The organism is Rhizobium sp. WYJ-E13 (genome assembly GCF_018987265.1).
Taxonomy (GTDB): domain Bacteria; phylum Pseudomonadota; class Alphaproteobacteria; order Rhizobiales; family Rhizobiaceae; genus Rhizobium.
Map to the genome: position 1 here is coordinate 223,494 of NZ_CP076853.1, position 900,809 is coordinate 1,124,302.

Below are 900,809 nucleotides of genomic sequence, written 5' to 3' on the forward strand. Positions count from 1 at the left end.
CGGCAGGTTTTTTCGCGGGTGCTTTGCCGCCCATTTTCGCACTTTGGCGCAGGGCCTCCATGAGATCGACCACCTTGCGCTCGGGCTCGCGCTTGCGTTTCGGCGGTGCGCGACCTTCGATCTTGGCTTTCACCAGTTCGACGAGCGCGGCTTCGTAGCGGTCGTGATATTCACTTGGATCGAAACGGCCCTCTTTGGTCGCAATGATATGGCCGGCGAGATCCAGCATCTCCTTGTCGAACTTGATATCGGGAATGTCCTTGAAGACAGAGCTTGCTGAGCGCACCTCATAGTCGAAGTTCAGCATGGTCGCGATGATGTGCTCGTCATGCGCGCGGATGAGCAGCGTGCGGTTGCGGCGGAAGAGCACGGCTTCGGCAAGGGCTGCCACTTTGCCGTCAAGCATGCCCCTGGCAATCAACGCGAGGGCTTCCGCATCATGTTCGTCGACTGGTGCCAGATAGTAGGGACGGTCGAAATAGAGCTTGTCGATCCCATCGCAGGGAATGAAGCCTTGTACATCAAGCACCTTGTCGCTTACGGGCATGATCTCCGAGATCTCATTACCTTCGATGAGGATGTAGTCGCCACTTTCCATCCTGTAGCCCTTGACCTGGTCGTCGCGTTCCACCGGCTTGCCGGTTTCGCTGTCGACGAACTGTCGCTCGACGCGATGGCCGGTCCTGCGGTTGATGATGTTGAAGGAGACACGGTCGGAAGAGGAAACGGCCGTATAAAGGCCGACGGCGCAAGCAAGGTCGCCGACCTTCAGATGGCCCTTCCAGCTCGCGCGTGCTCCCATCGTCTCCTCCTTTCAGAGCCTGCTGTTGCTTTTGTCGGTTTCGATCGGCTGGAATTTCCAGCCGATTCCATCCGGCGCCGGATAGGCGAGCAGCGCATCGCTGCCGCCGATTTTCTGACGCGCAGCTGCGTTTCTTGCGCGATCCATTGCCTGTTCTGCCGTGGCGTAGGGTTCGGACAATGTATCGCCGAGCTTGTAGGCCCAGCCATTGTCGTGCGGAACGATCTGATAGGTGATGTCGGCCATGTGCTTCCTCCTCGTCAGCCGTTCTGGTCATTCATTGCCGGGGCGAGCGACTGCGCCCGTCAAGCGCGATGATCTTTTCAAGCGATGCGATATCCTCGCTGGTGACGACCGGAACCGGGTCGGCGGCGATCGCTTCCAGTACTTCCTTGGATACCGCACCGTTGCGGATTGCCCATTCCAGCGTTTCGCGTGTCTCCCGCTCGGCCTTGAGCTGCGCATAGAGCGCGACGATCAGCCGGTCGCGCGCATCCATACTTTTGTGCTTGCGGTCGATGTGGCGGACATTGGGCATGGGAAATCGTGCCTCTTCATGAGGTTGCTCACGAAAAAACCGCTGAAGGGTAGAAAGGTTCCGTTCGGCAGCGCTCGGCGAAAATCAAATCATCGCATTGCGGCTTTGAGCCGGAAACACTATCTGAAACCTCTATTCGATAGAGGATTTCAAAATGGCCGATCTCAAGGCTCGTCCCCGTCCCACAGGTGCAAATGCCGTTCTCGGACGTACTGGTTTCCCGCACGTCACGTCGGTCACTGGCGGCGAGATCGATATCGTCACCAGCCCATCACAGCCAGGCTTTAACCCGCTCGACCTGCTCTATTCCTCGCTTTCGGCATGTCTTGTGCTGAGCGCCCGCATGGCGGCAAGCCAGCTCGGCATTCTCGACAAGATCACCGAGATCACCGCCGATGTAACCGGCGGGAAGGCAGCGGAAGGGCTGTCGCGTGTCGTGAAATTCAACATCGCTTTCTCCATCAAGGGCGATATCGACGAGGAAACGCGCCGCAAGATCGCGCATATGGCCGAAGACGAGATCTGCACGGTCAGCAACACCATCAGAGGCACGCCGGAATTCGCAACCACGATCTCCGGTTGATCGGGCCGCGGCAGGTCTCTACATAAATATTAGACCATTGGATCGGAGCATTGCGTGGCCTTCATGCTCCACCTATGCTCCGGCATCGATTGAAATAACGCCGGCTGAGATGCAGTCCCAGACACAAGCTCCGACCGAACGGAAATCCCAGCGGCCGCTTGTCGCCATCATCGGCGGCGGCGTTTCCGGGGCGGGTGTCGCCTATCATCTGCTGAAGCTTGCCGGCGAGGATGCACCCGATATCGTGGTCTTCGAGCCGCGTCCCATGCTGGGCCGCGGCCTGGCATACGACACCGTCGATCCGGCGCACCGCATCAATGTGCCGGCCGCCAAGATGAGCCTGCAGCCCGATGATGTGGAAGAATTTCAGCGCTGGATCGAGGCGAACAATGCTGTGCGCGACGATCCCGAAGCCGCACGCGAGAACGGTCAGCTTTTCCCGCGCCGGCGCGTATTCGGCGATTACGTCGGATCGCTTCTCCAGCCCTTCCTGAAATCGGGTGCCATTAGCCATCGCCGGGCGACCGTGACCGGCATCCGCCGCCGGGGTAATGGCTGGGCGATCCTCGATGACAAGGGCGGGCTGACGGAGGCCGATATCGTCGCCATCGCCACCAGCCATCCGCCACCGGTGGCGCCGGGCAGGCTGGCGGCCATTCTTGGAGAGCACCCACGCTTCATTGCCGACACCACGAAATCGGGTGCGCTCGAAGTCGTGCGGCCGCATGACAGGGTTCTCGTCATCGGCAACGGGTTGACGGCGGCAGACGTGATCGCCTCCCTTTCACGAAACGGCCACGACGGCTCGGTTACCGCAATTTCCCGCCGCGGCCTTCGTTCGCGCGGTCATGCTGCCGTCCCGCAGGAGGCGTTCGGTGATTTCATCTCCGAGCCGGCATTGTCAGCCGTCACGCTGCTGCGCCTTATCCGGCAGACGATCCGCCAGGCGACCGAACGTGGCCAGAGTTGGCATGCCGTGATTGATCAGGTGCGCGGCCAGGGCCACGATCTCTGGCGTAGTTTGCCGGTTGTCGAGCGGCGCCGGATCGTTCGGCATCTGCGGCCTTATTGGGACGTTCACCGCTTCCGCATCGCGCCGCAGGTGGAGGAAGTGCTCGATGCCGCAATCGAAGCCGGTAGGCTGGAAATCCTTGCGGCATCCGTGGCCGATGCGAAGGCCGAGGGTGAGGCGATCCACATCACACTCCAGCCACGCCATGCACGCGAAAAATTGGAGAGGACGTTCGATGCCGTCGTCGTCACGACCGGTCCTGCGCATGGCGGCATTTTGCAGACGCAGCCCTGGCTCGGCGAACTCGCCAGGGAGGGCTATCTCGCCCTCGACCCGACCGGGCTCGGGCTTGCCTGCAGCGAGCACTCCGAGGCTCTGGGACCGGAAGGCAGGGTGATCTCGTCGCTGCTCATTTCGGGCCCGCTTGCACGCGGCACGTTCGGGGAGCTGATGGGGTTGCCGCAGATAACGGAACATACAGTCTTCGTCGCACGTGAGATCGCTGAGAAGCTGAAAGCCGCATCCGCGGGATAATTCGCGAACTATTTCTGATCGATCTGTCGTTCTCTGACTGTCATCGGCCCGCGACTCCTGATAATCGCAGCGTAGCGGCCTGACCGAAAGGTCGCGCAGAAAGCATCGAGATCATGTCGCAGGCTGCTTCCGCCGTTTCCGAAACTCCCTCTTCCAGTCGTCTTCCGCTTGTCGCCCTCATCCTCGGCGGCGCGGCGATCGGCGGATCACCGATCTTCGTGCGGCTTTCCGAAGTCGGGCCGATGGCGACGGCCTTCTGGCGTGTGGCGCTGGCGCTGATCCCGATCTTCATCTTTTCGCTTTTGCGCAAGGATACCGGCCCCAAACCGAAGAGCCTTGCCGATTACGGTATGCTGATCCTGCCCGGCGCCGTGCTAGCGCTTGATCTCTCCGCCTGGCATCTGTCGATCACCATGACCTCCGTTGCCAATGCGACGCTGCTCGCAAACCTCGCGCCGGTCTTCGTCACCGCCATCGGCTTCCTGTTCTTCGGCGCCAAGGTTACCCGCATCTTCGTGCTCGGCCTCGTCCTGGCATTGGCCGGCGTGGTCGTGCTGAAGGGCGGACCTGCCGCATTCGGCAATGGCGACCTGCGCGGCGATGGTGTCGCCATGATCGCCGCCTTCTTCTACGCCTGCTACATCCTGGCGATCGGCGCGCTGCGCAGCCGTTTCGATACGATCCGCATCATGCTGTGGAGCACCGCCTCTGCCGCAGTCGGCGTCTTCCCGCTCGCTTTCTTCTTCGAAGGCCACATGCTGCCGGCAAGCCTTTACGGCTGGTCGGTGGTATCAGGCCTGGCTTTTGTCAGCCATGCGGGCGGGCAGGTGGCGATTGCCTATGCGCTTGCCTATCTGCCAGCGGCCTTCTCCTCGCTGACATTGCTCCTCCAGCCGGTCGTGGCGGCCATTCTCGCCTGGGCTCTGCTCAACGAGCACATCACGATAATGCAAGCCCTGGGCGGCTTGATCGTTCTTGCCGGTATCATGATCGCAAGGCGAGGGTGATCCCGCTTAAAGGAAGCTTGACCATTGGCTGTTAGACCTGTCCCGCAGTTCGGACAGGATTGGCGATGGCGAACCTTGATCAGATATTTTCAACGGAAGTCCATAGGGCGGAAAAGCCGCAGGACGTCGTTGTCCGGCAGGCGTCGACGGCGCCTCTGCTCGTCTTCATGGTCCTTGTCGCCATCCTTGTCGGCCTCTTCAAATTTCCGCCACTGCTCGATTATGCGAACCATTATGCCCGCATGTGGCTGCTCGCCGGCGGCATAGAGGAAGCACCATTCCCCGAAATCTACACGATCGAGTGGAACCGCACCTTCACCAATGTTGGCATCGACCTGCTCGCCCGCTGCATCGGTCCCGTCATCGGCGTCTCGCTGCTCGCCCGCGCCCTGCTGTTCCTGGCAATTGTCCTGCCTCCATCAGGCGCCATCGTGCTGCATCGGCGCCTGTTCGGCGGCAGCTACTATTGGCAGATCGGCATGCTGTATCTCGCCTGGTGCGCCACGCTGATCGGCGGTTTCATCAATTTCCAGATCGGCCTCGGCCTTGCATTGCTGTTTGCAACGGTGGATCACCGACTGCAGTCCGGGTCTGCAGTCAGGCTCTTCCTGTGGCGGGTAGCGGTCTCGCTGCTGCTCACCGTCGTCCATATATTTTCTGTGGGCTTCTTTCTCGCAATCGTCTGCGGACTGGAATTTTCCTGGCGCTTCGATGTGCTGACATCCCCTACGGCGGTGTGGCGCTTAGCCGGCAGGCTTGCGGCCGCGATGATCGCCTGTCTGTTGCCACCGCTTGCGCTTGCGCTGACAGCTGCCGACCTCCCAGGCAGTCACACGGGCAGCATATTGGCGGTCTGGAACGACAGCCCGATACTGCTGATTTCCAATCTGCTCTCGGCCGTCTGCACCTATGTTGCACTCGTCGATGTAATTTTCCTTGTGCCGATCCTGCTCGTTTGCAGCAGGGCGATTGCCGCAAAAAACCTGCGCATCCATGCAGGTCTTGTGGTCACGGCCGCAGGCTTGCTCGCCCTGTCCATCCTTTCGCCGCTTCATGCCTTTGGCACCGGTTGGATAAGCTGGCGCTTTCCCATTATGGCCGCCCTTGTTGGCATGGTGATGATCTGCCCTTTTCAAAAGGTCGGCCGGCGTCAGGCCATCATCCTGTTCCTCGCGTTGAATGTCGTGGTCTTTGGCCGGACTGCCTGGATTGGTTTCAACTGGTGGCGGGGTCAGGCCGACGTTGCGAGCGTCGAGAAGGTGCTTGAAGCCGTTCCCGCGAGCGCTGCGATCCTGCCGTTACAACACGAGCCTGCCCTTGGTGACATAAAGCCGGATCAGCGGCATTATGCATTCAGCCAGGATACGTTCCGGCACCTGCCGACGATGGCCGTCCCGCTGGCCCATGCCTTCGTTCCGACGCTCTTCAGCGCACAGGGCAAGCAACCGCTCGCCGTGCTTCCCGCCTGGTCGGAGAAATCGGTACCGGAAGGAAATCTCTTTTCAACCGGCGTGCTGTCCTGTCCAGGTCTGATGGCGGAAGCCGCCAGCTTTACGCCCTATCTGGTCGATTGGCGCAGCAAGTTCGATTTCATCCTGGTCGTCAACGCCGACGTCGTTGATCAGTATGTCGGCAACGTCATGCCGGCGGGTGCCCGTCTCCTGAAAGACGCCGGTTTTGCAAGGCTTTATGGGATCGATCGCAACGCAGCGCCGGTATTGGATGCCGTTCCGGCATCATGCCCAGATAGCTTCCACTGGTAGGCTATTGGGTTTCCTGCAGTTTGTTTTTCTGCAGCAGCCATTTTTGAATGATTGGCACGTCGGCATCGCCCAGATCGTGGCCGCCGGGGATGATGTCGGAATCGACGGTCGCCCCCGACGTCTTCAGCCGCTCTTCCAACTCGCTCGCATATTTGCCGTAAGCGTCCATCTTGCCGCTGATGACAAGCAGGTCCGTGCCTTTCAGGTCAGCATGCGGGTAAGCGGTGAGCACCGGCATTGAGCGTAGCAACACGGCCTTGTGCACCAGGTTGGGGTGTAGGTAGAGCAGCGAATTCAGAAGATTGGCGCCATTCGAGTAGCCGACATAGACGACCTTCTTCGGATCGAGGCCATAGGATTTGACAGCGCCTTCAATGAAGGCGGCGAAAGCTTCTGCTTCGTTCTTGATGTCGTCCTGGTCGAAGGAGAACGGCGTGATGCGCTTGTACCAGCGCGGGAAGCCTTCCTCGGTCGCGCGGCCGCGCACGCCGAGAAGGGTGGCGCGCGGAGCAACCTTGTTCAGCAGCGGCATCAGCGTCGTCTCGTTGCCGCCGGAGCCGTGCAGCAGCACAAAGACGCTGCCGTCTGGATCGGGCGGTGTATAGAAACGATGGACGAAGGGCAGATCGCGATAATTGATGCGCGGTTTGCCGGGCATGGAAAACTGCGGCAGCACGACCTTCAGATCACTGAGATTGGTGATCGAATCCTTCGGCGGCACGAAGAGCTTGGTTCCGAGTGTGGCCTTCGGCTCATCCACCATCATGCCCGGCTGGTTGGTGGCAAGCTCTATAAGCGTGCCTCCGGGCTCTCGGGCATAGAGCGAGCGAAAGTATTTGCGATCGTGCAGATTGGTCGCCGAAGCGTTTTCGTTTTCAAGCGCCTTGTGAACGGCGAGCACGGCATCCTCATCATCTGCGCGGAAAGCCACGTGGTCGATTGTGCCGGTACCCGGAGCGCCGGACCAGAAACCGCGCGCATCGCGCACGTCGACGATGTCTCCTGACTGCGAGACGAGGCGGTCGATCGTGCCGCGATTTGCCTGGAACCGGTAGCCGAAATAGCTTTCGATGAAATGACGGCTTTCGGCCGGCTTTTCGGTCAGCATGGTCGCACCGCGCACGCGCTGCACGGCATGCTCGATCGGCACATCGCCGCCATCCCAGGCAGCCGGCGATTTCAGATCCTTGGCGCCGGCAAGCTTGACGATGATATTGTCGGGGTCCTTCAACCGCAGCACCGGCTCGCCGAATTCATCCGCGGGGCCTTCCGAGCGGAAGCCGAAGCGCATGGCACGCGTCAGCCAGTAACCGATACTGGTCGGATCGATCGCCAGCGACACTTCGTTGATCTGGCCGTAGCCGGCGCGGCCCGGCGCACCGTCCTCCCAGACGAGGAACGTGACGAGCGACCCCGGAGAGCCCTCGGCATCGCCATAGAAGAGATGAAGCTGTGTGGCGTCTTCGAACCCGGCCGTTTGTTTGACGAGCCGCATGCCGAGGAATCCGGCGTAGAAATCCACATTCGCCTGCACCTTGCGGGTGATCAGCGTGATATGGTGTATGCCTGAAGCCATGGATGAAAGCCCGAATTGAAAAGAGGCCAGGAGCGAGAGTATGAGGGTCGTTGCTAGCGTCATGCCGTTGCCAATGGTCTTTTCCCTAATTTTGTTCCGCAAAAAGCACAAGTGCGTCACCGCGCGGCAGGAGCTCCAGCGTGTCGACCTCCTCCAATGCTTCTTCGAGTTGTTGCCGCGTCGGCGGCTTGACCATATAGGCGAGCGCGCCGAGGTTTTTTGCCCGTTGCATGTCGCTTTCGTCGCTAGACGTGCTGAGCACACAGACCGGAATCCGGTTCAGCCGCTGATCGGCTGAGAGCGCATTCAGCACTTCGAAACCATCCATGATCGGCATGTTGATATCGAGCAGCATCAGGTCGATCTGCGGCTCGTCCGGAACGCCGGCGCGCTGTTCCAGAAGCCGCATCGCCTCGCGGCCGTTGGTCGCCACATGCAGGTTGAAATTCACCTTCTCGCGCCGCATCAACTTGATCTTCAGAAGCTGGATGTCGGCCGGACTGTCTTCCACCAGCAGCACTTCGGCGAGCCTGCCGCGGCTCTCGTTCAGGTGGTCGGATGCCTTTGCCGTCTGCGGCTGTCCGCGAATGACCGGTTGATCGCCTGATATCGTCGCGAGCGGTACTTCGAGCAGGAAGGTCGCACCCCTTCCGGTCTTCGCCTCGCACCAGATCGAGCCGCCATGCAGCTGCGCGATGCGACGGCATATGGCAAGTCCAAGCCCTGTGCCTTCGATGCCGCGGCCGACGAGACGCTTGAAGGGTTGGAAGATAAGCTCACGATGATCAGGGTCGATGCCCGGCCCGTTGTCACCGACCGTCAGGCGGCATATCCCCCTGTCTACTATGGCCGAAACGCGCACTTCCGGAACGGTATCCTCACAATAGCGGATCGCATTGGAGACGAGGTTCTGTAAAAGCTGGATCAGCAGCGTCGCGTCACCCATCACCTCCGGCAGCCGCCCGCGGATGATGATCGCCTGCCGGCTTTCGATCTGCTGGTGCAGATTGTGCTCCACCTGATCGAGCACGGCCGACAGCGAAACCGGCTTGAGCTCGAGCTCGCTCGAAACCTCCAGCCTCGTGAAGCCCGATACCTTGACGATCAGGTCTTCCATATGATCGGCGGCGCTCAGGATATAATCGAGCAGCTCGCGGTCTTCGCTCGGCAGTTCGGCTGAGCCGTGCAGGATGCGGCTGAAGGATTTGATCGTTCGCAGCGGCTCCTTGAGATCATGTGCCATCGCGCGGGTGAAGATCTCCAGCGATTGCCGTTTCTGCTCCAGTTTTGCCTCCAGCGCGCCATGCATGAGGGCGTTCTGGATGCAGCGATGCAGCGTCTCGGGTGACAACGAATCCTTGGTGAGGTAGTCACGCGCGCCGCCCTTCATAACCTCGACTGCGACAGTCTCGTTGCCCTGGCCGGTCAGCATTACGACATTGGTGGCGGCATCTTGGGCGAGGATCTCGGAGAGCACGCCAAGGCCGTCGCGGCCGGGAAGCGAATAGTCGAGCAAGATACAGTGAGGCCGCCTCTGGCTGATGAGGGTAAGACCCTCATCACCACTCTCGGCCTCGATGACGGTATAGTTCGTGCCGGAAACGCGCCCCAGCATGCGGTGATAGGCTTCCCGGTCGTCTATGCTGTCATCGATGATCAGAACGCTGCAGTCTTCCGCCAAACGTCAGTCCTCTAAAGGCAGGATCGCGATTTCGAACCAGTATTCCTTGAGCCGCTGGATGGCGGCAAACAGCCCGTCGAGATCGACTGGCTTCTGTACGTATGTATTGGCGCCAAGCGCATAGCAGCCTTCGATGTCGCGCTCGTCGTCCGATGTCGTGAGGATCACGACCGGGATTTTGCGCCAATGCGCGTTGGACTTGATCGCCTCCAGCGTCTTGCGCCCGTCGAGGCCCGGCATGTTGAGGTCGAGCAGGATGAGGCCGGGTTTCGGCGCCATGGTTGCGAGTATATCGAGTGCTTCCTGGCCGGAAGCGGCCCGGCGGATGGGGTTGCGCAGATTGGTGCGCTTGAAGGCGCGCATCGTCGCTTCGAAATCGTCCTCGCTGTCCTCGACGATGAGGATCGGTTGCGTGTCACGCTGCTGCATTCTGACCCTCGCGCTTCCTTCCCAGAGTGAAATAAAATGTCGTGCCGATGCCGACTTCGGATTCCAACCATATCTCGCCATTGTGACGCCCGATGATCTTGCGCACGAAAGTGAGCCCAGCACCGGTGCCGTCGTCGGAATCCTGCGATTTTTCAAGCCGTTTGAAAATGCGGAAAATATCATCGTAGAACTGTTGGGGTATGCCTTTGCCATTGTCTTTCACATAGAAGACGTCGCGTGCCGTCGTTCCATCCTTGCCGGCATAATGTTCCAGATAGCCGATGCTGACGAGCGGCAGGGGCTTGTCGTTATATTTGACGGCATTTGTGATGAGGTTGCGAAACACCTCGGTCACACGAGGGGCATCGCAGATGACCTCTGGCAGCACGCCGTCGATGACGACTTTCGCATGCCGCTCCTCCAGAAGAAGCTCCATGGTGGACACGACGTCGCGGACGATCGAACCGATATCGGTTCGCTTGACGGCGAGTTGCTGGCGGCCGAGGCGCGAAAAATAGAGGAGATCGTTGACGAGCTTTTCCATGCGCTGGCTGAGGCGGACCAGTCGGTTGAGCCGGCGCACGCCGTCTTCGTCAAGCTTGTCTTCATAATCTTCCAGCAGGAAACGGGAATGATTGTGCAGGCCGCGCAGCGGCTCCTTGAGATCGTGCGAGGCAATATAAGCAAATTCGTCGAGATCGTGATTGGAGCGTTCGAGATCGGCCGTGTACTCCTCGAGCTGCGCAAGCGTCGTCTTCATCCGCTCTTCCTGTCGCACGCGTTCGCTGATGTCGCGCACGACGCCGACGAAAGTCTTGCTGGAGCCGGTGACGATGGCGCTGACCGAGAGGTCGATAGGGAAGACCACGCCGTTCTTGCGCCGGCCGGAAACCATGCGCGTCGTGCCGATAATGCGTTCCTCGCCCGTGCGCCGATAATTGCCGAGATAGGCGTCATGTTCGGAATGATAGGGTTCCGGCATCAGCATCTTGATGTTGTTGCCGATTGCCTCCAGCGGTGTGTAGCCGAACATGATCTCGGCGGCGGGATTGAAGCTCGTGATCCGCCCCGCCTCGTCGATGGCGATCACTGCATCAGGCGTATTGCGGACAAGCGCGCTGAAACGGATGCGCTCGGTCTCAAGATGCTGGCTGTTGCGCATGAAATAGAAAACGAAGATGGCAACAAGCCAGAGCGTCGCTGACGTGATCGAGCGGTTGGTGGCCTCCCGCCAATATTCGTCCTGTAAATGGTTGACGGCAAAGAAGCCGAGCAAGATCAGGACAGTGCAGACGAAAGCGAAAAAGATCGGCGCGTTGCGATTGCCGAACCAGAGTGCCGTCAGTACGAGCGGGACATAGAGAATGCCGTTTGCGACGCCGAGGGGCGTATAGAGATCAACGATGAGGCCGGTAAAACAGATCGTTGCCGGTATCCAGAGTGGGATCTGCGCCCTGTTGGTCGGCAACATCCACCAGGATCTGGCCAAAAGCCCGCAGCCGAAAGCTACCAGGCCGATAGCCGTATGCAGCGCCATCGCGGCATAGGGACCCCAGCGATACCCCTGTTCGGCATCGGTAATGTATCCGGCGAGCGCGATCATGCCGAGCGTGATCACGATATAGCTGGTGAGTTCCTGTACGAGCTGACCGCGCGACTCCCTCCCATAGAGGGCAAAAAGAACGGAAAGATTTGATATCAGGAAGATCAGCGCCGTGTTCGGCCCCATGCCGCCGCCGATCTGTTCGGCAAAGCTTGGAGAAATGAGAAACCGCGTCAGGAACACATCGACATTGTGAATCGTGCGACCGAGCGTGATGATCTCCATCAGGCGCACCGCGGAAAGAAGGGCCGCAAGGCTGCAGGCAATGACGGGCACGAAGCGATAGCGCTTGCCTTTCCCCATCGACGTGGCAAGCCCGATACCCGACAGCACGAAACAGAGGGCGGTATTGAACGCCATGGACGGAAAGCCCGGTACGACCGAGATGATGATCTCGATCTCCAGCAGCCACCCGGTCAGCGCGGTCAGGCCGAGCAGGAGCAGCAGGCAGCTGATGACTAGCGCAACCAGGCGGTAGCGTCCGCTTTCCGTCCCATCTGACCCTGATCTAGCGGTATCCCGCACGTGCATCACCTCCCTGTGATGTCCTTGTAGGCGAACCATCTTTTCCGAAATCGCTGAATACTCAATAGGCAGATTGTTGCGCGAAACGCGCTTTTCGACAGCAAATCCCTGAAGGTCGGTATCGAATTTTAGTGAAGTGGCGTTAATGTCCCAGCGAAGGACAGTGCAGGACGAGCGAAACAAAATCCGGATTGTGGTGTCAGATGCCGACCTTGTTTTACGTCGACGATAGCAGGGATGACCTCTTCTATCTCGACTATATCCGAAAGAAACAGCAGGTGGATGTCGATCTATTCTGCTTTTCCACCGCGCAGGCTGCATTCGAGGCGCTCGAGGGGCGTCTGGCAGCAGGTGAGGGCGCGCCGGATATACTGGTCGCCGATCTCTACATGCCACTCGACAGCGGCAGCGGGCTGATCGCCCGTCTGCGGCGGGACGACCGCTTTTCAGCCATGCAGCTCGGCATCTGCAGCGGCTCGGATGCGGTGGAGGACCGTGAACGGGCGCTTGCTGCCGGTGCCGATTTCTATCTTGTGAAACCACTGGATTTTGTCGGAATGATCATCAATCTATGATTGCGGCAAATGCGACGTGAATGCACGCATGGCGCGTTATGTGCATGCAAGAAAGCGCAATTGACAAGCTTGACAGTGCATTTCAAGATGCAACCGAACAGAAGAAAACCAAAAAAAGCGCTGAGAGAGCCGGCCGATCCGTGTTCGCCGCCACGAACGTCAGCCAACCCCTTAGCTGAATGGGCCGACCGGCTCTCCGCGCTTACTTCTGGCACTGTCTTCCGCATCCATGGATGTTGAATACGGAAAGATTAGGACACCTAGGTAAGAGCTACTATTCGCGTAAACTGTCCTGTGCATCACCTGTAGTTGAGATGTTTCCGCCCGACATATCGGAAAGCCCCTGTTTCGTCGTCGGTCATCAACTGTCTCGCAATTTTTGTAACCGTTCGCGTTAAGGACGTATATCCCAAGATTTCGGGACCGGTGGACTGAGAATTGGGGAAAGAGGAAGATTGGGAATGACCAGTGCTGCCGCAGTTCCTTTTCATGCCGGTCCGGAACTTAGCCGGGCCATCAATCGCACGGATTTTTTTCGCCTGCTGAAGGCGGCCGCACAGCATTACAATTTCGATAATTTTACCCTGGCGCGCATCTCGGAAGCCGCAGCTCCCTTCGGAGAACGCGAGGTTGTCATCACCAATGTCGCCGAACGGCGCATGAGCCTCTTTGTCAAGACCCTCAAGGAAGCGCTCGGAACTGCCAAGGCACGGACGGCTCAGTTTTTGACGACCCCAGTTCATGGGAAAAGTGCTGTAATAGAAGGCTATCCGTCGGACCTCGTCTTCAATGAATTCAGCGGCAGCACATTCCTTTTCATCCCGCTGTTCACGCCGGAGGGGCGTCGCTACTGTCTGGTGCTCAGTGGCCAGCGCCAGGAGCCGGACCAGGGCGAGGTGGCGGATGTTCTGCTCGACGCCATGCGCATCTTCGATAAGCTGTATGAGGAAATCCTGACGCAGGAGATGTCCGGTCGGCTCACGCAGCGCGAAACCGAAATCGTCAAATGGACGAGCGAGGGCAAGACCTCCGCGGAGATCGCCATCATCCTCGGCCTCTCGGAACATACGGTCAATTCGCATATCACGGCTGCAGTCCGGAAACTTGATGCCGTCAACCGTGTTCATATGGTGGCGATTGCGCTGCGAAACGGTCTGGTTTCGTGAACTGGTTTCATTTCGGGGAAAGCTGAAACGATGAGTGCGGAAGCAACGCGCAGGAATGCGGTAAAGGTATTATTCGTCGATGACGAGTTTATCGAATTCCGTTCGCTCAAAAAAAAGATCGCCGATCTCTCCGAACCGCGTGTCGACGTCGAATATTCTCAATCGATCGGCGATGCGCTGGACAAAGTGAGGGCCGCTCGCTTCGATCTCATCCTTCTCGACAACCGCTTGTTGCCGAATGCGGATTTTCGTGAGACCGTACCTGAGCTCAGGGGCATCGGCTATACCGGCCCGATCGGTGTGGTCTCGACCGATATATCAGGTAACTATTTCCAGGAATTCCCCGATTACGGCGTCGACTTCCGCATCGGCAAGGATGAGATCGACGTCCAGGCGCTACAGCATATCATCCGAGAATACGTGACCTATGATGTCCCGGATTTCTGGAAGGATGATTACAGCATCTGACTCGGGCGCTCTAAGCCGGCAGGCGGATCGCAAAGCGACTGCCGCTCTCATCGGAATGGTCGAGCTTGATATCGCCGCCGAACGCACCGAGCAGATCCCGCGTGGTCGTAAGGCCAAGCCCTGGTCCTGGCACGCTGCCGGCTTTCGGCAGCTTCCAGAAGGCATCGAAGATCTTCTCCTGATAGGCAGGTTCGATGCCGCAGCCGTTGTCGGCAATGAGGATGCGCCAGTCCGCACCTTCCCGTGCGGCCGTCACGGTGACATGCGGCGGTGCGGCACCATGATATGTCAGCGCATTGGAGAAAAGATGCCTGAGAACAATGGTCAGAAGTGCGGCATCACTGCGGATGAGAGGCAGATTGTCCGCATCAAGTGTTGCGCCGCTCACCGGAAATTCCTCCAGTGACTGCTTCCAGGCCTCTTGCGCAATGTCGGTGAGGCGCACGTCGCTGATGGTGATCTGCGGCGTCGTTCCCGCAAGGCTCATCAATGCCTTGGTCAGCCGCTGCGCCGTCAGGGCCTTGTCCATGATCATCCTGAGGCTCTGCAGTTGTTCACTGTCGAGCGTCGGCTCCAGATCGTCGAGCAGCATTTCCGCATACATGGCGATATGGCGGAGCGGCGATTGCAGGTCGTGCGAGGCGGTTGCGAGGAAGCGTTTGATACGCTCCTCCTGATCCCCAGTGGAACTGGTTTCCGGCTTTTTGACCGTCGGGTTGGAAGACATGTGGCTGTGCTCCCGATCTCTTTGAATTTAACATAGAAAGAGGGCGCCGGCTGTGCAACCGGCGCCCTCTCCAAGTCCACCTTAAATATAGACGGTTTAGCCTGCCGTTTTACGTGGCTGGCCTGCATCCGGCGGGATGATTTCCACGGTTGCATCGTTCGAAGCTGCCACTGCCTTGGCATGGCGGCGGCGCCAGTCGCCAAGGAAGAGCAGGATCGGGGCCGCAATGAAGATCGAGGATGCAGCCGCAACGAGGATGCCGAATGCCATCGGAATAGCGAAGCTCTCGACCGCGCTGCCACCCCAGATCGCCATCGGCAACAGCGAGAGGAAAGCCGTCGCATTGGTGTAGAGGCTTCGAGCCAGCGTCTCGTTGATCGACTTGTCGATGATTTCGCGCAGCGGCATCGACTTGTAGAGGCGCATGTTTTCACGCATGCGGTCGTAGACGACGACCTTGTCGTTCACCGAATAACCGACCAGCGTCAGGATCGCCGCGATGGCCGTCAGGTTGAAGTCCAGCCCCGTCAGCGCGAAGAAGCCGATCGCCTTGGTCACATCGAGTATGAGGGTGACGATGGCGCCGACCGCGAACGGCCATTCGAAGCGGTACCAGATGTAGAACAGCATCGCGAGGCTGGCGATGACGACCGACAGGATACCGGCCCAGGCAAGCTCGCCGCTGACCTTCGGACCGATGACATCGGTGCCGGTGACGGTCGCCGACGGGTCGATCTTGACGATCTCGGCCTTGAGCTTGGTGACGGCCGCGGTCTGCGCCTCTTCACCACCCTCCTGGCGCTGCGCGCGTACCAGCATGGTGTTGTTGTCGCCGAAGGACTGAAGTGCCACTTCGCCGAGACCGAGGCCGTTCAGGTCCTCGCGGAAGCGGCCGAGATCGGCGGCGTCCTGCGTCTTCACCGACATCTGGATACCGCCACGGAAGTCGACGCCGTAGTTGAGGCCCGGATAGATGAAGAGGGCGATCGAAGCGATCGACAGCAGCGCGGAGACGGTTACGCCGAAGAAGCGCGCCTTCATGAATTGGATATGCTTGTCGTAGGGGCTGAAGGGGATCAGCGGCTTGATGTTCAGGACCTTCATCTTTCGGCGACGGGTGATCTCGATCATCGTGACGCGCACGAAAGCGACCGAGGTGAACATCGAGATGATCAGGCCGAGCGCCATGGTCACGGCAAAACCGCGAACCGGGCCGGATCCGAACCAGAACAGGATGGCGGCGGCGATGAGCGCCGTCATGTTACCGTCGATGATGGTCGAGTAGGCGCGGCGGAAGCCGGTATCGATCGCCGCAAAGGCGCTCTTGCCTTTGCGGGTTTCTTCACGGATGCGCTCGTTGATCAGGACGTTCGCATCGACCGCAAGGCCGATGCCGAGTACGACGCCGGCGATGCCGGGCAGCGTCAGCGTTGCGCCGACGAGCGTCAGTGCCGAGAAGGTCAAGATCGTGTGGATAAGAAGTGCGATATTCGCCAGGATACCCCAGGTTCCGTAGAGCACGAAGATGAAGGCGGCGACGAGCACGAAGCCGACGACGCCGGCATAGAGGCCCATGCGAATCGCATCCGCGCCGAGGTCGGCGCCGACGGTGCGTTCTTCGATCACGGTCAGCTTGGCAGGCAGGGCGCCGGCACGCAGCATGGCCGCCAGCGTGTTGGCGCTGTCGGTGGTGAAGTTGCCGGAGATCTGGCCCGAACCACCGGTGATCGGCTCGCGGATGACGGGCGCGCTCAGCACCTTGTCATCAAGCACGATGGCGAAGGGATTGCCGACGTTCTGGCGGGTGATATCGGCAAAGCGGGTCGCACCGGCGCTGTCGAAGCGGAAGGTGACGACCGGCTGCTGGCTCTGGTCGAAGCTGACGCGGGCATCCGAGAGACGGTCGCCGGAAATTTCGACGCGGTCGAGGACAGGATAGGAGTTACCTTCGGCGTCCTTCATGATCGTCACGCCCGGGCCGGCCTGTCCGTTCGGGGCGAGCATGTGGAAGGACATCTTGGCGGTGGAGCCCAGAAGTTCGCGAAGGCGGGACGGATCCTGCGCTCCCGGAAGCTGCACGAGAATGCGGTTGGCGCCGATGCGTTGGATCGTCGGCTCGGCAACGCCGACCTGGTCGACGCGCTGACGGATGACTTCAAGACTCTGCGCGACCGCATTGTCGACATTGGTTGCAATGCCGGCCGGCGAGAAGCCGATGGTGATATTCCCGCCGTCGGCCGTGACCGCGAGGTCGGACTGGCCGGCACTGATGCCGCTGGCGATCACATTGCCGAGCGTGCGAAGCTGGGTGACGGCCGCATCGCTCTGCGACGGATCGGCAAGCGAAACAACGATATTGTTATTGTTGCGGACAACCGACTTCGGCTGGATGTTCTTTTCGCGCAGCACGCGTCGTGTGTCCTGCAGGAGCGAATTCAGGCGCTCCTTGGTGAGGTCGGCTTCGTCCACCTCAAGCACGAGATGCGAGCCGCCGCGAAGGTCGAGGCCGAGGGAGACCTGGCTGTGCGGCAGCCAGGAGGGGATGCGCTGCAGCACGCTCTGCGGCAGCGCGTTCGGCAGGGCGATCAACAGGCCGAGCACGATGATCACCGTATAGGTGAACACCAGCCATGGTGAATTGCGCATGTTTTAAGTCCTTGGATAATGCTTGGCCGGCGCAACCGCGCTGCGGCATGTCTACATGTCTATTGGATCAGAAGCACCCGAAGGCGACGTGATTCAGGTAACCTGCGGCGGTGCGCGGGGCTGATGGGCCTGGGCAGCGACAGGGCGCAGCGGGGCCCCGAATTCAGGGGCCGGAGCGGCGTGGCGCCAGTTGGCGAATTGCAGTGCGGGTGCGGCATTCCACAATGCCGGGCCGGCATCGTGGAGCTGCTGCTTCGGCGCCACCTTGCGGTCGCTGATCAGCAGGCCGCGAATGGCATCGCGCGCAGTCACCTGCGTCTGCTGCGAATCCCGGCTGGAGGAAGACAGGCTGTTCGGCGCCGATGAAGGGCCGATGACGATATTGCCACCGAAGAGCAGGCCGAGATAGGCGACGATTGCAACGACGACGGAAGCGGCAATACGGCTTGCCAGACGGCGCTCTTCCAGCACCGTCTCCCCTGTCTCTGCGATTTCACTCCCAAATCGGCTCAAAGGCGCGGCAATCTCTCATTCTCTTCCAGGCGGAGGCTCCACCGACGGCACGATTGTACCAGCCGAAGGTCCGTCTTCATAGGGTCCACTGTCATGATGCACTTGAGCGAGCCGGTCAACCATGCCAAGCGCAATTTCCCGCTCGCCCATGATCACCGTATCGGCACCATATTCCTGCAGCTCATCAACCTCGGCATCGGAGTGGGCGCGTGCAACGATCAGGATCTGTGGGTTGATGGCGCGACCTTGCTCGGCAATACGGCAGGCTTCGAAGGCGTTTGGAATGGCGATGACAAGACTGCGGGCGCCAGCAACGTTGGCGAGATCAAGCGTTTCGCGCGCCACGGCATTGCCTGAGAGCACTTCGATGCCCTGGGCATGCAGTTCCGCAATGCGTTTGTCGGAATCCTCGATGACGAGGAAGGGGGTACCTGACGCTTTGAGGTTCTGGCCGACGATGCTGCCGACACGGCCATAGCCGACGAGGATCGCATGGCCGCTGAGTTCCGTCGGGTGAACCTCGTCCGCGTCAGCAAGTTCCTCCGTATGCGCTGGGACTGTATCCGTTGCCGGAACTGCCGTTTCCGCTGGTTCTTCTCGCTTCGCGCTCTCGAGCAGCGGTCGCAGACGGTCGCAGGCGAAGAAGAGCAGCGGATTGAGGATGATCGAAATGATCGCTCCGGCAAGGATCAGGTCGCGGCCTTCCTCGGGCAGCAGGCCGAGATCGACGCCAAGTGCCGCGAGAATGAAGGAGAATTCGCCAATCTGCCCGAGGCTTGCGGAGATCGTCAGCGCCGTTCCGACAGGCTTCTTGAAAAGAAGCACGATCAGGAAGGCGGCAACAGACTTGCCGATGACGATGATGAAGACGGTGGCAAGCACCGGCAGCGGCCGCTCGATCAGGATGTTCGGATCGAACAACATGCCGACCGAGACGAAGAACAGCACCGCGAAGGCATCGCGAAGCGGCAGGCTTTCTTGCGCGGCGCGATGGCTGAGCTCGCTTTCGGCGAGAACCATGCCGGCAAAGAAGGCGCCAAGTGCCAGTGACACGCCGAAAAGCTTGGACGCGCCGAAGGCAACACCGAGCGCGATCGCCAGCACGCCGAGGCGGAAGAGTTCGCGCGAACCGGTGTGAGCGATGCGGTGCATGGTCCAAGGGATGAGCTTGCGGCCGAAGACCAGCATCAGGGCGACGAACATGGCCACTTTGACCAGTGTCATGGCGATAATGCCGCCGACGCCGAGATCGAGGCCGAAAAGCCGGTTGAGGCCCGCCGAGAGAGGCTCGACCGGGCCATGACCATCGCCGGTGATGCTGGCGGCTGCCGGGATGAGAACCAGCGCGAGCACCATGGCAAGATCTTCGACGATCAGCCATCCGACGGCGATACGCCCACGCTCTGTCTCGATGAGACGCCGCTCCTGCAGGGCTTTCAGGAGCACGACCGTCGAGGCGACTGAAAGCGCCAGGCCGAACACGAGGCTGCCGCCCGTCGGCCACCCCATGAAAGCGCCAAGACCCCAGCCGAGCAGTGTGGCAAAGCCGATCTGCACGACCGCACCTGGCACCGCGATACCGCGGACGGAAAGCAGGTCCTTGAGGGAGAAATGCAGGCCGACGCCGAACATAAGCAGGATGACGCCGATTTCCGCAAGCTCAGGCGCAAGGCTCTGATCTGCAACGAAACCCGGCGTATGCGGACCGACGAGAACGCCTGCGACGAGATATCCGACGAGAGGAGGCAGGCGCAGGCGATTGGCGATCGCGCCCAGGATAAATGCCAGCACAAGGCCGCCTACGATCGTCGAAATCAAAGGCGTATCGTGGGGCATCGCTCTCTCCCGATCTGGAAATCCTGTTCAAAACATGACATATATGAATTATATTGACCAATATGGGTGGTTTGAAATTATGGGTCAAGGCGCAAAAGAAACAATTCTGACGCCCGCTTTGTGCCGCGCGGCTCGTGGTCTGCTTGATTGGACGCAGGCGGACCTCGCCGAGAAGGCTGCCGTCTCCCGTAGCACGATACGCGACTATGAAGGCCGTCACCACGAAATCCATCGTGCTACGGAAGCGCAGCTGCGCCTTGCCTTCGAGGAGGGCGGCGTAAAATTTATCGAAATAGAAGGCGGCGGAACCGGCCTCTGCCTGCCCGGTCCCGTGAACTAAGCTGCCTTAGGGCTGCATCAGGCAGGCCGCACCGACCTTATAGAGATAGATCGTATCGCCCCTGTAGTTGCCTTTTTCCGGCTGCCAGGTTTTCAGCATTTCCGGCGTTTCGTTCGCGCAACTCAGCGGCTTGGAGGACAGGAACAGTACCTGCCCCGCGGTATCGGCCGGGAGCGCAAATTCCTGTTCGTAATAGCTGTCCGGCAGGCCAGCCGGCGGGCGGGCATAGATCCTGTAGGGTGCGGCTCTCAGCGTGTGGAAGAGATCGGCGACCATGTCCCTGTTGTCGGTGACGATGATGCCGGCACCAGCCTGTGCGGCAAGATCGGCAGCCTCGCGGCTTACTTCGGCCCGGCCGAGATAGCGTTCCATGACTTCCTTGCCGTTGGGCAGCACCAGTTGATGCGAGAAGATCGTCGCGAAAGGGAAGAGCAGGCAGGCGACGCCATTGATGGTGAGCGAGGTTCTGAGACCTTTTGGCCACAGGCGGTGAAGCAGCCAGACCGCCAGCACGATGCCGGCCACATAGGCCGTGACGGCCCAATTGGCATAGGCCTTGGCGACGGTCGCCTGCAGGGTAATGAGCAGCACGACCGGGATCGAGAGCCAGACGAGCATCTTCTCGCGCGGCTCGCTGCGGCCGCGGATCATGTTCCAGACGGCCCAGAGCATGGCGAAGAAGACGATCGGGCCGACCACGCCGAACTGCGCGGAGAAGAATTCCAGCCCGCCGCGGATATTGCTGCCGAGATCATTCCAGTGGGCGATATCCTGCGTGTGGCGCACCGTCGTATTGTTGTTCTGGAGGTTCCACCACAGATTCGGGAACGCGATGACCGCGGAGGTGCCGACCGCGATGATGAAATCGCGCACCGAAATCCGCGCCGCCGGAATGAGCAGCATTGCGATCGCTCCGCCGGGCACAAGGAAGAGCACGGCATATTTCGTAAGAAATGCCAGCCCAACACCGGCGCCCATGAGAAGTGCAAGCCCGACGGAGTGGCGCCGCGTCAACTCGAAATAGGCAGCGAGCGCAACGGCGATGAAGAAGAGCAAAATGACGTCGGTGGAGAAGAACACCGAAGAAAGCGCGACTGCCGGCAGCGTGATATAGGTCGCGCCGACCCAGCCTTCGATCTCGGGTCCGATGAAGCGCTTCGCCATCTTCATCAGCACCAGTGCGGTTGCCATGTGGAAGAGGGGACCGGGAAGCCGCAGCCAGTAGATGTCGCTGGAGCCGGCAAGCTCGGTAAAGATCCTGAGCACCCACGCGATCATCGGCGGCTTGGAATAATAGCCGAAATCGAGATTCTGCGACCAGAACCAGTATTGCGCCTCATCGACGAACAGGTCCGTCGTATCGAAATGCAGCGTCACGATGCGGAAGATCGTAAACGCCATGATGATGATGAGGCCGGTCCGAGCTGACATAAATTGCTGACTTCCGCTGACACAGGAGCGCGTGTCGATACACCAACGGTACCGGACTGCCAACGGGAAAGGTAAACGGAGGCTTGAGGCGCGGTGGCCTCTCAGAAGACGCGAAGCGTGCGGTTGTCGCGATGTGCAGAGATCACATCGAGGAGGGCAACGGCTGCGGCGATCGTGATGGCGATCAGGCAGGAACCCATTCCGAGAACTATCATTTCTCTTTCCTTATTGACGTCATGTCAGGCTCTATAAAACCGGTCTATAACATAGAGCTTGCGCGTGCCTTGTAGCAGCGATGCAACTCCCCGCCAGTATTTACTATGTGAAGTCTGCCTAATTGTTTCAAAAGCTATCGGCAGGAACGGGTTATTAACCTTCAAGCAAGGAATTAACCATAAACATTGGGTTACACGTCGGAATGGGAAGATGCACTCGTTCCCACCAGGCATGACGCCGTCCCGCCGTACCGGGTTGATCCGGTATCCATCTCTTCAGGCAGCTCCGAAACAGAATTGCTGATCAGGAGGCTTTAGCCCATCGGTCGTGACCGATGGCGAAGACCGTCCCTGCGTCTTGCATTCTTCGGAAGCGTCAAAAGTTTTTGGCCGGGTTTCGCCCGGAACGTGGTTGGGGACAGGCGTTGAGGCAGGATATGCCATCAGATCAGGCTCGGGGGACACAGGCAGGCAGCCTGCGCGACCGCCTGCGTTTTGCCGGCCTCGATCCAGACCAGTGCGAGATGGTCCGCCGCAACCGGCCGGCTCTCGAAGCCTATCTGAAAGCGGGCCTGCGCGATCTTTTCCATCGTTTCCAGTCCTTTCCGGATGCCGCCCGTAATTTCGAAAGCGAACGCCAGATCGAGCGGCTGCACGACCTGCAATCCTCGCACTGGGATGTGCTGACGGATGCGCGTTTCGACAGCCTCTATGCGGAGCGGGTCAAGGTTCTCTCCGACACCGAAAGCAAGATCGGCCTTGACCCCCGCTGGCACGTGGCCGGCCACGGGGTCATGCTGGAACACGTGATTACCGGTCTGGCCGACGAGCTCGCCGGCCGCCCGGTACTGCCGTCGGCCAAGCGCCGCGCCCGTGAGATCACCGACCTTATGACCTCCATCATCCGCATCGTCATGGTCGATGTGGAAATCGCCGTCTCGCTGCGCTTCAACGCACTTCGCTCCACCCACCAGCGCGCACTCGCCGATCAGCGTGCCGAAGGCGAGGCGGAAGTCGCCCGCATCTTCAGCGATGTCATCGAAGGGCTGTCGGCCCGCGACTTGACGCCGCGCGCACCGGTCGATGGCGCTCATACCGAAATCGCCGCCGCGCTGAACGCAGCGCTCGACAATCTTCAGACGGAATTTGCCGCGATCGCCGAGCGCAACGCCAAGGCAGAGGCTGCAACGCAGTCGCTCGCTGGCGCTTCCCGCAATTTCGCCGGTAATGCTGCCGGTCAGGCGGATCGCCTGCAGCTTTCCGCCGCCACCCTTGCCGGCATCGCCGAGCGGGTCCGCGAGGGTGCAGCCGGCAGTCGTGCTGCCGAACAGGCCGCGGCCGCCACGCGTGCGGCCGTCGAGGAAAGCGGCGAGGTCGTCGGCCGCGCCATCAGCGCCATGGCTGATATCGAACAGTCTGCGGAGAAGATCGGCCAGATCATCGGCGCGATCGACGAGATTGCCTTCCAGACGAACCTGCTTGCTTTGAACGCCGGCATCGAAGCCGCCCGCGCCGGCGAATCCGGCCGCGGCTTTGCCGTTGTGGCGCAGGAAGTGCGAGCGCTCGCCCAGCGCTCCGCCGAAGCCGCCCGTGAAATCAAGACGCTGGTGACCACCACCAAGACGCAGGTGGATGCCGGCGTACAGATGGTCGGCCGCACACAGGATTCGATTGCCAGCATCGTCCGCCAGGTAACCGACATCAACGCCGCAATCGCGGGCATTGCGGGCGAAACGGGTGAACATGCCGCCGGTCTCGAAGCCGTGACAGCAGACGTTAGGGGCCTCGGCAGCGAAGTGGCCAACAACGCCGGATTTGCGGAGCGTTCGGCCGAGGGCGCCGATCATCTCCACACAGTCATTCTGGAACTCGGCCAGACGATCCGCGAATTCCGCATCGCGCGGGAAAATACCTACGCAACCGGGCCTCATCAGGTGCGTGTTTCCGCCTCCCGGACGGTTGCAATCGCAGCTCGTCGGGAAGCGGTCGATTACGAAAATGACGATTTCAGCATGCCTCAGCCTCTCGCAAGTGCCGGAGGTGGGCGGAATGTTTACTAACCTATCGGATTATGACGTCGGCTCGCTTTCGCGGGTCGGGGACAAGGGAACAAGGAAAAGCTGATGGCAGCAAAGAAGAGTGCCAAGACGCTGGAGTTGCCAGCGGTTCTTGATCTCAATGAGGCTTCCGCATTGCGCGACAAGCTTCTCTCGATGCGAGGAAACCCTCTGGCGATCGATGCTTCAGCAGTCGAACGCGTCGGCGCTCTTTGCGCCCAGGTTCTGATGGCCGCCGAGAAGACCTGGGACCAGGACAAGCAGTCGATCACGTTTTCGAAAGTGTCCGACGCATTTCAAAAAACCATGCAGCTGGTTGGCGTCGATATCGACCACCTGCTTGCCAAGGAGATCCGGCAATGAAGAAAAAAGTACTGACGGTGGACGATTCCCGCACCATCCGAAACATGCTTCTCGTAACGCTGAACAATGCGGGTTTCGAGACGATCCAGGCTGAAGACGGTGTTGAAGGCCTCGAGGTTCTCGAGGAATCCAATCCCGACGTCATCGTCACCGACATCAACATGCCGCGCCTCGACGGTTTCGGCTTCATCGAAGGTGTGCGCCGCAACGAGAAGTACCGTGCGATTCCGATCCTGGTGCTGACGACCGAAAGCGACGCGGAAAAGAAGAACCGTGCCCGTCAGGCCGGTGCCACCGGCTGGATCGTCAAGCCCTTCGACCCCGCCAAGCTGATCGATGCCATCGAGCGTGTAACCGCTTAAGCCCAGGATTTGCTCCTATGGATATGAACGAAATCAAAGAGATCTTTTTCCAGGAGTGCGAGGAACAGCTCGCTGAGCTGGAATCCGGTCTTCTGAAAATGAATGATGGCGATCGCGATCCGGAAACCGTCAATGCGGTATTCCGCGCGGTGCATTCGATCAAGGGCGGTGCAGGCGCCTTTGGCTTGGATGACCTCGTCGCTTTCGCCCACGTCTTTGAGACTACACTTGATTGCGTTCGTTCCAACAAGCTCGAGCCTACCCAGGACGTCCTGAAGGTTATGCTGAAGTCGGCTGACGTGCTCGCCGACCTGACCAATGCTGCCCGTGACGGCGGCAGTGTCGACGAAAGCAGAAGCCGCGGCCTCGTCAAGGAACTGGAAGCGCTCGCCAATGGTGAGCTGCCGTCTCCCTCGGCAGTCTCCGAGGCGCCCGCGCCGAAGCCGGCCCCGAAGGCTGCTCCCGCTGCGGTTGCCGCAGCACCGGCTCCCAAGCCGACCGACGACAGCGGCTTCCAGCCGATCCCCTTCTCCTTTGACGATTTCGGCGACGAAGAGAGGCCGGTCGATCTGCCGGCTTACGAGATTACCTTCAAGCCGCGCTTCGAGCTCTATTCGAAGGGCAACGACGCCACTCTCCTGCTACGCGATCTCTCCCGCCTCGGCGAGATGAGCATCTATTGCAACACCGACGCCCTGCCGGGCCTCGACGAGCTCGATCCGGAAGGCGCCTATTTCTTCTGGAACATCACGATCAAGACGGACAAGGGCGAAGACGCGATCCGCTCGGTCTTCGAATTCGCCGAATGGGATTGCGATCTGACCGTGAAGCCGGCAGAGGACAGCAAGCCGGGCGAGACCAACGATGAACTGCCGATGATCCCGGTTCCGTTCGATCTCTCGATCCTGGACGATGGCGGTGCCGCCGAAGTGCCGGCCGCTGCCGAGACCAAGGCTGACGATACAGCTGCTGCCGTTGCCGCCGCTGAAACGGCGACCAATGTCACGCAGATGGCTGCCGCCGCTGCCCGCGTCGAAAAGAAGGAATCGGCCGCCGCCGCTGCCGCTGCAGCGGCAAGTGCCGCAGCCCAGAACAATGCCGCTGCCGGTGCCGGTCAGACGATCCGCGTCGATCTCGATCGCGTCGACCGCCTGATCAACCTCGTCGGCGAGCTCGTCATCAACCAGGCGATGCTCTCTCAGAGCGTCATCGAAAACGACACGACCGGCACCTCCTCGATCAACATGGGTCTCGAAGAGCTGCAGCAGCTCACCCGCGAGATCCAGGACTCGGTCATGGCGATCCGTGCCCAGCCCGTGAAGCCGGTCTTCCAGCGCATGTCGCGTATCGTTCGCGAAATCGCTGACATGACCGGCAAGTCGATCCGCCTGATCACCGAAGGTGAAAACACCGAAGTGGACAAGACGGTCATCGACAAGCTGGCCGAACCGCTGACCCACATGATCCGCAACGCCGTCGACCACGGTATCGAAACGCCTGAAAAGCGTGCCGCCGCCGGCAAGAACACCGAAGGTACGGTCCGCCTCACGGCTAAGCATCGTTCGGGTCGCATCCTCATCGAGCTCGCCGACGACGGCGCCGGCATCAACCGCGAGAAGGTCCGCCAGAAGGCGATCCAGAATGACCTCATCCCGGCCGACGCCAATCTGTCGGACGAGGAAATCGACAACCTGATCTTCCTGCCGGGCTTCTCCACGGCGGACAAGATCTCGGACATCTCCGGTCGTGGTGTCGGCATGGACGTCGTCAAGCGCTCTATCCAGGCGCTCGGTGGCCGCATCAACATCACATCGAGGCCGGGTCAGGGCTCGGTCTTCACGATGAGCCTGCCGCTGACGCTCGCCGTTCTCGACGGCATGGTGGTCACGGTCGCCGGCCAGACTCTGGTCGTGCCGCTGACGGCCATCGTCGAAACGCTGCAGCCGGAAGCCGCCGCGATCCACTCCTTCGGTGCGAACCATCGACTGATTTCGATCCGCAACAGCTTCTGCCCGCTGGTCGATGTCGGTCGCATCCTGAACTTCCGCGCCACCCAGGCCAATCCGGTCGAGGGTGTCGCCCTTCTCGTCGAATCCGAAGGCGGCGGTCAGCGCGCGCTCATGGTCGATGCGATCCAGGGTCAGCGTCAGGTCGTCATCAAGAGCCTCGAGGCCAACTACACCCACGTTCCGGGGATCGCCGCGGCGACCATCCTCGGCGACGGTCGCGTGGCGCTCATCCTCGATGTGGATGCGGTCGTCGGCGCATCGCGCGGTCAGTCCCTCAAGGCGGAAATGTCTTTGGCGGCAGCAGGGTAAAGGGCAATGTCGTACACGGCAAAAAATCTGACCCTGGGCGGAAGCGAACTCATCGCATTTCGTGTTGGCGATCAGGAATTCTGCGTGAACATCATGTCGGTTCGCGAAATCCGGGGCTGGACCCCGGCAACCGCGATGCCGCACTCGCCATCCCATATGATAGGTGTGATCAACCTGCGTGGTGCGGTGTTGCCGATCGTCGATCTTTCGGGCCGACTCGGCATGAAGCCGACAGATCCGACTGCCCGCCACGTCATCATCGTCGCCCAGGTCCGTCGCAAGGTGGTGGGTCTCCTGGTCGACGCGGTGTCCGACATTCTGACCGTCACCGATGACGACATCCAGTCCACGCCCGAGGTTTCCTCCGACCTCGAGCGCCAGTTCGCTCGGGGCATTCTCGCCATCGATAAGCGAATGATCTGCCTGATCGAACTCGAAGCTCTGTTCCCCGAGACTGAAAGCGAAGCCGCATGAATGTACTGGGCGTAAAAGATCATCGGCAGTCGACCGATGAGGTGCTGGCGAGCGGGGAATACCCGCTGACACGCCGCGACCTCTCGGAAATCGCCGCCATGATCTATGCGGATGCCGGAATCTATCTCAACGAGACGAAAGCCTCGCTGGTCTATTCGCGTCTGTCGAAGCACATCCGCAACCTTGGCCTTTCAGGGTTTCGCGAATATTGCGAGCTTGTCGCCTCGCCGGCAGGTGCTGCCGCCCGGCGCGAGATGCTGTCGCACCTGACGACGAACTTCACGCGCTTCTTCCGTGAAAACCATCATTTCGAGCACTTGCGCGACCATGTGCTGCCCGATCTCCTGAACCGGGCACGCTCCGGCGGCCGTGTCAGGATCTGGTCGGCCGCGTCCTCGGATGGGCAGGAGCCCTATTCGATCGCACTCACCGTTCTGTCAATGATGCCGAACGTTGCCGACTACGACTTCAAGATTCTCGCGACCGATATCGACCCGAAGATCCTCGCAATCGCCCGGGCCGGCGCTTACGACGAGAGCGCGCTGGAAACCGTCTCGCCTACCATGCGTAAGCAATGGTTCACCGAGGTTGAGATTCAGGGGCGCCGCAAGTTCCAGGTCGACGACCGCGTGAAGCGCCTCATCACTTACAACGAGCTGAACCTGATGGCCCAATGGCCATTCAAGGGCAAGTTCGACGTCATCTTCTGTCGCAACGTCGTCATCTACTTCGACGAACCGACGCAGATGAAGATCTGGCAGCGCTTCGCCGGCCTGCTGCCGGAGGGCGGCCATCTCTATATCGGCCACTCCGAGCGCGTCTCTGGCGAGGCCAAGCACGTCTTCGACAATATCGGTATCACCACCTACCGCTATACGACCAAGGGTCTCGGGAGGAAGGCATGAGCGCCCCGGCAAGAGTACTCGTTGTTGACGACTCGCCGACCATGCGCGGCCTGATCGCGGCCGTCCTGAGTTCGGATCCCGAAGTCAACGTCATAGGCCAGGCCGGCGACGCCCTGGAGGCGCGCGAGGCGATCAAGCGGCTGAACCCCGATGTCCTCACCCTGGATATCGAGATGCCGAATATGAACGGACTCGACTTCCTCGAAAAGATCATGCGCCTGCGGCCCATGCCGGTGATCATGGTTTCGACCATGACGCATCGCGGCGCGGAGGCGACACTCGCAGCTCTCGAAATCGGTGCCTTCGATTGCGTCGGCAAGCCGCAGCCGGGCGAGCCGCGCCCCTTCGGCGACCTTGCCGAGAAGGTAAAGGCTGCCGCCCGCACGCAGCGCAACTTCGCTCAACCGGCCAAGCCTGCCGCCGTCACGCCGCCACCCGCCGTTGCCGACTTCCGCGTCGGCCGCAAGATCGTGGCGATCGGTTCTTCGACCGGCGGCGTGGAAGCCCTGATCGCCGTGCTGCAGAAATTCCCGGCGAATTGCCCGCCGACCGTCATTACCCAGCATATGCCGCCGACCTTCACCAAGAGCTTTGCCGAACGGCTGAACCGGCTCTGTGCGCCGGTCGTGGAGGAAGCGACCGACGGCGCCCGTCTGGAGATCGGCAAGGTCTACCTCGCGCCTGGTGGTGAGCGCCATCTGCAGGTTTCGAATACATCGGCGCCCTGCTGCCGATTGGTCGAGCGGGGGCCAGTCAATGGCCATCGCCCGTCGGTCGATGTGCTCTTCGATTCGGTTGCCGAACTCGCCGGGCGCAATGCCGTCGGTGTGATCCTCACCGGCATGGGTCGCGATGGGGCTGCCGGGTTGTTGAAAATGCGACACGCAGGGGCAAGAACGCTCGGTCAGAACGAAAAAACCTGCGTTGTTTACGGAATGCCAAGAGTTGCCTACGAACTTGGCGCAGTTGAGCAGCAGCTTCCGCTGGCTGCCATCGGCGAGGAAATATTGAAAATGACAGCCGCCCGAAAGGAAGGGACCGAATAATGTCGATCGCGGAGAAAATCAAAGTTCTGATCGTTGACGATCAGGTGACCAGCCGCCTGCTGCTCAGCGACGCACTGACGCAGCTCGGCTTCAAGCAGATCACCGCTGCCGGTGACGGCGAGCAGGGTATGAAGATCATGACGGAGCAGCCCCACCACCTCGTGATCTCGGACTTCAATATGCCGAAGATGGACGGCATCGGCTTCCTGCAGGCCGTGCGCAGCAATCCGAACACCAAAAAGGCGGCCTTCATCATCCTTACTGCACAGGGCGACCGTGCGTTGGTGACGAAAGCTGCCCAGCTTGGCGCAAACAACGTTCTGGCGAAGCCCTTCACCATCGAAAAGATGAAGGCGGCTATCGAAGCCGTGTTTGGAGCCCTGAAATGATCACTGAGGGTGCGGCCCGCCGCGTGCACATCATTCAGGGTGAATACAAGGTCTTGAGCGACCCGGATGCGGTGCTTTCGACCATCCTTGGCTCGTGCGTGGCAGCCTGCCTCAGAGATCCCGTCGCAGGTGTCGGCGGCATGAACCACTTCCTGTTGCCGGGGACAGGCAACACCCCGATGACCGGCGGCGATGCCACGCGCTACGGCGTGCATCTCATGGAACTGCTGATCAACGGCCTCCTGAAAAAGGGCGCGCGGCGCGACCGGCTGGAGGCCAAGATATTCGGAGGAGCGAAGACGATCTCGACATTCTCGAATGTTGGCGAGCAGAACGCGGCCTTCGCCATGCAGTTCCTTCGGGATGAAGGCATTCCGGTGGTCAGCTCCAGCACCGGCGGTGAGCATGGACGAAAGATCGAATATTGGCCGGTGTCCGGCCGTGCCCGACAATACCCCCTGACCGGTGCCGAAACCCAGAGAACCGTCGCTCTCGAGCAGCGTCCCGCTGCTCCGCAGAAGCCCGCCGAGACCAGTATCGAATTCTTTTGATGGCGAGGATTTTTATATGAGTTTTACACCGATCATCGAGCCGCCATCGCCGGTAGAGGCGCTAAGCGACGTATTGATGCGCATTGTCTCCGAGCTTCACGACGTTGCCTACCTGATCGAGCGGATCGAACCCCAGCTGATCGAACTGGGCGGCTCGGAAATCCTGAATTCCCCTGACAGCATGAAGGTGATGCAGGGTATCGATCTCGCCGTACAGAAATCGCGCGGTCTCGCCGAATTCATCGACACCATCACCGGTGAAATTCCGCAGAACTGGTCGATCGATGTCGCCACCGCCCTCAGCCTCGTCAAGCTTGCCGAAATGCAGAAAGCTCTCGCTGGCGGTACCCGCCACGGCCATTCCCAGCCGCTCAGCAAGGCGGCCGGCGACTTCGATTTCTTCTAGCATCGCAATTCATTCCCGCATGCGCCGAACGAAACGCTCGCACAAGTTTCGGCGTCTATTCGTCAAATGAGGCAATAAGCCTGCTTTGTCTTTGACGGATCGTGCGAGAACAGAATGAATCTGTTAAATCAATTAGTTCAGATTATTAAGAACTTTGGTTCACTTGGGCGGACGCGTTTGATGATCCTTGGTGGGGTCGGCGCCGCTTCCATCGCAATCATCCTGGCGGCGGCCATTTTCGTCAACAAACCGGCCCAGGAAACGCTTTATGTCGGCCTGGAGACGCCCGATCTCAACCAGATCAGCATGGCGCTCGCCGAAAGCAACATCGATTTTCAGGTCGGAACGGACGGTTCAAGTATCACCGTACCGGCCGGCATGACGGGCAAGGCGCGCCTGTTGCTTGCCGAACGCGGCCTGCCGAACAGCGCTAACGCAGGTTACGAGCTCTTCGACAATGTCGGTTCGCTCGGCCTCACCTCCTTCATGCAGGAAGTGACCCGCGTCCGTGCTCTCGAAGGTGAAATCGGCCGCACGATTCAGTCGATCTCCGGCATCACCGCCGCACGTGTCCACATCGTCATGCCCGAGGTCGGCAATTTCCGTAAAGCCGAACAAAAGCCCACGGCATCCGTCATGATTCGCGCCAGTGCCGCGACGGGGCGAAACGCTGCCACCTCGATCCGTCACCTCGTCGCCTCGGCCGTGCCGGGGCTTGATGTCGATGATGTGACGATCCTCGATTCCGCTGGCCAGCTTCTTGCTTCCGGCGACGAAGCCAGCAACAGTATGCTGAACCGCTCGCTCAGCATCGTCCAGAACGTCCAGCAGGAAGTCGAATCGAATATCGACAAGGCGCTCGCACCCTTCCTCGGCATGGATAACTTCCGCTCCAGCGTAACGGCCAACCTCAACACCGACGCCCAGCAGATCCAGGAAACTACCTACGATCCGGAATCCAAGGTCGAGCGCTCGGTCCGCTCCACGAAGGAAAACGCCCAGTCCCAGCAGCGTCAATCTGACAATGCGACGACGGTCGAGCAGAACATTCCACAAGCAGCACCTGATGCCGGTGGCGCCAATGGTCCGCAGTCTGAGGACAAGTCCGACAAGCGCGAAGAGCAGACCAACTACGAAATCAACAGCAAGACCACGGCCACGACGCGCAGCGCATACCGGGTCGAAAAGCTCTCGGTTGCCGTTGTCGTCAACAAGGGCCGCATCGCCAAGATGGTCGGCGAACCGGCTGATCAGGCCAAGATCGACGCCTACCTCGCTGAAATGCAGAAGATCGTTACTTCGGCCGCTGGTCTCGACACGAACCGCGGCGATGTGGTTACCGTCACGGCGATGGACTTCCTTGAGAACCAGCTTCTCGACGATGCGAATGGCGGCGTCCATGTCATGGATATTCTGAGCCGCAACCTCGCCGGTATCATCAACTCGCTGGCCTTCGTTGCAGTTGCCTTCGTGGTGGTCTGGCTGGGCGTGCGCCCCCTCATCCGCACCGTCAACGGCTCGGGCTCCTCCTCCGCAATGCTTGGCGACGCCACTCCCGAATCGGCGGGCCTCGAATTGCCGGATTTCGCACCGGCGGGCGCTTCCCCGGGCGGCGCGCTCATGGATGGCTTCGGCTCCGACTTCGGCTTCGACAGCACCGAGGATCTGCTCAGCCTCGGCGACGACGACGGCAACTTCAACCGCCGCGTCAAGGAAGGTCCGGAACGCAAGCTTGCTCGCATGGTGGAGATCAACGAGGAGCGTGCCGCGAAGATCCTCAGGAAATGGGCCATCGACGAAGCAGCATGATGAAAAGGCCGGGAAACCGGCCTTTTTCTTTCTTATCGGTGGATAGATCAATCGGTAACAAGAACGTGACCCATCGTCGCAGCCGGCTTGTAAAGAGCCGGTTTTTCATTGCAGAGAATTCGGATGTATAGATCGCCGCGCAGCGGGATGGCGTCGTGCGTCCGAGGCTCAAACCTTGCATAGGTCGGACGATATGAGTATTTCTATAGTAGAACGATAGTGCGTTGCTTTTGTGCGTTGGAGATTTGTTTTCGCCGGGCATTCGATTGCGGCACTTCCCTGGTCGGAACTGTGACAATTACGTCATTCAGACCGATAATTCCGCTCAGCATCGCTCGCGCATAAGGCGAGGAACGTTGCGGCCAATGCCAGAATCATCCTAGTTTATATATATCTCCGCGAGAGTGGAGTGGTGATCGAATCACCGCATGGAAGGTCGCAAAAGTAAATCCCCAGAAGTCGGAGATGGTGATTTACGATGGTTGGCTTACCCTCAAGTGATTCGAAGTGGGATTCGCGTGGGGCATGTGTTTGAATCCCTTTCATAAAAACAGAACTTCTTTGCGAGAACCGACAGTTTCTCAGCCGCAGGTCACTGCCAATGGATATGGACATATTTCAGGCGAATAAAGGCGAGAAGCAGATGGCGAACTTCCTAGGCGCCAATGTGCCGGATCTTCAGCCGCGCGACGAACTGATCGATCGCCTGCGAGTCATCGCCGAAACCGGCAAGTTGCATGCCGGCTTGCGGGCGCTGACCGAGTATGTCGGCGCCATGCACCATCTGATGGCGCGCTGCGATCTCATCCAGGAAAGCGGTCTGGACTTTATCGTTTCTTCCGACTGGCCCTTCGATCTGGTGAAAGATGTCGCCAATGACTTGGTTGCCGGTTATGCGCGCTCGACGGAGTTCGAGAAGTGCATGCAGGTATTGCAGCCTGGCTTTGCGCTTCTGCCCGAGAGCGCCGAAGTGCCGCATGGCGCCAGCCGGCAATATTGCTCTCTGACCCTCAATGTCGGCCGCTCTCGCTTGGTGCTGATGTTCCTGTTCAGGGAAGGCGTCGTTCTGTCGCCGGAACGTCTTCGGGACGTAGGCCTCCTGGCGGGCTATTTCGCAAGTTTCCTTCGCTGCGGAGGCACGAAGGTCGATCGCGATTTCGAACTGACGGACCGAGAGTTGGAATGCCTCTTCTGGATTGCGGAAGGCAAGACGAGCGACGAGATCGCCATGATCCTCGGTATCTCCCGGAATACCATCAATAATTACATCACCAGTGTGATGCGGAAGACTGCAACGAAGACTCGTTCCGAGGCGATAGCCTTCGCCGTTCGCAACAATCTCGTTTGAGGGGAATTATGGGGCATCAACCAGGCAGGGTGATAAGCAATACGGACCAGATGCGCATGGTACGTGTGAACAGGATTTCCAGCCGGTCTGACCTTTTCCCGCGCCTGATTGCCATGCAGAAGCTGGCGGATACCCAGGGTTTCGCCGTCTTTCGTGTCAGCGGTTCCGGTGTGCCGGCAAAGCAGCGACTGATCTGCGAGTTGGAGAACTGGGGTCCCTCGAATGCCGGCTTCGGCAAGGCCTTCATCGACGCCTATGGTGAGGCGTTGCTCGACCATATCGATCGTTCGCTGCTGCCGTTGTTCTGGGCCGGTAGCCACGACAGCGCGGCTCCAGGCCCTACCGACTTCTCACCTTTCATGGTGAGGCTGAAAGATGGCATGGTGCCTTTCTCCGGTCTTGCTTTTCCGGTGCGCCTCGGCGCCATCGGCAACGGCTTTGTGCTCTTCACCGGCGATGAAATCGATCCCCCGAGTGATACGATCATCGAGCTGCACGGCCGGTGCTGCAATGTCATGATGGATCTGCTGTCGCTCGATGAGCGGCGTGCGGCGGCGAGTGAGGCACTGAGTGAGCGCGAGATCGCCTGCCTTCAGCTCGCTGGTGATGGTCGTATCAGCGAAGAAATCGCCGACAAGCTCGGCCTGTCCGTCCATACGGTGAACGCCTATCTCGGCTCGGCAACCATCAAGCTCGATTCGGTCAACCGCATCCAGGCGATCGCCAAGGCGATACGTTTGGGTTACATTAGCTGACACAGCAAGGCCCGGTGCCTTGCGGACCGGGCCTGATATTCCCAAGCGGAAAAATGCTTTAGCCGGCGAGCGCCTGCGGCTTCGCCACGATATAGCGCGCTTCGTGCAGGCTCCTTTGGAGAAAAGCCGTGTTTGCGTCCGGATCGCTGGAAGCGTTCTGGAAGGAAATATGATTGATCTCGATGCCGGCGTGGTCTTCTGCCAGCGTCAGTTGCGCATAGACGGTCACGCCGCGCGGCTTGATTTCGAGATCGAGCACAACTTCGGGCTTGCCACCCCATTCCAGCGTATAATTTCCACCCAGGCCGAAGTTGACGGTGCCGGGATGGAAAAACAGTTCTGCCGCGGAAGCGACGAGATCGGCGAGATTGCCGTAATACTCGAAACGCAGCAGAGAAATGAGATCGGATGCGTCCAGAAGCCTGAGCTCGGTTGCGACCGGGCTGATCGCTTCTGCAAGGATTTTTTCACGCTGGGCAGAGTAGGGGCATTTTTTCATTCGACTTATCTTACCCGTTTGTTCTTGGCCTCCGCGGCGTAAACCCGATGAATGAGTTCCGCGACGGCCTTATAGAAGACTGACGGTATGACACTATCCACCGAGACTTGCGCAAACATGGAGCGTGCGAGAGGTGGATCCTCGAACACGGGGATGTTGTTCTCTTCGGCGATCTCCCTGATTTTCAACGCAATAAGGTCCTGGCCCTTGGCAAGGACGACCGGCGCATCGTTTTCCTCGCGTACGTAACGCAGTGCCACGGCATAGTGGGTCGGGTTGGCGATGACGAGGGTGGCGCGCTGGACGCTGGAGATCATGCGTCGGCGGGCGCGGTCACGCATGACGGAGCGCTGCCTGCTCTTGACGAAGGGGTCGCCCTGCGACTGCTTGTTTTCTTCCTTCACCTCGTGCTTCGTCATCTTCAGCTCGGTAAACCAATGATACCGCGTCCAGAAGACATCGGCGATGGCGACGATAGCGGTGGCGACCAGCATGACGATGATGATCTTGCGCATCGCCGTCATCATGCGAACCATGATCGTCTGCGGATCGGAGAACATCGCATCGATCGAGCCGAAATATTCGCTTCTGAGGACGAAGAAGAGAATCACTCCGACGACGACGACCTTGAAGAGCGATTTACCAAATTCGACGAGGCCCTGGAGGCTGAAGAGCCGTGACCATCCCTTGATCGCTGAAATACGCGAGGCCTGCGGACGGATGCGTTCGAGAACCGGCGTCGGCAGGTTCTGAAAGACGGACGAGGCGATACCGAACGCCATGAACATGATGAAGGCTGGGGCCAGAAACGCAGCCACGGCCCAACCGAGCTTCGCAAAGAGCGAGAGGACGTCAGGCCCGGTTTCGATTTTCCACTGGTCCGGCTGCTCAAAGATGTCGCGCAGGGTTTCGGCCATGTGTGACGTTGCGTTTGGAAGGAAGAAGACGAGATAGATGAAGGTCGCCAGAATCGTCGCGAAAATCGAGATTTCACGCGAGTGGGGGGTATTACCTTTTTCGGCGGCATCCGACCGCTTCTTCGCGGTCGGGGCTTCTGTTTTGCTGTCCTTGTCTTCATCGGCCAAATGCGCGGCCCTCCGTCAAAGAAAAAGGCCGCTGCTGGAGTGCGGCCTGTTTCCATGAAGGGTAGTCTTGTGCCTGCTGCCGATCAACCGCTGCCTTGCCGGCGAAGGGTCTTGTCAACAACTGCGACGGCTTTAGGCAGCTGCCGGACCGCCTTCCTTTTCCTTGAGTTCGATCTGGCCGGCATTGGCGAGACGGATCGCTTCCTGCGCGACAGCGCGCCGCGCAATCGCGATTTCGCGCGGATTGACGCCGGCCATGCCGCTTTGCAGATCCGATTCGATCATGCGGCGCTGGCGCGGACTGATGGCTGACAGGACCGACTCGCGGATTTCCGCCGATGCGCCGCGCAGCGCGACGGTGAGAACGTCGGACGAGATATCGTTGAGCAGCATGACGCGGCTGCGCTGAGGCATGAACATGAGGTCTTCGAAGAGGAAGATCTTCGGACGGACCTTGTTGACCGCTTCGCGGCTGATCGATTCGAGCGAGGTGAGGAGCGTGTCGACCTGCGGCTTGTCCATTTCGTTCATCAGGTCGGCGACCTTGGTCGAGCCGGATGCGTTGCGTTCCGCATCGACCTCGGCAAGCAGCGTCATCACCTGGTTTTCAATGATCTGCGCAGCCTTCGGGCTGACGCTCTTCATGTTGACCGTCCGGTTCATGATGTCTGCGCGGCGGTTGTCGGGAAGCTGTAGCAGCACCTTCGCGCCGAAGGACGAGGGCATCATGGACAGAATATAAGCAACGGTCTGCGGATGCTCGCGCAGCAGGAACTGGGCGACGAAGGCAGGTTCCGCCTCGGCGAGACGGTCCCAGATGGAGGTCTCGTAGGCCTGGAAGGCGGTACGGCGGCCGAGCAGGCTGTCGACTTCGTCCGGCGTCAGGCCTTCCTCGAGGATGGCTTCGATCGCCTTGGCGTTGTCCATCAGACCGGCGCCTTCGGTGAAGAGATCTTCGAATTCGCCGACGAGCTGGAGAAGCTCGTCCGGCGGGATGGCGCGAAGCGCCTGGGCAGATCCGATGATGGTCTGCAATTCGGCCTGTGTGAAATATTTCAGCAGCCGGCCGGCGACCCCCTTCCCCATCGCGAGAAGAACTGCCGCCGCCTTTTCAGCCTGGGTCAACGGTTTCCCGGCAAGTGCGCCGCCGAAATCGTCAAAGTCCATCATGGTCTAACCTCTCCGTCCCGCGCAGGGATCAGGCTTTTTTCGTGCTCAAAACTTCTATCAGTTTTACACCGAACCGCGTGTCGTCGTTATCAAGGACCGTAATCTCGCCGCGCGCAATCCTGCGGCCGTTCACCATTATTTCGACCGGCTCGCCGATCTTCTTGTCGAGCGCGATGGTGGCACCCTCAGTGAGGTTCATCAGGCCGGAAACCTGCATGCGGCTTGTCCCGAGCACGATCTGGACATCGATAGGAATATCCATGATCAGGTCGAAATTCGAGTTCAGTGCGCTGCCGAGCGGTGCCGGAGCGGACTGGAAGGAATTGCCGCCGAAGCCCGGCGCGGCGTCAAGGCTGGAGACGCCTGCCGTACCCATGCCCGCAGCATTGCCCCCGAAATCGTCGCCCCCAAAATCGCTGCCCGCGAAGTCGGTGCCGCCGAAGGAGGTTTCGCCGGCATCGCCGCCGAAAGGCGAGAGGTCCGTTCCTGCTGCGAAAGCATCATTCTGCAGGTCGTCGCCGAACTGTGGAAGGTCGCCGTCGGAATCTTTCTTCAGCACGCCGCGCAGGTCGTCGATAGCCTGATCCAGATCGGCTTCACTGCCCGGCATGTCCAGGGAGAGGTCACTGTTCTGCTGTGTCTTCTTCGTAGCCATGAAATCACTATTCCAGTTGAAACTTGCCTCAAACTGCCTTTGCAGCGCTGAAAGCGAGAGAACCGATTAATTCATTAAGTGCCGGATCAGCTCGTCATCCGAATTCATGGTGTCCTTCACGCGCACCATGTAGTTGTCGCCTGAACGCCCAAACTCGCACACATACAATTCCCGGCTGTTGGCGCTGACTTCGACGCGCACGTCGCCGCTGTCGCGGAAAGGAATGACGTCGCCGGCCATCAGCTTGGAAATCGTCCTGAGCGTCAGATCCTGCAGACGAATCTTCGCTTCGAGGGTCACCTGCGACCGGCGAACCTGGTCGCCGATCTGCTCCGTCCACTCCGGCGACTTGCTCGGCTGCTTCTTTGGCTTCGGCGCAGAAACCTTGGTCTTGAGCAGTGCGGCCTGAGGAACGATCAGACTGAATTCGGAAGCGATGCCGGCAAGCGTGATCGACATGTTGATCGCAGCCGCGAATTCATCCGGACGATCTTCCGGCGGACGGATGCGTGCTTCAAGAGCGAAGGGAGCCGACAGACTGGGCTCGAATCCGCCCGGCGCGTTGACGGCCGAACGTAGTACCTTGGCAATCTTGTCGAATACCATGCCGGCGAGATCGAGCTCGATAACGGAGAGAAGCCGGTCGGCCGGCTCCTCGATCGTTTCAGCGGTAGCGCCAAGCAGATGTTCCATCAGCGTAATGACGAAACCGTTGCCGCAGCCAATCGTGATGTTCTGGGACCAATTACGCAGCGTCGCATCGACCAGCGTCATGTTGGTGCTGAGATCGTCGATCAGATGATTCTTGTAGCCGATCTCGCAGCCGAGATAGCCGACTGTCACGTCGAGGCCGGTCTCGCTCTTCAGGATGTCAGGAAGGAATTCGCCGTAGATCTCGCCGAAGGAACTGCAGAGCTTGGCAACCCTGCCCTTGTCGCCAAGACCGCCGGTCAATTTGGCAAGGAGGGCAGGATCTATTGTCTGGTTGTCATGCGAAGCATTGCTCATAGTCATTTAAGCTGCCTTGTTTTCGCCACCTGGGTTCATCATTTCCTGCTCCACTGCGTCGATCGACGGGCGTTCATATGCCGAGATCGTCTTGCGGCCGTATTCGAGGGCGACCTGCGGCACCGAGCCGTTCATGTAGGCAAGCAGGGTCTGCTTGACGACGACGTAGAGGCGGTGCTGCTTGGAGCGGACGACCTTGATCTGCGAGACCAGGGGGGAGCAGACGCAGTAGGAAAGCAGAATGCCGAGGAATGTGCCGACGAGTGCCGAACCGATGAGGTGGCCGAGCACTTCCGGCGAGTCGTTGATGTGCGCCATGGCCTTGATGACGCCGAGAACCGCCGCAACGATACCAATGGCCGGGAACGAATCGCCCATGATCTGGATCGCGTGGTACGGCTTCATCTTGTCATGAAGGATGGTGTTGATTTCTTCGTCCATCAGCGCCTCGATCTCGTGGGAGCGGGCGTTGCCGATGATGATCAGGCGCACGTAGTCGCAGATGAAGGCCGTCAGTTCCTTGTTCTTCAGAACCGTCGGGGCCGACTGGAAGATCGTCGATTCGGCCGGGTTGTCGATATGCGCTTCGATTTCGTTGCGCGACTTCGTGCGCAGGTCGCGCATCAGCGAATAGAGCACGCCGAGCGTATCGAGATAGTTGCGCTCCTTGGGGACGGCGTGCTTGAAGGCCTCGCCGAGCGCCTTGCCGGAGTCCTTCACAACCTTCATGGGGTTCGCCATGATGAAGCTGCCGAGACCGGCGCCGCCGATGATCAGAAATTCGAAGGGCTGAAAAAGAGCATCGACTTCGCCGCCCATGGCCATGAAGCTACCGACGATACAGCCGCAGACAACTACAAATCCGATAATAATATTCATCGTCAGCCCAATCTGAACGTTGCTTTTCTTTGCGACGGATAGGGTTTGTGCCTTGCGTGAGGCTGATGAAAGCGGCTTTTGCGCATTCGTTTGCGCTGCCAGCTTCGCGCAAGGATTTGCCTTCATATTGAACGTGACGAGTGGGCCTATGCGCGCCCATGTCTGAGATGCCGCTCAGCGGAACCCCGTGGCCGAACGAAAAGGAGCCCGGTGTTTCGTCCCGTTTATCGCCAATGTGGAGCTTACCGACATGCAATCCGGTCTTTACGTTTCCCTGTCGTCGCAGATGGCCCTCGAAAAACGCCTGACGACGATCGCCGACAACATGGCCAACGTGAACACGACCGGGTTTCGCGGCACCGAGGTAAAGTTCGATGAAATGATGGCGAACAACGAGAACAAGACGAACACCAAGGTCGCCTTCGTCTCCCAGGGCAACGACTACCTGGACACCACCCATGGCGAAATGCAGCACACCGGCAACATGCTCGACTTCGCCATTAAGGGCGATGCCTGGTTCTCTCTGGACACGCCGGCCGGCCGCGTTCTGACGAGGGATGGCCGCTTCACGATACGCGATACCGGCGAACTGGTTTCCACCCGCGGCTATCCGGTTCTCGATGCAGGCGGTGCGCCGATCGTACTCAACGCCGCCGGTGGCGAACCGAAGGTCGGTACGGACGGCATCATCTACCAGAATGACCGCCAGGTCGCTTCACTCGGCCTCTTCGAAGCCGATATCGACAAGGGTTACCTCCGCTACGAAAACAGCGGCATCATGACGACCGAACCGCCGCGCGCCGTCGTCGACCGTTTCAATGTTGGCGTCGAGCAGGGCTATCTCGAAAATTCCAACGTCAATGCGATGCATGAGATGACCCAGCTTATCGAGGTGAATCGCGCCTTCGATAGCGTATCGTCGCTGATGCGCGATAGCGAAGACTCCTTCAAGGAAGCAGTACAGACGCTGGGCGGCAGCCGCTAAGGCATGTGTGAAGCATGAACACCACCCTGTTGACCGAGGACGCGCTCTCGCCGAAGCTTACACATCTCGGCGACCTGGCAAAACGCTATGCCTCGCCAGAATTCTCGGTGACGCATGGCGGTCGTGTACACACGATCGCCGCCGGCCACTATACCGTGCGCGGCCTTTCCCGGCATGTGCGCCTCGGCGAGTTCGTCGCGCATAAATCCGCGACGGGCGTCCATCTCGGCGAAGTGGTCAGGGTGGAGCCGGATTTGGTTTATGTCTGCCCTATCGAACCGGGCGAACCGATCGGCATCCATGACGTCGTCATCCGCAAGGGTGCCTTCCGTATCTCCCCGTCGGATAGCTGGTGCGGCCGAACCATCAATTCCCTCTGCGAGCCGATCGACGGTCTCGGCCCGATCGCCGAAGGCCTGGATCGCCGTTCGATCTCAAACACCGCGCCGCCTTCGATGACGCGTCAGCGCGTCGAAAGCGGATTCAAGACCGGCGTACGCGCGATCGATATCTTCTCTCCGCTCTGCCTCGGCCAGCGTCTCGGCATTTTCGCCGGCTCGGGTGTCGGCAAGTCGACGCTGCTGTCGATGCTGGCCCGCGCCGACGCTTTCGACAAGGTGGTGATTGCGCTCGTCGGCGAACGCGGCCGTGAAGTGCGCGAATTCATCGAGGATACGCTCGGCAGCAACATGAAGAAGGCGGTTGCGATCGTCGCCACCAGCGACGAGAGCCCGATGCTGCGCAAGATGGCGCCGCTGACGGCCATCACGATCGCCGAGCATTTCCGCGACAAGGGCGAAAACGTTCTTTTCATTGTCGATAGCGTGACGCGTTTCGCCCATGCGATTCGTGAAGTGGCGACCGCTGCAGGCGAGCCGCCGATCGCACGCGGTTATCCGGCCTCCGTCTTTACCGAGCTGCCGCGTCTCCTTGAGCGCGCCGGTCCAGGTGCGGAAGGGACTGGTACCATCACCGCGATCATCTCCATCCTCGTCGATGGCGACAATCATAACGATCCGATCGCCGACTCCACGCGCGGTATTCTGGATGGCCATATCGTTCTCCAGCGCAGCCTGGCGGAGGAGGGGCGCTACCCGCCGATCGATCCGCTAGCATCCATCTCGCGTCTTGCCCGCAAGGCCTGGACTCCGGATCAGGAGAAGCTGGTTTCCCGCCTCAAGGTGCTGATCCACCGCTTCGAGGAAACGCGCGATCTGCGTCTCATCGGCGGCTACCGTCCAGGCGCCGATCCCGATCTCGACATGGCGGTCAAGCAGGTGCCGATCATCTATGACGTCCTGAAACAATCTCCGGGAGATCGCGAATCGCTTGATGCCTTCGCCGATCTTGCCGGTGCTCTCAAGGCCGCCGCCGGCGTACCCACTCCGAGTGCGCCTATTCAAAGGAGGGCCTGATCATGGCCGATTTCGAAGACGAACGGATCGCCGCGCTGAAAGAGCGCAACAAGGGAGCGCTACTCGACCGCGCGCTGACCTTCTTGGGTCTGGCACTTGCCGGCGCTTCCGCCTTTTTCCCCTGGTACGTCTTCTTCAACGAGGACAAGTTCGGCATCAGCGTCGCCGATAGCAATGCCTCTCGTGAATTGCCGGACTGGCCGGCGCGCAACGTCTTCAGCGTTTCACCGCTCGCCATGGTCAACAAGAACGATGAAGGTAAGAAAGTCCCACCAATCGACAACATGACGACGGCAACCGTTTCCGAGCTCGGCAAGGAGCGCAACGGCGATGCCTCGATGGAGGATCAGCCTTTCCCCGGCAAAGGCTCTTTCCGCCTGCTGCATGTGGCCAACGGCCGGGCGCTGATCGAAGATCCCTCGGGCATGTATGTCGTGCGCGTCGGCTCGATCCTGCCTGACGAAAGCCGCCTTGCCACATTGGAACAGCGCGACGGCAAGTGGGTGATCATCACCTCCAAGGGTGAAATCTACCAGAACAACTAGTTGAGGTAAAAAGCGAATCGCTGCGAGCCCTGTCGGAGAAACGGTTGGGCGACGGCGGTCGGTGCCTGCAAGTAATCTCGAAGAATGGCTTGTAAAGCCTGCATTTACCGTAAGTCCCACGCAAGATTACCGCCCTAGGTTCGGCGTAGTAAAAACGGAGAGTTCTCATGCAACCGATTCAACTTTTCGACTTGGCTTCAAAGCAGGCGGAATGGCTGACGATTCGTCAGGAGGTTGTTGCCGGCAACATCGCGAATGCAAACACGCCGAAGTTCCGTGCGAAGGACGTGACGCCTTTTCAGGCAGTGCTCGACCAGTCGGACGTGACGATGGCGCGCACCAATCCGATGCATCTGAGCGGCAACGATTTCAGCACGAGCGGCGACATCGACGTGAAGGATGCCGCGCTCGATCAGGAAATCGGCGTTCAGGAATCCGGCAACACCGTCGGTGTGGCCGAAGAACTTTCCAAGTCCGGCGAGATTAAGCGTCAGTACGACCTGAACACCTCGCTGGTCAGTTCCTTTCATCGAATGATGTTGATGACGGTAAGGAAGTAGCCTCATGGATCCGCTTTCAGCAGCAATGAAAATCGCAGGTTCCGGGCTCGAGTCGCAGTCGACACGTCTGCGTATCGTCTCGGAAAACATCGCCAACGCCCGTTCGACCGGCGATACGCCCGGTGCCGATCCCTATCGCCGCAAGACGATCACCTTCGGCCAGCAACTTGATCGCGCGAGCGGCGTCGAGACCGTCAACGTCAAGAAGATCGGGACGGACGAAGGCGATTTCACCAAGGAATACGACCCGAGCAATCCTGCTGCGGACGAGAAGGGTATCGTCAAGATGCCGAACGTCAACATTCTTATCGAGATGGCCGACATGCGCGAAGCCAATCGCTCGTATGACGCCAATCTGCAGACGATCAAGCAGACTCGCGACCTCATTTCCTCGACGATCGATCTCCTGAAGAGCGGACAATAATGATCAGCAGCGTACAGAATGTCAGCAATCTCTCGATGACCCGCGCGCTCGGCGCCATCGATACCGAAAATTCCGCTTCCTCCACGACCGCAACCTCATCTGCTGCGGCCGGTGCGTCCAGCGGCCTGAGCTTCGCCTCCGTCATGGGCAACATGGCGACCGAAGCCGTCAGCAGCCTGAAGGGCGCGGAAAACATGTCTTTCGCCGGCATCAAGGGCACGGCTTCCACGCGCGAAGTCGTCGATTCCATGCTGCAGGCCGAGCAGACCCTTCAGACTGCAATCGCCATTCGCGACAAGGTCGTCTCGGCCTTCCTCGAAGTCACAAAGATGCAAATGTAACTGATTTTAGGACGAACACATGAGAGCGCTCGCCATCGCAGCAACGGGCATGGATGCCCAGCAGACCAACCTGGAAGTTATCGCGAACAACATCGCGAACATCAATACGACCGGTTTCAAGCGCGCCCGCGCCGAGTTCACCGACCTTCTCTACCAGACCGAACGCGCCAAGGGTGTCGCCAACCGTGCCAACCAGGCTGTCGTCCCGGAAGGCGCCAATATCGGTCTTGGCGTCCAGACTTCGGCCGTGCGCAATCTGCATCTCCAGGGTGAATTGACCCAGACCGGTAACGACCTCGACGTCGCAATCGTCGGCAAGGGCTTCTTCCAGATCCAGTCGACCGATGGCACGACGCTTTATAGCCGCGCCGGCGCGCTCAACAAGAACGACCAGGGCCAGCTCGTCACCATCGACGGTTATGAAGTCATTCCGGGGATCACCATCCCGCAGGGGTCGACCGAACTGACGATCAGCCGCTCCGGCGAAGTCACCGCCAAGCTGCCTGGCCAAACGGATCCGACGACGCTCGGCCAGATTACGCTCGCCGACTTCGTCAATGAGGCAGGCCTGCAGCCGATCGGCGACAACCTCTTCCAGGAAACGCCGGCATCGGGCGATGCAGTCGTCGGCAATCCCGGCGAAGACAACATGGGTTACCTCAAGCAGGGTTACCTGGAATCCTCGAACGTCGATCCGGTCAAGGAAATCACCGAGCTGATTTCCGCCCAGCGCGCATATGAAATGAATTCCAAGGTGATCACGACAGCTGATGAAATGGCATCCATCGTCAGCAAGAACCTGAAGTAAGAGGGAAGGGCCGAACATGACGTTTCGCCGGGCAGGACACATCCAAGGATGGGTGGCTGCGGCCACGATCGCAATCGCCGGCATGGTCGTGCCGGCAGCGGCGGATGCCGGCATGGGTTATGCCGTCGTCCCGACGACGATCATCTATCCCGGCGACACGATTTCGAGCGCCCAGCTTCAGGAAGTCGAGGTCACCAACCCCAACCTCTCCGGAGACTATGCAAAGTCGGTCTCCCAGGTCGAGGGGCTTGTCTCCAAGCGCACGCTCCTGCCGGGCCGAACGATTTCGGTCTCCGCCCTGCGCGAGCCCTACACGGTCACACGCGGTTCCAATATCCGCCTGGTCTTCCAGCTTGGCCAGATGACCATTTCCGCTGCCGGCTCACCTCTCGAAGATGGTGCGACCGGCCAGATGATCCGTGCACGCAATATGGATTCCGGTGTTATCGTCAGCGGCACCGTGCTCGCCGACGGTACGGTCCATGTGAGGGCAAAATGAAGTTCTTCTTTCGCATCCTCAGCCTGGTTGCGGTTTTGGCGATGAGCCTGACCGATGTCGCGCCCGCCTGGGCGCTGACATCCCGCATCAAGGACATTGCCTCGCTGCAGGCCGGCCGTGACAACCAGCTTATCGGCTACGGCCTTATTGTCGGTCTGCAGGGCACCGGTGACGGTTTCCGTGCTTCGCCCTTCACCGAGCAGTCCATGCGCGCGATGCTGCAGAACCTCGGCATCTCCACGCAGGGCAGCCAGTCGAACGCCAAGAATACGGCGGCCGTCATGGTCACCGCCAACCTGCCGCCCTTCGCAAGCCCGGGCAGCCGCATCGATGTAACGGTCAGTTCGCTCGGCGATGCGACCTCGCTGCGTGGCGGTACGCTCATCATGACCTCGCTGTCGGGCGCCGACGGCCAGATCTATGCCGTTGCCCAGGGCGCCGCGATCGTCACCGGCTTTCAGGCCCAGGGACAGGCGGCGACCTTAACCGAAGGTGTGACGACAGCCGGTCGCGTGCCGGGCGGCGCGATCATCGAGCGCGAATTGCCGTCCCGCTTCAAGGATTCGGTCAACCTCGTCCTGCAGCTCCGCAACCCCGATTTCTCTACGGCGATCCGCATCGCCGATATCGTCAACGGCTATGCCAAGGCACGCTTTGGCGGTCCGGTTGCCGAAGCCAAAGATTCGCAGGAAGTCATCATCGAGAAGCCGCGCGAGGCCGACCTGACGCGTCTGATGGCCGATATCGAAAATCTCGTGGTCGAGACCGATACACCGGCGAAGGTCGTCATTAACGAACGCACCGGCACGATCGTCATCGGCTCGGATGTTCGGGTCTCGCCGGTCGCCGTCAGCTACGGTACATTGACCGTGCAGGTCACCGAAACGCCGCAGATCATCCAGCCCGAGCCCTTCTCGCGCGGTGAGACCGCTGTTCAGCCGCAGACGGATATCCAGGCGCAGAAAACCGGCGGGCGGGTTGCGATCATCGACGGTCCTGACCTGCGCACTCTCGTAGCCGGTCTCAACAATATCGGTGTCAAACCGGATGGCATCATCGCCATTCTCCAGGGCATTAAATCTGCGGGCGCCCTGCAGGCGGAGCTTGTGCTGCAATGAGCAAGATCACGAACCCGATCGTCGAACTTTTGCGCCGGATGGCATTGCCGGCCGCAGGCCTCGTGCTGCTTTCCATTCCCGGCGCTTTCGCCCAGGAGGTGGCGCCGGCGGGCGACATCACCTCGACGGACGAGGTCAAGCAGTTCTGCACGAATATCGCCGATCCAGCCCGCGATCAGCGCTATCTCCTGCAGAAGCAGGAGCTCGAGAAGCTGCGCGCAGATATCGACAGCCGCATTGCCGAGATGGATAAGCGCAAGGCTGAATATCAGGACTGGCTGAAGCGGCGCGACGATTTCCTCAAGCAGGCTGAGGCCGGCCTGACAGATATCTACAAGAAGATGAAGCCGGATGCGGCGGCACTGCAACTGCAGGACGTCAGGCCCGAACTGGCCGCCGCCGTCATCATGCGGCTCGGGCCGCGCCAGTCGAGCCTGATCCTGAATGAGATGGATTCCACCAAGGCTGCCAACATCGCCGGCATCATCGCAAGTGCGTCTGATCCCAATACCTCGAAGGATCCTTCATGAATAAGCGTTTACCGGCTGCGATCGCCGCCGTCGCCCTCCTTGCAGGCTGCCAGTCCACGGCAGTCAACGAGATCGGCCGCGCGCCTGCCATGAGCCCGATCGGCAGCGGTCTCGCCTACGGCCAGACGCCGCAGATGGGACTCTATCCGAAGCAGCCGCGTGCGGTGGCCCAGGGTTATTCGCTGTGGAGCGATTCGCAGGCCGCGCTCTTCAAGGATGCGCGCGCGCTCAACGTCGGCGATATCCTGACGGTCGATATCCAGATCAATGACAAGGGATCCTTCGACAACGAGACCAATCGCAGCCGCAAGAATTCGAGTGGTATGGCCTGGGATGTCAACGCCCAGATCTTCGGTTGGACGCCACAATCCAAGACGGATCTGACCTACGGTTCCGACACGAGTACGGACGGCAAGGGCAAGATCGAGCGTACCGACAAGCTCAACCTTCTGGTTGCCGCCGTTGTCACCGGCATTCTCGAAAACGGCAATCTGGTTATCAGCGGTTCGCAGGAAGTTCGCCTGAACCAGGAACTGCGTATCCTCAACGTCGCCGGCATCGTGCGTCCGCAGGACGTTAATTCCGACAACCAGATCTCCTACGACAAGATCGCCGAGGCCCGCATTTCCTACGGTGGCCGCGGCCGCCTGATGGAAGTGCAGCAGCCGCCGCGCGGCCAGCAGGCCGTCGATCTCTTCTCGCCGCTTTGAGGCTGAACCAAGATGGCAGACAACGAAAAAGGCGAAGGCAAAAAGAAGTCGGGCGGCATGGTGATGACGATCATCGGCCTTGCCGTGCTGACGCTCGTCGGCGCCGGTGGCGGCTGGGCCGTCGGCAACATGGTGGCCCCGAATATCCGCAGTGCCGCAGAGGCCGAACAGGCGAAGGAGGCCGAGGCCAGGAAGAAGGCCGAGGGCGGTCTTCCGAAAATCGCCAACGAAGCCAACAACATCGTGCTGCTCGACCCCATCACGTCGAACCTCGCTTATCCCTCGGAAAACTGGATCCGACTCGAGGTGGCGCTGATGTTCAACGGGCCGCCGGATGTCAAGGTCGCCGAGGATATTCACCAGGATATCCTCGCTTACGTCAGGACCGTTTCCCTTCAGCAGATCGAAGGGCCGCGCGGCTTTCAATATCTCAAGGATGACATCCAGGAACGTGTTGACCTTCGCTCTCAAGGGCGCGTATCGAAGGTCATGTTCAGGACCTTTGTCATCGAATGATTCGACTTATAGCTTTCCTTGCTGCCATGATGGCGGTGCCGGAACTGGCGGTGGCCCAGCAGCTGCCGACTGACTTATTGAACATTCCGGTCGACGGCTCCGTCGCCGCCTGGATCATCAGGACATTCGGCCTCCTGACCGTGCTTTCGGTCGCGCCGGGCATCCTCATCATGGTGACGAGCTTCCCGCGCTTCATCATTGCCTTTTCGATCCTGCGTTCGGGCATGGGTCTCTCTTCGACCCCATCGAACATGATCCTTCTCTCGCTCTCGCTGTTCATGACCTTCTATGTCATGTCGCCGACCTTCGACCGGGCCTGGCAGGACGGCGTTCAGCCGCTGCTTGCCAACCAGATCGACGAGGCAACGGCAGTTCAGCGCATTGCCGAGCCGTTCCGCACGTTCATGTCGGCCAATACGCGCGACAAGGATCTCGCGCTCTTCGCCGACCTTGCCCGCGAGCGTGGCCAGAATATCCAGACGACCGAGCCTATCGACTACCGCATCCTGCTGCCCGCCTTCATGATCTCGGAGATCCGGCGCGGCTTCGAAATCGGCTTCCTCATCGTCCTGCCCTTCCTCGTCATCGATCTGATCGTTGCGACGATCACCATGGCCATGGGCATGATGATGCTGCCGCCGACCTCCATCTCACTGCCATTCAAGATCCTGTTCTTCGTGCTGATCGACGGCTGGAACCTTCTGGTCGGCAGTCTTGTGCGTTCCTTCAGCTGACGAGTAGAAGCCAGGCCACCGTCTCGCAGATTTCCTCCTCACAAACGCATAGCCCACCGGATCGCTCCGGTGTGCTATGCGTTTGTGGATGTGACTGAGCAGTCTTAGCTATTCGAACCGAAGGGCTCGGTGCGCGGCGGCAGCGCGGGAACGTCGATATGGTCGGGGCCGAGGCCCTGCTTGGCCCGCTCCGCCATCAGCTCGTAGGCGCGTTCGAGGTGATGGCAGAAGCGCTCGGCATCGAAGAGCGGCGCGATGTAACGCTTCTCCCGCAGATGTGTCTTGTAGCCGGCGACGCGTTGCGGGTTGAGCGCGAGCTCGACAGCCAGATTCTCGTAGGCCTGCAGGTCGTCGGCGACGAGTTCCGGCAGATCGATTGCCCTGAGCAGGCTTTCGCTGACGCGGGAGGCGAAGTTGGTGCCCTTCACTGTCAGAACCGGCAGGCCGCCCCAGAGCTGTTCCGAGGTGGTGGTGTGACCGTTGACGGGGAACGTATCGACACCGAGGTCGGCCGCCTGCTGACGGCTGATGTGTTGTTCATAAGGCGCACGCGGGCAGAAGATGATCCGTTTCGCCGAGACACCATTGGCCTGGAAGCGCGCCAGCAGGTTCTCCTTGTTGCGGGATGTGTTTGCCATCAGCCAGAGCACGCTGTCGGGAGCTCGCTTGAGAATTCTGCACCAACTATCGACCACTTGCGAGGTAATCTTACGGTTACCGTTGAAGGATGCGAAAATGAATGCATCCTCCGGAAGACCGAGCTGCTCGCGCGTGACCGGCTGCGGCCGAGGGCGGTTCGCCGGATCGTTCGGCTGATAGCTTTCCGGCATGCGCAGGAATTTCTCATGGTAGAAGGGCTTGGCGACATCGGGCAGCACCGAATGGTCGCCAATGACATAGTCGAGATCGATATTGACCGTGCTGCCTGGGAAACCCAGCCAGGCGACCTGGATCGGTGCGAGGGGCTGATTGAAGGACGAGGCGCGGCTTCCCGAGGTGTGACCCTTGAGGTCGACCATGATGTCGATGTTCTCGGCACGAACGGCATTCAGGACAGCTGCGTCAGACAGGCCGTATGTATCGACGATCTTGCCCCACCGGCTGCGATCGGTGACGTTCTTCTCGAGAAATTCGGGTTGCGTGTGATCGAAGAGCGTAATTTCGAACCGGTTGCGATCATGAAGCTCAAGAACCCGCTGCAGCAGCTTCATCGTCGCGTGACCGTCCCACAAGTCCGAGGACATATAGCCGATGCGGATCTTGTCGGACCAAGTATGCGGCAGACCGCGTCGATAGCCCACGCGCACCGGGTCCAGCGGCTGCGTACCGATCGTCGCATAGCGATTGAGGTCCTCGTTGCCGCACCAATGCAGATGATAAAACGGGTTGTCCTTCCTCAGCGTATCGACCTCGCCCTTTGCAAGGGCGGCGTCGATAGGCGCTTGATGTTTGTTCGCCTCGTCGAATTCGTTGAATTCGCGCACGCAGACGAGATACAGAAAACGGAAGGCAAGGTTGCCCGGGAAGCGCCGGAAGAGGTTGCGGGCAAGTTGCTGGTTCGTCTCGTCCATGAGGTCGTCGCTGAGCAGCAGCGCGGCGAGACGCATATGATCCGGGTTCATGCTTTCGGACAGGATCTTCTTGAAGGGGCGCAGCAGATCCCGTCGCTGCCGGCGTACATAGATCGTCGCGATAATGTACGCGAGTTCCGCATCCTCCTGCGCCTTGCCGAGATTGCGCATCGCGATCAGCAGGGCATCGTCGTCGTTGCCGGCCTCCAGATGCAGCTTTGCGGCAGTCTTCAGTAATTCGAAGGCGCCTTGGGGAGCGCAGTCGGCCGCCAGGCCAAAAGCCTTGGCCGCGTCGGATTTGAAGCCGAGTTGCAGCAGGTTCTTGGCCAGGAGACCATAGGTCTTGGCATCCTTCTGGGTATCGATGAGTTGGTTGAGTGTCGCGAGGGACTGTGTATAGCGGCCCGCCTGATAATCCCGGGATGCCGCCGAGAACGAAACTTTGCTGTTCAAAACCTAACTCCGTGAGGAAATGTTCCGGCATGAAATGGTGATTGACGGGAGCGCAATCAGGCCGCCCGCAGAATGCAGGTTGCCCGACGATACTATCCCGGCTTCTGCCACACTGGCATTCGAAGCTTGCTTGAAACCGGTGCAGCCGAATGCCCGCTCTCCGGGAAAGCTGCGGCTTCGAAGACGGATTCAAGCAACGTTAACCATGCAATTGAAGCGACCTGGCCGGGAGCCCCGCTTTTAAGAAGTTGGCAAGTATTGGCTGCGAGATTGCGCTGGACATGACGGGTTTGGGCCAAGAAACAAAGGCACCGAGTGGCATGAAGCTGGTCCGTCATCGCCGGTATTTATAGTCCGGTATGTCCTCCTTTTTTGTATCTAGTTTTCTAGGGGACACACTTATGACGAGCATTAACACGAACTCTTCCGCCCAGGCCGCTCTCCAGACGCTGCGCAACGTCAACCAGGGCCTCAACACCACGCAGAACCACGTTTCCACGGGTTACCGCGTCGGCAAGGCGTCCGACAACGCTGCCTACTGGTCGATCGCGACGACCATGCGTTCGGACAACAAGGCTCTTTCGGCCGTTTCCGACGCTCTCGGCCTCGGCGCTGCCAAGGTTGACACCGGTTACACCGCCATGGACAGCGCCATCGACGTCGTCGGCGAAATCAAGGCCAAGCTCGTTGCCGCGACTGAAAACGGCGTCGACAAGGCGAAGGTCCAGGAAGAAATCAAACAGCTGCAGGACCAGCTGGTAAGCGTCGCTCAGTCGGCTTCCTTCTCCGGTGAAAACTGGGTTGCCGGTGCTAACGGCACCACGAAGAGCGTTGTTTCTTCCTTCGTTCGCGACGGTTCGAACGGCGTTTCCGTCAAGATGACCGACTACGTCCTGAACAACACCTCGGTCGGCAACGTTCTGTTCGGCATGAGCGGCGGCCAGATCGAAACCTCCACGGGTATCCTTGGTACGTCCTACGGCGCGACCGGTTCGGTCTACGGCATGGACATCACCAACTTTACCCAGGGTCAGCTCGCAACGGCTCTGACGACCGTTGAAAACGCCCTGAAGGCGATGACCTCTGCCGGTGCAAAGCTCGGCTCGATCTCGACCCGCATCACGATGCAGGACGATTTCGTTTCCGCTCTGTCCGACTCGCTCGACTCCGGTATCGGCCGCCTCGTCGACGCCAACATGGAAGAAGAGTCCTCCAGGCTCTCTGCTCTGCAGACGCAGCAGCAGCTGGCGATCCAGTCGCTCTCGATCGCCAACTCCTCTTCGCAGAACATCCTGTCGCTCTTCCGCTAACAGCGGCTCAGCCACATCGCGAAAAACGTCGAGGCCGGGTAACTCCCGGCCTCGAATGTTTTAACATAGGGTTAATGGAAATGCTTCTAAGTATCAGATATTTTTACGAAATTTCCCTTTAGAATTTAGTTTTCCTTAACCATCTTGCTGTTTTCTAGGCCCATCGAAACGGCGAGTTAACCCTAACGAGAATGGTTAACAGGCATGATGCTGATCGCTGTGGGCCGGCCCAAATCCGGAATGTCCCTTCTTAACATCTGCCAAAAGGGGCAAGCAAACTATGACGAGCATCAACACCAATAACGCTGCAATGGCAGCACTCCAGACGCTGCGTGGCATCAACCAGGGCCTCAACAAGACCCAGGATCATGTGTCCTCCGGTTTCCGCATCGGCAAGGCTGCCGACAACGCTGCCTACTGGTCGATCGCAACGACCATGCGTTCGGACAACAAGGCTCTTTCGGCCGTTTCCGACGCTCTCGGCCTCGGCGCTGCCAAGGTTGACACTGCCTACACCGCCATGGACAGCGCCATCGACGTCGTCGGCGAAATCAAGGCCAAGCTCGTTGCCGCGACTGAAAACGGCGTCGACAAGGCGAAGGTCCAGGAAGAAATCGATCAGCTGCAGGACCAGCTGGTCAGCATCGCTCAGTCGGCTGCCTTTTCCGGTGAAAACTGGGTTGCTGGTGTCAACGGCACCACGAAGAGCGTTGTTTCTTCCTTCGTTCGCGACGGTTCGAACGGCGTTTCCGTCAAGATGACCGACTACGTCCTAAACAACACCTCGGTCGGCAACGTTATGTTCGGCATGAGTGGTGGCCAGGTCGAAACCTCCACGGGTATCCTTGGTACGTCCTACGGCGCGACCGGTTCGGTCTACGGCATGGACATCACCAACTTTACCCAGGGTCAGCTCGCAACGGCTCTGACGACCGTTGAAAACGCCCTGAAGGCGATGACCTCTGCCGGTGCAAAGCTTGGCTCGATCACCACCCGCATCCAGATGCAGGACGACTTCGTTTCCGCTTTGAGCGATTCGATCGACTCCGGTATCGGCCGCCTCGTCGACGCCAACATGGAAGAAGAGTCCTCCAAGCTCTCTGCCCTGCAGACGCAGCAGCAGCTCGCGATCCAGTCGCTCTCGATCGCCAACTCCTCTTCGCAGAACATCCTGTCGCTCTTCCGCGGCTGATAGGATCGCCAAACATAACCCGTCGGGTAACCGGCGGGCCCATACAAATCGAGCCGCGCTCCGATGGAGCGCGGCTTTTTTAATTTACGTTAACGATTGATTAACCATATTGCTGTCATCTGCGTCTCAACGAGACGGCGAGTTAACCAAATTTAAGAATGGGTTAACAGGCATGAAAGCTGATCGCCGTTCCCGGGCGCTATTCCGGAATGTCCCTTTTATTAACGCCTGCCAGCAAGGGGCAATCATTTCATGACAAGCATTTTGACGAACGTCGCGGCTATGGCCGCCCTCCAGACCCTCCGCGGTATCAGCAACAATCTTCAGGATACTCAAGGTCGCGTATCTTCCGGCTATCGCGTTGAAAAGGCGGCAGATAACGCAGCCTATTGGTCGATCGCAACGACCATGCGTTCGGACAACAAGGCCCTCTCGGCCGTCTCCGACGCCCTCGGCCTCGGTGCTGCAAAGGTCGACACGGCTTATACGGCCATGGATAACGCCATCGATGTCGTCAGCGAAATCAAGTCCAAGATCGTCGCCGCAACTGAAAAGGGTGTCGACAAGACCAAGGTCCAGGAAGAAATCAGCCAGCTCCAGGCTCAGCTCATGAGCATCTCGCAGTCGGCTTCCTTCTCCGGTGAGAACTGGGTCGCAGGTAACTCGACCAAGAGCGTCGTTTCCACCTTCGTCCGCGACGGCAACGGCAATGTCTCGGTCAAGACGACCGACTACGTCCTGAACGCGGCTTCCAACGGTAACGTCCTGTTCGGCATGACCACGACCGGCACCATCGATTCGAGCACCGGCATCATCGGCAGTTCCAACGGTACGATCGGCTCGATCTACACCATGAACATCACCTCCTTTGGTCAGACGGAAATCGCTATGGCACTGACGGCAATCGAAGCGGGCCTGGAGGCGATGACGAAGGCAGCCTCTCAGCTTGGCTCCATCTCCAACCGCATCGAGCTGCAGGAGAACTTCGTGGCGGCTCTCGGCGACTCGATCGACTCGGGTGTCGGCCGTCTCGTCGACGCCGACATGGAAGAGGAATCGAGCAGGCTCACGGCACTACAGACGCAGCAGCAGCTGGCGATCCAGTCGCTCTCGATTGCAAACTCCAGCGCTCAGAACGTCCTCACGCTCTTCCGCAGCTAAGCCGGCTGTTGAAGCTGGACCAAACCTTGTGCCGCCAATTTGCGGCAGCCTGGAAACCGCGTCGTTTCGGCGCGGTTTTCCTTTTATTTCAATCATTTGCAAGGCCACCGGTGGCGTTGTCTTAATCCCTGTTTCCGCTCTTGCGAAACTGGTTGATATCAGGTTAACGTTACCGCGAGTTGATTTGTTTTGCGACGCACCGGTGTGGGGGACCCGCCGGAGGCATGAAGCCAGTTCAGTCGCTGCCGGTAAAAACCGGCCTGCCCCTTCATCTTTCCGAGACCATGTCGATGACCGTCAAGATTACCAACGCGGCCGCGGTGAGTGCGCTGGCAGTGCTGCGCAGCATCACTAAAGAATCAACCGACGTACAGCAGCAGATTTCGACGGCGAAGCGGGTCGCGACTGCGGCCGACGATGCGACCTATTGGTCGATCGCGAGCGTCATGCGTGCCGACAGCACCAATCTCGGCACCATCGGCGATGCTCTTGGCCTCGGCGCCGCAAAGGTCGATTCGACCTATACGGCGATGAATTCCGCCATCGATCTCCTCGGCGATCTCAGAGCCAAGCTGGTCGCGGCGCGTGAGCCCGGCGCCGACAAGGACAAGATCAATGCGGAAATCACGGAGTACAAGAACCAGCTGCAGACGATGGTCGAAGGAACGGCATTCGCCGGCGAAAACTGGCTGTTGAACGGCGAGCCCGCGGCACCCCCGCAGTGGAAGATCATCGGCAGCTTCGTGCGCGCCCCGACAGGCGAGTATCAGGCGCAGACCATCGACTTTCCGTCGTCCCAGACCATTCTGATAGACAGGAACAATGCCAATGGCGGCCTGTTCACCAAGGAGATCAACGGCAATGCCGATGGCACGCCCGTCCGCAATTATTACCTGCTGAACGTAAACTCCGCGACGCCGGCGACCGGCACGGAAATCTCCATCAGCAAGTCGACCACCGACTCGCAGCTTACGGATATGCTGACGGCAACGGACGCCATACTCAAGCAGCTTACGAATTCGGCAGCAGGGATTGGTATCATGAAGGCCCGTATCGACGATCAGATCGACTATACCGCAGACCTGTCCGACGCTGTCGACAAGAGCGTCGGTGCCCTCGTCGACACTGATATGGACGAGGCCTCGACCCGCCAGAAGGCTATCGAAACGCAGAAGCAGATGGCCGTTGAAGCGATCTCCATCCTCAATACATCCGCCAGTAAAATTCTCATCCTGCTCGAATAATGATCGGCGCGAGGGCGGCACCATTCATCCTCGCGCAAGTTTGGGTTTCTAGTTTCCGGCATGAAGGCAGCGTCCGAATCCATGCCGGCGACAGGCCCTGAGCCTCTCCCGAACCGGAACGGCATGCCGGCAGGACGATGGTCATTTTTCAAGCGGGGGCATGCCGCGTGCTTCCCGAATACTGGACGGTTTTTTATGAGCATTATGCTTTCCCGGTATTTGAAGGATTTCGGTGAGCCGAGTCCCTCGGCGCCGATCATCGATGTAGATGATTTCGCAGCCGAAACCGCCTCCGCATTTGCGGAGCTGCCGCAGGAGCCTGAAATCGATGTCGAGGCGGCGCGGCGCGAGGCCTATTCCGAAGGCTTCGCGGCGGCAACCATGGAACTGACCGAAAAATACGAAGGCGAAGCCCAGGCTGCCGCCGAAGCGCATGCCCGTGAGATCGAGGAGCTGAAACTCCGCTACGAGATCGAAGCGGCTGCGGTCATTGCTTCCCGTATCCGCGACATGGCCGAAGAGATCGCCACGGTCGTCAGCGAAGTGACTGCGACGGCCATCGCACCCATCATGACCGAAGCGCTCTCGAAAAAAGCAGCCGAAAATCTCGCCGTCCTGCTGCGCGAGGCAATTCTCGACGGCGCTGCGGCCCCAATCACCGTGCGTGGTCCGGCCAAGCTTTTCGGTATTCTCAAGGATGAACTCGGAGAGCACGCCGCATTGGTCCGCCATCATGAGGCTGATGACGTCGACCTTGCTGCCGAGATTGGCGAAACTGTACTCGTGACCCGTATTTCCGCCTGGGCGGCTAGCTTGAAGAAAGTTTCCGAATGAGCGACGGCGAGAACCATCACCACGGTAAGAACGAGATCATCATCGTCAAGAAACATGGCGGTGGAGATCACGATGGCGCCCATGGCGGTGCATGGAAAATTGCCTATGCCGACTTCATGACGGCAATGATGGCCTTCTTCCTCGTCATGTGGCTCGTCAACGCCGCCAACGAGGAAACCAAGGCCTCGATCGCGACCTATTTCAACCCGATCAAACTGTCAGATGAAAAGCCGACCGAGAAGGGCTTGAAGAAGCCTGTCGATCAGGCCGAGGGCGAGCAGAATCAGGAAAAATCGAAGAACAAGGAAGAGAACCCGAACCAGGGCAAGTCTGCAGCCGATGGCGAAGACCAGACCTCGACCTCCGGCGACAAGACCAATTATTCGGAAGCCGATTTCTTCGAAAACCCCTATTCGGTTCTCGCTGAGATTGCCCAGGAAGTCGGCCAGCAGGCGAATGTCAGCGCCAAGGGTGATGGCGGAGCGGCGGATTCAGGCCCGGCGACCGGCGCCGATGGCGGCGAAGCCTATCGCGACCCCTTCGATCCGGATTTTTGGACCAAGCAGGTCGAGGTTACAACCGCCGGCAAGCCGCAGCAGCCTTCGACGCTCGATTCGCAGACCGAGCCGAATGAGCTCGCCAACGCCGAAAATAGCCAGCCCTCCACTCTGCTGAGCAAGGACCCCAATAGCGCTGCCGTCGCCGCCTCGGCAGAAAAGCAGGCCGACAAGAAACAGGACAAGACCAAAGACAAGCAGGCGGACAAGACCAGGGACGCCGACAAGGCCGAAGATAAAGAGGAAGAGGCCAAGCAGGCCGAAGAAAAGCAGCAAGCCAAGGAATTGCAGCAGGAGATTGCCCAGCAGATCGCGGGTGTCGCCGGCAAGCTCGCTGAAGGCCTGACGGTCACGGCGTCCGAAGGCGGCCTGTTGGTGAGCATCTCCGACCAGAACGACGACTCCATGTTCAACATCGGCTCTGCGGTGCCGCGGCAGGAAATGGTCCTCGCGATGCAGAAGATCGGTGCGATCCTGAAGCAGAGGGGAGGGGCTGTCGCCATCCGCGGCCATACGGACGGCCGGCAGTTCAAGGGCGATCTCAACGAGAACTGGCGTCTTTCGATGGATCGTGCCCAGAGCGCCTACTACATGCTTGTTCGCGGCGGCCTTGACGAGAAGCGTATTTCCCAGGTCTCCGGCTTCGCCGACCGTCGTCTGAAGCTGCCCGAGGCCCCCTACGACGCGTCAAACCGCCGGATCGAGATTCTCGTGCAGGCAGATCAAGGATAGTCGCATGACGCGCAGGCAGCATCGCTATTTCAGATATGCGGTCTTCGGTCTGGCGATGATGTCGCCCGCCGTCGGTCGTGCCGCGGATGCGGAAGATCTCGCGCCATACAAGATGCTGCGGTCCCTGCAGTTCGTTCAGGACTCGGTTGTAACAGGCGATCACTCCGCCGGTGAAATGCAGCGCTTCATGCTTGGCAAGATCGATCAGCGCCTGCGAACCGTCGATCCGTCCGTCTACGATGACGACCGCAATGTCGATGCGGCATTGATCTACGTGATGAGCGGCGGTAATCCGCAGACGCTGGAATATCTCGTTTCTCATGACATCAACGGTTACTTCGACAATCGCGTCACCGACGTGTTGCGGAAATATCTGAGCGGCAAGGGCCTGCTCGTCTCCAGGACGCTGGAAGAAACCGCCAAGGAATATGACGGCAAGAAGATCGGCCCCTATCTGGCGCTGATCGGTGGCAACGTGCTGATCGCCACAAAGCCAGCCGACGCCCTAACCATGTATGACAGGGCGCGGCTCAATGCGCCCGGCACCATCGTGGAAGAGGCAGCACTTCGCCGCTCGCTTGCCATCTGCGTGGAAATCGGAGATGTCGACAAGGGGCTTGCCTATTCGCAGCGCTATGTCCGACGCTTTCTTCATTCGCCCTATGCCAGCCAGTTTGCTGATCTCTTCGTGAAGCTGATCGTCAGCCACGACCATGATGTCAATCCGCAGACGGTTGTCGATATTCTGTCCTTCATGGATGCGCCGCGCCAGCGCGAGGTCTATCTGCGTGTCGCGCGCGCTGCCGCGATTGCCGGAAAGCCCGATCTCGCCCGTATGGCCGCCCAGCGCGTTCAGTCGCTGGGCGAGGGGACGGACAATCCTTTCGGACCGCTCGCCGATTTCTACAACGGTATGGCGAACGTTCCTACCGACGACATCGATCAGGCTGCCAAATATATCGCCAACATCTCCGGGGCGTCGCTCTCGCCACAGGACCAGGCGCTGCAGGCTGCTGCAAGATCCGTTGCCGAGCAGATATTGCGGGCTCCGGATCCGGCAAGCCTGACACAAGGCTCCACCCCTAATAGTACTAATCAAGAAATCACTTCTGAACAGGCTGCAGCCGCCACGGCTGCGCAACCGGAAAGAGCGCAGGCCGCTGCTCCGGAACCTGTTGTCGAAGGCACGGCTTCTGCTGGCTCGGGAGGCCAGGATGTCGATCCTTCATTCACCTCGTTCGTGACGACCAATCGATCCAAGCTCGACGAAATCGACGGTCTCCTGGCCCAAGAAGGCAAGTAAGATGATGATGGATATCAGCGTCTCGGGCGGAGCGCCCGGCACGGGTGCGTCTGCGTCCGTAGGAACCGGTAGGCAGGCCGGCAAGGGCGAGGTTGCCGATCGGAACGGTGGCTTCTCCGATGTCCTCTCCAAGGCCGGCAATGCCGATCAGGATGCAGATACCGTTGATACGTCCGACCCGCAGGCCGCTGACGAGACCGCCGCGCACAACCTGCGCGGCCGCAATCCGAAGCCGCTGATCGATCTGAACGACGCCTCGCTCAAGGGACAGGTAGACGTCCAGCCCGAAATTGTCGCAGACGCCGGCAAGATGCCTGTGAAGTCCGAAAAGGACCAGGGTAAGAACAATGCTGTCTTTGGGTTGGGCAAGCCGCGCGCCAAGGAGCAGGCAGCCGAGACCGTCGCGCAAACGGTGGTCAAGCCCGCCAAGCACACCAAGACTGATGAGCTTGATGGCGATACCGATATCGATGCAGGTGCGGCTAGCGAAGCCGGCGACGGCAATATTACCGATGTCCTCGGCCTTTTGAAGCAGGAGCCCGGTAATGCCGCGGCTGTCCTCCAGGCTTCCGCTCACCATGCCGTCGCGAAGGCGGACAACGCTGCGGCCGGCAAGAAAGACGCCAAGGCCGAAAGTGTAAACGGTGCCAAGGCTGATGCGCATGTGTCGGACGCATTGGCAGCCGTTGCCTCGCATGGCAATGACGTGCATGTGTCGGGAACGGAGAATGCTGAAGGTGTCGACGGGAAAACGTTCAGGATCAGCCGCGCCGATGGCCGTGGCCAGACGATGGACATGCAGATCGGCGCTGAACAGCCGGGCTCCGAGAAATCGACAAAGACGAGCGTTGAAAATGTTTCCGTTCTCGAATCTCGCCGCTATCTCGGCCTGGTACAGAATCCGAATTCCGCAACCGTGACAGCGGCACTTTCGGGCGACAGCGAATGGGCGCACGCCATGCAGCCGAGTTCTGCCCTGTCGAACGCCGCCGAATGGACGAGCACCGGCAAGGTGGTGAACACCCTCAAGATCCAGATGAGCCCGATCGATCTCGGCCTCGTCACGGCCACGATGCGTCTGTCAGGCGATACGCTGAACGTCGACCTCAAGGTCGAAACCGGCCAGGCTTACCGCCAACTCAAGGAAGATCACGGCAAGATTCTCGAGGCGCTGCGCAGCCAGGGCTACGCGGTCGATAACGTGACCATCAGCATGGCCCCCGTCGAGCGAACAGATGCCGGTAATCAGGCAAACAGCCAGGGACAGGCTTCCCAGCAGCAATCGCTTGCCCAGCAGGGGCAGGGCCAAGGCGGCGAGGCGCGCGAGCGCCAGAACCAGACAGCACAGCAGACGGATGGAGGCTTCAATGGTGTGGGCGGGAACGGTGTTGAGAACGCTTCTGCTGTCGATGCTGGCAGCAGCCGCTCTGGCAGCGTCTACCTCTAGCGTATCGGCCTCCACAGGCGCCTGTGAGCGTGAAATTCAGTCTGCAGCGGCCAAATACGGGATTCCCGAGGGAATTCTCTATTCGGTCGGATTGACGGAAACCGGGCGCAAGGGATCGCTCTATCCCTATGCCATGAACGTGGAAGGGAAGGCTCTGTTTCCATCCTCCGAGCAGGCCGCGCTGCGGCAGTTCGACACCGCCAGCAGAGGCGGCGCGAAGCTCATCGATATCGGATGTATGCAGATCAATCACTATTTTCACGGCGAAAACTTCAGTTCCGTGGAGGAAATGTTCGATCCTCATCGCAACGTGGAATATGCCGCAAAGTTCTTGCGCAACCTTCACGACCGCCATGAGACATGGACGATGGCGGTAGCAAGGTACCACGCAGGACCGAACAACAATCCGGCGCAGAAGCAGTATGTCTGCCGCGTCATCGCAAATCTGGTTGCCACCGGCTACGGCAAGTGGACTCCCAATGCGAGCAATTTCTGCGAAAATTAATTCAATTAATAATTGAATCGGCCAATTATGACCGAACTGTGTCAGAGTGTGGCAGGAATTCGGCATGAAACCCGCTTGCAAGATGTAATTAAGTGGACGTTAACTTTTCCACGAAATTTTTGTGTGCATAACGACGTCGACCTACTACATCTAGATCAAATCGGCACCCAATTCTTAATCAATTATTAATTTCTGCCATTAACTTTCACGAGTAGCCGCTGATTCGCGCGATTCGTATCCATAGATCATCGATGTGCCACACTGATTCGGAGGCGGACGAATGATCGTAGTGGTTGATGAGCGTGAGCTCGTGAAGGATGGTTACACTTCTCTGTTTGGCCGTGAGGGCATTCCCTCGACCGGCTTTGATCCCAATGAATTCGGCGAATGGGTACAGACGGCGGCTGATTCGGATATCGCTGCGGTCGAGGCCTTCCTGATCGGCCAGGGCCAGCGCGCCCTGGAGTTGCCGCGCGCGATCAGGGATCGCTCGATGGCGCCTGTGATCGCTGTCAGCGACCAGCCGTCGCTCGAAAACACGCTTGCCCTTTTCGACTGCGGCGTAGACGACGTTGTACGCAAACCGGTGCATCCGCGTGAGATTCTCGCGCGTGCCGCTGCAATCCGTCGTCGTCTGAAGGCGATCGCCAACCATACCGACATCGGTGCCATCCGCGTCTTCTCCGATGGGCGCGATCCGGAAATCAACGGCGAGGTCTTTGCTCTGCCGCGCCGCGAGCGCCGCATCCTCGAATACTTGATTGCCAATCGTGGCCGTCGCGTCACCAAGACCCAGATCTTCAATGCGATCTACGGCATTTTCGACGAGGAAGTCGAAGAAAACGTCGTCGAAAGCCACATCTCCAAGCTGCGCAAGAAGTTGCGCAAGAAGCTCGGTGTCGATCCGGTCGATTCCAAGCGCTTCCTTGGCTATTGCATTGATTGGAATTGATTTTTTCGGCGCGGGTCGTGCCGCGCGGGAAAGCCGGAATATTTCGATCGGTGACCCGGCATAACAGACAGCTTCACGCAAGGCCCGCCAAATACTGTTGTATTTAACAGGTAAAACGAGGTTTTCAGATGAGCATTTTCGGCAGCATGAAGACGGCAGTATCGGGGATGAACGCGCAGGCAAACCGCCTCAGCACCGTCTCCGATAACATCGCGAACGTTAACACCACCGGTTACAAAGCTGTTTCGACCGCGTTCTCGTCGCTGGTCCTGCCATCAGGCGCCGGCAACTACAACTCGGGCGGTGTTTCAACGACGGTTCGCCAGGCCGTTTCCGACCAGGGTGATATCTCCTACACGACCTCGGGCTACGACCTCGCCATTTCCGGCGACGGCTTCTTCATCGTTCAGGGTGCCGATAACGTTCCGGTCCTGACGCGCGCCGGCGACTTCACCAAGGACGACAACGGCAACCTCGTCAACTCGGCCGGCTTCACGCTGATGGGCTATCCGTGGGGCGCTTCGGCTCCGGCCGTCGTCGTCAACGGCTTTGACGGCCTCGTTCCGATCAACGTTCTCGGCGACCAGAAGCTGGAAGCGGTTCCGACTGCGAACGGTACATGGACCGGCAACCTGAAGCCCGGCGCAAAGATTGTGACGGTTCCGGCCAACCTGCCAAGCGCAAACGCCGCCACGGCGACCACGGACACGCAGAAGTATTCGATAGTCACCTATGACAAGCTCGGCAGCAAGGTGATGTACGACATCTACTATACGAGGGTTCCCGATCCTGCAGCGGGCACGACCCAGTGGGAAATGGCGGTCTACCGCAATGCCGATAAGGCGACGACGGGCACCAGCTCGTTCCCCTATTCCTCGGCGGCGGTCAATGTCACCACTATCCAGTTCAACGACAAAGGTCAGATGACGGTCCCGGCGGCTCCGTCGACGACAAACATCGTCGATCCGACGACGGGCCTCACCATCAGCATGAAGCTCGATCTCTCCCAGGTCGGCGACAATTTCTCGGGTTCGGGTAATGTCGACGGACAGGGCGCGAATTCGCCGGTCGATATCACAATCGATGCCGACGGTATCGTCTACTCCAAGTATGACGATGGCAGCACCAAGCCGGTCTTCCAGATTCCGCTCGCCAACGTTCCAAGCCCGGACCTGCTGACGCTGATGTCGGGGAACGTTTACTCCGCCAACGGCAAGTCCGGCGTGACCGTCACCGGTTTCCCGCAGACCAGCGGCTTCGGCAAGATTCAGTCGGGCGCCCTCGAAGGCTCGAACGTCGACCTCGCCGGTGAGCTGACCGAAATGATCGAATCCCAGCGCAGCTACACCGCCAACTCCAAGGTGTTCCAGACGGGTTCCGATCTCATGGACGTTCTCGTCAACCTCAAGCGTTAATAAGGGTAGCGGGTAAGCCATGTCGCTCACTTCAGCACTTAACACCGCGCAGAGCATATTCAACAATACGGGCGCGCAGAGCAGCATCGTATCGAACAATATCTCGAACGCCGGCAACAAGGACTATGTGCGCCGGCAGGCGATGCTCTCCACCTCGCTGGGTGGGGCTCAGGTGGTCAAGATCAGCCGCGCGCAGGAAGATGCACTGCTGAAACAGTATCTCAAGGCGGCCTCACAGGACAGCGCCCAGCAGACTCTGCTGGGCGGCCTTGAAGATCTGAAATCGATCATGGGCGGCAACGATAACGAAACGTCGCCAGAAACTGCTCTCCGCACCTTCCGCGACAAGCTTGGAACCTTCCGCGCTACCCCCGGCGATCTGATCGCCGCCCAGGGTGCGATCACGGCGGCACAGGATGTTGTGACGTCGCTGAACAATGCTTCCAAGGCAGTGCAGCAGCAGCGCGCCGATGCCGACAAGCAGATCAAGAACCAGGTCGACTCGCTGAACAGCCTGCTCAAGCAGTTCGAGACGGCCAACAATGCCGTCAAGAAGGCGACGGCCGGCAACGAAGATCCTTCGAGCGCTCTCGATGAGCGCGAAAAGGTTCTCAAGCAGATTTCCCAGATCGTTGGCGTGTCGACAGTACAGCGCCCCAACAACGATATGGCGCTCTACACTGCTGACGGCACGACCCTGTTCGAGACGATCCCGCGCGCGGTGAGCTTCGAGCCGACGCAGTCCTATGCGGCAAGCACAGTCGGCAACAAGGTCTATATCGACGGTGTCGCGGTCAATATGGGATCGGGTTCGACGACCAATGCGCAAGGCAGCATGGCCTCGCTCCTGCAGATCCGTGACGACATCGCGCCGACCTTCCAGAGCCAGCTCGATGAAGTCGCCCGTGGTCTGGTCAACCTCTATCAGGAAGACGGCAATCCCGGCCTCTTCGTCTGGACTCAGGCGAACGGCACTGCTGGCGGTGTTCCTCCTGCCGGTACGGTGATCGACGGCATTGCGGGGACGATTGCGATCAATGATCGTGTCGTTACCTCCAAGGGCGGGGATCCGATGCGGCTGCGCGACGGTAGCATCAATGCGGCCAGCACGCCTGCGAACCCGACGGGTTCGAGCGGTTATACTGCGGAACTCGATCGTCTTTATACGGCGATGGATTCAGGGATCGCGTTCGATCCGACGACGGGTCTCGACTCGAATGTCAGCATTCTGACCTATGCCACCAATTCCCTCGGCTGGCTTGAGCAGAACCGCAGCAACGCGACGACCGCAGCGGAAAACACTTCGGCGGCCGCAGCGCGAACCGATGAAGCTTATTCCAATGAAACGGGCGTCAACCTCGATGAGGAACTGACGCTCCTTCTCGACATAGAGCAGTCCTATAAGGCGGCGACCAAGATTTTGAATGCCGTTGACGAAATGTTGAAAGCACTGCTGGATATTGCGAGTTAAGCCATGAAGAGCTCATTTATTTCAAGTTCGGCCATCCAGAATGCCATGCGGTTGACGATCCGCCAGGCGCAGAACCAGATGACGAAGGCGACGATGGAAGCGACCACCGGCACCTACGCCGATATTGGTGTGTCGCTTGGCGGTTACGCAGCCAAGAGCATCGATTTTACGCGCGAAGTCGACCGGATCAAATCGATCAAGCTGAGCAACGCTCTCGTTGATGCTCGCATGGAATCGGCTCAAACCGGGCTCGATAAAATGAAGAAGGCGGGCGACAGCTTCCTGTCCAAGCTGACCGCTCTGCAGAGCAGCCATGATCCGGGCAGCATCACGGTCGCAATCCAGTCGGCCACGAGCGCGCTTTCCACGATGATGGATACGTCGAATTCCATGGTGAATGGCGAGTATCTCTTCGCCGGCATCAACACCGACATCCAGCCATTGACCGACAAGACGACGGCAACGTCTGCAGCGATCGTTACCGAGCTGAACGCCTATGCTGTGACTCTCGGCAAGCCGGTGAAGGAGATCACCAGCGATGAGATGAAGACCTTCATCGAGACCAAGGTCGAGCCGATGTTCAGCGAAGCGGCCTGGACGGACCCGACGACCGGCTGGTCCAAGGCGTCGAGCCAGAACATGACGAGCCGTATCAGCAATTCGGAAGTCGTTGAATCCTCGACCAGTGCCAATTCCGAAGGCATGCGTTACTTCGCTCTGGCGACGGTAGTGACCTCCGCGCTGATGGGCCAGGATCTCAGCACGGACGCGATGAGCGCGGTCTCTTCAAAGGCGATCACCTACACGACCAGAGCCACCACGGGTATCGTTACCCAGGCGAGCCAGCTCGGTCTGTCGCAGGAGCGTGTCGAGAAAGCGAACGACGCCCTCGATGCCCAGTCGAACATCATGCAGACCAAGCTCGTCGATATCCAGGGCGTCGATCCCTATGAGGCCTCGACCCTTGTCAAGACTTTGGAAACCCAGCTCGAAACCGCCTACACGATCGTATCGAAGATCCAGCAGTTGAGTCTCGTGAACTACCTTTGATGAGCAAAGGCGCGCAATATAAAGAAGGATGCATGAATGTATCAGTTCTCGTATGCCGAGGTCATGCAAGACTCGGTTGCCGACGCGAAAGAGCGGGAATGGCAGGTTCTCGAACGTTCGATCGAACTGCTTTCGGTGGCGCGCGACAAGGAGAAGTATACCCGGGAGGCTATTGAAGCTCTCTTCTATACACGCAGAGTGTGGATCAGCTTCGTTGAGGATTTGAAACATCCCGACAACCAGTTGGAAGTCGAGCTCAGAGCGAACCTCATCTCGATTGCGATCTGGATATTGAAGGAATGCGACAGAATTAGAAAACGTCAGTCGAATAACTACCAGGGCATCATCGACGTTACCACCATCATCAGGGATGGACTTAAATGAAAAGTACACTTCGCATTTCTCTGAAAGCCGGGGAAAGAATCTTCATCAACGGCGCTGTCCTGCGTGTCGACCGTAAGGTCGCACTGGAATTCCTGAATGATGTGACGTTCCTTCTCGAAAACCACGTGCTGCAGCCGGAAGGCGCGACTACGCCGCTTCGCCAGCTCTACTTCATTGCCCAGATGATCCTCATCAATCCCGAGGGCAAGGAACATTCGACGGCGATGTTCCGCAAGTCGATCACGATGCTGCTCACGTGCTTCAAGAACGAGGAAATCCTCGCCGAACTGAAGCGTATCGACGCACTCGTTTCGACCGGTCGCGCCTTTGACGCGCTGAAGGCGATCCGCGGTCTCTACGCGATCGAAGACAGCATTCTCAACAATCACGAGCTGCCCCCGACCATGGTCGAGCAGATTCGCAGGGAGATCGCACCATGGCGGTAGACGGAACCCAGAGCGTGGGCGGTGGCAGCAGCACGTATGGCTCGTCCAATACCGCGCAGCAGAAGGCGACGCTGAACTACGACAACTTCCTTCAGCTGCTGATCGCGCAGTTGAAGAATCAGGATCCGACCGATCCGATGGATGCCAGCGAGCAGATGTCGCAGCTTGCGAGCTTCTCGCAGGTCGAGCAGACGATCCAGACGAACTCGAAGCTCGACACGCTGTTGACGAGCTCCAGCCTGACCCAGGCGAGCGGTTATATCGGCAAATACATGGAAAGCGCCGACGGCAGCACCAAGGGTACGGTCGAATCTGTCAAGGTTTATTCCGACGGCCTCATTGCAACGCTGGACAATGGCGGTAAAATTCTTATCCAGCCGGGCATCTCCCTTGCCGATTCGGCGCCGACCAACACTTCGGGCGACGATAGCGGTTCGGATGATACCTGAAGTGACGACGGCGCCGACGTCGGGGCCTGGCGCTCTTGCGTTTGGATGATACCTGAAAAATACCAGTCCGGCTAAGGGCGGGCTGGCTGCTTTCAAGGCGATATGAGGTTGCCTGAGGATGAATGAAGCTGATGCACTCGACCTGTTCCAGGCTGCGATCTGGACCGTTCTCATTGCCGCGGGTCCTGCGGTCATTGCGGCAATGGTCGTCGGTCTCGTGATCGCGCTTATCCAGGCGCTCACCCAGGTTCAGGAGGCGACGCTCACCTTCGTCCCGAAGATCGTCGCCGTGCTGGTCACGATCGGTATTTCCGCCCCCTTCGTGGGCTCCCAGGTTTCCATTTTCACCAATCTGGTATTCTCGCGCATCCAGTCCGGCTTCTGAGCCAACTTCGCGCAAGCTTCGCCATTTAACTGTCGATCCGAACTGGGCGGATTCTGATGTCCGCCTCCTCTCATGAAGAGACGGGATCGCTATGGCGCAACCTCCTGCACTACCCCTTCCGAAAGTCGCTCCGAGCCTACGTGATGTCGGCTTTGCCATGGGCATCATCGGCATCATCTGCATCCTCTTCCTGCCGATCCCGCCGTTCCTGATCGATATGGGACTGGCATTCTCGATCGCCTTCTCGGTGCTGATCCTCATGGTCGCGCTGTGGATTCAGAAGCCTCTCGATTTCTCGTCCTTCCCAACCATCTTGCTGATCGCGACGATGACGCGACTGGCGCTGAACATCGCGACGACGCGCGTCATCCTTTCTCATGGCAACGAGGGGCATGATGCTGCAGGGGGCGTCATTGCCGGTTTTGCAAGCCTGGTCATGTCCGGTGACTTCGTTATCGGTCTGATCGTCTTCCTGATCCTCATCACCATCAACTTCATCGTCATCACCAAGGGTGCGACGCGTATCGCGGAAGTCGGCGCGCGTTTCACCTTGGACGCCATCCCCGGCAAGCAGATGTCTATCGATGCCGACCTCTCGGCCGGCATTATCGACGAGAAGGAAGCCCAGCGCCGCCGCAAGGAACTGGAAGAGGAAAGCTCCTTCTTCGGGGCCATGGACGGTGCGTCGAAATTCGTTCGCGGTGACGCGGTCGCAGGCCTTCTGATTACCGCCATCAACGTCTTTGGTGGCATCATTATCGGCTATTTCCGCCACGGCATGCCGATCGGCGAAGCGGCTGACGTTTTCGTCAAGCTGTCGGTCGGTGATGGTCTTGTCTCGCAGATGCCGGCTCTCATAGTCTCGCTCGCCGCCGGCCTTCTCGTTTCGCGCGGCGGCACCACCGGCTCCACCGACCAGGCGGTCGTCAATCAGCTGAGCGGCTATCCCCGCGCGCTCTCCGTCTCGGCCGTGCTGATGTTCGTCCTGGCCCTGATGCCGGGTCTGCCGTTTGTCCCCTTCGTGATCCTCGGCAGTCTTCTCGCCTTCGGCGCATGGTTCATCCCGCGTCAGGTCGAAGCGGAAAACAAGATCCGCCGCGAAGCCGAGGAAAAGAAGGTCGTCCAGACCAAGGAGCTCGAAAAGGATTCGGTCAAGTCGGTTCTCCGCACCTCTGAAATCGAGCTTGCTCTCGGCAAGATGGTTTCGACCCGTCTGCTTGGCGCCCATCAGGAACTCGCCTTCCGCGTCGGCAAGATGCGCAAGAAGTTTGCGACCCAGTACGGTTTCGTCGTGCCGGAAATCAAGGTGACGGACGATATCGGCATCCCCGAGAAGTCGTATCAGATCCGCATTCACGGCACGACGGTCGCCTCGAACCTGCTGCGTGTCGGCGAAGTCCTCGTCGTCACGGGGGCCGGTCGCAAGCCGAGCATTCCGGGTGACGAAATCCGCGAACCCGCTTTCGGCATGCCGGCAGTTTCGATCCTCGAAAACTTCGCCGAAGATTTGAAGCGCGAAGGCTTCCAGCCGATCGACAACGTCTCGGTTGTGCTGACGCATATGAGCGAGGTTATCAGAAACAACCTGCCGCAGCTTCTGTCCTACAAGGACGTGAAGATCCTGATCGATCGTCTCGACCCCGAATACAAGAAGCTCGCCGATGAGATCTGCTCGTCCCACATGTCCTATTCGGGCCTGCAGGCGGTGCTGAAGCTGCTTCTTGCGGAGCGCGTCTCGATCCGCAACCTGCACCTCATTCTGGAAGCGGTCGCCGAACTCGCCCCGCATGTCAGGAAGACGGAGCAGATCGTCGAGCACGTCCGCATCCGCATGGCTCAGCAGCTCTGCGGCGACCTTGCCGACAATGGCGTGCTGCGCGTGCTGCGGCTCGGCAGCAAGTGGGATCTGGCCTTCCATCAGGCTCTCAAGCGTGATGCCAAGGGCGAAGTCGTCGAATTCGACATCGATCCCCGCACGCTCGAAGAGTTCAGCGAGCAGGCGACGAAAGTTATCCGTGAATTCATGGACAGGGGCCTGCCTTTCGCCCTTGTCACCTCACCGGAAACACGTTCATATGTCCGCATGATCATCGAGCGACTCTTCGCAACGCTTCCCGTTCTCTCGCATGTGGAACTGGCCAAGGGCATCGAAATCAAGATCTTGGGCTCGATTTCATGATTTCAGACCCGCAAGGGACAGTTCTGGCGCTGTTTCTGGTTTTCTGCCGGATCGGTGGCTGTGTGCTGACCCTTCCGGGTTTCTCTTCCGCCCGTGTGCCGGAACAATTGCGCGTCTTCATCGCAGCCGGACTTTCGCTTGCGGTGCTGCCGGTTCTCTGGGACACGGTCTATCCTTCCGTTCACACCAGTTCCGGCACCTATATCGGCCTGATTTTCAGCGAATCGCTGATCGGTGTTATGTACGGCATGCTTGCCCGCCTCTATACGCTCGGGCTGCAATTTTCGGCCTCGATCGTGTCCATGATGGTCGGCTACACGCAGCCGAGCACGAGTGATATCGTCGAAGATTCGGCCGAAATCAGCCTGACGGCCTTCATCACCATGACCGGTCTGATGGTTCTCTTCATCATGGACTTCCATCACATCGTTTTCCGCGCGCTGATCGATTCCTATACGACCATGCCCTTCGGCGGCTTGATGCAGATGCGTTCCACGCTCATCACCTTCACTGATACGCTGGAGCAGACCACCTACATCATGCTGCGGCTGGCGAGCCCCTATCTGATTTACGGGCTGATCTTCAACATCTCGATCGGCTTCATCAACAAGCTCGCGCCGCAGATCCCGGTCTACTTCATCTCCACGCCCTATCTGCTGATGGGCGGTCTGTTCCTGCTCTACTTCTCCATCGCTGCCTTGATCAGCCAATTCGGCCAGTCATTCGCCGGCATATTCGTGGGGAGGTGAGGGGCGGTGATCGAGAAGAAGCGCTCCGACAAGCTCAAGCGCCTGGTCGCGGTGCAGAGGCATCTTGAAAAGATGGCCGAATACGATCTCGCCGAAACCAGCCGTCAGCGTGCTGAAGTCAATGCAGCCATGGATGTCGCCATTCTTGCGCTCGGCTCGCTGGACCCGATCCATCGTGCTTTTTCGCAGAGTTATGCCGACCGATTCGGCCGGCTGAGCATCAAGGACCAGCAGTTGACCGGCATGCAGCAGGTGCATGAAATGCGCCTGACGCGCGAGCGCGCCAAAGGTGACCGGCTGGAAGAAAACATGCTCGATGCCCTCCAGGCCGAGCGTCGCGAGGCAGATGACAATGCCGTCTACGACGTAATCGATCAGCAATTCGCAACGCCAGCCTCCAGCAAGCTTCAAAAATAATAATCGCCACGATCTTACATTAGAGGATTGTAACGTGGCTATTTCACCCCCCAGCGATCTGGTGATGGACGTCGTGAAGGCTGCCGACCCCATGGAGGTTCAGGCTGCCCAGGAAAAGCTGAAGGCCAACCGCGCGGCCTTTGCTGCGACAAGCCTGGCCGACAGCGGTAACGGCTTTTCTTCCGCAGTCGACATTCTCGACCACGTCAAGCAGAAGACTGGCCTGCACAATATCCAGAACCGTACCAAGACCGAGGACGTGCCGGAAACCTACCGGAAGTTCGAGGCTATGGTTCTGCAGAACTTTGTGAAGTCCATGCTGCCGAGCGATGCCGAGAATGTTTTCGGCAAGGGCGCGACGGGTGACATCTGGAAGGGCATGATGGCCGAGCAGCTCGGCAACGTCATGGCCAAGGGCGATGGGATCGGCATTGCCAAGCAGATGTACTCCGAGCAGTTGCGTCGCCAGGAAGGCAAGATCGTCAACGCCTCCACGGATGAAGACGACCGCAAGGCGGCCATCAGCATGATCGACGAATTTCAGCGCAAGACCTTCGGCACTCCGACCGCCGACAATAAGTCCGCAACAAGCGACGCATAATCGAGGATAAAATGGAAATAGTTTCGAACGAATACAGGATCAAATCCGTTCTCGGGCGCCTCGAAATGATAATCGACAACGAGAACAATCGGATCGGCAGCGATCCACAGTTCGATCTCAAGGTCTCCAATGCGCATAAGAGCCGGTGCCTGTATGAGCTCTCGATGCTCTTTCGCGATACCGATCCGGCTGAACTTGCCGCTTCGCATCTGGACCAGCTTCACGGTCTCAAGAAGAAGCTCGTGCTGAACGCCCGTCGCGTCGAAGCGCATCTGGAGGCGGTTCGCGCCGTTGCCGATCTTCTGAAGAATGCCGTGCAGGATGCTGACGCCGATGGCACCTATTCCCAGGAACAGTTCGTCGCGCGGGACGCCTGATGATCAAGCTCGTCCTCACAGGTGTTTGGGTCTGCGCCGTCACGCTGGCATCGGTCTATTTCTCGGTGAACATGGCGACCGCGCCGGCGCCGGCTGTTGCGGATACTAAACAAAGCGCACTCGAGCTGGTGAAGGGCGAGACGATCACCGTACCTGTTATCGGCAACGGTGCGGTCAACGGTTATTTTCTCGGCCGCATCTCCTTCATGATGCACAAGGACATGATCGCGGGCCTCAATCTGCCGATCATGGAGATGACGACCGACGAACTCTTCAGCCTGCTCGTCGGCAACAAGATGATCGATGTTTCCAACATCAAGGCCTTCGATCCCGCTGCTTTCCGCCAGGAGATCAAGAAGGGCATGAACGAGCGTCTCGGCGGCGAATATGTTGCCGAAGTCATGCTGGAACAGCTTGACTACCTCCCGAAGGAAGATGTGAAGGAGAACTCCGGCGGCAAACCGGCAAAGGTCGGCGCGCCGGTCAAGATCGTCGAGACCGCGCCGGCTTCCGAAACGCCGGCTCCGTCCTCTGCTCACTGATTACCATCTGCTGTCATTTGAAAACGGCGCCGAAAGGCGCCTTTTTTGCGTTCTCGCCTTGGTTAACAAACCACTTATGCGAGCATGAAAATCCGCCCCTTTTTCCTAAGGGTTGTTTGAAACCGAACTGATACAAACACGGCACAAGCTTGGTAAGATACCGCCACGGGTTGGAGGAGGTCGTTCCAGGCAGGACGCTGCTGGTCTTTACAAGACCTCCGCTGCGGAAATGTGGGCTTATTTTCCGGGATGTCGGGCGCATGGCGCACCCTCGGCAGGAGGTAGGAATGAATCTGATTGCAAACTTCGCGGTGCTTGCATCGCGGCGGACGATTTTCGATCTGCCGGTCTGCGATCTCGGCTGGGACGATGCGCTGGTTTTCATCAACGAACTGGCTTCCATTCCCGTCGGGCAGACCGTGGTTTGCTTCGTCAACGCCCACAACATGCTGACGGCCCTGCGCGACGATGAGTACCATCAGATCATGTCGCACAATCTCGTGCTGCCTGATGGCATCGGTCTCAATATCGCATCCCAGGTCACGCATGGTTCGCCGTTTCCCGCCAATCTGAACGGCACCGATTTCGTGCCGGCCCTCCTGACGTTCATGGAAACGCCGCGTCGGATCGGCCTCATCGGTGGCACACGGGCGGTTGTCGAGAAGGCGGCCGAGAACTTTTCCAGGCACGCGCCGTGGCACGAGTTCTTCGTGATCTCCGATGGCTTCTTCGACAAGGCCAATCCAGAAGCCGTTACCGACGAGGTGGAGCGCCAGAAACTCGATATCCTGATCGTCGGCATGGGCACGCCGCTGCAGGAAAAATGGGTTTACCAGAATATCCGCGCGGATCATGCGCGGCTCGTTCTGACGGTCGGTGCACTTTTCGATTTCGTCTCGGGCACTTTGTCACGCGCACCGAAGACGGTGCGCATGATGCGTCTGGAATGGGCCTATCGGCTAGTTCAGGAGCCGGCGCGCCTCTGGCGCCGCTATATCATCGGTATTCCGGTCTTCCTCTTCCGCGTGTTCCAGTATCGCTTCAGCCGCCATGCGCGGATTCTTGGTCAGCCGGATGAACCGGCGGCTGCGGCGCACGCTGCGGGCGAACCGAAGAGAATCGAGCAGACGAAAAAAGCCGGTTGATTACAGATTTCTGCAGGCTCCGGTTAACCATTTCTTTGCCATGTATATTTAGAGTAGCTTAATCATCCGCGTCGGCGCGGTTGAACGAACTCGGCCATCATGCGCGTGAGATGTGACGCCAATGCACGATTCCAGGGCGAAAAACAGTTTCCATGATCGCGCAACCACCTCGTCGCGCGGCCAGCGGCAAAGTCATGCCGAAAAGAGCCCTCCGCCCGGAAAAAGCCCTCCGCCGGAGATGCGCCCTTCCGAGGCCGAACTGTTGCGCGCCATAGGCCGGCTGCTCGACGAACAGCGTGCGAAAACGCGGCTGACTGAACCGCTGGTGGACCGGATCGAGACGATCCTCGGCTCGCGTCTGCAGGCTGCAAACGATATCGCCGCCGCGCCCGCTCCTGAACCCTCTCGCCCTGCGCCGGAGCCAACGACGCAATTCGCCCGGGTTCGCGAAGTCGCTCCCGTTGAAAAAGCGTCCATTTCGACGGTTTCGCGCGAAGTTCGGCTCCCGAACTGGATCAGAAGCGCTCTCATAGTGGCTGTCCTCTCGTTCGGCGGTGCTGCCGCCCCCATCCTGACCCCATCCTCACCAGCGCTTTACACCGCAGAGGCGACACTTGCCGTGGATGCAGACGCAGGCAACCGGACCGCCCTGGTTGGCGATACCGTCAAGAGGCTCTCATCGGTACCTGTCATCGCCTCTGCCGTTGCGGCACTGAAGCTGGACCGCGATCCGGAATTTGCCGGCAGCAGCGCCGATGCGCTTGGTGTTGCCTTCGATCTTCTCTCCGGCAATGGTGCAGCCGCCGATCCGGCATCGCGCGCAGAGGCCGCGCTGAAATCTGCCGTGGCGGTTATTCCCGACGACCGCACCGGCACGATCCGTCTGATGGTAACGACGGGCGATGCCGACAAGTCGACGCGTATCGCCATGCGGTTGTCCGATACCGTGACCGGCGGCAGCGCCGCAGGCAAGGCGGCCGAGACGGCCACCGCCCTGAGGAAGGAAAATGATCAGGCTCAGGCAGAGCTCACGGCCTTCAGTCAGAAAAACGGCGAGGGCAACGTCAAGGTTGCGACGCAACTGCAGCGCCAGATCACCGGGCTCGATGCCGATCTGAAGAATGCCGACGACAATATCCTGACCGCCAAGGAGCAGGCCGACAGACTGAAGGCCGCCAAGCTCGCGGACGTGCTGGACGGCTCGCTCGCTCCAGATATGATCTCGCCCGCCCTGCAGGATCTGCGTGACAGATACTTAATCGCCAAGACCGCATTGGGACAGCTCTCGGCAGACCTGGGCCCACGCCATCCGCGCCTGCTCCAACAGCAGTCCGAGGTCGATGGTCTGAAGGATAACATCGGCAAGGAGCTGGCACGCCTCGCCCAGAACGCATATACAGCAGCCAAGACTGCCGTCGATGCGCGCAAGCAGATTAGCGATCGTCGCAACGCGCTGATTGCCCAGAGCCGTGATACCGGCGTCGATCTCGCCAAGCTGACCGAACTGCGGGAAAAAGCGTCTGCCGCCCGCTCGCGCCTGGAAGAGGAGGTCTCCACGACAGGTGCCATCGGCGATGGCCGAGTCACGGTTCGCAAACCCGCCCTTGCGCTGCCGGCTTCTGGCGACGACGGTTTCGGTATCCATTCGCTGATTGGTGGCCTTGCCGGTTTGGCGGTGGGCCTCGGCCTCACTTACTTGCCGCGTCTCCTCCGCCGGCAGCCCGAACAGGCGCCGCTCCAAGTTTCCATCCAAGCTCCAATCCTCGCCCCTGTGCCCGAACTTGTGCAGGGTCCAGAGCGGGCGCCGCTCCCGCAGGCAGTTGACGAAGTTGATGTGCTGCGCTCGCAGATCGCCAGCTTGCGCGAACGCTTTCACGCTCACCAGACCTCACGGTAAGCGAACGTCCCGACCGCAGATTGCCCTTGCATTTGCCGTTTTTAAACGGGATAGGGCGTTATCGGGAAATCATTCCCGCCGCGGGCGAATAGACTGGCGCGAAATTGGGCGGAGAAGACGCGTGACGACAGTAATCGACGGCAAGCAGGTTGCCGCTTCCGTAATCGAAACCGTGAAATCGGCAAACACTGCGCTGGAAGCCGCCAAAGGCATCCAGACGGGGCTTGCCGTCATCATCGTCGGTGATGATCCGGCGAGCCACACCTATGTCAGCTCCAAGAGCCGCATGGCCAAGGAATGCGGCTTCAAGTCCGTCCAGCACACGCTGCCAGCTGAGACCAGCCAGGAGGAGCTTGCCGCCCTTGTCGCGTCGCTTAATGCCGATCCCTCGATCCATGGCATTCTCGTGCAGCTGCCGTTGCCGAAACATCTCGACAGCGAGCCGATCATCCAGTCGATCCTGCCGCAAAAGGATGTCGACGGCTTGAGCGTCGTCAACGCCGGCAAGCTTGCGACCGGCGATCTGAAGACCGGCCTCGTCTCCTGCACGCCGGCCGGCGCCATGGTGTTCGTGCGCCGCACCCATGGCGAGGACCTATCGGGCCTCAACGCTGTCGTCATCGGTCGCTCCAACCTGTTCGGCAAGCCGATGGCGCAGCTTCTGCTCAATGCCAATGCGACGGTCACCATCGCCCATTCGCGCACGAAGAACCTGGCCGACATCTGCCGCAATGCCGATATTCTGGTGGCCGCCGTCGGCCGCCCGGAAATGGTCAAGGCCGACTGGGTCAAGCCCGGCGCCACCGTCGTCGACGTCGGCATCAACCGCATCGCGGCCCCCGAACGCGGCGAGGGCAAGACCCGCCTCGTCGGCGATGTCGCCTTTGCCGAGGTCGCCCCGGTTGCCGCCGTCATCACCCCGGTGCCGGGTGGCGTCGGCCCGATGACGATCGCCATGCTGATGGCCAATACGGTGATTGCCGCCCATCGCTCGGCAGGACTGACGCCGCCGGCATTCTGATCAGCTTTGCGGGGCAGGGCCTGTCGAGGCCCTGACGATCAGCTCCGTCTTCCAGAGTTCCTGCTCCGGGAAGGGGCCAGCCTGCTTGACCGTGCCGATGAGCCGTTGCGCAATACGCACGCCCGCAGCGCGCAGTGACGACCGGGTGGTTGTCAGCGGCACCGAGAAGTTTTCGGGCTTCAACAGCGGCAGCACGTCGTCGTGGGCGATCAGCGAGATATCCTCACCAAGTTTTAGTCCGGCCTGATTGACGGCCCGGATCGCGCCAAGCGCAAGCACCGTACTTGAGCATAGAACTGCGGTCGGCCGCTCGGCAAGCTGCAGGAAACGCTCCATGGCGATCAGCCCTTCTTCATCCGACATCACAGTATGACTCGTACAGTCTTCCGTAAGCTCCAGCCCGCGTTCGCCAAGTGCGCCAATGAGGCCGTTCCTGCGGCGAATGGCGAAATCGAGATGCGCCGGCCCGTTCATCAGCGCAAAACGCGTGTGGCCGAGCTGCAGGAGAAGCCGCGCCGCATCGTAGAAAGCGGCCTCGTTGTCGATATCGAGATAAGGATAGTCGGGCTCGGTACCGAAGGAACGTCCATGCACCACGAAGGGCATGGAGAGCGATTTCAGCATGGCGAGACGCGGGTCGTGGCCGCGCATATAGGCTACGAAGAGTGCATCCACATTGCCGCTGATCGCGAGGCGCCGCAGTGCTGCGACCTCATCGTCCGGGTCCGCCGGCATGATGACGAAGTGAAAGTCATGGCGCACCGCTTCCTCGCCGAGGCCTGTCAGGAACTCGCCGAAATGCACGTCCGACTGATGGCCGGGCGCGGTCGGCATGACGAGGCCGATCGACCCGGCTTTGCCAGTCGCCAGCCGCTGGGCTGCCTTATTCGGCCGGTATCCTGTTTCCTTGACTGCCCGGAGCACGCGTTCCCGGGTCGCCTCGTTGACCTCAGGATAACCGTTGAGCGCGCGGCTCACAGTCGTCTGCGAAAGCCCCAGCAATTCCGATAGCTGTTTGAGATTCACCTGCTATGCTTCCTCCCGGCCTGCCCTGTGGCCGTCAAATAATGGCCGCCGCCTCCCAATAGCTCCCAAAGCGCTTTAAAGTATGTAGCATCTGCTGCGCTTGACTCAAGAAAAATCGCTCCATATTCCCCAGCAAGCCTTGCTGCAACGCGATATCGGGCCCGTATTCCAGCCGTTCTCGTGAAATGGCTTGACTTCATTCCACCGAAAGTGAATGAGTTGCGTTGTCAAAGCGCTTTGAGATTTCCTTTGAATGAAATTCTGCGCTATCGGATTGTGATGGGAGGTTGATCACATGAAAAAGTCATTCTTGATGGGTGTTACAGTTGCTGCGCTTTTTGCCGGCGCTGCGTCGGCCGCGGATCTGAAATTCCCGCCCGGCCAGGATTCTAAGTTCAACTGGAAGAGCTATGATGACTTCAAGTCTGCCCATGCCGACCTGAAGGGACAGCAGCTGACGATCTTCGGTCCCTGGCGCGGCGAAGACGAAGCCTTCTTCCAGAGCATTCTCGCCTACTTCGTCGAGGCCACCGGCGTCGACGCCAAGTATTCCTCCTCTGAAAATTACGAGCAGCAGATCGTCATCGATACACAGGCAGGCTCCCCGCCGAATATCGCCATCCTGCCGCAGCCCGGTCTGCTGGCCGATCTCGCCAGCAAAGGTTATCTGACGCCGCTTGGCGACGATACCTCCAAGTGGGTCAAGGACAACTACGGCGCCGGCGACAGCTGGGTTGGTTACGGCACCTACAAGGGCAAGGACGGCAAGGACGCCTTCTTCGCTTTCCCTTACAAGGCCGACGTGAAGTCGCTCGTCTGGTATGTTCCTGAAAACTTCGAGGAAGCAGGCTACAAGATCCCGACATCAATGGAAGAATTGCACGCCCTGACCGACCAGATCGTCAAGGATGGCGGCGTTCCGTGGTGCATCGGCCTCGGTTCCGGCGGCGCGACCGGCTGGCCGGCAACCGACTGGGTCGAAGATATCATGTTGCGCATGCAGAAGCCTGATGTCTACGACAAGTGGACCACCAATGAAGTGAAGTTCACCGATCCGGCCGTCGTTGCTGCGATCGACGAATTCGGCAAGTTCGCCAAGAACGAAAAGTATGTTGATGGCGGTGTTGCAGCCGTTGCTTCGACCGACTTCCGCGACAGCCCGAAGGGTCTCTTCGCCGTTCCGCCGAAGTGCTACCTGCACCACCAGGCTTCGTTCATCCCGTCCTTCTTCCCTGAAGGCACAAAGCTCGGCGCCGATGCAGACTTCTTCTACATGCCGACCTATGCCGCACATGCCGATCTCGGCAAGCCGGTTCTGGGTGCCGGTACGCTTGTCACCATCGCCAAGGATTCTCCGACGGCCCGCGCCTTCATCGACTTCCTGAAGACGCCGGTTGCTCATGAACTCTGGATGGCGCAGTCGAGCTTCCTGACCCCCTATAAGGGCGTCAACGTCGATGCTTACGCCAACGAACAGATGAAGAAGGAAGGCGAGATCCTGACCTCGGCCACCACCTTCCGCTTCGACGGTTCGGACCTGATGCCCGGCAAGATTGGCGCCGGCGCCTTTTGGACCGGCATGGTCGATTTCGTCGGCGGCAAGTCCGCTCAGGACGCCGCAGCCGAAATCCAGAGCGCCTGGGACGGCATCAAGTAATCTCCTGACACTTCATGCCGCCGGGCAGCCGGCGGCATCACCTGAATCAGCGGCCGGGTTCCAGAGGGGGAGTCCGGTCGAGCCGGATCCTGTGGTCAAACACACAAGCTCTATTGACGATATCCGGCGTTAACCCTTCAAAATAAGACAGGGAAGCAGGGGAGGGACGAAATGCTGTCGCAGATAGTGTCCGCTTTGGGCGTCGTGGTCGCCGCCGTTTTTGCATGCTCGGCCTATTTCTTTTTCTCGAACAAGATCCTCGATCTCGCTTTGCCGGTGAAGGACGGTGATATCCGTCAGGCCTCGCGCAATCTGAACCGGCGCGCGATGATCCGCCCCTGGCTGTTTCTCTTCCCGGCGCTCTTCCTGCTGATCGTCTACCTCGTCTATCCTGTTGTCGCGACCTTCATTCTGTCCTTCTACGACCGGTCGGGCAACGAGTTCGTCGGCGCCCAGAACTACCTGTGGGCCTTGAATGACCGCGAATTCCGCCAGTCGATCTTCAACAACATTCTCTGGTTAGCCGTCGTGCCCGCCTGCTGCACCTTCTTCGGCCTCGTCATCGCCGTCATGACCGACCGCATCTGGTGGGGCAATATCGCCAAGAGCATCGTCTTCATGCCGATGGCGATCTCCTTCGTCGGTGCTTCCGTCATCTGGAAGTTCATCTATGAGTATCGTGGCGGCAACGATGTGCAGATCGGCCTTCTGAACGCTATCGTCCAGACATTCGGCGGCACGCCGGAGGTCTGGATCTCCGTTCCCTTCTGGAACAATTTCTTCCTGATGGTGATCCTGGTCTGGATCCAGACCGGCTTTGCCATGGTCATCCTCTCGGCCGCCCTGCGCGGCATCCCGGAAGAGACGATCGAGGCGGCTGTCATCGACGGCGCCAATGGTTGGCAGATCTTCTGGCGCATCATGGTGCCGCAGATCTGGGGCACGATCGCCGTCGTCTGGACGACGATCACCATCCTTGTCCTCAAGGTCTTCGATATCGTGCTCACCATGACCAACGGTCAGTGGCAGACCATGGTGCTGGCGAACCTGATGTTCAACTGGCTGTTCCGCGGCGGCGGCGATTCCGGCCGAAGCGCTGTTATCGCCATCATCATCATGCTCGCCGTCACGCCGATCATGGTGTGGAACGTGCGCCGTGCCAATGCCGAACTGAGGGGACGCTGAGATGACGACAGCCACGCGCTACTTCAAGATCGGACCCGCCCGTCTTTTCGTCCACTTCTGTGTTCTCGTCATTGTCATCGTCTGGCTTGTGCCCACACTCGGCATCTTCGTCAGCGCGCTCCGCGACAGGGACCAGATCACCGTTTCCGGCTGGTGGACCGCCTTTGCCGGCTCCACGCAGACGGTCGCCGCACGCCTCGGCACGCCCGACCAGCAGAAGCAGGAAGGCGATATCTTCGTTATCACGGGCAATGTGCTGGCAGACCAGCCGGGCCGCTCGGTCAAGGCCTTCGGCATACGCGTGCAACAGCCTTCGGCCTTCGAGGCCGGTCAGACCGCCGATCTCGGTGACGGCGCAAGCCTGGTCATCAACAGCGACGGCAGCTACCGTTACATGAAGAACGTCGCCTTCGCGCCCGACGAACGCCCGCGTCGCATCTATGTCGCGGCATCGGCTCCACCGGAATTCACACTGGCGAACTATAAAACCGTTCTGACGAGCGAAGGCATCGGTCAGTCCTTCATCAATTCGCTGACGGTGACCATTCCGGCGACCATTATCCCGATCCTGATCGCCGCCTTCGCAGCCTATGCGCTGAGCTGGATGGAGTTTCCGGGCCGCGCGCTGCTGATCGCACTCGTCGTCGGCCTCATCGTCGTGCCTCTGCAGATGTCGCTCATCCCGCTGCTGCGCCTCTATAACGAGATCGGTACAGCGATCGGCCAGCCGTCGAAGACCTATCCCGGCATCTGGCTGGCACATACGGCTTTCGGCATGCCGCTCGCCATCTATCTGCTCCGGGCCTATATTGCCGGCCTGCCCAAGGAGATCATCGAATCCGCCCGCGTCGATGGCGCCAGCGACTTCGAGATCTTCACTCGCATCGTATTGCCTCTGTCCTTCCCCGCGCTCGCCTCCTTCGCGATCTTCCAGTTCCTGTGGGTGTGGAACGACCTGCTCGTCGCCATGGTCTTCCTCGGCACCGACAAGGATCACCTCGTGCTGACGGGAGCGCTGAATGCGCTGCTCGGTTCGCGCGGCGGCAACTGGGAAATCCTGACGGCGTCGGCCTTCGTTACCATCATCATACCGCTGCTCGTCTTCTTCGGACTGCAGCGCTATCTGGTGCGCGGCCTGCTGGCGGGATCGGTCAAGGGAGGCTGATCAATCCCAAGACGTAGTTTCAAACAGGATATTCCATGAGTGTGGCTTCCCAATCCATTCTGACCGCCGACAAGGACTGGTGGCGCGGCGCGGTGATCTATCAGATCTATCCGCGCTCCTACCAGGATTCGAACGGCGACGGCATCGGCGACCTCAAGGGCATCACCGCCCGCCTGCCGCATATCGCAAGCCTCGGGGCCGACGCCATCTGGATTTCGCCCTTCTTCACCTCGCCGATGCGCGATTTCGGCTATGACGTTTCGGACTACGAAAACGTCGATGCGATCTTCGGCACGCTTGTCGATTTCGACACGCTGATTGCTGAAGCCCATCGCCTGGGTATTCGCGTGATGATCGACCTTGTCATCTCGCACTCGTCCGATCAGCATCCGTGGTTTGTCGAAAGCCGCTCAAGCAAGACCAATGCCAAGGCCGATTGGTATGTCTGGGCCGACGCCAAGCCGGATGGTACGCCGCCGAACAACTGGCTGTCGATCTTCGGCGGCTCCGCATGGGCGTGGGATCCGACGCGCATGCAGTATTACATGCACAACTTCCTGACCTCGCAGCCGGACATGAACCTGCACAATCCGGAAGTGCAGGATCGCCTGCTCGATGTCGTCCGTTTCTGGCTGAAGCGCGGCGTCGACGGCTTCCGCCTCGATACGATCAACTTCTATTTTCACGACAAGCTCTTGCGCGACAATCCGGCGCTCGCTCCGGAACGCCGCAATGCATCGACGGCTCCGGCCGTGAACCCCTATAACTTCCAGGAGCATCTCTACGATAAGAACCGCCCTGAAAACCTCGAATTCCTGAAGCGCTTCCGCGCGGTTTTGGAAGAGTTCCCGGCCATTGCCGCCGTCGGCGAAGTGGGTGACAGCCAGCGTGGTCTGGAAATCGTCGGCGAATATACGTCCGGCAATGACAAGATGCACATGTGCTACGCCTTCGAATTCCTGGCGCCCGATCCGCTTTCGCCGGAGCGCGTCGAGGAAGTCATGAAGGATTTCGGTGCGGCGGCTCCCGATGGCTGGGCCTGCTGGGCCTTCTCGAATCATGACGTCATGCGCCATGTCAGCCGCTGGGGTTCGCTGGTCGCCGATCACGATTCCTTTGCCAAGCTCTATGCCTCGCTGCTGATGACGTTGCGCGGTTCTGTCTGCCTCTATCAGGGTGAGGAACTCGCCCTCACCGAAGCCGATCTCGCCTATCAGGACCTGCAGGATCCCTACGGCATCCAGTTCTGGCCGGAATTCAAGGGACGTGATGGTTGCCGCACGCCCATGGTCTGGGACAGCCAGGTCGCCCAGGGCGGTTTCTCGACGGTGAAGCCCTGGCTGCCGGTGCCGGTCGAGCACATCCTGCGCGCCGTCAGCGTTCAGCAGGGCGACGAGAACTCGGTGCTGGAGCACTACCGCCGCTTTATCGCCTTCCGCAAGCAGCACCCGGCTTTCGCCAAGGGCGAGATCGAGTTCGAGGATCCGCAGGGCGACGCGCTGGTCTTCACCCGCGAATACGGCAACGAGACGTTGCTCTGCATCTTCAACATGGGGCCGACGGAAACCAATGTGACGCTGCCGGCGGGCGAGTGGCAGGCTTTGACGGGGCACGGCTTTAACAGCAACAATTACGGCGACAAGATCGATATTCCGGCCTGGGGGGCGTATTTCGCCCGCCTCGCTTAAGGATCAGGAGGGGAGAAGAAAATGACTGGACTGACGCTTAAGGATATCCGCAAATCCTATGGCTCCGTGGACGTGCTCCACGGCATCGACCTGGAAATCAACCAGGGCGAATTCATCGTTTTCGTCGGCCCCTCCGGCTGTGGCAAATCCACGCTTCTGCGGATGATCGCCGGCTTGGAGAACATCACGGGCGGAGAGATGTATATCGATGGCATGCTCGTCAATGACGTGCCACCCTCCAAGCGAGGCATTGCCATGGTGTTCCAGTCCTATGCGCTCTATCCGCACATGACGGTCTTCGACAACATGGCCTTCGGCATGAAGATCGCGGGCGAAAGCAAGCAGGAGATCGACCGTCGCGTGCGGGCAGCGGCAGATAGCCTGCAACTCACCAAATATCTCGACCGCCTGCCCAAGGCGCTCTCCGGCGGCCAGCGGCAGCGCGTGGCGATCGGCCGTGCCATCTGCCGCAATCCGAAGGTCTTTCTCTTTGACGAGCCGCTCTCGAACCTCGATGCGGCACTGCGCGTCGCAACCCGCATCGAGATCGCCCGCCTGAACGAGCAGATGGCCGATACGACGATGATCTATGTCACGCACGACCAGGTCGAGGCGATGACCCTCGCTGATCGCATCGTCGTTCTCTCGGCCGGCAATATCGAGCAGGTGGGAGCGCCGCTGGAGCTTTACGAACGGCCGGCGAACCTTTTCGTCGCCAAGTTCATCGGCTCTCCGGCCATGAACGTCATCCCCGCAACGATCACCGACGCCGGTGAGAACACAACGGTGACGCTGACTGGCGGAAAGTCTGTGACGCTGGATATTGCCACAGCGGCCTCCGAGAAGGGCAAGCAGGCAAGCTTCGGCGTTCGCCCGGAGGATCTGCGCGTCGCAGACCCCAACGAGGACTACCTGTTCGAGGGCGAAGTCTCGATCGTCGAGGCGCTCGGTGAAGTGACGCTGCTTTATATCGAGGGCCTGGTTCAGGGGGAGCCGATCATCGTCAAGCTGCCCGGCATCTATGATGTGAAGAGGGGCCAGAAAATGCATTTCGTGGCTGACAGGCAGAAGCTGCACCTCTTCGACGCGGCGGGCCACACCTATAGGAAATGACCATCCATTTTTGGTGGAATCCTTCTTCCTGAGGCTGTGGAGGGGACGGATTCTTACTTTCTGTTAAACATGCGGTGCTAGCCTTTTCCCGATCAAGACTGAGGGAACCAGGGCCGTGGCCGCATCCAATCCAACACCACCGAAATCGCATTTCCTGGCCAAGGAAGAGTCTTTCATGTACGACCGCGAATCGCGGTTCAAGATGGAAGACACGATGAACGCCGCGCGCATCGAATATACGGAAAAGGGTGTCATGCACGCCGCCTCGCGCCGCTGCGATATCGTCCGTATCTCGATGAGCAGCGCGATCCTCGCGATCCTCACGCAGTACACGCTGCCCAAGCAGTTCTATCTGGACATTCCGGATGCCCGCATCACCAAGGTAGGCTGCCTGCTGATGAAGACTTTCCCGAACAATACGATCGAAGTTCGTTTCCTGCGTCTGCTGACGCAGAAGGAACTGAACAAGATCTTCGTTTACAGCACGCACCCGGCTCACAAGGACTACGTCCTCGATATCCGCGCGTAACAGTCTCGCGTCTCGCTGGATATGAAAAACCCGCGGTTCACCTTGCCGCGGGATTTTCTTTTGCATTGATGAGGAGATGTCAGTGGGCGTGGAAGAGCACGCTGGCGCCCTGGTCGGACGGACCGACCGCGTGGCGGAACGGCGCGAAGAGCTCGCGGCCCATGCCGAATTCATTGTCCGAAAGATCGATCGTCACAGGTTCGCGTTCGGCCATATCGGCGGCATCGACGAGAACTTCCAGCGTGCCCCTGATCGCATCCAGACGGATGATATCGCCATCCTTGATGCGGGCGATCGGGCCGCCGTCGACAGCTTCGGGCGTGACATGGATTGCCGCCGGGACCTTGCCGGAAGCACCGGACATGCGCCCGTCGGTCAGCAACGCCACGCGGAAACCGCGGTCCTGCAGCACGCCGAGTGGTGGGGTCAGCTTGTGCAATTCCGGCATGCCGTTGGCCTTCGGTCCCTGGAAGCGCACGACGGCAACGAAGTCACGATTAAGCTTGCCTTCCTTGAAGGCGTCCTGCAGTTCCTGCTGGCTGTGGAAGATGACCGCTGGCGCCTCGATGATATGGCGCTCTGCCTTGACGGCGGAAATCTTGATGACCGCCTTGCCGAGATTGCCGCGCAGCATCTTCAGGCCACCATTGGCCTGGAAGGGCGTCTCGATACTGGCCAACACCTTGGGATCGTGGCTTTTTTCCGGCGAAGGCTGACGGACGACCGCGCCGTTTTCGCCGAGCTGCGCATCGACCGTATAGGCTTCGAGACCCTGGCCGAAGACGGTGCGCACGTCGTCATGTACGAGTCCCTGCTTCAACAGTTCCTTGATGAGGAAGCCCATGCCGCCGGCTGCCTGGAAATGGTTCACGTCGGCAAGACCGTTCGGATAGACACGGGCGAGCAGCGGGATCAGTTCCGAAAGCTCGGCAATGTCCTGCCAGGTGAGCACGATGCCGCCGGCGCGCGCCATGGCGACGAGGTGCATCGTGTGGTTCGTCGATCCGCCGGTCGCATGCAGGCCCACAACGCCATTGACAACAGAGCGTTCGTCGATCATCTCGCCGGCCGGTGTGAATTCGTTGCCGAGCGCGGTAATGGCGAGCGCCCGCTTGGCTGCCTCGCGCGTAAGCGCTTCGCGCAGCGGCGTGCCGGGATTGACGAAGGAGGAGCCCGGCATATGGAAGCCCATGATCTCCATCAGCATCTGGTTGGAATTGGCCGTGCCGTAGAAGGTGCAGGTGCCGGGACCGTGATAGGACTTGGATTCGGCTTCCAGAAGCTCGGCGCGGCCGACCTTGCCCTCAGCAAAGAGCTGGCGCACGCGCGACTTCTCGTCATTCGGCAGGCCCGAGGTCATCGGCCCGGCCGGAATGAAGATCGCCGGCAGATGGCCGAAGGAAAGCGCTGCGATGACGAGGCCGGGCACGATCTTGTCGCAGACGCCGAGGAAGAGGGCGGCATCGAACATGTTGTGCGATAAGCCGACACCGGCTGCCATCGCGATCAGGTCGCGCGAGAAGAGCGACAGCTCCATGCCTGGCTGTCCCTGGGTGACGCCATCGCACATGGCCGGCACGCCGCCGGCGACCTGGGCGATACCGCCGGCCTGCGCAGCCGCCTCGCGGATAACAGCTGGATAGGTCTCGAACGGCTGATGCGCCGAGAGCATATCGTTATAGGCGGTGATGATGCCGAGATTGGGCACGCGGTCGCCCGCAAGTGCATCCTTCTCGGCGGGGGAACAGACGGCGAAGCCGTGGGCGAGATTGGCGCAGCCGAGAACCGAACGGTTGACGCCTTGAGAGGCGGCAGCGCGCAGGCGCTCCAGATAGCGCTCGCGGGTCGGCTTCGAGCGTTCGACAATGCGATTCGTGATCGCAGCAATGCGTGCGTGAGCGGACATGGAAAATCCCTGCCTTGTTCTGGTTCGTCTGTATCTGTTCGCCGGCTCCGGCGGCCTATCAGGCCGTGTCAGGGAGCCCAGTAAATCTCGACCGGGGAAGTGGCCCGGCGCAGAATGGCGCGGATCGGCATCTCTGCCTCTTCGCCTGTACCTTCTGCCTTGGCGAGAACGTTTTTTTTGCCTTCGCCCTCAATGTGGAGAATGAGCAGTTTGGCATCTTCGAGAGCGGAGAAGGTGAAGGTCAGGCGCGGTTCGCCGGCTCCTTCCGCGTCCATGGTGATAATGCCACGCGGCGTCTTTGCGTCGAGCGCGACGCTCAAATTGTTGCCGCCCGGGAAGAATGAGGCCGTATGGCCGTCGCCGCCCATGCCGAGAATGACGACATCGAAGGGGATGCCGATCTCCGCACTCTTTACCGTCGCAAGCTTTGCAGCCTCCTCGACCGAGGCCGCCGGCTGGTAAAGCGGCACGAAACGCGCCGCCTTAGCCTTGTTCTGGAGAAGATTGGCATCGACCAGCAGATGGTTCGAGCGCGGATTGTCGGCAGGTACGAAGCGTTCGTCGACAAGCGTGATCGTCACCTTGGCCCAGTCGATATTGCGCGTCGAAAGCGCCTGGAAGAAGGCCTTCGGCGTGGAACCGCCGGAAACGGCAATGCTTGCCGCTCCGCGAGCTGCGATGGCTGCCGAGAGAGTTCCGGAAACCTTGTCAGCAAGGTTGGCGGCGAGTTCGGCGGCGTTCGCGAAGGAATGCAGTGTCGATGCCATATCTTCAGACCTCAGACTAGATGTCGTCGTGCCAGGTGCGGCCGTCGCGTTCGATCAGCGCGATGGCCTGGCTCGGACCCCATGTGCCCGCCGTGTAGCCCTGCACTTGCTGGCCGGTCGATTCCCAACCCTTGAGGATCGGATCGACCCACTGCCATGCGGCTTCGACTTCGTCGCGGCGCATGAACAGCGTCTGGTTGGAGCGGATGACGTCCATCAGCAGACGTTCGTAAGCGTCCGGATTGCGGACGTTGAAGGCCTGGGCGAAGCTCATGTCGAGTGAGACGTTGCGCAGGCGCATGCCGCCCGGACCCGGATCCTTGATCATCAGCGACTGCTTGACGCCTTCGTCCGGCTGCAGGCGAATGATCAGCTGGTTCTGGCTGATGCGGCCGGCGGCCTGATCGAAGATCGCATGCGGGATCGGCTTGAAGGTGATGACGATTTCCGACATGCGGCCGGCGAGGCGCTTGCCGGTGCGGATGTAGAAGGGAACGCCCGCCCAGCGCCAGTTGTTGATCTCGGCCTTGATGGCGACGAAGGTTTCCGTATTGGAAACGCCACCTTCGAGCTCTTCCAGATAGCCCTTGACCGGGCCGCTGCCGGAAGCGCCGGCGCGGTACTGGCCGCGAACGGTGGCCTGCTCGACGTTGGAGGCGTTGATCGGCTTCAGTGCGCGCAGAACTTTCAGCTTTTCGTCGCGGACGGCTTCCGAATCCATGGAGGAGGGCACTTCCATCGCGGTGAGGCAGAGGAGCTGCAGGATGTGGTTCTGCACCATGTCGCGCAGCGCACCGGCCGTATCGTAGTAACCGGCGCGGCCTTCGAGGCCGACGGCTTCGGCAACGGTGATCTGCACGTGGTCGATATAATTGGCGTTCCACAGCGGCTCATAGAGCGCGTTGGCGAAGCGCAGCGCCATCAGGTTCTGCACCGTTTCCTTGCCGAGATAGTGGTCGATGCGGAAGATCTGCTCTTCCTTGAAGACGCGGCCGATATTGTCGTTGAGCTGCAGGGCCGAAGCCAGATCACGGCCGATCGGCTTTTCGACGACGATGCGGGTCGATTTGGTGATCAGTTTGTGCTCATGGATCTTCTGCGAGATGTCACCGAAGATGCCGGGAGCGACGGCGAGGTAGAAGGCGCGAACGCGGTCCTTGCCGTCGTCGAGCAGCTTCTTCAGATGATCCCAACCGGTGTCGGTGCGGGCGTCGACGGAAACGTAGTAGAGACGGGCGCAGAACTTCTCTACTTCGGCTTCGTCATATTCGCCCTTCTTCAGGTGCTCCTTGAGCGCGTCCTTGGCGAATTTGCGATATTCCTCATGTGACAGCGGGCTGCGCGAAGCGCCTATGATGCGGGTCGGTTCCGAGAACTGGCCCTCGATCTGGCGGTGATACAGCGCCGGCAGAAGCTTGCGCTCGGCAAGGTCGCCGCTGCCGCCGAAGACGACACAATCAAAAGGATCAACGGGAATGATCTGGCTGCTCATGAGCTTGTCTCTCAATCAGGCTTGGTTGCGGCCGTTTTAATCTAATCGATTTAAAAAAGCCAGTGTGCGGTGCAATGAATCTGTCAGTCGTCGGTTTTAAAGCGAATTGCCTGGAGAGGAAATCCGCAATCGAACTAAAACTTGTCGCGAAGGGCGAACCACGACAAGGCAAGGAAAAGCAGCGGCGCCCGCATGCGCACGCCGCCCGGAAAGGCAGGGATATCGAGCGCCTTGAAGAGATCGAGATCGGCCGATTTGCCCAGCACCATTTCTGCGTAGAGCTTGCCACAGTAATTTGACAGCATGACGCCGTGGCCGGAATAACCGCCGATCGATGTGACACCAGGCATCACCTCGCGCACGAACGGCTGGCGCGGCATGGTGATGCCGACCGACCCACCCCAGGCATGGGTGATTTCGATATCCTTCAAGGCGGGATAGATCTCGGCGATCTGCCGGCGGATATGCTGTGAAATGTCCCGCGGATTGTCCGAAGTATAGGCCTCACGCCCGCCGAAGAGCAGCCGCCCGTCCTTCGACTTGCGGAAATAGCGCACGACGAACCGCGAATCCGCCACCGCCTCGCCGCCCGGCAGCACATCGGGAAACCGCTCAAGCGGCACGGTCGCACCAATGAAGGAGCGAATCGGCATCACATGGCTTGCTGTGACCGGTTCCAGATTGCCGATATATCCGTTGCAGGCAATCAGCGCCCGGTTGGCGGTGATCGTGCCTCGTCCGGTCTCGATCATGACCTTGCTGCTGCCCTGGCTGATCGATTTCGCCTTCGTCATTTCGAAGATGTCTGCACCGGCATTGGCCGCCACCCTGCCAAGGCCGACCAGCAGCTTCAGCGGATGGATATGGCCGGTGCCGACGTCGCGAACGCCGCAGTAGAATCGTTTCGAGCCGAGGCGTTCCTGCGTCTCGTCACGGTCCATGAAACGCAGGTGCGGGTAGTCGTAGCGAAAGGCTGCGATTTCCGCATTCTCGTAATAGGCCCGCTTGTGGCTTTCCTTGTGGGAGACGTTGAGCTGGCCGGGCATATAGTCGATGTCGATCTGATGCTCGGCCGCAAAATCTAGAAGATGTCGCTTGGCATCTTCTGCAAGATCGAAGAGTGCCTTGGAGCGCTCATAACCGAACTTCTCCTCGATCTCCTCCGGCCACCAGCGCTGGCCGGTGCCGAGCTGGCCGCCATTGCGCCCCGAGGCGCCGTCGCCAAGCCTGACGGCCTCGATGAGCGTTACCGAGACCCCCGCTCTGGCGAGATTATAGGCCGCCTGAAGGCCGGTATAGCCGCCGCCGACGATGGCGACGTCACATTGCCTCGAGCCGTCGAGCGCCGGATAATCCGGGCGCTCGTCAACTGTTGCCTGATACCAGGATACGCCGGGTGCGATGGGGCTCTGCCATGTCTCTTTCGTCATGGCGGTCCCTTATACGTTCAGAAGGAGGAATTCCCGCTCCCAGGGGCTGATCACCTGCATGAAGGTTTCGAACTCGCCCCGCTTCACGCCGGCATAAAGCCCGATGAACTCCTTGCCGAAGACTTCCGCGAATGCCGGCTCGTCTTCAAGCAGCGCCACGGCTTCCAGAAGGCCGCGCGGCAAATCGATAGAGCCTTCATTGGCCGAATCCTCGGTCGGCGCCGTCGGCTCGATCTCTTTCTGGATGCCGAGTAGGCCTGAGGCCAGCGAGGCGGCAAGAGCGAGATAGGGATTGGCATCCGAACTCGGCAGGCGGTTTTCCACGCGCCGGGCCTGCGGATCGGAAACCGGCACGCGGAAGGCCGTCGTGCGGTTGTCGTAACCCCAGGCATTGTTGACCGGGCACGACATGTCCGGCTGCAGGCGGCGGTAGGAATTCACATAGGGCGCCAGCATGGCAAGCGCGCTCGGCACGTATTTCTGCATGCCACCGATGAAATGGAAGAATTCCTTTGAGGCAGAACCGTCATTGTTTGAAAAGACGTTCTTGCCGGTGTTGATGTCCACCACGGACTGGTGGATATGCATCGCCGAACCCGGCTGGCCCTGCATCGGCTTGGCCATGAAGGTGGCGTAGATGTCGTGCTTCAGCGCCGCCTCGCGGATCGTGCGCTTGAAGAGAAACACCTGGTCGGCAAGTTCGATCGGATTGCCGTGACGGAGGTTGATTTCGAGCTGCGCCGGTCCTTCCTCGTGGATCAGCGTATCGATCTCGAGACCCTGCTTTTCCGAGAAGTGGTAGATGTCGTCGATTAGTTCATCGAACTCGTTGATGCCGGCGATCGAATAACCTTGGCCGCCGAGGATCGAACGACCCGAACGTCCCTTGGGTGGGTGCAGCGGATAGTCCGGGTCGTCATTCGTGGCGACCAGGTAGAATTCGATTTCCGGCGCTACGATCGGCTTCCAGCCGCGCTCGGCATAGAGGCTGAGAATGCGCTTCAATACGTTGCGCGGTGTATAGGGAACTTCCTGTCCGTCGGAATTGACGATGTCGCAGATGACCTGCGCAGTCGGGTCGGTTTCCCAAGGCACGACGGACAGGGTGGAAAGGTCGGGCACGAGCTTCAGGTCGCTGTCGCGCGGCTCGTAGCGGAAGCTTTCGGTCTCCTCTGGATATTCGCCTGATATCGTGTGGCGGTAGATCGCCGAAGGCAGTGCGAGCGACGTGTTGGAGGTAAACTTGGAGGACGGCATCATCTTGCCGCGCGGCACGCCGGCAAGGTCCGGCGTGATGCATTCAATGTCTTCGATCCCGCGTGCCCTCAGCCACTGCGCCGCTTCCTTCCAATTCGCAACACCGCGCAGAGATCCGGGATCGGGAGGGGATTTCTTTGAGGCGGGTACGTTTCTGGCAGGCTTCAGCGTCGTCTTTTTTGGGGACATGACACACCGGTTTGTGTTGATCGTAACGCCATCATAACCGGAGTTTGGCAATTGGCGAGGGGGTGGAAGGCGTTGACATCAGCCCTTTGATGGAAAAAGAAGACGCGACTTCAGCGGGGGAAAATAGATTTTGCAGCGCAAGAGCGATGTGATCGTCATCGGTGCGGGTGCCGCCGGCATGATGTGCGCCATTCGCGCCGGCCAGCGCGGCCGTTCGGTCACCGTGCTCGACCATGCGCGCGCACCGGGTGAGAAGATCCGTATCTCCGGCGGCGGCCGCTGCAACTTCACCAATATCAATGCCGGCCCGAAGAACTTCCTCTCCGCCAATCCGCATTTCTGCAAGTCGGCGCTTGCCCGTTTCACGCCAGCGGATTTCATTGCCATGGTCGACCGTCATGGGATCGCCTGGCATGAAAAGACGCTCGGGCAGCTCTTCTGCGACAACAGCGCCAAGGACATCATCTTCATGCTTCTCGACGAGATGCGCGCGGCGGGTGCCGCCTGGCATCTCGGCATCGAAATCTCGGGCGTGGAGAAGACCGAAAGCGGCTTCCGTGTCTCCACATCGGAAGGCCTCTTCGAAGCTTCCTCGCTCGTCATCGCAACCGGTGGAAAATCCATTCCCAAGATGGGGGCGACGGGCTTTGCTTATCGCATTGCCGAGCAGTTCGGTCTTGCTCTCACCGAAACGCGCCCCGGTCTCGTGCCCGTGACGCTCGACCCGATCCTGCTTGAAAGCATTGCGCCGCTGTCAGGCATTTCCGCGCCAGCCGAGATCCGCCACGGAAAGACTGCCTTCCGCGAAGCCCTGCTCTTCACCCACCGCGGTCTCAGCGGCCCCGCCATCCTGCAGATTTCCTCTTACTGGCGCGAAGGCGATGCCATCACGATCGATATCGAACCGGATGTCGATATCGCCGCCCATCTGAAGAGGGCCAAGCAGGCGAACGGACGCCAGTCGGCGCAGACAGCACTCGGCGAAATCCTGCCGAAGCGCCTGGCGCAGTATATTGTCGAACGCGAAGCGATCGGCGGCAATATGGCCGACCTCTCCGACAAGCTGCTGACCAGGCTTGCCGGCGCGGCGCAGAACTGGTCCGTCAGGCCCTCCGGTTCCGAAGGCTACCGCACGGCGGAAGTCACGCTCGGCGGCATCGACACGACGGCGCTCGATTCTCGCAGCATGCAGGCGAAGGCCGTTCCCGGTCTTTATTTCATCGGCGAATGCGTGGATGTAACCGGCTGGCTCGGCGGCTATAATTTCCAGTGGGCCTGGGCATCCGGTTTTGCGGCCGGCGAGACATTGTAAACGCTAATATTGATAGACGCGAAACCTTTGGGGCGATTCAAGACTTCTTAAGGTTGGCTGCGCCATCCTGTCTCAATGGCAGGTTGGCAAAGCCGTTCCTAAATTAAGCTTTACCGGCAAGCTGTTTTGTTGGATTGTTGTAGTTAGACAGAAGTGAGGTTTCGCAATGAACAGAAACACTCGACGCGCCCGCGCCATCGCAATCGCCCAGGCAAAGCCTGATGCAAAGCTCGTAACTCTGCGCTATCTGATGCTCGCCGCCGGCGCGACCGCCGCCAGCATTGCTGTTCTTCTTTCCCACTTCATCTGATCTTTCAGCAGTTGAAATGGAAGTTTTCGGTCTCGCGGCTGATCTGTCGCGTTCCGGCAGCGCGCAATTTGCAACTATTGCGCGGCATTGGCTAATCGAGTCTCACCGTTTATCCGAAAATTAACATCTAATCCGACACATTGTAGACTAATATTTGGGTGTTTCCGGTCTTGCCGGAAATGAACTGGCAATGATTGCCGCCCGCTCCAGGGTTTCCCCAACTGTCAGTAAATCAGCTCGATATGCACCCGGCTGGCGCCAGAAGGCTGCCGGCGGGAGGAGTGGTGTATGAAAGGCACGGCGCGCTATGTTCATTGACAAGATTCTTTCTCGTTTCAAGATCCAGACCAAGGTTCTGATTTTTGTCCTGCCATTCGTCATCACCATTTCCGCCGTTGGTCTGACCGGTCTTTATGCCTCCGGTCTGCTGCAGGGCCGAATGGAGATTTCCAACAGCGTTCTCCAGTCGCTGAGCGGGTTCAAGGATCTCTACGCGTCGATGGACGACTTCCTGCAGACGACCAACGAGCAGGCGCGCGATAAGCTCTACGCCGATATCAAGACCCAGGGGCAGACGCTGAACGCCACCATGGCGCAGATCGGCGACAATGCCGGTCATGACAACCTGCAGGCTGCCATCGAGGGCACGAACGGCATTTCGGATACGGTCGGCAAGCTATGGACCCTGCACGAGCAGGAAGTGGCCCTCCGCAAGCAGATCGACGACGCCCAGAAAGTGATGATCACCAACCGCTTCAACGTCAGCTACGACGCCAAGCAGTTGGAAGAGAACGTCCGCACCGACGAAGGCAACGCGACGGCGACCCTGCGCGCAGCCGACCGTCTGCTGAAGGGTGGCGATACACTGGCAAACGCCATGAACGATTTCAGCAAGGCGCAGGCTCCGGCTGACAAGCTGAAGGTCGTGACCGATGCGCTTCCCGCGATCGTCAAGGCGCAGCGCATGATCGAAATCTCCGTGCCGCAGAACCAGAAGAGCATGACCCAGTCGATGGCACAGACCGTGAGCGATCTGAAGGCTCAGGCGGCAGCACCCGATGCCGGCACGGATGACGGCGTTGCCAATCTCGGCCGTCTCGTCTCCCGCTTCCGCCAGATGTCGACTTACACCCAGCTCACCGCCACGCAGATGATGCGTGAGGCAACGACGACCTTCGTGGAGCTCGACAGCCGTATCGCTCAGACCAACTCGGTGCTGGAGGATACGCGGCGGCTTGAAAGCTCCATCTATTCGCTACAGCTCGTGCTTGCCGATTTCAATGCCAAGCCGAACAAGGAAAATCGCGTTCGCCTGAACCAGGAAATCGCCACGCTCAACACCATGCTGAACACCCTTCAGGCAAGTGCCAAGGGTATGAATTTCGCTGGTGACATCGTCGACGCGATTACGCCTGCTCTCGCTTCGATGGATAAGGGCGCACAATCCCTCGTCGATGTGATCAATCAGCGCACGAGCGATTATGTCGCCGCGCGACAGCAGCTTGACGGCGTCTGGCGCCAATTGACGAGCTTTGCGGAAGTGCAGAAGCAGACCGCCGGCACGGAGCGCGACCAGGCCAACAGCATCTCCGTCGGCACGACTGCGCTCGGCATCCTGGTGTCCATCGTCGGCGGCATCGCTCTGGTGCTGACGCTGCAGCGGCCGATCGCCCAGATCACCGCAGCCATGCGCCGCATCGCGGAAGGTGCGCTCGACACCAACATCTCCGGCGAGAAGCGTTCCGATGAAATCGGCGACATTGCCCGCGCGCTCGGCATCTTCAAGGAAAATGCCATCTCCAAGATCCGTATCGAGGAGCAGAGTGACGAAGAGCGACAAGCCGCCGAGCATGAACGCCAGCGCAACGATGCTGAAAAACGCGAGATGGACAGGCAGATCGAATATGCCGTCAACCAGCTTGCCGCCGGGCTCGAGCGCATGTCTCAGGGCGATATCTCGACGACGATCGATACGCCCTTCATCGGTCGCCTCGAACAGCTCCGTCAGGATTTCAACGGCTCGATGATGCGTCTGCAGGCCACGATGAGCCAGATCCGCGACAACGTCCAGATGATCCAGGGCAACGGCAACCAGATGGCCCAGTCCGCCGAGGATCTCTCCAAGCGCACTGAGCAGCAGGCTGCGTCGCTGGAAGAAACCGCCGCCGCCGTCGACCAGATCACCGTCACCGTCCGCTCGTCTGCCGAGCGCGCCAAGGATGCCGACCAGATCGTTCGTCAGGCCAAGCGCAGTGCCGATGACTCGGCTGTCGTCGTCAACAATGCGATCGACGCCATGGGCCGCATCGAGGATGCGTCGCGCCAGATCGAGCAGATCATCGGCGTCATCGACGAGATCGCCTTCCAGACCAACCTCCTGGCGCTCAATGCCGGCATCGAAGCCGCCCGTGCTGGTGAAGCCGGCAAGGGTTTTGCCGTCGTCGCCATGGAGGTCCGCGAGCTTGCCCAGCGCTCGGCCGCTGCCGCGCAGGAGATCAAGGGCCTCATCAACAAATCGACGAACGAGGTCAATTCCGGTTCGCAGTTCGTACAGGAAACCGGAACGGTTCTCGCCAAGATCAGCGCTCAGATCGTCACGATCAGCCAGCACGTCGAAATGATCGCCCGCGCCAGCCACGACCAGTCGAGCGCGCTGCAGGGGGTCAATTCCACCGTCAACCAGATGGACCAGATGACCCAGCAGAATGCTGCGATGGTAGAAGAGACCACTGCCGCAAGCCGCGAGCTGGCAAACGAGGCTGACGCGCTGCTGCATCTCGTGCAGCAGTTTAAGATCGACGGCGGCAGCGACATGCACATCTACCGCGCAGCCTGATTCCAGCCTTCCATCCGCAATGCAAATGGCCCCATTTTTCGGGGCCGTTTTTATTTGCCGATTAAAACATGCTGAGGTTGTGAAAAAGGAGACGGATTGAAATTTTTCCGCCTTGATGACGGATGATGCACGCATGAAGTCATACTAGATTTGAAAAAAGACAAGAAAAGAGGCAGCGTGAACCCTGTGTTAAGAGAAAATTTTCCCTAACGCAGTCTTATGAACGTCATAGAGGTTGTGTTCGCCAGAGGTTCCAGATGCGTTTCTTTTCGACATCCATTGTGCGGCAGATCGTTGCTATCACGCTGCTTCTGCTTGCGGTCAGCACCGCAGCGATTGTCGGCGTGACCTATTACAATCTCGGCAGCTATGTCATGGACAGCGCGGTATCCGACGCGAAGGATGCAAGCCGCTCGATGGCGGTTCTCTATGGCGCAAGCGATGCTGACGCCCGCATCGATCTGAAGGACAACGTTCTGTCCGGCGTCACCGAAGACAAGATACCGGCCTTTGGCGACTATTCGCTTGTTGATCGCACGGCGCAATCGATCGCCGGCGTCGCCACCATCTTTGAAAAGCAGGGAGGCGATTACGTCCGCGTCTCCACCAATGTGAAGAAGGAAAATGGCGACCGTGCCGTCGGCACCAAGCTTGCCGCGGATCATCCCGCCCAGCCTGTGCTCGCACAGGGTAATGCCTATTACGGTCCGGCGGACCTGTTCAGCCGCAAGTTCATGACGGGTTATTTCCCGGTCAAGAATCCCTCGGGCGCCACAATCGGCATCCTCTTCATCGGCATACCCATGGAAGTCTATTACCAGCGTATGAACGAACTGCAGACGCTGGTTCTCAGTGTCGGCGCCGTGGTGATGCTGCTCGTCGGCGTGCTCGCTTTCTATGCGATCCGTCGTTCCGTCAGGCCGATGCAGGCGCTGACATCAAGCGTGCGTGCCATTTCGTCGGGCGATCTCGTAAGCGCCGTTCCCTGCGTCGAAAAGAAGAACGAATTCGGCGACATCGGCCGTGCCCTCGCTCTCTTCCGCGACAGCGCGGTAGCACGCCAGGAACTGGAAACACAGGCCGCCGAACAGCGCGCCCTGAACGATGCCGAGCGCAGCCGCAACGATGCGGAGAAGCGCACGCTGGACGGCCAGATCGATTTTGCCGTCAATCAGCTTGCCGCCGGTCTCGGACGCCTGTCGCAGGGCGATGTCTCGCAGACCATCGAAACGCCTTTCGTCGGCCGGCTCGAACAACTCCGCATGGACTTCAACACCTCGCTGCTGCGCCTCCAGGATACGCTCACGCGCATTCGGGCGAGCGCTGCTTCTATTCAACGCAACAGCGGTTCGGTTTCGGCTTCGGCTGACGAGCTTTCCAAGCGCACTGAATCCCAGGCCGCGAGCCTTGAGGAAACGGCAGCCGCCGTCGAAGAGATCACCGTCACCGTCCGCTCCTCGGCTGAGCGCGCGCACGAGGCAAACAATGTCGTCGCCGCAACCAAGCGGACGGCGGACAGTTCCGGTACTGTCGTCAATGATGCGGTCGCTGCGATGGGCCGCATCGAGAACGCCTCGCAGCGCATCGAACAGATCATCGTCGTCATCGACGATATCGCCTTTCAGACCAACCTGCTGGCGCTGAATGCCGGCGTCGAGGCAGCACGTGCCGGTGAGGCCGGTAAGGGCTTTGCGGTCGTCGCCCAGGAAGTGCGTGAGCTTGCCCAGCGCTCCGCAACCGCCGCCAAGGAAATCAAGGCGCTGATCGACCAGTCGACGCGCGAGGTCAATGCCGGTTCGGAGCTTGTACAGAAGACGGGCAGCGTGCTCGCCTCGATCAGCCATGAGATCATCGCGATCAGCGGTCATGTCGAAACCATCGCCACGGCAAGCCGTGACCAATCGGCCGCCCTCCAGGATGTCAACAGCTCCGTCAACGCCATGGACCAGATGACCCAGAAGAACGCCTCCATGGTTGCGGAAGCCACGCAGGCAAGCCGCCAGCTGGCGGAAGAGGCAGATATGCTGATGGCGCTCATCGAGCAGTTCCGCCTCGCCGAAGGCGCTGCCAGTCATGGCCGCGTGAGACAGGCGGCTTGATATTTGCATTCATTTCTGCCGGGCTGCACTTTCGTGTGCCCGGCGCCTCGATTTCTCGGCTCTGTTAGCCAGGCGGCAAATCGCACCAAGGGGCTGCTTGCGACCGTATTGTAAAACGCGTCTTCGTCTTTAATCTGGTCGCGTCTCGTTCGCTGCAGCAATCTTGCCCGCTGCATCCGGCCAGCAATGTCGGCGATCAGGAAACTTTCGATCATCGTGATGTCCTTTCGTTTGTGGACATCAATTGATCTACACATCAAAAAACGCTTCTTAAACAGGCGAAATCCCATTATGTTTTTCACTCATGAAAAACAGTAATTGGGATTCCTATCAACTTTTTCTGCAGGTCGCCCGCACTGGCGGCCTGACGGGCGCCAGCGCTACCACTGCTTTGAGCCCGGCTACGATCGGCCGGCGCATGCTTGATCTGGAGCAGGAACTCGGCCGCACGCTCTTTCACCGCAGCCAGACAGGCTACCGCCTGACATCAGATGGCCAGATCCTCGTCGATCATCTGCAGGAAATGGAGGCTGCCGCCCGCAAGGTCGACGCATGGCGGCAATCGTCCGAGGGTGGGGGCACCGTCAGGATCACGGCCGGCACATGGATCTCCTGGCTGTTGACGGAGAATTTTTCGGCAATCCGCATGCCGGCGGACACGTTTGCCATTTCCCTTGTTATCGGCGAAGCGCGGGCAAACCTGAATTACCGGGAAAGCGACATCGGCATCCGCGCTTTCGAGCCGGAGGAAAGCAATCTTGCCGCCCGTCAACTGGGTGAAGTCGCCTATGCCGTCTATATCCGCCGCAATGCCAGCCAGGACGACATCAGATGGATCGCCGTCGGCGAAGAGGATGCGATCTCCGCCTACCTGCGCTGGCCATATCAGCATGCTCGAGCCGCGATCGTCGCGACGGTCAATCGCCCGCGCTCTCTGCCGGATCTGGTGCGCACGGGTGCGGGCAAGGCGGTGCTGCCTTGCTTCGTCGGTGACCTCGATCCCGAACTGGAACGGTGCGGTGGCGAACTGCCGGAGCTGCGTCACCGCCAATGGATCGTGATGAATGCGGAGGATCGCCATCGCCCCGAAATCCGCACAGTTGCCGACCGCATGACGAAACTCTTGAAAAGCTACACCGACCTCTTCGCCGGCAAGCGCGCCACTCGCGGATAGTCGGAAATGCTCTACGGCATCAGCCGCCGCACGAGCCCCACCTGGCTGTTCACTCCGAGCTTCGAATAGATGTTCTTGAGATGCGAGCGCGCCGTCTCGTAGCTCACATCGTTCGTCCGCGCGACTTCGCGCAGCGACAGTCCCGCCGCGATGCCGGCGGCGATCCGCATTTCCGCCGCCGTTAGCTGGTCGATACGCAGCAGGGCATCATTGAGATCGGGGCGCAACGGCAGGCTCGCCCGCTCGATGATCATCGCCACCGTCGGTCCCTCGAGAAATTCGGTGATGAAATCCGACTGCATTTTCACCAGCGTGCATTTGAAGCTGGTGTTCTTCATCCCAATCAGCGTGCTCGCCGGCGAAGCTGCCTGCAAGCGGTTGTGCAGCAGAGCAGACAGGCGGGAGGCGAGTTCTCCGTCATTGATCATGATCCGCCCGGTCGAGGTCGCACCGATCGCCTCGCCCTCGGCGATCATCCGCTCCGCCGCGCTGTTCATCGAGCGGATATTCTGATCCTCGCCGATATAGACGATACCAACGCCGATCGCATCGAAGAGTGCCAATCCGTTTTCATTGTCATGGGGGTCGCTGTGCTCGCGGCGGATGAAATCGAAGGCTCGGCGCAGATGCGGTGCGAGCTCGCTGAGCAACTCGGCATTGCTGCGGTTGAAATCCGGATCTGCGGACGAGGTCAGCGTCGAAAGATTGAAGGAGCGTCCGCGTTCCCGCATGATCGTCACGCCGACACTGCTTTCGCAGCCTATCCATCTGATGTAATCGTTGTAGAATTCCGTCTTCAAAAGCTGCTCGCGCGGCAGCATCTGATCAGCGATCACGCCAAGGCCGATCGGCCGGGTGGTGGCGCGCGGCATCCATGGATTGATGGCCGCGTAATAGCGGCTATAGGCCTCTATTTCCGCGTTTTCGAGACCTGAGGACAGCGAGAGCCCGCCTGTTTTCGCGACGGCATCGTGGAAAAACAGCGTGGATTTGGCGTCCGGCATCGTCGCTGCCAGCGCATCGAGAAAGGCTTGCCACGACGTCTCGCCAAAAAGCGCGCCGTAGATCAGATCGGTCAGAACTTCGAGTTTTGCGTGCGGCGAACCGGGCATATGCAGTTCCGTTCGAAGAGATGCTCGATTATGCCGCGACTCCGCTGTGGTGACAATTGCGTCAAATAGCGTAGGTCCGGCGGCTTGTGCCGCCGGACCTACGGTGTCAATTCCTGTTGGCGACGATCACGGGTATCAGCAGATCGCCCCAGTTTCCGTCACCACCGTGATGCCGGGCAGAGCGCACCAGCTCGACCGAAACACCGGCTTCGACCGCCGTCATCACCGACTGGTTCAGCCTGTGCAGGTCGTTGGCGAGCATGCGGATCACCGTCTGTTGATTGTCCGTCATGCTGCTTGCCTGTTCTTCCGTCCGTTCACGGACGCGTGCAAGGGATGCCATAGCGTTTCCTCCTCTATTCGGCAGCCGGTTTGAACTGCGCATGTTCGGTCGATTCCCCCATGGCCGTGGTCGAAGCCCGGCCGCCGGTGATTGCCAGCGACACGGCGTCGAAATAGCCCGTGCCGACTTCACGCTGATGCTTGGTTGCGGTATAGCCGCGCGCCTCGGCGGAGAATTCCGCCTGCTGCAGCTCGCAATAGGCTTCCATCTGCCGCTCGCGATAGCCGCTGGCCAGTTCATACATGCCGTAATTCAGCTGGTGGAAACCGGCGAGCGTGATGAACTGAAACTTGTAGCCCATGGCACCGAGTTCGCGCTGGAACTTGGCGATGGTCGCATCGTCGAGGTTTTTCTTCCAGTTGAAGGACGGCGAGCAATTATAGGCGAGCAGCTTGCCGGGATGCACCTTGTGTACGCCTTCGGCAAAGCGGCGCGCCTGCTCCAGATCCGGCTTCGACGTTTCGCACCAGATGAGGTCGCAATGCGGCGCGTAGGCAACGGCGCGTGCGATACAGGGCTCCAGCCCATTGCGTACCTGATAGAAGCCCTCGACCGTCCGCCCGGCATCATAGTCGACGAAAGGCTGGTCACGTTCGTCGATATCGGATGTCAGGAGCTTCGCCGCCTCGGCATCCGTGCGGGCAATCACGAGTGTTGCAACGCCCATGACATCGGCCGCAAGCCGTGCGGCATCGAGGTTGCGGATATGGGCTGCGGTCGGGATCAGAACCTTGCCGCCGAGATGGCCGCATTTCTTCTCGGACGCCAGTTGATCCTCGAAGTGAACGCCGGCTGCCCCCGCTTCGATATAGGCCTTCATGATCTCGAAAGCGTTGAGCGGACCGCCGAAGCCGGCCTCGGCATCGGCGACGATGGGCGCGAACCAGGTCGCGACCGAAAGCCCGTTGCCTTCAGCCGTCTCGATCTGATCAGCGCGCTGCAGCGTGCGGTTGATGCGCTTTGCAAGCTCCGGCCCGGCATTGGCCGGATAGAGCGATTGGTCCGGATACATTGATGACGCCGTGTTGGCGTCGGCAGCGACCTGCCAGCCGGAGAGATAGATTGCCTTCAGCCCGGCGCGCACCATCTGCATGGCCTGGTTGCCCGAGAGCGCGCCGAGCGCGTTGACGAAATTCTCCTCATGCAGAAGCTGCCAGAGGCGCTGAGCTCCCATCTCTGCCAGTGTGTGGCGTAGCGTCACCGAGCCGCGCAGCCGTTTGACATCATCAGCGGAATAGGGCCGCTCGATGCCGTCGAAACGGTTAGACGGTGCATTGCGGATGAGTTTGTAAAAATCTGTCATGTCAATCTCCTCATTGCTTTCCCAACGCTTGAGCGCTGATGACAGGATTTACAAGATCGGACGATTTATCCAGGAAAACCTTTGATTTAAGGCGAAGAAAGAGGTTAGGATGAGGAGAATTTACAGGCTATGTCTGTAATTTTGTAAAGGCTTGTAAATCGCATGGTGTAAAGGATGTGACATGGTGGAACGGAAGATATTCGCGGGGCCGAAAGTCAGGCGCATCCGCAATGCGCTGGCGCTGACGCAGACCGCCATGGCCGAGGCGTTGGAAATTTCCCCCTCCTACCTGAACCTCATCGAACGCAACCAGCGCCCGTTGACAGTACAGTTGCTGCTGAAGCTCTCAGCCGTTTACCGTATTGACCTGGAGGAGTTGCAGGGCGAAACCGCCGGTGGCCTTGGCCAGTTGAAGGAGGTGTTTGCCGATCCGTTGCTGTCAGGTGAACTGCCGGGCGATCAGGAGCTTGTCGAAGTGGCCGATGCCGCGCCAAATGCGGCAAGCGGGATGATCAAGCTCTATCGCGCCTATCGCGAACAGGCCGCCCGGCTTTCCGATCTGACGGCCCTGATGGTCGGGGAGGGGGTTGCAACTGTCGCTCCCGGCCGCTTGCCTCTGGACGAGGTTAGGGAGGTGCTGGAGCGCCGCTCCGCATATTTCGCGGATATCGAGGCGGCGGCGGAAAGCTTCACCAACGGACTTGTCGCGGGAGCCAGTCTGAAGGATTGGCTGAAAAGCGAGCGCGGCATCAGTGTCCGCGTCCTGCCCGTCCATGTCATGCCGGATCTGCGTCGTCGTTTCGATCGCCACTCGATGCGTCTTTTCCTCTCCGAACGGCTTTCGGCGACCGATCAGGCGCAGGAAATCGCGATCGAGGTGGCAAGGCTCGCTCTGCGCCAGCAGATCGAAGCCGAACTCGAGGATCTGCCGCTGTCATCCGACGAGGCGCGGCGCATTGCCCGTTTCGAGCTGACGCGCAATGCCGCTCTGGCCTTGACGATGCCCTATGGCGCCTTTCTTCTGGCGGCGCAAAACACCCGCTATGATATCGATCTGATCCGCGCCCGTTTCAGCGTGTCCTTCGCGCAGGCTGCGGCGCGCCTCGTCATGCTGCAGCGTGCCGGTGCCGGCGGCATTCCATTTTTCCTCGTGGAGATCGATGCGGCAGGCCATGTCATCCGCAGGGCTGGAGCGCAGGGTTTTCCGCAGGCGCGCTTCGGCGGCAACTGTCCGAAGCTCAATATTCACGCGGCCTTTCTGGAGCCGGGCAGGGTATTGGCCGAGACGGTCGCCATGCCTGACGGTTCAACCTTTCTGACGGTGGCGCGCACGCTTGAAGGGCCAGTTGTGGAATTCGGCGAACGGGTGCGGCGCACGGCATTGCTGCTCGGCTGCGATGCCGCGCTGCGCGACAGCCTGGTCTACGGCCGAAGCGATGCTTCGCCGATCATGGTCGGCCCCGCCTGCCGCCTCTGCGAGAGGCGTGGTTGCCTTTCGCGCGCCGAGCCGCCGCTCACCCGTCCGCTCGCTCTGGACGAGACTTCTGCCGGCCTTGGAGCCTTCGATTTTCAGTGATTGTGAAATCATTGACACTGCAGGATTTTGCGCTTGTAGGCGCTGAAAATCCTTCTTAATCTGCGACGTAACCAGAGGGAAGAAGAGGCGTGCGGGCGCGCGATGCCTTTAAAAAACAGGAGATATCATGAGGTCAAGAATAGCCAATCTGACGGCGGTTGCCGTTGTTGCTCTCCTTGCCGCCGCGCCGGCTTTCGCCCAGGAGCGCGTCGTCAACGTCTACAACTGGTCCGATTATATCGACAACTCGATCCTTGAGGACTTCACCAAGGAAACCGGCATCAAGGTTGTGTACGACACGTTCGATTCCAACGAAACCGTAGAAACCAAGCTGCTTGCCGGTGGCACCGGTTATGACGTCGTCGTTCCGACCGCCGACTTCCTGCAGCGCCAGATCCAAGCCGGCGTCTTCCAGAAGCTCGACAAGTCCAAGCTGCCGAACCTTTCCAATATGTGGGACGTGATTCAGCAGCGCACCGGCGAATATGATCCGGGCAATGAATATGCTGTCGACTACATGTGGGGTACCGACGGTATCGGCTACAACGTCAAGAAGGTCGCCGAAATCCTCGGTCCCGATGTCAAGCCCGGCCTCGAAGTGATCTTCGATCCGAAGGTGGCCGAAAAGTTCAAGGACTGCGGCATCTACGTGCTCGACACGCCGAAGGATGTAATGACGACGGCGCTGCGTTATCTCGGCCTCGACCCGAACTCCACCAAGCCGGAGGATTTCAAGAAGGTTGAGGATCTTCTGACGGCCGTTCGTCCCTATATCCGCAAGTTTCACTCGTCCGAATATATCAACGCCCTTGCCAATGGCGATATTTGCATCGCCTTTGGTTATTCCGGCGACATGCTTCAGGCCCGCGATCGTGCATCCGAAGCCAAAAACGGCGTCGAGGTGAACTATTCGATCCCGATACAGGGTGCGCAGATGTGGTTTGACATGATGGCGATCCCTGCCGATTCCAAGCATGTGGCCGAAGCACATGAATTCCTGAATTACATGATGAAGCCGGAAGTCATCGCCAAGGCGAGCGATTTCACATTCTATGCCAACGGCAACAAGGCCTCGCAGCAATTCGTCAGCAAGGACGTGCTGGAGGATCCGGCCATCTATCCGACGGATGAGGTGATGAAGGGTCTTTTCACGGTGCGGCCGTGGGATCCGAAGACCCAGCGCACGGCGACGCGAATCTGGACCAAGGTCGTCACTGGCCAGTAAGTCGATACCAGGCCCGGACGGAAACGTCCGGGCCTTTCAATTCCCGGCCCGGGTGGAGGCCGGCTGAAACCTGTATTCGGGGAATAATATGAAGTCTCTCGGCAATATCCGCCGCGCTTTTGCGCCTTGGACCGATCCGTCTGCAAAACCCTTTATCGCTTTCAAGAATGTCACCAAGCGCTTCGGTGATTTTACCGCCGTCAACGATCTGTCGTTGAATATCTATCATCGCGAATTCTTCGCACTGCTCGGCGCGTCCGGCTGCGGCAAGTCCACGCTGTTGCGCATGCTCGCCGGATTCGAACAGCCGACGGCGGGCGAGATCGTTCTCGACGGCACCAACCTCGCCGGTACGCCGCCCTACAAGCGGCCTGTCAACATGATGTTCCAGTCCTACGCTCTTTTCCCGCATATGACGGTCGAGAAGAACATTGCCTTCGGCCTGAGGCAGGACGGCATGCAGAAGGACGAGATCGCCGAGCGCGTGTCGCAGATGCTGAAACTCGTGAAACTCGAGCAATTCGCCTCCCGCAAGCCGAACCAGCTTTCGGGCGGTCAGCGCCAGCGCGTGGCGCTCGCACGCTCGCTCGCCAAGCGCCCGAAAGTGCTGCTGCTCGACGAACCGCTCGGTGCGCTCGACAAGAAACTGCGCGAGGAAACCCAGTTCGAACTGATGGACCTGCAGCAGAACCTTGGCCTCACCTTTGTCGTCGTCACGCACGACCAGGAAGAGGCGATGACCATGGCCGATCGTATCGCCGTCATGAGCCATGGCAAGGTGGTGCAGGTGGCAACGCCTGCCGAGATCTATGAGGCGCCGAATTCACGCTTCGTGGCCGATTTCATCGGCGACGTGAACATCTTCGACGGCAAGGCGACAAGCACAGGAAGCGGCGCACTTGAGATATCAGTCGAAAGCGGCTTCTCGATCCGCATCGCCACCACCGAGGCGCTTGCTGTCGGCGACACGGTCGGCTTTGCCATTCGCCCGGAAAAGATCCGCGTCACGCGCGCAGCACCAGCCAATGCCTCGTTCAATGCTGCCAAGGGCGAGATCTGGGATATCGGCTATCTCGGCGACATGACCGTCTTCCATATCAAGCTGCCGAGCGGCAAATTCGTCAGAGCTTCCTCTCTTAACGCACAGCGTTCCGTCGACGACCCCTTCACCTATGATCAGGAAGTCTGGGTCTCTTTCGACGAGGATGCCGGCGTGCTGCTGAAGGATTGAGCCGATGGAAACATTTGCCTCACGCTTCTACAGCCGTCTTGTCATCATCATTCCCTATGCGTGGCTGCTGCTCTTTTTCCTGGCGCCGTTCTTCATCGTCTTTCGGATTTCGCTGTCGACGACGGCGATCGCCATACCGCCTTACGAGCCGGTGTTTTCACTTGCCGATGGCTGGAGCGGTTTCTGGAGCAAGGTGGCGACCTTCTCCTTCGACAATTACGGCTATCTGACGGACGATCCGCTTTATTTCAACGCCTATCTGTCGAGCGTCATCATTGCTGGGATTTCCACTTTCCTGATGCTGTTGATCGCCTATCCGATCGCCTACGGCATGGCGCAGGCGCCGCGTACTATCAGACCGACGCTGCTGATGCTCGTCATCCTGCCCTTCTGGACAAGCTTCCTGATCCGCGTCTATTCCTGGATCGCAATCCTGAAGCCGGAGGGATTGCTCAATCAGCTTCTCCTGTCGCTACACATCATCGACAGCCCGCTGATCATCCTCAACACCAATACGGCCGTCTATATCGGCATCGTCTATTCCTATCTGCCCTTCATGGTGCTGCCGCTCTATTCGGCTCTCGAAAAGATGGATGGCACGCTGATCGAGGCGGCGCAGGACCTCGGCTGCACGCCGATCCGGGCCTTCTGGCGCGTCACTTTCCCACTGTCGATCCCCGGTGTGATTGCCGGCTGCATGCTGGTCTTCATCCCGGCTGTCGGTGAGTTCGTCATCCCCGATCTTCTCGGCGGCTCGCAGACGCTGATGATCGGTAAGACACTCTGGAGCGAATTCAATTCCAACCGCGACTGGCCGGTCTCTTCGGCCGTAGCAACGATCCTGTTGCTGATCCTGGTGATCCCGATAGTCTTCTTCCAGAACGCGCAGGCCAAAGCCGAAGAGCGGGGGAGATAAGTCATGCTGAGGTGGACCCGCTTCAATATCATCTCCGTGGTGCTCGGCTTTGCCTTCCTCTACTTGCCGATCGTGCTTCTTGTCGTCTTCTCGTTCAATGAGTCGAAGCTCGTCACCGTCTGGGGTGGCTTCTCCGCCAAATGGTATGTTTCGCTGCTCTCGAACCAGGCTTTGCTCGATGCCGCATGGGTGACGATCCGCGTCGGTCTGCTTTCGGCCACGTTCGCGACCGTCCTCGGTACGATGGCGGCGCTGACGCTGGTGCGCTACACGCGCTTCCGGGGCCGCATGCTTTTCTCGGGAATGGTCTATGCGCCGCTTGTCATGCCCGAAGTCATCACCGGCCTGTCGCTGTTGCTCCTCTTTGTGGCAATCGGCCTTGACCGCGGCTTCTGGACCATCACGCTGGCGCACACGACGCTGACCATGTGCTTCGTTGCCGTCGTCGTGCAGTCACGGCTTCTGAGCTTCGACCAGTCGATCGAGGAAGCTGCTCAGGATCTCGGTGCCCCACCGGTCAGGACCTTCTTCGAGGTGACGCTGCCGATCATCTCGCCGGCCGTCTTTTCCGGCTGGGTCCTTGCCTTCACCTTATCGCTCGATGACCTTGTGATCGCGAGCTTCACATCGGGACCGGGCGCAACCACGCTGCCGATGAAGATCTACAGCCAGGTGCGTCTCGGCGTCACGCCCGAAATCAACGCGGTCTGCACCATCCTGATTGCAATCGTGGCGATAGGCGTCATCTGCGCATCTGTCGTCACCAAGCGCCGCGAAGTGCAGCGCGAGCGCGATGAGAGGGCTGCGGCCGCGACTGCATAGAACTGAGCGGGAAAGGTTTTAAGGCTGGATTTTCGTCGGCGCGTCGAGCAGCGGCACCGGCGAAATGACCGGGTTCGGCCATGAACCGCCGATGAAGAAGGGCAGGAGCGGCAGATCGACCGCTCTTGCCGGATCGGTCGCTTCCAGCGAGCCGGAGAGCGCAAGTCCGTTCGACTGATAGGTGATGACGCCTGACAGCGTCAGTGTCTGGTCGGAGCCGGCAAATCGCGCATCGTGGATTTCCGCAGTACCATTGGCAAAATCGGCTTGAAGATCGAGCTTGCTGAAGGCGAAGGATCCGTTTGCGGCGGCACTTAGCGGGAAGAACGGCTTCTGCGCTGCCTGCGTGCGAAGTGCGTAGATATCGACGCCGGGAAGGGAGCCGGCTGTCGTCCAGAATCTGAGCTTGCCGGTCACATCGGCAAGTCCCGTCGTCCAGATCGCTTTCGGCGTTTCCAGCGAAAGATCGAGTGAGCCGCTCGCATGCGGCAGCGGCCCCTTGAGCTGCAGCTTTTCGGCAAGTGCATTGAAATCCGCATCACGGATCGAAAGCTGCAATTTGCCGCCACCATCGAAATCGCGGCGGGTCGCCTCCAGATGGGCAGTCATTTCGCCGCCCTCGAACTGGCTGTCGCCGATATCGAACTTCGCTTCCTCGCCGGCGACGATCACGCTGGCGCCGACATCCGCAAGCGAGAAGATACCCATCTGCGCCTGTCGCGCGGAAAGCCGCACATCGAGATCGAGAAGTTGCAGCGGTCCGAGAGGGCTCGGTAGCAGCATGTCGCCCAGGCCGCCGGCGGCAAGCCTGAGCGCAAAGGCATCGAGGAACGGCTTGAGGTTCATCTGGTCGAAGGCAAGCGTCCCGCCGATCTTCGGCCGCTTGCCGGGTGCGACGGTGAAATCCATCACACCGGTGGCGCTCGCATCGTTCAGCGTCATGCTGACGTTGTTGAAGCGGAAGCCGTTTGATACCGACGACACATCCGAGGTCATCGAGGCACTCTTCAGCGACTCGATCCCCGGGATCGATCTGCCGGACCATTTCAGAAGGGCCGGCACATCCGGAAAGCTGGCGTTGATATTGCCTGAGACCGAGGAAAGGCTCACCATGCTGCCGACACCCTGGAAACGCGCGGTCATCAGATTGGAAGCGATCGAGGCCTTCATCTCGGCATTCCTGCCGGCGAAGACGAGCAGTGGTGCGGCCGAGGCAAAATCGACCTTCAGGTCCTCACCGTTGAAACGGGCGATGAGGACAGCCGAAATTGGTCTCGACAGCTTCGGCCAGGTGATATCGGCTGCGACGCTGTCGAAGTGGTAGATATTGCCCGTCCGTGTATCGGTCAGGGTCAGCGTGCCGTCTTCGACCGTCACGGCGCCGATATCGGCGTCGAACTTCGGAGCAAGAATCTCGGTGCCGTTGCTGTCCTGCACACCTGCGATGGCCCGCGCCAGAAGGCCGGCATAGCTCCAGTCGATCAGGCCGTTCTCATCGCGCGTCAGCGAGAGGCTGGGCCGCAGCAGGTGAAATTCGTGGAAGCGAGTGCGGCCGCGCAGCGCATCGATCAGGCTGAAATCGGCTGAAAGGCTCTCGATGCGGCCGAGCAGTTTGTCGCCGCTTCCGCGCGGCTGGCGAATGGTGACGTCGTTGAGCGTGATACGCGGTGTCGGCCAGAATTCGAGGACCGGATTACCCTTGATCTCGGCGTGATAGCCTGTCCACTTCGACAGGGCATCCTCCATGCCGGAGCGCACGAAGCCGGTTGAGATGAGATAGGGGGCGGCGAGCCTGAGCGAGAGGAAGAAGGCAAGCCCGATCAGCAGCACGATAGTGGAGATACGGGCAAATGCCGGCAGCCAGCGCGAGACGGGGCCGATCCTTTTTCGCCATCTGCCTTGTCTTGACGTACCCATGAGCTCCGCCGGAACTTCAGCCGGTTACCCGTTATTTTCTGATTTTGCCGGATATATGAAATACCGGGCATATGCAAATCCCACGCGCGGTGGATCGCGTCGCTGCACACTTTATAATGCAATGCAGCATGCTATAAGTTCCGCATTGGGGAGGAGGATTGAATGCAGGAAAATCAGCCGCTTTGGAAGCCCACGGAAGATGGGATCGAAAATAGCCCGATCCACGCCTTTATGCAGCACTGCAACCGGGACTTCGGTCTCGCCTTGAAAGGCTTTGAGGATCTGCATGCCTGGTCGATCGCAGATCGGGAGAGCTTCTGGTCGGCCTTGTGGAAGTTCTGTGGCGTGAAGGGAGAGCGCGGCGCGGATATTCTCGTGAATGGCGACCGCATGCTGGAAGCGCGCTTCTTTCCCGAGGCGCGCCTGAACTTCGCCGAAAACCTGCTGAGCGGAAGCGGGCCAGGCGATGCCATCGTTTTCCGCGGTGAGGACAAGGTCGAAGACCGCTGGTCGTGGGATCGCCTTCGCTCGCTCGTATCACGGCTCCAGCAGGGCTTTCGCGCCCTCGGTATCGGCGAGGGCGATCGTGTTGCGGCCATGATGCCCAATATGCCGGAAACGGTAGCTGCCATGCTCGCGGCAACCTCGATCGGCGCCATCTGGTCGTCCTGTTCGCCCGATTTCGGCGAGCAGGGCGTGCTGGACCGCTTCGGCCAGATCGCGCCGAAGCTTTTCATCGCCTGCGATGCCTATTGGTATAACGGCAAGCTGCAGGACGTGAAGTCGAAGGTGGCTAACGTTGCAAAGAGCCTCGGTGTGCCGACCATTGTCGTTCACTATGCCGGCGATGCCGAAGAGGTCGCGCGCGAAACCGCCGGTGGCAAGACGCTTGCCGAATTCATCGCTCCCTACGAGCCGAAGCAGATCGACTTCGTCCAGCTGCCCTTCGCCCATCCGGCCTATATCCTGTTTTCCTCAGGCACGACAGGCGTACCGAAATGCATCGTGCATTCGGCCGGCGGCACACTTCTCCAGCATCTGAAGGAGCATCGCCTTCACTGCGGGCTGCAGCCGGGGGACAAGCTCTTCTACTTCACCACCTGCGGCTGGATGATGTGGAACTGGCTTGCAAGCGGCCTTGCCTCCGGCGCCACGCTCTGCCTTTTCGACGGATCGCCTTTCGCGCCTGATGGCAATGTGCTCTTCGACTATGCGGCCGCGGAGAAATTCGCGATTTTCGGGACCTCGGCCAAATATATCGATGCCGTGCGCAAGAGCGGACTGACGCCGCGCACGAGCCATGATCTGTCGAGCTTGCGGCTGATCACGTCCACCGGTTCGCCGCTGTCGCCTGAAGGTTTCGCCTTCGTCTACGAGGGTATCAAGGAAGATGTCCAACTTGCCTCGATTTCCGGCGGCACGGATATCGTGTCCTGCTTCGTGCTCGGCAATCCCCTGCAGCCCGTCTGGCGCGGTGAGATCCAGGGAGCTGGCCTCGGCCTTGCCGTCGACGTCTGGAATGACGAAGGCAAGCCGGTCCGTCAGGAAAAGGGCGAGCTGGTCTGCACCAAGGCCTTCCCGTCAATGCCGGTCATGTTCTGGAACGATCCTGATGGCGCCAAGTATCGCGCCGCCTATTTCGAGCGCTTCGACAATGTCTGGTGCCACGGCGATTTTGCTGAATGGACCGAACATGGCGGCCTGATCATTCACGGCCGTTCGGATGCGACGCTCAATCCAGGCGGCGTGCGCATCGGCACGGCGGAAATCTACAATCAGGTCGAGCAGATGGGTGAAGTCGCCGAAGCGCTCTGCATCGGTCAGGACTGGGATGACGACGTGCGCGTCGTGCTCTTCGTCCGCCTGGCGCCCGGCGTCACGCTCACCGAGGACCTGGTGAAGGCGATCAAGACCCGCATTCGCGTCGGCGCCTCTCCCCGCCACGTGCCTGCTAAGATCATTGCGGTTGCCGATATCCCGCGCACCAAGTCCGGCAAGATCGTCGAACTTGCCGTGCGCGAGGTCGTTCATGGCCGGCCAGTGAAAAATCAGGAGGCGCTCGCAAACCCCGAGGCGCTGAAGCTTTTTGCCGGGCTGGAAGAGCTGAAGATTTGACAGAGGACGCTAAACTACAAGCTTTTGCCGTTGATCAATTCTGTCTCTTGGAAACCTTTCGTTAAGAAAGGTTTGTCAAAGGTGAAGCCAACTTGGAGACCATACATGAAGAGATGGTCTGGAACTGCGGTTCCCGAAACATGACGTTCTCAGACTAAGCTCTTGTTTTACCAGCACCAACTCTCGAAGGCAGCCACTGGCTGCCTTTTCTTTGGCGAGCAATTCCGGCAAAAATGTCCAGCGGTTTTGCGTCCGGAAGCGCCTGGAAACAAATGCCTTAGCCAGCAAGCACCCGCTGTGACGGAAAAGTGATCTCCACCAGCGTGCCCTCGTTCGGTGCCGAATTGATCGAGAAGATCGCCCTGTTGGCGTCGACCATTGCCTTGGTCAGCGGCAGGCCAAGACCGGTGCCGTCGCCGCGATGGCGTGACTGCGTGGACGACACCTGGCGGAATGGTTTCATCGCCTGGTCGAGCTCGCTGCGCGTCATGCCAATGCCGGTATCCCGCACCCGCATCGCCACGCTGCCATTCGCCTCATAGGAGGTGGAAACGACGATCTGCCCGCCCGACGGCGTGAAGCGGATGGCGTTCGACAGGATGTTCAGTGCGATCTGCTTGATCGAACGCAAGTCGGCAACGACATCGGGCACCGACTGCGAAAGGGCAGTGCGGATGATGACACGCTGGCTGTTGGCCTGCGGCTGCACCAGTGCAACCGCTTCCGAGATCGCCTCGTTGAGGCCGACGGAGGCGAAGTCGAGATCCATCTTGCCCGCCTCGATCTTGGAAATATCGAGGAGGTCGTTGACGATATCGAGAACATGCCGTCCGGAACGGCCGATGTCGTTTGCATATTCGATATAGCGCGGATGGCCGATCGGCCCGAAGCGTTCGCTCGCCATCATATCCGAAAAGCCGATGATGGCGTTGAGCGGCGTGCGGATCTCATGGCTGACACGCGCAAGGAAATCAGTCTTATGCGCGTTGGCGGTTTCAGCCGCACCCTTGGCGTTGCGCAATTCGTCTTCGGTGCGCTTCCACTGGGTGATGTCGCGGATGACAGCGCAATAGCCGTTGGATGACGTCAGGCGGCCCATGGTCATGAACAGCGGCACGAAACCGCCGGCAGCCTCGCGGCCGATCACCTCGCGTCCGTCGTTCAGCACGCTTGCCACACCATGACCGGAAAGCCCATGCAGATAGTCGAGCACCGCCTTCTGGCTCTCATGGGCAAACAGCATGACGAAGGGTTTGCCGCGCGTTTCCTGTTCGTCGTAGTTGAAGAGGGCGCTTGCCGAGCGGTTCATCGAGCGGATATCGCCTTCCGTGCCGATGACGACGACACCATCGGTTGCCGTCTCCAGAATCGAGCGCAACTCCTCCACCTCGACCTGCAGCTTGGCGACCTTTTCCACCATCCGGTCGGAGCGCTGGTCGAGCCGGATAACCTCGCCTCTGCCTTCTTCCCGGTTTTCGACTGGCATCAGCGCCAGCATGAGGGCATTGGAATCTTCCCAGCGAACCGATTGCAGGCGGGCCGTGACCGGCACAAGCCTGTCGTCGGCTTTGACGAGCATCATCGTGCCCGAACCGTTTTCGAGGTCGTGGCGCTGCAGCAATGCATCGATGCCGCCGACTTCGGAGAGGGCCTCGACGGAATCGTAGCCCGTCAGCCGCAGGAATTCCGGATTGCCATGGATCAGCTGATCGCCGGCATGGATCAGCACGGCAACAGGCAGCAGATCGACGGTCGCAGCCGAGAGCCCGTCCGTCATCTTCACGCGCGGCGGAATGAAACTGGTCAGAACCTCGATCTGGCTGACAGTCTCCTGCAGACCCTCGGTTACGTCGTCTTCGGCTAGGGGGATCTCCCCGGCCTTTGCATCAGCCTCCTCCGCGACCTCGAAAATCGTCTCTTGGGGAACTGTCTGCTCGGCGACAGGCGTTTCGGCAACGGTCTCTTCCGCGACCGGCGGCTTCTCGACATCAGATTCCGGCTGCGATGTGGCCGGCTCCTCGCCGCGCGCACCGAAGGCTTCGAGGCGTTTGGCGATCTCGCGGAAATTCGCCTGCTCGGCAGCCGTCAGGCCGTTGCCGGCGCCGTGAAGCTGCACGATCTTGTCGGTGGAGCGGCGGTTCGGCGTTTCGGAAATGCGAAGCGCCGGCGGTTCGTCCTGTGTGTCGCGCGGCTGCAGTTCTTCCTGCTGTTCAGCGACATCGGGCTCGAAGGCGGACTGCTCTTCGGCGACAGGTTCCGGAGCTATCGTCTCTTCCGGAACGGTTACTTCCGTCGCCGCTTTCACTTCCGACACGGTGTCGTCTTCGACATCCGGCTCCGGATTCACCGCTTCTTCGGCCTGCGGCGCAGCTTCGGCAATCGCTTCAGTCTGCTCCTCCGGCTGTTTAGGCGGTTTCTGTGCCATTTCTTCCGGAGCGGTTTCATTGGCCGGGCCGAGATAGGAGGCATCGTGGCCGATGCCGTCAGGTCCGAGCGTCAGGCCGAGAGCGAGGGGATCTTCCTGGGCGTCTGACAGGCGCACCACGCCGAAGCCGCGGAAACCATCGAAGTCGCGGTTGCGCGTATAGGTCGGCAGGGCGGCCAGATCGACGGGTACGACGAGGCTTGTGCCCTCGATCGGCCAGTAGATCGTCTTTCCGGACCAGGTATCGCGCCGCGCTAAGGCCTCGGAAAGCTTGGCTTCCGGATCGAGGTTGAAGAGGGCTGCGACATCGGAAAAAGCGCTGCCGATGATGTTACTCGCGTGCGGGCCGACGGCCTCGGCAAATTCATGAGAAACTTCGCTGAAGCGGCCACCCGCGTCGATCTTCCAGACGAAGCGGGTGGCACGGCTGTTCGGTTTGAAGACGAAGCTGCTCTTCCTCGGGGCGGCTGCAGACTCTCCGGGCGCGACAGGAGTTGCCGCGAAGTTTTCGGCGGCGGAGGCGGCCGGCTGCTCCACCTGTTCGTCGACCGAAGCCCCTGCGTTTGCCTCTACGGTTTCTTCCTCGGCAACAGACGCTTCGGTCGGCTGCTCGACTTGCTCGCTGGCGCCCTCGACGACGACTGCTTCTGGTTCGGAAATGCTCTGATTTGCCGGCTGCTCGGACTGGGCTTCGACTGGTTCGCTCACCTCAACGGTGTCCCCGGTCTCGCCGGTGATCTCCTCCAGCGTCTCCTCAACCTCTTCAATGCCGGAGACTGCGTCGATGGCCTCCGCTTCCGTAAAGCCTGCCACAGGTGCTGCAACATCAGGAATTTCACGCGCTGCGGCTTCTGCTGGCGCAGTTTCCTGCGGCGCAGTCTCTTCAGTATTGGCAGAGGGTTCGATCGGGTCGAGGTGACCGATCGCCGTTTCGACCGCGAAGAGAAGATGGAGTGCCGGATCGTCGTGGAGTTTACCAACGGCAGCCGGCAAATAACCACGGCCGGTCGCAACCGGGCGCTTCACCAGGCGGTCCGGTTGGGCGCCGGCAAGCCTGATGAGTGTCCTTGCCGCCTGCTGTGTGATGCCGAGCGAGGCAAAACCTGGCGAAGCGGCAATGACTTCGCCTTCCGCTCCGATCACGGCCATATGCGTATCCGGGTCATCGAGGCCCTGAAGCATCTGCGCAGCACTTGCGCCGGCCGTCAGCGAGTGCGCGGAGACCGGAACGGAAAACAAGATGGCCTTCTCGCCTGAAGCGAGACGGATGAGCTCCGATGACGCCGGCGCCTGAACGCGCTGGAAGCCCTTGGCGATGCGGATGATGAAGGTTTTCTGGTCGCCGACCTCGCCAAGCTGGCGGGCAGCCGCCTCGAGCTGGCGGAAGGTGATGTCGGCATGGCCGACGCCCTGATCGAGCAGGTCATAAACCTCTGCATGGCCAAACAGTTCGGCGCCGGCACCATTCGCCCAGAGCAAACGTGTGAGATCTGCAGAGAAAAGCACCATGGCCTCGCCACGCGAGAATCGTTCACGCACCCGCGCATGCACAGCAATGTCGATGAACGGATACTGGACTGCGGGCATGATCGAACCTGTCGCTTTCGGCCTCTTGAAATTAACTGCTTATTAATAACTGCAGGTCTGCGACCGGTCCAGAAGAGTGGAGAGCTTTCGGCCGGCAAGGTTAACGTATTGTGCAGTGCACAATGATGTTGCAATGCACAATAAGATGCGCTATATAAGACTTATCCAATTTATCGCGGCAGGAGATCTGCCCATCTCAAAGGACGCTATCCGATGGCTACCATAAAGACCGACGACGTTTTTTCAATTGCCTCTTTCGACCCGAGCAAGCTGGCTGAGTCCTTCCGCGACTTCGCCGAAAAGGGTGCTCAGCAGTCCAAGGAAGCCTATGCCAAATTGAAGTCTGCAGGCGAAGAAGCCGGCAAGACGCTGGAAGCAACTGTTCAGACCGCGCAGGCCGGCAGCGTTGAAATCGGCCTCAAGGCGATCGACGCGCTCCGCGTCAATGCAGAAAGCTCGCTCTCCCACATGGAAGCGCTTCTCGGTGTTAAGTCCGTCGCCGAGTTCTTTGAACTGCAGACCTCTTTTCTGCGCAAGCAGGCTGAACTGACCGTCGAACAGGCGAAGTCGCTGCAGGAAACCACCAAGCAGGTTGCCGAGAAGGTTGCAAAGCCTTCCAAGGAAGCTGCTGAAAAGGCCATGGCATCCTTCAAGGTTGCCTGATCTCCTATGCTCGGTACGCAACAAAGGCTGGACTGCGCGTTCAGCCTTTTTGTATACTGAGTGCAAATCGGGGCTTGAATTAAAGTTCAAGTCCTCGTATGTGACCCCCGTCGCGCCGAGCGCGGCATTGTGCGGTTGTAGCTCAGTTGGTTAGAGCGCAGGTTTGTGGCACCTGAGGTCGGAGGTTCGAGACCCCCCAACCGTACCATTCTCTCCCATAAGTTGGTTTTCCTCTTCGGCAATGCACGGCATCGGCGCTTTTTGATGCCAAAATGATGCCTGCTCGCATTTTGCTATTGCCGTTAACATTCGTTTACCTATTTATGTGCGGTGCGATGCAGCAATTGCCCAATGTTTTCGTTGCATTGCGAAATGCTGGCGGCCTGCCGCCTGGGGGTAGGGACAATCCACCGAGGCATTAAGGAGAATTTGATGTCCATTTCTGTTCAGAACATAGAGGAATCGACCGCTGTTTCCCCGATCGACGTGGCAGCTGCGGTTAAGGGCGCGCGCAGTGCGGTTGGCTACAGCATTGAAGATCTCGCAGTGACCTGCGGTCTGGCCAATGGCGAAATCCTTGAAATCGAAAATGGCGAAAGTGTCGATCCGGCAAAGCTTAGGCGTATTGCTGCGGCCCTGCAGGTTCCGATTTCCGCCTTTCTGCATATCTGACGAGGCGACAGGGCCGATCGGCATTTTCTGATCGGCCGTCGTCCCCTTTTTACGGGACATGGTTGGAACTCTTGCGCCTGCCGCGCCGTTCAACGTGTATGTCCAAGACCCTTCTCTACGGCGCGACGAAGATCGATGAGACGAATGCCGTCTATGCGGCTGTCGCAAGTCTCGAACAGTTCCAATGTAAGAGCCGCGTCTTCATTGTGATTGCCGATCGGGACAATTCCCGCGCCGCTCTTGAGGAGCGGGATATGGTTATTCTCAGGTTTGCCGGATCGAGCATAAAGCCGCTCTTCGGAAGCGGCGATGAACTGGACGGCAAGGCGCTCCGACAAGAGCTGGACGCGCCGGACACGGGCGAATTTGCCCCCTTCCTGCTTGGCAAGGATGGCATCGTGAAGCTGAAGGCCAGCGAGCCAATCAGTGCAGGCGAACTTTTCGCCATCATCGACAGCATGCCGGTGCGCGCTGCCGAAGCCATCAGGCAAGACCAGTAATTCAATATTGCACTCGTAAAGGAGCCGGTCATGTCCGTCCCGAACGAACCTATCCCCGACCAGCCGCCGATGCCCCTGCCAGGCTGGAAACCGGAGCCGCCGATCAAGGAGCCGGAACCTGATCGCCTGCCGGATGAAACGCCGTTTCCCAATCCTGATGAGAACGAGGAACCGGCAAGGCATCTCTAAAGCAATTCCAGCAAAAGTGTGCAGCGGTTTTGGGTCCGGAATTGCGTAAAACATATGTGCTAAAGGAAGATCTGTCTTTCCTCATCGACGAGTTCCCGAAGGAAATCGATGACGCTGTGCACGCGCACCAGGTCGCGGGCGCTTTCGTGGTAGGTCGTCCAATAGGCGCGGCGAATGGACACCTGCGGCAGGATGCGCACCAGTTCCTGGTATTGCCGGGCGATATAGTCGTGCAGGATACCGATGCCGGCGCCGGAGCGTACGGCCTCGGTCTGGCCGATCGCCGTCGAGATTTCGAAACCCGCATCCCAGCTGCGCATCACCTCGCCAGAGAAATTCAGGGAAGCAGTGAAGATCAGGTCTTCCACGTAGCCAATGCGCGGATGGGCCTTCAAGGCGTCGATATCCTCGGGCTTTCCTTGCCGCGCCAGGTAATCCCCCGATGCGTAGAGGCCGAGCGTATAGTCGGTGAGCTTGGACGAGACGAGCCGTCCCTGTTCCGGCCGTTCCAGCGTGATGGCGATATCCGCCTCACGCTGCGACAACGAGAAGGAGCGCGGTACCGGCACGAGCTGGATCTTCAATTCCGGATGGCGCTCGATCAGCCGGCCCATGCGCGGCGCAAGAAAGGAGACTCCGAACCCGTCGGGTGCGCCGACGCGCACCGTTCCGGCAATGGCCGTATCCGTTTGGCCGAGATTGGCCTGCGCGGCGAGCATTTCCGTTTCCATCCGTTCTGCCGACGCAAGAAAGACTGCGCCTTCGGCGGTGAGCTCGCAGCCATTCGTCCGGCGGATGAAAAGCCGCGTCTTCAGCGCCTCTTCCAGTGACGTCAGCCGGCGCGAGAGCGTGGCGTGATTAAGCCCCAGCCTCTTCGACGCGGCGAGGATCTGCCCGGTGCGGGCGACGGCCAGGAAAATGCGAACGTCATCCCAGTTCATAGCTTTGAATGCATCGCAATCGGATCGACGTCGATGAGGGCCAGTGATGTCACCATGCCTGATGTTTCGTTTTTATATTTGAGGAAATGCGGTGTCTGCAGATGAGTTTCATATGCTTCCTTATTGGCATAGACTTCGAGAATGCGGATCCTGTTCGGATGATCCCTGATGGAGACGGCATTCAGCGAAAGGACACCGTCTTCCAGCCTGATGGATGCTTCGATTTCCTCGGTCAGCAGCGCGCGATAAGTTTTGATCGTGCCCGGATCGATCTCCAGTTCCGCCATCCTGACGACAGGTTTCCCGCTCATCGGTTTGACCTCCCTTTGACTTGTCCGCGTGCCGTTCCAGTTTTGATGCAGGAGCGCAGGTTATCGCGGCAGAACTATAATATACGCACAACGGTTGCTTACTCCAGCGCATTGATTTGTGCAAATTGAAGTGCGATGGTTGAGCCATTCAAAAGATCAGGAGGAACACCCATGCGTGAGATTGGTCATTTCATCGGCGGCAAGAAGGTTGCAGGCACCAGCGGCCGCACCAGCGATGTCTTCAACCCGGCGACCGGAGAAGTGCAGGCAAAGGTCGCGCTCGCAAGCGTCGAGGAACTGCGCGCCGCTGTCGAAAACGCCAAGGCTGCGCAGCCGAAGTGGGCGGCCACCAACCCGCAGCGCCGCGCCCGCGTCTTCTTCAAGTTCGTCGATCTCCTGAACCAGCACATGGATGAGCTTGCGACGCTGCTTTCCAGCGAGCATGGCAAGACGGTCGAGGATTCCAAGGGCGATGTCATCCGCGGCCTCGAAGTCTGCGAATTCGTCTGCGGCATCCCGCATCTTGCCAAGGGTGAGTTTACCGAGGGTGCCGGCCCGGCCATCGATATGTATTCTATCCGTCAGCCGGTCGGTATCGGCGCCGGCATCACGCCCTTCAACTTCCCGGGCATGATCCCGATGTGGATGTTTGCCCCTGCAATCGCCTGCGGCAACGCCTTCATCCTCAAGCCTTCCGAGCGCGATCCGTCTCTGCCGATCCGTCTTGCCGAACTGATGATCGAGGCCGGTCTGCCGGCTGGCATCCTCAATGTCGTCAACGGCGACAAGACCGCCGTCGATGCGATCCTCACTGATCCCGATATCGGCGCTGTCTCCTTCGTTGGCTCCACGCCGATTGCCCGCTACGTCTACGGCACGGCTGCCATGAACGGCAAGCGCGCCCAGTGCTTCGGCGGCGCCAAGAACCACATGATCATCATGCCCGATGCCGATATGGACCAGGCCGTCAACGCCCTTATGGGTGCGGGCTACGGTTCGGCTGGCGAGCGCTGCATGGCTGTCTCGGTTGCCGTGCCGGTCGGCGAGGAAACCGCTAACCGTCTCGTCGAGAAGCTGGTACCGAAGATCGAATCCCTGCGCATCGGTCCTTACACCGACGACAAGGCAGACATGGGTCCTGTTGTCACCAAGGACGCCTATAACCGCATTCAGGGCCTGATCAACAAGGGCATCGAAGAAGGCGCCAAGCTCGTCGTCGACGGCCGCGATTTCAAGCTTCAGGGTTATGAGGACGGCTATTTCGTCGGCGGCTGCCTGTTCGATCACGTCACGCCGGAGATGGAAATCTACAAGACCGAGATCTTCGGGCCGGTCCTGTCGGTTGTTCGCGCCCATAATTATGAGGAAGCGCTCTCCCTGCCGATGAAGCATGAATATGGCAATGGTGTTGCGATCTTCACCCGTGACGGCGACGCCGCCCGCGACTTCGCCTCCCGCATCAATATCGGCATGATCGGCATCAATGTTCCGATCCCGGTGCCGCTCGCCTACCATTCCTTTGGCGGCTGGAAAGCCTCGAGCTTCGGCGACCTCAACCAGCATGGCACTGACGCCATCAAGTTCTGGACCCGGACCAAGACCATTACCGCGCGCTGGCCGTCCGGCATCAAGGGCGGCGCCGAATTCGTCATGCCGACGATGAAGTGATCCGAATAACCTTCCCCATTGTGGAAACGGGCCTGAGAAGGGCCCGTTTTCGTTTTAAATGCTGCGGCGAGCAGTCGCGGGAAACGTGAATGTGAATTTCATATTTTGGAATTGTTCAAAACTGCGAAAGCCACTATATACGCTTTGTAAAGACGATTCAGGAGATTGGCATGCGGTTGACGAAGCAGACCAACTATGCGGTTCGCATGTTGATGTATTGTGCAGCCAATGAAGGACATTTGAGCCGGATTCCGGAAATTGCCAGGGCATACGGAGTTTCCGAGCTCTTCCTTTTCAAGATTTTGCAGCCGCTCAACAAGGCGGGCCTTGTCGAAACCGTGCGCGGCCGCAATGGCGGTGTGCGCCTTGGCAAGCCAGCGACGGATATCAGCCTCTTCGACGTGGTGAGGGTTACCGAGGACAGCTTCGCCATGGCGGAATGTTTTGAAGACGGCGCGATCGAGTGCCCGCTGGTTGACAGTTGCGGCCTGAACTCGGCGCTGCGCAAGGCGCTGAACGCTTTTTTCGATGTGCTGACCGAATATTCGATCGACGACCTGGTCAAGGCGCGGCCGCAGATCAATTTCCTGCTCGGCCTTACCGGCGACCACGATTATCGCAAGCCCGCTGTTCCGGCACCGGCCGCCTGATATCGGAATGCTCTGATAGCCTCCTAGACCACGGTCATTTTCGATGGCCGTGGTTTTTCATTGGTCCTTAGGTGCGTTGATATATCAGAGTGCGTTGAAACCGTTTTCATGGCGCGAAATTATACCAAAAGCGACGAGAATCGGATTAAATCTGCCTCAATCTTGCAAATTTTGGCCTATTTTTGACCGAAAATTTCTAAAATTGCTTTTCTGGAAAAATTTTCTGCGGATCCCGTTGCTTTCAGCAAATAAATATCGTTCCATCGGCCCGCTGATCGGGGTAATGAGCGCCCGATCTCTAAAGATCAAAAAAGAACAAACCTGGGAAACGATATCATGAAAAAGTTCTCTGTCCTGCTCGCAGCGACAGCCCTGGCTTCGGTCATGGCTACCGCCGCGTATTCCAAGACGCTTGTCTATTGCGCCGAAGGATCGCCGGAAGGCTTCGATCCGAGCCTTTACACGGCAGGCACAACCTTCGACGCGTCTTCGCGTACGGTCTATAGCCGCCTCGTTGAATTCAAGCACGGTGGTACGGAGATCGAGCCGGGTGTCGCCGACAGTTGGACGGTTTCTCCCGACGGTAAGGAATACACCTTCAAGCTGCATCCCGGCGTGAAATTCCAGACGACCGACTTCTTCACCCCTTCGCGTGATCTCACCGCCGACGACGTGGTTTTCTCGTTCGAGCGCCAGATCAAGTCGGACAATCCGTGGAACAAATATGTCGAAGGCGGCTCCTATGAATATGCTGCCGGCATGGGCTTCCCTGACCTCATCAAGTCGGTCGAGAAAGTTGACGATCTGACCGTCAAGTTCACGCTGAACAATCCGGAAGCGCCGTTCTTGGCCGACCTCGCCATGGACTTCGCCTCCATCGTTTCCAAGGAATATGCCGACAAGCTCGCTGCTGACCGCAAGATGGCTCAGCTCAACCAGCAGCCGCTCGGCACCGGCCCGTTCACTTTCGTTGCCTACCAGACGGATGCCGTCATCCGCTACAAGGCGAACGAAAGCTACTTCAAGGGCAAGGAAAAGATCGACGATCTCGTTTTCGCGATCACCCCGGACGCCGCTGTCCGTGCCCAGAAGCTGAAGGCCGGCGAATGCCACCTCGTCCCGTATCCGAACGCTGCTGACGTTGCCGACCTCAAGAAGGATCCGAACCTCACGGTCATGGAACAGGCTGGCCTGAACGTCGGCTTCCTCGCCTACAACACCCAGCAGGCTCCGTTCGACAAGCCGGAAGTCCGCCGCGCACTGAACATGGCGATCAACAAGCAGGCGATCATAGACGCCGTCTTCCAGGGCGCCGCCCAGGTTGCCAAGAACCCGATCCCGCCGACCATGTGGTCCTATAACGACAAGATCCAGGACGACAAGTACGATCCGGAAGGTGCCAAGAAGGCTCTCGAAGCCGCTGGCGTCAAGGACCTGTCGATGAAGGTCTGGGCAATGCCGGTTTCGCGTCCGTACATGCTGAACGCTCGCCGCGCCGCCGAACTGATCCAGGCAGACTTTGCCAAGGTTGGCGTCAACGTCGAGATCGTCACCCATGAATGGGCCGAATACCTGAAGCTCTCCTCCGACGTGAAGCGAGATGGCGCCGTCATCCTCGGCTGGACGGGCGACAATGGCGACCCGGACAACTTCATGGACACGCTGCTCGGCTGCGACGCTGTCGGCGGTAATAACCGCGCTCAGTGGTGCAACAAGGACTACGACGCGCTGATGACGAAGGCCAAGGAAACGGCTGACGTTGCTGCCCGCACGAAATTCTACGAAGAAGCACAGGAAATCTTCAAGAAGGAAGCTCCCTGGGCTCCGCTCGACCACTCGCTGGTCTTCGTTCCGGTCAGCAAGAAGGTGTCGGGCTTCCACATGGACCCGCTCGGCATCCATCGCTTCGACGGCGTTGATATCGCCGAATAAGAAAAATGATAAACTGCCCGGCTGAAACCGGGCTTGACCGGCGGTCAGGTTCCACCTGACCGCCGGAAACTATTGGACAACCTGCTATGTTGCGATTTTTCATCGGGCGCCTCGCGGTCCTGATACCGACCTTCCTAGGCGTTTCGCTCATTGCCTTCTCGTTCATCCGCCTGCTTCCCGGCGATCCCGTCATGCTGTTGTCGGGCGAACGAACGATGGCACCCGAACGTCACGCCCAGATCATGCATGATCTCGGTTTCGACCGGCCCATGTATGTGCAGTATTTCGATTATCTCGGCAAAGTGCTGCACGGCGATCTCGGCACCTCGATCGTCACCAAGCGCCCCGTTCTCGGCGAATTCTTCACGCTTTTCCCGGCAACGCTTGAGCTCTCGCTCTGCGCCATCCTCTTGGCAATCCTTCTCGGCGTGCCGGCCGGCGTCTTCGCTGCCGTCAAGCGCGGAACCTGGTTCGATCAGAGCGTGATGGGCGTCGCCCTGATCGGCTACTCGATGCCGATTTTCTGGTGGGGCCTGCTGCTCATCATCTTCTTCTCCGGCTATCTTGGCTGGACGCCCGTTTCCGGCCGCATCTCGCTGATGTATTTCTTCAAGCCGGTCACCGGCCTCATGCTGATCGACAGTCTTCTCTCCGGCCAGAAGGGCGCCTTCGCCTCGGCCGTCAGCTATCTCATCCTGCCGACCGTGGTGCTCGCCACCATTCCGCTTGCCGTCATCGCCCGCCAGACGCGCTCGGCCATGCTCGAAGTGCTGGGCGAGGACTATGTGCGCACGGCCCGCTCCAAGGGTCTCTCACCACTGCGCGTCGTCGGCGTTCATGCGCTCAGAAACGCCATGATCCCGGTCATCACCACGATCGGCCTGCAGGTCGGCGTGTTGCTCGCAGGCGCCATTCTTACCGAAACGATCTTCTCCTGGCCGGGCATCGGCAAGTGGATGGTCGATGCTGTCTTCAAGCGCGATTATGCAGTCGTCCAGGGCGGTCTTCTATTGATTGCCGGCATCATTATGCTGGTGAACCTGATCGTCGACCTGACCTACGGCTTCATCAATCCGCGTATCAGGCACTAGGAGCGGTCCATGAGCACGGTTACTGCAAAATCCGACCAGCCCTCCGCCCTGACGGAATTCTGGTACTACTTTTCACGAAACAAAGGCGCCGTCATCGGTCTCTTCGTTTTCCTCATCATCCTTCTGGTAGCGATCTTCGCACCGCTCGTCTCGCCGCACGCGCCGACCGAGCAGAACCGACAGCTTCTCCTGTCCGTCCCTTTCTGGATGGATGGCGGCAGTCTCTCCTATCCGCTCGGAACGGATGCCGTCGGCCGCGATATTCTCTCGCGTCTGATCTTTGGTGCACGCTTCTCGCTGTTCATCGGTCTCGTGGTCGTCACGCTGTCGGTGGTTGCGGGTGTCTTGATCGGCCTCGTTGCCGGCTATTTCCGTGGCCGCGTCGATATCGTCATCATGCGTCTCATGGATATCATCCTGGCCTTCCCGTCGCTGCTTCTGGCGCTCGTGCTCGTCGCGGTGCTGGGGCCTGGCCTGCTCAATGCCATGATCGCGATCTCGATCGTCAACCAGCCGCATTTCGTGCGCCTGACACGCGCCGCCGTGATGGGCGAGCGTGAGAAGGAATATGTCGTGGCCTCCCGCGTTGCCGGTGCCGGTACCTTCCGGCTGATGTTCAAGACGATCCTGCCGAACTGCCTCGGACCGCTGATCGTCCAGGCAACGCTCGCCTTCTCCGCAGCGATCCTCGATGCAGCCGCCCTCGGCTTCCTCGGTATGGGCGCTCAACCGCCAACACCTGAATGGGGCACGATGCTTGCCGAATCCCGCGAGTTCATATCGCGCGCCTGGTGGGTTGTTACATTTCCGGGTCTTGCCATTCTCATCACCGTTCTCGCCATCAACCTGATGGGCGATGGGCTGCGTGATGCGCTCGACCCCAAGATGAAGAGGTCCTGAGATGGCGCTTCTCGAAATTGAAAATCTCGTCGTCGAATTTCAGACCTCGACCGGACCTTTCCGCGCCGTCGATGGCGTTTCGCTGAAGGTCGATGCCGGCGAGGTTCTGGCGATCGTCGGCGAATCCGGTTCCGGCAAGTCGGTCTCGATGCTCGCTGCCATGGGCCTTCTGCCCTGGACGGCGAAGGTGACCGCCGACAAGATGGTCTTTGACGGCCAGAACCTGCTCGGCATGTCCGGCGCCAAGCGGCGAGAAATCATCGGCAAGGATATGTCGATGATCTTCCAGGAGCCAATCGCGAGCCTCAATCCCTGCTTCACCGTCGGCTTCCAGATCGAAGAGGTGCTGAGAATTCATCTCGGTCTCGACAAGGCGGCGCGGCGCAAGCGCGCAATCGAGCTTTTCCAGGCGGTCGGCATTCCCGATCCTGCCGAGCGGCTGGGCCACTTCCCGCATCAGATGTCGGGCGGCCAGTGCCAGCGCGTCATGATCGCCATCGCGATTGCCTGCAACCCGAAGCTCCTGATCGCCGACGAACCGACCACGGCACTCGACGTGACCATCCAGAAGCAGATCCTCGATCTGCTGATGCGCCTGCAGACGGAGCATCGCATGGGCCTGATCATGATCACGCACAATATGGGTGTGGTCGCCGAAACGGCCGACCGCGTGATTGTCCAGTACAAGGGCCGCAAGATGGAAGAGGCCGACGTGCTGTCGCTCTTCGAATCCCCGAAGAGCGATTACACGCGGGCACTGCTCGCCGCCCTTCCGGAAAACGCGACGGGCGACCGGCTGCCGACCATCGGCGAGCTTTTCAATCCGAACAAGACTGTGGAGGGAGCGGCCTGATGACGCCAGTTCTCGAAGGAAAGAACATCGTCCGCGACTATTACCTGCCGGGCGGCCTCTTCAAGAAGGCGCGAACGGTCCATGCTGTCAAGGGTGTGAGCTTCAGCGTGGAGCAGGGCAAGACGCTTGCGATCGTCGGCGAAAGCGGCTGCGGCAAGTCGACGCTTGCCCGTATCGTGACGATGATCGACCCGGCCACATCAGGCGAACTCTTCATCGACGGCAAGAAGGTCGATATCTTCGAGGGCGATTTGACGCCGGAAATTCGCCGGAAGGTCCAGATCGTCTTCCAGAATCCCTACGGATCTCTGAACCCGCGCAAGAAGATCGGCGACATCCTGATGGAACCGCTGATCATCAACACCAATACGCCGGCTGCCGAGCGACGCGACCTGGCGATGGCGATGCTGAAGAAGGTCGGCCTGCAGGACGTTCACTTCAACCGCTTTCCGCATATGTTCTCGGGCGGTCAGCGCCAGCGTATCGCCATTGCGCGCGCACTGATGCTGAAGCCCCGGCTTCTGGTTCTCGACGAGCCGGTCTCCGCACTTGATCTGTCGGTGCAGGCGCAGGTGCTGAACCTGCTCGCGGACCTGCAGGACGAACTGAACCTCACCTATGTCTTCATCAGCCACGACCTTTCGGTCGTTCGCTACATGGCAGACGAGGTGATGGTGATGTATTTCGGCGAAGCGGTCGAATACGGCACGCGCGACCAGGTTTTCAACGATCCGCAGCACAGCTATACGAAGACCCTGTTTGCAGCGACGCCGCGTGCAGATGTCGATACCATCAAGGCACGCCTTGCACGCAAGAATGCTGCCCTGTCTGCGGCCTCCTGAGGCCGCAGATTTCCAGTGCCGGAACGATCAGCGAGATGAGCAATGACAGAGCATAACGGAACTCTCCATGCGATCATCGTCATGGGCGTCAGCGGTTCCGGTAAATCCTCTATCGGCGAAGAGATAGCCAGGGGCTTGCGCCTTCAGTTTGTCGAGGGTGATGCTCTTCACCCCGCATCCAACGTCGAGAAAATGTCGAAGGGTATTCCGCTCACCGATGAGGACCGGATGCCCTGGCTCGACCGCATCGGCGAGACAATGAAGGCCTCGCTTGCAAAGGGCGAAGGCATCATCGTTTCCTGCTCGGCGCTGAGGCGCATCTATCGTGAAAGGCTGCGCTCTGCTGTCGGCGGCAACCTCTATTTTGTCTATCTCGAAGGCTCGAAAGAACTGCTGACGGACCGCATGGCGCACCGCAAGGGCCATTTCATGCCCACCTCGCTGCTCGAGAGCCAACTGCAGACGCTGGAAGTACCGACAGGCGAAAAGGGCGTCGTCACAGTCGATATCGACAACACCGTTGAGAGGATCGCGGCGGAAGCCTTGAAGGATCTCGCCGCTCTCGGTGTTACGGGTTGAACCTGTTGGGCGAATAGGCCGCGATATTGATGAAAGGCGTCTCGCCGGTCATCAACTCCGCCAGCACTCGTCCCGTTACCGGTCCAAGAGTCAGCCCATGATGGGCATGGCCGAAGGCAAACCACAGGCCTTGATGGCGCGGCGCTTTACCGATGATGGGCATCATGTCGGGCGTGCAGGGGCGGGCGCCCATCCACGGTTCCGGATCGAGCCTCTCTCCCAGCGGAAATATCGTGCGTGCCACGGCTTCGGCCCGGTCTAGCTGCACCGGGGTCTTCGGCGCGTCCAGCGCTGCGAATTCCGCACCCGTCGTCAGGCGCACACCCCGGTTCATAGGCGCCAGGAAATAGCCGCGCTCGGAATCGAGTGTCCAGTTGTTGAGCACCGCATTGCCCTGGATACCGTAATGCATGTGGTAGCCGCGCTTGACGCCGAGCGGGAAGGAATAGCCGAGGCGACGGGTCGCGACTGCCGCCCAGGGACCGAGCGCCATGACAGCGTCGTCGGCCTCCAGCGATCCCTCTGCCGTCATGATCTTCCAGCCGGAGCCGGCCTGCCCGAGCGAAGCTGCATCCCCGGTCACGAATCTGCCGCCGAGGCTTTCGAAATAGCTGCGGTAGGCGCGCGTCAGCGCATGCGGATCGAGAACCGACCACGGGTCGATCCAGCGCAGGCCGCCGACGAAATCGCCCATGATGTTTGGTTCCAGGCGAGCGATATCAGATGAGGTCAGGCTCTCGTAGCTGACGCCGAACTGATCCTTCCAGAGGGCCGCTTCCGCAAAGGCCTCGTCACGCTTGGCTTCTGTGCGGAAGATCTTCATCCAGCCGTCCTTGCGGATCAGTGCTTCGGCGTGCGAGGCCTCGATCAGGTCCTTGTGCTCGCTGATCGAATTCTCGATCAGCGGCGCATAGGCCTTGGTGATCATCTCATGCCGCTTCGGATTGGAGTTCCACCAGTAGCGGGCGAGGAAGGCAAGCTGGCTCGGCAATGCCTTCAGGTGATAATGCGCATCGATGCGGTTGTTCAGCGCGTAGCGCAGCAAAAGGCCGAACTGCTGCGGAAAACCGTAGGGCATGACGCCTTCGCGCTGGATCAGACCGGCATTGCCGAAAGAGGTCTCGTTACCCGGCTCCCTGCGGTCGATAAGCGTCACCTGACGGCCGCGGCGTTGAAGATGGATGGCCGTCGAAACCCCGACGATACCGGCGCCGAGCACGATTGCGTTTTTTGTCATTTTCCCCTGCATTCCGCTATGTCTTAGGCCCTAAAATGCCCATCTCAATGCTGCGGTGCAAACGAAAAATCGCATTTCATTTCAAAATCATTGCGCTTTTCAGTGCGGCATTTTCGGCCCTGATGCGGATCGTCAGAATGGCGGCATTGAGGAGCGAAAAGACCAGCGCATAAAGCGGCATGCCGAAGGCAAGCGGCAGGGCGGCGATCTCGCCTGTCACGATCATGTAGTTCGGATGTTTGAAGAAGCGGTAGGGGCCGTCTTCGACGAGCGGGGCGCCGGGAAGGATGATGATACGCGTCGTCCAGCGCGGCCCGAGCGTCATCAGCACCCATAGCCGCAACACTTGCAACAGCATGAAGAGACCGAACCAGAAGAGCTGGATCGGCTGTCCGGCGGCCAGCATCCAGAGCCCAACGAGCCAGCCCGTATGGAGCGCCACCATATAGGGATAATGATCGGGCGCGATTTCGCGCGCCCCTTTTGCAAAAAGCGCCATCGTGTTGCGGCGCGCGATCACCAGTTCGGAGAGCCGCTGGGCGGTCACGAAGGCGAGAAGAGCGATGGAGGGCCACATCATGCGACCCTCCGCAATGTCACGCAGCTTGCTGTAAAGCCCGGACCCATGGCGATCATCGCCGCGCGGTCCGGCAGTCCTGCGCGGATGGCCCGCTCCAGAACGAAAAGCACTGTTGGCGAGGACATATTGCCATAATCTGCAAGCACCGACCTCTCGATGTCGAGTGTATAAGGCGCCATGGAAAGCGTGCTCTCCATCGCCGCCAGTACCTTGGTGCCGCCGGGATGGCAGATGAAACGGTCGATATCGTTGCGCTCGAGCCCGCTGTGCGCCAGAATGCCGTCAATTGCCGGGCCAAGCTCCTTTTCCGCAAAGGGCGGCAGCCCCTGCGCCAGCAGGATGCCGAGCCCGGTATCGTCGATCTTCCAGCCCATGATGTCGAGCGTATCCGGAAACAGGTGATCGCCCGCCGATTCCACTTCTGCCATGCCGCCTTGGCCTGATCGCATCACACAGGCTGCAGCCCCGTCGCCGAAAAGTGCGGTAGCGATGATGTTCGGCTTGGTCAGCTCATCCAGCCGGAAGGCCAGCGTGCAGAGCTCGATGGCGACGAAGAGCACCACAGCGCCCGGACGGCTGCGCGCCAGCCGCGAAGCGATGCCGAAGCCGGAAACGCCTGCAGCGCACCCAAGCCCGAAGACGGGCACGCGCTCGATATCCGCGCGAAACCCGAGCCGACCGGCAAGCCGCGCATCGATGCTCGGCGTGGTGATGCCGGTAGAGGAAACCGCAACGACGCAATCGACTTCACCAGCCGTCAGCCCGGCCTGCTCGAGCGCCCGGGTTGCCGTCTCGACAAACAGCGAACCGGCGACCTCCTCATAGGCCTTCATCCTGTCTTGCCAGCCATGCGTCTCTTCGAACCAGGAGAGGGGACGGGCGGCATGCCGCTTTCCGATACCGGCATTGTCGAACACGCGCGCGAGGTGGCGGAATTCCTTGAAGCGATCGGCAAAGAGGCGCGCGGAGGCCTCGGCGGCTTGGCTCTGGGTGATGATATGGTCAGGCACTGCAGTGGCGAGACTTAAAAGTCTGACGGATTGAGTCACGGTATGCTCCTTGTCGTTCCCGGCGGAACGAGTGGAAAACACGCGGGCGCGAAAGTTTATTCGGCGCCGCTCTTCACGAAGCAGTGATCAGAAAAAATGCGAAAGCCCGTCGAATAAAGCTGGAGGCAGCGGTGTTCACTCCTCGCAACGTCATTTTCTGAGGAGTTATCCCATGACGACCAAGACTGTCCGCATCGCTTCCCTCGTGCTCGGCAGCTGCATTGCCGCCTCCGTCTTCTCCAGCCCCGTCTTCGCGATTGGCGATGATAGCAGCACCATGCCGGTCTGCAAGAAGGGTGAGATCTACGACAAGAAGGCAAAGAAGTGCGTCAAGCAGCAGAGCGCCAACGTGACGGACGAAAACCGTACCGATTACGCCTACTCGCTCGCCAAGGCCGGCCGCTATGAAGAAGCGCTCGCCATGCTCGACACCGTCAAGGATCAGAACAATGCCGAATGGCTGAACTATCGCGGTTACGCCACCCGCAAGCTCGGCCGCACGGATGAAGGCATCTCCTACTATCTGCAGTCGGTCAAGCTCGATCCGCAATATGCCAAGGTCCGCGAATATCTCGGCGAAGCCTATGTCATCAAGGGCGAGCTCGACCTCGCCAAGGAGCAGTTGACCACCATCAAGGCGATCTGCGGCACCGGCTGCGAGGAATATCAGGACCTCAACGCCGCGATCCTCGATCCGTCGAAGATCTAGAGCAATTCCCAGCAAAAGTGTGCAGCGGTTTTGCGTCCGGATTGCGTGAAACAAAGCTGTACAGCTGCGTGGGGCGGGAGAGAGATAAGGTTGATTGAAGGGTATTTCCGGATGTCGGTCGCACACACCACATTTCCTGCCTATAGTCGCGCCAGAACGGAATCGCCGGCCCGGCCGGCGGTTCCGAAACAGCCAATACGCGCGGAGGCGGCCATCGCGAGCGAAGCGGATATCAGGAGCGGCCTGACGGAACATCTTGCCCGTCTGTGGCGCTATGGCCTCGTTCTTTCGCATCAGCGCGATGTGGCCGACGATCTCGTACAGGCGACCTGCGTTCGCGCGCTGGAACGGGCCGATCAATTTGTCGCAGGCACGCGGCTCGACCGCTGGCTGTTTTCGATCCTGCATTCGATCTGGCTGAATGAGATCCGCGCCCGCCGCGTCCGCCAGGGGCAGGGCTTCGTCGATGCCCAGGATACGCTGAGTTTCGATGGCGCCCGCGACACCGAAACGCATGTCATGGCCAACCAGGTCTTGAAAGAGGTGAATGCGCTGCCGGAGGCGCAGCGATCGGCGATTTTCCTCGCCTATGTGGAAGGGCTTTCCTATCGCGAGGTCGCCATCATACTGGATGTTCCGATCGGCACCGTGATGAGCCGGCTGGCAGCCGCCCGCGCGAAGCTCTCCGAAACTATATCGGCAGGAGGATTTGAATGAGCACGAAGCACATTATGCCCTCCGACGAGGAATTGACCGCCTTCATCGATGGTGAACTCGGCGCGGAAGAGACTGCCCGGATCGAGGCGATGATCGAAGCCGATGGGGCTGTCGCCGAACGGCTGGAGTTTCTGGCGCGTGCAAGCCTGCCTTACAAGCAAGCCTTCGCGCCGCTGCTTGATGCCGCTCCGCAGGCAAAGCTCGAAGCCATGCTGTCGGCCATTCCCGCCGCCCGGTCTGCAAGACCGGCTGCCTTCATGAGCCGTCGAGGCTTTTTCGGCGCGCTTGCCGCTTCGGTCGTTGCCGGCATCGCCGTCGATCGCGCCATGATCGGTGTCGGTGCAAGTTTCTCGGGCAAGGATGAAAACAGCGAATGGCGCGCCGTCGTTGCCGAATATATCTCGCTCTATACACCGGAGACGCTCGCCGGTCCCGTTCCGCCGAGAGATGTGCAGGCAGCGCAACTCGCCAGTCTGGATGGCGACCTCCGCCTGCAACTCTCGCCAGAGCAGGTCGCCCTGCCGGATATCGATTTCAAGCGCGCCCAGATCCTGCAATATGATGGCAAGCCGCTCGCACAGATCGCCTATCTGGATCCCGAGACCGGCCCCATGGCGCTCTGCATCGTCGCCTCCGACGGCGGCCCCAAGGCCCCCGATATCGAAGGCCGCAAGGGCATGAATGTCGTCTACTGGGCAAACGCCACCCACGCCTTCATGCTGATCGGCCACGCCCCGGTCGACCGTATGACGGAGATCGCAGACGCGGTGCGGAGCAAGATTTCCGTTTAGAACGGCTGGGTCTTATCGGAAACCGGGCTGACCTGATTGGCAGGAACGAGGCGGTTCAGGCAATTGACATAGGTCGTATACATCTGCTGAAGCCGCGAGAGCGGCACCACCCAATGCCCTTCATTTCCGGCAAAATCCAGTTCCATATCCGGTGTGCCGACAAAGGAATTCTTGAGGATCTTCTTGATCTGCGCCACACCCGTCTTCTCGGCGGCTGGCAAGATGCGAAGCGTCTTGCCGTCGAAGAATTCGGCCGGTACGGCCTTGGTGCCGGAATAGCCGACGAGCGTTACCTTGGTCGTGGTACCCTCGGGGATCTCCCAGCCATCCTTCGAGACGAGCCACATGACGCTGTCGAGGCTCTGGCGGAATTCGACCGTCTTCCCGAGCTCATCGTTCCAGATCAGCCGGCAGTAGGACGGCTTCTCGCCGACGAACCCGACCGACCACTGCCGCGCATCGCCCATCCATTCCGTCCCGCCAGGGGCCGTCTCGCTCCGTGAGGTTGCCGGAATGAGGAGTGCCGTCAGCAACAGGGCAGAAAAGGTCTTCATGGCTCGAATCATCTCCAAGGAGCTGAGGTGATTCTAGCGGCGGAAGATTGAAGTTTTGCTACCACGGCGGGTCAAAGCCATGTTCATTTCATCGTGCAACCCTCTGGATCGGCGAAGAAGATCGCAGGGAACGAAGGAATTCTTCGGCATCGACAGTTTCCAGAGCGCCGGCGACGTCCCTGAAATACGGCATGGCTTCCCAAAAGTTCCGGTCCGCAACGATATGAAAACGCCGCTGGGCGCGGGTTAGAGCTACGTTCAGCAGATTGAGCTTTGATGAAGCCCAGGCGGCTGCGCCGGCGTGTGCCTTGTCGGCGCCAAGGATCATGAAGACCGTGTCTCTTTCCTTGCCCTGAAAGGTATGAACAGTCCCGACCCTGTCTTTCAGCCACTTCTTCAGTTGCGGAGGCGATGTACGAGGAGAGCCGGTGTCATTGACCCATCGGGCCTTTTTCAGCGCCGTCTTCAGCGCATTCTTGATCTCCTTGAATGGAGAAATGACATAAAGATCGGGCAGTGCTCCGTCCCGGCGGTAAGTCGCGACCAGGACATCGACGATGAATTCGATCTGTTCGGGAACGCGCTGCCGGCCGGAAACCTTGCCCCCAACGTCGATCCAGACGCTGTCGCCATAAAATGGCGGAGCATCGTCGGCCGGCCATCGTTCCTTCAATCCGAATACCATCTTGTCCCGATAGGCGATCCGGTTGGCGAGTGAGAACATCGGGTCGATGCAGCGGCGGTGCACACGCAGCGGACTGCCGATCCAAAGTCCATTGCCATCTTCCGACGGCAGCGCCGTTCCATAGCAGTTTGCTGCGTCGGCGAGCCCCTGTACTGAAACGCGGTTGGGCGAATAACTCTCCGCGGAGGTGTATGGCGACAGGCGACTGAGGGCCCTTATGAGCGCGCCGGGCAGGGTAAAAACCGGCTCGATCTGCAAGGGGTCGCCGATCGCCATCAGGCGGCGTGCCCGCATCAGGGCGCCGACGGCTGCCTGCGGCACGGCCTGACCGGCCTCATCGACGAAAACCCAGCCGATCGACGCCGGTCCGAGCCCTGCGAACTGACGAGCGAAAGAGGCAAACGTCGTCGAAACGACGGGAACGATCATGAAGAGGCTCTGCCATATGGGTGGGATATCCGCCCCGTCGTCAGGAGCATTTCCGGAGAGCAGCTTCGTGATGGCGACGATGTTTCCGCCAAAACCTCCGCTCGGCCTGCTGACTTCCGCCAGCCATGCCTCATGCAGCGTCAGCGCCGTCTCCAGCAAGGCGGAGCGCAGGCCAGCCAGCCTGTCGGAGTGCCAAAGCCCTTCGATCTGAAAACGGTCGGTTTCGAGATCGTCAATGTTTGCGGGCAGTGCCGGCCCGTCCAATCTCTGCCGCAGCTCTTCGAACCTTGCGGACTTCTCGGACCAGGTTTCCTGTCTCGCATGCAGTTCCCGTTCGGCCTGCTCCCGGTGCCGAAGAGCCTTCTCCAGGGAAAGCCGGTACCTTCCCGCAAGATCTCGTTCGCAGTTGGCGAGCGTCTTGCGGAGGGCGATTTGCTCCCGGGCATTCGATTTCACATTGTCCCTGTGCCGTTGGTTTTCACTGTTCGGCAGCATCCTTTTCCACCAGACCGGCGTCGAACGGTCGAGAAGCCGCTCCTCTTCCCTGAGCCGGTCCAATTCGGTACGGACGGCGAGGGTTTCGGCCTCGGCCGCTGCATACCGATCCCGAGCCAACCCAACTGCCGTCTCTGCTGTCTCCAGTGCCTCACGCGCCAGGGCACAGAAAGCGTCGAATGAGGTCAAGGCAATTTCGCCGTATAGATCGGCGAAATGCCCGTATTCGTCGATCATGGAGCGAACCGCTTCGTCGGCATTGCGAAATCGCTCGCCTGCCTCGGCGAATGTTGGCCCGCCGTAGCTGTCTCGCCATTCCCAGATCGTCTGAGGCCTGTCGAGACCGGACCAGTCGGGCTTCGCCCTATCTTCCCTGGCCTTGTCTTCCTTTGCCGGCATGAAGGCGAAGCGCTCCTTGAATGCGCGCCGGTTCCCGCTTTTTCCGAGTGCACAGGCGATCAATCCCCACGGGCGGTTTTCATCCGTCAGCGCGGTGAAGCTGCCATTGTCTTTTTGCGCGGCGATCTTGTGGGCAACGGTCTGCAAATAGCCGAATGTCTTGCCTTTCGTAATCGAGCTTTGCTTGGGAAGGTCGCGCGAGATATTCTCGACGGCAGCGTTGTTGGACGAGGCGACGACCATCTCGAAGCCGGTGAGGCTGGCGTTCAGGCTCGATATCCACGCGGTGCTGCCGTCCTTGAAATTGACCTTTCTCGATGCGCCGTCGAAGGCATCCCGCGCGGTTCTCAAGGCGGCGAGCACCCGCGCCCGCCGGACGATATTGTCCGCAAAGATATCACGCAGCAGTGTCGTCTTGCCGGTGCCCGGTGGGCCGTTGACCGAAAAGAGCCCGGTTTCCGAGAGGGTTTCCAAGGCGGTATTGATCGCGAATTGCTGCATCAGGCTCATGGCATGATGGGCTTCTGCCAGCCAGCGCCCGGCATTGAGGTTTCGCGGATGCAGTGACCGGATGAGGGCGCGGCGGCCTGTTTCCGTATAAAGGTCGATCCGCGCGTTGGAAGCGAGCGGCGTCAAATATTGTCGCAGCGGCTCGGGAATCGTGCCGCTGCGAATGCAGTCCATGGCCTTTTCGATGTCCTCGATGAAGAAGCTGTTCAGAATCCCGATTTCCTGTTCGGGAGTACCATCTTCCTCGTCATCGTCGTCACCCGCCGCGTTATGCTGAAGCGGCGCAGGCAGGAGCTTTGCCGTCGGCCTCGACGGCTTGTCCCTGTAGCGGATTTCAACGAGAGCGACAGGCCTGTCTGCATCAGGCGCGAAGCCTGCCCAGTCGCAAAGCAAGGCATGAAGGGCGCGAATTTCAGCAGGCGTGAGCGGCTGGTCGTCGGTATCCTCAGATTTTTGATGGTGCAGACGTCGCTGGGCTTGGAAATTTCCCAGCAATTCCTGCAGGCGCTGTCTGCCATCGGCAAATGCTTCCGAGCTCAGCGCGGCAAGGCCACGTTTCCGGACTTGCCCAAGCGCCCAGGGAAGCGTCGAGATGGAAAACGCCGTAAAAATCGGATTGCCGTGAGCGTCGAGTTCCAGGCTTGCAAAGCAGGTATCGCCATCCAGATCGCCGCGCTCTGCATCCTCGAATTCCGTCATGCCGTTGGTGGCGCTGGCGAAATTCCTGCTGACCTTGGAGATCTCCGATTTGCTGAAAACGCCGAGGAAAAGGGTAAGTCCGGTGATCTCCTTGTGCTCGGGGACAATTGGACGCTTCACGGCGTCGCTGTCATCCTCAAGTGTTTCGGCATGCAACCAAAGAGCCTTCTTGTTTTCGTCTTCCGTTGCCCGCTTGGAAAGGTCGTACGGGATGAAGAACTCGATCTTGTGCCAGAGGTCGAGGATTGCCAGCAGCCGCTCGCGTTCGTTACCTGTAGGGATCTGCATGGCGTTTCTCGGTACAGATAAATTCGCTGAATGTTCTATCAACGATCACCTGTTCGGGAAACCCGGTGCCGGAAACTCGGTCTACCCCGGGACCCTTCGGTGCCTCTGGATTGGCATGTTCGCGGCGATGTGGGCGGCAAGCCTTTCGCGGCCGACCGGCAGAATTGCTTACGGTGCTTACGATTGCTTACACACATTTTGTAAGCGAGTTTCCGTAATGATTTCAGTGATTTATTGTTTCGCTTACGGACTTACAAAGATAATGGTGAAACTCAGCTGGAGAGACAGCGGGCATTTCAAGGGGCTGTGGGCTATGCCCATGAGAGTTTGAGACAGGCCGTAATTTCGTAAGTTTGTAAGCGTGGTCGTTAAGGTTGTGATTTTGTTATGTAATCACGCTTACGAAATTTGCCGGCGAATGGCAGCGCTTACAATTTTCGGGCATCACGCCGATGACGCCCAGCGGCTTGCGGATGATCTCGGCGCCGATATCAGGACGAACGGCCATTACCAGCGCCTCACGACGATTGACGTCAGGCGCGCTCCAATCGCTGTCGATGGGCGGGGCGATTACCGAAACGGCCGACCGATCGTCGATTTTCCCTCTGTTTTTCCGATCGCGAGCGACCATGGATGCCACCTTTGTGCTCTGGCTTTGGGTCCCAGTCAACAGGGGCGAAGCGGCAGTTATTTCCGCGAAATGTCTCCTTCAATTCGTCCGCCATCTCAGGGCCATCAGCAGGCAGCATTCTTTCGGCTGCGCATGTCGCGCTTATCATCGGCGAAGACGCCACATCCTGTTCCGCCTGGCTGGCCGTGCCACAGGAAGAGTACGGAGAGGCCCAGCTTTTCCGCTAATTTCAGTCCTTCCTGTTCGCCAAGAACCATCATCGCCGTCGCCCAGGCATCGGCACTCATGCAATCGCGAGCGATTACTGTGGCCGAGGCGGGCGGTTTTCTGAGCGGCATGCCGAGACGCGGATCTATGGTGTGGGAGAGCCGGTGTCCGCCGATATCCACCCAGTGGCGGTAATCCCCGGACGTCGCGATGGCTGAATCCTCGAGCTCGATGATGGAATGCGGCGCGCGTTCGTGAAGATCGGGTTTCTCGACCGCAATCGCCCAGCCCGAGCCGTCCGGCTGCGCGCCGAGTGCGCGCAGCTCGCCGTCGATAGCGAAGAGGCCCGCTTCGATGCTGTGCAGACCTGCGGTTTCCGCCAGCCGATCGACACCGTAGCCCTTGGCGATGCCGTTAAGGTCGAAGCGCATGTCGGCATGCTTTCGTGCTCTCCCATTGGCGGGATCAAGCTCAAGGATGTCATGAGCCGAGTTGCGGCGTGCGAGGCGGGCAGCCCTTATTGCCGCCTCGTCGGCTTCCACAGCACCGAAACCCCAGGCGGCGACGGCGTCGCCCACACCGATGTCAAAGGCTCCGCACGAGGCTTCGCCGATGGCAAGGCCTGCCTGGAGCACCTTCATCAGTTGTTCAGGAAGGACGATCCATTCGCCGGGACAGGCGGCGTTCAGGCGATTGAGATCGCTTTGGGGCTTCCATGTGGACATCTGCTGATCGACCTCTGCGACGGCGTCCGCCATGGCGGCGTGGACCCTCACGGTTTCGAAATCGCCTCGCATGTGGAAGAGCGCGGACCAGCGTGTGCCCATGGTGGGACCGTTCAGGGCATGGCGGGTGAGATCAGTAAACGTCTTCGGCATAGCGGCCCTCTAACTTGAGTGTCGCAAGACTCACGCCCTGCGGCATGAGAATGTCGGAGAGAGCGGCGGCCACGCCCGCCGCCATGTCACGGCCGCCGCAGACGAGGATCTGGCTGCCTGCCGCGATGAGTTTGCCGATCCTGGCGGCATCCTCGCGCAGGATGTCCTGGACATAGGCCGGGTTTGCCGTTCGCGAGAAAGCTGTGGAGACGCCGGCCAGTCGACCGTCCTCCTTCCAGTCCGACAATTCCTCCGCATAGAGTGCGTCGCTCTCCGGATGGCGGGTCCCGAAATAGAGATACATGGGTTGGTGCGCCTTATTCGCGCGGGCGAATCCCGCAAGGGGGCCGATGCCGGTGCCCGCGCCGATCAGGATGACGGGCTTGCCGCTGTGGGCAGGCCGGAAGCGCGGATTGGAGCGAACGAAGGCCGTCACCGTTTGTCCGGGTTCGAGAGCCGTGAGCTGCCCGGAGCAGAGCCCGCCCGGTTGCTTGCGGACGCAGATTTCGACGAACCCGTCCTTCGTGCTCGAAGCGAGCGAATAGAAGCGCGGCACTTGCGAACCTTCGGGCAATATGCCGACCAGGTCGCCCGCTTCGAACTGCGGAAATGCGTTTCCGGTCAGACGCTGCCAGAAAGACATCTTCGGCAGGGCGAAGCGCAGGATCACAGTCGTGGCCTGAACGCTTGCGCCATAGTCGCGGCGCGAGATCAGTGAAAGCTCCCAGGTCTTCGGTCTGGTCGGCAGGTGGTTGAGTTCGAAGGCGAGCCCGAGCGTCTCCGCCAGATCACGACCCCAGCGGGCAAAGTCCTGCGGCGACTGGCGATCCACGGTGTCGTACGGCAGCAGCGCAACCCAGCCCCTTTCTTCCGCCAGCCGTGCGACGTCAGCGGCGAAACCGCAATAGGCGGGGAAGCTGCGGTCGCCGAAGCCGAGCACGGCAAGCGAAGGACCCCGCTTTACAGGAGTGCGCCGGAAGCGTTCCAGAAAGCCTTGCGCGGATGCCGGGGCTTCGCCGTCGCCATAGGTCGCGGCAAGCAGGATGAGCCGTTGCGCCATGGGCCAACGTGCGGGGTCGAAGCCGGACATCGGACCGACATGGACACGCATGCCCTGTTCGCAGAGCGATTTTCTCAGGGTCTCGGCAAAGCCCCAGGTCGTGCCGCCCTCGCTGCCGACAAGGACGATGATGTCAGCCTCGCCTGCGGGAACAGAACGCCCCTTCTTCACGCCACGACCCCTGAACCAGACGGCGAGGCCGGTCCAGCTCATGACGGGAACGGCAAGTGCGGAAACACCGAGAAACAGGCCGAGCCATGCGATGCCCCGACCAGTGTGCAGCATGGTGAGGAAGTCCGTCAGGCGGTCGACCCAGTTTGAAGCCTTCCAAGCGAGCAGGTCGCCGTTGCCCTGGTCGATGTAGCCCTGGCCAGCGTCCGTCTTGAGGGTAAACGCGTCGGTTGCATCTGCGGCAGCCGGAAAGCTGAGCGAGCGAAGTGTGTCGACCGGGGTCTCCTGCAGAACGGTTATGGAGGCGACCTGGACGCCCGTAGCGCCGCTGACCTCCGAGGGGAAGGGCGGGACGCCGGCACCTTCGGGCAAAATGTCGTACGTTGCGGCGGTCATCCAGAGCGCGGTCAGCGACGACAGAAGTAGGCCGGGCAAGGCAAGGCGCGAGATGACAGCATGAAGGCGTACATCGCCCGTGCCTTTTGCAGGCTTCAGGATGGAGCGCCAGCCGCCCGCTCGGCGCGCCAGCAGGAAAAGACCGGAGAGGGTCAACGCCAGCATGGCGCCCGCGCCGCCGGCGGCGATGAGGCGGCCGCTGTCGTCGAGGAGCAGCGAACGATGAAGATTGGTGAGCCAACGCTCGACGGCCGACGTGTCAGCGCTGCCGACGGGCGTGCCCGTTGCCGGATCGATGATGGAAGATGCGGGCTGGTCGCCCTCGAAATAGTATGCCGTAATCCGGCCGGACGGCGCGCGCCTGATCTGCTCCACCGAGGGTTCCGCCGACTGGATCCGTGCCGCGAGTTCCGCGACACTGATGTCCTGTGCCACAGGGATGGTGAGCCCCTCGGAGGCCGGGAAGACCGAGAGGGCTGTACCGCTCAGGGCGATGACGGTGAGAAGCGCAGCGGCGATCAGCCCAAACCAGCGGTGGAGCGACCGGATCATGGTAATTTTCCTTGGTGATCAACGTGCATAGGTGAAGTCGGCGATGTAGCGGCTACCCGTGGCCGCCTGGCCGGAGCCGGCAGAGGTGAGCGGTACGACGATTTCGTTGGGGCTGTCGCGCATGTCTTCGACGGCCGAGTCGATGTGCAGCTCATAACCGGCATCAAAAAGGGTATCGGCAAGGTCGAGTGTGATCTTGAGCGAGCGGCCGGAACCGACGCTGGCCCCGGTAATGCCGTTGATTTCGCCGGTGTCGCCACCTGTGGCCCGATACCAGCCGCTCAGATGCTCGTAGTAGCGCGCCTTGCCGCCCGCCATCCACAGACTGCCGACATATTTGCCCTGCGCATCGGTCACGTAATAGGCAAGATAGGCTCCATCTCCACCATAGTTGCGCAGGTTGGTGGTGAAGGTCACTTCGCTTGCGAGTGCAAGACCGGGCACCGTCAGTGCCGTCGTGACGGCCAGCATGGCCAAGAAGGACTTCATCCTCATTGTTCATCTCCTTTTCTGGTGCGGTCAGTTCATCTGGGCGCGCGGCTTGCTGCCGGGCGTGAACAGGCTGTTGGTCGGGGGCGATCCGTTCTGTGGCATGGGGCCATTGCGATCGCCGCACCCACCGCGGCCATCATCGTCGTCGTCATCGTCGCCTTGCCCGCCACAGCCGTTAGCAGCGTAGCGGCCATCCTCGTCGCCACGACGGTGATGTCCTTCGCGATGGCCTTTGCCCTCATGTTCGCGGTAATTTGCCTTCACGATATCGGTGCCACCGAGCTTCGGGGGATCGAGCGGTAAGGCCATACTGGCGAAGGCGGCGAGAATGCCGGTGCCGGCAACCGCGGTGAGAAGAAGCTTGCGGTGTTTCATGGGTGTGTCTCCTTTGGGATTGGCAAGAGGGGATTGGCGAGGGTGAGGATCACCGATGGTTGTGGTGTTCCTCGATTTCGATGACATCGAGTGTCACGGGGTCGATCTTCGCTTCGAAGCGACGTCCGGTTTCATCCGTCCCGTAGACTTCGTAGCAACCGTCATCGATCTTGATGCGTCTCAGCCTCCAGCCGCGCTCCTCGGCAAGCGCGCGAACCGCCTCGCGCCCTTTCCAGTCACGGATCGGAGCGTTGCAGTCTTCCTCTGCCTGGGCAGATGTTACCGCCATGATCACAAGGGCCAGGGTTGGCAGGATGCCGGTCTTCATCAATCGTTTCCTCTCGTCGTCGGACCGTAAACTCATGCCGCAGACTGACCTCCACCTGACAGATGCAGAGACTTTGCTTCAGCTTCCCGTAAGCTGGCGGGTGGACTACAGAAGAGGGCAAAGGGAGAAATCATGAGAGTTCTGCTGATCGAGGACGACACGGCACTCGGGGCGGCGATCCGCGACCAGATCGCCGCGGATGGTCATTCCGTCGATTGGATGAATCGGCTCGACAAGGCGCGCGACGCGCTCGCCTCGGCCGCCTACGATCTCGTGCTGCTCGACTTGATGTTGCCCGACGGCCTCGGTATTCCCTTCCTCAAGGCCTTGAGGGCGCGTGGCGACGCGACGCCCGTCATCATATTGACGGCGCTGGATCAGGTTTCCGACCGGATCGCCGGGCTGAACGCCGGCGCGGACGACTACATGGTCAAGCCCTTCGACCTTGCCGAGCTTTCTGCACGGATCGGCTCTGTCGCCCGTCGCTACACGGGCAACCCGAACCCGATCGTTACGCTTGGACCATTGGAGATCGACCTTGCCGCCCGCAGCGTCAGGTTTAACGGCAAGCCGGTCGTCCTGACGGCGCGCGAATGGGTGCTGTTCGAGGCTTTCGTCCAGCGTCCTGGCCAGCTGCTTTCCAAGGCGCAGCTTGAGGAACGGCTCTATTCGTTCGATCAGGAAGTCGACAGCAATGCCATCGAGGTTCATGTGAGCCGACTGCGCAAGAAGCTGGGTGCGCATGTGATCGAAACCGAGCGCGGACTGGGCTATCGATTGGGACGGCCATGAAGATCAACAAGGTGATGTCTTCGCTTCAGGCGCGGCTGGCAATCGCGGTCGGCGTTTCCGTAACCATCCTGTGGCTCGCGGCCGCCGTCGCCACCGCGCACCGCCTCGGACGAGAGCTGGAGCAGGTCTATGACGACGGGCTGAAAGCCACTGCGGAGCGTATCCTGCCGATCGCTCGGCATGACCTGCGCGAGGGAAATCCGAGACGTGAACGAGCCGATGATGATGAGGACGAAGACGACGTCCGCCGTGAAGCGCGGCCTGTACGCGAGGCTCGCTATGGTGAGGATGTCACGTTTATTCTGCGTGATAAACAAGGCGGCGTGCTGCTGAGTTCGAAGGGAGCGGACGTCGCGATCTTCCCTCCGTTCGAGAAGACGGGGTTTTCCCGCACCGACACGCATCGGCTCTATTATGCGACAAGCGCCGACGGAAATCTGGTCATCGCCGTGGCCGAACCGCTGGATCACCGCCAGGAGCTGTCGAACAAGATGCTGCTCGGTCTGTTGTTGCCGCTGCTGGTTGTCATTCCGCTGAGCCTTGTGGTGATTGCGTTCGCGGTCCGGTATTCGCTGCGTCCGGTCCGCGCTCTTCAGCAGGGGCTTTCCCATCGCGGCGCGCAGGATCTATCACCTTTGCCGGACAGCGGCTTGCCGAGTGAACTCCGGCCGATTTCCGCGGGGATCAATCAGCTTCTCGGCCGCCTCACGGCCGCGTTCGACGCGGAGCGGGCCTTTGCCGCACACGCGGCGCATGAACTCCGCACGCCTGTTGCCGGTGCGATTGCACAGGCGCAACGTATCCGCTCCGAGACGAAGGAAGAACTGACTGCACAGCGCACAAATGAGATCGAGACGACGCTCAAGCGGCTGATGCGCATGTCGGAAAAGCTGATGCAACTCGCCCGCGCCGAAGGCGCGCGGCTGCGCGCCGACGAACCGTCCGATCTGAGGACGGTCCTGCTCATGATTGTCCAGGATTTCGAACGCACCGGAGAGCGGAAAGTTGAACTAACCATGCCGGAAAAGCCAGTCTATTCGCCGCTCGACCCTGATGCGGTCGGAATTCTCTCCCGCAATCTCATCGAAAACGCGTTGAAGCACGGGGCACAAGGCAGCCCAGTCGAGGTGGCTCTTGATACTGAAGGGGTTCTTTGTGTTGCCAACGAGGGGGCGACGCTGCCGCCAGAGGCGATGGACCGTCTGATGCGCCAGTTCGAGCGAGGCAACGTCAAGATTGGCGGATCGGGTCTTGGACTCGCCATCGTCAAGGCGATCGCAGACCGTGTCGGAGCCGCTGTAGAAGTCGTGTCTCCTCGTTCCGGGAGGAGTGAAGGGGTCGAGGTGCGCGTACGCTTGCCTATCACGTAGGAGTTCGACCTTGTATACGGATCAACTTGCGATCCTAGCTCTGTGCCCATGACGAATGCCCTGTCATTTCCCGGAGGATCGTCCATCGCGCTCGATCGGCGTGGGCATCACCTTCGGGCATCAGTTCTGGGCATCAGGTCCCCAATGATGCCAAAACGGGATGCGGCACGACTGGAAAATCAAGGAATTGAGGGAATTTAGCGAGAATTGGCTGGGGAACCTGGATTCGAACCAAGATCGACGGAGTCAGAGTCCGCTGTTCTACCATTGAACTATTCCCCAGCAGCTGTGAACCCAAGTTGGCTCGGCTGGTGTGCGGCGCTTATAAACAAAAGCTGGCGGATTGCAAATACCCGTTTTGAAAAAATTCGACCCTTCCGATCCGGATGAAAATTTCAGATTTAAAATGTGGAATCAAAAAGAATTTGGTGATTTCGCCGGTCACTGATATTCTCGCCGCAACGCAAAAATCGAATGAGCGCCTGCTGCATACCTTTCTGGACTTGCGCGGCGCGGTGGAAAAAGAACGTGGAAGACCCCGAAGGCGGCGCAAGGCCGCAATTTGACGGGGCGTCGGCGGCAGGGCGCAAGGACGGCAAGAAGTCCAAGCGCCGCAAGGGCAAGCGAGGCGGGCAATCCCGCAGCGCCGCCCATCCCGCTTCGCATGATCTCTCCGGCCATGCCGGCGAGGCGGCGCGCCCGAAGGAAGACACGGAAAGCCCGGCCCGCAAGCGGAAACGCCGCCGGCGTGGGGGACATGGTTCATCACAGACGGATATTGCTGCGCAGTCTCAGGCTGCCGTTCAGACCGGCAATCATGTTCAAGCGTCGCGTCCGGACGGCGATTCGCCCTCCAGCCGCCGCAACCGGCGCAAGCATCGCAACAAGCGAGGTCTGCAGGGCAGGCCGCTTGCCCCCGTCCAGTCGCCACCATGCGCCAGGCCCGAACATCGTGCCGATACGGCTCCGCGTTCTGTCCCGCAGCAAGCGCAAGACGCCGAAGCGGCAAATCGCAGGAACCGCCAGGCTGGGCATGAAGATGAGCGGGCAGGGAGTGAACACCCCTGGTCGGATGAGTTCTATGCCGCGCTCGATCTCGGCACCAACAATTGCCGCCTGCTGATCGCCCAACCGACGCGCCCCGGCCAGTTTCGTGTCGTCGATGCCTTTTCCCGTATCGTGCGTCTTGGCGAAGGGCTTGCCGCCAGCGGCAGACTGTCGGACGAGGCGATGGAAAGGGCGGTCGATGCGCTCAGAATCTGTGCCTCCAAGCTCCGGAACCGTGAGATCCGCCGCATGCGGCTGATTGCGACCGAGGCCTGCCGTCAGGCGGCCAATGGCGAGGAATTCCTGAAGCGGGTCGTGGCCGAGACCGGGCTGGAGCTCGAAATCATCGATCGCGAAACCGAGGCGCGGCTTGCCGTTTCCGGCTGTTCCTCGCTTGTCGGCCGCGAGACGCGCTCCGTCGTCCTCTTCGATATCGGCGGCGGTTCCTCGGAAATTGCCGTCATCCGCATCGGTGATAGCCGTTTCGCCCGTCTCGCCAATCACATCACGCACTGGACCTCATTGCCCGTCGGTGTGGTCACCTTGTCGGAGCGCCATGGCGGCCGCGATGTGACGCCGGAGGTTTTCGAGGGCATGGTGAGCGAAGTCGCGGGCATGTTGTCGAGTTTCGACTGCCCTGAAATCGAGATTGCCGAGGATGGCGATTTCCATCTGATCGGCACGTCAGGCACGGTGACGACGCTTGCCGGCGTGCACCTCGATCTGCCGCGTTACGACCGCCGCAAGGTCGATGGCATATGGCTGTCGGATGATGAAGTCTCCGCCATGCAGGCGAAGCTTCTCTCCTGGAATTTCGAGAGCCGCGCCGCCAATCCCTGCATCGGGCCGGATCGTGCCGATCTGGTGCTGGCCGGCTGCGCCATTCTGGAGGCAATCCGCCGCCGCTGGCCAAGCCCGCGCATGCGTGTCGCCGATCGTGGCTTGAGAGAAGGCCTGCTCACCGACATGATGGCCGATGACGGCGTCTGGCGGCGGCATCGCAATCGCCGCGGCCAGCGGGGAAACAAGGGGTAGGCATGACCAAGCCAACGATCGCGGGAAACCGTACCGGCCGCAAGCTCGGCCAGCGCGTCAAGAAAAAGAAAATGAAGGCCTCGTCACGCCAGTGGCTGGAGCGCCATATCAACGATCCCTATGTGCAGCGCGCCCAACTCGAAGGTTATCGCGCCCGCGCGGCCTTCAAGCTGCTGGAGATCGACGAGAAGCACCACATCCTGAAGGGCGCCAGGCGCATCATTGACCTCGGGGCCGCTCCCGGAAGCTGGTCGCAGATCGCCGCGAAGGTGACGGGGTCGACGGATGAGGATATCCGCGTTGCAGCAATCGACTTTCTGGAAATGACGCAGCTACCCGGCGTCACGGTACTGCAGCTCGATTTCCTTGATCCCACAGCCCCGGAAAAGCTGATGGCGGCCGTCGGCGGCACGCCGGATCTGGTGCTCTCGGACATGGCGGCACCGACGACCGGCCATCATCGCACCGATCACCTGCGCACCATGCATCTCTGCGAGGTTGCGGCCCATTTCGCCGTCGAGGTGCTGGGTGAGGGTGGGCATTTCCTGGCCAAGACCTTCCAGGGCGGCACCGAGCGGGATCTGCTCGCCATGCTGAAGCAGCACTTCCGTCAGGTCGTGCACGTCAAGCCTGCCTCGTCGCGCGCCGAATCGGTGGAGATGTTTCTGCTCGCAAAGGGTTTCAAAGGCCGCAAGGCCGAGGCGGAGCCCGAGGACGCTTGATCTTTGCGCCAGTCCTGCGGATGATGATTTCCCAGGACTGGATACCATCGATCCCATGCTTCTTTACGTTACACTCGGAACCAACGATCTCTATCGCGCCCGGCACTTCTATGATGCCGTTCTGCCGGTGCTCGGCTACCGCGGCCAGCGCTATTCGGAGGAGGAGATCGGCTATGCCGCCGATGGCGATACGCGCTGCCGCTTCTGGGTCGTAACCCCGTTCAACAGGCGCCGGGCGACGAATGGCAACGGCTCCATGGTCGCCTTTGAGGCGGAAACGCGGGCGGCGGTCGATGCCTTCCATGCAGCGGCGATTGCGGCCGGCGCTGTCGATGAAGGCAAGCCGGGGCTGCGCTCCTATCACGCGCATTTCTACGCAGCCTATGTCAGGGATCTCGACGGCAACAAACTATGCGCCGTCTGCGAGAAGGCCGAAGAACCGCCCTTTATTTGACCGGCTGTTGCTCGGCGTTGATCGCCGTCGGCGGCACGCGCTTGGCACGGTGGCCGGACACGGAAGCGCCGGCGTCCTTGGCCATGCGGACGAAGGGGATGGTGGCGACGACAGTCAGCCCGGCAATGACGAAGAAGGCAATGTGGAAATCGATAACCTGCAGCTCGGCTCCGCGGAAATAGATTGAGGTTTCCAGGATTGAGGCGGCAAGGGCGACGCCGAGCGCCAGGCTGATCTGCTGCATGACCGAGGCCATGGATGTCGCCTGGCTTGCCTGCGCATCGTCGATATCCGCAAAGGCCAGCGCATTGACGCCGGTGAACATGAAGGAGCGGGAGAAGCCGCCGAGCAGCAGCACGCCGATGATGACAAGATGGGGCGTATCCGGCGTGAAGAGGCCGGTCATGGCGGTAACGACCGTCGTCACCGCACCGGCGCAGAGAAGCGTGGTGCGGAAGCCGATCGCCTTATAGACGCGTCGCGCGATGAACTTCGTTGTGATCGCGCCGATCGCGCCGGCAAACGTAATGAGGCCCGACTGAAAAGGCGTAAGCCCAAATCCGAGTTGCAGCATCAGCGGCGTCAGAAACGGCATGGCGCCGACACAGATGCGAAACAGCGTGCCGCCGCTCGTCGAGGCCCGGAAGGTCGAATTCCTGAACAGGTTGAGATCGAGGATCGGCGTGGGGTAACGCCTGGCGTGGCGCACATAGAGCACGCCGCAGAGGATGCCGATGGCGGTGGCCGCAATGCCGATGATCGGCGGCAGGGCCGGAAGGCTGACGACCGAGAGGCCGAAGACGACGCCGGCCGCCGCCAGGCTGGTCAGGATAAAACCGTTGAAGTCGAGTTTCGGCGGGGCTGTCGCGTCTATTTCCGGCAGATAGATCGTCGCGAGCCACACGCCGGCGACGCCGACCGGCACGTTGATCAGGAAGATCCAGTGCCAGCTGAAATAGGTGGTGATGAAGCCGCCAAGTGGCGGGCCGGCAAGCGGGCCGACAAGGGCCGGGATCGTCAAGAGCGCCATGGCCGAGACCAGTTCGCTCTTCTGCGTCGTTCGTACCAGCACAAGGCGTCCGACGGGCGTCATCATAGCGCCGCCCATGCCCTGCAGGAAACGTGCGAAGACGAATTCGATGAGATTGGACGAGAAGGCGCAGAAGATAGAGCCGACGACGAAGACGCAGATTGCAAGCCGGAAGATATTCTTGGCGCCGAAGCGGTCCGCCATCCAGCCGCTGATCGGAATGAACACTGCGAGCGCCACCATGTAGGACGTAAGCGCCAGTTTCAGAGTGATCGGCCCGACATGCAGATCGGCCGCAATCGCCGGCAGGGCCGTCGCGATCACGGTCGAGTCCATCTGTTCCATGAAGAGGGCGACGGCGAGGATCAGCGGGACAATGCGGTTCATAGGCGAATGCCTTGATGGATGCAGATGGGGCTTGGGAAGCCCGTGCTGTGTAGTCCCAGTTACAGGCTCTGCCAATCCCCCAATCGGGTTCCATCAGACGTTTGGATCACGACTGCGTGAGACGGTTGCTCGACACTTTTGCCTCTCAAGATTGAAAGATACTTACCCGGCCGAGGCAAGAAATCCGGCTACGTCGAATTCGACGACAAGCGGCTGGTTATGACTGGCGACACGGCAAACCACTCCTTCCTGTCGCCGCGGCCGCCGGACCGGGTCGGACTGGGACGTGCGCTTCGATATGGACAAGTGCAGGCGGCGGCAACTTCCGGCGGTCGGTTTCGTCGAGAAACAGGGCATCGGTTATCGTTTCGTGCCGAAGACTGGCCGGTTCGACATTTGAGCCATGCGCATGGCTCCTATACCGAGCCCGGCCGCATGCCGGGCCTTTTTGCTATTTCCTTCCTGTCATAGACGTGTTACCAGCCCTCGCCAACTTCCATAAACTCATGCACACCGCCGGTGCGGACGATTCGTACCGGGTGGGTCGCATTTTTCTTTCTTGAAGGAATTTGGCCATGGCTCGCATCATAGAAACGCCGACCGGACTGGACGCACTCACCTTCGATGATGTGCTGCTGCAACCCGGTCATTCCGAAGTCCTGCCAGGTCAGACGAGTGTTGCAACGCGTCTCGCACCCGACTTCGAGCTGAATATCCCGATCATATCAGCTGCTATGGATACGGTGACTGAGGGCCGTCTGGCGATCGCCATGGCGCAGGCCGGTGGCCTTGGCGTCATTCACAAGAACCTGACACCGATCGAGCAGGCCGAGCAGGTCCGCCAGGTCAAGAAATTCGAGAGCGGCATGGTCGTCAATCCGGTGACGATCGGTCCGGACGCAACGCTTGCCGATGCCCTGGCGCTGATGAAGATGCATGGCATCTCCGGCATTCCTGTCGTCGAAAAATCCGGCCGTCTCGTCGGCATTCTCACCAATCGCGACGTCCGCTTCGCATCCGATCCGACACAGAAGATCTACGAACTCATGACCCGCGAGAATCTCGTGACGGTCAAGGAAAGCGTCGACCAGCAGGAAGCCAAGCGCCTGCTGCACTCTCACCGCATCGAGAAGCTGCTGGTGGTAGACGGCGAAGGCCGTTGCGTCGGTCTCATCACAGTCAAGGACATCGAAAAGGCGCAGCTCAACCCGAACGCCTCCAAGGATGCGCAGGGCCGCCTGCGCGCTGCTGCAGCCGTCGGCGTCGGTGACGACGGTTTCGAGCGTGCCGAACGGTTGATCGATGCCGGCGTCGACCTGCTCGTCGTCGATACCGCACACGGCCACTCGGCTCGCGTTCTGGAAGCGGTCGCCCGCGTCAAGAAGCTCTCCAACTCCGTTCGCATCATGGCCGGCAACGTTGCGACGGGCGACGGCACCAAGGCGCTGATCGATGCCGGTGCTGACGCCGTCAAGGTCGGGATCGGTCCGGGTTCGATCTGCACGACGCGCGTCGTTGCCGGCGTCGGCGTTCCGCAGCTTGCCGCCATCATGTCGGCAGTCGAGGCTGCACGGGATCAGGATATTCCTGTTATCGCCGATGGCGGCATCAAGTTCTCGGGCGACGTGGCCAAGGCCATCGCGTCAGGAGCTTCGGCCGTCATGGTCGGCTCGCTGCTGGCAGGCACCGATGAAAGCCCGGGCGAGGTCTATCTCTATCAGGGCCGCTCTTTCAAGGCCTATCGCGGCATGGGTTCCGTTGGCGCTATGGCGCGCGGTTCGGCAGACCGCTACTTCCAGGCTGAGGTGCGCGATACACTGAAGCTCGTGCCCGAAGGCATCGAAGGCCAGGTGCCGTACAAGGGTCCGGTATCCGGCGTCCTGCACCAGCTCGCAGGCGGCCTCAAGGCTGCCATGGGTTATGTCGGCGGCAAGGATATCAAGGAGTTCCAGGAGCGCGCCACCTTCGTGCGCATCTCCAGCGCCGGCCTGCGCGAAAGCCATCCGCATGACGTGACGATTACCCGCGAAAGCCCGAACTATCCGGGCGTCGGCGTCTGATCATGAAAGCGTGCAGCTCGATTCCGCTATGGATCATCGCGCTGCTCGCAGCCCTCTGCCTCGTCGTTCTCGGCTGGACCACCTTCGGTTTCACCATGCCCTTCGAACACGAGACGGGGCAGGCGGTACTCGATACCTATTTCGCAGGCTATGATGAGTCTGCAGTATTTCACATGCAGACGCTGCTCGACCAGAACGAGACGGCAAGCCATATTCTCCGGGCCATGTATTTCGGCCCGGAACTCATCTTTCCGGCTCTGCTGACCGCACTTCTCCTTTTGATTTTCCTGCGGCTCGGGCCGATCGAGACATGGCACGGCCGGCAGGCTCCCCGCCTGCTCGGTCGGATCACCTATGTCCTGCCTTTCATCTATGGTTTTGCCGATTATGCCGAAAACCTGTCGAGCCTCGTCGCCTTCAGCGACAGCGGTGCGGCAGGATTTGCCGCGCAGATCCTGCCGTGGATGACGAAGCTGAAATTCGCAAGTCTCGCCGTCTGCGCCATCCTCATCGTCCGAGGCGCAATTCTCCATCAAACGCGCGAGGATTGAGCGCTTACTGCGGCCAGCGCCATGTCGGGTGTGAAAGCCTGGCCGAGAGGAAGTCCCCGAGTGCTTCCACCTTTGCTGGCCGGGCACGCGCCGTTGGCGTTACGAAATAAAGCGCGCCCTTCGGCAGGCTCCAATCGGTCAGGATCGCTTTCAGGCGCGCGTCGGCAAGATATTCATGGGCCATGAATTCCGGCAGTTCGACGATACCGAGGCCGCGCAATGCCATCGGGATCAGTGCTTCCGAATTGGTCGCCCTGAGTGGCCCGGTCGGTACGACGATCTCCTCTTCTCCCGCATTGTTGCTGAAGCGCCAGATATCCTGCCGCAGCCGATAGGCGTAACCGAGGCAATGATGGGCGGCAAGCTCGCGCGGATGCTGCGGGCAGCCGTATTTCTCGAGATAGGAGGGGGCGGCGAGAATGAAGGGTGCGACTGGCGCTAGCTTCTTCGCCACGAGCGAGGAATCCGGCAGCACCGCAATGCGCAGCGCCGCGTCGAAGCCGTCGCCCACAAGGTCGACGACCGCATCGCTCATATGCATGTCGATCGAAACTTCGGGATAGAGTTCGAAGAAGTCGGGCAGAATCGGTGCCAGCCATTGCCGCCCGAAAACCATGGGCACGGCAAGGCGGATCAGCCCGCGCGGCTGGCTGGAAAGTTCGCGCGCCGCATTCTCGGCAGCTTCCGCCTCCGCATAGATGCGCTGGGCGCGGTCCACGAGCCGCAGCCCGAAATCGGTGAGTGCGAGCTGCCGCGACGTGCGATTGAAGAGGCGCGCGCCAAGCCGGTCTTCCAGCCGGCTGACCGCCCGCGATACCGTCGGCACGGAAACGCCGAGCGTCTTGGCTGCCCGGGCGAAGGAGCGCTCCTCCGCCACCTTGGCGAACATGGCGAGACCCTCGAAATCCGGAAAACTCATTGTTTCATTCCTGCAATGATATCTTTCATTTCTTTCTATTCAGAAACGAAAGACCCGTCCACATCTTCAGTTCAGTCGAACACAACAGGAGACGACGACAATGACCCAGACAGTGAATGGGACGCAGAGGCTGAATGGAAAGATCGCGGTTATCACCGGTGCCACTTCGGGCATCGGCCTTGCCACCGCAAAGCGCTTCGCAGCCGAAGGCGCACGCCTATTCATCACCGGCCGCCGCAGGCAAGTGCTGGATGCGGCAGTCGCCGAAATCGGCGGAAACGTCACCGGCATCCAGGCGGACTCGGCAAAGCTTGCCGATCTCGACCGCCTCTATGATGAGGTGAAGGCTGAAGCAGGCCGCATCGACGTGCTCTTCGTCAATGCCGGCGGCGGCTCGTTTGCGCCGCTCGGCGCCATCACCGAAGAGCAGTATGACGATACCTTCGGCCGCAATGTGAAGGGCGTGCTCTTTACCGTGCAGAAGGCTCTGCCGCTCCTGAGCCAAGGTGCCTCGGTCATCCTGACGGGCTCCACGGCGGGCGCATCAGGCACGCCGGCCTTCAGCGTCTATGCCGCTTCGAAGGCAGCAATTCGCAACTTTTCCCGCAACTGGATCCTCGATTTGAAGGATCGCGGCATCCGCATCAACACGCTGAGCCCCGGCCCGACGGAAACCACCGGTCTCGTCGAGCTTGCAGGCCGGGATAAGGCGCAGCAGCAGGGGCTGCTGGATTATATGGCATCGCAGGTTCCGATGGGCCGCGTCGGCCGCCCGGAAGAAATCGCTGCAACGGCCCTGTTCCTCGCGTCGGAAGATTCGAGCTTCATCACCGGCGCAGAAATCTTCGTCGATGGTGGCATCGCCCAGGTCTGACCCTGAAGACGGCCCGCTCCATAGCGGGCCGTCCTGGCTCTGGCATCCGCCCGGTCTTTCCGCTACTGCTCCCGCAGTCGCCGAAACGAAGGGAATGATTGATGACCGGCTTTGAGATGTTCTGGCCTCTGCTTGCCCACGTCCTGCTAGTCTATATCCTTTACGGGCTGCTTGGTCTGCGCCGCGGCAAGGCGGTTCGGGAAGGCCGCATGAAGAAATCCGGCTATCGCGAGAACCGCGACGAACCGCCCGAATGCCTTTTCGTCAAGAACAGCCTTGCCAACCAGTTCGAACTGCCGGTGCTCTTCTATGCCTGCTGCATCCTTCTATATATAACCGAGGCGGATAATCTTGTGGCCGTCGTGCTGGCCTGGCTGTTTGTCATCCTGCGCTATGCCCATGCCTATGTGCATGTCACCAGCAACGATTTGCGCTTCCGCAGCCCGCTCTTCGCCGCCGGTTTTGGTGTGCTCGGTGCCATGTGGGCCTGGCTTGCCGGATGGATGATGTTCTCCTGACCGGACGATTTTCTTGATCCAGGTAGGCCGGTAACACAGTTTTGTTCCTCCGTTATCGGGCGCTGACCTATGTTCCCTCTTGCCGATTGGGCATGGGGTAGGGAACAGAGGAGGTCTGTCATGGAAAAGCCCGTCATTACGCAGGCAATGATCAACGCCTATGATGAATATACGCATCTGACGCTGGATCGCCGCAGCTTCATGGACAAGCTGACCAAGCTTGCCGGCTCGGCAACCGCAGCCGCGGCAATCGCGCCGCTCTTGGCCGCCAACAAGGCCGCCGCCGAGGTTGTCGCCGAAAACGACGATCGTCTGACCGGCCAGGATATCACCTATCCCGGCAGCGGCGGCGACATGAAGGGCTATCTGGTTCAGCCGAAGAATGCATCCGGCAAGCTCGGCGCCGTCATCGTCATCCATGAGAACCGCGGCCTCAATCCGCATATCCGCGATGTCGCTCGCCGCGTGGCACTGGAAGGCTTCGTGGCGCTCGCTCCGGACTTCCTCTCGCCGCAGGGCGGCACGCCGGAAAATGAGGATAAGGCGCGCGACATGTTCGGCAAGCTCGATGCCGCGACGACCGTCGCAAACGGCGAGGCGACCGTCGCCTATCTTTCCAAGCTCGAGGCTACGAACGGCAATGTCGGCGCGATCGGCTTTTGCTGGGGCGGCGGCGCGGTCAACAATCTTGCGGTCAAATCGCCGGAGTTGAAGGCAGGCGTGGCCTACTACGGCGCGCAGCCACCGGCCTCGGAAGTCGCCAATATCAAGGCGGCGCTGTTGCTCCACTATGCTGGTCTCGACGACCGCATCAATGCCGGCATCGATGCCTATAAGAAGGCGCTGGAGGAGAATGGCAAAAGATTTGAGATCTACATCTATGACGGCGCCAACCACGCCTTCAACAACGACACGTCCGCTGCCCGCTATGACAAGGCGGCAGCCGATCTCGCCTGGGGCCGAACGGTCGCGTTTCTGAAACAGAACCTCGCCTGACCCGCCTTCTGCAATGTGCCGAAAGGCCCAAAGGCGGGCCGCCAGGTGCTCAACCTGCTTGCTGAATGAGGTGTTAAGAAGCCTTTTACACAGGCCAAAAACGGGGCATAACGCCCCGTTTTCCATAAGCTCTTGCCATTGCTTAAAATCCGACCATTTCCCTTTACGACGGATGAATACCTGCATGTCATATCGGCCCGACGCGCCGGTATGACACGTTATTTCCGCTGCGCAATAACGAGACAGATGGGAACCACATGGGCGCGGACATTTCGGATCGTATTGCTCTTCGCAGGAAGCCGAAACAGGAGCGCAGCATCCAGCGGCTGGATCTCATCCTGAACGCTGCAGCCACCATCATCGCCGAAAAGGGCGTCAGCGCCATGCGGATGACCGAGCTTGCGGTCGCGGCAAAGGTCCCGATCGGCTCGGTCTATCAGTATTTTCCCGAAAAGGCGGCGATCGTCAAAGCGCTCTTCGATCGTCACGCCCAGGCGATCCAGCAGAAGACGGCCGAGATGTTCGCGGACGTTCGGTCCTTCGACGAGGCGCTCGATCTCATCTCCAGGGTGATCGACTGGTACTATGCCGAATATCGTAACGACGCCGCCTATCTCGGTGTCTGGATGGGCACGGAGACTGATCAGGATCTCCTACGCCTGAACATCGAGCATAGCAGTCAGATTGCTGCGATCTTTCAGGAGGCCGTGCGCCGCCTCTCGCCGGAACTCTGCGATGACCAGATGAAGGCACGCACTTACCTTTTCAGCCACCTGATCGGTGCTGCAATCCGCCTTGCGGTCTTGAGCGAAGATGGTTTCGGCGAGCGCATCCTCGAGGAATGGAAGCGCGTCATCCGCGCCTCCTTATTTGCTCCGACGTCCGCTTCAGCAGCGTAAGACTTGCCTACCAGCTGGGCATCATGCTGGCCGCAGCCTTCAGCCGCGGATAGTGACGGGCGTAACCCGTCTTCACATCCTGCTCCAATCCATCTTCGATGACGGTCGGCGTGATGTTGTCGAGGCAGGCCGTGATATGTGCCGTAATGGCATTCATCAGCGAGAGGGAAACGCCCGGCCGTTTCATGATGCCGATCTGCACCGGCGGCAGCGCCGGGAAACCGTCTGCCTGGCTCAATACCTTCATGCCTGTGCGGAGCGCCGATTCCGGCATGACCGAAACCGCCATGCCGGCTAACACGGCCGAAGCAACCACGGTGCAGGACCAGCTCGTGAACAGGATCTGATACTCGCGGCCGACAGCATCGAGCGCCGAGCAGGCGAGCTGCCGCCACTGGCAGTCGCGCCGACCGACGGCAAGCGGCACCGGTGCATCGTCGCGGATCGGATGGTTGGCCGAACTCACCCAGCAGAGCGGTTCCGTTCGCACCACATCCGAAATACGCTCGCGCGGATTGTGGGTGACGAGCGCGATATCGAGTTCGCCCTTGTGCATGCGTTCCGCGAGGTCGACCGAGGGCTCGCAGACGATGTAGAGCTCGACATTCGGATGCGTCTTGGCGAACCGGCCGATGATCTCGGGCATATAACGGTCGGCATAATCATCGGGCGTGCCGATGCGCAGCGTGCCTTCCAGCCTGTTGTCATCGAATGCGGCGATCGCCTCATTGTTCAGGCGGATGATGCGGCGCGCATAATTGAGCAGCTTTTCGCCTTCGACCGTCAGCCGGTTGCCGCGGCCGTCCTTGATGAAGAGCTGCTTGCCGATACGCTCTTCCAGGCGCCGCATCTGCATGGAGACGGCAGACTGTGTCTTGTAGACCTTGTCGGCAGCCTTGGTGAAACTGCCGGAATCCACGATCGCGATGAAGGTCTGCAACTGGTCGATATCAAGCGGCGCCGACATGATCTTGTCCATCCATAAAGATCTCTGATGTTAATCATTAGAAACATTCGTTGGACTGATCAATAGGTCTTTGGCATCTTCGGGATGCAAATCAAGCAAAGTGAAGGACAGACACCCTGCCTGTCCAACCTGTGATCAGCTTCACCCTTCCTGCACGACCTCGCAGGCGGGGCGGGCTGTTCTGCGCCCCGAAGAAAGGAGAGTTCGATGCGCACTCATGAACCGACACTAGAACTCGACTGCGGCAAGCTCGCCCCGAGGTTTACCCAGCGTCTCATGGCCGCTTTCGCGCCGCTGGCAGCCGCCCTTCGCATTGTGCGCAATCGCTCGCAGGTGAATGGGCTGCACGACCTTGATGACAATCAGTTGCGGGATATCGGCCTGACGCGGGCCGATGTCACCTCCGCCTTCCTCGCTTCGACCTTCTTTGAAGATCCATCGGAGCGTCTGACGCAGGCGGCCAAGCGCCGCCGGCACATTGCGGTCATGCGCCCCTACAGGGACTGAACGCACGCGTTTCCCCGCAGGGTGATAGCCAATAGCCCTGCTGCTTAACCCGGTGATCGGCTTTCCCAAGCCATCTCCGGGTTTTTTTATTTCTTGCCCGTTGCAGAGGGGCCTGAGGGGGTGGGATCTTCGGGAGAGGGTGTGGGTTTCGGCCGATAGGCTTCGAAGATCGCTTCGAGGCTCTTCTGATAGCTCTTCTGCACCTCGAGACCACTGTCGAACATGGCGTTCAGCATCTGGGTATAGCTGTCGTTTTCGGCTTTCGGTTCTTCGTTCGGCTGTTCCGGAGCCTTTGCCGCCGGCTGCTGAAGCCCTGTCATCATCTCCTGGAATGCCTTGGCGAAAGGATTGTCGAGGAATGGATTAACGGGCTGCAGCTGCGGCGCCGGCTTCGGCATGCTGAACATCAGCTGCATGGCCTGGGTGAACGGATTATCGAAAATGCTGGGTTCGGGTGCTGCCTTCGGCTTCGGCGCAAAGCCGGTACTCTCAAGCCATTTCTGGATCGTCTCGCCCATGGCGGTATTGACGAAGGGGTTGACTGGCGAGGCCATTTGCCCGGTCGACTGCTTGAAGAGCCCTCCCATCAGCGTACCGGCCATGACGGGCAGCATCTGTTTGTAGATTTCCTGGCCGATGCCGGTCATCTGCGCCGCCTGCGCAGCAATGGCGCGCGAGACCTCCTTGGAGCCGAAGAGCTGGGAGAGGATGTTATTGCCGTCGGAAATGCCTTCGGGCGTGAACGCCTTGCTCATGTCCTCGAAATATTTGGCATAATTACCCGACGCGACCGCCTGCATCAGGCCGACGAAATCGTAGGGGTTGCTGGTACTGCGCTTCAGGCCGGCGGAAAAGGCCGGCGTCAGCGCGGCCATCGCCTTCGTCGCCTGTTCCTGCGCGAGGTTGAACTGCTTGGCAACGGCATCCATCGCCGCCCCGTTCTGCGCCTGCATCATCATATCGAAGAGTGGCAGCATGAAAGTCCCTTTCCCGGATAGCGGCGCATATTCGCGCTACTATAGCTCGAAATGGGATTGCGCAAACGGCTTTTTGGAAGCGGTACTTGCCTCTTAGTATTGATATTCCTGGAAGACTGGCTCGACCGAGCCGTTCCAACGTCCGTGATAGAGCGCCAGCAGGTCTTCGGCGAGCGTTGCCTTCTTGGCCAGGACCTCGTCGAGCGGCTGAAGGAAGATGCTTTCATCGACGCCGTCGCCGTTCAGTCTGTTGCGCGCCTTGAGGCCGGTCCGGGAAATATTGACGGCTTCGCGCGCCGTGTCGATCAGTGCATGACCGCGGAACTGAGCCTTGAGGCCTTCCTCCGGCACCGCGTTGCGCAGCACATTCACTTCGTCGAAGCCCCAGTCCTTCGTCAGTTCGTCGGCAGCCTGAAGAGCGGTGTCATCATAGAGCAGCCCGACCCAGAAGGCCGGCAGAGCACAGATGCGCCGCCAAGGACCGCCATCAGCACCGCGCATTTCGAGGAAACGCTTCAGGCGCACATCGGGGAAGAGCGTCGAAAGATGGTTCGTCCAGTCGCCCATCGTCGGTTCATAGGCGGCAATCTCGCCCTTCAGTGCGCCGTTCATGAACTGGCGGAAGGTGACATGGGTCGCCCGGTGATAGTGGCCGTCGCGCATGACGAAATACATGGGCACGTCGAGCGCCCATTCGGCATAATCCTTGAAACCGAAATCGTCTCGGAAGGTGAAATCCAGGAGGCCGCTGCGCCTGTTGTCCACGTCGCGCCAGACATCGCCGCGCCAGGAGAGCATGCTATTCGGCTTGCCTTCGGTGAAGGGCGAGGAGGCGAAGAGCGCGGTTGCCAGCGACTGCAGCTTCATCGACACGCGCATCTTGCGGCGCATGTCATCTTCCGACGAGAAGTCGAGGTTTACCTGGATCGTGCAGGTGCGGTACATCATGTCGAGACCGCGGGTGCCGACCTCGGGCATGTAGCTGGTCATGATCTCGTAGCGCGACTTCGGCATATGCGGAGTTTCGGCATAGGTCCATGTCGGGCTGCCGCCGATGCCGAGGAAGCCGATGCCCATAGGCTCCGCGATCTCACGCACCTGCGCCAGGTGCTGGTTGGATTCCTTGCAGGTCTGGTGAATGTTCTCGAGCGGTGCGCCCGAAAGCTCGAACTGGCCGCCGGGCTCGATCGAGATGGCGCCCATGCCGTTCTGCTCGCCGAGGCCGATAATGTTGTCACCGTCCATGATCGGCTCCCAGCCGCTCTTGGCCTGCAGGCCCTTCAGGAGCGCCGAGATGCTGGCATCGCCGAAATAAGGAACGGGGCTGTTGTCCTTGCGGAAGAACACAAACTTCTCGTGCTCGGTGCCGATGCGGAAACGCTCCTTCGGCTTGTTGCCCGCAGCAAGGTAATCGGTCAGCTCTTGAACCGAAGAGATCGGCGTCTGGTCGGTAGTATCGCGAGCCATGAAAGTACCTGTATTCGGGAAGGCCGGAGCCGGGGCAATTGGAAGGGTGATTAGTGCCCAAGCCAGCTAAGTTGCAAGTGAAATTGTTTCAACAGGTCATCAAAAAAATAGCAGGCCTTTCCAGAGAGCCGATGTGCAAAAGTCAATTCCAATCGCCGATTGCAGCCTGTATCACCGCCATCGCTGCGACCGCGGCCGTGTCGGCGCGCAGGATGCGTGGACCGAGCGGTATTGCGGTCACGAAGTCGAGGCTGCGCAGGCGTGTCCGCTCCTCTTCGGAGAAGCCGCCTTCCGGGCCGACCAGAAGCGCAAGCTTCCTTTCCGTCACCCTGGAAAGCAGCGGCAGCGGGTTCTGCCCGGCATCGCCCTCATCGCAATAGATGATGCGCCGGTCCGAAGGCCAGTGGTCGAGCAGATCGGCAAGCCGCACGGGCTTGGCGACATCGGGAATGCCGAGAATGCCGCACTGTTCGGCTGCCTCGATGACGTTGGCGCGGATCTTGTCGAGATTGGTGATCTTGCCCTGCACATGCTGGGTCATGACCGGCTGCAGCAGGCCGGCGCCCATTTCCACTGCCTTTTGCACCAGATAATCCATGCGGCCGACCTTCAGCGGCGCGAAAAGATAGTGCAGGTCGGAGGGTGCGGGCTGCGGCCGGGTCTCCTCGGTGGCTGACAGCAGGATGCGCTTTCGGGTCGGGAAGGAGAGACTCGCCTTCCATTCGCCGTCGTGGCCGTTGAAGAGAAGGATGTCCGCACCCTCTTCCATGCGCAGGACGTTGGCGAGATAGTTGAACTGGTCGGCATTGGCCTCGATGGCAGCGCCCTTTGACAAGGGGGCATCGATGAAAAGCCGCTGCATGCGGAAATTGGCGCGCATCCTGGAACCCTGACTCATAGGAAGAGCGCGAACATAACCCAATAAATCATGGCCGCAAGCGCAGCCGAAACCGGCACGGTGATGACCCAGGCTGCGACGATCGTCATGACGTGCGAACGGCGGACGAGATAGCGCCGACGGGCTTCGTGGACGTTCGGCTCAGGCTCGTCGATCTCGAAGCTTTCGGCCTTGCGGCGTATGAATTCGATACGACGCTTCGAATGGCGCGTGTACCATTCGCGGAAGAAGCCGACGCCGAAGACCGAGCCGACGGCAATATGCGTGGTGCTGACCGGCAGGCCGAGCCAGGAGGCGAAGATGACGGTGAAGGCGGTCGAGAGCGCCACGCAATAGGCGCGCGTCGGGTTGAGCTTGGTGATCTCCTCACCGACGAGCCGGATGAGGCGCGGCCCGAAAAGCAGGAGGCCGACCGAGATTCCCAAAGCGCCGATCAGCATCACCCAGAGCGGCGGATGACCGGTCATGCTGTTGTCAGCGCTACCGGCCGAGTGAACGATGGCCGAGAGTGGGCCGACCGCATTCGAAACGTCGTTTGCGCCATGCGCGAAGGAGAGCAGCGCGGCCGAGCCGATCAGTGGAAAGTGGAACAGCGTGCGAAGTGAACTGTTGCGGTTTTCGAGGTTCTCCGCCTGCCGCAGGATGAGCGGCCGCACGACAAGCCAGCTGACGAGCCCGATGCCGATGCCGATCAGAAGGATCGTCAGCGACGAATATCGTCCCTGCGGCGCAAGCTGCAGCACCATATAGGCCGTGAAGCCGCCGGCCATGACGGCGATCATCACGGGCACCCACTGCCGGGCGGCAGCGATCTTGTCCTCGCGATAGACGATGAGGGTCTTCACCAGATAGAGCAGCCCGGCAGCGATCAGCCCGCCGATCAATGGCGACGTTATCCAGCTTGCGGTGATTTCCAACATTATCCGCCAGTTGACGGGCTCCGGTCCTGCAGCGCCGAAGCCTGCCCCGATCACAGCGCCGACGATTGCGTGCGTCGTCGAAACCGGTGCCTTCATCCATGTGGCGAGGTTGATCCAGAGCGCGGCAGCCGTTAGCGCCGCCATCATGATCCAGCCGAGTGTAGCGGGAGGGACCTGCACCGTATCGATGATGCTGGAGGAAATCGTCTTGACGACCTCGCCGCCCGCGATCGCCGCACCCAGCACCTCGAAGATTGCGGCGGTGATCAGCGCCTGCTTCATGGTGATGGCACGCGCGCCGACGGCCGCGCCGACATTGTTCGTCACGTCGTTGGCGCCGATGTTCATGGCCATGTAGGCGGCAAGTGCTGAGGCAGCAATGACCAGCACTGCGCCCGGCCTGTCGAACACGTAGACGCCAGCAAAAAGCATGGCGAGGCCGAGAAAGATCAGGCCAAGTCCCGGCGTCACCAACCGTCGCGAGACATGCTTGGCCGCATCCTCGACATGAGTAAATTTGTCGAGATCCTTATCAAGCGTGCGTTTCGTGAGGACGGCGTTGCGTTGCGGCATTCTGTTTCCTGGCTAAGTCCTGCTTTTGCGCCGCCTTTTCTAGCAGCACAAGATGGCAAGACTCATTCCGCCGGAATTTGTTTCGGAATGCCGCTGGAAGGTTTTTCGGCCATGCGCCGTTTAAAGGCGAGGAACAGGTTGCGCAATTCGGGCTCCTGGACGCGCTTGACCGCTTCGTCGCAGGAAACCCACTCGATGGTTCGCTCGCCCTTTTCCTTGAAATTCTTCGTCGCACCGGTCACTTCGAGGGCGTAGACCTGAACCTTGCAGTTCACCTTAAGGCCGTCGCGCAAAACCTTCTGGTAGGTATAGTGGCCAAGCGTTTCGGTCTCCACCGTGCCGCGCACGCCAGCTTCTTCCAGGGCTTCCTGCGCCGCAACTTCATAGGCACATTTGCGGTTCATCGGCCAGCCCTTGGGGATCACCCAGCGCCCGGTATCACGACTGGTCATCAGCAGAACTTCGAGCTCACCCGACTTCTTTTTCACCCGGTAACAGAGCGCAGCATATTGCTGTCGCGGCGGACGCCGAAACATGAGTTGCACATCAGAAGCCAGGCGGGCAAGAAGGGTCAATTGTCGGGTCACCTTTACGATCGTTGATCTGAGTCGTTATTATTTTAGTATCCTATGAAAAGCTTGCGCGATCCATACGTGCAAAACGAGGCGGAACACGATTTGATTCATTGTACATAGGAAAAATCGAAGCTGGGCAGGTTCGGAAATTCCGTCATTTCCTGTCCCGAATGCGTCGTCTTGCACAGCTGTACAATATGGTCTGATCTTGCATTCCGTTCAATGCCGCGATCATGTGATCCACCGCGATTTTCGACAATGTGGTAATTATGCGACTTCCGCCTCTCAATGCGATCCGTGCCTTCGAAGCCGTCTGTCGCCACGGCAGCATCTTGAAGGCGGCCGAAGAGCTGGGCGTGGTACGCGGCGCCGTGCGCCAGCAGATTGCGACAATCGAAGACCACCTCGGCGGGAAGCTCTTCACGCGCGACGGCCGCAGGCTGGTGCCGACCGAGAAGGCGAGCGCTTTTGCCGAGGCCGCCGGTACTGCCCTTACCATATTGAAGCGTGCGGCCGATGAATTTGAGGAAGCGGACAGGAAGCGCATCCGCCTCGGCGTACCCTCGGCTTTTGCCATCTGGTGGCTGATGCCGCGTGCGGTCGACATGCAGGCAAGCCTTGGCGCTATTGAGGTCGATATCGTACCCATGACCGTCGTCGAGCCGCTGTCCCAACATCCGGATTTCGATGCCGTCATTATGGGCGGCGAGCAGCGCTCCTCTGTCGGGATGACGGAAACGCGTTTCATGGAGGATGAGTTCGGACCGGTCGTCACACCGGCACTTGCTGCCGGACTTTCAGGTGACCCCGAAGCAATGGCGGATATGACTATTCTCGTCAGCCGTAGCGTGCCGAAGCTCTGGGCCGAATGGTTCGCCGAAAGCGGCACGTTGCCGGTTGCCTTTTCCCGCCGGCGCGAATTCGAGGATCTGCTGCTGGCGCTGGGCGCAGCCCGATCCGGCCTCGGCATTGCGCTGGCGCCGAAAGCCTCGATCGAGGACGATCTCAGCCGCGGCATCCTGGTTGCCCCCTATGGCTTCATCCGCCGCCCGGCAGGCTATAGCCTCTGCTGCCGGACAGCAGATGCGAAACGGCCTGCCTTTACTGCGCTTCGAAACTGGCTGCTGCGCTCCGGCGGCGCATCCTGAAGGGGCAGTTTTTCTACCCTTTCATCAGAAATATCTCCATGCCGGCCCTATCTCCGCCTCGCTAGATTAGAGGGAGCGAAAGGGCATATGATGGAAAAGCTTGCGACACGCATCGACTGGATCGGCAACAGTTGCCGCCTGCTGAAGGCAACGGCAGTGGAATTCGAAAGGACGCGGCCTTTTGATGGCCTGTCCATCGGCACCGGAATCCATCTGGAGCCGAAGACCGTGGCTCTGCTCATGACCTTGCGGGTCGGCGGCGCGCACCTCGTCTGCACCGGCAACCTGAACAGCACACAGCCGGCGACGGTAGAATTCCTGCGCGCCCAGGGCTTCACCGTCTTCGCAACCCGGACGACCGACCCCGTCGCCCACCACCAGAGCCTTGAGGCCGTCGTCGCCGAAAGGCCCGATCTGCTGCTGGACAATGGCGGCGATCTTTTCGCCATCGCGGCCGAGAGGCCCTATGCCAATCTGCTCGGCGGCACGGAAGAGACGACCTCCGGCCGCACCCGGCTGCTGCCGATGCGCGAGAAACTCGCGATGCCGATCCTCGTCATCAATGACAGTCCGATCAAGCAATTCGCCGAAAACAAGCATGCCGTCGGCCAGAGCCTGTTCGAAAGCTACATGCGGTTCACCAACCGCTCCACCAATGGCAAGCGCGTGACGGTCTTCGGTTACGGCGCCTGCGGCAAGGGCACGGCGGCCTGCTTCCGCAATGCCTTTTCGACGGTCAGTGTCGTCGATATCGACCCGGTCACCAGCCTCGAGGCGCATCTCGACGGTTTCGTCACGCCGTTGCGCGAACAGGCGATCCGTTCTGCTGATATCATCGCCACAGTGACCGGCTTCCCCGATATCGTCACGTCAGCTGATCTGCCGCTGATTAGGGACGGCGCGATCCTGATGAATGGCGGTCATTTCCCGCATGAGATCGATGTCGCAGCCTTCCGCAGCCATCCCGATGTCATTGATATCGACTGCTACGAGGCAGATCATATCGAGACCTTCCACCTGAAGGACGGCCGGTCCTTCCACGTACTCGGCGGCGGCCATATGGCCAATCTCGCCGGTCCGCGCCCGCTCGGCAACTCGGTCGAGTCGATGGACCTCGGCTTCACTTTGCAGGCCCGCTGCCTGGAGCGGGTCGCAAAGCGCGGTGTCGGCGCAGAATCCTGCATCGTGCCGGTGCCGGCGGATATCGACGCGATGGTCGCGAGCGCCTATCTCGATCTAGCGCGCTAGATTTCGACGACGACCTTGCCTTCGGCCTCCCGGCTTTCCAGCAGCCGGTAGGCGTCGCCTACCTCCGCGAGAGAGAACGGCCGCGGGTCGAGATTCGGCATCAGCGTTCCGGCTTCGACGCGTGTGGCTATATGCCTGAGGATATCGCCATGATGGGCGCGGTCCTCGCCGGTCAGGAGCGGTGCCAGCGTGAAGACGCCGGAATAGGTGGCGCCCTTGAAGGACAGCGGCGCCAGCGAATGCGTACCCCAGCCGAGGCTCGTGACCACATGGCCGAACTTGGCGACGGCCTGGAAGGCGGCATCGAGACCCTTGCCGCCGATTGTGTCGTAGACGATGTCGAAGCCTCTGCCGTCCGTATATCGGGCAACATAATCATCGACCGTCTCGACCGCATAGTCGATCGGTGTCGCACCGATACTGCTGATATAGTCGGCCTTCGAACCGCCATCGACGGCATAGACCTCGGCACCGGCGGCAACGGCCATCTGCACGGCGATATGGCCGACGCCACCGCCGCCGCCGATGACCAGCACCTTGTGGCCCGCTCTCACCTGTGTGCGTTCCTCAAGACCTTCCCAGGCGGTGATCGCGATCAGCGGCAGCGCAGCGACCCCGCGCATGGAAAGATTGCGCGGCTTCAGCGCGACGAGATCGGCATCGACGGCTGCGAATTCGGCAAGCGATCCCTGCAACCCGCCCACGCCGCCGGTCATGCCATAGACCTCGTCACCGGGGCGAAAGCCTGTCACACCGGGGCCGACCGCTTCGACGATCCCGGCCATGTCGATGCCGAGAATGGCGGGCAGCGGGTGACGGGCATGTGCGGCTTCGCCCGCTCTGATCTTCAGATCCAGCGGATTGAGCGCCGCGGCCTTGATGCGGACGAGGATCTGGCCCGCCTGGGCAACAGGCTTTGCGATCTCGGCAATAGTGAATTCGGCATTCTGTGCTTCGACAAGTGCTGCTTTCATCGTGCTCATGGAACTCTCCTTGGTTTGTTGGCCGCAGAATGCCGCATTGAATTATGAATGGAAATCAAAGATAACGAATGAAAACCATGCATTTTTGTTTGAAGCCAACCCTGGAATTAAGCACTTGGAATGGAGCGACCTGAAACTCTTCCTGGCTATTGCCCGGCTTGGAACGCTGGGCGCCGCCGCCCGCAGCCTCGGCCTGACCCAACCGACCATGGGACGCCGGCTGCGGGCGCTTGAGGCTTCGCTTGGCCAGACGCTTTTCCAGCGCACGGCCGAAGGCTTCATGCTGACGGATGAAGGAGCGACGGTCTTTGCCCATGCCGAACGCATGGAGGAGGAAGCACTCGGGTTGGAACGAGAGCTCGCCGGCCAGAACAGGCAGCTTGACGGCTTGCTGCGGCTCTCTTCTTCGGACTGGTTCGGCGCCCATGTCCTGTCGCCAGTTCTGGCGGAATTTTCGGCCGCCTATCCCAAGGTCGTCATCGAACTCCTGACCGACAGCCGGCTTCTCAGCCTCTCACGACGCGAGGCCGATATCGTCTTCCGGATTGCGCCTTTCGCTGAGACGGAGGTCATATCCCGCAAGCTCCTGCATATCGATTATGGTCTCTATATCCGCCGCGGCTTGCCGCATCCGGAGGCGGGTGATGGCACGGGCTCCCGGTTCGTCACCATGGACGAGGCCTTCGGCGGCATGCCCGATGTCGGCTGGCTGCGGCGGCTGTTGCCGAAGGCCGATATCACCATGCGCAGCAACAACAGGGATGTGCAGGCGACCCTCTGTGCCAGAGGCGCCGGTCTTGCCGTCCTGCCGCGGCCGCTTGGCGATGCCATTCCGGCCATCGAGCCGGTCGATCTTGGCGAAGCGCCGCCCGGACGCGACACATGGGTCGGCTATCACCGTGACATGCGGCGGCTGGCACGGCTGAGGGCGCTGCTCGATCTCGTCATCGAACGGCTGGCGGATTAGCGCTCAGCGCTCCCAGTAGGGAACCGGGCCGTAGAGCTCGGCCAGAAAATCGATGAACAGCCGAACCTTGGCCGGCAGGAACTGCCGGCTCGGATAGACCGCCGAGAGCGTGACATTGTGCGAGCCCTCATAGGCCGGCAGCACCTGCACCAGCTTGCCGTTCTTCAGCTCCTCGCCGATATCCCAGGTGGAGCGCAGCGCAATGCCGAGGCCGGCAATCACCGTTTCGCGGATTACCTCGCTGGAATTGGTGATCAGCATGCCCTCCGGTCGCAGGCTGAAGGCCCCATCCGGGCCGTCGAGCCGCCAGACGTCGTTGTTGTGAGCCGGCAGGCAGCGGTGCTGTTTCAACTCTTCGATATGTTTTGGCATGCCATGGGCGGCGACATAATCAGGTGAGGCGCAGAGCACGCGGCGCACGGGCGCCAGCCGACGTGCGACAAGGCTGGAATCGGTCAGCTCCGCAATGCGGATGGCGAGGTCGAAGCCGCCGCCGATGATATCGCTGAACTCATCCGTCAGCACCAGGTTGATGACGAGCTCCGGATGCGCCTCCATGAAGGCCTTCAGATGCGGCGCGATATGCATCCGCCCGAAGGAGGTGGGGGCGGAGATCTTCAGCGTGCCGTGCATCTGCGCCGAGCGGCCGGAAATATAGAATTCCGCCTCTTCCAGCCCCGCCAGAATGCCGAGTACGCGGTCGTAAAAGCCCTGGCCGGCTTCCGTCAGCGAGATCTGCCGCGTTGTACGCTGCAGAAGCCGTGTGCCGAGCCGGTCTTCCAGCCGCTTGATGCGCTTGGAAACGACAGCAGGGGAAAAGCCGAGCGCGCGGCCGGCGAGCGACATGCTGCCGGTCGAAACGACCTTGGCAAAGATTTCGAGATCACCCAGATTGGTCATAAGCTTTTATAACTTTTTCCTTTTTGGCATAAGTGCTTAACATTTGCGCCGGTTTCGGGAAAGTGCTAAGCCGAAGGAACCGTTCGCAGGGAGGATTTGCGGCCGGTTTCCGTGATGCCGGCCGAGGGAGAACGCCATGTCCGACGCCATTTCGTTTCTCGCTCCACGTCCCGATGTCCTGGCGCGCCGCAAGGAAATCGTTGCCGATCTCATCGATCTCCTGCCGCCGGAATGTCTGATCCATGAAGTGCGCGAACTCGTGCCCTTCGAGACGGATGCCTTCGTTTCTTACCGCCGCCTGCCGCTCGCCGTCGCCCTGCCACGCTCGACGGCGGAAGTGGCAACCGTTATGAAATACTGTCATCGCTACGGCATTCCGGTTGTCCCGCGCGGCGCCGGCACGTCGCTTTCGGGCGGTGCGATCCCGCAGGAAGATGCGGTTGTGCTCGGCCTGTCGAAGATGAACCGCATCCTCGAAGTCGACTTCGCCAATCGCTGCGCCGTCGTTCAGGCCGGTGTCACCAATCTCAACATTTCGGAAGCCGTCTCTGCGGATGGTTTCTTCTATGCGCCGGACCCGAGCTCCCAGCTCGCCTGCACGATCGGCGGCAATATCGGCATGAATTCCGGCGGCGCACACTGTCTGAAATATGGCGTGACGACCAACAACCTGCTCGGTGTCAAGATGGTGCTGACCGACGGCACGGTGATCGAGCTCGGCGGCAAGGCGCTGGATGCAGCAGGCTACGATCTGCTCGGCCTCGTCTGCGGCCATGAGGGCCAGCTCGGCATCGTCACCGAAGCGACCGTGCGTCTCATCGCCAAGCCGGAGGGTGCCCGCCCGGTGCTGTTCGGTTTCGAAAGCTCTGAGGAAGCCGGCCGCTGCGTTGCCGATGTCATCGCCGCCGGCATCATTCCCGTCGCCATCGAATTCATGGACAAGCCGGCGATCGAGATCTGCGAGGCCTTCGCCCATGCCGGCTACCCGCTCGATGTCGGTGCGTTGCTGATCGTCGAGGTCGAGGGATCGGAAGCGGAAATGGACGACATGCTGAAAAGCATCGTCGATATCGCTCGCACCCATGGCGTCAAGACGGTGCGCGAATGCCAGTCGGCGACCGAAGCGGCACTCATCTGGAAGGGCCGCAAGTCTGCTTTCGGCGCCACCGGCCGCATCGCCGATTACATTTGCATGGATGGCACGGTGCCGCTGAGCCAGCTTTCGCATGTGCTGCAGCGGACGTCGGAGATCGTCGCAAGTTACGGCCTGCGCGTCGCCAATGTCTTCCATGCCGGCGACGGCAACATGCATCCGCTGATCCTCTTCAATGCCAATGATCCCGAGGATGCCGCGAAGGCCGAAGCGGCCGGCAACGATATCCTGAAGCTTTGCGTCGATGCCGGTGGCTGCCTGACCGGCGAACACGGCGTCGGCATCGAGAAACGTGACCTGATGCGCCATCAATATTCCGAGGCCGATCTTGCCCAGCAGATGGCGGCACGCGCCGCCTTCGACCCGCAATGGCTGCTGAACCCTTCCAAGGTCTTCCCGCTTGAGGGGCGTCCCGCCGCATGATCGATCTGGTGCCGGCAAGCGAAGAGGAAGCCGCAGCAATCATCCGTGCGCATGCACAAGAGGGCAGAGCGCTCGCCATCAGCGGTGGCGACACGCGCTCAGGCTTCGGCAATGCCGTCGAGGCGGAAGATCGCCTGCGCTCGACCGGCCTTTCCGGCATTGTCGCCTATAATCCGTGTGAGATGGTGATGACGGCAAAGGCGGGCACGCCGCTTGCCGAAGTCCAGGCAGCGCTGGCCGAAAACAGCCAGATGCTTGCCTTCGAGCCCATGGATCACCGCGCCCTGATGGGCACGTCGGGCGAACCGACTATCGGCGGCGTCTTTGCCGCCAATGTCTCCGGTCCGCGCCGCTTCGTGGCGGGTGCGGCGCGCGACAGCCTGCTCGGCATCCGCTTCGTCAATGGCAAAGGCGAGATCATCAAGGCCGGCGGCCGGGTGATGAAGAACGTCACCGGTCTCGATCTGGTGAAGCTGCTGTCCGGCTCGCACGGCACGCTCGGTTTGATGACAGAGGTGACTTTCCGCGTGCCGCCGCGCCCCAAGACTGAGGAAACCATCGTCATCTCCGGTCTCAGCGATGCCGAGGCCGCAAATGCCATGGCCGCAGCCATGGCTCTGCCGGTGGAAGTCTCGGGTGCCGCCCATCTGCCGTTGACCGTGACCTGGAAATTCCTCGGCGGCAAGCTGCCGGAGGGGGAGGCGACAGTGCTGCGCATCGAAGGCCTGCCCGGTTCGGTTGACTCACGCGCGGCAAAGCTTCTGTCGTCGATGGGGTCGTTCGGTCAGGCCACGAGGCTCGATGCGGCTGCCAGCCGGCAGATCTGGCAGGAGATCCGCGACGTGGCACCCTATGCCGATGGAACCGCACGGCCTGTCTGGCGCGTGTCCATGGCGCCGAACACCGGCCATCAGCTTGTTGCGGCCTTGAGGCTCGAAGCCGGCGTCGACGCCTTCTATGACTGGCAGGGTGGCCTCATCTGGATGCGCATGGAAGCCGATCCGGAGGCAGATCTCGTGCGCCGCTTCGTCAAGGCGCTTGGCGGCGGTCATGCGACGCTGGTCCGTGCGCCCGCCAATGCGAGGGCGGCGATATCGGCCTTCCATCCCGCGGAAGAGGCCGTGGCATTATTGTCGCGTCGTGTGAAGGAAAAGTTCGATCCGGCGGGGATATTCAATCCGGGCAAGATGGGATGATGGAGATGCTTGTTCCAGAGTATTCACGATCGGCGTCCTTTGTCTCCCCTTCGCCCCGGGAGATCGCGTGAATGCAGACCAACTTCACGCTCGCCCAGCTTGCCGATCCGCATGTGGCCGAATCCGAGCAGATCCTTCGCAAATGCGTACATTGCGGATTCTGCACCGCCACCTGTCCGACCTACGTCACCCTTGGCAACGAGCTCGACAGTCCGCGCGGGCGCATCTACCTCATCAAGGACATGCTGGAAAACGACCGTGCGGCCGATACCGAGGTCGTCACCCATATCGACCGCTGTCTCTCCTGCCTCGCTTGCACCACGACCTGTCCTTCCGGCGTCGATTACATGCATCTGGTCGACCACGCCCGAGTTCACATCGAAAAGACCTATAAGCGGCCGTTGATGAACCGGCTGACGCGGGCCATCCTGGCAGCGGTGCTGCCCTATCCCGGCCGCTTTCGGGCAGCGCTTGCGCTGGCCCGTATCGGCCGTCCCTTTGCCGGCCTGATGCGCGGACCCGCACTGAAACCCTTTGCCGCCATGCTGGCGCTTGCACCATCAAGCATCCCGGCGCCATCGCCTTTCGCCAAACCCGGCCGCCATGAGCCACAGGCCGAACGCCGCGGCCGCGTCGCGATCCTCACCGGCTGCGCGCAGCCCGTTCTCGATCCCGCCATCAACGAGGCGACCATCCGGTTGCTGACGCGCCTTGGTATAGAGGTCGTCGTTCCCGAGGGCGAGGCCTGCTGCGGCTCGCTGGTCCACCATATGGGGCGCGAGGAACAGGCGCTTGCCTCGGCCCGCGCCAATGTCGATGTCTGGACCCGCGAAATCGAAGCTGGCGGCCTCGACGCGATCATCATCACTGCGTCCGGCTGCGGCACGACGATCAAGGATTATGGCCATATGCTGCGCCTTGACGCGGCCTATGCCGGTAAGGCGGCGCGCGTCTCGGCTCTTGCCAAGGACATCACCGAATATCTTGTTGGGCTCGAACTGCCTGCGCACATGCCGAGGGGCATTACGGTTGCCTATCATTCCGCCTGCTCCATGCAGCACGGCCAGAAGATCACCATGGCGCCGAAGCATTTGCTCAAGGCGGCAGGTTTTACCGTTCGCGATCCGGCGGAAGGCCATCTTTGCTGCGGCTCGGCCGGTACCTACAACATCATGCAGCCGGATATTTCCGCAGCCCTGAAGACCCGCAAGGTCAAGAACATCGAGGCCACAAAGGCGGATCTCATCGCGACAGGCAATATCGGCTGCATCACCCAGATCAGATCGGGCACATCAACGCCGATCCTGCATACGATCGAACTCCTGGATTGGGCTTACGGCGGCTCTGTGCCTGAAAAATTAAGAGGTTTGCCGCTAGCCTGAAAGTACCGATTCATTGGCGGATCGCAGGGAGTTTTGGCTATGTGGCGCGGATTGATGGTGCTTGGCGTGTTGCTCGGCGCGGCTGGTGTGGCGCACGCCGATGTCAGATATTTCTGTTCTGCCGATGACAAGGACGTGCGCTTTACCCTCGAAAGCGCGTTTGAAGACGGCGGTGGCCACAAGCTCATCCATTTTCGCGGTGCGCTGATGCTCAAGGATGCTTCCAAATCCCAAAGCTTCAACAAGCGGATATTCGAATCGAAGGATCTCACGAACCGCTGGTCGCGCGATGGCGACCTGCGCCTGGAAGTCTTCGACACGGAACGTGATGATACTGGAAGCGAGACGCTGGATCTTGCGGTTCTCGCGGGCGAGCATGGCAAGCCTTCGCCGAATTTCGGTGGCACCTACGCGCTGCGGATCGAAAGCGGCGCCAGCTTCTTCGTTGTGGAAGGCAAGGTGAGCTGCGGCACGAAATAGTCGCGCAGCTCGAATTCTACCAGTGGTACGAGATACCGACGTTGACCGCGTTGGTGACGATGTTCGTCTTCAGGCGGTCGCCGCTGTCGATCGGAACGTCGACGCGCGAATAGGTGCCCTTGTATTCGACGAAGGTCGACCAGTGGTCGGTGACGCGGAAGTCGACGCCGGCCTGCGCCTGGAAGGTCACGCCGCCGAATTCGTAGTCGAAGGTCGTGCCCTGGGGACGGGTGACTTCGACATGCGGAATGTTCACGCCGACACCGGCACCGAGATAGGGTGTCCAGGGCCGCGCCGGGTCCTTGAAGCGGTAGAGGCCGTTGACCGTCACAAGGTTCAGGCCGTCGGTGAATTCGAAATGCGTCCAGCCCGGCGAACGCGCCATGGTTTCGTCGTCGGCATAGACCTTGTCATGGGTGTAGTCGAGCGACACGCCCCAGTTCGGCAGGTTGAAGTCGCCGAGCCACCAGGTGACACGGCCGCCGTAATAAGGCGGGCTGCCGAAGGACTTGCCTTCCCAGCCGGCGCTGAAGGATGTGCCGTCGGAAACGTCGACGTGGCTGTGCGGTGCCGTCTGGTAACCGCCGTAAATGGAAAATTCCAGATCTTCGGCGGAAGCCGTGCCGGCAATCGATACAAGAGCGGAAAACGCAATGCCTGCCAGAAGCGAGGTGGAAAGGCGCAATGCATATGACATTGAATATCCCCGAACGACCAAAAGGTTATCGGTTCGATTCATTGGCAGAGTTCTGTGTCACAATTTTAAAGAATAGAAAGGCGCATCCGAGTGCGCCTTTCATTTTTACCAGAAGCGTTGCTCAACCGCCGAACATGGTGCGCAGGATGTCGATGCCCTTGTCCTGGAAAGCGACGCTGCCCTGCTTGTTGCCGGGGCCGACGACGATGACTTTGGTGCCGACGGAAACGCGCTTGTAAAGATGCGACACGTCGTCGTTCATCATGCGAATGCAGCCGGAGGACATGTTGAGGCCGATCGTCCAGGGCTGGTTCGTGCCGTGAATGCGGAAGATCGTGTCGCGGCCGCCCTTGTAGAGATACATGGCGCGCGCGCCGAGCGGATTGTCCGGGCCGCCGGGCTGAACGGCGGGAAGATTGTGACCCGCACGCGCCTCGCGGGCACGCATCTCAGCTGGAGGCGTCCAACTCGGCCATTCGGCCATGCGCCCGACCGTCACGACACCAGACCAACCGAAGCCGTCACGGCCGACGCCGATACCGTAGCGCGTGGCACGGTTATTACCTTCTACGAGGTAGAGAAACTTGTTGTTGGTGTCGACGATAACAGTGCCGGGCTTCTCGCTGGTGGTAAGGCGAACCACGCGCTTGCGGAACTGCGGCTTGATCTCGCGGGTCTGTTTGACGCCCCGCACGGCGTCAGTCGCGGTCATGACCGGCTCTGCGCTGACAGTCACTACCGTACAGGACAACGCAACGGCAGCCGCCGCCGCGAGCCTAAGAAATTGCTTCATTTTCGATACCCTCTCCTTCAGGACCGCTAGAGGCTAGTCAAATCGGTTTGAATTTCAAGTCGGAGAGGTGAGGGATACGATTTTTTGCAGGCCAGCGGTCGGCTGTTCTTGCCGCCCGCTGACCGTTATTTGCTCTTACATCACGATAACGCGGGTGCCGACGTTGACGCGATCGTAAAGGTCGACCACGTCTTCGTTGCGCATGCGGATGCAGCCGGAGGAGACGGCGCTGCCGATTGTCCAGGGCGCATTCGTGCCGTGAATGCGGTAGAGGGTGGAGCCGAGATACATGGCGCGGGCGCCGAGCGGATTTTCCGGGCCGCCATCCATGCGGGCAGGAAGATAATGGCCCTTGGCTGCTTCACGGCTCACCATTTCCGAGGGTGGCGTCCAGTCCGGCCACTCCGACTTGCGGGTGATCTTGTGGGCGCCGGCCCATTCGAAACCAGGCTTGCCGACGCCGACGCCGTAGCGGCGGGCCTTGCCACCATCTATAACGAGGTAAAGGAAGCGGTTGTTGGTGTCGATGACAAGCGTACCGGGCCTTTCCTTCGTGTCGTAGTCGACCATCTGCGGCAGGAACTGCGGCTCGACCTGTCCGCGGATGACGGGAACGCCGGGGCGGATGGCAGACACGGTCTGCGGCGCCGGCTGCGGCGCGCGCTGGATGACCGTGCGACGCTGCTGGAAAAGGCCGCGTTGCTGGTAGACGACCGGCCGCTGGTAGACGACGGGACGAACCCGGCCGCCGCCGAGCTGGTTGATCCAGGGAGCGGTGAGGTCAGGGCTCAGCACGACGGGTGGACGGGAGGCGTAGCGGTCGTCTGCAAGGGCGGCCGTGGACAGAATGCCGAGCATGGCTGCGGCAAGGACAAGGGGTTTCATCATCGGGCGGACTCTCTACAAATGACCGAAAATGCACTGGCGGAATTGTCCGCCTGCGATCATGCTGCCACTGCGCCCGCCAGCGAATGGTAAATGCGGATTCATGAAAAGACGAAGGACCGAATAAACTTTTCGTCAGGGTTATCGTTCGGTTTGGAAAGAAGGTTTGCAAATGGTAAAGCCGTGTTCGCAGGCAGCAAACGAGAAAAAATATGAGCGAAACCGGCATCATCATCGGCGAGGACGGCAAGAGCCGCTGCCACTGGCATGCGAATCTGCCTGATTATCTACGGTACCATGACGAGGAGTGGGGCAGGCCTGTCACCAATGATATCAGGCTCTTCGAGAAGATCTGCCTCGAAGGCTTCCAGTCCGGTCTTTCCTGGCTGACGATCCTGCGCAAGCGCGAGAATTTCCGCGCCGCTTTCGCCGCTTTCGATTTCGAGAAGGTGGCGCGCTTCGGCGACGAGGATATCGCCCGCTGCCTCGCCGATACCGGAATCATTCGCCATCGCGGCAAGATCGTCTCGACGATCAACAATGCCCGGCGCGCGATCGATCTGCGCAGTGAATTCGGCTCCCTGGCGCGCTATTTCTGGAGCTACGAGCCTCGCCCCGAGGATCGGCCAGATATCGTCGACAGGGAGCATATCGTCGCCAACCCGACGACCGCCACGTCAGTCAGGATATCGAAGGATCTGAAGAAGCGCGGCTGGACGTTTGTCGGACCGACCACAGTTTATGCCTTCATGCAGGCTATGGGTCTCGTCAACGATCATCTCGAAGGCTGCTTCTGCCGCGCGGAAGTGGAGGCGATGCGCGCAGCATTGGTGCGCCCATGAAATCGCCCGTGAAATCAATTACCACCCTTGCCGCAGCACTTTTTCTGTCCGCCTCCGCAGCCCTTGCGCAGACGCCGCAGCTCGACCCCGGTGAGAAGCTCGAAAAGCTGCAGTTTCCGGCCGTGACCATGCAGCTGAAAGGCTGGACCAAGTTCGGCAACAGCCATGTCTATACGCTGCCGGTGCGCACCGGCCAGCATGTGAAGATCAGCTTCGAGACGAAGAGCAAATATGCCTTTCTCGCGATCTTCGACCTGTCGAAGCCCGATGACGAAGCCTTTTTCGGCACCGATGAGGACGGTACGAGCTACGAGACGACGGTCAAGGAAAACGCCACCTGGCTGCTGCGTCCCTATTATTCCAAGGTCTCCCCGCGCCGCGGGCTAGGCGCCCCCTATAGTATCCTGATCGAACCGCTTGCCGCAGCACCCCAGCCGACGCAACCGGCACCTGCCCAGCAGGAGCAGCCGTCCCTCTTTCCGAAGCGGAAATAGACCAGCAATTTCAGCAGCAAAACTGTGCAGCGGTTTTACGTTCGGAATTGCGCGGGAATAAGGAGCTTAATGTAATCCGTCGATCAGCCCGTGCAGTTCGCCGAGATGGCCGATCTTGCGGAAGCGCGGCGCCTCCTTTGGCTCCTCGACCCGCTCCAGCACCCAGGTCAGCTCATGCGGCACGAAGACGCCGTAGCTCCCGGCGGCGATGGCCGGCACGATATCGGACTTCAACGAATTGCCGACCATCATCGCACGCTCAGGCCCGTCGCCGACCTTTGAGAAGATGCGCCGATAAGTGACGGCCGTCTTGTCGGAAACGATCTCGACCGCATCGAAGAAATCGCCGAGCCCGGACTGGGCGAGCTTGCGCTCCTGATCGAAAAGGTCACCCTTGGTGATCAGCACCAGCAGATACTTCCCGGCAAGCGTCTCGAGCGTGTCGCGCACATGCGGCAGGGTTTCCACCGGATGGGACAGAAGATCGCGTCCGGTGTCGAGGATCCTGGCGATCACCTTCGACGGCACCTTGCCCTCGGTGATCTCGATCGCCGTCTCGATCATCGACAGCGTGAAGCCTTTGATGCCGAAACCGTAATGGGCGAGGTTGCGTTTCTCCGCTTCCAGAAGCCGTTCGGAAATCGTCGCTCCATCGGCAAAATCGGCAAGAAGTTTGGTAAAATGCTCTTCCGTCAGCCGGTAATAATGTTCGTTCTGCCAAAGCGTATCGTCGGCATCGAAACCGATCGTGGTCAATGGTCGGGTGCTCATATGCTCACCTCTAGAAATACGACGGGCAATCTATTCCCGGCTTGTGTCGAGACAAGGGCGTTGTGGCAGGTCGGAACAGGCCGTGTTCCGTTGAAAAACGCGGGCCGGCGACCTACATGAAGTTTGCCTTACCTTGCAGCCAGCCCCGGCTGTTCCTGTCACGCGCAGGCCAATAATCAAAAAATAGAGTTCAGCAGTCCGCAAGCCCCATAGCGGCAGACACAAGGGATTTTCTCGACATGCGTTACAATCAACTCGGAAATACCGGACTTTTCGTATCTGAAATCTGCCTTGGCACCATGACCTTCGGTGAAGCCAAGGAAGGTACTCCTTGGGGTGCCATCGCCGATGTCGACCAGAAGGCAGCCGATGAGATCGTCCAGCGCTCGCTGGAGGCTGGCGTCAATTTCATCGATACTGCTGACGTTTATTCCTTCGGCGAATCCGAGCGGCTGCTCGGTCAGGCGCTGAAGAACCTCAACGTGCCGCGCAAGGATGTCGTCATCGCCACCAAGGTCTATGGCGTCATGGGCGACAAGCCGAACGACCGCGGCGCCTCGCGCGGCCACATCATGGACTCCGTCGAGGCCAGCCTGAAACGCCTGCAGACGGATCATATCGATCTCTACCAGATCCATGCCACCGATCCGGTGACGCCGATCGACGAGACGCTGCGCGCACTCGACGATATCGTCGCCCGCGGCATGGTGCGTTACGTCGGCGTCTCCAACTGGCAGGCCTGGCGCATCGCCAAGGCGCTCGGCATTTCCGAGCGCAGGGATTATGCCCGTTTCGAGACTGTGCAGGCCTATTATTCGATCGCCGGCCGTGACCTCGAACGCGATATCGTTCCGCTGCTGCAGGAAGAAAAACTCGGCCTCATGGTCTGGTCGCCGCTCGCCGGCGGTCTTCTCTCGGGCAAATATGGTCCGGGCGCACCGGGCAATGGCGAAGGCCGCCGTGCCAATTTCGATTTCCCGCCAGTCGATAAGGACCGGGCCTGGGCCTGCGTCGCTGTCATGCGCGAAATTGCCGAAAAGCATGGCGTGAGCGTCGCCACCGTGGCGCTCGCCTATATCCTCGCCAAGCCCTTCGTCACGACCGTCATCATCGGCGCCAAGCGTGTCGAGCAGCTCGACCAGAACCTAGCCGCCGTCAAGCTGAAGCTCGATGCCGACGAGATCAAGCGGCTTGATGAAGTCAGTGCGCTGGCTCCGGAATATCCGGGCTGGATGCTCTCCCGCCAGGCAGCCGGCCGCCGCCCGGCTGATTTCGAACCCAAAGCCTGATCAAAAAAAGGGCCGCTGCTCTGACGGCGGCCCTCGCATTTCTCGCGATGAGCTTACTTGGCGTGCTTCTTCAGCCAGGCATTCATCTCGGTGATTTCAGCCTCCTGTGCCTTGATGACGCTTTCGGCGAGCTTGCGGATCTCGGGATCTTTTCCGTATTGCAGCTCGATCTTTGCCATGTCGATCGCGCCCTGATGGTGAGGGATCATGCTGCGGACGAAATCCACATCGGTATCGCCGCTCAATTTGATCATCATGTCCTTGTGCATCTTGTCATTGGCCTCGGTGAAGGCCTGGCTGGATGGATCATGACCGCCCATGTGCTTGGACATGTCCATGCCAGACATATCCTCGGCAAAGGCCGGCGCAGCAAAGGCGACGAGTGCGGAAAGGGTGATAGTTTTCAGAGACATGAGTATTCCTTCCTCTGTCTGATAATAGGTTCCGATGGCAGCGAACAGCTGCCGTTCTGCAAAGTATTGGTCAGATAAAACGAGGAGGAGGCGCCTGCGGCGCGGGCCTGTTATCTCTGAGCGCGCGGTCGAGTGCGGGAGAAGGATAGGCGAAAACCGGTTTGCCGCCGGCGGCAATCAGATCAGTCACCGGCAGCACCATACAGGCGGCACAGAGCGGCATATGCGCAACGCTCGTGGAGCAGGGATCTTTCGCGGAATCACTTTTGGCTGCCATATCGGGCGTGGCCATGCCGTCCAGATGGTGGTGCGACGTGGTTTCTGGCTGGACCGCCATATTCATCGATGCGCAGGTCGGACAGCCCGCCCATGCCGACATGGTGCTGTAGACCAGCCAACCGAAGAACATTGTCATGAGGGCCAAAGCGCGCATGGGAAAAACATAGGCAGGTACAGGCAAAAAGCCAAGGACCTCACCAAGTGGCAATGACCTTGTGAACGATCTGGTAGTCGGGGCTTTCCTCGCCGAGCGGTGCGACGGGCCAGTCCCAGCCGGCCTTTGCCTTGGGCGGCGCAATGCCATGCAGCAGATCCACGTCCTCATGCACTTTGCCGGTGCGGTCGATGACGGCATAGGAAATGTCCGTCAGCAGGCAGGTGCGGCAGGGCAGGTCTGCCAACCCTCGAAGATGTGCTGCGATCAGCCGTTCCACAGTATCCGCGGGCATCCCGGATGAGGCCTCCGCCTCGTATCGCCGCTTTACGCCGCGCCCGATCTGCGAGAGCAGATTGGCCGAGACGACGAAATCGAGATAGGGCACGCTGCGCAGGAAGCCGAGCGGTTCCGCTGCCTCTTTGGCTGCAAGCGCCTCATAGCCGGAAAGATCGCGTTCGATCAGCCGGACGTTCCGCGTGCCCTTGGTTTTCAGCCACAGGCGTACCGATGCCAGATGCACGAGATCGACCAAAACCACTGTGTCGAAGCTCTTCGCCAGCTCCTCGACCGGCACATCCCGGAGCAGTCCGGAGCCGAGCACGACGGCAGTCCGCCGCTGTGAAAGGCCCGCCATTGCAGTGCGAATGGCATTCTTGCAGCTCTCTTCATGCGCGGCCCAGTCCTTGCTGCAGCGACCGGCGCGTGACCAGAGATTGACCGAATAGCGGATATAGCGGCGGTGCGGGTTGCCCGTGAGCGCAAGTGTGGTGAGATACTGCAGGGCTTCCGCGATCATGGTGATATCCTGATATCTGGTCCTTTCCGCATCGATCAATCGATTCTGGTCGCCATATCAAGGCCCTTGCCCTTGCCGCTCCCCGCCCAATCCGCTAGGAAACCGCCACTATCACATAGGTGGAACTCCCCCGAAATGAACGACAAGCAGAAGAAACCACAAAAGCTCAAGGCCCGTCTTCCGCGCGGCTTCGTTGACCGGTCGGCAGCCGATATCCGAGCCGTCAACGAAATGACTGCGAAGATCCGTGAGGTCTATGAGCATTATGGTTTCGATCCGGTCGAAACGCCGCTATTTGAATATACCGATGCGCTCGGCAAGTTCCTGCCGGACAGCGACCGCCCCAACGAAGGCGTCTTCTCGCTGCAGGACGATGACGAGCAGTGGATGTCGCTGCGTTACGACCTGACGGCGCCGCTCGCCCGCCATGTCGCTGAGAATTTCAACGAGATCCAGCTTCCCTACCGCACCTATCGCGCCGGCTACGTCTTCCGCAACGAGAAGCCGGGTCCGGGCCGCTTCCGTCAGTTCATGCAGTTCGATGCCGATACGGTCGGCGCACCGGGCGTCCAGGCCGATGCCGAAATGTGCATGATGATGGCTGATACGCTGGAAGCGCTCGGCATCAAGCGCGGCGACTATGTCATTCGCGTCAACAACCGCAAGGTTCTGGACGGCGTGCTCGAAGCAATCGGCCTCGGCGGCGACGACAAGGCCGGCCAGCGTCTCAACGTGCTGCGGGCCATCGACAAGCTCGACAAGTTCGGCCCTGATGGGGTGCGCCTGCTGCTTGGCGAAGGCCGCAAGGACGAATCCGGTGACTTCACCAAGGGCGCGAAACTCAACGACGATCAGATCGAGAAGGTCCTCTTCTTCGTCGGCATCAAGAACTATGCCGAAAGCGCCGTCCGGCTCGCCGAGCTGGTTGCCGGCACCGAGAAGGGCAGCGAAGGCGTCGAGGAACTGAATTTCATCGGCGCACTCGTCACCAGCGCCGGCTATCAGTCCGACCGCATCAAGATCGATCCCTCTGTCGTCCGCGGCCTCGAATATTACACCGGCCCGGTTTACGAGGCCGAACTGCTCTTCGACGTCACCAACGAAAAGGGCGAGAAGGTCGTTTTCGGTTCCGTTGGCGGTGGCGGTCGTTACGATGGTCTCGTGTCCCGCTTCATGGGCCAGCCCGTTCCGGCAACAGGCTTCTCCATCGGCGTCTCGCGCCTGATGACGGCGCTGAAGAACCTCGGCAAGCTCGGCCAGCAGGATGTCATCGAGCCGGTGCTCGTCACCGTCATGGATGGCGATGTCGAGGCCATGGGCCGCTATCAGCGCTTCACGCAGGAGCTTCGCGCCGCCGGCATCCGCGCCGAGATGTTCCAGGGCAACTGGAAGAAGTTCGGCAACCAGCTGAAATATGCCGACCGCCGCGGCTGCCCGATCGCCATCATCCAGGGTGGCGACGAGCGTGCGCAGGGCGTCGTCCAGATCAAGGATCTCATCGAGGGCAAGCGCCTCTCCGGCGAGATCGAGGACAACACGACCTGGCGCGAGGCGCGTGTGGCGCAGGAAACCGTTGCGGAAACCGATCTCGTCGCCAAGGTGAAGGAAATCCTCGCCGCGCAGGCGGAGGACCGGAAGAGGGCGGGCTGATATGGCCCTCATCAACCTTCCCGAATTCTCCGGCGAGCTTCTGGACGAATTCGCCGCCCGCAAGGCGGAGCGGATAGACACGCCGGTCATCCAGCCGGCCGAACCCTTTCTCGATATCGCCGGCGAGGATCTTCGCAGGCGCATCTTCATGACGGAAAGCGAAACCGGCGCCAGCCTGTGCCTGCGCCCGGAATTCACCATTCCTGTCTGTCTGCGCCATATCGAGAGCGCGACAGGCACGCCGAAGCGTTACTCCTATCTCGGCGAAGTCTTCCGCCAGCGCCGCGATGGCAGCAATGAATTCTATCAGGCCGGCATTGAAGATCTCGGCGATATTAACCTTGCGAGCGCCGATGCCCGCGCGATTGGCGATGCGGTTGGCATCCTGTCCCGCCTGCTGCCCGGCCGGCATCTCTCGGTGACAATAGGCGATCAGGCCGTGTTCGAAGCCGTCGTGCAGGCGCTCGGCCTGCCGCTTGGCTGGCAGAAGCGGCTGGTCCATGCCTTCGGCAACATGATCCAACTGGAGACGCTGCTGGCGCGTCTCGTCAGCCCGCAATTCGTGACCGGCCTTGATGATGATGTCGCCCGGCTTGTCGGTGAGGATGATGAGGCGGCACTGGTTTCCTATATCGACGAGACGATGCAGGCGACCGGCTATTCCACAAACGCCAGCCGCTCGCCGCAGGAGATTGCCCGCCGCCTGAAGGAAAAGCTCGTCCTGTCCGAGACCCGGCTGGATGACGCCGCTTTCCAAGTGCTGGAGCAGTTCCTGGCGCTCAACGTGCCGCTTGTCAATGCATCAGCGGCACTTTCGCATTTCGCCGACGCGGCCGGACTGAAGCTCGGCAATGCGCTGGCGCGTTTCGATGGTCGCGTCGCAGCGATCGCCAATGCCGGCGTCGATCTGTCGCTCATCGAATACCGCGCCGCTTTCGGCCGTCCGCTCGATTATTATACCGGCCTCGTCTTCGAAGTGATGGTTGAAGGCTCCTCCGCGGTTCTGGCCGGCGGCGGCCGCTTTGACAAGCTGATGACCTTCCTTGGCGCCAAGGACCGCATTCCCGCCGTCGGCTTCTCCCTCTGGCTCGACCGTATCGAAACCGAAAGGGCCGCCGCATGACGATCACCATTGCGCTTCCCTCCAAGGGCCGCATGAAGGATGACGCCTCTGCGATCTTCGAGCGTGCCGGCATGAAAATCTACGCAGTCGGCAACGATCGCTCCTATCGCGGCCGTGTCGAAGGTTGGGACGATGTGGAAATCGCCTTCCTCTCGGCCTCGGAAATTTCCCGCGAGCTCGGCAACGGCTCGATCGATTTCGGCGTCACCGGCGAAGACCTCGTGCGCGAGGGACTGGCTGAAGCCGACAAGCGGGTGGAATTCTGCGCCCGCCTCGGCTTCGGCCATGCCGATGTCGTCGTCGCGGTGCCGGAAATCTGGCTGGATGTCGATACGATGGCCGATCTGGTGGATGTCGCTGCCGATTTCCGCGCCCGTCACGGCCGGCGTCTCGCAATCGCCACGAAATACTGGCGCTTGACCCAGCAGTTCTTCTCCAGCCAGCACGGCATCCAGCTCTACCGCATCGTCGAGAGCCTGGGCGCCACAGAAGGCGCGCCGGCCTCCGGCTCGGCCGATATCATCGTCGATATCACCTCGACCGGTTCGACTCTGCGCGCCAATCACCTCAAGGTGCTCTCCGATGGCGTCATCTTGCGCTCGGAAGCCTGCCTGGTGCGTGCCCGCAAGGATACGCATGCCGATACGCCGACGGTGACGGCGATTGCCGAGGCTGTCCGCGCGGTTCTCTGAACCAAATTACTCAACATGCAAAACCCGCCGTCAGCAGACGGCGGGTTTTGCATTTTTGGGAGGAAATGGAATTAGCGGGCGGCGACGGCCTGCAGGCCGCGGCGTGCGTCGATCGAATAGGCACCGGCACCGACGGTGGCGAGCAGGATGTACGCGCCGGCCAGTGTGATGTTCTTCATGACCATGATCTGGTTGAGGATATTCACGAGTTCCGCGCCACTTGCGTAGGGCAGATGGAAGACAACGGCTGTAAATACGCAGAAGCCTGCGAGCATCCAGCCGACGATGCGAACCTGGAAGCCCGTGAGAACCGCAAGGCCGGCCAGCAGTTCGAAGAGGCCTGCAGCATAGGCCAGGAGGGTTGCTGCCGGCAGGCCGGCACCGGCGATCATGCCCGCAGTACCGGCAGCATCGGTTATCTTGCCGAAGCCGGCAAGGATGAACATGAAGGACAGAAGAATGCGGGCGAGAAGGATGAGGGCGTTATTCGTATTCGACATGGACGTTGCTCCGTTGAATGACTTTTGAGGTCTTGATGCCCCGGCACCGTGTTGGACCTCGGATGCCCTCTATCTCGCCTTTTTCTGACGTCAGGGAAAGATAAACGCCAGCGGACAGTTTGTTCACTAATACGAAACGATCGGGTGACTTGCCTTGCGGTGCAGGCGTCTTCTATGGTCGCCTCCTCACTATGGAGAACCCCGATGGCAGATCTTTCCGCATTCCCGATCACCAGCCGCTGGCCGGCGAAAAACCCTGATATTATTCAGCTTTATTCCCTTCAGACGCCGAATGGCGTGAAGATCTCTGTGGCGCTGGAGGAGCTCGGTCTGCCCTATGAGGCCCATTATGTCTCCTTCGCAACCACCGATCAGAAGACGGCTGAATTCGTTTCGCTGAACCCGAACGGCCGCATTCCGGCGATCATCGATCCCAACGGCCCGGACGGAAAGCCGATCGGCCTTTTCGAATCTGGAGCCATCCTGCTCTATCTGGCGGAAAAGACCGGCAAGCTGATCCCGGCTGATGCCGCGGGCCGCTATGAAACCATCCAGTGGGTCTTTTTCCAGATGGCCGGCATCGGCCCGATGTTCGGCCAGTTCGGCCATTTCTACAAATTCGCCGCTGACAAGGTCGCCAACAATTCCTATCCGGTGGAGCGCTATCGCGACGAATCCAAGCGCCTGCTCGGCGTGCTGGAAAGCCGCCTGCAGGGGCGCCAGTGGATCATGGGCGACGAGTACACCATCGCCGACATCACCACATTCCCGTGGCTCCGCGGCGCCGACATCTTCTATGGTGGCCGCGAGGTGCTGGAATATGCGAAATTCCCTGCCGTCATGGATTGGCTGCAGCGCTGCATCGCCCGACCGGCGAGCGAGAAGGGCCTCAACATTCCGGTGAAGCCCGCCTGACGGTCTTCGGATTGAAACAGAAAAGGCCGGTCGCGAGACCGGCCTTTTTTCTTGTGTCCATGCAGGCAGATTACTGCCGGCTGGCGATCTGGCTGGTACCTTCCAGCTTGAAGCGCGGGAAGATGAAAACGCCGACCATGCTGCCGCTGTATTTTTCCTCCAGCCCATTGGATTCGCCCATGCAAAAGAGCGGCTGACGGAAACCGTTCGGCATCATGATGGTCGTCGAGAAACAGAAGGATGAGGAAAGCGTCGCCGCCTGCTCGAAGAGCTGCAGGACGTGGTTGCGATCCCTGGTGTTATAGCAGCGCACCAGGCTCAACAGGCCGCATTCCTGCGCCGAGAGACCGTGCAGCATCGCGCTCCATTCTCCGAGCCTGATCACGCCTGTCGAAAAATCTCCGATCCAGCTTTCGGACACGGAAAACTGCGCCAACATTTCGTGATTATGATTGTTGTAGTCCAGCGAGCCAGGCATCAAGGGTGCGGCAGCATTGGCTTTGGCGATCTTAAACAAGGCGTTCCCCAATTCGGGTGCGGCTGCCCCGCCGCACACTCGGCAAACACAAAGAAACAGGATCACGTAGCGGCAGGCATCATGCCTGTGCTTGATCTCGCGGCAACAGTTGCTCGGCGGCACCTCAGATGGTCGCCGCACGAATGCCTTCCGCAAGATTTACTCTCGTATGTTCGCGGAGACCTTCGAAGCCCGAATGTTCACGCATTGGCCTTTGGCGTGCTCCGGTCTCGTCTGCAGCGAGTATTCTTCCGGACTGAACGTCAATTGCAGCGCGGATTTATAGGAGCTTTTGCGCAAACGGCAACGGCTTTTTCCGGGCGTTAGGCTGGCGTTATGACAAGGGTTTTCTGCAGATTTGTGGGTTTCTCACTAATTCTGTGGCTCGAACTCAGCTTTTCGGGCCGTGGAAACGGTTCCACTCGCCGCACAGCATACAATCTTCGTAGGTTATGAGCTTTGCATCCGAATTCTTCGCAATTGAAAAATGTGCCGCGGCGCAAGCTTCGCGAAAGCCTCGATCAAAAAATCACGCTTTCTGCAGCAGATTAAACGTTCAAGCGACTTATTAAACAAGGTGTTCTTCGAATCGCTTGAATAAAAGAAAGGGCGGCTCGAAGACCGCCCTTCCTGAACTGAACCGGATGGCCCAGATGGATGACCAGAGCCTTAAATCATGTCCATACCGCCTGTTCAGCGCGCTTGACGCGCTGAACCATCTTAGATGATGGGCGGTTTCATGAACGATGCTGTGAAAGGCCCTCGGCCTATCACATCATGTCCATACCGCCTGTTCAGCGCGCTTGACGCGCTGAACCATCTTGGATGATGGGCGGTTTTACGGACGACGCTGTGAAAGGCCTTCGGCCTATCACATCATGTCCATACCGCCCATGCCGCCCATGCCGCCCGGCATTGCCGGAGCGTCCTTCTTCGGCAGCTCGGCGATCATGGCTTCCGTGGTGATCAGCAGCGAAGCAACCGAAGCCGCGTTCTGCAGAGCCGTACGGACAACCTTGACCGGGTCGACGATGCCGAGCTGGATCAGGTCGCCATATTCGCCGGTCTGGGCGTTGTAGCCGTAGTTGTCTTCGTTCTTGTCGAGGATCTTGCCGACAACGATCGAAGCTTCGTCGCCTGCGTTTTCAGCGATCTGGCGAACCAGAGCCTGGAGAGCGCGGCGAACGATGTTGATACCAGCTTCCTGGTCGTCGTTTTCGCCCTTGGCCTTGATCTTTGTGGAAGAGCGCAGCAGAGCGACGCCGCCGCCCGGTACGATACCTTCCTGAACAGCAGCGCGCGTCGCGTTAAGGGCGTCGTCGATGCGGTCCTTCTTTTCCTTCACTTCGACTTCCGTCGAACCGCCGACGCGGATGACGGCAACACCGCCAGCGAGCTTGGCAAGACGTTCCTGCAGCTTTTCACGGTCGTAGTCGGAGGTGGTTTCTTCGATCTGGGCCTTGATCTGGGCAACACGGCCTTCGATGTCGGACTTGGCGCCAGCGCCGTCGACGATCGTGGTGTTTTCCTTGGAGATCGAAACCTTCTTGGTGCGGCCGAGCATGTCGAGGGTAACAGACTCGAGCTTGATGCCGAGGTCTTCGGAGATGACAGTGCCGCCCGTGAGGATAGCGATGTCTTCCAGCATGGCCTTGCGGCGGTCGCCGAAGCCCGGAGCCTTGACAGCAGCAATCTTCAGGCCGCCACGCAGCTTGTTGACGACGAGGGTCGCAAGAGCTTCGCCTTCGACGTCTTCAGCGATGATGAGGAGCGGCTTGCCGGTTTGAACGACAGCTTCGAGAACCGGGAGCATGGACTGCAGGTTCGAGAGCTTCTTTTCGTGCAGGAGGATGAAGGCGTCTTCGAGATCAGCAACCATCTTTTCCGGGTTGGTGACGAAGTAGGGGCTCAGGTAGCCGCGGTCGAACTGCATGCCTTCGACGACTTCGAGTTCGGTTTCAGCGGTCTTGGCTTCTTCGACGGTGATAACGCCTTCGTTGCCGACCTTCTGCATTGCTTCAGCAATGTCGAGACCGATCTGCTTTTCGCCGTTTGCGGAGATCGTGCCGACCTGGGCAACTTCTTCCGACGTGTTGATCTTCTTGGCCTTGGCCTGGAGATCCTTGACGACTTCAGCAACAGCGAGGTCGATACCGCGCTTCAGGTCCATCGGGTTCATACCGGCAGCAACTGCCTTTGCGCCTTCGCGAACGATGGCCTGTGCGAGAACCGTTGCAGTCGTGGTGCCGTCGCCGGCGACGTCGTTGGTCTTCGAAGCAACTTCGCGGACCATCTGGGCGCCCATGTTTTCGAACTTGTCTTCGAGTTCGATTTCCTTGGCGACCGAAACACCGTCCTTGGTGATGCGCGGAGCGCCGAAGGACTTGTCGATAACGACGTTGCGGCCCTTGGGACCGAGGGTGACCTTCACTGCGTCAGCGAGGACATCGACGCCACGCAGCATCTTTTCGCGCGCGCCGCGGCCGAATTTTACTTCTTTAGCTGCCATTTTGAGAACTCCTGAAAAGGGGTGTCAACGATATCGGGTAAAAGGCGAACGGCTGGATCAGCCGATGATGCCCATGATGTCGGCTTCCTTCATGATGAGAAGGTCTTCGCCGTTGATCTTGACTTCGGTGCCCGACCACTTGCCGAACAGAACGCGGTCGCCAGCCTTGACGTCGAGTGCTACGACCTTGCCGGATTCGTCACGGGCGCCGGAGCCGACAGCGACGATTTCGCCTTCCTGCGGCTTTTCCTTGGCGGTGTCCGGGATGATGATGCCGCCCTTGGTCTTCTCTTCGGATTCAACGCGACGGACGACGACGCGATCGTGAAGCGGGCGGAAATTGGTGCTTGCCATTGTCTAATCCCTCGATCAAATGACATTCGCGGACCGGGGTGGCCCACAAGGTGGATGTTAGCACTCAACTCCTGTGAGTGCTAGCGCCGTGCATTTAGGGATGGCTCCTGAAGGAGTCAAGAAGAGCCTTCACGGATTTTTGTGCCGGAATTGTGAAGACAGGCGGGATTTGTCCGGCGTGGTTACCGAGCTTTGCTCACGTCCAGCTTTTGAGCCTCCGGCGTTCTTGGCCTGATATAGAAAATGCCTTGCCATTGAAGCCCGCCTTTGCAATGTCACCGGTGACTGTAAGCGAAGCAGGATAGTGGAATGGCAAAGCGGATTGCGAATTTCTCCGAGATCACCGATCGATATGACGCGGTGTTCTGCGATGTCTGGGGTGTCGTGCATAACGGCGTCGATCCGTTTCCGAAGGCTGGTGAGGCGCTGCAGGCGGCCCGCGCCGCAGGTCTGGCCGTCGTTCTCATCACCAATTCGCCGCGCGTTTCCTGGCAGGTCGTCGAGCAGTTGCGCCAGATCGGCGTGCCCGACGGCGCTTATGACCGCATCGTCACCTCGGGCGATGTCACGCGGGCATTGATCGCCGAAGGTCCACGCGAGGTCTTCCTGCTTGGTCCCGAGCGCGACAGCCCGATCCTCGAAGGCCTCGATATCGAGCGCGCTGCCGCCGGCGAAGCCACCTCGGTCGTCTGCACTGGCTTCTTCGATGACGAGACGCAGACGCCCGAGGACTACACGGACATGCTGTTGGAGTTCAAATCCCGCAACGTGCCGATGATCTGCGCCAATCCCGATCTAGTGGTCGAGCGCGGCCACCGCATCATTCCCTGCGCCGGCGCCATGGCCGCCTATTATGAGCAGCTCGGCGGCTCCACCCGCATCGCCGGCAAGCCGCATCGGCCGATCTATGAGGCAACCCTTGCCGCTGCCCGCGAGGTCCGCGGTGATTTCCCCATCGACCGTGTGCTGGCGATCGGCGACGGCATGCCGACGGATGTTCGTGGCGCCTTGAATTATGGGCTCGACCTTCTCTACATCAGCGGCGGCATCCACGCGAAGGAATATACGTTGAACGGCGAGACCGACGAGGCGATCCTCAACGCCTATCTCGAACGGGAAAAAGCCGCACCCAAGTGGTGGATGCCGCGCCTCGCATAAGAGAAAACAAATCGATGACCGTGTTCCACCGCAATGAAACCCGCGATCCGCTACCCGAGCATCTGAAAGGCGGCGTCATCGCCATCGGCAATTTCGACGGCGTTCATCGCGGCCATCAATCGGTGCTGAACCGGGCACTCGATATCGCACGGGAGCGCGGCATACCCGCCCTGGTGCTGACCTTCGAGCCGCATCCGCGCACCGTTTTCAAGCCGGATGCGCCGGTCTTCCGCCTGACGCCGGCGCCCTTCAAGGCACGCATCCTGGAGGAGCTGGGCTTCAACGCGGTCATCGAATATCCTTTCGACTACGAATTCTCGCAGCGCTCGGCGGATGATTTCATCCATTCCATCCTGAAGGACTGGCTCGGCGCCTCCGAAGTTGTGACCGGGTTCGACTTCCATTTCGGCCGCGGCCGGGAAGGTGGACCTGCCTTCCTGATGGATGCCGGCAACAAATATGGTTTCGGCGTCACTCTGATCGACGCATTCCGCGACGAGAACACGGATGTCGTCTCATCGAGCCATGTCCGTGCGCTGCTGAAGGAAGGCGATGTCTCCTCCGTCGCCGCCATGCTCGGCTATCACTATACGGTGCAGGCGAAGGTGATCGATGGCGAGAAGCTCGGCCGCCAGCTCGGCTTCCCGACCGCCAATATGCAGCTGCCGCCGGAGGCGGAACTCGCAGCCGGCATTTACGCCGTTCGTTTCCGCCTCGAAAACGGCAGGCTGTATGATGCGGTGGCAAGCTACGGCCGGCGCCCGACGGTGACGGAAAACGGCGTGCCGTTGCTCGAAACCTATCTCTTCGATTTCAGCGGCGATCTCTACGGCCAGACTTGTTCGGTCTCCTTCTTCGGCTATCTGCGCCCTGAACTGAAGTTCGATGGGCTCGATCCGCTCGTCGCGCAGATCAAGCGCGACGAGGAGGAGGCGAGGGCGCTTCTCGAAGGTGTGAGACCGCTCGGCGAGCTCGACCGGAAGCTCTGTTTCGACTGAGCAATTCCAGCAAAAGCGCTTGAGCGTTTTGCGTCCGGAATTGCGTAAAAACAAAGAAACGCTCAGGACAGATTGAGCGCAGGCTGCGCCTTCTGCCGCGGCAACGGCGGGAAGGCGAGCGCGATTGCCGCCGCACCGAGCCCGACCAGGGCGGAGCCGATGAAGAGCCAAGAATAATCGGCATAGGTATCGTAGATCCAGCCGCCGACCAGCGGGCCGAAGGCCATGCCGATGCTGGAGAGCATTGTCGCGGCCCCGAACACCGTGCCGATGATGCGCGGGCCGAAATATTCACGCGCCAGTACGGCATAGAGCGGCATCACCCCGCCATAGGCGCTGCCGAAGATGACGGCGAGCGCGTAGAATTCCCCAAGCTTGCTGATGGCGAGGTAGGTGGCAAGGGCTGCCGCCTGCACCAGCAGGCCTGCGATGATGACTGGCTTGACGCCGATCCGGTCCGCCAGCGTGCCGTAAAGCAGGCGCCCGCCGAGGCCGGCGAGACCCTCGACACTGTAGATGCTGACAGCAGCCATCGGTGCAACGCCGCAGAGTGTGGCGTAGCTCACCATATGGAAGATCGGCCCGGAATGAGCCGCACAGCAGGCGAAGAAGGTAAGCCCAAGCACGATGAACTGCGGCGAGCGGAACACCTTCCAGAGATCAGGGCCGCTGCCTTCGGCTGAAAGGGTGACGTCATGTGCATCGACAGGCGGCGACGGCCGGCGGCGCACGAGAAGGGCGGCCGGGATCATCAGGATGAGAGCGCCGATGCCGATGATCATCATCGCCGGGCGCCATTCATATGATGTGATGAGCCAGCGCGCGAAGGGCGAGATCGTCATCGGCGCAACGCCCATACCGGCCGAAACCAGGGAGACGGCAAGGCCGCGGTTCTCGTCGAACCACTCCGTCGTTGCGGCGATCATCGGTGCGAAAAAGGCGCTGGCCGAGAGACCGACGAGCACGCCATAGGTCAGCTGGAACTGCAGAAGCGTTTCCGCGCGGCTGGCAAGCATCAGCGCCAACCCAAGGATGACGGAGCCGATCAGCACGACCGGGCGCGGTCCGTATCGGTCGCTGGCAGCGCCCCAGAAGAAGCCGCCTATGCCCATGACGATGAAATTCAGCGTCATGGCGCTGGCGATGCCGGCATGCGACCAGCCGGTCGCGGTTGCGATCGGCTGCTGGAAAATGGCGAGAGAAAACATGGCGCCGAGGGCAACGCACGTCATCAGTGCGCCGGCCGCGACGATAACCCAACGATAGGAACTGCTCATATCCACATCACTCCTTGCGGGCGGGTTTGATCGGCATGATGAATTTCCCATGCCTGCGAGTCAAAGACGTTCGGGCGATCGGGAATTCGACAGGCGCTTTGGATTTTTGTATTAGGAGCAACAAAATCGCAGCCATGGCATGTTGCGGGCGTTTGCCGACTCGTCGCTGGCAGGCGCCCTTCGTGAAGCCGAGGGACTGAAATCCCTCTTCCTTTTCCGCTTAAAAGCGCCTATGAACCGGCGCGATGAGTAAATTCCGGCTGGCGCATTCGATACGAATTATCGGCCCGGTCTTCCGCGCGCGCTGAGCGGCCGGAAGGTCCGGGTTTTCGGCGCTTGGATTGAACGAGCGCTCTCCGTCACCACAGATTTCACGTCCGCGCGCCCTGTCCGGGCCGCCAGAAACGATTGTCACACATGACCGACACAGCCGAAAAGATCGATTACTCGAAGACCCTCTATCTGCCTGAGACGGATTTCCCGATGCGCGCCGGCCTGCCGCAGAAGGAGCCGGAGCTCGTTGCCCGCTGGCAGCAGATGGATCTCTACAAGAAGCTGCGTGCTTCCGCCGCCGGCCGCGAAAAATTCGTCCTTCACGATGGCCCTCCCTATGCCAACGGCAATATCCATATCGGCCACGCGCTGAACAAGATCCTCAAGGACGTCATCACCCGCTCCTTCCAGATGCGCGGCTATGACTCCAACTATGTTCCCGGCTGGGATTGCCACGGCCTGCCGATCGAATGGAAGATCGAGGAAGAGAACTACCGCGCCAAGGGCAAGGCCAAGCCTGACCTGACCGAGCCGTCGGCGATGATCGAATTCCGCCGCGAATGCCGTGCCTATGCCGAAAAATGGATCGCCATCCAGGGCGGCGAATTCCAGCGTCTCGGCATCGTCGGCGACTTCGAAAACCCGTATCTGACGATGAACTTCCACGCCGAAAGCCGCATCGCCGGCGAACTCCTGAAGATCGCCAGGAGCGGCCAGCTCTATCGCGGCTCCAAGCCGATCATGTGGTCGGTCGTCGAACGCACCGCGCTGGCGGAAGCCGAAGTCGAATATCACGACTATGAGAGCGACACGATCTGGGTGAAATTTCCGGTCGCAAAGGGCTCTGGTGGCCTCAAGGATGCCTTCGTCGTCATCTGGACCACCACGCCCTGGACGATCCCCGGTAACCGGGCGATCGCCTATTCGTCGCGCGTGGCATATGGCCTTTACGAAGTGACAGCCGCCGAGAACGATTTCGGCCCGCGCCCGGGCGAAAAGCTTGTGTTCGCCGACAAGCTCGCCGAAGAATCCTTCGCCAAGGCAAAACTGCAGTACAAGCGCCTCTCTGACGTCAGCGCTGCCGATCTCGCCAGCATCACCTGTGCCCATCCGCTCAAGGGTGTCGGCGGTGGCTATGAATTCACTGTGCCGCTGCTCGATGGCGACCACGTCACCGACGATGCCGGTACTGGCTTCGTGCACACTGCACCCAGCCATGGCCGCGAAGACTTTGATGCCTGGATGTCAGCTGCCCGCTCACTTGAGGCGCGGGGTATCGACACCAAGATCCCGTTCCCGGTTGACGATGGCGGCTTCTACACGGCTGACGCACCCGGCTTCGAAGGCGCGCGCGTGATCGACGACAACGGCAAGAAGGGCGATGCCAACGACCGCGTCATCAAGGCGCTGATCGAACGTAATGCGCTCTTTGCCCGTGGCCGCCTGAAGCATCAGTATCCGCATTCCTGGCGCTCCAAGAAGCCTGTCATCTTCCGCAACACGCCACAGTGGTTCGTCTATATGGACAAGACGCTGGCGGACGGCACGACGCTGCGCACCCGGGCGCTGAAGGCGATCGACGACACCCGCTTCGTGCCCGCCGCCGGCCAGAACCGCCTGCGCGCCATGATCGAACAGCGCCCGGACTGGGTTCTGTCCCGTCAGCGCGCCTGGGGCGTGCCGATCTGCGTCTTCGTCGACGAGCAGGGCCAGGTGCTGCAGGACGATGCCGTCAACCAGCGTATCCTTGATGCTTTCGATGCCGAAGGTGCCGATGCCTGGTTTGCCGAAGGCGCCAAGGAGCGTTTCCTCGGCAACGAGCATGACCCGGCCAAGTGGTCGCAGGTCATGGACATCCTCGATGTCTGGTTCGACTCGGGCTCCACGCACACTTTCACGCTGGAAGACCGCCCCGACCTGAAGTGGCCGGCCGATCTTTATCTTGAGGGTTCCGACCAGCATCGCGGCTGGTTCCATTCATCGCTGCTGGAATCGGCTGCGACGCGTGGCCGTGCGCCTTATAACGCCGTCCTCACCCATGGTTTCACCATGGACGAGAAGGGCGAGAAGATGTCGAAGTCGAAGGGCAACGTCACCTCGCCGCAGGAAGTGATGAAGGATGCCGGTGCCGATATTCTTCGCCTCTGGGTTATGACCTCGGACTACGCGGACGATCTGCGCGTCGGCAAGACGATCATCCAGACCAATGTCGATGCCTATCGCAAGCTGCGCAACACGATCCGCTGGATGCTCGGAACGCTTGCCCACGACAAGGGCGAGGTCATCACGCTCGCCGATTTGCCGGAGCTGGAGCAGCTGATGCTGCACCGCCTCTCCGAACTCGATCAGCTCGTGCGCGAAAACTACGACGCCTTCGACTTCAAGAAGATCGCCCGTGCGCTCATCGACTTCGCCAATGTCGAGCTCTCGGCCTTCTACTTCGACATCCGCAAGGATGCGCTCTACTGCGATGCGCCCTCCAGCCTTCGCCGCCGCTCGGCGCTCTATGTCATCCGTATGATCTTCGATTGCATGGTGACCTGGCTTGCACCGATGCTGCCCTTCACGACCGAAGAGGCTTGGCTCTCGCGTAACCCGTCGGCCGTCTCGGTACACCTGGAGCAGTTCGCCCCGGTTGCCGGGGAATGGCGCAACGATGCGCTGGCCGAAAAGTGGAAGAAGATCCGCGCGATCCGCGGTGTCGTGACCGGTGCGCTCGAAATCGAGCGCAAGGACAAGCGCATCGGCTCGTCGCTGGAAGCTGCTCCCGTCGTCTACGTTGCCGATGCGGAACTTCTCAAGGCGCTCGAAGGGCAGGATTTCAGCGAAGTCTGCATCACCTCGGGTATCGCAGTCGAGGCGAGCGCCGGCCCGGCTGACGCGTTCCGTCTGCCGGAGGTGCCTGAAGTCGCTGTCGTTCCGAAGCTTGCCGAAGGCGTAAAATGTGCCCGTTCCTGGCGCATCACCACCGATGTCGGTTCCGATCCTGATTATCCCGACGTTTCGGCGCGTGACGCTGCAGCACTTCGCGAACTCGGCATCCGTGCCTGAAGATATTTGCCGGGTGAATTGCCTTTATGGCGTTCATCCGGTAAAAGCTGCCTGAAAATGGCCGGATTTTTGCGTCAGGGGGACGATTGTCCGGTGGGCAGTACTGATTCCGGCATGCGGGAAGGGTTTTCATGTTAGCGACGCATTGGTTCCGTTTGGGCGCCTGCCTGTCTCTTGTTCTGGCGGCAAGCTCCACGATGTCCGGCTGCGCCAGCAGCCCGACCTACGGCACCGACAAGACCGCCATGGAACAGCTTGCCGACGATCTCGGCCAGTCCGTTTCGCTGACCGGTCCGGGTCCCAAGAATACCGGCGTGAAATACACCCCGCGCCCGACGCTGGTCATGCCCGCGCAAGACCAGAAGGAAACCCTCGTTCAGCCGCAGCAGACGGTGGCCAACAAGGACAATCCCCAGTGGGTTGAATCGCCGGAAGAAGCCCGTAAGCGCCTCGTCAAGGAAGCCGACGAGAATTCGGACAATCCGAGCTATCGTTCGCCGCTCGCAAGTTCCGCCATCGAAGGCGGTCGCCAGACGACCGAAGCCCAGACCAAGGCCTATCGCGAAGCCCGCGCCCTGCAGAAGGGTGCCTATATCGACCAGCGCCGCTACATTTCCGATCCGCCGACCGAATATCGCGCCGTGGATGATCCGGCAAAGCTCGACGACCTCGGTACACCGGAGCAGAAGAAGGCGAAGCAGCGTAAGAAGGATGCAGCGGTCGCAAACAGCGGCACCAAGTGGTGGCAGATCCTTCAGTAAGACTTTAGCGGCGTCGCGTCGATCAACTGCGTCGCGTCAGCATAGCGGCAGTCCTCGCAACCGGCACGACTATGTGCCTCTTCTCTCCGAAAAGAATGCCCTCAGCATGTCTGCCGATTCCGTCTCGTTGAAGCCGGAATAGACGTCCGGCGCGTGATGGCAGGTCGGCTGTGCATAGAAGCGCACGCCATTGTCTACCGCACCGCCCTTCGGGTCTTCTGCCCCGTAATAGAGCCTGCGGATGCGGGCGAAGGAAATGGCGGCCGCACACATGGTGCAGGGTTCCAAGGTGACATAGAGATCGGCGCCGGCAAGCCGCTCCTGGCCGAGCTTGTCCGAGGCCATGCGGATGACGGCGATCTCGGCATGGGCGGTGACGTCGTTGAGCTCCCGCGTACGGTTTCCGGAGGCAGCGACCACGGCACCATCGACGACGAGGACGGCGCCGATCGGCACTTCGCCGCGCTCTCCGGCGGTGCGTGCTTCTTCAAGTGCCATCTCCATAAATCGATTTGTCTTCACGTTCGCAAGAATTTCCACTTAACCGCAGGTGCATGACCTGATAGACAGGCCGGAAAAGGCAGGCAAACAACAAATGACACCCAAAGACAAGCCAAAACGCCCAGGCACCAAGGCTCCCCCGCGCGAAGCCCGGTCAAAAAGCGGCCCGAAGACCGGCGGCGAGAAGCCGTTCAAGGCTGCGGTCGGGAAAGCCGCTGCGAACGAAGCGGATGGCGACAGCAAGGCGGAACGCATCTCCAAGGTGATGGCACGCGCCGGCGTCGCCTCCCGTCGCGATATCGAACGCATGATCATGGACGGTCGCGTCACGCTGAACGGCAAGCTCCTGGACACGCCCGTCGTCAACGTAACGCTCGAAGACAAGATCGAGGTCGATGGCGTGCCGATCCGCGGCATCGAGCGCACGCGCCTCTGGCTCTATCATAAGCCGCCGGGCCTCGTGACGACGAATTCCGATCCCGAGGGGCGCCCGACCGTCTTCGACAATCTGCCGGAAGAGCTTCCGCGCGTCATGTCGATCGGCCGTCTCGACATCAATACCGAAGGCCTGCTGCTGCTCACCAATGATGGCGGTCTCGCCCGAGCGCTGGAACTGCCGACCACCGGCTGGCTGCGCCGCTACCGCGTGCGTGCGCATGGCGATATCGATCAGGATGCACTGGACAAGCTGAAAGAGGGCATTGCTGTCGACGGCGTCCTCTATGGCTCCATCGAAGCGACGCTCGACCGCACGCAAGGGGCCAACGTCTGGATCACCATGGGTCTGCGCGAAGGCAAGAACCGCGAAATCAAGAACGTGCTCGGCGCGCTTGGTCTCGAGGTCAACCGTCTAATCCGCATTTCCTACGGCCCCTTTCAGCTCGGTGAACTGCCCGAGGGGCATGTCATCGAGGTGCGCGGCCGTACGCTGCGCGACCAGCTCGGTCCGCGCCTCATCGAAGATGCCAAGGCGAATTTCGATGCGCCGCTCTATAATGCGCCTGCCGTTGCCGCCGAAGAGGCTGAGGAACCGGCGACGCCCGAGCGCCGCGAACGTCCGCGTCGCGACGAAGACAAGCGCGAACGTGCGCTGAGCCGCCTCGACACCAAGCGCGACGACCGCCGGGATGACCGTAAGAACGATCGTCGGGACAATCGCCGCGCAGACGACCGCCATGGCGATGAAGATCGTCCGAAGCGCCCGGCTCTCGGTAGCCGGCGTAACGCCAATGTGTGGATGGCGCCTGGCGCTCGCCCGCTCGGCGAGAAGGCTGCGGCCAAGGCTGCAAAGAACGCCCAGACCGCGCGCCGTCGCGGTGAAACGGCTCCGGTGAAGGAGCCCCGCTTCGATCGCGCAGCCGATCGGCCGCGTGCGCAGATCAATCGCGTCCACGAAGAGGATGGCGAGTGGATCCGCTCCAGCGAGACGCCTCGCAAGCGCGACGAGGATGAGGGTTTCGACCGCAAGCGTTCTTTTGGCGACAAGCCGCGTTCCTTCCGCGATCGTCCGCGCGAGGAAGGCGGTGAACGTTCTCCCCGCCCAGCCAGAAGCTTCGGCGGCGAAGGCCGCTCCGATCGTCCGCGTGGCGACAGACCCTTCGGCGATAAGCCTCGCGGCGAACGTCGTCCGCGCACGGAAGGCGAAGAGGGTTCTCGTCCTTTCCGTAGCCGCTCGCATGATGAAGGCAGCGAACGTTCTTCCCGTCGAGCCAGAAGCTTCGGCGGCGAAGGCCGCTCCGATCGTCCGCGTGGCGACAAGCCTTTCGGCGACAAGCCGCGTGGCGAACGTCGTCCACGGACCGAGGGAGAGGAGCGTCCGCGTTCCTTCCGTGATCGTCCGCGTGAGGAAGGTGGCGAACGCTCTCAGCGTCCGGCGAGGAGCTTTGGCGGCGAAGGCCGCTCCGAGCGCTCGCGCAGCGACAAGCCATTCGGGGATAAGCCCCGTGGCGCAAAGAGTTCCTCCGGCAAGCCGAAGGGCGATCGGCCGAGTGGCGGCAAGCCTTCCGGCGGGCCGTCCAGAGGTGGTGCGAAAGGCAAGGGAATGACGCGCGGTGCGGATCGTCGGCGGTGAGTTTCGCGGACGGCCGCTTGCCGTACCAAAATCCAACGACATCCGGCCGACTGCGGACCGGACGCGTGAGAGTCTGTTCAACATTCTGAGCCATGCCTATCCGGAATGCATCGATGGCACCCGGATTCTCGACCTTTTCGCCGGCACCGGGGCTGTCGGCCTCGAAGCCGTCTCGCGCGGCTGTGGCCATGCGCTGTTCGTCGAAAACAGCGTGGAGGGCAGGGCGCTTCTCTGGGAAAACATCGATGCGCTCGGTCTGCACGGCCGTACGCGTATCCTGCGTCGTGATGCGACCGATCTCGGCAGTGTCGGCAATCTCGAACCTTTTGACATGCTTTTCGCCGACCCGCCCTATGGCAAGGGTCTGGGCGAGAAGGCGCTTACGGCTGCTGCCGACGGTGGCTGGCTGAAGCCTGGCGCGATCGTCGTTCTGGAAGAACGTGCGGAGGTTGCCGTTTCGGTGCATCCCTCCTATGTTTTCCTCGAAAGCCGAATATTCGGCGACACCAGAGTGCATTTCTTCCGGTATCAGCCGCAGTAGCCGGCGCGTTGGGAGCAGATCGTGCCGCAGGCGGAAATCATCAGTCCGAAATCGCCTGCGATCAGCGATCTCCCGACGGTGGCCGTCGCCTTCGGCGGCGGCGGTGCCCGCGGCCTCTCGCATATCCACATCATCGAAACGCTGGATGAACTCGGCATTCGCCCGGTGGCGATATCCGGCTCATCCATCGGCGCCATCATGGGATCCGGTATGGCGGCCGGCATGTCCGGCGCGGAAATTCGCGAACATGCGCTGGCGACAGTGGGCAACAAGGCTGCCGTCGTCAGCCGCATCTGGGGGCTGCGCCCGACGACCGTGCGCGATGCCGTGGCCAAGGGCATTCGCATCGGCCAGTTCAATCTCGAACGCATTCTGAAGGCTTTCCTGCCGTCGGAACTTCCCCAGAAATTCGAGGATCTCCTGGTGCCGATGAAGGTGATCACCACGGATTATTACGGTCAGGCCGAGGTGATAATCGAGCATGGCCAGCTCTTTCCCGCACTCGCCGCATCATCGGCCATTCCCGCCGTCTTCATGCCGGTCAGACTGCACGGCCGGGTGATGATCGATGGCGGCATCGCCAATCCCGTGCCTTACGAATGCCTGATGGATCTTGCCGATATCGTCATCGGCATCGATGTCGTCGGCGCACCCGAAGGCGACGGCACCCATATCCCGAACCGCATGGAAAGCATCTTCGGCTCGGGACAACTGATGATGCAGGCGGCGATTTCCCTGAAACTGAAGCTCCTACGGCCGCACATCTTCCTGCGTCCCACGGTGGGCCGCACCGGTGTCATGGATTTCCTGAAGGCGCGCGACGTGCTCGCTATGTCCGTCGGTGTGAAGGACGAATTGAAATATGCCCTCGATCGGGAAATCGAAGCGCGGCTGAAGCGCTAGTTCGGGATGTCGCGCTGAAGTTTAGGCATCGGCCGTCACGTCTGATCTGTTTGCCAGCGGATCGCTGTCGAAAGGATCCGGCGTACGCTTCGGCTTGACCAGCGGTTCCGGCTTGATCGGCGTTGAAAATAAGAGATCTTGTCCCGCCTGCAACCCCTCGGAGACCTGCAGCACCAGCCGCGCCTCGTCGCGCTTGCGGATGTCCTCGCCGATCTCATAGGCATCGACTTCGGCAACGCCAAGCGCTTCCAGCGTGCGCCGGCCGAACAGCAGGCCGGATTCGAGCGTTTCGCGCAGCTCATAATCGACGCCCTTGTTGCGCAGTTCGATGGAGTGAATGCGATCATAGGAACGAACGAAGAGTGTCGTGTGGGGATAATCGGCCTGCACCAGCTCGACCACTTTGTCGGTAATCTCTTTCTTCTGGGTGCAGACGAGCACGATCTTCGCCCTATCGATACCCGCCGAGCGCAGCACGTCCTTGCGGGTGCCATCGCCAAAATAGATGCGGAAACCAAAGGACGATGCCTGCCGGATACGGTCGGCGGAAAAATCGATGACGGTGACGCTGCGGCCGCCGGCGAGCAGGATCTGTGCGGCGATCTGGCCGAAACGTGAGAAGCCGACCATCAGCACATCCGCACCGGCTCCCTCAAAATCCTCGTCCAGTTCCTCGTGCTCGTCTCCCGTCAGCATCCGCTTGGAGAGGGCAGACCCCAGGGGCGTCAGCGCCATGGAAAGGGTGACGATCGCAACAAGCAGTGAGGCGGTGCTGCTTGGCATCAAGCCGCTGACGGCCGCCGCGGTAAAGAGGACGAAGCCGAATTCGCCGCCCTGCGGCAGCAGGAAGGCGATGCGTATGCCATCATCATGCGAGGAGCGCGCCAGGCGGCAGAGCGCATAGATGATCAGCGCCTTCACGGCCATGATAACAGGCACGGCGATGATGATGAACAGCGCGTTGTCGACGAGTACCGGGAGTTCGAGCGACAGGCCGACGGCAATGAAGAAGATAGCGAGCAGCACGCCACGGAAGGGTTCGATATCGGCTTCCAGTTCGTGGCGATAGGAGGATTCCGCCAGCATGACGCCGGAGAGGAAGGCGCCCATCGCCATTGAAAGCCCGGCAAGCTGCATCAGGCTCGCTGATCCCATGACGACGAAAAGCGCTGCTGCGATCATCGCCTCGCGTGCGCCGGTGCGGGCGATGATCTGGAAGAGCGGTGTCAGCAGGTATCTTCCCATGACGATCATCCCGGCGACGGCTGCAACCGAGATGCCGAAGTCCACAAGCGGACTGCCGCTGCCCTTGTCACTGTCGAGAATGGTGACGACAGCCAGAAGCGGCACGATCGCAAGATCCTGGAACAGCAGCATGGAGAAGGAGCGCTGCCCGTAGCGGGTGTTCACGTCGCCATCGCCTTCGAGGATCTGCATGGCGAAGGCCGTGGAGGAAAGTGCCAGCCCGAAGCCGGCGACGATGCTGCCGCGCCATTCGAGCACGCCGGAGGCCCAGGCAAGTGCCGTCAACGCCAGACCTGTCACCACCACCTGCGCCGTACCGAGACCGAAGATGTCGCGGCGCATCTGCCAGAGGCGCGATGGTTTCAGCTCAAGCCCGATGATGAAGAGCAGGAAGACGACGCCGAGTTCTGCGACATTGAGGATCTGTTCGCCATCGGTGATGCCGTGAAAGATCGGCCCGATGACGATGCCCGCCGCCAGATAACCGAGAACCGTACCGAGCCCGAGCTTCTTGAAAATCGGTGCGGCAACGACCGCGCCGCCGAGCAGCAGGATCATTTCGGTGAAAAGCGCGTTGGGTGCGGACATGCTTCATTTCTTTCGGGTGGCGGGGCAAGCAGGCAGCCAGGAAAAGAATCGGCATCCACGGCCTTGATGCTTTCGGGAGTGCACAATAAATGGAACTGGAAGGAAAGGCCAAATCATGTCCTCTGAAATCGATTCCTCGACACTTCTTTCCCGTGCAAGTCAACTGATCGATCTGGCGAAAAAGGCAGGTGCCGACGCTGCCGACGCCGTCGTCGTCCGCTCGCGTGCGCAATCGGTCAGCGTTCGCTTAGGCAAGGTCGAAGGAACCGAGTCTTCCGAAAGCGACGACTTTTCGCTCCGTGTCTTCGTTGGCAAGCGAGTAGCAAGCGTTTCCGCCAATCCGGGCTTCGACCTGCAGGCGCTGGCCGAACGCGCCGTCGCCATGGCCAAGGTTTCGCCGGAAGATCCGTTCGCCTGCCTCGCCGATGAGAACCGGCTGGCAAAAACCTATCCCGATCTGCAGCTTCTCGACACGACCGAAGTCAGCGCCGATCAGTTGCGGGAGGCGGCTCTTGCTGCCGAAGCCGCAGCGCTTGCGGTAAAAGGCATCACTAACTCGTCCGGCGCCGGCGCTTCGGCTGGCATGGGCGGGCTCGTGCTCGCCACCTCGCATGGCTTCGAAGGCAGCTATATGGCTTCGCGCTTCGGCAACTCCGTCAGCGTGATCGCCGGTGAGGGCACCGGCATGGAACGCGACTACGATTTCGACAGCCGCCTCTATTATTCCGAACTGGACGATCCCGCCGAAATTGGCCGCCGGGCCGGCGAGCGCGCCATCAAACGCGTCAATCCCAGGCAGGTGCCGACCGGCAAGGGCGTCACCGTCATCTTTGATCCCCGCATTGCCCGTGGTTTCGTCGGCCATATCGCCGGCGCCATCAACGGAGCGTCCGTTGCCCGCAAGACGAGTTTTCTGCGTGACAAGATGGGTGAGCAGGTTCTGAAGACCGGCCTGTCGATCACGGACGATCCGCTGATCGTGCGTGGCCCGTCCTCGCGTCCCTTCGACGGCGAAGGCGTTTCCGGAGAGCGGCTCGTGATGATCGAAGACGGCGTGCTCAAGCACTGGTTCCTGTCCACTTCCACCGCAAATGAAATCGGCGGTTTCGAAACCAACGGCCGCGGCGTGCGCGGCGGCACCTCGGTTACACCCGCCTCCACCAATCTGGCGCTGGAGCCTGGCGACATCTCGCCCGAAGAATTGATCCGCAGCGTTGGCAACGGCTTCTACGTAACCGAGTTGATCGGCCAGGGCGTCAACATGATAACCGGCGAATATAGCCGAGGCGCGACTGGTTTCTGGATCGAGAATGGCGAACTCACCTTCCCGGTATCGGAGGTGACGATCGCATCGAACCTCAAGGACATGTTCATGCGGCTGACGCTCGCCAACGACATCGACCGCAAGTTCGGTGTGGCGGCTCCGACCTTCGCCATTGAAGGCATGACGCTTGCCGGCCGCTGACGAACGGATCGACGCGATGAGCGACACGGACAACCGTTGGCAGAGCGATCTTGCACTGATCGCCGATGTTGCAAAACAGGCGGGCGCCGTCGCACTTGGTTTCTTCAACAAATCACCGGAAGTCTGGTGGAAGAACGAGGAACGCTCGCCCGTCAGCGCCGCCGATTTTGCCGCCAATGAAACGCTCGAAACCATCCTGCGCGGGGCGCGGCCGGACTATGGTTGGCTGTCGGAAGAGACCGACGACGATGCCGGCCGCCTGCAATATGAGACACTGTTCATCGTCGATCCGATCGATGGCACAAGGGCATTTCTGGCCGGCAAGGATCTCTGGTGCGTGAGCGTGGGCATCGTCCATCGCGGCCGTCCCGTTGCCGGCGTGCTCTATGCACCTGCACTGGACGAACTCTACGAGGCTGTGGAAGCTGGTCCGGCGCTGAAAAACGGCAAGCCGATCGCTGTTTCCATGCGCGGTGAAGGCGATATCAGCCAGCTTGCCGTCAGCGAGGAACTGTTCAAGATCCTGCCGGCAGCGGTCCGCGAGCGCAGTGAGCGCGTCAAACATATCCCTTCGCTTGCCTACCGTATCGCCATGGTAGCCGATGGACGTCTGGACGCGACATTTGTCGGGCGCAACGCGCACGACTGGGATATTGCCGCTGCCGATCTCATTCTGGATCGCGCCGGTGGCCGCCTTGTCGATCTCTTGGGTCGTGAGGCAACCTATAATAGAGAAAAAATCAGCCACGACGCTCTTTGTGCCGCGCCAACAACCCGTCTCCAGGAATATCTGGACTTCCTCACTCAGCTAAGAGACGGTTGACGTTTTCGTCAAAATCCCTCAGATGAGGGGCCGGAGGAGAATAGGCAGAAAAGAGAATAAAAATGACGGACTCCGGCGGTAAAAAGCAGCTCCTGCACCTCGTATTCGGTGGCGAACTCGAAAACCTCGAAGGTATCCAGTTTCGGGATCTCAAGGATCTCGATATTGTCGGTATTTTCCCCGATTATGCTACGGCACTGACGGCCTGGAAGGGCAAGGCGCAACAGACGGTCGACAATGCGCATATGCGATATTTCATCGTCCACATGCATCGTCTGCTCGACCCGCAGGATACGACTGGGAGCAAGTGAGCCTCGTAGCAATCTTTTGGCCATCCGCTGACCACAGCGGAGGCCTTTGCGTATCGGTTCCTCGCCGTCGATCGACGCATTCTGGACAAATTAATCGGTCATTGCGGCCGCAACGATAATTAGGGAATTGGATTGATGTCGATCTGCATGGATCGGAGGTCTGCCGAATGAGCTCCCGGATGGCGCGGATCGGTCTGAACGCGTACCGTCTGGCGGGAACTGTGGCGTCGCCGGTCGTCGGCCTCTACATCACCTACCGCACGGCCAAGGGCAAGGAAGACCGTGCCCGCCGGCTGGAACGGTTCGGCTATGCGAGCGCCAACCGGCCGCAAGGCCCGCTCGTCTGGTTCCATGCCGCAAGCGTAGGCGAAACCACTGCCGTCATTCCCCTGATCCGTGAGATTCGCCGCCGTGACATCAACGTCATCCTGACAACCGGCACCATCACCTCGGCAAAGCTTGCCGCCGAACGTCTCGGCAACGAAGCGATCCATCAATATGTGCCGCTCGACCTGAAGCCCGCCGTCGGTCGTTTCCTCGATTACTGGCAGCCGGATTGTGCCATCATCGCCGAGTCCGAGATCTGGCCCGCGACGGTGCTGGAACTCGGCCGTCGCCGCATTCCGCAGATCCTCGTCAATGCCCGCATGTCGGATCGTTCCTTCGCCCGCTGGCGCCGCCGTCCGGCGATTGCCGAGGCGCTGTTCGAAAATCTGGCGCTCGTGATTGCCCAGTCGGATGTCGATGCCGAACGTTTCCGCGATCTCGGCGCCGTACCGGTCATCACCTCCGGCAATCTCAAGGTCGATACGGACGCGCCGCCCTATGACAGCGCTGTCTTCGCCCGCTACAAGAAGCAGATCGGTGACCGCAAGACATGGGCGGCGATCTCCACCTTCGACGGCGAGGAGAATGCTGCCGGAGTCGTTCATCGGGCGCTCCGCGACCGCGACAGGCAATTGACGATCATCGTGCCGCGCCATCCCGAGCGCGGTGACGAGATCGAGGCTGCTCTCGTCAAGCAGGGACTGAAGGTCGCCCGCCGTACGCGCGATGATGTACTTTCTCCCGATGTCGATATCTTCCTCGGCGATACGATCGGCGAGATGGGCCTTTATCTGCGGCTGACGGAAGTCGCCTTCGTCGGCCGCTCGCTTTTTGCCGAAGGCGGCCAGAACCCGCTGGAGCCGGCCATGCTCGGCTGCGCCATCCTTTCGGGCGGCAACGTGCAGAACTTCCGTGAGGCCTATCAGAAGCTCGCCCGCAGCGGCAGCGCCCGCATGGTGCGCGATACCGAGATGCTGGCGAAGGGCGTGCACTATCTGCTGACCAACGACGAGGCGCGGGGCAATATGATCCAGGCTGGCATTGCCACCGTGCATGAAATGCGTGGCGCGCTCACCGCCACCCTGAAGGGACTGGAGCCCTACATCAATCCGCTGACGGTCAAGGCGCGCCTGCTGCCGAAGGCCGTGGCGCAGGCCTGAGGAGCGATCATGTCGGCAGGGGTGAAGATCAAGGGCATCCTCTTCGACAAGGACGGTACGCTGCTCGATTATGACGAAAGCTGGCTGCCGGTGAACCGCGAGCTGGCCCGCATCGCCGCCGAAGGCGACACAGCTCTGGCCGACCACCTGCTTGCCGCATGCGGAATGGATCCCGTGACGGGTCATATCGTTCCCGACAGCCTGCTTGCCGCAGGCAATACCCGTCAGATCGCCGAAGGCCTCGTCGCTGCCGGCTCGAAGGTCGAGGTCATCGAGCTGACGATCAAGCTCGACGATCTCTTTGCCAATGCCGCCGAATTCTCCGTGCCGGTCACCGATCTCTCGGTCTTCTTCGGCCGCCTGCACAAACGCGGTTTCAAGCTCGGCATCGCCTCCAGCGACAACGAACGCTCGATTCGCCAGACGGCCCAGCGCTTCGGTATTTCCGAATATGTTGATTACATCGCCGGTTATGACAGTGGTTTCGGCAGCAAACCGGAGCCCGGCATGGTGCTCGGTTTCTGCGCTGCGACCGGCCTGTCGCCGGAAGAGGTCGCCATGGTCGGCGACAACAACCACGATCTCCATATGGGCAGGAATGCGAAAGCGGGCCTGACGATCGCGGTTCTGACAGGCACCGGCTCGCGTGAATCCCTGTCTGGTGCAGCCGATCATGTCTTCGACGACATCACCGGCATCGAGGCCCTGCTGTCGGATCTTCAGCTGGCCTGACGCGCAAAGACTTGCATTTTCATGCGTTTTGGCTTTTCAATCCGCCCGGTCGATTTTGGAGGACCCTGTCATGAAGGGCGGGGCAAGGGAAACAGGACGGCATCATGATATCCGAAGCGCCGCCTTTCTGGTGGAGGCGGGCAGGTTGGCAAGCTTGGGTTCTATCGCCCCTTTCTTTCCTCTATGGCCGCGTGGCGGGTTACCGCATGGTCCATGCGCGCCGCGCCTCGGTTCCGATCCCCATCATCTGCGTCGGTAATTTCACCGTCGGCGGCGCTGGCAAGACTCCGACCGCGATTGCGATTGCCCGTGCCGCGAAGGCCAAGGGTCTGAAGCCCGGTTTCCTGAGCCGCGGCCATGGCGGCTCCCTTGATGTGACTGTTGTTGTCGATCCCGCACACCATCGCGCCGTCGCCGTCGGCGACGAGCCGCTGCTGCTGGCGCAGGAAGCACTGACCGTGATCTCCCGCCGGCGTGTCGATGGTGCGGTCAGACTGGTCGAGGAAGGCGCCGATTTCATTATCATGGATGATGGCTTCCAGAGTGCGCGCCTCGCGATCGACTATGCACTTCTGGTGATCGATGCGACGCGGGGTCTCGGCAATGGCTATATCGTGCCAAGCGGGCCGGTGCGTGCACCGGTGCGCCTGCAACTGCGCCAGGCGACCGCACTTCTGAAGGTCGGAGATGGCAATGCGGCCGACCGCATCGTCCGTATCGCAGCCCGCGCGGCAAAGCCCTATTTCACGGCTGCTCTGAAAGTGCCGGGCGAGAACCATCTCGAAGGCCTGAAGGTGCTCGCTTTTGCCGGCATTGCCGATCCCGAGAAGTTCTTCCGCACCGTACGTTCGCTCGGCGCAACCATCGAGGTCGCAACCTCCTTCGGCGATCACGAGCACCTCAGCGAAGAGGAGATCGACGGTCTCCTGACGACCGCGGACCAGCAGAACCTGACGATCGTTACGACCTCAAAGGACTTCGTGCGCCTTGCAGGTCATCACGGCAAGGCGGAACAACTTGCGGCCCGCTGTTGCGTGGTGGAGGTGGAAATGGCCTTCACGGACCCACTTGCCCCCGACCTCATCATCGACCGGGCTTTCGAGGCCTACCGGGAAAGACGACTGAGAGAGGCGAAGGCGACTTAGCGTTGGGTTGGCAGAACGCCGGCGCGCCGGTCGGCTTCGAGTGCCGAAGCGACGTCGGAATAGGGTTCCTGTCGCGCTACGCTCCAGTAGCGAAGCTCGTCGAGCGGGACCTGCTTGCCGGTGAGCGCGCAGACAACATAAGAGCCGGGTGACAGAATCTGGAAGTCGCCGTCGAGATAACGGATCTTCGCTTCGCGGTTCCCGTGTCCTTCGAACAAGTTCATGCGCTCCATTCCCTGTGGTCTGTCATCCGCCTGCCATACTCTCCGAGAGGCAGTTTTTCCAGCTTTTTCAGCTCCGGCCGAACAGCCGCTCGATATCGGCAAGTTTGAGTTCGATATAGGTCGGGCGTCCATGATTACATTGGCCTGAACCCGGAGTGACTTCCATTTGACGCAAGAGTGCGTTCATTTCTTCCGGCCGCATCCTCCGCCCTGACCGCACTGAGCCATGGCAGGCCATCGTCGCCGCCACATATTCGAGCTTGGCGGAAAGGCCGGAGGCCGTATCCCATTCGGCGATCTCGTCGGCAAGCTGGCGGATGAGGCCTGACGCATCCACTTCGCCCAGCATAGCCGGCGTCTCGCGCACGGCAATGGCTCCCGGCCCGAAGCGTTCGATCGCAAGGCCGAGCTCGGAAAGTTCTGCCGCATGTACCATCAGCCGGTCGCAATCCTCCTCGGGAATGTCGACGATTTCAGGGATCAGCAGCACCTGCGAGGCGAGCCGCTTGGAATGCAGCGCCTTGCGCATCGCCTCGAACACCAGCCGCTCATGGGCTGCATGCTGATCGACGATGACGATGCCGTCATCCGTCTGGGCAACGATATAGTTTTCGTGGATCTGCGCCCTTGCTGCTCCGAGCGGATAACGCGCCATCGGTTCGGCGGCCGCCGCCTGCGCTTGCGGTGCCGGCTCGAAAACCGGTTCCGAACGCGCCGTCGGGTGGACGAGCCCATCGAAGGAAGCCTGCGGCCTCTCGCCGAAACCAGCAGTCGCCTGGTATGGCCGGGAAGGCGAGGTTGCGGCGGACCACGGCGCCTGCGGCCGCTGCGGTGTCGCCTGGAAGCCTGGGCGGAAGGCGCGCAGCATGTCGCTTGCATCAGTCGTCGCAGCGCGGCTGCCGTCTCGCGCCAGTGCCTCGCGGACAGCGCCGACGATCAACCCGCGCACCAGTCCCGGATCGCGGAAACGGACGTCGGATTTCGCCGGATGCACGTTGACGTCCACCAGTGCCGGATCGAGCGTGATCGACAGCACCGCGACCGCATAACGGCCCGCCGGTATTGTTTCGGCATAGGCGCCGCGGATGGCCGAGAGGATGAGTTTGTCCTGCACGGGGCGGCCGTTGACGAAAGCATATTGATGGGCCGAGTTGCCCCGGTTGAAGGTCGGTACGCCGGCAAAGCCGGTCAATTGAACGTCCTCGCGTTCGGCGTCGATGGCGATCGCATTGTCACGGAAATCCTTGCCGAGCACCTGCGCCATGCGCGCCAGATGATCCTCGCCGGTTGCCGGAAATTCCAACGTCGAACGATCGGGACCCGACAGCACGAAACGCACGCCCGGAAAGGCGATCGCCATGCGCTTGACGATCTCGGTGATGGCCGCCGCTTCGGCCTTCTCCGTTTTCAGGAATTTCAGCCGCGCCGGTGTGGCGAAGAACAGGTCGCGCACTTCGACGATGGTTCCCGGATTGGCCGCTGCCGGGCGCAGATGCACGATCTTACCGCCGGCAACCGAAATTTCGTTGCCTGCGGTACTGTCACGTCTGCGGCTCGAAATGCTGAGCCGCGCCACCGAGCCGATCGAGGGCAACGCTTCGCCCCGAAAGCCGAGCGTGCGGATATCGTCGAGCGTTTCCGATATCTTCGAGGTGCAGTGCCGCCGCACGGCAAGCTCAAGATCGGCAGCATCCATGCCGGAACCGTTATCGCTGACACGCAGCAGCGCCTTGCCACCGCCGGCGGTTGCGATTTCGATGCGTGTGGCGCCCGCATCGAGCGCGTTTTCAATCAGCTCCTTGGCAGCACTCGCCGGCCGTTCGATGACTTCGCCGGCGGCAATCTGGTTAATGAGCGTTTCGGAGAGCTGTCTGATGGCCATATGCCCATTTTCCAGGATTCGCGGTCAGGAGGAAAGGGTTTTCATCGGCCTCGGGAGGTGCTGGAGGCCTCTCCCCCAAATTTGGGGGTCATTACTGTTAAGCGGCTTTTAAGACAAAAACGGCATTTTATTCATATACCTCCGAAACTGCGAAAATCGGACAGATGTGGGATGTGAATGAATGAGTGCCGGCTTCGAAAAGGCGGACACATCATCTGCCAGTGACGCGCTGCCGCCTGAGGTTGATCTTCAGACGGTGCTTTTCGACGCGGTATGCGACAGTCTTTCTGCTGCATTCGTCATCTATGACCGCAACGATCTTCTTATTTTCGCCAGCCGCCAGGTCATGGAATTCTTTCCGGTACCCGACGATGTACTGCGGCCGGGCACCCGGCTCCGTGATTTCCTGAGCGCGGTCTACGATACCGGCATCCGCGAGCAGACCCTTGCGCACCAAGCGGTTTCGCTCAGCCGCGAGGACTGGTTGTCCCAGCGCATCGCCTCCCATTGGCGCGAACGTTTCGAATCCGTCGAGCGCCATGGTGCCGACCGTTGGGTGCGCTTTTTGAAGCGCCGCCTGCCGAACGGCTACGGCGTGACCATCATCTCCGATATTTCGGAGGCGCGTAGGCGCGAGGAACAGTGGCGCTACGATCTGGAGCGTGTGCAGCTCACCGAGGACATTCTCGACCATCTGCCTTTCCCGCTCTTCGTCAAGGATCGCAACCTCACCTATGTCGCCGTCAACAAGGCCTTCTGCGAGAAATACCAGACGACGGCGGAGGAGGTTCTCGGCCGCAAGAGCGGTGATCTGTTTTCGCCTGACATCGCCAAGCGCTTCGAGGAAAGTGACCGCCACGTGCTGGAAACCGGTGAAATGTCGGTCGCCCGCCAGCGCCAGATCGCCCGCGATGGCACGGAGCGTGACATCGTCAGCCGCAAGCACAGGATCGGCAAGCCTGGACGCTATTTCCTCGTCTCGACCATGCAGGACTTGCCGAGCGATGGCGGCGATCTCGACGAATTCAATCAGGCCTCAGAGATCACCACCTCCAGCAACCAGACCTATCGCCGCGCCTATGTGCCGGTGCCGAATGCATCTCAGCGCCGCGAGCCGGCGGCGATGGAGGCGATCGTTCCGGAGAACTTCTCCGGCCGAAAGATACTTGTCGTCACCGCGGATCTCGCCGCCGAGACTGCCGCACTGCGCACGCTTGCCAAATACGGCTTCGAATCCTGCTCCGTCCGCGGCGAGGACGAGGAGGAAAGCTTCCTCGAGATCGCCAGCTACTCCGGCATCTCGCTCGATCTCCTGATCATCGATAACCAGATGGGCATGCGCTGTCTGGAGCTCGCCGAACGATACGGCATTCCCGCCCTTGTCATGGATGGCTTTCAGATCGCCAACGAGTTGACCTTCCAGATCGCCCGCCACTTCAACCGCAACGGACGCGGCGGGGGCACTGAAGGCGACTGGGAAATCACCACGAGTGAAGAAAACGTAGGCCTCCAGGTTCTCGTCGCCGAGGATAACGACATCAACCAAATCGTCTTCACGCAGATCCTCGAAGGTCTCGGTTACCGCCATCGGATCGCGACGACCGGCGAAGAGGTTGTTCGCCTCTGGGCCGAACATCGGCCGCAGATCGTGCTGATGGATATTTCGCTGCCGGTCTTCAACGGCTTTGAAGCCTCGCGCCTCATTCGCCAGATGGAAGAGGGACAGGGCACGCGGACTCCTGTTATCGGTGTGCTGACACAGGCCTTCGAGCGCGATCGGGCTGAATGCGCCAAGGCCGGCATGGATGACGTCATCATGAAACCGGTCAGCCCGGATATCCTTGAAACGGTATTTCAGAAATACCTGATGGACGAGCCGATCAAGGTTCGAAGCTAAATACAGGTCAACCCCCCAGTTTTTGGGAATGCTTCGGGTTGTATCGCGGACGATTTACTATCGAATTGTTAAGATTTGCCGGTCATTCTTCCCCAGGGTGTGGAGGAAAATCTCGGGTTTGGAGTGATGGCGTCGGCAGAAATACCATTCATGACCGTAAGTCAGAACGACCTCCAGGCGATGGCTTATACCGATCCGCTGACCGGGTTGGGAAACCGGCATCGCATGCGGGACAAGGTGATGCAGATTTCTGCCGAGCGTGCCAGCGATCCGGCACCTTTCACCATCGGCATTGCCAATCTCGACAGTTTCAAGCCGATCAACGATCTCTTCGGCTCTGCCGCCGGCGATGAAATCCTGTGCCAAGTCGCCCATCGCCTGAAGGCCTGCATTCCGGATGGCGCGCTGGTGACGCGTCATGACGGCGATGAATTTGCTTTCGTCCTGCCGCTGATTTTTGAGCGCGCCAGTGCTGAGAAATTCGGTCAGATGATCCGCGAGGTCCTGTCGGCCCCCTATGATCTCGGCGACCGCAACGTCCGCCTTTCGGCTTCCTTCGGTTTTGCGATCTATCCTTTTGCCGGCGAGGATTGCGAAGAGTTGCTGAAGAGCGCCGAAACCGCGCTCTACCGCTCCAAGCGCCGCGGCCGCGGGCAGATCACTGTCTATTCACGCGAGATCGCGCAGGAGATGAAACGAGCGACCCAACTCGAACAGGCGCTCAGAAACGCTATCATATCAGATGCGATCGACGTGCATTTCCAGCCGATCGTCTCGCTCGCCAACAATCAGGTGGTGGGCTTCGAGGCGCTGGCTCGCTGGAATGATCCCGATCTCGGCTTCGTCTCGCCCGGTGTCTTCGTGCCGCTCGCCGAGGAGCGCGGTTTTATCGACGCCCTGTCGGAAGCGCTGCTGCGCAAGGCTGCGGAAACGGCACTTTCCTGGCCGCGCGAACTGTTCCTGTCCTTCAACCTGTCTTCGGCCCAGCTCATGGATCCGGGAACGAGCGGCAGCATTCTGTCGATCCTCGGTCGCGTCGGTTTCGACCCGCACCGTCTCGAGCTCGAGATCACCGAAACGGCTGTCATGAGTTCCGCCGACACGGCGCACCGGATTATTGCTGATCTGAGAGCTGCGGGTGTGCGCATCTCGCTGGACGATTTCGGCACCGGCCAGTCGAGCCTCGGGCGTCTGCGTGATTTCATCTTCGATAAGATCAAGATCGATCGCGCTTTCGTCTCTCGCATCAATTCCGACCGTGCCTCCGAACACATCATCAAGGCGATCCTTGCCATGTGCGAGGGCCTCGAGTTGGAAGTCGTGGCTGAAGGCATCGAGGATTATTCGGAAGCGGTTAAGCTGCGCATGCTCGGCTGCGGCATGGGTCAGGGCTATCATTTCGGCCGGCCGGCCGATGGCATCGCCACGCTGCGCTTCCTGCACGAGAATTATTGCTACGATACAAGTGCGACGGAACGCGCCAGCGCATAACGGCAGACACAAAAACGATGGCGCCCCATGGGACGCCATCGCCTACGCTCTACTCTCCGTACGAATTACTTGTTGGTCGTGGATCCCGTCGAGGTGGTGTCCGTCGGCATGGCTGTGCCGGTTGCTGCCGGAGCCTTTTCAGCCGACTGCATTGCCAGCGTCTTGAATTCCGGAGCCGCCTTCAGCGATTCCGCGGTTTCCGTGGTCGTCAGCTTGACGGAGCCGTCCTGCGTGTTCTGAGCGACGGTGATCTTCTGCATCGGGACGGCGACATTCTTTTCGCCGATGCCCAGGAAGCCGCCGACGCCGATGATAGCTGCGACGAGACCGCCATCCTTCCTCATGATGAGGTCGTTGACGCTGCCGATGCTCTCGTTGTTGCCGTTATAGACCGACTGGCCAATATAGGTATTGGCGCTGATCTGGTCCGAGGCCTGCTGCGTCAGATAGCTGTCGCCACCTGCTTGAGCCGTATCGGTGCTCGGCGCCGGGGCCGGAGCCTGGGCGGCATCACCTGCGGGCGCCATCGGCTTGACGGGCTCTGCCGGTGCGGGGGCTGCCGGATCGGCGGGCGCAGACTGCGTCGGGGCAGCAGGGCTCGCCGGCTGCGGAGTCGTCTGCGAAAATGCCGCCGGTGCAAAAGCCGTGGCAAACAGTGCGCCAGCGGCAACGGTCGTCAGGAGTTTGCGTGTCATTTCGAACCTACTTTCGTTCCTTGAGTGATCCCTGGCACAGCAGCGCCTGTTTTTCAGACATTCCTGCCGCGCCGGTTCAAGAATGAAATGACCGGTGCGCTTATTGGTTCCGGCCGAAGACACGGAAAATTTTGCGGTTTTCACCGAACCTTGATCGGAAAACGATCCAAAAGAGAAAAGGCACCCTGCAACAGAGTGCCTCTGTAAATGCGGGCTTCGGCGTTCAGATCACATAGGCAGGATCGAAAACACCCTTCACCGTGATGCCGAGCTCGAGCAGCGCGCCTGCGCTCGGCTGGGCGGAGCGGGCATCCTCGTCCAACCCCTCCCAGGCCGTCGTTACCACAAGCCGGTCGGCATTGGCACCGATGAAGGCCGGGCATGAAGGCTGTGCGGCCGGCACCTTGTAACGGGCGATGCGCAGTCCATCAGGGCTGTAGCGGTCGACGACGCCGGCACCCCAGCGCGCGTTCCAGATATAGCCGTCGGCATCGCAGACTGAACCGTCCAGTCCGCCGGGTTCGTCCATGCTGTCGACCATCACGATCGGTTCGCCCGAGGGAAGGCCGGTCTGCGGATCGACCATGACCCGCATCAGGCGGCTGATGCGGGTATCAGTGAAATAGCCGATCGTACCGTCGGGCGAAAAGCAGATGGAGTTCGGAATGCTGATACCACCGAAGATCTTCGTCACCTTGCCGGCAGCCACGTGATAGATCGCACCCGCCTGCTGCTCGGCGCGCTTGCTCATCGTACTGATCCACAATGCGCCTGAGGGATGCGTGCGCCCGTCGTTGGAGCGGTTTTCCGGCTTGTCGTTTTCGAGCGCCGCATAGAAGGTCAGGTTGCCGCTTGCGATATTCCGCACGAAAAGCCCTTCTTCGGTCGCCAGCAGCTGACGATCGGAATCGATGCGGGCAAGCACGCTCGCCATCATTGGCAGCGGATGCATCTTCTTCTCGTCCGTCGAAAGATTGAGCTCGTGCAGTTCCTTGCCGAGAATGTTGAACCACCAGACGGTGTTGGAAACAGGATCGTAAGTGGGGCCTTCACCGAGAACCGAATTGGTATTGCAAAGTGTTTTGCCCTCGAATTCATAAATATCAGTCATATGCCTATGCTCCTATGGCTGCGTCATAGGCTAAGATGGTTGCCTTGGCGCGCTCGGCAACCTCTGCAGCAGTCATTCTGGGCTTGTAAATGCTGGTGCCGAGGCCGAAGGCGAGAATGCCGGCTTTGGTGTAGTCGGAGAAGTTCTTGTCCGACACACCGCCGACCGCCGCAATCACGAGTTCCGGCGGCAGGATGGCGCGGATTGCGGTGATGCCGGAAGGGCCGAGAACGCTGGCGGGGAAGAACTTGAGGCCGGTCGCGCCCGCGCGGGCCGCCTGCAGCGCTTCTGTGGGCGTGAAGACGCCGGGCATTGTCACCATGCCATAGTCGCGGGCACGGATGATGACGTCGGGCTCGACATTCGGCGTCACCAGTAGCTTGCCGCCAGCGGCATGCAGGCTGTCGACGGCCTCTGTGGTCAACACGGTGCCGGCACCGATCAGCACATCAGCCGGCGCCATCTTGGCGGCAATCTCGATCGATTTGAAAGGCTCAGGCGAGTTGAGCGGGATCTCGATCGCCGTCAGGCCGTTTTCGATCAGCGCGCCGACCACGGCTTCTGTTTCCGCAGGCTCGATGCCGCGCAAAATGGCAATCAGCGGACGCTTCATATCGGGGAAAGGGATGCGGTTCATAGGAGTGTCTTTCTCGGTTCGGCCAGATGGCTCAATTTGGCCAGATGGCTTGGGCAGCAGCCGAAAGTCCGCCGCGAACGGCGGCATCGGCATCGATGGCGGTGAAGGAAAGGGAAAGTGTGCGGAAGGCCTGCTCGTAAAGGGCCTGGAGGCGTCCGGACGCGACGAGTGTAATGGCCGTGCCCTTGCCGGCATCCTGCAGCGCACCGGCGATTTCGAGGCCGATCAGGATGCCCGAGAGCTTAGCTTGTGCGGCAGCGGCCGAAATGCCGTGCAGAAGCTGGCCGGAGCGGGCGGTGAAAATCAGGTTGGAGGCGAGCGCCGGCCGTTTGAAGGCCGCTGCGACCGCAGCCTCGAAGGCGGCTGCATCGGCCGGCTGATCCTCGGCGCCGGCAACGGCATGCATAAGAATCGTATGCTTGGTAATCGCGTCGAAAAGCTCGCCCGTCATGAAGGTGGCAAAGCCGGTCACTCTGCCGTCTTCTACATGCACCCACTTGGAATGCGTGCCGGGCATGCAGACGGCTTGTGCGCCGCGGCTCGCAGGGCCGAGCGCGCCGAGAAGCTGCGTTTCCTCACCGCGCATGACATCGGGTATTGCCGCATCGCGCTGGGCAAGGCCGGGCAGGATACGCACATCGCGATTTTCGCCCGGCACGGACACTGCGCCTGATAGGATCGAGGAAAGCGAAGCCGGCACGTCGATGTAACCGGCCTCCACCCAGCCCTGCCGTGCGCCCGCCATGCCGCAGACGATGACCGGCAGGTCATCAGGCGCTTCGACGGCTGCGAGATGTCCAGCCAGAACTTGGGAAAAGCCGGTCTTGGCGGCCGTCGTCATACCTTCGCCGCTGCGGCGCTCGGCAAGAACGCTGCCGTCGGCACCGATAAGCCAGAGCCGGAAGCTGCTGGTGCCCCAGTCCACCGCGACATAAGCGGGATTTGCCATTAGAGAACGCCTCCATCGACGATTAGGGATTGCGCGGTCATGCCGGCTGCGCAGTCGGATGCAAGAAACAGAGCCGGACCGACAATTGCGTCCGCCTTCAATACGATCTTCAGGCATTGCCCCTGTACGGAGCGGGCAATGCTTTCCTCCGTCAGCCACAGCTTCATCTGCCGCTCGGTCACCACCATGCCCGGCAGGATGCAGTTGACGCGGATATTCTCAGGTCCCAGCCTTCCGGCCATGCTCTTCGTCAGACCGATCACTGCCGCCTTGGCGGCGGCATAGGCGGGGAAAACGCCCATGTTCAATTTGAAGGCGATGGACGACATGTTGATAATCGCCCCGCCGCCGGCCGTCCGCATCGAAGGCACAACTGCCTGCGACGTAAAGAAGACATGGCGCAGGTTTACCGCCTGGTTATTGTCCCAATAGTCCTCGGTCACATCGTCGAATTCGTGCCTGTCATCCCAGGCTGCATTGTTGACGAGCACCCGGATCGGCCCGGACTTTTCGACAACCTCGTTCACCGTGCGCCTGATGGCGTCGATATCGCGCAGGTCGGTGTGGTAGAAGCTGACCGGATGCGCGGCGTCTCCGGAAAGCCGTTCCGCCAGTTCCCGGCTTTCAGCCTCGGCGATGTCGAGGAAGGAAACCTTTGCGCCCTGCCTTGCGAAACCCTCGACGAGCGCAGCACCGATGCCGGAGCCGCCTCCACTCACCAGCACCGCGCGACCCCTGAATTCGGGAAATTGTGCAGACATAGCGCTCACCGTCTTTCTCCTCCGGCATGCGGTAAATTCCATTATTTGGAACTTAATTTGACTATATGGAATTATTCGATTAGGCTGCCTTGCCTGTCAAGGGTGGTAGGTGATGATATCAGGCGGCGACAGCATGGCGCAGGCAGATGACAAGGGGGCGACCGGCACGCCGCGTGACACCGGCACGCTCGGCAAGCTGATGGTCGTGCTCGATCTCGTCACCCACGCTGATGCTCCCTTGCGCTTCACCGATATCCTCGCGCTTGCCAGCCAGCCGCGCGGTACGCTGCACCGCCAGCTCGGCCATCTCGTGGAGGAGGGGCTGCTCGAAATCGATGCGGAGGGACGTTATGCGCCTGGCTTGCGATTGCTCGATCTCGCCTCACGGAGCTGGGCGCGCAACGAATTCCGCCTGATTGCCGCGCCGCATCTCGCCGCCCTGCATCGGGAGACAGGCGAGACCGTCCATCTCGGCGTGCTGCGCGGCTCCTCCATCATTTATCTCGACAAGGTCGAAGGACACCAGCCGGTACGCATGTATTCACAGATCGGCAATGCCTCGCCCTGCTATTGCACTGGTGTCGGCAAGGCGGCCCTTTCGGTTCTGCCGGCCGACAAACTCCGCGAATTGCTTCCCAGCCTGCGCTTCAACCGCTTCACGCCCTCGACGCATGTGAGCGGTGAAACCCTGTTGACGGAAATCGGCGATATTGTTTCTGCCGGTCATGCCTACGACCGGGAGGAGCACGAGGCGGGAATCCGCTGCGTCGCCGCCCCCATCTGGTCGGACGACCGTTCGTTCATCGGCGGGGTCTCTGTCACCGGCCCTGCTTACCGCCTGTCGATGGAACTTCTCCATGAATGGGCCATTCCGGTTCAGGTGACGGCGCGGAAGATCATGGACGAAATGCGCATCCGCCTCGGGCCGAGGCGTTGAAAGCGATTTGACGGTGGTCATTGCTGGACGTCGTATACATAGCATGCTTATGATGAGTGCGTTATTGAGATTTGACGGCGAATCACGCCAACTGGGGTCGTCCGCGAAATCATCGACAATTCACCGGCCGAACGCGCTGCGCGCCGAGGCTGAACCCTATTGATCTGACGGGCGTTGTGTAACCCACCCTGCTCCTGACCGTTTTTCCACACAGGCTGCCAGCGGTTTACCCAAAGCCCGGTTCGAAGGCGAAAAAATCTGATGGCAAGCTTACCGCAAACTTCGGTGGAAGACGCCTATGTCCAGGAGGTCGCCAGTCTAAAGACGCAGTTCGACATCTTTCGCTTCATGAAGCGGGTGACGGAGACCTATCGCAGCCGAGCCTTCATGGTCCTGAACCTGCCGCCGATCACCTCCTTCGATCTGCAGGGCAACACGATTATCACGAGCTGGCCAGCCGAACTGCTGTCGATTTATGATCAGGAAGGACTGATGATGAACAGTCCGGTCCTGCGGCGGCTGCGCACCTCGACCCTGCCGTTCTGCTACGATACGGCACGCACCAACTGGCCGCGTGATGATGGCAAGTCAGGCATGGTAGCCACCCTTTTCGAACGCTTCAAGATGATGCGCAGCGCCTATTTTCCGACGCATGAACCGTCTGGTGCACGCGGTGCGGTCTCCTTCGCCGGCGATCGCGAACCTTATACGCCCACCGAGATGCGTGAGCTCAGCTACATCGCCATCCACATCTTCGACCGGCTCGCCGAGATCCGTAATCTCGATACACGCATGACCGATACGCTGACGGACCGCGAGATCGACTGCCTCAACTGGACTGCCGCAGGCAAGACCAGCGCCGAGATCGCCGAAATCCTCGATCTCTCGGAGCACACGGTCAATCATTACCTGAACCGCGCCACCAAGAAGCTGGATACGGTCAACCGCACGCAGGCCGTTGCCAAGGCGTTGCGCATCGGTCTCATCAAGTAAAGTCACCAGCCTAAAATAACGTCAGGCGCTGCCGGGCTGCTCAATATGTGAGCGCCGTTTTCGTTGCTCGCTGTCCAAATTGACAATTGTCATCCCTTTTCGTCAATTTCGCAGTTGGCACGCTTCCTGCATTCTTATGGGCAGAGGTCCAGAGGGGACTTTGATAACAGCGCCAGCTCAATGGTGCGACCGACACGCCGCCGCCTGATATCGTTGCCGCTTTTCTCCCGGCCCTACGATGTCGGGGGCGGTTGTTGCGTTTAGGCAACCGCCTTTTGCCGCTGTTCCGAAACCGGACGATCTCCTTTAGTTTTTTCTGGCCTTTTTTTTCGCTTGCGCTAATTCGCCCCGAATTGCGTCGGTTCTCGGGGAGGCCGTTGCGGTCATCAGGGCGAAAGCCCGGCGGACTTGATGGCCGCAACGGAGAGAGAATCCGCTGCCTTTCCTTTGATATGAGATGTGCCTGCTGCCCGATTTTGTTTGGCGAAGCTGCCGACCTCCACTATTTACAGACAAAGAAAAGCAGTGAGGGCGGAATGACCGAGGTCACCAAGGAACAGGTTCTGGAAACGCTGAAGACCGTGCGCGGGCCGGATCTGGAGCACAGTATCGTCGAACTCGGCATGGTTTCCGACGTCTTCATCTCCGACGGCAAGGTCTATTTCTCCATCACCGTGCCGGCGGAACGCGCCAAGGAACTGGAGCCGATGCGGCTTGCCGCAGAGCGTGTCATCAAGGAAATGCCGGGTGTGAAAGGCGCACTTGTAGCGCTGACGGCAGACAAGAAGGCTGCCGCAAATGCACCTGCAGCGCGCCCGGCCCCACAGGCCGACCACAGCCATCACGGCCACTCCCATGCGCCGCAGCAACCGCCGCCGCGCACGGCCAAGATCGGCGTTCCCGGTATCGGCGCCATCATCGCCGTCGCATCGGGCAAGGGCGGTGTCGGCAAATCGACGACGGCGGTCAATCTGGCACTCGGCCTGCTGGCCAACGGTCTTCGCGTCGGCATTCTCGATGCCGATATCTACGGTCCCTCCATGCCGCGCCTCCTCAAGATTTCCGGCCGCCCGACGCAGATCGATGGCCGCATCATCAATCCCATGGAGAATTACGGCCTCAAGGTCATGTCCATGGGCTTCCTCGTCGATGAGGAAACGGCGATGATCTGGCGCGGGCCGATGGTTCAGTCCGCCCTCCTGCAGATGCTGCGTGAAGTCGCCTGGGGTGAACTCGATGTTCTCGTCGTCGACATGCCGCCCGGCACCGGCGACGCCCAGCTCACCATGGCCCAGCAGGTACCGCTTGCCGGCGCCGTCATCGTTTCCACGCCGCAGGATCTGGCGTTGATCGATGCCCGTAAGGGTCTCAACATGTTCCGTAAGGTCGAGGTGCCGGTTCTCGGCATCGTCGAGAACATGAGCTATTTCGTCGCGCCCGATACAGGCACGCGCTACGACATCTTCGGCCACGGCGGTGCCCGCAAGGAAGCCGAGCGCATCGGTGTACCCTTCCTCGGCGAAGTGCCGTTGACTATGAATATCCGCGAGACCTCGGATGCCGGAACGCCGCTCGTTGCCTCCGATCCGAATGGCATCGTGGCTGGAATCTACCGTGCCATCGCCGCCAGGGTCTGGGAACAGGTCGGCCAAAAGCCACAGCGCGCCGCACCTGCCATCGTCTTCGAATAGCGCGAATCACTTGGCTGCTCACCCCGAATTGTGGGGGAAATGAGATGAAAGGGCGCGGTTCAGGTAAGATGTCTTGATTATTTTCCGGCTTTGCTTCATATGCGCGCCGGCGCCATGATGGCGCGTCTGCAAATGCTCTGCGACGGCCGCCTGTCGATGAAGGTTCGGCCTCTCTGCATGTTCGGAGTTGACTTGTCGATCGAAGGATTGGTGACTGCGATGCGGTGGAGCAACCCGGCCGGAAAGGCCGCACATGGCCGGAGTTGCATGAACTCTTTTTATCCACTTCCGCTACGATCAATGACGAGTACGCCTGGCGTCACCGCGCTCGCGGTCGCATGGAAGGGGTTTCGATGAAAAGAGCTAGGACGGCCGGGTATTGCCGGCGCCGGAGATGCAGACTGTGATCACCGCATACTGTTCCAACTGCAAATCGATCGAGATTCGCGATCTTGCGAACCCTCCTGAGTTTCCGGCGGATGTGGTATGGATCGACATGGTCGAACCGACCCGCGAGGAGGAGCTGCATGTCGAAAAGGTTCTTGGCATCGAAGTGCCGACCCGTGACGATCTCAGGGCGATCGAGCCGTCTGCGCGCCTTTATGTCGAAAACAACGCAGTTTATATGACAGCGTCGCTGATATGGAAGGCAGAGACGGAAGCCCCGACCTTGACGGATGTCGCCTTCATTCTGGCCGGCGACCGGCTGGTGACCATCCGCTATGCCCATCCGAAGTCTTTCGCGCTTTTCATCGCTGCCCTGCACCGCATACCGGAGCAATGGCGCAGTGGCGCTGCCCTTCTCGCCAAGCTCCTGGAAACGATCGTCGACCGCACGGCAGAAGTCCTGGAGGTCTCGGTGTCCCGGCTGGACATCCTGTCGGTCCACGTCTTCGGCGATCGCGCCAAGAAGGTGCGCAAGCCCTCGAACTATCTGGAAGAGAAACTGAAGGACATTGCCGGTCATCACCGCATGATCAGCAAGCTGCGCGACAGCCTCGGCTCGCTCTCGCGCCTGCTTACCTTCTTCTATACGATCCCGGTCGTCCAGCACGATCAGGAAACCAAGGAACTCTGCCGAACGATCTCGCGTGACATCCAGTCCCTTTCGGAACACGCTGCCTTCGTCGCCGCCAACATCACCTTCCTGCTCGACGCCTCCCTCGGCCTCATCAACATCGAGCAGAACGCCATCATCAAGATTTTCTCGATCGCTTCGGTTGTGTTCTTGCCGCCGACGCTGGTCGCCTCCATCTATGGCATGAATTTCGAATTCATGCCGGAGTTGCACCTGACCGCGGGTTATCCCTACTCGCTGGGCCTCATGGTGATCTCCGCCGTCATCCCATTCTTCTTTTTTCGCTGGAAAGGCTGGCTCTGAGGAGCCTGTAATTGCTTCATGTCTGAAGAAAGCCATTCTCACGAACGTCACCTTGGGCCGCGCAAGCTCTTTTATCTCGCGCTGGGTTCGGTAGGCGTCGTTTACGGGGATATCGGCACGAGCCCGCTTTATGCCTTCCGCGAAGCGCTGAAGCCGGTCGCCCATGATGGTCTCACCCGTTTCGAGGTCATCAGCCTCATTTCCCTTATGATCTGGGCGCTGACCATCATCGTCACCATCAAATACGTGCTCTTCCTGCTGCGTGCCGACAACGACGGCGAAGGCGGCACGCTGTCGCTGCTCGCCCTCCTGATGAAGACCGCCAACGGCCATACTGCGCTCTTGATGCTGCTCGGCCTGATGGGCGCAGCACTCTTCCTGGGCGATGCCATGATCACCCCGGCGCTTTCGGTCCTCTCGGCCGTCGAAGGTCTGAAGCTCGTGACCCCGAGCCTGTCGGAATATATCGTGCCCATATCCGTGGCGATCCTGGCGTTGCTATTTGTCGTGCAGTCGCATGGCACGGGGGCCGTCGCCCGCTTCTTCGGCCCAATCACGGCGCTCTGGTTCCTCGTCATGGCTGCCGCCGGCATTGCCCATATTTCGGATGACTACGGCATCCTCGCCGCTTTCAATCCCTATTATGCCGTCAGCTTTCTGCTGCATGAGGGTTTCTACGGCGTTGTCGTTCTCGGCGCCGTCTTCCTGACCGTCACCGGCGCTGAAGCGCTTTATGCAGATCTCGGCCATTTCGGTCGTCGTCCGATCCAGTGGGCGTGGTTTGTGCTGGTTTTCCCGTCACTGACGCTGAACTATCTGGGGCAGGGCGCGCTCGTTCTCGGCAATCCTGCGACGATGTCCGATCCGTTCTACCTCATGTACCCACAATGGGCGCTGCTGCCGGTCGTTATCCTCGCGACCTGCGCCACCATCATTGCCAGCCAGGCCGTCATTACCGGCGCCTTCTCGCTGGTGCGCCAGGGGATCAATCTCGGCTTCCTGCCGCGCATGGAAATTCTCTTCACGTCAGAGACCAATACCGGGCAGATCTTTGTGCCCTCGGTCAACGCGGTGCTGTTCTTCGGCGTCATCTTCCTCGTGCTCGGCTTCAAGACCTCGGATGCGCTGGCGACCGCCTACGGCATCTCGGTCACCGGAGCCATGGTCGTCACCTCGATCATGGCCTTCGAATTCGTCCGCGTCCGCTGGAACTGGTCGCTTCCGGTTGCCATCATCGCGCTGCTGCCGCTGGTCATTCTCGAACTGATCTTCCTGGGCGCCAATCTCTTGAAGATCCATGACGGCGGCTACATCCCGATCATGATTGCGACCGCCTTCACCGTCATCATGTGGACCTGGCGCCGCGGTACGGCGATCCTGACGGAAAAGACCCGCCATACCGACATTCCGCTCGCCTCTTTCGTCAGCTCCATCGAGCGCAAGAGCGAGCATTCTCCGGCCCATGTTCCGGGCACAGCGATTTTCCTGACCAGCGATCCGGATTCCGCACCCGCCGCACTGCTGCACAATCTCAAGCACAATCACGTGCTCCATGACCGCAACGTCATCCTGACGATCCGCACGGTGAACAAACCGCGTGTCTCGCCGCAGGAGCGTTACAAGGTCGAGCAGATCTCCGAGCGTTTCTCGCGTGTTGAACTGCTCTTCGGCTTCATGGAATCGCAGAACGTCTCGCAGGCGCTGGCGGCATTGCGCAAGACCGGCCTGAAGTTCGACATCATGACGACGTCTTTCTATCTCGGCCGCCGCAAGCTGGTGCCCGATGCCAAGTCCGGCATGCCTTACTGGCAGGACCGCCTTTACATCGCGCTCGCCAACGCTGCCGCCAACCCCTCCGACTACTTCCGTCTGCCGGCCAACCGCGTGGTGGAATTGGGTTCGCACGTCATCATCTGATGGGAGCAAGGAGAGCGCACCATCTCGCCCTCTCCCAGTTCTGTGACGGGCACGCGAATGAGCGGGGCGAGGATGCTCCATTTCACGAAAATGTCAGCCGCATTAGAATATGCAAAAATCCTCATGGGCATATTCCGGGGCAGGTCGTTAACCAGCTATCAAGGTTAATGCGGGATTTTCTTGGGACTGTTCCTGCGTCCCATGCCCGGAGTCCGCGTTGCGTCGAATTGGCCGCTTCCGCAGCAAGCTGCGTCTCTTGCCCCAGAACTGGGTCTCTCCCGCGATCTTCGGCGTGGCCGGATGGCTGATCTTTCCGAGCGTCGCCTCTCATGCCGATCTCGCCACCATGCTCGCCGGTCTCGACAATGATGGCGAAAGCTGGCGCATGGTTCTGACAAATTCGCCGGCTGGCTCCATTCACCAGGCCGAACTCGCCTTTGCCGATCCCGCTGCCACCGGCTCGATCGCGGCCGGTGCCGGCATGGTGCTGCCCGATGGCCGCAAGGTTGCCTTCGTCTCCGGTGAGAAGGGCAGTGACGCTAGCCCGGACGAGGATCGCGTGAACAGAAGCGCCAAGAAGGGCCGCGTCGTTGCCGTGGAAAAAGTGCAGCCGCCAAAGGATTTCTCGGCCGGCTCCATCCTCGAACGTACCAGGCTGCTCTTCCGCCCGGTCTTCGACCTCAAGGAGAAATCCGCCTTCGTGAAGCCGGCGATCAAGGGCAAGGAGATCGAGATTGCCCAGGCCTTCTATAAGAAGCAGCCGGTTCCGCAGCAGGACAATGCTATGCCGGCCTTGCTGGCAGGCCTTGTGACCAGTGACAAGGCGGATGTGCTGGCGGCGGCCTATGCGCCTTCCGCGCCGGATTATTCCCGTCAGTCGCCTTTCGATTCGATCCTGACCGACAACGACGAAGGCCGTTTCGTGCCGCAGATCGGCCCGAAGGACCATGCCTGGGCCGCAAGCATCCTGCCGCCCAGTGTCTTTTCCGCCCGCGAACAGCAGTGCCTGGCATCGGGCATCTATTTCGAGGCGCGCGGTGAATCCGTGAAGGGGCAGGCAGCCGTCGCGCAGGTCATCCTCAACCGGGTCCGCAACCCGGCCTATCCGAAGACCATCTGCGGTGTCGTCTACCAGAACGAAGACTGGCGCAACCGCTGCCAGTTTTCCTTCGCCTGCGACAACATCAAGGACCGGGTAAATTCGCAATATCACTGGCGCGTCGCCCGCGATGTCGCCATGGCCGTGACCGCCGGCAGGATCTGGCTGCCGCAGGTAGGCTCCGCCACGCATTACCATGCCGTCTATGTCCGGCCGAACTGGGCCAGGACCATGGAAAAGGTCGGCCGCATCGGCATGCATGTCTTCTACCGCACCTATGGCGGCGGCTGGAGCTGAAGCGTGTCCGCAAAAGCGTGCGGCGGTTTTGCGCCAACGACATGCGGGAAACAAAAGCGTAAAGCGTGGCGAGCGATCCGAAAGATCGCGACATGCTTTAGGCAAAAGGGTTGCTGATTGCCGATTTTTCACCGTCCGGCGCCGTTCGAGCACGGATTCTTTCGGTGAAATCGGGTCCGAGTAGCCGAATTCGGCTTAAATCCTTGATTCTTCGCGGCTATTTTATGGCTGGACACAAGCTCTCTACGCCTTGACTATGCTAATCCCTAAAACTATGTTGCGCGCGACTTCAGAACGGGCCGGAAGGTTCTTTAACCTTCGCGTCCGTGGTTCGGAAAACCGGGGTAGCGGGATTGCGGGCGACGGGAGCGGAGGAGAGCACGATGGCGGATGACCGCGAAGAAAGTCTTGAGCAGCGCCGTCGGCAGCTGGAAGCGGAACTTGCCTCCAAGCGTGTCGATGACAGGAAGGAAGAAGCGCGGGAGGCCAGCGCCGAGCAGAGCCGTAAAGGTTATGCCCAGGCGATGAAGCTTTCGAGCGAATTCATTTCTGCCATCGTTGTCGGTGCTGTGCTCGGCTGGCTCTTCGACCATTTTGTTGGCACGACGCCTTGGGGGTTGATTGTTCTTCTGCTTCTTGGATTCTGTGCCGGCGTTTTGAATGTTCTGCGCGCTGCGGGGAAGGTCGCCCAACCCCTGGATCGTCAGAACACTGATAAATAGGGCCGTCTGGCCAGTGCAATTTCCGCCTCTTGGGCGGGCCAAAGAGAGAGAGCAACCGGTGTCAAACGATCCGACCCATCAGTTCCAGATCTTCAAGATTGTGCCGATCGAGATCGGCGGGATTGATTTTTCGTTTACCAACGCATCGCTCTTCATGGTGGCTTCGGCTGCTGTTGCCGCTGGCTTCCTTTATTTCTCGACCTCGAACCGCGCCGTCGTTCCCGGTCGTTCGCAGTCGCTCGCCGAAATGTCCTACGAGTTCATTGCCGGCATGCTGAAGGAAGGGGCGGGCACAAAGGGAATGAAGTTCTTCCCGTTGGTCTTCTCGCTCTTCATGTTCGTGCTGACGGCAAACCTGCTCGGCATGTTCCCGTATTTCTTCACCGTTACCAGTCAGATCATCGTCACCTTCGCGCTGGCGATCCTCGTCATCGGCACGGTGCTCGTCTACGGCTTCTATAAGCACGGCTTCCACTTCTTCAATGTCTTCGTGCCCTCGGGCGTGCCGGGCATTCTGTTGCCGCTGGTCGTCGCGATCGAAATCATTTCCTTCCTGTCCCGTCCGATTTCACTCTCTGTTCGTCTTTTCGCCAACATGCTCGCCGGTCACATCACGCTGAAGGTGTTCGCAGGCTTCGTCGCCTCGCTTGGAGCCCTCGGTGCAGTCGGTGTCGGCGGAGCCGTTCTTCCTCTGATCATGACCGTCGCCCTGACCGGTCTCGAGTTCCTCGTTGCCTTCCTCCAGGCTTACGTCTTTGCGGTGCTGACTTGCATGTACCTCAACGACGCGATCCATCCGGGCGGGCACTAAGGATAACGACATCGACGTCAAAGGGCGTCAGTCATTCGCCGCAACAACCATTTAAAGGAGTTCAACATGGACGCGGAAGCAGCAAAGTTCATCGGTGCAGGTCTGGCTTGCTTTGGTATGGCCGGTACGGCTCTCGGCCTCGGCAACATCTTCGGCAGCTACCTCTCCGGCGCTCTGCGCAATCCGTCTGCTGCTGACAGCCAGTTCGGCCGTCTGGTATTCGGCTTCGCCGTTACGGAAGCTCTGGGCATCTTCTCGCTGCTCGTCGCTCTTCTCCTCCTCTTCGCCGTTTAATATCGGTGGATTGACGGATCACGGCCTGCGAACAGCAGGCCGTGATCCTTTGCATTTGCAGTACACCTGGAGGTGAGCATGTATTTTGTGACCCCGGCCTACGCTGAAGAGGTCCCGGCGGGAACCGCGACGGATGCGCATGCCGCTCCGGCTGCCGGCGAGGTCCATACCGAGACCGGCGTTGCCGAAGGCGAGCACGCGCGTGGGCCTTTCCCGCCTTTCGATTCGTCGACCTACGCATCCCAGCTTCTCTGGCTGGTGATTACGTTCGTCATTTTCTACCTGCTCATGCAAAAGGTCATCGCACCGCGCATTGGCTCGATCCTCGAGCAGCGTCACAACCGCATCTCGCAGGATGTCGAAGAGGCCGGCCGCCTGAAGGCTGAGGCTGATGCCGCTGTCGCAACCTACGAAGGCGAACTCGCCGCTGCCCGCGCCAAGGCAAATTCGATCGGCACTGCCGCTCGCGACGCCGCCAAGGTAAAGGCTGAGGGTGATCGTCGCGCTGTCGAGGCAAGCCTGACCGAAAAGCTGAAGGCTGCCGAGGCTCGTATCGCCGATGTGAAGGCAAAGGCTTTTGCCGATGTCGGCGCCATCGCCGAGGAAACCGCAGCGGCCGTTGTCGAACAGCTCATCGGCGGCTCTGCTGTCCAGTCTGATGTCGCAGCTGCCGTTGCAGCAGCCAAGAAGGAGGCTTGATCGATGGAATTTGCTTTTGATGCAACTTTCTTCGCCTTTGTTGGCCTTGTTCTCTTCCTGGCGCTGATCGTTTACCTGAAGGTTCCGGGCATGATGGCGAAGTCGCTTGACGACCGTGCCGACCAGATCCGCAACGAGCTGGCAGAAGCCAAGCGTCTGCGTGAAGAAGCCCAGCATCTGCTCGCTGAATACCAGCGCAAGCGCAAGGAGGCTGAAGCCGAAGCAGCGCATATCGTTGCCGCTGCAGAGCGCGAAGCCGAAATGCTGACCGCTGAAGCGAAGAAGAGGACGGAAGAGTTCGTCGCCAACCGCACGGCTCTTTCCGAGCAGAAGATCAAGCAGGCCGAAGCCGACGCAATGAAGGCTGTTCGCTCCGCCGCAGTCGATCTCGCCATCGCAGCCGCTGAAGCCGTGATCGGTAAGCAGGCTGATGGCAAGGTTCAGTCCGAGCTCTTCGGTCGGGCCGTCGGCGAAGTGAAGACCCGTCTGAACTGAGCTGCAGCGCTGCAGGATTGGAAAAGCCCCGCTTCGGTGGGGCTTTTTGTTTTTGGCAGATGCCGTGTGATTGGCGTGATGTGTGAGCTTTTGATGGCTGCGCGAAGCACCTAAGAGCAGCCCCTTGGGAACCGGCTCAGAAGCGCTCTGTATGAGGCAAATGGCCCCTCCGGCGCTTCCCGCCCCATGCGGCTCGCAAGGAAACGAGGCGGTGGCGCTGGAGTCTACTCCTCCAGCATCTCTCCATTCACCTCTCCCACGACGCCGTCCTGGCGCAGTGGCCGGAAGCTCATCCGGTGCAGCGGGCACGGCCCGTGCTTCTCTATGCCGGAGCGATGCTGCGCCGTGCCATATCCGACATGAGCGGCAAACCCATATTCGGGAAACACCAGATGCGCCCGCGCCATCATCCGGTCGCGCGTCACCTTGGCGACGATGGAAGCGGCGGCGATCGAGACGGAGCGTGCGTCACCCTTCACCACGGCCTGCCCGGGGCAGTCGAGCCCTACAGGCACGTCCAGCCCATCCGTCAGTACATAACTTGCGGGTATGGAAAGGCCGCAAATCGCACGGCGCATAGCGTCGAGGCTTGCCTTGCGGATATCGGTTTCGTCGATGCGTGTAGAGCTGGAGGAGGCGATGGAGACTGTTGCGGTCGCAAGAATTTGGACGAACAACTCCTCGCGCCGCTGCGCTGAAAGCTGCTTGGAATCGTTGAGACCCTCAGGAATGCGCTTGGGATCGAGGATCACGGCTGCAGCGACGACAGGACCGGCAAGTGGTCCGCGTCCGGCCTCATCTGCGCCCGCAACAGGCCAGTGACCAGCCTTGCGGGCTTTCAGCTCCAGCCGGAAATCCGGCACGAGGGGAGCCTCTTCAAAGAGCAGAGGAGAATCGGGTGACGTGCGACGTTTCATGCGGTTGAACTTCGCACGCCAACCCGATTTCCTGCAAGCCCCCGGATCAGGGCGGCGACGGCCGGGGGCGGTCCAGCGGATGGTGCGGTCAGGGCCATCCGCGGGAATTGCGTAAGGCAGAAGACGCGGGGCAGGTCTTCTTTACGCCTCACGCAAGCTCGTTAATCACAGCAGCGAAAGCTGCACGCCGCTGCCATTGGGCGGCACAAACAAGTCGTCGCGCAGGGCAAGGCTTCGACGGGTCAGCTCAAGCCGCTTTGCCGCCATCTCGAAGCGGCGGGCGATCTGCCAGGCATAGGGTCCCGCACCCTTCATGCGCTTGCCGAACTCGGCATCATAATCCTTGCCGCCGCGCATCGAGCGCACCAGCGACATGACATGGCGATAACGATCAGGATAATTCTGCAACAGCCAATCGCGGAACAGCGGGCTCACTTCCAGCGGCAGCCGCAGAAGCACATAGCTCGCTTCTTCAGCACCCGCCGCCTTGGCGGCATCCAGGATGCGTTCCAGCTCGTGATCGTTGAGTGCGGGGATGACCGGCGCGGCCATCACTGACGTACGCACACCAGCCTCGGAAAGCCCACGGATCGCCTCCAGCCTGCGCGTCGGCGTCGATGCCCGCGGTTCCATGAGGCGGGCAAGTTTGCGGTCGAGCGTCGTCACTGAAATGCCGACACGCACGAGGTTCTTTGCCGCCATCTCCGTGAGGATATCGAGGTCGCGCAGGATCATCGCCGACTTGGTGACGATCGCCACGGGATGATTGGCCTTATTCAGCACTTCGAGGAGTTGCCGCATGACGCGCCATTCCTTCTCGATCGGCTGATAGGGGTCGGTATTGGTACCAATCGCGATGACGCGCACCTTATAGCCCGGCTTGGCGAGTTCGCGCTCCAGAAGCTTAGGCGCATCCGGCTTGGCGAAGAGCTTGCTTTCGAAATCCAGCCCCGCCGAAAGGCCCATATAGGCATGCGTCGGCCTGGCGAAACAGTAGATGCAGCCATGCTCGCAGCCGCGATAAGGGTTGATCGACCGGTCGAAGGAAAGATCGGGAGATTCGTTGCGGGTGATCGCCGTGCGCGGCTTTTCGACCTGCACATCCGTCTTGAAGGGCGGCAGTTCCTCAAGCGTCTGCCAGCCATCATCGAAGGTTTCGCGTTGTGTTGGCTCGAAGCGGCCGCTGGGGTTCAGCCCCGCACCGCGGCCGCGCCGCCGGTCAACTTCGATGCGCAGCCCCGAGGCCGCGATCATCGCATCGGCAATATCAGCCGTATTGGCAGGCGCAAATGCGGCCTGCCCTGCAAGGGACTGTGGTCTCATCGGATTCTCCAGCGGCGGAAAACGCTCGATCCCGCTCGTTTTGATGATTAAATTCCTATCGGCAAAAAGAGAACAATGCAAGAACAAAATGAGGAAAGTCCCGCTGGCAAAATTTTGTGCGGCGCTCTATAAACAGGCAATGTTGACTGTCGTTCTTGAATGCCAGGATCAGGAATCTGAGCTGGCCCAGACTCTATCGGTATTGGTGGCAGGCGCCGTGGAAGGCCTCGTCAGCGATGTGGTCGTGCTCGATCACGGCTCGCGCGACGGCACGGCCCGGGTGGCGGATGCCGCTGGCTGCCGTTTCCATTCACAATGGGATATCAAGGATATCATCCGATCCGCCCGCGGCGAATGGCTGCTCTTCGTCGAGCCGGGCGCAAGACCGCAGGCGGGCTGGATCGACGAAGTCTCGGAATATGTGGTCTTGAATAAGGTCTCTGCGCGCTTTACCGCCTCGCGTGTCTATCGACGCCCCTTTTTCCAGCGTGTCGGCCGTGCCAGACCACCGCTGGAACTCGGCCTGCTCATGCCCAAGAAGCTTGCCGTATCCGCTGCAAAGAGCGGCATGCGCCTTACCGAATTCGTCAAGGCGCAGAAACCACGCCAACTCTCCAGCGAATTGATCCCTTCCTGGGTTGCCCGCGCTGCCCGGTAGCGTGATGTTGTAGACAACAGGTCAGCGAAAATCTCCTCTTCTGCCGGATTCCCGGCGAAAGGAGGTGCGTCATGCTGCGCAATAAGGTCTACGGCCCGCTGGCCGTCATATTGACGATATTGGTGATCGCGCATCCGCTTCCGGCAGCATCGCAGATGATGCGCAGTTGCGCAGGCCGATCCGAGATCGTCAGTACATTGCTGAAAAGCTCACGGCAGTCGGACTGATCAACCAGAACGCCATTCTTGAGGTTAATGCCGCCGAAAGCGGCACCTGGATGCTCGTCGTTACAGATGTTCACGGCATAAGCTGCGTAGTGCTGTTTGGTGATAGCTGGGACACAATGCCCAAGCTGCCGGGCCTTGCGACATAGGGAAAGCTGCTGCTGTAGCAAGTCTACTTCGTCGCGCCGCGTTTCAGGTGCTCGTCCAGACGCGGCATGATCTCCACGAAATTGCAGGGCATATGGCGGTAGTCGAGCTGCGCCTCTAGGATGCCGTCCCACGCATCCTTGCAGGCGCCGGGAGAGCCCGGCAGCACGAAGATGAAGGTGGCGTTGGCGACACCCGCCGTGGCGCGCGACTGAATTGTCGAGGTGCCGATCTTGTCGTAGGAAATCCGGTGGAACACCGCCGAAAATCCATCCATCCGCTTTTCGAAGAGTGGTTCCAGGGCGTCGGGTGTCACGTCGCGGCCAGTAAAGCCGGTCCCGCCCGTGGTGATGATGACGTCGATTTCCTTGGCTTCCGTCCAGGCCCGCACGCGTGCGGTGATCCTCTCGCGGTCGTCAGGCACGATGTCGCGGTCGATCAACTGATGTCCGGCTTCCGCAATCCGTGCCGCGAGCGTATCGCCGGATTTGTCATCGGCCAGCGTGCGCGTATCCGAAACTGTCAGCACGGCGATACCGAGGGGAACAAAAGCGCGCGTTTCGTCCAAGCCTGCCATCATACACCTCCTGCAAAAGTCTCCGTTGCCTGGAAATACCAGTCCGGGCGGGCGGCGTGAAGACGCTCGGCTGCACGCAACGCAGCAACGGGTGTCTCGAAGATGCCGAAGCAGGTCGCGCCAGAGCCGGACATGCGGGTGAAAAGCGCGCCTTCCGCTGTGAGCATGTTCGAAATCTCGGCGATTTCGGGAACCAGCTCTCGCGCCGGCGGCTCGAGATCATTGCGTGTCGCCCGTATGGCGTCCATCCAGTGCGGCGTTTTGATCAGGACCAGCGGAGGATTGTTCTTGGTCGCAAGCCGCCGGAAAACCTCGGGCGTGGAAACACCTTTCAAAGGGTTGGCAAGCACCATGGCGAAGGAGGGTAGGGCATCGGCCGTCTCGATCTCTTCGCCGATACCGCGTGCGATCAACGGCGCGCTTTTGAGGCACATCGGCACGTCGGCTCCAAGTTTCAGTGCCAGTGCGGCAATGGTGTCAGCCGGAAGTGCAACATCCCACAGGCGCATCAGCCCGCGCAGCGTCGCTGCGGCATCGGCGGAACCGCCCCCGATGCCGGAAGCGACCGGCAGGTTCTTTTCCAGATGGATGCGAACAGGCGGAGCCCCGCCTGCCGCTTCCCGCAGCAGGTCACGCGCCTTCAGTACCAGATTGGTGCCGGGATCATCGGCAAGCACATCGGCGAACTGGCCGGAAAGCGTGAAATCATCGGCATCGGCAGCCGCAAAACCCAACCGGTCGCCGTGCCGTGCAAACGTCACCAGCATTTCGAGAAGATGATAGCCGTCAGGCCTCTGGCCCGTCACATGCAGGGCAAGATTGATTTTTGCGCAGGCGTCTTCAGCAATGGCGAAGTCGCCGAGCCCGGAAAGCAGCATGCCCGCTTCAGGCATGCGGCGTCAGGATTTCTTGTCGACCGGCGGCGGCGTCACCGGCTGCGGGTCCGGCTGCTTCTTGTCGACGGTCTTAGAGTCGTCATCCTGTGCAGGCAAACCGTTGGCGACCTTTTCCTTGATCTTCGGGATCTGAGCTTCCTCGGGTTGCGAGGCGAGCGCCCGGTTCCACTGATAGACGGCTTCCAGCTTGCGGCCCACACGCCAGTAGGCATCGCCGAGATGGTCGTTGATTGTCGCGTCGCCAGCCTTGATCTGCGCCGCACGTTCCAGCTCGTCGACAGCATCGTTGTAACGGTTGAGGCGGAAATAGGCCCAGCCGAGCGAATCGATGATGTAGCCGTCGTCAGGACGGAGCTCGACGGCTTTCTTGATCATCTCAAGGCCTTCGTCGAGGTTGCGGTTCATGTCGATCCAGGAATAGCCGAGATAGTTCAGAACCTGCGGCTGGTTCGGATTGAGGTCGAGCGCCTTGCGGAAGTTAGGTTCCGCCTGATCCCACTTCTTCAGCCGCTCATAGGCGATGCCACGCTGGAAGAAGACGCTCCAGTCAGCGCGGCCCGGCAGCGGCCCGATAACCTCGACAGCCTTGTCGTAATTGTCGGCCATCGCCTGATAGTCTTTGGCGTCGGAAAGTACGCTGCCATAGGCGAGATAGCTTCTGACATCCTGCGGGTCGGACGTGATCAACGCCTGCAGGTGCTTGCGGGCCTCGTCCACCTTGCCGCCCTGGGCGAGCGCCAGGCCGAGCTGCAGTTCGGAAATGCGGCGCATCGGTGAATTCGCCGGCACTTTCTGGTAAAGCGCGATCGCACGGTCCATCTGGTTCTGCTTCTCGGCAATGCCGCCGAGCAGCACCAGCGTATCGGCGCTGTTCGGATCAAGCGCGTTGGCCGTCTGCAGATAGAGCGAGACAATGTCTTCGGCGCCGTCACGGTTCAGCGCGCCGCCGACAGAGAAGAGCACGCCGGCAGCCCCTTCTTCGGCGCTCTTGACCTGCTGCTCCTGCTTCTCGCCTTTCTCTATGCTGTCGCGCAGCGCGTTCAGAGGTGCGTAGTTCGGCAGCAGGTTGTCACCGACCGAGACGGCGTCGAGCGCCTTCTGCTTGTTGCCCTGCGAGGCTTCGAGGCGGGCGAGCGCCATGATGGCGCGCAGGAAGGTGTCAGGGGCAGTCGCGCCGCCTTCCTTGTCCAGCACGGCATCGTTGAGATGCCGGCGGGCGGATTTGACGTCGCCGTTGACGATAGCGATCGCACCGGCATTGTAGTTCTGGAAGATGCGGACCCAATCAGGTCCCTTCATCTTCTCGACCATCGCGAGCCCTTCCTTGCCGCGGCCGGCGCCGACGCGCGCCCAGGCAAGCAAAAGGTCGTTCATCATGCGGTCGAGATCGTTCGGCCCGTCATATTTCAGGATCGATTCCGCCGTCTTGAACTCGCCGCGGCGCATCGCATCCATGCCGCGCACGATCGTGGTAATCCGCTCGACGGTCGGGTCGCCCTTCAGGTCGTTGGCATATTTCACGCCATCCTTGATGTCGCCGTTGAGCAGCAGCGAGATCATCAGGCGTTGGCGGATTTCCGGATTGCCCGGCTCGATTTGCAAGGCTTTCTTGTAGAGCTCGATCGCCGTCGGATAGTCATGGTCCACATCGGCCGTGCGGGCAGCGAGAAACGCGCCCGAGAAAGTGGTGACGCTGTCCGGATCGAAAGTTACGGTCTTGCCGGCATCATCCGCCTTGGCCGCGTCTTCGGCGTTCACGCCGCCGATCCCACCGAGCGAAAGGACCGCCGCCAGGGCTGCGCTCGAAAGGAGACGGGTGACAAATCTCTGCCGCATTAGAAAACCTTTCTTCAGGGACGGCCGGAGCAACGCGCCGACCGCAAAATCAGTTGCAAACACTGATTCACAACAGGATGGCTTTTTTGAAGCGGCCCTGCAAGAAATTCAGGCTACGTTCAAGGACGTTTGATTAGCGCACGCCGCCCAAAGCTGTGTAGGCGGTTTTGTGCCTAAGATCGCGACACGCCTTAGTTTACGCGCTCGATGCAGAAGTCGATGACTTCCATCAGGGCTGATTTCCAGGGGCTGTCCGGCAGCGGCGCGAGCGCGTCCCGCGCAATCGTTCCATAGTGGACTGCCCGCTGGATAGTGTCGTTCAGCGTGCCATATTTAGTGATCAGGCCAAGCGCCTTTTCCAGATTGGCATCGCTGCCGTTGCCGCCCTCGATCGTATCGCGCCAGAAAGCGCGTTCGTCCTGCGTGCCGCGGCGATAGGCGAGGATGATCGGCAGCGTAATCTTGCCCTCGCGGAAGTCGTCGCCGACATTCTTGCCGAGATCGGCAGCCTTGCCGCCGTAGTCGAGCGCGTCATCGACGAGTTGGAAGGCGAGGCCGAGATTCATGCCGTAGGATTTCAGCGCATTGCGGCCGGACTTGTTGGTCTCGGCAACGATCGGCCCGACTTCGGCGGCGGCGGCAAAGAGTGCCGCCGTTTTGGCGCGGATGACGGACAGGTAGTCGTCCTCGGTCGTTTCCATATTCTTTGCGACGGAGAGCTGCAGCACTTCACCTTCGGCGATGACGCAAGCTGCAGAGGAAAGCACGTCGAGTGCCTCCAGCGAGCCGACTTCCACCATCATGCGGAAGGCCTGACCGAGCAGGAAGTCGCCGACGAGAACGCTTGCCTGGTTGCCCCAGATCGTCCGCGCAGTCGACTTGCCGCGGCGCAGGTCGCTTTCGTCCACCACGTCGTCATGCAGCAGCGTTGCCGTATGCATGAACTCGACCGAGGTCGCGAGTTTGATGTGGTTCTCGCCCCGGTAGCCGAAGAGCGAGGCTGCGGCGAGCGTCAGCATCGGCCGCAGGCGCTTGCCGCCGGAGGAGATGAGATGGTTCGCCACCTCCGGGATCATCTGGACATCGGAGCCGGCCTTGGAAAGGATAAGCTGGTTCACTCGCTCCATATCGGCCTTGGTGAGGTCCACCAGCGGCTTTATGGAAGCCAGTTTGTTTTTGTTTTCTTCAAGCGGTATGACCACGCCCAACGACCCGGACTCCTGTTCATTCGTTGCCTTTGACAATAGAAAGGGGCGATGGAGGCGGCAAGGGGTGAATTGTCGCTGCCAGCAAATTCGGAAGGGAAAATGACGGCAAATGCATGAGCTTATCCGCGCAAACGACCCTGTCCTGCTCTCATTTGCCGAGAGCCTCATGAAGGATGCGGGCATTGCTTGCTTCATCGCCGATCAGGGCATGAGCGTGCTGGAGGGCTCGCTCGGCATGCTGTCGCGCCGCCTGCTGGTAGACGAGGCGATGGCCGATCAAGCCCGGCGCATCTTGACCGATGCCGGCCTCGGGGCTGAGCTTCGGGAGCGGAAATGAAAAAAAATGACGCAGGCCGTGGCTGACACCATAGACGCCTTTCATCGCGGCCTCTTCTACATCGTCCAGCCGAAGGGTAGGGGGCATCGTGCCGGCATGGATGCCATGCTGCTAGCTGCCCTCGTCGCCGATGATCGCCCAATAAAAGTGGCCGATCTCGGTGCTGGTGCAGGTGCGGCGGGTCTTGCCGTTGCGTCCCGCCTTCCGAAGGCTGAGGTCGTGCTATTCGAGCGATCGGCAGAGATGGCCAACTACGCCCGCCGCAGCATCGACCTGCCTGACAACGCCCATATGGCGGGCCGCGTCTCGGTCATCGAGGCCGATGTCACGCTGACGGCCAAGGCACGCAATGATGCAGGCCTGCTCGACGAAAGCTTCGATCACGTTATTATGAACCCGCCGTTCAACGATGCCGGCGATCGCAGGACGCCGGATGCGCTGAAGGCCGAGGCGCATGCCATGACGGATGGCCTGTTCGAACGCTGGGTTCGCACGGCCGGCGCCATCATGATACCGGGCGGACAACTGTCGCTGATCGCGAGGCCGCAATCGATCGCCGAGATCATCGATGCCTGCGGCAAGCGCTTCGGCGGCATCGAGATCACTGCCATCCATCCGCGTGAAGGGGAAAATGCCGTCCGCATCCTCGTGACGGCGATCAAAGGCTCACGGGCACGGCTGTCGTTGCGTGCGCCCCTGATCATGCACGAAGAGGGGAGCCACAAGTTCTCCCCTCTCGTCGATGATTTCAACAATGGCCGTGCAGCCTATGCCAGGCTCTGAAGCCAATTCAGGAATTGCCCGAGAACAGGTTAGCCTCCGGTCACGAAGTCGAGGAGCAACTTGACGTTCAGACCGGCGATCACGACAGCGACCACATAGGCGACGGCGCTCAGCCACTTCGGGGCGACCAGTTCGCCCATTTTCGCCCTGCTCGCTGTGAACATGACGAGCGGGAAAACGGCGAAGGAAAGCTGCAGGCTGAGTACCACCTGTGTCAGGATCAGCAGTTCAGCCGTGCCTTGATCGCCGTACCAGATCGTCACGAAAGCCGCGGGAACGATGGCGATGGCGCGGGTGATCAGGCGGCGCACCCAGGGTTTCAGCCGGATTTTCAGGAAGCCTTCCATGACGATCTGCCCGGCAAGCGTGGCGGTGACCGTGGAATTCAGGCCGCAGCAGAGCAGCGCGATGCCGAAGAGCGTGGGTGCAATCGCAAGACCGAGCAGCGGCGACAGCAGCGAATGCGCCTCACCGAGTTCCACCACATCCGTCTTGCCATTGGCATTGAAGGCGGCTGCGGCAAGGATCAGGATCGAGGCGTTGATCAGCAGTGCGAAGCAGAGCGCCACGGTGGAGTCGATTGTCGCAAAGGTCAGCGCTTCCTTCTTTTCCGGCACGGTATGGCCGTAGGAGCGCGTCTGCACGATGCCGGAGTGAAGGTAGAGATTGTGCGGCATCACGGTCGCGCCCAGAATGCCGAGCGCCAGGTAGAGCATTTCCGGATTGGTGACGACCTCTGTTGTCGGTAGGAAGCCCCTGATGACGGCGCCCCATTGCGGGTCGGCAAGGAAGATCTGTACCGCAAAGCAGATCGCGATGACGCCGAGCAGCGTGATGATGAAGGCCTCGATCCAACGGAAGCCGAGCCTTTGCAGCAGAAGGATGACGAAGACGTCGAGCGCGGTGATCAGCACGCCGATTTCAAGTGGAATGCCGAAAAGCAGATTGAGGCCGATCGCCGTGCCGATCACCTCTGCAATATCGGTGGCGATGATGGCGATTTCCGCAAAGGCCCAGAGCGGCACGGCAACATAGCTCGGATAGGCATCGCGGCAGGCCTGCGCGAGGTCGCGGCCGGAACCGATCGCAAGGCGCGCGCAAAGTGACTGCAGCACGATCGCCATGATGTTCGAAAGCAGTGCGACGGTCAGCAGCGCATAGCCGAACTTCGACCCGCCGGCGAGCGAGGTTGCCCAGTTGCCGGGGTCCATGTAGCCGACCGCTACCATATAGCCGGGGCCGAGGAAGGCTGCCGCGCGCCGCCACGTGGAACTGTGCCGTCCCGTACCAACCGAACGGTAGACGTCGGAGAGTGAAGCCTCCCCGCGCTCGGTCCGCCAGCCGCCCTTTCCATTCGGATTTATAACGTCCATGCCATTCTCACCTGTTTGCCAAGCCGGCACTATGCCTGACTAGAATGATAATGCAAGTCATTCGCAATAAGAAAGTGGAGGGTCGACGTTTTGAGAACGTGGCCATTGCGTTTGTCGTTGCAGCGCATACATGCAATGCCCTTGTAATGTGCATATGCATGCTGGCGCTGCCGATCATAGTGAAGGAAGAGAAATGGCTGGATTTCTGAGAAAGCTGATGCCGAAGCGGTTTCGCGGGGACGGGATCGTCATCCCCGTCGTCAGGCTGCAGGGCGCGATCATCAGTGGCGGCGGCCAGTTTCGCCCGACCCTCAATCTCGCCAATGTCGCGCCGGTTCTGGAGAAGGCCTTCTCCGCGAAGGACACGCCCGCCGTTGCCATCTCCATCAATTCGCCCGGCGGCTCGCCCGTCCAGTCCCGCCTCATTTTCACGCGCATCCGCGAACTTGCGCGCGAAAAGCAGAAGAAGGTGCTGGTCTTCGTGGAAGATGTCGCGGCGTCCGGCGGCTACATGATCGCGCTGGCGGGCGATGAGATCATCGCCGACCCGACATCCATCGTAGGCTCGATCGGCGTCGTCTCGGGCGGTTTCGGTTTTCCGGAACTATTGAAGAAGATTGGCGTGGAACGTCGCGTCTATACGGCTGGTGAAAATAAGGTGATCCTCGACCCTTTCCAGCCCGAGAAGGAAAAGGACATCGAATATCTGAAGAGCCTGCAGCTCGAGATCCACCAGGTCTTCATCTCCATGGTGCGCGAGCGTCGCGCCGGCAAGCTGATGGACGATGCGACCGTTTTCTCCGGCCTCTTCTGGAGCGGCACGCGCGGCCTGGAACTCGGCCTCATCGATGGGCTCGGCGACATGCGCCAGGAACTGAAGAAACGCTACGGCCAGAAAACCAAGCTGCAGCTCATCACAGCCACCCGCGGCCTGCTCGGCCGCCGCATTCCCGGTGTCTCGCCGGTCTCGCTTGAAGGTGCGGCGTCCGGTCTCGCATCGGGGCTTGTCGAAGCGGCTGAGGAAAGGGCATTGTGGAGCCGCTACGGGCTTTGACGGGAGAAACGAGGGGGATATGGCACAGCTTATCACGTTATTGATCCTCGTCTGCGCGGCCTGGTGGCTCTACCGTCGCTTCGTCTCCGACGCGCGGAAGCTTGCTGAAAAATCCCGCCGCGCCGAGAAGGAGCGCCAGACGGGAGCCATCGGCACGCTGGTGAAGGATCCGGCAACGGGTGAATATCGTCTCAAGCGGGAAGACGAATAACGCTTGGCGAAGCAGCATCTGGCTTTCGGCGAACACAGTGCAAAAGCCTTGACCCCTGCGGCGCTGCGTGGCACCTGTCGCGCTCTTACTCCAAGCAATCGGTGCCCTTCCATGTCCGCGACAATTCCAGACCATATGAACCCGAAGCGCTCGTTCCAGGCGCTGATCCTTACCCTGCATCATTACTGGGCGGACAAGGGTTGTGCGGTTCTGCAGCCCTATGACATGGAAGTCGGCGCCGGCACTTTCCACCCGGCCACTACGCTGCGCGCTCTCGGCCCGAAGCCGTGGAAGGCAGCCTATGTTCAGCCCTCCCGCCGTCCCTCCGACGGCCGCTACGGTGAAAACCCGAACCGCCTGCAGCATTATTACCAGTATCAGGTCATCTTGAAGCCGAACCCGCCGAACCTGCAGGAGCTTTATCTCGGATCGCTCGCCGCCATCGGCCTCGATCCGCTGCTGCACGATATCCGCTTCGTCGAGGACGACTGGGAAAGCCCGACGCTCGGCGCCTGGGGCCTCGGCTGGGAATGCTGGTGCGACGGTATGGAGGTCTCGCAGTTCACCTATTTCCAGCAGATCTGCGGCATCGAATGCTCGCCGGTTGCGGGTGAACTGACCTACGGTCTCGAGCGCCTCGCCATGTATGTACAGGGCGTCGACAATGTCTACGATCTGAACTTCAATGGCCGCGAAGGCGACGAGAAGATCAGCTATGGCGATGTCTTCCTGCAGGCCGAGCAGGAATATTCCCGCCATAATTTCGAATTCGCCAATACCGAGATGCTGCATCGCCATTTCATCGATGCCGAGAAGGAATGCCAGGCGTTGCTCGCCGCCGGCGCTCCCGGCGACAATGCCAACCAGCGCCTGCACAAATGCGTCTTCCCGGCCTATGATCAGTGCATCAAGGCCAGCCACGTCTTCAACCTGCTCGATGCTCGCGGTGTTATCTCCGTGACCGAACGCCAGAGCTACATCCTGCGCGTGCGCACGCTCGCCAAAGCTTGCGGCGAAGCCTTCCTGCTGACGGATGCGGGTGGTTTTGACTTCGTAAACGCAGCAGCCTGATCCCGCGGCGCAAGGAACACTTGCGCCGCCTTCCCCGTTTGACGATCTCTGCAAAACCCGCGTAGTCTCCCGCCACATTGGCTTTTCGGGGGATTCGCGATGTATATCGCTCTTGGCGTCATCGTTCTGATCGCACTCTACGTCATCTTCATCTATAACGGCCTCGTCCGTTCCCGGCAGATGGCCGAGGAAGCCTGGTCCGGCATCGATGTGCAGCTGAAGCGCCGCGCGGACCTGATCCCGAACCTGATCGAGACGGTTAAAGGCTATGCCGCCCACGAGAAAAGCACGCTCGAAGAGGTCGTCGAGCTTCGCAACAAGGCGCAGGCCGTGCCGTCGGGTGACGTCGCCGGCAGGGCGCAGGCGGAAGGTCTGCTTGGCCAGGCGCTCGGCCGGGTGTTGGCGCTCGCCGAAGCCTATCCCGATCTCAAGGCCAACCAGAATTTCTCCGAGCTTCAGGCCTCGCTGGAAACGATGGAAAGCGAAATCCAGATGGCGCGGCGCTATTACAATGGCGCTGCCCGTGACCTGAACGTCAAGGTCGAGAGTTTCCCCTCGAACCTCGTCGCCGGCCAGTTCGGCTTCGCCAAGCGCGAATATTTCGAAATCGCCAACGAGGCGGACCGCGCCGTACCGACGGTCAAGTTCTGACCTTTGTCTTTGCGCAAAAACTGCTATGAGCAGTCCGATATGGCCGATCGCGGCCGCTGCAATCGACAGAAGAGACAAGCGCAATGAGTAAAGCCAAGCTCACCATCATCCCGCCGGGCAAGCCGCTGGCCGGTCGTGCCGTGCCGCCGGGCTCGAAGTCGATCACCAACCGTGCGCTGCTGCTGGCAGGCCTTGCCAAGGGCACGAGCCGGCTGACCGGCGCGCTGAAGAGCGACGACACGAAATATATGGCCGAGGCGCTCAGGGCCATGGGTGTGCAGATCGACGAGCCCGACGAGACGACCTTCGTCGTGACCGGCAGCGGTAAGCTTCATCAGCCGAAAGCGCCGCTCTTCCTCGGCAATGCCGGCACGGCGACGCGTTTCCTGACGGCTGCGGTTGCCTCCGTCGAAGGCACGGTGGTGATCGATGGCGACGAGCATATGCGCAAGCGGCCGATCGGCCCGCTGGTTGCAGCGCTGAAGTCACTTGGACTTGATGCAGAGGCGCCGACCGGCTGCCCGCCGGTAACCGTGCGCGGCAACGGACATTTCGCGTCCGGCCGCGTCGAGATCGATGCGGGGCTGTCCAGCCAGTATGTATCGGCCCTTCTGATGGCAGCACCGCTCGCCAAGCAGGGGGCCAACGCGCCTGTCACGATTGCGCTTGCCGGTACCGATATCGGCGCCCGCGGTTATGTCGATCTGACGCTTGCCGCTATGGAGGCCTTCGGCGCCAAGGTGGAGCAGCTCGATGCGGCGACCTGGCGTGTCCAGCCGACCGGCTATACAGCAGCCGATTTCGTCATCGAGCCGGATGCATCCGCAGCGACCTATCTCTGGGCGGCCGAAGTTTTGAGCGGCGGCAAGATCGACCTTGGAGTGGCGAACGATGCCTTCACCCAGCCGGATGCCAAGGCTTATGAGACGATCGCCAAGTTCCCGCATCTGCCGGCCGAAATAGACGGTTCGCAGATGCAGGACGCTGTCCCGACGATCGCCGTCCTTGCCGCTTTCAACGAGACGCCGGTCCGCTTCGTCGGCATCGCCAACCTGCGCGTCAAGGAATGCGACCGTATTCGCGCCGTGTCGACGGGGCTCAACAATATCCGCGAAGGTCTGGCAGTCGAGGACGGTGACGATCTGATCGTCCATTCAGATCCCGATCTCGCGGGTCAGACGCTGCCGGCCGAGATCGACACCTTTGCCGATCATCGCATCGCCATGAGTTTTGCGCTTGCCGGCCTGAAGATCGATGGCATCACGATTCTCGACCCTGACTGCGTCGGCAAGACCTTCCCGGCTTACTGGCGCACGCTTGCGGGGCTGGGAGTAGCCTACAAAGACGAAGCCTAGGGAACGCGAGACGCCATAGGCTGAACCGCAATCGGGGGAGGGGACATGGTCCAGCGGTTTATCGGCATTTGCTTCGCGCTATTGCTGATGCTGACGGCGCGGGCAGCCATAAGCGCAGAATTCATCGCCTCCTTCGATTCCGCCATCCAGTTGGAAAAGAGCGGCGCGATGACGGTTGCGGAAACGATCACCGTCAATGCCGAAGGCGATCGCATCCGGCGAGGCATCTTCCGCGATTTTCCGCTGACCTTCAGGGATGCGAGCGGCCGACGCCGCAGCGTCGATTTTAGCGTCGTCTCGGTCAAGCGCGACGGCAGGGACGAGCCCTGGCACACGGAGTCCGTCACCGGCGGCATCCGCATCTATGCCGGCTCCGAAGACGTGACGATCTCTCCCGGCCGCCACCAATATGTCTTCACCTATAAGACGAACCGTCAGATCCGTTATTTCGATGATCATGATGAGCTTTATTGGAACGTCACCGGCAACGGCTGGATTTTTCCGATCCGCTCGGCAGTAGTGACGGTCACCTTTCCGCAGGGCGTCGTGCCCGAAGATGTCATGGTCTTCACTGGCCCCATCGGTGCCACCGGCAAGAATGCTCGAGCGAACGTGGACGACGGCCGACTGGTCGTTGCAACCACGGCTCCCCTCGGCGAGGAGGAGGGGCTGACCTTTGCCGCGAAACTGCCGAAAGGTGCGATCGATCCACCGAGCGCCGATCAGGAGAGCAGTTGGTGGTTCAGCGATAACCGTGACTATTTTATTGGTTTCGGCGGTCTTATCCTCGTATTCCTCTATTACACGCGCTCCTGGTTGAAGGTTGGCCGCGATCCGGCGCGTGAGATCGTCGTACCGCGCTGGGATCCGCCCTCCGGTATCTCTCCGGCACTCGTCAATTACATCGATAACAGGGGCTTTTCCGGCCAGGGCTGGACGGCACTTTCGGCCACGGCGCTCGATCTTGCCGTGCGTGGTTATGTCAGGCTCGACGACCTCAAGGACTCCATTATCATCCGCCGCACCGACAAGCCGCCCGGCAAGGAGAAGCTCCAGGCTGGCGAGGCGGAACTCCTGAAGGCCGTGGGCGGCAGCGGCGATACGCTCACGATCGACAAGGCCAACGGCGAAAAGGTCAAATCCGTCGGGCAGAGCTTCCGGTCTTCGATCGAACGGGAGCATCGCGGCAAATATTACAATTCCAATGCCGGTTATATCACTGGCGGCGTGATCTTGAGCGCCGCGGCCCTGGTAGCGCTCTTCGTCTTCGGTTCGCTGGAGCCGGATACGATCGTGCTGATGATCATCCCCATCGGCATTTCCATTTTCCTGTCCGTCTTCGTGGCGGGTTTTGTGAAGGCGCTGCATCCCGGCCGCTCGCTTATGAGCAAGATTTTCGCGGTCATTGCCATTGCGATCGCCGTTTTTGTGGGCTTAAGCATTCTCTCGGCCGTCGTGCTGGCGCTCGGCTCTTCGCTGATGGAATTCCACGAAACGCCCATGCTCTTTGCGGTCGGCGGCATCGTGCTCTTCAATATCCTCTATTTCTTCATCATGGGGGCGCCGACGCCGCTTGGCGCCAAGATGACGGCCGGTGTCGATGGCCTGCGGCAATATCTGACGCTCGCCGAAAAAGACCGCATGAACATGGCGGGCGCACCGCAAATGTCGCCGCAGCATTTCGAAACCCTGTTGCCCTATGCCGTGGCGCTCGGTGTCGAAAAGCCCTGGTCGCGCACCTTCGAGACTTGGCTGGCTGCGGCTTCCGCAGGGGCCGCCGCGGCCGCCTATAATCCCACCTGGTATTCCGGCAATTTCAACAGCGGCAGTTTTTCCGATCGCATCGGCAGCTTCTCCTCGTCGATGGCCTCGACGATTGCCTCCACCATTCCGTCACCGCCGCCCTCCAGTTCGTCCTCGGGTTTTTCCGGCGGCGGCTCGTCCGGCGGAGGCGGCGGTGGTGGCGGAGGCGGGGGCTGGTAAGCTTTCCCGCTTGACCTTTCGGGCCTTCCCGCTTAACCGCCAGACCAACAGGCTAGGCCAATAGGCCAGAGCAGAGCAATTCCAGGAAAAGTGGGAACCGGTTTTCCGTCCGGGATTACGAAAAAAAAATAGGATAGAGCGCCTCCGCCGGTTCCGCTTTAGCGGGAAGCGCTCTAGCAGCAAAAGGGATCAGGCATGAAGGTTCTGTTGATCGGATCGGGCGGACGCGAGCACGCACTGGCCTGGAAGCTGGCGCAATCGCCGCTGATGACGGAATTCTACGCCGCACCCGGCAACCCCGGCATCGCCGAACATGCGACACTGGTCTTGGTCGATATCGATGACCACGATGCGGTCGTCGCCTTCTGCCGGCAAAAGGCGATCGATTTCGTCGTCGTCGGACCGGAAGCCCCGCTGGTTGCCGGCATCGCCGACAGGCTGCGCGCCGCAGGCTTTGCAGTCTTCGGCCCGTCAGCGGCCGCTGCCCAGCTCGAAGGCTCCAAAGGCTTCACCAAGGACATCTGCGCCCGCTACGACATTCCGACCGGTGCCTATCAGCGTTTCAACAACGCGCCAAAGGCCAAAGCCTATATTCGTGAGCAGGGCGCCCCGATCGTCGTCAAGGCCGATGGCCTCGCCGCCGGCAAGGGCGTCACGGTCGCCATGACGCTGGACGAGGCGCTGGCCGCGGTGGACGATTGTTTCGAAGGCGCTTTCGGGGAGGCAGGAGCCGAAGTCGTCGTCGAAGCCTATCTCGATGGAGAGGAAGCGAGCTTCTTCTGCCTTTGCGATGGAAAGAGCGCTCTGCCGCTGGCAACCGCACAGGATCACAAGCGCGTTGGCGAGGGCGATACCGGCCCGAATACCGGCGGTATGGGCGCCTATTCGCCGGCACCCGTCATGACGGCCGAGATGACCGAGCGCACGATGAAGGAGATCATCGAACCGACCATTCGCGGCATGGCCGAAAGCGGCCATGCCTTCAGCGGAGTTTTCTTTGCGGGCCTGATGATCACCGCCAAGGGGCCGGAACTCATCGAATACAATGTCCGCTTCGGCGATCCGGAATGCCAGGTGCTGATGATGCGGCTGAAGAGCGATCTCCTGCCGCTGTTGCTCGCCTGTGCCAACGGCACGCTGGACCAGTTCAAGGCGGAATGGACCGACGATCCGGCGCTGACCGTCGTCATGGCCTCGAAAGGCTATCCGGGCGCCTATGAGAAGAACACCCCGATCCTCGCACTGCCGGAAGCCGGTGAGGGAGAGAAGGTGTTTCAGGCCGGCACATCGCTGAAGGATGGCGCGCTTGTCGCCACCGGCGGCCGCGTCCTGAACGTGACGGCTACGGGCCGCACGGTCGGCGAGGCAAAGGACCGCGCCTATGCTCTGCTGGACGGGGTGAAATGGGAAAACGGCTTCTGCCGCCGCGATATCGGCTGGCGCGCGGTCGAACGCGAAAAGGCATAGAGAGCGGCCGGACGACGGCTCGTTTCGCTAAACTTTTACCCTTTCTTCTGACGGGATGGAAACAAAGCTGCGTTAATCTGGCTCCTAATGCATCGGACCGAAAAGCATGAAGCGGTTTTCGGACAATCCGATGCTTGAACAAAAATTGAGAGCTGCGGACCGTTTTCCGGTCGCGGCTCTCAAGCGAGACGGAGTAGCGTTGATGCGTCAGATTTTCCTCAGTGCAGTATTTCTGCTGGCGGCTGGTTCCGCCATGGCTGCCTCGATCGAAGTGATCGGGCCAAGCAGGCCGAAGGAAGCCGGCAGCATCATCACTGAAACTTGCGGCCACTGCCCACCGCTCCGGGCGGAAGCCTCCAAGAAGGAGTATTCGGTACCGGAGCTGCGTCCCGGCGCTTTCCAGCAAGCAGAGGTCCGTGACGTCGACGGCGAGAAGAAGATTTATCGCACCGAAAACTGGATGGGCGGCTCTCCCGTTCTCTTTGTGAGCAAGGCCACCCCCGAACAGATGCTGGCCCTTGCCCCGCCCGTGCCCGCCGAGGGTATCGATAATGAGGCGACGGCGGCCGTGGTCGGCGGCAATGCGAAACCCATAGCGGCCGGCATGGAACAGACCGCGCCTCTCAACGCTTCCGCCTTCGAGCTCCGTTTCTGACGCGGCCCCGCCCCACCCGATCAGAATTTCGATGCAGGGCTCCACTGCAGCCGACTGAACGCACTTCTGAAGAAAAGCAGGGGTGCGTTATGCTTTTTAAGTTAGTATATTCTAATATAATTGATTGAAATAATGAATTGCTGCAACTTATACAGGTCTGAAAGAAGATGCCCATCAATTTTACTGGGCATGTGGAGTAGAAATACCGCGTTCGTTAAAAGATAATTTAGTCATTCACCTTAATTTTACTTACCGAGGGACCGGGGGACGCATGATTGCGCTAGCTCAGCGCGCGATGTTTCGCGCGCAGGTCGGGAGTTGACCGATCCGGGATATTGCTTTTCACCTTTCCGTGAGGTCAATCATGAAGAAGCTCAAGATTGCCCATCAGCTTTTTGCGCTGGTCGGTGTTTTGATGGTCGCATTTGCAGTCGCAACCTATTTTGAAATACGTACATCCGAGCAGGCGATCTATGACGAGCGCTTCGACATGCTTCGCACGCAGGTCGAATCGGGCATCTCGGTTCTCAACACGTTCTACGAACGCGAGAAGGCCGGCCAGATGACGCATGAGGCTGCCCAGGCAGAAGCCTTTGACATCCTGAAGCGCGTGACTTTCCAGCCATCAGGCTATCTTTTCGGCTTCGACTACAACGTCATCCAGCTCTTCCATCCGAGCCCAGTGAATCTCGGCAAGGACATGAGCGGCCAGGTCGACAAGACGGGCGCGAAATTCAGCCAAGCCCTTGTCGACCACGGCAAAGCTGGCGGCGGCCGCACCTACTATTATTGGACCAAGCCCGGTCAGCCGGAAGATCAGGTCTTTCTGAAGGGCGGCTATTCCAAGGCTTTCGAACCCTGGAAGGTCGTCGTTGGTACCGGCGTTTATCTCGACGACCTGCAGCAGAAGGTCAATGCCACAATCTGGAAGGCGCTGACTGCCTCGCTGATCGTCTTCGTCGGCGGCATGGCGGTTGCGGCTTATTTTATCCGCGGCATATCGAACCCTCTGAAGGACGTGCACACCGCGCTGCAGGCTGTTGCAGACGAAGATGTGTCGCTTGATATCCCGCATACGGGCATGAACAACGAAGTCGGCATGATGGCGAAGGCGACGCAGGCGCTGCAGGAAAAGATCAGGGAACGTCACGCGATGTCCGATCGCGAGGCTGCCCAGCAGCTGGCGCTCGAAAGCGAGCGCGAAACCAACCTGCGCCATCAGCAGGACGAAGCCTCGCTGCAGGCTCGTGTCGTCAGCACCATCGGCCAGGCGCTGGAGCAGATCGCCCACGGCGACCTGACGGTGCGTTGCGCCGACATCGGCCAGAAATACGCGGCTCTGCGCGACAACTTCAACGATGCGCTCTCGCATCTGGAAGCCGCCATGGCCCAGGTCAGCGCCAAGGGCGGCGATATCGGCGTCGCCAAGGAAGAAATCCGCCGTGCCTCCAACGAACTGTCGCAGCGCACCGAGCGCCAGGCCGCAAGCCTGGAGGAAACCTCGGCGGCTCTCGACGAGTTGACCGTCGCCGTCCGCCAGACGGCCGATGGTGCCCATGAGGCGAGCAAGCGGGTTCACTCAGTCTCGACCGAAGCCACCCATAGCGATGCGATCGTCACCCAGGCGATTGAAGCCATGAGCGGCATCGAAAAGTCGTCGTCGGAAATCACCAAGATCATCGGCGTCATCGACGAGATCGCCTTCCAGACGAACCTGCTGGCTCTGAATGCCGGTGTCGAGGCAGCGCGTGCCGGCGAAAGCGGCAAGGGCTTTGCCGTCGTCGCCCAGGAAGTCCGCGAACTGGCCCAGCGCTCGGCGGCTGCCGCCAAGGAGATCAAGGATCAGATCGCCCGCTCGTCCAGCCAGGTCGATCATGGCGTCCGCCTCGTCGGCGAGGCAGGCGAAGCGCTGAAGCGCATCTCCGATCAGATCAAGGCCGCCAACGAGATTGTCGCCAAGATCGCCCACAGCGCCTCCGAACAGGATACGACGCTGCGCTCGATCTCGTCGTCGATGAACCAACTCGACGCCGCCACCCAGCAGAACGCCGCCATGGCCGAAGAGACCACGGCATCGGCCGAAACGCTGGCTGCCGACACCGACGAACTGCTCAGCCTTATCAGAGGCTTCCGCGTCGGCAACGCCGCAGCCGCTCCCGCCATGCATCAGGGTCGCCGCGCCGCATAAACGGGCGCAGACGTCAGGCCTTTTCATCACCAAAGCATTAGCGGCCGTCGGATGTAAATCCGGCGGTTTTGCTTTTGACACCCCCCGGATTTATAGGGAGATTTTGTCCAAAATCTAATAAAATTAAAGCTTTATTATAGGATGAATGCCAATCGTAGCTAACCGGTCGCAGCATGTTCCTTTAGCAGCGGTAGATGCGTCGCCTTCATCCGGCGCGCTCGCACAGGCGGTATAAAACCGCACCGGAATGCAGCCACTCATTCCCGTTGCGAGGCATCATGAAAAATTTGAAAATATCGAAGCAGCTTATCTTGCTGGTCATCGGCCTGATGGTGGCGTTTGCAATCGCAACCACCCTCCAGGTCCGCTCCTCGGTCGATGCGATCTACAAGGAACGCTATGACATGCTGCGTTCGGAGGTCCAGTCCGCGGTCTCCGTTCTCAAGTTCTATCAGGCGAAGGTGACTTCAGGCGAAATGAAGCTGGAAGACGCCCAGAAACAAGCCTACGCCACCGTCAATGCCATGAAATACGATCCGGATGGCTATTTCTTCGGCTATGACTACGACGTCAAGATGATATTCCACTATGACGCCTCGAAAGTCGGGCAGATCAACAAGGGGCAGCCGGACAGCAAGGGCAAGCTCTATCGCGAAGAGCTGGTCAAGCTCGGGCAGCAGGGCGGTGGTCTTGTCGAATATTATTCCACAGCCAAACCCGGACAGCCTGTTGGCGATTATCGCAAGACGGCCTATGCAATGGCCTTCGATCCCTGGAAGGTTGTTGTTAGTAGCGGCGTCTACATGGACGATCTCGATGCCCAGGTGAACGACAAGATCCTTGCGGCGCTGTCTGGCAGTATTGTCCTGTTCTTCTTCGCCCTTGTCGCCGCCTATCTGGTCATCCGCGGCATATCGAACCCTCTGAAGGACGTGCACACCGCGCTGCAGGCTGTTGCAGACGAAGATGTGTCGCTTGATATCCCGCATACGGGCATGAACAACGAAGTCGGCATGATGGCGAAGGCGACGCAGGCGCTGCAGGAAAAGATCAGGGAACGTCACGCGATGTCCGATCGCGAGGCTGCCCAGCAGCTGGCGCTCGAAAGCGAGCGCGAAACCAACCTGCGCCATCAGCAGGACGAAGCCTCGCTGCAGGCTCGTGTCGTCAGCACCATCGGCCAGGCGCTGGAGCAGATCGCCCACGGCGACCTGACGGTGCGTTGCGCCGACATCGGCCAGAAATACGCGGCTCTGCGCGACAACTTCAACGATGCGCTCTCGCATCTGGAAGCCGCCATGGCCCAGGTCAGCGCCAAGGGCGGCGATATCGGCGTCGCCAAGGAAGAAATCCGCCGTGCCTCCAACGAACTGTCGCAGCGCACCGAGCGCCAGGCCGCAAGCCTGGAGGAAACCTCGGCGGCTCTCGACGAGTTGACCGTCGCCGTCCGCCAGACGGCCGATGGTGCCCATGAGGCGAGCAAGCGGGTTCACTCGGTCTCGACCGAAGCCACCCATAGCGATGCGATCGTCACCCAGGCGATTGAAGCCATGAGCGGCATCGAAAAGTCGTCGTCGGAAATCACCAAGATCATCGGCGTCATCGACGAGATCGCCTTCCAGACGAACCTGCTGGCTCTGAATGCCGGTGTCGAGGCAGCGCGTGCCGGCGAAAGCGGCAAGGGCTTTGCCGTCGTCGCCCAGGAAGTCCGCGAACTGGCCCAGCGCTCGGCGGCTGCCGCCAAGGAGATCAAGGATCAGATCGCCCGCTCGTCCAGCCAGGTCGATCATGGCGTCCGCCTCGTCGGCGAGGCAGGCGAAGCGCTGAAGCGCATCTCCGATCAGATCAAGGCCGCCAACGAGATTGTCGCCAAGATCGCCCACAGCGCCTCCGAACAGGATACGACGCTGCGCTCGATCTCGTCGTCGATGAACCAGCTCGACGCCGCCACCCAGCAGAACGCCGCCATGGCCGAAGAGACCACGGCATCGGCCGAAACGCTGGCTGCCGACACCGACGAACTGCTCGGCCTTATCAGAGGCTTCCGCGTCGGCAACGCCGCAGCCGCTCCCGCCATGCATCAGGGCCGCCGCGCCGCATAAACGGGGCGCAGACATCAGGCCTTTTCATCACCAAAGCATTAGCGGCCGTCGGATGTAAATCCGGCGGTCGTGTTCTTTTCAGCGGAGACGCCGGAAAGCGCTACATATTGCGCGCTGCATCGGAAACGCATGCCCGGAACCAGCGCTGCGCTGGATGTGCATCATTGCGCCGATGCCATGACAGGACAAAAGGAATGCTGTCGAGCGAGATGGGCGGCTCCAGCAAGGCGAGTTCGTCCGAATGGCCAGAAGCCGCCACGACACCAGCCATCAAGGTGGCGATCATGTTGGAGCGGGCAATCAGCAGCGGTGCGGCATACATATTCGGAAGGGTCAGCGCGAGCCGTCGCTGAAGCCCTTTTTTCGCCAGCGCCGCATCGACATGGCCGAAGCGCTCGTTCTCTGGCGAGACGAGCAGGTGCGGAAGAGCCAGAAATGCATCGAGATTGAGCGCGCTCCCTGCAGCCGGATGATCCTTCCTGACGATACAGACGAAACGCTCCTCGAACAGAGGCTGGGTCAGGATGCGTCCTGTTTTCGTTGCGGGCACGCCGACCGTAGCATCGACTTCTCCCGAATCCAGCAGGTCGATGGCGTCGTCACGCGCACTGAAATTCCTGACTTGCAATGTCGCGGCTGGAGCCGCCTTGGCGAGAAGAATAACGAGCCGCGGGAGAAGCGCGAAAGTCGGATGGTCGGAAAGGCCGACCGTGAAAGTCGCAGATGTGCTTGAGGGATCGAACGCCTGGATAAAATCAAGCGTGCGCTGGATTTCGGCAAGGGCACGCGACAAGGGTTCGGCGAGATCAAGCGCCCGTGGTGTCGGCTGCAGCCCCTGCGGTCCGCGCACCAGCAACTCGTCCTTGAGAAGGCTGCGCAACCGCGCCAAAGCAGCGCTCATCGCCGGCTGCGTTCGGCCGATGCGAATGCCGGCCTTCGTCACGCTCCGTTCTTTCATGAGCGCGTCGAAGGCGACAAGCAGATTGAGATCGATACCATGCAAATCCATGGCCTGGATGAATGCATATACCTCATATCGATTTCAAGCATGTTTCTGATGTCGCTAGGCTTGCCTGGTCGCAACGCAAACCAGGCAGGAGTTCATCATGCCATTCGCAAACTACAAGTTTCCCGAGGGTACTCTGACCGCAGAGCAGAAGGAGGATATCATTCTACGAACGACGGCCATGTTCGTCGACTTTTTCGGGGAGGGCGTTCGCCCCTACACCATGGTCCTCGTCGATGAGGTCGTCGACGGCGGTTATGGCCGCGCAGGCGAAACGCTCACCATCGCCAAGATGCAAAAGGAACGATGAGGGCAAAAGCAAAATGGGGCCGTTCGGCCCCATTTTTGTCTGTCGGCCGTTTAGCCGGCAATCTTCGAGAAGTCCGCCACCGTACCGGTCGCCGCGCGGATCATCCGCAGCAGTGCGAGACGGTTGGCGCGGATGGCGGCATCCTCGTCATTGACGAGCACGTCGGTGAAGAAGCGGTCGACGGGTGCGCGAAGCTTCGAGAGCGCTTCCATGGCCGAACGGAAATCTTCGTGAGCAACCGCGCCGGCAGCGTCGGACGAAGCCTTGGTGATGGCAGCGAACAGTTCCTTTTCGGCATCGAGCTTCAGCAGCGCTTCGGAAACACCATCTGCAACAACGGTGCCCTTCTTCTCCTCGGCGGCCAGAAGCTGCGTGGCTCGCTTGGTGCCGGCAAGCAGGTTGATTCCATCTTCCGAGGTGATGAAGGCCGTCAGCGCCTCGACACGGCGGGCGACCATCAGGAGATCGTCAGCTTCAGGCGTCAGCACGGCATCGATGAGGTCGTGGCGAGCGCCCTGATCGCGTAGATAGACCTTCAGGCGATCGTGGAAGAACGAGAGCAGGTCGAACTGACGCGACAGGTCGTCTGCGTCAACACTTGCGCCGATATCGGAATCTATCCGCTGCATATGAGAGACGATGCGCGGCAGCAGCGTCACCCGGACGCGCTGTTCGAGCAGGATGCGGATGATGCCGAGTGCGGCGCGGCGCAGCGCAAACGGGTCCTTCGAGCCTGTCGGCTTCTCGTCAATCGCCCAGAAGCCGATGAGCGTATCAAGCTTGTCGGCAAGCGCTACGGTGATCGCCGCCCTGTCCTCGGGCACGCGGTCCGACGGACCCTGAGGCTTATAGTGATCTTCGATGGCCGTCGAAACGGAGATGTTTTCGCCCTGCAGAACAGCATATTTACGGCCCATGACGCCCTGTAGTTCCGGGAACTCTCCAACGGCTTCGGTGCGTAGGTCTGCCTTGCAGAGAACGACGGCGCGGTCCACGACCTTGTAGTCGGCGCTGGCAGGCATGGCGATTTTGGCGGCCAGCGCCCGGATGCGCTCGACGCGGTCACCTTGCGTGCCGAGCTTGGCATGGAAGGTGACATCAAGCGCATCGAGCTTTGCCATGCGCTGGTCGAGCGGCTTGGCAAGGTCGAGATCGAATTTCTTCGCGGAGCTATCAAGCGTTTCGAGGTCCGGCAGGTTGCCCTGATCGCGCTTCCAGAAATGCAGCGCATCGGAGAGGCGGGCGCGCACGACCTTACCATTGCCGTGAATGATTTCCTTGCCGCCATCCGCCGCCTGGATGTTGGAGACGAGAATGAACTTGTTCGAAAGCGTCTCCTCGCCCTGTTTGCGGGTGACGAAGCACTTCTGGTTCGTCTTGATCGTCAGGCGGATGATCTCCGAGGGGATCGAGAGATAATCTTCCTCGAAAGAGCCCATCAGCACCTGCGGCCATTCGACGAGGCCGGACACCTCTTCCAGCAGCGCTTCGTCTTCCACCAGTTCCAGTCCGCTGGCGAAAGCGATGTCGCGTGCGTCATGCAGGATGATGTCCTTGCGGCGCTCCGCGTCGAGAATGACTTTCGCCTTTTCGAGGTTCGAGACGTAGTCGTCGAAGCGCTTGACGGTAATGGCATCGGGCGCATGGAAGCGATGGCCATAGGTCACGTTGGAAGCGATGATACCGTCGATCTCGAAGGGGATGACGACGGTTTCTTCATGCTCGCTGCCGAAGGTGCACACGATCGATTGCAGCGGGCGAACCCAACGCAGCGAGCCGGGCTGCGAAGAAGCCTTGCCCCAGCGCATCGATTTCGGCCACGGAAAATCCTTGATGATGCCGGGCATGACTTCGGCGATGATCTCTTCGGCGGCTCTGCCTGGCTTGGAGATGACGGCGACGTAGAAATCGCCCTTCTTCGGATCGCTGACGATCTGCGCTTCGGAAACCGAGGACAGGCCGGCGCCGCGCAGGAAGCCTTCGATCGCCTTCTCGTTGGCGTCGGTGCGCGGCCCCTTGCGTTCTTCGCGGATATCGGCGGAGCGGGCCGTCAGGCCGTGAATGTCGAGTGTCAGGCGGCGCGGCGTCCAGTATTCACGCGCCCCCTCATAGGTCAGTCCTGCTTCCACCAGGGCATCGGTGAGGAGCTTCTTGAGGTCACCGGCGGCCTTGCGCTGCATGCGGGCGGGGATCTCTTCGGAGCGAAGTTCGAGAAGCAGGTTCGGCATGGTACTCTTTTCCTGGCGCCTGCAGGGCAGGCAATCAAAAATGGTCGCCTCTGCTACCAAAGAATGCCGCATCTGCACAACCGCAAAAACAGGAGGCGAAAGGCTCAATTGCGCCTCAGATATATGGCTTAAACCGACAGGAGCGTTCCCTTCCGCTGTGGAAAGCGGCGGCAGGCATTGCCTTGCTGCTTTTCGCCGCTATGGTCCGCCAACCCTAATAAACTGCAGGAAATCCCATGGCCGCTGACCTTCGTTCGCTCGCAGCAAGTATCTCCGCCGAAATCAATGCCCGGCCCGATCAGGCCAAGGCGGCGATCGAGCTGCTGGACGAGGGGGCGACAGTGCCGTTCATCGCGCGCTACCGCAAGGAAGTCACGGGCGGGCTCGACGATACGCAGCTCCGCACGCTGGCTGAGCGTCTCGTCTATCTGCGCGAGCTGGAATCCCGCCGCGATACGATCATCGACTCCATCAACGGCCAGGGCAAGATGACCGACGAGCTCATGGCAAAGCTTGCAGGCGCCGCCACCAAGGCCGAACTGGAAGATCTCTACCTGCCCTACAAGCCGAAGCGCCGCACCCGCGCCGAAATTGCCCGCGAGCGTGGGCTTGGGCCACTCGCCGAAGCGATCCTCGCCGACCGAGCCAAGGAGCCGGCCGCACTTGCAGAAGCCTATATCACCGCCGACGTTGCCGATGTGAAGACCGCCCTTGAAGGCGCGCGCGACATCGTCGCCGAAGGTTTTGCCGAAAATGCCGATCTGCTCGGCAAGCTGCGCGCCCATATGCGCAATGCCGCTCTTCTGAAAGCGAAGGTCGTGGAAGGCAAGGAAGCGGCCGGCGAAAAATTCTCCGATTATTTCGACCATTCCGAACGCTGGGCGACGGCCCCCGGCCACCGCGCGCTCGCCATGCTGCGCGGCTGGAACGAGGAAGTGTTGACGCTGACGATCGAGGCCGATGCCGAGATCGCCTCGCCGAACAAGCCGGTCGAGCGGATGATTGCCGCAGCCTACGAGATTGGTTCGGCGCGCCCCGGCGACCGCTGGCTGATGGATGTCGCAAGCTGGACCTGGCGCGTGAAGCTCTCCATGTCGCTCTCACTCGACCTGATGCGGGAGTTGCGCGAAAGAGCGGAAGAAGAGGCGATCCACGTCTTTGCCCGCAATCTCAAGGATCTCCTGCTGGCAGCGCCCGCGGGCTCTCGCGCCACGATGGGCCTCGATCCGGGCATCCGCACCGGTGTCAAGGTCGCCGTGATCGATGGAACGGGCAAGCTGCTCGATACGACCACCGTCTATCCGTTCCCGCCGAAGAATGACGTGCGCGGCACGCAGGCCGAGCTTGCCTCGCTCATCCGCAAACATAATGTCGAACTGATCGCGATCGGCAACGGCACCGGCAGCCGCGAGACGGAAAAGCTGGTGGCCGATATGCTGGCTGCACTGCCGGCGCCCAAGCCCACCAAGGTCATCGTGTCGGAAGCCGGCGCCTCCGTCTACTCGGCGTCGGAAACCGCAGCGGCAGAATTCCCGCAGCTCGACGTTTCGCTGCGCGGCGCCGTCTCCATCGCCCGTCGCCTGCAGGATCCGCTCGCCGAGCTCGTCAAGATCGAGCCGAAGTCGATCGGCGTCGGTCAGTACCAGCATGATGTCGATCAGACCAAGCTCTCGCGTTCGCTCGACGCTGTCGTGGAAGATGCCGTGAATGCCGTCGGTGTCGATCTCAACACCGCGTCCGCCCCACTCCTGTCACGTGTTTCCGGCCTTGGCCGCTCGATTGCCGATGCCATCGTCCTGCATCGCGACCAGAATGGCGCTTTCGAAAGCCGCAAGGATCTCTTGAAAGTCGCGCGCCTTGGACAGCGCACCTTCGAGCAGGCGGCCGGCTTCCTGCGCATCCTGAATGGCAAGGAGCCGCTCGATGCGTCTTCCGTGCATCCGGAGGCCTATGGCGTGGCAAAGAAGATCGTCGCCGCCTGCGGCCGTGACCTGCGTTCGCTGATGGGCGACAGCGTCACCCTGAAGGCGCTCGACCCGCGTAAGTTTATCGACGAGAAGTTCGGCCTGCCGACGGTCAAGGATATCATTGCCGAGCTGGATAAGCCCGGCCGCGATCCGCGCCCGAGCTTCAAGACCGCGACCTTTGCGGAAGGCATCGATGAAATCGGCGACCTGAAGCCGGGCATGATGCTGGAAGGCACTGTCACCAATGTCGCCGCTTTCGGCGCTTTCGTCGATATCGGCGTGCATCAGGATGGTCTGGTTCATGTTTCGCAGCTCGCCGACCGCTTCATCAAGGATCCTCACGAAATCGTGAAAGCGGGCGACGTGGTCAAGGTGCGGGTGGTCGAAGTCGACGTGAAGCGCAAGCGCATCGGTCTCTCGATGCGCAAGGATGATGGCGCTCCAGCGGGTTCGCTACGCGGTGAGTCGCGAGGAAATGCAGGCTCGCGCCCGCAACAAGAGCGCCGCCCGGCGCCGGCAAAGCCGCAGAGCCAGGGCGCCTTTGGGGCTGCACTTGCCGAAGCGATGAAGCGAAAATAAGAGCTTAGGCCCCGAATTGGCAAAAATGTCACACTTTGGCAATTGAATCTGCGGAGTGCTAAATCCGGCGCTTGTCAGGCAGAAGAGAGCTATTAAGTTGATGTGACCATCCTGTCACATTTGCGAGGCGTCCATGGCGTCGGCATTCTTATCGATTGTCCAAAAAATTGTCCGAAAGGGTTCTTTGGCCCTTACTCTTGCCAACGGCGAGACCCACACGGTTGGCGACGGCACCGGCGAACCGGTTGCCGTGCGTCTTGCCGATCAGGAAGCAGAGGATGCGATCCGTCGCGATCCGACGCTGAAGCTCGGCGAAATGTATATGGAAGGCCGGTTCATTCTCGAACAAGGCAACATTTACGACTTCCTCGAACTGGTGAAGCAGAACACCACCAACGAAATCTTCGATTTCAAGATGGCAGTCCTGCTGATGGGCCGCATCGCCATGCAGCAGCTGAAGAGCCGCATGCCGGTCAATCACAACAAGCGTAATGTCGCCCACCATTACGACCTGTCGGAAAAGCTCTTCGAACTCTTCCTCGATGAGGATTGGCAATATTCCTGCGCCTATTTCGATCCGCCTGGCATTGGCCTTGAGGAAGCGCAGGTCGCCAAGAAGCGCCACATCGCGGCTAAGCTGATGCCGCAGCCGAACCAGCGGGTGCTGGAAATCGGCTCCGGCTGGGGCGGCATGGCCATGTATCTGGCGGAATCCACCCCCGGCCTTGATGTCACCGGCATCACGCTCAGCGAAGAGCAATTGAAGATTTCCCGCGAACGGGCAGAGAAACGCGGTCTTTCCGATCGCGTCCGCTTCGAGCTGCAAGATTATCGGTATCTCACCGGCAAGAAATTCGACCGCATCGTCTCTGTCGGCATGTTTGAACATGTCGGCATCGGCAATTACGGCAACTTCTTCAAGAAGGTGCACGAGCTATTGGATGACAACGGCGTCATGCTGCTGCATTCGATCGCCCGTCCGAAGCCGAGTTTTGCGACCAACGCCTTCATCGAGAAGTATATCTTCCCGCAGGGCTACATTCCCTCGATCGCCGAAACGCTGGTCCCGCTCGAAAAGGCCGGCCTGCTGACCCGTGACGTCGAGGTGCTGCCGCTGCATTATGCCTACACGCTGCGCCACTGGCGTGAGCGCTTCGTGGCCCGCAAGGCAGAGGCCGTCGCACTGTACGACGAGAACTTCTTCCGCATGTGGGAATTCTATCTGGCCGGTTCCGAAATAGGCTTCCGCTGGGACGAACTTTTCATCGAGCAGATCCAGATCACCAAGAGCCAGTTCGCGACGCCTGACAACCGGAATTACATTCCGCAGAACGAGGCGAAGCTTAGGGAGTTCGAGGCGACGCGTCCGCCATTGGAAAAGTTCACCTTCTGATATCGAAGCGCGGCCCGGCCGCGCTTTTTCTTTTTGGAGAGACGGATATGAGCGCATTTCCCGAAATCACTCTCGTACGCCATGGCGAAACGGCATGGTCGCTGTCCGGCCAGCATACCGGCCGCAGCGATATTCCGCTCACCGCCAATGGCGAAGCTGCGGCCCGCGCGCTTGCTCCGCGGCTTGCGGGTCTTTCCGTCTCCGCGGTCTGGTCGAGCCCTTCGCAGCGAGCCCGTTACACCTGCGCGCTTTCGGGTTTCGGGGAAGGGGTGATCATCAAGCCCGATCTCGCCGAATGGGACTATGGCGCTTACGAAGGCATCACGACCAAGGAAATCCTCTCGAAGCGCCCCGGCTGGCAGCTTTTTCGCGATGGTTGCCCGGATGGCGAAGCAGCAGCCGATGTCGGCGCCCGTGCCGATCGCATCATCGCGGAGCTTCGGCAGATCAGTGCGCCGGTCCTGATCTTTTCGAGCTCGCATTTCCTGCGTGTGCTCGGCGCCCGCTGGCTCGGCCTGCCGCCGGAAGATGGCTCCCGTTTCATTCTGGATACGACGAGCATCAGTGTTCTCGGCTATGAGCACGATTTGACCGAACCGGTCATTCGCCGCTGGAACCAGAAGTAATTTCCGATCCCTTCGATCTCGCCGCCGTGGTTAAGATTGAGGTAAGACCCTCGCTATAAATGTACCGATCGCCGCCGTCCGCGGCCGTTCTTGTATTGCGTTTTCTGGAGTGCGGATGTGTTTAATCGATCTGTCGTATCGATCTCTTTAGCTATTGCCCTTGTTTCTTTCGGCACCGCGTCTGCTCAGGAAGGCGGCCACTGGTGGTCCGGTGACTGGTATCTGAAGGTCGGTGTATCAGGCTTTTCCGCTCCGAAGTTCGAGGGGGCGTCGAGCAACGAATTCAAGTTCAGCCCGCTGATCTCGATGGGCCGCCAGGGTCCCGGTCCGCGCTTTTCCTCGCGCAATGACAATCCTTCTTTCGCGCTCGTCGATAATAGCGGTTTTCGCGCCGGTATCGTTGGCCGCTACGTGCCGCAGCGTGACCAAGATGACGACAGCGATCTGCGCGGCCTGAAGAAGGTCAAATGGGGTGCCGAAATCGGTGGCTTCGCCGAAGTCTATCCGACCGACTGGCTGCGTGCCCGCGCCGAACTGCGCCAGGGTATCCGCTCCCATGACGGCCTCGTGGCCGACGTGGCGCTCGATGCCTTCACCGATATCGCGCCCGACCTGCAACTGTCAGGCGGCCCGCGTGCCACCTTTGCAACGAGCGGCTATTTTCATTCCTATTACGGCGTCAATGAAGCGCAGTCGGCTGCAAGCGGGCTGAAGCCTTATGATCCCTCGGGCGGCATCCAGTCCTACGGTGCCGGCACTGCGCTCACCTGGAACGCGACGGAGAATCTGTCGACGAGCGCCTTTGCGGAATACAAGCGCCTCGCCGGTCCGGCGGCTGACAGCAGCCTTGTGCGCGAGCGTGGTTCCAAGAACCAGTTCCTGATCGGCGTGTCCGCAAGCTACAAGTTCAATTTCACGCTGAACTGAGCCGGCTGCGTGGTCGTGCCTTGACCATGGAGCCCAGCCGCCGCTAGATGGTTCCATGCAACAGATTGACGGTCTTAACGGGCGCGTTGCCGATGCGCCTTCGGATAACTGGGTTTATCGGATCCTGCCGCCCTGGCTGTGGCCCTATGCGCAGCTTGCGCGCTGGGACCGGCCGATCGGCTGGCAGCTCCTCATGTGGCCGTGCTTCTGGTCGGTGACGCTCGCTGCCAATGCGGCAATCGAACCGCGCGTCTTCTCCGGCGCCCTGCTGCTCTATCATCTGTTTCTGTATTTCCTCGGAGCGGTCGCCATGCGCGGCGCCGGCTGCACTTATAATGACCTTGTCGACCACGAGATCGACATGCAGGTGGCGCGCACCCGCTCGCGTCCGCTGCCGTCCGGTCGCGTGAACCGCCGTCAGGCGAAGATTTTCATCGGCCTGCAGGCGCTGGTCGGCCTGTTCGTGTTACTGCAGTTCAACTGGTTTGCCGTCCTTCTGGGTGTGCTGTCGCTCGGTATTGTCGCGCTCTATCCGTTTGCCAAACGCTTTACCGACTGGCCGCAATTCTTCCTCGGTCTCGCCTTTTCCTGGGGTGCGCTCATGGGTTGGGCGGGGATTTTCGGCACTCTGGCCTTCCCGGCCATCCTCCTTTATGCCGCTTCCGTCGTCTGGACGATCGGTTACGACACGATCTACGCCCACCAGGACAAGGAGGATGACGAGCTGATAGGGGTTCGTTCCACCGCCCGGCTGTTCGGCGACCGCACGCACCTGGCGCTTATCGGCCTCTATGGCCTGACGCTCGTACTGATGTTCCTGTCCTTCGCACTTGCTGGCGTCGGACTTCTCGCCTTCATCGGTCTGCTGATCGCGGCCGGCATGTTTGCCTGGCAGATCAGGACGCTCGATATCAATGACGGCACCCAGTGCTTAGCGCTCTTCAAATCGAACACTCGCGTCGGGCTGATTATTTTCCTTGGCCTGTTCGTTTCGCTGCTGTTCGCCATTCCTTGACCGCAAAATGAAAAAACCGGCAAAGCACCGGCCCGAAAATCGAGATCGATTTTCGAAGAGCCTGATGCGCAGATCAAAAATAGAGCGCTGTGCGGGACGCACAGCGCTCTGGGGCCGGGTTCGTAATGAGGTTCTGAGTCTATCGCTCAGTTGCGGGCGATGATTTCCTTGCCCTCGATCTTCATGATGACGCCGAGCTTGCCGGTCGTGCGACGCACGAGGAAGCGCGGGCGACGGTTTGCGAAATAGGAATGGCGACGGCGCGGCTTCATTTCGCTGGTGCGCAGGCCGCCGAGATGCTCCTCGAGCGGGCGGGCGACGCCGTCGGCTTCCACCATCAGCATCGGAATGCCGAAGGCTTCCGACCAGCTGCGCCAGTCGGCGGCAATATCGCCGAGATCATGGGCGACGAGCAGCGGAATGCAGAGTTCCGGATCTTCATGATGCAATTCGAGCGTCACAGTGACTTCGCCGTTGCCGTGGTCGATCGCGCGGGCCGCAACGCCCTTGAAAACACGACGCGGCAGGGCGATGGAGAGCGGCAGGCCGCTGGAGGGGAGGATCTTGCGCAGGACAGCGCCGCGTTCGTCGATCGTTATGCTGACGTCACCGGCATCGTCGTGGATGGCATAGCTCACCTGCTGCGGAAAGCGAGACGGATCAAGACGCAATGTCGTGCCAGCCCAGACGGGCTTCAGAACGGTATTCTTCATTTCATTTCTACCCTTGTCTTACCTGAGAGCCGGTTTCCGGTCTTCTCCTTGGGACTTTTCGTCCTCTGTGGCTCGACAATAGGCGGCCCCCGTTCCGTACAGCTTAAAAATTGCGGTTAAAGAAATCCTGCCTCCGGGAATGGTTAGCAAAACTGAATATGGCAGGGTTTCCAGATGGTGAACGCCCCCGTGTCTTAAAGCGGGACAGCTACAGGTAAGTCTCGGGTAAGTTTTGCGTGGCAAAATGCTCACACCAATGGTCCGTCATTCTTTAAAGATTTTGCTGAAAAGGGCGCATTTATGATCACGGCATCCCTGGCATACACCATTCTGTCTCGCGATATGCCGAAGAGCCTCGACCGCGTCGCCAATCAGGCCCAGGTCAAGAAAGACGCCCAATATTACGCCGACAACATCAACAAGGTGAAAGACGTCGACGACTTCCTTGGCGACTACAAGCTCTACAGCTACGCCATGAAAGCCTACGGTCTCGACGACATGATCTATGCGAAGGCCTTCATGAAGAAGGTCCTGCAAAGCGACCTCACGGACGCAAACAGCTTCGCCAACAAGCTCTCCGACACACGTTACAAGGAATTTGCCGCCGCCTTCAATTTCAACGCGCCGCCCAAGGATATTCAGACGGACGCGCAGGAAGACGATCTGATCGGCCTCTACAAGCAGTCCTTTGCCAATGCGGCACAACAGACTGCCACTGAGACGAAATATTACAGCGCGCAGATGGACGATGTGAAGACCGTCCAGGACTTCGTCGGCAATTCCCGTCTCCTGAATTACGCGTTGAAGAGCGTCGGCATCGACCCGACCTACATGTCGAAGGACTATATTGCTGGTGTCCTGACCACCGACATCAGCAAGCTTGGTGGCAATGCTCCTGATACGAGCGATCCGGCTTACGATCCGACCAAGACGTATGTCGGCGACAAGCTCTATGCGCTCGCCCAGCAATTCAACTTCAAACCCGACAATGGCGACACACAGTATTTCCGCGACAATATCGGTTCGGTGCAGTCGGTCGACGACCTTCTAGCCGATCCGCGCCTGCGCACGGTGGCGCTGCAGTCCGTCGGCGTCGATCCGGCAACGGCCGATAACGCTTTCATCAGGATGGTGCTGACAAGCGATCCGGCCACACTCGGCGGCGATGCGCCCCTCAACAACCCCGATCCGTCGCTCAACTATGTCGGCGACAAATACAAGGAACTTCGTTCCTATTTCAACTTCAACGCCGATGGTTCGGTCAGTGGTTCGGCGCAGAATTCCGGCCAGACCGACTCGGTCGCGGAACTATACGCCTTCCGCGCTCCCGTAGTCGGCGCCGCCCAGACTGCGACGCAGAAGAACAACGTCATCGAACAGTATAATATCAAGACTGCAACGCAGATCGTCGACCGCGACGGCACGGCCAGCGATGTGTACTATACCAGCCCGGTGATGTCCGATCTCAACAAGAGCTACTATCTGTCGAAGATCGGCACGATCACCAATGTCGATCAATTGGTCAACGACAAGCGGCTTGCAGACTACGTTCGCTCCGCGTTCGGCATGGATCCGGGCTTTACGCAGCTGAAAAGCGTTCTGACCGATCCTGCCTATGCTCGTTCGGTCGATTTGGGAAGCGCCTACGAGGCCTTCAATTTCAAGTCAGACGGTACGGTCTCTCCGACGGAGCGTGCGCAGTCCTATGGCCAGTTGACAGGTATAGTGAATGGCGCGACGAACGTCTCGAGCTACTTCTCGAACATGATGATGCCGCCGGGTGGGGTCAGCCCGATCGACAATGTCGACGAACTGCTGTCCGACAAGATGCTGACCTCCTATATCAAGGATGCCTACGGCCTCGGTCAGGATTTCAGCAATGCCGAACTGAAGAACATCCTCACGGATTCCACCTATGCCGGCACCGCAGGCCATCAGAACATCCATGATGCCTTCAATTTCAATGCGGATGGCTCGGTCACCTTTCAGACGCAGCCGGATGGCAGTGTTGTCGGCGCCCAAAGTGCTCTCCAGCTTCAGGGCATCAATCAGCTGGCCGCGAACAACTCCTCGTATTATCAGGTCAAGCTCGGCGACCTTTCCAACAATGGTTCGACCTCGGCAGTCGACATGTTCCTGGCCGACAGCAAGCTGGTCAGCTTCCTGCGCGCCAGCATGCAGATCGGCAACGACATCAGCGACACTACGCTTCGCGGCATTCTGACCGATCCGACGGTCGCGGCTGCCCAGGGCTATAGCGACGTCTATCAGCTCTTCAATTTCCACCAGGACGGCACGGTCGCCCAAAACACCCTGTCGCAGAGCGCCGGCCAGGTGGCCGAGATGACCAAGAAGGCAGACGACGCCGCCACCTATTACGGCAGCACGATGCCTTCGATCACAAGCGTCGATCAGTTGCTGGGCGACCAGAAGCTCAACAGTTACATCCGTTATGCCTTCAGTATTCCGACGAGCGTTTCGGATGCCGATTTGCGCAACATCCTCGTCGATCAGAGCGACACCGGACCCTATGCCAATGTGAAGGCGGCGTTCAATTTCGCGGCGGACGGCACTGTCACTCCCGGTTGGGCGCAGACCTCCGCACAGATGGCCTCTGTGAATTCGGCAGCTAACGCGCGGGAACAAGGCGTTCTGGACCGGATGGGCGACGTCAATGATGTCGATCAGCTCCTCGCTGACTCGTCCCTGACGGATTATCTGAAGATGGCCTATAATCTGGCCTACGACACGAGCGACGCCGAGTTGAGGAATATCCTCACCGACCCGACGCATGCCGCTTCCGTCGGCCAAAGCGATCTCAACGCTGCCTTCAATTTCGCGGCCGACGGTTCGCTGCCGACCTCGACGACCGCCCAGACCGGTGAGCAGACGATCAACACGTCAGATAATTACGGCGCTCGCGCCAACAATCAGGGCGACGATCTCATTGACCGTATCATCGCGAACTACAAGTCGCGAATGGACGACGCCAAGGGTGTAAAGAGCATCAATGATTTCATGAAAACCAATGCCACCGCCGATACGCTTCTCAGCAACAACTCCTATCCGGATCTTTATCAGATGGCGCTGCAGGCTTACGGCCTGACGACGAACGATGTCTCGCGCTCCACCATGCGCAAGCTGCTTGCAAGCGACCCCTATGATCCGAAGGGATATGTCGCATCCTTCAAGGACGACCGCATCACCAAGATGGTGCGCGCGTTCAACTTCGGTGCTGACGGTAAGGCTGCCGAGCCCCTGTCGGCTCTCTCCGCCGCCACGATGGCGAAATATGCGACCGATTATAAGTCGCATGCGACCATGCTGATGAAAGACGGTCCCGCAAAGGACCGCGCTTCCAAGGATGCCACCAAGGAAGTGGATTATTTCGGCAAGACCATACCAACCGTAACTTCGCTCGACGATTTCCTGGCCGACAAACGCCTGACGGATCTGGTCCTGAAAGCAAACGGTCTCGATCCGAAGAAGTACGACAAGGATACGCTGAAGAAGATCTTCACCTCCGATCCTGATGACAAGAAGAGCTATCTCAACACCACGGCTGACGCGCGCTTCAAGGAGATCGTCGCTTCCTTCAATTTCGACAAGGACGGCAACCTGACACGCGCCAAGATGGGTACGATCCAGGACAAGCAGGCCGAGGCGAATACGCAGCAGCAGTATGTGCAGATGACACTGGAAACCCAAGAGGGCGAAAAGAATGATGGCGTTCGCCTGGCGCTCTATTTCAAGCGAAAGGCTGGTGACGTCACCTCGCTCTACAACATTCTTGGCGACAAGGCACTCTATCAGGTCATCCAGACGACCTACAGTCTGCCGGCGCAGATTTCGTCGATGGACGTGGCCAAGCAGGTCGATCTTCTTGGCCGTTTCGTCAAGCTGGAGGACCTGCAGGATCCCAAGAAGGTCGACAAGCTCGTCAAGCGCTTCACAGCCATGTACGATATCCAGAACAATACGCAGCAATCGCCGGCGCTTCAGCTTCTGACCGGCGCCGCCGGCTAGACCGCATCGCTGCTTTGATAATGGTGTGAGCCTCCCAGAGTCCAGGAACGGTTCTAGAGGCTCACTACCTTGTCCGGGTTCATGATGCCAGCCGGATCGAAGGCCCGCTTGATGCGGCGCATCAGCTCCATTTCGATATCAGGCCGGATCGATGCCAACTCGTCACGCTTCAGTTGACCGATACCATGCTCGGCGGAGATCGAGCCGCCATGGGCGAGCACCAGCCCGTGCACGATATGGTTCATTTCGTGCCAGCGGGCGATGAAGGCATCCTTGTCGGCGCCAACAGGCTGCGAGATGTTGTAGTGGATATTGCCGTCGCCCATATGACCGAAGGCGCAGATGCGTGCGCCGGGCATTGCCGTCACTACCGCCTGGCCGGCCTGGTTTATGAAGTGCGGGATCTTCGAAACCGGCACGGAAACATCGTGCTTGATCGAGCCTCCCTCCGGCTTCTGGGCGTCCGACATGCTCTCACGCATGTGCCACAGCGCCTTCTGCTGCGCAACGGAGGAGGCGATCGCCGCATCCTGGACGAGGCCTGCTTCGAAACCCTGCTCCAGCACGGCATTCATCATCCGCTCGGCAGTTTCGGCGGAATCCGAGGTGGAGATATCGATCAGCACATACCAGTCATGCGGCGTCTCCAGCGGATCGCGCACGCCGTCGATATTGCGCGCAGTGATCTCGACGCCGAAGCGTGGCATCAGCTCGAAGCCGGTGAGAGAAGCGCCGCAGAGGCTGGAGGCAAGATTGAAGAAGGCGAGCGCATCCTCGACAGACGAAAGCCCGGCAAAGGCCACCTGATGGCCGAGCGGCTGCGGGAAAAGCTTCAGCACTGCACCGGTTATGATACCGAGCGTGCCTTCCGCGCCAATGAAGAGATCGCGCAGATCATAGCCCGTGTTGTCCTTCTTCAGTCGGCGGAGCCCGTCCCAGATCTCGCCCGTCGGCAGCACGACTTCGAGACCGAGGCAGAGCTGGCGCATGTTGCCATAGGCGAGAACTGCTGTTCCGCCGGCATTGGTGGAAAGGTTGCCGCCGATGCGGCAGGACCCTTCCGAGCCGAGCGACAGCGGAAACAGGCGGCCATGCGCCTCGGCGGCCTTCTGCACCTCGGCGAGGATCGCGCCGCCATCGGCGACCAGCACGTTGGCGACCGGATCGACATCGCGGATCTTGTTCATGCGTTCGAGCGACAGGATGACATCCGCCTTGCCTTCGCGCGGCGTTTGTCCGCCGACGAGGCCGGTATTGCCCGTCTGCGGCACGATCGCGGTACCGGTCTCGGTGGCGAGCTTCATGATCGCGGAGACTTCCTCGACCGAAGCGGGTTTTAAGAGGAGAGGGGAGGAGCCGTGATAGAGGCCGCGGTTTTCGATGAGGTGCGGCGCGAGATCGGCTTCGCTGCGAAGCGCATATTTCTCGCCGACGATGGCCGTGAAACGCTCGATGATATCAGGCGAAATGCTTGTGCTGCTCATGGAGCCCGGTCCCTCTTCTTCACTCGCGCGGTGCTGCCGCGCGCCGCAATCGATCGTTGATCGCCTCTCCAAGCCCCTCGTCGGGGATCGGTGAAAAGGCGATCATGGCCGCGCCGCTGGCATCGGCCTTCTTCATGTAGTCGAAAAGATTGGCGGCCGCTTCCGAGAGATCGCCGCGCGGGCTGAGGTTCAGCGTGATCGCGGCATGCTCGGCGCCTGCCACCGTCTCCGGCCCGAAGGCGATCAGCGCTTCGCCGGGGTGGAGATCGGTAGCATCCAGCCGGACGGCCGCACCCGGCGCGTAATGCGAGGCGAGCATGCCTGGCGCTTCGATCGCCGCGGCAGCCTTCTTTGAACGCTGCAATCGCCTGCCGGTCACCCGCTCGATCTCCTTGGCCGGCAGACCGCCTGGCCGCAGCAAGCGAAGTTCGCCGTTCTCGACCTTCACGATCGTCGATTCCACTCCGACTGCACTCGCGCCCGCGTCAAGGATCAGCGGTATCTTTGCGCCGAGATCGGCTTCGACATGGGCAGCACTCGTGGCGCTCACCTTGCCTGATGTATTGGCGCTCGGAGCCGCGAGCGGTCGCCCGAAGGCGCGGATCAGTTCACCTGTAAAGCCTTTCGGTATGCGGATGCCGACGCTGTCGAGGCCCGCGGTCGCCAGCGCATGGATCGTGGTGCCGGTCTTCAGCGGCAGCACCAGCGTCAACGGGCCTGGCCAAAACGCTTCTGCCAAAGCGCGCGAGATCGGATCGAATTCCGCATGGGCTTCTGCCATCGCAAGATCCGCCATGTGGCAGATCAGCGGATTGAAGCGCGGCCGGCCCTTGCTCTCGTAGATCCGGGTGATTGCCGCCGGATTGGTCGCGTCGGCGGCAAGTCCGTAGACGGTCTCGGTGGGAATGGCGATCGCAAAGCCTTCGGCAAGTGCCGCGCAGCCGGCTTCGAGCGCCGTCTTCCTGTCCGCCTTGATGTCGATAATGCGTGCCATGTCCTGCCCGGTTTTTACTGCGGCAGTCATTAGGCCTTCCTTGCGGCGCGATCAATCCCGCCCAGAACGAGCGGACCAACAGCCCGCGGACTACAGCTGGCGTATGATCTGGCGAAGCTGCTCGTTGCGGGCGCCGAGCAGAAGGATGTTGCGGATGGCGATCTGCGGATCGTTGGTGCGGAAGAGCAGGCCGTTGCCGCGCACGGAGCGGTCGACCACCATCTTCTCCGGTGTGCTTTCACCCGGCTTGACCGCCACGGCGAAATACATGCGGGAATTCTGTACCGCGATATTGTCGAAGAAATTGTCGTTGTCGCCGATGTCGGAATAGAAGTTGGCGATGTAGAAGGCCCAGGCCACTTCGTCGTAGCGGGCAAATTTGGTACGCGCTGCCGTGACGTGGCAGTAGCCGAGATGCGGGCTGTCGGCCAGCGTCCGGTGGAAGATCATCTTCGGAAACTGGATGGAGCGGTGGAAGCCGTTGATGTTCTGATGGGTTTTTTCGCCCGCGGCCTGCAGCTTTCGTGCGGTCTTTTCGGCCACTTCCTCATGGGTGAGATAGCGGCGCTCCTCCGGGAGCCAGTCTTCGCGACGGCGGCTGATACGGCCGGTGCGCAGGAATTCCGAGTGCTTGGCGAAAAGCCGCGGTTCCGTAGGCTTGATCTCTTCCCGCGTGTCGAAATATCGAAGTTTGGCCATGGCTTCCGCAGTCTTCGCTGTGTGGGTCACCGGCAAGGATAGGTTTTCGTGCTTAACGCCCTGTTAAAATAGCGCGAAGAAGGCGCGAGAGCCGGGTTTGAAGCCGACATGTCGTAAATACGACAGGATTTTATCTGCCGCATTGGATTCGCTTATGTCTGAAGGGCCACGAAATGTCGCAATTGACGATAATCAAAGGCGAATGAATGTTTCTGAGGACCGCTCGGCTCCCCTGTCGTCAATTTCGAAGCGGATGTCGCTTTACAACCAAGCGACCGGCATGCTCGGTGCTTAAATAACCCTATGACCAGTTCTCCGGAGGGAGAAGGAAGCGGGCGCGCTTCCGCTGCGGTGCTCGAAAAGGGTAGCAGCCACATGCACAAGGATAGGCAGATGGATATTCGCAGCAACGTTTTGCGCCAGCTCAAGAGCCGCCGCGAGGGTTTCAGTCTCGAACAGCCCTTCTATATTGACGAGGATTATTTCCGTCTGGACATGGAGATGATCTACTATCGCGACTGGCTGTTCATCGGCCATGATTGCGAATTGACGAAGCCGGGCGCCTACTTCACCGTCCAGATCGGCGATTATCCCGTCGTCATCGTGCGCGGACGTGACAATGTCATTCGCGCCTTCCACAACAGCTGTCGCCACCGCGGCTCGCGTGTCTGCACCAAGGAGCACGGCTCGTCGGTACGCCTCGTCTGCCCCTATCACCAATGGACCTACGATCTCGACGGCAAACTCGCCTTCGCGCGCCATATGGGCGATGATTTCGACAAGAGCGGCTACGGGCTGAAACCAGTCCATTGCGAAATTGTCGCCGGTTACGTCTTCATCTGCCTCGCCAATGTCGCGCCCGACTTCCAGACCGTGCGCGACAAGGTCGAGCCCTATATGGCGCCCCACCATATCAGCGAGGCCAAGATCGCCTTCCAGAGCACCATCATTGAGAAGGGCAACTGGAAGCTTGTCTGGGAAAACAATCGCGAGTGCTATCACTGCGCCGCAAACCATCCCGAGCTCTGCCGCACCTATCCGGAAGCGCCGAGCGTGACCGGCACGGATGGCGGTGCCGACGATCCCGAGATTGCCGGCCATTGGGCGCGCTGTGAGGCAGCCGGTCTGCCGAGCAAGTTCCAGATCTCGCCCGATGGACAGTTCCGCACCGCCCGCATGCCGCTGATCGAGGACGCCGAAAGCTACACCATGTCCGGCAAGCCCGCCGTCAAGCGCCCACTCTCCGATGACGTGAAGATCAGCCACATCGGCACCATGCTGCTTTTCCACTATCCGACGACCTGGAACCATCTGCTCGGCGATCACGCGATCTCCTTCCGCGTGCTGCCGCTCAGCGCCAACGAGACGGCTGTGACGACCAAGTGGATCGTCCACAAGGATGCCGTCGAAGGCGTGGATTACAATCTCGAGGAACTGACCCACGTCTGGACCGAGACCAACGACCAGGACCGCCGCATCGTCGAAGAGAATGCCTTCGGCATCCGCTCGCCGGCCTATGAGCCCGGTCCTTATTCGGCGGCCCACGAAGGCGGCGTCATGCAGTTCCTCGAATGGTATTCGAATTTCATGATCAATCGCCTGCAGGGCGATCAGGCCAAGCTTTCGGTCGTCGCCTGAGGACGTTCATGACCGGTTAATGTCCGGTTCATTTCACCTCCGATAGAGATGGAGCGCAGAGGCTGCTTTCGGGTCATTCGGGAACAATTTTCCGTTTTATCCGTTGTGCAGCAGGCTTTTGTCGCTCTTAATCGGAGATACGCAATGTTTGGGCTGAGTAAGAAGGTCGCGACTGCGGTTATGGCCGCCGCCGCCGTTGTGACGAGCTTCGTGCCGTCGCAGGCAATTCAAATGCCGGCCGCCCCACAGGTGGAAAAGTCTTTGTCTGTCGAAAATGTCCAGTACCGCCGTTACTATCGTCCGGGTTATCGTCCCGGCTATTATCCGGGCTACCGTCCGGCCTATCGCCCAGGCTGGTACGGTGGCTACCGCGGCTATTCCTATTATCGTCCGGGTTACCGTCACTATAATGGCTACTGGTATCCGCTGGCAGCCTTCGGTGCCGGCGCGATCATCGGTGGCGCCATCGCCGCTCAGCCGCGCTACTATGCACCCGCACCGGCTCCCGCGGGCATCAATCCGAGTCATGTCGCCTGGTGCGAAAACCGCTACCGCTCCTACAGGGCCTACGACAATACGTTCCAGCCCTATAATGGTCCGCGCCAGCAGTGCTATTCACCCTATTATTGAGGTGAAGCCAGAGATGGAGATAGAGCGTCCGGCCATCCAGCCGGACGTTTTCATTTAGAGGATATCCACCCGCTTCAAGAGCCACCAAGCCAAAGCGATGGAGGCGATGATGAGCCCCACGGCATATTCCGTACCGTAGTCTCCGACGGCGAAGGGCAGGTTGGCCGTGTTCATGCCGAAAAAGCCGGTCACCAGCGTCGGCGGCAACAGGAAGGCCGTCATGATCGACAGGATATAAAGGTGGCGGTTCGTCTCGGAGGAGAGCTTGGAATCGATTTCTTCGTGCAGCAGCCTTGCCCGGTCCTGCAGCGCATAGACATCATGGTCGACCGTCTCCAGCCTGCTCGTCAGTCGCCCGGCAATATCGTCAAAGCCGAAGGGCATTTCATCTTCGTCGGAGGCTGCGGCTCGCCGCATCAGCGCGAGAACCGTGCGCAGGTGGCGATGCAGCCGGACGATCGTGCGGCGGACGGGAGCAAGCCTGCGGCGCTCGTCCCGCGAGGCGCTGTCGTAGACGAAGTCCTCGATCAGGTTGAGCTCTTCGGTGAGCTCCATGACGACGGATATCAGCGTACGCTGGAACTCGGTCACAAGCAGCTCGAAGAGGTCGACGGGGCGAGTGAACTTGCCGGGATTCTTCTCGATCATCACACGTGTCCGCTCCACGCTTCGCAACGGCTGCAGGCGCGTGGTGATGATGTACCGGTCGGAGATCGCGAAATGCAGCCAGCCGAGATCCGCTGTGTCCTGATCGAACTCACGCTGGCAGTCCACCAGCGTGCCGTAAAGCATCTGCTCGTCGACAGTCAGGACCGCGTGCGTGTCGCGCGTGGTCAGCGCCGACTTGGCGTCATCCATCACGCCGAGCGTGTCGAGCAGGGCGGGCACACGGGCGTCAGCAAGATTGAGATGCAGCCAATAGAAACCGTCGTCCGCAGTCAGCTCCGCGGCCGTCGCGCTGTTTTGCAGCCGCACGGCCTTCCTGCTTTCCGGCGAGAAACGATAGGCCCATACGAGGCCGGGTATGTTGACGGGCAAGGTATCCATTGCTGCCGATCCTCTCGCGAAGGCGATCAATCCTACTAAAGCATGTCGCGCAAAAGTGTGTAGCGGTTTTGCGATAACGACATGCGTCAAAACAAGACCTAAGCGTGGCAGCGGATCTGAAAGATCGCGACACGCTTAGAGATTCTCCATGACGTTTGTTTGTGCAAGTGCACAAGCGAAAAGGCGCTCCCGATCAAGGTTATCGACGGAAACCAAATTGACGTTTACGTAAAAATCAATTAGCTCTTCCGGTGGAGGCGCTTGTGCACCGGCTTGGCCGTGCGTAAGCCGAATGCGGAGGAAAATAAAATGTACAAGGCGCCCGTCGAGGAAATCGCGTTCACGCTGAAGCACGTCGCCGGCATGGCGGAAACGATCGACGGCGGTCTTCTGGGCGATCTTGGTGAAGATCTCGTCGATGCCATCCTTGCCGAGGCGGGACGATTCGCCACGGAGGAAATCGCCCCTCTGGCCGACATCGGCGACCGCCAGGGCGCCCGCCTCTCCAACGGTGAGGTGAAGACGCCGGACGGCTGGCGTGATCTCTACCACAATTGGGCCGCCGGCGGCTGGAACGGCCTGACCGCGCCGGAGGACTTCGGTGGCCAGGCTTTGCCGCACATGCTGAACGTTGCGGCACTCGAGATGTGGAACTCCGGCTCCATGGCTTTCGCGCTCTGCCCGACGCTGACCATGGGCGCGATCGAGGCGCTGAATGTACATGGCAGTGCTGCCCTCAAGGAAAAATATCTGGCGCGCATGGTGTCTGGTGAATGGACCGGCACGATGAACCTCACGGAACCGCATGCCGGCTCCGATCTCGGCGTGCTGAAGGCGCGCGCCGAACGCCGCGACGACGGCAGCTACCGCATCTTCGGCCAGAAGATTTTCATCACCTGGGGCGAACACGACGCGGCAGACAACATCATTCATCTCGTGCTCGCCCGCCTGCCGGACGCGCCTGCCGGCACGCGCGGCATCTCGCTGTTCCTCGTGCCGAAATTCCTCGTCAAAGATGACGGTTCGCTGGGTGCCCGCAACGATCTCTATTGCCATTCGCTGGAGCATAAGCTCGGCATCCACGGCTCACCGACCTGCACGATGATCTACGGCGACGGCAAATTCGGGAATGAGAAGGGGGCGGTCGGCTGGCTGATCGGCGAGGAGAACAAGGGCCTCGCCTGCATGTTCACGATGATGAACAATGCGCGCCTCGCCGTCGGCATGCAGGGTGTGGCGATCTGCGAGGCGGCAACGCAGAAGGCGATCGCCTATGCAAAAGAGCGCACGCAGGGCAGGGCGCCGGGCTGGAGCGTGTCCGGCATGAGCCCGATCATCGACCATCCCGATGTCACCAGGATGCTGCTGACCATGAAGGCGTTGACGCAGGGTTCACGCGCTATCGCCTATGCCTGCGCCCATGCGATCGACATGGCGCATCGCGCTACGGAACGCCGCGAGGACTGGCAGGAGCGTGCAGCACTGCTGACGCCGATCGCCAAATCCTTTGCGACCGATGCCGGCGTCGATGTCGCCTCTCTTGGCATTCAGGTTCATGGCGGCATGGGCTTCATCGAGGAGACAGGTGCGGCCCGCTATCTGCGCGATGCCCGCATTGCCCCGATCTATGAAGGCACGAACGGCATCCAGGCAATCGATCTCGTCATCCGTAAGCTGCCTTTGTCCGGCGGCAAGCAGGTCAGGGGCTTCATCGCCGAACTGAAGGCGATCGCTGAGGCTGTCCGCAGTTCGAACCTCAAGGGTTTCGGTGCGACGGCCGACAGGCTCGCAGCCGCACTCGCCGATCTGGAGGCAGCGACAGACTGGTTGCTGGCCCGCCTCGTAAAGGGCAAATCGGCAGAGGCCTTGTCCGGCGCCACACCCTATCAGCGCCTCTTCGGGCTTGCTCTGACCGGCTGCTATCTCGCAAAAGGCGGCCTTGCTCGCGTAGCGGATGGGGCGGGTGAAAGCCGTATCGCGCTCTGCCGCTTCGCCGCCGAGAATCTGCTGTCCGAAACGGTGGCGCTGAAGGACCGTGTCGTCAACGGCGCAGAGAGCCTTGCCGCGGCTCGCGCCGTCCTTGCCTGAGGAGCTGAAAATGAGTGATCCCATCGTCATCGAGCGATCCGCGGAACATCCGGCCGTCCAGATTATCCGCTTCAACCGGCCGGAAAAGAAGAATGCCTTTACCCGCGACATGTATCGCACGATGACGGATGCCCTGAATACCGCAAACAGCGATGCCGGGATCAGGGTGACGGTCTTTTTCGGCACCGAAGGCAGCTTCTCGGCCGGCAACGACATCGGCGATTTCCTCGCCGCGGCCATGGGCGGCAGCATGGGCCTGGAGTTGATCGATTTCCTCTATGCGCTCGCCAATGCCGAAAAGCCGCTCGTCTCAGGCGTCGACGGTCTGGCAATCGGCATCGGCACGACGCTCAACCTGCATTGCGACCTGACGATCGCCTCCGACCGCAGCCAGTTCCGCACGCCCTTCGTCGATCTGGCACTGGTGCCGGAGGCGGGTTCCAGCCTGATCGCTCCGCGCATCATGGGGCACCAGCGCGCCTTCGCCATGCTCGTTGCCGGCGAGGCCGTTACGGCTGGGGATGCGAAGGAAGCCGGCTTGATCTGGAAGGTGACGACGCCGGAAGAGGTGGAAAGCCAAGCGATCGCTGCGGCCGCAAAGCTTGCCGCCAAACCGCCGGAAGCGTTGAAGATCGCCCGCGATCTCGTTCGCGGCCCGCGGGAAGAGATCATCGCGCGTATCGATGAAGAGGTTCGCCACTTCGCCGCCCGCATGAGAAGTGACGAGGCGCGCGCTGCCTTCGAGGCTTTCATGCGCCGCTGATACCCTGCGCTGCGAAGGCGTTTGAACGACCGCAGGTCGAAGTACGTCACCGAACAGATCACCATCCTCGACGGCGGCGACAAGGTGGAATACCGCCAGGCCGGTATCGCCGTACAGCTCGCTCAGCTCGGCGCCACCTCGTCGGCGAAAAAGTCGGCTGACGGCTGCTCATTTCTCCAGCGTGGCCACGATCTCGACATGCGAGGTCCAGAGGAACTGGTCGATGGGCGTCACCGAGGTAATCCGGTAGCCGCCCTCGACGAGGATAACGAGATCGCGGGCAAGCGTCAGCGGATTGCAGCTGACGGCGACAACCTTCTTGACGATCGAGCGTGCCAGCTCCTTGCACTGGAACTCCGCGCCCGCACGTGGCGGATCGAAGACGACGGCGTCGAAGACTTTGAGCTCCGAGGTCATCAGCGGGCGGCGGAACAGATCGCGCTTCTCGACGCTCACGGGTTTCAGGCCCTGCGTATTGCGCGCTGCGTGGTCGAGCGCCGCGACAGCCTTGGCATCGCCTTCGACGGCATGCACGCGGCCCATGCGGGCCAGCTGCAGTGAAAACGTGCCGGCGCCGGCGAAGAGATCGGCGATCCGCTTGGCCTTGCCGACATGGGCAAGCACGAGGTTTGCCATCGCCTCTTCGGCCGGCTTCGTCGCCTGCGTGAAACCGCCGGCGGGCGGGGAAACCTGCACGCCGCCGAACTCGATGATCGGCTTCACCGGCTCGACGAGGATTTCGCCGTCGAGCGAAACGCGCGCAATGCCGCGAAGGCCAAGCACGACCTCGATCGCCCTGCGCCGCTGCTGGTCGGAAAGCTTCTTCACGCCTTCGACAGCAAGATCGAGACCAGAGAGCGTTTCCAGAACCGCGATGCGGAAGGCCTCGGCATTGGTCGCCACGGCAGCACCGACAGCCTTGATCGCCGGCAGCCGGGAAACGATCCCCGCCGACGAGATGGGACATTCCTCAATGGCGACGATGTGGTGGCTTTCGGCTTGGTTGAAACCGATGAGCATGTCCTTCTCGGTCTTGCGCGCCGCAAAGACCACCCGCCGCCGCTCACCCGGATGGGCGGCCACGATCTCGCCGACCTCGGGCGTCAGTCCTTTGGACCTCAGCGCATCGATGACGAGCTGCCGCTTGAAGGCGCGGTAGGGAACATCCGCCATGTGCTGCAGGGTGCAGCCGCCGCAGGTGCCGTTGACGCCATCGGGACCGAAATGCCGGCAGGGCGGCTCCTGTCGGTCAGTGGAAGCCGAGGCGATCGACATCACGGTGCCCTGGTTCTTGACGCGGGCGATCGCGACCGTCTCACCGGGCAGCGTGAAGGGCACATAGACTGGCCCATCCTTGCCATTGGCAATGCCGTCGCCCTGTGCACCGAGCCTGTCGATGGTGATTGTTTCCGTGCTCACGCTTTCGTCCCTGCCAGTAGAAATTCCTGATTGCCGTCGCCGCCCGAAATGGGCGAGGGGATGAGCCCGAAACTCTTCCAGCCCATATCCTCTATAAACCAGTGTTCGAGTTCCGCCGCCACATCAGGCCCGGAAGCCGGATCCTTCAACAAACCACCCTTGCCGATTGCTTCGCGTCCCGCCTCGAACTGCGGCTTGACGAGAATTGCTGCGAGGGTGCCCGGCTCGGCGATATCGAGCGCCGGAGCGAGCGCCAGCTTCAGCGAAATGAAGGAGACGTCGGAGACGATGAAATCCACCGCGTGGCCGATATCCTCTGCCGTCAGACTGCGGGCGTTCAACCCCTCGATATTGGTCACGCGCGGATCGGCCGATATCCTCGGATGCATCTGCCCATGGCCGACATCGATTGCCGTCACATGCGCTGCACCCCTTTCCAGCAACACTTCCGTGAAACCGCCGGTCGATGCGCCGACATCGAGACAGTGCCGCCCGGCCGGGTCGAGCCCGAAATGGTCGAGCGCTGTCACAAGCTTCAAGGCCGCGCGCGAAACATAGTCCTGCGCCGGATCATCGATCTCGATTGCCGCATCGGGGCCGAAGATGGTGCCGGCCTTCGTCACCACCTTGCCGGCGACCTTCACCGTGCCGCGCGCGACGGCATCGCGCGCCCGTGAGCGGCTCGTAAAGAGGCCGAGGGTGACGAGAAGCTGGTCAAGGCGCTGGCTGTTCTGATCGTGCATCGGCTGTGAATGACCGGCAAAGCTGCCGGTTGCAAGCATTTTTGTTGGCATGACGGATATGCTGTCACGGCTCCACATCACCGGAACTGCAATAATCCGAACCAACTTGTGCTGCGACGCACAAATTTAAACAATTTTAAAGCCCGCTCGCATAGGTTCCGTTTGATTGCAGCGGTTCGCGTTTGAATCGCTTCGGGCCATGAAGGCTTGTGCGTCCTCCCCGCCGATCATGTTCCTCATCAAGAAGTCTTGTGGCTGCGCCCTCGCGTGGTCGCGCCTGATGTCGCCAGGAGAAATTGACCGATGTTCGCCCGAAACATATCCTTGAATGGTAAGCTTGCGGCCACGTTCGCAGCACTCATCCTTATTTTCGTATCCGTTTCCGCTTTCGTCTATTCCAAGGCAACCACGTCGGCGAGCGCTTCCGCCGAGCAGGAAAAGTCCGAGCTTCTGGTCAATCAGATCGACGACGCGCTGCAGGCCATGCTCGAGCAGGCCGTCAACCTGCGCGGCTTCATCCTCTTCCGCAGCGACAGCACTTATGGCGATATTTTCGCCAACCGCGAGCGCATGCTGAAGGCGATTGCCGCTGCCAAGCAGACTGCTGCTTCCCAGCCTGAGCTGGTCTCGATGATCGACGACATGCAGAAGGCCGCCGACCTGTATTTCCACGAGCTTGCCGAGCCGCAGGCCAAGGCTCGCAAGGAAACCGAGACGCCGATCGCAGACGTCGTCAAGATCGGTGTCAACGCCACCAAGGGCCAGCTCGACGGTTTCCGCGCCGCTTCCGCCAAGATCAAGTCTCTCGCCCGCGACAAGTCCATAGCACTCGCTGCGGCGCGGGCGGATGCCAACAGCGATCTCAAGACCACGCTTCTGGTCGGTGGCATTGCTGCTGCACTCGCCGCTGCCGCACTCGCCTGGGCTCTGTCGCGCACCATCGTTCGTCCGATCGTCGGCATGACGGCCGCCATGGATCGTCTTGCTGGCGGCGACCACAATATCGAAGTACCGGCAACTGGCCGTCAGGACGAAGTCGGCCGCATGGCCCAGTCCGTGCTGGTCTTCAAGGACGCGGCGATCGAAAAGCAGCAGCTTGCCGGCGAAACCGACCGCATGCGTGGCGAAGCCGAGCGTCAGCGCCAGATGAGCGACGAGCAGAAGGCCCGCGAAGAAGGCGAGATCCGCTTTGCCGTCGAAGCGCTGGCCGGCGGCCTTGCTGGCCTTGCCAATGGCGATGTCGCAGCCCGCATCCACGCGCCGTTCGCACCGCAATATGACAGCTTGCGCAATGACTTCAACAATGCCGTCGAAAAGCTGCAGGCTGCCCTGCAGTCCGTTGGTCGCAACGCGTCCGCCATCAATGCCGGCGCCGGCGAAATCCGCTCTGCGGCAGACGACCTCGCCCACCGCACCGAGCAGCAGGCCGCTGCCGTCGAAGAGACTGCAGCCGCTCTTGAGGAGGTCACGACCACGGTGCGCGACTCCGCCAAGCGCGCCGAAGATGTCGGCAACCTTGTCGAGCGTACTCGCCTCGGCGCCGAAAAGTCGGGCGAAGTGGTCCGCCGGGCAGTTTCGGCCATGCAGCAGATCGAAAAGTCCTCGGGCGAGATCTCCAACATCATCGGCGTGATCGACGACATCGCCTTCCAGACCAACCTGCTGGCGCTGAACGCCGGCGTCGAAGCGGCACGCGCCGGGGAAGCTGGCAAGGGCTTTGCCGTGGTCGCACAGGAAGTCCGTGAACTCGCCCAGCGCTCGGCAAATGCCGCCAAGGAAATCAAGGCGCTGATCAACACATCAAGCGAACAGGTCAATTCCGGCGTCGGCCTCGTCGGCGAAACCGGCAAGGCGCTGGAAGCGATCGTCGCCGAGGTTCAGGAGATCAACCACCACGTCGGCGCAATCGTCACGGCGACCCGCGAACAATCGATCGGCCTGCAGGAGATCAACACCGCCGTCAACAACATGGACCAGGGCACCCAGCAGAACGCCGCCATGGTCGAAGAGCAGACGGCTGCAAGCCATGCGCTCGCACAGGAAGCAGCCGCCCTCGACGACTTGCTGCGCCAGTTCAAGCTTGGCGCCCAGGCTGCCGCTCCGGTCCAGCGGACCGCTGCTGCAACCACCGCGTCCCGCCCGGTGGCCTCTCCGGCCCGTGCGCTCGCCGGCAAGGTCACCAAAGCCTTTGGCGGCAGGCAGGCATCGGCGGCTGCCGTTGCTGTCCAGGAAGATTGGACCGAGTTCTGAGAGCTATCGCCTCATCGATGAAAAGGGCAGGGCGGCATTCGGTGCCGCCCTTTCTTTTTGCTGTGTTAACCGGCAGCGGCGCGCATCCGCTCGATATCCCGCCGCGGCGGAACATTGTGCACGCGGACATAATCGCGGCTGAACTGCGAGGGGCTGTCGTAACCGACGCGGAAACCGGCCTCGGCAGCGCTCAGCCCCTCGGTCACCATCAGCCGCCGTGCCTCTTGCAGGCGAAGCTGTGTGCGGAACTGCAGGGGGCTCATCGCCATCACGGTCTTGAAGTGTTCGTAGAAGGATGACGCGCTCATGCCTGCCACCGAAGCGAGATGCTCGATGGCGAAGGGCTCGCTGAAATTCTTTCGAACGAAGTCGATCGCCCGGCCGATCTGGCTGAGCCTGCTTTCACCATTGGCAATCTGCCGCAGCAGCGCGCCCTGCGGCCCGCGCATGAGGCGATAGAGGATTTCCCTCTCGACCAATGGCGCCAGAACCTCCGCATCGTCAGGCGTATCGAGCAGCCGCAGCATGCGCGCGGCGGCATCGATCAATTCAGGCGTCGTGGCGCTGACACCCGCCGCTGGGCTCTCCGGCAGCCGTCCGTGGACGGCAGGAAGCATCTCGGCGAGCAGGCTGCGGTCGAGCTGCAGCCTCAGACACAGATAGGGCCGGTTGGCGCTCGCTTCGACGACCGCGCCGATGACGGGCAGGTCGACGCCGACGACGAGATAGTGCGCGGCATCATAGACATGCACGCTGTCGCCAATCACAGCGCGTTTGCGCCCCTGCGCCACGATGCAGCAGGAAGGTTCGTAGAGCGTATGGATCGGTTCCGTCCTGGCGGAGGATCGTATGATGCCGACACGCGGCAGCGCCGTATCGAAGCTCCCGTCCGCGCCCGTATGGCGGTCGATCAATTCTGCAAGTTCGGCAATCTTTTCCATTCAAGCAGCATGGCCGACACCGCAGCAAATGCCAAGTGCTCTCGGTTGTTTTCGGAAGATCGTGCAAGAAATCCGGAGAAGCTTTCTATCTGCTTCCGCCCCTCAGACCCAATCTCATGCGCATGGGGCAGCATCCGGCTGCGGTCATCATTTGAAGCATGAGGAAAAAAGACATGACTGACATCAAGGGTAAGACAGTTCTGATCACTGGCGCCAGCAGCGGCATCGGTGCCGGCGTGGCGCGCGAACTGGGTGCGGCAGGCGCGAAACTGATGATCGGTGCGCGCCGCACCGACCGGCTGGAAGAACTGGCATGGGAAATCCGCGAGGGCGGCGGCACGGTGGAATTCCGCGCGCTCGACGTGACCGATCGGGCCGATGTCGAGGTTTTCACCAAGGCGGCGGTCGATGCTTTCGGCGGCATCGACGTCCTCATCAACAATGCCGGCATCATGCCGCTGTCGCTCATGTCCTCGCTCAAGGTCGAGGAATGGGATCAGATGATCGACGTCAACATCAAGGGCGTGCTCTACGGCATTGCGGCCGTGCTGCCGATCATGAATGCGCAGGATCGCGGCCAGATCATCAATATCTCCTCGGTGGGCGGCCTGGCAGTCGTTCCGACTGCCGCGGTCTACTGCGCGACGAAATATGCGGTGCGGGCGATTTCCGACGGTCTGCGTCAGGAAAACAAGAAACTTCGGGTCACCTGCATCTATCCTGGTGTGGTCGAATCCGAACTCGCTTCGACGATTACCGAACCCTTCTCGGCTGAAGCCATGGTCTCCTTCCGGGCGATTGCGCTCAAGCCCGACGCCATCGCCCGGGCAATTCGCTTCGCCATCGAGCAGCCCGACGATGTCGACGTCAACGACATCTCGGTTCGTCCGACCGAAAGTGTGGGGCTCTGACAATGGCAATCCGTTCGGCCCTTGCAGGCGCGGTCTTTTCGCTCGCAGCCTCTTCATCCGCTCTTTCAGAGGAACAGAAAATGCAGAACCATCCCTATCTCGGCATGTGGATCACCGGTGACGGGCATATCCGTCAGGAGCTCTTAGCCAATGGCCGCTATGACGAGGCGCGGGGCACGCGAAAGAGCGCCTATCAGGGCCGCTACGAAGTAACCGGCGACCATATCGAATATTGGGACGATACCGGCTTTACCGCCGATGGTGATTTCATCGACGGCGTGCTGCATCACGGCGGCATGATCTTCTATCGTGACGGCAAGAAGCCGGAATAAGCAGATGCGGTCAGTGTGCGGCCTTAACCGGCCACACCGACCGCAACACCACGTCCGAGCGCGTTGAAGACGGTCGAGACGATGCCGGCGCGATCGAGACCCGCATGGGCGATCATTGCTTCCGGCTTCGCCTGCTCCATCCAGATATCGGGCATGACGAGCGAACGGACCTTCAGCCCGCGGTCGAGCAATCCGTCCATCGCCATAAACTGCATGACGTGGCTGCCGAAGCCGCCGACGGAACCTTCTTCCACGGTGATGAGGATTTCGTGATGCCGCGCAAGCTGGCGGATCAGGGCATGGTCGAGCGGCTTCGCAAAGCGCGCATCGGCAACCGTTGTCGACAAGCCCGCGGCATCGAGATCTTCGGCCGCCAACAGACAGTCGGCAAGCCTGGTCCCGAAGGAGAGAAGCGCGACTTTGGTGCCTTCCTTGACGATGCGTCCCTTGCCGATCTCAAGAATCTGGCCGCGCTCCGGCATGTCGACGCCGATACCTTCGCCACGCGGATAGCGGAACGAGATCGGGCCGGCATCATAGGCAACGGCCGTGCGCACCATATGCTTCAGTTCCGCCTCGTCGGCGGCCGCCATGACCACGAAGCCGGGCAGGGTGGAGAGGAAGACCGTGTCGAAGGAGCCGGCATGCGTCGGACCGTCGGCGCCGACGAAACCGGCACGATCGATCGGGAAGCGCACCGGCAGGCCCTGGATCGCCACATCATGCACGACCTGGTCATAAGCGCGCTGCAGGAAGGTGGAATAGAGCGCTGCGAACGGCTTGAAACCTTCGGCGGCAAGGCCGGCGGCGAAGGTGACCGCATGCTGTTCGGCAATGCCGACATCGAAATAGCGTGAGGGGAAGATCTCGGCGAACTTGTCGAGACCGGTGCCGCTCGGCATCGCCGCTGTGATGCCGACGACGCGATCATCGAGCGTGGCTTCCTGGACCAGGGTTTCTGCAAAGACATTGGTATAGCTCGGCGCATTCGGCTTCACCTTCGCCTGCGTGCCGGTGATGACATCGAACTTGTTGACGCCGTGATATTTGTCGGCTGCAGCTTCGGCCGGCGCATAGCCCTTGCCCTTCTGCGTCACGACATGGATCAGCACCGGGCCGTTCGCATTGTCGCGCACATTGCGCAGCACCGGCAGAAGATGATCGAAGGAATGACCGTCGATCGGGCCGATATGATAGAAGCCCATTTCCTCGAACATCGTCCCGCCGGTCACATAACCGCGGGCATGCTCGACGGCGCGGGTGATCGCGCGGTCGATGTTCTTGCCGAGGTAAGCCGTCAATTTCTTGCCGAAATCGCGGAAGCCCATATAGGTGCGGCCGGAAGCGAGGCGGGCGAGATAGGCGCTCATCGCGCCCGTCGGCGGGGCGATCGACATGTCATTGTCGTTGAGAATGACGATCAGCCGAGCATCGAGAGCACCGGCATTGTTCAGCGCCTCATAGGCCATGCCGGCCGACAGCGCGCCGTCCCCGATGACGGCGATCACGCGGCGGTCCGTCTTGTCTATATCGGCAGCGACGGCCATGCCGAGACCGGCGGAAATCGAGGTGGATGAATGCGCCGCGCCAAACGGATCGTATTCGCTCTCGGCCCGGCGGGTGAAGCCGGAAAGGCCGTTTTCCTGGCGCAGCGTGCGGATGCGGTCGCGGCGGCCGGTCAGGATCTTGTGTGGATAACATTGATGGCCGACATCGAAGATCAGCCGGTCATCAGGCGTGTTGAAGACGCTGTGGATGGCGATCGTCAGTTCCACCACGCCGAGACCCGCGCCGAGATGCCCGCCGGTGCGGGACACCGCATCGATCATTTCGTCCCGGACCTCGCGTGCAAGCTGCGGCAGATCGCGATCCTCGAGCTTGCGCAGGTCGGCAGGGTAGGTGACCTGATCGAGCAGCGGGGTCTTCGGGGATTGTGTCACGGGCGGGCGCTCTTCTTTGACTGATCGGCTTTGCTTTATTCGATTGAATTGCGGCAAAACAACTGCATTTGCATAACCGCAAGATTTTCACCTTAGAGCACTTCAGCCCTCCGGCAAAGGCACGAATTCCTCTTCGTCGCCGGGAACGATATCGAAGCGGCCGGTGCGCCACTCCTCCTTGGCCTTCTCGATCCGCTCTTTCGAGGAGGACACGAAATTCCACCATATGTAGCGCTTGGAGTTCAGCGCCGCACCGCCAAACAGCATCAGATGACAGCCCTCGGCGCCCGCTTCGAGCGTGATCGCATCGCCTGGCCGGAAGACGAGAAGCTGGTCCGCCGCGAACCGGTCGCCGGCAATCACGACCTCGCCCGAGAGCACATAGACCGCGCGTTCTTCATGAGCAGCGCCGAAGGGAAATTTCGCGCCCGGCTGCAGGGCAATATCCGCGTAGAGCGTATCGGTAAAGACCTTTACCGGCGATTTCAGCCCTTCGAACGAGCCGATGACCACGCGGCCGGTCACCCCGCCATCGTCGATGACAGGCATGTCAGTCTTTTCGGTATGGGCAAAGGAAGGATCGATCTCCTCCCTGTCGTCAGGCAGCGCAAGCCATGTCTGCAGGCCGGACATGGAGAGCGGATGGCCGCGCAGATTGTCCGGCGTGCGCTCGGAATGCACGATGCCGCGGCCGGCCGTCATCAGGTTGATGTCGCCGGGCCGGATGACCTTTTCCGTGCCGAGACTGTCACGATGGCGGATTTCCCCGTCGAAGAGATAGGTGACGGTCGAAAGCCCGATATGCGGATGCGGCTTCACGTCGAGCGCCTCGTCGGGCGTCAGGATGGCCGGCCCCATGCGGTCGAAGAAGATGAAAGGCCCGACGAGACGGCGCTGACGCGTCGGCAGGGCGCGGCGTACTTGAAAACCGCCAATATCGCTGGTGCGCGGAATGATCAGGTTCTCGATCGCGTCACAGGCGAAGGCATCGCCGGGCAGGGGATCTTTACCGGGGAAGAAGGACATGGCGCACTCCGATCACAAAGGCTTGGGGCCACAGATAGCGCCTGCCGGTCTGCGGCGAAAGGGCCAGTTTGTCAGATAGCGGCGAAGCGCTCAGATCGCCGTGAAGCCATTGTCCACGAAAAGATGCGCCCCATTGACGAAGATCGATTCATCGCTGGCGAGATAGAGCGCCGCACGGGCGACATCCTCAGGCTCGCCGATCCGGCCCTGCTGCGCGGCAATCGCCGCATCGGACACATCGACGCCATGTGCCTGCAACTCCTTCACTTCGCGCAGGCCGTGCGGCGTGCGGATGAAGCCGGGGCAGACGGCATTGCACCGGATACTACGGTCACGAAATTCGACAGCGATGGCGCGGGCAAACATATGCACCGCGCCCTTGGTCGTGTCGTAGAGCACTTCCATCGGCGTGGCGGCGACCGCGGAGATCGAAGAGGTGCAGACGATCGATCCGCCGCCGGCGTCGATCATCTTGGGCAGAACCGCCTTGGTCATCAGGAACATGGAGCGCACGTTGACGGCGTGCAGCCAGTCCCATTCCTGCAGCGTGGTTTCCAGGAACGGCTTGATGACGATCGTGCCGGCATGATTGAAAAGCACGGTGACCGGCCCATAACGCTCTTCGACGCCTGCCACCGCGGCATTGACCGCTGCTTCTTCCGAGACATCGGCCGTCCAGTACTCGGCCTCGCCGCCGGCCTCGCGGATTTGCTTCACGGTTTCGGCTGCCGCCTCACCATTGCGGTCGATGATCGCGACATGCGCACCCTCAGCCGCAAAGAGCTTCGAGGCCGCGCCGCCCATGCCGGTGGCACCACCTGAGATAATGGCGACCTTGCCCTTCAATCTGTCCGTCATTCTGCTGCTCCCTGATGTTGTCGAGGGATCATAGATCGGCAGGAAGCCGGCGGCCAAGCGTCTAAGACAGGAAGTTTTACTGTTGCTTAAGCGCCGTCGAGTGGTTCGACGCCCTGCGGCTTGCCGGCGCGGTCGAGGCGGATCTTCTCGATGCGGTTTTCGGCAGCGGTGAGCAGCGCTTCGCAATGCTTCTTCAGCGCTTCGCCGCGCTCATAAATCTCGATGGATTCGTCCAGCGCTACGTCGCCGCGTTCCAGGCGGGCAACGATGCTTTCGAGTTCGGCAACTGCCTTTTCGAAGGAAAGACCGGAAACCTCCGGCTTGGCGCTGTCAGTCATTCTCAACCCTTCATCATTCTGAGGATATGCATGCCCGCCGACTCGGCGAGCCCTTCCAGATCATACCCGCCTTCCAGCAGGCTGACGACCCGGTTATTGGCGCTGCGGTCGGCAACCTCGAGAAGACGGCCGGTTGCCCAGTCGAAATCCTCGCCCGTCAGGTTGATCTGCGCCAGCGGATCACGGTGATGCGCGTCGAAGCCGGCCGAGATGATGATGAGATCCGGCCGGAAATCGTTGAGCGCCGGCAGCACGCGCGACTTGAACGCCTCGCGGAAATGGTCGCTGCCGACATTGGGCGAAAGCGGCGCATTGACGATCGTGCCATGCACGCCGTTCTCGTCCTTGGCGCCCGTACCGGGATAAAGCGGCATCTGGTGGGTGGAACAGAAGAGAACGGAGGGATCGTCCCAGAAAATATCCTGCGTGCCGTTACCATGGTGCACATCCCAGTCGACGATGGCGACACGCTCGGCGCCATGAGCCTTCTGTGCGTGGCGGGCAGCGATCGCCGCATTGTTGAAAAAGCAGAAACCCATCGCCGTCATTTTTTCGGCATGGTGCCCCGGCGGGCGGGCGGCAACGAACACATTGTCCGCCTTACCGTGGAAGACATCGTCGACGGCAGCCAACGCCCCGCCGATGCCGGTCAGCGCGGCTTGCAGGCTCTTCTGGCTTGCATAAGTATCGGCTTCCAGCTGGTTGATCTTGTCTTCCTCTTCCGGGATCTGCCGCATCACGGCGATCAGATGCTCCTCCGGATGGGCAAGCAGCACGGCGTCCTCATTCGCCTGCGGCGCTTGCCTGCGGTCGAGGCGCTCGAAATTCGGATGTTCCAGCGCGACATTGAGCGCGCGGATGCGGTCGGAGCGCTCGGGATGACCTGACGGCGTCACGTGCTCGAGAAAGATGGGATGTTCGTAAAGACGGGTGCTCATGCCGGCACTCTATCGGTCGTAAATGTCATGATCCACAGCAGATGGAGCGCAGCGCGTCGATTTCAACAAGCCACGTCGCCGCGGTTACGATCCCACTTCTGTTGTTTACGCTATTTTAATTGTTTCGTTTACTTCGACGGACCCCATGCTAGGGTCGAGCTGATAACCTGCAAGGCAGACCTGTAAATGAGTAAGACGAACCGCCCGGACGTGGTGGAATTGCGCGTACCGTTTCGTGATGTGGATATGAACGGCCAGATGTTTCTGGCCTCCTATATTTCCTATGCCGAATCCGTACTTGCGGGTTTCTGGTCATTGAGACCTGATGTTGAGGACGAGCCTGCCTATACTCCCGCCAAGGTGTCCTGCATCCTTCACCGGCCGCTGCACTATCATGAGGCGGTAACCTTCACCGCCGGCGTCGACAAGATCGGTTTACGTTCCATCGGCTTTCTCATCGCCGCCGAGATTGATGACGAGCGTGCCGCCGAGGTCGAAATCACCTGGCAGGCGCGCAGCCGCGACGACGGCTCGCCGGTCGCGCTACCGGAAGAGACGCGCGACTGGCTCTATGGTTTCCTGGATTAAGCGCGAACCGGCAAGAGTGGATAGCCGGCCATGACGGCCCGGCCGACGAGCGCTGCGACGAAGGCCTTTATGACATCACCTGGAATGAAGGCCATGCTGCCCACAAAGGCCTGCTTCAGGCCGATATTGGCGGCAATGGCCAGATAGGCGATGCCAAAGGCATAAAGCACGACGATGCCGCCGATCATGGCAGCAAGGAAGAAGTTTACCGTCTGCACGAGGCCGGACTGATCGCTGTGCACGAGCCGTTCACTGAGGAAGCCCGTCACAAAAGCGGCAAAAGCCCAACCGAACAGGAAGCCTGACGTCGGAGCCACGAAAGCCGCAAATCCGCCGCGGCCACCAGAAAGCACAGGCAGGCCGATGGCTACGAGCACCAGCACGATCAGCACGGCAATCGTGGCGCGTCTTGCGCCGAGTACGACACCTGCCATCATCACGCCGAGCGATTGCGCCGTAATCGGCACCGGAATGAAGCCCAGATAGATAGGTGGCAGCAGGCCGAGAGCCACGATAATAGCGGCGAAAAGGGCGGCAAGAACGAGGTCGCGCGTGCTCATCGTCATCTCCAGTTCATGAATCGTTAACTGACATGCCGCCGAATGCCGCGCGCGTCAATCGCAGCCGCGATATTATCCGCATCCCTGAGCGTCAGAATGATGAGCGGGATAAGGATCGTCGTCGCCCGCACCTTCAGCCTGCGTGCCGCATGCGCCTCGCCGATCGCGTGGTAGCGGGCCACGATGTCTGGCACGAACCGCAGGACGAGGCCGACGGCGAGCCCTATATCGTCGGCCTTCACCCGGCCGGTCCGCTCCAGCGGCCGTGCAAGCGCTGTTATTTCATCCATGAATTGCGTGATCGTCGTCGTCGCGGTCACGGCAGCAGCAAACAACATCAGTGCCGTCAGCCGGAGCAGCGTCGCAAGCGCAACGTGCCACGGACTGACGATGAGAGTGAAGAGCGCCACGATCACGATCGTCAGCAGGATCGGCCGCAGCCGGACGGCCGATTCCTTCAGTGACAAGCCGATGCTCCGATAGGTCAGCGCCGTCAGCAGCGTGACGGTGGCAAGCAACGGAAGATTGTCGCCGATGAAGAGCACGACGCCCAGCAGGAAGAGCGAAATGATCTTTGCCCGCGGCGAAAGCCGATGCAAGGCACTGTTACCTTCGACATAAAGCGACTGCATCAGGCGACAAGCTCCCTATAGCGGGCAATCGCTTCCGCCGCCGGCGCGTCGGCTGCGAGCCTGCCCTCATGGAAAAGGAGAACCCGCCCGAAGCCGGCGATCAGCTCCAGATCATGAGTGATGACGACGACACTTTCCTCAAGCCCATCAATGGTCTTCTGAACCAGCGCGCGGTTGCGCAGATCGAGCTGATTGGTCGGCTCGTCGAGGATAAGGATATTGGGACCCGTCGCCAGCACCGAGCAGAGCGCCGCGATCTGGAGCTCGCCGCCCGAAAGCTCATGCGCACGGCGAGTGGCAAGGTCCTCAGCATTGAAGCGAGCCAGCACCAGCTCGACCTTCCGATCGATCTCCGCCTTGGTTAAACCGCGGCCCTTCAACCCGAAAGCGATATCGTCCTTGACGATAGGCAGGATGATCTGGTTCTGCGGCGACTGGAAGATGAAGCCGACATCGGCAAGCGCCGTCTTCTCGTCGCGTGTGTCGCGACTGTTGACCAGGACCTTGCCCGTGGTGGGTTTCATCAGCCCATTGATCATCCGCGCGAAGGTCGTCTTGCCCGAACCGTTGAGCCCGATGACGCCGAGGCGGTTTTCGGTGAGCGAGAGCGTCAGCGGTTCGACCGCGACCCTTGGCCCGAAACTGGCACCTGCGCTCTCGAAACGAATATCCAAATCTGGTCCCCTTGCTAGAATTCCTGCTTCTATAGGGCGGTGATGACCCGATAAAGGATCAAAATCAAATCGGCTCCAATATGGTATCGGGTGGCTAGGAAGATTTTCCGCGCTATGATGGCGGCATGACGAATCTGCTCTCGAATTCCGTTGCCCGCCGTATCTTTCTCGCCAAGCAAGGGCTGAGCGCGCCTCCGAACCGCGCGCTGACCAAGGCTGGCCTGCTGGACCTTATCCATGTTCTTGGCTTCGTGCAGGTCGACAGCATCCAGACGGTGGAGCGCGCCCATCACCAGATTCTCTTTTCCCGCAACCAGACGTACCGGCGCGAACATTTGACCGCGCTGTTGGAGAAGGATGGTGCGCTCTTCGAACATTGGACGCATGATGCCTCCATCCTGCCGAGCGCCTTCTTCAAATATTGGAAGCACAGGTTCGTCGATGAGGAGCGGGCAATTGTCGAGCGCTGGCGCAAATGGCGCGGCGAGGGCTTCGAAGCTTCCTTCGAGGAAACCTACGAGCGGGTGGTGAAGGAGGGAGCGATCCTGGCGCGCGACATGAAGGCGGACGGTCACGTCTCCGGTGGCTGGTGGAACTGGCATCCGAACAAGACGGCGCTCGAATATTTCTGGCGCACCGGCAAGTTCGCCATCGCCGGCCGCTCCAATTTCCAGAAGATCTACGACCTCGTCGAACGCGTCATTCCGGCCGAATTCCATGAGCCGGAGGTGAGCCGCGAGGATTTCGTCGACTGGGCTTGCCGCAGTGCGCTCACCCGTTTGGGCTTTGCCACCCACGGCGAAATCGCCGCCTTCTGGGATCTCTTGTCACCGGATGAGGCGAAGGCATGGGTAGCCGAACATCGGGATGAGCTGATCGAAGTGCTGATCGAACCGGCGCTTGGCGGTAAGCCGCGCTCTTCATGGGCTTTTGCCGATTTCCTCGGCACGATAGACACTTATCCGGAAGCGCCCCCGCGAATCCGGGTGCTCAGCCCGTTTGACCCGATGATTCGGGACAGAAACCGGACGGAGCGTCTTTTCGGCTTCTTCTATCGCATCGAGATCTTCGTGCCGGAACCGAAGCGCGAATACGGCTACTATGTTTTCCCGCTCCTGGAGGGGGACCGGCTGATCGGCCGCATCGACATGAAGGCAGACAGGAAAAAGGGCACGCTCGATGTGAAGCGGCTGTGGCTGGAGCCGCGCGTGAAAGCGTCTGCCGGTCGGATCGAAAAGCTGGAAGCCGAGCTCGAGCGCCTGGCGCGCTTCGCCGGTGTGGAGCAGGTCGTTTATCTGGACGGCTGGAGAGGGTAGTCCCTTCTCCCTGAGGAAGAAGGGATAATCAGCAGATCTCCGTCTTGGAAATCTTGATGCCGAACCCTTCCAGGCCAACATAGTGCCGTTCGCGGCTGGTCATCAGCGTGATCGAGCTGACGCCGAGATCTTTCAGGATCTGTGCGCCGAGGCCGATTTCCAGCCATTCGTTGTCGCGCGTCTGCGCTTCGGCATGGGCCTCGCGGCCCTGGTTGCGTGCCTTGCGGCCGTTGTCATAGTGGCCGACTCCAACAGAGCCTTCGCGCAGGTAGACGATGACGCCGCGGCCCTGTTCGGCGATCTTCTGCATGTAGAAATCGACCGGTTTGCGCTTGCCGAACAGATCGTCGGCGACGTTTTCCGGATGCAGACGCACCGGAATATCGACGCCATCCCTGATGTCGCCGAAGACGACGGCGAGGTGCTGCATCGGGTCCCAGGGCAGGGAATAGGTGTGTGCCCTGGCCTTGCCGAACGGTGTGTCGATATCGAAGCTCGAGCCGAGTTCGATCAACGTTTCCTTGCGCTGGCGATAAGCGATGAGGTCGGCGACCGAGAGGAGCTTCAGCCCGTGCTGCTCGGCGAAATCCACAACCTGCGGGCCGCGCGTCACCGTGCCGTCGTCATTGACGAGTTCGGAGATGACGCCGATCGGCGGCAGGCCGGCAAGCTTGCAGAGATCGACAGCCGCTTCCGTGTGTCCCGAGCGCATCAGGACGCCGCCTTCGCGGGAAACCAGCGGGAAGATATGTCCGGGGCGGACGAAATCGGAGGCGCCGACATTCGGATTGGCGAGATTTCGCACCGTAAGCGTGCGGTCGTCGGCGGAAATGCCTGTCGTCGTACCATGCTTGAAATCGACGGAAACGGTGAAGGCAGTCGTATGGGCGGAATCATTTTCTGCCACCATCGCATTGAGGTTCAGCCGCTTGGCCTCTTCCTTCGGCATCGGTGCGCAAACGATGCCTGATGTGTGGCGCACGATGAAGGCCATCTTTTCCGGCGTCGCATGCACGGCCGCAACGATCAGGTCGCCCTCGTTTTCGCGATCATTATCATCCATGACGACGACAATTTCGCCGGCTTCGAAGGCCCTGATGGCATCGACAACGCGCTTCTGGTCATAAGGCATGGGACAGGTCCTATTTCAGCCGGCCGGTCTGGCCGCGGTCGCGAAGATAGTGGTCGGCAATGGCGCAGGCGATCATCGCCTCGCCGATCGGCACGGCGCGGATACCGACGCAGGGGTCATGACGGCCCTTGGTGCGGATGTCGACATTCTTGCCGTCGGCATCGATCGACTGCCGTTCGGTGAGAATGGAAGAGGTCGGCTTGACGGCGAAGCGGGCAACGACCGGCTGGCCAGTCGAAATGCCGCCAAGAATACCACCGGCATTGTTGGACAGGAAGATCGGCTTGCCGTCATTGCCCATGCGCATCTCGTCGGCATTGTCCTCGCCGCTCGTCTCGGCGGCGGCAAAGCCGTTGCCGATCTCCACGCCCTTGACGGCGTTGATCGACATCAGCAGCGAAGCGATATCCTGGTCGAGCTTTCCGTAGATCGGTGCACCAAGCCCTGCCGGAACACCTTCGGCAACTACTTCGACGACGGCGCCGATGGAGGAGCCGGCTTTGCGGATGCCGTCGAGATACTCTTCCCAGACGGGCACGATCTCGGCATCGGGGGAGAAGAACGGGTTCTGGCCGACCTGGTCCCAATCCCAGTTGGCGCGGTTGATCTTGTGTTTGCCGATCTGCACCAGCGCACCGCGAATGGTAACACCGGGCACGACGAGGCGGGCAATGCCGCCAGCTGCGACGCGTGCCGCCGTCTCGCGTGCGGATGAACGGCCGCCGCCGCGATAGTCGCGGATGCCGTATTTCGTGTCATAGGTGTAGTCGGCATGGCCGGGGCGATATTGGCGGGCGATCTCGCCATAGTCCTTGGAGCGCTGGTCGGTATTCTCGATCAGCATGGAAATCGGCGTGCCGGTCGAGATCATCGTTTCGCCGTCGGTATCCATCATCACGCCGGAGAGAACTTTCACCAGATCGTCCTCGCGCCGCTGGGTGACGAAGCGGCTCTGGCCGGGCTTGCGCTTGTCGAGCCAGACCTGCAGGTCCTCGAGCTTGAAGCGCAGACCGGGAGGGCAGCCGTCGACGACGGCGCCGAGCGCCGGTCCGTGGCTTTCGCCCCAGGTGGTTACACGGAAGAGGTGACCGAATGTATTATGCGACATGTGTTCCCGCCGGATGCGCGGAGCCGGTCGTCACCGGCCGCGCCATTACTTAAAAAGGCGCGACACTCATAGGCCAAAAAGCCGTTCAGGCAAAAGCCTTTCTTTGCGCCTGATGGGGCGATCAGAGGAATGGTATTTCCGGTATTGGGACCGATAGCCTAGGCTTCAGCGCTAGGATGCCAGCAGCCAGGCCGTGCCGCGCGCCTCGATGGCGAAATCGTCGAAGGAGAGGGGGCGTGCGAAGGCATAGCCCTGCAGGAGATCGCAGCCGAGATCGCGCAGCAGTTCGGCATGATCAAGCGTCTCGACGCCCTCGGCCACCGTCTCCACGCCGAGCGAGCGGGCGATTTCGATGATGGAGCTGACGAGCGCGCGTTCCTGCGAAGAGGCGACGATCGGCTGCACGAGCTGCCGGTCGATCTTCAGCCGCTTCGGCTTGAGCTTCAAAAGCGACACGATCGACGTGTGGCCGGTGCCGAAATCATCGATCTCGATATCGATGCCGAGCGCCTTGATTCGTTCGAGATTCTGCGAGACCACATCCTCGCTCTCGTCGAGGAAGATGGATTCCACCAGTTCGAAGGAGATTTCGCCGGGACGGATCTGCAGGTCGCCAAGCGATTCCAGCAGGCTGCCGTCGTGCAGGCGCCGCGCCGAGACGTTGACCGAGACCTTCGGCACGGAGATGCCCTGTGCCGCCCAGCGCATCTTGTCGCGCAATGCGGTCTCCAGCACGATGCGGTCGAGCGTCTGTACGACATTGATTTCGTCGGCAATGCGCAGGAACTTATCCGGCGTCAGCAAGCCCTTGGAGGGATGGCGCCAGCGCACCAGCGCCTCCACCCCGGTCAGCTTCATCGAGCGGGCGCAGAATTGCGGCTGGTACCAGGCCGTGAACTCGCCATTGTCGATGCCGGCGAGGATCTCGTCGGCGGTGCGCTTGTTGTTGATGATATCGGCTTGAAGATTGTGATTGAAGAATTCGAAGCGGTTGCGGCCGAGGCTCTTGGCGCGATAGAGCGCGATATCGGCATTGATCAGCACCTTGCGCGCATCGACATGGATGCCGTTCGCCAGCGCAATGCCGATCGACACGCCGCAGCGGCAGGAGAAGCCCTGGAAATCGATGGGCTGACGCATTTCCTCGACGATGCGGCCTGCAAGCTCTGCCATCTCCGTGTCGCCCGTGTCGAAGGAGAGGATGACGAATTCGTCTCCACCGATACGCGCCACGACATCTCGGTCACGCACGCTTCTCGAAAGCACGCGGGATGCATGCACCAGCATCGCGTCGCCGGCGGCATGCCCCAGCGTGTCGTTGATTTCCTTGAAGCGGTCGAGGTCGATATGCAGGATCGCGAATGTCTGCCGCTCGCTGCGGCCGGCATCCGTCAGGCTTTCCAGTGCTATGTCGAGCTTGCGGCGGTTGGCGAGCGAGGTCAGCGGGTCGTGAAGGGAATTGTGCTCGATCCTGTTCTTGGCAAGCTCCAGTTCAACGTTCTTGGCGATCGCCTCGTCCTTCGCGGACTTGAGGCGCAGCGTCATCAAAGCGTCTTCTGTCGAATCGAAGGCGATGCCGATGATTTTCATCTCGCCGGTCGGCGTGCGGTGCACCTTGCCGACGGAACGCACGTAGCGCAAGCCGCCATTCTCGTCCGGCACGCGGACGACAAGCGTATGCGTGTCCCCGAGTCGCTTGAAATGTCGGGCGCTTTCGAGCGCCAGCCCGCGATCATCGGGATGGATTCGGGAGAGCCAGGCGTCTTCGGTCACGAAGGCATTGCTCTGCTTCAACCCGTAGAGTTCTTGCATGCGCTCGTCCCAGATCGAACCGGCCTTGCCGAGAACGGCTTCCCAGATTCCGCATTGATAGGAATCGAGTGCCAGATCGAGCTTGCTGGACAGTACGGAAAGCTCGGCCTCACGGCTTGAAAGCTCCTCAAGTGCAAGTTCCAGCTCGGCATTTTTGAGTTCGCTTGTTTCTTTGGCGAGACGAAGCGTGTTGGTGACTTCTGCGTCGGCCGTGACATCCCAGACGATGCCGATCGTCTTTCCTGCGCCGCCGGCATCCGTATAGAAGGCGCCGATGGACCGCAGGTGGCGGATGCGGCCATCCTCCCGCATCACCCTGTATTGCGCGGTACAGGCTTCCCCCGCTATGCTGCAGCCGAAGAAATGAACCTCTGCGATTTCGCGGTCTTCGGGCACGATCGTTGACAGCCACACTGCCTGCGATCGGATACCCTCTATCGCCTTGAGGCCGTGAAGCGAGGATGCGCGCGCATCCCAGGAAAGGCTGGTGGCGTTTTCCGGCAACTCCCAAATGCCGATCCGGGAGGATTCGAGTGCCAGGTTGAGCCGCTGCGACAGTTCCAGAAGCTTGGCCTCGCGCGCTTCAAGCTGCGTAATATTGCGATTGCGTTCGCCGAGCAGCAACGTGGCGAAGAAGATCGGGATGATGATCACGCAGCCTGCGGCGACGATGATCAATCGCAGTTCGGGCTGATTGTCTGGAACGGCCGTCCAGCCTGTGTTCGGTACCGCCGCCAGTTCCCATCGCCCGCCCGCGAAATTGATTTTACGGCGGAGCGGATCTTTGCCGTAAATATCGGGGGGGCCGAAGAATGGCGCGGCCGTTTCGTCTGGAGTGCCGATGTCGCGCACTGCGACCGACAGGTGGTCGAGATGCGGATAGCGCTCCTGGTTCTCGCTGTTACGCGCGGGTCTAAGACCCGTCGCCTCGTAGAACATGTTCTGGTCGATGACTGCCTCGACCGCGCCCCAGATGCGGCGTTTGCCGTCCTGCTTGATGAAAACCGGGAAGAAGATCGCGAAGGCGTTTTCTGCGTCCGTCGTCTTGAAGGGACCGTAGAAGCGGGCCGACTGATCGCCGGAATTGCGGCTGATCGACATGCGCTGCAGCAGTACGTCCCGCACATCCCTGCCGATCCGGTCTTTGCCTGATTGCGCCGGATAGACCGACTTGACGATGAAATCAGGCGCGACCGCAATATGGATGAAATGCGGGTTCTGGATCAGCAGCCAGTTGATCTGCCGTTCCATCTCCACTTCGTTCGTCGGCGTACTGAGCGAGATCAGGTTGGAAAGGTCGCGGACGGCGGTGATGTCCATGTTGATCTGCGCCGCCATGCGGGCGCGGATCAGGTTCGTCTCGTTTGCAGTTCGGATTTGCAGCTCGCGCAGATAGGCGGCAGTATTCGCGCTGTCGAGCGCAAAGCCGACGGCAATAACGACAACAGCCATGAGGGCGGAAACCAGCAGCGAGACACGCGTATTCTTCAGAACACGCCGCAGTTGGTTGCCGTTGCTCAGCCGGAATTGCAAATCACACACCCCTACATTCGCGCCGACTTTAGGGGGCAGGGGTTAATTTACGATTGCGCGCATTCGTGGCTGCTAAATCGCGTAAACGGAGAGAAAAAGACGGTCAACGGAGCCTCTTGATTATCCGTAAAATCCTATTCATCAATTGGGCGCCGAAAGCCATTCTTCCGGGCAATTTTCGCCATATTCAGGAGTTTATCTGTGGCCACTCGATATCAACGGCAGCGTTTCAAAGGGATTGCCGACATGCGTTTCGTTATTGCTACGCTTCTGGCCACGGCAAATTTTCTTTCGCCCATGAGCAGTTTTGCCGAGAGCGCTGATGTCGAGGCGACCATCAAGAAGGTCGACACGACCAATCTCGTCCTGACGCTGGACGACGGCAAGACCTATCAGGCGCCCGAGGAATTCGACTTCGAAGGCCTGAAGGCCGGCGTCAAGGTGGTGATTTTCTATACGGAAGTCGACGGCAAGCGCGTCATCAACGATCTCGACATCGTCAAGTGAGCAAGTCCCATCTGGGCTAGAGCCTTTCCTGGTTAGATTGAAGCATTCTGCCGGAGCAGGTTTGCGTCAGGGCAAAGGCGATTGGCGAAGGGCATACCCCTTGGTACGTCCGAGCCGATCGCCTTTGATCCTGGCAGAAAGATGCCCGGCCCTAGCTGGTTTGCAGGCAAACCAGCGGGTTGGCTGAAACGGGCCGCCTGATCGACCGGCCGGCTTGGCTGTAGATCTGGGCTACGACGCGCGCCGGCCGGTCGATCATCCGACTCCGTTTGAGCCAACAGAATGCTTCAATCTAACCAGGAAAGGCTCTAGATCCAGCCGATCAGGCTCTGCGACGTCTCGATCTTCAAAATCCGATCCTGGGGGATTTCACCTTCCGAGGCGACGTCCTTCGGCAGGTCGGAGATTATCTTGAACAAGCTTCTGATGACGCCGCCGTGGGTAACGCAGACGGTCGGCCGGTCAATCGAATTCAGCCATGCGCCAGTCCGCCACGACATGATCTCGTAGCTTTCCGCATCCTCGCCCGGCGGAATGAAATCCCATTTGTTGATGTTGCGTTCTGCGACGCGCTCGGTCTGCGAGGCCCTGAGCTGCTTGAGCGTGTAGCCTTCCCAGTCGCCGAAGGAGACCTCGACCAGACGTTCATCGGTGCGGTATTCCTTGGGCGGGAGCCCCATGGCCGATCGCATGATCTCCATGGTCTCGCGCGTGCGGCCGAGCGGGCTTGCGACGAAATCGAAATCCGTATCGTCCCCGTTCAGGATCGCCGCAAGGGCGATCCCGTTCTGTCTTGCCTGTTCGCGGCCGATCGCATTGATCGGAATATCCTTCTGCCCCTGCAGGCGACGCTCCGCATTCCAGTCGGTCTGGCCGTGTCTGATCACATAGATAAGCACGGGGATCGGCTCCGCTCGAGGGTAGTAGGACGCCTCAGTCCTTGATGACGGAAATATCAGGCGCGTCCACCGCCTTCATGCCGATGACATGATAGCCGCTGTCGGCGTGATGCACTTCACCGGTCACCGAACGCGACAGGTCGGAGAGAAGGTAGAGACCGACATCGCCCACTTCCTCGATGGTAACCGTACGGCGCAGCGGCGCATTGTACTCGTTCCACTTGAGGATATAGCGGAAATCACCGATGCCTGAAGCAGCGAGCGTCTTGATCGGGCCTGCCGAAACGGCGTTGACGCGGATGTTTTTCGGTCCGAGATCGACGGCGAGATACTTGACGCTCGCTTCAAGTGCGGCCTTGGCGACGCCCATGACATTGTAGTTCGGCATCACCTTTTCTGCACCGTAATAGGTGAGGGTGAGCATAGAGCCGCCTTCCCTCATCAGCTTCTCGGCGCGGCGAGCGACCGAGGTGAAGGAGTAGACGGAGATCTGCATCGTCTTGGCGAAATTGTCCGGCGTCGTATCGACGTAACGGCCGGTCAGTTCGTCCTTGTCGGAAAAACCGATCGCGTGCACGATGAAATCGATCTTGCCCCAGAGCTTCTCGACATTGTCGAAAACGGCATCGATCGTGGATTCGTCACTGACGTCGCAATGGCCGACCATGACGGCGCCGATTTCGGCAGCCAGTGGCTCCACGCGCTTCTTCAGGGCATCGCCCTGGTAGGTGAATGCAACTTCTCCGCCCTGCGCATGAATGGCCTTGGCAATACCCCACGCAATCGAACGATTGTTGGCGACACCCATGATGACGCCGCGTTTGCCTGCCATGAGGCCGGATGCTTGAGCCATATTTCGCTTCCCTAGGAATTCTGATGATCCTGCCTATGGCATAGGCCGTTAATCGGTTCAAGCTTGGCTAAGATCATCAACTGTTAGGGATCGTAACAAAGGGTGCGATTGTCACTGAAATTTCATAAAAACAGCCCTTCACGCATGCTTCGCATGAGATCGGTGACTTTATCGTCGGGTTTTTCCCACAACATAATACGCAATTCGACGACGAGATCGCCTTTTCCGCCGCTGTCGTTGGGCAGGCCCTTGTCGGGGATGCGGATCGTCTTGTCGGAGCCGGACCAGGCCGGGACCGTTACATTGAGCGGTCCCTGCGGCCCGTCGATACGCGCCTCGGTGCCGAGCACCGCATTCTCGATGTTCAGCGGCAGCACCGCATGCACGTCGAAACCGTCGACGGTGAAGCGTGGGTCGGGGGCGATGTGGATATTGATCACGGCATCGCCGCGCTGCATGCCAGGCAGCTTGAAACCCTGGCCCTTGAGCCGGATCTGATGGCCTTCGGTCGTGCCGGCCGGCAGGGCAAAGCCCACTTCACGGCCTTCGGGAAGGGAAACCGTCGTCCAGCTTCCCTTCATGATGTCTTCGATCGTCACGGTCGCGGTCGCCACTTCATCCGGCGCCTTTTCAAGGCCCGGCTGGCCGGCGCCGGTGAAGCGACGCACAAGCGAGGTCAGGAGACTTAGCGGCAGGGACATGTTGGCGCTGCCTGCAGCGGAGGCCTCCATATGCTCGTCCTCTGCCTTGGCGGGGTCGGATTCGGTGGTTTCCTGTTCTGGCTGCTTGGCGGCCTCCGCTGCATGCGGCTTGGCCTGTGCTTGCTGCGAATGCGTCTGGGATTGGGCCTGTGCGCCGGCAGTGCGGGCTGTCTGCGCACCGAAGATCCGTTCGACCATCTCTTCTGCGGCTTCGGCAGTGCCGGCCTGCTGCTGTTTGGCACCTGCCGCGGCGGCCTTTTGTGCATTGGCGTTGGCGCGCGCAAGCTCTTCCATCACACGCTCGGCATTGGCCTGCGCGGCCTTTGCGCGCTCGGCCGCTTCACGGGCTGCGTGCCGCTGCTGCATGATCGTTTGTTCTTGCTTCTTGGCCTCTGCCATACGCACCGCGCTGTCGAAGAGATTGCGCTTCCTTGGATCTTTCAGCGTCTCATAGGCGCGGCCGATCTCGGCAAAACGTGCGGTCGCCGTCGGGTCACCCTGATTGTGATCGGGATGCACGGCCTTGGCCATGTTGCGCCAGGCCGCCTTGATTTCATCCGCTCCCGCGTCGCGCTTGACGCCCAGTACCTTGTATGGATCACGCATTGTTCGCACCGCCGCTGTCGCAATCCGGGAGGCATGTTCCTCGTGGCCGTTCCCGGAAACCGAATACTCAACTCATGACGCGCCGTCCCGTTCGCTTATGCGACAGGAAAGCCCGCTCGTCGGCCGATCGTGCGGGAGAGTTGCTAATCACTTCTTATTTCCGAAGTTGGACATGGGGTGTTTTGCCGCGAATGGTTAGTCTTTCACTAAACATTGAGGCGAATCGGCACGACACATTAACCCTGGCGCGTCAGGCGTGCATCCCGCCGAAACAGCTGAGCAGACGGCCTCAGCTTTCCGGCTGGAAGCTCAGAAGCTGCCAGTTGCCGCCGCCGACAAGGCAGGTTTTGCCATAGAACTTGGCGATGCCGACATAGGAGTGGCGCGTCGTGCGGAACTGGCGGCAAACCTGGCCGGCGTCATTGTTCTCGACGATTGTATCGATGACACCGGCGCTGCCGGTCGAGGCATTGGCCCAGGGAAGGGGCTGTCCCTCGAGCTTCTGGATATCGGCTGAGGTTACGGCGTTGCGCACCGTCATCTCGTCGGAAAGCGTATCGGTGCTGGGAGCGGGCTGCGGCACGGTGCCGGTTGCCACCGAACGATCCACCTTTGCCGAACTCAGGAAATCGAACCCTCCGGCCACGCAGCCGGAGAGGGACAGAATCGCTATACCGACGATGGAGAGTCTGACGCTGCCGCGCAGCGAACCCTTTGTATGGCGATGTGTCTTTGCTATGACTTCCACCCTGTGTTCTTCCCCAGCGTCAAAGGCTGGGTCAGTTTAATAAACCGCGGGATTTGAATTAATATGTCGGAAAACGGGTTAACAGGTGGTGACTTTACTGAAAGTGAAGAGCCCTTCAAGCTCTTTGGAGAATGGCTGAAGGAGGCGGAGGCTTCCGAAGTCAACGACCCCAATGCTGTCGCGCTCGCGACGGTCGATGAAGATGGGCTGCCCAATGTCCGCATGGTTCTCCTGAAGGGTTTCGATACCGACGGATTCGTCTTCTACACGAATTTCGAGAGCCAGAAAGGTCGCGAAATTTTGGGACAGAAGAAAGCGGCCATGTGTTTCCACTGGAAAACGCTGCGCCGTCAGGTGCGTGTTCGCGGCCCCGTCGAAATCGTGACCGACGCCGAAGCCGACGCCTATTTCGTCACCCGCGCCCGCGGCAGCCGTATCGGCGCCTGGGCCTCGAAGCAGTCACGCCCGCTCGAAAGCCGTTTTGCACTGGAAAAGGCAGTTGCCGAATATACGGCGCGCTACGCTATCGGCGAGATTCCGCGCCCGTCTTACTGGTCAGGCTTCCGGATCCGCCCGACCTCGATTGAATTCTGGAAGGACCAGAAGTTCCGGCTGCACGACCGCATCGAATTTCGCCGACCGACGCCCGAGGGGGGGTGGGACAAGGTGCGGATGTACCCGTAAAGAGTTTATTTGCCGAGCGGTTTCAATGGAATGCCTGATGCCAGCGCCGAAACATAGCGTGGCTTCTGGTAAAGGCCGTTGAGCGAGATGCGTGGCATATAGGTGGGCCGACTTGCTGCGGGAAACCCCGGCTGCGTTGTCACGGCTACGGCAAAGCCGAGCTTTGCCGCAAGTTCCGCTTCGCGGCCTGTCGCAGCTTCCTGCGTGCCATAGGGATAGGCGATCGCCCGCGGGCGGATGCCGCTGATCGATTCGACATAATCGGCCGAGATTTCCATCTCGATCCGTGCTTCCGCCTGCGTCAGGCGGGCCAGCGCCCGGTGGCTGATCGTATGGGCGCCGAGACTGGCGAGCGGGCTTGCCGAAAGTTTGCGCAACTCCTGCGGCGCCATGACCAGCTCCCGCGTGATATCGACCGGCTCGATTCCGTGGTGCCGGGCCAGCGCATCCACCTCCAAGATGGCGCGGCTCTCGTCCTGCCTGTGGATAAACTCGGCAAGCCGGTCGAAGGCGTCCCATTTCCGGACGAGCGTGTCGAGCGCCAGTCTCTCCCTCCTGCGGCCGAAGTTGAACTCGATGCTGTTCTCCCTGCCGAGCAGCAGCGCCAGGGTTTCCCACCAGATGCTGTGGGAGCCTTCGGCAAAGCCTTGCGCTACGAAAACGGTAAAGGGTGCCCGATGCCGCTCGAAAACGGGCAGGGCATGGACGAGATTGTTGCGATACCCATCATCCAGCGTGAAGGCGGCGAACAGGCGATCGTCCTGCGGGTCCGACAATAGCGAGGGCACGGCATCGAGCGGCACGAAACGATAGCCGCTCCGTTTCAGCCGCCGAAGCACTGCGTCCAGAAATTCCGGCGTTATTTCAAGATGTTCGTTGGGTTCGAACGGCTGGGCGATATGCGGGCGCACGTGATGGAGCGTGAAGATGACACCACGTCCGCGGGCCTCCTTCATGAGCCCGGCTGCATTCGCCAGCCACGCCGCTTCCAGCCCGCCGCCGATCGCGATGCGTTTCAGACGTCGCTTCCACTGCCCCATTTTTCCCGTGACCCCGCTTTGTATTCGTGTCACACAAGCTATCAATCCGCCGTTAAACCTTGCTGAATCGTGCCTGGAGAGTGGCTTCTTTATCGGCTGTTAACCAAGCGAAACAAAAGCTTGGAAAAAACTTGGGCGTTGCCTCAAAGTCGCGCCAGATTGTGGGCATGTGTCACAATACGGGACATAGTTTCGATTGTATCGACTCGCCGGATAGAATGAGGGGAAGCGCATGAGAAGGCTTTTGGCTGCCATTTTGACCGCGACGCTGGCAATTACTGCACCCGTAGCGGCCTTTGCCGGAAGCGCCTCTCTCGTCCTCGATGCCCGCACCGGCAAAGTCCTCGCGTCCGAAAACGGTGATACGCTGAACCATCCGGCCTCGCTGACGAAGATGATGACGCTCTATCTGACCTTCGAGGCGCTCAATCGCGGCAAGATCACCTGGGATACGCCGGTCACGATGTCGAAATATGCGGCCTCCCGTCCACCCACGAAGCTCGGCGTGAAGCCGGGCGGCACGATCACCGTGCGCGAGGCGGTCTATGGCATGATCGTCAAATCCGCCAATGATGCTGCTGCCGCCATGGGTGAAAAGCTCGGTGGTTCGGAAAGCAATTTCGCCAGGCTCATGACCCAGAAGGCCCGCCAGCTCGGCATGAGCCGCACGGTCTTCGTCAACGCATCCGGCCTGCCGGACAAGCGCCAGATCACGACGGCACGCGACATGTCCACGCTCGCCGTGGCGCTGATGAAGAACTATCCCAGCGAATATCGCCTCTTCTCCATCGCGAGCTTCAATTTCCGCGGCCGGACCATCCGCGGCCACAACAATCTCATGTATCGCTACGAGGGCATGGACGGCATCAAGACCGGCTACACCAATGCCTCCGGTTTCAACATTGTCAGTGCTGTGAAGGACGGTAACCGTCGCGTGGTCGGCGTGGTGCTCGGCGGCCGCACCGCTCGTAGCCGCGACGCCCAAATGGCAGCGCTCCTCGATCGGTATATCGGCCGCGCGTCCTCTTCCGGCGGCGCTAAGCTGGTTGCAAGCATGAATACCAAGGAGCAGGTCGAAGTAGCCTCGGCCGCCGATGACACCGATGTTCCCATGCCGGTGAGTGCGCCCCGTGTCGCAGAGGAGGCCGTACAACCCGCGCCGAAAGCGCTCGGTTATGCCGATGGTGGCGTTATTCCGCTGGAGCGTCCGGCGGCGATGGACGAGATCATCAATGCCGGCAAGGCATCGAAAGCGCCGGCTGGCAAGGCAGGTGGCTGGCAGATCCAGATTTCCGCCGCCCCGAGCGCCGATGCCGCCCGAGCGCTTCTTGCGCAGGCTCAGTCCGAGGCAGGTGCACCGCTGGTCTCCGCCTCGCCTTATACTGAAGCTGTCGGCAAGGGCGCCAGTGCGGTTTACCGCGCCCGTTTCGTCGGCTTCCAGAGCAAGGAAGACGCGACGTCTGCCTGTGACGCCCTGAAGAAGCGCTCCTATGACTGCATGCTCCTGCCGAACCAGGGCTGAGCTGCACACTCTGGACAATTTCCGGGAATCGGCGCTCTCCTCATAAACAAAAGGAGAACGTCATGCTGCAACGGCTCGCCGATCAGTTCGAGACCTCATCGTCAACCTATGCCAGCGCCAACGGCATTGAGCGCGATGCCGACTGGTTCCTGCTGAAACTGCAGGAGGAGATGGGTGAACTGACCCAGGCCTGGAACCGTCTGACCGGTCGTGGTCGTGCCAAAGGCCGCTCGCGCGAGGAGATGGAACGCGACCTCGCCGATGAGACCGCCGATATCCTCGGCCATCTCCTACTCTTCGCCCGTCGCCACGACATCGATCTCGCCACTGCAGTCGAACGGAAATGGAAATTCAAGCTCGAGGCGTGATCCGCTTGATGGTCAGCTCGTTGTGACTTTGCGCTGGTAGAATTTGCTGTCCACCGCCATGAGCGGGAATGCCCGCGGCAGGTCCTTCTTGGGAATTTCAGAAAACCCGTTCCTTTCATAGAACCGCTGTGCAGCAAGAAACTTGTCGGTGGTGCCGAGGAAGATATCGGTCACGCCGACTTCGCCGGCATGGGCAAAGAGCGCCTCGAGCAGTCGGTTGGCGACGCCGTGTTCGCGGCCTCGCACCTCGGCGGCCACGAACATCTTCCGGAGCGCAGCCTGGTTGTTGCCCATATCCTTGAGGCCAAGCGTGCCGACAATGACACCGTCTTTCACCGCGACCCAGAACTGACCCTTGCCCGACTGGTAAAAGTCGGGAATGACGCGCAGGTCCGGCTGCGCGTCAGCGGTGATGCCGATGCCGAATTCTTCACGCTGGATCGGCAGGATGACCGAGATCACGTCATCGGCATCGTCAGGGGCGAAGGTTCTGATTTCGATCCCGACCATGATCCTATCGCCTCAGGCCTGTGTGCCGCCGACGGTCACCTGATCCATGCGCAGATGCGGCTGGCCGACGCCGACAGGCACCCACTGGCCCGCCTTGCCGCAATTGCCGATGCCGGTGTCGAGTTTCATGTCGTTACCGATCATCGACACGCGCTTCATCGCGTCCGGGCCGTTGCCGATCAGCATGGCGCCCTTGATCGGCGCACCGATCTTGCCGTTTTCGATGAGATAGGCCTCGGTGCAGCCGAAGACGAATTTGCCTGATGTGATGTCCACCTGGCCGCCGCCGAAGGAGACGGCATAGATGCCCTTCTTGACCGAAGCGATGATCTCTTCCGGCGTCTTGTCGCCGCCGAGCATATAGGTGTTGGTCATGCGCGGCATCGGCACATGCGAATAGCCCTGGCGGCGGCCGTTGCCGGTGGGCGCCATGCCCATCAGTCGGGCATTCTGCCGATCCTGCATGTAGCCGACCAATTTGCCGTTCTCGATCAGCACATTATAGGCCGAAGGCGTGCCTTCGTCATCGATGGTGATCGAGCCGCGGCGGCTGTCGATCGTGCCGTCGTCGACGACGGTCACGCCTGGTGCTGCCACCATCTGGCCCAGGAGACCCGCAAAGGCGGAGGTCTTCTTACGGTTGAAATCGCCCTCGAGGCCGTGACCCACGGCCTCGTGCAGCATGACGCCCGGCCAGCCGGAGCCGAGCACGACGTCCATCGTGCCTGCCGGCGCGTCGATCGCTTCGAGATTGACGAGTGCCTGGCGCAGCGCTTCGTCGGCACCGTGCTGCCAGCTTCCCGTCGCGATGAAATCGCCGAAGCCGATGCGGCCGCCCTGGCCGTAGGAGCCGCTTTCCTGGCGATCGCCTTCGCCGACCATCACGGAGATGTTGATGCGCGTCATCGGCCGGATGTCCTGTACGCGATGGCCGTCGGCGCGCAGGATGTCGACCACCTGCCAGCTTGCGGCGACGGAGGCCGTCACCTGCCGCACTTTGTCGTTCTTGCCGCGCAGATAGGCGTCGATATCGGTCAGCACCTTGACCTTCTCCTCGAAGGTCGGCGAACCGATCGGGTTCTCGTCGGTGTAGAGCTTGCGGTTGGTGCCCTGGGGCGCTGCCGCATAGCTGCCGGAATAGCCGCGCATGACGGCGCCGACCGCATCGGCGGCCCGCTTCAGCGCCGAGACGGAGAGGTCACCCGCATGCGCATAACCGACAGCTTCGCCGGCCACGGCGCGCAGGCCAAAACCCTGCTCGGTGTTGAAGCTGCCGCCCTTGAGGCGGCCGTTATCGAAAGTCAGCGATTCCGCCTGCGCGTGCTCGATGAAGAGCTCGCCGTCATCGGCGCCGGAAAGCGCCTCGGCGACATGCTTGCGCATCGTCGCTTCGTCGGCATCGAAAAGCGTCAGGAGATCGGTGGTCATGTCTTTTGCTCCGCAAGAAGAGCGGGAGTGCTCAATAGCCGATGTAGGTCTGTTGTGCTGCGCGAGCAAGCCCCGACGGATCAGGGCAGGGCGTCGTAGCCTTCCGCAAAGCCCTTGAGGTCGACGGGGATGCCGATGCCTTCTTCCGGCGTCTGGAAGACGATGAACGTCGCCTGGGCGCCGCTGCGGAAGGTCTTGAGCAGTTCGTCCTCGAGAACGACTTCGGCATAGCAGCCATCGGCAAAGCAGCGCACGAAATAGGCGCGGCCGATGTCCTTGCCGTCGACATTGAGACCGAGGCCGTTTGGCAGCAGCACGCCGAGCGGTGCCAGCACGCGCAGGATCTTCGACTTGCGGTCAGCCGTCTTCAGGACGACGACGGACAGGCCGACCTCCGGCCGGTCTTCGGCGATGACGTTCTGCATCAGTGCGCACTGCTCGGTCGAAGCGCCGGGCGGCTTGTCGCAGACGACGGACCATGCGCCATGGTTGGAACGAACCGTGCCGGGAGCCGGTGGCTGCGTTTGCCCAGGCGTCACCTGCTCGACGTTCGGCGTCGCGGGCGACGTAGACGGCTGGGCCGGAGCGGGCTTCGGGGCAGGCGTGGCAGGACGCGACTGCGCGGGCGCCGGCGTCTGCTGCGCGAAAACGGGGCTCGTCGCGGCGGCCGCGATGCCTGCGGTCAGAACAAACGACCGCGCGAGGGAACGGAAACCCATGAAAACCTCTGGATATCGAATCATTGCCGCTATTTGTGAGGCTGCCTACAAAAAATGAAAAGCCCCACCCCGTGAAAACCGGGGGACTGCGGCAGAAATAGGACCTCGCCAAAAGAATGTGCAGCAAGCGGATTGGCCTCAAAGCGCGTTTTTCGTATGCTGATGAAAAGCTTGCAATGTTTTGCCATGCCCGACGATGCGGTCCCGGAGCAAAAATGCCGCATAGACAATTGCTTCTGCCTGTTGCGGCGGATGCCAAACTGTGGTTTGAAGCGCAGAAGATGGCAAGGATTCTGCGTCCGATTTGATGCAGATCAGCGCTCGAGGGAGATTACAAGGTGATTAAGAAGGCTTTTGCAGCTCTGACCGCGCTGGTCTGTCTGCTTTTTGCTTCCGGCACATATGCCGATCAGCCGATGCCGTGGCAGGCGACCCTGCAGCCGGCAGCGACGCCGATCATGCGGGAGATCCGCTGGTTCGAACAGTATACGCTGTGGTTCATTGTTCCGATTACACTGTTCGTTCTCGTTCTTCTTATCGTCGTCTGTTTCAAGTTCCGCGCTTCGGCGAACCCGGTTCCCTCCAGGACGAGCCACAATACGCTGATCGAAGTCATCTGGACTGTGGGGCCGGTCCTTGTGCTTCTCTTCCTTGCGGTTCCCTCTTTTAACCTGCTCACTGCGCAGTTGACTCTGCCGGAAAATCCCGATGTGACCATCAAGGCGACCGCGACCCAGTGGCAGTGGAACTATGAATATGAAGGCTTGGGCGAAACGCCTGTCGCCTTCGACTCCTACCTTCTGAAGGAGCCGGATCGTGCCGCTGCCGGCAAGACCGATCTTTCCGTCTATCCGCGCCTGTTGGCCGTCGACAACGAACTCGTGCTGCCGGTCGACAAGACCGTCCGCGTTCTCGTCACTGCCGCGCCCACCGACGTCATCCACGCTTTCGCCATGCCGTCCTTTGGCATCAAGATCGACGCCGTTCCGGGCCGCCTGAACGAAACCTGGTTCCGCGCCGAGCGTGAAGGTCTCTTCTACGGCCAGTGTTCCGAGCTTTGCGGCAAGGACCATGCGTTCATGCCGATCGCCATCCGTGTCGTTTCCGAAGACAAGTACAAGCAGTGGTTGACCACGGCCGCCAGCGACCTGCCCGGCGCCTACAAGACACTGATCGCCGCTGCCGATGGTTCTGCAAAGACCGTCGATGTCGCTGAAAACGTCGCAAAGTAAGATAGGGGATCGGGACAATGGCTGGACCTTCCGCTCACGACGATCATTCTCATGATCACCACGCTCATGACGCTCATGCGCATGACGACCACCACGATCACTCTCATGCGCCGAGCTTTGCCGACCGCTGGTTCTTCTCGACGAACCATAAGGATATCGGCACGCTCTACCTGATCTTCGCGATCTTCGCCGGTATTATCGGCGGCCTGCTTTCCGTCGCCATGCGCATGGAGCTGCAGGAGCCTGGCATCCAGATCTTCCACGGCCTCGCCTCCATGGTCTACGGCTTCGAAGGCGATGCCGCCATCGACGGTGCCAAGCACATGTTCAACGTCTTCACCACCGCTCACGCGCTGATCATGATCTTCTTCATGGTCATGCCGGCGATGATCGGCGGCTTCGCCAACTGGATGGTGCCGATCATGATCGGCGCGCCGGATATGGCCTTCCCGCGTTTGAACAACATCTCCTTCTGGCTGATCGTTCCCGCCTTCCTGCTGCTGTGCATCTCGATGTTCGTCGAAGGCCCGGCCGGCGCATACGGCGCAGGCGGCGGCTGGACCATGTATCCGCCGCTCGCAGTCGGCGGTCAGCCGGGACCGGCAGTCGACCTTGCGATCTTCGCGCTGCACATCGCCGGCGCCTCGTCGATCCTCGGTGCGATCAACTTCATCACCACGATCCTCAATATGCGCGCTCCGGGCATGACGCTGCACAAGATGCCGCTCTTTGCCTGGGCTGTGCTGATCACCGCCTTCCTGCTGCTGCTGTCGCTGCCGGTTCTGGCTGGTGCCATAACCATGCTGCTCACCGACCGTAACTTCGGCACGGCCTTCTTCGCGCCGGAAGGCGGCGGTGACCCGATCCTCTACCAGCACCTGTTTTGGTTCTTCGGTCACCCGGAAGTCTACATCCTGATCCTGCCGGGCTTCGGTATCGTCAGCCACATCGTATCGACCTTCTCGAAGAAGCCGGTTTTCGGTTACCTCGGCATGGCCTACGCCATGGTCGCCATCGGTGCCGTCGGCTTCGTCGTCTGGGCTCACCACATGTACACGGTCGGCCTGTCGCTCGACGCGCAGCGCTACTTCGTCTTCGCGACGATGGTCATCGCCGTTCCGACGGGTGTGAAGATCTTCTCCTGGATCGCAACGATGTGGGGTGGCTCTATCACCTTCCGTACGCCGATGATCTGGGCGATCGGCTTCATCTTCCTCTTCACCGTTGGTGGCGTCACGGGCGTCCAGCTCGCAAACGCTGGCCTCGACCGCTCGCTGCATGACACCTATTACGTCGTGGCTCACTTCCACTACGTTCTGTCGCTCGGCGCCGTCTTCGCCATCTTCGCTGCCTGGTACTACTGGTTCCCGAAGATGACCGGTTACATGTACAACGAGTTCCTCGGCAAGTTGCACTTCTGGGTCATGTTCGTCGGCGTGAACCTGGTGTTCTTCCCGCAGCATTTCCTCGGCCTCGCAGGCATGCCACGCCGCTACATCGACTATCCGGATGCATTCGCCGGCTGGAACTATGTCTCGTCGATCGGCTCGTATATCTCCTTCTTCGGCGTGATCATCTTCCTCGTGGGTGTCTGGGAAGCCTTCGCCAAGAAGCGCGTTGCCGGTGACAATCCGTGGGGTGAGGGTGCAACGACCCTCGAATGGCAGCTGCCTTCGCCGCCGCCGTACCACCAGTGGGAACAGCTTCCGCGCATCAAGTAAGATGCCGGACTTCCAGACGCCGCAGGCCTCTGCGGCGTCTTGCGATTAGTAGATCAGGACGGAATGATGACGGTTGTCGACAATCACGAGGCTCTTGCGGACGAAGGCGATTTTCGCCTGTCGGAAGCCGGTGCGCGCGATTATTTCGAGCTTCTGAAGCCGCGGGTCATGTCGCTCGTGGTCTTCACGGCCTTTGCCGGCCTCGTGCTGGCGCCAAGCCACATCAATCCGGTCCTCGGCCTGATCGCCATTCTCTGCATTGCCGTCGGCGCAGGCGCGTCGGGTGCGCTGAACATGTGGTATGACGCCGACATCGACGCCGTAATGAGCCGCACTGCCAATCGCCCGATCCCGGCCGGCCGCATCATGCCCAAGGAAGCGCTGGCCTTCGGCCTCGTTCTCTCCTGCTTCTCGGTGACGATCCTGGGTCTGGCGGTCAACTGGCTGTCGGCCTCCATCCTCGCCTTCACCATCTTCTTTTATGCCGTCATCTACACGATGTGGCTGAAGCGCTCCACGCCGCAGAACATCGTCATCGGTGGCGCGGCCGGCGCTTTCCCGCCCATGATCGGTTGGGCCTGCGTGACCAATTCGGTCACGATCGAAAGCACTGTTCTTTTCCTGATCATCTTCCTGTGGACGCCGGCGCATTTCTGGGCGCTCGCCCTCTTCAAGATGCGCGATTACGAAGCTGTCGGCGTGCCGATGCTGCCGAACGTTGCAGGTGAACGCACCACCAAGCACCAGATCGTCGCCTATGCCGTGCTGACGGCAGTCTGCGCCGTGCTGCCGACTTTCCTCGGTTTTGCCAGCGTCGGATATGGTGTGGTGGCCGCAGCGCTTGGCGCGGTCTTCATATACTGTTCCATCGCCGTCTGGCGTATGCCCGATGGCGATCTCAAGATGATCCCGGCGAAGAAGTTGTTCGGCTTCTCAATCTTCTATCTCTTTGCCGTGTTCTCCGCGCTGATGCTCGACCGGCTGGTTGCGATGCTGGTCTCGTATGCAGGAGGCTCGTTCTGATGGAATTGGTCAAGCTCACCGAGGCGCAACGCAAGTCGCGCCGTAATCGCAACATCGCGCTTGGTGTCGTGCTCGCCGGCCTGGTGGTTCTTTTCTACGCCATCACCATCATCAAATTCCTGGGACATGGAGGCTGATACGATGAGCGATGCCGTCAACGCACCGAAGAGGCCGCGCAACAATGCCGCCGTCGTCTTCATGTGCCTGAGCTTCGTCGTCGGCATGGGCGCGGCAAGCTATGCAGCCGTGCCGCTTTATCGCCTCTTCTGCCAGGTGACCGGCTATAACGGTACGACCCAGCGTGTCGATCAGGTTTCGAGCGTCATTCTCGACCGCACGATGCGCATCACGTTCGACGCCAACGTCGCCCCCGGCCTGCAGTGGGAATTCAAGCCGGTCGAACGCGAGGTCAATCCGAAGATCGGCGAGACCATCCAGGTCAATTTCATCGCCGAAAACCGTTCCAACGAAACCCAGCGCGGCCAGGCGATCTTCAATGTGACGCCGGGCGAGGCGGGCGTCTATTTCAATAAGGTGCAATGTTTCTGCTTTAATGAAACGGACCTGAAGCCGGGCGAAAAGCTTGAAATGCCGGTCGTGTTCTACATCGATCCGGATATTACCAAGGCCGCTGAATCGAAGAGCATTCACACGGTCACGCTGTCCTACACGTTCTATCCCAAAGAGGGTTCGAAGCCGGTGGCTTCGAATGAGGGTGGAACGGGACAGGCTGAAAAGAAACTTTGATTGAGGAGTGTTTCCGGCGGTGCCGGAAGCGGAGAAGGAAGACACCGGGGATCTGACATGGCCGATGCTCATCAGAAGAATCACGACTATCACATCATAGCTCCGAGCCCGTGGCCGATACTGGCCTCGCTCGGCGCATTCCTGATGGCCTTCGGCGGCGTCGGCTATATGCGCTACCTGAACGGCGGCTCGCTGCATGTTCTCGGTATCGAGTGGGCTCATCCGTGGGTCTTCTTCATCGGCCTCGCTGTCGTTTTCTACGTCATGTATGGCTGGTGGTCGGACACCGTGAAGGAGGCCCATGAGGGCGCCCATACGCGCGTCGTGTCTCTGCACCTGCGCTACGGCATGATCATGTTCATCGCTTCGGAAGTGATGTTCTTCGTCGCCTGGTTCTGGGCCTATTTCGACGCCAGCCTCTTTCCGCACGAAGCCATCCAGGCTTCGCGCCTTGCCTATACCGGCGGTGTCTGGCCGCCGAAGGGTATCGAGGTTCTCGATCCCTGGCACCTGCCGATCTACAACACCGTCATTCTGCTGCTCTCGGGCACGACGGTGACTTGGGCTCACCACGCTCTCTTGCACAACGACCGCAAGGGCCTTATCCAGGGCCTGACGCTGACGGTTCTGCTCGGCGTGCTCTTCTCCAGCGTCCAGGCCTATGAATATGCGCATGCTCCGTTCGAGTTCCGCAACTCGATCTACGGCGCGACCTTCTTCATGGCCACGGGCTTCCACGGTTTCCACGTTCTGGTCGGCACCATTTTCCTGCTGGTCTGCCTGCTGCGTGCGTTGCGCGGCGACTTCACGCCGAAGCAGCATTTCGGCTTCGAGGCGGCTGCCTGGTACTGGCACTTCGTCGACGTCGTCTGGCTGTTCCTGTTCTTCTGCATCTACGTCTGGGGCGGTTGGGGTGCTCCGGTCGCCGCAGGCTGATCCAGTCAGGATGGAAATTAAAAAGGCGGGTGCCACTGGCCCCGCCTTTTTCTTTGTCTCGACGCTGATTCTATATCTTACCGTTGCCCGGCCAGCCTTTCGAAGGCCGAAGGCTCGGGAATACCGAGATCCAGCTGATGGCGGATCGCCTCGGCGCATTCGAGCGCAGTCAGCACGGATGTATCGACCTCCATGTCGTAGAGACCCGGACGATGCACCTCGTCCTGCCAGCGCTGCACCGGTTCGGGAATGGACGCGTCCTCCGTGGCGCGCAGATAAAGCGTCTCGCGCCCTTCCTCGACAATTTCGCGCCGCTGCATGATCGTTTCGATCGGACAACGTATGCCGACGAACAGCACGGGAAAGCCCTCCAGCCGCCGGGCGCAGTCGCCGAGGATGCCGAGCGGCTGGGAGTAGCTGTCATGATGGCCGAGATCTGCGACGACGTTGAGGCCCAATCCGGCATGAATAGCGATCGATTCATAGAGCGCTGCGTAGAGGAACGGTACCAGTTCCTCCAGGTCCGGTCGTTCGCCGCCCGGCCTCAGCCCGATGCCGGGCAGGTAGCGCTTCGGCGTCATGGCATTATAGGTATCGACGCCGAGATTGATCCACGGCCCCTCAAATTCTTCCTGGATCGCGCGCGCAATGCTGGATTTGCCGCTTCGCGGCGCGCCGTTCAGGATTATGATCTGTCCGGCATGGCTATCATCTCTCATCAGTCTTCTTCTTCTGTTTGGCGCGAATCACTGAGGCGAAAACGCGCAGGCCTTTCCATTCGGGATGCGAATACTTTATGGGAGAGTTAAGGCAGACGACGAAAAGGCGTCGGCAGGGAGATGGTCATGAGTGAAGACAACGCACAATTTCCGCCGGTCGATCCGGTCAAGAGCGGTATCAAGGGATGCTGCCCACGCTGCGGTCATGGTCAGCTCTTCGATGGTGTACTTGGCTTGAAACCGCGCTGCGCCGCCTGCGGCCTGGACTATTCCTTCGCCGATGCAGGCGATGGTCCCGCCGTCTTCGTCATCCTCATCGTCGGCTTCATCATCATCGGTTCGGTGCTCTGGCTGCAGGTCAACTACGCTCCGCCGATCTGGGTCCACATCCTGCTCTTCGGTCCGCTGACGGTCATTCTTTCCCTGGTGGCGCTGCGTTGGTGCAAGGGTATCCTCATCGCCATGCAATATCGCCACAATGCCCGTGAGGGTCGCTTGAGTGATTGATATTGAAAGTCCGGCCCCGCGCCGCAAGCTGCCGGTCTTTACCGGCATGGCGGTCCTCATTGCGCTCGCCATCCTGATCTCGCTCGGCACCTGGCAGGTGGAGCGCCTTCACTGGAAGGAAGGCCTGCTCGCCGATATCGCCGAGCGTCGCGCAGCCGCCCCGGTTCTGCTTGCGGATATCGAGTCCATGGCGGCTCAGGGCGGTGATATTGAATATCGTACAGTTACAGCCGCCGGCCGCTACATCAACAATAAGGAGCGCCACTTCTTCGCCACCTGGCGAGGCCAGACCGGCTATTACATCTACACGCCGCTGCAGCTTGAAGACGGGCGCTACCTCTTCGTCAACAGAGGCTTCGTTCCCTATGAGAACAAGGAGCCGGAAATGCGCATGCAGGGCCAGTTGACTGGCCAGCAGACGGTAACCGGCCTCGCGCGTGCAAAACTTCCCGCCAAGCCTTCGTGGCTGGTGCCTGACAACGACGTGGTGAAGAACATCTTCTACTGGAAGGATCTCGATGTGATGGCATCGAGCGTCGATCTCGACAAGGCCAGTGTCGTGCCCTTCTTCGTCGATGCCGATTCCACGCCCAATCCAGCGGGTTTTCCGATCGGTGGCGTGACACAGGTCGATCTGCCGAACGACCATCTGCAATATGCCTTTACCTGGTACGGGCTGGCGGTGGTGCTGGCCGTCGTCGTCGCTATCTCCTGGTTCCGCCGCAAGGGTGCCGCGCAATAGTATCGCTTCAATTCCATCCCATATTGGGTTAGAGGTCCCTGAAGCTTAACCTGGATATGTCATGAACATTGCGGCAAAACCTCCTTTGACGATCAGGCTCTGCGGTCCGCGCGGCTTCTGTGCTGGCGTCGATCGGGCGATCCAGATCGTCGTGCTGGCGCTGAAGGCCTATGGCGCGCCCGTCTATGTCCGCCACGAGATTGTCCATAACCGCTATGTCGTGGAAGGGCTGGAAGCCAAGGGTGCGGTCTTCGTCGAGGAGCTTGACGAGATCCCGGCGGAACATCGCGCCCAGCCGGTCGTCTTTTCCGCCCATGGCGTGCCGAAATCCGTGCCCGAGGATGCGAACGCCCGCAACCTCTTCTATCTCGACGCAACCTGTCCGCTGGTCTCCAAGGTCCACAAGCAGGCGATGCGCCATAATCGCCTCGGCCGCCATGTCGTCCTGATCGGCCATGCCGGCCATCCCGAGGTAATCGGCACCATGGGCCAGCTTCCTGAAGGTACCGTCTCTCTGGTCGAGACCGTCGAGGACGTCGATGCCTATGAGCCTGCTGATCCCGATAATCTCGGCTATGTCACCCAGACGACGCTCTCGGTCGACGATACTGCCGGTGTTATCAAGCGGCTGGAAGAGCGCTTCCCCAATCTGAAGGCGCCGGCTGCCGATTCCATCTGCTATGCCACGACCAATCGCCAGGAAGTGGTGAAGGATGCTGCCCCCGGTTGCGATCTGTTCATCATTGTCGGCGCGCCGAATTCGTCCAATTCCAAGCGGCTCGTCGAAGTGGCGCTCCGGGCCGGGGCGAAGAGGTCGATCCTCGTGCAGCGCGCTTCCGAACTCGACTGGGATGAGATTGGCCCGATTGGTACGCTCGGCCTGTCCGCCGGTGCTTCCGCCCCGGAAGTGATCGTCAACGAGATCATCGAGGCCTTCCGCACCCGCTTCGATGCCCGTGTCGAGCTTGCCGAAACCGTGCAGGAAAACGAACATTTCCTCGTCAATCGCGAACTGCGCAGTCTTGAACTGACCACGGCTGACATGGCATTCGTGAACGGGGAGTGAGGCGAGGAGATCCCTCCATCCTGCCCCATCTGATCAGACCGCCTCTACAGTGAGAGACCCACCTTGGCAGTTTATACTGATATCGCCGAAGACGATCTGAAATGGTTTCTCACCGAATACGATGCCGGCACGCTGCTTTCCTACAAGGGCATCGCCGAAGGCGTGGAGAATTCCAACTTCCTGCTGCACACATCCAAGGCGCCGCTCATTCTGACGCTTTATGAGAAGCGCGTGGAAAAGAGCGATCTGCCGTTCTTCCTCGGCCTGATGCAGCATCTGGCGGCCGGCGGCCTGTCCTGCCCGCTGCCGCTGCCGCGCAAGGACGGTGCTCTGCTCGGCACGCTGTCAGGCCGTCCCGCAGCGCTCATTTCCTTCCTCGAAGGCATGTGGCTGAGAAAGCCCGAACCGAAACATTGCCGCGAAGTCGGCAAGGCGTTGGCGCAGATGCATGTCGCTGCCGAAGGTTTTGCGCTGACGCGGCCGAACGCGTTGTCGCTGGAAGGCTGGCAGACGCTCTGGGACAAGTCGGAGGCACGCGCCGACGAGGTGGAGTTCGGCCTGCAGAACGAAATCCGCAGCGATCTCGATTTCCTGCGGACCTATTGGCCGAAGGATTTGCCCGCTGGCGTCATCCACGCCGATCTTTTCCCTGATAACGTCTTCTTCCTTGGTGACGAACTCTCGGGCCTCATCGATTTCTATTTCGCCTGCAACGATCTGCTCGCCTATGACGTCTCAATCTGCCTCAATGCCTGGTGCTTCGAGAAGGATGGTGCCTACAACATCACCAAGGGTACGCAGATGCTCGAGGGTTACCAGAGCGTGCGGCCGTTGAGTGCTCAGGAGATCGCGGCGCTGCCGGTCCTCTCCCGCGGTTCGGCCCTGCGTTTCTTCCTGACCCGTCTCTACGACTGGCTCACGACGCCGGAAGGCGCGATGGTCACCAAGAAGGACCCGCTCGAATATCTGCGCAAGCTGCGCTTCCACCGCCAGATTTCCTCGCCGGCGGAATACGGATTGAGCCTATGAAGCACATCGATATCTTCACGGATGGGGCGTGCTCCGGCAATCCCGGCCCCGGCGGGTGGGGCGCCGTGTTGCGCTACGGCGAGGTCGAGAGGGAGCTCTCCGGCGGCGAGGCGGACACGACCAACAACCGAATGGAATTGTTGGCTGCCATCTCCGCGCTCAGCGCCTTGAAAGAGCCCTGCGAGGTCGATCTCTACACCGATAGCGCCTATGTGAAAGACGGCATTTCCAAATGGATATTCGGCTGGAAGAAGAACGGCTGGAGGACATCGGACAATAAGCCGGTGAAGAATGCCGAGCTCTGGCAGGCGCTGGAGGAGGCCCGCAACAGGCACAAAGTGACGCTCCATTGGGTCAAGGGCCATGCCGGTCACCCGGAGAACGAGCGTGCCGACGAACTGGCCCGCAAGGGCATGGAGCCGTTCAAGAAGAGCAAGAAGGCAGGCTGATCAAGCCGCCTGTCGCTGCTCGTTGGCTGCATTCTGTATCAGTCGGTGCAGATATTCCAGCTTCGTGACGACCGGCGAAGACAGCACGAAGGGATAGGAATCCGGCTGGCCCATGCTGCGCTGGATCGCATTGATCGCAAGGCTGAGCGGCACCCACGCGCTGACGAGCTGTTCGGCGCTCTGTGCCCGATAGGGACTGAAATCAACCTCCGCCGCAATCTCTTCATGGCCGCGCGGATCGATCGCCATGCCGAAGCTGCGCGCGGTCTCCAGCGTATCGACGATGTGCAGGTAATGCGCGAAGCATTCCGCAAAATCCTCCCAGGGATGTACGGAGGCATAGGCACTGATGAAGTTCTCCTGCCAACCGGGAGCCGGCCCATTGGCATAGTGGTCCTGCAATGCCGCGCCATAGTCGTGCCGCTCGTCGCCGAAGACGGCGCGGAATTCGTCGAAACCATTGCGGTCGCGCACGAGCTTGTTCCAGATGAAATGTCCGGTCTCATGACGGAAATGGCCGAGCAGGGTGCGATAGGGCTCGTCCATCGCCGTGCGCGCCTGCTCACGGGTCACGTCATCCGCCTCCGCCGCACGGATGGCGATCAGCCCTTCTTCATGCCCTGTCATGGCCGGGACCACATTGCCGTCGTTTTGGACGGCGTCTTCCAGGAAGTCGAAGACGAGGCCGCCTTGCGGGTCTTCCTGCCGATCCGGATGCGGCAGATTCCAGCGCAACAGCGAATAGAAGAGATGGCGCTGTGCCTGGCTCATGCGCCGCCAGCGGTCGATGCCTTCTGGCGTATCGGTGTTCGGCACCAGCCGGTTATGCCGGCAGGCGATGCAGAAATCATTGTTGTCATCGACCAGCCAGTTGCAGATATCGAGACCCGCATTGGCGCAGAACCGCACGAGCCGGTTCGAATCGGAGACGAGCTGCCAGTTTGCCTCATCGAACGATTCCAGTGCATGCATGGAAAGATCGCCCGCAAAGAAGCCGAGGCGATGATTGCAGCGCACGCACTGCCTGTTGTCGAAATGGATGACCTGATCGCAATTATCGCAGGCAAACAACCTCATGGCAGCCCCCTAAATGCCCGCCGCATAGGTACCGCAGGCATTGCCGACGGGAAACGCTAATGAACGAGTTTCGTTCCGGAAGGATGCAATCAGGCGTGGCCGGCTTCCGCCGAAAGCATGGCCGGCGTGACACCCATACTGGCAAGCGCCCGCTCATACTTGTCATCGAGGCAGCGATCGAAGATCAGCTCTTCATTGGCCGCGCAATTGAGCCAGCCATTGGCTGCCACCTCGTTTTCAAGCTGGCCCGCGCCCCAGGAGGAGTAACCGAGCAGCATGGTCGCCCGCTTGGGGCCGCCGCCCTTGGAGATGGCGCGCACGATATCGAGCGTCGCCGTCAGGCAGATATCGTCGCTGACGGGGATGGAGGAGTCGCTGACATAATCGTCGGAATGCAACACGAAACCGCGGCCGCTCTCGACCGGACCGCCCGTCTGGATCGGAAATTCCCGTGCATCCTTCGGCAGTACGATGGAATCTTCCTGCTTTATCATATCGAGATGCAGCAGGACATCGGTGAAGGTGAGGCTCTGCGGGCGATTGATGACGAAGCCCATGGCCCCTGCGTCCGAGTGCGCGCAGATGTAGATCACCGTGCGCGCAAAGTTGCGATCTTCCATGCCGGGCATGGCGATCAGGAACTGACCGTCGAAAAATCCGCGTTCCCGTCTGTTCTTCAACGTTGCTAGGGACATGGTTCCTCCTGCCGCCAGACCGCACAAAAGGCTCCGACAAGAGAAACATGGGCCAATGTCACAAATCAATCAACTGAAAATGAAGATTTATATGGGCGGGACTTCTGGCAGCAATTGGCAAATTTCGGTAAACCCTTGTTCCATGAGAGTTATTTCATTGCGCGCGCACGCCCTGTTAATTGCAGTCATTTCGGCTGCGTCCATGGCCGGATTGTTGCGTCCGGCGCATGCGGAAATGAGCGACTGGGTGCAGAACGAGGGTGGCCGCATGCGTCTCGTGGCACTGCCGCCTGATGCTGCCGGCCATATAAGGGCAGGCCTGCAGATCGAACCGAAGCCTGGCTGGATCACCTATTGGCGTGAGCCAGGCAACAGCGGGATCCCGCCGCAGATCACCATCGCACCGCAAAGCGGCGTCACGCTTGATGCCATTTCCTATCCCGTTCCGAAACATATCTCCAGTGGCAAGGTCGAGGATATCGGCTATGGGGCTCCGGTGACACTGCCATTATCGCTGACGGCTTCGAAGGCGGGGCCGGTCGCAATAGACGCCACCGCTTTCATCGGCATCTGCAAGGATATATGCATTCCTTTTCAGGCGCAGTTTTCGCTGAAAATCGGCGCTGTCGCTCAGTCGCGGCCGCAGGAGGAAATGATCCTTCGGAATGCTGCTGCCCGCCTTCCCGAAGCGCCGTCCGCCGATTTCGAGGTTGTGGCATACGCGATGTCATCCGACCTGAAGCAACTCTCGCTGAAAGTTACTCTGCCGGAAGCGGGGAATGGATCGCCCGAAATCATCGTTACCGGCCCCAGCGGCTATGCCTTCACCAAGCAGATAAACGTGGGGCGCAGCGGCAAGGCCTATTCCGCCGATATCGCCATCGGAAAGCTGCCGAAAAATTACGATATCAAGGGCAAGCAGTGGGGAGTGCTCATCGTTGACGGCGCCCGCGCCATGGAAACCACGCTTGCCTTTGATTGACCGCATCTTATAGTCCCTCTCGATCCCCTGCGGCCATGCCGCGACCAGCCAGTATCGAGGAGAAAATCCATGACCATCGCGATCGGCGGCAAGCTTCCTGCCGCCACCTTCAAGGAAAAGACTGCCGACGGCCCGGTCGAAACCACCACCGAGCAACTCTTCGGCGGCAAGCGCGTCGTGCTCTTTGCCGTGCCCGGCGCCTTCACGCCCACCTGTTCGCTGAACCACCTGCCGGGCTATCTTGAAAACCGCGATGCCATTCTCGCCAAGGGCGTCGACGATATCGCCGTTCTTGCCGTCAACGATTGGCATGTCATGGGCGCCTGGGCACAGTCTTCGGGCGGCCTCGGCAAGATCCACTTCCTCGCCGACTGGGATGCCGGCTTCACCAAGGCAGTCGGTCTCGATGCCGATCTCTCGGCGGGTGGCCTGGGCGTGCGCTCCAAGCGCTATTCCATGCTGGTCGAAGACGGTGTCGTGAAGTCGCTCAACGTCGAAGAAACGCCCGGCCAGGCAACGGTTTCCGGTGCTGCGGCGATGCTTGAGCAGCTCTGAGCTGGAAACGTATCATTGCGAATGTCAAAGGCGCCCTCGGGCGCCTTTTCAATGCTCGACGTTGAAATGCGCATCAAGATCGCGATGGCCTTCCAGAATATTCACGATCTCAAGTGCATCGTTTCTGTATTGAAAGAAGATAACGTATGTCCGGTATGCCACGCTTCGCATTTCCGGACGCAATTCGGGTCACGACATCTTTTACGGAGCTTGGAGACGAAACTCTCCGCAAGTTCGGTACTTCCGCTTTGCTGCTCAATGTAATCCAGAATATAGAGGATGTCGCGTTGGGCGTCTGTCAGATAGCGTAATCGAGGCACTATTTAGCTCTCTTCGCCTTTAGTTCAGCCACTCTCGTTTCGATCGCCGCTCGAAGTTCATCGTTGCTAACATTGCCGCCACGAGCAATCGAGGCTTCCAGCGTTTCGCGAAGCCTAGCAAGCTTCGCTTCCCGCTCCTCTACCAGCCGCAAGCCTTCGCGCAACACTTCGCTCGCAGAGCCAAGCGTCCGTCTTTGACGGCTTGTTCAACGAATTTTTCCCAGCGTTCACCAATGGACACGTTCATAGCAATCGTCTCCGTCCAATCTCGATAACAAAATATGCGCATTAGATAGCATTGCGCCAAGAGTGCATTCCGCCTCATTCTCGCCGCAATTGTTATAACATAACTGTAATGTTATTACGTAAAGGAATTGAGAATGCCGCCCATATCCGCACATTTTGCCATTAGTCTCCTTGGGCAGTCGGCGTTTCTGCGCCTGAGTGGTGCGGGCGCCATCGTCGCGCTTCTCTGGCTGGCGATCCATTGGGCGATCCTGCTGCCATGAGCGCTGCGATCATCCGCCTCGACAACCTGACGGTCTCCTATGATCGTCATCCTGCACTCCATCATCTCTCCGGCACGTTTCAGCCCGGCAGCCTGACGGCAATCGCCGGGCCGAATGGCGCCGGAAAATCAACGCTGCTCAAGGCGATCATGGGGGAATTGCGTCCTGCAGAGGGGCGGGTGGAGCATCGTCTCCAGCGCACGGATTTCGGCTATCTGCCACAGGCGGCTGACATCAACAGGCGCTTTCCGATCTCGGTGCTGGATACGGTGCTGCTCGGAAGCTGGCGCTCGGCCGGTGCCTTTGGCCGCATCGCAAAGCAGGACACTGCGCGTGCCCGCGCCGCGCTTGCCACCGTCGGTCTCGAGAGGTTCGAAAAGCGCCATATCGGCTCGCTTTCGGCCGGCCAGTTCCAGCGTGTGCTCTTCGCCCGCCTGCTGCTGCAGGATGCGCGCATCATCCTGCTTGACGAACCTTTCACCGCCATCGATGCCCGCACGACCAGGGATCTGCTCGACATTGTCGTCTGCTGGCATGGCGACGGGCGGACGGTGATTGCCGTGCTCCATGATTTCGAACAGGTGAGGGCGTATTTCCCGCAGACCTTGCTGCTTGCCCGCCGGCTGGTCGGCTGGGGGCCGACGCAGGAGGTCATGTCGTCTGCCAATCTTCTGCAGGCCCGCGCCATGGCCGAACGTTGGGATGAGGATGCCGAAGCCTGCGAGCCGGCGGCATGACGGCCTACGATATCTTCTTCGCACCCTTTGCCGATTATGGCTTCATGCGCCGTGCGCTCGTCGCCTGCCTGTGCCTGGGGCTTGGTTCCGGCCCCATCGGTGTTTTCCTGATGATTCGCCGCATGAGCCTCATGGGAGACGCCATGAGCCATGCCGTGCTGCCCGGTGCCGCGGTCGGTTACCTCGTCGCCGGCTCGCTGTCGCTGACGGCCATGGGCATCGGCGGACTTGTCGCTGGTCTTTCCGTCGCGCTGCTATCAGGTGTCGTCAGCCGCATGACCGCGCTGCAGGAGGATGCGAGCTTTGCGAGCTTCTATCTCGTATCGCTGGCCTTGGGCGTTCTCATAGTCTCCTTGCGTGGCTCCAACATCGATCTGCTGCATGTGCTTTTTGGCACCATCCTCGCGATCGACGCGCCGGCGCTGACGCAGATCGGCGCCATCATGTCGGTCACACTATTGGCGCTCGCGGTCATCTATCGGCCGCTGGTCGCGGAATGTTTCGATCCCGGCTTCCTGCGCGCCGTCGGCGGGCGCGGACCGGTCTATCATTTCCTCTTCCTGCTGTTGGTCGTGCTGAACCTCGTTGCGAGCTTCCAGGCGCTCGGCACGCTGATGGCCGTCGGCCTGATGATGCTGCCGGCTGCGATCGCCCAACTCTGGTCGCGCAGCTTGTCCGCCATGATGATCATTGCGGCGGCAAGTGCCGCGGCTTCCGGCTATCTCGGCCTCATCGCCTCCTATCACCTTGAGCTTGCCTCCGGCCCGACGATCATCATGACCGCGGCTCTGCTCTACGGCCTCTCCATTTTCTGCGCCCCGTCGGGCCTTGCCCGGCGCTTATTCCCCCGCCCGCATCTGAAGGGCTGATTACAGGAGACATCGATGTTACCTAGCAGATTGCTTCTTTCCGCCGCCTTGCCCATCCTGATCACGCTTTCGGCCGTGCCGGCTTCGGCCGAAACGCTGAAGGTCGTCGCCTCCTTCACCGTGCTTGCCGATGTCGTCCGCCAGGTTGGCGGCGATCACGTTAAGGTCACGAGCCTCGTCGGCCCGAACGGCGATCCCCATGAATTCGAGCCGTCGCCGGCCGATGCGAAGGCGCTGAATGCCGCTAAAGTCACCTTCGTCAGCGGCGAGGGACTGGAAGGCTGGATGGACCGCCTGATCACTGCCTCTGGCTACAAGGGCAAGCCGGTCACGGTCTCCGAAGGCATCAATACCCGCACGATGGAAGAGGATGGCAAGACCGTCACCGATCCGCATGTCTGGAACAGCCCCGTCAACGTGAAGGTCTGGGTCGCCAACATCGAGAAGGCGTTGTCCAACGCCGACCCGGCCGATGCCGCGGCCTACAAGGCCAATGCTGAGAAATATACAAAGAAACTGGACGAACTGGATGCCTATGCGCATTCCAAATTCGACAAGATCGCCGATGACCGCCGCAAGGTGCTGACGAGCCACGATGCGTTCGGCTATTTTGGCCGTGAATATAATGTCAGCTTCCTGGCACCGCTTGGTCTCTCGACAGAAAGCGAAGCCTCCGCAGCCGACGTCTCCAAGTTGATCGAGCAGATCAAGCAGGAACACGTAAAGACCTACTTCTTCGAAAACTCCAACGATCCGCGCCTCGTCAAACAGGTCGCCACCGCGACCGGTGCCGAGCCGGGCGGTGAGCTCTACGTCGAATCTCTCTCGGACTCGAAAGGCCCAGCCCCGACCTACGAGAAGATGTTCCGCTACAATGTCGACCAGCTCTCCACCGCCATGGCGAAGTCGAGCTGAGTTACCAAGGTCTCAGATAACGAGATCGAAAACCAAGAGGCCGGCCAGGCCTCCATCCGTCGACGAGACGATGCGCTCGCCGACGGTCACATGCTCGGGATGCACGAGATAGGTATCACGAGCCTCGGGGCTTTCGAAGGTCACGGCAAAGCCGTCGACGAAACCGCCATGCAGCCCCTCGGGTGAAACATTCGGCCCGTATTTAATGTCAAGAATTCCCGGGATCACCTGCTTCAGCGCCACGATGGCGTCGAACAGCGCCTGCTTGTCGTCAGGCGTCATAGCGCCCTTCAGCCGCATGAATACGCAGTGCAGGATCATAAGGTGCCTCCCGGTTGTGTTTTCGGGCAGAATAACGAGGAAAACGGCAAGGGCAATGATATTTCGTTTCCGCAGTCGCTAGACCTGTCGGAGCCAGCCAGCCTACATTTGGTCCGCTACCGTTACCGGACGCTTATAGATCTTGCGGACCAGATCGTTGGACAAGCCGCGTGCAGCGGTCTTCTGCTCTTCCGTCATCGGACGGCAGGTATCCTTGAGGTTGGAGCCGTCGATCACGGTCGCTGCCCCGGAATTGGCGATAACGATATGCCAACTGCAAGCAGCGACCTTGTCGATGATCACAGCGCCCCGGCAACCAGTCGAGAGGCAGAAGGCCACGATGACCTGCGCGCCGTGATCTCCTTTGTGGGCGAGCGTATAGGCGGCCGTGAAGTCCCTCTTCAATTTTTCACAACGTCCCGGCTCGTCTGCCGCCTGGCAGCTCAGTGCGGCGGGTTGGAATTCGGCGGCGTAGAGGGGAGAGACGCAACAGGCGCCCATCGAGAGAGCGAGCAAAAGCTTGAGCATTGGATTTTCCTTGTTGCGTTGAGGCAGAGGGTCACATCGACGGCCAATGGTCAATGGCGCCACCTGGCAAAGAAAGCCGTATCGATCGAAGAGCCGCGAATCCCCCGGAAAAAGCTGGTGAACGGGCCTTGGGATCAAGCACGCTTCGTCAGCGGAAAGCGTTCCCTCAGCAGCCGCAGCACCGATTCCGACGGCATCGGCGGGCCGAAGAGGTAGCTCTGGCCATAGCTGCAGCCCATCTTGGCCAGCTCGATCGCATCCTCGTTGGATTCGATACCCTCGGCCACAACCTTCATTTCCAGTTCGCGCGCCATCGAAATGACCGATTTCAGCACGGTCGCCTTCTTGTCGCTGTTGTCGCGCACCAGCGCCCTGTCGAGCTTGATCGTGTCGAAGGGGAAGCGGGTAAGGTAGGCGAGCGATGAATAGCCGGTGCCGAAGTCGTCGAGCGCCAGGCCGAGGCCGGCTTCCTTCAGCTTTTGCAGCACGAGGCGCGCCTGTTCCGGATTCTCCATCACCATGGATTCCGTCAGCTCGAGCTTCAGTTGCGAAGGATCGCAATGGGTCTTCGCCAGCACCGAGCGGACGTCGTCGTAGAGCTCGTTGTTGAGTAGCTGCACGCTGGAAAGATTGATGGAAACGAAAATCGGCAGTTCGCCGGTCTGGTTCTGCCAGGCCATCAGGTCGTTGGTCGCCTGTTCCAGTGCGAAAATGCCGAGTGCGCCGATAATGTCGGATGTTTCGGCGATCGGGATGAACTCGGATGGCGGGATATTGCCGCGCTTGGGGTGCTCCCAGCGCATCAACGCCTCGAAGCCGGCGATCTCGACATCTTCCAGCCGGGCGATCGGCTGGTAGACCATCGAAAGCTCCTTGCGCTCGATGGCGCGGCGCAGATCCGATTCGAGCTGCAAACGGTCGGTGCCGAAATCGCGGAAGGCCGGCTGGAAGGGCTCCACGCGGTTGCCGCCGGCGCGCTTGGCCCGATACATGGCAAGTTCGGCGTCGCTGAGCAAACCCGACGCGCTCTCCTGCTGGTCCACCCAGGAGGCGAGGCCGATGGAGGCAGTCAGGATAATCTCCCGGTTGGAGAAGTTGATCGGCACCATGATCGCCTTGCTCATTGCATCGGCGAAATCCGCGACCTTGGCCGGATCATGCTCGGAAACGAGGATGAGGCCGAACTGATCGCCGGAAAGGCGCGCCAGCGTATCCTGCGGCTTCAGCAGGCGTCGCAGGCGGCGGGTGAGCGCGATCAGGATATTGTCACCTGCGGCGACACCGAGGGAATCGTTGACCAGCTTGTAGCGGTCGATGTCGATCACCATCACGGTCGGGCGCAGCGTCTCGCCGCCCGGCGCCAGCGTCAGCACCGACTGCAGGCGGTCGAGGAACACCTGCCGGTTCGGCAGACCTGTCAGGTTGTCGTGCAATGCATCGTGCAGTAGCCGCTCGACGGAATTCTTCTGTTCGGTCACATCGACAATCGTGCCGACGCAGCGGATGATCTCGCCGTTCGAGCCGAGAACCGGCCGGGCGCGGATCAGCAGCCAATGGAAATGGCCGTCTTCGGCGCGGATGCGGAACTCGTGGTTCAGCCGCCCGCGGCGATGTTCCAGCAGCACGTCGAGCGTGGCGCGGAAGCGATCGCGATCGTCAGGGTGCAGCCGCGGCAGCCAGTTGCGCGCCGCACCATGCATCGCACCCGGCGACAGCCCGAGCTTGACGGAAACGTCGGGAATGGTGACGACGCGGTCGCGCGCCACATCCCAGTCCCAGACCATGTCGCCCGAACCCGTCAGTGCCAGCGACTGGCGTTCGAGATCGGAGAACAGCCCCTGCTGGAAGGCGCCGCCGGCAAAGGCGTGCTGCATGACGGTAAAGCCGATCAGCAGCACGATGAGAACGAGGCCACCGCCGAGTGCCGGCTGGATGATGTCATTATCGAGCCGGCCGGTAATCGTCATCCATGCGCCGAACAGCCAGACCAGCGTCAGCGCCCATGCAGGCACGAGCAGGATGGCGCGGTCATAGCGGTTGAAGCCGAGATAGATGATGAGCAACAGGCCGGTCGCCGCCGTCAGCGCGAAGGACAGCCGCGCGATGCCAGCCGCGATCGACGGATCGTAGATCGCAACGCCGAACAGCAGCGCGAGGCCCAGCACCCAGGCAAGCGTGGCATAGCCGAGATGCACATGCCATCGATTGAGATTGAGGTAGGTGAACAGGAAGATGACGAAACTGGAGGCGAGCGCCACCTCCGCACAGGCGCGCCATATTCGTTGATCTGCCGAGGCGACGCTGATCAGCTTTCCCAGAAAGCCGAAGTCGACGCAGATATAGCCGAGCACAGCCCAGGCGAGGGCCGCCGTCGCCGGCAGCATCGAGGTTCCCTTGACGACGAAGAGGATCGTCAGGAAGACCGCGAGCAGGCCGGCAATGCCGAGAACGATGCCGCGATAAAGCGTAAAGGCGTTGATCGTATCCTTATACGCGTTCGGCTCCCACAGATAGATCTGCGGCAGATTGGGCGTCGCAAGTTCGGCGACGAAGGTGATGACCGCGCCGGGGTTCAGCGTGATGCGGAAGACGTCGGCATCGTCACTCGGCTGCCGGTCGAGCGCAAAACCCTCGCTCGGCGTGATCGCGATGATGCGCTGCGAGCCGAGGTCGGGCCAGAACAGCTTGGAATTGACGAGACGGAAGTGCGGCGCGACGATGACGCGCTCGAGCTGCTCTTCCGAAACGTTGGCAAGCGCAAAGACCGCCCAGTCGCCCTGATGGTTTTCCGAGCTCGACCGCACCTCGATGCGCCGGCGGATGCCATCGGCGCCGGCAGCGGTGGAAACCTGGAAGGCCTCGCCCTGGTTGGCGTAGATTTCAGTCGTGGCAGTCAGGTCCAGCGCTGTGTCGTCGCGGGAAATCTTCACCGGTTCGGCCGCCTGCACGGTTCCCGCCGCAAGGGCGAACACAGACAGGAGAAGGGCTGCGATCACCGCGATCACTCGTCCGGACGGTGACGTCGGCAGCATGCGGTCTTTGTTCATCGGCTGTTGGGTTTCCTGCCTGTATCCGCGTCGGTGGCCAAGCGTGAAAACATCACGTGATCGTGCCACTGACCGTTGATCTTCAAATATCCGCGCAGGTAGCCTTCCCGCTGGAACCCGGCTTTCTCAAGCAGGCGAATGCTCCGTGCGTTGTCTGGAATACAGGCTGCTTCGATACGGTGCAACTCAAGGCCTGCGAAGATATAGGGAATAACCAGTTGAAGTGCGGCAAACATATGGCCCTGGCCGGCATAACGCTCGCCCATCCAGTAACCGATCATGCAGCTCTGTGCGGCGCCCCGGCGGATGTAGCCGATGGTAATGCCACCGACGAGCGCCATATCCTTTTTCTGGAAAATGAAGAGCGGGATCGCCTGTCCGGAGGCATATTCCTGCTTGCCGCGGATCACCCGGGCGCGAAAAGAACCTTCCGTCAGCTCGTCGCGGCGCCATGTCGGCTCCCAGGGTTCCAGAAAACGGCGGCTGTCGGCGCGAAGCCTGTGCCACTGGTTGAAATCCTGGTAGCGTGGCAGGCGCAGGACATATTTGTCGTTTTCGAGTTCGACCGCTTCAGGCTGTCGCGACAGGAACCGAAAAACCGATTTTGGCATCGATAACCCCCGACGCAACGGATATGTCCGTCAGCGGCTTGCCTGCCTCGTCTTCGGTCCCGAAACCGAAAGCGAGGCGGTGATGTGTTCCATCGGGGCAAGCTGCTCGAGCGGGCCGATCGCCGAAAGCGTCGGGACGGTATCGTAGAAGAGGCGGCCGGCAAGATCGGTCAGGCGCTCGATCGTGATGCCTTCCAGGCGGTCCATCATCTCCGGATTGGAGATCGGGCGGCCGTAGAGCATCATCTGTCGGGCGACCTGGCCGGCACGCGCCGCAGGACTTTCCTGGCCCATGAGAAGCTGCGCACGGATCTGGGCGCGGGCGCGCTCGATTTCCTTCTGGTCGATATTGTCGGCCGATTTGTGCAACTCGTCGATGATGACGGGCACCAATTCCGGCAGGTTTTCGCCGCCGGTCGCGGCGTGGATGCCGAAGATGCCGGTATCGGAAAAGCCCCAGTGGAAGGCATAGACCGAATAACAGAGGCCGCGGAACTCGCGCACTTCCTGGAACAGGCGGGAGGACATGCCGCCGCCGAGGATATTGGCGAGGATCTGCGAGCAGTAGAAATCACGGGCGTGATAGGCCTTGCCCTCGAAGCCGAGCAGAATCTGTGCGTCCATGAGATCGCGCGTTTCGCGCACATTGCCGCCGATATAACGTGCGGCTTCCATGACCGGCGGCGCGTTGGCCGCGGTCGGCAGGCTTGCAAAACGGTCTTCGACCATGCGCACGAATTCGTCATGCTCGACGGCGCCGGTCGCCACGACGAACATCCGGTCGGTCGTATAGTTGCGGCCGAGATAGGTGCGGATCTGTTGCGGCGTGAAGGAAACGACGGTTTCCGGAGTGCCGAGGATCGGCCGGCCGAGCGTCTGGCCGCGATAGGCCACCTCGGAGAAACGGTCGAAGACGACATCGTCGGGCGTGTCGTTGGCCGCATTGATCTCCTGCAGGATGACCTGCTTCTCGCGCTCCAGTTCTTCTTCCTCGAAGGCGGATTCCGTCAGGATATCGGCCAGGATATCGACGGCGAGCGGCACGTGGTCCTTCAGGACCCGGGCATAATAGGAGGTCGTTTCGGTGGAGGTAGCGGCGTTCACTTCGCCGCCGACATCCTCGATTTCCTCGGCAATCTGGCGCGCGGAGCGTCGCCTCGTGCCCTTGAAGGCCATGTGCTCGAGCAGGTGGGCAATGCCGTGCTCGTCTTCCGTCTCGTTGCGCGAACCTGATTTGATCCAGACTCCAAGCGCAGCGCTTTCAAGGTGCGGCATGGTCTGTGTGACTACTGTCAGCCCGGATTTGAGCCGGGTGCACTCAACTGTCATGTGCTATCTTTCTGCGCCTGCCGTCATCTAGCTGCGGGCATGCTTGCCGATAAAGGTTTCAACCGCTTTGAGCTCGGGCTCGATGATCTGGAAGCGCTCCTCCCTGTGCATCAGATCAGCAAGCCACGTCGGAAGCGCCGGGTCAATACCGGAGGCGGATTTTACGGCAGCCGGGAATTTCGCCGGATGGGCGGTGGCAAGCGTCACCATCGGGGTACCAGGCTTTTCCCGCTTGGCGGCCACAAAGACGCCGATCGCCGAATGCGGATCGAGCAGATAGCCGGTTTCCGCATAGGTCTTGCGGATCGTTTCCGCCACCTGGCGCTCACTCGCGCGGCCAGCGCGGAAATCCTTTTTGATGAATTTAAGCGCTTCGGGCGAAATTTCGAAACCATTGGATTGCTTGAGGCTCTCCATTGCGGCACGCACCTTGGAGGCGTCGCGGTCATAGGCTTCGAACAGCAGCCGCTCGAAGTTGGAAGATATCTGGATATCCATTGATGGAGAAGTGGTGGCCTTCACCGCCTTCATGTCATAACGGCCGGTCTTCAGCGTCCGCGCCAGGATATCGTTCTCATTGGTGGCGATGACGAGCTTGTCGATCGGCAGGCCCATGCGCTTGGCACAATAGCCGGCGAAGATATCGCCGAAATTGCCAGTCGGTACCGTGAAGGAGATCTTCCGGTCCGGGCTGCCGAGTGCCACCGCCGTGGTGAAATAATAGACGATCTGGGCCATGATGCGCGCCCAGTTGATCGAGTTGACACCCGAAAGCTTCACCTTGTCGCGGAAGGCAACGTCATTGAACATGGCTTTGACGAGGTTCTGGCAATCGTCGAAATTGCCCTCGACGGCAAGCGCATGCACATTGCCGGCCGTTGACGTCGTCATCTGCCGCTGCTGTACCGGCGATACCTTGCCATGGGGGAAGAGGATGAAGATGTCGGTGCGCCCGCGGCCGGCGAAGGCGTCGATCGCCGCGCCACCCGTATCGCCCGAGGTGGCGCCGACGATGGTTGCCCGCTCGCCGCGCTTTTCCAGCGCATAATCCATCAGGCGGGCGAGAAGCTGCATCGCCACGTCCTTGAAGGCGAGCGTCGTGCCATGGAAGAGCTCCATGACGAAGCTGTTCGGGCCGGTCTGGACCAGTGGCGCGATCGCCGGATGGCGGAAAGTGCCATAGGCTTCGTTAATCATCGCCCGGAAGGTTTCGTCTGGGATTTCGCCATTGGTGAAGGGCGAAAGGATGGTGAAGGCGATCTCCTGATAGGTCTTGCCGCGGAGCGCCCGGATTTCCTTTTTGGAAAAGTTCGGCCATTTGCGGGGAACGTAAAGCCCGCCATCGCGCGCCAGCCCAGCCAGAAGGGCGTCGCAAAAGCCGAGGGAAGGGGCCTCGCCGCGGGTCGAGATATAGTCCACGTTCGTCATCCTTGATCTATGGCTGGAGAGTTTCCGTGCGGAAAACGGGCCGTCGCCGCGCCGCCGAAAAGAGGGGGCTTGCCGGCCTGCCCGAGCGGTGTCGCAGGTATCCTATTGAACTTGCCCGCATCCGGCTGCGAAAAGTGCATCAAAACGGTGCTTACCCAATCGATTTTTCTTTGCGCCGCTGATATAGACCATCGCCAACTGTCATGAAAGGCCTTGCGCGAAAGTCGCGAGAACCTAAAAGAAAAGCGTTTGCAAGGGGTGGAATATCGTGCTCGGCAAGGTCTCGCGTCTCATTGTTTCCGCATCGCTCTTTGCCGCCCTTGCCGGCTGCAATTCGCTCGGCCTCGGCGGCGACAGCAAGCCTGAAGCTGCAGCTGCGAGCAGCGGCTCCGCTCCGCTTCAGCCGAACGGCAATGCCCAGATCATGCCGGTCGCTCCATCAAATCCTTCGTCGAACCAGGCCCCGATCGGCACCGGCGTTACCGCGCAGGGAACGGTCGCACCCGTTGTGCAGGGTGCATGCCCGCAGATCTTCATGCGTGACCAGGACGCGATCTATCGCACCTATGCGAAAGGTGCGAAGACCGGTGATCCGCAGCAGGTCGTCTTCCAGGCATCTTTCGGCGACTACAGCCGCCAGTGCATGCTCAGCGATACGGCGCTCTCCATGACCGTCGTGGCACAGCTTCGCCTCGTCGCCGGTCCGGGTGGCACGCCGGGTCCGGTCACTCTGCCGATCCGCATCTCGGTGCTGGATGGACAGGACGTGCTGTCATCAGAAGTCGTTCACTTCCCGACGCAAATTCCGGCGGGCTCCCCTGCCACGCAGGTCATCTTCCGCCACGAAGGCATCAAGATGCCGGTCGGTTCCGGCGCGCTGGTCCGCGTCAATGTCGGCTTCGACACCCAGCCCGCCAAGAACGCCAAAAATTCCAAGAAGAGCAGCTAGGCAATCGCCTGCTCGCGATCTCGTACAATTGAACGAGCTGTAGTGCCGCGGCACGTGCGGCCGCGCGACAAACCCTCGTCCACAACATATAAAGAGCCCGCGAATCTGCGGGCTCAGCCTGCGGTTTTCTGTCAGAGGCTCGCCGCCAGCTGCCCTTAGAGCACGCCTTCCCATTCGGCGAGTGCGGCAACCACACCCGGCAGATCGTTCATGCGAGAGATGACGGTCTCCGCGCCTGCATCCGTCAACTTGTCGGCATGCGAGGGATAGGTGTGCGAGCCGCCGGTGAAGCCGATCACCCGCATGCCTGCAGCGCGCGCAGCGTGGACACCGTGCGTGGAATCTTCGACGACGACCGTCTTGGAAGGCGAGATACCCATCTGGCTTGCGCCGTGCAGGTAGATATCCGGCTTCGGCTTGGCGCGGTCGGGGCCAAGATCCTTGGCAGAGAAGATAGTGGGCGCGAAGAGCTTCTTCAGGCCGACCTTGCCCAGCATCATGTCGAGCCGCTGGCTCGAGGAGTTCGAGCAGATGCAGCGCTTCATCGAGAGGCGGCTGATGGCGAATTCGACGCCGGGAATGGCCTGGACTTCCTGTTCGAGCCGGATATCCAGAAGCTTCTGCGACTGATCGATGAGGGATGCCGAGAGCGGAATGCTGGCTTCCCGTTCGATCTGGAAGAGGATGTCCTGCCATGTCAGGCCGGCGAAGCGCTCGTTCATTTCCTCGACGCCGATCGGATAGCCTGCTTCCGTCAGCAGCCTGGATTCGACATCCGCTGCGATGATTTCGGAATCGACCAGAACGCCGTCACAGTCGAAGATGATGAGGTCGAAGCCGTCCATATACTCATGCCTTGTTCGGGGATGATGCGGCTTTACACGATGGCGGACGAAAGCTCAACCGATGGCGGGGCATGGCTGGAATGCGCGGCGCGGGCAGCTTTGCGGCGAGCGGCTGGAGCACGGTCGCTCACCATCGTATCAGGGACAAGCTGGTCGTGCCTTGCTGGCTTTCCAGCGGAAACAATTTCAGGAACTGCCGCTCACCCTCGGGTGAAAAGACCACGGAGCGGCTTTCCGGTATCCGTCGCGCCCAGCCCTTTTCCATGAAGCTTGCCAGCAGTGCCTTGCCGAGGCTGCCAGCGAGATGGGCGCGGCGTTCGCTCCAGTCGAGGCAGGAGCGGCAGAGCGGCCGGCGAGAGGATTTGAGGCTGCCGATATCGATGCCGATGCATTGCAGATCGTTCTCGCCCTTGGTTGTTACCGCAAGCCCGTCGCCGACGGCATCGATCGATCCCGATGCGACCAGGCTGTCCAGCATGCGCACGCCGTAATCGCCGGCGAGGTGATCGTAGCAGATGCGCGCCTTGCGCAGTGCCGGATCCTTCGGTCCGGGCTGGTGGCGCAGATGCCCGAGGCTTGCGGCAAGACCCATCATGCTTTCGATCAGCCGGGCCACCGCCTCGTCGGCTAGGGTGAAATAGCGGTGCCGCCCCTGTTTGCGCTGGGCAAGCAAGCCGCCGCCTTCCAGCTTTGAGAGATGTGAGCTCGCCGTCTGCAGCGTGACCCCGCCGGCTGCCGCGAGCTCCGTCGCCGTCAGCGCACGGCCGCCCGTCAGCGCCGCCAGCATGTTGGCGCGGGCCGGATCGCCGATGAGCGCACCGATCTGCGCGATGTCAGGTCCTTCCTTCATACTTCGATCGTAACCGAAGCATGTCAGTACCGCAATGTGCGAAAGCTCCTCTCATACGAAAGGAGAAACCGATGATTACCTGCTTCATCCGCTATGAGATCGACCCCTTCCGCAAGGATGCCTTTGCCGAATATGCCCGCAACTGGGGAGAGGCGATCCCGCGCAACGGTGCCGACCTGATCGGCTATTTCGGTCCGCATGAAGGTTCGGCGACGACGGCCTACGGCGTCTACAACATCGAAAGCCTCGCAGCCTACGAGGCCTACCGTGCAAGGCTGACCGCCGATCCGCTCGGCCGGAAGAACTACGAATTCGCCCGCCGCGAGCGCTTTATTCTCAAAGAGGACCGGATCTTTCTGAAGAACGTCTCGGCCCCGCATGCGAAGCTGGTGCTGCCATGATCGCCGTCATCTTCGAAGTCATTCCCTATCTCGGCGAGCGCCACAAATATCTCGATCTTGCCGGTGAACTCAGATCCGAACTCCAGAAGATCGACGGCTTCATTTCCATCGAGCGTTTCGAGAGCCTGACGATGCGCGGCAAGATCCTCTCGCTGTCCTTCTTCCGGGATGAGGAAGCGGTGCACCAGTGGCGTAATCTCGAAGCCCATCGGGCGGCGCAAAAGGCCGGCCGGAACGGCATTTTCGCCGATTATCGCCTGCGCATCGGCCATGTCGTCAGAGACTACGGCATGCTTGAGCGGGCCGAGGCACCTGAGGACAGTAGGCAGGTTCACGCGCCTCAGGCGGCAGAGTGAAATCGGGGCGGGCGCAGCCGGCTGTCCGCCTCTTTCTTATAGGTAAACCGGAATATTTTCCCGAAACGGGTCGGTGCTTCAGGCTTTGGTAACCAACTTGCGTAACCATAACGGAGAGTTAAGCGTAAAGCGTATGGGTGAGTATTTACATGGCGTCTGTATTTCCGCTTGCCGACCTGAAGACTTCCGTAAAGCCGGGTTCTTGGGTCGACACGATCATCAAGGGTGATTGCGTTGCAGCCCTCGAGGCTCTTCCGAACCAGTCCGTTGACGTCATCTTTGCCGATCCGCCCTACAACCTCCAACTCGGCGGCACGCTGCACCGGCCGGACCAGTCGCTGGTCGATGCCGTCGATGACGAATGGGATCAGTTCGCTTCTTTTGAAGCCTATGACGCCTTCACCCGCGCCTGGCTGCTCGCCTGCCGCCGTGTGCTGAAACCGACGGGCACGATCTGGGTGATCGGTTCCTATCACAATATCTTCCGCGTCGGCGCCACGCTGCAGGATCTCAACTTCTGGATCCTGAACGACATCGTCTGGCGCAAGACCAATCCGATGCCGAATTTCAAGGGCCGTCGTTTCCAGAACGCCCATGAGACAATGATTTGGGCAAGTCCGAACGCCAAGGCCAAGGGCTATACCTTCAACTACGATGCGATGAAGGCCGCCAATGACGACGTGCAGATGCGCTCCGACTGGCTGTTCCCGATCTGCAGCGGCAATGAGCGCCTGAAGGGCGAGGACGGCAAGAAAGCCCATCCGACGCAAAAGCCGGAAGCGCTGCTCGCCCGCGTTATCATGGCCTCATCGAAGCCCGGCGATGTGATCCTCGATCCCTTCTTCGGTTCGGGAACGACCGGTGCCGTCGCCAAGCGTCTCGGCCGCCACTTCGTCGGCATCGAGCGCGAGCAGGACTATATCGATGCGGCCTCTGCCCGCATCGCCGCCGTCGAACCGCTCGGCAAGGCGGAACTGACCGTCATGACCGGCAAGAAGGCCGAAGCGCGTATCGCCTTCAACGTGCTGGTCGAAAGCGGCCTCATCAAGCCCGGCCAGGTGTTGACGGATGCCAAGCGCCGTCACAGCGCCGTGGTGCGTGCCGACGGCACGGTCGCTTCCGGCGGCGAGGCCGGCTCCATTCATCGTCTCGGCGCGAAAGTGCAGGGCCTTGATGCATGCAACGGGTGGACCTTCTGGCATTTCGACGACGGGCAGTCCCTGCGCCCGATTGACGAATTGCGGTCCGTCATCCGCAGTGACCTCGCAAAGGTGGGCTGAGCAGCACCTTGCAAGGTTGAGACCAACCTTTCTTCCGGTTTGTACCTCCAGTTACGGAAGAAGAAAAAGAGGCCCGGGGTCGAAAAACCCCGGGCCTCTTCTTTCAGGACCGAAGTTCTTCTTCAGAATTCCTGATAGTCGATCACATCGACCCGCGTGACCTTGCCCTCCTCGTTGAAGGTGATCGTCTCTTCGCCCTCGCGTATCAGCGGCTTGCCGGTCTTGCTGTGCGTTGCCCGAACGGACCAGACGGCCCGGCCGGAAAGCGGCGTTAGCGTTTCGACCAGCGAATTCTCCGCCGTCTGATCCGGATAATCGTCGAAGTAGCGACGGAAGGCGGCCATGATTTCTGCCCGGCCGGCAAGGCTGCCAACACCGTTGGAGACGTAGGTCGCGTCCTCCGCGAACCAGTTCTCGATCTCGGGAAAATCGAGCGCGTTGATCGCCGCGTGGAAGCGGTCGATGGCATCAGCGGGATCGAAAGACATCGCTCAGGCCTTCAGTCCATAGGTGGCAAGATCGGCGCGCAGCTTGTCGGCGCCGGTGAAGAGCACGGCATTCCAGCCGGCTGCCTTTGCGCCCTCGACATTGACAGGCGCGTCGTCGATGAAGATGGTCGCTGTCGGGTCGAGGCCGAAGCTCTTGGTATGCGTTTCGTAGATCGCGATATCCGGCTTGATGAGACCGACATCACCCGAAACGGTCACGCCGCGCGGCTTCTTGAGAAAGGCGAAGCGCTGTTGTGCCTCGCGGAACGTGTCGGAGGCGAAGTTTGTCAGCATCGTCACGTCCCGGCCCTCGTTGATGAAGCCTTCCATGATCGCGACGCTCTCTTCATAGGCATGCGGCACCATTTCGTGCCAGTGCTTGCGGAAGGCGCGGATATGTTCTTCGCGGGTCGGATGCTGCTCGATCAGCAGTGCCTCGGCATCGGCCCAGGTGCGGCCGCGGTCCTGCTCGATGTTCCAGTCATGGGTGCAGATATTGGCGAAAAACCAGTTGCGCTCGGCCTCATCGGGAATGAGGCGGCTGAAGGGAATATGGGGATCGTAATGAATAAGAACTTTGCCGATATCGAAAACGATATGCTTGATGTCGTTTGCCATAGTCATCCCTTGGCTGTTTTGAACGCGAGAGGAATAGCCGCTGCGATCGCTTTTTTCATGATGGTCGGCAGCGCCTGAGCTTCAAGATTTGTAACCGGCTCCCACCATCCGTCATTGGTCTGAACGGGGGCAGGGATTGCCACGCGGAAGATCGAAAGCCTGAGTTCGAAATGGGTGAAGACATGCGTGACGGTGCCCGCACTTTTCCATCTGGCTTTGAAAGGTGCAGCCTCTGCCGACGTTTCGCCATCCTGTCGCGACGTCCATGCCGTCGTCGGAATTTCCGTCATGCCGCCGAGCAGGCCGCTTTCGACACGCCGCCGCAACAGGATCTCACCCTCGGAGGTAACCGCCACAAAGGCTGCGCCACGGCGGATCGGTTTCTCCTTCTTCGCGGCCTTGACCGGGAACTGCTCGGGATCTTGCAGCCGCAGGGCTTCGCATGATCCGTTAAAGGGACAGAGCGAACAGGCCGGGCGTTTCGGCGTGCAGACCGTCGCGCCGAGATCCATCATGGCCTGCGCGAAATCACCGGGCCGGTCGGCAGGCGTCAGCAACGCCACTTTCTGGCGCATCAGCGGCTTGGCGGCCGGAAGTGGGGTGGCGATAGCATAGAGCCGTGAGATCACCCGCTCTACATTGCCGTCCATCACGGCCGCCTGCCTGTTGAACGCGATTGCCGCAACCGCTGCCGCTGTATAGTCGCCGATGCCTGGTAGGGCTTTCAGCCCCTCAACGGTGTCCGGAAAGACGCCTCCATGCTCGCTGGCAACGGCTTCGGCGCATTTCTTCAGATTGCGTGCCCGCGCATAGTAGCCAAGCCCAGCCCAGGCCGCCATCACATCCTCACTTGGTGCCTTTGCGAGATCGATCACCGAGGGCCACTTCGCCAGGAAATTGGCGAAATAGGGCTTTACTGCCGGAACTGTCGTCTGCTGCAGCATCACCTCCGACAGCCAGACGTGATACGGGTCGGCCTTGATGCCGCGTTTCGCCATCGGCGGTGATACACGCCAGGGCAGGTCGCGGTGATGGCGGTCATACCATTCAAGGAGTGGGGAGGCGGTCGGCGCGTCCAGTGTGCGTGTCGTCATTATTTGCCGCGATCAGGGGAAGTGCTCTATACTTGGCGAAGCAACGCGGCGCGATCAAGCCGGTGGTTTCGAAAGACCACCGCTTACCAAGGTTTCGATGAGTTATCCACGCAAAGGTGAGAAGCAGATTTCCGAGCTGACCAACGGCATCATCGATCCCGTTCTCGCCCGCCGCGCCGGCATCAACTCCGCACTTCTGGGTTCCTGGGATGAGATTGCCGGCGAGGACTTCGCCGATTGCACCCGGCCGGAAAAGATCGCCTGGGCGCGCGGCGGTGATGACGGCAGCTTCCGCCCCGGCGTGCTGACGGTTGCCTGCGAGGGAGCGCGCGCGCTTTTTCTCACCCACGCCCAGGGCGAGCTGATCCAGCGCATCAACAGCTTCTTTGGCTTTGCTGCCGTCCATCAGATCCGCATCGTCCAGAAGCCGGTCTACCAGCCGGTCAAGCGCTCCCGCACACCCCCGCCGCTGAAGGGCGAGGCGGCCCGCAAGCTGGAAAGCATGATGCAAGGTTTGGAGGACGAAAAGATCAGGCGGGCGATCGCCCGGCTCGGCACGGCGGTATTGGGAAAACGGGGCAGATAGGTTTCGTTTGATCTAGGATCTGCCCAAGTGCTATACATGTATAGCAATGGAGGTTCCTATGCTCGCTTTAAGATTGCCGCCGGAGATTGAAGCTCGCCTGGATGCGCTTGCAAAGCGCACCGGACGAAGCAAGAGTTTCTATGCGCGGCAGGCTATTCTTGAACATCTTGACGATATGGAAGACATCTTCCTTGCCGAAAAGCGCCTTGAGGAGCTTCGTAAGGAAGAAACCGATACTGTGCCGCTCTCGGAACTGATGGCGCGGTATGGCGTGGAGAATTGAGTTTCACCGGGCTGCGGAGCGTGAACTCGAAAAGCTCGGCCGCGACGCTGCCAGCCGCATCCTTCGCTTTCTGAACGACCGCAATTCAAAGTTGGACGATCCAAGATCGGTCGGAGAGGCGCTGAAGGGCTCCGAGCTGGGAAACTTCTGGAAATACCGTGTCGGAGACTATCGCGTAATCGCTGACATCAATGATGGCGCAGTTCGCATTCTGATTGTGCGCATCGGCAATCGCCGCGATGTGTATCGATAATGAGAAATCCTGCATGGTTTTGACTACTCGTCTTTCGCAGGTCACAATTCTTTGAAGAAAGTTGGCGAAGCGTGCCTTGTTCGTGGCTTCTGGCCGTTATATCGCACAATCAGCTGCCACACTTGTTTATGGGGAACCCATGCGCATCTCTGAAATGCAACTGACGAAACGCCAGCTTCTGGGCGGTGTCGCCGCCGCAACCGCATCCATGGCGGTATACGGTACGGCGCAGGCGCAGGCAGCCGTCGAAATCCCGAAGCCGGATGGCGATGTGGATATGGCCAAGGTGATGACCCCTGGCGCACTGCCGGAAATGGCGCTCGGCAAGACCGACGCTCCGGTCAAGATCGTCGAATATATGTCGATGACCTGCCCGCACTGCGCCCACTTCCACAACACCACCTTCGATACCATCAAGCAGAAATACGTCGACACCGGCAAGGTCGAGTTCGTCCTACGTGAATTCCCCTTTGATCCGCGCGCTGCCGCTGCCTTCATGCTCGCCCGCTGCAACCCGCAGAAGCCGGAAGAGCTCGCAACGCCCGAGCAATATTTCCCGATGGTCGCCATGCTCTTCAAGCAGCAACAGGTCTGGGCTGCCGCCGATGATGGCCGCGCCGCGCTGCTTCAGATGTCGAAGCTCGCCGGATTTACTGAGGATAGCTTCACGAAGTGCTTGACGAACCAGAAGCTGCTGGATGAAGTGAATGCCACGCGGGAAAGGGGTTCCAAGGATTTTGGCGTCAACGCCACACCGACGTTCCTCATCAATGGCAAGCGCTATTCTGGAGACATGCCGGTTGACACCATGTCGGCCCTCATCGACAGCCTCCTCTGATCCGTACCGTTTTGCGAAGGCGGGCGACGGCGAAAGCCGTGTGCCCGCTTTTTTGTTTGGTGAAGCATTTGGTGAGGCGGCGGCATGAAGTTCAACAAGCTTCGCCTTGTCGGCTTCAAGTCCTTCGTCGAACCAACCGAATTCATCATCGAGCGCGGCCTGACGGGCGTCGTCGGTCCGAACGGCTGCGGCAAGTCCAATCTCGTCGAAGCCCTCCGCTGGGTCATGGGCGAGAATTCCTACAAGAATATGCGCGCGTCCGGCATGGACGACGTGATCTTCTCGGGTTCGGGAAATCGCCCGGCGCGCAATACCGCTGAAGTCGGCCTCTATCTCGATAATGGCGAGCGCACCGCACCCGCCGCCTTCAATGACAGCGATGAAATCCAGGTCACCCGCCGTATCGAGCGCGAACAGGGGTCGATCTACCGCATCAACGGCAAGGAAAGCCGTGCCAAGGATGTGCAGCTTCTCTTCGCCGATGCCTCCACCGGCGCGCGTTCTCCCTCCATGGTGGGGCAGGGCCGCATCGGCGAGCTGATCTCGGCAAAGCCGCAGGCTCGCCGCCAGTTGCTGGAAGAGGCCGCCGGCATTTCCGGCCTGCACTCCCGCCGCCACGAGGCTGAGCTTCGCCTGCGCGCGGCCGAAAGCAATCTGGAGCGTCTCGACGACGTCACTTCGCAGCTCGAAAGCCAGATCGAGAGCCTGAAGCGTCAGGCCCGCCAGGCAAACCGCTTCAAGACGCTTTCCGCCGATATCCGCGCCCGCGAGGCAATGCTCTTGCATATCCGCTGGGTGCAGGCGAAGGAGGCTGAGGCCGAGGCCGACAGCGCGCTCAATCAGGCAACCGTCGTCGTTGCCGAGAAGGCGCAGATCCAGATGGATGCGGCGAAGAACCAGGGCATCGCCAGCCTGAAGCTCCCGGAACTGCGCGAAGGCGAAGCGCGGGCAGCTGCCACACTCCAGCGCCTGCAGATCGCCCGCAGCCAGCTTGAGGAAGATGCCAACCGCATCCTGCGCCGCCGCGACGAACTGACCCGTCGTCTGGCGCAGCTTGCCGAAGACATCAGGCGCGAGGAGCGGCTTGTTGCCGACAATGCCACGATCCTCGCAAGGCTTGATGCCGAAGAGGCCGATATCGCCGAAATCCTGGCCGATTCCGGCCGTTATGCCGAGGAGACGCGGCAGGCTTTCGAGGAGGCGGCGGCGAAACTCGCAGATAGCGAACGCATCTTCACTATCCTGACGGCAGACCGCGCCGAAGCCGCCGCCGGCCGCAATCAGCTCGAACGCGCCATCCGCGACCTCGCCGACCGCAAGCTGCGCCTCGAACGCCAGATGGACGAAGCCAACCGTGAACTCGCCGGCATCGAGCAGAAGATCGCGACACTGCCGGATCCGGACGAAAAGCGCGCAATGGTCGAGGCGGGGGAGGTCGCCGTCGCCGAAGCCGAGGCGGCGATCCAGTCCGTCGAGCAGGCACTTTCAACGGCGCGCGAAACCGAGGCACTTTCGCGCTCTCCTGTCGAACAGGCGCGCAGCAAGCTCAACGCGCTGGAGACGGAAGCCCGTACCATCCAGCGTATGCTGGCTAGCGCCGCGGCAGGGGAATTCCCGCCGGTTGCCGAAGAACTGAAGGTGGATCGTGGTTTCGAGACGGCGCTGGGGGCTGCGCTCGGCGACGATCTCGAATCCCCACTCGATCCGAATGCGCCCGCCTACTGGTCGGAAAACGGTGATGGTGTCGGCGATCCGGCGCTGCCCGCAGGCGCCGATCCGCTGCTGAACCATGTCTGCGCACCTGCCGCGCTGATCCGCCGCCTGCGCCAGATCGGTCTGGTCGCTGCCGCCGATGCACCGCGTCTGGTGAAGGAGCTCAAGGCCGGCCAACGGCTGGTCACCAGGGAAGGGGCGGTCTATCGCTGGGATGGTCATGTCACTGGCGCGGATGCGCCGAGTGCGGCTGCCCTTCGACTTGCCCAGAAGAACCGACTTGCCGAGTTGGAAGGCGAGGCTGAGCTTGCCCGCGATGTCCTGGCTGAAGCCGAAGAACGTCTCGCCGCCGCCGCCGAGACCATCCGCGGCGAAGAGCGCCGGCTTGCTGAAGCCCGTGATATGAGCCGCCTGTCCGCCCGCCATCTGGCTGAAGCGCGGGAAGCACTTGCCGCTGCCGAGCGCGCTTCCGGTGATCTCATTCGCCGCCGCGATGTCATTGCCGAAGCTGTCAGCCAGTTGCAGGCGCAGCTTGAGGATATCGCCGTTCAGCAAGAAAATGCCCGTATCGAACTCGAAGACGCGCCGGATCTGACTGCGCTCGATGAACGGCTGCGCTTCCAGCAGGCCGAGGTCGCGACGGATCGCGGCGCCCTCGCCGAAGCCCGCGCCCGCCACGAGAGCCTCAACCGGGAGAATGATGCCCGCCAGCGCCGCATTGTCGCCATCGGCCAGGAGCGCGAGACATGGCGCCAGCGCGCTGCCAGCGCCGAGGACCACATCGCCACGCTCCGCGAGCGTGAAGAAGAGGCGCGTGAAGAGGCCGCCGAACTGGAAATGGCGCCGGACGAATTCGACGACAAGCGCCGCGCGCTGCTGACGGAGCTGCAGAAGGCCGAGGAAGCCCGTCGCCATGCTGCCGATCTCTTGGCTGAGGCCGAACTGCTGCAGCGCGATGCCGACCATAAGGCGGCGACGGCACTTTCCGAACTCGCCGAAAGCCGCGAGCGCCGCGGCCGCGCCGAGGAACGCCTCGTCTCCGCTCGCGAGAAGCGGCAGGAAAGCGAACAGCGTATCCGCGAGGCGCTGAGCGTGGCCCCGCATGAGGCGCTGCGCCTTGCCGGCCGGCCGGGACTGCAGACCCTGCCCGATCCGCATGAGGTCGAGCGCGAGGTCGAGCGGCTGCGGATCGAGCGCGAGCGACTGGGTGCTGTCAACCTGCGTGCCGACGAGGAGCAGAAGGAGCTCAGCGAGAAGCTGGAGACGCTCGTCAAGGAACGCGACGACGTCATCGATGCTATCAGAAAACTGCGCGGCGCAATCCAGAGCCTGAACCGTGAGGGCCGCGAACGCCTGATCGCCGCCTTCGATGTCGTCAATGCCCAGTTCCAGCGCCTCTTCACTCACCTCTTCGGCGGCGGCACGGCCGAACTGCAGCTCATCGAATCAGACGATCCGCTGGAAGCTGGCCTCGAAATCCTCGCCCGCCCGCCGGGCAAGAAGCCGCAGACCATGACATTGCTGTCGGGTGGCGAACAGGCGCTGACGGCGATGGCGCTGATCTTTGCCGTCTTCCTCACCAATCCTGCGCCGATCTGCGTGCTGGATGAAGTGGACGCCCCGCTCGACGACCATAATGTCGAGCGTTACTGCAATCTGATGGATGAGATGGCGGCGTCTACGGAGACGCGATTCGTCATCATTACCCACAATCCCATCACCATGGCCCGCATGAATCGCCTCTTTGGCGTCACAATGGCCGAGCAGGGTGTTTCCCAGCTTGTTTCGGTCGATTTGCAGACCGCAGAGCGTCTGCGCGAGACGGCGTGAAGCGGCATTTTAATTAAAGACCAAAAAAGGTCACCTTCACATCGGGTACGTACCCCATTTGGGTGATGCTCTTTTGCGCGTATTGCATTAGAAGTTGTTTTATCGCAACCGTGTCATTGCGGATAAGTAGCAATCGGTCGTTGCGAGCCGTGGAATTTGCAATGCAGTCTTCGGGTGAGGTGGGGACCGAAGGCCGCCGGGCATAAATGGACCCCCCGTCCGGTTTTCCTGGCCGGACGGAAACAAGGCTTTGCGGGACCGTTGTTGCAGTCCCGCAAAGCTTTTTTTATGCGCCTCTCGATTTTCAATCGTTTGATTCTGTATCCCGTTAGGGATTTATTGTGCAGCGCAACATTTCGCCGCAATTGTCGATTTTCATTTCAACACCAAGGGATTAAGCTGGTCCCCGAAATGGTGTTGGGGGGAAGATGACCAAGTGGGTCTATACGTTCGGCAACGGACAGGCTGAAGGCCGGGCGCGCGATAGGGAGATTCTTGGCGGCAAGGGCGCCAATCTCGCCGAAATGTGCAGCCTCGGTCTGCCGGTTCCTCCCGGCCTCACTATCGTCAGCGAAGCCTGCAACACCTATTACAAGAACGGCCGCAAGATCGATCCGGCGTTGAAGGAGCAGGTACTTGCGGGCATTGCCGGTATCGAGCAGACAACCGGCCGCCGTTTCGGTGCGGGTAACCAGCCTCTTCTGCTCTCCGTTCGCTCCGGCGCCCGTGTTTCCATGCCGGGCATGATGGATACGGTGCTCAATCTCGGCCTGAACGATGAGACGGTGCAGGCGCTCGGCCATGATGCCGGTGACGCGCGCTTCGCCTGGGACAGCTATCGCCGCTTCATCCAGATGTATGCCGATGTCGTGATGGGTCTCGGCAACGATCTCTTCGAGGAAATTCTCGAGGATGAGAAGGCACGCCTTGGTCATGAATTCGATACTGAGCTCAGCGCGACTGAATGGCAGCACGTCGTTTCGCTCTACAAGGCGCTGATAGAGGAAGAGCTGGACGAGTCTTTTCCGCAGGATCCGGCAATACAGCTCTGGGGGGCTGTCGGTGCGGTGTTTGCAAGTTGGATGAGCGCACGCGCCGTCACTTACCGCCAGCTTCATAATATCCCGGAAGCCTGGGGCACGGCGGTCAATATCCAGGCCATGGTCTTCGGCAATCTCGGCAATGCATCGGCGACAGGTGTTGCCTTCACTCGCAATCCCTCGACCGGGGAAAAGATCCTCTACGGCGAATTCCTGGTGAATGCGCAGGGTGAAGACGTCGTCGCCGGCATCCGCACGCCGCAGAGCATCACCGAGGAGGGGCGTATTGCTTCCGGTTCCGAGAAGCCTTCGATGGAAAAGCTGATGCCGGAGGCCTTCAAGGAGTTCGGCCGCATCTGCGCCGAGCTCGAATCTCACTACCGTGACATGCAGGATATCGAATTCACCATCGAGCGCGGCAAGCTCTGGATGCTGCAGACGCGCTCCGGCAAGCGCTCGACGCGCGCGGCGATGAGGATCGCCGTCGACATGGTGGACGAAGGCGTGATCACCGAGGATGAGGCAGTCCTTCGCATCGAGCCCTCGACGCTCGACCAACTCCTGCATCCGACCATCGATCCGCGCGTCAGCCGTCAGGTGATCGGCTCCGGCCTGCCGGCCTCTCCGGGGGCGGCAACCGGCGAGATCGTCTTCACGGCGGAAGAGGCGGTCGAGGCGGAGGCCGAGGGGCGCAAGGTCATTCTGCTGCGCGTCGAGACGAGCCCCGAAGATATTCACGGCATGCATGCGGCGGAAGGCATCCTGACGACGCGTGGCGGCATGACCAGCCATGCGGCCGTGGTTGCCCGCGGCATGGGTATCCCTTGCGTCGTCGGCGCAGGCACCATGCGCATCGATGCCCGCAACGAAAAGCTGATCGGTATCGGCGTGACGCTGAAGAGGGGCGATATCATCACCATCGACGGTTCTGCCGGCCAGGTGCTGAAGGGCGAAGTGCCGATGATCCAGCCGGAATTGTCAGGCGATTTCGGCCGTATCATGGGCTGGGCGGACCGCGCGCGCCGCATGACCGTGCGCACCAATGCCGATACGCCGGCGGATGCCCGCGCGGCGCGCTCCTTCGGTGCGGAGGGCATCGGGCTTTGCCGCACCGAGCATATGTTCTTCGAGGGTGAGCGCATCCATGTCATGCGCGAGATGATCCTGGCTGAAGATGAGAAGGGCAGGCGGGGCGCTCTCGACAAGCTCCTGCCCATGCAGCGGAGCGATTTCACCGGCCTGTTCACTGTCATGCACGGCCTGCCGGTGACGATCCGCCTGCTAGACCCGCCGCTGCACGAATTCCTGCCGAAGAGCGATGAGGAGATTGCCGAGGTCGCCTTTGCGATGGACATGGAACCCACGGCGCTGCGCCAGCGCGTCGATGCGCTGCATGAGTTCAATCCCATGCTCGGCCATCGCGGCTGCCGTCTTGCCATCTCCTATCCTGAGATCGTCGAGATGCAGGCCCGCGCCATCTTCGAGGCGGCGGTCGCCGCTGCACAGGAAACCGGCGCCGCCGTCGTTCCCGAAATCATGGTGCCGCTCGTCGGCCTGCGTTCCGAGCTCGATTACGTCAAGGCGAAGATCGATACCGTGGCGCAGGACGTCATGTCGGAAGCCAGGATGCGCATCGATTATCTGGTTGGCACGATGATCGAGCTGCCGCGCGCGGCACTGCGCGCCCATGTCATTGCGGAAGCCGCCGAATTCTTTTCCTTCGGCACCAACGACCTGACGCAGACCACCTTCGGCATTTCACGCGACGATGCCTCGGCCTTCATCCCGACCTATCAGCGTAAGGGCATCATCGAGCATGATCCCTTCATATCCCTGGATTTTGATGGAGTGGGCGAACTGATCCGCATCGCTGCGGAGCGCGGCCGGCGCACGCGCAACGACATGAAGCTCGGCATCTGCGGTGAACATGGCGGCGATCCCGCCTCGATCCATTTCTGCGAGACGATCGGCCTCGACTACGTCTCCTGTTCGCCCTTTCGCGTGCCGATTGCGCGGCTTGCAGCCGCGCAGGCAGTGATTTCCAGCGCTCAGTGACGGTAGCGATAGTAGCGCGGATAAACGTAGGGACCGTTCAGATTATAGGCCATGTCGGCCATCACCCAGGCGCTGTCGTAGCGAGCCTGGGCGCGGCGATCGAGATCGATGCGCTGCAGGCAGTTGGCAAAGCCATCCGTACCGCGTTTGAAGCCATAGCCGAGGCAGGTCTGTTCGTCACGTGCCCGGCGCTCCTCGGGCGTCAGGGTCTGGCAGGCGGCAAGCCCGACGGCCAGAACGGCAAGAAGCGGCAGAACATATGGGCGCATCGGTCTATCCCTCGAGCATGAATGTCCGACCAGGAAAATCCATCTGCCAAGCGTCGTCAACCTGCCAGGCCCGTCAACCTCACTCTGATATCAGGCCGCGCCCGCAGGGTCGCCAATCGGCAGCAGCGCCGGGTCAAGCGGCCGGCCTTCCGGGTTCTTCGTGTCGCTCGGGTCCTGTACTGGCGGCAGCGGCGGTTTTTCCTGAATGCGGTCGGGAATGCCTGGTGTCGGCTGCGGGCTAAGCGGCGTCTCTTCGCCGGGAGTGGGAATCGGATCTTTGTTCGGCATGATTCGCCTCCTTCATAGAGGAAGGAACGATAGGATGCATGCTTGGTTCCACTTTCCCCGCCATGCGTTCCTATGTAAGAGCAAAGATAGCAGCACTGGAAAGAGCACCATGGCGATCCGCGATCGATTCTCGAAGAAACTCACCTGCCCGCAATGCGGCAACAGTGGCTTTGCCGAAGCCTCCGAGATCGACGACGCCAAGCGAAAAACACCCGACTTCAAGGTGGATCAGCTGCCGCGCGGCTTCTTCGTGCAGCGCCCTTCGGTCCATCAGGAGAGCTTCATGCTGAAATGCGAATGCGGCCGCAAGTTTCCCTTCCGCTCGCTGGCGGAAGCTGCAGCCGGCCGCGATTAAACTTCAGATACGCTCGAGAACCTCGATGAAGGCATCGGCGAAACGCACCAGATGCTCGGTATTTTCATCAGGCGCCTGCATGCGGATTTCCGTGCCATTCTGATCGAGCAGGGTAAGAACCACACGCATATTCTTGTCCGACGTCGGGATGCGCAGCACGGCAATGCGCCGGCAATCCTCGACAAGACCCGCCGCCGGCAGGTCGAAGAGAAATTCGCCACGTGCTTCAGTCGCTGCCTTGCGCACCGCCTCGCAGAAGCCGCCCTCGCCGCCGGAATAACCTTCCAGTGAAAGCTCGAGTTCGAGAAGTTCCAGCGGCAGCAGCGGCTCGGCGCGGTCGACACCGCCAAGCGAGGAGGCCTGCTGCCTTTCCATCGTCTGGGATGAGATCATCTGTCTCTCCTGTTTCGTGGGAAATACATGAGACCCCGGCAGAATGGCCTTTTTACGGCATATCAGCAATGGCTTATGGAGATCGTGTGCTCTTTGATTTGGCCTTTGAAGTGGATTGCTTCTGCAATCCTCAGACAAGCGTTTCAATTTAGACGAATCTTGCACTAGAAAAGTTGATGGCGGCAGGTGCATTCAAAAAGCTGCCGCCGACCAACCGGTTAATCTGATGGCCATCCGCTTCGATCGTCCCGTTTCCAGCGCTGCCCGCTTTTCTCGGCATTTCGGGGCGTTTGCGCTTGTGCTTTCGGTGGCGGTGCTGATCGCTCATCGCTTCGGCGGGCTGGCGACACCCTATCTCGTCCTGGTGCTGCTCGTTTCCGTCGGCTGTGCTGTTCTCGCCACCCTGCTGGCCGCAATCGGCCTGCGCAGCCTCTGGATGACGGGTGCCGAAGGCGGGCTGAATGCGCTGGCAGCTCTCATCTATGCCGCCTTTCCGCTCGGCATCGGCGCCTTTGCGGCGGAGCGCTACTTCACCCTGCCGGCGATCTATGACGTCACCACGGATACCGCCGCCACACCCGACTGGCTCTCGCCGCCGCAGGCCGACCAGATTTGGCTTCCGCGCGACCCGGTGATCACGCCTGGCGACCGCGAGAGGCAGCTTGTTGCCTATCCGGAGCTGACCGGCCGCCGCTATGACGGCGCGCTCGACCGCGTTCTCGAGGCGGTCAAGAAGGTCGCCAAGCAGAACGGCATCACCATCACCAAAAGCGAAGGCGATACGACGCCCGGCCGCGACTTGGAGGACAAGCCCGTTCCTGCTCAGCCGGAGAGCGGTGTGGCCGATTCACCCGATATCATCCCCGTGCCGATGCCGCGGCCCTATGAGGATAGCGTTGCCAAGCTGATCCGCGGGGCGAATGGCGTGATCGTACAGGGCACGACCCGCACTCTCATCCTCGGCCTGCGTTTCGACATCATCATCCGTCTGCGTGAAGAAGCTGAAACCACCTTCGTGGACGTGCGCGTCGCATCCCGCTACGGCCAGCACGATCTCGGCTTCAGCGCCGAAGTGGCCGAGCAATATCTTGGTGCCCTCGACTCCGAACTATTGGGGATTGCGGGTGGGTGAGGTCCGGTGCTGCGGAGCAGCAGCAATCGATCCAGTGAATCGATTGCAGGACCGAACGCCCTGAGCCACGCGAAGGGCCGGGATACAGTGAGGCATATTGAAACGCCCTTACTGCAAACCTCTCCTAAAACGCGGCGAGGCGACAGGTGCTGTGCGGCCCTCAAGCCTATCCCAGAAACCTCTCCCGCATCTCCGCCGTCGGCACCATGCAGCTCTCCCGCCGCCCTGCAATCCTCAGCCTATTCCGCGCAACCATCCCATAAGCCGCATCCGCAATCCATCGCGGCACGATCCGAAGCAGACCGGCCAGAGCCCACGGCATGCCGAGCCCCTCCAGCATGCGGATCGTCGCATCGGATTTGTAATAGGCGCGGCCCTTGTCGATGAGCAGGTTGGTCTCGTAGTCGCGCGTTTCCAGCCCGTAATGCCGGTAAAGCGCCTCGCCGAGCGGCGTCTGGGCAACGATAAAGCGGTAGCGCTTTTCCGTGTCCCGCTTCAGCAGAAACTGCACCCAGCCGGAGCAGAAGACACATTCGCCATCGAAGAGGATCAGCGGCTTGTCGTCCGCAAAAGCGGGCACGGAAGGATCGTCGCGATAGCTGTAATCCGCACGCGCCGCCATTGTCAGTCTCCCGCCAATCGATAATGCGCAAAGAGAGACGGCGGCCCATCGGCGCTGACCTCGCCGCGCTCCATCAATTCCTCGATATGCGCCAGCACCGAGAGTGCCGCAGCACCATGCAGCCGCTTGTCGGTATCGCGGTAGATCACCTTCACCATATCGGGGATGGTGCTGTCCCCCTTCCGAAGACGCTCGATGATGGATCGCTCCCGCAGACGCCTGTGCGTCTTCAATCCGCGCAGGAAGGGCGCTGGCGAAGTGACCGGTCCGCCGTGACCGGGCAGCAGCAAGTGGTCGTCGCGGCCGAGCAGTTTGTCGAGCGAAGCCATATAGTCCGCCATCGAACCATCAGGGGGTGCAACGATCGTCGTCGCCCAGGCCATCACGTGGTCCGCAGAAAACAGGATGCCGCGGCCCTCGAGCGCGAAGGCCGCGTGATTGGCCGTGTGGCCCGGCGTCAGCACGCCCGTCAGCGCCCAGCCGTCGCAGGAAATCGTCTCTCCGTCACGAATAGCGATATCGGGCAGGAAATCCATGTCCGAGCTTTCCGCAAAGGGATTGATCTCGCCGTCACGCAGCGGCCGTGACGGGCGGTGCGGCCCTTCGCCGACCGTCAGCGCTCCCGTTTCTTGGCTCAGCCGCCTTGCGAGCGGCGAGTGGTCCCGGTGGGTGTGGCTGACGAAGATATGCGTCACCTGCCGGCCGGCAAGTGCTGCCATCAGCGCTTCAAAATGTGCCTCGTTCTCAGGCCCCGGATCGATGACGGCGACTGACGAGCTGCCGACGATATAGCTGTTCGTGCCGTGGAAGGTGAAAGGGCTCGGATTTTTCGCCGTCAGGCGCTGGATGCCATCGGCGACGGCAACTGCCTGGCCGTAAGCCGGATCGAAGAAAAGATCGAAGTTCGCGCCGGACATGTCTATTTATATTCGATCTCGATGAAGGACATGGGTTTGTCGCCGGCATTGACGACATTGTGCTCGGTCCCGGCCTCGCGGCGGTAGGCAGCCCCCTTGGCGACATCCACCCGCCGGCTGCCCTCGGCATCCTCGATCAGGAACTGGCAATCGGTCATCGGCACCACGACATAGCCATACCCATGCGTATGAACGCCGGTATCGGCACCCGGCTCGAAATCCCACTGGGTAATGCGCACGACGGCATCGTCGAGGATCAGCGTGGCAAGCGCCGGCGGACGGGCGCGATATTGGCTCAACGGTATTCTCCATTGGCTGTGTCGATCCCTGAAGTCCTATCATGCTGGCGGGACAGCGCATACAAATATGACGTCGCAGTGAACTTAGTGATTGTGGGGCAGACAGTCCTTTGCTAATCAGGCCACGTTTTGGCGAAGCGGCACGCGCTTCAGCTCTGGTGGGGCGTAGCCAAGCGGTAAGGCAGCGGTTTTTGGTACCGCCATCCCCTGGTTCGAATCCAGGCGCCCCAGCCACACATCCAGAAACCGTTCGTCTCTTTCGAGAACCCTGTTGGCAAGCAGGGTGAGGCTTTCATGCGTTTCTCAGTCGCGACAAAATAAGAGCCCGCCGATTTTCACCGACGGGCCTCGATCAAACGTCTTTCAAGCAGTCAGACTTACTTCTGTTCTGGCGCCAGGAACTCGGCGCAGTAGGAAGAACCATTCACGCCCGGAATATCGTTCACGGTGCGGATATCGCGGATCGTGTAGTCGGAATTGGTGGTGATTTCGGCCTGGCAGCGCAGGTAGAGCGTGCGGGCGCTCGCAATCTGCTTGCCGCGCTTGCCGTCAGCACCTTCGGCATATTTCGCGGGAACGCGTACCGTCTTGTAGCCGCCCTTCCAGCTATAGATCGTCGACGAGCCTTCGTCGCGGTCGCTGAGCGGCGGGCCGTAGGCGGCAAAGAACTTGCCGGCCGACTGGCCGACCCAGCGTGCCTCGATCGGATCGCCGGGAGTGGGTATGGTGGTGCATCCGGCAAGCGCAATCGCAAGCGCGGCGGCCCCGGTCATGGTGCGGAGTTTCATCGTGTCGTCCCTGATATATAGCCAGTGGCTGCGAAGCCGCCTTCACGACGGTTTCGCCTGTCCCGCCAAGCCCTTTAGCGCGTAACCCGGCAAAAGAAAATTGCCACTTGGCCGCTTCTGAAGAATTTGCCGGGGGTGTGGCTTTTTGCTGCACGGCCGGCTGAAAGGGCTTGTCACGAGCCTGTCAAAAATTCCCGCAACTTTTTGAATTTTGGCGCTTGCGCAACATGATAGGCCGGTCTATAGAGGCGCCGCTGGTCACGGAGTGTAGCGCAGTCTGGTAGCGCACCACGTTCGGGACGTGGGGGTCGAGTGTTCGAATCACTCCACTCCGACCAGCCGAAAAGCCCGCGAAAGCGGGCTTTTTTCATTTGCGGTTTTTGCTCATCCAATGCCTTAAGCTGCCCTCCGGCAGACACAATTTCGAATGGTTGCAGTCGCTGTGAGCGCAGCGACCTCAATGCAACTGACGGGGCATAGAATGCGAGTTGCTAATTGAGCGAACGCCGAAGGCTTGAAGCGGCAAATCTTGCAGCGCTGCTACTCCAAAACATCGCGCACTTGCGGATTGAAAAGCCGCTTGCGTAGTGATGACACCCGGAAAATAACCAATCTCCAACGGACCACTGTACGCGAATCGCGAGACATCATATACAACTCATCGGTGAGGATGGGGTCGAGATGGGATCGTTTTCGTTCTGGCATTGGGCGATTGTACTACTGATCATCGGCGTGATCGCCTACGCAGTGTTGTCTGCACGGAGGAAAAGTTCGCCGACCGGTGAGCTGAAGGGGTTCGGTGGGTGGCTCATCCTGCCGATGATCGGGCAAACCTTGTCGCCAATCTATGCGCTCACTACGCTGGCGCAGAATTGGAAAATGCGCGAACAGTTCGCCGCGATACCCAATGGCCTCGTTGTATACTATGGCGAGAATACACTGACGGTGGCGATGCTCGCGCTAGAGGTTGTCACCATTTTTGCTATGTACTCAAAGAGCTATCTGTTTCCGAGGCTGTTTTTGATCCAGTGGATAGCTCTCCTAGTGTACATCATTCTCGATGTTGTTCTGGTCTCCGCCGTTTTCAGTATCCCTGCTGGCTCTCTTTTCAGCGGCGACGAGATGGGCAAGACGATCGGACCGATCATCGCAGGATTTATCTGGGTGCTGTATATGTTCAAGTCCAAGCGTGTAAAAAACACTTTCGTGAACGGTTCTCTCAGCCCCGCTGCTTTCAAGCATATTGAAGGTTAGTCTGACGGTACCGCGCGTCAGGCTTGCAGTCAGCTACCGATTTCTTCGACCGATGTTTTCTCGTCCATGTGAAAGCAAGTCCTCTTGCCAATGTTCGCCCTGCAGTCAATTCGCTGGCTTAAATATTCTCCCCGGCAGCAATGTTCGCCGCTGCCCAGCAAACCGTGCTTCGCCGCCTTAAAACACCGCAAACCCTAAATTTTAGACATTGCTAACGAACAAATAGCCGCTAAGCTGGTTTCCTTCGGAGGAGGAAGCGTCAATGAAGCAGATGAACAATCGCCAAGTCCGGATTCCCGGCCCGAAAGATCAGGATATCGCTGAACATTGCCGAAAATTCGGGATAGGCCCGGCCGAGGAGAAGAAGCTGAAGAAGCTCCTGGGCCATCGGGCGCCCCTTCATGAGATCCAGGCAAACGCTCCGACGCCCCAGCCGAAGTGGCGTTAGACCGGAAGCTGTCTTCACCTCAAGCTATGAATGATCGTTGCGCGTCACTCTGCTCTGTCACAGGCGCGTGGCGTTTTCCATGTCCCGGATGCCTTGAAACAAAAAAGCCCCACCGGTGGCTTTCGGCGGGGCAGATAGGGAAAGCTCTCCGAAAGGTGGCAGGAGAGCGTTTGCATTTCAGCAAGACTGGAAGAATGAGGCGAGGGCACTTTTGCCGGATTTGGTACAGTTCGCTTAAAAACCCGTAATTTTTAGTGGGAAAATTTGCGATTTCGGCCTTGCGCCGTTTTTTGGCAAGGAGAGCACGCCGTCGTAACGACGCGCCCGCCTTTCCGGTGCCGTCACTCGGCTGCCTGCAGCTTGTCCTGCGTCTTCGTCTCGAAGTCGCTGGCGTCATGGCGTTCGTGGAGCTGGCTGGAAGGCTCGCCGCTGACGCGGTTGACCATGCGGCCGCGCTTGACGGCCGGGCGGTCGCCGATCATGTCGGCCCAGCGCTTCATGTTCTTGTATTCCTGCACCTGCAGGAATTCGGCGGAATCACCGTACATCCAGCCCTTCACGAGGCCGCCATACCAAGGCCAGATCGCCATGTCGGCGATGGTGAGCTCGTCGCCGGCGATATATTCGCTTTCGGCCAGGCGCCGGTCGAGCACGTCGAGCTGGCGCTTGGTTTCCATGGCGAAACGGTTGATCGCATATTCGATCTTCGTCGGCGCATAGGCATAGAAATGGCCGAAGCCGCCGCCGAGATAGGGCGCGCTGCCGACCTGCCAGAACAGCCAGGAGAAGCATTCGGCACGCTTGGCCGGATCGGTCGGCAGGAAGGCGCCGAATTTTTCGGCGAGATAGGTGAGGATCGCGCCGGATTCGAAGATGCGCACTGGCTTTTCGCCGCTGCGGTCCATCAGGGCCGGGATCTTGGAGTTCGGGTTGACCTCGACGAAGCCGCTGCCGAACTGGTCGCCATCGCCGATCCTGATCAGCCAGGCGTCATATTCCGCGCCGCGATGGCCAAGCGCCAGCAACTCCTCCAGCATGATAGTGATTTTCACGCCATTCGGCGTTCCAAGCGAATAAAGCTGTAGCGGGTGACGGCCGATCGGCAATTCCTTGTCATGGGTCGGCCCGGCGATCGGGCGGTTGATGCTGGCGAACTGGCCGCCGTTTTCCTTGTCCCAGGTCCAGATCTTGGGGGGCGTATACTCGGACGAACTGGTCATATGAGCTCCTGACAGAACAACTTCGTGCTTTACGTGAAAGGCCCAATCCCTAATCTCAATTGGGACCCATGAACATATTGGTAGCAATGAAGTTATTGTCATCAGGGCGGCGGCTTTAAATTGCCGCCGCGCTCGCTCATTCAGAAGTTGAGCTTGCTCTTTTGCCGGCCGTCGGCATCGAAGTTCTCAGGCGCGAGCCATGCCTCATATCCGGCCTTCAGCTTCGGCCAGTCCCCATCGATCATGGCAAACCAGGCGGTGTCGCGGTTGCGGCCCTTCTGCACCATATGCTGGCGGAAGATGCCCTCGAAGGAGAAACCGAAGCGTTGTGCCGCCCGCTTCGACGGTTCGTTGAGGTTGTTGCACTTCCATTCGAAGCGCCGGTAGCCAAGCGTGTCGAAGACGTAAGCGGCGCAGAGATAGAGCGCTTCGGTCGCAACCCGCGTGCGAGCGATATCAGGTCCCCAAAGGATGTTGCCGATCTCGATGACGCCGTTCGCGGTATCGATGCGCATCAGCCCCTGCCGGCCCTCGGCGCGTCCCGTCGCCTTGTCGATGACGGCGAAGAACAGCGGATCCTCGCTTGCCACTGATCTTTCGAGCCAGGGGGTGAAGGCTGCCATATCGGCGGGTGCGCTTTCGAAGAGATAGCGGAAGCGGTCTTCCGCACCGGGCTGCTGCGCCGAGCGAAGAAGATCGGCGCCGTGCCTTGCGGCGTCCAGCGGCTCGAGGCGGGTGTAGCGGCCGTCAATCGGGGCGCGGGCGGGGCGGGCGACACCCTTCCAGTTGGAGAGATCCATCGTCTTATCCATTGTTGCATCAAACCTAACTGCTCTTGCCCTGCAAATGGACTGGAGTAAAAGTCCAGTTCCGACCTTTTGAGCAGACCAGTGGAAGAATGACGCCGACACCTGCATGGCTCGACCTCGATCGCAACGGAGGCGATCTCGCCGGCCAGATCTATCGAAGCCTGCGCGACCGTATCCTGCTCGGCCAGCTTCCGGCCGGTCACAAGCTGTCGTCGACCCGCGCTTTTGCGGTGTCGCTTGGTGTTGCGCGCTCGACTGTCGTCGAGGCGTACGACCGCCTGAAGGCTGAAGGATATATCGAAGCGTCCGCCGGCGCTGCGACACGGATTGCCGCCCTTGCACGGATGCGGCCCGAGCGGCAGCAGGGCGACCGCGTGCCGGTGAAGGAAGAACGTTTGGAACAGCCGCCCTACCGCGCCCTGTTCCGGCCGGGCGTGCCTGACGTATCGGATTTCCCGCATGCCGTCTGGAGCCGCCATCTTGCCGCACGCAGCCGGTCTTTGCGCATCCATCATCTCGGCTATGAGCACGCAACCGGTATCCGCGAACTGCGCGAAGCCATCCTTGCGCATGTCTCCGTGACGCGCGGCGTGGTCGCCGAGCCGGAGCAGGTGATGATCGTGCCCTCCACCCGCGCGGCAATCGACATGCTGGCAAGGACCATGCTGAGGCGGAGCGGGCGCAGAGCCGCTTGGATGGAAGATCCCGGCTATCCCGCCGCACGCTTGCTGCTAAGCGATGCCGGCGCCGAAGTCGTGCCGGTTCCTTGCGATGATCAGGGCATCGACGTTTCCGGGGAGGACGGCCCGCAGCCGGCGCCGATCCCAGCACTGATCTACGTGACGCCATCCCATCAATATCCGACCGGCGCCACGCTGAGCCTGCCGCGCCGGCTGGCGCTGCTGGAGGCGGCACGCCGTCACGAAAGCCTTATCGTCGAGGATGATTACGACAGCGATTTTCAATATGGCTCGCGGCCGATCGCCGCCTTGCAGGGCATCGACAGGGCCCAGGTCGTCGCCTATGTCGGCACCTTCTCGAAGGTGCTGGCACCCGGCCTGCGTGTCGCCTACGCGGTCGTGCCGCGCTGGCTGGTATCGGAGGCTTCGGAGGCGCTGCATCGCAGGGGCGTCGCCGTCTCCACCCATGTCCAGGCCGCCCTTGCCGATTTCATCAATGAGGGCCGTCTGCGTGCCTATCTGAGGCGCATGAACCAGCAATATGCCGAGCGCATGGCCCGGACGATCGGAATGCTGGAGAGCCATTTTGGCGGAAGGCTTGTCATTTCGGGCGGCAATGGCGGATTGCAGCTCGCAACCTGGTTTCGCGATGAGACGGTGGATGACCGGGCGGTCGTCGCGAAGGTGAATGCATCAGGATATGGTCTGATGCCGATGTCGGGTTTCTTTATCGGCAGATCTGCCCCCGGCATTCTCTTCGGTATCTCGCAAGCGGAAGCGGCTGCCGTTCAAAGACTGGCCGCCGATCTCAGAGCGGTGCTGGTGTAAAAACGCATGCGCCCGGAACGGGTCCGGGCGCAGCGCTCACGTGGGTGCCCTTCAAGCGGCGGCGAAGGGCACGGCCACGAAGGTCTTGTTGCCGCCGCGTTCGATCAGGAGCAGCACCGACTTGCGGCCGGCCTTGCCGGCATCGGCAACGGCGGTCTTGACGTCGCGGGCGTCATGCACCGGCTTGTCGTTGACAGAGACGATCACGTCGCCGGGCTGGATGCCGGCGGCAGCGGCAGACTTGTCCGGGTTGACGTTGGCAACGACGGCGCCGGCAACGCCGTGGGGCAGGTTGAGCTGCTGGCGAACATCAGGCGTCAGATCGGCAAGGCCGATGCCGAGGCTCGGCTGGCCGGCAGCCTGGCCCTGATCGTCGCTGCTTTCGACGGCGGCCTGCTTCTGCGTGTCTTCATTGCCGCCGACGGTGACGTTGAGATCGACCGTCTTGCCGTCACGCCAGACGGTCAGCGTTTCCTTGGCACCCGGCGACAGATCGGCAACGAGGCGCGACAGGTCCTTCGGCGTCTTGACGTTTTCGCTGCCGACGGCGGTTACGATGTCACCCGTCTTGATGCCGGCATGGGCAGCAGGCGTTCCATTGGTAACGGCTGCAACCAGCGCGCCTTCAGCCTTGGAGAAACCGACTGCATCGGCGACATCTTGCGTGACCGGCTGGATCTGCACGCCGAGATAGCCGTGATCGATCGAACCGTCCTTCTGCAGCTTGGCGACGATCGTCTTTGCTTCAGAGGAAGGAATGGCGAAGCCGACGCCAACGCTGCCGCCGTTCGGCGAGTAGATGGCGGTATTGATGCCGACGACATTGCCGTCACGATCGACCAGCGGGCCGCCGGAATTGCCGTGGTTGATCGGCGCATCGATCTGGATGAAGTCGTCATAGGGGCCGCTGTGCAGGTCGCGGCCGCGGGCCGAGACGATGCCGGCCGTCACCGTCGTGCCGATGCCGAACGGGTTGCCGATGGCAAGGATCTGGTCGCCGAGCTTCAGTTTGTCGGAATCGCCCCAGGCGATGGTCGCAAGCGGATGCGGAGCCTGGACCTTCAGAACCGCGAGGTCGGACTTGGCATCGGCGCCAAGCAGCTTGGCCGGCAGCTCGGTGCCGTCGTCGAGCGTGACCTTGATGTCGATCGCATTGTCGATGACGTGATTGTTGGTAACGATCACACCGTCGGGGCTGATGATGAAGCCGGAGCCGAGCGCCATGGCATGCTGTGACTCGTGCTGCTGCGGCGCCTGATGCGGCAGAGGAATACCCTGCTGTTCGAAGAACTGACGAAACTGCTCGTCCATCGGCGAACTGTCGGCGCTGGCATTGGTGGCCTTCATCGTCGTGGTGATGGTCACGACAGCCGGCTTGTCGGCATCGACGATGGAAGCAAAGGAGCCATTGGAGGCCAGCATGCTGCCGGTCTCAGCCGGCGCAGCAAGAGCCGTCGAGTAAGAGGAGATGGCGAAGGGCAGGGAGGTCGCGCCGAGAACGATGGCCGCTCCGACGAGTGCTGCGGCCCGATGCTTGCGAAGAATGTTTGACATGGTGGAAGTCCCTTGCGAGAGCGTTGGCATCAGTTGACGTCGTGGTTCCATGCCATGGACCTTGGCGTCGAGGAGTATTTACGCCAATTATTGCTGACTTTTACTTGGATTTCACTGGTTGTAATCGGATATTACTGTCGTCAGGAACAATTGGTGCTTGATACCTATATGATCCGTTCTGAGGGATTTACAAATTAAACATTGATCATGTTTATATTACGGTATCGTAAGACATTACTATAATTTAATCTTGCCTGACCCGGCATCGCCTCGGTTTCGCGAATGCCCTGCTGGTGCCTCCGTCTGAAGTGCCAGAACAGTGAAACAGATTTCATTTCCTGTGATCCCCCGGCCTCTCGGCTGCGTAATAAATTGAACTACTCGCGGCACTTATTTGGGATTTTTCGCGTTTCGGTTGATGTGGGAACTTGAAATGTTAGTGGATTCTAAATTATTTCTTCTTCAGAAAGAAGGAGTTGCGAGTCGACGGGGGCGAGATTGGCGGCGACGTGCGGGAAGCAATGAGGGATTCAGTGAAGCCGGGGCGGGAAAAGAAGCGCAGTTCCCATGTAAAGTTGAGTGATGTTGCAAAGAGGGTAGGGGTCAGTCCGATCACTATCTCGCGTGCGCTTCGCAACCCTGAAATCGTCTCCGAAGAGCTGCGCGAGGTCATTCTTCGCACCGTCGACGAGATGGGTTATATCCCCAATCTTGCCGCCCGCGCGCTTGCCGGCCGCCATAGCGGCATCGTCGGCGTCATCACGCCGTCGCTTCATCACCCTTGCTTCACAGGCGTCATGATGGGCATCGAGGAGCGGCTGCGTGCCACGGATCTGCGGGTGCAATATGCCAATACGCTCGATGACGGCGATCAGGAGATCAGCCAGTTCAAATCCTTCCTGGCGCAGAAGCCGGCCGGCATTATCCTTATCAATGCGGAATATTATGACGGGCTCGCGCTGTTGATCGATACGGCCTCATTTCCGGTGGCCCACGTCGCCGACCTCAGCCAACCGCCGGCAACGCTGCTCGTCGGCATGTCGCACCATGTTGCCGCTGCTGCCGCGACCCGTCTCCTTCTGTCGAAGGGATACAAGCGAATCGGTTTCATTGGCGGACTCGGCGATATCCGTTCTCGCCGCAGCCGTGCGGGGTATGAGGAAGCCATGCGCGGGGCCGGTCTCGACAATCCGTCGCTGATACATGGCGAAGACGGTTCCACCAGCATCGGTCTTGGACGGCGCCTGTTCAGCGAGCTGCTGGAGCGGGTACCGGATCTCGATGCGATCCTTGCGCAAAATGATGATCTCGCCCTCGGCGCGCTGATCGAATGCAACGAACGCGGTATCAGCGTGCCCGATGATTTCGGCATCTGCGGCTTCAACGATCTGGAATTCGCACAATTCACCTCGCCGTCTCTGACGACGGTACATATTCCGCGCCACGCACTCGGCCGCCGTGTCGCCGACATGCTGCTGCGCGCCATCCGCGAAGAACCGCTGGAAGAACACAGGGTCGATCTCGGCTTTTCGATCATCGAGCGCGGTTCGACGCGCCCGGGACCGCAGCAGTAAACGAAGAACATAAAAAAAGGGGCCGATCGGCCCCTTTTCCTTAGATGTCGCTTGCCGCGCTCGACCAGAGCTCGGCCGCTTCCGACGCTGTCATGCGGCGCACTTCCGCCTCGTGGCGGCGCTGGGCAAACAGCTCGCTCGCCATGATCTGCTCGGCAAGATCGGCCGGAAGCGAGAGGATGACGCGGGCATCATTGCCATGCAGGCCGCTGACATCGGCGCGCTTGCCGGTCACCATGCCGCCGGCGATTGTGTTGTTGGTTTCCGGGTCGATCAGGATGAAGGAACCGGTAGCGCGGTTCTGCTCATAGGGATCGAAGATGGCGGCTTCGTCGAATACGAGGCGCACCTTGCCGATGGCGTTCATGTAGAGCCGCTGGGCGGAATTCCACGTGCCGGTCTTGAGCTCCAGCTGGCTGATGGGCTCGACCTGAACGCGCTGGCGGCGCGAGCCGCTCTTCAGCCAGTAGCGCTTGCCGGCCTCGATACCCTCAGGCTGCAGGGCAACAACCTGCGCATCGAAGGAAAGGCCCGTCTGCGGCTGTGAGTCGATCGAAACGATCATGTCGCCGCGCGCAACGTCCACCTGACGGTCCAGCACGAGCGTGATCGCATCACCCGCAACGGCTGCATTGCGCACCAAATCGAAGGTGACGATCTTGGTGACATTGGCGACCATGCCCGACGGCAGGATCATGACGCTGTCGCCCGGCTTGACCGAACCGCCGGCAACCGTGCCCTGATAGCCGCGGAAGCTCTCTCCCGGGCGTGAGACGCGCTGTACGGAAAGGCGGAAGCCGGTCGACTGGCCGGAACGGACGGTCGCGTGTTCCAGCGTTTCGACCAGCGTCGGACCGTTATACCAGGGCATCGCTGCCTGGCCGGAATAGACGACGTTTTCGCCCTTCAGCGCCGACATCGGGATCGCGGTGATCTGCTTGACGCCGAGCGACAGCGCAAATTCCTTGAACTCGTGGGTGATCTTGTCGAAGCCGGCACGGTCATAGTTCGTCAAGTCGATCTTGTTGATCGCGAGCACGAACTGCTTGATGCCGAGCAGCGAGGCGATCGTCGCATGACGGCGCGTCTGCTCGAGGATGCCTGCGCGGGCATCGACCAAGAGCACGGCGAGATCGGCGGTGGAGGCACCGGTCGCCATGTTGCGGGTATACTGCTCGTGGCCGGGCGTGTCGGCGACGATGAAGGAGCGCTTGTCGGTCGAGAAATAGCGATAGGCGACATCGATGGTGATGCCCTGTTCGCGCTCTGCCTGCAGACCATCGAGCAGCAGCGCGAAATCGGGAAGGCCAAGATCGTTCTGCTTGCCGGTGGAATCGCGGCGGAGCGTTGCCGCCTGATCTTCCTTGACGGCCTTGGTGTCCCAGAGCAGGCGGCCGATCAGCGTGGACTTGCCGTCATCGACGCTGCCGCAGGTGATGAGACGCAACGGGCGCGAGTCGCGCACGGCCTTGAGTGGCTCGGCGGCGGGCACGGCGACGACGTTTGCGGGAACGGCTGCAGTCATCTCAGAAATATCCTTCACGCTTCTTCTTTTCCATGGAACCGGACTGGTCACGGTCGATGGCGCGGCCCTGGCGCTCGGAAACCGTAGCGATTTCCAGCTCCGCGATGATCTCTTCAAGGCTGGTGGCGGTGGAACGGATCGCGCCCGTCAGCGGGAAGCAACCGAGCGTGCGGAAGCGGATGAAGTCTTCCTGCTTCGTTTCGCCGGGCAGCAACTCCAGACGCGGGTCGGAGGCGGCGATCATCATGCCGTCGCGCTCGACATAGGGGCGCTTGGCGGCGAAATAGAGCGGCACGATCGGGATATCCTCGGCCTGGATGTAGCGCCAGATATCGACCTCGGTCCAGTTCGACAGCGGAAAGACTCGCACACTTTCTCCCTTGCGGATCTGGCCGTTATAGATGTTCCAAAGTTCAGGGCGCTGGTTGCGTGGATCCCAGCGATGGTCCGGCGTGCGGAACGAGTAGATGCGTTCCTTGGCGCGGGAGGCTTCCTCGTCGCGCCTTGCGCCGCCGAAGGCCGCGTCATATTGGCCGGCATCCAGCGCGTTGCGCAACGCTTCCGTCTTCATGATGTCGGTGTAGCGGGCCGAGCCATAGGTAAACGGTGTGATGTTCTCAGCCGTGCCGCGTGGATTGATGTGCTCGATCAGGTCCAGATCGTACTTCTTCACGATCTCGTCCCGGAAGGTGATCATCTCCGCAAACTTCCAGCCCGTATTGACGTGCAGCAGCGGGAAGGGCACGCGGCCGGGATAGAAAGCCTTGCGGGCAAGATGCAGCAGAACGGAAGAATCCTTGCCAATCGAATAGAGCATCACGGGACGCTCGAATTCGGCGGCAACTTCGCGGAAGATATGGATCGCTTCGTTTTCCAGCGCTTTCAGATGCGGGTCGAGCGGCGGCTTGGCGCTCTGCGGATTGGTCAGTTCCGTATCCTGACGGGTATCGGGCATTTTGTACTCCAGACTTCTTACTGCTGCGCGACGATCGAAGCCGCTTCTTCGGCGACATGCAGGCCGCATTCGCGCTTCTCATCCTGTTCCCACCACCAGCGGCCGGCACGTTCCGGCTCGCCGGGCTTGATGGCGCGGGTGCAGGGCTCGCAGCCGATCGAGGGATAGCCGCGGGCATGCAGCGGGTTGATCGGCACGCCGTTGTCGGCAACGAAGGCCTTGATCTTGTCGATATCCCAATCGGCGAGCGGATTGACCTTCAGAAGGTGGCGCTCAGCGTCATATTCCGCAAAGGGCGTCTCGGCGCGGTTGGCCGACTGGCCGCGGCGCAGGCCGGTGATCCAGATCGTTGCGCCTGCCAGCGCCCGCGCAAGCGGCTTCAGCTTGCGCACGCCACAACAGGCATGCCTGGCTTCGACGCTCTCGTAGAAACCGTTCATGCCGTATTTCGCCGCGTAAGCATCGATGTCGGCCTGTTCGGGTTCGTAGCGGGCAATATGGATGTCGTACTGGCTCTCCGTCTCGTCGATCAGATCAAGCGTTTCCTTGAAAAGCCGGCCTGTCTGCAGCGTGACGACATCGATCGGCAGGCGATGCGTGCCGATTTCCGCAGTGATGACCTGGTCTTCGATGCCGAGTGACGTGGTGAAGACCACACGTCCGCCAAGGCCGGCAACGAACGAAAGCCGGCCGGCGAGGTCGAGGCCCGAAAGCTTGTCAGCCAAAGCCTCGGCTTCTTCGATCGGATTGATAACAGTCATGGGGGATCCTGTCCTTGATATTGGCCGGAGTATTACAGCTGAAGGACGGATCGGACAGAAAAAGGGATTTCGAAAGGACTGGCTAGCGGAGCAAATATCTCTCCCATCCTGCCGCAATGCAGAAAAGCAGCCGCCAACGTCAAAAAATGCGCTCGATCTTAATATCTATAGAAATAGTAGTGTTACACGGCGCCTGTCAATTGGAAATCGGAAGTGATGGCGATAATGATGAAAATTGCCGTTTTTTGAAGTAGCTTATCAACTGTTGGCCGAGGGTGAATAACAGGGCCAAAACACTTGTCTCTCAAGGCTTTTTCCGGCGCGTTCAAATTCCGTTCATGCTGGCTGTGCAATAGAGGCGAATAGCTTTCGTGCGATGCCGGGGTTCGGCACCGCTTTGTGTGTGTTCGACGGTCCGAGATGATTACGCAAAAAGCGAAATATGCGCTGCGGGCGCTGACGGTTCTGGCGGAAGCTGCGGCCGACGAACCCGTCATGATTTCCGACATTGCCGTGCAGCAGAAGATCCCGAAGAAGTTTCTGGAGCAGATCCTGCTCGACCTGAAGCATCACGGCATCGTCGTCAGCCGCCGCGGCAAGCAGGGCGGCTACCTGCTGCTGAAACCGGCCCGCAGCATCACCTTCGGCGAGATCCTGCGCATCATCGACGGCCCCATCGCGCCGCTGCCGTGCCTGTCGATCACTGCTTACCGCAAGTGCGATGACTGCGACGGCGAGCAGACCTGCGAAATCCGGCATGTCTTCGCCAAGGTGGCCGACGCCACCCGCAAGGTCCTCTTCTCGACGACCATCGCCGATGCCGTGGGAACCAAACAGGGTGCCGAGGTCACGCGCCTGCTCGCCTGATCCGTTTTCCTCCCACTCACCGGTCTTCAAGATTCGGTGAGTGCTCTTCTCATATGTCGTCCATGCTCCACCTGCCCGTTCATTCGGGTAGGGAGAAGATTATGTTTGCACTTTCAGGCCAGCGAGTGCTGGCGGCTGCCATGCTCTCGGCCGCATTCGCAACGGGTGCAGCGGCGCATCACGGCTGGTCATGGGCGGAAGCCGACCAGATCGAGCTCCGCGGCACCATCCAGCAGATATCCATGGGCGGGCCGCATCCGACGCTCGATGTCGCAACCGTTGATGACGGCGTCTGGCGTGTCGAGCTCGGCAATCCGCGCCAGACGGAGCGCTCCGGCTTCGTGGAGGGCGTCGCAAAGCCCGGCGATCAGGTCACAGCACTCGGAAACCGCTCGCGGGACCGCAACGAGAAACGGCTGAAGGCCGTGCGCATCACCATCGGTGAAAAGCGCTACGACATTTATCCGGAACGCATCCAGACGAACTGACGCTTCGTCATGGAGCTTCTCGAATGGCTGGCTGCCACCACACTCGCGGTCGAGCTCAAACGCTCCGCGACGCTCTACATGTTCGTCAACGCCGCCCATATCCTGGCGATCGGCCTTCTGGTCGGCGCCATTCTCCCGCTTGATCTCAGGCTCGCCGGCTTCTTCGCCAAAGTGCCGGTGGAGGTCATCGCACCCTTCCTGTCCCGCTCGGCAGGCATCGGCCTCGCCTTGGCTTTGCTCACCGGCTTTTGTCTCTTCAGTGTCCGCCCGGCCGAATATGCTGCAAATACCGCCTTCCTCGCCAAACTCGGCCTGATCGCCTTTGGTCTCCTCAATGTGCTCATCGTTCATGCCGGTAAGGGGTGGCGAACCGCGATCGCGATCGGCATCGTCCGTCCCGCGTTGCAGTTTTCCGCGGCCCTTTCGGCGTTGATATGGATCGCAGCCGTCGTGGCCGGAAGGTGGATCGGCTTTCTGTAAGCCCGTCGCCTGCTTTACGACACGCTGCCCAGTTTTCATTGGAGGCGACGGTCGTCGTCCTTGCCATCCGTCATCAGCGCGAAGAAGATTATTGCTGACTACCGGTCGCTCACCGCCGCACGCGGATTGCTCCACGGTTCCTGATTGGAGCGCGCCAGCCTTTGCTTACCGAGAATATGGTCTGCGGCTTTCTCGCCTGTCATGATCGACGGACCATTCAGATTGCCGTAGGTGACATGTGGGAAGATCGAGCTGTCTGCGACGCGCAGGCCACCCACGCCGATCACCCTGGTATCGGGATCGACAACCGCCATCGGGTCGTCCTTCGCGCCCATACGGCAGGTGCCGCACGGATGATAGGCGCTCTCCAGATGCTCGCGCAGGAAAGCGTCGATCTCGTCATCCGTCTGCACATTCTCGCCAGGCTGGATTTCCGGGCCGCGATAATGGTCGAAAGCCTTCTGGCCGAAGATCTCGCGCGTCAGGCGCACGCAGTGGCGGAATTTCTCCCAATCCTCGGCATGGCTCATATAGTTGAAGCGCAGCACCGGATCGGCCTTTGGATCTGTCGAGCGTAGCGTCACGTTGCCGCGCGATTTCGAGAGATTGTAGCCGACATGCACCTGGAAGCCGTGCGTATTGGCGGCCGCCTTGCCGTCATAGCTGATGGCGACCGGCAGGAAGTGATACTGGATATCCGGCTGTTTCAAGCCTGGGCCTGAGCGCAGGAAAGCACAGGCCTCGAACTGGTTGGAGGCGCCGAGCCCGCCCTTGGAAAGCAGCCATTGCGCACCGGCGACACCCTGCCAGAACCACGGCAGCCAGGAATAGAGCGACACCGGCTTGGTCGAGATCTGCTGGAAATAGAATTCCATATGGTCCTGCAGATTGGCGCCGACGCCCGGCCGATCGGCCTTCACCTCGATGCCCATGTCCCGCAGATGCGCGCCAGGACCGATGCCGGACAGCATCAAAAGCTTGGGTGAGTTGAAGGCGGAAGCTGAAACGATCACCTCACGATTGGCCTTGACGATCTCGGTTGCGCCGCCGCGCTCGATCTCCACGCCCGTCGCGCGGCCGTTCTCGATGATGATCCTACGCGCAAAGCCCCGGACGAGCTCAACGTTCGGCCGCTTCAGCGCCGGCTTCAGATAGGCGTTCGCCGCCGACCAGCGCCGGCCGTGATGGATGGTCTGTTCCATCAGCCCGAAGCCTTCCTGCTTCGAGCCATTATAATCCTCGGTCGTTTCGAAGCCCGCCTGTTTTCCGGCGTCGATGAAGGCATGAAACAGCGGGTTCTTCATCACACCGCGCTGCACATGCAGCGGCCCGTCCGTGCCGCGCCAGCCTTCCTCGCCGCCGTGCGAATGCTCCATGCGCTTGAAATAGGGCAGCACATCCGCATAGGCCCAACCATTCGCGCCGAGCTCTTCCCATCGATTGTAGTCTTCCGCATGACCGCGCACATAGACCATGCCGTTGATGGAGGACGAGCCGCCGATGACCTTGCCGCGCGGCGCGGTGATGCGTCTGTTGTTGAGATTCGGCTCGGGCTCGGAAAGATAGCCCCAGTTATAGCGCTTCATGCTCATCGGCCAGGCAAGTGCTGCCGGCATCTGGATGAACGGCCCGAAATCCGAACCGCCCGCCTCGATGACGATGACGGTATTCTTGCCGTCTTCCGAAAGCCGGTAAGCCAGTGCCGAACCCGCAGAGCCGGAGCCGACGATGACGAAATCTGCCTGTTGCATGCTGTTCCCTTTGGATTGTCGTGTGCAACTGCCGCGTCGATTTCCGATGAGGTCAGTAGGGTGAGGCGACCGGCCCCATGCCGACGTAAACCGTCTTCAGTTCGCTATAGTGCTCGAGTGCCGCCAGCGAATTTTCGCGCCCGAAGCCCGATTGCTTCGATCCCCCGAACGGGATTTCGACCGGGCAGAGATTGTATGTGTTGATCCAGAGCGTGCCGGCGTCGAGCTGGTCGACGACGCGGTGAGCGCGTGTCAGATCGGCAGTGAAGACGCCGCCGGAGAGGCCAAATTCCGTCGTATTGGCGCGCTTGATGACTTCGGCTTCATCGTCGAAATCGAGCACGCACATGACGGGACCGAAGATTTCCTCACGCGCGATCGTCATCCCATCCGTTACATCGGCAAAGACGGTCGGCTGAACATAATAGCCTTCTCCCGTCACATGGTTCGGAATGCCGCCGCCGGTCACCAGTGTCGCGCCCTCGGCCTTGCCCTTCTCGATATAGGACAACACCTTCTCGCGCTGTGCCCAGGACACCATCGGGCCGAGCTGGCTGGCTTCGTCCATCGGATCGCCGATCAGGATCGCCTCGGTGCGCGCCTTCAGCCGCCTCAGAAACTCGCTCTTGATGGTTTTCTGCACGAAGACACGGGTGCCGTTGGAGCAGACCTGGCCCGTCGAATAGAAATTGCCGAGCATCGCACCGCCGACGGCGCTGTCGAGATCGGCATCGTCGAAGACGATCAGCGGCGACTTGCCGCCGAGCTCCATCGTCACATGCTTGAGCTGGCCTGCGGCAGCAGCCGCCACCTTACGCCCGGTCGGTACCGAGCCTGTCAGTGACACCTTGGCGACATCGGGATGATTGACGAGCAGCGGTCCGGTGTCCCGGTCGCCCTGGATGACATTGTAAAGCCCCTTCGGCAGGCCGGCCTCATGCAGGATTTCGGCGATGGCAAGCGCGCCGAGCGGTGTTGTTTCCGAGGGTTTGAAAACCATGGCGTTGCCGGCGACCAGAGCCGGCGCGCCCTTCCAGCAGGCAATCTGCTGCGGGTAGTTCCAGGCGCCGATGCCGACGCAGACACCGAGCGGCACGCGCTTCGTATAGGCAAAATCCTGGCCGAGCGGGATATGCGAGCCGTTCAGTCCCGCAGGTGCCACGCCGCCGAAGAACTCGAAGGCATCGGCGCCCGAGGTCGGGTCGGCGACGATGGTTTCCTGGATCGGCTTGCCGGTATCGAGCGTTTCCAGCTCCGAAAGTTCTCGATTGCGTTCACGCATGATCTCGGCCGCGCGCTTCAGGATGCGCCCGCGTGCCATTGGGCTTAATGCCGCCCATTCCGGCTGCGCGCGTTTGGCGGCCGCGATCGCCTTTTCGACGATGGCAGGCGTTGCGGCATGGAGCCGGGCGATCACTTCCCCGGTCGCCGGATAGATGCTCTCGATGATGGTGCCGCCTTCATCCTCGACATATTCCCCGTCGATGAAGTGCGATGCTTTCGGCTGGGCTTTCATGTCGCTGGTCCCTGGTTTGACGTACGGTTGCTGCTCATGCGCTGATGTAGGTGAGCTGTGTCGTTACATAGTCTTCCGTCAGCGCGATCGAGGCTTCGATGCCGATCGGCGCCGATTTTAGACTTTGCCGGATATAGAGACCGTCGATCATCGCGGCCGCGCCCTCCGCGATGCGTTCTGCGGCATCGGCGGGGCAAAGCGATTTGAGCGGCGCAAGCAGGTTGGAGCGCAGGCGCCGCGCATAGACGACGAGGAAACGCCGCGTCTCTTCGGATCGCTGCGCCTCGGCATAAAAGGCGAGCCAGGCGGCGATCGTTTGCGGCGCGAACTGATCGGCATGAAAGCTGACCCGGATGATGGCCGAGATCCGTTCGCGCGGCTTTGCCGCTTGCCTCAGCGCCGTCACGGCGTCGTTGCGCAATTGCCGTAGCAGGAAACGGATGGTCTCGATCAGCAACTGTTCCTTGCTGCCAAAATAGTGGTGGGCAAGGGCAGGCGATACGCCAGCTCGCCGGGCGATGTCGGACATGGTGACGGTCAGCGAGCCGTGATCGCCGATCACCTGCAGCGCCGCATCCACAAGCGCCTTGCGTCGCACCGATTCCATTCCGACCTTCGGCAAGTTGAATCCTCCGAGAATAGGTGGAACGTATTTTTGATTGACTGATCAATCAATAAAAATCTTTCACCGATTGATCTGAGTCACCTCTTTCCGTGCAAAATTGTTGCAGCATATCTCCGGCAATCAGGAGATGCGCCAATGGCCAATATTTACGACGGAATGCCCGAATCCCCGTTGCGGTCGAAATGGGTATGGTTCGTCGGTCTCGGCGTGCTGCTCCTCATCTGCGGTCTCATCGCTCTCAGCAATCTGCTGATGGCGACCGTCGCTTCAGTCTTTTATGTCGGCATGCTGATGCTGGCGGGCGGCATCATCTATCTCATCCACGCCTTCCAGGTACGCGGCTGGGATCATGTCCTCTTCTGGGCGTTGAGCGGCGTGCTCTATGTGCTCGCCGGCATCTGCGCCTTCATCAACCCTATCCTCACCTCGGCTGCCTTGACCCTGTTTCTGGCCATCGCGCTGCTCATTGCCGGTGTCTTCCGCCTCTTCGTCGGCATGCGCATGCGGCCGCTCAAAGGGTGGGGCTGGATCGTCGCGAGCGGCCTCATCACCGCTCTTGCGGGCTTCGTGATTGCGCTCGGCTGGCCGGTCAACAGCCTCTGGATACTCGGTCTTTTCCTGGCCATCGATCTCATCGTTCAGGGCTGGACAATGCTCGCCTTCGGCCTTGGTATCCGGTCTTGAAACTGTGGAGAGAAGCAGCCGGATGGTCTGATCAGGCCGTTTCTTTTTTGACAAGAAGATGATGGGGTACTAAAATTTGAGGGTTGAAGGCCGGCCCCGCAGAAGGGCCGTCTCCTGTGCTCAGGCACTTCGGCATTGGCGCAGGTCGCCGCGGAAAGCCGAAAATGGACCCCCGTAGGCAGCCTCTGCCGAAACAGAATGGGAGGAGAATTCCATGCCGATGGTCACCGTTTCCATCTCACCGCTCCAGGCGGCCGGCATCCGCGATGCTGTCGATCAAGGCGGATATGCATCGAGCAGCGAGGTCGTGCGCGAGGCACTGCGCCTGTGGGATGCCGCCCGCAGACTGCACGAAGATCACAGCGACGTCTTGGCCGATGAAAGTGCTCCCAGCGGCGGCAGATGCGTCGCCGATATGTTTGCAGATCATGAAGCGGAACATCGCCGCTCGGCTTGAATAAGCCATTGATTGCAAATGGAAAATCTAATAAACGCTGAGCGCGCATGGAAGCCTGCGCGTTTCATAAAAGTTTCACACTGACGAAAGAGTTCGTTGACCCTTCTGTTCCATTGTCCGACCGAAAAAGAAAAGGTCACAGTGGAGATTGGCATGTCTTTGGCTGCCAGCGTCGAACCGGGTGTCGTGCGTCGTTACGCCAGCGATCAGATCGTCACCCTTGCCAAACTTGTCGTTGAAAACGCGTTTCAGCCGATCGTTGAAGCCGGTACAGGCACCGTCTTCGGTTACGAATCCCTCATGCGCGGGCAAGAGCGTATCGGCTTCGAAACGCCGATCGAAATCCTCGATGAAGCCTATGAGCACGGGCAGCTTCTGCAGCTCGAGCAGATGGTCGCCAACCGCGCCCTTGCCAAATTTTCCACGCTCTCGAATTTCGCAACCGCCACGCTGTTCCTCAATCTCGACGTCCGCCTCATCCCGCAGGGCAATCGCCTTGTCGAGAACCTGCTGCTGCAGCTGAAAACGGCGAATATCCCGCCGTCTTCCGTTTGCTTCGAATTCTCCGAGCGTTTCGACAATACCAGCGTGCCAGAATTCGCGGATCTCGTTTCGCGCCTGCGCAAAGCCGGCTTCAAGCTGGCGATCGACGATTTCGGCGTTGGTCACGGCGAAATGAAGCTGCTCTGCGACTATTCCGTCGATTACCTGAAGATCGACCGTCACTTCGTCGCCGATATCGATCGCAGCCCGCGCAAGCGGCATCTGCTGAAGAGCATCGTCAACATGGCCCACGTTCTAGGCACCCGCGTGATCGCCGAGGGCATCGAGACGGAGGCCGAATTCATCGTCTGCCGCGACTATGGCGTCGACCTCGTGCAGGGTTGGTTCATTTCCCGCCCGTCGACGCATCTCTCCGAACTCGTGCCCGCCTTCCCGCACCTGCAGGAGCTCGGCAGGAACAAGGGCAACAGCCAGTCGCTCGATGAAATCCTCATTCGCAAGCAGATCGAAATGCTGCCGACCGTCTATGAGAGCGACGCCATCGATACGGTCTTCGAACTGTTCCGCCGCAACCCGCGCCAGGCCTATTTCCCGGTCCTGAACGCAAATGGCGAGCCGCGCGGCATCATTCACGAGCACCACCTCAAGGAATATATCTATCAGCCCTTCGGCCGCGACCTTCTGAAGAACAAGGACTACGAGCGCACCATCTCGCATTTCGTCGAGCGTGCGCCGATCGTCGGCCTCGACAGCGATGCTGATCAGCTCATGGTGATCTTCGCCAATATGGAAGGCAGCAACTGCCTGATCCTCACCGACAACATGCGTTATGCCGGCGTCGTTTCCGCCGCCTCGCTGATCAAGGTCATCAACGAGAAGCAGCTGAAGACGGCACAGGACCAGAACCCGCTGACCGGCCTGCCGGGCAACCGCGCTATCAGAGATTTCATGCGCCATTCCGGTCGCGACGGCGATGAAGTGCGCCACTTCTGCTATTGCGACTTCGACAACTTCAAGCCCTTCAACGATGCTTACGGCTTCCATCTCGGCGACCATGCGATCTCGCTCTTCGCCGCGCTGATGCGCCGCTATTTCTTCGCCGAGCGCCACTTCCTCGGCCATGTCGGCGGCGACGATTTCTTCATCGGCGTCGTCGGCTGGACGAAGGAGGAACTGACGGAAATCCTCGATCGGCTCATCAGCGATTTCCACGATGACGTGCTCGATCTCTATTCGGATGAGGACCGCGCCGCCGGTCGTATCCGCGGCCACGATCGCACCGGCGCGGAAGCCTTCTTCCCGCTGATGCGCTGCTCGATCGGCGTCCTCGAACTGCCCGAAGGTCTCGTCATCGACGATATCAATCGCGTCAGCGCCGAGATTGCCCTCGTAAAGTCTGCCGCCAAGGAAAATAAAGACGGTCTCGTATTCCATACGCTAGGCGAGGCGAATTGACGCCTCTGGCACTTCCGGCCTTCCCAAGCCCCAGACCCTGATTTATCTCCAATACTTCGGAACAGGGAGAGCCGGGTCATGTCGTTGCCGTCGCATATGCGCTTTATCGATCTGCCGTCTTTCGGCGGGCCGGAGGTGATGGTCATTGCAAACGGGCCGGTGCCGGTGCCGGGCGAAGGCCAGATCCTCGTTCGCACCGAAGCGGTCGGCGTCAACCGCCCGGATATTTCCCAGCGCCAGGGCAGCTATCCGCCGCCGAAGGATGCAAGCCCCGTTCTTGGCCTTGAACTTGCCGGTGAAGTCGTCGCGATCGGCCCCGGCGTGACCGGCTATTCGCTTGGCGACAAGGTCTGCGGTCTCGCCAATGGCGGTGCTTATGCCGAATATTGCCTTCTGCCCGCCGGCCAGGCGCTGCCTTTCCCTCGGGGTTATGATGCGGTGAAGGCAGCGGCCCTTCCGGAGACCTTCTTCACCGTCTGGGCAAATCTCTTTCAGATGGCCGGCCTGACGGAGGGCGAGAAAGTGCTGATCCATGGCGGTTCCAGCGGCATCGGCACAACTGCAATCCAGCTTGCCAAGGCTTTCGGCGCCGAGGTCTACGCGACCGCCGGTTCGAAGGAGAAATGCGAGGCCTGCGAGAAGCTCGGTGCCAAGCGCGCCATCAATTATCGGGAAGAGGATTTTGCCGCCGTCATCAGGCAGGAGACCGGCCAGGGCGTCGATATAATCATCGACATGATCGGCGCGGCCTATTTCGAGAAGAACATCGCCTCGCTGGCGAAGGACGGCTGCCTGTCGATCATCGCCTTCCTGCAGGGTGCGGTTGCCGAGAAGGTCAACCTGACCCCGATCATGGTCAAGCGCCTGACGGTGACCGGCTCGACCATGCGTCCGCGCACGGCGGAGGAGAAGCGGGCGATCCGCGACGATCTTCTCTCCGAGGTCTGGCCGCTTCTGGAAGCGGGTACGGTCGCACCCGTCATCTACAAGACCTTCGCCTTCGAAGACGTGGCCGCCGCCCATCGGCTGATGGAGAGCAGCAACCACATCGGCAAGATCATGCTGAAGCTCGGTTAAAGCGCCGTGCGTCCTTGAACCGACGCATCAGGCTTTCCGACAATCGATTACGATTTTCGGGTCGATGCGGTAAGCGACACCGCAGCGCCGATGGCAACCAGTCCCGGCAAGGCCATGATCAGATAGAGCCATCGCGCCGCCGACAGCGCGCCGGCAATGCCGCCAGGCTCCACCAGACCCGCGCCATTGGCGATGACACCGGCAAAGGCTGCGCCAAAAGCACTTCCGAGCGAACTTATGGTGGGAATGGCTGCCGATGCCTTGTCTTGCTCGTTGTCGGCAATCAGCTTCAGAACCTTGGCGACGAGATGTGCCCAGCCGAGGCCGACGCCAAAGCCCATCATGAACATGGTGATCGCCGCCGGCACGAGGATGGCCAGATTCGCCTCCGGGTTCTCGCGGGCAAGCAAGACAGCAAGCGCGGCTGTCGCAACGGCCTCCGTCATACAGCCCGCTACGATTGCCGCTTTGACTTTCCATCCGGAGAAGGAGGCGCTGAAGAAGGCCGCCACCGTCCATCCGAGCGCGACAAGTGCCACCAGATAGCCCGAGACCAACGGTGTCACCCCATGCAGGATCTGCAGGAAATAGGGAATGAAGATATCGCTGACGAGGACGACGTTCAGGCCGAGCATCGTCAGATACACCCGCGAAATCGGCTGGCTGAGCGTCACCGCGCCGGATGGCAGCAGCCGGTTGTCTCCCTTGCGTTCGATGACGAGCATCGCGCCGATGGCGACGACCGAGATGGCGACCAATCCGATTTTAGCCGTCATCGCCTCGACCGTGCCTGCGGTGCTGACGAGCAGCACCGCAGCAAGCAGCAGGCAGATCTGCACGACAGGCATTTTCGTTTGTTCGCGGTCGTCCTCGGCCTGGGGTAAAAGCCGCGGCGCCAGCACCGCCATCAGCACGCCGAGCGGAACGAGCACGGCAAAGGCATAGCGCCAGGCGCTGTCATGCGCGAAGAAGCCGCCGAGCGTCGGGCCTATGACGGTCGAAACGCCCCAGATCGCCGCATAGAGGGTTGAAGCCTTCGGCCAGAGCGGTTCGGGATAGACGAAGCGGATGAAGGCGTAACAGAGGGCGGCAAGCGCGCCGGTGCCGAAGCCCTGCACCGTTCGTCCGATCAGCACGAACGGCATCGACGGTGCAGCCGCACAAAGCAGGCTGCCGACGCCAAAGACCACGGCCGCCAGGACATAGACGCTGCGCAGCGCGATACGTCTCGGCCGCATCGCCATGAAGATCGACCCCAGTATGGTGGCGGCGACGTAGAGCGTCGTCACCAGTGAAAACAACTCCAGCCCGCCGACATCGCGCACGATGCTCGGCGCAATCGTCGCCGTAATATAACTTTCGACGGCCGCGATCGTCATGCCGCCGCCAAGCATCAGCGTTGCTGGCAGAAGTGCGGGAGAAAACAGCTGGAAGACGGAGGTCGATGAGCCGGGTGGCTCCAATGCGGTCTCGGACATAATGAATCCTTGCGTTTTCCTGACCCGTTATTATTTTCCAAGTTATGGATTGGAAAATTGCATGAGCATCGGATTAAAACAAGAGATAACTTGGAAAATATGCGCCAGTCTCCCGTCAACCGCATCCTGATCCTGTTGAAGACCGAGGGGCCGCAGCTCGCCGCCGCGATCGGCGATGCACTCGGCATATCAGGCGAGGCCGCCCGCCAGCAACTTGCCAAAATGGCGGAAGAGGGGCTGGTCGAAGCGATGACGGTGGCCGCAAAGGGCAGGGGACGGCCGAGCCAGCTCTGGCACCTGACGGCTGAAGGCAACAGGCATTTCCCGGATGGCCATGCCGAACTGACGGCGGCCCTGCTGACGACCGTTGTCGAGCAACTCGGCCCCGCCGCGCTCGATACCGTCATTGCCGCCCGTGAAAGTGAAACGCTGCAGCGCTATCGCGATGAACTCGCCGGCAAGCCGGATCTTGCCGCCCGCGTCGAAGGGCTGGCCGCCATCCGAAGCCGCGAGGGCTATATGGCCGATAGCTGGCAGGAGGAGGATGGATCATTGATGCTTGTCGAAAACCATTGTCCGATCTGCGCGGCGGCCGCGGTCTGTGCCGGATTCTGCCGTTCGGAAATCGAAACCTTCCGCAGTGTGCTCTCGGCCAATGTCGAGCGCAGCGAGCATATCCTGCTCGGTGCGCGCCGTTGCGCCTATCGGATCACACCGAGATAATTTAAGCGGGCTGGCGCACGCGGCTTCCGCTTTCCAGATAGAGCAGGATCACGATGGTCATGATGCCGACAGCAGCACCGACGAAGGCCGTACCTGAATAATCCGTCACGGCTGTTCCCAGCGCAAAAAGGCCTGCGGCCACACCAATGCCGATGAAGGTGTTGAGCGATATCAGCGAGCTGCCAAGCCCTGGTCGATCTGCGATGAGGTCCTGCAGATAGGTGATCGGCAGGCTGAGGATGGCAGCCGCTCCGCAGGCATTGAGGCCGAGCAGCGCATAGAGTTGCCAGGGCGCGGTGGCAAAGCCGAGCAGCACCATGTAGAGGCAGTAGAGAACCGTCCCGAAAGCCAGCACATGCACGGTATGGAAGCGCCGTTGCACCAGACCCCACATCATCATGAAGGGCATCTCGAGGAAGGCCGTCAGGCCCGACAGGAAGCCGACATCGACGACGCTGCCGCCGATTTTATGCACGATGATGAGCGGCGAGACCATGCCATTCAGCCGCTGCAGGCCGAGCAGCAGGGACATGACGAAGACGCGGACGAAAACATCGAGCGCAAAGACCCGCTTCAGTGAGGCGAAGAAGCCTGGCTGGTCGGTGAGCGTCTCGCGCACCAGGCCGTTGCCGGGTGCGAAGAAGAAATAGAGGCAGAAGCAGATGAGGCTTGCGACCGCAGCCACCCCATAAGCCGGCGTCATCGATGGCGAAGTGACGAGAGCAAGCCCGACCAGCCCCGGCGCCACCGCCCAGGAACCGGAATAAAGCGCGCGCACTGTCGAGGTAATGGCGACCGCCTCGCTGCGGGCCAACTGATTGGTGCGTGCCCTGACACTCGCAAAGAGCAACGAGTAGGTTGAATTGCTCATCGGCACGAGGAAGAGCACCGAGAAGATGAAAACCGCAGGACTGTGAACAAGCGCGATCGATCCGAAGCCGATCATGCCGGCAATGGAAAGCGCCAGCACCAGTGGTCGCCTTTCCCTAAGCCTGTCCGACCATATGCCGAGCGTCAGGCTGATGGCGACATTGACGACCGCCGCGAAGAACACCAGCGCCGAATAGGCACCGTTGCTCATGCCGAGTTCGCTGATGCCGATGATCGACTGGTAGGGGACCGTCGAGGCATAGGTGAAGGCGAGCGCCACCAGCGTGACGGTCGGAATGCGGATGCGGCTGTCGCGGATGATGGAAGAAAATGAGGATGGCATGAGAATGAGACCTGATGACCCACCTTTAACCTCATCGCGTCTACACGGAAAACGATAGTTTGCCCCACCAACAGTCACTTCGTGTGATGGTTGTTCAGATGCTGTGATCGGCCGATATCTCCTGCAAATTCCGTTGGCTTTCGGAGAGCGAGAGGCTATGCCTTCAGTCTCTGCCCCAATCCGGATTCTTGCCTATGCCCAATCCCGTCCTCGTCGAAGTCACCCGAGGCTCGCTCGTCGAAAGCCGCCATCGCGGATCGGTTGCGGTCGTGGATGGCGATGGCCGTGTCGCCTTTTCGCTGGGTGATATCGAGGCGGGCGTTTTTCCGCGCTCGGCCTGCAAGGCGATGCAGGCGCTGCCGCTGGTCGAAAGCGGCGCGGCGGATGCCTATGGCTTCGGCAACAAGGAACTGGCGCTCGCTTGTTCCTCCCATAGCGGCGAGGACGAACATGTAGCGCTTGCCGCCTCCATGCTGTCGCGGGCCGGCCGTGACGTGGAAGCGCTGGAATGCGGCGCGCACTGGTCCTCGGACCAGAAGACGCTGATCCACCAGGCGCGCACGCTGGAGAAGCCGACCGCGCTTCACAACAATTGCTCCGGCAAACATGCCGGCTTCATCTGCGCCTGCTGCCATCAGAGCATCGATAGCAAAGGTTACATCGGCTACGATCATCCGTTGCAGCAGCAGATCCGCGATGCCATGGAAAGCCTGACCGGCGCCACACTCGGTCATGACGTCTGCGGCATCGACGGCTGCTCCATTCCGACCTATGCCGTGCCGCTGAAATCGCTTGCCCATGGCTTTGCGAAGATGGCGACCGGCAACGGCCTTGGCCGTGAGCGCGCAAGCGCGTCCCGCCGTCTTTTCGAAGCCTGCATGGCAGAGCCCTTCTATGTCGCGGGCACCGGCCGGGCCTGCACGGAGCTGATGCAGATCGCCCCCGGCCGCATCTTTTGCAAGACAGGCGCGGAAGGCGTCTTCTGCGCCGCCATTCCGGAACAAGGCATTGCGATTGCGCTGAAATGCGATGACGGTGCCGGGCGCGCAGCCGAAGCCGTGGTTGCGGCGACGCTCGCCCGCTTCTTCGAGAAGGGCGGCAGGGAACATGCTGCGCTGACCGCTCTGGCGAATAAATCAATGCGCAACTGGAACGGCATCCATGTCGGCGATATCAGAGTGAGCGAGGCCTTCGCCTGATCGCTGCCCCAGAGCGGGTCAAGCTGCGGCAATTGCGACATTGAGCTCTGCATAGGGCCGAAGCCGCTCCGCCGGCATTTCCGCGGGCACGATCAACCCCGCCACGTCACCGATGGCAAGCACCGGGCAGGGTGAAACGAGATCGAATTTCTCTGCCGTCAAAAGCACATGCGTCTCCGCCGAGCAGCGGGCGATATGCCGCTTGATTGCTGCTTCCTCGAAATCCCCTGTCGAAAATCCATGCATGGGGTGGGCGGCCGTCACGCCGAGAAAGAAGATATCCGGCCGCAGGGCGGAAATCGCGGCCATGGCGACGGCTCCCGTCGCCACCATCGAATGTTTGTAGAGCCTGCCGCCGCAGAGGATCACCTCGGCGGTCGGGTGATGTTCCAGCTCGGCGGCGATCGTCGGGCTGTGGGTGGCGATGGTGAAGGGGATGTCGCGCGGCAGGTGACGCGCCACCTCGGCCGTCGTCGTGCCGCCGTCGAGAAACACCATCTGTCCGGCCTTCACCATCTGCGCCGCCTTTGCGCCGAGCCGCGCCTTGACGTCGGAAGCGACATCGCGACGGGCCGTGAAGTCAGGCAGGTCGGGGGCAATCGGCAGGGCGCCGCCATGCACGCGCTTCAGCAACCCTTCCGCTGCCATCTCCCGGAGGTCGCGGCGAATCGTATCCTCCGACAGCTCGAAATCTTCAGCCACCCGCTTGGCGATCACCTGTCCGTCACGGCGCAGGATGTCGAGGATGAGAGTTTTCCGTTGTGTGGTCAGCATGAGTGGTCTCTGCACGAAAATTTACGAAACATCGCGAATATGCACGAATTGACTCGACATTCAAGAAATATCGTGCATTTTCGCGAAATCCCGTGCATGAGGCCGGGAGTTGATGGAGACACCAATGTTGATTTTGATTGCCGGTCCGTACCGGTCCGGAACGGGCGATGACCCTGCAAAGATGGCTGCCAACCTCAAGCGTCTGGAGGAGCCGTCCCATGCTCTCTTCAAGGCGGGCCATGTGCCGATGATTGGCGAATGGGTGGCGCTGCCCATCTGGCATGCCGCCGGCGGCAAATCGGTCGGTGACGACCTCTATGAGGAAATCTTTCATCCCGTCGCCGGCCGCCTGCTGCAGCTCTGCGAAGGCGTGCTGCGCCTGCCGGGCGACTCCAAGGGCGCCGACAACGACGTGCGCATTGCCAAGGAGCGCGGTATTCCGGTCTGGTACCGGCTGGAGGACGTGCCAGGTTGCGCGTGATGGGTGCAGGGCCGCGCGAATGACGAAACCTTGTCTTCCGCTGACCATGAAACTCGCGCTATAAGGCTCCCCGAAAGGGGAGTCTCACCATGCTCACACTCTATTTCGCGCCCGGTAGCTGCGCGCTTGCCAGCCTGATTGCGCTGGAGGAATCCGGCCTTTCCTTCGATGCGAAGAAGGTCAATACGCGCGAGAACGAGCAGCGCTCGGAAGCCTATCTGAAGATCAATCCGAAGGGCCGTGTTCCCGCACTTGCCACCGACCGCGGCGTACTGACCGAGTCGACGGCGATCCTCGCTTATATTGCCCAGATGGCGCCCGCCGTCAGGCTCGCGCCCCTCGACGACCCCTTCGAATTTGCCCGGCTGCAGGCGTTCAACGGGTATATCTCATCGACAGTGCACGTGAACCATGCGCATCGCCCGCGGGGCTCCCGCTGGGCCGATGATGAAGCGGCTCTGGAATCCATGAAGGCCAAGGTGCCGCAGACCATGGCCGAAAGCTTCGAACTGATCGAGAAGACGATGTTTGAGGGGCCGTGGGTCATGGGCGAAACCTACACGGTCGCCGATCCCTATCTTTTCGTCATGACCGACTGGCTGCCATCCGATGGCGTCGATCCCGCACGCTTCCCCAAGGTCAGCGAGCATCATGCACGCATGCTGCAGCGCCCTGCTGTCCAGCGTGCGCTGGCGCGCGAAAAGGTCTAACCGCGATAGGCGGAAATCAGCTTCTTCGGCGCCCGGTAGGTCCAGGCGTCGATCAGCCGCTGCTTGAGCTCGTCGTCGCCGATAGCGGCGACCCGAACCGGCAGGTACGGCCAGCCGACATAATGGTTTGTCTGAAAGTAGATATCGGGCGCCATCGTCAGCAGGTGTTCCTTATGATCGATCGGGATCGAGATCACCACCGTTTCGTCGTTCTTGACCGCGACGAAGCTTTTGCCCCTGACCTTCAGCGCAAGGTTGCCATAAGAGGTGCTTTCCTCGATGCCAGACAGGCCGGCCTCCTTCGCCAACCGCTTCAACCGTGCCAGAATCCCTTCCACGCTTTCCGCCATACCGCCCGCCCCGACTATTCTTCGACGGGAATATAGTACAGCTTCAGACGCATTTCTCTAGTTGTCGTTGCAGAGGGTGTTTGGGCGCGGGTACCGGCAGAGGCAGGTCGGCAAGCTCTCGCTGCGACATGGAGGCGATGTCGGGGTGGCCGAGCAGATCGTCGTCCCAATCATCTTTGGTCTCTGAGGTCCTTGTGCCAGGATCTGTTTGGTTCCAGAAAAACTTCAGCAGTAACATCGTGGCTCTCCTTTCTCGATGCGTAACAGTGCCATCGGCGCAAGACATCGCAATCGCCTTCGGCACCACGGGCATAGAATAGCCTCGAACATAATCGTCTTATGATGCCAATATCGGCGGCGAGCACCTGCTTTTCAATTGAGATTACCAGTTTCCTGCTATAGGAAAGCTATATGAGAAACCTCAATTCCGTGCATCTCAATGGCCTTCGCGCACTGGAGGCCGTCGGTCGGCTTGGCTCGCTTCAGGCGGCGGCGCATGAACTCGGCGTGTCCGTCGGAGCCGTCAGCCAGCAGGTCATCAAGGCTGAAGCCCAACTCGGCCGGCTGCTCTTCGAGCGCACGCCGAAGGGCATGCTGGGGACGGAAGCGGGAGCGCCCGTTCTTGCCGCCCTGAACGAAGGCTTCGTGCGGCTTTCGGAAGCCGTTGCGATGGCGCAGCGCAAGGACGAATGCATCCTGACCATCTCGGTAGCGCCTGTTTTGGCCGCCCGCTGGCTGGTCTGCCGGCTGGACCGTTTCATGGAGCGCCATCCGGAAATCAACCTGCGTCTCGACGCGACCACTAGACTCGTCAATCTGGCCGCCTCGGATATCGATGTCGCGATCCGTGTCGGCAAGGGTCATTGGCCGGGCGTGAAGGTCGAGCATCTCCTGGAGCAGGTGGTGTTTCCCGTCTGCTCTCCCGAGATGGCCGCGAAGCTGAAGGAGCCGGCCGATATCCTGAAGCTGCCGGCCGTCATCGATGCCCATGCCATGTTCACATGGGATGTCTGGATGCAGGCGGCCGGGCTCTCGGGCGCGCCGCCTGCCGTCCGCCACAGCTTCAACGATGCCTCGCTTTGCCTCGATGCGGCGATTGCCGGGCAGGGTGTGATGCTCGCCTGGCAGACGCTCGCCGGCTATTCGCTGCAGGAAGGCCGGCTGGTCGCACCCTTCGGTATCCGCGCCAATACCGGCGACGGCTATTATTTCGTGAGTGCCGAAGGCGGCCGCGAGCCGAATAAGGTGCGCGACTTCAAGGCCTGGATCCGCGAAGAAATGGCCGAAACCGCCGCGATCTTCGGCTGATCCTCAGACTTCGATCGGCTCCAGCGAGCGCTTGAGCTGCATTTCCAGATAGGCCGGGCGGGACTGGCAGCGCTTGATCCAGGCGTCGATGTTCGGATGCGCCGCAAACAGCGCGGTTTCGCTCTGGGCGTAGCGCAGTACTTCCGCGATGTTGAGGTCGGCGACCGTGAAGCGCCCGCCGACGATCCAGTCCTTGCCCTCGAGATGTTTTTCGAGAACCGAAAGCGGCCGCTTCATAGTGCGGCAGGCGACATCGATTACGGCGCGTCCCGCCTCGGTGTTTTCCTTACCGTCATCATAGGTCGAAACGATCTTACCCGTGTTGCCATCGAGTTCGGAAACCGCCCAGATCGTCCACATCGTCATCAAACCGTCTTCCTCGACGGTTTTGCCGCCGAGTTCGCCGCCATACTTGCGCGCGAGATAGAGATTGATCGCCAGAGACTCGTTCAATACGAGATCGCCATCCTTGATGGCTGGGATCAGCGCCATCGGGTTGATGGCAAGAAATTCCGGCGAGAGCGTGTTAATGGGCGCATCCGGCGAGAGCGGATTGGCAAGGCGCCTGGCCTGCAGCACCGGCACGGACTGGAATTCGATTCCCAGTTCCTCGACCATCCAGTAAACGCGGGCGGAGCGCGAACGGTAGACCCCGTAGATTGTCAGCATAGCAATGTCCCCTTCTCTGATGCGCCGACCCTAAAGCCAGCGCAATCGTGAAAAAAGCATCTGCGGATGATATGTCGATGAAAGCTTTTGATAGCGCTCAGGAAATGCGGTTTCGGCCGATGGTCAGCTGCTTATAGCGGGAGCTATCATCGGCAAGCTCATCGGAGACTTGCTTGTCCCATTCGAAGCCCATCACAGCGCCCTTGCCCATCTCCTGGAAGATATTGTCGGTGATGACGGCGGAACCCGCACCTTCGGTGACGGAAACCGCGCAGCCGACCGGCGACTTGCGCACGACATTGCCGTTGACGACGACATTGCGCAGATAAGGCCCCCAGCCGATCTGCAGCCCCCAGCGCGGCGCGTCCTCGATGACATTGCCCGACACCAGCGTATCGGCCTCGGCTGCGATGCCGATGCCGAAGCCGACCTCGTGTTTGTAGGGGCCTTTGAGCGTCAGGTTGCGAATGACATTGCCGGTGACACTGGCCAGCCGGCCGCCCTGATCGAAATTAGCAATCGAAATGCCGTTCGCCGCTCCATCGATCATGTTGCCGGAGACGACGGCGCCGACGAATTCGAACTCCACGTAGATCGCCGTCTCGCCGGAGCGGCGGCACTGGTTGTTGCTGATCAGGATGTTGGAGCCGGAATTGGCGCGGATGGCGGTGAAGGCACAGTCGGAGATCTGGTTGTCAGCCACCGTCACCCCATCGGCGCGGAAGATATTGATCCCGTTGCCGTTTTCGCCGGTGCCGCCATCATTGGCGCGGATATTGGAAACACGGTTGCCGGAAACGATCGTGCCATCCTCGGCCTTCTTCCAGCGGTGCACCAGAATACCGCCATTGCCGCAGTCGGAAACCGTATTGTCTGTGACCGAGAGGCCTGTCGATTCCACCGCATAGATGCCGGATTGCCCGGCGCCGGAAATACGGCTGCGTTCGATCCGCCCGCCACAACGCTCGAGCTGCAGCCCGTGCTTGCGGCTACCGCCGATTTCGCAATTGTCGATCAGCACCTCACCGACGCCGGTGAACTGGATGAGGGCGCCGGCATAATCTGCCAGCCACCGGTTCGATCCGTCGATGACGAGATTGGAAAGCTCGATGCGGCCGGCATTCTCTGCGGCAAAAAGGTGACCTTCGCCGGTATAAACGATCCGCGTTGCGCCCGGCACGCCTGATATGCGCGTATTGTCCGGCAGCGTCAGGTTGGAGATGCGATAGGTGCCCGGCGGCAGGAAGACCGCTACGTTCTCGCGCGCCGCTTTTTCGATCATCTGCTGCAGATTGCGGTTCTTCTTGTCGCCGCTTTCGGGAACGGCGCGATACTGCACCGCATCGATCGAGCCGCGCAGGTCGGGCTGTTCCGCACTGAGCGGAGCCGCAAAAGCGCGCGGCGCCATCATCGCCGCCGCAGAAGCGGCTGCCATGCCAAGTATATCCCGCCGGGAGATTTTGCTGAAATCCTTCTTCATGTCCGAGCTCCACGCAGGATTCATGCCAGCAGAAATGTTTCTTTTCGACACATGTCTGCAACAGAAGAATAGTCATCGGTCGATCAACAAACGCAACCTTTCCAATATTGTCGTCTTGTTCACCTTTCCATTTAAGCAACCCGAAGGAAATGCTCGTTATTTTAGAAAGCGGTTTCAAATATGACTATTGTGGACAGGCCTGCGTTTACCGGGAGAACAGCGTCATGAATGGAATTGGGGTCCGACGTTGGGAATCTGGTGATACCTTCAGTGCCGAGACGCAGCGTATCGTGGCTGCCACGGAGGCAATGATGGCGGCGACCGCTCATCATCTGTCCGAAGGCATAGAGAACCTCCGCCTCAAGGCAATCGTCCACGAGCTTCCCGATTTTCTTTACGTCAAGGACCGCGATGGTCGCTTCGTCTTCGCCAATGCTGTCATGGCGCGCAGCCACGGGCTGGAGAACGCTGCCGAGGTCGCCGGCAAGCGCGACTTCGACCTGTTCGATTTTGAGACGGCCCGCCGGTATTTCGATGTCGAGCAGGAGATCATGTCGAGCGGCGAGCCCCGCATCGACATGGAAGAACTCGTACCGATGCCGGATGGCGGCACCATGTGTCGCCTGACCTCCAAGATACCGCTGCGCAACGATCGCGGCGAGGTCGTCGGCCTCATCGGTGTGTCCCGCGATATCACCGAGCGCAAGCGGCAGGAGGAGCTCTATCGCGGCCAGGCGAACCTGCTGGAAATGATCGCCCGCAACGAACCCCTGCCGATGATCCTCGAAGCACTGGTGCTGATGATCGAGCGCCAGATGATCGGTATTTCCGGCTCTGTGCTGCTGCTCGACCGCGAGGGCACACGGCTCTACCACGGCGCGGCTCCCAATTTGCCCGGCGCCTACAGCCGGATGATCGACGGTGTTGCAATCGGCCCGAAGGTGGGCTCGTGTGGCACGGCGGCCTGGCGCGGCGAAACTGTCATCGTAGAGGACGTGATAGCCGATCCGCTCTGGGAGGATTTCCGGGTGATGGTCGGCCAGTTCGGCCTCCGCTCCTGCTGGTCGACGCCGATCTGCACCTCGCAGAAAAATGTGCTCGGCACTTTCGCGCTCTATTCGAAAGAAGTGAGACGTCCGACCGAACACGAGATGAGACTGGTGGCGCTCGCCACCCACATTGCCGGCATTGCCATCGAGCGCAAGCGCGTCGATGACCGCATCCATTTCATGGCACATCACGACGACCTGACTGGTCTGCCGAACCGCGCCTTCCTGAAGGAGCGCATGGCGAAGATCCTCGATCAGGCCCGCCGCAACAACCGCAAGGTCACCGTCGGCTATATCGATCTCGACAATTTCAAGGAGATCAATGATACGAGCGGCCACGCCGCCGGCGACGAGGTGCTGAAGGAGATTGCTGCCCGCATGGCGAATTGCGTGCGCGCCTCCGATATGGTCGTGCGCCTCGGCGGCGATGAATTCCTCGTCGTGCTCGTCCATCAGTCCAGCCACGATGCCGGCATAATGCGGCGGCTGCGCGAGCTTCAGAAGGCGATTTCCAAGCCTGTACGCTCCGAAGTTGGTGAGATCGCCGTCACTTCGAGCATCGGCGTTGCCGCCTTTCCGTGGGATGGTGCGACGCCGGACGAATTGCTCGCCAATGCCGACCGTGCCATGTATCGTGCCAAGCAGCTTGGCCGCAACACGCTGCAATACCACGACGGTGTCGTCAGCAATGCCGTCGATCTGCCGCTCAGCGAACAGGAGGAACTGCGCCAGGCGATCGTCGGCGACCAGCTTTTTCTGCTCTACCAGCCGCAGGTCGATGTCGCGACCGGCCGTATCAGCGGTCTCGAAGCCCTGGTGCGCTGGAACCATCCGACCAAGGGCGTGATACCGCCCATGAATTTCATCCAGCTTGCCGAAGAAACCGGTCTCATCGTGCCGCTCGGTCTCTGGGTGCTGAACGAGGCCTGTCGCCAGGCTCGCGCCTGGCAGGACATGGGACTGACGCCATTGACAATCGCCGTCAATGTCTCGCCCAGGCAGTTCGCCGATCCCGATTTCGCCTCACACGTGGCAGAGGCAATTGACAGTCATCGGCTCAATGCGCGCTGGCTGGAGCTGGAGGTGACCGAAAGCGTCATCATGCAGGATGCCGCCCGTGCGCTCTCCATGATGCTGTCGCTGCGTGCGCTTGGCGTGCGTCTGTCGATCGACGATTTCGGCTCCGGCTATTCCTCGCTTGCCGCGCTGAAGACCTTCCCCTTCGACCGGTTGAAGATGGACCGCTCGCTGGTCGAGGCTCTGCCTGCCGATCAGACCGCCGTCGCCATTGCGTCGGCCGTCATTTCGCTCGCCCAGACGTTAAAACTCTCGGTGCTCGCCGAAGGCGTGGAAACCGACGCGCAGCTGGAATTCCTGCGCCATGTCAGATGCGAGGAGGCGCAGGGTTACCGCTTCTCCAGGCCCGTGGCGCCGGAAGAAATCGTCGTCATGCTGCTGGCGCGCGGCGCATGATCATTTCACCAGATCGGCGATCGTCTCGATCTCGTTCGTCCATATGCCGCCGGAATAATTGTCAGGCAGTTGCGCGAGGCGTTCGGCATTGTCGATACCAGTCGAAAAGCCGCCGCCGTGATAAGGCCCGATAACGAAGACCTGCGTATGTGCATCCTGCATGCGGTTGAGGAACCTGTCCGGCCAGTCCCACAGCCATGGCGCATAATTGATCGGCACCAGCATCATTACATTCCGGCAGTCATCGGGCAGAAGACCTGTCCAGCCGTAGCCGATATAACCGGTGAGGCAGCCCATCAGGCTGGCGCGTGAAGCCGTGCGGATATCAGGCGCTAATTGCCGGAGCCGGTTGATCGGCTCGTTGCCGCCATAGACGATGGTCCTGGCGCGCCGCTCAACCGGCAGGCCGTTCAGCACGGCCGCGAGCTCTTCGCCCTCGGAAGGGTCGCGGCTTTTGACATTGATGAGCAGATGTTTGTCCGGGAAGGAGGAAAGCACCTCGTCAAGGGTCGGCATCTGACCGACGCCTTTGCCACGGAAGGGGAAACTCATGCCGCCATCGGCCGTGTAGCCATAACCGATGTCGAGTGTCTTCATCTCGGCCATGGAATGTTCGCGCGTGACGCCATGTCCGTTCGTGCGGCAATCGAGCGTCCAGTCATGGAAGACGGCGAACTGCCCGTCGGTTGTCGGATGCACATCGACCTCCACCACGTCGGCCCCGGCGTCGAAACCCGCCTGCATGGAGCGGATGGTATTCTCCAGATAATCGTGCTTCGGCGGCAGCATGCGCGCAGCCGTGCACGTGTCGTTCTTCAGATCCGTCTGATCGAAGCGCTGGGCGATGCCGCGATGCGCCAGAAGCAGTGGCTTGCCCTCGCGATGTTCGGCTAAAAAGCTGGTATTGTTGAGGTAAATTGCGGCGGCAAAGGCGAGAACCGCCATGCCTGTATATGTGAGCTTCCGTCCCATCATCCCCTCCGGTCGTGCCTCGGCCAATGGCTAGAAAGTGATTCCGGTGGTTCTTTGGCTCATTTGGGGCTTTTATGGGTTAAAGCTCGCCTTCACGTTGCAGAAACCCTATGTTGCAAGACATGGAGATGGCGATGGCGGAGATTGTACTTTTTCATTCAGTCTACGGATTTCGGTCCCTTGAACGGGATGCCGCGGCGCGTCTGCGCACAGCGGGCCATCAGGTTATGACACCCGATCTCTACGGGGGCAGGGTAGGGCAGACGATCGAAGAAGGTTTCTCCATCCGCAAGGAGATCGGCTGGGCCGAACTCTGCAAGCGGGCCGAAAAGGCGGTTGCCGACCTCCCGGCATCGGCCGTCCTCGGCGGCTTCTCGATGGGGGCGGGTATTGCCGCAAGCCTCTGGCCGAGCCGACCGCAGACATCGGGCATGCTTCTGCTGCACAGCATCGCCGAGATTCCGGCCAATGCGCGCGAAGGCATTCCCGTTCAGGTCCATCTGGCAGACCCTGACGATTTCGAGCCGGCAGATGAAGTGGCGGCATGGCGCGCGCATGCTGCAAGAGCCAATATCAGCCTGGAGGTCTTCCTCTATCCCGGCGTTGGTCATCTCTACACCGATCCGTCGCTGCCGGATTACGATGCAAAGGCGACGGACGCCACCTGGAGCCGCGTCGACGCTTTCCTCGCCGTGCTCTGAACCTGTCAGGGACCGTTCACCAGCTTCAGGATGAGCTGCTGGATGTTGCCGCCCTCGCTCATTTCCAAGCGGTCGAAATCCCGGCCGCGCTGGCGCTGCTTGTTGGAGAGCTCGCCGAGCCGCGCCGTCAGCTCGGGCCTGATCTTCTTGCAGCCCGGATCGTCGGGCACGGAGAAGCCGTTGCTCAGCGTCTCGATCTCCTTGACCATCTCGACGATCGTCTCGCCGTGCCAGCGCTCATGGGTGCGCACGCCTGATATGAAGCTATCCCAGCTTGCCTTGGTGGCCGCCGGCAGGTCGGTCGGCGCTTTCGGAAGCGTGTAGATGATGGTGAGCTTCGGCTTTGCCGATGTCAGCGTGCAGGCACTGCCCTGCTGTTCATATTTGCGCGTCCAGGTCAGCTTGAAGGTCGTATGCGCGATGACCCGGCCCGGCCCGGCCTGCGGCCCGCGTTCGCCGATGGACCGGTAAAGTTCCATGCCGGTGCGGCCGGTGATCGCGTATGCCTTTACTTCCTCACTTGGCTGCCAGTCGGCTGCCGAGGCCGCGCCAGGCTCCATCAGCCCCAGCGCCAGTAGTGCATATCCGAAAACAGTCCGCATGCGCCCTCATTCGCTTTCCTACTGCAGCGCCGGCGAAGCTAATGGGGGTTGCGGGAGGATGCAATGGACGAAGCCTGCATGCCACGCCTCGGCTGGTAAATTTGGCGCCGTGTATCCCTCTGGCGCAAAACGCAATTCCCACTATCTTTGCTGTCATGAGACCAGATGCGCTGCTCTATCCCGCCCCCGAAGGACTCTATTGCCCGGAAGGCGGCTTCTATGTCGATCCGGTGCGGCCGGTGGAGCGGGCGCTCATCACCCACGGCCATTCCGACCACGCCCGTCCGGGCCATGGGAACGTGCTCGCCACTCGCCAGACCCTCGACATCATGCGCATCCGCTATGGTGGCGGCTTCTCAGCCAGCGAACAGCCGGTCGCTTTCGGGGAGGAACTCGTCGTCAACGGCGTGAAGGTGTGTTTTCATCCTGCCGGTCATGTTCTCGGGTCGGCGCAGATCGCCATCGAGAAGAACGGCACGCGCATCGTCGTTTCAGGCGATTACAAGCGCCGGCCCGACCCGACCTGCGAAGCCTATGTGCCGGTACCCTGCGATGTGTTCATCACCGAGGCGACCTTTGGCCTGCCGGTCTTCCACCATCCCGATCCGATCGACGAGACCGGCAAGCTCCTCGCCTCGCTGCGCCAGTTTCCCGAACGCACGCACCTCGTCGGCGCCTATGCGCTCGGCAAGGCGCAGCGCGTCATCCGCCTGCTGCGTGATGCGGGTTATGGCGAGCCGATCTACATCCACGGCGCTATGGAACGGCTCTGCGACTATTATATCAGCCAGGGCATCGATCTCGGCGAACTCCTTCCGGCGACGAGCGAAAGCCGCGACAAGTCCGCCTTCAAGGGCGCCGTCGTCGTTGGCCCATCCTCGGCTTTTGCCGACCGCTGGGCACGCCGCTTCAACGATCCGCTGCCGTCTTTCGCTTCGGGCTGGATGATGGTGCGCCAGCGTGCCAAGCAGCTCGGAGTCGAACTGCCGCTCGTCATCTCCGATCATTGCGACTGGCCGGAACTGACCGAGACGATCACCGAGCTCGCCCCGCAGGAAGTCTGGGTTACCCATGGCCGCGAGGAGGCGCTGGTCCGCTGGTGCGAGCTGCAGGGCATCAAGGCCAAGCCGCTGCATCTGGTGGGCTATGAGGATGAGGGGGATTGAAACATGAAAGCCTTCGCCGATCTCCTCGACCGCGTGGTCCTCACTCCCAGCCGCACCGGCAAGCTGAAACTGCTGACCGACTACTTCCGCAACACGCCGGACCCGGACCGAGGCTACGGCCTTGCCGTGATCGCCGGCACGCTGGAGGTGCGCAACGTCAAGCCCGCCATGCTGCGCGAACTGGTGCTGGAACGCATGGACGACGTGCTCTTCCGCTATTCCTACGACTATGTCGGCGACCTCGCCGAAACCATCTCGCTGGTCTGGGACAATGAGCGCGATATCGACCGCTCCGCTCTCGCCCAGCCGCGCCTCGGCGAGGTGGTCGTCAAAATGAATTCGCTCGGCCGCACGGAGGTGCGCAGCTTCGTGCGCGATCTGCTCGACCGGCTCGATTCCTCCGGCCGCTTCGCCTTCATCAAGCTGGCGACCGGGGCGCTGCGTATCGGCGTTTCCGCCCGCCTCGCCAAGCAGGCGCTCGCCGATCTCGGCGACAGGGACGTCACCGAGATCGAGACTCTCTGGCATGGTCTGCAGTCGCCCTATGAAAGCCTGTTCAAATGGCTGGAAGGCGGAGAAGAAAAGCCGGTGCTGGCAACGCCTGCCATTTTCCATTCCGTCATGCTCGCCAATCCGGTAGAGGAAGGGGATCTCGCCAATCTCGATCCCGTCGATTACGCAGCCGAATGGAAATGGGACGGCATTCGCGTCCAGCTTTCCCGTTCCGGTGAGACGCGCAGGATCTATTCCCGTTCCGGTGATGATATCTCCGGCGCCTTTCCCGATATTCTGGAATCGATCAGCTTTTCGGGCGTCATCGACGGCGAGCTTCTGGTCGGCGGCACGGCACGTTCGAATAATCCGACCCGCACCTTCTCCGATCTGCAGCAGCGCCTGAACCGCAAGACAGTAACGTCAAGGATGCTGGAGGAGTATCCGGCTTTCATCCGCGCTTACGACATGCTTTTCGACGACGAACAGGATGTGCGCGGCAGGAATTATGTCGAGCGTCGTGACCGGCTTTCGGAAATTATCGACCGCGCCCCGCATGACCGCTTCGACCTCTCGCCGCTTGTGTCATTCGCGACGTGGGAGGACCTGGACGGTCTGCGCGCAGCCCCGCCCGATCCCGTCATCGAAGGCGTGATGATCAAGCGCCGCGACAGCATCTATCAGGCTGGCCGCATGAAGGGGCCGTGGTTCAAGTGGAAGCGTAACCCCTACAACGTCGATGCCGTGCTGATGTATGCCCAGCGCGGCCACGGCAAGCGCTCCAGCTATTATTCGGATTTCACCTTCGGCGTCTGGGCGGATGACGAGGATGGCGAACAGCTCGTCCCCGTTGGTAAGGCCTATTTCGGCTTCACCGATGCCGAGCTCGAAGTGCTGGACAAGTTCGTGCGCAACAATACGACGGAACGCTTCGGTCCGGTCAGGGCTGTCAGGGCCGACAAGGAATTCGGCTTCGTGGTGGAAGTCGCCTTCGAGGGAATCAACCGATCCACTCGTCACAAGTCAGGCGTCGCCATGCGCTTCCCCCGCATCGCGAGATTGCGCCCCGACAAGCCCTCCTACGAGGCCGATCGCCTGCGCACCCTCATCGCCATGATCGACGCCAAGGCGGGTTGACGATATCTGCCTGCGCAACAATGACGCAGGCTCCCCGTTTTCAACAGCATGTGTATTGGCGGCAACGCTCTTCCGGTGCAGATTTTTTGAGCCGGGGAAATGATGGGTGCCGTGTATGAGCTCGCAAGAACGAAATGCCTTTTTCCGTCAACGCCGCGGCCTGCTTGCAGGCATGGCCGGTTCTCTTTTGCTGCCAAGCCTTGCGAATGCCTTCGACGTGCCCGACGTTCCGAGGCTCGCCAAGCATGATTATGCCGGCGTTCGCCGCCACTTCCGCACCAAGCTGCTGCAGAAGGGGCCGGCGCCGGACAAATACGAGCCGCTGACAGCACCCGCCGATGCCGACCGCATCTTCTATCGCTCCGGCTACGGCGGCGAATTGGAACTGACCGCCTGGGTTTCGAAGTACAAGCGCGAACAAAAGCCCAAGCCCGGCATCCTCTTCCTCCATGGCGGCAATGCCATGGGCATCGGCCACTGGCAGCTCGTGAAGCCTTACATGGATGCCGGCTATGTCGTGATGATGCCGTCCTTGCGCGGCGAAAACGGCCAGATGGGCAATTTCTCCGGCTTTTATGACGAGGTGGACGACGTGCTCGCCGCGACCGAGCGCCTGCGCCATCTGCCGGGCGTCGATCCCGAGCGCCTCTTCATCGCGGGTCATAGCGTCGGCGGCACGCTGACCATGCTGACGGCGATGAGTACGCATCGTTTTCGGGCGGCCGTGCCGATTTCAGGCAACGCGGATGCCTTCCGCTTCTTCAACCGCTATCCCGAAGACATCCGCTTCGACGATTCCAACACGCATGAATTCGAGGTGCGCACGGCGCTTTGCTACGCGCACAGCTTCAAATGCCCGGTGCGCGTGCTGCACGGCAAGGAAGAGTCCCACTTCAACGATCGCGCCGATCTGCTCGTCTCGCGTGCCCGTGCGGCGGGCACGCATATCGAAGCCGATACGGTAGCCGGCAACCACACTTCGGCGCTGCCGGCCGAGATCGCGCAAAGCATCCAGTTCTTTCACGGTGTGGCGGCCTGATAGTCGCCGGATGCGGGTCAGGCGACTGCCTGCATCGTCAGACTTTTTCGGCCGCTTTCAGCTTCGGCCGCCAGCCTCGCGCCAGCCGCGAATGCCATCCTGCGAGCAGATAATGCTGTCTCTGTTATCGCTGATGAGGATGGTTTCATGAATTTTCTGCGCCGGGCTTTCCCGTTTGCCGGGCTCGTTGCTGCCGCGACGTCACTTAGTGGCTGCAATATTATCGTTCCGGATGTCGCGGCCGATTCTCCGGCGCGCTTCGTGCAGGAAATCTCGCCGGTCTTCTACGAGCCGCCGGGCGTCGATCCGCGCCGCGTCAAGCCGATCCCCGATCAGCCGGTGCCGCAGACGCGAGAACTCTACAAGACCCAGTTCCACCAGACTTACGGTCTGCCGGTCAGCAACCCGCTGCGCCTCGATATGGGCAGGTACGGCCAGGTCAGGGACGGCGATTTCACGCTGCCGGCCATCCCTGCCAGCCGCATCCAGCCGGAATATCTGCGCCAGGAGGTCGATTACCAGACCAACGAGCGCCCCGGCACGATCGTCGTCGATACCAAGGACCGCTTCCTCTATTTTGTCGAAGGCAATGGCAAGGCCATGCGCTACGGCGTTGGTCTCGGCCGCGAGGGCTTCGCCTGGAAGGGCCGCGGCGTCATCCAGTGGAAGCAGAAGTGGCCGCGCTGGACACCGCCGGTCGAAATGGTCTCCCGCCAGCCGGAAGTTCGCCCCTTCTCTGCGGAAAATGGCGGCATGAATCCGGGCCTCGCCAATCCCCTCGGCGCCCGCGCCATGTATATTTTCAAGAACGGCCAGGACACCCTCTATCGCATCCACGGCACCCCCGATTGGCAGTCGATCGGCAAGGCGGTTTCGTCCGGCTGTGTACGCATGCTCAATCAGGATGTGGTCGACCTTTACGACCGAGTGCCGGCCAAGTCCGAGATCGTTGTGATGTAGGGCTGCAACAGGGCAGGCGAGATCGTCTGCCCGGAGCCGGACACGTCTGCGTGATGCTATGGTTTATTCAGCATAAGCCGATAGATCTTTCCTTGTCGATTTCGGCATTGGACGAATCAGGGGTGAGCTGCGTTTATTGCGAGCCCCGCATCACGAAGGAAACCAGTCCCGCGTCATGAGCCTCGATAAACCTCTCTCCCGTCGTAGCTTTCTTTCCTTTTCGGCTTTAACAGCGGCTTCCGCGCTGGCAGGCTGTGCCTCCACGTCGAATACGGTCGAAAATGGCGGCATGCAGATCAGCTACCGCTCTCCTTTCCGCCCGTTCCAGACGACGAGCGTGCCCGGTGAAGCAGAACTTGCCGTCATGTACGGCCCAATCGAAGACGGCGGTTTCCTCATCCCCGCCGTTCCCTACCAGCAGATCGATCCGCGCTACTATCGCCAGCAGGTCGTGGATCCGACGGGCCAGCCGCCCGGCACCATCGTTGTCGATACGCCCTCGCGTTTCCTCTATCTCGTCCAGCCCGGCGGCATGGCGATGCGCTACGGCGTCGGCATCGGCCGCGAAGGTTTCGCATGGTCGGGCAACGGCGTGATCCAGTGGAAGCAGAAATGGCCGCGCTGGAAGCCGCCGAACGAGATGGTTGCCCGCCAGCCGGAGCTTGCGAAATACTCGATCGAGCGTGGCGGCATGGAGCCAGGCCTCTTGAACCCGCTCGGTGCGCGCGCGCTCTACATCTTCTCCGACGGTGAAGATACGCTCTACCGCTTGCACGGCAATCCCGAATGGCGCTCCATCGGCAAGGCCGTCTCGTCGGGCTGCGTGCGCCTGCTGAACCAGGACATTATCGACCTCTACGATCGCGTCCCCAACAAAACCCCGATCGTTGTTTGGCAGTGAGGAGAGGTGCCGCGCAGCGGCAACAATCGATCCAGTGAATCGATTGTAGCGACGAACGCCCGAAGCGTAAGCGCAGGGCCGGAGCGGTCGGGGGAAGCCCGAGCAATCGATCCAGTGAATCGATTGCAGCAGCGAACGCCCGAAGCGCAAGCGAAGGGCTGAGGAGTGCCAAGCCAAAAAGCAAAGCCGCCCGTACAACACGGGCGGCTTTTTTATCAGGGAGTTTAGCTACATCCTTTGGGTGACACTGGTCGGCCATATCGATCCGATCATTCTGGTTGCCATGACCTATCCGGCAATCCAGGTTGCCGCGCTCTCTGATGTCGAGGAGGACAAGTCGGGTCTTGCTTCCGGTCTGCTCTTTGCTTCCTTCCGGATCGGCGGCATCGTCTTCGTGGCGTTGCTGGCGATCCTGATCACCCTGCTTGCCGCTGTCGGCCCGAAGACCGCAACGGTTCGCCAGCAGGCCTATCAGACCGCGGAATAACGCAAATTGCCCGCGTCTATCAGGCGCGGGCATTCTGTCTGAGGCCGTAATTCCGTCTCCGCCTATATGCTGGCGTTGAGATTGCCCCGCAACCGGTGCAGCATGTCGCGCATGACGGCCATTTCCTCCAGCGTACAGCCGATCGCCTCGCCGATCGAAGACATGATCGTATTGATCTCGCCCTTCATCGACTGACCCTTCGGCGTCAGCGACACGATGACCTGCCGTTCGTCACGGGAATCGCGGAGGCGCTTGATGAGGCCGTTCTGCTCCAGCCGCTTGAGGAGGGGGGAGAGCGTGCCGGAATCGAGATCGAGCTGTTCGCCGATCGTCTTGACCGGCAGTTCGGCCTTTTCCCAAAGCACCAGCATGACGATATATTGCGGATAGGTGAGGCCCACCCTGTCGAGTATGGGCTTGTAGGCGCGGGTAAAGGCGTGCGCCGTCGCATAGACCGCGAAACAGAGCTGCTTCTCCAGCCGCTTTTCCTCTTCCGGTATTTCCATCACTTTCGCCGTTCTCGCTTTCATCGCTGCCATCCCCAGAGGTCTCATTGTCCTCTTTTCAAATTCTGAATGCAATTTGCAAAATTCACTTGCGTACAATTTAATTGGACGTTATTAAAAACTCAACCCGGACGAACGGGGCTAACCAAAGGAGATTGTCATGCCTATTCTCTACACGACCAAAGCTTCTGCCACCGGTGGCCGCGCAGGCCGCGCCGTTTCTGAAAACGGCGTTCTCGACGTCACGCTGACCGTGCCGAAGGAGCTCGGCGGCGACGGCGCAACCGGCACCAATCCCGAACAGCTCTTCGCAGCCGGCTATTCGGCCTGCTTCCTCGGTGCTTTGAAATTTGTGGCCGGCAAGGAAAAGGTCAAGATTCCCGAGGAAACAACGGTTTCCGCAACCGTCGGCATCGGCCCGCGTGAAGATGGCGGCGGCTTCGGCATCGAAGTTGCGCTGACGGTCAACATCCCGGGTGTCGATAAGGCAACCGCCGAAAAGCTCGCTGCGGCCGCCCATATCGTCTGCCCTTATAGCCACGCCATGCGCACCTCGACCGAAGTTCCGGTCACGGTTGCCTGATTGTCCTGCAGCGCCAGTGAATAAAGGCCGGGGGCATCACTCCGGCTTTTTTCAGTGCGCCGCTTGTTGTGCTGGGCTGGGCAGCTGATCCGCATCGGTCAGCGTGCCCAAGAAGGCGACGATGTCGTCGATCTCCGATTCCGTCAGTGCCGGCGAGTCGCCGGGCTTGCGGCCGAAGGGCGGGTCGCGGTTGAGATTGTCCCAATAGGCCTGCGGAACATCGTCATATTTGCGGATCGTACCGTCGGCATCCCGAGGGTACCACCGACCGGGATCGCTGTCGCGCGTGGCGTAGAAGGAAACGACATCGCGTAGCGAATGGAAGTAGCCGTTGTGGAAGAAGCTCTTCTTCAGCGCCACATTGCGCAGCGTCGGCGTGCGGAACAGGCCGCAATAGTCCGGCCGATCCGTGAAGTCGGTACGCTGAGGGCCGCAGAGGCCGAGATCGTGATAATCAGGGTCGCTGTTGGCGGGGATCGCCATGTTGCGCGGCACCGCCAACCCCAGGAAGCCGAAGTCCGAAAACTGCGGCGGCTCGCCGTCATTGGCGGGCTCGCTCAGATGACAGCTCGAACAGTTTCCCTTGGCCGGATCCTCGAAAAGTTCACGCCCACGCAGTTCCTGCGCCGTCAGTGCTCCCTTGCCGGCAAGGAAGGCGTCATAGCGGCTGGAATAGGGATAGAAGTCCGCTCTGCTCTGCTCGAAGGTGCTGAGCGCCTCGACCACACCCCGGAAGGCATCCTTGGCATCGCCGAAAATCTCCTGGCCGAAAATCTCCCTGAAATCGTCGGCATAGGGCGCCTTGCTGAGTGAGGTGACGACTTGGGCTTCATCCCTGTTGCCCATTTCGAACGGTGAAAGCAGCGGGATCTTCGCCTGGTCATAGCCGTGGTCCACGCGCCCGTCCCAGGTCAGGCCGCCGGTCGGCCCGTTGTCGACGCTTTCGTCGCCTTCATCCTCGGAATCGTAGAAATGCTCGGTGAAGGAGGGGACCGCCTGCAGATAGCGCAAGGTCGGCACGGCGCGCAGGCCCGGCTGGTCCATATGCGGCCCGCCCATTTCGACCGGCGTCGCGGCGGCCGGGGCGAAAGCATGATGCGGATCGTGGCAGGAGGCGCAAGCCTGTACGCCGGAGGCCGAAAGCGAGGCATCGGAGAACATCTTGCGGCCGAGTTCCGTCAGGGCTTCGGCGCGGGCATAGGCCTCCGCCCGCGACATCGGACCGGGGTGTATGCCGCCGGTGATGGCCGCGCTGCTTTGCCGCAGGGGCGGAAGGCTGAAACCAAGCGCAGTCGCCGCCAAACCGAGCGCCAGACCGGATCGCAGCAGCCAGATAATCTTTGTCGTCATGCCAAGGATTCCAATGGGTTAACATCGTCCTCCCCATGATCGAACCTGACTGCAACAGATTGATGACGCGCGCCTGCCAGCCGTGGCGACGACCCGCCCGATGTCACAAAGTTGATAGACGGCAGGAATAGCGTCGCGCTTGCGCTTAGGCCTTTTCATTTCCGCCGGGCGCTCCTCTAGCCACGCCCCTTAGCCATGAGGTATACCGCCATGACCAGACTGAAGCTTCTCCGCAATCTTTCGCTGGCCGGCTCGGCCATGCTGCCGCTGGTATCAGCCACGGCCGCTCATGCTGCGCCCGCCGGCATGGACAAGATCCAGAATATCGTCGTCATCTACGCCGAAAACCGCAGTTTCGATAACCTCTATGGCAGCTTTCCGGGCGCCAATGGCCTCTCCAATGTCAGCGAAGGCCAGGCACGCCAGCTCGATCGCGATGGCGCGCCGCTTGCCGAACTGCCGCCGGCCTGGGGCGGCCTGACCGCCATGGGTGTGACGCCAGCCGTCACCGAGGCGCAGTCCGCACATCTCGCCAACGCCGCCTTCTCGATCGACGATCCCAAGGGTTTCGCGCAGTCGCCTTCCGTCATCACCCGCGACCTCTGGCACCGCTTCTATCAGGAGCAGATGCAGATCGACGGCGGCAAGAACGACAAGTTCGTCGCCTGGGCCGATTCCGGCAGCCTCGTCATGGGCCACTATGACGGCTCTATCCTGCCCATGTGGCAGGTCGCCAAGAAATACGTTCTCGCCGACAACTTCTTTCAGGGCGCCTTCGGCGGCTCCTTCCTCAACCACTTCGCACTGGTCTGCGCCTGCGCGCCCTATTATGCCGACGCTGACAAGAGCCCTGCCAAACCCACCATCGCCAAGGTTGATGCAGACGGCACTTCGCTGACCGTTGCCGAAAATGCACCAAAATCCGCCCTCGAAGGCGCTCCGAAATTCGTCTCCGACGGCAACCTCACGCCTGATTTCTACGCCGTCAACACCATGCAGCCACCCTACCAGCCGAGCGCCAATGCCCCGGCCAAGGATGGCGATACAGCCTATGCCGATCCTTCGCAGCCGAACACCCTGCCGCCGCAGCATGAAATCACCATCGGCGACCTGCTGTCGCTGAAGGGCGTCGCCTGGGCATGGTATAGCGGCGCCTGGCAGGCAGTCCTTGACGGCAAAAATGCCACGCCGGTGCCGAACTTCCAGTTCCACCATCAGCCCTTCAACTACTTCGCCAATTTCGCGCCGGGCACGTCCGCTCGTGCCGAGCACCTGAAAGACGGCGGCCTTGCCGGGGAAGCCTTCATCAAGGATATCGACGACGGCAAACTGCCGGCCGTCTCCTTCTACAAGCCGCAGGGCAATCTCAACGAACACGGCGGCTACGCCGATATTTCGAGTGGTGACCAGCATCTTGCCGATCTGATCTCGCATCTGGAGAGGAGCCCGCAATGGGACCACATGCTCGTGGTCGTCACCTATGACGAAAACGGCGGCTTCTGGGATCACGTCGCTCCGCCGAAGGCCGATCGCTGGGGACCGGGCAACCGCATCCCGGCCTTCATCATCTCGCCCTACGCCAAGGGCGGCATGGTCGATCACACGCAGTACGACACGACCTCGATCCTGCGCCTGATCACCGCCCGCTACGACCTGCCGGTGCTGCCGGGCCTGCTCGCCCGCGACAAGGCGCTGGCGCTGAACAACGAGCCGCCGATGGGCAATCTGACGGCCGCCCTCGACCTGACGCGCTGATGCCGCGGCAATGTCTTGTCTTCTCCCCGGATGCCGGGGAGAAGACTTCGTACTGTCAGGATGTTCATCCGTTGACTTCGCGCATGCCCATTTCGCCGTACCGATCTCCGACAGCGCGGGGCAGGGTCCTGGCGATTTCCTCGAGATCCTGTGCCGTCAGATCGATGGCGGCCGCTCCAAGGTTTTCGTCCAGCCGGCTGCGGCGGCGGGTGCCGGGGATCGGCACGATATCTTCGCCTTGGGCCATCACCCAGGCAAGAGCCAGCTGGGCTGGTGTCACGTTCCTGCGGCGCGCAATCTCTTCGACCACGGCGACCAGTTCGAGGTTCCGCTCGAAATTGTCATCGATGAACCGTGGCGAGGTCCGCCTGTAGTCGTCAGGCGCAAGATCGTTGATAGACCGGATGGCGCCCGACAGGAAACCGCGCCCGAGCGGCGAATAGGCGACGAGGCCAATCCGGAGTTCGCGCAGCGTCTGCAGCACGCCACCTTCAGGATCGCGGGACCAGAGCGAATATTCGCTTTGGACAGCCGTGACGGGATGCACCGCATGCGCCCGGCGGATCGTCTCAGGGCTGGCTTCCGACAGGCCGATATGCCTGACCTTGCCGGCTTCGACGAGCTCCTTCATCGCGCCGACGGTTTCCTCGATCGGCGTTTCGGGATCGACGCGGTGGAGATAATAGAGGTCGATGTGGTCGACGCCGAGGCGCCGCAAGGACCCTTCGCAGGAGGCCTTGGCATAGTCGGGCCGCCCGTTGACTGTCTGGGTGCCAGGTATTGCTTCTAATCCGCGTACGATGCCGAACTTGGTTGCAAGCACAACCTGCTCACGCCGGCCTCTGATCGCTTCCCCTACAAGCTCTTCGTTGGTATGCGGGCCGTAGACATCGGCGGTATCGAGCAAGGTTACGCCGCGATCGAGCGCATGATGGATCGTTGCGATCGCCTCGCCCCTGTCCGCTTCCGTTGCGCCATAAGCCCAGTTCATGCCCATGCAGCCGAGGCCGATCGATCCGACCTCAAGTCCGTGCCCGAGCCGGCGTCTCTGCAATGTTCCGTTTGTCATCTCTCATCCTTTCTTCCGCCTCTGCATAGGAGGCGATTTTGCCGTCGAGGACGCGAAGGCAGGCTTCGAGATCAGTCAAATGGACCCGGACACGCTCACGATGCTCTTCGAGCATCTCGCGACGCTCGCTGAAAGTGGCTTTCCCCTTGTCGGCAAGCTTTGCGTAAAGCAGCATGTCGCGGATCGGCATGCCCGTCGTCTTCAGACGGCCGACAAACTCGATCCAGGAAAGGATGGAAGCGTCATAGTCGCGTTGTCCGGATCGGTCGCGATCGGCATAGGGAAGCAAGCCGATACGCTCGTAATAACGCAGCGTATGAGCCGACAGACCGCACCGTCTCGCGAGGTCACTGATCTTCATGAGACACCTGTTCTCGTCACGACGCCAAGGAAGCTACGGCTTCGAGCGCACTCTAAGTCAAGAGGCTTTTGGCGGCTGATTTTGCAGTCGTCAGATTCCGGGTTTTGCAGGATCACGCCAGACGCTGCAGGTCGCGCCTCAGCCCATCCGCATCGCCATTTGGCAGTTTTGCTTCCAGCGCCGCATGCGTGCTCTCCCAGATAGGCAGCGCCTTTCGCAGCGCCGCCCGCCCATCATCCGTCAGGCAGAGCAGGCGGCCGCGCCGATCCCTCGGGTTCGGCACCACATCGACGAAACCCTTGCGCTGCAGCGGCTTCAGTGCCGCCGTCAGCGTCGTCTGGTCCATGGCGAGCAGGCTCGCGACAGGACCCATCGGCGGCGGTTCCGGCCGGTTCAGGGACATCAGCAGGGAGAACTGGCCGTTGGTAAGGCCGACGGGCCGCAGCGCGTCGTCGAACAGCCTTGCGAGCGCACGGGCGGCGCGCTGCACATGCAGGCACAGGCACGTGTCCCGCACCAGAAGCGTTGTCGAAAAAGGAATCGCGATCGGATTTGACATGATCTATTTCTATTGATATCAATGTATTTAGTCAAGAAGAGGAGACTATCTGCCGGAAAATGCCGGCGCGCCGGAGGAGGGCGTAGACGATGCTGAACAAGATGACTCAAAATCCCGTCGTTTCCCGCGAGGAATGGCTCGAAGCCCGCCGGGCTTTGCTCCTGAGAGAGAAAGAGGCGACCCATCTGAGAGACAAGGTGAATGCCGAGCGCATGGCTTTGCCCTGGGTGAAAGTCGACAAGGACTATATGTTCGACACGCCGCAGGGGCCGAAATCGCTCGCCGACCTTTTCGATGGCCGCAGCCAGTTGATGGTCTATCATTTCATGTTCGGCCCCGAATGGGAGGCCGGTTGCCCCGGCTGCTCATTCCTCGCCGATCATCTTGACGGCACGCTGCCCCACCTCAACCACCACGACGTGACCCTTGTTGCCGTCGCCCGTGCGCCGCTCGCCAAGATCGAGGCCTACAAGAAGCGCATGGGCTGGAATTTCCCCTGGGTTTCGTCCTTCGGCAGCGATTTCAACTTCGATTATCATGTATCTTTCACGCCTGAGGACCTTGCCAAAGACAAAGTCTTTTATAACTTCTCGCCCACAGCGCCCTCTGACGCCAATGACGAACTGCCTGGACTTTCGGCCTTCTACAAAAATGAGAAGGGGGAAGTGTTCCATACCTATTCGAGCTATGCTCGCGGTGCGGAAGAAATACTCGGCACGTTGATGATCCTGGATCATGCCCCCAAGGGCCGCAACGAAGATTCGACCATGGATTTCGTAAAACGCCACGATGAATATGAGGAAGCTCCCCAGGCTTCATCCTGCTGCCACTAACGCAGTTCCAGCAAAAGTATTGCGCGGTTTTGCGTTCGGAATTGCTTGAAACATCTAGCCAGCCATCCATCATCCGGAGGAGAAGGACGATGAAGACTGCAGAAGTGCTGAAGGAGCACGCCTTCCTGGAGAGAATGGTCGGTCACTGGGCCGTTGCCGCTTCGGACATGACCGGCGACAAGCCTTGGGAGGAGACCGTGCGCTCCCTGCAAGGCATCTGGTTCGTTGCCGAAGGCACGGGTGAAATGACCGACGGCAAGCAGGCGACGACGATCCTGACCCTCGGCTACGACTCGAGCAAAAGCAAATATGTAGGCAGCTGGATCGGCTCGATGATGGACTACATGTGGACCTATGAGGGCGAGGTCGAGCCCTCGGGTAATGTTCTGTCGCTCTACACCAGGGGGCCGGCCTTCGAAGGCGATGGCTTTGCCGACTATCGCGAGCAGATCACCTTCCTCGACGACAACGTCAGAACCTTCACGTCAAGCGTCAAGGAAGCTGACGGCACCTGGAAGCAGTTCATGGAAGTCAAATATACCCGCAAGCGCTGAAATCGCCGGGACATCTCAAGCGCAATTCCAGCAAAAGTGCGAGAGCGGTTTTGTGTCCGGAATTGCGTAAAATAACGAGACAGAACTCAAGCGTGGACCGAGGAGAACACGATGTCCAATACGCATGGCAAGTTCATATGGTGCGAACTGATGACGCCGGACCCCGATGCGGCGGCAAAATTCTACGGATCGGTCGTCGGCTGGACATCGAGCAAAATGCCGGCGGCGGACCAGCCGGAATATGTCATCTTCGAAGCAAACGGCGTCAGGGTCGCCGGCATGATGCCTTTTCCGGCAGAGCTGGAAGGGCAGGGCATTCCGCCGAACTGGACCGGTTATGTCGCCGTCGACGATGTCGATCAATCGGCGCGCGACTTCTCGGCAAATGGCGGCACCGTCCGCCGCCAGCCGGCCGATATTCCGGGCATCGGCCGCTTTGCCGTGGTAGCCGATCCTGACGGAGCGGTGCTCTGCATCATGACGCCGCTGCCGATGGAAAATCCGCCACCGGAACTGCCCTTCGACACGCCCGGCCATGTCGGCTGGCGCGAGCTCTACGCCAACGATGGCGCCAAGGCCTTCGACTTCTATTCCAAGCTCTTTGGCTGGACGAAGGACCAGGACTTCGACATGGGACCGATGGGCATCTACCACATCTTCGCCGAACACGGAAAACAGACCGGCGGCATGATGACCCGCCCGCCGGAAGTCGGCATGGCCTTCTGGTCCTATTATTTCACCGTGCCGGCGCTCGATGCTGCGATCGAGCGCGTCAATACCGGCGGCGGCAAGGTCGTCAACGGTCCCATGGAAGTTCCCGGCGGCTGGGTCTGTCAGGGGATGGATCCGCAGGGGGCCTATTTCTGCCTCTCGGCGGGCAAGCGGTAGATCGCAGAATAGCGCGTATGCATCTCACGCTTCTTCATTCCTGAAAAAGGCAGGAACGAAGAGTTTGAATTGCGTGCCGTGTGGCCCCTCATCTGCCTGCCGGCATCTGAAGGGGCCACACGACGCGACTGACGACGAGGTGTAGCCTTCAAACACCGCTATTCAGCCCGCCAACGCTCGCAAAGAACCCTTCCGGGCTCTCCACTTCCACCAGCTTTTTCCGCTCGATCAGCCAGAAGCGATTGCCGACCGCCCGCACGAAACTGCGGTCGTGCGAGACGAGCAGGCAGCTTGCCTCATGCGCCATCAGCTCCCTCTCCAGCGCCTCCTGCCCCTCGATATCGAGATGGTTGGTGGGCTCGTCGAGCAGGTAGAAGTTCGGCTGCGTCAGCCTGAGCACCAGCATGCCGAGCCGCGCCTTCTGCCCGCCGGATAGCAGCTTTACGGGCTTGCCCTGCATCTCGATCGTCATGCCGGCGCCGGCGAGCAGCGAGCGCGCCCGCTGATCGCCGACATCGAAGCGGCGGATGATCGTCTGCAGCGGTGTGTCGGCATCGCTGAGATCGGCAAGCAACTGGTCGCCATAGCCAAGCACCAGCGAGGGTGTGGCCTTGATGCCGGCGTGTGCCGTGTCCGGCCCGGCGATCGCCGCGCGTAGCATGGAGATCAGCCGTGACTTACCGGCGCCGTTGAGGCCGAGCAGCACGATGCGGTCGCCCTGGCAGATGAACTGCCGGCCCGTGCGGAAGAGCAGGGTGCCATCAGGCGTCGTGACCTCTGCATCTTCAAGCGTCATCAGAACCTTGGCATGCGTGCCCCGATTGGCGAGCCGGATTGCGCCGGCCGACCGTTCCAGATGGGCGGGCTTTGCCGTCTCCTCCAGCTTTTCGGCGCGTTGTTTCAGCTGTTTCGTCTTGACCACCAGCAGGTCGCTGCCGGAATTGATGCCGATATTGTTGAGCTTCGCCGCCTGCTTGCGAAGCTGCTCGACCGTCTTCATGTCCTTTTCGTAGCGTCGCGCATCTGAAGCATCCGCTTCGTCGAGGGCGGCACGCGCCCGGCTGTAGGGCAGGGCGAAGGCAGCCGATTGCTCCGGCCGCAGGAAGAGGGTCCGGTTGGTCGTCGCATCGAGAAAGGCGCGGTCGTGGCTGGAGATGATGACGGGCGTGTCGCGCGGCAGCATATTCAGCCAGGTCTCAAGCTGTGCGATCTTTTCGAGATCGAGATGGTTGGTCGGCTCGTCGAGCAGCAGCACATCGGGTTCATTCACCCATGTGCGGGCGATCAATGCCAGCCGCTGCCAGCCGCCGCTGAGCTGCCGAAGCTGCCGTTCGCGCAACTCCTCGGGCACTTCGAGCGATTCCAGCACGACATCCGCCCGCCAGCTTTCGCTTTCGGCCTGATCGGGCGCAAGGGCGTGCAAGACGGCATCGCGGAAAGTGGCGTCGAGAAGGGCTGACGGCACATTCTGCTCGACATGGCCGATGGTGAGCCCCCGCGCTTTGGTGATCTCGCCTTCGGTCGGCTCCAGTGTTCCCGTCATGATCCTGAGCAGGGTGGATTTGCCGCGCCCGTTCGCAGCCACGAGGCCAAGCCGGTCGCCGGCATTGACGACGAGGTTGAGCTTCGAGAACAGCGGCGCGGACAGCACGATGCCGAGATTGCGGATATTGATGAGGGTCATGATCTGATCCTGGTCTTGCCGAGCCATCACGCATATCCGGGGCTTCCAGCCATCGACGGAAAAGCGCGTTATGCTTGGCGGATTATGAAATGCTGCGGCTTGAACGGCGGGCATTCAGGTGCAGCAGGGCCACTAGGGGCAGACCAGGAAGAGATTCGCGAGAAACGGTCTCTGGTCAGCCCTGCAAACGCATCTGCAGGGCGTTGACTGGGCCACGCTGGCGATGATGCCGGAAATAGGTATTCACGCGCAGCCCTCCTTTTTTCTCGGTTGCAGCGGAGAAATACCATTGCTTGCGGCTGGAAACAAGGGATCACGATGGCAGCAAACACGCTCAGATGGTATGAAAGGCCTTCATCAGCCGGGATCGGGGACGTGGGATGATTTCCGTTTCAAGGGCAGGCAGCGCAGAAGATTTCGTGATCGCCGCCGGCTTCTGCCAGGCGCTCGGTGCCTTGGATGTGGAACTCGGGCGTGCCCACGGCGTCCCCGCTGAAATCGTCATGACGCTTTTCCACGGCGAAAATCACGAAAGCCTCGCCCGGAAATACGGCTCCGACGACGCCATGATGTTCATCGCCCGATGGGAGGGAGAGCCGGCAGGATGCATCGCACTCGCGCCATTCGAGACGGATGCCATGGAAATCCATAAATTCTTCGTGGACCCCGCTTTTCGCGGCCGGGGCGTCGGCAATGTGCTGATGCAAAGGGTGTTCGATGAAGCGAAGAAGAGCACGCGCACCATCATGCTCGTCAATACCGCAGCCTATTTGAAGAGCGCACTCTCCCTCTACGAAGCCTTCGGCTTCGATCATTGCCCGCCTTTTCACGCTGTGCCCGCTGAAATCAGCCATACCGAAGTCTTCATGTCACGGCCGCTTTGATGGCGACATAATTGCCGCAGGGGATGTTGGCGCATCATCAGGAAAGCGTGGCATGCTCGTCGCCCATTTGCCGGCAGGCCCACGTGACGCGCTCTTCGGCCTGCCGGGCTTCTTCAAGCTGAAGCCGGCGGACGGCGCACTTCCCGGTCTGCCACTGCGGTTGCGCAACAGCGTGTGATCGTATAAGCGGCCGACCATGAACTGAGGAAATTCCTGAGGGTGAATGTCATGGCCGGTGGTGACGACGAATATGTTTACGACGAGGCGACGGGCGAATGGCGCCCGGCCTCCGAGATGACCGCAGCCGCACAGGCCGCGTCCGAGGTTCGCGACGCCTCGGGAAACGTCTTGAAGGACGGTGATTCCGTCACGCTTATCAAGGACCTCAAGGTCAAGGGCGCCAACCAGACGCTGAAGCAGGGCACGGTCATTCGCTCGATCCGTCTGACGGACAATCCGGAGGAGATCGACTGCCGTCACGATACGATCAAAGGTCTCGTCCTGCGCACGGAATTCGTCCGTAAGCGCTGACGCGACTTAACGCGTCACTGAGATTTATCGATCTCCGGCGCTGAGTCGGTTGCATCGGGCAGGTGTTCTCCGCGAATACTCCAATAGAAGAGTTTCAGTTTGCGGCTTTGCGGCAGGCCGGGAAAGCTGTCGTCGTAGGCCTTATCCAGGATCGAAGGGTTGAACACGACCTTCTGATTAAGAATGGCAAAAAAACGTGCCACCAGAAGCTCTCGCTCCACGTTTTTTGACGCCGGGGATGTATTGTAGCTTCCGACCGCTTTGCCGAATATGGCGTAGCGGTCGTTGGTGTAGGTGATCGCACCATTGTCGAATTTGCACCCGGGTATTGCGCTGACATAGGTGCGGATGATCTCAAGATCGCCGACATAATAGCGGAAGGATTGATCACTGCAGAAGGCCTTTGCCGCATCCTCGTGGGTTTTGTAGGTTCTCACGAGAACCTTTCCGTCTTGGCACATATGTGACTTGTCCTGTCGTAGCTCGGCGATCAGGTTATTTTCGTACTCCGGCATCTCCCTTGCGTCGACGAGAGCCCGCAATCCACGAGTTTGCGCCGTCGTCCCGCCGACGAGCCCAATCAGCGCGGGCGAGGATTCGGATATTGGCTTGCCGTCCACCGGTTTCTGCGTCGCATCTGCCTTTCCACAGGGATCGCTCAGTGCAGGCTGACCTCTCAATGTCAGGTAGCCAATTCCCGTCAGGAATACCGGAGGGGAAACGATGGCATCGCGACGCCCATTGGTAATTGTCGCAGCGTCGCAGAGAATATCGAATTTCCTGCCGAGATTCAGAAAGCGAGATGCGGCAGGCTCCAGCTGTCCGTCGACCAGATTGTTTGAGACGGCGGCTTTTTCTCCAACCCAGGCACCTTCGTCGATGTCATAGACTTTGATATTCTCCATCTTGATAGGCGGGGAGATATCCGGATCAACCAGCATCTCAGCAAGGGCAGCATCGCAGAGACGGATCATATAACCGCCGTAACCCGCCCGGCTCAGCGGGCCGCGCGTCGCATCACTGTCAATCACGCCTGGTGGCAGCTTGTATGAAAAGGGTTGGGTCTTGCTGCGTACCCCGATCGCCAGCCGTTCGGTTTGTTCTGGCTTCTCCTGACCATACGCCGTTGACCGCAGTGGCGTGACGAGGCCTGCGGCGAGAAAGATCATGCAGAAGAGGAAAGTAAAGCGCGTGCTCGCCTTCATCTGGCCACCCTAACTTTGGTCTTTGGAAGTATCCCCTTCAGCTTTGTCTTCGCCGACTTCCAGAAGAAAGGCGAAAATTAGTAGAAAGGAAACCGGCAGGATGCTGAAGATCAGAGCATCGCGAAATGTCCATGAGAAATAGGCCTGCGACGGGCCTGGTGTGAAACCGTAGCTGAGGAACATAAGAGCCCATTGATAGAGCAGGTAGATTGCTCCTGCCACCGCTGCGATTATCATCGTGGAGCGTCCGGGCCGTTCACTGTGCTTGTCCATCAGGACCAGTGCTGCCATCGCCAAGATAATGCCCGAGATGGCCTGCAGGGCGAAAAAGCGGCCATTATCCTGAAAGAGTATGATTATCTGTGATTGCGTGAGTTCGAAATTGGCGTCCCACCACAGACGTACCAATTGAACGAGGGCAGTTAAAAAGACTGCAGCGAGCCCCGATAGAAGCGACATGGAGAGCAGCTTCAAGAACGGAAACTGGGTGAATTTCCAATTGCTTCTCCAGGATTGTTGCTCGATGCGGACCTCACGCCCCAAGATGACGAATAGGACACTGAAGACCGTCAGCAACAGCGTCTGCAATTGATCCCAGGTAACCGTTGCGAGGATGGTTCGGATCTGCGTACTGCGCCAGGCATACACGATAGGATCGCACTCAGTGCTGAATGCCTTCTGGCAGCTTGTCAGCACGTCAGCGTCGACGTTCTGAGTGTAGGCTGCAGGCTGGAAAATCGCCGGCGTGTCGATACCCTGCCAATAGTGCCATTTGTAGTACAGCGCGAAGGTGACCAGGAACGCGAGCACGAAAGCGGTCAGAATACTGAGACCGAATGAGTTCTGCTCATCCTTTTCTGCTGCCTCGATTTCCTCTTTAAGGCCGGCAATCGGATCTCCCTTGCGCGCTCGCTGACTGCGCGAGCTGAAGACGGCGTGGTCATTGCGGATGTAGAGCACCGCAAAGAAGGCCATGATGTTGGAACGGCACATGATCGTTTTGCCTGCGAGTTCGGCATATTTGACATGCAGCGTCGATGGATCCTCGTTGGACAGCTTCTCTATTGAATCCTGCAGATCGGCGATATCGTTCGCAATCTTTTCAGAAAGGCCCCTCAGTCGTTCCAGATTGTAGAGCGGGAAATAAAGCAGCCTGTTCTTGCTGTCCGTGGCGACCAGCAGGCAATCGATAGCCGTAAGCGAATCGACGATCTGCCCTCGCCACTCGGGCATTTTGTCTCCCGCATGCTCTTCGAAGCTGTCTACAAGCGGCTTTGGGTGTTCGGCCATAAGCACGGCATAGTCAGCATCCCGCAGGTGTTCGATGACGCGATAGATGCCTCTGGGCACGCCGGCGAGACGGTGGGCGAGCGACCGCATGGTCGTTTCTATGGGCTTCACCGCTCCAATGGAAAGCGACGAGATGATCAGGGCAGAAACGATTATCGGTTTGTTGTAGTTGCCTGACGACAGTTGCAAGACCTTATTGACGTCGGCTTCCGTTATGCTGCTGCCGCCATCGGTTGCGCCGATCTCACCGAGTGCGCTATTGGCTTGTGAAAGCAGCCCGTAGACCTCGGCTGAGCTCAGGACGACAGAATAGGCAATTAGGTAAAGCGCCGCATAGAAGGCAAAGCCCGCAACAATCTCGCCCGTCGTGCAAAGGTTGCGAACCTCTACATCCTTCAAAATTGGATGCAGCTCGAAAGGATGCCTGGCGTTGGGGGCGTTGAAGTTTCTGTAGGCCTCAATGACAAGTGTCATCGCGCCGGCTACTACGAAACCGACGTAAATAAGATCGCTCATGGCGTCTTATCGTTTGCCTAGATACACTTCTGAACCGCAGGATTACACGGACCCGCAGCATTTGTCTGTTCGGGACTGGTTATTCCGGCGACAACAATAAAGGCGACTGCAATAAGGTACTTCAGCATCGCAGTACTCCAAGCTGATCCCCGAAGTTAATTTAGCGGATACTTAAGTTATTTGCAACTTTTTGTTATCGGCATCAGTACTGCAACCTCAGCTATGTACTACCGCTTCAGGCTTCCCAATATGCCCCTTACCAGCGCCCTCCCGACCTGGGTCGCCACGGTGCGCGCAACGCTCTTCATCGCCGCTTCCACGACCGTTTCGCGCTGATAGCCGGAGCGGCCACGGGACTGGCCTCGAGTGGGTTGGTCGTCGTCGCCACCACCGAAGCCGGGGAGCGTCCAGCCGGACGTGGTGTTGCCCTCCTGCGGGGCCTCTTCCTGCGCCCGCTTGGCGGCCTCGGAATCGGCGGCCTTCCTGGCGCGTGCGGCCAGCATCTCAAAGGCGGATTCGCGGTCCACGTCCTCGTCATAGACGCCCAGCACGGGGCTGCGGTCCATGATCTGTTGACGCTCGGCATCGCTCACCGGTCCGACGCGGCCGGACGGCGGGCGGATCAGCGTGCGCTCGACGATCGAAGGCGCGCCCTTGGCTTCCAGCGTCGAGACCAGCGCCTCGCCGGTGCCGAGATTGGTGATGACGGTGGCGCAATCGAAAGCCGGGTTCGGACGGAAAGTATCGGCCGCCGTCTTCACCGCCTTCTGTTCGCGCGGCGAATAGGCGCGCAAAGCATGCTGCAGGCGGTTGCCGAGCTGGGCGAGCACCGTCTCCGGCACGTCGAGCGGGTTCTGCGTGACGAAATAGACGCCGACGCCCTTCGAACGGATGAGGCGTACCACCTGCTCCACGCGCTCGGTCAGCACCTTTGGTGCATCGTTGAAGAGCAGATGCGCTTCGTCGAAGAAGAAGACGAGCTTCGGCTTGTCGGGGTCGCCGACCTCAGGCAACTCTTCGAAGAGCTCGGAAAGCAGCCACAGCAGGAACGTGGCGTAGAGGCGCGGGTTCATCATCAGCTTGTCGGCGGCAAGCACGGAGATCTGCCCGTAACCGTTGTTCGACGTGCGCATGATATCGGAAATCTTCAGTGCCGGTTCGCCGAAGAAATGTTCCGCGCCCTGCTGTTCCAGCACCAGCAGCGCCCGCTGGATCGAGCCGACGGAAGCTTTGGAAATCAGGCCGAACTGGCTGGAAAGCTCTGACGCGTTCTCGCCCATATAGTTGAGCAGCGCCGTGAAATCCTTGAGGTCGAGCAGCGGCAGGCCGGCCTTGTCGGCGATCTTGAAGGCGATGTTGATGACGCCTTCCTGCGGCTCGGAGGCATCCATCAGGCGGGCGAGCAGCAGCGGCCCCATCTCGGCGACGGTCGTGCGTACCCGGTGCCCTTTCTCGCCGAAAAGATCCCAGAAGATGACCGGGAACTGGTCGAACTCATAGTCGGTAAAGCCGATCTGCTCGGCGCGTTTGGTGAGGAAATCCTTCGGCTCGCCCCTGGCGGCGATGCCCGATAGGTCGCCCTTGATATCGGCGGCGAAAACCGGCACGCCGGCTCTCGCGAAGCCCTCTGCCAGCACCTGTAGCGTCACCGTCTTGCCGGTGCCGGTCGCACCCGTCACGAGCCCGTGGCGGTTGCCGAACTTGAGGTCGAGATATTCGCCCTTGTTGATGCTGTCATCAGGATTGCGGCTCGCGCCGATGAAAATCTTGCCGTCCTCGAGCATGTAAGAATATCTCCCTCGGGCGATGCCGCCGCTTCATTCCAGAATATGCGATAATCGTCTTTCCGCACATTCATGCAAATATCGTTTGTCTGTTATAAGCAGGCGACACGAGACGGACAACTGTCTGCCTTAAAAGGGAAAGCAAGAGTGGAGACCTCACAAAGCGCCGCTTGAGTTGCCGCCTCGATTCGATTACGTTGACGTTAACGTCAACAACAGGAGGCAGACGATGAATGAGATTGTGACTGAAATCGCCAATCGCGTGGGCATTTCGCCTGAACTGGCCGAAAAGGCGCTCGGCATGATGCTCGGCTTCCTGCAGCGCGAAGCGGCCGACGGCCCGGTTGCCGAGATGATCGAGAAGATTCCCGGCGCCACCGAACTCGTCGCCCGGTTCAACGGCGAAGGTTCCAGCAATGGCGGCGGTCTGCTCGGCGGCCTCATGAGCGCACTCGGTGGCGGCGGCATCATGGGCCTCGGCCAGCAGCTGATGAGCGAAGGTCTCGGCATGAGCGAGATCACCTCGCTCGCCAAGGAGACCATCGCGATTGCCAAGGAACATGCCGGTGAGGAAGTGGTCGACCAGGTCGTCGCCTCCGTGCCCGGCCTCAGCCAGTTCGTCTGAGATCACGAATCTCTCGAAGGCTCCGCAATTTGCCTTCGGCGTGAAGAATCTGTTCCACCACTAAGCATTTCGCCCGCTCGACGGACAATAACGGCGGCAAGTTCGTGGGCCAGCCGCGCGCCTCCTTCGTCGACGCATCAATCGCCTTTTAAGGCATGATCAATCCATCCGGCGGTATCAGCCGCCGGATGGAAATCCGCACCGACGTTTCCTAGTACTACAGTTGCGTTTGATGCCTTGCTTTGTAGTGAGAAAGCATTGCGGATGCTTGATGCCTGCGTCGCCAGAGTGACCATGCCAAGATGAGGCGAACTCTAATCGGGGGCTGTAGCAGGAGGCGTTTGATCAGATAGCGGATCTCTGCGACGCTGGGCACGAAGGCCATGGTGTTGGTCAGGCGGCGATTGGCGGGTTTGGACTCGTTTCGTTCGGTTTGCCAGCAGCGGTGCGGCGTAGATCGGCGCCGAGTTTGGCGAGGAATGCAGCGGCTGCCATGACGAGCGTCATGTGCCGCTTCCAAGCATGCCAGGATCGCGCTTCGCAATGATCCAGGCCGAGATCGTCCTTCGCACGCTGGAAGCATTCTTCCACGGTCCAACGCAGCCCGGCAGCGCCCGCCAATTCGCTCAATTCGGTACCGGCGGGCGCAAAGACAAAGTAATAGGCGCGCGCATCGGGTTCGCGTCGGCTGCGCCGGATCAGAAGCCAGCGCTCCCATTGTGGATCCGGGCGAGAGCTGAGAGGAATACGGGCCCAATCATAAAGCCGAAGACCCTTGGCACCTTCGCCTGCTGCATGGCTCTGCCAAACCTCCGGTTTCAACTCATCAGCCATCGTTTCGGGATCGGTCTGCTCGATCCCTTGCTCACGCACAAAGCGCAGGCATTGATTGGAGCGCACTGCCAGAACATAAGGCTGGCCACGGCTTTCCAGCATCCGGCGCAGCTTGGAATCCGAACCATAAAGCGCATCCGCCAATACCCAGGCACAAGGCACGCCGGCATCCAGCGCATCGGCAATGAGCTTGGCTGCAATGGCCGGTTTGGTCGCGAAGGCTTGGGACTGGGGGACGTGAGCCGAAGCACGGCGGGCTTCATCCTCGGCCCACTCCTTCGGTAGATAAAGTTGCCGATCGATCAGGGTCTGACCGTAGCGGCTTGCATAGGCAAGGAAAACACCGATCTGACAGTTCTCGATCCGGCCGGCCGTGCCGGAATATTGTCGTGCGACACCGACTGAATGGGCGCCTTTCTTCAGGAAGCCGGTCTCATCGACCACAAGAACGCCGTCCGCGTCACCGAGAGACTCTATTGCATAAGCGCGAACCGTATCGCGCAATGCGTCAGCATCCCAATGGCTGCGCCCCAGCAGCGATTGCATCCGATAAGGGCGCTCCAGTCCTGCCTGTTCCGCCATCAGCCAGCCAGTCTTGCGCTCTACTCCCGACAACAACCCATCCAGAAAGGCACCGCACGATGCGCGCAATTCTCGGCGACCAAAGACCGAGCCCAACCGCACCTTCAAGGCATCGAGCTCACGATGCCACGCCAGAACCGACCCGGACCAACCCGCAACCGACATTGAACTTCCCTCCCGCCAAATGCGGGAAGTGAATCATGACTTCCGGTAAACCGCAACTGTAGTACTAGATTAGATCATGCCGGATTTTTTCACCGATGGCCGGATCGGCTGGAACGATGGATATCCAATTCTCGTTTCATATCGGCCAGATAAGAAGGAATATGGTCATGCGTAAGGTCGTTCGTAAGGTCGTTGCAGCAGCTTCGATCATTCTCCTCGGCTTCGCCGCTCCGGCCTTTGCCCAGGCCCTCGGTGATATGGACTATTCCGGCCGTTTCGGCGGCATGCCGCCCGGCACCGTGCCGGACGCCAACGCGAGTGGCGGCGGCATCTCCATTCCGCTCGACCCGGTCGAAACCGATAGTATCCGCGTCGTCGTTCCGCCCGATCGGACGGCTTGCCCAAAGCCGGGCACGCGTGCCTATCGCACCGCCGAGCGTGACCACACGCTGCCTGCCGCCTGCCGCTGACGGGATTACTATCGGATTAGCGAGCAGGAACGGCTATTTGCCGCTCCTGTGCAGAAGCACGCCCAGTTCATGCCATTGGCGGCCATCGCGCTCGATCAGCTCGTCGCCGCAGGCAGGTCCCATTGTACCCGGGACATAAGGATCCGGAATGCGGTCATCCTTTGCCCATTCGTCCAGGAAGGGCTGTACCGCTTCCCAGCCGGCCTCGATACCATCGGCGCGCTGGAAGAGTGTCTGGTCGCCGATGAAGAGATCATAGAGCAGCGATTCGTAACCGGTCGTCTTGCTGATGTCGAATTTGTCGGCATAGCGGAAATCCAGCGCCACCGGCACGGTATCGACGGATTGACCCGGTGATTTGATGGAAATTTCCATGCTCATGCCCTCATCGGGCTGCACCTGGATGACGAGTTTGTTCGGAGGCAGGCGGCGGTTGGCCCCTGTTTCGCGGAACTGCGCAAAGGGCACCGGCTGGAAGGTGATGACGATTTCCGTATCGCGCGCCGTCATCGCCTTGCCGGTACGCAGATAGAAGGGAACGCCCGCCCAGCGCCAGGTATCGGCATAGAGCTTCAGCGCCACATAGGTCTCGGTCTTACTGTCGGGCGAAACATCCTTCGTATCGCGATACGCGGGCAGGTCGGTGCCGTTGAGCGGGCCGGCGGTATAGGCACCGCGCACGCCATTCGCCCTGGCTTCCTCCGGCGTGTAAATGCGCAGAGCCTTCAGCACCTTGCTCTTCTCGTTGCGGATCGCTTCGGCGTCGAAACTGTTTGGCGGTTCCATGGCGATCATCGCCAGAAGCTGGAAGAGATGGTTGGGGATCATGTCGCGCAGCGCGCCCGTCGCATCGTAAAACTTCCCGCGCGTACCGACATCGACTGTCTCCGAGGCGGTGATCTGTACGTGGTCGATATAGCGATTGTTCCACAGCGACTCGATCATCATGTTGGCGAAACGCGCCGTCATCAGGTTCTGCACCGTTTCCTTGCCGAGGAAATGGTCCAGCCGGTAGACTTGGCTTTCCTTCACGCGGGCGAGGATACGCGCATTCAGCGCCTTGGCGGATTCGAGATCGGTGCCGAAGGGTTTTTCAATGGCCACGCGGCGGAAGCAGCCCCCGCTTTCATCCATCAGTCCGAGATCGGCAAGTTTTTCGACGATCGGCCCGAAGAAGCTTGGCGGCACGGCAAGATAGAAGGCTGCATTGCAGGTCGTGCCGAGGCGCTTGCCGATTTCGAGGAAGATATCATCCCTGGTGAAATCTCCCTGCAGATAGGAGATGCGCGACCGCAGGCTCTCCCAGGCTTCGTCCTTTATTGTTTCTTCCTCGCCGCGGATCTGGCTGAGAAAGTCATCCAACCGCTTGCGCAGGAACTCGTCGTCACCGGGCTCGATGCCGACGCCGAGGATATGCAGGTCGCTGCCGACGAGGTGGCTGCGCGTGAGATTGATGATGGCCGGAACCAGCAGTCGCCGTGTCAGATCGCCGGTGGCACCGAAGATGACGAGAGTGACGGGCGGTGTGGGGTGAGCGTCCATGCGTGTCATCTCCTGCTGGATTGTCCCGGCCGAATATAAAGCGCTTCCGCTTTACCGCAAGAGAACTGCAGCCCAATGATAACAGGCATTTGACAGGGCGGTACGGGTGCGGCGCTATGCCCTGAAAACAGCTCCGGGGCCAAAGCCCCGGAAACAAGCGCGATGAAATCCGTTTCGCAAGAGCAGGTTAGCTGTTCTTGGTCGACTTGTCCGTGCTGCTATCGGCTGCCGGCGTCTGGATATCGGACGTGCCCGTGCTCGTTTCCGATTTGACCGGCCAGGTGATGTAATAATTCTGCGTGCCGACCTGCCCGAAATAGACTTCGTTGCCGGTGCCCTTTTCGATGAAGCTGCCGTTTTCGCTTCTGACGAGGCGCCCGTGGGAATCGCGCTGCAGATGGTCGCGCAGGAATTCGTTCCAGTCGCTGGTCTCGATTGCGGTGCCCTTCTTCTGGTCGACATCCGCTTCCTCGGGATCGGTGACATCCCAGGCCTTGATCGAAACGCCCTGGGTCGGATCGGTGACTGTCAACTGGCCCTTCTTGAAGGCGGCAAGCATCGCGGCCTCCTGGCTGCCTTCGCCCTTGGCGTCTGCCGCGGCGGTCATGTTCTGGCGCAGCAGCGACATGAAGGAGGCGGTGGTGATATCGGTGCTCGCGGTGGTGTTGCCGGACGTATCAGTCGATCCAGCCTTGCCGGAGTTGATCTTGTCGAGCATGACCGACAGCGCCGAGCGGGACTGCGAGGGAAGGCTGGAATAGTCATGATCGGTCGAGCTGCTGGAACTGCTGTCGGAGGAGCCGCTCTTGATCACCTGCAGAGCTATCTGCGCCGTTTGCAGCCGAATATTGGAAACAGAAGAAACCATCTCAAAATCTCTTTGTCAGGCCCCCCGCACGTGGTGGCGCAAAGGCGTTTAATGGATAGCGATCGACGCTGGTAACGTCGCGAAAGCATGTCTGGATTGAGAAATCCCAGAGCGAACCGCTACGCTTCAAACTTTGCGTGTGGCTTGCGGAGACTGACAAAGCGCCGCCGGCGGCGATCGCGCGGACAGCTGCCGGCATCAAGGACGTCGGGATTTCCCGGTCAGCCCTTTACGGCCACCATGAAGAGCCGCGGGAACTTGAGCAGAACCTTACCATCGGCAGCCTTCGGATAGACCCGGTCGATACGTTCGAGATAGTCAGCCAGAAACGTCTCGCGGTGCTCTTCGCCGGCATGGTCGAGATAGGGCCGCAGGCCCGTTGCTTTGACCCATTCGACGATCGCCGCGGCATTGTCCATCGGGTGGTTGTAGATCGTGTGCCAGATGTCGACGCGGGAGGATTTGGCGATCAGCCGGCTGTAATAGGTGGATGGCGGCGGCAGCACGTTGCGCCGAACGCTCTTTTTTCAAACGCCGTCTTCCAAGGCCCGGCATGCGCCGTTTCCTCCATCACCAGATGGCTCGGTTCGCCGAGATTGTCAGGCATCTGCACGGCGAGCACGCCGCCCGGCGCCAGCCCGTCCATCAACCGGTCGAAAATGTCGAGATGGTTGGGCAGCCACTGGAAGACGGCATTGGCAAAGAGCAGGTCCGCCGGCTCGGTGGGCTGCCAGGTGGAAAGATCGGCCTCCACAAAGGCTGTGCCCGGCAGGCGCTTGCGGGCGGCTTCCAGCATGTTCAGGTCGCTGTCGAGACCCGACACGTTTTGCGCCCCATAGCGGTCGATGATCAGCCCGGTCGAATTGCCCGGCCCGCAGCCTAGATCGACCGCGTGGCGGAGTTCCGTCAGCGGTACCTGGGCCAGCAGGTCGCGAGCCGGGCGGGTGCGTTCATCCTCGAATTTCACATATTGGCTGGCTGACCATGCCATCGTCTTTCTCCTGATATCAGGCCACGTCCTCGACGCGGCGGATGCGAACCTTGTCGATGTTGCGACCGTCGAGCTTCACCACTTCGAACTCGAACAATGCATTTCGGGATAATTTCCACTTGCTCCCATCCGGTTCGAATCGGCCGTCCGGTAGGGCTTTCGCGTGGAGGCGAAAATCACTTTTCGCAAAGCAGCCGCTCGCCAGAATAGGGTTGGTAAGTACAGTCCGACGGCCGGAAAGAACGATAGCTGCGGGAGCAGGCAGTGATGTTGCAGGACTGCGGTGCGCCTTGACCGTCAATCATCGCCCCTGTCGACCGCGCCTCATTCGGCGCAGCCTCGGTCATCGCCTCCTGCATGAACTCCCGCCAGATACGGGCCGGCAAGGCGCCGCCTGTGACGCCGTTCATCGGCGCGTCATCGTCATTGCCCACCCAGACGCCGGCGACGAGCGGCTTCGTGAAGCCGACGAACCAGGCATCGCGATTGTTCTGGCTGGTGCCTGTCTTACCGGCCGCGAACGTCCCTGGGTCGGCTCCCCGTCCAGTGCCGCGCTCGACAACCAATTGCAGGAGCCCGAGGAGATCGGACTGGTAGGGCGAAATGTCCACAGTCGGCCGAGCTTGTGAACCAACCCGAAACGCCTTTGGCTGCCCCGCTGCCTGAAAGTCGATGATACCCCAGGGCCTGACGGGCGCCTTGCCGAGATGGACAGACGCGTAGGCGCTGGTCAGGTCAAGCAGGTTTACTTCGGATGTGCCGAGCGCCAGAGACGGTGTATTGGCAAGCGGCGCATCAATGCCGAGCTCTCGTGCGGCGGCAATCACATTGTCGAGCCCGATCTGATCGGCAAGCCTGACCGTCGCGGCGTTGAGTGACCGGGCGAACGCTTCGGCCAGTGTTACCCAGCCGTGATAGCGTCCGCCGGAATTTTCCGGCGACCAGCCGTCGATGTCGATCGGCGCGTCGAGAACCCAATCGGACAAGGTGAGCCCAGCCTTCAGGGCCGCGTAGTAGACGAACAGCTTGAAGGTAGAGCCCGGCTGCCGCATCGCCGTGACGGCGCGGTTGAACTGGCTTGCCTTGTAGTCGCGGCCGCCGACCATGGCAACGACTGCGCCTTCCGGTGTCATCGCAACAAAGGCAGCCTGCGATACTCCCGCAGCCTTTCCTTCCTTGTCTAGTGCCCTCCTTACGACGCTTTCAGCGATCTGTTGCAGACGCGGAACGAGGGTCGTGCGCACCGTCGTCGACCCCGGCGAGGCACCGGCGATCTCGCTCGCCTGCGGCGAAATCCAGTCAGCAAACCAGCTTCCGGAGCGCGGTGTCGGCGTCGTGGGATGCAGCTTGGCGAAACTCGCCTCGGCTTCCTCCGCCTCCGGTCTGGTGATCTTGCCATTGGCCATCATCGCGTCAAGAACAACGGCGGTGCGTTGCCGGGCGCCTTCGAAATTATCGATCGGATTCCATTGGCTCGGCGCCCGCAGCAATCCCGCCAGCATCGCCGATTCCGGCAGGTCGAGGGCGCCGATATCCTTGTTGAAGTAGATCCGCGCGGCGGCAGGCATGCCGGTCGCACCAGCGCCGAGGTAGGCGCTGTTGAGATAGCGTGTCAGGATTTCCTGTTTGCCGAGTTTCCACTCCAGCCAGAGGGCGATGACGACCTCCTGTATCTTTCGTTTTATTGTCCGATCGCTGTCGAGATATTGCAGTTTGATAAGCTGCTGGGTGATCGTGCTGCCGCCCTCTACCACCGAGCCAGCTTCGAAATTCCGCAGGAGCGCCCTTCCGATCCCTCTGACGTCGATGCCAAAGTGATGCATGAACCGCCGGTCCTCGATTGAGAGGACGGCGTCGATCAGATGCGGCGGAAACTGGTTGTATTGCGCATAGGCTCCTTGATACGGCCCCTGTCTGACCAACGGTGCACCGTCAGCGGTTTCCAGCACCACGACAGGCTTCAAGCTCCCATCTCGAATCTCGGCCCAGGGGACGTCCTTCAGTGCCCACACCAGGACACTTGCTGTCAGGAGGAGGCAGACAAGAAAGGCCGATCCCAGAGCGATTTTCCACCGTCTCGCATGAAGCGACGCGCGTCGGCGATTTCCGAAGGGCATCGCATACAGACCACGAACACCTCGCCCTGCCTTCACCAGAGCGGTCGCGAGCCACTTGCCAAGATTGCGGATGGTTGTTGTGTTTTCCGGCCGAATTGATCCCTTGAATTCCGTCCTCAATCGCGAAGCGGCTGCGACTGTCTTGGCCTTGGCCCAGGTTGAACACACCCCCAGATCATGAGTCAGGGCATGCAGTAAGTTGTGCGCTGCCTGTCTGCTTTGGCCGAAGGACGTGTAGGGCTGTTGCGGTTGTTCAGCCTGGGGAGATGAACTGGTCTTCTCCAATGGGTTCGTGGCGGGCGTCTGCGCCCGAGCATCGTCAGTCGGAAGCTCCACATTTGCCGGTTGATCGGCACCTGTGCTTGGGCGATCGGCACTTTGCGTCGAGGATTTGGGAGGACTTGGCATCGGTTACCGCTAAAATGCTCTTCCCGAAAATAGCGCGCGCTTATACCGCGGCAATGCCAAATGATCCATCGCAAAACGGCCCACGTCGCACGTTCGCCGAGGATCCCGCTTTATGTCATCGGACCTAAGTCCTTGTTCGAGCGGGACCTAGGTCCAGTGTCCAGACACGGTGCCGATGACATATTAAAATTCAAGGCGTGGGGAGATTGCCTTGCAATGGAGTGCGCATAAATCGGAATCGGAAAAGGACATGAAAAAGTTCATTATCGCAGCGTTGGCTTTAGCGACGGCGTTAACAGCGTCGCCCGCATTCTCTCAGATCTACTTCGAGTATGGGACCGGCCCTCGCTATTACGATCGCCCAGAACCACGGTACTATCGCTACCCGCCACGCTACGCCTACGATGACGACTATGGCCGCCCGAGGTATCGCCATGGCGACCGGTGCTGGACGCAGAGATACTACGCATATAGGCATCACCACCGCGTGGTACGGTACAGGACCGTCTGCGACTAGAGCCAAACGCGGTGGCTGTAGTTATCTGCAAGCGCATTCAGCGCAGCAGCGCCATCTCTCTTGAACGGCGCCCGCGCGACCGCGAGTTATTCGTTCCTCGCCCCGCACTCGGCGGCCTCGAAAGGGCTGAACGCTATCCAGCGCAGACGCGCGGGGGAATCGACGCAGCCGGATCGGCTCTCCTCGCACCAGCCCACGGTTTTCGGAAGAGGGGATCGGCCGCAAGAACCGATCCTGTCACGCCGCCAGGATCGTGATCCCATGGGCGTTTGCCGCTGCCCGCATGCGCGCCACCGTCTCCGGTGACGGGCTGCCTTGCGGCTGTTCGGTGACGCCTTCGGTCTCGATGAATTCGGCCATGTCGTGGTCGACGATCGCCGAAAAGATAGCAGGCACGGTTCCGTTGTTGGAATAGCCGTGCACCATGAAAGGCGCGATGCTGACGATGTCGCCGGCGCTCGCCTGGATCTCTTCCGGCCCGGTATCGGTCAGCCGCCAGATCGTGAGAGTACCCTCGATGATCCGGAAGACTTCCGGGCTCGCATGCGCATGCCGGGGCGTCCTGCCGCCGGGCTCGACGGTCACATCGAAGATGTTGAGCCAATTGCCCGTCAGGCGAGCCCGTCGCTCGACCTTGTCGCCCAGCACGAAGAAGCTTTTTGCTTCCGTCCGGGCATCTGTTTTCACAAATGAGTTGGACATGATGTCTCTTTCTTGTTCTTGCGGGGCGGTCCGATAGACCTTCGCGGCCGTTTTGGCAACCGCCGCAAAATCGGGGAAGGCGGCAAACGCGCGGCTTTTGCGTGCTTTCAGGCCCTGAAGCCGATCGCGGACATATCGGTACGGAGTATCCGCTGCGCAAGTGCGACAGGTTGGCCGCTGCTGTTTCTACGATACCGGCCTGTAATATCAGCGACACAGAAGAGGCGCATAGAACGCGCCGTTCCTTCCCCGCCAATCAGGCCATACCATCAGCGGAGCAACCCCATGTCTTCTCTTCCCGTCGTCGGCGCCGCCATGACGATCGACGAACTCGAAAACCATCGCGACTGGCTCTTCGAAAAGTCCCGCGATCTCGAACTGCAGAGCTTCATCAATGCCGACGTTCTGAACGGCGATTGGACGCCGCGGGCCGAGCGCGCCAGGAAGTTGCTCGACGGCTTCAAGGGCCGCGTCGGCATCCATGGCCCATTCTGGGGCTTCATCATCGCCTCGCAGGATCCGGATATCCGCTCCGTCGTCTCCCGCCGCCTGATGCAGGGCCTTGATGTCTGCGCCGCGATCGGCGGCACGCACATGGTCGTCCATAGCCCCTACACGACCTGGGGCTATAACAACCTCGACAACAATCCCGGTGAACGCGAGAACATCGTCGACTACTGCCATCAGACGATGCGCGACGCGGTAAAGCGCGCCGAGGAAATCGGCTGCACGATCGTCATCGAAAACATCGAAGACAAGGACCCGCATATCCGCGTAGCGCTTGCCGAGAGCTTCAACTCACCGGCCGTCGCCGTTTCGATCGACACCGGCCATGCGCATTACGCCCACGGCTCCACCGGCGCCCCGCCCGTCGATCATTACGTCCATGCCGCCGGCAACCGCCTTGGCCACGTCCACCTGCAGGACGCTGACGGTTATGCCGACCGCCACTGGGCGCTGGGCGAAGGCACCGTCAACTGGCGCGCAATCTTCGCTGCCCTTGCCAAGCTTGAAAGCAATCCGCGCCTCATCATCGAGATCAAGGACAAGTCGAAGATCATCGCTTCGGCCGAGTATCTCGCCTCGCTCGGCGTCGCTCAATAATAGAAACAGGCGGCGGGATGATCATCTCGCCGCCATCCCGAGCCTCAGTCGCGCATCGCCCAGCGAATGCCGGCGGCGACGGAGAGGCCGAGAAGCGGCCATATCGCCCAGAATATCCCATGCCACGTCAGCATGTTGATAACGACAATGCCGATCCCGACAACGGCAAGTGCAGCAATCCGCTGGTCGAACCGGCCCTGCATCCGCACCCATATCATGGCCGCGAAAAAGGCGAAGGCAAGCAGAGGCCAGACGGCCCAGAACTCGCCTTCCCAAGTGGCAATATTGATGACGACGAGCATGGCGCAGATGACGGCCAGGATGCCGGCGAGCTTACGCAGCCGGCCGCGCGGCGGCAGGGCCGGGGCCGGCCTTGGCGCCGGCATTTCGACGGAACGATCCGGAGAGGTTGTCGGCTCCTGCGGCTGAATTCCGAGATCGCCGATGCGCACGACATAGCTCGGCACGGCATCGGCGACATTCTTCATCTCCAGTGCCCCCAGAAAGTCGAATCCAACAGCCACCTTGTTGCGCACCTGATCGTAGACGGTATTCGAGATCACGATGCCCCCGGCAGGCGCCGAGGTTTGCAGCCGCGCGGCTATATTGACGCCGTCGCCATAGATATCGTCTCCTTCGACGATGACGTCGCCGAGATTGATTCCGATACGAAAGAGCATGCGCCCGTCCATGGGCCGCGCCGCATTCTTGCCGGCAAGCTCGTTCTGCACGTCGATCGCCGCCCGTACCGCCTCCACGACGCTCGGGAAATCCGCAAGCAGCCCATCGCCCCATGTGTTGACCACCCGCCCGCCATGCGATGCGATGAGCCGGGACATGGCATCGCGATAGTGTTTGAGCATGGCGAGCGTGCCTTCCTCATCCTCGCCCATCATGCGCGTATAGTCCTGCACGTCTGCTGCAAAGATCGTCGTCAGCTTGCGTTGTGTCTCGCTCATGAAATCCCCCATCGAGGCGGGTATGCTGCTGGATTCTTCAACCTATAGGTGTGATCGCAATCTTGCTTCCGGTAATCCGCACTGGTGCGAACAGCCGTCCCACATTTCTAGAACTGCGTAATCACGCTGATTCCCGTGCCTTCGGCCTTGTCGAGTGTCATCAGCGCTGGCACGGCTTCGGCAAGGCTGATGCACCGGCCGATCAGTTTCTGCGGCGCGATCTTTCCGGCGGCGAGCATCGCGAGCATGGCATCATAGCGCCAGGCCTGCATGCCGTGGCTGCCATAGATTTCCAGCTCGTGGCCGATCACCTGCGCCATCGGGATCTGCGGCGTCGAATGCTCGCCCAGCATCAGCCCCACCTGCACATGCCGGCCGCGCCGGCGCAGGTTCTTGATCGAATTGAAGCAGGTGACGGGATGGCCGAGCGCATCGATCGAGACATGCGCGCCGCCCTTGGTGATCTCACGCACGGCTTCCGCCACATCGACAACCGAGGAGGCATTGATCGTGGCCACCGCTCCGCATTCACGCGCAAAGGCAAGCTTCTCCTCGGAAATATCGACGGCGATCGCATTGGCTCCAAGCGCGCTGGCGATCATGATCGCCGAAAGCCCCACTCCACCGCAGCCATGCACCGCGATCCATTCACCGGGGCCGGTGCGCGCCTGGTCGGCAACCGCACGAAAAGAGGTGGCGAAGCGGCAGCCGAGGCTTGCCGCCGTCGCATCGTCCACGCTCTCGGGCAGATGAACCAGATTGGTATCGGCATAATCAATGCCGACATATTCGGCAAACGAGCCCCAATGGGTGAAGCCCGGCTGGAACTGGTTGGGGCAAACCTGCTGGTTACCGGAATGGCACTCGGCGCAATGGCCGCAGCCGGACACGAAAGGCACGGTCACGCGGTCGCCAACTTTGAAACGCACCACGCCCTTGCCCGTCGCGACGATCTTGCCGGCAAGCTCGTGCCCCGGGACGTGCGGCAGGCGGATATCCGGGTCATGTCCCATCCAGCCATGCCAGTCGCTGCGGCAAAGCCCGGTTGCGCCGATCTTGATAACCACGCCGTCTTCCGAAGGCGTCGGGTCCGGCACGGTGCGGATCTCAGGCGCCTGTTCGAAGGCTTCGTAATACATGGCTTTCATCTGTTCTCTCCTGAGCCGGCATGCGTGTCTTCTTCCATGATGGCATGCTGCGGTGGCATCCATCCAGTCGGCTTTCGATCATTTTCTTTTATGGAGCCATCGTTTTAGCACCAGGACACGCGCATCAATATTTCAATCGTAACGCGGTCTCCGGCATTTTCTTGCTTCGATGTTTCAACCGTCAATTTGCGCTTGACCGTCCCCGGCAGTGAGGATTTTGCTTTGCCGACTTCACAAGGAGAGCCGCAATGCCCGTCGATACGTCACCCCGCACGACCACCTGGACCTATGTCGACGGAGAGTGGATCGCCGGCAACCCGCCGCTGATCGGGCCGACCTCGCACGCCATGTGGCTCGGCTCCACCGTCTTCGACGGCGCCCGCTGGTTCGATGGCATTGCACCCGATCTCGACCTGCATTGCCAGCGCATCAACCGCTCTGCCGTCGCCATGGGCCTGAAACCGGTCAAAACGGCAGAAGAGATCGAGGCGCTCGCCTGGGAAGGTGTCAAGAAATTCGACGGCAAGACGCCGATCTACATCAAGCCGATGTATTGGGGCGAGCACGGCTCGGCAGGCAGTGTCGTCACCGTCGACGGCGAATCCACCCGTTTTGCGCTCTGCCTGTTCGAAGCGGCAATGGGTGGCCATGGCGGCTCTTCACTCACCGTTTCGCCCTATCGTCGCCCGACGCCGGAAACCGCAACGACGGATGCCAAGGCAGGCTCGCTCTATCCGAACAGCGGCCGGGCGATCGCCGAAGCAAGAAGCCGCGGCTTCGACAATGCCCTGATGCGCGACTTGAACGGCAACGTGGCCGAAACCGCTTCCTCGAACGTCTTCATGGTCAAGGACGGCGTGGTCTTCACACCGGTCGCCAACCGCACCTTCCTTGCCGGTATCACCCGCCAGCGCGTCATCGGCCTCTTACGCAAGGCCGGCTTCGACGTGCGCGAGGCGACACTGTCGGTCGAGGATTTCATGGGCGCCGACGAGATCTTCACGAGCGGCAACTATTCCAAGGTTGTCGGCGTCAACAGGCTCGACGGCCATAATTTTCAGGAAGGCCCGGTCACCCGCAAGGCGCTGGAGCTCTATATGGACTGGGCATACGGCCGTTCGGCGAGCGATGAGTAGCAGGACAGCTGCCGTGAGTGCACGGCAGCTGCATCCTGACTATCTCAAGCCATACAACCCAACCCCGTCAGGGAAGCCCTTCAACCGATGGCTTCCCACCGACACCGCATCCTCCGGCCTCGTTTCCTCGAAAAACGCCTCGGACATCAGCAGCGCCTCCCCAAGCTCGCTGCACATCCCCTGAATGCGGCTGACGAGATTGACGTCGCCGCCGATCAGCGTGAAATCCAGCCGCCGGCCGGAACCGATATTGCCATAGCTGACCTCGCCATAATGCAATGCGATACCGGCTTTGGCGCCGATGCCGTCATGATTGAAGCCGTCGAGCGCTTCGAGGATCGCCCGCGCAGCCGAAAGCGCCGCGTTGCAGGTGCTGGCCGCATCATAGCCTGGGAAAAAGGCGAGCACTGCATCGCCCATGAACTTCAGCACCTCGCCGCCTTCCCGGGTGATCGGCGGAATGACCCGGTCGAAATAGGCGTTCAATAGCCCAAGCACCGTTTCGCCCGGCAGGCGGTTGGAGAGTTCGGTAAAGCCGCGCAGGTCGCAAAGCAGGAGGGCCGCCTGCATGGATTCGATTTCGCCCTGGCGGATGCGGCCGGCGAGGATGCGGCTTGCTGTCATCGGCCCGATATAGGTGTCGAGCAGGCTGAGCTCGACCTGGCGCAGGATGCGGAGTTCGCTGGTATTGCGCAGCGCCGGCAGGATGCGTTCGATGACCTGCATTTCGGAGGCCGCGAAGCCGCCTGGCCGCTTGGTGCCGAAGATGGCGGCGCTGACCGGACCGTCGGCATTGCAGAGTGGGGCGATCATCAATTGCACAAGCTCGCGCCCGGTGAAGACGTCGAGATGCTGCCAACGGCCATGCGGGCTCTTGCCCGGCCCCGCGATCAGCATCTCGCGCGTTTCGAAAACCTTGTGCAGCGGCGTATTGGCGATGGCGAGCCGCGCGCCATGCTCGCGGTCATGGATCTCCACCGGTTCGCCCGGTGCCCAGGCGATGGTGCGGCCGATGAATTCCGGGTGCAGCGTCATGAGATGCAGCGTCAGCCGATCGACGGGAGCGCCGAGCGCCCGCAGGCGGCGCCCGAGACCGGAGACGAGGCCGGCCTCGTCGAGGGCATGGCATTCGTCGCCGGTCAGCCATTCGATGAGGTCGAACACGGCAGTGGTGTTGCCGCTGCGCGCGGGAGCTCTGGTTTCAACGGGATAATCAATGTCGAGCAGGTTGGTCATGGTGTTCTCCTCCTTGGGACGCGCTGATCTCAGTGAGCGCCGCCGCCGGAGACCTGGCCGGGTTTCTTGAGGAGCAGGGTCGCAAGAAGAGCGATGACGAGGGCGAGGCCGAGCAGGAAGAACGTGTCGCTGAAGGCCATGATATTGGCCTGCTTGCGCAGCTTCAGCGCGATGGCAACGATCGCCTTGTGGGTGGCAAGCGCCTGATCGGTAACGCCATGGTTCATGAAGTAGGCGGTCATCCTGGCGACACGCTCGCGGGTGGCTTCCTCGAAGACCGACACCGAGTTGGTCAGGATATTCGAATGGAACTGCTCGCGCTTCGACAGGAAGGTCTGCAGCGAGGCTATGCCGACCGCACCGCCGAGATTGCGCATCATGTTGAAGAGGGCGGAAGCCGAACCGGCATTTTCCGGCTCGATACCTGATGTGGCGATCGCCGACAGCGGCGTGAAGACAAGGGCCTGACCGACGGCACGCACGACATTCGGCCAGAAGAGCTGGTCGCTCGCATAGTCGCCTGTCATATGCACGTTCATGAAGTTCGAAGCGGCAAAGAGGGCAAAGCCGACGATAATCAGCAGGCGGACGTCGAAGCGCTTCATCAGGCGCGGCACCAGGGGGATCAGCAGAAGCTGCGGGATGCCGGTCCAGGCAAGCACAAAGCCGATCTGCTCGGAGTTATAACCCTGGATGCGGGTCAGGTAGATCGGTAGCACGAAGACGGAACCATAGAGCGCGATGCCCAGCAGGAAGTTCGCAAGGATGCCGAAGCCGAAGTTACGGCGGGCAAACAGGCGCAGGTTCAAGAGCGGATGGGCAACCTTCAGTTCGATGATGAGGAAGAGCGTCAGCGACACGGCGGCAATGATCGAGAGACGGATGATGAAATCCGAGCCGAACCAGTCTTCCTTATTGCCTTCCTCCAGCACAGTCTGCAGCGCGGCAAGACCGATCGCCATGGTGATGATGCCGGGCCAGTCGCCCTTGGCAAGCAGGCCGAGGTTCGTCGGTGCACGATCGAGCGAGGCCCAGAGCATGCCAACCATCAGCGCGCCAGGCACGAGGTTGATATAGAAGATGTATTCCCAGCCCCAGTTTTCGGTGAAATATCCGCCAATGGTTGGGCCGATCGCTGGCGCGAAAGTCGCCGAGAGCGCAAAGAGTGCAAGGCCCATCGGCTGCTTGGGCTTGGGCAGCAACGTGATGATGATCGTGAAGGCCATCGGGATCAACACGCCGCCGGTAAAGCCCTGGATGGCGCGCAGGATGATCATCTGCTGCAGGTTGACAGCGAAGGCGCAGGCGACCGAGAAGACCAGGAAGAGGAGGGCGTTGACCAGCAGATAGTTGCGGACCGAGAAGACGCGCGCAAGCCATGCGCTGAGCGGAATGACGACGATCTCGGCGATCAGGTAGGAGGTCGAGATCCAGCCGCCATCGTCTGTGCCGGCGCCGATCGCGCCCTGGATGTCGGCAAGCGAAGCATTGACGATCTGGATGTTGAGGATAGCCATGAAGGCGCCAAGCGTGGAGCCGACGACGGCGGTCCACATGCGAAGCGGGCTCATGACCGGTTTGGCAGCGGGGATGGCCGTAGCGGCAGGGCGCGCGGCCGAGTTGCTGTTTGCGGCGATCTGAAGCGTAGCCATGACTTATCTCCTTCCGGCTCTGCGGAAAACTGTCTCACGACGCTGTGTGGTGATGTCGGAGAAAGAAGCGGAAGGATCATCCAGCAGGAGTGGATAATCCTTCCTCCGCGGCCGCGGAGGTCTGAGCGGCCTTGGTATCGATATCAGGAATGACCGACATGCCCGAGCGCAGCAGGCCGGCAAGGCGTTCGTCATCGATGACGATCTTGACGGGGATGCGCTGGACGATCTTGGTGAAATTGCCTGTGGCATTGTCGGGCGGCAGCAGCGAAAATTCGAGACCGCTTGCCGGCGAGACGCTGTCGACATGGCCCTTGATCGCAATGTCGGGGAAGCTGTCGACCTTTATCTCCACCGCCTGGCCGGGGCGCACGAAGGTCAGCTGCGTTTCCTTGAAATTGGCGACGACATAGACCGCATGCAGCGGCACGACGGCCATCAGCTGCGTACCCGAGGTGACATATTGGCCGACGCGGATCGACCGGGCGCCGACCGTGCCGTCAACGGCCGCGACAATATCCGTATAGGAGAGGTTAAGCTCCGCCTGGCGTGCGGCAGCAAGAGCGCGGTCGCGCTGGGCAAGTGCCTGTTCGCGCTGCGTCTGCAGCACCGGCACTTTGTTCTCGGCGGCAACGACAGCGGCCCGATCGCGCTCGACGGCGGCCGCCGCCTGATCCTTCAGCGACTGGCTCTGTTCGGCGCGGGACTGCGTGCCGGCGCCGTTGGTGATCAGCCGGCTGGCGCGGTCGGCATCGGATTGGGCAAAAGTGAGCGAGGCCTGCGAAGCATCGAGCGTGGCACGCGCCTGAGCAATGATCGACTGCTGCAGCGAGATCTGGGTGTCGAGATTGGTGACGGCAGCCTCGGCAGCCTTTACATCGGCCCGGGCCTGCGAGAGCGCGGCCTGGAAGTCGCGATCGTCGATGCGGGCGAGAACCTGTCCGGCCTTGACCGGGTCATTGTCGTTGACGAGGACCTGTTTGATATAGCCGGCGACCTTCGGTGCGACGGTCGTGTAATCAGCCTTCACATAAGCATCGTCGGTGGATTCGATGAAACGGCTGACCGTCCAGTAGCGGTAGCCGAAATCGCCCGCGAAGGCGACGCCGGCAAGCAGCGCTGCGGCGATGACGGCGCGCTTGATGGCTTTGCGACCGTTCTTCTTCGGGGCTTCGACCCCTGCTGCGGCAGCTGCCAGTGCTTCCGCGGCGGGCGTCGCGGCTTCGGCGGTGGGAGCGATCCCGCCTTGCTGGGCAGTCTTGAACGCATCATTGCGGGGCAGTTCAACCATTGTCCGTCTCCATGCATCTCGGCCTCGTTCATGCGAAGCCTTGTTCGATGGCGTGGAAGATGGACCCGGAACTGCAATCTGATAATCTGCGCTTTTCGGGAAAGATCATCAACTCTCAGTGGATAATCGGAGCGCAACATGGATCGGCTGACCAGCCTCACAGTTTTCGGTCGGGTGGTGGAGTGCGGCGGCTTTTCGGCGGCGGCAAGGCGCCTTAATATGTCCGTCACCATGGTGGGCAATCATGTGCAATCATTGGAAGATCGCCTTGGCGTGCGCCTCCTGAACCGCACGACCCGCAAGGTGAGCCTGACCGAAACCGGCAAATACTACTACGAACGCTCTGCGCAAATCCTTGCCGATCTGGAGGAGGCGGACCGCACCGCTGGCGCATTGAGCTCGACGCCGCGCGGCACGCTGCGATTCTACACCAGCAGCGCCATCGTCCGCTTCCTGCTGCCTGTCATCAACGAGTTCATGACGCTCTATCCGGCCGTCTCGATCGATTTCAGCATCGGCGAACGCGCGGTGGATATGATCGAGGATGGATATGATCTGGTGATCCGCACGACGCCCTCTCCGGATTCAAGCCTGGTGGCGCGCAAGCTGACGCCGTGGCGGCATTTCCTGGTCTGTTCGCCGGACTATTTGAAAACCCATGCCATGCCGACGACGCCTGCCGAAGTCGCCGAGCACAATTGCCTGCAATATACCTACTATCCCTTTGGCGACGAATGGCGGTTCGAGGACAAGCAAGGCAAGCAGGAAAGTGTCAAGGTCGGCGGCAGCATCATTTCCAACAGCGCCGAGGCGCTACGTTATCTGGTGCTGAGCGGGCAGGGGATTTTCATGGCGCCGAGCTTCGTCGTGTCAGAAGATCTTGCCACGGGTCGTCTCGTCAGCATGATGCCGGATTATCGCGGCGTCGAGATTTTCATCAACGCGGTCTACCCCAACCGCAGCCATCTGCCGACCAAAGTCCGGCTCTTCCTCGACATGCTGGTGGAGCGCTTTGCCGAACATCGCAAATGGATGACGTGAAAAAGCGCCCGGCGAGACGGCTTTTCGCCGGAGCGGCATTCCGTCAGGGACAGACAGGCGAGCCAGCGTAACCAGCGGACTGGATATAGGCGGTCGGCGCAAAGAATTTCCCGCCGGCATCGAAGGTCATCAGCCCTTCCTCGCTCAATGCAGTCAGCACTGCCGGACGCGCCGCGACACGTTTCATGAATGCCGGAATCGCGGGAAACCGATCGAGATCGACTTTGATCCACGGCGACCAGTTGAGGCAGACGAAGAGATAGGCATCCGCGACCGTAAAATCCTCGCCGGTGAGATAGGGGTCGGCGAGCCTGCTGTTGATCCAGTCGAGACGCTTGTGAACGACCGCGCGCATGGCCTCATGTGCGGTGGCATAGTCGGCGTTGAAGAGCATCGCCATCGGCTTGTGGAGCTCTGAGGTAATGAAGTTCAGCAGGGACTGAACCTGATTTCGGGCAAAGCTGCCCATCTCCGGCAGCATCCTGCGTCCATTGGGTGCGCTGTCGGCGAGGAACTGGACGATAACAGGTCCCTCCGTCAGCACCTTGCCGTCGTCGAGTACCAGCGCTGGCACATAGCCATTGCCGTTGATGGCGAAATAGTCGTCACCTTCGCTGGTCCGGTGCGTCGTTCGATCGACCGTAATGAGCTCGATATCGATATCGAGTTCGCGGCAGACGATATGCGGCGAGAGCGAACAGGCGGCTGCGTGCATATAGAGTTTCATGGGTCTCCTCCTGCGGCGGCGCGAGGCTGCCTATATCAATTCGTTGGACATTTGTACTATTTCGCATAAAATTCCATCGGTCAATTATTTTATGCGAAGCGGTATAAAATGAACGAGAAGAAGCGCGGTCGCCCAAGAGCCTTCGATGCGAAGGTGACATTGGAAAAGGCGAGGGAGGTGTTCTGGGACCGGGGCTTTGCCGGCACGTCACTGGATACGCTGAGCGCTGCCACCCAGCTCAATCGCCCGAGCCTCTACGGCGCGTTCGGCGACAAGGAGGCTCTCTACCTCGATGCTTTGGAGGGCTATCGCGCCGAAAGCATGGATGTGCTGGCAAACGCGCTCGACCCATCGCTGCCGTTGCGTGAAAATCTAGGGCGTGTCTATAGCCGCGCCTTGGACATCTACCTTCATGGCGAGACATCCGCGCGCGGCTGCTTCCTCATCGGCACCGCAACGGCCGAAGCGATCCAGCACGAGAGCGTTCGGGAGGTGCTGAACCGCAGCCTCAACGATTTTGACGGTGAGATCGAGAAACGCATGGAGCTCGCGATAGAACGGGGCGAGTTGCCGGATGGAGGCGACCCTCACACACTTGCGAGGCTCGCCTCCGCCATCATGCATTCGCTCGCCGTCCGCGCCCGCGCCGGCGACAGTCGTGAGACGCTGGAATCCTTGGCGCAGTCCGGCGTAGACACGATCTGCGGCAAAGCCTGAGGTTCAGACTTCTTCCTCTTTCGTCCGCACCAGCCATGTGAAAGCCGCGCCCGCGAGCAGCAGAACGCAGGTGCCGAGAAAGACCGCCGGCATGCCGATGCGCCCGCCGACGAAGCCGCCGAGAACAGGTCCGGCGACCTGGCCCACATACTGCGAAGAGATGGAAAGGCCGAGGATACTGCCGGCCGCGCTGTCGGGCACGCTATGCCTGATGACTGCGGCGATGCAGGGCAGCAACCCGCCGAGCGCCACGCCCATCAGGAAGCGTAGAACGATGAGCTGCCAGGACGAGGTGACAAACGCCTGCGGGATGAGCAGCAGGCCGGCGACCGCGAGCGCCCCGGCAATAACCGGCCAGTGGCCGATCCGGTCGGCAAGCTTCCCGAGCCGCGAGGCAGAGAGAATGCTGCCGAGTGCCGCCGCCGACATGACGATGCCGGCCACCATCGTCACCTGACCCTGATCGGGCACGAGCTGTGCCACATAGACGGTGATGATCGGCTCGATCGACATATTGGCGAGCATCAGCAGCAGGCCGGTCGCGAGCATCGCCACCACTGGCCCCTTGTCGGGAATGGATCTCCAGCCGCCGGATGCCTTGGCCGCCTGTTTGCGGGCCGCCGATTTCTCCTCCTTGATGAGGAAGGTGGTGGCGAGGAAGGCGAGAAAGATCATGCCGCCGGCGGCCAGAAAGGTGCCGCGGATGCCGATGATGGGCGGCAGTGCCCCGCCGATCAACGGGCCGACGAGATTGCCGGCCATGATGCCCGACGACAGCACGCCGAGTGCCCAGGCGGATCGGTCTTTCGGGGTCTGTGTTGCCACCAGCACCATCGAGCCCGAGGCATAGCCACCTGCCAGGCCGACGAAGAGACGCAGCGCCACGAGTTGCCAGACGCTGCCGGCCATGCCCATCAGCGAGATGGCGATGGTCATGCCGAGGCTTGCGCGCACCAGCATCAGCTTGCGCCCGTAGATGTCGCCGAGCCGGCCCCAGAGCGGCGCGACGCATGCGGCGGCAAAGAAGGTCGCACCATAGGCGATGCCCGACCACTGCACGATCGCCGCATGGTCGCTCACGCCGAGTTCTTCCACGTAAAGCGGAAGAAATGGAAGAAGCAGCGTCATCGCCACGATGGTCGTGAACGAGCCGAGCAGCGAGATGACGAGATTGCGTTTCCAGTAGGCGGAGCCGGGCACCGCCTTTGCGGCGTCCCATTGGGTATCGGTCATTGCGGATCTTCTTCGGTACAGTCTGGCCGCGGCCAAGGTGAAGCGATCCTCACTTTAGGCACAACCCCAAAAGCTGCCAAGGACGGATTCCGCCCAATCAGACCTGCCGGCAAAGGGAAAAGCCGCTTGAAAGTCGCGATCTCGCCTCTAACTGATTGCAAGACGCAATCGGTGATAGGGAGAAGCAGACATGAGCAACAGGGATGAACACCGTGCCCGGATGCTGCGCAATCTCTACGCAGCCTATATCGATCACCGCAAGGATATCGTGGGCGCGATGCTGACGGATGATTTCACTTTTTCCAGTCCGCAGGACGATCACATCGACCGTGCCACCTATTTCGAGCGCTGCTGGCCGAACGAGCCGGCACTCAATGCCTTCGACATCGAGTTCCTGGCGGTTCAGGGTGATGAGGGCGTCGTGCGTTACCGCGCCGAAATGGCTGGCGGCAAGGCCTTCCGCAACATGGAGAGCTTTCGCTTCGCCGGCGACAGGATAGCGGCGGTCGATGTCTATTTCGGCCGCAATACGACTTAGAAAAACCGTATCGCCGATGTAGCGACAATAATGATCGAAACCGCGACCATCAGCGGTTTAACCGGCAGCCGCTTGACGAGGATCGCGCCGAAGGGGGCGGCGATCACGCCGCCGATGATCAGCCCGACCGCCGAGCCGAGCTCCGACCAGCCGAGCGTCAGCATGAAGGTGATCGAAATGATCAGCGTCACCGCGAATTCGGTGAAGCTGGTCGAGCCGATCACTCGCTTCGGATCGTGACCGCGGCCGACGAGCGAGCTGGTGACGATCGGTCCCCACCCGCCGCCGCCGACCGCATCCAGCACGCCGCCGCAAAGCCCGACAGGTGGCACCATCCAGTCGCGGACGTCGCGTTTGCGCGTCGGGTGGAAGGCTTTCCAGAGAATGATGAGGCCAATGGCGATCAGATAGGCTGAGACGAAGGGCTCGATCACCTTGCCGTCGACACTTGCAAGCAGGAAGGCGCCGACCGCCCCGCCGATCATGCCGGCGGGTGCGAGCCGCGCCACGAGCTTCCAGTCGACATTGCGGTGCCAGACATGGGAAATGCCCGACGCTGCCGTCGTGAACATTTCTGTCACATGGGTCATGGCGCTGGCATTGGCGACCGGCACGCCGAGCGCCAGCAGGCTGGTCGTGGACAACACGCCGAAGGCCATGCCGAGAGCTCCGTCGACGATCTGTGCGCAGAAACCAACGACAATGAAGAGGAAGAAATCGGTGGTCATGAAAGTCCCTGACGAGCGAAGGTCCTGATGCAAACGCATTAAGGGCGAAAAAACTCCGCCTCAAACATTCGAGCGCCGCTTGAGGCGGATGACCTTGAAGAAGCCGTTTGGGAAGACCGGTAGTATTTCGATCGCATCGAAACCGCTCGCGCGTGCCCAGTCGGTGATCCGACTGATCCGGAAAGACGAGCTCCAACCGATCCGCCGGGCAAGCGGCGCCACCACCTCCTCGATTGCGCCCTGCAGCCCGATACCATCGCCGAGCTTGCTGGCAAGGATGATCTCGCCGCCCGGCCTCAAAACGCGGGCGCATTCGTCTAGCACCTGTTCCGGATCGGGGATGAGCGTGATGACGAAAGGCAGGCAGACAGCATCGAAAGATTTGTCGTCGAAGGCCAGCGCATGCGCGTCCATCACCTTTAATTGGTGCACATGGAAAAGCTTGTGGCGGGCGATTTTTTCTCGCGCCTTGGCGATCATGTGCTCGGAAATGTCGATTCCCGTCACCCGGCAGCGTCGCGGATAGTGGGAAAGCACCAGCCCGGTGCCGACGCCGATTTCCAGAATGTCGGCGCCGGCGTCAGCAGCGAGCCGCGCCAGCGTGCGGTGCCCATCGCGCAGGATGCTGCGATAGACCCGGTCATAGACCGGTGCCCAGCGCTGATAGATTTTCTGCTGGTCTTCAGCCTGTTTTTGTACGTGTCCCCGATTTTGAACTTGTCCCATGTCAGCGCCTCCTCCAGACCCTGCCTTCAAACTCGCGAAGACAGGCTCCGGTTCCGGCGACAGGCAAAGGACTGTCAGTCGTGCCACTTTTGTTTTCGGCGGAAAGTTCCCTCTCGCCGAAGAGAGCCTGGATCACTCTGCCGGCGGCGTGCGCAGATCGGCTTCGATGGCGGCGAGCTCGTCGTTGACGGAGCCGGCGATCATGCCGCTGCGCAGCGACTTGTTGGAAATGTCGATCATCGGCGCGAAGGTGGCAGCCGGCATGCGGACCTCCTCCTTCACAGGCTCTTCGACGGGCAATGCGTCGGCAAGGGCTGGACGATCGCCGCGCGCCACTTCGAGCTGGCCGCTGAGGATCGCGCGTTCGGCGCGAAGCTGGCGGATTTCCGACTTGGCGATTTCCAGGCTCGTGCGGAGCTGGCTGATTTCGTAACGGTCGGTATCGAGGCGCGTATCGAGATCGTGCTTGAAGGCTTCGATCTCGCGGTCGCGCTTGTTGCGCTGGCTTTCGGCCTCGCGCAGCTTCAAGACGAGATCATTGCTGTGGGCGGCGAGCTCACGGCGGGCCGCTTCGCTTTCCGTGCCGTTGAGGCGCACGCGGTTGATCTCGTCGGTCATCCGCTCCAGGCGCGCCAGAGCCGTGGCAAGCTCGGACTTGGTGCGCTTCAGTTCCACGCGGGTGGACTGCAACTCTTCGTCCGTCATCTTGTTGCGGCTATTGGCGGTCGACAGCAGCTTCTCGATGAGTTCAGACTTGGAACCGACTGCTTCGTGTTTGGTACGCAGGTTGGCGATCTCGAGCGTCGAAGAGGTTTCCAGCGTCTCGAACTCAGCTTCCAGGCGGCGATAACGCTCCTCGGAGGCGGCCAGGTCCTGCTTCAGGTTGGCGACGGAGGACTGCAGGCCGCGTGTCAGCGCCTCATGCTCCGAAAGATTGGTCCTGAGGTGGCTGCGCTCTTCATTGAGGCGGGCGATTTCGCGAAGCTGGATGCTGTTTTCCCGGCGTGAGCTTTCGGCGAGCAGCTGATGGGCCGTGGTTTCCAGCTCCAGCTTCTCGCGGGTGCTCGTCAGCTCGCGGCTGCGCGCATCAAGGTCCTGCTGTGTGCGGCGAAGCTGCGAGGAAACCTCGTCGAATTGCAGCGCCCGGTCGCGAATCTCTCGCTCGGCATCGATCAGCCGCGCCTCGACGACGGTGAATTCTTCCCGCGTCAGCTCGTGCACGCCCTGCAGCTTCACCAGTTCTTCGCGGTAAGTGCCGGCCTCGACGCGAAGCTGGCTGCCGTCGAGTTTCAGCTCCTTGTTGTCGGCCGTCAGGCGCTGGTTTTCCTGATCGGCCTTGCGCCGCGCATTGCTCTCATAGTCGAGCAGCGAGCTCAAACGCGAACATTCGGCCCTCAGCGCGCCCGTTTCGTTGAGCGAGTGGCTGTGTGCGCCGAGCAGCGAGGAAACCCGCTCCTGCAGCGACGTCAAGCTGACCAGCAGCTCCTCGGAAGACTGCTTGTTTTCCTCGATCGCTGTGCCGAAAGCCTGGAAATCGTCGATTTCCGAAACGCTGTACTGCACCGGCGGTTTGTCCACGAGACCCGTCTGTTCGGTGACGGACAACGTCTGGCGATGGCTGGATACTCTCAAACCCGGCTTGACGGGTTCTTCATTACGACGAAAAAAGCTCATGACCATCACACGCCCCGAAGTTGATGTCAGAAGTCCCTGAAATGATTTATGTTATGCTAATTAAGTTAATTCTGTCGAAGGTTGTGCTAAAACTCTCCGATAGCCATGGGTTGCATCTAAGACGCGCTATTCATCGCCTGTCAAAGCGCCCAAAAGAAATTAACAGATTTTTATTGAAATCCCGGCGGCCGCCCTTACTGCATAATTCCTTAAATCGGAATCGATTTAAGGATGAAATTATGCGGCAATTTAAAGTGCTACAGCGGCCTTTGCGCGTCTGAAAAGACGCGCGGCGCGGTTGAGCGGGACGCGAGCAGGGCTCATTTTCCGGATGGGGCTCAAAGGAAATGCGGGCTTGGCGGGGGAGGGCATTTTATTCCTTTATATGCCATCTTCCCGTCTTGCCGTCATACCGGCTTCATATCCCGCAAAGCGCGGCACGGCCTGTGATTTGCGCTTTTGGAGAGAGCCCGTTGCGAGAGGTAATTTTTCCTCGAAGTCGTTGTTTTTTGATAATTCGCCGGTTGCCACTCCGTGCTTCCCCTCCTATGTTCCGCCTCACCTGCCGATGACGCAATCTATTGCCAAGAGGAGATCTGATATGGCTTTCGAATTGCCTGAACTTCCCTATGACTACGACGCCCTTGCTCCCTTCATGTCGAAGGAGACGCTGGAGTTCCACCACGACAAGCACCACAAGGCTTACGTCGACAACGGCAACAAGCTTGCAGCGGAAGCCGGCCTGGCCGATCTCTCCCTGGAAGAGGTCGTCAAGAAGTCCTTCGGCACCAATGCCGGCCTGTTCAACAATGCTGCCCAGCACTACAACCACATCCATTTCTGGAAGTGGATGAAGAAGGGTGGCGGCGGCAACAAGCTGCCGGGCAAGCTCGAAGCTGCCTTCACTTCCGATCTCGGCGGCTATGACAAGTTCAAGGCCGATTTCGCCGCTGCCGGCGCAACGCAGTTCGGCTCCGGCTGGGCCTGGGTTTCCGTCAAGAACGGCAAGCTCGAAATCTCCAAGACCCCGAACGGCGAGAACCCGCTCGTGCACGGTGCGACCCCGATCCTCGGCGTCGACGTGTGGGAACACTCCTATTACATCGACTACCGCAACCTGCGCCCGAAGTACCTCGAGGCCTTCATCGACAGCCTGATCAACTGGGACTACGTGCTGGAACGCTACGAAGCGGCGACGAAGTAAGTTCTTACGAACATTCGGCTTTTCAGCACCCGGCGCCGCAAGCGCCGGGTGTTTTCGTTTCCGCGAGAGCCTGGCACACCGGCAATTGGAAGATTGCTTGACTCATTCATAGCCATCTGGCTATAAGTGAATCCATAGCTAAACGGGTATGAATTCGCATGTCGAATGCTCATGACGCGCTTTTCAGGGCGCTTTCCGATCCGACCCGAAGGGCGATCTTCGAGCGCCTGTGCCGCGAAGGCGAGAAGACTGTCGGCGCGCTGACGGCGCGGGCCGGTGTTTCTCAGCCTGTCGTATCGAAGCATCTGGCGGTGCTCAAAACCGCCGGCCTCGTGCGCGACCGTCATGAAGGCCGCCAGACCCATTATACCGCCGAGATCAAGGCGCTTGCGCCTCTGGCGGACTGGACGACAGAGATGACCGGCTTCTGGGAGAAGCGGTTCGACGATCTCGAAGATCTGCTCAAAAGGATGGACCAATGAACGAGACCTTGCCTGAAATCCGCTCCGTTGTCGTCGAGCGGGAGATCGCCTTCCCGCCCGAAAAGATCTGGCGCGCGCTGACCCAGCCGCATCTGATCGAGGAATGGCTGATGAAGAACGACTTCAAGCCCGTTGCGGATCAACGCTTCAAGCTCAGCGCCGAATGGGGCTCCGTCGATTGCCGAGTATTGGAGATAGAGCCGAACAGGACGCTTGCCTATACCTGGGATGCCTACGGCCTCGAAAGCACCGTCACCTGGACGCTGACACCCATCGATTCAGGCACCCATCTGCGCATGGAACAGTCCGGCTTCCGCCCGGATCAGGAGCAGGCCTATCAGGGCGCCAAGTTCGGATGGCAGCGCTTCTTCGAAAATCTGCAGCAGGTTCTGGCACGCGCGGATTGATACGGACACAAGGCATCGGCCTGAGGAGGAATATCAATGAATTGGAACAAGTCTATTCGTCAGCTCCACCGTTGGCTGTCGATCATCTTCACGGTGACAGTCATTGCCAATTTCGTCACGATGGCAGTCGGTACACCGCCGGTCTGGGTGGTCTATTCGCCGCTGCCGCCACTTTTCCTGCTTATGTTCAGCGGCCTCTACATGTTCGCGTTGCCCTTCTTTACCGGTCGCCGTGAACAGGCATCGGCCGCAAGCTGAGGCATCGCAGGGGCTTCCTATCAAAAGGTCGCGGCTGGCCGCAGCGTCATATCGCTGTCATCCGCGGTCTCTACATCACGCCGTATGTCATCAGCTGATCTTCCTCTTTTCCGCTTCGGCATCATCGCCGATCCGCAATATGCCGCCATCGAACCACAGGTCGAGATGGGGCGCTACTATGCCAACAGCCTCGCCAAGGTCGCGTCCGCGATCGAGACCTTCAATGGCGAGGAACTGAGCTTCGTCATGACGCTCGGCGATATCATCGACCGCGATTTCATGAGTTTCGACGATATCCTGCCGGTCTATGACACGCTGCATCACGAAGCGTTCTTCCTGCTCGGCAATCACGATTTCGGCGTCGCCCCTGACCATCTGGAAAAGGTCGCGGAACGGGTCGGCATGCCGGCGCCTTATTATAGTTTCCAACGCCACGCTTTCCGTTTCATCGTGCTCAACGGCAACGAGGTCAGCACTTTTGCGCCACCGGAGGGCCATGCCTTCCGTGCACTCGGCCGCGAGCGTCTGGCGGCTCTGCTGGCGGCCGGCGCCGATAACGCCCATGAGTGGAACGCATCGCTGAGCGACGAGCAGTTCGGCTGGCTGGCCGGCGAAATCGAAAGGGCGAAGACTGCGAGCGAGAAGGTGATCGTCATGAATCACTTCCCCGTTCATCCGCCCTGCGAGCATGACATGTGGGATCGCGAGCGCATTGTCGAACTGCTGTCTTCGCAGGACAATGTCGTTGCCTATCTCAACGGCCATAACCATGTCGGCAACTACGGCAAGGTCGGTGGCTGCCACTTCGTCAATTTCAAGGGCGTGGTCGATACCGAGAGCGAAAACACCTTCGCCATCGTCGATGTCTACGCGAACCGAATGGAAATCCGCGGTTTCGGCCGCGAGGATAGTCGCACGCTCAACTACTAAGACACTTCCGTTGCGATCGCCGCCGGCTGGACCCGGTGCTCCTGCGCGTCCTTCTTCGGCGGCGTGCCGAACATGCGCGAATATTCGCGGCTGAACTGCGAGGCGCTTTCATAGCCCACCTGATAGGCGGCATTGGCAGCATTGATGCCATCGGCCACCATGAGCCGCCGCGCTTCCAGAAGCCGCAACTGTTTCTGATATTGCAGGGGGCTCATAGAGGTCAGCATCTTGAAATGCTGGTGAAAGGAGGATGGGCTCATCCTTGCTGCCGCCGCCAGCTGCTCCACTCGCACCGGCGCCGTGAAATTGTCGCGCAGCAGGTGAATGGCATCTGCCACACGCCGCGTCTGGCTGCCGGGCAGCGCCAGCTTGCAGACCTCGCTGCTGTTTTCGCCTGACAGCAGCCAGAAGCTGATCTCGCGCAGGATCGCCTGTCGCAGGATCGGGACAGATTTCGGTGCGCCCAGCATGCGCATCAGCCGCAGGATGCAGTCCTGCAGCTCTGCCCCGAAATGCTGCACGAAAACGCCGGGACCGCCTTCACCCGAAGGCTTCGGCGGAGTTTCCATTGCCTCCAGAACGTCGCGCAGAATAGTGACATCGAGTTCCAGCGTCAGCGCGATCATCGGCCGTTCCGCGCTTGCCTCTATCACCTGGCCGAAGGCCGGCATTTCCACGCTGATAACCAGCGCCTGCATGGCTCTATAGGTATAGAGCCGCTCTCCGAACATGATCTGCTTGGCGCCGTCGATGATGATGCAGAGCGCCGGCCGATAGATCGCAGGCTTCGGCATGGTCAGCGTGGAAGAACGCATCAGGTAGAAGCCGGGCAGGGCAGTTGCAAACAGCCCGTCGTCGCCGCCATGGCTGTCCATGTACTGGTTGAGTACAGTCTTGATTTCATTGGACATCGTCGTTCTCCGGATGGCGGCCTTTGCGGGCCATCTTACTCCGTAGACGGGAGGCGACAACCTGTTTGGAGGAATAGGCAAGAAGTTCGACGTTTTCGGCATTCAAGAAAAAGGGTGTCAGGACCTAGATTCCAGTCATCCTAACAAGGAGTAACCGAGATGACAGATCAGAACACGAATTCGAAAACCGCAATCGTCACCGGCGGCAGCCGCGGCCTTGGCCGCAATACCGTCGTCAGCCTCGCCCGTGATGGCGTCGACGTGATCTTCACTTACAACTCCAATCGCGCCGAGGCCGACAAGGTCGTGGCCGAAGTCGAAGCACTCGGCCGCAAGGCCTCCGCCCTGCAGCTCGATACCGGCAATGTCGCCGTCTTCGATGCTTTCGTGGAAAATGTCCGCTCGGTGCTGAAGGGCTGGGGCCGCGAGCGCTTCGATTTTCTCGTCAACAATGCCGGTACCAGCTACCATGCATCGATCCTCGAGACGACCGAGGAGGAAATGGACAGGCTCTACAACATCCATTTCAAGGGCGTCTTCTTCCTGACCCAGAAGCTGCTGCCCGTAATCGCCGACGGCGGCCGCATCGTCAATCTTTCCAGCGGTCTTGCCCGCGTCACCGTGCCGGGTTCCTCGGCCTACGGCTCGCTCAAGGGGGCGGTCGAAGTGTTGACGCGTTACATGGCCAATGAGCTTGGTTCTCGCGGCATCGCCGTCAACACGGTCGCACCTGGCGCCATCGCTACCGATTTCAGCGGCGGCATGGTGCGCGACAATCCGGAGATCAACCGCAGGGTCGCCTCCATGACGGCGCTTGGCCGCGCCGGCGTGCCCGACGATATCGGCCCGATGATTGCCTCGCTGCTGACGGAGGCCAACCGCTGGGTCAACGCCCAGCGCATCGAGGTCTCCGGCGGCATGGCACTCTGAGTTCTTGCTGGGTGGGTAAGAGGGGCTGGCAAGCTTGGCTCATGCGTTGGCCGCCAGCGGCTTCTCCGTCCAGCTCTCGGTCCAGAGCGTGCGCAGACCATCACCTTCACCCTTGAAGAAGACGTTGGCCTCCACGCAGGCCTCCACCCGGTCGCCGCGGAAATTGCGGATCGCCTGCCTGAGTTCGCACCAGGCAACGATATTGGCCGTCTGGGAATAATAGATCAGCGCGATCGGGCGGATCATCCGTTCGGTCGCGCGTCCCATTTCGTCGCGATAGCTCAGGGTTAGCTTGCGCTCGTCGCGGATCGCCCGCCGAACGATGGCAAGGTCAACGCCTGCGGGCGCCGGGGCGATCGTGCCCCAGGCATAGAGCGCCTTGTTTTCCATCGCCTGGCGCAACGGTGCGGGTACTGCACCGGCAAGCTTCTGGTTGACGCGCCGCGCCGCAAGCTTCAGCTCTTCGTCGCCGGTGCGCTCCAGGAGCGCCAGCGACAGCACGATCGCTTCCGTCTCTTCGATCGAAAACATCAGCGGCGGCAGATCGAAGCCCGGCCGCATGATATAGCCAATGCCGCGTCCGCCCTCAATCGGCACGCGCATCGCCTGCAGCGCAGCGATGTCGCGGTAGATCGAGCGCACCGTCACCTCCAGCCTCTCGGCCATGACCGCTGCGGTCATCGGCTTCTTGGCCAGCCGCAATATCTGGATGATCTCGAAAAGCCTGGAGGCCTTGCGCATTTGTCGCCCTTTCTCCAACGCTCCTGACAATACACTGTCAGTTGGCTTCCCGTATAGAGCCATCTATCGGATTGAAATTGATACGCTTCCAGAAAAGTGCACGAAAATACGGGACGGACAACTGACATGGATTATCACCAAAGCCTCTGGCTCTACTTCACCCTTCTCTTCGGCATCATCATCGTGCCGGGCATGGACATGCTCTTCGTGCTCGCCAATGCGCTGACCGGCGGCACCAGACGCGGCCTTGCCGCCACCAGCGGCATCATGCTGGGTGGGGCGGTGCATTCGGCCTATGGTGCGGCGGGGGTGGGCATTCTCGTCGCCATGCTGCCTGGCGTCTTCAACCTGCTTCTCTTTGCCGGCGTAGCCTATATGATCTGGATCGGCATCTCGCTGATGAAGAGTTCGATCAAGGTGGAGGCGGTCGGCCCCGGCACGGCGCGATCCACCTGGAAGGCGTTCCGGCAGGGGGCGGTCACCTGCCTCGTCAATCCCAAGGCCTATATCTTCGTGCTCGCCGTCTACCCGCAATTCATAAAGCCGGAATATGGGCCGATCTGGCTGCAAGGCCTGATCATGGGCATCATGACAGTACTGACGCAGCTTGCCGTTTATGGCACGCTCGCCATGACCGCCGGTCGCAGCCGTGATCTCCTGGTTTCCAACCCGAATACGACTGCCGTCATCGGCCGTCTCGCCGGCCTGCTGCTGGTCGTCATATCCGCGATCAGCCTTTGGCAAGGGTGGAAGACGGCCTGAGCTCGTTCCTATCACATTGTTTTTATGAGGATCCGGCCAAACGTGACTATGCGGCCACATGGATTTTGTCATGATCCCGGTGCAGATTGCCCTCGGCCGGCTTCGCCGGCGGAACAATGGAGAGAGAATCATGAATTGGAAAGCAGTAGCGGCGGCTGTGGCGTTCGCCGGCATTGCCCTCGGTTCGGCCATGGCTGTCGACGGCACCCATGACGCACGCATCGGAATGATGAAGCAGATCGGTGGTGCCGCAGGTGCGCTATCCGCCATCGCCAAAGGCACGAAGCCCTATGATGCGGATGCCGTCAAGGCGGCGCTGACGACGATCGCCACCACGGCGAAAGCCTTCCCGGACCAGTTCAAGCCGGGCACCGAGACGGGCGACCCGGAAGCGAGCCCGAAGATCTGGGAAAACATGGATGACTTCAAGGCGCGCGCGGCGAAACTGTCTACCGACGCCGAAACCGTGCTCGCCCAGCTTCCGGCCGATGCTGCCGGCGTCGGCGCTGCGCTGAACACGGTCGGCGGCAATTGCGGCGGCTGTCATCAGCTCTATCGCATCAAGAACGACTAGGCGACAGAGCTGTTCTCGCATGATCCCGTCATCCGCACCGGCTCTTGCCGCCGGTGCGGATCGCCTTATTCTCTTCCGGCACCGGGGCCGGGGAACGCCCCTGAACATTGATAGTAAGGAGAGGCGGCGCATGGTCCGCAGGTTCATCCGCTTTGTGCTCTGTCTCATCGGCGTCGTCGTGATCGGCGGCGCAGTTTTTTATTTCGTCACCGCGCCGGATCCGTTTCCGGAAAGCCACTGGGCCAATCTCGGCACTCCTGACGTCGCGAATGGTGAAAAGGTGTTCTGGGCGGGCGGCTGTGTCAGCTGTCATGCGACACCCGGTGCGCAAGGCGATGCGAAGCTGACCCTTGCCGGCGGCCTTGCGCTCAAAAGCCCCTTCGGCACCTTCCATGTGCCCAATATTTCCCCCGATGAGCAGGCTGGCATAGGTCGCTGGACGCTCGCTCAGTTCGGCAATGCCATGAAGCGCGGCGTCGGCCCCGACGGCCAGCATCTCTACCCGTCCTTCCCTTATGGCTCCTATACGCGCGTGAGTGACAAGGACGTCAACGATCTCTTCGCCTATCTGAAGACCCTGCCGAAGAGCAGTAATGTCGCGCCCCCGCATGAACTGCCGTTCCCCTTCAATATCCGCCTGGCGCTCGGTGGCTGGAGGCTTCTCTATTTCAACGATCAGCCGCGCGTCGTGCTCGCCAATGCCGATGACAAGGTGAAGCGCGGCCAGTATCTGGTCGAGGGTCTCGGCCATTGCGGCGAATGCCACACCCCGCGCGATTCCCTCGGCGGCTTCGTCCGCGACCAATGGCTTGCCGGCGCCCCGAACCCGGAAGGCAAGGGCCTCATACCCGATATCACGCCGGGCTCGAAGAGCGTCGGCTCCTGGAGCGAGGCCGATATCACCAACTACCTGCAGACCGGCTTCACCCCCGATTTCGACTCCGCCGGTGGCCAGATGGTGGACGTGCAGCAGAACATCGCCCATCTGCCGCAGTCCGATATCGAAGCGATCTCCGCCTATCTGAAGGCGGTTCCGAGCAAGTAGCGCTTGCAAAAAGTGCTAGCACTTCCTATCATCGTGACATGAATGCTCGGCATCGCAAGACATTGGCGGCAATCTTCCGCGACCCGGTTTCCGGAACGATCGCATGGGCCGATGTCGAAGGCCTGCTGATCGCCGTTGGTTGTCATGTTGTCGAGGGAAACGGCTCCCGCGTTCGCTTCGAGAAGGATGGCCATCTGGCCTTCTTTCATCGCCCCCATCCGGAGAAGGAAGCGAAACGCTATCAGATCAGAGATGCCCGCCGCTTCCTGCTGGAGATCGGAATAGAAACATGAACGTGATGGAATACAAGGGCTATGCTGCCCGCATCGAATTCGATGCCGAAGATGAAATCTTCTTCGGCAATATTGCCGGCATTGCCGATGTTGTCGGTTTCCATGCAGATACGGTCGAAGGCCTGAAGGTCGCTTTTCATGAGGCGGTGGATGACTACATCGAGACTTGCCGCAGGCTTGGCAAGGAACCTCACAAGTCCTATTCCGGCAGGATGATGTTCCGTGTCGACCCCGATGTTCATGCTCGCGCGGCCAAGGCCGCGGAGTTGGCCGGAAAGAGCCTGAACCAGTGGGCTGAGGAAGTGCTGTCGAAGGCGGCCGCAGCCTGATCTCTTCCTCCCGCCCCGCTCAAGCGTGGCACGCCACATTGTGCCCATGAAACATCCGTCGCTTGAGGAAACAGACGTAGCGATCGCCCGCATGCAGGAGCGGCTTGCCGTGCGCAATGCCGTTCTTGCGCGCTGGTTTTCCGATACACTTGCCGTCATGGAGGCAAAAATCGCGAGCCGCCTCGACGATCCCGCCGATCTGGCGCAGGCAAGGGCTGCGGCGTTCCTTTTTGTGAAGAAAGCGATGCACCAATGGGCGAGCCGCCCGGCGCATGAGGTGGCCGCCGGCAACAGTCTTCCGAAAGAGACGCGGCCATCGAAGTGATCGGTCTCTGCAGCGCGGCTCAGGCCGCCTTCGGCTGATGCTCCGCGCCGAGGATCTGCACATAGGTGTCGAGTTCTTCGCCGCCGAAGCCGAGTCCCCGATAGATCTCTGCCGTAAAGGTGATCGGTGCAGAACCGGGCGCAGTCACGATCATGCCTGACCGTACCGCCTGCGGCCCGTCGCGATAGTGCGCCTGGCCGCGATAGCCTTCGGCGCCGGCGATGAAATCCGGCGCATTGCTGGTATGCGGAATGTCATTCAATACACCGGCGCGCGCCAGCGCCAGCGTCCCGCCGCAGATGGCCGCCGTAAGCTTGCCGCGCGCGATGAAGTCGGTGATCACGGACGAAAGGTCGGGTGCCTTTTCCGTCTCCCAGATCGTTCCCCCGCAGACGACAAGTGCATCGAAGGCGTCGCCATGCAGGTTCTCGGCTATCGTATCGGGCGTCACCCGCAGGCCGCCCATGGAGCGTACTTCCGCGCCACCGGGACTTGCCGTCACCACATCGAAGCCGAAATGAGTGCGGGCGGAGGCAGCAAGCTGCCCCACTTCCCAGTCCGCGAAGCCTTCGGTCAGAACCACCGCCAGTCGGGTCATGCTTTCCTCCCTTGCAAGATGGCCGAGCGGCTGGAACCACTCACGACAGGGACTGCATATAGCGCATGCCGGTGACCGGGCGAGGGGTGAAGTCCATCTGTTCGTAGAAGCGGTGTGCCTTGAGGTTGCCGGTCGCAGCGCTGACGGAGAGGTAGTCGCAACCTGCAAGCCGTGCCGTTTCACGGGCGCGGTCGACGAGAAGCTGGCCCGTGCCGTGGCCGCGATGGCCGTCACGCACGAAAAGGTGATGCAGGTCCATGCCGCGCTTGCCTTCCTGCGCCCTGTAGAGCGGAACGAGGATGGCGTAGCCGATCAGACCTTCGCTGCCGTCGGCGACGATGGCCGAAATCCATGGCGTCGGACCGAAGAGATCGCGTTCGAGCTGTTCCGGCGTCGAGACGGAACTATCGCCGTGATGGATGGCGAGAAGGCCGATCATCTCGTGGAGTTCGGGTATGTCGCGGGGCTTTGCAGTGCGGATCGTCACGACCGGCGGTCGCATGAGCGATATTTCGCTGTCTTCGATTTCAAGCATGGTCTTCGCGTCCTTTTCGAAGTTTATGCCGCCAGGACGCTGCCGATACAACAAAGCCGCCTGACGGCGGCTTGTTGACATTATGATCTGTCTCGGCCGCCCTTTACAGGTACAGCCAAAAATACGAGCGGTTATGGTGCGCGATCACGATCATGCGGAGATCAATCCTCCTAAACCGCTCGTTTGTCAATGGCAGATGGGCGCGGAACTGACCATTGCCGGATTGCTTTTTATGGAATGCAGGATAGGGTACCCCTCTATACTAATTTCGAGATCACCGTGTCCCACACCACTCATCAGAAGAAGAAGCTCATCGCCCGCGTCAGTCGCCTCCGCGGCCAGCTCGAAGCCGTCGAGCGTGCGCTGGAAGCCGAGCGCCCCTGCGGCGAGATCCTGCAGCTTCTGGCCTCCGTGCGGGGCGCGCTGACGGGGCTGACGGGCGAGGTGCTGGACGATCACCTGCACGAACATGTGCTGCATGCCGCCGACGGGAAGGCGAGGGCGGAAGCGGTTGAAGAAATATCGGAAGTATTGCGAACCTATATCCGCTGAGCCGGATCGATAAGGAGATGGCGATGATATCGGGAACGAATACCCACGAACATGAGCATGTCTTCCTCGGAGAGGACCATGCCCGCAACGAACGCCGCATCTGGCTGGTGATTGCGCTGACGGCGGTCATGATGGTGGTCGAAATAGTCGCCGGCACAATCTACGGCTCGATGGCACTGGTGGCCGACGGCTGGCATATGTCCACCCATGCCAGTGCGCTGCTCATTTCCGCGCTTGCCTATCTCTTCGCCCGCAAACAGGCCCGCAACCCGCGCTTCACTTTCGGCACCGGCAAGCTCGGCGATCTCGCCGGCTTCGCGAGCGCCATCATTCTGGCGATGATTGCCCTGCTGATGGGATGGGAAAGCTTCCTGCGCATCACGTCGCCCGTGCCGATCAGCTTCGGCCAGGCGATCGCCGTCGCCGTCATCGGCCTTGCCGTCAACCTCATCAGTGCCTGGATGTTGAGCGGTAGCGGCGGCCATCATCATGGACATGGACATGATCACCATCATGATCATCACCACGGCCACGATCATGGCCACCATGGTCATGCGGATAACAATATTCGCTCCGCCTATATGCACGTCGTCGCCGACGCATTGACCTCGGTGCTCGCCATTGCAGCACTCACTTTTGGCGGCCTCTATGGCTGGCTCTGGCTCGATCCGCTGATGGGTATCGTCGGCGCTCTCATCATCGCCCAATGGTCCTGGGGGCTGTTGAAATCCTCGGGCGCTGTTCTGCTCGATGTGCTCCCGGAGGGTGAAACGCTGCCGGATGAAATCCGTGATGTGATAGAAGGCGATGGCGACCGCATCACCGATCTGCATGTCTGGCAGGTCGGCCCCGGCCATCATGCTGCGATCGTCGCGGTGCTGACGCCGCGGTCGCGCGACACCGCCTTCTACAAGGAGAGGCTTTCGAGCCTGGACGAGTTGTCGCATGTGACTGTGGAAGTTACGCGCGCCGCCTGATTCCGCCAAAAAGCCGAGATGCCGCCGCAATCGGGCCTTACGCCTGTGAACCTGATTCCCCGGAGGTCTTCATGAATCACAGCCTGACCCGCCGCAGCTTCATGGGCTCCGCATTGCTGCTGCCTGCGCTGGGTTTTGCGCCCGGCGTATACGCACAGCAGCAACAGGACGACGATATCGACAAGCGGCTTGCAGCGCTGGAAGCGCGTATCGGCGGGCGTCTCGGGGTCTCCGTTCTCGACAGCGACACGAACATCTCCTTCGGCTATCGCGGCAGCGAGCCCTTCGCCATGTGCAGCACCTTCAAGGTTCTGGCCGCCGGCCTCGTTCTCGCCCGTGTCGATAAGGGTGATGAAAAGCTCGACCGGCGGGTCACCTACGGCAAGGAAAAGCTCGTCACCTATTCGCCCGAGACCGAAAAGCACGCCGGCGGCGAAGGCATGACGATGGCCGAGATCTGCAAGGCCGGCATTACGCTGAGCGACAATACGGCCGGCAACCTGATGCTGGAAAGTTTCGGCGGCCCGGCTGCACTCACCGACTGGCTGCGCTCCATCGGCGACGGCACGACAAGGCTCGACCGCATGGAAACTGCGCTGAACGAGGCGACGAAAGGCGATCCGCGCGATACGACCACGCCGGATGCCATGCTCGATACGCTCGGCAACATCGCTCTCGGCTCGGTCCTGACGGAAAGCTCTGCAAATCAGTTGGTCGATTGGATGGTTGCGAACACGACCGGTGGGGCGCGCCTGCGTGCGGGCCTGCCGTCCGATTGGAAGATCGGTGACAAGACAGGAACAGGCGATAACGGTTCGGCCGGCGATATCGCCATCATCTGGCCACCCAAACGCGGCCCGATCGTCGCCGCCGTCTATATGGCGGAAACGACCGTGAAGATGGATGAGTTCAACCCCGTCTTCGCCGAAGTCGGCAAAATGATCACCGAGATGGTCTGAAGCGGTGAAGATTTCGCCGTTCGGCAGGAGCCGAGCGGCCTTGGTTTCGTCGCAGCGATGCAAGTGAATTTGCTGATTACCGCATTGACATCAGATTCGTCATCAGACCTGCTTTGATTTCGAGCACCGGGCGATTGATCTCTGGTTGACCGATATCTCTCAGCTGATCAGGCGTCAGGTCCGCCAGCACTTTCCGTCTCGCGACGGCTCTGCGCCACTGCCTCACGGCAGCGGCCAATATCGTGATGCTGTTCACCCTGGACTCGGACACTTGTCGTTTCGGCGCGCTGACGGCGGCGGGAGTTTCCGTGTGAGCCATTTCCCAGTCTCCTATTTGTGAGATGTGCGAGTGGAATGTCCCATACGGGTGTTTTCGGGCTGTTGGGCTGGGCGTGAACGGGCAAGAAAACTTCGACAAGCCGCCGCTAAATCGGTGTTAAATCCGTCTTCCCAAATGCTATTCTGCGGCGGTGATCCAAATCTGGAGACTTTCTGTGCGCATCAGGTTGCTAGGCGGCCTCGAAGTTACCTCCCTGGACGACCGGCAAGTGCGCTTCGCCACGCGCAAGACGTCGCTTCTTTTTGCTGCCCTGGTCCTTGCAGGCCGCCGCGGTTGTCGCAGGGAACTGCTTTCCGAAGCCTTCTGGCCGGGACGAAGCAATGAACAGGCCCGCAATAGCCTGCGGCAGGCGCTGGTCGATATCAGGCGGGCGTTCCCGGCGAGCAGTGAAGCCAGCGTCTACATCGACGGGGATCAGGAGACAGTCGTCCTGATTTTCGGCCCGGACGAAGCCGACATTTCGATCTTCGACCGGAACCTGGAGGCGGGCCGGCCCGCTGACCTTGCCTTTGCTGCGGACCTCTACCGCGGTGAGGTGCTTGCCGGCGAGGCCATTCCAGATGGACTGGATGGGTGGTTCGGACCTTACCAGAGCACGTATCGGCGCAAGGCGCTGCAGCTCGTGGAGCGGTTGAGCCTCATGCTCTCCGATCCGGGCTCCGCGGAAGAGCCAGCCTGCGAAGGGCTCGCCGAGAGACTGCTCGCCGCAGACCCAACGATGGAAGCCGCCCATCGGGCGCTGATGCGGATCCACATCCTGAGGGGGCACGAGAACGCGGCCATGCGCCAGTTCGAGGCCTGCCGGACTCTCGTGAAGAAGCATCTCGGCGCCGAACCCGAAGCAGAGACATCCTCCCTGGCCGTTTCGCTGCAGTTGCGACAACAACCCGGATATCAGCCGGCCGCACCGGGGCCCGACGTCATCCCGCAGATGCAGGCCGTCTCAGCCCCGACGAAGCATCACGATCGGCCATCGGTTGCGGTGTTGGCATTTCAGAATTTGAGCGGCGATCCAGAGCAGGAATATTTTGCCGATGGCATCGTGGAGGATATCACGATCGCCCTCGCTCAATTCCGCCATCTCTACGTCATCGCGCGGAATTCGAGCTTCACCTACAAGGGGCAGGCCGTTGACATCAAGCAGGTCGGGCGCGAGTTGAACGTGCGCTACGTGGTCGAGGGAAGTGTGCGCCGCACGGGCGACCGGCTCCGTATTGCCGGACAACTTATCGACACCTCGACGGGTGCGCATCTTTGGGCAGACCGTTTTGATGGGACGCTTGCAAATATATTCGATCTTCAGGATCAGGTGGCCTCGAGTATCGTCGGCGCAATAACGCCGAAAGTAGAGGAGGCGGAGATAGAGCGCGCCAAACGCAAGCCGACGGAGAGCCTCGACGCTTACGACTATTATCTGCGCGGGCTGGCGGCTTTTGACCGGACGATCACCAACAGATCGGTCATCGACGAAGCCTTGCGGCTGTTCATGAAGGCGATCGAGCGCGACCCGGAGTTCGCCACAGCTTATGCCCGGGCGGCGCGATGCTACGCAACCCGAAAGAGCAATGGCTGGATGACCAATCCCGCTGAGGAGATTGCCGAAGCGACCCGACTGGCGAGAAGAGCGGTCGAACTTGGCTGGGACGATGCGGTTGCGCTCTCCTACGGTGGGTATGTCCTCGGCTATGTCGGCGGCGATCTCGATGACAGTGCGGCCTGTATCGATCGCGCGCTCTTCCTCAACCCGAATCTCGCCGCTGCCCTGGGCACCAGCAGCTGGGTGAAAGCCTGCCTTGGCGAGCCCGACAAGGCCGTCGAACATGCAGCCCTCGCCATGCGTCTGAGCCCTTTGGATCCGCGCCTGTTTGCCTGGCAGTTCAACACCGGCCTGGCTCATTTCTGTGCCGGACATTATGAAGATGCCGCCGTCTGGGCGGCAAGATCGTTGCGCCACCAGCCGAACTATCCGAGCGCGATGCGCGTGATGGCGGCGGGCCAGGTCATGAGCGGGCGGAGTGCGGAAGCGCAGGGAACGATCGCTCGCCTGTGCCAGTTGGATCCTGCGCTCCGGCTTTCGAATCTCGCCGATGTCCTGCCGCCGTTTCGGCGACCGGACGACCGAAACCGATATATCGCGGCTCTTCGAATGGCGGGGTTGCCGGAATAAAAAAGCCGCGAAGAGTGCTCTGCGCGGCATCTCGGTTGGTGTTCCAGCCTCAGGCGGTGGGAACGTCGTCTGCCGTCTCGGTTCCGCCATCCTCGATACCGGCGAGTTCGCGCTTGATCTGCTCGGCGATTTCCTTCTCGATGGCAGCGCGATCATCCGCGGACATTGCCTTGAGATCGTCCTCTGTGAGATTATGAGCGGCCAAATAGCGCGCACGGATGAATTCCTCGGGCGTCATGCTGCTCCACTCGCTGAATTCAGCAGCTACGCGTTTATTTGCCTCCTTGATGGTTGCCTCCTCATTGGATGGCGGGTTGATGTAGGTCTCGTTGCCGGCCTGCACCGCCCACATCGTATTGGCGATCGACGGCGGTGTCGTGCTCGGCTGCAAGCCGGCGCCGGATTGATTACGCGTGCTGCCGCTGAATTCGTCGGTCTGCTTGTTCTTGGATTTGCCCTGCTCGAAAAGCGAACCAAGGCCGGAGTAAATTGAAAGGCTGCTACCGATTTCCATGAAAGAATCCCCCTGAAAAACGGCAGCAGCATGATGGGGCAATCCTGCCCCGAGCTTGTGTCTCCTCCGGTAGTGCTACGGCAGCGTGTAGGCGATCACATAGTCGCCCGGCTTGGTACCGACCGAGCCATGCCCGCCGGCGACCATGACGACATATTGTTTGTTGTCATCAGTCGTATAAGTCATCGGCGTTGCCTGACCGCCGGCCGGAAGCCGAGCTTCCCAGAGTTGCCGGCCATTGGTCACGTCATAGGCGCGCAGGTAATTATCGACGGCTGCACCCAGGAAAGCGACGCCGCCCTTGGTCATCATTGGCCCGCCGATACCGGGTACGCCCACCTTGAAGGGCAGGGGCAGCGGCGTCATGTCATGCACCGTGCCGTTCTTGTGCATATAGGCGATACGGCCGGTGCGGAGATCCACGCCGGCGACGTAGCCCCATGGCGGTGCCTGGCAGGGGATCTGCAGCGGCCCGAGAAATGGTCCCATGAATACGCCGTAAGGTGCGCCGTCATTGCGGTTGAGACCCTGTTCGCTGCCCTTCTCGTCCTGCCCGCGTGGCGGAATATCGGCAGCCGGTACGAGGCGCGAGGTGAAGGCAAGATAGGTCGGCATGCCGAACATCACCTGCCGCTCGGGGTCGATCGCGACCGAACCCCAGTTGAACGTGCCGAAATTGCCGGGATAGACGATCGTTCCCTGCAGCGAGGGCGGCGTATAGCGGCCCTCATATTTATAGCGGTGGAAATCGATGCGGCAGACAAGCTGGTCGAATAGCGAAACACCCCACATGTCCTTTTCCTGCAGCGGCTCCGGGGAAAAGGTGAGATCCGAAATCGGCTGCGTCGGCGCTGTGTGATCCTCCGGGATCGCCCCGCCGGGCGCGGGAATTTCCTTGAAGGGAATGATCGGCTGGCCGGTCCGCCGGTCGAGCACGTAGATATCGCCCTGCTTGGTGGATGCCACCAGCGCCGGCACCGCCGTCCCGTCCTGTTTCGTCAGGTCAAGCAGCACCGGCTGCGCCGGCACGTCCATGTCCCAGAGATCGTGATGGACGAACTGCTGCACCCAGCGCAGCTGGCCCGTATTGATGTCGAGCGCCACGACGGAGGAGGAGAACTTTTCGACATTGGCGCTGCGGTTCATGCCGAGCTGGTCCGGCACCTGGTTGCCGAGCGGGATATAGACCATGCCGAGCTGGTCATCGACGCTGAAGACCGACCAGCTGTTCGGCGAATTCGTCGTGTAGTGCTGTCCCGCCGGCAATGGCGTCGTCTGGTCTGGATTGCCGGAGTCCCAGTTCCAGATCAGCGCGCCGCTGTTGATGTCATAGGCGCGGATGACGCCGGATTGTTCCCGTGTCGAATAATTGTCGTTGACCGCCCCGCCGATGATGATCTTGCCCGCGACGGCGACTGGCGGCGAGGTGGAATAGTAGTAGCCGGCAGGATTGTATTGCATGCCGGTTTCCAGATGGAGAACGCCCTGTTCGGCGAAGCTGGTGCAGACCTGCCCTTTGGTGGCATCGAGTGCGATGAGGCGCGCATCCGAAGTCGGCAGGTAGACGCGCTCCTTGCAGGGCTGGCCGGCAGGTGTCGCCTCATCGCTGTAATAGGTGACACCGCGGCAAGTCTGGTGCTGCCGGTCCGGGTTCATGCCGGAATTGGCGTCATATTTCCATTTCTGCTGGCCGGTCTTGGCATCCAGCGCGATCGCCCAATTGTGCGGCGTGCAGAGATAGAGCGTGTTGCCGACCTTCAGCGGCGTCACCTGATAGGTCGTTTCCCCGACATCATCAGGCCGCTTCACGTCCCCGGTCTGGTAGCGCCAGGCCTCCTTCAGGGTGGAGACATTCTGTACGGTGATCTGGTCCAGCGGCGAATAGCGCTGGCCGTAGGGCGTGCGGCCATATTGGTGCCATTCGCCGTCGGGCACATTGCCGCCGAAGGCGGGCGTTGTGGCAACCGTCTGTATCGGCAGATCGCCCGCGAGGTCATGCGGATCCGTCGTCATCGAATAGGCAGCGACGATGATGGCAGCGATAACAGGAATGGCGAGCGGCCAGGGATTGGCGCCGTAATAGATGCCGGTCGGGCTGCGAAAACCGAGCGGCCGGCGGATCCAGGGCGTCAACAGCCAGAGCCCGAAGAGAATGATGAGGCCGCCGCGCGGGCCGAGCTGCCACCAGTCGAACCCCACCTCCCAGATCGCCCAGACGAGCGCCACAACGACGAGCACCGCATAGACCCACAGCGCCACCGCCTTGCGCATGAGCAGCAGGCCTGCCGTCAGCAGGAACATCAGCCCGGCAAAAAGATAGAAGATGCTGCCACCGAGTGTGACGAGCCAGAGACCGCCGGCGCCTAGCGCCAGTCCGAAAATGATGAAAAGGATGGAGGTAATGACGATTGCCATACGGCAGTCTCCCGCTGGTTAGCCGGATCGGAGGATGGCGAAAAACATACGCCGATCAGGCAGATAGAGCGGAAGGCCTACCTTTCAACCGCCACAATTGGCAGCGGTTGAAACTGTCGCACTAGTTCGCTTTTGCAAGCTCGCGGTCGATTGCCGAGACGAGACGACTATCGTCAGCCGTCACGTCGGGGGCGAAACGGGCGACGACCTTGCCGTTGCGGCCGACGAGGAATTTCTCGAAGTTCCAGAGGATTTCGTTGTCGTCGCCGGCAAGGCCGGCGCCCTTCAGCCGTTCGCGCATCGGCCCTTCGCCGGTCGTTTCCACACCGGAATTCGTCAGGGTCTTGTAAAGCGGGTGCTTGTCCGGCCCCTTTACGGAAATCTTGGAAAACATCGGGAAGTCGACGCCGAAGGTGCTGGTGCAGAAATCGAGGATCTCCGCATCTGTGCCCGGCTCCTGGCCTTTGAAGTCGTTGGCCGGGAAACCGGCGATGACGAAGCCTCTCTCGCGCTTGTCGGCATAGAGCTTTTCAAGCCCTTCATACTGCACCGTCAGCCCGCATTTGGAGGCGACATTGACGATGAGCAGCACCTGGCCGCGATATTCGTTGAGCGTGGTCTCACGCCCTTGAACGGTCTTGACCGGGATATCGAGAAGGTCGGTCATCACTATCTCCAGTGAATATGGTTGTTGGTTGAAATCAGGTTCCGCAGAAGGTCTGGAGCACTCGCTCTTCGGGCTTCGGCGGGTCCATATAGGCCGCAAATGCCGGCTGCTCGTCATAGGGGTGCGAAAGCACTGCCAGCAGCGCCTCGAAAAGCGAAAAATCGCCATCTTCCACGGCCGCCTCGATCGCCTGCTCGACACGGTGATTGCGGGGAATGAATGCGGGGTTGACATGCCGCATGGCCGCGGCCCGCTCGGTTGGCGCCTGCGGATCGCGCAACAGGCGTTCGCGCCAGTGCGCCAGCCATTCGGCAGTGGCGGCCGGTTCGCGGAAGGTCGAAGCGAATTCGGTCTCTGCCTCGGGATCGTCCGCAAGTGCGGAAAGTCGCCGGAACGTCAGCGTAAAGTCCGCGCTCTGTGCCTGCATCAGTGCCAGCAGCGCCTGGATCAGCTCGAGATCGCCGTCTTCGGTCGAGATAAGCCCGATCTTGCCGCGCATGCCCTGCAGCCAATGGGCGTGGAAGCGCTCGCCATAGGCCTTGATAATGGCATTGGCTTGCTCGATCGCCTTGTCCTTGTCGGCATCGATCACCGGCAGCAGCGCTTCGCCGAGCCGCGCGAGGTTCCACTGTCCGATGCCCGGCTGATTGGCATAGGCGTAGCGCCCGTGCTGATCGATCGACGAGAAGACCTTCATCGGATCATAGGCATCCACGAAGGCACAGGGACCGAAATCGATCGTCTCGCCCGAGATCGTCATATTGTCGGTGTTCATCACCCCATGGATGAAGCCGACCTGCAGCCATCGGGCGATCAGTGCCGCCTGCCGCTCGCAGACCGCCTCATAGAGCGCGAGATAGGGATTTTCCGCTGTCTTCAGCTCGGGATAATGCCGTTCGATGACATGATCGGCGAGCGCCTTGATGCCATCCTCGTCACTGGTCGCGGCAAGATACTGGAAGGTGCCGACGCGGATATGGCTTGCCGCCACGCGGGTGAAGACCGCGCCCGGCAAGATCTCTTCACGCCGCACGCCTTCGCCGGTCAGCACCGCGGCAAGCGCCCTGGTGGCGGGAATGCCGAGCGCAAACATTGCCTCGCTGATGATATATTCGCGCAGGACCGGGCCGAGAGCCGCCCGCCCGTCACCGCGGCGAGAAAAGGGAGTCTGCCCCGCACCCTTGAGCTGGATATCGCGGCGCCGGCCATTGCGGTCGATCACCTCTCCGAGCAGGATCGCCCGCCCGTCACCGAGCAGCGGCACGAACTGGCCGAACTGGTGGCCGGCATAGGCCATCGCCAGCGGCGCGGCGCCATGGGGGACGAGGTTGCCGGAAAAGATCGCCGCGCCGTCACGCCTCAGGGCTTCGACGTCGAGTCTCAGTTCTTCCGCCAGCGGCTCGTTGAGCTTGATCAGCCAGGGTTCTGGAACCTGCGTCGGAACCTGTGTCGCAAAGAAGCGCTGCGGCAACCGCGCATAGCTGTTGTCGAATGAAAAGGCCGTGTCTGGCCGGTTTTTCTGCAGGGCGGAGGTCATGGCTAATAGGTAGGGCCGCAGGTGCGATCACGCAAGCCGATTTTGGCCGCAAACCACCTTCACGAAGGGCAATAAGGTGCAAGGAATGGTGATCTGCCTTTACCTCTCGGCAAGGCAGATTTGCCATAAAAGACATAGCGCCGCCATGATTGCAGGCGTATAGCAAAATCATCTCCTCTTGGCATTTTTGCCATGTCATCCCCGCAGCCCTGTCGCCCCGTGTGCTCCGCTGCGCCACTGCGAGTGATCCCTGACGATGTCGGATCAGATCTATCATGCGCCGATGGTTCGGCGCGCAGCACCCAATTTCCGGGTGATCGCGATGATTGTCGCGAGTGCCATGCTCATGGAAAACGTCGATGCAACCGTGCTGGCGACCGCGCTGCCGACAATGGCGCGCGATTTCGGCGTCGACGCACCGGCCATGTCGATTGCCCTGACCTCCTACCTGCTCAGTCTGGCGATCTTCATTCCCGCCAGCGGCCGCATGGCCGACAGTTTCGGTTCGCGCACCGTCTTCCGCTCGGCCATCGCCGTCTTCGTGGTCGGCTCCATCCTCTGTGCCTTCGCGCCCACCTTGCCGTTCCTCGTGCTCGCCCGCCTGCTGCAGGGCATCGGCGGCGCCATGATGATGCCCGTCGGTCGTCTGGTGCTGATGCGCAGCGTCGACCGCAAGGATATGGTCAGCGCCATGTCCTGGCTCCTGGTGCCGGCGCTGATCGGCCCGATCGTCGGCCCGCCGCTCGGCGGCTTCATCGTCACCTATCTCGACTGGCGCTGGATCTTCTACATCAACGTGCCGATCGGCATCATCGGCATGATCTTCGTCTCGATCTACATCGACGAGGTGAAGGGCAAGGCTGCCGGCCCCTTCGACACGATCGGCTTCATCCTGTCGGGCATCTCGCTCGGCTCGCTGCTCTTCGGTTTCGAACTGTCGAGCCATGAGGGGCGGGGCTCGCTCGCGATCTTCCTCATCGCGATCGGCCTGCTTTTCGGCATCGCTTATCTCCGCCATGCCCGCAAGCATCCGGCCCCGATCATGGATTTCTCGCTGATGAAGGTGCCGAGCTTCGGCACCTCTGTTATCGCCGGCTCGCTGACGCGCATTACCCAGGGCGCGCAGCCTTTCCTGCTGCCGCTGCTCTTTCAGATCGGCTTCGGTCTTTCGGCTGCCGCGGCGGGCCAGATCGTCATTTCCACCGCGCTTGGCGCGCTTTTCATGAAGCCGCTGGCGCGAGCCGTCTTCCGCCGCGTCGGCTTCCGCCGAAGCCTTGTTATCAACGGCATTCTCGGCACCATCGGCTACGGCCTCTGCGCCGCCTTCCGTCCGGATTGGCCGATGCCGCTGATCTTCATCGCGCTGGTGCTCAGCGCCTTCTTCATGTCGTTCCAGTTCACGGCCTACAATACCATCGCCTATGATGAAATCGGCCAGGACCGGATGAGTTCGGCCACGAGCTTCTACACGACCTTCCAGCAACTGATGCTGTCGCTCGGCATCTGCATCGGCGCGCTGGCGCTGCACGGCTCGATGGCCTTCAACGGCGTCGAAACGCCTGAGCTTGGGGATTTCTCCACGGCCTTCATCATCGTCGCCTTGATCTCGATCTGCGCCACGTTCTGGAACCTGCGCTTTTCGCCGACTGCCGGCGAGGAGATCAGCGGCTACAGGAGCAAACAGACGAAAGGCGCCGCAGCCGGAAGCTGAGGCGCCTTTCCTTCGTCAAAGGCCGACGGGTCCCCGCAATCGCCTGCGCCACAAAAGGCGCCACTTGCGTTGGTCCGCCTGAAGTCCGTAGGCCATGCGGCCGTCGAGGCCCTCGAAAGCTGCAAGATCCATATCCTGCAGAGCCACCTCAACGACTGTCTCCGTATCGGCTTGCGTCCTTCGCCCTGCGATCGCAAGCCACAAATCGCGCCAGCTGCGCTGGCGCATCATTGCCCCAACCATGCTTATCATCCTGCCCTCGCTCGCGCCCTTACGCCGCCTGGGGCAGGCATGCCTCGCAGATCGCTGCGACATGCCGGTGGTCGGTGCCGCAGCAGCCGCCGAGCACGCGTATCTGCGGCATGCGGCGAAGCAGGCTGCGATAGCGCCGGCCGAGATCATCAGGATCGCCGGCATCCAGCGTGTCGCTGTTATCGAGCTGCTCGTGGCTCATGGTCGAGGCATTGGCGCGGATACCCGCAATACGCTTCACCCAGGCGCTGCCGTGATCAAGCGCGGCTTCGAAATGCGTCGGGTGCGCGCAGTTGATCATGTAATAGGCCGCAGACCCGCCCGTCGCCGCGTCCGTTGTCTCGATCGCATCCTGAATGCTGCGGCCGGTCATCAGCCTGCCATCCGTCTCCAGCGTGAAGGAGATGGCGCAAGGCATGCCGAGCGCCTTGGCCGCACGCGCGATGCCGATCGCCTCGTCGACATTGGTCAGCGTGAAGGCGGCGACCATGTCCGCCTCAGTGCCGGCGAAAGTGCCGATCTGGAAGGCGTGGTAATCCTCCGCCTCGTCCGCACTCATTGTGCCCGCCTTGTAGCCGTCGCCACGCGGACCGATGGCGCCGCTGATGACGATGGGCTGTTCCGGCCGCTCGTAGGTGCTGCGCAAACCGATGAGCAGGTCGACCGCCTGCTGGTTTGCCGCCTGCAGGGCTTCGGTCGTGTAGCCGAGCTTCCGACCCCAGTCGGGATTGGCGCGCCATGTGGCGGTGTCGAGCACGAAGCCCGTGCCGTGCCTGCGGGCAATATCCAGATAGCGGCGATAGTAATTCTTCGTGCGCTCACGGCCGTCTTCGGAAGCCAGCAATACGAAGGAGGCGAAATGTGGAAGATCAATGCCTTCATGGAAGATCATCGTGGTTTCCATGCCGCCATCGCTAATGAAGATGCCGCCATTTATCTGCGGTAGCTCATGCCTGTACTTTGCCATTGTGATGCCTCTCCAATCGTGGCGCCTGAGATGACTGCCATCGATGGTGATGTTCTGACGCTTATTCGGCTGCCAAACTAAGCGACTTGCGGTATACTGCAGAGCGTTTCGAATTTTGCGGATTGAAATCAATCCCTTGCACGGGCCGCTGCTGCCGGGCGCGCAAGCAGGTCCGATCCTGTTGCACTGAAAACTGTACCGTGGGTACAGGAGGGGGCATATGCGAAAGGGCCAGGAAACACGGAATCGCATCCTTGATGTGGCGGAAGCAGCGGTCTTGCAGAAGGGCTTCGGCGGCACCTCCATCGAGGAACTGATCGTCGAAACCGGCATCACCAAAAGCGGGTTCTTCTACCACTTCAAGGACAAGAACGAGCTCGCAAAAGCGCTGCTCAACCGCTACATCGAAAACGACGAACGCATCTATGATGAGATCTTCAGCCGTGCGCGCGATCTGATGGACGATCCGCTGCAGTCCTTCCTGCTGGGCCTGAAACTGCTCTCCGAACTGCTGGCCGACCTGCCGAACGGCCATCCCGGCTGCCTCGTGGCGACCGTCTGCTATTACGAGCGGCTCTTCGACCGCGAGATCCAGGAGACCAACCGCAACGCCGTGCTCGCCTGGCGCCGCCGCTTCGGCCGCATGTTCCGTGAAATCATGGAGGTCTATACGCCGCGCGAGCCCGTCGATGTCGACCAGCTTGCCGACATGGTTTCCTCGGTGCTGGAAGGCGGCATCGTTCTCTCCAAGACGCTGAAGGAGCCGAACACGCTTTCCGAACAGGTGCTGATGCTGCGCACCTTCGTCAAGATGCTGTTCCTGCCGGCCATCGAGTCGCCCCTCGTAGCCGTCAGGCGCGACCGGATCTATGGCACAGCCGGCGACAGCGAGCAGCTGTAGGCAGGCGGTGCCATATCTCTCTCGGCAGGGAACCGATAGGTGCCTGCGCTGTTATGTTCGGCAGCGCAAACCGAAGGGAGAGCACGCAATGGACAACCCCGTCACCAACGATAAGACCTTCAACGATCCGCGTGGCAAATTTCCAAAGCCGCCCTTTCCGTCGCAGACTCAGCCCTTTCCGGGGCTGGCCCGCGACATGGAGCCGAGGCCTGACCATGGCGAGACGAGTTATCGGGGCAGTGGCCGTCTCAAGGGTCGCAAGGCGCTGATCACCGGCGGCGATTCGGGCATGGGTCGCGCCGCGGCAATTGCCTATGCCCGCGAAGGGGCCGATGTAGCAATCAGCTATCTTCCGGATGAGGAGCCCGATGCCCGGGAGGTGATCGAGCTGATTAAAAAGGAAGGGCGTATCGGCGTCGCACTTCCCGGCGATCTCAGGGATGAAGACTATTGCCGGAAGATCGTCGCCGAAGCCGTGCGTCAGCTCGGTGGACTTGATATTCTCGTCAACAATGCCGGACGCCAACAGCAGCGTCAGTCGCTTGCCGATATCTCCAGCGAAGATTTCGATGCAACGATGAAGACCAATATCTATGCGATGTTCTGGCTGACAAAAGCGGCTTTGCCTCACTTGCGCGAAGGATCGGCGATCATCCAGACGACGTCGGAACAGGCCTATGACCCCTCGGCCAATCTGGTCGACTACGCCATGACCAAGGCGGCGATGATGAATTTCACCAAATCGATGGCCAAGCAGCTGGGGCCGAAAGGCATCCGTGTGAACGGTGTCGCGCCCGGCCCGATCTGGACGCCACTGCAGGTGAGCGGCGGCCAGACGCAGGAAAAACTGGTCAAGTTCGGCGGCAATACGCCGCTCGGACGGCCCGGCCAGCCGGCCGAACTCGCCTCGATCTATGTGCAACTTGCCGCTGCCGATGCGAGCTATGCCACCGGTCAGATCTATGGTGCAGCAGGCGGCAGCGGGCAGCCTTAGTTGTTTTCCATCTCAGCCGCCATGTCGGCGAGCTTGCGCACGGTGTTGAGGTTGCGGGAGGTCCCGGGCTTCAGCGCCGGCAGCTTCAGCTTCGAGCGGCCGGAGCCGATGGGATAGTGCACATAGATCTCGCGCCCGGCAAGCTTCGCTTCTTCACCATCCGGTGCCACCATCTTGTCAAGCGCATCGGAGGCGGCTGCCTCCGGCAGGAAATAGACCAGCAGAAAATTGGGCTTGGCCTCGGGGAAGGGCGCCTTGGCGACGATGCCGTCGATCTCCTTGCGGCCGCGTACCATCACGCCCGGCCGCCTGCCCATCTTTTTCCCGAGAGCCGCGTCGAGCTTCTCCTCGACCGCCTTTTCGGCCTCATCCGAGCGAAACAGCACATTGCCGCTCTGGATGTATGTCCTCACATCGGCAAAGCCGAGCTCTTCACAGAGCGCCTTCAATTCGGTCATCGGCAGGGAGCCTGTGCCGCCCACATTCACGGCGCGAAGCAGGGCGATATAGACGGCCATTTCTCTCTCCCCTGATGATGTGGCGCGCACGCCGCGCGCCACATCCAATCCTCACATCTTGCCTGCCACCTTGATCGCAAACGCATATTCGAACGCGATCTCTTCCAATCGCTGGAAGCGGCCGGAGGCGCCGCCGTGGCCGGCGTCCATATTGGTCTTGAGCAGAATGGGCGCCACGCCTGTCGTCTTCTCACGCAGCTTCGCGACCCACTTGGCTGGCTCCCAATAGGTGACGCGCGGATCCGTCAGGCCGCCGAGCGCCAGGATCGGCGGATAGGGCTTAGCGCCGACATTGTCATAGGGCGAATACGCGGCGATCTGTTCGTATTCTTCGCGGCTTTCGATCGGGTTGCCCCATTCCGGCCATTCCGGCGGAGTGAGAGGCAGCGTGTCGTCGAGCATGGTGTTCAAGACGTCGACGAAGGGAACGGCGGCGATGATGCCGGCGAATTTCTCCGGCGCCATGTTGGCGACCGCACCCATCAGCATGCCGCCGGCCGATCCGCCCTCGGCGATAATGTTCGCGTAAGACGTGAACTTCTCCTGCTTCAGATAGTCAGCGGCAGCGATGAAGTCCTTGAATGTGTTGGTCTTCTTGTCCATCTTGCCGTCTTCGTACCAGGCAAAGCCCTTGTCCTTGCCGCCGCGGATATGGGCAATGGCATAGACGAAGCCGCGATCGGCGAGTGACAGGCAGTTGGTGTTGAAGCCGGCCGGAATGGTGATGCCATAGGCGCCGTATCCGTAAAGCAGGCAGGGTGCCGTGCCGTCGAGCGGTGTGTCTTTGCGATAGAGCAGGGTGACCGGCACCTTTTCGCCATCCCATGCCGGCGCGAAGACGCGGCGGGTGACATAGTCGTCAGGATCGTGGCCCGAGGGCACTTCTTGAGTCTTCAAGAGCGTGCGCTCGCGCGTGACCATGTTGTAGTCGTAGAGCTGCGAGGGCGTCGTCATCGAGGAATAGGAGAAGCGGATGACGTCGGTGTCATATTCCGCGGCACCCGAAAGGCCGAGCGAATAGGCTTCCTCGTCGAAGGCGATCGCATGTTCCTCGCCGGTGCGGCGATCACGGATCATGATCTGCGGCAGGCCGTCCTTGCGCTCCAGCCACAGCAGGTGGCGGGCATAGGCCATATGGCTGATGATGAGCGTGCCCGGCTTGTGCGGCACGACCTCGCGCCAGTTTTCCTTGCCCGGCTTGTCAACCGGCGTTTCCATGATCTTGAAATCCTTGGCGCCGCCGTCGTTGGTGAGGATGTAGAAGACGTCACCGCCTTCCGTCAGCGAATATTCGATGCCTTCCTCGCGCACGGCGACCAGCTTCGGCTCGGCCGTCAGATCCTTGGTCGAGAGCAGTCGATATTCGCTGGTCTCGTGGTCGTGGATGTCGATATAGATGAAGTCGTCGAGCAGCGAACCACCGACGCCCATGAAGAAGCCGGCATCCTCTTCCTCGTAAACCAGGCGGTCTTCGCTCTGCGGCGTGCCGATGACATGGTGGAAAACCTTCGACGGGCGGTGGTTCTCGTCGAGCGCCGAATAGAAGAAGCTCTTCCCATCGGGCGCCCAAACCCCGCCGCCACCGGTATTCTCGATCACGTCGGACAGGTCTTCGAGGGTCGAAAGATCGCGAACCCTCAGCGTGAAGAATTCCGAACCCTTGTCGTCATAGCCCCAGATGCCGCGGCTGTGGTCGGTGCAATGGTCGAGTCCGGCAAGGCGAAAATAAGCCTTGCCGGCGGCTTCCTTGTCGCCGTCGAGCAGGATGGCGCGGATCGTCTCGTCCTTCACGTCGCCATCGCGCGGGATGCGGAAATAGCGCGGCTGCTCGCCGCCTGTCACGTAGGACGTGCCATAGGCATAGGCTCCGTCCTTCGTCGGCACGGAGCTGTCGTCTTCCTTGATGCGTCCGCGCATCTCGGCAAACAGCGTCTTCTGCAGCGGCTTGGTGTCTTCCATCGCCGCGTTCATGTAGCCGTTTTCAGCTTCCAGATGGGCACGGATATCCGGGTCGAGGATGGAGGGATCCTTGAACATGGCCTGCCAGTTGTCGGCCCGTAGCCAGGCATAATCGTCGGTGCGCGTTATGCCGTGCCGCGTATCGGATATGGGTCTTTTTTCAGCGGCGGGCGGGGTCGGCAGGTTCTTGAAAGCGGTCAAGGAAAGCTCCGTAAAGGGCGGTATCGGTGGGCAAGAGATAGAGGTGCTGCAGGTCAGGATCAAGCGTCAGCCGGTGAACCTTATTGAGACAAAATGGCCGGCACGATGCCTTGATGTCACCACATTGTTTAAGAATGTCCGCTAGCTCTACGCGAAACTTACACTCGCGTCAGGCCACGGCAGGCTGCCGCAGGCGGTATGAAGAATGCATGACAGTAAAGGTTTCTCCGCAATGCCGAAACATCTGGTCCTGTTTATGTCGTTTGCTGGCCTTGCCGCCTCGTCCGCCCTTGCAGTCGATCGCGCCATCAAGAAGCAGCTCGAAAAACTGGATCCGGCCACTCGCCTCGAGCAGAGCTGCGATACCGAAGCCATGAGCCGCATCAACAAGGACGGCACAGGTTTTCGGCCGGACAAGGTCATCGCCTACACATTCAAGGACCCGATCCCGAGCGACGACCGGCTCGAAGCGCCGGGCGCCGTCTTCCGCAGCAAGGGTGATTGGTACCATCTGTCCTACACCTGCATCACCGGGCCGCAGCACATCAATGTGCGCGACCTGAAGTACAAGATCGGGGACAAGGTGCCGAAGGATAAGTGGACCAAATATTACCTCTACGATTGAGCTTTTGCCCTTTCGTACTTCTGTGACAGGCACAGGAATGCGCGTAGATTGAGACGCCAGCCGGGCTTCGCCGGGCGGCATCAGGCCACATGGCCCGCTTTAAGTCTTTGCTTTAATATCAATTGAAATATCAACCGAATCTGATTGTTCATGAACCATCTTCTTCTTGGCTCTGCACTGCTGCTTGCCGCCTCGTCGGCATTTGCCGCGGAAGTTCCGCCCGCCGTGCCTGCCCATCCGCCCGCGGCCGCGGGTCTCAAACTGGTCGAGCCGCATCTGCACATCGCTCGCTCGAACATCGCAGGCCATGCCCGCGTCGCGCTGACCTTTGACGCCTGCATGGGCGATGCCGATGAGCGTATTCTCTCGACGCTCGTCGATGAGCGCATCCCCGCGACGATCTTCGTCACCGCCCGCTGGCTGAAGCGCAATCCGAAGGCCGTTGCCGTCTTCCTTCGGAATCCCGATCTCTTCGAGCTGGAAAACCACGGCGAAAAGCACATTCCGGCGATCGACAAGCCGGTGCTTGTCTATGGCATCCCATCCGCCGGTTCGCCCGATGCCGTCAGGCAGGAAGTCGAAGGCGGTGCTGCCGCCATGCTCGCTTCGGGCATTCCGGCGCCCCACTGGTTCCGCGGTTCGACCGCCAAATATGATCTCTCTGCCATCGGCCAGATCCGCGCCATGGGTTATCGCATCGCCGGCTATTCCGTGAATGGCGACGGCGGCTCGCTGCTCGGCGCTGCAGTGACGGAAAAGCGAATTTCCTCGGCTAGGGATGGCGACGTCGTCATCTCCCACATCAACCAGCCGACCCATGCGGCAGGCGAGGGTGTCGCCAGGGCGCTCGTCGACCTCAAGGCCAAGGGTACGGAGTTCGTCCGCCTGCAGGATGTCGCCGATACCGGCGACGACAAGACGACGGAGTAGGGCTGAAGCTTACCTCAGTTCGTCTCCAGTCCGCATCAGTCAATCTTCTATCGTCGCTGGCGGTCACTTCGGCAGTTGCGGTTGCGGTCTTTCCTCGATCAGCAGTTCATCGATGATGGTCATGACGATCAGCGAGAGCGGCAGCGCCAGCATCGCGCCGACCGCCCCCCACATCCATGTCCAGAAGATGATCGCCAGGAAAACGATGAAGGGATTGATCTCCAGTCGCCGGCCCATGACCGCGGGGAAGATCAGGTTCTCCATCACGAGATGTACGGTGAAAAAGGCCGCAGCGGGGATAAGGCCGATGACGATACCATCATGAGCGATGATGCCGGCAACGGCCACTGCGAAGGTCATCATGGTGATGCCGAGATAGGGAATGAAGCTCGACAGGAAGGCGAAGAAGCCCCAGAGAACAGGTGAAGGCAGCCCGCCAAAATAGGCGATGATCGTCATCACGACACCGAGCGCCACGTAGATCAGCGAGGCCGTGGCGAAATAGAAGCCGAGTGCCTGTTCCACACCATTGATGACGCGGATGGCTGCCAGCCGTTGGGCGCGCTCGCGAAAGGTCATGATGATCGTCTTACGCAGGCTCACCCGGCTCGCAAGGAAAAACAGCAGTGCCACAAAGAAGATAAGTCCCTGCACCAAAGCGGGCGTCAGGTTCGTCGTCACCACATGCAGCACGTTGCCGGTGTTTTCGAGTAGCGCATCGATGGACATCGGGCCGCTCTGGAAGGTCGCGGGTGTGATGTGAAGCCATTCGATCCGCTCCAGGTAGGGCATCATACGCTGGATGATGCGGTCGATGAAGTCGGGCGCCTCGTTGGCGAGCGTCGCCAGAGGTCCAGCAAGCGAATTGATGAGCAGGAAGACGATGAGCGCGACGCTAATGGAAAGGATCGACGCATTGGCAAGCCGTGGCACGCCCATCTTCGAAAGCCTTTCCGCTGCCATTCCGAGGATCATGCCGACGACCACTGCGAGCGTGATGGGGATCAGGATCAGCGACATCAGATAGACGGCAGCAAGCCCCAGGATGCCGAAGATGCCGATAATGGCCCATGCCATGCTGACATCGAGCCCATCCTTCTCGACGCGGCGGACCGGAGCCGGCGGAAGTTCCTCCGCCTCCTCCCGAAGCGTTCGTACCCATGCGCTCGTATGGCGCTCGCCAAGACGGATCCTGTCAGCCTGTTTTTTGATGCCGTCAGCGATATCCATGTGCGCTCTGTCCCCGAAGCCCCATTGCTTCGGCAATCAACGCGCAAGGGCTGCTGCCGGTTCCGCGGGGGGGGGGGCGGGGCGAGCTATCGGTTCGGAAAATGCTCCACATGCATCTCCCCGGTGCGGCCGAAATAGACGGCGCGGCGGCCGGGAAGCGAGACGAGATAGCCCATGCAGCCGGCGGCCATGATCCTCTCGCAGAAACCCTTGTAGCAATAGTCGGCTTCTGCTGCCTGCGCCCACCGCACGGCCCCGCCAACAGCGGCGGAATCGAAGGCTTCGGCAACGGGCGGGGTTTCCCCGCCGGTCGCAACCTCGATGCTCTCGCCGTCAGGCAGGTAATAGATTTTCACCGTCCGGCGCAGATCGGCGAAATATCCCTCGAAGCCGGCGCCGGCGAGTGCGCCGAGCACCTGGGGAAAGCTCATGCGGTCCTTTTCGGACGCGGCAGTACATTCTTCGGCAATGGTTCTCTGTTGCGCATCCATCTGCGCGCTCCTTTTCAACGTTTGACTGTGGTGTTGACGATCTATTCGACCGGTATGGTGCGTATGTCCCGCCGTTCGGCGATGGCCCTCAGCATGTCTTCGATCATCTGTCTTTCATCAGGCTGCAGATGGCCGAAATATTCCGCATCATTGGTGTCTGCGAGGGCGGCCAGTTCCGGCACCAGCCGCCGGCCTTCCGCAGTCAGCGCCAGTGACTGTGCCCGGCCGTCATCGGGGCTGGCATTGCGCGCGATCAATGCCTTGTCGATCAGCCGGTCGGCGAGCTTGCTGATCGCGCCCCGTGTCATGCCCATGCGCTCCGCTAGCCGGCTCGGTGCAAGCGCCTCGACATCGTAGAGTTCGCGCATCACGACCCATTCGGCAACTGTGACATCCTTGGCCTCCAGCTTTTTTGCGAATGCCAGCGACACCTGGTTGGAAACCATCCGCATCCAATAACCGAGATGCGAGGTGAGCTCAGAGATTGGTGGATGCCGCATGTTGCCTCCATTTTGTTGACTAGGAAACTACTTCTATATTGTTTCCTAGTCAACTATTTTCCCGGCGGCGCCTACTGGAGGACGTGAGCTGGCGTTCAGATAGATCGCTGTCGCCCGATGAAATCCACGAAGGCGCGCAGCGGCCACGGCATCTGGCGCCGGCTCGGATAATAGAGGTGGAAGCCGGGGAAGGGCGGCGTCCAGTCGCCGAGCATGCTGACCAGCCGGCCGGCGGTGAGATGGTCCGACACATGATAATCGAAGAGATAGCTGACCTCGATATCAGCGCCGGCACGGCAAGCGCTATCGGCACTCGCAAGAATGTCGCCGCCGGCAATGGTTCGCTGACGGAGCGCAATCTCGGTATTGCCGACGTGGTCAAAGAGATTGCCGCTGAAATCGGCGGGAGGCCGGCGCAGGTGGCGCTTGCCTGGACGTTGACCCATCCTGCGGTCACCTCGCCGATCATGGGCGTCAAGACGATGGCCCAGCTCGAAGACAATCTTGGTGCGCTCGACGTCGTGCTGTCGGATGAGCATCGCGCCCGCCTCGCCGAAGCAAGCGCCATCGTTCTCGGCTTCCCGGACGATTTCCTCGCCATACCGCTGACGCGCGGCGTCATGTTCGGCGAAGTGACAATCGAGCCGCGTCGTTGAGGGATGGAAGACGCCAAGGTCTGCAAATGAAAATGGCGCCCGAAACGACGCCATTTGTCTGCTTCAGGCCGACAGCGTAAGCCCGATACCCCACGGATCTCTAAGGAAGAAGCCGCCGTTGCGCTTCTCGCTCTTGATCTCCAGCTCGTCGAGCTTTGCGACGGCCTTGCCGAGCGTTTCCTGATCGTTGAACCGAATCGTGTAGTCGGAAAGCCCGGTCATGTTGTCGACGCGCGTGCCGGCGCCGCGGCTGTTCCAGATATTGGCGCCGAGATGGTGGTGGTAGCCGCCGCTCGCAAAGAAGCTCGCACCCGGATAACGCGCCATCAGCTTCAGGCCGAGCACGTCGCGGTAGAAGACGTCTGCCTGCGGAATGTCACCGACCTGCAAATGGATGTGGCCGATGGCGGTGCCGTCAACCATGCCGCCCCAGGCATCATCAGGCGCGCTGTTATAGAGCGCCTGGAGGTCGAGCCGCAGCGTCGCCATTTCCACCATGCCATCCTGGTGGAATTTCCAGCTCTCGTGCGGCCGGTCGGCATAGATTTCGATGCCGTTGCCTTCGGGATCGGAGAGATAGATCGCCTCGCTGACCAGATGGTCGGATGCGCCGTCGAGCACGACATTATTATGCGCGGCATGGCGCAGCCAGCGCGCCAGCTCGGTGCGGTTGGGCATGAGGAAGGCGGTGTGAAACAAGCCGGCGGCGTTGCGGGGCGCTTCGCGCGCATCCCGGTCGGTCGTCAGCGTCAGAAGCGGCAGGCCGGCGACGCCAAGGACTTCGCCGCTTGCGGTCCTTTCGAGCACCGAAAGGCCGAGCATCTTCTGATAGAAACCGGAGACCGCGACCAGGTCTTTCACCACCAGATGCGACTGGTCAATATAGGCAGGGCGCGTCAGCGCATAGGATCGTTCTGATGACGTCATGGGGTGGTCTCCTGCCCTGGAATTGGCCCTGGAATTGGCCAAGGAATTGAAAGGCGTACCGGCGGTGGCGGCAAGTGTGCCGCCCGTAGCGAGCGCGAGGAATTTTCGCCGGTCCATTCGCCTGTAAGCTCCCCTCGGCTGCTGTACTTGACCCCTATATGGCGCATTCCCATTGTTCACAGAAGGCTCGTTTTTGACGATGAAGCGTTCTGCAGACGTTGACGATAGCTCGCGTCCACTTGATATCAGTCAATGCGCTTTATCTATCCAGGGAGGAGGTTGATGACGAAGATCAACACCTCAAGGAGGATCACATGTACAAGAAGATCATCGTTCCAGTTGAAATCGGCGGCATCGAAAAAGGCGAGAAGATTTTCCGCAAGGCGGCAAAGCTGCTCGACAATGGCGGTGAGATCGTCCTCCTCAATGTCATTGAGGATATTCCCACCTACGTCGCCGTCGAGCTTCCGGGAAACATCGTAGAAGATGCCATGAAGGAAGGCCGCGACCGGCTGAATGAACTCGTCGCCAAGACCGGCATTCCGGCCACCGTCGAAGTCCGCAACGGCCCGCCCGCCAACAGCATTATTGCCGCGGCGGAAAGCCATGACGCCGATCTCGTCATGATTGCCTCGCACATTCCAGATATCTACAATTATTTCATCGGTGCCACCGCCGATCGCGTGGTGCGACACGCCAAGTGCTCGGTGCTGGTGGATCGATAGGACATTAAGCCATGGATATGAAATCTCAGGAAAAGATCCTGCGCGACCGCTGGCACGAACTGACAGCGCGCCTGCGCAAGATCGACGCGGACCTCAGTCGCACCAAGCCCGCCGATGATGAGGACCGCGCTACCGAAAACGAGAATGACGAGGTGCTGGAAGGTCTCGGCCAGGCCGGCGAGGACGAGCTTCGCGCCATCGACGCCGCCCTCGAACGCCTCGCCAGGGGCACCTATGGTACGTGCGCCCGCTGCGGGGCACAGATCTCCGAAGCCCGCCTTGCGGTCCTGCCGCAGACGCCGCTTTGCGAGGATTGCGCGGCAGACATGTGAGGCTGGGTCATCAAAATCGGGCATGGCTCGTCACAAAGATTTAACCTGACGCCACCAGGCGTCCGGTTGCGCCTTTGCCAATTCGATGCGACGATCCCTTCCGCTGGGTAAGGGTTCGTATATGGGCGAAATCAACGGCATTCGTTGGGCGTACGACAGGTATGAACTGATCGCCGACGGCATCGTTCACGGCGTCGGCCTGTTCTTTGCCCTGATCGGCGCCACCGTGCTGATCTTCTACGCCACCGTCTGGAGCCCCGCCGGCGCGGTCGTCGCCGCTTGGATCTACGGCGTCGGGCTCGTGCTGACGCTTGCCATTTCCTTTTCCTATAATATCTGGCCGGTTTCTCGCACCAAATGGTATCTGCGCCGGTTTGACCACTCGGCGATCTTCATCCTGATCGCCGCCACCTACACACCCTTTCTGGAGCGTGGCGCCGACGATCCGCTTTTGTGGGGTATGCTGGTCCTCATCTGGCTGATCGCCGCCTTCGGCATCTTCGTCAAATGCGTCTTTCCGGGCAAATACGACCGGCTGGCAATCCTGCTCTATCTCGCCATGGGCTGGAGCGGCATATTGGTGGCGGGACCCGTCGCCTCGCGCATTCCCTATGCCTCAATGCTGCTGATCGTCATCGGCGGTATCATCTATTCGCTGGGCGTCATCTTCCATGTCTGGGAGAGGTTGCGCTTCCAGAATGCCATTTGGCACGGCTTCGTGGTGGCCGCTGCCGCCGTGCACTATTCGGCCGTGCTGACCTGCTTCAGCCTGTCCGTCCCCACCTTGTGATATCTGGCGTTTACATCGGCCCGCGCCCGGCGTATGCCCGAAAAATCAAGACTATTCCGAACCAGGCCTGCCAAATGACCGATACCGTTCTCATCCGGGACGCCACCGAAGCCGATCTTCCTGTTGTCAGGGATATCTACAATCACGCCGTCGAGCACACGACGGCGATCTGGAACGAAACGCTCGTCGATCTCGACAACCGCCTGGAATGGTTCAAGACCCGCAAGGGCAGGGGCTTTCCGGTCATCGTCGCCGAGACGGACGGCAAGGTCGCGGGTTATGCCTCCTATGGCGACTGGCGCGCCTTCGACGGCTACCGCCACACGGTCGAGCATTCCGTCTATGTCGACAAGGATTGCCGCGGTGCCGGCATCGGTGAAAAGCTGATGCGCGCGCTGATCGAGCGCGCGAGTGCTGCCAATGTCCACGTCATGATCGCCGGTATAGAGTCTGAAAATGCTGCCTCCATCAAGCTGCACGAGAAGCTCGGCTTTCGCATCGCCGGCACCTTTTCCGAGGTCGGCATCAAGTTCGGCCGCTGGCTCGATCTGACCTGCATGGAATTGCGCGTCCCGAAGGCCTGATGAGGCCTTCTCCAGATTGATTGCCGGCGAGGACTAACCATATTTTTATCGTAGTCTGCGCCTTGTAGGAATCTCTGGTGGCGCGACTCGCGGAGGAGAGGTGGATGTTTGGACGCTCGGTGCTCGGTCTTTCGGCTTTCCTGGCCATGGCGGCCTATTCGCTGCCGGCGGTGGCTGCCAGTTGCAGCAGCACGGCTTCGCCGGAGCTCGACTGGCAGGAGTGCAACAAGAAGAACCTGATGCTTCAGGGCAGCGACCTCCAGGGCGCCAATCTCGCCGGCACGGATTTCTCGCTGACCGATCTCGGCGGCGCCAACCTCAAATCCGCCAATGCGGAAAAAGCGACCCTCGTGCGTGCCTCGCTGGCCGGAGCAAGCGTTCAGGGCGCAAACTTCGGCAAGATCGAGGCCTATCGATCGACTTTTGCCGGGGCCATCGCCGATGGCGCAAGCTTTGCCGGCGCGGAATTGCAGCGGGCCGATTTCACTGGCGCGCAACTCACAAAGGCAAATTTCGAGAAGGCCGAGCTTGGCCGCGCCAATTTCGACAAGGCCGTTCTGACAGGTGTCAGCTTCGCGCTCGCCAATCTCTCACGCGCCGATCTGACGGGCGCGCGCTATGAAGGGCCGATCAGTTTCGACCGCGCCTTCATGTTTCTGACCCGCATCGAGGGGCTGGATCTGTCCGCCGCCACCGGCCTGCAGCAGGCGCAGATCGACCTTGCCTGCGGCGATTCCTCCACCAAACTGCCTTCGGGGCTTTCCATCCCTTCCAGTTGGCCCTGCCCGCAGGAGCAGAATTGAACTCCGGAATTGCTTGAAACAGAGCCTTTCCTGTTCAGGCAAGTCGCCCGACCGGAATGATTTCGTGCGACTGCGCATGGAAGGGGTTGCCTTCCCAATCGCCGTACCACGCATCGACGGTTAGTCCGGCATCGCGCATCAAACCCGAGAGCTTGTCGCGCGGAGTATACAGGATTTTCGAGCGGCCGGCGAAACGTTCGCCCGTTGCAAGAACGCGGTAGCCGTTCTCGTAGGAAAGAACGCCGGTCGCCTCGTCGTAATGCGACTCGCCCGAGGCCTCGATCACACCAAGCTCCTGATGTTCGAGCTGACGCACGCTGCTGTGGCGTACATTGCGCTCCCTCTGGAAACCGGGATTTCGCGTATCGAACACGAACCGGCCGGCAGGGTTGAGATGCACGGCGATTGTCGCAAGGGCGGCACGCTGGTCTTCTTCCGTCAGGAAGACCTGAAAGGCATGACCCGTCAGCACGATGAGATCGTATCTCTTCCCGAGGCGGACGGTGCGGGCGTCACCCTCGACCCATTCCACCTTATCGCCACCCGGCCGCGCCCTGCCGATATCGAGCATCGCCACAGCCGGATCGACGCCGGTGACGATGCGCGTCGCAGCAAGCGCGGCGGTCAGCTCGCCGGTGCCGCAGCCGAGGTCGAGCGCGGACTGCGCGCCTTCCGCCAGCCTCATGCAGAAATCGAAATCCGGCCCCCAGCGATTGGCGGCATCGTAGAACTGCGCCAGCGAAGGGTCGCGGTAGAGGGGATCGTCGGAAATCTTGCTCATGCATCTGGCTTTCTGTCACTGATATAGAGATAGCGCTCCACCGTCTCGCCGGCCGCGTTCTGCTTGCTGAAGACCTCCCGTCGCTGGTGCACCCGCCCGGCGACCTTTTGCGAAGGAAGATTTTCCAGGCTGACGATGCTGACGAGGCGCGACAGACCCATGACCGAGAAGACATGGTCGCGACAGGCAGTCGCGGCCTCGGTGGCATAACCCTTGCCCCAATAATCCCGCCAGAGATGGTAGCCGAGTTCCGGCTCCATGCCGCGAGATGTGTCTTGCAGCGTAATCCCGCAGTCGCCGAGCATGTCGCCGCTCTCACGGTCGATCAGCGCCCAGAGGCCGAAGCCGTTCTTCTCGTAGCTTCCGAAGGCGAGCCTGTCGAAGAAATCGCGTGTTGCAGCAGCGTCCTTCGTGGAGGGATAGTACCGCATGCACAGCGGATCGGCGAAGATGCGTTCGAGCGTCGGCATGTCCGCAACGGTGATTTCCCGCAATATTAACCTGTCGCTGCGCAGGATTTCCCGCACGTCGGCCATCGTTTTCATCCTTCTGTCATGCGGCACGCCTAAGCCGCGCGCACCTCTGCAATCCGCTTTATACGAGGAGTTCCGCCATGGCATCTGCAAAGACACGCGTCATCATCGTCGGAGCCGGCATTGTTGGAGCCTCGCTCGCCTTGCATTTCGCCGGGCGCGGAGCCGGCGTTCATATGGTGGAAGAGGGTCCGAAAGCGGGCAGTGGCGTGACGGCGCGCGCTTTCGGCTGGGTGAACATCATCAACGTCATGCCGGAAGCTGCAAATTACAGCCTCGTGCAGGAAGCGCTCGCCGAATATGCCCGTTTGCAAGCCGACCTGCCGGAGGCTTTTGCCGCTGCGCGTCCCGGTTCGCTCTTCTGGCTCCAAAGCGCCGCCGAGACGGAGGCCTTCGCTGCCGCCCATCGCGCCGCAGGCACGGATGTCGAACTGGTCGATGCCGCGACGATTGCCGCATGCGAGCCCAATCTGCGCCAGCCTCCGCCCCGCGCCATCTTCTCGGCTCGTGATCTCGCACTCGATCCTGCAGGACTGGCGGGCGACTTGATCGACGCTTCCGGTGCGACTGCCACGTTCGGTCGCAGGGTCGAAAGCCTCATCCTTTCGGGTGACAGAGTGTCCGGTGTCCGCTTCGTCGATGGCGGCATGGTCGAAGCCGATCTCGTGGTCCTGACGGCCGGAACCGCCGTTGACAGGCTGGCAGAAAGCGCCGGCTTCCATACCGGCGTCGAAGCCTCGCCTTCGATCATCCTGCGTTACAGCTGCACCCAGCCCGTCGTGAACCGCATCCTGCGCGGCCCTGGCCTGGAGATCCGCCAGTCGGCGGACAACATGCTGCATGTCGCCAAGGGCTATATCGACGATACCGCGGAGAATGCGCCGGAGAGGGTGGGCGAACGCATCCTGAAAGTGATGCACGAGCGCCTGACGCTGCCGGAAGGCGTGACGCTCGTCGAAGCCGCCGCCGGTTATCGGCCCTTCTTTTCCGACGGAATGCCGCGGCTCGGCTTCCTGCCGGGGATCGAAGGCGCCTACGTTGCTGTCGGCCATCCCGGCGTCATCCTCGCGCCATTGCTGGGGCGTTTCGCTGCCGAGCACGTGCTGGAGGGGCAGCGGTCACCGCTCATCCCCGCTGCTGGCCTGATATGAAAAAAGCGGACCCGGTGAGGTCCGCTTTCCTTTACTTGCCGGGCTCGAAAATCATCGCATGCCCGTTGATGCAGTAGCGCAGACCGGTCGGCGGCGGCCCGTCCGGGAAGACGTGGCCGAGATGGGCTTCGCAGGTGCCGCAGCGGATTTCCGTGCGCACCATGCCATAGGTGCTGTCGCGGTGTTCGGTCACGGCGTCAGGCGAAACCGGTTCGAAATAGCTCGGCCAGCCGCACCCGGCATCGAACTTGGTATCGGAACGGAAGAGCGGCGCATTGCAGCTGACGCAGCGGTAGAGACCGGTCTCGAAGGAATCCCAATAGGGACCGGTAAAGGCGCGTTCGGTGCCGTGCTGACGGGTGATGCGGTACTGCTCGGGGGTCAGCAGTTCCTTCCATTCGGCATCGGTTTTGTGAACTTTTGGGCTAGTGGTCGTTTCGGCCATGGAGTGCTCCTTTCGCCGGGGGCAATCTCTTTTCGTGCGCAAATGTGGGGCGCGGAGCACGAATGATCAAGTCCGGGATCCGGTCTGGGATCAAAACCTGCCGTCTCATCGCCTACGGCATGATTCCTTAAATCGGAATCGATTTAAGGATAAAATTATGCGGCAGTTTAAGGTGCTACAGCGTCCTTTGCGCGTCCGAAAAGACGCGCGGCGCTGTAGTCAATTTGGGGGAAGACGACGAATCACCCGTGCTTTATTTTTAGTGTGCCACTAAGCTTAATAGTGCGCTTTTCGGGGACATCAGGTGTTTCATTCTTTGATTCTGGTTCTATACGGCGCAATCGCCGCGATCGCCTTGGGTGTGACCCTGCTGGAAGGCTGGGTCAACCATGATCGCTGGACCATACACCGCATTGCAGGGCTGATCGCCTGCCTTTTCTGGCCGCTGCCGCTTACCTTCTTCCTCCTGCATGGTTCCGTTTCCCGTCTCGCCGCACGCCTTTCCTGAACGTCAAGCCTGTGAAAATAGCCTTCGGCACCCACTGCGGGTGGCCGAAATTGCTTGAGGCCATCAGCCGATTCACCTAAGCCTTGGAAAAGGCTATTTTGCCGGCGTTCATCCGTACCGCGGGGAGGGGACATGGCCGATGTTACGGCTCTGACATTTCTGGCCCTGTGTCTGCCGCTGATCGGTGCTCTCGCTGCCCCGTTCGTCATCCGCGTTTTAGGCGCAGGCGGCGCCTGGATGCTCGCCCTCGCTCCTTTGCTCGCCTTCCTGCATTTCCTGCGTCTGGTGCCGCAGATCGCTTACGGCGAAATCATAACCGGCGGTTATGACTGGGTGCCGGGCTTGGGCGTGCGGTTTTCCTGGTTCCTGGACGGTTTGTCGCTCACCTTCGCCCTGCTCATTACCGGCATCGGCACGCTCATCGTGCTCTATGCTGGCGGATACTTGAGAGGGCATGCGAATCAGGGCCGGTTCTTTTCCTTCATCTTCCTTTTCATGGGCGCGATGCTCGGCGTCGTGGTCTCCGACAGCTTCCTGATGTTCTTCATCTTCTGGGAGCTCACCTCCATCACCTCCTTCCTGCTCATCGGCTTCGATCACGAGCGCGAGGCCGCACGGCGTGCAGCTTTGCAGGCGCTCGTCGTCACCGGGGGCGGAGGATTGATACTGCTCGCCGGCCTGCTCCTGCTCTGGGGAATGACTGGTGTCGCGCAGCTGTCCGAGCTCATGCAGTTTGGCGATGTCGTCAGGGGCAGCCCTCTCTATTTCGCGACATTGCTGTTGGTGCTTGGCGGCGCCTTCACCAAATCGGCGCAGTTTCCTTTTCATTTCTGGCTGCCGAATGCCATGGAGGCGCCCACGCCGGTTTCCGCCTACCTGCATTCCGCCACCATGGTGAAGGCCGGCGTCTATCTGCTGATGCGGCTGAACCCGGTCATGGGTGCGACGCCGGCATGGGAGATCCTGCTGCCCGTCTTCGGCGGCCTGACGCTCGTCACCGGCTCGGTGCTTGCAATCCGCCAGACGGATCTGAAGCTGAAGCTCGCCTATACGACCGTCTCTTCCCTCGGCCTGCTGGTGCTGCTCACCGGTTTCGGGTCTGACTATTCCATCAAGGCAGCGGTGCTCTATCTGGTGGCGCATTCGCTCTTCAAGGGCGCGCTCTTCATGGTCGCCGGCATCATCGACCATGAGACCGGCACGCGCAACATCACGCGGCTTCGGGGCCTGCGAAAGGCCATGCCGCTGACCTTTGCGATCGCCATGGCCGCCGCCCTTTCCATGGCCGGCTTGCCGCCCTTTTTCGGCTTCCTCGCCAAGGAGGAAATCTATACGGCACTGGCTGCCGGCGATCCCTATTCCATCCTGTTCACGGCCATCGCGGTTTTCGGCAATGCACTGATGTTTGCGATCGCCTTTGCCGTGGCGCTGAGGCCCTTTACCGGCCGGCCGGTTGAAACGCCGAAATATCCGCACGAGGCGCCGGTCCTGCTCTGGCTCGGCCCGGCAGTCCTCGCGCTCGCAGGACTGCTTGCTGCACTCTTTTCCGGCTTCACGCATGGCGCGATATCCTCGCCCATGGCTTCTGCCGTTGCGGGCGAGGCAACCACCATCATTTCTATCACGCTCGCGCCGCATGTCGGCGTGCCGCTGGCCCTGTCCGTGCTGACGGTGGTGCTCGGCATCGCCGTCTACTGGCAGCTCGACCGCGCTCGTACACTTGTGGCGTTTCTTCTGCATTCCGTCCGGGGTCCGGATCGCGGCTTCGACCATGTCATCGCCGGGTTGGTCCGTTTTGCCCATCGCTTCATCGGCATCGTTCAGCCGGGGCGACTGGATATCTATGTCGCCTCCACCTTCGTTTGCGTCGCGGCGATCCTCCTCGTGCCGGTTATCCTCCATGGCGAATTGCCGCTGGCCTTTGCCTGGCCCGCCGGCCTGCGCCCGCATGAGGCAGGCATCATGCTCATCGCGGTGCTCGGCCTTCTTGCCGTCCTGATCGCCCGAGACCGGCTGACGGCGATCGTCTCGCTCGGCATTCAGGGCTTTGCGGTTGCGCTGATCTTTCTGCTTTTCGGCGCGCCGGACCTCGCCTTCACCCAGTTCATGGTCGAAACGCTCGCGGTCGTCATCCTCGCCCTCGTCATGACCCGGCTGCGCCTGTCGCCGACCGATCCGCGCCAGGGCGCCCGCCGTCTCTTCGATATCGCCCTTTCGCTCGCCTGCGGCCTCGGCCTGGCGCTGTTGTTGATGCGCGCCACGGAAGCACCGTTCAACACGGCACTCAGCGATTTCTTCAACGCCCATTCGAAGCTGATCGCCCACGGCGCCAATGTCGTGAACGTCATCATCGTCGATTTCCGCGGCACGGATACGCTCGGCGAAATCGCCGTCGTCGCGGTGACGGGATTGGCGATCCTTGCGCTCATCCGCATCCGCGGCAATGCAGAGCGCAGGCTGGCGACGAACGATCCGGATGCGGAGGAGGCATGAGAAGGGTCTCTTTGGAATCTGTTTCCGTCCTCGCAGCGAATGCAGTGTTCGAGGTATCGCGCGACGTTACCGTTTCCCCTCATTCCTGTGCTTGTCACAGGAATCCAGCCTGCCCAAGTCCTTCGGCCGGAGAGACTCTTTGGTTTGCTGCAAATGAGTCATTCACGACGCAGACGCGTCGTGGCTGGATTCCTGTGACAAGCACAGGAATGAGGGAGGTTGGTAGTCGTCCTTGGCTTTCTCAGCCTCTTCGCGGAGACGCCCCATGAATACCCTCATCTTCCGCACGGTCGCACCCTTCATCACTGCGCTGATGCTGCTCTTTTCCGTCTTCATCCTGCTGCGTGGCCATAACGAGCCGGGCGGCGGTTTCATCGGCGGGCTGATTGCTGCTTCTGCGCTCGCGATTTACGGCATTGCATTCGGTGTGCAGGCGGTACGCCGGGCGATCCGCTTTCATCCGCTGGCGATTGCCGGCTTCGGCCTGCTGCTCTCCTGCTGCGCCGGCATGCTCTCCATTTTCTTTGCCGTGCCCTTCATGACCGGCCTCTGGGTCTACCCCACCATCTTCGGCGTGGAAGTGCCGCTCTCCAGCGTCATGCTCTTTGATCTCGGCGTCTATTTCGTCGTGCTCGGGGCCGTCGCCTCGATTGCACTGGCGCTGGAGGAAAGGGAGGTGGAGTGATGGAGGCGCTCTTTGCCATCCTCGTCGGCCTGTTTTTTTCGGCCGCCGTCTATCTGATGCTGTCGCGCTTCTCGATCCGCATCATGCTCGGTATCGCCATTCTCGGCAATGCCGTGAATCTCCTGATCTTCACGGCAGGAAGGCTGACCCGCGAGGTCCCGCCGATCATTCCCGCTGGCGTCGATATGCTGCCGTCGGGTGCCGCCAATCCGCTGCCGCAGGCATTGATCCTGACCGCCATCGTCATCTCATTTTCTTTCCTCGCTTTCCTGCTGGTGCTGACCTATCGCGCCTATCAGGAACTCGGCACTGACGATACGACCCGCATGCATGATGCCGAACCTGAAGACCGGCCGTTGCCGCCGTTGGGATATTGAGGATGGTTGTGCGGATGCTCATCCCGACGACCCTTACGGGAGACACTGCCTGATGGCCGCCCCCCTCTCCGACCTTTCGGCCGCCATGGTCACCACCCCGATCCCGCCGGCCCATTGGCTGGCGATCCTGCCGGTCGCGCTCTGCATCAGCCTCGGCGCGCTGCTCTTGATGCTGCGCAGCTTTTCCCGCCTGCAGGCATGGATCGCCATTGCCGGCCTCGTTGTCCTGCTGCTTCTCGATGCCGCTCTGCTGCGGCAGGTCGCTCAGAATGGTCCGCTCACCATGGTGATGGGCCGCTGGCTGCCGCCCTTCGGCATTGCGTTCACCGTGGATGTCTTCGGCGCGCTGATGGCACTTGCCGCAGCCGTCGCCGCCCTTGCTGCCGGCATCTATGCCTTGTCGGACATCACCGAAAGCGGCCGGCAGTACGGTTTCTTCCCGCTGTTGATGCTGCTGATATCAGGCGTCACCGGTGCCTTCCTGACCGGCGACATTTTCAACCTCTATGTCTGGTTCGAGGTGCTGCTCATTTCCTCATTCGGCCTGCTGATTCTCGGCTCCGAACGGGCGCAGATCGACGGCGCGCTGAAATATGCCGTGCTGAACCTCATCGCCACGACACTGTTCCTGATTGCGGTCGGCATCCTCTATGCGAGCTTCGGCACGCTCAACATGGCCGATATCGCCGAGCGGGCGGCGGGACTCAGTGGCACTGCGCCGCTGATGACGCTTGCCTGCCTCTTCTTCCTCGCCTTCGCCATGAAGGCCGCGGCCTTTCCGGTGAATTTCTGGTTGCCGGCCTCCTATCACACGCCACGCATCGCCGTGTCCGCGCTCTTTGCCGGCCTGCTGACCAAGGTCGGCGTCTATGCGCTGTTGCGTGTCCTCGTCATGCTGCTGCCCACTGAGCGAGGCGAACTCAGCCTGCTGATCGCCATCGTCGGTGCCCTGACCATCCTCGTCGGCGCATTGGGGGCGCTTGCCGAAACCGACCTGCGCCGGCTGCTCGGCTATATGGTGATCTCGGGCATCGGCAATATGCTGGTCGGCATTGCTCTCGGTACGGCCGATGGCCTCGGCGGCGCGGTCTTCTATGCGTTGCATTCGGTCGTGCTGATGACGGCGCTCTATCTGCTGGCGGGCGAAGCGGGCAGGCGGGGCGGTTCCTTCTCGATTGCCGCGCTGGGGGGGCTCTATCGCCAGAGCGGCTGGTTCGCGGCGATTTCGCTCATGCTGTTCTTCGCCGCCTGCGGCCTGCCGCCCTTTTCCGGTTTCTGGCCGAAGGCGCTGTTGGTCAAGGCGTCGCTCGATCTCGGTGCCTGGTGGCTGGCAGGCGCCGTCCTGCTCGGCGGCTTCCTGCTCACCATCGCTTTCGGCCGCCTCTTCCTGTTTGCCTATTGGCGTCCGTCCCCGCTGCCACTCCCGCCAGTGCGGACCGGCTGGACGGTTGGCCTGCCGCTTGCGGCATTGACGATCCTCGTCATCGGCTTCGGCGTCCTGCCGGAGCAATTGCTGCAGTTCGCCCGATCGGCGGCCGACGGGCTTGCCGATCCCTCCGCCTATATCTTCTCCGTCTTTCCGGAAGGGGCCATGCGATGATCGTCCTGTTCCTGAGCTTGCCGCTCGCCATTGCCTGGGTCGCCGTGACAGGCAGCGCCTCGCCGCACAATTTCGTCTTCGGCGTAGCCTTGTCGCTGCTGTCGCTTTCCGTCGTGCGCGAGGCCTTTGCCGACCGCTCGCCACCGCGCCGTGTCCGTCCGCTGCACATCCTCCTGCTTGCCGGCCTTTTCCTGAAGGAGCTGGCACTATCGGCCTGGCGGGTGGCGCTGACGGTGCTTTCGCCGCGCATGCAGCTTACTCCCGGCATTCTCGCATTCCCATTGACGGTGACGAGCGATTTCCAGATCACTCTGCTTGCCAACCTCATCACGCTCACGCCCGGCACACTCTCGGTCGATGTGTCAGCGGATCGGCGCACGCTCTATGTGCATGCGCTGGACTGTGCCGATCCGCTGGCGGTCAGACGCGATATCGCTGACGGATTCGAGCGCCGCATCATGGAGGCCTTCGGATGATAACGCCCGCCGCCATCGTTTCCGCCGCCGCCATCGCAGCGCTTGGCATCCTCTGTGTGGCGCTCTTTATAACGGTCTTGAGGGTCATTGCCGGTCCCAGCCTGCCGGATCGCATTCTTGCGCTCGACATGCTGACGGGCATCGCGATCGGCTTCATCGCCGTCGTCGCCGTGCGCACCGGCTTCTCGCTTTACATCGATATCGCCATTGCGCTCGGCCTCGTCGGCTTCCTGGCAACCGTCGCCTTTGCCCGTTTCGTGCTTTCGCGCGGAGATGTGGGAGAGGCCGGGCCTGAGACACGAAGGAGGAGCGAATGATAATGGACTATATGCTTGCTGTCATCACCGCTGTGCTGCTGCTGGCAGGCGCCTTCTTCGCGCTGGCGGCAGCGATCGGTATCGTGCGCTTGCCGGATCTCTACACGCGCATGCATGCTGCCTCCAAAGCCGGCACGGTCGGTTCCGGCTTATTGTTGCTCGGCGCCGGGCTTTACTCAGGCGAACTTGCCGTACTTGCCAGAGCGCTGGCCGGTTTCCTCTTTTTCATCCTGACGGCGCCTATTTCTGCACACCTTCTTGCGAGAGCTTCGCATAAAACTGGGCATTTCCCAGCACGTATCTCAATACGTGACGATATGCGAATGCGCTGAGAGTGAGGGCTATTCAGAATTTTAAGCTAATTTACGCAAACTTATGCACTGGAAGCACGAGTAAAGCTTGCTGACCTACTGACCAATTCTTTGTGATGGATTTTTTTTCTAGGAAAATCGTAATTAATAATTGGCCTTTTCGGAAAACGATGCTATTTGAAAACTCAAGTAGAGTTCTGATTGTGAATTAGAATCGTACTGCTTCCAAGTCCATTAGCCTTGACTGCCAATGTCTAACTGGGTGACGGCCTGGAAGAATACGTAGTAGCTCACCTTCAGGCAGTATTGGCGCAGAGAACGGTCTTCGGAATCTAGGGGTGGATTTCCGGTTTTTCGAAACAAAGGCTGCAACCTGCTCTTTTGCTGTTTCGCTCTACGAAGAGGGTTCTTCGTCTTTTGGGCGAAGGACCGTTTGAGCATGCTAACAGGAGAAAGAATATGACGGATATGGCGACCGGCAATGCGCCGGAGCTGCTTGTGGAACTGACGGCCGATATCGTCGCGGCCTATGTCAGCAACCACGTTGTCCCGGTCAGCGACCTGGCCAATCTGATTTCCGACGTACACTCGGCATTGAGCAACACATCCGTACCGCAGCCGGTGGCAGCGGTCGTCGAAAAGCAGAAGCCCGCAGTCTCTGTCCGCAAGTCCGTACAGGACGAGCAGATTACGTGCCTGGAATGCGGCGGTAACTTCAAGTCCCTGAAGCGTCACCTGATGACGCATCATAATCTCGCGCCGGAAGAATATCGCGAGAAATGGGACCTGCCTGCCGATTACCCGATGGTAGCCCCGGCCTATGCCGAAGCGCGCTCGCGCCTCGCAAAGGAAATGGGCCTGGGACAGCGCCGCAAGCGCGGCCGGGGCTGAGGCCTCTCCCTCCGCTGGACGATACGAAGAGCCGGGCCTGGTGCCCGGCTTTTTTGTATTCGCGTTTCGAAGGTGGCGCTCGTCTTCGAATGACTTTCGGCCATTGTCATTTATCTTCAAAAAAACACGACAAAAATGTCGGCCTTGCAACAGCCCATCCGTCTCTAGATCAATTCCAGCAAAAGCGCTTGAGCGTTTTGCGTTCGGAATTGCATGAAAAGATTGAGGAAAGGCGGGCGCTCACGCCGCCGCAATAAGAGGAGAAGAGACAATGCGCGTAATGGTTATCGTCAAGGCGACTGCGGACAGCGAAGCGGGTGTCATGCCCTCGACCGAGCTTCTGGCCGCCATGGGCAAATATAACGAGGATCTCGTGAATGCCGGCATCATGCTGGCAGGCGAGGGCCTGCATCCTTCCTCCAAGGGTAAGCGCGTCGCCTTTGATGGTCCGAAGCGCCTGGTGATTGACGGTCCCTTCGCCGAGACCAAGGAATTGATCGCCGGTTACTGGCTGTGGCAGGTCAAGGACATGGATGAGGCGATCGAGTGGATCAAGCGTTGCCCCAATCCGATGCCCGGCCCGAGCGAGATCGAGATCCGTCAGGTCTTTGAAGCCGCCGATTTCGGCGAGGCCTTCACGCCGGAGCTTGTCGAACAGGAAGAGCGCCTGCGCGAAAAGATGGCCGACGGCAAATGATTCGATCGGAAATACGATATCCAGCGTCCGGAGGTTTTTTCTCCGGGCGCTTAACAGCACCCGTCACGATCCGCTCGTCCTGTGCTGAGCACGACTGATCATGCCACTCAGGCGACAGCCCGCACGCGTGCTTCCTCGCGAATGCGATTGACCATCGAGCGTAGCCCGTTAGAGCGTTGTGACGACAGATTCTCGGTCAGCCCAATCTTGGAGAAGATCTCGAAGGCATCCAGCGAAGCGATTTCGGACGCCGTCTTGCCGGAATAGGTGGCGAGCACGATGGCGACGAGGCCACGCACGATATGCGCATCGGAATCGCCTTCGAACGTCATGACGGGATTGTCCGGATTGCCTGATGTATGCGTCACCAGCCACACCTGGCTGGCGCAGCCCATCACCTTGTTCTCTGAGGTCTTCTTCTCCTCGGCCAGATCCGGCAGCGCCTTGCCGAGTTCGATGACATATCGGTAGCGGTCTTCCCAATCGTCCAGGAAGGAGAAGTCGTCGATGATCTGGTCGAGGGTTGCCATAAGTGTCAGGCCTTTCACTGTTACCTGATCATATAGGCGAAGCGACCGCAGAATTGAACCGTTAAAAAGAAACGCCGTGAGGGATGGGCATCCTCACGGCGCAGCATAGTGCTGAAATAAACAGGGCAGGCACGTCAGGCATGGGGCATCTCCGCGTCATGCGGACCACCGATGCAAGCTTGGGTGCGGGCGGATTGCCCGCGAAATTCGTCAGATGGTAGGCTTCGGCGTCGGCAGCGGGATCGTGCCGGCCGGAATGGTACCGGTCACGACCTGTTCAGCCGACGTGCCGTCTTCCACCGGCGGGCGGTAAGGCTGCGGCATGTGCGGCATCGGCTGGCTGAGCGCAGCCTGGGCTTCGCGTACGGTATTGGTGACGGCCTCCGGCAGGGAAGGAGCGGCGAGCGCCACAGACGCCGGGGGCACGGCCGACTTTGCGGAAGCCATGTTGGAATTATCGTCCTTGAACTGGCTGTCGAGCAGTTCGTAGGCGACACGAGCGCCTTCGCGAGCCCGGTAGCCGAGAGCCGTCAAGGTTTCGCCACCCTTGGTGCAGACCTCAGGCTTTTCGGCGCACATGCCGGTCAGATAGTCATAGGCGCCGCTTGCCGCCGTGAAAGCGTCGGAAAGCTGCAATTGTGTGTGGCCGGTATTGTCGGGGTTCTCCGAGCTGAAAACGGAAAGCACCACGAGCACAAGACCAAACCAGAATGATCCTTTGATCAGAAACCACATTGTCTTGCCCATCCTGTTTTCCCGTCCGGTCTTGCTGCCGAATCGGGCCGGTTGTCCGGTGTGTTTTCACCCTACCGCCAAGTTGCGAATGCAGCTTTTCGAAACTCGTCGGCATTTGCGGCAAATTTGTCTCGAATTTTAATCATCGCAATTTTCGGGGCATTTCAGTCGAATTCTAATGATCGCCGTTAAGCATGGTGGCAACTACGGCCCGCAATTGTTGGGCTTTTGGCCCGCCGCTCTGCCACAAGAGTTAACGCGATGCTGAAATATAAAGAAAATCCGTCGCTTACCTGCTATTAACCACAAAATTCAAAGAGCCGTGCGGATGGCCCAAAACGGGACTTTTGGCGTTTTTGGACTGTGGAGGGCGACTTTGCCTTATCCTTTCCTTAAGCCGCGGGGGCCTATTGTCCGGGGCAATGAAAGGCCTTTCGGGCAGGTATTGCGTGCGAGTATTGAGTGACATTGGCGGCCGGGCGACAGCCCTCGTGGACCGGGCAGCGGAAGGCTGGCTCTCCCGGACGAGCGGCGGCGAAGCTGTGCGCCAGAGCGAGCTCGCCATTCTGCGCCGCCTCGTCTTCCTGTCCTCCGCAGCCCTTGTCGCTGCTCCTCTCGGTCTCTCGCTCGTCACCAGCCCTGCTGTCGCGCTTCCGGCCGGCGTCGCCACCGTCTGCGCGGCCTTCCTGTTTTCCGCCGTCGGCAGCATCGCGCTTTCCCGCCAGGCGATCCCCCAGAACGCAGCAGCAGCCAGCGCCGACGATCTCTTCCTTGAAATGAGCCCCGGCCTCGTGCTCTTCCTCGATCCACACGGCAGCGTGACGACAGCGGGCGGTCGCGACAGCCGCGATTATCTTGCCTGGATGCGCGACCCGAAAGGCAGGGGCTTTTTCGAACAGGTTCATGTCTCCGACCGCATCCTTTTCCTGCAGGCGCTGGATGCCCTGCGCCAGGGCGAGGAAAAGGTAACCGTCGATGTCAGGCTGGAGCGTCCCTCCGTCTCGCGCGATCACCGTCAGTTCGCTTATCTGCGCATGGATATGACCGCGCGGCGGGATATGGACGGCATGCTTTCGGCCGTCATCGCCCAGTTGCATGATGTTTCGGTGGAGCAGCGGCTTCGCGCCGAGGCGCAGGCGCGTGTGGCCGATGCGGAATTGGCCAACGACGCCAAATCCCGCTTCCTTGCCGCCGTCAGCCATGAGTTGCGTACACCGTTGAACGCCATCCTCGGCTTCTCGGACATCCTGATCGGCGAATATTTCGGCAAGTTCGAAAACGACCGCCAGCGCGAATATGTCGGCCTGATCCGTGAATCCGGCGCGCATCTGCTTTCGGTCGTCAACACGATGCTGGACATGAGCAAGATCGAGGCGGGCCGTTACGAGTTGCTGCTCGAACCTTTCGATATCGGCGCATCGATCCGCTCCTGTGAATCGATGCTGACGTTGCAGGCCAAGAGCAAGGGCGTCACTCTGACGAACCGCATCCAGCGGGGGATCGGCGAAGTGATGGCCGATCAGCGCGCACTGCAGCAGATCCTCATCAATCTCGTCGGCAACGCCGTGAAGTTCACCGAGGCCGGCGGCGTGGTCACCGTCGATGCGGCCATGCGCGACGGCATCCTCAAGCTGACAGTCAGCGATACCGGCATCGGCATTCCCGCCGACCGGCTGGCCACGCTTGGCCAACCTTTTGTCCAGATCCAGAATGATTATACCCGCCGATTCGAGGGCACGGGTCTTGGCCTCTCGCTGGTCAAGGGCCTTGTCGCCCTGCATGGCGGTCATTTCGCCATTGCCAGCCAGCCGGGCGAGGGCACTATCATCACCATCGAGATCGCGGCTGATGGTTCCGGCGCCTGCACTGGCGAGGATACCGGCCGGACAGGGGCGGTCGAATTTCCGCCGCGGCTGAAGGGTGCGGTGGATACCGCAGAAGTGGAGGAGGGGCTCTTCGATGGCCGCGCGCAAGCGAAAATCGCCTAAGGGCAGGAAGGGGCGGCGGCAGCCGGGCCTTTTGATGACCGGTGCTGCGGCGCTCGGCGGCATCGGCCTGCAGGGTGCCACCGCGCTGGGCGGCCTCGGTCTTCAGAGCGCGGGCGCGCTCGGTGGCGTCATCGGCCGCAATCCCTCCGTTGCCGGCGGCACGATCGCCTTCGTCGTCATCTTCTCCTTCGTCGCCGCCAATGCGCTCTGGTATCAGCCGGGTACGCACCCGCATCCGATCTTCCGCACCCGCGATCCGGGCGCGCCGAACGTTATGGGTTTCCGCCCGCAGCCCGAGCTGCAGGGCGATGTCACCACGTTCCGCATCGAGCGGCCGGACGATGCCGCCGCGACGACCGAGACCACGCCACCGCCTGCTGTGCCGGGCCAGCAGCCGAACCAGCTCGTCATGGATATCCAGAAAGAGCTGATCCGCCGCGGCCTCTATAATGGCAATCCCGATGGCGTTATCGGCCCGCGCACCAGTGCTGCCATCCTCTTCTTCGAAGAAACCGTCGGCATGGCACAGTCGGGCGATGCGACGCCGGACGTGCTCGCCGCTCTCAGGACCGATGCTGCCGGCCCCTCGACCATTCCCGCCGAAAAGCCGCGGGAGGACGTGACATCGAAGGCGACGGAGGAAGATCCGGTCGCAGCCGCCATCCGTAGCGCCGAAAAGACCGTCAAGACGGCTCCATCAGCGCCGAAACAGGTTCCCCTGTCAGGCATTTCCAACGTCGATCTGGTGCTGAAGATCCAGAAGGGCCTGACCAATATGGCCTATGCCAATGTCGGCGTCGACGGGGTTGCCGGCGAACAGACCCGCGCTGCCATCCGTCATTTCCAGAAGCACTACAATTTGCCTGAGAATGGCGAGCCGAGCGAAGCCGTGCTGAAGAAGCTCAAGGAAATCGGCGCGCTCTGAGATCAGCCCTGCCGCGGCAGGGCTGACGGCTGGTTCGCGAGCCGCATAGGCCGATAGTCCACCGTCGGCGCCCGGCCTTCCACATCGACCACTTCATCGATCGGTCCGATATTGATGGCCGCCGAGCTCCGGTAACGTTTCGGCGCAATGCCGGTCACCCGCTTGAAGGCGTTGGAGAAGGCGCTTTCGGACGTATAACCGAGTGACAGCGCCAGCGATGAGACGGGCATGGAGCCCTCACGCAGCGCCCGTTCGGCAAGGCGCATGCGCCATGCGGTCAGATAGGTCAGCGGCGCCACACCCGCGACAGTCTTGAAACGCAGCGCGAAGCTGGTGCGCGACATGCCGGCGGCCTTTGCCAGTTCCCCAAGCTGCCAGTCGCGTGCAGGGTCGGCATGCATTTGCCGCAGCGCCGGCGCGATCTTCTCATCGCCGAAAGCGCGCAGCCAGCCGACCGTCAGCGGCTCCGATGTCATGATATGGGCGCGCAGGACCTGCACGAAGATGAGCTGCGAGAGCTGGGCCGAGGCAAGCAGCGCGCCCGGCTTGCCGGCGGCCATTTCCCGCACCAACTGATCCAGCAGCCAGCGCAGCACGCCGGCTTCCGCAAGGGTCGCCCGCACGTGGATGACGGGCGGCAGCACATCGAGCAGCAGTGCCGTGCCGGTCGGGCCGAGCGCGATATGACCGCCGATATAGAGGAAATCCTCGCCCGCGCCGTGCCGTGCCATGCCATTGACCTTCTTCTCCTTGAAGGCCGTGACGGCATCGCTCGGCGTCAGCGCCAGATCGGTTGCCAGCACGAAGGAATGTTTGCCGTTCAACAGGATGACGTCGCCCGCTTCGAGCAGGATCGGCGCACTGCCATTATCAAGCGCCAGCCAGCAGCGGCCCGTGGCGACGGCGCTGATCTTGATGCGGTTCGGCTGCGGAAAGGCGAGCGCCCAAGGCCCGCCGGCAATCAGCCCGCCGGCCATCAGGCAGCGGGCATCGAGCAGACTGAGCATTTCGGAGAGGGGATCACTGGTCATCTTTGTACGATGGCGCAAGAAATCGGGATTTACAAGCATTCAGAATCCCGGCCGCCAAGCATAGATGTTTGGCGAATAGAAAGGAGACATTTCATGTCTACTCCTCAAGCTCCCATCGGTTCCCGCTTCGGCGCAGCGTCCACGGCGGAAGACGTGATTGCCGGCCATGATCTCTCCGGCAAGGTGGCAATCGTCACCGGCGGTTATGCCGGTCTCGGCCTCGAGACCGCCCGCGTGATGGCCGGCGCCGGCGCCAAGGTCATCGTGCCCGCCCGCAATATCGAGAAGGCGAGGGCCGCAGGTGAAAGTGTTCCCGGCCTGACATTTGCCTATATGGACCTGATGGATCCCAATTCGATCGACGATTTCGCCGATCGCTTCCTTGAAGACGGCGAGCCGCTGCATTTTCTCATCAACAACGCCGCCGTCATGGCCAACCCGCTGACGCGCGACGGCCGCGGTTACGAATCCCAGTTCTCCACCAATCACCTCGGCCATTTCCAGCTCGCTGCCCGTCTCTGGCCGGCGCTGGTGCAGGCGGAGGGCGCTCGCGTCGTAGCCGTCTCCTCCCGCGGCCATGCCCGTGCCGGCATCGATTTCGACGACCCGATGTTCGAAGACCGCGAATACCAGCCCTATATCGCATATGGCCAGTCGAAGACAGCAAATGCGCTTTTCGCCGTATCGCTGGACGCCTTGGGCGCAAGGCACGGCGTTCGCGCCTTCTCGCTGCATCCGGGCGGCATCGTCACGACCGATCTCATCCGCCACCAGTCGCGCGGATATCTGCAGGCGAGCGGCTATGTGGATGCCGACGGCAATCCCGTCATCGATCCCGAAAACAACAAGAAGACCATCGCCCAGGGAGCGGCAACCACCGTCTGGTGCGCCGTCAGCGATGAGCTGGAAGGCATGGGCGGCGTCTATTGCGAGAACTGTGATATCGCCAAGGCCGTGCCTGCCGACTCCGAGGAACTGCTCGGCGTGCGCCCTTGGGCGACCGATCCGGAACTTGCCGAACGTCTCTGGCAGGTGAGTGAAAGACTGACGGGGCTCACGCAGAGCTGAGGCCATAGCCTCACACGCGGCGTCGGGGCAGGGCCTTTGCGACCTAAGTATAACCCTCGATATTCTTAGCCAATTGTTAACCATGTTGTTTGAAGCTTCCCTAATGTAGCTTGGGGGAGCTCGATCATGCAGGCGCTGAAAGTAGTGGAGGAGAATGCCGTAAGTCCAGCCCATGAGCCGGATGGGCCGGATCGCGACGCGCTGCGCCATATTCTCTCGCGTCTTGCAGAAGAGGCTTCCACACTCGGCGTCGATCTCGTCGATATTGCCGGCGCCATCCAGGACATGGCGGCGATGTCCGCCCGCCATGCCGCCGCCTTCGACAATGTGACCCGCACGGCTCTCTCGATCGCCGAGGCCAACTGCTCCGTCGCCGTTTCCCTTCGCGAGGCGGATGGTACTGCTTCCGAGGCCCGCCATATGCTGAAGGAATCGGCCCATCTTCTCTCCGGCTCGGTCGAGGAAATCCGTCACATGGTCCAGTCTTCCGAAGAGATCAGCACCGAAATCTCCGGCTTTTCCCGCTCGCTGACGGATGTGGACAAGGTCGCCGCCGAGATCAGCACCATTGCCCGCCAGACCAATCTCCTGGCCCTCAATGCGGCGATCGAAGCTGCCCGTGCCGGCGAGGCGGGCAAGGGCTTCGCCGTCGTCGCATCCGAAATCCGCGCTCTGTCGCTGCAGACCTCTAAGGCGACGGGCTCCATTCAGGAAACGCTGGAGCAGCTTCGCGCGAAGATCGACCGACTATCGGTTGTCGGCGGCGGTGCGCGGGAAAGTGCGGCCGGCGTGCGCCAAAAATCCGAGGCGATGCGCGGTGCTTTCGAAAGCATGGAGCATGTCATCACCCGCATCCTTGATAGTTCCGCCGTCATGGCCAATACCACCGAGGCCGTGGACAGGGACTGCGCCGGCTTCGTCGCCAAGCTCGGTGAAATGTCCGCCGAGGTGCTGGATTCCAACGGCCGGCTGCAGCAGGCGGCTAAACGCGTCGACAGCGTCGTCGGGCTTTCCGAAACGCTGATCCAATTGACCGCGAGCGCCGGTGTTGAAACCGCCGACCGCCACTGGATCGAACAGGCGCAATCCGTCGCCGCAGACATATCGGGTGTTCTGGAGCGTGCCGTTGCCGAGGGGGCAATCGGCATGGCGAGCCTGTTCAGCCGCCAGTACCATCCTCTTCCCGGCACCGATCCGGTGCAGATGATGACATCCTTTACCGAACTCACCGACCGCCTGCTGCCGCCGATCCAGGAACCGGTGGCAAGTTCGGACGAGCGCATCGCCTTCTGTGCCGCCGTCGATGAAAACGGTTACCTGCCGACCCACAACAAGAAGTTCTCGCAGCCGCAGCGGCCCGGCGATATCGTCTGGAATACCGCCAACAGCCGCAACCGCCGCATCTTCAACGATCGCGTCGGCCTTGCTGCCGGCAGAAGCACCGCACCCTTCCTCGTCCAGACCTACCGGCGGGACATGGGCGCCGGCAATTTCGTCATGATGAAGGATATTTCCGCCCCGATCACTGTCCGCGGCCGCCATTGGGGCGGCCTGCGGCTGGCGGTCAAGGTATAGCGTTGCCGCCATCTGCCGCGCAGTCTATACCGCAACCATGAGATTGCGCGCCGATATCTATGTTTCCGCTCTCGTCCGCAGGGTTTTCTCTGCGGGCGGTTTTGCTGCCGTGGAGAAGAAGGGCGCGGAGGAGGCCGGTGCCATTTTCATCCGACAGCGCTTCCGCGACGGTCTCGAAACCCTCTACGCGCCCGCCCCGCAGAGCTTCTTCGACGAGGAGAGCAGCGGCGGCGACCGCCTGTTCGAAGTCAGGCTCGAACGCGCCGAGCCGGACAAGGTGCGGGAAATGCTGGACCGCGAACGCAAATTCGACCCCGATCTCTGGATCGTCGAACTGGAAGCGGACGAGGTTTCGGCGCTCGTGCCGATGGCCGGCTGACGGCCTGCCTTGAATTTATGCCATTTTCCACCTAGTTTACCGCCATCCGCAATACCAACAGGATGTGTGCTCAATGGATATGAATCTGATCGCAACGCCAATTCGCCTTGCCATCGGGGATTTCCATGTCTGCATCCATGACGCTTTCCAATCTTTCGTGGTCCACGCCTGACGGCCGGCCGCTTTTTTCCAATATCGATCTGAGCTTCAACGCTGAGCGCACCGGCCTCGTCGGCCGCAACGGCGTTGGAAAGACCACGCTTTTGAAGCTGGTTGTCGGCGAGCTACAGCCGCAGACCGGTGCCATCGCTGTATCGGGTACCATCGGCATCCTGCGCCAAAGCGTGCAGGTCGGGCCGGATGAGACCGTCGCCGACCTCTTCGGCGCGACCGAAGCTCTCTCCGTCCTCCGCCGTGCCGAAAGCGGCGAGGCTGACGCCGATGAACTTGCTGTCGCCGACTGGACGCTCGAAGCGCGCATCGATGCAGCCCTGGAACGATCAGGCCTTGCTGCGGACCCGCAGACGCTGCTGGCAGCGCTGTCCGGTGGCCAGCGCACCCGCGCAGCACTCGCCGCCCTAATCTTCGAGGAGCCGGATTTCCTCATTCTCGACGAGCCGACCAACAACCTGGACCGCGACGGCCGCGAGGCGGTGATCTCACTTCTCGGCAACTGGCGCCATGGCGCGCTCGTCGTCAGCCATGATCGCGAACTGCTGGAAACGATGGACGCCATCGTCGAGCTGACGACGCTTGGCGCCACGCGTTATGGCGGAAACTGGAGTGATTACCGTGCCCGCAAGGCGCTGGAACTGGCCGCCGCCGAGCACGATCTTGCCGATGCCAGGAAACGCGTGGCGGAGGTCGCCCGCAGCACACAGGAAACGGCCGAGCGCAAGGCTCGCAAGGACAGCGCCGGCAAGAAGAAGGCCGCCAGGGGCGACATGCCGCGGATCATTGCCGGTGGCCTGAAGCGGCAGGCGGAAAATACCAGTGGTGAGAATGCCCGCCTTGCCGAGCGCCGCCGCGCCCAGGCGCTTGCGGATGCCGAGGAGGCGCGCAAGCGCATCGAGATCCTGCAGCCGCTCTCCGTCAAGCTACCCTCGACCGGCCTGCCCCCAGGCAGATCGGTGCTGAAGATCGATGCGGTCACCGCCGGCTACGAGGCGGGCGAGCCGATCATCCGCAAACTGTCCTTCGATATCACTGGTCCCGAACGCATTGCCGTGACCGGCCCGAACGGTTCAGGCAAGACGACATTGTTGGCGTTGATTTCAGGTGATCTCCAACCATGGGAAGGAACGGTCCGCGTCCTCACCTCTTTCTCCATGCTCGACCAGCGCGTCAGCCTGCTCGATCCCGCGACCTCGATCCGTGACAATTTCCGGCGGTTGAACCCGCAGTCGGATGAGAATGCCTGCCGCGCAGCACTCGCCCGGTTCATGTTCCGGGCCGATGCGGCGCTGCAGGTCGTCTCGACGCTGTCAGGCGGCCAGCTTCTGCGCGCCGGCCTTGCCTGCGTTCTCGGCGGCGCAACACCACCGGCACTGTTGATCCTCGATGAGCCGACCAACCACCTCGACATCGATTCCATCGCTGCCGTCGAAGCTGGCCTGAGAGCCTATGACGGGGCGCTGCTGATCGTCAGCCACGATGAGGTGTTTCTGGAAATGGTCGGTATGACCCGCCGGTTGGCGTTGCCAAGCTAGTTGCGCGAAGGATATGCCGAACTGTTAGCGCGCCCGGCTGACGCTCTTGAGATCACGCATCGGCGCCTGCCGGATGAAGCGGTAGGCTGGAGACTGTGCCTGTGCGACGGGAGCCGGCTGGGCTGCGGCCGGCGCTTCCGGATTGTAGGTGTAGCGGTCGGCGCGACGCCACGTTTCCACGCGGGCATGACATTCTTCCGGGTCCAGCGCATCGAGAACGAGGAAGGCGCGGCTGACATTGTGCGGTACTTCGGCAAGATGCGGATAGAGCTTCTCCAGCACGAAGACGGAATCGAGGAAACCCATGCCGAGGCTCGTCAGCGTCGTGGCGAGTTGATGTCCCGAGAGGTCGAGCATGATGCGTTCCGCAAGCCAGCGGCTGGCCGACAGGGCATCGGCAAGTGCGGTGGCGAAATGCGCGGCTTCCCGCGAGCGCGCGAAGCGCACCAGCAGCGCCTCCTGAATATCGGACAGCGAGCGCAGGCCGAGCCGGTCCTGATCATTGCGACCGAGATGGCCGGCAAGGCTGCGGATGCGCTCGCGCAGCGCCTCTTCATTGGCGAGACGCTGTGCTTCCTCCTGGTCTGCTTCCGGCGCAGCAGGCATCGGCGAAAGCGGCATGGCGGGCTGCTCGACGGTTGCCGCGGCGGACGGGCGCGGTTCGGCCTGGCGCAGTGCCACCAGCGCATCGATAACTTCAGGCGACAGGGCATCGCGGCTGACGATCGCCTTCACATGCGCAGCACCATGGGTGCGGGCAATCGTGATCAGCGTGTCGTCATCGATTGCCTTGGAGGAGGTGAGGAAGGGGGCTGCGACCTCGATCGGCTGATTGCCGATGAAGAGCGCAACGGCTGCCGGCATGTTCTCGCATTGGGAAAGGGCTGCAACGGCCTGCCGTCTTGCCTCTTCGGAGGAGGCCTGGAAAAGCGGCATGAAGAGTTCGGCAAACTGGCGCAGTTCGGAGCGTGTCGGATGAGACAGGTTCTCGAAACTGCTGACAGTCGCCATCAACACCACGTCCTTCTTCCTGATGGCCATGGGGCCTTCTAGGTCTCGAAACCGGTCACGCACAAGAACACCCTGAAAACGCAGAACAAGCGGGAAACCGTGGGCCGACAAGCGTTGGCGGGACGCACGTCTGACCATATGGTTATGAACAAATCCTACACCGGCACGGTTAATGCATGCTGAAGATTCTATTAAAATGCAACAGAAATATACACGTTTCGCGTGTTGCGACTTGATGAGCCGGCAAAATAAAATCAATCGCCCCGGAAGCGGGGCGATCTCCAATTTTTTAAACGTGTGATAAATGGCCGGCGAATAATCTAGAGGCTCTTACGGCTTCGGAGTGCCGACAACAGTTTGTCGCGATCGTCATGGCCAGACTGGTAAAGGTCGAGCGCGGTGGAGGCAGCGAACTGTGCTTCGACGCTTCCGATGTCGATATGCTTTTCCGCGCACCACGCGTCCAGCGCACCGCGCAGCACGTCCAAATCTTCTGAAGTGAATGCGGAGCTATACAGAAAGGGCATGGGTTTGCTCTCCGTATGACAGCAAGAGCACGTATAATCTCCCAATCAGCCATCGCCTTAAAACTTTTGGCCGACGAGGACAGAATACACCCGCCGACCCCCACCGCAATTAATATTTTCGTGACGCATATTTGCAACACCTCCGGCGCGATTGCCGCTTCAGCGGAGAAGAGCCGTTAACTATATGAATTACTTCTAATTTTATCCACCGGTTTTCAGCCTGCCTTTTCTTTTCCTCGACTGAAACCAAACAACCATTCTGCGCGTTATCTCACTGCCAAGCAGACTGTCTAAAGCAGTGGCTGAATATTAGTAATCTGTTAACGGTCGTGTGTCTCAATTCGGACAGGAACGACGCGATTTGGGAATATGGATCGTGGAAGCTCCGCAGCATCACGGTATTTCGGTCAGGAGCCGTGAGAAAGGCGCGAATGCCCTCGGTCCGGTTCATCCGGCGCTTGAGGACGCGCTGGCCCGCAGCATGGCGGGCAGGGTGAAATCCATCGCAAGTTCATCCGTCTCGGGCAGTGCATGGAGACGAGAATGGCAATTGTAGTCGCATTGGCGGATCGGCTGCCGCAGACGCCGCGCCGCACGGGCAAAGAGCCCCGTGAAGCAAAAATCCTCTGGTTCACCGGCGTCCGTTACGAGCGGATCGCCGAAACCCCTGACAAGAAACCGGCGCATTCTGCGCCGCGCGTCAAGAACAGGTAGATCATGGAAGCAACTCTAGCGGGCATCGAGTTCGTCGCAGCCCGCTTCCGTCAGGAAGGTTCGCGCAGCTTCATCGAAGCTTGCCTGCGGCGCCAGCGTGCGCAGCACCGCGTAGCCCTCGGAATGCGCCATCTCCACTAGGATCGTCTGCTGCAATTCCTGTGGCAGGTTCTTGCGCAGATCGGTCAGTTGGATCGGGCTGGCTGTGATAACGTCGAGCGCGCCGCCGACGGAGGTGCGGTCATTCATGCTGAAGACCTCGTTGGAGGCGCTGTCATAGATCGCGATCGACCAGAAGGGCACATTGCCCTTAGCGGTGAAACGCACCGGCGCCTCGCTCACATCGAAAGAACAGACGGCGGTGCGCACGAAGGGATCGCCGTTGGCGAGCCCTGCCTCGTCATAGCGGTTGGTCAACAGGTAGAAATTGTTCGGATCGCCCTCCGCCTCCACGCGCGTCGCCGCATCGCGGCCGGTAAAGTGCGGAAGCGCGAGAATGATGACGAGATGCAGAAGTGCTGCGCCGAAAAGCCCGGTTATGACGGCGAAGAACACCCTAAACATTGCCGCACCCGATCTTGGTGAGCTTCGGCATCGAAAGGTCGATCACGCCGGAACTGCCTGCTGTCGGCGTGTCGAACAGGGTCAGCACCAGCCGGAACGTGCCGGCCTGCGGCAGTGCCAGCCAGTTGCCGGGCACAGCGCGGGTCGCAATGTCGATGGTGAAGCTGCTGTCCGGCCGGCGCAGCACGGTCCATGAATTCAGCGCGGCCGGCAGGCTTGGCTGCAACGAGGCCGGATTGCCGGCATTGTCGGCAGTAAACAGCGTCCAAAGCCGCGCCGGCGGCGTCTGGCCGATGATGCGATAATGGCAGGCGGCATTGAGCCGCGCCCCGTCGTCATCCACAGCAGCAGTAAAGGTCAGGCCTTCGGCACTGCCGTAGAGCAGCTTGCCGGCACGCGCCCGATGCGACTTCGCATAGGGGTCCGCATCGACAGTCTGCAGCTCCGGAAAAGCCTCCCATGCGCCGAGCTTGATCGCTCCGAACCCCTGCGTTGCATCCAGCGCGTAAAGCGAAATCATGATGCCGCCGCCGAAGGCGACGATCAGCGTGATCAGGATGAAAAGGGGGAACCGAAACACCTTGCGCCCTTGAAGATCAAATCAGTTGAAAGGGTTACCACTGATTCTGGCAGGGTGGAATGCCATGGGGCGATGTGTCCCCCATGTCTTGGCAAACCAGCTGCGCCGGTTTCGCCAAAATAAGAAAGCATCACTGCGCGCTCGCGACCTTCTGCGCCTCGAGTGGTGCGGCGTCCTTCAGCTTTTCGCCGATGCCCTTGAGAATGTTGGTCGATTGCACCGAGAGCATGCGCGGGCGCACGAGGGTCGGCGTGCCGTCCTTCGGCTTGTCGGCCTGCGCCTTGGCGATGTCCTTTTCGGATGGCAGCGGGTTTTCGATGCCGGGAATGGGGCGCAGCGTCACACCCTGATGGGCATAGTCCATCGCGCGTTTGAAGGTCATGGCGGGCAGAGAGCCGCCGGTCATGTTGTTGGTCGACGTATAGTCGTCGTTGCCGAACCAGACGGCGCAGGTGTAGTTGCCGGTGAAGCCCACGAACCAGGCATCGCGATAGGCCTGCGTCGTGCCCGTTTTGCCGGCGGTAACGACGCCGTTGTCGAGGGCTGCCTTGCGCGCCGTACCCACATAAGGCACCCGCGACAGCATCTGGTTCATGTAGCTGTCGGCCTGTTCGGAAAGCACGCGCTTGGCGGGCGGTTCGTCACGGTCGAAGTCGTAGAGAATGTCGCCATCGTAATCGAGGATCTGCGTGATGCCATGGCGGCGCGACTGGTAGCCACCGGCCGGGAACACCGCATAGGCCGTCGCCTGGTCCAGCACGGTCACTTCCGAAGTGCCGATCGGGATCGTCACGTCGTCGCGGATCGGCGTTTCCACGCCCATGGCCTTGGCCATGGCACGGATCGGCTGAATGCCGAGCTTTTCCTTGGCAAGGCGCACCGGAATGGTGTTGATCGATTGAGCAACGGCGGTTTCCAGCGTGATGCGGCCGGCATAACGGTTTGCGTAATTGTGAGGGCTCCAGTTGCCCCAGGAGATCGGCGCGTCGATGATCGTCGTCTTCGGCGTCATCCCGCTCTCCATGGCCACTGAATAGGTATAGACCTTGAAGGATGAGCCCGGCTGGCGCAGCGCCCTAGTGGCGCGATTGAACTGGCTCTCGCCATAGTCGCGCCCGCCGACCATGGCGCGCACGGCACCGCCATTCTCGATCATCACCATCGCGCCCTGCTTGGCGTGATAGGCCTCGCCATATTCGCGCAGCGACGTCTCGATGGAATCGTCTGCCGCCTGCTGGATGCCCATGTCGATCGTGGTGCGCACGATCAGCGAGCGCTGGTGGAAGCGGGGCGACAGGCGCTGCACCTCGTCGAAGGCCCAGTCGAGAAAGAAGTCGGGCGATTTCACCTCGTTGCGGTCGACGATGGTGGCGGGATTGCGCCGCGCCGCGATCACCTGTCCCTCGGTCATCAGCCCGCTCTGGACGAGGTTGGTCAGCACCTCGTTGGCGCGGCCGCGCGCCGCCGGCAGGTTCACGTGCGGGGCATATTTGGCCGGCGCCTTGAAGAGGCCGGCGAGCATGGCGGATTCGGCGAGGTTCACGTCGGTGATGTTCTTGCCGAAATAGAATTGCGCCGCAGCCGCCGCACCAAACGTGCCGCCGCCCATATAGGCGCGGTCCAGATAGGTCGCGAGGATCTCTTTCTTGGAAAGGTTCGCTTCCAGCCAGAAGGCGAGGAAGGCTTCGGTGATCTTGCGGTCGATCGAGCGCTCGTTGGACAGGAACAGGTTCTTGGCGAGCTGCTGCGTCAGTGTCGAGCCGCCCTGGACGACTTCGCCGGCCTGCGCATTGGTCACCATGGCACGGAAGAGGCCGACGACGTCGATGCCGAAATGGTCGAAGAAGCGCCGGTCCTCGGTCGCGAGGACGGATTTGATCAGCGAATCCGGCAATTCGTCGATCGGCACGGAATTCTGATGAATGACGCCGCGATGGCCGATGACGTTGCCATAGCGGTCGAGGAAGGTAACGGCGAAATCGCCGCGGTTGCGCCAGTCTTCCTTGGTGGCTTCGAAGGCCGGCTGGGCGAGTGCCAGCATCAGCACCATGCCGACGGCGCCGAGTGTCAGTCCTTCGCCGGCGAGTTCGAAAACCATGCGCTTCCACCCGCGAACGCGGAAGCGGCGGAAGAAGATGGTGGTATCTTCCCAGATTTCGGCGGCGCGGAAGCCGGCGTTCCAGATGGTCGAGTCGATCCATGAATCGATGCGCAGCAGCAGGTGCCGGTTTTTCGACGGCTGCTTCCTGCCTTGCCCGCTTTCGGGCTCATCTGGCGCATTATTTGGCCCATTATGTGGGTTGTCCGGATCCTGCACGTCCTATATTCCCGCCTGATCGCGCTCGGCGGCGGTAGAACCGGACGCTGGAGCGGGGCCTGAAAGGGGCCGCAACTCTCCGGATAGCCGGAGCATGTTGAATAATTGGTTGATTTTGCGCACAAGAACAAGAGAGTTGAACGGTCGTCACGCGAATTTGCGGGCGGCTGTTGCAAGAAACGAACGATGAACGATCTGCCCTTCTGGAAGCGCAAGACGCTTGCCGAAATGAATGCCGAGGAGTGGGAAAGTCTCTGCGACGGCTGCGGCCTCTGTTGCCTCAACAAGATCGAGGAATGGGATAGCGGCGACGTCTATTTCACCTCGATCCGCTGCAAGCTGCTCGACAGCGAGAGCTGTCGCTGCTCCAGCTATCCGAACCGCTGGGATTTCGTGCCCGATTGCATTCAGCTCACCAAGGAGAACGTTTCCGAGATCGAATGGCTGCCGCCCACCTGCGGCTATCGCCTCGTCAACGAGGGCCGCGATCTCTACTGGTGGCACCCGCTCGTCTCAGGCGATCCCGAGACCGTCCATGCTGCCGGCATTTCCGCCCGCGGCCGCACCATCAGTGAGAACGATGTCGATATCGACGATTTCGAGGATTATGTCGTCGACTGGCCGCTGACGGTCGGTGACGACGCCGAAAAAACCAAGGAAAAGGCGAGCTGATCGTCACTGCCAGGTGTTGTGAGGGATCTGGAAGAGATGCCGGATGCGTGTCGTCAGTGTGGTTGGATGGCTGGCTTCGGCCGACACGCCTGCGCTGAAATGATGCTTCTCGGATTCGATCCGGCGAGACAGCAGCAGACCAAGCTCTTCGGCAAGTGCCGGCCGCTCCTGCATGATCGCGGCGAGGTGGTCCTTGGCGATTTCATAGACGATGACAGAGGTAAGCGCACGGATATTGGCCGGCTCCAGCGCGCCCATCAGCACACCGCGTTCCCCGAACAGGTCGCCCGGCGCAATTCTGGCGAGCTCGATGATCTCGCTGCCCTCGTGCCGCTCGACGATGGCAACGCCGCGCCGCACGATCATCAGGGAAGTCAGCGACGTATCCTGCGTCGCAATCAGGGCGTCCTTGCGGAAGTTCAGCCGCTTCATATCAGCGGCGAGCGACTCCTTCTCGTCTTCCGTCAGCGTCGAGAAAAGCGGGATGGCATTGAGCAGGCGCCAGGCAGAGTTCGGATGTTTTCCGGCTTCTTCCTGCGGATCGGCAATGGGAATTGCCGGCGAACCCGCAGGTGCGGCAAGCTGCAGGCCTGCCGCCTTGGTATGGCGATAGACGAGATCGTAGACTTCGTTCCGGGCGGCGGTCGCTTCGCCCAGTCCGGAGACGCGGAAGGAGAGTTCGAATTCGATGGCATTGCCGTCCAGCCCCGTGATGCTGACGATGGGGGCTGGAGATTTCAGGATGGCGTTGCTGCTGAGCAGCACCGTGCGCATCGTCTCTTCGATGGTCGCCGGCGGGCTTGAGGGCACGACCCGGATCTTCAGCGAGACGCCATGGGCTTCTTCAGGACTCGTCAGATTCGTCAGCCGCGCCTTGGCAAGCGCGCTGTTGGGCACGATGACGAGGTCGTTCGTGCCGTTCAAAAGGTGGGTGGAACGCCAGTTCGTCTCCACCACGCGGCCCTGCACGCCGTCGTCGAGGACGATCCAGTCGCCGACGCTGTAATGTCGGCCGAGATTGAGCGCGATGCCCGAGAAGACGTCGTTCAGGGTGCTCTGTAGCGCCAGGCCGAGCACGATGGCGAAGACGCCCGATGTAGCAATCAGAGGGCCGATCTGGGCGCCGAAGACATAGGTTACGACTGAAAGTGCTGCGCCGACATAGATGATGGCGACAATGAGGTCCTGCAGCAGACGCGCCTCGCGCGGCTTGCGCTCGAAGATCAGGAAGAGCCGCACCGAGCTTGTCAGCACCATCGCCCCGCCGATCCACCAGACCGCCTTGGCGACCCCCACGAAAATGCGCCGGAAAAGATCCGTCGCTTTGCCCATGTCTGATGTATAGGGCGCAATCTCGTGCTTGACGAGCAGCAGCGTCAGCAGCGCAAAGAAGACGAAATTGGCGATCAGCCGGAAGGTCGGGTTTCGTCCGAAGATGAACCGTGCCGCGGCGCTGAGCAGAACGAGAACGATAAACTGATACAGCGGATCTTCCAGCATCGTCCATGACATGCATTGCATCCTGGTTGGGGCGTTCGACCCTATATCACGGATGAAGAAGTCCTGTCCTCTGACACGAATGGATAGGGTATCGCCACCGGTGACGTCGGCCGGCCGCAACCGCTGCTGCGACCGGCCGACGTGGCGGCTATTTCGCGGCGTAGGCCTCGAGTGCCTGGATGAGCTTCAGCCCTGCTTCGGCGCGTGCGGCATTCGGATAGTTCCGGTTCGCCAGCATCGTCAGCCCGATATGCGCCTTCGGCACCAGCACGACATAAGCGCCGAAGCCGTTCGTCGATCCGGTCTTGTTCATCAGCACTGATGTCTGCGGCGCAAGCGGCTTTGTCCGCTTTTTGACCGGCTGGCTTTCCAGGCTCATCTTGGCGGAGTTGCCGTCGAGAAGCCGCTTGAGCGCGACCGGCCAGGCATATTGCTCCCAGACCATGTCCTGCGTGTAATAGGCCGTATCGAAATAGCCCGTATGTGTCTTCTCGATCGCCGCCTTGAACTCGGGCGCCAGAGCATCCGGCTTCAAATTGAGCGCCAGCAGATGGACCATGTCGCGAGCCGAGGATTTGATGCCATAAGCCTCGTCGTCGAGGACGCCGGGGCCAACGCGGACCGGACGATTGTCCTTGGCATAACCGAAGGCGTAACGGTCCATGGCTTCAGGCGGAACCGAGATGAAGGTGCTCTTGAGGCCGAGGGCGGGGAACAGCAGGCCTTCGGCCGCTTGCCTGTAGCTCCCGCCGAAACGCTCGCCGGCGATGCGCCCGAGAAGGCCGATGCTGACATTGGAATAGGAGCGCATGGTGCCCGCCTCGTAGGCCGGCGTCCAGGTCTTCAGATAGGTCATCAACCCGGCATCATCAGTCACGCTGTTCGGCACCTGCAGCGGCAGGCCGCCCGAAGTATGGGTAGCGAGGTTGACGAGCGTGATCCGGTCGAAGGCGCTTCCCTTGAGCTCCGGCAGATAGGTCGAGACTGGTTGTTCCATCGACAGCAGGCCGCGCTGTTCGCCAAGCGCTGCGAGCGTGACATTAAAAGTTTTGCTGACGGAACCAAGCTCGAAGATCGTGTCGCTGGTGACGGGTGCCTTCGTCTCGCGCGAGGCTTCGCCGTGAGCGTAGTAGAATTCGGAGCCGTTGATCGAAACGCCGACGGCGAGCCCCGGAATATCGTAGGCCTTGATGACAGGCTGAAAAATGCGGTCTGCGATCTCCTGGAACGCCTTGTCCGTCATGTCGGCTGCATGAAGCGGGCTCGCCGATAGGGCGAGGGCGATAAGGCAGTGTCTCATATTCACGAGCGTTTCCTTCATGTGCGCCCGGCGACATGGCCGGTGCATGGTCGATAGCCCGCCTCTTTGCCCCTCCACAAACGATAAGAACTCGCAGGAGACCCTAGATTAATTTGGGCTCAAGGGCGGCAAGAAAGAGCCGCAGTTCCCGCTCCACGTAGTCGGCGACTGCGCCCTCGGAGGAAAAGCCCCACCAGAGAAGCGATCCCTGCCATTGCGACAGCATCAACCGGGCAATGGTCTGCGCCTGTCTCTGTCTCTCGAAACGCTCGGCAAGCGCTGCCGTCAGCGCCGCGCCCCAGGCAGCGCCCCGGGCGCGCAACACCGGATCGCGGAAATCCTCGCGCAGCAGGAGCAGGCCTTCCGCGTAGGAGGCCGGATTGTCGCCATAGTCTCGGGAAAGGCCGGTCAGCAAGGCGATCGCCCCATCTGCCGTCTTCGGCATGGCTTCGGCGAGCCGCGCCGTTTCCGCATCCAGCCTGTCCCAGGCATGGAGCAGGGCGGCGCGCAGCATACCGGCCTTGGTGGCGAAACGCTGCACCAGCGTCGAGCCCGAGAGGCCGCTCGCCTTCGAGACTGCTGCAAAGGTCACTGCGTCCGGCCCCTCCGACTGGATCACATCGAGAACCTTCGAAAGCAGCTGTTCATCGGAAAGCGTGCGTGGACGCGGCATGAAATTTCCTGTTGCGTTCGCCATGTTTATGAACGAACGTTCGTTTATATACAAGTGGCCGATTCATCCGGCCGATTATTTCTAGCGGGGAGGACAGCGAAGTGACAGCGGACTTGAAGGGAAAGGTCGCACTTGTCGCCGGCGGAACGCGCGGCGCCGGTCGCGGCATCGCGGTGGAACTGGGCGCTGGGGGCGCGACTGTCTATGTAACCGGCCGCACCACCCGCGCGCAGCAATCCGAATATGGCCGGCCGGAAACCATAGAGGAAACAGCCGAACTGGTGAGCGCGGCGGGCGGGCACGGCATCGCCATGCAGGTGGATCATCTGGTCCCGGATGAGGTCGAAGCTCTGGTTGCCCGCATTCATGCGGAGCAGGGCGGGCTGGATATACTCGTCAACGATATCTGGGGCGGCGAGCATCTGACGGAGTGGGACAAACCGGTATGGGAGCACTCCCTCGACAAGGGTCTTCGCATGCTGCGGCTTGCGATCGACACTCATTTCATCACCGCCCATTACGCTCTGGCGCTGATGATCGAGCGGCCCGGCGGCCTGCTGGTGGAAATGACCGACGGCACGGCGGATTACAACGCCACCCATTACCGGCTCTGCCCCTACTACGATCTCGTCAAGACGGGCACGAACCGTATGGCCTGGGCGCATGCCAGGGACCTTGCGCCGCACGGCGCGACCGCAGTTTCGCTTTCACCCGGCTGGATGCGCTCGGAAATGATGCTGGAAATTTATGGGGTTAAGGAAGAAAATTGGCGCGATGGAACAAAAGTCCAGCCGCATTTCGTCATCTCGGAAACGCCGCGTTTCACCGGCCGCGCGGTGGCCGCATTGGCGGCCGACCCCGACCGCAGCAGATGGAACGGCCAGTCGCTATCGAGCTTCCAACTGGCCGAGACTTACGGCTTCACCGATCTCGACGGCACGCGGCCGGATTGCTGGCGTTACCTTGCCGAGGTGCAGGAGCCCGGCAAACCGGCTGATGACACCGGCTATCGCTGACAGGATCTAGCGCGTCACCGCGCCACCGCCCGAGGGGTTGATGAGCGGAATAGGCTGTTTGCCGCCGCTGCCTGCTTCCGGATTGAGGATCGGCGGTTTGCCGGGCTCTTTCCCGTGCGAATCTTGGTTGCCGGTGTCGGCGGGCGAGCCTGCTTCTGGTTTTATGAAACGTTGCCGATTGCCCATGGGTCTTCCTAATCATCTTCCTTGGTCTTCATGGCGTCGGAAACCTTCTTCACCTTGGGGTGGTTGAGGTTTTCGCCGTGGGCGTCGCGGGCCTTTTCCGGATCGTCCTTCGCACGCAGATAGCCTGCTGGCTTCGTGGCCTGCGGCCCTTCCCAGCGCGGCGACTGATCCGTGGTGCCGGGCGCACCATCCTTGGGACTGTTCAGTGCCATGACATTTCTCCTTTACTGTCGGAGAGAACAACAGGGCAGGACCGGCATTGTTCCCTGTGCGAATCTGCTAGTTTCGCAGAAAAGGGAGCTCGCATGGCTTTGCAGATCATTTCACTGAATGTCTGGGGTGGCAGCATTCACGCACCGCTGATCGATTATCTTGCGTGCACGGAGGCCGATATCTTCTGCCTGCAGGAGGTGGTGCGATCGGCTGCCGATGCACCGGAATGGCTGGAATATCGCGACGGCAACACTGTGCTGCCGCAGCGCGCCCATCTTTACGACGAAATCGCTGCCATTCTGCCTGACCATGACGGCTTCTTCTGCCCCTTCGCGCGGGGCGATCTCTTTCACGGCGAGACCGTCTTTACGACCGAATTCGGCATCGCCACCTTCGTGCGCAAGTCCTATCCTGTCATCGGTCAGGCCGCGGATTTCATCCATGGCCGTTTTTCGGCCGATGGCTGGGGCGAGCATCCGCGATCCCGCAATGCCCATTGCATCCGCCTGTTCGATTATGCCGGCGGCTTTTCCGTCACCATCGCCCAGCTTCACGGCCTGCGCGATCCCGCCGGCAAGGGCGACATTCCGGCCCGCCATGCCCAGGCCGATGCGCTGGTCGAGCTGATCGAACGCGTCTGGCCCGGCAACGAACGCCTCGTCGTCTGCGGCGATTTCAACGTCCTGCCTGACAGCGTCACCTTCGAGAAGCTTGGCCGCCTCGGCCTCAATGATCTCGTCACCGGCGGAGGCTTTACCGATACCCGCACTTCGCTTTATCCGAAGGAGGGGCGTTTTGCCGATTATATGCTGGTGACGCCGGAGGTCGTGGTGGAGCGCTTCGAAATTGTCGAACAGCCCGAGGTTTCGGATCATCGGGCGCTTTTACTTGAAGTTGCCTAGCGCAGCTTAAAATGCTTCTCCAGGTCGGCAATCTGTTCGGCATTCAGCTGGCGGATCCTCATGCCTCTGACGATGATGGAAAGCTTTGCGGCCTCTTCCAGCTCCTCGATGGCAAAGACAGCGGAATCAAGTGTGGCGGCCGATACGATCGGCCCGTGATTTTCGAGAAGCACCGCGCTGTGCTGGCCGGCGATTTCGGCAATCAGCGGCTTCACATCCGCCGAGCCCGGCCGCGTATAGGGCACGACGGGCACCTTGCCGACGCGCATGACGACATAGGGCGTCAGCGGTGGAATGGCATCCTTCGGATCGGTATCGGCAAGGCAGGAAAGCGCCGTCGCATAGGTGGAATGCAGGTGCACGACCGCACCCGTTTGCGGCCGCTTCTCATAGAAGGAGAAATGCAGCGGCAATTCCTTGGTCGGCGCGTCGCCCGAGAGGTGCTTGCCGTCGATGTCGAGCTTCGAAAGCCTGTTGGCATCGAGGAAGCCGAGGCAGGAATTGGTCGGCGTTACGAGATAGAAGTCGGCGGTCTTCACCGAGATATTGCCGGAAGAGCCGGCCGTAAGCCCCCGCTCGAAAAGCGATTTTCCCCAGCGGACGATGCTTTCCCGCAATGCCGTCTCATTCATGGCCGGCAATCCTGTCCAGTGCCTTGGCGAAAAAGTCGGGCGAGCCGAAATTGCCGCTCTTCAGCGCCAAGCCGATCGGCCGCATCGGCCGGCCGCGCTCGGAAACGAGGACCGGCACGCCGGGATCGATCTCCGCCCCGATGATCATCTGCTTGAGGCCGAGCGCTTCGACGACGGCGCCTGACGTCTCTCCGCCGCCGACGACGATCTGGTGCGTTCCGGTGTCGGCAAGCCGCCTGGCAAGGCCGCCGAAGAAATCCTCGAGAATCTTTGCCGATTCCTCGCGCCCGAAGCGCTGCTGCACGAAGCTCACGACATCGGGCGAGGTGGTGGAATAGACGATCGGATTGTCGGCCGCATTGGAGGCCACCCAGCGGGCGGCATGTTCTATCGACATCGTACCGCGCACGATGGCTGCCGGATCGATCGACAGACCGGGATGGTTCTGCAGATGGCAGGCGACCTGGTTCTGCGAGGCAAGCGAGCAGGAGCCGCAGAGGATGACGCCCGGCCCGCTGACGGCAGGTACTTCGGCGGGGATGCCGGAAAGCTTGCCACGCCTGGCGAAGTTGCGCACCAGCCCCTGTGCCAGTCCGGACCCGCCGGTCACCAGTTCATGATCGGCTACCGCCTCGCCGATCGTCAGGAGATCGGCATCTTCGATGGCGTCGACCACGACAAGGCGGTTGCCCTCGGTCAGCTCGTCGCGCAGCCGGCTGCGGATTGCGCCCTCGCCCTTGCGCACCGTATCGAGCGTGATGCTGCCGACGCCGCCGCGCGTTTGCCGCCGCAGCCAGCGGCGGATATCTGGATCGGTCATCGGCGTCAGCGGATGGTTCTCCATGCCGGATTCGCTGAGCAGCTTGTCCTTGACGAAGAGGTGGCCCATGAACACCCGCCGCCCCGTTGCCGGAAAGGCGGGGCAGACGACTGTGACATCGGCGCCCGCCAGCCGCTGCAGGGCTTCGGCCACCGGGCCGATATTACCCGCGGGCGTGGAATCGAAGGTCGAGCAATATTTGAAGAAGATCTGCTCGCAACCCTGATCCAGCAGCCAGCGCGCCGCATCCATCGACTGCAACACCGCATCCTCGACCGGCGCCGAGCGTGTCTTCAGCGCCACGACGCCCGCTTCGCAATTCACCTTGCCGCGGCCGGGTCCGACGAATTGCATCGTCGACATGCCGCCACGCGCAAGGGTATTGGCAAGATCGCTGGCGCCGGTGAAATCGTCGGCAATGGCTCCAAGCAGCATGTCAGGCGCGCTCCGGCAGTCTGTTGTTCAATTCGTCCTCGATATGGACGCGGATGATCTCGTCAAAGGATGTCTCGGCTGTGAAGCCGAGCGAAAGGGCGCGGCTGGCATCGAAGCTCTGCGGCCAGCCGGCAATGATCTTGGCAACCGTCGCATCCGGTTCGCGCCGGATCAGCCTCACGGCACTTTCCCCGGCAACGCGCCTGAGCGCCTCGATCTCATCGCCGACGGTGGCGGCAAGCCCCGGCATGGTCAGCGTGCGGATCTGCCCGAGCGATGCCGTATCGAGTTCGGCAGCTTTGAGCAGGAATCCGATTGCTGCGCGCGGGCTTGCAAACCAGTGACGCACGCTCTCATCGACCGGGAGCACCGCCTCCTGGCCGATCAGCGGCTCGCGCAGAATGCTGGAGAAGAAGCCGGAGGCAGCCCGGTTCGGCTTGCCGGGGCGGATGGTGATGGTCGGCAGGCGGATGCCGATGCCGTCGAGGAATCCGCGCCTGGAATAATCGGCAAGCAGCAGTTCATCAATCGCCTTCTGCGTGCCGTAGCTCGTCAGCGGCGTCAGATGATGTGTGTCGCCGATAACCGAAGGCAGCGGCTCGCCGAAGACCGCGATGGAGGAGGTGAAGACGAGCTTCGGGCAATAGGGCTGTTCGGCAAGCCGGATCGCCTCGAGCAGGAAGCGCGTGCCGTCGAGATTGACCCGGTAGCCCTTCTCGAAATCGGCTTCCGCCTCGCCGGAGACGATCGCCGCCAGATGGAAGATCAGGTCCGGCCGGTGAGCGATCAGCTGCTCGGCCGTTCCCGGCTGCGAAAGGTCGGCTGCAAGGGCCTCCACCGCGCCGCCAAAGGAAGGCTTTTCCGGCGCCACGACATCGGCCAGCACCAGCGTGCCGATGGATCGGCCGTTCAGCGTCCCGCGTTCGCACAATGCATGGACGAGCTTGCGGCCGATCATCCCGGCCGCGCCGATAACAAGGATTTTCATTTGAAGCGGTCCCTCCGACCGATGAAATGAACGCCAACAGAAAACGCGCCGCCGCACGAGTCGGCGTGGACAGCACGTTTCTAGTTAAGACCAGCCGGGAAGGCCTGTCACGCAATTTCAGGCGGAAAGGCCTGTTTGATTGTGGGTTGGAAACCACTCCATTGACAGGGGTGACAGCACTCCTTTCGATGCTGTTCGGTCTCGGCCGGACGGCGAAGGCAGCATTGGGACATCCCCTGCGGGCTTGCCCCGCGGCCGGTTTCGCGGCAACAAGCTTTGCATGAGCATCCCGACAGAATATCCCTTCGACTTCGACCCCACCTACGGCATGACGCTTGCCGATCTGCAGGCGATCCGGCCGCCCGAGGCACCGCCGGGCTTCGATGCCTTCTGGCAGAAACGCTATGCCAGGGCACTGACGGTGAAGCCGCAGCCGGTGCTGACCAAGAGCAAGGACGCCCATCCGGACTGGCATATGCAGGATATCGTTTATATGTCCACTGATAATGTCAGCATCGGCGGCTGGCTGCTGACGCCCCGCAAGGGCGAGATCAAGCGCGGTCTCGTCGTTGGCCACGGTTATGGCGGCCGCGACCAGCCGGAATTCGATATCCCGGTCGAAGAGACAGCGATCCTCTTTCCCTGCTTTCGCGGCATGTCGCGCAGCGCCCATCCGCCGATCTCGCCGGAGGCCCCCTGGCATGTGTTGTACGATATCGACGATCCCGATCATTACGTGATCGGCGGCTGCGTCGAGGATCTCTGGGTTGCCGTCTCGGCGCTGCTGTCGCTTTATCCCGCGCTTGATGGCCACATCGGCTATAGCGGCATCAGCTTCGGCGGCGGCATCGGCGCGCTCGGCATCCCCTTCGATATCAGGATCGCGCGCGGCCATCTGACCGTGCCGACCTTCGGGAACCGCAAGCTGTGGCTGACATTGCCGACTGTCGGCAGCGCCCATTCGGTGCAGGAATACGCAAAGACCCATCCCGAGGTCTTTGAAAAGCTGCGCCTTTTCGATGCTGCAACGGCCGCAACCCGCATCAAGGTGCCGATGCTGACCGCTGTCGCGCTCTTCGATCCGGCGGTAGCACCTCCCTGTCAGTTCACGGTGGCGAACGCTCTGCCGCAATCAAAATTTAACGAAATCTTCATCCTGGATGCCGGGCATTTCGACTATCTTGATAGTGCAGTGCAGCAGACTGCGCTGCGCGAGCGAGTCGGGCGGTTTTTCAGGGGTCTATGAACCGAGAATATCTGCGCCGGTACAGCGATCGGCTCCATCGTGACATGGAGCTTCTGGTGTTCGGCCATGCCGGCGCCAAAGTACTGATGTTCCCAACGCGGGAAGGGCGCTTTTGGGAATACGAACATCTCGGCATCGTCGCCAGCCTCAGAGATAAACTCGAGGCGGGTCACCTGCAGCTCTTCTGCATCGAAGGCCTGGCGAACGAGACCTTCTACGATTTCGGCCGCCATCCGGCCGAGCGTATCAGTCGCCATATCGCTTTCGAAGAATATGTGCTGAACGAAGTTCTGCCGCTTATGGAAAGCCGCAACCGGCACGAATGCACCATCGTCCACGGCTGCAGCCTCGGCGCCTTCCAGGCCGCCAGCCTCGTCTTTCGCCACCCGCATCTCTTTCGCAAGCTGGTGGCCTTTTCCGGCCGCTACGACCTGACGATGAGGGTCGAGTCCTTCGGTGATCTCTTCGACGGCTATTACGACGAGACCATCTACTTCCACATGCCGACGCATTTCCTGCCGGGTCTCACCTCCGACTGGCGGCTGGAAAAGCTGCGCCAGGTCGATATCGTCCTGACGATCGGCAACGAGGATCCCTTCCTCGACAACAACCGATATCTCAGCCGACTGCTTGCCGAAAAGGGCGTCGGCCATCAACTGCATTTCTGGGATGGAAGGGCACACCGCGCGGGCGCCTGGCGCCGGATGGCGCCTTTATATATCTAGAGCGCCGCCGGATGGCGCCACTTTATATCGAGATGCCGCCGGATGGCGCCGCTCTTTCTCTGATCGCCGTTGGGCTTTACTGCATCAGCGGCTTCTTGAGAAAGCTGTTGCGGTCAGCCGATTTGATGCGCAGCCAGGCTTCACGACCGTTCCGTAGCACGCGTATCGGGATTTCCGACCCCGCAGGCCCGCTCTTCCAGACCTTCCGGTAGAAATCGGCAAGCCCGTCCACCTCGCCGTCGCGGATTTCCGAGATGACGTCGCCCTGCTGCAGGCCGGCCTCAGCGGCAGGGCCGCCCTTGGCAACGCTCATGACCACCACTTCGCCATTGCTTTCGGCCGAAAAGGCGCCGAGCCACGGGCGCGGCGGCCGGTCAATATGGCCGCGGTGCAGCACGTCGTCGAGGATCGGCGGCAGAAGGTTGATCGGCACGACCATGTTGATGTCTGCGACCTCTTCGTCCTGGATCATCTGCAGGCGCAGGGAACCGATGCCGAGCAGCTTGCCCTCGTCGCTGATGAGCGCCGCGCCGCCCCAGGAGGGGTGGGCCGGTGCGATGAAGATCGCCTCGTCGAGCAGATATTCCCAGTAGCCCGCAAATTCCTGCTTGGCGACGATATGGGCCTGCACGAATTCGCCCAGGCCATCGGCAAGGATCACCGCGTCGCCGACCTTGGTCTTGACCTTGTCGCCGATTTCGACCGCCGGCAAGTCGAGGGGCGCAAGCGCCTGAATGAGGCCGAAGCCGGTTTCCTGATCGTAGGCCAGCGCATGGCCGGGCACGACCTTGCCGTCCTGGCGCGTCAGCCAGATATCGTCGGCTTCGGTGATCAGGTAGCCGATGGTGAGCACCAGCCCGTTATCCCTGATGACGACGCCACTTCCTTCCCGGCGGGTGCCCAGCGTATTGGCGGTGAAGGCATCTTCGGGGATGGTGGCGCGAACGGCCACAACTGACCGCAGGATCCTGTCGATATTCATGGTTTCATCCTCGTAAGGCGTGGCACCAAGGCCCGGAATGCAGCGAGGGCCGGCAAGGGCCGGACGCATACCATTCCTTCTATAGGTATGAAACGACAGTCGTTTCTGCAAGACCCGTGGCCTGTGGTCTTTTACCCCGCTGCTTCCCGGCTGTATTGCCGGGGCGAGCGCGCCATCACCCGCTTGAAGGCGGTGCTGAAGGCGCTTTCGGACTCGTAGCCGAGCGAAAGGGCGATCATGCCGATCGGTTCGTTGCTGTTTGTCAGCCGCTCGCCTGCCAGCATCATACGCCAGCGGGTGAGATAATCCATCGGCGCGGCTCCGACCTTCTCCTTGAAGCGCTCGGCAAAGGAGGAGCGTGACATGCCGGCCGACGTGGCAAGCTGCTGCAGCGTCCAGCGCCGCGCCGGCTCGGCATGCATGGCGCCGATCGCGAGGCCGATCTGCCGGTCGGCGAGCGCAAAGAGCCAGCCGGTGCCTTCGGTATCGGGTGCGGCAAGATAGAGCCGCAGGATCTGCATCAGCATGATATGCGCCAGATGCTCGGTCATCAGGAAACCGCCCGGATGCCGGCCACGCAACTCGCGCGCCATCTGGTCGATCGCAAAGCGCAGAACCGAAGCCTGATCCGAATGTTCGCTGATATGGACGACCGGCGGCAATATGCCGACAAGCAGATCCGCGCCAGCGCCGGAAAAGCCGAAGCGGCTGCCAACCAGGAAGAAGGCGCCGCCGCCGTTGCAGATGGCAACCCCATCCTTCGCATGCGCATAGATATCATGGGCCAGGATCGTCGGCAGGCTGCGATCGCTCATCATGCGGAAGGGCCGGCTCTGCGTCAGCAGGAAACAATCGCCCTCTTCGAGCAGGATGGGCTCGACGCCCTCTACCTCCAGCCAGCAGCTGCCCGAAAGCAAGGCATTGAACTTGATGCCTTGCGGCGGCGGAAAATCGATCGCCCAATCGCGTCCGGCATCGAGCCCCAGAGAGACATAGCTCTTCGGCTTCAAGAGCGCCAAGACATCGGAAAGGGGATCCACGGAAGGAGAACTCATGCCAAAATCCAGACGATCACAAACATATCATGGACTTTAACGCATAGATCGTATGCGCGCCACCGCATTAGTCTCCGGCCGAAAGCAGAAAGGAGACATCAATGGAAAACGCGCAACACCCCATCGGCTCCGGTTTCGGTGCTCGCTCGACGGCTGACGACGTGCTCGCCGGCATCGATCTCACGGGCAAACTGGCAATCGTCACCGGCGGCCATTCCGGCCTCGGGCTGGAGACGACGAAGGCGCTGTCGCGGGCAGGCAGCCATGTGCTGATCGGCGCCCGCCGGCCCGAAGAGGCGGCCAGGGCGCTCGCCGGTATCGCCAATGTAGAGATAGAAAGGCTCGATCTTTCCGATCTCGAAAGCGTGCGGCGGTTTGCCGAGCGCTTCGTCGCGTCGGGACGCAAGGCCGATATGGTCATAAACAGCGCCGGCATCATGGCCTGCCCGGAAACGCTGACAGGGCCGGGCTGGGAGGCGCAGTTTGCCACCAACCATCTCGGCCACTTCGCGCTCGTCAATCGCCTCTGGCCGGCGATTGCAAGCGGAGCCCGCGTGGTTGCCGTCTCCTCCGGTGCCCATGGCATCACGCCTATCCGTTGGAATGACGTCCAGTTCTCCGAAGGTTATGACCGGTGGCGGGCCTATGGACAGTCGAAGACCGCAAATGCGCTCTTTGCGGTGCAGCTCGACAGGCTTGGTAGGGACGCAGGCATACGCGCTTTCTCGCTGCATCCCGGCAAGATCCTGACGCCGCTGCAGCGTCATCTTGATAGGGAGGATATGGTGGCCGCCGGCTGGATCGACGCCAAGGGCAATGCCATCGACCCGAGTTTCAAGACGCCCGCACAGGGTGCCGCGACACAGGTCTGGGCTGCAACCTCGCCGCAGCTCGAAGGGCTCGGCGGCCTCTATTGCGCCGATTGCGATGTCGCCGTCATCTCGGACGACGGCGCGGAAACCAGCGTGCGCGCCTATGCCGTCGATCCCGACGAGGCGGCCCGATTGTGGGCGCTCTCGGCAGAGTTGACTGATATAGACGCTTTCAGCCGTTAAGCGTGGATGCCGGGCGCTTCGTAACCGGTGCGCTCGACATACTCGGTATAGCCGCCGCCATACTGGTGGATGCCATCGGGCGTCAGTTCCAGCACGCGGTTGGAAAGGGCTGCAAGGAAGTGGCGGTCGTGCGAAACGAACAGCATCGTGCCCTCGAAATCGGCAAGCGCCTTGATCAGCATTTCCTTGGTGTCGAGGTCGAGGTGGTTGGTCGGCTCGTCGAGCACGAGGAAGTTCGGCGGGTCGAACAGCATCTTCGCCATGACGAGGCGGGCCTTCTCGCCGCCCGAAAGCACGCGGCAGCGCTTGTCGACGTCATCTCCCGAAAAGCCGAAGCAGCCGGCGAGCGCCCTGAGCGGCGCCTGGCCGGCAAGCGGGAAGGAATCCTCCAGCCATTCCAGCACGGTGCGCTCGCCGTCGAGCAGGTCCATGGCGTGCTGGGCGAAATAGCCGAGCTTCACGCTGGCACCGAGCGCCACACTGCCGGCATCCGGATCGGCAGTGCCCGTCACCAGCTTCAGCAGCGTCGACTTGCCGGCGCCGTTGACGCCCATGATGCACCAGCGCTCCTTGCGGCGCACCATGAAATCCAGCCCCTCATAGATGGTGCGGCTGCCATATTTTTTGTGCACGTTCTTGAGGTTGACGACATCTTCGCCCGAACGCGGCGCCGGCTGAAATTCGAAGGCCACCGTCTGGCGGCGCTTCGGCGGCTCGACGCGCTCGATCTTTTCCAGCTTCTTCACACGGCTCTGCACCTGCGAGGCGTGGCTGGCGCGCGCCTTGAAGCGCTCGATGAACTTGATTTCCTTGGCAAGCATCGCCTGCTGGCGCTCGAACTGCGCCTGCTGCTGTTTTTCGTTCTGGGCCCGCTGCTGCTCGTAGAAGCCGTAGTCGCCGGAATAGCTGTTGAGCGAACCGGCATCGATCTCGATGATCTTGGTGACGATGCGGTTCATGAACTCGCGGTCGTGCGAGGTCATCAGCAGCGCACCCTCATAGGTTTTTAGGAATTCTTCCAGCCAGATCAGGCTTTCGAGGTCCAGATGGTTGCTCGGCTCGTCGAGCAGCATCACGTCCGGCCGCATCAAAAGAATGCGGCCAAGCGCCACGCGCATCTTCCAGCCGCCCGAGAGCGCGCCGACATCGCCGTCCATCATCTCCTGGCTGAAGCTCAGGCCCGCCAGAACCTCACGCGCCCGGCCTTCCAGCGCATAGCCGTCCAGTTCCTCATAGCGCGCCTGCACTTCGCCGTAGCGCTCGATGATCTGGTCCATCTCGTCCACGCGATCAGGATCGGACATGGCAGCTTCCAGCTCGCGCAGCTCGGCAGCGACGATACTGACGGGGCCGGCGCCTTCCATCACCTCGGCAACCGCGCTGCGGCCGGCCATTTCGCCGACATCCTGGTTGAAATAGCCGATCGTGACGTGCTTTTCGACTGAAACCTGGCCTTCATCCGGCAGTTCTTCGCCGTTGATCATGCGGAAAAGCGTCGTCTTGCCGGCGCCGTTCGGGCCGACGAGACCGATCTTTTCGCCGCGGTTCAAGGCGGCTGTGGCTTCGATGAAGAGGATGCGGTGGCTGTTCTGCTTGCTGATATTGTCGATACGGATCATGTCTAACGCGGGTGCTTCAAGAGAATTTGGCGCCCTTATGCCACGGGTTTTCGCTCCTGTCGCAGTTTTTCCGCGTCATGAAGCTGTGATGTTGGAAGCGACCCGCCCGGTGTGACTGGAAATCCGGTGATCCCTCCTTATTATCCCCCGCGGTGGAGGAACCCTATGGTCGACAAAACGACTGACAAACAGGCAGAGCCGCGACTGCTTTCCGGCGGCAATCCGCAGATCGCCAAAGGCGAGGGCGATGGCCCGGTGCGGGCCTATATTGCCGCCATGCCCGGCTGGAAAAGCGAGGTCGGCCGCCGCCTCGACGGACTGATCATGCGCACCGTTCCCGATGCTCACAAGGCCGTCAAATGGAACTCGCCGCTCTACGGCATGAAGGGCGACGGCTGGTTTCTCGGCATCCACTGTTTCAGCAAATACATCAAGGTCGCCTTCTTCCGTGGGGCCGGGCTCAAGCCGGTTCCGCCGGGAGAATCCAAGACCGCGGAAACACGCTATTTCCACATCCACGAACAGGATGAGATCGACGAGGCGCAGTTTACATCATGGGTGAAACAGGCAAGCCTGCTGCCCGGCGAGAAAATGTAGGGAGAGACCATGAAGAAGGCGACGACGACGAAAAAGGAAGCGGAACCAAAGGAAGCCTCTCCCGCCGAACGCATCGATGCGAAGATCAAGGAGCTCGGCGATTGGCGCGGCGAAACGCTTGCCCGTGTCAGAGCCATCATCCGCGAGGCCGACCCCGAAGTGGAGGAAACGTGGAAATGGCGCGGCGTCCCCGTCTGGGAGCATGCCGGAATCATTTGCACCGGCGAAACCTATAAGGCGGTGGTCAAGCTGACCTTCGCCAGGGGCGCTTCGGTGGAAGATCCTGCTGGCCTTTTCAACTCCAGCCTTGAAGGCAATACGCGTCGCGCGATCGATATCCGTGACGGGGAGGTGATCGATGAAGCGGCGCTGAAGGCGCTGGTGCGGGCGGCAGTGGCGCTGAACACGGCGCGCAAACCAGCGTCGAAGAAGGCAAACGGCTAGATCGGCCCAAAGGCATTTCGTGCCGCAACCGGTCATTGCCGATATAGCAAAGCGTCCTATCTGGGATCCTGTCAAATCACGTCGTAGGAACCAATGGGGCGGCTGAAGGAAATCGTCATTGATTGCGATGTTCCCTCCCGCGTCGCCCGCTTCTGGGCCGCAGCGCTCGATGGTTACGCGGTGCTGCCCTATGACGATGAGGAGATCGCCCGCCTTGCAACGCTCGGCCTGACACCCGAAACCGACCCAGTGGTGATGGTCGAAGGCCCAGGCACACGCCTCTGCTTCCACCTTCGCCGGGGAGAGCGGCCGGCCCGCAACCGCGTTCATCTCGATATCGCAGCCGACGACCGGCCAAAAGAGGTCGCGCGCCTGATATCGCTCGGCGCGACCTTCGTGCGTGAGACGGCTGACTACACCGTGCTGAACGATCCCGAAGGCAACAATTTCTGCGTCACCTCCGGATAGTCGGTCGGCCTCAGCCGAGGAAATCGCGGATCGCAGCGGCAATTTCTTCCACATGCGTTTCGAGCGCGAAATGGCCGGTGTCGAAGAACTTGATCACGGCATTGGGAATATCGCGGGCGAAGGCTTCCGCGCCCGGCGGCAGGAAAAAGGGATCGTTCTTGCCCCAGACGGCGAGGAAACGCGGCTTGTACGTGCGGAAATAGTCCTGGAAGGCCGGGTAGAGCGCCACATTGCTCTTGTAGTCGCCCATCAGATCGAGCTGCACATCTTCCGCGCCCGGCCGCGAGAGATAGAAATTGTCGAGCGAATAACCGTCTGGCGAAACCGCGGTCGGATCGGCAACGCCATGCGTATACTGCCAGATCGTCGTTTCCGGTCCGAGGAATGCTTTGAGCACGGTCCGGTTTTCTGCGCTCGCATCCTGCCAATAGGCCTGCACCGGGTTCCATGCCTCGCTGAGGCCATCGACATAGGCATTGCCATTCTGCGAGATGATGCCTGTGATCCGCTCTGGATGCTTCACCGCCAGGCGGAAGCCCGTCGGCGCGCCGTAATCGAAGACATAAACTGCGTAGCGATCGAAGCCGACGATCTCGGTGAAGCGGTCGATCGTCTCTGCAATGCTGTCGAAGCTGTTGACAGCGGGATCGCCAGACTGGCCGAAGCCCGGAAGATCAGGGGCGATGATGTGATAGCGATCGGCAAGCAGCGGGATAAGATCGCGGAACATGTGGCCGGAGGTCGGGAAGCCATGCAGCAGCAGGAGCTTCGGAGCGCCCCGCGCGCCGGCCTCGCGATAGGCGATCTTGATGCCGTCGACGGTGGTGTTGCGGTAGCTGATCTTGGTCATGGTCATGTTTCCTTCGGTTGAGATGAGGGGCGATATGTCGGTCGTTCAGGCGGCGGCCACTGTTGCCGCCGCCTCGCGGATGACCTTCTCCTTCGTTTTAAATTGGTAACCGTTTAAAGCGATATAGAATGGTTACTATCCAGGAAGGTAACTTGTCAACGGCCTTTTGAGCAGTTACACGTTAGTAACGTTTCGAAAGGGGCTGCTTTGGATTGCAGACGGCAGCCGGAATAGGACCCGTGATGGATAACCACTCTCCCTCCCTTTTTCTGGGTGACGCACTGGCGCTGGATTTTCTGAACTCGGTGGCAACACCCGTCGATGTGCCTGTCGACGCGATCGAGGACGGGGAGGGATTGCTGCACTGGCTCGATCAGGCAAAGCTCGTCTCGCCGGAAACGCTCGAGGCCATACGGGCTCAGGCGCTGCCGGGAGAATTGGACAAGGTCGCCGATCAGGCGAGGAATTTGCGCGAGTGGTTCCGGACCTTCGTCCGTGAGCACAGGGGAAAACAGTTGAGGCGCGACGCCCTGGCTGAGCTCGAACCGCTGAACCGTCTGCTGGAGCGCGACGAAGGTTACAGCCGCGTCGTGGCGCGGCAGACCGATGAAGGCGAGGTCTTCGACTTCCAGTCCATGCGCAAATGGCGCTCGCCGGAAGCGCTGCTGTTACCGGTTGGCGAGGCACTCGGCCGTTTTGTTTGCGACGAGGATTTTTCCAATGTGAAGGCCTGCGAAGGCCCGTCCTGCACGCTACTGTTTGCCGATCACACCCGCGGCCGTCGCAGGCGCTGGTGCAGCATGGCGCTCTGCGGCAATCGCGCCAAACAGGCCGCCCATCGCCACCGGGTCAGGCAGGCTTGAGGGCCGCGACAGGCAGCTTGGTTAGGCATAAGCCACCCAACCTCTGAAGCTGAAGGCCGCGTAGAACAGGGTGACGTCTGAAAAGCCTGCCGCGCGCAGCATGGCCTCCTCATCTTCTGGGGCGAGGATTTCAAGCCTTTCCCGCATGGCCTTGCGGGCATTGTTCAGCCGGGCAGGGTCCGCCCCATCGGGTGCGCCATAAGCGATATGCCGATCGATCCACATCGACCGCTCCGGCTCGTTTTGCGGGAAACTCATATGCGCAACAACAAACGGCGCATCCGTTTTCAGGCGGCGCCGAATTTGCTTAAGTGTTTCAAGGCGTTGCTCGACGGGGATATGATGGAAGGTCAGCAGGCATGCCGCCGCGTCGAACGGACCCTCCGGCGCGACACCGATGCTGCCCTCATGAAAATCGATGCGTCTGGTGTACTCCCCGGCGACCTGTTTCGCCAGTTGCAGCATGTCGGCGGAGGGATCCACACCGTCAAAAGTCCAGCCCTCGTGCGCCTCGGCAAAAGCCTTGAGTTCCAGTCCTCCGCCGGCGCCAAGCACGAGCACCCGGCCGTTCCCGGGTGTCCGCTCCGCCATCAGCATCGCTGCCATGCGATGCAGGCTTGAGAAACCCGGAACCTTGCGCGGTGGACCTTCGAGATAGGATTTGACGGCATCCCCGGTGAAGGGGGATGCCGGCATGCGGGCCGCAGATCTGTCAGGGGTCGGGGATGGGCGGTCATCTTTCATCATGTAACTGTAGTTATTACATGACATCTAGACTGTCAATTCGCGAGCCTATTTCGCAAACTTCCTCGCCCCGGCCACGCAGAGAATGACGGCGACCGTCACGGCAAGCATGGACCAGCTCACCGTTTCGCGCAGCAGCGTTGCCGCAAGCGCCAGCCCGAAGAAGGGCTGCAGCAGTTGCAGCTGGCCGACGGCGGCGATACCGCCCTGTGCGAGACCGCGATACCAGAAGATGAAGCCGATCAGCATGCTGAAGAGCGAGACATAGGCGAGCCCCAGCATGGCGGGCGTCTGGATATCGGCGAAATCAGGCGGCCGGTAGGCGATAGCCGCGACGATCATTACCGGGAGCGATACGACGAGCGCCCAGGAAATCACCTGCCAGCCGCCGAGCCGGCGCGACAGCCTGGCGCCTTCGGCATAACCGAGCCCGCAGACGATGACGGCGCCGAGCATCAGCGCATCGCCGACAGGCGAGGCGGTCAGCCCCTGCGTCAGCGCAAAGCCCGCGACCAGCGCGCTGCCGAGCAGAGAAAAGAGCCAGAAGGCCGGCTTCGGTCGCTCGCCGCCCCTGATCACGCCGAAGATGGCGGTCACGAGCGGCAAAAGGCCGATGAAGACGATGGAATGCGCCGAGGTTACATGCTGCAGCGCCAGCGCGGTAAGCAGCGGAAAGCCGACGACCACACCAAGCGCGATGACGACGAGCGAGATAAGGTCTTGCCGCGAAGGCCGTTTCTCCCGGAAAGCGATCAGCAGGCAAAGCGCCAGGATGCCGGCAATCGCCGCTCGCGCCACCGTCAGAAAAACCGGATCGAGCTGCATGACGGCCACGCGTGTGGCCGGTAGCGATCCACTGAAGATGAGCACGCCGATAAAACCATTGATCCATCCGGTCGCGGTGCGATCCATGCGAAACTCCCTCATTAGTTCGTCCCACGCTTATCGGCGCTTCGCACTGGCATTGCCAGCCACAGTTCGGTACAGTTTGCTGAAACTGTAATGGTAAAAGGACCAGTACGGATGGACGAGCAGATACAGGCTGGCAGCAGGGTCGGCATGGTCATGGCGACAATCCGCCAACGCATCGCCGGCCGCAGCCTCACACCAGGCGCAAAGCTGCCGTCGATCCGCAGCCTTTCGGCAGCCTTGAAAGTCTCTGCCTCGACGGTGGTCGACGCCTATGAACGGCTGGTCGCCGAAGGCGCGATCCTCTCACGCCCCGGTTCCGGCTTTTATGTCGCGAGCCAGACGGCACCACTCTCGCTCGCCGATATCGGCCCGAAGCTCGATCGCGCCGTCGATCCCTTCTGGGTGTCGCGGCAATCGCTGGAGGCGCACGAAAGCGACCTCAAACCCGGCTGCGGCTGGCTGCCGCCGGCATGGCTGCCGGAAGAGGCGATCCGTCGGACGCTGCGATCCCTGTCGCGCGCCGATGCCGCAAGCCTTTCCGATTACGGCTCGCCGCTCGGCCTCAAGCCGCTGCGACAGCTGATTGCACGCCGCATGGCCGAGCGTGGCATCGAGGCCCCGCCGGACCAGATCATGCTCACCGAATCCGGCACACAGGCAATCGATTTCCTCTGCCGCTTCCTGATCGAGCCCGGCGATACCGTGCTGGTCGACGATCCCTGCTATTTCAACTTTCATGCGCTATTGAGAGCCCATCGCGCCAAGGTCGTCAGCGTTCCCTACACGCCGTCTGGCCCCGATATCGAGCTCTTCGCTGCAGCGCTGACCGAGCATCGGCCGCGGCTCTACATCACCAATTCCGCAATCCATAACCCGACCGGCGCGACACTCTCGCCGGTGACGGCCCACCGGCTCTTGAAGCTCGCCGAGCAGCATGGCCTCACCATCATCGAGGACGATATCTTCGCCGATTTCGAACATACGGCCGCACCGCGTCTTGCCGCCTTCGACGGGCTCGATCGCGTCATCCATATCGGCAGTTTTTCCAAGACGCTCTCGGCCGCCGCACGCTGCGGCTTCATCGCGGCGCGGCCGGACTGGATCGAGGGCCTGATCGACCTCAAGATCGCCACTTCCTTCGGCGGCGGCCGGCTCTCGGCCGAACTGGTGCTCGGCGTGCTCAGCGACGGCAGCTACCGAAAACACACCGAGAGCCTGCGCGGCCGCCTTTCCAAGGCGCTGTTCGATGTCAGCATCCGGCTGAAGACCTTGGGCGTCCGCCCCTGGCTGGAGCCGCAAGCCGGCATGTTTCTCTGGTGCCGCCTGCCGGATGGTCTCGATGCCGCCGTTGTGGCGCGTACGGCACTTGCCCGCAATGTCGTGCTGGCACCCGGTAACGCCTTCAGCTTGTCACAATCGGCCACCGGCTTCATGCGCTTCAACGTTTCCCAGACGCTTGATAACAGGGTGTTTGATGTGCTGCAGGACGCGATTCAGCAAGCGGAACCGTCCAACTAAAGGGAGTTGTGGGGCTATGGCAGAAGCAAAGGTGACGGATGGAAGCGTTCTGGAGGAAATCGCCAGAATCCTGAACGACGGCGCCTTGAATTATAATGTTTTTCTGAAATGGTTTGAAACACCGTTGCCGCAGGCGCAAACGTCAACGATTGCAATCGAAAATGCCTTGGGAGCAGCAGTAAAGATAAGCGGTATTGAAGAAGTCCAACGAGCATTGGTCTGGTCATTGATAGAGAATGATTTGCTTTATCCTGGTGATGATGGCGCAGGACCTTCCGAACTGGCGATTAAATCCGAAAAACTGGCCACCTTGCTGCACCTGCTCAAAGAACAAGTCAACGCACTGGCTCACAAGGCAACAAAAGTTGAATCTTTCTGGTTGTCGAATGGGCATCCTGCATACCCAGTGTTTTGGGACTTCGCATTCCTCTTCATGACCGACACTGACGCAACCGTCCTGATAGGTTCGAGCTCAGATTAACGAGCGCACTTTATCAGCTGCTCCGCCACTCCATGAAAGCCTTGCCGATGACTTTGCCATCATCCTCGCGCCGCAGCCGGCAGTGAGCTCGATAGCGGTCTGGCGAGAGCCCCATCATTTCCACCCGCACGGCCTCGCCGGCGCGGATGTTTCCCGAGAAGAAGATCTCCCGACGCGTGATCTGCGAGATCTCCGGGAACCACCGCCCGAAGGCGCGATCGGTGAGCGCCTGGAATTCGGCGAAGTAGAATAGCCCGGCACCATTGAATTCCTGCGATGCATCCGGCTCGAAGCGAAAGCCGCGCAGCGCCTTGGTCGGGTTGGCCGGCAGGCCGAAATGCGTCTCCAGCGTGCCGGCGCGCAGCAGTGCCGCCGTCCTTGCCAACGCATTATCCTCGGCAGCCGCTGTCAGGCCGGGCAGGGGAACGCGGGCGATCGAGTAATTGTCGCCCTCCCGCATCCGGCAGACGAAGGTGGAGATCAGTTCCACCTCGCCGATCAGGTTGCCGCGCACGAAAAGCCGGTGACGGGTCGAGACCTGCGTGCGCGAGACAGGCGAGAGCGCCGAGCGGATCGTCAGCACGTCATTGGCACGCACCGCATCGAAGTTCGCATGCTCCAGCGACGTCGCGCAGATCGCCGCATAGGCCTCGCCGCCATCGGGCGTGCGGAAATCGGCATTCTCCATGCCGAGATGGCGCGCGAGCATCAGCCAATGCCGATGCCCGAGCTCCTTCATCGCCCAGGTTTCCGACAGGCCTGCCGGTGTCAGATGCGGCATGCCGATCAGCACATGCGGCGCGAGCGCCTGATCCATGAGCTCACGCGCTGAGGGCTCTGCCACCGAGAGCTTGGATGAATGAAAATCGAGGATCGCGACATTCATCTTCAAGCGCTGGCCGCCTGTTTGAGGACAGGACAGGCGGCCTCCAGATGACCGGCGAGGTGGTTCACCACATGCTCGGCATCCTTGCCGACGGCGAGGAACCGGCCGGAACCCCAGGTCCAGAGCCAGGGCAGGCCGAGCACATAGACGCCGTCAATGCCGGTCACGCCGCGCCGCTGCACCGGATAGCCGGTGCCGTCGAAGATCGGCAGGCCGACATAGGACCAGTCGGGCGAAAAGCCGGTCGCCCAGATGACGGACGTGATACCTTCCGCCTTGAGATCGAGTTCCGCCGGTTCGCTGTCCGGTTCCCAGAGCGGGACATAGACGCTGGCCGGCGGCGCATCGATGCACTTTTCGGCAATATGCCGGTCGATCAGCGCGTTGATGCCGTTATAGACGCGGTCGGCATTGTCGAGATTGGATTTCAGGTTCGCATCGAACAGCATTCGCCCGGCGGACACGCCTTCCATGCGGCCATAGAGCGACATGCCCTCCAGCGCGAACTTGCGCAGGTCGATATCGCGCCCGCCGTCACGGCCGGTCAGATAGTGGTTGGTATCGTGCTTCTTCTTGGTCATGCCGTCATGCTCGACGGTAATGTCGTACTGGCCGACATCGGCGAGCCAGTCGACCACATCGCGGCCGCGGTAGAAGCGGGCGCAGCGTGGCGCATTGCCGGTCACCATATGCACCTTGCGGCCGGCCAGATGCAGGTCTTCGGCGATCTGGCAGCCGGACTGGCCGGAGCCGACGACGATAACGGCGCCCTCCGGCAATTGCCCGGGGTTGCGGTAGTCCGCCGTGTGGATCTGCAGGATATCGTCCGGCACGCGCTCGGCGGCGCGCGGAATGGCAGGCGCGCTGTAGAGGCTGGTGGCAATGATGACACTGTCGGCAGTCACCGTGCCCGCCGAGGTCGAGAGCCGGAAGAGGTCGCCCACCTTTTCCAGCGACGTGACGCTGGTGCCTTCCAGGACCGGCGCATTCACCTTTTTCACAAAACGGTCGACATAGGCGATGATTTCGTCCTTGACCATGAAGCCGTGCGGATCATCGCCATCATAGGGGTGGTCCGGCAGCTGGCACTGCCAGTTCGGCGTCACGAGGCAGAAGGCGTCCCAGCGCTCGTTCTTCCATTTATGCGCCACGGTCTTCTTCTCGAAGACGACATGGTCGATGCCGTGTTTCTGGAGGTAATGGCTGGCCGAAAGCCCGGCCTGACCGCCGCCGATGACGACGGCGCTGTAATGCGGCTTGAGAGAAAAGGTCATGGATCGGGTTCCTTTCAGAGAATGAAACTTTCGCAGCGCACGCGGGCGTCCGCATCGGCAAGAAACAGGGAGCACGCCTCCTCGATGCGGGCGAGCTGGCCGCGGGCAAGCGAGCAGGGATAACCGTATTTCACCTCCACGCGGTCGCTGGCGATGGTCAGCGCCTTGCGGCTGCGGTCGAGAAAATCGCGGATCGGATAGGTCTGGCCCTCCTCGAAAAAATCGCGGATGACGAGGGAGGGCGAATAACAGGTCTCTTCGCGGCCATCCGGCCAGGCAATGACGAAGCGCATTTCAGGCATGGGCAGGCTCCTTCAATGTCTCGTAGGCTTGGAGATGGGCGGCAGCCGTACGCTGCCAGCTGTGATGGGCGGCAAGATCAAGCCCGCGCGGGATAAGACCGATGCGCACCGGCGGCATGAGCGAGATCGCCATGGCCTCGGCGATCGAACCGGCATTGTGCGGATCGCACCAGACGACGTCATCGTTACAGAGATATTCGGTAAAGGGCGCGATGGAGGAGACGACGACGGGCACGCCGCTCGCCATCGCCTCCAGCACCACGAGGCCGAACCCTTCCTTGACCGAGGCGAAGACCAGCGTATCGGCCAGCCGGTAGAGCGCCGGCATGTCCTCGTCGGCAACAGTGCCGAGGATATGGACGGCGGCGGCATGTTCGCCGAGGGAGGAAAGCACGGCGCGGAATTCGCCCTGATAGCCACGGTGATCGAGCAGCGAAGCGCCGCCGGCGATGACGAATTGCGCATCCGGGCGAATGGCGCGCACTTGGCCGAAGGCTTCCAGCATGGCGACCGTATTCTTGCGCGCCTCGATGCCGCCGACGGCAAGGAAAACAGCGCCATCCGGCAGAGCGAGTTCGGCGCGCAGTGCGCTGCCGTTGACGGCGGGAGAGAAGCGCTTCGTATCGACACCATTGCCGACGACGATGGAACTGATTCCGCGCCTCTCCTGAAGCGTCTTGCGCCACATCGAGCTGACAGTGAAGAACAGGTCGGCCCGGTCGATGGAGCGCTCCTGCAGCTCCATCAGCTTGGGATCGGCGAACTGGTCGATATGGTGCACGGTGCGAACGAAAGCGGGGATCAGTCCGCGCTCCTTCAGCGTTGCCAGCGCATTGCCGGAGATGCCGTCATGGGCGTGGAAAATATCGAAGTCGCGAGCATCGGCGGAATTTTCGAAGTAGCTGACATAATCGGCGATCCGCTGCTCGACCATTGCGATCATATCATCATGCGCTGGCCCGACAGGAATGCACATCGCGCCGCAGGCCGGCTCACGGAAAAAGCCCGTCCCTTTTGCATCCGGCGCATGCAGCACGACCTCATGGCCGAGTCCGACAAGCGCCTCCGAAAGCTGCATGGCGTGCACCACGCCGCCGCGCGGGTTGGTGGAATGCGAGAGCATGGCGATGCGCAGCGGCCGGCTCATGCGGCATCCTCCTGCCGGCCGAGTTGCAGGAGCGGTGTCTCGGCATGGTCGCAGATCACGATGCGATCGGCGCCATCCGCTACCGCCACCTCGCTGCCGGCTTTGATATTGCCGATCACGGCCGCAGTGATGTTGCGGGCGGCAAAACGCAGGATCACCTCATCGGCCTTTTCGGGCGCGGTGGCGATCAGGTAGCCGAAGCTCGGGAAGGTCGCGAGCCAGCGCTCGAGCGCCACGCCATCCGGCAGCGGGATTGCGGAGACATCGATATCGATGCCAACTCTGGAACATTCCGCCAGCATGATCGCCGTGCCGACAATGCCGCCCTGGCTGATATCCTTGGCCGCGAGTGCAAGTCTGGCTTCGGCAATGTCGGGCAGGAGTTCCAGATCGCCGCGCAGCCGCGCCGGCGGCGCATCGGTTGCCGCCTCCCAGTTGTTGAAAGGTTCGCGATAACGGCCGCGATGATCGATCGCCGCGATCAGCACATCACCAGGTTCGGCATCGAAACTCGTCAGCAGCGTCTTCGCCTTGCCGAGAATGGCAACCGAGAGCTGGCCACGATCGGTGCGGATATTCGTATGGCCGCCGACGATTGGCACCCCGAATGTCCTGGCTGCCGCGCGCATGCCTTCGAGGACAGGTGCTGCGCCTGCCTCTCCATTCGCCCAGATGGCATCGACGATGGCGACTGGCCGACCACCCATGGCGGCGACATCGGAAATATTGACCATCACCCCGCACCAGCCGGCAAACCAAGGATCGGCAGCGACGAACTCGTTGATGAAGCCCTCGATGGCAAAGAGCAGATAACCGTCGCCATCAGGCAGCGCGGCGCAATCGTCACCGACTGCCACCGGCTGGCCGGCAAGGCCAAGGCTTGTGGCAACCGTGCCGATATCCGCCTTGGCAGCGATGCCGGAGGAGGCGGAAAGCTTGGTGGCAAGTGCCTCGAGATCGATCCTGTCCCCCATCACGCCGCCTTCCTGGCGAGCGCCACCAGGCCGGTTTCCGGCGTCGGGCAGGGTGGATACCAGGCAAGATCCGCCTTCATCCTGAGATGCGGCTTGCCGTAAACCTCGAATTCCTCGATCACGTCCCAATGCAGACGGCGGAAGAGCAGCCCGTTCTGCACCTGCACATTGGCGAGAAACGTGTGGCAGCCCATTGCATTGGCCGAGGAGACGGCAAGCCGGATCAGCGTTGCGCCAAGCGCGCCGATCTTGCGGAAATCCGCGTGCACGGCAAGCCGCGAGCCCCACCAGAGGCCGGGCTCTTCCTGATGGATACGCACCGTGCCAACCAGCCTGTCGGCCGCGACACCCATCATCGACAGCGCCACGATCGGGATCGCGTGATCGTCGATCGCATCACGGTCGTCACTCTCGAAGATCTTCTGCTCCTCGCAGAAGACGGCGCGGCGCAGCGCATGCGCTTCCTGCCGTTCCCAGTCGGAGGTCGAGAACTTCACCTGGAATTCGCTGGCACGATAGGCGGAGAAAGGCTCCAGCATCATTTGGTCAGCATCCTTTCATAGGAGGAAAGGGCAGAGCAGGCGCCGCACTTGCCGCAGCCGGCCTTGATGTCGACGGCCTTCAAGCCGCTATCGACCAGCATCTTGGACAGCGGACCGAGGATCGAATGCATGAAATCAGGCTTCGGCGCGGGATGGCTTTCGAGCGGCGTTCCCGAAATCGGCACGAAGGGCACGACGAAAGGATAGACGCCAATAGCAACAAGCTTTTCGCAGATATCGAGGATCGCCTCGCGCGTATCGCCGAGACCGGCGAGGATATAGGTCGAGACCTGCCCGCGCCCGAAGACCTCGACCGCCGCCTTGAAGGAGGCCATGTATTTTGAGATCGGCACCTGCGCCTTGCCGGGCATGATGCGCTCGCGCAATTCGGGCGTGACGACTTCCAGATGCATGCCAAGCGCATCGACGCCGGCTTCCTTCATTACCGAGAACCAGATGTCGTCTTCCGGCGGCTCGCATTGCGCCTGGATCGGCAGGTCGACGGCGGTCTTGATGGCGCGGGCGCTGTCTGCAAGGATCGAAGCGCCGCGATCCGGCCCCTTCGGCGTACCCGTCGTCATCACCATATGCTTGACGCCATCGAGCTCGACGGCAGCCTTGGCGACTTCCGCCAGCTGCGCCGGCGTCTTGTGGGCGACGGTGCGACCGGCCGCCAGCGACTGGCCGATGGCGCAGAACTGACAGGTCTTGGTGCGGCTTTGATAGCGGATGCATGTCTGCAGCACCGTGGTCGCCAGCACGTCGCGGCCATGCAGCACGGCAATCTGCGAATAGGGAATGCCGTCGGCCGTGCTGCGCTCGTAGAAACGCGGACGCAGCGGGAAGGACACTTCGCCGAGCACGCGCCCGTCGCGGCTGATGCGGCTGCGGCCTTCCTCGTCAGGCTTGTCGACCAGATAGGGGCTTTCGAAGGCCGGCGCAGTATGAACCGGCACCATCACGGTCATGCCGTCGATGGTCAGCGCCTTGTGGTCGGAAGGGCCGGCGCCGCCGCGGCGGCTCTCATGCCCCGCCTTGGGATCAACGAGCCTGGCTCCGAAGGACTGCAACTCGTTGATCAGCGTCTCGGTCGGCAGAAACGTCGTGTTTTCCATCGGTCTTGGTTCCTGTGTCTGTTTCGAAGGAATGTGCGGAGCCGACCATCGGCTGGGTGGCGCGGCCGTCCATGACGAGGTGCAGCAGTTCGGGCCGGGCATAGTGGCCGACCGAATCCATCATCCGCTTGCGCTTGGTGATCAGGCTCATGTCGAGATCGGCAATCAGGATGCCTTCGCCCTCGGTGATCGGCGGCGCCAGATGCTTGCCCTCGGGCGAGACGATCGCCGTCATGCAGCCGCCGCGCAGCGCCTTCTGCAGTCCCTGGTCGGGCGTGATGGAATTGATCTGCTCCTCGGTCAGCCAGCCGGTGGCATTGACGACGAAGCAGCCGCTTTCGAGCGCATGATGGCGGATCGTCACTTCCATCTGCTCGGCAAAGATCGGCCCGACCATCGATCCCGGAAACTGGGCGATATGGATTTCCTCGTGCTGGGCCATCAGCGCGTAGCGGGCGAGCGGATTGTAGTGCTCCCAGCAGGCCAGCGCCCCGAGCCGCCCGACGTGGCTGTCGACCACCATCAACCCGGATGCATCACCCTGGCCCCAGATCATCCGCTCGTGATAGGTCGGCGTGATCTTGCGGCGCTTGAGGATGAGCCTGCCGTCGGCATCGAAGAGAAGCTGGCTGTTGTAGAGCGAGCCGTGATCGCGCTCATTGACGCCGAGCGCCACGACGATGCCGTGTTCGCGGGCCGCCGCCGCGACCGCGTCGGTGGCGACACTCGGAACGGTGACGGCCTCTTCATAAAGGCGCAGATGTTCGCGGCCTGAGAGAACCGGCGGCAGGACGAAGGAGAAATAGGGATACCAGGGAACGAAAGTCTCCGGAAAGACGATGATCTCGGCGCCCTTGGCGGCCGCCTCGCGAATGGTCTCCAGCACGCGCGCCAGCGTCTTTTCGCGTGATGTCAGGTCCGGCGCGATCTGCGCGGCTGCGGCCCGGACGGTCTTGTTCTTCTCCATGACGAAATCCTTCTGGTGGTGTGGGGGAGGCGGGCGAGGGAAGCTCGCCTCCCGAACGTGCCTTGCGACAGCGTTCCCGCTGGGTCAGAGCGTCCAGGTGTCGAGGATGAAGGCGCCGTCGCGGCGGTGGATCAGGATCATATCCAGCACGTCGAGCGGGCTGATCGGGCGGATGCCGGGGATCAGCGACTGTTCGCCATGGCCGTAGAGCGCCTGCAGCGCGAAGCGGCAGGCATAGACCTTGCCGCCTTCTTCCATGAAACCCTTGATCTGGTTGTTGAAGTTGAGATGCCCGGGGAAGGCTTCCGCGCCGAGTTTGGGAAAGCCACGCTGCACGCCGAGCGTGACGCCGGGGCCATAGAGCAGCACGGAGGTTTCGAAGCCCTTGCGCTTCAGGCGTTTGGCCTGCAGCAGGTTCACGAGACCGATCGATCCTTCGAAGGCGACGGTGTGGAAGGTGATGAGGGCTTTCTCACCCTCCTTGGCCTGGACGTCTTCGAAGACCTTCTCTTCGTAATCGACGAAGAAGTCTCCATCTGCGTGGGCCGGTGCGGTAACTGCGGGCATGAATGGCTCCTGTGTTTGAAGTCAGGCCCCTCTCGCGGGGTACAGCCATTGAGTTGCAAGCACCGTGCCAAATTGACTTTGCACAAATAGCAGTCAATTCATGCGAAAAAGCATTCAATTATGCATTCAATTTTGGAGTGAGACGGAACTGGCGCCAATTTAGCAAGCATTTCTGTGCAAAAAATGCATGCAGGCGTGCTGGAAATGAATGCAGTCAAAATGCAATCAATATAAGGAAGATCTCCGCATCGCGGAACGTGCCAGTCTCAAATGCGGCATTCAGTCATCCGTCAGGCTCTTATTGGCCGACGTTTTTGCGTGACAGGCGAAATATGCAACAATATACGGTCAATGTCGACGGGAAACCCTTCTGCGTCGATCACGAATTGCGGATCATGAAATGAAAGATTGGCATCCCGACCTCGGTCGTTCCTCAAGCCCCCGTTACATGGCCATTGCCGATCTGATCGAAATGGATCTGAGAAGTGGCGTGCTGGCGGTGGGGGATAGGCTGCCGCCGCAGCGGGAGCTTGCCAAGCGCCTTAACATCGATTTCACCACGGTCGCGCGCGGTTATGTCGAGGCGCAGAAGCGCGGCCTAGTAGACTCTCATGTCGGCCGCGGCACCTTCGTCACCGGCGGGCAGGACCGCGAGCGCCGGGGCTTCATGTCCGATGCCGCGCCCGATCCGCGCCGCTCTTCGGTGGTTGACTTCTCGATGAACCTGCCGCCCGAGCCTGATGATCAGGACCTGATCGCCCGCATGCGCGAGGGCATGTCGGCCGTGGCGACCAATCTTATCCCTTTGCTGCGTTACCAGGGCTTCGGCGGCTCGGGCATGGACAAGGAAGCTGCTGCCGCCTGGCTCAGCCGTCGCGGACTGGTGCCCTCGCAGGAGCGCATCTTCGTCACGCCGGGCGCGCATCCGGCGCTGCTCGCGATCTTCGGCCTGCTGGCAAAGCCCGGCGAGATCGTATTGTCGGAAAACATCACCTATCCCGGCATGCGCTCGATCGCCGCCCAATTGCGGCTCAATCTCTCGGGCCTGCCAATGGATGAGGAGGGCATCCTGCCGGATGCCTTTGCCGAGGCCTGCGAGCGGCTGCAGCCGAAGGCCCTCTATCTCAATCCGACGCTGCAAAACCCGCTGACGCTGACCATTCCGGAAAAGCGCCGCGAGGAAATCGCCGCCGTCGCCCGCAAATATCATGTGCCCATCGTTGAGGACGACGCCTACGGCTTCATTCCGCTGCACGGCCCGCCGCCGCTGGCGGCAATAGCGCCTGACCTGACCTGGCATATCGGCGGCCTCGCCAAATGCATCGGCGCCGGGTTGCGCCTTGCCTATGTGGTCGCGCCGGACACCAAGGCGATCTGGCCCTTCGTCAGCGCCATGCGCACCAATAATGTCATGGCCTCGCCAATGAACGTGGCGCTGGCCACCCGCTGGATCGAGGACGGCACGGCAGACACGATCCTGCGCTTCATCCGCGCGGAGGCGGGTGCCCGCCAGCAGATGGTGGCGAATATCCTGCCCGACGGCAGCTACAGGGCCGATCCGATCAGCTTCAACATCTGGCTGCCGCTGATGAATGGCTGGACCCGCTCGACCTTCGGCAGCCATATGCGCTCCTCCGGCATTGGTGTGGTCGCAAGTGACGTCTTCACTGTCGAAGGTGCTGCCCCCGAAGCCGTGCGCGTCTGTCTTGGCGGGCCGATTTCGCGCGAAAGGCTGAAGGGCGCGCTGGACTTCATGGCGCATGCCCTGGAAGGCCCGCCGGAAATGTCCGCTTCGTTCTTCTGAGCTGAAGTCATCTGGCCGGCAGTTCCGCCTTCTGTCTTCAGTTCAATTAATAAAGACCCCGCCCCAAACCCCTCCCCACAAGGGGGGGGTTAACCTGCTGCGCCCATCTCTCACTTCTTCAATGTTTCAGGCTGGGCGAGGCAGTGCCGCGGGCTAGCCCCTCCCCCCTTGTGGGGAGGGGTTTTGGCGAGCGGGCAAACTTGTCCCGGCAGTGACAAATCCTCCCGCCCTCAAGCCCCGCAAACCCAATCCGCAAAATCCCTGCGTCATTCTGACGAATAGACTGGCAATCTGCTTTCAATGTAATTATATTGTATGCATACATTATGGGCTATTGTATGGATTTTACCAAAGCCCGGCAACGTCGAAAAGCGAGATCGCCATGGACACCGAATATCCTCCTCTCCCGCCGATGCAGACCGGCATCCGAGGCCGCTGCCCGCGCTGCGGACAGGGGCATATGTTCAAGGGTTTCCTCACGCTGCAGAAGGAATGCGAAGTCTGCGGGCTGGATTATTCCTTCGCCGATCCGGCCGACGGCCCGGCCTTCTTCGTGATCTGCTTCGCCTGCGTGCCGAGCGTGCTGCTCGGCGTCTGGCTGGAAGTCGCCTTCTCCGCGCCGCTCTGGGTCCAGCTTCTGGTCACCGGCCCCTTTATGTTCGCCACCTGTATTCCGCCATTGAGGCCGCTGAAGGGATGGCTGGTGGCAAGTCAGTATTTCTACAAGGCGGAAGAGGGCAAGCTCGCCTGAGGCGCGCCGCGCTTAGAAGAGTGCCGATTGAAATGTGAAGGCTGTTCGAGATCCTCGATCAGCCTTTTTACTATGGGCAGGGCAGGCGCTCATCCCGAAGCCAAGATGTCGCAGGCGGCCTCTATCGAAAGTTCTTGCAATCATTGTACCGATAAGTACAATGCAAAACGAAAGGTACAGTCCAGCAAAGGAGACAAGACATGCCTGCACCGCTTCCCCCCTTCACCCATGAAAGCGCAATCCAGAAGGTTCGCCTTGCGGAAGACGGCTGGAACAGCCGCGATCCGCAGCGCGTCTCTCTCGCCTATTCGCCCGACAGCCAGTGGCGGAACCGCGCCGAATTCGTCACCGGCCGCGCCGATATTGTCGCCTTCTTGGCCCGCAAGTGGGCGAAAGAGCTGGATTATCGGCTGATCAAGGAGCTTTGGGCTTTCACCGACAATCGCATCGCCGTGCGCTTTGCCTATGAATGGCATGACGACAGCAAAAACTGGTTCCGCTCCTACGGCAACGAGAATTGGGAATTCGATGCCGAGGGCTTGATGCAGCGCCGTTTCGCCTGCATCAACGATCTGCCGATCAAGGAATCGGATCGCAAGTTCCACTGGCCGCTCGGCCGGCGGCCCGACGACCATCCGGGCCTTTCCGACCTCGGCCTTTAAGGCCAAGGTGACCCAAAGGTGATGTGTGAAGACCGTTTATGAACGTGCCGATGTCGTGCCGCTGCTCGCAGAGATCTTCCGCGAGCTCGGCTACGAGGGCACGACATTGAGCCGCATCACCGAGCGCACCGGCATCGGCAAGGGCAGCCTCTATCACTTCTTTCCCGGTGGGAAGGAGGAAATGGCGGCTGCCGTCCTTGCCGATGTCGACGCCTGGTTCGAACGCGCTATCTACGAGCCGCTGCGCCGTGACGATGCCGGGACGGCGATCGATGCGATGTGGGCGAATGTGATGGATTATTTCCGCTCCGGCGGCCGCATCTGCCTCGTCGGCGCCTTTGCGCTGGACGAGACACGCCAGCGTTTTTCGCTGGTCATCCGGGATTATTTCGTCCGCTGGATCGAGGCGCTGCGCCAGGCGCTGGTCCGCGCCGGCTGCGATGAGGGTACTGCGCTCGCCGCGGCTGAAGAGGCGGTATCCGGCATTCAGGGCGCGCTAGTGCTCTCGCGGGCGCTGGACGACAAGGATATGTTCCGCAGAACGCTGGACCGGTTGGCCGACAGGCTGGCTGCAGCGAAACTTGAGGGATAGGCGGTGGCCGCTACGTCGGCAAGAGCACGAATGCTGCAGACTCGGGAACCGCGGGTGAGGGGCCTACAGCATCGGCCCGAAAATCGGAATCGATGTTCGGGCCGCCTGATGCGTCGCTTCAAAGAGGTAGAGAGTCCTCACCCGGCAGGATTGTATTTAAGCGTCGTTCTGCGAGGGCACGCGGACCGGGCGCGGATTCTCGCGCTGCGTGCGTACCTGGCGCCACTCGTTTTCCATCTGGTCAACGATGTGCTGGGGGATCTTGGTCGGAGTTTCTGTGCTGGTCTGCATCGTATACCTCTCTTCCTCAGCAAGGGTGTGCTTACGAATTGATGCATTGCACAATAAAAACTGCGTGTAAATCTACGCCGGTCACACTTGAAACGATTTAGTTAATTTCAATCGATTAAGCTGATATTAACCACGAAGGACCTCCGAGAAGCGTATCATGACTGTCTCACTCGACCGGCAATTCTTCTTCGACACTGTGCGGCACACCCTGTTCAAGGGCAGCCTCACGCCGGCCCAGATCGAAGGCATGAACGCCATTTTCCACTACTGGGACGCGAATTTGGCTACCGCAGATCGGCGCTGGCTGGCCTATATATTGGCTACGGCCTTTCATGAGACCGCTTATACGATGCAGCCTGTGCGCGAGACGCTGGCAACAAGTGATTCGCGCGCCGTCGAGATCCTCGAGACTGCCTTTGCGTCCGGTCGGCTCTCCTGGGTGAAGACGCCTTACTGGCGACCGGATGAGGACGGCAAAAGCTGGCTCGGTCGCGGCCTCGTGCAACTGACCCACAGGCGCAATTACGAAGCGATGAGCGAGGTGACCGGCATCGATCTCGTCGCCCAGCCCGATCGCGCCATGGAAATGGTGCCGGCCGTGACGATCCTGATCGAGGGCATGCTGCGCGGCAGCTTCGCTGGCCACCGGCTTTGCGATCACCTCAATGAAGAGAAGGAGGAGTGGGTCAACGCGCGCCGCATCGTCAACGGCACCGACAGGGCGGAAAAGCTTGCCGAGTATGGCAGGACCTTCCTCGCGGCGATACGTCCCAGCGCCTGACGCGGCACGCGCGCGGCATTGTGGCCCGGTTGAAGGCCCGGTCGGCGCGTGTTATCGCCCGGCCTGGGTTCAGAGAATTGTCACAGGAGTGTTCCGCGTGATCCGCCATATCGTCTTCTTCACCGTGCCGGAGGAAAACCGCGAGGCGGTGCGCAAGGGGCTCTCCATACTGACAGGCATTCCCCATGCCCTGACGCTGGAGATCGGCGAAAACGTCAAGACGGACCAGTGGGGCAACACGGTCGATTTCGTCGTCTACGGCGAATTCGAGAGCGAGGAAGCGCTTGCCGCCTACAAGGCGCATCCCGACTATGACCTCTCGACCCGCACGGTAAAGCCGCTCCGGGATACCAGGACTGCTGCCGATTTCGATAGCGACCAGGCGGTCACCACACCCCTGCAGGATTGACGGTGACGGTTGTTGTCTATCTATCCAATTGAAAACGAATAAGAATTTTCGATAAGGGCGATTTATGCCTGGAGTTTCCGGCTAAGTCATTGATAATGTTTAAGTGATGCATCGAAGCCGGAAAACTTTATAATAATTTCGCTCAGCAAACGCTGCTTCTGATTTTGAAATTCTTTACGCGTAATTTTGAGCTAAGTGAATCACTTATTCAGAATCAATGACTTAGCCCCAAAAATACTGCATTAGTGGATCATTGTGGAAATTCTTATTCATTTTCAAATGGATAGGAGGAATCCGGAAATAATTCAGGTTGCAGATGAATCAATCTGTGAAGGGCCGCAAGCAACCCTTGAAAAAAAAGCCGCAAATGATTCAGAAGCTTAGCGGATTGGCAGCTCTGGTGCTGTGTGAACGGGGCCTCCGGCACCTGACGGCAGCGTGTCGGTTCTCACTTTGATCATGAGAACATCATAATCAAGAGAGGCTTAAAATGGCGGACTTCGGAAGCGAGGGCAGCCGGTCAGGCCGGCTGTACGCTCGGCCTTGCGCTGCGTACCAACGCCATCAGCATCAGCACGAAGACCAATGCGATGGCCGCAAGCACCGCACAGGTGATGACCGTCGGGCCGGCGCCGGCGCGGTCGAGGATGGCGGTGAAGATGACGGGCGCAATCGCGTTGGCGAGGTTCTGCGGCATTGACAGCCGGGCTGCCTGCAGCCCGTATTCTCTGGCCGAGAAAAGGGCGAGCGGCAGCAGCGCGCGGGCGACCGCCAGCACGCCGGAGCCGAAACCGTAGAGCAGCACGAAGGTGATGAGCAGCGGCGTCGACGGCGGGACGATGAAGAGCATCAGGAAGCTGAACAGCATCAGGCTGACGCCCATGACGGATGTCAGGACGGGATTGCCGCGCTTGCCGAGCAGCATGTCGAGCGCGCGCGCCGAAATGCCGATCACGCCGCGTGCCGAGCCGAGCTGCAGGGCAAGGGCCGTCGATGCGCCGGACTGGCGAAAGATCTCGAGCAGGGATGGCGAGATGCCGAAGGTGATGAAGGTGCCGAGCGTGGTGGAGATCGCGATGAGCAGGAAAGCCTTGTGCCGGTCGGAGGGGGAAAGCTCCACCGGCGGCGTCTCGGCCGCTGCCCCCTGCGTATGGCTGGCAACCGGCTTCGGCAGGCCGAAGAAATGCAGTGGCAGACAGACGAAGAATTGCAGGCCGGCGCAGACGAGGAAGGTGATGCGCCAGCCGAAAGTCTCGTTGAGTAGCGTCAGGATCGGCCAGAAAATGGTGGCCGAGAGACCGGTGAACAGCATCAGGATGGCAATGACCCGTTTGCCGTTTACCCCTTCACGCTCCACGACCGCAGTATAACAGGGCGCCGAAAGGCCGAGCGCCCCGCCAAGCCCGATCACGACCCAGGCGAGCGCATAGACGACGATATTGGTGGTAGCGGCAAGCAGCAGCAGGCCGATCGCGAAGGTGACCGACGAGGCGGCCAGCACCTTCGCGGCACCATAGCGGCCGAGCCAGCGCCCGGTGGTCGGACCGGCAAAGGCGCTGATCACCATCATGATGGTCAGTCCGGCAAAAATCGCTTCATTCGGCAGCCCGAGGGAAGGCGCAATGACACGGCCCATGACGCCGAGCATGTCGAAGGTCGTGCCCCAGCCGATCAGTTGGGTGACTGCCAGCACGCCAACCGTCCGCACCGTACGGAGAGAAAATGATGTCTGCATGATTCCGGAAAGAAATGAAGAAAGGCGGTAAAGCGATAGCAGCTTCAACCAGACGGTGAAAGGTTTGATCGAACAGGTGCCATATGAATATGACCGGTGCCGGGATTTCCATTGTGGCTGAGAGACATGCGCCATCATTCAGGAATCATGCATATTTCGCGCAATAGTCGAGAATTGTTCTAAAATTCCCGCATTACCGTGCATTCATTTGCCATTCAGGTCGTGTGAGTACATATTCGGGACAAGTTGGCACTACATTGAAAGCACAGCACATGGCCTCTCCTCTGAGCGTCGCAGCATTGGCCGCCGGGCTGGCGGTTTCGGCGCCCTCACCGGACGACACCCGCACGCTTGTCCTGCGTGTGGCGCGCGATTGCAGCGCTGCTGCCCAGCAGGTCGTAGACGAGACGGGCGGCCAGCTTCTTTCCGTGCAGCCGGTGGGCGACGCCTGCATCATCACCGTTCTCGTTCAGGGCAACGGCCAGCGTCCGCGCAAGGTGACGGTAAAGGTTCCGATGTAAACGGAATCGGCTTATTCAAGGTTCCAGTGATTTGCAGCGGAAGAAGGCGAAGCGATGCGCATTCTGGTAGTCGAAGACGACGTCAATCTGAACCGGCAGCTGAGCGACACGCTGAAAGAAGCGGGTTATGTCGTCGATCAGGCTTTCGATGGCGAGGAGGGGCACTTCCTCGGCGATACCGAACCCTATGACGCCATCATCCTCGATATCGGCCTTCCCGAACTGGACGGCGTGACGGTGCTCGAAAAATGGCGCGGCGCGGGGCGCACCGTGCCCGTGCTGATCCTGACTGCCCGTGACCGCTGGAGCGACAAGGTCGCCGGCATCGATGCGGGCGCCGACGACTATGTGACCAAGCCGTTCCATGTCGAGGAAGTGCTGGCGCGTATCCGCGCGCTGATTCGCCGCGCGGCCGGCCATGCCTCCTCCGAAATCGTCTGCGGCCCCGTGCGGCTCGACACCAAGACCTCGAAGGCGATCGTCAACGGCGTGGCGCTGAAGCTCACCTCGCATGAATACCGGCTGCTTGCCTATCTCATGCATCATATGGGCGAGGTGGTCTCCCGCACGGAACTGGTCGAGCATATGTACGATCAGGATTTCGACCGCGATTCCAACACGATTGAGGTCTTCGTCGGCCGCCTGCGCAAGAAGATGGGCGTCGATCTGATCGAAACGGTGCGCGGTCTCGGTTACCGCATCCAAGCGCCGACCAATGCGAATTAAGTCGCTCACCGCACGCGTGCTGCTCCTGACCACGGTCTGGTCGACGGTGGCGCTGGTGGTGATCGGCCTGTTGATTTCGACACTCTATAGACGCAGCGCCGAGCGCGGCTTTCAGGACCTGCTGCGCGCCCAGCTCTATAATGTCATCAATTCTGTGACGATCGGCGATCAGGGCGCGCTCTCGGGCAGCCCGCAGCTCGGCGACCTGCGCTTTGCCCAGCCGAAGACCGGGTGGTACTGGGTGGTCGAACCGCTCGGCACCTATACGACCGCGCCGCTCGTCTCACCCTCGCTGGGCTCGGCGACCATCCCCGTGCTGTCGGTCGTCGAAGCGCCTTTCGACAAGAATTACGAGCGCTATTATCAGGTGACGGATGCGGCCGGGAACCGGGTGCAGGTGGCAGAAACCGAAGTGGTGCTCGACACCGACGGCCGTGCGGCACGCTTCCGCGTCACCGGCAATGTCGATGTCGTGGAAGACGATGTCCGCAACTTCTCCCACAGGCTCTACCTGGCGCTTGCTGGCTTCGGTGTCGGCAGTCTCATCGTCAATGCGCTCGCCATTCTCTATGGCCTTAAGCCGCTCGACAAGGCACGCGCCGCTTTGGAGCGTATCCGCGCCGGCGAAAGCGAGCAGCTGAAGGGCGAATTCCCGCGCGAGATCCTGCCGCTTGCCAATGAGGTCAATGCACTGATCGACAGCAACCGCCGCATCGTCGAGCGCGCACGTATGCAGGTCGGCAATCTCGCCCATTCGCTGAAGACGCCGATCGCTGTGCTGCTCAACGAGGCGCGCGTGCTCGACAGGTCTCACGGCGAGTTGGTGCGCAATCAGGCCGAAGCCATGCAGGGGCAGGTGCAGTCCTATCTCAACCGCGCGCGCATTGCCGCCCAGCGTGAATCCGTGCTGGCACGAACCGATGCCGAGCCGGCGCTCGAGCGTCTGGTGCGTGTGATGCGCCGCCTGAATGTCGAAACCGAATTCGAGCTGATCGTCCAGCCGCCGCACCTCGCCGTTGCCATGGAGCAGCAGGATCTGGAGGAAACTGTCGGCAACCTCCTGGAGAATGCCGCCCGCTTTGCCAAGAGCAAGGTGCGTCTTTCGGCAATCGAAGCCGGCGAGGATGTGAAGGGAGTAGAAGCAAGCGCCCGCAAGCATTGGGTGGAGCTTGCCGTCGAGGATGACGGTCCGGGGCTTGAGCCCGACCAGATCCGCGAGGCGCTGAAGCGCGGCCGGCGGCTGGACGAGAGCAAGCCCGGAACCGGCCTTGGCCTTTCCATCGTCACCGAGATTTCCAACGAGTACCAGGGGCGTCTGGAGCTTACCCGCGGGGAATGGGGCGGGCTGAAAGCCAAGCTTATCCTGCCAGGTGTGACAAAGGATGTTGCATGAGCAACTGCTTGATGTCACAAAGATAGTGGCAAATGTATAGCATGCTTTGCCTTAATGCTGACACGGGGACGCTGCACTTCGATCGGCTCAACTGACACCCCTGATCGTGGTTCGATTGCAATGACTTTACGTTGGCAAGGCATGATCGTTTCTTCCCTTATCGTCGCCGTGACGCTCTCTGGCTGCACGACGACGAAGGGCGCTGCGACGCGTGGACTTTTTGGCGGCGGCAAGCCCCCCGCTTCGGCGACGTTCATCGCCGCCTTGCAGGGCGGCATCGTTGGTCGCACCGGCGTTGAGCTTGGTGACAGCGACAAGCAACGGGCGCTGGAAGCCGAATACCGTGCGCTGGAAGGTGCTGCCGTCGGCCAGCCGGTCACCTGGACCGGCCGTGATGCCAAGGGCAGCGTCGTGGCAGCCGCCCCCTATCAGGTGGGCTCGCAGAATTGCCGCCAGTACACGCATACTGTCACGGCCGATGGCAAGGATACGCTGGCGCGCGGTGTCGCCTGCCGCAACGAAAACGGCACCTGGTCGCCGCTCGGCTGATCTCGCTTTCCCGTTATCCTTGCGGCCAATAGCCTCAATTCTTCGTCAACACGGCATTGGCAGTTGGAATGAGGGCGCGCTTCAAGTAATTGGGCCGATATGCTGTTCTGGATTCTCGTGGCTGTCCTGACGGCGGCCGTTGCCGCCATTCTGCTTTATCCTCTTTTGCGTGGAGCGAAGGCGGCCGAGGATACGCGTGCCGGAGAGGTCGCTGTCTATCGCGACCAGTTGCGTGAACTCGACAGGGACGTGAGCGGCGGCCTGATCACCGCGGACGAGGCCGATTATGCCCGCGCAGAGATCGGCCGGCGTCTGATCGCCGTCTCTGGCGCTGCTCCGGCCGAGGAAAGCAGACCTGCAAGGCATCATCGCCTCACCGAAGTTTTCATCGTCTTGATCCTGCCGATCATCGGGCTCTGTCTATACATCAATACCGGCAGACCCGACCTGCCGTCGCAGCCGCTGGAAGCGCGGCTTGCCAATCCCGGCAATGACATGGCCGTTCTCGTCGCCAAGGCGGAGCGGCATTTGGCGCAGAACCCCAACGACGGCAAGGGCTGGGATGTGCTGGCGCCGATCTATTTCAGCACCATGCGGGTCTCCGATGCCGAGACCGCCTATCGCAACGCCATTCGCCTGCTCGGCCCGAGCCCGGCGCGTCTCGATGGCCTTGCCGAAACGCTGATGGCGATGTCAGAAGGTGTCGTGACGGAAGATGCGCGCAAGGTGCTGGAACAGTCGCTCACGCTTGAGCCGAACAACCCGCGAGCGCGTTTCTATATTGCTTTGAGCCTGGAGCAGGCCGGCCAGCCGAATGCGGCGCGTGGCGCCTTCGAGGCATTGGCGAAGCAGTCGCCGGCCGATGCACCCTGGCTGCCGCTGGTCAACGAGCATATCGCCAAGAATGGCGGCACGGCGGTCGCCTCTGCAGCCGAGCCAGAAGCCCGGCCTGCCGCCCAGCCGCCCGTTCCGGGCGGCCCGACGGAGCAGGATGTGGTGGCGGCTGAGACGTTGAGCACCGGCGACCGCCAGCAGATGATCCGCGCCATGGTGGAAAGCCTGGACGCCAAACTGAGCGCCGATCCCGACAATTTCGAGGGCTGGATGCGTCTCGTCCGCTCTTACGCCGTCTTGAACGACAAGGATCGCGCTGCAGGCGCCCTGAAGCGCGGGCTTGCCGCCTTCCCGGCTTCCGGCGATCAGGGCAGGCAATTGCTGGCGCTGGCCAGGGAATTCGGCATCACCATGGAAGGCTCGGTGGCCACGGAAGGATCGGTTGAATGACGCGCAAGCAGAAACGCCTGGCGGTGATTGCCGGCGGCATGAGCTTCATCCTCGTCGCCGTGCTGCTCGTCATGTTCGCCTTCAGCCAGTCGGTCGCCTATTTCTACATGCCGGGCGATCTTGCCAACAACCCGGTGGCACCAGGCACCCGCATCCGCCTCGGCGGCCTTGTCGGAGCGGGCAGCGTCGTGCGCGGCGAGGGCTCGGTGGTGCGCTTTGCGGTGACCGACCCGAGCGGTCAGATCGTCACTGTCCGCTACCAGGGCATATTGCCGGACCTGTTTCGCGAGGGGCAGGGGGTGGTGACCGAAGGCAGATTCGAGACCGGCAGCAATGTCTTTACCGCCGATACCGTGCTGGCCAAGCATGACGAGACCTACATGCCCAAGGACGTGGCCGACAGGCTGAAGGCGCAGGGCCTGTGGGAAGAGGGCAAGGGAGCCGGACAAGGCGAGGCGACCAAGGGCGAGCAGGCAAAGGGCAAGGCGGCGGTAGGCCAGGAGGCCCAGGCGCAACAGACAAAGGCCCAGCAAACGAAGGCGACGCCATGATCATCGAGATCGGTCACTATGCGCTGGTTCTGGCGCTCGCAACCGCCATCGTCCTGTCGCTCGTGCCGGTCATCGGTGCCAGGCGCGGCGATCAGGCGATGATGGATGTCGCGCCCTTGGGCTCCGTCCTGCTCTTTGCCCTCGTCGCCTTCTCCTTCGGCGTCTTGACCTATGCCCATGTCGTCTCCGACTTCTCGGTCGAGAACGTCTGGGAGAACTCGCATTCGCTGGTGCCGCTGATCTACAAATATTCCGGCGTCTGGGGCAATCACGAGGGATCGATGATGCTCTGGCTCTTGATCCTGTCGCTGTTCAGTGCGCTGGTGGCGATCTTCGGCCGCAATCTGCCCGATACGCTGAAGGCCAACGTTCTCTCGGTCCAGGCCTGGATCTCGGTCGCCTTCATCCTCTTCATCCTCTTGACCTCCAATCCCTTCGTCCGCCTCGATCCGGCCCCTGCCGAGGGCCGCGACCTGAACCCGGTGCTGCAGGATATCGGGCTCGCCATCCATCCGCCGCTGCTCTACCTCGGTTATGTCGGCTTCTCCGTCTGCTTCTCCTTCGCCGTCGCCGCCCTTCTCGACGGCCGTATCGATGCCGCCTGGGCGCGCTGGGTGCGGCCCTGGACGCTGGCGGCTTGGACTTGTCTGACGCTTGGCATCGCCATGGGCTCCTACTGGGCCTATTACGAACTCGGCTGGGGCGGCTGGTGGTTCTGGGATCCGGTGGAGAATGCCTCCTTCATGCCCTGGCTTGCCGGCACCGCACTCTTGCATTCGGCCCTCGTCATGGAAAAACGCGAGGCCTTGAAGATCTGGACGGTGCTGCTCGCCATCCTCACCTTCTCGCTGTCGCTGATGGGCACCTTCCTGGTGCGCTCCGGTGTCTTGACCTCGGTGCATGCCTTTGCCAGCGATCCGAGCAGGGGCGTCTTCATCCTCTGCATCCTGCTGATCTTCATCGGCGGGGCGCTGTCGCTCTTTGCCTTGCGCGCGCCGCTTCTGTCGGCCGGCGGGCTGTTTGCGCCGATCTCGCGCGAAGGCGCGCTGGTCGTCAACAACCTGATCCTGACGGTTGCCTGCGGCACGGTGCTGACCGGCACGCTCTATCCGCTGGTGCTGGAAACGCTGACCGGCGACAAGATCTCCGTCGGCGCGCCCTTCTTCAACCTGACCTTCGGCCTGTTGATGGCGCCGCTTCTGATCGTCGTGCCCTTCGGGCCGCTGCTTGCCTGGAAGCGCGGCGACCTGCTCGGCGCCCTGCAGCGGCTCTATGTCGTGGCCGGCCTGTCGCTCGCCGCAGCGCTGATCTTCTTCTATCTCGAACATGGTGGCCCGGTCATGGCGGTGCTCGGCCTTGCCGCCGGTCTGTTCCTGATCCTGGGCGCTGGTGCCGACCTCTGGTACCGCGCCGGTATCGGCAAGGTGAAGGCGGATATCGCCTGGCGCCGATTGACCGGCCTGCCGCGCTCGGCCTTCGGCACCGCACTTGCCCATGCCGGCCTTGGCGTCACCGTGCTCGGCATCGTCGCCGTCACGACCTTTGAGACCGAACATGTGGTCGAGATGAAACAGGGCCAGGCGACGGAGGCCGGCGGCTACGGCATTGTCTTCGACGGCATTGAGCCGGCGACCGGCCCGAACTATACCGAGGACCGCGGCCACTTCTCGATCCGCCGCGGCGGCGCCGAGGTTGCCGATGTCTGGTCGGCCAAGCGGCTTTATACCGCAAGGCAGATGCCGACGACGGAAGCCGGCATCCTGACCTTCGGCCTCAGCCAGCTCTATGTCTCGCTCGGTGACGCGACGAAGGACGGCGGCATCGTCGTGCGTATCTGGTGGAAGCCGTTCATCCTGTGCATCTGGGGCGGGGCGCTGATCATGGCGGCAGGCGGCTGCGTCTCGCTGACCGACCGGCGTCTGCGTGTCGGGGCCCCGAGCCGTAAGGCGAAGGCCAAGGCAACTAAGCCGGCAGCACCGGTCATGGAGCCGGCGGAATGATCAAGCGTCTCCTGTTTGCTCTGACCTTGATGTTGGCGGCCGCCCCGGCCTTTGCCGTCAATCCCGACGAAATGCTCTCCGACCCCGCCCTCGAAGCGCGGGCGCGAACATTGTCGGCGCAACTGCGCTGCATGGTCTGCCAGAACCAGTCGATCGATGATTCCAATGCCGATCTCGCCAAGGATCTGCGCCTCTTGGTGCGCGAGCGCATCACCGATGGCGACAGCGACGACGAGGTGCTGAACTATATCGTCTCGCGCTATGGGGAGTTCGTGCTGCTGAAGCCGCGCTTCAGCGTGCGCACGCTGCTGCTCTGGGGCGCGCCCGTGCTGCTGATCCTCGCCGGCGGAGCCTCGCTCGTCGTCTTTGCCCGCAAGCGAGCCGGCAAACCCACCGGCAGCAAGCTCACCGCCGAAGAGCAGGAGAAGCTCGCCGAGTTGCTGAAAAAATAAGGAACCATTCAGCCGCGACAAACCACGGCGGAATGGTCGATCCTCAAACCTTCCGATAGGGAAACAGCGCCCTTACTGCAGGATCGCGCAGCCACAACCCACCCCACATGAACAGCCCTAAATAGATGCTGAACAATATATGGCTGAAGAGCGGGCTTCCGGCCCGGATCTGCGTGGCCATCGCGCCGCCGAGCAGCCCCATCATCAGCACCGCGCCAAAGACGCTCGTCTGCGGGATGAGATAGAGCACGAGGCAGGTGAGCTCGATCAGGCCGATCATCAGCACATAACCGTTCGGCCATCCAAGCTGCGTCATGATTTCCTCGGCGACCGGCAGGCCCAAGAGCTTGGGGGCGATTGATGCGCCGAGCATGAAGAGCGCGAAGAGCCCGGTCAGCACGCGACCGGTCCAGAGCATGGCCTTTTCGCTCACGGTTGACCCGCCGGGATCGTGTTGACCATCCAAGGCGTGCCGAAGCGATCGATGAACATGCCGAAGCCAGGCGACCAGAAGGTGGCGTTATATGGCATGGTCACCTTGCCGCCTTCCGAGAGTGCCTCGAAAACGCGCTTCGTTTCCGCCGCATCCTCGCTGTGATAGGTGGCGCTGAAGCCGCCCATATCCTCCTGATATCCGGGAGGGGCGTCGCAGCCCATCAGGGACTGGTCGCCGACATCGAGCCAGGCATGCATGATCTTGTCCTTGAAGGACGGATCGATCGGCATGTCGCCGGGCGCTTCGGCAAAGGTGAACATGCCGTTCAGCTTGCCACCGAGCACCTTGGCGTAGAATTCGAAGGCCTGCCGGCATTCACCTTTGAAGACGAGATTCGTGATGAGTTTCATGGTCCTCACTCCCTTTGATTTGCCTGCGTTGCAATCCAGCTTTCCAGCCTGCCGAAGGTGCTCTCCCAGCCGTAGCGGTGACCGGTGACGCTCTCTTCGGATTTCAGGTCCGCATGGGTGAAATCCATCCGCGTGCGGCCATCGGCGAGTTCTTCGAAGACAACGGTCACGAGTGTCACGACCGCTTCGCCATCCTCATGCGATCCTTCCCATTGGAAGGTGAAGGAGAGGCGCGATGGCTCGTCGATTTCCCTGTAGACGCCGCTCTGCCATAACAGCCGGCCATCCTCCGCATTCTTCAGGCAGGCCCTGTAGGCGCCGCCAACACGCAGATCCTGTACGACGCTGACGGCCGGCCATTCGACAGGGCCGAGCCAGGCGACGACCATTTCCGGCCGCGTCCAGGCAGCCCATAAAAGGGCACGCGGTGCATTGAATATCCGCTGCATATGCAATGTGGGGCGCGATAGCTGATCGGCCATGATATTCCCCTTGTCGTGATTGAAAATGCGAGTTGACGGTCAATTGCGAGGGCCGCTGTCGTCCGCTCTCTGGATCTTCTGCAGGTAACCGTCCAACCGGTCGAAGCTCGATTCCCAGAAGCGCCGGTATTGCTCCAGCCAGTCGGCAATGCTTTTCATCGTCTGCGGTTCAAGCCTGGCCGGTCGCCACTGGGCTTCCTTGCCACGGCTGATGAGGCCGGCCTTTTCCAGCACCTTCAGATGTTTCGAAACCGCCGGAAGGCTCATGTCGAAGGGGGCAGCGAGTTCGTTGACCGAAGCTTCGCCTTCGGCCAGCCGCGCGATGATGGCCCGGCGCGTGGGGTCTGCAAGGGCGGCGAAAGCGGCGCTCAGCGTGTCGGTCTGCATGATATCCTCGTATGTAACGCTTTGGTTAAATACAAGGCGTCCACCCGCTTGTCAACCAATCGGTTAAATAGGATGGCGGCGAGCGGCTTGACCCATCCCGCATGCCACCACAAGAATGTCAGTACATTACGAATTTTTCATGGGCCGGACAGTTCGCAGTAAGGTGTGGCGTCCTATATCTCGACCATTCACGGATCCGGCATCGCCCGGAACGAGATCTGAACAAGAAGAGAAGGTGCTTCAATGCTCAAAAATTTCCGCGGACGTCCGTCCCTCAAAACGGTGCTTCAGGCATCCACCGTAGCCGGTCTGGCAGCCGCCGTGCTTGCAACCGGTATCCCTGTCGAGATCTCCCGTTCTTACGCCGAGGCTGTCAATGTCCAGGCTCCCTCGGTTCCGAGCTTCGCCAATGTCGTTGACGCCGTTTCCCCTGCCGTCGTTTCCGTTCGTGTCGAAAGCCGCGTGAAGCCCGCTTCCGATGACGGCAACGGTTTCGCCTTCGATTTCAACGGCCGCGGCTTTGACGATCTGCCCGACGCTCTGAAACCGTTCTTCCGCCAGTTCGGCGAGCAGCAGAACCGCCAGGGCCAGAATCAGCAGCGCCGCTTCGGCCATCCGGGTGAGGGCCGTCTGCGCCCGGTCGCTCAAGGGTCGGGCTTCTTCATCACCGAAGACGGCTACATCGTCACCAACAACCACGTCGTGTCCGACGGCTCGGCCTTCGTTGCCGTCATGAATGACGGTACCGAGCTCGACGCAAAGCTGATCGGCAAGGATCCGCGCACCGACCTCGCCGTGCTGAAGGTGGATGGCAAGGGCCGCAAGTTCACCTATGTCAATTGGGCCGATGACAACAAGGTCCGCGTCGGTGATTGGGTCGTCGCCGTCGGCAATCCCTTCGGCCTCGGCGGCACGGTCACGGCCGGCATCATTTCGGCCCGCGGCCGCGATATCGGCTCCGGCCCCTATGACGATTACCTGCAGGTCGATGCGGCCGTCAACCGCGGTAACTCGGGTGGCCCGACCTTCAACCTCAACGGCCAGGTCGTCGGCATCAACACCGCGATCTTCTCGCCGTCGGGCGGCAGCGTCGGTATCGCCTTCGCAATCCCTGCTTCCACTGCCAAGGACGTCGTTGCCGATCTGATGAAGGACGGTACGGTTTCGCGCGGTTACCTCGGCGTTCAGATCCAGCCGGTCACCAAGGACATCGCCGACTCCCTCGGCCTCTCCGAAGCAAATGGCGCTCTGGTCGTTTCCGCACAGGAAGGCACACCCGGTCAGAAGGCCGGCATGAAGACCGGCGACGTCGTCACCGCAGTCAACGGCGAGCCGGTCAAGGATGCCCGCGATCTCAGCCGCCGCATCGGCGCCATGACGCCGGGCAGCAAGGTCGAGCTTTCGGTATGGCGTTCCGGCAAGGCGCAGTCCGTCAGCGTCGAGCTCGGCACGCTGCCGGCTGATCAGCAGGCTTCCGCCGGCGACGACAACGACCAGCAGGAGCAGGCCCAGCCGCCGGCTTCCGAGAAGGCGCTTGCCGATCTCGGCCTGACGGTCGGCCCGTCTGACGATGGCAAAGGCCTCGCCATCACCGGCATCGATCCGAATTCGGATGCCGCCGACAAGGGCATCAAGGAAGGCGAGACGATCACCTCGGTCAACAACCAGGAAGTCTCCAGCGCCGACGATGTCGTCCGCGTCATCAACCAGGCCAAGAAGGACGGCCGCACCCGCGCGCTGTTCCAGATCCAGTCGAAGGACGGCAGCCGCTTCGTCGCCCTCCCGATCAACGGCCAGGGCTGATCTTCTGGCCTCAGAAGGCCGGAGCCGCGCAGGGACACATGCTGCGCGGCTCCCAATTTTCCAACTTTGTCAAATTCTTCAAGTCCGCTGAATTCTTCAATTATGAAGGACGCCCGCAATGACCTCCGCACAACAGGAAGACGCTTTGAGCCTTGCCGAAACGCAACCGGCGGGTAATGTCGGCCGAATGAAGATTCTCATCATCGAAGACGATCTCGAAGCGGCGGTCTATCTCACGAAAGCCTTTCGTGAGGCGGGGATCGTTGCCGACCATGCAAGCGACGGCGAAAGCGGTCTCTTCATGGGGTCGGAAAATACCTACGACGTCATCGTCATCGACCGCATGCTGCCGCGCCGCGATGGTCTCTCCGTCATCAGCGAGCTGCGCCGCAAGGGCATCCACACGCCGGTTCTCATTCTCTCCGCTCTCGGTCAGGTCGACGACCGCGTGACGGGTCTGCGCGCCGGCGGCGACGACTACCTGCCGAAGCCCTATGCTTTCAGCGAGCTGCTCGCCCGCGTCGAAGTGCTCGGCCGCCGCAAGGGTACGCCGGACCAGGATGTCGTCTACCGCGTCGGCGATCTCGAGCTCGACCGCCTCTCGCATGAGGTCCGCCGCGGCGGCAAGGAAATCCCGCTGCAGCCGCGCGAATTCCGCCTGCTGGAATATTTGATGAAGAATGCCGGCCAGGTCGTGACCCGCACCATGCTTCTCGAAAATGTCTGGGATTACCATTTCGATCCGCAGACCAATGTCATCGACGTGCATGTCTCGCGCCTGCGCTCCAAGATCGAGAAGGACTTCAGCCAGCCGCTGCTGAAGACGATCCGAGGCGCGGGTTACATGATCAAGGACGAGGGATGAGCCGCTTCTGGGTTCTCTTCAAGTCCACTGCAGTCCGCCTTTCGGCTCTTTATATCCTGCTCTTTGCCATCTGCGCCGCAACGCTCGTCTTCTATGTGACGGCGATGTCCGAGCGGCTGCTGTCCGGCCAGATCCGCGATGCGGTCGCCCAGGAGGTGACGCAGGTCCAGCGCGCCTATGATGCCGGCGGCATGAACCTGCTCCTGCGGACGATGGAGCGCCGTGCCCGCCAGCCGGGCGCCAATCTCTATCTCATCGCCGGTCCCTCGGGCGATATCCTCGCCGGTAACGTCGCCTCCGTACAGCCTGGCGTTTTCGAGGAGCAGGGCTGGACCTCGGTGCCCTTCATGTATCAGCGCTATACCGACAGCGGTCTGGTGCGGCATACGGCGATTGCCAACATCTTCGTTCTCGACAACGGCCTGCGCGTACTGATCGGCCGAGACCTTGGCGAGCCGGAACGTTTCCGCGTGCTGGTGCGCCAGGCCCTCATGATCGCGCTCGCCATCATGGGCCTCGGCGCCATCATCATCTGGTTCGGCATCGGCCGCAATGCGCTGAAACGCATCGACCGCATGTCGGACGCCGGCAAGAAGATCATGGCCGGCGATCTCTCGCAGCGCCTGCCGGTCGGCGGCTCGGGCGACGAATTCGACCGGCTTTCCGTCTCGCTGAACAACATGCTGGAACGCATCGAGAAGCTGAACGAAGGGCTGCGGCAGGTCTCCGACAATATCGCCCATGACCTGAAGACGCCGCTGACGCGCCTGCGCAACAAGGCCGCCGATGCGCTCGACATGGAGGACCGCGAGCTGCGCCGCAGCGCTTTGGAAGGCATCATCTCTGAATCCGACCAGCTCATCCGCACCTTCAATGCGCTGCTGATGATTTCCCGCGTCGAGGCTGGTTCCGTCGCCGCCGAAATGTCGCCGATCGAGCTTTCCGCCATCGTCGCCGACAGCGCCGAACTCTACGAGCCGGTCGCCGATGAGGCAGGCATGGCGCTGACGTCCGAGATCGAGCCCGGCATCGAGATACAGGGCAACCGCGAACTGATCGGCCAGGCGATCTTCAATCTGCTCGACAATGCGATCAAATATTCCGCCGATACCCAGGGCACAGGCGCCGTCTCTGTGGAGCTCCACCGCCGCCCCGACGGCATATGCCTATCCGTTGCCGATCACGGCCCCGGCGTCCCGCCTGACCGCCGCGAGGATGTGCTGAAGCGCTTTGTCCGCCTGGATGAAAGCCGTTCGAAGCCGGGCACCGGCCTTGGCCTCTCTCTCGTCGAGGCGATCATGGAGCTGCACGGCGGTACGCTGGAGCTTTCGGACACGGATCCCGGCAATGCGGAACGTCCCGGCCTCACCGTCAGCATGGTTTTCCCCGTCAGGCCTGCCTGATTTCCTTATCATTTTCATATTGGCGCTTTCACGCCGACACCCTAGTTTAAAGTCGCATTGCGGCATGGCAGGGAGAGCAAATGCTGACGAAATCGAAGCACGGCCTGAAGGATGTCGCCGAGGGACTTCTGCGGCCGTTGAATCAGACGGAACTGAAAGCGGCGATCGTCGACCTGCAGGATATCGGCAAGAGCGAGCCTGTTGTCGCCGATATGCTGAAGGCCGAAGGCGCGCTGCGCGATTTCATCGCCGCCGTTCTGACCCTCTCTCCCTACCTGCGTGAGATCGCCAATCTCGATCCGGCCATCCTTGCCTCCGCCATCAGCGATCCGCTGGAACCGCAGATCGACGCGCTGATTGCAGAGGCGCGCGATTGCTGGAAGCCGGACAGCGAAGGAAACGTGCCGGGCGAAGGCCAGGTGATGACCAGGCTTCGCATCGTCAAGCGCAGGGTGGCCTTCCTCGTAGCCCTTGCCGATCTCGCCCGCATCTTCGACGGCAGGGCAACGACCGGCTGGCTCAGCGAACTCGCCGAGGTGTCGGTGACGGCTGCCATCAATCACCTGCTGCTGTCGACGCATGAAAGCGGCAAGCTGAAGCTGAAGAATGCTGCTGCACCGAGCGAGGGTTCCGGCCTCATCGTTCTCGGCATGGGCAAGCTCGGCGCTTCCGAGCTCAACTATTCCTCCGATATCGATCTCGTCGTCTTCTTCGACGAACAAGCCGGCATCGTGCCTGATCCGGATGATGCGATCGAGATTTTCCCGCGTATGATGCGGCGGCTGGTGCGTATCCTGCAGGAGCGCACGGCGGACGGTTATGTCTTCCGCACCGACCTGCGGCTGCGGCCGGACCCCGGCTCGACACCGCTGGCAATGTCAGTCGATGCCGCCATGATCTATTACGAGGGCAGGGGGCAGAACTGGGAGCGAGCCGCCTTCATCAAGGCCCGCGCCGTCGCCGGCGATATTGCCGCTGGCGAGCAGTTCCTGCGCGGCCTTGCTCCCTTCGTCTTCCGCAAATATCTCGATTATGCGGCGATATCAGACATCCACTCCATCAAGCGGCAGATCCACGCCCATAAGGGGCATGGCGCAATCGCCGTGAAGGGCCATAACGTCAAGCTTGGCCGCGGCGGCATCCGCGAGATCGAATTCTTCGTGCAGACCCAGCAACTGATCGCCGGCGGCCGGATGCCGGCACTGCGCTCGCGTGTCACCGAGGAGACGCTGGCGGAGCTCACCAAGGCAAAGTGGATCGATGCGGAAACCCGCGACGAGCTGACGGAGGCCTACTGGTTCCTTAGGGATGTCGAGCACCGCATCCAGATGGTGCGCGACGAGCAGACCCATCTGCTGCCGGAAACCGATGCAGAGCTGAAGCGCATCGCGTTCATGATGGGCTTTACCGACACGCCGAGCTTTTCCGAACGGCTGGTGGAGGTGCTGAAAGCGGTCGAGCGGCGCTACGCCGACCTTTTCGAGCAGGAAACGAAGCTCTCCGTTGGAACCGGCAATCTCGTCTTCACCGGTCAGGGCGACGATCCCGATACGCTGGAGACGCTGAAGAAGCTTGGCTTCGAACGGCCATCGGATATTTCACGCATTATCCGCACCTGGCACTACGGCCGCTACCGCGCCACGCAATCGGTCGAGGCGCGAGAACGTCTGACGGAACTGGCGCCTGAGCTTCTGCGCGTCTTCGGCGAAAGCAAGCGGGCCGACGAGGCGCTGCTGCGCTTCGACAGCTTCATTTCCGGCCTGCCATCCGGCATCCAGCTCTTCTCGCTGCTCGGCAGCAATCCGGCGCTGCTCTCCCTGATCGTCAACATCATGTCCTCGGCGCCGAAGCTCGCGGAAGTCATCGCCGCCCGCCCGCATGTCTTCGACGGCATGCTCGATCCGGGTCTGATGGCCGAGCTGCCGACACGCGACTATCTCGGCGAGCGGCTGGAGGGCTCGCTGGTGCAGGCCCGACACTATGAGGAAGTGCTGGACCGGCTGCGCATCTTCGCTGCCGAACAGCGCTTTTTGATCGGCATCCGCCTGCTGACCGGCTCAATCAACGGTGACATGGCCTCGCGCGCCTTTACCCATCTCGCAGACCTCATTATCGAGGCGGCACTCGATGCTGTCATGAAGGAGATCCGCGTCACGCACGGCGATTATCCCGGCGGGCGGATCGCCATCGCCGGCATGGGCAAGCTCGGCAGCTTCGAGCTGACGGCCGGCTCCGATATCGACCTCATCCTGCTCTACGATTACGATGACGCGGCCTCCGAATCCGATGGGCCGAAGCCGCTTGATGCGACGCGATACTTCACCCGCATCACCCAGCGCCTGATCGCCGCCTTCTCGGCCCCGACGGCCGAAGGCGTGCTCTACGAAGTCGACATGCGCCTTCGCCCTTCCGGCAACAAGGGGCCGGTCGCCACCCGCATCAACGCTTTCGGCAAATACCAGCGCGAAGAGGCCTGGACCTGGGAGCATATGGCGCTGTCGCGCGCCCGGCTGATCTGCGGCGACCAGAGCCTGATCGGCGAGGCGGAAAGCATCATCGCCGATGTGCTCTCGGTGAAGCGCGATGTCGCCAAGGTGACCCATGACGTGGCCGAGATGCGCGAGCTGATCGAAAAGGAAAAGGCACCGGAGAATGGCTGGGATCTGAAGCTCATTCCGGGCGGCGTGATCGATGTTGAATTCATCGCCCAATATCTCGCCCTGATCGCGCCAGCCAAAGGTGTCGAGATCAGGATCAACGGCCTCACAACGGGTGCGGCACTGAAGGTGCTGGGCGAGAAGCTGATGGGTTCGGCAGACCTCGATACCTGCCTTGAAGCCTTTGCCCTCTATACGGAGCTTTCACAGCTCATCCGCCTCTGCATCGATGGAATGTTCGATCCGAAGGAGGCGACTGCGGGCCTGACCGAGCTCGTCTGCCGGGCCGGAGACTGCCCTGACATCAAGACTTTGGAGGGTGAGGTGAAGCGGCTGTCCAAGGCTGTCCGCAAGGTCTTCCAGACAGTGGTAAAGGCCTGAGCCTTTCCGCGTCAGCTTTGATCGGGAATACGCAGCGAGATCACCGTTCCGACCGACTCGCGCGAGCGTATCTTCATGCTGCCGCCGTGCAAGCTCGTCAGCGAACGGGAGATGGCGAGACCCAGGCCGGAGCCACCCTTGCTCTTGGCATATTGGCTCTGCACCTGCTCGAAGGGCTGGCCGATCTTGATGAGTGCTGCGCGCGGAATGCCGATGCCGGTATCGGCGATGGTGACCATGACACCATCGGCGACCCGGCGGGTGCGCACGGCAATGCGCCCGCCCTCGTTGGTGAACTTCACGGCATTGGAGAGCAGGTTGAGCAGCACCTGCTTCATGGCGCGGCGGTCGGCCATCAGCGTCATGCCCGAGGAGATGCGCTGCTCGATGACGATGTTCTTTTCAGCCGCCGGAATGGCGGTAAAGCGCAGGCTTTCCTCGATCAGTGGCGCAAGATCGGTGGGCTCGCGCGACAGCAGCATATGGCCGGCCTCGATCTTCGACATGTCCAGGATGTCGTTGATGACATTAAGGAGATGTTTGCCGCTGTCATGGATATCGCGGGCATATTCATTGTACTTGGCCGAACCGAGCGGGCCGAACATCTGGTTCTGCAGGATCTCCGAGAAGCCGAGGATGGCGTTGAGCGGCGTGCGCAGCTCATGCGACATATTGGCGAGGAATTCCGATTTCGCCTTGTTGGCCGCTTCCGCGCGCTCCTTCTCCACGAGATAGTTGGAGTTGGCGATCGAAAGCTCGGCCTTCTGCGTTTCCAGCGTCTGGCGCGAGGCGGAGAGATCGTTGATCGTCGCCATCAGCCGGCGCTCGGAGTCGCGCAGGCGCTCCTGGTGGCGCTTCAAAGGCGTGATGTCGGTGCCGACGGAAACGCGGCCGCCGTCGCGGGTTCGCCGCTCGTTGATCTGCAGCCAGCGCTCGTCGGCAAGCTGCACTTCCGTCGTGCGCGAATAGCCGGAACCGTCTGCATCGGCGATGCGCCGCTCGATGACGGGACGCGCCGCAGCGGCATGGACGACCATGCGTTCCGTGCCGGGCACCAGCACGCTGTCGGGAAGGCCGTAGGCCTGCTGGAAATGCGCGTTGCACATGACGAGCCGGTCGTTCTTGTCCCACAGCACGAAGGCTTCCGAAGTGCATTCGATGGCATCGGCCAGACGCTGATCGGCCTCGGCATAGCGCTGGGCGAGGCGATGCTGCTCGGTCACGTCCATGGCGATGCCGATCATGTGCACGCGGCCGGAATGGCTGCGGATCACCTGGGCGCGGGCGCGCATCCAGACATAGTGGCCGGCCGCATGGCGCATGCGGAAGATCTGGTCGACCTGGCCGGAATCGCCCTTGGCGACGGCGCGGGCGATCTCATGGAGGCCGTTGTCTTCGGGGTGCATCAGGCGGGCCGCATCGGCAAAGCTCATCGTCTTGTCGGAACCGGCAAGCCCGAGCATGTCGTACATCGAGCGGGACCAGAAGAATTCGCGGTTGTGGAAATCGAAATCCCAGAGGCCGCAGCGGCCGCGCGAAAGCGCGGTCTCGACCCTGAGATTGGATTCCAGGAAGATATCGTCGGCATCGCGCGCCCGCTTCACCTGCATGTAATAGGCGTAGAGGATGACGAGCAGAATGGAGGAAATGCCGGCAAACAGCGTGACGTTGAGCGTCAGCTCCTCGCGCCAGAGGCGGTTGATCTCGTTGAGAGAGTTGGCGGAGATGATGTAGCCGCCGGCCGTGCCCATCAGGGCGATCTCGGCATAATGCAGCTCGCCGCCAATGCTCGTCTCGATGACATCAGTGCGGTCGCCGAACCGGCGGATGGCGGAGATCTCGGGGAAGAGGGTCGAGACATCGGCGCCGACATACGCGGCACCCGCCGTCGTTGCCGCAAAGACCTTGCCGCTTGCCTGCACCAGCAGCACGAAGGCACCGTTTTCCAGCCGGTCCTGCGGCAGGAACTTCGCAAGACGCGCCTGCGCTTCCGCAGCGTTGCCGCCATCGAATACATCGGTCGCATCGGAAAAGACGGCAGCAGCAGTTGCAGCGGAAAGCGCCGTCGCATGGCGCGCGGAGGCCGCCATGCGACTGTATTCGCTGACCATGCCGAAGAAATGCGAGGTCGCCACGACGGCAAGGAAGGCGACGATCAGAATGGGGATGGCGCGCTTCAGCAGTAGCTCGGCTTTCGGCAGATGGCGCAGCAATGGCTCAGGAGTTGTTGCGGTCTGTCCGGACAGGCTGTCGCGCCAGGCTTTGAGCCCGCCAAAATCGACACGCAGCCGTCCTTCGGCCGCGGTTGCCCGCCGCACGTCCATCATCTCTGAACCTAATCCCTCGTGTGATTCGCGCGCCGCTCGCTCGAACGACACCTAGAGAATCATGCGTGATTCGCCTTGTCCAGAGCCGATGGTAAAATTTTGTTAACCATATGCGATTGCAGGATTTTCAAAGAGATTCGCAGATGGCACTGCCTGGCTGCTTCATCGGATGAAGGCCGCCAGGCGGCAAATCACCCAGCACACAATGGGCCTTTGCCGGGTTCGATTTCCAAACACGACGCATAGGATGCAGGTGTTGCATAGGTTGCTCCCTCCCCGACGTGAGAGACGCCAGCCACATGACAGGCAATGATCTGACATTTTTCAGAGGGCGTATGAAAGTCGCCCTGCACCCCGCGCATCCTATGCAGGCCTCGCTTCAATTCCATCGGTCTGCATGGTGCAGAAGTCCAAGATGTCGAAATCCGCTTCCTTGATCGCGATGTTCTAGGTGAATGGTCAGCCACTATTCTGGTGCTAGGTGAAAAGACTTTGCCAATCCTGCCGACTGTGCAGGACGCGAACGATCAGGATGTCATCCTCCCGGATAGTGTAGGCAATCAGATGTGCCTGATCAGGATGAAGCCGCATGGGCGGGGTCAGTTCCTGGCGCTCCCGCGCCATTTGCGGATTATCGGCAAGCAATTCGAATGTGCCGAACAACTCACTAACGTATCGCTCGGACTGCGGAACGCCGAACTGCTCGGCGCCGAGAACGTAAATCTCGATAATATCCCGATCTGCTTCAAACGTGGTGCGGTATTTCATGCCTGGCCGGCGGCCAATCGTTCACGCGCAGCCCGGAGAATATCTTCCTTTGAGCGGTCACTGACGCCACTCTCCAAACCTTCGGCAAGAAGCCGTTGCAGTTCTGCCAGCTTGTCCGACCGCTCCTGATCGCGCCGGATCAGATCACGGACATAGTCGCTTGCGTTGCTGTAACGCCCCGTCCTTGTCTGGGCTTCCACCCATTCCTTCATCGGGTCCGGCAGGGAAACGTTCATGGTTGCCATATCAATCACCTCGTTTTGAGAGGATGGCATAGTTTGGCAAGAATTGCCAACAATTGGAAGTGGACGCAATGGCGGTGCATGTTCAGGGTTGATAAATGAGCTCCGAACGAAACTGTGGGGATGACCACTCTTCTCCGATACCACCCTCGTATAATCACCAGCCCAAATTCGCGGCTGTTTTGAGACGCAGTCGTAGAGCGCGGTGCATCCGTTCGGACGCACAGGGACGCTCTGATTTTCTGAACCTACGCATCAGGCTTTCCGAAAATCGATTCCGGTTTTCGGGCCGATGCTGCAGCGCAAATCACCCCTTGAGAGTGCGCTCGACGATATCGCGGACATCGGTCGAAAGGCTGTCGGCCTTTTCGATTTCCATCAGGGCTGAACGCGCGTGATCGGCGCGGGCCGATTCCAGCGAGCGCCACGAGCGCATCGAGGTCAGCAGACGTGCGGCCAGCTGCGGGTTGCGCTGGTCGATATCGAGGATCTCGCCGGCGAGAAAGCGGTAGCCTTCGCCGTCGGCGCGGCCGAAGCCGGTCGGATTGCCGAAGGCGAACGTGCCGACCAGCGAGCGCATGCGGTTCGGGTTGGTGCGCTTGAAGAGCGGGTTTTCGGTCAGCTCCTTGACGCGATCGAGCGCGTCCGGCCCAGGAATGCCGGCCTGGATCGCAAACCATTTGTCGACGACGAGCGCATTGTCCTGGAAACGGCTGCGGAAGGTTTCGAGCGCCGCCTTGGCCTCTGCGCTGTCGGGGAAGCGATGGGCGAGGATCGTCAGCGCATGGCTGAGATCGGTCATGTTGTTGGCGGCGTCGAAGGCGGCCTTGGCGCGAGCAGGGCTGCCCTCTGCATAGGAAAGGTAGGTCAGCGCAGCGTTGCGCAGCGCGCGGCGGCCGGCGCTCTTGGCATCCGGGCTGAAGTCGCCGGGCGTGGTCATCGCGTCGTAGAGGGCCGCGAACGTGGCTTTGCCGGCTTCGGCGATCTGCTTCATGACCGCCTGGCGGCCGGCATGGATGGCATCGGGGTCGATATTGCTGCCGAGTTCGCGCGCGATGTCGGATTCGCTCGGCAAGGCCAGCGCCTGGGCGCGGAAGGCAGGCTCAAGGCCTTCATCGGCCGCCGCTGCAATCAGCGTATCGACGAAGGTCTGTTCGCAGATGATCGCGGTGCCCTCGCGGGCGTCGCGGGCGGCCTTCAAGAGGTTCGGCAGCGCCAGATCCGTCAGCGCCTGCCAGCGGGCGAAATGATCCGTCTCATAGCGGGCAAGCAGGGCGAGATCGGCCGGGCTCTGGTCGAAATGCAGGTTGATCGGAGCGGAGAAGGAACGGTTGATCGAAACCACCGGGCGCGAGCCGATGCCGTGGAAGACAGCCGTCTGCGTGCGGGCGGTCAGGTGCAGCACTTCGCCGGCATATTCGGCGCCTTCGACGGTAACAAGCTCGATCTTGGAACCGTCCTCGGCAAAAAGCGCGAGGCTCAGCGGGATATGCATCGGCTCCTTGGTCGGCTGACCGGGGGTGGCCGGGATCATCTGTTCCAGCGACAGGCTGAACGTCTTGGTGCCTGCATCATAGGTGCCGGACGCGGTCACGAGCGGCGTGCCCGCCTGATGGTACCAGAGCGAGAACTGCGAAAGGTCACGGCCGCTGGCATCCTCGAAGCATTTGACGAAATCCTCGATCGTGACGGCCTGGCCGTCATGGCGATCGAAATAGAGGTCCATGCCCTTCTTGAAGGTCTCGCGGCCGAGCAGGGTCGCGATCATGCGCGTGACTTCGCTGCCCTTCTCATAGACCGTCGTCGTATAAAAGTTGTTGATCTCGCGATATTTTGTCGGGCGCACGGGATGAGCGAGCGGGCCGCCATCTTCCGGGAACTGCTCGGATTTCAGGTGGCGCACTTCGGCGATGCGCTTGACCGGGCGCGAGCGCTGGTCCGACGAGAATTCGTGGTCGCGATAAACCGTCAGGCCTTCCTTGAGGCAGAGCTGGAACCAGTCGCGGCAGGTGATGCGATTGCCGGTCCAATTATGAAAATACTCGTGTGCGATGATCGCCTCGATATTGGCGTAGTCGGCATCCGTCGCCGTCTCGGGATCGGCGAGCACATATTTGTCGTTGAAGATGTTGAGGCCCTTGTTCTCCATGGCCCCCATGTTGAAGTCGGAGACGGCGACGATCATGAAGATGTCGAGATCGTATTCGCGCCCGAACACCTCCTCGTCCCACTTCATCGAACGCTTCAGCGCGTCCATCGCATAGGCTGCGCGCGGCTCCTTGCCATGTTCGACATAGATCTTCAGCACGACCTCGCGGCCGGACATCGTGGTGAACGTGTCTTCGACGACGCCGAGATCGCCGGCAACCAGCGCGAAGAGATAGCTCGGCTTCGGATGCGGGTCGAACCAGGCGGCGAAATGCTTGCCCGGACCGTAACCTGCGCCCCCAAGAAAATTGCCGTTCGACAGGAGCAGCGGGTTGGCATCCTTGTCGGCGATGATGTTGACCGTGTAGGGCGCCAGCACATCCGGCCGGTCAGGGAAATAGGTGATGCGGCGGAAGCCTTCGGCCTCGCACTGCGTGCAATAGATGCCGCTGGTGCGGTAAAGGCCCATCAGCTGGGTATTGGCTTCCGGATTGACGAGCGTGGTGACGGTGACTTCGAAAGGTACCGTTTCCGGCAGGTCGCGGATTGTGAGGCTCTCGGGCGTAACCGTGTAGCGCTCCGGCGCCAGTTCGTTCTGGTCGAAGAGAAGGCTGGAAAGCGTGAGTTCGTCGCCGTCGAGAATAAGGGGGGCGGAAGGATCGGCGCCTTCGCGGCGGTGGAAGATCAGCCGCGCTTCCACCTTTGTTTCTGTCGGATCCAGTTCGAAAGTCAGGTCGACGCGCTCCAGCACGAAATCGGTTGGGCGGTAATCTGCCAGATTGATGACCTGGCCGGTATCTGTTCGCATGTTCCCTGAAGACCTTTATTAGACAATGCCGAACACAGAGGCGGGCGCACTCTGCTAAATTTGGCGCCCATAATTACATTAAAGTCTGAACTAAAGTTAAAGCAAAATGCCTGTGAACGCGAAGTTCACAGGCAAATTATTCCATACGAATTGTGGTAGTGCGGCTGAATGGGGAGGCCCGCTATTTGAGCCCGCTATTTGAGATTGAGTGCCGCCTTGATCTCGGCATCGCTTTCCGTCTGCTGGATGACGACGCCATACCAGCCGAGCCCGTCATAATCCTCGTAGCCGAGCGTGCGGGCAAAGGCGACGATCGAGCCGTTATTGTCGTAATAGCTGCCTTTCGGCTGGCCGCTCTGGTTGGCAAGCGCGAAATGGGTGAAGAGCATGGCCGGATTGGTGCTGGCAATCACCCGGCTTGCGCCGTCTAGCAGCATGACCGTGGTCTTTTCCGCAAGCTGCGGCGGCAGGTTGGCTTCCTTCTCAACGATTGCTTGACCCTGGTTCTGCCAGTCGAAATAGACGCCGAGCGTGCCGAGGAGCTTGCCATCGACCTTGCCGCCTTCGCGGATGCCGGTGGCGTAGACGAGTGCATGCCGCTGGTCGTGAAGCGGGCTCGGCTTCACCTGGTCGACGATATAGTCGTCGCCGGATGCGCAGTTCGCTGCGGCCCGGAACCAGGGGTCGGCGGCAAGCGACGAACCTGATATCTTGCGCTGGAAGGTCGGATTGGCCGATGCGATCACCCGGCCGGAGAGATCGGTCATCACGAGATCGAGATAGACGGTATAGAAGCGGTTGATGGTGCCGAGCCGTTCGGCAGCGAAGGCGACGCTGTCCTTGTCCGGCTCCTGCAATGCCTGCCAGAGCGCCGGATCCGTCGCCCACCAGCGCACGTCGGCGGTGCGCTCGAAAAGGTTGCGCACGATGAGCTGGACCAGCGTCTGCGCGAGATCGGTCAGCCGCACGCCTTCCATCTCGGTGACGAGCGAATCAGCCATCGCACGGCTGAGACCGATGCGTCCCAGCACATTGCTCTCGAACTTGTTGGTGATCTCGGTGGCGATCTGCGCCAGCCGCTGCACTTCGTTGGCGACGACGGCAAAGCCCTTGCCGGTTTCACCGGCGCGGGCCGCCTCGATCAGCGCGTTGATGGCAAGCAGTTTGATCTGCTTGACGATGCTGGTGTTGTCGGTGCTGAAACGCTCCAGATCCGTGCTGATGCCGTCGGTGACGACACGCATCGAGCGGGGCGTTGCGTTCTGCGACTGGGATATGATCTCTGCGCTGAGCGACTTCATTAAAAAAGATCCCGAAGATAATCTGACGCGGCTGGCTGCGGAACGAATGCTGGTCTTTTGTATGACTAATTAACTTGGAACGATGCGGTGGCATGGTTTGCAACCGGTTAACGCAGTAGGCCCAGATGTGAACATTTTCGGGGGAATGTGGGTAAAAAGTGAACTTTTTTCACCAGGCAGTGGAATTGCGCAGAAAATAGGCAAATAAAAGCAGGTAAATACTTGCTGCCTGGTGGGCGCAGATTTTTTCCCACCGGTGCATTTCTTCGGTTACGATGAAAAGATCGTCCGCTGCGTTCGAGTCGAACGCGTCTCCCCCGCTCGGCATGCCCGCATAAGAGCCTGGATCATGGAATCGGTTCTCAGAAACCCGATGAGAGGCATTGCGCTGAAAGTCTCGTCGGTCGTGGTCTTCCTGGCCATGCAGACATTCATCAAGCTGGCCGGGTCGGATATCCCACCGGGGCAGGTGACCTTCTGCCGCTCCTTCTTCGCGCTCTTTCCGATCATGGCCTATCTCGGCTACCGGCATCAACTGCGCTCCGCCTTCTATACCGCCAATCCTGTCGGCCATCTGAAGCGCGGCACGCTCGGCATCATCTCGATGGGGCTCGGCTTCTACGGGCTTCTGCATCTGCCGCTCCCCGAAGTGATCGCACTCGGTTACGCGACGCCGCTCGTCGCCGTCATTTTCGCAGCCGTCTTCCTGGGCGAGACGGTGCGCGTCTATCGCTGGAGCGCCGTCTGCTTCGGCATTATCGGTGTTGCCATCATTTCCTGGCCGAAGCTCACGCTGTTTCGGGAAGGCGGCATGGCGGCCGAACAGGCGGTCGGCGCGCTTTGCGTGCTGCTGTCGGCCGTGCTCGGCGGCATGGCGATGATCCAGGTGCGCCGCCTCGTCGAGGAGGAGAAGACGGCGACGATCGTGCTCTATTTCTCGATCACGGCTTCGCTCTTCTCCCTGGTGACCGTGCCGTTCGGCTGGCTGCTGCTCGGCTGGTCATCGGCTCTCTTCCTGGTCGCCGCCGGTTTCTGCGGCGGTGTCGCGCAGATCCTGCTCACCGAGAGCTACCGGCACGCGGACGTTTCCACCATCGCCCCCTTCGAATACAGCTCGATCCTGCTTGGCGGCATCGTCGCCTATTATGTCTTCGACGACGTTCCGAGCAGTACGATGCTTTTCGGCACCGTCATCGTCGTCGCCGCCGGCATCTTCATCATCTACCGCGAGCATCAGCTTGGCCTCGAACGCCGCGAAGCACGAAAAGCCGGCGCACCGCAGTCCTGAGCGGCCCTGGAAGGCTCCCGGGTACATCACAGGTCGTATTTTTTATCGCGTTGATTGAATAATTCTGACATTCGCCCCTCAAAAGAAAATGGGATGGCGAAATCTTAGGATATCGCTTTTCGCAAAAATATGGTTATGAAAGTGAATTACTTTCATTTATTCAAAGCTGTGCATATTCGATAGGCCATGGATGCCGGGGGAGCTTCGGTATCGCTGCTCCGAACGCTGGCTTGCGAGCGGGGGTTGAGGAAAAGCATCATGGCGTTCACGGCGGAACAACTGGCGCAGGACCCCTCTTTCGTAGTGAGCATTCGCTTCCTGGCTGGGCAAATGCGCGGCATGTTTGACGCGGGGCCGCGGCTGGCGCGCCTGTTGGCCTCTCACCAACGCTGGCTCTTGACGCAGACGGCTTATGCGCTGCATCTCGAATATGATCCGCAGGACGTGACCTCGGGTTTCACCGCCGTCCGGCTGACCGGCAAGATCACCGCGCACAAGATCGCCAGCCGCAACACGGTGCTTGCCTTCATCGAAGAGCTCTTCACCTACCGCTTCATCACCCACACGCCTGGCGATGAACGCCGCCGCCCGCGGCATTTCGAGCCGGCCGAAGTCAGCCACCAGGCAATGTTTGGCTGGCTGCTCGCCAATCTCGGCGCGCTTGATCTCATCGATGGTGGAAAGCGGGCGGCGTTCCTGCAGGAAAATCCTCTGCTTTTCCGCCGGATCCAGCCGCGTGTCGCCTATAATTGCCTCGAAGATATCAACTGGCGCGAACCGCCTGAACAGGTGGCGATGTTCCTCTGGACGGAAGCGGGCGGTATGGTCATCGATCATTTCATGTCCCGGCTCGATCTCGAAGGATCCGATCCGGCAAGGCTGGCGATCGGTAAGGTGGAAACCCGCGCGCTTGCCGGCGATTTCATGATGTCGCGCACCCACCTTCAGCGGCTGCTCGCCAAGGGCGCGCAGCGCGGCTGTGTCGGCTGGTACGACGAACCGAAGAAGTCGCGACTGTGGTTGTCGCGCGATTTCCTGAAGGAATATGTCGGCTGGCAGGCGATCAAGTTCGCCTATGTGGACGAAGCCTTCGAATGGGCAAAGGCGCAGCTCGAAAGCACACAGTGCTGATCAGAGCGCGATGGCGCAAGCCGGGCTCTTGACCTCGGACGGCGCGTCGCAAAGCTCGCGGCGATATTCGTGTGCGGCGCAGACGGCAGCACGGATATGCTCGAAAGAGTCGATGTGGCGCAGCAGTGAAATCAGAATCGTTGACATCGGTCGTTGCTTTTTGAAATACGAAAAGGCAGGCGAACCGCCTGCCGGATCATCATTCCCTCTTCAATATTCCTGGAAATCGGCGAAAATCGCGGCCGGACGCGAGGTGCGGCTGCTGATGCCGGTACCGCGGGCAATCATCTGTTCGTTCGTGGCAAAGCCGAAACGGCTGTAGCCCTGGGTGGTGCGAACCTGATCGCTTGCTTGGCGCAGGGTTTCAAACCCGCAATGTATAGGACGAAAACGCTTGCTCATGGCCTTGGTTCCTGTTCATTCCTCCCAAGACACGCCTTCTATATTGCAGTGCAGCATTGATTCTTCAATGCACCCTTGCAGGATGCAGCCATGCGTATATTGCATGGACAAATTCATAATATTTTCAAACTTGGCTAATTTGTAAGCAGGGAAAGCTCTTTAAGTCTAGCCTGGAAGGCCAGTAGATCGCTCCAGGCCAACCGCTTATTGACGGGCGCGGTTAACAGGTCCTGCGGATGCAGGCTGGCGATGGCCGGAATGACCTGATCTGCGACAGCGATCTCCTTCCACCGGCCGCGAAGCCCGTGAATCGTGTCGTTCTCGCCGAAGAAGAAGCGCGCCGTGTAATTGCCGAGCAGCAGAATGGCACGCGGCTCGGCGAGCGCGATCTGCCGCTCGATGAAGGGACGGCAGATCTCCGTTTCGGCCGCCGACGGCATGCGGTTGCCCGGCGGACGCCAGGGAATGATCTGCGTCAGGAGAATGGCTGATCGATCGAGGCCGATCGAGGCCAGCATCCGGTCCAGCAACTGGCCCTGACGACCGGCAAAGGCCGCGCCCTCGCGCTCGTCATCGGCACCCGGCGCCGGACCGATCACCATGATGCCGCTGGCCGGATCGCCGCTCGCGAAGATGGTCGAGCGGGCGCTGTTCTTCAGGTTGCAGCCGTTGAAGGCTTCCAGCGCCGTTTTCAATTCTGAAAGCGAACGTGCGCTCTCGGCTGCAAACCGCGCCTGCTGCACCGCTTCGCCGTCGGGGATAGCCGGCTGCGGGCGCGAGGCAGGGGCGGGAGGTGCTGCACGTTGCTGCGGGGCGGCCGGGCGCGAGGGCGCCTCACTTTGCGATTGTGCCAGTCTTTCCGGCTGCGCGGGTGCTGCCGCGCGGCGTGCCGCCTTCATCGCCTCGAATTCGGCGAACCGGTCGACCGCCTCGTCCTCCAGCAGCCAATCCACGCCCGCTTCCGCATGGAAATGCAGAAGTGCGGCAAGTTCGGCCGGTGTCAGGTCGTTGGCGGAAATCATGGGCGGACTTTAGCGGAGCGAAAACGGCAATGAAAGGGCGGGCAGACCTGCCAGCGCCCTTTCGGCGCTTATTGCACAGTCCCCCACTATTGTACGGTCCATTGGTCGATGTCGTCGCGTTCGCCGATCAACGCCAGACCGTGAGCGATGGAGAGCAGTTCGCCGCCGCTCTCGATCTTGTGGCTGTCGAAGCGCTCGGTGAAGATGCGCCGCACGGCCGGCACGAAAGATGTGCCGCCCGTCAGGAACACCTTGTCGATGCCGGATGCATCCATGTTGGTCTTCTCCAGCACCTCGTCGAGTGCGCCCTCGATACGGGCAAGGTCATCGACGATCCAGCTTTCGAAATCGCTGCGCTTGATCGTTCGGTGGCCGGCCCGGCCAAGCGGAGCGAAGTCGAAGGGGGCTTCCTCGGCGGCGGAAAGTGCCATCTTCGTTGCCGAGACTGCCTGATAGAGCGGATAGCCCTCGTCATGGTCGATGAGATCGATGAAGATTTCCAGCTTCTCCGGCTCCAGCGCCGTGCGCACCAGCCTCTTCAGATCCTCGAATTCCCTTGTGGTCTTGAAGATCGACAGCTGGTTCCAGCGGCTGAAGCTCGCGTAATAGTTCGAGGGAACCTCAAGGATCTTGTCGAAGCTCTTGAAATGACTCCCTTTGCCGATCTGAGGCGCAACGATGTTGTCGATCATGCGCGCGTCGAAATGATCGCCGGCGACACCGACACCCGAATGGCCGATCGGCGTTGCCGTCAGCTTGCCGGCCTTGGTTTCGAAGCGGATCAGCGAATAGTCCGTCGTGCCGCCGCCGAAGTCGGCGACGAGCACGGTCGCATCGGACTTCAGGTTCTGCGCGAAGTAGAAAGCGGCCGCCACCGGCTCGTAGACATAGTGAATTTCCGGAAAGCCGAAGCGTGTCAGCGCCTCGTTGTAGCGCTGCACGGCAAGCGCCGGATCCGGACTGGCGCCGGCAAAATGCACCGGACGGCCGGCAATGATGCGGGTAACGTCCGCAGGCCAGTTCTCGCCGGCGTAGTGGCGCAGGCGGCGGATGAAGATCTCCATCAGGTCTTCGAAGCTCTGCCGCTTGCCGAAGATGATCGTGCCCTGGAAGAGGGCGCTTGCCGCAAAGGTCTTGATCGACTGCAGGAAGCGGCAGTCGCCGGGATTGTCGATGAACTGCTGGATCGCCGCATGGCCGGCCTCCACCTTCAGCGCCGAAGCGCCGAGCTGCGCGTCCTTCATGAAGGAGAGCGCGGTGCGCATGCTGTCGGCCGTGCCGGCGCTGCTGGTCAGCGATATGGAATGAGTATCGGCGCCGCCATCTGCAAGCGCCAGAACAGTATTGGTCGTGCCGAAGTCAAGCCCGAGCGCCTGTGCCATGGCCGTGCTCCTTATCAGATCTGTCGAAAATGACTGAACCGGGGCAGGTGCCCCGAAATACGAAAGGGCGCCTTATGGTGCGCCCCTGACATGTTGTGAGAGGCGCGTGATCGCACAGCAGGAGCCGGAAAGCAACCCGCCTCGACTAGTTTCCGAGCTGCGCCCGCGTCTCCTCGGCCATCTTGCCGACCCACTTGCGGAACATCTCCATGGCGGGCGTGACGGAGCGCGATTGCAGCCGCGTCAGCCAGTAGCTGCCCTTGGAAATCCAGATCGGGAAGGGCTGTTCCAACTCGCCTGCCGCAAGCTGGCGAGAGAACATCAAGGGCGGCGCCAGTGCCACGCCCGCGCCCTGCAGCGCCGCCTCGATCATCAGCACGGAGGAATCGAAGACCATGCCGCGGATTGGTGGGGAGGTAACTCCTGCCGTTTCGAACCAGCCCGGCCATTCGTCGGCACGGTAGGAGCGCAGCAGCGTCTGATGGGCGACGTCTTCGGGGGAGGAGAGCTGGCGGGCGATCGAGTGAACGCAGAGCACCGAGAGCGGCGCTTCGAAGAGGGCTTCGGCCTCTATATCGTGCCAGGCGCCGTTGCCGAATTTGATCGTATAGTCGAGACCCTCGGCGGCAATATCGACGCGGTTGTTGTTGGTCGAAAGCCTGAGATCGATGAAGGGATATTGCTCGCGGAAATCGGCAAGCCGCGGCAGGAGCCAGCCGACGGCGAGCGTGCCGACGGCGCCGAGCTTCAGCACTTCGCGCACATGCCCGCCCTCGAACCGCTCCAGCATATCGGCCATGCGGTCGAAGGAATCCTGCAGCGCCGGCAAGAGCGCCAGCCCTTCCTCCGTGATCATCAGCCCGCGCGGCAGGCGACGAAACAGGCTGACGCCGAGCCGCTGTTCCAGAAGCTTCACCTGATGGCTGACAGCAGCCTGTGTGACGCAGAGTTCGATGGCCGCACGGGTAAAGGAAAGATGCCGCGCCGCCGCCTCGAAGGCGCGCAGCGAATTCAGCGGCAAATATGGTCGAACCATGGCAATGGCCTAATCTGATTTATGCCTGACCGGAAATATCATCGTTTGATCGGGCCTTCCAGGGTGGCCTAGAAAGCCGAGGTCGAACCATATGGAGAACGAAAGTGGCTTTCGAAAGACATCTTCTTCTGGCATTTTCTATAAGTATTACAGCAATTTCCATGGGTGTATCGCCGGCCGATGCCGCCGATCCGATCCGCTGCACCGTCATCATCGATGAGAAGACCGGCGAGACGATTTACCGTCAGGGCAATTGTGATCAGGGCTTCTATCCGCAATCGACCTTCAAACTGCCTTTGGCCATGATGGGCTATGATTCCGGCATTTTGGTCGATGAGCACAATCCGCTCTGGCCATACGATCCGAAGCTCAAGCGTTCGAAGCGTGAGCAGAAGGATACCGACCCGACCATCTGGGAGCGGGATTCCATCGTCTGGTTCTCGCAGGAACTGACCCGCAAGCTTGGCAAGCGCGCCTTTGCCGATTACGTCAAGCGCTTCGGATACGGCAATCAGGATGTCTTGGGCGGGCCTGGCAATACGGATGGCCTCACCGAAGCCTGGCTGATGTCGTCACTGAAGATCTCGGCCGAGGATCAGGTACGGTTCCTCCGCCGCTTCCGCACCGGCAGCCTGCCGATCTCGGTGCGAGCGCGGCAGATGACGGAGGCGATCGTCCCACGGTTTCAGGCGACTGACGGCTGGGATATCCAAGGCAAGACCGGCGCCGGCTGGCTGCGCAATGCAGCCGGCAAGACCAATTACGAACGGCCGCTCGGCTGGTTTGTCGGCTGGGCGACGAAGGGCGACCGGCGGCTCATCTTCGCGAGGCTCTACATCGCCAATCATCGCTATGCCGACAATCCCATCAGCTTCGAGACGCGGGATACGCTGATCGCGGATTTCCCAAAGCTGGTCGAGGGTCGCTGACATGAAAAGGGCGCCGGAAGGCGCCCTTCTGTCTTCTTACTCAGCGGCGATCGCCCGCGGCTCCTCTGCCACGTGCGCTTCCGTCTCCCTGCGGCTGAGCAGGCGGTGGAGGAAATTGCCGAAGCGGTCCATCTCGACGAAGATGACAGGCGTGATGAACAGTGTCAGAAGCTGCGAGACGATGAGGCCGCCGACGACGGCGATGCCGAGCGGCTGGCGCAGTTCCGAGCTCGCACCTGTGCCGAGCGCGATCGGCAGGGCGCCGAGCAGGGCGCAGAAGGTCGTCATCATGATCGGGCGGAAGCGCCGCACGCAGGCTTCGTGGATCGCTGCCGTTGCCTTCTCGCCCGTCGTTCGCATCGTCTCCACCGCCACGTCGATCATCATGATCGCGTTCTTCTTGACGATCCCGATCAGCATCAGCAGGCCGATGAGCGCGATGATCGAGAGATCAAAGCCCATGATCTTCAACGCCAGCAGCGCACCGAAGGCGGCGGCCGGCAGGCCGGAGAGGATAGTCAGCGGGTGGATGAAGCTCTCATAGAGCACGCCGAGCACGACATAGATTGTCAGCACCGCCGCAAGGATCAGGTAGGGCGTATTGCCCTGCGATTGCTGGAAGATCTCTGCCGTACCGCCATAGGACGTGAAGACGTCGGCCGGCATGTCAAGGTCCTTCTTGATCTGCTCGATCCTCGCCGTCGCGTCGCTGAGCGATACGCCTTCCGGCAGGTTGAAGGACACGGTGGTCGAGACGAGCTGGCCCGTCTGGTTGATGGTGACGGGTCCGACCGTGCGCTCGACATGCGCGAAGTTCGACAGCGGCACCAGGCTGCCATTGGAAGAGGCGACGCGGATCTCAGAGAGTTTCTGGTCATCCCATGGCTTGCTCGTGTCATATTCGACGATGACGTCGTAGCTGTCGCCGGTCGACTGGATTTCCGCAGCCGCAAAGCCGCTGAAGGATTCCTGCAGCGTCGTGCGCAGCGTATCATTGTCGATCCCGTAGGCGGCTGCCCGCTCGGTATCGATGACGATACTGGCCTGAAGAGCATTGTTCTGCGCATCCGAGGTCACGTCCGTGAATAGCCGGTCGGCGCGCATCGCCTGCTGGATCTTGCCGGCCCACAGGTTGGTCTGGTCGGCGTTCAGCGCCTGTATGACCAGCTGATACTGGCTGGCGGTCTGGCGGCCGCCGAAGCGCAGGCTCTGGTTCGGGGTTACGAAGGCCTGCAGGCCGGGGATCTTGTTGATCGCAGTGCGCAGCTCGCGCAGTGTCTGGTCAAGCGGTTCACGCTGATCCTTGTCTTTCAGTTCGACGAACATCGAGCCGTTGTTCTGTGGCTTGTTGGGGTTGCCGCCGATGGTCGACATCACATGGTTGACGGCCGGGTTCGCCTTGACGACGGCCGCGGCCTGCTGCTGCAGGGCCTCCATCGCCGAGTAGGAAATATCCTGTCGCGCCTGCGTGCTGATCGTCAGGCGGCCGATATCTTCCTGTGGGAAGAAGCTCGTCGGCAGCGTCATGAAGAAATAGACGGTCAGCGCGACGGACGCGAGGAAGACTCCGAGAATGAAGGGGCGATGGCGAAGGCACCAGCCGACCGCATTGTCATAACCGCGCAGCGTCCGCTCGAAACCGGCATCGAAGATGCGGATGAGGAGTGGCGGACGGCCGTGGTTGCTGGACAGGAGCGAGCCGAGCATCGGCGTCACCGTCAGCGAAACGATCGCTGAAGCGATGATGGCGATTGCAACAACCATGCCGAATTCGTTGAACACCCGGCCGACGACACCGCCCATCAACAGGATCGGGATGAAGACTGCGATCAGCGACACCGACATGGAGATGATGGTGTAGCTGACTTCGCCCGCACCCTTGATCGCCGCTTCCCGCACCGGCATCCCTTCCTCGACATGGCGCAGGATGTTTTCGAGCATGACGATCGCGTCGTCGACGACGAGACCCACCGCGAGCGTGAGGCCGAGCAGCGAGATGTTGTCGATGCTGTAGCCCAGCACATACATCATGCCGAAGGTCGAGATCAGCGACAGCGGAACGGCAAGCCCCGGAATGATCGTTGCGGTCGCATGGCCGGTGAAGAGGTAGATGACGAGAACGACGAGGCCGATCGTCAGGAGCAGAGTGAACTTCACGTCGGCGATGGCATCGCGAATCGGCTTTGCGGCATCGTTCATGACGACCGTGTTGACCGAGGGCGGTATTTCGGCGTGGAGCTGCGGCAGCTTGGCGTTGATCGCGTCGACGACGTCGACCGTGTTGGCATCCGGCTGGCGCTGGATGGCGAGGATGATGCCGCGCTGGCCGTCATACCAGCTGCCCGTATACTGGTTCTCGACGCTGTCCTGGACATCGGCAATATCGCCGAGATGGATCGGCGCGCCGTTCGGATTGGCGATGACGAGCGAGCGGAACTGCTCGGCATTGGTGCGTTGCGTGTTCGCCGTGATCGTCATGGCCTGCGAATTGTTCTGCAGGGTGCCGACCGGCTGCTGGCTGTTGGCGGCGGCAAGCGCCTTGTTGACGGTGTCGATGCCGATGTTGCGGGTCAAAAGCTTGTTGGGATCGACCTCGACGCGCACGGCATAGGTCTGCGCACCGAAGACACTGACCTGGGCAACACCCGGAAGCGTCGACAGCGACGGCGAGATGATGTCTTCGGCGATCTCGTCGAGCTTGCTGCGCGGCATGGTGTTGCTCTGCACCGAAAGCAGCATGACCGGCGCGTCGGCCGGGTTCGTCTTGCGGTAGCTCGGCGGTGTCGTCATGTTATCGGGCAATTGCCGTGTCGCATGCGAAATGGCCGCCTGCACGTCGGCGGCGGCCGCATCGATATCGCGGTTGAGGTCGAATTGCAGCACGATGCTGGTGTTGCCGAGCGAACTCGACGCGCTGATCTCGCTGATGCCGGGGATTGTCTCGAACTGCTTGATCAGCGGTGTCGCGACCGAAGTCGCCATGGTCTGCGGCGAGGCGCCGCTCAACTGCGCCGAAACGTTGATGGTCGGAAAATCGACCTGCGGCAGCGCCGCCACCGGCACGAGCCGGTAGCCCGCAAGACCGGCCAGAATGACGCCGATCGCAAGCAGCGTCGTTGCGACGGGGCGCTGGATACAGAAATTCGGGATCAATGCTCAGTCCCCACCGCGATCGTTTCGGCCTGCTGCTGTTGCCGAGGCGCCTCGGCGGAGGCGACATTGAGCGTCTTGTCGTCGAACTGTTCGCTGACCGCCTGCTGGTCGCTGAGTTGGCCCTGGCCTTCGACAACCACATGGTCGCCTTCCGCGATGCCGGACGCAATGGCGGTGAATCCGCCATTGGCGCGGGCGACGGTCACCGGCGTCAGGTGCGATTTGCCATCTTTGGCAACGAAGGCGAAGAAGCCGTCGGGACCAGGGCTGACGGCAACCGTCGGCACGACCACCTGCTGCTCGTCATTGTTGAAATGCACGACGATATTGACCGACTGGCCGGGCCACAGAGCGCCGGAGGCGTTCTCGAACTTCGCCTTGGCGAGGATCGTGCCCGATGCCGTATCGACCGTATTGTCGTAGAAGCTGATCTCGCCTTTGCGCACTTGCCCCTTGGTGGAATCGGGCGCCGTGCTGACCTCGACCGGGCCGGCGGCCAGCGCCTTCTTCAGCACACGCAGGTAGCGCTCCTGCAGGTGGAACTTCACATAGATCGGATCGTATTTGGCGATGGTGACGATGGCCGCACCGGCATTGACGAAGGCACCCTTGCTGAGAGCGATATCGCCAAGCCTGCCGTCGAAGGGCGCACGAATATCGGTATGCTCGAGGATGACCTGGTCGGAGGCGAGCGTGGCCTTGTCGGCTTCGACGGTCGCGGCGGCGGTATCGCGGGCGGCTCTCGCCTGATCGAGGCTCTGCTGGGTGCCGGCCTTCTGGTTGAAGAGGTCCTGCGCCCTTGTCAGCGCCGTCTCGGATTCTGCGAGCGTTGCCGCATCACGCACGATCATCGCATTGTCCTTGTCGACGGCGGCTTTGGCCGTCCGGTCGTCCAGCTTGGCGATCAGATCGCCTTCCTTGACCGTCGCACCGTCCTGAGCCTCGATGCTGACGACGAGGCCCTGTTCCTGCGCGGCGATCGTCGTATTGTCCTCGGCATCGGCCCAGCCGGTCGCCGTCACATCCATCGGCAGCGTCGCCTTTACGGCCGCCACGGTCTTGACCATGGTCGGGCCTGTCGCGCCGCGCCGCCGTCCGCCACCCTGCTGGCCACCGCTCTGCCCACCACTCTGGGCCTGATCGCTTTGTGCCTGCTGATGGCCGCCATTGCGGGTGCCCTCAGGCTTCTTGATGAACTGCGACAGGTAGGGGATATCAGAGGCATAGGGGATTCTGTCCCCGAACTGCCAGACGCCAACGGCGGCCAAGGCTGCAATACTGACGGTGATCCAAAATTTCTTCATGGGCGAGACCGGTCTTGTCTTGGAAAATTGCGTGATTTTCTCCCGTGATTGAGCCGCCTATATTGCGGCGCAAAAAAGACATATTCACCCCGGCGGCGATCACTAAGCGGTTATGGCGGCTTAAATTTTCGTAATGAACAGTCTGTAATATTCAAGCTATTCTAATATATAGTCAGGTAGGCAGTGTCGTTGATCTCGGAGACCTGCCAGCGCAGGCTGTACCGGCGAAACACTATTTGATCCGCATGGCAGATCTTGCGTGGGATAGACCCTGGAAAACGCAGAGGCAGGCAGCCATGGCCGAGTTGAATGCTGGTGAACTTCGCTCACTCATCACAACCACTTTTCCCGAACTGACGGGCTCCGTCTTCAAGCTGGCGACCAAGGGTTGGGATTCGGTGGCCGTCGACGTCGACGACCGGCTGATCTTCAAGTTTCCCCTTAATCCGCATGCCGAAAGGGCGCTGGTGAGGGAAGCGGCATTCCTCGGCGTCATCAGGCCATCCTTGACGATGGCTGTCCCCGACATGCGCATTCACGACGGCCCCCCGGTCTTTTCGAGCCATTCCAAGCTGCGCGGCGAACATCTCATGACGGAGGATTACGAGGCTCTACCGGAAGCAGCCCGTCAGCGCCTTGGCGACGATCTCGCCCGTTTCTATGCCGAACTGCATGACCTTGATGCCGACCGCATGCGCGCGCTTGGCGCCGGACCGATACTGCCCTGGCAATCGCCGGAGACCGTCAGGGACAAGGCCCTGCCGCTGCTGCCGTCCGAACTGATCAGCTATGCAGAAACTGTTATCCCGGATTTCCAGTCCCTGCCGCCCGATCCCCACGGCATCACCTTCGGCTTCTTCGACGGCCACGGCTGGAACATGGCCTTCGATCACGGGCAGGGCAGGCTGAACGGCGTCTATGACTTCGCCGATTCAGGCTTCGGCCCGCTGCATCAGGAGTTCATCTATTCGAACTTCATCTCGCCCGATCTGACGGCGCGCATCGTCTCGGCCTATCAGACGCTGACCGGCCGCCAGCTCGACCGCCGGCGCATCGCGATCCTGACGGGCTTCCATCGCCTGTCCGAACTCGCCGAACTTGCCGATGATCCCGCCTATATCGGCTCGAAGATCGACAGCGTCGCGGCATGGGCCGCTGCGTCGGCCCATGCCTGATGATACCGGCGATCAGACGGAGCGCGCAGCACCTCCATCGCAGCGGATCAGCGAGCCGGTGATGTAGCTCGCCGGCTGGCTGCAGAGGAAGGCCGCCGTTGCAGCGAATTCCTCGACCTTGCCGTAGCGCCCGACCGGAATGCGCGCTTCCTTCTCGACGCGGATCTCCTCGATGCTCTTGCCGGTCCGCTTGGCGGCGGCGCCATCGAGATCGTCGAGGCGCGCTGTGAGGATGCTGCCGGGCAGCAGCAGGTTGGTAGTGACTCCGTGGCTTGCCACTTCCGACGCCAGCGTCTTGCTCCAGCCGGCAAGCGCCGGGCGCAGCGTGTTCGACAGCGCCAGATTGGCGATCGGCTCGATCACGCCCGACGAGGCAACTGTCAGAATGCGGCCCCAGCCCTGCGCCTTCATGCCCGGCAGCAGCGCATTGGTCAGCGTGATGACGCGCGCCACCATGGAAAAGAAATAGGTCTCGAGCTTTTCAGCAGTCATGTCCTCGGTCGTGCCGGGCGTCGGGCCGCCTGTATTGTTGACGAGGATATCGAGCCCGCCGAATTTCTCCTGCACGGCAGCCGTGACTGTGCCGACGAAATTGTCATCGGAGAGGTCGGCCCAGACCCAGTCGGCCTTGCCCTTGCCTTGCGCATTGATCGCCTTGCAATTGGCTTCCAACTCGTCGCCGCTGCGTCCGCACAGAAGAACATTCGCGCCCTCCTGTGCCAGGGCCTTGGCGATGCCGAGCCCAAGACCGCGCGAGGAAGCCAGTACCAGTGCGCGTTTTCCCTCGATGCCGAGATCCATGATTTCCTCCATTTCCTGTTGCCCTTTCTATAGGGCGCAAGCCATGCGGAAGAAAAGGAGAAAGAGCGCTTTCACGGTACTCCCTTAATTGACGTTAACGTAAGCGTCATATAACCTTCTGTACGGAGGAAACATCATTGTGCGAATTGGAGGATTGGCTGTCGCTTCCCGGCTCGACAATGTTTTCCGGTTTTGACAAGAGAGTTAGCTGATTGGGGATGAACGGCCGTCAAACGGCCGAGCGGAGAGAATGGATGACCGAAATGACTGAGTTGCCGGAACGCGAGAGCATGGAATTCGACGTCGTGATCGTCGGCGCCGGTCCGGCCGGCCTTTCGGCCGCCATCCGCCTGAAACAGGTCAATCCGGAACTGTCGGTCGTCGTGCTCGAGAAGGGCGCTGAAGTCGGCGCCCATATCCTGTCGGGTGCCGTCGTCGATCCCATCGGCATCGACCGCCTGCTGCCCGGCTGGCGCGAAGAGGAGGGTCATCCCTTCAAGACCGAAGTGACGGACGATCATTTCCTGCTGCTCGGCCCGGCCGGTTCGCTGCGCCTGCCGAACATCATGATGCCGCCGCTGATGAGCAATCACGGCAACTACATCGTCTCGCTCGGAAATGTCTGTCGCTGGCTGGCGGGCAAGGCCGAAGAACTCGGCGTCGAGATCTATCCGGGCTTTGCCGCGACCGAAGTGCTCTACAATGACGAGGGAGCCGTCATCGGCGTGGCGACCGGCGACATGGGCATCGAGAAGAACGGCGAGCCCGGCCCGAACTATGCGCGCGGCATGGCGCTCATGGGCAAATATGTGCTGATCGGGGAGGGCGTGCGCGGCTCGCTTGCCAAGCAGCTGATCGCCAAGTTCGACCTGCAGAAGGATCGCGAGCCGCAGAAATTCGGCATCGGCATCAAGGAACTCTGGGAGGTCAAGCCCGAGAACCACCGTCGCGGCCTCGTACAGCATTCCTTCGGCTGGCCGCTCGGCATGAGCACAGGCGGCGGTTCCTTCCTCTATCACCTGGAAGACAATCTCGTCGCCGTCGGCTTCGTCGTCCACCTGAACTACAAGAACCCCTATCTCTACCCCTTCGAGGAGTTCCAGCGCTTCAAGACCCATCCGGCGATCCGCGGCACCTTCGAGGGCGGCAAGCGCCTCTCCTATGGTGCGCGTGCCATCACCGAGGGCGGGTATCAGTCGGTGCCGAAACTCTCCTTCCCCGGTGGCGCGCTGATTGGCTGTTCGGCGGGCTTCGTCAACGTGCCGCGCATCAAGGGCAGCCACAATGCCGTGCTCTCGGGCATGATGGCGGCCGACCGCATCGCGGCGGCAATCGCCGCCGGCCGCGCCAATGACGAAGTAGCCGAGATCGAAACCGACTGGCGCAAGAGCGATATCGGCAAGGACCTAAAGCGGGTGCGCAACGTCAAGCCGCTCTGGTCGAAATTCGGCACGGCCCTGGGCGTGGCGCTCGGCGGTCTCGATATGTGGACCAACCAGCTCTTCGGCTTCTCCTTCTTCGGCACGCTTGGTCACGGCAAGACCGACGCCGCCTCGCTGGAACCCGCCTCGCAGCATAAGCCGATCGTCTATCCGAAGCCCGATGGCGTGCTGACCTTCGACCGCCTGTCCTCCGTCTTCCTGTCGAACACCAATCATGAAGAGGGCCAGCCGGTCCATCTGCAGGTCAAGGACATGCCGCTGCAGAAATCGTCCGAGCTCGGCATCTATGCCGGCCCGTCGACGCGCTACTGTCCGGCCGGGGTTTACGAATGGGTGGAAAAGGATGGCGAAGAGACCTTCGTCATCAACGCCCAGAACTGCGTCCACTGCAAGACCTGCGACATCAAGGATCCCAACCAGAACATCAACTGGGTGCCGCCGCAGGGCGGCGAGGGGCCGGTCTATCCGAATATGTGACGCAGGGTGGTTCTTCGTCGCCGTAAATTGGACAGGGTTTCCATGCTTTCCTTCCTTCGCACAGGAGAGTTCGCGGTCGCTGAAGCACCGTTCGACCATGCGTGAAGTCTCGGAATTGTTAGGCCCGCCCGAATGGTGGACGGACGGGGAAGCGTGGCACCTGTGCCACTGCTTTGGGGCTACCGGCCTTTTCTCGGAGGATAGGAGATGAGACTTTTTTTGCTCGTGCCGGTAATTGCGATTGCCTGTTCGGCATGTTCGACACAATCTCCCGCAGCATCCCAATCGGCGCCGACTCAAAGCCGTCAGGCAGCGCATCGGCCGAATATGGAGAGCTGCAAGTCCAAGCCGAACTTCGAAGGAATGTTGCGCACACTTTGCTATTAGAGGGCGGCGAGACGGCCTTCCTAAGCCCTGGCAACCAATTCATCGTCCAAATTACCGTTTCGTTAACCATAATCTCCTTAGCTTGCGACATCTTCTTGACGCACTAAGGACACGTTCATGACGATCTCGCGCCGGGGCTTCCTGATCGCCCTGCCTCTTTTCGTTGCCGGCTGCTCTTCGACCACCTTGAACAGCCAGACGAATTACGCGGCACTTCCGGATGAGAGGTTTCCGCTGAGGCAGGTGCCGATCGATCAGATCAAGCCGGAGCTTCGCCGCACCGAAGTCGCCTATGAAGGCAGCTATGCGCCGGGAACGATCATCATCGATACGCCGGCGCGGCGCGCCTATTTTATCCTCGGTGACGGCAGGGCGATGCGTTACGGCATCGGCGTCGGCCGCGAGGGCCTTACCTTTGCCGGCAATGCCTATGTCGGCCGCAAGGCGGAATGGCCGAGCTGGACGCCGACGGAAAACATGCAGCGCCGCGAGGAGCGTTATCGCAAGCTCGCCGGAGGCATGCCGGGCGGCCCGAACAATCCGCTCGGTGCCCGCGCGCTGTATCTTTATCGCGGCGGCAACGACACGCATTTCCGCATCCACGGCACCAACCAGCCGCAATCGATCGGCCTTGCCATGTCGAGCGGCTGCATCCGCATGATGAACCACGACGTCATCGACCTCTACAACCGCGTCGAAGTCGGCGCCAGGGTCGTCGTCATCCAGGCGACAGCCTGATATAAAGTCACAAAGAAGCCACCGCAGCGCATCGCCGTCGGCGGCTTTTGTTTTGGGCGGATGCTCAGCGGTGCTTGGCGGCAATGCCGGTCGAGAGCGCCACGCCGATGCCGGTGATGACGGCGGCGCAGATTTCGGCAAGGCCCATTTGCTCGCCGAGGAAGAAACCACCACCAAGTGTCGCCAGCACCGGCGTCAGCGCCGTAAAGGCCGCCGCCTGTGTTCCGCCGAGGGTGCGCACTGCCGTACCGTAGGCGACCATCGCGACCAGACCGGAAAGAATGCCCTGGCTCAGCACCTGCAGGCCGATTTCCGGAAGTGGTGCCTGCGGCAGCGAGATGCCGAAGACCAGCGCTAGCACGGCCATGATCAGGAAGGACCAGATGGCAATTAGCGCGCTGGCCTGGATGGCCGAAAGACCCGAGCGGCGAAAGGCATGCGTATAGCTTGCCCAGAGAACGGCACCTGATGGCAGCAGCACGAAACTCGTCCAGGGCAGGGAAGCATCGGCAAGGCTGCGAACGAGCAGGATCATCACACCGGCGACGATCGCCAACAGTCCGGCGATACGGGTCGTCTCCGGCCTTTCACGAAACATGAGAATGCCGATCAGTGCGGTAGCGAGCGGCATTGAACCGCCGAGCAGGATGCCCGACGAGGCAGCCGGCGTGGAGTGAATGGCAAGCGTCGTCACCAGGAAGAAGATCGCACCGCAGCCGGCGACCATGATCGCCAGAAGATGCAGCGGAAGGCCCTTTGGCAAGAGCCCCGTGCGCAGCCAGACAGGCGAGAGAGCGAGCGTCGGTATGCCGAAGCGGATCAGCCCGATATCGATCGAGCCGAGCGGCGTTGCAGCACTATGGCGGGTTGCCAGAAACCATGTCGACCAGATCAGTACGGTGATCGTGCCGGCGGCATAACCCAGTGTCTGTGAAGGCGATTTCTCGTTTGAAAATGCGATCGTGCTCATCGTCCTGTCCTCTCTTCCATCCGGATCCACTCCGATTGACAAGAAGATTAGCGCCGGAGGCCGAGGCATGTCCTTGCTATCTGTGGCGCAGAAATCGTGCTATGCGCAATGATCTGCCAATTCATGCTGATGGATTTCGCAAATATGCCAAATCTTGATAAATTCGATATCGCCATCCTGAAGTGCCTTCAGGAGGATGCGCGTGCCACCAATGTCGAGATCGCCGAGAAGGTGAACCTCTCGCCGTCGCCCTGCCTGCGCCGCATCCGCAATCTTGAAAAGCTCGGCGTCATCCGCCGCTATACGGCCGATATCGACCGCAAGGAGGTCGGGCTCGGGCTTACCGTCTTCGTCGAGTTCAAGGTCGCCCGTCACAGCAAGGAGAATTCCGAGGCGCAGCAGGCAGCACTGCTCGCCATTCCCGAGATCGTATCCTGCTTCCTGATTTCAGGCACGGCGGATTTCCTGGCCGAAGTCGTGGTCGAAGATCTCTCGGCCTATGAACGGCTGCTGACGGAGACATTGCTGACCCTGCCGAATGTCACCGATATCCGCTCGAATTTTGCCATCCGCAGCATCAAGACACATGGACCACTGAAGCTGCCGGAGCGCAATTGACGCGCCTTGCGGGACACCAGAGGCGGATGGTTTCAGCCCAGCCTGAATCATCCGCCTCTGATCAAAGAACTACAGCAGCGTCCCGCTAAGGATGAGCAGCGCCACCGAGAAGTAGATGACGAGCCCGGTGACATCGACCAGCGTGGCGACGAAGGGAGCCGATGCCGTTGCCGGATCGAGCCGCAGTTTCTGCAGCAGGAAGGGCAGCATCGAACCGGACATGGAGCCGAAGGTGACGATGCCGACCAATGCGGCAAAGACCGTCAGGCCGACCAGCTGCCAGTGCGGGCCGTAATCATAGAGCCCGGCCGTCTGCCAAAAGATCACCCGGATCATGCCGACGAGCCCGAGGATGGCGCCGAGCACGATGCCCGTTGGCAGTTCGCGCAGCAGCACCCGCCACCAGTCGGTCAGCTTCAACTCGCCGACGGCGAGCGCCCGGATGATGAGCGAGGTTGCCTGCGAGCCGGAATTGCCGCCGGAGCTCATGATCAGCGGAATGAAGAGCGTCAGCACGACAGCCTTTTCCAGCTCGCCTTCGAAATGCTGCATGGCGCTTGCCGTCAGCATTTCGCCGAGGAAGAGGGCGCAGAGCCAGCCGGCCCGCTTGCGGATCATGCCGCCGAAGCCGATCTTCATATAGGGCTTGCCGAGCGCTTCCATGCCGCCGAATTTCTGGGCGGCTTCCGTCGTATCCGCGATCATCGTGTCGATGACGTCATCGACGGTGACGATGCCGAGGATCAGGCCATGATCGTCGATCACCGGCAGCGCCAGCAGGTCATGCTTGCGGATCAGCCGTGCGACATCTTCCTGCTTCATCAGCGCATTGGCCGAAACCGGCATGCCCTTCTGCGCGACCGAGAGGATCGAGGCTTCGGGCTCCCCGGTGATGAGGCGGCGAAGGGTGACGACATGCATCAGCGCGCCGGAATTATGGTCCAGCACATAGATGGCATAGACGGTTTCGCGCGAACGTTCGACCTGCCGGACATGGTCCAGCGTCTGGGCGACGGTCCAGTCGTCGGGCACGCTGACGAATTCCGTCGTCATGATGCTGCCGGCCGTGCGTGGCGGGTAGCCCATCAGATGCTGGATGGCGATGCGGACCGGCTCTTCCAGGCTGGAGAACAGGCGCACGCGGTCGTCGACGCCGAGCTCCAGCAGGACGTCGGCGACGCGGTCGTTCGACATGCCGTGCAGCAGGCGGGCCGAATCCGTGCCGTCCATCAGCGCCAGTATGGCCGATGCGTTGCGCAGCTCCGGACGGTCGAGAATGTTGACGGCATGGTCCTGCGGCATCCGCGAAAGGATGCGGCCGGCTTCAGCCGGTGCGAGCCCGTTCAGCGATTCCACGCGCTCGGCGATGGTCGCGATACGGCTGTTATTCATGAAGGCACGGGCGGCATAGCCGGCCCGCAGGGGGAAGCGATTGATATTCATTGGCTCGCCTTTCCGTCGATCCGCCGTAGCGTCCGAACGGGCGAGCCTGGAGCATCCAGGTCAGCGCGCCACGGCCGCGTACGGCAAAGGCAATCGACTGCTACTGTCGCTTGGCATCTTGATGATGGCTCCGTTGATATCCGTGCGCGACGTATGTCACGCACGTGTTGCACTAGGTGGTCTCGAATGCGGAAAAAGTCAAGCTGCTTAGATGTTTAACGCCAGAATGCCGCACCCTCTGCGCGGCATTATATGTCAGCATCATTTACGCAATGTTTCGAAGGCCGGAAAAGGCGGATTTTCGACCTCGAAAACCTCAGAATCCGGCAAGAACCACCTTGCCCTTCATCCTGCCGCTTTCGACCATGGCATGCGCCTTTTTCATGTTCGCCGCATTGATCGTCCCGACCGTTTCCGACAGCGTTGTGCGGATCTTGCCGGTGTCGACCAGCTCGGAAATCCTGTTGAGGATCTTGTGCTGCTCGATCATGTCGGGTGTCGCGAAAAGCGGACGGGTGAACATCAGCTCCCAGTGAACGGACGCAGCCTTGCGCTTGAAGGGAACGATATCGAAGGTCTTGGGATCGTCGATCAACGCGAAACGACCCTGCGGTGCCAGCGCCTCGACGATATCGGCAACATGCTTGTCCGTATTCGTGGTCGAGAAGATGAAGCCCGGTGCGCCGATGCCGAGCGCCGCGACCTGCGGCGCGATCGGCTGCGAATGGTCGATCACGTGATGGGCACCGAGCGCCTTCACCCAGTCCTGCGTTTCCGGGCGTGAAGCCGTGGCAATGACCGTCAGATCCGTCAGCGTCCGGGCGATCTGGATGGCGATCGACCCGACGCCGCCCGCACCACCGATGATGAGCACGGCAGGGGCGCCACCCGGTACGGGATCGGTGACGCGCAGGCGGTCGAACAGCGCTTCATAGGCTGTGATCGAGGTCAGCGGCAGGGCGGCGGCTGCAGCGAAATCGAGGCTCTTCGGCTTGTGGCCGACGATGCGCTCGTCGACCAGCTGGAATTCGGCATTCGAGCCGGGACGATTGATGACGCCGGAATAGAAAACCTCGTCGCCGGGCGCAAATAGGGTGACATCGGAACCGATGGCCTTGACGATGCCGGCAGCATCGAAGCCCAACACTTTCAGCTCATCGGCAGGCGGCGCCATATGAGCGCGAACCTTCACATCGACTGGATTGACGGAGACGGCCTTGATCTCGACCAGCAGGTCGTGGCCCCTGGCCTCGGGCGTCGGCAGTTCGACATCGATCAGCGAGGTTTCGGCCGCGATCGGCTGTGGGGTCTTGTAGGCGATGGCGCGCATCTTGGTAACTCCTGTGTTCATTGCACGAGAGCTAGATGCGACCTATGTTCCGGCAACGCAAGAATGCACAAATTCTGTACGTAGTACCAAAAAGGATACTGTAAATGTCACGCCCGCGCGCCAAACTGGTCACGAATTTTCCGGGTTGCCCCGTGGAGGCGACGCTGACCTATCTCGATGGAAAGTGGAAAGGCGTAATCCTTTTCCATCTGATGGACAGGACTTTGCGTTTCAACGAGCTGAGACGCCATCTGCCAGCCATCACCCAGCGCATGCTGACCAAGCAGCTGCGCGAACTGGAAGAATCCGGCCTGATCTCACGAACAGTTTACCCGGTCGTGCCGCCGCGCGTCGAATATGCTCTGACACCGCTCGGCTCCACGCTGAAACCGGTGATCCGAGCTCTTGCCGCCTGGGGCGATGAATTCGTCTTCTGCAGCCCGGAAGGTCGGGAACTGCGTGTCGCAAGGGCCTTAGGCGCTCCGGCTGCGGAGCTCCAGGCGTAAGGACGCTGCAAAGACGAAGAGGCCGAGGAAAGACAGGACGGCGCCGACATAGCCGGTTGCTGCGAAACCGTAACCCCAGGCAATGACCAGGCCGCCGAGCCATGCGCCGATGGCGTTGGCGATATTGAAGGCCGAATGGTTGGAGGCGGCAGCCAGCGTCTGTGCATCGGCCGCGACGTCCATCAGACGCGTCTGCAGCGCCGGACCGGCGGCAAAACCGCAGCCGACGAGGAAGACGCAAAGCCCGAGCATGTAGGGGTTGGAAGCCGTCAGAGAGAACATCGTCAGCACCACGATATTATAGACCAGCGAACCGCCGATCGTGCCGAGCAGCGATTTATCCGCCAGCCAGGAGCCGATGACATTGCCGGCATTCATGCCGATGCCGAAAAGCACGAGCATCAAAGGAACAGCCGTTTCCGGCAGCATTGCCACCTGCGTCGTGGTCGAAGCGATATAGCTGAACATGGCGAACATGCCGCCATAACCGACCGCCGCTATGCCAAGTGTCAACAGGATCTGCGGGCGACGGAAGGCGCTGAGTTCGCGCAGCGCGCTTGCCCCTTCGGCAACCTTGTCATGCGGCACGTAGAACCAGATGAGAGCGACCGTCACGAGGCCGATGATGCCGACGGTCAGGAAGGCGACCTGCCAGTCCAGCGCCTGGCCGAAGAAGGTGGTGAGCGGCGTGCCGAGCAGGGTGGCGACCGTCAGGCCGAGCATGACGCGGCCGACGGCCCGCGCACGGCGATGCACCGGCACCATGGAGGCCGCGACGAGGGCCGCCACACCGAAATAGGCGCCATGCGGCAGGCCGGTGATGAAACGCAGCACCGTGAAGCTTTCGAAGCTCGGCGCGATGGCGCTCAGGATATTGCCGACGGCAAAGAGCAGCATGAGGCAGAGCAGCAGCGTGCGTCGTGCCATCTTGGCCGCGAGCACAGCAATAACGGGTGCACCGATCACCACGCCCAGCGCATAGGCGCTGATGACATAACCTGCCTGCGGTGTCGTGACCGAAAAGGTATCGGCCACATTAGGCAACAGACCCATAATGGCGAATTCGCCCGTACCGATGCCGAAACCGCCAGCCGCGAGTGCCAACTGCACCAGCGCGACGGTCATGGAAGAGGGAAGGCCTGCCTCCGGCCCGGAAGCGATAGAATCATCGATGGAATCGTTGACGGCAACCTGGCTCACGGGCGGTCCTCGGAGGATCTGGGCTTGGCGACGGCCGCTGGCGGGACGCGCAGGGCCGGTCATTTGCATTTGATGGTCAGAAATGGCGGGAGGCGGAGATATGATCTCCAGCATCCCATCTATTGAACGCGAAACCGGGAGCGTCGAGTGCTTTTTTTGCAGTGCAGCGTCCTGCTATCTGCATACGTCCATTGCAATATTTGCGTTTCGGCGATGTAGCTGTGCCAACCATACGGCTTGAAATCGCAGGTGCATCAACCATCTCTTGAGGGCAGGGACAGCGAGGATAGGAAACAAGCACCTCATGAAGCTCGTCGGCTTTTTCAATCGCGACGGCGGTACCTTCAGAACGACGGACATGCAGGCTTACGAGAAGCGCGCGGAGGAGGTCTTCCGTGAGGCCGGGCATGATTTCGAAGCGATCGTCTTTTCCGGCGGCGAGATTGTTCCCGCCATGGAACGTGCCGCTCGGCGCGACGATATCGACGGCATCGTTGCCGGCGGCGGTGACGGCACAATTTCGGCGGCCGCATCGATTGCCTGGAGGAACGGCGTGGCGCTTGGCGTCGTGCCGGCCGGTACCATGAACCTCTTTGCCCGCTCGCTGAAAGTGCCGCTCGATATCTGGCAGGCGCTCGACGTGCTGGCTTTCGGCGAGCTCGACAATATCGATATCGCCAGTGCCAACGGAAGGCCGTTCGTCCACCAGTTCTCCGCCGGCTTGCATGCGCGCATGGTGCGCTACCGCAATTCCTACAGCTACCGCTCCCGCCTCGGAAAGATGCGCGCCAGCACCCGCGCAGCTTTCGGCGTTGTTTTCAACCCGCCCGAATTCGAGGTCGAGTTCGAGGCGGCCGGCATGAAGGAAACCCGCCGCGTCTCCGCCATCTCCGTCTCCAATAATCCCTTCGGCGAAAACGCGCTGCTCTATGCCGACAATCTGCGCAGCGGCGAGCTTGGCTTCTATACGGCAAAACCGCTGAAACCGCTCGGCGTCGCACGGTTGGCGATCGACATGCTGCGTGGCAGGTTCCGCGAAAACGATGCGGTCATGGTCATGCATCCGGCCGAAGTCAATCTGCACTTTCCGAAGCTGCGCGCCAAGGCGAACTGCGTCATGGATGGCGAGCTTCTGCCGCTGGAGCGCGATATCACGATCAAGCTGCATCCGGGTGAATTGAAGGTGCTGGTCAAGCAGGGATTGGCTGCACAGGAAGGCGAAAGGGAGCGGCGCGAGCCGGCGGCCTGACGCTTAGAGCCTTTCATGGTTAGATTGAAGCATTCTGTCGGCTGAAACGGGCCGTCTGATCGACCGGCCGGCTTGGCCGTAGATCTGGGCTACGACGCGCGCCGGCCGGTCGACCATCCGACTCCGTTTGAGCCGACAGAATGCTTCAATCTAACCATGAAAGGCTCTAAAGCGCAGCGGTGCGCCTGGCTCTGAAGGGAATGAGAGCGCCTTCGACGATATCCCGGTCCGCCTCGTCTCCGAAAACACAGGTGCGATTGCGTCCCTTCTTCTTGGCGCAGTAAAGCGCCTCGTCGGCCGATGCGATGAGCTGGCGCCAGCCATTTGCGCCGCACTGGCCGGAGGCGACGCCGATGCTGACGGTAATGGAGAGATCCATACCGGTTTCCGCGTCGCGGATGAAATGCGCCTGAATGTGGCTGCGCAGTTCTTCGGCAAAATCCACGGTGTTCGAAAGATCCGATGTTGAAACGAGAACGGCGAACTCCTCGCCGCCATAGCGCGCCACGATATCCGTCGGCCGCATCGCACCCTGCAGCCGTGACGCAATTTCGATGAGCACGGCATCGCCCGTCAGATGGCCATAGGTATCGTTGACCGTCTTGAAGTGATCGATGTCGATCAGCATCAGGCAGACATCTTCCTCGCGCTCCGAAGGCGCATTGCCGAAGCCTTCCAGCGCCCGGCGGTTCCAGACGCCGGTCAGCCCATCTTTCTCGGCCTGCGCCTTCAGCCGGGCTTCATATTCGGCCCGTTCGTCAAGCTTGCCGCGCAGCAGTTCCAGTGCTTCGAACAGGCTGCGCATCTCCGGTGCCTTGGAGATCGTCTCAAGGTTTGTCATGGCGCTGCCCTCGGCAAGCGCGATGATCTGTCTGCGCGCCGTCAGCAGCGGATCGAGCATATGAAGGCGGATGGAGCGGACGAGGGCGAGCAGCACTGCGAGCGCAGAGGCTGTGATGAGCGCAATGACGGCCAGACGGTAGGAGGCCGTGTCATGCTGGGTCCGATAGCGCTTCACGACATCGTTGAGGAAGATCGTGCGCAGCCGCGCCAGCGGCTGCAGCGTCGGGACATAGTTGCGCGTCAGATCGACGGCAGAGATCGAATAGTCGCCGGAAATCTTGCCTTGTTCGATGAGGATCTTCACGAGGTCGAGGCCGGATCCGAAAAAGATCGCATCGACATCCTTCATGAGGTCGGCAGACAGCGTGTCGTTATCGCTGACGATCTTCTGGCCTTGCATCAGCGTGCGCAATTCCAGAAGCCGGCCGATGGTGCGGCTGGCATCGGTGACATGGCTGTCGCGGAGCGGTTGGCGCGTGGCGATCGGCCCCATGATCTGCGAGGCGGCCCGGCCGCCATATTCGCGCATGTCGCTGATCATTCGCCCCGTCAGGAACGGAGCAGTCAGTTCCGATTGGCGGCTCGTGAAGGCCGCCACATGCCAGTCGACGACAGCCTGGAAGGTTTCAATCACCTCGATCATTTCGCCGATCGCGGCCTGGACATCCTCCGGCCGGCGCTCGCCAAGCGGCGTTGCGGCAACCCGGTCCACGGCCTCGCGAGCTTTGCGAAGCTGGTCCCTGGTATCGGCCAGCGCCTTCTGCAGGCCGGGCAGGGCGGAGGAGACATCGACGGCAAACGGCTCGTCGAGAGCCTCGAGAGCCTGATCGCTGCTGCGCCGGAAGAACCTCAGGCGCTCCGTTGCCGGGGCGCTGCTGTCCGGCTCGATCGCCATGATATCATTGGCCGGGCCACGTTCCGCGGACACTTGGGTGCCAGCCTCCAAAACCTGGCGGAAGCGTTCCACTGCAAGCAGACTGTCATAAGTCGAACGGTAGCTCTCATAGGTCGGAATGAGGGCGCTCGCTGTCAGAACAAGGATGAGAAAGGCGACGATGACGGTCGCAAACAGCAGCTTTCCCTCAAGAGTGATGCGGTTCATCAAACCGATCCCTTTCCCGTCCCGTTATCCGCGCCGGCTCCGTTGCCGGTTTATTGAACATGCTGATATCGGGAATATATTACCGATTTCGAGTATAGATCATCGATAATGCCAACAGGGTTAAGAAAACTTCCCAAGTGAAAGTGATGTGACGGGCTCTATTAACTACAGGCGCGCGAGATATGTGCGATAGTCGAAATCCGACACGGTGCGCAGGTGCGTTATTGCTTCCTTGTACTTCGTATCGCCATACAACTTTTGATACTTGTCGCCGAAGATATTGGCGATGAAGGCCGACTGCCGGAAGATCTCGACCGCCGTCAGGAAATCATGCGTCAGCCGCTTCGCGCCCGGTGGGGTATAGGCGGGCGTCGTTTCCTCGCCGGGATCGAGATCGCCGTCGAGACCGAGCAGCATGCCGCCGAGGATGGCCGCCAGCAGCAGGTAGGGATTGGCATCGGCACCCGCCACGCGATGCTCGATGCGCGCCGCTGGCCCGTTTGTATCAGGAATGCGAATTGCCGTGCCGCGATGTCCGGTGCCCCAGGTGAGGTCGGTCGGCGCAAAGGAGCCAGGCTGGAACCGGCGGTAGGAATTGGCGAAGGGCGCAAAGACGAGCTGCGCCTCATGCATGGTCTGCAGCATGCCTGCCGTCACCGATTTCAGAAGGGTCGGTTCGCCTCCGGCAGCATCGAGGATATTGTTGCCGTCCCTGTCGATGATGCTCGCATGCACATGCAGACCGGAACCGGCATGATCCGAATAGGGTTTGGCCATGCAGGTCGATTTCAGCCCGTGTCTGCGTGCCGCCTGCTCGGCAACGCGCTTCAGGTAGAGGCAGTCATCGGCGGCCGCCAGGGCATCGGGCCGGTGCAGCAGGTTCACTTCGAACTGGCCGGGACCGAATTCGGCCGTCGTCGCCTCCGCCGGCAGGTTCATCGCTTTGGCATAGGCGCGCAGGGTCCGCAGGTAGTCGTCGAGCGCATCGACGGCGCTCATGTCATAGAGCTGGAAGCCGTTCGGATCGCCGCGATAGGTCAAGCTTGCAGGCGGCGAGGGCACGCCCGTCTCGCGCCAGTTCTCTTCGATCACGTAGAATTCCAATTCCGTCGCCACGACGGGCGTCAGCCCACGCTCGGCATAACGTTCGACAACGGAGGCGAGAATGCCGCGCGGATCCATGAAGCTGCGGCTGCCGTCGAATTCGTGCATGGTGGCGAGCACCTGGATGGATCCTTCGGGCGCCCAGGGCATCGGCGCAAGGCTGCGCCTATCGGCAATGAGATTGCCATCGGGATCGCCGATCGTCAGCGACAGGCCGGTGATATCGTCATTGTCGTCGCCCCAGATATCGAGCGACTGCGTCGAGGTCGGCAGGCGGATATCGCCCGCCCAGACCTTCTTTTCGGCCGAAAGCGGCAGCTGTTTGCCGCGCAGATCGCCGTTCATACCGACAACAAGGATCTCGAAACGCGGATCGCCCTGCTCAACCTCTTTGCCCTTGTTCGCCATGACCTTGAAAATCCTCTCGCAGAAGGCCAAGGTCGTAAACCATCGCCGAAAGCCTTTCAATCCGAAGGTCCAATCATGTCCGATACTTACCCGCTGTCCAACCTCGCAGCCATCGATGCCGCCCACCATCTGCATCCCTTCTCCGACATGAAGAAGCTGAATGCCGACGGCACGCGCATCATCGAGCGCGGCGAGGGCGTGCATATTTTCGATAACAACGGCAAAAAGTATCTCGATGGCTTCGCCGGCCTCTGGTGCGTCAATATCGGCTATGGCCGCAAGGAAATCGCCGATGCCGTCGCGCGTCAGATGAACGAGCTCCCCTACTACAACACCTTCTTCGGCACGACGTCACCGTCGACCACGCTGCTCGCGGAGAAGGTGACGTCCAAGGCTGGCCCGCGCTTCAACCATATCTTCTTCACCGGCTCCGGCTCGGAAGCGAACGACACCTGGTTCCGCATGGCCCGCGTCTATTGGGCAGCCGTCGGCAAGCCCTCGAAGAAGATGGTGATTGCGCGGCGCAACGGCTATCACGGCTCGACGGTTGCCGGCGCCAGCCTCGGCGGCATGAAATACATGCACGAGCAGGGCGACCTGCCAATCCCTGGCATCGTCCATATCGGCCAGCCCTATTGGTATGGCGAGGGTGGCGATCTTTCTCCCGCCGAATTCGGCCTGAAGGTCGCCCGCGAGCTGGACGCCAAGATCGATGAGTTGGGCGAGGAGAATGTCGCCGCCTTCGTCGCCGAGCCGATCCAGGGTGCGGCTGGTGTGATCATTCCGCCGGAGACCTACTGGCCGGAGATCGACCGCATCTGCAAGGCGCGCAATGTCCTGCTCGTGACGGACGAAGTCATCTGCGGCTTCGGCCGCCTCGGCGAATGGTTCGGCCATCAATATTTCGGCGTCGAGCCGGATTTTGCTCCGATCGCCAAAGGGCTTTCCTCGGGTTACCTGCCGATCGGCGGCGTGCTCGTCAGCGATCGCATCGCCGACGTGCTGATCAACGATGTCGGCGATTTCAACCACGGCTTCACCTATTCCGGCCATCCGGTCTGCGCTGCCGCCGCGCTCGAAAATCTGCGCATCATCGAGGAGGAGAAACTGGTGGAGCGCGTGCGCGACGATATCGGCCCCTATTTCGCAAAGAAATGGGCCGCGCTCGCCGATCATGATTTCGTCGGCGAGGCGCAAAGCATCGGCCTGATGGGCGGTCTGCAGCTTGCCGCCGACAAGAAGACCCGCACCCGTTTCGAAAAGCCCGATCCGATCGGCTCGCTGGTGCGCAATCACGCTCTCGCAAACGGCCTCGTGCTGCGCGCCACCGGCGACCGCATGCTGGCCTCACCGCCGCTCGTCATCCGTCACGAGGAAGTGGACGAGATGGCCAGCATCGCCAAGATCGCGCTGGACGCAGCCTGGAAGGAACTCCGCGGCTAGCGACGACCGTCATTGAACGTCGATCATTTGGGGGGATCTCAACCAATGAAGCAGATCTACACCACTCTGGGACCAAAACGCCGCGAAGAACTCGGCATGATTCTTCCGCACGAGCATGTGTTTGTCGATCTCCGAACCCCCGACCGGCCCGGCTACGCCAAGGCGGAGGTAGACGATGTCGTGGCGCTGATGGTCCCACAAATAGAGGCAATCAAAAGACAAGGCATTTCACTGCTCGTCGAATGCACCACAGGGGGCGTTGGAAGACGTGCAGATATTGATCTTGCCGTATCGAAGGCCGCCAACTTTCCGATCGTCGTGCCGACCGGCAACTATCGCGAACCATGGATACCCAGCTGGGTAGCAGAAGCCAGCGACGTCGATCTCGAACAATGGATGGTGGCTGAGCTTACCGAGGGCATCGAAGATACCGGCGTGCTAGCCGGATGGATAAAACTGAGCGCCGGCGACGATGGCATTACGCCACTGGAGGCCCGCATCCTGCGTGCAGCCGCAAGAGCATCCGTGCGAACCGGTGCGGTCATCGGCTCGCACACGATCCGGGGAAGGGTCGTGATGGAGCAGCTGGACATCCTTCAGTCAGAAGGTTGCGCAGCCGAGCGGTTCATATCCATTCATACCCAGGAGGAAAAGGACTTCCAGCTTCACAAGGCACTGGTGGAACGCGGCGCGTGGATCGAATACGACCACGTCGGCAGGGCACCGGATGAAGACGTGGTTGCGCTGATAATGGATGCCCTTGAAGCAGGATTGGGCAAGCGTCTTTTGATAAGCCACGATCTCGGCTGGTATGATCCGGCGCAACCGGGTGGCGGGACCCCGAGGCCTTATACGCACCTTGTCGAGAGTCTTCTGCCAATGCTTGAGATCGCGGGCGCGAGCAGGGACACGGTGCGCCAACTCACAGAGGCCAATCCTTTCGACGCATTCGCACGCTAGGGATAAGCCACCGCGTAGGCGAACTGATAGGTGTCGCCCGGCCGGCCGTAGATGTAGGGCAGCGCGACGACATGGATTTCAGGCGGCTTCAAGCCGTTTTGCGCTATGACATCCTTGAAATAGTAATCCGGCCAGGCGGGCGGCGTCCCGCCCTTGTCGTCGCGCCAGACGAAGACGACGGGATGTTTTGCATCCAGCTGGAATGTCGGCTTGAAGTCCGGATAGAAATAGGACTGCACCGGGGTGTCGGGCATCTGCAGCCGCATATTGCCGTCGAGATGCGGGTCGTAACCGACGATCAGCCCCGGCTCGCCGCCGATTTCCTTGCGGATCGTCTCGGCGAAGCTGGCATAGGGAATGTTCAGCCGTTGATATTTGCCGAAGAGCGGGCCGTAATAGGCGCGCGTGGCGAGCACGGCCAGCACGATACCCATGATCACGCCACTCACCGCCAGCGATGCACGCAAGGGTACTGCCGGGTCGACCTCGGCACTGTCTGCCTTCATGCAAATATAGAGCGGCAGGATGAGGAAGAGCGGCGTCAGCCATCGGTCGGCGACATTGTCGACGCCGGCAAGCAGGATCATCAGCGCAATGGCGCCGATTTCGATCAGCAGGATACGACCGGCCATTCTTGTCCAGCGGCTGGACGCGCGCCACATTGCCCGCAGCGATTTGCCAAAGAGCGCCAGAAAGATGACGACGGAGACGCCGGCGATGCCGACCATTGCGGAGATGAAGCGAGAAATGCCGGTCGATACCTGCGCCAGAAAGCTCTCCTCGTCACCGGTCATCTTGTGCAGCGTACGATCGACGGCAAGGTCGAAATGCTGCAGGAACCAGATTGCGTGCGGCGTGACGATGGCGATCGAAATCACGATGGTCAGTATCAGCCGCCGGTCGAGCAAGCGCTTGCGGAAATCGGTATCGATCAGCGCAGCGACGAATGCCGCGGCCGGAAGAAGCGCGAAATTATACTTCGATATCATCCCGATGCCGGTCGCAATGCCGACGATGGCATAGGAGATGGCCGACGGCGACTTCAGCGTGCGCAAAAAGCCGTAGAGGAACAGCGAGCCGGCAAAGATCGTCGCCACCGAATGCGTCAGGTCCCGCTGCGCCTCGAAGACGATCTGCGGCATGGTGAGCAGGCCGAGCGTCGCCATCACCACCAGGCTGCTGTTCTTCAATGTCAGCCGCGCCGTAAGCCAGTAGAAGACATAGGACAGGAACAGCATCGTGCATTTGAGGAGGGACAGCGAAAACAGCGACACGCCGATGAGCGATGTCACGCCGTACTGCACCCAGTTGTAGAAGGGCGGCTGCGAATTATAGCCGAAGGCGAACCATTGCGAGAGCAGCATCTGCTCCGCCTCATCCAGCTCCAGCGCATTGGGGATGCTGAGCCGCACGATCAGGTGGAGCAGAAAATAGGTTCCGAGCACCGCCAGGATCAGATTGGGCCGGCGGCTGAAAAGGCCCTGCACGTCAGCTTTCTCGGGAGAAGATCTGGCGCACGATATAGTTCGGCGAGGCGTCGTCGCGGTAATAGGTTCGGGCGATCATCTCGGCCAGGATGCCGGTCGTGATCATCTGCACCGAAGAAAGCAGCAGCACGACGCCGACCATCAGCATCGGTCTTGTGCCGATGTCATTGCCCATGATGAACTTGTCGATGCCGAGATAGAGGAGGATCAGCGCTGCAAGGCCGCCGAGGCCGAGGCCGAGCGAGCCGAAGAAATGCCCCGGACGCGCCTTGTAGCGCATGAAGAACATCACCGACAGCAGGTCGAGGATCACGCGGAAAGTGCGCGAGATGCCATATTTCGACATGCCGTGCTGGCGTGCGTGATGGGTGACGGCCATTTCGCCGATGCGCGAGCTCGGCACCACGCCGGCAACCCAGGCCGGGATGAAGCGATGCATTTCGCCCATCAGCTTCACCTGCTTGATGATCGAGGCACGGTAGATCTTCAGGCTGCAGCCATAATCGTGCAGCTTGACGCCGGTGATGCGGCCGATGAGGTAGTTCGCGCACCACGAAGGGATTTTGCGCAGCAGCAGGCCGTCCTGGCGGTTCTTGCGCCAGCCGACGAGCAGGTCGAGTTCGCGCCGTTCCAGCTCCGAGACCATCGAGGGAATATCCTTCGGGTCGTTCTGCAGGTCGCCGTCCATGGTGGCGATCAGCCGGCCCTGCGCCGTGTCGATGCCGGCCTGCATGGCGGCCGTCTGGCCGAAATTGCGCTGCAGCTCGACGATACGCAGCGTCAGCCCCTCGCGATTGACGAACTTGCGGGCATTGACGAGCGTTGCGTCCGTGCTGCCGTCGTCGACGAGGATCAGTTCCCAGCGGTGCGGATAGTCGGCCATGGCCGCGGCAATGCGCTCGACGAGCGGGCCGATGCTTTCTTCCTCGTTGAAAACAGGAACGACCAGCGACAGCTCGAGCGGTTGTATCTGATCATTCGCATTGCGAATGGACTCTACCGTTGTCTGCAACTTTCATTTCTCCTAAAAGGCGCGGCAATGGAAGACCGGTGAAAACCAGCCGCCGCAGCCAAACTTAGGAAGCCTGATACATGAAGACCCCGAGTGTTGAAAGCGGGCAATCCTGGTTTCTGCGCAATCGCATGACCCTTCTGACGGTCGCAATCGTCGCAGCCTATGCGCTTTTCATCGAATGGTTCTGGGGCTGGGCTGTCATATTGGAGCAATGGGCTGCCGTCGGTCCTCGGCCCGTTATCGGCGCGCTGATACTCCTGACCAGCACCTATTTCCTGCGTACATGGCGCATCTACGATTATTTTCCACGCGAGACGGCAGGCCGTTTCGCAACGCTCTTTCGCGTCACGCAGATCCATAACCTTCTGAACATCATGCTGCCCTTCCGCGCCGGCGAGACCAGCTTTCCGGTGCTGATGCGCACGGAATTCGGCATTCCCCTGACGCGCGGCACCTCCGCCCTGCTGGTCATGCGGCTGTTGGACCTGCATGCGCTGCTGGCCGCCGCCGGCCTCGGCGTTGCGGCGGCCGCCTCCAATGCCGCGCTTGCCTGGCTGGTCTGGGTGCTCTTCCTGTTCCTGCCGGTTTTCGCCTTCGCTGCCCGCATGCCGCTGCTGCGCCTCGGGGGGAAACTGCTGCCGCGCAAGGCGCAGGCGCTGCTTCATGAAATCGAGAACGGACTGCCTTTCGATGCCGTTGCCTTTGCACGCGCCTGGGCGATGACCATCGTCAATTGGCTGGTGAAGGTGCTCGTGCTCGCGTGGGCACTCGGCCTGATGGGCGTGCTGCCGATGGCCGCGAGTTTCGGCGGCGCGCTCGGCGGCGAGCTTTCCTCGGTCCTGCCGGTGCATGCGCCAGGCGGCGTCGGCACCTATCCGGCCGGCATCACCGCCGGTGCCATCGCCTTCGGCGCATCGAGCGAACGGTCGGCCCTGGATGCGCTGGCGCAGGCAAGCGTCAGCGCGCATCTGCTCATCATCGTTTCCGCCCTGGCAGGCACCGCCATCTCGCTGCCGCTCGGCCGCCGCAAGGCCTGACCGCGCCTCAAGACGATGCCGTAAGCTCCAAGATGCGCTTGCGCAGAAAGGCCCGTTCCGGCTCCTGCCGGCAGAGTGTCAGCGCCGTCTCGTAAGCCGCAATCGCGTCGGCCCTGCGTCCGAGCCGGCGCAGGAAATCCGCCCGCGCCGAATGGGCAAGGTGATAGGTCGAAAGCTCCCCTTTGCCCATGACGGCATCGACGAGCGCCAGCCCTTTCTCCGGCCCATCGGCCATGGCAATCGCCACCGCGCGGTTGAGCTCCGCAATATTAGAGGGATGGGCTGATATCAGCAGGTCGTAGTAGAAGGCGATGCGCCGCCAGTCCGTTTCCTCGATGCTTCCTGTCTTCGCATGCTCCGCCGCGATTGCCGCCTGAACCGTATAGATGCCGATCTCAGGCGTGCGCATGGCGCTTGCAAGCAGCGCCAGCCCCTCGGAAATCTTGCTCCGGTCCCAGCAGGAGCGATCCTGATCGGCAAGCAGCACCAGCGCGCCATCACCATCCTGCCGGGCGGCGCGACGCGATTCCTGCAGCAGAAGCAGCGACAGAAGGCCAGTAACATCCGGATGCGGCAGCAGGGCGGCAAGCAGCCGCGCCAGCCGGATCGCCTCTGCCGTCAGGTCGGAGCGCACGATCGCGCTGCCCGAGGATGCCGAATAGCCCTCGTTGAAGACGAGGTAGATGACATGCAGTACCCGGTCGAGCCTTTCGGGCAGTTCGGCTCCGACAGGTACCTCATAGGGGATTTTTTCCGTCCTGATCCGGTTCTTGGCGCGCACGATGCGTTGTGCGACCGTCGGCGCCGGCACCAGAAAGGCATGGGCGATCTCTTCCGTCGTCAGTCCGCAGACCTCGCGCAGCGCCATCGCCATCTGCGCATCCGCCGCAAGGGCCGGATGGCAGCAGATGAAGATCAGCCGCAGCATGTCGTCCTCGATCGGTTCCATGTCGCCGATCTCCGTTTCCGTGCCACCAGGGTAGAGCCCGTCCTCAATATGCCGCAGCGAGGCGTTGAAGCGCGCTCGTCTCCTCAGATGGTCGATCGCCTTGAAGCGGCCGGTCGAAACCAGCCAGGCAACGGGATTGTTGGGCATGCCGTCGACCGGCCATGTCCGCGCCGCCGCCGCAAAGGCATCGTGCAGCGCTTCCTCCGCCCGGTCGAAATCACCGAGCAGGCGGATCAGCGTCGCCAGAACCCGGCGCGAATGCTGCCTGTAGAGTTCTTCGATCACCTGTTCCCCGATCAGCTGTCTCAAGGGCCAGCCCTCATTGCGGCAGGGTGAGCAGTCTCACCGGCCGCAATTCGACCGCCCCGACCCGGACGCTCGGAATGCCCGCAACGACATTGCGTGCATCTTCGAGATCGGCCGCCTCGATGATGTAGATGCCGGCCAGATGTTCCTTGGTCTCGACATAGGGGCCGTCGGTCGAAGACAGAATGCCATGGCGCACCCTCAGGACCGAGGCGCTGTCGGGGCCTTCCAATGCATCGGAATGGATCATGATGCCTTTGCGCTCAAGCTCCTCGTCATACTGGAAATGTGCCCTGACGAGCTCGTCGCCCTCGGCCTGGCTGAGTGTGCCGTCGGTATCGGCGGAATTATAGATGAGGCAGACGAACCGCATGGCTATCTCCCATCCTTGATCGAATAGGCAGGCCTGATCTCGATCGATGCATATTTGAGGATCGGGAAGGTGGAAATGATCGCCTTCGCTTCCTCCATATCTTTGGCGTCGATCACCACGAAGCCGCCGAGATGCTCCTTGATCTCGGCGAAGGGACCGTCCGTCGCGGCGACAGTGCCGTTGCGAACCCTGAGCGTCACGGCCTGCTCCGGCTCATAGAGCGCCAGCGCGCTCAGCATATGGCCGCTGTCGCGCCAGTGGTCGTCGCTGACGATGCATTGCTGCGTGACTGCATCCCACTCCTCGCGGGTAACTTGACTGCTCTTTTCGGTATCGAACCAGACCTGGCCCAGAAACTTCATGGCATGACTCCTCAGCCGAATTCATGGATGGGACGAACCTCGATCGCGCCGAGCTTCGCCAGCGGAATGCCGGCGGCAACCCGGATCGCGTCGTTGAGATCCTTGGCGTCGATCAGGATGAAGCCGCCGAGCGCTTCCTTCGTCTCGATGAAGGGGCCATCGGTGACCGACATTTCGGCGCCGCGCACCCTGACCGTGACCGCCGATTGCGGCGACTGCAGCGCCTGGGCAACGATCATATGACCGCTGTCGGCAAGATCGCGGTCATAGGCGAGCGAATCCCGGCCGAGCTTGTTCTTCTCTTCCTGAGACAAGGCCGACAGCACCGTGCCGTCGAACCAGACCTGGCAAAGATATTTCATCCCTTGTCCTCCATGCTGTGCTTTCACAGCCCTTAGAGCGCCGTGCGTCCATTCGGACGCACAAAGGACGCTCTAAATCTTTGAATCTACGCATCGGGCTTTCCGAAGATCTATCTCGATTTTCGGGCCGATGCTTAGAGACGAACAGCCTAGGCGTTTTTCGACAGGGAAGAAAAATATCTTTTAAGCGGCCTGAATGTCGAAAGGCCGGAGCAGCGCTCGACAAAGCTCCATCGACAACATCGAGGAGATGGAGCAATGAGCATGCTTGAATTCGGAATAGCACATCTGATCGTCACACGCGGCGCACGCGAGATGCCGCCGCTTGAGAATGCCGAGGTGATAAAGATGCTGGTCAGGACCGGGATTGCGCTGGCGGCGTTTGCCGGCCTCATCGCAGCGCTGCAGCTTGCCGCAAGCGCTTGAAAACAGTGCGCGGCCCGGCGGACAAGGCCGGGCCGCGCCTGATATCTTACTGAAACGCCGTCTCGAAGAAGCTGCGCAGCTTGCGTGAATGCAGCGCTTCCGGCGGCATGGCGGCGAGTTTCTGGATTGCCCTGATGCCGATCTGCAGGTGCTGGTTCACCTGCGTGCGGTAAAAGGCGGTCGCCATGCCCGGCAGTTTCAGCTCGCCGTGCAGCGGCTTGTCGGACACGCAGAGCAGCGTTCCGTAGGGCACGCGGAACCTGAAACCATTGGCGGCGATCGTTGCCGACTCCATGTCGAGCGCGATGGCGCGGGCCTGCGACAGTCGCTTTACCGGGCCTGCCTGGTCGCGCAGTTCCCAGTTGCGGTTATCGATCGTGCCAACCGTGCCGGTGCGCATGATGCGCTTCAGCTCGAAGCCTTCGTAGCCGGTGATCTCGGCAACGGCTCCCTCAAGCGCCACCTGCACTTCGGCAAGTGCGGGGATCGGCACCCAGACCGGCAGGTCGTCGTCCAGCACATGGTCTTCGCGCATATAGGCATGCGCCAGAACATAATCGCCGAGGCGCTGGCTGTTGCGCAGTCCGGCGCAATGGCCGAGCATCAGCCAGGCATGCGGGCGAAGCACGGCCACATGGTCGGTGATCGTCTTGGCGTTGGAAGGACCGACGCCGATATTGATCATGGTGATCCCGGCATGGCCCTTCTTCTTGAGGTGATAGGCCGGCATCTGCGGCAGGCGGGAAAGCACGGCATCCGTTTCCGGAACGCTCGATCCTGCCAGCGTGACGATGTTGCCCGGTTCCACGAAGGCGGTGTAGCCGTCGCCGCCTTCAGCCATCAGCTTGCGCGCCCAGGAGCAGAATTCGTCGACGTAGAACTGGTAGTTCGTAAACAGCACGAAGTTCTGGAAGTGCTCGGCACCGGTCGCCGTATAGTGCGACAGGCGGGCGAGCGAATAGTCGATGCGCTGCGCGGTGAAGGGCGCAAGCGGCGAGGGCTCGCCCGGCGGCGGCAGATACTCGCCGTTGGCGATTTCGTCATCCGTCGTGTTGAGATCCGGCGTATCGAAGAGATCGCGCAGCGGAATATCGACGAAAGCCGCCGCCGACGCTTCCACATGCGCGCCTTCGCCGAATGCGAAATGCAGCGGGATCGGCGTCGAGGATTCCGAGACGACGACAGGCACATTATGGCTCTTCATCAGCAGCGAAAGCTGCTCCTTCAGATAATGCTTGAAGAGCTTCGGCCGCGTCACCGTCGTCGTATAGACGCCCGGTGCCGTCACATGGCCGTAGGAGAGGCGGGAGTCGACATGGCCGAAGCTCGTCGTCTCGATGCTGACCTGCGGGTAGAAAGCCCGGTAGCGGGAGGTGACCGGCGCACCCTGGGCGAGCGTCGTGAAGCTGTCGATCAGGAAGGAGGTGTTGCGCTCGTAAAGTGCCGTCAGCGCCTCGACGGCTTTTGCCGGATCATCAAAGGTTTGCGGCTCGAAAGGGGGAGGCGACAAAATGTCGAACGCGGACAGGGGAGAGATTCGTTTGCTCATGAGGCATTATAGAGAGTCGTTTTTAACAAGCAAACGACGCGCAAAGGCTGAGACCCAGATATTTTCCGCAATATCTTTCCAACTCTCAGCGGATGGCGGTGCAGTAACCGCCGTTGCTTTCCAGGCACGTATAGTTCGCGCCGAAATGCGACTGCTGTGCCCCGCCGCCGCCCGTGCGCACGACCACCGCCGAAAACGAGATCGCGAAGATCGCCGCAAACAGCGTTATGATTGTAAACCGTCTCGCCAGAATGAACACGTCCACGTCCTTACCCCGATATGCGCCTTTCATGGTGCTGTTTTGCCATGATGCGGCTGAACGGGTGCTGAGATGGCGGTTCATTTGGCGTTCAGTTTCAGAGGCCGGCTAAGGTCCTCAGAGACGGGTCCCCTTAAAGAGGGACCCGTCAAAGGCGAGTCCAGGTCTGCGTTTTACAGAGGACGTTCATCACGCAGCCCTTCAGCTTCAGAGAGCCGCCGGAAATGTTGCCAAAGCCGCTATAGGTCTTGTCGTCGGAGGGGTCGGTGATCTCGCCGTTGTAGCTGCCGCCCGTGCCGGCCAGCGTGCCGATCTTCTTGCCTGCATATTTCCCCGACTTGAGCGTGATACAGTATCCGCCGCTGCAAGGAGCAATCACTGCCATATCGCCGGCGACCGTCTTCCACTTGCCGACGATCGGTTCTTCCGCCTGCGCAAGGCCTGCCGCAAGTGCCACCGCACCGGCGAGAACGAGAGTACGGATCATCTTTTCCTCCATGAAGCTGATTGGCGCGAAAATAACTGACGCGAACGTAAAGGTAAATACGCTGCGGGAAAGGTCCGAAATCCGGCTTTTGTGCAAAGCTTTTTCTGTCGGCAGCCTGATCCATGCTGATTTCATGGTCAACAATTCCTCAATTTCCAAATCCTAATTTTTCGTAAAAGGTGCGCGAAAATCCTTAATTTCCAGGGATTCCGATGTTTAACAAAAATCCAATTTTACCAAGCATTTGCACTTTGTTTGCGTCAAATTAATCATGCATTTTAGGCGTTTTTTGAAGGCCGTTCGGCATAGTGAACCCATCAAACGAGCGGGGAAAACCCGCCGGACCGGAGAGGCCGGAAGCCGCAGAAGACGGCAAGGCCCAAAGGTAAAACAGGGTACGTCTTAACAGGCTAAACAGGAATAGAACCGATGGCACGCTTTGAAATGCACAATGCTGAAATGGCCACCATGGGTGGCGACAACAACAGCGCCGATGTCTTCTGCGAAATGGGTCTGATGTATGCGACCGGCCGCGGCTGCAATATCGACCTCATCGCCGCTCACAAGTGGCTGAATATTGCCGCGATCAAGGGCAACGACCGCGCAGCAGAGCTGCGCGCCGATGTCGCCGCGACGATGAGCAAGATGCAGCTTGCGGAGGCGCTGCGCGCCGCCCGCGAATGGATGACGATCCACTAAACGTCGTCCCTCCGGTAACAAATCGACAAGAGCAAAATAACAACCTCAAAAGAGGGGGAACTGGCGGGGCGCCTTGGACGGGGTCGATGCCAGGAGAAGGAAACCGCGACTGGCTTGTCCTCTGCCGGCCGCGGTTTACCTGTTTCAGCTCAATTTCTTCAGGACCAACGGCAAGGCTGCTTCGAGCCGCGCCATATCGGCCTCCGGCCCAACACTCACACGGATGCAGCGGTTGAGCGGTGCCATGCCCGGCATGCGGATGAAGACGCCGTGTTCCATCAGCCCGTCGACGATGGCCCGCGCGTGAGCGCCGTCGCGCCCGGCATCGATTGCCACGAAATTGGTGGCTGATACCAGCGGCTGCAGGCCGTTCGCCCTGGCAATATCAGCGATCCTGTCGCGCGCGGCATGGATTTTCCCGATCACTTCGGACAGATAGGCCTGATCCTTGAGGGCTGCGAGTGCCGCGACCGTCGCCAGCCGGTTCATGCCGAAATGGTTGCGGATCTTGTCGAAGGCCTGCGCCGTGCCCGGTGTGGAAATGGCATAGCCGACGCGGGCGCCGGCAAGCCCATAGGCCTTGGAGAAGGTGCGGGTGCGCACGATATTCGGCAGGTCGATGAGCGATTGAATCGACGGCAGCGCGGAGGCCGGGCCGGTTTCGCTATAGGCTTCATCGAGGATCATCAGACAGGTTTCCGGTAGCGCCTGTGCAAAGGCGACGATCTCTTGGGCATCCCACCAGCTTCCCATCGGATTGTCGGGATTGGCGAAATAGACGAGCGGCGCGTTCTCGCGCTTGACCGCATCGAGCAGCGCGTCGAGATCCTCGCGATCGCCGGCATAGGGAACGGTGACCAGCCGGCCGCCGAAACCGTTCACATGGAAATTGAAGGTCGGGTAGGCGCCGAGCGAGGTGACGACGGTGCCGCCAGGCTCGATCACCAGCCGCACGATCTGGCCGAGCAACTCGTCGATGCCGCCGCCGATGGCGATATTGGCCGGCGTCACGCCAAGATGGGCGGCGAGTGCTTCGCGAAGCGCGTAGTTTTCCGGATCGTTGTATTTCCAGATATCGCCGGCCTGTTCCCGCATGGCGGCAATGACCGAGGGAGCCGGGCCGAAGCCGTTTTCATTGGCGCCGATGCGCGCTTCGACCTTCAGACCGCGCTGGCGCTCGATGGCCTCGGGGCCGACGAAGGGGACGGTGGAGGGCAGGGCGCTGGCAAGCGGCGTAAAGCGCGAGAAGGCAGACATGCGACGGCAATTTCCCGGAATTATTGAAAAAGCCGCGCAACAATAGGCCCTCGCTTTTCCAAGGCAAGCAAGATTATTTCTCGTTCGCGACGGCTCAGACGCGGCTGCCGTTGCGGCGCGCGTCGATCGCTTCCGTATTGCCGATCATGAAGTCGGCGCGCACTACCTTGCGTAGAACATCCGGCTCGATCAGGTTGATGAAGCGAACGCCGATACGCTCATGATGGCGGTAGACCTCGGCGCAGCCGATGCGGTAGGCGAGCCCCAGGATGTTGAGATAATAATGTTTGGGCAGGCCTGCCGTGGTCGACACGACGAAGGTCGCGCCACCTTGGGAAATGTCGAGAATTTCGGCGCTGCGCATCGAAATTCCGGTCAGACAGGGACGAACGGCGACGATACGAGCCGGTCGTTTGACGTTGAACTCCTCCCAGCGAATGTCGTAGACAGCCGACTTCACCGTGGCGAGGTGCGTTGCGCGGAGCATTTCCATATCGCATTCTCCGTCAGGCAGTTCAAATTTCGGGCTGTTCGACGAAGAGGCTCACACGAATGTTTTTCACATTCGTCAAATATAAAACTACAATTTTAACGAGTTTGAAATTTGTGCGTTAGCGGCACAGCTATTGTGCACTCTCGGGAATAAACCTTTATCGCTCAGGCAAGCAATCTTGCCGCGCAATAGCCTCCAACGGCACTCAGTGCCGTAAGGAAAGTGCCCCAGGCCATATCCACCAGGCTCATGGCGAGCGGCCAGCTCTTCAGTGTCGACAAATTCGTGATGTCGTAGGTGCCGTAAGCCGCCAGTCCCAAAATGGCACCATAGAGAAGCGCTGTGCCGATGGAGCCGCTGGAGAGAGCCGGCAAAACCGCAAGTACGACAATCGCAGCCGTGAAGAGCAGGTAAAAAAGGGCTGCGATGCCAAGGTTCGGTGACGGCAGCATCAGTTCGCCGAGCTGATCGCGATAGAAGCTACGGGCTACGATGCCGAGCCATATTGCGTCGAGTACGGCAAGGGTAAGAAGGCAACCGGCATAGGCGACAAGCGCTGTCTTCATCGTCTTGGATCTCCCGCTTTGCCCCCTTCTACGCCGTGGCCTGACCTCCGGATCGCCGTTGATTCTCTTTGCGCAGATTTTTCCCGAACTCTTTCAATTGCCGGACGTTTTCTCTTCGCGGTGTGCTGCTTCCAATCAAGAAAGCGAGGAAACTGAAATGACAGATGTCAAAGTTCCCTGGGAATCCTGGGTCGTCGTGTGCGATGGGGCAAAAGCCCTGATCCTGCAGAATGCCGGCGACGCCGAGCTGATGAACCTCCAGGTCCGTGAAACTCTCACGCAGCCCAACCAGCCGACGCGCGAACTCGGCACCGACAAGCCGGGCCGCGCCTACGCCCCGGACGGGCTCAGCGGCAGCGCCATGGAAGAGACCAATTGGCAGGACCAGGCCGAAGCCGATTTCCTGAAGGAAGTCGCCGTAAAGCTCGATGAACTCGTGCATGAGAAAGAGGCGAGCCGCATCGTTCTGGTGGCGCCTCCACGTGCGCTCGGCACGCTGCGGCCCAATCTCAGCCCCGATGCCCAGGCGGCGATCTCGGCGGAAGTGGCGAAGGATTACACCAACCTTCCCGTCGACCAGATCGAGCGGCATCTCGCGGCCTGATCGCCACACGCCATCGCGATTTGAAACGCGGGTCGCAAGGCCCGCATTTTCTTATCCGGAAAAGGGCGAAAATCAGAGGCTGGTTTCGAAGCTCAGCCGCAGCACGTGGTGCAGGAATTCGGGGTTCAGCAGCATGTTGAAGCTGATGGTCACGAACTCGCCTTCGCGCTTGACCACGGTCGAGCCGATCTCGTCATGGATGCCAAGGATTTCCAGGAAGAAATGCTGCGGCATTTCCAGGCTGGGGCTGACTTCCAGCAGCGCGCCGGCGAGCGTGATCGTGCGGATCAGGCAGCGGACCTGCGTGCCGGTGCTTAAGTGGTGGCCGACGAAGATGATGTTGCCGGGCCGGTCGAGATTGAATTCCCTGTAGGCCTGTTCGGGCTTGGGATGTTCTGTGTCGAGGTGCATCTGAAAGGCCATATCAGCCTCCGCTTGTTGTACGATCGGACTTTAACGCAGGATTGCTCACATCTGCTGAACAATATCTTTAAAATTGAGAATCTATGCGAAATCTGTTGGCAAAACGCATTTATTGCGGGCAATTCTGTCCAGAATCTGCCCAATTTTCCGCCATTTCGGTGCCGCCATTGACTTGCGGCCTGTCGTCGCGCATAGAGAAGCCGGTTCGAGGCACCGGCCGCTCGCGGATGAAAATCCATGGTGAAGCCCTCGCAATCATGGTCACAGCCCCTGTGCATGCTGACTGACGGCAATGCGAGCCCCCCTGACGGTCGAATGGCATGCCTTTGAAAGGCTGAACCTATGACTATGACCTACCCTGCGGTCGACGAACTCAAGGCCCAGGCAAAGCGCCTGCGCCAGGCTATGACTGAGCGCGGCAGCGAGATTACCCACGCCGCCGCTCTGGAACTGATCGCCCGCCAGCATGGCGCGCGCGACTGGAATACGCTCTCCGCCCTTGCCGCCAAACCCAACGATAAGCCCGCCTCGCCGATCTTCGTCGGCGCGCATATTCGCGCTCGCTACCTGAACCAGCCCTTCACCGGCAAGGTTCTGGCGCTTTCGGCTGTAGCAGGCAGCGAGTTCTACAGGATCACCATACATTTCGACGAGCCTGTCGATGTGGTGACCTTCGAGAGCTTCTCGGCCTTCCGCCAGCGCATCCACGCCCAGATCGACGAGAACGGCATATCGCCGCGCAAGACCTCCAACGGTCTGCCGCATCTCGTCCTCGATATCTGACAGCCCTGTCGTTGCCCGTAACATCCGGATTCCGTCGATGACCTCGAGTTCGCAAACCAATACCTTCCTGGCCGGTCCGCTGCCATCAGTCTTTGCCCGCACGGCGCTGCCGATCATCCTCATCACCACCATCAATGGCCTCTTTGCCGTGGTGGACGCCTATTTCCTCGGCGACTATGTCGGCGCCGGGGCACTCTCCGCCGTAACGCTCATTTTTCCCGGCCTGATGATGCTCGTCGCCCTGCAATCGCTCGTCTCGAATGGCATGGCAAGCATCCTTGCCCGCGAGCTTGGCGGCGGCAATCGCGATGCCGCGCGACGCACCTTCGCCGCCGCCCATGTGCTGGCAATCGTCGTCGTGCTTGTCGTCAACGTCATCTATTGGACGGTCGGCTGGCGGATCGTCGACAATGCCGCGGCAGGAGACCTCGCCGTTGCCGGAAATGCCCGGATCTTCATGGGGATCATGGTCGGCACAGCACCCATTGCCTTCTTCCTGTCGCTCAACATCGACGCCCTGCGCAGCGAAGGCCGGATCGGCTTCATGACCATGGTGATGCTGGCCGCGACAGGGCTGAACATTGCCGCGAACTGGTTTTTCATGGCGATCCTTGGATGGGGTGTTGCGGGTTCGGCACTCGGCTCCGTGCTCGCACAGGCAATCTGCCTGGCCGCCTTGCTGATCCATCGCTGGCGCAACGAGCGTGCCCTGCGTCCGGCGACACGCTTCCCGCTTGCCGACTGGCGGCCGATCCTCGCACTTGGCGCGCCGATGAGCCTCGGCTTCATCGGCATCTCGCTCTGCTCGGCAGCCGTCATCTTCAACCTGTCGATCTGGGGCGAGGGGGATTATGTCGCGACCGTCGGCGCCTATGGCATCATCACCCGCGTCATGACCGTCGCCTACCTGCCGCTGCTTGGCCTCAACATCGCCTTCCAGACGATCTGCGGCAATAACTATGGGGCAGGTCTTGCCGAACGCGTCGGCCGCAGCCTGCAGATCGCCCTGGCCGCCGCACTCGTCTACTGCACCGCTGTCGAGATCACGGTGGAGCTGCTGGCCACCCGCCTCGGCCATATCTTCGTCGCCGACCCCGTCGTCATCGCCGAGGTCTCGGGCATCCTGCCCTGGACGGTCGGCGCTTATTTCCTGTTCGGCCAGATAATTGTGCTGTCGGGTTATTTCCAGGCGATCGGCGATGCCAGGCGTGCTGCGATTTTCGGCCTGTCGCGGGCCTATCTCTTCACGCTGCCGCTGACCTTCCTGCTGCCGCATGCCTTTGGCGAAATGGGCATCTGGATGGTGCCGGTCTTTGCCGAGGCCTGCATGTTCCTGTTGGCCTTTGCCGTCCTTGCGAGGAATGCCAAGCGGCTCGGCTGGCGCTATGGATTGTTGCCCGCGTAAGCCAACAAGGCCGCGCCTGTCCAGCGCGGCCTTGCTTTTCAATCCTTGCTGGCTGCGGGTGTGGATGCCGTAGCAGCCTCCGCATCCCCGAGCGATCTGCGACCGGTTCAGGTCTTCAGCAGCCACTCGTGTTCCGGCGCATTGTAGAACTTCCACACACGCTTCGGCCCGGCCATGACATTGAGATAATAGAGATCATAGCCATGCGTCGCCGCGCAGGGGTGATATCCCCTCGGCACCAGCGTCACATCGCCGTCTTCCACGACGATCGCTTCGTCGAGCGAGCGATCGTCGGTATAGACGCGCTGGAAGCCGAAGCCCTGCGGCGGGTTGAGCCGGTGGTAGTAGGTCTCTTCCAGCATGCTTTCATGTGGAAGATTGTCCTGATCATGCTTGTGCGGAGGATAGGACGAGGTGTGCCCGCCGGGCGTAATGACCTCGACGACGAGCAGCGAATGCGCCGAGCTGTCGTCCTCAGGCATGATATTGTTGACATGGCGCACATTCGTACCCTTGCCGCGTGTCAACGGCGGGTGCGTGCCGGGCGGAATGGCCTTCGCTTCATAGGTGCCGCCGCCTGGCGCCGAGCAGACGGCAAGTTCCAGATCGGTCTCGGCCGTGACAGACCACGTCGATTCCATCGGAATATAGAGAGCATGCGGCGCGCCGTCGAAGGGGCTCATGCGCTCGCCGAGCATGCCGAAATCCTTCGTGCCGGCCGAAGCCTTGCCCTTGCCGCTCACCCAGACGAGGCAGATCTCGCGCTCGCCGGTCTCGCCCGATACCGTTTCGCCCGGCTTCAGCCGGTACATGTCGAATCCGACATAGGTCCAGCCGGCGCTTTCCGGCGTCACATGGGTGACGCGGCCATGCGTGCCTGATGGTTTTACCTTGAGGTTTGGCATTGGTGTTTTCCTCCTGAATTGGTGGGCTCCGAGCTCCAGCTGTCTCGTTTACCCTCCCTTTAGGAAGGGCCTTCTCGCTTGGTTACCCCTTCGGAAAACCCTCGGTCTCCACCGTATAACCAGCCGCCGTCATCACCCGCATCAATTCCGCATGACCGATCTCGGCCATCTTCTGCGGCGGTGCCTTGCGCGGGTCCTGCTCGGCTTCGACAACGAACCAGCCCTCATAACCATAATCGGCAAACCGCTTGACGATCGCGCCGAAATCGAGCGAGCCGTCGCCCGGCACGGTAAAGGCGCCAAGCGCCACCGCATCAAGGAAGGACTGCTTGCTGCGGTCGAGACCGTCGACAACGGCCTTACGGATGTCCTTCACATGCACATGGTTGATGCGGGCGTGGTGATGGTCGATGGCGCGCAGCACATCGCCGCCGGCAAAGGCCAGGTGCCCGGCATCGAGCAGCAGCGGAATGCCGGCGCCGGAATTCTTCATGAAGGCGTCGAGTTCCGGTTCGGTTTCGACGACTGCCGCCATGTGATGATGATAGGAGAGCGGCATGCCCTGGTCGGCGCACCATTCGCCGAATTCGGTGACGCGGCGCGCATAGGCCTTCATCTCGTCATCGCCAAGCCGCGGCTTGGTCGCGAGCGGCTTGGAGCGGTCGCCCTGGATGGAGCGGCCGACTTCGCCATAGACGATGCAGGGCGCGTTGACTGCCTTGAAGAGCTCGATCATCGGCGCGATGCGGTCCTTGTTGGCCGCAAGCTCCTCATTGACCAACGTACCCGAAAACCAGCCGCCGCAGAGCGTCACGTCGGCGGCGCGCAGGATGGGCAGCATTTCCTGCGGATTGCTTGGGAAGCGGCGGCCCTGTTCCATGCCGGTGAAGCCGGCTGTGCGCGACTGTCGCAGGCATTCTTCGAGGGATACATCGTCGCTGAGTTCGGGAAGGTCGTCGTTCCACCAGGCGATGGGCGACATGCCGAGTTTGGCCTTCATCAATGGTCTCCTTAAATCGAGTGCGGAGGAGCGGTGCCGCTCCTCCATAAATTAGCAATCCGATCAGCCGACGCGCTGGGCGGCGCGTGCCTTGACATAGGCCTCATGCGCCTTGTTGACTTCGCCGCGCGGGCTGACTTCCGGTACCGCGACATCCCACCAGTGGCCGCCGGCATCCGTGGTGATCAACGGATCTGTGTCGATGACGAAGACCGAGGTGCGGTTGTTCTTCTTCGAATCGGCAATCGCCTGTTCGAGTTCGGCAATCGAAGATACCTTGACCGCAATCGCACCCATGGCTTCAGCATGCGCCCGGAAATCGATCTCGGGCATCACTTCGTGATAGGCGTCCTTCAAGAGATTGTTGAAGTTGGCGCCGCCGGTTGCCATCTGCAGGCGGTTGATGCAGCCGTAGCCGCGGTTGTCGAGCAACACGATGTTGAGTTTGAGACCCAGCATGACAGAGGTCGCAAGCTCGGAATTCATCATCATGTAGGAGCCGTCGCCGACCATGACGACCACGTCCTTTTCCGGATGCGCCATCTTGGCGCCAAGGCCGCCGGCGATCTCATAGCCCATGCAGGAGAAGCCATACTCCATGTGGTAGCTGCCGGGGACGGTTGCCGGCCACAGCTTGTGCAATTCGCCCGGCAGGCCGCCGGCCGCGCACAGAAGCGTGGTTTTCTCGCCACCGATCGAGCGGACAACGGCGCCGATGACCTGCGCGTCGGAGGGCAGGGCGGCATTGGTGGTGCCCATCGCCTTGGCGGCAGCCTCCATCCAGACCTTCTTTTCCTTCGTTGCCTTTTCGGCAAGTGCCGCCGGCGCCTTCCAGCCGGAGAGACCGGATGAGAGCGCCTTCAGCCCCTCGCGCGCATCGGCGACGAGCGGATGGCTGTCATGCTTCAGCGCGTCATAAGCCGCGATGTTGAGGCTGAGCAGCTTGAAGCCTTCATTCTTGAAGAGTGCCCAGGAGCCCGTCGTGAAATCCTGGCAGCGCGTGCCGACGGCAATCACCAGGTCGGTTTCCTCGGCAATCGCATTGGCAGCAGACGTGCCGGTCACGCCGACCGAGCCCAGCGCCAGCGCATGACGCTCGTCGATCGCCGATTTACCGGCCTGGGTGACGACGACGGGGATGCCGTGCGCTTCCGCGAAGGCCGCAAGCTCCTTGGTCGCCTGCGAATAGAGGACGCCGCCGCCAGCAACGATGACAGGCTTCTGCGACGCCTTGATCAGCGCGATAGCATTGGCAAGCTCGTCGGCATCCGGCTGCGGGCGGCGCACGGTCCAGACCTTTTCCGCAAACAGGCTCTCTGGGTAATCGAAGGCTTCCGCCTGAACATCCTGGCAGAGCGACAGCGTCACCGGGCCGCAATCGAGCGGATCGGTCAGCACCTGCATGGCCCGCTTCAGCGCCGTAATGATCTGTTCCGGTCGGGTGATGCGGTCGAAATAGCGCGAGACCGGACGGAAGGCATCATTGGCCGATGCCGTACCGTCGCCGAAATCCTCGATCTGCTGCAGCACCGGATCGGGCGCACGATTGGCGAAGATATCGCCGGGCAGGAAGAGCACCGGAATGCGGTTGACATGCGCCACACCTGCGGCCGTCACCATGTTCAGCGCGCCGGGGCCGATGGAGGTGGTGCAGGCCATGAAACGCTGGCGGAAGCTCGCCTTGGCATAGGCGATGGCGGCATGGGCCATGCCCTGTTCGTTATGCGCGCGATAGGTCGGCAGCTCTTGGCGCACCTGATAGAGCGCTTCGCCCATGCCGGCGACATTGCCGTGGCCAAAGATCGCCCAGACACCGCCGAAGATCGGCACTGTCTTGCCGTCGACGATGGTCATCTGTTTTTTGAGGAAATGCGCGACGGCCTGCGCCATCGTCAATCTTACCGTCTTGCCCATCGGGCGCCTCCCAAATTCACTCTACTTAATTGAGACCGCGCGTTTTCAGCCAGGCCTCTGTCAATTGTTTGAAGCGGCCTGCCATATCGGCAATCGCTTCCTCATCGTTCAACCTGCCCGAAAGCCAGCCGCGCGCCGCATCGGCAAAGATCGTCCGGCCGACCGCAAAACCCTTGACCGACGGGGCAGCCAGCGTCGCCTCGAACCCCTTCACCAGTTCATCGGCGGGAGCCTCCAGCCCCAGCAGAACGATACCGCGGCACCATGGATCATTTTTGGCAATCACCGCATCGATTTTCTTCCAGGCGCCGGTTGAGGCCTGCGGCTCCAGCTTCCACCAGTCCGGCTTGATGCCGAGGGCATAGAGTTCCTCCAGCGCGGTCGACACCGTATCGTCTGTCAGCGGCCCGTTCTTGCTCGAGATGATTTCCACCAGCAGTTCGCGGCCGACCTTGCGGGCCGCTTCGAAGAGCGTGCGCAGCTTCTCCTGCTGCTCGCTCTTCAGCGCGGCCGGATCGTCGGGATGGTAGAAGCACAGGCACTTGATGCAATGCTCGAGCGGCCATTCCACCAGCTGCGAGCCGATATCTTGGCTGAACTCGAAGCGCAGCGGCTTGGAGCCCGGAAGCTCGACCGGCCGGCCGATCCAGGTGAAATTCTTCTTGGCCGCATCGAAGAAGGCATCGCGCCCGAAGCGCTCATCGATCAGCATGCCATAGCCCGGCCGGCCATCGGCAACGCGGGCAGCGGCTTCCACCGCCAGCCGCTTGAAGGCGACGATCCGCTTGTAGTCGACGCCGAGCTCGTCGCAGACAGCAGTCAGCTGCGAACGATGGTCGATGGCGAGCGCCATCAGAAGCGGGATGTCGCCCTTGCGGGTCGAGGCCCAGTGGATGTGGTTGATCGCCTCGTCCTTGCGCAGCGCGCGGTGTTTGCTGCCGTTCTTCAGGAAGAAGTCAAGTTCCGCCCAGGTTGGATATTCCGGCGAGCAGAGCAGGCGGGAAACCGCAAAGGCGCCGCAGGCATTCGCCCAAGTGGCGCAGGTCTTCAGCGGTTCATCCTTCAGCCAGCCGCGCAGCAGGCCGGACATGAAGGCATCGCCCGCGCCAAGCACGTTGAACACCTCGATCGGAAAGCCCTGGCCGACAATGCCGTCTTCGAGATTGTCGCTGATCGGGCCGTCATAGACGATGCAGCCCATGGCACCGCGCTTCAGCACGATGGTCGCAGGCGAGATGCGGCGGATTTCCTTCAGTGCGGCCAGAACATCGTCCGCACCCGACGCAATCAGGATTTCCTCTTCCGTGCCGACGATCAGGTCGCAATCCGGCAGCGTCTCCTTCATCTTCGAGGAGACGCGATCGGACTTCACATAACGCTCGAAGCCTTCGGCATGGCCGGCAAGCCCCCAGAGGTTCGGCCGGTAGTCGATGTCGAAGATCACTTTGCGGCCATTCGTCTTGGCAATGCGAATCGCCTTGCGCTGCGCGGCTTCCGTGTTCGGGCGGGAGAAATGCGTGCCCGAGACGAGCACGGCGCGCGACGACTTGATGAAATCCTCGTCGATATCGCCTTCGTCGAGCGCCATGTCGGCGCAATCGGACCGGTAGAAGATCATCGGCGAGACACCTTCGGCCTCCACCGCGAGCAGCACCAGCGCCGTCAGCCGCTCCTTGTCCGTCTTGATGCCCTTGGTCTCGACGCCTTCGCGCGCCGACTGCTCGATGATGAAGCGGCCCATCTGTTCGGCGCCGACACGCGTGATCAGTGCGGATTTCAGCCCGAGCCGCGCTGTACCGATCGCGATATTGGCCGGGCAGCCGCCGACGGACTTGGCAAACGAGCCGATATCTTCGAGCCGCGAGCCGATCTGCTGGCCGTAGAGATCGACGGAGGATCGGCCGATCGTGATCACGTCGAGAGACGGCTCCGGCGAGCCCGGATTCGATTGTATCATGATGTCCTCCCGCTAGATTCTTACACGGTCTGGGGCGCCCGCGAATTTTGAATAATGAAACATCGGTTCCGTCTATTTGTCAATTCGGAATGTTTATTCCATCTTCAGGGTTTGGAATGTTGCAGCTTGCGCCGCCGCTCGGCAATGGCAACCGGCAGCGCCATGGCGAGCGCCATCGATGCCGAGAGCGAACGGAAACCGCCGAAATCAGCCTCCGCTACCTCGAACCAGTGTGTCGCGCAGGCAGCCAGCGGCGAAAAGGCCGAATCAGTGATCGCGATGACCGGCACGCCACGATCGGCAAGCTCCTGGCTCTGGCTGAGACTGTCGGCGGCATAGGGCGAGAAACTCGCTGCGATCGCCGCATCGCGCGGCGTGGCGAACTGCACCATCTCGGGATCCACGCCATTCGGCGAGGCGACGATCTGATGGCGGATATGCAACTTGGAAAAGGCGTAGGTCATATGCGCCGTCAGCGGATAGGAGCGCCGCTTGGCGATGAGATAGATGGTCTCGGCAGCCGCCAGAATATCGACCGCCTTGGCGAACGTGTCGGTCTGCACCGTTGCCGCAAGCCGGTTCACGGACTGGCTGGCGGCCGATATGAAACCGGAAAGCAGCGTTGCATCCTCGTCGTCGCCACCGGACTGTTCCAGCGTGACGAGGCGTTCCTCATAGCTCAGTGTCCGGTCGCGCAGCCGCTCGCGAAAGATGCTCTGCAGGTCGGAGAAGCCTTCATAGCCCAAGTGGTGGGCAAGACGCACCAGCGTCGAGGGCTGCACCTCCGAAGCGGCGGCAATGCTCGCCGTCGTGCCAAAGGCGATCTCGTCGGGATTGCCGAGTGCAAAGGCGGCCACCTGCGCCAGCCGTTTCGGCATGTTGGCCTTGCGCTCGATAATGGTGCTGCGCAGGCTTTCGAAATCGCGCGGCACGCGCGCTCTCTGGGGATCACTATCCATGCTGACGGCTCAGGAGATGAAACAAACATTCCATATTCTGAAGCATAAACGATTTCTGCGAAGGCGCCTAATTGTTTTTAATCTCCTGAAAATCAAGGGCTTTGAACAGTTTCGGAGGCGGCGAGACGAAATGATGCATCGCTGCCTGCTTGTCAAAATGATCCAAATATTCCAAAAATCCATGCGGACTTGAGGAGGAGACCCCGACATGAGGCCACTCGGCATCGGTTTGATCGGCACCGGTTATATGGGCAAGTGCCACGCACTGGCATGGAATGCGGTGAAAACGGTGTTCGGCGATGTCGAGCGGCCGCGCTTGGTGCATCTTGCCGAGGCCAATGCGGAGCTCGCAGGCGCCCGCGCCGCCGAGTTCGGCTTCGAGAAGGCGACGGCCGACTGGCGGACGCTGATCGCCGATCCTGAAGTGGATGTCGTCTCCGTCACCACGCCCAACCAGTTCCACGCCGAAATGGCGATTGCGGCACTTGAGGCCGGCAAGCATGTCTGGTGTGAAAAGCCGATGGCGCCTGCCTATGCGGATGCCGAGCGCATGCTTGCCGTTGCGAGGCAGTCCGGCAAGGTCGCCGTGCTCGGCTACAATTATATCCAGAACCCGATCATGCGGCATATAAAGAAGCTAATCGGCGAAGGCGCGATCGGCTCCGTCAATCATATCCGCGTCGAAATGGACGAGGATTTCATGGCCGACCCTGACGTCTTCTTCTACTGGAAGAGCGAGCTGTCGGCCGGCTACGGCGCGCTCGACGATTTCGCCGTCCATCCCCTGTCGCTGCTCTGGTATCTCTTCGGCCATGTCGAGACTGTCACCACGGATATGGTGAAGCCCTATGCCGATCGCCCACTGAAAGAAGGCGGCCGCCGCGCGGTGGAGAATCATGATGCGGCCAATGTGCTGATGCGCCTTGACGGCGGCATCTCCGCTGTGCTGATGGCAAACCGAGCCGTCTGGGGCCGCAAGGGCCGAATCGCCCTGCAGATCTATGGCTCGAAGAGTTCGATCCTCTATGATCAGGAGCGCATGAACGAATTCGAGCTCTATCAGGCCGAAGGGCGAGGCTCCGAACAGGGCTTCCGCAAGATACTGGCGGCGCCCGTCCATCAGCCCTATGATCGCTTCATTCCGGCCCCTGGCCATGGTCTCGGCTTCAACGACCTAAAGGTCATCGAATGCAGGGAACTGATCCGGGCGATTTCCGGCGAGCCGGCGTCTATCGTGACATTCGAAGACGGTCTCAGGATAGAGAAGTCGGTTCATGCCATGGCACAGTCCTTCCATGAGCGCCGCTGGATCGAGATCGGCTGAAGCCACATCTCGCTTCCGTTGACGGCGTTTGGGGCAGGGGCTAGGCCTTGGCTCTGGTGAAGGCGCACATTCGGGAGTGACATCGTGACGGACAGACTGGTCATCATCGGCGCGGGGCAGGCGGGCTTCGCATTGGCAGCCAAGTTGCGCGCGCTGAAGGACGAGCGTCCGATCACGCTGATCGGCGCCGAAGACGTGCTTCCCTATCAGCGCCCGCCGCTGTCGAAGAAATATCTGCTCGGTGAGATGGCCTTCGATCGCCTGCTGTTCCGTCCCGAGCATTGGTACCCCGATAATAATGTCGAGATTCGCCTCTCGACCTGGGCCGAGCAGATCAAGCGCGAGACCAAGCAGGTCCTGCTGCAGGATGGTTCCATCATCGATTACGGCACGCTGGCAATCGTGACGGGCTCGACGCCTCGCCGCCTGCCTGCAGCGATCGGCGGCGATCTGGAGGGGGTCTACGTCGCCCGCGACAAGCGTGATGCCGATCTTCTGGCCGCCGAAATGCGCCCCGGCCGTCGCGCGCTCATCATTGGTGGCGGTTATATCGGTCTGGAGGCAGCAGCCGTCGCCCGCCATCTCGGCCTCGAAGTGACCGTCATCGAAATGGCCGACCGAATTCTGCAGCGCGTCGCCGCCAAGGAGACGGCCGACATCATGCGTGCGATTCATGAGAGCCATGATGTGGCGATTCGGGAAAAGACCGGTCTGAAGCATCTGATCGGTAGGGATGGCCGGGTAGCCGGTGCCGAACTCTCAGATGGCAGCACCATCGACGTGGATTTCGTCATCGTCGGTATCGGTGTGGTGCCGAACGATACTCTCGCCAAGGAGGCAGGGCTCGACGTCGGCAATGGAATCATCGTCGATGAGTTCGCCCGCACATCCGATCCGTCGATCTTCGCGGCGGGCGATTGCGCGAGCCTGCCGTGGCAGGGCGGCCGCATCCGGCTCGAATCCGTCCAGAACGCCGTCGATCAGGCAGATGCCGCAGCCGCCGTTATCGCCGGCGGCAACGAACCCTATGACCCGAAGCCCTGGTTCTGGTCCGACCAATATGATGTGAAGCTGCAGATCGCCGGCTTCAATATGGGCTATGACGACACGCTTCTGCGCCCGGGCGCCCGCGAAGGCGCAAGCTCCGTCTGGTATTTCCGCGAAGGCAGGTTGGTTGCCGTCGACGCCATCAATGACGCAAAGGCCTATGTGACGGGCAAGAAGATGCTGGAATCAGGCATCAATCCCGATCGCTCCATTCTCGCCGATCCCTCGGCCGATCTTAAACAATTGCTGTCCTGACCGGGCAACCCGCACAAGCGCCTCTGAAGCGCTTTGCGTTTGAACTGTCATCATTCTATCGGTGGCCTATCTAAAGGACGTGTGAAAACTTCAAAAAGAGCTTGATCGCACGGGAGAATACCCATATCAGGGCTCCCACCGGAGAGGTGGCCGAGTGGTCGAAGGCGCTCCCCTGCTAAGGGAGTATACCCGAGAGGGTATCGTGGGTTCGAATCCCATCTTCTCCGCCATCTATCTTTTTTATCAGTGAATCAGATAGATGGCCGCGTGTATCAATGCAGCCATAACATTTGCCGGAAGACGATTTTCGCTTGCCTCAGTCGGGCTGGGCTGCGTTTAGGCTGCAAGTTTTCCACTTCTCTCGAATCGTGATCGGTCCTTGGACGTAAAAATGCCCGTCGGGTGGTGAGCCAGCAGGCGTCCGTGGTGGTTTTGGTGAAGATGTTCTGCCCGAGAGCACCAGCGCTGATGCCGGGGGAGCATTGGCCGACCCCCATCGGTCTTCAAGGAACCGGCAGATGCTACACCCTGCGACAGGCCGGGCGAGTGTCGCAGGCTAGAAGCGAAAATATAAAGTCACTCCTGGCCGCCGATGGTAATAATCCCGATAACCGTAACCCCGATAGCCGTAATACCCGGGATATCGATAGCCGTAATGCCGAGGATATCTATTGTAGCACCTGCCATAATACCGGCAGGAACGGTAAGCGTACCGGTGGTTCCAGTGGCGGTCCGCACGCCAATGACGATGGCTCCGGTGTCTGACCAACTCGACACTGCCGATCTGCACTTGTTCGGCTCTCGGCACGAAAATCGGAGCCGCGTTTAGCGGCGGGGCGAAAGATGCAGCCAGGACAACGGCTGCGAGTGCTGATAACAGCTTCCTCATCGACGTATCCTCTCAGGTTTTCAGATTGCGCTACCAGGCATGAACCTGCAATGAACGCCTGCGTCTATCGAGCGGCCTGAAGCATGTCGCGCGAAAGTGGTCAGAGATTTTGCGATAGCGACATGCGTGAAGCAAAGACTTAAAGCGTGGCAAGCAAATCTTGGAGATCGCGACACGCATTAGAATCGCCGGCGAGCCGGCCACAATGCTGGAGTGGTGGTGATCCGGTTGGCAGACATCGGTCTCCGCCATTTTCCTTCATTGATAATGTCGCGGTCTTTTCGCGCGCAGCGTCCCGTATCCGCCGTCAATTTTCCTGTTCGGAATTCTCCCTGTCGCATGTCACGTTCCAGAATCGCGATCGGCGCCGGGCGAATCGCATAGGGGAATCAATCGTCTCTCGCCGGCCAAAGCTGAAATCGGTTTCGGTTTTCGCATCGGCGAGCCTGGCGTCAGTCATTAGCCGGTTACTGGCAAAAGCCGAATCTGGCGAGAAAATGGTGCCAATTTGGCACGACTGGATGCCTCTGTGTTTTATGAATTCCCCATAAACACTGGGAAAATAAGCGCTTTCTTAACAAAGCTTAAACAAATGGCGGTGCCGTTGCCCAACTTGTGGCCTTTCAGCAACAGCGTTTCGGTAAGGCCTTCGTAAACCCCTCTCGAACACAAGTTGGTGATTGCGTGACAGCTTTCGTCTTGTATTTTCACTTTCGGAAGCAAGGGCCTGACCGCCCGACTTCTTCAAACACCGGAGATGGGGCAGGGAAACGCTGTCCAGGCGTGATCCTATCTTCGATCGAAACTTGAATTGGAGGTCATTATGAACATCAAGAGCCTTCTTCTTGGCTCTGCTGCCGCTATGGCAGTAGTTTCCGGCGCTCAGGCTGCTGACGCTATCGTTGCAGCCGAGCCGGAACCGGTTGAATACGTTCGCGTCTGCGACGCCTACGGCACCGGTTACTTCTACATCCCGGGCACGGAAACTTGCCTGAAGATCAACGGTTACATCCGCTTCCAGGTCGACGTTGCTCCGAACGCTAGCTCGATCAGCGCCAGCGGCGGCGGTTCTACTGCCAACGACTCGGACTGGGACGCTCGTACGCGTGGTCAGGTTCAGTTTACGGCTAAGAGCGACACCGAATACGGCCCGCTCACCGGCGTTATCGTTATCCAGGCGAACGCTGACAACGCGACCAACCAGAAGACGCAGCTTGACTCTGCTTACCTCGACATCGCGGGCTTCCGCGCTGGTCTCTTCTACTCCTGGTGGGACGATGGTCTCTCCGGCGAAACGGATGACATCGGCTCCCCGGTCACGCTGCATAACTCCATCCGTTATCAGTACGAAACCGGTGACTTCTACGCTGGCATCAGCGTTGACGAACTGGAAGACGGCCCGTTCTACAACGGCGAGCAGCCTAACAACTTCGGCGTAGCAATCGGCCTCGGCGGTAAGGCTGGCGCCTTCACCTACCAGATCACGGCTGGTTACGACACCGACAACGAAGAAGGCGCTGTTCGCGCTATGGGTACGGTTGCTGTTGGCCCGGGCACGCTCGGCCTCGCAGCTGTCTACTCCACGAATCCGAACGCCTACTACAACAAGTCTGAGTGGGCAGTTGCTGCCGAATACGCGATCAAGGCGACCGACAAGCTGAAGATCACCCCCGGCGTTCAGTACTACGGCAACTATGGCGTAGTTAACGCCGCGACCGACGCGGATTTCTCGGACAACAATGCCTGGAAGGCTGGCGGAACGATCGATTACCAGATCGTCGACAACTTCTCTGCCAAGGTTTCGGTTCAGTACCTCGATCCGGAAGATGCTGACGACGTTACCTCGGGCTACTTCCGCCTGCAGCGTGCATTCTAATCTGATCTGACTTCGGTCATTCAGGGAAGCCCGGCTTTCGAGCCGGGCTTTTTGCATTTCATGCCGGAAGGCCGATCTATGGGGCGGCCTGGAAATAGATGAGCCGTGGGGAGCGACGAGCCGGATCAGCCGAATTTGGCGACAAACATCCTAATCCTTTCCGGAATATCTCCAAGGTGCAGAAGCGGTGCATGACCTTGGCCACCTGCGGTGATCTGCAGCATGTCAGGATGGCGCTTCGCCATTTCATCCACCGTCCGCCGCGATAGCAGGTTGGAATTCTCTCCCCTGATGAGCAGCAGCGGTATGGCGTCCAGGTTTTCGAATTGCGGCCAGAGGTCGGGCAAGGGATTGCCGAAATCGATTGTTTTCAGCTGCTCGGCAATGGCCGGGTCGTAGTCGGCGACAGGTACGCCATTCTGTTCCCGATAGATGGCGTGCGCCATGTCCTGCCAGTCGGCGAGACTGAGAGCGGGAAAAGCGGCGCCGTGATTCTCCTTGAGGATATCGACCGCCTCACTCCAGCTTAGAGTTTTGCAGTCACGATTGAGATAGTCCCGGATCGCCATCAGTCCGGCCTGCTCGATGACCGGGCCGATATCGTTGAAGATGACGCCTCCGAGAAGATCCGGCTTCGTTGCCGCCAGCAGATGCAGGATTAGCCCGCCGCGCGAGGTCCCGATGAAGATGGCGCGGTCGATGCCGAATGCAGTGCAGGCAGCAATCACATCGCCGCATTCGACAGCAAGATTGTAATTCGCCTTGTTCTCATCCCGGTCAGACAAGCCACGTCCGCGATAGTCCAATGCAATGACGCGCCGTGGGAAAGCTCGGTCCCGCGACAGGACCAATGCAAGCTCGTGGAAATCGCGGGCATTGCGCGTAAGGCCTGGCAGGCAGACGACCGGCAATCGCTTGGTATCTTCAACGGTCGGGGGGTAGATGCGGGCGTGAAGCCTTAGCCCACCGGTCGATCCATAGAACTTTTCCGTAAACCCATTCGTGATTGCGTCACCCATCACATCTCCATCCCGTCTGCCAAAACGAGATGTAGCGTGCTTTCGGCAGGACTGCCAATCGGCTTCAGGTGGCGCTACGGCCCCCGATGAGGTCGCGCTCGATATCCGGGGTCTGGCCGAGGCGAGCCTTGTAGACTTCGTAGTTTTCCATCACCCGCTGCACATAATTGCGTGTTTCGGGGAAGGGGATGCGCTCGATCCAGTCGACAATCTCGTCGACCGGTTTTCCGCGCGGATCGCCATAGCGGGTGATCCATTCCGGCACGCGCTTCGGTCCGGCATTATAGGCGATGAAGGTCAGGATGTAGGAACCGCCGAAGGCGTCGATCTGCTCACCGAGATAATGCGCGCCGAGCGTCGCGTTGTAGCCGGCATCAGCCGTCAGCTTGTCCTTGGAATAGGTGATGTTGTGCCGCTTGGCGACGGCCTGCGCTGTGCCCGGCAGGAGTTGCAGCAGGCCGCGGGCATTGGCGGCGGAGACAGCAGCCGGATTGAAGGCGCTTTCCTGGCGGGCGATCGCATAGGCGAGCGCCTTGCCCGAACCGGATATATTGGCGTTCGCCGGAATGACGCCAACCGGGAAGGCCAGCGCCGCAACATCGATGCCGCGCCCATAGGCGATCTTACCGATCTGCAGCGAGAGATGATGGTCGCCTGCCTGTTCGGCCTTCGCCGTCAGGATTGCGAGCTCGCCGGGACTCTGGAGCTGGTCGGCAAGTGCCAGATAGAGGGCTGCCGCACGCCAGCCATGACCTGCGGCCTCCAACCGTCCGATCGCTTGCACGGCCTCACGTTGCTGGAGATTCTGCCGGTCGCCAGCCGTCGGTGACGGATAAGTGACGTTAAGCGTCTTTCGTCCAAGCCTCTCGGCGGCAAGCTGGCCGTAGAAAGTGCCCGGAAAATTCGCGGCCTTGGCGAAAAATTCGCTGGCCTTGCCCGGTCCACCGGCTTCGGCTGAGCGCCCAAGCCAGTACCAGGCGCGCGAAACGGAGAGCGGGCCGTTGGAAACCTGCAGGATCTTGCGGAAATGCGTCTCGGCCGTCGTCGGGTCCTGCAGACCGCGCAGCGCATACCAGCCGGCATGGAATTGCGCTTCGACGACATCCGTCGGCACCGTCGCGACGGAGGCGGCGACGATCTGGTAGGCCGCCTTGAACTGTCCCTGATCGACGAGACCACGGCTGACGATCCGCTGCTCGTTCCACCATTCGCCCGAATTCATCAGCTCGGTCCGGTCGCGGGGTATTTGCTGCAGCAGCTTGGCGGCGTCGAGATACTTGTCCTGCTTGCGCAGATATTCGATGCGGGCGAAGAGAAAGCCCGCATCGCTGCGCCACTTGGCATCGACCGCATTCAGCAATGCGCCGGCGTTGCCGGCATTGTTGTCGACGGCAGCCCATGCCTTGTAGAGCGACTGCGCCTGGCCCATGTCGCCGAAGCGCTTGGCCTGCGCCACACGTCCGCGATACATGAGATAATCCATCCGCGTCTTGTGGTCGGCCGGAGTCAGCAAGCCGGCAAATTCGGCCAGGATCTTGTCTTCGGTTGCCTTGTCGAGCGCCTGTCCGCGCCAGATCTTGCCGATATATTTCGCCGCTTGCGCAGGCTTGCCGGTCGCCACAAGCGCCCGCGACAGGATCATGGCGCCCTGCGCCGTCTCGGGCGCCGTATCGCCGAAGGCGTTCAGCACCGCGGCAGGAGCGGGGTTTTCGTCATAAAGCGCGCGTTCGGAATTGCCGCGCAGCCGCTCGAGACCCGGCCAGCCCTTCAGCTCGTCCGAAGCACTGGCGATCTCGTAGGAGGGAACACCCTTCAGGCCGGAGGTGGCGATTGCCCAGGTCAGGATATGGCGGTCGAGCGTTCCCGCCGCCATGGTATTGCGGATGGCGAGCGCCTGCTGCGGATCCTTGTTGGACAGCGCATCGAGACCTGCCTTCAGGTCACTGTTGACAGGCGCGGGCGCGATCGCCCGATTGCGCGGAATGGCGCCGGTCGTGATCGCCTCGGGGAAGGACGCGGTTTCCGGCACGAAGCCCAGCGGCCTGACGGCGGGTACGGGAGCCCCTTCGCCGGGCAGCTGCGATGCAGCGCTGCCCCAGGCCGCGGCCACCAGACCGAAGGCGGACAGGATCAGAACGGCTCTCTTCATCCGGATGACTCGCAACGAAAATACGCCCTTCCATTTGGCTGGAGGCACATTAACGAAACCTTACCAAACCAGGTAAAATTCATTCACATTTGCTATCGGATTTTGCCCTAAACCGATCTATGCGCGCTTGTCGCGGCCATATTGCCGCTCTATGGTGCGCAACTCTTATTCATGGAATGCGGCTGAAGCAAGGATATCGGCCGTGAGGAGCTTTGCATGTTCAATGGGTCCATCCCCGCTCTCGTCACTCCCTTCACCGATGCTGGCCTGATCGACGAAGACAGCTTCGCCGCTCACGTCACGTGGCAGATCGGGGAGGGCAGCAGCGGCCTCGTTCCGGTCGGCACGACCGGTGAGTCGCCGACGCTGTCGCATGCCGAGCACAAACGGGTGGTGGAGCTCTGCATCGAAGTTGCGGCCAAACGCGTGCCCGTCATGGCCGGCGCCGGCTCGAACAATACGCGCGAAGCGATCGAGCTTGCCCAGCATGCCGAAAAGGTCGGTGCCGATGCCGTCCTCGTCGTCACGCCCTATTACAACAGGCCAACGCAGAAGGGTCTGATCGCCCATTATTCGGCGATCGCCGAAGCCGTTGCCCTGCCGATTTATATCTATAACATTCCCGGCCGCTCGGTTGTCGACATGACGCCGGAGACGATGGGTGCGCTTGCCAAGGCGCACAAGAATATCGTCGGCGTCAAGGATGCCACCGGCAAGCTTGAGCGTGTCTCCGAGCAGCGCATCACCTGCGGGAAGGAGTTCCAGCAGTTGTCCGGTGAAGATGCGACGGCGCTCGGCTTCAACGCTCACGGCGGCCTCGGCTGCATCTCGGTGACGGCCAATATCGCGCCGCGCCTCTGTGCGGAGTTCCAGGCGGCGACGGCTGCCGGCAACTATGCCAAGGCGCTGGAACTGCAGGACCGGCTGATGCCGCTGCACAAGGCGGTCTTCATGGAGCCCGGCGTCTGTGGTGCGAAATACGGCCTGTCGAAGCTCGGCCGCATGGGCCGCACTGTCCGCTCGCCGCTGATGTCTTCGCTGGAACCGGCAACGGAAGCGGCGATCGATGCCGCCATGCGTCACGCGGGCCTGCTCAACTGAGGTCAAAAACGGCCCGTCTTCACAAAATCGAGCCGTTCTCTTACATAGATGACAGGAAATGAGGGCGCGGCATTCGCGCCTCTGGATTGGAATTATCGTCATGGCCCCCAAAGGCAGCCAGCGTATCGTGAAGAAAGTCGTCGCGGAGAACCGCAAGGCCCGCTTCAACTACGAGATCATCGATACCTATGAGGCGGGCTTGGTGCTGATGGGCACCGAGGTCAAATCGTTGCGCGAAGGCAAGGCCAATATCGCCGAATCCTACGCCTCCGATGAGGATGGCGAGATCTGGCTGATCAATTCCTATCTGCCGGAATATCTGCAGGCGAACCGCTTCAATCACGAGCCGCGGCGCCGCCGCAAGCTGCTCTTGTCGGCGCGTGAGATCAACCGATTGCGTGCAGGCATCAATCGCGAAGGTATGACGCTGATCCCGATGAAGGTCTACTTCAACGATCAAGGCCGCGCCAAGCTGGAGCTTGCGCTCGCGAAGGGCAAGAAGCTCCATGACAAGCGCGAATCCGAGAAGGAGCGCGATTGGAACAGGCAGAAGAGCCGTCTGTTGAAAGACAACGGCTGACCATTTGCCTGCAGCGTCAGGCTATCCGTGAATGAAGCTCACTCTTCGAAATCGCTGGCCGGTGCCACTTCGGCAGGACGGGGAGGACGTTCGGAAGGATCCCGGCCGATCTCGGCCTTCAGCGACAGGAGATCGATGAAATGATCGGCCTGCCGGCGCAGATCGTCGGCGATCATCGGCGGCTGGGTCGACATGGTCGAAATGACCGAAACCTTGCGCCCCTTGCGTTGCAGCGCTTCGACCAGATTTGTGAAATCGCCGTCGCCGGAGAAGATGACAAGATGGTCGACCGTTTCGGACTGTTCCATGGCATCGATTGCGAGCTCGATATCCATATTGCCCTTGATCTTGCGGCGTCCCATGGAGTCGGTAAACTCCTTGGCAGGCTTCGTGACGACCTTGTAGCCGTTATAATCCAGCCAATCGATGAGTGGACGGATCGAGGAATATTCCTGGTCTTCAATAAGCGCGGTATAGTAGTACGCGCGCAGCAGGTATCCGCGTTTCTGAAATGCTTTCAAGAGCTTGCGGTAATCGATATCAAAGCCGAGACTCTTGGATGCAGCGTAGAGGTTGGCGCCGTCAATGAATAGTGCAATTTTTTCGCGTGGGTCAAACATCGCTTACCAATCCAAAGAGAGTAATCCAAATCCATAAGCCACTTAGCCCAATAAAAACAGCGGCTTGTGGATGTGGCGTCGAGCTGTTTCTTACTTTATGAATTATTCATATATGAAAGATTTAGGGCACGATTCGGGATATTCCAAGCAACCCCCGGTGGAAATGTCATATTGTGCATGGAAATTTAGACCGCACGCGGATAAAGGCGAGGGGACCCTAACGAAAAACTTGAATTTGCCCGGTTTTAATTGTATCGGGCGTTTTAATCCTGAAAAGACGACCGCAAAGGACAGGCAATGGCCCGTGTCACAGTAGAAGATTGCATTGACAAGGTAGAGAACCGCTTCGAACTGGTTCTGCTCGCCAGCCACCGCGCCCGGCTGATTTCCCAGGGTGCATCGATTACCATCGATCGCGACAACGACAAGAATCCGGTTGTGGCTCTGCGCGAAATCGCCGATGAGACTCTGTCGCCTGATGACCTGAAGGAAGACCTGATCCACTCGCTGCAGAAGCACGTGGAAGTGGACGAGCCCGAGCCCGATCCGGCAAGCCTGATCGCCGCCGGCGCTGCTGCCTCTGCCGACAGCGAAGAGCAGGACGATCTGCCGGAAACGATCACCTTCGACCAGATGTCGGAAGAAGAGCTTCTGGCCGGCATCGAAGGTCTCGTCCCGCCGGAAAAGAGCGACGATTACTAAGCGCATCCCTGGCCGTTATCTGGTCGGGGCTTCCTGCGCGGCAAAAGATCGACGATTACCAATCATCAATCTTGCGCCTGTAGAGCTTAGGCATAATATTGCCCATGTGTGCGCCAATCTGCGATTGGCGCGCTTTTATTTTATTGGAGTGGCTTTGGAATGATGCGGCAGTACGAGCTCGTGGAGCGGGTTCAGAAATACAAGCCCGATGCCAACGAAGCTCTGCTGAACAAAGCCTATGTCTACGCCATGCAGAAGCATGGGCAGCAGAAGCGGGCGAGCGGCGATCCCTATATCTCGCATCCGCTCGAAGTGGCCGCCATCCTGACCGACATGCATCTCGATGAATCGACGATTGCAGTCGCCCTCCTGCACGACACGATCGAGGATACGACGGCGACCCGCGCCGAAATCGACGAACTCTTCGGGGAGGATATCGGCCGTCTCGTCGAAGGCCTGACGAAGATCAAGAAGCTCGACCTCGTCACCAAGAAGGCCAAGCAGGCGGAAAACCTTCGTAAGCTCCTGCTTGCCATTTCCGATGACGTGCGCGTCCTGCTCGTCAAGCTCGCCGACCGTCTCCACAACATGCGCACCCTCGACCATATGTCGCAGGAAAAACGCGCGCGCATTTCCGAAGAGACGATGGAGATCTATGGGCCGCTTGCCGGCCGCATGGGTATGCAGGACATGCGCGAGGAACTGGAGGAGCTCTCCTTCCGGCACATGAACCCCGAAGCCTATGAGACCGTCACCAAGCGCCTCGAGGAACTGTCGAAGCGCAACGAGGGGCTGGTCAAGAAGATCGAGGCTGAACTGCGCGACCTGCTGATCGCCAGCGGGCTGACGAGCGCCTATGTGAAGGGGCGCCAGAAGAAGCCCTATTCGGTCTTCCGCAAGATGCAGTCGAAGTCGCTCTCCTTCGAACAGCTTTCCGATGTCTACGGTTTCCGCATCATCGTCGAGGATATCCCCTCCTGCTATCGCGCGCTCGGCATCGTCCATACCCGCTGGCGCGTCGTTCCCGGCCGCTTCAAGGACTATATCTCGACGCCGAAGCAGAACGATTATCGGTCGCTGCACACCACCATCGTCGGCCCGTCGATGCAGCGCATCGAGCTGCAGATCCGCACCAAGCGCATGCACGAGATCGCCGAGTTCGGTATCGCCGCCCATACGCTCTACAAGGATGGCGCCACCAATGCGGACGGCGATATCCTCTCGCGGGAAAGCAACGCCTATTCCTGGTTGCGCCACACGATCGAGGCTCTGGCCGAAGGCGACAGCCCGGAAGAATTCCTCGAACATACCAAGCTCGAGCTGTTTCAGGACCAGGTCTTCTGTTTCACGCCGAAGGGCAAGCTGATCGCGCTGCCGCGCGGTGCCACCCCCATCGACTTCGCCTATGCCGTTCACACCAATATCGGCGACACGACCGTCGGCGCCAAGATCAATGGCCGCATCATGCCGCTGGTGACCCGCCTCAACAATGGCGACGAGGTGGAGATCATCCGCTCCGGCGTGCAGGTGCCGCCGGCTGCCTGGGAGGAAATTGTCGTCACCGGAAAGGCGCGCGCCGCCATCCGCCGCGCGACGCGCATGGCGATCCGCAAGCAATATGCCGGCCTCGGCCACCGCATTCTCGAGCGCACCTTCGAGCGCGCCGGCAAGATCTTCTCGCGCGACGCCATGAAGCCGGCGCTGCACCGCCTCGGGCAGAAGGATGTGGAAGACGCGATCGCCGCCGTCGGCCGCGGTGAGATGTCCTCGCTCGACGTGTTGCGTGCCGTCTATCCCGACCATCAGGACGAGCGCGTCACCGTCAAGCCGGCCGGCGACGAGGGCTGGTTCAATGTCCGCAGCGCCGCGGGCATGATCTTCAAGATTCCCGGCAAGACCAAGGCCGGTCTCGATGGCGAGCGCGCCTCCACCGAGAGCGATCCCGATATCGTGCCGATCCGCGGGCTCTCCGGCAATGTCGGCGTCAAGTTTTCGCCGACCGGCGCCGTACCCGGCGATCGCATCGTCGGCATCATGGAAAAGGGCAAGGGCATTACCATCTATCCCATCCAGTCGCCGGCGTTGCAGCGCTTCGATGACCAACCGGACCGCTGGATCGACGTGCGCTGGGATCTCGACGAAGCCAACAAGTCCCGCTTCACGGCCCGCATCCTGGTCAACGCGCTGAACGAACCCGGCACGCTCGCCAAGGTGGCGCAGACGGTGGCAAGCCTCGACGTCAACATCCGCATGCTGAATACGGTGCGGGCGGCGACCGACTTCACCGAAATGATGCTGGAAGTGGAGGTGTGGGACCTGCGTCAGCTCAACCAGCTTCTCGCCCAGCTCAAGGACCTGGAATGCATCGCGACGGTCCGGCGTCTCTATGAGTAGGATTTCATTAAATTATTGCCGCTCGCGGAATTGCGATTTGCACATTTTGTGATCATTTAACGGCCGAGCCGGCACATCGAAATGGCAAGACATGCGTCATTTGCATGGCTGCGTTCAGGTTACAGCGTTGGTAATTAACCATTGCCGCGACTATCTTCTGGTCATCAAGAAATGAAACGAAGATGAGGCAAAGCAATGTTTGAACCGATCAGAAAGTTCGCCCGCGCCCTTCGCGCTCCGACCGCTCAGGAACGTGAAATGGCATATCTCAACGGCTCGCAGGACCGTATTGATCTTGAATATCGTCAGCGCCAGGTCGATCGCGGCATCTTCCGCAATCGCTGATCGCTGAGATATACTTGACGCAAGGAAGGGGGCGCTATGCATGATCAACGCCCCTTGGAAGAAAAGAAAAAGAGACGGCCTGTTTGTTAAGCGGTTCCATTTGCCGCTCTTGTCATTGTCATGTGCGCTGCACTAAATACGCGCCATGTTATTTCGCCGTCGCAAACCAGCAGGATTTAAAGAAAAGCTGCGGGAGCTTCTATGGCCCCGAAAAGGTTTTCTGCGCCCTGCACGCTATATCATGATGCGCGTTCTGCGCCTGTCAGCTTCGCCGCATGCCGTTGCGGTGGGCGTCGCCGCGGGTGTCTTCGTTTCGTGGACACCCTTTATCGGCGTGCATTTCGTCATGGCCTTCGTCATCACCTATTTCCTGTCGGGAAACATGGTGGCCGCGGCCCTCGGCTGCGCGGCTTTCGGCAATCCGCTGACCTATCCCTTCATCTGGGGCATCACCTGGGAAGTCGGTCACCTCCTGCTCAGCCGCCAGGATCAGATGGGCGGACAGACGATCGATCTCGCCGAACTCTTTCATAAGCTGCACTTCACCGAGCTTTGGAAACCGGTCCTGGAGCCGATGCTGATCGGCGCCATCCCGCCGGCTGCTCTCACCTCGGTTGCGCTTTATGCGCTGACATTCTACACCGTCAGGGGTTTTCAGACGCGCCGCCGTGCGCGGCTTATGGAGCGTGCGCGTCTTCGGTTCGCCGATCCCGCCACCGAGATGCCGACCCTCTGAGCCCGAAGCAGAACCATCCTGAAAGGCCTCTCGCATGATCATCGGCATTGGCAGCGACCTCATCGACATCCGCCGCGTGGAAAAATCCATCGAGCGTTTTGGTGACCGCTTCACGCATCGCTGTTTCACCGAGATCGAGCGTGCCCGCTCGGATCGCCGCGCCAACCGCGCCGAATCCTACGCCAAGCGCTTCGCCGCCAAGGAGGCCTGCTCCAAGGCGCTCGGCACGGGACTTTCGCAGGGCGTTTTCTGGAAGGATATGGGCGTGGTCAACCTTCCGAGCGGGAAACCGACCATGCAATTGACGGGTGGCGCCTCCGTTGTCCTTCAGGCCATGCTGCCGGCGGGGCACAAGGCCGCCATTCATTTGACAATAACCGATGATTATCCCTTGGCTCAGGCTTTTGTGATCATCGAGGCGCTGCCGGATACCGTATGATGGCGACCTCTCGTCGCTTTTAATGTCGTCGTTATTGCCGCCACCGGTCGAAGCCGCTAGAGAGAACATCAGAAAGAAATGCGCCTTGTGGCGTCTTGAAGGAATAAGACTGCGTGTCCGAAAAAGTCGAAGCCAAGCCGAATGCCCTGTGGGAAAATATCAAGGTTATCATCCAGGCTCTCCTCCTGGCGATGGTTATCAGGACTGTACTGTTCCAGCCCTTTACCATCCCCTCGGGCTCGATGATGCCGACCTTGCTGGTCGGCGACTATATCTTCGTCAACAAGTTCGCTTACGGCTATTCTAAATATTCGCTGCCTTTCTCGCCCGACATTTTCAGCGGCCGCATCTTCGGTTCCGATCCGAAGCGCGGCGATATCGTCGTGTTCCGTTTCCCGCCGAATCCTGATGTCGATTACATCAAGCGCCTCGTCGGCCTTCCCGGCGACCATATCCAGGTCACCGACGGTATTCTCTACATCAACGGCAAGCCGGTTCCGAAGGTGCCGGATGGTACTTTCAATTCCGACTACAAGCTCGATCCGGGCCAGGACGTACCGGTATTCCGCGAGACGCTGGATGATGGCAAGACCTATGACACGCTCGACCAGTCGCCGGTGTCGCGCGGCGACAACACTCGCGAGTTCATCGTTCCGGAAGGCCATTACTTCATGATGGGCGACAACCGCGACAACTCGCTCGACAGCCGCTTCGATGTAGGCTTCGTCCCGGCGGAAAACCTTGTCGGCCGCGCCAGCGTCATCTTCTTCTCGCTCGGCAACGACACGTCCTTCCGCGAAATCTGGAAATGGCCGACCAACATGCGTTGGGACCGCCTCTTCAAGGTTGTTGAATGAGCAAGGCGCAGACGCTCTCAGCGGCGGACCGCGCAAAGCTTGAAACCCTGATCGGGCATGAATTTGCCGAGAAGGAACGTCTGGACCGCGCGCTGACCCATGCCAGCGCGCGCACCGACAAGGGCAATTACGAGCGGCTTGAATTTCTCGGCGACAGGGTTCTTGGGCTCTGTATCGCCGATTTGCTGTTCCGCACTTTCGGGGCAGCGGCGGAGGGCGAACTTTCGGTGCGCCTGAACCAGCTTGTCAGCGCCGAGACCTGCGCGGCAGTTGCCGATGAACTCAGTCTCCATCTCTATATCCGCACCGGCGCCGATGTGAAGAAACTCACCGGCAAGCGCATGATGAACGTGCGCGCCGATGTCGTCGAAAGCCTGATCGCTGCTCTCTATCTCGATGGCGGCCTGGAAGTCGCCCGTCGTTTCATCCTGCGCTACTGGGAGGGCAGGGCAGTGCGTGCTGATGGCGCCCGCCGTGACGCCAAGACCGAGCTGCAGGAATGGTCGCACGCCAAATATGGCGTCACCCCTGTCTACCGGGTTGAAGAACGCAGCGGACCGGATCATGATCCGCGCTTCAAGGTGACTGTAGAAGTCGCTGGCGTTGCACCGGAGACGGGAGTAGAGCGCTCCAAGCGCGCCGCAGAACAGGTCGCCGCGACGAAAATGCTCGAGCGCGAAGGCATTTGGCAGTCGACATCTGCCGGAAATTGACGGGATCAATGACAGAAGAAAACGAAATGGCGGCTGAGAGTGCTGCTGAAAGCAATGGTACGACGCATTCGGGCTTCGTCGCCCTGATCGGCCCCACCAATGCCGGCAAATCGACGCTGGTCAATCGCCTCGTCGGCGCCAAGGTGTCGATCGTCAGCCACAAGGTACAGACGACGCGCGCCGTCGTGCGCGGCATTGCCATCCACAACAATGCGCAGATCGTCTTCATGGACACGCCCGGCATCTTCAAGCCGCGCCGCCGTCTTGATCGCGCCATGGTGACTTCTGCCTGGGGCGGCGCCAAGGATGCCGATCTCATCATGCTGCTGATCGACAGCGAGCGTGGCCTGCGCGGCGATGCCGAAGCCATCCTCGAAAGCCTGAAGGACGTTCCGCAACGGAAGATCCTGGTTCTCAACAAGATCGACCGGGTCAATCGCGAACTGCTTCTGGCGATCGCCGCCACAGCAAACCAGAAGGTCGATTTCGACCAGACCTTCATGATCTCGGCCGAAAACGGTTCCGGCTGCGACGACGTGATGGATTATCTGGCAAGGACCCTGCCGGAAGGCCCCTGGTATTATCCTGAAGATCAGATTTCCGATCTGCCGATGCGCCAGCTTGCCGCCGAAATCACGCGCGAGAAGCTGTTCCTGCGCCTGCATCAGGAGCTTCCCTATTCCTCGCATGTCGAGACGGAGAAGTGGGAAGAGCGCAAGGACGGCTCCGTACGCATCGAACAGGTCATCTATGTCGAGCGAGACAGCCAGAAGAAGATTGCGCTCGGCAAGGGTGGCGAAACGATCAAGGCGATCTCGTCGGCGTCACGCAAGGAATTGTCGGAAATCCTCGAACAGCCCGTCCACCTCTTCCTGTTCGTCAAGGTGCGCGAGAACTGGGGTGATGATCCCGAGCGCTTCCGTGAAATGGGCCTCGAATTTCCGCGCTAGTTCGACAAGAAAATTGACAACGGGCACTCAGCCCCTTGTTTCCGTGTAAAAATCGCCGCCTGTTCCAAGGAACAAATCGGCCTGCATGCGCATTGATCTGCTAACGGCGCTGCACTCTGCAGCGCCGGTTTTGCGACGGCAGGGACAAGATGGCGACGGCAAAACCTACCCATTCCTTCAAGACGCCCTGCGAGCAGTGTCCGTTGCGGTCATTGCCGCATTTCCGGGAGTTCAGCCGGGACGAGTTGGAATTCGTCTCGAAGTTCAAGAGAGGGGAACTGGCGGCCGATGCCGGCGCAACCATCCTGGTCGAAGGCGCCCACAGCGCTCACCTCTTTACCGTGCTGTCCGGCTGGGGCTTCCGCTACAAGATGCTGGAGGATGGCCGTCGGCAGATCCTGAACTATGTCATGCCGGGCGACTTGATCGGCCTGCAGGGCACGATCATGGGCGAGATGCAGCATTCCGTGGAGGCCCTGTCGCCGGTATCGCTCTGCGTCTTCGAGCGCGACAAACTGATGACCCTTTATAACCGGCACGCCTCGCTTGCCTTCGACATAACCTGGATCGCGGCGCAGGAAGAGCGTATTCTCGATGAACATCTCTTGAGCATCGGCCGTCGCACCGCGCTCGAAAGAGCCGCCTATCTGATTGCTTTCCTCTTCGAACGCGCCAGAAAGCTCAGCCTTTTCAACGGCCGCAATATCATTCCGATCACCCAGCAGCATATCGCCGACACACTCGGTCTATCGATCGTCCACACCAACAAGACTTTGAAAAAGCTTACGGCACGCAACCTCATCCGCTGGCAGGAGCGTGGCTGCGAGGTGCGGGACGGCGAGGGTTTGATGCGGATGGCCGGCTGGGAAGGACTGAGCGACGGAAAACGTCCTTTCATATAGCTGCTTGAGCAGCACTATGTCTTTTTTAAATGCAAAATGACGCCGGGAAAACTAAGATCGCGTCATCTTTATTCCGATTTCGTTTTTATCGACCGGACGCGAAAATGCCGCTATTCAATTGTGGTGGGCGACCACTTTCAACGCTCCAGCCGGGCGCCGACGGAATGATGTTTGCTAAAGGGGCAGGGCCGCTGCAATATTTGCGCTTCACGAGGGGCATGGAGATCATGAACGCAACAACCCGTGTTCTGGTCCTTGAAGACAGTCTGATCATCGCCATGGAGGCGGAGGATATTTTGCGTCTCGTTGGCGCCGATACCATCGATATCGCCAATAGCCTCGATCAGGCCAGGGACGCAATCCAGGTCGCAGATTACGATTTCGCGCTACTCGACGTGAATCTCGGCGAGGCGCTGAGCTTCGATTTCGCGCGTGATCTGTCGCAGGCCAATATCCCCTTCGGCTTCGTCAGTGGCTATTCCGATACTCAGGATTTTCCGATCGACCTTCAGGACGTGCCGCTTCTCGTCAAACCTTTCGACGAGAATGCGATGCGCGACTTCCTTCAAAAGCTTTTCCCGTCGCCGGCGGAATGACATAGTCCGGACCTTGCTTTAGAATGAATCGGCAGACTGAAGGACGGTTTTCCGATGCAATGGCAGGATCAGGCGATCATTCTTGGCGTCAAGCGCCACGGTGAGACAAGCGTCATCGCCGAGGTGATGACGCGCGACCGCGGCCGTCACCTTGGTCTCGTTCGCTCCGGCCGTTCGCGCACCATGCAGCCGGTGCTGCAGCCCGGCAACGAGGTGGAAGTCACCTGGCGCGCCCGGCTGGATGAGCATCTCGGCGAATTCCGCCTCGAGCCGGTGAAGCTGCGCGCCGCGCGGCTGATGGAGACGGCAACCGCCGTCTATGGTGTGCAGGCCATGGGCGCATTGCTGCGCCTGTTGCCGGAGCGCGATCCGCATCCGCATCTCTTCGAGGCGCTGGAAGTCATTCTCGATCATCTCCACAATCCCGCCGATGCCGGCGAACTCTTCGTTCGCTTCGAGCTCGCTGTGTTGAACGATCTCGGCTTCGGCCTCGACCTCTCGGAATGTGCAGCGACCGGCACCCGCACCGATCTCGCCTATGTATCGCCGAAATCCGGTCGCGCCGTCAGTCGTGGCGCCGGAGAACCCTGGGCCGACAAGATGCTGCTTTTGCCGGCCTTTCTGAGTGTTCAGGAAAACCAGGCGGCCGATTACGAGAGCCTCACGGCGGCATTCCGTCTGACTGGATTCTTTTTGCATCGCCATGTCTATGAGCCGCGGGGCCTTGAGGCTTCGGCAGCGCGTGAGGGCTTCGTTCAGGCGGCACTCAAGGCCTTGAACCCGGCTGCACGGACGCTTTCTCGGCCGGACGGGCTTTCTGCCTGAGCGGCTTTTCATCCCTGCAAAATAGTCTTCAGTCTTGGCGGTTTACCCTTATCCCCAGCGCCCCTATCTCTCCTTCGATCAGGAAAGTCTTTAAGTGCTCGAGGAGGAAGCCATGCTGACCAAGCCCGAAACATCGACCACCATCAAGCTCTGGAATGGGCAGGAAGTTCCCCGCCTCGGCATGGGCTGCTGGGCGATCGGCGGTCCGTTCTTTGCCGGTGATACGCCGCTCGGCTGGGGTGAGGTGGACGACAATGAATCCGCTGCCGCGATCAATCGCGCGATCGACCTTGGTATCCGCTTCTTCGATACGGCCTCGAATTACGGTGCTGGCCATTCGGAAGAGGTCATCGGGCAGGCAATCGGCAATCGCGCCGATATCATTATCGCCACCAAGTTCGGCTTTGCCACCAATCCGGAGACGAAACAGGCGACCGGCGCCTTTGCCAATCCGGCCTTCATTCGCCAGTCGGTCGAGACCTCGCTGCGCCGGCTGAAGCGGGAGCGTCTCGACCTCCTGCAATTCCACCTCAACGATTTTCCGCTGGAACAATCCGACGAAGTCTTCGATACGCTGGAGGCCCTGCGGGCAGAGGGCAAGATCGATGCCTTCGGCTGGAGCACGGATTTTCCCGACCGCGCCGCCCGCCATGCCGGCCGGCCGGGCTTCGTCTCGATCCAGCACACGATGAACGTCTTCGAACCCGTGCCTCAGATGATCGATGTCGTCGAAACGAACGGTCTCATCTCCATCAATCGCGGCCCGCTGGCCATGGGCCTGCTGACAGGTAAGTTTACGCCGGACAAGGCCGTCGGCGCCAAGGACGTGCGCGGTGCAGCACTCGAATGGATGGTCTATTTCAAAGATGGCCGTATCGCGCCGGAATTTGCCGCAAGGCTCGATGCCGTGCGTAGCCTCCTCACATCCGATGGACGCACGCTGACGCAGGGCGCGCTTGCCTGGCTCTGGGCGCGTTCGCCGCGCACCCTGCCCATTCCCGGTTTCCGGACGGTCGCGCAGGTCGAGGAAAATGCCGGCGCATTGGAAAAGGGACCGTTGCCGGCCGAGGTGATGGTAGAGATCGACGCGGCGCTGGCCCGCGTCTGAGACCGGGTTAGAGCAATTCCAGCAAAAGTGTGCAGCGGTTTTGCGTCCGGAATTGCGTAAAAACAAGCAGATAGAGCACTTTCGTGATTCGAAGAAAAACGAAAGTGCTCTAGGCTCGGGCGCGAACCTTCAAGGTCCAGCCCTCCGGCCGTGCCTCGAGGATCTTCACCTCGTCGCCGATCGTCACTCTGCCGGTGCCGCGCGGCGTGACGTTCCAGCCGAAAAGCGGGCCGGGAACGCGCCGGTCGCCCGACATGCGGATGCGGCCCATGCCGGGCATGGGGTTCGGCACTTCGCGTGAGCCTGTCAACTGGTCCTGCGTCGTCATGATGCACCGGGCGCAGGGCTTGACGAGGTCGAAGCGGATGCCGGCAATTTCGATTGCCGCCCAACGGTCCTCGGCCCAGGCCTCGTCTGTGTCGATGACGATGTTCGGCCGGAAGCGCTCCATGCCGACGCCGCCTTCGGCATGGTCGGCGAGATCGGCATTGAGCGCCTTCAGCGATCCCGTCGTCGTCACCAGGATCTGATAGCCATCGGCAAAGGTCACCGGCGTGCCTTCGCCCGCCCATTCGGCATTGGCCATCCGTTCTGCCTTGCCGTCGAAGAAGACGAGTTTCACTGCGCGGCCGAGCCATTCCGAAAGTCTGGCATTGCTCTCATCGTCAGCAACGGCGGCGCTGACGGCCGATTTCCAGACGATGACATCGAGTCGCCGGTCCGGATGCGGCGGTGCCACGGCGATCTCCTGCTTGCCCTCCATCAGCAGCCGGAAGGCGCCGGCTTCGGGCCGAACGTCGATCTGAGCAAGGGGAGGGAGCTCGCGCTGGGTGATGAAATGGCCGTCGGGGTCCGTCACCATCGCGCGCCGGTCGCCGGGCAGGCCATAGGCGTCGATGTCCGTAAAGGGCAGGGCGATGCCGCGGGCGCTCTTGAGCGGATAGATGAAGAGATCGCTGACACGCATCATAGGCTCCTAGATTCCATCCCGGTTGGATTTCTTCCCAATTAGATTTCTTCCATGAATGCCGCAAGAAACTCGCGCAGGCTCCTGTCGCGGGCGGCCGCAAGCTCGCGGCCCTTCGCCGTCTGGAAACCATCCGCCAGTTTGAACAGCTTCGTCTGGAAATGGTCAATCGCATAACGCTTGTCGTCGAACGCTCGGCCCTCGGCGGCGGGGTCGAAAGGATCATAGAGGCCCGATCCGAGGCGTCCCGCGATGTAGAAGCAGCGCGCCGCACCCACCATGCCGATGGCATCCAGCCTGTCGGCATCCTGCAGGATTTTCGCCTCCCGCGTTTCCGGCGGCACATTCGCCGAAAAGCTGTGCGCCATCACCGCATGGGCGACATCAGCGATATCCTCATCGTCCCACCCGAGCTCTTTCAATATCCGTGACGCTTTTTCCGCGGCGAGCGCCGAGGCCTGGGCACGCAGCGGTGAATTCTTCTCGACGGCGACGCAATCGTGCAGCAGCACGGCAGCTGCGAGCACCTCGCCCTTGCCGCCTTCTGCGGCATGGATGCGCATGGCATTGCGAAAGACACGCAGGATATGGGCGAGATCGTGAGACCCGTCGTCACCCTCGGTCGCATGTGGAATGAGATCCGCAGCAAGCGCTTCATGGGGGAAGAAGGCTTCGGCCTTGAACATCGTCGTCACCGGTTTTCGAAGGGATCGTTTCCTGTCGATAACGGCTTCGCCGGTGAGTCGCAACGCGCCGAAATCAGTATCGGGGTTTGACGGGCGGCGTAACGCTGCCATTCTTCTTTGGCGGCATCGAAAGCATGTGAGCTACGTCGCAGAAGGGTTTTGGCGGGCTGATGTAATAGCCCTGGATTTCGTCGCATGCCTCGCGTTCGAGCAGCGCCATCTGCTCTGCGGCTTCCACGCCCTCCGCGGTCACGCGCATGCCGAGCGCATCGCCGAGCAGGATGATCGCGCGCATGATCGCATGCGCTTCCCTGTTCTCGACGATGTCGTTGACGAAGGACTTGTCGATCTTGATCTTGTCGAAGGGAAAGCTCGAAAGATAGCTCAGCGACGAATAGCCGGTTCCGAAATCGTCCATGGAGATGCGGATGCCGCGCTCCTTGAGCGCATGCAGGATCGGCAATGCCTCATCGAGATTTTCCATCAGCACGCTTTCGGTGATCTCCAGTTCGAGACGCGACGGCGAGAGCTCGGCGGCGGCAAGTGCCTCGTTGACATCCCGCGGCAGGTCGCTGCTGGAAAACTGGATGGCCGAGACATTGACGGCGATCTTGATATCTTCGGGCCATTGCGCTGCATCGTAGCAGGCGCGGCGCAGAACCCAGCGGCCGATATCGACGACGAGGCCGACCTCTTCAGCCAGCGGAATGAACTCCATCGGCGAGACGCGGCCGCGCACCGGATGATTCCAGCGGATCAGCGCCTCGAAGCCGCAGATGCGATGCTGCGTCAGGTCGTAGAGCGGCTGGTAGTGAAGCTCGAATTCCTCCTTCTGCACCGCAGCGTGCAGATCGGCTTCCAGCGCATGGCGGGCCTGCATCTTCTCGTCCATCTCGCCGGTGAAGAAGCGCTCGTGCCGGCGCCCGTCCGCCTTGGCATGGGAAAGGGCGACCGCCGCATTGCGCAGCAGCTTGTCAGTCTCGACAGCGTCGTCGGGGGCGATCGAAATGCCCATGGAAACGCTGAGCTCCACCTGCTTGTCACCGCGGAAGAAGGGTTCGCTGAGCTCACGGCGGATCTGGTCGGCGAGCGCGGTGATGTTCCACGGCTGCTGGCGTCGCGTCTGCAGGATTGCGAATTCGTCCGAGCCGAGACGGGCAAGGATATTCTCTGAACCGGCCGAGGCGCGGATGCGCTCTGCCACCTGCTGCAGGATCTTGTCACCGGCTGAAACACCCAGCGTATTGTTGATCGATTTGAACCGGTCGAGATTGAGATGCACGAGGGCGATCTGCTCATCCTCCCTCCGTTCGGCAAGGGCGGTATCTAGCTGCTCGCGGAAGCGAATGCGGTTCGGCAGGCCGGTCAGGGGATCGTGATGGGCGAGATAGGTGATACGCTCGGCAGCCTTTCGGTCTTCTGTAACGTCGGCATGAATGGCGATGTTGCTGCCGTCGGCCAGGATGGTGACCACACTCTGGATGATGCGGCCGTCATCCATCAGCCATTCGCGTCTGCGGATGCGCCCTGCCTTAGAGGAGGGTTGCTGCCCCTCTTTCTTGCGACGCCCCCCGCTATCGGCCTGTTCCGTGCCACGCGTCTTGCTGATCAGCTCCGCAATCGCCGTGCCGGGCGCAACATCCTTTTCGGTGAAGTCGAAGAGCTGGCGAAAGCGCAGATTGGAAAGGGTAAGGCATTGATCCGCATCGAACACGCTGAGGCCGAGCGGCAGGTTGTTCAGGACGATTTCGAAAAGTTCGCGCTGTTCTGCAAGCGCCTGTGTGGCGGAATTGATCGTATTTTTCAGGTTGCGGTTTTCATTGAGCAGCGTCTCGGCGCTATGCTCGATTTCATCATATTCGCTTTCATGGCTGCGATAGGTCGCGATGACGAGCTCCATCAGATGCTCGGCATCGATCGATCCGTCCCCCTTGACGGCCTGCGTGCACTGTTGCCAGAAAAGCGTCTCAGCTTTCATGCGCACGAGTCCCCTTGGGACGGCTGCGGTGGAAGCATGGCAAAAGGCGAAGGCGTCTTCGATTGGCAAAGATGCCATATCGCGCCGTGCATAAAAAAGACCTTTCTAAAATGAATGCGAGAATCAAATTTTTGTAAGCGGCAAGCGGCAACTTCCGGCAAATCGCATGCGGCATCTTCTACCGCCCCGATTAATAATCGGTTGCAGCTAGGCGGCTCTTTATCGCTAGCCGGCAATTTGTTTGTATCTCGCAAACTACTGAAATAATGAAGAAACCCGGTTTCCCAAGGGAAATTGAAATTGCCGCTGGAATGGGTCGTTACACTTTGTCAACTATGGTTAATCGAGAGTTAACAGCTTATTGACCGAAGCTGCAAATCAGTTTAACCAACAGATCAGCCTTGGTATTTTCCACCCGTGTATTGCGTGCAGACTCTCACCGGAAGACGCGGTGAACGGAGGTTTGTATGACTGCTCTTTCATCAGTTTCAGACATCTCTTATGCATATTTGGCAACGCTCTCGCGGCTCGACGCCAATGGCGACGGCGTTCTGAGCCGCACGGAACGCGCGGCAGATGAGAAGCCCGGCATCATCCGGGAATTTCTCGAAAACGATGATGCTGGCAATATGCAGCCGAAATATCCGAGCAGCCTCGTCGCGCTGGTGATGGAATATCGCGACAACGGCTCGGCGACCGGCTTGGCCGTTCCCTATGCACTGCAGCAGGTTCTCCCTGATGCCGATGATCAGGCCATGCAGATCTATCGCAATACCTACGGCGAATTCGATCTTGATATCGCCGCCTGAGTCTGGGCCGGACCAAGCTGAATGATCCCGCCGGCCCCGTGGCCGGCTTTTTCTTGCCTTTTATGCAGGCAGGAACACCTTCCCTCGTGAGGCGTTGGGACCAGGTCCCCGAAACGGAAGGAAACCCGATGAAAATCATATGCACCATCGCTGCCCTCGGCCTGCTTGCGGCGGCGCCCCAAGCCTTTGCCCAGGACAAGCAGACGGCCACGGCGAATTTTGTCGGCCCTGACGGCAAGGAGGCCGGACGCGCCACGCTGACGGCTGCCGCCAATGGCGGCGTTTTCATCGAGGCGGAAATCTCCGGCCTGCCGATCAATAAATGGGTCGCCTTCCATATCCATGAAACCGGCCGCTGCGATGCCGCAACCCATCACGAATCCGCCGGGCGGCATTTCAATCCGACCAAGGCCGAGCATGGCTTCCTCGCCGCCAAAGGCCCGCATGCTGGCGACATGCCGAACCAGTATGTCGGGCAGGACGGTATCCTGCGCGCCCAGGTCTTCGACACCATGATCTCGCTTGACGGCAAGACGGATGGCGTGCGTGGCCGTGCGCTGATGGTGCATGCCAATTCCGACGATTACCGAAGCCAGCCTTCGGGCGGCGCGGGCGACAGGATTGCCTGCGGCGTGATCAAATAGCTTATGACTGGGTCTGCGGGGACACCTTCCTCTTGCGGGCCGGAGCCTTGACGGGGGCCCGATCCGCCACCGTCTGCAGGTCGGGTGCATCCGGCGCCTGCATTTGTACCGGATTATAGGTCACTTTCGGGTACGGGATGGTGATCCCCTTGTCGTCGAAGGAAAGCTTGGCACGCTTGATCATGTCGCGGCTGACGGTCCACCAGTCGCTGGTCGATGTCCAGTAGCGCAGCGTCACATAGATCGCGCTGTCACCGAGACTGTCGACGAAGACGCTTGGCGTCGGCGTCTTCAGCACGCGTTTGTCGGCTGTCGCGAGCCCCACCAGTGTTTCCATGGCAAGATCGAGATCATCCTCATAGGCAATGCCGATCTTCAGGTCGTTCTGCCGGGTCGGCTGACGGCTGTAATTGGTGATCGGCGTATTCCACAGCGTCGAATTGGGCGCCAGCCGGTAAAGGCCGTCTCCCGTCTTCAGCTCCGTGGCGAACAGGCCGATCTCCAGCACCGTTCCGGAGACACTGCTCGTCTCGATATATTCCCCGACCCGGAAGGGCCGCAGCACGAGCAGCATGATGCCGGCAGCGATATTCTGCAGCGTCCCCTGCAGCGCAAGACCGACGGCAAGGCCGGCGGCGCCGAGAGCGGTGATGATCGATGCCGTCTGTACGCCGAACTGCCCGAGAACGGTGACAAAGACCAGCACCAGCATCGCATAGCGCACGACATTGGTGAAGAAACGGGCGAGTGTCTCGTCGATGCCGCGCACGCGCGAGATGCCCTCATAGGCCCAGCGGCTGATGAGTCTCGCCGCCACCCAGCCGACGATGAGCAGGATGATCGCACCGAGGATGGAGAAGGAATATTGCACGGCAAGCGCGCTCGCCTGATCAAGTGCCGAGCGGGTTGCGATGATAATGTCTGTGGCCTGCTGTTCCATCACATGCTCCTCGGATGCCTCGTCGAGGGCAAGATGGGGCAGGGGTGAGGGGCGTCAACCGTTTGAATTGTCTCTGACGGACAGTACGAAGGGCGCGTTGCCGTCGGCCTCCGCACCACGGCCGATCGCTCTCACGGCATCGACGAGCCGCCCGCGCCGGTCAAGCAGCGCATCGCCGATTTCGATGATCCGTGCATTCGGTGTCGCATAGGGCGAGGCGGCACGCAGCCGGCGGACAAGCGCCGTATCTTCCTGGTCCGGCGCCAGCGACAGGGCGGCAATCAGCGCTGCGGCGGGCGAGCGCGATACGCCCATCCAGCAATGGACGAGGAGCGGTGCCTTCTGCTGCCAGCCGGCGGCAAAAGCGATGATCGCCCGTACATGCTTCTCATCAGGCGCCACGAGATCGCCCGTGCCCTTGAAGGAGATATCGTTCATATTGAGCAGCAGGTGCCGGTCGGCCTGGATGATGCCCGGCCGGTGAAAGGCCTGTTCCTTCGCCATCAGACTGATCATTTCGCGCGCCTTGTGCCGCACCGCCATCTCGGCGATGCGCGAAAGCGGAGAGACCACGATCACGGTCATGGGGTCATGCCCCGCTCCGCCTCGATCTCGGCGAAGCGCTCGCAGAAGAGCCGCTGCGCTTCTAGTGCAGGCAGGGGATCGATCAACAGCATGTCCCTGGTGATACCGCGCGGCTGGCCGAAGAATTTCTGCGCTTCCGCAGGCGTGAAGCCGGCAAGCACCGTCGCTTCGAAATAGGCGGCGATCGTGTCGGCCTTCTTGATCTTGTCCTTGAGATCGCGCGAAGGGTGCGGCGGCAGGCCGAAGCGCAGGTGCACGGCGGCCTCCAGCCGTTTCTCGACGGTCTTGTATCCGCCGCCGACAACGGCCTTGAAGGGCGAGATCATGTCGCCGATCACATATTCCGGCGCGTCATGCAGCAGCGCCATCAGGCAATCGCCGGGCGTGGCCTCGTTGAAATGCCGGAAGATCGACTCGACGACAAGGCAATGCTGCGCAACCGAAAAGGCATGGTCGCCCGACGTCTGGCCGTTCCAGCGGGCGACGCGTGCGAGCCCATGGGCGATATCGGTCAGCTCGACATCGAGCGGCGAGGGGTCGAGCAGATCAAGCCGCCGGCCGGACAGCATGCGTTGCCAGGCGCGTGGAACCTTCACAGTGGTCACGCGCTGGCCTCGTCCGATGAGGTCGGGAAGCTGAGACCGGACCAGGCCGGCAAGCTGAGCGTCACGGAAACATCGCCGGCAAGCAGCGGCGTGCCTGATGCCATCGCCTCGCCGGCGCGGTCGATGCGCACGATTGCCAGCCCACGCTGTCCCTCGACAGAGCCGAGCGTGCCGACAGGCTTGCCATTGGCCGTGATTTCAGTGCCGCTGGCCGGCAGTGCGGCGCTTGCCGACACAGTCACGACGCGGCGTCTTGCCGTGCCGCGATGCTGCATGCGGGACACCACTTCCTGGCCGACATAGCAGCCCTTCTTGAAGGAAAGGCCACCGTTGAAATCCATCAGCACGTCATGTGGAAAGGCGTCTTGCAGCGCATAGTCAGGTCCTGACGTGACGATGCCATTCGCGATGCGCAGCGCGTCGTAGAGGGTCGCATTGTGGCTGCCATGATGACCGGCGCGACGCAGAACAGTGACGTCAGCCTTCGCAAAGCGGCTATCCCTAACGCCTTCTTTGGCATCCTCGCCCCACGAAACGGTCACACCATCCTCGACAGCGGGCGTCAGCGTCACCGGCGCGCGCAGGCGGTACATGGTCAGCCGTTTGAGCAACGCTTCGCGCTGGGCCGAATCCGTTTCGATGATGAAGCCGTCACCGTCGCGCCAGATCATGAAGTCGAAGAGGATCTTGCCCTGCGGCGTCAGCAGCGCGCCCGGCCGCGCCTCATCGGCGCTCATCGAGACGATGTCGGTGGTGATGAGATTCTGCAGGAAGGACTCTGCTTCCGCGCCGCCGACGGCAATCAGCGAGCGGTCTTTCAGGAATACGGCTGGCATGGCGAAACCTGTCGCGTTGGTGATCGCTCAGAGGTATGTCTTTGAGGCTGAAGGTGCAAGCGCTCTACAGCATCGGCCCGAAAATCGGAATCGATTTTCAGAAACCTGATGCGTCGATTCAAAGAGTTAGAGCATCCTTGGTGCGCCGGAATGGACGCTCGGCGCCTACAGCGCCGCGCGTCTTTTCAGACGCGCAAAGGACGCTGTAGCACTTTGAATTGCTGCATAATTCCTAAAATCGATTCCGATTTGAGGATTATGCAGTAGCGTCAGTCGCCCGCGGTGAAGAACTTCCATTTGCCGTCGGGCGCGATACCGACACGATAGAAATTATAGCCGCCGAACTCCTGCATGTCGGAAAGATCGCCTGCCGTGACGATGCGCAGCAGTTCCACGCGTTCCGGCGGGGTTAGCGATTTCAGGTCCTTCTCGGCGAAATAGGGCCAGACATACATCTCATCAGCCGTGCCCTGGCCGACATGCACGAAGCCGGTCGAGATGACATCGAGCATGATGGCGAGGATTTCGTCGCCCTCGGGATCGCCGGAAAGGTCCTTCAGCGTGCCGATCGGATCGTCCGTGGGTTCTCCGACCGTCACCTGCGTCTGGTCGGCACCAGTTCCCATCAGCGGGCGCAGGCGTTCGAGATCGCCTGATGCTGCCGCCTCGACGATCTGTTCGCGCATCTTGCGCACTGGCTCCGGCACCTTGCTGATGTCGTAGATCACTTCGACGGGCTTGGAATCGTCGGATGCACCCGGTGTCTTGTCGACGCTCTGGCCGCCTTGCTTGTTGACGAGCGGGTCGGGCTGGGGAATGCCGGAAGAGCCGTTCTGTGGTGCAGCCGGCTGCTGCTGGCCTTGTTGCGCCGTGGTCGCTGCATCGGGTTGGCCCGGAATCTTCTGAAGTTCGGAAAGCGCGTAGGCGGAAGATGCGGACAGCACGCTGCCTGCGGCAAGGCCGACGGCAAGCAGCACCGGCGCGAGCGGGATTCGCGAAGAAATATCTTTACCGGTACGCATGAGACTCTCTGTATTGCCCTTATTGCAGGGTCCTGTTGGTGGAAAACTCACCTGCCAGCATGCGATCACGCAGCGAGTCCAGCAAGGCCTCGGCACTGCCTTCTCCATGCAGTCTGATCGTCTCGCGCAGTGCATGGGCAATCGCGGCATCGGCAATGATCTCAGGCTCGATGCCGTCGGCCATGCCGTCGGCCCAAGCCTCGTTCTGGTATTCCAGAGCCGCCTGCATCTTTTCGTGGACGATCATGTCGTCGATGTCGTTGAGGCTTGGTTCCATTATCTTTTCCTCAGAACTTCTCATGTCTTACCGCTACGTTAACAACACTAACAGCCTTTTCCCAAAACGACACGTGCGCATGCGAAAACAGGTTAATTAAACGTTAATTTCCGAAGCGCGAAGTAATTTCTGTGGCAAGTGTTGCACCTTCGTTACGGTAGCGCTCTTCTGCCACGATGGCCGCCTGCGTGCAATCCGTATAAACCGAGGCAAAAGCGCGGTAGCCGCGATTGAAGGCTGCGGTCAGTTTTTCCTTGCGCTGCTGCTCTCCATTCGTTTCAGAATCAAGCAGTTGCTGCATGTCGGTTCGCCATTCGTCAGCCCCCGGCGCCTTGCACAGCGTGCGCAGGTAATGCACCGAACCCAGAATCTCCGCCAGCCGCGCCAGCTTGTCGTCATAGGGTACGATCGCAGCCTGCGGCACGATCTCCTCTGGCGGCGGAACCGCATTCTTGCCGCCCTGCGCCCCACCTTGCGCCATTGTGGGACCAGCCGAGACAAGGCCGGCAAAGACGAGCAATGACAAGACAACGCGTCGAACGGGAATCATGCATCCAGTTGATACAGGGAGCATGACGGGAACAAGGCGGATGCAGCAGTTTCCACTTCTATTCTGCCGGCTGTCCCCGCCGTGATCTTATTCGGCGGCAGCCACCTGCTCCGCACATTCGAGCACGCTCTGCGGTACCGGCATGCGGCGGATCTCCTCCACGCTGTACCAGCCGAGTGCAACTGCATCGTCGGCGGCTTCGGCCACCAGATGACGGTCCGCTTCGACGCGGAAGACGGACAGAAAGAAATGGCTGCTGATGCCGCCGTCGGGCGCATGCGTCTTGAGGTCATAGGTGGAGAACAGGCGAGGATTGCGCGCCTGGATGCCGGTCTCCTCGAAAAACTCACGCAGTGCCGTCTCCTCAGGCGTTTCGCCCGGCTCTCCGCGCCCGCCCGGAAAGGCATACATATCGGCAGACGGTGGGTTGCGCCGCAGCACGAGAAGGAACCGGCCATCACGTTCCAGGATGGCGGAGGAGGCGGGTTTGGCTTGGGAGGTCATTGTTTCGCACGCTTTGCTGTGATGCCCGCCTTATCCCACGGGCGGCTCACCTTGCGCAACCGTCTGGCTTGCGCGAAATATGCTTCTCGATTCCTGCGAGATGCCAGTGACCTGCCAGTGACCTGCTTGTGACCTACCTGATCTATGCCTTTGCCGCGTCATTCGAAATTGCCGGCTGCTTCGCCTTCTGGGCCTGGCTGCGGCTGGCAAAGCCCGTCTGGTGGCTGGCGCCGGGCATGGTGTCGCTGGCGCTCTTTGCCTGGCTGCTGACGCTGGTGCCGAGCGAAGCGGCCGGCCGCACCTTCGCGGCCTATGGCGGCATCTATATCGTCGCCTCGCTGCTGTGGCTCTGGCTGGTAGAGAATCGTGTTCCCGACCGCTGGGATATCGGCGGCGCGCTGGTCTGCCTCGCCGGCACGGCGATCATCCTCTTTGCGCCGCGTAGCTAGAGCATGTCGCGCAAAAGTGTGCAGCGGTTTTGCGGTAACGACATGCGTAAAACAAAGACTTCCGCGAAAGATCTGCAGCGCCTTCCCATTCGGAATCGCTTGAGGACAATCCGCCTTGACCGATGCCGGGCACGGTGCAAAGAAACCCTTATGTGTGGACGTTTTGCCCTGACAGCAGTGGTCAAGGATATCGCTGAAGCCTTCAGTCTTGCCGAGCTGGAGGGCTTTCCGGCGCGTTATAACATCGCGCCGACGCAGCCGATTCTCGTCGTCATATCAGGTGAGGGGCAGGAACCGGGCAGCAACCTGCCGGATCGCCGCGCTTTGCTGGTGCGCTGGGGCTTCACCCCGGGCTGGGTCAAGGACCCCAAGGAATTTCCGCTGCTGATCAATGCGCGTTCGGAAACCGCGATCGGCAAGGCCTCCTTCCGTGCTGCCATGCGCCATCGCCGCATCCTCATCCCGGCCTCCGGCTTCTATGAATGGCATCGTCCTTCGAAGGAAAGCGGCGAGAAGGCGCAGGCCTATTGGATCAGGCCGCGCCGTGGCGGCGTCATTGCCTTTGCCGGCCTGATGGAAACATGGTCCTCGGCCGATGGGTCCGAGGTCGATACCGGCGCCATCCTGACGACGAAGGCCAACGGCGCCATTTCCTCGATCCATGACCGCATGCCCGTCGTCATCCAGCCGGAGGATTTTTCCCGGTGGCTGGACTGCAAGACGCAGGAGCCGCGCGAGGTCGTCGACCTCATGCAGCCGGTTCAGGACGATTTCTTCGAGGCGGTCCCGGTCTCCGACAAGGTCAACAAGGTCGCGAACATGGGGCCGGATCTGCACGATCCGGTGCCGCTCGAAAAGCTGCCGAAGCCTCTCCAGAAGAAAACGCACGATGACGGGCAGCTCAGTTTCTTCTGAAACACGTCGCGTAAAGCTGCCCGGCCGCCATAATGACACGGATCGTCTTGCCTACAGCCTCGGTGCTGCCACGGAGTCGTTCGTCTGGTTCTTTGGGCTGGAATTTGGGGCGCGTCTCTTGCGGCCCATATTTGCCAGACCCGCCGCATGGCGGGTTCCGGATGTCATTAACGGCATTGTCGTGAGCCTACTGGCGATCAGCCTGCGCGTGCGGTTCTTCGCACCTGCTCAGGCGAGCTTCTTGACCGGCGCCGGCTTTGCCATCATCGAGGCGGCAGCCACGGCCTTGAGGCCGAGCGGGCGGTAGTTGGTCGCGAGATCCGGCTTGGCTGCCTGCTGCTGCTGTTCCGACTTCTTCGAGGTCACGATACTCTCCTTACGTGGTTCCCTAGAATTTTATGTATCTTGCTCTTTTGTCCCTAATAGCGACAAAACAGAGGCATTGCTTATCAGGAAATGTAAATACGGACCATAATTCGCGAGGCTTAACCGAAGCCTGCGTGCGTTAATACTTACTTAATAAAAGTAAACGCTCAGATGTGGCGGCCGATGTCATCCTCGCCGACGCCGGGTTCCTCGATGGTCAGCGTGCCATATTTGCGTTTCCACTTCCGTGCTCCGAAGGGCAGCGAAATGAGGTAGGCACAGACCGTGAAGACCATCACTTCCCAGGTGAAACTCATCAGCAGCGCAACGTAGATGACGACGCCGAGCATGGCCGGCAGCACGAGATCGCGTCGCATCCGGCTCTCGGATTTACCGGACCAGACAGGCAGGCGGCTGATGAGCAGAAAGGCGATGAGGATCGTGTAGCCCGAGGAGAAAAAGGCGAAGCTACGGTCGGTGGAGAGGCCGAGGAAGCCCAGATAGACTGGCAGCAGCACGAGCATGGCGCCGGCCGGTGCCGGCACGCCGACGAAATATTCCGACTGCCAGGGCGCGCGGTTCTCACGCTCCGACATCACGTTGAAGCGCGCCAGCCTCAGGCCGGCCGCGATCGCGTAGATGAGTGCTGCGATCCAGCCGAGCGAGCGTGCCGCATCAAGCGCATAGACATAGACCACGAGGGCAGGAGCAACGCCGAAATTGACGATATCGGCAAGCGAATCCATCTGCGCGCCGAATTTCGACGTAGCCTTCATCAGTCTTGCCACACGGCCGTCGATGCCATCGAGGAAGGCGGCGACCAGCACCATGGCGACAGCCAGCTCGTAGCGGTTCTCAAAGGCGAGCCGTATGCCGGTCAGGCCGGCGCAGATCGCCAGGATGGTGATGAGGTTCGGAACAACGAGCCGGATCGGAATCTCGCGAAGGCGCGGCCCGCGGGCGGAATCGTCGTTTGGGCCGTTCGGTTCGAAGGGCGGAAAAGGGGGTTCCATATCGCGCGCTCCTGGAAATTAGCTGCGGCGACTGATGACCGGACCCTTTGCCGAGGCGAATTCGGCAATGACGGTCTCGCCGGCTATCGCCGTCTGGCCAAGCGAAACGCGTGGCGCGGTATTGGCGGGCAGGAACACGTCGAGCCGTGAGCCGAAGCGGATAAGGCCGAAACGCTCGCCGGCATCGATAGGTTCGTTGACATGCGAAAAGCAGAGGATGCGCCGTGCCACGAGGCCGGCGATCTGCACCACGCCGATCTGTCCGTGACGGGTCTCGATGACGAGGCCGTTGCGCTCGTTCTCCTCACTCGCCTTGTCGAGTTCGGCATTCACGAAAGTGCCCGGTCGATGGTTGATGCTGACGATGCGGCCGCGCATCGGCGCGCGGTTCACATGGCAGTTGAAGACGTTCATGAAGACGGAGATGCGCAGCATCGGTTCACTGCCGAGGTTCAGCTCGGCCGGTGGCGTGACCATCTGGATCGAGGAGACCTTGCCGTCGGCCGGCGAGATGACGAGATCGTCGTCCTGCGGCGTCACACGCTCCGGATCACGGAAGAAATAGGCGCACCACAGCGTCAGGATAAGGCCGATCCAGAAGAGCGGCTTGAAGATCCAGCCCAATACGAGCGACGCGACGAAGAAGGCGGCGACGAAGGGATAACCTTCCTTGTGCACCGGAACGATCGTGTTGCGAACCGTATCGAACAAGCTCATGAATGCCGGCCTCCTGTCGTTTTTCGTATCCGCTGGTTACAGAAAAACGACACCAGGAGCAATGCCGCGGATACCGGCGAGGCTCTCATGCGCCGGTTCTGAACAACAAAACGGGCACTTTGGCCTGTTTCGATGCTCAGCTTGCCGGCGCCAACCGGTTGACGATGCCCAACTCGTCTTTCTCGCGAACCTGCTTCAGGTGTTCTTCGGCCTGCGTCGCCTCGCGCTGGCGGCTCCACATCGAGGCATAGAGGCCGTTCTGTTCGAGAAGGGAGGCATGCGTGCCGCGCTCGGCGATCTCGCCGCTCTTCAAAACGATGATCTCGTCGGCACCGATGACGGTGGACAGGCGATGGGCGATGACCAGCGTCGTGCGGTTCTTGGAAACGACATCGAGCGCAGTCTGGATTTCCCGCTCCGTCGTGGTGTCGAGCGCCGAGGTCGCCTCATCCAGAATGAGGATCGGCGGCGCCTTCAGGATGGTGCGGGCGATCGCCACACGCTGCTTTTCGCCGCCGGAAAGCTTCAACCCGCGCTCGCCGACCTTGGTTTCGAAACCCTCAGGCAGCGTCTCGATGAAATGTGCGATCTGGGCGATCTCGGCGGCCTGCTTCACGTCGGCTTCGCTGGCCGAAGGGCGGCCATAACGGATATTGTAGGCCACCGTGTCGTTGAACAGCACCGTATCCTGCGGCACCATGCCGATCGCCGAGCGCAGGCTCTTCTGCGTGATCCCTCGTATATCCTGCCCGTCGACGGTGATCGCGCCGCTCTGGATATCGTAGAAACGATAGAGCAGCCGCGACAGCGTCGATTTGCCGGCCCCCGAGGGACCGACGACCGCGACCGTCTTGCCGGCGGGCACGTCGAAGGAAATGCCTTTCAGGATCGGGCGGGCCGCATCATAGGCGAAATGGACGTCCTTGAACGAGATGGCGCCCTGGCCGATGGCAAGATCCTTCGCGTCCGGCGCGTCCAGAACCTCGGCCTTGACCTCCAGAAGATCGAACATCTGCTCGATATCGATCAGCCCCTGGCGGATTTCGCGATAGACGAAGCCGATGAAGTTCAGCGGCACGGAAAGCTGCAGCAGCATGGAATTGACGAAGACGAAATCGCCGACCGTATGTTCGCCGCGCTGCACCGACCAGGCCGAGAGAACGAGCATGATGGTCGTGCCGATACCGAAGATCACGCCCTGGCCGAAGTTCAGCCAGCCGAGCGAGGTCCACACATCGGTCGCCGCTTTCTCATAGCGCTCCATCGACTTGTCAAAGCGCTTGGCCTCCATTTCCTCGTTGCCGAAATATTTGACCGTCTCGAAGTTGAGGAGCGAGTCGATCGCCTTGGTATTGGCGTCGGTATCGCTGTCGTTCATCGCCCGGCGAATGGAGATGCGCCAGTCGGAAGCGCGGATCGTGAACCAGATATAGGCCCAGACGGTAAAGGCGGTGACCGCAAGATAGGAGAAGCCATAGCCCCACCAGAAGATCGCTGCCGTCAGCAGGAATTCGATGACGGTCGGGATCGAGTTCAGGATCGTGAAACGCACGATTGTTTCGATGCCCTTGGTGCCGCGCTCGATGATGCGTGAAAGCCCGCCCGTCTTGCGTTCCAGGTGGAAGCGCAGGGAAAGCTCATGCATGTGCACGAAGGTACGGTAGGCAAGCTGGCGCACCGCGTATTGGCCGACGCTGGCAAAGAGCGAGTCTCTGAGCTGGTTGAGGCCGAGCTGGATAAGGCGGGTCAGGTTATAGGCGATGACGAGGGCGGTGACGCCAATGAGCAGCGGTGGCAACGTGCCCTGCAGGTCCATCTTGCCGTTCAGCGCATCCGTGGACCACTTGAAGAAATAGGGCACCAGCAGCAGGACGAACTTCGAGATCAGCAGATAGACTGAAGCCCATACGACCCGCATCCTGAGATCCGGACGGTCCGCCGGCCACATGTAGGGCCAGAGATTGTAGAGCGTTCCCAGCAGGTTGGTATCAGAAACTGTCTTGCCGTTTGCCATGCCTGTCTCCAGCCCGAAGGGCCGCTCTCGCCGCGGCCTGTCGCCGTTCCCGCGAGATATGATACCGGCTGGCGGAATACAACATTGATAGGGATTTTATAGGCGAAGTGTTGCGCGCCCGCGCTAAGGAAAACGGCGACCAATGGGCCGCCGTTTTGATATTCAGGGATGCTGACCGGAGAGCCGCTTGCGATGCAGCTCCTCTGCGTTGGGCAGTGCATCCTTGGGCAGGCCGAAGATCTGGCCGGGGCGGATGCGGTCCGGATTGACGATCTTGTCCTCGTTGGCGATGTAGATCGTCGTGTAGCGCACACCGAGGCCGTAGACGCGGCGGGAAATCTGCCACAGCGTATCGCCGCGGCGGATGATGACCGCATTGTTGTTTTCCGTCAGCGGCGCCTGCTCGATCGTCTTCGGCTGGCCGGCGTCGGATATTTCGTTCGACGGCATGGGCGCGGCATTGGGAACCGTCAGCTGGGCAATGATCGCGCCGAGCTGGTCGAGCGCCGCGCCGACTGATTTTGCATCCTTCGGCAGGCCCTGCAGCACTGTGAGTGCGTTCGAGGCAACCTGCGAGGCGGAAGCCGATGCCTGCTTGATGGCGTCGGTCGCATCGATACCCGGACGAAAATCGACAATCGAGCGCAGTGCGAATTCGGTCGCCGAGCGAGCCGCCGCAAGCTGTTCTGCACCCGGCACTTTGCCGTCTGCAAACAGGCCCTTCAGCAGGCCGAAGGCCTTCGTTGCGTCGCTCTCGAGCTTGCCGAGCTGGCCCTCATCGAGCGGCACCAGCGCCTGACTGGTATTCGCATTGTTGCCGGACTGGGCGGCAACCGTGACCTGATCGCCCGCCGGACGATTGAAGTTGACGGTGGCGCGCACGAGCGCCTTGCCGGCGCCGTCAACGACGTCGACGCGGATCTTGTGGTCGCCGACCGACAGGTTCATCACGCCTTCGATGACGAAGTGACCGTCCGGCCCTGCGGTATCCTGGCCGATGAGCGCATCATCGGCATAGCCGACGACCTTGGCGTTGGCGCGCGTCGTGCCGGCGACGAAGATCTTGTTGCCCTCGATCTCGACGGCATTGACCATCACGTCGGCCGTGCCGCCGCCACCCTGCTGGGTGCCGGGAACCGCCGGCGCCGTCTTGGCGTTATCGCTGGCGTCTGCAGGCACATCCGGGGTCTGCACGGCGACCTGATCATTCGCAGCGCCATTCGGCGCCGGCTGATTGCCGGCAGGTGCGGCCGATGCGTCGTTGGCGGTCGGCGGCTGGGCACTGGCGACCTCAGCCGTAGGCGCCGTAATGATGCGGCTTGCCGTGCCCGGCTTGGAGACCATGGCGAGCAGTTCGCTGCCGCTGCCGTCCTTCGGTACGGAAACGGTCGCGACTTCTTCCGAGAGAGTGGTCTTGCCGTCCTTGCCCGTCACTTTCAGCACGAGCTGATGGTCGCCGGCGGGAAGCGGATTGTCGAGAACGGCGGCAAAATCGCCGGTGCCGTCGACATCGGTCGTCACGACCACCCTGTCGCCGTCAAGCACTTCCAGCTTGCCATGCGGTTCGGCCGAGCCGGCAATGACGGTCGAACCATCGGGCTCGACGCGCAGCACGTCGAACGCCGGGATCTTCGGGCCTGTGTCGGAAGCGACCGGCTGACCGGCAGCTTCCGGCGATCCGGTCAGCGCGGCTTCGGCCTTTGCGAGTGCGGCCAGCGCATCGGCGGCATTTTCAGGCAGATTCTGGATGATGTCGCGCGCCTTGCCTGCACCGTCCTTGGCCTTGGAGACGAGGCCCGCGGTTGCGGTGTCGAGACCGTCAGGGGCGGCGAAATCGACGATCGCGGTCAGCGCATTCACGGCTGCTGTCTTGGCGCCTGAAAGCGCATCGGCGGCGGGCACCTTGCCATCGGCAAACAGCGACTTCAGGCCGGAGAGTGACTGGCCGGCATCGGCGGTGAGGCTGCCGATCTTCTGAACGGCGGCTGCGGCATCGGCGACAGCCGAGCGGGAAGTCTTAGACGCTTCGTTAACCGTATTGTTGACCTCGGTGCCGGCCTGGTTGATGGCGTCACCAACCTTTGCCACATCAGGGCCGAGCCGGGGCATGACGAAAAACACCATCAGTATGATTGCGATTACGAGCACTGCGAGGGCCAGCAAGCCGGCACGGTTTTTCATCATTACGTCTCCCAAGGCGGCAAATTGCCGTAGTATCCAGAAATTGCTAGCGATTCCCGTTGCTTTTCACAAGCATTCAAAGCAATTACATAAGCCCGGCACGCCGCTTTTCAGTCAATTTTCTTGACTGCATTGAAATGGAATAGTTGTTTTTCCCTTATGACCGAACAATCTGTATCGATTCGATCCATCTGCGTTTACTGCGGCTCTCGGCCGGGACGCGATCCTGCCCACATGGCTGCCGGCCGCGCACTTGGAAAAGAGATCGCGGAATATGGTCTTCGCCTGGTCTATGGCGGCGGCACGAAAGGCATCATGGGCGCTGTGGCCAGCGGGACCCTATCCAACGGCGGGCAGGTGACGGGCATCATTCCCGAGTTCCTGATCGACATGGAGGCGACCCGCCATTCGCTCGGCCAACTCAACGAGCTTATTGTAACCCCTGACATGCACGCGCGCAAACACACGATGTTCGAGCGCTCGGATGCCTTCGTGGCCTTGCCGGGCGGGATCGGCACGCTGGAAGAGATCGTCGAGATCATGACCTGGGCTCAGCTCGGCCGCCACGAGAAGCCGATGGTCTTCGCCAATATCAACGGTTTCTGGGATCCGATGATGGAGCTTTTGCGTCATATGACGGGCGAGGGTTTCCTGCACACCGCCCATCGCGTCCAGCCTCTGGTGGTCGACGAGATCTCCGGTATCATCCCGGCCATCATGGCGCAGGCGGCAGAACTTGCCGCCGACCGCGGCGGCGAGGACGAGGTGATCTCGAAGATGTAGGCTCAGCGCCCGCGCGTCGTCCGCAGCATCGACCAGGTATAGAAAAACAGGCCTGCCCAGATCAGAGGGAAGGCGATCATGCGCGCCCTGTCCAGCTCTTCTCCGAAGCCGAATATGGCTATGATAAAGATCATCGTCGGCGCGATATACTGCATGATGCCGATGGTCGAGAGCTTGAGCAGCTTGGCGCCGTTGGCGTAGATCATGAGCGGCACGGCGGTAATCAGTCCGCAGCCGAGCAACAGGGCGGTGTCGGCAAGACCGGTCCGGTACAGGTGTCCTTCGCCGCTGACGAATTCCAGATACAGGATGTAAAGCAGGGCCGGCAGGCTGAGGATCAGCACCTCCAGGAAGAAGCCCTGGTTCGGCCCGAGCGGCAGCGTCTTGCGAAAGAGCGCATAGAAGCCCCAGCTGATTGCGAGCGTCAGCGCCACCCAGGGAATGCCGCCGCTGTCAAAAGCAAGGACAACGACCGCCAGGCCTGCAAGGCAGATCGCTGCGATCTGCATCGGCTGCAGCTTTTCCTTGAGCAGCACCGCGCCGAGAAAGATGCTGAAGAGCGGGTTGATGAAATAGCCCATGGCCGCATCGAGCGAATGGCCGGCGCCGATCGCCCAGACATAAGTGCCCCAGTTCACGGTGATCAGCGCCGCGGTCATGGCCGCCATGGCAAGCATGCGGGGAGAACGCAGCGCCGCTGCGATATCCTGCGTGCGCCCCAGGACCAAAAGCACGATGCCGGCGAGCGGCAGCGACCAGAGAATACGGTGGGCGATGACCTCGGCCGGCGATATATGCGCCACCGCCTTCATGTAGATCGGCAGGAACCCCCACAGAAGATAGGCCGTAAGCGCGAAGGCAAATCCGCGTGGACTGTCTTCGTTCTTGATGAGCGGGGCGCTGGCGTCAGCTGACATTGGATGTTTCCGTCTTTGTTCTGTTTCTGATCCGGATTAGCTTAAGCGGCGTGAATAGGCCAATTCATTTCCTTGAATGGACCGGTGTCTATTTGGCCGCCGGAAGAGGCGAACATGGACGAAACGAAACTGGCGATCTGTCGGCAGGCCTATGCCACTCAGATACTGACGAAGATGGGCATCGCAGGCGACGAGCGGCTGTGGCAGGCCTTTGCCACTGTGCCGCGGGAGGATTTCCTGGACCCGCCGCCGTGGCGCATGGCAAACGGGATCGGCTATCGGGATATGCCGTCGACCGACCCCGTCATCCTCTATCAGGATGTTCTGATTGCGCTGCAGGAGGGGCGGCAGGTCAACAACGGCAGCCCCTCGCTGCATGCGCTCGGCCTTCACTGGCTCGCGCCGAAACCCGGCGAGACGGCCTGCCATATCGGGGCCGGCGGTGGCTACTACACCGCTATGCTGTCGCATCTGGTTGGTCACGACGGCCATGTCGTGGCAATCGAATATGACCGGGATCTCGCCGCCCGCGCCGCCGCCAGTCTGACTCCCCATGACAATGTCGAGGTCATCTGCGGCAACGGTCTGGAATGGCCGCAATCGCCTGCTGATGCGATCTACGTTAATTTCGCGGTCCACAGGCCGGCCGAAGCCTGGATCGACAATCTCGCTGTCGGCGGCAGGCTGATCTTTCCGCTCTGCGCACCCTCCCGCGACGGCAATGACAACCTGCGCCCGCGCAGCGCCCGCGGCGGCTTCTTCCTGATTGAGCGCGCGCCGGAGGACTATCGCGCCCGTTATCTGAGCCCCACCTTTTTCGTCTGGGGGCATGGCGCGACCGGCACGCTCGAGACTTACAAGGCGCTCGAGGACACCTTCCGGCATGGCGGCATGGACGAGGTCACGCGCCTGCGCTGGAAGACGCCGAAGGAGGAGGGCGAATGGTATTAGGAGGAGGACTGGGGCCTCCTCTGAACTTTATTCGGCGGCGATCTTGCCGGCGAGCTGCCGGTTCTTCATCAGCTTGTAGATGACCGAATCCATCAATGCCTGGAACGAGGCGTCGATGATGTTGTCGGAAACGCCGACCGTCCACCAGCGCACGCCGCTGGAATCGGTGGATTCGATCAGAACGCGGGTGATGGCGTCAGTACCGCCATTGAGGATACGCACCTTGAAGTCGGCGAGCACGAGATCGTCGATCTCATGCTGGTACTTGCCGAAGTCCTTGCGCAGCGCAAGGTCGAGCGCGTTGACCGGGCCTTCGGCTTCCGCAACCGACATCAGCGTCTGCCCGTCGATGCTGATCTTCACGACCGCTTCGGAGACGATCTTTATGCGGCCGTGGGAATCGAAGCGCCGTTCGATCATCACTCGGAAACCGTCGAGCGAGAAGAAGTCCGGGATGGTGCCCATGGTGCGGCGAGCGAGAAGCTCGAAGCTCGCATCCGCACCCTCATAGGCGTAGCCGGATGCTTCGCGTTCCTTGACGATGGAGATCAGGAGATCGAGCTTCGGATCGTCCTTGACGACGTCGATGCCGCGCCGCTTCAGCGCATTGATGAAATTCGCCTTGCCGCCCTGATCCGAGACCATGACTTTGCGGAAATTGCCCACGCTCTCTGGCGGCACATGCTCGTAGGTGCGCGGGTCTTTCAGCAGGGCCGAGGCGTGGATGCCGGCTTTGGTGGCGAAGGCAGACGCGCCGACATAGGGCATCTGATGATCCGGCGAGCGGTTCAGGAGTTCGTCGAAGGCATGGGAGAGGCGGGTGAGATTGGTCAGCCGATCCGCGTCGATTGCCGTCTCGAAACGCGTGTTGTAGGCGCTCTTCAGCGCCAGCGTCGGGATCAGCGTCACCAGATTGGCATTGCCGCAGCGTTCGCCGATGCCGTTCAGCGTGCCCTGGATCTGGCGCACGCCGGCCTCGACGGCAGCAAGCGAATTGGCAACGGCCTGGCCGGTATCGTTATGCGCATGGATGCCGAGACAGTGGCCCGGTACGCCGAAGGCGATCACCGCCTCGACGATGGCGCGCACTTCCGGCGGCTGCGTGCCGCCATTGGTGTCGCAGAGCACCACCCAACGCGCGCCGTTCTCATAGGCAGTCTTCGCACAGGCGAGCGCATATTCCGGATTGGCCTTATAGCCATCGAAGAAATGCTCGCAGTCGACCATCGCCTCCTTGCCGGCGCCAACGACTGCCTTGACGCTCTCGGCAATGGATTCGAGATTTTCCTCGTTGGTGCAGCCAAGCGCCACCTGCACGTGATAATCCCAGCTCTTGGCGACAAAGCAGACAGCATCACTGCACGCCTGCAGGAGCCCAGCGATACCTGGATCGTTGGAAACGGAAACACCTGGCCGTTTCGTCATGCCGAAGGCGACGAAGGATGCCTGGCTCGTACGCTTTTCGGCGAAGAAGGCGGTATCGGTCGGGTTTGCTCCCGGATAACCGCCCTCGACATAGTCGAGCCCGAAATCGTCCAGCATGCTTGCAATCGCAATCTTGTCCTCGACCGAAAAATCGATGCCGGGTGTCTGCTGCCCATCCCGAAGCGTCGTGTCGAAGAGATAGATTCTTTCGCGTGTCATGGTGGTGTTTCCCGTCGCGCCTTGCGGCTTTTATTGTTTGCCTGCGAACCGGTCCGTCGCCTGGATCAACTGGTCGAGAATGCCCGGTTCCGAGAAAGCGTGACCAGCCCCTTCGATCAGGTGGAAGTCGGCTTTCGGCCATGCCTTGTGCAGCAGCCAGGCGTATTTGGCCGGGCAGGGCATGTCGTAACGTCCGTGGACGATGACGCCGGGAATATCCTTTAGCTTATGGGCATCGCGCAGCAACTGGCCTTCATCCATCCATCCGGCATGGACGAAGAAGTGGTTCTCGATGCGCGCAAAGGCATAGGCGAAATCGGCTTCCTCGAACTTGCCGCTCGTCGATTTCTCCGGCAGCAGCGTGATCGTCTCGCCTTCCCAGAGGCTCCAGGCCTGCGCGGCCTCGAGAGCAACCGCGCGGTCCGAACCGGTGAGCCGGCGGTTATAGGCGAGCATCATCTCATGGCGTTCTTCCGGCGGGATGGGTGCCACGAAGCGCTCCCACTTGTCCGGGAACATTTCGGAGACCCCGAACTGATAATACCAGTCGAGCTCGGCCCTGGTCAGCGTGTAAATGCCGCGCACGACGAGTTCGGAAACCCGCTCCGGGTGTTTCTCGGCATAGGCGAGCGCCAGCGTCGAACCCCAGGAGCCGCCGAAGACCTGCCATTTGTCGACACCAGCCATTTCGCGCAGCCGCTCGATATCGGCAACAAGATGCCAGGTGGTATTCGCCTCGAGGCTCGCATGCGGTGTGGACTTGCCGCAGCCGCGCTGGTCGAACAGGACAACGTCATAGAGCTTCGGGTCGAACAGGCGGCGATGAACAGGCGAAATGCCGCCGCCGGGGCCGCCATGCAGGAAAACCGCCGGCTTGGCGCCTGATGTACCGGAGCGTTCCCAATAGATCACATGGCCATCGCCGACATCGAGATGGCCGGAGGCATAGGGTTCGATTTCGGGATAGAGCGTGCGCAGCACTTCAGTCATATCTTCACGCCTTTCGCGGGCCAGACTGCGGTATCATGATCGGGATGCTGGAAGGAGATGATCGCTTCCTGCCGGGCATAAAAATCCGGATCCTTGTGAACAGGCGCGTCGAAGATCGTCTCGACCCATGGCAGGCGGGCATCATAATTGACCTGGATCTGCGGCGCGAGGTCGCTGCGGTCGTCGAAGGTGCCGATCGCGAGCTCCAGACCGCCCGGATGGCGGTAGGTCATCGGCGTGCCGCAATCCCTGCAGAAGCCGCGCTCGATATTGACCGAGGACTGGAAATAGGCCGGCTCGCCGCGCGTCCATTCCATGCCTTCTTCCGGCGCCGTCACCAGCGCGGAAAAGAAACCGCCGAACTGCTTCTGGCACATGCGGCAATGGCAGATGGACGGGCGTCCGAGCTTGCCGGTGATGCGGAAGCGCACGGCGCCGCACTGGCAGCCGCCTGTTCTCGTCGTCTCTGTCATGGATGATCTCCTGAAGGCCAGTGGGATATATCGTGGTCGGGATGTTGATGATTGCTCGCCGCGATCCTGTCCTCGCGATCGGTTGTTTCCGGTTCCGGCTCGACAGGCAAGCCATCGAGCGCATGAAACCAGGCCATTTTGCTGTCGAGATTGGACTGCATGACCGGCTTTACCGCCTGTGGGTCATCCAGCGAGCCGAGCGCGATGTTGATGGAATCGGCATCGGGAATATCGTAGAAAAGCGGCGTGCCGCAGTCGCCGCAAAAGCCGCGCCGCACGAGACCGGAGGAGTGGAACCATTTCGGCTCGCCGCGCGTCAGCTCGAAATCGACCCGCATCACCCCTGCAAGCGGCAGGAAATAATTGCCGGCGGCCTTCTGGCACATGCGGCAGTGGCAGATATGCGGATAGTCGAGTTCGCCGTTCGCCCGGTAACGAACCGCGCCGCACTGGCATCCGCCGGTCAGTCCCATCTTTGCCGTCAAGCCTGATCCTCCGGTGGCCAGACCGCCGTATCATGGTCGGGGTGTTGATAGGATACGATCTGATGAAGGAAAGAGCCGGCAGCAAGGTCCGCTTCGGTTCGTTCCCCCGGCAGTTCGTGCAGATGGTCGACGAAGTCGACCTTGCCTTCCACCCCCCACTGAATGGTCGGCGGCAACAGCGACGGATCGTCGAACGCGCCGGCGGCAACGGCCATACCGTCCGGAGCTTCATATGTCAGAGGCGTGCCGCAATCGCCGCAGAAGCCACGGTTGACGAAATTCGAGGATCGAAAGGTCTTGCGCTGGCCTCTGGTCCATTCGAACTCCATTCCGCGTACGGAAACCAGCGGCGCATAATAGGCGCCGAACGCCTTCTGGCACATGCGGCAGTGACAGATCGAAGAATCCGTCGGCGTCCCCCGCGCCCGGAAACGAATGGCTCCGCATTGGCATCCGCCGGTATAGGTGTTCATTTCTTCACCTCCCACGTCGTCACACGTTCGCCCGTTGCCGGATCCTTGCCGTCCTTGAGTTGGATGCCCTCGGCGGCGAGCGTATCGCGGATTTTGTCGGCTTCGGCGAAATTCTTCGCCTTGAGCAACTCCAGCCGGGCCTTGACCCGCGCATCGATTTCCGCCGCTACCGCCTCGTCGATCTCGGTCTTCGTCGGCAGCACACCGAGCAGGGCCGCACTGGCGGCAAAGACGGCGTCGTTGCCGGAATGTGCCAGCGCATGCAGCGCCTGGACGGCTGCGACCGTATTAAGATCGTCGGCGAGGGCGTTCAGCACCGTCTCGTCCGGCTTGGCATCACCAAGCTCGGCCGCCGGCCACTTGGCGAGCAGCCGCTCGGCCTCTTCCAGCCGCTTGACCGAAAAATCGATCGGCTCGCGGTAATGCGTCATCAGCATCGCAAGACGCAGCACTTCGCCCGGCCATTGCCGGCCGGCGAATGTCTCCGTGTGGAGCAACTCGTAGATGGTGACGAAATTGCCTTCGGATTTCGACATCTTGCGGCCTTCGACCTGCAGGAAGCCGTTATGCATCCAGACATTCGCCATCACGGTCGTCCCATGGGCGCAACGTGACTGGGCGATCTCGTTCTCATGATGCGGGAAGATCAGGTCCAGGCCGCCGCCATGGATGTCGAAGACATCGCCGAGATAGCGCCCGCTCATGGCCGAGCATTCGATATGCCAGCCTGGACGGCCGCGGCCCCAGGGGCTTTCCCAGCCGGGCTCGTTGTCGTCAGACAGTTTCCAGAGCACGAAGTCACCGGGGTTCTTCTTGTGCGCATCGACGGCGACGCGGGCGCCGGCCTGCTGTTCGTCGAGATTGCGCTTGGAAAGCTGACCGTAATCGGCCATCGACTTCGTATCGAACAGCACTTCGCCTGATGCCTGATAGGCATGGCCGCGCGCAATCAGCCGCTCGATGATCTCGATCATCTGCGCAATATTGTCGGTCGCGCGAGGCTGCACCGTCGGCTCGAGGGAGCCGAGCGCCTTAGCATCGTCGAGAAACTGCGTCTCGGTCTTTTCGGTGACCGCCCGGATCGCGTCGTTCAGCGGCAGGCCGGGATAATCCCTGAGCGCCCGCGCGTTGATCTTGTCATCGACGTCGGTGATGTTGCGGACATAGGTGACGTGGCTTTCACCATAGACATGGCGCAGCAGGCGGAACAGTACGTCGAAGACGATGACCGGCCGCGCATTGCCGATATGGGCGAAATCATAGACCGTCGGGCCGCACACATACATGCGGACGTTTTCGGCATCGATCGGCTTGAAGACCGATTTCTCCCGCGTCAGCGTGTTGTACAGCTTCAGTTCCGGCGTGCCGCCCATTTCACTCTCCCGATATGCACAAGCACAAAATACCGCCACCGGCAGGCCGGGGCGTTTCGCATCTTGGACATTCGGGAGACGAAAACGGCCAGGCCAGCTTTGGGCTAGCGAATAATCTTCCGGCAAATAATGCAGGTAACCGTTTTCATGAGGCGTTTTATGGCGCGGGATCGAGGTTTGGTCAAGGAGAATAAAGCGACCCGAAACAGCGAATTTGATCCCTTGATACCGTCAAGATGTTATCGGTTGCAGAGATTTTGGCTCTCTGAGAAAACCGGTTGAGAGCGCAATTTTTGAGTGAAGCCGGTTGCCGAAAAGCAGATGACACCCTTGTCCAACTCGATCTCGTAATCCCAAACGAACAGTTCGCCGCTTGGAGTGGGGCGCACATTTTTCCGCGTGATGTCCGATATGATCGTCGGAGTAGTGTTTTCAGGCTCGATTGTAATCTTGAAATCGAAGACTTGGTGAAATGTGAGATCGCATTCGGAGACCCAGAAACCGAAGAAACGATCGCCTCGTTTTTCCCATTTGAAAATATAGTCGATATCGATTTTGAGGTCGAAGCTCTCGTTGGGAAGCGAGATTGAATAGAGGCGGCAATCATGCCAGCCCATCACATCAAAGTCTTCGTTCGTCCAAATTTCCTTCTCAACCAAGGCTTCACCCCGGCAGCTGGTAATCAACCAGCTTGTTCTCGCGCACGATGAACAGCTTGCCGGTCTCGGTCACACCAGGCCCGACCAGCGGCAGGATCGCTTTTGCCACCTCGGACGGATGCGGCAGGCTCATCGGGTCTTCACCCGGAACGGCCTGCGCGCGCATGGCAGTGCGGGTTGCGCCCGGATCGACGCTGGTGATGCGCAGCGGCGTTGATTGTGTCTCGCCGGCCCAGGTGCGCGCCAGCGCCTCGACGGCGGCCTTGGACGCCGAGTAAGCGCTCCAGAAGGGACGGCACTTATGCGCCGCACCCGAGGACATGATCACGGCGCGGCCGGCATCCGAGCGCGTCAGCAGCGGATCGACCGAGCGGATCAGCCGCCAGGTGGCGTTGACATTGATGTTCATGACCTTCTCGAAAACCTTCGCTTCGATATGGCCGATCGGCGAGATCACGCCGAGCACGCCGGCATTGGCGACGAGAATGTCGAGCTTTCCCCAACGCTCGAAGATCGAGCCGCCGAGGCGGTCGATCGCTTCCATGTCGGCGAGATCGAAGGGAACCAGCGTCGCAGAACCACCGACCGCCTTGATGGCATCGTCGAGTTCTTCCAGGCCGCCGACGGTGCGGGCGCAGGCGATCACATGCGCGCCGGCCTTGGCAAGTTCGAGCGCCGTGAAATAACCGATGCCGCGCGATGCGCCGGTCACCAGCGCGATCCTGCCTTCAAGATTGATGTTCATCTGCCGCGGCTCCGGATATGCTTGAAAAGGTAAGGGGCGCAATAAGCGCCCCAGATAGGAAAGTCAAAGTGGAAGCGGCTCAGCCGTTGCTGGCAAGCATGGAAATCTTGTTGCCCATGGACTCGCCGTTCTTGTCGAGCAGGCGGGTCGGATAGTCACCGGTGAAATAGTGGTCGGTGAACTGCGGACGGGCCGGGTTGCGATCCTCGCCACCGACGGCGCGATAAAGGCCGTTGATCGACAGAAAGGCGAGCGAATCCGCACCGATATATTTGGCCATCGCTTCGACATCGGCATACTGGTTTGCGAGCAGCTTGTCTGCGTCAGGCGTATCGATGCCATAGAAATCCGGGAAGAAGATCATCGGGCTCGCGACGCGGATATGCACTTCCTTGGCGCCGGCTTCCCGGATCATCTGTACGATCTTCAGCGAGGTCGTGCCGCGCACGATGGAATCATCGACAAGCACCACGCGCTTGCCTTCGATCATCGCCCGATTGGCGGAATGTTTCAGCTTCACGCCGAAGGCGCGGATTTGCTGCGTCGGCTCGATGAAGGTGCGGCCGACATAGTGGTTGCGGATGATGCCGTATTCGAAGGGAATGCCGCTTGCCTGCGCATAGCCGAGCGCAGCCGGCGTGCCGCCATCGGGAACCGGTACGATCACGTCGGCATCGACGGGCGATTCCTTGGCAAGGTTTATGCCCATGTTCTTGCGCGTCGTATAGACGTTGCGGCCGCCAACGACCGAGTCCGGACGAGCGAAATAGACATATTCGAACAGGCAGAGGCGTTCCGGCTGCGGCTTGCTGGGCTTGCGCGCATCGATGGTGATCGAGCCGTCGGGCTGGATTTCGCAGATGACGACTTCGCCATTTTCCACATCGCGGATGAACTTGGCGCCGATGATGTCGAGCGCGCAGGTTTCCGAGCAGAAGATCGGCTTGCCGTCGAGCTCACCCATAACCAGCGGGCGGATACCGGTGGGATCGCGCGCTGCGATCAGCTTGGTGCGCGTCATGGCGAGCATCGAATAGCCGCCTTCCATCTGACGGATGGCGTCGATGAAGCGATCGGCTGTGGATGTATGACGGGAGCGGGCGATGAGGTGGAGGACGACTTCGGTGTCGGATGTCGACTGACAGATGGCGCCGGTTGCGATGATCTGGCGGCGAAGCGTCAGGCCGTTGGTGAAGTTGCCGTTATGGGCAATGGCGATACCGCCTTCTTCCAGTTCGGCAAAGAGCGGCTGCACGTTGCGCATCGCCACTTCGCCTGTTGTCGAATAGCGCGTATGGCCCATCGATATGCTGCCGGGCAGGCGAGCGAGCGTCATCGGATTGGTATAATGGTCGCCGACGAGGCCCATATGGCGTTCCTGATGGAAGCGCTTGCCGTCGAAGGAAACGATACCGGCCGCTTCCTGCCCGCGATGCTGCAGGGCGTGCAGGCCGAGCGCTGTCAGCGCTGCGGCATCGTCATGTCCCAGAATTCCGAAAACGCCGCATTCTTCATGCAGCGTATCTCCGTCGAGCGGATCGTCAGTCGGGAAGGAATGGGACTGGTTCATTTCTGCGGGCCTCTGCTCTCACAAGAATGGATCGGCATTTCCAATTGCATGATACCGGAAATCTCTGAGCTTTCCGATAGCCTCACGCTCAACGACACTTGTCTCAAAGTCGGTTCGCCGGCTCTGAAACGGTTGAGGCCCGGCAAAGCGAAATGCCCGGCCGGACCTTTGGTCTTACGCCCCGCTCAAATGGCAATTGCCAGGCTGCGGGTCAAGCTAGTGAACACTGCGTCAATTCGATGGCTGCTGTGCGCCATTGTTAGGCGCGGGTGCTGCGTCTTCCGCCGGAGCCTGATCGCTGGCCGGCGCATTGTCTTCTGTCGGCTTCGCGCCACCAAGATTCTCGGTGATGCTCTTCTGGATCATCTGGGCGAATTCATCCGGCAGGACCGCCTGCAGGCGAACGACGAGAGAATCCAGGAACGGCTTCGATTTGGCATTATTGACCCACGCCGGGCGATGATCGGCATCGACCAGCCAGTTCCAGAAGGCAACGGCGACGACGAGCAGAAGTATGCCGCGCGCAGCACCGAAGAGGAAGCCCAAAGTGCGGTCGAGCGCACCGATACGGCTGTCGATGATGAAATCGGCGATCTTCATCGTGATGAAGGAAATGACGATCAGCGCGATCAGGAAGACGACGGCGGCCGAACCGACGATGGCGATACGATCGTCATCGGTATATTTCTTCGCATAAGGCACGAGGTAGGGGTAGAGATAGTAGGCGGCGGCTGCCGAACCGCCCCAGCTCGCGATCGAGAGGATCTCACGCGAGAAGCCGCGGACCATTGCCAAAACGGCGGAGAAGAGCACGACGCCGATGACAATACCGTCGAAAATCGTAATGGGCATGTAAATTCCACTCCAGACTACTGCCTTGCGGGCCGCGTCGCGCTTTGTTTGGCTGATCCTATAGCATCCCCGCTATCGGGGATGAAGGATCAAACGTCTTCTTCCACACGCTGCAGCGCCCCCTTCGATCCGGCTATGCGCGCGACCAGATCCGGCAGGCTCTCGACCTCGCTCCAGCGGCCGCCGCCCTTTGGCAGTTCGGCGGAGCCGGACGGTAACAGAGCCGCCGAAAACCCCAGCTTTTCGGCTTCTTTAAGACGCTGGGCTGTTTGCGCAACCGGCCGGACAGCGCCGGACAGACTGACTTCGCCGAAATAGACGCAATCGGCCGGAAGGGCAATACCGGCAAGCGATGAAACCAGGGCCGATGCGACGGCCAGATCGGCCGCCGGTTCCGAGATACGGAAGCCGCCGGCAATATTGAGGTAGACGTCGTGCTGGCCGAGGCGAACGCCGCAATGGGCCTCCAGAACCGCAAGGATCATCGAGAGACGCGCCGAGTCCCAGCCGACGACCGCGCGCCGCGGCGTACCGAGCGAGGTCGGCGCCACCAGCGCCTGCACTTCGACGAGAACAGGCCGCGTGCCTTCCATGCCGGCAAAGACGGCAGCACCCGGCGATTTCTCGTTGCGCTCACCAAGGAAGAGTTCCGAGGGGTTGGCGACTTCGCGCAGCCCCTTGTCCGACATTTCGAAGACGCCGATTTCGTCGGTCGGCCCGAAGCGGTTTTTTACGGTGCGCAGGATGCGGTAGTGGTGACCGCGGTCGCCCTCGAAATAGAGCACGGCATCGACCATGTGCTCGACCACACGCGGACCGGCGATCTGGCCGTCCTTGGTCACATGGCCGACGAGCACCATGGCAGCACCCGTCTGCTTGGCGAAGCGGATCATCGACTGCACCCCGGTGCGCACCTGCGTCACCGTACCAGGCGCGGAATCGGCAAGCTCGCTCCAGAGCGTCTGGATGGAATCGATGATGACGAGATCGGGGCGTTTGCCGTCCGCGAGCGTCGCGAGAATGTCCTCGACATTGGTTTCGGCGGCCAGCAATACATCGGTATCGGCCGCCGCCAGCCGTTGGGCACGCAGCCGCACCTGCGCCACAGCCTCTTCGCCCGAGACATAGATGATCCGGTGCCCGCGTCGCGAAAGGGCGGCTGCTCCCTGCATGAGCAGCGTCGACTTGCCGATGCCGGGATCGCCGCCGACGAGAACGGCCGAGCCGCGCACGAAGCCGCCGCCGGTCACCCGGTCGAGTTCGGAAATGCCGGTATGGATACGCGGCGCTTCCTCGATCTCGCCTGAGAGAGCGGTCAGTGCAACGGGCCGGCCCTTCTTCGGCGTCTTGGCGGGGCCGCCGCCGATGCCGCCCATCGGGTCTTCCTCGACGATGGTGTTCCACTCGCCGCAATTGTCGCATTTGCCGGCCCAGCGATTATGCACCGCGCCGCAGCTCTGGCAGATGAATTGTGTTCTGGCCTTGGCCATCAATGACTGCTTTCGGGTAAAGGGGCGCGGCAAGCGCCCGAATCGGAGCTTTGCCCTAGATAATGGCTTCCTGCATCGATCAAAACTAATGATTTTCCTATTAGCGAACGGGCTGGCAGCATTGCCGCGCACTCAAAGGATAGGCCATGCTCGATTATTCGCTCGCTCACTGGATCGGCTTCTTTACCGCGGCGGTTCTCCTGAACATCTCGCCAGGTCCCGACATGGCTTTCATTCTCGGCCATACGATCAAGAGCGGCACGCGGGCCGGCTTCTCGGCCGTCTTCGGCATCTGGACAGGCGCCTGCGTGCATGTGCTTCTCGCCGCCTTCGGCTTGTCGGCGATCCTTGCCGCCTCGGCAATCGCCTTTTCGGCCGTCAAATGGGTGGGCGCGATCTATCTCGTCTGGCTCGGCATTCAGGCACTCCGATCGAAGGGCGAGGGCGGTGTCGTGCGTGCGGCGGGTGAGACGCTCGGCTGGCGGCGTATCTATCGCCAAGGCGTATTGGTCTCGCTTCTCAATCCAAAGGTAGCGATCTTCTTCCTCGCCTTCCTGCCGCAATTCGTCGTTGAGGGCGCAGGCCCGGCCTGGCTGCAACTCGCCATTCACGGCGGCCTCATCATTGTCGTGGCCGCCTTCATCGAACCGCCGCTGATCCTTGCGGGAGGACGCCTTGCCGATGCCTTCAAACGGAATGCAAAGATTGGCCTGTGGCTAGACCGCGGCCTCGGCGCGCTGTTCGTGGCGCTCGGCGTTCGCCTCGCGCTGACCACACGCTAGATAGAGACTATTCCTCATCCATCTCGTATTTGCGTTCATGGCGCAGGCCGATGCTCGTCAGCATCTCGTATCCGATTGTTCCGGCAGCCTTGGCGGCGTCGTCCACGAGAATATTCTTGCCGAAGAGCTCGATATAGTCGCCGGCACGAACCGCACCTTCCGGCAGGTCGGTCACGTCGAAGATCGTCTGGTCCATGGTGATGCGCCCTGCGACCGGCACCTTATGGCCGGCAACAAAACCTTGTCCGCCCTGCGGCACGGTCTGGCGCAGCGGCACGCCTGCGCTCGACTGGCTGCGCATATAGCCATCGGCATAACCGGCCGCGACAATCGCCAGCCGGCTGTCGCGCGTCAGCTGCAGCGCCCGCCCATAGCTGACGGATTCTCCGGCCTTGACCGTGCGGATCTGGATGATGCGCGCCTCGGCCGTCGCCACCGGTCGCATCGGGTTCGCCATGCCGTTGACGGCCTGGCTGCCATAGAGCGCGATGCCCGGCCGGGTGAGATCGAAGTGATAATCGTCACCGAGGAAGATGCCGCCGGAGGCCGCAAGGCTTGAATCGATACCTTCATAGGCAGCGCTAACCATTCGGAATGATTCAAGCTGCTGCCTGTTCATGTCTGAGGAATGATCGTCGCCGCAGGCGAGATGGCTCATGACAAGCATGGGCGCAAAACTCGCTGGCCGGGACACGTCTTTAGCGAGCGCGATGGCTTCATCAACCGTCAGGCCGAGCCGGTTGAAGCCGGTATCGACATGCAGCGCGCAAGGATAATCGCCATAGTCGGCAAGCACCGCCATCCAGAAAGCAAGCTGCTCTTCCGAAGAGATGATCGGCACCAGATCGTTTTCGAAGAAGCGACGCTCGGTGCCGGGCCAGATGCCGGCCAGCACGAAGATGCGCGCCTCAGGCGCAAACATGCGCAGCGTCACGCCCTCATCGACGGTTGCCACGAAGAAATCCCGCGCCCCGGCAAGGTAGAGCGCTTCGCCGGCATCCTCGATCCCCATCCCATAGGCATCCGCCTTGACGACGGCCGCCGTGCGCGCCTTTCCGGAGCGGCGAGCCATATCCCGCCAATTGTCGGTCAGCGCCGTCAGGTCGACGGTCAGCCGTAGGCCGGCGGAGGCGAAAAGGTCGTCGTCTTCGAAGGGGATGGAAAAATCTGTCATGATCGCCGCGATGAAAGGGAAAGGAAATTGTTCAAAATACACTAGAGAGCATTGTGGCAAAGAGAAAGCATGGGCGGTCACATACGAACCTTTCCCCACATGCGATCACTTTTGTTCAAGACGTGGATCAGCCGGCGCGTTAGTCTGATGAGATGCAGAACGTTTCGCAGAAAGAGGCGGCAGACGCCATGCCGCTCGCCAAGGTGGAATCGGCCCGCTTCTGGCGGGATAGCCGCTTCCGCGACATGGAGTGCCTGAGCGCCAGTTTTCTCACGCATGAATATGCGCCGCACGCCCATGACACATTCAGCATCGGCGCGATCGAAAGTGGCAGCCAGATCGCGACTCTGAGTGGAAGGCGGGAAGAAACCGGGCCAGGAGACCTCTATCTGATCGATCCCGGCGTCGTTCACGACGGCGCTCCGGGCGGTGAGGGCTATCGCTACCGCATGATCTACCCGGATACGAAACTCTTCATCGATATTCTGGAGGATGTCACCGGCAAGGCCTTCAATGCGACGCCCTCCTTTGCCGGCGGGCTGCCCCGCGATCCGCAGCTTGCCAAGGCCTTCCATGCCGCCCACCGCACGCTCGAAGGCGGGGCCGGCGCACTGGAATCCGATGGAAGCATGTTTTCGGTGCTGGCAGCGATCTTCGCCCGTCACGGCAGCACCATCGTCGTACCAGTCGATACGAAGGAGCGCAGCGCCGTTGCCCGCGCTCGCGATTATCTCATCGAAAATTTCGACAGCGATGTGAACCTCGAGGAACTGGCCGGGGTGGCGGGGCTGAGCCGCGCTCACCTGATCCGCGCCTTCCGCAGGGAATATCACATTACCCCGCACGCCTTCCTGACGGACCGGCGCATTCTTGTCGCCCGCCAACTGCTGCGGGAAGGCCGCATGCCGGCCGATGTCGCCGCAGTATGCGGTTTCGCCGATCAGGCGCATTTCACCCGCCACTTCAAATCGCGAACCGGCGTCACTCCCGGCCAGTTCCGCGCCGGGTAATCACTTTCGTTCAATACAGCCCTTGTCAGGCCCGGCTATGTCTCCGCCGTCTTGATAGGAGCTTGCCATGTTTCAGCAAAGCCGGCCGGCCGGCGAATTTATAGCCGGAATGCGTACCATTTTCCCACTGATCGTCGCCGTCTTGCCGATCGGCCTCGTCTTCGGTGCGGTCTCCGCGACCGAAGGCCTTTCCCCGCTTGAAACCACCCTGATGAGCGCGTTCGTCTTCGCCGGCGGCTCGCAATTCGTGGCGATGGATATCTGGACCCATCCGGCGAGCTGGATCGGCGTCGGCTTCGCAGCACTGCTCGTCAATATCCGTCACGTGCTGATGAGCACGTCGATCGGCACGAAGATGCAGTCCTTCTCCAGTATCAAGCGTTATATCGCCATGCTCTTCCTGGCTGATGAGCTCTGGGCCATGGGGGAATTCCGAGCCGGCAGCACACGGCTCACACCGGCCTGGTATGCCGGCATCGTCACGCCTTTCTATCTTACTTGGGTCGGCTCGTCGCTCGCGGGCGCTCTGCTCGGTGCCTTCCTCGGCAATCCGGCGGTCATCGGCCTCGACTTCGCCTTCCCGGCCGTTTTCGTCGTGCTGGTCATGGGCTTCTGGAAGGGACAGGAAACCGGTGCCGTGCTTGCCGCAAGCGCAGTCGCATCCGTGGCCATCAACCATTTCGTGCCCGGGGTCTGGTACATCGCGGCCGGCGCATTGGCCGGGCTCGCGACCGCTCTCTGGCAGGGCAGGGCGAAGGAGCAGGCGGTATGACGCTCGATCTGAACACTCTGCTTGCCATCCTGGCGATGGCCGTCGCAACGATCTTTACCCGCGTCAGTGGTCTTGTGCTGATCCGCTACGTCGAGATCGATGAGAACAGGAGAACGGCAATCGAAGCCATCCCGCCGGCTGTGTTGATGGCCGTCATCGCCCCGACTGCCCTTGCGACCGGCTGGGCTGAGACATTGGCCTGCGCGGTAACGGCGATTGCCGCCAGCCGCCTGCCGATGTTGGCAAGCGTTGTCATCGGCGTCGCGACGGTAGCCTTGCTACGGGCGGCGGGGCTCTGAAGGAATCTGAAGGAAATTGACGCGGAAAACCTGCGTCAATGCTCCTCATACTGCGTGAACGACGGATCGGCGAGATCGGCAAAGCGCGTGAATTCTGACTGGAAGGCGAGCTTCACTGTGCCGGTCGGTCCGTGACGCTGCTTGGCGATGATGACGTCTGCCGTGCCCTTCACCTTGTCGAAAAGCGCTTCCCATTCCGGATATTTCGGATCGTGGATATCGCGCGGTTCCATATTCTTCACGTAATATTCCTCGCGGAACACGAAGAGCACGACGTCGGCGTCCTGCTCGATCGAGCCGGATTCGCGAAGGTCGGAAAGCTGCGGGCGCTTGTCTTCGCGGCTTTCAACGGCACGCGAGAGCTGAGACAATGCGATGATCGGAACGTTCAGTTCCTTGCCGAGCGCCTTGAGGCCAGTGGTGATCTGGGTAATTTCCTGAACGCGGTTATCGCTGGATTTGCCGGAGCCTGTCATCAGCTGCACGTAGTCGACCACGAGCACGTCAAGCCCGCGCTGGCGCTTCAGGCGGCGAGCACGCGCCGAAAGCTGAGCGATCGAGATACCGCCGGTCTGGTCGATATAAAGCGGCACTTTCTGCATCATCATCGAGCAGGCGACGAGCTTTTCGAAATCGGCATCGTTGATATCGCCGCGGCGGATCTTTGAGGAGGAGACTTCCGTCTGCTCGGAGATGATACGGGTGGCGAGCTGTTCGGACGACATTTCGAGCGAATAGAAGCCGACGACGCCGCCGTTCTTGGCCTTCATGCTGCCGTCGGACTGCACTTCGCCTTCATAGGCGGCTGCGATATTATAGGCGATGTTGGTCGCGAGCGAAGTCTTGCCCATGCCCGGACGTCCTGCGAGCACGATCAAGTCCGACCGCTGCAGGCCGCCCATCTTGGAATCGAGCGAATGGATACCGGTGGAAATGCCGGACAGGCCGCCGTCGCGTTCCTTGGCAACGGCCGCCATGTCGATGGCGAGCGCCACCGCATCGTTGAAAGCCTGGAAGCCGCCATCGTAGCGGCCGTTTTCGGCAAGCTCGAAAAGCCGGCGCTCGGTATCTTCGATCTGCGCCTGCGGCGGCATGTCGAGCGGCGCGTCATAGGCGATATTGACGACATCCTCGCCGATGGTGATCAGCGCGCGGCGGATCGCCAGGTCATAGATCGCCCTTCCATAGTCTTCGGCATTGATGATCGTCACGGCTCCGGTGACGAGGCTGGCAAGATATTGCGAAACGGTGATATCGCCGACTTTTTCGTCGGCCGGCAGGAAGGTCTTGACCGTGACCGGGTTGGCGATCTTGCCCATGCGAATGATGTCGCCGGCGACTTCGAAGATCTTCCGGTGCAGCGGCTCGTAAAGATGCGTGGGCTTGAGGAAGTCCGACACCCGGTAATAGGCGTCGTTGTTCATCAGGATGGCGCCGAGCAGCGCCTGTTCGGCCTCGATGTTGTTCGGCGCTTCGCGATAGTGCTGCTCTGCAGGAGCAACGGCGGCAATCTTTCGTGCAGCTTCGTTCATCGTCATCCGTATTGTCTTTTATCCAAAACTCGGATTTGCAGGGCGGGCCACATAAAATCAAGTGTCGCGCAGCAACAGCTTTCACGCGATGGTCAAATCGGCAGCGCTTTGCACATTCTTCGACTTCTCCACAGTCGGCGGACCCGCTGAGTAGAAATATCCTGACTGTCGCTTGCGGGACACGCCGCCCGCGGCGACTCACTTTCTCATTCAAGCACGCTGCTATTTTAGCGCCCCCGATTGGAAGGCGCAGCAAAAAAGCCCGGCACGAAGCCGGGCTCAGACCGCTGACAAACCCGTCGATTTTGTCGGCGGTTTTTTGTCGGAACGCCCGGTGAAGTGACGTTTTGCCGATGAGGTTGGTCTGATGAGAATTACGGCTGTCTGGCCTTATCCCCAGGCTGGCTTTGGGGTCTTGGTCAGCGCTATGGTGATCTTCTTGATGTTCTGGGCGGCAGCGGCCAGCAGGCATTGGCAGCGGACTCTGACGAGGCCTCGGAAGCGGGCGTAGCGGTGGCCGTGAAGTTGTTTGGCGTCGGCAAAGGAACGTTCGACGGTCTCTTTTCGCCGCTTATAGATTGCCTTGCCCCAGGGTGTCTTTCTGTTGGCATCTGTTCGTTCTCGGGCGTCTTGCCAGACATGGCGGGTGATGGTGCGCTCAGCCTTGGCATTGGACGTGCAGGAGGCAAGCAGCGGGCAGTTTCGGCAGATGGCAGGATCGGAGCGGTAGTGCTTGTAGCCGTTGCGGTCGGTGGTGGCATAGGTCAGCAACTGGCCCTCGGGGCAGCGATAGCCGTCCGTCTCGGGCTCGAACACGAACTTCGATTTGCGCATCATCCCGTCCTTGGGTGGGGTGGGATTGCGATAGCCGGTGACGCCGAGGATTTTTCTGTCCTCCAGTCCCTTGGCGATGCCTGATGTCGCATAGCCGGCATCGAGCCCGACCGCGCCGACATGCAAGTCGAAGCGGTCGCGCTGCCGGTCCAGCCGCTCCAGGTAGACGATCGAGTCATGCACATTGGCCGGCGTCACATGCGTGTCGGTGATGATGGCATGGCGACCATCGACGGTCCGATGATCGAGATAAAAGAAGCCCTTGGGCTTGCCGTCGCGCACCATGTAGCCGCTTTCAGGGTCGGTGCGGCTGACCTTGGTTTCCTTCACCTCGGGCTCGCGCGCCTTCTCCTTCAGCGGCTTCTGGCCATGCGCGGCCCGTTCGGCCTCGATCGCCCGGTCAAGATCGGCCCAGTAATCGGCCCGCGATTTCTGGAGCATCTCAAGATCATATTTGCCCTTGTTGGCATTGGCCTTCAGATGCGTGGAATCCGTATACAGTACCGTGCCGTCGACCAGGCCGTGCCGGATCGCCTGCTTCACGATCGCATCGAAGATGTCCTGGACCACGGACGTATCGTTGAAGCGGCGGCGACGGTTTTGCGACAGCGTCGAGGCATCGAAGACCGGCTCAGTCAGCTTCATCCGAAGGAACCAGCGATAGGCGACATTGACCTCGATCTCGCGCACCAACTGCCGCTCCGAGCGAACCCCGAACAGGTAGCCGATGAACAGAGCCTTGAACATTAAGGTAGGATCGAGCGGCGGACGCCCGTTGTCGGCGCAGTAGAGCCCGGCAACACGATCATGGATGAAGGAAAAGTCGATCACCGCATCGATCTTGCGAAGCAGGTGATCCTTCGGCACCAGGCTGTCGAGCGTCACCATCTCGAGAGCCGTTTGTTCGGGAGCAGGTTTCTTCAACATGTCCCAGTGAATCACAAACCCCTGGCTGTGGCCAGGGGTTTGTCAGCAGTCTGAAGCCCGGCACGAAGCCGGGCTTTCCGTTCAGTCTGAAGACAGGAATTATGCCTCGTCTTCGGCAACGCCGTCGGCTTCCGGATCGAAGAAATCTTCCGGACGCAGGGCATCTTCGTCAACGCCGTAGATGGCATCAACAGAGGTGAGCTCTTCGCCCTTGGACTGACGCTCGGCTTCTTCGGTGGAGCGGGCAACGTTCAGCTCGATGTTGATCTCAACTTCAGCATGGAGCTGCAGCTCGACCTTGTGCAGGCCGATCGCCTTGATCGGCGTGTTGAGGTGAACCTGGTTGCGGGCAATGTTGAAGCCTTCTGCGGCCAGAACGTCGACGACGTCACGGGCAGCGACGGAGCCGTAGAGCTGGCCGGTTTCGCCGGCAGAGCGGACGACGATGAAGGACTTGCCGTCGAGAACGTCGGCAACCTTCTGGGCTTCGGACTTGCGCTCGAGGTTACGGGCTTCGAGCGTTGCGCGCTCGGATTCGAAACGGGCCTTGTTGGCAGCGTTGGCGCGCAGTGCCTTGCCGAGCGGCAGAAGGTAGTTGCGTGCGAAGCCGTCGCGAACCTTTACGGTTTCGCCCATCTGGCCAAGCTTGGAGATGCGTTCGAGAAGAATGACGTCCATGGTGTTTTTCCTTTCTTGTTCTCAGATTTCGGTATCGGGTTGTTTGGGGGCATCAGCATCCTTGGTCGGGGTCAGGGCGATTGCCTTGCGGGTATCGGCGAGACCAAGCACGAGGATGAAAAGAGCTGGCAGCATCATCGTGCATGCCAGGTAGCTGAGGATGAGGGCCGGCAGGCGCCAGTCCTTGCCGCGGGTGCGGAAATGCAGCGCGGCGAAGCCGGACATCAGGAAGCCGGCGCCGAAGGCTCCGACAACCGTGGCGCCGATCATCGCCGGAACGCCGCCCATGAACGTGGCGGCAAGACCGGCGAGGAAGATGAAGATCGAATTGCGGTTCATGCGCAACGAGGAGGGAATGTCCTCGCGCGGACGCAGGCCCTTGCCGGAAGCGGCGACGATGCGGGTCGCGATGTAATAGGCGGCAAACAGCATCACCACCCAGATGCCGCCCTGCAGGGCCGGCAGCATGAGCACGACGAGCGACTTCGTCTGCGCGGTCGCGGCCGGATCGGGGATGAATGTCGGCTGCTGCTCCTGCAGCGAGGCCATCAGCACATCGACCATCTGATCGGTAATCTCAGGCCCGTAACCGATCATGATGCCGGTGACGATGACGGCGAAGGTGACGAGACCGCACAGATGCAGCAGGATATCGGACAGCGGATACCAGGCGAGCAGATGGTCGGGGCCGCCGAGTTCGGAAGCCGGGCGCGCGAGGTTCGCAAGGTGGCTGATCCATCCTGCCGGCAGCAGCGTCACCAGCGTCATGACGAGCGCGAAGGACGGGGAAATGGCGATGGCGCCAAGCACGGCGGCGGTGACGACGGCCGAAATTGCGGCTGTATTGCCCCAGCCGAGGCCGACGAGCAGGATCGGAAGCGCGGAAGCGGCATAAAGCACGGCGCTGAACGACGGCTGCATGCTCGCGCCAAGCACCAGCAAGGCGGCGGTCAATCCGGCGAGTGCGCCGGTCGCAAGCGTTTTCAGGTTCGGTCTTGTCACTTCGCTGTCCTGCTTCATCAAGCAGTTAGAGGATTTCCCTGAGAGAGTTCGGGAGAGCCTCAACATGGGTTTTAAGGTTCCGATCCGCGCCCATCGCGGAAGGGAGAAAGCCCCGGATCAGAAATCCGGGGCTCCGATATCCAAATTAGGCGACGACGTACGGCAGCAGGCCGAGGAAGCGAGCGCGCTTGATCGCCTGGGCGAGTTCGCGCTGCTTCTTCTGGGAAACGGCCGTGATGCGGGACGGAACGATCTTGCCGCGCTCGGAAATGTAGCGCTGCAGGAGACGGACGTCCTTGTAGTCGATGCGCGGAGCGTTTGCACCGGAGAACGGGCAGGTCTTGCGACGACGATGGAACGGACGGCGGACCGGAGCGGAGGAAGATTCAGACATTCTTATTTCTCCTTATGCACGGTCTTCGCGGGGAGCGCGGTCAGGGCGTGGGCCACGCTGGAAGTCGCCGTCACGGCGCGGCGGACGATCACCGAATTCGCGGCGCGGGCCACGGTCGCCGCCTTCACGCGGGCCGCGGTCGTCGCGGTCGCGCTTCTGCATCATGGCAGACGGGCCGTCTTCGTGCTTTTCGACAGCAATGGTCATGTAGCGAAGAACGTCTTCGCTGATGCGCATCTGACGTTCCATTTCCTGGATCGCAGCTGCCGGTGCATCGATATCCATCAGGGCATAGTGAGCCTTGCGGTTCTTCTTGATGCGGTAGGTGAGGGACTTGAGGCCCCAGTTTTCGATGCGCCCGACCTTGCCACCGTTAGCTTCGATCACGCCCTTGTACTGTTCTACGAGGGCATCGACCTGCTGCGTGGAAATATCCTGTCGGGCAAGGAATACATGTTCATAAAGAGCCATGACAGCTTTGCCTTTCTTGCGTTGATCAGAACCCGGCATTCGGCGGCTAAGCCTCAACGACTGCTCCTGAGAGGCGCCAGGCGCCAAGCAAGAAAAGCGTTTCCGAGACGGTCGAGAGCGGAGACACGGGAGGCTGGAACGCTTCCGTTCCGAACGGCTCGCAAGAAGCAAACCGGCCCTCCGTTCAGCCACCAGCCAGAAGACCGGGTTAACGAACAGGCGCGCTTATACGGATTTTTGAGCGAAAGGCAAGCGCATATGGCGGAAAAGCAGGTCATGCGCTTGCGAGCCAGAGGCGCCAGGACGCAGAGCGCCCGTTGACGATGTCTTTAAAGCGGCATCGGATACTGCCGGTGAACCTTCTCGATTTCAGCAAGCACATCGCTGCTGAGCTGCACGTTCGCTGAGCCGATATCCGTCTTCAGCTGCGCCATCGAGGTCGCACCGATGATGACGGAGGTCATGAAGTGGCGGGTCAGGCAGAAGGCAAGCGCCATCTGGGCGGGGTCGAGGCCGTGCCGTGATGCGATGTCGAGATAGGCCTTCGTCGGCGCTTCCTGCAACGGCTGCAGGCGTCCGCCAAGGTCGCCGTTGATCGACGCGCGCGTGCCCTCGGGCTTCTCGCCGTTAATGTACTTGCCGCTTAAGATTCCGGCGGCAAGGGGCGAATAGGCCAGCAGACCGACATCTTCGTGGTGGGAGAGTTCCGCCATGTCGAGATCGAAATGGCGGTAGAGAAGATTGTATTCGTTCTGGACGCTGGCGACGCGCGGCAGGTTCATCTGCTCGGAAAGCGTCACATATTTCTGCGTGCCCCAGGTCGTCTCGTTGGAGAGGCCGAAGGAGCGGATCTTGCCTTCCTTCACCAGTTCGCCCACCGTCTCCAGAATGTCGGTCATGTTGGCGATGGCCTTGGCGCGATCCTGCTTGAAGGGATCGTAGTGCCAGCTTTGGCGAAAATGGAAATGGCCACGGTTCGGCCAGTGGATCTGGTAGAGATCGACATAATCGGTCTTCAGTCGCTTCAGGCTGGCCTCGAGCGCGATGCGGATATTCTTGGCGTCGGCGCCTTCGCCGTTGCGGATGTAAGAGCGGCCGGTGCCGGCAACCTTGGTAGCGAGGACGATATCCTTGCGCTTGCCGGTCTTTTCGAACCAGCTGCCGATATAGTCTTCCGTGCGGCCCTGCGTTTCGGCCGAAACCGGCGTGGTCGGGTATAGCTCGGCAGTATCGAAGAAATTGATACCTTCCTGGACGGCGTAGTCCATCTGCTCATGGGCTTCCGCCTCGCTGTTCTGCGTGCCCCAGGTCATGGTGCCAAGGCAAATCTCGGAAACGGAAATATCTGTGCGGCCTAATTTATTGTATTTCATCGGGGACCTTGGACGTCAGCTAAGAAAGGAAGGGCGTGGGAGGAGCCGCGCAAATCTAGGCTGGATTTACTGAAGCGCAAGAGAAAAAACCGGCCTTTCCCGCTGGGGTGAAACGCTTTGGAGAGTATCCGCCGCCACTTGACTCTGAAAGAAAGAATGTCAATTGGAGGCGAAATGGCCCAATGGGCATCATCGAGGGACCGAAAAAATGACCATTGCTTTCACTTTTCCCGGCCAGGGCAGCCAGGCCGTCGGCATGGGCAAGGATCTCGCCGAGAATTTTGCAGAAGCCCGCGCCGTTTTCGAAGAGGTCGATGAAGCGCTCGGCGAAAAGCTCTCCGACGTCATGTTCAACGGTCCCGAAGACAAGCTGACGCTGACGGCAAACGCCCAGCCGGCGCTGATGGCTGTCTCCATGGCTGTCATCCGTGTTCTCGAAGCCAAGGGTCTCGATCTGAAGGCCAAGGTCGCCTACGTCGCCGGCCATTCGCTCGGCGAATATTCCGCCCTTTGTGCCGCCGGCACCTTCTCGATTGCCGATACGGCGCGACTTCTGCGCATCCGTGGCAATGCCATGCAGGCAGCCGTGCCTGTCGGCGTCGGTGCCATGGCGGCCATCATCGGCCTCGAACATGCCGACGTGCAGGCCGTCTGCGAAGAGGCCTCGGCCATTGGCTCCTGTCAGATCGCCAATGACAATGGCGGTGGCCAGCTCGTCATTTCCGGCGAGAAGTCCGCCGTCGAAAAAGCGGCCGGGCTTGCGACCGACAAGGGCGCGAAGCGCGCCATCCTGCTGCCGGTCTCCGCTCCTTTCCATTCGAAGCTGATGGCGCCGGCCGCAGACGCCATGCGCGAGGCGCTCGCCGGCGTGAAGAAGACCAACCCGGTCGTACCTGTCATCGCCAATGTCCGCGCCGCCCCCGTCACTGATGCAGAGGAGATCGCCAATCTTCTCGTTGAGCAGGTTACCGGACAGGTCCGCTGGCGCGAGACCGTGGAATGGTTTGCCGCAAACGGCGTCACCACGCTTTATGAGCTCGGCGCCGGCAAGGTGCTGACCGGCCTTGCACGCCGCATCGACAAGAATATCAATGGTATCTCGGTCAACGGCCCTGCCGATATCGACACTGCCATTGCCTCTCTCACCGCCTGATTGCCCCATTTGATATAAGGAACGTTCTCATGTTCGATCTTTCCGGCCGCAAGGCTCTCGTCACCGGCGCATCGGGCGGCATTGGCGAGGAAATCGCCCGCCTTCTCCATAAGCAGGGCGCCATTGTCGGCCTGCACGGTACCCGCGTCGAAAAGCTGGAAGCCCTGGCAAACGAGCTGGGCGAGCGCGTCAAGATCTTCCCGGCGAACCTGTCGGATCGCGATGAGGTCAAGGCTCTCGGCCAGAAGGCGGAAGCCGATCTCGAAGGCGTCGATATTCTCGTCAACAATGCCGGCATCACCAAGGACGGTCTCTTCGTGCGCATGAGCGACGAGGATTGGGATGCCGTTCTCGAAGTGAACCTGACGGCGACCTTCCGCCTGACGCGCGAGCTTACGCACCCGATGATGCGCCGCCGCTATGGCCGCATCATCAACATCACCTCGATCGTCGGCGTCACCGGCAATCCGGGACAGGCGAACTACTGTGCCTCCAAGGCAGGCATGATCGGCTTCTCGAAGTCTTTGGCGCAGGAAATCGCTACCCGCAACGTGACCGTCAACTGCGTTGCTCCAGGCTTCATCGAAAGCGCCATGACCGGCAAGCTGAATGAGAAGCAGAAGGAAACGATCATGGGGGCGATCCCGATGAAGCGCATGGGCACCGGCGCCGAAGTGGCGTCTGCCGTCCTCTATCTCGCCTCCTCTGAAGCAGCCTATATGACGGGTCAGACCCTGCACGTAAACGGCGGCATGGCCATGATCTGAAACGATTAGCTGCCGCAGCCGTCGATTTCAGCCAATAGCGTGTTGAGCAATCACGAACGGTTGATTTTCTGGCTTTGCGGCAGACTTAAAGCATGTTAAGCGGGCCATGACTGTCAACAGTCGTCCCGAAAAAAGCAGACGGACCGGCGGGCTTTTCGCAAGCCTGGGACTTCTCTAAAGCTGGGTAAACGAGTTTGCCGAGGATGTCTGAACGCATCGCAGGCTGAAACAGGGTAGGGGTGTCAGAAGGACATTCCGATCAGGACATAAGGTCGAGGAAACCGACATGAGCGATATCGCAGAACGCGTAAAGAAAATTGTTATTGATCATCTTGGCGTCGATGCCGACAAGGTCGTCGAGAGCGCCAGCTTTATCGACGATCTGGGCGCTGACTCGCTCGACACGGTCGAACTGGTCATGGCTTTCGAAGAAGAATTCGGCGTTGAAATTCCCGACGATGCCGCTGACTCGATCCTGACGGTCGGCGATGCCGTGAAATTTATTGAGAAGGCTCAGGCCTGATACTGTGCATTCGAGAAAGGGCGGGCCAAGAGTCCGCCCTTTTCTTTTGAGCATGTTTCTCCATAAAACATAACAGACGGGGGAAAGCAGTCGATGAGAAGGGTCGTCATAACAGGTACCGGCATGGTATCGCCCTTGGGATGCGGAACGGACGTTACCTGGTCCCGCCTGCTCGCGGGAACAAACGGTGCCTGCCTCGTGACCGAATTCGAGGTCGAAGACCTTCCCGCCAAGATTGCCTGCCGCATTCCCGTTGGTGACGGTTCGGACGGTACGTTCAATGCCGACGACTGGATGGAGCCGAAGGAACAGCGCAAGGTAGATCCTTTCATCATCTACGGCATGGCTGCCGCCGACATGGCGCTCAAGGATGCCGACTGGCATCCCGAGACCGATGAGGACCAGATCGCGACAGGCGTGCTGATCGGCTCCGGCATCGGCGGCATCGAAGGCATTGTCGAAGCTGGCTATACGCTGCGCGACAAAGGCCCGCGCCGCATCTCCCCCTTCTTCATTCCCGGCCGTCTGATCAACCTCGTCTCCGGCCAGGTTTCCATTCGTCACAAGCTGCGCGGCCCGAACCATTCGGTCGTCACCGCCTGCTCCACCGGCGCGCATGCCATCGGCGATGCCGCCCGTCTCATCGCGCTCGGCGATGCCGATGTGATGGTTGCCGGCGGCACGGAATCCCCGGTCAGCCGCATCTCGCTCGCCGGTTTTGCAGCCTGCAAGGCGCTCTCGACGCAGCACAATGACGACCCGCAGAAGGCTTCACGTCCCTACGATAAGGACCGTGACGGTTTCGTCATGGGCGAGGGCGCCGGTATCGTGGTTCTCGAAGAGCTGGACCATGCGATCGCGCGCGGTGCCAAGATCTATGCCGAAGTGGTCGGGTACGGGCTTTCCGGTGATGCCTTCCACATTACCGCGCCGTCGGAAGACGGCGACGGCGCGTTCCGCTGCATGACCATGGCGCTGAAGCGCGCCGGCCTGACGCCTGCCGATATCGACTATATCAATGCCCACGGTACCTCGACCATGGCCGATACGATCGAACTCGGCGCCGTCGAGCGCCTCGTCGGCAATGCGGCATCGAAGATCTCCATGTCATCGACCAAATCCGCGACCGGCCACCTGCTTGGTGCTGCCGGCGCCATCGAGGCGATCTTCACGACCCTCGCAATCCGGGATAACATCGCCCCTCCGACGCTCAATCTCGACAATCCTGAGCGAGAAACCGCGATCGATCTTGTTCCGCACAAGGCTCGTAAGCGAGAAATCAATGTGGCGCTATCCAACTCGTTCGGATTCGGCGGCACGAATGCATCGCTCGTGCTGCGCCGCTACGTCGCGTAACAGGCGGTTTGCGAGCGCGGGCGAACGTCAAACGGCGTCGAGAAGCGCGGCAGAACCTGTTTTTGCCGCATTACTTCGCGAAATAGTGAAGCGGGGCCTAGTTTTAGAGGATTGCCGGTGAGCGATACGACCAACCAGAGCAGCGAGAATGGCCAGAACGGCCAGCCGGCGCAGAAGGGACCGATCATCCCGAAGTCCCCGAGCGAAGCCCTGCGCCCGGAACGCGTTCCCGAGCCTCCGAAGCGCTCCAGGAATGCCCGCAGCCAGGTCATCCTCTTCCTGAATTTCGTGATGACCATGGCGGTGGTCGTCTGTATCGCCGGTCTCATCGGCTTCTATTACGCCATCACCGCTTATCAGAGCCCCGGTCCGCTGCAGACGAACACCAACTTCATCATCCGCAATGGCGCAGGCCTTTCGGAAATCGCTTCGAATCTCGAGCGCAATCTCATCATCTCGGATGCCCGCATCTTTCGTTATTTGACGGCGACTCATCTCAACGCCGGCGAAAGCCTCAAGGCCGGTGAATACGAGATCAAGGCGCATGCGTCCATGAACGAGATCATGGAACTCCTGAAATCCGGCAAGTCGATCCTCTATTCCGTCTCCTTCCCCGAGGGGCTGACGGTGCGGCAGATGTTCGATCGCATGCTGGACGATCCGGTTCTCGAAGGCGACCTGCCGGCGGCTCTTCCTTCGGAAGGCAGCCTGCGGCCCGATACCTATAAATTCTCGCGCGGCACCAAGCGGTCCGAGATCATCGACCAGATGGCTGCCGCCCAGCAGAAGCTGGTCGACCAGATCTGGGAACGGCGCGATCCTTCGCTGCTCCTGAAGAGCAAGCAAGAATTCGTGACGCTCGCCTCGATCGTCGAGAAGGAAACCGGCGTGCCGGATGAACGCGCCCATGTCGCCTCCGTCTTTCTGAACCGTCTCAGCAAGGGCATGCGCCTGCAGTCCGATCCGACGATCATCTACGGTCTCTTCGGTGGCGGGGGCAAACCCTCCGACCGGCCAATCTACCAGTCGGATCTGAAGAAAGAGACGCCGTACAACACCTACGTCATCAAGGGCCTGCCGCCGACACCGATCGCCAATCCCGGCAAGGACGCGCTGGAAGCCGTCGCCAATCCCTGGAAGACGCAGGATCTCTATTTCGTCGCTGACGGAACCGGCGGCCATGTCTTCGCGGCGACGCTCGAAGACCACAATGCCAACGTCAAGCGCTGGCGCAAGCTGGAAGCCGACAAGGGCGCCGATCCCGAAATTGTCGTCGACGGACAGCCGGAAGGCCAGCCTGCGGACAACACATCCGCGGTTCCGTCGAAGAAAAAGAAGATCAACTGATATCGGGAGGCCTTCGATGGCATTGCAGTCCATGACCGGTTTTGCGCGGCGCGAGGGAACGGCCGGCCGCTGGCGCTGGGCATGGGAACTGCGTTCGGTCAACGGCAAGGGGCTCGATGTCAGACTTCGCCTGCCGCCCGGCCTGGAGCGCCTCGAAGCGGATGTTCGCCGCATTGCCGGCGAGAATTTCAGCCGCGGCAATCTGCAGGCCACGCTGTCCCTGACGACGGGCGAAAGCCAACTTGAGGCCGTGCTCAATCAGGATGCCTTCGCTGCCGTTCTTGCCATGCGCGACAAGCTGGAGGGCCTGATCGATCCGGCACCGCTGCGGCTCGACACGCTGCTTTCCATCCGCGGCCTCGTCGATTTTCGCGAGACGCAGGACAGCGAAGAGGCGATTGCCGCGCGCGATGCCGATATCCTGTCGGGACTGATGGCTGCTCTTTCCGATCTCAGGATCATGCGTGAGCAAGAGGGAGCAGCGCTTACCCGCGTGCTTCTTGGACAGATCGCGACGATCGAAGGCCTGACGAGCACGATCGAGGCCGATCCCTCGCGCTCGCCGCAGGAGATCGCGGCAAGGCTTTCGGCACAAGTCGCGCTCCTCATGGAAGGTGCCGGCGCGCTCGATCGCGACCGGCTGCATGCCGAAGCAGCATTGCTCGCCACCAAGGCGGATCTGCGCGAAGAGATCGACCGGCTGAAGGCCCATGTGACTGCCTCTCGTGATCTCCTGGTCAAAGGAGGGCCTGTCGGACGAAAGCTCGATTTCCTTGCACAGGAATTTAACCGCGAATCGAATACGATCTGCTCGAAGTCGAACGCTTCGGCCGTCACCGCAGCCGGGATCGAGCTGAAGGTGGTGATCGATCAGTTCCGCGAGCAGGTCCAGAATTTGGAGTAGGACATGAGCCCGGCGAAAATCTCGCCCATCCAGATCGCCCGTCGCGGTCTGATGCTGGTCATCTCGTCGCCCTCGGGCGCCGGTAAATCCACCATCGCGCGTACGCTTTTGGAAACGGACAGGCAGATCGGTCTTTCCGTCAGCGTCACGACACGCCAGCGCCGGCCGAGTGAAGTGGAAGGCGTTCACTATCATTTCAAGTCCGTGCGGGAATTCGAGCGGCTGCGCGATTCCGATGCTCTGCTGGAATGGGCCGAGGTTCACGGCAATTTCTACGGCACGCCCCGCGAGCCGGTTGAGCAGGCCATGTCCGAAGGCCGCGACATGCTCTTCGATATCGACTGGCAGGGCGCCCAGCAGTTGCAACAGAAGATGCAGGCCGATGTGGTCTCGATCTTCGTGCTGCCGCCGACCATGACCGAGCTCCAGTCCCGCCTGCACCGCCGTGCCGAGGATTCCGAGGAGGTCATCCAGACGCGCCTCGCAAATTCCCGTGCCGAAATCGCCCACTGGCGCGAATATGACTACGTCATCGTCAATGACGACCTGAACGCCGCCCTCGATGCCGTCCAGTCGATCGTCAAGGCAGAACGTCTGCGTCGCGACCGCCGCCACGGCATGTTCGATTTCGTCCGGGAATTGCTTGAGGAAACGCCAATACTCTAAAGGCTGTTCGCCAGCCGGCAGAATTCCTCCACCGACAGTGTCTCTGCACGCCTGGCTGGATCGATGCCGGCTTTGACGAGCAGGCTTTCCCCGCCGATCGGCTTTAGGCTCTGGCGCAGCATCTTGCGGCGCTGGCCGAAAGCGGCCTGCGTCACCTTCTCCAGATTGGCGACGGAGCAGGGGATTGGGTTTTCGTTCGGCGTCAGGTGGACCACCGTCGAGATGACTTTCGGCGGCGGCGTGAAAGCCTGTGGCGGAATATCGAATGCCATGCGGGCATGGGTGCGCCATCCCGTGAGCACGCCGAGACGGCCATAGTGATCGTCATCCTCCGAGGCGACGATCCGCTCGCCGACCTCCTTCTGGAACATCAGCGTCAGAGATTGCCAGAAGGGCGGCCATGCCTTCGGCAGCAGCCAGTTCACCAATAGCTGGGTTCCGACATTGTAGGGCAGGTTGGCGATGATCTTGACAGGGCCTTCCGGCGCTATCGCCTCGAAATCGATCTTCAGCGCATCGCCCTCGATGACCTCCAGCCGGCCTGGATAATGATCGGCGATTTCGACCAAGGCCGGCAGGCAGCGTGCATCGCGCTCGACCGCGATGACCTTCTTTGCTCCGAGCGCCAGGATCGCCCGCGTCAACCCGCCAGGGCCGGGGCCGACTTCAAAGACCGTCGCATCATCCAGCGCACCGGCTGTGCGGGCAACCTTCTGCGTCAGGTTGAGATCGAGAAGGAAGTTCTGCCCGAGCGCTTTGCGCGCATCGAGCCCATGACGCTGGATAATCTCGCGAAGCGGCGGCAGACCGTCGAGTGCAGCCATCAACGATGGCTTTCCGCAGTACGGCCAAGCTGAGCGCCGAGCTTGAGGGCCGCAACGAGGCTCGTCTCGCGTGCAAGGCCCTTGCCGGCAATGCCGAAGGCGGTGCCGTGATCGGGGGAGGTGCGAACGAAAGGAAGGCCGAGCGTTACATTCACCGAATCATCGAAGCCGAGCGCCTTGGCCGGGATCAGCGCCTGATCATGATACATGCAGACCGCGACGTCGTAACGTGCCCGCGCTTCGTCATGGAACATCGTATCGGCGGGGAGGGGGCCGATCGCATCGATACCCTCGTCACGAAGGATTTGGACCGCCGGATGGATGATGGCCTCATCCTCCTTGCCGATTGCACCGCCTTCACCGGCATGCGGATTGAGCCCTGCGATTGCGAGCCGCGGAGCCGCGATGCCGAACCGCTGCTTCAGATCCTTGTCTGCGATCCGGCATGTCTCGACGATCAGGCCGAGCGTCAGGGCCTGTGGCACATCCTTGAGCGGAATATGGATGGTGACAGGAATGGCGCGCAGTTTCGGCCCCGCGAGCATCATGACGGGCGTGACCGACTGGCCGGTCGCATGCATGGCGAGATCGGCAAGGAATTCCGTATGACCAGGAAACTTGAAGCCTGTCTCGTAGAGCACCGACTTGGCAATCGGATTGGTAACGACCGCCAGCGCTTCGCCCTGCATCACCAGCGCCACGGCCGTCTCGATCGAGGCGATCGTGCCCTTTGCCGTTGCGACATGCGGCTCTCCAGCGGCAACATCGATGCCGGCCGGTATAGGCATGACCGGCAGCGCTTCCGCAAATATACCGAGGCTCTCCATTGCGTTGCCGATGCTGCGCAGGGGAACGTCAAGCCTCAGCTGTCGCGCCCGCGCCGTAAGCACGTCGGGATCGCCAATCAGGAAGAACGGCGGCAGCCCAAGCTCGCGTCTGCGAAGCCAGGCCACAAGGGCGATATCAGGCCCCACGCCGGCCGGATCGCCCTGCGTCAACGCAAGCGGTCGCGAAAACGGTGTCGCCATGGAAAAATCAGCGATAGATGATCTGCGCGTGCTTGCGCAGTTCATCCAGATATTTGGTGCTGTTTTCGTTTTCCGGCGCTGCGGACTTGTCCGACTTGGCCTTGTCGAGATCTTCCTGGCGGAACACCATTTCGGCTGCCTGATCGTCCGAAACCTGACGCTGGCTGCAGATTGCCAGATATTCTACGCCCTTGTCGGTCACGCGCGTTGCCGTCGTGTTGCCCTTGGCCTGTGCGACGAGATCTTTCCAGTCCGCGGGAATTTCCGGAGCCAGCATGCGGCCGAGATCGCGGATCGAGACGTCCCGCATCGTGGCGGCGAAAGTCTTCGCCTGATCGCAGCCAGGATATTTGGAGCGCGATGCCTCAGCCTCGCTCTTGCGCTTGGCCGTAATCGCATTTCGCTTGGCTGGCGGAACCACGAAGATGACCTGCTGCAGCATGTATTCCGTCGTCACCGGCTTCTGCTTGTTGTTCTGCATCATGCGGTTGACAAGATCGTAGTTCGAAATGCGTGCGCTGGAGCCATAGCGCGCATTGACGATGCGCGGCCAGCTCATCTGCACGGCAATGAAATTCTTGAAATGATCGACACCCACGCCGGCGCGGTCGAGGATCTGTGACATCTGCTCGACGGAAAGCTTGTTGCTGGCGGCGAAACGGGCGAATGAGGCATTGACGTCATCCTGCGAGACGGACATGCGCACGCGAGCGATTTCCTGCCGCTTCAGCGTCTCATCGACAAGCTGTTCTTCTGCGGCTTTGGCATCAGGTTTCTGGCGCTGCAGTCGCATGAAGGCCTGCCGCTTGGCGACATCGCCGCTGGTAATCGCAGTACCGTTTACCACCGCTTTCACTTCGCTTGCGGCGAAGACAGGGGTGCTGAAGGCAGCAAGCATGAAGGCTGCGCCTGCAATGAGCGTGGTTACGGTTTTCTTCGCGTCAATCATCTGTTGACCTCCCGATAGCGCCGACGATCCGGCGCGCGGCGTTCTTACCATAGACTGAGACGAGCGGAAATCGCATCTCTGGCTCCGCGACACCCTATGCCTCACATAACGATTGGTCGCAATGTCCTGCACAGGCTTACGGCGAAAGAATGGCCCGGCCGGAGATTTCCGGCCGGCATCTGTCGTCAGAGGCTATTTGCAGCGTCACCCGTGCCCAACCGGATATCGCCGAGCGTGCGGAAGGTCAGACGGGCGGCGATCGTCCAGTCGCTTGCCGTTTGATCCGTCGTATCCCGCCTATCCACATAGGCGATGGTGAAGATGGTGCACTCGTCCTGATAGGAAATGCCGAGCGAACGCCTGACAACGACGTCATTGTTCAGATCCCAGGCGATACCACCGAAGATCGACCAATAGTCCTTGAACTTGACGCTGCTGCTCGCCTGAATCTCGTCTTGGTCTTCAGCAAAGCCGTATGCCGGCTGGGCGCTCACGTGCGTATAGGTGAGCTGGCCCGAGAAAGTATCGTTCTGATAGGCCGTTGTCAGGTCGCCGCGATTGAAGGAGAAATCCTTTTCGTCCAGCCGGTAGGATGCTGCCACGGAGAGGCCGAAAGGCATTTCGATGCCGCCGAGGCCAACATAGTCGGAACGGTCGGTCTCAAGGCCGGAATCGGCGCCGACATTCACGAGGTCGTCGGTCGCAAACGAATTCTGACCGGCGAGCTGGTAGGACTGTCCGAAGATGCCGTGCAGCTTGTAGCCGCTGTCGAAGGTGCCCGTATACTGGAAGCCGACGTTTGCGCGCGTGCCGCCCTCGATGCGGTCGTAACCGGAGAATCTGTCACGATCGAAAAGGTTGGTCGCATCGAAGACGAAGCTCTGCGCATCTTCATTCGGCAGCCGGCCGGCGAGTGGTTCATCCGGCCGTGCATAGATCTGGGCAATCGGCTCCAGAACATGCGTGCTGTTGCTGGTCGTGAACAGGATCGGGTAGCGCATTTCCAGCCCGGCCGTCACCATTCCGCGCGCTGCCGCGTTATCCTCGTCGTAGTTGCCGGCATAGGGAATGCCGTTGGCATCGACCGGACTGTCCATGTTGAGCGCGAAAGCATCGCCGCGTGCCGCGAGCAACGGTGTGATCACAAGCCCCGTCGGCGTCACGAAGGTGCGCTTCCATTGCAGTTCCGTGCTCAAGCGGGTGGTCTGACCCTCCAGGCCACGGAAGCGGTCGAAACCTGCGACATTATAAAAATCGTCGTGGGTGCGCGAAATATTGGTGAGATTGACATCTGCCGAAAGCTCACCGCCTGCGAGTGGCTGCGGCGCAACATAGTGATAGTCAAGCGTCGGATAGACGATCGCCTGCTGCTTTTCCGCGGTGTTGTTGGGGTCGGCGTCCTGAACGTCGAAATAGAAAGAGCGCAGGTCGAAGTAATTCCGCTTGCCGAGACCCGTCAGATAGACGGTATTGGCGTGCGGCGTGTTGTCGTAACCATCGATCTTGTAGGTGCGCGAGAAGTTGTTGTCGCTCTGCACCATCACATCCCAGCCGAAGGTCCAGCGGGGATTGATCCTGAAGCTCCCTGTCGACGCGACCATGCCGCGCTGTTTGGCTTCGGCATCGCTTGTACCGGCGCTGAAATTACCGGGGTTCATCTGATCGATGCCGGCAATATGCATCGTCACCGTGCCGTTTTCGAAGCGGCGGCGATATTCACCCTCGAGCATGAAGCCCTGCGAGGTATAGCCGGTGCCCGTGACGGTGAAATCCGAACTCGGGGAGATAACGTAATAATAGGGAACGTGCAGACCGTAGCCGATATTCTGCGAAACGCTCATCGTCGGGAACAGGAAGCCCGACTTGCGCTTCACGGTATTATCGGGGACCGTGATCCACGGAACGTAGGCGATCGAACGGCCAAGCAGCTGAAAGCGGGCGTGCTCGAGCCGGATCGTGTGCTTCTGGTTGTCCTGAATGACACGCTGCGCCTTGACCTGCCAGAAGGGCGCGCGTTCGGGCTTTTCGGCACAGGGCAAGCAGGCCGTGTAGACACCTTTATTGAGAATCATCTGCGTGCCGCCGACGCGCTGGCCGGTTTCGGCAACGAGGCGGGTATTGTCGCTTGTTTCAATTCGCAGCGCATTCATGAAGCCGTCTGCGAAATTGTCGGTCACATCGAGGTGGTCGGCATAGATTCGGTTGCCGTCGGGCGTCACCATCTCGATGTTGCCGGTCGCCATCATGCGGCCGGTCTTCTGGTTATAGTCGACCTTCTGGGCAACCAGCCTGTAGCCGCCGTAGTTGATCTGCACGCCGCCGATCACAGAGACGAGCTCCTGGTCCCTATTATAGACAAGCTCGTTCGCAGACAGCATCAGCTTCGCATCCGGCGAGATATTCTGGCCGATTGCAGGCATGCCTGTACTGTTCTCCTGGCCGTAGGCCAGCGGAGCATTTTCGAAATAGGAACACAGAGCCGCGCCTAAGAGCAGGGCAACCAACTGTTTACTAAACACCTTGCGGTCGCCTACCGCCACTAGCCATCCTCCTGATGAAGCAGGATCGTCGCGCCTAAAGCGAGCGCCACGATCACTGGTATCCAAGTCGCCACAAACGGCGGCACGACACCGCTGCTTCCAAATGCCTTTACAAGCACGGTGACGACATAAAGCATGAAGCCTGAAAGGATTCCACCCAGAATCACAGAGCGTGACTGGTTGAACCGGCTAAATTTTAGAGACACTGTTGCAGCAATGAGAGTCATGGCCACCAGGAGCAGCGGCTGCGACAGCAGTGAGTTGAATTGAGTCTCAAGCGCCTTCGTGGAGATTCCGAAGGATTTGGCGGCAGCGATACGGTTGGAAAGATCAAAGAAACCAATTGTTTCCGGCGCTGTGAGCCGCTCCTTGATGAAGTCCTGCTTCAGGTTCGTACGAAGCTGTTCCGAAACCTTACGCACCGGGATTTCCCCAGGCTTGCGTTCCATGACGTTGTTAAGCTGCCAGTAACCATCTTCCAATTTGGCCGATGAGGCATCCTGCCTCAGAATGACCTGACCGCTGCTGTCAAAGTGGATAAGGACCGCGTCCATGAGCAGCGTGCCGTTCTCCAGTACGGTCTTCGCGCCGATGATGACATCGTCCCGGCCGCTGATCTGGCGCAGCCACGGAACCTGCAGCGCCCTGATCATGGCATTGTCCTGACCGCGCCACGCCGTTTCGAATTGCGTTGCCTGCCTTTGGCCCCAGGCGGCGAGCGGATTGAGCGCCACCACCGTCAGCACGCCGAGAATCAGGGAGCCGGCGATAAAAGGCAGCATGAACTGCCAGACCGAGATACCGGCCGCACGGGTGACGACGAGTTCATATTTCCGGTTGAGCCCGATCAGCACGGTAATGCCGACGAACAGCGCCACGAAGGGGATGGTCTGCTGCAGGATCAACGGCAGTCGAGCGGCAGTGAGCAGCACAGCACCACCCAGCGTGTAGCCGGGAAAGCTGGAGATGCGACTCGCCGTCTCGCTGAAGTCGAGCAGAAAGGTGATGGCGCTCATGCCGACTAGGAACCACATCGTGGTCACGACATACCGGCGGAAGAAATACCGCGACAACGTTCCGAAAATCATCGCGCAGCGCCTCCGCCGGTCCAACCCGTCACGGCAAGTACCCGCTTTTGCGCGCGCTTCCAGAGTCTCGAGGTGCGATTTCTGACGGCGAGCGGCATGGCAAGCCGCTTATGCATGTTCAGGAAAATAATCGAAACCAGGCCGGTCACGATCGGGATCGCATAGAGGATCGGGATATAGATCGTGTTCTTGTCGATCTGGTTGGCAACGTAAAACGCCGCCCAGCGCAGTATGAATGCGAGGCCCAGCGCTCCAACCATCGGATGCATGCGCGCCTCGCGATGCGATCGCGCATCCCCGGCTATGGCAAGCGAGAAAAGCGCAAAAACGAAGGGAAGCATCCAGTCGGTCAGGCGGCGATGCAGTTCGGCGGTATAGCTGCCGGGCTTGGCGATATAGTCAGGATCTTTCGGATCGGGATTGAGCAGGAAGGCGAGATCGCGGTCGCTGGCGCGAAGCGTCGCCTGTCCGTTATTTTCCGTCATGTCCGAAAGGTCGAAGGAATAGGAATCGAACTTGATGACGGAGACGTTTCCATCGGGCGTTTTGCGATGGACTTCGCCGTCATGCATGATCAGCGACGTGCCGATATCATCCACGGCGCCTTCGCGCGCATAATAGATGAGCTCGTTATTCGGATCGCGCTCGTCGGCGACGAAAAGGCCCTTCAGCATGCGGCCGGCGAGCCGCTGCGAGATCTGCACATAGAGGCCTTCATCGATCTTGCGGAAGGTCTTTTCCTCGATCACCGACGAAAGAAGATCGGCATAAGTGGCGGCGATCATCTGCCGCACGACCGTCTTCGCGCGCGGCTCGACGACATTGTCGACGAAGAACGAGAAGACGCTGATGAGGACCGCAAGGAGCAGGATCGGCCGCGCCAGGATGGTGCGGCGGGCGCCGGCGGCATCGATCACGGTCAGCTCCGAATCGTTGTTCATCGTCGTCAGCGTCTGGGTAATGCCGATGACGAGAGCGAAAGGCAGCACGATGGGAATGATCGACGGCAGGATCAGCGTCGCAAGCGTGGCGAAGGAGCCGATCGACTGGCCGCTGTCGGTCACTAGGTTGATGCGCTGCAAAACCTGGGTAGTCCAGATGATCGCAAGCACCGGCAGCAGGGCCACGAGAAACATCTGGCCGACACGCCGCAATATATATGTCTCAAGTAGTTTCATGCTCGCCCTTGAAAGCACCCGCAGGCCGATATGGCCAACAGGAGATTCCCTCTACGCTGTTTGTCGCGGTTTTGCGACAAGGCCGTGTCAAAAATTCATTCAAATTTCAGAATTTTTTTGTCGCTGTGGCGACTCAGCGAGTGCCATCAGCGCTGCGAATATGACAACCGAGGAGAGCCACGCCAGCACCACATCGGATAAATAATGTGCGCCGAAGGAAAGCCGCATCGCCGGCGTCAGGATGGAAACGGCGGCAACGGGTGCCACAAGCGCATAGCGCACCGACTTCGGAACGAAGATCAGCAAGCAGAACAGCCAGCCCGCGCTCGCCGCTTCGCCTGATATGAAGGAACAGTTCGAGATGCATTTGCCGGCGAGTGAACCGGCTTCGGCAAAGTGAAGCGTACCGCCGAAGAAATCCGTTTGCACCGGGCGCGGCCGGCCCCAATGCTCCTTGAGGATCACATTGACGAGAAGAACGGGGCCGATGAGCAGCGTGCCGAGCGCGACCTTCAGATCGCGGGCGCGCGGGGCGTTGAATGTCGCGCCATGCTGTTGATAGCATTCGGCTAGCTTCCACAGCATTACGGCGGTGACGACATAGGGAACGTAAAAGAAGAGGGTGCGCAGCAGGCTGAGGATTGCCTCGCTCCGATAGGGAAAGGAGCCGCAGACCTGCGTCGCGGGTGCCGATGCGCCACATGCCTCCTGGACGAAAAAAAGCCGGGAAAAATAGATATCTATCTCGGGAAAGGCCCGAAAGAGGCCTAGCAGAAGCCACCACGCCCAGAAGAGCAGGACAAAGACGCCGAATGCCGTTTGCGGCAGGCGAATTGCCGGACCCCGCCATCGATTTTTCGAAAAAACTGTCAACGCAAACATCTACGAAACTGACGAAAACCTTTTGGCCGGGCGGCCGCGCGGAACATAACAACTGTCGCCGGCCATTGACAGACCCGCCAAACGCGAAATTATCCCCCTGGAACGGATTTAATGAATCCCATCGGAGAAGACATGTCTGCAAAATTCGAAATTTCATTCTCAAAATCGGCAAAGCTCAGCGGTGGTCTCGCAATCCTTCTGAAGGCTTCAGAGGCTGATATGGCGGCTGGAGCCGATATTGCCGATCCGGCGGGGGTGATCGCCAAGGCGTCGAAAATTGCACGCTTCTCTGCAAAGTCGTTGGCTGCTCTTGATCTCGTCGCGCCGGAAGGCGCGCCGGTCGAGCGGATCATCGTCATCGGCCTCGGCAAGGCCTCGGACCTCACCGTCCACGACTGGCTGAAGGCCGGCGGCAGCGCCGCTTCGCGGATCAAGAGCACCGAGAAAGCGACGATCTTCATCGATTCGCCGGGTGTGGAGGTCAGTGCCAAGTCTGCAGTGGATTTTGCCCTCGGCATGCTGATGCGCGCCTACAGCTTCGATACCTATAAGACGAAGAAAAATGACGATGAGGACAAGCAGGCGAAGTCGATCAAGGTGACGATCGTCACGGCGGACGCTGCTGCCGCCAAGAAGGCCTTTGCCGATGCGGAAGCGATTGCCGCCGGCGTCAACCTTGCTCGCGACCTCGTCAACGAACCGCCGAATGTTCTCGGCCCGGTCGAATTTGCCGCCAAGGCCAAGGAGTTGGAAAAGCTCGGCATCGAGGTGGAAATCCTCACCGAGCGCGAAATGCGCCGTCTCGGCATGGGTGCGCTGCTCGGCGTTGCTCAGGGTTCCGTGCGTCCGCCGCGCCTGGCGGTCATGCAGTGGAAGGGCGGCAAGAGCAAGGACCGGCCGATCGCCTTCATCGGCAAGGGCGTGGTCTTCGATACCGGCGGCATCTCGATCAAGCCGGCCGCCAATATGGAAGACATGAAGGGCGACATGGGCGGCGCGGCTGCCGTCACCGGCCTCATGCACACGCTTGCCGCCCGCAAGGCGCCGGTCAATGTCGTGGGCATCATCGGCCTTGTGGAAAACATGCCTGACGGCAATGCCCAGCGTCCGGGCGACATCGTCACCTCCATGTCCGGCCAGACGATCGAGATCATCAACACCGATGCCGAAGGCCGCCTCGTGCTCTGCGATGCGCTCTGGTATTGCAACGACCGCTTCAAGCCTCAGTTCATGATCAACCTTGCAACGCTGACAGGTGCCATCATGGTCGCGCTCGGCAACAGCCATGCGGGGCTCTTCTCGAACGATGATTCGCTATCGGCACAGCTGACCGCGGCCGGTCTCGTGACCAACGAGAAGCTGTGGCGCATGCCGCTCGGCAAGGAATATGACAAGATGATCGACAGCAAGTTCGCCGACATGAAGAATACCGGCGGCCGCCTTGCCGGCTCCATCACGGCTGCGCATTTCCTGAAGCGATTCGTCCAGGATACGCCCTGGGCGCATATCGATATTGCCGGCACGGCGATGGGCTCGGTGCAGGATGAGATCAACCAGTCCTGGGGCTCCGGCTACGGCGTGCGTCTGCTCGATGAACTGGTCCGTGTGAATTACGAAACACGATGACGGAAATCCTCTTCTACCATCTGACGGAATCGAAGCTGGAAGACGCGCTTCCGCCGCTGCTTGACAAGAGTGTCGAGCGCGGCTGGCGCGTCGCCGTCCAGATGAAGGAAGCTGCGCGACGCGATGCGCTGGATACGCATCTGTGGACCTACCGGGAAGACAGCTTCCTGCCGCATGGCACGGAAGAGGCCGATTTCGCCGGGGATCAGCCCGTTCTCCTGACCATTTCTCCTGACAATTCGAATGCCGCCACCGTCCGCTTCATCGTCGACGGCGCCGAGCCGCCGCCCGCCGCCGATTATGAGCGGATCGTTTTCATGTTCGACGGTTACGATCAGGAGCAACTTGAAGGTGCACGCGCCCAATGGAAGAAGCTGAAAGGCGAGGGGCATAACCTCACCTATTGGCAGCAGACGCCGGAAGGGCGGTGGGAGAAGAAGGCCTGACTGGAGCATGTCGCGCAAAAGTGTGCCGCGGTTTTGCGATAACGACATGCAGAAGCAAAAGCCTAATGCGTGGCAAGCGAATCTGAAAGTTCGCGACACGCATTAGGTCGTCAGGCGAGGCCCGCTTCCGCCAGAACGGTGTCGATGAAATCCTTCTTCGCTCCGGTATAGGCGGCGCGGCTCTCGGCATATTTCTGCGCAAGGCCGATCTTCAGCTCCTCATAGGCCACCGCGAGTGCCGGATCGTTTTGCAGCCGGTCACGGAAAAAAATGTTCCGCCGCCAGTTGAAGCCCTGATATTCGACGACATGGGCGAGATGCGTGCGCGTCTCGCCCGCAATGCCGCGGCCGAAGAGATGGTCGTCGGGTACGATGTCCGCGCCGGCGTAATCATAGCCGATCTTTGCCATCGGTTCGATGCAGGCAAGCCCGTCTTCGAGGCGGCGCACGCCGATCAGGATGTCGATGATCGGCTTCGCCTTGATGCCGGGGATGGCAGTGCTGCCGAAATGCTGGATATCGAGTGCCAGAGGGCCGAGCGCATCGCGAATCCTGGCCTCTTCCAGCAGATAGGCCTCCCGCCATCTGGCATTGGCGTCGGCAAGCCTGACGGCGAGATGCCGGACGCCCAAACCAAATGATTCATCCTGCTCCTGCTGCATGGAAACGGCCCCTTGATATCGGCGCCGCTATCCTAGCATTTTGCAGGCGCGATGGCATCTGCCGACAAGGCCGATCAGTCGTAAAACGCCTCGACGAATTTCCGCTTGCCGAGCATGAAGGCATCGGCGACGTGACGCAGCGGTGCCAGATCGACATCCGACTTGCCCGCCTTGATGAGCTCGGCAAAACGGCGATAGAGCGCCGGATATTCGGCTTCCGGCGCGGAGAACTTCAGCTCGCCATCGACCGAAAGCTTCGAACCGCCTTCCGACAGAACCATCTGACCCGCAGCCGTTTCCGCGATGATGTCCCAGCTCTGCTTGCCCGTCTGGCGCCAGTCGAATTCGGCATGGACGGGAACATAGTCGACATTGCGGAAATGCAGGTCGGCAGCGATCGGCGAGTCACGGTTCTCTGGGAATTCCAGCGTGCCGGCGCTGAGGAACATTGCCTTGGGCAGGATATGAGTGACGATCGAGAGCGCATTGATGCCAGGATCGAAAACGCCGAGGCCGCCGGCCTGCCAGATCCATTCCTGGTTCGGATGCCAGTGGCGCACGTCCTCCTTCCAGATCACGTGCACGCTCTTGATCTCCGTCGAGGCAAGGAAGGACTTTGCGGCTTCGACGGCCGCTGCATAGCGCGAATGCCAGCTCGCAAACAGTGTCGCGCCCTGCTTGTTCGCGAGGTCTTCCAGATCAGCCACTTCGCTCAGCGTCGCGCCCGGCGGCTTTTCGAGGAAGACATGCTTGCCGGCGACCAGCGCCTTGTAGGCGGCCTCATAACGATATTGCGGCGGCATGCAGAGCGAAACTGCATCGATCGATGGTTCTGCGCCCAGCATGTCGTCGATCGACGTATAGGCGGTAACGCCGTCGACCGTGCCGTGGCGGCTTGCCGTCGCTACCAGCTTGAAATCAGCATTGGCGGCGATGGAGGGGAGATGCTGGTCGCGGACGATCTTGCCGACGCCGACGATGGCGAGATTGATGGCTGACATGGTGTTGGCTCGCGTTCGGTGTTTCGCTAAAAGTATGACTTATTGCGCGCCGTTTTATCAGAAAGCGATCCGCGGGCAAGCCGCCCTTGTCAGAGCAAAGCCATTTCCACCGGTGTGGAGCTCTTTTTGAATTTCAGCGTCACTACCTTGTAACCTTCCGCCTCGAGTTTCGAAAGAAGTGTCGGCAACATCGTTGCGGTGCGCTTATATGGATGTCGTGCATCCGGTCTCTCAGGCATGAAAAAGCCGGGCGTGCGAGAGGCCCGGCTGTCCGAAGCACGGTCGATGGCACCTCAGCCCGCCATCGCTTCCTCATATTCGGCGGAAAGTTCCAGCCATTGCTCTTCGGCGGCAGCGAGCTTGGCGGCGGCTTCGCCGCGCTGCTTGGCTTTTTCTGCGGCCTTGGCGGGCGCTTTTTCGTAGAGCGCCGGGTCTGCAAGCTCTGCATCAAGAGCCTGAATCAGTTTCTCCAGCTTGCCCGTCAAGGATTCGATTTCATTGATCTTTTTCTTGAGAGGGGCGAGCGAGGCGCGCTTGTCGGCATTCAGCTTGCGCTGGTCGGCTTTCGAGGACTGTTCTTCAGGCGGTTTCTGCTTTTCGTCGTCTTTTTTTTTCCCGGAAGCGACGATCAGGTCGCGATACTCTTCCATATCGCCTTCGAAACTCGTCACCGTGCCGTTGTTGACCAGCCAGAGGCGGTCGACGGTCGCTTCGATCAGGTGGCGGTCGTGCGAGATCAGGATGACTGCGCCGTCATAGTCGTTCAGCGCCTCGATCAGTGCGCGGCGGCTGTCGATGTCGAGATGGTTCGTGGGCTCGTCGAGGATCAAGAGGTTCGGCGCATGAAAGGCGGCAAGCCCCATCAGCAGGCGTGCCTTTTCACCGCCTGAAAGATCTTTCGCCGCCGTCGCCATCTTCTCGGTCGCAAGGCCCATCTGCGCCACGCGGGCGCGCACCTTGGCCTCCGGTTCGGTCGGCATCAGCCGTCGCACATGCTCGACAGGCGTCTCGTTCGGCACGAGGTCTTCGAGTTGATGCTGCGCGAAGAAGCCAATCTTCAGGCTCGGCGCCAGACGCACTTCGCCACTCTCCGGCGCCAGGCGGCCGGAGATGAATTTGGCAAAGGTCGATTTACCGTTGCCGTTCGAGCCGAGCAGGGCGATGCGATCGTCATTGTCGATGCGCAGATTGAGCCCTTTGAGGATCGGCTTGCCCGGCTCGTAGCCGACAGCGCCGCCGCTGATCGCGACGATCGGGGAGGCCGGCTGCTTCTCGGGCTCGGGGAAGGTGATCGGCTGGACGTGATCCTCGATCACGGCGGCCACCGTGCCCATGCGCTCCAGCGCCTTGACGCGCGACTGGGCCTGCTTCGCTTTGGAGGCCTTGGCCTTGAAGCGGTCGATGAAGCTCTGCAGGTGCTTGCGCGCCGCATCGTTCTTCGCCTTGGCCTTCATCTGTAGCTCGTCGGCTTCCGCCTTCTGCCGCTCGAACTGGTCGTAGTTGCCGCGATAGAAGGTGAGCTTCTTCTGGTCGAGATGCACGATGGAATTGACCGCGTTGTTGAGCAGATCGCGGTCGTGGCTGATGATGATGACCGTGTGCGGATAGCGGCGGATATAATCCTCCAGCCACATCGTGCCTTCGAGGTCGAGATAGTTGGTCGGTTCGTCGAGCAGCAGCAGGTCCGGCTCGGTAAAGAGCACCGAGGCGAGCGCCACGCGCATCCGCCAGCCGCCCGAGAAGGAGGAGGCGGGCCTTGCCTGCGCTTCCTGATCGAAGCCGAGGCCTGAGAGGATGCTGGCGGCGCGCGCTTCCGCCGAATGCGCGTCGATATCGACGAGGCGCATCTGGATTTCGGCGATACGGTGCGGATCGGTCGCCGTCTCCGCCTCGGCAAGCAGTGCCGCGCGCTCCTTGTCGGCGGACAGTAAGATATTGATCAGCGATTCCTCGGTACCTGGCGCTTCCTGCTTCACCTGGCCCATGCGCGCATTCTTGGGGATCGATATCGTCCCGCTTTCCGCTCCCAGATCGCCTGTTATGACACGGAAGAGGGTGGACTTGCCGGCGCCGTTACGTCCCACGAGCCCGGCTTTCGTGCCTGAAGGCAACGATACGCTGGCATGGTCGAGGAGCAGGCGGCCGGCGATGCGGGCGGAGATGTCTGAAATCGTGATCATGCGCGCGGTTTTGGCCGAAAGCCGCCGCCAAGGCAAGATGGGTCAGCGGCGCTTCGCCGTTCTCTGTCGTCAATTGCTCATGTTTGGCGTGTCAGCGCCCGAAGGCCTGCACCGGCTGGCGTGGGTTGGACTGGGCGGCCAGCAGCGCCACGCGGGCATTGGCCTGAAGCTGGCCCGGCGTTGCCGCATCGCCGCTCAGCGCCACACCGACCGATATCGTCAGGCAGCTCGCCTCCGACGTGTCGGATGCCGCAAAAACGAGATTGTCCTCGACGGAGCCGCGCAGCCGCTCTGCGATCGCCAGCGCATCCTGCATGCCGACATTGGCAAAGAGGAAGGCGAATTCGTCGGCCTCCAGGCGCGCAATGAAATCGTTCTTCTTCACGGTCTTGCGGAAGAGGCCGGCGAGCTTCTTCAGAAGCCTGTTGCCGGTCTGCATGCCGTAGCGTGCGGTAAGTCCCTTGAAATCATCGATATCGATCATGATCAGCGCGTTGCCGGCCGCACCGTCCTCCTGACCATAGAGGTCGTCGAGCGCGCGGTTGAACCCGATACGGTTCGGCAGGCCGGTAATCCTGTCGGTGACGGCAGCAGCCTGCACCGCCGAAATGCCGCGCTCCAGCGCCGTCAGCCGCTCGATATCCTCTTCCAGCCTGGTGCCGATCGTCTGTTCTGCTGCAAGGACGGCCGAAAGCGAGGAGGCGAGATATTCGACCTCTGCCATGAAATCGGCAAGGCTCTGGTGATCCTGCTGGCCCGAGACGGATTTGAGGATGGTTTCACAGGCACGCGTGAAGGCCCGGTGATGCAGGCGCCCCTCGGCGAGCCGCTCGGCCGTTTCTTTGAGTATGCGGCTCGCCTCGATGCGCGAACGGTCGCCAGCCAGCCCGTAATGGCCGACGAGCCGGTAGCGCAGACCGAGCTCGTCCAGAGCTTCCTGCTGCGGATGCGGGCCAAGGGCCGCGATATCCTGTGCCAGCCCGGCATTCAAACCGATCAGCGCTTCGTAGAACAGTTCATAGTTGCGCGGCAGACCTGCCACATTGAGCCGCATCATGTGCTGAGCGATCTTCTGGATATCGGTCGCCGCCGTGGGCCGGGCAGCCTCGCGCGCATTCAATGCATTTGCGGCAGTCGGCATGACGATCCCCTCATTGCCATCGGTTCTCTTGGGCCATCGGCTCTTCTGCTTCCGCTATGCAGGCAAGCTTTTAAGAGACATTGAATTTTCAAACCTTCTCCCGCGGGAAGCCGCAAAACCGGTTAATGCACCCTTGCTGCGTCCCGATCGGGAGTGGCCGTATCCGTTTCAACAGCAGCGGTGATGGCGCCATGAAAATTCCTGATTTGATCGCACCGGCTTTTGGGCGTGGAATGAACCAATTGCGTTTGCGAAAGGACTGATATGACCAGAGCTCTCTATTCCCTGTGTGGTGCCGACGAGCGTCACTTCTTCTCGCCGCACTGCTGGAAGGCGGTGATGGCGCTCGCCCATAAGGGCCTCGATTTCGAAGAGGTTCCGACGACCTATGGCCGCATTGCCGATATCGGCGGCGGCTTTTCCAAGACCGTGCCCGTTCTGGATGACAACGGCCGGCTGATATCAGACAGTTTCGATATCGCCCTTTATCTGGAAGAGGCTTATCCCGACCGTCCGTCGCTCTTCAAGGGTGAGGGCGGCAAGGCCCTGTCGCGCATGGTCGAGGGCTATTCGCAGATGGTGGTCCATCCGGCGATCATGCGGATTGCGCTTCTCGATATTCATTCGATCCTGGATGAGGGCGACAAGGCCTATTTCCGGGCGAGCCGCGAAGACCGCCTGGGCAAGCCGCTGGAGGAATTCGCCGCCGGTCGCGACGCGGAGAGAGAAGCCTTTGCCGCCAAGCTCGAGCCGATGCGCCATATGCTGAAGTTTCAGCCTTTCATCGGCGGTGAGACCCCGCTCTTTGCCGATTACGTCGTCTTCGGTGCGCTGCAGTGGCTGCGCATCGCCGCCGGCCTCGCCATGCTGGCCCCGGATGACCCCGTCATGGCCTGGTTCGAACGCTGCCTCGATCTTCATGAAAGCCGGGGCCGGACTGTGACAGCGGCGTGAAATTGCCGGAGACCCCTTGTTTTCAGGCGGTGAGGCGGGTAAAGACCGCCCACTTTTCCCTTACGAGTATGAGGACCTGACAATGGCGATTGAACGCACCTTCTCGATGATCAAGCCGGACGCAACGAAGCGCAACCTGACGGGCGCTATCACCAAGATGCTCGAAGATGCCGGCCTGCGCGTCGTCGCCTCCAAGCGCGTCTGGATGAGCAAGCGCGAAGCTGAAGGCTTCTACGCTGTTCACAAGGAACGTCCGTTCTTCGGCGAACTCGTTGAAGGCATGACCTCCGGCCCGACCGTCGTTCAGGTTCTGGAAGGCGAAGGCGCCATCCTCAAGAACCGCGAAATCATGGGCGCAACCAACCCGGCAAACGCTGCCGAAGGCACGATCCGCAAGGTTCATGCTCTCTCGATCGGCGAAAACTCGGTTCATGGTTCCGACGCTCCGGAAACGGCTGCCCAGGAAATCAAGTACTGGTTCTCCGACACCGAAATCGTCGGCTGATTGAGCGCCGGAGCATTCCCTGGGAATGCATTGAATTGACTCATGAAAGCCGGGCTCGTCCCGGCTTTTTGTTAGGCCGGACACTTGTCCGTATTCAAAAAATCCGTCGTCCCATCCGGCTTGAAAACCTCGGGGTTCTTCTCGTATCCGGCACCGAGCACCAGCGGCTTGCTCGGGAGCACGGTCTGGTCGAGATCGGATTTGAACTGCGCCTTCAGTTCCTGCAAGAGCTTGCCATCCTTGTCGACGAGCTTGATCGTAACGGAATAGGGCCGGTCCTTGACCACGCAGTGCAGGTTTTCGCTCTGGACGGAAATCTTGTCATCCATCGGAAAAACCTTCTGGTTCAGAACCAGTGGCGCGCCACCCTGCGGGTTATCGAACTCCGCGACGATGGTCGAGCCGTCGGGAATAGGCGCCGTCTTCTTCATCGTCAGCAGGTAGGTGGCGCTGGCGTTTCGATAGTTGAAGACGAAGAGATGGCCCGTCACCTCCAGCATGGTTTCGGCCTGGCGCTGGCAGGCGGAAAGCATCAGCCCCGCTGCCGCGAGGGCCGTGATGATCGAACGCCGTTTCATGGCGTCTCCTCCTTCTTTTTCCTCCGGTAATGCCTGCTTGCCTTGGCGCGGTTGCCGCAGACGGCCATGTCGCACCAGGCTCGGCTTTTGTTCTTGCTGCGGTCGATGAAAAGCCAGCCGCAATTGCCGCAGATCTTCATCCGCTCCGGATCGGGCATGGCGATCAGCCGCAGAACCGAATGGGCCGTCGCCGCATCGAGTCCCTTCCCTGCTGCACCGCGGAGCGTCCGCACCAGCGCCTCCAGCAGTTCGGCAAGAAGCCCGTTGTCGTTTTCCTCGATCACGCGCCGGCGGAAATAGCGGTCCGTTGCTTCCCGCAGTTCGATGAAGTTCGCCCTATTCTGCGCTCGGACCGGCACTATGTCGCCGAAAAGTGCCCGTTCGGCGCAGAATTCCTGTGCCGCATCGGGGAAGCGCTCCATTTGTCCTTCGGCCTCGAATCGGTCGATGCGGCGCGCAGGATCGTGACGCAGGATGACGCTGTTGGCGACATCGAGCGCCAATGCGCCGCCGGAAAAACGGTGAGGGGTCCAGGAGAAGCTCATGGGAAAAATATAACTGGTAAACCGCATTTTACCAGTTATTATTTTGAGCCGATCCGGAGTTTCGGGAATGGCCTATCTTCTGCAGCAACTGGCGAATGCGGTGCCGCTCGCGGCACTCTACGCTACGCTTGCCTTCGGCTATTCGATTGCCTTCGGCGTCACCAAGCGAGCCGACATTACCTATGGGGCGATTATCGCCTTTGCCGGCCAGATGCTTCTGCTCTTCACGGACATGGCGTATAACCGGCTATGGCTGGTGCTGCCTGCGGCGATAGCGATCGGCGTCTGCGCCTCGCTGATCTATTCGGTCGGGGCAGGGGCCTGGATCGGTCGTTCCATCATGCAGCCGCTCGCCAGCAAATCGCCGAACACGGTTATGGTCGCAGCACTCGGCATGATGATCGTGCTGATGGAAACGGCACGCCTTGCCGCCAATACCCGCGCCATCTGGCTGCCACCGCTCCTGAACGACACTGTCACTTTCTGGAGCGACGGCACCTTCCGGGTGACGCTCACTTATATCCAGCTTCTGGATACGGTCCTGATGTGTGCGATTATCGCGATCGGCACACTGATCCTGAAGTGCACAGTATGGGGCCGCCTGTGGCGGGCCGTCATCGACGATCCGCTCGCCGCCGAACTCTGCGGCACCAGCGCCCGCCGCGTCTTCCTGGTATCCTATGCAGCGGCGGCCCTCGTCGCCACCTGCTGCGGCATCCTTGCTACCTTCTACTATGGATCGATGGATTTCGGCGCGGGACTGATGTTCGGCCTGAAGGTGCTGATGATTGCGGCCGTCGGCGGCTATTCCGATCCGCTGCGCTCGGCGGGCGGCGCTGCCGGCCTGGCGCTTGTCGAAACGTTCTGGGGCGCCTACGGCTCCTTCATCTGGCGCGATCTCGCCATTTTCTCGCTGCTGGTTTTCCTGCTGGTGCTGAGTCGCCGCGAGCGCGTCGTGCTCTGACTATTTCCAGCGGTCGCGCGCCGTGTCGTCGGCGTCCTTTGCTGCGATCCAGTCGCCCGTATTTCCATCCTTGCCATGTTCCTTCTTCCAGAAGGGAGCCGAGGTCTTCAGGAAATCCATGACGAAGTTTGCGCCGTCGAAGGCCGCCTGCCGGTGCGCAGCCGCGGCGACGACCAGCACGATATTCTCCCCGGCTGCAATCTTTCCAAAACGGTGAATGGCCGTCAGGCCGTCGAGCCCGAAACGCGCGATCGCGAGTTCGCCGATGCGGGTCATCTCCGCTTCCGCCATGCCGGGATAATGTTCGAGCTCCAGCGCCGATAGCGTGCCGCCTTCGTCACGGCAGAGGCCGGAAAAGGTAACGACCGCGCCGATGCCAGGCTTGCCTTTGGACAGCCGGTCGACCTCCGCCTGCAGGTCGAAATCCTCGCGCTGGACGCGGATGGTGGGGGTAATGGTCACAGCAGGCTCCTCCGCCCGGCGGGATTTGCCGTTCTTAGCCACCCGTCATCGGTGGGAAAATGCCGATTTCCTTGGCGCCTGTTATCGGCTCGTCATGCTCCACATGCTCCTGATCGATCGCCACTCGGATCACATCGGGATATTGAAGAGCCATCTCATATTCCTCGCCCAGGCCCTTCAAATGATTCAGAAGATCGGCAACGCTGACGACGGAGGCGGGGAGCTCGATTTCCTCTTCTCCCTTGCCGATGCGTTCGCGCACCCAGGCGAAATAGACAAGCCGTGTCATTCTTCGTCATCCACGATATGTTTCAGCCCGGCGCGGAAATAGTCGTAGCCCGTATAGATCGTCAGCAGCGCAGCGATCCACAGAAGCGCGATGCCTGTCTGCGTCGTATAGGGGAAAATCTCGTCGCCAGCGGGGCCGGCCAACAGGAAGGCAATGGCGACAAGCTGCAGTGTCGTCTTCCACTTGGCGATGCGCGTCACCGGCACACTGACCTTCAGCGCCGCCAGATATTCCCGCAGGCCCGAAACCAGGATCTCGCGGCAGAGAATGGTGATCGCCGCCCAGATCGACCAGCCGGCGATGGTCTGGTCGGCCGCGACCAGAAGAAGGATCGAGGCGACCAACAGCTTATCGGCGATCGGGTCGAGCATGCGGCCGATATTTGACGTCTGGTTCCAGATGCGCGCGAGATAACCGTCGAGGAAATCCGTGAGCGAGGCGATGACGAAGATCCACAGCGCCACCCAACGCGCAGTGTTGCTGATCGACAGCTTGCCTTCGATGAAGAAGCAGAGAACGATCAGCGGCACAGCCAGGATGCGGCCGTAGGTCAGGAGATTGGGGATGTTATACGCACGCGATGCCATGGAGCGGTTCTCTGTGATGATGCGGCGGTAGATGACGGCTTTGGACCTCGACCGTCAACATTCTTTCTGCTTTTTCGCTGCCTTTGCGTGGAATTTGCGACCGGCGCCGCTTATTTCGCGGCGTCGTCGTGAAAATGATTGTAGACCTGCTTGGCGACGGTCTCGGAAATCCCCTCCACGGCCATGAGATCGGAAAGGGCGGCGCGCGACACCGCTTTTGCCGTGCCGAAATGCTGCAGCAGCGCCCGCTTGCGGGATGGGCCGATGCCGCCGATCTCGTCGAGCGGGTTCTTGACCATCTCCTTCTTGCGCCGCGCGCGGTGGGAGCCGATCGCAAAACGGTGCGCCTCGTCGCGCATGCGCTGGATGAAATAGAGAACCGGATCGCGCGGCGGCAGTGTGAAGCCTCCCTTGCCCGGCGCAAAGAAACGCTCGCGCCCTGCCTCGCGGTCCACACCCTTGGCAACGCCGATGGCGATCACGCTGTCGGTAATGCCGAGTTCTTCCAGGATCGCGCGCACCGCCGTCATCTGCCCCTGGCCGCCATCGATGAGGATCACGTCGGGCCAGGCGGGGAAGGGCATGTCGGCCGCATCTGCGGCAGAGACCTGCGCGCTGCGATCAGGAATGCCTTCTTCCTTGAGCAGGCGCGAGAAACGCCGCGTCATCACCTCGCGCATCATGCCGAAGTCGTCGCCGGGGGTGATCTCGGTCGATTTGATGTTGAACTTGCGATACTGGTTCTTCACGAAGCCTTCCGGCCCTGCGACCACCATGCCGCCGACCGCATTTGTGCCCATGATATGCGAGTTGTCGTAGATCTCGACACGCTGCGGCACATAGGGCAGGCCGAACGTCTCCTTGAAACCTTCCAGCAGCCGTGACTGCGATGCCGTCTCGGCAAGCTTGCGGCCATGCGCCTCGCGGGCATTGGCGATGACATGCTCTACGAGATCGCGCTTTTCACCGCGCTGCGGAACGAGGATCGAAACCTTGTGCCCGGCCTTTTCGCTGAGTGCTGCGGCCAGCAGTTCCAACTCCTCCACCGTTTCCGACAGCATGATCTGCCGCGGCACCGGCTTGTCGTCATAGAACTGAGCGAGGAACGCATTCAGCACCTCGGCGCCTGACAGTTGCGGATCGGCTTTCGGGAAATAGGCGCGGTTGCCCCAGTTCTGCCCGGTGCGGAAGAAGAAGACCTGGATACAGGAAATCCCGCCTTCGTGATGGATAGCGAAGACATCGGCTTCCTCGACGCCGGCCGGATTGATGCCCTGATGGCTCTGCACATGCGAAAGTGCGGCAAGGCGGTCGCGATAAATGGCCGCCCGCTCGAAATCGAGGTCCTCGGCGGCAGCATTCATCGCTTCCGCCATATGCTCTTTCACATTCTGGCTCTTGCCCGACAGGAAATCCTTGGCTTCGCGAACCAGTTCCGCATAGCCCTCATCGCTGACTTCATGCGTGCACGGCCCGGAACAGCGCTTGATCTGATAGAGCAGGCAGGGCCGGGTGCGCGTCTCGAAAACGCTGTCGGTGCAGGTGCGGATCAGGAAGGCGCGCTGCAGCGAGTTGATCGTGCGGCCGACCGCACCGGCAGACGCGAAGGGGCCGAAATAGTCGCCCTTGCGCGCGCGGGCGCCGCGATGCTTGAAGATGGCAGGCGCGCGATGATCGCCTGTTATCAGGATATAGGGAAACGACTTGTCGTCGCGCAGCAGCACGTTAAAGCGCGGCCGCAAGCGCTTGATCAGATTCGCTTCCAGCAGCAGCGCCTCGGTTTCCGTCCGCGTCGTGACGAATTCCATATTGGCTGTCTGGCGCACCATCTGGGCGATGCGGTTGGAGTGCACACGACCAACCGCGTAATTGCCGACGCGCTTCTTCAGGCTGCGGGCCTTACCGACATAGAGCACGTCGCCCGCCTCGTTGAACATGCGGTAGACGCCGGGACTGTTCGGCAGGCGCTTGACGAATTCGGCGATCAGATCGGCGCCAACAAGGCCTGTTTCGTTGACGCTGCCGGCATTCCAGTCGACCGCTGCAGAAATCGGCGAGGCAGAGGCATCACCTTCCACCTCGATGATATCGTCGTCGTTTTCGTCGGTCTCATCATAAAGAACACCGCCATCGGGCAGCTTCTTGGCATTCATTCCTTGATCTCCAGCACATCCGGCGTCTGCCACGCGAGATGCTGGCCGCCGTCGAGTGCAATCATCTGACCCGTAATCGAAGGAGTCTCGAACAGAAAACGAATCGTTCGACCGAATTCTTTGAGCTCAGGTCCTCGCTTCAAGATAAGGGCTGAAACCTGCGCTTGGAAGTCCTCCTGCAATTGCCGTTCGCTCGGCATCGAAGGGCCGGGGCCGATTGCATTGACGCGGATGCGCGGCGCCAGCGCCTGCGCCATGGTCTGCGTCGCCGTCCACAGCGCCGATTTCGACAGAGTATAGGAGTAGAAGCTCGGCCGCAGCGCCCAGACACGCTGGTCGATGACGTTGACGATCAGCCCCTCATGCGCCTCCGGCAGTTGTTCGGCGAATTTGGCAGCAAGGATTGACGGCGCGCGAACATGGATGGCGAAATGCTCGTCCCACACCTGGGCATCGAATTTGCGAAGCGAATCCTCGAGAAAAATCGACGCGTTGTTGACGAGAAGATCGATCGGGCCGAGCGCCTCGCACGCCTTCCCGACAAGCCCGCCGGCCTCATCGATTTTGGCGAGATCGGCCTTGATCGCAACCGCCCGATGCCCTTTCTGCCGCAATTCCGCCACAAAATCTTCGGCCTCGGCGAGCGAGCCGTTGGCGTGAATTGCGACCGAAAATCCATCAGCAACAAGGTCTTCGGCGATTGCCCGGCCTATTCTTTTGGCGGCACCCGTCACGAGCGCCGCGCGAAGTCTTTTCTGGGTCAAGAGATAGCCTTCTGATCCTGCGAGTCCGTTTGCTGACTATATAAGGGCAGGCTCTAATTATATAAATAGGCCGAAATCATTGCCTGTGCCGTGCGGATATTCTATGTATTATTTGCAGTCGCGATTTATTAAAACAGGTATTGTAAGTTTAACTGATTATTATCCTTAATAAACGGTATGTTGCAACCAAGCAACATCGAATTTCTGCCGTCGCGCAGCCACAATGATATCACAATTTGGCTCTTTCAAATCCGCATTTGCATTCCAATTTCACTCTCGAACCGGAAGGGACATTTAATAATCCCCCGTGAATGCTTCGCCGAATTTGAGTTGACGGGCGCGCGGGACTGAAAGGAGAAAAGTATGCGTATACTCTTTGCTGGCCTCATGGCTTCCGCTCTCGCCGTTGGCGGTTTCTCGGTAGCCCACGCAGCTGATGCCGTGGATCAGGTTCCGCAGGCCCCGGTCGCTGAGGAAACCCCGGCTCCGGTCAACAACTGGCAGGGCTTCTACCTCGGTGGCGCAGCGACCTACAATATGGGCAGCTTTGGTTCCGATCGCGACACCTATGATTGGGGCGGTCAGCTCTTCACCGGTTACAACTTCCAGCAGGGCCAGATCGTTTACGGCGCTGAAGCCGATCTCGGCTACGGCGATGCGGACGTCACCCAGGACGGCATCAAGAACAAGACCGGCTGGAACGGCTCCGTCCGTGGCCGCGTCGGTTACGACCTGAACCCCTTCCTGCTCTATGGTACGGCAGGTCTGGCACTCGCCAACACCAAGGTTTCCGACGGCACGTCTTCCGACAGCAAGACCGCCTACGGCTACACGGTTGGCGCCGGTGTCGAAGCCTTCGTGACCAACAACATCACGACGCGCCTCGAATACCGCTACACCGACTACCAGGACAAGGACTACAATCTCGACTCCGGCAGCGTTTCGCGCGGCTTCGACGAAAACAGCGTCAAGGTCGGTATCGGCGTCAAGTTCTGATAAGAATTGTATCTGACATGATAAAAGCCGGGCCTCGTGCCCGGCTTTTTGTTGCTGCGTCGATCTGAAATCTCACGCGTCCTGGAGATCTCTCAGGCCCTTCAAATCTTTCAGGCCCTTCAAATCTTTCAGGCTTGTGGCTTCAGCTGATCGTAGCCGTCGAACCTCTTCTCGAATTCCTTGAGCCAGCCGATCAGCTCGGCATGGTCTTCTTCCCACTGGCCCTTGAAGCGCAGGTCGAGATAGCCGAGCGTTGCCGCCAGCGCGAAATGCCCGCCATGCAGCTTCTTGCCGAGCTTCGGCGTGTTGGCGGCCAGATAGTTCAGTGCGGTCTCGACCTTCTTCCATTGCCGGTCGAGCCAGGGCTGATGCACCTTTTCTTCATTGCGGAAGCGGCGTTCGTAGACGATCGCGAGCAGGCAGTCGCAGACGCCGTCGCAGAGCGCTTCCAGTACTTCGGCGTCCGTGCGCTTGCGCTTCTTGGAGGGATAGAGCGCGCCCTTCGTCATCCGGTCGAAATAATGCATGATGGCGATACTGTCGAAGATGGAAACGCCGTCGTCCGTCAGCAGCGTCGGGATCTTGCCGAGCGGATTGTTGTCCACGAGGATCGCCGGTCCCGCATTCGTATCGACCCGGATTTGCGCAATCTCGAGACCGAGATGGCGGGCGGCCATGCCCACCTTGCTGGAGAAAGGGGAGGTCGGGGAGCAGAGAAGCTTCATAGGGCACCTTTTGAAATGCGGATTGCCGGGACTATTCCCCCGCGCTACAGATTCGGTCAATCGGCCTTGGCAGGCTTCGTCTCTCCGCGCAGCCAGAAGGCACGCTGCGAGGCGAAACGGTCCTGCGCCAGATGGTCCTTCAGGACCGGCAGCAACTGGTGCAGCTCGTCCTTCAGCGTGAAGGGTGGGTTGACGACGATGAGTCCCGAGCCGGTCAGCCCCGTCGTCTCGCGGTCGCTGCGCACGGCAAGTTCGGCGCAGAGCATCTTCGGAATGTCCAGCGCCTGCAGCGCCTCATGGAAGTCCTTGATCGGTGCGCCCTTCTTCAGCGGATACCAGAGGCAATAGGTACCACCCGGAAAACGCCGGTAAGCCCTAGCGAGGCCATCCACCAACCGCTCATATTCGCCGTCCTCCTCGAAAGGCGGATCGACGAGCACGATACCGCGCTTTTCCTTCGGCGGCAGATGCGCGCCGAGCGCCAGCCAGCCGTCGAGCTCGATGATGCGCGCATGGTGATCGCCTTCGAAGACGCGATGCAGGCGAACAAAATCCTCCGGGTGCAGCTCCATCGCCGAAAGCCGGTCCTGTGGGCGAAACAGCATGCGCGCAAGCTTTGGGGAGCCCGAATAGAAACGCAGGCCGCCCTGCGGGTTGAGTTCGCGGATCGCGGAGAGATAGGGTTCCAGCAGTTCGGAAACCTGCGGCCCGAGATCGGTCTCCAGCAGCTTGCCGATACCGCCTTGCCACTCGCCGGTCTTCTGCGCTTCCTCGGAAGAGAGATCGTAGAGGCCGATGCCGGCATGCGTGTCGAGCACCCGAAAGCCGGCGTCCTTCTTCTGCATATAGCGGATCAAACGCGCCAGCACCGCATGCTTCAGGACATCGGCGAAATTGCCTGCATGGTAGATGTGGCGATAGTTCATTTTCGCTGATGCCTGTTATGAATTCGGATCATTGGGAGTTTTTGTGCCTTTTGGGCGGTCGAGCCTTGGCATATAGAAATCGCATGAACATTGCGACCCCCATCAACGCCAAATCCCGGATCGGTCATACGGCCTGTCCGCATGACTGTCCCTCCACCTGCGCGCTGGAGGTGGATATTACGGAGGACGGCCGCATCGGTCGCGTCCGGGGTGCGAACGATCATTCTTATACATCGGGCGTCATCTGCGCCAAGGTCGCCCGTTATGCCGAGCGCCTCTATCATCCCGATCGCCTGATGCATCCGCTGCGCCGCGCCGGCGCCAAGGGGGCAGGGCAATGGCAGCAGATCTCCTGGGATGATGCGCTGGACGAGATTGCCGAAGCCTTCGTGAAGGCTGAGGCGAAGGATGGCAGCGAAGCGATCTGGCCGTATTTCTACGCCGGCACCATGGGCTGGGTGCAGCGCGACTCGATCGAGCGCCTGCGCCACGCCAAGTGCTATTCCGGCTTCTTTTCCTCGATCTGCACCAACCCCGCCTGGACCGGATTCACCATGGGGACCGGCATGCTGCGCGGCCCGGACCCGCGGGAAATGGCCCGCACCGACTGCGTCGTCATCTGGGGCACCAATGCGGTTGCGACGCAGGTCAACGTGATGACCCACGCGATCAAGTCGCGCAAGGAGCGTGGCGCCAAGATCGTCGTCATCGACATCTACGACAATCCGACGATGAAGCAGGCCGACATGGCCCTCATCGTCAAGCCCGGCACCGATGCAGCCCTTGCCTGCGCCGTCATGCATATCGCTTTCCGCGACGGTTATGCCGACCGTGCCTACATGGCGAAATACGCCGACGATCCCGCCGGCCTCGAAACGCATCTGAAGGCGAAGACGCCGGAATGGGCCGCCGCCATCACCGGTCTTTCGGTCGAGGAGATCGAAGCCTTCGCCAAACTCGTCGGCACGACCAAAAAGACTTTCTTCCGCCTCGGTTACGGGTTTACCCGCCAGCGCAATGGCGCGGTCGCCATGCATGCCGCCGCCTCGGTCGCCACCGTGCTCGGCTCCTGGCAATATGAGGGTGGCGGCGCCTTCCATTCGAACAGCGATATCTTCCGCATGAACAATGCGGAGCTGACCGGCAAATCGATGAAGGATGCCGACATCCGCATGATCGACCAGTCGCAGATCGGCCGTGCGCTGACCGGTGATGCCGTGGCGCTCCGCCATCGCGGGCCAGTGACGGCCATGCTGATCCAAAATACAAATCCGGTAAACATCGCCCCGGAACAGCGGCTGGTGAAGCGCGGCTTTGCCCGCGACGACCTCTTCGTTGCCGTCCATGAGCAGTTCATGACCGAGACGGCCGACATGGCCGATATCGTCATTCCCGCCACCATGTTCGTCGAGCATGACGATATCTACCGCGCCGGCGGCCAGAACCACATCCTGCTCGGCCCGAAGCTCGTCGAACCGCCGCCGACGGTGCGAAGCAACCTGTTCGTGATCGAAGAACTGGCAAAACGCCTCGGCGTCGCCGATCGCCCCGGCTTCGGTTTCACGGCGCGCGAGTTGGTCGACCGCGTGCTGGCCGCGAGCAATCTGCCGGATTACGACTATTTCCTCGAGCATAAGTGGTTCGACCGCCAGCCCGCCTTCGAAGACGCACATTATCTCAATGGTTTCGCCCATCCCGACGGCAAGTTCCATTTCCGGCCGGACTGGGTGAACGACCCCGCCCCGAACAAGCCGTCGGCTTCCGTCGGCGCGCTCGGCCCCTACGCAGAGCTACCGCCTTTCCCGGATCAGGTCGATGTCATCGAGCTCGCCGATCCCGAGCATCCCTTCCGCCTGGCGACCTCGCCGGCGCGCAACTTCCTGAATTCGAGCTTCTCGGAAACCAAGACCTCACGCCAGAAGGAAGGCCGTCCGGAAGTGATGATCAACCCTGTCGATGCCGAGGCGAACGGTGTCGGCAATGGCGACCTCGTCCGTATTGGCAATATGCGCGGTGACCTGCGGATCCACGCCCGCGTAACGACCGAGGTCAAGCCAGGCGTTTTGATTGCAGAGGGCCTTTGGCCCAACAAGGCGCATGTCGATGGCGAAGGCATCAACGTTCTCACCGGTGCCGATCCCGTTGCGCCCTATGGCGGTGCTGCCGTCCATGACAACAAGGTCTGGCTTCGCAAGGACGTCATATGACGCAATCTAAGGCAAAAGTGGAAATCGTCGGCAAGGAAATCCTGTCCGACGGCTGGACGAAGTTGACCAGCTACATGATCGATTACACCGACCGGAATGGCGTGACCCATCGCCTGCCACGCGAGGTCTATCACCGCACGCCCGCCGCCTGTATCCTTCTTTACGATCCCAAGCGTGACGTGGTCGTGTTGGTGAAGCAGTTCCGCCTGCCGGCCCATGTGAACGGCGATCCCGCCTGGATGATCGAAGTCCCGGCCGGCCTGCTCGACGGCGATGAACCCGAGGCCGCGATCCGTCGCGAGGCGATGGAAGAGACGGGATACACGGTTCGCGATATCCGCTTCCTGTTCAGATCCTACACAGCACCGGGCTCCATCACCGAGATCGTGCATTTCTTCGCAGCGGCAATCGATACCGCCGACCGCACGTCCGACGGCGGGGGGCTGGAAGACGAGCATGAGGATATCGAAGTGCTGGAAATCCCGCTGCCGCAGGCTCTCGCGATGATAGAAGAAGGAGAGATCATCGATCTCAAGACGATCATGCTGCTGCAATGGACGGTGGCAAACAAGAGCCTGCTTGGCGCCTGAAAGTCCGGCTTTGAAGCGTGACGGTTGGGGGCCATGCGCACCGCCTGAATTCCTTGGAATTCTTCATCCAATTGTCACGAAGCGGGACTAAGCGCTGCCATTTGACAATCATCGGATACGTCAGGAGAAAGCCCATGTGGCTCAGCAATTTCACCCTCGTTCTCCCAGGCGAGGTGGTGAGTGAAGGTTCCGTGCGGATTGAAGATGGCGTGATCGCCGAAATCAGGCCGGAGCCGGTCGCCAATGCCGTCATTGACGGCGGCGGGCGTCTGCTGATGCCCGGTTTCGTCGATCTGCATGGCGACATGATCGAGCGCGAGATCGCGCCGCGCCCGAACGCCCAGATGCCGATCGATTTCGGCATACACGAACTCGACAAGAAGCTTGCCGCTGCCGGCGTAACGACGGCTTTTGCCGCCGTCTCCTTCGCGACGGAAAGCGTCTACGGCCATGTCCGTTCGCTGGAGACGACCTCGGCCGTCATCGAGGGTATCAACACGCTGCGCGATAACCTGCTGATCGATCACCGTGTCCATGCCCGCTACGAGATCACCAATATCGGTGCGGCACCGACGCTGGAGCGGCTGCTGGAAGCCGGCCATATCGACATGGTTTCGCTGACCGACCACACGCCGGGGCAGGGCCAGTACAACGACATCAAGAGCTATATCCTGAGCATTTCCGAGCGCCGCGCCATATCGGAGGAAATGGCTGCGGAGGTCGTTGCCAAGCGCATCGCCATGCGTGACAATCCCGAGATCGATGCCAAGCTGAAGCATATCGTAGCCCTCGCGAAGAAGCATGGTCTCTCGCTCGCCTCTCATGACGATGACAGCGTCGAAAAGGTCATCGAAATGTTCGCTCTCGGCGTCACGATCAGCGAATTCCCGGTCACGCTGCCTGCCGCCGAAGAAGCCCGCCGCCGCGGCCTCTGGACACTGATGGGCGCACCGAATGCACTGCGCGGCAAATCCATGTCCGGCAATCTGAGCGCGCTCGACGCCGCAAAGGCGGGCCTGCTGACGGTGATCGCTGCCGATTACCATCCGGCTGCCTTCGTGCCCGGCATCTTCAAGCTGGCGGAAATGGTTGAGGGTGGGCTTCCCGCTGCCGTCGCCATGGCGACGGCTAATGCCGCCCGTTCAGCCGGCCTGATGGATCGCGGCGAGATCGCCGTCGGCCAGCGCGCCGATACGGTTGTGATCGAGCCGGGTGACGTTCATCGCATCCGCGCCACCTTCCGCGGCGGCAAGTTCATCTACAGCGACGGCACGCTGCACCCGCTGCAGACCCTTGCGGCCTGAGGTCAGGGTTTAGAGCAATTCCAGCAAAAGTGTGCAGCGGTTTTGCGCCCGGAATTGCGTACAAACAAGCAGATAGAGCGCTTTCGTGATTCGAAGAAAAACGAAAGTTCTCTAGTCGCCGATCAGCGAAATAAGCTGGGATTTGGGGGCGGCGGCGGTGGAAGCTGCCGCCCCGACTGCCTTCCCGCCTTCCATCTTCACCTTGCCTTCGGCAAAGAGCTTGAGCGCCTGCGGATAGAGTTGATGCTCGATGGTCAGTATGCGTCCTGCCAGCGCTTCCGCCGTATCGCCCGCAAGTACAGGCACGGCGGCCTGGCCGATGACCGGGCCTTCATCCATGCCTTCGGTGACGAAATGCACGGTGCAGCCGGCGATCCGCATGCCGGCGTCGATCGCCCGCTGATGCGTGTGCAGCCCCGGAAAGAGCGGCAGAAGGGAAGGGTGGATATTGAGGATCCGACCCTCATGGCGCTGGATGAAGACGGCTGAGAGGAGCCGCATATAGCCGGCAAGACAGATGATATCAGGCGAAAGCTCATCGAGAGCGGCAAAGATTGCCGCCTCATGCTCGTCCTTGCTCGCATAGTCCTTGCGCACGAAGGCGAAGGTCGGAATGCCCTCCGCCGCCGCCTTGGCAAGCCCGCCTGCATCCGCCTTGTCGGAGATCACGCCGACGATCTCGGCCGGATAGTCCGCAGCCTTCGCCGCCTGCACCAGTGCCATCATGTTGGAGCCGCTGCCGGAAATGAAGACGACGGTGCGTTTGCGCGGCGAGTTCATAGGGCGAGCGTGCCCTTATAGATGGTGCCGGCAGTGCCTTCGGCGCGGGCAACCATGCGGCCGAGCGCTACGACCTTTTCACCTTCCGCTTCGAGCACCTGGGAGACCGCGGCAACATTCTCTTCGGCGACGACGACGATCATGCCGATGCCGCAGTTGAAGGTGCGCAGCATTTCCGTGGCTTCGACGCCACCCGTCCTGGCCAGCCACGAGAAGACTGCTGGAGCTTCGACGGCGGAGAGATCAATCTCGGCAGCGAGGTGCTTCGGCAGCACGCGCGGAATATTCTCCGGGAAACCGCCGCCGGTAATGTGGGCTAGCGCCTTCAGCGCACCCGTCTCGCGGATCGCTTTCAGCAGCGGCTTCACATAGATGCGGGTCGGCGTCAGCAGCGCTTCGCCGAGCTTCTTGCCCTCGGCAAACGGTGCCGGCGCATCCCAGCCGAGGCCTGAAAGCGAAACGATCTTGCGCACCAGCGAAAAACCGTTGGAGTGGACGCCGGAGGAGGAAAGGCCAAGAATGACGTCGCCTTCGGCAATATCACCCGATGGCAGCAGATTGCCGCGCTCGGCGGCACCCACCGCAAAACCGGCGAGATCATAATCGCCGGAGGAATACATACCCGGCATTTCGGCCGTTTCACCGCCGATCAGCGCGCAACCCGCCTCGCGGCAGCCGGCGGCGATGCCGCCGACGATGGCTGCGCCCTGATCCGGATCAAGCTTGCCGGTCGCGAAATAGTCGAGGAAGAAGAGCGGCTCCGCGCCCTGCACGACGAGATCGTTGACGCACATGGCAACGAGGTCCATGCCGACGGTTTCGTGATAATTCGCATCGATGGCGATCTTCAGCTTGGTGCCGACGCCATCATTGGCGGCAACAAGCACCGGATCGGTAAAGCCTGCAGCCTTCAGGTCGAAGAGGCCGCCGAAGCCGCCGATCTCGCCATCCGCGCCTGGACGGCGCGTGGAACGCACGGCTGGCTTGATCTTCTCCACCATCAGGTTGCCGGCATCGATGTCGACGCCTGCATCGCTGTAGGTCAGACCGTTTCTTCCAGACTGGCTCATGATGATCTCCAGAGGATTTGAAGCTGCGGATAAAAGACCGCGTCACATGCCGGTCGCAATTGCATGAGAGTGCGCTTTATGCAAGCGTTGCAAGGGAAAAGCCCCCATTTTCCAGCTAATCCCTGTGCGCTTTCCGGATTTGGTGCAACGGGGTTGACCATCTTTGCGCCTCCATCCTATGTGCTGGATGGGCACGGGCAAGGCGTGCGGTCAGCGGGGAAGCGATGCCACAACAGGTCAGCGGAACGATACTGAAGCGCCAGGTCATCTTCTGGGTGGCGGTTCTGCTCATCTTCATCGCCTTCCTCTATATTTTCAGCTCGATCCTGCTGCCTTTCATCGCCGGCATGTCGATCGCCTATTTTCTCGATCCCATAGCAGACAGGCTGGAGCGCCTCGGCTTGAGCCGGCTTATGGCGACCATCGTCATCCTGGTGGCCTTCGTCATCGTCTTTGCGCTGGCGCTGGTGATCCTGATCCCCGTTCTCATCAACCAGTTCAACGATTTCGCCCAGCGCGTGCCGGGTTATATCAGCCAGTTGCAGGAATTCATCGCCCATTACCAGGATTCCGTGCTGCCGGGCTGGATCAAGAGCCAGCTCGGCACCATCAAGAACAATTTCTCGACTATCCTGTCGGAGGGCATGGGCTTCCTCACCGGGCTCTTCTCGCAGATCTGGAATTCCGGCAAGGCGATCGTTGACGTCATCTCGCTGCTCATCGTCACGCCGGTCGTCGCCTTCTATATCCTGCTCGATTGGGACCGCATGGTTGCCAAGGTCGATGAATGGGTTCCGCGTAATTATGTGAAAGACGTCCGTCAGATCGCCAGCGAAATGGATCAGGCGATTGCCGGCTTCATCCGCGGGCAGGGTTCGCTCTGCCTCATCCTCGGCATCTATTATGCGGCAGGCCTCTCGATCGTCGGCCTGAACTTCGGGCTGCTCATCGGCCTCTTCTCCGGCATGATCAGCTTCATTCCCTATGTGGGCTCGCTGGTTGGGCTCGTGCTTGCGGTTGGCGTGGCGATCGTCCAGTTCTGGCCTGATTATATCTGGATTATCGCAGTTCTCGCGGTCTTCTTCTCTGGCCAGTTCCTTGAAGGCAATATCCTGCAGCCGAAGCTCGTAGGCTCCAGCGTCGGCCTGCACCCTGTCTGGCTGATGTTTGCGCTCTTTGCCTTCGGTGCGCTCTTCGGTTTCGTCGGCCTGCTGGTCGCTGTACCGGCGGCAGCGGCCGTCGGCGTCCTTGTCCGCTTTGCGCTTTCGCGCTACCTTCAAAGTGATCTCTACTATGGCAGGTCGCCGGGCGGCCGGGCCGGGAAGATGAAATCTGTTTCCGATGAATGACGTGACGAACGCTGATCCGAAGCGCAAGGCCGGAGAACAGCTTCCTTTGGCCTTTTCGCATGACGCCGCGACAGGGCGCGATGACCTGCTTGTCTCGGAGCGTCTCGCCGCTGCCGTTTCGATCGTCGATGCCTGGCCGAACTGGCCGTCACCGGTCGTGATCCTTGCCGGGCCTGTCGGGTCGGGCAAATCGCATCTCGCCGGCATCTGGAAGCAATTGAGTGGAGCGGAGGCCATTCATCCCGCTGATGGTTCCGATGCCGCGATCGCGGCTGCAAACGGCCCCGTCCTTTTCGAGGACGTCGACCGCGCGGGTTTCGATGACGCCACGCTCTTCCACGTCATCAACAGCGTGCGGGAAAACGGCACCAGCCTCCTGATGACGAGCCGCCTCTGGCCCATGTCCTGGCCGGTCACGCTGCCCGATCTGCGTTCGCGCCTGAAGGCTGCGACTGTCGTCGAGATCGGCGAGCCCGATGAGGAATTGCTGTCGCAGGTCATCGTCAAGCTCTTTGCCGACCGACAGCTTTATATAGATGACAAACTCGTCCTTTATATCGTCAATCGCATGGAGCGGTCACTCAACGCCGCCCAGACGATTGTCGAAAGGCTCGATCGGCTGGCGCTTTCCAGAGGCACGGGGATTACCCGCACTCTAGCTGCCGAAGTATTGAATGAATTGGGCAATTCCGGCTCGGGCGATTGACTGTCACAGTTCCGTCGTGAAACTGATATATTCGCCAAAGCGATTGAAAGCGGGGTGAGTGGATCATGGACAGCGCATACCAGGAACATCAGGAACTCGCCCCGGAAAACGGCGCAGACCTGCCGCCGCTGGACCAGCTTCTCTCCAGTCCCGAGCGCTTCATCAACCGCGAATTCTCCTGGCTGCAGTTTAACCGCCGTGTCCTCGAAGAGACGCTGAATACCGAGCATCCACTGCTGGAGCGCGTGCGTTTCCTGTCGATCTCGGCTGCCAACCTCGACGAATTCTTCATGGTGCGCGTTGCCGGCCTCGAAGGCCAGGTGCGTCAGAGCATCGTGGTCAAGAGCCCGGATGGCCGCACGCCCGCCGAGCAGTTGGACTCGATCCTCAGCGAGATCGATCATCTGCAGATGGAACAGCAGGCCTCGCTTGCCGTCCTGCAGCAATATCTCGCCAAGGAAGACATCCTGATCGTGCGCCCCGGCGCGCTGAGCGATTCCGACCGTCAGTGGCTGGCAAACGAGTTCGAGCAGTCGATCTTCCCGGTGCTGACGCCGCTGTCCATCGATCCTGCCCATCCGTTCCCATTCATTCCGAACCTCGGCTTCTCGATCGGCCTGCAGCTTGTCAGCCGCAATGGCCGCGAGCCGATGACGGCGCTGCTGCGCCTGCCGCCGGCGCTCGACCGTTTCATACGCCTGCCTGATGACCGCAACACGATCCGCTACATCACGCTCGAAGATGTCGCCAACATCTTCATCCACCGGCTTTATCCGGGTTACGAGGTACAGGGCTCGGGTACGTTCCGCGTCATCAGAGACAGCGATATCGAAGTCGAGGAAGAGGCTGAAGATCTCGTCCGCTTCTTCGAGACCGCGCTGAAGCGCCGCCGCCGCGGCAAGGTCATCCGTATCGAGACGGATTCCGAGATGCCGGCTTCGCTGCGCCAGTTCGTGGTCCACGCCCTCAGCATTCCGGATAACCGCGTTGCGGTTCTGCCCGGCCTGCTGGCGCTCAACACACTCTCGGAAATCACCAAGGCGCCGCGCGACGATTTGCGCTTTCCGCCTTACAATGCGCGATTTCCAGAACGTGTCCGTGAACACGCCGGTGATTGCTTTGCCGCTATCCGCGAAAAGGACATGGTGGTCCATCATCCCTACGAGTCTTTCGACGTGGTGGTCCAGTTTCTTCTCCAGGCTGCGCGCGATCCTGACGTTCTGGCGATAAAGCAGACGCTCTACCGTACCTCCAACGACAGCCCGATCGTGCGCGCTCTGGTCGACGCCGCCGAAGCCGGCAAGTCGGTGACGGCGCTGGTCGAGCTCAAGGCCCGCTTCGACGAAGAAGCCAATATCCGCTGGGCGCGCGACCTGGAGCGCGCCGGCGTGCAGGTCGTCTTCGGTTTCATCGAGCTCAAGACCCACGCCAAGATGTCGCTAGTCGTGCGCCGCGAAGAGGGCAAGCTGCGCACCTACTGCCATCTCGGCACCGGCAACTATCATCCGATCACCGCGAAGATCTATACCGACCTGTCCTTCTTCACGTGCAATCCTGTGATCGCCCACGACATGGCCAACATCTTCAACTTCATCACCGGTTACGGTGAGCCGGAAGAAGGGATGAAGCTTGCCGTTTCGCCCTACACGCTGCGCCCGCGCATTCTTCGCCACATCAACGAAGAGATCGAGCACGCCCGCAACGGTCGTCCGGCAGCGATCTGGATGAAGATGAACTCGCTGGTCGACCCCGACATCATCGACGCGCTTTATACGGCGAGCCGCGCCGGCGTCGAGATCGATCTCGTCGTGCGCGGCATCTGCTGCCTGCGTCCGCAAGTGCCAGGCCTCTCCGACAAGATCCGCGTCAAATCGATCGTCGGCCGCTTCCTCGAGCACAGCCGCATCTTCTGCTTCGGCAATGGATATGGCCTGCCGTCCGACAAGGCCCTCGTCTATATCGGCTCGGCCGACATGATGCCGAGAAATCTCGATCGCCGTGTCGAAACGCTCGTTCCGCTGACGAATCCGACCGTCCACGAGCAGGTTTTGTCACAGATTATGCTCGGCAACGTGATTGACAATCAACAAAGCTACGAGATATTGCCCGACGGTACGTCACGGCGCATGGAAGTGCGCAAGGGCGAAGAACCGTTCAATGCGCAGCAATATTTCATGACCAATCCCAGCCTGTCCGGCCGCGGTGAAGCTCTGAAATCGAGTGCGCCGAAGCTGATCGCCGGTCTGCTCGAAGGCCGAAACAACAAGTAAACTGGACCTAATGGTTGAATCTGAAGCCCAGGGGCGACTTCCGGGTATCGCCCCGGTCTCCGTTGTCGATATCGGATCGAACTCCATCCGTCTGGTCGTCTACGAAGGTCTGTCGCGTTCTCCCACCATCCTCTTCAACGAAAAGGTCCTCTGTGGCCTCGGCAAGGGCATAGCTCTCACCGGCAAGATGGATGAAGAAAGCGTTGCACGGGCGCTTCAGGCCCTTCATCGCTTCAAGGCCCTCTCGGATCAGGCGCGCGCCGCCACCATGTATGTGCTGGCGACGGCTGCGGCGCGCGAGGCGAGCAACGGCCCCGATTTCATCCATCAGGCAGAGACGATCCTGCAGCGGCACGTCCGTATACTCTCGGGTGAGGAAGAGGCGCGCTTTGCGTCGCTCGGCATCATCAGCGGCTTTTACAATCCTGACGGCATAGCCGGCGATCTCGGTGGCGGCTCTCTGGAGCTCATCGATATCAGGGGCAAGGATGTAAGCGGCGGCATTACCCTGCCGCTCGGCGGTCTGCGTCTGTCCGAATATGCCGGCGGATCACTCGCCAAGGCGCGAGCCTTTGCCCGCAAGCAGGTCAAGACCGCCAGGCTTCTCTCCAAGGGGGAAGGGCGCACCTTCTATGCTGTCGGCGGTACGTGGCGAAACATCGCCAAGCTACACATGGAGATCACCCGCTATCCGCTGCACATGATGCAGGGCTACGAGGTTTCCCTCGAAGGCATGACGCAGTTCCTCGATCAGGTCGTCACTGCCAAGGATTCCAAGGAGCCGGCACTTCAGGCGGTTTCCAAGCATCGCCGTTCGCTGCTGCCCTTCGGCGCCATTGCCATGAAGGAAGTGCTGAACGCCATGAGGCCTTCAGTGATATCCTTCTCCGCGCAGGGTGTGCGCGAGGGTTACCTCTACTCGCTGCTGTCAGAATCCGAGCGCCGGTCGGACCCGCTGCTTGCTGCTGCAGGCGAGCTTGCCATCCTGCGTGCCCGTTCACCGGAACATGCCCGCGAGCTTGCCGATTGGACCGGCCGCATGATGCCCTTCTTTGGCGTGCAGGAAACCGCTGAGGAAAGCCGCTATCGTCAGGCCGCCTGCCTGCTTGCCGATATCAGCTGGCGTGCCCACCCGGATTATCGCGGTGCTCAGGCGCTGAACGTTATCGCCCACTCGTCCTTCGTCGGCATCAGCCATCCCGGCCGCGCCTTCATCGCGCTGACGAACTATTATCGCTTCGAAGGTCTTCACGACGACGGTTCGACGGCGCCGCTCGCCTCAATCGCCGGCCCGCAATTCATCGAACGCGCCAAGCTGCTCGGCGGCATGCTGCGCGTCGTCTACCTCTTCTCGGCCTCCATGCCGGGCATCGTACGCGACCTGACCTTCCGCAAGTCCGCGTCCCCCGATCTCGATCTGGAGTTCGTGGTGCCCCACGAATATCGCGATTTCGCTGGCGAACGGCTCGATGGCCGCTTGCAGCAATTGTCGCGGCTGACGAACAAGCGGCTGGCGTTCCGGTTCGAATAGGTCGATCCGACTTAGTGTTGCCTTACGCCGAACTCCAGCCCCCGATAGCCAAGCAAAAAGGGCAGCACTTTTGCGCCGCCCTCTCAATTTCACTTCAAACACGATTACTTCGCGTTCAGGAACTCACCGACCTCGAGGATGCTGAACTCGTTATTGTCAGCCTTGTCGACGGCGCGGCCGGCCGAGAAGGGCAGGTTGTTGTCGTTGCCGATGATGATGTGCGTGGCGTCGACCCGGTCGACGTTTTCGATCGTCACGAACGGCATGTTGTAGACGCCAGCGATATCGCCGGCCTTCTTCTTGTTGTCCGGATCCTGGATGTTCAGGAGGTCGATGTAGCCGATCTTGCGAACGGCCTTGCCGACATTGGCGTCGTTGAACTCGATCTTGTAGACGCGCTTCAGTTCGGCCGGAGCTTCGAAGCAGTCCGGCTTCGGCTGCTTGGGATCGGCGCAGGCCTTGTCCTTCGTGCCGGCGCCGTTGTCGCGCTCGATGACGAGAGCGGTGCTGTCGTCGAGCATGTTGAAGTCACCGATCGAAGCGCCCTTGTCTTCGAACGGATAGAGCCAGCTGCGGCCCGACCACCTCTTGGAGGCGACGTCGAATTCGATGACGCGGATGGCCGCGTGGCCGTCAACCGATTCCATCTTGCCGTCATCCTGGTAGATGGCGCCTTCGAGCAGGCCGTAGAGCTTGGAGCCGTCCTTCGACATGGCCAGACCCTCGAAGCCGCCGGAGCGTTTCAGGTTGAAGACCGGCATCTTGGCGGCCGGGTTGCCCGGCAGCTGGATCAGCGGATTGTCGGGGGACAGGACCGGCTTGCCGTCGAGCGTGGTGGGGATGACGTCCGTCAGGCGGCCTTCGGTGTCGATCTTCAGGAGATACGGGCCGAACTCGTCGCCGAGCCAGAAGCCGTCGGCAACCGGCTGAACGGATTCGATGTCGAAATCGGCGCCGGTGAGGTAGCGTGTATCGGAGGCTTCGGTGACGATCGGGAATGGAGCGATCTTGTTCGGGTCGGACAGGAAGACGTTCTTGACGACGTCAACCTTGTTGGCGTTCCAGTCGAACTTCAGCTGATGCAGGAACAGCATGGAATCGGACGAGGTGAACTTCGAACCGAAGCCGTTGTCCGAGAGTGTCCAGAAGGTGCCGTCGGGCATGGTCTTGATACCGGAGAAGCCCTGGATCGGCTGGCCGTCGAGCGGCAGCTTGACGTCGGTGACCCGGGCGCCGTCCTTGCCGGCAATCGTGCCGAGCTTTTCGGTGCGCTTGCGGTCCGGCGTCATGAACTTGCCGGAGGTCTTCAGGAAGGCCGGTGCATCGGCCGGGGCCGGGGTCAGCGTATTGGCAGGCAGGATCGCCTGGCCGGCGAGCTTCGCCGGGAAAAGCTGCTGGTCGGCGGAGGCGGAGCCTGCGACGAGCATGAAAAATGATGCGGAAGCAAAAAGAACGTTCTTCATGATGTCCCCATAGAACGGATTGCAGAGGCGCCATCCGCTTAGCAGGGCATTCATATCGGCACATTGACGGTTGGGTGAAGCTTTGGTGAAGTGTCGACGAAGCGCCGGCTCAACCGCGCCGCAGGTTTGCCGGCTGGTTGAGAACGGTCACGGCGCGCGAAGAAAGGGCGACGACATCAAGCCCCTGGCCGCGCCCGCGCACCGCGTGATTGCCGAGGTTTTCGCCGACGATATCCTCGGGAAGCGTCATACGTTGGGCAAGCTCTGCGGAAATCAACACCGGCCGGTTCAGCGTCCGGCAAAGCGACTCCAGCCGCGCCGTGGTGTTCACGGTATCGCCGAAGAAGCTGATCTTGTGATGATCGACGCCGACTTCGGCGGTAATGACACTGCCGCCATGAAGAGCGGCCCTCAGTTTCGGCACCTGGCCATAACTCTTCTTCCAGCTTGCGGCATTGGCTTCGATATCGGCGAGGATATCGAAAAGGCAGCGCACGCAGCGTGCATCCTTCACGCCGCGCGCTAAGGGCCAGGTGATGATCGCGGCATCGCCGACATAGTCGTTGATCATGCCCTTGTGGCGTCGCACCGGCTCCGCGAAGGCCGCAAACAGTGAACTCAGAAGCTGTTGCGCGCGCAGATCCCCATGCTTTTCGGCAAAGGCGGTGGACTCGGCGAGATCGATGAACAGGAAGACGCGCTCTTCCTTCGCCGGATTGCGGTAGCGGCTGACCAGCATGCTGACGAAGACTTCGCGCCCCAGCAATTCGCGCACCCTGAGCAGGAAGATCAGCGTGGCGCAGACGGCAAGCGCATAGAGAAAGATATCGAACGGCATGATCAGCACGTCGATCATCTTCGGTGGCTTCAGAGCGCCCAGCAGAGTGAGAAGGAAACCGGCAGCCGCAAAGCCGATGCTCATCAGGATTTCATAGATGACGAGCTCGGTGATGATGAAGAGCAGTGTCGGAAATCTTTGGATGCGCCGGTAGAGGCCGCGCAAGAATACCCTACGCTCGAAGGCGAGGATCGGCATGCCGATGAAGAGCGCGAAGATCGCTCCGATGATGGGCGTCTGGCCGCTATAGTAGTACAGATCGTAGACCACGCCGCTGAGTGCTAGGACGAGCGCGATCAGGATCCAGTTCTGCGTCGGGGATATCTCTCTCATGCCGCCCTTTCGCCGAAGCACGTCATTCGGCTATTGTTTCCCGCGCAGTGCTATGGTCAAGACATTTCGAATTTAAGGCAGGTCGCGAAAAACTGTGCAGTTGTTTTGCGACAACGACATGCGTAACAACGATTTGAAGTGTGGCCGGCGAACCTGAAGGCGTGCAACTGCTTTGTTAAGCCGGCAGCGCGACGGTCTCGACCTTGCGGCCGGCGAAGCGCAGGGCGATCTCGCCGCGGATGAGCTGCAGCGCCGGCTCACCGAAAAGATCGCGCCGCCAGCCATGCATCGCGCCCACATCGGCCGTTTCGCCCTCAGCCGCGATTCTGTCGAGGTCGTCGCTGTTGGCAATCACCTTGGGTGCCACGCCATGCTTTTCGGAGATCAGCTTGAGCAGTACTTTGAGAAGCTCGACAGCCGCTGCAGCACCTTCCGGCGGCTGTGCCTGGCGCGGTACATGCGGCATTTCGGACCGTGGCAGCGCGAGCGCGGTGTTGACTGCTTCGAGCACCGCCGCTCCGGTAGCCGAACGCTCCCAGCCCTTCGGAATTGTCCGTAGGCGGCCCAATGCCTCGGCATCCTTCGGCTGCTGCTGGGCGATCTCGTAGATCGCGTCATCCTTCAGCACGCGCGAGCGCGGCACGTTGCGGGAGCGGGCCTCGCGCTCCCGCCAGGCGGCAACATATTTCAGGATCGCCAGTTCCTGCGGCTTGCGCAGGCGCAGCTTCAGCCGCTGCCAGGCATCGTCAGGATGGATGTCGTAGGTCTCGCGCGATTCCAGAATGTCCATTTCCTCGCGCAGCCAGGAAGCGCGGCCTTCGCGCTCCAGTTCCGCCTTGAGGTAGAGATAGGCGTCGCGCAAATGGGTGACGTCGGCCAGCGCATATTCGAGCTGCTTGTCGGAGAGCGGCCGGCGGCTCCAGTCCGTGAAGCGCGAAGACTTGTCGATATGGACGTTCTTCGTGCGGCTGATGAGCTGGTCGTAGGAGACGCTGTCGCCAAAGCCGCAGACCATGGCGGCGACCTGCGTATCGAAGATCGGGTGAGGGATCAGGTTGCCGCGATTGAAGATGATTTCAATATCCTGCCGCGCTGCATGAAACACCTTCAGCACATCAGGATTGGCCATCAGTTCGAAGAAGGGTGAAAGATCGATATCCTTCGCCAGCGGATCGACCAGCACTTCCACCGTCGGGCTCGCCATCTGGATCAGGCACAGTTCCGGCCAGAAGGTCGTCTCACGCAGGAATTCAGTATCGATGGTAATGAAATCGGACTTGGCCAGCTCTTTGCAGGCGGCCGCCAGATCGGCGGTGGTTTCGATCATATCAGTTCATTCGCAAGGAAGAGGTCGATTAAACCTTCCTTCCCCTTTCGAAGAGATATGTCAATACGGTGAGCGGGCTTCACCTTCGCGAAGTCTTATTCGCCGGGATGCAGGCGATGTTTTCTGCGGTTGCTGCGTTCATTCGCGAGCACGGCAACCCATCCGCCGATGGCGACCATCGCCGGCAGGATGATAAAGGCGAAGATTTCAATGCCGCTCATTGGGGCACACCTTTAAGTGCGCGTCTTCCTGCTAAATGTAATGCAACCGCAGCGGAAAGCCAACAGAAGGCACCGATCACGAACGTGAAGGTTGCGGCAATGGTTCCGGTTGCGGAGTAAAGCGCTGCGGCGATCGGGGCGAAAACCCCGACCGTCAGACAGGACGTTGAGGCCCTGTCGATCGCATTGGCCAGATATTTGGTACGCTCGATCTCACGCACTGTCGCCTGCCTCCAGATGAATCGCCTGGACGATAGCCGAAAGCGTCATCATATCAAACCACGCGAACGTAGCTTGTCATGCCGGTCTTCTGATGCTCGATGATATGGCAATGCAGCACCCAATCGCCGGGATTGTCGGCGACAAAAGCGAGTTGCACCTTCTCATCCGGTTGCACGAGGTAGGTGTCGGAGACCAGCGGCATGACTTGGCGCGTCGAGGACGAGATGACAGTGAAGCTCATGCCATGCAGATGGATCGGGTGCGTATGCGGCGTGACATTTTCCAGATTGAAGATGTAGCTCTTGCCGAGTTTCAGCTCGGCGAGCGGCGCGGTCGGATCGGACGTGTCGCCCGGCCACGGGACCTTGTTGATGGCCCAGAAGCTGTAGCCGAGTGTGCCGCAAATGCTGTCGACGGCCGCGTTCTCCGCGGTCGCCGACAGCACGAGCGGGATTGCTTCCGCAGACGAGAGATCGGCCTTCGGCACCGGGTTTTCCGCTAGCGTGCCGAGATCGCCGATATCGCGTTTCAGCGACTGGCCGATGGCTCGCAGGCTCGCGATCACCTTCGGCGTCGTACCACGGATATCTTCCAGCGTTGCGACGGCACCCTCGCTGTCGGGCATGCGAACGGCAAGATCGAGCCGCTGCCCCGGACCGACCTGCAGGAGGTCGAGCGGGAAGCGCTTCGGCACCGGATTGCCGTCGATGGCAATGACCGTTGCATCGGCGCCTTCCATTTTAAGCTGGAAGATGCGGGTCACATCGGTGACCGCGATGCGCAGGCGGATCAGCCCGCCCGCAGGTGCGCCATATGCCGGCTCCTGATGCCAGTTCGCGGTGCGCACCGTGCCATACGTGCCGGCCTTGGCCGCATCGCGCGGACGGAACGGCGCGATGAACTGTCCGTCGCCGCCGAGCCGCCAGTCGCGCAGGTTGAGTACGACCTCCGCATCGAAGATAGGATCCGATGGATCTTCCACGACAAGCACGCCCGTCATCCCATGGCCCATCTGGGTCAGCGTGTTGCAGTGCGGGTGATACCAGAAGGTGCCGGCATCCGGTGGCGTGAAGAGATAATCGAAGCTGTCGCCGGTATAGACATAGGGCTGCGTCAGGAAGGGCACGCCGTCCATCTTGTTGTCGATGCGTAGCCCGTGCCAATGGATCGTCGTCGGCTCGTCGAGACTGTTGCTCAGCCGCGCCGCATAAGTTTTTCCCCGCGGCATCCTGAGCACCGGCGGCAGGCCTTCGTCTCCCCATGTCATGATATCCTTGGTTGCCGCTGCATCGACGATCTGTGCTTCCGTCCTGCGTGCCGTCAGCACACGCGGCTCGGGTGCGGCTTCCGCCAGCCCGAACCGTCCCGCAATGGCCATGCCAGCACCATAGGCGCCGGCCACAGCGGAAGCCTTGATGAGGTTGCGGCGTGTGAGCAGGGGCATCGGAAACTCCGTCTTTGATGATGCCTCCTTTTAAAGTTGACTGCCGTCTTCATCAATATGTCGGCTTCTGCCAAACTGCCGCAGCGCGAGCACCGCAACTCCCTCGGAAACGCTGACGCAAACGGCCCGTTGGTCCCGCCAAGTCTTGACAAATCAAAGCGTCCATGCGCTTGTCCGCCCGATTTTCTTGTCGGCGCTGCAGGTCTGCGAACCATGCCGCCGTCTTAAGCCAAATGCCAGGAATTGAGATCATGCACCGCTACCGCAGCCACACATGCGCCGCTCTTCGCAAATCGGACGTCGGCTCGACTGTCCGTATTTCCGGCTGGGTCCATCGTGTCCGAGATCATGGCGGCGTGCTGTTCATCGACCTTCGCGACCACTACGGCACGACGCAGATCGTTGCCGATCCGGATTCGCCGGCTTTCAAGCAGGCAGAAACTGTTCGCGGCGAATGGGTCATCCGCGTCGACGGCCTCGTCAAGGCTCGCACGGAAGATACCGTCAACAAGAACATGCCGACCGGCGAGATCGAGCTCTACGCACAGGAGATCGAAGTTCTCTCTGCTGCAAAGGAATTGCCGCTGCCGGTCTTCGGTGAGCCGGATTATCCGGAAGATGTTCGCCTGAAGTACCGTTTCCTCGATCTGCGCCGCGAGACGCTGCACAGGAACATCGTCAAGCGCACGCAGGTGATTTCCGCCATGCGCCGCGAAATGGGCAATGTCGGCTTCACCGAATACACGACGCCGATCCTGACGGCCTCCTCGCCGGAAGGCGCGCGCGACTTCCTCGTGCCGAGCCGTATCCATCCCGGCACCTTCTACGCGCTGCCGCAGGCTCCGCAGCAGTACAAGCAGCTGCTGATGGTTGCCGGCTTCGACCGCTACTTCCAGATCGCGCCCTGCTTCCGTGATGAAGATCCGCGCGCCGACCGCCTGCCGGGCGAGTTCTACCAGCTCGACCTCGAAATGAGCTTCGTGACCCAGGAAGACGTCTGGAACACGATGGGTCCGTTGATGACCGGCATTTTCGAGGAATTCGCCGAAGGCAAGCCGGTCACCAAGGAATGGCCGCGCATTCCCTATGATGAGGCGATCCGCAAATATGGCTCCGACAAGCCGGACCTGCGCAACCCGATCGTCATGGAAGCCGTGACCGACCATTTCGCCGGCTCCGGCTTCAAGGTCTTCGCCAACATGATCGCCTCCAACCCCAAGGTTCAGGTCTGGGCGATCCCGGCCAAGACCGGTGGTTCGCGCGCTTTCTGCGACCGCATGAACGCCTGGGCGCAGAGCCAGGGCCAGCCGGGCCTCGGCTACATCTTCTGGCGCAAGGAGGGTGAAAAGCTCGAGGGTGCCGGTCCGCTCGCCAAGAACATCGGCGAAGAGCGCACCGATGCTATCCGCACGCAGCTCGGCCTCGATGACGGCGACGCCTGCTTCTTCGTCGCCGGCGAGCCGGAAAAGTTCTACAAGTTCGCAGGCGAAGCCCGCACCCGCGCGGGCGACGAGCTGAATCTCATCGACCGCGACTGCTTCGAGCTGTGCTGGATCGTCGACTTCCCGTTCTTCGAATGGAACGAAGACGAGAAGAAGATCGACTTCGCCCATAACCCCTTCTCGATGCCGCAGGGTGGCCTCGATGCGCTGCAGAACCAGGATCCGCTGACGATCAAGGCCTTCCAGTACGACGCCGTCTGCAATGGCTTCGAAATCGCTTCGGGCTCGATCCGTAACCAGTCGCCGGAAACCATGGTCGCCGCCTTCGAAAAGGTGGGCTTGAGCCAGCAGGACGTCGAGGATCGTTTCGGCGGTCTCTACCGTGCCTTCCAGTATGGCGCGCCTCCGCACGGTGGTGCGGCCTTCGGTATCGACCGTATCGTCATGCTGCTCGTCGGCGCGAAGAACCTGCGCGAAATCTCGCTCTTCCCTATGAACCAGCAGGCTCAGGACCTCTTGATGGGCGCGCCGACCCCGGCAACGCCCACGCAACTGCGCGAGCTGGCGATCCGCCCGATCCCGCCGCAGAAGAAGGATTGAGGCGCAAGCTCTTCAACAAAAAGCCCGGCGAGATCATCGCCGGGCTTTTTGTTGGATCCAGAACAGGCTCAATCGTTGGCCGAAACCTTCACGCCGAGCATCTGCGGCACCGTGTTGGGTGCGCCCATGGCAGCGCCGACAATCATCGGGAAGGCGACTGGTTTGTCCGGCGTGGCCTTGACGGTCAAGCTCTTTGGATTGTCCAGGAAGGTGCCGACGGCAGCCGAAATCGCGTTCTGCAGTTCCGGGATGTTGAGCTGCGCCAGCATGATCGGCGTCATGGCCTTCAGCGAATCCGCCATCTGCTGGCCCGAAACGTTCTGCTTCGAACCGGCATAGTCGAGTGCGCGCTTGGTAATCGATGCATCCTCGAAGCGGATCTGAGCGGAATCGAAGGTCAACTGCTGGGCAAGGCCGAGCATGGCGAGGCCGACCGCCTGCTGGGCTTCTTCCTTGTTCGGATTGGCTTCCGACTGCTTGACCGCGTCCTGCATCGCCTTGATGAAGGCCATCGTATAGCCGGAGATCTTGAGGCCGAAGTTCAGCTTGCCGACATTGGTGATGTCGAGGGAAATTTCCGAAAGATCGACCGTGCCCGGCTCGAGATCCCAGGTGCCCTTCATGGTGATGTCACCCTGGACGTGCTGAAGCGCCAGTTTCTCGATCGCTTCCTTGCTTTCCGGAGTATCACCCGCCTGACTGAGATCGGCCTTGATGCTCTTGAAAGCGCCGTCGAAATCGAAGCCGGATTCGTCTTCGCGCAGCGTCGCGTTTGCCTCGCTTTCCAGCACCGAGAAGACCTCAGTACCATCCTTAACGAATTTGATCGCACCGGTATGGGCGCTCTCGGCGAAGAACATGGAATCGATCGTATCGCCGGGCTCAGCGGGAACGGAGATGCCGCCGAGGCTCATCTCCTGGACGCTGACGGTGACGCCATCCTTGGACGAGTTGATGTCCGGGAAGGCAGCCTCTTCAATATAGTACCCGCCATCATCCTGCTCTTCCACGCCGGAGAGAGTGACCTCGCCGATGGAGAGCGGTTCGCCGCCAGCCGGCTTGATGCTGAGGTTCTTGAGGGTGACGGTCGTGCCGTCGATATCGATGCCATCGGTTGCAACAGTCATCCCGCCCTGCTGACTGTAGGCGGCATTGATCTTCTTCAGGAGGTCCTGGCCGTCGAGCGCGAAAGCGGAGCCGGCGAACGAAAGAATGGCTGCGCTCGACAGCATCAGCCGCGTTGTGCGGTAAAAGGTCATGAGAAAGTCCCCTGGATGGCAAGTGCCGTTGAATATTACAAAGAAGCGACTGCGGAACGGTCCGCCTTTATATTTGCAGACCCCTAAATTTCTGTTGAGAGGATCGGCAAACGAAGTCCAAATTCAAGTGATACTTTTTCCTGTCTTTCGTGTCAGCACGAAGACGTCATCCACAGCCGGAATGCCCGGATTCCTTGCCCCACAGGCACTTCTGAGCTAGTCAGGATTTCATGGGACAAGAGATTTTACCGCCTTCTGGCGGAGACGGCGACAATATTCATCCGGTCGACCTGAAGGCGGCGCTCGAAGAGCGCTACCTTCGCTATGCGCTGTCGACCATCATGCACCGTGCGCTGCCGGACGTGCGCGATGGCCTGAAGCCGGTCCATCGCCGCATCGTCTATGCGATGAACGACATGGGCCTGCGGCCGAATGCGGCCTTCAGGAAATGCGCCAAGATCGTCGGCGAGGTGATGGGTAACTATCACCCGCATGGCGACCAGTCGATCTATGATGCGCTGGCACGCCTCGCGCAGGATTTCTCGCAGCGCTACACGTTGGTGAACGGGCAGGGCAACTTCGGCAATATCGACGGCGACAGTCCTGCCGCCATGCGATACACCGAATCGAAGATGACCGCGGTCTCCGAACTGCTGCTCGAGGGCATCGATCAGGACGCCGTCGATTTCCGCGACACCTACGACGAATCCAATTCTGAGCCAGTCGTTCTCCCCGGCGCCTTCCCGAACCTTCTGGCGAACGGTTCCTCGGGTATTGCGGTCGGCATGGCGACGTCTATTCCTTCGCACAACGTGCATGAGGTCTGCGACGCGGCACTGCATCTGATCAAGCATCCCGATGCCACGGTCGAGAAGCTCGTCGAATTCATTCCCGGCCCGGATTTCCCGACCGGCGGCATCATCATCGACAACAAGGAAAGCATCATCGAGAGCTACCGCACCGGCCGCGGCGGTTTTCGCGTGCGTGCGAAATGGGAGACGGAAGATCTCGGCCGCGGCGGCTACCAGATCATCGTCACCGAGATTCCCTTCCAGGTGCAGAAGTCGCGCCTGATCGAAAAGATCGCCGAGCTTTTGATTGCCCGCAAGCTGCCGCTGCTGGAAGACATCAGGGATGAATCGGCCGAGGACATCCGCATTGTCCTGGTGCCGAAGAGCCGCACCGTCGATCCGACCATCCTCATGGAATCCATGTTCAAGCTGACGGAGCTCGAAAGCCGTTTCCCGCTGAACATGAACGTGCTCTCGATGGGCGTGATCCCACGCGTCATGGCGCTGAATGAAGTGCTGAAGGAGTGGCTGGAACACCGCCGCGAAGTCCTGCAGCGCCGCTCGCGCTTCCGCCTTGCCGCCATCGACAGGCGCCTCGAAATCCTCGGCGGTTTGCTTATCGCTTACCTCAATATCGATGAGGTGATCCGCATCATCCGCGAAGAGGATGAGCCGAAGCCCGTCATGATGGCGCGCTGGGATCTGACTGACGTTCAGGTCGAAGCGATCCTCAACATGCGGCTGCGCGCCCTGCGCAAGCTCGAAGAATTCGAGATCCGCAAAGAGCACGACGAACTCACCAAGGAAAAGGCTGATATCGAAGCGCTGCTCGCTTCCGATGAAAAGCAATGGCAGACGGTTTCCTGGGAAATCGGCGAGGTGAAGAAGAAATTCGCCAAGGCGACCGAGATCGGCCGTCGTCGCACGCAGTTTGCCGAAGCGCCCGAGGCCGACGAAGAAGCCATCCAGCATGCGATGATCGAGAAGGAGCCGATCACGGTCGTTGTCTCCGAAAAGGGCTGGATCCGCGCTCTGAAGGGCCACATTTCCGATACCTCGGCGCTGACCTTCAAGGAAGGCGACGGCCTGAAAGTGGCCTTCCCGGCGCAGACGACGGACAAGATCCTGATCGTCACCACCGGCGGCAAGGTCTTCACGCTCGGTGGTGACAAACTGCCTGGCGGCCGTGGCCACGGCGAGCCTCTGCGCATCATGATCGACATGGATAACGATCAGGATGTGCTGACCGCCTTCGTCCACGACCCGGCGCGCAAGATGCTGCTCGTCTCGACTGCCGGCAATGGCTTCGTGGTGCCGGAAGCGGAAATGGTGGCCAATACCCGTAAGGGCAAGCAGATCATGAACGTCTCCATGCCTGACGAGACGAAACTTCTCGTTCCCGTGAACGGCGATCACGTCGCGGTCGTCGGCGAAAATCGCAAGATGCTGGTCTTCCCGCTGAGCCAAGTGCCGGAGATGACGCGCGGCAAGGGTGTGCGCCTGCAGCGCTACAAGGATGGCGGCATTTCCGACATTCGCTGCTTTGCGATCGCCGATGGCCTGAACTGGGAAGACAGCGCCGGCCGCACCTTTACGAAGAACAAGGACGAGCTTGCCGAATGGCTGGCCGACCGCGCTACCGCCGGCCGTACCGTACCGAAGGGCTTCCCGCGCAGCGGTAAATTCGCCGGATGATCCCGGAATTTTGAGGCTCCGCCCTTGGCAGGCGGGGCAACTCCTCTATCTCAGTCCTGTCACCAAAAGAAGGGCCTAAAAAGAAAGGCAACGTCGTTCCGTGGGCGGGCGGGATGGCCGTGAACCGTGCGCTGAAAGCGTGCGAACAATGGAGGATCGTCGATGCCTGCCGCCAATACCATCAAACTGCATGTCGCCCACAGCTACAGGGCGCCGCCCGCTACCATTTATGATGCCTGGCTCAATCCCGAAATCGCCCGCCGCTTTTTATTTGCAACCGACGACGGCCATGTCATCCGCGCCGATATCGATCCGCGCGTCGGCGGCCGTTTCATCGTCGTCGACCGGCGCCCAATCGGCGATGCCTTTCATCACGGCGTCTTCCTGGAATTGAAGCGCCCCAAGCGCATCGTCTTCTGCTTTTCGGTCGAGGAGCACGACCATAATTGTGATCGTGTCGAAATCGACATCGAACCGCTCGGCAGCGGCAGCCGCCTGACCCTTACGCACGAGATGTGCGCGGAATGGGCGGAATACGAGGAAAAGACCCGTCAGGGCTGGACGCATATCGTCGAAGGGCTGGATCGGGAACTGGAGCTTTCCGCAGGTTCGAAACGATCGAATCCCGAAGCCGGCCAGTCTGCAGGCGCTACGGCGTGAGCGGGATCGTGTGGTCGCGCAGGAAGCGCGTGGCGCCCTCCTCATCGATTTCGCCTGCTGCTGCACCTATGACAAAAGTGTACAGGTGGGCGTCGGTCGTCTCTATCGAATAGCCGTGCTGCAATAGAAAGACACCGCAACTGACAATGGCGATCCGTTTGTTTCCGTCAAGAAACGCATGATTGCGCGCCAAACCGAAAAGATATGCGGCGGCAAGCTCAATGATGTCATTGCATCCGCAGTTTGCCTTGTTGATGGGGCGCCCCAAAGCGGATTCCAGCGATGCTTCATCCCGAAGGCCGGCGAGGCCGCCAAACCGTTCGATCTGCATCGCGTGCATTTGCTCGACCAGCCGTCTACTTAGAAACTTGAATGTCATTATTCGGCAAGCTTCTTGAGCGCGACCTTATACTTCTCCATGAAGAGACGGGCTGCGTTAAGCTCCTCTGACATGTCTTCATCAACAGGTTTCAGTGAAAGCACCCCGCCTTCGGCCTGAAGATCGAGGGAATCTCCAGCCTTTAGGCCGAAACGGTCCAACACTTCCTTGGGAATAATCACGCCTTCCGAGTTGCCGATTTTGCGGATAGTGACGTTCATTGCCGTCTCCTGTGATAACGACGTTATAACGTAGAGTAGACAACAACCGATTGCCGATCAAGCCAGATGAACGCTCCTGGCTCCCAGCCAGCTGGGGTCCATGGAAAAATACCAGTCCGCGGCTACCGTCAGCAACTGGTTTTTCCGGCAATTCCAAGGTGGGGAGGAAGCATCAGTCCTGCGGATCGTCCTGGAGAGAAGAGGGATCGAAGCGTTCCCAGCCGCGCGGCGTCAGATGTTCCTGCGGCTGGAAGCGCGTCTTGTAATCCATCTTCCGCGATCCTTGAACCCAGTAGCCGAGATAGACATGCGGCAGGCCGAGCGCTTTCGTGCGGCGCACATGATCGAGGATCATGAACGTGCCGAGCGAGCGCCGGTCGAGATCAGGATTGAAGTAGGAATAGACCATCGAAAGACCGTCGCTCATCGTATCGGTCAGCGCGGCGGCAAGCAGCTCGCCCTTCGGCCGCGTTTCCAGTCCCGAGCCTTCCTCGCGGCGCCGGTATTCGATGATCTTGGTGTTTACATGCGTGTCTTCCACCATGATCGCATAGTCGAGCACGGTCATATCGGACATGCCGCCCTGCTGGTGGCGATAGTCGAGATAGCGGCGGAACAGAGAATATTGCTCGCTTGACGGTTGGGCCGCAAACTCCGTGGAAATGATATCGGAATTGGCCGCCAGCACCCGCTTCATCGATTTGGTGGGCTCGAATTCCTGCGCCAGGATGCGCACGGACACGCAGGCGCGACAGGCCTCGCAGGCGGGGCGATAGGCGATGTTCTGTGAACGGCGGAAACCGCCCTGGGTCAGGATATCGTTCATCTCCGCCGCCCGGGGGCCGACGAGATGGGTGAAGACCTTGCGCTCCATCTCATGCGGCAGATACGGACACGTTGCCGGAGCCGTCAGATAAAACTGAGGGGATGGCGTGGTCTGCGTATTCATCTCTTGCGGAGATTTCCTTTCGGGGCACCTGTCATTCCAGACAGCATGACGCAAGAATAAAAAACGTCAACAGCGCGACATTCAGTGCCGCGCAATCGAATATTCGATTTCTTGGATATGGCGCCCTTTTGTGGCCGGCAAAGGGCGGGCGGAGACTTTATTTCGTCCCCGCCGGGCCGGTATTAGCTGATGCGGATCGTAGCCGTGCCGACGAGGAAATCGTGCAGCAGGCGCGAGCGCTCCGTGAAGAGGCCGACCAGCAGAATCAGCGGCGTCAGCACCGAGTTCAGAATCCAGAAGAGCGCCAGGTGAGCAATGGCCAGGATGAAGTCCATCGGCCTTCCATCAACGCGCACGATCGCGATACCCATCGCGCGCATGCCAAGCGAAGCTTGCGACGGACCGCCGACAGTCATGCCAAAATAGAGGCCTGCAACGATGACGAACAGGGCCGGATAAAGAATGAAGCCGAGCCCCAGCGTGACGATCCCCAGGAAGAACACCACGATCGCCGCGGGAATGCAGAGCAGGGCCACGATGACATAGTCGAGGATGAATGCGAAGACGCGACGGCTGAGCACACCACTATAGGCGCGCCAGTCCTCCGGTGCGGCATAAAGCGGATTGGGGTTGTAGCTCATCCATATCTCCCTTCGAAAGCCGATGCCGCTGATATGGTATTGTCAGGGGGAAATACAATAATTCGCCTGAAAATCACCTTTTTGCCAGGATTTTGGCCACTTCCGGCGCAAAATACGTGAGGATGCCGTCGCAGCCCGCGCGCTTGAAGGCCAGCAGCGTCTCCATCATGATCCGCTCGCCGTCGATCCAGCCGTTCATCGCTGCGGCCTTGATCTGCGAATATTCGCCGGAGACCTGATAGGCGAAGGTCGGCAGGCCGAAGGCTTCCTTCACGCGCCAGCAAATGTCGAGATAGGCGAGCCCCGGCTTGACCATCAGCATGTCGGCACCTTCCTCGACATCGAGCGCGGCATCGCGGATCGCTTCCGTGCCGTTTGCCGGATTGATGTAATAGCTGTTCTTGTCGCCCTTCAGCAGGCCCTTGGTGTTGATCGCCTCGCGATAGGGACCATAGAAGCCGGAAGAGAATTTGGTGGCATAGGACATGATGCCGACGCTCTGGTGTCCGGCGGCATCGAGGCCCCGGCGGATTGCGCCGATACGCCCATCCATCATTTCCGAGGGGGCGATGATGTCGGCGCCGGCATCGGCCTGCAGGATTGCCGCCTTGACGACCTGATCGACCGTCTCGTCGTTGACGATCTGGCCGTCGCGCAGGATGCCGTCATGCCCATGACTGGTGAAGGGGTCGAGCGCGACATCGGTAATAATGCCGATATTGGGCACGGCCTTTTTGATGGCTGCCGTCGTCTGATTGATGAGGTTATTGGCGACGAGGCTGTTCGACCCTGTCTCATCGCGTAATTCCATCTCTATATCGGGGAAGGTGGCAATGGCAGGGATACCAAGATCGGCCGCTTCCTTCGCCGCCTCGACCGCCTTGTCGACGCTCATGCGGTTCACTCCGGGCATCGCGGCGATCGGATCGACGATGCCGGTTCCCGGAACGATGAAGATCGGCCAGATCAAATCGTCAACCGTCAGGCGGTTTTCCTGTACCAGCCGGCGCGTCCAGTCCGCCTTGCGGTTGCGCCGCATGCGGCGGTGACCGGTGATTTCATCGACGAGATGCGTCTTGTCCTGCATGATATCTGCCCCTGGGCCATTCCATTTATCGGAGCGGTCATTATCATGCGCGCCGGGAAATCCAAACCGGACGATTGGCCGCGGCGGATGAAACCCGGAAAAATGAAGCTGCGATCCGAACGTGAGGTCTCGCCATGGAACCCGATTCTCCGACGATGCCGAAACGAACACTGACGGATATCCTCTTCATCTTCTTTCTGCGGCTCGTTGCCGTTTCCTGCTTCTGGTTCGGCCTGCAATATTGGGCGATGCTCGTCGGCTATTCGCTGGTCGGCGCCGGCCGCTTCGATCTCTTGAGCCTGCCGTGGAGGGTCGCAAGCACGTCCCTTGCCGTTCTTTTCCCGGTCGCCTCGCTCGGCCTCTGGCTCACGGTCTCCTGGGGGCCGGTCATCTGGGTGCTTGCCGCCGGCGGCCAGATCCTCATGTATGGCCTGCTTCCGCAGATCTTCGGACCCAACCGGCTGATCATCCTGCTCCACGTGATCGTCGCCGTCATCTACTGGATTTTCAGGCTTTCTCTGTGGCTGGAGCGGCGCCGGCAGCGTCGCCAGGTAAGCGTTGATTTACCCTGATACATCAAGGGGTTTTCGTAAGCCTCTGTTAAGCCTGCGGTTTAAGTCGAATTTTATATGTATTCGATAGGGTCTCACTCAAGGCGGGAAGAAAACGACACCGCCAAACAAAACAGTGAGGCAGTCAAATGAACACGAAACTCAAGCCGCAGGCGGCATCGACTTTCCATGCACACGAACAGGGCATCCGTGATCTTTACATGGAATCCCTTCATCTTGTTGAACGCCTTCATCGTCGTCTGCTCGACGTCATCAAGGACGAGTTCGACCGTCAGGGCCGCAGCGATGTCAACGCCATCCAGGCGCTGCTCCTCTTCAACATCGGCAACTCCGAACTGACGGCCGGCGAACTGCGCTCCCGCGGCTACTATCTCGGCTCGAACGTTTCCTACAACGTCAAGAAACTGGTCGACCTCGGCTTCATCAACCACCAGCGCTCCCGCATCGACCGCCGCTCGGTCCGCATCAGCCTGACCGAAACCGGCCAGGACATCGCCGAAACGGTGGCCCGGCTCTACGAACGCCACATCGCCTCAATCGACAAGGTCGGCGGCATCGGCACCGACGAGTTCACGCAGATGAACAAGCTCCTGCAGCGGCTGGATCGCTTCTGGAACGATCAGATCTTGTACCGCCTCTAAGATGGCGACCATCTGTCCCCAGGCATGAACACCAGAATGCCCTGGTCGGCACTGACCGCATCAAAGGGCACGAGAGGGCACAGGTGGCGCGGATCCATGCGCCGCTTGAACGCCAGCGATTTCCGACCTCCAATCGGCACCTGAAGCGCACGCGGTTTCCCTCCGCGATGCGCTTTTCTGCTTTACTTCGGGGCACAAGGCCAAGCAGCACGATAGGCAGCCAGAAACTGACCCGTCATGGAAAAGTGGCGTTTGGCCGGATTATCCTCAAGGTACTTGGGGAAAGTGGATTGATTGTAGCTGCAATAATGGCAGGGCGTCATGTTGCAGTGCAGGTCTACGAGGCGTCCAAGCCAGCGGTCGATAAAAATTAACGCAACGAGAAACGAAGAAATGGCAGCAAGAGCACGGCTGCTTTTTCTCTTAGGGCTGTGAGCATTGCACTGTGGGAAAGTCGAATAAACGGATTTAGCGCAAACAATAAATTTGAGAGGTTTCGCTAATTCCTAAGAATTAACAGCGATATAGGACGCGAATCACCTGTTAGTAATGACATCAAGGTGGGCGTTAAACGGCATTTGCGGGCCTGAACCTATTGAACGAATCAGCGGTTTAGGCGTATTGCGTAGCAGTAGCAGGCGAATTTCTTTTTTAAGGAGAAGTCCGCCATGCAGGAACCTGAAAATTCTCTCATCATTGAAATTTGGAAGATGAAGGCAACGGCTAAAGGCCGGTTTGCAATCGTTGCCGTTCTCGGCTTTGTCTTCGCCTTCATGGCTGGCGTGACCTACTTCGGCGGTACACAGCTCCTCGACCGGTATAGCCCCGTGACAACAGCCTCAATCGAAAAATAGACCCCAGCCATATCGAGATAAGGTCGAATAACGTTATGCCTGTTCGTAAATGCCGGTCCAACCGGAACGATTGCAGAAAACGAGAGTCGCGATTTAGACGACGAAAAAGCTCATGAAACAGTGCGCTATCGTATTCACGTGGTTGTGTAATTCTTAACAAAAGCAGCGTTTGCGGTTTTCGGTTGCGTCCACGCTCTTGCATCGAATCAAATTGCTTCAGACTATGCGCAGCAGCAGCAGAGCACGATGTTCTCAAATTAATGGAGAAGTGTGCTCATGGAACAAAACTCCCTCGCATTTGAAGGTTTTGGCATCAAGGCAACCGCCTTGGGCACATTGCCCGTTGCCGGACTTCTGGCGCTGCTTACGATCTATCTCGTTACTCTAACCATTCTGCGGCACCGGGAGGTTTCACAACGGCCTCGGCGCACCAAATTGCCGAAATGATGCCCGGCCGAAGCGGGGATCGTAATCAGGCGAATGACACGCGCCTCATCACCATCTTCGCAACGAAGATAGCTCGCCACACCGTTGAGGGTGCAGCGAGCAATATTCGTTATCAGGCGGCTTCGCGATTATCCTCGTCAGTTTCCCGGAATGCCTTCTTCCAACGCCGGTCCGAAGCCTGGCCGGCATAGCTGGCGGCGTTGAAGATTGCGCAGTTGTCTTCCTTCAGTAGCTTCAGCCAACTCTCGATGTATCTGGCTGACCGGAAGGCCGCCGGGATATCGAGACGAGCGCAGAGGAAGGAGGAACCCAACTCGGCGCAAAGCTCCTCTCTCGCATAGGCCGTATCCACTCCCCTCTGCGTGGCATCTTTGCAACGCATGCCAGACAAGCGCAAAGCCCGGTATTCAAGCCCTTTTTTAGTCGTTATTAACCCTCACGGTTTACCCGTCATATGGTTCGTTGCATGCGGTTTCCGGCAACCGGCAGTCTGTCTTCCGGCCCGGCAACACGAATTGGCCATATTGATGTGACAGCGGAATATTCGATAGCCGGCGTCCTCGATGGACCATTGGCGCCATCCAGGTTGCTCGCAATCTCGTGATGGGACTGGCGGAATTTCCTGCTGCGCCGGAAGAACGAACGGATAGGGATCTGCGTTAAAGCGCAGGATATCGCAAAGGGCCGCGGGTTCCTCCGCCGTGGCATTGAGTGGTTGGGACGAATGTCTAAGAAGAACGGAATTGAAGCTCTCTCGCGCCGCGCCTTCCTGGCGTCGGCGGCAACGGTTGGTGCCGGCGCGCTTGCCGCGCCCGCATTCGCGCAATCGGCGCTCGATGGGCTCCTGAATGCCCCGAGGCGCGGCAACTGGGACGACCAGTTCGATGCCAAGGCCGCCTCGCGCACGGCGACGGCCGTCCTTTCCAATACCCCGATCCTCAGCCCACAGTCGGTGCCGAGCACGCAGCAGGCGATCTGGCAGTATCAGCAGATCGCGTCCGCCGGCGGCTGGCCCGAGGTCAATCCGGGCGATCAGCGCCTGCAGCTCGGTGTCAGCTCCCCCGCCGTCCAGGCCCTGCGCCAGCGTCTGGCGATCACCGGCGACCTGCCACGTGAGGCCGGCCTTTCCAACGCCTTCGATTCCTATGTCGACGGCGCCGTCAAACGCTTCCAGGCCCGTCACGGCTTGCCGGCCGATGGTGTGCTCGGCGAATTCACGCTGAAGGCGATGAACATCCCGGCTGATGTTCGCCTGCAGCAGCTGAACACCAACCTCATCCGGCTGCAGACTTTCCCGGAAGACCTGGGCCGCCGTCATCTGATGGTCAACATTCCGGCCGCCTATGTGGAAGCCGTTGAAGACGGCAGCGTCGCGACGCGCCATACCGCGGTTGTCGGCCGTCTGAGCCGCCCGACGCATCTCGTCAATTCGAAGGTCTACGAAGTCATCCTCAACCCGTACTGGACGGCACCCCGCTCGATCGTCGAGAAGGACATCATGCCGCTGATGCGCAAGGATCCGACCTATCTCGAAAAGAACGCCATCCGCCTGATCGACGGCAAGGGCAATGAAGTTGCCCCGGAAACCGTCGACTGGAACGGCGAGGCGCCGAACCTGATGTTCCGTCAGGACCCCGGCAAGATCAACGCCATGGCATCGACGAAGATCAACTTCTACAACAAGAACGGCGAGTACATGCACGACACGCCGCAGCAGGGCCTGTTCAACAAGCTCATGCGCTTCGAATCCTCGGGCTGCGTGCGCGTCCAGAACGTCCGCGACCTCACGACCTGGCTGCTGCGGGAAACGCCCGGCTGGAACCGCCAGCAGATGGAGCAGGTGATCGCAAGCGGCGTCAATACGCCGATCAAGCTCGCGACCGAAGTTCCTGTCTATTTTGTCTACATCTCGGCCTGGGGCATGCCCGACGGCGTCGTCCAGTTCCGCGACGATATCTACGAGATGGACGGCAATGCCGAACTGGCGCTCGACACGACTTCGGGCATGGAGCAGCCGGTTCAGTAATCCGAACATCAAACGATCCTCAGAAGCCGCGCCATGTGCGCGGCTTTTTCATTCCAGCGGGGCCGTAGCCAACGCAAACCACTCACCCCGCGCGCTTAGCCCAGCAAATGTCGTTCTTCGTATTGCCCTCGCATCGGCGGAAGGCTAATACCTTGCCGCATTCCACCGTAGGAGCCAGCCCATGACCAATGCTTCCACCGAATCCTTCTTCAATCGCTCGCTTGCGGACGTCGATCCGGAAATCTTCGGCGCGATCGGAAAGGAACTCGGTCGTCAACGGCATGAGATCGAACTGATCGCATCCGAGAACATCGTTTCCCGCGCCGTTCTGGAAGCCCAGGGCTCCATCATGACCAACAAATACGCCGAGGGTTATCCGGGCAAGCGCTACTACGGTGGCTGCCAGTTCGTCGATATCGCCGAGGAACTGGCGATCGAGCGCGCCAAGAAGCTCTTCGGCGTCAACTTCGCCAACGTTCAGCCGAACTCCGGTTCGCAGATGAACCAGGCCGTATTCCTGGCGCTGCTGCAGCCGGGCGATACGTTCATGGGTCTCGACCTGAATTCCGGCGGTCACCTGACGCATGGTTCGCCGGTCAACATGTCCGGCAAGTGGTTCAACGTCGTGTCCTACGGCGTGCGTGAAGGCGACAATCTGCTCGACATGGATGACGTCGAGCGTAAGGCTAAAGAACACAAGCCGAAGCTGATCATCGCCGGCGGCACGGCCTATTCCCGTATCTGGGACTGGAAGCGCTTCCGCGAGATCGCCGACAGCGTCGGCGCTTATCTGATGGTCGACATGGCCCACATTGCGGGTCTCGTTGCCGGTGGCGTGCATCCGTCGCCGTTCCCGCACTGCCATGTTGCGACCACCACTACCCACAAGTCGCTCCGCGGCCCGCGCGGCGGCGTCATCCTGACGAATGACGAAGATCTGGCGAAGAAGTTCAACTCCGCCGTTTTCCCCGGCCTCCAGGGCGGCCCGCTGATGCACATCATCGCCGCCAAGGCCGTTGCCTTCGGCGAAGCCCTGCAGCCGGAATTCAAGGATTATGCCGCTCAGGTCGTCAAGAACGCCAAGGCGCTCGCCGAAACGCTTGTCGCCGGCGGCCTCGATGTCGTCTCGGGCGGCACGGACAACCACCTGATGCTGGTTGACCTGCGCAAGAAGAACGCCACCGGCAAGCGCGCAGAAGCCGCACTCGGCCGCGCCTACATCACCTGCAACAAGAATGGTATCCCGTTCGACCCTGAAAAGCCCTTCGTCACCTCGGGTGTTCGCCTCGGCGCTCCGGCCGGCACGACGCGCGGCTTCAAGGAAGCCGAATTCCGTGAAATCGGGAACCTCATCGTCGAGGTTCTCGATGGTCTGAAGGTCGCCAATTCCGACGAAGGCAATGCCGCCGTCGAAGCTGCAGTCCGCGGCAAGGTGGTGAATCTGACCGATCGCTTCCCCATGTATGACTACATGGGCTAGAGCGCCGTGCGCCCGTTCGGGCGCACAAGTCGCTCTAATTCTTTGAATCTACGCATCAGGCTTTCCGAAAATCGGTTCCGATTTTCGGGCCGATGCTCAAGGAGAAGGCATGCGCTGCCCCTATTGCGGTTCGGAAGACACTCAGGTCAAGGATTCCCGCCCGGCGGAGGATAACACCTCCATCCGCCGGCGCCGCATCTGTCCGGATTGCGGCGGCCGCTTCACGACCTTCGAGCGCGTGCAGCTTCGCGAATTGATGGTCACCAAGAAGACCGGCCGAAAGGTTCCCTTCGATCGTGACAAGCTCGTCCGGTCCTTCGATGTGGCATTGCGCAAGCGTCCGGTCGATCGCGATCGCATCGAGCGCGCTGTCTCCGGCATCGTGCGCCGGCTGGAGAGCTCGGGCGAGACGGAAATCTCCTCCGAGCAAATCGGCCTGCAGGTGCTCGAAGCGATGAAGAGCCTCGATGATGTCGGCTTCGTGCGTTACGCCTCGGTCTATCGCGATTTTTCGCATGCCGAGGATTTCGAAAAGCTGATCGCCGAGCTCAACGCCAAGATCGCCCGCGATCCACTGGACGGCTGACCATGGGCGAGGGGATCATGCAGCCTGAGGACGAACGCTTCATGGCAGCTGCGATCCGCCTGTCGCGATGGCACACGGGCCAGACCTCCACCAATCCATCCGTCGGCTGCATCATCGTTCGCGATGGCGCGATCGTCGGCCGCGCCGTGACCGCACTCGGCGGCCGCCCGCATGCCGAGCCGCAGGCGCTCGCCGAAGCCGGCGAACTTGCCCGCGGTGCGACGGCCTATGTCACGCTCGAACCCTGCTCCCATCACGGCAAGACGCCGCCCTGCGCCGAGGCGCTGATTGCCCATGGCGTCGGCCGCGTCGTCATCAGCGTCACCGATCCCGATGTCAGAGTGTCCGGCCGCGGCATTACCATGCTGCGCGATGTCGGCATCGAGGTGACCTCGGGCGTGCTGGAGGAAGAGGGCAGGCAGTCGCTCGCCGGATACCTCACCCGTCAGACGAAGAACCGCCCCTATGTGACTCTCAAACTTGCCGTTTCCGCCGATGGCATGATCGGTCGAGCAGGGGTAGGGCAGGTGGCGATCACTGGCCCGGAAGCCCGCGCTCAGGTGCAGGCGCTGCGGGCCGAAACCGATGCCATCCTTGTCGGCATCGGCACGGCGATTGCTGACGATCCGCTGCTGACGGTGCGGACGCCGGGTCTTGAGGCGCAGTCGCCTGTTCGGATCGTGCTCGATCCCGCTCTGGCACTGCCGCTGACGAGCAAGCTCGTCGAGACAGCGCGGGACGTGCCTGTTATCGTGGTGGCGAGTGAAGAGATATCGCCGTTAGGGTCTGAGGAAGGGGGAGCTGGCACCCAGCCAATCTCCCCCCTTGTGGGGGGTGAGGTGCGTTCCGGCGAAGCCGGAGCGATCGATCCAGTGAATCGATCGCAGCACCGAACGCCTGGCAGGACAGAGGGGGGTGCCCCACCCACCGACGAAACCGATTCTCGCCGCACCGCACTCGAAGCCGCCGGCGTCGAGATCCTCTACTGCAATCCCTATCACCCCGAAGTCCTGCTGCCGGCGCTTGCTACGCGCGGCATTTCCTCGCTTCTGGTCGAAGGCGGCGCAAAGACCGCGAAGCTTTTTCTCGAAGCCGGTTTCGTCGATCGCATCCAGCTCTACCAGGCGCCTCTCGTCATCGGCGAGGGGGGGATTGAATCCCCATTGCAGGCAACCGACATACCATCCGGCTTTGCCCATAGGGGCACATATATATTTGGCGCTGATCGCCTGGACGAATACGAAAGAGAGACTTGATGTTCACCGGAATTGTCACTGATATCGGCACGATCGAATCCGTTTCGACCCTCAAGGAGGGCATCAAGCTCCGTATCGCGACGAATTACGATCCGGCGACCATCGATATGGGGGCTTCCATCTCCCATTCCGGCATCTGCCTCACCGTAACAGGACTGCCGCAGGAGGGCAGCAACGGCCGCTGGTTCGAGGTCGAGGCATGGGAAGAGGCGCTGCGCCTCACCACTATTTCCACTTGGCAGACGGGCAGCCATATCAATCTCGAACGGTCGCTGAAGATCGGTGATGAGCTGGGCGGCCACATCGTCTCCGGCCATGTCGACGGCAAGGCCGAGATCCTGTCGGTGACGGAGGAAGGCGATGCCACGCGCTTCCGTCTGCGTGCGCCGGCCCATCTCGCGAAATTCGTGGCGCCCAAGGGGTCCATCGCGCTGGACGGCACGTCGCTGACCGTCAATGCCGTAGATGGTACGGATTTCGACGTGCTCCTGATCCGCCACACGCTCGAGGTCACGACCTGGGGTGAACGCAAGGCCGGCGACTTCGTCAATTTCGAGGTCGATACCATGGCGCGTTATGCCGCCCGCCTTGCTGAGTTTCCTAGCGCGAAAACTGAATGATCGGGCCGTTATAGTCAGTCCGCGCCGCCTCCTTGAAGCCGAGCTTTTCGGCAACCCTGAGCGACGGCATATTGTCCGGGCTGATGATGCAGGTCATCGGCCGTCCCGGAAACTGTGTCTCTCCCCAGCCGATGATCGCCGTCAGCGCCTCGGTGGCATAACCCTTGCCATGCGCAGATGGCATTATTGCCCAGCCCACCTCCATCGTGCCTTCGATCGAAGGCTGCATGTCCCGCTTGGCCTCGAGAAAACCGGCTTCGCCGATGAAGCGGCCGCTTTCCTTGTCTTCGATCGCGAAGAAACCGAAGCCCATGTGATGCCACATGCCGGCAATACGCAGCAGCCGTGACCAGCTCTGCTCGCGGCTGGAGGGTACGCCGCTGATGAAACGCACGACGTCTTCGTCGCGCCAGAGCTCGAAATGTGCATCGAAGTCGTCACGCCGATGCGCGCGCAGAATAAGCCGTCCGGTTTCCAGTGTCGGGATATCGATCATGAATAGGATGCTCTGAAACGATTTGCGATGAAGGTGCTGATATCAGAAGCCGGGTTCGCCGTCCCAGTAGTCGAGAGCGTTCTCGCCCCGGCCGATATGATCGAAGGAACTGCCGTCGCGATTGGTCTTGGCGAGAAATTTGCCGGAATCGGGATATTCGCAGATTTCGGTCTTCGCCTTGGTCGACAGGCCCAGATAGATCAGCGGCGTCGATCCGGTATTGATGATCTGATGAGCCGTTTCCGGCCCGCCCGAGGGCGCACCCAGCACGTCTCCCTTCTTGATTGGATAGCGCAGCTCGCCGAAGCGATATTCGCCCGTGCCGTCGATGATGTAGAAGAGCTCGTCTTCGACATGGTGATTATGGAAGGGGCAGCCGGATTTGCCGGGCGGCACTTCGCTGTAGCTGATGCCGAGGTTGGCAAGCCCGAGATCTTTTCCGAAAGACGTGTCGCGGCTTTCGAAGAGGCTTCCCCTCGTCCAGTGTTCGAGGGAGAGATCGGCCGTATTGATGACCGGTTTTGCGTTCGTCGCCATCGGGTCCTCCGCTTTGGCGAGAAGACAATCCTATCCGACGGAAAATGCAACAGCGATTTCGAGAAAAGGCGAGTATGGGCGGTGAGGAGATCAGCCGTCCATGCTCGCCTTCCAAGTTGGCAGCCTCAGCGAACGTAGAACGTAATGCTGCCGTCGGCTGCCTGTTCTGCATTCACGACATTGCGGATATTGACGCCGTCATTGTTGAGCTTGTGTGCCAGCGACTTGTTGGCGTCGATGGAGGCCTGGATGGCATAGACAGCGCTTTGCGGGCGCTGAATGACGGAGCGCGGACCCGTCATTTCGTCGTCGAGGTTGTGCCAGTTGTAAACCGGCTGGATGTCGAAGTCGCCATGGAAGGTGCGAAGTGTCCGCTCGATACCCTGTGCGGTGTTCATGTCGAGGCTTTCAGCGCGACTGACGCCTGCAAATGCAAGGGAGGAGAAAGCGGCGGCGATGGCGATTTTAGCAACGCGGTTCATGATCGTATCCTTTCGTCTGCTGTGACGGTCGGCTGTCGTTGCAGGGGATCGTCGGTGTTACGACTGGGATTTGGCACCGCAGCATTGGCGTTTCAATGGTGTAAGTTACTGAAAATCAATTAAAAATTGTTCATGAAATCCGCCTTGGATTTGCCGTTTTTGCGTCACCCGGCTAAGCATGTTTTTCACGTCGTTACACCCGACAATGCCGAGCTCCGCTATCCCATTGCAGATATTTTGTCTTTCCTTTTGGAGCGCTACCCGAATTTGCTTGCCATTCGCTCGAAGGCATGTTTTGACCGCGGCCTGCCCGAGTGGAAAATGCCCCTCCAACCGAAGGTGAACCATGCCGAAAGAGACCGCTCCCCATATTTTGATCGTCGAAGCGCGCTTCTATGACGACATGGCCGATGCTCTTCTGGAGGGCGCGACCTTCGCGCTGGAAGAAGCCGGCGCCACGTTTGATGTCGTCACTGTGCCCGGCGCGCTGGAAATTCCGGCGGCGATTGCCATGGCGCTCGATGGCGCGGATAATGACGGCACGCAGTATGACGGTTTCGTTGCACTCGGCATGGTCATCCGCGGCGAAACCTATCATTTCGACATCGTGTCGAACGAGTCTTCGCGTGCGCTCATGGATCTCGCCGTCAGCGAGTCCCTTGCCATCGGCAACGGCATCCTGACCGTCGAGAACGATGAACAGGCCTGGGTGCGTGTGCGCCGCTCGGAAAAGGACAAGGGCGGTTTCGCCGCCCGTGCAGCTCTCACCATGATCGAGCTGAAGAAGAAGTTGGGTGCATAAAGAATGACTGACGAAAATACCGAACGACCGGTCAAGGCTGCCAACCAGCGGGGTGCTGCGCGTCTTGCGGCTGTGCAGGCGCTTTATCAGATGGATATCGGCGGCACCGGCGTTCTGGAAATCGTGGCGGAATACGAGGCGCATCGCCTCGGCCAGGAACTTGACGGCGAAACCTATCTGAAGGCCGATGCCGGCTGGTTCCGCTCGATCGTCTCAGGCGTCGTGCGCGACCAGCTACGCCTTGACCCGCTGATCGCCTCCGCCCTGCAGGACGATTGGGCGCTGTCGCGTCTGGACAGCACCGTCCGCGCCATCCTGCGCGCCGGCGTCTTCGAACTCGTCGACCGCAAGGACGTTCCGGTCGCCGTCATCGTCACCGAATATGTCGAGATCGCTCGCGCCTTCTTCGACGATGATGAGCCGAAGCTCGTCAATGCCGTTCTGGACCGCATCGCCAAGCAGGTGCGCGGCGACCAGAAGAAATAGGCACTTAGCCGCCAAACGATCCCTCCCGTTCTTTCTGCGGAACTGCAAGGCTTTTGAGGTTTTGCAGTCTTGACGCGACGTTATCGACCACGCAATCTCCACTCGCCTGCTGGGCGTTTCTGTGGAGAGGAGTCGATTCAGCAGCGTTCGTCGCCGGAGAAGGAGTGAGTTCCGGCTTATGGGAGGAAAGAGCGAATGACCATTCTTTTATTGGTAATCGCATGTGGCCTGCTCTCGGTGGTCTATGCCATCTGGGCAACCCGGTCGGTGCTTGCTGCCGATCAGGGAAACAGCCGCATGCAGGAGATCGCGGGCTATATTCGCGAGGGCGCACAGGCCTATCTGACGCGTCAGTATAGAACCATTGCCATCGTCGGCATTGTTGTTTTCATTGCAGCATGGCTGCTCCTTTCCGCCACGGCCGCGATCGGGTTCCTGATCGGCGCCGTCCTCTCGGGTGCTGCCGGCTTCATCGGCATGCACGTCTCCGTCCGCGCCAACGTGCGCACCGCCCAGGCAGCGTCCACGAGCCTCAAGGCCGGCCTGGACATCGCCTTCAAATCGGGCGCGATCACCGGCATGCTGGTTGCCGGCCTCGCGCTTCTCGGCGTCTCGATCTATTATTACGTGCTGACGATCGTGCTCGGACACGAGGCCGGCTCGCGTGAAGTCGTCGACTCCCTCGTGGCGCTCGGCTTCGGCGCGTCGCTGATCTCGATCTTCGCCCGTCTCGGCGGCGGTATCTTTACGAAGGGCGCCGACGTCGGCGGCGACCTCGTCGGCAAGGTCGAAGCCGGTATTCCGGAAGACGATCCGCGCAATCCGGCAACCATTGCCGATAACGTCGGCGACAATGTCGGCGATTGCGCGGGCATGGCGGCCGACTTGTTCGAAACCTATGCCGTGACCGTCGTCGCGACCATGGTTCTGGCGGCAATCTTCTTTGCCGGCGCACCCATCCTGCAGTCGGCCATGATCTACCCGCTGGCGATCTGCGGCGCCTGCATTATCACCTCGATCATCGGCACCTTCTTCGTCAAGCTCGGCCCCAACGGCTCGATCATGGGCGCCCTCTACAAGGGCCTCATCGTCACCGGCCTTCTGTCTGTCATCGGCCTCGGTGCCGCAACCTCGTTGACGGTCGGCTGGGGTTCGCTCGGTCAGGTCGCCGGTTTTGACGTTACCGGCACGAAGCTCTTCTTCTGCGGTCTCGTCGGCCTCGTCGTCACAGCGCTGATCGTCGTCATCACCGAATACTATACCGGCACCGGCAAGCGCCCGGTCGTGTCGATCGCCCAGGCATCGGTTACCGGCCACGGTACCAACGTCATCCAGGGTCTTGCGGTATCGCTGGAATCGACGGCGCTGCCTGCAATCGTCATCGTCGGCGGCATTCTTGCCACCTATCAGCTCGGCGGCCTGTTCGGCACCGGCATCGCGGTCACCGCGATGCTCGGCCTTGCCGGCATGATTGTTGCGCTCGACGCTTTCGGTCCGGTCACGGACAATGCCGGCGGCATCGCGGAAATGTCCCACCTGCCGCCGGAAGTGCGCAAGTCCACGGATGCGCTCGATGCCGTCGGCAACACGACGAAGGCCGTCACCAAGGGTTACGCGATCGGTTCGGCCGGTCTCGGCGCGCTGGTGCTCTTTGCGGCCTATGCGAACGACCTGCAATATTTTGCCGCGCATCCCGACCAGTATCCTTATTTCCAGAATATCGGCACGATCTCATTCGATCTGTCTAACCCTTACGTGGTTGCCGGTCTGCTGTTCGGTGGCCTGATTCCCTATCTCTTCGGCGGCATCGCCATGACCGCTGTCGGCCGTGCCGCCGGCGCGATCGTCGAGGAAGTGCGCAAGCAGTTCCGTGAAAAGCCAGGCATCATGCAGGGCACGGAAAAGCCTGATTACGGCCGCGCCGTCGATCTTCTGACCAAGGCTGCGATCCGCGAAATGATCATCCCGTCGCTGCTGCCGGTGCTAGCGCCTATCGTCGTCTATTTCGGCGTGCTCATCATCTCCGGCTCCAAGGCGTCGGCCTTTGCAGCGCTTGGGGCATCGCTGCTTGGCGTCATCATCAACGGTCTCTTCGTCGCGATCTCGATGACCTCGGGCGGCGGCGCGTGGGACAATGCCAAGAAGAGCTTCGAGGATGGCTTCGTCGACAAGGACGGCGTGCGCCACATGAAGGGCTCGGATGCTCACAAGGCATCGGTGACGGGTGATACCGTCGGCGATCCCTACAAGGATACGGCCGGTCCCGCCGTCAACCCGGCGATCAAGATCACTAATATCGTAGCCCTGCTGCTTCTGGCGATTCTCGCGCATTAAGGTGCGCTAGCCAACAATACAAAAACCCGCCGGAAGCGATTCCGGCGGGTTTTTGTATAGGAAACAGCTTGTTTTAGCGCAGGCTGGACGGGTTCTGCGGCGTGCCGCCGGCGCCGCCACCGAAGAGGCTCTTGGCCGCATTCGCTGCGCTGCCGCCGGACAGCATCTGCTGCAGGAAGGTAAGTTCGCGACCGCCGGTCGGCGTGACGCGGGAAATCGTGTCGAATACCTTGCCGTCCTGCAGGGTGTAGTTGGCGCGGCGGGCAACAACCCCGTCCTTGTCGAAATAGATGGCGAGAATGCTCTGGGCGGTGACGCGCAGCTTCTGGAATGCCATCGAGCGCTGGCGGCGCTGCGAGATGTAATAAAAGACTTCCCCGTCGAAGGTTGCCGTGGTCGACGGCGTGCCGAGCGACAGCAGCACCTGCTCACGACTGGAACCTTCAGGCACCAGCGCCAACGACTGCTCGTCGACGATATAGCCGCCGTTCAGCACGGTGCTCGTCTGGCATCCTGAGAGTGTGGTGGCGGAGGCGATTATGATGGCAATGGCCGCATTGCTGAAGAATTTCATGTCAGACTTGAAATACCGTTTCTTCAACGACATCTACTCCCTTGAGTATCGATAGCAGCCATTCCAAACACTGCGTGCTTCCTCCTGCAGAACCATTGTGGCCATTCCGGGGTCGAATTCTCCCGATCTGTCTCGTTGTGCACCGGAGCGCACCTGTCTCGAAACCGGCCACGAACGGCATTGCAATTCGCGCCTGCTTCGGTAAACCAGCTTTCGAAATCATGCAACAAGGCCCGGTGCCGCTCGGCGCCAAGAATGCGGCATTTCCGGAAAAAACAAATGATCTTCGGGCTCTTCGGTAAGAGAAACAGCAACCAGACCATCATCGACCGGCAATACGCCGCGCTGACGGCTGCCGCCCGCATGCCGGAGCTCTATGAGCGCCTTGACGTGCCCGATACCGTCATGGGCCGCTTCGAGATGCTGTCGATCGCCATGATCCTGTTTTTCCGCCGTACCCGCACCTCCGGGACGAGCGGCCAGGAGATCGCCCAGGAAATCGTCGATGCTTTTTTTCAGGATATCGACTATTCGATCCGCGAGCTCGGAATCGGCGATAACAGCGTGCCGAAGCGCATGAAGAAGCTCGCAGGCATGTTTTATGGACGGTTGGAAGCCTATTCGAAGGCTATGGATGCCGGCGATGCTGCCGCACTTTCCGTGGCCCTCCAGCGCAATATTTATCCCGAAGCAGCCGAGCCCGCCGATATGAGCGGGCTGGCGCAATGGATGGTGGCGGCGGAGGCCCACCTGTCGGCCATTCCCGAAGAGGCGATCGCCACCGGTTCGGCGACGATCCCCGGGGTCGCCTGAGGAGTAGAATCATGAAGAAAGATCTGAGCGAGATTCCCTTTTCATATCCGGTCAAGGTCGGACACATCTCCGCCAATCCTGTCGAGGTCCGCGTGAGCGCCGACAAGGACGAGCTGAAGGCGCTGGCCGAAAGCTGGAACGTCGTGTCGGTGGACGATCTCCATGCCGACCTGCAGATCAACAGGTGGAAGCGCGACGGCATCCGCGTCAAGGGACGCGTACAGGCGAAGATCGTCCAGTCCTGCATCGTCACGCTCGAGCCGGTCGAATCTGCAATCGATGAGACCTTCGAGCAGATCTTCGTGCCGGAAAATTCCAAGCTCGCCCGCCATCCCGCCAATGATACCGGGGAAATGGTGCTGGATCCCGACGGTCCGGACCTGCCTGAAATCTTTACCGGCGATACGATCGATGCCGGCGAGATCGTCGCGGAATTCGCCGCACTCGCCATCGATCCCTATCCGCGCAAGGAAGGCGTGGAGTTCGAGGCTCATATCGAGGATACGGGGGAAAATGACCGGAAGCCCTCAGCGTTTGCCGCGCTCAAAGACTGGAAAAAGGACTGAAGCAACACCGGCATTTGCCATAATTCAGTTGTAAGCGACGCCAAAACCGGTATTTTGGCCGAAATTTCGCCCCTGAGGCGAAAAAGAAGGATCAGGGACGCGTGATCAGAATATCTCTCGACCTCATGGGTGGCGACTTTGGTCCCCAGGTTGTCATCCCCGGTGCTGCCAAGGCGCTGGACAGGCACCCGGATATTTCCTTCGTCTTTTACGGCATCAAGGAACAGTGCGACCCGGTTCTGGCGAAGTTTCCCAAGCTCAGGGAAAAGTCGACCTTTCACGATTGCGAACTTGCCGTCAGCATGGAAGAGAAGCCGAGCCAGGCGTTGCGCCGCGGCCGCTATGTCTCCACCATGTGGCGCACCATCGAAGCGGTGAAGTCCGGCGAGGCCGATGTCGCCGTTTCCGCAGGCAATACCGGCGCGCTCATGGCAATGGCCAAGTTTTGTCTGCGCACGATGGCCAATATCGAACGCCCGGCGATCGCCGCCATCTGGCCGACGATGAAGGGCGAAAGCATCGTGCTCGATGTTGGCGCCACGATCGGCGCCGACTCGCAGCAATTGATGGATTTCGCGCTCATGGGCGGCGCCATGGCGCGCGCGCTCTTCGAGGTTGAGCGTCCGACCGTCGGCTTGCTGAATGTTGGCGTCGAGGAAATCAAGGGGCAGGAAGAAGTCAAGGAAGCCGGCCGCCTGCTGCGGGAAGCCAATCTCGATTCGCTCGAATATTCCGGCTTCGTCGAAGGTGATGATCTCGGCAAGGGTACCGTCGATGTCGTGGTTGTCGAAGGCTTTTCCGGCAATATCGCGCTGAAGGCTGCGGAAGGTACGGCCCGGCAGATCGCCGGCTATCTGCGCGCTGCCATGTCGCGCACGCTGCTTGCCCGCATCGGCTATCTCCTCGCCAAGAGCGCCTTCGACATGCTGCGTGAGAAGCTCGATCCGAGCAAGGTCAATGGTGGCGTGTTTCTCGGCCTCAACGGCATCGTCATCAAGAGCCATGGCGGGGCGAATGCCGAAGGCATCGCCGCGGCCATCGAAGTCGGTTATGACATGGCCAAGAATGGCCTGACACAGAAAATAGAAAACGATCTCAAAAAATACCATGCCAAGCGGCTGCCCCCGATGGGGCCGGAAGCCGCGTGAGCAACGAGGTTCAAGCAATATGATCCGATCTGTGGTTCGCGGCTTCGGGGCTGCACTGCCGAAGCGCGTAATGACCAACCGTGAAATGGAAGGTATCGTCGACACGTCGGACGAATGGATCGTCCAGCGGACCGGCATCCGCCAGCGCTACATTGCCGGTGATGACGAGACCACGGCATCGCTCGGCGAGGCGGCAGCACGTGCTGCGCTGGCAAATGGCGGCCTGACGCCTGACGATATCGACGTGATCATCTGTGCGACCTCGACGCCTGACAACACCTTTCCGGCGACGGCGGTCAACATCCAGAACCGTCTCGGCATGGCGCATGGCTTCGCCTTCGACGTCCAGGCCGTCTGCACGGGGTTCGTCTATGCGGTCACGACGGCTGACGCCTATATCCGTGGCGGTCTTGCCAAGCGCGTGCTCGTCATCGGCGCTGAGACCTTCTCCCGCATACTCGACTGGAATGACCGCACCACCTGCGTGCTTTTCGGTGACGGCGCCGGCGCGATCGTGCTGGAAGCAGCCGAGGGCAAGGGGACGGCGGCAGACCGCGGCGTGCTGACCGCGCATCTGCGCTCCGATGGTTCGCACAAGGACAAGCTCTATGTCGACGGTGGTCCGTCCTCGACCGGTACGGTCGGCAAACTGCGCATGGAAGGCCGCGAGGTCTTTAAATATGCCGTGGGTATGATTACCGACGTCATCCAGGCCGCTTTCGATTCGACCGGCACGACATCAGAGGATCTCGACTGGCTGGTCCCCCACCAGGCCAATCGTCGCATCATCGACGGTTCGGCCAAGAAGCTGAACATTGCCCCGGAAAAGGTCGTCATAACAGTCGATCTGCATGGCAACACGTCCGCTGCCTCCATTCCGCTGGCTCTTGCGACGGCTGCCGGCGACGGACGCATCAAGAAGGGCGATCTCGTGATGCTGGAAGCGATGGGCGGCGGCTTCACCTGGGGCGCGGCTTTGCTGCGCTGGTAGGCACGAATCCTAAAAAACTGGCGGCGAACAAGAGCTTGACCGTGAGGCACAAGACAAATAATCTTCGTCCACTTTCACAAAATATTTTCTATTGGGCGGGGAAACCATGACCGGAAAGACAGTTACGCGAGCAGACCTGGCGGAATCCGTTTTTCGGAAGGTCGGTCTCTCCCGGACGGAATCTGCTGAGCTCGTCGAAACGGTCATCGACGAGATTTGCAACGCCATCGTACGCGGCGAGACCGTCAAGCTCTCCTCTTTCGCAACCTTCCAGGTGCGCGACAAGAACGAGCGCATCGGCCGCAACCCGAAGACCGGCGAGGAAGTTCCGATTTCGCCCCGTCGCGTCATGACCTTCAAGGCGTCGAATGTGCTCAAGACGCGCATTCTCAAGTCCCATGTTGCCCGGAAGGGCAAAACCAAGCCGCAAAACCCGGCTGCCTGATCATCTTTTTTCCCGCTGAACGGAAACTTTTGCCGCGTCGCTCCTCCGGCTGTGCGCAACGCGAAGACGTGACTTGAATTCGCGGCTCCAAACCGTTGAAATATGATGAGTCGCCGTTTTGGATGGATCCGCGAGGTCGCGTAGCAGTATGACGTTGGACAAGAGCCCGGATGCCTTTCGCACCATCAGCGAAGTTGCTGATGATCTTGACCTGCCGCAGCATGTGCTGCGCTTTTGGGAAACCCGCTTTCCGCAGATAAAGCCGATGAAGCGTGGCGGTGGCCGGCGTTATTACCGGCCGGAGGATGTGGATCTCCTGAAAGGCATCCGCCATCTGCTCTATGATCATGGTTATACGATCAAGGGCGTGCAGAAGTTGCTGAAGACCAACGGCAACAAGTTTGTCGTCGCGGTTGGTCACGGCGATCTTGCAAGCGTCGAGGCACTCTCGACCAACGTGGGCGATATTGTCGCAGGCGAACCGCGCGTCGCTATGGCGGAAGAGGACCAGATCGTCGGTCGCGCCAAGCCGCCGATCACGCGCCGCTTCTTCAATTTCGTCAGCGGCGAGGACGATCAGCCGGAAATCTCGGTCGGCAAGTCGAGTGTCGGCAAGGAGGACCGTGCGCTTCTCCAGGAGGCGCTTTACGATCTCCTGGAATGCAAGCGCCTGCTTGATCAGGTGCGATAAGGCACGTCGCGCAGCGGTTTTACAGTGACGACAGGCGTGCGGCAGGAAGCTGAAGCGTTACCGGCGAATCTTGGAGATCGCGATTCGCTTCAGGCCTGCATGCCCTTGAGCGCTTTTTCGAGATCGGAGAGCTGAAACGGTTTTCTGAGGATAGGCTGGCTTGAATTGGTGCCTTCGGGCGCGCTGCCATATCCCGTCGCGAAGACATAGGGCTTGCCAAGTGCCTCAAGCAGTTTCGCGACCGGCAGCGAACTCTTTCCAGCCAGCGATACATCGAGGATAGCTGCGTCGAATTCCTTGTTCTCGGCTGCATCGAGCGCCTGCTCCAGATCCGGGACACTGGCGGTCACGCGATAGCCGAGATCCCCAAGCATTTCCTCAAGCAGCATGGCGATCAGCGCATCGTCTTCGACGATGAGTATGTCTTTCATGGTCCCGTCCGCCCTTGCGCAACTCGTGCCAGGCCCTTTGCTGGGTGTCACGGCTTATGTGTCCTGAGCCGGCTGCTCGTCAAGGCTGCGGAGCCAACCATCGGAGAGAACGCCAGCCATGCTTCATGGTCCCCGCCGACCCGGCGCACAGGCCGACATCAAGAGCATTCCCATCCCGAGGTCAACCGTGCGAGCCGAGTTGACGCCGCTCCCGCGCTCGTTTAGTCGCGGAGGCATGACGCCTCCGCTTCGCAAGGAACCTCCTGTGTCCGCTTCCCATCGCGTTCTCGATAAGACCTACGATGCCTTCCTCTTCGATATGGACGGCACGGTGCTGAACTCCATCGCCGTCGTCGAGCGCGTCTGGAGCGAGTGGGCTGTCCGCCACGGCTTCGAGCCGGAAGTCCTGCTCAAGACCATCCACGGCGTTCGTGCATCCGATGCGATCAGGCAGCTCGGTCTTCCCGGTGTCGATCCGGTCGCCGAGGCCAAGCTCCTTCTGAAGGAAGAGATGGAGGATTTCGAAGGTATCATCGAGATTCCGGGTTCCATCCGCTTCCTGAATGCACTGCCCGCCGATCGTTGGGGCATCGTCACCTCCGCGCCCATCGAACTCGCCCGTCTCCGTATGGCGGCAGCGGGCATTCCCATGCCGAAAATGATCGTCAGTGGTGAGGAAGTATCGGCAGGCAAGCCGAGCCCGGAATGTTACCTGCTTGGCGCAAGCCGTCTCGGCGTCGATCCCGCCCGCTGCCTGGTCTTCGAGGACGCGGTTGCCGGCATTCTCGCCGGCGAAGCTGCCGGCGCAGATGTCACCGTCATCGCTGAAACCCATGCGACGCCCTTCGAAACGCCGCACTTCACGATTTACAACTATGTCTCTTGGCAGCCGCGTACGATGGCGGACGGCAAGCTCACATTGGCCGCGCTATGATGGCAGCCGATTTGTAGCACGCCGGGCTCAGAGCTTGACGCGATTGCCCTTGTTATCGATCATTTGCAGCACCTTGCCATCCGTCTTGATCGAGACGCAGTCGGTCTGCTTGTTGGGAAAAAGAACGCAGATCTGACCGTTTGAAATCTTGTAGCCGTTCTTGTTGCCTTGGCGGTATTCGTAGCCGTTGGAGGCCTTCCGTAGATCGCTGGCGCCGTTCAGAAGCTGCCGGATTTCATTTTCCCTGGCGTTCCGGAACTGGACGTTTTCTGCCAATGCGATATGCGAGGAAGCCAGCGTTACGATCACGCCGATGAGAAGTGAGCGGCTTGGCAGCATGTGGTAAACTCCACGCAATGGTCTGCGGCAGATTGAAGAGAGTGAAATGATCAAGGTCGTTCTTGCCTTAGCTTTAGCAATGCTTGCCAGTAATGCAATGGCTGTTGATCCGACTAATCCGCGCGTCGACCGCCAAAACCGCGAGGATTGCCGCCGTTTTCCGGAGCGCTGCGCCGGCGACGACCGCAACCGCAACCGCCGTGACTATTATCGCGACAATACGCGCCAGGGCTCCGGACAGTATATCTATCGCGGCCAGCGCCGCATATGGACGGATGATTCGCGCTAAGCACCTCGTTTTGCTCTTGGACCGGGATCTTCCGTTAGACCTTCGGCAGTGTAAGATAGCAACCAAACCACGCCCCTCGATGTCGTCAGACCTTGGTCCGTGTCGAACGCTCCGTGATCGTGGTATTCGGCCGCGTCAGGAGTGGTGACGAACCAAGGGGAGAGAGATGCAGATATCGATCATCGCGGAACTGCAGACGGCTCGAAGCAATCTTGCCACGCTCGGGGCGACCGACCGCCGTGTGATCGTGGCGCGCATCCACAGCTACCTCCAGGAATACCGGGACGATATTCTCGGACACGTGCCTGCGGACCGATGCACATGGATCGAGCGATTGATCGCATCCCTTTCGACCAAGGCTTCGCAGATCGCCTTGTTGGACAACGAAGAATTCCGCTCCGTGCTTGCCGAATTCGAAAAACTCCTCGTCCTGCTTGAAGACCTGACGTCCTCCTGGGACGGATTACCCCACACCATTCACTGAGGCATCCGCTGGCTCGTCGCGCCCTCACGCCGGACGGCGACGTGTCATTTGGCGGAGCAAGGATGAAGAGCGGGGTCGGCTTCACGCCACATGATTTTGGTCAGACGCGGGAGGCGATATATGGGAATTTCCAGGACTGATCGCTCAAATCCGGACGCTATGCGCGCTACGCTCCGCCGTCCGGTTGGCCGCGAAGTCAACCGGCTGTTTTAGACTGAGATTTCAAGGGATTAAATGGTCGGGGCGACTGGACTCGAACCAGCGACCCCTTGACCCCCAGTCAAGTGCGCTACCGGGCTGCGCTACGCCCCGACCTGCCGAAACGGCTTGCTCCTGTTAGACTTTTCGGTTTTTGGACGCAAGGGAAAAATGCCGGCGTGATCATAAAACGGAACTTGTCCAATGGAATGTCTGTCAGGCAGCTTTTACTCTGCCTCTCCGGTGCTGCCTGGAATCCTCAAAACCGGCGGATGACTGCCGAAAAAAGTCTGCGCAAAGCGTCAAAAGTCCTTGCATACGCCGACGTGGCATGGAAATTCTTTCGCTGCTGGGCAATATGGCGTTAAGCTAGAGACGGCATCGTGCTGAAATAATATAGATTTCCGGTTGCAGTTTTTAAGCCGATAAATTTCCGGTAAAATATTTCCTTAATATCGTGACTAAATATTCCTGCTTAAAGAAGGAGATTTATTGTATATTCAGTCAAGTCTACCTTTGGCTGAGGCCAAGCGTCTGCGACATTTCCAATCTTTGACGTTTGAAATTGGAATTTATTCGCAATTTTGTTGCTGAACGTGTAAGAAAGGGAAATCGTAGGAAAGCGTAGTTTCGGGCGTATGACGATCGACAGTAACAGTCAGGATTGCCGGCAGACCCTTGCCGTTGCGTTCAAGGCCCTCTCCGAGGAGGCCGTGAAAGCCGGCTGGCCGGAAGGGGATGTTGCCCTTGCGCTTGCGGAGCTTGCCGAAGAGTATGTGGCCGAGGTCGGCGCCAAGGCGATCATCGAAGGCTTTAACCAGTTTCAGCTCTATGCAGCGAGCGACCGGCTGAAATTCTGAGCCGAATCTTCAATTCTTACACCAATTGTTCAGCGGTTCCGGCGGCCAACACGAAGGGAGGCCTGTGCTGCGCTCGCTTTTTCAGCCGATCCACCGCATAGAGGCAGTGCTGGAGCGCTATGCGGTATTCGCGGCCGCTTGGCCGGTCAGCGCTCGAGATATTTCGACGGCATCCCAGGCGGTTGCGACAATGAAGCCGTTGCTTGGAGATTTGACCCTCACGGGCAAACGGAAGCGCTTTTCGTTCACGGCTCCGCATTCCATATGTATTCCAAACGGCCCGTAACGCACGAAGCACGAGATTGTTCCCGACGATTTAATTGCTCGGTTGCTAAAATTTCGGGCTACGCGCATAATGCGAACGAGGCTGACAGGGAGGGCGTCGGCTGCGCAACAATAACGATGCGTTGTGCCCTCTAAGGGAAATGTGGCGCGATGTTGAAATCGTCAGTTCACCCCCAGGATTTACCGCTCTTCTCGGAAGATATCGACTTGCTGTCGCGGGTTTTAAGCCAGGTTTGCGACGACAGCGGCATCACTCCCCGCACGCCGGAAGCCGACCGGATCGGTGCAGCTCTCATCCAGCTTTACAGGCAGGGCGTGAAGGACAGCGGCAAGCTGAGCATTCTCGCCAAGACTTATCTCTAAAGCTCAGGTCTGCTCGACCGAGACACCGTTCTTGCCGATGCTCATCTCGACGCCTTCGGGTTTGCTCGCTTCGTGGACGATATGACGCCTGAGAGGCGCCTGGTCCGTCAATCGTCATTGGCAGCGTTGAGGTTTTCCGGCCTGATGCCGTCATCGTTGGAGCTGCGGGCGCGCAGGCGTATGCCAGGGCCGCCTTCATCCTGGTTGCCGCTGGCGATGAAGATGATGCCGTGGGCTTCCAGCGTATTGCGCACGTCGATCGTGGCGCGCGTCTCGCCCACCGATTCGCCGTTTTCCAGCGCCTGGACTGTTTCGACGGAAAGTCCTGCATGAGCTGCGAGATCCTCGATGCTCATGCCGATCATGGCGCGTGCGCCACGTATCTGTGTCCCTGTAATCATGCCGGAGATCTAGCGCTTTTGCCGAACTTCTCAAGTGTCTGTGAGCGGCTCGAGCGCTTGTGACGAACTTCCAGCGCCGCACAACCCCAGACGATGCCGAACAACAGGTAGACGTGCCGCCAGTGGTCGATGTCGATCACGTTGCCGATCGCCGCATGGCCGAGAACGGAAATCCACGCGACCATGAGAAAAGGCTGCCACGGCCGGTCGAGCAATATGTTGCGGAAGCCGAGATAGAGCGTCCAGCACAGCATGCCGACATAGCTGACGAAGCCCAGCCAGCCATAGGTCGTCAGCGATTTCAGCCAGATATTGTGTTCGTCTTCCGGAAACATGGTGCCGAAGACCAGCGGTCCTATGCCGAGCGGCCGTTCCATCATCATCTGGAAGCCGATGCGATGGCGATCGAAACGGCCGAGGTGTTCACCGTCATATTGCTGCACGAGCTGGGCGCGGGCGGAGAAGAGCTCGCTGACCTTGGGAACCTGCAGCGCGACCAGCAGCGAGGCCACCATCAGGATGATCGCGCCGAGCGACAGGACCAGCACCCGCAGCCGGAAGGCACCGCTGCGCTCCTTCAGCAGCATGATAAAGATCAGTACCACCACACCCAAGGCGAAGAGGCCCCATGCTGCGCGTGAGAAGGAGAGGAAGATGCCGAGCGCCAGGATGAGCAGCGCTCCCGCCCTGATCGGTGACGTCTTGAGATTTCCGGCGAGAATGCCGTGGACGAGGTAAAGCCCCGGCGGCACGAGGAAGGGGCCGAAGACGTTCGGGTCCTGGAAGGCGCCCTTGGCGCGGTCGTAGAGCGTGAAGACTTCCGAGCCCGGAAAGGCGTGGAAATAGCCGAGTATGCCGAGTAGGGACGTGATAACAGCCGCAAAACTCCAGGCATTGAAGATCAGCGGCAGCCGCTTGTGGCTGTCCTCGATGATCGCGGCGTAGAAGATGGAGGTCAGAGCCAGGAAGGTGGAGACGGCAATATACATCGGGCCGGTCGCCAGGTCCCGCATCTGAGTAAGCGACAGCATGCCGCCGATATTGAAGGTCAGAAGCAGCGCCATGAGCGGCGCGGTGGTGCGCGATATCTTCAGGCCGAGGATGAACCAGAGTCCGATCAGCCCCGCCATCCACAATTCATAAGGCGCCGGCTCGTCGATGACGAAGCCGGAAAGAAAGACCCCGAAAGCGACCGCCGCCGAGCCGATGAGGCGCAGCGTCTGCCGTTGCGGCTGGGCCACGCGCACATGGGATGCGTCGATCGCGCTCAATAGGCGTTTTCCGTGTTGAGCAGCCGGATCGGCGTTAGGAACAGGATCTTGAGGTCGAACCAGAGCGACCAGTTCTCGATATAATAGAGGTCGTAGGCCGTGCGGAACTTGATCTTCTCGTCATTGTCCACTTCGCCGCGCCAGCCGTTGATCTGCGCCCAGCCGGTGACACCGGGCTTGACGCGGTGACGGGCGAAATAACCGTCGACGATATCGGCGAAAGCGCGTTCGCGCGCCTGCGCGAGCACGGCGTGCGGACGCGGGCCGACCAGCGAAAGTTCGCCCTTCAGCACGTTGAAGAGCTGCGGCAGCTCGTCGATCGAGGACTTGCGGATGAAGCGGCCGACGGGTGTGACACGCGGATCACCCTTGGTGACGGCAGCCCTTGCCGTCGGATCACCCATGCTGGCGTACATGGAGCGGAACTTGAAGACGTTGATGATCTCGTTGTTGAAGCCATGACGCTTCTGCATGAAGAAGACCGGCCCTTCCGAGGTCGCCTTCACGGCGATCGCTGTCGCCAGCATGATCGGCCAGAGCAGGCAGAGCGCGATGATGGTGAAGAAGATATCGAATGCCCGTTTGGCAACGGAATCCCAGTCGCGGATCGGCTTCTTGAAAATATCGAGCATCGGCACTGCGCCCACATGCGAATAGGCGCGCGGGCGGAAACGCAGGCGATTGGCGTGTGCGGCAAGGCGAATGTCGACCGGCAGCACCCAGAGTTTCTTCAAAAGTTCGAAAATACGTGCTTCGGCAGACAGCGGCAGTGCGATGATCAGCATGTCGATGCGCGTCATCCGCACGAATTCGACGAGTTCACTCACCGTGCCGAGCTTCGGATAGCCCGCCACCATGATCGGCGAGCGCTTCTCGCCGCGGTCGTCGAAGATGCCGCAGATACGGATGTCGTTATCCGCCTGCTGCTCCAGCATGCGGATCAGTTCCTTGGCCGGCTCGCCCCCGCCGACGATGACGGCGCGGCGCTCCATGATGCCGTTGCGCGCCCAGTTGCGGATGCCCTGCGCCACGAGGAAGCGCTCGATAACCAGAAAGAGCGCACCTGCAATAAACCAGATACCGTAGGATTCCGCAGTAGCTGCGCTGAGGCCGCGCAAGAGCGAGAAGCTGCCTGTTGTCAGCACGAAGACGATGGCGAATGCTGCGAACGCACGTGGCAGATATCGCACGCGGGCTCTGAGAGCCGGAATGGAATAGGTATCGGCAAGTTGAATCGCCACGACGGTCGATGCTGAAACGACAGCCGCCATGACGGCCCGCATCGCGATGCTGTCGCTGCCGTCGCCGGGTGCGAAATAGAAGGTGACAAGGCCGATGACGAACTGCGTCAGGAATTCCAGCAGCCGCAACTGGCCGATAATGATGACAGGCGAGTAGGTTCCGTCACGAAACTGCTCGGCAATCTGACGGGCATAGGGATTGATGGGAGGCGTATCGCCGGCAGCATGCATAGAGGCGTCGCCGCGCGTCTCTACATCAGAAACCTGCTTGCGCAGGGCTTCCACGTCGAACTGTCCGCTCTTTTCCAGCTTGTTCATGGGGCTTCATCGCTCGTTGATGTGAGCGGGATAACAGAAAGCCCCTAAGAAACTTTTACGAGGCGGCCGAGATTGCCTGTGCCGTAGCGGGATTGACGAGCTCGCCGTAGAGTTTCAGCACTTCGCGGGCCATGACCGGCGCGGAAAAGACCGATTTGACCGCTTCAGGAGAAGGCATGACCTTGTCGTGCCAGCCGGGCACTGTCAGTGCCTCCGCCATCACCCGCGCCAGATCGTCGGAATCCCCCGGTGTCACCAGTGCGGGACTGTCTGTTCCAAGCACCTCGGGAATGCCGCCGACACGCGAGGCGATGACCGTCTTGCCGGCGCCGAGCCCTTCCAGAACGATGTAAGGCATGGCTTCGGCGCGGGAGGGGACGACGAGATTCTGCGCCATGGAGAAGGCCTCCCTCACGCGCATGGCGGGCAGCATGCCGATGCGCTTGCCGAGGCCGCGCTCGACCATCATCTCGCGATAACGGTCGCGTTCCGGTCCGTCGCCGATCATCAGCGCCGAAAGCGGCCGGCCGAGCAGGCGCTCGGTCTTGGCGAAGGCGTCGATGAAAAGATCCGGGCCTTTGAGATCGCGCAGCATGCCGACATAGATGAAATGTACGGCGTCGGAGCGGGTCGGAATATCGGAAAAATCCCGTGCGCCGATGCCGTTATAGATCAGCCGGTTCATGACCCGGGGCCGGCCCACCTTGGTCGCATAGGTTTGTCGCTCGTATTCGCAGATGAAGACCAGCGCATCGGTAAAATACTCCTGCAGCCGCTCCATGCGCAGCACGAACTGGCCGAGCATGGAGGCGCGGGAATAATGCAGGCTTCCGCCATGCGCAGTATAGAGGCGGGCTACGCGATACCTGTTGACCCGCAGGGCTGAGCCGGCAAGCCGCGCGAGCACGCCGCCCTTGGCGCCGTGCCCATGCAGCACATCCGGCCGCAAGCTCCTGATTTCCTTGAATGTATTCCAGAGAACCGCTGCATCCGACGGGCTGATGGAGCGCCGTATCGGAATGCGCATCAGACCGAGCGAAAGATAGGGGCGGATATCGTCGAAGAGGCTGTCCTCATATTCGCCGCCGGTCGAACTGTCGCAGATGATGCCGATGTCATGGCCCGCCCGGCTGTGTTCCTCCACGAGATCGCGGACATGGCGGAAAATTCCGCCGACCGGCGAGCGGAAGCAGTGAAGAATGCGGAGGGGCCTCTGTTCTATCATCGGCTAGAAAAGCCGTTCGCGGACATAGATCGTGTCGCCGGCGATGATCGGGCCGGAAATATTGACGCGGCCCGTCAGCACCTGTCCGTTGATCTTGCGCGTGACGTCGACCATGCTCTGGTTGGCGCGGCTGGTGAAGCCGCCGGCAACTGCGATGGCGTTCTGAACGGTCATGCCGGGCACATAGGCATATTGGCCGGGCTGGCCGACTTCGCCCATGATGAAGACGGAACGATACCGGTCGACATCGATGGTGACATCAGGATCGCGAAGATAGCCCTGCTGCAGCTTCTGGGCGATCTGGCCCGAGAGTTGCTGCAGGGTGCGGCCGCGGGCAGGGACCTGGCCGATAAGGGGGAATGCGATATAGCCGGCCTGATCCACCGTATAGGTATTGGTCAGCGTTGCCTGATCGAAGACGGTGATGCGCAGGCGGTCGCCGCTGTCGAGCGAATAGGGCTGGATCGTCGCCTGGTTGAAGGCCTTCGGCGCCGGCCGATAGGTGGTGCAGCCCGCCAGTGCAGCCATCATGGCGACAAGGCTCATAGCCATCAGGATCTTGGGCTGGACGAAGGGCATCCGCTTGCTCACAGGAAGATAATTCGGTCGAGCCGTTATCGATCTATTAGGGTTAATGCCCGGTAAAAAAACCGCCGATTTCCTCAAATCCTTTATCAGGAGCATCTTGTTTGCGAGGGAGTTGCCATTAACCGTTGAGTTACCATGGTCGTTTACGCTTCGGGCAGTTCGTATTGGAGTAATGAGTATGTCCCGCGTAGCGAGTGATCAGGATGTGGACATCGACCTCGGCCAGCTTGCGCGCGCGGTCTGGGCACGTCGTCTGAGAATATTGACGATCACCGCATTCGGTGCGGCAGTCGCTTTTGCCGGCGCCAAGATCGTTTCGCCGCAATATCGCAGCGAGACACGCGTACTCATCGAACCGCGCGCTCCGGCCTTTGCCAATACGCAGACGAGTGACGCCAATGCTGGACCGCTGCTCGATGAGCTGAATATCGCCAGCCAGGTGCAGCTTCTGCAATCGGCCGACCTCATTAAGCAGGTCATCAACAATCTGAAGCTCTACAATCTGCCGGAATTCGATGCTGCCGCGAACGGCTCCGCGCTCACCGATATCCTCGTGGCGCTGCACCTGAAGAAGAACCCGCTGGAAAATCCGCCGGAAGAGCGTGTCATCGACGCCTTCACCCAGCGTCTGCAGGTCTATCAGGTGCCGGGCTCGCGCGTCATCGGCATTACCTTCACCTCCAAGGATCCGAAGCTCGCCGCGAGCATTCCGAACGCCATGGCGCAGGTCTACCTGGCGATCCAGAGCGGCGCCAAGCTCGACTCCAACTCGGAAGCGACGCGCTGGCTCGAACCCGAGATCGACAGCCTGCGCCAGAAGGTGAGCGAGGCCGAGAAAAAGGTCGCCGATTACCGCACGACCCACGGCCTGTTGCAGACCAATGGCACGACGACCTTCACCGCGCAGCAGCTCAACGACATTTCCGTCGAGCTGACCCGCGTGCGTACAGACAAGGCGAATGCCGAGGCGAGGGCACAAGCCGTGCGCAATGCGCTGTCTTCAGGCGAAGCCTCCGATACGCTAGGTGACATCATGTCGTCGCAGTCGATCCAGCGGCTGAAGGCGACCGAATCCGGCCTGCAATCGCAGATATCAGACCTGCAGACGAGCCTGCTCAACAACCATCCGCGGCTGAAGAGCCTGCGTGCCCAGCTTGCCGATATCCGCACGCAGATCCGCCAGGAAACGCAGAAGATCCTTGCCAGCATCGAAAACGAGACGAAGGTCGCCGATCTGCGCGCCAAGGAACTTGAGCAGCAGTCCGATAAGCTGCAGGCCAACAGCGCCAGGGCAGGCGAGGACGAAGTCGGCCTGAACGCGCTGGAGCGGGAGGCGAACGCCCAGCGCCAGCTTCTCGAAACCTACCTCGTTCGCTACCGCGAAGCCGCGTCCCGTGCCGACCGGAATTCCAGCCCGGCGGACGCCCGTATCGTTTCGAAAGCGATCGAGCAGGTCGATCCTTATTTCCCGAAAGTCGTGCCTATCGTCATCGTTGCTGCCGTCGCAACCCTCATCATGAGCGCGATCGTCGTCATGCTCTCCGAACTCTTCAGTGGCCGCGCGCTTCGCCCGGTCGAGCCTCTGGAAGTCGAATCTCGCACCATCGAAGACAGCGTCGAGGAGGAAGAGCAGGGCGGAGCAGCTGCCATTCCTGCGGGAACGGCTCCCGTTCCCGCAGCAAGGCCTGCCAAGCCCAGTATGCTGACGGCAGCCGTCGACGACGACGAGGAGCCCGAAGTCGAGCCGGTCGAGGAAGCGCCTGCCGACGAGAACGAGTTCTCCGTCTCTTCCGTCGCAAGCTATCTCGCCGACTGCCGTGCTCCGCTCGCCGTTTCCATATCCCCGACCGGTGATAATGGCTCCGCCGCAACTGTTGCCTTGGCACGCCTGCTGGCCGATGATGGACGCCGGGTGATCCTGATCGACATGACCGGCTCCGGCTATCCGACCGAACTCATGGCTGAAAACCCCGAGGCACCGGGCGTTACCGATCTTCTCTGCGGCGAGGCTGCCTTCGGCGAGACGATCCATGGCGACCGGCTTTCCGATGCGCACTTGATCCCGCAGGGTGTGAGCGATGTACGTCGCGCCATGCGAGGCGCCGATCGGCTGTCGCTGCTGCTCGATGCGCTGTCATCGGCCTACGATATCGTCATCGTGGAATGCGGCGCGGCCGATGTCGCCAGCGTGTCAAGACTGACGCGCAGCAAGGAGATCGAGATTATCCTGTCTCTGCCTGAGATCGAAGAAGCTGCCTTCGTCGGCCTGATGCAGGATTTCCAGGACGCCGGCTACGAGCGTGTGGTTCTGATGTCGGTTGGCGAAGAGGTCGCGATGCGCAGCCCCGCGCGCCATGCTGCCTGATCTTCAGCCAATCTTGGCCCGGATGCTCTGGGCGAATTTATAGAGACCAGGGCGGGCCTTGATGAAGGCCTTGCCGCGGGTAATTGCCCGGTGCGCCGTGCCGGCTGCGATGCCGATGCCTGAGATCGGCAGAACCACATCGTAATGGTCCGTTTCGACCGGCGCCCAGGAGCGCTTGTAGGTCTGGTCGCCGAGACCGAAATCGAAGAGTGCCACTCCCTTGCCGTGCAGGCTCGATATCATCTGCCAGAAGAGGAATTCGCCGGGGCTTGCATCCGCAACCAGATCCTCGTCGATCGCACCGAACTGGCAGATGACGTGGTCCTCTTTGCGGGAAATCCCCGACAGCGCGGCGATGCGTCCCTCATACTCGCCCTTCAGGCGCAGGGCGCGCATCTGCAGGCCGAAATTGTCGCCAATCCGTTTGTCGATCAGCCCGTGCAGGAAGGCCTTGGTCTCGGCATCCGCAAAGACATCGGGCAGGCCGAGCGAGGCGAAGCGGGCGCTTTTCAGGCGGAAGAACATGTCGAGCAGTTCATGCTGCTCCGCGGATGCTTCCGGCGCGATGTAGTCGAAGCCACCGACCGCCTCCAGCCGCCGGCTCTGCGTGCGGAATTTCTTGCGCCTGCTTTTGGCGTTGAGCTGCTGCAGCGTCTTCTCGAACGTATCGAGGAGCGGAAGCTGATAGGCGTGGTTCTGGTTCTGCACCATGGGCAGGCCGGCAAGCATGTTACGACGGCTGCGCCATTCCAGCGGAATATTCTGCAAAAGAAGCAAATCGGCCTTGCCGGCGAGTGCTGCACGAAGGCCGGCGGCGAGGCGATGGCTGTCTACCGCATCACCATCTTCGGCAAAGGCTTGCGAAAACAGGCCGGTATTGATGTTGCTGTGGTCGGCGCCGATGAATTTGGCGATCCGCATGCCGCGCGCGGCGACGATTTCCACTGGCAGGATGAAGGCGGTGTGGTTGCCGCTCCTGCCGCGCAGGATGGCGAGCGGACGGCGGAAGGCGGCCACCCAAGCCGCGCACCAGTCATAGCTCTGATGCAGCGAGGAAAGGTTGTCGCGCTCCAGCGCGCGCCATTCCTCTTCAAGGGGCTCCATCCTGTCGAAAAGCTTGATATCGAGTTCGGCCATGGCGAGTTTCACGCTGAGTTGTCGCAGCCGGGAAATGCCGGCTTCGGCTTGCGCAGCAGCGTCAAACTTTTGTTCCAGAATATCGAGCCTCTGCGTCTGCACTGGTCTTTCTCCGGTCAAGAGATGTGTTGCAGAGGAAGGTAGAGCGCCGAGACGTATATTTGGTTTAACCGCTGCGCCTGGCTGCGGTTTTCCGCAGATCAGGGTTATTCCGCCGTTAATCCGCCCTACTGCTGTCTCGGGCCGGCCATCCACTTGATGATGACCATCGCCGGCAGCACCCAGAGCAGGCCGGTGAGCGCGAAGTAAAGCAGATGTCCCCACCACGGCGCATTGCCAAGTGTGGCGACCGCGATCGTATTCGCCACAATCGCATAGAAAAGCACGAGGATGATGATCAGGATCGTGCCGATGAATTTGCGAAGGCGGACGGGCATCGTATAACTTTCGAGCGGATGGGATTGAACCGGCGCGACGGCATGCCGCAAAGGTTCGGGGCTTGTTTTGCATCAGCCGCTGGGGCAAATCAACTGCCGGATAAAAGGAGAGATCATGGCCGTCGCGAACCTGAGCCCCGAGCAGGCGATCCGCACCGAAGTGCGCAGGCAGGATAATAACCGCCGCGCCGTGCGCATCTGGCTGGGCTTCGTGCTTCTGGCGCTCTTCTGTCTGGTGCTTGTGGGCGGCGCGACGCGGCTGACCAATTCCGGCCTATCCATCACCGAATGGAAGCCGATCCATGGTGTTGTTCCGCCGCTGAATGCCGCCGAATGGGAAGAGGAGTTCAAGCTCTATCAGCGTATCCCCGAATTCCAGCAGCTGAACAGCGACATGACGGTCGATGAGTTCAAGAGCATCTTCTGGTGGGAATGGGCACACCGGCTGATCGCGCGCGGCATTGGCGTCATCTTCGCGCTGCCGCTGGTCTTTTTCTGGGTGACCGGCAGGATCGAGAGGCGCCTGCGCTGGCCGCTTGCCGGCATCCTGGCGCTCGGTGGCCTGCAGGGCTTCATCGGCTGGTGGATGGTCTCCTCCGGCCTCGCGGTGCGCACGGATGTCAGCCAGTACCGGCTTGCCACCCATCTCGTCATGGCCTGCCTGATCTTTGCCTCCTGCATGTGGATCATGCGCGGGCTCTCGCCGCATTCCGATGATGCGGCCCCGACAAGGAATTCCCACCGCTGGGCGGCCGCCATCGCCATCTTCTCGCTTTTCCAGATCTATCTCGGTGCGCTGGTCGCCGGCCTCGATGCCGGCTTCACCTATAATACCTGGCCGCTGATGGACGGCGCCGTTGTGCCCTCCGATCTCTTCATCCAGCAGCCCTTCTGGATCAATCTCTTCGAAAACCCGAAGACGGTGCAGTTCATCCATCGCTTTGGCGCCTACACGCTCTTTGCGATCGCGCTCATCAATATGGTGATCGCACTGCGCGCCGCTGCCTCGACCACCCATGCGCGCCGGGCCGTGGTGCTCTTCGTGCTTATCACGATCCAGGCGGCAATCGGCATCACCACGCTGCTGCTTGAGGTGCCGCTGCATTGGGGTCTGCTGCATCAGGCAGGTGCGTTGGTGGTATTCGGTTTCGCCGTCGCCAACTGGCGCGGCTACTACGGCGAATATCCCCGCGCGACTGTTATCGACGAGCGCGACTGAGCAGGGATAGAGACGTCCTATCCCCTGGCTCGCGGAAGAGTGAATGGGATCAATGCGATGCTCCTCGCATGGATTTGCCGTGACGTGCTAGATTATCGGCTTGGCGCATGGGCGATCCTATGAAGGGGGATGTTCACATGAACAGATTGCGCACATTCGTAATGGCGGGCGCTCTGATCGCGCTTTCCGCAATCGCCTCGAGTTGCACCTCAACGGAGAGGTACGACTATCGCGAGGATACGTCCCTGAACCCGGCCTGCGCCGGCGGTTTCCGTCCCAGCGACAATCGTCCCTGCTCTTATTGAGCCGACGGGCTTACCAGGTTCCCATAAAGGCCGAGGCTGCCAGCAATAGCCCGGTCAGAATATTTGCCAGGAACAGGCGGTAATTCACTTCCGGCCTTGCAAGGTCGATCCGCCGGGTTTGCCAGGCAAGGTGCGCGGCGATGACGAGCATTCCAAACCCATAGAGCAGGGACATGCCCGACAGCCAGCCGCCGAGCGACCACGCGACGACCGTCAAAGCATAAAACAGGCCGATGATGAGCTTGCCGCGCTGGCCGAAGAGGATCGCTGTCGATTTCAGGCCGAGGCTTCTGTCGTCTTTCACGTCGACATAGGCATAGATGGTATCGTAGCCGATCTGCCAGGCGATGGCTCCCGCCCACATGAGGACGGCGCCGACAGGAACATCACCGGCAATTTCGGACCAGGCCATGAGCATGCCCCAGTTGAACGCTGCGCCCAGCACAGCCTGCGGCCAATGGGTGAAGCGCTTGCAGAGCGGATAGACGAACACGAGCGGCAGGACGCATAGGGCGACGAGCCGCGTGTAGGGCGTCAGAAACAACAGGAGAGACGCCGCCAGGGCGAGCTCGATGGCCAGAAAAGTCAAAGCCTGACCGGCGCCGATCTGCCCGCTTGCCAGGGGCCGAAAACGGGTTCGCTCGACATGACCGTCAAATTTCCGGTCCGCGATATCGTTGATCGTGGAACCGGCGCTTCTCATCAGCAGGGCGCCGAGCGTGAAGACGGCCAGCTGCCGGATATCGGGCAGCCCATGGGCCGCCTGAAACAGCGCCGCCCAGCATGGAAACAGCGTCAGCCATATTCCGACTGGACGATCGAGCCGCGCGAGCCTCGTGTAAGGCCGCCATGTACCCGGCAACAGCCGGTCCACCCAGTCACCTTGATGAATATCGCTCAAGTCCGGGCGGTTTAATATGGTCATGGCGTAATCCGGCTATTTCCGAAAATTCTCAATGAAAGCAGTTATTTCGTCTCTCGCATTGGCTGTCGCAGAATAGAGGCTTTCGCAGGCATTGCAATAATCGTCCCTGCGTCTGACGGAGCCGATTAGCCTGCGTGAGAGAGGATATTCAGCAGCTTGCCGGTGGGGTCGCGAATATAGAAACGACGAACGCCCCAGGGCTCGTCAGCCGGCCCGTAGACGATCTGATGCCCAAATGTCACCGCACGCTGATGGACCTCGTCCACATCATCGACCTCGATCGAGATGTCGGGCACTGCGGTTCCCGAGCCGCCTTCTGTCGCGATGCCGATCTGGGTGAGTGCTCGCCTGTCGGATGCAAGAGTGACGATCCAGCCATGATCCATCACGATGTCGAGATCGAACAGCTCGGAATAGAAGTTGCGCACCTCTTCAATGGAGGCGGCGGCGATATTCGGGACGATGCGCAGCACTGTCATGGTGTTTCTCCCTCTGCCTGAAGAGAAATGATCGATCTGCGGAACAGTTCAGGCCTGTCTGCCGAACTGTTCCGCATGTCCTTGTCTCGAACCTCAGATGCTCGCCTGCAGCCCATAGAGATTGGCATAGATGCCGCCGCTCTCCATCAGCCTGTCATGACTGCCTTCTTCGACAATACCGTCGCCGGTCAGCACCAGAATACGGTCGGCGTGGCGGATCGTCGAAAGGCGATGGGCGATCACGAGCGTCGTGCGCCCCTTTGCAAGCGTCATGAAGGCCTGCTGCACTGCCCGCTCGCTTTCATTGTCGAGCGCGCTCGTCGCCTCGTCGAAGATGAGGATGGCAGGGTTCTTGAGGAAAGCGCGAGCGATCGTCAGCCGCTGGCGCTGGCCGCCCGAGAGTTTCACGCCGCGTTGGCCGATATCGGTCTGATAGCCCTGCGGTAAGGCCATGATGAACTCATGCGCGTGGGCGGCGCGGGCTGCGGCTTCCACCTCTTCGTCCGTCGCATCCGGGCGCCCGTAACGGAGGTTGTCCGCCACGGTGCCGGCGAAGAGATAGACATCCTGCTGCACGACGCCGAGATGGCGGCGCAGCGAGGCGAGCGTTACATCGCGGATATCGGTACCATCGATTTCGATCGAACCGCCAGTGACATCATAGAAGCGGGGAAGCAGCGCGCAGAGCGTGCTTTTCCCCACACCGGACGGGCCGACGAGCGCCACGAATTCACCAGGCCGGATGGTCAGCGAAAGGTTGCTGAGCACGTCTGCCCCATCATCATAGCTGAAATCGATATTCGAGAGCCGGATCTCACCCTTCGGCGTATGCAACGCGCGGGCCGAGGGACGATCCACCACGTCCGGATCGATCTCCAGGATCTCCATCGCCCGCACGAACCCCGTATAACCCTCCTGCCAGAGCCGGGCGAGATTGGCCATCCGCTTGACCGGATCGACGAGAACGCCGACGCAGAGCAGGAAGGTCAGAAGGTCCGCAATGGTGAGTTCCGCCGCAAGGATGCGCAATCCGCCGAGGATGACGACCAGAAGCGTGATGATCTGGGCGAAGGTCTCGGCGCCGGCGGAGAACCAGGCTTCGCTGCGGTAGCCATCGGAGCGGCTTTCGAGGAAGCGACTGTTCAGGGCGGCAAAGCGTTTCCGCTCCAGATCCTCGTTGGCAAAGGACTGGACGACGCGGATGCCGGCCAGCGCATCCTCGACCCTTTCGTTGACGGCAGCGATCTCCTGCTTGCTCGCCTCGAGTGCACGATTCATGCGCCTGTTGAAATGCAGCGCATAGGCCACCGCAAAGGGTGTCAGCAGGAGGATTAGAAACGCAAGCTTCGGATCGATGAAGAACAGGACCGTCATGGCCCCGCCATACTTCAGAATGGCGATCAGCAGGTCTTCCGGCCCGTGATGGAAAAGTTCGCCCAACCAGAAGGAGTCGCCGACGATGCGGCTCATCAATTGGCCGGTGCGGTGCCGATCATAGAAGCCGAAGGAGAGGTTCTGGCAGTGATCGAACAGTTCCTGCCGGATATTCGCCTCGATATGCGCACCCATCATGTGGCCGCGATAATCGACGAAGAAGATGGCGGCCGTCTCGACCGCCACGATGGCCAGCATGACGCCGCCCATGCCGAGGATCTGCCAGTAGGCCGAAGTCGTATCGTTGAGCGCGATGAGGTGGCCCATGACGATGTTGGCGCAGAGCGGCAAGGCGACTGCGGCGGCAGCGACGACGACGGCGCAGGCAATATCGGCCATGAGCAGCGGAAGATGCGGCCGGAAATAGGACAGGAACTTGCGCAGGCGCAACTGGCGCCTGTTGTGGATGTGCGATGCGGTTGAGAGGCTGCGGTTAAGACGCTGCGGGTTTTTCCTCGCGCGTGAAAGCAAACTGGACATGAAGACGGATATCCTGAGTGTTGATCTTATTCTTCTGGTTGCTCAGGATCGTTTTCATGAATGCCTCCCATCGGCGTGAAACAGGGGCCTCGCGCCTTTCAAGCAGCGCAGCCTTGCTGACAGCGTGTCGGTTTTACCGCAAAACACCGCAAAAGGCGACAGTCTTTTGCTATGGCGCATGACGGCGATAGGTTTGGACGAGGTGTGTGGAGCATTTCCGCTCACGGATCCGGCCCGCTGATCTCTTCCTGCAATCGCTCGAAAGCTGTCGGAAACAATGTGGCGGGTGGGCCGTAAGGATTGGAGAAGGCGTAGATGAAGAAAAGGATGATGCCGGTAAAAACGCCGAAGATTGATAGCAGCAGCAGGTTGCGGCCGTCGGGCGCGTAAGGGTAGTAGCCGATGGCGGTGAAGATCACGCCCGAAACCGCGGCAAACCAGAAGATCAGGCTGATGGAGTCGGTGCCACTATTTTCCCGCCGGTCGCGGGACTCCGAAATCATATGAATCTCTTCGAGCATGTGGCCGCGCAGGCTCTCCTGCTTGGAATTGGCGGGAGCCAGTTCGAGAACCTTGAGATAGGCGTTGTTCCATTGATCCCAGGCCGCCGATGAGAGTTCGCCGGTGCGCCCGAGTTCGTTCCACTCCTCCTCGATGACGATGCGGACATAGTCTTTCAGCGCCTTCTGGATCGGTGCCTGCGCCTCCGGGCCATAGCGCTCGGCATCATAGAAGACATCGCCGACTGCATTGCTTTCCACTGCGCTTTCCGTCCGCAGAGCCTGGTATTCGATCATCTCCTGCGCGAAAACGAGAGCGAGGATCAGCGCATGCAGGCTGGCGATGCGGGTAATGACCGAGCTTGCCAGCTCCCTGTCCCGCCCGCCCGGGTCACCGCCCATGACCAGATGCATAATGTAATAGGCCGCAAGCACGGTTGCGGTCGTTCCTCCAATAATGGCAATGCCGATCAGAACCGACGCCATGAAGCTCCCCTTGCGAGGGAGTGTACGGCTTTCGCGGCAGACGGGCAATCGTACCGGGTGCTACCGAAGCAGGCTGTCAAAGATGGGCATGCCGCCGATCGCCGAGACGGCGATCAGAATGTAGCAGGTCATGCGGAAGGTGCTTTCCTTCGCGAGCCCGAACAGCTTTGAGCCGCCCCAGAGGCCGACGGCATAGGCCGGCAGCGTGACGACGGTGAGCGCCAAGACCGTGGAGACGAAGAGCCCGCCGAAATAATAGCTGACGAAGCCGAAGACCGTGGAGATTGAAAAGTAGAGAATGACGTTCGAGCGCACACGGGTAAAATCGCTTTTCCCGCCGAGCCAATAGGCGACAACTGGCGGCCCGCCGAGCTGTGCTGCGCCGCTGAAGAGACCGGCGATGAGGCCGATCGCGGCGCTGAGTGGTGCAACCGGCTTGCCATGATAGCGCCAGCCGGAGACGAGCAGTGCCAGCAGGCAGATGGCGATGGCTGAAATGGCCCAGCGCAGCAAGAGCGGGTCCATGAGCGCCAGAGCCGCCGTTCCCGCGGGAACGCCGAGAACCGCGCCTGCTGCCATCGCGAAAACCTCGCGCCTGTCCGCCCCGCGCCATGCGGCGGGGATCATACCGAGCGTCGCAAGCCCGTCGATGACGAGCAGCACCGGCGAGGTGAGCTTCGGCCCGATGACCGCGCCGGCAAGCGGAATGAAGATGAGCGCTGCGCCGAAGCCGGAAAAACCGCGGGCAAGGCCGGCGACGAAAGCGAAGACGATCAGCGCAGAGATGCCGTGATCGGGTAACGCGGCATCAAACCAGGCGCGCAGGCCGGCCATCAGCGCTTCCAGCGTCATCGATCAGGCTCCGTATTGCGGATGGGAAGACAGGGCAGAGCGCCCTGTCTTGGTGCAATCGTCTGAAACAGGCAAATGCCTGACGTCACGCGCCCAGCATCAGATCCATGTTCTGCACGGCAGCACCCGAAGCGCCCTTGCCGAGGTTGTCATAGACGGCGACGAGCAGCGCTTGCGCGATATCGTCATTGGCAAAGACGTGCAGGCGCATGCGGTTGGTGTTGTTATAGATTTCCGGGTTGAGCTCCGGCGTGCGCTCCGACGCCTCGAAGGGGGCGACCTCCACGAAACCCTTGATGCCGGCATAATAATCGGCGATGGCGGCATGCAGGTCAGCACCCTTCGGCACCTTGGGCAGATGCGAGAGCTGCAGCGGCACGGTCACGACCATGCCCTGTGCGAAATTGCCGACGACCGGCTGGAAGAAGGGCACGCGTCCAAGCCTGGCATAGCGCTGCAGCTCCGGCAGATGCTTGTGCTTGAAGCTCAGGCCGTAGGGCATGTATGCCGGCGCATCCTCGCCCTTGGCGACATAATCCTCGATCATGGTGCGGCCGCCGCCGGTATAACCGGAGATGCCGTTGACCGTGACCGGGAAATCCGAGGGAATGAGCCCGGCTTCGATCAGCGGGCGCAGCGTGGCGATCGGCCCCTGCGGCCAGCAGCCGGGATTGGACACGCGCTTGGCCGAGGCGATGATGCCGGCCTGCTCCTTGCTCATTTCCGGAAAGCCATAGGCCCAGCCTTCGGCGACGCGATGCGCCGTGGAGGCGTCGATTACCTTGGTACGGTCGTTCTCGATCAGGCTGACGCTTTCCTTGGCGGCATCGTCTGGCAGGCAGAGGATGGCGATATCGGCCTCGTTGAGCAAGGCGGAACGCACCGCCTTGTCCTTGCGGCTTTCGGTCGGGATCGACAGCAGCTCAAGATCGCGGCGCTCCGCCAGACGCTCGCGGATCTGCAGACCCGTCGTTCCAGCTTCGCCATCGATGAAGATCTTTGCTGCCATGATTATCCTGCACTTTCAGTGGGTTCGGATTGTTTCCGGAATCAGTTTGCCATGAAGTTGAATCAATTTGATAACAGCAGTCATCCTGCCGTTGCGCGCCGTTCGGCGTGAAGACCCAGCATATACATCGCGACTGTCGCCCCCGCAATGGCGGTGATATCGGCGTGATCGTAGGGCGGGGAGACTTCGACGACGTCTGCACCTCTGACATCGAGCTGCTTCAGGCGCTGCAGCACGGAGAGGATCTTCGCGCTGGACGGGCCGCCGGAAACCGGCGTGCCGGTGCCGGGCGCAAAGGCCGGATCGAGGCAGTCGATGTCGAAGGTCAGGTAGACGGGCGAGCCCTTCGTATGCGTGATGATTGTGGAAGCGATTTCGGTCGCGCTCATATCCTCGACCTGATGACCGTAGAGCAGGTGGATGCCGAAATCCTCCGGCGCGTGCGTCCGGATGCCGATCTGGATCGAGCGATCGGGATCGATGAGGCCGGCGCGGGCCGCACGGGCCACGAAGGAGCCGTGGTCGATACGGCGCTCGTCGTCCAACCAGGTGTCCTGATGTGCATCGAACTGCACGAGCGCCAGCGGGCCGTGTCGATCGACATGCGCCTTCAAGAGCGGCCATGTGACATAGTGGTCGCCGCCGAGGGTGAGCAGGAAGGCGCCGCTGTCGAGAATGGCGCTCGCCTGCCGCTCGATGGCCGCGGGCGTGTCCTGATGATTGCCGTAGTCGAGCAGGCAGTCGCCATAGTCGATGACGGCCATCTCGGCGAAGAGATCGCGCTGGAACGGATATTGCGGATCATTATCGAAGATCGCCGAAGCCCGGCGGATCGCCTGCGGCCCGAAGCGTGTACCTGGCCGGTTGGAGGTCGCCGCATCGAAGGGAATGCCCCAGACGACAGCATCGGCTCCTGTCAGATCCTTGGTGAAGCGGCGGCGCATGAAGGAAAGCGCGCCGGCAAAGGTCGGGTCGGAGGCGGCCGATGTCAGGCTCTGCGCCGTGAAGGCATGGTCGATGGTCTTATTCGCCAAGGGAGGCTCCTTCCGCTGCAGTAAATTCGTAGGCGCGTTCTACTCGCGCAATACGAACCTTATACTGCTTGTACCAGCGCTCGCGACCAAGTCGCTCGGCGACCAGATGGCTTACGACCTGTTTCCACGCCTTGAGGCTTTCCTCGTCGGCCCAATAGGAATTGGTGATGCCGAAGCCATCGGTATCCCGCGCGCTCTCGGCCCCAAGACAGCCCGGCTGCTGCAGCGCCAGCTCCGTCATTCGGTCGGCCATGGCGCCGTACCCATTGTCGCCCTCGGTACGAACGGAGGAGAAGGTGACGACGTAATAGGGCGGTTCGGGTGTGGTGGCAAAGGGCGAGGGTTGGGTGGTCGACATGCTCAGGTTCCTTGTCTGGACAGGAAGGGGTAGGCGAGCGGCAGGTCGATTGCAAGCAGATGCGGCTTTGGCTTGCCCATGCGTTGACTTCGCAAATCGCTTCCAAGAAGCTGCTGCAAGCAAATCACCAGGGAGCCACAGGCAATGTTCGATCACGTTTCGATCGGGGTTAAAAGCCTCGAAAGGTCACGCCAGTTCTATGATGCGGCACTGGCGCCGCTCGGTTACGAGCGGCTGTCGAATTTCGAGGGAACGATGGGGTACGGCGCCGAGAGGCCTGCCTTCTGGGTGAGCGAAGTGGAGCGCCCGGTGCCGGCGGATCGCGGCTCGGGACTGCATTTCTGCTTCGTCGCGACGAGTGAGGAAGCCGTCAACGCCTTCTACGCTGCCGCATTGGCCAATGGCGGCGAGGACAACGGTCCGCCGGGCATCCGCCCCGACTACAGCCAGTTCTATTATGCGGCCTTCATCATCGATCCCGATGGTTATCGGCTCGAAGCCTTCTTCAACAAGCCCGAATAAACGAAAAGGCCGGGCGAAAACCCGGCCTTCCCATGAAAGCATATCCAGAAAGCGATTAGCGCTTCGAGAACTGGAACGAACGGCGGGCCTTGGCCTTGCCGTACTTCTTACGCTCGACGACGCGGCTGTCGCGGGTCAGGAAGCCGCCCTTCTTCAGGACCGAGCGCAGGCCCGGTTCGAAGTAGGTGAGGGCCTTGGACAGACCGTGGCGAACGGCACCGGCCTGGCCGGAAAGGCCGCCGCCAGCAACGGTGGCGATGATGTCGAACTGGCCGTCACGGGCAGCAGCAACGATCGGCTGGCGCAGGATCATCTGCAGAACCGGACGTGCGAAATATTCCGCGAATTCCTTGCCGTTGACGATGATCTTGCCGGAGCCCGGCTTGACCCAGACGCGGGCAACGGCGTTCTTGCGCTTGCCGGTCGCGTAGGAACGGCCAAGCGAGTCGACCTTGCGGACGTGAGCCGGAGCAGCAGCTGCTGCTTCAGACGACGTGCCGAGATCCTTCAGGGAGGAAAGGTCAGCCATTTATCAGGCGCTCCTTACGTTCTTCTTGTTCAGCGAGGCGACGTCGAGGACGGACGGCTGCTGGGCTTCGTGGGGATGGTTCGGGCCGGCGTAAACACGCAGGTTCTTCATCTGGCGACGGCCGAGCGGGCCGCGGGGAACCATGCGCTCAACAGCCTTCTCGAGGACGCGCTCCGGAAAGCGGCCTTCGATGATCTGGCGAGCCGTACGCTCCTTGATGCCACCGGCATAACCGGTGTGCCAGTAGTAAACCTTGTCGGAATACTTCTTGCCGGTGAAAACGACCTTGTCAGCGTTGATGACGATAACATTGTCGCCGTCGTCAACGTGAGGCGTGAAAGTTGCCTTGTGCTTGCCACGCAGACGCATAGCGATAACGGAAGCGAGACGGCCAACGACGAGCCCTTCGGCGTCGATGACGACCCACTTCTTCTCCACCTCTGCAGGCTTCTGGGAGAAGGTTGCCATAATTGTCACTCTCTCTTGGATCCCCATGCCCGAAGGCGAAGGGGCGTTTCTTGTTGCTTGGCTTGGCCGATCGAAAGACAGACCAAAAAAGAAAACAGCCCCGAAAGGCTGGATTTCCGGCGCGGCTTATAGCGGCAAACCCCCATTGGGTCAATATAAGCGATTCTGAAGGCCGTAAAAATAGATATGTGAAAACAATGGTTTAAATGCAGGGTATCTGAATACCTCACTTTAATGCATCCAAAAGCAGGAGGTTTTGCCCTTCAGGAGGCGCTGCGATGCCGTATTCGGCTCGAAATCGCCGCACCCTTGTGGCACAAGGGCGGGATAGAGACAGCGTATAGGAATGTGCCATGGCCGAGATCGTATCCTTCCGCAGGGACAACAACAATTCGGGCGAGGGCGCCCTTGTGCTCCGTCAGCTTTCCGACGGCATATTGCGCCTGACGCTCAACAATCCGCCGGCCAATGCCCTGTCGATATCGACAATGGAAACGCTGATGGGCGAGTTGCAGGGCGCGGCCGACGACGAGGACGTGCGCATCGTCGTCATCGCATCGACCGGCAATATCTTTTCCGCCGGCCACGACCTCAAGGAACTGACGGCCCACCGCGCCGACGAGGATGATGGCGTCGCCTTCTTCGAGGAGACCTTCGCGCTGGCCGCCGACCTGATGCTGGAGATCGGCCGCCTTCCGAAGCCCGTCATTGCCGAGATCGACGGGTTGGCGACGGCAGCGGGCTGCCAGCTCGTCGCAAGCTGCGATCTCGCGATCTGCACGGATACGTCCACCTTCTGCACGCCGGGCGTCAATATCGGCCTTTTCTGCGCGACGCCGGCTGTCGCCGTCTCCCGCGCCGCCCACCGCAAGCAGGCGATGGAAATGCTTCTGACGGGCGAGACGATCGATGCCTCGACTGCCAAGGATTTCGGTCTGGTCAACCGCATCGTGCCGAAGCAATATCTCACGCAGGTCGTCAGCAAATATGCTTCCGTCATCGCCTCGAAGTCGCCGCAGGCGCTGAGGATCGGCAAGGAGGCCTTCTACCGGCAATTGGAGATGCCCATTCAGGAGGCCTATGATTATGCCGCCAGCGTCATGGTCGACAGCATGCTGACCGGCGATGCGCAAGAAGGCATCGGGGCCTTCCTCGGCAAGCGTACACCCGAGTGGAAGGACGATTGATCAGGCAAGCTTCAGGACCAGCCCGCCGAGCGCGATGATGATGCCGGCAAGATAGCGCCAGACGCTCGCCTTTTCCTTCAGCACCAGAACCGAGATGGCAAGCGCAAACAGGATGGCGGTTTCGCGTAGCGCCGCCACGGTCGCAACCGGCGCCTTCGTCATCGCCCAGAGTGCCAGCCCGTAGGACGCGATCGAGCCCGCCCCGCCGATCAGCCCACGCCACCAGTTGCGCCTGACGTGCTTGCCGACAGTCGCCAGACCACGCTGGGAGACCGCCCAGGTAAGGAGCAGAACCGGCGGCAGGAGCGACATCCACAGCGTGTAGGAAACCGCATTGCCGGAAAGCCGGGCGCCGATACCGTCCACATAGGTATAGGTTGCGATGACGCAGGCGTTGACGAGGGCCAGCATGATCGCATGGCGGCTGCCTTGGCGCGCTTCGAAGGCGAGTGTGAGGATCCCGGCGCAGATCGTCATGGTGCCGGCAAGCGCTCCACCCGTCAGGTTCTCTCCTAGGATGAAGCCGCTGGTAGCGACGATGAGCAGCGGCGCTGCCCCGCGCATCAGCGGATAGACGAGGCCGATATCGCCCGCCCTGTAGGCGGCGGCGACCAGCTGGAAATAGGCAAATTGCAGGATGGCGGAGACGCCGATGAAAGGCCAGGCCTGCGGCTGCGGCAGGGGAAGCAGCGGCAGGAAAGGCAGCGAGGCGACCGCGCCGCCTGCAGAGATCAGCGCCGCATCGAGCGACTTGTCATTGCCCGCTTTGATGATGGCATTCCAAGTCGCATGCAGAAGAGCACCGAAAAGGACGAGAAGAACGACGTCGAGGGGCAAGATGGATGGTCCGGGAGCGGTGCAACAAAATATGGGAAAGTATCGCAACTTTTCCGTTTAATCATGCCCTGTAAAATACAACCTTTGTCTGCGCGATTTAATCTGAAGGTGTATTCCGCATGTACAAAATATGAATAACATGGATTGGTGAGGTGAACAATTGCCCACTGTTGTAGCAATTTCTGCGTGCGCTCGAAATACGTCAATTATACTCACCTTATTCAACTATGAGATGTTTCTAATGAACGTGTGAACATATCGTGATCAAATTGTGCATGAAAGGTGAAGTTCTCGTGGAGAAAGAGAATGTCGGCAATCTTATGATGCTGAAATATAGACATTATTCTATAACTTTGAAATGGTTATAAATTTGCAACCGAAAGAGATTTTGTTGAGATTTTTGTATCCCTGGATTGAATCTCGATCCTTTCGCGGGTGCGAAAGGATCGATAATATTCACATTTCTGAATAAACGGTGGGTTAGAGACTATAGTGTGGAATGAAGAGCATCCCGTCGAGGTTGTCCAGGTTCTGGCAGTTCAGCACCCGGCACTTGGGATTGTCCTTGGAGGGAATGCTCGTCCATTCCGCATAGTCGGTCGCATCGCAGTAGTTGCTGTTGCGGACATAGCGGTCGTAGAGTGGAAGGCCGCGCGGCGAGGTGTAGCGAAAGATGACGGCGCCTTCGTTGTGAATCGCCGCCCGCACGCTCTGGCAGCTCATGGCAAGCGGATTGTAGCGTGAGATCGCAAGCGTCGGCGAGGCCGCCAGCACGAGCGCGAGCGAAAGGATTACTTTTTTCATGGCACAAATTCTCCCTGATATTTCCGGCACCTATATATACGTTGAAACGAGCCGCCCGGTTTCAATGATCAGCGACTGTCAGATCCGCCTCCTGACACCAGACTGGAGACACCAGATATGAACCATGATGACTATGCCGACGACTATCTCTCCGGCATTCTGAAATCCGTGAAAACCATCGCGCTGACGGGGGCTTCGCCCAATCCGGCCCGGCCTAGCAATGGTGTCATGGGCTATCTCCTGTCGCGCGGCTACAGGGTCATTCCCGTCAATCCAGGGCAGGCGGGCAAGGAGATCCACGGCCAGACCGTCTATGCCCGCCTTGGCGACATTCCCGAGCCGGTCGACATGGTCGATGTCTTCCGCGCATCCGAATATCTCGACGGGGTAGTGGATGAGGCGCTGGCACTCGAGCCCCGCCCGCAGGTCGTATGGGCGCAGCTCGGCGTGCGCGACGATAGAGCCGCCGCCAAGGCGGAAGCCGGTGGCATTAAAGTCGTGATGAACCGCTGCCCGGCGATCGAATATCCGCGTCTTTTCGGCTGACGCTGCCAGGCGGGATGGATTTTCTTCGGAACGCGCCGCGGTTGAAAAAGATCGCGGTTAACTTTCACATTCGAGTGGTTATGATCGCGCCCGTCAACAACAATACGGGAGGACGACATGGCCAAAAACGATCCGGGATTCAACACGCTGGCAATCCATGCGGGTGCACAGCCCGATCCGGCGACCGGCGCGCGGATAACACCTATTTACCAGACGACAGCCTTCGTCTTCAACGATTCCGACCATGCCGCGGCACTGTTCGGCCTGCAGCAGTTTGGCAATATCTATACCCGCATCATGAACCCCACGCAGGCGGTTCTGGAGGAACGTGTCGCAGCCCTTGAAGGCGGTACGGCGGCTCTTGCCGTTGCCTCCGGCCATGCGGCGCAGATGATCGTCTTCCATACGCTGATGCGCCCCGGCGAGAATTTCGTCGCCGCCCGCCGTCTCTATGGCGGTTCGATCAACCAGTTCGGCCATGCCTTCGAGAATTTCGGCTGGCAGGTGCGCTGGGCCGATCCCGACAATCCCGAGGATTTCGAGAGCAAGATCGATGACAAGACGCGGGCGGTCTTCATCGAAAGTCTCGCCAATCCCGGCGGGACCTTCGTCGATATTGCGGCTATCGCCGAAATCGCCCATCGTCACGATCTGCCGCTGATCGTCGACAACACAATGGCCACGCCCTATCTCATTCGGCCGATCGAGCATGGCGCCGATATCGTCGTGCATTCGCTGACCAAATTCCTCGGCGGCCATGGCAACTCCATGGGCGGCATCATCGTCGATGGCGGCACTTTCGACTGGTCGAAGACCGGCAACTACCCGATGCTGTCCAGCCCGCGGCCGGAATATAACGGCGTCGTGCTGCATCAGACTTTCGGCAATTTCGCCTTCGCGATCGCCTGCCGCGTGCTCGGCCTGCGCGACCTTGGCCCTGCGATCTCGCCTTTCAACGCTTTCCTGATCCTGACCGGCATCGAGACGCTGCCGCTGCGCATGCAACGCCATTGCGACAACGCGCTTCATGTCGCCAAATGGCTGAAGGCTCATTCGAAGATCGCCTGGGTAAACTATGCCGGTCTGGAGGACGACCCGAATCACGCTCTTCAGCAGCGCTACTCGCCGAAAGGCCCAGGTTCCGTCTTCACCTTCGGCGTCAAGGGCGGTTACGAGGCAGGCAAGACGCTGGTCGAGGGTTTGGAACTCTTCTCGCATCTCGCCAATATCGGCGATACGCGCTCCCTCGTGATCCATCCGGCCTCCACCACGCACCGGCAACTGACCGACGAGCAGAAGATCGCCGCCGGCGCCGGGCCGGACGTGGTGCGCCTCTCCGTCGGCATCGAGGATGTGAAGGACATCATCGCCGATCTCGAACAGTCGCTGTCGAAGATCTGAGCAAAGGCTTGCATGTTCCTGCTCTCCGTTGCAGCCATCTGGGCGGTGGCCGCCATCACGCCGGGGCCGAACTTCTTCATCGTCGTCAGAACGGCGCTGGAGGGGTCGCGAAGTGCCGCGGTGGCCGTCATCGCCGGCGTCATCCTCGGCACCTTCTGCTGGGGGCTTGCCGGCTGGCTGGGGATCAGTGCGCTTTTTGCGGCGGCGCCCTTCGCCCATCTGTTCCTGAAGGTCGCGGGCGGGCTTTATCTCTGTTTCCTCGGTGCAAAGCTCGTCTGGCACACCTGGCGGAAGGCTGGCCGAGGAGAGCCGCAGGCCGCGCGGGCGGGGATCGGCCCCAAGCAGGCTTTTTATTCAGGGCTTGCGACCAACCTCGCCAATCCGAAATCGGCTTTCTTCGTCGCCTCGCTCTTTGCGGCAACGCTGCCGGCCGAGCATAGCTGGATGCAGGGTGTTGCTGCCGTCGCCACCATGGTTCTGGTCTCCTCGCTCTGGTACTCCTTCGTGCTGACGGTGCTGCGCAACCCTGCCCTTGCTGACGCCTATACGCGCGGCCGCAAGACACTCGATGCTGCGGCCGGCGTCATCTTCATGGGCTTCGGCCTGAAACTTCTGACCTCGGTGCGATAACCATGGCAAACATGATCTCCTTCGATATCGACGGCGTCGAACCGGAAGTCGGCGCTCCCGCCGCCGAGCGCATCGTTTCCGGCAATCCGCAATTTCGAACCTGGAATCTCGAGGAGGCCGACGGCGGCCTCTATGCCGGCATCTGGGAGGCGGCACCGGGCAAGTGGCGGATCGTCTATGAGGAATGGGAATATTTCAGCATCCTCTCCGGCCATTCCATCGTGACCGAAGACGGCGGCGAGCCGATTCATCTGAAGGCGGGCGACCGGATGATCCTCAGGCCCGGCTTCGAGGGGACCTGGGAAGTCGTCGAAACGACTCGCAAGGATTATGTGATCAAGGTTTGAGCGGCAGAGGCCGGGTGATCGAATACGATCCAGAGCTGGATCGGGAGCGCCAAAGGGTCGCAGAAATGGAAGGTTTGCTCCGGAGCGCTATCAGTAATGGTACGATCGAAGCCTTTTTCCAGCCGCTCGTCTCCGCCACCACAGGCGCCGTCACTGGTCTTGAAGCACTTGCACGTTGACGGCGCCCAACGGAAAACATCAGCCCGGAGATCTTCATCCCGCTCGCCGAAAGGTGCGGCCTTATCGATGCACTCGGCGTTCATATGCTGAAGACATCGATCGAGCGCCAAGAATTGGCCCCGGTTTGGCACTGTCGGTAACGTTTCGCGGAATTTGCCGCCGAAGATCTGCTTCTGCAGGAGCTGGATTTCGATCCGAAGCGCCTGACATTGGAGATCACCGAAGGCGTCCTGATGACAAACCCGGAACAGGCCGCCGGTCGATAGATCACCTCAAACAGGTCGGCATGAAATTCGCGCTTGATGACTTTGGCTGCGGTTATGCAAGCATCGGCGCATTGCGGAGTTCGGGTTTGATCGCATGAAGATCGACCGTTCGCTCGTGTCCGCTCTCGACCAAGCCTCGAATGGCACCGATGTTCTGAGGGCCACGATTTCCCTGGCGACCGCTCTGCAGATTCCCGTGACAGCCGAAGGTATCGAGAATACACGCCAGGCGGCGATTCTGCGTGCAGCCGGCTGCGACCAACTGCAAGGTTATCTGATCGGAAAACCTATGTCGGCACTCGAAATATCCAGCAAGCTTCAAGAGCATGCCGCGTAGATTGCGGCAGCACACTCTGGCGGTCTTCGGAGCGTTTTGGCGTCTGAAAACGACATTTTCACACATTGCTGCGGCAATCGACCGCAGTCCTGCGGCAATATGGCCGCACCTCTTTCATCAAGGCTTTGTCAGCGCGCGATTCATAGGGAAAGTCAGTGCCTTCAGAGGCTTATGCACAGCTTTGCATTTCCTGTCGCTCGTCACAAACTGTCATCAAACCGTAATAATACGCGCCTAGCCCGCCTTCCCGTGACGAGGAAATTCAGCGCCCTCCACAATGGACACCCCCTCCATGGCGCCGGACCTCGTCGTCCTCTAGTTCCATCAGGGAAGAGTCGCAAATGCTCACCAAGAAACTTCTTTCGGCCTGCCTCGGCGCTGGCCTGGTTGCCGCTCTGGCAGTCTCGGCCTCTGCCGCAGATATTACCGGCGCTGGCTCCACCTTCGTCTACCCGGTTCTTTCGAAGTGGTCGGCAGACTACAACAAGGAAACCGGCGACAAGCTGAACTACCAGTCGATCGGTTCGGGTGGCGGTATCGCCCAGATCAAGGCTGCAACGGTTGACTTCGGCGCTTCCGACGCCCCGCTCAAGCCGGAAGATCTGACGGCTGGCGGCTTCGGCCAGTTCCCGCTCGTTGTCGGCGGCATCGTACCCGTCATCAACGTTAAGGGCATCAAATCAGGCGAACTGAAGCTCTCCGGCAAGGTTCTCGCCGACATCTACCTCGGCAACGTCACCAAGTGGAACGACAAGGCCATCGCGGATCTGAACCCGGGCCTGAAGCTGCCCGACAGCCAGATCGCCGTTGTCCACCGTTCGGACGGCTCGGGCACCTCCTTCAACTGGACGAACTTCTTCTCGAAGGTAAACCCGGACTGGAAGTCGAAGGTCGGTGAAGGCACCGCCGTCAACTGGCCGGTCGGCATCGGCGGCAAGGGCAACGAAGGCGTTGCAGCTTATGTCACCCGCGTCAAGGACTCGATCGGCTACGTCGAATACGCTTATGCCCTGCAGAACAAGCTGCCCTACGTTCTCATCCAGAACGCTGCCGGCCAGTATCCGAAGCCAAACGCTGAAAGCTTCTCGGCTGCCGCTGCCAGCGCGGAATGGGGCAAGGCTCAGGACTTCTACCTGATCATGACCAACGCTCCGGGCGAAAAGGCCTGGCCGATCACGGCAACCACCTGGGCGATCATGTACAAGGAGCCGAAGGACGCCGAGCGCTCCAAGGCCGCTTTCTCTTTCTTCAAGTGGGCTCTCGAAAAGGGCCAGAAGGAAGCGTCCTCGCTTGACTACGTTCCGCTTCCGGACACGCTGGTGAAGCAGATCGAAGATTACTGGACGGCTTCTTTCAAGAGCTGATCCTGACGAAACTGCCGTCGGGGCGGGAGGCTTTGCTTCTCGTCCCTGATGCCTTTGACACCCCCTCAAAGCAGCAGAGCGTACGGATATGAGCGAAGCATTGGCATCGCTGCCCGCCGATACCGCGGGCGTGAAGCGCCGCGACGGCGCCGCAGGCGATCGCATTTTTTTCTGGATAGTTTTGGGCTGCGGCCTGTTCGTTCTCGCCGCCCTTCTGGCAGCGGCGATCTCAATGGCCATGGGCGGGCTTCTCGCGTTCCGGACCTTCGGCTTCGGCTTCCTGACCGGCACGGAATGGGATCCGGTGGCTGAACAGTTTTCGGGCCTCGTGCCGATCTACGGCACGCTGGTCACCTCCACACTCGCCATGATCATCGGCGTTCCTGTCAGCCTTGGTATCGCAGTTTTCATCACTGAAGTTGCGCCTCGCTCCATTCGTGGGCCGATCGGCGGTGCAGTCGAGCTTCTGGCCGGTATCCCCTCGATTATCTACGGCATGTGGGGTCTCTTCACCTTCGCTCCGTTCATGTCGGATTACATCCAGCCAGTGCTCATCGACTGGCTAGGCCCGATCCCGCTGATCGGCGCGCTATTTTCCGGAGCTCCGCTCGGCATCGGCATGCTGACGTCAGGCATCGTTCTGGCGATCATGATAATCCCCTTCATCTCCTCGGTCATGCGCGATGTCTTTCTGGTCGTCCCCGCACAGCTGAAGGAATCGGCCTATGCGCTGGGTTCGACCAAGTGGGAAGTGGTACGCGACATCGTCATTCCGCACACCCGTACGGCGGTCGTCGGCGGCATCTTCCTTGGCCTCGGCCGCGCGCTCGGCGAGACGATGGCGGTGACCTTCGTGCTCGGCAACACCCATAACATTGCTGTGTCGCTGATGGAGCCGGGCACCTCGATCGCAGCGACGCTCGCCAACGAGTTTGCCGAGGCTTCGGATGACCTCTACCGGTCGTCGCTCGCAGCCCTTGGCCTCATCCTCTTCGTCGTCACTTTCGTCGTTCTGGCGGCTGCCAAGCTCATGCTGGTGCGTATGGCAAGGCAGAGGGGAGAGTAATCATGGCTACCTATTCAGGTTCTCTTTACCGCCGCCGCCAGATTGGCAGCATGATCGCGCTGACGCTCTGCGGCATCGCCACCGTACTTGGCCTGGTTTTCCTGGTGTGGATCCTCTGGGCGACGTTTGTGCATGGCTTGTCTGCGCTGAGCCCCAGCCTCATCACCGAAATGACGCCGCCTCCCGGTGAAGACGGCGGTGGTCTCGGCAATGCCTTCATGGGCAGCCTGCTGATGGTCGCTCTGGCCGTCGTCATCGGCACGCCGATCGGTGTGCTGGCCGGCACCTATCTGTCGGAATTCGCTCGAGGCAAGAAGCTCGGCGAGGCGATCCGCTTCGTCAACGACATCCTGCTCTCGGCGCCGTCGATCATCATCGGCCTGTTCGTCTATGAACTGGTCGTCCGCCCGACGGCGCGGTTCTCCGGCTTTGCCGGCGGCATCGCGCTTGCCTTCATCTTCCTGCCGGTCGTCGTGCGCACGACCGACGAGATGCTGCGGCTGGTTCCCGATGTCATGCGAGAGGCGGCGCTTTCGCTCGGCATCCCGCGCTGGAAGGTAACGCTCAACGTCCTCTACCGCGCTGCCTCCACCGGCATCCTGACCGGCGTCCTTCTTGCGATCGCCCGCATCTCGGGCGAAACTGCACCTCTTTTGTTCACGGCTCTGAACAACCAGTATTGGAGCCTGGACATGTCGCAGCCGATGGCGAACATCCCCGTCGTCATCTTCCAGTTCGCTATGAGCCCTTATGAGCAGTGGCAGCATCTCGCGTGGGCCGGCGCCTTCGTGATGACGGCCGTCGTTCTGATCCTGAGCGTCGTATCGCGCTCTGTCCTGAACCGAAAAGGTAGGAAATGATGCTCCAGTCTGCAGACACTTTCGATGCCACCGGCAAGCTGGAAAAGCCGATGGCAAAAGACAAGATCGCCCTCGAGAAAGTCAATTTCTATTACGGCGATGCCCACGCGATCAAGGATGTGAGCCTCAGCTTTCCCGAGCGCCAGGTATCTGCCCTGATTGGTCCATCCGGCTGTGGCAAGTCTACGCTTCTGCGCATCCTGAACCGCATCTACATGCTGTATCCGAAGATGCGCGCCACCGGCTCGATCAAGCTCGATGGCAAGAACATCCTCGATCCAAGCTTCTCGATGAACGAGCTGCGTGCCCGCGTCGGCATGGTGTTCCAGAAACCGGTGCCGTTCCCGATGTCGATCTATGACAACATCGCCTACGGCATTCGCCACCATGAGCGCCTCAACAAAGCCGACATGGACGTCCGTGTCGAGCAGGCGCTGCGTCAGGCCGCCCTCTGGGATGAGGTCAAGGACAAGCTGAAAGGCAGCGGCCTCGGTCTTTCCGGCGGCCAGCAGCAGCGCCTTTGCATCGCCCGCGGCGTGGCACTGCGTCCGGAAGTCCTGCTTCTCGACGAGCCGACCTCGGCCCTTGATCCGATCTCGACGGCCAAGGTCGAAGAGCTGGTCGCGCAGTTGAAGGGTGAGTTTACGATCGTTATCGTCACCCACAACATGCAGCAGGCAAGCCGCATCTCCGACAACACCGCCTTCATGTATCTCGGCGAGCTGATCGAATACGGCCCGACCGCGCAGATCTTCCAGTCGCCGAAGGTCAAGCGCACGGAAGATTACATCACCGGCCGCTACGGCTGATACGACTTTCTCTTGCGGAAAAGAAACGGCCGGGACGCGATGAGCATGCCGGCCTTTTTATTTTCGGGTGTCGGATCGATGCTCTACCAGACGAGATCCAGGCGATCGAGGCCGTGGAAATGATAGACATCTTTGACGACGGGCGTCCTCGCGAGCTTCAGTCTCGGCAGGCGCTGGAACAGGATCGGCAGCACGACGTTGAGCTCCAGCCGCGCCAACGGCGCGCCGATGCAGAAATGAATGCCCGCGCCGAAGGAGAGGTTGGGCGCCTCGTTGCGGTCGGGCCTGAAGGTGAGCGGATCGCTGAATTTCGCCGGATCCAGATTAGCGGCGGCCAGGATCATGCTGATCTTGTCGCCGCGCTTGAACTCCACCCCGTCGATCTCTGCGGGTTCGAGCGCCCAGCGCTGGAAGATATGAACAGGCGCGCAGATGCGCAGCGACTCCTCGACCGTCCGCTCGGTGGCAGCTTCGTCGCGGAATAGCTCGGATGGATCGTAGCCGCTGTCGAGAATGATGCGCACCGAATTGCCGATCTGGTGGACCGTCGCTTCATGGCCCGCATTGAGCAGCACGATAGTCGTCGAAACGAGCTCGTCTTCCGTCAGGTACTGGCCCTTGTGCTCGGTATGGATCATGTGGGTCAAGAGGTCGTCGCGCGGTTCGGCACGGCGCTCGGCAATGACAGTCTTCACGTAATCGGAAAACTCCCTCGCCGCCTGCTCGGCAGCGTCCTCGTCCGCGCGGGTGCGCCCGAACATGTACATGCGCACATAGGCATGCGACCATTTCAGCAGCTGCGGCCCCATTTCCTCGGGAATGCCGATCATCCGGGCGATCATCGTCACCGGAATGATATCGGCGAAGGCCGATAGAAGCTCGACTTCGCCCTTGTCGGCGAAGCCGTCGATCAGTCTATTCGCGAGCTCTTCCAACTCCGGCTTCATCTTCTCGACATGGCGCGAGACGAAGGCGCGGTTGACGAGGGTGCGCAGCCGCGTGTGTTCCGGCGGTTCCAGCTCCAGCAGGGAATAGCGCTCGGCGAGATCGAAGGCGGCGAGATGCGGCTCCGGTTCGGGCAGGCCGAGTTCTTCGCGGCTGGCGATATGCAGGATCTGCCGGCCGAAGCGGCGGTCGCGCAGCAGCCCGTTCACATGATCGTAGCCGGTGACGAACCATTGCTTCTGCTCTTCCCAATAGAAGGTGGGACAATGGGCATGAAGCGCGGCATAAACCGCGTTCGGATTGCCGTAGAAGGCCGGGTCGCTGCCGTCGAGCGACACGCGGCGGGTTGCTGGATCGATCTTGAGGAAGGGCGGTATCATCATGGCCAGAGGCTTAGCGGATTTGCCGGGCCCCGGAAAGATAGTGATAAAGATAGTGGTTTAGCCGGCGCGCGAGAGCACGCCCATGCGGCGCAGTGCTTCCACCTGATCGTCGACGGTCGGCACGAGTTCGCCGGCATTGGTGTTCGGTTCGCCAGGCGCCGGTGCCGCGGTTTCCTCCGCGCCGAAGACGACGGTGCAGTTGCGGCCGGCAGCCTTCGCCGAATAGAGCGCCCGGTCGGCGGCCGACACCAGCCGGTCGATATTGGCTTCGATCGCCGAGGATAGGGCGATGCCGACGCTGACGGTGGCGGGGATCAGTGCCTCGCCGGTATTGATCGGCAGCCGGCAGAATTCGGCACGGATCGATTCCGCCAGCGCTTCCGCTTCCGTCTGGTCGCGGATGGTCACGAAGGCTGCGAATTCCTCGCCGCCCATCCGGCCGAAGATATTGTTCGGGATATACTGGCGGGCAAGGCGGGCGAAGGCGGTGAGGACGGCGTCGCCCGACTGATGGCCGAAACGGTCGTTGACGCGCTTGAAATGGTCGAGGTCGAAGAGGATGACGCCGACCTGGTGCTGGTCGTCATGGGCCTTTTCCTGGATCTTGCCGAAATGGCCGAGCAGGCCGCGGCGATTCAGCACGCCCGTCAGCGAATCCGTTAGCGTCAGGAAACGCAGGTGGCGTTCCGACCGTTCCATGATGAGGCGGCAGGTGAGCGCAAAGGCGATGATGAGCAGGAAGGCGGTGGCCATGGCGGCCACGCCGCCGAAATTCGTCGCTTCCCCATCCGAAGGGAGAACAAGCGCCATTGTCAGCGCCACGCCGAAGCAGAGGAAGGCCTGCAGCACGAAGACGGCCATCAGCTTGATGCGTGTGCGCTCACGATGGATGTCGCCGGTGGCGACCGCCATGGCAAGCGCGGTGGCGCCGGTCGCCGAGGAGAGATTGTAAAGAATAACGCGGTTGGAATAATCCTCGTTGATCCACGGCAGGAAGACACCTGTGAGCCAGATCGCCGGCGGCAACAGCGCCCACCATTCTATCTTCCTGCGGTCGAGAGCCAGAAAACCGGCGACCCAGGCGCTTTGCCCAAGCAGGGCAACGGCATTGCCGATTTCGATGGAAAGCAGATTGGGGATTTCGCCGCGGGCCGCAGCAAGCGCAAAGCCGATGCCACTGAACAGGAAACCGAATCCCCAATAAAGGTAGGCGCCGCTTTTCCGGTTGTGGTGCCAGGCCACGAACAGAACCAGAGCCAGCGTAAGGGCTTCGGAGCACCAGATGGACAGACCTGTAGTGACATTGAACACGGCATAACCCCTTGAGTGTTGGCCATATCCTTGCCGAAGAAGCTCGCTGTTTGATTAATGGCACAAACCCGCGATCGGCAATTTCGGCGATATCTGCCGGTAAGCTTTCCGTCCGGTAAATGTCCATGAGTTCAGTCGAATGCGGTAAGCCTTCCTTCATCCTGTCACAGAGAAAAATTGTGAGGGGCAAAAGCGGGGCCTCGCCGTTAACAGGCGTTTGGGAGAAACGGGATAGGGAAATGCCAAAGCCATATGCCGCGCCCGCTTCTTAACGTTATCCTTATGCGTGTCTTGAAGAGGGGGGCTGGGACACTCTATGTAGGGACAAGGCATTTTTCTTTGATTCCCGGCATTCGCCGGAAAGACGTTAAAAGGACGCACATGAGAAACCCAGTCGATACCGCTATGGCCCTCGTGCCGATGGTTGTGGAACAGACCAACCGCGGTGAACGCTCCTACGACATCTATTCCCGCCTGCTCAAGGAACGCATCATCTTCCTGACAGGCCCTGTCGAGGATCATATGGCGACACTCGTCTGCGCCCAGCTTCTCTTCCTCGAGGCCGAAAATCCGAAGAAGGAAATCGCGCTCTACATCAATTCGCCAGGTGGCGTGGTTACCGCCGGCATGGCGATCTACGACACGATGCAGTTCATCAAGCCGGCTGTCTCGACGCTTTGCATCGGCCAGGCCGCTTCCATGGGCTCGCTGCTTCTGGCCGCCGGCCATAAGGACATGCGTTTCGCCACCCCGAATTCCCGCATCATGGTTCACCAGCCTTCAGGCGGTTTCCAGGGCCAGGCATCGGATATCGAGCGTCATGCCCGCGACATCCTGAAGATGAAGCGCCGCCTCAACGAAGTCTATGTGAAGCATACGGGACGCAGCTACGAGGAGGTCGAAAAGACCCTCGATCGCGATCATTTCATGGATGCGGACGAGGCCCAGACCTGGGGCGTCATCGACAAGGTTCTGACATCGCGCATCGAAATGGAAGGCGATCAGGCCTAGTAATTAATAGGGATGGTGTTTTCGCCGCCACAGTTCTATCCCATTTGTGATTGAACTAGGGGTTTCATCTGGCGGCGGAGACGCTAATAGTAACTATTAATGCTATGTTGAATTTTTGTGACATAGCATTCGGCATTCGAAGGGGAATTCGTTGCCGCCGGTACCCGGACATGATTGGATCGGACCCGGTTCGTAGCCCCTGAAGCCCTTGTCGACAGAACTCCGGGTAGGGAGTGCTGTCAGGGAGCTGATTGAGTGGACCGCAATTTCGCGTTCGAAATGCGGCGTGCTGGAAGGAAAGTGATATGAGCAAGGTCAGCGGCAGCAACGGCGGCGACAGTAAGAACACCCTCTATTGTTCTTTCTGCGGAAAGAGCCAGCACGAGGTCCGGAAGCTTATTGCCGGACCGACCGTGTTCATCTGCGATGAATGCGTCGAACTGTGCATGGACATCATCCGCGAGGAGAACAAATCCTCGATGGTCAAGTCCCGTGACGGCGTTCCCACGCCCCAGGACATCATCAAGGTTCTCGATGAATATGTCATCGGCCAGCGTCAGGCGAAGAAGATCCTGTCGGTCGCCGTTCACAACCACTACAAGCGCCTCGCACACGCCTCCAAGAATGGCGATGTCGAACTGGCGAAGTCGAACATCATGCTGGTTGGCCCGACCGGCTGCGGCAAGACCTATCTTGCCCAGACGCTCGCCCGCATCATCGACGTTCCCTTCACGATGGCCGATGCGACCACGCTGACGGAAGCCGGCTATGTCGGTGAAGACGTTGAAAACATCATCCTGAAGCTTCTGCAGGCTGCGGACTACAATGTCGAGCGCGCCCAGCGTGGCATCGTCTACATCGACGAGGTCGACAAGATCTCCCGCAAGTCCGACAACCCGTCGATCACCCGTGACGTATCGGGCGAGGGCGTGCAGCAGGCGCTTCTGAAGATCATGGAAGGCACGGTTGCTTCCGTACCGCCGCAGGGCGGCCGCAAGCATCCGCAGCAGGAATTCCTGCAGGTCGACACGACGAACATCTTGTTCATCTGCGGCGGCGCCTTCGCTGGCCTCGACAAGATCATTTCGGCCCGCGGCGAGAAGACCTCGATCGGCTTCGGTGCGACCGTCAAGGCACAGGACGACCGCCGCGTCGGCGAAGTGCTACGCGAACTGGAGCCGGAAGATCTGGTCAAGTTCGGCCTCATCCCGGAATTCATCGGTCGTCTGCCGGTTCTGGCAACGCTGGAAGACCTCGATGAGGATGCGCTGATCCAGATCCTGTCCGAGCCGAAGAACGCGCTGATCAAGCAGTATCAGCGCCTGTTCGAGATGGAAGACGTGGAACTGTCCTTCCACGAGGACGCGCTCCGCGAAATTGCCCGAAAGGCGATCATCCGCAAGACCGGCGCCCGCGGCCTGCGCTCGATTATGGAAAAGATCCTGCTCGACACGATGTTCGAACTGCCGGCGCTGGAAGGCGTTCGCGAAGTCGTCATCTCCGAAGAGGTCGCACGCGGTTCGGCCCGTCCGCTGTATATCTACGCCGACCGCCAGGACGAGAAGGCAAACGTTTCGGCCTGAAGCTTGCGTTGAGAACCGCTATTTTAAGGGGCTTGCCTTGTGCGGGCCCCTTTCTATTTGAAAACAGGTGCCGGGCGCTGATAATAGTTGCGGGCAAGGTTGAAAAACAGCCTTGGCCGATATTGCGCAAACGATACCCCTTGGCAATGATGCTGTGATTCCGTAGCGTGTTGCTGGCGTTGTTATTTTAGGCGGTTCGGAAATGGTAAGCGTCGCTCCAGATAGGCGCTTCATTGTGTTGGCGTTCCATGTAATAAAGCTGTCACAACCGTGGAACGCGGGCGTTAACGTGGCTTGAAAAGCGTAGTCAGAACCTCCACTTGTAACAACAAGTGAGAGTGCCGGCCGGTCCCAAGCGGCCGCGCCAAAGAGCCCGGTAACGGGACGATGGAAAGGAATAAAAATGACGAAGAAAACGTCTGTAGCGAGCACCAGCACCGCCTATCCTGTTCTTCCCCTGCGCGACATCGTGGTGTTCCCCCATATGATCGTGCCGCTGTTCGTCGGGCGGGAAAAGTCGATCCGTGCGCTCGAAGAGGTCATGGGTTCCGACAAGCAGATCATGCTGGTCACCCAGATCAACGCCAGCGACGACGATCCGGACCCGTCTGCGATCCACCGCGTCGGTACGGTCGCGAATGTGTTGCAACTCCTGAAGCTGCCTGACGGCACAGTCAAGGTTCTGGTTGAAGGCCGCGCCCGCGCCGAGATCGACAGCTACACGAGCCGCGAAGATTTCTACGAAGCCCTCGGTCATGTGCTCGAAGAGCCGCATGATGATCCGGTCGAGCTGGAAGCGCTCTCCCGTTCCGTCGTCTCGGAATTCGAGAGCTACGTGAAGCTCAACAAGAAGATTTCGCCCGAGGTTGTCGGTGCAGCCAGCCAGATCGACGACTATTCCAAGCTCGCCGATACGGTCGCCTCGCACCTGTCGATCAAGATCACCGAGAAGCAGGAGATGCTGGAAACCACCAGCGTCAAGGCCCGCCTCGAAAAGGCTCTCGGCTTCATGGAAGGTGAGATCTCGGTTCTGCAGGTCGAAAAGCGCATCCGCTCGCGTGTCAAGCGCCAGATGGAGAAGACCCAGCGTGAATACTACCTGAATGAGCAGATGAAGGCGATCCAGAAGGAACTCGGCGACGGCGAGGAAGGCCGCGACGAGATGAGCGAACTGGAAGAGCGCATCGCCAAGACGAAGCTGTCCAAGGAAGCCCGTGAAAAGGCTGACGCAGAGCTGAAGAAGCTGCGCCAGATGAGCCCGATGTCGGCTGAAGCCACCGTCGTGCGTAACTATCTGGACTGGCTGCTCGGTATCCCTTGGGGCAAGAAGTCGAAGATCAAGGCCGATCTCAACAATGCCGAGAAGATCCTCGAAGCCGATCACTTCGGTCTCGACAAGGTCAAGGAGCGCATCGTCGAGTATCTGGCGGTCCAGGCACGCGCTACCAAGATCAAGGGTCCGATCCTGTGCCTCGTCGGCCCCCCGGGCGTCGGCAAGACCTCGCTCGCCCAGTCGATCGCCAAGGCAACCGGCCGTGAATATGTCCGCATGGCTCTCGGTGGCGTCCGTGACGAAGCCGAAATCCGCGGTCACCGCCGCACCTATATCGGCTCGATGCCCGGCAAGGTCATCCAGTCGATGAAGAAGGCGAAGAGGTCCAACCCGCTCTTCCTGCTCGATGAAATCGACAAGCTCGGCCAGGACTATCGCGGCGATCCGTCTTCGGCTCTGCTGGAGGTGCTCGACCCGGCTCAGAACTCGACCTTCATGGACCACTACCTGGAAGTCGAATACGACCTGTCGGACGTGATGTTCATCACGACGGCGAATACGCTGAATATTCCGGCTCCGCTGATGGACCGCATGGAAGTCATCCGTATCGCCGGCTACACCGAAGACGAGAAGCGCGAAATCGCCAAGCGGCACCTGCTGCCGAAGGCCATCAAGGAGCATGCGCTGCAGCCGAGCGAATTCTCGGTCAGCGACGATGCCCTGATGGCAATCAGTCAGCAGTATACCCGCGAAGCCGGTGTTCGTACCTTCGAGCGCGAACTGATGAAGCTCGCCCGCAAGGCGGTCACCGAGATTATCAAGGGCAAGACGAAGTCGGTTCATGTAACGGCCGAGAACATCGACGATTATCTGGGCGTTCCGCGCTTTCGCCACGGCGAAGCCGAGCGTGAGGATCAGGTCGGTGTGGTTACGGGCCTTGCCTGGACGGAAGTCGGCGGTGAACTGCTGACGATCGAAGGCGTCATGATGCCCGGTAAGGGCCGCATGACCGTCACAGGCAACCTGAAGGAAGTGATGAAGGAATCGATCTCGGCAGCGGCATCTTACGTCCGCTCGCGCGCCGTCGATTTCGGCATCGAGCCGCCGCGCTTCGACAAGAGCGACATCCACGTGCACGTGCCGGAAGGCGCCACACCGAAGGATGGCCCCTCGGCCGGTGTCGCCATGGCAACCGCGATCGTCTCGATCATGACCGGTATTCCGGTCAACAAGGATGTGGCAATGACGGGTGAGATCACCCTGCGTGGCCGTGTCCTGCCGATCGGTGGCCTGAAGGAAAAGCTGCTCGCGGCGCTTCGCGGCGGCATCAAGAAGGTGCTGATTCCGGAAGAGAACGCCAAGGATCTGGCAGAGATTCCGGACAATGTGAAGAACAGCATGGAGATCATTCCGGTCTCCCGCATGGGCGAAGTGATCAAGCATGCGCTGATCCGCCGCCCCGAGCCGATCGAATGGGATGGCACGGTCGAAACGCCTGTCATCGCCACGGTCGAAGGGCTTGATGATGCGGGCGCCGCCATAGCTCATTGAGCTGGTGGCTGCCACATTTGTGCCCAATTGTTGCAAATCAACAAAAAGGCCGGCGGAAACGCCGGCCTTTTTTTGTGAAAACGTCATGTAGACGCTTGCTTTTCCTTGATTTGCAGGGCTTTTGGGTTCTCGGCGGGCCTGATGAAAGCGATTTCTGCGCCTAGCTTACAGATTGAGTTGTTTCAAACCATTTAGAAAGGGGTGGAAACATGAATAAGAATGAACTCGTGTCCGCAGTAGCCGAAAAGGCTGGACTGACGAAGTCTGACGCAGCATCTGCCGTCGACGCAGTTTTCGATGTTGTGCAGGCTGAGCTGAAGAACAAGGGCGACATCCGTCTCGCCGGCTTCGGCAGCTTCACGGTTTCTCATCGCGCTGCCACGAAGGGCCGCAACCCGTCGACCGGCGCCGAAGTCGACATCCCGGCACGCAACGTGCCGAAGTTCACGCCCGGCAAGGGCCTGAAGGACGCCGTCAACGGCTGATACGAGATTGTCCGCCGGTCGTAAACGAGAACGGCCGTGCAGGATTTTAAGGGGTTCGGCATTGCCGAGCCCCTTTTTCTTTGGCCGTCTGCCGCATGCAGTGCTTCGTTTTGCGATGATGACGTTCTCAGGGCGGGGCCGGCTATTTGTGGCTGGGCGCCGCACTCTCGGCGCATCGCTTTTCATCATGCGCAACGAGATGCGCCGGGAGAGGGAATCGGGCTGACGCAAACTGTATAAAATGTCGCAGGCTGTCATGTCTCTGTCATGGCAGTCCCGCAAAAACCCTCTGTTCGATTCTTTCGACATTGGGGGATTTCAATGACAACTTTCTCGTGCAAGGCAGCGCTCGCCGCCCTGCTTCTCGCATCTGTTGCCTTCCCGGCAGGGGCTGAGCCGGTTTTTAACCGCATCGCCTCTTTCCCGGTCGCGACCAACCTGCCGGCCGACAAGGACAAGCTTTCGACCACCTCGGCCGAGATCATCACCGCTTCGCAGGATGGCAACACGCTGATCTACAGCGACAGCCCGCTCGGCGCCATCGGCTTCATCGACATCACCGATGCCAAGGCCCCCAAGGCCGGCGGCGCGCTGATGATGGATGGTGAGCCGACCTCTGTCACGACAGCAGCCAGCAAGGCGCTCGTCGCCGTCAACACCGGCGAAAGCAAGCAGAAGCCGTCGGGCCGCCTGGCGATCGTCGACATCGCCACGAAGAAGATCGACGCGACTTGCGATCTCGGTGGTCAGCCCGATTCGATCGCTCTCAACAAGGACAGGACGCTCGGCACGATCGCGATCGAAAACGAGCGCGATGAAGAGGTCAACGACGGCAAGATCCCGCAGATGCCGGCGGGCGACCTCGTCGTCTTCCAGGTCAAGGCCGATGGCACCGTCGATTGCGGCACGATCAGGCATGTCGCCCTGACTGGTCTCACAGGCGTTGCCCCCGAAGATCCGGAACCGGAATTCGTTGCCTTCAACAACCAGAACGAAATCGCCCTGACGCTGCAAGAAAACAACGAGATCATCATTCTCGACGGTGCGACCGGCACGGTGAAGACGCACTTTACCGCTGGCAGCGTCGACCTTTCGGGCGTCGACACCAAGCGTGATGGCGCCCTGAAGTTCACCGCCGAGAAGAAGGGCGTCCTGCGCGAGCCGGATGCCGTAAAGTGGCTGGATGACAACCGTCTCGTCGTCGCCAACGAAGGCGATTATGAGGGTGGCTCGCGCGGCTTCACCATCTTCGACAAGACCGGCAAGGTTCTCTTCGAATCTGGCAGCTCCTTCGAACGCGCCGTGGCCGCGCTCGGCCATTATCCGGAAAGCCGGTCCTCGTCGAAGGGTGTCGAGCCGGAAGGTCTGGAAGCCGCCAGGTTCGGCGATGACAATCTGTTCTTCCTGCTCGCCGAGCGCGCTTCCGTCGTCGGCGTTTACAAGGATACGGGTGCTGATCCGGAACTGCTGCAGATCCTGCCGTCGGGCATTTCCCCGGAAGGCGCGATTGCCATTCCGCAGCGTAACCTGCTTGCCACCGCCAACGAACTCGACCTCGGCAAAGATGGTGGTACGCGTTCGCACGTCATGATCTACGAGCGCAGTGAAGGCGAGAAGGCCTATCCGCAGATCGTGTCTGCCGAGAAGGACGGCAACCCGATCGGCTTTGCAGCCCTTTCGGGACTCGCCGCCGTTCCGGGCAAGCCGGGCATGCTCTACGCCGTCAGCGACAGCTTCCTCGGCGCGCAGCCGACGATCTACACGATCGACGCCACCAAGAAGCCGGCCGTCATCACCGATGCGCTCGTCGTCAAGCGTGATGGCGCTCCGGCCCAGAAGCTCGACATCGAAGGCATCGCTGTCGCTGCCGACGGCTCCTTCTGGCTGGCTTCGGAAGGCTATACCGAGCGTCTGGTACCGCACGCGCTCTACAACGTCACCGCCAAGGGCGACATCAAGACCGAGATCGCCCTGCCGAAGGAACTGCTCGCCAACGAAATCCGCTATGGCTTCGAAGGTGTGACGATCGTCGGCACTGGCGACGACGCAACACTCTGGATGGCTGTCCAGCGCGAGTGGAATGACGATGAGAAGGGCTTCGTGAAGCTCGTCTCCTACAATCCGAAGAAAAAGGAATGGGGCGCCGTGCGCTACCCGCTCGACAAGACCGAGAGCGGCTGGGTCGGCCTATCCGAAATCACTGCCCAGGGCGACAGCGTCTACATCATCGAGCGGGACAACCTCGTCGGCGATGCGGCCAAGCTGAAGAAGCTCTACAAGGTCGCAATCTCCGACCTGAAGGCGGGCAAGCTCGGCGGCGAATTGCCCGTCGTCAAGAAGACGGAAGCCCATGATTTCATCGGCGACCTGAAGTCGGCCACGAACGGCTACGTTCTCGACAAGCTGGAAGGCTTCGCCTTCGACGCATCGGGCAAGGCCTATGCCGTGACCGACAACGACGGTGTGAGCGATTCTTCCGGCGAGACCTTGTTCTTCCCAGTCAACCTGACTGCTACCAACTGATCGATCATCCCTTGAACTGAAAAGGCCGGGTCTTGCCCGGCCTCTTCTGTTGAGCCTTGCTGACCGTGAGGGGTCTGCCAGGGCCTACCAGCGCTGATGCACATGCGGCGCAATCAGCCGCCCGTAGATTTCACGCGTTGCGGCCATAACGTCGGCCGAGAGGGGCGCCAGATCGGCAGCGGCTGCGTTCGCCTTGGCCTGATCGGCATTGCGCGCGCCGGGAATGACGACGGTGACGGCATCCGCCATCAGGATCCAGCGCAGCGCGAATGCGGCCATGCTGGCCCCTGCCGGAACGAGCTTGCGCACTTCCTCCACCGCCTGCAGACCGACCTCGAAGGGCACGCCCGAGAAGGTCTCGCCAACATCGAAGGCTTCGCCGTGGCGGTTGAAGTTGCGGTGATCGTCGCTGGCGAATTTGGTGTCACGGGTGATCTTGCCGGAGAGCAGGCCGCTTGCGAGCGGCACGCGGGCGATGATCACCACGTTCTTGCGGCGGGCCTCGGCGAAGAACAGGTGGTCAGGACGCTGGCGGAAGATGTTATAGATGATCTGGATGCTGACGACTCCGGGATATTCGATCGCCTTCAGCGCTTCCTCGACCTTCTCGACGCTGACGCCGTAGCCCTTGATCTTGCCGGCCTTCTGCAATTCGTCCAGCCCGGCGAAGACTTCAGGGCGATAGAGCACCTCCGTCGGCGGGCAGTGGAGCTGCACGAGGTCGAGGCTGTCCACCTGCAGGTTCTTCAGGCTGCGGTCGATGAAACCTTCCAGATTGGCCTTGTTGTAGCCCTCCGTGACATGCGGGTTGAGCCGGCGGCCGGCCTTGGTCGCGACCATCGGGCGCTCGCCGCCACGCGCCTTCAGCACGTCCGCAATGATCTTTTCGGAGCGGCCGTCGCCATAGACGTCGGCAGTGTCGATAAAGGTCATGCCGGCATCGAGCGCGGCATTCAGCGCAGCGCGGCCGTCCGCTTCGCTGACATCGCCCCAGGAGCCGCCGATCTGCCAGGCGCCGAAGCCGACATTCGTGACGGTAAAGGGCAGGCGGCCGAAAGCATGATGTTTCATGGAAATCCTCCGTTCGTAATGAAAGGCCTCGCAGTAGCAGGTGCCGGTTGGGGCGACAATCGCCGATGCCGCTTGGATCGCCTGCTGCGATCAAATATCCTTGCCCACGACGGCTTCAACCGCAGACGACGGAAGAACAGGGAAAGATCATGGATATCAAGACAGCAGGCTCGCGCCCCTCCACGAAAGGCCAGGACGATTATTTCACCGGTTCCGTTCGCCTGGATCCTCTCGTCGAAGCGCAGGAGCCGGCACGCATGCGGGCCGCTCACGTGACCTTCGAGCCCGGCGCGCGCACAGCCTGGCACACGCATCCCCTGGGGCAGACGCTGATCGTTACGTCAGGCAGGGGGCTCGTTCAGACATGGGGCGGGGAAATCAGGGACATCCGCCCGGGTGATGTCGTGTGGTTCCCACCGGGCGAGAAGCACTGGCATGGCGCAAGCCCCGAGACGGCCATGAGCCACATTGCCATCCAGGAAGCGCTGAACGGCAGCGTCGCAGATTGGCTGGAGCAAGTCAGCGACGAGCAATATGCCGGCAAGGTTCAAGGCGGTTGAGAAAGGCCTCAGGCTCTGAGAGTGCGTGTGCGATTCGAGCCTGCGTCGTGATCTCCGTCGCGGCGAGGGGACGGTTCAGACGCCTCAGCCGCATCCACGTCGGCTGTATGTGGAAAACTTGGCGCGGCAGATCGCCGATTTGCTGAGGGGTTTGGGGAGGCTTTGCGAAACAATTTCCGGACTGTCATGGTTTTGTCTCCAAACCTGCTTGACACTAAAAGGCGAACCCCTTAGTTAGCCGCTCATCCCAACGGCCAGCCCGTTCGGGGAGGGTGCTCAGGCACCGGATTGCTTGAAAGAATGCGGGTGTAGCTCAGTCGGTTAGAGTGCCGGCCTGTCACGCCGGAGGTCGCGGGTTCGAGCCCCGTCACTCGCGCCATTTCAAAGCAGGCGGCAAATCGTCGCTGTCTATCCGGTTTCATGCTATCCTCAGGTCCGAAAGGTCCAATGCGCGGGTGTAGCTCAGTCGGTTAGAGTGCCGGCCTGTCACGCCGGAGGTCGCGGGTTCGAGCCCCGTCACTCGCGCCACTCATCTCCAAAAAGCCATGCAGTTTCCGAGGGTCAGCCATGCGGCCTTCCGCAACTTTTAGGGATTTGTCGCGACATCGTTGCATCTGCTTGATAATGTCCGTCCGACACTGTTCGAATAGCTTCTGTAAAAGTCTTGCGCCGGGGCTCCGGCTGCGCTAACCACGGCTTGTTGCAACGCACGTTCGCTTGCCGGGCATTTGCCCAGTCGCGCCGCTCGGCGCCGCCGGCAAGCAGGGATGAACATGATGACTGAACTGCTCAGTTCCTATATTCCGATCGCTATTTTCATCGGTATCGCGCTTGTCATTGGCCTGGCGCTGCTCATTGCGCCGTTTGCCGTTGCCTTCAAGGCGCCCGATTCGGAAAAGCTCTCGGCTTACGAATGCGGTTTCAACGCATTCGACGACGCTCGTATGAAGTTCGACATCCGCTTCTACCTCGTGTCGATTCTCTTCATCATCTTCGACCTCGAGGTTGCCTTCCTCTTTCCGTGGGCCGTTTCCTTCGGCGCCATCGGCTGGTTCGGCTTCTGGTCCATGATGGTCTTCCTCCTTGTGCTGACCATCGGCTTTATCTATGAATGGAAGAAGGGAGCCCTGGAATGGGAGTAGCCCCCGCTGGCAATCAGACGCTCGTAGCGCAGCAGCCGAAGGGGATCATCGATCCCTCGACCGGCAAGCCGATCGGCAGCAACGACGCGTTCTTCGGCGAAATCAACAACGAGCTCGCCGACAAGGGTTTTCTCGTTACCTCGACCGATGAGCTGATCAACTGGGCTCGTACCGGCTCGCTGATGTGGATGACTTTCGGTCTTGCCTGCTGTGCCGTCGAGATGATGCAGCTCTCCATGCCGCGTTACGACGTCGAGCGATTCGGTTTCGCGCCGCGCGCCTCGCCGCGCCAGTCGGACGTCATGATCGTCGCCGGCACGCTGACCAATAAGATGGCGCCCGCTCTCCGCAAGGTCTACGACCAGATGCCGGAGCCGCGCTATGTCATCTCGATGGGCTCCTGCGCCAACGGTGGCGGCTACTATCACTATTCCTATTCGGTTGTTCGCGGTTGCGACCGCGTCGTGCCGATCGACATCTACGTGCCGGGCTGTCCCCCCACGGCGGAGGCGCTGCTTTATGGCGTGCTTTTGCTGCAGAAGAAGATCCGCCGCACCGGCACGATCGAACGCTAAGGGCAAGGACAGGACATCATGAGCGAAGCCCTCACTGAGCTTTCGTCGTACCTTTCGGAAGCGCGCGGCAATTTGATTGCCGCCTCGCAGCTCAAATATGGCGAGCTGACGCTGACGACGACTGGCGACAATCTGATCCCGCTGCTGACCTTCCTGCGCGACGACGCCAATTGCGGCTTCGTCAACCTGACGGATATTTGCGGCGTCGACTGGCCGCAGCGCGAACTGCGCTTCGACGTCGTCTATCATCTTCTGTCTCCGAAGAAGAACTTGCGCATCCGCGTGAAGCTGGCGACCGACGAAGATACGCCGGTTCCGTCTGCCTGCGCCGTCTATCCGGGTGCCGACTGGTTCGAACGCGAGACCTGGGACATGTACGGCGTGCTTTTCACCGGCCATCCGGACCTGCGCCGCATCCTGACCGACTACGGTTTCGAGGGGCATCCGCTGCGCAAGGATTTCCCGACGACCGGTTTCGTCGAGGTTCGCTACGACGATGCGGCAAAGCGCGTCGTTTACGAGCCTGTCGAGCTGAAGCAGGAATTCCGTAATTTCGATTTCTTGTCCCCCTGGGAAGGCACGGAATACGTGCTGCCGGGCGACGAAAAGGCGAAGCAGTAAGTTTGAGGCGTGTGGCGGGTTTTTGCCCGCCGTTCACTGACTACCCAAAAAAGCGAGCCCATCGCCATGACCGAACATAACGTCCGTAACTTCAACATCAATTTCGGGCCGCAGCATCCGGCAGCGCACGGCGTTCTGCGTCTTGTGCTGGAGCTTGATGGCGAAATCGTGGAGCGCGTCGATCCGCATATCGGCCTGCTGCACCGCGGGACCGAAAAGCTGATTGAAACCAAGACCTACCTGCAGGCCGTTCCCTATTTCGATCGCCTCGACTACGTGGCGCCGATGAACCAGGAGCATGCCTATGCGCTGGCCGTCGAGAAATTGATCGGCCTGGAAATCCCGATTCGCGGCCAGCTCATCCGTGTCCTTTATTCGGAAATCGGCCGTATCCTGTCGCATCTGCTGAACGTCACCACGCAGGCCATGGACGTCGGTGCGCTGACGCCGCCGCTCTGGGGCTTCGAAGAGCGCGAAAAGCTGATGGTGTTCTATGAGCGCGCCAGCGGCTCCCGCATGCATGCCGCTTACTTCCGTCCGGGCGGCGTTCACCAGGACCTGCCGGAACAGCTCGTGCAGGATATCGGCAAATGGTGCGACGAATTCCCAGGCAAGCTCGACGATATCGACGACCTTCTGACCGGCAACCGCATCTTCAAACAGCGTAACGTCGATATCGGCGTCGTCTCGCTGGAAGATTGCTGGGCCTGGGGGTTCTCGGGCGTCATGGTGCGCGGTTCGGGCGCGGCCTGGGACCTGCGCCGCGCGCAGCCCTATGAATGCTATTCGGATCTTGAGTTCGACATTCCGGTTGGCAAGAACGGCGACAACTACGATCGTTACCTGATCCGCATGATCGAGATGCGCGAATCCGTGAAGATCATGAAGCAGTGCGTGAACCGCCTGCTCGGTGATGCCAAGACGGGACCGTTCTCCTCGATCGACGGCAAGGTCGTTCCGCCGAAGCGTGGCGAGATGAAGCGTTCGATGGAAGCGCTGATCCACCACTTCAAGCTCTACACTGAAGGCTATCACGTTCCCGCCGGCGAGGTTTACGCTGCCGTCGAAGCGCCGAAGGGTGAGTTCGGCGTCTATCTCGTTTCCGACGGCACCAACAAGCCCTATCGCTGCAAGATTCGTGCTCCGGGTTATGCGCATCTGCAGGCGATGGACTTCATGTGCCGTGGTCACCAGCTTGCCGACGTCGCGGCCGTTCTCGGCTCGCTCGACATCGTGTTCGGCGAGGTGGACCGGTAATGCAGGCTCTGTCGCTTGCAGCAGCTCTCCTTCTTTCGGCTTCCGCTGCCTTTGCGCAGGAAGCCGGAAAGCTCGGCACGCCGCTGGGCCACGAAGAAGCGCAGCCGCCGGCAGAGCAATCGTCCATGGGCGACCTTTTGTCCAAGGGCTATCAAATCAAGGCCGCCGTGCCGAACGGCGGCAAGTTTGTGGTATTTATGCAAAAAGACCAGTCGGCCTATGCCTGTGAAATGCAGTCTCTGACTGCTTCGCGGTGTGGAACGCTAAACTGACAAGGCGTGAGGAAGAATGTCCGTTCGTCGATTAGCCGAAGATCAATTCCAGCCGGCCGCATTCGCTTTCAGCGATGAAAACGCGGTCTGGGCGGAAAAGACGATTCAGAAATATCCCGCAGGCCGTCAGCAGTCCGCGGTCATTCCGCTGTTGATGCGTGCGCAGGAGCAGGATGGTTGGGTCACCCGCCCGGCGATCGAAAAGATCGCCGATATGCTGGACATGGCCTATATCCGTGTTCTCGAAGTCGCGACCTTCTACACCCAGTTCCAGCTGCATCCGGTCGGCACCCGCGCTCACGTGCAGGTCTGCGGCACGACACCTTGCATGCTGCGTGGCTCGGAAAAGCTGATGGGCGTCTGCCGCAGCAAGATCCACCAGCACCCGTTCGAACGCAACGCCGAAGGCACTTTGTCCTGGGAAGAAGTCGAGTGTCTCGGGGCCTGCGTCAACGCTCCGATGGTGATGATTGGCAAGGACACCTATGAGGACCTGACGCCGGAACGCCTGGAAGAGATCATCGATACGTTTGCTGCCGGCAACGGCGCCAGCGTCAAGGTCGGTCCGCAGATCGACCGTCACCTGTCCTCGCCCGAGGGCGGCCGGACGACGCTTCTCGACGACGTGACTGCGCCCCGCACCCGGACTGGCAAAGCCCCGGCTGCTGCTGTCGACGGCGCGCCGGTTCCTCCCTCTGAGGCCGCTCGCCCGAAGAGTACGGATGCCGAGACCAACGCCTCGCTGAAGACGCCGGCGACGTCGCCCAAGGCATCGGCCAAGAATGCGAAGGCTGCCGAAGTTCAGCCGCTGTCGGGCACTGCCGCTTCCGAGCCGGCGCCGAAGGCGACTGCTGCTGAAACCACCGCAAAGCCGTCGCTGACCGACAAGAATCGCCCGGCCGGCATCGAAAAGCCCGCTGCTCCCGATGATCTCAAGATGATCTCCGGCGTCGGTCCGAAGATCGAAGCGACGTTACATGAAATCGGCATCTTCACCTTCGCGCAGATCGCGGGCTGGAAGAAGGCCGAACGCGAATGGGTCGATAGCTTCCTGAATTTCCGCGGCCGCATTGAGCGCGACGACTGGGTCAAACAGGCCAAGGCGCTCGCCAAGGGCGGCGAAGCGGAATATATCAAGGTCTTCGGCAAGAAGCCGCGGTAAGAGGTGTGAGACATGCTACAAGATAAAGACCGCATCTTTACCAACATCTACGGCCTCAAGGACAAATCCCTGAAAGGCGCGATGAGCCGCGGCCATTGGGATGGCACCAAACAGATCCTCGAAAAGGGCCGCGACTGGATCATCGACGAGATGAAGGCATCCGGCCTTCGCGGCCGTGGCGGCGCAGGCTTCCCGACCGGTCTCAAGTGGTCCTTCATGCCGAAGCAGAGCGACGGCCGTCCGCACTACCTCGTCGTCAATGCCGACGAATCGGAGCCCGGCACCTGCAAGGACCGCGACATCATGCGCAACGATCCGCACACGCTGATCGAAGGCTGCGTGATCGCAAGTTTCGCTATGGGTGCCAATGCGGCCTATATCTATGTGCGCGGCGAATATATCCGCGAGCGCGAAGCCCTGCAGGCCGCAATCGACGAATGCTACGATGCCGGCCTGCTCGGCAAGAACAACAAGCTCGGCTGGGACATGGACATCTATGTCCACCATGGCGCCGGCGCTTATATCTGCGGTGAAGAAACCGCGCTGCTCGAAAGCCTCGAAGGCAAGAAAGGCCAGCCGCGTCTGAAGCCGCCATTCCCGGCAAACATGGGTCTCTATGGCTGCCCGACGACGGTCAACAATGTTGAATCGATCGCCGTTGCTCCGACAATCCTGCGCCGTGGCGCCGGCTGGTTCTCCTCCATCGGCCGTCCGAACAATGTCGGCACCAAGCTGTTCATGCTCTCTGGTCACGTCAACAAGCCGTGCACCGTCGAAGAAGAAATGGGCATCACCTTCCGCGAGCTGGTGGACAAGCATGCCGGCGGTATCCGCGGCGGCTGGGACAACCTGCTTGCCGTCATTCCGGGCGGTGCATCGTGCCCGATCGTTCCGGCCAAGGACATCATCGACTGCCCGATGGACTTCGACGGCCTGCGCGCCGTCGGCTCCTCCTTCGGTACGGCTGCCTCGATCGTCATGGACAAGTCCACCGACGTCATCAAGGCGATTGCCCGTATCTCGGCCTTCTTCAAGCATGAGAGCTGCGGCCAGTGCACGCCGTGCCGCGAGGGCACGGGCTGGATGTGGCGCGTGATGGAGCGTATGGCGCGCGGTAACGCGCAGAAGCGCGAAATCGACATGCTGTTCCAGGTTACCAAGCAGATCGAAGGCCACACCATCTGTGCGCTCGGCGATGCCGCCGCATGGCCGGTGCAGGGTCTGATCCGTAACTTCCGTCCGGAAATCGAAGCCCGCATCGACCAGTACACGGCCAATGCCCTCGATCACGGTGCGGTTCTGGAGGCGGCGGAGTAAGCACATGACGACCAGCACGTCCGACAGCAAGGTGAGGGAAGGGGCCGCCGATTTCGCGGCTGACTTCGGTCGTCTTGCTGCCGGTATGCTGGAAAATGCGCGTGCCATGCCCATTCATCCACTGATGGCACATCCGGCGGCGGCATTCGCCGCGGCAACGGCGATCGGTTTCGGCCTCTCCACACAGATGGCTGGCGCCTTCTTCGGCGCGCTGCAGGGGGCGCTCGAAACGGCAAACATGGCTGCCGCAGCGCTCGACGAAACGCCGCCGGATGAAGACGCGCCGGAGATGGATGTCCGTCCGGAGAATATCCGCCGGCCGGCTGAAAAGACCGAGCTGGTTCGCAAGGCGGCAAAGCCGAAGCTGACGGTGGTTTCCACCAAGGCCCCGGCCGAGAAGGGTGCAAAGCCTGCTGCAGCTGCCAAGGCCAAGCCAGCCGCAAGGTCCAGGAAGGCTGACGATCTCAAGCTGATCGCCGGCATCGGTCCGAAGCTGGAGCAGGTGCTGAACGGAAAGGGCATCCGTACCTTCGCCGATATCGCGGCATGGAGCGATGCTGAGATTGCGAGCCTGGATGCCGAACTCGGCGTCGACGGCCGTATCCTGCGCGACGATTGGGTCGGCCAGGCCAAGGTGCTGGCGACGCGGGGGCGCAGGAAGAAGTAAATTTCCGGCCGAATGCGATGGCTGGAGGAGTGGCGGATCGATCGACGGGGCAGGGACTCCGGGTCGTAAAACCGATGGCGGGTTCCGGGTCTCGGAACCGGCAAAGGAAAATTTGGGCAATACCAGCGCCAGGACGGATGAAATAACCGCCTTGGCAATATGGATGTTGCAAAAATAGGTTTGTTTGCCGGTACCCGGCGAATGGGAAACAGGACTGAGTGACGATGGCAAAACTGAGGATTGACGGTAACGAGATCGAAGTTCCGGATCATTTCACGCTGCTTCAGGCATGCGAAGAAGCCGGTGCTGAAGTTCCGCGCTTCTGCTTCCATGAGCGTCTGTCGGTTGCCGGCAATTGCCGCATGTGCCTCGTCGAGGTCAAGGGCGGCCCGCCGAAGCCTCAGGCTTCCTGCGCCATGGGCGTGCGCGATATCCGCGGCGGCCCGAACGGCGAACTGCCTGAAGTCTTCACCAACACGCCGATGGTCAAGAAGGCCCGCGAAGGCGTGATGGAATTCCTGCTGATCAACCATCCGCTCGATTGCCCGATCTGCGACCAGGGTGGCGAATGCGACCTGCAGGACCAGGCCATGGCCTTCGGCATCGACACGTCGCGCTATCAGGAAGACAAGCGCGCCGTCGAGGACAAGTATATCGGCCCGCTCGTCAAGACGGTCATGAACCGCTGCATTCACTGCACGCGTTGCGTCCGTTTCACGACTGAGGTCGCCGGCATCTCCGAACTCGGCCTGATCGGCCGCGGCGAGGACGCCGAAATCACCACCTATCTCGAGCAGGCCATGACCTCGGAGCTGCAGGGCAACGTCGTCGACCTCTGCCCGGTCGGTGCCCTGACCTCCAAACCCTTCGCTTTCACGGCCCGTCCGTGGGAACTGAACAAGACCGAATCGATCGACGTCATGGACGCCGTCGGCTCCGCGATCCGTGTCGATACGCGTGGCCGCGAAGTCATGCGCATTCTGCCGCGCGTCAATGAAGCCGTGAACGAAGAGTGGATTTCGGACAAGACCCGCCACGTCTGGGACGGCCTGAAGACGCAGCGCCTCGACCGGCCCTACGTCCGCAAGGGCGGCCGTCTGCAGCCGGCGACCTGGGGCGAAGCCTTCGGCGCCATCAAGGCAGCCGTTTCTGCGACATCGGGCGACAAAATCGGTGCGATCGCCGGAGACCTCGCTTCGGTCGAAGAAATGTACGCGCTCTCCGAATTGGTGAAGTCGCTTGGTTCCGAGAACCTCGACTGTCGCCAGGATGGGGCGGCACTTGATCCGTCGCTCGGCCGTGCAAGCTACCTCTTCAATCCGACCATTGCGGGCATCGAACAGGCTGACGCGCTGCTCATCATCGGCGCGAACCCGCGCTTCGAGGCTGCAATCCTCAACGCTCGCATCCGCAAGCGTTACCGTCGCGGCGGCTTCCCGATCGGTGTGATCGGTGAAGGCGGCGAGATGCGTTACAAGTATGATTATCTCGGTGCTGGTCCGGACACGCTGAAGGACATTCTCGACGGCGGCCACGCCTTCGCAGAGGTTCTTTCCAAGGCGTCCAAGCCAATGATCATTATCGGCCAGGGTGCTCTGACCCGTACCGACGGCGCAGGCGTTCTCGCAACAGCCGCCAAGCTCGCCGTCAATGTCGGCGCGCTCGCCGAAGGCTGGAACGGTTTTGCCGTGCTCCACACTGCGGCCTCCCGCGTCGGCGGCCTCGATCTCGGCTTCGTGCCGGGCGCCAACGGCGTCAACGCTGCCGACATGCTGAAAGCCATGGACGTGCTCTTCCTGCTCGGTGCCGATGAGTTCGACCTCGCAGCCAAGACCGCGAAGTTCACGGTCTACATCGGCTCGCATGGCGATAACGGCGCACATGGTGCCGATGTCATCCTGCCGGCTGCCGCCTATACGGAAAAGTCCGGTACTTGGGTCAACACCGAAGGCCGCGTCCAGATCGGCAACCGCGCCGGCTTCGCACCGGGCGACGCCCGCGAGGACTGGGCGATCATTCGCGCCCTTTCCGACGTGCTCGGCAAGAAGCTTTCCTTTGATTCGCTCGGCGAATTGCGCGGCAAGCTCTATGCGGCATTCCCGCATTTTGCGGCTGTCGACGAGATCGCCGAAGGTAACAGCGCCCAAATTGCCGCACTGGCGAAAAAAGCCGGCAAGATGAACAAATCCGGGTTTGCGTCGCCGGTCAAAGACTTCTATTTGACGAACCCGATAGCGCGCGCCTCGGCTGTCATGGCCGAGTGCTCGGCATTGGCCCGCAACAATTTCAAAGTCGCGGCAGAGTAAGGGCAGGAACTCATGGATTCTTTCTTCTCGACCTATGTCTGGCCGGCGATCATCATGATCGGTCAGTCGCTGCTGCTGCTCGTCTGCCTGCTGGTCTTCATCGCTTACGTCCTGCTTGCCGACCGCAAGATCTGGGCTGCCGTCCAGCTTCGCCGCGGGCCGAACGTCGTCGGTCCCTTCGGCCTGTTCCAGTCCTTCGCCGACCTTCTGAAGTTCGTCTTCAAGGAGCCGGTCATTCCGGCCGGAGCCAATAAGGCGGTCTTCCTGCTGGCTCCGCTGGTCACCGTGCTTCTGGCGCTGTCGACCTGGGCGGTCGTGCCGCTCGCCGACGGCTGGGTGATTGCCAACATCAATGTCGGCATTCTGTATATCTTCGCGATCTCTTCGCTTGAGGTTTACGGCATCATCATGGGCGGCTGGGCTTCGAACTCGAAGTATCCGTTTCTCGGCGCGCTGCGCTCGGCAGCGCAGATGGTGTCCTATGAGGTTTCGATCGGTTTCGTCATTGTCACGGTACTTCTCTGCGTCGGTTCGCTGAACCTGACCGATATCGTCAATGCGCAGCATACGGGCCTTGGCACCATGCTCGGCCTGCCGGCATCGTTCCTCGACTGGCATTGGCTGTCGCTCTTCCCGATGTTCATCGTCTTCTTCATCTCGGCGCTCGCCGAGACGAACCGCCCGCCCTTCGACCTTCCGGAAGCCGAATCGGAACTCGTCGCCGGCTTCATGGTCGAATACGGCTCTGCTCCCTACATGATGTTCATGCTCGGCGAATATGCGGCCGTCGTCCTGATGTGCTCGCTGACGACGATCCTCTTCCTCGGTGGCTGGCTGCCGCCGGTCGACTTCTGGCTCATCAACTGGGTGCCCGGCATCATCTGGTTCATGCTGAAGGCGTGCCTGGTGTTCTTCATGTTCGCCATGGTCAAGGCTTTCGTGCCGCGTTACCGCTACGACCAGCTCATGCGTCTCGGCTGGAAGGTCTTCCTTCCGCTGTCGCTCGCCATGGTCGTCATCGTTGCATTCGTGCTGAAACTGACGGGATGGGCCGGCTGATGTCCAACCTCGTTTCCGGCAAAATGGGAGAATAAGATGGGAAGCCTGTCCGCCTCCATCAACTCGCTTTTCCTTAAGGAATTCGTCGGCGCCTTCTTCTTGTCGATGCGCTACTTCTTCAAGCAGAAGGCGACGATCAACTACCCTTTCGAAAAGGGGCCGGTCAGCCCGCGCTTCCGCGGCGAACATGCGCTGCGCCGTTATCCGAACGGCGAAGAGCGTTGCATCGCCTGCAAGCTGTGCGAAGCGATCTGTCCCGCTCAGGCGATCACCATCGAAGCCGGCCCGCGCCGCAACGATGGCACGCGCCGCACGGTGCGTTACGATATCGACATGGTGAAGTGCATCTATTGCGGCTTCTGCCAGGAGGCATGCCCGGTCGATGCGATCGTCGAAGGCCCGAATTTCGAATTCGCCACCGAAACCCGTGAAGAGCTCTACTTCGACAAGCAGCGGCTGCTCGAAAACGGCGACCGGTGGGAGCGTGAAATCGCCCGCAACATTGCGATCGATGCGCCGTACCGCTGATTGAGATTGAAATGCCGTGGAGAGGGCGCTCTTGCCTGCCGCGGTCAACATGCACCGGGGCTTTGCCGGCGAAAGCTGTGCGAGGTCCTATCGGGCAGGGAAACTCCCGGCTGCCCGGGGGAAGATGAAAAAGGCACCAACATGGGTCTGCAGGCTCTATTTTTCTATCTTTTCGCCTTTGTCGCGATAGCGTCGGCGTTCATGGTTATCTGGGCGAAGAACCCGGTTCACTCGGTTCTGTTCCTGATCCTGGTGTTCTTCAATGCGGCCGGTCTCTTCCTGCTGCTGGGTGCCGAATTCCTGGCGATGATCCTGCTCGTCGTCTATGTCGGCGCGGTCGCGGTTCTCTTCCTCTTCGTGGTGATGATGCTCGACATCGACTTCACTGAGCTTCGCGCCGGTGTTCTCGAATATGCGCCGATCGGCGCGCTGATCGGCCTCATCCTCGCGGCTGAGCTGATCGTCGTTGTCGGCGGCAGCGTGATCTCGCCGGAGGTCGCCAAGACGGTCGCCATGCCGATCCCGGCTCTCACCGAGCGCACCAATACGGCCGCGCTCGGCGACGTGCTCTACACGAATTACGTCTACTTCTTCCAGATCGCCGGTCTGGTCCTGCTGGTCGCCATGATCGGCGCGATCGTGCTGACGCTGAGGCATCGCACCAACATCAAGCGGCAGAATATTTCCCGCCAGGTTGCCCGCACGCCCGCGACTGCCGTCGAGGTGGTCAAGGTCAAGCCGGGGCAGGGCGTGAACTGAACCGAGAGGTCAAGGAACAAAGAACATGGTCATCGGACTCTCCCACTATCTCACGGTCAGCGCCATCCTCTTCACGATCGGCATCTTCGGTATTTTCCTGAACCGGAAGAACATCATCGTCATCCTGATGTCGGTCGAATTGATCCTGCTGTCGGTCAACATCAACATGGTCGCCTTCTCATCGTTCCTCAACGACATCGTCGGCCAGGTGTTCGCATTGTTCATCCTGACCGTTGCTGCTGCAGAAGCGGCGATCGGTCTTGCAATTCTCGTTGTCTTCTACCGCAACCGCGGTTCGATCGCGGTCGAAGACGTCAATATGATGAAGGGCTGAGCGGCTCATGTTCCTCTATAAGGCTATCGTCTTCCTTCCCCTGATCGGCGCGATCATCGCCGGCCTTTTCGGCCGCGCGATCGGCGCCAAGGCGTCGGAATATGTCACTAGCGGCCTGATGATCGTCGCCGCCGTCCTGTCCTGGGTCGTCTTCTTCACGGTCGCGCTCGGTCATCCCGAGGGCGCCATCAAGGTCGAGGTTCTGCGCTGGATCCAGTCCGGCGGCATCGACGTCTCCTGGTCGCTGCGTGTCGATACGTTGACCTCGGTCATGCTGATCGTCGTCAACACGGTCTCGACGCTGGTGCATATCTACTCGATCGGTTACATGCACACCGATCCGCATCGCCCGCGCTTCTTCGCCTATCTCTCGCTCTTCACCTTCGCCATGTTGATGCTGGTGACCTCCGACAACCTCGCGCAGATGTTCTTCGGCTGGGAAGGCGTCGGTCTGGCCTCGTATCTGCTGATCGGCTTCTGGTATAAGAAGCCCTCGGCATCGGCTGCTGCGATGAAGGCCTTCATCGTCAACCGCGTCGGCGACTTTGGCTTTGTGCTTGGTATCGCTACCGTCTTCGTGCTGTTCGGCTCGATCAACTTGGATACGATCTTCGCCAATGCTGCGACCTTCGCTCCGGCGGAAGGCGGCGGTGAAGCCGGCGAAGTGATCCTGAACCTTTTCGGCATGCATCTCGACAAGGCGCATGCGCTGACCGGCGCCTGCCTGCTGCTCTTCATGGGCGCGATGGGTAAGTCGGCGCAGTTCCTGCTGCACACCTGGCTGCCGGACGCCATGGAAGGCCCGACGCCGGTTTCCGCACTCATCCATGCCGCAACCATGGTGACCGCCGGCGTCTTCCTCGTCGCCCGCATGTCGCCGATCTTTGAACACTCGCCGGATGCGCTCGTGGTCGTCACGATCATCGGCGCGATCACCGCCTTCTTCGCGGCGACCGTCGGCCTCGTGCAGAACGACATCAAGCGCGTCATCGCTTATTCGACCTGCTCGCAGCTCGGCTACATGTTCGTCGCTCTCGGCGTCGGTGCCTATGGCGCGGCAATCTTCCACCTCTTCACGCATGCCTTCTTCAAGGCCCTGCTCTTCCTCTGCGCCGGCTCGGTCATCCACGCCGTCGACGGCGAGCAGGACATGCGCTACATGGGTGGCCTGCGTCCGCACATCAAGGTGACGTTCTGGATGATGATCATCGGCACGCTGGCGATCACAGGCGTCGGCATTCCCTTCACGCCGATCGGCTTTGCCGGCTTCTTCTCCAAGGACGTCATCATCGAGGCCGCCTATGCGTCGCATTCGCCGGTCGCGGGCTTTGCCTTCACGCTGTTGGTTATTGCCGCTCTCTTCACGAGCTTCTATTCCTGGCGCCTGATCTTCATGACGTTCTTCGGCAGGCCGCGAGCTTCGCACGAGGTCATGCATCACGTCCACGAGTCACCGCAGGTCATGCTGGTGCCGCTCTACCTCCTCGCCATTGGTGCAGTTTTTGCCGGCGTGCTCTTCGAAGGCCGCTTCTACGGCGAAGAATATGCCGAGTTCTGGAAGGGCGCGCTCTTCACCGGCGCCGAGAACGAACTGGTGGAAGAATTCCATCATGTTCCGGTATGGGTCGGCCTCAGCCCGTTCATCGCCATGCTGCTCGGCTTCGTGATTGCCTGGTACATGTACATCAGGTCGCCGTCGACGCCGCGCAAGCTCGCTCAGCAGCACCGCGTTCTGTACCAGTTCCTGCTCAACAAGTGGTATTTCGACGAACTCTACGACTTCCTCTTCGTCCGCACTGCCAAGGCGCTTGGCAGCTTCCTGTGGAAGAAGGGTGACGTCGGCGTCATTGATGCCTACGGTCCGAACGGCGTTGCTGCTCGCGTGGTCAACGTGACCGACCGCGTCGTGCGCCTGCAGACCGGCTACCTCTATCACTATGCCTTCGCGATGCTGATCGGCATTGCGGCGCTCGTTACCTGGATGATGCTCGGGAGTTCCTTCTGATGACCGATTGGCCTATTCTTTCAACGGTCACCTTCCTGCCGCTTGTCGGCGTGGTGCTCCTGTTGCTGATGAACGGCGAAACCGAGAATGGCCGCAAGAACGTGCTGTGGATCTCGCTGATCACCACGGTCTTCACCTTCATCCTTTCGCTCTTCATCTGGATCGGTTTTGACAACGCCAATCCAGGCTTCCAGATGATCGAGCAGCATAGCTGGCTCGGCACCGGCATCGGCTACCATGTCGGTGTGGACGGCATTTCCATGCTGTTCATCATCCTCACGACCTTCCTGATGCCCTTCTGCGTGCTCGCAAGCTGGCTCTCGATCGAGAAGCGTCTGAAGGAATACATGATTGCCTTCCTCATCCTCGAAGTGATGATGGTCGGTGTCTTCGTCTCGCTCGATATCGTTCTCTTCTACGTCTTCTTCGAAGGCGGCCTCATTCCGATGTTCCTCATCATCGGTGTCTGGGGTGGTGCGAACCGCGTCTATGCGAGCTACAAGTTCTTCCTCTACACGCTGCTCGGCTCGGTTCTGATGCTGCTCGCCATCATGGCCATGTACTGGCAGGCCGGCACGACCGATATCGCCCAACTGCTGGCCTACAAGTTCCCGCCGGCGATGCAGACCTGGCTGTGGCTCGCCTTCTTCGCCTCCTTCGCGGTAAAGATGCCGATGTGGCCGGTCCACACCTGGCTCCCGGACGCACACGTCCAGGCGCCGACGGCAGGTTCGGTCATCCTGGCAGGCGTGCTCCTGAAGCTCGGCGGCTACGGTCTGATCCGCTTCTCGATCGGCATGTTCCCGGTCGCATCGGACTATTTCGCGCCGCTCGTCTTCGCCATGTCCGTCATCGCCATCATCTACACCTCGCTGGTTGCGATGATGCAGGACGACATGAAGAAGCTGATCGCCTATTCTTCGGTTGCCCACATGGGCTACGTGACGATGGGCGTCTTCGCGGCCAATGCACAGGGTCTGCAGGGTTCGATCTTCCAGATGCTGTCGCATGGTATCGTTTCGGCCGCTCTCTTCCTCTGTGTCGGCGTCGTCTATGACCGCACCCACACCCGCGAGATCGCGGCTTACGGCGGCCTGGTCAACAACATGCCGAAATACGCCGTCGCCTTCATGGTCTTCACCATGGCGAACGTCGGCCTGCCGGGCACGTCGGGCTTCATCGGCGAATTCCTGACGCTGATCGGCGTCTTCCGCGCCAATACCTGGGTTGCGCTTTTTGCCGCCACCGGCGTCATCCTTTCGGCCGCCTATGCGCTCTGGCTCTATCGCCGGGTGATTTTCGGCGCGCTGGAGAAGGAAAAGCTGAAGGCCCTGCTCGACCTTTCGCCGCGTGAAAAGATCATCCTCTACCCGATGATCGCGCTCACCATTTTCTTCGGTGTCTATCCGGCTCCGGTCTTCGATGCGACCGCGGCTTCCGTAGACCACCTGATCAACAGCTATTCGGCCGCAGTGCAGGCAGCGCAGAATGTTGCGCTGTCGATGAAATGACGGGACTTTAGGACATGACTGCTGAAACAATCTCCCTGAGCCTGTACCTGTCCGCGCCGGAAATCATCCTCGCGATCGGTGCCCTCGTCCTGCTCATGATCGGCGTCTTTGCGGGTGAGCGGTCCGGTCCGCTCGTCAGCACGCTGGCGATGATCGTGATTGCCATCTCTGGCCTCTGGCTGATCTTCGTTCCCGGTGACGGCCTCGCCTATGGCGGTGTCTACCTCGCTGACGGCTTCGCCCGCTTCATGAAGGTGCTGGCGCTGATCGGCTCGTTTGTCGCGCTTTTCATGTCGATGGGCCTGGCGAAGGAAAACCAGCTCGACAAGTTCGAGTTCCCGGTTCTCCTGGTGCTGTGCACGCTCGGTATCATGCTGATGATCTCGGCAAACGACCTGATCGCGCTCTATCTCGGCCTCGAGCTGCAGTCGCTGGCGATCTACGTCATCGCTGCGATTAACCGCGACAGCCTGAAGTCGACGGAAGCCGGCCTGAAGTATTTCGTGCTCGGCGCCCTGTCGTCGGGCATGCTTCTCTACGGCATGTCGCTGGTCTACGGCTTCACCGGCCACACGCACTTTGCCGATGTAGCCCAGGCTCTGACGGTCGAGGGCGCTCGCTCGCTCGGCCTGATCTTCGGCCTCGTCTTCATCCTCGCCGGCATCGCGTTCAAGATCTCGGCCGTTCCCTTCCACATGTGGACGCCGGACGTTTATGAAGGCGCGCCGACCCCGGTCACCGCCTTCCTGGCAAGCGCACCGAAGGTTGCCGCCATGGCGATGATGACACGCATCGTCATCAGCGCGTTCCAGCCGGTATTGACCGACTGGCAGCAGGTCATCGTCTTCATCTCGATCGCCTCCATGCTGCTCGGCTCGTTTGCGGCGATCGGCCAGAAGAACATCAAGCGACTGATGGCCTATTCGTCGATCGGCCATATGGGTTACGCGCTGGTCGGCCTTGCCGCTGGCAACCAGACGGGCGTCACCGGCGTCATGCTCTACATGGCGATCTACATGGTCATGACGCTCGGCTCCTTCGCGATCATCATGTCGATGCGCCGCAAGGACGGCACGGTTGTCGAAAACGTCAGCGATCTCGCCGGCCTGTCGACGACGAACCCATTCATGGCTGTCGTGCTGACCGCGCTGATGTTCTCGCTTGCCGGTATCCCGCCGCTCGCAGGCTTCTTCGCGAAGTACTTCGTCTTCGTCGCCGCCATCGAGGCAAAGCTCTATGCGCTTGCCGTCATCGGTGTTCTGGCCTCGGTCGTCGGCGCCTACTACTATCTGCGCGTCATCAAGCTGATGTGGTTCGATGAGGCGACCGGCGAATTCGCCCGCGTCTCCGGTTCGCTGCGTCTCGTCTTCGGTCTCTCCGGTCTTTTCGTCGCCGCCTATGTTCTCATCGGCGGCCCGATCGGCGGCGCGGCCGAACTCGCTGCGGCAACGCTGTTCTGATGCCTTTCGACAAGCGGCGCCGGATATCGCTCGGCGATATCAGGCACGAGGCCTTGTCGGATACGTCGTCGACCAACACGGAATGCCTTGCCCGGGCTCGGGCAGGGGACGGCGGCCTGCTCTGGGTGACCGCCGAACGACAGACCGGCGGCCGGGGCCGTCGGGGCCGTCCCTGGGTTTCGGAACGCGGCAATCTCTACGCTTCCCTTCTTCTGATCGATCCGGCGCCGATGGAGCGCCTTGCCTCCCTGCCGCTGGCAATCGCCGTCGCCGTGCATCAGGCGGTCCGCAGCGTGCTGCCGCCCGGCGCCGAGCCGCTGGAGGTGAAGTGGCCGAACGATATCCTGATCGGACGCAAGAAGACCTGCGGTATCCTCGTGGAGGGTGAACGGCTGGCGGATGGTCGTCACGCTGTCGTGATCGGCATCGGCATCAATGTGTCGGTCATGCCCGACAATCCTATCTATCCCGTCACCTGCCTGCGCGATCAGGGAAGTGCAGCTTCGCCCGAAGAGCTCTTCGCCCATCTCTTTGCCTCGATGGCCGACGTGCTGGATATCTGGAATGAAGGACAGGGTATTGCCGAGGTCACGGCGCGGTGGCGTGCCGTCGCCTGTGGTATCGGCGAAAAGATAACCGTGAATCTGCCCGACCGGTCGATTTCCGGATATTTCGCCGGGATAGATGATAATGGCCTGTTGATGCTCGATACCGGCACAGGCAGGATGATGCCGATTGCGGCCGGCGATGTATTCTTTGGATAGTGGAAAAAATAGACATTATGGCGAAACAGGACGAACTGGTATTCCTGCCCCTGGGCGGCGTCGGCGAGATCGGCATGAATCTCGCGCTGTACGGCTACGGCCCGGCGGATCATCGCCAGTGGATCATGGTGGATTGCGGCGTTACCTTTCCGGGGCCGGATCTACCGGGTGTCGATCTCGTCCTGCCGGATATCCGCTTCCTCGCCAATGAGCGCAAGAACCTCAAGGCGATCATCATCACCCACGCTCATGAGGATCACTACGGCGCGCTCGCCGACCTCTGGCCGGGCCTGAATGTTCCAGTCTACGCCTCGCCCTTCACCGCCGGCCTGCTGGAAGCCAAGCGCAATTTCGAGAAGGATGCGATCGGCGAAGTGCCGGTGACGATCTTCAAGGCGGGCGATACGATCAATGTCGGTCCCTTCAGCATCGAAGGTGTTGCCGTCAATCACTCCATCCCCGAACCGATGTCGCTGATGATCCGCACGCCGCTCGGCAATGTCATCCACACCGGCGACTGGAAGATCGATCACGAGCCATCGCTTGGACCGCTGACCGACGAGATGCGTTTCCGCCAGCTTGGCGATGAAGGCGTGCTGGCACTGCTCTGCGACTCCACCAATGCGCTGCGCGATGGCGTGTCGCCCTCGGAGAAGGATGTCTCGGAGAGCCTGCGCAAGATCATCGAAGATGCCGAGGGACGCGTGGCCATCACCACCTTCTCCTCGAATGTCGGCCGTATCCGCACCGTCGCGGAAGCCGCCGAGGCGGCGGGCCGTGAGGTACTGCTGCTTGGAAGCTCGCTGAAGCGTGTGTGCAATGTCGCTCAGGACATCGGACTGATGGAGGGCATAAAGCCGTTCATCTCCGAGGAGGATTACGGTTTCATTCCGCGCGACAAGGTCGTGGTCATCCTCACGGGCAGCCAGGGCGAGCCGCGCGCTGCCCTTGCCAAGCTTTCCCGTGACGAGATGCGCAACGTGGCGTTCACCGCCGGCGATATCGTCGTCTTCTCCTCGCGTGCCATCCCCGGTAACGAGAAGGCAATCCAGGATATCAAGAACGGCCTTGTGGAGCAGGGCGTTCACATCATCACTGATACAGAGGCGCTGGTGCATGTCTCTGGCCATCCGCGCCGCAACGAGCTGCAGAAGATGTACGAATGGACACGGCCGAAGATCGTCGTGCCCGTGCATGGCGAGGCGACGCATCTGACGGCCCACAAGGAGCTCGCCGAACAATCCGGTATCGCGACAGTCCCGCGTGTGCGCAACGGCGACGTGCTGCGGCTCGCGCCGGGGCCGGCCGAGGTGATCGACGAAGCGCCGCATGGCCGAATCTACAAGGATGGGTCGCTGATCGGTGACTTTGATGAGATGGGTATCGGCGAGCGCAAGAAGCTTGCCTATGTCGGCCATGTCGCCGTGAGCATCGTGCTCGACGGCCGTTACGACATCATCGGGGAGCCCGATCTCGTCGCGATCGGCTTGCCGGCCTATGATGACGAGGGCGAGGATATGGAAGATGCGTTGTTCGACGCCGCGATCGGTGCGTTTGAGAGCATTCCACGCGCCCGCCGGAAGGATATCGACATGGTACAGGAGGCCGTGCGCCGTGCCGTGCGCGCTGCCGCCAATCACATCTGGGGCAAGAAGCCCGTCGTCACCGTTTTCATCACCAGGGTCTGAACGATGCTCGGCCGGGTGAACCATATCGCCATCGCCGTGCCCGATCTTGCTGCTGCGACCGCAAGCTATCGTGACACGCTGGGCGCCGTGGTTTCCGAGCCGCAGGCGCTGCCGGAGCATGGTGTCACGGTCGTCTTCGTAGAGCTGCCGAATACCAAGGTGGAGTTGCTGGAGCCGCTCGGTAACGCCTCGCCGATTGCAGCCTTCCTCGAGAAGAACCCCGCGGGTGGCATGCACCACATCTGCTACGAGGTCGAGGATATCCTCACCGCCCGAGACCGGCTTACGGCGTCAGGGGCGAGAGTGCTTGGCAACGGCGAGCCAAAGATCGGTGCTCATGGCAAGCCGGTGCTTTTCCTTCATCCGAAGGATTTCTTCGGGACGCTCATTGAGCTGGAGCAGATCTGACCGCGCTGCGGCAGAGTGACCCAAATTATCCACAGCCTTTGAATTGGCCAGCATTCCCGCTTATAAGCACGCACAACGAAGTGCTAGAGCGCCGTGCATCCATTCGGGCGCATCAGGGGCGCTCTAGCTCTTTGAATCAACGCTTCAGGTTTTCCGAAAATCGATTCCGATTTTCGGAAAACCTGATGCTGTAAGGCGCATATCGACGGGAACCAACATGTTTCAGGCCTTCCTCCAGGGATTCGCGGTCTACTTCATCATCTGGTGGATCACGCTTTTTGCTGTCCTGCCGATCGGCCTGCGCACGCAGGCGGAGGACAATGACATCGTGCTTGGCACGGTTCCAAGCGCGCCGACGCGCTTTCGTCCGCTTTTCGTCTTCTCTCTGACGACACTCGTCTCCGGCGCCATTTACGGCATCTGGTACGTCTGCTCGACCTATTTCGGTTTCGGCTTCGACGCACTTCCACAAATAGGGCCTAGCTTCTATTAGGGATGTCTTTTGCTCAAACTTTGAGCAAATGTAAACGCGACCGCGAAAAACTGTCATATGCACGTCACGCAAGTGGGCAAAGAGCTTGCGTAACGGAAAGCGGGCTCACCTAACGTAGGATGGCTCGATTTTCGGGGCAATCGGGAGCCGAAAAAGCAAAAAAAAACAAGGCTAAAAGCCTTGTTTTAAGTATCGCGTGATCCTTAACCGTTACCGGGGCAGCGACAAGCGCGCCTAAGATCTGATCCTCCCAAGACTTGACCGCGAATTCGGCAAGAATTTAACCTTCTTGCCTGTTTTGTGAGCTAAAACTAGCCCAAAGATTGTGCTTTGTCATCAGCTTTTTTTGCATTTTTGCTACACTCACGCAAAATTTTTCTGTTGACAAGATTTACCTTCAAGTCCTTATAAATACGCGCTTTTTCGCGCCTGCTGAATTTGTGGGCGCTAACATGCGTCTGCGGGAGGGTGCTCGCGCCGGTCGCGGGTTTCTTTCCTGTCGCGAAGCGGTTATGAACGCTCCCATCTTTATCAAAGACCGTCGATTCCGCTTGGGTAAGCGGCGTCTCAACTGTACCGGAATCCGCCATGCGTCTGTCCCGCTTCTTCATACCCATCCTCAAGGAAAATCCCAAGGAGGCGGAAATCGTCTCCCACCGGCTGATGCTGCGCGCCGGCATGATCCGCCAGCAGTCGCAGGGCATCTATTCCTGGCTGCCGCTGGGCAAGAAGGTGCTGGACAAGGTCAACAATATCATCCGCGAAGAGCAGAACCGGGCGGGCGCCATCGAGCTTTCGATGCCGACGCTACAGTCGGCCGAACTCTGGCAGGAGAGCGGCCGCTATGACGCCTACGGCAAGGAGATGCTGCGCATCAAGGACCGCCAGGACCGTCCGATGCTCTACGGCCCGACCAACGAAGAAATGATCACGGATATCTTCCGTTCTTCGGTCAAGTCCTACAAGGACCTGCCGCTCAATCTCTATCACATTCAGCTGAAATTCCGTGACGAGATCCGTCCGCGTTTCGGCACCATGCGCTCGCGCGAATTCATGATGAAGGACGCCTATTCCTTCGATTTGACGCGCGAAGGGGCAGAGCATTCCTATAACAAGATGTTCACCGCCTATCTGCGCACGTTCGATCGTCTCGGCCTGCGCGCCATTCCGATGCGCGCCGATACCGGACCGATTGGCGGCAATCTCAGCCACGAATTCATTATCCTTGCCGATACGGGCGAGTCCGAGGTTTTCTGCCACAAGGATTTCGTCAACTTCGATATCCCCGCGGAAAACACGGATTTCGACAGCGTCGACGGCCTGAAATCGATCTTCGACAAGTGGACGTCGCTTTATGCCGCGACTTCGGAAATGCACGACGAGGCGGCCTTCAATGCCATTCCGGAAGGCGAGCGTCTTTCTGCGCGCGGCATCGAAGTCGGCCATATTTTCTACTTCGGTACGAAGTATTCCGAGCCGATGGGCGCGAAGGTGCAAGGGCCTGATGGCAAGGAACACTTCGTTCACATGGGTTCCTACGGTATCGGCCCGACGCGCCTTGTTCCCGCCATCATCGAAGCATCGCATGATGAGAACGGAATCATCTGGCCGGAGTCGGTCGCACCCTTCGATGTCGTGGTCATCAACATGAAGGCCGGCGACGAGGCCTGCGACGGCACCTGCGAGCTGATCTACGCGGCGCTGACCAAGGCGGGCAAGGACGTGCTCTATGACGACACGGACGACCGCGCGGGTACCAAGTTTGCGACTGCCGATCTGATCGGCGTGCCGTACCAGATCATTGCCGGTCCGCGCGCGGTCGCGAACGGCGAAGTGGAAGTGAAGGACCGCAAGACCGGTGCCCGCGAAACGATGACCATCGAGGCGGCGATCAACAGGTTCGTGGCTTAAGAAAGACGGAGGCGAAATGGCAGAGGCAGCAGTGGACCGGAGTTCCAAATCCGGCTTGGGTCCGGCTGGCAAGCCATTCTCCACATTCGAACGCCTGGTGGCGTGGCGCTATCTGCGCGCCCGCCGCAAGGAGGCGTTCATCTCGGTCATCGCCGGCTTCTCCTTCGTCGGCATCATGCTGGGCGTTGCGACGCTCATCATCGTCATGGCTGTCATGAACGGGTTCCGGACGGAACTCGTCTCCCGCATCCTTGGCATCAACGGCCACATGATCATCCAGCCGGTCGATGGTCCGTTCACCGACTATGCCGATCTCGTGAAGAAATTCGAGGCGGTGCCCGGTATCAAGATGGCGCTGCCATTGGTGGAAGGTCAGGTGCTGGCCTCTTCGCAGACGGGCGGCAGCACCGGCGCGCTCGTGCGCGGCACACGGGCCGAGGACCTGACCAAGCTCAAGACGGTCTCCGATAACATCAAGTCCGGTGATATGGTGGGTTTTGCCGCGGGCGACGGCGTTCTGGTTGGAAGCCGCATGGCCGATCAGCTGGGACTCAGGGCGGGCGACCTGATTACGCTGACATCACCGGAAGGTGATGTGACGCCGATGGGCGTCAACCCGCGCATCAAATCCTACAAGATTTCCGGCCTCTTCGAGATTGGCATGTCGGAATACGATGCCTCGATCATCTACATGCCGCTCGAGGAATCGCAGCTCTATTTCAATGCCGACGGGCTGGTGCAGTCGATTGAGCTCTTCGTCGACAACCCTGACGACATCGATAATTTGAGACCCAAGGTCGAGCAGGCCGCCGGCCGGCAGATTGCCATCACCGACTGGCGCCAGCGCAACCAGACTTTTTTTTCGGCCCTGCAGGTCGAGCGCAACGTGATGTTCATGATCCTGACGCTGATCGTGCTCGTCGCCGCACTCAACATCATCTCCGGCCTCATCATGCTGGTGAAAGACAAGGGAAGCGACATCGCCATTCTGCGCACAATGGGCGCAAGCTCCGGCGCCATCATGCGCATCTTCTTCATGACGGGGGCTGCGATCGGCATTGTCGGCACGATCGCCGGCGTGCTGCTCGGCGTGTTCGTCTGCATCAACATCGAGTCCATCCGCCAGTTCTTCTCATGGGTCTCTGGCACGGTGCTTTTCGATCCGCAGCTCTACTTCCTCAGTCAGCTTCCGGCGGAAATGGATGTGAGCGAGACGATTTCCGTCGTCGCCATGGCGCTGACGCTTTCCTTCATCGCGACGATCTTCCCGGCCTGGCGCGCCTCCCGCCTCGACCCCGTCCAGGCCCTTCGTTCCGAATAAGGCCGAGATCCAAGGTCATGCATGATCCAAGGCCAAATCCAAGGAATGCCGCATTCATGAAACGCAATGTCGTTCTCAAGCTTTCGGGCGTCGAGCGCCACTATGGCCAGGGCGAAACGCTGCTGACTATCCTCAAGGGCGCCGATTTCACCCTGTCGAGTGGTGAAATGGTGGCGCTGGTGGCGCCGTCAGGCACCGGCAAGTCGACGCTGCTGCATATCGCAGGGCTGCTGGAGCATCCTGACGGCGGCGAGGTATCGGTCAACGGTCGCCCCTGTAACGGCCTTTCCGATGACAAGCGCACGGCCATCCGTCGCGGTGAGATCGGCTTTGTTTATCAGTTCCATCACCTGCTGCCGGAATTCTCGGCGCAGGAGAACATCATGATGCCGCAGCTCATCGCCGGCCTCTCATGGAAGGAAGCGAGCGAGCGCGCAAAGATGCTTCTGGATTATATGCGCATCGGCCACCGCGGTACGCATCGCCCGGGCGAGCTTTCCGGCGGCGAGCAGCAGCGTGTGGCGATTGCCCGCGCCGTCGCCAATGCGCCTAGACTGCTTTTGGCCGACGAGCCGACCGGTAATCTCGACCCGGAGACTGCCAGCTATGTCTTCGACGCTCTGGAGGCCCTGGTGCGCCAGTCCGGCCTTGCCGCGCTGATCGCCACCCACAACCACGAGCTTGCCCGGCGCATGGACCGGCGCGTAACGATCTCCGACGGCAAGGTCGTGGATTTCTGATTATCAGGGAATAATCAGCCCGCCGCGATAGTCGAGCTCATAGGCCTTTTGGCCATCCACGAGAATGAATTCGTGACCGCGAAAATGTGTGCAGTCGCCTTCGCTCGTATCGACATAGCGCCCCAGCGAATGATCGAATACCATGCCGCCGAGGAAGCGCCCCTGCTTGTAGAGCTGTGACAGCGCCGCGCTAATGATGGTGCCTGCGACAGTCCCGTCGATGATCCCGGGCTCGATGATCCGCCCGAAATAGTTCATCGCCCAGACCGGCTTTTCCTCCAGCCACACAACTTCCTGACCGGCAAAATCCGTGCCGCCGAAATAGCTGTCGAGATAGCGCCAGATGCCGCGCTTATAACCGATGTCGTGGGCACCGATCCGGTAGGATGGCTGCGACTTCGCGCCGGCGACATATGTCTGCGATTTGGCTTCGACAATGAAGCTATTGAGTTCCAAAACGTCCATAGTCCCTTTGCTCCGATGTTAACCATGTCCCGCGGAAGTGGGGGGTAACCCTGTTGACAATAGAACATACATGGAACAAAGTAAAAACATAAGAGCAAAGGAGAGCCAGATGACTGACATGATCCGTGATATCGCAGCATTCACCTCCATCGCAATGTTCATTGCCAGCTTCTCGTTGATCGTCATGGCAATGTAAGAATTCAGGGGATCGCATGGCAGCCATGCGATCCCGCGGCGGGACTTTTTCTGGACAGAATCGCCTTCAATGCCGACAATGCGCACTCTTCAATGAGGCAGTTGGAAGGGCATGTTATGGCGGATGCGGAACAGGGTGCGATCGGCGGCAAGCCGGGCTTCGTTCATCTGAGGGTTCACTCTGCCTATTCGCTGCTCGAAGGCGCATTGCCTCTCAAAAAGATCCTCTACAAGGCAGCGGGCGACAACCAGCCGGCGATTGCCATCACTGATACCAACAATCTTTTCGTTGCACTGGAGTTCTCCCAGAAAGCGATGGATGACGGGCTGCAGCCGATCATCGGCTGCCAGGTGTCGATCGATATGGAAGACGGTCTCGAAACCGAGAAGCGGGGAGGCCAGCAGGCGCTGGTCAAGCTGCCTTCCATCGTGCTTCTGTCCGCCACCGATGCAGGCTACGAACGGCTGGTCGATCTCGTCAGCCGCGCCTATCTCGGTGGCGAGGGCAACTCGACAATTCATGTCCGCGCCTCGTGGCTTGATGAGATCGGCACGGAGGGCCTGATAGCGCTGACGGGTGCCTCGACCGGGCCGATCGACATGCCGCTCAAGGACGGCCACGCCGCTGCGGCGGAGACCCGGCTGCTGACGCTGAAGCGGATCTTCGGGGATCGGCTCTATGTCGAACTGCAGCGGCACGGCGCTTATGACAAGCGGCACGAACAGAAAATTGTCGGCCTTGCCTATAAGCACGACCTGCCGCTGGTCGCGACCAATGAAGCCTTCTTCCCGACGCGCGACGATTATGACGCCCACGATGCGCTGATGGCGGTCGCCCATAACGCCATCGTGTCCGACGACAGCCGTTTCCGTCTCTCCCCGGATCACTATCTGAAAAGCCGCGCGGAGATGGAAAAGCTCTTCGCCGACCTGCCTGAGGCGCTTGATAATACCGTTGAGATCGCCCGGCGCTGCTCCTTCGTTCTGAAGACCCGCAAGCCGATCCTGCCGCGCTTCACCGGCGCGACAGACGATCCCGAAGAGGCCGAGCGCGCAGAGTCGCTAGAACTTCGCCGGCAGGCGGAGGAGGGGCTCGACATGCGTCTGGCCACGCTCGGCATGTCGGCCGGCTACGAGGAGAAGGATTATCGCGAGCGGCTGGAATTCGAGCTCAGCGTTATCGAGCGCATGAAGTTCCCCGGCTACTTCCTGATCGTTGCGGACTTCATCAAATGGGCCAAGCAGCATGACATCCCGGTCGGCCCGGGCCGCGGTTCGGGTGCGGGCTCATTGGTCGCCTACGCACTGACGATTACCGATGTGGATCCGCTGCGCTTCTCGCTGCTTTTCGAACGCTTCCTCAATCCGGAGCGCGTCTCGATGCCGGATTTCGATATCGACTTCTGCCAGGATCGCCGTGAAGAGGTGATCCGTTACGTGCAGAAGAAATACGGCCGCGAGCAGGTGGCGCAGATTATCACTTTCGGTTCGCTGCAGGCGCGCGCCGCATTGCGCGACGTCGGCCGCGTGCTGGAAATGCCCTATGGCCAGGTCGACAAGATCTGCAAACTCGTGCCGAACAACCCAGCAAACCCGACGCCTCTGTCCAAGGCGATCGAGGAAGAGCCGAAGCTGCAGGAAGAGGCCGCCAAAGAGCCGGTCGTCGCGCGGCTCTTGGATATCGCCCAGAAGATCGAAGGCCTCTATCGCCACGCCTCGACCCACGCCGCCGGGATCGTGATCGGCGACCGCCCGCTGTCGAAGCTCGTGCCGATGTATCGCGATCCGCGCTCCGACATGCCGGTCACCCAGTTCAATATGAAGTGGGTGGAGCAGGCGGGCCTGGTGAAGTTCGACTTCCTTGGCCTGAAGACGCTGACGGTGCTCAAGGTCGCCGTCGACTTCTGCAGGAAGCGCGGCATCGAGGTCGACCTCGCCAAGATCCCGCTCGACGACAAGAAGACCTATGAGATGCTCTCGCGCGGCGAGACGGTTGGCGTGTTCCAGGTTGAAAGTGCGGGCATGCGCAAGGCGCTGATCGGCATGAAGCCGGACTGCATCGAAGACATCATCGCGCTCGTGGCGCTCTACCGTCCCGGCCCGATGGAGAATATTCCGACCTATAATGCCCGCAAGCACGGTGACGAAGAGCTGGAATCGATCCACCCAACGATCGACCATCTTCTCAAGGAAACGCAGGGCGTTATCGTTTACCAGGAACAGGTGATGCAGATCGCCCAGGTCCTGTCGGGCTATTCGCTCGGCGAAGCCGATCTTCTGCGCCGCGCCATGGGTAAGAAGATCAAGGCCGAAATGGACCAGCAGCGCGAACGCTTCGTCGACGGTGCAGTCAAGAACGGCGTGTCGAAGCCGCAGGCCGACAACATCTTCGAACTCTTGGCAAAGTTCGCAAACTATGGCTTCAACAAGTCGCATGCTGCCGCCTACGCCATCGTCTCCTATCAGACGGCCTATATGAAGGCGCATTATCCGGTCGAGTTCCTGGCAGCGTCGATGACGCTCGATATGTCGAACACCGAAAAGGTCAACGACTTCCGTCAGGATGCCAAGCGCCTTGGTATCGAGGTCATCGCGCCCTCCGTCCAGACCTCCTTCCGTCAGTTCGAGACCGGTGACAACCGTATCTACTACGCACTTGCGGCTCTCAAGGGGGTCGGTGAATCCGCCGTCGATCACATCGTCGAAATGCGCGGCGATAAGCCCTTCGCCAGCATCGAGGATTTCTGCCTGCGCATCGATCCACGCCAGGTAAACCGCCGCGTGCTGGAAAGCCTGATCTATGCCGGCGCCTTTGATTGCTTCAACCTGGATCGCGCCCAGCTTTCGGCTGGTCTCGACCGCGTGCTCGGCTATGCACAGCGCGCCCAGGAAAACAAGCTGAGCGGCCAGTCGGATATCTTCGGCGGTGCGCTGTCCTCAGGTCCGGAAAAGATCGCCCTGCCGCCATTCTCGCCGTGGCTTGCCTCGGAGCGGCTGCTCAAGGAATTCCAGGTGCTGGGCTTCTACCTGACCGCCCATCCGCTCGACAGCTACAACAACATCCTTCAGAAGATGCGCGTACAGACCTTCGCGGACTTCTCGACGGCGGTGAAGCAGGGCGCTGCGAACGGGCGACTGGCGGGTACGGTGATTTCCAAACAGGAGCGCAAGACGCGCACCGGCAACAAGATGGGTATCATCGTCTTTTCGGATTCCTCCGGCCAGTTCGAAGCCGTGCTCTTCTCCGAAATGCTGAACCAGTATCGTGACATATTGGAGCCCGGAAAGTCCTTCGTCATCACCGCGATCGGCGAGGAACGGCCGGAAGGTGTCAGCCTGCGGCTGCAGACCATCCAGTCGCTGGAAGAAAAGTCGTTGCAGATGCAGAAGGCGCTGCGCGTCTATGTCCGCGACTCCGGCCCGCTGCGCGCTGTCGCAGCACATCTGAACGCCAAGGGCGACGGCCTCGTCTCCTTCATCGTCATCAAGGAAGAGGGCAAGCGTGAGGTCGAGGTGGTGTTGCAGGACAAGTATCGCATCACGCCGGAGATCGCCGCGGCCTTGCGGGCTGCCCCTGGCGTCGTCGACGTCGAACTCGTCTGAACGGGAAAGCGACCGGCACTGCGCCGGTTGCCTTTGCTTTCAGACGGCCTGCAATCGGCAGGATGCATCGGCACAGCGGCCTCTGCCGAAGCCCATGAGGGCCATGCCGATCAGCGTGGCTGCGACCGGCACCAGCAAAGCGGTCCGCAGAGCCTCCAGCCGCTCGGACGGACCGTCACCATCGCCGAGAGAAAGTGTGCCGACAGCACTGACGGCCGAGAGGCCGAGTGCTGCGCCGAACTGGAACGAGGTGTTCACGAGCCCGCTCGCCAGGCCCTGTTCGTTTTCGGCAATACCTTCAGTCGCGATGATCGTCAGTGGGCCATAGCCGAGGGAGAAGGCAAGGCCGAGAAGGATCGTCGATGGCAGCATGGCCGCATAGGTCCAGTCGAGCCCCATGCCGAGAAAGAGCGCGTAGCCCGCAACAGCGAGTGCAAAGCCGCCAAGCACCACGCGTCCATTGCCGAAACGCTCGACGAGCAGAGGCGTCAGCAATGGAGCTAGAATGGCGTCCATGCCGATGACGATCAGGGCAAGGCTGGTTTCGAACGAGGACCAGCCCAACAGTTCCTGCAGATAGAGTGAGACGATGAACTGGAAGCCGAAGAAGGCGCCGGTGAAGAGCATCGCTCCGAGGTTCGATTGCACCAGCGTCGATGACCGGAAAATCCCGAGACGGATGAGCGGCGCACGCGAATTGCGTTCGATGAGGATGAAAGCGAGCCAGAGCAGCGCGCTTGCGCCGGCTGCCGCAATCGTCCAATTCAGGTCGTTGGTCGCGTGTTCCAGCCGAGTCAGTGTATAGGCGGCAAGCAACATGGCGCCAGTCAGCGTCACCGCGCCGGCGATGTCGAATTTCTGGCGCGGGGCGGCGACTTCTTCCTTCTTCTCCACGATCAGCTTCATGCCGACAAGAAGCAGGATGGTAGAGAAGATGACCGGAGCGAAGAACACCCATCGCCAACCGACGGCCGACAATAGCCCGCCGATGACGAGCCCTAGCGAGAATCCGGCCGATGCCGTGCCGGCATAAATCAGCACGGCCCTGTTGCGCTGTGGTCCTTCGGGAAAGCTTCCATTGATGAGAGCAAGGCCGGCCGGCGTCATGAAGGCGGCTGCTGCTCCCGTCACGAAGCGTGCCGTCAGCAACATCCAGCCTTCGGTCGCAAGGCCGCCGAGGCCGGAAAAGAACAGGAATACGCTCAGCGCCATCAGGAAGACCTTGCGCTTGCCATACATGTCGGCGACGCGCCCGCCGAGCAGCATCAGGCCGGCATAGGCAAGCACATAGGCCGAAACAACGGCGCTCAGCGTCGTGGTCGAGAGGCCGAGCTCGGCCCGGATCGAGGGCAGGGCGATGTTGAGCATGGCCGCATCGACGCCTTCGAGGAAGATCGCGCCGCAGAGAACGACGAGCATGCCGGCAGCACTGCGGCTCATTCTTCCGCTCTCCGCCGTAAGTGGAGGACTTGTAGACATCATGATTTCCTTGTCCGTGAAGCAGGGAAGAGCAAGTTACATATTGATCCTCAGTTCCCTATTGTAACCAAGAGAGACATAGGGCATGGTTCGAACCCATGGAAGAAGGCGCTTCAAACTCACCGAGTGACTGCTGCAGCACCGAGCGCGATTACGACATCCTCCAGTGGGATGCGCGGGAGGAATGCGAAGTGCGTCAGATTTTGGATCGCATCGCCGACAAATGGTCGCTGCTGGTTATCGCATTGCTTGAAAAGCGCACTCTGCGCTTTACCGAATTGCGCAAGAGCATCGATGGCATCAGCCAGCGCATGCTGACGACGACCTTGCGCCAGCTCGAGCGCGACGGGCTGATCGAGCGGACAGTCTATCCAGTGGTGCCGCCAAGGGTCGATTACGCTCTGACGGAACTCGGCTGTACGCTGCATGAGACCATCAAGGCGCTCGTCGTCTGGACCGAGACGAACCAGGCGAAGATCATCTCCGCCCGCCGAAGTTACGACGAGCGCGCCAGTGAGAAGCTCTGGTAGGTCTCAGCTCTCGCGCGTGATTGTGATGAATTCCGTGCCCTCGCCGGTTTCCGAACCGAGGCCGGTATCTGTGATTGTGAGTGTCGAGCCGGGCGAAATCAGTGCGTCGATCCGGTGACGGGTTTCTTCTGACATCGAGATGCGGCTGAGCGCTCTCGCGATAGGACGGCCGCTGATGATGGAGCTTTCCTGATTGGCGATACCGAGCCGCTTCACCGTTTCGCGAGAGAGATTGTTTTCCAGCGTAACGCCCAGCCAATCGGCCGTACCGGCCACCTCATCCACTGCATGCAGCGAGAAGAAGTGTGTACCAAGCGCAAGTCCCGGATCGGCAATGGTGATCGGCGCCTCGAAGAGCGGCTTGAAATCCTGCCGCACCATGATGACGCCATTCGGCGGTTCGCCCTTGCCTGCCGCAGCGTAAACTTCCCTCAGGAGAGTATCTGTGACCAAGCCCTTGTCACGGGCAAATTCGGTTGGTCGCAACGCCTTGAAGGCATTGATGGCCTGAACGGTCGCAGGACCGGCCAGCCCGTCAGGCTCGCCGGCAGCAAAGCCGAGTTTGTTCAGGAGGGTCTGGATGTCGATAACGTTTTCACGCAGCGTCCGGCGCGTAATCAGCATGCTGATCGGCGTGGTATCCGCAGAGGGCGCCTGCAGTTGGATCATCGGCATCGGCAGGGCAGCCGTCGTCTCGTTCATGGCGACCTGCACCTGCGTCTTCGCATCGCCGATGGCAGGGCGAAGCTCGACGTCGGAAAGCAGCGGTGACGGCTCGGGCCGGTCGGGATGGAAAAGTGTTGGATGGTCGATCGGCTCGGGCGTCAGCTCATTGTCTGTGATGATGACGGGTACGCCCATCTCTGTCATCTTGTAGAGCGATTTCGCAAAGGCGTCGGGCATGCGCACGCAGCCATGCGAGGCCGGGTAACGCGGCACGGAATTGGACTCATGCAGCGCGATCCCGGACCATGTCAGCCGCTGCATGAAGGGCATCGGCGCGTTCGAATAGATGTTGGATTCGTGGTATCTCTGCTTCTCGATGACGGAGAAGATGCCGCTCGGCGTCGTATGCCCGTCCTTGCCGCTCGAGATCCTGGAGGTCGCCACGACCTCCGCGCCGTCATAGACGGTCAGCGACTGCCTGTCCTTGGAAACGAATATCTGCAGCGTGCGCGCATCGGCAGCAAAAGCGGGATCGACAAGGGCGGTCGCCGACAGCAACCCGATAAGGACACCTACACGCACAGACATGACGCAATACACCACATGCACAAAAACCACGCGAGTTAAGCATGCGAAGTTTAACGAAGGCTTGAATACGCCATCGCGTTTCGATCACGAGATTGTGGGGTATTCAATTTTATGCAAATCTAAAGCAAGGGAAGTCTTGGGGGAGACTTGGAAATGCATGTCGATATTGTTTCTGCGTTCGATGATCTGCATGCCCTGAAGGATAACTGGAACGAGGTATACGCCGCCGACCCGGAAGGGCACTATTTCCTTTCCTGGCACTGGATGGCGCAATGGCTGCAGCGGCGGTCATTATGGTTCGTTCTTGCCGCCAAGCGGCGGCAGGCGGATGACCGCTATGTAGCTTTCCTTCCCATTCAGCTCCACGTCGATTTCGAGGAAGGCCAGGGTCTTGGCAATATCGTGCGCCTCGGCGGCACGCCCTATGCCGGCTATAACGGCCTTCTGACGCATCCTGAGGACGCGGAGGCGGTGCTCGGCGTTTTCGCCGATTGCCTGCAGAGCTTCAACTGGAAACATCTCGATATTGATGATGTCTATATGTCTGAGGCGAGACTGAAGGCGTTTCTGGCGGGCTTTTCTGCCTCGGAATTCTCAAGGAGGAAGGTCCCGCGCCGGCCGCATATCACGGCTGATGGCGAAAACATCGACCATGACGTCTATGTCTACGTCCCGCTTGGCGAGGTCTTCGAAACCTTCCTGGATGAGCGCATCGGTGCCAAGACGCGGCGCAATGCGCGAAAGGCGCTGCGCGATCTCGTCGCGCCGGAAAATGAGCTGCGCATCACTCATGTGACACCAGAGACAATGGAGCGCGATCTCGAAATCTTCTACCAGATGTGGAACGTCCAATGGGGTGAGCGTCAGCCGCGCTACGGCAAGTTCATCCTCGACAACAGCCGTCACATGCTGCCGGCCTGCATAGAGGACGGTTCGGTCTTCATGCCGATCCTCTGGCATCAGGACAAGCCGGTCTGCATCTTCATCTGCTTCCTGGATCCCCACCGCAAATCGATGATGTGCTTCCTCGGAAGCCGCGACCTGACTTTCCGCCGCTCGATCAGCCCCGGCTTCATGCTCCATTGCTACAATATGCGTTGGGGCATCGAGAATGGCTACCGAACCTACGACCTCGGCACAGGTAATTACGGCTACAAGGATCTTTTGGGCTCCGAACACCATCTCGTTGAGAAGCTGCAGGTCTCCACGCTCTCCGGCCGCAATATCGGCGATCGCCTCGACCCGCGCTCGCTGGATATCGCCATGCATCAGGCGGTGCATTTTTTCAGAAGTGGAAACCCGGAGTCGGCAGAACTCTGCTGCCGGCAGATTCTTGTCGCCGACGATGCACATGCGCCCGCAACCTCACTGCTGGCGAAAATAGAAGCAACGCAGCGGCCGAGGCTGGTGAGCGATCCCGCTGCCCATTTCAGCGCGGCTGCCGAACGGCACCGGGCCGGCGATCTCGTCGCGGCGGAAGCGGGCTACCGCGATGTGATCGCGATCGTGCCTGGGCATTTCGATGCTCTGCAGCACCTGGCGCTGCTGCTGCTACAGAAAGGCGATCTCGGCGAGGCCAAGGACTGTGTCGACAAGGCGATCGAGGTGAAACCGGTCTCCGCTTCGGCCTATTGCAATCGCGGCAATATACTTGCGCGTCTTTCGAATTTCGAAGAAGCGCTTGGAAGCTACGACCGGGCCATCGCGCTGGATGCCGGCCATGCCATCGCCTTCAACAATCGCGGCAATGTGCTGCGGCGGCTGGGGCGCCATGACGAGGCGGTGGAGAGCTACGACCGCGCGATCGCGATCGATCCGGGCTATGCTCAGGCAATAAAGAACCGGGACGCAGCGCTTCAGGAGATGGAGACCGTGCCGGCGTAGCTATCGGTAGCCCTTGCCGCCGAATGTGTAGCCGGTTTCGACCGTGCCTTTGCCGAACTTGTCGCGCAGCTTGTCCATGGCAGCTTCCGCCGCCGCACGCCGGCCGGATTGCTGGTCGATCAGATCGGGCGGATCGGCGCGGCCGGCATCGCCGAGATCGGTAACGCCGATGCCGATCAGGCGGAATTTCGTGCCGTCGGCTTCCTTCTCCAGAAGCTCGATCCCGGTGCGGAAGATCTTGTCGGCAAGCTGTGTCGGGTCTTCGAGGCGGCGGTTGCGGGTGCGGGATTTGAAATCGGCCGTCTTCATCTTCAGTACAACCGTGTGGCCGGCGATGCCGTTCTTCTTCAGCCGCCAGGAGACCTTTTCCGAGAGATTGCGCAGGATCGGCACCAGATCGTCATAACGCGCGATATCGTCGAAGAAAGTGGTTTCGGCCGAAACGCTCTTTGCGGCATCGTTGATATGCACCTCTCGGTCGTCGATACCGCGTGACAGGCGCGACAGCCGCTGGCCGATGCTGCCGTAACGGCGCATCAGGTCGTTCTCCTCCATCCCCTGCAACTGGCCGATCGTGCGGATGCCGTCTGCTTCGAGCGTCGCGGCAAAAGCCTTGCCCACGCCCCAGATGGTCGTCACCGGGCGAGGCGCCAGGAACTCGACCGCTTCCTCGCGCCCGATGACGGAAAAGCCGCGCGGCTTCTGTAGATCGGAGGCGACTTTGGCGAGGAACTTACAATAGGAAAGTCCGACCGAAACGGTGATGCCGATTTCCTTCTCGATGCGACGGGCGAACTTCGCCAGCGTTCGGGCCGGCGGATCGTGATGCAGCCGCTCGGTGCCGCCGAGTTCCAGGAAGGCCTCGTCGATAGAGAGCGGCTGCACCAGCGGCGTCAATTCCTGCATCAGCGCGCGAACCTGCCTGCCCACCTTTACATATTTCTCCATGTCGGGACGAATGACGATCGCCTGCGGACAGGCCTCCAGCGCCTTGAACATCGGCATGGCCGAGCGGACGCCATGGATGCGGGCAATATAACAGGCAGTAGAGACGACGCCACGCTTGCCGCCGCCGATGATCACGGGCTTGTCGGAGAGTTCCGGGTTGTCGCGTTTCTCCACGGCGGCATAAAAAGCGTCGCAATCGATATGCGCGAGCGTCAGGTCATAGAGCTCTTTGTGGCGCACGAGGCGGGGGCTGCCGCAGGCATGGCAACGGCGCGCCTTACCCATCTGCCCGGCAAGGCAGTCGCGACAGAAGCCGGGTGTCTTGTCAGGTGCTGGCGTCATGGTGAGAACAAAAGTTGAACATTGCAACATTACGCCCTAAGCTTTCGAGTCTCAAGAGAGGGAGGAGAGCTTGGCCGTGGATATCGATCTTCGTTTCGAGCCTGTCACCGCCGAATACTGGGGTGACTTCGAGACGCTGTTCGGCCCGCAGGGTGCCTTCTATAATTGCTGGTGTGTGGCGCTACGCCTTCCGCATGCTGTCCGCACCAAGATGGAGCCCGCTGAGCGCAAGGCACATATGCACGGCCGCATCGCGGCGGGGCCGCCGCCGGGCATTCTCTGTTATGTCGAAGACGAGCCGGTTGCCTGGGTGCAAGTGGGGCCACGCCATGACGTGCCGCAGTTCAATTCGCCGCGCACGGTCTCGCGGCCGCTGGAGGATAGCGATGCGCACGATCCCTTGATCTGGGCGGTCAGCTGCTTCTTCCTGCTGCCGAAGCTGCGCGGGAAAGGGGTCAGTCACAGGTTGCTTGCCGGCGCCGTCGATTATGCCCGCAGCCAAGGTGCGCGGTTGCTGGAAGCCTGTCCGATCGACCATGTGAAGCAGTCGAAATCCGTTACACTCTGCATCGGCTCGACGGCTATTTTCGATGCTGCCGGTTTCGAGACGATTGCGCGGCGCAAGGACGGCCGGCCGCTCATGCGGCTGGATTTGCGCGCCTGATGGTGTCTGCCGCAAGATGCTGGTCAACGAGCATGGCGGCGTGCGCCCAGTCCCGTGCCCGCTTAATATCCTCAGCAGCCGCCGGTGCGAGGCGATGAACGAGCGAGTCCGGCATGAGATGGATGAGCAAACAATCACTCACATGCTCCTTCACCGAATGCAGGTTGCGCGCCATATCATCGATAAAGACGACTGGGAGGTCGCGACCGGCATGCAGAGCCTGCACGATCGGTCCTTTCGGCTGTTCGCTGGCCAGCAGCGGGAACGTGAGGCCGGTGCGGTCCAGGAGGCGGCGGCGATGAGCGGAAAACTGCGGCGGCATCGCGGTGAGGAACAGGACGTCGGCATCGTCAGACAGGCGTTCGAGTGTCGAAACGACAGGATCGAAGGGCGTCTGCCAGTTTTCCTGGGCCTCGAAGAACTCCAGGATCAGCCGACTGACATGCTGATCCTCGAGCGCAAGCCCGTCGGCAAGCGAGACGATATTGCCGTGAAGCCGAAAAGAGCGCGGCAGGAATTCGTGGCCGAGGCTCTTGAGGTATAACTGAAAGGGATCGATGAATTGCAGTACGACATCATCGACATCGCAGACGATGAGCGGCCTGTCGCCAAGGCGGATATGCGAGATGTCGAGTTCGGCGCTGTCGTTCACGATCAATATTCTCCGGAATCGAGGCCGGGTGGCGAGAAGTGGCGCCATGCCGCCGTCAGCGCTTCGGGTGTCGTGCCCGTCGCCTCACAGAAGGCGATCGCCGTCGGCTCGTGGTTCATGAGGAAATCCAGCATACCGGCGAGAAAGTCGGGATCATTGATGGCATTGCGCACTTGGGTCGGTTCCACGCCGGTCAATGCCAGGAAGCGACCGAAGAGATCCGGGTCGTTCGCAAGCCAGCCAAGGACGGCGATGGCCGTTTCTTGCGGATCGGCTGTCGCCCCAAGTTGTTTCGAAGTCTTGAAATTGCTTTGCATTGCGGTGGTCGAGTTACCTTTTCTTCAACCAAATACCGGTAGCTTGCACTATCGGTTTCATGGAGCCATTTGTCAGCTAATGTCATTATTATGGACATTTGGCTTCAAGAGCGGACGTAGGGACAACTGATCATGCCCAAACAGGTGATGATTGTAGAAGATAACGAGCTCAACATGAAGCTCTTTCGCGACCTCATCGAGGCCTCGGGCTATACCACGATCCAGACCCGCAACGGCATGGAAGCGCTTGATCTTGCGCGCAAACATCGTCCCGATCTTATTCTTATGGATATTCAGCTTCCGGAGGTTTCCGGTCTCGAAGTCACCAAGTGGCTGAAGGAAGACGACGAACTGCATGTGATCCCGGTCATCGCCGTCACGGCCTTTGCCATGAAGGGCGATGAAGAGCGGATTAGACAGGGCGGCTGCGAGGCCTATGTCTCCAAGCCTATCTCCGTTCCGAAATTCATTGAGACGATCAAGACTTATTTGGGCGACGCCTGAGGCGTCGGAAGAGATTATGACTGCGCGTATACTGGTGGTTGATGATATTCCAGCGAATGTGAAGCTGCTCGAAGCGCGCCTGCTGGCGGAATATTTCGACGTGTTGACCGCGGCCGACGGCTACGAGGCGCTAGCGATCTGTGACCGCAACCAGGTCGATCTCATTCTCCTCGACATCATGATGCCCGGCATTGACGGTTTCGAAGTCTGCGAGCGGCTGAAGGCCAATCCCAAGACCGCGCATATTCCCGTCGTCATGGTGACCGCGCTCGACCAGTCGGCCGACCGCGTGCGCGGCCTGAAGGCCGGTGCCGATGACTTCCTGACGAAGCCCGTCAACGACCTGCAGCTCATCTCCCGCGTCAAAAGCCTGTTGCGCCTGAAGACACTGAGTGACGAACTGCGCGTGCGCGCCGAGACCGCCCATACGATGGGCATGGATGAGTTGATGCGCACTGGCGACGGACGCTCCGACGAGGCTGGGCAGGTGTTGCTGGTCGACAGCCGCGCCAACTCGCAGGAACGTATCATCAAGACGCTGAAGCCTGTCGCCGATGTTCTCGCCATTTCCGATCCGCAGGCTGCCCTTTTCGAAGCGGCCGAGAGCGCCTTCGAACTTGTCATCGTCAACGCCAATTTCGATGATTACGACCCGCTGCGGCTCTGCTCGCAGTTCCGTTCGCTGGAGCGGACCCGTTTTTTGCCGATCCTGATCATCACGGAGCAGGGCGCCGACGAGATGGTGATCCGGGCCCTCGATCTTGGCGTCAACGACTATATCGTGCGCCCTGTCGATCCGAACGAGCTGGTCGCCCGCAGCCTGACCCAGATCCGCCGCAAGCGTTACAACGACCGCCTGCGCGCCAGTGTCAAGCAGACGATCGAGCTTGCCGTCACCGATCCACTGACCGGTCTCAGCAATCGCCGTTATCTCGACAACCATCTCAACGTGCTCTTCAACCGTTCGATGGCGCGGGGTCGGCCGCTGTCGATCCTCATTACCGATATCGACCGCTTCAAGCAGGTCAACGATACCTATGGCCATGACGGCGGCGACCAGGTGCTGAAGGAGTTCGCAAACCGCGTGCGCTCGACCGTCCGCGGCGCTGATCTTGCCTGCCGTTACGGCGGGGAAGAATTTGTCGTCGTCATGCCGGACACCTCGCCCGAAGTTGCCGCGGCCGTTGCCGAGCGCCTGCGCGCGGCCATCGAAAACACACCCTTCCTGCTGAAGTCGTCAGGCGAAATACTGAATATCACGGCCTCGTTCGGTATATCCTCGCGTATCGCCTCGGTCATAACGCCCGACCAACTGATGAAGCAGGCAGACCTTGCGCTTTATGAAGCGAAAAACACCGGGCGCAACCGGGTGGTGGCCTCGGCCGCCTGACCACACAATGTGCCGTAACGCATCGCTTTCGGTTATCCACTGGCGATGACTGAACCTTACGAATATTTAATATTGACGGCTGCAACGAGGACGCTTGTTTTTCAACCCTATAGCCCAAAAAAGGACTTTAAAGCGCGTTTCTTCCGATAATGCGTATCGCCTGCTTCCGGAAGCTAGAAGCAGGGAATGAAGAAAGAAGAGCGGACTATAACAGCCTTCCGAGCGGTTTGTTCGCGTAGATCGTATTTCAGAAAACGTAACGCCGGTGCCTCACGTAAGGGTAGGGGTGGTGGTGTTATTGCAATATATTTATGAAATTCTTGGCATGTTCAAATATTGTCCTCTTGGTAAAAGAGAATTTGATGACGTTTTACACGTACCAAAACTGGACTTTTAACCATAGAATCATGCCTTGAAATTTTACCATTAAGAATTTGTTGATTTTCTTTCATTTTTGCGCAAATTATCGGCTCAGAACAGAAAACGCTCCCATGGAGGAGCTGTCGATACCCCATGATGCTCAGGTCCGCCGCATCTCCTGGGTCGTGGGGTCGGTCGGCTGGTACGCAATTTAAAGCGGTTCCTCGTGCCGTTTTGCATGCTGGCCGACCCCCTTTTCGCAAAAACGCCGTCACTTCCCGAAGATGGAAGGGCGGCGTTTTTCTTTGTTTGCGCTAACATTGTCGTCAGCAGATCCGGTGCAAACAAAAAGCGCGCAACCCGGAGGCGCGCGCTTTTCGAAAGAGCCGTGATCAGGTAATTACTTGATCTTGGTTTCCTTGAACTCGACGTGCTTCTTTGCAATCGGGTCGTACTTGGTCTTCGTCATCTTGTCCGTCATCGTACGGCTGTTCTTCGTCGTGACGTAGAAGAAACCGGTGTCGGCCGTCGACAGAAGCTTGATCTTGATAGTGGTAGCCTTGGCCATGGTCGTCCTGCCTTTAAGAAAATGAAAGCCGTGGAAAGCCGGATAGGCTCCACGGCAAATTCTGGCGCGAAACTACGAATCTAGCCCGAAAAGTCAAGCCCGCTTTCCGATGAAAAGCAGCCTTATGCCTGCGAGCAGGGCATAAAGCCCGAAGAAACCGGCAATTGCATAGGCAAAACCGTTGTTCCCGGCAACGTCGATGGCAGCGCCGATCACCTGGGGACCCGCAACGGTGCCGACGGCATAACAGAAAACGAAGGCCGCGTTGGCCGCCGCAAGGTCCGAACCTGTCAGTCGCGAGCCGAGATGGCTGAGGCCGACTGTGTAGAGGCCGGAAACGCAGCCGCCCCAGAAAACCAGAAGCCCGGCCATAAGAAGCCAGTTGTTGACGAGAATCGGCAGCATCATCGTGCCGATGAAACCGGTGAACGCCATGAGCACGAGCAGGGGACGCTTGTCCTTGATGCGGTCCGAAAGCAACCCGAGCGGGATCTGGAAAATGACGTTGCCGACACCCATCATGGTAAGCAGCAGGGCCGCCTGCGATTCGGTGAAATGCGCGCGCACCGCAAAGATCGGAAAAAGCGAGAGGCCGCCGGCTTCGACCGCACCGAAAATGAAGACGGCGGCAGTTGCTGTCGGCACCAGGAAGACGTAGCGCATGAAATGCAGTTCCGGCTTTTCGTCCAGAACAGGGCTTTCATAGCGGGCGATGAAGATGGGAATGGCCGCGAGCAGGATCGCGCCGGCGCCGACCAGGAAGGGCAGGATGCCATCGCTGCCGAGCAGCGAGAAGATCAGCGGGCCTGCGGCAAAGCCGAGCGAAAGCACCGTCGCATAGATGCCGAGCACGAAACCGCGCTTGGATGGCGGCGAGGCTGCGTTGATCCAGAATTCAGAGAGGATGAAGAGTGTGGTCGTCGCGCCGTGGAAGGCGAAGCGCAGCGGAAACCACATCCAGAAATCTTGCGCGTAATAGAAGCCGAGCGCACTCAGGGCCGAAATCAATACCGCCCACAGCATGGTGGGCGCCACGCCGTATTTATGCGCGAGCTTGGTGGTGATCGGCGCCGCCGCCATCGCCGCGATACCGGCCATTGCGGTGTTAAGACCGATAAGGGTGGAGGAAATGCCGCGTTTTTCGAGAATGATGCTGAGGAGAGGCAGCCCCAGGCCGATCGCTATGCCAACGGCGGAGATGGAAGAGACGGCAGCCACCAGAGAAGGCCAATGGATTTCCTCGACATCGCCCGCTGTGCCGTTCCTCGGCTGAGACATTTATCCATCCTTAGAGAAGTATGCGGACGAATCGTCCGTCTGGTGTCACATAGAAAGACATAGGCATGCCAAATCCAGGTGACGGGCAGGGTTTCATAATATTTCCGGCATCTGCCGGCGATTTCTTGAGTTTAAGCTTTCCCCGTACAAGAAATGATGAGCGTATCGTTCCTCTGCAGATAGTCGGCTACAGGCCCTGACGCTCTGGCCGCTGCCACTACACGCGAAATATGTCTGGAAGGTGAAGGTGTTCAAGCTTGCCGGCCGGGTGTGTCGTAATCATCAGGTTCGTCATCATGGCCGCCGAAGCCATGCATCTTCAACGCCCACTGCAAGCCTATGACGCCGCCCTTGATAGGCTGGATCGAGACGAGCGCCGTGATGATGGTAATCGGTGCCCAGATGGCAAGATGCACCCAGACCGGCAGCACGAAGACCATGTCCGTCAGCATGAAGCCGCCGACGACGACGTGACCGAGTACGAGAATGACGAGATAGGGCGGCAGGTCGTCGGCGCGATGGTGGTGCATCGCTTCGCCGCAGGCCGCACAGTGATCGACGGGCTTGAGGAAGGCGCGGAACAGCTTGCCGCTGCCGCAGGCCGGACAGCGGTTCAGCATACCGCGCATGATGGAGCGTCCGAGCGAGCGCTCGGCATCGGGCGTATCCCCGTAGCGGACGACCTCGTCTGTCGGTGTGCTCATCGATCTTTCCCTTCCCGGAAACAGAGCCTTTTCATTTTTCTTCGAAATATGGAAAGGCTCTGTTTCTTTCTCTTCACGCAATTCCGGACGCAAACCGCTGCGCACTTTTGCTGGAATTGCTTCAACGCCGCCCGCGCGGCGGCCTCGTTCCGACCTTCTTGCGAGCGCGGCTTGCATCGCGCCGTCCCGCCTTGTGGAAGGAGCGCACAGCCGTCGGCATCTTGCGTCCCTCGCTCAGCATTTCAAAACGCAAGGCGCCCGCAAGCGGGATCGCCTCTGCCAGTCGCACGGTCACATTATCGCCAAGACGATAGCCGAGCCCGGTTTTTTCACCGCTCAGAGCCTGATGCGCTTCGTCATAGATGAAGTAATCGGTGCCAAGCGTAGATATAGGGATGAAACCATCAGCGCCATAGTCCGGCAACAGGATAAACAGGCCTGATTTGGTGACGCCCGAAACGCGTCCTTCGAATTCCTGGCCGATGCGACCGGCAAGATGATGAGCGATCAAGCGATCGACCGTCTCGCGCTCGGCGGCCATGGCGCGGCGCTCGAAGGTAGAGATCTCGGCCGCGATATCGTCGAGCGTTGCCTCCTCTTCCGGTGTGATGCCGCCTTCGCCGAAGCCGAGCGAGCCGACGAGCGCACGATGCACGATAAGATCGGCATAGCGGCGGATCGGAGAGGTGAAGTGCGCATACTTCATCAGGTTCAGGCCGAAGTGACCGATATTGTCGGGGCTATAGATTGCCTGGCTCTGCGAGCGCAGAACCATTTCGTTGACCATGGTCTGGTGGGCGGTGCCGTCCGCCTTGGCGAGAATGCCGTTGAAGCTGTTGGCGCGCACGTTGCCGCCCTTGGCAAGCGAGATGCCGAGGGTAGCGAGAAACTCGCGCAGCACTTCCTGCTTGGCGAGTGTCGGCGCATCGTGGATGCGATAGATCAGCAGCTGGCGCTTTTTCTCCAGCGTCTCGGCAGCGGAGACATTCGCCTGGATCATCATTTCCTCGATCAGCTTGTGCGCGTCGAGGCGTGGCGGCACGAAGACCCGGTCGACGGTGCCGTCGGGCGTCAGCAGGATCTTGCGCTCGGGCATGTCGAGCTCGAGCGGTTGTCGCCGCTCACGGCCACGCTTCATCGTCTCGTAAGCGTGCCACAGCGGTTTCAGGATGGGCTCCAGCATCGGGCCGGTCTTGTCGTCGGGTTTGCCGTCGATTGCTGCCTGTGCCTGCTGGTAGGAGAGCTTCGCAGCACTCTTCATCATGATGCGGTGGAAGGTATGGCCGATCTTGCGGCCTTCCTTCGAGAAGATCATGCGCACGGCAAGGGCAGGGCGGTCGACGCCTTCCTTCAGCGAGCAGAGATCGTTGGAGATGCGCTCCGGCAGCATCGGCACGACGCGATCGGGGAAGTAGACCGAGTTGCCCCGCTTCAATGCCTCCCGGTCGAGCGGCGAATTCGGGCGCACATACCAGGAGACATCGGCAATCGCGACAGTGACGATAACACCGCCCGCATTGTCTTCCGATGGATCATCCTCGGCATAGACGGCGTCGTCATGGTCCTTGGCATCGGCGGGATCGATGGTGATCAGCGGCATGCCACGCCAGTCTTCCCGATGCGACATCGTGGCAGGCTTGGCGTCATCCGCCTCCGCGACGACGGCTGGCGGGAACACATGCGGAATGCCGTGCGCATGGATGGCGATCATCGAGATCGCCTTTTCCGAGCCAACCGAGCCGACGACCGACAGAACCTTGGCGCGAGGCAGGCCGAAACGGCCGAGACGCGCAATCTCTACCTCGACCAGATCACCGTCCTTGGCATCGCCCTTGTAGTCGGGATCGATCACCATTTCCTCGCCGCGCCGGTCGATCGGCAGCAGGCGTCCGGCGCCCCCGGGCGCATCCTTGAAGACGCCCATGGTGGCGCCGCGCCGCTTGTCGATCACCTTGATGATGCGGGCGGTATAGGCCGGTCCGCCCCGGTCGACAGCGGGGAATATCTTGGCGAGGATGCGGTCGCCGAGGCCGGCAACGGGCGACTTGCCCTTGCCCTGGCGCCCTGCCGGAGATTGCTGGCGGATGGCGACGGCGGGCGCCACGCCCTGATCCTCTGGCCATTCGGCCGGCCGGCCGATCAGATCGCCGTCCTTGTCGCGGGTGGTGATGTCGAGCACGGTGACGGGCGGCAGCGCGCCTGGCCTGATCAGCGACTTGCGGCTCTTCTGCAGCATGCCTTCCTGCTCCAATTCCTGCAGCAGATGCTTGAGCTCGACACGGCTTTCACCCTTCAGCCCGAAGGCCTTTGCGAGTTCGCGCTTGGAGGCTTTCTGCGGATGCTCGGCAATGAAGCGCAGGATGACCTCGCGCGGCGGCAGGACGCCGTGCGCGATATTCAATGGCTCAGGCGCAGCTTCCCTGCTCGCGCGGCTGATCTTTCCCGGGCGTTTGCCCATGGGTTTCGTAGTCTCGCGCGGGTCTCTCGCCACTCTCAGCTCTTTTTCGTTTTCGCCGGTGCTTTTGCCTTGGTCGCCTTCGGCTTTGCGGCAGTCTTCGTCGTCTTGGCTTCAGCTGCGGCAGCCTTCGGCTTTGTGGCGGACTTAGGCTTCGCAGCCGTCTTAGTCTTGGGCTTAGCGGCAGGGGCCCTGCCGGCCTTTTCCGCAATCAGCACCAGCGCTTCCTCGACGGTGATGGCCTGCGGATCCTTGCCTTTTGGCAGCGTCGCGTTGACCTTGCCCCAGTTGACATAGGGACCATAGCGCCCGTCACGAACGGTGATCGCGCCGCCATCGGGATGATCGCCGAGCTCCTTCAATGCTGCCGGTGTGCTGCGGCCTCCGCCCGGCGCCTTGTTCTGTTTTTCCGCAATCAGCGTCACGGCGCGGTTGAGGCCAACCGAGAAGACGTCCTCGATGCTCTCCAGATTGGCATAGGTGCCATCATGCAGCAGGAATGGCCCATAGCGACCGAGCCCGGAAGAGATCATCTTGCCGGATTCCGGATGTTTGCCGATGTCGCGCGGCAGCGAGATCAGTGCCATCGCCTTTTCGTAGTCGATATCTTCGGGCTTCCAGCCCTTGGGAAGGGACGAGCGCTTGGCCTCCTTGCCGTCGCCGCGCTGGATATAGGGTCCGAAACGGCCGGACCTTAGCGTCAGTTCCTCGCCGGTGGTCGGATCGGTGCCGAGGTTCTTCGGCTCGTTCAGCGCGACGCCTTCAGCCTCACCGCCGTTTTCGGAAGAAAGCTGGCGGGTATAGTTGCATTCCGGATAGTTCGAGCAGCCGACGAAGGCGCCATACTTGCCGAGTTTCAGGGACAGGTTGCCGGTGCCGCAAACCTGGCAGATGCGCGGATCGCTGCCGTCCTCGCGCTTGGGGAAGACCAGCGGTGCCAGCGCCTCGTTCAAGGAGTCTAAAACGTTGGTGACGCGCAGTTCCTTGGTATCTTCGATCTGCGAGAAGAAATCCTTCCAGAAATCGCGAAGGACCTGCTTCCAGTTGAGTTCGCCGGCCGAAATCCGGTCGAGCTTTTCTTCGAGATCGGCCGTGAAGTCGTACTCCACATACTTCGTGAAGAAACTTTCGAGGAAGGCGGTGACCAAACGACCCTTTGCCTGCGGGATCAGCTTGCGCTTGTCGATCGTCACATAATCGCGGTCGCGCAAAGTCGCGAGCGTCGCGGCATAGGTGGATGGACGGCCGATGCCGAGCTCTTCCATCTTCTTGATGAGCGAGGCTTCCGAATAGCGCGGCGGCGGTTCGGTGAAATGTTGCGTGGAGTTGATCTTCTGCTTGGCGAGGTTTTCGCGCGCATTGATCTCCGGCAGACGGCCATCCTCGTCATCGGCATCGTCGCTCTGCTCGCCATCTTCCTTCTGGTCGGTATAGGCGGCGATGAAACCGTCGAAACGGATGACGGAGCCGACGGCGCGCAGCCCAGCCTTCTGGCCGTTCTTGTCGGCGAGGATTTCGGCCGTGGTGCGCTCGATTTCGGCGGATGCCATCTGGCTGGCAATGCCGCGCTTCCAGATCAGGTCGTAGAGGCGGATCTGGTCGGCATCGAGGAACTTGCGGACTCGGTCGGGCGAACGATTGAAATCGGTCGGGCGGATCGCTTCGTGCGCTTCCTGGGCGTTCTTCGCCTTGGTGGAGTAAAGACGCGCCTTCTCTGGCAGATAACGGTCGCCGAACTGTTCGCCGATGGCGCTCCGCGCCGCATCGATCGCTTCGGGGGCCATCTGCACACCGTCCGTACGCATATAGGTGATGAGACCGACGGTCTCGCCGCCGATGTCGACGCCCTCATAAAGCTTCTGCGCAATCTGCATGGTGCGCGAGGCCGAGAAGCCGAGCTTGGAGGACGCCGCCTGCTGGAGCGTCGAGGTCGTGAAGGGCGGTGCCGGATTGCGCTTGACGGGCTTTGCCTCGACGCTTTCGACGACGTAGCTTGCACCTTCCAGCAGCGCCTTCAGCTTGCCGGCTTCCTCGCCATTGGCAATCGAGCGCGGCTGCAACCGCTTTCCGTCGGCAGAAACCAGCCTTGCCTCGAACTCGTCGCCGCGCGGCGTCTTGAGCAGCGCCGACAGGTTCCAGTATTCCTCGGATATGAAACGTTCGATTTCGGATTCACGGTCGCAAACCAGGCGCAGCGCAACCGATTGCACGCGGCCTGCCGAACGCGCGCCGGGCAGCTTGCGCCAGAGAACGGGCGAGAGATTGAAGCCGACGAGATAATCGAGCGCGCGGCGTGCCAGATAGGCATCGACCAGCGGGACGTCGATGTCGCGCGGATCGGCCATCGCATCGAGCACGGCCTTCTTGGTGATGGCATTGAAGACGACGCGCTTGACCGGCTTGCCGTTGATGACACGCTTCTTGTTCAGAAGATCGAGAACATGCCAGGAGATTGCTTCGCCTTCGCGATCGGGGTCGGTTGCCAGAAACAAGGCATCGGAGGATTTCACCGCGTCGGCAATATCCTTCATGCGTTTGGACGAGGCGCCATCCACCTCCCAGAGCATCTCGAAATCCTGATCCGGAAGAACTGATCCATCCTTGGCAGGCAGATCGCGCACATGGCCGAAAGAGGCGAGCACCTTGTATCCTGGACCCAGATACTTGTTGATCGTCTTGGCCTTGGCAGGCGATTCCACCACTACAACATTCATGATGATTCTCTAAAAAAGATGCCGATCCGGCGAACAAGCAGGCGGAACACGCACTGCAACATGAATACCGGCCCTCCGACATGGACAGGGAATTCGCTCCGGTCAAGAGGTTTGCTCTAATTTTACCTCTTTCCGATGCGTCGCAACCATTGCGAGATAGAAAGTATGTTGCAATTCAAGATAATTGCTCTATCGTTTTTGAAGCGTGGTTCGGGCTCCTTGTAAAGCAGCCTTTTCTGATTTCACAGAGACAATTATGGCGCCCAAGGTTGCAGAAAAAGACATCGATCGCTTGGCATCGCTTGAGAACATTACTTTCATCCGGCAGATGCTCGGCGAATTGCACCAGGTGGCAGAACGCGAAAAGGCGGAGATGCTCTGCTATCTCATCGAGATGGCTTATGTCGAGGCTGGAGACCTGCAGTCACGCATGCATGACGGCTCAGTCGGTCATGGAAATTGAAACCAACCCGCCGGCATGGCGGTGAAGCCGCCCGGCCATATCCAGCTCCAGGAGAACGAGATAGACTGCGGAAGCCGAAAGACCGGTGTGACGGATGATGTCGTCGACCTCCACAGGCGTCGGACCGAGCGCATCGCTGACGAGCGTGCGATCCGTTTCGTCGGGCGGAAGCGACATCCTGCCGCCCTCGCGCTTCGGTTCTTCGGCTGATGGCAGCGAGAAGAGATCGGGCTGGGAGAGCGGCGCCAGCGCTTCCACGACATCCTCGGGCGAAGTGACGATCATCGCTCCCTCTTTGAGAAGGCCGTTCGTGCCGTGGCAGCGTGGATCGAGCGGCGAACCTGGCACGGCAAAGACCAGCCGCCCGAATTCGCCGGCCATCCGCGCCGTGATAAGCGAACCGGAGCGAACTGCTGCCTCCACGACCGCGACGCCGAGCGAGATTCCCGCAATCAGCCGGTTGCGGCGGGGAAAATCACGCGCACGCGGCTCCCAGCCGAAAGGCATCTCGCTGACGGCAAGCCCGTTGCCATTCCATATCTCCTCGAGCAGTCCGACATTTTCAGGCGGGTAGGGCTGGTTGAGCCCTCCGGCCATTGCGGCAATGGTGCCGGTATCGAGGCTCGCCCGATGGGCGGCCGTATCGATGCCGCGGGCAAGGCCGGAGACGACCAGATAGCCAGCCCGGCCGCAGTCTCGGGCAATCATCGCCGCGAACTTCGCGCCGCTGATGGAGGCATTGCGCGAACCGACGATGCCGACCGCCGGCCTGTTTAGCACGGAAAGATCGCCTTTGACCGCGAGCAGCGGCGGCGCGCCGTCGATCTGGCGTAGCGCCTGCGGATAATCGGGCTCGCCGATGCCGACGAAACGGGCGCCGAAACGCTGGGCCGCCTCGAGTTCGCGATGCGCTTCAGCCTCGGTGGCGATGCGGATCGAACGGGTCGCACCGCCGCGCGCCGAAAGCTCCGGCAGCATGGAAAGTGCCGCTTCCGCTGAACCGAAATGATTGATGAGATCACGAAAGGTCGCAGGGCCGACATTGTCGGAGCGGATCAGCCTCAGCCAAGCGATCCTCTGTCTCTCCGTCAGCGCAATTCCCTTTGGCTTTGCGCTGAGCGCGTCCATTACCCCTTAGCCCCGATCTTGCTTTCCGTGCCATTCATCAGGCGGGAAATATTTGCCTTGTGCTTCCAGTAGGAGACGACGGTCATGATCGCCATGATTGCCGCAACCTTTTCATCACCCAATATCCACAATGCAACCGGAATGACAAGCATCGCAATCAGCGCGGAAAGCGAGGAATAGCGGGTGATAAAGGCGGTCCCCAGCCAGACGGCTGCAAAGAGGAGAACCATTGACGGCGCAACACCGAGAAGCGTGCCGATATAGGTGGCGACACCCTTGCCGCCCTTGAAGCCGATCCAGACCGGAAAAAGGTGGCCGATGAAGGCGAAGAAACCGGCGATGATACCCGCTTCCTCGCCCGCAAAATAGGCCATGATCCAGGCGGCTGCGGCCGCCTTCAGCGCATCGAGCAGCAGCGTTGCGGCTGCAAGCTTCTTGTTGCCGGTGCGCAGAACATTCGTCGCGCCGATATTGCCGGAACCGATGCTGCGGACGTCGCCAAGGCCGGCGGCGCGTGTGAGGATGAGGCCGAACGGGATGGAGCCGAGCAGGTAGCCGACGACAACAGCCACAAGCGCCAGAGGCAGCGTAATCTGCCAGGTAACAAGATCAGATATCATTTTTGTTCCCCAATCCTTTGCCGAGAGGCTGCCCAGAAGGGCTGTGCAGCCCTCAGCCCTGCAATGCGTGAACCAGCTTGCCGCCCACATAGGTCGCGACGGCTCGTCCGCTGAAGCGTGCATCCTCGAACGGCGTGTTCTTCGAGCGGGAAAGAAGCATGTCCTTGGCGACAAGCCAAGGCTCCTCCAGGTCGATCAAGGCAATATCGGCCTTGGCGCCGGGCTTCAGCGTTCCGGCATCAAGACCGAAGATCTGCGCCGGTCGCGTCGACATCGCATCGATCAGCCGCATCAGGCTGACCTGCTCGCTGTGATAGAGCCGCAAAGCTGCCGCGAGCATGGTTTCGAGCCCGACCGCACCGTCCTCGGCTTCGCCGAAGGGCAGGCGCTTGGTATCGACATCCTGCGGATCGTGCGAGGAGACGATAATATCGATCGCGCCCTTCGCCAGCGCATCCACCATCGCCACCCGGTCATCCTCTGAGCGCAGCGGCGGATAGAGCTTGAAGAAGGTCCGGTATTCGCCGATGTCGTTCTCGTTCAGCGCCAGATTGTTGATCGACACGCCGCAGGTGACTTTCGCGCCGCGCGAGCGGGCAAGCTCGATCGCCTCAACCGATTCCGGAACGGAGATCATTGCTGCGTGATAATTGCCCCGCGTCAGTTGGGCGATGCGTAGATCACGCTCGAGCGGGATGAGCTCTGCTTCCTTCGGGATGCCGGAAAGGCCGAGCCAGCTTGCGAGCAGGCCTTCATGCATGACGCCGTTGGCGCCGAGGTATTTGTCGCGCGTTGCGCAGGAAATGACGGCGCCGAATTCACGTGCATAGGTCATCACCCGGCGCAGCACCTGGGCATCGGAAATGCTGCCATGCGCGTCGGTGAAGGCGACGGCGCCTGCCTGCATCAACAGGCCGATTTCCGTCATCTCCTCGCCGGCAAGCCCCTTGGTGATGGCCGCTGCCGGATAGACGTTGACCACGGCCGTATCCCGCGCCGTCTTCTTGACGAATTCGACGAGCGCGATGTCGTCTATAACGGGATGTGTGTCCGGCATCATGATGATGGAGGTCACACCGCCTGCCGCCGCGGCGCGGCTTGCCGAAGCGATGGTTTCGCGATGTTCGCCGCCCGGTTCGCCGATATGGACGCGGGCGTCGACGAGGCCAGGCACTGCGACGAGGCCGGTGCAGTCGCGTACCGTGGCGCCTCCGGGCGTGCCCTGGTTCTGCACATCCTTGCCGGCCGCAACGATTAGGCCGTCCTTGACGATAACAGTGCCGATCTCATCGAGATTGCGGGAGGGGTCGACGATGCGGACATTCTTGAGGACGAGATTGCTCATGCGCTCACTCCATCCGTGCGGGGTCCCTGGTTCTGGGAAACAAGCAGCGTCTCCATGACGGCCATGCGCACTGCGACCCCCATTTCCACCTGTTCCGCAATTACGCTCTGCGGACCATCGGCGACCTCGGAAGCGATTTCCACGCCGCGGTTCATCGGCCCGGGATGCATGACGAGCGCATCCTCCTTCGCCGCCTTCAGCGTTTCCGCATCAAGGCCGTAGAAATGATAGTATTCGCGCACCGACGGCACAAAGGCGCCGGACATGCGTTCGCGCTGCAGCCGCAGCATCATCACCACATCCGCGTCCTTCAGCCCTTCCTTCATCGAATGGAAGACCTCGACGCCCATCTCCGCGATGCCGGCCGGCAGCAGCGTCGCAGGGGCGACGACGCGCACCCTGGCACCCATGGCGTTCAGAAGCAGGATGTTGGAGCGCGCCACGCGCGAATGCAGCACGTCGCCGCAGATCGCCACGATGATGCGCGACAGCCGGCCCTTGGCACGGCGGATCGTCAGCGCGTCGAGCAGCGCCTGCGTCGGATGCTCATGCTGGCCATCGCCGGCATTGACGACGGAGCAGGAGACCTTCTGGGCGAGAAGCGCTGCGGCACCGGCGCTGGAGTGGCGGATGATCAAGACGTCCGGCCGCATCGCGTTCAGCGTCATCGCAGTGTCGATCAGCGTCTCGCCCTTCTTCACCGAGGAATTTCCGACCGACATGTTCATGACGTCGGCGCCGAGGCGTTTGCCGGCAAGTTCGAAGGAGGATTGCGTGCGCGTCGATGCCTCGAAGAAGAGGTTGATCTGCGTCAGTCCCCGAAGGGTCGACGTCTTCTTCTCTCGCTGTCGACTGATCTTGACGGCTTCGTCGGCCTTGTCGAGAAGATAGGTAATATCCTGCTCGGTGAGGCCCTTGATGCCAATGAGGTGGCGGTGGGGGAAAAAGACCATGACCCTGCCTCTTATTGTCTTCGCGGGGTCTATAAAGAGTGCGGGGGGAAGGGGCAAGCATCCGCTATGCGCAAATCCCTATGTTCCCCATGCATTTTCCGTCGAATCCCGCTACTGCATGATTCCTTAAATCGGAATCGATTTAAGGATAAAATTATGCAGCAATTTAAGATGCTACAGCGTCCTTCGCGCGTCTGAAAAGACGCGCGGCGCTGTAGAGCAGAAATCTGCGAATCATGAACTTCCGGTTTCCTTTTGCCGGGCTCTTGAAATAGAAGCGAATAATGACCGCCGCAAACCGGACTGAAGCCAAACTCGCCGAACTCAACCAGCCGAGCCTCTGGTCGGGAATCAATGCCTATCGATCCGATCCGCTGATCGTCGATCTGACCTCCACGCTGCCGCGCTCCATCCGTGATGATCTTGAAAACACGGGCCGTTACGTGACCTCGCCCGAGGCCCAGGAACTGGCGCGCATGGCAAACCAGGGCACGCCGCAGCTTCGCACCCACGGTCCGCGCGGCGAGCGTCTGGATATCGTTGAATTCCATCCCGCCTGGCATGCGCTGATGCGCCGTTCCATGGCTTCGGGCCTGCATTCCTCCGTCTGGGATCCGCAGGCCGATACCGAGGCCAAGGACCAGTCCCACCACATTCGCGCGGCCCGCTTCTATCTGACGGCACAGCTCGAATCCGGCCATCTCTGCCCGCTGACGATGACGAGCGCATCCGTTGCCGCTCTCTCGGCGTCACCGGCTGTCCAGAAGGACTGGGCGCCGAAGATCCTGTCGCGCAAATATGACTCGTCCAATCGCCCGGCAATGCAGAAATCGGCCGTGACGATCGGCATGGGCATGACGGAAAAGCAGGGCGGCACGGATGTCCGTGCCAACAAGACCGCTGCCGAAAAAGTCAGCGAGGGTATTTACCGCCTCTCCGGCCACAAGTGGTTCATGTCCGCGCCGATGAGCGACGCCTTCATCATGCTGGCGCAGACCAAGGAGGGCATGGGCTGCTTCTTGGTGCCGCGCCTGCTGGAGGACGGTTCAGCCAATGGCCTGCAATTCCAGCGCCTGAAGGACAAGATTGGCAACCGCTCCAACGCTTCATCCGAAGTGGAGTTCACCGATACGTTCGGTTTCCTGCTCGGTGGCCCCGATGCCGGCATCCGCACCATTCTCGATATGGTGACGCTGACACGCCTCGACTGCGCGCTGGCCTCTTCCGGCATCATGCGCGCCTCGCTGGCCGAGGCGGTGCACCATACCCGCGGTCGCAGCGTCTTCGGCAAGATGCTGGTCAACCAACCGATCATGACGCGTGTGCTCGCCGATATGGCGCTCGATGTCGCCGCGGCCACGGCTCTCTCCTTCCGTCTGGCCGATGCCTTCGACAAGGCGCGCGGCAATGCCGAAGACGCGGCCTATGCCCGCGTCATGACGCCGGTTGCCAAATACTGGTGCTGCAAGATCGCCCCGTCGCTGATCTACGAGGCGATGGAATGCATCGGCGGCAGCGGCTATATCGAAGAGCGCCCGATCGCCCGCCACTACCGCGAGGCCCCGGTCAATGCGATCTGGGAAGGTTCGGGCAATGTCATGGCGCTGGACGTGCTGCGTGTGCTGAACCGCGGCAAGGATCTCTTCGAGACGGTTTTCGCAGGCTTTGCGCGCGATCTCGGCCCGGCCGGCAAGAAAACGATCGACGTGCTGCGCGCGGCGATCGCGCTCTGCGAACAGGATGAGGGTGCGGCCCGCCTGCTCGTCGAACAATTGGCGCTTGCTGCTGGCGCCGCCGAACTCTATCGTCTCGGGGCAGGGCGAATTGCCGATGCCTTCATCGAGACCCGTCTTGCCGGCGGCTGGCGCTCGACCTACGGCATGCTCGATTCGCGCTTCGACGCGAGCTATATCGTCGATCTGCTTTACCCGCCTGCTGCGTAGCGTGACGGCGGGCAGGATGCGAGCCATCTGGGTGTCGCAGGCCCGAAAGTGCAGCATGTGCTGCATTTATCCCGACATCAACGCCGGCAATCAGGGCGGTCTGCGCTTCTGATCTTCGCGGGCTTTGTGCGCCGGCTCCCGCTCGTCTCGCTCTCGGAAACCACCGTCTGGTTTGGCCGTACGCTCAAGGCTGAGCTTCGTCCAACCGACAGCGGGCTGAACGCTCTCATTCAATTGCATAAAAAATCCGGCCGCGTCACCGCAGCCGGATCATGTCACTTATTCCCGAAAATAAGCTTTCAGAAGAAGCCGCGGCGCTGCCACCAGCCTGCCTTCTTCGGCTTGCCTTCGCCGTCAGCCTCCGCGCTGTCGGTACGGTTCGAGGTGACCGTCGGTTCAGAAGACGAGATGTTGGAGCCGCGGTTGGCACGAGCAGGCTTTGCCTCGTCCTGTGCCGGCGCGGCGAGATCCGCAGAGGCTTCCGCTGCTTCCGGCTCGGCTTCGGCAACAGGCGCTTTGGCGACCGAGGCTTCAACGACGGGCTCTTCGACCGGCGAGGGGGCGGCGGCCTTACGGCGACCACGGCCGCGTGCCGGCTTGACCACTTCGGCAACGCTTTCGCTGCCTTCGATGGCAGCCGCCGCGGACTGACCTTCATTGGTTTCGGCCGCGATGACTTCGACCACCTCAACCTCGGTCGCAGACGTCTCTTCAGCTACGCTGTCATCGTCTTCGTCCGCGCTACCGTCTTCGGAAGCTGCGCCCTCAGCGCCTTCCTCACCACGGTTACGGCGGCCGCCACGCTTGCCGCGACGGCGGCGCTTGCGGCGCTGGGAGTCATCACCTTCGGCGCGGGTCTCTGTGGCACCTTCGGCGGCATCGCTGTCCCCTTCGCTGCCGTCGTCCTCGCCCTCTTCGCTATCGTCAGCCTCGTCGGAGACGGCATCGGCAGCGACCTGTTGCTCGACGCCCCCGTTGCGGCCGCGGCGACGGCGACGGCGCTTGCGTTTACGTCCACCTTCGCCTTCGCTCTCTGCACGGGCAGCAGGGCGCTCGGCAGCAGCGGGCTTTTCTTCCAGCTCTTCGTCTTCTTCCTCGTCATGCTCGATGACGACATCGTCATCATCGTCATCGGGGATGGCTGCGAAGTTGAAGAGGCTTTCGATCTTGACCGGGTTTTCGACCGGCTCGCCGCGATCGATCGCGAAATGCTGTGCACCGACCGAGCCATCGGCATCGATGATGATCGCCACACCGAAGCGGTTTTCATAATCGACGATCGTCTGGCGCTTGTGGTTGAGCAGGTAGAGCGCGATGTCAGGCGTCGTGCGCACGGTGATGTTGTGCGTCGTGTTCTTCAAGAGATATTCCTCGACGCCGCGCAGAACATGCAGGGCGACGGAGGACTGCGAACGGACGTGGCCGGTGCCGCCGCAATGCGAGCAGACCTGCGTCGTCGATTCGAGAACGGAAGCGCGGATGCGCTGGCGCGACATTTCCAGAAGGCCGAAATGCGAGATGCGGCCGACCTGGATGCGGGCGCGGTCGTTCTTCAGGCATTCCTTCAGCTTCTTCTCGACAGCGCGGTTGTTGCGCTTCTCTTCCATGTCGATGAAGTCGATAACGATGAGGCCGGCAAGGTCGCGCAGGCGAAGCTGGCGGGCGACTTCGTCCGCTGCTTCGAGGTTCGTCTGGAGGGCCGTGTCCTCGATCGAGTGTTCGCGGGTCGAGCGACCGGAGTTGACGTCGATCGAAACCAGCGCTTCGGTCTGGTTCATGATCAGGTAACCGCCGGACTTCAGTGTCACCTGCGGCTGCAGCATGCGATCGAGTTGCGCCTCAATACCGGAGCGCGAGAAGATCGGATGAATGTCGCGGTAGGGCTGAACCACCTTGGCGTGGCTCGGCATCAGCATCTTCATGAAGTCTTTCGCTTCACGATAGCCTTCCTCGCCGGAGACGATGATCTCGCCGATATCCTTGTTGTAGAGGTCACGGATCGAGCGCTTGATGAGCGAGCCTTCCTCGTAGACAAGGCAGGGGGCCGTGGAGGCGAGCGTCAGCGTGCGGACGTTCTCCCACAAGCGCATAAGATATTCGAAGTCGCGCTTCACCTCGACCTTGGTGCGGTTCGCGCCGGCCGTACGCAGGATCACGCCCATGCCCTGCGGAACTTCCAGCATGCGGGCGATTTCTTTCAGCCGCTTGCGGTCCTGCGGGTTGGTGATCTTGCGGGAAATGCCACCGCCACGCGCCGTGTTCGGCATCAAAACCGAATAGCGGCCTGCAAGCGAGAGATAGGTGGTGAGAGCCGCACCCTTGTTGCCGCGCTCTTCCTTGGCAACCTGCACCAGCAGGATCTGGCGGCGCTTGATGACTTCCTGGATACGGTACTGTTTGCGCGGCTTGCGCTGCACGCGGTCCGGAACCTCTTCCATCGCATCTTCGGCGCCGACCGATTCGATGACTTCCTCTTCGCCGTGGTCGTCATCATCGTCATCATCGTCGTGACGACGCTTGGAAACGTCTACGTCTTCGGAAATGGCGTCCGTTTCGACCATCGCGGCCATTTCACCGCCGACCGGGCCTTCGTCGTCGTTATCGGCAACCGATGCTTCCGGCGTCGCGGTTTCCTCGGCGACAGGTTCGGCAACCTTCTTGCGGCTGCGGCGGGCGCGTGGCTTCTTGGCGGGCGCCTCTTCGCCAACGGGTGCTGCCTCTGCTGGTGCCGCTTCATCCGCCGCTGCGACTTCGGGCTGTTCGACTGGAACGATGCCGATATCCGGCTGATCCTGCGTCGAGAGATCGACGACAGGAGCCGTCTCGACATGCTCGACATCCTCGTCGCGGCGGTGCTCCTCGGCTTCGGCGCGAAGCAGGGCCTGACGGTCGGCAAGCGGAATCTGGTAATAGTCGGGATGGATTTCGGCGAAGGCAAGGAAGCCGTGCCGGTTGCCGCCGTAATCTACGAAAGCGGCCTGCAGCGAGGGCTCGACCCTCGTTACTTTTGCAAGATAGATGTTGCCGCGAATCTGCTTCTTGTGCTGCGACTCGAAGTCAAATTCCTCTATGCGGTTCCCGCGAACGACAACGACGCGCGTCTCTTCCTCGTGAGACGCATCGATAAGCATTTTGTCTGCCATGTAAGCTGAGCTCCTCGGCGAGGCCGCGAGAGCGCATTCCCGACTGCTATTGACACAGAAAGAATGCGGTCCGCCGTGGCCGCGCCGGATAATGAAAGTCGCGATTGGTGCGGGGGAGAGGGCAGCAGCCAGACCGCAAGCGGAACAGTTTCGTTCCGGGGCCTGTACACTTCAGATAAAACCTGCTGCGAAACCATCAACAACCAAGCGTGATCGACAATGACGAAGACCCATTTCGGGTCCGATGAGTTTGCTCCCTGAGAGCGTGGTGGCTGATCCACCGATGAAATCCCAGCATGAAGCCGGAAAATCAGGATCCAGTTCCCGGGTGGAAATGCATTCGACGGCGGACGATTACCGGTTGTGGCGCCAGGTCCAGGGGCCGGCTGGCTGCCTCGCGGCGACTCTATCCCGTCAACACTTCTACCCTGAAATTCCTTGTATGTTTTCTCTGTCACAATAGCAAGGGAAAAGCCAAATGTGCCATAATATTGATGGATTTCGTATCGCATAAACTCCTGGGGGATAAGCGATCCTGATTCGCGGGTCGGTGTATGCGCGCTCGCCTCTGGCGGGAGTGCGCCGTGGCGACGCAGGGTCCATCGCAGCAATAAATAGGGTGTGGCGGGCTATTGTTTAAGAGGTTCTGGGTCGCGGCGGGGTTGTCCGCAGGGCGAAAACTGGGATTTGCGGCGTGGCTTTTCGCCTTTGCTGCGCTTTGCACGGTTCCGGGCAGCGCAGCCGGTGCAAAGGATTCCCTGCTGGCTTATGGAGCGCGCATCGTCGGCGACGATGCCAGAACCCGCATCGTCATCGATTTCGACCGCGAGCCGCGTTTCTCCGTCCACTACATCGCCAATCCCGAGCGTATTGTCGTCGACCTGCCGGCAACGGCCTTTGGTTTCCCAGCCAAGGACCTCGAAGCCCGCGGCCTCTTCAAGGACATCCGCTACGGTGCCATGGACGAGGGGAGCGCCCGCATTGTATTGACGGCGGCACGCCCGGTCCAACTCGCACTCGCAAAGGTACAGACGGATGAGAACGGCGGCGGTCACCGGCTGGTGCTCGATGCCGAGATGATCGACAAACAGAAATTCGCCGAACTGGTGAAGACTCAGTCCTGGACCGATCAGGCCAGTGCAGCGCAGACGACGAGCGCCATTCCCCAGCCAGAAAAGACCGTGCCGGGAGATTTCGTCATTGCCGTCGATGCCGGCCACGGCGGTATCGACACGGGCGCTATCGGCGTCGATACGAAGACCGAGGAAAAGCAGGTGACGCTTGCCTTCGCCAAGGCGCTCGCCGACCGCCTGAACAAGGAGCCGGGCATCAAGGCTTTCCTGACGCGCGACAGTGACGAATTCCTGTCGCTCTCGCAGCGCGTGCTCATCGCTCGGCAGAACCACGCCGGTCTCTTCATTTCCCTGCATGCCGATACGCTGAAGCAAAAGGACATTCGCGGCGCGACTGTCTACACGATTTCCGACAAAGCCTCGGACAAGCTCGCCGCCGATCTCGCCGAACGCGAAAATCTGTCCGACCAGATCGCCGGCAAGGAAACGGTCGCCGAGCCGCCGGAAGTCGCCGATATCCTCCTCGACCTGACGCGGCGCGAGACGCAGGCTTTCTCGATCTCGCTCGCCGAAAGCGTACTCGCTTCCTTCAAGGATCAGGTTAGCACGATCAACAATCCGCACCGTCATGCAGGCTTTCGTGTGCTGCAGGCGCCCGACGTCCCCTCGATCCTGCTCGAACTCGGCTTCCTCTCCAACGTCGACGACGAGAAGCTCCTGCTCGATGAGGGCTGGCGCGGAAAGATAACCGATCTTTTGACCGATGCGGTGAAGCGTTACCGCACACGCCTTATGGCCAACGGCGGCTGAACCAGGCGTTGCCCGGAAGCGACACCCAGGCCTAAACCGGACCTCTTGGCGGAAGGGAAAGGCAAAGTGGTGGGGCGAGCCCTATTTTGCTCACATTCACGCCGTTACTCCGGTCTATATGTTTCGCACATATGTGAGACGGAATCGTCTTGTGGCGCCAGCGCGCATGGAGTAAGCCGCGCAACGTGCAAACCAGCATCGTCTATGCGATTGTAGCGGCTGCGCCGATCAGAGATTAGAAGTACCGGTAGCTGAAAATATGGTTAGACTTCTTGGATATTTCTTCGGAATAGCGTGCGTCGGTTTCCTGGGCGCTGCGGCTGTCGTCGCCGTCTATCTTGGCAGCGTCACGAAGGATCTTCCGGACTACGCCGTTTTGAGCAGCTATGAGCCGCCGGTTACGACGCGAGTCCATGCCGGCAACGGCGCGCTGATGGCCGAATATGCCAAGCAGCGGCGCTTGTTCCTACCGATCCAGGCCGTGCCCGACCGCGTGAAGGCGGCCTTCCTTTCGGCCGAAGACAAGAATTTCTACCAGCATCCGGGTATCGATATCACTGGTTTCATGCGCGCGGTGGTTGCCTATCTGACCGGCGGTCCGACGCAGGGCGGTTCGACCATCACCCAGCAGGTGGCCAAGAACTTCCTGCTGTCGAGCGAACAGACCATGGAGCGTAAGGCCAAGGAAGCGATCCTATCCTTCCGCATCGAGCAGGCCTACAGCAAGGACAAGATTCTCGAGCTTTATCTGAACGAGATTTTCTTTGGCCTGAATTCTTACGGCGTTGCCAGCGCTTCCCTGACCTATTTCAACAAGTCCGTCAGTGAACTGACCATTGCCGAGGCGGCCTATCTCGCCTCGCTGCCGAAGGGGCCGGCCAACTACCATCCGTTCCGCCATCCCGATGCCGCCATAACGCGCCGTAACTGGGTCATCGATCGCATGGTTGAAAATGGCTATGTAAGCCAGAGCGATGGCGAGGACGCCAAGAAGCAGCCGCTCGGCGTTACCGCCCGCAACAGCGGCTCATCTCTTTTTGCCTCCGATTATTTCGCCGAAGCCGTCCGTCGCCAGCTCATCGACCAGTATGGCGAAAAGGCGCTCTATGAGGGCGGCCTTTCGGTGCGCACCTCGCTCGATCCGCAGATGCAGCTTGAGGCCAGAAAGGCGCTGCAGGACGGCTTGATCACCTATGACGAGCGTCGCGGTTTCCACGGTCCGATCAAGCAGATCAGCACGTCTGGCGACTGGGGTCCGCCGCTCGCCGAAGTACCAGCTCTCTCCGACGTGCCGGAATGGCGCCTTGCGGTCGTGCTTGCCGTTTCCAGTGAGGCTGTCGACATCGGCCTCCAGCCGCCGAAGGATGGAGGCGGCAAGGTTGCGGCCGTACGTGAGCGTGGCACGATTGCCGCCAAGGACATGCAGTGGGCATTCCGCTCCGCCGGTGGTGACCGCAAGACCACGAAATCGCCGGTCGGCGCCGTCTCGGCAGGTGATGTCGTCTATGTCGAGCGTCTCGGCGGCGACGGTTCGACCTCCTATCGTCTGCGCCAGCCACCGAAAGTGCAGGGCGGTCTCGTCGCCATGGACCCGAAGACAGGCCGCGTTCTCGCCATGGTCGGCGGCTTCTCCTATGCCCAGTCGGAATTCAACCGTGCCACCCAGGCGATGCGCCAGCCGGGTTCTTCCTTCAAGCCCTTCGTTTACGCTGCCGCGATGGACAACGGCTACACGCCGGCCTCGGTCATCATGGACGCGCCGATCGAGATCGTTTCGGGCGGTCAGGTCTGGAAGCCGGAAAACTATGGCGGTGAAGTCGGCGGCCCCTCGACGCTCCGCTCCGGCATCGAGAATTCGCGCAACCTGATGACGGTGCGCCTCGCCAACGATCTCGGCATGAATATCGTCGCCGAATATGCCGAGCGCTTCGGCATCTACGACAAGATGGCGCCGCTGCTCGCCATGTCGCTCGGCTCGGGTGAAACGACGGTACTGCGCATGGTTTCGGCCTATTCAGTCATCGCCAATGGCGGCAAGCAGATCAAGCCGACGCTGATCGACCGTATCCAGGACCGTTACGGCAAGACGATCTTCAAGCATGAGGAACGTCTTTGCGAAGGCTGCAATGCTGGCGACTGGCAGAGCCAGGACGAGCCCAACATCGTCGACAACCGCGAGCAGGTTCTCGATCCGATGACCTCCTACCAGATCACCTCAATGATGCAGGGCGTCATCCAGCGCGGTACCGCTGCCGGCAAGATCGATCTTTCGGGCCGCGACGTTGCCGGCAAGACCGGCACGACCAACGATGAGAAGGATGCCTGGTTCGTCGGCTTCACGCCGGATCTGGTCGCAGGCCTCTACATGGGCTTTGATACGCCGGCTCCGCTCGGCCGCGGCGGCACGGGTGGCGGTCTCTCGGCGCCGATCTTCAACGAATTCATGCAGGCGGCTGTCAAGGACATGCCTGAGTCCAAATTCGTGGTCCCGGCCGGAATGAACATGATCGCGATCAACCGCAAGACCGGCATGGCGGCTGTCGATGGGGATCCAGGCACCATCATCGAAGCCTTCAAGCCAGGCACCGGCCCGGCCGACAGCCTCTCCGTCATCGGCATGGACGGCACGATGGCGCCGGAAGAAATCCTGCGCACGTCACCGCAGGCAAACCAGGCAGTCCAGACCAACACGCCCGGCCTGTTCTGATCACAACCGATTTCCATTGCGCCCGCCACGGCTCTTTACATCCGCGGCGGGCGTCTCTATGTCACCAGCCTTACAGAATACCCGGGCACTCACAGAATACCGAAGCAAAGAAGCAGGAAAATGCGAGCGGAAATCCAGAACGTAGTCGATGAAACCAAGCAGGCTATCACCCTGCTGAGGAGGCATCTTTGACTGGGACCAGGCGGTAAGACGACTGGACTGGTTGAACAACAAGGCAGAGGATCCCAACCTCTGGAACGATGCGCAGGAAGCCCAGAAGCTGATGCGCGAGCGCCAGCAGCTCGATGACGGCATCAATGGCGTCAGGTCGCTGGAGCAGCAGCTTTCCGACAATATCGAGCTTGTCGAACTCGGCGAGGAAGAGGGCGATGAGAGCATTGTCAAGGAAGCCGAGGACGCGCTGAAAGGCCTGCAGGCCGAGGCCGCCCGCCGACAGGTCGAAGCCATGCTGTCAGGCGAGGCCGACGGCAACGACACCTATCTGGAAGTCCATTCCGGCGCAGGCGGCACGGAAAGCCAGGACTGGGCGAACATGCTCTTGCGCATGTATACCCGCTGGGCTGAGCGCCAGCGCTTCAAGGTCGAGCTCATGGAGGTGCATGACGGCGAAGAAGCCGGCATCAAGTCCGCGACCCTGCTGGTCAAGGGCCACAATGCCTATGGCTGGCTGAAGACGGAATCGGGCGTGCACCGCCTCGTGCGCATCTCGCCTTATGACAGCAATGCGCGCCGCCATACCTCGTTCTCGTCGATCTGGGTCTATCCTGTCGTCGATGACTCGATCAACATCGAGATCAATGAAAGCGATTGCCGTATCGATACCTACCGCTCGTCGGGTGCCGGCGGCCAGCACGTCAACACGACGGACTCGGCCGTACGTATCACCCACATTCCGACCGGTATCGTCGTCGCCTGCCAGCAGGAACGCTCACAGCATAAGAACCGCGCCAAGGCCTGGGAAATGCTGCGTGCCCGCATGTATGAAGCCGAACTGAAGAAGCGCGAAGAGGCCGCAAACGCCGAAGCCGCCTCCAAGACGGATATCGGCTGGGGCCACCAGATCCGCTCCTACGTTCTGCAGCCCTACCAGCTCGTGAAGGACCTGCGTACCGGCGTTACAAGCACTGCTCCCGATGACGTGCTCGATGGCGATCTGAACGAATTCATGGAAGCAGCACTTGCTCACCGCATCAGCGGCGCAGCCGATGCTGTCGTCGATGACGTCGACTGATCGGCAAAGACAGACCTGAAATAGAGAGCTCCGGAAACGGGGCTTTTTCTTTTTCAGACGTCCGCAGAAATGTCGGTTCCGTGAAAGAACGCACCCGATAGTTCGGCGATCTCCTCGTGGACATCAGCACGTTCAATACCCGCCGGATCGGTAAACAGGAGCTCTGCAAAGGAGAGCCCCAATGCCGTGCCTTCCGGCAGGAAGATATAATGCCCAAGACCGCCCGGAAGGATTTTCAAGGTGCTTCGATCAAGCCGCGCATGCAGCCATGACGAACATTCTTCGGGCGGGGCCGTGTTGTCGGCATCGCCGACCAGAATGAGGGCAGGCTTGCGGATGGCTTTCAGGCTCTCCTCGCTGAAGCAGCGGATAGAGCGACCGGGCGCGCAGACCAGCGCGGCCTTGATTCTGTTGTCGCGATAGGATCGCGACATCCGCGACCATGATTCGCGAAATGCCGTGCTCGTGCGGAGCAGCGACGGGATATGATCGGCGAGGTCGGGAAATTCCCTCGGGCCGCGCGGCCCTCCGGGTTTCAGCCTGGATTGTTCGAACTGCGAGAATTGAGCGACAGCACCGAGAAGCAGCATCACCGTATAAGCGCCAGCTGAAAATCCGGCAGCGAACACGCTGTCCGTATCGAGCTGTCCGGCCAGATCGCCCTGCCAGTCTTTTCGGCGGTCGAGCATGAAGCTCAGATCGGGCGCGCGCTCCCAGAGACAGGCAAAACCCTCAGCGCGATAAGCTTCGCCGCCGGTATTGCCATGATGGTCGACGCCGAGAGCGATAAAACCACGATCGACCAGACGGCGGGCGAGCCATTCCAGCCCGGCTGCCGAGCCGCCGGTACCATGCGACAGCAGGACCAGCGGATAAGATTTCGGCGCCGGCCGGATGGGTGCATCGCGGGCGACCGCGGCCCTCCGGAACCAGCTTCGTCCCGGAATTTCGGTTTCAAACGAGCCCTCGGCTGCCGGATACCACAGGGACCAGCGGACAGGTCTTAGGCCGGTCCCATCCCAGTCCGGCCGCGTCTCGTCGTGGAGAACGCCTTCGCGAAAGCCGAGTCTCATGGTTTAGCCCCGATAAATAGCCTGCGACGCTCAGTTCGTCGCTTTCTCCACGGTGATATCGCCGAACTCGTCGATCAACACCGTCCAGCCGTCGGATTCGGCAGCAGCATCGGTCTTCAGGTAGACCGTGGCGAAAAGGCCCGGCTCCTTGATGATGCCGCTCGAGTTCTCGGGCCGGATATCTGTGACATAAGGCTTGAGGTCGCTGATTTCCTGCAGTTCGACCGTCGAGACAACGGCAGGTCCGGCGTCGCTCTGCGCCATCTGCTGCAGATAGATCTTGGAGGTTTTGTCCGGCTGGCGCACGGCGAAAAGCTTGTAATAGCCGTGCCGCTGCTGCGGCTTGGCATCCTCCCCGCTCACATTTTGGGTGCTGACGCTCTGCGTGGTTGTCGGGGCACGCTCGACCGGCAGCGAATTGCCGTCATCTTCCCAATAGCCGGTGCTGGTCGCGAAGATGATCGAGGCCGGCAGGATATCGTCGTGAACGGTCTGCGCCTCGGCGGCGATCGCCCAGCCCGAAACAAGGAGCGCCGTCATAAATGCTTGCTGCATTGCCATCGTTTCAATCCTCGAACTGTTCCGCCAGAATCCGGTCCGACCATGAGCGGTCGGGATCGGAAAGGATGCGTGCCGTCATGTCCTCGGACTGGGCGATGCGCACATGCAATATGGATTTGATCTCGGTATTGTCGGCGACCGCATTCACAGGCCGCTTCTCGGCTTCCAATATATGGATGTCGACGGTCACCCGGTTGGGAAGCAGCGCTCCGCGCCAGCGCCGCGGCCGGAAGGCGCTGACCGGCGTCATGGCGAGCAAGGGGGCATCGAGCGGGAGGATCGGACCGTGGGCGGAAAGATTGTAGGCGGTCGAGCCGGCAGGCGTGGCCACCATCAAGCCATCGCAGATCAGCTCCTCCAGCCGCACGCGCCCGTCGATTTCCACCCTGAGCTTCGCCGCCTGATAGGATTGCCGGAAAAGGTAGACCTCGTTGATCGCAAGCGCCGACGAGTTGCTGCCGTCGGCATTGGATGTCGTCATCTTGAGTGGGTGAAACGCATTCTCGACGGCGGCGCAGATGCGGTCGTGCAGGCCGTCCGTCTTGTAGTCGTTCATCAGAAAGCCGACGGATCCACAATTCATGCCGTAGACGAGCTTGCCGCTGTTCATCGTGCTGTGCAGCGTCTGAAGCATGAAGCCGTCGCCGCCGAGCGCGACGATCACATCGGCCTCGTTTGCGGGCACATCGCCGTAAAGGCGAATCAGTTCGTCTCGCGCGGCGAGCGCTTCCGTGGTCGGCGAGGCGATAAAAGAAAGCGTCTGAAATGACCGGCCCATGCAATGCCCTTTGTTATGTTGCTCTAGCTAAAGGATAAAGGGGTTCTACGACAAGACGTTTTGCGTCTGCTGCCAGAGTTTGGGCGATCTTGGAAACAAAGAGATAGGCCCGCCGCCCTTCGATCGATATGCCGCGGCAGGTAACGTCCGTGCTCGACTTGAATCCTTATCGAAGCGCTGATGGCACAAACCTCCGCTGTGGATAGATTTGCCCCGTTGCCGGAAAAGGCAAATTTTCTTTACAAAAGATCAGAATCTGCTACTTCGCAGCCATTGCCCTTGTAGCTCAGTTGGTAGAGCACCTGATTTGTAATCAGGGGGTCGCGGGTTCGAACCCTGCCGGGGGCACCAGTTTTCCAGCCATTCCATTACATGAACAGAGACTGAAGGGTCGATTCAGCGGCAATTCAGGCACGCTCGATCATTCTCGCTTCATCAGAAACGAGGAAGTGAGCCATGAGGATCTCCAGTTTTCTCCTAGCAGCCGCCCTTTCGGCCGGCACTTTGTTTTCCGCCGTAGCCCCGGCTGCGGCTGTCCCTCTCGACCGTCCTGCCGTCTCGCAACAGAGCGATGTTATCCAGGTCCGTGGCGGCGATCGGGATTGGGGTGATCGCCGCGACTGGCGCGAGCGCCGCCATTGGCGTGAACGTCGTTATTGGCGCCCGGCTTGGGGTTATGAGCGCCGCTGGAGCCCGTGGCGGGAAGAGCGTTGGCGCGAGCGTCAATATTGGCGCCGCCATCACGGCGGACCCTATTGGCTCTATCGGAGCTGATCGCTAACCGAGAAAGCATTTCCAGCTCCAGAAAAATCCCGCCGCAATTTCTTGCGGCGGGATTTTTGCTTAATCCGTTCAGACGCATTGACTGCGTCTTGTCCGATGAGGCGATACGCAGTCACTTTTGCGCGGATTCGTTCACGCTCGATTCGATCTTCGCACCATTGCCGGTCTGCCCCGCGCCAGACGGTGACATCATTGCGATGCTGAGAACGGAGGCAATCATGACGACAACGACGGCAATCATCAGGCGCATGGACATTAAATCCCTGTTTGTCTGCGGAAATTAACGTGTGAACGCTTTACCGGTTCCGGATTTGCTATTGCACGGATGGAGGTGGATTGGATGGCGTCGTCGATGGTGCCAGGGGATCGGGCTGGCGGATTGGGTGCGACTTGTCCACCCAGATGATGCTCAAAATGACCATGACGAAGACCGCGATGAAGAGAACGCCGAAGATCAGCGGTCGAAATGCCATAATGCGGATTTCCTTTTTACCAACGCCCCGAGGGTAAAATGCGTCGCCGATCTTAACGACCGGCGCGCTCTTTCCAAGGTCCAATATGGACGATGAGGGCAGGTGTTCAACCACGATGGCCGCCACGCAGGTCTTCGCTCTCAATAGACTCTACGTGATGCAACGGAAACCCGTCGGCTGCCGCCTATGCCTTCAGGTGCAGCCTTGCCGCATAAAGGGCAATCGCTGCGGCATTCGACACGTTCAGCGATTTGATGGCGCCGGGCATGTCGAGGCGGGCGAGCGCGCTGACGGTCTCCCGGGTCTTCTGCCGCAAGCCCTTGCCTTCGGAGCCGAGCACCAATGCGATTCTGCCGCCTGAGAATGTGCCTTCGAGCGGCGCCGGCCCCTCCGAATCGAGACCGATCGTGAAGAAGCCGAGCTTGTGCAACTCGCCGAGCGCATCCGAGAGATTGGTGATCTGTATATAAGGTATGAGCTCCAGCGCGCCCGAAGCCGATTTGGCGAGCACGCCCGATTCGGTCGGGCTATGTCTCTGGGTGGTGATGACGGCGCCAACGTTGAAGGCGACGGCCGAGCGCATGATGGCGCCGACATTGTGCGGATCGGTCACCTGGTCGAGCACGAGAAGCAGCGGGCTGTCCTTCAGCGCTTCCAGCCGCCGGACGGGCAGGGCGCGCGTTTCCAGCATCACGCCCTGGTGGATCGCTTCGGGGCCGAGCACCTTGTCGATATCCTGCGGCGAAACCATCTCGACCGGAATGCCGATCACGTCGGGATCGACCTCCAGTCGCGCAAGCGCGTTCTGCGTTATCGACAGCTTGACGTTCTTGCGTTCAGGGTTTTCAAGCGCGGCGCGAACGGTGTGAAGGCCGTAGAGGAAGACCTGATCGGGGGCGAGCGCCGGCGGCTTCCAGTCATCGGCGCCTCGCTTGCGCTTCTGCGGCGCTGGTGTCGGGATTTCGCCGCGTTCGCGCTTGGCGTCGCGGTGCGCGCGCCGGAGCGTTGCGTAATGGGTGTCCTTTGCGGACTTGTCGGTGGCGGGCGTGCCGCCGGATTTTTTATCTTTGCTCATGCGGCTTTATAACGATGGCGCCTGTTGACGCATAGGCCTTCTTTCATGCGCCGGCTTTCAACGGACAATGAAATTTTTCCTGTATTTTCCATTGTCATCGTGTTGACAGACTGAAATCGTCCGGTCATATACGCGGCGCAGACGACGGGGCGGCAACGCTTCAAAGTCTGATGAACTTGGTCTTCAAGATCCGGACGAAAAACTGGAGAGATGCCCGAGTGGTTAAAGGGGACGGACTGTAAATCCGTTGGCTCAGCCTACGTTGGTTCAAATCCAACTCTCTCCACCATTCGTCATTGGATCAGACCACCCCGCGGGTATAGCTCAATGGTAGAGCAGCAGCCTTCCAAGCTGAATACGCGGGTTCGATTCCCGCTACCCGCTCCATATTGTTCCCCTTCATAGAAGATCTGTCGTGGTGCTTTGCGTCTGGGCCTGAAGGTTCTGCGTTGCCGACACCATATGATGCTTGCGCGACGACTGCGGAGATTGCAGTCACGACCAGGGTCGGTGAAGACGCGAGCCCGCCTCTCTTTCGATTTTGTCTGAAATTTCAGGGTTTTTGGGGAGGCGGAAGGCGAATCGTCTTGTGGGTTGCGAATTACCTCCCATATCCGGCCACACGCCAAGAATGGCGTCTGTAATTAAGTCTTGCGCAATTTCGCCGAAAGCCTTAAACGGCGGCACTAAACCGGTTCGCCGGGGTCACCCATTTTACGTCCACAGGAAGCATTCAAATGGCAAAGAGTAAGTTTGAGCGCAACAAGCCGCACGTCAACATTGGCACGATCGGCCACGTTGACCACGGCAAGACGTCTCTGACGGCAGCGATCACGAAGTACTTCGGTGAGTTCAAGGCGTATGACCAGATCGACGCTGCCCCGGAAGAAAAGGCGCGCGGCATCACCATTTCGACGGCACACGTCGAGTATGAGACGCCGAACCGCCACTATGCGCACGTCGACTGCCCCGGCCACGCCGACTATGTGAAGAACATGATCACGGGTGCTGCGCAGATGGACGGCGCGATCCTGGTCTGCTCTGCTGCTGATGGCCCCATGCCGCAGACGCGCGAGCACATCCTGCTCGCCCGCCAGGTTGGCGTTCCGGCGATCGTTGTGTTCCTCAACAAGGTCGACCAGGTCGATGACGCCGAGCTTCTCGAGCTCGTCGAACTGGAAGTGCGCGAACTTCTGTCGTCCTACGACTTCCCGGGCGACGACATCCCGGTCGTCAAGGGTTCGGCGCTTGCTGCGCTTGAAGATTCCGACAAGAAGATCGGTGAAGACGCGATCCGCGAGCTGATGGCTCAGGTTGACGCCTACATCCCGACGCCTGAGCGTCCGATCGACCAGCCGTTCCTGATGCCGATCGAAGACGTGTTCTCGATCTCGGGCCGCGGTACGGTTGTGACCGGCCGCGTCGAACGCGGTATCGTCAAGGTTGGTGAAGAAGTCGAGATCGTCGGCATCCGCCCGACGTCGAAGACGACGGTGACCGGCGTTGAAATGTTCCGCAAGCTGCTCGACCAGGGCCAGGCCGGCGACAACATCGGCGCACTGGTTCGCGGTGTGAACCGTGACGGCGTCGAGCGTGGCCAGATCCTGTGCAAGCCGGGCTCTGTCAAGCCGCACAAGAAGTTCAAGGCCGAAGCCTACATTCTGACGAAGGAAGAAGGCGGCCGTCATACGCCGTTCTTCACGAACTACCGTCCGCAGTTCTACTTCCGCACGACGGACGTGACGGGTATCGTCACGCTTCCGGAAGGCACGGAAATGGTCATGCCTGGCGACAACGTCACTGTTGACGTCGAGTTGATCGTTCCGATCGCGATGGAAGAAAAGCTTCGCTTCGCGATCCGCGAAGGCGGCCGCACCGTCGGTGCAGGCATCGTTGCTTCCATCGTCGAGTAATCCGGGACTATCCCCGATTAAGGAAAAACCCTGCTGGAAACAGCGGGGTTTTTTCGTTTCTGATAGGCGCCTGGCCGTCCATGAGATGTTGTAAAAATATCGTTAAAATTTCCAGACGCAGTACTTTATTCATCTCGCGTTCAGAAAGCGTTTTGCGATCCGGCTTTTTTGGTCCAGACTCCTTCTTGTAGAAAGGAGAGCCAGCATGATTCAAAAGGCCACCTTCGTTGCGACGATATTCGCAATGTATGTTTTCACAATGTTTTTCATCGCTGCGATTCCGCAAGAGGTCGTTCAGGCGGCCGGCGTGCAGCTGGATGAGGTAAGCGTCGTCAAGTGACGACCTTGCAGGATCGCCGGAAAATCCGGCGGTGATTGGAAATGACAGGGCAGGTGCTTCCAGTCGGGAGCTCCTGGCCGAAGCGGGTTTGAACCTGCTTTCGAGACGCTCGCTTGCTCTTCGCGCGGAAGAGTTTATCTATGCCTCCGATTTCATGATGCGGAGGATATTCCATGAAAAAGCGTGTTCTTTTCACAGGTGGTTCGGGCAAAGCCGGACGCCATGCCGTGCCGTGGCTCGTCAATGCAGGCTATGAGGTCCATAATGTCGATCTCGTACCCCTGGAAAGCCCCGGTGTCACCAATCTCATTGCCGACATCACCGATAGCGGCCAGATGTTCAATGTGCTTTCCATGCACCGGGATTTTCCCGATCTGGAATCGGGCAAGGGTGTGCAGCCCTTCGACGCCGTCGTCCACTTCGCTGCGGTGCCGCGCATCCTGATCAAGCCCGACAACGAGACCTTCCGCATCAACACGATGGGCACCTACAATGTCATCGACGCGGCGGTGAAGCTCGGCATCAGGAAGATCATTGTCGCTTCGAGCGAGACCACCTATGGTGTCTGCTTCGCCGAAGGTCATCGCGACTTCCACCAGTTCCCGCTGGAGGAGGAGTATGATGTCAACCCGATGGATTCCTACGGCCTTTCCAAGGTCCTGAACGAGAAGACGGCGCGCGCTTTTGCCGAACGTTCGGGCTTTGACATCTATGCGCTGCGCATCGGCAACGTTATCGAGCCGCATGAGTACGAGAAGTTCCCGACCTATTTCGCTAATCCGGAGATGCGCAAGCGCATCGCCTGGAGCTATATCGACGCCCGCGATCTCGGCCAGATCGTCCATCTCTGCATCGAGAAGGATGGACTGGGTTTCCAGGTCTTCAACGCTGCCAACAACACTGTCTCGGCCAACACGCCGTCGAAAGAGCTCGCCAAACGCTTCTTCCCGAATGTGCCTTTCACTCGCGAGATCGGTGAATATGAAGGCCTGCTTTCCAACCGGAAGATTCGCGAGGTGCTTGGCTTCAAGGAAGAGCACGACTGGCGCAAATACGTGAAAGTCTGAGATTTCGGTCAAGTGGACATTCCTGCCGGGCTCATTGCAGGCTGTGTCCGGTGGCGGGATCAGCGGCTGCCGGTCGCTTCTCCCGGCTGTCTGCGGAGAATGGTTCTGAAAATCGAAAATCGCTCTTGCATATCCTGAGCCGCCGTCTTAAAGGGAGCGCCATGCTTCTCACCGGCTCATGATTGCAAGGTCAAAGGGCTGAATGCAAAGCGTAAAGGGGTATAGCTCAGTTGGTAGAGCGGCGGTCTCCAAAACCGCAGGTCGGGGGTTCGAGCCCCTCTGCCCCTGCCATTTTCCTTGAACGGACAGCGCGGGCGTATCGCGGCGTTCCGGCGAGGATTGTTTATATGGCGACTAATTTCGTCAAACGTCGGTTTCCCTCTTGTGTATTCGGAGATCGATGTTTATTTAGGGTTCAACAGACACGCGGTGCGTGGGGCTGATAGTTTCAGCTTTACGCGCCGTAATTGCGTGGGCAGTCGATGGCATCCAAATCCAATCCATTCGCGTTTCTGCAGCAGGTCCGCACGGAAACGTCTAAAGTTACTTGGCCGTCGCGCCGCGAGACGATGATCTCGACGGTCATGGTGCTCGTTATGGTTGTTTTTGCTGCGCTGTTTTTCTTTGCCGCTGACCAGCTCATTGGCTGGGCGCTGAGCTTCGTGCTCAACACCGGCAACTGATACGGGTGGAGATGAAAATGGCGGCACGTTGGTACATCGTCCACGCATATTCCAATTTTGAAAAGAAGGTCGCTGAGGACATCGAGAACAAGGCTCGCCAGAAGGGGCTTGAGCATCTGTTCGAAAAGATCCTCGTGCCGACCGAAAAGGTGGTGGAAGTGCGCCGTGGCCGTAAGGTCGATTCCGAGCGCAAGTTCTTCCCGGGCTACGTCATGGTTCGCGCCAACCTGACGGATGAGGCCTATCACCTGATCAAGAATACGCCGAAGGTCACGGGCTTCCTCGGTTCTGACAACAAGCCGGTTCCGATTCCGGATTCTGAAGCCGAGCGCATTCTCGGTCAGGTTCAGGAAGGTGTCGAGCGTCCGAAGGCCTCCGTCACGTTCGAGATCGGCGAGCAGGTTCGCGTTTCCGATGGTCCGTTCGCGTCGTTCAATGGCACGGTTCAGGATGTGGATGAAGAGCGTTCGCGCCTGAAGGTGGAAGTGTCGATCTTCGGCCGCGCGACTCCGGTCGAACTGGAATACGCTCAGGTCGAGAAGGTCTGATTGTTGGAGGTCGGACATCAGTAAGTGCTTACTGATGTCTGTGGCGGCGAAAGCCGCATCGCGTGGAAGGTGAGGGGTCTTAGCCGGACCTCAATGATCCGCACCACGCAACCGCAGCCGCCGGAGCGATCCGGCATCAAGGGCCGGGCGACCGGCCGCCAGTGAAAGGCAGAGAGATATGGCTAAGAAAGTTGCAGGCCAGCTCAAGCTTCAGGTCAAGGCAGGATCGGCAAACCCGTCTCCGCCGATTGGTCCGGCGCTTGGTCAGCGTGGCATTAACATCATGGAGTTCTGCAAGTCGTTCAATGCGGCTACGCAGGAAATGGAAAAGGGCATGCCGATCCCGGTCGTCATCACCTATTACCAGGACAAGTCCTTCACCTTCGTCATGAAGCAGCCGCCGGTTAGCTACTGGCTGAAGAAGGAAGCCAAGATCCAGTCCGGTTCCAAGACCCCGGGCAAGGGCGCAAAGGCTGGTACCCTCACCAAGGCTCAGATCAAGACGATCGCCGAAGCCAAGATGAAGGACCTGAACGCGGCAGATATCGAAGGTGCAATGGCGATGATCGAGGGCTCTGCCCGCGCCATGGGCCTGGAAGTGGTGGGTTAAGACCATGGCAGGCAAGCGCACTCAGAAGATCAACGAAGGTGTTGATCCGACCAAACTCTACGCTCTGACGACCGCCATCGGCATGGTCAAGGAACGTGCCGTAGCGAAGTTCGATGAAACGATCGAAGTTTCGATGAACCTCGGTGTTGATCCTCGTCACGCAGACCAGATGGTTCGCGGCGTGGTCAATCTGCCGAACGGCACCGGCCGTACCGTTCGTGTCGCCGTTTTCGCTCGCGGCATCAAGGCTGATGAAGCCAAGGCTGCCGGCGCTGACATCGTCGGCGCAGAAGAGCTCGTCGAAATCGTCCAGGGCGGCAAGATCGAATTCGATCGCTGCATCGCGACCCCGGACATGATGCCGCTCGTCGGTCGTCTCGGTAAGGTTCTCGGCCCGCGCGGCATGATGCCGAACCCGAAGGTCGGTACGGTTACGATGGATGTTGCTGGTGCCGTCAAGGCTTCCAAGGGCGGCGCTGTCGAGTTCCGCGTCGAAAAGGCTGGTATCGTTCACGCCGGCATCGGCAAGGCATCCTTCGATGCCAAGGCTCTGGAAGAAAACATCCGTGCCTTCGCTGACGCCGTCATCAAGGCGAAGCCGGCTGGCGCCAAGGGCAACTACGTCAAGCGCGTAGCGATCTCCTCGACCATGGGTCCGGGCGTCAAGATCGAAGTTGGCTCGGTCACCGCAGCGGTTACGGCTGCTTAAGTTTCATCGGGCTCCGGCCCGATTACAAGAATTCCGGCCTCGCAAGGGGCCGGGATATTTCGGAGAAATCCGGAATCCTGTCCGAGATTGCAGGTGGTTTTCCCTTAATCACTTTGCCTGCATGAGACGGGTAAGACCCGAATTGCATGAAGTTCTACTTCTAGGAAATCGGTTCGAGCCTTGGATGCCTTGTGCCTCCTTTGCCTTTAGTGGCGCGGAGCGCGAGGGGACAGGATCCTCAAGCGTCGCTTGGGATCGCTTCTGATCCCAGGAGGCAAAGGCAACCCGGTGGGTCCGTTCAAACGGTCCCGCCAACTGGAGATAGGCAGTGGAAAGAGCGGAAAAGCGCGAATTCGTCACGGAACTGAACGATGTCTTCAAGGCATCGGGCTCGGTTGTCGTGGCCCACTATGCTGGTGCTACAGTCGCACAGATGAACGATTTTCGTTCGAAGATGCGCGCTGCTGGCGGCACCGTCAAAGTCGCGAAGAACCGCCTGGCCAAAATTGCCCTTCAGGGTACGGAAGCGGAAGGGATTTCCAATCTCTTCAAGGGTCAGACCCTCATTGCTTACAGCAATGATCCGATCACCGCTCCGAAGGTCGTCATGGATTTCGCCAAGACCAACGACAAGATCGTGGTTCTCGGCGGCGCCATGGGCACGACAACGCTGAACGCCGAAGGTGTCAAGTCGCTTGCGACCCTGCCTTCGCTGGACGAACTGCGTGCGAAGCTGCTGGGCATGATCCAGACTCCGGCTACCCGCATTGCAGGCGTTGTTGCAGCACCGGCAAGCCAGCTTGCTCGCGTGTTCTCGGCCTATGCCAAGAAGGACGAAGCCGCTTAAGGCGGTTTTTCGCTGTACAAACTCAACAGTTCGAACCGAACAAAAGGAACTAGAAAATGGCTGATCTCGCAAAGATCGTTGAAGACCTCTCCTCGCTGACCGTCCTGGAAGCCGCTGAGCTTTCCAAGCTGCTCGAAGAAAAGTGGGGCGTTTCCGCCGCTGCTCCGGTAGCTGTTGCTGCCGTTGCTGGTGGTGCAGGCGGTGCAGCTGCTCCGGCTGAAGAAGAAAAGACCGAGTTCGACGTCATCCTCACGGATGCCGGCGCCAACAAGATCAACGTCATCAAGGAAGTCCGCGCCATCACCGGTCTCGGCCTCAAGGAAGCCAAGGACCTCGTCGAAGGCGCTCCGAAGGCTGTCAAGGAAGGCGTTTCCAAGGCTGAAGCCGCTGACATCAAGAAGAAGCTTGAAGACGCTGGCGCAAAGGCCGACGTCAAGTAATCTTGAACTGCATTTGGGAGGCGGTATTTACGGCCTCCCATTTGCCGTTTTTTTGAACGAATTACCCAAAAGCCGCGTGAAAACGGCTTTTGGGTAATGGGTTCTTCAAGAGCATGGTCTCGAACCGAGGCGCCAAGGCAATCCGGCCTGGTTGTTTCGGGAGGTGGGACGAGGTTGAACTACTCATTGGTTGACGGGATCGACTGGCCATCGGTTCCCGTCCGTTGCAGGCCCGGATGCAATTTTTGAAGGAGCGACGATGGCTCAGACCCTTTCGTTCAATGGTCGTAGGCGCGTACGCAAGTTTTTTGGTAAAATCCCCGAAGTCGCAGAAATGCCGAACCTCATCGAGGTTCAGAAGGCATCCTACGACCAGTTTCTGATGGTTGAAGAGCCCAAGGGCGGTCGTCCCGACGAAGGCCTCCAGGCTGTCTTCAAGTCCGTTTTCCCGATCACCGATTTCTCCGGCGCTTCCATGCTGGAGTTCGTGTCCTATGAATTCGAACCGCCGAAGTTCGACGTCGACGAATGCCGCCAGCGCGACCTGACCTATGCCGCGCCGCTGAAGGTTACTCTCCGTCTCATCGTGTTCGATATCGACGAGGATACCGGCGCGAAGTCGATCAAGGACATCAAGGAACAGTCCGTCTACATGGGCGACATGCCGCTCATGACGAACAACGGTACGTTCATCGTTAACGGCACCGAGCGCGTGATCGTGTCCCAGATGCACCGTTCGCCGGGCGTCTTCTTCGATCACGACAAGGGCAAGAGCCATTCTTCCGGCAAGCTGCTCTTTGCTGCGCGTGTGATCCCTTATCGCGGTTCCTGGCTCGATATCGAATTCGACGCCAAGGACATTGTCTATGCCCGTATCGACCGTCGCCGCAAGATTCCGGTGACGTCGCTGCTGATGGCCCTCGGCATGGACGGTGAGGAAATCCTCGACACCTTCTACACGAAGTCGCTCTACAAGCGCGACGGCGAAGGCTGGCGCATTCCCTTCAAGCCGGAGACGCTGAAGGGTGCCAAGGCGATCACCGAGATGGTCGACGCCGATACCGGCGAGGTCGTTGTGGAAGCCGGCAAGAAGCTGACCCCGCGTCTGCTCCGCCAGCTCTCCGACAAGGGCCTGAAAGCCCTCAAGGCGACCGATGACGATCTGTACGGCAACTACCTTGCCGAAGATATCGTCAACTACTCGACGGGTGAGATCTATCTCGAAGCCGGCGACGAAATCGACGAGAAGACGCTCGGCATCATCCTCGCCAACCACTTCGACGAGATCCCGGTTCTCGGCATCGACCACATCAATGTCGGCGCCTACATCCGCAACACGCTTGCAGCAGACAAGAACGAGAACCGCCAGGACGCTCTGTTCGACATCTACCGTGTCATGCGTCCGGGTGAACCGCCGACCATGGAATCGGCCGAAGCCATGTTCAACTCGCTGTTCTTCGATGCGGAGCGTTACGACCTCTCCGCCGTCGGCCGTGTCAAGATGAATATGCGCCTCGACCTGAGCGTCGAAGACACCGTCCGCATCCTGCGCAAGGACGACATCCTGGCCGTGGTCAAGATGCTCGTCGAGCTGCGCGACGGCAAGGGCGAGATCGACGACATCGACAACCTTGGCAACCGCCGCGTCCGCTCGGTCGGCGAACTGATGGAGAACCAATACCGTCTCGGCCTGCTCCGCATGGAGCGCGCGATCAAGGAGCGCATGTCCTCGATCGAAATCGACACGGTCATGCCGCAGGACCTGATCAACGCCAAGCCGGCTGCTGCAGCCGTGCGCGAATTCTTCGGTTCCTCGCAGCTGTCGCAGTTCATGGACCAGGTGAACCCGCTCTCGGAAATCACCCACAAGCGCCGTCTCTCGGCTCTTGGTCCGGGCGGTCTGACCCGCGAGCGCGCTGGCTTCGAAGTCCGCGACGTTCATCCGACCCATTACGGCCGTATTTGCCCGATCGAAACGCCGGAAGGCCCGAACATCGGTCTGATCAACTCGCTGGCGACCTTCGCACGCGTCAACAAGTACGGCTTCATCGAAAGCCCATACCGCCGTATCGTCGACGGCAAGGTGACCAATGACGTGCTTTACCTCTCCGCCATGGAAGAGGCGAAGTACTACGTTGCCCAGGCCAACGCCGAACTGACGACGGACGGTTCGTTCGTTGATGAATTCGTCGTCTGCCGCCACGCTGGCGAAGTTATGCTCGCTCCGCGCGACAGCATGAACCTGATGGACGTCTCGCCGAAGCAGGTCGTTTCGGTCGCAGCCGCTCTCATCCCGTTCCTGGAAAACGACGACGCCAACCGCGCTCTCATGGGCTCGAACATGCAGCGTCAGGCCGTTCCGCTTCTGCGCGCTGAAGCGCCGTTCGTCGGTACCGGCATGGAACCGGTCGTCGCCCGCGACTCCGGTGCTGCTATCGGTGCACGCCGCGGCGGTGTGGTCGACCAGGTCGACGCGACGCGTATCGTTATCCGCGCCACGGAAGACCTCGAAGCTGGCAAGTCCGGCGTCGATATCTACCGCCTGCAGAAGTTCCAGCGTTCGAACCAGAACACCTGCGTCAACCAGCGTCCGCTGGTCACCGTCGGTGACGTGGTCAACCGCGGCGACATTCTCGCCGACGGCCCGTCGACGGATCTCGGCGATCTGGCTCTCGGCCGCAACGCGCTCGTCGCGTTCATGCCCTGGAACGGCTACAACTACGAAGACTCGATCCTGATGTCGGAACGGATCGTTGCCGACGACGTGTTCACGTCCATTCACATCGAAGAATTCGAAGTGATGGCTCGTGACACCAAGCTTGGTCCGGAAGAAATCACGCGCGACATCCCGAACGTTTCGGAAGAAGCGCTGAAGAATCTCGACGAAGCCGGTATCGTCTATATTGGTGCCGAAGTTCAGCCGGGCGATATCCTCGTCGGCAAGATCACGCCGAAGGGCGAAAGCCCGATGACGCCGGAAGAAAAGCTCCTGCGCGCCATTTTCGGTGAAAAGGCATCCGACGTGCGTGACACGTCCATGCGCATGCCGCCCGGCACCTACGGCACGATCGTCGAAGTGCGCGTCTTCAACCGCCACGGCGTTGAAAAGGACGAGCGCGCGATGGCGATCGAGCGCGAAGAGATCGAGCGTCTTGCAAAGGACCGAGACGACGAACAGGCGATCCTCGACCGTAACGTCTACGGCCGTCTGATCGACATGCTGCGCGGCCAGTCCTCCATTGCCGGCCCGAAGGGCTTCAAGAAGGGCACCGAGCTGTCGAATGCCGTCGTTTCTGAATATCCCCGCTCGCAGTGGTGGATGTTCGCCGTCGAAGACGAAAAGGTCCAGAGCGAGCTCGAAGCGCTCCGCGGCCAGTACGACGAATCCAAGTCTCGCCTCGAACAGCGCTTTATGGACAAGGTTGAAAAGGTCCAGCGCGGCGATGAAATGCCTCCGGGCGTCATGAAGATGGTCAAGGTCTTCGTCGCTGTTAAGCGCAAGATCCAGCCGGGCGACAAGATGGCCGGCCGTCACGGCAACAAGGGTGTTGTATCGCGCATCGTTCCGGTCGAAGACATGCCGTTCCTCGAAGACGGTACGCATGTCGATATCTGCTTGAACCCGCTCGGCGTGCCTTCGCGCATGAACGTCGGCCAGATCCTCGAAACCCATCTTGCATGGGCTTGCGCAGGCATGGGCAAGAAGATCGGCGAGCTGCTCGAAGAGTATCGCAAGACCATGGACATCACCGACCTGAAGCGCGAGCTCACGGACGTGTATGCTTCCCAGGCCAAGGACGAAGTCGCCAACTTCGACGACGCATCGCTCGTCAAGCTGGCCGAACAGTCCCGCAAGGGCGTCTCAATCGCAACGCCGGTCTTTGACGGTGCGCATGAGCCTGACGTTGCCTCGATGCTGAAGAAGGCAGGTCTGCACGAGTCCGGTCAGTCGGTTCTGTACGATGGCCGTACCGGCGAGCCCTTCGACCGCAAGGTCACGGTCGGCTACATGTACATGATCAAGCTGAACCACCTTGTCGACGACAAGATTCACGCTCGTTCGATCGGCCCGTACTCGCTCGTTACCCAGCAGCCGCTGGGCGGCAAGGCACAGTTCGGCGGCCAGCGCTTCGGCGAAATGGAAGTCTGGGCGCTTGAAGCTTACGGCGCAGCCTACACGCTGCAGGAAATGCTGACGGTAAAGTCGGACGACGTGGCCGGCCGCACCAAGGTTTACGAAGCGATCGTCCGTGGCGACGACACCTTCGAGGCTGGTATTCCGGAAAGCTTCAACGTTCTCGTCAAGGAAATGCGCTCGCTGGGTCTCTCGGTCGAGCTCGAAAATTCCAAGGTCGAGGATCTGCAGGCTGCAGGCCAGCTACCGGACGCTGCCGAATAACCACCTGATAGGGTATGCGCTCTTTAAAAGAGCGCATACCGTTCCCGCCATGGCCCCGTAATGTGTCGGTCGGGCAGGGACGCTTTCGCCGCATTCTGCGGTTATTGTCGTTTAAGCGATGGCGCGGCTCCCGGGATTTGCCGCCAACCCTCGCAAGATAAGGGCGCTTTCGCCCATGAAGGAGACAGGCATGAACCAAGAGGTCATGAATCTTTTCAATCCGCAGGTGCCTGCACAGAACTTCGATTCCATCCGGATTTCGATCGCCTCTCCGGAGAAGATTCTTTCCTGGTCCTACGGCGAGATCAAGAAGCCGGAAACCATCAACTACCGTACGTTCAAGCCGGAACGCGACGGTCTCTTCTGCGCGCGTATCTTCGGACCGATCAAGGACTACGAGTGCTTGTGCGGCAAGTACAAGCGCATGAAGTACAAGGGCATCATCTGCGAAAAGTGCGGCGTCGAAGTGACGCTGTCGCGCGTTCGCCGTGAGCGCATGGGCCATATCGAGCTCGCCGCTCCCGTTGCCCATATCTGGTTCCTGAAGTCGCTGCCATCACGTATTTCCACACTGCTCGACATGACGCTGAAGGATGTCGAGCGCGTCCTCTACTTCGAACACTATATCGTCACCGAGCCGGGTCTCACCGCGCTCAAGGAGCACCAACTCCTGACCGAAGAAGAGTACATGCTCGCCGTCGACGAATATGGTGAAGACCAGTTCACGGCCATGATCGGTGCGGAAGCCATCTACGAGATGCTGGCATCGATGAATCTCGAAAAGATCGCTGGCGATCTGCGCTCCGAGCTTGCCGACACCACGTCGGATCTCAAGCAGAAGAAGCTGATGAAGCGCCTGAAGATCGTCGAGAACTTCATGGAATCCGGCAATCGTCCCGAATGGATGATCATGAAGGTCGTTCCGGTCATCCCGCCAGATCTCCGTCCGCTCGTTCCGCTGGACGGCGGTCGTTTCGCGACGTCGGATCTGAACGATCTCTATCGCCGCGTTATCAACCGTAATAACCGTCTGAAGCGTCTCATCGAACTGCGCGCACCGGGCATCATCATCCGTAACGAAAAGCGCATGCTGCAGGAATCTGTCGATGCGTTGTTCGACAACGGCCGCCGTGGCCGCGTCATCACCGGCGCCAACAAGCGTCCGCTGAAGTCGCTGTCCGACATGCTCAAGGGCAAGCAGGGCCGCTTCCGTCAGAACCTGCTCGGCAAGCGCGTCGACTATTCCGGCCGTTCGGTCATCGTGACCGGTCCGGAACTGAAGCTGCATCAGTGCGGCCTGCCGAAGAAGATGGCGCTCGAGCTCTTCAAGCCGTTCATCTACGCCCGCCTCGACGCCAAGGGTTACTCCTCGACCGTCAAGCAGGCCAAGAAGCTGGTTGAGAAGGAAAAGCCGGAAGTTTGGGATATCCTCGATGAGGTCATCCGCGAGCATCCGGTTCTCTTGAACCGCGCGCCGACGCTGCACCGCCTGGGCATCCAGGCCTTCGAACCCATCCTGGTCGAAGGCAAGGCGATCCAGCTGCATCCGCTCGTCTGCACGGCCTTCAACGCCGACTTCGACGGCGACCAGATGGCCGTTCACGTGCCGCTGTCGCTCGAAGCCCAGCTCGAAGCCCGCGTTCTGATGATGTCGACCAACAACATCCTGCACCCGGCAAACGGCGCACCGATCATCGTTCCGTCGCAGGACATGGTTCTCGGCCTCTACTACCTCTCGATCGTGAATCAGAACGAGCCGGGCGAAGGCATGGCCTTCTCCGATCTCGGTGAGCTGCATCACGCGCTCGAAAACAAGGTCGTGACGCTGCACACCAAGATCCGCGGCCGCTTCAAGTCGATCGGCGAGGACGGCAAGCCCTACTCGAAGATCTATGAGACGACGCCGGGCCGCCTGCTCATCGGCGAACTTCTGCCGAAGAACGGCAAGGTGACCTTCGACATCTGCAACCAGGAAATGACCAAGAAGAACATCTCCAGGATGATCGACGCGGTTTATCGTCACTGCGGCCAGAAGGACACGGTCATCTTCTGCGACCGCATCATGCAGCTCGGTTTCACCCATGCCTGCCGCGCCGGCATTTCGTTCGGCAAGGACGACATGGTCATTCCGGAATCCAAGGCGAAGATCGTTGCCGACACCGAAAACCTGGTGAAGGAATACGAACAGCAGTACAACGACGGTCTGATCACTCAGGGCGAAAAGTACAACAAGGTCGTTGACGCGTGGGGCAAGGCCACGGAGAAGGTCGCCGAAGACATGATGGCCCGCATTAAGGCTGTCGAGTTCGACGATAAGACTGGTCGCCAGAAGCCGATGAACGCCATCTATATGATGTCGCACTCGGGTGCCCGTGGTTCTCCGAACCAGATGCGTCAGCTGGGCGGTATGCGCGGCCTCATGGCCAAGCCGTCCGGTGAAATCATCGAGACGCCGATCATCTCGAACTTCAAGGAAGGTCTGACTGTCAACGAGTACTTCAACTCGACGCACGGCGCCCGCAAGGGTCTGGCAGACACCGCCTTGAAGACCGCAAACTCCGGTTACCTGACCCGCCGTCTCGTCGACGTCGCGCAGGACTGCATCGTCACGCACGTCGATTGCGGTACCGAATCCGGCCTCACCATGACCGCCATCGTCGATGCCGGGCAGGTCGTTGCTTCGCTCGGCGCCCGCATCCTCGGCCGTACGGCCCTCGACAACATCGACCACCCGGTTACTGGCGAGCGTATCGTCGATGCCGGCAAGATGATCCTTGAGCCCGATGTCACCGAGATCGAGAAGGCTGGTATCCAGTCGATTCGTATCCGCTCGGCACTGACCTGCGAAATCCAGACGGGCGTCTGCTCGGTCTGCTACGGCCGCGACCTCGCGCGCGGTACGCCGGTAAACATGGGCGAAGCCGTCGGCGTTATCGCGGCTCAGTCGATCGGCGAGCCGGGCACGCAGCTCACCATGCGTACGTTCCACCTTGGTGGCACCGCAACGGTGGTCGACCAGTCGTTCCTGGAAGCCTCGTATGAAGGTACGGTGCAGATCAAGAACCGTAACATCCTGCGCAACTCCGATGGCAACCTCGTTGCCATGGGCCGCAACATGACCGTCCAGATCCTGGACGAGCGTGGCGTGGAGCGTTCCTCGCAGCGTGTTGCCTATGGTTCGAAGCTGCATGTCGACGAAGGCGACAAGGTCAAGCGCGGTCAGCGTCTGGCGGAGTGGGACCCCTACACCCGTCCGATGATGACGGAAGTAGCCGGTACGGTTCAGTTCGAAGATGTCGTCGACGGCCTCTCCGTTCTCGAAGCGACCGACGAATCCACCGGCATCACCAAGCGTCAGGTTATCGACTGGCGTTCGACCCCGCGCGGTTCGGATCTGAAGCCGGCCATCGTCATCAAGGACGCAAGCGGCAATGTCGCGAAGCTCTCCCGCGGTGGCGAAGCCCGCTTCCTGCTCTCGGTCGACGCGATCCTGTCCGTCGAGCCGGGCCAGAAGGTCTCCCAGGGTGACGTTCTTGCCCGTTCGCCGCTGGAGAGCGCCAAGACCAAGGACATCACCGGTGGTCTGCCGCGCGTTGCAGAATTGTTCGAGGCTCGTCGTCCGAAGGACCACGCCATCATCGCAGAGATCGATGGTACGATCCGCCTCGGCCGCGACTACAAGAACAAGCGCCGCGTCATCATCGAGCCGGCAGAAGACGGTGTCGAGCCTGTTGAATACCTGATCCCGAAGGGCAAGCCCTTCCACCTTCAGGAAGGCGACTATATCGAAAAGGGTGATTACATCCTCGACGGTAACCCGGCTCCGCACGACATCCTGGCGATCAAGGGCGTGGAAGCCTTGGCTTCCTACCTCGTCAACGAAATCCAGGAAGTCTATCGTCTGCAGGGCGTTGTCATCAACGATAAGCACATCGAGGTGATTGTTCGTCAGATGCTGCAGAAGGTGGAAATCACCGATGCAGGCGACTCCACCTACATCGTCGGCGACAATGTCGACCGTATCGAGCTGGAAGACGTCAACGACCAGCTCATCGAGGAAGGCAAGAAGCCTGCCAGTGGCGATCCGGTTCTGCTCGGCATCACCAAGGCATCGCTGCAGACCCCGTCCTTCATCTCGGCCGCGTCCTTCCAGGAAACGACCAAGGTGCTGACGGAAGCCGCGATTGCTGGCAAGACCGATGGCCTACAGGGTCTGAAGGAAAACGTCATCGTCGGCCGCCTGATCCCGGCCGGTACCGGTGGCACCATGACCCAGATCCGCCGCATCGCGACGGCTCGCGACGACCTGATCCTGGAAGAGCGCCGCAAGGGCTCCGGGGCAGCGGCTGCAACGCCGATGCTGCAGGACCTGGCGAACGAAAGTGCTCCGGCCGCCGAATAACAGGCAGTCCAGAGTCTGGAAATTCAAGGCCGCCCGGAGAAATCCGGGCGGTTTTTTTGTCCGGTAATATCTGGATACCTCATTCCAATCGGAAAACGACAAAGCCGCCGGTAAGCCGGCGGCTTTGCGATGAATGTCGAACTTGCTGGGGCCGTTGGCGACGGTATCGCGATTACACGCTGCGCGCCCGCCTCCCTCATTGATATCGGCCAAAATGGAAAGGTGAGGGTGGAGGATCGGGCCCGCGCGGCGCGCAGGCCCATTCTTTGTCTATAGGCTTAGCTGAAGCGGATGATCGAGACTTCGCCGTCCAGTGCACCCTGATAGGCGGAGGCGTGCGGTTCTTCGGAGGGCACTTCGGTCAACATGCCGATCTGGTCGAGATCGGCCTCGATGAAGCCTTCCTCGGCAAGTGCGTTCAAGGCTTCCCGCACGGCGCTGTCATCATCGGCAGCCTTCAGCATGACGTGCAGGTCCACGCCCTCGCTTGTATCGGATTCATAGCCTTTGCCGATGATGATGAAGATCATCGGTCCGTCGAAATTGTTGTCGTTGTCCGGTGTCCCGATCATCTTTTTGTCCTTCGGCTCTCTGAGAATCGCAATATGCAGGTCCCACATAAGGGCTTGATGCCTGCAAAAACTGATTCCTATCTGTTTTTGCTGCAATGCCCAAGTTTATCTTGCCGGGTATCTTTAACCGGCTTAAAGAGCCTGTAAACAGCCTGTTTTCAGGGCTTTTGAAGTCGCCTGGGCGGAGATTATTTCTTAACCGGCCTTGACGAGCAGGGCGGAAACCAGTAGTACGCCCGCCATCGGATCCCATGTGAGGTTTGGCTGTTCGGGGCGACGCGCCCTGAAGATCGCCTCAAACAAGGTTCTAAACGCACGTTGAAGTCATGATGCTGCACGCATGACGCACCTTTTGCGTCCTCTGCTCTATGTGGTCCATCTGCGGAAGCGGATCGGGCCATATTTTGCGCATTGAGGGAAATATGTGTGGCAATGCCGGAAACGGCGAAGTTCGAGCCCGCAAGGGTACTGAGACAAACGTAAGGGATGGTTGAATGCCTACCGTAAACCAGCTGATCCGCAAGCCTCGCCAGGCGAACGTAAAGCGTAACAAGGTTCCCGCTCTTCAGGAGAACCCGCAGAAGCGCGGTGTTTGCACCCGCGTTTACACCACGACGCCGAAGAAGCCGAACTCGGCTCTGCGTAAGGTCGCAAAGATCCGCCTCACCAACGGCTTCGAAGTCATTGGTTACATCCCCGGTGAAGGTCACAACCTTCAGGAACACTCTGTCGTCATGATCCGCGGCGGCCGCGTCAAGGACCTTCCGGGTGTCCGTTACCACATCATCCGCGGCGTTCTCGATACCCAGGGTGTCAAGAACCGCAAGCAGCGCCGTTCCAAGTACGGTGCGAAGCGTCCGAAGTAATTTCGCCCCGGGCGGTATCGCCCGGAAAGGCTTGAAAGTGAGATTCCGGCGCTGCGCGAGGTCCTCCGCGTGGTGAAGCGCCTTAACAGTTAAAGAGACGAGAAGTATGTCCAGACGCCATAAAGCAGAAAAGCGCGAGATCAATCCGGACCCGAAGTTCGGTGACCTCGTTGTCACGAAGTTCATGAATGCCATCATGCTGGACGGCAAGAAGTCCGTCGCTGAAAGCATCGTTTACGGCGCGTTCGACTCCGTGCAGGGCAAGTCGAAGCAGGAGCCGCTCACGGTTTTCCATTCCGCGCTCGACAACATCGCTCCGCACGTTGAAGTCCGTTCGCGCCGCGTCGGTGGTGCGACCTACCAGGTTCCGGTCGATGTCCGTCCGGAGCGCCGCCAGGCTCTCGCCATCCGCTGGCTGATTGCTGCTGCGCGCAAGCGCAACGAAACCACCATGATCGATCGTCTTTCGGGCGAACTTCTCGACGCATCCAACAACCGCGGTTCCGCGGTCAAGAAGCGCGAAGACACGCACAAGATGGCTGATGCCAACCGCGCGTTCTCGCATTATCGCTGGTAATCCCGAACGATATCGAAAGGCAGTCCATAATGGCTCGCGAATATAAGATCGAAGACTACCGCAATTTCGGTATCATGGCGCACATCGACGCCGGCAAGACCACGACAACCGAGCGTATCCTTTATTACACCGGCAAGTCGCACAAGATCGGTGAAGTCCACGATGGCGCGGCCACGATGGACTGGATGGAGCAGGAGCAGGAACGCGGCATTACGATCACGTCTGCTGCCACCACGACCTTCTGGAAGGGCCGTGACGGCAAGATGCGCCGCTTCAACATCATCGACACTCCCGGCCACGTCGACTTCACCATCGAAGTCGAGCGTTCGCTGCGCGTTCTCGACGGCGCCATCGCGCTGCTCGATGCCAACGCCGGTGTCGAGCCGCAGACGGAAACCGTCTGGCGCCAGGCTGAGAAGTACAACGTTCCGCGCATGATCTTCTGCAACAAGATGGACAAGACCGGTGCGGATTTCTACCGCTCGGTTGAGATGATCAAAACCCGTCTGGGTGCGATCGCTGTCGTCATGCAGCTGCCGATCGGCGCTGAAAGCGACTTCAAGGGCGTTATCGACCTCGTCGAGATGAACGCCCTGATTTGGCGCGACGAATCGCTCGGCGCCCAGTGGGACGTCGTCGAGATCCCGGATGACATGAAGGCCAAGGCTGAAGAATATCGCGAAAAGCTGATCGAGACCGTTGTCGAGATCGACGAAGCCGCGATGGAAGCCTACCTCGAAGGCAACATGCCCGACAACGACAAGATCCGCGAACTCGTTCGTCGCGGTACGATTGACGTCAAGTTCCATCCGATGTTCTGCGGTACGGCTTTCAAGAACAAGGGCGTTCAGCCGCTGCTCGACGCCGTTGTCGACTACCTGCCGTCGCCGCTCGACATTCCCGCGATCAAGGGCATCGACTTCAAGACCGAAGCCGAAATCGAGCGTCATGCAGATGACTCCGAGCCGCTCTCCATGCTCGCGTTTAAGATCATGAACGACCCCTTCGTCGGTTCGCTCACCTTCGCCCGCATCTACTCCGGCAAGCTCGAAAAGGGTTCGTCGGTCATGAACACGGTCAAGGACAAGCGCGAGCGCGTTGGCCGCATGCTGCAGATGCACTCCAACTCGCGTGAAGACATCGAAGAAGCCTTTGCCGGCGATATCGTTGCTCTCGCAGGTCTCAAGGAAACCACCACGGGTGACACGCTCTGCGACCCGCTGAAGCCGGTTATTCTTGAGCGCATGGAGTTCCCGGAGCCGGTCATCCAGATCGCTATCGAGCCGAAGTCCAAGGGCGACCAGGAAAAGATGGGCCTCGCGCTCAACCGCCTGGCAGCCGAAGATCCGTCCTTCCGCGTGAAGACGGACCAGGAATCCGGTCAGACGATCATCGCTGGCATGGGCGAACTGCACCTCGACATCATCGTCGACCGCATGCGCCGTGAGTTCAAGGTTGAAGCAAACGTCGGCGCGCCGCAGGTTGCTTACCGCGAAACCATTACGCGCCAGCACGAAGAAGACTACACGCACAAGAAGCAGTCCGGTGGTACCGGCCAGTTCGCACGCGTCAAGATCGTCTTCGAACCGAACCCGGATGGCGACGACTTCAAGTTCGAATCCAAGATCGTCGGCGGTGCTGTTCCGAAGGAATACATCCCGGGCGTTCAGAAGGGTATCGAAAGCGTTCTGTCTTCCGGTCCGCTGGCTGGCTTCCCGATGCTCGGCGTCAAGGCGACGCTCATCGACGGCGCCTTCCACGACGTCGACTCTTCGGTCCTGGCGTTCGAAATCGCTTCCCGCGCCTGCTTCCGTGAAGCGGCAAAGAAGGCTGGAGCTCAGCTCCTCGAGCCGATGATGAAGGTCGAAGTCGTTACCCCGGAAGACTATGTTGGTGACGTTATCGGCGACCTGAACTCCCGCCGTGGTCAGATCCAGGGTCAGGAAAGCCGCGGCGTCGCCGTTGTCATCAATGCCAACGTCCCGCTGGCCAACATGTTCAAGTACGTCGACAACCTGCGCTCCATGTCGCAGGGCCGTGCTCAGTACACGATGACCTTTGATCACTACGCGCCGGTCCCGTCGAACGTCGCAACCGAAATCCAGGCAAAGTATTCCGGTCAGAAGTGACCGGAATACCAATTGACCGATAACAAGAATTAGCGCCCCTCGGGCCAAAGAATGGAGAGCCGAAAATGGCAAAGAGTAAGTTTGAGCGCAACAAGCCGCACGTCAACATTGGCACGATCGGCCACGTTGACCATGGCAAGACGTCTCTGACGGCAGCGATCACGAAGTACTTCGGTGAGTTCAAGGCGTATGACCAGATCGACGCGGCACCGGAAGAAAAGGCGCGCGGCATCACCATTTCGACGGCACACGTCGAGTATGAGACGCCGAACCGCCACTATGCGCACGTCGACTGCCCCGGCCACGCCGACTATGTGAAGAACATGATCACGGGTGCTGCGCAGATGGACGGCGCGATCCTGGTCTGCTCTGCTGCTGATGGCCCCATGCCGCAGACGCGCGAGCACATCCTGCTCGCCCGCCAGGTTGGCGTTCCGGCGATCGTTGTGTTCCTCAACAAGGTCGACCAGGTCGATGACGCCGAGCTTCTCGAGCTCGTCGAACTGGAAGTGCGCGAACTTCTGTCGTCCTACGACTTCCCGGGCGACGACATCCCGGTCGTCAAGGGTTCGGCGCTTGCTGCGCTTGAAGATTCCGACAAGAAGATCGGTGAAGACGCGATCCGCGAGCTGATGGCTCAGGTTGACGCCTACATCCCGACGCCTGAGCGTCCGATCGACCAGCCGTTCCTGATGCCGATCGAAGACGTGTTCTCGATCTCGGGCCGCGGTACGGTTGTGACCGGCCGCGTCGAGCGTGGTATCGTCAAGGTTGGTGAAGAAGTCGAGATCGTCGGCATCCGTCCGACGTCGAAGACGACGGTGACCGGCGTTGAAATGTTCCGCAAGCTGCTCGACCAGGGCCAGGCCGGCGACAACATCGGCGCACTGGTTCGCGGTGTGAACCGTGACGGCGTCGAGCGTGGCCAGATCCTGTGCAAGCCGGGCTCTGTCAAGCCGCACAAGAAGTTCAAGGCCGAAGCCTACATCCTGACGAAGGAAGAAGGCGGCCGTCATACGCCGTTCTTCACGAACTACCGTCCGCAGTTCTACTTCCGCACGACGGACGTGACGGGTATCGTCACACTTCCGGAAGGCACGGAAATGGTCATGCCTGGCGACAACGTCACTGTTGACGTCGAGCTGATCGTTCCGATCGCGATGGAAGAAAAGCTTCGCTTCGCGATCCGCGAAGGCGGCCGCACCGTCGGTGCAGGCATCGTTGCTTCCATCGTCGAGTAATTCATTCGGCTGCTCCGGTGGAGCAGCCGATTCGATGACATTATTATGAAGCAGGCGGCGCTGGCCGCTTGCTTATTACACAGAAATGTTGCAAATGGCGCGCGAGCGCGATTTGCGTGCCGCTTTGGATGACGAAGCGGTGACTGAACAAACAATAAGGTGGGTCAAAAAGGCCCTGAAGAGTGGATAGGGAAGCCGTAACAGGCATCTCTCTCGATCTTTGAAACCGGTGGTCCGCCTTAGGAAGAAAAGAACAACCCATGTCTTGCCCAAAGACATGAGGGAAAACAAACACAAGGATAACGTCGAATGAACGGCCAAAATATCCGCATTCGCCTGAAGGCGTTCGATCACCGGATTCTCGATGCTTCCACGCGCGAGATCGTGTCGACGGCGAAGCGCACCGGTGCAAGCGTCCGGGGCCCCGTTCCGCTTCCGACCCGCATCGAGAAGTTTACGGTCAACCGGTCCCCGCACATCGACAAGAAGAGCCGCGAACAGTTCGAGATGCGCACGCATAAGCGCCTGCTCGACATCGTAGATCCGACCCCGCAGACGGTGGACGCGCTGATGAAGCTCGATCTCGCCGCAGGTGTCGATGTTGAGATCAAGCTCTGAGCTTGCTCGAGCTGAGTTGGAAGGATTGAACCGATGCGTTCAGGTGTGATTGCACAGAAGGTGGGAATGACCCGCGTCTACAACGACGCCGGCGAGCATGTCCCGGTAACGGTACTGCGTTTGGATGGCTGCCAGGTCGTGGCCCAGCGCACCGTAGAAAAGAATGGCTATACCGCGCTTCAGCTTGGTGCTGGCCAGGCCAAGGTAAAGAACACGTCCAAGGCGATGCGCGGCAACTTTGCCGTCGCTAACGTTGAGCCGAAGTCAAAGCTCCAGGAATTCCGTGTTTCGGAAGACAACCTGCTCGATATCGGCACTGAGCTCAAGGCCGGCCACTTTGCTGCTGGCCAGCTCGTCGATGTCACCGGCACCACGGTCGGTAAGGGCTTTGCCGGCGCCATGAAGCGCCACGGTTTCGGCGGTCTGCGCGCCACGCACGGTGTGTCTGTTTCGCACCGCTCGCATGGTTCGACGGGTTCGCGCCAGGATCCGGGCAAGGTTTTCAAGAACAAGAAGATGGCTGGTCATATGGGCCAGACGCGCGTGACGACGCAGAACCTTGAAGTGGTTTCGACCGACGAAGATCGTGGTCTGATCCTGATCAAGGGTGCAGTACCCGGTTCCAAGGGTGCCTGGATCATCGTGCGCGACGCCGTCAAGTCGGCAGCGAAGTAAGGGAGCCAGACCAATGGAATTGAACGTCAAGACCCTCGAGGGCAAAGACGCTGGGAAGGTTTCCCTTTCTGATGCGATTTTCGGCCTTGAGCCCCGCGAAGACATTCTCGCCCGCGTCATCCGCTGGCAGCTTGCCAAGAAGCAGCAGGGCACCCATCAGGCAAAGGGCCGCGCGGACGTTTCCCGCACCGGCGCCAAGATGTACAAGCAGAAGGGTACGGGCCGCGCTCGTCACCATTCGGCTCGTGCTCCGCAGTTCCGCGGCGGTGGTAAGGCCCACGGCCCGGTCGCCCGCAGCCATGAACACGACCTTCCCAAGAAGGTTCGCGCGCTCGGCCTGCGTCATGCGCTGTCCGCCAAGATCAAGGCAGACGAACTGATCATCATCGATGATCTGGTCGCCAACGAAGCAAAGACGAAGGCTTTGGCCGGCGTATTCGCCTCGCTGGGCCTCACCAACGCCCTCTTCATCGGTGGCGCCGAGCTCGACGGTAACTTCAAGCTCGCTGCTCAGAACATCCCGAACGTCGATGTTCTGCCGATCCAGGGCATTAACGTTTACGACATCGTCCGCCGCGGCAAGCTCGTGCTTTCCAAGGCTGCCGTTGAAGCGCTAGAGGAGCGATTCAAGTGACCGATCTTCGCCACTACGATGTGATCGTTTCTCCTGCGATCACCGAAAAGTCCACGCTGGTATCGGAAAACAACCAGGTTGTTTTCAATGTCGCCAAGAAGGCGACGAAGCCGGAAATCAAGGCTGCGGTCGAGGCGCTCTTCGGCGTCAAGGTCACGGCCGTCAACACCCTGTTGCGCAAGGGCAAGACCCGCCGGTTCCGCGGTTTTGTCGGCAAGCAGCAGGACGTGAAGAAGGCTGTCGTGACGTTGGCTGAAGGCCAGACGATCGACGTCTCCACCGGTCTCTGAGGAATAAAAAGATGGCATTGAAAACATTCAATCCGACGACCCCGAGCCAGCGCCAGCTGGTCATCGTCGACCGTTCGGGCCTCTACAAGGGCAAGCCGGTCAAGTCGCTGACGGAAGGTCTCACCAAGAGCGGTGGTCGTAACAACCTCGGCCGCATCACGGCCCGCTTCATCGGCGGTGGTCACAAGCGTACGTATCGCATCATCGACTTCAAGCGTCGCAAGTTCGACGTCGAAGGGACGGTCGAGCGTATCGAATACGACCCGAACCGTACGGCTTACATCGCGCTCGTCAGCTATGCCGACGGCGAGAAGGCCTACATCATCGCTCCGCAGCGTCTTGCTGCCGGCGACAAGGTCATCGCTTCCGACAAGGCCGTAGACGTCAAGCCCGGCAACACGATGCCGCTGCAGTACATTCCGGTCGGCTCCATCATCCATAACGTGGAAATGAAGCCGGGCAAGGGCGGTCAGATTGCCCGCTCCGCCGGTTCCTACGCGCAGCTCGTCGGCCGCGACCAGGGCATGGCGATCCTTCGCCTGAACTCCGGCGAACAGCGCCTTGTGCACGGCACCTGCCTTGCTTCGATCGGTGCTGTGTCGAACCCTGACCATGCCAACATTAACGACGGCAAGGCCGGTCGTACCGTTTGGCGCGGGAAGCGTCCGCATAACCGCGGCGTCGTCATGAACCCGGTCGACCATCCGCACGGCGGTGGTGAAGGCCGCACCTCTGGTGGTCGTCACCCGGTTTCTCCGTGGGGCAAGCCGACCAAGGGCAAGCGCACCCGGTCGAACAAGTCGACCGACAAGATGATCATGCGCTCGCGTCATCAGCGTAAGAAGTAAGAGAGGAAGTCCTCAATGGCTCGTTCAGTATGGAAAGGTCCGTTTGTTGACGGCTATCTTCTCAAGAAGGCTGAGAAGGTTCGTGAAGGCGGACGTGCAGAAGTAATCAAGATCTGGAGCCGTCGCTCCACGATCCTGCCGCAGTTCGTTGGTCTCACCTTCGGCGTCTACAACGGCAGCAAGCATGTTCCGGTCAGTGTCAATGAAGACATGGTCGGACACAAATTCGGTGAATTCTCTCCGACCCGTACCTATTACGGTCACGGCGCGGACAAGAAGGCAAAGAGGAAGTAACGATGGGTAAGGCTAAAGCCGAACGCCGGCTGAAGGACAACGAGGCGCAAGCAGTCGCCCGTACGCTCCGCGTCAGCCCACAGAAGCTCAACCTGGTTGCTGCGGCCATCCGCGGCAAGAAGGTCGAGCGTGCACTCGCTGAGCTGGAATTCTCCCGCAAGCGCATCGCAGGCGCCGTCAAGAAGACGCTCGAATCTGCGATCGCTAACGCCGAGAACAACCATGACCTCGACGTCGACGCTCTCGTCGTCGCCGAGGCCTATGTCGGCAAGTCGATTGTCATGAAGCGCTTCCACGCCCGCGGCCGCGGCCGCGCATCGCGCATCGAACGTCCGTTCGCTCACCTGACGATCGTCGTTCGTGAAGTGCAGGCACAAGAGGAGGCCGCATAATGGGTCAGAAAATCAATCCGATTGGTTTCCGTCTTGGCATCAACCGTACCTGGGATAGCCGCTGGTTTGCGGACAATGCCGAGTACGGCCAGCTCCTGCACGAAGACCTGAAGATGCGTAAGTTCGTCATGAGCGAACTGAAGCAGGCCGGTATCTCCAAGGTGGTCATCGAGCGTCCGCACAAGAAGTGCCGCGTCACGATCCATTCGGCCCGTCCGGGCCTGATCATCGGCCGCAAGGGCGCCGACATCGACAAGCTCCGCAAGAAGCTGTCGGACATGACGAACTCCGAAACGCACCTCAACATCGTTGAAGTGCGCAAGCCGGAAATCGACGCGACGCTCGTCGCTCAGTCGATCGCCCAGCAGCTCGAGCGCCGCGTGGCTTTCCGCCGCGCCATGAAGCGCGCCGTTCAGTCCGCGATGCGTCTTGGCGCCGAAGGCATCAAGATCACCTGTGCAGGCCGTCTTGGCGGTGCAGAAATCGCTCGTACGGAATGGTACCGCGAAGGCCGCGTTCCGCTGCACACCCTGCGCGCTGACATCGACTACGGTACGGCTGAAGCCGAAACCGCATTCGGTATCTGCGGCATCAAGGTCTGGATCTTCAAGGGCGAAATCCTTGAGCACGATCCGATGGCTTCCGAACGTCGCGCGCTGGAAGGCGATGCGCAGGGTCCGGCAAGCCGCGAACGCGACCGTGGCGATCGTCGCCGCGAACGCGACAACGCGTAATTAGCGCTGGCGAAAGATAAGCTCGGAGAAGTAAGAAAATGTTGCAGCCAAAGCGTACTAAGTACCGCAAGCAGTTCAAGGGCCGCATCAAGGGCGTAGCCAAGGGCGGTTCTGATCTGGCCTTCGGCGAATTCGGCCTGAAGGCTCAGGAGCCGAACCGCGTTAACGCACGCGAGATCGAAGCGGCCCGCCGCGCGATCACGCGTTACATGAAGCGTGCCGGCCGTGTTTGGATCCGCGTGTTCCCGGACGTTCCGGTAACCGCAAAGCCCACCGAAGTCCGCATGGGTAAGGGTAAGGGTTCCGTGGAATACTGGGCATGCAAGGTCAAGCCCGGTCGTATGATGTTCGAGATCGACGGTGTCTCCGAGGAAATCGCGCGTGAAGCGCTTCGCCTCGGCTCGGCCAAGCTCTCGGTCAAGACGCGCTTCGTTCAGCGCATCGCAGAGTAAGGAGAAGGCACGATGAAAGCCGAAGAAGTACGCGGCCTCACGGCCGACCAGCTCAAGGACAAGCTTGCCGACCTGAAGAAGGAGCAGTTCAACCTGCGCTTCCAGAAGGCGACCGGCCAGCTTGAGAAGTCCTCGCGCATCAACGAAGTCCGCAAGGACATCGCCCGCGTCAAAACCATTGCCCGCCAGAAGGCGGCAGAAGCAAAGGCTTAAAGGAAAAAAACATGCCGAAGCGTATTCTGCAGGGCGTCGTGGTTGGTGACAAGAACGAGAAGACTGTCGTAGTTCGCGTTGAGCGTCGTTTCGCTCATCCGCTGCTCCAGAAGACCGTTCGTCGCTCCAAGAAGTACAAGGCCCACGACGAAAATAATCAGTACAAGATCGGCGATATCGTCTCCATCGAGGAGTGCGCGCCGATCTCCAAGGACAAGCGCTGGACGGTTATCGCCGCCCAGGCCAAGTAAGAATTTTGCGCGAGGCCTTGCGTCTCGCGGAAATTTCTGTATGAAGCAGCGTCGGAACGCTCGAATGCCGGGCGTTCTTTTGCTTTAAGCGCACGGAAGGTCCCATCTGGGAAACCACCCTGGCAACGATCGATCCCGCGCTATTCAAGCTATTGCCGTGTTTTCGCTGTCCCTGTGACGAGCGGCCGGCAGACATTTTTCATAAGCCGGGAGAGGGGGCTTTGCCCAACCATTCCGGTAGGAACAAGAAGGCGACCTGATATGATTCAGATGCAAACAAACCTCGACGTCGCGGATAATTCCGGCGCCCGTCGTGTCATGTGCATCAAGGTGCTGGGCGGCTCGAAGCGTAAGTATGCCTCGATCGGCGACGTTATCGTCGTTTCGATCAAGGAAGCGATCCCGCGCGGCCGTGTGAAGAAGGGTGACGTGATGAAGGCGGTTGTCGTTCGCACCGCCAAGGACATCCGTCGTCCGGATGGCTCTGTCATCCGCTTCGACACCAACGCAGCAGTCCTCATCGACAACAAGAAAGAGCCGATCGGCACCCGTATCTTCGGACCGGTTCCGCGCGAATTGCGTGCGAAGAACCACATGAAGATCATCTCGCTGGCTCCCGAAGTACTGTAAGGAGCGAGAACGATGCAGAAAATTCGTAAGGGCGACAAGGTCGTCATGCTCGCAGGCAAGGACAAGGGCCGTACTGGCGAAGTCCTTCAGGTCCTGCCGAAGGAAGATCGCGCCGTGGTTCGCGGCGTTAACGTCGTAAAGCGCCATCAGCGTCAGACGCAGACCCAGGAAGCCGGGATCATTTCCAAGGAAGCTTCGGTCCACCTGTCCAACGTCGCGATCGTCGACAAGGACGGCAAGCCGACCCGCGTCGGCTTCAAGGTTGTTGACGGCAAGAAGGTCCGCGTGGCCAAGCGTTCGGGAGAAGTGATCGATGGCTGAGGCAAAGTACGAGCCGCGGCTCAAGAAGGAATATGTCGAGCGGATCCGTAAGGCGATGCAGGAGAAGTTCTCCTACACCAACGAGATGATGATCCCGAAGCTCGACAAGATCGTTATCAACATGGGTGTGGGCGAAGCCACGGCTGACTCGAAGAAGCCGACTGTTGCTGCTGCCGACCTGGCTGCCATTGCTGGCCAGAAGCCGGTCATCACCCGTGCACGCAACTCTATCGCTGGCTTCAAGGTCCGCGAAAACATGCCGATCGGCGCGAAGGTCACCCTGCGCGGCGCCCGCATGTACGAGTTCCTGGATCGCCTGGTCAACATCGCGCTTCCGCGCGTTCGCGACTTCCGCGGCCTGAACTCGAAGAGCTTTGACGGCCGTGGCAACTTTGCCATGGGCATCAAGGAGCACATTGTGTTCCCTGAAATCAACTACGACAAGGTTGATCAGATGTGGGGCATGGACATCATCGTTTGCACGACGGCCACGACCGACGACGAAGCTCGCGCACTCCTCACGGAGTTCAGCTTCCCGTTCCGTCAGTAACCGGAACGACGAGCGTAGAAAAGGAACCTGACATGGCGAAGACAAGCGCAGTTGAAAAGAACAAGCGCCGCCGTAATACGGTCGCAAACCAGGCCGCCAAGCGTGCTGCCCTGAAGGCGATCATCATGAACCAGGCTCTTCCGATCGAAGAGCGGTTCAAGGCCTCGATCAAGCTGGCATCCCTGCCGCGTGACGGATCGAAGACCCGCATTCGCAACCGTTGCGAAGTGTCCGGTCGTCCGCGCGCTTACTACCGTAAACTGCGTATGTCGCGTATCGCGCTGCGCGAACTGGGCAATCTCGGCAAGGTGCCGGGCATCGTCAAGTCGAGCTGGTAAGGAGCAGGTTATATGACAATGACTGATCCGTTGGGCGATATGCTCACCCGTATCCGCAACGGCGCTTCGCGTCGCAAGTCGTCGGTTTCGACACCTGCTTCCAAGCTCCGTGCACGTGTTCTCGATGTCCTCCAGTCCGAAGGCTACATCCGTGGCTACTCCGTCGTCGATTTCGGCAACGGCAAGTCCGAACTGAACATTGAACTGAAGTACTATGAAGGCGCATCGGTGATCCGTGAGATCGGCCGTGTGTCCAAGCCGGGCCGCCGGGTTTATGTCTCGGTCAAGTCCATTCCGCAGGTCGCGAACGGCCTCGGCATCACCATCCTTTCGACCCCGAAGGGCGTGATGGCCGATCACCAGGCTCGCGAACAGAACGTTGGTGGCGAGGTTCTCTGCTCGGTCTTCTAAGACTGCGCAGGGTCTCCATAGCGAACAGACAGGATTGAAACATGTCTCGTATCGGTAAGAAGCCCGTTCAGGTGCCTGCTGGGATCACGGCTACGGTCGATGGCCAGAAGGTTACCGCTAAGGGCCCGAAGGGCGAGCTGTTTTTCGTCGCAAACGACGAAATCAGCCTCAAGCTCGAAAACAATGCGGTCGTCGTAACGCCGCTCAGCCAGACGAAGGATGCTCGTTCGAAGTGGGGCATGTCCCGCACGATGATCGAAAACATCTTCAAGGGCGTCAAGGACGGCTTCGAGCGCAAGCTCGAAATCAACGGCGTTGGTTACCGTGCTTCCCTGCAGGGCAAGAACCTGCAGCTGGCGCTCGGTTTCAGCCACGACGTAGTCTACGAACCGCCGCAGGGCATCACGATCGCTGTACCGAAGCCGACGGAAATTGTCGTCACCGGCATCAACAAGCAGCAGGTCGGCCAGGTCGCCGCCGAGATCCGCGAATACCGCGGTCCGGAACCCTACAAGGGCAAGGGCGTCAAGTATGCCGAAGAGCGGATTGTCCGCAAAGAAGGCAAGAAGAAGTAAGGATCACGCGAAATGGCTAGCAGGAAAGAAGCACTTGCACGTCGTGCCAACCGCGTGCGCCGTCATCTCAAGTCGGTGGCTAACGGCCGTCCGCGCCTGTCGGTTCATCGCTCGTCGAAGAACATTTATGCTCAGATCATCGACGATGTTGCCGGCAAGACCCTTGCCGCTGCATCGACCCTCGACAAGGATCTGCGCGGTTCTCTGAAGACCGGTGCCGACACCGCAGCAGCAGCCCTCGTTGGCAAGCTCGTTGCAGAGCGCGCTTCG

At 60.5% G+C, this 900,809-nt stretch carries 892 protein-coding genes, 12 tRNA genes and 10 pseudogenes (2 of these 914 cut by a window edge); 512 read left to right on the forward strand and 402 right to left on the reverse strand.

What is annotated here, in order from left to right:
* The 3 genes in view from KQ933_RS01110 to KQ933_RS01120 are tightly spaced (at most 31 nt apart) and all read right to left on the reverse strand, a layout consistent with a single transcriptional unit that may run on beyond the window.
* Positions 1-802, reverse strand: the 5' portion of a protein-coding gene (locus tag KQ933_RS01110; protein WP_216756992.1) for a Ku protein. It extends 41 nt beyond the left edge of the window; 802 of the gene's 843 nt are visible here — the first part of the coding sequence; the start codon lies at positions 800-802; its stop codon lies off the left edge, out of view.
* A gap of 12 nt (positions 803-814) precedes the next feature.
* The gene (locus tag KQ933_RS01115) at positions 815-1,048 is read right to left on the reverse strand and encodes a DUF2188 domain-containing protein (RefSeq protein WP_216756993.1); all 234 of its coding nucleotides are present in this window, start codon (positions 1,046-1,048) and stop codon (positions 815-817) included.
* A gap of 31 nt (positions 1,049-1,079) precedes the next feature.
* A complete protein-coding gene (locus tag KQ933_RS01120) occupies positions 1,080-1,340 on the reverse strand; it encodes a hypothetical protein (protein WP_216756994.1) in 261 nt (86 codons plus the stop codon).
* A gap of 154 nt (positions 1,341-1,494) precedes the next feature.
* Here KQ933_RS01120 and KQ933_RS01125 point away from each other — a divergent pair, with 154 nt between their 5' ends.
* The 4 genes from KQ933_RS01125 to KQ933_RS01140 all read left to right on the forward strand — a co-directional run bounded on the left by KQ933_RS01125 (position 1,495) and on the right by KQ933_RS01140 (position 6,239).
* Positions 1,495-1,923 (forward strand): OsmC family protein, encoded by a 429-nt coding sequence (locus KQ933_RS01125; RefSeq protein ID WP_216756995.1) that lies wholly within the window; start codon positions 1,495-1,497, stop codon positions 1,921-1,923.
* 109 nt (positions 1,924-2,032) lie between these two features.
* Positions 2,033-3,469: an FAD/NAD(P)-binding protein gene (locus KQ933_RS01130; RefSeq protein WP_216756996.1), complete on the forward strand. Its 1,437-nt coding sequence runs from the start codon at positions 2,033-2,035 to the stop codon at positions 3,467-3,469.
* A gap of 113 nt (positions 3,470-3,582) precedes the next feature.
* Positions 3,583-4,476 carry a DMT family transporter gene (locus KQ933_RS01135; protein WP_216756997.1) on the forward strand — a complete coding sequence of 298 codons (894 nt, stop codon included), beginning with the start codon at positions 3,583-3,585 and terminating at the stop codon, positions 4,474-4,476.
* A gap of 65 nt (positions 4,477-4,541) precedes the next feature.
* Positions 4,542-6,239: a hypothetical protein gene (locus tag KQ933_RS01140; RefSeq protein ID WP_216756998.1), complete on the forward strand. Its 1,698-nt coding sequence runs from the start codon at positions 4,542-4,544 to the stop codon at positions 6,237-6,239.
* Between the two features lies 1 nt (position 6,240).
* On the opposite strand, the gene KQ933_RS01145 is transcribed toward KQ933_RS01140, so the two are convergent.
* From KQ933_RS01145 to KQ933_RS01160, 4 genes are all read right to left on the reverse strand, one after another.
* Complete coding sequence (locus KQ933_RS01145; protein WP_216756999.1) at positions 6,241-7,815, reverse strand: VOC family protein; 1,575 nt, start codon at positions 7,813-7,815, stop codon at positions 6,241-6,243.
* A gap of 85 nt (positions 7,816-7,900) precedes the next feature.
* Positions 7,901-9,496, reverse strand: coding sequence for a response regulator (locus tag KQ933_RS01150; protein WP_216757000.1), 1,596 nt, complete (start codon positions 9,494-9,496; stop codon positions 7,901-7,903).
* A 3-nt stretch (positions 9,497-9,499) separates the two neighbouring features.
* Positions 9,500-9,925, reverse strand: a complete 426-nt coding sequence (locus KQ933_RS01155) for a response regulator (RefSeq protein WP_216757001.1) — start codon at positions 9,923-9,925, stop codon at positions 9,500-9,502.
* Positions 9,912-12,059, reverse strand: coding sequence for a PAS domain S-box protein (locus KQ933_RS01160; RefSeq protein WP_216757002.1), 2,148 nt, complete (start codon positions 12,057-12,059; stop codon positions 9,912-9,914). Before KQ933_RS01160 ends, KQ933_RS01155 begins: the two co-directional genes overlap by 14 nt.
* A gap of 197 nt (positions 12,060-12,256) precedes the next feature.
* Between KQ933_RS01160 and KQ933_RS01165 the strand changes: the two genes are divergently transcribed.
* From KQ933_RS01165 to KQ933_RS01175, 3 genes are all read left to right on the forward strand, one after another.
* Positions 12,257-12,628: a response regulator gene (locus KQ933_RS01165; protein ID WP_216757003.1), complete on the forward strand. Its 372-nt coding sequence runs from the start codon at positions 12,257-12,259 to the stop codon at positions 12,626-12,628.
* Positions 12,629-13,089: 461 nt separating this feature from the next.
* Complete coding sequence (locus KQ933_RS01170) at positions 13,090-13,794, forward strand: response regulator transcription factor (RefSeq protein ID WP_216757004.1); 705 nt, start codon at positions 13,090-13,092, stop codon at positions 13,792-13,794.
* Between the two features lie 30 nt (positions 13,795-13,824).
* Entirely contained in the window at positions 13,825-14,262 is a 438-nt protein-coding gene (locus KQ933_RS01175; RefSeq protein WP_216757005.1) for a response regulator, read from the forward strand.
* A 10-nt stretch (positions 14,263-14,272) separates the two neighbouring features.
* Here KQ933_RS01175 and KQ933_RS01180 read toward each other — a convergent pair whose 3' ends face one another.
* The 4 genes from KQ933_RS01180 to ybaL form a co-directional block, all read right to left on the reverse strand.
* Complete coding sequence (locus KQ933_RS01180) at positions 14,273-14,989, reverse strand: ATP-binding protein (RefSeq protein WP_216757006.1); 717 nt, start codon at positions 14,987-14,989, stop codon at positions 14,273-14,275.
* Positions 14,990-15,085: 96 nt separating this feature from the next.
* Complete coding sequence (gene secD, locus KQ933_RS01185; RefSeq protein WP_216757007.1) at positions 15,086-17,635, reverse strand: protein translocase subunit SecD; 2,550 nt, start codon at positions 17,633-17,635, stop codon at positions 15,086-15,088.
* Between the two features lie 93 nt (positions 17,636-17,728).
* Complete coding sequence (locus KQ933_RS01190) at positions 17,729-18,148, reverse strand: hypothetical protein (RefSeq protein WP_216757008.1); 420 nt, start codon at positions 18,146-18,148, stop codon at positions 17,729-17,731.
* 15 nt (positions 18,149-18,163) lie between these two features.
* Complete coding sequence (gene ybaL / locus KQ933_RS01195) at positions 18,164-19,984, reverse strand: YbaL family putative K(+) efflux transporter (RefSeq protein WP_216757009.1); 1,821 nt, start codon at positions 19,982-19,984, stop codon at positions 18,164-18,166.
* 34 nt (positions 19,985-20,018) lie between these two features.
* Here ybaL and KQ933_RS01200 point away from each other — a divergent pair, with 34 nt between their 5' ends.
* On the forward strand, positions 20,019-20,324 hold the full coding sequence (locus KQ933_RS01200; RefSeq protein ID WP_216757010.1) for a DNA-binding transcriptional regulator: 306 nt from the start codon (positions 20,019-20,021) through the stop codon (positions 20,322-20,324).
* A 6-nt stretch (positions 20,325-20,330) separates the two neighbouring features.
* Here the strand turns inward: KQ933_RS01200 and KQ933_RS01205 are convergent, their stop codons facing one another.
* Positions 20,331-21,755 (reverse strand): glycosyltransferase family 39 protein, encoded by a 1,425-nt coding sequence (locus tag KQ933_RS01205; RefSeq protein ID WP_216757011.1) that lies wholly within the window; start codon positions 21,753-21,755, stop codon positions 20,331-20,333.
* Positions 21,756-22,407: 652 nt separating this feature from the next.
* On the opposite strand from KQ933_RS01205, the gene KQ933_RS01210 reads away from it, so the two are divergent.
* The 13 genes from KQ933_RS01210 to KQ933_RS01270 all read left to right on the forward strand — a co-directional run bounded on the left by KQ933_RS01210 (position 22,408) and on the right by KQ933_RS01270 (position 34,753).
* A complete protein-coding gene (locus KQ933_RS01210; protein ID WP_216757012.1) occupies positions 22,408-24,030 on the forward strand; it encodes a globin-coupled sensor protein in 1,623 nt (540 codons plus the stop codon).
* A 63-nt stretch (positions 24,031-24,093) separates the two neighbouring features.
* A complete protein-coding gene (locus tag KQ933_RS01215) occupies positions 24,094-24,390 on the forward strand; it encodes an STAS domain-containing protein (protein ID WP_216757013.1) in 297 nt (98 codons plus the stop codon).
* Positions 24,387-24,752, forward strand: a complete 366-nt coding sequence (gene cheY1 / locus KQ933_RS01220; RefSeq protein WP_003570362.1) for a chemotaxis response regulator CheY1 — start codon at positions 24,387-24,389, stop codon at positions 24,750-24,752. Before KQ933_RS01215 ends, cheY1 begins: the two co-directional genes overlap by 4 nt.
* 17 nt (positions 24,753-24,769) lie before the next feature.
* Entirely contained in the window at positions 24,770-27,070 is a 2,301-nt protein-coding gene (locus tag KQ933_RS01225) for a chemotaxis protein CheA (RefSeq protein WP_216757014.1), read from the forward strand.
* Between the two features lie 6 nt (positions 27,071-27,076).
* Positions 27,077-27,544, forward strand: a complete 468-nt coding sequence (locus tag KQ933_RS01230) for a chemotaxis protein CheW (RefSeq protein ID WP_216757015.1) — start codon at positions 27,077-27,079, stop codon at positions 27,542-27,544.
* On the forward strand, positions 27,541-28,449 hold the full coding sequence (gene cheR / locus KQ933_RS01235; RefSeq protein ID WP_216757016.1) for a protein-glutamate O-methyltransferase CheR: 909 nt from the start codon (positions 27,541-27,543) through the stop codon (positions 28,447-28,449). Before KQ933_RS01230 ends, cheR begins: the two co-directional genes overlap by 4 nt.
* The gene (gene cheB, locus KQ933_RS01240) at positions 28,446-29,495 is read left to right on the forward strand and encodes a protein-glutamate O-methylesterase CheB (RefSeq protein WP_216757017.1); all 1,050 of its coding nucleotides are present in this window, start codon (positions 28,446-28,448) and stop codon (positions 29,493-29,495) included. The genes cheR and cheB overlap by 4 nt, the downstream gene beginning before the upstream one ends.
* Entirely contained in the window at positions 29,495-29,884 is a 390-nt protein-coding gene (locus KQ933_RS01245; RefSeq protein WP_183728521.1) for a response regulator, read from the forward strand. The genes cheB and KQ933_RS01245 overlap by 1 nt, the downstream gene beginning before the upstream one ends.
* Complete coding sequence (gene cheD / locus KQ933_RS01250; protein ID WP_112541540.1) at positions 29,881-30,435, forward strand: chemoreceptor glutamine deamidase CheD; 555 nt, start codon at positions 29,881-29,883, stop codon at positions 30,433-30,435. The genes KQ933_RS01245 and cheD overlap by 4 nt, the downstream gene beginning before the upstream one ends.
* A 16-nt stretch (positions 30,436-30,451) precedes the next feature.
* Positions 30,452-30,841 (forward strand): hypothetical protein, encoded by a 390-nt coding sequence (locus tag KQ933_RS01255; RefSeq protein ID WP_216757018.1) that lies wholly within the window; start codon positions 30,452-30,454, stop codon positions 30,839-30,841.
* 114 nt (positions 30,842-30,955) lie between these two features.
* Complete coding sequence (gene fliF / locus KQ933_RS01260) at positions 30,956-32,650, forward strand: flagellar basal-body MS-ring/collar protein FliF (protein ID WP_216757019.1); 1,695 nt, start codon at positions 30,956-30,958, stop codon at positions 32,648-32,650.
* Between the two features lie 601 nt (positions 32,651-33,251).
* Positions 33,252-33,998 (forward strand): helix-turn-helix transcriptional regulator, encoded by a 747-nt coding sequence (locus KQ933_RS01265; protein WP_216757020.1) that lies wholly within the window; start codon positions 33,252-33,254, stop codon positions 33,996-33,998.
* Positions 33,999-34,006: 8 nt separating this feature from the next.
* Positions 34,007-34,753, forward strand: a complete 747-nt coding sequence (locus KQ933_RS01270) for a helix-turn-helix transcriptional regulator (protein WP_216757021.1) — start codon at positions 34,007-34,009, stop codon at positions 34,751-34,753.
* Between the two features lie 58 nt (positions 34,754-34,811).
* On the opposite strand, the gene KQ933_RS01275 is transcribed toward KQ933_RS01270, so the two are convergent.
* The 6 genes from KQ933_RS01275 to motA form a co-directional block, all read right to left on the reverse strand.
* Positions 34,812-35,252 (reverse strand): hypothetical protein, encoded by a 441-nt coding sequence (locus KQ933_RS01275; RefSeq protein ID WP_112541535.1) that lies wholly within the window; start codon positions 35,250-35,252, stop codon positions 34,812-34,814.
* A gap of 5 nt (positions 35,253-35,257) precedes the next feature.
* Positions 35,258-36,337 carry a flagellar biosynthesis protein FlhB gene (flhB, locus tag KQ933_RS01280; RefSeq protein WP_216757022.1) on the reverse strand — a complete coding sequence of 360 codons (1,080 nt, stop codon included), beginning with the start codon at positions 36,335-36,337 and terminating at the stop codon, positions 35,258-35,260.
* Between the two features lie 132 nt (positions 36,338-36,469).
* Positions 36,470-37,507 carry a flagellar motor switch protein FliG gene (gene fliG / locus KQ933_RS01285; RefSeq protein ID WP_183728538.1) on the reverse strand — a complete coding sequence of 346 codons (1,038 nt, stop codon included), beginning with the start codon at positions 37,505-37,507 and terminating at the stop codon, positions 36,470-36,472.
* 28 nt (positions 37,508-37,535) lie between these two features.
* Positions 37,536-38,162, reverse strand: a complete 627-nt coding sequence (fliN, locus tag KQ933_RS01290) for a flagellar motor switch protein FliN (RefSeq protein ID WP_216757023.1) — start codon at positions 38,160-38,162, stop codon at positions 37,536-37,538.
* Positions 38,163-38,228: 66 nt separating this feature from the next.
* Entirely contained in the window at positions 38,229-39,176 is a 948-nt protein-coding gene (locus KQ933_RS01295) for a FliM/FliN family flagellar motor switch protein (protein ID WP_216757024.1), read from the reverse strand.
* Positions 39,177-40,049, reverse strand: coding sequence for a flagellar motor stator protein MotA (motA, locus tag KQ933_RS01300; RefSeq protein WP_216757025.1), 873 nt, complete (start codon positions 40,047-40,049; stop codon positions 39,177-39,179).
* Between the two features lie 250 nt (positions 40,050-40,299).
* Here motA and flgF point away from each other — a divergent pair, with 250 nt between their 5' ends.
* The 13 genes from flgF (at position 40,300) to fliP (ending at position 49,234) form a co-directional block, all read left to right on the forward strand.
* Positions 40,300-41,034 carry a flagellar basal-body rod protein FlgF gene (flgF, locus tag KQ933_RS01305; protein ID WP_216757026.1) on the forward strand — a complete coding sequence of 245 codons (735 nt, stop codon included), beginning with the start codon at positions 40,300-40,302 and terminating at the stop codon, positions 41,032-41,034.
* A gap of 14 nt (positions 41,035-41,048) precedes the next feature.
* The gene (gene fliI, locus KQ933_RS01310; protein WP_216757027.1) at positions 41,049-42,449 is read left to right on the forward strand and encodes a flagellar protein export ATPase FliI; all 1,401 of its coding nucleotides are present in this window, start codon (positions 41,049-41,051) and stop codon (positions 42,447-42,449) included.
* A gap of 2 nt (positions 42,450-42,451) precedes the next feature.
* On the forward strand, positions 42,452-42,994 hold the full coding sequence (locus KQ933_RS01315; protein ID WP_216757028.1) for a flagellar protein: 543 nt from the start codon (positions 42,452-42,454) through the stop codon (positions 42,992-42,994).
* Positions 42,995-43,161: 167 nt separating this feature from the next.
* Positions 43,162-43,554, forward strand: a complete 393-nt coding sequence (flgB, locus tag KQ933_RS01320; protein ID WP_007816099.1) for a flagellar basal body rod protein FlgB — start codon at positions 43,162-43,164, stop codon at positions 43,552-43,554.
* Between the two features lie 4 nt (positions 43,555-43,558).
* The gene (gene flgC, locus KQ933_RS01325; protein ID WP_007816097.1) at positions 43,559-43,978 is read left to right on the forward strand and encodes a flagellar basal body rod protein FlgC; all 420 of its coding nucleotides are present in this window, start codon (positions 43,559-43,561) and stop codon (positions 43,976-43,978) included.
* Positions 43,978-44,319 (forward strand): flagellar hook-basal body complex protein FliE, encoded by a 342-nt coding sequence (locus KQ933_RS01330; RefSeq protein WP_216757029.1) that lies wholly within the window; start codon positions 43,978-43,980, stop codon positions 44,317-44,319. The genes flgC and KQ933_RS01330 overlap by 1 nt, the downstream gene beginning before the upstream one ends.
* Before the next feature lie 19 nt (positions 44,320-44,338).
* On the forward strand, positions 44,339-45,127 hold the full coding sequence (gene flgG / locus KQ933_RS01335; protein ID WP_183748964.1) for a flagellar basal-body rod protein FlgG: 789 nt from the start codon (positions 44,339-44,341) through the stop codon (positions 45,125-45,127).
* 16 nt (positions 45,128-45,143) lie between these two features.
* Positions 45,144-45,626: a flagellar basal body P-ring formation chaperone FlgA gene (flgA, locus tag KQ933_RS01340; RefSeq protein WP_216757030.1), complete on the forward strand. Its 483-nt coding sequence runs from the start codon at positions 45,144-45,146 to the stop codon at positions 45,624-45,626.
* Positions 45,623-46,744 (forward strand): flagellar basal body P-ring protein FlgI, encoded by a 1,122-nt coding sequence (locus tag KQ933_RS01345; protein ID WP_216757031.1) that lies wholly within the window; start codon positions 45,623-45,625, stop codon positions 46,742-46,744. The genes flgA and KQ933_RS01345 overlap by 4 nt, the downstream gene beginning before the upstream one ends.
* The gene (locus KQ933_RS01350; protein ID WP_216757032.1) at positions 46,741-47,274 is read left to right on the forward strand and encodes a MotE family protein; all 534 of its coding nucleotides are present in this window, start codon (positions 46,741-46,743) and stop codon (positions 47,272-47,274) included. The genes KQ933_RS01345 and KQ933_RS01350 overlap by 4 nt, the downstream gene beginning before the upstream one ends.
* Positions 47,271-47,984, forward strand: a complete 714-nt coding sequence (flgH, locus tag KQ933_RS01355; RefSeq protein WP_216757033.1) for a flagellar basal body L-ring protein FlgH — start codon at positions 47,271-47,273, stop codon at positions 47,982-47,984. The genes KQ933_RS01350 and flgH overlap by 4 nt, the downstream gene beginning before the upstream one ends.
* 12 nt (positions 47,985-47,996) lie before the next feature.
* Positions 47,997-48,500, forward strand: a complete 504-nt coding sequence (locus KQ933_RS01360; protein WP_216757034.1) for a flagellar basal body-associated FliL family protein — start codon at positions 47,997-47,999, stop codon at positions 48,498-48,500.
* Positions 48,497-49,234, forward strand: a complete 738-nt coding sequence (gene fliP / locus KQ933_RS01365) for a flagellar type III secretion system pore protein FliP (protein ID WP_183728579.1) — start codon at positions 48,497-48,499, stop codon at positions 49,232-49,234. Before KQ933_RS01360 ends, fliP begins: the two co-directional genes overlap by 4 nt.
* A 104-nt stretch (positions 49,235-49,338) precedes the next feature.
* Here the strand turns inward: fliP and KQ933_RS01370 are convergent, their stop codons facing one another.
* A complete protein-coding gene (locus tag KQ933_RS01370; RefSeq protein WP_216757035.1) occupies positions 49,339-51,258 on the reverse strand; it encodes a glycosyl transferase in 1,920 nt (639 codons plus the stop codon).
* 401 nt (positions 51,259-51,659) lie between these two features.
* Here KQ933_RS01370 and KQ933_RS01375 point away from each other — a divergent pair, with 401 nt between their 5' ends.
* The 26 genes from KQ933_RS01375 to folD all read left to right on the forward strand — a co-directional run bounded on the left by KQ933_RS01375 (position 51,660) and on the right by folD (position 77,023).
* Positions 51,660-52,568, forward strand: coding sequence for a flagellin (locus tag KQ933_RS01375; protein WP_216757036.1), 909 nt, complete (start codon positions 51,660-51,662; stop codon positions 52,566-52,568).
* A 280-nt stretch (positions 52,569-52,848) separates the two neighbouring features.
* Complete coding sequence (locus tag KQ933_RS01380) at positions 52,849-53,760, forward strand: flagellin (protein WP_216757037.1); 912 nt, start codon at positions 52,849-52,851, stop codon at positions 53,758-53,760.
* A gap of 252 nt (positions 53,761-54,012) precedes the next feature.
* The gene (locus tag KQ933_RS01385) at positions 54,013-54,921 is read left to right on the forward strand and encodes a flagellin (protein ID WP_216757038.1); all 909 of its coding nucleotides are present in this window, start codon (positions 54,013-54,015) and stop codon (positions 54,919-54,921) included.
* Positions 54,922-55,211: 290 nt separating this feature from the next.
* Positions 55,212-56,165 carry a flagellin gene (locus KQ933_RS01390; RefSeq protein WP_216758803.1) on the forward strand — a complete coding sequence of 318 codons (954 nt, stop codon included), beginning with the start codon at positions 55,212-55,214 and terminating at the stop codon, positions 56,163-56,165.
* A gap of 195 nt (positions 56,166-56,360) precedes the next feature.
* A complete protein-coding gene (locus KQ933_RS01395; protein WP_216757039.1) occupies positions 56,361-56,999 on the forward strand; it encodes a hypothetical protein in 639 nt (212 codons plus the stop codon).
* Positions 56,996-58,288 carry a MotB family protein gene (locus KQ933_RS01400; protein WP_216757040.1) on the forward strand — a complete coding sequence of 431 codons (1,293 nt, stop codon included), beginning with the start codon at positions 56,996-56,998 and terminating at the stop codon, positions 58,286-58,288. The genes KQ933_RS01395 and KQ933_RS01400 overlap by 4 nt, the downstream gene beginning before the upstream one ends.
* 4 nt (positions 58,289-58,292) lie before the next feature.
* Positions 58,293-59,591 (forward strand): chemotaxis protein MotC, encoded by a 1,299-nt coding sequence (gene motC, locus KQ933_RS01405; protein ID WP_216757041.1) that lies wholly within the window; start codon positions 58,293-58,295, stop codon positions 59,589-59,591.
* 4 nt (positions 59,592-59,595) lie between these two features.
* Entirely contained in the window at positions 59,596-61,038 is a 1,443-nt protein-coding gene (locus KQ933_RS01410) for a flagellar hook-length control protein FliK (protein ID WP_216758804.1), read from the forward strand.
* Positions 60,980-61,543 (forward strand): lytic transglycosylase domain-containing protein, encoded by a 564-nt coding sequence (locus KQ933_RS01415; RefSeq protein ID WP_216757042.1) that lies wholly within the window; start codon positions 60,980-60,982, stop codon positions 61,541-61,543. The genes KQ933_RS01410 and KQ933_RS01415 overlap by 59 nt, the downstream gene beginning before the upstream one ends.
* A gap of 280 nt (positions 61,544-61,823) precedes the next feature.
* A complete protein-coding gene (locus KQ933_RS01420) occupies positions 61,824-62,495 on the forward strand; it encodes a winged helix-turn-helix domain-containing protein (protein WP_216757043.1) in 672 nt (223 codons plus the stop codon).
* 128 nt (positions 62,496-62,623) lie between these two features.
* Positions 62,624-63,910 (forward strand): flagellar hook protein FlgE, encoded by a 1,287-nt coding sequence (locus KQ933_RS01425; RefSeq protein WP_216757044.1) that lies wholly within the window; start codon positions 62,624-62,626, stop codon positions 63,908-63,910.
* Between the two features lie 19 nt (positions 63,911-63,929).
* Positions 63,930-65,381 carry a flagellar hook-associated protein FlgK gene (gene flgK / locus KQ933_RS01430; protein WP_216757045.1) on the forward strand — a complete coding sequence of 484 codons (1,452 nt, stop codon included), beginning with the start codon at positions 63,930-63,932 and terminating at the stop codon, positions 65,379-65,381.
* A gap of 3 nt (positions 65,382-65,384) precedes the next feature.
* Positions 65,385-66,431 carry a flagellar hook-associated family protein gene (locus tag KQ933_RS01435; RefSeq protein WP_216757046.1) on the forward strand — a complete coding sequence of 349 codons (1,047 nt, stop codon included), beginning with the start codon at positions 65,385-65,387 and terminating at the stop codon, positions 66,429-66,431.
* Between the two features lie 36 nt (positions 66,432-66,467).
* Positions 66,468-66,815, forward strand: coding sequence for a flagellar biosynthesis regulator FlaF (gene flaF, locus KQ933_RS01440; RefSeq protein WP_216757047.1), 348 nt, complete (start codon positions 66,468-66,470; stop codon positions 66,813-66,815).
* Positions 66,812-67,261 (forward strand): flagellar biosynthesis repressor FlbT, encoded by a 450-nt coding sequence (gene flbT / locus KQ933_RS01445; RefSeq protein WP_132652630.1) that lies wholly within the window; start codon positions 66,812-66,814, stop codon positions 67,259-67,261. Before flaF ends, flbT begins: the two co-directional genes overlap by 4 nt.
* Positions 67,252-67,710 carry a flagellar hook assembly protein FlgD gene (gene flgD, locus KQ933_RS01450; protein WP_216757048.1) on the forward strand — a complete coding sequence of 153 codons (459 nt, stop codon included), beginning with the start codon at positions 67,252-67,254 and terminating at the stop codon, positions 67,708-67,710. The genes flbT and flgD overlap by 10 nt, the downstream gene beginning before the upstream one ends.
* Positions 67,711-67,828: 118 nt before the next feature.
* Positions 67,829-68,095 carry a flagellar biosynthesis protein FliQ gene (fliQ, locus tag KQ933_RS01455; RefSeq protein WP_183801896.1) on the forward strand — a complete coding sequence of 89 codons (267 nt, stop codon included), beginning with the start codon at positions 67,829-67,831 and terminating at the stop codon, positions 68,093-68,095.
* A gap of 91 nt (positions 68,096-68,186) precedes the next feature.
* On the forward strand, positions 68,187-70,274 hold the full coding sequence (gene flhA / locus KQ933_RS01460; RefSeq protein ID WP_216757049.1) for a flagellar biosynthesis protein FlhA: 2,088 nt from the start codon (positions 68,187-68,189) through the stop codon (positions 70,272-70,274).
* Positions 70,271-71,023 carry a flagellar biosynthetic protein FliR gene (locus KQ933_RS01465; protein ID WP_216757050.1) on the forward strand — a complete coding sequence of 251 codons (753 nt, stop codon included), beginning with the start codon at positions 70,271-70,273 and terminating at the stop codon, positions 71,021-71,023. Before flhA ends, KQ933_RS01465 begins: the two co-directional genes overlap by 4 nt.
* 6 nt (positions 71,024-71,029) lie before the next feature.
* Positions 71,030-71,440, forward strand: a complete 411-nt coding sequence (locus KQ933_RS01470; RefSeq protein WP_183728627.1) for a hypothetical protein — start codon at positions 71,030-71,032, stop codon at positions 71,438-71,440.
* A gap of 34 nt (positions 71,441-71,474) precedes the next feature.
* Positions 71,475-72,041, forward strand: coding sequence for a rod-binding protein (locus KQ933_RS01475; protein ID WP_216757051.1), 567 nt, complete (start codon positions 71,475-71,477; stop codon positions 72,039-72,041).
* A gap of 11 nt (positions 72,042-72,052) precedes the next feature.
* Positions 72,053-72,418, forward strand: coding sequence for a hypothetical protein (locus KQ933_RS01480; RefSeq protein ID WP_216757052.1), 366 nt, complete (start codon positions 72,053-72,055; stop codon positions 72,416-72,418).
* Positions 72,418-72,960: a hypothetical protein gene (locus tag KQ933_RS01485; protein ID WP_216757053.1), complete on the forward strand. Its 543-nt coding sequence runs from the start codon at positions 72,418-72,420 to the stop codon at positions 72,958-72,960. Before KQ933_RS01480 ends, KQ933_RS01485 begins: the two co-directional genes overlap by 1 nt.
* Before the next feature lie 287 nt (positions 72,961-73,247).
* A complete protein-coding gene (locus tag KQ933_RS01490; protein WP_216757054.1) occupies positions 73,248-74,105 on the forward strand; it encodes a WecB/TagA/CpsF family glycosyltransferase in 858 nt (285 codons plus the stop codon).
* A gap of 121 nt (positions 74,106-74,226) precedes the next feature.
* The gene (locus KQ933_RS01495; protein WP_216757055.1) at positions 74,227-76,002 is read left to right on the forward strand and encodes a succinoglycan biosynthesis protein exop; all 1,776 of its coding nucleotides are present in this window, start codon (positions 74,227-74,229) and stop codon (positions 76,000-76,002) included.
* A 121-nt stretch (positions 76,003-76,123) separates the two neighbouring features.
* Complete coding sequence (folD, locus tag KQ933_RS01500; protein ID WP_216757056.1) at positions 76,124-77,023, forward strand: bifunctional methylenetetrahydrofolate dehydrogenase/methenyltetrahydrofolate cyclohydrolase FolD; 900 nt, start codon at positions 76,124-76,126, stop codon at positions 77,021-77,023.
* Here the strand turns inward: folD and KQ933_RS01505 are convergent, their stop codons facing one another.
* The gene (locus tag KQ933_RS01505; RefSeq protein ID WP_216757057.1) at positions 77,024-78,049 is read right to left on the reverse strand and encodes a LacI family DNA-binding transcriptional regulator; all 1,026 of its coding nucleotides are present in this window, start codon (positions 78,047-78,049) and stop codon (positions 77,024-77,026) included.
* A 295-nt stretch (positions 78,050-78,344) separates the two neighbouring features.
* On the opposite strand from KQ933_RS01505, the gene KQ933_RS01510 reads away from it, so the two are divergent.
* The 6 genes from KQ933_RS01510 (at position 78,345) to KQ933_RS01535 (ending at position 85,386) form a co-directional block, all read left to right on the forward strand.
* Complete coding sequence (locus KQ933_RS01510; RefSeq protein WP_216757058.1) at positions 78,345-79,706, forward strand: ABC transporter substrate-binding protein; 1,362 nt, start codon at positions 78,345-78,347, stop codon at positions 79,704-79,706.
* A gap of 171 nt (positions 79,707-79,877) precedes the next feature.
* Positions 79,878-80,891 carry a carbohydrate ABC transporter permease gene (locus tag KQ933_RS01515; protein ID WP_216757059.1) on the forward strand — a complete coding sequence of 338 codons (1,014 nt, stop codon included), beginning with the start codon at positions 79,878-79,880 and terminating at the stop codon, positions 80,889-80,891.
* Position 80,892: 1 nt separating this feature from the next.
* The gene (locus KQ933_RS01520; protein ID WP_216757060.1) at positions 80,893-82,056 is read left to right on the forward strand and encodes a carbohydrate ABC transporter permease; all 1,164 of its coding nucleotides are present in this window, start codon (positions 80,893-80,895) and stop codon (positions 82,054-82,056) included.
* A gap of 35 nt (positions 82,057-82,091) precedes the next feature.
* Positions 82,092-83,744: an alpha-glucosidase gene (locus KQ933_RS01525; protein ID WP_216757061.1), complete on the forward strand. Its 1,653-nt coding sequence runs from the start codon at positions 82,092-82,094 to the stop codon at positions 83,742-83,744.
* A 21-nt stretch (positions 83,745-83,765) separates the two neighbouring features.
* Entirely contained in the window at positions 83,766-84,857 is a 1,092-nt protein-coding gene (locus KQ933_RS01530; protein ID WP_216757062.1) for an ABC transporter ATP-binding protein, read from the forward strand.
* 175 nt (positions 84,858-85,032) lie between these two features.
* Entirely contained in the window at positions 85,033-85,386 is a 354-nt protein-coding gene (locus KQ933_RS01535; RefSeq protein ID WP_007819340.1) for a hypothetical protein, read from the forward strand.
* A gap of 79 nt (positions 85,387-85,465) precedes the next feature.
* Here KQ933_RS01535 and edd read toward each other — a convergent pair whose 3' ends face one another.
* From edd to KQ933_RS01560, 5 genes are all read right to left on the reverse strand, one after another.
* Entirely contained in the window at positions 85,466-87,292 is a 1,827-nt protein-coding gene (gene edd / locus KQ933_RS01540) for a phosphogluconate dehydratase (protein WP_216757063.1), read from the reverse strand.
* 68 nt (positions 87,293-87,360) lie between these two features.
* Positions 87,361-88,059, reverse strand: coding sequence for a 6-phosphogluconolactonase (gene pgl / locus KQ933_RS01545; RefSeq protein WP_216757064.1), 699 nt, complete (start codon positions 88,057-88,059; stop codon positions 87,361-87,363).
* A 16-nt stretch (positions 88,060-88,075) separates the two neighbouring features.
* A complete protein-coding gene (zwf, locus tag KQ933_RS01550; RefSeq protein ID WP_216757065.1) occupies positions 88,076-89,551 on the reverse strand; it encodes a glucose-6-phosphate dehydrogenase in 1,476 nt (491 codons plus the stop codon).
* Between the two features lie 134 nt (positions 89,552-89,685).
* The gene (locus KQ933_RS01555; RefSeq protein ID WP_216757066.1) at positions 89,686-90,981 is read right to left on the reverse strand and encodes an FAD-binding oxidoreductase; all 1,296 of its coding nucleotides are present in this window, start codon (positions 90,979-90,981) and stop codon (positions 89,686-89,688) included.
* Between the two features lie 9 nt (positions 90,982-90,990).
* Positions 90,991-92,427, reverse strand: a complete 1,437-nt coding sequence (locus tag KQ933_RS01560; protein ID WP_216757067.1) for a glutamine synthetase family protein — start codon at positions 92,425-92,427, stop codon at positions 90,991-90,993.
* 89 nt (positions 92,428-92,516) lie between these two features.
* On the opposite strand from KQ933_RS01560, the pseudogene KQ933_RS01565 reads away from it, so the two are divergent.
* The 4 genes and pseudogenes from KQ933_RS01565 (at position 92,517) to KQ933_RS01580 (ending at position 98,984) form a co-directional block, all read left to right on the forward strand.
* Positions 92,517-93,739 (forward strand): annotated as a pseudogene (locus KQ933_RS01565) (NAD(P)/FAD-dependent oxidoreductase).
* A 166-nt stretch (positions 93,740-93,905) separates the two neighbouring features.
* Positions 93,906-94,049: a hypothetical protein gene (locus KQ933_RS01570; protein WP_183728701.1), complete on the forward strand. Its 144-nt coding sequence runs from the start codon at positions 93,906-93,908 to the stop codon at positions 94,047-94,049.
* Positions 94,050-94,356: 307 nt separating this feature from the next.
* Positions 94,357-96,885 (forward strand): HAMP domain-containing methyl-accepting chemotaxis protein, encoded by a 2,529-nt coding sequence (locus tag KQ933_RS01575; RefSeq protein WP_216757069.1) that lies wholly within the window; start codon positions 94,357-94,359, stop codon positions 96,883-96,885.
* A 257-nt stretch (positions 96,886-97,142) separates the two neighbouring features.
* Positions 97,143-98,984, forward strand: a complete 1,842-nt coding sequence (locus KQ933_RS01580; protein WP_216757070.1) for a methyl-accepting chemotaxis protein — start codon at positions 97,143-97,145, stop codon at positions 98,982-98,984.
* On the opposite strand, the gene KQ933_RS01585 is transcribed toward KQ933_RS01580, so the two are convergent.
* Positions 98,957-99,274, reverse strand: coding sequence for a hypothetical protein (locus tag KQ933_RS01585; protein ID WP_253958263.1), 318 nt, complete (start codon positions 99,272-99,274; stop codon positions 98,957-98,959). The genes KQ933_RS01580 and KQ933_RS01585 overlap by 28 nt on opposite strands.
* A gap of 14 nt (positions 99,275-99,288) precedes the next feature.
* Between KQ933_RS01585 and KQ933_RS01590 the strand changes: the two genes are divergently transcribed.
* Positions 99,289-100,158 (forward strand): LysR family transcriptional regulator, encoded by an 870-nt coding sequence (locus tag KQ933_RS01590; RefSeq protein ID WP_216757071.1) that lies wholly within the window; start codon positions 99,289-99,291, stop codon positions 100,156-100,158.
* Between the two features lie 11 nt (positions 100,159-100,169).
* On the opposite strand, the gene KQ933_RS01595 is transcribed toward KQ933_RS01590, so the two are convergent.
* From KQ933_RS01595 to aceA, 3 genes are all read right to left on the reverse strand, one after another.
* A complete protein-coding gene (locus tag KQ933_RS01595) occupies positions 100,170-101,270 on the reverse strand; it encodes a helix-turn-helix transcriptional regulator (RefSeq protein WP_216757072.1) in 1,101 nt (366 codons plus the stop codon).
* A gap of 106 nt (positions 101,271-101,376) precedes the next feature.
* Positions 101,377-101,613 carry a hypothetical protein gene (locus tag KQ933_RS01600; protein ID WP_216757073.1) on the reverse strand — a complete coding sequence of 79 codons (237 nt, stop codon included), beginning with the start codon at positions 101,611-101,613 and terminating at the stop codon, positions 101,377-101,379.
* A gap of 13 nt (positions 101,614-101,626) precedes the next feature.
* The gene (aceA, locus tag KQ933_RS01605) at positions 101,627-102,916 is read right to left on the reverse strand and encodes an isocitrate lyase (protein WP_216757074.1); all 1,290 of its coding nucleotides are present in this window, start codon (positions 102,914-102,916) and stop codon (positions 101,627-101,629) included.
* 181 nt (positions 102,917-103,097) lie between these two features.
* Between aceA and KQ933_RS01610 the strand changes: the two genes are divergently transcribed.
* The 5 genes from KQ933_RS01610 (at position 103,098) to KQ933_RS01630 (ending at position 108,686) form a co-directional block, all read left to right on the forward strand.
* A complete protein-coding gene (locus KQ933_RS01610) occupies positions 103,098-104,492 on the forward strand; it encodes a short-chain fatty acyl-CoA regulator family protein (RefSeq protein WP_216757075.1) in 1,395 nt (464 codons plus the stop codon).
* Between the two features lie 127 nt (positions 104,493-104,619).
* A complete protein-coding gene (locus KQ933_RS01615) occupies positions 104,620-105,717 on the forward strand; it encodes a polyamine ABC transporter substrate-binding protein (protein ID WP_216757076.1) in 1,098 nt (365 codons plus the stop codon).
* 88 nt (positions 105,718-105,805) lie between these two features.
* Positions 105,806-106,948, forward strand: a complete 1,143-nt coding sequence (locus tag KQ933_RS01620) for an ABC transporter ATP-binding protein (RefSeq protein ID WP_216757077.1) — start codon at positions 105,806-105,808, stop codon at positions 106,946-106,948.
* Between the two features lie 4 nt (positions 106,949-106,952).
* Positions 106,953-107,864, forward strand: coding sequence for an ABC transporter permease subunit (locus KQ933_RS01625; RefSeq protein WP_216757078.1), 912 nt, complete (start codon positions 106,953-106,955; stop codon positions 107,862-107,864).
* 3 nt (positions 107,865-107,867) lie between these two features.
* Positions 107,868-108,686 carry an ABC transporter permease gene (locus KQ933_RS01630; protein ID WP_216757079.1) on the forward strand — a complete coding sequence of 273 codons (819 nt, stop codon included), beginning with the start codon at positions 107,868-107,870 and terminating at the stop codon, positions 108,684-108,686.
* An 18-nt stretch (positions 108,687-108,704) separates the two neighbouring features.
* Here the strand turns inward: KQ933_RS01630 and KQ933_RS01635 are convergent, their stop codons facing one another.
* The gene (locus KQ933_RS01635; protein WP_216757080.1) at positions 108,705-110,603 is read right to left on the reverse strand and encodes an AsmA-like C-terminal region-containing protein; all 1,899 of its coding nucleotides are present in this window, start codon (positions 110,601-110,603) and stop codon (positions 108,705-108,707) included.
* A gap of 162 nt (positions 110,604-110,765) precedes the next feature.
* On the opposite strand from KQ933_RS01635, the gene KQ933_RS01640 reads away from it, so the two are divergent.
* Positions 110,766-112,718: an acetoacetate--CoA ligase gene (locus tag KQ933_RS01640; RefSeq protein ID WP_216757081.1), complete on the forward strand. Its 1,953-nt coding sequence runs from the start codon at positions 110,766-110,768 to the stop codon at positions 112,716-112,718.
* Between the two features lie 277 nt (positions 112,719-112,995).
* On the opposite strand, the gene KQ933_RS01645 is transcribed toward KQ933_RS01640, so the two are convergent.
* A complete protein-coding gene (locus KQ933_RS01645) occupies positions 112,996-116,730 on the reverse strand; it encodes a PAS domain-containing sensor histidine kinase (RefSeq protein WP_216757082.1) in 3,735 nt (1,244 codons plus the stop codon).
* A gap of 213 nt (positions 116,731-116,943) precedes the next feature.
* Here KQ933_RS01645 and KQ933_RS01650 point away from each other — a divergent pair, with 213 nt between their 5' ends.
* The 5 genes from KQ933_RS01650 to KQ933_RS01670 all read left to right on the forward strand — a co-directional run bounded on the left by KQ933_RS01650 (position 116,944) and on the right by KQ933_RS01670 (position 118,754).
* Positions 116,944-117,393, forward strand: a complete 450-nt coding sequence (locus KQ933_RS01650) for a phasin (protein ID WP_037109051.1) — start codon at positions 116,944-116,946, stop codon at positions 117,391-117,393.
* Positions 117,394-117,524: 131 nt separating this feature from the next.
* Positions 117,525-117,601, forward strand: a tRNA-His gene (locus KQ933_RS01655).
* 224 nt (positions 117,602-117,825) lie between these two features.
* Entirely contained in the window at positions 117,826-118,065 is a 240-nt protein-coding gene (locus KQ933_RS01660; RefSeq protein ID WP_216757083.1) for a helix-turn-helix domain-containing protein, read from the forward strand.
* 98 nt (positions 118,066-118,163) lie between these two features.
* A complete protein-coding gene (locus KQ933_RS01665) occupies positions 118,164-118,565 on the forward strand; it encodes a DUF4174 domain-containing protein (RefSeq protein ID WP_216757084.1) in 402 nt (133 codons plus the stop codon).
* A 30-nt stretch (positions 118,566-118,595) separates the two neighbouring features.
* On the forward strand, positions 118,596-118,754 hold the full coding sequence (locus KQ933_RS01670) for a hypothetical protein (protein ID WP_216757085.1): 159 nt from the start codon (positions 118,596-118,598) through the stop codon (positions 118,752-118,754).
* Positions 118,755-118,813: 59 nt separating this feature from the next.
* Here the strand turns inward: KQ933_RS01670 and KQ933_RS01675 are convergent, their stop codons facing one another.
* Both KQ933_RS01675 and KQ933_RS01680 read right to left on the reverse strand, forming a co-directional pair.
* Positions 118,814-119,695 (reverse strand): LysR family transcriptional regulator, encoded by an 882-nt coding sequence (locus KQ933_RS01675; RefSeq protein ID WP_216757086.1) that lies wholly within the window; start codon positions 119,693-119,695, stop codon positions 118,814-118,816.
* A complete protein-coding gene (locus tag KQ933_RS01680; protein WP_216757087.1) occupies positions 119,692-120,006 on the reverse strand; it encodes a putative quinol monooxygenase in 315 nt (104 codons plus the stop codon). The genes KQ933_RS01675 and KQ933_RS01680 overlap by 4 nt, the downstream gene beginning before the upstream one ends.
* 171 nt (positions 120,007-120,177) lie before the next feature.
* Between KQ933_RS01680 and KQ933_RS01685 the strand changes: the two genes are divergently transcribed.
* From KQ933_RS01685 to KQ933_RS01720, 8 genes are all read left to right on the forward strand, one after another.
* Positions 120,178-121,674 carry a CoA-acylating methylmalonate-semialdehyde dehydrogenase gene (locus KQ933_RS01685; protein WP_216757088.1) on the forward strand — a complete coding sequence of 499 codons (1,497 nt, stop codon included), beginning with the start codon at positions 120,178-120,180 and terminating at the stop codon, positions 121,672-121,674.
* 170 nt (positions 121,675-121,844) lie between these two features.
* Positions 121,845-122,324, forward strand: a complete 480-nt coding sequence (gene rirA, locus KQ933_RS01690; protein ID WP_216757089.1) for an iron-responsive transcriptional regulator RirA — start codon at positions 121,845-121,847, stop codon at positions 122,322-122,324.
* Positions 122,325-122,660: 336 nt separating this feature from the next.
* Positions 122,661-124,256: an ABC transporter substrate-binding protein gene (locus KQ933_RS01695; RefSeq protein ID WP_216757090.1), complete on the forward strand. Its 1,596-nt coding sequence runs from the start codon at positions 122,661-122,663 to the stop codon at positions 124,254-124,256.
* A gap of 86 nt (positions 124,257-124,342) precedes the next feature.
* Positions 124,343-125,347 carry an ABC transporter permease subunit gene (locus KQ933_RS01700; RefSeq protein WP_216757091.1) on the forward strand — a complete coding sequence of 335 codons (1,005 nt, stop codon included), beginning with the start codon at positions 124,343-124,345 and terminating at the stop codon, positions 125,345-125,347.
* A 9-nt stretch (positions 125,348-125,356) separates the two neighbouring features.
* Positions 125,357-126,247 (forward strand): ABC transporter permease subunit, encoded by an 891-nt coding sequence (locus KQ933_RS01705; protein WP_216757092.1) that lies wholly within the window; start codon positions 125,357-125,359, stop codon positions 126,245-126,247.
* Position 126,248: 1 nt separating this feature from the next.
* Positions 126,249-127,100, forward strand: coding sequence for an ABC transporter ATP-binding protein (locus tag KQ933_RS01710; RefSeq protein WP_216757093.1), 852 nt, complete (start codon positions 126,249-126,251; stop codon positions 127,098-127,100).
* Positions 127,100-127,942: a dipeptide ABC transporter ATP-binding protein gene (locus tag KQ933_RS01715; protein WP_216757094.1), complete on the forward strand. Its 843-nt coding sequence runs from the start codon at positions 127,100-127,102 to the stop codon at positions 127,940-127,942. The genes KQ933_RS01710 and KQ933_RS01715 overlap by 1 nt, the downstream gene beginning before the upstream one ends.
* A gap of 42 nt (positions 127,943-127,984) precedes the next feature.
* Positions 127,985-128,521: a gluconokinase gene (locus tag KQ933_RS01720; protein ID WP_216757095.1), complete on the forward strand. Its 537-nt coding sequence runs from the start codon at positions 127,985-127,987 to the stop codon at positions 128,519-128,521.
* Here KQ933_RS01720 and KQ933_RS01725 read toward each other — a convergent pair.
* From KQ933_RS01725 to KQ933_RS01735, 3 genes are all read right to left on the reverse strand, one after another.
* Positions 128,511-129,758, reverse strand: coding sequence for an FAD-binding oxidoreductase (locus KQ933_RS01725; RefSeq protein ID WP_216757096.1), 1,248 nt, complete (start codon positions 129,756-129,758; stop codon positions 128,511-128,513). The two genes, KQ933_RS01720 and KQ933_RS01725, sit on opposite strands and share 11 nt — an antisense overlap.
* Before the next feature lie 76 nt (positions 129,759-129,834).
* On the reverse strand, positions 129,835-130,338 hold the full coding sequence (locus KQ933_RS01730) for an isoprenylcysteine carboxyl methyltransferase family protein (RefSeq protein WP_216757097.1): 504 nt from the start codon (positions 130,336-130,338) through the stop codon (positions 129,835-129,837).
* The gene (locus tag KQ933_RS01735; protein ID WP_216757098.1) at positions 130,335-131,387 is read right to left on the reverse strand and encodes a type III polyketide synthase; all 1,053 of its coding nucleotides are present in this window, start codon (positions 131,385-131,387) and stop codon (positions 130,335-130,337) included. The genes KQ933_RS01730 and KQ933_RS01735 overlap by 4 nt, the downstream gene beginning before the upstream one ends.
* A 172-nt stretch (positions 131,388-131,559) precedes the next feature.
* Between KQ933_RS01735 and KQ933_RS01740 the strand changes: the two genes are divergently transcribed.
* The 3 genes from KQ933_RS01740 to KQ933_RS01750 all read left to right on the forward strand — a co-directional run bounded on the left by KQ933_RS01740 (position 131,560) and on the right by KQ933_RS01750 (position 133,604).
* On the forward strand, positions 131,560-132,096 hold the full coding sequence (locus tag KQ933_RS01740) for a tetratricopeptide repeat protein (RefSeq protein WP_216757099.1): 537 nt from the start codon (positions 131,560-131,562) through the stop codon (positions 132,094-132,096).
* A gap of 111 nt (positions 132,097-132,207) precedes the next feature.
* Complete coding sequence (locus KQ933_RS01745; RefSeq protein WP_216757100.1) at positions 132,208-132,813, forward strand: RNA polymerase sigma factor; 606 nt, start codon at positions 132,208-132,210, stop codon at positions 132,811-132,813.
* Positions 132,810-133,604, forward strand: coding sequence for an anti-sigma factor (locus KQ933_RS01750; protein WP_216757101.1), 795 nt, complete (start codon positions 132,810-132,812; stop codon positions 133,602-133,604). Before KQ933_RS01745 ends, KQ933_RS01750 begins: the two co-directional genes overlap by 4 nt.
* On the opposite strand, the gene KQ933_RS01755 is transcribed toward KQ933_RS01750, so the two are convergent.
* The 8 genes from KQ933_RS01755 to KQ933_RS01790 all read right to left on the reverse strand — a co-directional run bounded on the left by KQ933_RS01755 (position 133,601) and on the right by KQ933_RS01790 (position 142,753).
* Positions 133,601-134,158 (reverse strand): hypothetical protein, encoded by a 558-nt coding sequence (locus tag KQ933_RS01755; protein ID WP_216757102.1) that lies wholly within the window; start codon positions 134,156-134,158, stop codon positions 133,601-133,603. The two genes, KQ933_RS01750 and KQ933_RS01755, sit on opposite strands and share 4 nt — an antisense overlap.
* An 88-nt stretch (positions 134,159-134,246) precedes the next feature.
* Positions 134,247-137,663, reverse strand: a complete 3,417-nt coding sequence (locus KQ933_RS01760; protein ID WP_216757103.1) for a DEAD/DEAH box helicase — start codon at positions 137,661-137,663, stop codon at positions 134,247-134,249.
* A 385-nt stretch (positions 137,664-138,048) separates the two neighbouring features.
* Positions 138,049-138,294 (reverse strand): hypothetical protein, encoded by a 246-nt coding sequence (locus tag KQ933_RS01765; protein ID WP_216757104.1) that lies wholly within the window; start codon positions 138,292-138,294, stop codon positions 138,049-138,051.
* A gap of 104 nt (positions 138,295-138,398) precedes the next feature.
* On the reverse strand, positions 138,399-139,379 hold the full coding sequence (locus KQ933_RS01770; RefSeq protein ID WP_216757105.1) for an FAD:protein FMN transferase: 981 nt from the start codon (positions 139,377-139,379) through the stop codon (positions 138,399-138,401).
* A complete protein-coding gene (locus KQ933_RS01775; RefSeq protein ID WP_216757106.1) occupies positions 139,360-141,558 on the reverse strand; it encodes a PepSY domain-containing protein in 2,199 nt (732 codons plus the stop codon). The genes KQ933_RS01770 and KQ933_RS01775 overlap by 20 nt, the downstream gene beginning before the upstream one ends.
* 18 nt (positions 141,559-141,576) lie before the next feature.
* Positions 141,577-142,047, reverse strand: coding sequence for a DUF2271 domain-containing protein (locus KQ933_RS01780; protein WP_216757107.1), 471 nt, complete (start codon positions 142,045-142,047; stop codon positions 141,577-141,579).
* A gap of 30 nt (positions 142,048-142,077) precedes the next feature.
* Positions 142,078-142,425, reverse strand: a complete 348-nt coding sequence (locus tag KQ933_RS01785) for a hypothetical protein (protein ID WP_216757108.1) — start codon at positions 142,423-142,425, stop codon at positions 142,078-142,080.
* Between the two features lie 49 nt (positions 142,426-142,474).
* Entirely contained in the window at positions 142,475-142,753 is a 279-nt protein-coding gene (locus KQ933_RS01790) for a PepSY domain-containing protein (RefSeq protein WP_216757109.1), read from the reverse strand.
* 132 nt (positions 142,754-142,885) lie between these two features.
* Here KQ933_RS01790 and KQ933_RS01795 point away from each other — a divergent pair, with 132 nt between their 5' ends.
* Both KQ933_RS01795 and KQ933_RS01800 read left to right on the forward strand, forming a co-directional pair.
* On the forward strand, positions 142,886-143,545 hold the full coding sequence (locus KQ933_RS01795) for a response regulator transcription factor (RefSeq protein ID WP_216757110.1): 660 nt from the start codon (positions 142,886-142,888) through the stop codon (positions 143,543-143,545).
* Positions 143,542-144,915 carry an ATP-binding protein gene (locus KQ933_RS01800; RefSeq protein WP_216757111.1) on the forward strand — a complete coding sequence of 458 codons (1,374 nt, stop codon included), beginning with the start codon at positions 143,542-143,544 and terminating at the stop codon, positions 144,913-144,915. The genes KQ933_RS01795 and KQ933_RS01800 overlap by 4 nt, the downstream gene beginning before the upstream one ends.
* Positions 144,916-145,123: 208 nt before the next feature.
* On the opposite strand, the gene KQ933_RS01805 is transcribed toward KQ933_RS01800, so the two are convergent.
* Positions 145,124-145,197: transfer RNA gene (locus KQ933_RS01805), tRNA-Gln, on the reverse strand.
* Positions 145,198-145,443: 246 nt separating this feature from the next.
* Between KQ933_RS01805 and KQ933_RS01810 the strand changes: the two genes are divergently transcribed.
* The 3 genes from KQ933_RS01810 to KQ933_RS01820 are packed head-to-tail and all read left to right on the forward strand — an operon-like array spanning position 145,444 to position 148,173.
* Entirely contained in the window at positions 145,444-146,997 is a 1,554-nt protein-coding gene (locus tag KQ933_RS01810) for a Ppx/GppA phosphatase family protein (protein WP_216757112.1), read from the forward strand.
* 2 nt (positions 146,998-146,999) lie between these two features.
* On the forward strand, positions 147,000-147,719 hold the full coding sequence (locus KQ933_RS01815) for an RlmE family RNA methyltransferase (RefSeq protein ID WP_216757113.1): 720 nt from the start codon (positions 147,000-147,002) through the stop codon (positions 147,717-147,719).
* 55 nt (positions 147,720-147,774) lie between these two features.
* Positions 147,775-148,173, forward strand: a complete 399-nt coding sequence (locus tag KQ933_RS01820) for a VOC family protein (RefSeq protein WP_216757114.1) — start codon at positions 147,775-147,777, stop codon at positions 148,171-148,173.
* Here KQ933_RS01820 and KQ933_RS01825 read toward each other — a convergent pair.
* Positions 148,166-149,590, reverse strand: coding sequence for a DHA2 family efflux MFS transporter permease subunit (locus tag KQ933_RS01825; protein WP_216757115.1), 1,425 nt, complete (start codon positions 149,588-149,590; stop codon positions 148,166-148,168). The genes KQ933_RS01820 and KQ933_RS01825 overlap by 8 nt on opposite strands.
* Before the next feature lie 189 nt (positions 149,591-149,779).
* Between KQ933_RS01825 and KQ933_RS33300 the strand changes: the two are divergent.
* From KQ933_RS33300 to KQ933_RS01835, 3 genes and pseudogenes are all read left to right on the forward strand, one after another.
* Positions 149,780-149,990: pseudogene (locus KQ933_RS33300) on the forward strand (MBL fold metallo-hydrolase); the annotation flags it as partial.
* Positions 149,991-150,165: 175 nt separating this feature from the next.
* Positions 150,166-151,650, forward strand: a complete 1,485-nt coding sequence (guaB, locus tag KQ933_RS01830) for an IMP dehydrogenase (protein ID WP_216757116.1) — start codon at positions 150,166-150,168, stop codon at positions 151,648-151,650.
* Between the two features lie 2 nt (positions 151,651-151,652).
* Positions 151,653-152,201: a hypothetical protein gene (locus KQ933_RS01835; RefSeq protein WP_216757117.1), complete on the forward strand. Its 549-nt coding sequence runs from the start codon at positions 151,653-151,655 to the stop codon at positions 152,199-152,201.
* A 4-nt stretch (positions 152,202-152,205) separates the two neighbouring features.
* Here the strand turns inward: KQ933_RS01835 and KQ933_RS01840 are convergent, their stop codons facing one another.
* Positions 152,206-153,120 (reverse strand): LysR family transcriptional regulator, encoded by a 915-nt coding sequence (locus KQ933_RS01840; RefSeq protein WP_216757118.1) that lies wholly within the window; start codon positions 153,118-153,120, stop codon positions 152,206-152,208.
* A 100-nt stretch (positions 153,121-153,220) separates the two neighbouring features.
* Here KQ933_RS01840 and KQ933_RS01845 point away from each other — a divergent pair, with 100 nt between their 5' ends.
* The 4 genes from KQ933_RS01845 to KQ933_RS01860 all read left to right on the forward strand — a co-directional run bounded on the left by KQ933_RS01845 (position 153,221) and on the right by KQ933_RS01860 (position 156,407).
* A complete protein-coding gene (locus KQ933_RS01845) occupies positions 153,221-153,994 on the forward strand; it encodes an SDR family oxidoreductase (RefSeq protein ID WP_216757119.1) in 774 nt (257 codons plus the stop codon).
* 101 nt (positions 153,995-154,095) lie between these two features.
* Complete coding sequence (locus tag KQ933_RS01850) at positions 154,096-154,512, forward strand: MAPEG family protein (protein WP_216757120.1); 417 nt, start codon at positions 154,096-154,098, stop codon at positions 154,510-154,512.
* A 120-nt stretch (positions 154,513-154,632) separates the two neighbouring features.
* Complete coding sequence (locus KQ933_RS01855) at positions 154,633-155,508, forward strand: dienelactone hydrolase family protein (protein WP_216757121.1); 876 nt, start codon at positions 154,633-154,635, stop codon at positions 155,506-155,508.
* Between the two features lie 257 nt (positions 155,509-155,765).
* Entirely contained in the window at positions 155,766-156,407 is a 642-nt protein-coding gene (locus tag KQ933_RS01860; protein ID WP_216757122.1) for a TetR/AcrR family transcriptional regulator, read from the forward strand.
* A gap of 7 nt (positions 156,408-156,414) precedes the next feature.
* Here the strand turns inward: KQ933_RS01860 and KQ933_RS01865 are convergent, their stop codons facing one another.
* Complete coding sequence (locus tag KQ933_RS01865) at positions 156,415-157,374, reverse strand: LysR substrate-binding domain-containing protein (protein ID WP_132652560.1); 960 nt, start codon at positions 157,372-157,374, stop codon at positions 156,415-156,417.
* Positions 157,375-157,581: 207 nt separating this feature from the next.
* On the opposite strand from KQ933_RS01865, the gene KQ933_RS01870 reads away from it, so the two are divergent.
* A complete protein-coding gene (locus tag KQ933_RS01870) occupies positions 157,582-157,881 on the forward strand; it encodes a DUF1127 domain-containing protein (protein WP_216757123.1) in 300 nt (99 codons plus the stop codon).
* An 86-nt stretch (positions 157,882-157,967) separates the two neighbouring features.
* Here KQ933_RS01870 and KQ933_RS01875 read toward each other — a convergent pair whose 3' ends face one another.
* The 5 genes from KQ933_RS01875 to KQ933_RS01895 all read right to left on the reverse strand — a co-directional run bounded on the left by KQ933_RS01875 (position 157,968) and on the right by KQ933_RS01895 (position 163,291).
* Positions 157,968-158,858: a DUF937 domain-containing protein gene (locus tag KQ933_RS01875; protein WP_216757124.1), complete on the reverse strand. Its 891-nt coding sequence runs from the start codon at positions 158,856-158,858 to the stop codon at positions 157,968-157,970.
* Positions 158,859-158,951: 93 nt separating this feature from the next.
* Entirely contained in the window at positions 158,952-160,325 is a 1,374-nt protein-coding gene (locus tag KQ933_RS01880) for a glutamate--cysteine ligase (protein WP_216757125.1), read from the reverse strand.
* A gap of 142 nt (positions 160,326-160,467) precedes the next feature.
* Positions 160,468-161,205: a 16S rRNA (uracil(1498)-N(3))-methyltransferase gene (locus KQ933_RS01885; protein WP_216757126.1), complete on the reverse strand. Its 738-nt coding sequence runs from the start codon at positions 161,203-161,205 to the stop codon at positions 160,468-160,470.
* A gap of 14 nt (positions 161,206-161,219) precedes the next feature.
* Complete coding sequence (locus KQ933_RS01890) at positions 161,220-162,716, reverse strand: inorganic phosphate transporter (protein WP_216757127.1); 1,497 nt, start codon at positions 162,714-162,716, stop codon at positions 161,220-161,222.
* Between the two features lie 62 nt (positions 162,717-162,778).
* Complete coding sequence (locus KQ933_RS01895; protein ID WP_216757128.1) at positions 162,779-163,291, reverse strand: NUDIX hydrolase; 513 nt, start codon at positions 163,289-163,291, stop codon at positions 162,779-162,781.
* Between the two features lie 269 nt (positions 163,292-163,560).
* Between KQ933_RS01895 and KQ933_RS01900 the strand changes: the two genes are divergently transcribed.
* A complete protein-coding gene (locus tag KQ933_RS01900; protein ID WP_216757129.1) occupies positions 163,561-164,439 on the forward strand; it encodes a LysR substrate-binding domain-containing protein in 879 nt (292 codons plus the stop codon).
* Positions 164,440-164,529: 90 nt separating this feature from the next.
* A complete protein-coding gene (locus KQ933_RS01905) occupies positions 164,530-165,687 on the forward strand; it encodes an adenosylhomocysteinase (RefSeq protein ID WP_216758806.1) in 1,158 nt (385 codons plus the stop codon).
* Here KQ933_RS01905 and KQ933_RS01910 read toward each other — a convergent pair.
* Positions 165,684-166,670 carry a zinc-dependent alcohol dehydrogenase family protein gene (locus tag KQ933_RS01910; RefSeq protein ID WP_216757130.1) on the reverse strand — a complete coding sequence of 329 codons (987 nt, stop codon included), beginning with the start codon at positions 166,668-166,670 and terminating at the stop codon, positions 165,684-165,686. The two genes, KQ933_RS01905 and KQ933_RS01910, sit on opposite strands and share 4 nt — an antisense overlap.
* A 115-nt stretch (positions 166,671-166,785) precedes the next feature.
* Here KQ933_RS01910 and KQ933_RS01915 point away from each other — a divergent pair, with 115 nt between their 5' ends.
* Positions 166,786-167,637, forward strand: a complete 852-nt coding sequence (locus KQ933_RS01915; RefSeq protein ID WP_216757131.1) for a LysR family transcriptional regulator — start codon at positions 166,786-166,788, stop codon at positions 167,635-167,637.
* A gap of 3 nt (positions 167,638-167,640) precedes the next feature.
* Here the strand turns inward: KQ933_RS01915 and KQ933_RS01920 are convergent, their stop codons facing one another.
* A complete protein-coding gene (locus KQ933_RS01920) occupies positions 167,641-168,537 on the reverse strand; it encodes a LysR family transcriptional regulator (protein WP_216757132.1) in 897 nt (298 codons plus the stop codon).
* 136 nt (positions 168,538-168,673) lie between these two features.
* On the opposite strand from KQ933_RS01920, the gene KQ933_RS01925 reads away from it, so the two are divergent.
* From KQ933_RS01925 to KQ933_RS01940, 4 genes are all read left to right on the forward strand, one after another.
* Positions 168,674-170,113 carry an FAD-linked oxidase C-terminal domain-containing protein gene (locus KQ933_RS01925; protein ID WP_216757133.1) on the forward strand — a complete coding sequence of 480 codons (1,440 nt, stop codon included), beginning with the start codon at positions 168,674-168,676 and terminating at the stop codon, positions 170,111-170,113.
* Entirely contained in the window at positions 170,110-171,309 is a 1,200-nt protein-coding gene (gene glcE, locus KQ933_RS01930) for a glycolate oxidase subunit GlcE (RefSeq protein ID WP_216757134.1), read from the forward strand. The genes KQ933_RS01925 and glcE overlap by 4 nt, the downstream gene beginning before the upstream one ends.
* A 71-nt stretch (positions 171,310-171,380) precedes the next feature.
* On the forward strand, positions 171,381-172,691 hold the full coding sequence (glcF, locus tag KQ933_RS01935) for a glycolate oxidase subunit GlcF (RefSeq protein WP_216757135.1): 1,311 nt from the start codon (positions 171,381-171,383) through the stop codon (positions 172,689-172,691).
* 39 nt (positions 172,692-172,730) lie between these two features.
* Entirely contained in the window at positions 172,731-173,171 is a 441-nt protein-coding gene (locus tag KQ933_RS01940; protein ID WP_216757136.1) for a hypothetical protein, read from the forward strand.
* Positions 173,172-173,187: 16 nt separating this feature from the next.
* On the opposite strand, the gene KQ933_RS01945 is transcribed toward KQ933_RS01940, so the two are convergent.
* The 3 genes from KQ933_RS01945 to KQ933_RS01955 all read right to left on the reverse strand — a co-directional run bounded on the left by KQ933_RS01945 (position 173,188) and on the right by KQ933_RS01955 (position 175,549).
* Positions 173,188-173,868 (reverse strand): outer membrane protein, encoded by a 681-nt coding sequence (locus KQ933_RS01945; RefSeq protein WP_216757137.1) that lies wholly within the window; start codon positions 173,866-173,868, stop codon positions 173,188-173,190.
* A gap of 121 nt (positions 173,869-173,989) precedes the next feature.
* The gene (locus KQ933_RS01950) at positions 173,990-174,661 is read right to left on the reverse strand and encodes a L,D-transpeptidase (protein WP_216757138.1); all 672 of its coding nucleotides are present in this window, start codon (positions 174,659-174,661) and stop codon (positions 173,990-173,992) included.
* A gap of 135 nt (positions 174,662-174,796) precedes the next feature.
* Positions 174,797-175,549, reverse strand: a complete 753-nt coding sequence (locus KQ933_RS01955; RefSeq protein WP_216757139.1) for a L,D-transpeptidase — start codon at positions 175,547-175,549, stop codon at positions 174,797-174,799.
* A 209-nt stretch (positions 175,550-175,758) separates the two neighbouring features.
* Here KQ933_RS01955 and KQ933_RS01960 point away from each other — a divergent pair, with 209 nt between their 5' ends.
* Together KQ933_RS01960 and KQ933_RS01965 are read left to right on the forward strand one after the other, a co-directional pair.
* Positions 175,759-176,388, forward strand: coding sequence for a DNA-3-methyladenine glycosylase I (locus tag KQ933_RS01960; protein ID WP_216757140.1), 630 nt, complete (start codon positions 175,759-175,761; stop codon positions 176,386-176,388).
* The gene (locus tag KQ933_RS01965) at positions 176,385-176,882 is read left to right on the forward strand and encodes a hypothetical protein (protein WP_216757141.1); all 498 of its coding nucleotides are present in this window, start codon (positions 176,385-176,387) and stop codon (positions 176,880-176,882) included. Before KQ933_RS01960 ends, KQ933_RS01965 begins: the two co-directional genes overlap by 4 nt.
* Before the next feature lie 66 nt (positions 176,883-176,948).
* On the opposite strand, the gene KQ933_RS01970 is transcribed toward KQ933_RS01965, so the two are convergent.
* Complete coding sequence (locus KQ933_RS01970; protein ID WP_216757142.1) at positions 176,949-177,653, reverse strand: HAD family hydrolase; 705 nt, start codon at positions 177,651-177,653, stop codon at positions 176,949-176,951.
* 239 nt (positions 177,654-177,892) lie between these two features.
* On the opposite strand from KQ933_RS01970, the gene KQ933_RS01975 reads away from it, so the two are divergent.
* Positions 177,893-178,942, forward strand: coding sequence for an aldo/keto reductase (locus KQ933_RS01975; protein WP_216757143.1), 1,050 nt, complete (start codon positions 177,893-177,895; stop codon positions 178,940-178,942).
* A 53-nt stretch (positions 178,943-178,995) separates the two neighbouring features.
* Here KQ933_RS01975 and KQ933_RS01980 read toward each other — a convergent pair whose 3' ends face one another.
* From KQ933_RS01980 to KQ933_RS01990, 3 genes are all read right to left on the reverse strand, one after another.
* On the reverse strand, positions 178,996-179,355 hold the full coding sequence (locus KQ933_RS01980; protein ID WP_216757144.1) for a DUF305 domain-containing protein: 360 nt from the start codon (positions 179,353-179,355) through the stop codon (positions 178,996-178,998).
* 70 nt (positions 179,356-179,425) lie between these two features.
* A complete protein-coding gene (locus tag KQ933_RS01985; RefSeq protein WP_216757145.1) occupies positions 179,426-179,788 on the reverse strand; it encodes a hypothetical protein in 363 nt (120 codons plus the stop codon).
* A gap of 40 nt (positions 179,789-179,828) precedes the next feature.
* Positions 179,829-180,587: a hypothetical protein gene (locus KQ933_RS01990; protein WP_216757146.1), complete on the reverse strand. Its 759-nt coding sequence runs from the start codon at positions 180,585-180,587 to the stop codon at positions 179,829-179,831.
* A 135-nt stretch (positions 180,588-180,722) separates the two neighbouring features.
* Here KQ933_RS01990 and hisS point away from each other — a divergent pair, with 135 nt between their 5' ends.
* The 3 genes from hisS to hisG are packed head-to-tail and all read left to right on the forward strand — an operon-like array spanning position 180,723 to position 184,052.
* Complete coding sequence (gene hisS, locus KQ933_RS01995) at positions 180,723-182,237, forward strand: histidine--tRNA ligase (protein WP_216757147.1); 1,515 nt, start codon at positions 180,723-180,725, stop codon at positions 182,235-182,237.
* Position 182,238: 1 nt separating this feature from the next.
* Complete coding sequence (locus KQ933_RS02000) at positions 182,239-183,360, forward strand: ATP phosphoribosyltransferase regulatory subunit (protein ID WP_216757148.1); 1,122 nt, start codon at positions 182,239-182,241, stop codon at positions 183,358-183,360.
* A complete protein-coding gene (gene hisG, locus KQ933_RS02005) occupies positions 183,357-184,052 on the forward strand; it encodes an ATP phosphoribosyltransferase (protein ID WP_216757149.1) in 696 nt (231 codons plus the stop codon). Before KQ933_RS02000 ends, hisG begins: the two co-directional genes overlap by 4 nt.
* A 71-nt stretch (positions 184,053-184,123) precedes the next feature.
* On the opposite strand, the gene KQ933_RS02010 is transcribed toward hisG, so the two are convergent.
* Complete coding sequence (locus KQ933_RS02010) at positions 184,124-184,552, reverse strand: DoxX family protein (protein WP_216757150.1); 429 nt, start codon at positions 184,550-184,552, stop codon at positions 184,124-184,126.
* A 204-nt stretch (positions 184,553-184,756) separates the two neighbouring features.
* On the opposite strand from KQ933_RS02010, the gene KQ933_RS02015 reads away from it, so the two are divergent.
* Positions 184,757-185,467, forward strand: coding sequence for a glutathione binding-like protein (locus tag KQ933_RS02015; RefSeq protein WP_216757151.1), 711 nt, complete (start codon positions 184,757-184,759; stop codon positions 185,465-185,467).
* Positions 185,468-185,537: 70 nt separating this feature from the next.
* Here KQ933_RS02015 and KQ933_RS02020 read toward each other — a convergent pair whose 3' ends face one another.
* The 3 genes from KQ933_RS02020 to groES all read right to left on the reverse strand — a co-directional run bounded on the left by KQ933_RS02020 (position 185,538) and on the right by groES (position 188,847).
* On the reverse strand, positions 185,538-185,984 hold the full coding sequence (locus KQ933_RS02020) for a hypothetical protein (RefSeq protein ID WP_216757152.1): 447 nt from the start codon (positions 185,982-185,984) through the stop codon (positions 185,538-185,540).
* Between the two features lie 871 nt (positions 185,985-186,855).
* The gene (gene groL, locus KQ933_RS02025) at positions 186,856-188,493 is read right to left on the reverse strand and encodes a chaperonin GroEL (RefSeq protein ID WP_216757153.1); all 1,638 of its coding nucleotides are present in this window, start codon (positions 188,491-188,493) and stop codon (positions 186,856-186,858) included.
* Between the two features lie 57 nt (positions 188,494-188,550).
* Positions 188,551-188,847, reverse strand: coding sequence for a co-chaperone GroES (gene groES / locus KQ933_RS02030; RefSeq protein WP_004675403.1), 297 nt, complete (start codon positions 188,845-188,847; stop codon positions 188,551-188,553).
* Between the two features lie 309 nt (positions 188,848-189,156).
* Here groES and KQ933_RS02035 point away from each other — a divergent pair, with 309 nt between their 5' ends.
* On the forward strand, positions 189,157-190,005 hold the full coding sequence (locus KQ933_RS02035; RefSeq protein ID WP_216757154.1) for a TIGR01459 family HAD-type hydrolase: 849 nt from the start codon (positions 189,157-189,159) through the stop codon (positions 190,003-190,005).
* A 14-nt stretch (positions 190,006-190,019) separates the two neighbouring features.
* A complete protein-coding gene (locus KQ933_RS02040; RefSeq protein WP_216757155.1) occupies positions 190,020-191,003 on the forward strand; it encodes a bifunctional riboflavin kinase/FAD synthetase in 984 nt (327 codons plus the stop codon).
* Positions 191,004-191,065: 62 nt separating this feature from the next.
* On the opposite strand, the gene KQ933_RS02045 is transcribed toward KQ933_RS02040, so the two are convergent.
* A complete protein-coding gene (locus tag KQ933_RS02045; protein WP_216757156.1) occupies positions 191,066-192,280 on the reverse strand; it encodes an MFS transporter in 1,215 nt (404 codons plus the stop codon).
* Between the two features lie 417 nt (positions 192,281-192,697).
* On the opposite strand from KQ933_RS02045, the gene ileS reads away from it, so the two are divergent.
* Positions 192,698-195,604, forward strand: a complete 2,907-nt coding sequence (gene ileS, locus KQ933_RS02050; RefSeq protein ID WP_216757157.1) for an isoleucine--tRNA ligase — start codon at positions 192,698-192,700, stop codon at positions 195,602-195,604.
* A 131-nt stretch (positions 195,605-195,735) separates the two neighbouring features.
* Positions 195,736-196,365, forward strand: a complete 630-nt coding sequence (locus KQ933_RS02055; protein ID WP_216757158.1) for a hypothetical protein — start codon at positions 195,736-195,738, stop codon at positions 196,363-196,365.
* Between the two features lie 69 nt (positions 196,366-196,434).
* On the opposite strand, the gene KQ933_RS02060 is transcribed toward KQ933_RS02055, so the two are convergent.
* Positions 196,435-196,869 (reverse strand): nucleoside deaminase, encoded by a 435-nt coding sequence (locus KQ933_RS02060; RefSeq protein ID WP_216758807.1) that lies wholly within the window; start codon positions 196,867-196,869, stop codon positions 196,435-196,437.
* Positions 196,870-196,960: 91 nt separating this feature from the next.
* On the opposite strand from KQ933_RS02060, the gene KQ933_RS02065 reads away from it, so the two are divergent.
* Genes KQ933_RS02065 through KQ933_RS02075 form a run of 3 tightly spaced genes read left to right on the forward strand, consistent with a single transcriptional unit; the run spans position 196,961 to position 200,381 of the window.
* Complete coding sequence (locus KQ933_RS02065; protein WP_216757159.1) at positions 196,961-198,937, forward strand: pseudouridine synthase; 1,977 nt, start codon at positions 196,961-196,963, stop codon at positions 198,935-198,937.
* Entirely contained in the window at positions 198,918-199,478 is a 561-nt protein-coding gene (gene rsmD, locus KQ933_RS02070; RefSeq protein WP_216757160.1) for a 16S rRNA (guanine(966)-N(2))-methyltransferase RsmD, read from the forward strand. The genes KQ933_RS02065 and rsmD overlap by 20 nt, the downstream gene beginning before the upstream one ends.
* 21 nt (positions 199,479-199,499) lie before the next feature.
* The gene (locus KQ933_RS02075; RefSeq protein ID WP_216757161.1) at positions 199,500-200,381 is read left to right on the forward strand and encodes a patatin-like phospholipase family protein; all 882 of its coding nucleotides are present in this window, start codon (positions 199,500-199,502) and stop codon (positions 200,379-200,381) included.
* A gap of 21 nt (positions 200,382-200,402) precedes the next feature.
* Here the strand turns inward: KQ933_RS02075 and KQ933_RS02080 are convergent, their stop codons facing one another.
* Positions 200,403-202,214: a monovalent cation:proton antiporter-2 (CPA2) family protein gene (locus tag KQ933_RS02080; RefSeq protein WP_216757162.1), complete on the reverse strand. Its 1,812-nt coding sequence runs from the start codon at positions 202,212-202,214 to the stop codon at positions 200,403-200,405.
* Between the two features lie 115 nt (positions 202,215-202,329).
* Here KQ933_RS02080 and KQ933_RS02085 point away from each other — a divergent pair, with 115 nt between their 5' ends.
* From KQ933_RS02085 to lpxK, 6 genes are all read left to right on the forward strand, one after another.
* Positions 202,330-203,679: a TldD/PmbA family protein gene (locus tag KQ933_RS02085; protein ID WP_216757163.1), complete on the forward strand. Its 1,350-nt coding sequence runs from the start codon at positions 202,330-202,332 to the stop codon at positions 203,677-203,679.
* A gap of 16 nt (positions 203,680-203,695) precedes the next feature.
* Positions 203,696-204,502: a 3'(2'),5'-bisphosphate nucleotidase CysQ gene (locus KQ933_RS02090; protein ID WP_216757164.1), complete on the forward strand. Its 807-nt coding sequence runs from the start codon at positions 203,696-203,698 to the stop codon at positions 204,500-204,502.
* 62 nt (positions 204,503-204,564) lie between these two features.
* Complete coding sequence (locus KQ933_RS02095; RefSeq protein ID WP_183729006.1) at positions 204,565-204,813, forward strand: DUF4170 domain-containing protein; 249 nt, start codon at positions 204,565-204,567, stop codon at positions 204,811-204,813.
* A gap of 167 nt (positions 204,814-204,980) precedes the next feature.
* Positions 204,981-206,300 (forward strand): lipid IV(A) 3-deoxy-D-manno-octulosonic acid transferase, encoded by a 1,320-nt coding sequence (waaA, locus tag KQ933_RS02100; protein WP_216757165.1) that lies wholly within the window; start codon positions 204,981-204,983, stop codon positions 206,298-206,300.
* Positions 206,301-206,309: 9 nt separating this feature from the next.
* Positions 206,310-207,032 carry an HAD family hydrolase gene (locus KQ933_RS02105; protein WP_216757166.1) on the forward strand — a complete coding sequence of 241 codons (723 nt, stop codon included), beginning with the start codon at positions 206,310-206,312 and terminating at the stop codon, positions 207,030-207,032.
* Between the two features lie 104 nt (positions 207,033-207,136).
* The gene (gene lpxK, locus KQ933_RS02110) at positions 207,137-208,177 is read left to right on the forward strand and encodes a tetraacyldisaccharide 4'-kinase (RefSeq protein WP_216757167.1); all 1,041 of its coding nucleotides are present in this window, start codon (positions 207,137-207,139) and stop codon (positions 208,175-208,177) included.
* Here lpxK and KQ933_RS02115 read toward each other — a convergent pair.
* Both KQ933_RS02115 and mutL read right to left on the reverse strand, forming a co-directional pair.
* Positions 208,174-208,401 (reverse strand): DUF2093 domain-containing protein, encoded by a 228-nt coding sequence (locus KQ933_RS02115; protein WP_183729018.1) that lies wholly within the window; start codon positions 208,399-208,401, stop codon positions 208,174-208,176. The two genes, lpxK and KQ933_RS02115, sit on opposite strands and share 4 nt — an antisense overlap.
* Before the next feature lie 67 nt (positions 208,402-208,468).
* Complete coding sequence (mutL, locus tag KQ933_RS02120) at positions 208,469-210,283, reverse strand: DNA mismatch repair endonuclease MutL (protein ID WP_216757168.1); 1,815 nt, start codon at positions 210,281-210,283, stop codon at positions 208,469-208,471.
* A 181-nt stretch (positions 210,284-210,464) separates the two neighbouring features.
* Here mutL and KQ933_RS02125 point away from each other — a divergent pair, with 181 nt between their 5' ends.
* Positions 210,465-212,180 (forward strand): response regulator, encoded by a 1,716-nt coding sequence (locus tag KQ933_RS02125; RefSeq protein WP_216757169.1) that lies wholly within the window; start codon positions 210,465-210,467, stop codon positions 212,178-212,180.
* Between the two features lie 123 nt (positions 212,181-212,303).
* Positions 212,304-213,671 carry a bifunctional diguanylate cyclase/phosphodiesterase gene (locus KQ933_RS02130; RefSeq protein ID WP_216757170.1) on the forward strand — a complete coding sequence of 456 codons (1,368 nt, stop codon included), beginning with the start codon at positions 212,304-212,306 and terminating at the stop codon, positions 213,669-213,671.
* Between the two features lie 65 nt (positions 213,672-213,736).
* On the opposite strand, the gene KQ933_RS02135 is transcribed toward KQ933_RS02130, so the two are convergent.
* The 5 genes from KQ933_RS02135 to KQ933_RS02155 all read right to left on the reverse strand — a co-directional run bounded on the left by KQ933_RS02135 (position 213,737) and on the right by KQ933_RS02155 (position 217,824).
* Positions 213,737-214,366, reverse strand: coding sequence for a PRC-barrel domain-containing protein (locus tag KQ933_RS02135; RefSeq protein ID WP_216757171.1), 630 nt, complete (start codon positions 214,364-214,366; stop codon positions 213,737-213,739).
* Between the two features lie 223 nt (positions 214,367-214,589).
* The gene (locus tag KQ933_RS02140; protein ID WP_216757172.1) at positions 214,590-215,477 is read right to left on the reverse strand and encodes an SMP-30/gluconolactonase/LRE family protein; all 888 of its coding nucleotides are present in this window, start codon (positions 215,475-215,477) and stop codon (positions 214,590-214,592) included.
* 4 nt (positions 215,478-215,481) lie between these two features.
* Complete coding sequence (locus KQ933_RS02145) at positions 215,482-216,114, reverse strand: 2-dehydro-3-deoxy-6-phosphogalactonate aldolase (RefSeq protein WP_216757173.1); 633 nt, start codon at positions 216,112-216,114, stop codon at positions 215,482-215,484.
* Between the two features lie 31 nt (positions 216,115-216,145).
* Positions 216,146-217,063, reverse strand: a complete 918-nt coding sequence (locus tag KQ933_RS02150) for a 2-dehydro-3-deoxygalactonokinase (protein WP_216757174.1) — start codon at positions 217,061-217,063, stop codon at positions 216,146-216,148.
* Positions 217,063-217,824, reverse strand: coding sequence for an SDR family NAD(P)-dependent oxidoreductase (locus KQ933_RS02155; RefSeq protein ID WP_216758808.1), 762 nt, complete (start codon positions 217,822-217,824; stop codon positions 217,063-217,065). The genes KQ933_RS02150 and KQ933_RS02155 overlap by 1 nt, the downstream gene beginning before the upstream one ends.
* A gap of 112 nt (positions 217,825-217,936) precedes the next feature.
* On the opposite strand from KQ933_RS02155, the gene KQ933_RS02160 reads away from it, so the two are divergent.
* The 11 genes from KQ933_RS02160 (at position 217,937) to KQ933_RS02210 (ending at position 229,160) form a co-directional block, all read left to right on the forward strand.
* On the forward strand, positions 217,937-218,761 hold the full coding sequence (locus tag KQ933_RS02160; protein WP_216758809.1) for an IclR family transcriptional regulator: 825 nt from the start codon (positions 217,937-217,939) through the stop codon (positions 218,759-218,761).
* Between the two features lie 261 nt (positions 218,762-219,022).
* Positions 219,023-219,754 (forward strand): LuxR family transcriptional regulator, encoded by a 732-nt coding sequence (locus KQ933_RS02165; RefSeq protein ID WP_216757175.1) that lies wholly within the window; start codon positions 219,023-219,025, stop codon positions 219,752-219,754.
* A 536-nt stretch (positions 219,755-220,290) separates the two neighbouring features.
* The gene (locus KQ933_RS02170) at positions 220,291-221,445 is read left to right on the forward strand and encodes an Mrp/NBP35 family ATP-binding protein (RefSeq protein ID WP_216757176.1); all 1,155 of its coding nucleotides are present in this window, start codon (positions 220,291-220,293) and stop codon (positions 221,443-221,445) included.
* Positions 221,446-221,848: 403 nt separating this feature from the next.
* Positions 221,849-222,826, forward strand: a complete 978-nt coding sequence (locus KQ933_RS02175) for a magnesium transporter CorA family protein (protein WP_216758810.1) — start codon at positions 221,849-221,851, stop codon at positions 222,824-222,826.
* A gap of 18 nt (positions 222,827-222,844) precedes the next feature.
* Complete coding sequence (locus KQ933_RS02180; protein ID WP_216757177.1) at positions 222,845-224,743, forward strand: potassium transporter Kup; 1,899 nt, start codon at positions 222,845-222,847, stop codon at positions 224,741-224,743.
* A 217-nt stretch (positions 224,744-224,960) separates the two neighbouring features.
* Positions 224,961-226,139: a cell wall hydrolase gene (locus KQ933_RS02185; RefSeq protein WP_216757178.1), complete on the forward strand. Its 1,179-nt coding sequence runs from the start codon at positions 224,961-224,963 to the stop codon at positions 226,137-226,139.
* A 383-nt stretch (positions 226,140-226,522) separates the two neighbouring features.
* Positions 226,523-226,861 carry an AtpZ/AtpI family protein gene (locus KQ933_RS02190; RefSeq protein ID WP_037105792.1) on the forward strand — a complete coding sequence of 113 codons (339 nt, stop codon included), beginning with the start codon at positions 226,523-226,525 and terminating at the stop codon, positions 226,859-226,861.
* A gap of 58 nt (positions 226,862-226,919) precedes the next feature.
* Positions 226,920-227,672: a F0F1 ATP synthase subunit A gene (locus tag KQ933_RS02195; RefSeq protein ID WP_216757179.1), complete on the forward strand. Its 753-nt coding sequence runs from the start codon at positions 226,920-226,922 to the stop codon at positions 227,670-227,672.
* A 66-nt stretch (positions 227,673-227,738) separates the two neighbouring features.
* Positions 227,739-227,966: a F0F1 ATP synthase subunit C gene (locus tag KQ933_RS02200; protein ID WP_015338972.1), complete on the forward strand. Its 228-nt coding sequence runs from the start codon at positions 227,739-227,741 to the stop codon at positions 227,964-227,966.
* A gap of 78 nt (positions 227,967-228,044) precedes the next feature.
* Positions 228,045-228,665 carry a F0F1 ATP synthase subunit B gene (locus KQ933_RS02205; RefSeq protein WP_216757180.1) on the forward strand — a complete coding sequence of 207 codons (621 nt, stop codon included), beginning with the start codon at positions 228,045-228,047 and terminating at the stop codon, positions 228,663-228,665.
* Between the two features lie 3 nt (positions 228,666-228,668).
* Positions 228,669-229,160 carry a F0F1 ATP synthase subunit B gene (locus KQ933_RS02210; protein ID WP_216757181.1) on the forward strand — a complete coding sequence of 164 codons (492 nt, stop codon included), beginning with the start codon at positions 228,669-228,671 and terminating at the stop codon, positions 229,158-229,160.
* 224 nt (positions 229,161-229,384) lie between these two features.
* Here KQ933_RS02210 and KQ933_RS02215 read toward each other — a convergent pair whose 3' ends face one another.
* On the reverse strand, positions 229,385-230,077 hold the full coding sequence (locus KQ933_RS02215) for a ribonuclease HII (protein ID WP_216757182.1): 693 nt from the start codon (positions 230,075-230,077) through the stop codon (positions 229,385-229,387).
* A 165-nt stretch (positions 230,078-230,242) separates the two neighbouring features.
* On the reverse strand, positions 230,243-231,400 hold the full coding sequence (locus KQ933_RS02220) for a PA0069 family radical SAM protein (RefSeq protein ID WP_216757183.1): 1,158 nt from the start codon (positions 231,398-231,400) through the stop codon (positions 230,243-230,245).
* Between the two features lie 139 nt (positions 231,401-231,539).
* Between KQ933_RS02220 and KQ933_RS02225 the strand changes: the two genes are divergently transcribed.
* Together KQ933_RS02225 and KQ933_RS33305 are read left to right on the forward strand one after the other, a co-directional pair.
* Positions 231,540-232,058 (forward strand): glycosyltransferase family A protein, encoded by a 519-nt coding sequence (locus KQ933_RS02225; RefSeq protein WP_216757184.1) that lies wholly within the window; start codon positions 231,540-231,542, stop codon positions 232,056-232,058.
* 71 nt (positions 232,059-232,129) lie between these two features.
* Positions 232,130-232,431, forward strand: a pseudogene (locus KQ933_RS33305) (hypothetical protein).
* Positions 232,432-232,454: 23 nt separating this feature from the next.
* Here KQ933_RS33305 and moaB read toward each other — a convergent pair.
* The 4 genes from moaB to KQ933_RS02250 form a co-directional block, all read right to left on the reverse strand.
* Positions 232,455-233,006, reverse strand: coding sequence for a molybdenum cofactor biosynthesis protein B (moaB, locus tag KQ933_RS02235; RefSeq protein ID WP_216757186.1), 552 nt, complete (start codon positions 233,004-233,006; stop codon positions 232,455-232,457).
* The gene (locus tag KQ933_RS02240) at positions 233,006-233,899 is read right to left on the reverse strand and encodes a 4-(cytidine 5'-diphospho)-2-C-methyl-D-erythritol kinase (protein ID WP_216757187.1); all 894 of its coding nucleotides are present in this window, start codon (positions 233,897-233,899) and stop codon (positions 233,006-233,008) included. Before KQ933_RS02240 ends, moaB begins: the two co-directional genes overlap by 1 nt.
* Before the next feature lie 6 nt (positions 233,900-233,905).
* Positions 233,906-235,738 carry a tetratricopeptide repeat protein gene (locus KQ933_RS02245; protein ID WP_216757188.1) on the reverse strand — a complete coding sequence of 611 codons (1,833 nt, stop codon included), beginning with the start codon at positions 235,736-235,738 and terminating at the stop codon, positions 233,906-233,908.
* 191 nt (positions 235,739-235,929) lie between these two features.
* Positions 235,930-236,946: a polyprenyl synthetase family protein gene (locus tag KQ933_RS02250; protein ID WP_216757189.1), complete on the reverse strand. Its 1,017-nt coding sequence runs from the start codon at positions 236,944-236,946 to the stop codon at positions 235,930-235,932.
* A gap of 109 nt (positions 236,947-237,055) precedes the next feature.
* Here KQ933_RS02250 and KQ933_RS02255 point away from each other — a divergent pair, with 109 nt between their 5' ends.
* Both KQ933_RS02255 and KQ933_RS02260 read left to right on the forward strand, forming a co-directional pair.
* Positions 237,056-237,283: a DUF2007 domain-containing protein gene (locus tag KQ933_RS02255; RefSeq protein ID WP_216757190.1), complete on the forward strand. Its 228-nt coding sequence runs from the start codon at positions 237,056-237,058 to the stop codon at positions 237,281-237,283.
* 6 nt (positions 237,284-237,289) lie between these two features.
* Positions 237,290-238,066, forward strand: coding sequence for a tRNA1(Val) (adenine(37)-N6)-methyltransferase (locus KQ933_RS02260; RefSeq protein ID WP_216757191.1), 777 nt, complete (start codon positions 237,290-237,292; stop codon positions 238,064-238,066).
* A gap of 29 nt (positions 238,067-238,095) precedes the next feature.
* Here KQ933_RS02260 and KQ933_RS02265 read toward each other — a convergent pair whose 3' ends face one another.
* Entirely contained in the window at positions 238,096-239,439 is a 1,344-nt protein-coding gene (locus KQ933_RS02265) for an Nramp family divalent metal transporter (protein WP_216757192.1), read from the reverse strand.
* Positions 239,440-239,632: 193 nt separating this feature from the next.
* On the opposite strand from KQ933_RS02265, the gene KQ933_RS02270 reads away from it, so the two are divergent.
* The 10 genes from KQ933_RS02270 to KQ933_RS02315 all read left to right on the forward strand — a co-directional run bounded on the left by KQ933_RS02270 (position 239,633) and on the right by KQ933_RS02315 (position 252,176).
* Positions 239,633-240,493: a S49 family peptidase gene (locus KQ933_RS02270; protein ID WP_216757193.1), complete on the forward strand. Its 861-nt coding sequence runs from the start codon at positions 239,633-239,635 to the stop codon at positions 240,491-240,493.
* Positions 240,494-240,512: 19 nt separating this feature from the next.
* A complete protein-coding gene (locus KQ933_RS02275) occupies positions 240,513-240,704 on the forward strand; it encodes a hypothetical protein (protein ID WP_216757194.1) in 192 nt (63 codons plus the stop codon).
* A 111-nt stretch (positions 240,705-240,815) separates the two neighbouring features.
* The gene (locus KQ933_RS02280; protein ID WP_216757195.1) at positions 240,816-241,775 is read left to right on the forward strand and encodes a glycine--tRNA ligase subunit alpha; all 960 of its coding nucleotides are present in this window, start codon (positions 240,816-240,818) and stop codon (positions 241,773-241,775) included.
* Between the two features lie 99 nt (positions 241,776-241,874).
* A complete protein-coding gene (locus tag KQ933_RS02285; protein ID WP_216757196.1) occupies positions 241,875-242,426 on the forward strand; it encodes a LemA family protein in 552 nt (183 codons plus the stop codon).
* 83 nt (positions 242,427-242,509) lie between these two features.
* The gene (gene aroA / locus KQ933_RS02290) at positions 242,510-243,781 is read left to right on the forward strand and encodes a 3-phosphoshikimate 1-carboxyvinyltransferase (protein WP_216757197.1); all 1,272 of its coding nucleotides are present in this window, start codon (positions 242,510-242,512) and stop codon (positions 243,779-243,781) included.
* A gap of 45 nt (positions 243,782-243,826) precedes the next feature.
* Positions 243,827-245,764, forward strand: coding sequence for a DUF2207 domain-containing protein (locus tag KQ933_RS02295; protein WP_216757198.1), 1,938 nt, complete (start codon positions 243,827-243,829; stop codon positions 245,762-245,764).
* 195 nt (positions 245,765-245,959) lie between these two features.
* The gene (gene purD, locus KQ933_RS02300; RefSeq protein WP_216757199.1) at positions 245,960-247,231 is read left to right on the forward strand and encodes a phosphoribosylamine--glycine ligase; all 1,272 of its coding nucleotides are present in this window, start codon (positions 245,960-245,962) and stop codon (positions 247,229-247,231) included.
* A 202-nt stretch (positions 247,232-247,433) separates the two neighbouring features.
* On the forward strand, positions 247,434-247,886 hold the full coding sequence (locus tag KQ933_RS02305) for a plant virulence effector HPE1-like domain-containing protein (RefSeq protein WP_216757200.1): 453 nt from the start codon (positions 247,434-247,436) through the stop codon (positions 247,884-247,886).
* Between the two features lie 364 nt (positions 247,887-248,250).
* Complete coding sequence (locus tag KQ933_RS02310; protein WP_216757201.1) at positions 248,251-250,074, forward strand: methyl-accepting chemotaxis protein; 1,824 nt, start codon at positions 248,251-248,253, stop codon at positions 250,072-250,074.
* 278 nt (positions 250,075-250,352) lie between these two features.
* A complete protein-coding gene (locus KQ933_RS02315) occupies positions 250,353-252,176 on the forward strand; it encodes a methyl-accepting chemotaxis protein (protein WP_216757202.1) in 1,824 nt (607 codons plus the stop codon).
* A gap of 100 nt (positions 252,177-252,276) precedes the next feature.
* On the opposite strand, the gene KQ933_RS02320 is transcribed toward KQ933_RS02315, so the two are convergent.
* On the reverse strand, positions 252,277-253,185 hold the full coding sequence (locus KQ933_RS02320; RefSeq protein ID WP_216757203.1) for a LysR family transcriptional regulator: 909 nt from the start codon (positions 253,183-253,185) through the stop codon (positions 252,277-252,279).
* 97 nt (positions 253,186-253,282) lie between these two features.
* On the opposite strand from KQ933_RS02320, the gene KQ933_RS02325 reads away from it, so the two are divergent.
* Positions 253,283-253,492 (forward strand): 4-oxalocrotonate tautomerase family protein, encoded by a 210-nt coding sequence (locus KQ933_RS02325; protein WP_132652410.1) that lies wholly within the window; start codon positions 253,283-253,285, stop codon positions 253,490-253,492.
* A 50-nt stretch (positions 253,493-253,542) separates the two neighbouring features.
* Here the strand turns inward: KQ933_RS02325 and glyS are convergent, their stop codons facing one another.
* On the reverse strand, positions 253,543-255,720 hold the full coding sequence (gene glyS / locus KQ933_RS02330; RefSeq protein ID WP_216757204.1) for a glycine--tRNA ligase subunit beta: 2,178 nt from the start codon (positions 255,718-255,720) through the stop codon (positions 253,543-253,545).
* A gap of 236 nt (positions 255,721-255,956) precedes the next feature.
* Between glyS and KQ933_RS02335 the strand changes: the two genes are divergently transcribed.
* From KQ933_RS02335 to ubiA (KQ933_RS02355), 5 genes are all read left to right on the forward strand, one after another.
* A complete protein-coding gene (locus tag KQ933_RS02335) occupies positions 255,957-258,266 on the forward strand; it encodes a Tex family protein (RefSeq protein WP_216757205.1) in 2,310 nt (769 codons plus the stop codon).
* 133 nt (positions 258,267-258,399) lie between these two features.
* Positions 258,400-259,659: a cyclopropane-fatty-acyl-phospholipid synthase family protein gene (locus KQ933_RS02340; RefSeq protein ID WP_216757206.1), complete on the forward strand. Its 1,260-nt coding sequence runs from the start codon at positions 258,400-258,402 to the stop codon at positions 259,657-259,659.
* 47 nt (positions 259,660-259,706) lie between these two features.
* Complete coding sequence (locus tag KQ933_RS02345) at positions 259,707-260,285, forward strand: histidine phosphatase family protein (protein WP_216757207.1); 579 nt, start codon at positions 259,707-259,709, stop codon at positions 260,283-260,285.
* A 117-nt stretch (positions 260,286-260,402) separates the two neighbouring features.
* Positions 260,403-261,212 carry a MipA/OmpV family protein gene (locus tag KQ933_RS02350; RefSeq protein ID WP_216757208.1) on the forward strand — a complete coding sequence of 270 codons (810 nt, stop codon included), beginning with the start codon at positions 260,403-260,405 and terminating at the stop codon, positions 261,210-261,212.
* A 55-nt stretch (positions 261,213-261,267) separates the two neighbouring features.
* Positions 261,268-262,227 (forward strand): 4-hydroxybenzoate octaprenyltransferase, encoded by a 960-nt coding sequence (gene ubiA, locus KQ933_RS02355; RefSeq protein ID WP_216757209.1) that lies wholly within the window; start codon positions 261,268-261,270, stop codon positions 262,225-262,227.
* A gap of 146 nt (positions 262,228-262,373) precedes the next feature.
* On the opposite strand, the gene KQ933_RS02360 is transcribed toward ubiA (KQ933_RS02355), so the two are convergent.
* The gene (locus tag KQ933_RS02360) at positions 262,374-262,940 is read right to left on the reverse strand and encodes a DUF6101 family protein (protein ID WP_216757210.1); all 567 of its coding nucleotides are present in this window, start codon (positions 262,938-262,940) and stop codon (positions 262,374-262,376) included.
* Positions 262,941-263,240: 300 nt separating this feature from the next.
* Here KQ933_RS02360 and KQ933_RS02365 point away from each other — a divergent pair, with 300 nt between their 5' ends.
* The gene (locus KQ933_RS02365; protein ID WP_216757211.1) at positions 263,241-266,966 is read left to right on the forward strand and encodes a DUF1217 domain-containing protein; all 3,726 of its coding nucleotides are present in this window, start codon (positions 263,241-263,243) and stop codon (positions 266,964-266,966) included.
* Positions 266,967-267,019: 53 nt separating this feature from the next.
* Here KQ933_RS02365 and KQ933_RS02370 read toward each other — a convergent pair whose 3' ends face one another.
* The 3 genes from KQ933_RS02370 to KQ933_RS02380 all read right to left on the reverse strand — a co-directional run bounded on the left by KQ933_RS02370 (position 267,020) and on the right by KQ933_RS02380 (position 270,143).
* Positions 267,020-268,450, reverse strand: a complete 1,431-nt coding sequence (locus tag KQ933_RS02370) for an FAD-binding oxidoreductase (RefSeq protein ID WP_216757212.1) — start codon at positions 268,448-268,450, stop codon at positions 267,020-267,022.
* A 19-nt stretch (positions 268,451-268,469) separates the two neighbouring features.
* Complete coding sequence (locus KQ933_RS02375; RefSeq protein ID WP_216758811.1) at positions 268,470-269,444, reverse strand: L-threonylcarbamoyladenylate synthase; 975 nt, start codon at positions 269,442-269,444, stop codon at positions 268,470-268,472.
* A 90-nt stretch (positions 269,445-269,534) separates the two neighbouring features.
* Positions 269,535-270,143: a DUF6656 family protein gene (locus tag KQ933_RS02380; protein ID WP_216757213.1), complete on the reverse strand. Its 609-nt coding sequence runs from the start codon at positions 270,141-270,143 to the stop codon at positions 269,535-269,537.
* A 393-nt stretch (positions 270,144-270,536) separates the two neighbouring features.
* On the opposite strand from KQ933_RS02380, the gene KQ933_RS02385 reads away from it, so the two are divergent.
* On the forward strand, positions 270,537-271,781 hold the full coding sequence (locus KQ933_RS02385) for an aromatic ring-hydroxylating dioxygenase subunit alpha (RefSeq protein ID WP_216757214.1): 1,245 nt from the start codon (positions 270,537-270,539) through the stop codon (positions 271,779-271,781).
* A gap of 144 nt (positions 271,782-271,925) precedes the next feature.
* Positions 271,926-272,411, forward strand: coding sequence for a BA14K family protein (locus KQ933_RS02390; protein WP_216757215.1), 486 nt, complete (start codon positions 271,926-271,928; stop codon positions 272,409-272,411).
* A 54-nt stretch (positions 272,412-272,465) separates the two neighbouring features.
* On the opposite strand, the gene KQ933_RS02395 is transcribed toward KQ933_RS02390, so the two are convergent.
* Positions 272,466-273,458, reverse strand: a complete 993-nt coding sequence (locus tag KQ933_RS02395) for a transporter (protein WP_216757216.1) — start codon at positions 273,456-273,458, stop codon at positions 272,466-272,468.
* Positions 273,459-273,767: 309 nt separating this feature from the next.
* Between KQ933_RS02395 and KQ933_RS02400 the strand changes: the two genes are divergently transcribed.
* Both KQ933_RS02400 and KQ933_RS02405 read left to right on the forward strand, forming a co-directional pair.
* Positions 273,768-275,546, forward strand: a complete 1,779-nt coding sequence (locus KQ933_RS02400; protein ID WP_216757217.1) for an acyl-CoA dehydrogenase — start codon at positions 273,768-273,770, stop codon at positions 275,544-275,546.
* Positions 275,547-275,556: 10 nt separating this feature from the next.
* The gene (locus KQ933_RS02405) at positions 275,557-276,309 is read left to right on the forward strand and encodes a crotonase/enoyl-CoA hydratase family protein (protein ID WP_216757218.1); all 753 of its coding nucleotides are present in this window, start codon (positions 275,557-275,559) and stop codon (positions 276,307-276,309) included.
* 168 nt (positions 276,310-276,477) lie between these two features.
* Here KQ933_RS02405 and KQ933_RS02410 read toward each other — a convergent pair whose 3' ends face one another.
* Together KQ933_RS02410 and KQ933_RS02415 are read right to left on the reverse strand one after the other, a co-directional pair.
* Positions 276,478-277,728, reverse strand: coding sequence for a class I SAM-dependent RNA methyltransferase (locus KQ933_RS02410; protein ID WP_216757219.1), 1,251 nt, complete (start codon positions 277,726-277,728; stop codon positions 276,478-276,480).
* On the reverse strand, positions 277,725-278,510 hold the full coding sequence (locus KQ933_RS02415) for a TlyA family RNA methyltransferase (RefSeq protein ID WP_216758812.1): 786 nt from the start codon (positions 278,508-278,510) through the stop codon (positions 277,725-277,727). Before KQ933_RS02415 ends, KQ933_RS02410 begins: the two co-directional genes overlap by 4 nt.
* Before the next feature lie 264 nt (positions 278,511-278,774).
* On the opposite strand from KQ933_RS02415, the gene KQ933_RS02420 reads away from it, so the two are divergent.
* A complete protein-coding gene (locus KQ933_RS02420; protein WP_216757220.1) occupies positions 278,775-280,721 on the forward strand; it encodes a methyl-accepting chemotaxis protein in 1,947 nt (648 codons plus the stop codon).
* 65 nt (positions 280,722-280,786) lie between these two features.
* Here KQ933_RS02420 and KQ933_RS02425 read toward each other — a convergent pair whose 3' ends face one another.
* The gene (locus KQ933_RS02425; protein WP_216757221.1) at positions 280,787-281,662 is read right to left on the reverse strand and encodes an AraC family transcriptional regulator; all 876 of its coding nucleotides are present in this window, start codon (positions 281,660-281,662) and stop codon (positions 280,787-280,789) included.
* Positions 281,663-281,835: 173 nt separating this feature from the next.
* On the opposite strand from KQ933_RS02425, the gene KQ933_RS02430 reads away from it, so the two are divergent.
* Together KQ933_RS02430 and KQ933_RS02435 are read left to right on the forward strand one after the other, a co-directional pair.
* Positions 281,836-282,573 (forward strand): SDR family oxidoreductase, encoded by a 738-nt coding sequence (locus KQ933_RS02430; protein ID WP_216757222.1) that lies wholly within the window; start codon positions 281,836-281,838, stop codon positions 282,571-282,573.
* Positions 282,574-282,575: 2 nt separating this feature from the next.
* A complete protein-coding gene (locus KQ933_RS02435; protein WP_216757223.1) occupies positions 282,576-282,905 on the forward strand; it encodes an Atu4866 domain-containing protein in 330 nt (109 codons plus the stop codon).
* Positions 282,906-282,928: 23 nt separating this feature from the next.
* Here the strand turns inward: KQ933_RS02435 and dxs are convergent, their stop codons facing one another.
* From dxs to KQ933_RS02460, 5 genes are all read right to left on the reverse strand, one after another.
* Positions 282,929-284,845, reverse strand: coding sequence for a 1-deoxy-D-xylulose-5-phosphate synthase (gene dxs / locus KQ933_RS02440; RefSeq protein WP_216757224.1), 1,917 nt, complete (start codon positions 284,843-284,845; stop codon positions 282,929-282,931).
* A 102-nt stretch (positions 284,846-284,947) separates the two neighbouring features.
* Complete coding sequence (locus tag KQ933_RS02445) at positions 284,948-285,871, reverse strand: pirin family protein (RefSeq protein ID WP_216757225.1); 924 nt, start codon at positions 285,869-285,871, stop codon at positions 284,948-284,950.
* Between the two features lie 90 nt (positions 285,872-285,961).
* Entirely contained in the window at positions 285,962-286,729 is a 768-nt protein-coding gene (locus tag KQ933_RS02450) for an SDR family NAD(P)-dependent oxidoreductase (protein ID WP_216757226.1), read from the reverse strand.
* Between the two features lie 86 nt (positions 286,730-286,815).
* Positions 286,816-287,067, reverse strand: a complete 252-nt coding sequence (locus KQ933_RS02455; RefSeq protein ID WP_183735507.1) for an exodeoxyribonuclease VII small subunit — start codon at positions 287,065-287,067, stop codon at positions 286,816-286,818.
* Between the two features lie 2 nt (positions 287,068-287,069).
* Entirely contained in the window at positions 287,070-288,005 is a 936-nt protein-coding gene (locus KQ933_RS02460; protein ID WP_216757227.1) for a histone deacetylase family protein, read from the reverse strand.
* Positions 288,006-288,191: 186 nt separating this feature from the next.
* On the opposite strand from KQ933_RS02460, the gene KQ933_RS02465 reads away from it, so the two are divergent.
* On the forward strand, positions 288,192-288,593 hold the full coding sequence (locus tag KQ933_RS02465) for a thioesterase family protein (RefSeq protein ID WP_216757228.1): 402 nt from the start codon (positions 288,192-288,194) through the stop codon (positions 288,591-288,593).
* Here KQ933_RS02465 and KQ933_RS02470 read toward each other — a convergent pair.
* Genes KQ933_RS02470 through KQ933_RS02480 form a run of 3 tightly spaced genes read right to left on the reverse strand, consistent with a single transcriptional unit; the run spans position 288,590 to position 290,459 of the window.
* Positions 288,590-289,153, reverse strand: coding sequence for a biotin transporter BioY (locus tag KQ933_RS02470; protein ID WP_216757229.1), 564 nt, complete (start codon positions 289,151-289,153; stop codon positions 288,590-288,592). The two genes, KQ933_RS02465 and KQ933_RS02470, sit on opposite strands and share 4 nt — an antisense overlap.
* 23 nt (positions 289,154-289,176) lie before the next feature.
* Entirely contained in the window at positions 289,177-289,785 is a 609-nt protein-coding gene (locus KQ933_RS02475; protein ID WP_216757230.1) for an energy-coupling factor transporter transmembrane protein EcfT, read from the reverse strand.
* Positions 289,785-290,459, reverse strand: a complete 675-nt coding sequence (locus KQ933_RS02480; RefSeq protein ID WP_216757231.1) for an energy-coupling factor ABC transporter ATP-binding protein — start codon at positions 290,457-290,459, stop codon at positions 289,785-289,787. The genes KQ933_RS02475 and KQ933_RS02480 overlap by 1 nt, the downstream gene beginning before the upstream one ends.
* Before the next feature lie 125 nt (positions 290,460-290,584).
* On the opposite strand from KQ933_RS02480, the gene KQ933_RS02485 reads away from it, so the two are divergent.
* Positions 290,585-291,775 carry a winged helix-turn-helix domain-containing protein gene (locus KQ933_RS02485; RefSeq protein WP_216757232.1) on the forward strand — a complete coding sequence of 397 codons (1,191 nt, stop codon included), beginning with the start codon at positions 290,585-290,587 and terminating at the stop codon, positions 291,773-291,775.
* 28 nt (positions 291,776-291,803) lie between these two features.
* Here the strand turns inward: KQ933_RS02485 and ribB are convergent, their stop codons facing one another.
* From ribB to KQ933_RS02500, 3 genes are all read right to left on the reverse strand, one after another.
* Complete coding sequence (gene ribB, locus KQ933_RS02490) at positions 291,804-292,907, reverse strand: 3,4-dihydroxy-2-butanone-4-phosphate synthase (RefSeq protein WP_216757233.1); 1,104 nt, start codon at positions 292,905-292,907, stop codon at positions 291,804-291,806.
* Between the two features lie 10 nt (positions 292,908-292,917).
* A complete protein-coding gene (aroC, locus tag KQ933_RS02495) occupies positions 292,918-294,015 on the reverse strand; it encodes a chorismate synthase (RefSeq protein ID WP_216757234.1) in 1,098 nt (365 codons plus the stop codon).
* A 171-nt stretch (positions 294,016-294,186) separates the two neighbouring features.
* A complete protein-coding gene (locus KQ933_RS02500) occupies positions 294,187-297,360 on the reverse strand; it encodes an EAL domain-containing protein (protein WP_216757235.1) in 3,174 nt (1,057 codons plus the stop codon).
* 246 nt (positions 297,361-297,606) lie between these two features.
* On the opposite strand from KQ933_RS02500, the gene KQ933_RS02505 reads away from it, so the two are divergent.
* Complete coding sequence (locus KQ933_RS02505; protein WP_112542941.1) at positions 297,607-297,867, forward strand: DUF1344 domain-containing protein; 261 nt, start codon at positions 297,607-297,609, stop codon at positions 297,865-297,867.
* A gap of 308 nt (positions 297,868-298,175) precedes the next feature.
* Here KQ933_RS02505 and KQ933_RS02510 read toward each other — a convergent pair whose 3' ends face one another.
* The 4 genes from KQ933_RS02510 to KQ933_RS02525 all read right to left on the reverse strand — a co-directional run bounded on the left by KQ933_RS02510 (position 298,176) and on the right by KQ933_RS02525 (position 301,674).
* The gene (locus tag KQ933_RS02510) at positions 298,176-298,766 is read right to left on the reverse strand and encodes a histidine phosphatase family protein (RefSeq protein WP_216757236.1); all 591 of its coding nucleotides are present in this window, start codon (positions 298,764-298,766) and stop codon (positions 298,176-298,178) included.
* Between the two features lie 34 nt (positions 298,767-298,800).
* A complete protein-coding gene (gene fabI, locus KQ933_RS02515; RefSeq protein ID WP_216757237.1) occupies positions 298,801-299,619 on the reverse strand; it encodes an enoyl-ACP reductase FabI in 819 nt (272 codons plus the stop codon).
* A 122-nt stretch (positions 299,620-299,741) separates the two neighbouring features.
* Positions 299,742-300,926 (reverse strand): DnaJ C-terminal domain-containing protein, encoded by a 1,185-nt coding sequence (locus tag KQ933_RS02520; protein WP_216757238.1) that lies wholly within the window; start codon positions 300,924-300,926, stop codon positions 299,742-299,744.
* 289 nt (positions 300,927-301,215) lie between these two features.
* Positions 301,216-301,674 carry an RT0821/Lpp0805 family surface protein gene (locus tag KQ933_RS02525; RefSeq protein ID WP_216757239.1) on the reverse strand — a complete coding sequence of 153 codons (459 nt, stop codon included), beginning with the start codon at positions 301,672-301,674 and terminating at the stop codon, positions 301,216-301,218.
* Between the two features lie 63 nt (positions 301,675-301,737).
* Between KQ933_RS02525 and pdxH the strand changes: the two genes are divergently transcribed.
* Positions 301,738-302,358, forward strand: coding sequence for a pyridoxamine 5'-phosphate oxidase (gene pdxH, locus KQ933_RS02530; protein ID WP_216757240.1), 621 nt, complete (start codon positions 301,738-301,740; stop codon positions 302,356-302,358).
* A 5-nt stretch (positions 302,359-302,363) separates the two neighbouring features.
* Here pdxH and KQ933_RS02535 read toward each other — a convergent pair whose 3' ends face one another.
* Positions 302,364-303,398 carry a polysaccharide deacetylase family protein gene (locus KQ933_RS02535; protein WP_216757241.1) on the reverse strand — a complete coding sequence of 345 codons (1,035 nt, stop codon included), beginning with the start codon at positions 303,396-303,398 and terminating at the stop codon, positions 302,364-302,366.
* A 232-nt stretch (positions 303,399-303,630) separates the two neighbouring features.
* Here KQ933_RS02535 and KQ933_RS02540 point away from each other — a divergent pair, with 232 nt between their 5' ends.
* Together KQ933_RS02540 and KQ933_RS02545 are read left to right on the forward strand one after the other, a co-directional pair.
* Positions 303,631-304,920: a D-alanyl-D-alanine carboxypeptidase family protein gene (locus KQ933_RS02540; RefSeq protein ID WP_216757242.1), complete on the forward strand. Its 1,290-nt coding sequence runs from the start codon at positions 303,631-303,633 to the stop codon at positions 304,918-304,920.
* A 62-nt stretch (positions 304,921-304,982) separates the two neighbouring features.
* Positions 304,983-305,288 carry a MazG nucleotide pyrophosphohydrolase domain-containing protein gene (locus tag KQ933_RS02545; protein WP_216757243.1) on the forward strand — a complete coding sequence of 102 codons (306 nt, stop codon included), beginning with the start codon at positions 304,983-304,985 and terminating at the stop codon, positions 305,286-305,288.
* A gap of 12 nt (positions 305,289-305,300) precedes the next feature.
* Here KQ933_RS02545 and KQ933_RS02550 read toward each other — a convergent pair whose 3' ends face one another.
* The 3 genes from KQ933_RS02550 to KQ933_RS02560 form a co-directional block, all read right to left on the reverse strand.
* Positions 305,301-305,798, reverse strand: a complete 498-nt coding sequence (locus KQ933_RS02550; protein WP_216757244.1) for a GNAT family N-acetyltransferase — start codon at positions 305,796-305,798, stop codon at positions 305,301-305,303.
* A 12-nt stretch (positions 305,799-305,810) separates the two neighbouring features.
* A complete protein-coding gene (gene tldD, locus KQ933_RS02555) occupies positions 305,811-307,226 on the reverse strand; it encodes a metalloprotease TldD (protein ID WP_216757245.1) in 1,416 nt (471 codons plus the stop codon).
* 80 nt (positions 307,227-307,306) lie between these two features.
* Positions 307,307-307,969, reverse strand: coding sequence for an invasion associated locus B family protein (locus KQ933_RS02560; RefSeq protein WP_216757246.1), 663 nt, complete (start codon positions 307,967-307,969; stop codon positions 307,307-307,309).
* Positions 307,970-308,283: 314 nt separating this feature from the next.
* On the opposite strand from KQ933_RS02560, the gene coxB reads away from it, so the two are divergent.
* The 6 genes from coxB to KQ933_RS02590 all read left to right on the forward strand — a co-directional run bounded on the left by coxB (position 308,284) and on the right by KQ933_RS02590 (position 313,604).
* Complete coding sequence (gene coxB / locus KQ933_RS02565; RefSeq protein ID WP_216757247.1) at positions 308,284-309,177, forward strand: cytochrome c oxidase subunit II; 894 nt, start codon at positions 308,284-308,286, stop codon at positions 309,175-309,177.
* 17 nt (positions 309,178-309,194) lie between these two features.
* On the forward strand, positions 309,195-310,898 hold the full coding sequence (ctaD, locus tag KQ933_RS02570; protein WP_216757248.1) for a cytochrome c oxidase subunit I: 1,704 nt from the start codon (positions 309,195-309,197) through the stop codon (positions 310,896-310,898).
* A gap of 66 nt (positions 310,899-310,964) precedes the next feature.
* Positions 310,965-311,921, forward strand: a complete 957-nt coding sequence (locus KQ933_RS02575) for a heme o synthase (RefSeq protein WP_216757249.1) — start codon at positions 310,965-310,967, stop codon at positions 311,919-311,921.
* Entirely contained in the window at positions 311,921-312,058 is a 138-nt protein-coding gene (locus KQ933_RS02580) for a hypothetical protein (protein ID WP_183735530.1), read from the forward strand. Before KQ933_RS02575 ends, KQ933_RS02580 begins: the two co-directional genes overlap by 1 nt.
* Before the next feature lie 4 nt (positions 312,059-312,062).
* Positions 312,063-312,668 (forward strand): cytochrome c oxidase assembly protein, encoded by a 606-nt coding sequence (locus KQ933_RS02585; RefSeq protein WP_216757250.1) that lies wholly within the window; start codon positions 312,063-312,065, stop codon positions 312,666-312,668.
* 57 nt (positions 312,669-312,725) lie between these two features.
* Entirely contained in the window at positions 312,726-313,604 is an 879-nt protein-coding gene (locus tag KQ933_RS02590; RefSeq protein WP_183735532.1) for a cytochrome c oxidase subunit 3, read from the forward strand.
* Positions 313,605-313,681: 77 nt separating this feature from the next.
* On the opposite strand, the gene KQ933_RS02595 is transcribed toward KQ933_RS02590, so the two are convergent.
* On the reverse strand, positions 313,682-314,323 hold the full coding sequence (locus KQ933_RS02595; protein WP_216757251.1) for a chloramphenicol phosphotransferase CPT family protein: 642 nt from the start codon (positions 314,321-314,323) through the stop codon (positions 313,682-313,684).
* A gap of 126 nt (positions 314,324-314,449) precedes the next feature.
* On the opposite strand from KQ933_RS02595, the gene KQ933_RS02600 reads away from it, so the two are divergent.
* The 5 genes from KQ933_RS02600 (at position 314,450) to rnhA (ending at position 318,116) form a co-directional block, all read left to right on the forward strand.
* On the forward strand, positions 314,450-314,830 hold the full coding sequence (locus KQ933_RS02600; RefSeq protein ID WP_216757252.1) for a DUF983 domain-containing protein: 381 nt from the start codon (positions 314,450-314,452) through the stop codon (positions 314,828-314,830).
* The gene (locus KQ933_RS02605; protein ID WP_216757253.1) at positions 314,823-315,572 is read left to right on the forward strand and encodes an SURF1 family protein; all 750 of its coding nucleotides are present in this window, start codon (positions 314,823-314,825) and stop codon (positions 315,570-315,572) included. Before KQ933_RS02600 ends, KQ933_RS02605 begins: the two co-directional genes overlap by 8 nt.
* 61 nt (positions 315,573-315,633) lie before the next feature.
* Positions 315,634-316,638, forward strand: a complete 1,005-nt coding sequence (gene ispH, locus KQ933_RS02610; RefSeq protein ID WP_216757254.1) for a 4-hydroxy-3-methylbut-2-enyl diphosphate reductase — start codon at positions 315,634-315,636, stop codon at positions 316,636-316,638.
* 63 nt (positions 316,639-316,701) lie between these two features.
* On the forward strand, positions 316,702-317,667 hold the full coding sequence (locus KQ933_RS02615) for a homoserine kinase (RefSeq protein ID WP_216757255.1): 966 nt from the start codon (positions 316,702-316,704) through the stop codon (positions 317,665-317,667).
* The gene (gene rnhA, locus KQ933_RS02620; RefSeq protein WP_037105623.1) at positions 317,664-318,116 is read left to right on the forward strand and encodes a ribonuclease HI; all 453 of its coding nucleotides are present in this window, start codon (positions 317,664-317,666) and stop codon (positions 318,114-318,116) included. Before KQ933_RS02615 ends, rnhA begins: the two co-directional genes overlap by 4 nt.
* Here the strand turns inward: rnhA and KQ933_RS02625 are convergent, their stop codons facing one another.
* Together KQ933_RS02625 and KQ933_RS02630 are read right to left on the reverse strand one after the other, a co-directional pair.
* Positions 318,117-319,193: a putative zinc-binding metallopeptidase gene (locus KQ933_RS02625; protein ID WP_216757256.1), complete on the reverse strand. Its 1,077-nt coding sequence runs from the start codon at positions 319,191-319,193 to the stop codon at positions 318,117-318,119.
* 89 nt (positions 319,194-319,282) lie between these two features.
* Positions 319,283-319,888: a YqgE/AlgH family protein gene (locus tag KQ933_RS02630; protein ID WP_216757257.1), complete on the reverse strand. Its 606-nt coding sequence runs from the start codon at positions 319,886-319,888 to the stop codon at positions 319,283-319,285.
* A 142-nt stretch (positions 319,889-320,030) separates the two neighbouring features.
* Between KQ933_RS02630 and KQ933_RS02635 the strand changes: the two genes are divergently transcribed.
* Positions 320,031-320,870, forward strand: a complete 840-nt coding sequence (locus KQ933_RS02635) for a protein-disulfide reductase DsbD domain-containing protein (RefSeq protein ID WP_216757258.1) — start codon at positions 320,031-320,033, stop codon at positions 320,868-320,870.
* 69 nt (positions 320,871-320,939) lie between these two features.
* On the forward strand, positions 320,940-321,425 hold the full coding sequence (locus KQ933_RS02640; RefSeq protein ID WP_216757259.1) for a peroxiredoxin: 486 nt from the start codon (positions 320,940-320,942) through the stop codon (positions 321,423-321,425).
* Positions 321,426-321,744: 319 nt separating this feature from the next.
* On the opposite strand, the gene KQ933_RS02645 is transcribed toward KQ933_RS02640, so the two are convergent.
* Complete coding sequence (locus KQ933_RS02645; RefSeq protein ID WP_367882504.1) at positions 321,745-321,912, reverse strand: type II toxin-antitoxin system ParD family antitoxin; 168 nt, start codon at positions 321,910-321,912, stop codon at positions 321,745-321,747.
* Positions 321,913-322,125: 213 nt separating this feature from the next.
* On the opposite strand from KQ933_RS02645, the gene KQ933_RS33705 reads away from it, so the two are divergent.
* From KQ933_RS33705 to KQ933_RS02660, 4 genes are read left to right on the forward strand one after another with little or no spacing between them, the layout of a single operon-like run.
* Entirely contained in the window at positions 322,126-322,254 is a 129-nt protein-coding gene (locus KQ933_RS33705) for a hypothetical protein (protein WP_281411216.1), read from the forward strand.
* Positions 322,251-322,991 (forward strand): metal ABC transporter ATP-binding protein, encoded by a 741-nt coding sequence (locus KQ933_RS02650; protein ID WP_216757260.1) that lies wholly within the window; start codon positions 322,251-322,253, stop codon positions 322,989-322,991. The genes KQ933_RS33705 and KQ933_RS02650 overlap by 4 nt, the downstream gene beginning before the upstream one ends.
* Positions 322,988-323,860 (forward strand): metal ABC transporter permease, encoded by an 873-nt coding sequence (locus KQ933_RS02655; protein ID WP_216757261.1) that lies wholly within the window; start codon positions 322,988-322,990, stop codon positions 323,858-323,860. The genes KQ933_RS02650 and KQ933_RS02655 overlap by 4 nt, the downstream gene beginning before the upstream one ends.
* Positions 323,861-323,875: 15 nt before the next feature.
* Positions 323,876-324,775: a metal ABC transporter substrate-binding protein gene (locus KQ933_RS02660; RefSeq protein ID WP_216757262.1), complete on the forward strand. Its 900-nt coding sequence runs from the start codon at positions 323,876-323,878 to the stop codon at positions 324,773-324,775.
* A gap of 12 nt (positions 324,776-324,787) precedes the next feature.
* Here the strand turns inward: KQ933_RS02660 and KQ933_RS02665 are convergent, their stop codons facing one another.
* The 6 genes from KQ933_RS02665 to thrC form a co-directional block, all read right to left on the reverse strand.
* Positions 324,788-325,096, reverse strand: coding sequence for a Dabb family protein (locus KQ933_RS02665; RefSeq protein WP_216757263.1), 309 nt, complete (start codon positions 325,094-325,096; stop codon positions 324,788-324,790).
* A gap of 102 nt (positions 325,097-325,198) precedes the next feature.
* Positions 325,199-325,624 (reverse strand): hypothetical protein, encoded by a 426-nt coding sequence (locus tag KQ933_RS02670; RefSeq protein ID WP_216757264.1) that lies wholly within the window; start codon positions 325,622-325,624, stop codon positions 325,199-325,201.
* A gap of 134 nt (positions 325,625-325,758) precedes the next feature.
* Positions 325,759-328,671, reverse strand: a complete 2,913-nt coding sequence (locus KQ933_RS02675) for a sensor domain-containing phosphodiesterase (RefSeq protein ID WP_216757265.1) — start codon at positions 328,669-328,671, stop codon at positions 325,759-325,761.
* On the reverse strand, positions 328,668-329,282 hold the full coding sequence (locus KQ933_RS02680) for a GNAT family N-acetyltransferase (RefSeq protein ID WP_216757266.1): 615 nt from the start codon (positions 329,280-329,282) through the stop codon (positions 328,668-328,670). The genes KQ933_RS02675 and KQ933_RS02680 overlap by 4 nt, the downstream gene beginning before the upstream one ends.
* Before the next feature lie 30 nt (positions 329,283-329,312).
* On the reverse strand, positions 329,313-330,611 hold the full coding sequence (locus KQ933_RS02685; RefSeq protein ID WP_216757267.1) for a pitrilysin family protein: 1,299 nt from the start codon (positions 330,609-330,611) through the stop codon (positions 329,313-329,315).
* A 27-nt stretch (positions 330,612-330,638) separates the two neighbouring features.
* Positions 330,639-332,039, reverse strand: a complete 1,401-nt coding sequence (thrC, locus tag KQ933_RS02690; RefSeq protein WP_216757268.1) for a threonine synthase — start codon at positions 332,037-332,039, stop codon at positions 330,639-330,641.
* 265 nt (positions 332,040-332,304) lie between these two features.
* Between thrC and KQ933_RS02695 the strand changes: the two genes are divergently transcribed.
* A complete protein-coding gene (locus KQ933_RS02695) occupies positions 332,305-332,988 on the forward strand; it encodes a hypothetical protein (protein ID WP_216758813.1) in 684 nt (227 codons plus the stop codon).
* 155 nt (positions 332,989-333,143) lie between these two features.
* Here KQ933_RS02695 and KQ933_RS02700 read toward each other — a convergent pair whose 3' ends face one another.
* Both KQ933_RS02700 and KQ933_RS02705 read right to left on the reverse strand, forming a co-directional pair.
* Entirely contained in the window at positions 333,144-333,833 is a 690-nt protein-coding gene (locus tag KQ933_RS02700; RefSeq protein ID WP_216757269.1) for an HAD family hydrolase, read from the reverse strand.
* A 127-nt stretch (positions 333,834-333,960) separates the two neighbouring features.
* The gene (locus KQ933_RS02705) at positions 333,961-334,683 is read right to left on the reverse strand and encodes a helix-turn-helix transcriptional regulator (RefSeq protein WP_216757270.1); all 723 of its coding nucleotides are present in this window, start codon (positions 334,681-334,683) and stop codon (positions 333,961-333,963) included.
* 71 nt (positions 334,684-334,754) lie between these two features.
* Here KQ933_RS02705 and KQ933_RS02710 point away from each other — a divergent pair, with 71 nt between their 5' ends.
* The 3 genes from KQ933_RS02710 (at position 334,755) to KQ933_RS02720 (ending at position 336,720) form a co-directional block, all read left to right on the forward strand.
* Positions 334,755-335,084: an NIPSNAP family protein gene (locus tag KQ933_RS02710; RefSeq protein WP_216757271.1), complete on the forward strand. Its 330-nt coding sequence runs from the start codon at positions 334,755-334,757 to the stop codon at positions 335,082-335,084.
* Positions 335,081-335,440 (forward strand): antibiotic biosynthesis monooxygenase, encoded by a 360-nt coding sequence (locus tag KQ933_RS02715; protein ID WP_216757272.1) that lies wholly within the window; start codon positions 335,081-335,083, stop codon positions 335,438-335,440. Before KQ933_RS02710 ends, KQ933_RS02715 begins: the two co-directional genes overlap by 4 nt.
* A 149-nt stretch (positions 335,441-335,589) precedes the next feature.
* Positions 335,590-336,720: a site-specific DNA-methyltransferase gene (locus tag KQ933_RS02720; RefSeq protein ID WP_216757273.1), complete on the forward strand. Its 1,131-nt coding sequence runs from the start codon at positions 335,590-335,592 to the stop codon at positions 336,718-336,720.
* A gap of 122 nt (positions 336,721-336,842) precedes the next feature.
* Here KQ933_RS02720 and KQ933_RS02725 read toward each other — a convergent pair whose 3' ends face one another.
* Genes KQ933_RS02725 through mutY form a run of 3 tightly spaced genes read right to left on the reverse strand, consistent with a single transcriptional unit; the run spans position 336,843 to position 338,920 of the window.
* The gene (locus KQ933_RS02725; RefSeq protein ID WP_216757274.1) at positions 336,843-337,208 is read right to left on the reverse strand and encodes a nuclear transport factor 2 family protein; all 366 of its coding nucleotides are present in this window, start codon (positions 337,206-337,208) and stop codon (positions 336,843-336,845) included.
* Between the two features lie 3 nt (positions 337,209-337,211).
* The gene (locus tag KQ933_RS02730; protein ID WP_216757275.1) at positions 337,212-337,826 is read right to left on the reverse strand and encodes an HAD family phosphatase; all 615 of its coding nucleotides are present in this window, start codon (positions 337,824-337,826) and stop codon (positions 337,212-337,214) included.
* A gap of 2 nt (positions 337,827-337,828) precedes the next feature.
* Positions 337,829-338,920 (reverse strand): A/G-specific adenine glycosylase, encoded by a 1,092-nt coding sequence (mutY, locus tag KQ933_RS02735; protein WP_216757276.1) that lies wholly within the window; start codon positions 338,918-338,920, stop codon positions 337,829-337,831.
* 97 nt (positions 338,921-339,017) lie between these two features.
* Between mutY and KQ933_RS02740 the strand changes: the two genes are divergently transcribed.
* The 6 genes from KQ933_RS02740 (at position 339,018) to ppdK (ending at position 347,518) form a co-directional block, all read left to right on the forward strand.
* A complete protein-coding gene (locus KQ933_RS02740; RefSeq protein WP_216757277.1) occupies positions 339,018-339,506 on the forward strand; it encodes a DUF721 domain-containing protein in 489 nt (162 codons plus the stop codon).
* A 58-nt stretch (positions 339,507-339,564) separates the two neighbouring features.
* The gene (locus KQ933_RS02745; RefSeq protein ID WP_216757278.1) at positions 339,565-339,789 is read left to right on the forward strand and encodes a DUF6290 family protein; all 225 of its coding nucleotides are present in this window, start codon (positions 339,565-339,567) and stop codon (positions 339,787-339,789) included.
* On the forward strand, positions 339,773-340,042 hold the full coding sequence (locus tag KQ933_RS02750; protein ID WP_216757279.1) for a type II toxin-antitoxin system RelE/ParE family toxin: 270 nt from the start codon (positions 339,773-339,775) through the stop codon (positions 340,040-340,042). The genes KQ933_RS02745 and KQ933_RS02750 overlap by 17 nt, the downstream gene beginning before the upstream one ends.
* A gap of 139 nt (positions 340,043-340,181) precedes the next feature.
* The gene (locus KQ933_RS02755) at positions 340,182-340,880 is read left to right on the forward strand and encodes a DsbA family protein (RefSeq protein ID WP_007818069.1); all 699 of its coding nucleotides are present in this window, start codon (positions 340,182-340,184) and stop codon (positions 340,878-340,880) included.
* Between the two features lie 84 nt (positions 340,881-340,964).
* Complete coding sequence (locus KQ933_RS02760; protein WP_216757280.1) at positions 340,965-344,423, forward strand: chromosome segregation SMC family protein; 3,459 nt, start codon at positions 340,965-340,967, stop codon at positions 344,421-344,423.
* A gap of 428 nt (positions 344,424-344,851) precedes the next feature.
* Complete coding sequence (gene ppdK / locus KQ933_RS02765) at positions 344,852-347,518, forward strand: pyruvate, phosphate dikinase (protein ID WP_216757281.1); 2,667 nt, start codon at positions 344,852-344,854, stop codon at positions 347,516-347,518.
* Here the strand turns inward: ppdK and KQ933_RS02770 are convergent.
* Together KQ933_RS02770 and KQ933_RS02775 are read right to left on the reverse strand one after the other, a co-directional pair.
* Positions 347,512-347,787 (reverse strand): hypothetical protein, encoded by a 276-nt coding sequence (locus KQ933_RS02770; RefSeq protein ID WP_216757282.1) that lies wholly within the window; start codon positions 347,785-347,787, stop codon positions 347,512-347,514. The genes ppdK and KQ933_RS02770 overlap by 7 nt on opposite strands.
* 90 nt (positions 347,788-347,877) lie before the next feature.
* Positions 347,878-348,075, reverse strand: a complete 198-nt coding sequence (locus KQ933_RS02775) for a hypothetical protein (protein ID WP_216757283.1) — start codon at positions 348,073-348,075, stop codon at positions 347,878-347,880.
* Between the two features lie 109 nt (positions 348,076-348,184).
* Between KQ933_RS02775 and KQ933_RS02780 the strand changes: the two genes are divergently transcribed.
* A complete protein-coding gene (locus KQ933_RS02780) occupies positions 348,185-348,430 on the forward strand; it encodes a hypothetical protein (protein ID WP_113427151.1) in 246 nt (81 codons plus the stop codon).
* Between the two features lie 3 nt (positions 348,431-348,433).
* Here KQ933_RS02780 and KQ933_RS02785 read toward each other — a convergent pair whose 3' ends face one another.
* Positions 348,434-348,823, reverse strand: a complete 390-nt coding sequence (locus KQ933_RS02785; RefSeq protein ID WP_216757284.1) for a hypothetical protein — start codon at positions 348,821-348,823, stop codon at positions 348,434-348,436.
* 226 nt (positions 348,824-349,049) lie between these two features.
* Here KQ933_RS02785 and KQ933_RS02790 point away from each other — a divergent pair, with 226 nt between their 5' ends.
* Complete coding sequence (locus tag KQ933_RS02790) at positions 349,050-349,955, forward strand: DUF1499 domain-containing protein (protein ID WP_216757285.1); 906 nt, start codon at positions 349,050-349,052, stop codon at positions 349,953-349,955.
* A 166-nt stretch (positions 349,956-350,121) separates the two neighbouring features.
* Here the strand turns inward: KQ933_RS02790 and KQ933_RS02795 are convergent, their stop codons facing one another.
* From KQ933_RS02795 to KQ933_RS02805, 3 genes are read right to left on the reverse strand one after another with little or no spacing between them, the layout of a single operon-like run.
* The gene (locus KQ933_RS02795) at positions 350,122-350,577 is read right to left on the reverse strand and encodes a thiol-disulfide oxidoreductase DCC family protein (protein ID WP_216757286.1); all 456 of its coding nucleotides are present in this window, start codon (positions 350,575-350,577) and stop codon (positions 350,122-350,124) included.
* A gap of 2 nt (positions 350,578-350,579) precedes the next feature.
* Positions 350,580-351,494, reverse strand: coding sequence for an MBL fold metallo-hydrolase (locus tag KQ933_RS02800; RefSeq protein WP_216757287.1), 915 nt, complete (start codon positions 351,492-351,494; stop codon positions 350,580-350,582).
* 2 nt (positions 351,495-351,496) lie between these two features.
* The gene (locus KQ933_RS02805; protein WP_216757288.1) at positions 351,497-351,793 is read right to left on the reverse strand and encodes a cupin domain-containing protein; all 297 of its coding nucleotides are present in this window, start codon (positions 351,791-351,793) and stop codon (positions 351,497-351,499) included.
* 159 nt (positions 351,794-351,952) lie between these two features.
* Between KQ933_RS02805 and KQ933_RS02810 the strand changes: the two genes are divergently transcribed.
* A tRNA-Gln gene (locus tag KQ933_RS02810) sits at positions 351,953-352,027 on the forward strand.
* 143 nt (positions 352,028-352,170) lie between these two features.
* On the opposite strand, the gene KQ933_RS02815 is transcribed toward KQ933_RS02810, so the two are convergent.
* Positions 352,171-352,581: a hypothetical protein gene (locus KQ933_RS02815; protein ID WP_216757289.1), complete on the reverse strand. Its 411-nt coding sequence runs from the start codon at positions 352,579-352,581 to the stop codon at positions 352,171-352,173.
* 261 nt (positions 352,582-352,842) lie between these two features.
* On the opposite strand from KQ933_RS02815, the gene KQ933_RS02820 reads away from it, so the two are divergent.
* The 3 genes from KQ933_RS02820 to KQ933_RS02830 all read left to right on the forward strand — a co-directional run bounded on the left by KQ933_RS02820 (position 352,843) and on the right by KQ933_RS02830 (position 354,283).
* A tRNA-Pro gene (locus KQ933_RS02820) sits at positions 352,843-352,919 on the forward strand.
* A 343-nt stretch (positions 352,920-353,262) separates the two neighbouring features.
* Complete coding sequence (locus tag KQ933_RS02825; RefSeq protein ID WP_216757290.1) at positions 353,263-353,835, forward strand: DUF2569 family protein; 573 nt, start codon at positions 353,263-353,265, stop codon at positions 353,833-353,835.
* A gap of 262 nt (positions 353,836-354,097) precedes the next feature.
* The gene (locus KQ933_RS02830; protein ID WP_216757291.1) at positions 354,098-354,283 is read left to right on the forward strand and encodes a hypothetical protein; all 186 of its coding nucleotides are present in this window, start codon (positions 354,098-354,100) and stop codon (positions 354,281-354,283) included.
* Between the two features lie 341 nt (positions 354,284-354,624).
* On the opposite strand, the gene yghU is transcribed toward KQ933_RS02830, so the two are convergent.
* The gene (gene yghU / locus KQ933_RS02835; protein ID WP_216757292.1) at positions 354,625-355,503 is read right to left on the reverse strand and encodes a glutathione-dependent disulfide-bond oxidoreductase; all 879 of its coding nucleotides are present in this window, start codon (positions 355,501-355,503) and stop codon (positions 354,625-354,627) included.
* A 140-nt stretch (positions 355,504-355,643) separates the two neighbouring features.
* The gene (locus KQ933_RS02840) at positions 355,644-356,303 is read right to left on the reverse strand and encodes a GNAT family N-acetyltransferase (RefSeq protein WP_216758814.1); all 660 of its coding nucleotides are present in this window, start codon (positions 356,301-356,303) and stop codon (positions 355,644-355,646) included.
* Between the two features lie 98 nt (positions 356,304-356,401).
* On the opposite strand from KQ933_RS02840, the gene KQ933_RS02845 reads away from it, so the two are divergent.
* Positions 356,402-357,820: a PLP-dependent aminotransferase family protein gene (locus tag KQ933_RS02845; protein ID WP_216757293.1), complete on the forward strand. Its 1,419-nt coding sequence runs from the start codon at positions 356,402-356,404 to the stop codon at positions 357,818-357,820.
* Between the two features lie 51 nt (positions 357,821-357,871).
* Here KQ933_RS02845 and KQ933_RS02850 read toward each other — a convergent pair whose 3' ends face one another.
* Positions 357,872-359,374, reverse strand: a complete 1,503-nt coding sequence (locus tag KQ933_RS02850; protein WP_216757294.1) for a DegQ family serine endoprotease — start codon at positions 359,372-359,374, stop codon at positions 357,872-357,874.
* Between the two features lie 521 nt (positions 359,375-359,895).
* Here KQ933_RS02850 and KQ933_RS02855 point away from each other — a divergent pair.
* Positions 359,896-360,948, forward strand: a complete 1,053-nt coding sequence (locus tag KQ933_RS02855; protein WP_216757295.1) for a LacI family DNA-binding transcriptional regulator — start codon at positions 359,896-359,898, stop codon at positions 360,946-360,948.
* A 40-nt stretch (positions 360,949-360,988) separates the two neighbouring features.
* Here the strand turns inward: KQ933_RS02855 and cysN are convergent, their stop codons facing one another.
* The 3 genes from cysN to KQ933_RS02870 are packed head-to-tail and all read right to left on the reverse strand — an operon-like array spanning position 360,989 to position 364,189.
* Positions 360,989-362,473 (reverse strand): sulfate adenylyltransferase subunit CysN, encoded by a 1,485-nt coding sequence (cysN, locus tag KQ933_RS02860; protein ID WP_216757296.1) that lies wholly within the window; start codon positions 362,471-362,473, stop codon positions 360,989-360,991.
* 1 nt (position 362,474) lies between these two features.
* Entirely contained in the window at positions 362,475-363,428 is a 954-nt protein-coding gene (gene cysD, locus KQ933_RS02865) for a sulfate adenylyltransferase subunit CysD (protein WP_216757297.1), read from the reverse strand.
* Positions 363,429-363,445: 17 nt separating this feature from the next.
* Positions 363,446-364,189: a phosphoadenylyl-sulfate reductase gene (locus KQ933_RS02870; RefSeq protein ID WP_216757298.1), complete on the reverse strand. Its 744-nt coding sequence runs from the start codon at positions 364,187-364,189 to the stop codon at positions 363,446-363,448.
* Positions 364,190-364,609: 420 nt separating this feature from the next.
* Here KQ933_RS02870 and KQ933_RS02875 point away from each other — a divergent pair, with 420 nt between their 5' ends.
* From KQ933_RS02875 to KQ933_RS02885, 3 genes are all read left to right on the forward strand, one after another.
* Positions 364,610-365,056, forward strand: coding sequence for an Rrf2 family transcriptional regulator (locus tag KQ933_RS02875; protein WP_216757299.1), 447 nt, complete (start codon positions 364,610-364,612; stop codon positions 365,054-365,056).
* Positions 365,057-365,157: 101 nt separating this feature from the next.
* Entirely contained in the window at positions 365,158-365,544 is a 387-nt protein-coding gene (locus tag KQ933_RS02880; RefSeq protein WP_216757300.1) for a DUF6152 family protein, read from the forward strand.
* Between the two features lie 9 nt (positions 365,545-365,553).
* A complete protein-coding gene (locus KQ933_RS02885; protein ID WP_216757301.1) occupies positions 365,554-366,024 on the forward strand; it encodes a DUF6644 family protein in 471 nt (156 codons plus the stop codon).
* Between the two features lie 98 nt (positions 366,025-366,122).
* On the opposite strand, the gene betA is transcribed toward KQ933_RS02885, so the two are convergent.
* The 3 genes from betA to betI are packed head-to-tail and all read right to left on the reverse strand — an operon-like array spanning position 366,123 to position 369,913.
* A complete protein-coding gene (gene betA, locus KQ933_RS02890; RefSeq protein ID WP_216757302.1) occupies positions 366,123-367,775 on the reverse strand; it encodes a choline dehydrogenase in 1,653 nt (550 codons plus the stop codon).
* Between the two features lie 52 nt (positions 367,776-367,827).
* Complete coding sequence (gene betB / locus KQ933_RS02895) at positions 367,828-369,291, reverse strand: betaine-aldehyde dehydrogenase (RefSeq protein ID WP_216757303.1); 1,464 nt, start codon at positions 369,289-369,291, stop codon at positions 367,828-367,830.
* Positions 369,292-369,325: 34 nt separating this feature from the next.
* Positions 369,326-369,913, reverse strand: coding sequence for a transcriptional regulator BetI (betI, locus tag KQ933_RS02900; protein ID WP_216757304.1), 588 nt, complete (start codon positions 369,911-369,913; stop codon positions 369,326-369,328).
* A gap of 138 nt (positions 369,914-370,051) precedes the next feature.
* Here betI and KQ933_RS02905 point away from each other — a divergent pair, with 138 nt between their 5' ends.
* The 4 genes from KQ933_RS02905 to KQ933_RS02920 all read left to right on the forward strand — a co-directional run bounded on the left by KQ933_RS02905 (position 370,052) and on the right by KQ933_RS02920 (position 374,093).
* Positions 370,052-370,600 (forward strand): HdeD family acid-resistance protein, encoded by a 549-nt coding sequence (locus KQ933_RS02905; RefSeq protein ID WP_216757305.1) that lies wholly within the window; start codon positions 370,052-370,054, stop codon positions 370,598-370,600.
* 214 nt (positions 370,601-370,814) lie between these two features.
* Positions 370,815-371,057, forward strand: a complete 243-nt coding sequence (locus KQ933_RS02910; protein WP_216757306.1) for an amino acid ABC transporter — start codon at positions 370,815-370,817, stop codon at positions 371,055-371,057.
* Positions 371,058-371,210: 153 nt separating this feature from the next.
* A complete protein-coding gene (locus KQ933_RS02915; RefSeq protein ID WP_253958264.1) occupies positions 371,211-373,016 on the forward strand; it encodes an EAL domain-containing protein in 1,806 nt (601 codons plus the stop codon).
* A gap of 78 nt (positions 373,017-373,094) precedes the next feature.
* Entirely contained in the window at positions 373,095-374,093 is a 999-nt protein-coding gene (locus KQ933_RS02920; protein WP_216757308.1) for an NAD(P)H-quinone oxidoreductase, read from the forward strand.
* Between the two features lie 47 nt (positions 374,094-374,140).
* Here the strand turns inward: KQ933_RS02920 and KQ933_RS02925 are convergent, their stop codons facing one another.
* Positions 374,141-375,571 (reverse strand): MFS transporter, encoded by a 1,431-nt coding sequence (locus KQ933_RS02925; protein WP_216757309.1) that lies wholly within the window; start codon positions 375,569-375,571, stop codon positions 374,141-374,143.
* Between the two features lie 99 nt (positions 375,572-375,670).
* Between KQ933_RS02925 and KQ933_RS02930 the strand changes: the two genes are divergently transcribed.
* The gene (locus KQ933_RS02930; protein ID WP_216758815.1) at positions 375,671-376,294 is read left to right on the forward strand and encodes a metalloregulator ArsR/SmtB family transcription factor; all 624 of its coding nucleotides are present in this window, start codon (positions 375,671-375,673) and stop codon (positions 376,292-376,294) included.
* 1 nt (position 376,295) lies between these two features.
* Here KQ933_RS02930 and KQ933_RS02935 read toward each other — a convergent pair whose 3' ends face one another.
* On the reverse strand, positions 376,296-377,507 hold the full coding sequence (locus tag KQ933_RS02935; protein ID WP_216757310.1) for an MFS transporter: 1,212 nt from the start codon (positions 377,505-377,507) through the stop codon (positions 376,296-376,298).
* Positions 377,508-377,701: 194 nt separating this feature from the next.
* On the opposite strand from KQ933_RS02935, the gene KQ933_RS02940 reads away from it, so the two are divergent.
* Entirely contained in the window at positions 377,702-378,706 is a 1,005-nt protein-coding gene (locus KQ933_RS02940) for an asparaginase (RefSeq protein WP_216757311.1), read from the forward strand.
* An 18-nt stretch (positions 378,707-378,724) separates the two neighbouring features.
* On the opposite strand, the gene KQ933_RS02945 is transcribed toward KQ933_RS02940, so the two are convergent.
* Positions 378,725-379,480: a DeoR/GlpR family DNA-binding transcription regulator gene (locus tag KQ933_RS02945; protein WP_216757312.1), complete on the reverse strand. Its 756-nt coding sequence runs from the start codon at positions 379,478-379,480 to the stop codon at positions 378,725-378,727.
* 124 nt (positions 379,481-379,604) lie between these two features.
* Between KQ933_RS02945 and KQ933_RS02950 the strand changes: the two genes are divergently transcribed.
* Both KQ933_RS02950 and KQ933_RS02955 read left to right on the forward strand, forming a co-directional pair.
* Positions 379,605-379,961 carry a DUF4406 domain-containing protein gene (locus tag KQ933_RS02950; RefSeq protein WP_216757313.1) on the forward strand — a complete coding sequence of 119 codons (357 nt, stop codon included), beginning with the start codon at positions 379,605-379,607 and terminating at the stop codon, positions 379,959-379,961.
* An 89-nt stretch (positions 379,962-380,050) separates the two neighbouring features.
* Complete coding sequence (locus KQ933_RS02955; RefSeq protein ID WP_216757314.1) at positions 380,051-380,671, forward strand: glutathione S-transferase family protein; 621 nt, start codon at positions 380,051-380,053, stop codon at positions 380,669-380,671.
* Here the strand turns inward: KQ933_RS02955 and KQ933_RS02960 are convergent.
* On the reverse strand, positions 380,668-381,021 hold the full coding sequence (locus KQ933_RS02960) for an MmcQ/YjbR family DNA-binding protein (protein WP_216757315.1): 354 nt from the start codon (positions 381,019-381,021) through the stop codon (positions 380,668-380,670). The genes KQ933_RS02955 and KQ933_RS02960 overlap by 4 nt on opposite strands.
* Before the next feature lie 43 nt (positions 381,022-381,064).
* Entirely contained in the window at positions 381,065-381,259 is a 195-nt protein-coding gene (locus KQ933_RS02965; protein ID WP_216757316.1) for a hypothetical protein, read from the reverse strand.
* A 173-nt stretch (positions 381,260-381,432) separates the two neighbouring features.
* Between KQ933_RS02965 and KQ933_RS02970 the strand changes: the two genes are divergently transcribed.
* Entirely contained in the window at positions 381,433-382,329 is an 897-nt protein-coding gene (locus tag KQ933_RS02970; protein ID WP_216757317.1) for a LysR substrate-binding domain-containing protein, read from the forward strand.
* Between the two features lie 3 nt (positions 382,330-382,332).
* Here KQ933_RS02970 and KQ933_RS02975 read toward each other — a convergent pair whose 3' ends face one another.
* Positions 382,333-382,998, reverse strand: coding sequence for a glutathione S-transferase family protein (locus KQ933_RS02975; RefSeq protein WP_216757318.1), 666 nt, complete (start codon positions 382,996-382,998; stop codon positions 382,333-382,335).
* Between the two features lie 97 nt (positions 382,999-383,095).
* Positions 383,096-384,478, reverse strand: coding sequence for a TIGR03808 family TAT-translocated repetitive protein (locus KQ933_RS02980; protein ID WP_216757319.1), 1,383 nt, complete (start codon positions 384,476-384,478; stop codon positions 383,096-383,098).
* Positions 384,479-384,702: 224 nt separating this feature from the next.
* On the opposite strand from KQ933_RS02980, the gene KQ933_RS02985 reads away from it, so the two are divergent.
* The gene (locus tag KQ933_RS02985; RefSeq protein WP_216757320.1) at positions 384,703-387,000 is read left to right on the forward strand and encodes a bifunctional diguanylate cyclase/phosphodiesterase; all 2,298 of its coding nucleotides are present in this window, start codon (positions 384,703-384,705) and stop codon (positions 386,998-387,000) included.
* Here the strand turns inward: KQ933_RS02985 and KQ933_RS02990 are convergent, their stop codons facing one another.
* On the reverse strand, positions 387,001-387,972 hold the full coding sequence (locus KQ933_RS02990; protein WP_216757321.1) for a glycerophosphodiester phosphodiesterase family protein: 972 nt from the start codon (positions 387,970-387,972) through the stop codon (positions 387,001-387,003).
* A 134-nt stretch (positions 387,973-388,106) separates the two neighbouring features.
* On the opposite strand from KQ933_RS02990, the gene KQ933_RS02995 reads away from it, so the two are divergent.
* Positions 388,107-388,673 carry a dienelactone hydrolase family protein gene (locus tag KQ933_RS02995; protein ID WP_216757322.1) on the forward strand — a complete coding sequence of 189 codons (567 nt, stop codon included), beginning with the start codon at positions 388,107-388,109 and terminating at the stop codon, positions 388,671-388,673.
* 5 nt (positions 388,674-388,678) lie between these two features.
* Here KQ933_RS02995 and KQ933_RS03000 read toward each other — a convergent pair whose 3' ends face one another.
* Positions 388,679-389,275: a DUF922 domain-containing Zn-dependent protease gene (locus tag KQ933_RS03000; RefSeq protein WP_216757323.1), complete on the reverse strand. Its 597-nt coding sequence runs from the start codon at positions 389,273-389,275 to the stop codon at positions 388,679-388,681.
* 155 nt (positions 389,276-389,430) lie between these two features.
* Here KQ933_RS03000 and KQ933_RS03005 point away from each other — a divergent pair, with 155 nt between their 5' ends.
* The 6 genes and pseudogenes from KQ933_RS03005 to KQ933_RS03030 all read left to right on the forward strand — a co-directional run.
* A complete protein-coding gene (locus tag KQ933_RS03005; RefSeq protein WP_216757324.1) occupies positions 389,431-390,441 on the forward strand; it encodes a ligase-associated DNA damage response exonuclease in 1,011 nt (336 codons plus the stop codon).
* A gap of 3 nt (positions 390,442-390,444) precedes the next feature.
* Positions 390,445-392,070 carry a cisplatin damage response ATP-dependent DNA ligase gene (locus KQ933_RS03010; RefSeq protein ID WP_216757325.1) on the forward strand — a complete coding sequence of 542 codons (1,626 nt, stop codon included), beginning with the start codon at positions 390,445-390,447 and terminating at the stop codon, positions 392,068-392,070.
* A gap of 115 nt (positions 392,071-392,185) precedes the next feature.
* Positions 392,186-393,109 carry a S9 family peptidase gene (locus KQ933_RS03015; protein WP_216757326.1) on the forward strand — a complete coding sequence of 308 codons (924 nt, stop codon included), beginning with the start codon at positions 392,186-392,188 and terminating at the stop codon, positions 393,107-393,109.
* A gap of 147 nt (positions 393,110-393,256) precedes the next feature.
* Positions 393,257-394,069: a L,D-transpeptidase gene (locus KQ933_RS03020; protein WP_216757327.1), complete on the forward strand. Its 813-nt coding sequence runs from the start codon at positions 393,257-393,259 to the stop codon at positions 394,067-394,069.
* Between the two features lie 175 nt (positions 394,070-394,244).
* Positions 394,245-394,970, forward strand: coding sequence for a L,D-transpeptidase (locus KQ933_RS03025; protein WP_216757328.1), 726 nt, complete (start codon positions 394,245-394,247; stop codon positions 394,968-394,970).
* A 214-nt stretch (positions 394,971-395,184) separates the two neighbouring features.
* A pseudogene (locus tag KQ933_RS03030) lies at positions 395,185-395,457 on the forward strand (MFS transporter); the annotation flags it as partial.
* Between the two features lie 62 nt (positions 395,458-395,519).
* On the opposite strand, the gene KQ933_RS03035 reads toward KQ933_RS03030, so the two are convergent.
* The gene (locus tag KQ933_RS03035; protein WP_216757329.1) at positions 395,520-395,996 is read right to left on the reverse strand and encodes a MarR family winged helix-turn-helix transcriptional regulator; all 477 of its coding nucleotides are present in this window, start codon (positions 395,994-395,996) and stop codon (positions 395,520-395,522) included.
* Positions 395,997-396,123: 127 nt separating this feature from the next.
* Here KQ933_RS03035 and KQ933_RS03040 point away from each other — a divergent pair, with 127 nt between their 5' ends.
* Positions 396,124-396,546 carry an organic hydroperoxide resistance protein gene (locus KQ933_RS03040; RefSeq protein WP_183802413.1) on the forward strand — a complete coding sequence of 141 codons (423 nt, stop codon included), beginning with the start codon at positions 396,124-396,126 and terminating at the stop codon, positions 396,544-396,546.
* A 51-nt stretch (positions 396,547-396,597) separates the two neighbouring features.
* On the opposite strand, the gene KQ933_RS03045 is transcribed toward KQ933_RS03040, so the two are convergent.
* The gene (locus KQ933_RS03045) at positions 396,598-397,896 is read right to left on the reverse strand and encodes a cytochrome-c peroxidase (RefSeq protein WP_216757330.1); all 1,299 of its coding nucleotides are present in this window, start codon (positions 397,894-397,896) and stop codon (positions 396,598-396,600) included.
* Between the two features lie 210 nt (positions 397,897-398,106).
* Between KQ933_RS03045 and KQ933_RS03050 the strand changes: the two genes are divergently transcribed.
* The gene (locus KQ933_RS03050; RefSeq protein ID WP_216757331.1) at positions 398,107-399,651 is read left to right on the forward strand and encodes an acid phosphatase; all 1,545 of its coding nucleotides are present in this window, start codon (positions 398,107-398,109) and stop codon (positions 399,649-399,651) included.
* Positions 399,652-399,715: 64 nt separating this feature from the next.
* Here the strand turns inward: KQ933_RS03050 and KQ933_RS03055 are convergent, their stop codons facing one another.
* From KQ933_RS03055 to KQ933_RS03065, 3 genes are all read right to left on the reverse strand, one after another.
* A complete protein-coding gene (locus KQ933_RS03055; protein ID WP_216758816.1) occupies positions 399,716-400,705 on the reverse strand; it encodes an aldo/keto reductase in 990 nt (329 codons plus the stop codon).
* The gene (locus KQ933_RS03060; protein WP_216757332.1) at positions 400,674-401,081 is read right to left on the reverse strand and encodes a MerR family transcriptional regulator; all 408 of its coding nucleotides are present in this window, start codon (positions 401,079-401,081) and stop codon (positions 400,674-400,676) included. Before KQ933_RS03060 ends, KQ933_RS03055 begins: the two co-directional genes overlap by 32 nt.
* Before the next feature lie 112 nt (positions 401,082-401,193).
* Positions 401,194-401,640, reverse strand: a complete 447-nt coding sequence (locus KQ933_RS03065; RefSeq protein WP_216757333.1) for a MarR family winged helix-turn-helix transcriptional regulator — start codon at positions 401,638-401,640, stop codon at positions 401,194-401,196.
* A gap of 89 nt (positions 401,641-401,729) precedes the next feature.
* Here KQ933_RS03065 and KQ933_RS03070 point away from each other — a divergent pair, with 89 nt between their 5' ends.
* The 3 genes from KQ933_RS03070 (at position 401,730) to KQ933_RS03080 (ending at position 403,915) form a co-directional block, all read left to right on the forward strand.
* Positions 401,730-402,473 (forward strand): thioredoxin family protein, encoded by a 744-nt coding sequence (locus KQ933_RS03070; protein ID WP_216757334.1) that lies wholly within the window; start codon positions 401,730-401,732, stop codon positions 402,471-402,473.
* A gap of 89 nt (positions 402,474-402,562) precedes the next feature.
* A complete protein-coding gene (locus KQ933_RS03075; protein WP_216757335.1) occupies positions 402,563-403,027 on the forward strand; it encodes a DUF1579 domain-containing protein in 465 nt (154 codons plus the stop codon).
* A 111-nt stretch (positions 403,028-403,138) separates the two neighbouring features.
* Complete coding sequence (locus tag KQ933_RS03080; RefSeq protein WP_216757336.1) at positions 403,139-403,915, forward strand: VOC family protein; 777 nt, start codon at positions 403,139-403,141, stop codon at positions 403,913-403,915.
* 148 nt (positions 403,916-404,063) lie between these two features.
* On the opposite strand, the gene KQ933_RS03085 is transcribed toward KQ933_RS03080, so the two are convergent.
* The gene (locus KQ933_RS03085) at positions 404,064-405,599 is read right to left on the reverse strand and encodes an ABC-F family ATP-binding cassette domain-containing protein (protein ID WP_216757337.1); all 1,536 of its coding nucleotides are present in this window, start codon (positions 405,597-405,599) and stop codon (positions 404,064-404,066) included.
* Between the two features lie 380 nt (positions 405,600-405,979).
* On the opposite strand from KQ933_RS03085, the gene KQ933_RS03090 reads away from it, so the two are divergent.
* From KQ933_RS03090 to KQ933_RS03095, 3 genes are read left to right on the forward strand one after another with little or no spacing between them, the layout of a single operon-like run.
* A complete protein-coding gene (locus KQ933_RS03090) occupies positions 405,980-406,483 on the forward strand; it encodes a GNAT family N-acetyltransferase (RefSeq protein ID WP_216757338.1) in 504 nt (167 codons plus the stop codon).
* A 52-nt stretch (positions 406,484-406,535) separates the two neighbouring features.
* Positions 406,536-406,661: a hypothetical protein gene (locus KQ933_RS33710; protein ID WP_301925022.1), complete on the forward strand. Its 126-nt coding sequence runs from the start codon at positions 406,536-406,538 to the stop codon at positions 406,659-406,661.
* Between the two features lie 50 nt (positions 406,662-406,711).
* Positions 406,712-407,014: an alkylphosphonate utilization protein gene (locus KQ933_RS03095; protein WP_183822658.1), complete on the forward strand. Its 303-nt coding sequence runs from the start codon at positions 406,712-406,714 to the stop codon at positions 407,012-407,014.
* Positions 407,015-407,028: 14 nt separating this feature from the next.
* Here KQ933_RS03095 and KQ933_RS03100 read toward each other — a convergent pair whose 3' ends face one another.
* The 3 genes from KQ933_RS03100 to KQ933_RS03110 form a co-directional block, all read right to left on the reverse strand.
* Positions 407,029-408,219 (reverse strand): hypothetical protein, encoded by a 1,191-nt coding sequence (locus KQ933_RS03100; protein WP_216757339.1) that lies wholly within the window; start codon positions 408,217-408,219, stop codon positions 407,029-407,031.
* A gap of 9 nt (positions 408,220-408,228) precedes the next feature.
* On the reverse strand, positions 408,229-410,025 hold the full coding sequence (locus KQ933_RS03105) for a hypothetical protein (RefSeq protein ID WP_216757340.1): 1,797 nt from the start codon (positions 410,023-410,025) through the stop codon (positions 408,229-408,231).
* Positions 410,026-410,252: 227 nt separating this feature from the next.
* A complete protein-coding gene (locus KQ933_RS03110; RefSeq protein ID WP_216757341.1) occupies positions 410,253-411,809 on the reverse strand; it encodes a helicase HerA-like C-terminal domain-containing protein in 1,557 nt (518 codons plus the stop codon).
* A 229-nt stretch (positions 411,810-412,038) separates the two neighbouring features.
* Between KQ933_RS03110 and KQ933_RS03115 the strand changes: the two genes are divergently transcribed.
* Positions 412,039-412,434: a hypothetical protein gene (locus KQ933_RS03115; RefSeq protein ID WP_216757342.1), complete on the forward strand. Its 396-nt coding sequence runs from the start codon at positions 412,039-412,041 to the stop codon at positions 412,432-412,434.
* A 393-nt stretch (positions 412,435-412,827) separates the two neighbouring features.
* Here KQ933_RS03115 and KQ933_RS03120 read toward each other — a convergent pair whose 3' ends face one another.
* A complete protein-coding gene (locus KQ933_RS03120) occupies positions 412,828-414,015 on the reverse strand; it encodes an IS701 family transposase (protein ID WP_216755009.1) in 1,188 nt (395 codons plus the stop codon).
* Positions 414,016-414,182: 167 nt separating this feature from the next.
* Between KQ933_RS03120 and KQ933_RS03125 the strand changes: the two genes are divergently transcribed.
* On the forward strand, positions 414,183-414,485 hold the full coding sequence (locus KQ933_RS03125) for a hypothetical protein (RefSeq protein ID WP_253958265.1): 303 nt from the start codon (positions 414,183-414,185) through the stop codon (positions 414,483-414,485).
* Positions 414,486-414,518: 33 nt separating this feature from the next.
* On the opposite strand, the gene zwf (KQ933_RS03130) is transcribed toward KQ933_RS03125, so the two are convergent.
* The 5 genes and pseudogenes from zwf (KQ933_RS03130) to KQ933_RS03150 all read right to left on the reverse strand — a co-directional run bounded on the left by zwf (KQ933_RS03130) (position 414,519) and on the right by KQ933_RS03150 (position 421,630).
* Positions 414,519-416,027, reverse strand: coding sequence for a glucose-6-phosphate dehydrogenase (zwf, locus tag KQ933_RS03130; protein ID WP_216757344.1), 1,509 nt, complete (start codon positions 416,025-416,027; stop codon positions 414,519-414,521).
* A gap of 187 nt (positions 416,028-416,214) precedes the next feature.
* Positions 416,215-416,895, reverse strand: a complete 681-nt coding sequence (locus KQ933_RS03135) for a hypothetical protein (protein ID WP_216757345.1) — start codon at positions 416,893-416,895, stop codon at positions 416,215-416,217.
* 221 nt (positions 416,896-417,116) lie between these two features.
* Positions 417,117-417,886: pseudogene (gene tam, locus KQ933_RS03140) on the reverse strand (trans-aconitate 2-methyltransferase).
* A 176-nt stretch (positions 417,887-418,062) separates the two neighbouring features.
* Positions 418,063-420,411, reverse strand: a complete 2,349-nt coding sequence (locus KQ933_RS03145; protein WP_216757346.1) for a PBP1A family penicillin-binding protein — start codon at positions 420,409-420,411, stop codon at positions 418,063-418,065.
* A 754-nt stretch (positions 420,412-421,165) separates the two neighbouring features.
* Entirely contained in the window at positions 421,166-421,630 is a 465-nt protein-coding gene (locus KQ933_RS03150) for a cupin domain-containing protein (RefSeq protein ID WP_216757347.1), read from the reverse strand.
* 285 nt (positions 421,631-421,915) lie between these two features.
* Between KQ933_RS03150 and KQ933_RS03155 the strand changes: the two genes are divergently transcribed.
* A complete protein-coding gene (locus KQ933_RS03155; protein WP_216757348.1) occupies positions 421,916-422,734 on the forward strand; it encodes a sugar phosphate isomerase/epimerase in 819 nt (272 codons plus the stop codon).
* A gap of 44 nt (positions 422,735-422,778) precedes the next feature.
* Here KQ933_RS03155 and KQ933_RS03160 read toward each other — a convergent pair whose 3' ends face one another.
* Positions 422,779-423,693: an adenylate/guanylate cyclase domain-containing protein gene (locus KQ933_RS03160; RefSeq protein ID WP_216757349.1), complete on the reverse strand. Its 915-nt coding sequence runs from the start codon at positions 423,691-423,693 to the stop codon at positions 422,779-422,781.
* 107 nt (positions 423,694-423,800) lie between these two features.
* On the reverse strand, positions 423,801-424,841 hold the full coding sequence (locus KQ933_RS03165; RefSeq protein WP_216757350.1) for a zinc-dependent alcohol dehydrogenase family protein: 1,041 nt from the start codon (positions 424,839-424,841) through the stop codon (positions 423,801-423,803).
* Positions 424,842-425,089: 248 nt separating this feature from the next.
* On the opposite strand from KQ933_RS03165, the gene KQ933_RS03170 reads away from it, so the two are divergent.
* Positions 425,090-425,977: a branched-chain amino acid aminotransferase gene (locus KQ933_RS03170; protein ID WP_216757351.1), complete on the forward strand. Its 888-nt coding sequence runs from the start codon at positions 425,090-425,092 to the stop codon at positions 425,975-425,977.
* 39 nt (positions 425,978-426,016) lie between these two features.
* On the opposite strand, the gene KQ933_RS03175 is transcribed toward KQ933_RS03170, so the two are convergent.
* From KQ933_RS03175 to KQ933_RS03185, 3 genes are all read right to left on the reverse strand, one after another.
* Entirely contained in the window at positions 426,017-427,213 is a 1,197-nt protein-coding gene (locus KQ933_RS03175; RefSeq protein WP_216757352.1) for an adenylate/guanylate cyclase domain-containing protein, read from the reverse strand.
* A gap of 29 nt (positions 427,214-427,242) precedes the next feature.
* Positions 427,243-428,865 (reverse strand): MDR family MFS transporter, encoded by a 1,623-nt coding sequence (locus KQ933_RS03180; RefSeq protein ID WP_216757353.1) that lies wholly within the window; start codon positions 428,863-428,865, stop codon positions 427,243-427,245.
* Between the two features lie 76 nt (positions 428,866-428,941).
* A complete protein-coding gene (locus KQ933_RS03185; RefSeq protein ID WP_216757354.1) occupies positions 428,942-430,156 on the reverse strand; it encodes an HlyD family secretion protein in 1,215 nt (404 codons plus the stop codon).
* 138 nt (positions 430,157-430,294) lie between these two features.
* Between KQ933_RS03185 and KQ933_RS03190 the strand changes: the two genes are divergently transcribed.
* Entirely contained in the window at positions 430,295-431,197 is a 903-nt protein-coding gene (locus KQ933_RS03190; RefSeq protein ID WP_216757355.1) for a LysR family transcriptional regulator, read from the forward strand.
* 43 nt (positions 431,198-431,240) lie between these two features.
* On the opposite strand, the gene gstA is transcribed toward KQ933_RS03190, so the two are convergent.
* Positions 431,241-431,924 (reverse strand): glutathione transferase GstA, encoded by a 684-nt coding sequence (gene gstA, locus KQ933_RS03195; RefSeq protein WP_216757356.1) that lies wholly within the window; start codon positions 431,922-431,924, stop codon positions 431,241-431,243.
* Between the two features lie 108 nt (positions 431,925-432,032).
* Here gstA and KQ933_RS03200 point away from each other — a divergent pair, with 108 nt between their 5' ends.
* The gene (locus tag KQ933_RS03200; protein WP_216757357.1) at positions 432,033-432,641 is read left to right on the forward strand and encodes a TetR/AcrR family transcriptional regulator; all 609 of its coding nucleotides are present in this window, start codon (positions 432,033-432,035) and stop codon (positions 432,639-432,641) included.
* 3 nt (positions 432,642-432,644) lie between these two features.
* On the opposite strand, the gene KQ933_RS03205 is transcribed toward KQ933_RS03200, so the two are convergent.
* Complete coding sequence (locus tag KQ933_RS03205; RefSeq protein ID WP_216757358.1) at positions 432,645-433,874, reverse strand: MFS transporter; 1,230 nt, start codon at positions 433,872-433,874, stop codon at positions 432,645-432,647.
* 190 nt (positions 433,875-434,064) lie between these two features.
* Here KQ933_RS03205 and KQ933_RS03210 point away from each other — a divergent pair, with 190 nt between their 5' ends.
* Positions 434,065-434,412, forward strand: coding sequence for a nuclear transport factor 2 family protein (locus tag KQ933_RS03210; RefSeq protein WP_216757359.1), 348 nt, complete (start codon positions 434,065-434,067; stop codon positions 434,410-434,412).
* Here the strand turns inward: KQ933_RS03210 and KQ933_RS03215 are convergent.
* The 4 genes from KQ933_RS03215 to KQ933_RS03230 form a co-directional block, all read right to left on the reverse strand.
* On the reverse strand, positions 434,409-435,140 hold the full coding sequence (locus KQ933_RS03215; RefSeq protein WP_216757360.1) for a sulfite exporter TauE/SafE family protein: 732 nt from the start codon (positions 435,138-435,140) through the stop codon (positions 434,409-434,411). The genes KQ933_RS03210 and KQ933_RS03215 overlap by 4 nt on opposite strands.
* 60 nt (positions 435,141-435,200) lie before the next feature.
* Positions 435,201-435,866, reverse strand: coding sequence for a class I SAM-dependent methyltransferase (locus tag KQ933_RS03220; RefSeq protein ID WP_216757361.1), 666 nt, complete (start codon positions 435,864-435,866; stop codon positions 435,201-435,203).
* A 132-nt stretch (positions 435,867-435,998) separates the two neighbouring features.
* Complete coding sequence (locus KQ933_RS03225; protein WP_253958266.1) at positions 435,999-437,540, reverse strand: hypothetical protein; 1,542 nt, start codon at positions 437,538-437,540, stop codon at positions 435,999-436,001.
* Between the two features lie 381 nt (positions 437,541-437,921).
* Complete coding sequence (locus tag KQ933_RS03230) at positions 437,922-438,071, reverse strand: hypothetical protein (protein ID WP_216757363.1); 150 nt, start codon at positions 438,069-438,071, stop codon at positions 437,922-437,924.
* A 70-nt stretch (positions 438,072-438,141) separates the two neighbouring features.
* On the opposite strand from KQ933_RS03230, the gene KQ933_RS03235 reads away from it, so the two are divergent.
* The 5 genes from KQ933_RS03235 (at position 438,142) to KQ933_RS03255 (ending at position 440,821) form a co-directional block, all read left to right on the forward strand.
* Complete coding sequence (locus KQ933_RS03235) at positions 438,142-438,744, forward strand: superoxide dismutase (protein ID WP_183735651.1); 603 nt, start codon at positions 438,142-438,144, stop codon at positions 438,742-438,744.
* 158 nt (positions 438,745-438,902) lie between these two features.
* Positions 438,903-439,226 (forward strand): helix-turn-helix transcriptional regulator, encoded by a 324-nt coding sequence (locus KQ933_RS03240; RefSeq protein WP_216757364.1) that lies wholly within the window; start codon positions 438,903-438,905, stop codon positions 439,224-439,226.
* Complete coding sequence (locus KQ933_RS03245; RefSeq protein WP_216757365.1) at positions 439,223-439,633, forward strand: SRPBCC domain-containing protein; 411 nt, start codon at positions 439,223-439,225, stop codon at positions 439,631-439,633. Before KQ933_RS03240 ends, KQ933_RS03245 begins: the two co-directional genes overlap by 4 nt.
* A gap of 36 nt (positions 439,634-439,669) precedes the next feature.
* On the forward strand, positions 439,670-439,891 hold the full coding sequence (locus KQ933_RS03250) for a hypothetical protein (protein ID WP_216757366.1): 222 nt from the start codon (positions 439,670-439,672) through the stop codon (positions 439,889-439,891).
* 84 nt (positions 439,892-439,975) lie between these two features.
* The gene (locus tag KQ933_RS03255) at positions 439,976-440,821 is read left to right on the forward strand and encodes a metallophosphoesterase (RefSeq protein ID WP_216757367.1); all 846 of its coding nucleotides are present in this window, start codon (positions 439,976-439,978) and stop codon (positions 440,819-440,821) included.
* Here KQ933_RS03255 and KQ933_RS03260 read toward each other — a convergent pair.
* Positions 440,818-441,732, reverse strand: coding sequence for an AraC family transcriptional regulator (locus tag KQ933_RS03260; protein ID WP_216757368.1), 915 nt, complete (start codon positions 441,730-441,732; stop codon positions 440,818-440,820). The genes KQ933_RS03255 and KQ933_RS03260 overlap by 4 nt on opposite strands.
* Before the next feature lie 159 nt (positions 441,733-441,891).
* Here KQ933_RS03260 and KQ933_RS03265 point away from each other — a divergent pair, with 159 nt between their 5' ends.
* Positions 441,892-442,662 carry an SDR family NAD(P)-dependent oxidoreductase gene (locus tag KQ933_RS03265; protein ID WP_216757369.1) on the forward strand — a complete coding sequence of 257 codons (771 nt, stop codon included), beginning with the start codon at positions 441,892-441,894 and terminating at the stop codon, positions 442,660-442,662.
* A 39-nt stretch (positions 442,663-442,701) separates the two neighbouring features.
* Here the strand turns inward: KQ933_RS03265 and KQ933_RS03270 are convergent, their stop codons facing one another.
* Positions 442,702-443,403 (reverse strand): YafY family protein, encoded by a 702-nt coding sequence (locus KQ933_RS03270; protein WP_216757370.1) that lies wholly within the window; start codon positions 443,401-443,403, stop codon positions 442,702-442,704.
* Between the two features lie 126 nt (positions 443,404-443,529).
* Between KQ933_RS03270 and KQ933_RS03275 the strand changes: the two genes are divergently transcribed.
* The 6 genes from KQ933_RS03275 to KQ933_RS03300 all read left to right on the forward strand — a co-directional run bounded on the left by KQ933_RS03275 (position 443,530) and on the right by KQ933_RS03300 (position 446,731).
* The gene (locus KQ933_RS03275) at positions 443,530-444,165 is read left to right on the forward strand and encodes a LysE family translocator (RefSeq protein WP_216757371.1); all 636 of its coding nucleotides are present in this window, start codon (positions 443,530-443,532) and stop codon (positions 444,163-444,165) included.
* A 130-nt stretch (positions 444,166-444,295) separates the two neighbouring features.
* Entirely contained in the window at positions 444,296-444,739 is a 444-nt protein-coding gene (locus tag KQ933_RS03280; RefSeq protein ID WP_216757372.1) for a cytochrome c, read from the forward strand.
* Between the two features lie 130 nt (positions 444,740-444,869).
* Positions 444,870-445,784 (forward strand): cytochrome c, encoded by a 915-nt coding sequence (locus KQ933_RS03285; protein ID WP_216757373.1) that lies wholly within the window; start codon positions 444,870-444,872, stop codon positions 445,782-445,784.
* Between the two features lie 38 nt (positions 445,785-445,822).
* Positions 445,823-446,077, forward strand: a complete 255-nt coding sequence (locus KQ933_RS03290) for a type II toxin-antitoxin system HicA family toxin (protein ID WP_216757374.1) — start codon at positions 445,823-445,825, stop codon at positions 446,075-446,077.
* On the forward strand, positions 446,074-446,406 hold the full coding sequence (locus KQ933_RS03295) for a type II toxin-antitoxin system HicB family antitoxin (RefSeq protein WP_216757375.1): 333 nt from the start codon (positions 446,074-446,076) through the stop codon (positions 446,404-446,406). The genes KQ933_RS03290 and KQ933_RS03295 overlap by 4 nt, the downstream gene beginning before the upstream one ends.
* A gap of 46 nt (positions 446,407-446,452) precedes the next feature.
* Positions 446,453-446,731, forward strand: a complete 279-nt coding sequence (locus KQ933_RS03300; RefSeq protein ID WP_216757376.1) for a hypothetical protein — start codon at positions 446,453-446,455, stop codon at positions 446,729-446,731.
* Between the two features lie 19 nt (positions 446,732-446,750).
* On the opposite strand, the gene KQ933_RS03305 is transcribed toward KQ933_RS03300, so the two are convergent.
* Positions 446,751-447,329 carry a type 1 glutamine amidotransferase family protein gene (locus KQ933_RS03305; protein ID WP_216757377.1) on the reverse strand — a complete coding sequence of 193 codons (579 nt, stop codon included), beginning with the start codon at positions 447,327-447,329 and terminating at the stop codon, positions 446,751-446,753.
* 40 nt (positions 447,330-447,369) lie between these two features.
* Positions 447,370-447,864 (reverse strand): GNAT family N-acetyltransferase, encoded by a 495-nt coding sequence (locus KQ933_RS03310; protein ID WP_216757378.1) that lies wholly within the window; start codon positions 447,862-447,864, stop codon positions 447,370-447,372.
* 279 nt (positions 447,865-448,143) lie between these two features.
* On the opposite strand from KQ933_RS03310, the gene dmeR reads away from it, so the two are divergent.
* The 3 genes from dmeR (at position 448,144) to bla (ending at position 450,352) form a co-directional block, all read left to right on the forward strand.
* Positions 448,144-448,416 carry a Ni(II)/Co(II)-sensing transcriptional repressor DmeR gene (gene dmeR, locus KQ933_RS03315; RefSeq protein WP_216757379.1) on the forward strand — a complete coding sequence of 91 codons (273 nt, stop codon included), beginning with the start codon at positions 448,144-448,146 and terminating at the stop codon, positions 448,414-448,416.
* A gap of 23 nt (positions 448,417-448,439) precedes the next feature.
* On the forward strand, positions 448,440-449,393 hold the full coding sequence (dmeF, locus tag KQ933_RS03320; protein WP_216757380.1) for a CDF family Co(II)/Ni(II) efflux transporter DmeF: 954 nt from the start codon (positions 448,440-448,442) through the stop codon (positions 449,391-449,393).
* A 71-nt stretch (positions 449,394-449,464) separates the two neighbouring features.
* Complete coding sequence (gene bla, locus KQ933_RS03325) at positions 449,465-450,352, forward strand: class A beta-lactamase (protein WP_216757381.1); 888 nt, start codon at positions 449,465-449,467, stop codon at positions 450,350-450,352.
* Between the two features lie 76 nt (positions 450,353-450,428).
* Here the strand turns inward: bla and KQ933_RS03330 are convergent, their stop codons facing one another.
* On the reverse strand, positions 450,429-450,671 hold the full coding sequence (locus tag KQ933_RS03330) for a DUF1127 domain-containing protein (protein WP_216757382.1): 243 nt from the start codon (positions 450,669-450,671) through the stop codon (positions 450,429-450,431).
* Positions 450,672-450,846: 175 nt separating this feature from the next.
* On the opposite strand from KQ933_RS03330, the gene KQ933_RS03335 reads away from it, so the two are divergent.
* Positions 450,847-452,859, forward strand: coding sequence for a BTAD domain-containing putative transcriptional regulator (locus tag KQ933_RS03335; protein ID WP_216757383.1), 2,013 nt, complete (start codon positions 450,847-450,849; stop codon positions 452,857-452,859).
* A gap of 49 nt (positions 452,860-452,908) precedes the next feature.
* Here the strand turns inward: KQ933_RS03335 and KQ933_RS03340 are convergent, their stop codons facing one another.
* The 4 genes from KQ933_RS03340 to KQ933_RS03355 all read right to left on the reverse strand — a co-directional run bounded on the left by KQ933_RS03340 (position 452,909) and on the right by KQ933_RS03355 (position 457,992).
* Positions 452,909-453,373: a hypothetical protein gene (locus tag KQ933_RS03340; RefSeq protein ID WP_216757384.1), complete on the reverse strand. Its 465-nt coding sequence runs from the start codon at positions 453,371-453,373 to the stop codon at positions 452,909-452,911.
* A gap of 75 nt (positions 453,374-453,448) precedes the next feature.
* Positions 453,449-455,788, reverse strand: a complete 2,340-nt coding sequence (locus KQ933_RS03345) for a glucose/quinate/shikimate family membrane-bound PQQ-dependent dehydrogenase (RefSeq protein ID WP_216757385.1) — start codon at positions 455,786-455,788, stop codon at positions 453,449-453,451.
* A 121-nt stretch (positions 455,789-455,909) separates the two neighbouring features.
* Positions 455,910-456,455 (reverse strand): glutathione peroxidase, encoded by a 546-nt coding sequence (locus KQ933_RS03350; RefSeq protein ID WP_216757386.1) that lies wholly within the window; start codon positions 456,453-456,455, stop codon positions 455,910-455,912.
* A gap of 34 nt (positions 456,456-456,489) precedes the next feature.
* A complete protein-coding gene (locus KQ933_RS03355) occupies positions 456,490-457,992 on the reverse strand; it encodes a YdiU family protein (RefSeq protein WP_216757387.1) in 1,503 nt (500 codons plus the stop codon).
* 256 nt (positions 457,993-458,248) lie between these two features.
* On the opposite strand from KQ933_RS03355, the gene KQ933_RS03360 reads away from it, so the two are divergent.
* Positions 458,249-459,703 (forward strand): MDR family MFS transporter, encoded by a 1,455-nt coding sequence (locus KQ933_RS03360; RefSeq protein ID WP_216757388.1) that lies wholly within the window; start codon positions 458,249-458,251, stop codon positions 459,701-459,703.
* Between the two features lie 15 nt (positions 459,704-459,718).
* Here the strand turns inward: KQ933_RS03360 and KQ933_RS03365 are convergent, their stop codons facing one another.
* Together KQ933_RS03365 and KQ933_RS03370 are read right to left on the reverse strand one after the other, a co-directional pair.
* Positions 459,719-459,946, reverse strand: coding sequence for a hypothetical protein (locus KQ933_RS03365; protein WP_253958267.1), 228 nt, complete (start codon positions 459,944-459,946; stop codon positions 459,719-459,721).
* Between the two features lie 28 nt (positions 459,947-459,974).
* Positions 459,975-460,922 carry a homocysteine S-methyltransferase family protein gene (locus tag KQ933_RS03370; RefSeq protein ID WP_216757389.1) on the reverse strand — a complete coding sequence of 316 codons (948 nt, stop codon included), beginning with the start codon at positions 460,920-460,922 and terminating at the stop codon, positions 459,975-459,977.
* 220 nt (positions 460,923-461,142) lie between these two features.
* On the opposite strand from KQ933_RS03370, the gene KQ933_RS03375 reads away from it, so the two are divergent.
* Together KQ933_RS03375 and KQ933_RS03380 are read left to right on the forward strand one after the other, a co-directional pair.
* On the forward strand, positions 461,143-461,823 hold the full coding sequence (locus KQ933_RS03375) for a TetR/AcrR family transcriptional regulator (RefSeq protein WP_216757390.1): 681 nt from the start codon (positions 461,143-461,145) through the stop codon (positions 461,821-461,823).
* A gap of 88 nt (positions 461,824-461,911) precedes the next feature.
* The gene (locus KQ933_RS03380; RefSeq protein WP_216757391.1) at positions 461,912-462,817 is read left to right on the forward strand and encodes an SDR family oxidoreductase; all 906 of its coding nucleotides are present in this window, start codon (positions 461,912-461,914) and stop codon (positions 462,815-462,817) included.
* On the opposite strand, the gene KQ933_RS03385 is transcribed toward KQ933_RS03380, so the two are convergent.
* On the reverse strand, positions 462,814-463,335 hold the full coding sequence (locus KQ933_RS03385; protein ID WP_216757392.1) for a DUF1697 domain-containing protein: 522 nt from the start codon (positions 463,333-463,335) through the stop codon (positions 462,814-462,816). The genes KQ933_RS03380 and KQ933_RS03385 overlap by 4 nt on opposite strands.
* Before the next feature lie 51 nt (positions 463,336-463,386).
* Entirely contained in the window at positions 463,387-465,495 is a 2,109-nt protein-coding gene (locus KQ933_RS03390) for a S9 family peptidase (protein ID WP_216757393.1), read from the reverse strand.
* Positions 465,496-465,727: 232 nt separating this feature from the next.
* On the opposite strand from KQ933_RS03390, the gene KQ933_RS03395 reads away from it, so the two are divergent.
* The gene (locus KQ933_RS03395; protein WP_216758818.1) at positions 465,728-466,120 is read left to right on the forward strand and encodes a DUF930 domain-containing protein; all 393 of its coding nucleotides are present in this window, start codon (positions 465,728-465,730) and stop codon (positions 466,118-466,120) included.
* A 150-nt stretch (positions 466,121-466,270) separates the two neighbouring features.
* Positions 466,271-467,050, forward strand: coding sequence for a polysaccharide deacetylase family protein (locus KQ933_RS03400; RefSeq protein ID WP_216757394.1), 780 nt, complete (start codon positions 466,271-466,273; stop codon positions 467,048-467,050).
* Between the two features lie 63 nt (positions 467,051-467,113).
* Here KQ933_RS03400 and KQ933_RS03405 read toward each other — a convergent pair whose 3' ends face one another.
* From KQ933_RS03405 to KQ933_RS03420, 4 genes are all read right to left on the reverse strand, one after another.
* On the reverse strand, positions 467,114-468,280 hold the full coding sequence (locus KQ933_RS03405; RefSeq protein WP_216757395.1) for an AI-2E family transporter: 1,167 nt from the start codon (positions 468,278-468,280) through the stop codon (positions 467,114-467,116).
* A gap of 86 nt (positions 468,281-468,366) precedes the next feature.
* Positions 468,367-468,771, reverse strand: a complete 405-nt coding sequence (locus KQ933_RS03410; RefSeq protein ID WP_216757396.1) for a DUF1398 domain-containing protein — start codon at positions 468,769-468,771, stop codon at positions 468,367-468,369.
* 41 nt (positions 468,772-468,812) lie between these two features.
* Positions 468,813-469,271: a MarR family winged helix-turn-helix transcriptional regulator gene (locus tag KQ933_RS03415; RefSeq protein ID WP_216757397.1), complete on the reverse strand. Its 459-nt coding sequence runs from the start codon at positions 469,269-469,271 to the stop codon at positions 468,813-468,815.
* Positions 469,272-469,366: 95 nt separating this feature from the next.
* On the reverse strand, positions 469,367-469,522 hold the full coding sequence (locus tag KQ933_RS03420) for a hypothetical protein (protein ID WP_253958268.1): 156 nt from the start codon (positions 469,520-469,522) through the stop codon (positions 469,367-469,369).
* Here KQ933_RS03420 and KQ933_RS03425 point away from each other — a divergent pair, their 5' ends adjacent.
* Positions 469,523-469,927: an aldo/keto reductase gene (locus tag KQ933_RS03425; protein ID WP_253958269.1), complete on the forward strand. Its 405-nt coding sequence runs from the start codon at positions 469,523-469,525 to the stop codon at positions 469,925-469,927. It begins immediately after the preceding gene.
* 63 nt (positions 469,928-469,990) lie between these two features.
* Here KQ933_RS03425 and KQ933_RS03430 read toward each other — a convergent pair whose 3' ends face one another.
* Positions 469,991-470,971, reverse strand: a complete 981-nt coding sequence (locus KQ933_RS03430; protein WP_216757398.1) for a VOC family protein — start codon at positions 470,969-470,971, stop codon at positions 469,991-469,993.
* Between the two features lie 197 nt (positions 470,972-471,168).
* Between KQ933_RS03430 and KQ933_RS03435 the strand changes: the two genes are divergently transcribed.
* The 5 genes from KQ933_RS03435 (at position 471,169) to KQ933_RS03455 (ending at position 474,088) form a co-directional block, all read left to right on the forward strand.
* A complete protein-coding gene (locus KQ933_RS03435) occupies positions 471,169-471,579 on the forward strand; it encodes a universal stress protein (RefSeq protein ID WP_216757399.1) in 411 nt (136 codons plus the stop codon).
* 11 nt (positions 471,580-471,590) lie between these two features.
* On the forward strand, positions 471,591-471,911 hold the full coding sequence (locus KQ933_RS03440; protein WP_216757400.1) for a TraR/DksA family transcriptional regulator: 321 nt from the start codon (positions 471,591-471,593) through the stop codon (positions 471,909-471,911).
* A 121-nt stretch (positions 471,912-472,032) separates the two neighbouring features.
* On the forward strand, positions 472,033-472,701 hold the full coding sequence (locus KQ933_RS03445) for a hemolysin III family protein (RefSeq protein WP_216757401.1): 669 nt from the start codon (positions 472,033-472,035) through the stop codon (positions 472,699-472,701).
* 74 nt (positions 472,702-472,775) lie between these two features.
* Positions 472,776-473,285 (forward strand): GNAT family N-acetyltransferase, encoded by a 510-nt coding sequence (locus tag KQ933_RS03450; RefSeq protein WP_216757402.1) that lies wholly within the window; start codon positions 472,776-472,778, stop codon positions 473,283-473,285.
* A gap of 104 nt (positions 473,286-473,389) precedes the next feature.
* Positions 473,390-474,088 carry a pentapeptide repeat-containing protein gene (locus tag KQ933_RS03455; RefSeq protein WP_216757403.1) on the forward strand — a complete coding sequence of 233 codons (699 nt, stop codon included), beginning with the start codon at positions 473,390-473,392 and terminating at the stop codon, positions 474,086-474,088.
* A gap of 34 nt (positions 474,089-474,122) precedes the next feature.
* Here KQ933_RS03455 and KQ933_RS03460 read toward each other — a convergent pair whose 3' ends face one another.
* Positions 474,123-474,869, reverse strand: coding sequence for a trans-aconitate 2-methyltransferase (locus KQ933_RS03460; protein WP_216757404.1), 747 nt, complete (start codon positions 474,867-474,869; stop codon positions 474,123-474,125).
* Positions 474,866-475,405 (reverse strand): GNAT family N-acetyltransferase, encoded by a 540-nt coding sequence (locus tag KQ933_RS03465; protein WP_216757405.1) that lies wholly within the window; start codon positions 475,403-475,405, stop codon positions 474,866-474,868. The genes KQ933_RS03460 and KQ933_RS03465 overlap by 4 nt, the downstream gene beginning before the upstream one ends.
* 77 nt (positions 475,406-475,482) lie before the next feature.
* On the opposite strand from KQ933_RS03465, the gene KQ933_RS03470 reads away from it, so the two are divergent.
* Positions 475,483-476,553 carry an FAD-binding oxidoreductase gene (locus KQ933_RS03470; RefSeq protein WP_216757406.1) on the forward strand — a complete coding sequence of 357 codons (1,071 nt, stop codon included), beginning with the start codon at positions 475,483-475,485 and terminating at the stop codon, positions 476,551-476,553.
* Between the two features lie 31 nt (positions 476,554-476,584).
* Here the strand turns inward: KQ933_RS03470 and msrB are convergent, their stop codons facing one another.
* Entirely contained in the window at positions 476,585-476,998 is a 414-nt protein-coding gene (msrB, locus tag KQ933_RS03475) for a peptide-methionine (R)-S-oxide reductase MsrB (RefSeq protein ID WP_216757407.1), read from the reverse strand.
* A 304-nt stretch (positions 476,999-477,302) separates the two neighbouring features.
* On the opposite strand from msrB, the gene KQ933_RS03480 reads away from it, so the two are divergent.
* The 10 genes from KQ933_RS03480 to KQ933_RS03525 all read left to right on the forward strand — a co-directional run bounded on the left by KQ933_RS03480 (position 477,303) and on the right by KQ933_RS03525 (position 485,353).
* The gene (locus tag KQ933_RS03480; protein ID WP_216757408.1) at positions 477,303-477,506 is read left to right on the forward strand and encodes a hypothetical protein; all 204 of its coding nucleotides are present in this window, start codon (positions 477,303-477,305) and stop codon (positions 477,504-477,506) included.
* Between the two features lie 132 nt (positions 477,507-477,638).
* Complete coding sequence (locus tag KQ933_RS03485) at positions 477,639-479,999, forward strand: putative monovalent cation/H+ antiporter subunit A (protein WP_216757409.1); 2,361 nt, start codon at positions 477,639-477,641, stop codon at positions 479,997-479,999.
* A 265-nt stretch (positions 480,000-480,264) separates the two neighbouring features.
* Entirely contained in the window at positions 480,265-480,684 is a 420-nt protein-coding gene (locus KQ933_RS03490) for a Na+/H+ antiporter subunit B (protein WP_216757410.1), read from the forward strand.
* On the forward strand, positions 480,684-481,061 hold the full coding sequence (locus KQ933_RS03495; protein ID WP_216757411.1) for a Na+/H+ antiporter subunit C: 378 nt from the start codon (positions 480,684-480,686) through the stop codon (positions 481,059-481,061). The genes KQ933_RS03490 and KQ933_RS03495 overlap by 1 nt, the downstream gene beginning before the upstream one ends.
* A gap of 52 nt (positions 481,062-481,113) precedes the next feature.
* On the forward strand, positions 481,114-482,661 hold the full coding sequence (locus tag KQ933_RS03500) for a Na+/H+ antiporter subunit D (RefSeq protein WP_216757412.1): 1,548 nt from the start codon (positions 481,114-481,116) through the stop codon (positions 482,659-482,661).
* Positions 482,658-483,137 carry a Na+/H+ antiporter subunit E gene (locus KQ933_RS03505; RefSeq protein WP_216757413.1) on the forward strand — a complete coding sequence of 160 codons (480 nt, stop codon included), beginning with the start codon at positions 482,658-482,660 and terminating at the stop codon, positions 483,135-483,137. The genes KQ933_RS03500 and KQ933_RS03505 overlap by 4 nt, the downstream gene beginning before the upstream one ends.
* Positions 483,134-483,454, forward strand: a complete 321-nt coding sequence (locus KQ933_RS03510; RefSeq protein ID WP_216757414.1) for a cation:proton antiporter — start codon at positions 483,134-483,136, stop codon at positions 483,452-483,454. The genes KQ933_RS03505 and KQ933_RS03510 overlap by 4 nt, the downstream gene beginning before the upstream one ends.
* Positions 483,454-483,786 (forward strand): monovalent cation/H(+) antiporter subunit G, encoded by a 333-nt coding sequence (gene mnhG / locus KQ933_RS03515; protein WP_216758819.1) that lies wholly within the window; start codon positions 483,454-483,456, stop codon positions 483,784-483,786. Before KQ933_RS03510 ends, mnhG begins: the two co-directional genes overlap by 1 nt.
* Before the next feature lie 438 nt (positions 483,787-484,224).
* On the forward strand, positions 484,225-484,656 hold the full coding sequence (locus KQ933_RS03520; protein ID WP_007821525.1) for a MucR family transcriptional regulator: 432 nt from the start codon (positions 484,225-484,227) through the stop codon (positions 484,654-484,656).
* 271 nt (positions 484,657-484,927) lie between these two features.
* Positions 484,928-485,353 (forward strand): YciI family protein, encoded by a 426-nt coding sequence (locus KQ933_RS03525; RefSeq protein ID WP_183802513.1) that lies wholly within the window; start codon positions 484,928-484,930, stop codon positions 485,351-485,353.
* Between the two features lie 107 nt (positions 485,354-485,460).
* On the opposite strand, the gene KQ933_RS03530 is transcribed toward KQ933_RS03525, so the two are convergent.
* Both KQ933_RS03530 and KQ933_RS03535 read right to left on the reverse strand, forming a co-directional pair.
* A complete protein-coding gene (locus KQ933_RS03530; RefSeq protein ID WP_216757415.1) occupies positions 485,461-485,883 on the reverse strand; it encodes a SufE family protein in 423 nt (140 codons plus the stop codon).
* A 210-nt stretch (positions 485,884-486,093) separates the two neighbouring features.
* The gene (locus tag KQ933_RS03535) at positions 486,094-486,618 is read right to left on the reverse strand and encodes a DUF5330 domain-containing protein (RefSeq protein WP_216758820.1); all 525 of its coding nucleotides are present in this window, start codon (positions 486,616-486,618) and stop codon (positions 486,094-486,096) included.
* A gap of 422 nt (positions 486,619-487,040) precedes the next feature.
* Between KQ933_RS03535 and KQ933_RS03540 the strand changes: the two genes are divergently transcribed.
* Together KQ933_RS03540 and KQ933_RS03545 are read left to right on the forward strand one after the other, a co-directional pair.
* Positions 487,041-488,606, forward strand: coding sequence for a HAMP domain-containing sensor histidine kinase (locus tag KQ933_RS03540; protein ID WP_216757416.1), 1,566 nt, complete (start codon positions 487,041-487,043; stop codon positions 488,604-488,606).
* Complete coding sequence (locus KQ933_RS03545; RefSeq protein ID WP_216757417.1) at positions 488,578-489,531, forward strand: peptidoglycan-binding domain-containing protein; 954 nt, start codon at positions 488,578-488,580, stop codon at positions 489,529-489,531. The genes KQ933_RS03540 and KQ933_RS03545 overlap by 29 nt, the downstream gene beginning before the upstream one ends.
* Before the next feature lie 2 nt (positions 489,532-489,533).
* On the opposite strand, the gene KQ933_RS03550 is transcribed toward KQ933_RS03545, so the two are convergent.
* Entirely contained in the window at positions 489,534-490,601 is a 1,068-nt protein-coding gene (locus tag KQ933_RS03550; protein ID WP_216757418.1) for an AraC family transcriptional regulator, read from the reverse strand.
* Positions 490,602-490,655: 54 nt separating this feature from the next.
* Here KQ933_RS03550 and KQ933_RS03555 point away from each other — a divergent pair, with 54 nt between their 5' ends.
* The 4 genes from KQ933_RS03555 to KQ933_RS03570 all read left to right on the forward strand — a co-directional run bounded on the left by KQ933_RS03555 (position 490,656) and on the right by KQ933_RS03570 (position 495,293).
* Positions 490,656-491,630, forward strand: a complete 975-nt coding sequence (locus KQ933_RS03555) for an oxidoreductase (RefSeq protein ID WP_216757419.1) — start codon at positions 490,656-490,658, stop codon at positions 491,628-491,630.
* Positions 491,631-491,756: 126 nt separating this feature from the next.
* Positions 491,757-493,205, forward strand: coding sequence for a methyl-accepting chemotaxis protein (locus tag KQ933_RS03560; protein ID WP_216757420.1), 1,449 nt, complete (start codon positions 491,757-491,759; stop codon positions 493,203-493,205).
* A gap of 37 nt (positions 493,206-493,242) precedes the next feature.
* The gene (locus KQ933_RS03565) at positions 493,243-493,584 is read left to right on the forward strand and encodes a DUF1491 family protein (protein ID WP_216757421.1); all 342 of its coding nucleotides are present in this window, start codon (positions 493,243-493,245) and stop codon (positions 493,582-493,584) included.
* Between the two features lie 125 nt (positions 493,585-493,709).
* Positions 493,710-495,293, forward strand: a complete 1,584-nt coding sequence (locus KQ933_RS03570; RefSeq protein WP_216757422.1) for an ABC-F family ATP-binding cassette domain-containing protein — start codon at positions 493,710-493,712, stop codon at positions 495,291-495,293.
* 24 nt (positions 495,294-495,317) lie between these two features.
* Here the strand turns inward: KQ933_RS03570 and KQ933_RS03575 are convergent, their stop codons facing one another.
* Together KQ933_RS03575 and KQ933_RS03580 are read right to left on the reverse strand one after the other, a co-directional pair.
* Positions 495,318-496,367, reverse strand: a complete 1,050-nt coding sequence (locus tag KQ933_RS03575; RefSeq protein ID WP_216757423.1) for a DUF2336 domain-containing protein — start codon at positions 496,365-496,367, stop codon at positions 495,318-495,320.
* Between the two features lie 257 nt (positions 496,368-496,624).
* Positions 496,625-496,831, reverse strand: coding sequence for a hypothetical protein (locus KQ933_RS03580; RefSeq protein ID WP_216757424.1), 207 nt, complete (start codon positions 496,829-496,831; stop codon positions 496,625-496,627).
* Between the two features lie 543 nt (positions 496,832-497,374).
* Here KQ933_RS03580 and KQ933_RS03585 point away from each other — a divergent pair.
* Complete coding sequence (locus KQ933_RS03585; protein ID WP_216757425.1) at positions 497,375-497,545, forward strand: hypothetical protein; 171 nt, start codon at positions 497,375-497,377, stop codon at positions 497,543-497,545.
* A 15-nt stretch (positions 497,546-497,560) separates the two neighbouring features.
* Here the strand turns inward: KQ933_RS03585 and KQ933_RS03590 are convergent, their stop codons facing one another.
* The 3 genes from KQ933_RS03590 to KQ933_RS03600 form a co-directional block, all read right to left on the reverse strand.
* Positions 497,561-498,109, reverse strand: a complete 549-nt coding sequence (locus KQ933_RS03590) for a DUF1254 domain-containing protein (RefSeq protein ID WP_216757426.1) — start codon at positions 498,107-498,109, stop codon at positions 497,561-497,563.
* The gene (locus KQ933_RS03595) at positions 498,102-498,689 is read right to left on the reverse strand and encodes a DUF1214 domain-containing protein (RefSeq protein WP_216757427.1); all 588 of its coding nucleotides are present in this window, start codon (positions 498,687-498,689) and stop codon (positions 498,102-498,104) included. Before KQ933_RS03595 ends, KQ933_RS03590 begins: the two co-directional genes overlap by 8 nt.
* A gap of 130 nt (positions 498,690-498,819) precedes the next feature.
* Positions 498,820-501,006, reverse strand: a complete 2,187-nt coding sequence (locus KQ933_RS03600; RefSeq protein WP_216757428.1) for a transglycosylase domain-containing protein — start codon at positions 501,004-501,006, stop codon at positions 498,820-498,822.
* Between the two features lie 186 nt (positions 501,007-501,192).
* Between KQ933_RS03600 and KQ933_RS03605 the strand changes: the two genes are divergently transcribed.
* A complete protein-coding gene (locus KQ933_RS03605) occupies positions 501,193-501,678 on the forward strand; it encodes a YcgN family cysteine cluster protein (RefSeq protein ID WP_216757429.1) in 486 nt (161 codons plus the stop codon).
* Positions 501,679-501,681: 3 nt separating this feature from the next.
* On the opposite strand, the gene KQ933_RS03610 is transcribed toward KQ933_RS03605, so the two are convergent.
* The 3 genes from KQ933_RS03610 to KQ933_RS03620 form a co-directional block, all read right to left on the reverse strand.
* On the reverse strand, positions 501,682-503,190 hold the full coding sequence (locus tag KQ933_RS03610) for a mechanosensitive ion channel family protein (protein ID WP_216757430.1): 1,509 nt from the start codon (positions 503,188-503,190) through the stop codon (positions 501,682-501,684).
* A 136-nt stretch (positions 503,191-503,326) separates the two neighbouring features.
* Entirely contained in the window at positions 503,327-504,478 is a 1,152-nt protein-coding gene (ampC, locus tag KQ933_RS03615) for a class C beta-lactamase (protein WP_253958337.1), read from the reverse strand.
* 103 nt (positions 504,479-504,581) lie between these two features.
* Positions 504,582-505,151, reverse strand: a complete 570-nt coding sequence (locus KQ933_RS03620; RefSeq protein ID WP_216757432.1) for a TetR family transcriptional regulator — start codon at positions 505,149-505,151, stop codon at positions 504,582-504,584.
* Positions 505,152-505,252: 101 nt separating this feature from the next.
* On the opposite strand from KQ933_RS03620, the gene KQ933_RS03625 reads away from it, so the two are divergent.
* Positions 505,253-506,167, forward strand: a complete 915-nt coding sequence (locus tag KQ933_RS03625) for an SDR family oxidoreductase (protein WP_216757433.1) — start codon at positions 505,253-505,255, stop codon at positions 506,165-506,167.
* 6 nt (positions 506,168-506,173) lie between these two features.
* Here KQ933_RS03625 and KQ933_RS03630 read toward each other — a convergent pair whose 3' ends face one another.
* Complete coding sequence (locus KQ933_RS03630; protein ID WP_216757434.1) at positions 506,174-506,353, reverse strand: hypothetical protein; 180 nt, start codon at positions 506,351-506,353, stop codon at positions 506,174-506,176.
* Between the two features lie 8 nt (positions 506,354-506,361).
* Positions 506,362-506,565 (reverse strand): hypothetical protein, encoded by a 204-nt coding sequence (locus KQ933_RS03635; RefSeq protein ID WP_216757435.1) that lies wholly within the window; start codon positions 506,563-506,565, stop codon positions 506,362-506,364.
* Positions 506,566-506,658: 93 nt separating this feature from the next.
* Between KQ933_RS03635 and KQ933_RS03640 the strand changes: the two genes are divergently transcribed.
* Positions 506,659-507,468, forward strand: coding sequence for an endonuclease/exonuclease/phosphatase family protein (locus tag KQ933_RS03640; RefSeq protein WP_216757436.1), 810 nt, complete (start codon positions 506,659-506,661; stop codon positions 507,466-507,468).
* On the opposite strand, the gene KQ933_RS03645 is transcribed toward KQ933_RS03640, so the two are convergent.
* From KQ933_RS03645 to denD, 3 genes are read right to left on the reverse strand one after another with little or no spacing between them, the layout of a single operon-like run.
* Entirely contained in the window at positions 507,465-508,100 is a 636-nt protein-coding gene (locus KQ933_RS03645; protein ID WP_216757437.1) for an aldolase, read from the reverse strand. The genes KQ933_RS03640 and KQ933_RS03645 overlap by 4 nt on opposite strands.
* Positions 508,093-509,355: a 3-oxo-tetronate kinase gene (otnK, locus tag KQ933_RS03650; RefSeq protein ID WP_216757438.1), complete on the reverse strand. Its 1,263-nt coding sequence runs from the start codon at positions 509,353-509,355 to the stop codon at positions 508,093-508,095. The genes KQ933_RS03645 and otnK overlap by 8 nt, the downstream gene beginning before the upstream one ends.
* A gap of 1 nt (position 509,356) precedes the next feature.
* A complete protein-coding gene (denD, locus tag KQ933_RS03655; RefSeq protein WP_216757439.1) occupies positions 509,357-510,343 on the reverse strand; it encodes a D-erythronate dehydrogenase in 987 nt (328 codons plus the stop codon).
* 280 nt (positions 510,344-510,623) lie between these two features.
* On the opposite strand from denD, the gene KQ933_RS03660 reads away from it, so the two are divergent.
* Together KQ933_RS03660 and KQ933_RS03665 are read left to right on the forward strand one after the other, a co-directional pair.
* Entirely contained in the window at positions 510,624-511,589 is a 966-nt protein-coding gene (locus KQ933_RS03660; protein WP_216757440.1) for an acetylxylan esterase, read from the forward strand.
* The gene (locus KQ933_RS03665; RefSeq protein ID WP_216757441.1) at positions 511,586-512,314 is read left to right on the forward strand and encodes an esterase family protein; all 729 of its coding nucleotides are present in this window, start codon (positions 511,586-511,588) and stop codon (positions 512,312-512,314) included. Before KQ933_RS03660 ends, KQ933_RS03665 begins: the two co-directional genes overlap by 4 nt.
* A gap of 76 nt (positions 512,315-512,390) precedes the next feature.
* Here KQ933_RS03665 and KQ933_RS03670 read toward each other — a convergent pair whose 3' ends face one another.
* Together KQ933_RS03670 and KQ933_RS03675 are read right to left on the reverse strand one after the other, a co-directional pair.
* Positions 512,391-513,296 carry a S1C family serine protease gene (locus KQ933_RS03670; RefSeq protein WP_216757442.1) on the reverse strand — a complete coding sequence of 302 codons (906 nt, stop codon included), beginning with the start codon at positions 513,294-513,296 and terminating at the stop codon, positions 512,391-512,393.
* A gap of 131 nt (positions 513,297-513,427) precedes the next feature.
* Positions 513,428-514,336 carry an AraC family transcriptional regulator gene (locus KQ933_RS03675; protein WP_216758821.1) on the reverse strand — a complete coding sequence of 303 codons (909 nt, stop codon included), beginning with the start codon at positions 514,334-514,336 and terminating at the stop codon, positions 513,428-513,430.
* A 116-nt stretch (positions 514,337-514,452) separates the two neighbouring features.
* Here KQ933_RS03675 and KQ933_RS03680 point away from each other — a divergent pair, with 116 nt between their 5' ends.
* Positions 514,453-515,406 carry an SDR family NAD(P)-dependent oxidoreductase gene (locus tag KQ933_RS03680; RefSeq protein WP_216757443.1) on the forward strand — a complete coding sequence of 318 codons (954 nt, stop codon included), beginning with the start codon at positions 514,453-514,455 and terminating at the stop codon, positions 515,404-515,406.
* Here the strand turns inward: KQ933_RS03680 and KQ933_RS03685 are convergent.
* Complete coding sequence (locus tag KQ933_RS03685) at positions 515,403-517,025, reverse strand: ABC-F family ATP-binding cassette domain-containing protein (protein ID WP_216757444.1); 1,623 nt, start codon at positions 517,023-517,025, stop codon at positions 515,403-515,405. The two genes, KQ933_RS03680 and KQ933_RS03685, sit on opposite strands and share 4 nt — an antisense overlap.
* Positions 517,026-517,190: 165 nt before the next feature.
* On the opposite strand from KQ933_RS03685, the gene KQ933_RS03690 reads away from it, so the two are divergent.
* From KQ933_RS03690 to KQ933_RS03700, 3 genes are all read left to right on the forward strand, one after another.
* On the forward strand, positions 517,191-517,622 hold the full coding sequence (locus tag KQ933_RS03690; protein WP_216757445.1) for a DUF1801 domain-containing protein: 432 nt from the start codon (positions 517,191-517,193) through the stop codon (positions 517,620-517,622).
* Positions 517,623-517,631: 9 nt separating this feature from the next.
* On the forward strand, positions 517,632-518,066 hold the full coding sequence (locus KQ933_RS03695; protein WP_216757446.1) for a DUF1801 domain-containing protein: 435 nt from the start codon (positions 517,632-517,634) through the stop codon (positions 518,064-518,066).
* Positions 518,067-518,159: 93 nt separating this feature from the next.
* Positions 518,160-518,534, forward strand: a complete 375-nt coding sequence (locus KQ933_RS03700) for a VOC family protein (protein WP_216757447.1) — start codon at positions 518,160-518,162, stop codon at positions 518,532-518,534.
* A gap of 10 nt (positions 518,535-518,544) precedes the next feature.
* On the opposite strand, the gene KQ933_RS03705 is transcribed toward KQ933_RS03700, so the two are convergent.
* Positions 518,545-519,384 carry an alpha/beta fold hydrolase gene (locus KQ933_RS03705; RefSeq protein WP_216757448.1) on the reverse strand — a complete coding sequence of 280 codons (840 nt, stop codon included), beginning with the start codon at positions 519,382-519,384 and terminating at the stop codon, positions 518,545-518,547.
* A gap of 242 nt (positions 519,385-519,626) precedes the next feature.
* Between KQ933_RS03705 and KQ933_RS03710 the strand changes: the two genes are divergently transcribed.
* Complete coding sequence (locus KQ933_RS03710) at positions 519,627-520,247, forward strand: ABATE domain-containing protein (protein ID WP_216757449.1); 621 nt, start codon at positions 519,627-519,629, stop codon at positions 520,245-520,247.
* A 21-nt stretch (positions 520,248-520,268) separates the two neighbouring features.
* Here the strand turns inward: KQ933_RS03710 and KQ933_RS03715 are convergent, their stop codons facing one another.
* Positions 520,269-520,943, reverse strand: a complete 675-nt coding sequence (locus KQ933_RS03715) for a class I SAM-dependent methyltransferase (RefSeq protein WP_253958270.1) — start codon at positions 520,941-520,943, stop codon at positions 520,269-520,271.
* A 96-nt stretch (positions 520,944-521,039) separates the two neighbouring features.
* Positions 521,040-521,903: a DMT family transporter gene (locus KQ933_RS03720; protein WP_216757451.1), complete on the reverse strand. Its 864-nt coding sequence runs from the start codon at positions 521,901-521,903 to the stop codon at positions 521,040-521,042.
* A 90-nt stretch (positions 521,904-521,993) separates the two neighbouring features.
* Here KQ933_RS03720 and KQ933_RS03725 point away from each other — a divergent pair, with 90 nt between their 5' ends.
* Together KQ933_RS03725 and KQ933_RS03730 are read left to right on the forward strand one after the other, a co-directional pair.
* Positions 521,994-523,421 (forward strand): PLP-dependent aminotransferase family protein, encoded by a 1,428-nt coding sequence (locus KQ933_RS03725; protein ID WP_216757452.1) that lies wholly within the window; start codon positions 521,994-521,996, stop codon positions 523,419-523,421.
* Between the two features lie 16 nt (positions 523,422-523,437).
* A complete protein-coding gene (locus KQ933_RS03730; protein ID WP_216757453.1) occupies positions 523,438-523,902 on the forward strand; it encodes a hypothetical protein in 465 nt (154 codons plus the stop codon).
* 13 nt (positions 523,903-523,915) lie between these two features.
* On the opposite strand, the gene KQ933_RS03735 is transcribed toward KQ933_RS03730, so the two are convergent.
* The 9 genes from KQ933_RS03735 to KQ933_RS03775 all read right to left on the reverse strand — a co-directional run bounded on the left by KQ933_RS03735 (position 523,916) and on the right by KQ933_RS03775 (position 531,676).
* A complete protein-coding gene (locus tag KQ933_RS03735; RefSeq protein ID WP_216758822.1) occupies positions 523,916-524,788 on the reverse strand; it encodes a Pnap_2097 family protein in 873 nt (290 codons plus the stop codon).
* A gap of 2 nt (positions 524,789-524,790) precedes the next feature.
* The gene (locus KQ933_RS03740; RefSeq protein ID WP_216757454.1) at positions 524,791-526,062 is read right to left on the reverse strand and encodes an MSMEG_0569 family flavin-dependent oxidoreductase; all 1,272 of its coding nucleotides are present in this window, start codon (positions 526,060-526,062) and stop codon (positions 524,791-524,793) included.
* A gap of 14 nt (positions 526,063-526,076) precedes the next feature.
* Positions 526,077-526,364: an MSMEG_0570 family nitrogen starvation response protein gene (locus KQ933_RS03745; RefSeq protein WP_216757455.1), complete on the reverse strand. Its 288-nt coding sequence runs from the start codon at positions 526,362-526,364 to the stop codon at positions 526,077-526,079.
* Positions 526,357-527,511 (reverse strand): MSMEG_0565 family glycosyltransferase, encoded by a 1,155-nt coding sequence (locus KQ933_RS03750; protein WP_216757456.1) that lies wholly within the window; start codon positions 527,509-527,511, stop codon positions 526,357-526,359. The genes KQ933_RS03745 and KQ933_RS03750 overlap by 8 nt, the downstream gene beginning before the upstream one ends.
* A complete protein-coding gene (locus KQ933_RS03755; RefSeq protein WP_216758823.1) occupies positions 527,508-528,485 on the reverse strand; it encodes a sll0787 family AIR synthase-like protein in 978 nt (325 codons plus the stop codon). The genes KQ933_RS03750 and KQ933_RS03755 overlap by 4 nt, the downstream gene beginning before the upstream one ends.
* A complete protein-coding gene (locus KQ933_RS03760; protein ID WP_216757457.1) occupies positions 528,485-529,027 on the reverse strand; it encodes an MSMEG_0567/Sll0786 family nitrogen starvation N-acetyltransferase in 543 nt (180 codons plus the stop codon). The genes KQ933_RS03755 and KQ933_RS03760 overlap by 1 nt, the downstream gene beginning before the upstream one ends.
* The gene (locus KQ933_RS03765; protein WP_216757458.1) at positions 529,024-530,142 is read right to left on the reverse strand and encodes an MSMEG_0568 family radical SAM protein; all 1,119 of its coding nucleotides are present in this window, start codon (positions 530,140-530,142) and stop codon (positions 529,024-529,026) included. The genes KQ933_RS03760 and KQ933_RS03765 overlap by 4 nt, the downstream gene beginning before the upstream one ends.
* A complete protein-coding gene (locus tag KQ933_RS03770; RefSeq protein WP_216757459.1) occupies positions 530,069-531,109 on the reverse strand; it encodes a Nit6803 family nitrilase in 1,041 nt (346 codons plus the stop codon). Before KQ933_RS03770 ends, KQ933_RS03765 begins: the two co-directional genes overlap by 74 nt.
* 84 nt (positions 531,110-531,193) lie before the next feature.
* Positions 531,194-531,676 carry an MSMEG_0572/Sll0783 family nitrogen starvation response protein gene (locus KQ933_RS03775; RefSeq protein ID WP_113427328.1) on the reverse strand — a complete coding sequence of 161 codons (483 nt, stop codon included), beginning with the start codon at positions 531,674-531,676 and terminating at the stop codon, positions 531,194-531,196.
* A 400-nt stretch (positions 531,677-532,076) separates the two neighbouring features.
* Here KQ933_RS03775 and KQ933_RS03780 point away from each other — a divergent pair, with 400 nt between their 5' ends.
* The 4 genes from KQ933_RS03780 to KQ933_RS03795 all read left to right on the forward strand — a co-directional run bounded on the left by KQ933_RS03780 (position 532,077) and on the right by KQ933_RS03795 (position 535,485).
* Positions 532,077-533,480, forward strand: a complete 1,404-nt coding sequence (locus tag KQ933_RS03780) for a PLP-dependent aminotransferase family protein (protein ID WP_216757460.1) — start codon at positions 532,077-532,079, stop codon at positions 533,478-533,480.
* A gap of 382 nt (positions 533,481-533,862) precedes the next feature.
* Positions 533,863-534,231 carry a DUF983 domain-containing protein gene (locus tag KQ933_RS03785; protein ID WP_183735777.1) on the forward strand — a complete coding sequence of 123 codons (369 nt, stop codon included), beginning with the start codon at positions 533,863-533,865 and terminating at the stop codon, positions 534,229-534,231.
* Positions 534,232-534,431: 200 nt separating this feature from the next.
* A complete protein-coding gene (locus tag KQ933_RS03790) occupies positions 534,432-534,893 on the forward strand; it encodes a nuclear transport factor 2 family protein (protein ID WP_216757461.1) in 462 nt (153 codons plus the stop codon).
* Positions 534,894-534,918: 25 nt separating this feature from the next.
* Positions 534,919-535,485 (forward strand): TetR/AcrR family transcriptional regulator, encoded by a 567-nt coding sequence (locus KQ933_RS03795; protein WP_216757462.1) that lies wholly within the window; start codon positions 534,919-534,921, stop codon positions 535,483-535,485.
* 156 nt (positions 535,486-535,641) lie between these two features.
* Here KQ933_RS03795 and KQ933_RS33715 read toward each other — a convergent pair whose 3' ends face one another.
* On the reverse strand, positions 535,642-535,776 hold the full coding sequence (locus KQ933_RS33715) for a hypothetical protein (protein ID WP_301925023.1): 135 nt from the start codon (positions 535,774-535,776) through the stop codon (positions 535,642-535,644).
* A 157-nt stretch (positions 535,777-535,933) separates the two neighbouring features.
* Between KQ933_RS33715 and KQ933_RS03800 the strand changes: the two are divergent.
* Both KQ933_RS03800 and KQ933_RS03805 read left to right on the forward strand, forming a co-directional pair.
* Positions 535,934-536,658 (forward strand): annotated as a pseudogene (locus KQ933_RS03800) (hypothetical protein).
* Positions 536,655-536,966 carry a Dabb family protein gene (locus tag KQ933_RS03805; protein ID WP_216757463.1) on the forward strand — a complete coding sequence of 104 codons (312 nt, stop codon included), beginning with the start codon at positions 536,655-536,657 and terminating at the stop codon, positions 536,964-536,966. The pseudogene KQ933_RS03800 and the gene KQ933_RS03805 overlap by 4 nt, the downstream one beginning before the upstream one ends.
* A 520-nt stretch (positions 536,967-537,486) precedes the next feature.
* Here KQ933_RS03805 and KQ933_RS03810 read toward each other — a convergent pair.
* Positions 537,487-538,701: an MFS transporter gene (locus KQ933_RS03810; RefSeq protein ID WP_216757464.1), complete on the reverse strand. Its 1,215-nt coding sequence runs from the start codon at positions 538,699-538,701 to the stop codon at positions 537,487-537,489.
* A gap of 272 nt (positions 538,702-538,973) precedes the next feature.
* On the opposite strand from KQ933_RS03810, the gene KQ933_RS03815 reads away from it, so the two are divergent.
* The 8 genes from KQ933_RS03815 (at position 538,974) to KQ933_RS03850 (ending at position 546,177) form a co-directional block, all read left to right on the forward strand.
* Positions 538,974-539,222 (forward strand): hypothetical protein, encoded by a 249-nt coding sequence (locus KQ933_RS03815; protein ID WP_183735752.1) that lies wholly within the window; start codon positions 538,974-538,976, stop codon positions 539,220-539,222.
* 54 nt (positions 539,223-539,276) lie between these two features.
* A complete protein-coding gene (locus KQ933_RS03820) occupies positions 539,277-539,948 on the forward strand; it encodes a response regulator transcription factor (protein ID WP_007818507.1) in 672 nt (223 codons plus the stop codon).
* Complete coding sequence (locus tag KQ933_RS03825; protein ID WP_216757465.1) at positions 539,938-541,341, forward strand: HAMP domain-containing sensor histidine kinase; 1,404 nt, start codon at positions 539,938-539,940, stop codon at positions 541,339-541,341. The genes KQ933_RS03820 and KQ933_RS03825 overlap by 11 nt, the downstream gene beginning before the upstream one ends.
* A gap of 120 nt (positions 541,342-541,461) precedes the next feature.
* Complete coding sequence (locus KQ933_RS03830; protein ID WP_216757466.1) at positions 541,462-541,890, forward strand: hypothetical protein; 429 nt, start codon at positions 541,462-541,464, stop codon at positions 541,888-541,890.
* Between the two features lie 99 nt (positions 541,891-541,989).
* Positions 541,990-543,174: a c-type cytochrome biogenesis protein CcmI gene (ccmI, locus tag KQ933_RS03835; protein WP_216757467.1), complete on the forward strand. Its 1,185-nt coding sequence runs from the start codon at positions 541,990-541,992 to the stop codon at positions 543,172-543,174.
* Positions 543,171-543,725: a cytochrome c maturation protein CcmE gene (gene ccmE / locus KQ933_RS03840; protein ID WP_216757468.1), complete on the forward strand. Its 555-nt coding sequence runs from the start codon at positions 543,171-543,173 to the stop codon at positions 543,723-543,725. Before ccmI ends, ccmE begins: the two co-directional genes overlap by 4 nt.
* The gene (locus KQ933_RS03845; protein ID WP_216757469.1) at positions 543,722-545,725 is read left to right on the forward strand and encodes a heme lyase CcmF/NrfE family subunit; all 2,004 of its coding nucleotides are present in this window, start codon (positions 543,722-543,724) and stop codon (positions 545,723-545,725) included. The genes ccmE and KQ933_RS03845 overlap by 4 nt, the downstream gene beginning before the upstream one ends.
* Positions 545,722-546,177, forward strand: a complete 456-nt coding sequence (locus tag KQ933_RS03850) for a cytochrome c-type biogenesis protein (RefSeq protein ID WP_216757470.1) — start codon at positions 545,722-545,724, stop codon at positions 546,175-546,177. The genes KQ933_RS03845 and KQ933_RS03850 overlap by 4 nt, the downstream gene beginning before the upstream one ends.
* A 43-nt stretch (positions 546,178-546,220) precedes the next feature.
* On the opposite strand, the gene KQ933_RS03855 is transcribed toward KQ933_RS03850, so the two are convergent.
* Genes KQ933_RS03855 through KQ933_RS03870 form a run of 4 tightly spaced genes read right to left on the reverse strand, consistent with a single transcriptional unit; the run spans position 546,221 to position 547,892 of the window.
* The gene (locus KQ933_RS03855) at positions 546,221-546,610 is read right to left on the reverse strand and encodes a DoxX family protein (RefSeq protein ID WP_216757471.1); all 390 of its coding nucleotides are present in this window, start codon (positions 546,608-546,610) and stop codon (positions 546,221-546,223) included.
* On the reverse strand, positions 546,607-547,023 hold the full coding sequence (locus KQ933_RS03860) for a VOC family protein (RefSeq protein ID WP_216757472.1): 417 nt from the start codon (positions 547,021-547,023) through the stop codon (positions 546,607-546,609). Before KQ933_RS03860 ends, KQ933_RS03855 begins: the two co-directional genes overlap by 4 nt.
* 5 nt (positions 547,024-547,028) lie before the next feature.
* Positions 547,029-547,505, reverse strand: a complete 477-nt coding sequence (locus KQ933_RS03865) for an SRPBCC domain-containing protein (RefSeq protein ID WP_216757473.1) — start codon at positions 547,503-547,505, stop codon at positions 547,029-547,031.
* A gap of 39 nt (positions 547,506-547,544) precedes the next feature.
* Complete coding sequence (locus KQ933_RS03870) at positions 547,545-547,892, reverse strand: helix-turn-helix transcriptional regulator (RefSeq protein ID WP_216757474.1); 348 nt, start codon at positions 547,890-547,892, stop codon at positions 547,545-547,547.
* Positions 547,893-548,135: 243 nt separating this feature from the next.
* Between KQ933_RS03870 and KQ933_RS03875 the strand changes: the two genes are divergently transcribed.
* From KQ933_RS03875 to KQ933_RS03890, 4 genes are all read left to right on the forward strand, one after another.
* Entirely contained in the window at positions 548,136-549,695 is a 1,560-nt protein-coding gene (locus KQ933_RS03875) for a Do family serine endopeptidase (protein WP_216757475.1), read from the forward strand.
* 118 nt (positions 549,696-549,813) lie between these two features.
* Positions 549,814-550,560: a response regulator transcription factor gene (locus KQ933_RS03880; protein ID WP_301925026.1), complete on the forward strand. Its 747-nt coding sequence runs from the start codon at positions 549,814-549,816 to the stop codon at positions 550,558-550,560.
* Entirely contained in the window at positions 550,557-551,963 is a 1,407-nt protein-coding gene (locus tag KQ933_RS03885) for a HAMP domain-containing sensor histidine kinase (protein WP_216757476.1), read from the forward strand. The genes KQ933_RS03880 and KQ933_RS03885 overlap by 4 nt, the downstream gene beginning before the upstream one ends.
* An 80-nt stretch (positions 551,964-552,043) precedes the next feature.
* A complete protein-coding gene (locus tag KQ933_RS03890; protein ID WP_216757477.1) occupies positions 552,044-555,001 on the forward strand; it encodes a bifunctional [glutamine synthetase] adenylyltransferase/[glutamine synthetase]-adenylyl-L-tyrosine phosphorylase in 2,958 nt (985 codons plus the stop codon).
* Between the two features lie 11 nt (positions 555,002-555,012).
* On the opposite strand, the gene KQ933_RS03895 is transcribed toward KQ933_RS03890, so the two are convergent.
* The 5 genes from KQ933_RS03895 to KQ933_RS33720 all read right to left on the reverse strand — a co-directional run bounded on the left by KQ933_RS03895 (position 555,013) and on the right by KQ933_RS33720 (position 562,595).
* Entirely contained in the window at positions 555,013-557,328 is a 2,316-nt protein-coding gene (locus KQ933_RS03895; RefSeq protein WP_216757478.1) for a PAS domain-containing sensor histidine kinase, read from the reverse strand.
* A gap of 477 nt (positions 557,329-557,805) precedes the next feature.
* Positions 557,806-558,096 (reverse strand): type II toxin-antitoxin system RelE/ParE family toxin, encoded by a 291-nt coding sequence (locus tag KQ933_RS03900; RefSeq protein WP_216757479.1) that lies wholly within the window; start codon positions 558,094-558,096, stop codon positions 557,806-557,808.
* On the reverse strand, positions 558,093-558,341 hold the full coding sequence (locus tag KQ933_RS03905; protein WP_216757480.1) for a type II toxin-antitoxin system ParD family antitoxin: 249 nt from the start codon (positions 558,339-558,341) through the stop codon (positions 558,093-558,095). The genes KQ933_RS03900 and KQ933_RS03905 overlap by 4 nt, the downstream gene beginning before the upstream one ends.
* A 304-nt stretch (positions 558,342-558,645) precedes the next feature.
* Complete coding sequence (gene pepN, locus KQ933_RS03910) at positions 558,646-561,294, reverse strand: aminopeptidase N (protein ID WP_216757481.1); 2,649 nt, start codon at positions 561,292-561,294, stop codon at positions 558,646-558,648.
* A gap of 194 nt (positions 561,295-561,488) precedes the next feature.
* Positions 561,489-562,595: a methyl-accepting chemotaxis protein gene (locus KQ933_RS33720; RefSeq protein WP_216757482.1), complete on the reverse strand. Its 1,107-nt coding sequence runs from the start codon at positions 562,593-562,595 to the stop codon at positions 561,489-561,491.
* Between the two features lie 349 nt (positions 562,596-562,944).
* Here KQ933_RS33720 and KQ933_RS03920 point away from each other — a divergent pair, with 349 nt between their 5' ends.
* Positions 562,945-563,883: a DMT family transporter gene (locus KQ933_RS03920; protein ID WP_216757483.1), complete on the forward strand. Its 939-nt coding sequence runs from the start codon at positions 562,945-562,947 to the stop codon at positions 563,881-563,883.
* A 258-nt stretch (positions 563,884-564,141) separates the two neighbouring features.
* Complete coding sequence (locus KQ933_RS03925) at positions 564,142-565,014, forward strand: hypothetical protein (protein ID WP_216757484.1); 873 nt, start codon at positions 564,142-564,144, stop codon at positions 565,012-565,014.
* Here KQ933_RS03925 and KQ933_RS03930 read toward each other — a convergent pair whose 3' ends face one another.
* The 5 genes from KQ933_RS03930 to KQ933_RS03950 all read right to left on the reverse strand — a co-directional run bounded on the left by KQ933_RS03930 (position 565,015) and on the right by KQ933_RS03950 (position 568,856).
* Entirely contained in the window at positions 565,015-565,161 is a 147-nt protein-coding gene (locus KQ933_RS03930) for a hypothetical protein (protein ID WP_216757485.1), read from the reverse strand. It lies immediately after the preceding gene.
* A gap of 63 nt (positions 565,162-565,224) precedes the next feature.
* Positions 565,225-565,416: a hypothetical protein gene (locus KQ933_RS03935; RefSeq protein ID WP_113427356.1), complete on the reverse strand. Its 192-nt coding sequence runs from the start codon at positions 565,414-565,416 to the stop codon at positions 565,225-565,227.
* A gap of 134 nt (positions 565,417-565,550) precedes the next feature.
* Complete coding sequence (locus KQ933_RS03940) at positions 565,551-566,438, reverse strand: uracil-DNA glycosylase family protein (protein ID WP_216757486.1); 888 nt, start codon at positions 566,436-566,438, stop codon at positions 565,551-565,553.
* A gap of 86 nt (positions 566,439-566,524) precedes the next feature.
* Positions 566,525-567,820: an Hsp70 family protein gene (locus KQ933_RS03945; protein ID WP_216757487.1), complete on the reverse strand. Its 1,296-nt coding sequence runs from the start codon at positions 567,818-567,820 to the stop codon at positions 566,525-566,527.
* Positions 567,821-567,965: 145 nt separating this feature from the next.
* A complete protein-coding gene (locus KQ933_RS03950) occupies positions 567,966-568,856 on the reverse strand; it encodes a LysR family transcriptional regulator (protein WP_216757488.1) in 891 nt (296 codons plus the stop codon).
* A 104-nt stretch (positions 568,857-568,960) separates the two neighbouring features.
* Here KQ933_RS03950 and blaOXA point away from each other — a divergent pair, with 104 nt between their 5' ends.
* The gene (blaOXA, locus tag KQ933_RS03955) at positions 568,961-569,785 is read left to right on the forward strand and encodes a class D beta-lactamase (protein WP_216757489.1); all 825 of its coding nucleotides are present in this window, start codon (positions 568,961-568,963) and stop codon (positions 569,783-569,785) included.
* Between the two features lie 36 nt (positions 569,786-569,821).
* Here blaOXA and KQ933_RS03960 read toward each other — a convergent pair whose 3' ends face one another.
* Together KQ933_RS03960 and KQ933_RS03965 are read right to left on the reverse strand one after the other, a co-directional pair.
* Entirely contained in the window at positions 569,822-572,938 is a 3,117-nt protein-coding gene (locus KQ933_RS03960; RefSeq protein WP_216757490.1) for an efflux RND transporter permease subunit, read from the reverse strand.
* Positions 572,935-574,242: an efflux RND transporter periplasmic adaptor subunit gene (locus KQ933_RS03965; RefSeq protein ID WP_216757491.1), complete on the reverse strand. Its 1,308-nt coding sequence runs from the start codon at positions 574,240-574,242 to the stop codon at positions 572,935-572,937. Before KQ933_RS03965 ends, KQ933_RS03960 begins: the two co-directional genes overlap by 4 nt.
* A gap of 296 nt (positions 574,243-574,538) precedes the next feature.
* On the opposite strand from KQ933_RS03965, the gene KQ933_RS03970 reads away from it, so the two are divergent.
* Positions 574,539-575,417: a phosphotransferase family protein gene (locus KQ933_RS03970; protein WP_216757492.1), complete on the forward strand. Its 879-nt coding sequence runs from the start codon at positions 574,539-574,541 to the stop codon at positions 575,415-575,417.
* A gap of 12 nt (positions 575,418-575,429) precedes the next feature.
* On the opposite strand, the gene KQ933_RS03975 is transcribed toward KQ933_RS03970, so the two are convergent.
* Positions 575,430-576,218, reverse strand: coding sequence for an SDR family oxidoreductase (locus KQ933_RS03975; RefSeq protein WP_216757493.1), 789 nt, complete (start codon positions 576,216-576,218; stop codon positions 575,430-575,432).
* A 254-nt stretch (positions 576,219-576,472) separates the two neighbouring features.
* Here KQ933_RS03975 and KQ933_RS03980 point away from each other — a divergent pair, with 254 nt between their 5' ends.
* Positions 576,473-578,137 carry an electron transfer flavoprotein-ubiquinone oxidoreductase gene (locus KQ933_RS03980; protein WP_216757494.1) on the forward strand — a complete coding sequence of 555 codons (1,665 nt, stop codon included), beginning with the start codon at positions 576,473-576,475 and terminating at the stop codon, positions 578,135-578,137.
* 504 nt (positions 578,138-578,641) lie between these two features.
* A complete protein-coding gene (locus KQ933_RS03985) occupies positions 578,642-579,262 on the forward strand; it encodes a L,D-transpeptidase (protein ID WP_216757495.1) in 621 nt (206 codons plus the stop codon).
* Between the two features lie 64 nt (positions 579,263-579,326).
* On the opposite strand, the gene KQ933_RS03990 is transcribed toward KQ933_RS03985, so the two are convergent.
* Positions 579,327-580,232, reverse strand: a complete 906-nt coding sequence (locus tag KQ933_RS03990; RefSeq protein WP_216757496.1) for a DMT family transporter — start codon at positions 580,230-580,232, stop codon at positions 579,327-579,329.
* Positions 580,233-580,376: 144 nt separating this feature from the next.
* Here KQ933_RS03990 and KQ933_RS03995 point away from each other — a divergent pair, with 144 nt between their 5' ends.
* Positions 580,377-580,850, forward strand: a complete 474-nt coding sequence (locus KQ933_RS03995) for an Lrp/AsnC family transcriptional regulator (RefSeq protein WP_037071926.1) — start codon at positions 580,377-580,379, stop codon at positions 580,848-580,850.
* 69 nt (positions 580,851-580,919) lie between these two features.
* Here the strand turns inward: KQ933_RS03995 and mgtE are convergent, their stop codons facing one another.
* Complete coding sequence (gene mgtE / locus KQ933_RS04000) at positions 580,920-582,293, reverse strand: magnesium transporter (RefSeq protein ID WP_216757497.1); 1,374 nt, start codon at positions 582,291-582,293, stop codon at positions 580,920-580,922.
* A gap of 316 nt (positions 582,294-582,609) precedes the next feature.
* Positions 582,610-583,623 carry a zinc-binding alcohol dehydrogenase family protein gene (locus KQ933_RS04005; RefSeq protein WP_216757498.1) on the reverse strand — a complete coding sequence of 338 codons (1,014 nt, stop codon included), beginning with the start codon at positions 583,621-583,623 and terminating at the stop codon, positions 582,610-582,612.
* Between the two features lie 104 nt (positions 583,624-583,727).
* On the opposite strand from KQ933_RS04005, the gene KQ933_RS04010 reads away from it, so the two are divergent.
* Positions 583,728-584,129, forward strand: a complete 402-nt coding sequence (locus KQ933_RS04010) for a helix-turn-helix domain-containing protein (RefSeq protein ID WP_216757499.1) — start codon at positions 583,728-583,730, stop codon at positions 584,127-584,129.
* On the opposite strand, the gene KQ933_RS04015 is transcribed toward KQ933_RS04010, so the two are convergent.
* Positions 584,097-585,329, reverse strand: coding sequence for an MFS transporter (locus KQ933_RS04015; RefSeq protein WP_216757500.1), 1,233 nt, complete (start codon positions 585,327-585,329; stop codon positions 584,097-584,099). The genes KQ933_RS04010 and KQ933_RS04015 overlap by 33 nt on opposite strands.
* 304 nt (positions 585,330-585,633) lie before the next feature.
* Between KQ933_RS04015 and KQ933_RS04020 the strand changes: the two genes are divergently transcribed.
* Positions 585,634-586,578, forward strand: coding sequence for a diacylglycerol kinase family protein (locus tag KQ933_RS04020; RefSeq protein ID WP_216757501.1), 945 nt, complete (start codon positions 585,634-585,636; stop codon positions 586,576-586,578).
* Positions 586,579-586,744: 166 nt separating this feature from the next.
* Here KQ933_RS04020 and KQ933_RS04025 read toward each other — a convergent pair whose 3' ends face one another.
* Together KQ933_RS04025 and KQ933_RS04030 are read right to left on the reverse strand one after the other, a co-directional pair.
* Positions 586,745-588,523: a diguanylate cyclase gene (locus KQ933_RS04025; RefSeq protein ID WP_216757502.1), complete on the reverse strand. Its 1,779-nt coding sequence runs from the start codon at positions 588,521-588,523 to the stop codon at positions 586,745-586,747.
* Positions 588,524-588,688: 165 nt separating this feature from the next.
* Complete coding sequence (locus KQ933_RS04030) at positions 588,689-590,035, reverse strand: glutamine synthetase family protein (RefSeq protein WP_216757503.1); 1,347 nt, start codon at positions 590,033-590,035, stop codon at positions 588,689-588,691.
* Positions 590,036-590,110: 75 nt separating this feature from the next.
* Here KQ933_RS04030 and KQ933_RS04035 point away from each other — a divergent pair, with 75 nt between their 5' ends.
* Both KQ933_RS04035 and KQ933_RS04040 read left to right on the forward strand, forming a co-directional pair.
* Positions 590,111-591,478, forward strand: coding sequence for an aspartate aminotransferase family protein (locus KQ933_RS04035; protein WP_216757504.1), 1,368 nt, complete (start codon positions 590,111-590,113; stop codon positions 591,476-591,478).
* A 45-nt stretch (positions 591,479-591,523) separates the two neighbouring features.
* On the forward strand, positions 591,524-592,438 hold the full coding sequence (locus KQ933_RS04040) for a phosphotriesterase (RefSeq protein WP_216757505.1): 915 nt from the start codon (positions 591,524-591,526) through the stop codon (positions 592,436-592,438).
* Here KQ933_RS04040 and KQ933_RS04045 read toward each other — a convergent pair.
* Positions 592,435-593,925, reverse strand: coding sequence for a glycosyltransferase family 39 protein (locus KQ933_RS04045; protein WP_216757506.1), 1,491 nt, complete (start codon positions 593,923-593,925; stop codon positions 592,435-592,437). The two genes, KQ933_RS04040 and KQ933_RS04045, sit on opposite strands and share 4 nt — an antisense overlap.
* 1 nt (position 593,926) lies before the next feature.
* Positions 593,927-594,937 carry a glycosyltransferase family 2 protein gene (locus tag KQ933_RS04050; protein WP_216757507.1) on the reverse strand — a complete coding sequence of 337 codons (1,011 nt, stop codon included), beginning with the start codon at positions 594,935-594,937 and terminating at the stop codon, positions 593,927-593,929.
* Between the two features lie 80 nt (positions 594,938-595,017).
* Here KQ933_RS04050 and KQ933_RS04055 point away from each other — a divergent pair, with 80 nt between their 5' ends.
* The gene (locus tag KQ933_RS04055) at positions 595,018-595,977 is read left to right on the forward strand and encodes a lysylphosphatidylglycerol synthase domain-containing protein (RefSeq protein ID WP_216757508.1); all 960 of its coding nucleotides are present in this window, start codon (positions 595,018-595,020) and stop codon (positions 595,975-595,977) included.
* Between the two features lie 7 nt (positions 595,978-595,984).
* Here KQ933_RS04055 and KQ933_RS04060 read toward each other — a convergent pair whose 3' ends face one another.
* The 4 genes from KQ933_RS04060 to KQ933_RS04075 are packed head-to-tail and all read right to left on the reverse strand — an operon-like array spanning position 595,985 to position 598,329.
* Entirely contained in the window at positions 595,985-597,226 is a 1,242-nt protein-coding gene (locus tag KQ933_RS04060; protein WP_216758824.1) for an RNA polymerase sigma factor, read from the reverse strand.
* A gap of 19 nt (positions 597,227-597,245) precedes the next feature.
* Complete coding sequence (locus tag KQ933_RS04065; RefSeq protein WP_216757509.1) at positions 597,246-597,605, reverse strand: YciI family protein; 360 nt, start codon at positions 597,603-597,605, stop codon at positions 597,246-597,248.
* A gap of 2 nt (positions 597,606-597,607) precedes the next feature.
* A complete protein-coding gene (locus KQ933_RS04070; RefSeq protein WP_216757510.1) occupies positions 597,608-597,967 on the reverse strand; it encodes a YciI family protein in 360 nt (119 codons plus the stop codon).
* 11 nt (positions 597,968-597,978) lie between these two features.
* A complete protein-coding gene (locus KQ933_RS04075; RefSeq protein WP_216757511.1) occupies positions 597,979-598,329 on the reverse strand; it encodes a YciI family protein in 351 nt (116 codons plus the stop codon).
* 258 nt (positions 598,330-598,587) lie between these two features.
* On the opposite strand from KQ933_RS04075, the gene KQ933_RS04080 reads away from it, so the two are divergent.
* Positions 598,588-598,755 carry a hypothetical protein gene (locus KQ933_RS04080; RefSeq protein WP_216757512.1) on the forward strand — a complete coding sequence of 56 codons (168 nt, stop codon included), beginning with the start codon at positions 598,588-598,590 and terminating at the stop codon, positions 598,753-598,755.
* A 46-nt stretch (positions 598,756-598,801) separates the two neighbouring features.
* Here the strand turns inward: KQ933_RS04080 and amn are convergent, their stop codons facing one another.
* From amn to KQ933_RS04095, 3 genes are all read right to left on the reverse strand, one after another.
* On the reverse strand, positions 598,802-600,304 hold the full coding sequence (amn, locus tag KQ933_RS04085) for an AMP nucleosidase (RefSeq protein ID WP_216757513.1): 1,503 nt from the start codon (positions 600,302-600,304) through the stop codon (positions 598,802-598,804).
* A gap of 85 nt (positions 600,305-600,389) precedes the next feature.
* Complete coding sequence (locus tag KQ933_RS04090) at positions 600,390-600,569, reverse strand: hypothetical protein (protein ID WP_216758825.1); 180 nt, start codon at positions 600,567-600,569, stop codon at positions 600,390-600,392.
* Between the two features lie 142 nt (positions 600,570-600,711).
* Positions 600,712-601,050, reverse strand: a complete 339-nt coding sequence (locus tag KQ933_RS04095; protein ID WP_216758826.1) for a DUF2147 domain-containing protein — start codon at positions 601,048-601,050, stop codon at positions 600,712-600,714.
* A 429-nt stretch (positions 601,051-601,479) separates the two neighbouring features.
* Between KQ933_RS04095 and KQ933_RS04100 the strand changes: the two genes are divergently transcribed.
* Positions 601,480-601,749, forward strand: coding sequence for a sel1 repeat family protein (locus KQ933_RS04100; protein ID WP_183805820.1), 270 nt, complete (start codon positions 601,480-601,482; stop codon positions 601,747-601,749).
* A gap of 144 nt (positions 601,750-601,893) precedes the next feature.
* Here the strand turns inward: KQ933_RS04100 and KQ933_RS04105 are convergent, their stop codons facing one another.
* From KQ933_RS04105 to KQ933_RS04115, 3 genes are all read right to left on the reverse strand, one after another.
* Positions 601,894-603,006, reverse strand: coding sequence for a pyridoxal phosphate-dependent aminotransferase (locus tag KQ933_RS04105; RefSeq protein WP_216757514.1), 1,113 nt, complete (start codon positions 603,004-603,006; stop codon positions 601,894-601,896).
* A gap of 94 nt (positions 603,007-603,100) precedes the next feature.
* A complete protein-coding gene (locus KQ933_RS04110) occupies positions 603,101-603,499 on the reverse strand; it encodes a hypothetical protein (protein ID WP_007821677.1) in 399 nt (132 codons plus the stop codon).
* Between the two features lie 164 nt (positions 603,500-603,663).
* Positions 603,664-604,065 (reverse strand): DUF2177 family protein, encoded by a 402-nt coding sequence (locus tag KQ933_RS04115; RefSeq protein WP_216757515.1) that lies wholly within the window; start codon positions 604,063-604,065, stop codon positions 603,664-603,666.
* Between the two features lie 157 nt (positions 604,066-604,222).
* On the opposite strand from KQ933_RS04115, the gene KQ933_RS04120 reads away from it, so the two are divergent.
* Positions 604,223-604,669, forward strand: coding sequence for a host attachment protein (locus KQ933_RS04120; RefSeq protein ID WP_216757516.1), 447 nt, complete (start codon positions 604,223-604,225; stop codon positions 604,667-604,669).
* A 72-nt stretch (positions 604,670-604,741) separates the two neighbouring features.
* On the opposite strand, the gene KQ933_RS04125 is transcribed toward KQ933_RS04120, so the two are convergent.
* Positions 604,742-605,080 carry a hypothetical protein gene (locus KQ933_RS04125; RefSeq protein ID WP_216758827.1) on the reverse strand — a complete coding sequence of 113 codons (339 nt, stop codon included), beginning with the start codon at positions 605,078-605,080 and terminating at the stop codon, positions 604,742-604,744.
* A gap of 354 nt (positions 605,081-605,434) precedes the next feature.
* On the opposite strand from KQ933_RS04125, the gene KQ933_RS04130 reads away from it, so the two are divergent.
* Both KQ933_RS04130 and KQ933_RS04135 read left to right on the forward strand, forming a co-directional pair.
* On the forward strand, positions 605,435-605,875 hold the full coding sequence (locus KQ933_RS04130; RefSeq protein WP_216757517.1) for a glyoxalase superfamily protein: 441 nt from the start codon (positions 605,435-605,437) through the stop codon (positions 605,873-605,875).
* A 37-nt stretch (positions 605,876-605,912) separates the two neighbouring features.
* Positions 605,913-607,280 (forward strand): MATE family efflux transporter, encoded by a 1,368-nt coding sequence (locus KQ933_RS04135; protein ID WP_216757518.1) that lies wholly within the window; start codon positions 605,913-605,915, stop codon positions 607,278-607,280.
* A 107-nt stretch (positions 607,281-607,387) separates the two neighbouring features.
* On the opposite strand, the gene iolB is transcribed toward KQ933_RS04135, so the two are convergent.
* The 5 genes from iolB to KQ933_RS04160 all read right to left on the reverse strand — a co-directional run bounded on the left by iolB (position 607,388) and on the right by KQ933_RS04160 (position 614,015).
* Entirely contained in the window at positions 607,388-608,185 is a 798-nt protein-coding gene (gene iolB / locus KQ933_RS04140) for a 5-deoxy-glucuronate isomerase (RefSeq protein ID WP_216757519.1), read from the reverse strand.
* 82 nt (positions 608,186-608,267) lie between these two features.
* Positions 608,268-609,185: a myo-inosose-2 dehydratase gene (iolE, locus tag KQ933_RS04145; protein WP_216757520.1), complete on the reverse strand. Its 918-nt coding sequence runs from the start codon at positions 609,183-609,185 to the stop codon at positions 608,268-608,270.
* A 63-nt stretch (positions 609,186-609,248) separates the two neighbouring features.
* A complete protein-coding gene (gene iolD / locus KQ933_RS04150; RefSeq protein WP_216757521.1) occupies positions 609,249-611,099 on the reverse strand; it encodes a 3D-(3,5/4)-trihydroxycyclohexane-1,2-dione acylhydrolase (decyclizing) in 1,851 nt (616 codons plus the stop codon).
* Positions 611,100-611,124: 25 nt separating this feature from the next.
* Positions 611,125-613,056 (reverse strand): 5-dehydro-2-deoxygluconokinase, encoded by a 1,932-nt coding sequence (gene iolC / locus KQ933_RS04155; RefSeq protein WP_216757522.1) that lies wholly within the window; start codon positions 613,054-613,056, stop codon positions 611,125-611,127.
* A 104-nt stretch (positions 613,057-613,160) separates the two neighbouring features.
* Positions 613,161-614,015 (reverse strand): MurR/RpiR family transcriptional regulator, encoded by an 855-nt coding sequence (locus KQ933_RS04160; protein WP_216757523.1) that lies wholly within the window; start codon positions 614,013-614,015, stop codon positions 613,161-613,163.
* A 208-nt stretch (positions 614,016-614,223) separates the two neighbouring features.
* Here KQ933_RS04160 and KQ933_RS04165 point away from each other — a divergent pair, with 208 nt between their 5' ends.
* The 3 genes from KQ933_RS04165 (at position 614,224) to KQ933_RS04175 (ending at position 616,871) form a co-directional block, all read left to right on the forward strand.
* Positions 614,224-615,339, forward strand: a complete 1,116-nt coding sequence (locus KQ933_RS04165; RefSeq protein ID WP_216757524.1) for a Gfo/Idh/MocA family protein — start codon at positions 614,224-614,226, stop codon at positions 615,337-615,339.
* Positions 615,340-615,423: 84 nt separating this feature from the next.
* Positions 615,424-616,641 carry an NAD(P)/FAD-dependent oxidoreductase gene (locus tag KQ933_RS04170; protein WP_216757525.1) on the forward strand — a complete coding sequence of 406 codons (1,218 nt, stop codon included), beginning with the start codon at positions 615,424-615,426 and terminating at the stop codon, positions 616,639-616,641.
* Between the two features lie 140 nt (positions 616,642-616,781).
* A tRNA-Ser gene (locus KQ933_RS04175) sits at positions 616,782-616,871 on the forward strand.
* 326 nt (positions 616,872-617,197) lie between these two features.
* On the opposite strand, the gene KQ933_RS33315 is transcribed toward KQ933_RS04175, so the two are convergent.
* Entirely contained in the window at positions 617,198-617,530 is a 333-nt protein-coding gene (locus tag KQ933_RS33315) for a hypothetical protein (protein ID WP_253958272.1), read from the reverse strand.
* 823 nt (positions 617,531-618,353) lie between these two features.
* Between KQ933_RS33315 and KQ933_RS04180 the strand changes: the two genes are divergently transcribed.
* Entirely contained in the window at positions 618,354-619,406 is a 1,053-nt protein-coding gene (locus KQ933_RS04180) for a porin (protein WP_216757526.1), read from the forward strand.
* Positions 619,407-619,531: 125 nt separating this feature from the next.
* Here KQ933_RS04180 and KQ933_RS04185 read toward each other — a convergent pair whose 3' ends face one another.
* Both KQ933_RS04185 and KQ933_RS04190 read right to left on the reverse strand, forming a co-directional pair.
* On the reverse strand, positions 619,532-620,425 hold the full coding sequence (locus KQ933_RS04185; protein WP_216757527.1) for an alpha/beta fold hydrolase: 894 nt from the start codon (positions 620,423-620,425) through the stop codon (positions 619,532-619,534).
* Positions 620,426-620,489: 64 nt separating this feature from the next.
* A complete protein-coding gene (locus KQ933_RS04190; protein WP_216757528.1) occupies positions 620,490-622,574 on the reverse strand; it encodes a lytic transglycosylase domain-containing protein in 2,085 nt (694 codons plus the stop codon).
* Between the two features lie 216 nt (positions 622,575-622,790).
* Here KQ933_RS04190 and dapA point away from each other — a divergent pair, with 216 nt between their 5' ends.
* Positions 622,791-623,675: a 4-hydroxy-tetrahydrodipicolinate synthase gene (dapA, locus tag KQ933_RS04195; RefSeq protein ID WP_216757529.1), complete on the forward strand. Its 885-nt coding sequence runs from the start codon at positions 622,791-622,793 to the stop codon at positions 623,673-623,675.
* A 100-nt stretch (positions 623,676-623,775) separates the two neighbouring features.
* Positions 623,776-624,255: an SsrA-binding protein SmpB gene (smpB, locus tag KQ933_RS04200; RefSeq protein WP_183730785.1), complete on the forward strand. Its 480-nt coding sequence runs from the start codon at positions 623,776-623,778 to the stop codon at positions 624,253-624,255.
* 38 nt (positions 624,256-624,293) lie between these two features.
* On the opposite strand, the gene KQ933_RS04205 is transcribed toward smpB, so the two are convergent.
* A complete protein-coding gene (locus KQ933_RS04205) occupies positions 624,294-624,875 on the reverse strand; it encodes an NYN domain-containing protein (RefSeq protein ID WP_216757530.1) in 582 nt (193 codons plus the stop codon).
* 297 nt (positions 624,876-625,172) lie between these two features.
* On the opposite strand from KQ933_RS04205, the gene rpoZ reads away from it, so the two are divergent.
* The 12 genes from rpoZ (at position 625,173) to KQ933_RS04265 (ending at position 635,442) form a co-directional block, all read left to right on the forward strand.
* Complete coding sequence (rpoZ, locus tag KQ933_RS04210) at positions 625,173-625,577, forward strand: DNA-directed RNA polymerase subunit omega (RefSeq protein ID WP_183730782.1); 405 nt, start codon at positions 625,173-625,175, stop codon at positions 625,575-625,577.
* 159 nt (positions 625,578-625,736) lie between these two features.
* Complete coding sequence (locus KQ933_RS04215) at positions 625,737-627,971, forward strand: bifunctional (p)ppGpp synthetase/guanosine-3',5'-bis(diphosphate) 3'-pyrophosphohydrolase (RefSeq protein WP_216757531.1); 2,235 nt, start codon at positions 625,737-625,739, stop codon at positions 627,969-627,971.
* Positions 627,972-628,166: 195 nt separating this feature from the next.
* A complete protein-coding gene (locus KQ933_RS04220; RefSeq protein ID WP_183744396.1) occupies positions 628,167-628,316 on the forward strand; it encodes a DUF3563 family protein in 150 nt (49 codons plus the stop codon).
* 145 nt (positions 628,317-628,461) lie between these two features.
* Complete coding sequence (locus tag KQ933_RS04225; RefSeq protein WP_216757532.1) at positions 628,462-629,052, forward strand: DUF2062 domain-containing protein; 591 nt, start codon at positions 628,462-628,464, stop codon at positions 629,050-629,052.
* Positions 629,053-629,086: 34 nt separating this feature from the next.
* Positions 629,087-629,491 (forward strand): holo-ACP synthase, encoded by a 405-nt coding sequence (acpS, locus tag KQ933_RS04230; protein ID WP_216757533.1) that lies wholly within the window; start codon positions 629,087-629,089, stop codon positions 629,489-629,491.
* 113 nt (positions 629,492-629,604) lie between these two features.
* Complete coding sequence (gene lepB, locus KQ933_RS04235; protein ID WP_216757534.1) at positions 629,605-630,348, forward strand: signal peptidase I; 744 nt, start codon at positions 629,605-629,607, stop codon at positions 630,346-630,348.
* Positions 630,345-631,061 carry a ribonuclease III gene (gene rnc, locus KQ933_RS04240; protein WP_216757535.1) on the forward strand — a complete coding sequence of 239 codons (717 nt, stop codon included), beginning with the start codon at positions 630,345-630,347 and terminating at the stop codon, positions 631,059-631,061. Before lepB ends, rnc begins: the two co-directional genes overlap by 4 nt.
* An 8-nt stretch (positions 631,062-631,069) precedes the next feature.
* Positions 631,070-632,011, forward strand: a complete 942-nt coding sequence (gene era / locus KQ933_RS04245; protein WP_216757536.1) for a GTPase Era — start codon at positions 631,070-631,072, stop codon at positions 632,009-632,011.
* A 149-nt stretch (positions 632,012-632,160) separates the two neighbouring features.
* A complete protein-coding gene (locus tag KQ933_RS04250; protein ID WP_216757537.1) occupies positions 632,161-632,913 on the forward strand; it encodes a Crp/Fnr family transcriptional regulator in 753 nt (250 codons plus the stop codon).
* Between the two features lie 164 nt (positions 632,914-633,077).
* The gene (locus tag KQ933_RS04255) at positions 633,078-633,509 is read left to right on the forward strand and encodes a response regulator (protein WP_367882518.1); all 432 of its coding nucleotides are present in this window, start codon (positions 633,078-633,080) and stop codon (positions 633,507-633,509) included.
* A 54-nt stretch (positions 633,510-633,563) separates the two neighbouring features.
* Positions 633,564-634,334, forward strand: a complete 771-nt coding sequence (gene recO, locus KQ933_RS04260) for a DNA repair protein RecO (protein WP_216757538.1) — start codon at positions 633,564-633,566, stop codon at positions 634,332-634,334.
* 112 nt (positions 634,335-634,446) lie between these two features.
* Positions 634,447-635,442: an aldo/keto reductase gene (locus tag KQ933_RS04265; protein ID WP_216757539.1), complete on the forward strand. Its 996-nt coding sequence runs from the start codon at positions 634,447-634,449 to the stop codon at positions 635,440-635,442.
* Positions 635,443-635,551: 109 nt separating this feature from the next.
* On the opposite strand, the gene KQ933_RS04270 is transcribed toward KQ933_RS04265, so the two are convergent.
* The 3 genes from KQ933_RS04270 to KQ933_RS04280 form a co-directional block, all read right to left on the reverse strand.
* The gene (locus KQ933_RS04270) at positions 635,552-636,409 is read right to left on the reverse strand and encodes an MOSC domain-containing protein (RefSeq protein ID WP_216757540.1); all 858 of its coding nucleotides are present in this window, start codon (positions 636,407-636,409) and stop codon (positions 635,552-635,554) included.
* A gap of 41 nt (positions 636,410-636,450) precedes the next feature.
* Positions 636,451-637,095 (reverse strand): HD domain-containing protein, encoded by a 645-nt coding sequence (locus KQ933_RS04275; protein ID WP_216758828.1) that lies wholly within the window; start codon positions 637,093-637,095, stop codon positions 636,451-636,453.
* Positions 637,096-637,168: 73 nt separating this feature from the next.
* Positions 637,169-639,073 carry a bifunctional diguanylate cyclase/phosphodiesterase gene (locus KQ933_RS04280; RefSeq protein WP_216757541.1) on the reverse strand — a complete coding sequence of 635 codons (1,905 nt, stop codon included), beginning with the start codon at positions 639,071-639,073 and terminating at the stop codon, positions 637,169-637,171.
* 467 nt (positions 639,074-639,540) lie between these two features.
* On the opposite strand from KQ933_RS04280, the gene KQ933_RS04285 reads away from it, so the two are divergent.
* Positions 639,541-639,882, forward strand: a complete 342-nt coding sequence (locus KQ933_RS04285) for a hypothetical protein (RefSeq protein WP_216757542.1) — start codon at positions 639,541-639,543, stop codon at positions 639,880-639,882.
* Between the two features lie 128 nt (positions 639,883-640,010).
* Complete coding sequence (locus tag KQ933_RS04290; RefSeq protein WP_216757543.1) at positions 640,011-640,526, forward strand: superoxide dismutase family protein; 516 nt, start codon at positions 640,011-640,013, stop codon at positions 640,524-640,526.
* A 1-nt stretch (position 640,527) separates the two neighbouring features.
* Here KQ933_RS04290 and KQ933_RS04295 read toward each other — a convergent pair whose 3' ends face one another.
* The 8 genes from KQ933_RS04295 to KQ933_RS04330 all read right to left on the reverse strand — a co-directional run bounded on the left by KQ933_RS04295 (position 640,528) and on the right by KQ933_RS04330 (position 645,845).
* Entirely contained in the window at positions 640,528-641,466 is a 939-nt protein-coding gene (locus KQ933_RS04295; protein ID WP_216757544.1) for a mechanosensitive ion channel family protein, read from the reverse strand.
* Positions 641,467-641,520: 54 nt separating this feature from the next.
* On the reverse strand, positions 641,521-642,051 hold the full coding sequence (locus KQ933_RS04300) for a tyrosine phosphatase family protein (protein ID WP_216757545.1): 531 nt from the start codon (positions 642,049-642,051) through the stop codon (positions 641,521-641,523).
* Positions 642,048-642,656, reverse strand: coding sequence for an HD family hydrolase (locus tag KQ933_RS04305; RefSeq protein ID WP_216757546.1), 609 nt, complete (start codon positions 642,654-642,656; stop codon positions 642,048-642,050). Before KQ933_RS04305 ends, KQ933_RS04300 begins: the two co-directional genes overlap by 4 nt.
* Positions 642,653-643,492: a folate-binding protein YgfZ gene (locus KQ933_RS04310; protein WP_216757547.1), complete on the reverse strand. Its 840-nt coding sequence runs from the start codon at positions 643,490-643,492 to the stop codon at positions 642,653-642,655. The genes KQ933_RS04305 and KQ933_RS04310 overlap by 4 nt, the downstream gene beginning before the upstream one ends.
* A gap of 269 nt (positions 643,493-643,761) precedes the next feature.
* Complete coding sequence (locus tag KQ933_RS04315) at positions 643,762-644,514, reverse strand: hypothetical protein (RefSeq protein WP_216757548.1); 753 nt, start codon at positions 644,512-644,514, stop codon at positions 643,762-643,764.
* A 19-nt stretch (positions 644,515-644,533) separates the two neighbouring features.
* Positions 644,534-644,791, reverse strand: coding sequence for a hypothetical protein (locus tag KQ933_RS04320; RefSeq protein WP_018115578.1), 258 nt, complete (start codon positions 644,789-644,791; stop codon positions 644,534-644,536).
* Between the two features lie 103 nt (positions 644,792-644,894).
* Complete coding sequence (locus tag KQ933_RS04325) at positions 644,895-645,365, reverse strand: TIGR02301 family protein (protein ID WP_216757549.1); 471 nt, start codon at positions 645,363-645,365, stop codon at positions 644,895-644,897.
* Positions 645,366-645,428: 63 nt separating this feature from the next.
* Positions 645,429-645,845, reverse strand: a complete 417-nt coding sequence (locus tag KQ933_RS04330; RefSeq protein WP_216757550.1) for an NUDIX hydrolase — start codon at positions 645,843-645,845, stop codon at positions 645,429-645,431.
* A gap of 128 nt (positions 645,846-645,973) precedes the next feature.
* Between KQ933_RS04330 and KQ933_RS04335 the strand changes: the two genes are divergently transcribed.
* The 3 genes and pseudogenes from KQ933_RS04335 to KQ933_RS33320 all read left to right on the forward strand — a co-directional run.
* The gene (locus KQ933_RS04335) at positions 645,974-646,294 is read left to right on the forward strand and encodes a YnfA family protein (protein WP_216757551.1); all 321 of its coding nucleotides are present in this window, start codon (positions 645,974-645,976) and stop codon (positions 646,292-646,294) included.
* A gap of 150 nt (positions 646,295-646,444) precedes the next feature.
* The gene (locus KQ933_RS04340) at positions 646,445-647,209 is read left to right on the forward strand and encodes an SOS response-associated peptidase (RefSeq protein WP_216757552.1); all 765 of its coding nucleotides are present in this window, start codon (positions 646,445-646,447) and stop codon (positions 647,207-647,209) included.
* Between the two features lie 43 nt (positions 647,210-647,252).
* Positions 647,253-647,429: pseudogene (locus tag KQ933_RS33320) on the forward strand (LysE family transporter); the annotation flags it as partial.
* Positions 647,430-647,437: 8 nt separating this feature from the next.
* On the opposite strand, the gene KQ933_RS33325 reads toward KQ933_RS33320, so the two are convergent.
* From KQ933_RS33325 to KQ933_RS04365, 5 genes are all read right to left on the reverse strand, one after another.
* Positions 647,438-647,575, reverse strand: a complete 138-nt coding sequence (locus KQ933_RS33325; RefSeq protein WP_246698134.1) for a hypothetical protein — start codon at positions 647,573-647,575, stop codon at positions 647,438-647,440.
* A 167-nt stretch (positions 647,576-647,742) separates the two neighbouring features.
* Positions 647,743-648,588, reverse strand: coding sequence for a CDP-diacylglycerol--serine O-phosphatidyltransferase (gene pssA, locus KQ933_RS04350; protein ID WP_216757554.1), 846 nt, complete (start codon positions 648,586-648,588; stop codon positions 647,743-647,745).
* 18 nt (positions 648,589-648,606) lie between these two features.
* Positions 648,607-649,305 carry a phosphatidylserine decarboxylase gene (locus KQ933_RS04355; protein ID WP_216757555.1) on the reverse strand — a complete coding sequence of 233 codons (699 nt, stop codon included), beginning with the start codon at positions 649,303-649,305 and terminating at the stop codon, positions 648,607-648,609.
* Positions 649,306-649,441: 136 nt separating this feature from the next.
* Complete coding sequence (locus KQ933_RS04360; RefSeq protein ID WP_216757556.1) at positions 649,442-651,319, reverse strand: ABC transporter ATP-binding protein/permease; 1,878 nt, start codon at positions 651,317-651,319, stop codon at positions 649,442-649,444.
* Positions 651,320-651,481: 162 nt separating this feature from the next.
* Positions 651,482-653,503 carry a LysM peptidoglycan-binding domain-containing protein gene (locus KQ933_RS04365; protein WP_216757557.1) on the reverse strand — a complete coding sequence of 674 codons (2,022 nt, stop codon included), beginning with the start codon at positions 653,501-653,503 and terminating at the stop codon, positions 651,482-651,484.
* Positions 653,504-653,659: 156 nt separating this feature from the next.
* Between KQ933_RS04365 and KQ933_RS04370 the strand changes: the two genes are divergently transcribed.
* The gene (locus tag KQ933_RS04370; protein ID WP_216757558.1) at positions 653,660-654,283 is read left to right on the forward strand and encodes a TIGR00730 family Rossman fold protein; all 624 of its coding nucleotides are present in this window, start codon (positions 653,660-653,662) and stop codon (positions 654,281-654,283) included.
* A gap of 2 nt (positions 654,284-654,285) precedes the next feature.
* On the opposite strand, the gene rarD is transcribed toward KQ933_RS04370, so the two are convergent.
* Entirely contained in the window at positions 654,286-655,200 is a 915-nt protein-coding gene (gene rarD / locus KQ933_RS04375; RefSeq protein WP_216757559.1) for an EamA family transporter RarD, read from the reverse strand.
* Positions 655,201-655,314: 114 nt separating this feature from the next.
* Here rarD and KQ933_RS04380 point away from each other — a divergent pair, with 114 nt between their 5' ends.
* Positions 655,315-656,151, forward strand: coding sequence for a protein-L-isoaspartate O-methyltransferase (locus KQ933_RS04380; RefSeq protein WP_216757560.1), 837 nt, complete (start codon positions 655,315-655,317; stop codon positions 656,149-656,151).
* Between the two features lie 27 nt (positions 656,152-656,178).
* On the opposite strand, the gene cimA is transcribed toward KQ933_RS04380, so the two are convergent.
* The 11 genes from cimA to radA form a co-directional block, all read right to left on the reverse strand.
* Positions 656,179-657,795 (reverse strand): citramalate synthase, encoded by a 1,617-nt coding sequence (gene cimA, locus KQ933_RS04385; protein WP_216757561.1) that lies wholly within the window; start codon positions 657,793-657,795, stop codon positions 656,179-656,181.
* Positions 657,796-657,825: 30 nt separating this feature from the next.
* On the reverse strand, positions 657,826-658,785 hold the full coding sequence (gene pip / locus KQ933_RS04390) for a prolyl aminopeptidase (protein ID WP_216757562.1): 960 nt from the start codon (positions 658,783-658,785) through the stop codon (positions 657,826-657,828).
* Positions 658,782-659,258, reverse strand: a complete 477-nt coding sequence (locus KQ933_RS04395) for a GFA family protein (RefSeq protein WP_216757563.1) — start codon at positions 659,256-659,258, stop codon at positions 658,782-658,784. Before KQ933_RS04395 ends, pip begins: the two co-directional genes overlap by 4 nt.
* Positions 659,255-659,731: a GFA family protein gene (locus KQ933_RS04400; protein ID WP_216758829.1), complete on the reverse strand. Its 477-nt coding sequence runs from the start codon at positions 659,729-659,731 to the stop codon at positions 659,255-659,257. The genes KQ933_RS04395 and KQ933_RS04400 overlap by 4 nt, the downstream gene beginning before the upstream one ends.
* Before the next feature lie 8 nt (positions 659,732-659,739).
* On the reverse strand, positions 659,740-660,216 hold the full coding sequence (locus KQ933_RS04405; RefSeq protein WP_216757564.1) for a GFA family protein: 477 nt from the start codon (positions 660,214-660,216) through the stop codon (positions 659,740-659,742).
* Positions 660,213-661,589: a cysteine--tRNA ligase gene (cysS, locus tag KQ933_RS04410; protein ID WP_216757565.1), complete on the reverse strand. Its 1,377-nt coding sequence runs from the start codon at positions 661,587-661,589 to the stop codon at positions 660,213-660,215. The genes KQ933_RS04405 and cysS overlap by 4 nt, the downstream gene beginning before the upstream one ends.
* A 239-nt stretch (positions 661,590-661,828) precedes the next feature.
* Positions 661,829-662,248 (reverse strand): hypothetical protein, encoded by a 420-nt coding sequence (locus tag KQ933_RS04415; RefSeq protein ID WP_216757566.1) that lies wholly within the window; start codon positions 662,246-662,248, stop codon positions 661,829-661,831.
* A 4-nt stretch (positions 662,249-662,252) separates the two neighbouring features.
* Entirely contained in the window at positions 662,253-662,993 is a 741-nt protein-coding gene (locus KQ933_RS04420) for an SDR family NAD(P)-dependent oxidoreductase (RefSeq protein WP_216757567.1), read from the reverse strand.
* Between the two features lie 79 nt (positions 662,994-663,072).
* Entirely contained in the window at positions 663,073-664,563 is a 1,491-nt protein-coding gene (purF, locus tag KQ933_RS04425; RefSeq protein ID WP_216757568.1) for an amidophosphoribosyltransferase, read from the reverse strand.
* A gap of 231 nt (positions 664,564-664,794) precedes the next feature.
* Positions 664,795-665,415, reverse strand: a complete 621-nt coding sequence (locus tag KQ933_RS04430) for a CvpA family protein (RefSeq protein WP_216757569.1) — start codon at positions 665,413-665,415, stop codon at positions 664,795-664,797.
* An 89-nt stretch (positions 665,416-665,504) separates the two neighbouring features.
* Positions 665,505-666,905, reverse strand: coding sequence for a DNA repair protein RadA (gene radA / locus KQ933_RS04435; RefSeq protein WP_216757570.1), 1,401 nt, complete (start codon positions 666,903-666,905; stop codon positions 665,505-665,507).
* Between the two features lie 146 nt (positions 666,906-667,051).
* Between radA and KQ933_RS04440 the strand changes: the two genes are divergently transcribed.
* The gene (locus KQ933_RS04440) at positions 667,052-667,687 is read left to right on the forward strand and encodes a LysE family translocator (RefSeq protein ID WP_216757571.1); all 636 of its coding nucleotides are present in this window, start codon (positions 667,052-667,054) and stop codon (positions 667,685-667,687) included.
* Between the two features lie 7 nt (positions 667,688-667,694).
* Here KQ933_RS04440 and alr read toward each other — a convergent pair whose 3' ends face one another.
* Positions 667,695-668,861 (reverse strand): alanine racemase, encoded by a 1,167-nt coding sequence (gene alr, locus KQ933_RS04445; protein WP_216757572.1) that lies wholly within the window; start codon positions 668,859-668,861, stop codon positions 667,695-667,697.
* Positions 668,862-669,049: 188 nt separating this feature from the next.
* Here alr and KQ933_RS04450 point away from each other — a divergent pair, with 188 nt between their 5' ends.
* From KQ933_RS04450 to KQ933_RS04460, 3 genes are all read left to right on the forward strand, one after another.
* Entirely contained in the window at positions 669,050-669,871 is an 822-nt protein-coding gene (locus tag KQ933_RS04450; protein WP_216758830.1) for an AraC family transcriptional regulator, read from the forward strand.
* A gap of 67 nt (positions 669,872-669,938) precedes the next feature.
* Positions 669,939-670,643 carry an AzlC family ABC transporter permease gene (locus tag KQ933_RS04455; RefSeq protein WP_216757573.1) on the forward strand — a complete coding sequence of 235 codons (705 nt, stop codon included), beginning with the start codon at positions 669,939-669,941 and terminating at the stop codon, positions 670,641-670,643.
* Positions 670,640-670,942 carry an AzlD family protein gene (locus KQ933_RS04460; RefSeq protein WP_216757574.1) on the forward strand — a complete coding sequence of 101 codons (303 nt, stop codon included), beginning with the start codon at positions 670,640-670,642 and terminating at the stop codon, positions 670,940-670,942. Before KQ933_RS04455 ends, KQ933_RS04460 begins: the two co-directional genes overlap by 4 nt.
* 35 nt (positions 670,943-670,977) lie before the next feature.
* Here KQ933_RS04460 and KQ933_RS04465 read toward each other — a convergent pair whose 3' ends face one another.
* The 7 genes from KQ933_RS04465 to KQ933_RS04495 form a co-directional block, all read right to left on the reverse strand.
* Complete coding sequence (locus KQ933_RS04465) at positions 670,978-672,474, reverse strand: replicative DNA helicase (RefSeq protein WP_216758831.1); 1,497 nt, start codon at positions 672,472-672,474, stop codon at positions 670,978-670,980.
* Positions 672,475-672,864: 390 nt separating this feature from the next.
* Positions 672,865-674,235, reverse strand: coding sequence for an IS1182 family transposase (locus KQ933_RS04470; protein ID WP_216755122.1), 1,371 nt, complete (start codon positions 674,233-674,235; stop codon positions 672,865-672,867).
* Positions 674,236-674,334: 99 nt separating this feature from the next.
* Positions 674,335-674,913: a 50S ribosomal protein L9 gene (gene rplI, locus KQ933_RS04475; protein ID WP_183730661.1), complete on the reverse strand. Its 579-nt coding sequence runs from the start codon at positions 674,911-674,913 to the stop codon at positions 674,335-674,337.
* Between the two features lie 21 nt (positions 674,914-674,934).
* Complete coding sequence (locus KQ933_RS04480) at positions 674,935-675,915, reverse strand: DUF2232 domain-containing protein (RefSeq protein ID WP_216757575.1); 981 nt, start codon at positions 675,913-675,915, stop codon at positions 674,935-674,937.
* A gap of 145 nt (positions 675,916-676,060) precedes the next feature.
* Positions 676,061-676,309 (reverse strand): 30S ribosomal protein S18, encoded by a 249-nt coding sequence (gene rpsR / locus KQ933_RS04485; RefSeq protein WP_007531286.1) that lies wholly within the window; start codon positions 676,307-676,309, stop codon positions 676,061-676,063.
* A gap of 12 nt (positions 676,310-676,321) precedes the next feature.
* Positions 676,322-676,780, reverse strand: a complete 459-nt coding sequence (gene rpsF / locus KQ933_RS04490; RefSeq protein WP_029616526.1) for a 30S ribosomal protein S6 — start codon at positions 676,778-676,780, stop codon at positions 676,322-676,324.
* A gap of 329 nt (positions 676,781-677,109) precedes the next feature.
* A complete protein-coding gene (locus KQ933_RS04495) occupies positions 677,110-678,153 on the reverse strand; it encodes an aldo/keto reductase (protein ID WP_216757576.1) in 1,044 nt (347 codons plus the stop codon).
* A gap of 208 nt (positions 678,154-678,361) precedes the next feature.
* On the opposite strand from KQ933_RS04495, the gene fabD reads away from it, so the two are divergent.
* The 7 genes from fabD (at position 678,362) to gmk (ending at position 684,869) form a co-directional block, all read left to right on the forward strand.
* The gene (gene fabD, locus KQ933_RS04500; protein ID WP_216757577.1) at positions 678,362-679,306 is read left to right on the forward strand and encodes an ACP S-malonyltransferase; all 945 of its coding nucleotides are present in this window, start codon (positions 678,362-678,364) and stop codon (positions 679,304-679,306) included.
* Between the two features lie 29 nt (positions 679,307-679,335).
* Positions 679,336-680,073: a 3-oxoacyl-[acyl-carrier-protein] reductase gene (fabG, locus tag KQ933_RS04505; protein WP_216757578.1), complete on the forward strand. Its 738-nt coding sequence runs from the start codon at positions 679,336-679,338 to the stop codon at positions 680,071-680,073.
* A gap of 286 nt (positions 680,074-680,359) precedes the next feature.
* Positions 680,360-680,596, forward strand: coding sequence for an acyl carrier protein (locus KQ933_RS04510; protein ID WP_003547058.1), 237 nt, complete (start codon positions 680,360-680,362; stop codon positions 680,594-680,596).
* 93 nt (positions 680,597-680,689) lie between these two features.
* Positions 680,690-681,952, forward strand: coding sequence for a beta-ketoacyl-ACP synthase II (gene fabF, locus KQ933_RS04515; protein WP_216757579.1), 1,263 nt, complete (start codon positions 680,690-680,692; stop codon positions 681,950-681,952).
* 117 nt (positions 681,953-682,069) lie between these two features.
* A complete protein-coding gene (gene mltG / locus KQ933_RS04520) occupies positions 682,070-683,299 on the forward strand; it encodes an endolytic transglycosylase MltG (RefSeq protein ID WP_216757580.1) in 1,230 nt (409 codons plus the stop codon).
* A gap of 16 nt (positions 683,300-683,315) precedes the next feature.
* The gene (locus KQ933_RS04525) at positions 683,316-684,203 is read left to right on the forward strand and encodes a YicC/YloC family endoribonuclease (protein WP_216757581.1); all 888 of its coding nucleotides are present in this window, start codon (positions 683,316-683,318) and stop codon (positions 684,201-684,203) included.
* A 3-nt stretch (positions 684,204-684,206) separates the two neighbouring features.
* Entirely contained in the window at positions 684,207-684,869 is a 663-nt protein-coding gene (gene gmk / locus KQ933_RS04530) for a guanylate kinase (RefSeq protein ID WP_216757582.1), read from the forward strand.
* Here the strand turns inward: gmk and rsmA are convergent.
* The 7 genes from rsmA to KQ933_RS04565 form a co-directional block, all read right to left on the reverse strand.
* Positions 684,866-685,693, reverse strand: coding sequence for a 16S rRNA (adenine(1518)-N(6)/adenine(1519)-N(6))-dimethyltransferase RsmA (gene rsmA / locus KQ933_RS04535; RefSeq protein ID WP_216757583.1), 828 nt, complete (start codon positions 685,691-685,693; stop codon positions 684,866-684,868). The genes gmk and rsmA overlap by 4 nt on opposite strands.
* Positions 685,693-686,721: a 4-hydroxythreonine-4-phosphate dehydrogenase PdxA gene (pdxA, locus tag KQ933_RS04540; RefSeq protein ID WP_216757584.1), complete on the reverse strand. Its 1,029-nt coding sequence runs from the start codon at positions 686,719-686,721 to the stop codon at positions 685,693-685,695. The genes rsmA and pdxA overlap by 1 nt, the downstream gene beginning before the upstream one ends.
* Before the next feature lie 7 nt (positions 686,722-686,728).
* Positions 686,729-687,670, reverse strand: a complete 942-nt coding sequence (locus KQ933_RS04545; RefSeq protein WP_216757585.1) for a peptidylprolyl isomerase — start codon at positions 687,668-687,670, stop codon at positions 686,729-686,731.
* Positions 687,671-687,855: 185 nt separating this feature from the next.
* Positions 687,856-690,210, reverse strand: coding sequence for an LPS-assembly protein LptD (locus tag KQ933_RS04550; protein WP_216757586.1), 2,355 nt, complete (start codon positions 690,208-690,210; stop codon positions 687,856-687,858).
* On the reverse strand, positions 690,210-691,298 hold the full coding sequence (lptG, locus tag KQ933_RS04555; RefSeq protein ID WP_183730620.1) for an LPS export ABC transporter permease LptG: 1,089 nt from the start codon (positions 691,296-691,298) through the stop codon (positions 690,210-690,212). Before lptG ends, KQ933_RS04550 begins: the two co-directional genes overlap by 1 nt.
* Complete coding sequence (gene lptF / locus KQ933_RS04560) at positions 691,295-692,476, reverse strand: LPS export ABC transporter permease LptF (RefSeq protein ID WP_216757587.1); 1,182 nt, start codon at positions 692,474-692,476, stop codon at positions 691,295-691,297. Before lptF ends, lptG begins: the two co-directional genes overlap by 4 nt.
* A gap of 99 nt (positions 692,477-692,575) precedes the next feature.
* The gene (locus KQ933_RS04565) at positions 692,576-693,349 is read right to left on the reverse strand and encodes a phosphatase PAP2 family protein (RefSeq protein WP_216757588.1); all 774 of its coding nucleotides are present in this window, start codon (positions 693,347-693,349) and stop codon (positions 692,576-692,578) included.
* A 141-nt stretch (positions 693,350-693,490) separates the two neighbouring features.
* Between KQ933_RS04565 and KQ933_RS04570 the strand changes: the two genes are divergently transcribed.
* Together KQ933_RS04570 and KQ933_RS04575 are read left to right on the forward strand one after the other, a co-directional pair.
* On the forward strand, positions 693,491-694,984 hold the full coding sequence (locus KQ933_RS04570; protein ID WP_216757589.1) for a leucyl aminopeptidase: 1,494 nt from the start codon (positions 693,491-693,493) through the stop codon (positions 694,982-694,984).
* The gene (locus tag KQ933_RS04575; RefSeq protein WP_216757590.1) at positions 694,981-695,430 is read left to right on the forward strand and encodes a DNA polymerase III subunit chi; all 450 of its coding nucleotides are present in this window, start codon (positions 694,981-694,983) and stop codon (positions 695,428-695,430) included. The genes KQ933_RS04570 and KQ933_RS04575 overlap by 4 nt, the downstream gene beginning before the upstream one ends.
* Positions 695,431-695,540: 110 nt before the next feature.
* Here KQ933_RS04575 and KQ933_RS04580 read toward each other — a convergent pair whose 3' ends face one another.
* From KQ933_RS04580 to KQ933_RS04595, 5 genes and pseudogenes are all read right to left on the reverse strand, one after another.
* Positions 695,541-696,092 carry a GrpB family protein gene (locus KQ933_RS04580; protein ID WP_216757591.1) on the reverse strand — a complete coding sequence of 184 codons (552 nt, stop codon included), beginning with the start codon at positions 696,090-696,092 and terminating at the stop codon, positions 695,541-695,543.
* Between the two features lie 74 nt (positions 696,093-696,166).
* Positions 696,167-697,093: a Gfo/Idh/MocA family protein gene (locus KQ933_RS04585; protein ID WP_216757592.1), complete on the reverse strand. Its 927-nt coding sequence runs from the start codon at positions 697,091-697,093 to the stop codon at positions 696,167-696,169.
* A gap of 89 nt (positions 697,094-697,182) precedes the next feature.
* A pseudogene (locus tag KQ933_RS33790) lies at positions 697,183-697,302 on the reverse strand (polysaccharide deacetylase family protein); the annotation flags it as partial.
* A gap of 84 nt (positions 697,303-697,386) precedes the next feature.
* Positions 697,387-699,273 carry an ABC-F family ATP-binding cassette domain-containing protein gene (locus KQ933_RS04590; RefSeq protein WP_216757593.1) on the reverse strand — a complete coding sequence of 629 codons (1,887 nt, stop codon included), beginning with the start codon at positions 699,271-699,273 and terminating at the stop codon, positions 697,387-697,389.
* A gap of 91 nt (positions 699,274-699,364) precedes the next feature.
* Positions 699,365-700,414, reverse strand: coding sequence for a diguanylate cyclase (locus KQ933_RS04595; RefSeq protein ID WP_216757594.1), 1,050 nt, complete (start codon positions 700,412-700,414; stop codon positions 699,365-699,367).
* A gap of 264 nt (positions 700,415-700,678) precedes the next feature.
* On the opposite strand from KQ933_RS04595, the gene KQ933_RS04600 reads away from it, so the two are divergent.
* On the forward strand, positions 700,679-701,368 hold the full coding sequence (locus KQ933_RS04600) for a glutathione S-transferase family protein (protein ID WP_216757595.1): 690 nt from the start codon (positions 700,679-700,681) through the stop codon (positions 701,366-701,368).
* A gap of 82 nt (positions 701,369-701,450) precedes the next feature.
* Positions 701,451-701,873, forward strand: a complete 423-nt coding sequence (gene ndk, locus KQ933_RS04605) for a nucleoside-diphosphate kinase (protein WP_183730591.1) — start codon at positions 701,451-701,453, stop codon at positions 701,871-701,873.
* Positions 701,874-701,944: 71 nt separating this feature from the next.
* On the opposite strand, the gene KQ933_RS04610 is transcribed toward ndk, so the two are convergent.
* A complete protein-coding gene (locus KQ933_RS04610) occupies positions 701,945-702,451 on the reverse strand; it encodes a hypothetical protein (protein ID WP_216757596.1) in 507 nt (168 codons plus the stop codon).
* Positions 702,448-702,996 carry a CGNR zinc finger domain-containing protein gene (locus tag KQ933_RS04615; RefSeq protein ID WP_216757597.1) on the reverse strand — a complete coding sequence of 183 codons (549 nt, stop codon included), beginning with the start codon at positions 702,994-702,996 and terminating at the stop codon, positions 702,448-702,450. Before KQ933_RS04615 ends, KQ933_RS04610 begins: the two co-directional genes overlap by 4 nt.
* A 67-nt stretch (positions 702,997-703,063) precedes the next feature.
* Between KQ933_RS04615 and KQ933_RS04620 the strand changes: the two genes are divergently transcribed.
* A complete protein-coding gene (locus KQ933_RS04620) occupies positions 703,064-703,960 on the forward strand; it encodes a branched-chain amino acid ABC transporter permease (protein ID WP_216757598.1) in 897 nt (298 codons plus the stop codon).
* On the opposite strand, the gene KQ933_RS04625 is transcribed toward KQ933_RS04620, so the two are convergent.
* From KQ933_RS04625 to KQ933_RS04645, 5 genes are all read right to left on the reverse strand, one after another.
* Positions 703,961-704,422, reverse strand: a complete 462-nt coding sequence (locus tag KQ933_RS04625) for a molybdenum cofactor biosynthesis protein MoaE (RefSeq protein ID WP_216757599.1) — start codon at positions 704,420-704,422, stop codon at positions 703,961-703,963.
* 34 nt (positions 704,423-704,456) lie between these two features.
* On the reverse strand, positions 704,457-704,711 hold the full coding sequence (gene moaD, locus KQ933_RS04630; protein ID WP_113427482.1) for a molybdopterin converting factor subunit 1: 255 nt from the start codon (positions 704,709-704,711) through the stop codon (positions 704,457-704,459).
* A complete protein-coding gene (pgsA, locus tag KQ933_RS04635) occupies positions 704,708-705,298 on the reverse strand; it encodes a CDP-diacylglycerol--glycerol-3-phosphate 3-phosphatidyltransferase (protein ID WP_216757600.1) in 591 nt (196 codons plus the stop codon). Before pgsA ends, moaD begins: the two co-directional genes overlap by 4 nt.
* 110 nt (positions 705,299-705,408) lie before the next feature.
* Entirely contained in the window at positions 705,409-707,451 is a 2,043-nt protein-coding gene (uvrC, locus tag KQ933_RS04640; protein ID WP_216757601.1) for an excinuclease ABC subunit UvrC, read from the reverse strand.
* Positions 707,448-708,215, reverse strand: a complete 768-nt coding sequence (locus KQ933_RS04645; protein WP_216757602.1) for an SDR family oxidoreductase — start codon at positions 708,213-708,215, stop codon at positions 707,448-707,450. Before KQ933_RS04645 ends, uvrC begins: the two co-directional genes overlap by 4 nt.
* A gap of 363 nt (positions 708,216-708,578) precedes the next feature.
* On the opposite strand from KQ933_RS04645, the gene KQ933_RS04650 reads away from it, so the two are divergent.
* Positions 708,579-709,211, forward strand: coding sequence for an outer membrane protein (locus KQ933_RS04650; RefSeq protein WP_183730567.1), 633 nt, complete (start codon positions 708,579-708,581; stop codon positions 709,209-709,211).
* Between the two features lie 128 nt (positions 709,212-709,339).
* Here the strand turns inward: KQ933_RS04650 and KQ933_RS04655 are convergent, their stop codons facing one another.
* Positions 709,340-709,936, reverse strand: coding sequence for a glutathione S-transferase (locus KQ933_RS04655; protein ID WP_216757603.1), 597 nt, complete (start codon positions 709,934-709,936; stop codon positions 709,340-709,342).
* A gap of 56 nt (positions 709,937-709,992) precedes the next feature.
* The gene (locus tag KQ933_RS04660) at positions 709,993-710,862 is read right to left on the reverse strand and encodes a 23S rRNA (adenine(2030)-N(6))-methyltransferase RlmJ (protein WP_216757604.1); all 870 of its coding nucleotides are present in this window, start codon (positions 710,860-710,862) and stop codon (positions 709,993-709,995) included.
* 17 nt (positions 710,863-710,879) lie between these two features.
* On the opposite strand from KQ933_RS04660, the gene KQ933_RS04665 reads away from it, so the two are divergent.
* The 3 genes from KQ933_RS04665 to KQ933_RS04675 all read left to right on the forward strand — a co-directional run bounded on the left by KQ933_RS04665 (position 710,880) and on the right by KQ933_RS04675 (position 714,963).
* The gene (locus tag KQ933_RS04665; RefSeq protein ID WP_216757605.1) at positions 710,880-713,069 is read left to right on the forward strand and encodes a molybdopterin-dependent oxidoreductase; all 2,190 of its coding nucleotides are present in this window, start codon (positions 710,880-710,882) and stop codon (positions 713,067-713,069) included.
* Positions 713,066-713,659, forward strand: a complete 594-nt coding sequence (locus KQ933_RS04670) for an NUDIX domain-containing protein (protein ID WP_216757606.1) — start codon at positions 713,066-713,068, stop codon at positions 713,657-713,659. The genes KQ933_RS04665 and KQ933_RS04670 overlap by 4 nt, the downstream gene beginning before the upstream one ends.
* Before the next feature lie 134 nt (positions 713,660-713,793).
* Positions 713,794-714,963 carry an alpha-D-ribose 1-methylphosphonate 5-triphosphate diphosphatase gene (locus tag KQ933_RS04675; protein WP_216757607.1) on the forward strand — a complete coding sequence of 390 codons (1,170 nt, stop codon included), beginning with the start codon at positions 713,794-713,796 and terminating at the stop codon, positions 714,961-714,963.
* A 111-nt stretch (positions 714,964-715,074) separates the two neighbouring features.
* Here KQ933_RS04675 and purN read toward each other — a convergent pair whose 3' ends face one another.
* Together purN and purM are read right to left on the reverse strand one after the other, a co-directional pair.
* Positions 715,075-715,743: a phosphoribosylglycinamide formyltransferase gene (gene purN, locus KQ933_RS04680; RefSeq protein WP_216757608.1), complete on the reverse strand. Its 669-nt coding sequence runs from the start codon at positions 715,741-715,743 to the stop codon at positions 715,075-715,077.
* Entirely contained in the window at positions 715,740-716,813 is a 1,074-nt protein-coding gene (purM, locus tag KQ933_RS04685; RefSeq protein WP_216757609.1) for a phosphoribosylformylglycinamidine cyclo-ligase, read from the reverse strand. The genes purN and purM overlap by 4 nt, the downstream gene beginning before the upstream one ends.
* Positions 716,814-717,037: 224 nt before the next feature.
* Between purM and KQ933_RS04690 the strand changes: the two genes are divergently transcribed.
* The 4 genes from KQ933_RS04690 to ppx all read left to right on the forward strand — a co-directional run bounded on the left by KQ933_RS04690 (position 717,038) and on the right by ppx (position 722,669).
* Entirely contained in the window at positions 717,038-718,162 is a 1,125-nt protein-coding gene (locus tag KQ933_RS04690) for an AI-2E family transporter (RefSeq protein WP_216757610.1), read from the forward strand.
* Entirely contained in the window at positions 718,155-718,868 is a 714-nt protein-coding gene (gene hdaA / locus KQ933_RS04695) for a DnaA regulatory inactivator HdaA (protein WP_216757611.1), read from the forward strand. Before KQ933_RS04690 ends, hdaA begins: the two co-directional genes overlap by 8 nt.
* Positions 718,869-718,933: 65 nt before the next feature.
* Entirely contained in the window at positions 718,934-721,138 is a 2,205-nt protein-coding gene (locus tag KQ933_RS04700; RefSeq protein ID WP_216757612.1) for an RNA degradosome polyphosphate kinase, read from the forward strand.
* Positions 721,139-721,148: 10 nt separating this feature from the next.
* A complete protein-coding gene (gene ppx, locus KQ933_RS04705; protein ID WP_216757613.1) occupies positions 721,149-722,669 on the forward strand; it encodes an exopolyphosphatase in 1,521 nt (506 codons plus the stop codon).
* A gap of 104 nt (positions 722,670-722,773) precedes the next feature.
* Here the strand turns inward: ppx and KQ933_RS04710 are convergent, their stop codons facing one another.
* The 6 genes from KQ933_RS04710 to KQ933_RS04730 all read right to left on the reverse strand — a co-directional run bounded on the left by KQ933_RS04710 (position 722,774) and on the right by KQ933_RS04730 (position 728,517).
* Positions 722,774-724,132, reverse strand: a complete 1,359-nt coding sequence (locus tag KQ933_RS04710) for an esterase-like activity of phytase family protein (RefSeq protein ID WP_216757614.1) — start codon at positions 724,130-724,132, stop codon at positions 722,774-722,776.
* A gap of 109 nt (positions 724,133-724,241) precedes the next feature.
* Positions 724,242-725,303: an adenylate/guanylate cyclase domain-containing protein gene (locus KQ933_RS04715; RefSeq protein ID WP_216757615.1), complete on the reverse strand. Its 1,062-nt coding sequence runs from the start codon at positions 725,301-725,303 to the stop codon at positions 724,242-724,244.
* Between the two features lie 175 nt (positions 725,304-725,478).
* Positions 725,479-726,630, reverse strand: a complete 1,152-nt coding sequence (gene rnd / locus KQ933_RS04720; RefSeq protein WP_216757616.1) for a ribonuclease D — start codon at positions 726,628-726,630, stop codon at positions 725,479-725,481.
* 95 nt (positions 726,631-726,725) lie between these two features.
* The gene (locus KQ933_RS33725) at positions 726,726-726,851 is read right to left on the reverse strand and encodes a hypothetical protein (protein WP_281411234.1); all 126 of its coding nucleotides are present in this window, start codon (positions 726,849-726,851) and stop codon (positions 726,726-726,728) included.
* Positions 726,848-727,072 (reverse strand): hypothetical protein, encoded by a 225-nt coding sequence (locus KQ933_RS04725; RefSeq protein WP_216757617.1) that lies wholly within the window; start codon positions 727,070-727,072, stop codon positions 726,848-726,850. Before KQ933_RS04725 ends, KQ933_RS33725 begins: the two co-directional genes overlap by 4 nt.
* Positions 727,073-727,125: 53 nt before the next feature.
* On the reverse strand, positions 727,126-728,517 hold the full coding sequence (locus KQ933_RS04730) for a multicopper oxidase family protein (protein WP_216757618.1): 1,392 nt from the start codon (positions 728,515-728,517) through the stop codon (positions 727,126-727,128).
* A 251-nt stretch (positions 728,518-728,768) separates the two neighbouring features.
* Between KQ933_RS04730 and aspS the strand changes: the two genes are divergently transcribed.
* Positions 728,769-730,559, forward strand: a complete 1,791-nt coding sequence (aspS, locus tag KQ933_RS04735; RefSeq protein WP_216757619.1) for an aspartate--tRNA ligase — start codon at positions 728,769-728,771, stop codon at positions 730,557-730,559.
* Between the two features lie 68 nt (positions 730,560-730,627).
* Here aspS and KQ933_RS04740 read toward each other — a convergent pair whose 3' ends face one another.
* Positions 730,628-731,818, reverse strand: coding sequence for a hypothetical protein (locus tag KQ933_RS04740; protein WP_216757620.1), 1,191 nt, complete (start codon positions 731,816-731,818; stop codon positions 730,628-730,630).
* 230 nt (positions 731,819-732,048) lie between these two features.
* Here KQ933_RS04740 and parC point away from each other — a divergent pair, with 230 nt between their 5' ends.
* Both parC and KQ933_RS04750 read left to right on the forward strand, forming a co-directional pair.
* The gene (gene parC, locus KQ933_RS04745; protein WP_216757621.1) at positions 732,049-734,304 is read left to right on the forward strand and encodes a DNA topoisomerase IV subunit A; all 2,256 of its coding nucleotides are present in this window, start codon (positions 732,049-732,051) and stop codon (positions 734,302-734,304) included.
* Between the two features lie 162 nt (positions 734,305-734,466).
* Positions 734,467-734,964, forward strand: coding sequence for an SRPBCC domain-containing protein (locus KQ933_RS04750; protein ID WP_216757622.1), 498 nt, complete (start codon positions 734,467-734,469; stop codon positions 734,962-734,964).
* On the opposite strand, the gene KQ933_RS04755 is transcribed toward KQ933_RS04750, so the two are convergent.
* The 5 genes from KQ933_RS04755 to hemB form a co-directional block, all read right to left on the reverse strand.
* Complete coding sequence (locus KQ933_RS04755) at positions 734,954-735,343, reverse strand: type II toxin-antitoxin system death-on-curing family toxin (RefSeq protein WP_216757623.1); 390 nt, start codon at positions 735,341-735,343, stop codon at positions 734,954-734,956. The two genes, KQ933_RS04750 and KQ933_RS04755, sit on opposite strands and share 11 nt — an antisense overlap.
* A complete protein-coding gene (locus tag KQ933_RS04760; protein WP_216757624.1) occupies positions 735,343-735,564 on the reverse strand; it encodes an AbrB/MazE/SpoVT family DNA-binding domain-containing protein in 222 nt (73 codons plus the stop codon). Before KQ933_RS04760 ends, KQ933_RS04755 begins: the two co-directional genes overlap by 1 nt.
* A 172-nt stretch (positions 735,565-735,736) precedes the next feature.
* The gene (locus KQ933_RS04765; protein WP_216757625.1) at positions 735,737-736,513 is read right to left on the reverse strand and encodes an arginyltransferase; all 777 of its coding nucleotides are present in this window, start codon (positions 736,511-736,513) and stop codon (positions 735,737-735,739) included.
* A gap of 182 nt (positions 736,514-736,695) precedes the next feature.
* Complete coding sequence (locus KQ933_RS04770; protein ID WP_216757626.1) at positions 736,696-737,154, reverse strand: RDD family protein; 459 nt, start codon at positions 737,152-737,154, stop codon at positions 736,696-736,698.
* A 73-nt stretch (positions 737,155-737,227) separates the two neighbouring features.
* Positions 737,228-738,241 (reverse strand): porphobilinogen synthase, encoded by a 1,014-nt coding sequence (gene hemB, locus KQ933_RS04775; protein ID WP_216757627.1) that lies wholly within the window; start codon positions 738,239-738,241, stop codon positions 737,228-737,230.
* Positions 738,242-738,375: 134 nt separating this feature from the next.
* On the opposite strand from hemB, the gene KQ933_RS04780 reads away from it, so the two are divergent.
* The 4 genes from KQ933_RS04780 (at position 738,376) to KQ933_RS04795 (ending at position 740,755) form a co-directional block, all read left to right on the forward strand.
* The gene (locus tag KQ933_RS04780) at positions 738,376-738,813 is read left to right on the forward strand and encodes a DUF6163 family protein (protein WP_216757628.1); all 438 of its coding nucleotides are present in this window, start codon (positions 738,376-738,378) and stop codon (positions 738,811-738,813) included.
* A gap of 128 nt (positions 738,814-738,941) precedes the next feature.
* Positions 738,942-739,454, forward strand: a complete 513-nt coding sequence (locus tag KQ933_RS04785) for a MarR family winged helix-turn-helix transcriptional regulator (protein WP_216757629.1) — start codon at positions 738,942-738,944, stop codon at positions 739,452-739,454.
* 668 nt (positions 739,455-740,122) lie between these two features.
* Positions 740,123-740,308, forward strand: a complete 186-nt coding sequence (locus tag KQ933_RS04790) for a hypothetical protein (protein WP_216757630.1) — start codon at positions 740,123-740,125, stop codon at positions 740,306-740,308.
* 276 nt (positions 740,309-740,584) lie between these two features.
* Positions 740,585-740,755, forward strand: a complete 171-nt coding sequence (locus KQ933_RS04795) for a hypothetical protein (protein ID WP_216757631.1) — start codon at positions 740,585-740,587, stop codon at positions 740,753-740,755.
* A 112-nt stretch (positions 740,756-740,867) separates the two neighbouring features.
* Here the strand turns inward: KQ933_RS04795 and KQ933_RS04800 are convergent, their stop codons facing one another.
* A complete protein-coding gene (locus KQ933_RS04800; RefSeq protein WP_253958274.1) occupies positions 740,868-741,107 on the reverse strand; it encodes a zincin-like metallopeptidase domain-containing protein in 240 nt (79 codons plus the stop codon).
* A gap of 372 nt (positions 741,108-741,479) precedes the next feature.
* On the opposite strand from KQ933_RS04800, the gene KQ933_RS04805 reads away from it, so the two are divergent.
* From KQ933_RS04805 to KQ933_RS04825, 5 genes are all read left to right on the forward strand, one after another.
* Positions 741,480-742,781: a murein L,D-transpeptidase gene (locus KQ933_RS04805; RefSeq protein WP_216757633.1), complete on the forward strand. Its 1,302-nt coding sequence runs from the start codon at positions 741,480-741,482 to the stop codon at positions 742,779-742,781.
* A 181-nt stretch (positions 742,782-742,962) separates the two neighbouring features.
* Entirely contained in the window at positions 742,963-744,261 is a 1,299-nt protein-coding gene (glyA, locus tag KQ933_RS04810) for a serine hydroxymethyltransferase (RefSeq protein ID WP_216757634.1), read from the forward strand.
* 109 nt (positions 744,262-744,370) lie between these two features.
* The gene (nrdR, locus tag KQ933_RS04815) at positions 744,371-744,847 is read left to right on the forward strand and encodes a transcriptional regulator NrdR (protein ID WP_183730489.1); all 477 of its coding nucleotides are present in this window, start codon (positions 744,371-744,373) and stop codon (positions 744,845-744,847) included.
* 17 nt (positions 744,848-744,864) lie between these two features.
* The gene (gene ribD, locus KQ933_RS04820; protein WP_253958275.1) at positions 744,865-746,103 is read left to right on the forward strand and encodes a bifunctional diaminohydroxyphosphoribosylaminopyrimidine deaminase/5-amino-6-(5-phosphoribosylamino)uracil reductase RibD; all 1,239 of its coding nucleotides are present in this window, start codon (positions 744,865-744,867) and stop codon (positions 746,101-746,103) included.
* A complete protein-coding gene (locus tag KQ933_RS04825; RefSeq protein ID WP_216757636.1) occupies positions 746,103-746,723 on the forward strand; it encodes a riboflavin synthase in 621 nt (206 codons plus the stop codon). Before ribD ends, KQ933_RS04825 begins: the two co-directional genes overlap by 1 nt.
* Here KQ933_RS04825 and KQ933_RS04830 read toward each other — a convergent pair.
* The 3 genes from KQ933_RS04830 to KQ933_RS04840 all read right to left on the reverse strand — a co-directional run bounded on the left by KQ933_RS04830 (position 746,704) and on the right by KQ933_RS04840 (position 748,238).
* On the reverse strand, positions 746,704-747,219 hold the full coding sequence (locus tag KQ933_RS04830; RefSeq protein ID WP_216757637.1) for a GNAT family N-acetyltransferase: 516 nt from the start codon (positions 747,217-747,219) through the stop codon (positions 746,704-746,706). The genes KQ933_RS04825 and KQ933_RS04830 overlap by 20 nt on opposite strands.
* A gap of 42 nt (positions 747,220-747,261) precedes the next feature.
* On the reverse strand, positions 747,262-747,756 hold the full coding sequence (locus KQ933_RS04835) for a cupin domain-containing protein (RefSeq protein WP_216757638.1): 495 nt from the start codon (positions 747,754-747,756) through the stop codon (positions 747,262-747,264).
* A gap of 125 nt (positions 747,757-747,881) precedes the next feature.
* A complete protein-coding gene (locus KQ933_RS04840) occupies positions 747,882-748,238 on the reverse strand; it encodes a hypothetical protein (RefSeq protein WP_216757639.1) in 357 nt (118 codons plus the stop codon).
* A 346-nt stretch (positions 748,239-748,584) separates the two neighbouring features.
* Between KQ933_RS04840 and ribH the strand changes: the two genes are divergently transcribed.
* The 3 genes from ribH to KQ933_RS04855 all read left to right on the forward strand — a co-directional run bounded on the left by ribH (position 748,585) and on the right by KQ933_RS04855 (position 751,860).
* Positions 748,585-749,040, forward strand: coding sequence for a 6,7-dimethyl-8-ribityllumazine synthase (gene ribH / locus KQ933_RS04845; protein WP_183730477.1), 456 nt, complete (start codon positions 748,585-748,587; stop codon positions 749,038-749,040).
* A 3-nt stretch (positions 749,041-749,043) separates the two neighbouring features.
* Positions 749,044-749,526 (forward strand): transcription antitermination factor NusB, encoded by a 483-nt coding sequence (gene nusB / locus KQ933_RS04850; RefSeq protein WP_007819976.1) that lies wholly within the window; start codon positions 749,044-749,046, stop codon positions 749,524-749,526.
* A 195-nt stretch (positions 749,527-749,721) separates the two neighbouring features.
* Positions 749,722-751,860, forward strand: coding sequence for a sodium-translocating pyrophosphatase (locus KQ933_RS04855; RefSeq protein ID WP_216757640.1), 2,139 nt, complete (start codon positions 749,722-749,724; stop codon positions 751,858-751,860).
* A 73-nt stretch (positions 751,861-751,933) separates the two neighbouring features.
* Here KQ933_RS04855 and KQ933_RS04860 read toward each other — a convergent pair whose 3' ends face one another.
* On the reverse strand, positions 751,934-752,467 hold the full coding sequence (locus KQ933_RS04860) for an outer membrane protein assembly factor BamE (protein ID WP_216757641.1): 534 nt from the start codon (positions 752,465-752,467) through the stop codon (positions 751,934-751,936).
* A 188-nt stretch (positions 752,468-752,655) separates the two neighbouring features.
* Between KQ933_RS04860 and KQ933_RS04865 the strand changes: the two are divergent.
* The 6 genes and pseudogenes from KQ933_RS04865 to KQ933_RS04890 all read left to right on the forward strand — a co-directional run bounded on the left by KQ933_RS04865 (position 752,656) and on the right by KQ933_RS04890 (position 757,088).
* Positions 752,656-753,247 (forward strand): annotated as a pseudogene (locus tag KQ933_RS04865) (ubiquinol-cytochrome C chaperone family protein).
* 11 nt (positions 753,248-753,258) lie between these two features.
* A complete protein-coding gene (locus KQ933_RS04870) occupies positions 753,259-753,813 on the forward strand; it encodes a DUF177 domain-containing protein (protein ID WP_216757643.1) in 555 nt (184 codons plus the stop codon).
* A gap of 101 nt (positions 753,814-753,914) precedes the next feature.
* Positions 753,915-754,961: a phosphate acyltransferase PlsX gene (plsX, locus tag KQ933_RS04875; protein WP_216757644.1), complete on the forward strand. Its 1,047-nt coding sequence runs from the start codon at positions 753,915-753,917 to the stop codon at positions 754,959-754,961.
* Positions 754,962-754,980: 19 nt separating this feature from the next.
* Positions 754,981-755,952, forward strand: coding sequence for a beta-ketoacyl-ACP synthase III (locus tag KQ933_RS04880; protein ID WP_216757645.1), 972 nt, complete (start codon positions 754,981-754,983; stop codon positions 755,950-755,952).
* A gap of 106 nt (positions 755,953-756,058) precedes the next feature.
* The gene (locus KQ933_RS04885) at positions 756,059-756,397 is read left to right on the forward strand and encodes an integration host factor subunit alpha (protein ID WP_007819963.1); all 339 of its coding nucleotides are present in this window, start codon (positions 756,059-756,061) and stop codon (positions 756,395-756,397) included.
* 148 nt (positions 756,398-756,545) lie between these two features.
* Complete coding sequence (locus KQ933_RS04890; protein ID WP_216757646.1) at positions 756,546-757,088, forward strand: MerR family transcriptional regulator; 543 nt, start codon at positions 756,546-756,548, stop codon at positions 757,086-757,088.
* A gap of 89 nt (positions 757,089-757,177) precedes the next feature.
* Here KQ933_RS04890 and KQ933_RS04895 read toward each other — a convergent pair whose 3' ends face one another.
* A complete protein-coding gene (locus KQ933_RS04895; protein WP_216757647.1) occupies positions 757,178-757,519 on the reverse strand; it encodes a response regulator in 342 nt (113 codons plus the stop codon).
* Positions 757,520-757,784: 265 nt separating this feature from the next.
* On the opposite strand from KQ933_RS04895, the gene KQ933_RS04900 reads away from it, so the two are divergent.
* The gene (locus tag KQ933_RS04900; RefSeq protein WP_216757648.1) at positions 757,785-758,453 is read left to right on the forward strand and encodes an HAD family hydrolase; all 669 of its coding nucleotides are present in this window, start codon (positions 757,785-757,787) and stop codon (positions 758,451-758,453) included.
* A 27-nt stretch (positions 758,454-758,480) separates the two neighbouring features.
* Here the strand turns inward: KQ933_RS04900 and KQ933_RS04905 are convergent, their stop codons facing one another.
* Positions 758,481-758,792, reverse strand: a complete 312-nt coding sequence (locus KQ933_RS04905; protein ID WP_216757649.1) for a hypothetical protein — start codon at positions 758,790-758,792, stop codon at positions 758,481-758,483.
* Between the two features lie 46 nt (positions 758,793-758,838).
* Here KQ933_RS04905 and KQ933_RS04910 point away from each other — a divergent pair, with 46 nt between their 5' ends.
* Both KQ933_RS04910 and KQ933_RS04915 read left to right on the forward strand, forming a co-directional pair.
* Entirely contained in the window at positions 758,839-759,081 is a 243-nt protein-coding gene (locus KQ933_RS04910; protein WP_216757650.1) for a hypothetical protein, read from the forward strand.
* Positions 759,082-759,247: 166 nt separating this feature from the next.
* Entirely contained in the window at positions 759,248-759,565 is a 318-nt protein-coding gene (locus KQ933_RS04915) for a hypothetical protein (protein WP_216757651.1), read from the forward strand.
* A 235-nt stretch (positions 759,566-759,800) separates the two neighbouring features.
* On the opposite strand, the gene KQ933_RS04920 is transcribed toward KQ933_RS04915, so the two are convergent.
* Positions 759,801-759,877, reverse strand: a tRNA-Pro gene (locus KQ933_RS04920).
* A gap of 524 nt (positions 759,878-760,401) precedes the next feature.
* Between KQ933_RS04920 and KQ933_RS04925 the strand changes: the two genes are divergently transcribed.
* Together KQ933_RS04925 and KQ933_RS04930 are read left to right on the forward strand one after the other, a co-directional pair.
* The gene (locus KQ933_RS04925) at positions 760,402-760,623 is read left to right on the forward strand and encodes a hypothetical protein (RefSeq protein ID WP_216757652.1); all 222 of its coding nucleotides are present in this window, start codon (positions 760,402-760,404) and stop codon (positions 760,621-760,623) included.
* Positions 760,624-761,058: 435 nt separating this feature from the next.
* Positions 761,059-761,271, forward strand: a complete 213-nt coding sequence (locus KQ933_RS04930) for a hypothetical protein (protein WP_216757653.1) — start codon at positions 761,059-761,061, stop codon at positions 761,269-761,271.
* A 107-nt stretch (positions 761,272-761,378) separates the two neighbouring features.
* Here the strand turns inward: KQ933_RS04930 and KQ933_RS04935 are convergent, their stop codons facing one another.
* From KQ933_RS04935 to KQ933_RS04955, 5 genes are read right to left on the reverse strand one after another with little or no spacing between them, the layout of a single operon-like run.
* Positions 761,379-761,672 carry a multiprotein-bridging factor 1 family protein gene (locus tag KQ933_RS04935; protein ID WP_216757654.1) on the reverse strand — a complete coding sequence of 98 codons (294 nt, stop codon included), beginning with the start codon at positions 761,670-761,672 and terminating at the stop codon, positions 761,379-761,381.
* The gene (locus KQ933_RS04940) at positions 761,669-762,943 is read right to left on the reverse strand and encodes an O-antigen ligase (RefSeq protein WP_216757655.1); all 1,275 of its coding nucleotides are present in this window, start codon (positions 762,941-762,943) and stop codon (positions 761,669-761,671) included. Before KQ933_RS04940 ends, KQ933_RS04935 begins: the two co-directional genes overlap by 4 nt.
* A complete protein-coding gene (locus KQ933_RS04945; protein WP_216757656.1) occupies positions 762,940-764,502 on the reverse strand; it encodes an undecaprenyl-phosphate glucose phosphotransferase in 1,563 nt (520 codons plus the stop codon). The genes KQ933_RS04940 and KQ933_RS04945 overlap by 4 nt, the downstream gene beginning before the upstream one ends.
* Positions 764,503-764,557: 55 nt before the next feature.
* Positions 764,558-765,727 (reverse strand): glycosyltransferase family 4 protein, encoded by a 1,170-nt coding sequence (locus KQ933_RS04950; protein ID WP_216757657.1) that lies wholly within the window; start codon positions 765,725-765,727, stop codon positions 764,558-764,560.
* A 3-nt stretch (positions 765,728-765,730) separates the two neighbouring features.
* Entirely contained in the window at positions 765,731-766,306 is a 576-nt protein-coding gene (locus KQ933_RS04955) for a polysaccharide biosynthesis/export family protein (protein ID WP_183730433.1), read from the reverse strand.
* 187 nt (positions 766,307-766,493) lie between these two features.
* Here KQ933_RS04955 and KQ933_RS04960 point away from each other — a divergent pair, with 187 nt between their 5' ends.
* Positions 766,494-768,680 (forward strand): GumC family protein, encoded by a 2,187-nt coding sequence (locus KQ933_RS04960; protein WP_216757658.1) that lies wholly within the window; start codon positions 766,494-766,496, stop codon positions 768,678-768,680.
* 3 nt (positions 768,681-768,683) lie between these two features.
* Here KQ933_RS04960 and KQ933_RS04965 read toward each other — a convergent pair whose 3' ends face one another.
* Together KQ933_RS04965 and KQ933_RS04970 are read right to left on the reverse strand one after the other, a co-directional pair.
* A complete protein-coding gene (locus tag KQ933_RS04965) occupies positions 768,684-769,919 on the reverse strand; it encodes a GNAT family N-acetyltransferase (protein WP_216757659.1) in 1,236 nt (411 codons plus the stop codon).
* Positions 769,920-770,044: 125 nt separating this feature from the next.
* Entirely contained in the window at positions 770,045-770,254 is a 210-nt protein-coding gene (locus KQ933_RS04970) for a DUF2842 domain-containing protein (RefSeq protein WP_037096587.1), read from the reverse strand.
* A 115-nt stretch (positions 770,255-770,369) separates the two neighbouring features.
* Here KQ933_RS04970 and KQ933_RS04975 point away from each other — a divergent pair, with 115 nt between their 5' ends.
* Both KQ933_RS04975 and KQ933_RS04980 read left to right on the forward strand, forming a co-directional pair.
* Positions 770,370-771,473, forward strand: coding sequence for a COX15/CtaA family protein (locus tag KQ933_RS04975; RefSeq protein WP_216757660.1), 1,104 nt, complete (start codon positions 770,370-770,372; stop codon positions 771,471-771,473).
* Positions 771,474-771,610: 137 nt separating this feature from the next.
* Positions 771,611-771,778, forward strand: coding sequence for a hypothetical protein (locus tag KQ933_RS04980; protein ID WP_216757661.1), 168 nt, complete (start codon positions 771,611-771,613; stop codon positions 771,776-771,778).
* A 10-nt stretch (positions 771,779-771,788) separates the two neighbouring features.
* On the opposite strand, the gene ubiA (KQ933_RS04985) is transcribed toward KQ933_RS04980, so the two are convergent.
* The 8 genes from ubiA (KQ933_RS04985) to KQ933_RS05020 form a co-directional block, all read right to left on the reverse strand.
* Positions 771,789-772,703: a 4-hydroxybenzoate octaprenyltransferase gene (ubiA, locus tag KQ933_RS04985; RefSeq protein ID WP_216757662.1), complete on the reverse strand. Its 915-nt coding sequence runs from the start codon at positions 772,701-772,703 to the stop codon at positions 771,789-771,791.
* A 125-nt stretch (positions 772,704-772,828) separates the two neighbouring features.
* Positions 772,829-773,182, reverse strand: a complete 354-nt coding sequence (locus KQ933_RS04990; RefSeq protein WP_216757663.1) for a VOC family protein — start codon at positions 773,180-773,182, stop codon at positions 772,829-772,831.
* A gap of 93 nt (positions 773,183-773,275) precedes the next feature.
* Entirely contained in the window at positions 773,276-775,096 is a 1,821-nt protein-coding gene (locus KQ933_RS04995) for an ABC transporter ATP-binding protein (RefSeq protein WP_216757664.1), read from the reverse strand.
* Between the two features lie 221 nt (positions 775,097-775,317).
* Positions 775,318-776,082 (reverse strand): hypothetical protein, encoded by a 765-nt coding sequence (locus KQ933_RS05000; protein WP_216757665.1) that lies wholly within the window; start codon positions 776,080-776,082, stop codon positions 775,318-775,320.
* Between the two features lie 60 nt (positions 776,083-776,142).
* A complete protein-coding gene (locus KQ933_RS05005) occupies positions 776,143-776,934 on the reverse strand; it encodes a sulfite exporter TauE/SafE family protein (RefSeq protein WP_216757666.1) in 792 nt (263 codons plus the stop codon).
* Positions 776,935-777,019: 85 nt separating this feature from the next.
* Positions 777,020-777,943 carry an N-acetyl-gamma-glutamyl-phosphate reductase gene (gene argC, locus KQ933_RS05010; protein ID WP_216757667.1) on the reverse strand — a complete coding sequence of 308 codons (924 nt, stop codon included), beginning with the start codon at positions 777,941-777,943 and terminating at the stop codon, positions 777,020-777,022.
* Positions 777,944-778,023: 80 nt separating this feature from the next.
* Positions 778,024-778,977 carry an agmatinase gene (speB, locus tag KQ933_RS05015; protein ID WP_216757668.1) on the reverse strand — a complete coding sequence of 318 codons (954 nt, stop codon included), beginning with the start codon at positions 778,975-778,977 and terminating at the stop codon, positions 778,024-778,026.
* Positions 778,967-779,335 (reverse strand): antibiotic biosynthesis monooxygenase, encoded by a 369-nt coding sequence (locus KQ933_RS05020; RefSeq protein WP_216757669.1) that lies wholly within the window; start codon positions 779,333-779,335, stop codon positions 778,967-778,969. Before KQ933_RS05020 ends, speB begins: the two co-directional genes overlap by 11 nt.
* Positions 779,336-779,479: 144 nt before the next feature.
* Here KQ933_RS05020 and KQ933_RS05025 point away from each other — a divergent pair, with 144 nt between their 5' ends.
* Entirely contained in the window at positions 779,480-779,857 is a 378-nt protein-coding gene (locus KQ933_RS05025; RefSeq protein ID WP_216757670.1) for a VOC family protein, read from the forward strand.
* Positions 779,858-779,912: 55 nt separating this feature from the next.
* Here the strand turns inward: KQ933_RS05025 and rpsI are convergent, their stop codons facing one another.
* Positions 779,913-780,386 (reverse strand): 30S ribosomal protein S9, encoded by a 474-nt coding sequence (gene rpsI, locus KQ933_RS05030; protein ID WP_216757671.1) that lies wholly within the window; start codon positions 780,384-780,386, stop codon positions 779,913-779,915.
* A gap of 3 nt (positions 780,387-780,389) precedes the next feature.
* Positions 780,390-780,854 (reverse strand): 50S ribosomal protein L13, encoded by a 465-nt coding sequence (gene rplM / locus KQ933_RS05035; RefSeq protein ID WP_018114579.1) that lies wholly within the window; start codon positions 780,852-780,854, stop codon positions 780,390-780,392.
* Between the two features lie 353 nt (positions 780,855-781,207).
* Between rplM and KQ933_RS05040 the strand changes: the two genes are divergently transcribed.
* On the forward strand, positions 781,208-782,041 hold the full coding sequence (locus KQ933_RS05040; RefSeq protein ID WP_216757672.1) for an enoyl-CoA hydratase: 834 nt from the start codon (positions 781,208-781,210) through the stop codon (positions 782,039-782,041).
* Here KQ933_RS05040 and KQ933_RS05045 read toward each other — a convergent pair whose 3' ends face one another.
* Entirely contained in the window at positions 782,042-782,878 is an 837-nt protein-coding gene (locus KQ933_RS05045) for an EamA family transporter (RefSeq protein WP_216757673.1), read from the reverse strand.
* 480 nt (positions 782,879-783,358) lie between these two features.
* Positions 783,359-783,682 carry a hypothetical protein gene (locus tag KQ933_RS05050; RefSeq protein WP_216757674.1) on the reverse strand — a complete coding sequence of 108 codons (324 nt, stop codon included), beginning with the start codon at positions 783,680-783,682 and terminating at the stop codon, positions 783,359-783,361.
* Positions 783,683-783,799: 117 nt separating this feature from the next.
* Here KQ933_RS05050 and KQ933_RS05055 point away from each other — a divergent pair, with 117 nt between their 5' ends.
* The 9 genes and pseudogenes from KQ933_RS05055 (at position 783,800) to pstB (ending at position 791,488) form a co-directional block, all read left to right on the forward strand.
* Positions 783,800-784,228 carry a CoA-binding protein gene (locus KQ933_RS05055; protein WP_216757675.1) on the forward strand — a complete coding sequence of 143 codons (429 nt, stop codon included), beginning with the start codon at positions 783,800-783,802 and terminating at the stop codon, positions 784,226-784,228.
* 117 nt (positions 784,229-784,345) lie between these two features.
* Positions 784,346-785,629, forward strand: a complete 1,284-nt coding sequence (locus KQ933_RS05060) for an O-acetylhomoserine aminocarboxypropyltransferase (RefSeq protein ID WP_216757676.1) — start codon at positions 784,346-784,348, stop codon at positions 785,627-785,629.
* A gap of 12 nt (positions 785,630-785,641) precedes the next feature.
* Entirely contained in the window at positions 785,642-786,259 is a 618-nt protein-coding gene (locus KQ933_RS05065) for a LysE family transporter (protein WP_216757677.1), read from the forward strand.
* 2 nt (positions 786,260-786,261) lie between these two features.
* A complete protein-coding gene (locus KQ933_RS05070; protein WP_216757678.1) occupies positions 786,262-786,606 on the forward strand; it encodes a cupin domain-containing protein in 345 nt (114 codons plus the stop codon).
* Positions 786,606-787,389, forward strand: a pseudogene (locus KQ933_RS05075) (EAL domain-containing protein); the annotation flags it as partial. The gene KQ933_RS05070 and the pseudogene KQ933_RS05075, both read left to right, overlap by 1 nt.
* 341 nt (positions 787,390-787,730) lie before the next feature.
* Positions 787,731-788,753 carry a phosphate ABC transporter substrate-binding protein PstS gene (gene pstS / locus KQ933_RS05080; RefSeq protein WP_007819837.1) on the forward strand — a complete coding sequence of 341 codons (1,023 nt, stop codon included), beginning with the start codon at positions 787,731-787,733 and terminating at the stop codon, positions 788,751-788,753.
* Positions 788,754-788,841: 88 nt separating this feature from the next.
* The gene (gene pstC, locus KQ933_RS05085; RefSeq protein WP_216757679.1) at positions 788,842-789,819 is read left to right on the forward strand and encodes a phosphate ABC transporter permease subunit PstC; all 978 of its coding nucleotides are present in this window, start codon (positions 788,842-788,844) and stop codon (positions 789,817-789,819) included.
* Between the two features lie 2 nt (positions 789,820-789,821).
* Positions 789,822-790,679, forward strand: a complete 858-nt coding sequence (gene pstA / locus KQ933_RS05090; protein WP_216757680.1) for a phosphate ABC transporter permease PstA — start codon at positions 789,822-789,824, stop codon at positions 790,677-790,679.
* Positions 790,676-791,488, forward strand: a complete 813-nt coding sequence (pstB, locus tag KQ933_RS05095; protein ID WP_216757681.1) for a phosphate ABC transporter ATP-binding protein PstB — start codon at positions 790,676-790,678, stop codon at positions 791,486-791,488. The genes pstA and pstB overlap by 4 nt, the downstream gene beginning before the upstream one ends.
* Positions 791,489-791,571: 83 nt before the next feature.
* On the opposite strand, the gene KQ933_RS05100 is transcribed toward pstB, so the two are convergent.
* Together KQ933_RS05100 and KQ933_RS05105 are read right to left on the reverse strand one after the other, a co-directional pair.
* Positions 791,572-792,816, reverse strand: coding sequence for a cytochrome P450 (locus KQ933_RS05100; protein ID WP_216757682.1), 1,245 nt, complete (start codon positions 792,814-792,816; stop codon positions 791,572-791,574).
* 57 nt (positions 792,817-792,873) lie between these two features.
* On the reverse strand, positions 792,874-794,127 hold the full coding sequence (locus tag KQ933_RS05105; protein ID WP_216757683.1) for a GGDEF domain-containing protein: 1,254 nt from the start codon (positions 794,125-794,127) through the stop codon (positions 792,874-792,876).
* Between the two features lie 381 nt (positions 794,128-794,508).
* Between KQ933_RS05105 and clpP the strand changes: the two genes are divergently transcribed.
* The 5 genes from clpP (at position 794,509) to KQ933_RS05130 (ending at position 802,553) form a co-directional block, all read left to right on the forward strand.
* Positions 794,509-795,138 carry an ATP-dependent Clp endopeptidase proteolytic subunit ClpP gene (clpP, locus tag KQ933_RS05110; protein ID WP_216757684.1) on the forward strand — a complete coding sequence of 210 codons (630 nt, stop codon included), beginning with the start codon at positions 794,509-794,511 and terminating at the stop codon, positions 795,136-795,138.
* A gap of 305 nt (positions 795,139-795,443) precedes the next feature.
* Positions 795,444-796,721: an ATP-dependent Clp protease ATP-binding subunit ClpX gene (gene clpX / locus KQ933_RS05115; RefSeq protein ID WP_007819824.1), complete on the forward strand. Its 1,278-nt coding sequence runs from the start codon at positions 795,444-795,446 to the stop codon at positions 796,719-796,721.
* Positions 796,722-797,124: 403 nt separating this feature from the next.
* A complete protein-coding gene (lon, locus tag KQ933_RS05120) occupies positions 797,125-799,545 on the forward strand; it encodes an endopeptidase La (RefSeq protein WP_216757685.1) in 2,421 nt (806 codons plus the stop codon).
* Positions 799,546-799,754: 209 nt separating this feature from the next.
* A complete protein-coding gene (gene hupB, locus KQ933_RS05125; RefSeq protein ID WP_003558438.1) occupies positions 799,755-800,030 on the forward strand; it encodes a DNA-binding protein HupB in 276 nt (91 codons plus the stop codon).
* 321 nt (positions 800,031-800,351) lie between these two features.
* Complete coding sequence (locus KQ933_RS05130; protein ID WP_216757686.1) at positions 800,352-802,553, forward strand: esterase-like activity of phytase family protein; 2,202 nt, start codon at positions 800,352-800,354, stop codon at positions 802,551-802,553.
* 84 nt (positions 802,554-802,637) lie between these two features.
* On the opposite strand, the gene KQ933_RS05135 is transcribed toward KQ933_RS05130, so the two are convergent.
* Positions 802,638-803,624, reverse strand: coding sequence for an aldo/keto reductase (locus tag KQ933_RS05135; RefSeq protein ID WP_216757687.1), 987 nt, complete (start codon positions 803,622-803,624; stop codon positions 802,638-802,640).
* Between the two features lie 149 nt (positions 803,625-803,773).
* Between KQ933_RS05135 and KQ933_RS05140 the strand changes: the two genes are divergently transcribed.
* The 23 genes from KQ933_RS05140 (at position 803,774) to KQ933_RS05250 (ending at position 824,512) form a co-directional block, all read left to right on the forward strand.
* A complete protein-coding gene (locus KQ933_RS05140) occupies positions 803,774-804,184 on the forward strand; it encodes a cupin domain-containing protein (RefSeq protein ID WP_216757688.1) in 411 nt (136 codons plus the stop codon).
* Between the two features lie 302 nt (positions 804,185-804,486).
* Positions 804,487-804,563: transfer RNA gene (locus KQ933_RS05145), tRNA-Asp, on the forward strand.
* Positions 804,564-804,635: 72 nt separating this feature from the next.
* Positions 804,636-804,712 (forward strand) — tRNA-Asp (locus tag KQ933_RS05150).
* Positions 804,713-804,960: 248 nt separating this feature from the next.
* Entirely contained in the window at positions 804,961-805,326 is a 366-nt protein-coding gene (locus KQ933_RS05155; RefSeq protein WP_008521906.1) for an NADH-quinone oxidoreductase subunit A, read from the forward strand.
* On the forward strand, positions 805,317-805,901 hold the full coding sequence (locus KQ933_RS05160) for an NADH-quinone oxidoreductase subunit B family protein (RefSeq protein WP_113310752.1): 585 nt from the start codon (positions 805,317-805,319) through the stop codon (positions 805,899-805,901). Before KQ933_RS05155 ends, KQ933_RS05160 begins: the two co-directional genes overlap by 10 nt.
* 18 nt (positions 805,902-805,919) lie before the next feature.
* Complete coding sequence (locus KQ933_RS05165) at positions 805,920-806,522, forward strand: NADH-quinone oxidoreductase subunit C (RefSeq protein ID WP_216757689.1); 603 nt, start codon at positions 805,920-805,922, stop codon at positions 806,520-806,522.
* 66 nt (positions 806,523-806,588) lie between these two features.
* Positions 806,589-807,779, forward strand: coding sequence for an NADH-quinone oxidoreductase subunit D (locus KQ933_RS05170; RefSeq protein WP_183730224.1), 1,191 nt, complete (start codon positions 806,589-806,591; stop codon positions 807,777-807,779).
* Positions 807,779-808,051, forward strand: coding sequence for a hypothetical protein (locus tag KQ933_RS05175; protein WP_183730222.1), 273 nt, complete (start codon positions 807,779-807,781; stop codon positions 808,049-808,051). The genes KQ933_RS05170 and KQ933_RS05175 overlap by 1 nt, the downstream gene beginning before the upstream one ends.
* 16 nt (positions 808,052-808,067) lie before the next feature.
* Positions 808,068-809,213, forward strand: coding sequence for an NADH-quinone oxidoreductase subunit E (locus tag KQ933_RS05180; RefSeq protein WP_216757690.1), 1,146 nt, complete (start codon positions 808,068-808,070; stop codon positions 809,211-809,213).
* Positions 809,214-809,225: 12 nt separating this feature from the next.
* Entirely contained in the window at positions 809,226-810,530 is a 1,305-nt protein-coding gene (gene nuoF / locus KQ933_RS05185) for an NADH-quinone oxidoreductase subunit NuoF (protein WP_216757691.1), read from the forward strand.
* A gap of 4 nt (positions 810,531-810,534) precedes the next feature.
* Positions 810,535-811,197 carry a 5' DNA nuclease gene (locus KQ933_RS05190; protein WP_216757692.1) on the forward strand — a complete coding sequence of 221 codons (663 nt, stop codon included), beginning with the start codon at positions 810,535-810,537 and terminating at the stop codon, positions 811,195-811,197.
* Between the two features lie 224 nt (positions 811,198-811,421).
* Positions 811,422-813,503, forward strand: a complete 2,082-nt coding sequence (gene nuoG, locus KQ933_RS05195; RefSeq protein ID WP_216757693.1) for an NADH-quinone oxidoreductase subunit NuoG — start codon at positions 811,422-811,424, stop codon at positions 813,501-813,503.
* Between the two features lie 12 nt (positions 813,504-813,515).
* The gene (gene nuoH / locus KQ933_RS05200; protein ID WP_183730207.1) at positions 813,516-814,562 is read left to right on the forward strand and encodes an NADH-quinone oxidoreductase subunit NuoH; all 1,047 of its coding nucleotides are present in this window, start codon (positions 813,516-813,518) and stop codon (positions 814,560-814,562) included.
* Between the two features lie 36 nt (positions 814,563-814,598).
* Positions 814,599-815,090, forward strand: a complete 492-nt coding sequence (gene nuoI / locus KQ933_RS05205) for an NADH-quinone oxidoreductase subunit NuoI (protein WP_183730204.1) — start codon at positions 814,599-814,601, stop codon at positions 815,088-815,090.
* Between the two features lie 141 nt (positions 815,091-815,231).
* Positions 815,232-815,849 (forward strand): NADH-quinone oxidoreductase subunit J, encoded by a 618-nt coding sequence (locus tag KQ933_RS05210; RefSeq protein ID WP_183730201.1) that lies wholly within the window; start codon positions 815,232-815,234, stop codon positions 815,847-815,849.
* Between the two features lie 25 nt (positions 815,850-815,874).
* The gene (nuoK, locus tag KQ933_RS05215; protein WP_007823900.1) at positions 815,875-816,183 is read left to right on the forward strand and encodes an NADH-quinone oxidoreductase subunit NuoK; all 309 of its coding nucleotides are present in this window, start codon (positions 815,875-815,877) and stop codon (positions 816,181-816,183) included.
* 7 nt (positions 816,184-816,190) lie between these two features.
* On the forward strand, positions 816,191-818,188 hold the full coding sequence (gene nuoL, locus KQ933_RS05220) for an NADH-quinone oxidoreductase subunit L (protein ID WP_216757694.1): 1,998 nt from the start codon (positions 816,191-816,193) through the stop codon (positions 818,186-818,188).
* Positions 818,188-819,699 (forward strand): NADH-quinone oxidoreductase subunit M, encoded by a 1,512-nt coding sequence (locus KQ933_RS05225; RefSeq protein WP_216757695.1) that lies wholly within the window; start codon positions 818,188-818,190, stop codon positions 819,697-819,699. Before nuoL ends, KQ933_RS05225 begins: the two co-directional genes overlap by 1 nt.
* 14 nt (positions 819,700-819,713) lie before the next feature.
* Complete coding sequence (gene nuoN, locus KQ933_RS05230; RefSeq protein ID WP_216757696.1) at positions 819,714-821,159, forward strand: NADH-quinone oxidoreductase subunit NuoN; 1,446 nt, start codon at positions 819,714-819,716, stop codon at positions 821,157-821,159.
* Complete coding sequence (locus KQ933_RS05235) at positions 821,159-821,923, forward strand: biotin--[acetyl-CoA-carboxylase] ligase (RefSeq protein ID WP_216757697.1); 765 nt, start codon at positions 821,159-821,161, stop codon at positions 821,921-821,923. The genes nuoN and KQ933_RS05235 overlap by 1 nt, the downstream gene beginning before the upstream one ends.
* Positions 821,924-821,940: 17 nt before the next feature.
* Positions 821,941-823,611 carry a ribonuclease J gene (locus KQ933_RS05240; protein ID WP_216757698.1) on the forward strand — a complete coding sequence of 557 codons (1,671 nt, stop codon included), beginning with the start codon at positions 821,941-821,943 and terminating at the stop codon, positions 823,609-823,611.
* Between the two features lie 3 nt (positions 823,612-823,614).
* Positions 823,615-824,019 (forward strand): methylmalonyl-CoA epimerase, encoded by a 405-nt coding sequence (gene mce, locus KQ933_RS05245; protein ID WP_216757699.1) that lies wholly within the window; start codon positions 823,615-823,617, stop codon positions 824,017-824,019.
* A gap of 217 nt (positions 824,020-824,236) precedes the next feature.
* Positions 824,237-824,512 carry a DUF1467 family protein gene (locus KQ933_RS05250; RefSeq protein ID WP_183730177.1) on the forward strand — a complete coding sequence of 92 codons (276 nt, stop codon included), beginning with the start codon at positions 824,237-824,239 and terminating at the stop codon, positions 824,510-824,512.
* 311 nt (positions 824,513-824,823) lie between these two features.
* Here KQ933_RS05250 and KQ933_RS05255 read toward each other — a convergent pair whose 3' ends face one another.
* The gene (locus KQ933_RS05255) at positions 824,824-825,102 is read right to left on the reverse strand and encodes a hypothetical protein (RefSeq protein WP_253958276.1); all 279 of its coding nucleotides are present in this window, start codon (positions 825,100-825,102) and stop codon (positions 824,824-824,826) included.
* Between KQ933_RS05255 and proS the strand changes: the two genes are divergently transcribed.
* From proS to KQ933_RS05270, 3 genes are read left to right on the forward strand one after another with little or no spacing between them, the layout of a single operon-like run.
* The gene (proS, locus tag KQ933_RS05260) at positions 825,101-826,423 is read left to right on the forward strand and encodes a proline--tRNA ligase (protein ID WP_216757700.1); all 1,323 of its coding nucleotides are present in this window, start codon (positions 825,101-825,103) and stop codon (positions 826,421-826,423) included. The genes KQ933_RS05255 and proS overlap by 2 nt on opposite strands.
* Positions 826,424-826,439: 16 nt before the next feature.
* Positions 826,440-827,744 (forward strand): lipoprotein-releasing ABC transporter permease subunit, encoded by a 1,305-nt coding sequence (locus KQ933_RS05265; RefSeq protein WP_216757701.1) that lies wholly within the window; start codon positions 826,440-826,442, stop codon positions 827,742-827,744.
* Between the two features lie 56 nt (positions 827,745-827,800).
* A complete protein-coding gene (locus KQ933_RS05270; RefSeq protein WP_216757702.1) occupies positions 827,801-828,484 on the forward strand; it encodes an ABC transporter ATP-binding protein in 684 nt (227 codons plus the stop codon).
* 3 nt (positions 828,485-828,487) lie between these two features.
* Here KQ933_RS05270 and KQ933_RS05275 read toward each other — a convergent pair whose 3' ends face one another.
* Positions 828,488-828,949 carry a DUF5680 domain-containing protein gene (locus tag KQ933_RS05275; RefSeq protein WP_216757703.1) on the reverse strand — a complete coding sequence of 154 codons (462 nt, stop codon included), beginning with the start codon at positions 828,947-828,949 and terminating at the stop codon, positions 828,488-828,490.
* A 312-nt stretch (positions 828,950-829,261) separates the two neighbouring features.
* On the opposite strand from KQ933_RS05275, the gene dnaE reads away from it, so the two are divergent.
* Positions 829,262-832,747 (forward strand): DNA polymerase III subunit alpha, encoded by a 3,486-nt coding sequence (gene dnaE / locus KQ933_RS05280; protein ID WP_216757704.1) that lies wholly within the window; start codon positions 829,262-829,264, stop codon positions 832,745-832,747.
* Positions 832,748-832,786: 39 nt separating this feature from the next.
* Here dnaE and KQ933_RS05285 read toward each other — a convergent pair whose 3' ends face one another.
* Positions 832,787-834,187, reverse strand: a complete 1,401-nt coding sequence (locus KQ933_RS05285) for an MFS transporter (protein ID WP_253958277.1) — start codon at positions 834,185-834,187, stop codon at positions 832,787-832,789.
* A gap of 137 nt (positions 834,188-834,324) precedes the next feature.
* On the opposite strand from KQ933_RS05285, the gene KQ933_RS05290 reads away from it, so the two are divergent.
* Positions 834,325-834,756 (forward strand): helix-turn-helix domain-containing protein, encoded by a 432-nt coding sequence (locus tag KQ933_RS05290; protein ID WP_216757706.1) that lies wholly within the window; start codon positions 834,325-834,327, stop codon positions 834,754-834,756.
* Between the two features lie 3 nt (positions 834,757-834,759).
* Here KQ933_RS05290 and KQ933_RS05295 read toward each other — a convergent pair whose 3' ends face one another.
* The gene (locus KQ933_RS05295) at positions 834,760-836,010 is read right to left on the reverse strand and encodes a L,D-transpeptidase family protein (RefSeq protein ID WP_216757707.1); all 1,251 of its coding nucleotides are present in this window, start codon (positions 836,008-836,010) and stop codon (positions 834,760-834,762) included.
* A 153-nt stretch (positions 836,011-836,163) separates the two neighbouring features.
* On the opposite strand from KQ933_RS05295, the gene KQ933_RS05300 reads away from it, so the two are divergent.
* On the forward strand, positions 836,164-837,894 hold the full coding sequence (locus KQ933_RS05300; protein ID WP_216757708.1) for a GNAT family N-acetyltransferase: 1,731 nt from the start codon (positions 836,164-836,166) through the stop codon (positions 837,892-837,894).
* Here KQ933_RS05300 and KQ933_RS05305 read toward each other — a convergent pair whose 3' ends face one another.
* Positions 837,895-839,184: a DNA polymerase IV gene (locus KQ933_RS05305; protein WP_216757709.1), complete on the reverse strand. Its 1,290-nt coding sequence runs from the start codon at positions 839,182-839,184 to the stop codon at positions 837,895-837,897.
* A 76-nt stretch (positions 839,185-839,260) separates the two neighbouring features.
* On the opposite strand from KQ933_RS05305, the gene KQ933_RS05310 reads away from it, so the two are divergent.
* Complete coding sequence (locus KQ933_RS05310) at positions 839,261-839,848, forward strand: GNAT family N-acetyltransferase (RefSeq protein WP_216757710.1); 588 nt, start codon at positions 839,261-839,263, stop codon at positions 839,846-839,848.
* On the opposite strand, the gene KQ933_RS05315 is transcribed toward KQ933_RS05310, so the two are convergent.
* Together KQ933_RS05315 and KQ933_RS05320 are read right to left on the reverse strand one after the other, a co-directional pair.
* A complete protein-coding gene (locus KQ933_RS05315; RefSeq protein WP_216757711.1) occupies positions 839,823-840,500 on the reverse strand; it encodes a hypothetical protein in 678 nt (225 codons plus the stop codon). The two genes, KQ933_RS05310 and KQ933_RS05315, sit on opposite strands and share 26 nt — an antisense overlap.
* A gap of 2 nt (positions 840,501-840,502) precedes the next feature.
* Entirely contained in the window at positions 840,503-840,817 is a 315-nt protein-coding gene (locus tag KQ933_RS05320; protein ID WP_216757712.1) for a DUF3572 domain-containing protein, read from the reverse strand.
* Positions 840,818-840,949: 132 nt separating this feature from the next.
* Between KQ933_RS05320 and KQ933_RS05325 the strand changes: the two genes are divergently transcribed.
* Positions 840,950-841,321, forward strand: coding sequence for a response regulator (locus KQ933_RS05325; protein WP_003547430.1), 372 nt, complete (start codon positions 840,950-840,952; stop codon positions 841,319-841,321).
* A 16-nt stretch (positions 841,322-841,337) separates the two neighbouring features.
* On the forward strand, positions 841,338-842,711 hold the full coding sequence (locus tag KQ933_RS05330) for a PleD family two-component system response regulator (protein ID WP_216757713.1): 1,374 nt from the start codon (positions 841,338-841,340) through the stop codon (positions 842,709-842,711).
* A gap of 760 nt (positions 842,712-843,471) precedes the next feature.
* On the opposite strand, the gene rpmG is transcribed toward KQ933_RS05330, so the two are convergent.
* From rpmG to topA, 5 genes are all read right to left on the reverse strand, one after another.
* Positions 843,472-843,639: a 50S ribosomal protein L33 gene (gene rpmG, locus KQ933_RS05335; RefSeq protein WP_003587245.1), complete on the reverse strand. Its 168-nt coding sequence runs from the start codon at positions 843,637-843,639 to the stop codon at positions 843,472-843,474.
* A 93-nt stretch (positions 843,640-843,732) separates the two neighbouring features.
* On the reverse strand, positions 843,733-844,917 hold the full coding sequence (locus tag KQ933_RS05340) for an MFS transporter (protein WP_216757714.1): 1,185 nt from the start codon (positions 844,915-844,917) through the stop codon (positions 843,733-843,735).
* Between the two features lie 251 nt (positions 844,918-845,168).
* A complete protein-coding gene (locus KQ933_RS05345) occupies positions 845,169-845,621 on the reverse strand; it encodes a DUF983 domain-containing protein (RefSeq protein WP_216757715.1) in 453 nt (150 codons plus the stop codon).
* 121 nt (positions 845,622-845,742) lie between these two features.
* Positions 845,743-848,112, reverse strand: a complete 2,370-nt coding sequence (gene rnr, locus KQ933_RS05350) for a ribonuclease R (RefSeq protein WP_216757716.1) — start codon at positions 848,110-848,112, stop codon at positions 845,743-845,745.
* Positions 848,113-848,114: 2 nt separating this feature from the next.
* Entirely contained in the window at positions 848,115-850,790 is a 2,676-nt protein-coding gene (gene topA, locus KQ933_RS05355) for a type I DNA topoisomerase (protein WP_216757717.1), read from the reverse strand.
* Positions 850,791-851,046: 256 nt separating this feature from the next.
* Between topA and KQ933_RS05360 the strand changes: the two genes are divergently transcribed.
* Positions 851,047-851,253, forward strand: coding sequence for a hypothetical protein (locus KQ933_RS05360; RefSeq protein WP_183730124.1), 207 nt, complete (start codon positions 851,047-851,049; stop codon positions 851,251-851,253).
* Here the strand turns inward: KQ933_RS05360 and dprA are convergent.
* The 4 genes from dprA to KQ933_RS05380 are packed head-to-tail and all read right to left on the reverse strand — an operon-like array spanning position 851,233 to position 855,299.
* Positions 851,233-852,381 carry a DNA-processing protein DprA gene (gene dprA / locus KQ933_RS05365; protein ID WP_216757718.1) on the reverse strand — a complete coding sequence of 383 codons (1,149 nt, stop codon included), beginning with the start codon at positions 852,379-852,381 and terminating at the stop codon, positions 851,233-851,235. The two genes, KQ933_RS05360 and dprA, sit on opposite strands and share 21 nt — an antisense overlap.
* A complete protein-coding gene (gene plsY, locus KQ933_RS05370; RefSeq protein ID WP_216757719.1) occupies positions 852,381-853,001 on the reverse strand; it encodes a glycerol-3-phosphate 1-O-acyltransferase PlsY in 621 nt (206 codons plus the stop codon). The genes dprA and plsY overlap by 1 nt, the downstream gene beginning before the upstream one ends.
* A gap of 52 nt (positions 853,002-853,053) precedes the next feature.
* Positions 853,054-854,346 (reverse strand): dihydroorotase, encoded by a 1,293-nt coding sequence (locus tag KQ933_RS05375; RefSeq protein WP_216757720.1) that lies wholly within the window; start codon positions 854,344-854,346, stop codon positions 853,054-853,056.
* Positions 854,343-855,299, reverse strand: a complete 957-nt coding sequence (locus KQ933_RS05380; protein WP_216757721.1) for an aspartate carbamoyltransferase catalytic subunit — start codon at positions 855,297-855,299, stop codon at positions 854,343-854,345. The genes KQ933_RS05375 and KQ933_RS05380 overlap by 4 nt, the downstream gene beginning before the upstream one ends.
* A gap of 284 nt (positions 855,300-855,583) precedes the next feature.
* On the opposite strand from KQ933_RS05380, the gene KQ933_RS05385 reads away from it, so the two are divergent.
* Entirely contained in the window at positions 855,584-857,242 is a 1,659-nt protein-coding gene (locus tag KQ933_RS05385; protein ID WP_216757722.1) for an acyl-CoA dehydrogenase family protein, read from the forward strand.
* Between the two features lie 299 nt (positions 857,243-857,541).
* On the opposite strand, the gene KQ933_RS05390 is transcribed toward KQ933_RS05385, so the two are convergent.
* Positions 857,542-860,385, reverse strand: coding sequence for a ribonuclease E/G (locus tag KQ933_RS05390; protein ID WP_216757723.1), 2,844 nt, complete (start codon positions 860,383-860,385; stop codon positions 857,542-857,544).
* A gap of 632 nt (positions 860,386-861,017) precedes the next feature.
* Here KQ933_RS05390 and KQ933_RS05395 point away from each other — a divergent pair.
* The 3 genes from KQ933_RS05395 to prfB all read left to right on the forward strand — a co-directional run bounded on the left by KQ933_RS05395 (position 861,018) and on the right by prfB (position 866,227).
* Complete coding sequence (locus KQ933_RS05395) at positions 861,018-862,268, forward strand: N-acetylmuramoyl-L-alanine amidase (RefSeq protein WP_216757724.1); 1,251 nt, start codon at positions 861,018-861,020, stop codon at positions 862,266-862,268.
* A 259-nt stretch (positions 862,269-862,527) separates the two neighbouring features.
* Entirely contained in the window at positions 862,528-864,975 is a 2,448-nt protein-coding gene (locus KQ933_RS05400; protein ID WP_216757725.1) for a penicillin-binding protein 1A, read from the forward strand.
* A gap of 120 nt (positions 864,976-865,095) precedes the next feature.
* A protein-coding gene (gene prfB / locus KQ933_RS05405; RefSeq protein WP_216757726.1) for a peptide chain release factor 2 occupies positions 865,096-866,227 on the forward strand; the annotation gives its coding sequence in 2 pieces (ribosomal slippage) (positions 865,096-865,164 and positions 865,166-866,227; 1,131 coding nt in all).
* A gap of 53 nt (positions 866,228-866,280) precedes the next feature.
* Here prfB and KQ933_RS05410 read toward each other — a convergent pair.
* From KQ933_RS05410 to KQ933_RS05420, 3 genes are read right to left on the reverse strand one after another with little or no spacing between them, the layout of a single operon-like run.
* The gene (locus KQ933_RS05410) at positions 866,281-867,300 is read right to left on the reverse strand and encodes a dienelactone hydrolase (protein WP_216757727.1); all 1,020 of its coding nucleotides are present in this window, start codon (positions 867,298-867,300) and stop codon (positions 866,281-866,283) included.
* A gap of 30 nt (positions 867,301-867,330) precedes the next feature.
* Positions 867,331-867,861 (reverse strand): hypothetical protein, encoded by a 531-nt coding sequence (locus tag KQ933_RS05415; protein ID WP_216757728.1) that lies wholly within the window; start codon positions 867,859-867,861, stop codon positions 867,331-867,333.
* A 4-nt stretch (positions 867,862-867,865) separates the two neighbouring features.
* Entirely contained in the window at positions 867,866-868,639 is a 774-nt protein-coding gene (locus tag KQ933_RS05420; RefSeq protein WP_183730094.1) for an NAD kinase, read from the reverse strand.
* A gap of 275 nt (positions 868,640-868,914) precedes the next feature.
* Between KQ933_RS05420 and KQ933_RS05425 the strand changes: the two genes are divergently transcribed.
* Positions 868,915-868,990 (forward strand) — tRNA-Thr (locus tag KQ933_RS05425).
* Between the two features lie 105 nt (positions 868,991-869,095).
* Entirely contained in the window at positions 869,096-869,413 is a 318-nt protein-coding gene (locus tag KQ933_RS05430; RefSeq protein WP_216757729.1) for a hypothetical protein, read from the forward strand.
* 121 nt (positions 869,414-869,534) lie between these two features.
* On the opposite strand, the gene KQ933_RS05435 is transcribed toward KQ933_RS05430, so the two are convergent.
* From KQ933_RS05435 to rlmB, 3 genes are all read right to left on the reverse strand, one after another.
* Positions 869,535-869,672 (reverse strand): hypothetical protein, encoded by a 138-nt coding sequence (locus tag KQ933_RS05435; protein WP_216757730.1) that lies wholly within the window; start codon positions 869,670-869,672, stop codon positions 869,535-869,537.
* 64 nt (positions 869,673-869,736) lie between these two features.
* Positions 869,737-870,021 carry a hypothetical protein gene (locus KQ933_RS05440; protein ID WP_216758972.1) on the reverse strand — a complete coding sequence of 95 codons (285 nt, stop codon included), beginning with the start codon at positions 870,019-870,021 and terminating at the stop codon, positions 869,737-869,739.
* A 58-nt stretch (positions 870,022-870,079) separates the two neighbouring features.
* Positions 870,080-870,970 (reverse strand): 23S rRNA (guanosine(2251)-2'-O)-methyltransferase RlmB, encoded by an 891-nt coding sequence (gene rlmB, locus KQ933_RS05445; protein ID WP_216757731.1) that lies wholly within the window; start codon positions 870,968-870,970, stop codon positions 870,080-870,082.
* A gap of 204 nt (positions 870,971-871,174) precedes the next feature.
* Between rlmB and KQ933_RS05450 the strand changes: the two genes are divergently transcribed.
* The 15 genes from KQ933_RS05450 to rpoC all read left to right on the forward strand — a co-directional run bounded on the left by KQ933_RS05450 (position 871,175) and on the right by rpoC (position 886,928).
* A tRNA-Tyr gene (locus KQ933_RS05450) sits at positions 871,175-871,259 on the forward strand.
* Between the two features lie 24 nt (positions 871,260-871,283).
* Positions 871,284-871,357 (forward strand) — tRNA-Gly (locus tag KQ933_RS05455).
* Between the two features lie 350 nt (positions 871,358-871,707).
* Positions 871,708-872,883 carry an elongation factor Tu gene (gene tuf / locus KQ933_RS05460; protein ID WP_183730064.1) on the forward strand — a complete coding sequence of 392 codons (1,176 nt, stop codon included), beginning with the start codon at positions 871,708-871,710 and terminating at the stop codon, positions 872,881-872,883.
* Positions 872,884-873,088: 205 nt separating this feature from the next.
* On the forward strand, positions 873,089-873,223 hold the full coding sequence (locus tag KQ933_RS33730) for a hypothetical protein (protein WP_281411246.1): 135 nt from the start codon (positions 873,089-873,091) through the stop codon (positions 873,221-873,223).
* A 173-nt stretch (positions 873,224-873,396) separates the two neighbouring features.
* On the forward strand, positions 873,397-874,290 hold the full coding sequence (locus tag KQ933_RS05465) for an NAD(P)-dependent oxidoreductase (RefSeq protein ID WP_216757732.1): 894 nt from the start codon (positions 873,397-873,399) through the stop codon (positions 874,288-874,290).
* A 215-nt stretch (positions 874,291-874,505) separates the two neighbouring features.
* Positions 874,506-874,581: transfer RNA gene (locus KQ933_RS05470), tRNA-Trp, on the forward strand.
* Positions 874,582-874,772: 191 nt separating this feature from the next.
* A complete protein-coding gene (gene secE, locus KQ933_RS05475) occupies positions 874,773-874,973 on the forward strand; it encodes a preprotein translocase subunit SecE (RefSeq protein WP_183730080.1) in 201 nt (66 codons plus the stop codon).
* Positions 874,974-874,990: 17 nt separating this feature from the next.
* Positions 874,991-875,521, forward strand: a complete 531-nt coding sequence (nusG, locus tag KQ933_RS05480) for a transcription termination/antitermination protein NusG (protein WP_007817111.1) — start codon at positions 874,991-874,993, stop codon at positions 875,519-875,521.
* A 24-nt stretch (positions 875,522-875,545) separates the two neighbouring features.
* A complete protein-coding gene (locus KQ933_RS05485) occupies positions 875,546-875,686 on the forward strand; it encodes a hypothetical protein (RefSeq protein WP_216757733.1) in 141 nt (46 codons plus the stop codon).
* 13 nt (positions 875,687-875,699) lie between these two features.
* Positions 875,700-876,131 carry a 50S ribosomal protein L11 gene (gene rplK, locus KQ933_RS05490; protein WP_112547865.1) on the forward strand — a complete coding sequence of 144 codons (432 nt, stop codon included), beginning with the start codon at positions 875,700-875,702 and terminating at the stop codon, positions 876,129-876,131.
* A 4-nt stretch (positions 876,132-876,135) separates the two neighbouring features.
* The gene (rplA, locus tag KQ933_RS05495; protein ID WP_216757734.1) at positions 876,136-876,840 is read left to right on the forward strand and encodes a 50S ribosomal protein L1; all 705 of its coding nucleotides are present in this window, start codon (positions 876,136-876,138) and stop codon (positions 876,838-876,840) included.
* A 328-nt stretch (positions 876,841-877,168) separates the two neighbouring features.
* The gene (gene rplJ / locus KQ933_RS05500) at positions 877,169-877,687 is read left to right on the forward strand and encodes a 50S ribosomal protein L10 (protein ID WP_183730074.1); all 519 of its coding nucleotides are present in this window, start codon (positions 877,169-877,171) and stop codon (positions 877,685-877,687) included.
* 56 nt (positions 877,688-877,743) lie between these two features.
* Complete coding sequence (rplL, locus tag KQ933_RS05505; RefSeq protein ID WP_004669074.1) at positions 877,744-878,127, forward strand: 50S ribosomal protein L7/L12; 384 nt, start codon at positions 877,744-877,746, stop codon at positions 878,125-878,127.
* 259 nt (positions 878,128-878,386) lie between these two features.
* Positions 878,387-882,526: a DNA-directed RNA polymerase subunit beta gene (gene rpoB / locus KQ933_RS05510; protein WP_216757735.1), complete on the forward strand. Its 4,140-nt coding sequence runs from the start codon at positions 878,387-878,389 to the stop codon at positions 882,524-882,526.
* A 190-nt stretch (positions 882,527-882,716) separates the two neighbouring features.
* Complete coding sequence (gene rpoC / locus KQ933_RS05515) at positions 882,717-886,928, forward strand: DNA-directed RNA polymerase subunit beta' (RefSeq protein WP_216757736.1); 4,212 nt, start codon at positions 882,717-882,719, stop codon at positions 886,926-886,928.
* A gap of 278 nt (positions 886,929-887,206) precedes the next feature.
* Here the strand turns inward: rpoC and KQ933_RS05520 are convergent, their stop codons facing one another.
* A complete protein-coding gene (locus KQ933_RS05520) occupies positions 887,207-887,500 on the reverse strand; it encodes a transcriptional regulator (RefSeq protein WP_112547859.1) in 294 nt (97 codons plus the stop codon).
* A 494-nt stretch (positions 887,501-887,994) separates the two neighbouring features.
* Here KQ933_RS05520 and rpsL point away from each other — a divergent pair, with 494 nt between their 5' ends.
* The 22 genes from rpsL to rplR form a co-directional block, all read left to right on the forward strand.
* Positions 887,995-888,366 carry a 30S ribosomal protein S12 gene (gene rpsL, locus KQ933_RS05525; protein WP_003547537.1) on the forward strand — a complete coding sequence of 124 codons (372 nt, stop codon included), beginning with the start codon at positions 887,995-887,997 and terminating at the stop codon, positions 888,364-888,366.
* 106 nt (positions 888,367-888,472) lie between these two features.
* Entirely contained in the window at positions 888,473-888,943 is a 471-nt protein-coding gene (rpsG, locus tag KQ933_RS05530) for a 30S ribosomal protein S7 (RefSeq protein WP_007817128.1), read from the forward strand.
* A gap of 29 nt (positions 888,944-888,972) precedes the next feature.
* Positions 888,973-891,072, forward strand: a complete 2,100-nt coding sequence (fusA, locus tag KQ933_RS05535; protein WP_216757737.1) for an elongation factor G — start codon at positions 888,973-888,975, stop codon at positions 891,070-891,072.
* Between the two features lie 65 nt (positions 891,073-891,137).
* Entirely contained in the window at positions 891,138-892,313 is a 1,176-nt protein-coding gene (tuf, locus tag KQ933_RS05540; RefSeq protein WP_183730064.1) for an elongation factor Tu, read from the forward strand.
* Between the two features lie 309 nt (positions 892,314-892,622).
* Complete coding sequence (rpsJ, locus tag KQ933_RS05545; protein WP_003547547.1) at positions 892,623-892,931, forward strand: 30S ribosomal protein S10; 309 nt, start codon at positions 892,623-892,625, stop codon at positions 892,929-892,931.
* A gap of 33 nt (positions 892,932-892,964) precedes the next feature.
* Positions 892,965-893,606: a 50S ribosomal protein L3 gene (gene rplC / locus KQ933_RS05550; RefSeq protein ID WP_216757738.1), complete on the forward strand. Its 642-nt coding sequence runs from the start codon at positions 892,965-892,967 to the stop codon at positions 893,604-893,606.
* 13 nt (positions 893,607-893,619) lie between these two features.
* Positions 893,620-894,240, forward strand: coding sequence for a 50S ribosomal protein L4 (gene rplD, locus KQ933_RS05555; protein WP_183730058.1), 621 nt, complete (start codon positions 893,620-893,622; stop codon positions 894,238-894,240).
* Positions 894,237-894,530, forward strand: a complete 294-nt coding sequence (locus KQ933_RS05560; RefSeq protein WP_007812862.1) for a 50S ribosomal protein L23 — start codon at positions 894,237-894,239, stop codon at positions 894,528-894,530. The genes rplD and KQ933_RS05560 overlap by 4 nt, the downstream gene beginning before the upstream one ends.
* An 11-nt stretch (positions 894,531-894,541) precedes the next feature.
* The gene (gene rplB, locus KQ933_RS05565) at positions 894,542-895,378 is read left to right on the forward strand and encodes a 50S ribosomal protein L2 (protein WP_216757739.1); all 837 of its coding nucleotides are present in this window, start codon (positions 894,542-894,544) and stop codon (positions 895,376-895,378) included.
* Between the two features lie 15 nt (positions 895,379-895,393).
* Positions 895,394-895,672 (forward strand): 30S ribosomal protein S19, encoded by a 279-nt coding sequence (rpsS, locus tag KQ933_RS05570; RefSeq protein WP_007531666.1) that lies wholly within the window; start codon positions 895,394-895,396, stop codon positions 895,670-895,672.
* Positions 895,673-895,674: 2 nt separating this feature from the next.
* Positions 895,675-896,064, forward strand: coding sequence for a 50S ribosomal protein L22 (gene rplV, locus KQ933_RS05575; protein WP_007812866.1), 390 nt, complete (start codon positions 895,675-895,677; stop codon positions 896,062-896,064).
* The gene (gene rpsC / locus KQ933_RS05580; RefSeq protein WP_112572305.1) at positions 896,064-896,798 is read left to right on the forward strand and encodes a 30S ribosomal protein S3; all 735 of its coding nucleotides are present in this window, start codon (positions 896,064-896,066) and stop codon (positions 896,796-896,798) included. Before rplV ends, rpsC begins: the two co-directional genes overlap by 1 nt.
* Positions 896,799-896,836: 38 nt before the next feature.
* Complete coding sequence (gene rplP, locus KQ933_RS05585) at positions 896,837-897,250, forward strand: 50S ribosomal protein L16 (protein ID WP_003573792.1); 414 nt, start codon at positions 896,837-896,839, stop codon at positions 897,248-897,250.
* A 12-nt stretch (positions 897,251-897,262) separates the two neighbouring features.
* A complete protein-coding gene (gene rpmC / locus KQ933_RS05590; RefSeq protein ID WP_007531673.1) occupies positions 897,263-897,463 on the forward strand; it encodes a 50S ribosomal protein L29 in 201 nt (66 codons plus the stop codon).
* 11 nt (positions 897,464-897,474) lie between these two features.
* Complete coding sequence (gene rpsQ, locus KQ933_RS05595; protein WP_007812872.1) at positions 897,475-897,714, forward strand: 30S ribosomal protein S17; 240 nt, start codon at positions 897,475-897,477, stop codon at positions 897,712-897,714.
* 261 nt (positions 897,715-897,975) lie between these two features.
* Positions 897,976-898,344, forward strand: coding sequence for a 50S ribosomal protein L14 (rplN, locus tag KQ933_RS05600; protein ID WP_003573790.1), 369 nt, complete (start codon positions 897,976-897,978; stop codon positions 898,342-898,344).
* A 12-nt stretch (positions 898,345-898,356) separates the two neighbouring features.
* Complete coding sequence (gene rplX, locus KQ933_RS05605; RefSeq protein ID WP_183743772.1) at positions 898,357-898,665, forward strand: 50S ribosomal protein L24; 309 nt, start codon at positions 898,357-898,359, stop codon at positions 898,663-898,665.
* Complete coding sequence (rplE, locus tag KQ933_RS05610) at positions 898,658-899,215, forward strand: 50S ribosomal protein L5 (protein WP_216757740.1); 558 nt, start codon at positions 898,658-898,660, stop codon at positions 899,213-899,215. Before rplX ends, rplE begins: the two co-directional genes overlap by 8 nt.
* Positions 899,216-899,247: 32 nt before the next feature.
* Positions 899,248-899,553: a 30S ribosomal protein S14 gene (rpsN, locus tag KQ933_RS05615; protein ID WP_018115514.1), complete on the forward strand. Its 306-nt coding sequence runs from the start codon at positions 899,248-899,250 to the stop codon at positions 899,551-899,553.
* 12 nt (positions 899,554-899,565) lie between these two features.
* Positions 899,566-899,964 carry a 30S ribosomal protein S8 gene (rpsH, locus tag KQ933_RS05620; protein ID WP_004674934.1) on the forward strand — a complete coding sequence of 133 codons (399 nt, stop codon included), beginning with the start codon at positions 899,566-899,568 and terminating at the stop codon, positions 899,962-899,964.
* 41 nt (positions 899,965-900,005) lie between these two features.
* Positions 900,006-900,539: a 50S ribosomal protein L6 gene (gene rplF, locus KQ933_RS05625; protein ID WP_216757741.1), complete on the forward strand. Its 534-nt coding sequence runs from the start codon at positions 900,006-900,008 to the stop codon at positions 900,537-900,539.
* 12 nt (positions 900,540-900,551) lie between these two features.
* Positions 900,552-900,809, forward strand: the 5' portion of a protein-coding gene (rplR, locus tag KQ933_RS05630) for a 50S ribosomal protein L18 (protein ID WP_183730048.1). The gene runs 105 nt beyond the window's last position; only the first 258 of its 363 coding nucleotides appear in the window; the start codon lies at positions 900,552-900,554; its stop codon lies off the right edge, out of view.

Bases quoted from the DNA above. Each gene is read 5' to 3' on its own strand.
- KQ933_RS01115 (WP_216756993.1), bottom strand. From the start codon at position 1,048: ATGGCCGACATCACCTATCAGATCGTTCCGCACGACAATGGCTGGGCC.
- KQ933_RS01120 (WP_216756994.1), bottom strand. From the start codon at position 1,340: ATGCCCAATGTCCGCCACATCGACCGCAAGCACAAAAGTATGGATGCG.
- KQ933_RS01125 (WP_216756995.1), top strand. From the start codon at position 1,495: ATGGCCGATCTCAAGGCTCGTCCCCGTCCCACAGGTGCAAATGCCGTT.
- KQ933_RS01130 (WP_216756996.1), top strand. From the start codon at position 2,033: ATGCAGTCCCAGACACAAGCTCCGACCGAACGGAAATCCCAGCGGCCG.
- KQ933_RS01135 (WP_216756997.1), top strand. From the start codon at position 3,583: ATGTCGCAGGCTGCTTCCGCCGTTTCCGAAACTCCCTCTTCCAGTCGT.
- KQ933_RS01140 (WP_216756998.1), top strand. From the start codon at position 4,542: ATGGCGAACCTTGATCAGATATTTTCAACGGAAGTCCATAGGGCGGAA.
- KQ933_RS01145 (WP_216756999.1), bottom strand. From the start codon at position 7,815: ATGGCTTCAGGCATACACCATATCACGCTGATCACCCGCAAGGTGCAG.
- KQ933_RS01155 (WP_216757001.1), bottom strand. From the start codon at position 9,925: ATGCAGCAGCGTGACACGCAACCGATCCTCATCGTCGAGGACAGCGAG.
- KQ933_RS01160 (WP_216757002.1), bottom strand. From the start codon at position 12,059: ATGCACGTGCGGGATACCGCTAGATCAGGGTCAGATGGGACGGAAAGC.
- KQ933_RS01165 (WP_216757003.1), top strand. From the start codon at position 12,257: ATGCCGACCTTGTTTTACGTCGACGATAGCAGGGATGACCTCTTCTAT.
- KQ933_RS01170 (WP_216757004.1), top strand. From the start codon at position 13,090: ATGACCAGTGCTGCCGCAGTTCCTTTTCATGCCGGTCCGGAACTTAGC.
- KQ933_RS01175 (WP_216757005.1), top strand. From the start codon at position 13,825: ATGAGTGCGGAAGCAACGCGCAGGAATGCGGTAAAGGTATTATTCGTC.
- KQ933_RS01180 (WP_216757006.1), bottom strand. From the start codon at position 14,989: ATGTCTTCCAACCCGACGGTCAAAAAGCCGGAAACCAGTTCCACTGGG.
- secD (WP_216757007.1), bottom strand. From the start codon at position 17,635: ATGCGCAATTCACCATGGCTGGTGTTCACCTATACGGTGATCATCGTG.
- ybaL (WP_216757009.1), bottom strand. From the start codon at position 19,984: ATGCCCCACGATACGCCTTTGATTTCGACGATCGTAGGCGGCCTTGTG.
- KQ933_RS01200 (WP_216757010.1), top strand. From the start codon at position 20,019: ATGACATATATGAATTATATTGACCAATATGGGTGGTTTGAAATTATG.
- KQ933_RS01205 (WP_216757011.1), bottom strand. From the start codon at position 21,755: ATGTCAGCTCGGACCGGCCTCATCATCATCATGGCGTTTACGATCTTC.
- KQ933_RS01210 (WP_216757012.1), top strand. From the start codon at position 22,408: ATGCCATCAGATCAGGCTCGGGGGACACAGGCAGGCAGCCTGCGCGAC.
- KQ933_RS01215 (WP_216757013.1), top strand. From the start codon at position 24,094: ATGGCAGCAAAGAAGAGTGCCAAGACGCTGGAGTTGCCAGCGGTTCTT.
- cheY1 (WP_003570362.1), top strand. From the start codon at position 24,387: ATGAAGAAAAAAGTACTGACGGTGGACGATTCCCGCACCATCCGAAAC.
- KQ933_RS01225 (WP_216757014.1), top strand. From the start codon at position 24,770: ATGGATATGAACGAAATCAAAGAGATCTTTTTCCAGGAGTGCGAGGAA.
- KQ933_RS01230 (WP_216757015.1), top strand. From the start codon at position 27,077: ATGTCGTACACGGCAAAAAATCTGACCCTGGGCGGAAGCGAACTCATC.
- cheR (WP_216757016.1), top strand. From the start codon at position 27,541: ATGAATGTACTGGGCGTAAAAGATCATCGGCAGTCGACCGATGAGGTG.
- cheB (WP_216757017.1), top strand. From the start codon at position 28,446: ATGAGCGCCCCGGCAAGAGTACTCGTTGTTGACGACTCGCCGACCATG.
- KQ933_RS01245 (WP_183728521.1), top strand. From the start codon at position 29,495: ATGTCGATCGCGGAGAAAATCAAAGTTCTGATCGTTGACGATCAGGTG.
- cheD (WP_112541540.1), top strand. From the start codon at position 29,881: ATGATCACTGAGGGTGCGGCCCGCCGCGTGCACATCATTCAGGGTGAA.
- KQ933_RS01255 (WP_216757018.1), top strand. From the start codon at position 30,452: ATGAGTTTTACACCGATCATCGAGCCGCCATCGCCGGTAGAGGCGCTA.
- fliF (WP_216757019.1), top strand. From the start codon at position 30,956: ATGAATCTGTTAAATCAATTAGTTCAGATTATTAAGAACTTTGGTTCA.
- KQ933_RS01265 (WP_216757020.1), top strand. From the start codon at position 33,252: ATGGATATGGACATATTTCAGGCGAATAAAGGCGAGAAGCAGATGGCG.
- KQ933_RS01270 (WP_216757021.1), top strand. From the start codon at position 34,007: ATGGGGCATCAACCAGGCAGGGTGATAAGCAATACGGACCAGATGCGC.
- KQ933_RS01275 (WP_112541535.1), bottom strand. From the start codon at position 35,252: ATGAAAAAATGCCCCTACTCTGCCCAGCGTGAAAAAATCCTTGCAGAA.
- fliG (WP_183728538.1), bottom strand. From the start codon at position 37,507: ATGATGGACTTTGACGATTTCGGCGGCGCACTTGCCGGGAAACCGTTG.
- fliN (WP_216757023.1), bottom strand. From the start codon at position 38,162: ATGGCTACGAAGAAGACACAGCAGAACAGTGACCTCTCCCTGGACATG.
- KQ933_RS01295 (WP_216757024.1), bottom strand. From the start codon at position 39,176: ATGACTATGAGCAATGCTTCGCATGACAACCAGACAATAGATCCTGCC.
- motA (WP_216757025.1), bottom strand. From the start codon at position 40,049: ATGAATATTATTATCGGATTTGTAGTTGTCTGCGGCTGTATCGTCGGT.
- flgF (WP_216757026.1), top strand. From the start codon at position 40,300: ATGCAATCCGGTCTTTACGTTTCCCTGTCGTCGCAGATGGCCCTCGAA.
- fliI (WP_216757027.1), top strand. From the start codon at position 41,049: ATGAACACCACCCTGTTGACCGAGGACGCGCTCTCGCCGAAGCTTACA.
- KQ933_RS01315 (WP_216757028.1), top strand. From the start codon at position 42,452: ATGGCCGATTTCGAAGACGAACGGATCGCCGCGCTGAAAGAGCGCAAC.
- flgB (WP_007816099.1), top strand. From the start codon at position 43,162: ATGCAACCGATTCAACTTTTCGACTTGGCTTCAAAGCAGGCGGAATGG.
- flgC (WP_007816097.1), top strand. From the start codon at position 43,559: ATGGATCCGCTTTCAGCAGCAATGAAAATCGCAGGTTCCGGGCTCGAG.
- KQ933_RS01330 (WP_216757029.1), top strand. From the start codon at position 43,978: ATGATCAGCAGCGTACAGAATGTCAGCAATCTCTCGATGACCCGCGCG.
- flgG (WP_183748964.1), top strand. From the start codon at position 44,339: ATGAGAGCGCTCGCCATCGCAGCAACGGGCATGGATGCCCAGCAGACC.
- flgA (WP_216757030.1), top strand. From the start codon at position 45,144: ATGACGTTTCGCCGGGCAGGACACATCCAAGGATGGGTGGCTGCGGCC.
- KQ933_RS01345 (WP_216757031.1), top strand. From the start codon at position 45,623: ATGAAGTTCTTCTTTCGCATCCTCAGCCTGGTTGCGGTTTTGGCGATG.
- KQ933_RS01350 (WP_216757032.1), top strand. From the start codon at position 46,741: ATGAGCAAGATCACGAACCCGATCGTCGAACTTTTGCGCCGGATGGCA.
- flgH (WP_216757033.1), top strand. From the start codon at position 47,271: ATGAATAAGCGTTTACCGGCTGCGATCGCCGCCGTCGCCCTCCTTGCA.
- KQ933_RS01360 (WP_216757034.1), top strand. From the start codon at position 47,997: ATGGCAGACAACGAAAAAGGCGAAGGCAAAAAGAAGTCGGGCGGCATG.
- fliP (WP_183728579.1), top strand. From the start codon at position 48,497: ATGATTCGACTTATAGCTTTCCTTGCTGCCATGATGGCGGTGCCGGAA.
- KQ933_RS01375 (WP_216757036.1), top strand. From the start codon at position 51,660: ATGACGAGCATTAACACGAACTCTTCCGCCCAGGCCGCTCTCCAGACG.
- KQ933_RS01380 (WP_216757037.1), top strand. From the start codon at position 52,849: ATGACGAGCATCAACACCAATAACGCTGCAATGGCAGCACTCCAGACG.
- KQ933_RS01385 (WP_216757038.1), top strand. From the start codon at position 54,013: ATGACAAGCATTTTGACGAACGTCGCGGCTATGGCCGCCCTCCAGACC.
- KQ933_RS01390 (WP_216758803.1), top strand. From the start codon at position 55,212: ATGACCGTCAAGATTACCAACGCGGCCGCGGTGAGTGCGCTGGCAGTG.
- KQ933_RS01395 (WP_216757039.1), top strand. From the start codon at position 56,361: ATGAGCATTATGCTTTCCCGGTATTTGAAGGATTTCGGTGAGCCGAGT.
- KQ933_RS01400 (WP_216757040.1), top strand. From the start codon at position 56,996: ATGAGCGACGGCGAGAACCATCACCACGGTAAGAACGAGATCATCATC.
- motC (WP_216757041.1), top strand. From the start codon at position 58,293: ATGACGCGCAGGCAGCATCGCTATTTCAGATATGCGGTCTTCGGTCTG.
- KQ933_RS01410 (WP_216758804.1), top strand. From the start codon at position 59,596: ATGATGGATATCAGCGTCTCGGGCGGAGCGCCCGGCACGGGTGCGTCT.
- KQ933_RS01420 (WP_216757043.1), top strand. From the start codon at position 61,824: ATGATCGTAGTGGTTGATGAGCGTGAGCTCGTGAAGGATGGTTACACT.
- KQ933_RS01425 (WP_216757044.1), top strand. From the start codon at position 62,624: ATGAGCATTTTCGGCAGCATGAAGACGGCAGTATCGGGGATGAACGCG.
- flgK (WP_216757045.1), top strand. From the start codon at position 63,930: ATGTCGCTCACTTCAGCACTTAACACCGCGCAGAGCATATTCAACAAT.
- KQ933_RS01435 (WP_216757046.1), top strand. From the start codon at position 65,385: ATGAAGAGCTCATTTATTTCAAGTTCGGCCATCCAGAATGCCATGCGG.
- flaF (WP_216757047.1), top strand. From the start codon at position 66,468: ATGTATCAGTTCTCGTATGCCGAGGTCATGCAAGACTCGGTTGCCGAC.
- flbT (WP_132652630.1), top strand. From the start codon at position 66,812: ATGAAAAGTACACTTCGCATTTCTCTGAAAGCCGGGGAAAGAATCTTC.
- flgD (WP_216757048.1), top strand. From the start codon at position 67,252: ATGGCGGTAGACGGAACCCAGAGCGTGGGCGGTGGCAGCAGCACGTAT.
- fliQ (WP_183801896.1), top strand. From the start codon at position 67,829: ATGAATGAAGCTGATGCACTCGACCTGTTCCAGGCTGCGATCTGGACC.
- flhA (WP_216757049.1), top strand. From the start codon at position 68,187: ATGGCGCAACCTCCTGCACTACCCCTTCCGAAAGTCGCTCCGAGCCTA.
- KQ933_RS01465 (WP_216757050.1), top strand. From the start codon at position 70,271: ATGATTTCAGACCCGCAAGGGACAGTTCTGGCGCTGTTTCTGGTTTTC.
- KQ933_RS01480 (WP_216757052.1), top strand. From the start codon at position 72,053: ATGGAAATAGTTTCGAACGAATACAGGATCAAATCCGTTCTCGGGCGC.
- KQ933_RS01485 (WP_216757053.1), top strand. From the start codon at position 72,418: ATGATCAAGCTCGTCCTCACAGGTGTTTGGGTCTGCGCCGTCACGCTG.
- KQ933_RS01490 (WP_216757054.1), top strand. From the start codon at position 73,248: ATGAATCTGATTGCAAACTTCGCGGTGCTTGCATCGCGGCGGACGATT.
- KQ933_RS01495 (WP_216757055.1), top strand. From the start codon at position 74,227: ATGCACGATTCCAGGGCGAAAAACAGTTTCCATGATCGCGCAACCACC.
- KQ933_RS01510 (WP_216757058.1), top strand. From the start codon at position 78,345: ATGAAAAAGTCATTCTTGATGGGTGTTACAGTTGCTGCGCTTTTTGCC.
- KQ933_RS01515 (WP_216757059.1), top strand. From the start codon at position 79,878: ATGCTGTCGCAGATAGTGTCCGCTTTGGGCGTCGTGGTCGCCGCCGTT.
- KQ933_RS01520 (WP_216757060.1), top strand. From the start codon at position 80,893: ATGACGACAGCCACGCGCTACTTCAAGATCGGACCCGCCCGTCTTTTC.
- KQ933_RS01525 (WP_216757061.1), top strand. From the start codon at position 82,092: ATGAGTGTGGCTTCCCAATCCATTCTGACCGCCGACAAGGACTGGTGG.
- KQ933_RS01530 (WP_216757062.1), top strand. From the start codon at position 83,766: ATGACTGGACTGACGCTTAAGGATATCCGCAAATCCTATGGCTCCGTG.
- KQ933_RS01535 (WP_007819340.1), top strand. From the start codon at position 85,033: ATGTACGACCGCGAATCGCGGTTCAAGATGGAAGACACGATGAACGCC.
- edd (WP_216757063.1), bottom strand. From the start codon at position 87,292: ATGTCCGCTCACGCACGCATTGCTGCGATCACGAATCGCATTGTCGAA.
- pgl (WP_216757064.1), bottom strand. From the start codon at position 88,059: ATGGCATCGACACTGCATTCCTTCGCGAACGCCGCCGAACTCGCCGCC.
- zwf (WP_216757065.1), bottom strand. From the start codon at position 89,551: ATGAGCAGCCAGATCATTCCCGTTGATCCTTTTGATTGTGTCGTCTTC.
- KQ933_RS01555 (WP_216757066.1), bottom strand. From the start codon at position 90,981: ATGACGAAAGAGACATGGCAGAGCCCCATCGCACCCGGCGTATCCTGG.
- KQ933_RS01560 (WP_216757067.1), bottom strand. From the start codon at position 92,427: ATGTCCCCAAAAAAGACGACGCTGAAGCCTGCCAGAAACGTACCCGCC.
- KQ933_RS01570 (WP_183728701.1), top strand. From the start codon at position 93,906: ATGAACAGAAACACTCGACGCGCCCGCGCCATCGCAATCGCCCAGGCA.
- KQ933_RS01575 (WP_216757069.1), top strand. From the start codon at position 94,357: ATGTTCATTGACAAGATTCTTTCTCGTTTCAAGATCCAGACCAAGGTT.
- KQ933_RS01580 (WP_216757070.1), top strand. From the start codon at position 97,143: ATGCGTTTCTTTTCGACATCCATTGTGCGGCAGATCGTTGCTATCACG.
- KQ933_RS01585 (WP_253958263.1), bottom strand. From the start codon at position 99,274: ATGGGATTTCGCCTGTTTAAGAAGCGTTTTTTGATGTGTAGATCAATT.
- KQ933_RS01590 (WP_216757071.1), top strand. From the start codon at position 99,289: ATGAAAAACAGTAATTGGGATTCCTATCAACTTTTTCTGCAGGTCGCC.
- KQ933_RS01595 (WP_216757072.1), bottom strand. From the start codon at position 101,270: ATGCCCGGTTCGCCGCACGCAAAACTCGAAGTTCTGACCGATCTGATC.
- KQ933_RS01600 (WP_216757073.1), bottom strand. From the start codon at position 101,613: ATGGCATCCCTTGCACGCGTCCGTGAACGGACGGAAGAACAGGCAAGC.
- aceA (WP_216757074.1), bottom strand. From the start codon at position 102,916: ATGACAGATTTTTACAAACTCATCCGCAATGCACCGTCTAACCGTTTC.
- KQ933_RS01610 (WP_216757075.1), top strand. From the start codon at position 103,098: ATGGTGGAACGGAAGATATTCGCGGGGCCGAAAGTCAGGCGCATCCGC.
- KQ933_RS01615 (WP_216757076.1), top strand. From the start codon at position 104,620: ATGAGGTCAAGAATAGCCAATCTGACGGCGGTTGCCGTTGTTGCTCTC.
- KQ933_RS01620 (WP_216757077.1), top strand. From the start codon at position 105,806: ATGAAGTCTCTCGGCAATATCCGCCGCGCTTTTGCGCCTTGGACCGAT.
- KQ933_RS01625 (WP_216757078.1), top strand. From the start codon at position 106,953: ATGGAAACATTTGCCTCACGCTTCTACAGCCGTCTTGTCATCATCATT.
- KQ933_RS01630 (WP_216757079.1), top strand. From the start codon at position 107,868: ATGCTGAGGTGGACCCGCTTCAATATCATCTCCGTGGTGCTCGGCTTT.
- KQ933_RS01635 (WP_216757080.1), bottom strand. From the start codon at position 110,603: ATGGGTACGTCAAGACAAGGCAGATGGCGAAAAAGGATCGGCCCCGTC.
- KQ933_RS01640 (WP_216757081.1), top strand. From the start codon at position 110,766: ATGCAGGAAAATCAGCCGCTTTGGAAGCCCACGGAAGATGGGATCGAA.
- KQ933_RS01645 (WP_216757082.1), bottom strand. From the start codon at position 116,730: ATGCCCGCAGTCCAGTATCCGTTCATCGACATTGCTGTGCATGCGCGG.
- KQ933_RS01650 (WP_037109051.1), top strand. From the start codon at position 116,944: ATGGCTACCATAAAGACCGACGACGTTTTTTCAATTGCCTCTTTCGAC.
- KQ933_RS01660 (WP_216757083.1), top strand. From the start codon at position 117,826: ATGTCCATTTCTGTTCAGAACATAGAGGAATCGACCGCTGTTTCCCCG.
- KQ933_RS01665 (WP_216757084.1), top strand. From the start codon at position 118,164: ATGTCCAAGACCCTTCTCTACGGCGCGACGAAGATCGATGAGACGAAT.
- KQ933_RS01670 (WP_216757085.1), top strand. From the start codon at position 118,596: ATGTCCGTCCCGAACGAACCTATCCCCGACCAGCCGCCGATGCCCCTG.
- KQ933_RS01675 (WP_216757086.1), bottom strand. From the start codon at position 119,695: ATGAACTGGGATGACGTTCGCATTTTCCTGGCCGTCGCCCGCACCGGG.
- KQ933_RS01680 (WP_216757087.1), bottom strand. From the start codon at position 120,006: ATGAGCGGGAAACCTGTCGTCAGGATGGCGGAACTGGAGATCGATCCG.
- KQ933_RS01685 (WP_216757088.1), top strand. From the start codon at position 120,178: ATGCGTGAGATTGGTCATTTCATCGGCGGCAAGAAGGTTGCAGGCACC.
- rirA (WP_216757089.1), top strand. From the start codon at position 121,845: ATGCGGTTGACGAAGCAGACCAACTATGCGGTTCGCATGTTGATGTAT.
- KQ933_RS01695 (WP_216757090.1), top strand. From the start codon at position 122,661: ATGAAAAAGTTCTCTGTCCTGCTCGCAGCGACAGCCCTGGCTTCGGTC.
- KQ933_RS01700 (WP_216757091.1), top strand. From the start codon at position 124,343: ATGTTGCGATTTTTCATCGGGCGCCTCGCGGTCCTGATACCGACCTTC.
- KQ933_RS01705 (WP_216757092.1), top strand. From the start codon at position 125,357: ATGAGCACGGTTACTGCAAAATCCGACCAGCCCTCCGCCCTGACGGAA.
- KQ933_RS01710 (WP_216757093.1), top strand. From the start codon at position 126,249: ATGGCGCTTCTCGAAATTGAAAATCTCGTCGTCGAATTTCAGACCTCG.
- KQ933_RS01715 (WP_216757094.1), top strand. From the start codon at position 127,100: ATGACGCCAGTTCTCGAAGGAAAGAACATCGTCCGCGACTATTACCTG.
- KQ933_RS01720 (WP_216757095.1), top strand. From the start codon at position 127,985: ATGACAGAGCATAACGGAACTCTCCATGCGATCATCGTCATGGGCGTC.
- KQ933_RS01725 (WP_216757096.1), bottom strand. From the start codon at position 129,758: ATGACAAAAAACGCAATCGTGCTCGGCGCCGGTATCGTCGGGGTTTCG.
- KQ933_RS01730 (WP_216757097.1), bottom strand. From the start codon at position 130,338: ATGATGTGGCCCTCCATCGCTCTTCTCGCCTTCGTGACCGCCCAGCGG.
- KQ933_RS01740 (WP_216757099.1), top strand. From the start codon at position 131,560: ATGACGACCAAGACTGTCCGCATCGCTTCCCTCGTGCTCGGCAGCTGC.
- KQ933_RS01745 (WP_216757100.1), top strand. From the start codon at position 132,208: ATGTCGGTCGCACACACCACATTTCCTGCCTATAGTCGCGCCAGAACG.
- KQ933_RS01750 (WP_216757101.1), top strand. From the start codon at position 132,810: ATGAGCACGAAGCACATTATGCCCTCCGACGAGGAATTGACCGCCTTC.
- KQ933_RS01755 (WP_216757102.1), bottom strand. From the start codon at position 134,158: ATGAAGACCTTTTCTGCCCTGTTGCTGACGGCACTCCTCATTCCGGCA.
- KQ933_RS01760 (WP_216757103.1), bottom strand. From the start codon at position 137,663: ATGCAGATCCCTACAGGTAACGAACGCGAGCGGCTGCTGGCAATCCTC.
- KQ933_RS01765 (WP_216757104.1), bottom strand. From the start codon at position 138,294: ATGGTCGCTCGCGATCGGAAAAACAGAGGGAAAATCGACGATCGGTCG.
- KQ933_RS01770 (WP_216757105.1), bottom strand. From the start codon at position 139,379: ATGCCGAAGACGTTTACTGATCTCACCCGCCATGCCCTGAACGGTCCC.
- KQ933_RS01775 (WP_216757106.1), bottom strand. From the start codon at position 141,558: ATGATCCGGTCGCTCCACCGCTGGTTTGGGCTGATCGCCGCTGCGCTT.
- KQ933_RS01780 (WP_216757107.1), bottom strand. From the start codon at position 142,047: ATGAAGTCCTTCTTGGCCATGCTGGCCGTCACGACGGCACTGACGGTG.
- KQ933_RS01785 (WP_216757108.1), bottom strand. From the start codon at position 142,425: ATGAAACACCGCAAGCTTCTTCTCACCGCGGTTGCCGGCACCGGCATT.
- KQ933_RS01790 (WP_216757109.1), bottom strand. From the start codon at position 142,753: ATGAAGACCGGCATCCTGCCAACCCTGGCCCTTGTGATCATGGCGGTA.
- KQ933_RS01795 (WP_216757110.1), top strand. From the start codon at position 142,886: ATGAGAGTTCTGCTGATCGAGGACGACACGGCACTCGGGGCGGCGATC.
- KQ933_RS01800 (WP_216757111.1), top strand. From the start codon at position 143,542: ATGAAGATCAACAAGGTGATGTCTTCGCTTCAGGCGCGGCTGGCAATC.
- KQ933_RS01815 (WP_216757113.1), top strand. From the start codon at position 147,000: ATGACCAAGCCAACGATCGCGGGAAACCGTACCGGCCGCAAGCTCGGC.
- KQ933_RS01820 (WP_216757114.1), top strand. From the start codon at position 147,775: ATGCTTCTTTACGTTACACTCGGAACCAACGATCTCTATCGCGCCCGG.
- KQ933_RS01825 (WP_216757115.1), bottom strand. From the start codon at position 149,590: ATGAACCGCATTGTCCCGCTGATCCTCGCCGTCGCCCTCTTCATGGAA.
- guaB (WP_216757116.1), top strand. From the start codon at position 150,166: ATGGCTCGCATCATAGAAACGCCGACCGGACTGGACGCACTCACCTTC.
- KQ933_RS01835 (WP_216757117.1), top strand. From the start codon at position 151,653: ATGAAAGCGTGCAGCTCGATTCCGCTATGGATCATCGCGCTGCTCGCA.
- KQ933_RS01840 (WP_216757118.1), bottom strand. From the start codon at position 153,120: ATGAGTTTTCCGGATTTCGAGGGTCTCGCCATGTTCGCCAAGGTGGCG.
- KQ933_RS01845 (WP_216757119.1), top strand. From the start codon at position 153,221: ATGACCCAGACAGTGAATGGGACGCAGAGGCTGAATGGAAAGATCGCG.
- KQ933_RS01850 (WP_216757120.1), top strand. From the start codon at position 154,096: ATGACCGGCTTTGAGATGTTCTGGCCTCTGCTTGCCCACGTCCTGCTA.
- KQ933_RS01855 (WP_216757121.1), top strand. From the start codon at position 154,633: ATGGAAAAGCCCGTCATTACGCAGGCAATGATCAACGCCTATGATGAA.
- KQ933_RS01860 (WP_216757122.1), top strand. From the start codon at position 155,766: ATGGGCGCGGACATTTCGGATCGTATTGCTCTTCGCAGGAAGCCGAAA.
- KQ933_RS01865 (WP_132652560.1), bottom strand. From the start codon at position 157,374: ATGTCGGCGCCGCTTGATATCGACCAGTTGCAGACCTTCATCGCGATC.
- KQ933_RS01870 (WP_216757123.1), top strand. From the start codon at position 157,582: ATGCGCACTCATGAACCGACACTAGAACTCGACTGCGGCAAGCTCGCC.
- KQ933_RS01875 (WP_216757124.1), bottom strand. From the start codon at position 158,858: ATGCTGCCACTCTTCGATATGATGATGCAGGCGCAGAACGGGGCGGCG.
- KQ933_RS01880 (WP_216757125.1), bottom strand. From the start codon at position 160,325: ATGGCTCGCGATACTACCGACCAGACGCCGATCTCTTCGGTTCAAGAG.
- KQ933_RS01885 (WP_216757126.1), bottom strand. From the start codon at position 161,205: ATGCGCGCCAATTTCCGCATGCAGCGGCTTTTCATCGATGCCCCCTTG.
- KQ933_RS01890 (WP_216757127.1), bottom strand. From the start codon at position 162,716: ATGCCGCAACGCAACGCCGTCCTCACGAAACGCACGCTTGATAAGGAT.
- KQ933_RS01900 (WP_216757129.1), top strand. From the start codon at position 163,561: ATGCGACTTCCGCCTCTCAATGCGATCCGTGCCTTCGAAGCCGTCTGT.
- KQ933_RS01905 (WP_216758806.1), top strand. From the start codon at position 164,530: ATGGAAAAGCTTGCGACACGCATCGACTGGATCGGCAACAGTTGCCGC.
- KQ933_RS01910 (WP_216757130.1), bottom strand. From the start codon at position 166,670: ATGAGCACGATGAAAGCAGCACTTGTCGAAGCACAGAATGCCGAATTC.
- KQ933_RS01920 (WP_216757132.1), bottom strand. From the start codon at position 168,537: ATGACCAATCTGGGTGATCTCGAAATCTTTGCCAAGGTCGTTTCGACC.
- KQ933_RS01925 (WP_216757133.1), top strand. From the start codon at position 168,674: ATGTCCGACGCCATTTCGTTTCTCGCTCCACGTCCCGATGTCCTGGCG.
- glcE (WP_216757134.1), top strand. From the start codon at position 170,110: ATGATCGATCTGGTGCCGGCAAGCGAAGAGGAAGCCGCAGCAATCATC.
- glcF (WP_216757135.1), top strand. From the start codon at position 171,381: ATGCAGACCAACTTCACGCTCGCCCAGCTTGCCGATCCGCATGTGGCC.
- KQ933_RS01940 (WP_216757136.1), top strand. From the start codon at position 172,731: ATGTGGCGCGGATTGATGGTGCTTGGCGTGTTGCTCGGCGCGGCTGGT.
- KQ933_RS01945 (WP_216757137.1), bottom strand. From the start codon at position 173,868: ATGTCATATGCATTGCGCCTTTCCACCTCGCTTCTGGCAGGCATTGCG.
- KQ933_RS01950 (WP_216757138.1), bottom strand. From the start codon at position 174,661: ATGAAGCAATTTCTTAGGCTCGCGGCGGCGGCTGCCGTTGCGTTGTCC.
- KQ933_RS01955 (WP_216757139.1), bottom strand. From the start codon at position 175,549: ATGATGAAACCCCTTGTCCTTGCCGCAGCCATGCTCGGCATTCTGTCC.
- KQ933_RS01960 (WP_216757140.1), top strand. From the start codon at position 175,759: ATGAGCGAAACCGGCATCATCATCGGCGAGGACGGCAAGAGCCGCTGC.
- KQ933_RS01965 (WP_216757141.1), top strand. From the start codon at position 176,385: ATGAAATCGCCCGTGAAATCAATTACCACCCTTGCCGCAGCACTTTTT.
- KQ933_RS01970 (WP_216757142.1), bottom strand. From the start codon at position 177,653: ATGAGCACCCGACCATTGACCACGATCGGTTTCGATGCCGACGATACG.
- KQ933_RS01975 (WP_216757143.1), top strand. From the start codon at position 177,893: ATGCGTTACAATCAACTCGGAAATACCGGACTTTTCGTATCTGAAATC.
- KQ933_RS01980 (WP_216757144.1), bottom strand. From the start codon at position 179,355: ATGTCTCTGAAAACTATCACCCTTTCCGCACTCGTCGCCTTTGCTGCG.
- KQ933_RS01985 (WP_216757145.1), bottom strand. From the start codon at position 179,788: ATGCGCGCTTTGGCCCTCATGACAATGTTCTTCGGTTGGCTGGTCTAC.
- KQ933_RS01990 (WP_216757146.1), bottom strand. From the start codon at position 180,587: ATGATCGCGGAAGCCCTGCAGTATCTCACCACACTTGCGCTCACGGGC.
- hisS (WP_216757147.1), top strand. From the start codon at position 180,723: ATGAACGACAAGCAGAAGAAACCACAAAAGCTCAAGGCCCGTCTTCCG.
- KQ933_RS02000 (WP_216757148.1), top strand. From the start codon at position 182,239: ATGGCCCTCATCAACCTTCCCGAATTCTCCGGCGAGCTTCTGGACGAA.
- hisG (WP_216757149.1), top strand. From the start codon at position 183,357: ATGACGATCACCATTGCGCTTCCCTCCAAGGGCCGCATGAAGGATGAC.
- KQ933_RS02010 (WP_216757150.1), bottom strand. From the start codon at position 184,552: ATGTCGAATACGAATAACGCCCTCATCCTTCTCGCCCGCATTCTTCTG.
- KQ933_RS02015 (WP_216757151.1), top strand. From the start codon at position 184,757: ATGGCAGATCTTTCCGCATTCCCGATCACCAGCCGCTGGCCGGCGAAA.
- groL (WP_216757153.1), bottom strand. From the start codon at position 188,493: ATGGCAGCTAAAGAAGTAAAATTCGGCCGCGGCGCGCGCGAAAAGATG.
- groES (WP_004675403.1), bottom strand. From the start codon at position 188,847: ATGGCAAGCACCAATTTCCGCCCGCTTCACGATCGCGTCGTCGTCCGT.
- KQ933_RS02035 (WP_216757154.1), top strand. From the start codon at position 189,157: ATGGCAAAGCGGATTGCGAATTTCTCCGAGATCACCGATCGATATGAC.
- KQ933_RS02040 (WP_216757155.1), top strand. From the start codon at position 190,020: ATGACCGTGTTCCACCGCAATGAAACCCGCGATCCGCTACCCGAGCAT.
- KQ933_RS02045 (WP_216757156.1), bottom strand. From the start codon at position 192,280: ATGAGCAGTTCCTATCGTTGGGTTATCGTCGCGGCCGGCGCACTGATG.
- ileS (WP_216757157.1), top strand. From the start codon at position 192,698: ATGACCGACACAGCCGAAAAGATCGATTACTCGAAGACCCTCTATCTG.
- KQ933_RS02055 (WP_216757158.1), top strand. From the start codon at position 195,736: ATGTTAGCGACGCATTGGTTCCGTTTGGGCGCCTGCCTGTCTCTTGTT.
- KQ933_RS02060 (WP_216758807.1), bottom strand. From the start codon at position 196,869: ATGGAGATGGCACTTGAAGAAGCACGCACCGCCGGAGAGCGCGGCGAA.
- KQ933_RS02065 (WP_216757159.1), top strand. From the start codon at position 196,961: ATGACACCCAAAGACAAGCCAAAACGCCCAGGCACCAAGGCTCCCCCG.
- KQ933_RS02080 (WP_216757162.1), bottom strand. From the start codon at position 202,214: ATGTCCGCACCCAACGCGCTTTTCACCGAAATGATCCTGCTGCTCGGC.
- KQ933_RS02085 (WP_216757163.1), top strand. From the start codon at position 202,330: ATGTCCTCTGAAATCGATTCCTCGACACTTCTTTCCCGTGCAAGTCAA.
- KQ933_RS02090 (WP_216757164.1), top strand. From the start codon at position 203,696: ATGAGCGACACGGACAACCGTTGGCAGAGCGATCTTGCACTGATCGCC.
- KQ933_RS02095 (WP_183729006.1), top strand. From the start codon at position 204,565: ATGACGGACTCCGGCGGTAAAAAGCAGCTCCTGCACCTCGTATTCGGT.
- waaA (WP_216757165.1), top strand. From the start codon at position 204,981: ATGAGCTCCCGGATGGCGCGGATCGGTCTGAACGCGTACCGTCTGGCG.
- KQ933_RS02105 (WP_216757166.1), top strand. From the start codon at position 206,310: ATGTCGGCAGGGGTGAAGATCAAGGGCATCCTCTTCGACAAGGACGGT.
- lpxK (WP_216757167.1), top strand. From the start codon at position 207,137: ATGATATCCGAAGCGCCGCCTTTCTGGTGGAGGCGGGCAGGTTGGCAA.
- KQ933_RS02115 (WP_183729018.1), bottom strand. From the start codon at position 208,401: ATGAACTTGTTCGAAGGACACGGGAACCGCGAAGCGAAGATCCGTTAT.
- mutL (WP_216757168.1), bottom strand. From the start codon at position 210,283: ATGGCCATCAGACAGCTCTCCGAAACGCTCATTAACCAGATTGCCGCC.
- KQ933_RS02125 (WP_216757169.1), top strand. From the start codon at position 210,465: ATGAGTGCCGGCTTCGAAAAGGCGGACACATCATCTGCCAGTGACGCG.
- KQ933_RS02135 (WP_216757171.1), bottom strand. From the start codon at position 214,366: ATGACACGCAAACTCCTGACGACCGTTGCCGCTGGCGCACTGTTTGCC.
- KQ933_RS02140 (WP_216757172.1), bottom strand. From the start codon at position 215,477: ATGACTGATATTTATGAATTCGAGGGCAAAACACTTTGCAATACCAAT.
- KQ933_RS02145 (WP_216757173.1), bottom strand. From the start codon at position 216,114: ATGAACCGCATCCCTTTCCCCGATATGAAGCGTCCGCTGATTGCCATT.
- KQ933_RS02150 (WP_216757174.1), bottom strand. From the start codon at position 217,063: ATGGCAAATCCCGCTTATGTCGCGGTGGACTGGGGCACCAGCAGCTTC.
- KQ933_RS02155 (WP_216758808.1), bottom strand. From the start codon at position 217,824: ATGTCTGCACAATTTCCCGAATTCAGGGGTCGCGCGGTGCTGGTGAGT.
- KQ933_RS02160 (WP_216758809.1), top strand. From the start codon at position 217,937: ATGATATCAGGCGGCGACAGCATGGCGCAGGCAGATGACAAGGGGGCG.
- KQ933_RS02165 (WP_216757175.1), top strand. From the start codon at position 219,023: ATGGCAAGCTTACCGCAAACTTCGGTGGAAGACGCCTATGTCCAGGAG.
- KQ933_RS02170 (WP_216757176.1), top strand. From the start codon at position 220,291: ATGACCGAGGTCACCAAGGAACAGGTTCTGGAAACGCTGAAGACCGTG.
- KQ933_RS02180 (WP_216757177.1), top strand. From the start codon at position 222,845: ATGTCTGAAGAAAGCCATTCTCACGAACGTCACCTTGGGCCGCGCAAG.
- KQ933_RS02190 (WP_037105792.1), top strand. From the start codon at position 226,523: ATGGCGGATGACCGCGAAGAAAGTCTTGAGCAGCGCCGTCGGCAGCTG.
- KQ933_RS02200 (WP_015338972.1), top strand. From the start codon at position 227,739: ATGGACGCGGAAGCAGCAAAGTTCATCGGTGCAGGTCTGGCTTGCTTT.
- KQ933_RS02205 (WP_216757180.1), top strand. From the start codon at position 228,045: ATGTATTTTGTGACCCCGGCCTACGCTGAAGAGGTCCCGGCGGGAACC.
- KQ933_RS02210 (WP_216757181.1), top strand. From the start codon at position 228,669: ATGGAATTTGCTTTTGATGCAACTTTCTTCGCCTTTGTTGGCCTTGTT.
- KQ933_RS02215 (WP_216757182.1), bottom strand. From the start codon at position 230,077: ATGAAACGTCGCACGTCACCCGATTCTCCTCTGCTCTTTGAAGAGGCT.
- KQ933_RS02220 (WP_216757183.1), bottom strand. From the start codon at position 231,400: ATGAGACCACAGTCCCTTGCAGGGCAGGCCGCATTTGCGCCTGCCAAT.
- KQ933_RS02225 (WP_216757184.1), top strand. From the start codon at position 231,540: ATGTTGACTGTCGTTCTTGAATGCCAGGATCAGGAATCTGAGCTGGCC.
- moaB (WP_216757186.1), bottom strand. From the start codon at position 233,006: ATGGCAGGCTTGGACGAAACGCGCGCTTTTGTTCCCCTCGGTATCGCC.
- KQ933_RS02240 (WP_216757187.1), bottom strand. From the start codon at position 233,899: ATGCCTGAAGCGGGCATGCTGCTTTCCGGGCTCGGCGACTTCGCCATT.
- KQ933_RS02245 (WP_216757188.1), bottom strand. From the start codon at position 235,738: ATGCGGCAGAGATTTGTCACCCGTCTCCTTTCGAGCGCAGCCCTGGCG.
- KQ933_RS02255 (WP_216757190.1), top strand. From the start codon at position 237,056: ATGCATGAGCTTATCCGCGCAAACGACCCTGTCCTGCTCTCATTTGCC.
- KQ933_RS02260 (WP_216757191.1), top strand. From the start codon at position 237,290: ATGACGCAGGCCGTGGCTGACACCATAGACGCCTTTCATCGCGGCCTC.
- KQ933_RS02265 (WP_216757192.1), bottom strand. From the start codon at position 239,439: ATGGACGTTATAAATCCGAATGGAAAGGGCGGCTGGCGGACCGAGCGC.
- KQ933_RS02270 (WP_216757193.1), top strand. From the start codon at position 239,633: ATGGCTGGATTTCTGAGAAAGCTGATGCCGAAGCGGTTTCGCGGGGAC.
- KQ933_RS02275 (WP_216757194.1), top strand. From the start codon at position 240,513: ATGGCACAGCTTATCACGTTATTGATCCTCGTCTGCGCGGCCTGGTGG.
- KQ933_RS02280 (WP_216757195.1), top strand. From the start codon at position 240,816: ATGTCCGCGACAATTCCAGACCATATGAACCCGAAGCGCTCGTTCCAG.
- KQ933_RS02285 (WP_216757196.1), top strand. From the start codon at position 241,875: ATGTATATCGCTCTTGGCGTCATCGTTCTGATCGCACTCTACGTCATC.
- aroA (WP_216757197.1), top strand. From the start codon at position 242,510: ATGAGTAAAGCCAAGCTCACCATCATCCCGCCGGGCAAGCCGCTGGCC.
- KQ933_RS02295 (WP_216757198.1), top strand. From the start codon at position 243,827: ATGGTCCAGCGGTTTATCGGCATTTGCTTCGCGCTATTGCTGATGCTG.
- purD (WP_216757199.1), top strand. From the start codon at position 245,960: ATGAAGGTTCTGTTGATCGGATCGGGCGGACGCGAGCACGCACTGGCC.
- KQ933_RS02305 (WP_216757200.1), top strand. From the start codon at position 247,434: ATGCGTCAGATTTTCCTCAGTGCAGTATTTCTGCTGGCGGCTGGTTCC.
- KQ933_RS02310 (WP_216757201.1), top strand. From the start codon at position 248,251: ATGAAGAAGCTCAAGATTGCCCATCAGCTTTTTGCGCTGGTCGGTGTT.
- KQ933_RS02315 (WP_216757202.1), top strand. From the start codon at position 250,353: ATGAAAAATTTGAAAATATCGAAGCAGCTTATCTTGCTGGTCATCGGC.
- KQ933_RS02320 (WP_216757203.1), bottom strand. From the start codon at position 253,185: ATGGATTTGCATGGTATCGATCTCAATCTGCTTGTCGCCTTCGACGCG.
- KQ933_RS02325 (WP_132652410.1), top strand. From the start codon at position 253,283: ATGCCATTCGCAAACTACAAGTTTCCCGAGGGTACTCTGACCGCAGAG.
- glyS (WP_216757204.1), bottom strand. From the start codon at position 255,720: ATGCCGAACCTGCTTCTCGAACTTCGCTCCGAAGAGATCCCCGCCCGC.
- KQ933_RS02335 (WP_216757205.1), top strand. From the start codon at position 255,957: ATGGCCGCTGACCTTCGTTCGCTCGCAGCAAGTATCTCCGCCGAAATC.
- KQ933_RS02340 (WP_216757206.1), top strand. From the start codon at position 258,400: ATGGCGTCGGCATTCTTATCGATTGTCCAAAAAATTGTCCGAAAGGGT.
- KQ933_RS02345 (WP_216757207.1), top strand. From the start codon at position 259,707: ATGAGCGCATTTCCCGAAATCACTCTCGTACGCCATGGCGAAACGGCA.
- ubiA (WP_216757209.1), top strand. From the start codon at position 261,268: ATGCAACAGATTGACGGTCTTAACGGGCGCGTTGCCGATGCGCCTTCG.
- KQ933_RS02360 (WP_216757210.1), bottom strand. From the start codon at position 262,940: ATGAAGAATACCGTTCTGAAGCCCGTCTGGGCTGGCACGACATTGCGT.
- KQ933_RS02365 (WP_216757211.1), top strand. From the start codon at position 263,241: ATGATCACGGCATCCCTGGCATACACCATTCTGTCTCGCGATATGCCG.
- KQ933_RS02370 (WP_216757212.1), bottom strand. From the start codon at position 268,450: ATGAGCAGCACAAGCATTTCGCCTGATATCATCGAGCGTTTCACGGCC.
- KQ933_RS02375 (WP_216758811.1), bottom strand. From the start codon at position 269,444: ATGGCACGCATTATCGACATCAAGGCGGACAGGAAGACGGCGCTCGAA.
- KQ933_RS02380 (WP_216757213.1), bottom strand. From the start codon at position 270,143: ATGGCCAAACTTCGATATTTCGACACGCGGGAAGAGATCAAGCCTACG.
- KQ933_RS02385 (WP_216757214.1), top strand. From the start codon at position 270,537: ATGGATATTCGCAGCAACGTTTTGCGCCAGCTCAAGAGCCGCCGCGAG.
- KQ933_RS02390 (WP_216757215.1), top strand. From the start codon at position 271,926: ATGTTTGGGCTGAGTAAGAAGGTCGCGACTGCGGTTATGGCCGCCGCC.
- KQ933_RS02395 (WP_216757216.1), bottom strand. From the start codon at position 273,458: ATGGATACCTTGCCCGTCAACATACCCGGCCTCGTATGGGCCTATCGT.
- KQ933_RS02400 (WP_216757217.1), top strand. From the start codon at position 273,768: ATGTACAAGGCGCCCGTCGAGGAAATCGCGTTCACGCTGAAGCACGTC.
- KQ933_RS02405 (WP_216757218.1), top strand. From the start codon at position 275,557: ATGAGTGATCCCATCGTCATCGAGCGATCCGCGGAACATCCGGCCGTC.
- KQ933_RS02415 (WP_216758812.1), bottom strand. From the start codon at position 278,510: ATGCTTGCAACCGGCAGCTTTGCCGGTCATTCACAGCCGATGCACGAT.
- KQ933_RS02420 (WP_216757220.1), top strand. From the start codon at position 278,775: ATGTTCGCCCGAAACATATCCTTGAATGGTAAGCTTGCGGCCACGTTC.
- KQ933_RS02425 (WP_216757221.1), bottom strand. From the start codon at position 281,662: ATGGAAAAGATTGCCGAACTTGCAGAATTGATCGACCGCCATACGGGC.
- KQ933_RS02430 (WP_216757222.1), top strand. From the start codon at position 281,836: ATGACTGACATCAAGGGTAAGACAGTTCTGATCACTGGCGCCAGCAGC.
- KQ933_RS02435 (WP_216757223.1), top strand. From the start codon at position 282,576: ATGGCAATCCGTTCGGCCCTTGCAGGCGCGGTCTTTTCGCTCGCAGCC.
- KQ933_RS02445 (WP_216757225.1), bottom strand. From the start codon at position 285,871: ATGTCCTTCTTCCCCGGTAAAGATCCCCTGCCCGGCGATGCCTTCGCC.
- KQ933_RS02450 (WP_216757226.1), bottom strand. From the start codon at position 286,729: ATGACGGACAGATTGAAGGGCAAGGTCGCCATTATCTCAGGTGGTGCC.
- KQ933_RS02455 (WP_183735507.1), bottom strand. From the start codon at position 287,067: ATGACTGACAGCGCCAAGCCGGAGGTTTCCGGTCTTTCCTTCGAAAAG.
- KQ933_RS02460 (WP_216757227.1), bottom strand. From the start codon at position 288,005: ATGAGCACCCGTCTTTACGAACATCCCATCTTTCTCGAGCACGTGACG.
- KQ933_RS02465 (WP_216757228.1), top strand. From the start codon at position 288,192: ATGAGTAAGACGAACCGCCCGGACGTGGTGGAATTGCGCGTACCGTTT.
- KQ933_RS02470 (WP_216757229.1), bottom strand. From the start codon at position 289,153: ATGAGCACGCGCGACCTCGTTCTTGCCGCCCTTTTCGCCGCTATTATC.
- KQ933_RS02475 (WP_216757230.1), bottom strand. From the start codon at position 289,785: ATGCAGTCGCTTTATGTCGAAGGTAACAGTGCCTTGCATCGGCTTTCG.
- KQ933_RS02485 (WP_216757232.1), top strand. From the start codon at position 290,585: ATGACGAATCTGCTCTCGAATTCCGTTGCCCGCCGTATCTTTCTCGCC.
- ribB (WP_216757233.1), bottom strand. From the start codon at position 292,907: ATGCCTTATGACCAGAAGCGCGTTGTCGATGCCATCAGGGCCTTCGAA.
- aroC (WP_216757234.1), bottom strand. From the start codon at position 294,015: ATGTCGCATAATACATTCGGTCACCTCTTCCGTGTAACCACCTGGGGC.
- KQ933_RS02505 (WP_112542941.1), top strand. From the start codon at position 297,607: ATGCGTTTCGTTATTGCTACGCTTCTGGCCACGGCAAATTTTCTTTCG.
- fabI (WP_216757237.1), bottom strand. From the start codon at position 299,619: ATGGCTCAAGCATCCGGCCTCATGGCAGGCAAACGCGGCGTCATCATG.
- KQ933_RS02520 (WP_216757238.1), bottom strand. From the start codon at position 300,926: ATGCGTGATCCATACAAGGTACTGGGCGTCAAGCGCGACGCGGGAGCG.
- pdxH (WP_216757240.1), top strand. From the start codon at position 301,738: ATGTCGGAAAACGGGTTAACAGGTGGTGACTTTACTGAAAGTGAAGAG.
- KQ933_RS02535 (WP_216757241.1), bottom strand. From the start codon at position 303,398: ATGGGGCAGTGGAAGCGACGTCTGAAACGCATCGCGATCGGCGGCGGG.
- KQ933_RS02540 (WP_216757242.1), top strand. From the start codon at position 303,631: ATGAGAAGGCTTTTGGCTGCCATTTTGACCGCGACGCTGGCAATTACT.
- KQ933_RS02545 (WP_216757243.1), top strand. From the start codon at position 304,983: ATGCTGCAACGGCTCGCCGATCAGTTCGAGACCTCATCGTCAACCTAT.
- KQ933_RS02550 (WP_216757244.1), bottom strand. From the start codon at position 305,798: ATGGTCGGGATCGAAATCAGAACCTTCGCCCCTGACGATGCCGATGAC.
- tldD (WP_216757245.1), bottom strand. From the start codon at position 307,226: ATGACCACCGATCTCCTGACGCTTTTCGATGCCGACGAAGCGACGATG.
- KQ933_RS02560 (WP_216757246.1), bottom strand. From the start codon at position 307,969: ATGATTCGATATCCAGAGGTTTTCATGGGTTTCCGTTCCCTCGCGCGG.
- ctaD (WP_216757248.1), top strand. From the start codon at position 309,195: ATGGCTGGACCTTCCGCTCACGACGATCATTCTCATGATCACCACGCT.
- KQ933_RS02575 (WP_216757249.1), top strand. From the start codon at position 310,965: ATGACGGTTGTCGACAATCACGAGGCTCTTGCGGACGAAGGCGATTTT.
- KQ933_RS02580 (WP_183735530.1), top strand. From the start codon at position 311,921: ATGGAATTGGTCAAGCTCACCGAGGCGCAACGCAAGTCGCGCCGTAAT.
- KQ933_RS02585 (WP_216757250.1), top strand. From the start codon at position 312,063: ATGAGCGATGCCGTCAACGCACCGAAGAGGCCGCGCAACAATGCCGCC.
- KQ933_RS02590 (WP_183735532.1), top strand. From the start codon at position 312,726: ATGGCCGATGCTCATCAGAAGAATCACGACTATCACATCATAGCTCCG.
- KQ933_RS02595 (WP_216757251.1), bottom strand. From the start codon at position 314,323: ATGAGAGATGATAGCCATGCCGGACAGATCATAATCCTGAACGGCGCG.
- KQ933_RS02600 (WP_216757252.1), top strand. From the start codon at position 314,450: ATGAGTGAAGACAACGCACAATTTCCGCCGGTCGATCCGGTCAAGAGC.
- ispH (WP_216757254.1), top strand. From the start codon at position 315,634: ATGAACATTGCGGCAAAACCTCCTTTGACGATCAGGCTCTGCGGTCCG.
- rnhA (WP_037105623.1), top strand. From the start codon at position 317,664: ATGAAGCACATCGATATCTTCACGGATGGGGCGTGCTCCGGCAATCCC.
- KQ933_RS02625 (WP_216757256.1), bottom strand. From the start codon at position 319,193: ATGAGGTTGTTTGCCTGCGATAATTGCGATCAGGTCATCCATTTCGAC.
- KQ933_RS02630 (WP_216757257.1), bottom strand. From the start codon at position 319,888: ATGTCCCTAGCAACGTTGAAGAACAGACGGGAACGCGGATTTTTCGAC.
- KQ933_RS02635 (WP_216757258.1), top strand. From the start codon at position 320,031: ATGAGAGTTATTTCATTGCGCGCGCACGCCCTGTTAATTGCAGTCATT.
- KQ933_RS02640 (WP_216757259.1), top strand. From the start codon at position 320,940: ATGACCATCGCGATCGGCGGCAAGCTTCCTGCCGCCACCTTCAAGGAA.
- KQ933_RS33705 (WP_281411216.1), top strand. From the start codon at position 322,126: ATGCCGCCCATATCCGCACATTTTGCCATTAGTCTCCTTGGGCAGTCG.
- KQ933_RS02650 (WP_216757260.1), top strand. From the start codon at position 322,251: ATGAGCGCTGCGATCATCCGCCTCGACAACCTGACGGTCTCCTATGAT.
- KQ933_RS02655 (WP_216757261.1), top strand. From the start codon at position 322,988: ATGACGGCCTACGATATCTTCTTCGCACCCTTTGCCGATTATGGCTTC.
- KQ933_RS02660 (WP_216757262.1), top strand. From the start codon at position 323,876: ATGTTACCTAGCAGATTGCTTCTTTCCGCCGCCTTGCCCATCCTGATC.
- KQ933_RS02665 (WP_216757263.1), bottom strand. From the start codon at position 325,096: ATGATCCTGCACTGCGTATTCATGCGGCTGAAGGGCGCTATGACGCCT.
- KQ933_RS02670 (WP_216757264.1), bottom strand. From the start codon at position 325,624: ATGCTCAAGCTTTTGCTCGCTCTCTCGATGGGCGCCTGTTGCGTCTCT.
- KQ933_RS02675 (WP_216757265.1), bottom strand. From the start codon at position 328,671: ATGAACAAAGACCGCATGCTGCCGACGTCACCGTCCGGACGAGTGATC.
- KQ933_RS02680 (WP_216757266.1), bottom strand. From the start codon at position 329,282: ATGCCAAAATCGGTTTTTCGGTTCCTGTCGCGACAGCCTGAAGCGGTC.
- KQ933_RS02685 (WP_216757267.1), bottom strand. From the start codon at position 330,611: ATGACAGTTGAGTGCACCCGGCTCAAATCCGGGCTGACAGTAGTCACA.
- thrC (WP_216757268.1), bottom strand. From the start codon at position 332,039: ATGACGAACGTGGACTATATCTCGACCCGCGGCGAGGCCCCTTCCCTC.
- KQ933_RS02700 (WP_216757269.1), bottom strand. From the start codon at position 333,833: ATGGACGGCTTCGACCTCATCATCTTCGACTGTGACGGCGTTCTGGTC.
- KQ933_RS02705 (WP_216757270.1), bottom strand. From the start codon at position 334,683: ATGAAGGAAGGACCTGACATCGCGCAGATCGGTGCGCTCATCGGCGAT.
- KQ933_RS02710 (WP_216757271.1), top strand. From the start codon at position 334,755: ATGATTACCTGCTTCATCCGCTATGAGATCGACCCCTTCCGCAAGGAT.
- KQ933_RS02715 (WP_216757272.1), top strand. From the start codon at position 335,081: ATGATCGCCGTCATCTTCGAAGTCATTCCCTATCTCGGCGAGCGCCAC.
- KQ933_RS02720 (WP_216757273.1), top strand. From the start codon at position 335,590: ATGGCGTCTGTATTTCCGCTTGCCGACCTGAAGACTTCCGTAAAGCCG.
- KQ933_RS02725 (WP_216757274.1), bottom strand. From the start codon at position 337,208: ATGTCTTTCGATCCCGCTGATGCCATCGACCGCTTCCACGCGGCGATC.
- KQ933_RS02730 (WP_216757275.1), bottom strand. From the start codon at position 337,826: ATGGCAAACGACATCAAGCATATCGTTTTCGATATCGGCAAAGTTCTT.
- mutY (WP_216757276.1), bottom strand. From the start codon at position 338,920: ATGACGACACGCACACTGGACGCGCCGACCGCCTCCCCACTCCTTGAA.
- KQ933_RS02740 (WP_216757277.1), top strand. From the start codon at position 339,018: ATGAGTTATCCACGCAAAGGTGAGAAGCAGATTTCCGAGCTGACCAAC.
- KQ933_RS02745 (WP_216757278.1), top strand. From the start codon at position 339,565: ATGCTCGCTTTAAGATTGCCGCCGGAGATTGAAGCTCGCCTGGATGCG.
- KQ933_RS02750 (WP_216757279.1), top strand. From the start codon at position 339,773: ATGGCGTGGAGAATTGAGTTTCACCGGGCTGCGGAGCGTGAACTCGAA.
- KQ933_RS02755 (WP_007818069.1), top strand. From the start codon at position 340,182: ATGCGCATCTCTGAAATGCAACTGACGAAACGCCAGCTTCTGGGCGGT.
- KQ933_RS02760 (WP_216757280.1), top strand. From the start codon at position 340,965: ATGAAGTTCAACAAGCTTCGCCTTGTCGGCTTCAAGTCCTTCGTCGAA.
- ppdK (WP_216757281.1), top strand. From the start codon at position 344,852: ATGACCAAGTGGGTCTATACGTTCGGCAACGGACAGGCTGAAGGCCGG.
- KQ933_RS02770 (WP_216757282.1), bottom strand. From the start codon at position 347,787: ATGCGCCCATATGTTCTGCCGCTTCTTGCCGTTCTGGCCGTCGGGCTT.
- KQ933_RS02775 (WP_216757283.1), bottom strand. From the start codon at position 348,075: ATGCCGAACAAAGATCCGATTCCCACTCCCGGCGAAGAGACGCCGCTT.
- KQ933_RS02780 (WP_113427151.1), top strand. From the start codon at position 348,185: ATGGCGATCCGCGATCGATTCTCGAAGAAACTCACCTGCCCGCAATGC.
- KQ933_RS02785 (WP_216757284.1), bottom strand. From the start codon at position 348,823: ATGATCTCATCCCAGACGATGGAAAGGCAGCAGGCCTCCTCGCTTGGC.
- KQ933_RS02790 (WP_216757285.1), top strand. From the start codon at position 349,050: ATGGCCATCCGCTTCGATCGTCCCGTTTCCAGCGCTGCCCGCTTTTCT.
- KQ933_RS02795 (WP_216757286.1), bottom strand. From the start codon at position 350,577: ATGGCGGCGCGTGCGGATTACAGCTATCGCGACGATCCTTCCGTGCCC.
- KQ933_RS02800 (WP_216757287.1), bottom strand. From the start codon at position 351,494: ATGTCCGGCGCGAACTTCGATCTTTTCTTCGATCCGGCTTACGGCCAG.
- KQ933_RS02815 (WP_216757289.1), bottom strand. From the start codon at position 352,581: ATGAAACTCCGCACCATGACCGGGGCCGCCGCGCTTGCGATTGCGCTT.
- KQ933_RS02825 (WP_216757290.1), top strand. From the start codon at position 353,263: ATGGGATCGTTTTCGTTCTGGCATTGGGCGATTGTACTACTGATCATC.
- KQ933_RS02830 (WP_216757291.1), top strand. From the start codon at position 354,098: ATGAAGCAGATGAACAATCGCCAAGTCCGGATTCCCGGCCCGAAAGAT.
- yghU (WP_216757292.1), bottom strand. From the start codon at position 355,503: ATGACCAGTTCGTCCGAGTATACGCCCCCCAAGATCTGGACCTGGGAC.
- KQ933_RS02840 (WP_216758814.1), bottom strand. From the start codon at position 356,303: ATGGATCTCTCCAACTGGAAGGGTGTCGCCCGCCCCGCCCGCGCCCCG.
- KQ933_RS02845 (WP_216757293.1), top strand. From the start codon at position 356,402: ATGACGCCGACACCTGCATGGCTCGACCTCGATCGCAACGGAGGCGAT.
- KQ933_RS02850 (WP_216757294.1), bottom strand. From the start codon at position 359,374: ATGTCAAACATTCTTCGCAAGCATCGGGCCGCAGCACTCGTCGGAGCG.
- KQ933_RS02855 (WP_216757295.1), top strand. From the start codon at position 359,896: ATGAGGGATTCAGTGAAGCCGGGGCGGGAAAAGAAGCGCAGTTCCCAT.
- cysN (WP_216757296.1), bottom strand. From the start codon at position 362,473: ATGACTGCAGCCGTTCCCGCAAACGTCGTCGCCGTGCCCGCCGCCGAG.
- cysD (WP_216757297.1), bottom strand. From the start codon at position 363,428: ATGCCCGATACCCGTCAGGATACGGAACTGACCAATCCGCAGAGCGCC.
- KQ933_RS02870 (WP_216757298.1), bottom strand. From the start codon at position 364,189: ATGACTGTTATCAATCCGATCGAAGAAGCCGAGGCTTTGGCTGACAAG.
- KQ933_RS02875 (WP_216757299.1), top strand. From the start codon at position 364,610: ATGATTACGCAAAAAGCGAAATATGCGCTGCGGGCGCTGACGGTTCTG.
- KQ933_RS02880 (WP_216757300.1), top strand. From the start codon at position 365,158: ATGTTTGCACTTTCAGGCCAGCGAGTGCTGGCGGCTGCCATGCTCTCG.
- KQ933_RS02885 (WP_216757301.1), top strand. From the start codon at position 365,554: ATGGAGCTTCTCGAATGGCTGGCTGCCACCACACTCGCGGTCGAGCTC.
- betA (WP_216757302.1), bottom strand. From the start codon at position 367,775: ATGCAACAGGCAGATTTCGTCATCGTCGGCTCCGGCTCTGCGGGTTCG.
- betB (WP_216757303.1), bottom strand. From the start codon at position 369,291: ATGAAAGCCCAGCCGAAAGCATCGCACTTCATCGACGGGGAATATGTC.
- KQ933_RS02905 (WP_216757305.1), top strand. From the start codon at position 370,052: ATGGCCAATATTTACGACGGAATGCCCGAATCCCCGTTGCGGTCGAAA.
- KQ933_RS02910 (WP_216757306.1), top strand. From the start codon at position 370,815: ATGCCGATGGTCACCGTTTCCATCTCACCGCTCCAGGCGGCCGGCATC.
- KQ933_RS02915 (WP_253958264.1), top strand. From the start codon at position 371,211: ATGTCTTTGGCTGCCAGCGTCGAACCGGGTGTCGTGCGTCGTTACGCC.
- KQ933_RS02920 (WP_216757308.1), top strand. From the start codon at position 373,095: ATGTCGTTGCCGTCGCATATGCGCTTTATCGATCTGCCGTCTTTCGGC.
- KQ933_RS02925 (WP_216757309.1), bottom strand. From the start codon at position 375,571: ATGTCCGAGACCGCATTGGAGCCACCCGGCTCATCGACCTCCGTCTTC.
- KQ933_RS02930 (WP_216758815.1), top strand. From the start codon at position 375,671: ATGCGCCAGTCTCCCGTCAACCGCATCCTGATCCTGTTGAAGACCGAG.
- KQ933_RS02935 (WP_216757310.1), bottom strand. From the start codon at position 377,507: ATGCCATCCTCATTTTCTTCCATCATCCGCGACAGCCGCATCCGCATT.
- KQ933_RS02940 (WP_216757311.1), top strand. From the start codon at position 377,702: ATGCCCAATCCCGTCCTCGTCGAAGTCACCCGAGGCTCGCTCGTCGAA.
- KQ933_RS02945 (WP_216757312.1), bottom strand. From the start codon at position 379,480: ATGCTGACCACACAACGGAAAACTCTCATCCTCGACATCCTGCGCCGT.
- KQ933_RS02950 (WP_216757313.1), top strand. From the start codon at position 379,605: ATGTTGATTTTGATTGCCGGTCCGTACCGGTCCGGAACGGGCGATGAC.
- KQ933_RS02955 (WP_216757314.1), top strand. From the start codon at position 380,051: ATGCTCACACTCTATTTCGCGCCCGGTAGCTGCGCGCTTGCCAGCCTG.
- KQ933_RS02960 (WP_216757315.1), bottom strand. From the start codon at position 381,021: ATGGCGGAAAGCGTGGAAGGGATTCTGGCACGGTTGAAGCGGTTGGCG.
- KQ933_RS02965 (WP_216757316.1), bottom strand. From the start codon at position 381,259: ATGTTACTGCTGAAGTTTTTCTGGAACCAAACAGATCCTGGCACAAGG.
- KQ933_RS02970 (WP_216757317.1), top strand. From the start codon at position 381,433: ATGAGAAACCTCAATTCCGTGCATCTCAATGGCCTTCGCGCACTGGAG.
- KQ933_RS02975 (WP_216757318.1), bottom strand. From the start codon at position 382,998: ATGCTGACAATCTACGGGGTCTACCGTTCGCGCTCCGCCCGCGTTTAC.
- KQ933_RS02980 (WP_216757319.1), bottom strand. From the start codon at position 384,478: ATGAAGAAGGATTTCAGCAAAATCTCCCGGCGGGATATACTTGGCATG.
- KQ933_RS02985 (WP_216757320.1), top strand. From the start codon at position 384,703: ATGAATGGAATTGGGGTCCGACGTTGGGAATCTGGTGATACCTTCAGT.
- KQ933_RS02990 (WP_216757321.1), bottom strand. From the start codon at position 387,972: ATGGGACGGAAGCTCACATATACAGGCATGGCGGTTCTCGCCTTTGCC.
- KQ933_RS02995 (WP_216757322.1), top strand. From the start codon at position 388,107: ATGGCGGAGATTGTACTTTTTCATTCAGTCTACGGATTTCGGTCCCTT.
- KQ933_RS03000 (WP_216757323.1), bottom strand. From the start codon at position 389,275: ATGCGGACTGTTTTCGGATATGCACTACTGGCGCTGGGGCTGATGGAG.
- KQ933_RS03005 (WP_216757324.1), top strand. From the start codon at position 389,431: ATGAGACCAGATGCGCTGCTCTATCCCGCCCCCGAAGGACTCTATTGC.
- KQ933_RS03010 (WP_216757325.1), top strand. From the start codon at position 390,445: ATGAAAGCCTTCGCCGATCTCCTCGACCGCGTGGTCCTCACTCCCAGC.
- KQ933_RS03015 (WP_216757326.1), top strand. From the start codon at position 392,186: ATGAGCTCGCAAGAACGAAATGCCTTTTTCCGTCAACGCCGCGGCCTG.
- KQ933_RS03020 (WP_216757327.1), top strand. From the start codon at position 393,257: ATGAATTTTCTGCGCCGGGCTTTCCCGTTTGCCGGGCTCGTTGCTGCC.
- KQ933_RS03025 (WP_216757328.1), top strand. From the start codon at position 394,245: ATGAGCCTCGATAAACCTCTCTCCCGTCGTAGCTTTCTTTCCTTTTCG.
- KQ933_RS03035 (WP_216757329.1), bottom strand. From the start codon at position 395,996: ATGGCAGCGATGAAAGCGAGAACGGCGAAAGTGATGGAAATACCGGAA.
- KQ933_RS03040 (WP_183802413.1), top strand. From the start codon at position 396,124: ATGCCTATTCTCTACACGACCAAAGCTTCTGCCACCGGTGGCCGCGCA.
- KQ933_RS03045 (WP_216757330.1), bottom strand. From the start codon at position 397,896: ATGACGACAAAGATTATCTGGCTGCTGCGATCCGGTCTGGCGCTCGGT.
- KQ933_RS03050 (WP_216757331.1), top strand. From the start codon at position 398,107: ATGACCAGACTGAAGCTTCTCCGCAATCTTTCGCTGGCCGGCTCGGCC.
- KQ933_RS03060 (WP_216757332.1), bottom strand. From the start codon at position 401,081: ATGAAGATCAGTGACCTCGCGAGACGGTGCGGTCTGTCGGCTCATACG.
- KQ933_RS03065 (WP_216757333.1), bottom strand. From the start codon at position 401,640: ATGTCAAATCCGATCGCGATTCCTTTTTCGACAACGCTTCTGGTGCGG.
- KQ933_RS03070 (WP_216757334.1), top strand. From the start codon at position 401,730: ATGCTGAACAAGATGACTCAAAATCCCGTCGTTTCCCGCGAGGAATGG.
- KQ933_RS03075 (WP_216757335.1), top strand. From the start codon at position 402,563: ATGAAGACTGCAGAAGTGCTGAAGGAGCACGCCTTCCTGGAGAGAATG.
- KQ933_RS03080 (WP_216757336.1), top strand. From the start codon at position 403,139: ATGTCCAATACGCATGGCAAGTTCATATGGTGCGAACTGATGACGCCG.
- KQ933_RS03085 (WP_216757337.1), bottom strand. From the start codon at position 405,599: ATGACCCTCATCAATATCCGCAATCTCGGCATCGTGCTGTCCGCGCCG.
- KQ933_RS03090 (WP_216757338.1), top strand. From the start codon at position 405,980: ATGATTTCCGTTTCAAGGGCAGGCAGCGCAGAAGATTTCGTGATCGCC.
- KQ933_RS33710 (WP_301925022.1), top strand. From the start codon at position 406,536: ATGCTCGTCGCCCATTTGCCGGCAGGCCCACGTGACGCGCTCTTCGGC.
- KQ933_RS03095 (WP_183822658.1), top strand. From the start codon at position 406,712: ATGGCCGGTGGTGACGACGAATATGTTTACGACGAGGCGACGGGCGAA.
- KQ933_RS03100 (WP_216757339.1), bottom strand. From the start codon at position 408,219: ATGAAGGCGAGCACGCGCTTTACTTTCCTCTTCTGCATGATCTTTCTC.
- KQ933_RS03105 (WP_216757340.1), bottom strand. From the start codon at position 410,025: ATGAGCGATCTTATTTACGTCGGTTTCGTAGTAGCCGGCGCGATGACA.
- KQ933_RS03110 (WP_216757341.1), bottom strand. From the start codon at position 411,809: ATGCTCGAGGACGGCAAGATTTTCATCGGCGCGAGCCGCAATCCTGAT.
- KQ933_RS03115 (WP_216757342.1), top strand. From the start codon at position 412,039: ATGAATGAGATTGTGACTGAAATCGCCAATCGCGTGGGCATTTCGCCT.
- KQ933_RS03120 (WP_216755009.1), bottom strand. From the start codon at position 414,015: ATGTCGGTTGCGGGTTGGTCCGGGTCGGTTCTGGCGTGGCATCGTGAG.
- KQ933_RS03125 (WP_253958265.1), top strand. From the start codon at position 414,183: ATGCGTAAGGTCGTTCGTAAGGTCGTTGCAGCAGCTTCGATCATTCTC.
- zwf (WP_216757344.1), bottom strand. From the start codon at position 416,027: ATGGACGCTCACCCCACACCGCCCGTCACTCTCGTCATCTTCGGTGCC.
- KQ933_RS03135 (WP_216757345.1), bottom strand. From the start codon at position 416,895: ATGGTTTCTTCTGTTTCCAATATTCGGCTGCAAACGGCGCAGATAGCT.
- KQ933_RS03145 (WP_216757346.1), bottom strand. From the start codon at position 420,411: ATGCCAAGTCCTCCCAAATCCTCGACGCAAAGTGCCGATCGCCCAAGC.
- KQ933_RS03150 (WP_216757347.1), bottom strand. From the start codon at position 421,630: ATGTCCAACTCATTTGTGAAAACAGATGCCCGGACGGAAGCAAAAAGC.
- KQ933_RS03155 (WP_216757348.1), top strand. From the start codon at position 421,916: ATGTCTTCTCTTCCCGTCGTCGGCGCCGCCATGACGATCGACGAACTC.
- KQ933_RS03160 (WP_216757349.1), bottom strand. From the start codon at position 423,693: ATGAGCGAGACACAACGCAAGCTGACGACGATCTTTGCAGCAGACGTG.
- KQ933_RS03165 (WP_216757350.1), bottom strand. From the start codon at position 424,841: ATGAAAGCCATGTATTACGAAGCCTTCGAACAGGCGCCTGAGATCCGC.
- KQ933_RS03170 (WP_216757351.1), top strand. From the start codon at position 425,090: ATGCCCGTCGATACGTCACCCCGCACGACCACCTGGACCTATGTCGAC.
- KQ933_RS03175 (WP_216757352.1), bottom strand. From the start codon at position 427,213: ATGACCAACCTGCTCGACATTGATTATCCCGTTGAAACCAGAGCTCCC.
- KQ933_RS03180 (WP_216757353.1), bottom strand. From the start codon at position 428,865: ATGGCTACGCTTCAGATCGCCGCAAACAGCAACTCGGCCGCGCGCCCT.
- KQ933_RS03185 (WP_216757354.1), bottom strand. From the start codon at position 430,156: ATGGTTGAACTGCCCCGCAATGATGCGTTCAAGACTGCCCAGCAAGGC.
- KQ933_RS03190 (WP_216757355.1), top strand. From the start codon at position 430,295: ATGGATCGGCTGACCAGCCTCACAGTTTTCGGTCGGGTGGTGGAGTGC.
- gstA (WP_216757356.1), bottom strand. From the start codon at position 431,924: ATGAAACTCTATATGCACGCAGCCGCCTGTTCGCTCTCGCCGCATATC.
- KQ933_RS03200 (WP_216757357.1), top strand. From the start codon at position 432,033: ATGAACGAGAAGAAGCGCGGTCGCCCAAGAGCCTTCGATGCGAAGGTG.
- KQ933_RS03205 (WP_216757358.1), bottom strand. From the start codon at position 433,874: ATGACCGATACCCAATGGGACGCCGCAAAGGCGGTGCCCGGCTCCGCC.
- KQ933_RS03210 (WP_216757359.1), top strand. From the start codon at position 434,065: ATGAGCAACAGGGATGAACACCGTGCCCGGATGCTGCGCAATCTCTAC.
- KQ933_RS03215 (WP_216757360.1), bottom strand. From the start codon at position 435,140: ATGACCACCGATTTCTTCCTCTTCATTGTCGTTGGTTTCTGCGCACAG.
- KQ933_RS03220 (WP_216757361.1), bottom strand. From the start codon at position 435,866: ATGGGACAAGTTCAAAATCGGGGACACGTACAAAAACAGGCTGAAGAC.
- KQ933_RS03225 (WP_253958266.1), bottom strand. From the start codon at position 437,540: ATGAGCTTTTTTCGTCGTAATGAAGAACCCGTCAAGCCGGGTTTGAGA.
- KQ933_RS03235 (WP_183735651.1), top strand. From the start codon at position 438,142: ATGGCTTTCGAATTGCCTGAACTTCCCTATGACTACGACGCCCTTGCT.
- KQ933_RS03240 (WP_216757364.1), top strand. From the start codon at position 438,903: ATGTCGAATGCTCATGACGCGCTTTTCAGGGCGCTTTCCGATCCGACC.
- KQ933_RS03245 (WP_216757365.1), top strand. From the start codon at position 439,223: ATGAACGAGACCTTGCCTGAAATCCGCTCCGTTGTCGTCGAGCGGGAG.
- KQ933_RS03250 (WP_216757366.1), top strand. From the start codon at position 439,670: ATGAATTGGAACAAGTCTATTCGTCAGCTCCACCGTTGGCTGTCGATC.
- KQ933_RS03255 (WP_216757367.1), top strand. From the start codon at position 439,976: ATGTCATCAGCTGATCTTCCTCTTTTCCGCTTCGGCATCATCGCCGAT.
- KQ933_RS03260 (WP_216757368.1), bottom strand. From the start codon at position 441,732: ATGTCCAATGAAATCAAGACTGTACTCAACCAGTACATGGACAGCCAT.
- KQ933_RS03265 (WP_216757369.1), top strand. From the start codon at position 441,892: ATGACAGATCAGAACACGAATTCGAAAACCGCAATCGTCACCGGCGGC.
- KQ933_RS03270 (WP_216757370.1), bottom strand. From the start codon at position 443,403: ATGCGCAAGGCCTCCAGGCTTTTCGAGATCATCCAGATATTGCGGCTG.
- KQ933_RS03275 (WP_216757371.1), top strand. From the start codon at position 443,530: ATGGATTATCACCAAAGCCTCTGGCTCTACTTCACCCTTCTCTTCGGC.
- KQ933_RS03280 (WP_216757372.1), top strand. From the start codon at position 444,296: ATGAATTGGAAAGCAGTAGCGGCGGCTGTGGCGTTCGCCGGCATTGCC.
- KQ933_RS03285 (WP_216757373.1), top strand. From the start codon at position 444,870: ATGGTCCGCAGGTTCATCCGCTTTGTGCTCTGTCTCATCGGCGTCGTC.
- KQ933_RS03290 (WP_216757374.1), top strand. From the start codon at position 445,823: ATGAATGCTCGGCATCGCAAGACATTGGCGGCAATCTTCCGCGACCCG.
- KQ933_RS03295 (WP_216757375.1), top strand. From the start codon at position 446,074: ATGAACGTGATGGAATACAAGGGCTATGCTGCCCGCATCGAATTCGAT.
- KQ933_RS03300 (WP_216757376.1), top strand. From the start codon at position 446,453: ATGAAACATCCGTCGCTTGAGGAAACAGACGTAGCGATCGCCCGCATG.
- KQ933_RS03305 (WP_216757377.1), bottom strand. From the start codon at position 447,329: ATGACCCGACTGGCGGTGGTTCTGACCGAAGGCTTCGCGGACTGGGAA.
- KQ933_RS03310 (WP_216757378.1), bottom strand. From the start codon at position 447,864: ATGCTTGAAATCGAAGACAGCGAAATATCGCTCATGCGACCGCCGGTC.
- dmeF (WP_216757380.1), top strand. From the start codon at position 448,440: ATGATATCGGGAACGAATACCCACGAACATGAGCATGTCTTCCTCGGA.
- bla (WP_216757381.1), top strand. From the start codon at position 449,465: ATGAATCACAGCCTGACCCGCCGCAGCTTCATGGGCTCCGCATTGCTG.
- KQ933_RS03330 (WP_216757382.1), bottom strand. From the start codon at position 450,671: ATGGCTCACACGGAAACTCCCGCCGCCGTCAGCGCGCCGAAACGACAA.
- KQ933_RS03340 (WP_216757384.1), bottom strand. From the start codon at position 453,373: ATGGAAATCGGTAGCAGCCTTTCAATTTACTCCGGCCTTGGTTCGCTT.
- KQ933_RS03345 (WP_216757385.1), bottom strand. From the start codon at position 455,788: ATGGCAATCGTCATTACCTCCATCCTTTTCATCATTTTCGGACTGGCG.
- KQ933_RS03350 (WP_216757386.1), bottom strand. From the start codon at position 456,455: ATGACCGACCTTCTCGATATCCCGGTCAAGACCGTTCAAGGGCGTGAG.
- KQ933_RS03355 (WP_216757387.1), bottom strand. From the start codon at position 457,992: ATGACCTCCGCCCTGCAGAAAAACCGGCCAGACACGGCCTTTTCATTC.
- KQ933_RS03360 (WP_216757388.1), top strand. From the start codon at position 458,249: ATGTCGGATCAGATCTATCATGCGCCGATGGTTCGGCGCGCAGCACCC.
- KQ933_RS03365 (WP_253958267.1), bottom strand. From the start codon at position 459,946: ATGGTTGGGGCAATGATGCGCCAGCGCAGCTGGCGCGATTTGTGGCTT.
- KQ933_RS03370 (WP_216757389.1), bottom strand. From the start codon at position 460,922: ATGGCAAAGTACAGGCATGAGCTACCGCAGATAAATGGCGGCATCTTC.
- KQ933_RS03375 (WP_216757390.1), top strand. From the start codon at position 461,143: ATGCGAAAGGGCCAGGAAACACGGAATCGCATCCTTGATGTGGCGGAA.
- KQ933_RS03380 (WP_216757391.1), top strand. From the start codon at position 461,912: ATGGACAACCCCGTCACCAACGATAAGACCTTCAACGATCCGCGTGGC.
- KQ933_RS03385 (WP_216757392.1), bottom strand. From the start codon at position 463,335: ATGGCCGTCTATATCGCCCTGCTTCGCGCCGTGAATGTGGGCGGCACA.
- KQ933_RS03395 (WP_216758818.1), top strand. From the start codon at position 465,728: ATGCCGAAACATCTGGTCCTGTTTATGTCGTTTGCTGGCCTTGCCGCC.
- KQ933_RS03400 (WP_216757394.1), top strand. From the start codon at position 466,271: ATGAACCATCTTCTTCTTGGCTCTGCACTGCTGCTTGCCGCCTCGTCG.
- KQ933_RS03405 (WP_216757395.1), bottom strand. From the start codon at position 468,280: ATGGATATCGCTGACGGCATCAAAAAACAGGCTGACAGGATCCGTCTT.
- KQ933_RS03410 (WP_216757396.1), bottom strand. From the start codon at position 468,771: ATGGATGCGCAACAGAGAACCATTGCCGAAGAATGTACTGCCGCGTCC.
- KQ933_RS03415 (WP_216757397.1), bottom strand. From the start codon at position 469,271: ATGCGGCATCCACCAATCTCTGAGCTCACCTCGCATCTCGGTTATTGG.
- KQ933_RS03425 (WP_253958269.1), top strand. From the start codon at position 469,523: ATGATAATCGAAGAGATAGCTGACCTCGATATCAGCGCCGGCACGGCA.
- KQ933_RS03430 (WP_216757398.1), bottom strand. From the start codon at position 470,971: ATGGACCGGCGAAAATTCCTCGCGCTCGCTACGGGCGGCACACTTGCC.
- KQ933_RS03435 (WP_216757399.1), top strand. From the start codon at position 471,169: ATGTACAAGAAGATCATCGTTCCAGTTGAAATCGGCGGCATCGAAAAA.
- KQ933_RS03440 (WP_216757400.1), top strand. From the start codon at position 471,591: ATGGATATGAAATCTCAGGAAAAGATCCTGCGCGACCGCTGGCACGAA.
- KQ933_RS03445 (WP_216757401.1), top strand. From the start codon at position 472,033: ATGGGCGAAATCAACGGCATTCGTTGGGCGTACGACAGGTATGAACTG.
- KQ933_RS03450 (WP_216757402.1), top strand. From the start codon at position 472,776: ATGACCGATACCGTTCTCATCCGGGACGCCACCGAAGCCGATCTTCCT.
- KQ933_RS03455 (WP_216757403.1), top strand. From the start codon at position 473,390: ATGTTTGGACGCTCGGTGCTCGGTCTTTCGGCTTTCCTGGCCATGGCG.
- KQ933_RS03460 (WP_216757404.1), bottom strand. From the start codon at position 474,869: ATGAGCAAGATTTCCGACGATCCCCTCTACCGCGACCCTTCGCTGGCG.
- KQ933_RS03465 (WP_216757405.1), bottom strand. From the start codon at position 475,405: ATGGCCGACGTGCGGGAAATCCTGCGCAGCGACAGGTTAATATTGCGG.
- KQ933_RS03470 (WP_216757406.1), top strand. From the start codon at position 475,483: ATGGCATCTGCAAAGACACGCGTCATCATCGTCGGAGCCGGCATTGTT.
- msrB (WP_216757407.1), bottom strand. From the start codon at position 476,998: ATGGCCGAAACGACCACTAGCCCAAAAGTTCACAAAACCGATGCCGAA.
- KQ933_RS03485 (WP_216757409.1), top strand. From the start codon at position 477,639: ATGGCCGATGTTACGGCTCTGACATTTCTGGCCCTGTGTCTGCCGCTG.
- KQ933_RS03490 (WP_216757410.1), top strand. From the start codon at position 480,265: ATGAATACCCTCATCTTCCGCACGGTCGCACCCTTCATCACTGCGCTG.
- KQ933_RS03495 (WP_216757411.1), top strand. From the start codon at position 480,684: ATGGAGGCGCTCTTTGCCATCCTCGTCGGCCTGTTTTTTTCGGCCGCC.
- KQ933_RS03500 (WP_216757412.1), top strand. From the start codon at position 481,114: ATGGCCGCCCCCCTCTCCGACCTTTCGGCCGCCATGGTCACCACCCCG.
- KQ933_RS03505 (WP_216757413.1), top strand. From the start codon at position 482,658: ATGATCGTCCTGTTCCTGAGCTTGCCGCTCGCCATTGCCTGGGTCGCC.
- KQ933_RS03510 (WP_216757414.1), top strand. From the start codon at position 483,134: ATGATAACGCCCGCCGCCATCGTTTCCGCCGCCGCCATCGCAGCGCTT.
- KQ933_RS03520 (WP_007821525.1), top strand. From the start codon at position 484,225: ATGACGGATATGGCGACCGGCAATGCGCCGGAGCTGCTTGTGGAACTG.
- KQ933_RS03525 (WP_183802513.1), top strand. From the start codon at position 484,928: ATGCGCGTAATGGTTATCGTCAAGGCGACTGCGGACAGCGAAGCGGGT.
- KQ933_RS03530 (WP_216757415.1), bottom strand. From the start codon at position 485,883: ATGGCAACCCTCGACCAGATCATCGACGACTTCTCCTTCCTGGACGAT.
- KQ933_RS03535 (WP_216758820.1), bottom strand. From the start codon at position 486,618: ATGTGGTTTCTGATCAAAGGATCATTCTGGTTTGGTCTTGTGCTCGTG.
- KQ933_RS03540 (WP_216757416.1), top strand. From the start codon at position 487,041: ATGAAAGGCCTTTCGGGCAGGTATTGCGTGCGAGTATTGAGTGACATT.
- KQ933_RS03545 (WP_216757417.1), top strand. From the start codon at position 488,578: ATGGCCGCGCGCAAGCGAAAATCGCCTAAGGGCAGGAAGGGGCGGCGG.
- KQ933_RS03550 (WP_216757418.1), bottom strand. From the start codon at position 490,601: ATGCTTGTAAATCCCGATTTCTTGCGCCATCGTACAAAGATGACCAGT.
- KQ933_RS03555 (WP_216757419.1), top strand. From the start codon at position 490,656: ATGTCTACTCCTCAAGCTCCCATCGGTTCCCGCTTCGGCGCAGCGTCC.
- KQ933_RS03560 (WP_216757420.1), top strand. From the start codon at position 491,757: ATGCAGGCGCTGAAAGTAGTGGAGGAGAATGCCGTAAGTCCAGCCCAT.
- KQ933_RS03565 (WP_216757421.1), top strand. From the start codon at position 493,243: ATGAGATTGCGCGCCGATATCTATGTTTCCGCTCTCGTCCGCAGGGTT.
- KQ933_RS03570 (WP_216757422.1), top strand. From the start codon at position 493,710: ATGTCTGCATCCATGACGCTTTCCAATCTTTCGTGGTCCACGCCTGAC.
- KQ933_RS03580 (WP_216757424.1), bottom strand. From the start codon at position 496,831: ATGCCCTTTCTGTATAGCTCCGCATTCACTTCAGAAGATTTGGACGTG.
- KQ933_RS03585 (WP_216757425.1), top strand. From the start codon at position 497,375: ATGGCAATTGTAGTCGCATTGGCGGATCGGCTGCCGCAGACGCCGCGC.
- KQ933_RS03590 (WP_216757426.1), bottom strand. From the start codon at position 498,109: ATGTTTAGGGTGTTCTTCGCCGTCATAACCGGGCTTTTCGGCGCAGCA.
- KQ933_RS03605 (WP_216757429.1), top strand. From the start codon at position 501,193: ATGAACGATCTGCCCTTCTGGAAGCGCAAGACGCTTGCCGAAATGAAT.
- KQ933_RS03610 (WP_216757430.1), bottom strand. From the start codon at position 503,190: ATGTCATGGACGATGCTGGAAGATCCGCTGTATCAGTTTATCGTTCTC.
- ampC (WP_253958337.1), bottom strand. From the start codon at position 504,478: ATGAGACACTGCCTTATCGCCCTCGCCCTATCGGCGAGCCCGCTTCAT.
- KQ933_RS03620 (WP_216757432.1), bottom strand. From the start codon at position 505,151: ATGCCGCGTCCACGCACGCTTTCCGATGAACAGCTGCTTTCGAAGGTT.
- KQ933_RS03630 (WP_216757434.1), bottom strand. From the start codon at position 506,353: ATGGGCAATCGGCAACGTTTCATAAAACCAGAAGCAGGCTCGCCCGCC.
- KQ933_RS03635 (WP_216757435.1), bottom strand. From the start codon at position 506,565: ATGGCACTGAACAGTCCCAAGGATGGTGCGCCCGGCACCACGGATCAG.
- KQ933_RS03640 (WP_216757436.1), top strand. From the start codon at position 506,659: ATGGCTTTGCAGATCATTTCACTGAATGTCTGGGGTGGCAGCATTCAC.
- KQ933_RS03645 (WP_216757437.1), bottom strand. From the start codon at position 508,100: ATGAATGAGACGGCATTGCGGGAAAGCATCGTCCGCTGGGGAAAATCG.
- otnK (WP_216757438.1), bottom strand. From the start codon at position 509,355: ATGCTGCTTGGAGCCATTGCCGACGATTTCACCGGCGCCAGCGATCTT.
- denD (WP_216757439.1), bottom strand. From the start codon at position 510,343: ATGAAAATCCTTGTTATCGGCGCGGCCGGGATGATCGGCCGCAAGCTC.
- KQ933_RS03660 (WP_216757440.1), top strand. From the start codon at position 510,624: ATGAGCATCCCGACAGAATATCCCTTCGACTTCGACCCCACCTACGGC.
- KQ933_RS03665 (WP_216757441.1), top strand. From the start codon at position 511,586: ATGAACCGAGAATATCTGCGCCGGTACAGCGATCGGCTCCATCGTGAC.
- KQ933_RS03670 (WP_216757442.1), bottom strand. From the start codon at position 513,296: ATGAATATCGACAGGATCCTGCGGTCAGTTGTGGCCGTTCGCGCCACC.
- KQ933_RS03680 (WP_216757443.1), top strand. From the start codon at position 514,453: ATGGAAAACGCGCAACACCCCATCGGCTCCGGTTTCGGTGCTCGCTCG.
- KQ933_RS03685 (WP_216757444.1), bottom strand. From the start codon at position 517,025: ATGATCCGTATCGACAATATCAGCAAGCAGAACAGCCACCGCATCCTC.
- KQ933_RS03690 (WP_216757445.1), top strand. From the start codon at position 517,191: ATGGTCGACAAAACGACTGACAAACAGGCAGAGCCGCGACTGCTTTCC.
- KQ933_RS03695 (WP_216757446.1), top strand. From the start codon at position 517,632: ATGAAGAAGGCGACGACGACGAAAAAGGAAGCGGAACCAAAGGAAGCC.
- KQ933_RS03700 (WP_216757447.1), top strand. From the start codon at position 518,160: ATGGGGCGGCTGAAGGAAATCGTCATTGATTGCGATGTTCCCTCCCGC.
- KQ933_RS03705 (WP_216757448.1), bottom strand. From the start codon at position 519,384: ATGACCAAGATCAGCTACCGCAACACCACCGTCGACGGCATCAAGATC.
- KQ933_RS03710 (WP_216757449.1), top strand. From the start codon at position 519,627: ATGGATAACCACTCTCCCTCCCTTTTTCTGGGTGACGCACTGGCGCTG.
- KQ933_RS03715 (WP_253958270.1), bottom strand. From the start codon at position 520,943: ATGCCGGCATCCCCCTTCACCGGGGATGCCGTCAAATCCTATCTCGAA.
- KQ933_RS03720 (WP_216757451.1), bottom strand. From the start codon at position 521,903: ATGGATCGCACCGCGACCGGATGGATCAATGGTTTTATCGGCGTGCTC.
- KQ933_RS03725 (WP_216757452.1), top strand. From the start codon at position 521,994: ATGGTAAAAGGACCAGTACGGATGGACGAGCAGATACAGGCTGGCAGC.
- KQ933_RS03730 (WP_216757453.1), top strand. From the start codon at position 523,438: ATGGCAGAAGCAAAGGTGACGGATGGAAGCGTTCTGGAGGAAATCGCC.
- KQ933_RS03735 (WP_216758822.1), bottom strand. From the start codon at position 524,788: ATGAATGTCGCGATCCTCGATTTTCATTCATCCAAGCTCTCGGTGGCA.
- KQ933_RS03740 (WP_216757454.1), bottom strand. From the start codon at position 526,062: ATGACCTTTTCTCTCAAGCCGCATTACAGCGCCGTCGTCATCGGCGGC.
- KQ933_RS03745 (WP_216757455.1), bottom strand. From the start codon at position 526,364: ATGCCTGAAATGCGCTTCGTCATTGCCTGGCCGGATGGCCGCGAAGAG.
- KQ933_RS03750 (WP_216757456.1), bottom strand. From the start codon at position 527,511: ATGAGCCGGCCGCTGCGCATCGCCATGCTCTCGCATTCCACCAACCCG.
- KQ933_RS03755 (WP_216758823.1), bottom strand. From the start codon at position 528,485: ATGGGGGACAGGATCGATCTCGAGGCACTTGCCACCAAGCTTTCCGCC.
- KQ933_RS03760 (WP_216757457.1), bottom strand. From the start codon at position 529,027: ATGATGCTGGAGCCTTTCTCCGCCTATCGTGCCAGCGAATTCCAGGTG.
- KQ933_RS03765 (WP_216757458.1), bottom strand. From the start codon at position 530,142: ATGGAAAACACGACGTTTCTGCCGACCGAGACGCTGATCAACGAGTTG.
- KQ933_RS03770 (WP_216757459.1), bottom strand. From the start codon at position 531,109: ATGGAGAAGAACAAGACCGTCCGGGCCGCAGCCGCGCAGATCGCGCCG.
- KQ933_RS03775 (WP_113427328.1), bottom strand. From the start codon at position 531,676: ATGCCCGCAGTTACCGCACCGGCCCACGCAGATGGAGACTTCTTCGTC.
- KQ933_RS03780 (WP_216757460.1), top strand. From the start codon at position 532,077: ATGAAAGATTGGCATCCCGACCTCGGTCGTTCCTCAAGCCCCCGTTAC.
- KQ933_RS03785 (WP_183735777.1), top strand. From the start codon at position 533,863: ATGGACACCGAATATCCTCCTCTCCCGCCGATGCAGACCGGCATCCGA.
- KQ933_RS03790 (WP_216757461.1), top strand. From the start codon at position 534,432: ATGCCTGCACCGCTTCCCCCCTTCACCCATGAAAGCGCAATCCAGAAG.
- KQ933_RS33715 (WP_301925023.1), bottom strand. From the start codon at position 535,776: ATGCAGACCAGCACAGAAACTCCGACCAAGATCCCCCAGCACATCGTT.
- KQ933_RS03810 (WP_216757464.1), bottom strand. From the start codon at position 538,701: ATGCAGACATCATTTTCTCTCCGTACGGTGCGGACGGTTGGCGTGCTG.
- KQ933_RS03815 (WP_183735752.1), top strand. From the start codon at position 538,974: ATGGCCTCTCCTCTGAGCGTCGCAGCATTGGCCGCCGGGCTGGCGGTT.
- KQ933_RS03820 (WP_007818507.1), top strand. From the start codon at position 539,277: ATGCGCATTCTGGTAGTCGAAGACGACGTCAATCTGAACCGGCAGCTG.
- KQ933_RS03825 (WP_216757465.1), top strand. From the start codon at position 539,938: ATGCGAATTAAGTCGCTCACCGCACGCGTGCTGCTCCTGACCACGGTC.
- KQ933_RS03830 (WP_216757466.1), top strand. From the start codon at position 541,462: ATGACTTTACGTTGGCAAGGCATGATCGTTTCTTCCCTTATCGTCGCC.
- ccmI (WP_216757467.1), top strand. From the start codon at position 541,990: ATGCTGTTCTGGATTCTCGTGGCTGTCCTGACGGCGGCCGTTGCCGCC.
- ccmE (WP_216757468.1), top strand. From the start codon at position 543,171: ATGACGCGCAAGCAGAAACGCCTGGCGGTGATTGCCGGCGGCATGAGC.
- KQ933_RS03845 (WP_216757469.1), top strand. From the start codon at position 543,722: ATGATCATCGAGATCGGTCACTATGCGCTGGTTCTGGCGCTCGCAACC.
- KQ933_RS03850 (WP_216757470.1), top strand. From the start codon at position 545,722: ATGATCAAGCGTCTCCTGTTTGCTCTGACCTTGATGTTGGCGGCCGCC.
- KQ933_RS03860 (WP_216757472.1), bottom strand. From the start codon at position 547,023: ATGAAACTCATCACGAATCTCGTCTTCAAAGGTGAATGCCGGCAGGCC.
- KQ933_RS03865 (WP_216757473.1), bottom strand. From the start codon at position 547,505: ATGGCCGATCAGCTATCGCGCCCCACATTGCATATGCAGCGGATATTC.
- KQ933_RS03870 (WP_216757474.1), bottom strand. From the start codon at position 547,892: ATGCAGACCGACACGCTGAGCGCCGCTTTCGCCGCCCTTGCAGACCCC.
- KQ933_RS03875 (WP_216757475.1), top strand. From the start codon at position 548,136: ATGCTCAAAAATTTCCGCGGACGTCCGTCCCTCAAAACGGTGCTTCAG.
- KQ933_RS03880 (WP_301925026.1), top strand. From the start codon at position 549,814: ATGACCTCCGCACAACAGGAAGACGCTTTGAGCCTTGCCGAAACGCAA.
- KQ933_RS03885 (WP_216757476.1), top strand. From the start codon at position 550,557: ATGAGCCGCTTCTGGGTTCTCTTCAAGTCCACTGCAGTCCGCCTTTCG.
- KQ933_RS03890 (WP_216757477.1), top strand. From the start codon at position 552,044: ATGCTGACGAAATCGAAGCACGGCCTGAAGGATGTCGCCGAGGGACTT.
- KQ933_RS03895 (WP_216757478.1), bottom strand. From the start codon at position 557,328: ATGATGGACGTGCGGCGGGCAACCGCGGCCGAAGGACGGCTGCGTGTC.
- KQ933_RS03900 (WP_216757479.1), bottom strand. From the start codon at position 558,096: ATGAAATACCGCACCACGTTTGAAGCAGATCGGGATATTATCGAGATT.
- KQ933_RS03905 (WP_216757480.1), bottom strand. From the start codon at position 558,341: ATGGCAACCATGAACGTTTCCCTGCCGGACCCGATGAAGGAATGGGTG.
- pepN (WP_216757481.1), bottom strand. From the start codon at position 561,294: ATGCGAACAGATACCGGCCAGGTCATCAATCTGGCAGATTACCGCCCA.
- KQ933_RS33720 (WP_216757482.1), bottom strand. From the start codon at position 562,595: ATGAAGTCGCTCAGCGCAGAGATCATATCCCAGTCGCAGAACGCAACG.
- KQ933_RS03920 (WP_216757483.1), top strand. From the start codon at position 562,945: ATGGAATCGGTTCTCAGAAACCCGATGAGAGGCATTGCGCTGAAAGTC.
- KQ933_RS03925 (WP_216757484.1), top strand. From the start codon at position 564,142: ATGGCGTTCACGGCGGAACAACTGGCGCAGGACCCCTCTTTCGTAGTG.
- KQ933_RS03930 (WP_216757485.1), bottom strand. From the start codon at position 565,161: ATGTCAACGATTCTGATTTCACTGCTGCGCCACATCGACTCTTTCGAG.
- KQ933_RS03935 (WP_113427356.1), bottom strand. From the start codon at position 565,416: ATGAGCAAGCGTTTTCGTCCTATACATTGCGGGTTTGAAACCCTGCGC.
- KQ933_RS03940 (WP_216757486.1), bottom strand. From the start codon at position 566,438: ATGATTTCCGCCAACGACCTGACACCGGCCGAACTTGCCGCACTTCTG.
- KQ933_RS03945 (WP_216757487.1), bottom strand. From the start codon at position 567,820: ATGGCACAGGCGCTCGGGCTTGACTTCGGCACGACCAATACTGTTCTG.
- KQ933_RS03950 (WP_216757488.1), bottom strand. From the start codon at position 568,856: ATGGTTCGACCATATTTGCCGCTGAATTCGCTGCGCGCCTTCGAGGCG.
- KQ933_RS03965 (WP_216757491.1), bottom strand. From the start codon at position 574,242: ATGAAGAAATTTTGGATCACCGTCAGTATTGCAGCCTTGGCCGCCGTT.
- KQ933_RS03970 (WP_216757492.1), top strand. From the start codon at position 574,539: ATGGCCGAGTTGAATGCTGGTGAACTTCGCTCACTCATCACAACCACT.
- KQ933_RS03975 (WP_216757493.1), bottom strand. From the start codon at position 576,218: ATGGATCTCGGCATCGAGGGAAAACGCGCACTGGTACTGGCTTCCTCG.
- KQ933_RS03980 (WP_216757494.1), top strand. From the start codon at position 576,473: ATGACCGAAATGACTGAGTTGCCGGAACGCGAGAGCATGGAATTCGAC.
- KQ933_RS03985 (WP_216757495.1), top strand. From the start codon at position 578,642: ATGACGATCTCGCGCCGGGGCTTCCTGATCGCCCTGCCTCTTTTCGTT.
- KQ933_RS03990 (WP_216757496.1), bottom strand. From the start codon at position 580,232: ATGAGCACGATCGCATTTTCAAACGAGAAATCGCCTTCACAGACACTG.
- KQ933_RS03995 (WP_037071926.1), top strand. From the start codon at position 580,377: ATGCCAAATCTTGATAAATTCGATATCGCCATCCTGAAGTGCCTTCAG.
- mgtE (WP_216757497.1), bottom strand. From the start codon at position 582,293: ATGAATATCAATCGCTTCCCCCTGCGGGCCGGCTATGCCGCCCGTGCC.
- KQ933_RS04005 (WP_216757498.1), bottom strand. From the start codon at position 583,623: ATGCGCGCCATCGCCTACAAGACCCCACAGCCGATCGCGGCCGAAACC.
- KQ933_RS04010 (WP_216757499.1), top strand. From the start codon at position 583,728: ATGTCACGCCCGCGCGCCAAACTGGTCACGAATTTTCCGGGTTGCCCC.
- KQ933_RS04020 (WP_216757501.1), top strand. From the start codon at position 585,634: ATGAAGCTCGTCGGCTTTTTCAATCGCGACGGCGGTACCTTCAGAACG.
- KQ933_RS04025 (WP_216757502.1), bottom strand. From the start codon at position 588,523: ATGAACCGCATCACTCTTGAGGGAAAGCTGCTGTTTGCGACCGTCATC.
- KQ933_RS04030 (WP_216757503.1), bottom strand. From the start codon at position 590,035: ATGGCGAACAAGGGCAAAGAGGTTGAGCAGGGCGATCCGCGTTTCGAG.
- KQ933_RS04035 (WP_216757504.1), top strand. From the start codon at position 590,111: ATGTCCGATACTTACCCGCTGTCCAACCTCGCAGCCATCGATGCCGCC.
- KQ933_RS04040 (WP_216757505.1), top strand. From the start codon at position 591,524: ATGAAGCAGATCTACACCACTCTGGGACCAAAACGCCGCGAAGAACTC.
- KQ933_RS04055 (WP_216757508.1), top strand. From the start codon at position 595,018: ATGAAGACCCCGAGTGTTGAAAGCGGGCAATCCTGGTTTCTGCGCAAT.
- KQ933_RS04065 (WP_216757509.1), bottom strand. From the start codon at position 597,605: ATGCGGTTCGTCTGCCTCATCTATAATTCCGCCGATACCGACGGCACA.
- KQ933_RS04070 (WP_216757510.1), bottom strand. From the start codon at position 597,967: ATGAAGTTTCTGGGCCAGGTCTGGTTCGATACCGAAAAGAGCAGTCAA.
- KQ933_RS04075 (WP_216757511.1), bottom strand. From the start codon at position 598,329: ATGAAATATCTTTGCCAGGTCTGGTTCGACGGCACGGTGCTGTCGGCC.
- KQ933_RS04080 (WP_216757512.1), top strand. From the start codon at position 598,588: ATGAGCATGCTTGAATTCGGAATAGCACATCTGATCGTCACACGCGGC.
- amn (WP_216757513.1), bottom strand. From the start codon at position 600,304: ATGAGCAAACGAATCTCTCCCCTGTCCGCGTTCGACATTTTGTCGCCT.
- KQ933_RS04095 (WP_216758826.1), bottom strand. From the start codon at position 601,050: ATGATCCGTACTCTCGTTCTCGCCGGTGCGGTGGCACTTGCGGCAGGC.
- KQ933_RS04100 (WP_183805820.1), top strand. From the start codon at position 601,480: ATGGCACGCTTTGAAATGCACAATGCTGAAATGGCCACCATGGGTGGC.
- KQ933_RS04105 (WP_216757514.1), bottom strand. From the start codon at position 603,006: ATGTCTGCCTTCTCGCGCTTTACGCCGCTTGCCAGCGCCCTGCCCTCC.
- KQ933_RS04110 (WP_007821677.1), bottom strand. From the start codon at position 603,499: ATGGAAATGCTCCGCGCAACGCACCTCGCCACGGTGAAGTCGGCTGTC.
- KQ933_RS04115 (WP_216757515.1), bottom strand. From the start codon at position 604,065: ATGAAGACAGCGCTTGTCGCCTATGCCGGTTGCCTTCTTACCCTTGCC.
- KQ933_RS04120 (WP_216757516.1), top strand. From the start codon at position 604,223: ATGACAGATGTCAAAGTTCCCTGGGAATCCTGGGTCGTCGTGTGCGAT.
- KQ933_RS04125 (WP_216758827.1), bottom strand. From the start codon at position 605,080: ATGCACCTCGACACAGAACATCCCAAGCCCGAACAGGCCTACAGGGAA.
- KQ933_RS04130 (WP_216757517.1), top strand. From the start codon at position 605,435: ATGACTATGACCTACCCTGCGGTCGACGAACTCAAGGCCCAGGCAAAG.
- KQ933_RS04135 (WP_216757518.1), top strand. From the start codon at position 605,913: ATGACCTCGAGTTCGCAAACCAATACCTTCCTGGCCGGTCCGCTGCCA.
- iolB (WP_216757519.1), bottom strand. From the start codon at position 608,185: ATGCCAAACCTCAAGGTAAAACCATCAGGCACGCATGGCCGCGTCACC.
- iolE (WP_216757520.1), bottom strand. From the start codon at position 609,185: ATGAAGGCCAAACTCGGCATGTCGCCCATCGCCTGGTGGAACGACGAC.
- iolD (WP_216757521.1), bottom strand. From the start codon at position 611,099: ATGGGCAAGACGGTAAGATTGACGATGGCGCAGGCCGTCGCGCATTTC.
- iolC (WP_216757522.1), bottom strand. From the start codon at position 613,056: ATGATACAATCGAATCCGGGCTCGCCGGAGCCGTCTCTCGACGTGATC.
- KQ933_RS04160 (WP_216757523.1), bottom strand. From the start codon at position 614,015: ATGGATAGTGATCCCCAGAGAGCGCGCGTGCCGCGCGATTTCGAAAGC.
- KQ933_RS04165 (WP_216757524.1), top strand. From the start codon at position 614,224: ATGAGGCCACTCGGCATCGGTTTGATCGGCACCGGTTATATGGGCAAG.
- KQ933_RS33315 (WP_253958272.1), bottom strand. From the start codon at position 617,530: ATGAGGAAGCTGTTATCAGCACTCGCAGCCGTTGTCCTGGCTGCATCT.
- KQ933_RS04180 (WP_216757526.1), top strand. From the start codon at position 618,354: ATGAACATCAAGAGCCTTCTTCTTGGCTCTGCTGCCGCTATGGCAGTA.
- KQ933_RS04185 (WP_216757527.1), bottom strand. From the start codon at position 620,425: ATGGGTGACGCAATCACGAATGGGTTTACGGAAAAGTTCTATGGATCG.
- KQ933_RS04190 (WP_216757528.1), bottom strand. From the start codon at position 622,574: ATGAAGAGAGCCGTTCTGATCCTGTCCGCCTTCGGTCTGGTGGCCGCG.
- dapA (WP_216757529.1), top strand. From the start codon at position 622,791: ATGTTCAATGGGTCCATCCCCGCTCTCGTCACTCCCTTCACCGATGCT.
- smpB (WP_183730785.1), top strand. From the start codon at position 623,776: ATGGCCCCCAAAGGCAGCCAGCGTATCGTGAAGAAAGTCGTCGCGGAG.
- KQ933_RS04205 (WP_216757530.1), bottom strand. From the start codon at position 624,875: ATGTTTGACCCACGCGAAAAAATTGCACTATTCATTGACGGCGCCAAC.
- rpoZ (WP_183730782.1), top strand. From the start codon at position 625,173: ATGGCCCGTGTCACAGTAGAAGATTGCATTGACAAGGTAGAGAACCGC.
- KQ933_RS04215 (WP_216757531.1), top strand. From the start codon at position 625,737: ATGATGCGGCAGTACGAGCTCGTGGAGCGGGTTCAGAAATACAAGCCC.
- KQ933_RS04220 (WP_183744396.1), top strand. From the start codon at position 628,167: ATGTTTGAACCGATCAGAAAGTTCGCCCGCGCCCTTCGCGCTCCGACC.
- KQ933_RS04225 (WP_216757532.1), top strand. From the start codon at position 628,462: ATGTTATTTCGCCGTCGCAAACCAGCAGGATTTAAAGAAAAGCTGCGG.
- acpS (WP_216757533.1), top strand. From the start codon at position 629,087: ATGATCATCGGCATTGGCAGCGACCTCATCGACATCCGCCGCGTGGAA.
- rnc (WP_216757535.1), top strand. From the start codon at position 630,345: ATGAGCAAGGCGCAGACGCTCTCAGCGGCGGACCGCGCAAAGCTTGAA.
- era (WP_216757536.1), top strand. From the start codon at position 631,070: ATGACAGAAGAAAACGAAATGGCGGCTGAGAGTGCTGCTGAAAGCAAT.
- KQ933_RS04250 (WP_216757537.1), top strand. From the start codon at position 632,161: ATGGCGACGGCAAAACCTACCCATTCCTTCAAGACGCCCTGCGAGCAG.
- KQ933_RS04255 (WP_367882518.1), top strand. From the start codon at position 633,078: ATGATGTTTGCTAAAGGGGCAGGGCCGCTGCAATATTTGCGCTTCACG.
- recO (WP_216757538.1), top strand. From the start codon at position 633,564: ATGCAATGGCAGGATCAGGCGATCATTCTTGGCGTCAAGCGCCACGGT.
- KQ933_RS04265 (WP_216757539.1), top strand. From the start codon at position 634,447: ATGCTGACCAAGCCCGAAACATCGACCACCATCAAGCTCTGGAATGGG.
- KQ933_RS04270 (WP_216757540.1), bottom strand. From the start codon at position 636,409: ATGCGTGTCAGCGATCTCTTCATCTATCCGCTCAAGAGCGCCCGCGGC.
- KQ933_RS04275 (WP_216758828.1), bottom strand. From the start codon at position 637,095: ATGTTCAAGGCCGAAGCCTTCTTCCCCCATGAAGCGCTTGCTGCGGAT.
- KQ933_RS04280 (WP_216757541.1), bottom strand. From the start codon at position 639,073: ATGAAAGCTGAGACGCTTTTCTGGCAACAGTGCACGCAGGCCGTCAAG.
- KQ933_RS04285 (WP_216757542.1), top strand. From the start codon at position 639,541: ATGACTGCTCTTTCATCAGTTTCAGACATCTCTTATGCATATTTGGCA.
- KQ933_RS04290 (WP_216757543.1), top strand. From the start codon at position 640,011: ATGAAAATCATATGCACCATCGCTGCCCTCGGCCTGCTTGCGGCGGCG.
- KQ933_RS04295 (WP_216757544.1), bottom strand. From the start codon at position 641,466: ATGGAACAGCAGGCCACAGACATTATCATCGCAACCCGCTCGGCACTT.
- KQ933_RS04300 (WP_216757545.1), bottom strand. From the start codon at position 642,051: ATGACCGTGATCGTGGTCTCTCCGCTTTCGCGCATCGCCGAGATGGCG.
- KQ933_RS04310 (WP_216757547.1), bottom strand. From the start codon at position 643,492: ATGCCAGCCGTATTCCTGAAAGACCGCTCGCTGATTGCCGTCGGCGGC.
- KQ933_RS04315 (WP_216757548.1), bottom strand. From the start codon at position 644,514: ATGCGTACCGGTAAAGATATTTCTTCGCGAATCCCGCTCGCGCCGGTG.
- KQ933_RS04320 (WP_018115578.1), bottom strand. From the start codon at position 644,791: ATGGAACCAAGCCTCAACGACATCGACGACATGATCGTCCACGAAAAG.
- KQ933_RS04325 (WP_216757549.1), bottom strand. From the start codon at position 645,365: ATGCTCCCTGTATCAACTGGATGCATGATTCCCGTTCGACGCGTTGTC.
- KQ933_RS04330 (WP_216757550.1), bottom strand. From the start codon at position 645,845: ATGACCTCCCAAGCCAAACCCGCCTCCTCCGCCATCCTGGAACGTGAT.
- KQ933_RS04340 (WP_216757552.1), top strand. From the start codon at position 646,445: ATGTGTGGACGTTTTGCCCTGACAGCAGTGGTCAAGGATATCGCTGAA.
- pssA (WP_216757554.1), bottom strand. From the start codon at position 648,588: ATGGAACCCCCTTTTCCGCCCTTCGAACCGAACGGCCCAAACGACGAT.
- KQ933_RS04355 (WP_216757555.1), bottom strand. From the start codon at position 649,305: ATGAGCTTGTTCGATACGGTTCGCAACACGATCGTTCCGGTGCACAAG.
- KQ933_RS04360 (WP_216757556.1), bottom strand. From the start codon at position 651,319: ATGGCAAACGGCAAGACAGTTTCTGATACCAACCTGCTGGGAACGCTC.
- KQ933_RS04365 (WP_216757557.1), bottom strand. From the start codon at position 653,503: ATGATGAAAAACCGTGCCGGCTTGCTGGCCCTCGCAGTGCTCGTAATC.
- KQ933_RS04370 (WP_216757558.1), top strand. From the start codon at position 653,660: ATGACCGAACAATCTGTATCGATTCGATCCATCTGCGTTTACTGCGGC.
- rarD (WP_216757559.1), bottom strand. From the start codon at position 655,200: ATGTCAGCTGACGCCAGCGCCCCGCTCATCAAGAACGAAGACAGTCCA.
- KQ933_RS04380 (WP_216757560.1), top strand. From the start codon at position 655,315: ATGGACGAAACGAAACTGGCGATCTGTCGGCAGGCCTATGCCACTCAG.
- cimA (WP_216757561.1), bottom strand. From the start codon at position 657,795: ATGACACGCGAAAGAATCTATCTCTTCGACACGACGCTTCGGGATGGG.
- pip (WP_216757562.1), bottom strand. From the start codon at position 658,785: ATGACTGAAGTGCTGCGCACGCTCTATCCCGAAATCGAACCCTATGCC.
- KQ933_RS04395 (WP_216757563.1), bottom strand. From the start codon at position 659,258: ATGACAGAGACGACGAGAACAGGCGGCTGCCAGTGCGGCGCCGTGCGC.
- KQ933_RS04400 (WP_216758829.1), bottom strand. From the start codon at position 659,731: ATGGGACTGACCGGCGGATGCCAGTGCGGCGCGGTTCGTTACCGGGCG.
- KQ933_RS04405 (WP_216757564.1), bottom strand. From the start codon at position 660,216: ATGAACACCTATACCGGCGGATGCCAATGCGGAGCCATTCGTTTCCGG.
- cysS (WP_216757565.1), bottom strand. From the start codon at position 661,589: ATGGGCGGCACGCCGGAACTGAAGCTGTACAACACGCTGACGCGGGAG.
- KQ933_RS04420 (WP_216757567.1), bottom strand. From the start codon at position 662,993: ATGAACATCAATCTTGAAGGCAGGATCGCGCTGGTGACCGGCGCATCG.
- purF (WP_216757568.1), bottom strand. From the start codon at position 664,563: ATGAACCAGTCCCATTCCTTCCCGACTGACGATCCGCTCGACGGAGAT.
- KQ933_RS04430 (WP_216757569.1), bottom strand. From the start codon at position 665,415: ATGCCCATTACGATTTTCGACGGTATTGTCATCGGCGTCGTGCTCTTC.
- radA (WP_216757570.1), bottom strand. From the start codon at position 666,905: ATGGCCAAGGCCAGAACACAATTCATCTGCCAGAGCTGCGGCGCGGTG.
- KQ933_RS04440 (WP_216757571.1), top strand. From the start codon at position 667,052: ATGCTCGATTATTCGCTCGCTCACTGGATCGGCTTCTTTACCGCGGCG.
- alr (WP_216757572.1), bottom strand. From the start codon at position 668,861: ATGACAGATTTTTCCATCCCCTTCGAAGACGACGACCTTTTCGCCTCC.
- KQ933_RS04450 (WP_216758830.1), top strand. From the start codon at position 669,050: ATGCCGCTCGCCAAGGTGGAATCGGCCCGCTTCTGGCGGGATAGCCGC.
- KQ933_RS04455 (WP_216757573.1), top strand. From the start codon at position 669,939: ATGTTTCAGCAAAGCCGGCCGGCCGGCGAATTTATAGCCGGAATGCGT.
- KQ933_RS04460 (WP_216757574.1), top strand. From the start codon at position 670,640: ATGACGCTCGATCTGAACACTCTGCTTGCCATCCTGGCGATGGCCGTC.
- KQ933_RS04465 (WP_216758831.1), bottom strand. From the start codon at position 672,474: ATGAACGAAGCTGCACGAAAGATTGCCGCCGTTGCTCCTGCAGAGCAG.
- KQ933_RS04470 (WP_216755122.1), bottom strand. From the start codon at position 674,235: ATGTTGAAGAAACCTGCTCCCGAACAAACGGCTCTCGAGATGGTGACG.
- rplI (WP_183730661.1), bottom strand. From the start codon at position 674,913: ATGGACGTCATTCTTCTCGAACGCATCTCCAAGCTTGGCCAGATGGGC.
- rpsR (WP_007531286.1), bottom strand. From the start codon at position 676,309: ATGTCTGAATCTTCCTCCGCTCCGGTCCGCCGTCCGTTCCATCGTCGT.
- rpsF (WP_029616526.1), bottom strand. From the start codon at position 676,780: ATGGCTCTTTATGAACATGTATTCCTTGCCCGACAGGATATTTCCACG.
- KQ933_RS04495 (WP_216757576.1), bottom strand. From the start codon at position 678,153: ATGAAATACAATAAATTAGGCCGCACAGATATTTCCGTTTCCGAGATT.
- fabD (WP_216757577.1), top strand. From the start codon at position 678,362: ATGACCATTGCTTTCACTTTTCCCGGCCAGGGCAGCCAGGCCGTCGGC.
- fabG (WP_216757578.1), top strand. From the start codon at position 679,336: ATGTTCGATCTTTCCGGCCGCAAGGCTCTCGTCACCGGCGCATCGGGC.
- KQ933_RS04510 (WP_003547058.1), top strand. From the start codon at position 680,360: ATGAGCGATATCGCAGAACGCGTAAAGAAAATTGTTATTGATCATCTT.
- fabF (WP_216757579.1), top strand. From the start codon at position 680,690: ATGAGAAGGGTCGTCATAACAGGTACCGGCATGGTATCGCCCTTGGGA.
- KQ933_RS04525 (WP_216757581.1), top strand. From the start codon at position 683,316: ATGGCATTGCAGTCCATGACCGGTTTTGCGCGGCGCGAGGGAACGGCC.
- gmk (WP_216757582.1), top strand. From the start codon at position 684,207: ATGAGCCCGGCGAAAATCTCGCCCATCCAGATCGCCCGTCGCGGTCTG.
- rsmA (WP_216757583.1), bottom strand. From the start codon at position 685,693: ATGGCTGCACTCGACGGTCTGCCGCCGCTTCGCGAGATTATCCAGCGT.
- pdxA (WP_216757584.1), bottom strand. From the start codon at position 686,721: ATGGCGACACCGTTTTCGCGACCGCTTGCGTTGACGCAGGGCGATCCG.
- KQ933_RS04545 (WP_216757585.1), bottom strand. From the start codon at position 687,670: ATGATTGACGCGAAGAAAACCGTAACCACGCTCATTGCAGGCGCAGCC.
- lptG (WP_183730620.1), bottom strand. From the start codon at position 691,298: ATGATTTTCGGAACGTTGTCGCGGTATTTCTTCCGCCGGTATGTCGTG.
- lptF (WP_216757587.1), bottom strand. From the start codon at position 692,476: ATGAAACTACTTGAGACATATATATTGCGGCGTGTCGGCCAGATGTTT.
- KQ933_RS04570 (WP_216757589.1), top strand. From the start codon at position 693,491: ATGTCTGCAAAATTCGAAATTTCATTCTCAAAATCGGCAAAGCTCAGC.
- KQ933_RS04575 (WP_216757590.1), top strand. From the start codon at position 694,981: ATGACGGAAATCCTCTTCTACCATCTGACGGAATCGAAGCTGGAAGAC.
- KQ933_RS04580 (WP_216757591.1), bottom strand. From the start codon at position 696,092: ATGCAGCAGGAGCAGGATGAATCATTTGGTTTGGGCGTCCGGCATCTC.
- KQ933_RS04585 (WP_216757592.1), bottom strand. From the start codon at position 697,093: ATGTCAGCCATCAATCTCGCCATCGTCGGCGTCGGCAAGATCGTCCGC.
- KQ933_RS04590 (WP_216757593.1), bottom strand. From the start codon at position 699,273: ATGATCACGATTTCAGACATCTCCGCCCGCATCGCCGGCCGCCTGCTC.
- KQ933_RS04595 (WP_216757594.1), bottom strand. From the start codon at position 700,414: ATGCCGACTGCCGCAAATGCATTGAATGCGCGCGAGGCTGCCCGGCCC.
- KQ933_RS04600 (WP_216757595.1), top strand. From the start codon at position 700,679: ATGACCAGAGCTCTCTATTCCCTGTGTGGTGCCGACGAGCGTCACTTC.
- ndk (WP_183730591.1), top strand. From the start codon at position 701,451: ATGGCGATTGAACGCACCTTCTCGATGATCAAGCCGGACGCAACGAAG.
- KQ933_RS04610 (WP_216757596.1), bottom strand. From the start codon at position 702,451: ATGAAACGGCGTTCGATCATCACGGCCCTCGCGGCAGCGGGGCTGATG.
- KQ933_RS04615 (WP_216757597.1), bottom strand. From the start codon at position 702,996: ATGAGCTTCTCCTGGACCCCTCACCGTTTTTCCGGCGGCGCATTGGCG.
- KQ933_RS04620 (WP_216757598.1), top strand. From the start codon at position 703,064: ATGGCCTATCTTCTGCAGCAACTGGCGAATGCGGTGCCGCTCGCGGCA.
- moaD (WP_113427482.1), bottom strand. From the start codon at position 704,711: ATGACACGGCTTGTCTATTTCGCCTGGGTGCGCGAACGCATCGGCAAG.
- pgsA (WP_216757600.1), bottom strand. From the start codon at position 705,298: ATGGCATCGCGTGCGTATAACATCCCCAATCTCCTGACCTACGGCCGC.
- uvrC (WP_216757601.1), bottom strand. From the start codon at position 707,451: ATGAATGCCAAGAAGCTGCCCGATGGCGGTGTTCTTTATGATGAGACC.
- KQ933_RS04650 (WP_183730567.1), top strand. From the start codon at position 708,579: ATGCGTATACTCTTTGCTGGCCTCATGGCTTCCGCTCTCGCCGTTGGC.
- KQ933_RS04655 (WP_216757603.1), bottom strand. From the start codon at position 709,936: ATGAAGCTTCTCTGCTCCCCGACCTCCCCTTTCTCCAGCAAGGTGGGC.
- KQ933_RS04660 (WP_216757604.1), bottom strand. From the start codon at position 710,862: ATGAACTATCGCCACATCTACCATGCAGGCAATTTCGCCGATGTCCTG.
- KQ933_RS04665 (WP_216757605.1), top strand. From the start codon at position 710,880: ATGAATTCGGATCATTGGGAGTTTTTGTGCCTTTTGGGCGGTCGAGCC.
- KQ933_RS04670 (WP_216757606.1), top strand. From the start codon at position 713,066: ATGACGCAATCTAAGGCAAAAGTGGAAATCGTCGGCAAGGAAATCCTG.
- KQ933_RS04675 (WP_216757607.1), top strand. From the start codon at position 713,794: ATGTGGCTCAGCAATTTCACCCTCGTTCTCCCAGGCGAGGTGGTGAGT.
- purN (WP_216757608.1), bottom strand. From the start codon at position 715,743: ATGAACTCGCCGCGCAAACGCACCGTCGTCTTCATTTCCGGCAGCGGC.
- purM (WP_216757609.1), bottom strand. From the start codon at position 716,813: ATGAGCCAGTCTGGAAGAAACGGTCTGACCTACAGCGATGCAGGCGTC.
- KQ933_RS04690 (WP_216757610.1), top strand. From the start codon at position 717,038: ATGCCACAACAGGTCAGCGGAACGATACTGAAGCGCCAGGTCATCTTC.
- hdaA (WP_216757611.1), top strand. From the start codon at position 718,155: ATGAATGACGTGACGAACGCTGATCCGAAGCGCAAGGCCGGAGAACAG.
- KQ933_RS04700 (WP_216757612.1), top strand. From the start codon at position 718,934: ATGGACAGCGCATACCAGGAACATCAGGAACTCGCCCCGGAAAACGGC.
- ppx (WP_216757613.1), top strand. From the start codon at position 721,149: ATGGTTGAATCTGAAGCCCAGGGGCGACTTCCGGGTATCGCCCCGGTC.
- KQ933_RS04710 (WP_216757614.1), bottom strand. From the start codon at position 724,132: ATGAAGAACGTTCTTTTTGCTTCCGCATCATTTTTCATGCTCGTCGCA.
- KQ933_RS04715 (WP_216757615.1), bottom strand. From the start codon at position 725,303: ATGAGAGAGATATCCCCGACGCAGAACTGGATCCTGATCGCGCTCGTC.
- rnd (WP_216757616.1), bottom strand. From the start codon at position 726,630: ATGATCGAAACCACCGCCGATCTGGCGGCCGCCTGCAAAGAGCTGGCC.
- KQ933_RS33725 (WP_281411234.1), bottom strand. From the start codon at position 726,851: ATGAGCGGCATTGAAATCTTCGCCTTTATCATCCTGCCGGCGATGGTC.
- KQ933_RS04730 (WP_216757618.1), bottom strand. From the start codon at position 728,517: ATGCCCCTGCTCACACGCCGCAACCTCATCAAGGCTTCCGCTGTGGCC.
- aspS (WP_216757619.1), top strand. From the start codon at position 728,769: ATGCACCGCTACCGCAGCCACACATGCGCCGCTCTTCGCAAATCGGAC.
- KQ933_RS04740 (WP_216757620.1), bottom strand. From the start codon at position 731,818: ATGACCTTTTACCGCACAACGCGGCTGATGCTGTCGAGCGCAGCCATT.
- parC (WP_216757621.1), top strand. From the start codon at position 732,049: ATGGGACAAGAGATTTTACCGCCTTCTGGCGGAGACGGCGACAATATT.
- KQ933_RS04750 (WP_216757622.1), top strand. From the start codon at position 734,467: ATGCCTGCCGCCAATACCATCAAACTGCATGTCGCCCACAGCTACAGG.
- KQ933_RS04755 (WP_216757623.1), bottom strand. From the start codon at position 735,343: ATGACATTCAAGTTTCTAAGTAGACGGCTGGTCGAGCAAATGCACGCG.
- KQ933_RS04760 (WP_216757624.1), bottom strand. From the start codon at position 735,564: ATGAACGTCACTATCCGCAAAATCGGCAACTCGGAAGGCGTGATTATT.
- KQ933_RS04765 (WP_216757625.1), bottom strand. From the start codon at position 736,513: ATGAATACGCAGACCACGCCATCCCCTCAGTTTTATCTGACGGCTCCG.
- KQ933_RS04770 (WP_216757626.1), bottom strand. From the start codon at position 737,154: ATGAGCTACAACCCCAATCCGCTTTATGCCGCACCGGAGGACTGGCGC.
- hemB (WP_216757627.1), bottom strand. From the start codon at position 738,241: ATGCAGGACAAGACGCATCTCGTCGATGAAATCACCGGTCACCGCCGC.
- KQ933_RS04780 (WP_216757628.1), top strand. From the start codon at position 738,376: ATGGAACCCGATTCTCCGACGATGCCGAAACGAACACTGACGGATATC.
- KQ933_RS04785 (WP_216757629.1), top strand. From the start codon at position 738,942: ATGAACACGAAACTCAAGCCGCAGGCGGCATCGACTTTCCATGCACAC.
- KQ933_RS04790 (WP_216757630.1), top strand. From the start codon at position 740,123: ATGCAGGAACCTGAAAATTCTCTCATCATTGAAATTTGGAAGATGAAG.
- KQ933_RS04795 (WP_216757631.1), top strand. From the start codon at position 740,585: ATGGAACAAAACTCCCTCGCATTTGAAGGTTTTGGCATCAAGGCAACC.
- KQ933_RS04805 (WP_216757633.1), top strand. From the start codon at position 741,480: ATGTCTAAGAAGAACGGAATTGAAGCTCTCTCGCGCCGCGCCTTCCTG.
- glyA (WP_216757634.1), top strand. From the start codon at position 742,963: ATGACCAATGCTTCCACCGAATCCTTCTTCAATCGCTCGCTTGCGGAC.
- nrdR (WP_183730489.1), top strand. From the start codon at position 744,371: ATGCGCTGCCCCTATTGCGGTTCGGAAGACACTCAGGTCAAGGATTCC.
- ribD (WP_253958275.1), top strand. From the start codon at position 744,865: ATGCAGCCTGAGGACGAACGCTTCATGGCAGCTGCGATCCGCCTGTCG.
- KQ933_RS04825 (WP_216757636.1), top strand. From the start codon at position 746,103: ATGTTCACCGGAATTGTCACTGATATCGGCACGATCGAATCCGTTTCG.
- KQ933_RS04830 (WP_216757637.1), bottom strand. From the start codon at position 747,219: ATGATCGATATCCCGACACTGGAAACCGGACGGCTTATTCTGCGCGCG.
- KQ933_RS04835 (WP_216757638.1), bottom strand. From the start codon at position 747,756: ATGGCGACGAACGCAAAACCGGTCATCAATACGGCCGATCTCTCCCTC.
- KQ933_RS04840 (WP_216757639.1), bottom strand. From the start codon at position 748,238: ATGAACCGCGTTGCTAAAATCGCCATCGCCGCCGCTTTCTCCTCCCTT.
- ribH (WP_183730477.1), top strand. From the start codon at position 748,585: ATGCCGAAAGAGACCGCTCCCCATATTTTGATCGTCGAAGCGCGCTTC.
- nusB (WP_007819976.1), top strand. From the start codon at position 749,044: ATGACTGACGAAAATACCGAACGACCGGTCAAGGCTGCCAACCAGCGG.
- KQ933_RS04855 (WP_216757640.1), top strand. From the start codon at position 749,722: ATGACCATTCTTTTATTGGTAATCGCATGTGGCCTGCTCTCGGTGGTC.
- KQ933_RS04860 (WP_216757641.1), bottom strand. From the start codon at position 752,467: ATGTCGTTGAAGAAACGGTATTTCAAGTCTGACATGAAATTCTTCAGC.
- KQ933_RS04870 (WP_216757643.1), top strand. From the start codon at position 753,259: ATGAAGAAAGATCTGAGCGAGATTCCCTTTTCATATCCGGTCAAGGTC.
- KQ933_RS04880 (WP_216757645.1), top strand. From the start codon at position 754,981: ATGATCCGATCTGTGGTTCGCGGCTTCGGGGCTGCACTGCCGAAGCGC.
- KQ933_RS04885 (WP_007819963.1), top strand. From the start codon at position 756,059: ATGACCGGAAAGACAGTTACGCGAGCAGACCTGGCGGAATCCGTTTTT.
- KQ933_RS04890 (WP_216757646.1), top strand. From the start codon at position 756,546: ATGACGTTGGACAAGAGCCCGGATGCCTTTCGCACCATCAGCGAAGTT.
- KQ933_RS04895 (WP_216757647.1), bottom strand. From the start codon at position 757,519: ATGAAAGACATACTCATCGTCGAAGACGATGCGCTGATCGCCATGCTG.
- KQ933_RS04905 (WP_216757649.1), bottom strand. From the start codon at position 758,792: ATGCTGCCAAGCCGCTCACTTCTCATCGGCGTGATCGTAACGCTGGCT.
- KQ933_RS04910 (WP_216757650.1), top strand. From the start codon at position 758,839: ATGATCAAGGTCGTTCTTGCCTTAGCTTTAGCAATGCTTGCCAGTAAT.
- KQ933_RS04915 (WP_216757651.1), top strand. From the start codon at position 759,248: ATGCAGATATCGATCATCGCGGAACTGCAGACGGCTCGAAGCAATCTT.
- KQ933_RS04925 (WP_216757652.1), top strand. From the start codon at position 760,402: ATGACGATCGACAGTAACAGTCAGGATTGCCGGCAGACCCTTGCCGTT.
- KQ933_RS04930 (WP_216757653.1), top strand. From the start codon at position 761,059: ATGTTGAAATCGTCAGTTCACCCCCAGGATTTACCGCTCTTCTCGGAA.
- KQ933_RS04935 (WP_216757654.1), bottom strand. From the start codon at position 761,672: ATGATTACAGGGACACAGATACGTGGCGCACGCGCCATGATCGGCATG.
- KQ933_RS04945 (WP_216757656.1), bottom strand. From the start codon at position 764,502: ATGAACAAGCTGGAAAAGAGCGGACAGTTCGACGTGGAAGCCCTGCGC.
- KQ933_RS04950 (WP_216757657.1), bottom strand. From the start codon at position 765,727: ATGATAGAACAGAGGCCCCTCCGCATTCTTCACTGCTTCCGCTCGCCG.
- KQ933_RS04955 (WP_183730433.1), bottom strand. From the start codon at position 766,306: ATGCCCTTCGTCCAGCCCAAGATCCTGATGGCTATGAGCCTTGTCGCC.
- KQ933_RS04960 (WP_216757658.1), top strand. From the start codon at position 766,494: ATGTCCCGCGTAGCGAGTGATCAGGATGTGGACATCGACCTCGGCCAG.
- KQ933_RS04970 (WP_037096587.1), bottom strand. From the start codon at position 770,254: ATGCCCGTCCGCCTTCGCAAATTCATCGGCACGATCCTGATCATCATC.
- KQ933_RS04975 (WP_216757660.1), top strand. From the start codon at position 770,370: ATGGCCGTCGCGAACCTGAGCCCCGAGCAGGCGATCCGCACCGAAGTG.
- KQ933_RS04980 (WP_216757661.1), top strand. From the start codon at position 771,611: ATGAACAGATTGCGCACATTCGTAATGGCGGGCGCTCTGATCGCGCTT.
- ubiA (WP_216757662.1), bottom strand. From the start codon at position 772,703: ATGACCATATTAAACCGCCCGGACTTGAGCGATATTCATCAAGGTGAC.
- KQ933_RS04990 (WP_216757663.1), bottom strand. From the start codon at position 773,182: ATGACAGTGCTGCGCATCGTCCCGAATATCGCCGCCGCCTCCATTGAA.
- KQ933_RS04995 (WP_216757664.1), bottom strand. From the start codon at position 775,096: ATGTCCAGTTTGCTTTCACGCGCGAGGAAAAACCCGCAGCGTCTTAAC.
- KQ933_RS05000 (WP_216757665.1), bottom strand. From the start codon at position 776,082: ATGGCGTCGGTTCTGATCGGCATTGCCATTATTGGAGGAACGACCGCA.
- KQ933_RS05005 (WP_216757666.1), bottom strand. From the start codon at position 776,934: ATGACGCTGGAAGCGCTGATGGCCGGCCTGCGCGCCTGGTTTGATGCC.
- argC (WP_216757667.1), bottom strand. From the start codon at position 777,943: ATGGCAGCAAAGATCTTCATCGATGGCGAAGCTGGAACGACGGGTCTG.
- KQ933_RS05020 (WP_216757669.1), bottom strand. From the start codon at position 779,335: ATGTCGACCACCCAACCCTCGCCCTTTGCCACCACACCCGAACCGCCC.
- KQ933_RS05025 (WP_216757670.1), top strand. From the start codon at position 779,480: ATGTTCGATCACGTTTCGATCGGGGTTAAAAGCCTCGAAAGGTCACGC.
- rpsI (WP_216757671.1), bottom strand. From the start codon at position 780,386: ATGGCTGACCTTTCCTCCCTGAAGGATCTCGGCACGTCGTCTGAAGCA.
- rplM (WP_018114579.1), bottom strand. From the start codon at position 780,854: ATGGCAACCTTCTCCCAGAAGCCTGCAGAGGTGGAGAAGAAGTGGGTC.
- KQ933_RS05040 (WP_216757672.1), top strand. From the start codon at position 781,208: ATGGCCGAGATCGTATCCTTCCGCAGGGACAACAACAATTCGGGCGAG.
- KQ933_RS05050 (WP_216757674.1), bottom strand. From the start codon at position 783,682: ATGAAAAAAGTAATCCTTTCGCTCGCGCTCGTGCTGGCGGCCTCGCCG.
- KQ933_RS05055 (WP_216757675.1), top strand. From the start codon at position 783,800: ATGAACCATGATGACTATGCCGACGACTATCTCTCCGGCATTCTGAAA.
- KQ933_RS05060 (WP_216757676.1), top strand. From the start codon at position 784,346: ATGGCCAAAAACGATCCGGGATTCAACACGCTGGCAATCCATGCGGGT.
- KQ933_RS05065 (WP_216757677.1), top strand. From the start codon at position 785,642: ATGTTCCTGCTCTCCGTTGCAGCCATCTGGGCGGTGGCCGCCATCACG.
- KQ933_RS05070 (WP_216757678.1), top strand. From the start codon at position 786,262: ATGGCAAACATGATCTCCTTCGATATCGACGGCGTCGAACCGGAAGTC.
- pstS (WP_007819837.1), top strand. From the start codon at position 787,731: ATGCTCACCAAGAAACTTCTTTCGGCCTGCCTCGGCGCTGGCCTGGTT.
- pstC (WP_216757679.1), top strand. From the start codon at position 788,842: ATGAGCGAAGCATTGGCATCGCTGCCCGCCGATACCGCGGGCGTGAAG.
- pstA (WP_216757680.1), top strand. From the start codon at position 789,822: ATGGCTACCTATTCAGGTTCTCTTTACCGCCGCCGCCAGATTGGCAGC.
- pstB (WP_216757681.1), top strand. From the start codon at position 790,676: ATGATGCTCCAGTCTGCAGACACTTTCGATGCCACCGGCAAGCTGGAA.
- KQ933_RS05100 (WP_216757682.1), bottom strand. From the start codon at position 792,816: ATGATGATACCGCCCTTCCTCAAGATCGATCCAGCAACCCGCCGCGTG.
- clpP (WP_216757684.1), top strand. From the start codon at position 794,509: ATGAGAAACCCAGTCGATACCGCTATGGCCCTCGTGCCGATGGTTGTG.
- clpX (WP_007819824.1), top strand. From the start codon at position 795,444: ATGAGCAAGGTCAGCGGCAGCAACGGCGGCGACAGTAAGAACACCCTC.
- lon (WP_216757685.1), top strand. From the start codon at position 797,125: ATGACGAAGAAAACGTCTGTAGCGAGCACCAGCACCGCCTATCCTGTT.
- hupB (WP_003558438.1), top strand. From the start codon at position 799,755: ATGAATAAGAATGAACTCGTGTCCGCAGTAGCCGAAAAGGCTGGACTG.
- KQ933_RS05130 (WP_216757686.1), top strand. From the start codon at position 800,352: ATGACAACTTTCTCGTGCAAGGCAGCGCTCGCCGCCCTGCTTCTCGCA.
- KQ933_RS05135 (WP_216757687.1), bottom strand. From the start codon at position 803,624: ATGAAACATCATGCTTTCGGCCGCCTGCCCTTTACCGTCACGAATGTC.
- KQ933_RS05140 (WP_216757688.1), top strand. From the start codon at position 803,774: ATGGATATCAAGACAGCAGGCTCGCGCCCCTCCACGAAAGGCCAGGAC.
- KQ933_RS05155 (WP_008521906.1), top strand. From the start codon at position 804,961: ATGACTGAACTGCTCAGTTCCTATATTCCGATCGCTATTTTCATCGGT.
- KQ933_RS05160 (WP_113310752.1), top strand. From the start codon at position 805,317: ATGGGAGTAGCCCCCGCTGGCAATCAGACGCTCGTAGCGCAGCAGCCG.
- KQ933_RS05165 (WP_216757689.1), top strand. From the start codon at position 805,920: ATGAGCGAAGCCCTCACTGAGCTTTCGTCGTACCTTTCGGAAGCGCGC.
- KQ933_RS05170 (WP_183730224.1), top strand. From the start codon at position 806,589: ATGACCGAACATAACGTCCGTAACTTCAACATCAATTTCGGGCCGCAG.
- KQ933_RS05175 (WP_183730222.1), top strand. From the start codon at position 807,779: ATGCAGGCTCTGTCGCTTGCAGCAGCTCTCCTTCTTTCGGCTTCCGCT.
- KQ933_RS05180 (WP_216757690.1), top strand. From the start codon at position 808,068: ATGTCCGTTCGTCGATTAGCCGAAGATCAATTCCAGCCGGCCGCATTC.
- nuoF (WP_216757691.1), top strand. From the start codon at position 809,226: ATGCTACAAGATAAAGACCGCATCTTTACCAACATCTACGGCCTCAAG.
- KQ933_RS05190 (WP_216757692.1), top strand. From the start codon at position 810,535: ATGACGACCAGCACGTCCGACAGCAAGGTGAGGGAAGGGGCCGCCGAT.
- nuoG (WP_216757693.1), top strand. From the start codon at position 811,422: ATGGCAAAACTGAGGATTGACGGTAACGAGATCGAAGTTCCGGATCAT.
- nuoH (WP_183730207.1), top strand. From the start codon at position 813,516: ATGGATTCTTTCTTCTCGACCTATGTCTGGCCGGCGATCATCATGATC.
- nuoI (WP_183730204.1), top strand. From the start codon at position 814,599: ATGGGAAGCCTGTCCGCCTCCATCAACTCGCTTTTCCTTAAGGAATTC.
- KQ933_RS05210 (WP_183730201.1), top strand. From the start codon at position 815,232: ATGGGTCTGCAGGCTCTATTTTTCTATCTTTTCGCCTTTGTCGCGATA.
- nuoK (WP_007823900.1), top strand. From the start codon at position 815,875: ATGGTCATCGGACTCTCCCACTATCTCACGGTCAGCGCCATCCTCTTC.
- nuoL (WP_216757694.1), top strand. From the start codon at position 816,191: ATGTTCCTCTATAAGGCTATCGTCTTCCTTCCCCTGATCGGCGCGATC.
- KQ933_RS05225 (WP_216757695.1), top strand. From the start codon at position 818,188: ATGACCGATTGGCCTATTCTTTCAACGGTCACCTTCCTGCCGCTTGTC.
- nuoN (WP_216757696.1), top strand. From the start codon at position 819,714: ATGACTGCTGAAACAATCTCCCTGAGCCTGTACCTGTCCGCGCCGGAA.
- KQ933_RS05235 (WP_216757697.1), top strand. From the start codon at position 821,159: ATGCCTTTCGACAAGCGGCGCCGGATATCGCTCGGCGATATCAGGCAC.
- KQ933_RS05240 (WP_216757698.1), top strand. From the start codon at position 821,941: ATGGCGAAACAGGACGAACTGGTATTCCTGCCCCTGGGCGGCGTCGGC.
- mce (WP_216757699.1), top strand. From the start codon at position 823,615: ATGCTCGGCCGGGTGAACCATATCGCCATCGCCGTGCCCGATCTTGCT.
- KQ933_RS05250 (WP_183730177.1), top strand. From the start codon at position 824,237: ATGTTTCAGGCCTTCCTCCAGGGATTCGCGGTCTACTTCATCATCTGG.
- proS (WP_216757700.1), top strand. From the start codon at position 825,101: ATGCGTCTGTCCCGCTTCTTCATACCCATCCTCAAGGAAAATCCCAAG.
- KQ933_RS05255 (WP_253958276.1), bottom strand. From the start codon at position 825,102: ATGGCGGATTCCGGTACAGTTGAGACGCCGCTTACCCAAGCGGAATCG.
- KQ933_RS05265 (WP_216757701.1), top strand. From the start codon at position 826,440: ATGGCAGAGGCAGCAGTGGACCGGAGTTCCAAATCCGGCTTGGGTCCG.
- KQ933_RS05270 (WP_216757702.1), top strand. From the start codon at position 827,801: ATGAAACGCAATGTCGTTCTCAAGCTTTCGGGCGTCGAGCGCCACTAT.
- KQ933_RS05275 (WP_216757703.1), bottom strand. From the start codon at position 828,949: ATGGACGTTTTGGAACTCAATAGCTTCATTGTCGAAGCCAAATCGCAG.
- dnaE (WP_216757704.1), top strand. From the start codon at position 829,262: ATGGCGGATGCGGAACAGGGTGCGATCGGCGGCAAGCCGGGCTTCGTT.
- KQ933_RS05285 (WP_253958277.1), bottom strand. From the start codon at position 834,187: ATGAGCCGCAGTGCTGCCGGCATGCTCGTCGTTCTCTGCGGCGCGATC.
- KQ933_RS05290 (WP_216757706.1), top strand. From the start codon at position 834,325: ATGGAAGAAGGCGCTTCAAACTCACCGAGTGACTGCTGCAGCACCGAG.
- KQ933_RS05295 (WP_216757707.1), bottom strand. From the start codon at position 836,010: ATGTCTGTGCGTGTAGGTGTCCTTATCGGGTTGCTGTCGGCGACCGCC.
- KQ933_RS05300 (WP_216757708.1), top strand. From the start codon at position 836,164: ATGCATGTCGATATTGTTTCTGCGTTCGATGATCTGCATGCCCTGAAG.
- KQ933_RS05305 (WP_216757709.1), bottom strand. From the start codon at position 839,184: ATGACGCCAGCACCTGACAAGACACCCGGCTTCTGTCGCGACTGCCTT.
- KQ933_RS05320 (WP_216757712.1), bottom strand. From the start codon at position 840,817: ATGCAAAGCAATTTCAAGACTTCGAAACAACTTGGGGCGACAGCCGAT.
- KQ933_RS05325 (WP_003547430.1), top strand. From the start codon at position 840,950: ATGCCCAAACAGGTGATGATTGTAGAAGATAACGAGCTCAACATGAAG.
- KQ933_RS05330 (WP_216757713.1), top strand. From the start codon at position 841,338: ATGACTGCGCGTATACTGGTGGTTGATGATATTCCAGCGAATGTGAAG.
- rpmG (WP_003587245.1), bottom strand. From the start codon at position 843,639: ATGGCCAAGGCTACCACTATCAAGATCAAGCTTCTGTCGACGGCCGAC.
- KQ933_RS05340 (WP_216757714.1), bottom strand. From the start codon at position 844,917: ATGTCTCAGCCGAGGAACGGCACAGCGGGCGATGTCGAGGAAATCCAT.
- KQ933_RS05345 (WP_216757715.1), bottom strand. From the start codon at position 845,621: ATGAGCACACCGACAGACGAGGTCGTCCGCTACGGGGATACGCCCGAT.
- topA (WP_216757717.1), bottom strand. From the start codon at position 850,790: ATGAATGTTGTAGTGGTGGAATCGCCTGCCAAGGCCAAGACGATCAAC.
- KQ933_RS05360 (WP_183730124.1), top strand. From the start codon at position 851,047: ATGGCGCCCAAGGTTGCAGAAAAAGACATCGATCGCTTGGCATCGCTT.
- dprA (WP_216757718.1), bottom strand. From the start codon at position 852,381: ATGGACGCGCTCAGCGCAAAGCCAAAGGGAATTGCGCTGACGGAGAGA.
- plsY (WP_216757719.1), bottom strand. From the start codon at position 853,001: ATGATATCTGATCTTGTTACCTGGCAGATTACGCTGCCTCTGGCGCTT.
- KQ933_RS05375 (WP_216757720.1), bottom strand. From the start codon at position 854,346: ATGAGCAATCTCGTCCTCAAGAATGTCCGCATCGTCGACCCCTCCCGC.
- KQ933_RS05380 (WP_216757721.1), bottom strand. From the start codon at position 855,299: ATGGTCTTTTTCCCCCACCGCCACCTCATTGGCATCAAGGGCCTCACC.
- KQ933_RS05385 (WP_216757722.1), top strand. From the start codon at position 855,584: ATGACCGCCGCAAACCGGACTGAAGCCAAACTCGCCGAACTCAACCAG.
- KQ933_RS05390 (WP_216757723.1), bottom strand. From the start codon at position 860,385: ATGGCAGACAAAATGCTTATCGATGCGTCTCACGAGGAAGAGACGCGC.
- KQ933_RS05400 (WP_216757725.1), top strand. From the start codon at position 862,528: ATGGTTAGACTTCTTGGATATTTCTTCGGAATAGCGTGCGTCGGTTTC.
- KQ933_RS05410 (WP_216757727.1), bottom strand. From the start codon at position 867,300: ATGAGACTCGGCTTTCGCGAAGGCGTTCTCCACGACGAGACGCGGCCG.
- KQ933_RS05415 (WP_216757728.1), bottom strand. From the start codon at position 867,861: ATGGCAATGCAGCAAGCATTTATGACGGCGCTCCTTGTTTCGGGCTGG.
- KQ933_RS05420 (WP_183730094.1), bottom strand. From the start codon at position 868,639: ATGGGCCGGTCATTTCAGACGCTTTCTTTTATCGCCTCGCCGACCACG.
- KQ933_RS05430 (WP_216757729.1), top strand. From the start codon at position 869,096: ATGAGGATCTCCAGTTTTCTCCTAGCAGCCGCCCTTTCGGCCGGCACT.
- KQ933_RS05435 (WP_216757730.1), bottom strand. From the start codon at position 869,672: ATGCGCCTGATGATTGCCGTCGTTGTCGTCATGATTGCCTCCGTTCTC.
- rlmB (WP_216757731.1), bottom strand. From the start codon at position 870,970: ATGAGCAAAGATAAAAAATCCGGCGGCACGCCCGCCACCGACAAGTCC.
- tuf (WP_183730064.1), top strand. From the start codon at position 871,708: ATGGCAAAGAGTAAGTTTGAGCGCAACAAGCCGCACGTCAACATTGGC.
- KQ933_RS33730 (WP_281411246.1), top strand. From the start codon at position 873,089: ATGATTCAAAAGGCCACCTTCGTTGCGACGATATTCGCAATGTATGTT.
- KQ933_RS05465 (WP_216757732.1), top strand. From the start codon at position 873,397: ATGAAAAAGCGTGTTCTTTTCACAGGTGGTTCGGGCAAAGCCGGACGC.
- secE (WP_183730080.1), top strand. From the start codon at position 874,773: ATGGCATCCAAATCCAATCCATTCGCGTTTCTGCAGCAGGTCCGCACG.
- nusG (WP_007817111.1), top strand. From the start codon at position 874,991: ATGGCGGCACGTTGGTACATCGTCCACGCATATTCCAATTTTGAAAAG.
- rplK (WP_112547865.1), top strand. From the start codon at position 875,700: ATGGCTAAGAAAGTTGCAGGCCAGCTCAAGCTTCAGGTCAAGGCAGGA.
- rplA (WP_216757734.1), top strand. From the start codon at position 876,136: ATGGCAGGCAAGCGCACTCAGAAGATCAACGAAGGTGTTGATCCGACC.
- rplL (WP_004669074.1), top strand. From the start codon at position 877,744: ATGGCTGATCTCGCAAAGATCGTTGAAGACCTCTCCTCGCTGACCGTC.
- rpoB (WP_216757735.1), top strand. From the start codon at position 878,387: ATGGCTCAGACCCTTTCGTTCAATGGTCGTAGGCGCGTACGCAAGTTT.
- rpoC (WP_216757736.1), top strand. From the start codon at position 882,717: ATGAACCAAGAGGTCATGAATCTTTTCAATCCGCAGGTGCCTGCACAG.
- KQ933_RS05520 (WP_112547859.1), bottom strand. From the start codon at position 887,500: ATGATCGGGACACCGGACAACGACAACAATTTCGACGGACCGATGATC.
- rpsL (WP_003547537.1), top strand. From the start codon at position 887,995: ATGCCTACCGTAAACCAGCTGATCCGCAAGCCTCGCCAGGCGAACGTA.
- rpsG (WP_007817128.1), top strand. From the start codon at position 888,473: ATGTCCAGACGCCATAAAGCAGAAAAGCGCGAGATCAATCCGGACCCG.
- fusA (WP_216757737.1), top strand. From the start codon at position 888,973: ATGGCTCGCGAATATAAGATCGAAGACTACCGCAATTTCGGTATCATG.
- tuf (WP_183730064.1), top strand. From the start codon at position 891,138: ATGGCAAAGAGTAAGTTTGAGCGCAACAAGCCGCACGTCAACATTGGC.
- rpsJ (WP_003547547.1), top strand. From the start codon at position 892,623: ATGAACGGCCAAAATATCCGCATTCGCCTGAAGGCGTTCGATCACCGG.
- rplC (WP_216757738.1), top strand. From the start codon at position 892,965: ATGCGTTCAGGTGTGATTGCACAGAAGGTGGGAATGACCCGCGTCTAC.
- rplD (WP_183730058.1), top strand. From the start codon at position 893,620: ATGGAATTGAACGTCAAGACCCTCGAGGGCAAAGACGCTGGGAAGGTT.
- rplB (WP_216757739.1), top strand. From the start codon at position 894,542: ATGGCATTGAAAACATTCAATCCGACGACCCCGAGCCAGCGCCAGCTG.
- rpsS (WP_007531666.1), top strand. From the start codon at position 895,394: ATGGCTCGTTCAGTATGGAAAGGTCCGTTTGTTGACGGCTATCTTCTC.
- rplV (WP_007812866.1), top strand. From the start codon at position 895,675: ATGGGTAAGGCTAAAGCCGAACGCCGGCTGAAGGACAACGAGGCGCAA.
- rpsC (WP_112572305.1), top strand. From the start codon at position 896,064: ATGGGTCAGAAAATCAATCCGATTGGTTTCCGTCTTGGCATCAACCGT.
- rplP (WP_003573792.1), top strand. From the start codon at position 896,837: ATGTTGCAGCCAAAGCGTACTAAGTACCGCAAGCAGTTCAAGGGCCGC.
- rpmC (WP_007531673.1), top strand. From the start codon at position 897,263: ATGAAAGCCGAAGAAGTACGCGGCCTCACGGCCGACCAGCTCAAGGAC.
- rpsQ (WP_007812872.1), top strand. From the start codon at position 897,475: ATGCCGAAGCGTATTCTGCAGGGCGTCGTGGTTGGTGACAAGAACGAG.
- rplN (WP_003573790.1), top strand. From the start codon at position 897,976: ATGATTCAGATGCAAACAAACCTCGACGTCGCGGATAATTCCGGCGCC.
- rplX (WP_183743772.1), top strand. From the start codon at position 898,357: ATGCAGAAAATTCGTAAGGGCGACAAGGTCGTCATGCTCGCAGGCAAG.
- rplE (WP_216757740.1), top strand. From the start codon at position 898,658: ATGGCTGAGGCAAAGTACGAGCCGCGGCTCAAGAAGGAATATGTCGAG.
- rpsN (WP_018115514.1), top strand. From the start codon at position 899,248: ATGGCGAAGACAAGCGCAGTTGAAAAGAACAAGCGCCGCCGTAATACG.
- rpsH (WP_004674934.1), top strand. From the start codon at position 899,566: ATGACAATGACTGATCCGTTGGGCGATATGCTCACCCGTATCCGCAAC.
- rplF (WP_216757741.1), top strand. From the start codon at position 900,006: ATGTCTCGTATCGGTAAGAAGCCCGTTCAGGTGCCTGCTGGGATCACG.